At 62.8% G+C, this 922746-nt stretch carries 839 protein-coding genes, 17 tRNA genes and 4 pseudogenes (2 of these 860 only partly in view); 383 read left to right on the top strand and 477 right to left on the bottom strand.

Going from position 1 to position 922746, the window contains the following annotated elements:
* The 9 genes from F7R11_RS11380 to F7R11_RS11335 all read left to right on the top strand — a co-directional run.
* A protein-coding gene (locus tag F7R11_RS11380) for a MurR/RpiR family transcriptional regulator (protein WP_064803616.1) crosses the window boundary here: on the top strand, positions 1-451 show its final stretch. The gene continues 542 nt to the left of window position 1, outside the view; only the last 451 of its 993 coding nucleotides appear in the window; its start codon lies beyond the left edge, outside the window; its stop codon occupies positions 449-451.
* 17 nt (positions 452-468) lie between these two features.
* Positions 469-1431, top strand: a complete 963-nt coding sequence (locus tag F7R11_RS11375) for an isoaspartyl peptidase/L-asparaginase family protein (protein ID WP_064803613.1) — start codon at positions 469-471, stop codon at positions 1429-1431.
* Between the two features lie 26 nt (positions 1432-1457).
* On the top strand, positions 1458-3338 hold the full coding sequence (locus tag F7R11_RS11370; protein WP_064803610.1) for a dipeptide ABC transporter ATP-binding protein: 1881 nt from the start codon (positions 1458-1460) through the stop codon (positions 3336-3338).
* A gap of 38 nt (positions 3339-3376) precedes the next feature.
* A complete protein-coding gene (gene gsiB / locus F7R11_RS11365; RefSeq protein ID WP_064803608.1) occupies positions 3377-4942 on the top strand; it encodes a glutathione ABC transporter substrate-binding protein GsiB in 1566 nt (521 codons plus the stop codon).
* Positions 4943-5014: 72 nt separating this feature from the next.
* Entirely contained in the window at positions 5015-5938 is a 924-nt protein-coding gene (gene gsiC / locus F7R11_RS11360; RefSeq protein WP_021194354.1) for a glutathione ABC transporter permease GsiC, read from the top strand.
* A gap of 10 nt (positions 5939-5948) precedes the next feature.
* Positions 5949-6860: a glutathione ABC transporter permease GsiD gene (gsiD, locus tag F7R11_RS11355; protein WP_064803606.1), complete on the top strand. Its 912-nt coding sequence runs from the start codon at positions 5949-5951 to the stop codon at positions 6858-6860.
* Between the two features lies 1 nt (position 6861).
* Complete coding sequence (locus F7R11_RS11350) at positions 6862-7884, top strand: DmpA family aminopeptidase (protein WP_064803604.1); 1023 nt, start codon at positions 6862-6864, stop codon at positions 7882-7884.
* Between the two features lie 8 nt (positions 7885-7892).
* On the top strand, positions 7893-8708 hold the full coding sequence (locus F7R11_RS11345; protein ID WP_064803602.1) for a M55 family metallopeptidase: 816 nt from the start codon (positions 7893-7895) through the stop codon (positions 8706-8708).
* Between the two features lie 322 nt (positions 8709-9030).
* Positions 9031-9414, top strand: a complete 384-nt coding sequence (locus F7R11_RS11335; protein ID WP_064803600.1) for a chitin-binding domain-containing protein — start codon at positions 9031-9033, stop codon at positions 9412-9414.
* Between the two features lie 280 nt (positions 9415-9694).
* Here the strand turns inward: F7R11_RS11335 and prmB are convergent, their stop codons facing one another.
* The 7 genes from prmB to dapC form a co-directional block, all read right to left on the bottom strand.
* Entirely contained in the window at positions 9695-10597 is a 903-nt protein-coding gene (gene prmB, locus F7R11_RS11330) for a 50S ribosomal protein L3 N(5)-glutamine methyltransferase (protein WP_064803598.1), read from the bottom strand.
* Positions 10598-10610: 13 nt separating this feature from the next.
* A complete protein-coding gene (locus tag F7R11_RS11325) occupies positions 10611-11123 on the bottom strand; it encodes a class IV adenylate cyclase (RefSeq protein WP_064803596.1) in 513 nt (170 codons plus the stop codon).
* A gap of 10 nt (positions 11124-11133) precedes the next feature.
* Entirely contained in the window at positions 11134-12285 is a 1152-nt protein-coding gene (gene dapE / locus F7R11_RS11320; protein WP_064803594.1) for a succinyl-diaminopimelate desuccinylase, read from the bottom strand.
* A 25-nt stretch (positions 12286-12310) separates the two neighbouring features.
* Entirely contained in the window at positions 12311-12655 is a 345-nt protein-coding gene (locus F7R11_RS11315) for an arsenate reductase (RefSeq protein ID WP_064803591.1), read from the bottom strand.
* A gap of 4 nt (positions 12656-12659) precedes the next feature.
* Positions 12660-13055, bottom strand: a complete 396-nt coding sequence (locus F7R11_RS11310; RefSeq protein WP_064803588.1) for a hypothetical protein — start codon at positions 13053-13055, stop codon at positions 12660-12662.
* 68 nt (positions 13056-13123) lie between these two features.
* Entirely contained in the window at positions 13124-13951 is an 828-nt protein-coding gene (gene dapD / locus F7R11_RS11305; RefSeq protein ID WP_021194364.1) for a 2,3,4,5-tetrahydropyridine-2,6-dicarboxylate N-succinyltransferase, read from the bottom strand.
* A gap of 42 nt (positions 13952-13993) precedes the next feature.
* Positions 13994-15193 (bottom strand): succinyldiaminopimelate transaminase, encoded by a 1200-nt coding sequence (dapC, locus tag F7R11_RS11300; RefSeq protein WP_064803586.1) that lies wholly within the window; start codon positions 15191-15193, stop codon positions 13994-13996.
* A 147-nt stretch (positions 15194-15340) separates the two neighbouring features.
* Here dapC and F7R11_RS11295 point away from each other — a divergent pair, with 147 nt between their 5' ends.
* The 7 genes from F7R11_RS11295 (at position 15341) to F7R11_RS11265 (ending at position 26570) form a co-directional block, all read left to right on the top strand.
* On the top strand, positions 15341-16270 hold the full coding sequence (locus F7R11_RS11295) for a DMT family transporter (protein ID WP_064803584.1): 930 nt from the start codon (positions 15341-15343) through the stop codon (positions 16268-16270).
* 36 nt (positions 16271-16306) lie between these two features.
* A complete protein-coding gene (locus tag F7R11_RS11290) occupies positions 16307-17356 on the top strand; it encodes an alpha/beta fold hydrolase (RefSeq protein WP_064803582.1) in 1050 nt (349 codons plus the stop codon).
* 251 nt (positions 17357-17607) lie between these two features.
* Positions 17608-21123 (top strand): chromosome segregation protein SMC, encoded by a 3516-nt coding sequence (gene smc / locus F7R11_RS11285; protein WP_064803580.1) that lies wholly within the window; start codon positions 17608-17610, stop codon positions 21121-21123.
* Entirely contained in the window at positions 21124-22353 is a 1230-nt protein-coding gene (locus F7R11_RS11280; protein WP_064803579.1) for a cell division protein ZipA C-terminal FtsZ-binding domain-containing protein, read from the top strand.
* A 17-nt stretch (positions 22354-22370) separates the two neighbouring features.
* Positions 22371-24806: an NAD-dependent DNA ligase LigA gene (gene ligA / locus F7R11_RS11275; RefSeq protein ID WP_064803576.1), complete on the top strand. Its 2436-nt coding sequence runs from the start codon at positions 22371-22373 to the stop codon at positions 24804-24806.
* Positions 24807-24830: 24 nt separating this feature from the next.
* Positions 24831-25364, top strand: coding sequence for a peptide deformylase (gene def / locus F7R11_RS11270; RefSeq protein WP_021194371.1), 534 nt, complete (start codon positions 24831-24833; stop codon positions 25362-25364).
* 84 nt (positions 25365-25448) lie between these two features.
* Entirely contained in the window at positions 25449-26570 is a 1122-nt protein-coding gene (locus tag F7R11_RS11265) for a hypothetical protein (RefSeq protein ID WP_064803574.1), read from the top strand.
* 77 nt (positions 26571-26647) lie between these two features.
* On the opposite strand, the gene F7R11_RS11260 is transcribed toward F7R11_RS11265, so the two are convergent.
* The 3 genes from F7R11_RS11260 to map form a co-directional block, all read right to left on the bottom strand.
* Positions 26648-28474, bottom strand: a complete 1827-nt coding sequence (locus F7R11_RS11260; RefSeq protein WP_064803572.1) for a pseudouridine synthase — start codon at positions 28472-28474, stop codon at positions 26648-26650.
* A 25-nt stretch (positions 28475-28499) separates the two neighbouring features.
* The gene (locus F7R11_RS11255; RefSeq protein WP_064803570.1) at positions 28500-31097 is read right to left on the bottom strand and encodes a [protein-PII] uridylyltransferase; all 2598 of its coding nucleotides are present in this window, start codon (positions 31095-31097) and stop codon (positions 28500-28502) included.
* Positions 31098-31213: 116 nt separating this feature from the next.
* Positions 31214-32038, bottom strand: coding sequence for a type I methionyl aminopeptidase (gene map, locus F7R11_RS11250; RefSeq protein WP_021194375.1), 825 nt, complete (start codon positions 32036-32038; stop codon positions 31214-31216).
* Between the two features lie 305 nt (positions 32039-32343).
* On the opposite strand from map, the gene rpsB reads away from it, so the two are divergent.
* The 19 genes from rpsB to F7R11_RS11155 all read left to right on the top strand — a co-directional run bounded on the left by rpsB (position 32344) and on the right by F7R11_RS11155 (position 52119).
* Positions 32344-33087 carry a 30S ribosomal protein S2 gene (rpsB, locus tag F7R11_RS11245; RefSeq protein ID WP_021194376.1) on the top strand — a complete coding sequence of 248 codons (744 nt, stop codon included), beginning with the start codon at positions 32344-32346 and terminating at the stop codon, positions 33085-33087.
* Positions 33088-33360: 273 nt separating this feature from the next.
* Entirely contained in the window at positions 33361-34251 is an 891-nt protein-coding gene (gene tsf, locus F7R11_RS11240) for a translation elongation factor Ts (RefSeq protein ID WP_064803568.1), read from the top strand.
* A 284-nt stretch (positions 34252-34535) separates the two neighbouring features.
* The gene (gene pyrH, locus F7R11_RS11235; protein WP_009238238.1) at positions 34536-35246 is read left to right on the top strand and encodes a UMP kinase; all 711 of its coding nucleotides are present in this window, start codon (positions 34536-34538) and stop codon (positions 35244-35246) included.
* A 177-nt stretch (positions 35247-35423) separates the two neighbouring features.
* Entirely contained in the window at positions 35424-35984 is a 561-nt protein-coding gene (gene frr, locus F7R11_RS11230; protein ID WP_021194378.1) for a ribosome recycling factor, read from the top strand.
* A 52-nt stretch (positions 35985-36036) separates the two neighbouring features.
* Positions 36037-36813 carry a polyprenyl diphosphate synthase gene (uppS, locus tag F7R11_RS11225; RefSeq protein WP_064803566.1) on the top strand — a complete coding sequence of 259 codons (777 nt, stop codon included), beginning with the start codon at positions 36037-36039 and terminating at the stop codon, positions 36811-36813.
* A 3-nt stretch (positions 36814-36816) separates the two neighbouring features.
* Entirely contained in the window at positions 36817-37635 is an 819-nt protein-coding gene (locus tag F7R11_RS11220) for a phosphatidate cytidylyltransferase (RefSeq protein WP_064803564.1), read from the top strand.
* A gap of 14 nt (positions 37636-37649) precedes the next feature.
* Positions 37650-38840, top strand: a complete 1191-nt coding sequence (gene ispC, locus F7R11_RS11215; protein ID WP_064803562.1) for a 1-deoxy-D-xylulose-5-phosphate reductoisomerase — start codon at positions 37650-37652, stop codon at positions 38838-38840.
* Positions 38841-38928: 88 nt separating this feature from the next.
* A complete protein-coding gene (rseP, locus tag F7R11_RS11210) occupies positions 38929-40317 on the top strand; it encodes an RIP metalloprotease RseP (RefSeq protein ID WP_064803560.1) in 1389 nt (462 codons plus the stop codon).
* Positions 40318-40430: 113 nt separating this feature from the next.
* Entirely contained in the window at positions 40431-42728 is a 2298-nt protein-coding gene (bamA, locus tag F7R11_RS11205; RefSeq protein ID WP_064803559.1) for an outer membrane protein assembly factor BamA, read from the top strand.
* Entirely contained in the window at positions 42728-43285 is a 558-nt protein-coding gene (locus tag F7R11_RS11200) for an OmpH/Skp family outer membrane protein (protein ID WP_031329221.1), read from the top strand. The genes bamA and F7R11_RS11200 overlap by 1 nt, the downstream gene beginning before the upstream one ends.
* Positions 43286-43295: 10 nt before the next feature.
* Positions 43296-44369, top strand: coding sequence for a UDP-3-O-(3-hydroxymyristoyl)glucosamine N-acyltransferase (gene lpxD, locus F7R11_RS11195; protein WP_021194385.1), 1074 nt, complete (start codon positions 43296-43298; stop codon positions 44367-44369).
* Complete coding sequence (gene fabZ, locus F7R11_RS11190) at positions 44366-44869, top strand: 3-hydroxyacyl-ACP dehydratase FabZ (protein WP_021194386.1); 504 nt, start codon at positions 44366-44368, stop codon at positions 44867-44869. Before lpxD ends, fabZ begins: the two co-directional genes overlap by 4 nt.
* Complete coding sequence (gene lpxA, locus F7R11_RS11185; protein WP_021194387.1) at positions 44866-45678, top strand: acyl-ACP--UDP-N-acetylglucosamine O-acyltransferase; 813 nt, start codon at positions 44866-44868, stop codon at positions 45676-45678. Before fabZ ends, lpxA begins: the two co-directional genes overlap by 4 nt.
* Positions 45679-45719: 41 nt before the next feature.
* Positions 45720-46853 (top strand): lipid-A-disaccharide synthase, encoded by a 1134-nt coding sequence (gene lpxB / locus F7R11_RS11180; RefSeq protein WP_064806324.1) that lies wholly within the window; start codon positions 45720-45722, stop codon positions 46851-46853.
* 4 nt (positions 46854-46857) lie between these two features.
* Complete coding sequence (rnhB, locus tag F7R11_RS11175) at positions 46858-47556, top strand: ribonuclease HII (protein WP_064803557.1); 699 nt, start codon at positions 46858-46860, stop codon at positions 47554-47556.
* A 5-nt stretch (positions 47557-47561) separates the two neighbouring features.
* Positions 47562-48344: a TrmH family RNA methyltransferase gene (locus F7R11_RS11170; RefSeq protein WP_064803555.1), complete on the top strand. Its 783-nt coding sequence runs from the start codon at positions 47562-47564 to the stop codon at positions 48342-48344.
* 141 nt (positions 48345-48485) lie between these two features.
* Positions 48486-49361: a M24 family metallopeptidase gene (locus F7R11_RS11165; protein ID WP_064803553.1), complete on the top strand. Its 876-nt coding sequence runs from the start codon at positions 48486-48488 to the stop codon at positions 49359-49361.
* A 17-nt stretch (positions 49362-49378) separates the two neighbouring features.
* On the top strand, positions 49379-51187 hold the full coding sequence (locus tag F7R11_RS11160) for an SDR family oxidoreductase (RefSeq protein WP_064806322.1): 1809 nt from the start codon (positions 49379-49381) through the stop codon (positions 51185-51187).
* 35 nt (positions 51188-51222) lie between these two features.
* Positions 51223-52119 (top strand): metal-dependent hydrolase, encoded by an 897-nt coding sequence (locus F7R11_RS11155; protein ID WP_064803551.1) that lies wholly within the window; start codon positions 51223-51225, stop codon positions 52117-52119.
* A gap of 70 nt (positions 52120-52189) precedes the next feature.
* Here F7R11_RS11155 and ppsR read toward each other — a convergent pair whose 3' ends face one another.
* Positions 52190-53041 carry a posphoenolpyruvate synthetase regulatory kinase/phosphorylase PpsR gene (gene ppsR, locus F7R11_RS11150; protein WP_064806320.1) on the bottom strand — a complete coding sequence of 284 codons (852 nt, stop codon included), beginning with the start codon at positions 53039-53041 and terminating at the stop codon, positions 52190-52192.
* 219 nt (positions 53042-53260) lie between these two features.
* Between ppsR and ppsA the strand changes: the two genes are divergently transcribed.
* The 3 genes from ppsA to F7R11_RS11135 all read left to right on the top strand — a co-directional run bounded on the left by ppsA (position 53261) and on the right by F7R11_RS11135 (position 57200).
* Positions 53261-55648, top strand: a complete 2388-nt coding sequence (gene ppsA / locus F7R11_RS11145) for a phosphoenolpyruvate synthase (protein ID WP_064803549.1) — start codon at positions 53261-53263, stop codon at positions 55646-55648.
* A 162-nt stretch (positions 55649-55810) separates the two neighbouring features.
* Entirely contained in the window at positions 55811-56239 is a 429-nt protein-coding gene (locus F7R11_RS11140; protein WP_064803547.1) for an NfeD family protein, read from the top strand.
* 34 nt (positions 56240-56273) lie between these two features.
* A complete protein-coding gene (locus F7R11_RS11135; protein ID WP_064803545.1) occupies positions 56274-57200 on the top strand; it encodes an SPFH domain-containing protein in 927 nt (308 codons plus the stop codon).
* 25 nt (positions 57201-57225) lie between these two features.
* On the opposite strand, the gene smpB is transcribed toward F7R11_RS11135, so the two are convergent.
* Positions 57226-57672, bottom strand: a complete 447-nt coding sequence (gene smpB, locus F7R11_RS11130) for an SsrA-binding protein SmpB (RefSeq protein WP_004626709.1) — start codon at positions 57670-57672, stop codon at positions 57226-57228.
* 134 nt (positions 57673-57806) lie between these two features.
* On the opposite strand from smpB, the gene F7R11_RS11125 reads away from it, so the two are divergent.
* Both F7R11_RS11125 and F7R11_RS11120 read left to right on the top strand, forming a co-directional pair.
* Positions 57807-58244 (top strand): type II toxin-antitoxin system RatA family toxin, encoded by a 438-nt coding sequence (locus tag F7R11_RS11125; protein WP_021194398.1) that lies wholly within the window; start codon positions 57807-57809, stop codon positions 58242-58244.
* Positions 58231-58614 carry an RnfH family protein gene (locus F7R11_RS11120; RefSeq protein ID WP_064803543.1) on the top strand — a complete coding sequence of 128 codons (384 nt, stop codon included), beginning with the start codon at positions 58231-58233 and terminating at the stop codon, positions 58612-58614. Before F7R11_RS11125 ends, F7R11_RS11120 begins: the two co-directional genes overlap by 14 nt.
* A gap of 7 nt (positions 58615-58621) precedes the next feature.
* Here the strand turns inward: F7R11_RS11120 and F7R11_RS11115 are convergent, their stop codons facing one another.
* Both F7R11_RS11115 and F7R11_RS11110 read right to left on the bottom strand, forming a co-directional pair.
* Positions 58622-59149: a DUF4124 domain-containing protein gene (locus F7R11_RS11115; RefSeq protein ID WP_064803541.1), complete on the bottom strand. Its 528-nt coding sequence runs from the start codon at positions 59147-59149 to the stop codon at positions 58622-58624.
* A gap of 153 nt (positions 59150-59302) precedes the next feature.
* Complete coding sequence (locus tag F7R11_RS11110) at positions 59303-60247, bottom strand: DMT family transporter (RefSeq protein ID WP_064803539.1); 945 nt, start codon at positions 60245-60247, stop codon at positions 59303-59305.
* Positions 60248-60414: 167 nt separating this feature from the next.
* Here F7R11_RS11110 and guaB point away from each other — a divergent pair, with 167 nt between their 5' ends.
* The 5 genes from guaB (at position 60415) to pbpC (ending at position 72976) form a co-directional block, all read left to right on the top strand.
* Positions 60415-61878: an IMP dehydrogenase gene (gene guaB / locus F7R11_RS11105; RefSeq protein ID WP_064803536.1), complete on the top strand. Its 1464-nt coding sequence runs from the start codon at positions 60415-60417 to the stop codon at positions 61876-61878.
* A 125-nt stretch (positions 61879-62003) separates the two neighbouring features.
* Complete coding sequence (locus tag F7R11_RS11100) at positions 62004-62582, top strand: hypothetical protein (protein ID WP_021194403.1); 579 nt, start codon at positions 62004-62006, stop codon at positions 62580-62582.
* Positions 62557-64176, top strand: a complete 1620-nt coding sequence (guaA, locus tag F7R11_RS11095; RefSeq protein ID WP_021194404.1) for a glutamine-hydrolyzing GMP synthase — start codon at positions 62557-62559, stop codon at positions 64174-64176. The genes F7R11_RS11100 and guaA overlap by 26 nt, the downstream gene beginning before the upstream one ends.
* Before the next feature lie 399 nt (positions 64177-64575).
* Positions 64576-70593, top strand: coding sequence for an alpha-2-macroglobulin family protein (locus F7R11_RS11090; protein WP_064803534.1), 6018 nt, complete (start codon positions 64576-64578; stop codon positions 70591-70593).
* Between the two features lie 49 nt (positions 70594-70642).
* The gene (pbpC, locus tag F7R11_RS11085) at positions 70643-72976 is read left to right on the top strand and encodes a penicillin-binding protein 1C (RefSeq protein WP_082932881.1); all 2334 of its coding nucleotides are present in this window, start codon (positions 70643-70645) and stop codon (positions 72974-72976) included.
* A gap of 62 nt (positions 72977-73038) precedes the next feature.
* On the opposite strand, the gene F7R11_RS11080 is transcribed toward pbpC, so the two are convergent.
* From F7R11_RS11080 to F7R11_RS11045, 8 genes are all read right to left on the bottom strand, one after another.
* Entirely contained in the window at positions 73039-75372 is a 2334-nt protein-coding gene (locus F7R11_RS11080) for a putative bifunctional diguanylate cyclase/phosphodiesterase (protein ID WP_064803529.1), read from the bottom strand.
* Positions 75373-75783: 411 nt separating this feature from the next.
* Positions 75784-77040, bottom strand: a complete 1257-nt coding sequence (locus tag F7R11_RS11075) for an MFS transporter (protein WP_064803527.1) — start codon at positions 77038-77040, stop codon at positions 75784-75786.
* Complete coding sequence (locus F7R11_RS11070; protein ID WP_064803525.1) at positions 77037-77366, bottom strand: hypothetical protein; 330 nt, start codon at positions 77364-77366, stop codon at positions 77037-77039. Before F7R11_RS11070 ends, F7R11_RS11075 begins: the two co-directional genes overlap by 4 nt.
* Before the next feature lie 16 nt (positions 77367-77382).
* Positions 77383-77835: a MarR family winged helix-turn-helix transcriptional regulator gene (locus F7R11_RS11065; RefSeq protein WP_064803523.1), complete on the bottom strand. Its 453-nt coding sequence runs from the start codon at positions 77833-77835 to the stop codon at positions 77383-77385.
* Between the two features lie 121 nt (positions 77836-77956).
* Positions 77957-78415, bottom strand: a complete 459-nt coding sequence (locus F7R11_RS11060; RefSeq protein ID WP_064803521.1) for a DUF3828 domain-containing protein — start codon at positions 78413-78415, stop codon at positions 77957-77959.
* 7 nt (positions 78416-78422) lie between these two features.
* A complete protein-coding gene (locus tag F7R11_RS11055) occupies positions 78423-78797 on the bottom strand; it encodes a CHAP domain-containing protein (protein WP_021194410.1) in 375 nt (124 codons plus the stop codon).
* 145 nt (positions 78798-78942) lie between these two features.
* A complete protein-coding gene (locus tag F7R11_RS11050) occupies positions 78943-79611 on the bottom strand; it encodes a Vgb family protein (RefSeq protein ID WP_064803519.1) in 669 nt (222 codons plus the stop codon).
* Between the two features lie 37 nt (positions 79612-79648).
* Positions 79649-80869 carry a hypothetical protein gene (locus tag F7R11_RS11045; RefSeq protein ID WP_064803517.1) on the bottom strand — a complete coding sequence of 407 codons (1221 nt, stop codon included), beginning with the start codon at positions 80867-80869 and terminating at the stop codon, positions 79649-79651.
* A 110-nt stretch (positions 80870-80979) separates the two neighbouring features.
* Between F7R11_RS11045 and F7R11_RS11040 the strand changes: the two genes are divergently transcribed.
* The 4 genes from F7R11_RS11040 (at position 80980) to F7R11_RS11025 (ending at position 85438) form a co-directional block, all read left to right on the top strand.
* Complete coding sequence (locus F7R11_RS11040; protein WP_064803515.1) at positions 80980-81759, top strand: DUF899 domain-containing protein; 780 nt, start codon at positions 80980-80982, stop codon at positions 81757-81759.
* Positions 81737-82555, top strand: coding sequence for a DUF2182 domain-containing protein (locus F7R11_RS11035; RefSeq protein WP_064803513.1), 819 nt, complete (start codon positions 81737-81739; stop codon positions 82553-82555). The genes F7R11_RS11040 and F7R11_RS11035 overlap by 23 nt, the downstream gene beginning before the upstream one ends.
* Positions 82556-82678: 123 nt before the next feature.
* Entirely contained in the window at positions 82679-83896 is a 1218-nt protein-coding gene (locus tag F7R11_RS11030; protein WP_064803511.1) for a DUF418 domain-containing protein, read from the top strand.
* Positions 83897-84049: 153 nt separating this feature from the next.
* A complete protein-coding gene (locus F7R11_RS11025; RefSeq protein WP_031329226.1) occupies positions 84050-85438 on the top strand; it encodes an L-cystine transporter in 1389 nt (462 codons plus the stop codon).
* Between the two features lie 94 nt (positions 85439-85532).
* Here F7R11_RS11025 and F7R11_RS11020 read toward each other — a convergent pair whose 3' ends face one another.
* Positions 85533-85967: a hypothetical protein gene (locus F7R11_RS11020; RefSeq protein ID WP_064803509.1), complete on the bottom strand. Its 435-nt coding sequence runs from the start codon at positions 85965-85967 to the stop codon at positions 85533-85535.
* A gap of 471 nt (positions 85968-86438) precedes the next feature.
* Positions 86439-87398, bottom strand: a complete 960-nt coding sequence (pcaQ, locus tag F7R11_RS11015) for a pca operon transcription factor PcaQ (protein ID WP_064803507.1) — start codon at positions 87396-87398, stop codon at positions 86439-86441.
* Between the two features lie 94 nt (positions 87399-87492).
* Between pcaQ and pcaH the strand changes: the two genes are divergently transcribed.
* The 3 genes from pcaH (at position 87493) to thpR (ending at position 89646) form a co-directional block, all read left to right on the top strand.
* Entirely contained in the window at positions 87493-88233 is a 741-nt protein-coding gene (gene pcaH / locus F7R11_RS11010) for a protocatechuate 3,4-dioxygenase subunit beta (RefSeq protein WP_021194419.1), read from the top strand.
* A complete protein-coding gene (pcaG, locus tag F7R11_RS11005) occupies positions 88233-88928 on the top strand; it encodes a protocatechuate 3,4-dioxygenase subunit alpha (protein ID WP_064803505.1) in 696 nt (231 codons plus the stop codon). The genes pcaH and pcaG overlap by 1 nt, the downstream gene beginning before the upstream one ends.
* A gap of 133 nt (positions 88929-89061) precedes the next feature.
* Positions 89062-89646, top strand: a complete 585-nt coding sequence (gene thpR, locus F7R11_RS11000) for an RNA 2',3'-cyclic phosphodiesterase (protein ID WP_064803503.1) — start codon at positions 89062-89064, stop codon at positions 89644-89646.
* A gap of 23 nt (positions 89647-89669) precedes the next feature.
* Here thpR and F7R11_RS10995 read toward each other — a convergent pair whose 3' ends face one another.
* The gene (locus tag F7R11_RS10995; protein ID WP_064803501.1) at positions 89670-90365 is read right to left on the bottom strand and encodes a DsbA family protein; all 696 of its coding nucleotides are present in this window, start codon (positions 90363-90365) and stop codon (positions 89670-89672) included.
* Positions 90366-90378: 13 nt separating this feature from the next.
* Positions 90379-91260, bottom strand: a complete 882-nt coding sequence (locus F7R11_RS10990) for an MBL fold metallo-hydrolase (protein WP_064803499.1) — start codon at positions 91258-91260, stop codon at positions 90379-90381.
* A gap of 111 nt (positions 91261-91371) precedes the next feature.
* Between F7R11_RS10990 and F7R11_RS10985 the strand changes: the two genes are divergently transcribed.
* Both F7R11_RS10985 and F7R11_RS10980 read left to right on the top strand, forming a co-directional pair.
* Positions 91372-92274, top strand: a complete 903-nt coding sequence (locus tag F7R11_RS10985) for a LysR family transcriptional regulator (RefSeq protein ID WP_064803497.1) — start codon at positions 91372-91374, stop codon at positions 92272-92274.
* Positions 92275-92328: 54 nt separating this feature from the next.
* Positions 92329-93273: an endonuclease/exonuclease/phosphatase family protein gene (locus F7R11_RS10980; RefSeq protein WP_064803495.1), complete on the top strand. Its 945-nt coding sequence runs from the start codon at positions 92329-92331 to the stop codon at positions 93271-93273.
* Positions 93274-93280: 7 nt separating this feature from the next.
* On the opposite strand, the gene F7R11_RS10975 is transcribed toward F7R11_RS10980, so the two are convergent.
* From F7R11_RS10975 to F7R11_RS10960, 4 genes are all read right to left on the bottom strand, one after another.
* Positions 93281-94108 carry an isocitrate lyase/PEP mutase family protein gene (locus F7R11_RS10975; RefSeq protein ID WP_064803493.1) on the bottom strand — a complete coding sequence of 276 codons (828 nt, stop codon included), beginning with the start codon at positions 94106-94108 and terminating at the stop codon, positions 93281-93283.
* A 3-nt stretch (positions 94109-94111) separates the two neighbouring features.
* A complete protein-coding gene (locus F7R11_RS10970) occupies positions 94112-94783 on the bottom strand; it encodes a 2-hydroxychromene-2-carboxylate isomerase (RefSeq protein WP_064803491.1) in 672 nt (223 codons plus the stop codon).
* Positions 94776-95612: a CmcJ/NvfI family oxidoreductase gene (locus F7R11_RS10965; protein ID WP_064803489.1), complete on the bottom strand. Its 837-nt coding sequence runs from the start codon at positions 95610-95612 to the stop codon at positions 94776-94778. Before F7R11_RS10965 ends, F7R11_RS10970 begins: the two co-directional genes overlap by 8 nt.
* Positions 95613-95678: 66 nt before the next feature.
* The gene (locus tag F7R11_RS10960) at positions 95679-96623 is read right to left on the bottom strand and encodes a LysR substrate-binding domain-containing protein (protein WP_064803486.1); all 945 of its coding nucleotides are present in this window, start codon (positions 96621-96623) and stop codon (positions 95679-95681) included.
* Positions 96624-96761: 138 nt separating this feature from the next.
* Here F7R11_RS10960 and F7R11_RS10955 point away from each other — a divergent pair, with 138 nt between their 5' ends.
* The 6 genes from F7R11_RS10955 (at position 96762) to F7R11_RS10930 (ending at position 102623) form a co-directional block, all read left to right on the top strand.
* The gene (locus F7R11_RS10955) at positions 96762-97979 is read left to right on the top strand and encodes an MFS transporter (protein ID WP_064803484.1); all 1218 of its coding nucleotides are present in this window, start codon (positions 96762-96764) and stop codon (positions 97977-97979) included.
* Positions 97980-98212: 233 nt separating this feature from the next.
* Positions 98213-98851, top strand: a complete 639-nt coding sequence (gene queE, locus F7R11_RS10950; RefSeq protein ID WP_064803482.1) for a 7-carboxy-7-deazaguanine synthase — start codon at positions 98213-98215, stop codon at positions 98849-98851.
* 75 nt (positions 98852-98926) lie between these two features.
* The gene (gene queD / locus F7R11_RS10945) at positions 98927-99403 is read left to right on the top strand and encodes a 6-carboxytetrahydropterin synthase QueD (RefSeq protein ID WP_009238193.1); all 477 of its coding nucleotides are present in this window, start codon (positions 98927-98929) and stop codon (positions 99401-99403) included.
* A gap of 10 nt (positions 99404-99413) precedes the next feature.
* Positions 99414-99962, top strand: a complete 549-nt coding sequence (tadA, locus tag F7R11_RS10940) for a tRNA adenosine(34) deaminase TadA (protein ID WP_064803480.1) — start codon at positions 99414-99416, stop codon at positions 99960-99962.
* Positions 99959-100888, top strand: a complete 930-nt coding sequence (gene ldcA, locus F7R11_RS10935) for a muramoyltetrapeptide carboxypeptidase (RefSeq protein WP_064803478.1) — start codon at positions 99959-99961, stop codon at positions 100886-100888. The genes tadA and ldcA overlap by 4 nt, the downstream gene beginning before the upstream one ends.
* A gap of 112 nt (positions 100889-101000) precedes the next feature.
* Positions 101001-102623: an ABC-F family ATPase gene (locus F7R11_RS10930; protein WP_031329229.1), complete on the top strand. Its 1623-nt coding sequence runs from the start codon at positions 101001-101003 to the stop codon at positions 102621-102623.
* 64 nt (positions 102624-102687) lie between these two features.
* Here the strand turns inward: F7R11_RS10930 and F7R11_RS10925 are convergent, their stop codons facing one another.
* Positions 102688-103206 (bottom strand): hypothetical protein, encoded by a 519-nt coding sequence (locus F7R11_RS10925; RefSeq protein ID WP_064803476.1) that lies wholly within the window; start codon positions 103204-103206, stop codon positions 102688-102690.
* Between the two features lie 152 nt (positions 103207-103358).
* Here F7R11_RS10925 and F7R11_RS10920 point away from each other — a divergent pair, with 152 nt between their 5' ends.
* Complete coding sequence (locus tag F7R11_RS10920) at positions 103359-104795, top strand: aldehyde dehydrogenase family protein (protein WP_064803474.1); 1437 nt, start codon at positions 103359-103361, stop codon at positions 104793-104795.
* Positions 104796-104849: 54 nt separating this feature from the next.
* Here the strand turns inward: F7R11_RS10920 and F7R11_RS10915 are convergent, their stop codons facing one another.
* Positions 104850-105083 carry a DUF1289 domain-containing protein gene (locus F7R11_RS10915; protein WP_064803472.1) on the bottom strand — a complete coding sequence of 78 codons (234 nt, stop codon included), beginning with the start codon at positions 105081-105083 and terminating at the stop codon, positions 104850-104852.
* Between the two features lie 227 nt (positions 105084-105310).
* On the opposite strand from F7R11_RS10915, the gene F7R11_RS10910 reads away from it, so the two are divergent.
* The 3 genes from F7R11_RS10910 to F7R11_RS10900 all read left to right on the top strand — a co-directional run bounded on the left by F7R11_RS10910 (position 105311) and on the right by F7R11_RS10900 (position 108832).
* Complete coding sequence (locus F7R11_RS10910; RefSeq protein ID WP_021194439.1) at positions 105311-106543, top strand: DUF2252 domain-containing protein; 1233 nt, start codon at positions 105311-105313, stop codon at positions 106541-106543.
* A 155-nt stretch (positions 106544-106698) separates the two neighbouring features.
* Complete coding sequence (locus tag F7R11_RS10905; RefSeq protein ID WP_064806318.1) at positions 106699-108240, top strand: methyl-accepting chemotaxis protein; 1542 nt, start codon at positions 106699-106701, stop codon at positions 108238-108240.
* A gap of 124 nt (positions 108241-108364) precedes the next feature.
* Positions 108365-108832, top strand: a complete 468-nt coding sequence (locus tag F7R11_RS10900) for a hypothetical protein (protein ID WP_064803470.1) — start codon at positions 108365-108367, stop codon at positions 108830-108832.
* 9 nt (positions 108833-108841) lie between these two features.
* Here the strand turns inward: F7R11_RS10900 and F7R11_RS10895 are convergent, their stop codons facing one another.
* The 13 genes from F7R11_RS10895 to F7R11_RS10840 all read right to left on the bottom strand — a co-directional run bounded on the left by F7R11_RS10895 (position 108842) and on the right by F7R11_RS10840 (position 122479).
* Positions 108842-109564, bottom strand: a complete 723-nt coding sequence (locus F7R11_RS10895; protein WP_021194442.1) for an MgtC/SapB family protein — start codon at positions 109562-109564, stop codon at positions 108842-108844.
* A 109-nt stretch (positions 109565-109673) separates the two neighbouring features.
* Positions 109674-110777, bottom strand: a complete 1104-nt coding sequence (locus tag F7R11_RS10890) for an SDR family oxidoreductase (protein ID WP_064803467.1) — start codon at positions 110775-110777, stop codon at positions 109674-109676.
* Between the two features lie 281 nt (positions 110778-111058).
* On the bottom strand, positions 111059-112090 hold the full coding sequence (locus F7R11_RS10885) for an XdhC family protein (RefSeq protein ID WP_064803465.1): 1032 nt from the start codon (positions 112088-112090) through the stop codon (positions 111059-111061).
* 68 nt (positions 112091-112158) lie between these two features.
* Positions 112159-112806 carry an SRPBCC family protein gene (locus tag F7R11_RS10880; RefSeq protein ID WP_064803463.1) on the bottom strand — a complete coding sequence of 216 codons (648 nt, stop codon included), beginning with the start codon at positions 112804-112806 and terminating at the stop codon, positions 112159-112161.
* Entirely contained in the window at positions 112797-114026 is a 1230-nt protein-coding gene (locus F7R11_RS10875) for a vWA domain-containing protein (protein ID WP_104577614.1), read from the bottom strand. Before F7R11_RS10875 ends, F7R11_RS10880 begins: the two co-directional genes overlap by 10 nt.
* Positions 114027-114037: 11 nt before the next feature.
* Positions 114038-114934 carry an AAA family ATPase gene (locus tag F7R11_RS10870; protein WP_064803461.1) on the bottom strand — a complete coding sequence of 299 codons (897 nt, stop codon included), beginning with the start codon at positions 114932-114934 and terminating at the stop codon, positions 114038-114040.
* A gap of 33 nt (positions 114935-114967) precedes the next feature.
* A complete protein-coding gene (locus F7R11_RS10865; RefSeq protein ID WP_064803459.1) occupies positions 114968-115774 on the bottom strand; it encodes an FAD binding domain-containing protein in 807 nt (268 codons plus the stop codon).
* Between the two features lie 15 nt (positions 115775-115789).
* Complete coding sequence (locus F7R11_RS10860) at positions 115790-118168, bottom strand: xanthine dehydrogenase family protein molybdopterin-binding subunit (RefSeq protein WP_064803457.1); 2379 nt, start codon at positions 118166-118168, stop codon at positions 115790-115792.
* Positions 118169-118198: 30 nt separating this feature from the next.
* Positions 118199-118723: a (2Fe-2S)-binding protein gene (locus F7R11_RS10855; RefSeq protein ID WP_064803455.1), complete on the bottom strand. Its 525-nt coding sequence runs from the start codon at positions 118721-118723 to the stop codon at positions 118199-118201.
* A 388-nt stretch (positions 118724-119111) separates the two neighbouring features.
* A complete protein-coding gene (locus tag F7R11_RS27020) occupies positions 119112-119288 on the bottom strand; it encodes a hypothetical protein (RefSeq protein ID WP_021194451.1) in 177 nt (58 codons plus the stop codon).
* A gap of 118 nt (positions 119289-119406) precedes the next feature.
* Positions 119407-120876, bottom strand: coding sequence for a pyridoxal phosphate-dependent decarboxylase family protein (locus F7R11_RS10850; RefSeq protein ID WP_231973206.1), 1470 nt, complete (start codon positions 120874-120876; stop codon positions 119407-119409).
* Positions 120877-120978: 102 nt separating this feature from the next.
* Positions 120979-121473, bottom strand: coding sequence for a CreA family protein (locus F7R11_RS10845; protein WP_021194452.1), 495 nt, complete (start codon positions 121471-121473; stop codon positions 120979-120981).
* Positions 121474-121513: 40 nt separating this feature from the next.
* Positions 121514-122479: a LysR family transcriptional regulator gene (locus F7R11_RS10840; RefSeq protein ID WP_064803451.1), complete on the bottom strand. Its 966-nt coding sequence runs from the start codon at positions 122477-122479 to the stop codon at positions 121514-121516.
* A gap of 64 nt (positions 122480-122543) precedes the next feature.
* Here F7R11_RS10840 and F7R11_RS10835 point away from each other — a divergent pair, with 64 nt between their 5' ends.
* A complete protein-coding gene (locus F7R11_RS10835; protein WP_064806314.1) occupies positions 122544-124109 on the top strand; it encodes an MFS transporter in 1566 nt (521 codons plus the stop codon).
* Positions 124110-124375: 266 nt separating this feature from the next.
* Here F7R11_RS10835 and F7R11_RS10825 read toward each other — a convergent pair whose 3' ends face one another.
* Both F7R11_RS10825 and F7R11_RS10820 read right to left on the bottom strand, forming a co-directional pair.
* Positions 124376-127414, bottom strand: coding sequence for a transglycosylase domain-containing protein (locus tag F7R11_RS10825; RefSeq protein ID WP_064803450.1), 3039 nt, complete (start codon positions 127412-127414; stop codon positions 124376-124378).
* Positions 127415-127534: 120 nt separating this feature from the next.
* Complete coding sequence (locus tag F7R11_RS10820; RefSeq protein WP_064803449.1) at positions 127535-128446, bottom strand: LysR family transcriptional regulator; 912 nt, start codon at positions 128444-128446, stop codon at positions 127535-127537.
* Positions 128447-128556: 110 nt separating this feature from the next.
* Here F7R11_RS10820 and F7R11_RS10815 point away from each other — a divergent pair, with 110 nt between their 5' ends.
* From F7R11_RS10815 to F7R11_RS10765, 12 genes and pseudogenes are all read left to right on the top strand, one after another.
* The gene (locus F7R11_RS10815) at positions 128557-129666 is read left to right on the top strand and encodes a muconate/chloromuconate family cycloisomerase (protein ID WP_064803448.1); all 1110 of its coding nucleotides are present in this window, start codon (positions 128557-128559) and stop codon (positions 129664-129666) included.
* A 39-nt stretch (positions 129667-129705) separates the two neighbouring features.
* Entirely contained in the window at positions 129706-129996 is a 291-nt protein-coding gene (gene catC / locus F7R11_RS10810) for a muconolactone Delta-isomerase (RefSeq protein WP_064803447.1), read from the top strand.
* A gap of 44 nt (positions 129997-130040) precedes the next feature.
* Complete coding sequence (gene catA, locus F7R11_RS10805) at positions 130041-130976, top strand: catechol 1,2-dioxygenase (RefSeq protein ID WP_064803446.1); 936 nt, start codon at positions 130041-130043, stop codon at positions 130974-130976.
* Positions 130977-131004: 28 nt separating this feature from the next.
* On the top strand, positions 131005-132363 hold the full coding sequence (locus F7R11_RS10800; RefSeq protein ID WP_064803445.1) for an SRPBCC family protein: 1359 nt from the start codon (positions 131005-131007) through the stop codon (positions 132361-132363).
* Positions 132360-132848 (top strand): benzoate 1,2-dioxygenase small subunit, encoded by a 489-nt coding sequence (gene benB, locus F7R11_RS10795; RefSeq protein WP_064803444.1) that lies wholly within the window; start codon positions 132360-132362, stop codon positions 132846-132848. The genes F7R11_RS10800 and benB overlap by 4 nt, the downstream gene beginning before the upstream one ends.
* 48 nt (positions 132849-132896) lie before the next feature.
* The gene (gene benC / locus F7R11_RS10790) at positions 132897-133925 is read left to right on the top strand and encodes a benzoate 1,2-dioxygenase electron transfer component BenC (RefSeq protein WP_064803443.1); all 1029 of its coding nucleotides are present in this window, start codon (positions 132897-132899) and stop codon (positions 133923-133925) included.
* Complete coding sequence (locus tag F7R11_RS10785) at positions 133922-134704, top strand: 1,6-dihydroxycyclohexa-2,4-diene-1-carboxylate dehydrogenase (RefSeq protein WP_064803442.1); 783 nt, start codon at positions 133922-133924, stop codon at positions 134702-134704. The genes benC and F7R11_RS10785 overlap by 4 nt, the downstream gene beginning before the upstream one ends.
* Before the next feature lie 665 nt (positions 134705-135369).
* Positions 135370-136050: a response regulator transcription factor gene (locus F7R11_RS10780; RefSeq protein ID WP_031329236.1), complete on the top strand. Its 681-nt coding sequence runs from the start codon at positions 135370-135372 to the stop codon at positions 136048-136050.
* Complete coding sequence (locus F7R11_RS10775) at positions 136047-136577, top strand: DUF4019 domain-containing protein (RefSeq protein ID WP_064803440.1); 531 nt, start codon at positions 136047-136049, stop codon at positions 136575-136577. Before F7R11_RS10780 ends, F7R11_RS10775 begins: the two co-directional genes overlap by 4 nt.
* Positions 136578-136941: 364 nt before the next feature.
* Positions 136942-137649: pseudogene (locus F7R11_RS27520) on the top strand (ESPR-type extended signal peptide-containing protein); the annotation flags it as partial.
* A 315-nt stretch (positions 137650-137964) separates the two neighbouring features.
* On the top strand, positions 137965-142464 hold the full coding sequence (locus F7R11_RS10770; RefSeq protein ID WP_428842624.1) for a beta strand repeat-containing protein: 4500 nt from the start codon (positions 137965-137967) through the stop codon (positions 142462-142464).
* Positions 142465-142507: 43 nt separating this feature from the next.
* Complete coding sequence (locus tag F7R11_RS10765; RefSeq protein ID WP_064803436.1) at positions 142508-143191, top strand: OmpA family protein; 684 nt, start codon at positions 142508-142510, stop codon at positions 143189-143191.
* A 106-nt stretch (positions 143192-143297) separates the two neighbouring features.
* On the opposite strand, the gene F7R11_RS27015 is transcribed toward F7R11_RS10765, so the two are convergent.
* A complete protein-coding gene (locus F7R11_RS27015; RefSeq protein ID WP_167317215.1) occupies positions 143298-143465 on the bottom strand; it encodes a hypothetical protein in 168 nt (55 codons plus the stop codon).
* A 367-nt stretch (positions 143466-143832) separates the two neighbouring features.
* Here F7R11_RS27015 and bioA point away from each other — a divergent pair, with 367 nt between their 5' ends.
* From bioA to F7R11_RS10745, 4 genes are read left to right on the top strand one after another with little or no spacing between them, the layout of a single operon-like run.
* Positions 143833-145257: an adenosylmethionine--8-amino-7-oxononanoate transaminase gene (gene bioA / locus F7R11_RS10760; protein WP_064803434.1), complete on the top strand. Its 1425-nt coding sequence runs from the start codon at positions 143833-143835 to the stop codon at positions 145255-145257.
* Positions 145244-146494, top strand: coding sequence for an 8-amino-7-oxononanoate synthase (gene bioF / locus F7R11_RS10755; RefSeq protein ID WP_064803432.1), 1251 nt, complete (start codon positions 145244-145246; stop codon positions 146492-146494). Before bioA ends, bioF begins: the two co-directional genes overlap by 14 nt.
* A gap of 1 nt (position 146495) precedes the next feature.
* Positions 146496-147197, top strand: a complete 702-nt coding sequence (gene bioD / locus F7R11_RS10750; protein WP_064803430.1) for a dethiobiotin synthase — start codon at positions 146496-146498, stop codon at positions 147195-147197.
* A gap of 56 nt (positions 147198-147253) precedes the next feature.
* Positions 147254-147772, top strand: coding sequence for a hypothetical protein (locus F7R11_RS10745; RefSeq protein WP_031329245.1), 519 nt, complete (start codon positions 147254-147256; stop codon positions 147770-147772).
* 1 nt (position 147773) lies between these two features.
* Here F7R11_RS10745 and F7R11_RS10740 read toward each other — a convergent pair whose 3' ends face one another.
* The gene (locus F7R11_RS10740) at positions 147774-148229 is read right to left on the bottom strand and encodes a DUF417 family protein (protein ID WP_021194475.1); all 456 of its coding nucleotides are present in this window, start codon (positions 148227-148229) and stop codon (positions 147774-147776) included.
* 332 nt (positions 148230-148561) lie between these two features.
* Here F7R11_RS10740 and F7R11_RS10735 point away from each other — a divergent pair, with 332 nt between their 5' ends.
* Entirely contained in the window at positions 148562-149086 is a 525-nt protein-coding gene (locus F7R11_RS10735) for a hypothetical protein (protein WP_064803428.1), read from the top strand.
* Here the strand turns inward: F7R11_RS10735 and F7R11_RS10730 are convergent.
* The 4 genes from F7R11_RS10730 to F7R11_RS10715 all read right to left on the bottom strand — a co-directional run bounded on the left by F7R11_RS10730 (position 149055) and on the right by F7R11_RS10715 (position 151837).
* On the bottom strand, positions 149055-149927 hold the full coding sequence (locus F7R11_RS10730; protein WP_064803426.1) for a DUF817 domain-containing protein: 873 nt from the start codon (positions 149925-149927) through the stop codon (positions 149055-149057). The genes F7R11_RS10735 and F7R11_RS10730 overlap by 32 nt on opposite strands.
* Positions 149928-150137, bottom strand: a complete 210-nt coding sequence (locus F7R11_RS10725; RefSeq protein WP_021194478.1) for a DUF1653 domain-containing protein — start codon at positions 150135-150137, stop codon at positions 149928-149930. It abuts the gene before it with no gap.
* 14 nt (positions 150138-150151) lie between these two features.
* On the bottom strand, positions 150152-150499 hold the full coding sequence (locus tag F7R11_RS10720; RefSeq protein WP_021194479.1) for a hypothetical protein: 348 nt from the start codon (positions 150497-150499) through the stop codon (positions 150152-150154).
* 87 nt (positions 150500-150586) lie between these two features.
* Positions 150587-151837: a multidrug effflux MFS transporter gene (locus F7R11_RS10715; protein WP_064803424.1), complete on the bottom strand. Its 1251-nt coding sequence runs from the start codon at positions 151835-151837 to the stop codon at positions 150587-150589.
* A 111-nt stretch (positions 151838-151948) separates the two neighbouring features.
* Between F7R11_RS10715 and F7R11_RS10710 the strand changes: the two genes are divergently transcribed.
* Together F7R11_RS10710 and F7R11_RS10705 are read left to right on the top strand one after the other, a co-directional pair.
* Positions 151949-152833 carry a LysR substrate-binding domain-containing protein gene (locus F7R11_RS10710; RefSeq protein ID WP_021194481.1) on the top strand — a complete coding sequence of 295 codons (885 nt, stop codon included), beginning with the start codon at positions 151949-151951 and terminating at the stop codon, positions 152831-152833.
* 76 nt (positions 152834-152909) lie between these two features.
* Entirely contained in the window at positions 152910-153248 is a 339-nt protein-coding gene (locus tag F7R11_RS10705) for a zinc ribbon domain-containing protein YjdM (RefSeq protein WP_064803422.1), read from the top strand.
* Positions 153249-153286: 38 nt separating this feature from the next.
* Here F7R11_RS10705 and F7R11_RS10700 read toward each other — a convergent pair whose 3' ends face one another.
* The gene (locus tag F7R11_RS10700; RefSeq protein WP_064803419.1) at positions 153287-153682 is read right to left on the bottom strand and encodes a helix-turn-helix domain-containing protein; all 396 of its coding nucleotides are present in this window, start codon (positions 153680-153682) and stop codon (positions 153287-153289) included.
* 117 nt (positions 153683-153799) lie between these two features.
* Between F7R11_RS10700 and F7R11_RS10695 the strand changes: the two genes are divergently transcribed.
* The 13 genes from F7R11_RS10695 (at position 153800) to F7R11_RS10635 (ending at position 161421) form a co-directional block, all read left to right on the top strand.
* Positions 153800-154159 carry a hypothetical protein gene (locus F7R11_RS10695; RefSeq protein ID WP_064803417.1) on the top strand — a complete coding sequence of 120 codons (360 nt, stop codon included), beginning with the start codon at positions 153800-153802 and terminating at the stop codon, positions 154157-154159.
* On the top strand, positions 154156-154566 hold the full coding sequence (locus F7R11_RS10690; protein WP_064803415.1) for a hypothetical protein: 411 nt from the start codon (positions 154156-154158) through the stop codon (positions 154564-154566). The genes F7R11_RS10695 and F7R11_RS10690 overlap by 4 nt, the downstream gene beginning before the upstream one ends.
* Positions 154563-154955: a hypothetical protein gene (locus F7R11_RS10685; protein WP_231973204.1), complete on the top strand. Its 393-nt coding sequence runs from the start codon at positions 154563-154565 to the stop codon at positions 154953-154955. The genes F7R11_RS10690 and F7R11_RS10685 overlap by 4 nt, the downstream gene beginning before the upstream one ends.
* Positions 154955-156145, top strand: a complete 1191-nt coding sequence (locus tag F7R11_RS10680; RefSeq protein WP_064803413.1) for a phage/plasmid replication protein, II/X family — start codon at positions 154955-154957, stop codon at positions 156143-156145. Before F7R11_RS10685 ends, F7R11_RS10680 begins: the two co-directional genes overlap by 1 nt.
* Positions 156146-156154: 9 nt before the next feature.
* Entirely contained in the window at positions 156155-156481 is a 327-nt protein-coding gene (locus F7R11_RS10675) for a hypothetical protein (RefSeq protein WP_064803411.1), read from the top strand.
* Positions 156481-156729, top strand: a complete 249-nt coding sequence (locus tag F7R11_RS10670) for a hypothetical protein (RefSeq protein ID WP_064803409.1) — start codon at positions 156481-156483, stop codon at positions 156727-156729. Before F7R11_RS10675 ends, F7R11_RS10670 begins: the two co-directional genes overlap by 1 nt.
* 9 nt (positions 156730-156738) lie before the next feature.
* Positions 156739-156960: a hypothetical protein gene (locus F7R11_RS10665; protein WP_064803407.1), complete on the top strand. Its 222-nt coding sequence runs from the start codon at positions 156739-156741 to the stop codon at positions 156958-156960.
* Positions 156961-157110: 150 nt separating this feature from the next.
* The gene (locus F7R11_RS10660; protein ID WP_064803405.1) at positions 157111-158682 is read left to right on the top strand and encodes a hypothetical protein; all 1572 of its coding nucleotides are present in this window, start codon (positions 157111-157113) and stop codon (positions 158680-158682) included.
* Between the two features lie 12 nt (positions 158683-158694).
* The gene (locus F7R11_RS10655; RefSeq protein WP_064803403.1) at positions 158695-159027 is read left to right on the top strand and encodes a DUF2523 family protein; all 333 of its coding nucleotides are present in this window, start codon (positions 158695-158697) and stop codon (positions 159025-159027) included.
* Between the two features lie 4 nt (positions 159028-159031).
* Positions 159032-160375 carry a zonular occludens toxin domain-containing protein gene (locus F7R11_RS10650; RefSeq protein ID WP_064803401.1) on the top strand — a complete coding sequence of 448 codons (1344 nt, stop codon included), beginning with the start codon at positions 159032-159034 and terminating at the stop codon, positions 160373-160375.
* Positions 160376-160459: 84 nt separating this feature from the next.
* A complete protein-coding gene (locus tag F7R11_RS10645) occupies positions 160460-160654 on the top strand; it encodes a hypothetical protein (RefSeq protein WP_064803399.1) in 195 nt (64 codons plus the stop codon).
* A 1-nt stretch (position 160655) separates the two neighbouring features.
* Positions 160656-161216: a hypothetical protein gene (locus F7R11_RS10640; RefSeq protein ID WP_064803397.1), complete on the top strand. Its 561-nt coding sequence runs from the start codon at positions 160656-160658 to the stop codon at positions 161214-161216.
* A gap of 1 nt (position 161217) precedes the next feature.
* Positions 161218-161421 carry a hypothetical protein gene (locus F7R11_RS10635; protein ID WP_064803395.1) on the top strand — a complete coding sequence of 68 codons (204 nt, stop codon included), beginning with the start codon at positions 161218-161220 and terminating at the stop codon, positions 161419-161421.
* 253 nt (positions 161422-161674) lie between these two features.
* On the opposite strand, the gene F7R11_RS10630 is transcribed toward F7R11_RS10635, so the two are convergent.
* The gene (locus F7R11_RS10630) at positions 161675-162172 is read right to left on the bottom strand and encodes a hypothetical protein (protein WP_231973203.1); all 498 of its coding nucleotides are present in this window, start codon (positions 162170-162172) and stop codon (positions 161675-161677) included.
* 48 nt (positions 162173-162220) lie between these two features.
* Between F7R11_RS10630 and F7R11_RS10625 the strand changes: the two genes are divergently transcribed.
* Positions 162221-162466 (top strand): hypothetical protein, encoded by a 246-nt coding sequence (locus F7R11_RS10625; RefSeq protein ID WP_231973201.1) that lies wholly within the window; start codon positions 162221-162223, stop codon positions 162464-162466.
* 285 nt (positions 162467-162751) lie between these two features.
* Here F7R11_RS10625 and F7R11_RS10620 read toward each other — a convergent pair whose 3' ends face one another.
* A complete protein-coding gene (locus tag F7R11_RS10620; RefSeq protein WP_064803392.1) occupies positions 162752-163141 on the bottom strand; it encodes a hypothetical protein in 390 nt (129 codons plus the stop codon).
* 50 nt (positions 163142-163191) lie between these two features.
* Positions 163192-164892 (bottom strand): site-specific integrase, encoded by a 1701-nt coding sequence (locus F7R11_RS10615; protein ID WP_064803390.1) that lies wholly within the window; start codon positions 164890-164892, stop codon positions 163192-163194.
* A 219-nt stretch (positions 164893-165111) separates the two neighbouring features.
* Between F7R11_RS10615 and nikR the strand changes: the two genes are divergently transcribed.
* The 16 genes from nikR to F7R11_RS10535 all read left to right on the top strand — a co-directional run bounded on the left by nikR (position 165112) and on the right by F7R11_RS10535 (position 183675).
* Positions 165112-165555: a nickel-responsive transcriptional regulator NikR gene (nikR, locus tag F7R11_RS10610; RefSeq protein WP_064803388.1), complete on the top strand. Its 444-nt coding sequence runs from the start codon at positions 165112-165114 to the stop codon at positions 165553-165555.
* A 97-nt stretch (positions 165556-165652) separates the two neighbouring features.
* Positions 165653-167758, top strand: coding sequence for a TonB-dependent receptor (locus F7R11_RS10605; protein WP_064803386.1), 2106 nt, complete (start codon positions 165653-165655; stop codon positions 167756-167758).
* 372 nt (positions 167759-168130) lie between these two features.
* Entirely contained in the window at positions 168131-168526 is a 396-nt protein-coding gene (locus tag F7R11_RS10600) for a DUF2946 domain-containing protein (RefSeq protein ID WP_231973199.1), read from the top strand.
* Between the two features lie 435 nt (positions 168527-168961).
* Positions 168962-170131, top strand: coding sequence for a molybdopterin-synthase adenylyltransferase MoeB (moeB, locus tag F7R11_RS10595; protein WP_064803380.1), 1170 nt, complete (start codon positions 168962-168964; stop codon positions 170129-170131).
* Positions 170132-170146: 15 nt separating this feature from the next.
* Entirely contained in the window at positions 170147-170614 is a 468-nt protein-coding gene (locus F7R11_RS10590) for a M67 family metallopeptidase (protein WP_064803378.1), read from the top strand.
* Entirely contained in the window at positions 170611-170931 is a 321-nt protein-coding gene (locus F7R11_RS10585) for a MoaD/ThiS family protein (RefSeq protein WP_064803376.1), read from the top strand. The genes F7R11_RS10590 and F7R11_RS10585 overlap by 4 nt, the downstream gene beginning before the upstream one ends.
* Positions 170928-172796, top strand: a complete 1869-nt coding sequence (locus F7R11_RS10580; protein ID WP_064803374.1) for a CoA transferase — start codon at positions 170928-170930, stop codon at positions 172794-172796. The genes F7R11_RS10585 and F7R11_RS10580 overlap by 4 nt, the downstream gene beginning before the upstream one ends.
* Complete coding sequence (locus tag F7R11_RS10575; protein ID WP_064803372.1) at positions 172793-174442, top strand: class I adenylate-forming enzyme family protein; 1650 nt, start codon at positions 172793-172795, stop codon at positions 174440-174442. The genes F7R11_RS10580 and F7R11_RS10575 overlap by 4 nt, the downstream gene beginning before the upstream one ends.
* A gap of 17 nt (positions 174443-174459) precedes the next feature.
* On the top strand, positions 174460-175653 hold the full coding sequence (locus F7R11_RS10570; protein WP_233177084.1) for an acyl-CoA dehydrogenase family protein: 1194 nt from the start codon (positions 174460-174462) through the stop codon (positions 175651-175653).
* Between the two features lie 65 nt (positions 175654-175718).
* Positions 175719-176849 carry an MFS transporter gene (locus F7R11_RS10565; RefSeq protein WP_231973195.1) on the top strand — a complete coding sequence of 377 codons (1131 nt, stop codon included), beginning with the start codon at positions 175719-175721 and terminating at the stop codon, positions 176847-176849.
* Complete coding sequence (locus tag F7R11_RS10560; protein WP_064803366.1) at positions 176846-177976, top strand: hypothetical protein; 1131 nt, start codon at positions 176846-176848, stop codon at positions 177974-177976. The genes F7R11_RS10565 and F7R11_RS10560 overlap by 4 nt, the downstream gene beginning before the upstream one ends.
* A 17-nt stretch (positions 177977-177993) precedes the next feature.
* Entirely contained in the window at positions 177994-178458 is a 465-nt protein-coding gene (locus tag F7R11_RS10555; protein WP_064803364.1) for a copper uptake system-associated protein, read from the top strand.
* Between the two features lie 34 nt (positions 178459-178492).
* A complete protein-coding gene (locus F7R11_RS10550; RefSeq protein ID WP_082932818.1) occupies positions 178493-180463 on the top strand; it encodes a TonB-dependent receptor in 1971 nt (656 codons plus the stop codon).
* 224 nt (positions 180464-180687) lie between these two features.
* Positions 180688-181170, top strand: coding sequence for a copper chaperone PCu(A)C (locus tag F7R11_RS10545; RefSeq protein WP_064803362.1), 483 nt, complete (start codon positions 180688-180690; stop codon positions 181168-181170).
* A gap of 148 nt (positions 181171-181318) precedes the next feature.
* A complete protein-coding gene (locus F7R11_RS10540; protein WP_064803360.1) occupies positions 181319-182350 on the top strand; it encodes a site-specific integrase in 1032 nt (343 codons plus the stop codon).
* Positions 182341-183675, top strand: coding sequence for a S1 family peptidase (locus F7R11_RS10535; protein WP_064803358.1), 1335 nt, complete (start codon positions 182341-182343; stop codon positions 183673-183675). The genes F7R11_RS10540 and F7R11_RS10535 overlap by 10 nt, the downstream gene beginning before the upstream one ends.
* Before the next feature lie 451 nt (positions 183676-184126).
* Here F7R11_RS10535 and F7R11_RS10525 read toward each other — a convergent pair whose 3' ends face one another.
* The 6 genes from F7R11_RS10525 to F7R11_RS10500 all read right to left on the bottom strand — a co-directional run bounded on the left by F7R11_RS10525 (position 184127) and on the right by F7R11_RS10500 (position 188955).
* Positions 184127-184558 carry a hypothetical protein gene (locus F7R11_RS10525; RefSeq protein WP_064803356.1) on the bottom strand — a complete coding sequence of 144 codons (432 nt, stop codon included), beginning with the start codon at positions 184556-184558 and terminating at the stop codon, positions 184127-184129.
* Positions 184559-184584: 26 nt separating this feature from the next.
* The gene (locus F7R11_RS10520; RefSeq protein ID WP_064803354.1) at positions 184585-185361 is read right to left on the bottom strand and encodes a LamB/YcsF family protein; all 777 of its coding nucleotides are present in this window, start codon (positions 185359-185361) and stop codon (positions 184585-184587) included.
* Between the two features lie 42 nt (positions 185362-185403).
* Positions 185404-186381, bottom strand: coding sequence for a 5-oxoprolinase subunit C family protein (locus tag F7R11_RS10515; protein ID WP_064803350.1), 978 nt, complete (start codon positions 186379-186381; stop codon positions 185404-185406).
* Entirely contained in the window at positions 186378-187142 is a 765-nt protein-coding gene (pxpB, locus tag F7R11_RS10510; RefSeq protein WP_197495034.1) for a 5-oxoprolinase subunit PxpB, read from the bottom strand. Before pxpB (F7R11_RS10510) ends, F7R11_RS10515 begins: the two co-directional genes overlap by 4 nt.
* Positions 187135-187494: a hypothetical protein gene (locus F7R11_RS10505; protein ID WP_064803348.1), complete on the bottom strand. Its 360-nt coding sequence runs from the start codon at positions 187492-187494 to the stop codon at positions 187135-187137. The genes pxpB (F7R11_RS10510) and F7R11_RS10505 overlap by 8 nt, the downstream gene beginning before the upstream one ends.
* An 84-nt stretch (positions 187495-187578) precedes the next feature.
* Positions 187579-188955, bottom strand: a complete 1377-nt coding sequence (locus F7R11_RS10500) for an MFS transporter (RefSeq protein WP_064803346.1) — start codon at positions 188953-188955, stop codon at positions 187579-187581.
* Between the two features lie 370 nt (positions 188956-189325).
* Between F7R11_RS10500 and F7R11_RS10495 the strand changes: the two genes are divergently transcribed.
* Positions 189326-190234, top strand: coding sequence for a LysR family transcriptional regulator (locus tag F7R11_RS10495; protein WP_064803344.1), 909 nt, complete (start codon positions 189326-189328; stop codon positions 190232-190234).
* Positions 190235-190366: 132 nt separating this feature from the next.
* Here F7R11_RS10495 and F7R11_RS10490 read toward each other — a convergent pair whose 3' ends face one another.
* The 5 genes from F7R11_RS10490 to F7R11_RS10470 are packed head-to-tail and all read right to left on the bottom strand — an operon-like array spanning position 190367 to position 194427.
* Complete coding sequence (locus tag F7R11_RS10490; RefSeq protein ID WP_064803341.1) at positions 190367-191173, bottom strand: alpha/beta fold hydrolase; 807 nt, start codon at positions 191171-191173, stop codon at positions 190367-190369.
* A gap of 23 nt (positions 191174-191196) precedes the next feature.
* A complete protein-coding gene (locus F7R11_RS10485) occupies positions 191197-192414 on the bottom strand; it encodes a pyridoxal phosphate-dependent aminotransferase (RefSeq protein ID WP_064803338.1) in 1218 nt (405 codons plus the stop codon).
* Positions 192414-193049: an RraA family protein gene (locus F7R11_RS10480; RefSeq protein WP_064803336.1), complete on the bottom strand. Its 636-nt coding sequence runs from the start codon at positions 193047-193049 to the stop codon at positions 192414-192416. The genes F7R11_RS10485 and F7R11_RS10480 overlap by 1 nt, the downstream gene beginning before the upstream one ends.
* A 5-nt stretch (positions 193050-193054) precedes the next feature.
* Complete coding sequence (locus tag F7R11_RS10475) at positions 193055-193735, bottom strand: RraA family protein (protein ID WP_064803334.1); 681 nt, start codon at positions 193733-193735, stop codon at positions 193055-193057.
* A gap of 32 nt (positions 193736-193767) precedes the next feature.
* Positions 193768-194427 (bottom strand): RraA family protein, encoded by a 660-nt coding sequence (locus F7R11_RS10470; RefSeq protein WP_064803332.1) that lies wholly within the window; start codon positions 194425-194427, stop codon positions 193768-193770.
* A 133-nt stretch (positions 194428-194560) separates the two neighbouring features.
* Between F7R11_RS10470 and F7R11_RS10465 the strand changes: the two genes are divergently transcribed.
* Positions 194561-195460 carry a LysR substrate-binding domain-containing protein gene (locus F7R11_RS10465; RefSeq protein ID WP_064803330.1) on the top strand — a complete coding sequence of 300 codons (900 nt, stop codon included), beginning with the start codon at positions 194561-194563 and terminating at the stop codon, positions 195458-195460.
* 72 nt (positions 195461-195532) lie between these two features.
* Here F7R11_RS10465 and F7R11_RS10460 read toward each other — a convergent pair whose 3' ends face one another.
* From F7R11_RS10460 to F7R11_RS10440, 6 genes are all read right to left on the bottom strand, one after another.
* A complete protein-coding gene (locus tag F7R11_RS10460) occupies positions 195533-195760 on the bottom strand; it encodes a hypothetical protein (RefSeq protein ID WP_082932817.1) in 228 nt (75 codons plus the stop codon).
* Between the two features lie 319 nt (positions 195761-196079).
* Positions 196080-197432, bottom strand: a complete 1353-nt coding sequence (locus F7R11_RS27515) for a TniQ family protein (protein WP_082932816.1) — start codon at positions 197430-197432, stop codon at positions 196080-196082.
* 93 nt (positions 197433-197525) lie between these two features.
* A complete protein-coding gene (locus tag F7R11_RS10450) occupies positions 197526-198458 on the bottom strand; it encodes an ATP-binding protein (RefSeq protein ID WP_167317217.1) in 933 nt (310 codons plus the stop codon).
* Between the two features lie 95 nt (positions 198459-198553).
* Positions 198554-201259: a hypothetical protein gene (locus tag F7R11_RS10445; protein ID WP_151180524.1), complete on the bottom strand. Its 2706-nt coding sequence runs from the start codon at positions 201257-201259 to the stop codon at positions 198554-198556.
* Positions 201260-201604: 345 nt separating this feature from the next.
* A complete protein-coding gene (locus F7R11_RS27010) occupies positions 201605-201745 on the bottom strand; it encodes a hypothetical protein (protein WP_156669015.1) in 141 nt (46 codons plus the stop codon).
* Between the two features lie 223 nt (positions 201746-201968).
* On the bottom strand, positions 201969-203201 hold the full coding sequence (locus F7R11_RS10440) for an MFS transporter (protein ID WP_064803319.1): 1233 nt from the start codon (positions 203199-203201) through the stop codon (positions 201969-201971).
* Between the two features lie 120 nt (positions 203202-203321).
* Here F7R11_RS10440 and F7R11_RS10435 point away from each other — a divergent pair, with 120 nt between their 5' ends.
* On the top strand, positions 203322-204287 hold the full coding sequence (locus F7R11_RS10435; protein ID WP_064803317.1) for an AraC family transcriptional regulator: 966 nt from the start codon (positions 203322-203324) through the stop codon (positions 204285-204287).
* Between the two features lie 278 nt (positions 204288-204565).
* On the opposite strand, the gene F7R11_RS10430 is transcribed toward F7R11_RS10435, so the two are convergent.
* The 8 genes from F7R11_RS10430 to F7R11_RS10395 all read right to left on the bottom strand — a co-directional run bounded on the left by F7R11_RS10430 (position 204566) and on the right by F7R11_RS10395 (position 211675).
* The gene (locus F7R11_RS10430) at positions 204566-204928 is read right to left on the bottom strand and encodes a DMT family transporter (RefSeq protein ID WP_064803315.1); all 363 of its coding nucleotides are present in this window, start codon (positions 204926-204928) and stop codon (positions 204566-204568) included.
* 7 nt (positions 204929-204935) lie between these two features.
* A complete protein-coding gene (rffA, locus tag F7R11_RS10425; RefSeq protein WP_064803312.1) occupies positions 204936-206081 on the bottom strand; it encodes a dTDP-4-amino-4,6-dideoxygalactose transaminase in 1146 nt (381 codons plus the stop codon).
* Positions 206078-206746: an SAM-dependent methyltransferase gene (locus tag F7R11_RS10420; RefSeq protein WP_064803310.1), complete on the bottom strand. Its 669-nt coding sequence runs from the start codon at positions 206744-206746 to the stop codon at positions 206078-206080. Before F7R11_RS10420 ends, rffA begins: the two co-directional genes overlap by 4 nt.
* Positions 206746-207489, bottom strand: a complete 744-nt coding sequence (locus F7R11_RS10415) for a formyltransferase family protein (RefSeq protein WP_064803308.1) — start codon at positions 207487-207489, stop codon at positions 206746-206748. Before F7R11_RS10415 ends, F7R11_RS10420 begins: the two co-directional genes overlap by 1 nt.
* Positions 207486-208412 (bottom strand): glycosyltransferase family 2 protein, encoded by a 927-nt coding sequence (locus F7R11_RS10410; RefSeq protein ID WP_064806300.1) that lies wholly within the window; start codon positions 208410-208412, stop codon positions 207486-207488. Before F7R11_RS10410 ends, F7R11_RS10415 begins: the two co-directional genes overlap by 4 nt.
* Positions 208409-209119, bottom strand: coding sequence for a WbqC family protein (locus F7R11_RS10405; RefSeq protein ID WP_064803306.1), 711 nt, complete (start codon positions 209117-209119; stop codon positions 208409-208411). The genes F7R11_RS10410 and F7R11_RS10405 overlap by 4 nt, the downstream gene beginning before the upstream one ends.
* On the bottom strand, positions 209112-210356 hold the full coding sequence (locus F7R11_RS10400) for a hypothetical protein (protein ID WP_064803304.1): 1245 nt from the start codon (positions 210354-210356) through the stop codon (positions 209112-209114). The genes F7R11_RS10405 and F7R11_RS10400 overlap by 8 nt, the downstream gene beginning before the upstream one ends.
* Positions 210357-210757: 401 nt before the next feature.
* Complete coding sequence (locus tag F7R11_RS10395) at positions 210758-211675, bottom strand: LysR family transcriptional regulator (protein ID WP_064803299.1); 918 nt, start codon at positions 211673-211675, stop codon at positions 210758-210760.
* Positions 211676-211892: 217 nt separating this feature from the next.
* Between F7R11_RS10395 and F7R11_RS10390 the strand changes: the two genes are divergently transcribed.
* The 3 genes from F7R11_RS10390 to F7R11_RS10380 are packed head-to-tail and all read left to right on the top strand — an operon-like array spanning position 211893 to position 215941.
* The gene (locus tag F7R11_RS10390; protein ID WP_064803297.1) at positions 211893-213194 is read left to right on the top strand and encodes an MFS transporter; all 1302 of its coding nucleotides are present in this window, start codon (positions 211893-211895) and stop codon (positions 213192-213194) included.
* A 33-nt stretch (positions 213195-213227) separates the two neighbouring features.
* Positions 213228-214439, top strand: coding sequence for a M20 aminoacylase family protein (locus tag F7R11_RS10385; RefSeq protein ID WP_064803295.1), 1212 nt, complete (start codon positions 213228-213230; stop codon positions 214437-214439).
* A 23-nt stretch (positions 214440-214462) separates the two neighbouring features.
* Entirely contained in the window at positions 214463-215941 is a 1479-nt protein-coding gene (locus tag F7R11_RS10380) for an amidase (RefSeq protein ID WP_064803293.1), read from the top strand.
* A 16-nt stretch (positions 215942-215957) separates the two neighbouring features.
* On the opposite strand, the gene F7R11_RS10375 is transcribed toward F7R11_RS10380, so the two are convergent.
* The 4 genes from F7R11_RS10375 to F7R11_RS10360 all read right to left on the bottom strand — a co-directional run bounded on the left by F7R11_RS10375 (position 215958) and on the right by F7R11_RS10360 (position 219928).
* On the bottom strand, positions 215958-217079 hold the full coding sequence (locus F7R11_RS10375; RefSeq protein ID WP_064803290.1) for a dihydrolipoamide acetyltransferase family protein: 1122 nt from the start codon (positions 217077-217079) through the stop codon (positions 215958-215960).
* Positions 217080-217082: 3 nt separating this feature from the next.
* Complete coding sequence (locus F7R11_RS10370) at positions 217083-218063, bottom strand: alpha-ketoacid dehydrogenase subunit beta (RefSeq protein ID WP_021194490.1); 981 nt, start codon at positions 218061-218063, stop codon at positions 217083-217085.
* Positions 218056-219141: a pyruvate dehydrogenase (acetyl-transferring) E1 component subunit alpha gene (gene pdhA, locus F7R11_RS10365; RefSeq protein WP_064803288.1), complete on the bottom strand. Its 1086-nt coding sequence runs from the start codon at positions 219139-219141 to the stop codon at positions 218056-218058. The genes F7R11_RS10370 and pdhA overlap by 8 nt, the downstream gene beginning before the upstream one ends.
* A 124-nt stretch (positions 219142-219265) precedes the next feature.
* The gene (locus F7R11_RS10360) at positions 219266-219928 is read right to left on the bottom strand and encodes a glutathione S-transferase family protein (RefSeq protein ID WP_021194492.1); all 663 of its coding nucleotides are present in this window, start codon (positions 219926-219928) and stop codon (positions 219266-219268) included.
* A gap of 268 nt (positions 219929-220196) precedes the next feature.
* On the opposite strand from F7R11_RS10360, the gene F7R11_RS10355 reads away from it, so the two are divergent.
* Positions 220197-221522 carry a polyhydroxyalkanoate depolymerase gene (locus F7R11_RS10355; RefSeq protein WP_064803285.1) on the top strand — a complete coding sequence of 442 codons (1326 nt, stop codon included), beginning with the start codon at positions 220197-220199 and terminating at the stop codon, positions 221520-221522.
* Here F7R11_RS10355 and F7R11_RS10350 read toward each other — a convergent pair.
* Positions 221493-222401 carry a LysR substrate-binding domain-containing protein gene (locus F7R11_RS10350; protein WP_082932815.1) on the bottom strand — a complete coding sequence of 303 codons (909 nt, stop codon included), beginning with the start codon at positions 222399-222401 and terminating at the stop codon, positions 221493-221495. The genes F7R11_RS10355 and F7R11_RS10350 overlap by 30 nt on opposite strands.
* Positions 222402-222542: 141 nt before the next feature.
* Here F7R11_RS10350 and F7R11_RS10345 point away from each other — a divergent pair, with 141 nt between their 5' ends.
* Positions 222543-223232: an FMN-dependent NADH-azoreductase gene (locus F7R11_RS10345; RefSeq protein ID WP_064803283.1), complete on the top strand. Its 690-nt coding sequence runs from the start codon at positions 222543-222545 to the stop codon at positions 223230-223232.
* Here the strand turns inward: F7R11_RS10345 and F7R11_RS10340 are convergent.
* The 6 genes from F7R11_RS10340 to F7R11_RS10315 are packed head-to-tail and all read right to left on the bottom strand — an operon-like array spanning position 223229 to position 228920.
* The gene (locus tag F7R11_RS10340) at positions 223229-224077 is read right to left on the bottom strand and encodes a phosphodiesterase (protein ID WP_064803281.1); all 849 of its coding nucleotides are present in this window, start codon (positions 224075-224077) and stop codon (positions 223229-223231) included. The two genes, F7R11_RS10345 and F7R11_RS10340, sit on opposite strands and share 4 nt — an antisense overlap.
* Entirely contained in the window at positions 224077-225150 is a 1074-nt protein-coding gene (locus F7R11_RS10335) for an ABC transporter ATP-binding protein (RefSeq protein WP_064803279.1), read from the bottom strand. The genes F7R11_RS10340 and F7R11_RS10335 overlap by 1 nt, the downstream gene beginning before the upstream one ends.
* Entirely contained in the window at positions 225147-225953 is an 807-nt protein-coding gene (locus tag F7R11_RS10330) for an ABC transporter permease (RefSeq protein WP_064803277.1), read from the bottom strand. Before F7R11_RS10330 ends, F7R11_RS10335 begins: the two co-directional genes overlap by 4 nt.
* Positions 225950-226801, bottom strand: a complete 852-nt coding sequence (locus tag F7R11_RS10325) for an ABC transporter permease (protein WP_049285512.1) — start codon at positions 226799-226801, stop codon at positions 225950-225952. The genes F7R11_RS10330 and F7R11_RS10325 overlap by 4 nt, the downstream gene beginning before the upstream one ends.
* Before the next feature lie 2 nt (positions 226802-226803).
* Positions 226804-227847, bottom strand: coding sequence for an ABC transporter substrate-binding protein (locus tag F7R11_RS10320; protein WP_064803274.1), 1044 nt, complete (start codon positions 227845-227847; stop codon positions 226804-226806).
* On the bottom strand, positions 227844-228920 hold the full coding sequence (locus F7R11_RS10315; RefSeq protein WP_064803272.1) for a LacI family DNA-binding transcriptional regulator: 1077 nt from the start codon (positions 228918-228920) through the stop codon (positions 227844-227846). Before F7R11_RS10315 ends, F7R11_RS10320 begins: the two co-directional genes overlap by 4 nt.
* A gap of 270 nt (positions 228921-229190) precedes the next feature.
* Here F7R11_RS10315 and egtB point away from each other — a divergent pair, with 270 nt between their 5' ends.
* The gene (gene egtB / locus F7R11_RS10310; RefSeq protein WP_064803270.1) at positions 229191-230498 is read left to right on the top strand and encodes an ergothioneine biosynthesis protein EgtB; all 1308 of its coding nucleotides are present in this window, start codon (positions 229191-229193) and stop codon (positions 230496-230498) included.
* A 34-nt stretch (positions 230499-230532) separates the two neighbouring features.
* Here egtB and F7R11_RS10305 read toward each other — a convergent pair whose 3' ends face one another.
* The 6 genes from F7R11_RS10305 to mltG all read right to left on the bottom strand — a co-directional run bounded on the left by F7R11_RS10305 (position 230533) and on the right by mltG (position 235375).
* On the bottom strand, positions 230533-231348 hold the full coding sequence (locus tag F7R11_RS10305; RefSeq protein ID WP_064803259.1) for an ankyrin repeat domain-containing protein: 816 nt from the start codon (positions 231346-231348) through the stop codon (positions 230533-230535).
* A 25-nt stretch (positions 231349-231373) separates the two neighbouring features.
* The gene (locus F7R11_RS10300) at positions 231374-232177 is read right to left on the bottom strand and encodes a TatD family hydrolase (protein ID WP_064803257.1); all 804 of its coding nucleotides are present in this window, start codon (positions 232175-232177) and stop codon (positions 231374-231376) included.
* Between the two features lie 52 nt (positions 232178-232229).
* A complete protein-coding gene (locus tag F7R11_RS10295; protein WP_231973191.1) occupies positions 232230-232583 on the bottom strand; it encodes a PilZ domain-containing protein in 354 nt (117 codons plus the stop codon).
* 87 nt (positions 232584-232670) lie between these two features.
* A complete protein-coding gene (locus F7R11_RS10290; RefSeq protein WP_064803252.1) occupies positions 232671-233681 on the bottom strand; it encodes a DNA polymerase III subunit delta' in 1011 nt (336 codons plus the stop codon).
* Between the two features lie 81 nt (positions 233682-233762).
* The gene (gene tmk, locus F7R11_RS10285) at positions 233763-234380 is read right to left on the bottom strand and encodes a dTMP kinase (protein ID WP_021194508.1); all 618 of its coding nucleotides are present in this window, start codon (positions 234378-234380) and stop codon (positions 233763-233765) included.
* A complete protein-coding gene (gene mltG, locus F7R11_RS10280) occupies positions 234377-235375 on the bottom strand; it encodes an endolytic transglycosylase MltG (protein WP_064803250.1) in 999 nt (332 codons plus the stop codon). Before mltG ends, tmk begins: the two co-directional genes overlap by 4 nt.
* 133 nt (positions 235376-235508) lie before the next feature.
* On the opposite strand from mltG, the gene ygfZ reads away from it, so the two are divergent.
* From ygfZ to F7R11_RS10265, 3 genes are all read left to right on the top strand, one after another.
* Complete coding sequence (gene ygfZ / locus F7R11_RS10275) at positions 235509-236549, top strand: CAF17-like 4Fe-4S cluster assembly/insertion protein YgfZ (RefSeq protein WP_064803248.1); 1041 nt, start codon at positions 235509-235511, stop codon at positions 236547-236549.
* Between the two features lie 15 nt (positions 236550-236564).
* The gene (locus tag F7R11_RS10270) at positions 236565-236855 is read left to right on the top strand and encodes a DUF4936 family protein (RefSeq protein ID WP_021194511.1); all 291 of its coding nucleotides are present in this window, start codon (positions 236565-236567) and stop codon (positions 236853-236855) included.
* Positions 236856-236973: 118 nt separating this feature from the next.
* Positions 236974-237789: an NRDE family protein gene (locus F7R11_RS10265; protein WP_064803245.1), complete on the top strand. Its 816-nt coding sequence runs from the start codon at positions 236974-236976 to the stop codon at positions 237787-237789.
* 14 nt (positions 237790-237803) lie between these two features.
* On the opposite strand, the gene F7R11_RS10260 is transcribed toward F7R11_RS10265, so the two are convergent.
* Positions 237804-238688, bottom strand: coding sequence for a sterol desaturase family protein (locus tag F7R11_RS10260; protein WP_064803243.1), 885 nt, complete (start codon positions 238686-238688; stop codon positions 237804-237806).
* A 112-nt stretch (positions 238689-238800) separates the two neighbouring features.
* On the opposite strand from F7R11_RS10260, the gene F7R11_RS10255 reads away from it, so the two are divergent.
* A complete protein-coding gene (locus tag F7R11_RS10255; RefSeq protein ID WP_064803241.1) occupies positions 238801-239706 on the top strand; it encodes a LysR family transcriptional regulator in 906 nt (301 codons plus the stop codon).
* 7 nt (positions 239707-239713) lie between these two features.
* On the opposite strand, the gene F7R11_RS10250 is transcribed toward F7R11_RS10255, so the two are convergent.
* Genes F7R11_RS10250 through F7R11_RS10240 form a run of 3 tightly spaced genes read right to left on the bottom strand, consistent with a single transcriptional unit; the run spans position 239714 to position 241628 of the window.
* On the bottom strand, positions 239714-240160 hold the full coding sequence (locus F7R11_RS10250) for a GNAT family N-acetyltransferase (RefSeq protein ID WP_021194515.1): 447 nt from the start codon (positions 240158-240160) through the stop codon (positions 239714-239716).
* Between the two features lie 9 nt (positions 240161-240169).
* Complete coding sequence (locus tag F7R11_RS10245; protein WP_064803239.1) at positions 240170-240631, bottom strand: acyl-CoA thioesterase; 462 nt, start codon at positions 240629-240631, stop codon at positions 240170-240172.
* Positions 240632-240653: 22 nt separating this feature from the next.
* Positions 240654-241628: an alpha/beta hydrolase gene (locus tag F7R11_RS10240; protein WP_064803237.1), complete on the bottom strand. Its 975-nt coding sequence runs from the start codon at positions 241626-241628 to the stop codon at positions 240654-240656.
* A gap of 109 nt (positions 241629-241737) precedes the next feature.
* On the opposite strand from F7R11_RS10240, the gene F7R11_RS10235 reads away from it, so the two are divergent.
* On the top strand, positions 241738-242886 hold the full coding sequence (locus F7R11_RS10235) for an iron-containing alcohol dehydrogenase (protein WP_064803235.1): 1149 nt from the start codon (positions 241738-241740) through the stop codon (positions 242884-242886).
* A gap of 13 nt (positions 242887-242899) precedes the next feature.
* On the opposite strand, the gene F7R11_RS10230 is transcribed toward F7R11_RS10235, so the two are convergent.
* From F7R11_RS10230 to F7R11_RS10170, 13 genes are all read right to left on the bottom strand, one after another.
* Entirely contained in the window at positions 242900-243826 is a 927-nt protein-coding gene (locus F7R11_RS10230; protein ID WP_064803233.1) for an alpha/beta fold hydrolase, read from the bottom strand.
* 28 nt (positions 243827-243854) lie between these two features.
* On the bottom strand, positions 243855-244757 hold the full coding sequence (locus F7R11_RS10225) for an SDR family oxidoreductase (protein WP_064803231.1): 903 nt from the start codon (positions 244755-244757) through the stop codon (positions 243855-243857).
* A gap of 52 nt (positions 244758-244809) precedes the next feature.
* Positions 244810-245766, bottom strand: coding sequence for a glutathione S-transferase family protein (locus tag F7R11_RS10220; protein WP_064803229.1), 957 nt, complete (start codon positions 245764-245766; stop codon positions 244810-244812).
* A 25-nt stretch (positions 245767-245791) separates the two neighbouring features.
* A complete protein-coding gene (locus F7R11_RS10215; RefSeq protein WP_064803227.1) occupies positions 245792-246640 on the bottom strand; it encodes a class II aldolase/adducin family protein in 849 nt (282 codons plus the stop codon).
* 107 nt (positions 246641-246747) lie between these two features.
* Positions 246748-247758 carry an NADP-dependent oxidoreductase gene (locus F7R11_RS10210; protein WP_064803225.1) on the bottom strand — a complete coding sequence of 337 codons (1011 nt, stop codon included), beginning with the start codon at positions 247756-247758 and terminating at the stop codon, positions 246748-246750.
* 28 nt (positions 247759-247786) lie between these two features.
* Positions 247787-249190 (bottom strand): serine hydrolase domain-containing protein, encoded by a 1404-nt coding sequence (locus F7R11_RS10205; protein WP_064803223.1) that lies wholly within the window; start codon positions 249188-249190, stop codon positions 247787-247789.
* A gap of 85 nt (positions 249191-249275) precedes the next feature.
* The gene (locus F7R11_RS10200; protein WP_064803220.1) at positions 249276-249722 is read right to left on the bottom strand and encodes a PaaI family thioesterase; all 447 of its coding nucleotides are present in this window, start codon (positions 249720-249722) and stop codon (positions 249276-249278) included.
* A 32-nt stretch (positions 249723-249754) separates the two neighbouring features.
* On the bottom strand, positions 249755-250537 hold the full coding sequence (locus F7R11_RS10195) for an SDR family oxidoreductase (protein ID WP_064803218.1): 783 nt from the start codon (positions 250535-250537) through the stop codon (positions 249755-249757).
* Between the two features lie 35 nt (positions 250538-250572).
* Complete coding sequence (locus tag F7R11_RS10190; protein ID WP_064803216.1) at positions 250573-252441, bottom strand: acyl-CoA dehydrogenase; 1869 nt, start codon at positions 252439-252441, stop codon at positions 250573-250575.
* Between the two features lie 323 nt (positions 252442-252764).
* On the bottom strand, positions 252765-253943 hold the full coding sequence (locus F7R11_RS10185) for an acetyl-CoA C-acyltransferase (RefSeq protein ID WP_064803213.1): 1179 nt from the start codon (positions 253941-253943) through the stop codon (positions 252765-252767).
* Positions 253944-254003: 60 nt separating this feature from the next.
* The gene (gene pncA, locus F7R11_RS10180; protein ID WP_064803211.1) at positions 254004-254645 is read right to left on the bottom strand and encodes a bifunctional nicotinamidase/pyrazinamidase; all 642 of its coding nucleotides are present in this window, start codon (positions 254643-254645) and stop codon (positions 254004-254006) included.
* A 33-nt stretch (positions 254646-254678) separates the two neighbouring features.
* The gene (locus F7R11_RS10175; RefSeq protein ID WP_064803209.1) at positions 254679-256760 is read right to left on the bottom strand and encodes a 3-hydroxyacyl-CoA dehydrogenase NAD-binding domain-containing protein; all 2082 of its coding nucleotides are present in this window, start codon (positions 256758-256760) and stop codon (positions 254679-254681) included.
* Between the two features lie 156 nt (positions 256761-256916).
* Positions 256917-257108: a hypothetical protein gene (locus tag F7R11_RS10170; protein WP_104577557.1), complete on the bottom strand. Its 192-nt coding sequence runs from the start codon at positions 257106-257108 to the stop codon at positions 256917-256919.
* Positions 257109-257142: 34 nt separating this feature from the next.
* Here F7R11_RS10170 and F7R11_RS10165 point away from each other — a divergent pair, with 34 nt between their 5' ends.
* Positions 257143-258690: an amino acid permease gene (locus tag F7R11_RS10165; RefSeq protein ID WP_064803207.1), complete on the top strand. Its 1548-nt coding sequence runs from the start codon at positions 257143-257145 to the stop codon at positions 258688-258690.
* 75 nt (positions 258691-258765) lie between these two features.
* Positions 258766-260298 carry an amino acid permease gene (locus tag F7R11_RS10160; RefSeq protein ID WP_064803204.1) on the top strand — a complete coding sequence of 511 codons (1533 nt, stop codon included), beginning with the start codon at positions 258766-258768 and terminating at the stop codon, positions 260296-260298.
* A 15-nt stretch (positions 260299-260313) separates the two neighbouring features.
* Here the strand turns inward: F7R11_RS10160 and F7R11_RS10155 are convergent, their stop codons facing one another.
* The 7 genes from F7R11_RS10155 to F7R11_RS10125 all read right to left on the bottom strand — a co-directional run bounded on the left by F7R11_RS10155 (position 260314) and on the right by F7R11_RS10125 (position 268807).
* A complete protein-coding gene (locus F7R11_RS10155; RefSeq protein WP_151180523.1) occupies positions 260314-261717 on the bottom strand; it encodes an SGNH/GDSL hydrolase family protein in 1404 nt (467 codons plus the stop codon).
* Positions 261718-261780: 63 nt separating this feature from the next.
* Positions 261781-262500: an ABC transporter ATP-binding protein gene (locus tag F7R11_RS10150; RefSeq protein WP_031329258.1), complete on the bottom strand. Its 720-nt coding sequence runs from the start codon at positions 262498-262500 to the stop codon at positions 261781-261783.
* The gene (locus tag F7R11_RS10145) at positions 262500-263288 is read right to left on the bottom strand and encodes an ABC transporter ATP-binding protein (RefSeq protein ID WP_021194535.1); all 789 of its coding nucleotides are present in this window, start codon (positions 263286-263288) and stop codon (positions 262500-262502) included. Before F7R11_RS10145 ends, F7R11_RS10150 begins: the two co-directional genes overlap by 1 nt.
* Positions 263285-264619: a branched-chain amino acid ABC transporter permease gene (locus tag F7R11_RS10140; RefSeq protein ID WP_031329259.1), complete on the bottom strand. Its 1335-nt coding sequence runs from the start codon at positions 264617-264619 to the stop codon at positions 263285-263287. Before F7R11_RS10140 ends, F7R11_RS10145 begins: the two co-directional genes overlap by 4 nt.
* The gene (locus tag F7R11_RS10135; protein ID WP_064803199.1) at positions 264620-265567 is read right to left on the bottom strand and encodes a branched-chain amino acid ABC transporter permease; all 948 of its coding nucleotides are present in this window, start codon (positions 265565-265567) and stop codon (positions 264620-264622) included.
* Positions 265568-265692: 125 nt separating this feature from the next.
* Positions 265693-266949 carry a branched-chain amino acid ABC transporter substrate-binding protein gene (locus F7R11_RS10130; protein ID WP_064803197.1) on the bottom strand — a complete coding sequence of 419 codons (1257 nt, stop codon included), beginning with the start codon at positions 266947-266949 and terminating at the stop codon, positions 265693-265695.
* Between the two features lie 229 nt (positions 266950-267178).
* Positions 267179-268807 (bottom strand): 3-(methylthio)propionyl-CoA ligase, encoded by a 1629-nt coding sequence (locus tag F7R11_RS10125; RefSeq protein ID WP_064803195.1) that lies wholly within the window; start codon positions 268805-268807, stop codon positions 267179-267181.
* Positions 268808-269151: 344 nt separating this feature from the next.
* Here F7R11_RS10125 and F7R11_RS10120 point away from each other — a divergent pair, with 344 nt between their 5' ends.
* The 9 genes from F7R11_RS10120 to F7R11_RS10080 all read left to right on the top strand — a co-directional run bounded on the left by F7R11_RS10120 (position 269152) and on the right by F7R11_RS10080 (position 277428).
* Positions 269152-270735 (top strand): protein adenylyltransferase SelO, encoded by a 1584-nt coding sequence (locus F7R11_RS10120; RefSeq protein ID WP_064803193.1) that lies wholly within the window; start codon positions 269152-269154, stop codon positions 270733-270735.
* A gap of 140 nt (positions 270736-270875) precedes the next feature.
* Positions 270876-271262, top strand: a complete 387-nt coding sequence (gene msrB / locus F7R11_RS10115) for a peptide-methionine (R)-S-oxide reductase MsrB (RefSeq protein ID WP_021194541.1) — start codon at positions 270876-270878, stop codon at positions 271260-271262.
* Positions 271263-271307: 45 nt separating this feature from the next.
* The gene (locus F7R11_RS10110; RefSeq protein ID WP_064803192.1) at positions 271308-271892 is read left to right on the top strand and encodes a septation protein A; all 585 of its coding nucleotides are present in this window, start codon (positions 271308-271310) and stop codon (positions 271890-271892) included.
* The gene (locus F7R11_RS10105) at positions 271892-272164 is read left to right on the top strand and encodes a BolA family protein (RefSeq protein WP_064803191.1); all 273 of its coding nucleotides are present in this window, start codon (positions 271892-271894) and stop codon (positions 272162-272164) included. Before F7R11_RS10110 ends, F7R11_RS10105 begins: the two co-directional genes overlap by 1 nt.
* Before the next feature lie 42 nt (positions 272165-272206).
* Positions 272207-273004 (top strand): peptidylprolyl isomerase, encoded by a 798-nt coding sequence (locus F7R11_RS10100; protein ID WP_021194544.1) that lies wholly within the window; start codon positions 272207-272209, stop codon positions 273002-273004.
* Positions 273005-273298: 294 nt separating this feature from the next.
* The gene (locus F7R11_RS10095) at positions 273299-274279 is read left to right on the top strand and encodes an ABC transporter substrate-binding protein (protein ID WP_021194545.1); all 981 of its coding nucleotides are present in this window, start codon (positions 273299-273301) and stop codon (positions 274277-274279) included.
* Between the two features lie 174 nt (positions 274280-274453).
* The gene (locus F7R11_RS10090) at positions 274454-275362 is read left to right on the top strand and encodes an ABC transporter permease (protein WP_064803189.1); all 909 of its coding nucleotides are present in this window, start codon (positions 274454-274456) and stop codon (positions 275360-275362) included.
* A 1-nt stretch (position 275363) separates the two neighbouring features.
* On the top strand, positions 275364-276158 hold the full coding sequence (locus F7R11_RS10085; protein WP_064803186.1) for an ABC transporter ATP-binding protein: 795 nt from the start codon (positions 275364-275366) through the stop codon (positions 276156-276158).
* 25 nt (positions 276159-276183) lie between these two features.
* Positions 276184-277428, top strand: coding sequence for a J domain-containing protein (locus tag F7R11_RS10080; RefSeq protein WP_418324520.1), 1245 nt, complete (start codon positions 276184-276186; stop codon positions 277426-277428).
* Positions 277429-277528: 100 nt separating this feature from the next.
* Here the strand turns inward: F7R11_RS10080 and F7R11_RS10075 are convergent, their stop codons facing one another.
* Positions 277529-278596 (bottom strand): porin, encoded by a 1068-nt coding sequence (locus tag F7R11_RS10075; RefSeq protein WP_064803182.1) that lies wholly within the window; start codon positions 278594-278596, stop codon positions 277529-277531.
* Between the two features lie 208 nt (positions 278597-278804).
* Between F7R11_RS10075 and F7R11_RS10070 the strand changes: the two genes are divergently transcribed.
* From F7R11_RS10070 to F7R11_RS10045, 6 genes are all read left to right on the top strand, one after another.
* Positions 278805-279497 carry a response regulator gene (locus F7R11_RS10070; protein WP_064803180.1) on the top strand — a complete coding sequence of 231 codons (693 nt, stop codon included), beginning with the start codon at positions 278805-278807 and terminating at the stop codon, positions 279495-279497.
* Positions 279494-280927, top strand: a complete 1434-nt coding sequence (locus tag F7R11_RS10065; RefSeq protein ID WP_064803178.1) for a sensor histidine kinase — start codon at positions 279494-279496, stop codon at positions 280925-280927. The genes F7R11_RS10070 and F7R11_RS10065 overlap by 4 nt, the downstream gene beginning before the upstream one ends.
* A 451-nt stretch (positions 280928-281378) precedes the next feature.
* Positions 281379-282467 (top strand): ABC transporter ATP-binding protein, encoded by a 1089-nt coding sequence (locus F7R11_RS10060; RefSeq protein ID WP_064803177.1) that lies wholly within the window; start codon positions 281379-281381, stop codon positions 282465-282467.
* A gap of 56 nt (positions 282468-282523) precedes the next feature.
* Positions 282524-283564, top strand: a complete 1041-nt coding sequence (locus tag F7R11_RS10055) for an ABC transporter substrate-binding protein (RefSeq protein WP_064803175.1) — start codon at positions 282524-282526, stop codon at positions 283562-283564.
* Between the two features lie 97 nt (positions 283565-283661).
* The gene (locus F7R11_RS10050) at positions 283662-284930 is read left to right on the top strand and encodes an ABC transporter permease (RefSeq protein WP_064803173.1); all 1269 of its coding nucleotides are present in this window, start codon (positions 283662-283664) and stop codon (positions 284928-284930) included.
* A gap of 16 nt (positions 284931-284946) precedes the next feature.
* On the top strand, positions 284947-285783 hold the full coding sequence (locus F7R11_RS10045) for an ABC transporter permease (RefSeq protein WP_064803171.1): 837 nt from the start codon (positions 284947-284949) through the stop codon (positions 285781-285783).
* 904 nt (positions 285784-286687) lie between these two features.
* On the opposite strand, the gene F7R11_RS10035 is transcribed toward F7R11_RS10045, so the two are convergent.
* Entirely contained in the window at positions 286688-287452 is a 765-nt protein-coding gene (locus F7R11_RS10035) for an SDR family NAD(P)-dependent oxidoreductase (RefSeq protein ID WP_064803169.1), read from the bottom strand.
* 137 nt (positions 287453-287589) lie between these two features.
* Between F7R11_RS10035 and F7R11_RS10030 the strand changes: the two genes are divergently transcribed.
* The 3 genes from F7R11_RS10030 (at position 287590) to F7R11_RS10020 (ending at position 290986) form a co-directional block, all read left to right on the top strand.
* Positions 287590-288516 carry a LysR family transcriptional regulator gene (locus F7R11_RS10030; protein WP_064803167.1) on the top strand — a complete coding sequence of 309 codons (927 nt, stop codon included), beginning with the start codon at positions 287590-287592 and terminating at the stop codon, positions 288514-288516.
* Between the two features lie 121 nt (positions 288517-288637).
* The gene (locus tag F7R11_RS10025) at positions 288638-290260 is read left to right on the top strand and encodes an NAD(P)/FAD-dependent oxidoreductase (RefSeq protein WP_064803164.1); all 1623 of its coding nucleotides are present in this window, start codon (positions 288638-288640) and stop codon (positions 290258-290260) included.
* Between the two features lie 207 nt (positions 290261-290467).
* The gene (locus F7R11_RS10020; RefSeq protein ID WP_231973189.1) at positions 290468-290986 is read left to right on the top strand and encodes a DUF4188 domain-containing protein; all 519 of its coding nucleotides are present in this window, start codon (positions 290468-290470) and stop codon (positions 290984-290986) included.
* Between the two features lie 11 nt (positions 290987-290997).
* Here the strand turns inward: F7R11_RS10020 and F7R11_RS10015 are convergent, their stop codons facing one another.
* The 4 genes from F7R11_RS10015 to F7R11_RS10000 all read right to left on the bottom strand — a co-directional run bounded on the left by F7R11_RS10015 (position 290998) and on the right by F7R11_RS10000 (position 296990).
* Positions 290998-291483, bottom strand: coding sequence for a GNAT family N-acetyltransferase (locus F7R11_RS10015; protein ID WP_082932877.1), 486 nt, complete (start codon positions 291481-291483; stop codon positions 290998-291000).
* 11 nt (positions 291484-291494) lie between these two features.
* Positions 291495-292184 (bottom strand): Pr6Pr family membrane protein, encoded by a 690-nt coding sequence (locus F7R11_RS10010; RefSeq protein WP_197495033.1) that lies wholly within the window; start codon positions 292182-292184, stop codon positions 291495-291497.
* A 3-nt stretch (positions 292185-292187) separates the two neighbouring features.
* Positions 292188-296276 carry a phosphoribosylformylglycinamidine synthase gene (gene purL, locus F7R11_RS10005; RefSeq protein WP_064803160.1) on the bottom strand — a complete coding sequence of 1363 codons (4089 nt, stop codon included), beginning with the start codon at positions 296274-296276 and terminating at the stop codon, positions 292188-292190.
* Positions 296277-296423: 147 nt separating this feature from the next.
* Positions 296424-296990, bottom strand: a complete 567-nt coding sequence (locus tag F7R11_RS10000) for a winged helix DNA-binding protein (RefSeq protein ID WP_064803158.1) — start codon at positions 296988-296990, stop codon at positions 296424-296426.
* A 91-nt stretch (positions 296991-297081) separates the two neighbouring features.
* On the opposite strand from F7R11_RS10000, the gene F7R11_RS09995 reads away from it, so the two are divergent.
* Both F7R11_RS09995 and pgi read left to right on the top strand, forming a co-directional pair.
* Positions 297082-298677 (top strand): bifunctional ADP-dependent NAD(P)H-hydrate dehydratase/NAD(P)H-hydrate epimerase, encoded by a 1596-nt coding sequence (locus F7R11_RS09995; RefSeq protein WP_064803156.1) that lies wholly within the window; start codon positions 297082-297084, stop codon positions 298675-298677.
* Positions 298678-298738: 61 nt separating this feature from the next.
* Positions 298739-300358, top strand: a complete 1620-nt coding sequence (gene pgi / locus F7R11_RS09990) for a glucose-6-phosphate isomerase (protein WP_064806291.1) — start codon at positions 298739-298741, stop codon at positions 300356-300358.
* A 4-nt stretch (positions 300359-300362) separates the two neighbouring features.
* On the opposite strand, the gene F7R11_RS09985 is transcribed toward pgi, so the two are convergent.
* The gene (locus F7R11_RS09985) at positions 300363-301073 is read right to left on the bottom strand and encodes an ABC transporter ATP-binding protein (RefSeq protein ID WP_021194567.1); all 711 of its coding nucleotides are present in this window, start codon (positions 301071-301073) and stop codon (positions 300363-300365) included.
* Positions 301074-301137: 64 nt separating this feature from the next.
* Here F7R11_RS09985 and F7R11_RS09980 point away from each other — a divergent pair, with 64 nt between their 5' ends.
* Positions 301138-301752 (top strand): arylesterase, encoded by a 615-nt coding sequence (locus F7R11_RS09980; RefSeq protein ID WP_064803154.1) that lies wholly within the window; start codon positions 301138-301140, stop codon positions 301750-301752.
* Positions 301753-301822: 70 nt separating this feature from the next.
* Here the strand turns inward: F7R11_RS09980 and F7R11_RS09975 are convergent, their stop codons facing one another.
* The 22 genes from F7R11_RS09975 to F7R11_RS09870 all read right to left on the bottom strand — a co-directional run bounded on the left by F7R11_RS09975 (position 301823) and on the right by F7R11_RS09870 (position 328788).
* Positions 301823-303769, bottom strand: a complete 1947-nt coding sequence (locus F7R11_RS09975; protein ID WP_064803153.1) for a SurA N-terminal domain-containing protein — start codon at positions 303767-303769, stop codon at positions 301823-301825.
* 54 nt (positions 303770-303823) lie between these two features.
* A complete protein-coding gene (locus F7R11_RS09970) occupies positions 303824-304393 on the bottom strand; it encodes an NADPH-dependent FMN reductase (protein WP_231973187.1) in 570 nt (189 codons plus the stop codon).
* Between the two features lie 87 nt (positions 304394-304480).
* Positions 304481-304557, bottom strand: a tRNA-Asp gene (locus tag F7R11_RS09965).
* A gap of 45 nt (positions 304558-304602) precedes the next feature.
* Positions 304603-304678: transfer RNA gene (locus tag F7R11_RS09960), tRNA-Val, on the bottom strand.
* A gap of 80 nt (positions 304679-304758) precedes the next feature.
* The gene (locus F7R11_RS09955; RefSeq protein ID WP_021194571.1) at positions 304759-305031 is read right to left on the bottom strand and encodes an HU family DNA-binding protein; all 273 of its coding nucleotides are present in this window, start codon (positions 305029-305031) and stop codon (positions 304759-304761) included.
* A gap of 170 nt (positions 305032-305201) precedes the next feature.
* Positions 305202-307622, bottom strand: coding sequence for an endopeptidase La (gene lon / locus F7R11_RS09950; RefSeq protein ID WP_021194572.1), 2421 nt, complete (start codon positions 307620-307622; stop codon positions 305202-305204).
* A 169-nt stretch (positions 307623-307791) separates the two neighbouring features.
* On the bottom strand, positions 307792-309066 hold the full coding sequence (gene clpX, locus F7R11_RS09945; protein WP_021194573.1) for an ATP-dependent Clp protease ATP-binding subunit ClpX: 1275 nt from the start codon (positions 309064-309066) through the stop codon (positions 307792-307794).
* Between the two features lie 178 nt (positions 309067-309244).
* A complete protein-coding gene (clpP, locus tag F7R11_RS09940) occupies positions 309245-309892 on the bottom strand; it encodes an ATP-dependent Clp endopeptidase proteolytic subunit ClpP (protein ID WP_048932465.1) in 648 nt (215 codons plus the stop codon).
* Positions 309893-309921: 29 nt separating this feature from the next.
* A complete protein-coding gene (tig, locus tag F7R11_RS09935; protein ID WP_064803149.1) occupies positions 309922-311265 on the bottom strand; it encodes a trigger factor in 1344 nt (447 codons plus the stop codon).
* Positions 311266-311519: 254 nt separating this feature from the next.
* On the bottom strand, positions 311520-313538 hold the full coding sequence (gene mnmC / locus F7R11_RS09930; RefSeq protein ID WP_064803146.1) for a bifunctional tRNA (5-methylaminomethyl-2-thiouridine)(34)-methyltransferase MnmC2/FAD-dependent 5-carboxymethylaminomethyl-2-thiouridine(34) oxidoreductase MnmC1: 2019 nt from the start codon (positions 313536-313538) through the stop codon (positions 311520-311522).
* A gap of 76 nt (positions 313539-313614) precedes the next feature.
* A complete protein-coding gene (locus tag F7R11_RS09925) occupies positions 313615-314775 on the bottom strand; it encodes an aromatic ring-hydroxylating oxygenase subunit alpha (RefSeq protein WP_064803144.1) in 1161 nt (386 codons plus the stop codon).
* A gap of 85 nt (positions 314776-314860) precedes the next feature.
* Positions 314861-315679, bottom strand: coding sequence for a siderophore ferric iron reductase (locus tag F7R11_RS09920; protein ID WP_082932814.1), 819 nt, complete (start codon positions 315677-315679; stop codon positions 314861-314863).
* On the bottom strand, positions 315676-317562 hold the full coding sequence (locus F7R11_RS09915) for an IucA/IucC family protein (RefSeq protein WP_064803142.1): 1887 nt from the start codon (positions 317560-317562) through the stop codon (positions 315676-315678). Before F7R11_RS09915 ends, F7R11_RS09920 begins: the two co-directional genes overlap by 4 nt.
* Before the next feature lie 15 nt (positions 317563-317577).
* The gene (locus F7R11_RS09910; protein ID WP_064803140.1) at positions 317578-318180 is read right to left on the bottom strand and encodes a GNAT family N-acetyltransferase; all 603 of its coding nucleotides are present in this window, start codon (positions 318178-318180) and stop codon (positions 317578-317580) included.
* Positions 318170-319417 (bottom strand): MFS transporter, encoded by a 1248-nt coding sequence (locus F7R11_RS09905; RefSeq protein ID WP_064803137.1) that lies wholly within the window; start codon positions 319415-319417, stop codon positions 318170-318172. Before F7R11_RS09905 ends, F7R11_RS09910 begins: the two co-directional genes overlap by 11 nt.
* Entirely contained in the window at positions 319414-320781 is a 1368-nt protein-coding gene (locus tag F7R11_RS09900; RefSeq protein ID WP_064803135.1) for a lysine N(6)-hydroxylase/L-ornithine N(5)-oxygenase family protein, read from the bottom strand. The genes F7R11_RS09905 and F7R11_RS09900 overlap by 4 nt, the downstream gene beginning before the upstream one ends.
* A 292-nt stretch (positions 320782-321073) precedes the next feature.
* A complete protein-coding gene (locus F7R11_RS09895; RefSeq protein ID WP_231973185.1) occupies positions 321074-323146 on the bottom strand; it encodes a TonB-dependent siderophore receptor in 2073 nt (690 codons plus the stop codon).
* A gap of 226 nt (positions 323147-323372) precedes the next feature.
* Positions 323373-323891 carry a sigma-70 family RNA polymerase sigma factor gene (locus tag F7R11_RS09890; protein WP_064803131.1) on the bottom strand — a complete coding sequence of 173 codons (519 nt, stop codon included), beginning with the start codon at positions 323889-323891 and terminating at the stop codon, positions 323373-323375.
* Positions 323892-324050: 159 nt separating this feature from the next.
* Positions 324051-324245 carry a hypothetical protein gene (locus F7R11_RS09885; RefSeq protein WP_064803129.1) on the bottom strand — a complete coding sequence of 65 codons (195 nt, stop codon included), beginning with the start codon at positions 324243-324245 and terminating at the stop codon, positions 324051-324053.
* A 105-nt stretch (positions 324246-324350) separates the two neighbouring features.
* On the bottom strand, positions 324351-325760 hold the full coding sequence (locus tag F7R11_RS09880) for an MFS transporter (RefSeq protein ID WP_064803127.1): 1410 nt from the start codon (positions 325758-325760) through the stop codon (positions 324351-324353).
* 80 nt (positions 325761-325840) lie between these two features.
* Positions 325841-327028, bottom strand: a complete 1188-nt coding sequence (locus F7R11_RS09875; RefSeq protein ID WP_064803125.1) for a CaiB/BaiF CoA transferase family protein — start codon at positions 327026-327028, stop codon at positions 325841-325843.
* Positions 327025-328788, bottom strand: coding sequence for an acyl-CoA dehydrogenase family protein (locus F7R11_RS09870; RefSeq protein WP_064803123.1), 1764 nt, complete (start codon positions 328786-328788; stop codon positions 327025-327027). Before F7R11_RS09870 ends, F7R11_RS09875 begins: the two co-directional genes overlap by 4 nt.
* A gap of 121 nt (positions 328789-328909) precedes the next feature.
* On the opposite strand from F7R11_RS09870, the gene F7R11_RS09865 reads away from it, so the two are divergent.
* A complete protein-coding gene (locus F7R11_RS09865; RefSeq protein WP_064803121.1) occupies positions 328910-329806 on the top strand; it encodes a LysR family transcriptional regulator in 897 nt (298 codons plus the stop codon).
* A gap of 4 nt (positions 329807-329810) precedes the next feature.
* On the opposite strand, the gene F7R11_RS09860 is transcribed toward F7R11_RS09865, so the two are convergent.
* The 5 genes from F7R11_RS09860 to cyoA all read right to left on the bottom strand — a co-directional run bounded on the left by F7R11_RS09860 (position 329811) and on the right by cyoA (position 334534).
* Complete coding sequence (locus F7R11_RS09860) at positions 329811-330146, bottom strand: hypothetical protein (RefSeq protein WP_048932480.1); 336 nt, start codon at positions 330144-330146, stop codon at positions 329811-329813.
* A 147-nt stretch (positions 330147-330293) separates the two neighbouring features.
* On the bottom strand, positions 330294-330728 hold the full coding sequence (gene cyoD, locus F7R11_RS09855; RefSeq protein ID WP_064803119.1) for a cytochrome o ubiquinol oxidase subunit IV: 435 nt from the start codon (positions 330726-330728) through the stop codon (positions 330294-330296).
* Positions 330725-331381 carry a cytochrome o ubiquinol oxidase subunit III gene (gene cyoC / locus F7R11_RS09850; RefSeq protein WP_021194592.1) on the bottom strand — a complete coding sequence of 219 codons (657 nt, stop codon included), beginning with the start codon at positions 331379-331381 and terminating at the stop codon, positions 330725-330727. Before cyoC ends, cyoD begins: the two co-directional genes overlap by 4 nt.
* Positions 331374-333377 (bottom strand): cytochrome o ubiquinol oxidase subunit I, encoded by a 2004-nt coding sequence (gene cyoB / locus F7R11_RS09845; protein ID WP_064803117.1) that lies wholly within the window; start codon positions 333375-333377, stop codon positions 331374-331376. Before cyoB ends, cyoC begins: the two co-directional genes overlap by 8 nt.
* 80 nt (positions 333378-333457) lie before the next feature.
* Positions 333458-334534, bottom strand: a complete 1077-nt coding sequence (cyoA, locus tag F7R11_RS09840; protein WP_064803115.1) for a ubiquinol oxidase subunit II — start codon at positions 334532-334534, stop codon at positions 333458-333460.
* A 148-nt stretch (positions 334535-334682) separates the two neighbouring features.
* Between cyoA and F7R11_RS09835 the strand changes: the two genes are divergently transcribed.
* A complete protein-coding gene (locus F7R11_RS09835; protein ID WP_064803113.1) occupies positions 334683-336002 on the top strand; it encodes an MFS transporter in 1320 nt (439 codons plus the stop codon).
* A 127-nt stretch (positions 336003-336129) separates the two neighbouring features.
* Here the strand turns inward: F7R11_RS09835 and acnB are convergent, their stop codons facing one another.
* The 4 genes from acnB to F7R11_RS09815 form a co-directional block, all read right to left on the bottom strand.
* Positions 336130-338715, bottom strand: coding sequence for a bifunctional aconitate hydratase 2/2-methylisocitrate dehydratase (gene acnB / locus F7R11_RS09830; RefSeq protein WP_064803111.1), 2586 nt, complete (start codon positions 338713-338715; stop codon positions 336130-336132).
* 395 nt (positions 338716-339110) lie between these two features.
* A tRNA-Leu gene (locus F7R11_RS09825) sits at positions 339111-339197 on the bottom strand.
* A gap of 128 nt (positions 339198-339325) precedes the next feature.
* Positions 339326-342445, bottom strand: coding sequence for an efflux RND transporter permease subunit (locus tag F7R11_RS09820; RefSeq protein WP_064802947.1), 3120 nt, complete (start codon positions 342443-342445; stop codon positions 339326-339328).
* A gap of 38 nt (positions 342446-342483) precedes the next feature.
* Complete coding sequence (locus F7R11_RS09815; protein WP_197495027.1) at positions 342484-343713, bottom strand: efflux RND transporter periplasmic adaptor subunit; 1230 nt, start codon at positions 343711-343713, stop codon at positions 342484-342486.
* 196 nt (positions 343714-343909) lie between these two features.
* Here F7R11_RS09815 and hpnD point away from each other — a divergent pair, with 196 nt between their 5' ends.
* Complete coding sequence (hpnD, locus tag F7R11_RS09810) at positions 343910-344743, top strand: presqualene diphosphate synthase HpnD (RefSeq protein WP_064802946.1); 834 nt, start codon at positions 343910-343912, stop codon at positions 344741-344743.
* Here hpnD and F7R11_RS09805 read toward each other — a convergent pair whose 3' ends face one another.
* From F7R11_RS09805 to F7R11_RS09795, 3 genes are all read right to left on the bottom strand, one after another.
* On the bottom strand, positions 344744-345946 hold the full coding sequence (locus tag F7R11_RS09805) for a DUF1501 domain-containing protein (RefSeq protein WP_064802945.1): 1203 nt from the start codon (positions 345944-345946) through the stop codon (positions 344744-344746). It lies immediately after the preceding gene.
* A 25-nt stretch (positions 345947-345971) separates the two neighbouring features.
* Positions 345972-347588 (bottom strand): DUF1800 domain-containing protein, encoded by a 1617-nt coding sequence (locus F7R11_RS09800; protein WP_064802943.1) that lies wholly within the window; start codon positions 347586-347588, stop codon positions 345972-345974.
* Positions 347589-347668: 80 nt separating this feature from the next.
* Positions 347669-348139 carry a hypothetical protein gene (locus F7R11_RS09795; RefSeq protein ID WP_064802941.1) on the bottom strand — a complete coding sequence of 157 codons (471 nt, stop codon included), beginning with the start codon at positions 348137-348139 and terminating at the stop codon, positions 347669-347671.
* A gap of 180 nt (positions 348140-348319) precedes the next feature.
* On the opposite strand from F7R11_RS09795, the gene ompR reads away from it, so the two are divergent.
* The 4 genes from ompR to F7R11_RS09775 all read left to right on the top strand — a co-directional run bounded on the left by ompR (position 348320) and on the right by F7R11_RS09775 (position 351859).
* Positions 348320-349042, top strand: coding sequence for an osmolarity response regulator transcription factor OmpR (ompR, locus tag F7R11_RS09790; protein WP_004627064.1), 723 nt, complete (start codon positions 348320-348322; stop codon positions 349040-349042).
* A 34-nt stretch (positions 349043-349076) separates the two neighbouring features.
* Positions 349077-350438, top strand: a complete 1362-nt coding sequence (locus F7R11_RS09785; RefSeq protein ID WP_021194603.1) for an ATP-binding protein — start codon at positions 349077-349079, stop codon at positions 350436-350438.
* Positions 350439-350711: 273 nt separating this feature from the next.
* The gene (locus F7R11_RS09780; RefSeq protein WP_064802939.1) at positions 350712-351260 is read left to right on the top strand and encodes a peroxiredoxin; all 549 of its coding nucleotides are present in this window, start codon (positions 350712-350714) and stop codon (positions 351258-351260) included.
* An 80-nt stretch (positions 351261-351340) separates the two neighbouring features.
* Positions 351341-351859 carry a carboxymuconolactone decarboxylase family protein gene (locus F7R11_RS09775; protein WP_064802937.1) on the top strand — a complete coding sequence of 173 codons (519 nt, stop codon included), beginning with the start codon at positions 351341-351343 and terminating at the stop codon, positions 351857-351859.
* 72 nt (positions 351860-351931) lie between these two features.
* Here the strand turns inward: F7R11_RS09775 and ispF are convergent, their stop codons facing one another.
* Positions 351932-352438 carry a 2-C-methyl-D-erythritol 2,4-cyclodiphosphate synthase gene (gene ispF, locus F7R11_RS09770; protein WP_064802934.1) on the bottom strand — a complete coding sequence of 169 codons (507 nt, stop codon included), beginning with the start codon at positions 352436-352438 and terminating at the stop codon, positions 351932-351934.
* Positions 352435-353202 carry a 2-C-methyl-D-erythritol 4-phosphate cytidylyltransferase gene (gene ispD, locus F7R11_RS09765; RefSeq protein ID WP_064802932.1) on the bottom strand — a complete coding sequence of 256 codons (768 nt, stop codon included), beginning with the start codon at positions 353200-353202 and terminating at the stop codon, positions 352435-352437. Before ispD ends, ispF begins: the two co-directional genes overlap by 4 nt.
* Positions 353203-353646: 444 nt before the next feature.
* Here ispD and mfd point away from each other — a divergent pair, with 444 nt between their 5' ends.
* The 3 genes from mfd (at position 353647) to serB (ending at position 359261) form a co-directional block, all read left to right on the top strand.
* Entirely contained in the window at positions 353647-357078 is a 3432-nt protein-coding gene (gene mfd / locus F7R11_RS09760; RefSeq protein ID WP_064802931.1) for a transcription-repair coupling factor, read from the top strand.
* Between the two features lie 38 nt (positions 357079-357116).
* The gene (argE, locus tag F7R11_RS09755; protein WP_064802930.1) at positions 357117-358301 is read left to right on the top strand and encodes an acetylornithine deacetylase; all 1185 of its coding nucleotides are present in this window, start codon (positions 357117-357119) and stop codon (positions 358299-358301) included.
* Between the two features lie 102 nt (positions 358302-358403).
* Complete coding sequence (gene serB / locus F7R11_RS09750; RefSeq protein WP_064802929.1) at positions 358404-359261, top strand: phosphoserine phosphatase SerB; 858 nt, start codon at positions 358404-358406, stop codon at positions 359259-359261.
* Between the two features lie 84 nt (positions 359262-359345).
* On the opposite strand, the gene F7R11_RS09745 is transcribed toward serB, so the two are convergent.
* The 9 genes from F7R11_RS09745 to phaC form a co-directional block, all read right to left on the bottom strand.
* Complete coding sequence (locus F7R11_RS09745) at positions 359346-360557, bottom strand: cystathionine beta-lyase (protein ID WP_064802928.1); 1212 nt, start codon at positions 360555-360557, stop codon at positions 359346-359348.
* Positions 360558-360630: 73 nt separating this feature from the next.
* Positions 360631-361380 carry a hypothetical protein gene (locus F7R11_RS09740; protein ID WP_064802926.1) on the bottom strand — a complete coding sequence of 250 codons (750 nt, stop codon included), beginning with the start codon at positions 361378-361380 and terminating at the stop codon, positions 360631-360633.
* On the bottom strand, positions 361355-362539 hold the full coding sequence (gene bktB / locus F7R11_RS09735) for a beta-ketothiolase BktB (RefSeq protein WP_021194613.1): 1185 nt from the start codon (positions 362537-362539) through the stop codon (positions 361355-361357). Before bktB ends, F7R11_RS09740 begins: the two co-directional genes overlap by 26 nt.
* Positions 362540-362638: 99 nt before the next feature.
* Entirely contained in the window at positions 362639-364000 is a 1362-nt protein-coding gene (rimO, locus tag F7R11_RS09730; protein WP_031329281.1) for a 30S ribosomal protein S12 methylthiotransferase RimO, read from the bottom strand.
* A gap of 84 nt (positions 364001-364084) precedes the next feature.
* Positions 364085-365065, bottom strand: a complete 981-nt coding sequence (locus tag F7R11_RS09725) for a tRNA dihydrouridine synthase (protein ID WP_064802924.1) — start codon at positions 365063-365065, stop codon at positions 364085-364087.
* 208 nt (positions 365066-365273) lie between these two features.
* Positions 365274-365828: a polyhydroxyalkanoate synthesis repressor PhaR gene (gene phaR / locus F7R11_RS09720; protein ID WP_021194616.1), complete on the bottom strand. Its 555-nt coding sequence runs from the start codon at positions 365826-365828 to the stop codon at positions 365274-365276.
* A gap of 406 nt (positions 365829-366234) precedes the next feature.
* Positions 366235-366975 carry a 3-ketoacyl-ACP reductase gene (locus F7R11_RS09715; protein WP_021194617.1) on the bottom strand — a complete coding sequence of 247 codons (741 nt, stop codon included), beginning with the start codon at positions 366973-366975 and terminating at the stop codon, positions 366235-366237.
* A 111-nt stretch (positions 366976-367086) separates the two neighbouring features.
* Positions 367087-368268, bottom strand: coding sequence for an acetyl-CoA C-acetyltransferase (locus F7R11_RS09710; RefSeq protein WP_064802922.1), 1182 nt, complete (start codon positions 368266-368268; stop codon positions 367087-367089).
* 86 nt (positions 368269-368354) lie between these two features.
* Entirely contained in the window at positions 368355-370151 is a 1797-nt protein-coding gene (phaC, locus tag F7R11_RS09705; protein WP_064802920.1) for a class I poly(R)-hydroxyalkanoic acid synthase, read from the bottom strand.
* A 266-nt stretch (positions 370152-370417) separates the two neighbouring features.
* On the opposite strand from phaC, the gene F7R11_RS09700 reads away from it, so the two are divergent.
* Positions 370418-370630: a hypothetical protein gene (locus tag F7R11_RS09700; RefSeq protein WP_021194620.1), complete on the top strand. Its 213-nt coding sequence runs from the start codon at positions 370418-370420 to the stop codon at positions 370628-370630.
* A gap of 2 nt (positions 370631-370632) precedes the next feature.
* Here the strand turns inward: F7R11_RS09700 and pgeF are convergent, their stop codons facing one another.
* Positions 370633-371451: a peptidoglycan editing factor PgeF gene (gene pgeF, locus F7R11_RS09695; RefSeq protein WP_064802918.1), complete on the bottom strand. Its 819-nt coding sequence runs from the start codon at positions 371449-371451 to the stop codon at positions 370633-370635.
* Entirely contained in the window at positions 371435-372547 is a 1113-nt protein-coding gene (locus F7R11_RS09690; RefSeq protein ID WP_064802916.1) for an RluA family pseudouridine synthase, read from the bottom strand. The genes pgeF and F7R11_RS09690 overlap by 17 nt, the downstream gene beginning before the upstream one ends.
* A 15-nt stretch (positions 372548-372562) precedes the next feature.
* On the opposite strand from F7R11_RS09690, the gene F7R11_RS09685 reads away from it, so the two are divergent.
* Positions 372563-373408, top strand: a complete 846-nt coding sequence (locus tag F7R11_RS09685; protein WP_031329284.1) for an outer membrane protein assembly factor BamD — start codon at positions 372563-372565, stop codon at positions 373406-373408.
* 71 nt (positions 373409-373479) lie between these two features.
* Here F7R11_RS09685 and yoaA read toward each other — a convergent pair whose 3' ends face one another.
* The 3 genes from yoaA to F7R11_RS09670 all read right to left on the bottom strand — a co-directional run bounded on the left by yoaA (position 373480) and on the right by F7R11_RS09670 (position 376677).
* A complete protein-coding gene (gene yoaA / locus F7R11_RS09680; protein WP_261312543.1) occupies positions 373480-375597 on the bottom strand; it encodes a DNA repair helicase YoaA in 2118 nt (705 codons plus the stop codon).
* A 75-nt stretch (positions 375598-375672) separates the two neighbouring features.
* Positions 375673-375876, bottom strand: a complete 204-nt coding sequence (locus F7R11_RS09675) for a DUF465 domain-containing protein (protein ID WP_021194625.1) — start codon at positions 375874-375876, stop codon at positions 375673-375675.
* A gap of 36 nt (positions 375877-375912) precedes the next feature.
* Positions 375913-376677: a hypothetical protein gene (locus tag F7R11_RS09670; RefSeq protein ID WP_064802912.1), complete on the bottom strand. Its 765-nt coding sequence runs from the start codon at positions 376675-376677 to the stop codon at positions 375913-375915.
* A gap of 110 nt (positions 376678-376787) precedes the next feature.
* Here F7R11_RS09670 and F7R11_RS09665 point away from each other — a divergent pair, with 110 nt between their 5' ends.
* On the top strand, positions 376788-379124 hold the full coding sequence (locus F7R11_RS09665; protein WP_064802910.1) for a Tex family protein: 2337 nt from the start codon (positions 376788-376790) through the stop codon (positions 379122-379124).
* Positions 379125-379325: 201 nt separating this feature from the next.
* On the top strand, positions 379326-379766 hold the full coding sequence (locus F7R11_RS09660; RefSeq protein ID WP_064802908.1) for a hypothetical protein: 441 nt from the start codon (positions 379326-379328) through the stop codon (positions 379764-379766).
* Positions 379767-379848: 82 nt separating this feature from the next.
* On the opposite strand, the gene F7R11_RS09655 is transcribed toward F7R11_RS09660, so the two are convergent.
* Positions 379849-381753, bottom strand: a complete 1905-nt coding sequence (locus F7R11_RS09655; protein WP_031329288.1) for a potassium transporter Kup — start codon at positions 381751-381753, stop codon at positions 379849-379851.
* Positions 381754-382148: 395 nt separating this feature from the next.
* Here F7R11_RS09655 and F7R11_RS09650 point away from each other — a divergent pair, with 395 nt between their 5' ends.
* Complete coding sequence (locus F7R11_RS09650) at positions 382149-382388, top strand: hypothetical protein (RefSeq protein ID WP_031329289.1); 240 nt, start codon at positions 382149-382151, stop codon at positions 382386-382388.
* A 17-nt stretch (positions 382389-382405) separates the two neighbouring features.
* Here the strand turns inward: F7R11_RS09650 and F7R11_RS09645 are convergent, their stop codons facing one another.
* On the bottom strand, positions 382406-383440 hold the full coding sequence (locus tag F7R11_RS09645; protein ID WP_064806285.1) for a quinone-dependent dihydroorotate dehydrogenase: 1035 nt from the start codon (positions 383438-383440) through the stop codon (positions 382406-382408).
* A gap of 233 nt (positions 383441-383673) precedes the next feature.
* Between F7R11_RS09645 and F7R11_RS09640 the strand changes: the two genes are divergently transcribed.
* The 5 genes from F7R11_RS09640 to F7R11_RS09620 all read left to right on the top strand — a co-directional run bounded on the left by F7R11_RS09640 (position 383674) and on the right by F7R11_RS09620 (position 386160).
* Positions 383674-383750, top strand: a tRNA-Met gene (locus tag F7R11_RS09640).
* A 29-nt stretch (positions 383751-383779) separates the two neighbouring features.
* Positions 383780-383856: transfer RNA gene (locus tag F7R11_RS09635), tRNA-Met, on the top strand.
* Positions 383857-384052: 196 nt separating this feature from the next.
* On the top strand, positions 384053-384640 hold the full coding sequence (locus F7R11_RS09630; protein ID WP_064802907.1) for an NUDIX hydrolase: 588 nt from the start codon (positions 384053-384055) through the stop codon (positions 384638-384640).
* A 25-nt stretch (positions 384641-384665) separates the two neighbouring features.
* A complete protein-coding gene (gene aat, locus F7R11_RS09625) occupies positions 384666-385412 on the top strand; it encodes a leucyl/phenylalanyl-tRNA--protein transferase (protein ID WP_064802905.1) in 747 nt (248 codons plus the stop codon).
* On the top strand, positions 385399-386160 hold the full coding sequence (locus tag F7R11_RS09620; RefSeq protein WP_031329291.1) for an arginyltransferase: 762 nt from the start codon (positions 385399-385401) through the stop codon (positions 386158-386160). The genes aat and F7R11_RS09620 overlap by 14 nt, the downstream gene beginning before the upstream one ends.
* 3 nt (positions 386161-386163) lie before the next feature.
* Here the strand turns inward: F7R11_RS09620 and F7R11_RS27005 are convergent, their stop codons facing one another.
* The 5 genes from F7R11_RS27005 to F7R11_RS09600 all read right to left on the bottom strand — a co-directional run bounded on the left by F7R11_RS27005 (position 386164) and on the right by F7R11_RS09600 (position 389173).
* Positions 386164-386331: a hypothetical protein gene (locus F7R11_RS27005; protein WP_167317175.1), complete on the bottom strand. Its 168-nt coding sequence runs from the start codon at positions 386329-386331 to the stop codon at positions 386164-386166.
* A gap of 14 nt (positions 386332-386345) precedes the next feature.
* A complete protein-coding gene (locus tag F7R11_RS09615; protein WP_021194635.1) occupies positions 386346-386660 on the bottom strand; it encodes a TM2 domain-containing protein in 315 nt (104 codons plus the stop codon).
* A gap of 69 nt (positions 386661-386729) precedes the next feature.
* Positions 386730-387011: a hypothetical protein gene (locus F7R11_RS09610; protein ID WP_064802903.1), complete on the bottom strand. Its 282-nt coding sequence runs from the start codon at positions 387009-387011 to the stop codon at positions 386730-386732.
* On the bottom strand, positions 387008-388417 hold the full coding sequence (locus tag F7R11_RS09605; protein ID WP_064802901.1) for a LutB/LldF family L-lactate oxidation iron-sulfur protein: 1410 nt from the start codon (positions 388415-388417) through the stop codon (positions 387008-387010). Before F7R11_RS09605 ends, F7R11_RS09610 begins: the two co-directional genes overlap by 4 nt.
* Before the next feature lie 30 nt (positions 388418-388447).
* Positions 388448-389173 carry a (Fe-S)-binding protein gene (locus F7R11_RS09600; RefSeq protein WP_021194638.1) on the bottom strand — a complete coding sequence of 242 codons (726 nt, stop codon included), beginning with the start codon at positions 389171-389173 and terminating at the stop codon, positions 388448-388450.
* Between the two features lie 240 nt (positions 389174-389413).
* Here F7R11_RS09600 and F7R11_RS09595 point away from each other — a divergent pair, with 240 nt between their 5' ends.
* Positions 389414-390211 (top strand): IclR family transcriptional regulator, encoded by a 798-nt coding sequence (locus F7R11_RS09595; RefSeq protein WP_039597466.1) that lies wholly within the window; start codon positions 389414-389416, stop codon positions 390209-390211.
* Positions 390212-390281: 70 nt separating this feature from the next.
* Here F7R11_RS09595 and pbpG read toward each other — a convergent pair whose 3' ends face one another.
* The 5 genes from pbpG to F7R11_RS09570 all read right to left on the bottom strand — a co-directional run bounded on the left by pbpG (position 390282) and on the right by F7R11_RS09570 (position 395029).
* On the bottom strand, positions 390282-391475 hold the full coding sequence (gene pbpG / locus F7R11_RS09590; protein ID WP_064802899.1) for a D-alanyl-D-alanine endopeptidase: 1194 nt from the start codon (positions 391473-391475) through the stop codon (positions 390282-390284).
* A 444-nt stretch (positions 391476-391919) separates the two neighbouring features.
* The gene (locus tag F7R11_RS09585; RefSeq protein WP_064802897.1) at positions 391920-392627 is read right to left on the bottom strand and encodes a nitroreductase; all 708 of its coding nucleotides are present in this window, start codon (positions 392625-392627) and stop codon (positions 391920-391922) included.
* A 15-nt stretch (positions 392628-392642) separates the two neighbouring features.
* Positions 392643-393086 (bottom strand): acyl-CoA thioesterase, encoded by a 444-nt coding sequence (locus tag F7R11_RS09580; protein WP_064802894.1) that lies wholly within the window; start codon positions 393084-393086, stop codon positions 392643-392645.
* A gap of 66 nt (positions 393087-393152) precedes the next feature.
* Positions 393153-394070 (bottom strand): DMT family transporter, encoded by a 918-nt coding sequence (locus tag F7R11_RS09575; RefSeq protein ID WP_064802892.1) that lies wholly within the window; start codon positions 394068-394070, stop codon positions 393153-393155.
* Entirely contained in the window at positions 394067-395029 is a 963-nt protein-coding gene (locus F7R11_RS09570; protein ID WP_064802890.1) for a histone deacetylase family protein, read from the bottom strand. Before F7R11_RS09570 ends, F7R11_RS09575 begins: the two co-directional genes overlap by 4 nt.
* A gap of 405 nt (positions 395030-395434) precedes the next feature.
* Between F7R11_RS09570 and F7R11_RS09565 the strand changes: the two genes are divergently transcribed.
* Both F7R11_RS09565 and F7R11_RS09560 read left to right on the top strand, forming a co-directional pair.
* Positions 395435-396013: a phasin family protein gene (locus tag F7R11_RS09565; protein ID WP_021194645.1), complete on the top strand. Its 579-nt coding sequence runs from the start codon at positions 395435-395437 to the stop codon at positions 396011-396013.
* 331 nt (positions 396014-396344) lie between these two features.
* Positions 396345-396905, top strand: coding sequence for a hypothetical protein (locus tag F7R11_RS09560; RefSeq protein WP_064802888.1), 561 nt, complete (start codon positions 396345-396347; stop codon positions 396903-396905).
* 104 nt (positions 396906-397009) lie between these two features.
* Here the strand turns inward: F7R11_RS09560 and lpdA are convergent, their stop codons facing one another.
* The 4 genes from lpdA to aceE all read right to left on the bottom strand — a co-directional run bounded on the left by lpdA (position 397010) and on the right by aceE (position 404026).
* Positions 397010-398794, bottom strand: a complete 1785-nt coding sequence (lpdA, locus tag F7R11_RS09555) for a dihydrolipoyl dehydrogenase (RefSeq protein ID WP_064802886.1) — start codon at positions 398792-398794, stop codon at positions 397010-397012.
* A 56-nt stretch (positions 398795-398850) separates the two neighbouring features.
* Positions 398851-399423 carry an Ntn hydrolase family protein gene (locus F7R11_RS09550; protein ID WP_064802884.1) on the bottom strand — a complete coding sequence of 191 codons (573 nt, stop codon included), beginning with the start codon at positions 399421-399423 and terminating at the stop codon, positions 398851-398853.
* A gap of 79 nt (positions 399424-399502) precedes the next feature.
* Positions 399503-401182: a dihydrolipoyllysine-residue acetyltransferase gene (gene aceF / locus F7R11_RS09545; protein WP_064802881.1), complete on the bottom strand. Its 1680-nt coding sequence runs from the start codon at positions 401180-401182 to the stop codon at positions 399503-399505.
* Between the two features lie 153 nt (positions 401183-401335).
* Positions 401336-404026 carry a pyruvate dehydrogenase (acetyl-transferring), homodimeric type gene (aceE, locus tag F7R11_RS09540; protein WP_064802879.1) on the bottom strand — a complete coding sequence of 897 codons (2691 nt, stop codon included), beginning with the start codon at positions 404024-404026 and terminating at the stop codon, positions 401336-401338.
* A gap of 282 nt (positions 404027-404308) precedes the next feature.
* On the opposite strand from aceE, the gene F7R11_RS09535 reads away from it, so the two are divergent.
* The 4 genes from F7R11_RS09535 (at position 404309) to F7R11_RS09520 (ending at position 410730) form a co-directional block, all read left to right on the top strand.
* Positions 404309-406888 (top strand): PAS domain S-box protein, encoded by a 2580-nt coding sequence (locus tag F7R11_RS09535; protein WP_064802877.1) that lies wholly within the window; start codon positions 404309-404311, stop codon positions 406886-406888.
* 47 nt (positions 406889-406935) lie between these two features.
* Positions 406936-407571: a response regulator transcription factor gene (locus F7R11_RS09530; protein ID WP_021194652.1), complete on the top strand. Its 636-nt coding sequence runs from the start codon at positions 406936-406938 to the stop codon at positions 407569-407571.
* A 94-nt stretch (positions 407572-407665) separates the two neighbouring features.
* Positions 407666-408535, top strand: a complete 870-nt coding sequence (folD, locus tag F7R11_RS09525; protein ID WP_064802875.1) for a bifunctional methylenetetrahydrofolate dehydrogenase/methenyltetrahydrofolate cyclohydrolase FolD — start codon at positions 407666-407668, stop codon at positions 408533-408535.
* 92 nt (positions 408536-408627) lie between these two features.
* On the top strand, positions 408628-410730 hold the full coding sequence (locus F7R11_RS09520; RefSeq protein WP_064802873.1) for a M3 family metallopeptidase: 2103 nt from the start codon (positions 408628-408630) through the stop codon (positions 410728-410730).
* Positions 410731-410784: 54 nt separating this feature from the next.
* On the opposite strand, the gene F7R11_RS09515 is transcribed toward F7R11_RS09520, so the two are convergent.
* Positions 410785-412059, bottom strand: a complete 1275-nt coding sequence (locus tag F7R11_RS09515) for an amidohydrolase family protein (RefSeq protein WP_064802871.1) — start codon at positions 412057-412059, stop codon at positions 410785-410787.
* A gap of 138 nt (positions 412060-412197) precedes the next feature.
* Between F7R11_RS09515 and xth the strand changes: the two genes are divergently transcribed.
* Both xth and hpaR read left to right on the top strand, forming a co-directional pair.
* A complete protein-coding gene (gene xth, locus F7R11_RS09510) occupies positions 412198-413007 on the top strand; it encodes an exodeoxyribonuclease III (RefSeq protein ID WP_064802868.1) in 810 nt (269 codons plus the stop codon).
* 12 nt (positions 413008-413019) lie between these two features.
* Positions 413020-413484 (top strand): homoprotocatechuate degradation operon regulator HpaR, encoded by a 465-nt coding sequence (gene hpaR, locus F7R11_RS09505; protein WP_021194657.1) that lies wholly within the window; start codon positions 413020-413022, stop codon positions 413482-413484.
* A 6-nt stretch (positions 413485-413490) separates the two neighbouring features.
* On the opposite strand, the gene hpaI is transcribed toward hpaR, so the two are convergent.
* The 8 genes from hpaI to F7R11_RS09465 all read right to left on the bottom strand — a co-directional run bounded on the left by hpaI (position 413491) and on the right by F7R11_RS09465 (position 419971).
* A complete protein-coding gene (gene hpaI, locus F7R11_RS09500; protein WP_064802866.1) occupies positions 413491-414294 on the bottom strand; it encodes a 4-hydroxy-2-oxoheptanedioate aldolase in 804 nt (267 codons plus the stop codon).
* Between the two features lie 21 nt (positions 414295-414315).
* Positions 414316-415119, bottom strand: a complete 804-nt coding sequence (gene hpaH / locus F7R11_RS09495) for a 2-oxo-hept-4-ene-1,7-dioate hydratase (RefSeq protein WP_064802865.1) — start codon at positions 415117-415119, stop codon at positions 414316-414318.
* A gap of 3 nt (positions 415120-415122) precedes the next feature.
* Positions 415123-415512 carry a 5-carboxymethyl-2-hydroxymuconate Delta-isomerase gene (locus F7R11_RS09490; RefSeq protein ID WP_064802863.1) on the bottom strand — a complete coding sequence of 130 codons (390 nt, stop codon included), beginning with the start codon at positions 415510-415512 and terminating at the stop codon, positions 415123-415125.
* 13 nt (positions 415513-415525) lie between these two features.
* The gene (gene hpaD / locus F7R11_RS09485) at positions 415526-416395 is read right to left on the bottom strand and encodes a 3,4-dihydroxyphenylacetate 2,3-dioxygenase (protein ID WP_064802861.1); all 870 of its coding nucleotides are present in this window, start codon (positions 416393-416395) and stop codon (positions 415526-415528) included.
* Positions 416396-416446: 51 nt separating this feature from the next.
* Positions 416447-417913 (bottom strand): 5-carboxymethyl-2-hydroxymuconate semialdehyde dehydrogenase, encoded by a 1467-nt coding sequence (gene hpaE, locus F7R11_RS09480; protein WP_064806282.1) that lies wholly within the window; start codon positions 417911-417913, stop codon positions 416447-416449.
* A 23-nt stretch (positions 417914-417936) separates the two neighbouring features.
* A complete protein-coding gene (locus tag F7R11_RS09475; RefSeq protein WP_064802859.1) occupies positions 417937-418707 on the bottom strand; it encodes a fumarylacetoacetate hydrolase family protein in 771 nt (256 codons plus the stop codon).
* Positions 418704-419465, bottom strand: coding sequence for a fumarylacetoacetate hydrolase family protein (locus tag F7R11_RS09470; RefSeq protein ID WP_064802857.1), 762 nt, complete (start codon positions 419463-419465; stop codon positions 418704-418706). The genes F7R11_RS09475 and F7R11_RS09470 overlap by 4 nt, the downstream gene beginning before the upstream one ends.
* Positions 419466-419680: 215 nt before the next feature.
* The gene (locus F7R11_RS09465; RefSeq protein WP_021194665.1) at positions 419681-419971 is read right to left on the bottom strand and encodes a DUF1488 family protein; all 291 of its coding nucleotides are present in this window, start codon (positions 419969-419971) and stop codon (positions 419681-419683) included.
* A 322-nt stretch (positions 419972-420293) separates the two neighbouring features.
* Here F7R11_RS09465 and F7R11_RS09460 point away from each other — a divergent pair, with 322 nt between their 5' ends.
* Positions 420294-421115: a DUF1223 domain-containing protein gene (locus F7R11_RS09460; protein ID WP_064802855.1), complete on the top strand. Its 822-nt coding sequence runs from the start codon at positions 420294-420296 to the stop codon at positions 421113-421115.
* Positions 421116-421127: 12 nt separating this feature from the next.
* Here F7R11_RS09460 and bcaP read toward each other — a convergent pair whose 3' ends face one another.
* From bcaP to F7R11_RS09445, 3 genes are all read right to left on the bottom strand, one after another.
* The gene (gene bcaP / locus F7R11_RS09455; RefSeq protein ID WP_064802853.1) at positions 421128-422558 is read right to left on the bottom strand and encodes a branched-chain amino acid transporter BcaP; all 1431 of its coding nucleotides are present in this window, start codon (positions 422556-422558) and stop codon (positions 421128-421130) included.
* Positions 422559-422761: 203 nt separating this feature from the next.
* Entirely contained in the window at positions 422762-423835 is a 1074-nt protein-coding gene (gene dinB, locus F7R11_RS09450; RefSeq protein WP_064802851.1) for a DNA polymerase IV, read from the bottom strand.
* 184 nt (positions 423836-424019) lie between these two features.
* Positions 424020-424391 carry a hypothetical protein gene (locus F7R11_RS09445; protein WP_021194670.1) on the bottom strand — a complete coding sequence of 124 codons (372 nt, stop codon included), beginning with the start codon at positions 424389-424391 and terminating at the stop codon, positions 424020-424022.
* 363 nt (positions 424392-424754) lie between these two features.
* Here F7R11_RS09445 and F7R11_RS09435 point away from each other — a divergent pair, with 363 nt between their 5' ends.
* Positions 424755-425702 (top strand): aldose epimerase family protein, encoded by a 948-nt coding sequence (locus tag F7R11_RS09435; RefSeq protein ID WP_064802847.1) that lies wholly within the window; start codon positions 424755-424757, stop codon positions 425700-425702.
* A gap of 18 nt (positions 425703-425720) precedes the next feature.
* On the opposite strand, the gene F7R11_RS09430 is transcribed toward F7R11_RS09435, so the two are convergent.
* Positions 425721-426056: a carboxymuconolactone decarboxylase family protein gene (locus tag F7R11_RS09430; RefSeq protein ID WP_064802845.1), complete on the bottom strand. Its 336-nt coding sequence runs from the start codon at positions 426054-426056 to the stop codon at positions 425721-425723.
* Between the two features lie 116 nt (positions 426057-426172).
* Between F7R11_RS09430 and F7R11_RS09425 the strand changes: the two genes are divergently transcribed.
* A complete protein-coding gene (locus F7R11_RS09425) occupies positions 426173-427117 on the top strand; it encodes a cupin domain-containing protein (protein ID WP_064802843.1) in 945 nt (314 codons plus the stop codon).
* Positions 427118-427127: 10 nt separating this feature from the next.
* On the opposite strand, the gene bluB is transcribed toward F7R11_RS09425, so the two are convergent.
* The 17 genes from bluB to F7R11_RS09340 all read right to left on the bottom strand — a co-directional run bounded on the left by bluB (position 427128) and on the right by F7R11_RS09340 (position 442207).
* Positions 427128-427811 (bottom strand): 5,6-dimethylbenzimidazole synthase, encoded by a 684-nt coding sequence (gene bluB / locus F7R11_RS09420; protein ID WP_064802841.1) that lies wholly within the window; start codon positions 427809-427811, stop codon positions 427128-427130.
* 88 nt (positions 427812-427899) lie between these two features.
* Positions 427900-427976: transfer RNA gene (locus tag F7R11_RS09415), tRNA-Pro, on the bottom strand.
* A gap of 59 nt (positions 427977-428035) precedes the next feature.
* Positions 428036-428467 carry a MerR family transcriptional regulator gene (locus F7R11_RS09410; protein ID WP_064802839.1) on the bottom strand — a complete coding sequence of 144 codons (432 nt, stop codon included), beginning with the start codon at positions 428465-428467 and terminating at the stop codon, positions 428036-428038.
* Positions 428468-428530: 63 nt separating this feature from the next.
* Positions 428531-428947: an integration host factor subunit alpha gene (locus F7R11_RS09405; RefSeq protein ID WP_064802836.1), complete on the bottom strand. Its 417-nt coding sequence runs from the start codon at positions 428945-428947 to the stop codon at positions 428531-428533.
* An 80-nt stretch (positions 428948-429027) separates the two neighbouring features.
* On the bottom strand, positions 429028-431457 hold the full coding sequence (gene pheT / locus F7R11_RS09400; protein WP_064802833.1) for a phenylalanine--tRNA ligase subunit beta: 2430 nt from the start codon (positions 431455-431457) through the stop codon (positions 429028-429030).
* A 61-nt stretch (positions 431458-431518) separates the two neighbouring features.
* On the bottom strand, positions 431519-432547 hold the full coding sequence (gene pheS, locus F7R11_RS09395) for a phenylalanine--tRNA ligase subunit alpha (RefSeq protein ID WP_024541701.1): 1029 nt from the start codon (positions 432545-432547) through the stop codon (positions 431519-431521).
* A 137-nt stretch (positions 432548-432684) separates the two neighbouring features.
* Positions 432685-433041 (bottom strand): 50S ribosomal protein L20, encoded by a 357-nt coding sequence (gene rplT, locus F7R11_RS09390; RefSeq protein ID WP_012762124.1) that lies wholly within the window; start codon positions 433039-433041, stop codon positions 432685-432687.
* A 28-nt stretch (positions 433042-433069) separates the two neighbouring features.
* Positions 433070-433267, bottom strand: a complete 198-nt coding sequence (gene rpmI, locus F7R11_RS09385) for a 50S ribosomal protein L35 (RefSeq protein ID WP_004636003.1) — start codon at positions 433265-433267, stop codon at positions 433070-433072.
* Between the two features lie 167 nt (positions 433268-433434).
* Positions 433435-433959 carry a translation initiation factor IF-3 gene (infC, locus tag F7R11_RS09380; RefSeq protein ID WP_374754741.1) on the bottom strand — a complete coding sequence of 175 codons (525 nt, stop codon included), beginning with the start codon at positions 433957-433959 and terminating at the stop codon, positions 433435-433437.
* A gap of 42 nt (positions 433960-434001) precedes the next feature.
* On the bottom strand, positions 434002-435909 hold the full coding sequence (thrS, locus tag F7R11_RS09375) for a threonine--tRNA ligase (protein ID WP_064802831.1): 1908 nt from the start codon (positions 435907-435909) through the stop codon (positions 434002-434004).
* A gap of 365 nt (positions 435910-436274) precedes the next feature.
* Positions 436275-436351: transfer RNA gene (locus F7R11_RS09370), tRNA-Val, on the bottom strand.
* A gap of 22 nt (positions 436352-436373) precedes the next feature.
* Positions 436374-438611: a RelA/SpoT family protein gene (locus F7R11_RS09365; RefSeq protein ID WP_064802829.1), complete on the bottom strand. Its 2238-nt coding sequence runs from the start codon at positions 438609-438611 to the stop codon at positions 436374-436376.
* Positions 438612-438638: 27 nt separating this feature from the next.
* Positions 438639-439007: a RidA family protein gene (locus tag F7R11_RS09360; RefSeq protein ID WP_021194683.1), complete on the bottom strand. Its 369-nt coding sequence runs from the start codon at positions 439005-439007 to the stop codon at positions 438639-438641.
* Between the two features lie 31 nt (positions 439008-439038).
* On the bottom strand, positions 439039-439908 hold the full coding sequence (locus F7R11_RS09355; protein WP_064802827.1) for an alpha/beta fold hydrolase: 870 nt from the start codon (positions 439906-439908) through the stop codon (positions 439039-439041).
* A 146-nt stretch (positions 439909-440054) separates the two neighbouring features.
* Positions 440055-440834, bottom strand: a complete 780-nt coding sequence (locus F7R11_RS09350) for a 3-hydroxybutyrate dehydrogenase (RefSeq protein WP_021194685.1) — start codon at positions 440832-440834, stop codon at positions 440055-440057.
* A 13-nt stretch (positions 440835-440847) separates the two neighbouring features.
* A complete protein-coding gene (locus F7R11_RS09345) occupies positions 440848-441483 on the bottom strand; it encodes a 3-oxoacid CoA-transferase subunit B (RefSeq protein ID WP_031329304.1) in 636 nt (211 codons plus the stop codon).
* A 10-nt stretch (positions 441484-441493) separates the two neighbouring features.
* Positions 441494-442207, bottom strand: a complete 714-nt coding sequence (locus tag F7R11_RS09340) for a CoA transferase subunit A (protein ID WP_064802825.1) — start codon at positions 442205-442207, stop codon at positions 441494-441496.
* A gap of 166 nt (positions 442208-442373) precedes the next feature.
* On the opposite strand from F7R11_RS09340, the gene F7R11_RS09335 reads away from it, so the two are divergent.
* Positions 442374-442919: a LuxR C-terminal-related transcriptional regulator gene (locus F7R11_RS09335; RefSeq protein ID WP_021194688.1), complete on the top strand. Its 546-nt coding sequence runs from the start codon at positions 442374-442376 to the stop codon at positions 442917-442919.
* Positions 442920-442937: 18 nt separating this feature from the next.
* Here F7R11_RS09335 and F7R11_RS09330 read toward each other — a convergent pair whose 3' ends face one another.
* Entirely contained in the window at positions 442938-443723 is a 786-nt protein-coding gene (locus F7R11_RS09330; protein WP_039597510.1) for an SDR family oxidoreductase, read from the bottom strand.
* Between the two features lie 235 nt (positions 443724-443958).
* On the opposite strand from F7R11_RS09330, the gene F7R11_RS09325 reads away from it, so the two are divergent.
* Positions 443959-445644: an electron transfer flavoprotein-ubiquinone oxidoreductase gene (locus F7R11_RS09325; protein WP_064802822.1), complete on the top strand. Its 1686-nt coding sequence runs from the start codon at positions 443959-443961 to the stop codon at positions 445642-445644.
* Between the two features lie 66 nt (positions 445645-445710).
* On the opposite strand, the gene aroC is transcribed toward F7R11_RS09325, so the two are convergent.
* The 4 genes from aroC to F7R11_RS09305 form a co-directional block, all read right to left on the bottom strand.
* Positions 445711-446811, bottom strand: coding sequence for a chorismate synthase (gene aroC / locus F7R11_RS09320; protein WP_064802820.1), 1101 nt, complete (start codon positions 446809-446811; stop codon positions 445711-445713).
* 98 nt (positions 446812-446909) lie between these two features.
* Entirely contained in the window at positions 446910-447323 is a 414-nt protein-coding gene (locus F7R11_RS09315; protein WP_064802818.1) for an FKBP-type peptidyl-prolyl cis-trans isomerase, read from the bottom strand.
* A gap of 92 nt (positions 447324-447415) precedes the next feature.
* A complete protein-coding gene (locus F7R11_RS09310; protein WP_064802816.1) occupies positions 447416-449323 on the bottom strand; it encodes an MFS transporter in 1908 nt (635 codons plus the stop codon).
* Positions 449324-449417: 94 nt separating this feature from the next.
* The gene (locus F7R11_RS09305) at positions 449418-449873 is read right to left on the bottom strand and encodes a CBS domain-containing protein (RefSeq protein ID WP_021194694.1); all 456 of its coding nucleotides are present in this window, start codon (positions 449871-449873) and stop codon (positions 449418-449420) included.
* Between the two features lie 239 nt (positions 449874-450112).
* On the opposite strand from F7R11_RS09305, the gene F7R11_RS09300 reads away from it, so the two are divergent.
* From F7R11_RS09300 to F7R11_RS09290, 3 genes are read left to right on the top strand one after another with little or no spacing between them, the layout of a single operon-like run.
* Positions 450113-451459: an O-acetylhomoserine aminocarboxypropyltransferase gene (locus F7R11_RS09300; RefSeq protein WP_064802815.1), complete on the top strand. Its 1347-nt coding sequence runs from the start codon at positions 450113-450115 to the stop codon at positions 451457-451459.
* Complete coding sequence (locus F7R11_RS09295; protein ID WP_064802813.1) at positions 451459-452289, top strand: alpha/beta fold hydrolase; 831 nt, start codon at positions 451459-451461, stop codon at positions 452287-452289. Before F7R11_RS09300 ends, F7R11_RS09295 begins: the two co-directional genes overlap by 1 nt.
* Before the next feature lie 30 nt (positions 452290-452319).
* Positions 452320-452637: an Mpo1-like protein gene (locus F7R11_RS09290; RefSeq protein WP_064802811.1), complete on the top strand. Its 318-nt coding sequence runs from the start codon at positions 452320-452322 to the stop codon at positions 452635-452637.
* Between the two features lie 4 nt (positions 452638-452641).
* On the opposite strand, the gene F7R11_RS09285 is transcribed toward F7R11_RS09290, so the two are convergent.
* On the bottom strand, positions 452642-453964 hold the full coding sequence (locus tag F7R11_RS09285) for a YihY family inner membrane protein (RefSeq protein WP_064802809.1): 1323 nt from the start codon (positions 453962-453964) through the stop codon (positions 452642-452644).
* Positions 453965-454043: 79 nt separating this feature from the next.
* On the opposite strand from F7R11_RS09285, the gene wrbA reads away from it, so the two are divergent.
* Genes wrbA through F7R11_RS09270 form a run of 3 tightly spaced genes read left to right on the top strand, consistent with a single transcriptional unit; the run spans position 454044 to position 456457 of the window.
* Complete coding sequence (wrbA, locus tag F7R11_RS09280; protein ID WP_064802807.1) at positions 454044-454637, top strand: NAD(P)H:quinone oxidoreductase; 594 nt, start codon at positions 454044-454046, stop codon at positions 454635-454637.
* Complete coding sequence (locus F7R11_RS09275) at positions 454634-455038, top strand: DUF2069 domain-containing protein (protein ID WP_064802804.1); 405 nt, start codon at positions 454634-454636, stop codon at positions 455036-455038. Before wrbA ends, F7R11_RS09275 begins: the two co-directional genes overlap by 4 nt.
* 6 nt (positions 455039-455044) lie before the next feature.
* Positions 455045-456457: an FAD-binding oxidoreductase gene (locus F7R11_RS09270; RefSeq protein WP_064802802.1), complete on the top strand. Its 1413-nt coding sequence runs from the start codon at positions 455045-455047 to the stop codon at positions 456455-456457.
* A gap of 12 nt (positions 456458-456469) precedes the next feature.
* Here the strand turns inward: F7R11_RS09270 and F7R11_RS09265 are convergent, their stop codons facing one another.
* Complete coding sequence (locus tag F7R11_RS09265) at positions 456470-456673, bottom strand: hypothetical protein (protein ID WP_064802800.1); 204 nt, start codon at positions 456671-456673, stop codon at positions 456470-456472.
* Between the two features lie 359 nt (positions 456674-457032).
* Between F7R11_RS09265 and F7R11_RS09260 the strand changes: the two genes are divergently transcribed.
* Positions 457033-457233, top strand: coding sequence for a hypothetical protein (locus tag F7R11_RS09260; RefSeq protein WP_082932807.1), 201 nt, complete (start codon positions 457033-457035; stop codon positions 457231-457233).
* A gap of 97 nt (positions 457234-457330) precedes the next feature.
* Positions 457331-457407: transfer RNA gene (locus F7R11_RS09255), tRNA-Arg, on the top strand.
* 154 nt (positions 457408-457561) lie between these two features.
* Here the strand turns inward: F7R11_RS09255 and F7R11_RS27510 are convergent.
* On the bottom strand, positions 457562-457858 hold the full coding sequence (locus F7R11_RS27510; protein WP_420803782.1) for a helix-turn-helix domain-containing protein: 297 nt from the start codon (positions 457856-457858) through the stop codon (positions 457562-457564).
* Positions 457859-458292: 434 nt separating this feature from the next.
* On the opposite strand from F7R11_RS27510, the gene F7R11_RS09245 reads away from it, so the two are divergent.
* A complete protein-coding gene (locus tag F7R11_RS09245; RefSeq protein WP_064802796.1) occupies positions 458293-458652 on the top strand; it encodes a hypothetical protein in 360 nt (119 codons plus the stop codon).
* Between the two features lie 249 nt (positions 458653-458901).
* Here the strand turns inward: F7R11_RS09245 and F7R11_RS09240 are convergent, their stop codons facing one another.
* Both F7R11_RS09240 and F7R11_RS09235 read right to left on the bottom strand, forming a co-directional pair.
* A complete protein-coding gene (locus F7R11_RS09240; RefSeq protein ID WP_104577554.1) occupies positions 458902-459381 on the bottom strand; it encodes a hypothetical protein in 480 nt (159 codons plus the stop codon).
* Positions 459382-459876: 495 nt separating this feature from the next.
* Positions 459877-461178, bottom strand: coding sequence for a dicarboxylate/amino acid:cation symporter (locus F7R11_RS09235; protein ID WP_064806280.1), 1302 nt, complete (start codon positions 461176-461178; stop codon positions 459877-459879).
* 58 nt (positions 461179-461236) lie between these two features.
* On the opposite strand from F7R11_RS09235, the gene F7R11_RS27000 reads away from it, so the two are divergent.
* Positions 461237-461377: a hypothetical protein gene (locus F7R11_RS27000; protein ID WP_156668977.1), complete on the top strand. Its 141-nt coding sequence runs from the start codon at positions 461237-461239 to the stop codon at positions 461375-461377.
* A gap of 3 nt (positions 461378-461380) precedes the next feature.
* Here F7R11_RS27000 and F7R11_RS09230 read toward each other — a convergent pair whose 3' ends face one another.
* Positions 461381-462673, bottom strand: coding sequence for a porin (locus F7R11_RS09230; RefSeq protein ID WP_167317172.1), 1293 nt, complete (start codon positions 462671-462673; stop codon positions 461381-461383).
* A 487-nt stretch (positions 462674-463160) separates the two neighbouring features.
* Here F7R11_RS09230 and F7R11_RS09225 point away from each other — a divergent pair, with 487 nt between their 5' ends.
* Positions 463161-464219 (top strand): LacI family DNA-binding transcriptional regulator, encoded by a 1059-nt coding sequence (locus tag F7R11_RS09225; protein ID WP_231973181.1) that lies wholly within the window; start codon positions 463161-463163, stop codon positions 464217-464219.
* 78 nt (positions 464220-464297) lie between these two features.
* Here F7R11_RS09225 and F7R11_RS09220 read toward each other — a convergent pair whose 3' ends face one another.
* Both F7R11_RS09220 and F7R11_RS09215 read right to left on the bottom strand, forming a co-directional pair.
* Positions 464298-464837, bottom strand: a complete 540-nt coding sequence (locus F7R11_RS09220; RefSeq protein WP_064802792.1) for a gamma carbonic anhydrase family protein — start codon at positions 464835-464837, stop codon at positions 464298-464300.
* A 35-nt stretch (positions 464838-464872) separates the two neighbouring features.
* On the bottom strand, positions 464873-465883 hold the full coding sequence (locus tag F7R11_RS09215; protein ID WP_064802790.1) for a LacI family DNA-binding transcriptional regulator: 1011 nt from the start codon (positions 465881-465883) through the stop codon (positions 464873-464875).
* 165 nt (positions 465884-466048) lie between these two features.
* On the opposite strand from F7R11_RS09215, the gene F7R11_RS09210 reads away from it, so the two are divergent.
* The 6 genes from F7R11_RS09210 to F7R11_RS09185 all read left to right on the top strand — a co-directional run bounded on the left by F7R11_RS09210 (position 466049) and on the right by F7R11_RS09185 (position 470851).
* The gene (locus F7R11_RS09210; RefSeq protein ID WP_031329315.1) at positions 466049-466930 is read left to right on the top strand and encodes a dioxygenase family protein; all 882 of its coding nucleotides are present in this window, start codon (positions 466049-466051) and stop codon (positions 466928-466930) included.
* 30 nt (positions 466931-466960) lie between these two features.
* Positions 466961-467731 (top strand): SDR family NAD(P)-dependent oxidoreductase, encoded by a 771-nt coding sequence (locus tag F7R11_RS09205; RefSeq protein ID WP_064802788.1) that lies wholly within the window; start codon positions 466961-466963, stop codon positions 467729-467731.
* Positions 467732-467742: 11 nt separating this feature from the next.
* Positions 467743-468633: a beta-keto acid cleavage family enzyme gene (locus F7R11_RS09200; protein ID WP_064802786.1), complete on the top strand. Its 891-nt coding sequence runs from the start codon at positions 467743-467745 to the stop codon at positions 468631-468633.
* Between the two features lie 54 nt (positions 468634-468687).
* Positions 468688-469683: a quinone oxidoreductase family protein gene (locus F7R11_RS09195; protein ID WP_064802784.1), complete on the top strand. Its 996-nt coding sequence runs from the start codon at positions 468688-468690 to the stop codon at positions 469681-469683.
* A 10-nt stretch (positions 469684-469693) separates the two neighbouring features.
* Positions 469694-470041 (top strand): cupin domain-containing protein, encoded by a 348-nt coding sequence (locus F7R11_RS09190; protein WP_064802782.1) that lies wholly within the window; start codon positions 469694-469696, stop codon positions 470039-470041.
* Between the two features lie 429 nt (positions 470042-470470).
* Entirely contained in the window at positions 470471-470851 is a 381-nt protein-coding gene (locus tag F7R11_RS09185) for an OsmC family protein (protein ID WP_021194731.1), read from the top strand.
* A gap of 79 nt (positions 470852-470930) precedes the next feature.
* Here the strand turns inward: F7R11_RS09185 and F7R11_RS09180 are convergent, their stop codons facing one another.
* Entirely contained in the window at positions 470931-471200 is a 270-nt protein-coding gene (locus tag F7R11_RS09180; RefSeq protein WP_197495026.1) for an LbetaH domain-containing protein, read from the bottom strand.
* Between the two features lie 196 nt (positions 471201-471396).
* Here F7R11_RS09180 and F7R11_RS09175 point away from each other — a divergent pair, with 196 nt between their 5' ends.
* Together F7R11_RS09175 and F7R11_RS09170 are read left to right on the top strand one after the other, a co-directional pair.
* Complete coding sequence (locus F7R11_RS09175; protein WP_064802780.1) at positions 471397-472095, top strand: hydrolase; 699 nt, start codon at positions 471397-471399, stop codon at positions 472093-472095.
* A gap of 273 nt (positions 472096-472368) precedes the next feature.
* Positions 472369-472995 carry a hydrolase gene (locus F7R11_RS09170; protein ID WP_064802778.1) on the top strand — a complete coding sequence of 209 codons (627 nt, stop codon included), beginning with the start codon at positions 472369-472371 and terminating at the stop codon, positions 472993-472995.
* 111 nt (positions 472996-473106) lie between these two features.
* On the opposite strand, the gene F7R11_RS09165 is transcribed toward F7R11_RS09170, so the two are convergent.
* From F7R11_RS09165 to F7R11_RS09150, 4 genes are all read right to left on the bottom strand, one after another.
* Positions 473107-473673 (bottom strand): antibiotic biosynthesis monooxygenase, encoded by a 567-nt coding sequence (locus F7R11_RS09165; RefSeq protein ID WP_021194735.1) that lies wholly within the window; start codon positions 473671-473673, stop codon positions 473107-473109.
* A 135-nt stretch (positions 473674-473808) separates the two neighbouring features.
* The gene (locus tag F7R11_RS09160; RefSeq protein ID WP_231973179.1) at positions 473809-474213 is read right to left on the bottom strand and encodes a hypothetical protein; all 405 of its coding nucleotides are present in this window, start codon (positions 474211-474213) and stop codon (positions 473809-473811) included.
* Positions 474210-479777 (bottom strand): trifunctional serine/threonine-protein kinase/ATP-binding protein/sensor histidine kinase, encoded by a 5568-nt coding sequence (locus F7R11_RS09155; RefSeq protein WP_064802774.1) that lies wholly within the window; start codon positions 479775-479777, stop codon positions 474210-474212. Before F7R11_RS09155 ends, F7R11_RS09160 begins: the two co-directional genes overlap by 4 nt.
* Positions 479778-479946: 169 nt before the next feature.
* Positions 479947-480618: a response regulator transcription factor gene (locus tag F7R11_RS09150; protein WP_021194738.1), complete on the bottom strand. Its 672-nt coding sequence runs from the start codon at positions 480616-480618 to the stop codon at positions 479947-479949.
* Between the two features lie 324 nt (positions 480619-480942).
* On the opposite strand from F7R11_RS09150, the gene F7R11_RS09145 reads away from it, so the two are divergent.
* The 7 genes from F7R11_RS09145 (at position 480943) to F7R11_RS09115 (ending at position 487547) form a co-directional block, all read left to right on the top strand.
* Positions 480943-481629, top strand: a complete 687-nt coding sequence (locus F7R11_RS09145) for a hydrolase (protein ID WP_064802772.1) — start codon at positions 480943-480945, stop codon at positions 481627-481629.
* Between the two features lie 210 nt (positions 481630-481839).
* Complete coding sequence (locus tag F7R11_RS09140; RefSeq protein ID WP_390624354.1) at positions 481840-482661, top strand: alpha/beta fold hydrolase; 822 nt, start codon at positions 481840-481842, stop codon at positions 482659-482661.
* Between the two features lie 83 nt (positions 482662-482744).
* Positions 482745-484598, top strand: coding sequence for an amidohydrolase (locus F7R11_RS09135; RefSeq protein WP_064802768.1), 1854 nt, complete (start codon positions 482745-482747; stop codon positions 484596-484598).
* A gap of 13 nt (positions 484599-484611) precedes the next feature.
* Complete coding sequence (locus tag F7R11_RS09130) at positions 484612-485046, top strand: DoxX family protein (protein ID WP_064802765.1); 435 nt, start codon at positions 484612-484614, stop codon at positions 485044-485046.
* Positions 485043-485321: a DUF1427 family protein gene (locus F7R11_RS09125; protein WP_064802763.1), complete on the top strand. Its 279-nt coding sequence runs from the start codon at positions 485043-485045 to the stop codon at positions 485319-485321. Before F7R11_RS09130 ends, F7R11_RS09125 begins: the two co-directional genes overlap by 4 nt.
* Before the next feature lie 133 nt (positions 485322-485454).
* Positions 485455-485847, top strand: a complete 393-nt coding sequence (locus tag F7R11_RS09120) for a response regulator transcription factor (RefSeq protein ID WP_064802761.1) — start codon at positions 485455-485457, stop codon at positions 485845-485847.
* A 5-nt stretch (positions 485848-485852) separates the two neighbouring features.
* Positions 485853-487547: a GAF domain-containing sensor histidine kinase gene (locus tag F7R11_RS09115; protein ID WP_064802759.1), complete on the top strand. Its 1695-nt coding sequence runs from the start codon at positions 485853-485855 to the stop codon at positions 487545-487547.
* A 9-nt stretch (positions 487548-487556) separates the two neighbouring features.
* Here F7R11_RS09115 and F7R11_RS09110 read toward each other — a convergent pair whose 3' ends face one another.
* Positions 487557-488462, bottom strand: coding sequence for a helix-turn-helix domain-containing protein (locus tag F7R11_RS09110; RefSeq protein ID WP_082932805.1), 906 nt, complete (start codon positions 488460-488462; stop codon positions 487557-487559).
* A 242-nt stretch (positions 488463-488704) separates the two neighbouring features.
* Between F7R11_RS09110 and F7R11_RS09105 the strand changes: the two genes are divergently transcribed.
* The 4 genes from F7R11_RS09105 (at position 488705) to F7R11_RS09090 (ending at position 492709) form a co-directional block, all read left to right on the top strand.
* Positions 488705-489412 carry a YoaK family protein gene (locus F7R11_RS09105; RefSeq protein ID WP_064802757.1) on the top strand — a complete coding sequence of 236 codons (708 nt, stop codon included), beginning with the start codon at positions 488705-488707 and terminating at the stop codon, positions 489410-489412.
* A gap of 136 nt (positions 489413-489548) precedes the next feature.
* Positions 489549-490604, top strand: coding sequence for a porin (locus F7R11_RS09100; protein WP_238500834.1), 1056 nt, complete (start codon positions 489549-489551; stop codon positions 490602-490604).
* 87 nt (positions 490605-490691) lie between these two features.
* Positions 490692-492131, top strand: a complete 1440-nt coding sequence (locus F7R11_RS09095; RefSeq protein ID WP_064802752.1) for a catalase — start codon at positions 490692-490694, stop codon at positions 492129-492131.
* Between the two features lie 77 nt (positions 492132-492208).
* On the top strand, positions 492209-492709 hold the full coding sequence (locus F7R11_RS09090; RefSeq protein WP_021194750.1) for a Dps family protein: 501 nt from the start codon (positions 492209-492211) through the stop codon (positions 492707-492709).
* 178 nt (positions 492710-492887) lie between these two features.
* Here F7R11_RS09090 and aroQ read toward each other — a convergent pair whose 3' ends face one another.
* From aroQ to F7R11_RS09060, 6 genes are read right to left on the bottom strand one after another with little or no spacing between them, the layout of a single operon-like run.
* On the bottom strand, positions 492888-493331 hold the full coding sequence (aroQ, locus tag F7R11_RS09085) for a type II 3-dehydroquinate dehydratase (protein WP_064802750.1): 444 nt from the start codon (positions 493329-493331) through the stop codon (positions 492888-492890).
* Between the two features lie 34 nt (positions 493332-493365).
* Positions 493366-494199, bottom strand: coding sequence for a shikimate dehydrogenase (gene aroE / locus F7R11_RS09080; RefSeq protein ID WP_064806273.1), 834 nt, complete (start codon positions 494197-494199; stop codon positions 493366-493368).
* On the bottom strand, positions 494199-495419 hold the full coding sequence (locus F7R11_RS09075; protein WP_064802749.1) for a CaiB/BaiF CoA transferase family protein: 1221 nt from the start codon (positions 495417-495419) through the stop codon (positions 494199-494201). The genes aroE and F7R11_RS09075 overlap by 1 nt, the downstream gene beginning before the upstream one ends.
* A complete protein-coding gene (locus tag F7R11_RS09070) occupies positions 495419-495877 on the bottom strand; it encodes a MaoC family dehydratase (protein ID WP_064806271.1) in 459 nt (152 codons plus the stop codon). The genes F7R11_RS09075 and F7R11_RS09070 overlap by 1 nt, the downstream gene beginning before the upstream one ends.
* Before the next feature lie 2 nt (positions 495878-495879).
* Positions 495880-496281, bottom strand: a complete 402-nt coding sequence (locus tag F7R11_RS09065) for a VOC family protein (protein WP_064802748.1) — start codon at positions 496279-496281, stop codon at positions 495880-495882.
* Positions 496278-497246 carry a ketopantoate reductase family protein gene (locus F7R11_RS09060; RefSeq protein WP_064802747.1) on the bottom strand — a complete coding sequence of 323 codons (969 nt, stop codon included), beginning with the start codon at positions 497244-497246 and terminating at the stop codon, positions 496278-496280. The genes F7R11_RS09065 and F7R11_RS09060 overlap by 4 nt, the downstream gene beginning before the upstream one ends.
* A gap of 81 nt (positions 497247-497327) precedes the next feature.
* Between F7R11_RS09060 and F7R11_RS09055 the strand changes: the two genes are divergently transcribed.
* The 3 genes from F7R11_RS09055 to F7R11_RS09045 all read left to right on the top strand — a co-directional run bounded on the left by F7R11_RS09055 (position 497328) and on the right by F7R11_RS09045 (position 501117).
* Complete coding sequence (locus tag F7R11_RS09055) at positions 497328-498248, top strand: LysR family transcriptional regulator (protein ID WP_064802746.1); 921 nt, start codon at positions 497328-497330, stop codon at positions 498246-498248.
* A gap of 206 nt (positions 498249-498454) precedes the next feature.
* The gene (locus tag F7R11_RS09050; RefSeq protein ID WP_064802744.1) at positions 498455-499957 is read left to right on the top strand and encodes a GGDEF domain-containing protein; all 1503 of its coding nucleotides are present in this window, start codon (positions 498455-498457) and stop codon (positions 499955-499957) included.
* A 242-nt stretch (positions 499958-500199) separates the two neighbouring features.
* Positions 500200-501117, top strand: a complete 918-nt coding sequence (locus F7R11_RS09045; protein ID WP_064802742.1) for a LysR family transcriptional regulator — start codon at positions 500200-500202, stop codon at positions 501115-501117.
* A 30-nt stretch (positions 501118-501147) separates the two neighbouring features.
* Here the strand turns inward: F7R11_RS09045 and F7R11_RS09040 are convergent, their stop codons facing one another.
* The 7 genes from F7R11_RS09040 to F7R11_RS09010 form a co-directional block, all read right to left on the bottom strand.
* Positions 501148-501930, bottom strand: a complete 783-nt coding sequence (locus tag F7R11_RS09040) for a substrate-binding domain-containing protein (protein WP_064806269.1) — start codon at positions 501928-501930, stop codon at positions 501148-501150.
* Between the two features lie 55 nt (positions 501931-501985).
* Complete coding sequence (tcuC, locus tag F7R11_RS09035) at positions 501986-503281, bottom strand: MFS transporter (protein ID WP_064802739.1); 1296 nt, start codon at positions 503279-503281, stop codon at positions 501986-501988.
* Between the two features lie 302 nt (positions 503282-503583).
* Positions 503584-504309, bottom strand: coding sequence for an OmpW/AlkL family protein (locus tag F7R11_RS09030; protein ID WP_064802737.1), 726 nt, complete (start codon positions 504307-504309; stop codon positions 503584-503586).
* 149 nt (positions 504310-504458) lie between these two features.
* Positions 504459-506399, bottom strand: a complete 1941-nt coding sequence (locus F7R11_RS09025; RefSeq protein ID WP_064802734.1) for an acyl-CoA synthetase — start codon at positions 506397-506399, stop codon at positions 504459-504461.
* Between the two features lie 5 nt (positions 506400-506404).
* Entirely contained in the window at positions 506405-507358 is a 954-nt protein-coding gene (locus F7R11_RS09020) for a fumarylacetoacetate hydrolase family protein (RefSeq protein WP_064802732.1), read from the bottom strand.
* Between the two features lie 48 nt (positions 507359-507406).
* Entirely contained in the window at positions 507407-508477 is a 1071-nt protein-coding gene (locus F7R11_RS09015; RefSeq protein ID WP_064802730.1) for a VOC family protein, read from the bottom strand.
* A gap of 10 nt (positions 508478-508487) precedes the next feature.
* Positions 508488-510053: a bifunctional 3-(3-hydroxy-phenyl)propionate/3-hydroxycinnamic acid hydroxylase gene (locus tag F7R11_RS09010; RefSeq protein ID WP_231973177.1), complete on the bottom strand. Its 1566-nt coding sequence runs from the start codon at positions 510051-510053 to the stop codon at positions 508488-508490.
* 258 nt (positions 510054-510311) lie between these two features.
* Here F7R11_RS09010 and F7R11_RS09005 point away from each other — a divergent pair, with 258 nt between their 5' ends.
* Positions 510312-511067 (top strand): TetR/AcrR family transcriptional regulator, encoded by a 756-nt coding sequence (locus F7R11_RS09005; protein WP_064802726.1) that lies wholly within the window; start codon positions 510312-510314, stop codon positions 511065-511067.
* Positions 511068-511107: 40 nt separating this feature from the next.
* Here the strand turns inward: F7R11_RS09005 and F7R11_RS09000 are convergent, their stop codons facing one another.
* The 6 genes from F7R11_RS09000 to F7R11_RS08975 form a co-directional block, all read right to left on the bottom strand.
* Entirely contained in the window at positions 511108-511764 is a 657-nt protein-coding gene (locus F7R11_RS09000; protein ID WP_064802724.1) for a PqiC family protein, read from the bottom strand.
* Positions 511761-513356 (bottom strand): PqiB family protein, encoded by a 1596-nt coding sequence (locus F7R11_RS08995; RefSeq protein WP_064802722.1) that lies wholly within the window; start codon positions 513354-513356, stop codon positions 511761-511763. Before F7R11_RS08995 ends, F7R11_RS09000 begins: the two co-directional genes overlap by 4 nt.
* A gap of 47 nt (positions 513357-513403) precedes the next feature.
* Positions 513404-514702, bottom strand: a complete 1299-nt coding sequence (locus F7R11_RS08990; protein WP_064802720.1) for a paraquat-inducible protein A — start codon at positions 514700-514702, stop codon at positions 513404-513406.
* An 87-nt stretch (positions 514703-514789) separates the two neighbouring features.
* A complete protein-coding gene (locus tag F7R11_RS08985; RefSeq protein ID WP_064802718.1) occupies positions 514790-516253 on the bottom strand; it encodes an efflux transporter outer membrane subunit in 1464 nt (487 codons plus the stop codon).
* A 2-nt stretch (positions 516254-516255) separates the two neighbouring features.
* Entirely contained in the window at positions 516256-519423 is a 3168-nt protein-coding gene (locus F7R11_RS08980) for an efflux RND transporter permease subunit (protein ID WP_064802716.1), read from the bottom strand.
* Entirely contained in the window at positions 519420-520586 is a 1167-nt protein-coding gene (locus F7R11_RS08975) for an efflux RND transporter periplasmic adaptor subunit (RefSeq protein ID WP_064802714.1), read from the bottom strand. The genes F7R11_RS08980 and F7R11_RS08975 overlap by 4 nt, the downstream gene beginning before the upstream one ends.
* 361 nt (positions 520587-520947) lie before the next feature.
* On the opposite strand from F7R11_RS08975, the gene F7R11_RS08970 reads away from it, so the two are divergent.
* Positions 520948-521664 (top strand): TetR/AcrR family transcriptional regulator, encoded by a 717-nt coding sequence (locus F7R11_RS08970; RefSeq protein WP_064802712.1) that lies wholly within the window; start codon positions 520948-520950, stop codon positions 521662-521664.
* A 31-nt stretch (positions 521665-521695) separates the two neighbouring features.
* On the opposite strand, the gene F7R11_RS08965 is transcribed toward F7R11_RS08970, so the two are convergent.
* Both F7R11_RS08965 and F7R11_RS08960 read right to left on the bottom strand, forming a co-directional pair.
* The gene (locus tag F7R11_RS08965) at positions 521696-522754 is read right to left on the bottom strand and encodes an AI-2E family transporter (protein ID WP_082932804.1); all 1059 of its coding nucleotides are present in this window, start codon (positions 522752-522754) and stop codon (positions 521696-521698) included.
* Between the two features lie 94 nt (positions 522755-522848).
* Positions 522849-523745, bottom strand: coding sequence for a LysR family transcriptional regulator (locus tag F7R11_RS08960; protein WP_064802710.1), 897 nt, complete (start codon positions 523743-523745; stop codon positions 522849-522851).
* A 449-nt stretch (positions 523746-524194) separates the two neighbouring features.
* On the opposite strand from F7R11_RS08960, the gene F7R11_RS08955 reads away from it, so the two are divergent.
* Positions 524195-525241, top strand: coding sequence for an ankyrin repeat domain-containing protein (locus tag F7R11_RS08955; protein ID WP_064802708.1), 1047 nt, complete (start codon positions 524195-524197; stop codon positions 525239-525241).
* 199 nt (positions 525242-525440) lie between these two features.
* Here the strand turns inward: F7R11_RS08955 and F7R11_RS08950 are convergent, their stop codons facing one another.
* On the bottom strand, positions 525441-526553 hold the full coding sequence (locus tag F7R11_RS08950) for an MFS transporter (RefSeq protein WP_231973218.1): 1113 nt from the start codon (positions 526551-526553) through the stop codon (positions 525441-525443).
* 101 nt (positions 526554-526654) lie between these two features.
* Positions 526655-527848, bottom strand: a complete 1194-nt coding sequence (locus F7R11_RS08945) for a serine hydrolase domain-containing protein (RefSeq protein ID WP_064802703.1) — start codon at positions 527846-527848, stop codon at positions 526655-526657.
* Positions 527849-527963: 115 nt separating this feature from the next.
* Between F7R11_RS08945 and F7R11_RS08940 the strand changes: the two genes are divergently transcribed.
* Positions 527964-528914 carry a LysR family transcriptional regulator gene (locus F7R11_RS08940; protein WP_064802701.1) on the top strand — a complete coding sequence of 317 codons (951 nt, stop codon included), beginning with the start codon at positions 527964-527966 and terminating at the stop codon, positions 528912-528914.
* A 46-nt stretch (positions 528915-528960) separates the two neighbouring features.
* On the opposite strand, the gene F7R11_RS08935 is transcribed toward F7R11_RS08940, so the two are convergent.
* A complete protein-coding gene (locus F7R11_RS08935) occupies positions 528961-529617 on the bottom strand; it encodes a LysE/ArgO family amino acid transporter (protein ID WP_104577552.1) in 657 nt (218 codons plus the stop codon).
* A gap of 73 nt (positions 529618-529690) precedes the next feature.
* Between F7R11_RS08935 and F7R11_RS08930 the strand changes: the two genes are divergently transcribed.
* Positions 529691-530587 carry a LysR family transcriptional regulator ArgP gene (locus tag F7R11_RS08930; RefSeq protein ID WP_064802699.1) on the top strand — a complete coding sequence of 299 codons (897 nt, stop codon included), beginning with the start codon at positions 529691-529693 and terminating at the stop codon, positions 530585-530587.
* Positions 530588-530721: 134 nt separating this feature from the next.
* Positions 530722-531138 (top strand): hypothetical protein, encoded by a 417-nt coding sequence (locus tag F7R11_RS08925; RefSeq protein ID WP_064802690.1) that lies wholly within the window; start codon positions 530722-530724, stop codon positions 531136-531138.
* Positions 531139-531163: 25 nt separating this feature from the next.
* Here the strand turns inward: F7R11_RS08925 and F7R11_RS08920 are convergent, their stop codons facing one another.
* Positions 531164-531997 (bottom strand): aldo/keto reductase, encoded by an 834-nt coding sequence (locus tag F7R11_RS08920; RefSeq protein ID WP_064802688.1) that lies wholly within the window; start codon positions 531995-531997, stop codon positions 531164-531166.
* Positions 531998-532150: 153 nt separating this feature from the next.
* Positions 532151-533083 carry a LysR family transcriptional regulator gene (locus F7R11_RS08915; protein WP_064802686.1) on the bottom strand — a complete coding sequence of 311 codons (933 nt, stop codon included), beginning with the start codon at positions 533081-533083 and terminating at the stop codon, positions 532151-532153.
* Between the two features lie 132 nt (positions 533084-533215).
* Between F7R11_RS08915 and F7R11_RS08910 the strand changes: the two genes are divergently transcribed.
* A complete protein-coding gene (locus F7R11_RS08910) occupies positions 533216-534136 on the top strand; it encodes a pyridoxal-phosphate dependent enzyme (RefSeq protein WP_064802684.1) in 921 nt (306 codons plus the stop codon).
* On the opposite strand, the gene F7R11_RS08905 is transcribed toward F7R11_RS08910, so the two are convergent.
* Complete coding sequence (locus F7R11_RS08905; protein ID WP_064802682.1) at positions 534137-534715, bottom strand: NnrU family protein; 579 nt, start codon at positions 534713-534715, stop codon at positions 534137-534139.
* A 138-nt stretch (positions 534716-534853) separates the two neighbouring features.
* Positions 534854-535714: an MBL fold metallo-hydrolase gene (locus F7R11_RS08900; protein WP_064802680.1), complete on the bottom strand. Its 861-nt coding sequence runs from the start codon at positions 535712-535714 to the stop codon at positions 534854-534856.
* A gap of 108 nt (positions 535715-535822) precedes the next feature.
* Here F7R11_RS08900 and F7R11_RS08895 point away from each other — a divergent pair, with 108 nt between their 5' ends.
* The 6 genes from F7R11_RS08895 to F7R11_RS08870 all read left to right on the top strand — a co-directional run bounded on the left by F7R11_RS08895 (position 535823) and on the right by F7R11_RS08870 (position 540058).
* Positions 535823-536185: an ArsR/SmtB family transcription factor gene (locus tag F7R11_RS08895; RefSeq protein WP_064802678.1), complete on the top strand. Its 363-nt coding sequence runs from the start codon at positions 535823-535825 to the stop codon at positions 536183-536185.
* A gap of 93 nt (positions 536186-536278) precedes the next feature.
* Entirely contained in the window at positions 536279-537544 is a 1266-nt protein-coding gene (locus tag F7R11_RS08890; RefSeq protein ID WP_064802676.1) for an NAD(P)/FAD-dependent oxidoreductase, read from the top strand.
* A 3-nt stretch (positions 537545-537547) separates the two neighbouring features.
* Entirely contained in the window at positions 537548-538369 is an 822-nt protein-coding gene (locus tag F7R11_RS08885) for a sulfite exporter TauE/SafE family protein (RefSeq protein ID WP_064802674.1), read from the top strand.
* A 35-nt stretch (positions 538370-538404) separates the two neighbouring features.
* Positions 538405-538481 (top strand) — tRNA-Pro (locus tag F7R11_RS08880).
* Between the two features lie 132 nt (positions 538482-538613).
* The gene (gene sixA, locus F7R11_RS08875; protein WP_021194802.1) at positions 538614-539087 is read left to right on the top strand and encodes a phosphohistidine phosphatase SixA; all 474 of its coding nucleotides are present in this window, start codon (positions 538614-538616) and stop codon (positions 539085-539087) included.
* Between the two features lie 137 nt (positions 539088-539224).
* Positions 539225-540058 carry a GNAT family N-acetyltransferase gene (locus tag F7R11_RS08870; RefSeq protein ID WP_021194803.1) on the top strand — a complete coding sequence of 278 codons (834 nt, stop codon included), beginning with the start codon at positions 539225-539227 and terminating at the stop codon, positions 540056-540058.
* 91 nt (positions 540059-540149) lie between these two features.
* Here the strand turns inward: F7R11_RS08870 and ppx are convergent, their stop codons facing one another.
* A complete protein-coding gene (ppx, locus tag F7R11_RS08865; RefSeq protein ID WP_031329339.1) occupies positions 540150-541697 on the bottom strand; it encodes an exopolyphosphatase in 1548 nt (515 codons plus the stop codon).
* Between the two features lie 169 nt (positions 541698-541866).
* Between ppx and ppk1 the strand changes: the two genes are divergently transcribed.
* Entirely contained in the window at positions 541867-544038 is a 2172-nt protein-coding gene (gene ppk1, locus F7R11_RS08860) for a polyphosphate kinase 1 (protein WP_064802672.1), read from the top strand.
* Positions 544039-544120: 82 nt separating this feature from the next.
* Here the strand turns inward: ppk1 and phoR are convergent, their stop codons facing one another.
* From phoR to F7R11_RS08805, 11 genes are all read right to left on the bottom strand, one after another.
* On the bottom strand, positions 544121-545449 hold the full coding sequence (phoR, locus tag F7R11_RS08855; RefSeq protein ID WP_064802670.1) for a phosphate regulon sensor histidine kinase PhoR: 1329 nt from the start codon (positions 545447-545449) through the stop codon (positions 544121-544123).
* Positions 545450-545536: 87 nt separating this feature from the next.
* Positions 545537-546250 (bottom strand): phosphate regulon transcriptional regulator PhoB, encoded by a 714-nt coding sequence (phoB, locus tag F7R11_RS08850; protein ID WP_021194807.1) that lies wholly within the window; start codon positions 546248-546250, stop codon positions 545537-545539.
* 25 nt (positions 546251-546275) lie between these two features.
* Positions 546276-546989, bottom strand: coding sequence for a phosphate signaling complex protein PhoU (phoU, locus tag F7R11_RS08845; protein WP_021194808.1), 714 nt, complete (start codon positions 546987-546989; stop codon positions 546276-546278).
* 35 nt (positions 546990-547024) lie between these two features.
* Complete coding sequence (gene pstB / locus F7R11_RS08840; protein ID WP_021194809.1) at positions 547025-547816, bottom strand: phosphate ABC transporter ATP-binding protein PstB; 792 nt, start codon at positions 547814-547816, stop codon at positions 547025-547027.
* Positions 547813-548697 carry a phosphate ABC transporter permease PstA gene (gene pstA, locus F7R11_RS08835; protein WP_064806263.1) on the bottom strand — a complete coding sequence of 295 codons (885 nt, stop codon included), beginning with the start codon at positions 548695-548697 and terminating at the stop codon, positions 547813-547815. Before pstA ends, pstB begins: the two co-directional genes overlap by 4 nt.
* Positions 548698-548735: 38 nt before the next feature.
* Positions 548736-549713: a phosphate ABC transporter permease PstC gene (gene pstC / locus F7R11_RS08830; RefSeq protein ID WP_031329342.1), complete on the bottom strand. Its 978-nt coding sequence runs from the start codon at positions 549711-549713 to the stop codon at positions 548736-548738.
* A gap of 109 nt (positions 549714-549822) precedes the next feature.
* Entirely contained in the window at positions 549823-550854 is a 1032-nt protein-coding gene (gene pstS, locus F7R11_RS08825) for a phosphate ABC transporter substrate-binding protein PstS (protein WP_064802668.1), read from the bottom strand.
* A 193-nt stretch (positions 550855-551047) separates the two neighbouring features.
* Complete coding sequence (gene glmM / locus F7R11_RS08820) at positions 551048-552391, bottom strand: phosphoglucosamine mutase (RefSeq protein ID WP_021194813.1); 1344 nt, start codon at positions 552389-552391, stop codon at positions 551048-551050.
* A 94-nt stretch (positions 552392-552485) separates the two neighbouring features.
* Positions 552486-553349: a dihydropteroate synthase gene (gene folP / locus F7R11_RS08815; RefSeq protein WP_151180539.1), complete on the bottom strand. Its 864-nt coding sequence runs from the start codon at positions 553347-553349 to the stop codon at positions 552486-552488.
* A 147-nt stretch (positions 553350-553496) separates the two neighbouring features.
* The gene (gene ftsH / locus F7R11_RS08810; protein ID WP_021194815.1) at positions 553497-555383 is read right to left on the bottom strand and encodes an ATP-dependent zinc metalloprotease FtsH; all 1887 of its coding nucleotides are present in this window, start codon (positions 555381-555383) and stop codon (positions 553497-553499) included.
* A gap of 128 nt (positions 555384-555511) precedes the next feature.
* Positions 555512-556177 (bottom strand): RlmE family RNA methyltransferase, encoded by a 666-nt coding sequence (locus F7R11_RS08805; RefSeq protein ID WP_021194816.1) that lies wholly within the window; start codon positions 556175-556177, stop codon positions 555512-555514.
* Positions 556178-556273: 96 nt separating this feature from the next.
* Here F7R11_RS08805 and F7R11_RS08800 point away from each other — a divergent pair, with 96 nt between their 5' ends.
* Complete coding sequence (locus F7R11_RS08800) at positions 556274-556774, top strand: YhbY family RNA-binding protein (protein WP_021194817.1); 501 nt, start codon at positions 556274-556276, stop codon at positions 556772-556774.
* A gap of 57 nt (positions 556775-556831) precedes the next feature.
* On the opposite strand, the gene F7R11_RS08795 is transcribed toward F7R11_RS08800, so the two are convergent.
* The 8 genes from F7R11_RS08795 to gloB form a co-directional block, all read right to left on the bottom strand.
* Positions 556832-557299: a DUF4149 domain-containing protein gene (locus tag F7R11_RS08795; protein ID WP_021194818.1), complete on the bottom strand. Its 468-nt coding sequence runs from the start codon at positions 557297-557299 to the stop codon at positions 556832-556834.
* Between the two features lie 25 nt (positions 557300-557324).
* Positions 557325-557801 (bottom strand): transcription elongation factor GreA, encoded by a 477-nt coding sequence (gene greA / locus F7R11_RS08790; RefSeq protein WP_021194819.1) that lies wholly within the window; start codon positions 557799-557801, stop codon positions 557325-557327.
* 206 nt (positions 557802-558007) lie between these two features.
* The gene (gene carB, locus F7R11_RS08785) at positions 558008-561253 is read right to left on the bottom strand and encodes a carbamoyl-phosphate synthase large subunit (RefSeq protein ID WP_064802664.1); all 3246 of its coding nucleotides are present in this window, start codon (positions 561251-561253) and stop codon (positions 558008-558010) included.
* A 16-nt stretch (positions 561254-561269) separates the two neighbouring features.
* Entirely contained in the window at positions 561270-561944 is a 675-nt protein-coding gene (gene leuE / locus F7R11_RS08780; protein ID WP_064802663.1) for a leucine efflux protein LeuE, read from the bottom strand.
* Positions 561945-561960: 16 nt separating this feature from the next.
* On the bottom strand, positions 561961-563097 hold the full coding sequence (gene carA / locus F7R11_RS08775) for a glutamine-hydrolyzing carbamoyl-phosphate synthase small subunit (protein WP_064802661.1): 1137 nt from the start codon (positions 563095-563097) through the stop codon (positions 561961-561963).
* A 331-nt stretch (positions 563098-563428) separates the two neighbouring features.
* The gene (gene prpE, locus F7R11_RS08770; RefSeq protein ID WP_064802659.1) at positions 563429-565327 is read right to left on the bottom strand and encodes a propionate--CoA ligase; all 1899 of its coding nucleotides are present in this window, start codon (positions 565325-565327) and stop codon (positions 563429-563431) included.
* A gap of 153 nt (positions 565328-565480) precedes the next feature.
* Entirely contained in the window at positions 565481-567010 is a 1530-nt protein-coding gene (locus F7R11_RS08765; protein ID WP_064802657.1) for a transglycosylase SLT domain-containing protein, read from the bottom strand.
* 138 nt (positions 567011-567148) lie between these two features.
* Positions 567149-567988: a hydroxyacylglutathione hydrolase gene (gloB, locus tag F7R11_RS08760; RefSeq protein ID WP_021194825.1), complete on the bottom strand. Its 840-nt coding sequence runs from the start codon at positions 567986-567988 to the stop codon at positions 567149-567151.
* Here gloB and F7R11_RS08755 point away from each other — a divergent pair.
* The 4 genes from F7R11_RS08755 (at position 567987) to F7R11_RS08740 (ending at position 570531) form a co-directional block, all read left to right on the top strand.
* Complete coding sequence (locus tag F7R11_RS08755) at positions 567987-568895, top strand: class I SAM-dependent methyltransferase (RefSeq protein WP_021194826.1); 909 nt, start codon at positions 567987-567989, stop codon at positions 568893-568895. The genes gloB and F7R11_RS08755 overlap by 2 nt on opposite strands.
* Before the next feature lie 54 nt (positions 568896-568949).
* The gene (rnhA, locus tag F7R11_RS08750; RefSeq protein ID WP_021194827.1) at positions 568950-569405 is read left to right on the top strand and encodes a ribonuclease HI; all 456 of its coding nucleotides are present in this window, start codon (positions 568950-568952) and stop codon (positions 569403-569405) included.
* A 186-nt stretch (positions 569406-569591) separates the two neighbouring features.
* Positions 569592-569870: a DUF1488 family protein gene (locus F7R11_RS08745; RefSeq protein ID WP_021194828.1), complete on the top strand. Its 279-nt coding sequence runs from the start codon at positions 569592-569594 to the stop codon at positions 569868-569870.
* A 40-nt stretch (positions 569871-569910) separates the two neighbouring features.
* Positions 569911-570531 carry a hypothetical protein gene (locus F7R11_RS08740; RefSeq protein WP_151180522.1) on the top strand — a complete coding sequence of 207 codons (621 nt, stop codon included), beginning with the start codon at positions 569911-569913 and terminating at the stop codon, positions 570529-570531.
* A 28-nt stretch (positions 570532-570559) separates the two neighbouring features.
* On the opposite strand, the gene F7R11_RS08735 is transcribed toward F7R11_RS08740, so the two are convergent.
* The 3 genes from F7R11_RS08735 to F7R11_RS08725 all read right to left on the bottom strand — a co-directional run bounded on the left by F7R11_RS08735 (position 570560) and on the right by F7R11_RS08725 (position 575365).
* On the bottom strand, positions 570560-572068 hold the full coding sequence (locus F7R11_RS08735) for a SpoVR family protein (RefSeq protein ID WP_064802653.1): 1509 nt from the start codon (positions 572066-572068) through the stop codon (positions 570560-570562).
* Between the two features lie 69 nt (positions 572069-572137).
* Positions 572138-573400 (bottom strand): YeaH/YhbH family protein, encoded by a 1263-nt coding sequence (locus tag F7R11_RS08730; protein WP_021194831.1) that lies wholly within the window; start codon positions 573398-573400, stop codon positions 572138-572140.
* 42 nt (positions 573401-573442) lie between these two features.
* Positions 573443-575365, bottom strand: a complete 1923-nt coding sequence (locus tag F7R11_RS08725; protein ID WP_064802651.1) for a PrkA family serine protein kinase — start codon at positions 575363-575365, stop codon at positions 573443-573445.
* Positions 575366-576287: 922 nt separating this feature from the next.
* On the opposite strand from F7R11_RS08725, the gene F7R11_RS27490 reads away from it, so the two are divergent.
* Both F7R11_RS27490 and F7R11_RS08715 read left to right on the top strand, forming a co-directional pair.
* Positions 576288-576788, top strand: a complete 501-nt coding sequence (locus F7R11_RS27490; protein ID WP_315853980.1) for a helix-turn-helix domain-containing protein — start codon at positions 576288-576290, stop codon at positions 576786-576788.
* A gap of 514 nt (positions 576789-577302) precedes the next feature.
* Positions 577303-577797, top strand: coding sequence for a CHC2 zinc finger domain-containing protein (locus F7R11_RS08715; protein ID WP_082932802.1), 495 nt, complete (start codon positions 577303-577305; stop codon positions 577795-577797).
* Here the strand turns inward: F7R11_RS08715 and F7R11_RS08710 are convergent.
* The 7 genes from F7R11_RS08710 to F7R11_RS08680 all read right to left on the bottom strand — a co-directional run bounded on the left by F7R11_RS08710 (position 577761) and on the right by F7R11_RS08680 (position 584639).
* Positions 577761-579950 carry a DUF3631 domain-containing protein gene (locus F7R11_RS08710; protein WP_082932872.1) on the bottom strand — a complete coding sequence of 730 codons (2190 nt, stop codon included), beginning with the start codon at positions 579948-579950 and terminating at the stop codon, positions 577761-577763. The two genes, F7R11_RS08715 and F7R11_RS08710, sit on opposite strands and share 37 nt — an antisense overlap.
* 11 nt (positions 579951-579961) lie before the next feature.
* Complete coding sequence (locus F7R11_RS08705) at positions 579962-580159, bottom strand: helix-turn-helix transcriptional regulator (RefSeq protein WP_064802646.1); 198 nt, start codon at positions 580157-580159, stop codon at positions 579962-579964.
* Between the two features lie 435 nt (positions 580160-580594).
* A complete protein-coding gene (locus F7R11_RS08700) occupies positions 580595-581836 on the bottom strand; it encodes a tyrosine-type recombinase/integrase (RefSeq protein ID WP_064802643.1) in 1242 nt (413 codons plus the stop codon).
* 165 nt (positions 581837-582001) lie between these two features.
* Positions 582002-582076: transfer RNA gene (locus F7R11_RS08695), tRNA-Val, on the bottom strand.
* A gap of 95 nt (positions 582077-582171) precedes the next feature.
* Positions 582172-582903, bottom strand: coding sequence for a DNA polymerase III subunit epsilon (gene dnaQ, locus F7R11_RS08690; protein WP_064802641.1), 732 nt, complete (start codon positions 582901-582903; stop codon positions 582172-582174).
* 15 nt (positions 582904-582918) lie between these two features.
* The gene (gene purU / locus F7R11_RS08685; RefSeq protein WP_064802639.1) at positions 582919-583785 is read right to left on the bottom strand and encodes a formyltetrahydrofolate deformylase; all 867 of its coding nucleotides are present in this window, start codon (positions 583783-583785) and stop codon (positions 582919-582921) included.
* An 8-nt stretch (positions 583786-583793) separates the two neighbouring features.
* Positions 583794-584639 (bottom strand): NUDIX hydrolase, encoded by an 846-nt coding sequence (locus F7R11_RS08680; RefSeq protein WP_064802638.1) that lies wholly within the window; start codon positions 584637-584639, stop codon positions 583794-583796.
* A 115-nt stretch (positions 584640-584754) separates the two neighbouring features.
* Here F7R11_RS08680 and F7R11_RS08675 point away from each other — a divergent pair, with 115 nt between their 5' ends.
* Positions 584755-585144 (top strand): hypothetical protein, encoded by a 390-nt coding sequence (locus F7R11_RS08675; protein ID WP_021194849.1) that lies wholly within the window; start codon positions 584755-584757, stop codon positions 585142-585144.
* A gap of 5 nt (positions 585145-585149) precedes the next feature.
* On the opposite strand, the gene F7R11_RS08670 is transcribed toward F7R11_RS08675, so the two are convergent.
* Positions 585150-585695 (bottom strand): hypothetical protein, encoded by a 546-nt coding sequence (locus F7R11_RS08670; RefSeq protein WP_064802637.1) that lies wholly within the window; start codon positions 585693-585695, stop codon positions 585150-585152.
* A 270-nt stretch (positions 585696-585965) separates the two neighbouring features.
* Here F7R11_RS08670 and lpxO point away from each other — a divergent pair, with 270 nt between their 5' ends.
* The 12 genes and pseudogenes from lpxO (at position 585966) to F7R11_RS08610 (ending at position 598761) form a co-directional block, all read left to right on the top strand.
* A complete protein-coding gene (lpxO, locus tag F7R11_RS08665) occupies positions 585966-586868 on the top strand; it encodes a lipid A hydroxylase LpxO (protein ID WP_031329347.1) in 903 nt (300 codons plus the stop codon).
* Positions 586869-587174: 306 nt separating this feature from the next.
* On the top strand, positions 587175-587780 hold the full coding sequence (locus tag F7R11_RS08660) for a BPSL1445 family SYLF domain-containing lipoprotein (protein WP_021194852.1): 606 nt from the start codon (positions 587175-587177) through the stop codon (positions 587778-587780).
* A gap of 140 nt (positions 587781-587920) precedes the next feature.
* Positions 587921-588081: pseudogene (locus F7R11_RS27485) on the top strand (ABC transporter substrate-binding protein); the annotation flags it as partial.
* Between the two features lie 165 nt (positions 588082-588246).
* The gene (locus tag F7R11_RS08650) at positions 588247-589221 is read left to right on the top strand and encodes a LysR family transcriptional regulator (protein ID WP_064802635.1); all 975 of its coding nucleotides are present in this window, start codon (positions 588247-588249) and stop codon (positions 589219-589221) included.
* Entirely contained in the window at positions 589218-590732 is a 1515-nt protein-coding gene (locus F7R11_RS08645) for a flavin-containing monooxygenase (RefSeq protein WP_064802633.1), read from the top strand. Before F7R11_RS08650 ends, F7R11_RS08645 begins: the two co-directional genes overlap by 4 nt.
* Positions 590729-591721: an ABC transporter permease gene (locus F7R11_RS08640; protein WP_064802631.1), complete on the top strand. Its 993-nt coding sequence runs from the start codon at positions 590729-590731 to the stop codon at positions 591719-591721. The genes F7R11_RS08645 and F7R11_RS08640 overlap by 4 nt, the downstream gene beginning before the upstream one ends.
* On the top strand, positions 591718-592653 hold the full coding sequence (locus F7R11_RS08635) for an ABC transporter permease (RefSeq protein ID WP_021194856.1): 936 nt from the start codon (positions 591718-591720) through the stop codon (positions 592651-592653). Before F7R11_RS08640 ends, F7R11_RS08635 begins: the two co-directional genes overlap by 4 nt.
* Positions 592650-593660, top strand: coding sequence for an ABC transporter ATP-binding protein (locus tag F7R11_RS08630; RefSeq protein ID WP_064802630.1), 1011 nt, complete (start codon positions 592650-592652; stop codon positions 593658-593660). Before F7R11_RS08635 ends, F7R11_RS08630 begins: the two co-directional genes overlap by 4 nt.
* Entirely contained in the window at positions 593657-594658 is a 1002-nt protein-coding gene (locus tag F7R11_RS08625; RefSeq protein WP_064802629.1) for an ABC transporter ATP-binding protein, read from the top strand. The genes F7R11_RS08630 and F7R11_RS08625 overlap by 4 nt, the downstream gene beginning before the upstream one ends.
* 35 nt (positions 594659-594693) lie before the next feature.
* On the top strand, positions 594694-596274 hold the full coding sequence (locus tag F7R11_RS08620) for an ABC transporter substrate-binding protein (RefSeq protein WP_064802628.1): 1581 nt from the start codon (positions 594694-594696) through the stop codon (positions 596272-596274).
* 19 nt (positions 596275-596293) lie between these two features.
* Complete coding sequence (locus F7R11_RS08615) at positions 596294-598174, top strand: acyl-CoA thioesterase/BAAT N-terminal domain-containing protein (RefSeq protein ID WP_231973176.1); 1881 nt, start codon at positions 596294-596296, stop codon at positions 598172-598174.
* On the top strand, positions 598171-598761 hold the full coding sequence (locus F7R11_RS08610) for a peroxidase-related enzyme (protein WP_064802624.1): 591 nt from the start codon (positions 598171-598173) through the stop codon (positions 598759-598761). The genes F7R11_RS08615 and F7R11_RS08610 overlap by 4 nt, the downstream gene beginning before the upstream one ends.
* A gap of 293 nt (positions 598762-599054) precedes the next feature.
* On the opposite strand, the gene F7R11_RS08600 is transcribed toward F7R11_RS08610, so the two are convergent.
* Both F7R11_RS08600 and F7R11_RS08595 read right to left on the bottom strand, forming a co-directional pair.
* Complete coding sequence (locus F7R11_RS08600) at positions 599055-601361, bottom strand: xanthine dehydrogenase family protein molybdopterin-binding subunit (RefSeq protein WP_064802622.1); 2307 nt, start codon at positions 601359-601361, stop codon at positions 599055-599057.
* Entirely contained in the window at positions 601358-601825 is a 468-nt protein-coding gene (locus F7R11_RS08595; protein ID WP_021194864.1) for a (2Fe-2S)-binding protein, read from the bottom strand. Before F7R11_RS08595 ends, F7R11_RS08600 begins: the two co-directional genes overlap by 4 nt.
* Before the next feature lie 347 nt (positions 601826-602172).
* Here F7R11_RS08595 and F7R11_RS08590 point away from each other — a divergent pair, with 347 nt between their 5' ends.
* Both F7R11_RS08590 and F7R11_RS08585 read left to right on the top strand, forming a co-directional pair.
* Positions 602173-602919: a response regulator gene (locus F7R11_RS08590; protein ID WP_231973174.1), complete on the top strand. Its 747-nt coding sequence runs from the start codon at positions 602173-602175 to the stop codon at positions 602917-602919.
* A gap of 154 nt (positions 602920-603073) precedes the next feature.
* Complete coding sequence (locus F7R11_RS08585; protein WP_021194866.1) at positions 603074-603292, top strand: hypothetical protein; 219 nt, start codon at positions 603074-603076, stop codon at positions 603290-603292.
* A gap of 18 nt (positions 603293-603310) precedes the next feature.
* Here the strand turns inward: F7R11_RS08585 and F7R11_RS08580 are convergent, their stop codons facing one another.
* Both F7R11_RS08580 and F7R11_RS08575 read right to left on the bottom strand, forming a co-directional pair.
* Positions 603311-603994: a LuxR C-terminal-related transcriptional regulator gene (locus tag F7R11_RS08580; protein ID WP_064802618.1), complete on the bottom strand. Its 684-nt coding sequence runs from the start codon at positions 603992-603994 to the stop codon at positions 603311-603313.
* A 108-nt stretch (positions 603995-604102) separates the two neighbouring features.
* Positions 604103-607078, bottom strand: a complete 2976-nt coding sequence (locus tag F7R11_RS08575) for a hybrid sensor histidine kinase/response regulator (protein ID WP_064802616.1) — start codon at positions 607076-607078, stop codon at positions 604103-604105.
* Positions 607079-607262: 184 nt separating this feature from the next.
* On the opposite strand from F7R11_RS08575, the gene F7R11_RS08570 reads away from it, so the two are divergent.
* Positions 607263-607799: an NUDIX hydrolase gene (locus tag F7R11_RS08570; RefSeq protein ID WP_315853981.1), complete on the top strand. Its 537-nt coding sequence runs from the start codon at positions 607263-607265 to the stop codon at positions 607797-607799.
* 33 nt (positions 607800-607832) lie between these two features.
* Here F7R11_RS08570 and F7R11_RS08565 read toward each other — a convergent pair whose 3' ends face one another.
* From F7R11_RS08565 to F7R11_RS08555, 3 genes are all read right to left on the bottom strand, one after another.
* Positions 607833-611081, bottom strand: coding sequence for an autotransporter outer membrane beta-barrel domain-containing protein (locus F7R11_RS08565; RefSeq protein ID WP_064802613.1), 3249 nt, complete (start codon positions 611079-611081; stop codon positions 607833-607835).
* A 385-nt stretch (positions 611082-611466) separates the two neighbouring features.
* Positions 611467-612306 carry an outer membrane protein gene (locus F7R11_RS08560; protein WP_231973172.1) on the bottom strand — a complete coding sequence of 280 codons (840 nt, stop codon included), beginning with the start codon at positions 612304-612306 and terminating at the stop codon, positions 611467-611469.
* A gap of 25 nt (positions 612307-612331) precedes the next feature.
* Positions 612332-613687, bottom strand: a complete 1356-nt coding sequence (locus F7R11_RS08555) for a M23 family metallopeptidase (protein ID WP_151180521.1) — start codon at positions 613685-613687, stop codon at positions 612332-612334.
* A gap of 52 nt (positions 613688-613739) precedes the next feature.
* On the opposite strand from F7R11_RS08555, the gene F7R11_RS08550 reads away from it, so the two are divergent.
* Positions 613740-613830 (top strand) — tRNA-Ser (locus F7R11_RS08550).
* Positions 613831-613978: 148 nt separating this feature from the next.
* On the opposite strand, the gene F7R11_RS08545 is transcribed toward F7R11_RS08550, so the two are convergent.
* A complete protein-coding gene (locus tag F7R11_RS08545) occupies positions 613979-614257 on the bottom strand; it encodes a DUF7696 family protein (protein ID WP_021194873.1) in 279 nt (92 codons plus the stop codon).
* 1087 nt (positions 614258-615344) lie between these two features.
* Between F7R11_RS08545 and F7R11_RS08540 the strand changes: the two genes are divergently transcribed.
* Entirely contained in the window at positions 615345-616916 is a 1572-nt protein-coding gene (locus F7R11_RS08540) for a methyl-accepting chemotaxis protein (RefSeq protein WP_021194875.1), read from the top strand.
* 67 nt (positions 616917-616983) lie between these two features.
* On the opposite strand, the gene F7R11_RS08535 is transcribed toward F7R11_RS08540, so the two are convergent.
* Both F7R11_RS08535 and acs read right to left on the bottom strand, forming a co-directional pair.
* On the bottom strand, positions 616984-619050 hold the full coding sequence (locus tag F7R11_RS08535) for a sodium:solute symporter family protein (protein WP_082932800.1): 2067 nt from the start codon (positions 619048-619050) through the stop codon (positions 616984-616986).
* A gap of 135 nt (positions 619051-619185) precedes the next feature.
* On the bottom strand, positions 619186-621168 hold the full coding sequence (gene acs, locus F7R11_RS08530; RefSeq protein WP_021194877.1) for an acetate--CoA ligase: 1983 nt from the start codon (positions 621166-621168) through the stop codon (positions 619186-619188).
* Positions 621169-621371: 203 nt separating this feature from the next.
* On the opposite strand from acs, the gene F7R11_RS08525 reads away from it, so the two are divergent.
* The 4 genes from F7R11_RS08525 (at position 621372) to murI (ending at position 625553) form a co-directional block, all read left to right on the top strand.
* Positions 621372-622331, top strand: coding sequence for a DMT family transporter (locus F7R11_RS08525; RefSeq protein WP_082932799.1), 960 nt, complete (start codon positions 621372-621374; stop codon positions 622329-622331).
* A gap of 34 nt (positions 622332-622365) precedes the next feature.
* A complete protein-coding gene (locus tag F7R11_RS08520) occupies positions 622366-622917 on the top strand; it encodes a zinc metalloprotease (protein WP_064802605.1) in 552 nt (183 codons plus the stop codon).
* Between the two features lie 273 nt (positions 622918-623190).
* Complete coding sequence (locus tag F7R11_RS08515; RefSeq protein WP_048932725.1) at positions 623191-624714, top strand: fumarate hydratase; 1524 nt, start codon at positions 623191-623193, stop codon at positions 624712-624714.
* 17 nt (positions 624715-624731) lie between these two features.
* Positions 624732-625553: a glutamate racemase gene (murI, locus tag F7R11_RS08510; protein ID WP_064806256.1), complete on the top strand. Its 822-nt coding sequence runs from the start codon at positions 624732-624734 to the stop codon at positions 625551-625553.
* Between the two features lie 9 nt (positions 625554-625562).
* Here murI and F7R11_RS08505 read toward each other — a convergent pair whose 3' ends face one another.
* Positions 625563-625943, bottom strand: a complete 381-nt coding sequence (locus F7R11_RS08505) for a winged helix-turn-helix transcriptional regulator (protein ID WP_064802603.1) — start codon at positions 625941-625943, stop codon at positions 625563-625565.
* An 81-nt stretch (positions 625944-626024) separates the two neighbouring features.
* On the opposite strand from F7R11_RS08505, the gene F7R11_RS08500 reads away from it, so the two are divergent.
* A complete protein-coding gene (locus F7R11_RS08500) occupies positions 626025-626684 on the top strand; it encodes an NADPH-dependent F420 reductase (protein ID WP_064802600.1) in 660 nt (219 codons plus the stop codon).
* A 109-nt stretch (positions 626685-626793) separates the two neighbouring features.
* Here F7R11_RS08500 and F7R11_RS08495 read toward each other — a convergent pair whose 3' ends face one another.
* On the bottom strand, positions 626794-628077 hold the full coding sequence (locus F7R11_RS08495; protein ID WP_064802598.1) for a dicarboxylate/amino acid:cation symporter: 1284 nt from the start codon (positions 628075-628077) through the stop codon (positions 626794-626796).
* 358 nt (positions 628078-628435) lie between these two features.
* Between F7R11_RS08495 and F7R11_RS08490 the strand changes: the two genes are divergently transcribed.
* Positions 628436-628777, top strand: a complete 342-nt coding sequence (locus tag F7R11_RS08490; protein ID WP_021194885.1) for a DHCW motif cupin fold protein — start codon at positions 628436-628438, stop codon at positions 628775-628777.
* 73 nt (positions 628778-628850) lie between these two features.
* On the opposite strand, the gene F7R11_RS08485 is transcribed toward F7R11_RS08490, so the two are convergent.
* A complete protein-coding gene (locus F7R11_RS08485; RefSeq protein ID WP_064802596.1) occupies positions 628851-629111 on the bottom strand; it encodes a hypothetical protein in 261 nt (86 codons plus the stop codon).
* A gap of 530 nt (positions 629112-629641) precedes the next feature.
* Here F7R11_RS08485 and F7R11_RS08480 point away from each other — a divergent pair.
* The 3 genes from F7R11_RS08480 to F7R11_RS08470 all read left to right on the top strand — a co-directional run bounded on the left by F7R11_RS08480 (position 629642) and on the right by F7R11_RS08470 (position 631398).
* A complete protein-coding gene (locus F7R11_RS08480; protein ID WP_151180520.1) occupies positions 629642-630007 on the top strand; it encodes a hypothetical protein in 366 nt (121 codons plus the stop codon).
* Positions 630000-631022 (top strand): M35 family metalloendopeptidase, encoded by a 1023-nt coding sequence (locus F7R11_RS08475; RefSeq protein WP_082932798.1) that lies wholly within the window; start codon positions 630000-630002, stop codon positions 631020-631022. Before F7R11_RS08480 ends, F7R11_RS08475 begins: the two co-directional genes overlap by 8 nt.
* A 106-nt stretch (positions 631023-631128) precedes the next feature.
* Entirely contained in the window at positions 631129-631398 is a 270-nt protein-coding gene (locus F7R11_RS08470; RefSeq protein ID WP_151180519.1) for a hypothetical protein, read from the top strand.
* 12 nt (positions 631399-631410) lie between these two features.
* Here F7R11_RS08470 and F7R11_RS08465 read toward each other — a convergent pair whose 3' ends face one another.
* Complete coding sequence (locus F7R11_RS08465) at positions 631411-633726, bottom strand: AAA family ATPase (RefSeq protein WP_064802592.1); 2316 nt, start codon at positions 633724-633726, stop codon at positions 631411-631413.
* A 543-nt stretch (positions 633727-634269) separates the two neighbouring features.
* On the opposite strand from F7R11_RS08465, the gene F7R11_RS08460 reads away from it, so the two are divergent.
* The 5 genes from F7R11_RS08460 (at position 634270) to hemP (ending at position 638708) form a co-directional block, all read left to right on the top strand.
* Positions 634270-634920 (top strand): energy transducer TonB, encoded by a 651-nt coding sequence (locus F7R11_RS08460; RefSeq protein ID WP_021194888.1) that lies wholly within the window; start codon positions 634270-634272, stop codon positions 634918-634920.
* Positions 634921-634956: 36 nt separating this feature from the next.
* Complete coding sequence (locus tag F7R11_RS08455) at positions 634957-635685, top strand: MotA/TolQ/ExbB proton channel family protein (RefSeq protein WP_021194889.1); 729 nt, start codon at positions 634957-634959, stop codon at positions 635683-635685.
* An 11-nt stretch (positions 635686-635696) separates the two neighbouring features.
* Positions 635697-636110 carry an ExbD/TolR family protein gene (locus F7R11_RS08450; RefSeq protein ID WP_021194890.1) on the top strand — a complete coding sequence of 138 codons (414 nt, stop codon included), beginning with the start codon at positions 635697-635699 and terminating at the stop codon, positions 636108-636110.
* 141 nt (positions 636111-636251) lie between these two features.
* On the top strand, positions 636252-638267 hold the full coding sequence (locus F7R11_RS08445) for a BCCT family transporter (protein ID WP_082932797.1): 2016 nt from the start codon (positions 636252-636254) through the stop codon (positions 638265-638267).
* Between the two features lie 165 nt (positions 638268-638432).
* Positions 638433-638708 (top strand): hemin uptake protein HemP, encoded by a 276-nt coding sequence (gene hemP / locus F7R11_RS08440; protein ID WP_064802590.1) that lies wholly within the window; start codon positions 638433-638435, stop codon positions 638706-638708.
* A gap of 224 nt (positions 638709-638932) precedes the next feature.
* Here hemP and F7R11_RS08435 read toward each other — a convergent pair whose 3' ends face one another.
* The 4 genes from F7R11_RS08435 to F7R11_RS08420 form a co-directional block, all read right to left on the bottom strand.
* Positions 638933-639346, bottom strand: a complete 414-nt coding sequence (locus tag F7R11_RS08435; protein ID WP_021194893.1) for a GlcG/HbpS family heme-binding protein — start codon at positions 639344-639346, stop codon at positions 638933-638935.
* A 396-nt stretch (positions 639347-639742) separates the two neighbouring features.
* Positions 639743-640063 carry a hypothetical protein gene (locus F7R11_RS08430; protein WP_021194894.1) on the bottom strand — a complete coding sequence of 107 codons (321 nt, stop codon included), beginning with the start codon at positions 640061-640063 and terminating at the stop codon, positions 639743-639745.
* Between the two features lie 145 nt (positions 640064-640208).
* Complete coding sequence (locus F7R11_RS08425) at positions 640209-640442, bottom strand: hypothetical protein (protein WP_021194895.1); 234 nt, start codon at positions 640440-640442, stop codon at positions 640209-640211.
* Between the two features lie 263 nt (positions 640443-640705).
* Positions 640706-641203 carry a phasin family protein gene (locus F7R11_RS08420; protein WP_064802588.1) on the bottom strand — a complete coding sequence of 166 codons (498 nt, stop codon included), beginning with the start codon at positions 641201-641203 and terminating at the stop codon, positions 640706-640708.
* Between the two features lie 39 nt (positions 641204-641242).
* Here F7R11_RS08420 and F7R11_RS27480 point away from each other — a divergent pair, with 39 nt between their 5' ends.
* From F7R11_RS27480 to F7R11_RS08400, 4 genes are all read left to right on the top strand, one after another.
* On the top strand, positions 641243-641638 hold the full coding sequence (locus tag F7R11_RS27480; protein WP_315853982.1) for a CsbD family protein: 396 nt from the start codon (positions 641243-641245) through the stop codon (positions 641636-641638).
* Positions 641639-641786: 148 nt separating this feature from the next.
* Positions 641787-641987 carry a YMGG-like glycine zipper-containing protein gene (locus F7R11_RS08410; protein ID WP_021194899.1) on the top strand — a complete coding sequence of 67 codons (201 nt, stop codon included), beginning with the start codon at positions 641787-641789 and terminating at the stop codon, positions 641985-641987.
* Positions 641988-642144: 157 nt separating this feature from the next.
* A complete protein-coding gene (gene nodI / locus F7R11_RS08405; RefSeq protein WP_064802586.1) occupies positions 642145-643107 on the top strand; it encodes a nodulation factor ABC transporter ATP-binding protein NodI in 963 nt (320 codons plus the stop codon).
* 25 nt (positions 643108-643132) lie between these two features.
* Complete coding sequence (locus F7R11_RS08400) at positions 643133-643954, top strand: ABC transporter permease (protein ID WP_021194901.1); 822 nt, start codon at positions 643133-643135, stop codon at positions 643952-643954.
* 82 nt (positions 643955-644036) lie between these two features.
* Here the strand turns inward: F7R11_RS08400 and purF are convergent, their stop codons facing one another.
* The 22 genes from purF to F7R11_RS08290 all read right to left on the bottom strand — a co-directional run bounded on the left by purF (position 644037) and on the right by F7R11_RS08290 (position 668404).
* On the bottom strand, positions 644037-645575 hold the full coding sequence (gene purF, locus F7R11_RS08395; RefSeq protein WP_064806249.1) for an amidophosphoribosyltransferase: 1539 nt from the start codon (positions 645573-645575) through the stop codon (positions 644037-644039).
* Between the two features lie 98 nt (positions 645576-645673).
* Positions 645674-646171 carry a CvpA family protein gene (locus tag F7R11_RS08390; RefSeq protein WP_064802584.1) on the bottom strand — a complete coding sequence of 166 codons (498 nt, stop codon included), beginning with the start codon at positions 646169-646171 and terminating at the stop codon, positions 645674-645676.
* Between the two features lie 81 nt (positions 646172-646252).
* Entirely contained in the window at positions 646253-647119 is an 867-nt protein-coding gene (locus tag F7R11_RS08385; RefSeq protein WP_064802582.1) for an SPOR domain-containing protein, read from the bottom strand.
* A gap of 101 nt (positions 647120-647220) precedes the next feature.
* Complete coding sequence (gene folC / locus F7R11_RS08380; RefSeq protein WP_021194905.1) at positions 647221-648519, bottom strand: bifunctional tetrahydrofolate synthase/dihydrofolate synthase; 1299 nt, start codon at positions 648517-648519, stop codon at positions 647221-647223.
* 105 nt (positions 648520-648624) lie between these two features.
* On the bottom strand, positions 648625-649497 hold the full coding sequence (gene accD, locus F7R11_RS08375; RefSeq protein WP_021194906.1) for an acetyl-CoA carboxylase, carboxyltransferase subunit beta: 873 nt from the start codon (positions 649495-649497) through the stop codon (positions 648625-648627).
* A gap of 37 nt (positions 649498-649534) precedes the next feature.
* Positions 649535-650332 (bottom strand): tryptophan synthase subunit alpha, encoded by a 798-nt coding sequence (gene trpA / locus F7R11_RS08370; protein WP_021194907.1) that lies wholly within the window; start codon positions 650330-650332, stop codon positions 649535-649537.
* Positions 650333-650347: 15 nt separating this feature from the next.
* Positions 650348-651166 (bottom strand): DNA-methyltransferase, encoded by an 819-nt coding sequence (locus tag F7R11_RS08365; protein ID WP_021194908.1) that lies wholly within the window; start codon positions 651164-651166, stop codon positions 650348-650350.
* Between the two features lie 16 nt (positions 651167-651182).
* Complete coding sequence (gene trpB, locus F7R11_RS08360; protein ID WP_021194909.1) at positions 651183-652376, bottom strand: tryptophan synthase subunit beta; 1194 nt, start codon at positions 652374-652376, stop codon at positions 651183-651185.
* 94 nt (positions 652377-652470) lie between these two features.
* Positions 652471-653169: a phosphoribosylanthranilate isomerase gene (locus F7R11_RS08355; RefSeq protein ID WP_064802579.1), complete on the bottom strand. Its 699-nt coding sequence runs from the start codon at positions 653167-653169 to the stop codon at positions 652471-652473.
* Positions 653170-653183: 14 nt separating this feature from the next.
* Positions 653184-654008, bottom strand: coding sequence for a tRNA pseudouridine(38-40) synthase TruA (truA, locus tag F7R11_RS08350; RefSeq protein ID WP_064802576.1), 825 nt, complete (start codon positions 654006-654008; stop codon positions 653184-653186).
* Positions 654009-654089: 81 nt separating this feature from the next.
* Positions 654090-657008, bottom strand: a complete 2919-nt coding sequence (gene tapV / locus F7R11_RS08345) for a FimV/HubP family polar landmark-like protein TapV (RefSeq protein ID WP_064802574.1) — start codon at positions 657006-657008, stop codon at positions 654090-654092.
* Between the two features lie 401 nt (positions 657009-657409).
* Complete coding sequence (gene asd, locus F7R11_RS08340; protein ID WP_064802572.1) at positions 657410-658513, bottom strand: aspartate-semialdehyde dehydrogenase; 1104 nt, start codon at positions 658511-658513, stop codon at positions 657410-657412.
* A gap of 346 nt (positions 658514-658859) precedes the next feature.
* Complete coding sequence (gene leuB / locus F7R11_RS08335; RefSeq protein ID WP_021194915.1) at positions 658860-659930, bottom strand: 3-isopropylmalate dehydrogenase; 1071 nt, start codon at positions 659928-659930, stop codon at positions 658860-658862.
* Between the two features lie 39 nt (positions 659931-659969).
* Positions 659970-660620, bottom strand: a complete 651-nt coding sequence (gene leuD, locus F7R11_RS08330; RefSeq protein WP_021194916.1) for a 3-isopropylmalate dehydratase small subunit — start codon at positions 660618-660620, stop codon at positions 659970-659972.
* Between the two features lie 23 nt (positions 660621-660643).
* Positions 660644-662053 (bottom strand): 3-isopropylmalate dehydratase large subunit, encoded by a 1410-nt coding sequence (gene leuC / locus F7R11_RS08325; RefSeq protein WP_064806247.1) that lies wholly within the window; start codon positions 662051-662053, stop codon positions 660644-660646.
* Between the two features lie 211 nt (positions 662054-662264).
* Complete coding sequence (gene gltA / locus F7R11_RS08320; RefSeq protein WP_021194918.1) at positions 662265-663566, bottom strand: citrate synthase; 1302 nt, start codon at positions 663564-663566, stop codon at positions 662265-662267.
* A gap of 134 nt (positions 663567-663700) precedes the next feature.
* Positions 663701-663988, bottom strand: a complete 288-nt coding sequence (locus F7R11_RS08315; protein WP_021194919.1) for an FAD assembly factor SdhE — start codon at positions 663986-663988, stop codon at positions 663701-663703.
* Between the two features lie 59 nt (positions 663989-664047).
* The gene (locus F7R11_RS08310; protein WP_021194920.1) at positions 664048-664749 is read right to left on the bottom strand and encodes a succinate dehydrogenase iron-sulfur subunit; all 702 of its coding nucleotides are present in this window, start codon (positions 664747-664749) and stop codon (positions 664048-664050) included.
* An 18-nt stretch (positions 664750-664767) separates the two neighbouring features.
* Positions 664768-666546, bottom strand: coding sequence for a succinate dehydrogenase flavoprotein subunit (sdhA, locus tag F7R11_RS08305; RefSeq protein ID WP_021194921.1), 1779 nt, complete (start codon positions 666544-666546; stop codon positions 664768-664770).
* Between the two features lie 3 nt (positions 666547-666549).
* Complete coding sequence (sdhD, locus tag F7R11_RS08300) at positions 666550-666915, bottom strand: succinate dehydrogenase, hydrophobic membrane anchor protein (RefSeq protein WP_021194922.1); 366 nt, start codon at positions 666913-666915, stop codon at positions 666550-666552.
* A gap of 10 nt (positions 666916-666925) precedes the next feature.
* Entirely contained in the window at positions 666926-667336 is a 411-nt protein-coding gene (sdhC, locus tag F7R11_RS08295) for a succinate dehydrogenase, cytochrome b556 subunit (RefSeq protein WP_021194923.1), read from the bottom strand.
* A gap of 255 nt (positions 667337-667591) precedes the next feature.
* Positions 667592-668404: a GntR family transcriptional regulator gene (locus F7R11_RS08290; RefSeq protein WP_031329360.1), complete on the bottom strand. Its 813-nt coding sequence runs from the start codon at positions 668402-668404 to the stop codon at positions 667592-667594.
* Positions 668405-668759: 355 nt separating this feature from the next.
* Here F7R11_RS08290 and F7R11_RS08285 point away from each other — a divergent pair, with 355 nt between their 5' ends.
* The 8 genes and pseudogenes from F7R11_RS08285 to F7R11_RS08250 all read left to right on the top strand — a co-directional run bounded on the left by F7R11_RS08285 (position 668760) and on the right by F7R11_RS08250 (position 677911).
* Positions 668760-669749, top strand: a complete 990-nt coding sequence (locus tag F7R11_RS08285) for a malate dehydrogenase (RefSeq protein WP_021194926.1) — start codon at positions 668760-668762, stop codon at positions 669747-669749.
* A 101-nt stretch (positions 669750-669850) separates the two neighbouring features.
* A complete protein-coding gene (locus F7R11_RS08280) occupies positions 669851-670831 on the top strand; it encodes an HpcH/HpaI aldolase/citrate lyase family protein (RefSeq protein WP_064802570.1) in 981 nt (326 codons plus the stop codon).
* 12 nt (positions 670832-670843) lie between these two features.
* A pseudogene (gene prpB / locus F7R11_RS08275) lies at positions 670844-670999 on the top strand (methylisocitrate lyase); the annotation flags it as partial.
* A gap of 332 nt (positions 671000-671331) precedes the next feature.
* A complete protein-coding gene (locus tag F7R11_RS08270) occupies positions 671332-671874 on the top strand; it encodes a hypothetical protein (protein ID WP_021194929.1) in 543 nt (180 codons plus the stop codon).
* 35 nt (positions 671875-671909) lie between these two features.
* Complete coding sequence (locus F7R11_RS08265; RefSeq protein ID WP_064802566.1) at positions 671910-673346, top strand: bifunctional 2-methylcitrate dehydratase/aconitate hydratase; 1437 nt, start codon at positions 671910-671912, stop codon at positions 673344-673346.
* A gap of 76 nt (positions 673347-673422) precedes the next feature.
* On the top strand, positions 673423-676128 hold the full coding sequence (gene acnA / locus F7R11_RS08260; protein ID WP_064802564.1) for an aconitate hydratase AcnA: 2706 nt from the start codon (positions 673423-673425) through the stop codon (positions 676126-676128).
* 200 nt (positions 676129-676328) lie between these two features.
* On the top strand, positions 676329-676616 hold the full coding sequence (locus tag F7R11_RS08255; RefSeq protein ID WP_082932796.1) for a hypothetical protein: 288 nt from the start codon (positions 676329-676331) through the stop codon (positions 676614-676616).
* A gap of 83 nt (positions 676617-676699) precedes the next feature.
* A complete protein-coding gene (locus F7R11_RS08250) occupies positions 676700-677911 on the top strand; it encodes a DUF2863 family protein (protein ID WP_021194932.1) in 1212 nt (403 codons plus the stop codon).
* Positions 677912-677976: 65 nt separating this feature from the next.
* Here F7R11_RS08250 and mgtA read toward each other — a convergent pair whose 3' ends face one another.
* The gene (gene mgtA, locus F7R11_RS08245; protein WP_064802562.1) at positions 677977-680703 is read right to left on the bottom strand and encodes a magnesium-translocating P-type ATPase; all 2727 of its coding nucleotides are present in this window, start codon (positions 680701-680703) and stop codon (positions 677977-677979) included.
* Positions 680704-681361: 658 nt separating this feature from the next.
* On the opposite strand from mgtA, the gene F7R11_RS08240 reads away from it, so the two are divergent.
* Together F7R11_RS08240 and F7R11_RS08235 are read left to right on the top strand one after the other, a co-directional pair.
* Positions 681362-682948: an ABC transporter substrate-binding protein gene (locus F7R11_RS08240; RefSeq protein WP_064802560.1), complete on the top strand. Its 1587-nt coding sequence runs from the start codon at positions 681362-681364 to the stop codon at positions 682946-682948.
* Between the two features lie 148 nt (positions 682949-683096).
* A complete protein-coding gene (locus tag F7R11_RS08235; protein WP_064802558.1) occupies positions 683097-683945 on the top strand; it encodes a BspC domain-containing protein in 849 nt (282 codons plus the stop codon).
* A gap of 62 nt (positions 683946-684007) precedes the next feature.
* On the opposite strand, the gene F7R11_RS08230 is transcribed toward F7R11_RS08235, so the two are convergent.
* Together F7R11_RS08230 and yaaA are read right to left on the bottom strand one after the other, a co-directional pair.
* Positions 684008-685153 carry a M14 family metallopeptidase gene (locus tag F7R11_RS08230; RefSeq protein ID WP_064802556.1) on the bottom strand — a complete coding sequence of 382 codons (1146 nt, stop codon included), beginning with the start codon at positions 685151-685153 and terminating at the stop codon, positions 684008-684010.
* Positions 685154-685167: 14 nt separating this feature from the next.
* The gene (yaaA, locus tag F7R11_RS08225) at positions 685168-685950 is read right to left on the bottom strand and encodes a peroxide stress protein YaaA (RefSeq protein WP_064806244.1); all 783 of its coding nucleotides are present in this window, start codon (positions 685948-685950) and stop codon (positions 685168-685170) included.
* Between the two features lie 37 nt (positions 685951-685987).
* Here yaaA and F7R11_RS08220 point away from each other — a divergent pair, with 37 nt between their 5' ends.
* Both F7R11_RS08220 and F7R11_RS08215 read left to right on the top strand, forming a co-directional pair.
* Complete coding sequence (locus F7R11_RS08220) at positions 685988-686491, top strand: putative toxin-antitoxin system toxin component, PIN family (RefSeq protein WP_064802554.1); 504 nt, start codon at positions 685988-685990, stop codon at positions 686489-686491.
* A 12-nt stretch (positions 686492-686503) separates the two neighbouring features.
* Positions 686504-687676 (top strand): pyridoxal phosphate-dependent aminotransferase, encoded by a 1173-nt coding sequence (locus F7R11_RS08215; protein WP_064802552.1) that lies wholly within the window; start codon positions 686504-686506, stop codon positions 687674-687676.
* 15 nt (positions 687677-687691) lie between these two features.
* Here F7R11_RS08215 and F7R11_RS08210 read toward each other — a convergent pair whose 3' ends face one another.
* On the bottom strand, positions 687692-688345 hold the full coding sequence (locus F7R11_RS08210; RefSeq protein WP_064802550.1) for a glutathione S-transferase: 654 nt from the start codon (positions 688343-688345) through the stop codon (positions 687692-687694).
* Positions 688346-688392: 47 nt separating this feature from the next.
* Between F7R11_RS08210 and F7R11_RS08205 the strand changes: the two genes are divergently transcribed.
* From F7R11_RS08205 to F7R11_RS08190, 4 genes are read left to right on the top strand one after another with little or no spacing between them, the layout of a single operon-like run.
* A complete protein-coding gene (locus F7R11_RS08205; protein WP_151180518.1) occupies positions 688393-689964 on the top strand; it encodes a 3-hydroxyacyl-CoA dehydrogenase in 1572 nt (523 codons plus the stop codon).
* A gap of 30 nt (positions 689965-689994) precedes the next feature.
* Entirely contained in the window at positions 689995-690774 is a 780-nt protein-coding gene (locus F7R11_RS08200; protein ID WP_064802546.1) for an oxepin-CoA hydrolase, alternative type, read from the top strand.
* 10 nt (positions 690775-690784) lie between these two features.
* Complete coding sequence (locus F7R11_RS08195; protein ID WP_064802544.1) at positions 690785-691516, top strand: histidine phosphatase family protein; 732 nt, start codon at positions 690785-690787, stop codon at positions 691514-691516.
* A gap of 31 nt (positions 691517-691547) precedes the next feature.
* A complete protein-coding gene (locus tag F7R11_RS08190; RefSeq protein ID WP_064802542.1) occupies positions 691548-692627 on the top strand; it encodes a phosphotransferase in 1080 nt (359 codons plus the stop codon).
* A 9-nt stretch (positions 692628-692636) separates the two neighbouring features.
* Here F7R11_RS08190 and F7R11_RS08185 read toward each other — a convergent pair whose 3' ends face one another.
* Positions 692637-693047 (bottom strand): VOC family protein, encoded by a 411-nt coding sequence (locus tag F7R11_RS08185; protein WP_064802539.1) that lies wholly within the window; start codon positions 693045-693047, stop codon positions 692637-692639.
* Positions 693044-693748, bottom strand: coding sequence for an SDR family oxidoreductase (locus F7R11_RS08180; protein ID WP_064802537.1), 705 nt, complete (start codon positions 693746-693748; stop codon positions 693044-693046). The genes F7R11_RS08185 and F7R11_RS08180 overlap by 4 nt, the downstream gene beginning before the upstream one ends.
* Positions 693749-693865: 117 nt before the next feature.
* Here F7R11_RS08180 and F7R11_RS08175 point away from each other — a divergent pair, with 117 nt between their 5' ends.
* A complete protein-coding gene (locus F7R11_RS08175; protein WP_064802535.1) occupies positions 693866-694825 on the top strand; it encodes a LysR family transcriptional regulator in 960 nt (319 codons plus the stop codon).
* A gap of 16 nt (positions 694826-694841) precedes the next feature.
* Here the strand turns inward: F7R11_RS08175 and F7R11_RS08170 are convergent, their stop codons facing one another.
* Positions 694842-695879, bottom strand: a complete 1038-nt coding sequence (locus F7R11_RS08170; RefSeq protein WP_064802533.1) for a transporter — start codon at positions 695877-695879, stop codon at positions 694842-694844.
* Between the two features lie 168 nt (positions 695880-696047).
* Positions 696048-696992 carry a LysR family transcriptional regulator gene (locus F7R11_RS08165; RefSeq protein ID WP_031329369.1) on the bottom strand — a complete coding sequence of 315 codons (945 nt, stop codon included), beginning with the start codon at positions 696990-696992 and terminating at the stop codon, positions 696048-696050.
* Between the two features lie 92 nt (positions 696993-697084).
* On the opposite strand from F7R11_RS08165, the gene F7R11_RS08160 reads away from it, so the two are divergent.
* The 4 genes from F7R11_RS08160 to F7R11_RS08145 all read left to right on the top strand — a co-directional run bounded on the left by F7R11_RS08160 (position 697085) and on the right by F7R11_RS08145 (position 700506).
* A complete protein-coding gene (locus tag F7R11_RS08160; RefSeq protein WP_064802531.1) occupies positions 697085-697534 on the top strand; it encodes a PaaI family thioesterase in 450 nt (149 codons plus the stop codon).
* 56 nt (positions 697535-697590) lie between these two features.
* Positions 697591-698853: an acyl-CoA dehydrogenase family protein gene (locus F7R11_RS08155; protein WP_064802529.1), complete on the top strand. Its 1263-nt coding sequence runs from the start codon at positions 697591-697593 to the stop codon at positions 698851-698853.
* 170 nt (positions 698854-699023) lie between these two features.
* The gene (locus F7R11_RS08150) at positions 699024-699716 is read left to right on the top strand and encodes a glutathione S-transferase N-terminal domain-containing protein (RefSeq protein ID WP_064802527.1); all 693 of its coding nucleotides are present in this window, start codon (positions 699024-699026) and stop codon (positions 699714-699716) included.
* A gap of 130 nt (positions 699717-699846) precedes the next feature.
* Entirely contained in the window at positions 699847-700506 is a 660-nt protein-coding gene (locus tag F7R11_RS08145; RefSeq protein ID WP_021194954.1) for a methyltransferase family protein, read from the top strand.
* On the opposite strand, the gene F7R11_RS08140 is transcribed toward F7R11_RS08145, so the two are convergent.
* A complete protein-coding gene (locus F7R11_RS08140) occupies positions 700500-700721 on the bottom strand; it encodes a YciI family protein (protein ID WP_064802525.1) in 222 nt (73 codons plus the stop codon). The two genes, F7R11_RS08145 and F7R11_RS08140, sit on opposite strands and share 7 nt — an antisense overlap.
* 13 nt (positions 700722-700734) lie before the next feature.
* Entirely contained in the window at positions 700735-701727 is a 993-nt protein-coding gene (locus F7R11_RS08135; protein ID WP_064802523.1) for a zinc-binding dehydrogenase, read from the bottom strand.
* Between the two features lie 99 nt (positions 701728-701826).
* On the opposite strand from F7R11_RS08135, the gene F7R11_RS08130 reads away from it, so the two are divergent.
* Complete coding sequence (locus F7R11_RS08130; protein WP_021194957.1) at positions 701827-702705, top strand: LysR family transcriptional regulator; 879 nt, start codon at positions 701827-701829, stop codon at positions 702703-702705.
* Here F7R11_RS08130 and F7R11_RS08125 read toward each other — a convergent pair.
* From F7R11_RS08125 to F7R11_RS07910, 43 genes are all read right to left on the bottom strand, one after another.
* A complete protein-coding gene (locus F7R11_RS08125; RefSeq protein WP_064802521.1) occupies positions 702684-703013 on the bottom strand; it encodes a hypothetical protein in 330 nt (109 codons plus the stop codon). The genes F7R11_RS08130 and F7R11_RS08125 overlap by 22 nt on opposite strands.
* A gap of 77 nt (positions 703014-703090) precedes the next feature.
* On the bottom strand, positions 703091-703723 hold the full coding sequence (ureG, locus tag F7R11_RS08120) for an urease accessory protein UreG (protein WP_064806242.1): 633 nt from the start codon (positions 703721-703723) through the stop codon (positions 703091-703093).
* A 5-nt stretch (positions 703724-703728) separates the two neighbouring features.
* Positions 703729-704418: an urease accessory protein UreF gene (locus tag F7R11_RS08115; protein ID WP_031329373.1), complete on the bottom strand. Its 690-nt coding sequence runs from the start codon at positions 704416-704418 to the stop codon at positions 703729-703731.
* Positions 704411-705061: an urease accessory protein UreE gene (gene ureE, locus F7R11_RS08110; RefSeq protein WP_021194961.1), complete on the bottom strand. Its 651-nt coding sequence runs from the start codon at positions 705059-705061 to the stop codon at positions 704411-704413. The genes F7R11_RS08115 and ureE overlap by 8 nt, the downstream gene beginning before the upstream one ends.
* A gap of 843 nt (positions 705062-705904) precedes the next feature.
* Positions 705905-707623: an urease subunit alpha gene (ureC, locus tag F7R11_RS08100; protein ID WP_064802519.1), complete on the bottom strand. Its 1719-nt coding sequence runs from the start codon at positions 707621-707623 to the stop codon at positions 705905-705907.
* Positions 707624-707645: 22 nt separating this feature from the next.
* Positions 707646-707951 (bottom strand): urease subunit beta, encoded by a 306-nt coding sequence (locus tag F7R11_RS08095; protein ID WP_064802517.1) that lies wholly within the window; start codon positions 707949-707951, stop codon positions 707646-707648.
* Between the two features lie 12 nt (positions 707952-707963).
* Complete coding sequence (locus tag F7R11_RS08090; protein WP_064802515.1) at positions 707964-708581, bottom strand: HupE/UreJ family protein; 618 nt, start codon at positions 708579-708581, stop codon at positions 707964-707966.
* 26 nt (positions 708582-708607) lie between these two features.
* Positions 708608-708910, bottom strand: coding sequence for an urease subunit gamma (gene ureA, locus F7R11_RS08085; RefSeq protein WP_064802513.1), 303 nt, complete (start codon positions 708908-708910; stop codon positions 708608-708610).
* A 63-nt stretch (positions 708911-708973) separates the two neighbouring features.
* Positions 708974-709861 carry an urease accessory protein UreD gene (locus F7R11_RS08080; protein WP_064802511.1) on the bottom strand — a complete coding sequence of 296 codons (888 nt, stop codon included), beginning with the start codon at positions 709859-709861 and terminating at the stop codon, positions 708974-708976.
* Between the two features lie 90 nt (positions 709862-709951).
* Complete coding sequence (gene urtE, locus F7R11_RS08075) at positions 709952-710644, bottom strand: urea ABC transporter ATP-binding subunit UrtE (protein WP_064802509.1); 693 nt, start codon at positions 710642-710644, stop codon at positions 709952-709954.
* Between the two features lie 11 nt (positions 710645-710655).
* Positions 710656-711507 carry an urea ABC transporter ATP-binding protein UrtD gene (urtD, locus tag F7R11_RS08070; protein WP_021194968.1) on the bottom strand — a complete coding sequence of 284 codons (852 nt, stop codon included), beginning with the start codon at positions 711505-711507 and terminating at the stop codon, positions 710656-710658.
* Positions 711504-712688, bottom strand: a complete 1185-nt coding sequence (gene urtC / locus F7R11_RS08065; RefSeq protein ID WP_064802507.1) for an urea ABC transporter permease subunit UrtC — start codon at positions 712686-712688, stop codon at positions 711504-711506. Before urtC ends, urtD begins: the two co-directional genes overlap by 4 nt.
* Position 712689: 1 nt before the next feature.
* Positions 712690-714321 carry an urea ABC transporter permease subunit UrtB gene (urtB, locus tag F7R11_RS08060; protein ID WP_064806240.1) on the bottom strand — a complete coding sequence of 544 codons (1632 nt, stop codon included), beginning with the start codon at positions 714319-714321 and terminating at the stop codon, positions 712690-712692.
* Between the two features lie 108 nt (positions 714322-714429).
* Positions 714430-715701, bottom strand: coding sequence for an urea ABC transporter substrate-binding protein (gene urtA, locus F7R11_RS08055; RefSeq protein WP_064802505.1), 1272 nt, complete (start codon positions 715699-715701; stop codon positions 714430-714432).
* A 266-nt stretch (positions 715702-715967) separates the two neighbouring features.
* Entirely contained in the window at positions 715968-716447 is a 480-nt protein-coding gene (locus tag F7R11_RS08050) for a MaoC family dehydratase (protein WP_064802502.1), read from the bottom strand.
* 39 nt (positions 716448-716486) lie between these two features.
* Positions 716487-716957, bottom strand: coding sequence for a MaoC family dehydratase (locus F7R11_RS08045; RefSeq protein ID WP_064802500.1), 471 nt, complete (start codon positions 716955-716957; stop codon positions 716487-716489).
* A 57-nt stretch (positions 716958-717014) separates the two neighbouring features.
* Complete coding sequence (locus F7R11_RS08040) at positions 717015-718145, bottom strand: acyl-CoA dehydrogenase family protein (RefSeq protein WP_064802498.1); 1131 nt, start codon at positions 718143-718145, stop codon at positions 717015-717017.
* A 24-nt stretch (positions 718146-718169) separates the two neighbouring features.
* A complete protein-coding gene (locus F7R11_RS08035; protein ID WP_064802495.1) occupies positions 718170-719366 on the bottom strand; it encodes an acyl-CoA dehydrogenase family protein in 1197 nt (398 codons plus the stop codon).
* A gap of 83 nt (positions 719367-719449) precedes the next feature.
* Positions 719450-719911 carry a DUF1178 family protein gene (locus F7R11_RS08030; protein ID WP_021194976.1) on the bottom strand — a complete coding sequence of 154 codons (462 nt, stop codon included), beginning with the start codon at positions 719909-719911 and terminating at the stop codon, positions 719450-719452.
* A 136-nt stretch (positions 719912-720047) separates the two neighbouring features.
* On the bottom strand, positions 720048-720668 hold the full coding sequence (locus F7R11_RS08025) for an NUDIX domain-containing protein (RefSeq protein WP_064802493.1): 621 nt from the start codon (positions 720666-720668) through the stop codon (positions 720048-720050).
* A gap of 45 nt (positions 720669-720713) precedes the next feature.
* A complete protein-coding gene (locus F7R11_RS08020; RefSeq protein WP_064802491.1) occupies positions 720714-721028 on the bottom strand; it encodes a DUF2818 family protein in 315 nt (104 codons plus the stop codon).
* Between the two features lie 13 nt (positions 721029-721041).
* Positions 721042-722517 carry an NADH-quinone oxidoreductase subunit NuoN gene (gene nuoN, locus F7R11_RS08015; protein ID WP_064802488.1) on the bottom strand — a complete coding sequence of 492 codons (1476 nt, stop codon included), beginning with the start codon at positions 722515-722517 and terminating at the stop codon, positions 721042-721044.
* A gap of 16 nt (positions 722518-722533) precedes the next feature.
* Positions 722534-724000, bottom strand: coding sequence for an NADH-quinone oxidoreductase subunit M (locus F7R11_RS08010; protein WP_064802486.1), 1467 nt, complete (start codon positions 723998-724000; stop codon positions 722534-722536).
* 12 nt (positions 724001-724012) lie between these two features.
* Positions 724013-726070 carry an NADH-quinone oxidoreductase subunit L gene (gene nuoL, locus F7R11_RS08005; RefSeq protein WP_064802484.1) on the bottom strand — a complete coding sequence of 686 codons (2058 nt, stop codon included), beginning with the start codon at positions 726068-726070 and terminating at the stop codon, positions 724013-724015.
* Between the two features lie 42 nt (positions 726071-726112).
* A complete protein-coding gene (gene nuoK / locus F7R11_RS08000; protein ID WP_021194982.1) occupies positions 726113-726424 on the bottom strand; it encodes an NADH-quinone oxidoreductase subunit NuoK in 312 nt (103 codons plus the stop codon).
* A gap of 17 nt (positions 726425-726441) precedes the next feature.
* Complete coding sequence (locus tag F7R11_RS07995; protein ID WP_021194983.1) at positions 726442-727086, bottom strand: NADH-quinone oxidoreductase subunit J; 645 nt, start codon at positions 727084-727086, stop codon at positions 726442-726444.
* A 146-nt stretch (positions 727087-727232) separates the two neighbouring features.
* Positions 727233-727724 (bottom strand): NADH-quinone oxidoreductase subunit NuoI, encoded by a 492-nt coding sequence (nuoI, locus tag F7R11_RS07990; protein ID WP_003261939.1) that lies wholly within the window; start codon positions 727722-727724, stop codon positions 727233-727235.
* A 20-nt stretch (positions 727725-727744) separates the two neighbouring features.
* Positions 727745-728809 (bottom strand): NADH-quinone oxidoreductase subunit NuoH, encoded by a 1065-nt coding sequence (gene nuoH / locus F7R11_RS07985; protein ID WP_021194984.1) that lies wholly within the window; start codon positions 728807-728809, stop codon positions 727745-727747.
* Positions 728810-728817: 8 nt separating this feature from the next.
* Positions 728818-731169, bottom strand: coding sequence for an NADH-quinone oxidoreductase subunit NuoG (gene nuoG, locus F7R11_RS07980; protein ID WP_064802482.1), 2352 nt, complete (start codon positions 731167-731169; stop codon positions 728818-728820).
* A 12-nt stretch (positions 731170-731181) separates the two neighbouring features.
* Entirely contained in the window at positions 731182-732477 is a 1296-nt protein-coding gene (gene nuoF, locus F7R11_RS07975) for an NADH-quinone oxidoreductase subunit NuoF (protein WP_021194986.1), read from the bottom strand.
* Complete coding sequence (nuoE, locus tag F7R11_RS07970; RefSeq protein WP_021194987.1) at positions 732478-732978, bottom strand: NADH-quinone oxidoreductase subunit NuoE; 501 nt, start codon at positions 732976-732978, stop codon at positions 732478-732480.
* A gap of 108 nt (positions 732979-733086) precedes the next feature.
* Positions 733087-734340 carry an NADH-quinone oxidoreductase subunit D gene (locus F7R11_RS07965; protein ID WP_021194988.1) on the bottom strand — a complete coding sequence of 418 codons (1254 nt, stop codon included), beginning with the start codon at positions 734338-734340 and terminating at the stop codon, positions 733087-733089.
* Between the two features lie 13 nt (positions 734341-734353).
* Positions 734354-734956, bottom strand: a complete 603-nt coding sequence (locus tag F7R11_RS07960) for an NADH-quinone oxidoreductase subunit C (protein WP_021194989.1) — start codon at positions 734954-734956, stop codon at positions 734354-734356.
* 1 nt (position 734957) lies between these two features.
* The gene (locus tag F7R11_RS07955) at positions 734958-735440 is read right to left on the bottom strand and encodes a NuoB/complex I 20 kDa subunit family protein (protein ID WP_003261929.1); all 483 of its coding nucleotides are present in this window, start codon (positions 735438-735440) and stop codon (positions 734958-734960) included.
* 6 nt (positions 735441-735446) lie between these two features.
* Positions 735447-735806 (bottom strand): NADH-quinone oxidoreductase subunit A, encoded by a 360-nt coding sequence (locus tag F7R11_RS07950; protein WP_021194990.1) that lies wholly within the window; start codon positions 735804-735806, stop codon positions 735447-735449.
* A 178-nt stretch (positions 735807-735984) separates the two neighbouring features.
* Positions 735985-736069: transfer RNA gene (locus tag F7R11_RS07945), tRNA-Leu, on the bottom strand.
* 180 nt (positions 736070-736249) lie between these two features.
* Entirely contained in the window at positions 736250-736609 is a 360-nt protein-coding gene (gene secG, locus F7R11_RS07940) for a preprotein translocase subunit SecG (protein ID WP_064802480.1), read from the bottom strand.
* A 65-nt stretch (positions 736610-736674) separates the two neighbouring features.
* Positions 736675-737421 (bottom strand): triose-phosphate isomerase, encoded by a 747-nt coding sequence (tpiA, locus tag F7R11_RS07935; protein WP_064802478.1) that lies wholly within the window; start codon positions 737419-737421, stop codon positions 736675-736677.
* Between the two features lie 85 nt (positions 737422-737506).
* The gene (locus F7R11_RS07930) at positions 737507-738511 is read right to left on the bottom strand and encodes an NAD(P)H-quinone oxidoreductase (RefSeq protein WP_064802476.1); all 1005 of its coding nucleotides are present in this window, start codon (positions 738509-738511) and stop codon (positions 737507-737509) included.
* Positions 738512-738532: 21 nt separating this feature from the next.
* Positions 738533-739480, bottom strand: coding sequence for an HAD family hydrolase (locus F7R11_RS07925; RefSeq protein WP_064802474.1), 948 nt, complete (start codon positions 739478-739480; stop codon positions 738533-738535).
* A gap of 105 nt (positions 739481-739585) precedes the next feature.
* Entirely contained in the window at positions 739586-741760 is a 2175-nt protein-coding gene (gene pnp / locus F7R11_RS07920) for a polyribonucleotide nucleotidyltransferase (RefSeq protein ID WP_064802472.1), read from the bottom strand.
* A gap of 333 nt (positions 741761-742093) precedes the next feature.
* Positions 742094-742363 (bottom strand): 30S ribosomal protein S15, encoded by a 270-nt coding sequence (gene rpsO / locus F7R11_RS07915; RefSeq protein WP_021194996.1) that lies wholly within the window; start codon positions 742361-742363, stop codon positions 742094-742096.
* Positions 742364-742536: 173 nt separating this feature from the next.
* The gene (locus F7R11_RS07910) at positions 742537-743793 is read right to left on the bottom strand and encodes a branched-chain amino acid ABC transporter substrate-binding protein (protein ID WP_064806235.1); all 1257 of its coding nucleotides are present in this window, start codon (positions 743791-743793) and stop codon (positions 742537-742539) included.
* A 147-nt stretch (positions 743794-743940) separates the two neighbouring features.
* Between F7R11_RS07910 and F7R11_RS07905 the strand changes: the two genes are divergently transcribed.
* Entirely contained in the window at positions 743941-744423 is a 483-nt protein-coding gene (locus F7R11_RS07905; protein ID WP_082932871.1) for a hypothetical protein, read from the top strand.
* A gap of 245 nt (positions 744424-744668) precedes the next feature.
* Here the strand turns inward: F7R11_RS07905 and F7R11_RS07900 are convergent, their stop codons facing one another.
* From F7R11_RS07900 to F7R11_RS07875, 6 genes are all read right to left on the bottom strand, one after another.
* On the bottom strand, positions 744669-746210 hold the full coding sequence (locus F7R11_RS07900) for a 2-isopropylmalate synthase (protein WP_064802470.1): 1542 nt from the start codon (positions 746208-746210) through the stop codon (positions 744669-744671).
* Between the two features lie 315 nt (positions 746211-746525).
* Positions 746526-747398, bottom strand: coding sequence for a CDP-diacylglycerol--serine O-phosphatidyltransferase (gene pssA, locus F7R11_RS07895; RefSeq protein WP_064802468.1), 873 nt, complete (start codon positions 747396-747398; stop codon positions 746526-746528).
* A gap of 13 nt (positions 747399-747411) precedes the next feature.
* Positions 747412-748059 (bottom strand): phosphatidylserine decarboxylase, encoded by a 648-nt coding sequence (locus F7R11_RS07890; protein WP_021195001.1) that lies wholly within the window; start codon positions 748057-748059, stop codon positions 747412-747414.
* 163 nt (positions 748060-748222) lie between these two features.
* A complete protein-coding gene (ilvC, locus tag F7R11_RS07885) occupies positions 748223-749239 on the bottom strand; it encodes a ketol-acid reductoisomerase (RefSeq protein WP_064802466.1) in 1017 nt (338 codons plus the stop codon).
* Between the two features lie 75 nt (positions 749240-749314).
* The gene (gene ilvN / locus F7R11_RS07880) at positions 749315-749806 is read right to left on the bottom strand and encodes an acetolactate synthase small subunit (RefSeq protein ID WP_021195003.1); all 492 of its coding nucleotides are present in this window, start codon (positions 749804-749806) and stop codon (positions 749315-749317) included.
* Entirely contained in the window at positions 749806-751563 is a 1758-nt protein-coding gene (locus F7R11_RS07875; protein ID WP_064802465.1) for an acetolactate synthase 3 catalytic subunit, read from the bottom strand. Before F7R11_RS07875 ends, ilvN begins: the two co-directional genes overlap by 1 nt.
* A gap of 369 nt (positions 751564-751932) precedes the next feature.
* Between F7R11_RS07875 and F7R11_RS07870 the strand changes: the two genes are divergently transcribed.
* From F7R11_RS07870 to F7R11_RS07820, 11 genes are all read left to right on the top strand, one after another.
* Positions 751933-752499: an RNA polymerase sigma factor gene (locus F7R11_RS07870; RefSeq protein ID WP_064802463.1), complete on the top strand. Its 567-nt coding sequence runs from the start codon at positions 751933-751935 to the stop codon at positions 752497-752499.
* Complete coding sequence (locus F7R11_RS07865) at positions 752496-752942, top strand: DUF3619 family protein (protein ID WP_021195006.1); 447 nt, start codon at positions 752496-752498, stop codon at positions 752940-752942. The genes F7R11_RS07870 and F7R11_RS07865 overlap by 4 nt, the downstream gene beginning before the upstream one ends.
* 11 nt (positions 752943-752953) lie before the next feature.
* Positions 752954-753811: a DUF3106 domain-containing protein gene (locus tag F7R11_RS07860; RefSeq protein ID WP_064802461.1), complete on the top strand. Its 858-nt coding sequence runs from the start codon at positions 752954-752956 to the stop codon at positions 753809-753811.
* Positions 753812-753906: 95 nt separating this feature from the next.
* Positions 753907-754431 carry an RDD family protein gene (locus F7R11_RS07855; RefSeq protein WP_064802459.1) on the top strand — a complete coding sequence of 175 codons (525 nt, stop codon included), beginning with the start codon at positions 753907-753909 and terminating at the stop codon, positions 754429-754431.
* A gap of 24 nt (positions 754432-754455) precedes the next feature.
* Positions 754456-755475 (top strand): esterase/lipase family protein, encoded by a 1020-nt coding sequence (locus tag F7R11_RS07850; protein WP_064802456.1) that lies wholly within the window; start codon positions 754456-754458, stop codon positions 755473-755475.
* 244 nt (positions 755476-755719) lie between these two features.
* The gene (locus F7R11_RS07845) at positions 755720-756670 is read left to right on the top strand and encodes a UDP-2,3-diacylglucosamine diphosphatase (RefSeq protein ID WP_031329386.1); all 951 of its coding nucleotides are present in this window, start codon (positions 755720-755722) and stop codon (positions 756668-756670) included.
* A 95-nt stretch (positions 756671-756765) separates the two neighbouring features.
* On the top strand, positions 756766-757809 hold the full coding sequence (locus F7R11_RS07840; RefSeq protein ID WP_031329387.1) for a glycosyltransferase family 4 protein: 1044 nt from the start codon (positions 756766-756768) through the stop codon (positions 757807-757809).
* 12 nt (positions 757810-757821) lie between these two features.
* Entirely contained in the window at positions 757822-758274 is a 453-nt protein-coding gene (locus F7R11_RS07835; RefSeq protein ID WP_048932823.1) for a diacylglycerol kinase, read from the top strand.
* A 140-nt stretch (positions 758275-758414) separates the two neighbouring features.
* A complete protein-coding gene (locus F7R11_RS07830; RefSeq protein WP_064802454.1) occupies positions 758415-759134 on the top strand; it encodes a TetR/AcrR family transcriptional regulator in 720 nt (239 codons plus the stop codon).
* The gene (locus F7R11_RS07825; RefSeq protein ID WP_064802452.1) at positions 759131-759715 is read left to right on the top strand and encodes an LOG family protein; all 585 of its coding nucleotides are present in this window, start codon (positions 759131-759133) and stop codon (positions 759713-759715) included. The genes F7R11_RS07830 and F7R11_RS07825 overlap by 4 nt, the downstream gene beginning before the upstream one ends.
* Positions 759716-759729: 14 nt before the next feature.
* Entirely contained in the window at positions 759730-760326 is a 597-nt protein-coding gene (locus tag F7R11_RS07820) for a LysE family translocator (protein ID WP_064802450.1), read from the top strand.
* Between the two features lie 8 nt (positions 760327-760334).
* On the opposite strand, the gene F7R11_RS07815 is transcribed toward F7R11_RS07820, so the two are convergent.
* The 4 genes from F7R11_RS07815 to F7R11_RS07800 all read right to left on the bottom strand — a co-directional run bounded on the left by F7R11_RS07815 (position 760335) and on the right by F7R11_RS07800 (position 765097).
* Positions 760335-760913 (bottom strand): DUF924 family protein, encoded by a 579-nt coding sequence (locus F7R11_RS07815; protein WP_064802448.1) that lies wholly within the window; start codon positions 760911-760913, stop codon positions 760335-760337.
* 45 nt (positions 760914-760958) lie between these two features.
* Complete coding sequence (locus F7R11_RS07810) at positions 760959-761363, bottom strand: group II truncated hemoglobin (RefSeq protein WP_064802446.1); 405 nt, start codon at positions 761361-761363, stop codon at positions 760959-760961.
* A 33-nt stretch (positions 761364-761396) separates the two neighbouring features.
* On the bottom strand, positions 761397-763931 hold the full coding sequence (locus F7R11_RS07805; protein WP_064802444.1) for an ABC transporter permease: 2535 nt from the start codon (positions 763929-763931) through the stop codon (positions 761397-761399).
* A 65-nt stretch (positions 763932-763996) separates the two neighbouring features.
* Positions 763997-765097 (bottom strand): substrate-binding domain-containing protein, encoded by a 1101-nt coding sequence (locus F7R11_RS07800; RefSeq protein ID WP_064802442.1) that lies wholly within the window; start codon positions 765095-765097, stop codon positions 763997-763999.
* Positions 765098-765257: 160 nt separating this feature from the next.
* On the opposite strand from F7R11_RS07800, the gene F7R11_RS07795 reads away from it, so the two are divergent.
* Positions 765258-766106 carry an ABC transporter substrate-binding protein gene (locus F7R11_RS07795; protein ID WP_064802440.1) on the top strand — a complete coding sequence of 283 codons (849 nt, stop codon included), beginning with the start codon at positions 765258-765260 and terminating at the stop codon, positions 766104-766106.
* Positions 766107-766148: 42 nt separating this feature from the next.
* Here F7R11_RS07795 and F7R11_RS07790 read toward each other — a convergent pair whose 3' ends face one another.
* On the bottom strand, positions 766149-767093 hold the full coding sequence (locus F7R11_RS07790; RefSeq protein ID WP_021195021.1) for a LysR substrate-binding domain-containing protein: 945 nt from the start codon (positions 767091-767093) through the stop codon (positions 766149-766151).
* 225 nt (positions 767094-767318) lie between these two features.
* Here F7R11_RS07790 and xdhA point away from each other — a divergent pair, with 225 nt between their 5' ends.
* The 6 genes from xdhA (at position 767319) to F7R11_RS07760 (ending at position 775510) form a co-directional block, all read left to right on the top strand.
* Positions 767319-768845 carry a xanthine dehydrogenase small subunit gene (gene xdhA / locus F7R11_RS07785; RefSeq protein WP_064802438.1) on the top strand — a complete coding sequence of 509 codons (1527 nt, stop codon included), beginning with the start codon at positions 767319-767321 and terminating at the stop codon, positions 768843-768845.
* A 23-nt stretch (positions 768846-768868) separates the two neighbouring features.
* On the top strand, positions 768869-771235 hold the full coding sequence (xdhB, locus tag F7R11_RS07780; protein WP_064802436.1) for a xanthine dehydrogenase molybdopterin binding subunit: 2367 nt from the start codon (positions 768869-768871) through the stop codon (positions 771233-771235).
* A 26-nt stretch (positions 771236-771261) separates the two neighbouring features.
* Positions 771262-772296, top strand: coding sequence for a xanthine dehydrogenase accessory protein XdhC (gene xdhC / locus F7R11_RS07775; RefSeq protein ID WP_064806233.1), 1035 nt, complete (start codon positions 771262-771264; stop codon positions 772294-772296).
* 2 nt (positions 772297-772298) lie between these two features.
* Positions 772299-773336, top strand: coding sequence for an adenosine deaminase (locus F7R11_RS07770; RefSeq protein ID WP_064802434.1), 1038 nt, complete (start codon positions 772299-772301; stop codon positions 773334-773336).
* 17 nt (positions 773337-773353) lie between these two features.
* On the top strand, positions 773354-774688 hold the full coding sequence (gene guaD / locus F7R11_RS07765) for a guanine deaminase (protein WP_064802431.1): 1335 nt from the start codon (positions 773354-773356) through the stop codon (positions 774686-774688).
* Between the two features lie 252 nt (positions 774689-774940).
* The gene (locus F7R11_RS07760) at positions 774941-775510 is read left to right on the top strand and encodes a TMEM165/GDT1 family protein (RefSeq protein ID WP_021195027.1); all 570 of its coding nucleotides are present in this window, start codon (positions 774941-774943) and stop codon (positions 775508-775510) included.
* A 276-nt stretch (positions 775511-775786) separates the two neighbouring features.
* Here the strand turns inward: F7R11_RS07760 and F7R11_RS07755 are convergent, their stop codons facing one another.
* Positions 775787-777055, bottom strand: a complete 1269-nt coding sequence (locus F7R11_RS07755; protein ID WP_064802429.1) for a urate hydroxylase PuuD — start codon at positions 777053-777055, stop codon at positions 775787-775789.
* A gap of 17 nt (positions 777056-777072) precedes the next feature.
* Positions 777073-777426 (bottom strand): hydroxyisourate hydrolase, encoded by a 354-nt coding sequence (gene uraH, locus F7R11_RS07750; RefSeq protein ID WP_021195029.1) that lies wholly within the window; start codon positions 777424-777426, stop codon positions 777073-777075.
* Between the two features lie 373 nt (positions 777427-777799).
* On the opposite strand from uraH, the gene F7R11_RS07745 reads away from it, so the two are divergent.
* From F7R11_RS07745 to F7R11_RS07715, 7 genes are all read left to right on the top strand, one after another.
* Positions 777800-778561, top strand: coding sequence for a GntR family transcriptional regulator (locus tag F7R11_RS07745; RefSeq protein WP_064802427.1), 762 nt, complete (start codon positions 777800-777802; stop codon positions 778559-778561).
* Between the two features lie 99 nt (positions 778562-778660).
* Positions 778661-780070: a nucleobase:cation symporter-2 family protein gene (locus F7R11_RS07740; protein ID WP_064802425.1), complete on the top strand. Its 1410-nt coding sequence runs from the start codon at positions 778661-778663 to the stop codon at positions 780068-780070.
* Between the two features lie 4 nt (positions 780071-780074).
* Positions 780075-781505 carry an 8-oxoguanine deaminase gene (locus tag F7R11_RS07735; protein ID WP_064802423.1) on the top strand — a complete coding sequence of 477 codons (1431 nt, stop codon included), beginning with the start codon at positions 780075-780077 and terminating at the stop codon, positions 781503-781505.
* Between the two features lie 195 nt (positions 781506-781700).
* Positions 781701-782663 (top strand): allantoinase PuuE, encoded by a 963-nt coding sequence (puuE, locus tag F7R11_RS07730; RefSeq protein ID WP_064802421.1) that lies wholly within the window; start codon positions 781701-781703, stop codon positions 782661-782663.
* A complete protein-coding gene (gene uraD, locus F7R11_RS07725; RefSeq protein ID WP_064802419.1) occupies positions 782660-783181 on the top strand; it encodes a 2-oxo-4-hydroxy-4-carboxy-5-ureidoimidazoline decarboxylase in 522 nt (173 codons plus the stop codon). Before puuE ends, uraD (F7R11_RS07725) begins: the two co-directional genes overlap by 4 nt.
* Before the next feature lie 291 nt (positions 783182-783472).
* A complete protein-coding gene (uraD, locus tag F7R11_RS07720; RefSeq protein ID WP_049286102.1) occupies positions 783473-783955 on the top strand; it encodes a 2-oxo-4-hydroxy-4-carboxy-5-ureidoimidazoline decarboxylase in 483 nt (160 codons plus the stop codon).
* Positions 783956-784092: 137 nt separating this feature from the next.
* The gene (locus F7R11_RS07715; protein WP_064802417.1) at positions 784093-785163 is read left to right on the top strand and encodes a porin; all 1071 of its coding nucleotides are present in this window, start codon (positions 784093-784095) and stop codon (positions 785161-785163) included.
* A 215-nt stretch (positions 785164-785378) separates the two neighbouring features.
* Here F7R11_RS07715 and F7R11_RS07710 read toward each other — a convergent pair whose 3' ends face one another.
* Together F7R11_RS07710 and F7R11_RS07705 are read right to left on the bottom strand one after the other, a co-directional pair.
* Positions 785379-787700, bottom strand: a complete 2322-nt coding sequence (locus F7R11_RS07710) for an NADP-dependent malic enzyme (RefSeq protein ID WP_021195037.1) — start codon at positions 787698-787700, stop codon at positions 785379-785381.
* Positions 787701-788006: 306 nt separating this feature from the next.
* Positions 788007-788660: a DUF4136 domain-containing protein gene (locus F7R11_RS07705; RefSeq protein ID WP_064802415.1), complete on the bottom strand. Its 654-nt coding sequence runs from the start codon at positions 788658-788660 to the stop codon at positions 788007-788009.
* A 165-nt stretch (positions 788661-788825) separates the two neighbouring features.
* Here F7R11_RS07705 and pepN point away from each other — a divergent pair, with 165 nt between their 5' ends.
* From pepN to F7R11_RS07650, 11 genes are all read left to right on the top strand, one after another.
* Positions 788826-791528, top strand: a complete 2703-nt coding sequence (gene pepN, locus F7R11_RS07700; RefSeq protein WP_064802414.1) for an aminopeptidase N — start codon at positions 788826-788828, stop codon at positions 791526-791528.
* 41 nt (positions 791529-791569) lie between these two features.
* Positions 791570-792586 carry a class 1 fructose-bisphosphatase gene (locus F7R11_RS07695; RefSeq protein ID WP_064802412.1) on the top strand — a complete coding sequence of 339 codons (1017 nt, stop codon included), beginning with the start codon at positions 791570-791572 and terminating at the stop codon, positions 792584-792586.
* 76 nt (positions 792587-792662) lie between these two features.
* Positions 792663-792738, top strand: a tRNA-Thr gene (locus tag F7R11_RS07690).
* Positions 792739-793168: 430 nt separating this feature from the next.
* A complete protein-coding gene (locus F7R11_RS07685; protein ID WP_151180517.1) occupies positions 793169-793516 on the top strand; it encodes a helix-turn-helix transcriptional regulator in 348 nt (115 codons plus the stop codon).
* Entirely contained in the window at positions 793513-794433 is a 921-nt protein-coding gene (locus F7R11_RS07680) for a replication protein RepA (protein WP_231973169.1), read from the top strand. The genes F7R11_RS07685 and F7R11_RS07680 overlap by 4 nt, the downstream gene beginning before the upstream one ends.
* A gap of 1509 nt (positions 794434-795942) precedes the next feature.
* Positions 795943-796611 carry a site-specific integrase gene (locus F7R11_RS07675; protein ID WP_231973167.1) on the top strand — a complete coding sequence of 223 codons (669 nt, stop codon included), beginning with the start codon at positions 795943-795945 and terminating at the stop codon, positions 796609-796611.
* Between the two features lie 388 nt (positions 796612-796999).
* On the top strand, positions 797000-798184 hold the full coding sequence (gene selD / locus F7R11_RS07670; RefSeq protein WP_082932795.1) for a selenide, water dikinase SelD: 1185 nt from the start codon (positions 797000-797002) through the stop codon (positions 798182-798184).
* Positions 798181-799122 carry an HTH domain-containing protein gene (locus F7R11_RS07665; protein WP_064802405.1) on the top strand — a complete coding sequence of 314 codons (942 nt, stop codon included), beginning with the start codon at positions 798181-798183 and terminating at the stop codon, positions 799120-799122. The genes selD and F7R11_RS07665 overlap by 4 nt, the downstream gene beginning before the upstream one ends.
* Positions 799123-799126: 4 nt before the next feature.
* Positions 799127-799957, top strand: a complete 831-nt coding sequence (locus F7R11_RS07660; RefSeq protein WP_064802403.1) for a hypothetical protein — start codon at positions 799127-799129, stop codon at positions 799955-799957.
* 2 nt (positions 799958-799959) lie between these two features.
* Entirely contained in the window at positions 799960-800520 is a 561-nt protein-coding gene (locus F7R11_RS07655; protein ID WP_064802401.1) for a nucleotidyl transferase family protein, read from the top strand.
* Positions 800521-800564: 44 nt separating this feature from the next.
* Positions 800565-801518 (top strand): DNA adenine methylase, encoded by a 954-nt coding sequence (locus F7R11_RS07650; protein WP_197495025.1) that lies wholly within the window; start codon positions 800565-800567, stop codon positions 801516-801518.
* Between the two features lie 443 nt (positions 801519-801961).
* On the opposite strand, the gene F7R11_RS07645 is transcribed toward F7R11_RS07650, so the two are convergent.
* On the bottom strand, positions 801962-803008 hold the full coding sequence (locus tag F7R11_RS07645; RefSeq protein WP_231973165.1) for a hypothetical protein: 1047 nt from the start codon (positions 803006-803008) through the stop codon (positions 801962-801964).
* Positions 803009-803295: 287 nt separating this feature from the next.
* Between F7R11_RS07645 and F7R11_RS07640 the strand changes: the two genes are divergently transcribed.
* Positions 803296-803646, top strand: coding sequence for a hypothetical protein (locus F7R11_RS07640; protein ID WP_064802399.1), 351 nt, complete (start codon positions 803296-803298; stop codon positions 803644-803646).
* Between the two features lie 195 nt (positions 803647-803841).
* Complete coding sequence (locus F7R11_RS07635; RefSeq protein WP_064802397.1) at positions 803842-804384, top strand: hypothetical protein; 543 nt, start codon at positions 803842-803844, stop codon at positions 804382-804384.
* 27 nt (positions 804385-804411) lie between these two features.
* Here the strand turns inward: F7R11_RS07635 and F7R11_RS07630 are convergent, their stop codons facing one another.
* The 3 genes from F7R11_RS07630 to F7R11_RS07620 all read right to left on the bottom strand — a co-directional run bounded on the left by F7R11_RS07630 (position 804412) and on the right by F7R11_RS07620 (position 805639).
* Positions 804412-804903, bottom strand: coding sequence for a hypothetical protein (locus F7R11_RS07630; RefSeq protein ID WP_064802395.1), 492 nt, complete (start codon positions 804901-804903; stop codon positions 804412-804414).
* A gap of 212 nt (positions 804904-805115) precedes the next feature.
* A complete protein-coding gene (locus F7R11_RS07625; RefSeq protein WP_064802393.1) occupies positions 805116-805418 on the bottom strand; it encodes a hypothetical protein in 303 nt (100 codons plus the stop codon).
* Positions 805415-805639 carry a hypothetical protein gene (locus F7R11_RS07620; RefSeq protein ID WP_064802390.1) on the bottom strand — a complete coding sequence of 75 codons (225 nt, stop codon included), beginning with the start codon at positions 805637-805639 and terminating at the stop codon, positions 805415-805417. The genes F7R11_RS07625 and F7R11_RS07620 overlap by 4 nt, the downstream gene beginning before the upstream one ends.
* A 237-nt stretch (positions 805640-805876) precedes the next feature.
* Between F7R11_RS07620 and F7R11_RS07615 the strand changes: the two genes are divergently transcribed.
* The gene (locus tag F7R11_RS07615; protein WP_064802388.1) at positions 805877-806158 is read left to right on the top strand and encodes a hypothetical protein; all 282 of its coding nucleotides are present in this window, start codon (positions 805877-805879) and stop codon (positions 806156-806158) included.
* 106 nt (positions 806159-806264) lie between these two features.
* Here F7R11_RS07615 and F7R11_RS07610 read toward each other — a convergent pair whose 3' ends face one another.
* The 3 genes from F7R11_RS07610 to F7R11_RS27165 form a co-directional block, all read right to left on the bottom strand.
* Positions 806265-810026, bottom strand: a complete 3762-nt coding sequence (locus F7R11_RS07610; RefSeq protein ID WP_244199214.1) for an NACHT domain-containing protein — start codon at positions 810024-810026, stop codon at positions 806265-806267.
* 239 nt (positions 810027-810265) lie between these two features.
* Positions 810266-810703 (bottom strand): T6SS immunity protein Tdi1 domain-containing protein, encoded by a 438-nt coding sequence (locus F7R11_RS07605; RefSeq protein WP_064802384.1) that lies wholly within the window; start codon positions 810701-810703, stop codon positions 810266-810268.
* A 126-nt stretch (positions 810704-810829) separates the two neighbouring features.
* A complete protein-coding gene (locus F7R11_RS27165) occupies positions 810830-811678 on the bottom strand; it encodes a hypothetical protein (protein WP_197495024.1) in 849 nt (282 codons plus the stop codon).
* Between the two features lie 175 nt (positions 811679-811853).
* Here F7R11_RS27165 and F7R11_RS07595 point away from each other — a divergent pair, with 175 nt between their 5' ends.
* Entirely contained in the window at positions 811854-812966 is a 1113-nt protein-coding gene (locus F7R11_RS07595) for a hypothetical protein (RefSeq protein WP_064802382.1), read from the top strand.
* 70 nt (positions 812967-813036) lie between these two features.
* Here F7R11_RS07595 and F7R11_RS07590 read toward each other — a convergent pair whose 3' ends face one another.
* Both F7R11_RS07590 and lysM read right to left on the bottom strand, forming a co-directional pair.
* On the bottom strand, positions 813037-814095 hold the full coding sequence (locus F7R11_RS07590; RefSeq protein ID WP_064802380.1) for a tyrosine-type recombinase/integrase: 1059 nt from the start codon (positions 814093-814095) through the stop codon (positions 813037-813039).
* Between the two features lie 196 nt (positions 814096-814291).
* Positions 814292-814777 (bottom strand): peptidoglycan-binding protein LysM, encoded by a 486-nt coding sequence (gene lysM / locus F7R11_RS07585; protein ID WP_048936013.1) that lies wholly within the window; start codon positions 814775-814777, stop codon positions 814292-814294.
* 266 nt (positions 814778-815043) lie between these two features.
* Here lysM and F7R11_RS07580 point away from each other — a divergent pair, with 266 nt between their 5' ends.
* Entirely contained in the window at positions 815044-816078 is a 1035-nt protein-coding gene (locus F7R11_RS07580; RefSeq protein ID WP_064806223.1) for an extracellular catalytic domain type 1 short-chain-length polyhydroxyalkanoate depolymerase, read from the top strand.
* A gap of 14 nt (positions 816079-816092) precedes the next feature.
* Here the strand turns inward: F7R11_RS07580 and F7R11_RS07575 are convergent, their stop codons facing one another.
* The 3 genes from F7R11_RS07575 to gcvA all read right to left on the bottom strand — a co-directional run bounded on the left by F7R11_RS07575 (position 816093) and on the right by gcvA (position 817961).
* The gene (locus tag F7R11_RS07575) at positions 816093-816401 is read right to left on the bottom strand and encodes a hypothetical protein (RefSeq protein WP_064802378.1); all 309 of its coding nucleotides are present in this window, start codon (positions 816399-816401) and stop codon (positions 816093-816095) included.
* Positions 816402-816508: 107 nt separating this feature from the next.
* Positions 816509-816952: a YXWGXW repeat-containing protein gene (locus tag F7R11_RS07570; protein WP_064802376.1), complete on the bottom strand. Its 444-nt coding sequence runs from the start codon at positions 816950-816952 to the stop codon at positions 816509-816511.
* 73 nt (positions 816953-817025) lie between these two features.
* Positions 817026-817961: a transcriptional regulator GcvA gene (gene gcvA, locus F7R11_RS07565; protein ID WP_064802374.1), complete on the bottom strand. Its 936-nt coding sequence runs from the start codon at positions 817959-817961 to the stop codon at positions 817026-817028.
* Positions 817962-818103: 142 nt separating this feature from the next.
* Here gcvA and F7R11_RS07560 point away from each other — a divergent pair, with 142 nt between their 5' ends.
* On the top strand, positions 818104-818937 hold the full coding sequence (locus tag F7R11_RS07560; RefSeq protein ID WP_064802372.1) for a DMT family transporter: 834 nt from the start codon (positions 818104-818106) through the stop codon (positions 818935-818937).
* Between the two features lie 22 nt (positions 818938-818959).
* Here the strand turns inward: F7R11_RS07560 and greB are convergent, their stop codons facing one another.
* Positions 818960-819523 carry a transcription elongation factor GreB gene (greB, locus tag F7R11_RS07555; protein WP_064802370.1) on the bottom strand — a complete coding sequence of 188 codons (564 nt, stop codon included), beginning with the start codon at positions 819521-819523 and terminating at the stop codon, positions 818960-818962.
* A 114-nt stretch (positions 819524-819637) separates the two neighbouring features.
* Here greB and F7R11_RS07550 point away from each other — a divergent pair.
* Positions 819638-819714: transfer RNA gene (locus F7R11_RS07550), tRNA-Arg, on the top strand.
* 238 nt (positions 819715-819952) lie between these two features.
* Positions 819953-820029, top strand: a tRNA-Arg gene (locus F7R11_RS07545).
* Between the two features lie 148 nt (positions 820030-820177).
* Here F7R11_RS07545 and F7R11_RS07540 read toward each other — a convergent pair.
* On the bottom strand, positions 820178-822604 hold the full coding sequence (locus F7R11_RS07540) for a RelA/SpoT family protein (protein WP_064802368.1): 2427 nt from the start codon (positions 822602-822604) through the stop codon (positions 820178-820180).
* Here F7R11_RS07540 and F7R11_RS07535 point away from each other — a divergent pair.
* Entirely contained in the window at positions 822603-822818 is a 216-nt protein-coding gene (locus F7R11_RS07535; RefSeq protein ID WP_064802366.1) for a hypothetical protein, read from the top strand. The genes F7R11_RS07540 and F7R11_RS07535 overlap by 2 nt on opposite strands.
* A 35-nt stretch (positions 822819-822853) precedes the next feature.
* Here the strand turns inward: F7R11_RS07535 and rpoZ are convergent, their stop codons facing one another.
* The 3 genes from rpoZ to F7R11_RS07520 form a co-directional block, all read right to left on the bottom strand.
* Entirely contained in the window at positions 822854-823057 is a 204-nt protein-coding gene (gene rpoZ / locus F7R11_RS07530; protein ID WP_004630929.1) for a DNA-directed RNA polymerase subunit omega, read from the bottom strand.
* Between the two features lie 137 nt (positions 823058-823194).
* Positions 823195-823860: a guanylate kinase gene (gene gmk / locus F7R11_RS07525; RefSeq protein ID WP_064802364.1), complete on the bottom strand. Its 666-nt coding sequence runs from the start codon at positions 823858-823860 to the stop codon at positions 823195-823197.
* A gap of 25 nt (positions 823861-823885) precedes the next feature.
* Positions 823886-824821, bottom strand: a complete 936-nt coding sequence (locus F7R11_RS07520) for a YicC/YloC family endoribonuclease (RefSeq protein ID WP_031329403.1) — start codon at positions 824819-824821, stop codon at positions 823886-823888.
* Between the two features lie 157 nt (positions 824822-824978).
* Between F7R11_RS07520 and F7R11_RS07515 the strand changes: the two genes are divergently transcribed.
* The 6 genes from F7R11_RS07515 (at position 824979) to F7R11_RS07490 (ending at position 829905) form a co-directional block, all read left to right on the top strand.
* A complete protein-coding gene (locus tag F7R11_RS07515) occupies positions 824979-826004 on the top strand; it encodes a serine/threonine protein kinase (protein ID WP_064802362.1) in 1026 nt (341 codons plus the stop codon).
* Positions 826005-826109: 105 nt separating this feature from the next.
* A complete protein-coding gene (locus F7R11_RS07510; protein ID WP_021195054.1) occupies positions 826110-827024 on the top strand; it encodes a PP2C family protein-serine/threonine phosphatase in 915 nt (304 codons plus the stop codon).
* 101 nt (positions 827025-827125) lie between these two features.
* Entirely contained in the window at positions 827126-827848 is a 723-nt protein-coding gene (gene rph / locus F7R11_RS07505) for a ribonuclease PH (protein WP_064802360.1), read from the top strand.
* Positions 827849-827859: 11 nt separating this feature from the next.
* Positions 827860-828465, top strand: a complete 606-nt coding sequence (gene rdgB, locus F7R11_RS07500; RefSeq protein WP_064806221.1) for an RdgB/HAM1 family non-canonical purine NTP pyrophosphatase — start codon at positions 827860-827862, stop codon at positions 828463-828465.
* 7 nt (positions 828466-828472) lie between these two features.
* The gene (gene hemW, locus F7R11_RS07495) at positions 828473-829741 is read left to right on the top strand and encodes a radical SAM family heme chaperone HemW (protein ID WP_064802358.1); all 1269 of its coding nucleotides are present in this window, start codon (positions 828473-828475) and stop codon (positions 829739-829741) included.
* Between the two features lie 74 nt (positions 829742-829815).
* A tRNA-Ser gene (locus F7R11_RS07490) sits at positions 829816-829905 on the top strand.
* A 20-nt stretch (positions 829906-829925) separates the two neighbouring features.
* On the opposite strand, the gene F7R11_RS07485 is transcribed toward F7R11_RS07490, so the two are convergent.
* Together F7R11_RS07485 and F7R11_RS07480 are read right to left on the bottom strand one after the other, a co-directional pair.
* Complete coding sequence (locus tag F7R11_RS07485) at positions 829926-831083, bottom strand: FAD-dependent oxidoreductase (RefSeq protein ID WP_064802356.1); 1158 nt, start codon at positions 831081-831083, stop codon at positions 829926-829928.
* Entirely contained in the window at positions 831076-831516 is a 441-nt protein-coding gene (locus F7R11_RS07480) for a hypothetical protein (RefSeq protein ID WP_064802354.1), read from the bottom strand. Before F7R11_RS07480 ends, F7R11_RS07485 begins: the two co-directional genes overlap by 8 nt.
* 156 nt (positions 831517-831672) lie before the next feature.
* Between F7R11_RS07480 and F7R11_RS07475 the strand changes: the two genes are divergently transcribed.
* From F7R11_RS07475 to F7R11_RS07465, 3 genes are all read left to right on the top strand, one after another.
* Positions 831673-832521, top strand: a complete 849-nt coding sequence (locus tag F7R11_RS07475) for an AraC family transcriptional regulator (protein WP_049286093.1) — start codon at positions 831673-831675, stop codon at positions 832519-832521.
* Positions 832522-832588: 67 nt separating this feature from the next.
* Entirely contained in the window at positions 832589-833221 is a 633-nt protein-coding gene (locus F7R11_RS07470; RefSeq protein ID WP_064802351.1) for a DUF2968 domain-containing protein, read from the top strand.
* Between the two features lie 185 nt (positions 833222-833406).
* Entirely contained in the window at positions 833407-834132 is a 726-nt protein-coding gene (locus tag F7R11_RS07465) for a hypothetical protein (protein ID WP_064802349.1), read from the top strand.
* 40 nt (positions 834133-834172) lie between these two features.
* Here the strand turns inward: F7R11_RS07465 and pcp are convergent, their stop codons facing one another.
* The 10 genes and pseudogenes from pcp to F7R11_RS07415 all read right to left on the bottom strand — a co-directional run bounded on the left by pcp (position 834173) and on the right by F7R11_RS07415 (position 842955).
* Positions 834173-834820, bottom strand: coding sequence for a pyroglutamyl-peptidase I (gene pcp / locus F7R11_RS07460; protein ID WP_064802347.1), 648 nt, complete (start codon positions 834818-834820; stop codon positions 834173-834175).
* Positions 834821-834898: 78 nt separating this feature from the next.
* The gene (locus tag F7R11_RS07455; protein ID WP_064802345.1) at positions 834899-835924 is read right to left on the bottom strand and encodes a TRAP transporter substrate-binding protein; all 1026 of its coding nucleotides are present in this window, start codon (positions 835922-835924) and stop codon (positions 834899-834901) included.
* 151 nt (positions 835925-836075) lie between these two features.
* Positions 836076-836192 (bottom strand): annotated as a pseudogene (locus F7R11_RS07450) (5-oxoproline transporter, DUF979 family subunit); the annotation flags it as partial.
* A gap of 23 nt (positions 836193-836215) precedes the next feature.
* The gene (locus tag F7R11_RS07445; protein ID WP_064802343.1) at positions 836216-837238 is read right to left on the bottom strand and encodes a DUF2891 domain-containing protein; all 1023 of its coding nucleotides are present in this window, start codon (positions 837236-837238) and stop codon (positions 836216-836218) included.
* Positions 837239-837247: 9 nt separating this feature from the next.
* A complete protein-coding gene (locus F7R11_RS07440) occupies positions 837248-838234 on the bottom strand; it encodes a DUF979 domain-containing protein (protein WP_064802341.1) in 987 nt (328 codons plus the stop codon).
* Positions 838231-838962 (bottom strand): DUF969 domain-containing protein, encoded by a 732-nt coding sequence (locus tag F7R11_RS07435; protein WP_064802340.1) that lies wholly within the window; start codon positions 838960-838962, stop codon positions 838231-838233. Before F7R11_RS07435 ends, F7R11_RS07440 begins: the two co-directional genes overlap by 4 nt.
* 57 nt (positions 838963-839019) lie before the next feature.
* On the bottom strand, positions 839020-839763 hold the full coding sequence (gene pxpA, locus F7R11_RS07430) for a 5-oxoprolinase subunit PxpA (RefSeq protein WP_064802339.1): 744 nt from the start codon (positions 839761-839763) through the stop codon (positions 839020-839022).
* An 18-nt stretch (positions 839764-839781) separates the two neighbouring features.
* On the bottom strand, positions 839782-840810 hold the full coding sequence (locus tag F7R11_RS07425; RefSeq protein ID WP_064802338.1) for a 5-oxoprolinase subunit C family protein: 1029 nt from the start codon (positions 840808-840810) through the stop codon (positions 839782-839784).
* A 29-nt stretch (positions 840811-840839) separates the two neighbouring features.
* Entirely contained in the window at positions 840840-841487 is a 648-nt protein-coding gene (pxpB, locus tag F7R11_RS07420; protein WP_021195071.1) for a 5-oxoprolinase subunit PxpB, read from the bottom strand.
* Between the two features lie 253 nt (positions 841488-841740).
* The gene (locus F7R11_RS07415) at positions 841741-842955 is read right to left on the bottom strand and encodes a multidrug effflux MFS transporter (RefSeq protein WP_064802336.1); all 1215 of its coding nucleotides are present in this window, start codon (positions 842953-842955) and stop codon (positions 841741-841743) included.
* Between the two features lie 509 nt (positions 842956-843464).
* On the opposite strand from F7R11_RS07415, the gene F7R11_RS07410 reads away from it, so the two are divergent.
* From F7R11_RS07410 to F7R11_RS07385, 6 genes are all read left to right on the top strand, one after another.
* Positions 843465-844979: an ABC transporter ATP-binding protein gene (locus F7R11_RS07410; protein WP_064802334.1), complete on the top strand. Its 1515-nt coding sequence runs from the start codon at positions 843465-843467 to the stop codon at positions 844977-844979.
* Positions 844972-846081, top strand: coding sequence for an ABC transporter permease (locus F7R11_RS07405; protein ID WP_064802333.1), 1110 nt, complete (start codon positions 844972-844974; stop codon positions 846079-846081). The genes F7R11_RS07410 and F7R11_RS07405 overlap by 8 nt, the downstream gene beginning before the upstream one ends.
* A gap of 24 nt (positions 846082-846105) precedes the next feature.
* On the top strand, positions 846106-847026 hold the full coding sequence (locus tag F7R11_RS07400) for an ABC transporter permease (protein ID WP_021195074.1): 921 nt from the start codon (positions 846106-846108) through the stop codon (positions 847024-847026).
* 66 nt (positions 847027-847092) lie between these two features.
* Complete coding sequence (locus F7R11_RS07395; protein ID WP_064802331.1) at positions 847093-848253, top strand: BMP family ABC transporter substrate-binding protein; 1161 nt, start codon at positions 847093-847095, stop codon at positions 848251-848253.
* Positions 848254-848466: 213 nt separating this feature from the next.
* Positions 848467-849654 carry a hypothetical protein gene (locus F7R11_RS07390; RefSeq protein WP_064802329.1) on the top strand — a complete coding sequence of 396 codons (1188 nt, stop codon included), beginning with the start codon at positions 848467-848469 and terminating at the stop codon, positions 849652-849654.
* A 206-nt stretch (positions 849655-849860) separates the two neighbouring features.
* Positions 849861-850169, top strand: coding sequence for a YkvA family protein (locus F7R11_RS07385; protein WP_021195077.1), 309 nt, complete (start codon positions 849861-849863; stop codon positions 850167-850169).
* Between the two features lie 9 nt (positions 850170-850178).
* Here the strand turns inward: F7R11_RS07385 and F7R11_RS07380 are convergent, their stop codons facing one another.
* The 4 genes from F7R11_RS07380 to F7R11_RS07365 are packed head-to-tail and all read right to left on the bottom strand — an operon-like array spanning position 850179 to position 853341.
* Complete coding sequence (locus F7R11_RS07380; RefSeq protein ID WP_064802327.1) at positions 850179-851153, bottom strand: quinone oxidoreductase family protein; 975 nt, start codon at positions 851151-851153, stop codon at positions 850179-850181.
* Entirely contained in the window at positions 851150-851590 is a 441-nt protein-coding gene (locus F7R11_RS07375) for a methylglyoxal synthase (RefSeq protein WP_064802326.1), read from the bottom strand. Before F7R11_RS07375 ends, F7R11_RS07380 begins: the two co-directional genes overlap by 4 nt.
* Before the next feature lie 10 nt (positions 851591-851600).
* Positions 851601-852392, bottom strand: coding sequence for an SDR family oxidoreductase (locus tag F7R11_RS07370; protein ID WP_064802325.1), 792 nt, complete (start codon positions 852390-852392; stop codon positions 851601-851603).
* A 22-nt stretch (positions 852393-852414) separates the two neighbouring features.
* Positions 852415-853341 carry a DMT family transporter gene (locus F7R11_RS07365; RefSeq protein ID WP_021195081.1) on the bottom strand — a complete coding sequence of 309 codons (927 nt, stop codon included), beginning with the start codon at positions 853339-853341 and terminating at the stop codon, positions 852415-852417.
* A gap of 192 nt (positions 853342-853533) precedes the next feature.
* Here F7R11_RS07365 and F7R11_RS07360 point away from each other — a divergent pair, with 192 nt between their 5' ends.
* Positions 853534-855018: an NCS1 family nucleobase:cation symporter-1 gene (locus F7R11_RS07360; RefSeq protein WP_064802323.1), complete on the top strand. Its 1485-nt coding sequence runs from the start codon at positions 853534-853536 to the stop codon at positions 855016-855018.
* 63 nt (positions 855019-855081) lie between these two features.
* The gene (gene upp / locus F7R11_RS07355) at positions 855082-855732 is read left to right on the top strand and encodes a uracil phosphoribosyltransferase (protein ID WP_021195083.1); all 651 of its coding nucleotides are present in this window, start codon (positions 855082-855084) and stop codon (positions 855730-855732) included.
* A gap of 77 nt (positions 855733-855809) precedes the next feature.
* On the opposite strand, the gene F7R11_RS07350 is transcribed toward upp, so the two are convergent.
* Both F7R11_RS07350 and F7R11_RS07345 read right to left on the bottom strand, forming a co-directional pair.
* Entirely contained in the window at positions 855810-855962 is a 153-nt protein-coding gene (locus tag F7R11_RS07350) for a DUF3149 domain-containing protein (RefSeq protein WP_064802321.1), read from the bottom strand.
* A gap of 161 nt (positions 855963-856123) precedes the next feature.
* On the bottom strand, positions 856124-857698 hold the full coding sequence (locus F7R11_RS07345) for a helicase HerA-like C-terminal domain-containing protein (protein ID WP_064802319.1): 1575 nt from the start codon (positions 857696-857698) through the stop codon (positions 856124-856126).
* Positions 857699-857881: 183 nt separating this feature from the next.
* Here F7R11_RS07345 and F7R11_RS07340 point away from each other — a divergent pair, with 183 nt between their 5' ends.
* The 9 genes from F7R11_RS07340 (at position 857882) to F7R11_RS07300 (ending at position 867855) form a co-directional block, all read left to right on the top strand.
* Complete coding sequence (locus F7R11_RS07340; protein ID WP_064802317.1) at positions 857882-858607, top strand: YebC/PmpR family DNA-binding transcriptional regulator; 726 nt, start codon at positions 857882-857884, stop codon at positions 858605-858607.
* 84 nt (positions 858608-858691) lie between these two features.
* Positions 858692-859960 carry a phosphoribosylamine--glycine ligase gene (purD, locus tag F7R11_RS07335; RefSeq protein ID WP_064802315.1) on the top strand — a complete coding sequence of 423 codons (1269 nt, stop codon included), beginning with the start codon at positions 858692-858694 and terminating at the stop codon, positions 859958-859960.
* Positions 859961-860106: 146 nt separating this feature from the next.
* The gene (hemF, locus tag F7R11_RS07330; protein ID WP_064802313.1) at positions 860107-861015 is read left to right on the top strand and encodes an oxygen-dependent coproporphyrinogen oxidase; all 909 of its coding nucleotides are present in this window, start codon (positions 860107-860109) and stop codon (positions 861013-861015) included.
* Positions 861012-861722, top strand: a complete 711-nt coding sequence (locus F7R11_RS07325; protein WP_064802312.1) for a nicotinate-nucleotide adenylyltransferase — start codon at positions 861012-861014, stop codon at positions 861720-861722. Before hemF ends, F7R11_RS07325 begins: the two co-directional genes overlap by 4 nt.
* A gap of 72 nt (positions 861723-861794) precedes the next feature.
* On the top strand, positions 861795-862427 hold the full coding sequence (gene rsfS / locus F7R11_RS07320; protein WP_064802309.1) for a ribosome silencing factor: 633 nt from the start codon (positions 861795-861797) through the stop codon (positions 862425-862427).
* A gap of 21 nt (positions 862428-862448) precedes the next feature.
* The gene (gene rlmH, locus F7R11_RS07315) at positions 862449-862919 is read left to right on the top strand and encodes a 23S rRNA (pseudouridine(1915)-N(3))-methyltransferase RlmH (RefSeq protein WP_021195091.1); all 471 of its coding nucleotides are present in this window, start codon (positions 862449-862451) and stop codon (positions 862917-862919) included.
* A 2-nt stretch (positions 862920-862921) separates the two neighbouring features.
* Positions 862922-863539 (top strand): Maf family protein, encoded by a 618-nt coding sequence (locus tag F7R11_RS07310; RefSeq protein WP_064806219.1) that lies wholly within the window; start codon positions 862922-862924, stop codon positions 863537-863539.
* A gap of 122 nt (positions 863540-863661) precedes the next feature.
* The gene (rng, locus tag F7R11_RS07305) at positions 863662-865131 is read left to right on the top strand and encodes a ribonuclease G (RefSeq protein WP_064802308.1); all 1470 of its coding nucleotides are present in this window, start codon (positions 863662-863664) and stop codon (positions 865129-865131) included.
* 594 nt (positions 865132-865725) lie between these two features.
* On the top strand, positions 865726-867855 hold the full coding sequence (locus tag F7R11_RS07300) for an acyltransferase family protein (RefSeq protein WP_082932791.1): 2130 nt from the start codon (positions 865726-865728) through the stop codon (positions 867853-867855).
* Positions 867856-867958: 103 nt separating this feature from the next.
* Here F7R11_RS07300 and F7R11_RS07295 read toward each other — a convergent pair whose 3' ends face one another.
* The 4 genes from F7R11_RS07295 to mdlC form a co-directional block, all read right to left on the bottom strand.
* Positions 867959-869356: an MFS transporter gene (locus tag F7R11_RS07295; RefSeq protein ID WP_082932790.1), complete on the bottom strand. Its 1398-nt coding sequence runs from the start codon at positions 869354-869356 to the stop codon at positions 867959-867961.
* Positions 869357-869538: 182 nt separating this feature from the next.
* A complete protein-coding gene (locus F7R11_RS07290; protein ID WP_064806217.1) occupies positions 869539-870474 on the bottom strand; it encodes a ketopantoate reductase family protein in 936 nt (311 codons plus the stop codon).
* A gap of 7 nt (positions 870475-870481) precedes the next feature.
* Positions 870482-871966 carry an aldehyde dehydrogenase gene (locus tag F7R11_RS07285; RefSeq protein WP_064802303.1) on the bottom strand — a complete coding sequence of 495 codons (1485 nt, stop codon included), beginning with the start codon at positions 871964-871966 and terminating at the stop codon, positions 870482-870484.
* On the bottom strand, positions 871966-873555 hold the full coding sequence (gene mdlC / locus F7R11_RS07280; protein WP_064802301.1) for a benzoylformate decarboxylase: 1590 nt from the start codon (positions 873553-873555) through the stop codon (positions 871966-871968). The genes F7R11_RS07285 and mdlC overlap by 1 nt, the downstream gene beginning before the upstream one ends.
* Positions 873556-873656: 101 nt before the next feature.
* Here mdlC and F7R11_RS07275 point away from each other — a divergent pair, with 101 nt between their 5' ends.
* The gene (locus F7R11_RS07275) at positions 873657-874556 is read left to right on the top strand and encodes a LysR substrate-binding domain-containing protein (RefSeq protein WP_064802299.1); all 900 of its coding nucleotides are present in this window, start codon (positions 873657-873659) and stop codon (positions 874554-874556) included.
* 13 nt (positions 874557-874569) lie between these two features.
* Here F7R11_RS07275 and F7R11_RS07270 read toward each other — a convergent pair whose 3' ends face one another.
* Positions 874570-875166 (bottom strand): peroxidase-related enzyme, encoded by a 597-nt coding sequence (locus F7R11_RS07270; protein ID WP_064802297.1) that lies wholly within the window; start codon positions 875164-875166, stop codon positions 874570-874572.
* Positions 875167-875218: 52 nt separating this feature from the next.
* Positions 875219-876886 carry a lipid A export permease/ATP-binding protein MsbA gene (gene msbA / locus F7R11_RS07265; RefSeq protein ID WP_261312578.1) on the bottom strand — a complete coding sequence of 556 codons (1668 nt, stop codon included), beginning with the start codon at positions 876884-876886 and terminating at the stop codon, positions 875219-875221.
* Positions 876887-877175: 289 nt separating this feature from the next.
* Between msbA and F7R11_RS07260 the strand changes: the two genes are divergently transcribed.
* Positions 877176-877958, top strand: a complete 783-nt coding sequence (locus tag F7R11_RS07260) for a glycosyltransferase family 25 protein (RefSeq protein WP_064802293.1) — start codon at positions 877176-877178, stop codon at positions 877956-877958.
* A gap of 16 nt (positions 877959-877974) precedes the next feature.
* On the opposite strand, the gene F7R11_RS07255 is transcribed toward F7R11_RS07260, so the two are convergent.
* The 5 genes from F7R11_RS07255 to dnaE form a co-directional block, all read right to left on the bottom strand.
* Positions 877975-878817 carry a glycosyltransferase family 2 protein gene (locus tag F7R11_RS07255; RefSeq protein WP_064802291.1) on the bottom strand — a complete coding sequence of 281 codons (843 nt, stop codon included), beginning with the start codon at positions 878815-878817 and terminating at the stop codon, positions 877975-877977.
* The gene (locus F7R11_RS07250; protein ID WP_064802289.1) at positions 878804-879577 is read right to left on the bottom strand and encodes a glycosyltransferase family 2 protein; all 774 of its coding nucleotides are present in this window, start codon (positions 879575-879577) and stop codon (positions 878804-878806) included. The genes F7R11_RS07255 and F7R11_RS07250 overlap by 14 nt, the downstream gene beginning before the upstream one ends.
* Before the next feature lie 12 nt (positions 879578-879589).
* Positions 879590-880870 carry an O-antigen ligase family protein gene (locus tag F7R11_RS07245; RefSeq protein WP_064802287.1) on the bottom strand — a complete coding sequence of 427 codons (1281 nt, stop codon included), beginning with the start codon at positions 880868-880870 and terminating at the stop codon, positions 879590-879592.
* Positions 880867-881934 (bottom strand): glycosyltransferase, encoded by a 1068-nt coding sequence (locus tag F7R11_RS07240; protein ID WP_064802286.1) that lies wholly within the window; start codon positions 881932-881934, stop codon positions 880867-880869. Before F7R11_RS07240 ends, F7R11_RS07245 begins: the two co-directional genes overlap by 4 nt.
* An 84-nt stretch (positions 881935-882018) precedes the next feature.
* Positions 882019-885558 (bottom strand): DNA polymerase III subunit alpha, encoded by a 3540-nt coding sequence (gene dnaE / locus F7R11_RS07235; RefSeq protein WP_064806215.1) that lies wholly within the window; start codon positions 885556-885558, stop codon positions 882019-882021.
* Between the two features lie 149 nt (positions 885559-885707).
* Here dnaE and F7R11_RS07230 point away from each other — a divergent pair, with 149 nt between their 5' ends.
* Complete coding sequence (locus tag F7R11_RS07230) at positions 885708-886556, top strand: sulfurtransferase (RefSeq protein WP_064802285.1); 849 nt, start codon at positions 885708-885710, stop codon at positions 886554-886556.
* A gap of 185 nt (positions 886557-886741) precedes the next feature.
* Here the strand turns inward: F7R11_RS07230 and F7R11_RS07225 are convergent, their stop codons facing one another.
* Positions 886742-887314, bottom strand: a complete 573-nt coding sequence (locus F7R11_RS07225; RefSeq protein WP_064802284.1) for a flavodoxin family protein — start codon at positions 887312-887314, stop codon at positions 886742-886744.
* A 78-nt stretch (positions 887315-887392) separates the two neighbouring features.
* Positions 887393-888091: a pirin family protein gene (locus F7R11_RS07220; protein WP_064802282.1), complete on the bottom strand. Its 699-nt coding sequence runs from the start codon at positions 888089-888091 to the stop codon at positions 887393-887395.
* 106 nt (positions 888092-888197) lie between these two features.
* Between F7R11_RS07220 and F7R11_RS07215 the strand changes: the two genes are divergently transcribed.
* Complete coding sequence (locus tag F7R11_RS07215) at positions 888198-889100, top strand: LysR family transcriptional regulator (protein WP_021195109.1); 903 nt, start codon at positions 888198-888200, stop codon at positions 889098-889100.
* Positions 889101-889166: 66 nt separating this feature from the next.
* Positions 889167-890111, top strand: coding sequence for a tRNA glutamyl-Q(34) synthetase GluQRS (gene gluQRS / locus F7R11_RS07210; protein WP_064802280.1), 945 nt, complete (start codon positions 889167-889169; stop codon positions 890109-890111).
* A gap of 39 nt (positions 890112-890150) precedes the next feature.
* Here the strand turns inward: gluQRS and F7R11_RS07205 are convergent, their stop codons facing one another.
* Positions 890151-891632, bottom strand: a complete 1482-nt coding sequence (locus F7R11_RS07205) for a DEAD/DEAH box helicase (protein WP_390624355.1) — start codon at positions 891630-891632, stop codon at positions 890151-890153.
* Positions 891633-891884: 252 nt separating this feature from the next.
* On the opposite strand from F7R11_RS07205, the gene F7R11_RS07200 reads away from it, so the two are divergent.
* Positions 891885-892700 carry an oxygen-binding di-iron domain-containing protein gene (locus F7R11_RS07200; RefSeq protein ID WP_064802278.1) on the top strand — a complete coding sequence of 272 codons (816 nt, stop codon included), beginning with the start codon at positions 891885-891887 and terminating at the stop codon, positions 892698-892700.
* On the opposite strand, the gene F7R11_RS07195 is transcribed toward F7R11_RS07200, so the two are convergent.
* Complete coding sequence (locus F7R11_RS07195; RefSeq protein ID WP_104577564.1) at positions 892684-893412, bottom strand: TetR/AcrR family transcriptional regulator; 729 nt, start codon at positions 893410-893412, stop codon at positions 892684-892686. The two genes, F7R11_RS07200 and F7R11_RS07195, sit on opposite strands and share 17 nt — an antisense overlap.
* A 201-nt stretch (positions 893413-893613) precedes the next feature.
* Between F7R11_RS07195 and F7R11_RS07190 the strand changes: the two genes are divergently transcribed.
* From F7R11_RS07190 to F7R11_RS07180, 3 genes are read left to right on the top strand one after another with little or no spacing between them, the layout of a single operon-like run.
* Positions 893614-895317 carry an AMP-binding protein gene (locus F7R11_RS07190; RefSeq protein WP_064802277.1) on the top strand — a complete coding sequence of 568 codons (1704 nt, stop codon included), beginning with the start codon at positions 893614-893616 and terminating at the stop codon, positions 895315-895317.
* 14 nt (positions 895318-895331) lie between these two features.
* The gene (locus F7R11_RS07185) at positions 895332-898649 is read left to right on the top strand and encodes an acetyl-CoA carboxylase family protein (RefSeq protein WP_064802275.1); all 3318 of its coding nucleotides are present in this window, start codon (positions 895332-895334) and stop codon (positions 898647-898649) included.
* Positions 898650-898687: 38 nt separating this feature from the next.
* Positions 898688-899965 carry a branched-chain amino acid ABC transporter substrate-binding protein gene (locus F7R11_RS07180; RefSeq protein WP_064802272.1) on the top strand — a complete coding sequence of 426 codons (1278 nt, stop codon included), beginning with the start codon at positions 898688-898690 and terminating at the stop codon, positions 899963-899965.
* Positions 899966-899969: 4 nt separating this feature from the next.
* Here the strand turns inward: F7R11_RS07180 and F7R11_RS07175 are convergent, their stop codons facing one another.
* From F7R11_RS07175 to rpoD, 7 genes are all read right to left on the bottom strand, one after another.
* The gene (locus tag F7R11_RS07175) at positions 899970-900962 is read right to left on the bottom strand and encodes an MBL fold metallo-hydrolase (RefSeq protein WP_064802269.1); all 993 of its coding nucleotides are present in this window, start codon (positions 900960-900962) and stop codon (positions 899970-899972) included.
* Between the two features lie 354 nt (positions 900963-901316).
* Complete coding sequence (locus F7R11_RS26995) at positions 901317-901808, bottom strand: hypothetical protein (protein ID WP_021195118.1); 492 nt, start codon at positions 901806-901808, stop codon at positions 901317-901319.
* 112 nt (positions 901809-901920) lie between these two features.
* Positions 901921-902745 (bottom strand): OmpW/AlkL family protein, encoded by an 825-nt coding sequence (locus tag F7R11_RS07165; RefSeq protein ID WP_064802267.1) that lies wholly within the window; start codon positions 902743-902745, stop codon positions 901921-901923.
* A gap of 87 nt (positions 902746-902832) precedes the next feature.
* A complete protein-coding gene (locus F7R11_RS07160; RefSeq protein ID WP_064806211.1) occupies positions 902833-904098 on the bottom strand; it encodes a DUF2957 domain-containing protein in 1266 nt (421 codons plus the stop codon).
* Positions 904099-904183: 85 nt separating this feature from the next.
* Positions 904184-905779, bottom strand: coding sequence for a DUF2957 domain-containing protein (locus F7R11_RS07155; protein ID WP_064802265.1), 1596 nt, complete (start codon positions 905777-905779; stop codon positions 904184-904186).
* A gap of 705 nt (positions 905780-906484) precedes the next feature.
* Positions 906485-906563 (bottom strand) — tRNA-Ile (locus F7R11_RS07150).
* 133 nt (positions 906564-906696) lie between these two features.
* Complete coding sequence (gene rpoD / locus F7R11_RS07145; RefSeq protein WP_238500829.1) at positions 906697-908955, bottom strand: RNA polymerase sigma factor RpoD; 2259 nt, start codon at positions 908953-908955, stop codon at positions 906697-906699.
* On the opposite strand from rpoD, the gene F7R11_RS27285 reads away from it, so the two are divergent.
* On the top strand, positions 908849-909409 hold the full coding sequence (locus F7R11_RS27285; RefSeq protein ID WP_238500851.1) for a hypothetical protein: 561 nt from the start codon (positions 908849-908851) through the stop codon (positions 909407-909409). The genes rpoD and F7R11_RS27285 overlap by 107 nt on opposite strands.
* Before the next feature lie 92 nt (positions 909410-909501).
* Here the strand turns inward: F7R11_RS27285 and dnaG are convergent, their stop codons facing one another.
* The 3 genes from dnaG to F7R11_RS07130 form a co-directional block, all read right to left on the bottom strand.
* Positions 909502-911301, bottom strand: coding sequence for a DNA primase (dnaG, locus tag F7R11_RS07140; protein WP_064802259.1), 1800 nt, complete (start codon positions 911299-911301; stop codon positions 909502-909504).
* 39 nt (positions 911302-911340) lie between these two features.
* Entirely contained in the window at positions 911341-911790 is a 450-nt protein-coding gene (locus tag F7R11_RS07135; RefSeq protein WP_064802256.1) for a GatB/YqeY domain-containing protein, read from the bottom strand.
* Between the two features lie 121 nt (positions 911791-911911).
* A complete protein-coding gene (locus F7R11_RS07130; protein WP_064802254.1) occupies positions 911912-913141 on the bottom strand; it encodes a BaiN/RdsA family NAD(P)/FAD-dependent oxidoreductase in 1230 nt (409 codons plus the stop codon).
* Between the two features lie 94 nt (positions 913142-913235).
* On the opposite strand from F7R11_RS07130, the gene tsaD reads away from it, so the two are divergent.
* Complete coding sequence (tsaD, locus tag F7R11_RS07125; RefSeq protein WP_064802252.1) at positions 913236-914279, top strand: tRNA (adenosine(37)-N6)-threonylcarbamoyltransferase complex transferase subunit TsaD; 1044 nt, start codon at positions 913236-913238, stop codon at positions 914277-914279.
* A 45-nt stretch (positions 914280-914324) separates the two neighbouring features.
* Here the strand turns inward: tsaD and folE2 are convergent, their stop codons facing one another.
* From folE2 to F7R11_RS07105, 4 genes are all read right to left on the bottom strand, one after another.
* Complete coding sequence (gene folE2, locus F7R11_RS07120) at positions 914325-915131, bottom strand: GTP cyclohydrolase FolE2 (protein WP_064802250.1); 807 nt, start codon at positions 915129-915131, stop codon at positions 914325-914327.
* Between the two features lie 243 nt (positions 915132-915374).
* On the bottom strand, positions 915375-917285 hold the full coding sequence (dxs, locus tag F7R11_RS07115) for a 1-deoxy-D-xylulose-5-phosphate synthase (protein ID WP_064802248.1): 1911 nt from the start codon (positions 917283-917285) through the stop codon (positions 915375-915377).
* A 66-nt stretch (positions 917286-917351) separates the two neighbouring features.
* Positions 917352-918266: a polyprenyl synthetase family protein gene (locus F7R11_RS07110; RefSeq protein WP_064802246.1), complete on the bottom strand. Its 915-nt coding sequence runs from the start codon at positions 918264-918266 to the stop codon at positions 917352-917354.
* A complete protein-coding gene (locus tag F7R11_RS07105) occupies positions 918263-918550 on the bottom strand; it encodes an exodeoxyribonuclease VII small subunit (protein WP_064802244.1) in 288 nt (95 codons plus the stop codon). Before F7R11_RS07105 ends, F7R11_RS07110 begins: the two co-directional genes overlap by 4 nt.
* A gap of 423 nt (positions 918551-918973) precedes the next feature.
* Between F7R11_RS07105 and F7R11_RS07100 the strand changes: the two genes are divergently transcribed.
* The 3 genes from F7R11_RS07100 (at position 918974) to F7R11_RS07090 (ending at position 922091) form a co-directional block, all read left to right on the top strand.
* Positions 918974-920071 carry an aromatic ring-hydroxylating oxygenase subunit alpha gene (locus tag F7R11_RS07100; RefSeq protein ID WP_064802242.1) on the top strand — a complete coding sequence of 366 codons (1098 nt, stop codon included), beginning with the start codon at positions 918974-918976 and terminating at the stop codon, positions 920069-920071.
* A 188-nt stretch (positions 920072-920259) separates the two neighbouring features.
* On the top strand, positions 920260-921174 hold the full coding sequence (locus F7R11_RS07095) for a DMT family transporter (protein ID WP_169341596.1): 915 nt from the start codon (positions 920260-920262) through the stop codon (positions 921172-921174).
* A gap of 29 nt (positions 921175-921203) precedes the next feature.
* Positions 921204-922091 carry a sulfurtransferase gene (locus F7R11_RS07090; protein WP_021195133.1) on the top strand — a complete coding sequence of 296 codons (888 nt, stop codon included), beginning with the start codon at positions 921204-921206 and terminating at the stop codon, positions 922089-922091.
* Positions 922092-922160: 69 nt separating this feature from the next.
* On the opposite strand, the gene F7R11_RS07085 is transcribed toward F7R11_RS07090, so the two are convergent.
* On the bottom strand, positions 922161-922746 hold the 3' portion of the coding sequence (locus tag F7R11_RS07085) for a ZIP family metal transporter (protein WP_064802240.1). 221 nt of this gene lie beyond the right edge of the window; 586 of the gene's 807 nt are visible here — the last part of the coding sequence; its start codon lies beyond the right edge, outside the window — the gene reads right to left on this strand; the stop codon is at positions 922161-922163.

The raw sequence follows: 922746 nt of genomic DNA, 5'->3' as shown, positions 1-922746 counted from the left end.
TGTCTCGCAGCCGGGTGGGGCGTCGGACGCGGCCCGCCAACTGCGCAAGATCGGGCGGAAGGATCTGCTGATTGCCATTGCTTTCCCGCGCTATGCGGCGGACACGATCACCCTGGCCAAGCAGGCGGGCGATCAGGGGTGCCAGGTGCTGGCGCTGACCGACGGTCCGACCTCGCCGCTGGCGCCGTTGGCCGACATCGCGCTGTATGCGCGTCCGGAGCGGCAGTTTTCGGCGACGTCCGATACGGCCGCTGTGGCGCTGTTCGAAGCGCTGTGCGGAGCGGTGGCACACCGGTCTGCGCATTCGCTGGAATCGGCCGAGCGCCTGACTGAATTTGTGCTGCCGTGGCTGCACACCGGCCAGGCCTCGCGCACCAATGCTGCGCAAGGCAATGACGCGGCCAACGCCCCCACCACTCGACGCGGCCGCAAGCGCACCGCTGAAAACTGATTTTCATAGAGCCACGCATGACCACGCCCATTCTTGCCATCCACGGTGGCGCCGGCACTATCACCCGCACGGCCATGAGCGCCGACAAAGAAGCCGCTTATGAGCAGGCGCTCAACGACATCCTGGCAGCAGGTCAGCGCATCCTCGTCGACGGCGGCAGCGCGCTCGATGCCGTGACCGAAGCTGTGCGCCTGCTCGAAGAATGCCCGCTGTTCAATGCCGGCAAGGGCGCGGTGCTGACCAGCGCCGGCACGTATGAACTGGATGCGTCGATCATGGATGGCGCCACGCTGGCCGCTGGCGCAGTCACCTGCGTCAAGCGCTTGCGCAACCCGATTCTGGCCGCTCGTGCGGTCATGGAACGCAGCGAACACGTGCTGTTCACCTCCGAAGGCGCCGAGGCGTTCGCGCAGGCGCAGGGCCTGGAATTCGTCGAGCCGGATTACTACTACACCGAAGCGCGCTACGCCCAGTGGCAGCGCGCCCGCCAGCAAGACGGCATGGCGCTGCTCGATCACGACGCGGCATCGCTCATGGCCAAGGAAAACGCGCCTATCGACCCAGATAGCAAGTTCGGTACCGTGGGCGCGGTGGCGTGTGATGCGCAGGGCCGGCTGGCGGCGGCGACTTCCACGGGCGGCGTCACCAACAAGAAGGTTGGCCGCGTGGGCGATACGCCGATCGTTGGCGCGGGATGCTTCGCCAACAACGTGGCCGCCGTGTCGTGCACGGGCACGGGTGAGATGTTTATCCGCGCCGTGGCTGCCTACGACGTGGCCGCGCAGATGGAATACGCCGGTAAGTCGCTGGCCGACGCGAGCGACGACGTGGTCATGCGCAAGCTGATGGCCATCAACGGCCGTGGCGGGATGATCGCTGTGGATGCGCAGGGCAACGTCGCCTTGCCGTTCAACACCGAAGGGATGTACCGCGGGTTCGCACGCGGCGCCGAGGCGCCCGTTGTGTCGATCTACCGTTAAGCACGTAGGAAAGCAGGAGAGTTGCCGTGAGTGCCACCAAACAGCAAACCGCCATTGCGATGCCCGACCAGCGCATCGTGCAGGTGCAAGACCTGAGCGTGCGCTTTGCCACGTCCGAGCGCGTGGTCGACGCGGTGCGCAACCTGTCGTTCCATGTGGACCGCGGTGAAACGCTTGCCGTGGTGGGCGAATCGGGCTCGGGCAAGTCGGTGACGTCGCTGGCGCTGATGCGGCTGGTGGAACACGGCGGCGGCAAGATCGTCGGCGGGCACATGCATCTGCGCCGCCGCAACGGCGAAGTGCTGGATCTGGCAAACGCCAGCCAGTCGGCCATGCGCGGCGTGCGCGGTGCCGATATCGCGATGATCTTCCAGGAGCCGATGACCTCGCTCAACCCGGTCTTTACCGTGGGCGAGCAGATTGCCGAATCGATCCGCCTGCACCAGGGCAAATCGCCCAACGAGGCCAAGGCCGAGGCGCTGCGCATGCTGGAGCTGGTGCGCATTCCGGAAGCGCGCAACGTGCTGGGGCGCTATCCGCATCAACTGTCGGGCGGCATGCGCCAGCGCGTGATGATTGCGATGGCGCTGTCGTGCAAGCCGTCGCTGCTGATTGCGGATGAGCCGACCACGGCGCTGGATGTGACCATCCAGGCCGAAATCCTGCAGCTGATCCGTGCACTGCAGCAGGAGCTGCACATGGCGGTGGTGTTCATCACGCACGACATGGGCGTGGTGGCTGAGGTGGCCGACCGCGTGCTCGTCATGTACAAGGGCGACCGTGTGGAAGAGGGCCCGTCGGCCACGGTGTTTGCGCAGCCGGCCCATCCGTACACGCGTGCGCTGCTCTCCGCCGTGCCGCGCCTGGGCTCGATGCAGGGCACCGATGGCCCGGCGCGTTTTCCGCTGTTGCGTGTGGACGGGACTGCTGCTGAGGTCGATACGACACCGCAACTGGCCGCCTCGCACGACGTACAACCCATCCTGCGCGTACGTGATCTCGTCACGCGCTTTGACGTGCCCACAGGCATCTTTGGCCGCGTCACGCGCCGGGTGCATGCGGTGGAGCAGGTCAGTTTTGATCTCTACCCTGGTGAGACGCTGGCGCTGGTCGGCGAATCGGGCTGCGGCAAGTCGACGACGGGACGGTCGCTCTTGCGTCTGGTGGACAGCCAGAGCGGCAGCATCGAATTTGCCGGCCAGAACATCGGCGAGTTGAAGGGGCACGCGCTCCAGACGCTTCGCCGAAACATCCAGTTCATCTTCCAGGACCCATTCGCCTCGCTGGACCCACGCGTGCCGGTCGGCTACTCCATCATGGAGCCGCTGCTGGTGCACAAGGTGGCGTCCGGCAAAGAGGCGCAGCAACGTGTGGAGTGGCTGCTCGACAAGGTCGGCCTGCAGCCCGCGCACGCGTCGCGCTATCCGCACGAGTTCTCCGGCGGCCAACGCCAGCGCATCTGTATCGCACGCGCGCTGGCGTTGAACCCGAAGGTGGTGATTGCCGATGAGTCGGTGTCTGCGCTGGACGTGTCGATTCAAGCGCAGATCGTCAACCTGATGCTCGATCTGCAGAAGGAATTTGGCGTCGCCTTCCTGTTCATCTCGCACGACATGGCGGTGGTGGAGCGCATCAGCCACCGCGTGGCGGTGATGTACCTGGGCCAGATCGTCGAGATCGGCCCGCGCCGCGCGATTTTCGAGAACCCGCAGCACCCGTACACGAAGAAGCTGATGTCGGCCGTGCCGATTGCGGACCCGGCGCGCCGGCACCTGAAGCGCGAGCTTTCCACGCACGAAATTCCCAGCCCGATCCGTGCCATTGGCGACCTGCCGGTGGTGCAGCCGTTGGTGCAAGTGGCGCCAGACCACTTTGTTGCCCGCCATTCGATTGGCGGCGCTTACTGAACGTAGTGAAGTCAAACACTTCTTTGAGGAGGAAGGACATGTTCAATCGATTTGCTCATCGATTCACTTCGGCACCGCGCGCAGCGATGGTTGCCAGCGGCCTGGCCCTGGCGGCATTCACGATGCCGGCCTTTGCCGCCAAGGACGCCGTGATGGCGGTCTACTCGACCTTCACCACGATGGACCCGTACGACGCCAACGACACGCTGTCGTTCAGTGCCGCCAAGTCGTTCTATCAAGGCCTGTTCGGCTTCGACAAGGACATGAAGCTCGTCAACGTGCTGTGCGAAAGCTATGACGTGAGCAAGGACGGCCTGGTCTACACGTTCAAGCTGCACAAGGGCGTGAAGTTCCACGACGGCACCACGTTTGACGCCAACGCTGTCAAGGCCAACCTGGACCGTGTGACGGACCCGGCCAACAAGCTCAAGCGCTTCGTGCTGTTCAACCGCGTTGCCAAGACCGAAGTGGTGGATCCGTACACCGCACGCGTGACGCTCAAGGAGCCGTTCTCGCCGTTCATCAACGTGCTGGCCCACCCGTCGGCGGCGATGATCTCGCCCACGGCGCTGAAGAAGTACGGTAAGGATATCGCCTTCCACCCGGTCGGCACTGGCCCGTTCGAATTCGTCGAGTGGAAGCAGACCGACTACCTGAAGGGCAAGAAATTCGACGGCTACTGGAAGCAAGGCCTGCCGAAGATCGACACCATCACTTGGAAGCCGGTGGTGGACAACAACACGCGTGCCACCGTCATGCAGACGGGCGAAGCGGACTTCGCATTCAGCATTCCGTTCGAGCAGGCTGCGGTGCTCAAGGGCAGCCCGAAGGTGGACCTGATTGCGGCGCCGTCGATCATCCAGCGCTACATCACGTTCAACACGCGCGTGAAGCCGTTCGACAACCCGAAGGTGCGCCAGGCCATCAACTACGCCATCAACAAGGATGCGCTGACCAAGGTGGCCTTCTCGGGCTACGCCGTGCCGTCTGACGGTGTGGTGCCGCAGGGCGTGGACTACGCCACAAAGTTGGGCCCGTGGCCGTACAACCCGGCCAAGGCGAAAGAGCTGCTGAAGGAAGCCGGTTACCCCAACGGCTTCGAGACGCAACTGTGGTCGGCCTACAACCACACGACGGCGCAGAAGATTATCCAGTTCGTGCAGCAGCAACTGGCGCAGGTTGGTATCAAGGCGCAGGTGCAAGCGCTGGAGGCCGGTCAGCGTGTCGAGAAGGTCGAGAGTGTGCAGAAGCCGGAAGATGCGGGTGTGCGTATGTACTACATCGGCTGGTCGTCTTCGACCGGTGAATCCGACTGGGCACTGCGTCCGCTGCTGGCCTCGGAATCGATGCCGCCCAAGCAACTGAACACGGCGTACTACAAGAACGACCAGGTGGATGCCGACATTGCCGGCGCTCTGCGTACGACGGATCGTGCCGAGAAAACCAAGCTCTACACCGACGCACAGAAGCGCATCTGGGAAGACGCGCCCTGGGCCTTCCTGGTGACGGAGAAGATCGTCTACGCACGGTCCAAGCGCCTGTCGGGTGCCTACGTGGCGCCGGATGGTTCGTTCAGCTTTGACGACATCGACATCAAGCAGTAAGCCTCAATGCTGTACCGGCCCGCGTGCAGCCTGTGCGCGGGCCATTGAATTGCCGTCTGTGGTGGATTTGCCATGCTGAACTACTTCGTAAAACGTGTGCTGGGCGTGATCCCGACACTGCTGATTGTGGCGGTGCTGGTGTTCTTGTTCGTGCACCTGCTGCCGGGGGATCCGGCGCGCCTGGCTGCCGGCCCCGAAGCCGACGAGGCGACGGTTGACCTCGTGCGCCGCGACCTGGGCCTGGACAAGCCGATGCCCGAGCAGTTCGTGCGCTTTTTCACCAACGCCGTGCGCGGCGAGTTCGGTACGTCGCTGCGGAGCAAGCGCCCGGTGAGCGAAGAGATTGGCGAGCGCTTCTGGCCCACGCTCAACCTGACGATCGCCAGCATGGTGTGGGCAGTCATCTTTGGCATGGTGATTGGCATTACCTCCGCCGTGTGGCGCAACAAATGGCCGGACCGCCTGGGCATGACGCTTGCCGTGTCCGGCATCTCGTTCCCGGCGTTTGCGCTGGGCATGCTGCTGATGGAAGTGTTCTCCGTGCAGCTCGGCTGGCTGCCCTCCATCGGCGCGGATACCTGGAAGCACTATGTCCTGCCGTCGATCACGCTGGGCGCTGCCGTGGCCGCCGTGATGGCACGCTTCACCCGCGCGTCGTTTGTCGAAGTGCTGCAAGAAGATTTTGTGCGTACCGCCCGTGCCAAGGGCGTGCGCGAGACGGTGGTGGTCATCAAGCATTGCCTGCGCAACGCGATGATCCCGGTGGTGACCATGATGGGCCTGCAGTTCGGCTTCCTGCTGGGCGGCTCGATCGTGGTGGAGAAGGTGTTCAACTGGCCGGGCCTCGGGCGCCTGCTGGTGGATGCGGTGGAGATGCGCGACTACCCGGTCATCCAGGCCGAGGTGCTGCTGTTCTCGCTGGAGTTCATCCTGATCAACTTGGTGGTGGACATGCTGTACACCGTGATCAACCCGACCATCCGCTACAAGAAGTAAGGAGACGGCCATGACGCAGACAACCAGTCCGGCCGCGGGCGTGCCAAAAACGCCGCAAGCCACAACCGAACCCGTCCGCACCCCGTGGACGGAGTTCTGGCGCAAATTCCGCAAACAGCATCTGGCGATGGGTGCCGGTGTGTTCGTGATCGCACTGGCGTTGATCGCCATTCTCGCGCCGCACATCGTGCCGTTCGATCCGGAAAACTATTTCGATTACGACGCGCTGAACGCCGGCCCGTCGGCGCAGCACTGGTTTGGCGTCGATTCGCTCGGCCGCGACATCTTCAGCCGCATCCTGATGGGCACGCGCATCTCGCTGGAAGCGGGCTTCGTGTCGGTCATCATCGGTGCCATCATCGGCACTGTGCTTGGCTTGCTGGCCGGCTACTACGAAGGCTGGTGGGACCGCATCGTCATGCGCATCTCCGACGTGCTATTCGCCTTCCCCGGCATTCTGCTGGCCATCGGCATCGTGGCCATCCTGGGCAACGGCATGATCAACGTGATCTTTGCCGTGGCGGTGTTCAGCATCCCGGCGTTTGCACGGCTGGTGCGCGGCAACACGCTCATGCTCAAGCACCTGACCTACGTGGAAGCCGCACGCAGCATCGGCGCATCCGACTGGACGATCATCATGCGGCATATCCTGCCGGGCACGATCTCGTCCATCGTCGTGTATTTCTCGATGCGGATCGGCACGTCGATCATCACCGCCGCCAGCCTCTCGTTCCTGGGCCTCGGTGCGCAGCCGCCCACGCCGGAGTGGGGCGCGATGCTCAACGAAGCGCGCGCCGACATGGTGACGGCACCGCATGTGGCAATTTTCCCGAGCCTGGCGATCTTCCTGACCGTGCTGGCGTTCAACCTGCTGGGCGACGGCCTGCGCGACGCGCTGGACCCGAAGATCGACCGCCGTTGATATGCCCATCAGCCTTCCGACTATCGGTGCGCTGCCGGCGGGGCCGCGCAACAGCATCACGGATGTGGCGGGCGTCACCGTCGGCCACGCCACGATTGCTGGCGGCGACATCCAGACCGGCGTGACCGTGGTACGCCCGCACGCCGGAGACCCGTTCGTCGACAAGGTGCCCGCCGCCTGCGCCGTCATTAACGGCTTCGGCAAGAGCATTGGCCTCGTGCAGGTAGAAGAGCTTGGCGTGCTGGAAACCCCGATCGCGCTGACCAACACGTTTGCCGTGGGCGCCGTGGCGCAGGCGCAGATCCGCCAGGCCGTCGCAGCCAATCCGCAGATCGGCCGCACATGGTCCACCGTCAATCCGCTCGTCTTCGAATGCAATGACGGCTATCTGAACGACCTGCAGGCGTTTGCTGTGCAGGACGTGCATTACGAGGCCGCGTATGCCGCTGCTGCCGAGATGTTCGAGCAAGGCGCGGTTGGTGCAGGGCGGGGGATGTCGTCGTTTGGCGTCAAGGGCGGCATCGGCTCCGCCTCGCGCGTGGCGACGCTGGCCGACGGCACGCAACGCACGGTGGGCGCGCTGGTGCTCTCCAATTTTGGCGTGACGGAAAACCTGACGCTGGCCGGGCGCCACGTCGGCCGGGAATTGGCGAAGGCGTTGGCTGCCGAACCCGGCCCGGAGAAGGGCTCGATCATCATGCTGCTCGCCACCGACGCGCCGCTCGACGCCCGCCAGTTGCGCCGCCTCGCTTTGCGCGCGGGCGCAGGGCTGGCGCGTACCGGCTCCGTCTACGGCCACGGCAGCGGCGACATCGCGTTGGCGTTCTCCACGGCCTATACCGTGCCGCACCAGGGCACACGCGCCATGCCGGCGACTGCCATGACGCACGAATCGCACCTCGACCCGCTGTTCCAGGCCGCCGCCGACAGCGTCGAACAAGCCATCGTGCACGCGTTGTTCCATGCCGAAGCCGTCACCGGCCGCGATGGCAACACGCGCCGCGCATTGACCGAACTGATTTGACCCACCAAATGCGAATCCTGATCTCCGCCGACATCGAAGGCGTCGCCAACGTGTTCCACACCGAGCAGACACGCGCCGGCAACGGCGAGTACGAGCGTGCCCGCCGCTGGATGACCGCTGAGGCTGACGCCGCCGTGCGCGGTGCCTTCGACGGCGGCGCGACCGACGTGCTCGTCAACGATTCGCACGGCGGCTTCCGCAACCTCATCCCCGAATCGATCGACCGCCGCGCACGCTTCGTTCTCGGCAAACCGCGCTACCTGAGCATGATGGCCGGCGTGGACGGCTGCGCGGCCGTCTGCATGATCGGCTACCACGCACGCGCCGGCAGCCGTGGCGTGCTGGCACACACCATCAACAGCTTCGCGTTCACGCGTGTCTGGTTCAACGAGCAGGAATTGGGCGAGGCCGGCCTCTACGGTGCCCTGGCTGGCGAACGCGGCGTGCCCGTGGCCGTGGCCAGCGGCGACGACGTCTTCATCAAAGAGACCAAGCCGCTGCTGCCGCACACCACGTTTGTCGAGACCAAGCAGGCCGAAGGACAGAGCGCAGGGACATCGCTCTCGCCCGAGCAGTCGTGCGAAGCGATTTACGCAGCCGTGAAGGCCACTGTGCAGCGCGGCCACTTCAGCATGCCGCTGCGCATCCAAGCGCCCATCGTGTGCCGCCTGCAAACGCAAACGCCTGCACTGGCCGACCTGTTCTGCCAATGGCCCGCGCTGGAACGCGTGGATGGAACGATGCTGCGCTTCGCCGCCGATTCGGTCGAACACGCCGTGCGCATGCTCAACAGCCTCTCCGCCATGTCAGCGATGCTCCGCTGAGAAAGACGCAGCGCAAGCTACAGCACCAACTCGCGCACCCAGACGGTTTGGCCGTTGATGCCCTAGATGGCGCCTTGAATTTGTGTAAGCGGGCGGAAAAAGGAAGGAGCCTTGTCTGAGCGAAGCGAGTTTGGCTCCTTCCCCGCTCGGTTACAGAAATTCAAGGAGGCTTTCGCCATCTCGGGCGCGCCTTTCTTTGCCTACCTTTCTTTGGCAAGACAAAGAAAGTCGGTCGGCCCCGGCAGGGGACGAAACAGAGATGGACCAAAAACGCGCCCCCCAGCGTAAACTTCAGGATATCCAACCCCGAAGGAGCCGCCCCATGACCCGCGCACTCACACTCACTACGCTGCTGTGTGCGCTAGCAATAACGGTAACGGCCTGCGACCGCCACCCATCCCCGTCCAGCCCGCCCACACCGCAGACCACCAAAGCCGAAAAAGCCGAAAAAGCCGAAAAAGCCGCCGCCGCCCTGGCCAAGGCCGCCGCCGACTTCAAATGCCCGTCACCATCGGCCCGCTTCATGATCGACGACGGCACGAACCGCGGCCCCAACCAGCCCGTACGCACCAACTGCACCACGGCCTACGCCACCTGCGACGCCCAGTCGCAAGCTGTCTTCGACCACTGCCCGAGCGGCCAGGTTTTCGATAAGCGCTTTTCCATCTGCGTCGTGAAAGACGCGTGCGATGAGGTGCGGTCCTAAGCCCCGCGAGTCAGCACCGGCTTCCTCCGCGTGTTGCCCTCGACGCATCGCGTTCCGAACGCCGAACGTGAGGTTCTGAACAGCAATCACGGGGCCTTGAACGGGGAATGCGATGTTCCGAACGCAGCCCCCGAGGTTCAGAACCCCACGCACCGAGTCCGCAGCCGCAACCACGGCGTCTGGAACGCAAAACGCCGAGCTTCGAGCCCGGCGTCTGGTGTTCCTGAACCTCAAGCAGCGGGTTCCGAACCTGAGCTGTCGAGTCCGGAACGCCGTGCGTTTACAACGCCTCGCGCGTCACCAGGAAGACTTGGTCTTCGCCAGCGCTGGTCGGCAGCCAAACCAAGTCCAGATCCGGGAACGCCGCTTCGACGTTCTCGCGCTCATTGCCGATCTCCACCACCAGCACGCCGTGCGGCTTCAGGTGGCGCGGCGCATCGGCCAGGATGCGGCGCACGATGTCCATGCCGTCGTTGCCGCCAGCCAGGGCCATGCGTGGCTCGGCGAGGTACTCAGGCGGCAGCGCCTGCATCGAGGTTTCGTTCACATACGGCGGGTTGGTCAGGATCACGTCGTAGTGCACGCCCGGCGGCAGCGGCGCATACAGATCGCCTTCGTGCAGGCGGATGCGGTCTTCCAACTTGTATTCGTCGACATTGCGGTTGGCCACCACCAAGGCATCCGGCGACAGATCCACCGCGTCGATCGTCGCGTTCGGCCATTGCAGTGCGGCCAGGATCGACAGGCAGCCGGAGCCGGTGCACAACTCCAGCACATCGGTCGGACCATCCTCTTGGTCGATCCACGGTTCCAGGCCTTCTTCCAGCAATTCACCAATGAAGCTGCGCGGCACGATCACGCGTTCGTCCACGTAGAAGCGCATGCCGTGCATGAACGCCTCGCGCGTGATGTAGGCGGCGGGCACGCGGTCGACGGCGCGGCGCTCAATCACCTTCAGCACGGCGGCCACTTCCTCGGGCAGCAGGCGCGCGTCCATGAACGGTTCCAGCGTGTCGATCGGCAGATGTAGCGTGTGCAGGATCAGGTAGGCAGCTTCGTCGTAGGCGTTCTCGCTGCCGTGACCGAAGACGAGGCCGGCAGCGGTGAAGCGCGACACGGCGTAGCGCAGCAGGTCGCGCACCGTGGTGAACGGGTGGGAAGCGGGGAGGGTGTGGGCGGTCATGTTTGGCTCAGTGTTATTTGGCAGCCAGCAGGTCGACGTAGGCAACGTCGAGCAAGTCGGTTTCGGCAATGCCGAGGGATTGCATGAGAGCGTGCGCGATCTTCACGCCGTCGTCTTCGGATTGGTCATCGCGCAGCACGACTTCGAGTTCGACGAAATCACCGAGGTCTTTGACGGCATCGATGTGAATGCGCGTCTGGCCGGCGAGATAGAGCTGGCGCACCTTGATGACGCGGCCGGCGGTGCCGATGGCGGCGGCCAGCGTGTCGCGCAAGGCATCGGGCGCGGTGGTCGGCACGATGTTGTAGCTGGACACGCGCGGGCCAGTGCTGTCGGCGCGGAAGTAGTGGATCAGCTCACCGCGTTCAGGCGAAAACTGTCGCAACTTGAGGCGCCCATTTGCGCAGGCGAAGAAGGTGTCGTCCTGGTCGATACGCTCGGGGCCCGAATTCGCGATGGCGGCGGCGCGTTCCAGCAGCGCCGCTACGTCGCGTACTCGCGCCTTGATCTCGACGTTGCGGGCCATATGGGGCAACTCAGGCGATCAATGTTTCCAACACGCGGCGATACACGTTCTTCAGCGGCTCGATGAAGGCCACCTCCACGTGTTCGTCGATCTTGTGGATGCTTGCGTTCGGCGGGCCGAATTCGATCACCTGCGGGCAGATCTTGGCGATGAAGCGGCCGTCCGATGTGCCGCCGGTGGTCGACAGCTCGGTGGTCACGCCGCACTCGGCCTGGATGGCGGAGGCGAGGGCGTCGGACAGGTCGCCGCGCTCGGTCAGGAAGGGCTCGCCGCCCAGCGTCCAGTCGAGTTTGTAGTCGAGGCCGTGCGCATCGAGGATGCTGTGCACGCGTGCCTTCAGGCCGTCCGGCGTGCTGGCCGTCGAGAAGCGGAAGTTGAAGTCGATCGTGACGTGGCCCGGGATGATGTTCGTCGCGCCCGTGCCGCCGTGGATGTTCGACATCTGCCACGTCGTCGGCGGGAAGTATTCGTTGCCGTTGTCCCAGGTGGCGGCGGCCAGTTCCGCCAGCGCGGGCGCAGCCAGGTGGATCGGGTTCTTGGCCAGATGCGGATAGGCGATGTGGCCCTGCACGCCGTTGACGGTGAGCTTGCCCGACAGCGAGCCGCGTCGCCCGTTCTTGACCATGTCGCCGAGCGTCGACACCGACGTCGGTTCGCCGACCACGCAGTAGTCGAGGCGCTCACCGCGCGCGCGCAGCAGGTCGCACACCTTGACGGTGCCGTCGTGCGCCGGGCCTTCTTCATCGCTGGTGATCAGGAAGCCGATCGAGCCCGCGTGGTCCGGATGCTTGGCGACGAATTCCTCCGATGCCACCACGAAGCCCGCGATGGACGTCTTCATGTCAGCCGCGCCACGCGCATAGAGCTTGCCGTCGCGGTGGGTGGGCTCGAACGGATCGGAGTGCCATTGTTCGACGGGGCCGGTGGGCACCACATCGGTGTGGCCCGCGAAGACGAGCAGCTTGCCCGCAGTACCTGCCGTGCCGCGCTTGACGGCCCACAGGTTGGTCACGCGAAAGTGGTCCGGGCCGCTGACCACGGTTTCGCATGTGAAGCCCGCGGCGGTCAGGCGTTCGATCAGCACGTCCTGGCAGCCCTTGTCTTCGGGCGTGACGGAGCGGCGACGGATCAGGTCTTCAGTGAGGGCAAGCGTGGGCTGCATGGCAGTGGCGGTGTTGTCGTTATTGTTAGAACAGGGTGGCGTACTGGTCAGCCGTGAAGCCGACGTTGACGGTCTTGCCGTGCACCAGCACTGGCCGCTTGATGAGCGACGGGTTGGCTTGCATCAGTTCGATGGCGCCGGCTTCGTCCTCGGCACGCGCCTTGTCGGCATCCGACAGCGCGCGCCACGTGGTGCCCTTGCGGTTGAGCAGCGTCGTGAGCGGCACATGCTTGAGCCAGCCGGCCAGCATGTCGGCGCTCACGCCCTGTTTCTTGAAATCGTGGAAGGTGTAGGCCACGCCGTTCGATTCGAGCCACGTGCGGGCTTTCTTCACGGTGTCGCAGTTGGGAATGCCGTGCAGGGTCGTCATGGTGTCAATGTTGGGTGGCGACGATGAGCGCTGCGATGGCCAGCACAAAACCGATGGCGGCCAGCCAAGTCATGCGCTTCAGGCGCCGTTCGAGCCGCGCGGCTTCGTCGCGCAGGGCGTCGATGGTGATGGCGTGCTGCTCGGCCAGCAGCTTGACGGATTCGGCCTGCTGCAGGATCGCCGCTTCCAGCTCGGCAATACGTGCAGTCTGCGTATTCGGGTCGGACGCGGCACTGTCCGTACGAGCAGGTTCAGTGCCGGTCTTCTTGCGGTTCTTGAACTTGTCGATGGTCTTGTTCGCCTGCTCCAGGATGGTGGGCAGCAGCGACAAGACAGTACCGATGGTGTTCGGATCAAGACCCATGATGCGTTGGCGCAGTTTGTCGAATTTTCCGGACATGCTGCGTTCAGGTTGGTTGGCGTGCCGGTGAGACTACACGACACGCCAGCCGTTCAGCTTAGTCGGCCTTAGTCGCCGCGCAGCAGTTCGTTCAGGCCAACCTTGGCGCGCGTCTTGGCATCGACCTTCTTGACGATCACGGCGCAGTACAGGCTGTGCGTGCCGTCCTTGCTCGGCAGATTGCCCGCCACCACCACCGAGCCTGCCGGGATGCGGCCGTAGCTGACTTCACCGGTTTCGCGGTCGTAGATCTTGGTCGACTGGCCGAGGTACACGCCCATCGAGATCACCGAGTTCTCTTCGACGATCACGCCTTCCACCACTTCCGAACGCGCGCCGATGAAGCAGTTGTCTTCGATGATGACCGGGTTGGCCTGCAGCGGCTCCAGCACGCCGCCGATGCCCACGCCGCCCGACAGGTGAACGTTCTTGCCGATCTGCGCGCACGAGCCGACGGTGGCCCACGTGTCGACCATCGTGCCTTCATCCACATAGGCGCCGATGTTCACGTACGACGGCATCAGCACGGCGTTCTTGGCGATGAACGAGCCACGGCGCGCCACAGCCGGCGGCACCACGCGGAAGCCGCCCGCGGCGAAATCTTCAGCCGTGTAGTTGGCGAACTTGCTCGGCACCTTGTCGTAGAACTGCGTGAAGCCACCGGCAGCCATCGGCGCGTTGTCTTCCAGGCGGAACGACAGCAGCACGGCCTTCTTGATCCACTGGTTGACGATCCACTCGCCGTCCTTCTTCTCGGCCACGCGCAGCGCGCCCTTGTCGAGCTGGCCGATCACGTTGGCCACAGCTTCACGAACGTCGGCCGGAGCGGCCTTGGGCGACAGGTTGGCGCGGTCTTCCCACGCTTGATCGATCAGGGATTGCAGTTGTTGCGTCATGGCTTGTTGGCTCTAGGAGAGATTCAAAAAAAGGGGTAGGGATCAGCGTTGCTGGCAGAACTCGACAATGCGGCGCGCGCCTTCCAGGCATTCGTCCACACCCGCCACCAGCGCGATGCGCACGTAGTCCTGGCCCGGGTTCGTGCCGTGCGCCTCGCGGGCGAGGTAGCTGCCCGGCAGCACGGCAACGTTCTTGGCAGCCAGCAACTGGCGTGCGAATTCGGTGTCCGACAGGCCCGTGCGTTTGACGTTGGCCCACAGGTAGAAGGCCGCGTCAGGCAGGGCGACGTCCAGCACTTCGGCCAGCATCGGCGTGACCTGCTGGAACTTCTTGACGTATTGCGCGCGGTTGTCGCGCACGTGGGCCTCGTCGTTCCATGCGGCGATGCTAGCGGATTGCACTGACGGGCTCATCGCGCTGCCGTGATACGTGCGATACAGCAGGTAGGCCTTGAGCAGTTTGGCGTCACCCGCCACGAAGCCCGAGCGCATGCCCGGCACGTTGGAGCGTTTGGACAGGCTGGAGAACATCACCAGCCGATCGAAGCCACGGCCCAGTTGGTGCGCAGCCTGCAGTGCGCCCAGCGGCGGGTTGGCCTCGTCGAAATAGATTTCGGAATAGCACTCGTCCGACGCGATGATGAAGCCGTATTCGTCCGACAGCGCGAAGAGCTGCTTCCAGTCTTCCAGCGTCAGCACGGCACCCGTTGGGTTGCCCGGGCTGCACACGAAGACGAGCTGCACGTTGCGCCACTCTTCCGGCGTGATGGCTGCGAAATCGGGCGCGTAATTGCGCGCCGGGTTGCTGTTGGCGAACAGCGGCGTCGCGCCGGCCAGCAGCGCCGAGCCTTCGTAGATCTGATAAAACGGGTTCGGGCACAGCACGCGCGCGCCGGGCTTGCTGCCGTCGATCACGGTCTGGGCGAACGAGAACAGCGCCTCGCGCGAACCGTTGACGGGGATGACCTCGGTGGCCGGATCGACCTTCGGCAGACCGTAGCGGCGTTCCAGCCATGCGGCGATGCACTGTCGCAGTGCATCGGAACCCAACGTCGTGGGATAATTCGCCAGCCCACCGAGCGCGGCGACGAGCGCATCCTTGATCAGCGCTGGCGTCGGGTGCTTGGGCTCGCCGATGCCGAAGCTGATCGGCGTATGCGCGGCGCTGGGCGTCACGTCCTTGACGAGCGCTTTCAGTTTTTCGAACGGATACGGCTGCAGGGCGGACAGGCGCGGATTCACGGTGCGGGGCGGGTTGGGTGAGCCAGCGTGGCGCTTGGCGGGAAGCCCGAAATTATACGGCCAACGTGTGTTGGCTGCCCCAAGAAAACCCGCTCAACCCCGGACATTGCAGGAAGCGGCGGTTTTCCGCCGTTTTTTATTGGATTCATGACAACGATTGCCTCTTCGGCGCCCTCAGCAGACGGCGCCACCCATCACGAGCCGCAATGGACGGCGGCACTGTTCATCCTCGTGGGTGCCTCGGTCTGGGGGATTTCCTGGTATCCGTACCGCCTGCTCGCTGGCTGGGGACTGGGCAGCATGCTGGCCTCTTCGGTGACGGGTGCCGTGGCCGCCGTGATCGCGGCCGTGGTGCTGCGGCGCCACTTTCCCACTTTCCAATGGTCTTGGGTGATCCCGGCGCTGGGGCTGGCAGCGGGCATCACCAATGCAGGCTTCGTCTGGGGCACGGTGCACGGTACGGTCATGCGTGTGCTGCTGCTGTTCTATCTCACGCCGGTGTGGACGGCGTTGCTGGCGCGCTTTTGGCTGCATGAACGCCTGGGGCTGCGCGGCGGTGTTTTGCTCGCATTGGCCTTGTCGGGAGCCATGCTGATGTTGTGGTCGGGGCGGGCCGGTACGCCGTGGCCGGGTTCGGCGGCGGAATGGGCGGGGCTGATTGCCGGCTTGGCTTTCGCGTGTAACAACGTGCTCTCGCGCCTGGCGGGGCAGCGTCACCCGACCATGCGGCCGGAAATGCGTACCGTGGTCGTCTTTACCGGTTCTGCCCTGGTGGGCTTGCCGGCGGCAGTTCTGCTCGACGGTGTGCAGGCGGTGCCCGCCGCAATCGCGCAACCCAACACGTGGATGCTGCTGCTCGGTATGGCATGTGTGCTGGTGGGCGGCAATGCCATGGTGCAGCGCGGTTTGCAGCGGCTGCCGGCCAATCGCGCCGCGCTGCTGATGCTATTCGAGATTGTGGTGGCGGCCGTGTCGTCGGCGCTGCTTACGTCTGAGCGCTTGTCGATGCAGGAAATGGTGGGCGGCGCGTGCATCATTCTGGCGGGCGCGCTGTCGGGGTTGTCGCGGCGCAAGTAGCTCTGGCGTTCCACGAATCCATCAAGGAGTGTGCTGATGTTGCTTCGCTCGATTTCCGTTGCGCTGGTTGCCGCCTTGGCAATGTCGGGTGTGTCCGCCCAAGCCGCACCTGCTGCTGAGAACGGCCCCGCGTATGGCCCCCGGCTGGAGGGCTTCGACTATCCGGCACCGGTCCACCTATTCAAGTTTGAATCCCAGGGCAACGCGCTGGAGATGGCCTATCTGGACGTCAAGCCCGAGCAGGCCAACGGTCAGGTCGCAGTGCTGCTGCACGGCAAGAACTTCTGCGCGGCCACCTGGGAAGGCACGATCCAGGCGTTGACGGGCGCCGGCTATCGCGTGATCGCGCCGGACCAGATCGGCTTCTGCAAATCGAGCAAGCCGCGCGCCTATCAGTATTCGTTCCAGCAACTGGCGAGTAACACGCATGCGCTGCTGGCCTCGCTGGGCATTCAGCAGGCCATCCTGATCGGCCACTCGACGGGCGGCATGCTGGCCACGCGCTATGCGCTGATGTATCCGACCGAAGTCTCGCGGCTGGTGATGATCAACCCGATCGGCCTGGAAGACTGGAAGGCCAAGGGTGTGCCGCCCATGGCGGTCGACCAGTGGTTTGCACGCGAGAAGCAGACCAGCGCCGACCGTATTCGCGCGTATGAGCAATCCACTTACTACGCGGGCCAATGGCGCGCCGACTACGAGCCCTGGGTGCAGATGCTGGCCGGCATGTATCGCGGGCCGGGGCGAGACCTTGTGGCCTGGAACTCGGCCCTGCTGTACGACATGATCTACACACAGCCTGTGGTGTACGAATTCGGCCAAGTGCGCCCCTGGACACTGCTGCTGATCGGCCAGAAGGACACCACCGCCATCGCCAAGGACACGGCGCCCCCGGAAGTGCGCGCCCGCCTGGGCAACTACCCGGAACTGGGTCGGGCTGCTGCCAAGGCGATTCCGCGTGCGACGCTGGTGGAGTTTCCGGAGGCGGGCCATGCGCCACAAATTCAGGACGCTGCTGCGCTGCACAAGGCATTGCTGGAGTGGCTGGCCAGCCCGGATATTTCCCGCACGCGCAGGCCGGATTGATGCCGGCATGTCCGAAAGGTGAAATTGCTGACAAATCCTCAGCAATTTGCCTTCTGGGATCGCAAATTTCGTCCATTTTTGTGCCATTCGTATTGGCTGGAGCCTGGGTGCCCGATGGTATGATGACGCCATCCGCGCCCCCGGCGCGCGCCTTGCAATCCCGCGCCCCGTGGCGTTGACGTGATTGCGACGGCGCAAGTCTCGGGCGCCCGCTTCATCACTCTTACTGATCCCTTCGAGACGACCTCAACGTGCGCCTCTCCTCGATCAAGCTCGCAGGCTTCAAGTCTTTCGTCGATCCGACCAATTTCCATGTTCCGGGCCAGCTCGTCGGCATCGTCGGCCCGAACGGTTGCGGTAAATCCAACATCATCGACGCCGTGCGCTGGGTGCTCGGCGAATCACGCGCCGCGGAACTCCGTGGCGAATCGATGCAGGACGTTATCTTCAACGGCTCCACGCAGCGCAAGCCCGCTGGCCGGGCCAGCGTCGAACTCGTGTTCGACAATGCCGAAGGCCGCGCCGCTGGCCAGTGGAGCCAGTACGCCGAAGTGGCGGTCAAGCGCGTCCTGAGCCGCGATGGCACCTCGTCGTACTTCATCAACAACCAGGCGGTGCGCCGCCGCGACATCCAGGACATCTTCCTCGGCACGGGTCTGGGCCCGCGCGCCTACGCCATCATCGGGCAGGGGATGATCTCGCGCATCATCGAGGCCAAGCCCGATGACATGCGCATCTTCCTGGAAGAAGCTGCGGGCGTGTCCAAGTACAAGGAACGCCGCCGCGAAACCGAAAACCGCCTGTCCGACACGCGTGAAAACCTCACGCGCGTGGAAGACATCCTGCGCGAACTCGGCACCAACCTCGAGAAGCTTGAAGGCCAGGCTGAAGTTGCGCAGCGCTTCCAGGCTCTGCAGGCCGACGGCGAAGAAAAGCAGCATCTGCTGTGGCTGTTGCGCAAGCGCGAGGCGCAAGGCGAGCAGGAGCGCCATCAGCGCGCCATCGAACAGGCGCAGATCGATCTCGAAGCGCAGACCGCGCAGTTGCGCCACATCGAGGCTGAGCTGGAAACGATGCGCGTTGCGCACTACGCATCGTCCGACGCCATGCACGCCGCACAGGGCGCGCTGTACGAGGCCAACGCCGAAGTCAGCCGCCTGGAAGCCGAGATCCGCTACGTGGTGGAGTCGCGCAACCGCATCCAGCAGCAGATCGCCACGCTGACCGCGCAGCAGGATCAATGGCACACGCAGGGCGATCAGGCGCAGGAAGACCTGGCCGCGGCCGAAGAGGAACTCGCCATGGCCGAGGAGCGCGCTGCGCAGGCGGCCGAGGAAGTCGCTCGCAAGTCGGACGAGCTGCCCAGCCTGGAGGCCCAATGGCGCGATGCGCAGACCGCGCTGAACGACCAGCGCGCCGCCATCCTGCAATCGGAGCAAGCGCTCAAGCTAGAAGCCGCGCACCAGCGCAACGCCGATCAGGCCTTGCTGCAACTGCAGCAGCGCCGCGAACGTCTGTCGCAGGAATCCTCCGGCCTCGACAAGCCGGACGACGTGCAGCTCGAAACACTGCGTGCCGAGCTGGCCGAACAGGAAGAGGTGCTGGCCGAAGCGCAGGCTGCGCTGGAAGACGCCGAGACGCAGCTTCCGCAGCTCGACGAGGCGCGCCGTGCCGCGCAGGAGCGCGTGCAATCGGAAGCCGCCGCCATCGCCAGCCTGGAAGCCCGTCTTGCCGCGCTCAAGCAACTGCAGGAAAACGTGCAGACCGACGGCAAGGTCCAGCCGTGGCTTGCCAAGCATGAACTGAGCGAACTGCCGCGCTTCTGGAAGAAGCTGCAGATCGAGCAGGGCTGGGAGCCCGCGCTCGAAGCCGTGCTACGCGAGAAACTCGGCGCGCTGGAGGTTTCCAACCTCGATTGGATCAAGGCGTTTGCCGCTGACGCGCCGCCCGCCAAGCTGGCGTTCTATGCGCCGCCGCCGGCTGCGCGTCCGGTGGAAGCGCCGGCCGGGCTGCGTCCGCTGATGTCGCTGCTGCAAGTGACCGAGCCGGGCATTCGTGCCGTGCTGCAGGATTGGCTGGCCGACGTCTACATCGCTGACGACATGCAGGCTGCGCTCACCGAGCGTCCGACGCTGCCGGAAGGCGGTACGTTCGTCGTCAAGGCCGGGCACTTGATCGGCCGTTCATCGGTGCAGTTGTATGCGCCCGATTCCGAGCAGGCCGGCATGCTGGCCCGCGCGCAGGAAATCGAGAACCTGCAGAAGCAGGTGCGTGCGCAGATGCTGCTGTCGGATGAGGCCAAGAGCGCCGCTGTGCGTGCAGATGCGGCCTACACCCAGGCCAGCCAGGCACTGCTGCATGTGCGGGCCCGCGCTGATCAGGCCACGCGCCGTGTGCACGTGCTGCAGATGGACGTGCTCAAGCTCTCGCAGGCCATGGAGCGCTACAACGCCCGCAGCGGCCAGATCGACAGCGAGCTGGAAGAGATCCGTGCACAGATCGAAGAGCAGCGTGCCATCCGCGCCGAATCCGAAGCGACCTTCGAGCAGCACGACGCGGCACTCGCCGATCTGCAGGCGCGCTTTGAAGACAACCAGCAGGCGTTCGAGGCGCTCGAAGTTCGCCTGAGCGATGCACGCAATGCCTTGCGCGATCAGGAGCGCGGCGCACAGGAGGCGCACTTTGCCGAGCGCAATCTGCAGAACCGCATTGCAGAACTGAAGCGCAACATCCAGGTGGCGAGCGATCAAGCACAGCAGATTGTGCTGACGCTGGAAAACGCCCGCGCCGAACTCGAAACCATCAATGAGCAGACCGCGCACACCGGCCTGCAGGAAGCGCTGGAGCGCCGAGCCGAGAAGGAAGAAAAGCTCGGCGCAGCGCGCATTGAACTGGATGCACTGACGGCCCAGTTGCGTGCCTTCGATGAGCAGCGCCTGACTGCCGAGCGCGCCCAGCAACCGCTGCGTGACCGCATCACCGAACTGCAATTGAAGGAACAGGCCGCGCGCCTGAACCAGGAGCAGTTCTCCGAGCAGCTCACCACGGCCAACGTGGATGAAGCTGCGCTGGCCGAGCGTCTGACGGGCGACCTCAAGCCCTCGTACCTGCAAGGTGAAGTCACGCGTATCAACAACGCCATCAATGCGCTGGGCCCGGTCAACATGGCTGCGCTGGATGAGCTGGCTGCTGCGCGTGAACGCAAGGGCTTCCTTGATGCGCAGTCGGCCGACTTGAACGACGCCATCACCACGCTGGAAGACGCGATCCACAAGATCGACCAGGAAACGCGCTCACTGCTGCAAGGTACGTTCGACCAGGTCAACTATCACTTTGGCGAACTGTTCCCGACGCTGTTCGGCGGCGGCCAGGCCAAGCTGATCATGACCGGCGAAGAGATTCTCGACGCCGGCGTGCAGGTGATGGCGCAACCGCCGGGCAAGAAGAACTCGACGATTCACCTGCTGTCGGGCGGCGAGAAAGCGCTGACCGCGATTGCGCTGGTGTTCGCGATGTTCCAGTTGAACCCGGCCCCATTCTGCTTGCTGGACGAGGTGGACGCGCCGCTGGACGACGCCAACACCGAGCGCTACGCCAACATGGTCAAGCGCATGTCCGACAAGACCCAATTCGTTTTTATTTCTCACAACAAGATTGCGATGGAAATGGCGCAACAGCTCATCGGTGTGACCATGCAGGAACAAGGCGTGTCCCGGATCGTGGCGGTGGATATGGATGCCGCACTGACCATGGCGGAGGCCGCGTAAATGCAAGACAACAACCTGGTCATGGCGCTGCTGGGCGCTGGTGTTGTTTTCGTACTGGTGATCGTGGTCTACAACCAGTGGCAGATTCGCAAGGCACGCCGTCCGGAAGCCTACAACCCGTCTGTTGACGAGGCCCCACGCGGTGAAGGCTGGACAGGAAACGAGCGCCACGAACCGGCGCTGGGTGGCGAGCGAGATGAGGCTGGTCGCGTCGAGCCGCGACTGGAACCCGGCCTCGCATCGCAACCGCATGCACCGTCCACCGGCAGCGCGGAAACCGAAGCTGGCGTGATCGGCGCTGAACTCACACCCACCAGCGAAGAGGCTGCGCGGGAAGCTGCTGAAACGGGTCAAGCTGAAGAGGCGGTCGAGCCCGCACCCGGCTCGCTGGAGCCGGCCAACGGCGTGATCGACCCGCTGATCGATTGCATCGTTTCGTTGCACCCCGAGCGCGAAGTGTCGGGCGATCGCCTGTTGCCGGCGCTGTCCAAGCTGCGCCGCGCAGGGACCAAGCAGATCCACGTGGAAGGCCTGAACCCGGCGGCAAACGCCTGGGAAGCCATTCGCGCCGGTCAGCGCTACCTGGATCTGCAGGTGGCCGTGCAACTGGCTAACCGCACCGGCCCGCTCAACGCGTTGGAGTTCTCGGAGTTCATCAACGCGATCGACCCGCTGTCGGACGCAGCGGATGCCGCGCCCGAGTTGCCCGACATGAACGAGACCATCGCCAATGCGCGCGAGCTTGACGCGTTTGCCGCCGAGTGCGACGTGCAGCTTGGCGTGAGCGTGATCTCCGACGGCGCACCATGGTCGGCCGCCTACGTGCAGACCGTGGCCACGCAAGATGGCCTCGTGCTCTCGCGCGATGGCACGCGCTTTACGCGCTACCACGCCGGCACCGACGGCGTGCAGCGCGCGCTGTTCACGCTGCAGTTTGGCGACACCAACTTCCTGCGCGATGACCTAACCGTCAAGGGCGGCCGCCAGATCACGCTGCTGCTTGACGTGCCAGTGGCTGAAGAGGCATCCAAGCCGTTCAAACTGGTCTGTGAGTACGCTTACACGCTGTCTCAGCGTATGGGCGCGCAGGTGGTGGACGACAACCTGCGTCCGTTGACGGAGCAGTCCTTCGTTGCCATTCAGAAGCATCTGCGGGTGCTGTACGACAAGCTTGAATCGCGCGGCGTGCCCGCCGGTTCCAGCGCCGCGGTGCGCTTGTTCAGCCACTGACGCGTTCCCCATTTCCCATGAGCAAGACCGCAGAACCCGCGTCCAGACCGTCCTCGAAAGACCGGCCCGAGACGCGGGCAGCGTGGCTGCGCGCCACGCTCAACCGCTATGCCCACGAGTACTACGTGCTCGACCAGCCCAGTGTGCCGGACGCCGAATACGACCGGTTGTACCGTGAGTTGGAAGCGCTGGAAGCTGAATATCCGGAACTGAAAACACCCGACTCCCCCACGCTCCGTGTGGGCGGGGCGATTCTGCCGGAGTTCGCGCAGGTCCGGCATGTCATTCCGATGCTGTCGATCCGCACGGAGACCGACACCACCGCCAACGGCGCCCGTGCGTTCGATGCCAGCGTGCGCCGTGAGCTTGGCCTCGATGAGACCGATCCGCCTGTCGAATACGCGGCTGAGCTGAAGTTCGACGGCCTGGCGATCAGCCTGCGCTACGAGCGCGGCTTTCTCGTGCAGGCAGCCACACGCGGTGATGGCACCACGGGCGAAGACGTCACGCAGAACATCCGTACGATCCGCCAGATTCCGCTGGGGCTTACGCCTGTGGACGGGTCTGTGCCCGAGGTGTTGGAAGTCCGCGGCGAGGTCTATATGCGCCGCGACGATTTCGAGAAGCTCAATGCCCGTCAGCGTGAGCGCGGCGACAAAACCTTCGTCAACCCGCGCAACACCGCTGCCGGTGCGGTGCGTCAGCTTGACCCGAAGATGGCCGCCGAGCGCCCGCTGTCGTTCTTCGCCTATGGCCTGGGCGAAGTGGTCGGCTGGGGTGGCCTACCCAAGACGCACTCCAGCATGCTCGATGCGCTGCAGGTGTTCGGCTTCCCGGTCAGCAAGGAGCGTGCGGCAGTGAAGGGCGGCGAAGGCCTGGTCGAATTCCACGCCGCCATTGGTGCCAAGCGCGACAGCCTGCCGTTCGATATTGATGGCGTGGTCTACAAGGTCAATGACCTGGCATTGCAACGCGAACTGGGCTTTCGCACGCGCGAGCCCCGCTGGGCGGTGGCGCACAAGTATCCGGCGCAGGAAGCATTGACCACCGTCGAATCGATCGACGTGCAGGTGGGCCGCACGGGCGCCATCACGCCGGTGGCGCGTTTGGTGCCCGTGTTTGTTGGTGGCGTGACAGTCACCAATGCGACGCTGCACAACGAAGACGAAGTCCGCCGCAAGGACGTGCGTGTAGGCGACACCGTGATCGTGCGTCGTGCGGGAGACGTGATCCCCGAGGTGGTGAGCGTGGTGCTCGACCGTCGTCCAATGGATGACGTGCCGGGCAGCGACCTGTTCAACCCACAGCAGCAGCCCAAGTACCCGCCATTCGAGTTGCCGAAGACCTGTCCGGTATGCGGTTCGCATGTGGTGCGCGAAGTGGGCGAAGCGGTGGCGCGTTGCTCGGGCGGCCTGTTCTGCTCGGCGCAGCGCAAGGAAGCGATCCGTCACTTTGCCGGCCGCCGCATGATGGACATTGAGGGCCTGGGCGAGCGCTACATTGACAACCTGGTTGAGCTGGACTACGTGCATGGCATCGCCGATCTGTACAAGCTCAAGCTCGAAGATCTTCTCGAGATGAAGCGCCGCGCCGACGAGCGCGATGGCGTGACCCCTGAGACCGTTGCTGCCGGCAAGATCGCCACCAAGTGGGCGGAGAACCTGCTTGAGGGTATCCAGGCCAGCAAGACGCCGCCGTTGGCGCGCTTCCTGTTTGCGCTGGGTATTCGCCACGTGGGCGAATCAACCGCCAAGACACTTGCCGATTGGCTGGGCAGTCTGGCCATGATCCGGCGTGCGCCGGCACCATTGCTGTTGGCGTTGCCGGACGTGGGCGCCACGGTGGCGGAGGCCATCGCCGATTTCTTTGCCGAGCCGAAGAATCAGCAGGCGTTGGATGCGCTGCTCGAAGCCGGCGTCACCCCCCAGGGTGAGCATGCGCCCAGCGCCAAACTACGCGAGAAACTGGAGCCGGCCGAGTTGTATGCCACCCTCGGCGTGCCCAAGTTGACGGCTACGCGCGCCAAGCAGTTGGCGGTGGCGGCCCCCACGCTTGCGCAATTGGCGGCCGTGGAAACCGGGCAGTTGGCCGGCCTACCGGCGGACGTGTCCGCATCGCTGCTCGAATGGCTGGGCGCGCATGATCATCGTGCGCAACTCGTGCAGCTTGATGCACTGCGCAACGAACTGCTCGCTGCCATGCCGGTCGAGGCTGCACAAGAGGGTGTCCTTGCCGGCAAGACCGTGGTGCTGACCGGAACCCTGCCCAACCTCACGCGCGACGATGCCAAGGCCATGCTGGAAGCTGCTGGCGCCAAGGTGTCGGGCTCGGTATCGAAGAAGACCGACTACGTCATCGCCGGTGAAGAGGCTGGCAGCAAGCTCGCCAAGGCAGAAGAGCTGGGGGTGAAGGTTCTGGACGAAGCGGGTATGCTCGCGCTGTTGCAAAAATAGCCAGAAATAGGCTGGAGACTCGGCATGATCCGAAACATCCTCAAAATGGGCGACAGCCGCCTGCTGCGCGTGGCAAAACGGGTCGAACGCTTCAGTACGCCCGAGCTGACCGCGCTGATTGAAGACATGTTCGACACGATGGACGCCGCGCGGGGCGCCGGCCTGGCGGCGCCGCAGATCGGCGTGGACCTGCAGGTCGTCATCTTCGGATTCGATCGCAACGAGCGCTATCCGGATGCGCCAGCGGTGCCCAAGACGGTGCTCATCAACCCGACCATCGAGCCGCTGACCGACGAGACGGAAGAAGGCTGGGAGGGCTGTCTGTCGGTGCCAGGCCTGCGCGGTGTGGTGCCACGCTACACGCGGTTGCGCTATACCGGCTTTGACCAGCACGGCCACACCATCGACCGCATTGCCGAGGGCTTCCACGCGCGCGTCGTGCAACACGAATGCGACCACCTCCAGGGCGTGCTGTACCCCATGCGCGTGAAAGACTTTACCCGCTTCGGCTTTACCGAAATCCTGTTTCCAGAACTGCCTGCAAATCACGACGACTGAGCCGACGGCGGATCGTGACTGTGGGAGCGCCGCACCCGTCCGTGGGGGCGGGTGGGTGCATTTTTCATCCACGACGGAGATGATATGAAGCGTGATGGTTTGAAGGGGTGGCGCCGGCTGGCGCTTGGGATGGCCGCGGTGGCCTTGCTTGGATTGGCGGCGTGCGCCGGTCCGCAGGCGACGGACACGGCCGCCGCACCGGTTGCTGAGAAGCCTCAGGGCCCGGTCTGGCAACGCGTGCATCTGGGCAGCGATGCCGCTGCCTACGACTTCCCGGTCTACGCCAACCATCCGCTCAATGGCGACCTGAGCGGCATCCGCGAAGTCGTGCTCGTGCAGCATGGTCTGCAGCGCAACGGCAACGACTACTACAAAGCTGGTGTTGATCTGCTCGCGGCGAGCGGCCGCAATCCCGATGAAGTCCTGCTGATTGCCCCGAATTTTCCCGGTGAGCCGGATGCGGGCAAGGGCTTCGACGGTATGCCGGTGTGGTCGGTGGACGGCTGGATCGGCGGTTTCAATGCGACCAATGCGCCGTACACCGAGCTGAGCTCGCTAAAGGTGCTGGACGACCTGATCAGCTACGTGACCGACCCGGCGCGCGCCCCCAACGTCAAACGCGTGACGGTGGCTGGCCACTCGGGCGGCGGCCAGATCGTGCAGCGCTACGCCGTGCTTAACAACGTGGACGAGGGCATCCGCAAGCGGGGCATCGACCTGAACTACGTCATCGCCAATCCGTCGTCGTATCTGTACTTCACGCCGGACCGGCCGCAGGGCAAGGGCTTCGCCCGCTACAGCACCCGCACCTGCCCAGACTACGATCACTACAAGTACGGCATGGTCGACATGGTTCCGTATGCGGCCGGCAAGAGTGGCAAGGTGTTGTTCAGCCGCTATGCACAGCGCCACGTGACGTATCTGGTTGGCACGAGCGACAACGACCCGAACCACCGCGTGCTCGACAAGACCTGCGGTGCCGAAGCCGAAGGCCCGACGCGACTGGACCGCGCCCGCAACTACTGGCGCTACGAGCGTCACTTGGCCGGCCCGCGCAAGCGCATCAATCACCAGTCGCACGAGGTGATCGGCGTGGGGCATGATCAGGCGAAGATGTTCGGCTCGCGTTGCGGTGCGCAGGCCGTGTTCGGCACGCCGGCATCGGCCAACACCACCGGTGCAGCCTGTCAGGCGCCGCAGCGTTGATCTAGCTGCAGCGGCCATAAAAAAACCGGTCAGCGCATTGTGCGTTGACCGGTTTTTTATTTGGGGCAGCGCGTGCCTTAGAACTTCTCGAACGGCCCCAGGAAGCGCCACTGGCCGACCGGCAGGTCGCCCAGCACGATGCGGCCCATGCGGATGCGCTTGAGGCCAACCACCTCCAGACCCACCTGTTCGCACATGCGGCGGATCTGGCGCTTCTTGCCTTCGCGCAGCACGAAGCGCAACTGCTCCTCGTTCTGCCAGCTCACCTTTGCGGGCTTGAGCTCTTCGTCATCGAGCCACAGGCCAAAGCGCAGCTTTTCCAGCAACTCTTCCGGGAAGACCTTGGAGATGTCGTGCTCCACCGGACCTTCCGGTGAATTCCACACCACGCGCACCAGGTACTCCTTCTCGACCGTTGAATCCTCGCCGATCAGGTGGCGCGCCACGCGGCCGTCCTGCGTCAGCACGAGCAGGCCCGTGGAGTCGATATCGAGGCGGCCGGCCGGAGCCAGCGCCTTGCGTTGCCACGGTGCGAAGCGCTTGCGTGTGGGGTCTTCTTCCCACTGGTTTTCCGGCACGAACAGCGCGGCAGCCGGCTGGTAACCGTCTTCCGCCTGGCCAGACACATAACCGACCGGCTTGTGCAGCAGCACGGTCACACGTTCGCCTTGCTCGGAACGAGCCGACTGATGGATTTCGATGATCGCATCCGGCTTCACACGCGAACCCAACTCGGTGACGGGCTCGCCGTCCACTAGCACCCAGCCACGTGGGATCCACTCATCGGCCTCGCGGCGTGAGCACAGGCCCAGCTCGGACATGCGCTTGGACAGGCGGACCAGTCCGCTCTCGTCGGCTTGCGGGGCTTGGCGTGGTGCCTCTTGCTCGGTGCGGCGGGGGGCGCGCTCTTCACGCTCCGGACGTTGCGAACGCTCTTCAAAGCGACGCGGCGGACGGTCGTTGTCAAAACGGCGCGGGGGGCGGTCGTCGCCATAGTGACGCGGCGGCCGTTGGTCGTCGTCGAATCGACGGGGCGGGCGCTCATCGTCAAAGCGACGCGGTGGTCGCTGGTCGCCATCACGACGCTGAGCGCGTTGATCGTCGCCATAACGACGCGGGCGCTCGTCATCGAAGCGTCGTGGCGGACGGTCTTCGAAGCGACGCGGCGGGCGCTCGTCGTCAGGGCGACGGGGCGGACGTTGATCGTCGTTGAACCGGCGCGGCGGGCGCTCGTCGTCAAACCGGCGCGGTGGGCGTTCATCGTCAAACCGGCGTGGCGGGCGTTCATCGTCAAACCGGCGTGGCGGGCGATCTTCGAAACGACGCGGTGGACGCTCGTCGTCAAACCGACGGGGCGGACGTTGTTCGTCGTTGAACCTGCGCGGCGGGCGTTCGTCATCAAACCGGCGCGGCGGGCGATCTTCGAAGCGACGCGGCGGACGCTCGTCATCGGAGCGACGTGGCGGACGTTGATCGTCGCTGAACCGGCGCGGTGGGCGATCTTCGAAACGGCGCGGTGGCCGCCTGTCATCGGAGCGACGCGGCGGGCGCTGGTCGTCGCCAAACTTGCGCGGCGGACGTTCGTCGTCAAACCGGCGCGGCGGGCGATCGCTTTGCGCGCGACGCGGCGGTTGGCCGCTGTCGTTGTTGCTGTCGCGGCGCGGTGGGCGCGGTTTGCGCTCACCCTCGGCCGGCTCGGGGCGACGTTGCGACGGGCGCAGCGGCAGGCGGTCGCGGTTCAGGTCGGACGCACGCAGCGGCTTGCCGGTGGCGCGTACCGCGTTGCCTTCATCGTCGCGGCGCACGCCGAGCGTGGTGCGCTTGCCCGGGCGGGTGGCACGTTGGGTCGGGTCGCTGCGGCGCTTGTCGTCGTCGCCCGGGAAATCGTCAGAATCGGTAGTCATGAATCAAGACCGGTAAGGCTGGCGCTCAGATGGCGAGCGCATCAAGCAGCTCGCTTTCCAGCGCGAGCTGCAGTTTGGTGTCCTGGGTCAGGCGTGCGCCGTCGACCAGGAAAATATCTTCCACGCGTTCGCCCAGCGTGTTGATGCGCGCGGTGTGCACCGATACGCGATGGTGGGCGAGCACGCGGGCAATGGCATACAGCAGGCCGGTGCGGTCTGTGGCCGAGATGGACAGCAGGTAGTACTGCCCACGCTCATCCGGGCGCAGATCGACGCGCGGCTTGATCGGGAAGCTGCGCGACTGCCGCGAGATACGTCCGCGTGGCGGTTCGGGCAGGGCGGTTTCGCGCGAGATCTGCTCAGCCAGTTCGTGCTCGACCAGCGTGATGATGTCGCGGTAATGGCCGGGCTCCACCAGGCCGGTGCCCGTGTCGGCCACCTGGAAGGTGTCGAGCGCGTAGCCGTGCTTGGTGGTGTGGATCTTGGCATCGAGAATCGTCAGGCTCTTGCGCTCGAAGTAGCCGCAGATGCGTGCGAACAGGTCGGGCCGGTCGGGCGAGTACACCGCCACCTGCAACCCTTCGCCCACCGGTGAGATGCGGGCCCGCACGATCGGGATGGTTGTGTCGATTCGGTGATGGAAATGCCGCGTGAACCAAGCGATGTCGCTTGCGCCATGGCGCAGGAACACGCCCACGTCGAGCTGTTTCCACAGGGCGTCGTACGCGGTGTCTTCCACCGTGGCCAGGCGCAGGAGGGCGCGCGCGCGTTCCTTGCGACCCTCAAGTACGGCGTGCGGGTCGGTGGTTGCACCGCCCAGCGCACGCAGCGTCATGCGATACAGGTCTTCAAGCAGCTTGCCCTTCCACGCATTCCACACCTTGGGGCTGGTGCCGCGAATGTCCGCCACCGTCAGTAGATACAGGGCGGTCAGGCGCCGCTCATTGCCTACCAGATCGGCAAAGCGGCGAATCACATCGGGGTCGCCCACGTCCTGCTTCTGTGCCACCTGGCTCATGGTCAGGTGATGCTCGACCAGCCAGACGATCAGGTCGCTGTCTTCCTTGGCGAGGCCGTGGTCCTTGCAGAAGCGTCGCGCATCGGTCATGCCGAGCACGGAATGGTCGCCGCCGCGTCCCTTGGCGATGTCGTGAAACAGCGCAGCGATGGTCAGTACCCACGGCTTGTCGAAGTTCGCCATCAACTGGCTGCAGAACGGGAACTCGTGCGTGTGCTCGACGATGGCGAAGCGGCGGATGTTGCGTACCACCATCAGGATGTGCTGATCCACCGTGTAGACGTGGAACAGGTCGTGCTGCATCTGCCCGACGATGCGCCGGAAGTTGAGCAGGTAGCGCCCCAGCACGCTCGTCTGGTTCATCAGGCGCAGCGCGTGGGTGATGCCCTGCGGTTGCTGCAGGATCTCCAGGAACAGTGCGCGGTTGGCCGGGTCCTTGCGCCACTTCACATCCATCAGCGTGCGGGCGTTGTAGAGCGCGCGCAGGGTATTGGCGGACAGCCCCTTGATGCCGCGCACCTGCTCGTACAGCAGGAAGGTCTCCAGGATGGCCGTCGGCTCGCGCTGATACAGGTCGGGGTCGGCAATTTCCAGCATCCCCTGCCGCTCGACAAAGCGCTCGTTGATCTTGCGCGTGATGCCAAGCTCGGTCGGGAACAGGCGTGCCTCGATGTTCTGCAGCACCACCGTGTTGAGCTGCGTGACCGCCTTGGCCGCCCAGTAGTAGCGGCGCATGATCTGCTCGCTGGCGCGCTTGGCGGTGGTCGAGCGGTAGCCGAAGGCCTCGGCCAGCTGTGTTTGCAGATCGAAGACGAGCACGTCCTGGCGGCGTCCTGCCAGCATGTGCAGGCGCGCACGGATGGTCTTGAGCAGGCGCTCGTTACTTGCCAGTTCCTGCGCTTCACGGCGCGAAAGCAGCCCGTTGGCAAGCAGCTCGTTCCAGCTCGACCCGAAGCCCGCCGCCCGCGTCATCCACAGAATCACCTGCAGATCGCGCAGGCCTCCAGGGCTTTCCTTGCAGTTTGGCTCGAGCGAGTAGGGTGTGTCTTGGTACTTGGCGTGCCGCTGGCGCATTTCCAGCAGCTTGGACTGGAAGAAGTCGGTGGCATCCAGGTGGCCCTGGTAGTGCGTCTCGAACGTGCGGTACAGGCCCTCGTCGCCCGTCAGCAGGCGCGCTTCCAGCAGCGACGTCTGTACCGTCACATCCTGTGTGGCTTCGTGGATGCATTCGTCCACAGTGCGCACCGATGAGCCGATATCTAGTCCCATGTCCCAGCACCGGCCAATAAATGCCTCCAGGTGTGCCTGGAGAGACGCGTCGGGCGCCTGGTCTGCGGCATGCGGCAGCAGCAGGAGAATGTCGACGTCGGAGTGCGGGAACAGCTCGCCGCGCCCGTAACCGCCCACCGCAATCAGCGCGCAATCGGCAGGCATCTGTTCGTCCTGCCAGAGCTGCACTAAAGCGTGGTCCACTGCGCGGGCCAACTTGGTCACCAGTTGGTGCACGTTGGCGTGCTGATCGAACTGCGCAAACAAGTGCGTACGTTCGGCCTTCAGGGTGTCGCGCGGTGAAATCTCGGGGTTGACGGCAGCGGCGGTATGCATGAATGGAGCGTGAATGAAACAACGACCGGAGGAAATGTCCGGTCGCTGCAAGAGTCGGGCCGACGCTGGGCCGGCCGCTGCGGTGCGCTCGTGGGTGGGCGCACCGCTTGGTTCAATCAGGCCGTAGCCGGCGTACCTTCGTGCACGAAATCCGGTGGCGGTGGCGTCAGTGCCGATACGGTCAGCACTTCATAGCCGGTTTCCGTCACCAGCAGGGTGTGCTCCCATTGGGCCGACAGACTGCGGTCACGCGTCTTGACGGTCCACTGGTCGGGCATCGTACGGATGTCGCGCTTGCCCGCGTTGATCATGGGTTCGATCGTGAAGATCATGCCGGCCTTCAGTTCCATGCCAGTGCCCGGACGGCCGTAGTGCAGGATCTGCGGGTCCGCATGGAACACCTTGCCGATGCCGTGGCCGCAATATTCACGCACCACGCTGTAGCCGGCGGCTTCGGCGTGCTGCTGGATCACGTGGCCAATGTCGCCCAGGCGCGCACCCGGGCGCACGGCGGCAATGCCCTTCCACATGCACTCGAACGTCACCTGCGTCAGACGCTTGGCCAGGATCGAGCCCTCACCGACGATGAAGGTGCGGCTGGTGTCGCCGTAATAGCCTTCCTTGGTGATGACGGTGATGTCCAGGTTGACGATGTCACCGTTCTTGAGCACCTTGTCGGTCGGAATACCGTGGCAGATCACGTCGTTGACCGACGTGCAGATCGAGGCGGGGAAGGGGGGGTAGCCTGGCGGCGCATAGTTGAGGGGCGCCGGCACAGTGCCTTGCACGTCACGCATGTAGGCATGGCACAACTCGTTCAGCTTGCCCGTGGTCACCCCCGGTTTGACGAACGGGGTGATGTAATCCAGGACTTCGGACGCAAGCCGGCAGGCCACGCGCATGTGCGCAATGTCTTCGGCGGTGTGAATGGTAACGGCCATGCTGTGACTTTTTCTGCATGTGGGCGCGCAAGGCGCCACGATGTATCTAAAGCATGAATTATCGCACCAAAGCGGCCCGGACGGGGTTTTTGGGCATCCGGCGCTGGTCTCGGTCCGTCCTGCGTCAATGCTCGGAAGGTCTTGAGTTGATTGGGTTTTTGGGGCTATAATCGCTGGCTGAGCAGATTGCCGGCCATGTGGCTGGTGTTGCTTGAAATCGCGAGCCGCTTCACCGCGGGTGTCCGTCGTATCGCATGCGAGGGATGTCTGAGGCGGCTTTAGACCTAACCCGACTGGAGAATTTCATGTCCGTAACCATGCGCGAAATGCTGGAAGCCGGTGTCCACTTTGGCCACCAAACCCGCTTCTGGAACCCGAAGATGGCCCCCTTCATTTTCGGCCATCGCAACAAGATTCACATCATTAACCTGGAAAAGACGCTGCCGATGTACCTGGACGCACTGAAGTACGTGCGCCAACTGGCAGCCAACCGGGGCACCATCATGTTCGTCGGTACGAAGCGTCAGTCGCGCGAGATCCTGGCTGAGGAAGCCGCTCGTGCAGGCATGCCGTTCGTCGACAGCCGCTGGCTCGGCGGTATGCTGACCAACTTCAAGACGGTCAAGACCTCGATCAAGCGCCTCAAGGACATGGAAGCCGCCAAGGAAGCTGGCGCGACCGACACCATGAGCAAGAAGGAAGCGCTGATGTTCGAGCGTGAAATGGACAAGCTGACCAAGTCCATCGGTGGTATCAAGGACATGGGCGGCATTCCGGACGCCATCTTCGTGGTGGACGTTGGTTACCACAAGATCGCCGTGACCGAAGCTGCCAAGCTGGGTATTCCGGTGATCGGCGTGGTTGACACGAACCACTCGCCGGAAGGCATTGACTACGTTATCCCGGGTAACGACGACTCGAGCAAGGCTGTTGCACTGTACGTGCGCGGCGTGGCCGACGCGATCTTGGAAGGCCGTGCCAACGCGGTCCAGGAAGTCGTGGAAGCCGCTCGTGGTGGCGACGACTTCGTCGAAGTCCAGGAAGGCTAAATCACAAGAAGGCGCGCGCCCGCCGCATTGCCGAGCGGGAAGTGCGTCAGGCCATATCGATGATGCACTGCAAACGCGCTGCATCAAAGGTGAAAGCCAAACAGGGGCGCGTAACAAACGCCCCTTTTTTTTAATTTGTCATGCGGATGTCCCACGCGCGTCGTATCTCGTGGGGCGGCCGGATGGAAACCGGACGACAGGCCGGCGCGAAGCGAAAACGCAAAGACCGTTTCAGTGCGCGACCGGACGACGATCTGAAACAAGGAGCATGAAATGGCGGCAATTACCGCAAGCATGGTGGCAGAACTGCGCGCGAAGACCGACGCGCCGATGATGGAGTGCAAGAAGGCCCTGACGGAAGCCGAAGGCAACCTGGAAAAGGCTGAAGAAATCCTGCGCGTGAAGCTGGGCAACAAGGCCGGCAAGGCTGCCTCGCGCATCACCGCTGAAGGCGTGGTGGCGGCTGCCGTGGACGGCACCACCGGCGCGCTGGTCGAGATCAACTGCGAAACCGACTTCGTCTCGAAGAACGATTCGTTCCTGGCCTTCGCCAACTCGGTGGCAGCACTGATCGCCAAGAGCAACCCGGCTGACGTCGCCGCTATCGGCGCACTGCCGCTGTCGCAAGACGGCTTCGGCCCCACGGTTGAAGACGTGCGCGTGGGCCTGATCGGCAAGATCGGCGAGAACATGACGATCCGCCGCTTCAAGCGCTACGAAGGCAGCACGCTGACGTCGTACCTGCACGGCGCCCGTATCGGTGTGATGGTGGCGTTCGAGGGTAGCGAAGAGGCAGCCAAGGATGCGGCAATGCAAGTTGCAGCCATGAAGCCGGTGTCGCTGTCGGCAGATGACGTGCCGGCTGATCTGGTCGCAAAGGAGCGCAGTGTTGCTGAGCAGAAGGCTGCTGAATCGGGCAAGCCGGCTGAAATCGTTGCCAAGATGGTGGAAGGCAGCGTGCAAAAGTACCTGAAGGAAGTTTCGCTGCTGAACCAGCCGTTCGTGAAGAACGACAAGCAGACCGTTGAGCAGATGCTCAAGGCTGCCAACACGACCGTGAAGGCATTCACGCTGTTCGTGGTGGGCGAAGGCATCGAGAAGAAGCAAGACGACTTTGCTGCTGAAGTGGCCGCCCAAGTGGCTGCTGCAAAGCAACAGGCGTAATGCTGCAGCGATTGCTTTCGATGGAACGGAGATCCGCCCGCCGGCGCAGGCCGGCAGGGCAACTTTTCTCCATCGGCGCGATCGTATAATGCCGAGCAAACAGGGCACCGCAAGGTGCCCTGTTTGTAGGTGCAGCCTGCTTGCGCGGGCATCGTTTGGCTGAACTGAGCCCAGACGGCTTCCGCGCAAGAAGGTTGCGAGATGAGCGAAGCCCCGCTTCGTCTGTCGCAGCTGTCATTCCCCCTTTCCTGTCTCCTGTACCAGGAATCGTCAAGAGGATCTCCATGCCTGCCTACAAGCGCGTTCTACTCAAACTTTCCGGCGAAGCCCTGATGGGCGATGATGCCTTCGGCATCAACCGCAGCACCATCGAGGGGATGGTCAACGACATCGCCGAAATCGTGAAGCTGGGCGTGCAGGTGGCGGTGGTGATCGGCGGCGGCAACATCTTCCGCGGTGTCGCGGGCGGTGCGGCCGGCATGGATCGCGCCACGGCCGATTACATGGGCATGCTGGCCACGATGATGAACGCACTGGCCCTGCAGGATGCCATGCGCCACGCCAACCTCGAAGGCCGCGTGCAATCTGCGCTGCGCCTGGACCAGGTGGTTGAGCCGTACATCCGCCCCCGTGCGATTCGCCAGCTGGAAGAGGGCAAGATCGTGATCTTCGCGGCCGGCACGGGCAACCCGTTCTTCACCACCGACACTGCAGCGGCGCTGCGCGGCTCGGAAATCGGTGCCGAGATCGTTCTCAAGGCCACCAAGGTTGACGGCGTTTACACCGCTGACCCGAAGAAGGACCCGAGCGCCACCCGCTACACCACCATCACGTTCGACGAGGCCATCTCGCGCAACCTGCAGGTGATGGATGCAACCGCTTTTGCGCTGTGCCGCGACCAGAAGCTGCCGATCAAGGTGTTCTCGATCCAGAAGCCGGGCGCGCTCAAGCGTGTGATTCTGGGTGAAGACGAAGGCACGCTGGTGCACGTCTGAGGCAGGTAGCCTAGCTGCCTTGTCAGCGCCTTTTTTACCGCTCGCTGACCCCGTGTAAATGGCGTTGGCGAGCGGCTTCCATGTAAAATCGCCTATTGTCTTTTTGGTCTTGCCGGTGCCCTGTGTCGAATTCCGGGGCGTATGTCCGGCAGACCGCCGTTATCGTTCGGAGGAAGTATGAGCGTCGCCGATGTTAAGAAGAATGCCGAGCAGAAGATGCAGAAGTCGATCGAGGCTCTCAGGACGGATCTGGCCAAGATCCGTACTGGCCGTGCCCACACCGGTCTGCTCGATCACGTGCAAGTCGACTACTACGGCTCGATGGTGCCGATCAGCCAAGTCGCCAACGTGACGCTGGTGGACGCGCGCACGATCGGCGTGCAACCGTGGGAAAAGAAGATGGTGCAAGCCGTCGAGAAGGCCATCCGTGAGGCGGATCTGGGCCTGAACCCCGCCACCATGGGGGACATCATCCGCGTCCCGACGCCCGCGTTGACCGAAGAGCGCCGCAAGGAACTGACCAAGGTCGTCAAGGGCGAAGGCGAAGACGCCAAGGTCGCCGTGCGCAACCTGCGCCGCGATGCGAACGAACAGCTCAAGAAGCTGGTCAAGGACAAGGCCATCTCGGAAGACGACGAGCGTCGCGGTGGCGACGACGTGCAGAAACTGACCGACAAGTTCGTCGCCGAGATCGACAAGCTGGTTGCCGAGAAAGACAAGGAAATCATGACGGTGTAAGGCCGTCTCCCAAGGCCGGCGCGTTGAGTGCCGGTTGCGGGAAGCCCGATTCATGCATATTAGTTCCACACAGGCGGTGCCGGACACCGCTGATACCCCGCGCCACGTTGCCGTCATCATGGATGGCAACGGCCGTTGGGCCACCGAGCGCCATTTGCCGCGCGTGGCGGGGCACAGCCGTGGCCTCGATGCCGTGCGCGCAACGGTTGAAGCTGCGGCGCGCCGAGGTGTCGGTTATCTGACACTGTTCGCCTTCAGTTCTGAGAACTGGCGCCGCCCGGCTGAAGAAGTCACCTTCCTGATGAAGCTGTTCATGACAGCGCTGCGCCGCGAGGTGAGCAAGCTGCATGCGAATGGCATCCGCTTGCGCGTGGTGGGTGACCTGTCGGCGTTCAGCCCGCGCATTCAATTGCTGATCCGCGAGGCGGAGGCCAAGACGGCTGCCAATCCAGGCCTGACGGTCACCATCCTCGCCAACTACGGCGGCCGGTGGGACATCCTCCAGGCCATGCGGGCATTGATGGTGGCGCAGCCGGGCATCGCGCCCGAGGCCATCACGGAAGACGTTCTGGCGCCGTACATGGCGCTGGCCTATGCGCCCGAGCCAGACCTGTTTATCCGCACTGGCGGCGAACAGCGCATCAGCAACTTCCTGCTCTGGCAGCTTGCGTATTCGGAGCTGTATTTCACGGATCGCTACTGGCCCGATTTCGATGCCGCAGAACTGGATCGTGCCTTCGCCTGGTATCGCAATCGCGAGCGCCGCTTTGGCCGCACCAGTGCGCAGCTTGAGCCCGGCGTTCCCCCCGCGCTATCTGCCGGAGCCTGACACATGCTGCTGACTCGCGTCATTACCGCCGTCTGCCTGCTGATTGTCATCCTGCCCATTCTGTTCTTCGCACCGCCAGCCGGCCTTGCCGGGCTGGTGACAGTGTTTGCCGTGTTGGCGGCCTGGGAGTGGGGGCGGCTCGTGCGTTTGCCGGGCTGGTGGGGGCCAATGCTGTATGCGGTGGTCGTGGTTGTGCTGACAATCGCCTGGCACGACATCCCTGTGCGTGGCAATGTGCGGCCGCTGTTCCATGGCGCGGTGATCGCGTGGGTGGTCGCCTGGGGCCTGCTGGCTGGCGGCGTGCGTGAGCTGCAAGGTACGCGCAAGGTCGTCTTCACGTTGTTGGGCTTGGTGATGTTGCCGGCGTTCGTGCATGCAGCCATCGCACTGCGTGCACAGGGAATTGCTTTCCTGCTCTCCGTCGCGGTGCTCGTATGGGCGGCCGATGTGGGTGCCTATTTCGTTGGCAAGGCCATTGGCCGGCGCAAGCTGGCGCCGACCATCAGTCCCGGCAAGTCATGGGAAGGTGCGATTGGTGGGGCCGTGCTCGTGGCAATCATCGCGACAGTGGCGGGCGTTACGCATTGGTTTGCGCCGACGTGGTTCTCGCGCCAGTTCGACCAGAACGGTGCAATCGTCGCCTTGGCGCTGACGATCGTGCTGGTGGCTGCAAGCATTGGCGGCGATTTGTTTGAGTCCCTGCTCAAGCGCCAGGTTGGCATGAAGGACAGCAGCCGGCTGCTGCCTGGCCATGGCGGCGTGCTCGACCGTATCGACGCGCTGTTACCGGTGTTCCCGCTGGCCGCGTTGCTGATCTCCTGAGGCGTCTTCCGAACATGATGCGTTTGACCGTTCTTGGCGCAACCGGCTCCATTGGTGACAGCACGCTCGACGTGGTGCGCAGTCACCCCGACAAGTACCGCGTGTTCGCACTCACCGCCAATGCACAGGCCGACAAGCTTGCGAAGTTATGCCGCGAGTTCCGTCCGCGGATGGCTGTGCTTGGCTCGGCGGCAGCGGCTCAAGCGCTACGTGAGCAGCTTGGCGCTGATGCGGCCGGCATCGATATCCGTTTTGGCACTGAGGCACTGGAAGAGGCTGCCGCGCATCCTGATTGCGATGCTGTCATGGCTGCCATTGTGGGCGCCGCAGGCTTGCGTCCGACGTTGGCCGCCGTACGTGCAGGCAAGCGCGTGTTGCTGGCGAACAAAGAAGCGCTGGTGATGTCCGGCGCGCTCTTCATGGACGCCGTGCGCCAGCATGGCGCCACCGTGCTGCCGATCGATAGCGAGCACAACGCCATTTTTCAGTGTCTGCCGCAGCAGGCCCCCACGTTTGGCCGAGGCGTGTCGCGTATCGTCCTGACCGCCTCGGGCGGCCCATTCCGCACGCGCGCCGTCGACACCCTTGCTGACGTTACGCCCGACCAGGCTTGCGCTCACCCCAACTGGGTCATGGGACGCAAGATCTCGGTCGACTCCGCCACCATGATGAACAAGGGGCTGGAGGTGATCGAGGCGTACTGGCTGTTTGGCGTGCCGGTCGAGCGCCTTGAGGTGCTGATCCATCCGCAGAGCGTGATCCATTCAATGGTCGGCTACGACGATGGCTCGGTGCTGGCGCAGCTCGGTAACCCCGACATGCGTACGCCGATTGCATACGGGCTCGCGTACCCGGAGCGGATTGAGGCCGGTGTGCCGCTGCTGGACTTGGCCGCCACCGGCACGCTGACTTTCGAGGCGCCGGACCTGCGCCGCTTCCCGTGCCTCGCACTCGCATTTGACGCGCTACGCGCCGGTGGCACGGCACCTGCTGTGCTGAATGCGGCCAACGAGGTGGCGGTCGATGCATTTTTGCAGCGCCGCATCCGTTTTACCGATATTGCTGCCGTGGTGGGCGACACGCTGGCGCGTGCTTCCATCGTACCGGCGGACTCGCTCGACACCGTGTTTGCTGCCGATGCGTACGCGCGTGGCGAGGCAGAGCGCTACATTGCGACGGCGTGCGCGCATCTGCCGGCTGCGTGACAAGTGCTCCGTCAGCGCGAGCGGGTAACATAGTAGGCTCGCGCGGGTTGCGCCCGTGCGCGCCCATCAGTGCTTCCGGAGAAGGTTCTTGCAGACCGTTTTAGCGTTTGTTTTTGCGATCGCGGTACTGATCGTCATTCATGAGCTGGGCCACTACAGCGTCGCGCGTTTGTGCGGCGTGAAAGTGCTGCGGTTTTCGGTCGGCTTCGGCAAGGTGCTGTTTCGTCATGTCGGCCGCGGCCCGGACCGCACCGAATGGACCCTCTGCGCCATCCCGCTTGGCGGTTACGTCAAGATGCTGGGCGAGGGCGCGAGGGACCCTGAGAAAGATCCGCCTATCCTGCCCGACGAGCTGCCGCGCACCTTCGATCACCAGCCTGTCTACAAGCGTTTCGCCATCGTGGCCGCAGGCCCCGTCGCCAACTTCCTGCTGGCGATCGTTCTGTATGCAGCGCTGGCGTGGGTTGGGGCCGTCGAGCCGCTGCCCATTCTCGGTGCGCCGCCGCCGGGCAGCATTGCCGCGCAGGCTGATCTGCGCGCGAAAGATCAGGTGATTGCCGTCGGCACCGACGTTGAAGCCCCGAGCCCTGTGCGTAGCTGGAGCGATGTGCGCATGCGCCTGTATTCGGCCGGCATCGGCGGGCATGACGCACTCGTGCAGGTGCGTGGTACCGATGGCTCGGAACGCACGGTTCGCCTGCAGGGCTTGCCGAGCCCCGCACGTACGCCCCAGGCCGACGTGATCGACCAGATTGGTTTGCGGCTGCAGGGCGGTCCGGTCACCATCGTCGGTGTTCTGCCGAACAGTGCTGCTGCCCGTGCCGGGTTGCGTGCTGGCGACCAGATCGTCCGCTTCGCTGGTCAGCCTGCAGACCAGGCGATGGATCTGATCCGCCAGATTCGCGCGATGCCCGAGCAGAACGCCTCGATCGACATTCTGCGTAACGGTGAGCCAATGACGCTGCCGGTTCGCCCCGATGCCGATGTCGATCCGAAGAGCCCGAATGGGGCGAAGATCGGCAAGCTCGGCGCGCAACTCAACCAGAAAGTGGAGACGGCGTTGATGCGTGACGCGCCGGGCGCCGCATTGGTGCACGGATTGCGCCAGGTCTGGCAGACCTCGGTGCTGTCGCTGCAGGTGCTTGGCAAGATGATCGTGGGGCAGGCTTCGCTGCAGAACCTGAGTGGCCCGATCACGGTGGCGGACTTTGCCGGTAAGGCGGCAAGCCTTGGCTGGCAGACGTTTGTAGGTTTTCTCGCGTTGATCAGCGTCAGCCTCGGTGTCCTGAACTTGTTGCCTGTTCCGGTATTGGATGGGGGGCATTTGCTGTATTATTGCGTGGAATTTTTGACAGGCCGACCCGTGCCGGAATCCTGGCAAGCAGTACTCCAAAAGATCGGCGTCGCCTGCATTCTGCTTCTCACTTCGCTCGCCTTGTACAACGATTTGAGTCGGCTGTTTCTGACTCGAGGCTAAACCGCGTTTTTTTGTCGGTAAGCCGCATCGTTGCCCCAAGCGTGAGCGGGCAACCCAAGATTTTGAAAACACTCGGAAGTGGATTCCAACCGGATCCAATTTAGGGGATTAGATTGATCAGACAACATCGCTTCCCGCTCAGCGTGCTGGCGGCTTCCGTTCTGACCGTGACTGCCGGTCAGGCTCATGCAGTGGAGCCGTTCGTCGTGAAGGACATTCGCGTGGAGGGGGTACAGCGCGTCGAACCGGGTACCGTGTTCGGCTATCTGCCCGTGAAGGTAGGTGAGACCTTCACCGACGAGAAGGGCGCCGAATCGATCCGCGCGCTCTACAACACCGGCTTCTTCAAGGACGTACAGATCCGCGCCGAAGGCAACGTGCTGGTGGTGCGCGTGGAAGAGCGTCCGGCCATCTCGCAGCTCGAGTTCATCGGCTTCAAGGAGTTCGACAAGGACGCACTGCGCCGCACACTGCGTGGCGTGGGCGTGGCCGAAGCGCGCTACTACGACAAGTCGCTGATCGACCGCGCTGAGCAGGAAATCAAGCGCCAATACGTTTCGCGCGGCTACTATGCCGCCGACGTGTCGACTACCGTCACGCCGGTCGATGCCAACCGTGTGTCGATTACCTTCACGGTGGACGAAGGTCCGACGGCCAAGATTCGCCAGATCAATATCGTCGGCAACAAGGCCTTCAAGGAAGGCGACTTGCGCGACGAGATGCAACTGTCCACGCCCAACTGGTTGTCGTGGTACACGAAGAACGATCTGTATTCCAAGCAAAAGCTGACCGCCGATCTGGAAGCGCTGCGCTCGTTCTACCTGGACCGCGGTTACCTGGAATTCGCGATCGAGTCGACCCAGGTTTCCATCACGCCGGACAAGAAGGACATCTACCTCACGCTGAACATCCACGAGGGTGAACAGTACAAGGTGTCGGACATCAAGCTGACCGGCGAGCTGCTCTCCAAGCAAGCCGAGATGGAGAGGCTCATCAAGCTCAAGCAGGGCGATGTGTTCTCCTCGGCCAAGCTGTCGGCCACGACCAAGTCGATCACCGATCTGCTCGGCACGTACGGCTACGCTTTCGCTACGATCAACCCACAGCCGCAGATCAACCAGAAGGACCGCACGGTTGCGCTCACGCTGGTGGTTGATCCGGGCCGCCGTGTTTACGTGCGCCGCGTCAACGTGCTTGGCAACAGCAAGACGCGTGATGAAGTGGTGCGCCGAGAAATGCGCCAGATGGAAGCCTCGTGGTTTGACGGTGAGAAGCTGCAGCTCTCGCAGAACCGCATCAACCGCACGGGCTATTTCACCGATGCGAACATCACCACCGAAGACGTGCCGGGTACGTCTGACCAGGTGGACGTCAACGTCAACGTGACGGAAAAGCCGACTGGCCAGATCAACCTGGGTGTGGGCTTCTCGTCGACGGACAAGGTGGTGCTCTCGGCCGGTATCCGCCAGGACAACGTGTTCGGTTCCGGTACCAGCCTGGGCCTGGACGTGAACACCTCCAAGGCAAACCGCACCATTGCAGTGACGCAGTTCGATCCGTACTTCACGACCGACGGCATCAGCCGTTCGACCGAGCTGTACTACCGTACGTATCAGCCGCTGTACTACACCGGCGACTCGACGTACAAGATCGTGCAGGAGGGCGGCAACATGAAGTTTGGTGTGCCGTTCTCGGAAACCGATACCGTGTTCTTCGGCATCGGCTACGAGCGCACCAGCATCGACGTGTCGGCCAATACGCCGCTGGCCTATCAGAACTGGGTGACCAAGAACGGTCGTATCACCAACAACTTCCCGTTCACGATCGGTTGGTCGAAGGATCAGCGTGACAGCGCCCTGGTTCCGACCCGCGGCCGCTATCAGCAGGCCAATCTGGAAATTGGTGTTCCGGGCGGTGTCACGTACTATCGCGCGTACTATCAGCACCAGTGGTTCTATCCGGTCTCGAAGTCGTTTACGCTGGCCTTCAACAACGAGTTCGGCTATGGCCGAGGCTACGGCGGCAAGGACTTCCCGATCTTCAAGAACTACTACGCGGGTGGTATCGGCTCGGTGCGCGGCTATGAAACCAGCACGCTGGGCCCGCGCGACGCCAACGGCATTGCCATTGGTGGCGCGAGCAAGATTGTCGGTAACGTCGAATTCATCTTCCCGCTGCCGGGCTCGGGTGTGGACCGTACCGTCCGCCTGTTCACCTTCTTCGACTACGGTAACGTGTTCGCGGAAGCCGCCCAGCCGTACAAGCTTAGCGACATGCGCTACTCGACCGGTTTCGGCCTGTCGTGGCTGTCGCCGATTGGTCCGCTGAAGATCAGCATGGGCTTCCCGATCAAGCGGAAGGCTGAAGACCAGACTCAACGCTTCCAGTTCCAGATCGGGACGGCATTCTAATGACTGCATTCATCATGAAATCCACACGCGTCACATTGTCCCGCTTGGGCGTGTCGGTTGCTTTTGCTGCGCTCGCCGCCGCCAGCTTTGCACTGCCGGCCGCTGCGCAGGAAGCACGTATCGCCGCCGTCAATTCCGAGCGCATCCTGCGCGACTCGCAGCCGGCAAAGGCAGCGCAGTCCAAGCTGGAAGCTGAGTTTGCCAAGCGCGACCGCGATCTGCAGGACACGGCCGCCAAACTCAAGGCCATGTCCGACAAGCTGGACAAGGACTCGGCCGTGCTGGCCGATGCTGACCGAACGCGTCGTCAGCGCGAGCTGTCCGATCTGGACCGCGATTTCCAGCGCAAGCAACGCGAGTTCCGTGAAGACCTGAACCAGCGTCGCAACGAAGAGCTGGCCCAGGTGCTTGAGCGCGCCAACCGCGTGATCCGTTCGATCGCCGAGCAGCGCAAGTACGACCTGATCGTGCAGGAAGCGGTGTATGTGAATCCGCGCATCGACATCACCGACGATGTGCTCAAGGCGCTGAACGCGGCTTCGCAATCGGCGAAATGAGGTTGTTCCCATGTCGTTTTCGCTTGGTGAACTTGCCGCGTCGCTCGGCGCGACCGTCCAGGGTGACGCAGGCCTGATCGTCAAGTCGATCGCGCCGCTGGATCAGGCCGGCGCCGATCAGCTCGCCTTTCTTTCCAATCCGCTGTACCTCAATCAGGCTGTCGACTCCAATGCGGGAGCGATCATCGTATCGCCCCGCGATCTGGAAACGCTCGCCGCCCAAGGTCATGCTGACGGCCGAAACTGGCTGGTGGCAGCCAATCCGTATGCTGCGTTTGCTCGCGTTGCACAGCGCTTTGTCGCGCTGACTGCGCGACCGGTGGTGCCGGGTGTCCATCCGAGTGCGAGCGTGGGCGAGGGGGCCGTGGTGCCGGCATCATGCTCGATCGGCCCGAACGTGACCATCGAGGCTGGCGCCGTGCTCGGTGAGCGCGTACGTATTGCTGGTAACGGCTTTGTTGGTGCAGATGCGCGCATCGGCGACGACACGCTCCTCTACGCAAACGTCTCGATTTACCACGGCTGTGTGGTGGGTGCGCGTTGCATCTTGCACAGCGGCGTGGTGATCGGTGCAGACGGTTTCGGCTTTGCGCCGGACTTTGGCCCGCAAGGCGGCGAGTGGGTGAAGATTCCGCAGACCGGCCGCGCGGTGATTGGCGACGATGTGGAGATCGGCGCGAATACCGCCATCGACCGCGGCGCCATGGCCGACACGGTGGTCGAGCAGGGCTGCAAGATCGACAACCAGGTGCAGATTGCACACAACGTGCACGTGGGTGCCTACACCGTCATTGCAGGCTGCGCGGCCATCTCGGGCAGCACGAAGATCGGACGCTACTGCATCATCGGTGGCGCGGCGAACTTTGCTGGCCACCTGACGATTGCGGACCGCGTGACCGTCTCGGGCGGTACGTCCATCACCAAATCCATCACCAAACCTGGTGGCCATTTCACCAGCGTCTTCCCGTTCATGCCGCATGGCGATTGGGAGCGTAACGCGGCCATCGTTCGAGGCCTGACGCGCATGCGCGAACGGTTGCAACAACTGGAACAGCGGGTCAAAGACCTGCGCAAAGAATCATGACCGAAGCATCGAATACGACCAACGCGACGACCAGCCTCGTCAGCGATTTCAACATCAAGAAGATCCTCGACCTGCTGCCGCATCGCTACCCGATGCTGTTGGTCGATCGTGTGGTCGAGTTCGAATCGGGCAAGCGCATTAAGGCCATCAAGAACGTCACGTTTAACGAGCCGTTCTTCAACGGCCACTTCCCGGGGCACCCGGTCATGCCGGGTGTGCTGATTCTCGAAGCGCTGGCGCAGACTGCCGCGCTGTTGACCTTCGGTGAGCCTGGTCACCAACGCAACGAGAACGATCTCTATCTGTTCACGGCCATTGATGGCGCCCGATTCAAGCGACAGGTCGTGCCTGGCGATCAACTCTGCCTGCACGCAGAACTGCTGCGTGGCAAGCGCGGCTTCTGGAAGTTCAAGGTGTTCGGCATGGTGGACAACGAGATTGCCGCCGAAGCTGAAATCATGTGCGCGATCATCAAGGATGAACCGAAGGGAGCCGCATGAGCACGAGCAAGATCCATCCGACCGCGCTGATCGACCCGAAAGCCGAGCTGGACTCCAGCGTCGAGATTGGCGCCTTTACCGTTGTCGGCCCGAATGTGCGCATGGGCGCGGGCACACGTGTCGGTCATCACACGGTGGTTGAGGGCTACACCACGCTGGGTCGCGACAACAGCATCGGCCACTTCGCGTCGGTGGGCGGCCGCCCGCAGGACATGAAGTATCGCGATGAGCCGACGCAGCTCATCGTTGGCGATCGCAACACCATCCGCGAGTTCACCACGATCCACACCGGCACTTCGCAGGATGCCGGTATCACGTCCATTGGCGACGACAACTGGATCATGGCCTACGTGCACATCGCGCACGACTGCCGCGTGGGCAACCACACCGTGTTCTCGAGCAACGCGCAGATTGCCGGCCACGTGGAAGTCGGCGACTGGGCCATCCTGGGCGGTATGTCCGGCGTGCACCAGTTCGTGCGCATCGGTGCGCACGCGATGCTGGGCGGTGCCTCGGCGCTGGTGCAGGACGTGCCGCCGTTCGTGATTGCCGCGAGCGACAAGGGTGGCAATAAGGCCGCACCGCACGGCATCAACGTCGAAGGTCTGCGCCGACGCGGTTTCACGGCCGAGCAGATCACCGGCCTGCGCCAAGCGTACAAGCTGCTCTACAAGAGCGACCTGAGCTTCGATCAGGCCAAGGCCGAGATTGCCGCGCAGGTTGCCCAGGCTGACGATGCCCCGACGCGTGAAGTGCTGACCGCGTTCGCAGATTTCATCGCCGCCACCAAGCGCGGCATCGTGCGTTGACCGATCAGGCCCAGGGGGCCGCGCCGGCGCGCCGCATCGGCATGGTGGCAGGCGAGGCGTCCGGCGATCTGCTGGCCTCGCTGCTGCTCAAGGGGTTGCACGCACAACTGCCCGCCGATATTGCCTACAACGGCATCGGCGGTGCGCGCATGGCCGAGCAAGGTTTTCAGTCCAATTGGCCGATGCACAAGCTGTCGGTCAACGGCTACGTGGAAGTGCTCGGCCAACTGCGCGAGATCCTCGCTATCCGCAAGGAGCTCAAGCAGGATCTGCTGACCAATCCGCCGCTGGCCTTCATCGGCGTCGATGCGCCGGACTTCAATTTCAACGTCGAGATCGCCATGCGGCAGGCGGGTGTGCCGGTGGTGCACTTCGTCAGCCCGTCGATCTGGGCGTGGCGTGCCGGGCGCATCAAAACGATCGCCAAGGCTGTTGACCACATCCTCTGCCTGTTCCCGTTCGAGCCCGAAATCTACGCCAAGGCGGGCATTCCTGCCACGTACGTCGGTCATCCGCTGGCGGACGTGATTCCGCTGGTGCCAGACGTGGAAGGTGCGCGCACGCGCCTGGGTCTACCACTGGGTCGCAAGATCGTGGCGGTGCTACCGGGCAGCCGTAACTCAGAGGTCAAGAACCTCGGGCCGACGCTGTTCGCGGCCATGGTGCGCATGCAGGCGGTCGAGCCGGACATCGCCTTCGTATTGCCGGCCGCCAGCGCGACACTGCGCGAGCGCGTTGATGCCCTGCGTGCAGAGCACCCGGGCCTGCATCTGTGGGTGGTTGACGGCCAGTCGCACGCGGCCATGGAAGCCGCTGACGTGATTCTGCTTGCCAGCGGCACCGCCACGCTGGAAGCCGCGCTGTACAAGAAGCCCATGGTCATCACCTACAAGGTGCCCTGGTTGACGGCACAGATCATGAAGCGCAAGGGCTATCTGCCGTATGTGGGGCTGCCGAACATACTGTCCGGCCGCTTTGTCGTGCCCGAACTGCTGCAGGACGACGCGACACCCGAGGCGCTTGCGCGTGAGACGCTGCTGCAGTTGAGCGATCACGGCAACGCCACCTTCCTGCGAGAGCATTTCACGCAGATGCATCTGACGCTCAAGCAGAACATGGCGGAGATTGGCGCGAAGGTCGTGGCCGATTTGCTGCGCAGCCGCGGTCAGCTTTAACGCCATGGCTTCCCGCAAACCCAATCCGGATCAACTGGGCCTGCTGCTGTCGCAAGAGCCGGTGGACGATGCCGGCAAGCGTGTGCACCGCATTCTGTGTGGCGTGGATGAAGCTGGCCGTGGGCCGCTGGCCGGGCCGGTAACAGCCGCTGCCGTCATCCTCGACCCACGCAAGCCGATTGCTGGGCTGGCCGATTCCAAGATTCTCACCGCAAAAAAGCGCGAGGCGCTGTACGACGAGATCATCGAAAAGGCGCTTGCTTGGCATGTGGCTGAGGCAACCGTCGAGGAGATCGACCGGATCAACATCCTGCATGCGACTATGCTGGCCATGCAGCGCGCTGTGCAGGGCGTGGCTGCGAAAGGCACGCTGCCTGACCTCGTACAGGTGGACGGCAATCGCTGCCCGCAGGTGCCGTTTGCGGTGGAAGCCATCGTCAAGGGCGACGCGCTGGTGCAGGAGATTTCGGCGGCGTCGATTCTTGCCAAGGTCACACGTGATCGGCAGTTGGTCGCTTTGCACGCGGCGTTTCCGGCGTACGGCTTCGATTTGCATGCCGGCTATGGCACGCCCCAGCATTTGGCTGCCATCGAAGCGCATGGCGTGACACCGCATCATCGCCGTTCATTTGCGCCGGTGCGCCGCGCGCTGGAAGCGCAGGCTGCAACGACTGCGGGTGGTAGCCCCGCCTGGGACGACTGATTTTCATGAAGCACATCACTTCTCGTGACAACGCCGTATTCAAGCACCTGAAAGCGCTGTCGGGCTCGACACAGCAACGCCGGCGCGCGGGGCAATCCGTGCTCGACGGCGTGCATCTGGTTGCTGCCTATCTGGATGCAGGCCAGACGCCGGACCAGATCCTGGTTTCCGAGCGTCATGTCGCTCACCCGGAAGTCACGGTGCTGCTGGATCGCATGGATCCGCAGACTGTCATCCTGCTGGCCGACAACCTATTTTCCCAGCTCACCACGGTCGTCAATGGCGTGGATCTGATCGCCTTGATCGAAACGCCTGAAGGCCATCTGCCGCAAGTCATTGATGCTGATTGCGTGATCCTGGATGGCATTCAGGATGCCGGCAACGTCGGCTCGATCCTGCGCTGCGCGGCGGCGGCGGGGGTGCGCGACGTGTTCATGACGGCGGGTTGTGCGTTCGCGTGGTCAGCCAAGACCTTGCGCGCTGCAATGGGCGCGCATTTCCACCTGAACATCGTCGAGCACTGCACGTTCGAGAACGTGCATCCGCGTATTCGGGTGCCATTGCTGGCAACGTCGTCGCACGCTAAGGAGGCCGTCTTCGATGTGCCGCTGAATTCACCCGTCGGTTGGGTCTTCGGCAACGAGGGGGCGGGCGTGTCCGACGCATGGCTGTCGGCGGTAACCACCCCTGTGACGATCCCCCAGCCAGGCGGTATGGAATCCCTTAACGTAGCTGCCGCAGCAGCCGTCTGCCTGTTCGAAGCGGTGCGCCAGCGTCGCGCTGGCTGATCTCGTTTTCCTGTTGATTACCGGTCACACGGCGTTTTCAAACGCCAGAAAAGTCCTGCATTGACTTTGCCATTGAGTAATGGAACATTGAGCGTGGTGCCATTGAGCGCCCCTCGATAACCAGACTCAAGGAGACCGGCCATGCCGAACCCCGCGCTGGCGCGCGTCAATGTCGACGAACTCGCGCAGTTTCGTGAAATCCAGCAACTCGCCTACCAATGCGTCGAAGCAGTCGGGGGCATGTTGCGCCCGGGCATGACGGAGAAGGATGGGGCCAGGCTGCTCACCGAGTGGCTGGGTGACCGCGGTGTGCATGACTGGCTGCACAAGCCGTTCGCCTGGTTTGGTGATCGCACGGCGTTTCGGGGGTTCTCGGGTCTGACGCACATGGCCGGTTTCAACATGGCGTTCTTTCCGTCGTCGCGGCGGCTGGAGGAGAACATGCCGGTCATCCTGGACGTGGCGCCGGTGCGCAACGGGGTGATTGCCGACGTGGGCTACGCCACGTGTCTTGGCGAGAACGCCATCCTTGAACAGCTGCTGGACGATCTGATGGCGCACCGCGAGCTGATCGTGCGCCTGATTCGCGAGCGCCACCCGATGGCGGAGGTCGCCCGTGCGGTCGATCAGCTCTGCATGAAGCAGGGCGTCGAGCCGCGCCACAAGGCCTATCCGTTCAAGGTGCTGGCGCATCGCGTGGCCAAGCTGGAGAAAACGTCGAAGCCGCACTTCGTGGCGCGCTTCGGGTTGAACGCCACCCGCAACCTGATTCTCGACCAGGTGCGCAGCGGCAAGCAGGAGGGGTGGTCACCGCTGTGGTCGATTGACCGACGCTCCGAGCACGCACCGGTGCCAGGCCTGTGGGCCGTCGAGCCGCACCTGGGTTTCCATGGCGTGGGTGCCAAGTTCGAAGAACTGCTCGTCATCACCGAAGACGATGCCTACTGGCTCGACGACGATCTGCCGCACGTGCGCAGGTGGCAACAACGCCAGCTCGCACAGCAGCGTGCGGCCTGATGCTTGCGGAGGCTCAGATGAAGACGCTTCTTGAAGAGGCCCCGCTGGCGTTGTTCGAGCCGGCCGCCGCCTTTCCACCCAAGGAACATTCGGAGCGCACCGTGCAATCCGGTGACGTCGCGCTCGCCGTCAAGACCTGGGGCGACCCGGCCCGACCGACCGTCGTACTCGTCCACGGCTACCCGGACAACAGCGAGGTCTGGCACGAGATGGCGCCGATGCTCGCGCGCGACTACTACGTCATCGCCTACGACGTGCGCGGCGCAGGGCAATCAAGCGCGCCCAAGGGGATGCGCAATTACACCTTCGCGCGCCTGACCGACGACTTCATCGCGGTGATTGATGCGCTGAGCCCCAGCAAACCTGTCCACTTGATTGCACACGACTGGGGTTCGATCCAGTCGTGGGAGTTCGTGACGGAAGAGCGCCTGCGCGGGCGCATCGCGTCTTACACGTCGTGCTCGGGGCCGTGTCTGGATCACGTCGGGCATTGGATGCGCCAGCGTCTGCTGCGCCCGTCGCCATCGTCGCTGGGCAAGATGCTGGGGCAGCTTGTGCGCTCGTGGTACGTGCTGCTGTTCCATCTGCCGATCGTGCCGGAGTTGAGCTGGCGCCTATGGCTGGGGCGGGTCTGGCCGCGCGTGCTGCGTCGCGTGGAGAGGACCACCATCGTGCCGCGCGCCACGCAGACGGCCGATGGGGTACGTGGCGTCTCGCTGTATCGCGCCAACTTCATCCGCAGCCTGTTCACGCCGCGTAAACGCTACGCGCATGCGCCCGTGCAGGTGATCGTGCCGACGCTGGACAAGTACGTGAGCCCCGCATTGTCCGAAGACCTATCGCGTTGGGTGCCGAACTATTGGCGGCGCGAAGTGGTGGCGCGGCACTGGCTGCCCGTGACACATGCCGGGCGCATGGCCGCGATGGCGCGCGAGCTGATCGAGCACGCCGAGGGCAAGCCGGAATCCGAGGCGTTGCAGCGCGCTCGCCAGCACGGCGAACGCAAGCCGTTCACCGGCAAGCTGGCCGTCATCACCGGTGCGGGCAGCGGTATCGGTCGCTGCGCGGCGCTGGAGTTTGCGGAGCAAGGCGCGGCCATCGTCGCAGTCGACATTCGTGCGGAGGACGCCGAACGCACCGCCACACTGATCCGGCTCTCCGGCGGCAAGGCGTGGGCGTGCACCGTTGATGTGGGCAACGCTGAGCAGATGGAAGCCCTGGTCGATTGGGTCGGCAAGGCGCTGGGTGGCGCTGACATTGTCGTCAACAACGCGGGCATCGGCATGGCGGGCGGCATTGTCGACACCTCCGAGCGCGATTGGCAGCGCATCCTGCATGTGAACGTGTGGGGCGTGATCCACGGCGCGCGGCTGTTCGCCAAGCAGATGGTGGCGCGTGGGCAGGGCGGGCACGTTCTGAATACCGCGTCGGCGGCGGCCTTTGCGCCCTCACGCGATCTTGCCGCGTACGCGACCACCAAGGCCGCCGTGCTGATGCTGTCCGAATGCATGCGTGGCGAACTGGCCGGGCAGGGCATCGGCGTATCGGCCATCTGCCCTGGCTTTGCCGAGACGGGAATCATGGCCTCCACCGTCTACGCCGGCACGACGGAGGTGCAGCAAGCCCAACTGCGCGCTCGTGCAACCAAGCTCTACCAGTTGCGCGGCCTCAAGCCCGAAACCGTTGCCAAAGCCATGCTCCGTGCGGTGCTCCGCAACAAGCCGGTCGTCACGATCGGCATCGAGGCGCATTCGTCACGCTTCATCTCACGCTACGCGCAGTGGCTCAGCCGGCTGATTGCCCGCGTGAGCATGGCCGGGCATTGAGCACGGTCCTGAACAAGAACGACAGGAGACAAACCATGACTGCGCTCGACTACACCATCAAGCCCCGGCACGTGCGCTTCGACTGGAAGGACACGCCCATCCAATGGATCCCCGGTGATCCGTCCAGCACGCACATCATCAACATCCTCAACCTGCTGTTTCCGGCCGGCGAGCTGTGGTTCTGCCGCGTCTACAACAAGGCCATGCCGCAGATCACCGATGCGAAACTGCGCGCCGATGCGGAGGGCTTCCTGCGCCAGGAGGCGATCCATTCGCGCTCGCATGGCGGCGTGCTCACGCATTACTACAAGGACCACGGCATCGACACGCAGCCCTTCACCAAGCGGCTGGATTGGTTGTTTTCCAAGGTGCTCGGTGAGCAACCGCTCGGCCTGAAGATTGGCCATACGCGCTTCTGGCTGCGGCAACAACTCGGCATCATCGCCGCGCTGGAACACTTCTTCGGCTATCTCGGCAACTGGGTGCTCAACGCAAAAGGGCTGGATGCCGCCAACGCCGATCCGGTCATGCTCGATTTGCTGCGCTGGCACGGCGCAGAGGAGGTCGAACACCGCACGGTGGCCTTCGACATCTTCCGGCACATGGGCGGCAACTACTTTGAGCGTTGCTTCCATATGCTGAGCACGATCCTGCTGCTGCTGTATTTCCTGGTGACGGGCTTTCGCTTCATGTACAAGCGCGATCCCGGGGCGGGGCGCTTTCCGGGGTTCATCCGCGGCTGGTGGCACGGGTCGCGCCGCGGTTGCCTGCCGTCGTTCTGGAAAATGCTGGGCGCCGCGCTGCGCTATTTCCGACCCAGCTACACGCCACACCATGAGGGTTCGACCGAGCAGGCCCTGGCCTATCTGGCGACATCCCCTGCCGCCCAGGCGGCTGCGCACGGCGGCAACTGGGTGCGCGATCGCGCTTGAGCCCAGCGTCGGCGGAAAAGCAAAACGGCCGGTGCGAACCCGGCCGTTTTTTATTGCGTGAGCACGACGCTCAGTAGTTGTCGCGCTCCATCTTGATGTCCTGCAGGACCGTCGTCGCAATCTCTTCGATCGACTTGTGCGTGGACGACAGCCACTTGATACCCTCGCGCCGCATCATCGATTCGGCCTCGTTGACCTCGTAGCGGCAGTTCTCGATCGCAGCGTATTTGCTGCCTGGGCGACGTTCGTTGCGGATCTCGGACAGGCGCTGTGGGTCGATCGACAGGCCGAAAATCTTGCTCTTGTAGTCGTACAGCACCGTGGGCAGCTTGCCGCGCTCGAAATCATCAGGAATGAGCGGATAGTTGGCCGATTTCACGCCGTACTGCATTGCCAGGTAGAGGCTGGTTGGCGTCTTGCCGCTGCGGGATACCCCCACCAGGATCACATCCGCCTCGGCCAGGTTCTTGTGTGACTGGCCGTCATCGTGCGCAAGTGAAAAGTTGATCGCTTCGATGCGGTTTTTGTATGCCTCGGTGTCGGCGTTCTGATGGAAGCGGCCGATGGCGTGGGTGGACTTGAGGTTCAGCTCCTTCTCGAGCGGCTCGATGAAGGTCTGGAACATGTCCAGGATGGTGGCCTTGGCACGATGGACGATCTGGTTGGCGTCGGCATCCACCAGCGTGGTGAAGACGATCGGGCGAACGCCCTCGGCGTTGAACGCCTCGTTGATCTTGCCAACCGCCACATGCGCTTTTTCGACCGTGTCGACAAACGGAATCCGCACCTGGCGGAATTTCATCTCGAACTGGGCCAGGATGGAGTGGGCGAAGGTTTCTGCAGTGATCCCGGTGCCATCCGACACGATAAATACGGTGCGGACGGCCGCGCGGTTGGCAGATGCGGCGGCAAGGTCGGTCATCGAAAACAAGGGGTTTTTCCAGCACGCAGGCAAGAAATCGTGCTGCGGCACGGTAGAATAGCGGCGATCGTTTCGCTAAGCAATTCGGGCTCGCCGCTCGCCAGACAATGTCACAGCGGCTGCCCCGGATGATTTAGCCAAGCGATTCGCATGGCCAGACGACAAGAACATGCCCCATGCGTATCCGACCGGTTTTTTACTTAGTTTAGGGACTTTTGTATGACTAACCTGTCGCAAGACGGCGCCTATGTGCTGCCGTTCGAGCAACTGCGGATGACCGATGTTGAGGTCGTTGGCGGTAAGAACGCTTCGCTGGGCGAGATGATCTCCCAGCTGGATGGCGCCGGCGTGCGCGTTCCGGGCGGTTTTGCCACCACGGCACTGGCATTCCGTGACTTCCTCGCACACAACAACCTGACCGAGCGTATCTCGCAGCGTCTGGCCGCCCTGGACGTCGATGACGTCAAGGCACTGGCCGCGGCCGGCAAGGAGATCCGCGAGTGGGTTGCCACCGCACCGTTCCAGCCGCGCCTGGAGCAGGAAATTCGTGACTCGTACGCTCGCGTGGCTGCCCGTGAAGGTGCCGAGGCATCGTTCGCGGTGCGCTCGTCGGCCACGGCCGAAGACTTGCCGGACGCCTCGTTCGCCGGTCAGCAGGAAAGCTACCTCAACGTTCTGGGCATTGATGACGTGCTCGACAAGATCAAGCACGTGTTTGCCTCGCTGTACAACGACCGTGCGATTTCGTACCGCGTGCACAAGGGTTTCGCCCACGACGTGGTGGCCCTGTCGGCCGGTATCCAGCGCATGGTGCGTTCGGACTGCGGCGCCTCGGGCGTGATGTTCACGATCGACACCGAATCGGGCTTCCAGGAAGTCGTCTTCATCACCTCCAGCTACGGCCTGGGTGAAACGGTGGTGCAGGGCGCCGTGAACCCGGACGAGTTCTACGTCTTCAAACCGACGCTGGCCTCCGGCAAGTACCCGATCATCCGCCGTTCGATCGGCTCCAAGCTGATCAAGATGGAATTCACCGCGCCGGGTGAAGAAGGCCGCGTGAAGACTGTGGACGTGCCGGGCGAACTGCGCAACCGCTACTCCATCAGCGACGCTGACGTGGCGGAGCTGGCCAAGTACGCTGTCATCATCGAGAAGCACTACGGCCGCCCGATGGACATCGAGTGGGGCCGCGACGGCAAGGACGGCAAGATCTACATCCTGCAGGCTCGCCCCGAGACGGTGAAGAGCCAGTCGCAGGGTAAGGCTGAGCAGCGCTTCCGCCTGAAGGGCTCGGCACCGGTGCTGACCACCGGCCGCGCCATCGGCCAGAAGATCGGCACGGGTCCGGTGCGCGTGATCAACGATCCGGCCGAAATGGAACGCGTGCAGCCCGGCGACGTGCTGGTTGCCGACATGACCGACCCGAACTGGGAACCGGTGATGAAGCGTGCTTCGGCCATCGTCACCAACCGCGGCGGCCGTACCTGCCACGCGGCCATCATCGCGCGTGAGCTGGGTGTGCCGGCCGTGGTCGGCTGCGGCGACGCCACCGACCTGCTGAAGGACGGCACCCTGGTGACGGTCTCGTGCGCCGAGGGCGACGAAGGCAAGATCTACGATGGTCTGCTGGAAACCGAAATCACGGAGGTCCAGCGCGGCGAAATGCCGGTGATCAGCACGAAGATCATGATGAACGTCGGCAACCCGCAACTGGCGTTCGACTTCTGCCAGATTCCCAACGGCGGTGTTGGCTTGGCGCGTCTGGAATTCATCATCAACAACAACATCGGCGTGCACCCGAAGGCGATCCTCGACTACCCGCAAGTCGACAGCGACCTGAAGAAAGCCGTGGAAAGCGTGGCCCGTGGCCATGCCAGCCCGCGCGCGTTCTACGTCGACAAGCTGGCCGAGGGCATCGCCACCATCGCGGCGGCGTTCTACCCGAAGCCCGTGATCGTGCGTCTGTCGGACTTCAAGTCCAACGAGTACAAGAAGCTGATTGGTGGTTCGCGCTACGAGCCGGACGAAGAAAACCCGATGCTGGGCTTCCGTGGCGCCTCGCGCTACATCGCCGAAGACTTTGCTGAGGCCTTCGAGATGGAGTGCCGCGCCATGAAGCGCGTGCGTGACGAGATGGGCCTGACCAACGTTGAGGTCATGGTGCCGTTCGTGCGTACGCTCGGCCAGGCTGAGAAGGTTGTCGAGTTGCTGGCCAAGTACGGCCTGAAGCGCGGCGAGAACGGCCTGCGCCTGATCATGATGTGCGAAGTGCCGTCCAACGCGATCCTGGCCGAGCAGTTCCTGCAGCATTTCGACGGCTTCTCGATCGGCTCGAACGATCTGACGCAGCTCACGCTGGGCCTGGACCGCGACTCCGGCATGGAGCTGCTGGCCCGCGACTTTGACGAGCGCGACCCGGCAGTCAAGTTCATGCTGCAGCGTGCCATTTCCACGGCGCTGTCGATGAACAAGTACGTCGGTATCTGTGGTCAAGGCCCGTCCGACCACCCGGATTTTGCCGAGTGGCTGGCCAAGGAAGGCATCTCGTCGATCTCGCTGAATCCGGATTCGGTGGTCGATACGTGGCAGAAGCTGGGTTCGGCCTAAATCGGGCCGGATCTAGCGTGTTGTAAGACAAAGCGCGTATTGTGATAGGTACGCGCTAACAAGAACGCGAAGTGCCCGGCAGCGTCTAACGCTGGCGGGGGCTGAGCGGCATGCCCCCGCAGACGTGCAGCGTCGCGGGGGTTTTTTTCTGGGAGAGGGAGCATGTCGGCTCAGACCATTTGGTTTTCGCTGGCTGTGCTGCTCGTCATCGGTGAACTGATGACGGGTACGTTCTACCTGCTGATGGTGGCAATCGGCTTGCTGGCCGGCGGTTTGGCAGCACTGGTTGGACTGGCGTTTCCGGCGCAGGCCATTGTGGCCGCCATCATCGCGGTGTTCGGCATCGCTGGACTACGGCGCTCGCGCTACGGACGCGTGACACGCGAAGATGCCGCTCGCAATCGCAACGTGAATCTGGATATCGGCGAGGTGCTGCGCGTAGACGCGTGGTCGCCCGAGCGCCGCGCGCGCGTGCAATATCGTGGCGCCGCATGGGACGTCGAGCTGGCACCGCACGCCACGGCTTCGGGCGGCGAATTCCGCATCGTCGAGGTACGCGGCAACGTGCTGGTTGTCGCGCCCAAGCATTAAGCCTTAGCACCCAATACCAACAACTGGAGGTTCTATGTTCGAGCTGGGGACTCTCGCGCTTATCGTTCTGTTTGCCGCTATTGTGCTGATCGCGCAGGGCGTCAAGATCGTGCCGCAACAGCACGCCTGGATTCTGGAGCGGCTGGGCAAGTACCACGCAACGCTGTCGCCAGGGCTCAACATCGTGCTGCCGTTTGTCGACCGCGTGGCCTACAAGCACGTGCTCAAGGAAATCCCGCTCGACGTGCCGAGCCAGATCTGTATCACCAAGGACAACACGCAGCTGCAGGTGGACGGCATCCTGTACTTCCAGGTGACCGACCCGATGCGGGCGTCGTACGGTTCAAGCAACTTTGTGGTTGCGATCACGCAACTCGCGCAGACGACGCTGCGTTCCGTGGTGGGCAAGCTTGAGCTGGACAAGACGTTTGAGGAGCGCGACTTCATCAACCACAGCGTGGTCAATGCGCTGGATGAGGCTGCATCGAACTGGGGCGTGAAGGTGCTGCGCTATGAGATCAAGGATCTGACGCCGCCGAAGGAAATCCTGCACGCCATGCAGGCGCAGATCACTGCCGAACGCGAAAAGCGTGCGCTGATCGCTGCATCGGAAGGTAAGCGTCAGGAGCAGATCAATCTGGCGTCGGGCGCGCGCGAGGCGGCAATCCAAAAGTCTGAAGGTGAAAGGCAAGCCGCCATCAACAAGGCCCAGGGCGAGGCGGCGGCGATTCTGGCAGTGGCCGAAGCCAATGCGCAGGCGATCCAGAAGATCGGTCTGGCGATCCGCACCGATGGCGGAATCGATGCGGTCAACCTGAAGGTGGCGGAGGAATATGTGAGCGCGTTCGGTAACCTGGCCAAGCAGGGCAACACGCTGATCGTGCCAGGCAACATGGGTGACCTGAGCACGATGATTGCGTCAGCGTTGACGATTGTGAAGCAACAACGGCCGAACGTTTAAAAGCGCGGGAGCGGGAAGGCCCCGGTCAGGCCTTCTCGCGCATGAGGCGCGCTTTCTCGCGCTGCCAGTCGCGGTCCTTTTCGGTTTCGCGCTTATCGAATTGCTTCTTGCCCTTGGCGAGGCCGATTTCGCATTTCACGCGGCCGCGCGTGTAGTGCAGGTTGAGCGGCACGAGCGTGTAGCCGCGCTGCTCGACCTTGCCGATGAGCTTCTTGATCTCTTCAGCGTGCAGCAGCAGCTTGCGGGTGCGCACGGGGTCGGGGTTGACGTGGGTGGAGGCCGATTGCAGTGGGCTGATGTGCGCCCCGATCAGGAACAGCTCGGCGTTACGGATCACGACGTAGCCTTCTTTGATCTGCGCACGGTTGGCGCGGATGGCCTTCACCTCCCAGCCCTCGAGTGCCATGCCTGCCTCGTAGCGCTCTTCGATGAAGTAATCGAAAAAGGCTTTCTTGTTGTCGGCGATGGTCATACGTTGGAATGTGCGGTGAGCGCATCGGGGTGACGATCCCGGCATGCGCTGCGATAAAATGGCGAGTTTAACAAATCCGCTGCAGCCCGAGGCTTACGCCCGGAGGTGCGGCGCGCAAAGCTCTCGGATGGCGCATGGCAGACGTTGAAAAAACCGTGTTGATTGGCTACTCGGCCGAACAGATGTTCGACCTGGTCACCGACGTCAAGGACTATCCGAACTTCCTACCGTGGTGCGGCGGCGTAGAAATCTTCGAGCAGACGGAAACGTCACTCGATGCGCGCGTCGATATTGCCTTCAAGGGTATCCGTCAGCATTTCCGGACACGCAACACGCAAACGCGACCCACCCGGATCGATATGCAGTTTGCCGACGGTCCTTTCAAGGCTTTCACCGGTTTTTGGGTGTTCACGCCGTTGCGGGCCGACGCCTGCAAGATCAATTTCCACCTGCACTACGAGTTTTCCAGTCACCTGCTGGAAAAGATCATCGGCCCGGTGTTCAGCATGATCGCCAATACCTTCGTCGATTCCTTCGTCAAGCGCGCTGAGACTGTCTATGGCGAATCCTGAGCAGCTTGAGGTGATGGTTTGCCTGGCGACGGTTACGCCGCCGCGGCTGGTCAATGTACAGGTGCCGGCGCAGTCGACAGTGGCTGATGCGGTACGGATGTCAGGGGTTCTGGATGGATCGGATCTGACGATCGATACATGCCGCCTGGGCATCTATGGCAAGCGCAAGACGCCGGATGCGCCGCTGCATGCGCGTGACCGTGTGGAAATCTTGGGTCCGCTGATCGCCGATCCAAAGACGGCGCGCCGGCGCCGGGTGCAGAAGGTACGGGCAACCGGTACGCGCGAAGGCCTGAAGTGGCTGCGTAATGGGGCGCCACCCGAGGGGGCACCACCCGAGGCGCCGCCCAAAGGCGACGTCCTCGAATAACGCTCGCTCAGTTGCAGTTGGCGCTCAGGGCTGCCTGATTGCGCGCAACGGCGGCGGCGCGCTGATTGTCATCCATAAAGGCAATCGAGCCGTCGGCCTGCGCGGTACCAATGCGACGGCCTTCCTGCATATACGTGGTTTCGTTGCGCAGGCGTGCGCATTCCGCCTGCTTGCGCTGGGCGGCTTCTGCCTGTTTGGCTTCGTCCTGTTCTTTCTTCGCGCGATCGGCCATGCGCTTGCGCAGGGCTTCGTCCGGATCGACGGCCACGCTGGAGGCGGGTTGGGCGGCTTTGGGTGCCGAGGCGGCCTGAACTGCGGAAGCCGGTGCCGGCACTGCTTCGTACGCGGTGGCAGTGCGGCTGTTCGGGTTGCGGATGATGCGGCTGGGCGGTACCGACGGCGGCGGTGCCGCGTCGCTGTAGACCATCAGGCCTTTCTCATCGCGCCATTGCCAAGCCCATTGTGCAAGGGCTGCCGGACAGGCGAGGGCGATCAGGGTGGCGGTGGCTGGCAGCAGGACGTGCAGTCGTTTCATGGAGTTCTCGTTCGATGGCCTGCCGAGGCGCGCTGGCCGACCCGACGACGGCCCCACGACGCGCACGGGAGCCCGGTGGCGTGATCGCCACTCGCAAATCGAGAACGATGGCTTGACCCGCCTATCGACTCGCCCCCCGGCAAGGCGCCCAGTTTATGCAGACTTGTCTTCCGCGTGCAAGCGTACGGACCAGCCGACACCCCCGATCAGCAAGGCGATTGCGGCGATTTCAAGCGGACGCGGCCAACGCCCGTCGTACACAAAGCCATATGCCAGCGCGAACAGCGTCTCGAACACGATCAACTGGCCGGATAGCGTGAGCGGTAGGCGGCGGGAAGCCATGTTCCACAGGTTGTTGCCGATCAGCGACGCGCCGAGTGCCACGGCAGCATTCACTGCCCAGAAGGTACCCCAGACGCGTCCGCCGCCGCTGGCCCAGCTTGTGCCGGCAACGAGCAGGGCGGCTACGGTCAGTGCGGTCGACAGAACGCCGCTCGAGATGCCATATAGCGCTGACCACTCGTTGCTCGAGAAATGCGGATTGCGCTGCAGGTAGCGCGCGTTGTCCACGGCATACCACGTCCAGCTGCACAGCGCGCCGGCGGCGCAGGCGATGCCGGCAATGCGTTGCCAGATGGGGCGAGCGTTGGCTGCAGCCGCAGCACTCTCATGGCCGAACAGGTCGATGTTGACGCACACGATGCCGATAGCCACCACCAGCAACGGCCAGATCAGCCGGTAAAGCGGCACGGCACCGTGGTCGCGCCGCCCCAGCACTGTCACGGTGATGGGCAGGATGCCGATGATGAGTGAAGTGGGGGCAACCCCGGCCAGTTGCACGCCAAATGCCACCAGGACGTAATAGACAAGGTTGCCGCTGCAGGATTGCTTGATGAGCTCCAGGCAATCGGTGCGGGTGATCTTGCGGGCAATGCGGGGAAGGATCGGGGCGGCGGCAATGGCCGCGATGGCGCCGTAGGCAAGGTAGCGGCCGAGGGCCAGCTCCCAGGGCGAGAACGCTGGCAGTGCGCGGGGCGCGATGAAGACCATGCCCCACATCGCCCCGGCCAGCAGGGCGCACAATACGCCAATTCCCATTCGAACACTCGCGAGGCTGGCACGGTATGACCACCAGCGGCGGCCGCTGGCGGCGCAGCGCGCTTTAGATGCGTGCGCGAAGAAAAATTTATCGAGCATAGCATGGCTGTCTACAACCGTGGGGCGAATTCCCGTATAATCCGATTTTGCGCCTAGAGGAAATTGCTATGCGTCTTGTCCAGAAAGCACTCACGTTCGATGATGTGCTGCTTGTCCCGGCTTACTCGGCCGTCCTGCCCCGCGATACGTCCCTTCGCACCAAGCTCACCCGTTCGATTGAACTCGCCATTCCGCTCGTCTCCGCTGCCATGGATACGGTTACGGAAGCGCGGCTCGCCATCGCCATGGCGCAGCAGGGTGGCATCGGTATCGTCCACAAGAACCTGAAGCCGGAAGAACAGGCGCGCGAAGTCGCCAAGGTCAAGCGCTTCGAATCGGGCGTGCTGCGCGATCCGATCACCATCGGTCCGGACATGAAGGTCCGCGATGTGATGGCGCTGTCGGCACAGCACGGCATCTCTGGCTTCCCGGTGCTGGAAGGCAAGAAGGTGGTGGGCATCATCACCAACCGCGACCTGCGTTTCGAGGAAGAGTTGGACGCCCCGGTGCGCGCCAAGATGACGCCGGGCGAGAAACTCGTCACCGTCAAGGAAGGCGCCTCGCTGGAAGAGGCCAAGCGCCTGATGAACAAGCACCGCCTGGAGCGCGTGCTGGTGGTGGGCGACGATTTTGAGCTGCGTGGCCTGATTACCGTCAAGGATATCCAGAAGGCAACGGAATACCCGCTGGCCTCGAAGGATGAGCGCGGCTCGCTGCGCGTGGGCGCGGCCGTGGGCGTGGGCCCGGACAACGACCTGCGCATCGACCTGCTGGTCAAGGCCGGCGTGGACGTGATCGTGGTCGACACCGCGCACGGCCACAGCCAGGGCGTGCTCAGCCGCGTGCGTTGGATCAAAGATAACTACCCGCAAGTGCAGGTGATTGGCGGCAATATCGCTACCGGCGATGCGGCCAAGGCGCTGGTTGACCATGGCGCGGATGGCGTCAAGGTGGGTATCGGCCCGGGCTCGATCTGCACGACGCGGATCGTTGCCGGCGTGGGTGTGCCGCAAATCTTTGCGGTATCCAACGTGGCCGAAGCGCTCAAGGGCACCGGTGTGCCGCTCATCGCCGACGGTGGTATCCGTTACTCGGGCGACGTTGCCAAGGCACTGGCTGCCGGTGCACACACCGTGATGATGGGTGGCATGTTTGCCGGCACGGATGAATCTCCGGGTGAGGTGTTCCTGTTCCAGGGTCGCTCATACAAGAGCTACCGCGGCATGGGCTCGGTGGGCGCGATGAAGGATGGCGCTGCCGACCGTTACTTCCAGGAAGACAACACCGCCAACGTCGACAAGCTCGTGCCGGAAGGCATCGAGGGTCGCGTGCCTTACAAGGGCTCTGCGTTGCCGATCGTGCATCAGCTCACGGGCGGTGTTCGTTCGTCGATGGGCTACTGCGGTTGCGCATCGATTGCCGAATGGCACGAAAAGAGCCAGTTCGTCGAGATCACGGCCGCAGGCATGAACGAATCGCACGTGCACGACGTGCAGATCACGAAGGAAGCGCCGAACTATCACCGCGACTGATCGGCAACGCGATCACCGCACACAAGATAGAAGGCAACGCAGTACTGCCGCCGGGGCGCGCGGGCGCTCCGGCTGATTCAACCGGTGGCCGGAGCACGGGCGGCCACCCGCAACTGGAGACACTGATGAAAGCGCTTTTGCGACTCGTTCTGTTTCTGGATGCGGCTGTCGCACTGTGCGTCGGTCTCGTCCTCCTGGTCTCGCCGATGACGTCCGTCTTCGGCGCACTGCAACTGCCGCAGCCGGAACCGGCGATGTACGGCCAACTGCTCGGCGTCACGCTGATCGGGTTGGCATGGCTGCTTTGGCAAGCCACCATCAACGGGCAACTGACCACCGCCGTGGCGCAGGTGGTCGGCCATGTGAACCTGGCTGTTGCCGTGCTGGTGATTGCCTGGCTGCTGTTCTTCCATCTGCCGGTGGAAGGCGCAGGCCGCATCTGGCTGCCGACGTTTGCTGCAGTGCTGGCGGCGTTCTCTGCCGTGCAGATTCCCGCATCGCGCCGCGTGCGCACCAATGAGCGCGAGCGCGCGCAGAAGGCCCGAGAAGACGCCGCTGCCGAGCGCGAGCGTCAACGCACGGAAACCACCGCTCGCCAAGAACCCGCCTACATGCCGCCGCCTGGGTACGGCCCCGGCACTGAAGTCGACACGATTGCCGATTCCATTCCTCCACAACATGCACGACAAAGTCCTCATCCTTGATTTCGGCTCGCAGGTCACGCAACTGATCGCGCGTCGCGTGCGCGAGGCGCACGTCTACTGCGAAATCCACCCGAACGATGTGTCTGATGCCTTCGTGCGCGAATTCGCGCCCAAGGCCATCATCCTGTCCGGCAGCCACGCCAGCACCTACGAAGACCACCAGCTGCGTGCGCCGCAAGCTGTGTGGGACCTGGGCGTGCCGGTGCTCGGCATCTGCTACGGCATGCAGACCATGGCCGTGCAACTGGGCGGCAAAGTCGAGTGGAGCGACCACCGCGAATTCGGTTACGCCGAGGTGCGCGCCCACGGCCATACCCGTCTGCTCAACGGCATCCAAGACTTCGCCACGCCGGAAGGCCACGGCATGCTCAAGGTGTGGATGAGCCACGGCGACAAGGTTGCCGAGCTGCCGCCGGGCTTCAAGCTGCTGGCCTCCACGCCGAGCTGCCCGATCGCCGGCATGGCCGACGAGGCGCGCGGCTACTACGCCGTGCAGTTCCACCCGGAAGTCACGCACACCGTGCAGGGCCGCGCGATGCTGGAGCGCTTCGTGCTGGAAATTGCAGGGGCCAAGCCGGACTGGGTCATGCGCGACCACATCGAAGAAGCCGTTCAGCGTATCCGCGAACAGGTGGGCGATGAAGAGGTGATCCTGGGTCTGTCGGGCGGCGTGGATTCGTCAGTGGCTGCAGCGCTGATCCACCGTGCGATTGGCGACCAACTCACCTGCGTGTTTGTCGACCACGGCCTGCTGCGCCTGGACGAAGGCAAGATGGTGATGGACATGTTCGCCGGCCGCCTGCACGCCAAGGTCGTGCACGTGGATGCGTCCGAGCAGTTCCTCGGCCACTTGGCCGGTGTGACCGACCCGGAAGCCAAACGCAAGATCATCGGCCGCGAGTTCGTCGAGGTGTTCCAGGCGGAAGCCAAGAAGCTCTCCAACGCCAAGTGGCTGGCACAGGGCACGATCTATCCGGACGTGGTGGAGTCGGGCGGCACCAAGACCAAGAAGGCCACGACCATCAAGAGCCACCACAACGTGGGCGGCCTGCCGGAAACGCTGGGCTTGAAGCTGCTCGAACCGCTGCGCGACCTGTTCAAGGACGAAGTGCGCGAACTGGGTGTGGCCCTGGGCCTGCCGCACGAGATGGTGTATCGCCATCCGTTCCCGGGCCCGGGCCTGGGCGTGCGGATTCTGGGCGAGGTCAAGCGTGAATACGCCGACCTGCTGCGCCGCGCCGATGCGATCTTCATCGAAGAACTGCGCGGCACCAAGGCAACGGCGCAAGACGCTGCTGCTGGCCTGTGCACGGAAGCCGATGTCGGCAAGAGCTGGTACGACCTGACCAGCCAGGCGTTTGCGGTGTTCCTACCGGTTAAGTCCGTTGGTGTGATGGGCGATGGCCGCACGTACGACTACGTGACGGCACTGCGCGCGGTGCAGACGACGGACTTCATGACCGCACACTGGGCGCACCTGCCCTACACGCTGCTGGGCCGTGTGTCGAACCGCGTCATCAATGAAGTGCGTGGTTTGAGCCGGGTGGTGTATGACGTGTCGGGCAAGCCGCCTGCGACGATTGAGTGGGAGTGATTTTCACCTCCACGGTTTAGTAAAAAAGCCCGCGTAAAGCGGGCTTTTTTGTGTTTAGCGAATTTACCCGATTAGGAGGCGGGGCGTGTTTTAAATCCGTAACACAGAGGGGCGGTAGGTGATTAGCGCAAAAAATGGGGTGCGTTCGCACCGGAGATATATCCGCTTTGGACACACCGGACCATGTGCAATCTGCAGAGGCCGGACAGGGAAACGGCGGGTTTCACACAAGCGTTGTTTTTCTTGTTACAGGCATCGACTGTCGCTTTTTTCTCGGGTAGTTGTCGGATAATTTGGTGCGCACTTGGGGCTTTGAAAGTATGAGCTGCCAGCGTGCAACAAACTAATGCCAGAGGGGCGTGCCAGAGAGTGGCGGCATTCTGCTAAGGAATAATAACAATGGACTTGCTGCGCTTTTTGCTGCGATTGCCCGTCCGGGTCATCGGGTTTCTGTTGTCACTGATCGCGCGCATATTGCGACCGATATTCGGCAGCGTTGCCTGGTCTGCGCCGGCATGGGTGCCGGCCACGGTGGCAGCAGCCCGGCGTCGTCCGTGGCACTTCGGTGGTGGTGTTGTAGCCGCCATTGCTTTGGCGGTTGCCGGCGCGTTTGGCTGGCAGTGGTATCAGCATCGCCCCAAGCCGGTCGAGCCAGAGCGCATCACGTTCAAGGTCAGGGCCCCCGCCTTGACGAGCTACATGGATGAGGAGGGTAAGCCCAAGGTCACCATCCATCCGCTCGACATCGATTTCTCGCACTCGGCAGCGCCAATCGAGCTGGTTGGAAAGCCCGCCGGCAACGGCATTGCAATGCAACCGGCCCTGAAGGGGGAGTGGACTTGGCTCAATGACCGCACGCTGCGCTTCATGCCGGCTGCCGATTGGCCGATCGGTGCGCACGTCGAGGTGAATTTCGACGTTGCCCAGGTTTTTGCGAAGCATGTGCTGCTGGCTGACGATCATCTCGACTTCAATGTGCCCGCATTCGACATGCAATTCGGCGCAAGCGAGTTCTATCAGGACCCGCAGAATGCGGCGGGCAAGAAGACGATTTTTCCGATTCGTTTCAACTACCCCGTCGACGCGGCTCAGTTTGAGAAACGCATTGCGCTGGAGATGGTCGGCCGCGATGGAAAAACCACCACGCCGCTGCGCTTCAGCGTGACCTACGATGCGGCCAAGCTCAATGCCTGGGTGCATTCTCAGCAGCTCGATATTCCACGCGACGATCTGACAGCGCGTCTCACGCTGGACAGTGGCGTGCGCAGCATTCGCGGTGGCGACGGCACCAAGGCACCTCAGAAGACGTCTGTTCGGGTGCCGGGGCTCTACAGCCTGGCAGTCAACCAGATTGCCCCGACGCTGGTCGACAACGATCGCTACGAGCCTGAGCAGGTGCTGCTGGCGGAAATGAGCGGTGCCGTGCGCGGCAGCGATCTTGCTGGTCTTGTGAAAGCATGGGTGTTGCCCAAGCGCAAGCCCGGCGTCAGCCAGGGAGACGACGAGCCGCCGTATCCGTGGAACACAACGGAGGTGGGCGAAGACGTGTTACGCCAATCACAGCCGCTCGATATCGAGCTGACGCCGACGGAAGGCGAATATGCACCGCTGCAGAGTTTCAAGTACCGTGCGCAACCCGGGCAGCGCGTCTACGTGCGGGTGGATGCTGGCCTGAAGTCGTTCGGTGGCTACGAGCTTGGCAAGGCGGTGCAGCAGGTCCTGAGCGTGCCGGACTATCCGAAGTTGCTGCGTTTCATGGCCGACGGCTCGCTGCTCTCCATGAGCGGCAGCAAGCGCATCTCGGTGGTGTCGCGCAATCTGCCGGGGATGAAACTGGAGATCGGTCGCGTCAGGCCCGATCAGCTTCAGCATCTGGTGAGTTTCAACCAAGGGACGTACGCACGCCCCCAACTGAGCTACAGCTTTGGCGAAGACCACATCGTTGAGCGCTTCGAGCAGAAATTGGCGTTCCCAGAGACGGATCCGGGCAAAGCACACTACGAGGGTGTCGACCTTGGGCAATACCTGAAGAATGGCAAGCGCGGCGTCTTCCTGCTGCACCTGTCAGGCTATGACCCTGCAGCGGACAGGAAGAAGGCCGACGCCGCCCAGTCGGATGGCGATACCCAGACGAACGGTGACACCGACGGCGGCGGCGACAGCGAAGCCGGTAATGGCGATAGCGACGGCGACAACGGCCAGGTGCCGACTGACACCCGCCTGATTGTCGTCACCGACCTCGGCATGCTGGTCAAGCGCGCGCTGGATGGCAGCCAGGACGTGTTCGTGCAGTCGATCCGCACAGGTCGCCCGGTGGCAGGTGCATCTGTGTCGGTGATGGCCGTCAACGGCCAGGTGCTTTACACCCAGACAACCAGTGCGGATGGCGTTGTCCACTTCCCGACCTTCAAGGGGCTGGAGCGCGAGAAGCGTCCCAAGCTGTACATCGTCAAGAAGGGCGAAGACCTGTCGTTCCTGCCGATTTCGAGCTCTGACCGGCAGCTCGATTTCTCGCGCTTCGACGTCGGTGGCGAGCGCAATGCGACCAACCAGGGGCAACTGTCGGCGTACCTGTTCTCTGACCGGGGGATCTACCGGCCGGGTGACCAGTTCCACATCGGCCTGATCGTGCGTGCCGCCAGCTGGGCGCGCAGCCCTGCGGGCATTCCGTTGCAAGCGGAAATCGTCGACCCGCGCGGTATGACGGTGAAGCGCCAGCCCGTGACTGTCGATGCCTCGGGCTTTACGGAACTGGACTACACCCCGGCCGAGACGGCGCCGACCGGCACCTGGGCAGTCAACCTCTACATCGTCAAGAACGGCCAGGCCGTCGATGCGCCGATCGGCAGCACCACGGTGCAGATCAAAGAGTTCCTGCCCGACCGCATGAAGGTTGAAGCCAAGCTGTCGCAACAGGTGGCCGAGGGCTGGGTCAAGCCAGATCAGCTCAAGGGCATCGTCGATGCACAGAACCTGTTCGGTACGCCGGCGGCAAACCGCCGTGTGACGGCATCGCTCACGCTGCGCCCGGCATGGCCGGCGTTCCGCAGTTGGCCCGGCTATCAGTTCTTCGATGCACGGCGCGCCAAGGAGGGCTATACCACCCAGCTTCAGGACGGCAAGACCGACGAAAAGGGCCACGCCGAATTCGACCTCGATCTGAAGAAATACGCGGATGCCACGTATCAGCTGTATTTCCAGTCCAAGGCATTCGAAGCCGAGGGCGGACGCAGCGTGGCGGCGAACGCGCAGGGGATGGTGTCGAACAACGAATGGCTGGTCGGCTACAAGTCGGTCGACGACCTGGGCTATGTGAAGCGCGGCAGCCCGCGCTCCGTCAAGCTCGTCGCCATTGACCCGCGTGCGAAGGCGATCGACCTGAAGGACCTGCGCGCGCAACTGGTCGAGCTGCGCTATGTGTCGGTGCTGACCAAACAGGATTCCGGCGCCTACAAGTACGACTCGCGGCTCAAGGAGGTGCCCGTCGACGAGAAGCCGCTGGCGATTCCTGCCGCCGGGCTCGATTACGCACTACGCACCGACAAGCCGGGCAATTACGCGCTGGTGATCCGCAGTGCGGACCGTACGGAGGTGAACCGCATCCAGTACCTGGTGACCGGGGAGGCGAACGTATCGCGCTCGCTGGATCGTAATACCGAACTGCAGATCAGCCTGAGCAAGCACGACTACAAACCTGGCGAGTCGGTGGAGGTGGCCATCCGTGCGCCGTACGCCGGCAGCGGGCTGATCACCATCGAACGCGACAAGGTCTACGCACATGCGTGGTTCCATGCCGATACGACCAGCTCCGTGCAACGCATCACGGTGCCGGCCGGCTTTGAGGGTAACGGCTACATCAACGTGCAGTACATCCGAGACCCGTCGTCTGACGAGATCTTCATGAGCCCGCTGAGCTACGGCGTGGTGCCGTTCTCGGTGAACATGGATGCACGGCGCAATGGGCTGAAGGTCGATGCGCCGGCGATGGTCAAACCGGGCGAGACCGTCACCTTCAATGTGCACTCCGCCCGGCCGGGCAAGGTGGTGGTGTTTGCGGTGGACGAGGGCATCCTGCAGGTCGCGCACTACAAGCTGGGCGACCCGCTTAAGTACTTCTTCCGCAAGCGCATGCTCGAGGTCGGTACGTCGCAGATTCTCGACCTGATCCTGCCGGACTTCGAGACGCTGATGTCGATGGCCGCGCCGGGTGGCGATGCCGACGACGCGATTGGTCGGCAGCTCAATCCGTTCAAGCGCAAGCGAGACAAGCCGGTGGTCTACTGGTCCGGCATCGTCGAGGTGAACGGCGACAAGCGCCTGAGCTACACCGTGCCGGATTATTTCAACGGCAAGCTGCGCGTGATGGCAGTGTCGGTGTCGCCGGATCTGGTGGGAACCTATGAGGGGGCGACCACCGTGCGGGGCGATTTCGTGCTGTCGCCCAACGTGCCAACCACGCTGGCCCCCGGTGATGAGGCCGAGGTGAGCGTTGGCGTGGCCAACAACGTGACTGGCGCCGGCGACAAGCCCATGCCGATTGCCGTCGCACTGAAGGTGGGCCCGCAGCTGCAGGTGGTCGGTCCGGCCACGCAGACCGTGACGCTTGCGCCCATGCACGAGGGCGTGGCGCTGTTCCGCGTGAAGGCGACCGACACGTTGGGCTCGGGCAACCTGAGCTTCAGTGCGCGTGCAGGGAGCAAATCTGCACAGCAGGGCGTGGATGTATCGATCCGGCCAGCAGCGGCTTTCCGCACGCAACTGGACGTGGCGCGCATCGATGCCGACAAGAAGGTAAGCCTTCCGAACCTGCGCAAGATGTACGACGCCTACGTGGCGCGCGAGGCGAGCGTGTCCACCGGGCCGCTGGTGCTGTCGCAGGGGCTGGCGTCTTATCTCGTCAACTATCAGCACTACTGCAGCGAACAGGTGGTGAGCGCCGCGGTGCCGCGACTGTTTGCATCGAAGTGGATGTCGACGCCGTCGCTGCGCAACGCGCTGGCACCGCAGCCTGCGGATGACAAGGGGGCGAACGCCGCGGCGATCGATCAGTTTCTGGATGTTCTGCGTGCCCGGCAGAACGGGCAGGGTGGCTTTGGCGTGTGGACAGCAACGCCGGATGCCGATCCGTTCGTGTCGGTGTACACGATGCACGTGCTGATCGACGCGCGCGAGCATGGCGTTACCGTGCCGAAGGAGATGCTCGATGCCGGCACCGCGTACCTGCAGCAGCTTGCCGCCAACGAACGTCTTGGCTCGCTCGATCAGTTGCGGCAGCGCGCCTATGCCGTCTATCTGCTCACGCGCCTGGGCAACGTCACCACCAACAACCTGGCCGCGGTGCAGAAACGCCTGCAGGATGCCTTCCCGAACGACTGGAAGAGCGATCTTGCCGCGGGCTGGTTGGCCGCGTCGTATCAGTTGCTCAAGCAGGAGAAAGAGGCCAGCCGGTTGGTTGCAGGGCCGCAGGAGGTGCTGGAGCGCAAGCCCTCACGCGACGAGCCCTATGTCTACGGCTACTACTTCGATCCGCTGACGCGCGATGCCAGCATGCTGTACCTGCTGGCGAAGCACTTCCCGGAGCGTGCGAAGGCATTGCCGCCGCGTGTGCTGGACAACCTTGCAGGGCCGGTTCAGCACAACCGTTTCAACACGCTGTCGTCCGCCATGACCATCCTGGCGCTCGATGCCTATGCCTCGCAAAACGCCAGCGGGCTAGACAAGCTCGCGATCGAGGAGGTGCGCGCGGATGGCAGCGCGAAGGACATCTCCGCGGTTCAGGGCAGTGTGATGCGCTCGGGTTCGTGGAGCGCGGCGGCGTCGCAACTGCGCTTTGTCAACGGTAGCAGCCTGCCTGCGTGGCAGATCACGAGCCAGTCGGGTTACGACCGCACAGCATCTACGCAGGCGATCAAGAACGGCCTGGAGATCATCCGCGAGTACACCGATGCGAGCGGCAAGCCGCTGGACAAGGTCACGCTCGGCCAGGAGATCGATGTGCATCTGAAGATCCGCGCGACGGACAACAAGAGCATTGGCAACGTAGCGATCGTCGATCTGCTGCCGGGCGGGTTCGATCCGGTGATCACCCCGCCGCCCGCGCCGGATGCAGCGGATGCGGCGGATGGAGTGGCGCAGGGCGACCAGGGCGCCGCAGCCAATGCTGCGTCTGCGCCGTGGCGTTCGCCCGTCGGGTTGCCGGGCTCAAGCTGGCAGCCGCAGTACGCGGATGTGCGCGAAGACCGCGTGGTCATCTACGGTACGGCCAACGGCGACGTGCGTGAGTTCGTCTACCGGATCAAGGCGACCAACGCCGGGCGTTTTGTCGTGCCGCCGGCCTATGGCGAGTCGATGTACGACCGCCGCGTGCAGGCACAGGCCGCAGGCGGTGCGGTGCTCAACGTGGTGAGGGCGCCGTAACGTGTTGCGTGCCTTGGGTGGCTGGCTGGTGCGGTGGCAGAACTGGCTCATGGGAGCCCTGCTGGTTGGAATCGTGCTGGCGGGATGCAGGCTGTGGCCGCATCCCCCGCTGCGTGGCTGGAAGCCGTCGTCGATTGCGGTGCTGGACGATCAGGGACGGCTGCTGCGGCTCGCGCTGGCCAAGGACGATCGCTACCGGCTGTGGGTGCCGCTCGATCAGATGTCTCCGCAGCTGGTTGAGGCGGTGCTGTTGCACGAAGACCGCTGGTTCCACTGGCACACGGGCTTCAATCCGTACGGGCTCGCACGCGGCGCATGGGTGACCTACGTGCGCGGCGGCAGCCCGCAGGGCGGCTCCACCATCACCATGCAGCTTGCACGCTCGCTGTGGCAGCTCAACACGCGCACCCCGTTGGGCAAGCTCAAACAGGTGGCGCGGGCGGTGCAGCTGGAGTTGTTCTATTCAAAGCGGCAGATTCTCGAGGCGTACCTGAATGACGCGCCATACGGTCGCAACGTTGAAGGCGCGGGAACGGCCAGCCTTGTCTATTTCGACAAGCCCGTCGCCAGCCTGACCTTGCCCGAAGCGCTCGCGCTTGCCGTGATTCCACAGGATCCGGTGCGTCGGTTGCGTGGCCTGCCCGAGCAGGATCAGATCAACCGGCAGCTCACCGTGGCGCGCAACCGGCTGTACGCGCGCTGGCTTCAACTGCATCCGCAAGATGCTGCATCGCAGCCGCTGTTTGCGCTGCCGTTTGCATTGCGGCCGCTCGTGGCCCTGCCGTTCGAGGCTCCGCACGCTGCTGACCAGGTCCTGGCTGCACGCCGTGCACAAGGCGACTGGAACGGCACCGACGACCGCGATGCCCGTGTCGTAACGACGATCGACCTGGATCTTCAGCATGTGCTGGAGCGCCAGATCAACCGCTATGTGGCGCGCAACGGCGGGCGCGGCATCCGCAACGCCGCGGCGCTGCTGGTGGATACGCGCGACATGGGCGTGAAGGCGCTGGTGGGATCGGCCAATTTTTTCGACCGGACGATCCAGGGGCAGGTCAACGGTACGCTGGCGCGGCGATCGCCGGGGTCGACGCTCAAGCCATTCATCTATGGGCTGGGTTTTGACCAGGGGGTGCTGCATCCGCAGACGGTGCTGCGCGATGTGCCGACATCATTCGGGCCGTACTCGCCGGAGAACTTCGATGGCCACTTTCTCGGCCCGATCACGGCAACCGATGCGCTGAACCGTAGCCGCAACATTCCGGCCTTGTGGGTAGCATCGAAACTCCACGAGCCCGATCTTTACCAGTTGCTGCAGCAGGCCGGTGTGAGCCGGCTGGCGAGCCCGCAGCACTATGGCCTCGCACTGGTGCTGGGCGGTGGCGAGGTCACCATGCAGGATCTGGCGGGCCTGTACGCCATGCTGGCAAATGGCGGTCTGTTCAAGCCGCTTCGCCTGCGTGCAGATGCCCCCACGGTGCCGGGCAAGCGCCTGTTAAGCGCCGAAGCCAGCTTTATGGTGACGGATATGCTGCGCCAGCACCTGCGCCCGGATGAAACCAGCGGCGCCCAGCCTTCGCGCCTGCCGGTGTACTGGAAGACCGGTACGTCGTGGGCATTTCGTGATGCGTGGACGGCGGGCGGTTTCGGCCCCTATGTGCTGGTGGTGTGGGTGGGCAATTTCGACAACACCGGCAATGCGTCGTTTGTTGGCGTGGATGCGGCGGCGCCGCTGTTCTTTCAGACGGTCGATGCGTTGCAGGCCGAGCAGCCTCAGTTGGTGGAGCCACTGCGGCGCATTCCGGCAAACATCAAACGTGTACAGATCTGCCTGGCCAGCGGTGATCTGCCAAACCAGTGGTGTCCGCAAATGGGCTCGACATGGTTCATTCCGGGTGTTTCGCCGATTCGCGTGAGCAGCGTGCATCGCCCTGTCATGATTGATGACGCCACCGGGCTCGCAGCCTGTCCGCCCTATACCGACAAGCGCACGCACCAGGAAATCTACGAGTTCTGGCCGACCGATCTGCAGCAGGTGTTTGCGCAGGCAGGCATCCCGCGCCGCAAGCCGCCGCAGAACCCGGCGTGCCGCAGCGCAGGCGCGGTGGAGGGTGATCCGCCGCAGATCACCTCACCGGTGCGCGGCAGCGTGTATGCGGTGCGTATCAAGCAGTCGGCTGATACGCGCATCGCATTCAATGCCACCGCAGATGCAAGCGCGCATGCGTTGTACTGGTTCGTCAACGATGCCTATGCCGGAAAGACGGCGGCCGGCGAGGCCATGTTCTGGCAACCGCCGACTGCGGGTGAGTACAACGTGCGTGTGGTGGATGATCACGGACGGAATGATCAGCGGCGGCTGCAGGTGCAACTTGTTGAGTAGCCGTTGAAGCAGCACGCGTGATCCGCATCAGCAAGAGCAAGAAAGCCGGCAGCGCAACCCGATCAACCGACGCACGCCCGAAGTGCCGAGGTGTCCGGTCCCTCCACATAACACGCCTCCACCGTGGCCTTGTCTTCATCGGACGGCGCGGGCCGGGCGTAGAAATACCCCTGCGCCTCGGTGCAGCCTGCCTGGCAGATCATTCTGACGTGCGCCTGCGTCTCCACGCCTTCGGCCACGGTGGTCACACCCAACTGGCGGCCCAGATCGGCAATGGCCTTGACCAGCACCGCGCTGTCTGATCGCTCGGGCAGATCGCAGACGAAGGAGCGGTCGATCTTGATCTTGTCGAATGGGAACGCGCGCAGGTGCGCCAGCGACGAATAGCCGGTGCCGAAGTCATCAAGCGCGACATGTACCCCCATGCTGTAGAGCTGGCGCAGGTCTTCAAAGCTCTCCGCCTCGTTCTGGATCAGGGCGGTTTCCGTGACCTCGATCTCCAGGCGGTCCGCCGCGAGGCCCGAGTCCAGCAGGGCGGCGCGCACCGTCTGTGCCAGCGTTGCCTTGCCCAGCTGCATGGGCGAGATGTTGACGGCGACGCGGGCACCGTCTTCCCAGCGCGTCGCTTCGCGGCAGGCCTGGTGGAGCACGAAGCGGCCAAGCTGGTCGATGAGGCCGCTTTGCTCCGCAATGGGCACGAACTCCGCCGGCGGGACCCAGCCGCGCTGTGCATGGTGCCAGCGCACCAATGCCTCGCGCGCGGTCACTTTGCCGGTCTGGAGATTGATGATCGGTTGATAGAAGACGAACAACCGGTCCTGGCGCTCCAGCGCGGCGCGCAACTGGGCTTCCAGCCGAGCGCGTTCCTGGATGCGGGTTTCCATGGTTGAGCTGAACAGGCGTGCTGTGCCCTTGCCGGCCGCCTTGGCGGCATAGAGCGCCATGTCGGCGCGTGAGAGCAGGTTCTCGGCGTCCTGACCGTGGGCAGGGGCCAGCGCAATGCCCACGGATGCCCCGATCCGCACGCTCTGATTCGTGCCGAGCGGGTATGGCGCACTGAGCACCGTAATGATGGCGCAAGCGAGTGCGTTGGCATGGTCCGCGTCGTCATGCGACACGAGCACGGCAAATTCATCGCCGCCCAATCGCGCGATGGTCGAACTGGCGTGGTTGCAGACCGCGCACAACCGCGCTGCGACCTGCTCCAGCAACGCATCGCCCGCGCGGTGGCCCTTGGTGTCGTTGACGAGCTTGAAGCCATCAAGGTCGATATACAGCAGCCCGGCGCGGGTCCCTGGCGTTGCCAGGCGGGCATCCAGCTCTTCACGGAAGTTGGTGCGATTGGCCAACCCGGTGAGCATGTCGTAGTGGGCAAGCTGGCGGATGCGGTTCTCGGCTTCCACCTCTTTGGTCACCAACCCCCAGGTGAGCATGGGGCCGATGTAGCTGCCGTCATTGGCATGCACGGCTGAAATCTTGAGGTCCAGGACTTCCGGCCCAAGCTGCACGCGCGTGTTGTAGGGCAGGTTGGCCGGGTCGGCGAGCAGCCGGCGCTGTACCTCCGGGTGCGCATGGAAGATGTCAATCGAGGTGCCAAACAAGGCGTCTGGCCTGACCGGCAGCAGATGCGCGATCCGATCGACCAGGCGCTTGGAAGTGTTGTTGGCGTAGTTGATGGTGAGCGTGTCTGGTTTGACCGTCATGACCGCGATCGGCATGTCGTCGATCATCTGCAGTAGGCGGCCCTGTTCGGCCTCCCGCCGGCGGGCTTCGGTCTGTGCGTTCACCATGAGGGTGAAGTCCCGATAGTTGATCATCAGGATGACCAGCAGACCGAACGACACCAGGGCCATGTTGATGGCGATGGCCACGAACGTCGGTTGCTCGGTCGATGCGAAGAACGCGATGAATGCGCCATTGACGATCACCGTAACCGTCACGGCGGCCGGGCGCAGATGCATCAGGCAGAAGATGCATGCGATCACGGTGATGGCCATGTAGAAGGCCAGGTAAGAACGTGTGTAGGGGTCGCCATACTGAAACAGCGCCAGCGACCAGGTCGTGAACGATACGGCGATGACACCCGCCAGCCGATTGGTGCGCTTGAGGGCGCTGAGCGCAAGCTCAGGCGTCGGGTCGATGCGCCTGGAGCGCCACCAGTGCAGCACGCGCACGGCGCAGGCCGCGCTGAGCAGCAGCGGGACGCCGATCGACAGCCAGGCAGGGGTGACGGCGCGGAAGGTCAGCGCGACGGCCCAGGTGCTGGTGATGAGGATGAAATACATCATCGGCAACTGGCGCGAGAACGCGCGGTACTGCGCTTTGAGCAGTTCGGGGTTGTCGGAGGACACCCCCATGAAGTGCATCACGGTGCTCGCAAACGTTCTGATGTTCATGGAACGCTCCAGGGTTCGGAACGGTCGGGGTGCGAGCAGGTATCCGACACGGTAGGCAACAACAGAACACTAGGTCGGCGCAGGGCCCTGGGCATATGCGGCAGTTGCAGCGAGGGTTTGCATGACGACCATGAACAGCACTATTCCAGAGCCGGTGGGCGACAGGGTTGGTTGGCCGGCTGCATGGCATTTCCTTCGGGTGTGACAGGGCGGCCAGCGTTTGACATGGCCTATGCAAAAGAAGCGGACAATTCGCCGCATTCTGCATAGCGCATTCGTATGAGGGGTGACGGCAAGAAAGGACTAGGAGGAGTAGGGGGCTGGGCCTCGCATGAAGGGCGCGCAGCGCCATGGCGACTCGCCTGCTGGCCCGATGCACCGCGATATCACGGTGCATCGAGAGACGTGATCTCAGGGCGTGCCTTGCCCCAGCGTCGACGGCGTTTGCTGAGGCAGGTGAATCTGCTGCCGCATGACGTAAATGGCAACGGCGGCCGAGAGCAAACCTGAAAGCGCGCCCACCCCAAGCGACCAGCGCGGCCCGAGGTGGTCTGCCACCCAGCCCACGATCGGCGCACCAATGGGGGTGCCGCCCAGCGCGATGGCCACGCGCAGTGCCATGACGCGGCCGCGCATGGCTGGCTCGGTAGACAGCTGCATCAGGCTGTTGCTCGTATTGGTGAAGGTGAGTGCCGCAATGCCGGTGATGACCAGCGCCGCCGCAAACAACCAATAGCTCGGTGCAATGGCCGCCAGCGTGCAACCCAGGCCGAACATCGCCGCACCAATCAGCAGGGACTTGAACTCCGGGCGCTCGCGCCCCGCGGCGAACAACGCACCGGATATCGTGCCCACCGCCATCATCGACGACAGCACACCGTAGCCACGCGCATCCGAATGAAAGACGCTTGCGGCCATCGTCGAGATGAAGATCGGGAAGTTCAGCCCGAACGTGCCGATCAGGAACAGCATGACCAGCATGGCCTTGAGGTCGGGGCGGGCCCACACGTAGCGGATGGCCTCTGCAAAGCCGCCTTGCGAGCGGTGTGCACGCGCATTGGGGCGCAGCTCGGACTTGCGCAGGAAGAAGAGCGAAGTCAGCACCGCGATGAACGACAGCCCGTTGGCCAGGAACGCCCAGCCTGTGCCGAGGGTGGCAATGGCGATGCCGGCCGCTGCGGGCCCCACCATGCGCCCCGCGTTGAATGACGTCGAGTTGAGCGCCACCGCATTGGGCAAATCGCCATCGCCCACCAGTTCCGCCACGAATGTCTGGCGCACCGGCGCATCAAACGCTGACGCACAGCCGGACAGAAACGCCAGCAGATAGACATGCCATAGCTGAACCGCACCGGTCACCGTCAGCAACCCGAGTATCAGCGCCAACACGCCTGACGTTGCCTGGGTGGCCATCAGCAGCTTGCGCTGGTTGTAGCGGTCGGCGGCAACGCCCGTCCAGGGCAGCAGCAGAAGCTGCGGCCCGAACTGCAGCGCCATCACCGTGCCCACTGCAGAAGCGTTGTGATGGGTGAGCTGCGTCAGGACCAGCCAGTCCTGAGCGGTGCGCTGCATCCACGTCCCCACGTTGGAGACCAGCGACCCCGCTGCCCAGAGGCGGTAGTTGTAGACGCGCAGTGAACGGAAGACGCCCGTTGACGATGCGCTCATTGGCGTTGTGGCAGGTTACCGCCATTGAAGCGGCCAAAGCGCCGCGCCAACGGCACGCTGAGGGCCAGGATGCCCAGGCTGAGTGCTGCGGCATCGGCGGTGTCTCGCAAGTTGAAATCCCCCACGCGGAGAACGAGCACGTAGCCGACCACCAGGTTGAACAGGCTCCAGAGCACGTTCACGGTCGAGGACGAAAGGCCTTCGCCACGCGGCGTTGCAAACGGACTTTGAAACGGTCTGCCTGCGATACCGAACACGAAATGCGGTACGGCGTTGGCAAGAAATGCGCCGCCGAAGAACCACGATACGAGATGCAGTGATGCCATGTCAGGCGCTCCTTGTTCAGAATTCGGCAAGCCGTTGCAGCAGCTTGACGGCGCTGGCCAGCTCGGCTTGTTCCTGGGAAGACAGTTGGGCTTGCAGTGCACGGAAGAGCCAATCGTCCTTGGCGGCGCGGCTTTCCTTGAGCACGTTGCGGAAACCGGGCGTCAGCTCGATGAGCGTCTGCCGGCCATCGGTCGGGTCTGGCGTGCCGACAACCGCCCCCATCCCTTCCAGCCCTGCAACGGTGACGCGCATCGACTGCGGCTTCACGCTCTCCGCACGGGCAAGTGCAGAAACCGTGGCGGGGCCGTTACGGTCCAGGCGCAGGAGCACCGACTTTTGTGCGTGGGTGAGATCGTTCGGATGCACTTGTTCGCGCAGCCGCCGGGACAGCTTGCCCAGAGCAATGCGCAGATCACCCGCCAGCGTGGCCGGCGGGGTGGGATCGTTCGGGAGTGGTGATTTAGCCATGCGCCAAGCATAACATTAATACAGTTTAACTGTGCAGTTTGACTGTAATGTTTGGCAGCGCGCACAAAACGAAAAGCCCGTAGCAATGCGGGCTTCTTCATGGGCGCGGCAGGTGCAGGTGTTACTGGAAGTCCAGCGTGTCCTCCACCTTGGTGATCTTCCACCCATCGTCCAGCTTGCGCAGGAAGACGAGCACGCTCACCTTGTCCTTCGAGCCGAACGTGACCGGCACCACGGCAACGCCCTCCAGCAGGATCGGAGCGCGGGCCACGGTGTGTTCCGCCCAGTCCTTCTCGTCGTAGTCCTGGACCTTGGTGAAGTAATCGGCGTCGCCCGGCATCTCATTGCGGCGGTAGGCGTCGCGCAGGCGGTCTACCGTGTCTTTCGCAACGTAGGTGTAGATGCCGTTGTCTGTGAGCGGGTAGACCGATTTGGTTTGCAGCTTGATGTACCACGCGTAGAACGCCTTCGTATTGGCTTCCGGCGTGGCCGCCTTGCCCTGTGCCATGACGGCTTGCATACCGAGCAGGCCGACGGCGAGAACCAGCCATGCCAGCGCTCTGGAAAGTCGTGTCTTCATGGTGGCCTCAGTCGTCGTGGCGATAGATCTTGTAGGCGGGCTGCGCGGTCCGATAGGCCTGTCCGGGATAAAAACCTTGCGGCCCGTCGTTCTGCGTGAAATCGGATACCCATACCGTGCCGTTATAGATCGCCATGTGCCCGGACGGATGACCCGGTGCCGGTTGGATGACGACAATGTCGCCCTTGCGCGGGGCGGTCAGCACGGTGTGAAAGCCGGCTTCTTCAAGGACGGGGCCGTAGTCTTTGGCAAAGTGGGTTCGTCCAAGTGTCGCGCCACCCCATTCAATCGCCTTGCGCACGTACTTTGCGCAGTTTCCGGTGCTGTTCGGCTGCACGTGGATGTCGGCGTAGTTGGCGGCGCGGTTTCCATCGTAGGGCATCGTGTCTCTCCTGAAATACGAGTGTGGGCGCGGCCATCGTACAAGGAGTGCTTCGGCGGAATGTTATGGGGCTTTCAAATACGCAGGCGCGCAACAAAGAAAATGCCCGCGCGATGGCGGGCTTGATGCTGGGGCGCCGGTTTGGCTATTCGGCGGCGCTGTCGGCCGGCGTTTTCGCCGCTTTTCCGGGGCGGCGCACGGCTCGAATCTTCCCGCTGGTGCCGCCGCCGCAGAAGAACTGGTCGGCGCCGTCCGATTCAAGTCCTGACACGCCCACACCCGTTGGCATGTCGATCTGCTCCAGCACTTCGCCCGTGTGGGGGTCGATGTGCCGGATGTCGCTGTCGTCGCCTTCCCAGGTGGCGTGCCAGAGTTGGCCGTCAACCCAGGTGACGCCGGTCACGAAGCGGTTCGACTCGATGGTGCGCAGCACGGCGCCGGTTTCGGGGTCGATCTGGCGGATCTTCTTGTCCCGATAGTGCCCCACCCAGAGCGTGCCTTCCGCCCAGGCGAGCCCGGAGTCTCCACCGGCGCCGGGCGCAGGAATGGTGGCGAGCACTTTTCCGGTTTGCGGGTCGATCTTGTGAATATGGTCTTCCGCGATCTGGAACAGGTGCCGTCCGTCGAAGGCCGTGCCGGCGTGGGCAGGCACATCAATCGTGCGCAGCGCTTGGCCGCTGGTGGGGTCGACTTCCTGCACATGGCCCCCGGCCGCAAACCAGACGTGCTGGCCGTCGTACGTCACGCCGCCTACGTTGTCGGCACCCGGGAACGGGCCATATTCGCGCACGATTTCGGCGGCGGATCGTTTCATGTTCGTGTCCTGTGGATTTGGTTGCGGAGTCTTCATCCTAGTCACTCGGCAGCGGCGCCGGGAGTAACAAGGTGGTCGCGAATCCGGGCACGGGTGGCGTCATCCAGCGGCGTGCGCGCCCATGTCCGAAGCACTGCACCTTGCCTGCCGTTGCCAGGGCATCGAGCGCGCGCTGTACGGTGCGTTGGCTGCTGCCCAGCGCGAGCGCCAATGCCGAGCTGGACCACGACTCCCCATCTGCCAGACAGGCGAGCACGGCAGCATGCGGCGCCTCAACGGGTTGTGCCAGCACGACGATCTCGTGCGCGCGCCGTGGCTGCAGTGCGAACCCGTGTTTGGTTGCGCTCACCGATGCCAGATCGCCGAGTGCGGCGCGCAGCCGCCCGATCTCGACACGCAGGCGCACGCGGTGCGATTCATCGGCGTGCTTGGTGCGGAATGCCTGGGCGATGAGCGTGTCTCTTGGCACGTCTGCCGGCCAGGCTTCGGCCAGCGCGCGGGCCAAGGTGAACAGCACCGGGCGTGTGGCGAGCGAGACAACGGTGTCGGTCTCGCGCACGGCAAGGCGGCATGCATCCACAACGAGCGTTTTTGACGCGAACAGCGCTTCCACCTCTTCGAGCCGGAGAAGGCGTGCATCGCCTCGCGAGAGCAGGCGCGCGGCAGGTGCATGCAGTGCGAGGGCTGCGCTTTCCACCTCTGCCGTCAATGCGGGGATGCCGGCTTGGCGCGCAGCGCATTCGGCATGCGCAAGCGCCATACGTGCGGGCTGTGTTTGCAGACGGCGCAGCGCAATGCCTGCAATAACCAACTCGTGTGCTGCGCGTAGCACGGGTGGCAGAGCGGTGGGGTTTTGCCCGGCCAACATGCGCTCCGCATCGTCCAGTCGGCCGATCAGGAGAAAGCGTCGGATGTCGAGATACCGCGCATGTGCGGCGTTGACATGGTCGCCATGCGCTTCAAGCGTGATACGTGCCGCATCGAGGGTCTTCTCGGGCCAGCCCAGGTCGCGTGAGGCGAGCGCAATTTCGGCTTCTGCAACGACGCAGCGCGCGCGGGCCAGCGCCTCTCTCGATCCGAAGGCGCGCGCTGCATTGCGCAGCAGGGCCCGTGCGCGCGTTAGATCGCCAAGCTGTGCCATGGCGATGCCGCGCAGCGCGAGTGCCGGCGGGTCGTCGCGCAAGGCTACGCGGTTCAGCGCCCCGAACGGGTCACCCGCCGCGAGCGCGCGTGCGGCTGCCGTGATCAGCGAGTCCATCTGAATCCCGCCACACTTGTCACTCCCTCCGGTTGGTGTCGGCGCCTAATCTAGCACACGCGTTTCCACCCGAATTTCCATCCGAACTGTCCACCGACATGGAGGCAAGCATGACCACAACACACATCACCCAACATGCCACCGCGACACGGCAAGCGTGGCTAAAGGCACGTCTTGAATTGCTGGCAGCGGAGAAGGAACTGACCCGCCGCAGCGACGAACTCGCACGCCAACGCCAGGCGCTGCCGTGGGTCCGCGTCGACAAGACCTACCGCTTTGAAACCGATGAGGGGAGTGCGTCGCTGGCGGACTTGTTTCGCGGACGTTCGCAACTGCTCGTGTATCACTTCATGTTCGGCCCGGACTACAAGGCCGGCTGCCCGTCGTGCTCGATGATCGCGGATGGGTTCAATGGCTTTGCGACGCATCTGGCAAATCACGACGTGCTGCTGCTGGCGGTGTCGCGTGCACCGCTGGAGAAGCTGCAGGCCTACAAACAGCGCATGGGCTGGACCTTTCCGTGGGCGTCGTCGGTCGACAGCGATTTCAACTACGACTTCAACGTCTCGATTTCTGAAGCGCAGCAGCGCGCCGGTACGGCCGACTACAACTACGTGCGCGGCAGCCACGTGATGGACGCATCGGATCTGCCCGAACCCGTGCAGCAGTTCGCGGCCATGTGCGGTACCGATGCACCCACCTATGTGCGCGACCGACCCGGCATGAGCGCGTTCGTGCTGGAGGATGGCATCGTGTACCACACGTACTCCACCTATGCGCGCGGGCTGGATGGCCTCTGGGGCGCGTACCAGTGGCTGGATCGCGCACCGCTTGGCCGCAATGAAGCCGGTGTCTGGTGGCGTCGCCATGATGAGTACGCGCAGCGTTGAACTGCCACGCACACATGCAGCGTCCGAGCGCGGTTTCCTTGGCGTCTCGGCGCTGCTTTTCGTGGCCAGCACGGCGGCGACAGTCGCGTGGTGCATATCGATGTCGCGCATGGGCGAGATGCCGATGCCCGGCGGATGGACGCTGTCGATGGCGTGGGTGCCGATGTGCGGGCAGACATGGCTGGGCACCGCCGCATCGTTTCTCGGTATGTGGATCGTGATGATGGTGGCGATGATGCTGCCGTCTCTGGTGCCGATGCTGCGGGGGTATCGGCACAGCGTGCGCGAGGCGGGTGACGTGCGTCTGGGCGTGCTGACCACCCTAGTAGGCCTTGGCTACTTTGCGGTGTGGGCTGCGTTTGGCGTGGTGGTCTTTGCGTTTGGTGCGGCGCTGCTTGCGCTGGAGATGCGTTGGCCGATGCTGGCGCGTGCCATCCCAGCGCTGGCGGGAATCGTTGTCCTAGGGGCCGGTGTGCTCCAGTTCTCTGCATGGAAAACGCATCAGCTTGCGTGTTGCCGAGAGGCGGCAGGAGCCAACTGCGCATTGCCCATCGATGTTAGAGCGGCCTGGCGACACGGCGTGCGACTCGGTCTGCATTGCAGTGGCGCCTGCGCAGGCTTGACGGCGATCCTGCTCGCTACAGGTGTCATGGACCTGCGCGTGATGGCAGTTGTGGCGGCAGCCATCACCGTTGAGCGTCTTGCGCCTGGCGGTCAGGCAGTGCCGCGCGTTATCGGTGCCATTGCCACAGTGGCGGGCGTGTTCCTGACCGTGCAGGCGGCAACGCTCGGGTGACAGGGCGCTCGCGCCCTTGCGGCCGGCTGAGCGCCTTGTGCCCGCAGTCAGTCAGCCACAAGGCAGCGCATCAGCACGCGGAATATCCTGCCTTCCGTTCAAGCTGCCTTGTCGGACTCAGCCATGGCCCTGTCTTCAATCGAGCGTCAATCGAGCCTTGACGCGCTGCGCGGTTTTGCCCTGCTGGGCATCCTGGTCGTCAACATCATCGCCTTTGCTACGCCGTACTACGGCACGGGCGTGCCCGATCCGATGGCGCAGAGCCGTGTCAGCCACGCAGTCATGGCGGGCATTGCCTTGCTGTTCGAATGGAAGTTCTATCTGCTGTTCTCGTTCCTGTTTGGCTACAGCTTCACGCTGCAGATGCAGTCGGCCGAGCGCGACGGCAAGGCGTTTGTGCCGCGCATGCTGCGACGGCTTGTCGGGCTCTGGGTGCTCGGGCTGCTGCATGGCGTGTTGCTGTTCCACGGTGACATCCTGACCACCTACGCAGTGATGGGCGCTGTACTGTTGACGTTGCGCAGCCGGGCAGAGAAGGCGCTGGCCAAGCTGGCGGTGGGCCTGATTGTGGGCACGGCCACGGTGTGGGCGATCATCGGCGTTCTCTCGGTACTCGATGTCGATGCAACGCACGATTCGAAGGCACTGGCGCAGATCACTTCGGCGCTCACCGCGTTCCGCAGCACTCCCTCGGGCGTCATCGCCCAGCATGTGGAAGAGCTCAAGGGCGTGTGGGTCGTGACGGCACTGATGCAGGCGCCGACGGCACTGGCAATGTTCCTGATGGGGTGCATTGCAGGGCGGCGCGGGCTGTTCTCTGCATCGTCGCCAACCGCCGGCACCAGCAAGCTATACAAGCAATGCCTGATTGCCGGCACCTGTGTGGGCCTGCCGGCTGCGGTGGCGTATGCCTATGCCACGACAAGGCTGGCTGGCACGCCGTGGGATCTGCTGGGCCTGTCGTTGAGCTTGCTGACGGCGCCATTGCTGACCGCTGCGTATATCGGTGGGATGCAGCTGCTGTTCCGCAGCCGCTGGGGCCAGTGGTGGCTGGGCGTGCTGGCGCCTGCCGGGCGGATGGCGTTGTCGAACTACCTGATGCAGTCGCTGGTGTGTTCGGTGATCTTTCTGGCGTATGGGTTCCGCATGATGGGCCGGGTCAGTCCGCTGGACACGCTGCTGATCGCGTTTGCAATCTTTGCGGTGCAAACGGTCATCAGCCGCTGGTGGTTGCGGCGTTTTGCCTATGGCCCCGTGGAGTGGCTGCTGCGTGCGGTCACGCACTGGCGGTTTTCGTCGCTGCGGGTGGAGAGGGCGGGACGAGGCGAGTTGGCGGGCTAGGGCCGCTGCGGTATCTACGGTGGATCGGACTGCACTTTTGATTCAATCCGTGCGGCGACGCCCTTTGTGCATCTGTCGTAAGATGCCGGCTCGATTGAAAGTGGCGACATGGACGTCACCACTTTCAATCACAGCTTGCAACACAAAGGGAAAATGAACATTCCGCTCATACTGAATATCGCGACATTCGTCGCCATCCTGATCGCTCTGGGCCGCGTGAACGCGAGCTGGAGCCTGGCGAAACGCGTGCTGCTGGGCATGGTGCTGGGCATCGTGTTCGGTCTGGTGTTGCACCTGATTTATGGTGACGACAGCGCAACGCTCAAGCAATCGATTGCCTGGTTCAGCGTTGTCGGCGGCGGCTATATCCAGTTGCTGCAGATGATCGTCATGCCGCTGGTGCTGGTCTCCGTTCTCAATTCGGTGGCCAAGCTCAACAGCACAGCATCGCTGGGCAAGATCAGCGTGCTGACCATTGGCACGCTGCTGCTGACGACGCTGATTTCTGCGCTGGTCGGGGTGTTCGTCACCAACCTGTTTGGCCTGACCGCGCAAGGGCTGGTGCAAGGCGCGCAGGAAACCGCCCGCCTGACTGCGATCCAGGACAACTACGTCGGCAAGGTGGCGGACCTCTCGGTTCCGCAACTGCTGCAGTCCTTCCTTCCGAAGAACCCGTTTGCAGAACTGACTGGCGCCAAGCCGACGTCGATCATCGGCGTGGTGATCTTTGCCGCATTCCTGGGGGTGGCTGCACTGCATCTGCTCAAGGACGACGCCGTAAAAGGCGAACGCGTGCTGACCGCCATCGATACCGCACAGGCCTGGGTCATGAAGCTCGTGCGACTCGTCATCCGCCTGACCCCGTACGGCGTGCTGGCGCTGATGACCAACGTGGTGGCTGTGTCCAACGTACAGGACATCATCAAGCTCGGTGGCTTTGTGGTGGCCTCTTACCTGGGCCTGGCGATCATGTTCGGCGTGCATGCTGTGCTGCTGACGGTCAACGGCATCAATCCGATCCGCTTCTTCCGCAAGGTGTGGCCGGCGCTGTCTTTTGCGTTCACGAGCCGGTCGAGCGCCGCCACCATTCCGCTGAGCATCGAAGCGCAGACACGGCGCATCGGCGTGCCGGAATCGATCGCCAGCTTTGCGGCGTCGTTCGGCACCACCATTGGCCAGAACGGCTGCGCGGGCTTGTATCCCGCCATGCTGGCCGTGATGGTGGCGCCCACGGTCGGCATCAACCCGTTTGATCCGGTGTGGATCGCCACGCTGGTCGCGATCGTCACACTCAGCTCAGTCGGTGTAGCGGGCGTTGGCGGTGGTGCCACCTTTGCCGCGCTGATTGTGCTGCCGGCCATGGGCCTGCCCGTGACGCTGGTGGCGCTGCTGATCTCCATCGAGCCGCTGATCGACATGGGCCGCACCGCGCTCAACGTCAACGGCTCCATGACCGCCGGCACCATCACCAGCCAGTTGCTGGGGCAGACTGATCGAAGCGTGTTTGACGCCGGCGACGAGCCCGAGCTGATGCATCGCTGATCTCTGCGCCAAAAAAAGAAAATGCCGACCCCGTGGTCGGCATTTTTTTTTTGAAACCCTCAACGGGGCGCTTTCGCGTGCCTGCTGGGATGCGTCAGCCCACGTTCGGCCCGGTCGGGATGAAGTCGATGACGACATCCGGTACCGTCACGACCTTGTTCGAGTTGAAGGCAAATTTGTTGAAGGTCTCGGGGTTGGGGATCCACAGCTTCTGTCCGTTGGTGACAAGGTAGGTCGCTGCGCTGCTGCCCTTGGCCAGCACGGCGCCGTTGGTCAGCGCCAGCCCGCGCGGGATGTTGTCGACCAGGTAGTCGCTCACGATGATGCCGTCCCACGAGGCGAACAGGTTGGTGTACGTGGCCGGGTTGGGGATCCAGCGCAGTTGGCCATGCAAGACCAGGTAGACCGGCGAGGAGTTGCTGCCTGTAACCCGTTCCCCGTCGTACTTCGTCCAGTCGTTGACAGCCAATGCCTCCTTTGCCTGGCTTTCCGTTGCGTGCACGCGTTCAGCAAGAGATTGTTGCGTCATTGTTGCGCCTCATTAAATGGGGTTGTCCTGGAGTCTGTGTGCCAAGGCATCAATGCGCTTGGTCGAGTCATTATATTTTTCAGAAAATGCCGCGCCTCGCTATCTTGAGCTAATCATTATTAGATCGACGCGGTTATCCCAGGCAAATTGGCGTTATTTGAACAACGGGTAAGCAGGATAAGAAGAGGGTGGGAGGCTGCGTACGTGAGCAACTCTTTGATTTTTCAATGTATGTGGTATTGGGTCCCGGCTGCCTGACAGGGATGATGACCAATGTTGCATAGGCCATTCAGATGATGGTTGATATTTTATTTGATCTGTCTTCAATAAAGTGAATTGGTGGTTGATCGATGCATCAAATGACGTTGAATCAGGTTATTTGTATTGACTAATTTTGGTGGATAATGCGGCTGTCATTTAATTATTCGGATTATGAAAATCGTTACCTGTCTGTCGGCTAACGTTATAGTTTCAGCGTGTTTTCTCCGGAGTTGCATGCGCAAGCGCCCGGAGGGTCTCCATGAAAGCATCCGCCAACTCGGTTGGCGTGGCGGCGCTGCGGCGCAGCAGGCCAACGGGTTCTCCGGTGCCGGGTGTTGGCAGGTTGAGGCGTGTGAGCCAGCCTTGTGACAAGTCATCCTGGGCGGCACGCTCCGGCGTGATCCATATCGCATCGGAACGGCGGGCCAGCAGCCGCGCGACCGACACAGACAGCGTTTCCGTCACGCCCGCGGGCAGCCGCAGGCCGTGCGTCTGGAACAGGGCATCGGTGTGATGACGTGGGACGGTGCCGGGCGTGGCAATCACCAGCGGATAGTCGAGCACCGCCTGCAGGGATGTCACACCGTTTGCAGACAGGGCCAGCGGATGCTGCGGCCGCACGACCAGCGCAAGCGCTTCTGCATACAGCAGCTCGAACGACAGCCCCTGCATCATGGTCGGCTCGGCCATGCGGCCGACCACGAAATCGAGTTCGCCCGCCTTGAGCGCGGCCAACAGTTCGGCATTGGTGCCGGTGCGCAGGCGTACGCCGGCATGCGGGCGTTGCGCATGCAGCGCGGCAATCGCCTGGGGAAGCAGGCCGCTCGCCACCGTCGGCAGGGCGCCGACGTGCACGACCGGTGCAGAAGCTTCGCCCGAGCCCATCAGCGCAGCGGTGGCCGATTCCAGCGCCTGTGTCACCCCCACGGCGTGCCGCAGGAATTGCTCGCCGGCCGCTGTAAGCCGCGCCCCTTGCCGGCCTCGCTCGACCAGTTGCACACCGGCCAGCGCTTCCAGTTCGCCCAGTGTTTTCGACACCGCAGGCTGGCTCAGGTGCAGCCGCTCAGCCGCGCGCCGCAGGTTGCGCTCCTGCGCAATGGCAACAAAGCAGCTCAGATGGCGAAAGCGGATGCGTGAGGGCAGGTCACCGGGTAGGGCTGGTCTATCCATAACTTGGGGTTATCGATTTTTCGATTAGAAGTCAATTTACTTCACTTTTTGGCAGAGATACAGTCATCCCCACAGATTCCAACGGAGACGCCCCATGACCCTGCCGCTTTCCGGCACCGGCGAGTTCGCCCAGCGCGATACCGCCCAACACCCGCCCGCGCTCACCCCCGTGTACAAGACCAGCGTGCTGCGCTCGCCGCGCAATGCGCTCATCTCCACGCTCAACACGCTGTCGGAGACGACCGCGCCGGTGTTCCATCCGGACGACCTCGGCGCGCTCGACAACGACCTCATCCTCAACTACGCCAAGGAAGGTCTGCCGATTGGCGAGCGCATCATCGTTCACGGCTATGTGCGCGACGAATTCGGCCGCCCCGTGCCGAACGCGCTGGTGGAGGTGTGGCAGGCCAACGCCGGTGGCCGCTATCGCCACAAGAAAGACCAGTACATCGCGCCGATCGACCCGAACTTCGGCGGTTGCGGCCGCATGCTGACGGATGCCAACGGCTACTACGCCTATCGCACCATCAAGCCGGGGCCGTATCCGTGGCGCAACCGCATAAACGACTGGCGGCCCTCGCACATCCACTACTCGCTCTCAGGGGATGGCTGGGCGCAGCGTCTCATCACGCAGATGTACTTCGAGGGCGATCCGATGATCGCGCAGTGCCCCATCATCAAGACCATCCCCAGCGAAGAGCAGGTGCGCGGCCTGATTGCGCTGCTCGATACGGCCAACCACGTGCCGCTCGATGCGCGCAGCTACCGCTTCGACATCACGCTGCGCGGCCGCCGCGCCACGCATTTCGAGAACGCCCTGCAAGGAGCCAAGTGATGACGACGACCACGCTTCATGCCTCACTCGAACGTGCGCAGGCCGCAAGCATGACGACCACGCCGCCTTTCGCGCATTTCAATGAGACGGCCTCGCAGACAGGCGGCCCCTACGTGCATATCGGGCTCGCACCGCGCCAGGCCGGCTTCGACATCTACGAGAAGGAATTCGGCAACGTGCTGACCACGCCCGCCACGCGCGGCGAGCGCATCGCGCTGGAAGGCCGCGTGTTCGATGGTTCCGGCTCGCTCGTACGCGATGTGCTGATCGAAATCTGGCAGGCCAATGCCGATGGCAAATACGCACACCCGGGCGACCGTCAGGACAAGCCAGCCGATGCGGCGTTCCGCGGCTGGGGCCGTGCGGGTGCCGATTTCGACACTGGCGTCTACCGCTTCGACACCATCAAGCCGGGTGCCGTGGCAGGGCGCGGCAATACCATGCAGGCGCCGCATATCTGCATGGTGCTGTTTGCACGCGGCATCAACCTTGGCTTGCATACGCGCGTGTACTTTGCGGATGAGGCCACCGCCAACGGTGCCGATCCGGTACTCAACGGCATTGAGTGGGAAGTGCGCCGCAAGACGCTGATTGCCCAGCGCACCGAGCGCAATGGCGAGGTGGTCTATACCTTTGACGTGCGTCTGCAGGACACGCCCGATGGCGGTGCGGAAACGGTGTTCTTCGACATCTGATCGATCGCCGCGTCACATCAAACAACGCCCGATGGGTTCATCCCGCCGGGCGTTGTTTTTTGGAGCAATGCGCAAGACGTCATGCGCTTGTCGATAATGGAGGCCTTGATGCTCCACACCTGACACCCGCGCTGTGACCCAACTCACCCTTCCCGGATTCGAAGCCACGCCGCAGTTGCCCGCGCACCGCCTGTTTCTGGCGATCAAGCCCGATGCCGGTACCGCAGAGCGCATTGCCCGATTGGTCGAGCAGGTGCGCCCGGTAGTGGGTTTCAAGGGGAAGGCGCTGCGCCCGGAGCGCCTGCATATCACGCTGTATCACCTGGGCGATTTTGTTCAACAGCCGCCGGAGGATCTGGTTGCGCGCACGTGCCAGGCTGCTGAGCGCCTTGCCTTGCCGGCCTTCGATGTCACGCTCGATCAGGTCGTGAGCTTTCATGGCCGACGCGATCATCGTCCGTTCGTGCTGCTTGGCAGTGATGGCGTGAGCGAACTGATGGCGTTTCAGTTGGCGCTGGGCGAGGCCTTGCAGCATGCCGGCCTGCCCGTGCCGCTTGGGCATTTCAAACCGCACATCACGCTGTTGTACGACCGCGGTGGTTTTGCGCCCAAGCCGGTCGAACCCGTCACCTGGACGGTGCGCGAGTTCGTCCTCATCCATAGCTGGCTCGGCAAGACGCGGTACGACCAGCTTGGCCGCTGGACACTCAAAGGCTGAGCTTCGCGTCGTTCTTTGCCCGATTACACGCAGCCATCCGGTCCGCAGACCGGCCCATCAGCCTCACTTTCTGGTGCCGGTGCGCCGATGTGCTGTGTCAGGGCCTGCGCCCATTCTTCCGGACGGCCGAGCCACGGGCCGACGTCGATCGTGCCCAGGCGCCCCTCCGCATCTTCCAGTGCAAACGTCGGGAAACCCTGACCACCCACGCGATCCAGCCACTGCCGGCTCGCCGCAATGTGCTGCTGCGTAAGCGCGCCGGCCTGCCGCGCATATTCCGCATCGAACGCCTCAGGTGACAGGCCCAACTCGACGGCCAGCTCGCGCAGCACGGGCAGATCAGCAATCCGTCGGCCTTCTTCGTAGTGCGCGCGTTGGACGCGGTGGATCATGTCCAGCCCGAGCCCGCCAAGCGCTTCGGCAGCCAGCACCGCGGTGATGGGTGGTTCCGAATCCATGACCGCGCTGGTATCACGCAGCAGGCCGTCAAAGTACGGTTTGCCGAATGGCTGGCCGGACATCTCGGCAATGCGGTGGTCGTGGGGCATGACATAGTCGCGCCATTGCGGCGTGACCATGCGCCGGTTTGCGCCGGCCAGCATGCCGCCGCCATGAAAGGCGACGGTCAGGCCCGGCACTGCGCGGGCGGCATCCACCAGCGGTGCGGCGCCGTAGCACCAGCCGCACAGCGGGTCGAAGATGTAATGCAACGTCGTCATGAACAATCCTTGGTTACTGCGGCCACTTCATTTCGCCCTTGATGACCTTGGCGCTCAACTCCAGCGATGCATCACCAGGCAGCGACGGGTAGGCCGCTTTCATCGCCTTGACCAGTTCGGCCGAGTTGTTGGCGCGGGCAGCCTCCACCTCGAAGGTCTTCAGGTAATCCGCCGTAAAGCGTACCGCTTCCAACCCCGTGGGCATCGGCCCGGTGAAGTGGCCAGGCACCACCGTCGTCGGCTTGAGCGCGGTGATGTTATCGAGCGTCTGCAGCCAGCCCAGGCGTGATTCGCGCGTTTGCGTATCGGCCACCCACACGTGGTCGCCATTGTTGACCACCACGCCGCCGGCCACCGTCTTGAGCGACGGAATCCACAAGTACGTGCGTGCGGCGTCTGGGCCGTTCAAGCCCTTGATCTCGATCGTGCGGCCTTCCAGCGTGAGGTGATCGGCATGCAGTACGTCGGGCAGCACGAGCGCCTTGGGGGCGTTGTCTTTCAGGATCGGGCCCCAATAGGCGAGCTTGCCGTTCATCGACGCCTGGATGGCCGCCACGGTTTGTGGCGTGGCCACGATCTTTGCCTTTGGGAAGGCCGCGCGGATGACGTCCAGCCCGAAGTAGTAATCCGGATCACTCTGGCTGATGTAGACGGTGGTGAGCGTCTTGCCGCTGGCCTTGATCTTCTGCACCAGGGCCTCTGCATCGCTGCGCTGGAACTGCGCGTCGATCAGGATGGCGTCGTGCGCACCCGTGATGATCTCCGACGACACCGGGAAGACACCCTTGTCGCCGGGGTTGTACACCTCCAGGTGCAGCGGCGCCGGGGGGGCGGCATGGGCAACGAGGCCGGCGCTGACAAGGCCGGCGGCAAGCAGGGTGCGGATCAAAGTCATCGGGTGCTCCTGGGCAAGTGAGGTGTGATGGCAATGTCGTTACTGTAGGTTGCTTGATTCGATCGAAAAACCACCTAAGATGCGCATATTTGTTTCTTCAATCGATCAAATATGGACCGGATCGTTGCCGCTGAGGTGTTCGTTGCGATTGTCGAGCGCGGCAGCCTGAGCGCCGCCGCTGAAGGGCTCGACATGTCGCGCGCCATGGTCACGCGCTATCTGGCGCAGATGGAGGATTGGTCTGGTGCGCGCTTGTTGCACCGGACCACGCGCCGCATGGGCCTGACCCCGGCTGGCGAAGCCACGCTCGTGCGGTGTCGCCAGATCCTGGAGATTGCCGCGCAGATGGCCGTTGCAGATGGTCCCGAGGCCGACACGCCACGCGGTTTGTTGCGCATCGCTTGCGCACAATCGCTCGCACAGGAGGTGTTGAGTGCGGCGGTAACGGCCTTTCTGCGGCGCTATCCGCAAACGGCGGTCGACCTCGTTGTCGACAACCGCACCATCAACCTCGTGGAAGAGCGCATCGATCTGGCGGTGCGCATTACCAATGATCTCGATCCGAACCTGATCGCGCGGCGACTGGGCACGTGCGACTCCGTGGTGGTGGCTGCGCCGTCGTACCTGGCTGCGCACGGTACGCCGCGCCGAGTGGAAGACCTGGCCGTGCACAACTGCCTGACGTATTCGTACTTCGGCAAGAGCCTGTGGAAGTTCACTGATACGAAGACGGGGGTGTCGTCCGACGTGCCGGTGAGCGGCAATCTGAGCGCGAATGAGTCGATGGCGCTGCTGGCGGCCGCCAGGGAAGGCGCGGGCGTTGCACTGCAGCCGGCGTTTGCCGCCGCGCCACCCATCGCCGCCGGCCAGCTCGTGCGCCTGCTGCCCGAGCACGTGCCGCAGGCGCTCGGCATCCATGGTGTCTATAGCTCACGCAGGCAGATGCCGGCGGCGCTGCGGGCGATGCTGGATTTTCTGGTGGAGTGGTTCAGACCACGTCAGGGCGCTGTCTGATATTGCAGTCTGCGTGCGGTCACTAGAGTGGCGGGCTTTCAGGCAGGGAGCCCCATGAACTACGACGGCATCACCCCAGAGATTGCGCGCGGCCTGCTGGTGCTGCGCGAACGTATTGCCCAAGCGAAGATCCCGTCTTCCAAACTGGACGAAACGCTCAACATTGCCACTTGGAACATCCGCGAGTTCGGCAAGAAGCCGCGCACAAAGACCGCGCTGTACTACATCGCGGAGATCCTGCGGCAGTTCGATCTGATTGGCGTGCAGGAAGTGCGTGACAACCTGGGCGACCTCAAGCGCGTGCTGGAGATTCTTGGCCCTGACTGGCGCGCCGTGTATTCCGATGCGTTGACCGACGCCGGTGGCAACCGCGAGCGCATCGCCTATGTCTACGACCGACGCGCGGTGGCCTTTACCGGCTTGGCCGCGCAGGCACAACCGCCGCGCACGAAGCGCGGTATGGAGTATTTGTCAGACATTTCGTGGTGGCGCCGGCCGTACATGGTGTCATTCCATTCCGGCAACTTTGACTTCGTCTGCCTTTCCGCCCACATCCGCTGGGGAAACAGCGAGCGCGATCGCCTATCGGAAATCGAGGCACTGGCCGACTGGGTCTACACCAAGGCGCAAGAGAAGGACACGGATGGCAAAGACCTGATCGTCATGGGCGACTTCAATGTCCCCAGCGAGAAGAGTCCGCTGTTCCAGGCGCTGACCGCACGTGGGCTGCGCGTGCCAGACAAGCTGCTGCGCAGCACGTTCGGCAGCAATCTGGAGAAGAACAAGCGCTACGACCAGATCCTGCAAATGCCGGAATACCCTGAGAGCTTTACCAACGCGGGCGGCGTGCTCGACTTTTACCAAGGCGATCACACGCCGCTGTTCCCGCGTTTGACGAAGCAGGCGATGACGTATCAGCTTTCAGACCATCTGCCGCTCTGGGTGCAGATCAATACCAACACCGAAGAGCACATGCTGCGCGCGACTGCCGGCGCGTAGGCGAGGCTCAAGCGTAGGGCGCAAAGATGCCGTTGAGCTTGGCCCCGCTCGCCGCATCGCGCGCAAAGCCGAACGTGCCCGCTGTCCGCAACTCCTCGGCGGCGCGCAGAAAAGCACCCTGCGCAGCCCGTGCCAGTGCGGCGCCCACGCTGATGCGCTTGACGCCCAGTTCGGTCAGCTCCGCCACGCTCAGGTTGCCGTCGGCAAACCCCATCAGCACGTTGAGCGGGCGATCGATTTCGCGCAGCACGGTGGCGATCTCTTCACGCGTTTTCAGGCCGGGGGCGTAGAGCACGTCGGCGCCGGCATCTTGGAATGCTTGCAGGCGGCGGATGGTGTCGGCCAGATCGTTGCGGCCGTGCAGGTAGTTCTCTGCGCGCGCGGTGAGCGTGAACGGAAACGGCAGTGAGCGCGCGGCTTCCACGGCGGCGCGTACGCGCTCGACAGAGGCTTCCAGCGGATAGATGGGCGCATCAGCGCGACCCGTGGCGTCTTCAATCGAACCACCGACGATGCCCGTGGCACCCGCCAGGCGGATGGTCTCGGCCACGGTTTCTGGGGCATCGCCAAAGCCGTTTTCCAGATCGGCGGCCATTGGCAGGTCGGTTGCCGCGGCCAGGTCGGCCACGTGCGTGAGGATGAGATCGCGCCCAACGCCGTAGTCAGGCAACCCGCGCGAGAAGGCAAAACCGGCACTGGTGCTGGTCAATGCCTCGAAGCCCAGCGCGGCCAGCAATCGGGCCGAGCCCGGATCCCACGGGTTGGGGATGACAAAGGTGCCGCTGCGTTTGTGCAGGGCGCGGAAGGCGTGGGCTTTTTCGATCTGAGTCGGCATGGGCTATCCGGTCTGGGGTGGATGGGGATTGGACTGCAAAGCTGCGGCACAGGCGAGCGCGTCATCCAGGCGGTCATTGCCCCAGAACATCGCGTCGCCGACAAAGAACGTTGGGGCACCAAAGATGCCACGAATCTGCGCGGCGTGCGTTTGTTCGCGCAGGCGCTGCTTGTTGGCGTCGGACAGGGCTTCGGCCAGGATCGCTTCGGCGGGAAGCCCGAGTGCGGACAGTTCTTCGCACACGGCCTCTGGCGTGTGGATGTCGCTGTCCTGCGCGAAATTGCGCAGCATGATGCGTTGGCAGAACGCGCCGATCCACGGTTGGTCTGCGCCCAGCACCGCCACCCGTAGCGGCAGCACGGATTTGCGGGGGAAGGTGCTTGGCCGCGTCCACGGCACACCAATCTTCTGGCACTCGCGGACGATGTCTTGCCACATGTAGTCGCCCTTGGCTTTCTGCAGCATGAATGGCGAGTTACTCCAGCCGAACGATTGGAAGATCGGCCCGAGCAGAAACGGCTTCCACACGATGCGCACGCCTAGGCGTATGGCCGCCGCCTCGATACGCATCACGCTCAGGTAACTGTAGTTGCTGGCGAAGTCGAACCAGAACTCGACGGTGGGTGTGGGTACGAGGGCTTCCCATGTTGCGTTGTAGGGGGCGAGCTTAGTCATAGACCACCAGGCAGCGGATTTCGATGCTCTCGCGCGGTGGCGTGCCAGCCGGCGCCTCGGGGTGGACGAACGCGGCATGCGGTGTGAACCGCGCCACGCCGCTGGCCTGCGAGTCGTATTGCTTGAAGACCAGCGCCTCGTGCCGATCGATGGCGGAGGCGTACCACCAGCGGTGGCGCGGGTTGTGGGTGGCGAGGTAGAGCTCGCCGGTGCGCGTGGGGTAGCGGATCTCTGCGGCGACGAGGTCGGCAACGTTCACGCTGCGTGCATCGCACAGGGCCAGCGGCGTATCGAGCACCGGCCCGCGGATCGAGCGCCAGATGTTGACGATGCCATAGCGCCCGACTGCCGCAGCCTGCACCGGGTCGGTCAGCACACGGCCCAGGCGCAGGTAGCCGGAGGTTTCGGTGTAGTCGTTGTGGATGCGGCCTACGGCAGAGGGCGCACCGTCGCCTTCGCGCCCGAAGGTGAGGGTGGGGCGGCTTGGATCGCGCCGACGGACCAGGTGGTCGAACACGTATGCAGCGCGGCCACCCGTTACGGCGCGCGCAAGCTCGGCTGCTTCTGCGTAGTAGATCGCGTGGATCGCGTCTTCATCGCCAAAGTCCGCCATGCGCGTGGGCGCATCGGCAAGGAGGAAGCCTTCGCGCTCAAGCGCCGGTGCCGCGCCGCGCATGTCGGCGATGCAGACTTCGCGCAGTTCGTATTCGCAGGTCTGCCACGGCTCGCCGGCGGGCGGCGGGTACATGTAGTTGACGGGGGTGCCGGCGCCGGGTTTGACGTAACTCAGGCTGCCGACCACCGTTTGTGGCCGGGTACGTGTGTCCATGCAGCCTCCAACGTGGGTGTCGTTGGCTGCATTACACGTGGTGCGCGGCGTGCGCTCAAACGCGTTTCATGCAAGTTCGGATGCGCTGGGCGCATGCGAAGCCTGGGCCGCGGCTTCAGCGCAGATCCAGTTGGCCACATCACGTAAATCGCGGCGTGGGTTGAGCTCAGCCTGAATCAACCAATACGCATGCGTGTTGTGCACGCCAGGGGCCGTCGTCGGCACGGTCACCAACCGGCCATCGGCCAGCAGAGGGGCAATCAGCTCTTGCCTGCCCAGCGCAATACCCTGGCCCGCCACCGCCGCGTGGATGATCTGATCGTGCTGGTTGAAGCGCAGCACCGTGCGTGGTTTGGCGTGGCTCCAGCCGGCGGCGGCCAGCCAGTCGGTCCATTGGAGCCAGGGGCGGCGCAGGTCGCGGTCGTCGAAGTCGAGCAGGGTCTGGCCGGCCAGCGCATCGGCGGAGTCGAGCGAACGCAGCGCCAGCGACGGATGTGCAACCGGCGCGACGGTTTCCCCAAACAGGCGGATTGCGCCGGGCGGCGCATCCTCCGGCGGGCAGTAGCGGATGGCCAGCTCAATGCCCTCGTTCTTCAGGTCGACGAGGCGGTTGTTGGTGGCCACCCGCACATCGATGTCCGGATACTGCTGCTGGAAGCGCGCAAGGCGTGGCAGCAGCCACAAGCCCGTCACGCCGATGCTGGCGGTGATCGTCACAGGTCGGCGCTCGGCCGCCACGCGAATGGCGCCGATGGCGTCCTGCAACTGCTGCACAGCGCTGTCGGCGCTGCGGAACAAGCGTTCACCTTCAGGTGTGAAGGCGATCGAGCGGTGGCCGCGCACCAGCAGCTTTACGCCCAGCGTTTCTTCCAGCACCGACACCTGGCGGCTCACGGCCGATTGGGTCAGGCACAGGTCATCGGCAGCCAGCGTGATGCTCATGCGCCGGCCTACGGCCACGAAACCACGCAGCAGATCGAGCGAGGCCAATCGAACCAATGGTGTCGACATGCGTTTTCCTCATGTGAAACGTTCTCAAAGATCAATTGAGAACCCCAATATGGCGAAGTTTAATAAGCCATCGGACCACATTCCAGCCAAATGCACGCTTGCAACGCGGGAATGTCAGTCGCAACGGAGAACGCATCCATGACATCGAAATCCTTGACGCAGTCGCCCTGGCTGCCAGTACTGGCCGGCGGGGCGGTGATCGGCCTCGCGCTGGGTATCCGCCACGTGCAGGGCTTGTTTTTGGTGCCCGTGACGATGAGCCACGGCTGGACGCGTGAAACCTTCGGCCTGGCCATCGCGCTGCAGAACCTGATCTGGGGTGCTGCGCAGCCGTTTGCCGGCATGCTGGCGGACCGCTTTGGGGCGGCCAAAGTGGTGGTGGCAGGCATCGCCGTCTATGCGCTGGGCCTGGTACTGATGGCGCATGCAGGCACGCCGCTGGGCTTTACGTTGTCGGCAGGAGGGCTGATCGGCATCGGGTTGTCGGGCACGTCGTTTGGCGTGGTGTATGGCGCAATTAGCCGGCTGACACCACCGGAGCGGCGTAGCTGGGCGCTGGGGGTGGCGGGCGCCGTGGGTGGCGTCGGCCAGTTCGTGATGGTGCCGGCGGCGCAGGGGTTGCTGAGCAGCGTTGGATGGGTGATGGCGCTCGTGGTGTTGGCCGTGGTGATGGCGGTGTTCCTGCCGCTTGCGGCGCCGCTGCGCGAGAAGGCATCCACCGCCATGGCGCATGAAGCGCACCAGAGCCTGGGCGCAGCCATTCGCGAAGCGTTTGCGCACCCAGGTTTCTGGCTGTTGAACCTTGGTTTTCTGGCGTGCGGGTTTCAGCTTGCGTTCATTGCCGCGCACATGCCCGCGTATCTGCTCGACAAAGGGCTGACAGCGCGCCACGGCATGATTGCGCTGGCGCTCATCGCGGCCGCAAACATTGTCGGCACGTATTACTGCGGCGCGCTGGGCGGGCTGTTCCGGCGCAAGTACCTGCTGTCGTTGCTGTACCTGATCCGCACGGCGGCGATCGCGCTGTTCATCCTGCTGCCGCTGTCGCCGGTCACGCTGTATGGGTTTGCCATCGTGATGGGGCTGCTGTGGCTGGGCACGGTGCCGCTCACGAATGGGCTGCTGTCGCAGGTGTTTGGGGTGCGCTATATCGGCACGCTGTTTGGGTTCGTGTTCCTGGGCCACCAGATCGGTGCATTCCTGGGCGTATGGCTGGGTGGGGTGGTGTACGACCGCCTGCACGCGTACGACGCGATCTGGTTTGGTGCGATGGTGCTGGGCATCGTGGCGGCGTTGCTGCACTGGCCGATCGATGATCGCCAACTGGCGCGCACGCCGGTCGCCCAACCAGCATGAACGGGCGACGCAAGCGTTGGGCAGCGTGGGCGCTGGCGGCAGCCGGCGCTGCGCTGGTGTTTGCGGCGTGGCTGACACCAGAGAGCGCGTTTTCGTTTGTGACGTTGGCGTCCTTCTGCGGATAACCCCGATTTGTGAAACAATATCGGGTTATTCACTAGTGGGTACTGGTACGGTTTGCGCGGGAATGACGTCGTTTTGCGATGTTTTCCTGTGAATGCCACCGTTCAGACATGACTTACGCCGTCAAGGAAATTTTCTACACGCTGCAAGGCGAGGGTGCCAACACTGGCCGCGCAGCCGTCTTCTGCCGCTTTGCCGGCTGTAACCTCTGGAGCGGGCGCGAAGCCGATCGCGCCACCGCCGTCTGCAAGTTCTGTGACACCGACTTCGTCGGCACGGACGGCACGCAAGGCGGCAAATACACCACCGCAGACGCACTCGCCGACGCCGTCGTCGCCGAATGGCCGGCCGACGCCACGGGCGGCAAACCGCTCGTCATCTGCACCGGTGGCGAGCCGCTGCTGCAACTGGACAAGCCCCTGATCGACGCGCTGCATGCACGCGGCTTCGAAATTGCCATCGAGACCAACGGCACCATCGCTGTGCCCGAGGGCATCGATTGGGTGTGCGTGAGCCCGAAGATGGGCTCGGAGCTGGTTGTCACGCGTGGCGACGAGCTGAAGGTCGTGATCCCGCAAGACGGGCAAGACCTCGACGCATATGAACGGCTGGATTTCCAGCATTTGTTCCTGCAGGCCATGGATGGCCCGCTGGCGCGGCAGAATACGGCGCTCGCCGTCGAGCTATGCCAGCGCCGGCCGCGCTGGCGCCTGTCGCTGCAAACCCATAAGATGCTGGGCATCCGCTAAGGCGGGCCGCAGCATTTTGTCCCAGTCGTCTCTGCCGTTTCGCGGCGTTCGCTGCCGCCCTGTCCTTTGCGCTCCATGACCAAGACCGTTTCCATCACGCGCCGGCTCGAATTCGATGCCGGCCACCGCATCCCCGGCCACGCCGGCCAGTGCCGCAACCTGCACGGCCACCGCTACCAGCTTGAGCTCACGCTCACCGGCGAAGTCCTGCACAACGACAAGGCCGCCGACGACGGCATGATCCTCGACTTCGGTGACGTCAAGCAGCTCGCCAACAAGCACCTCGTTGATCTGTGGGACCACGCGTTCCTGGTCTATCGCGGTGATACCAAGCTGGTCGAATTCCTGAACGACATGGAAGGCGGTCACAAGACCGTCGTGCTGAACGACGTGCCGACGGTCGAGAACCTCGCGCAGGTCGCGTTCGACATTCTCGAGCCGGTGTTCCGCAATACGTTCGGCCATCACCTGCGTTTGTCGAAGCTGGTGCTGTACGAAACCCCGAACTGCTGGGCCGACGTGAAGCTCGCACGCCCGCACGAGCAGGATTGATTCCACTCGCATGACCACGCCCCACGTCCTCACGCCGCCTGCCGACATGTCCGCGCACGAGCGCGACGGTTACTGGATGCAGCAGGCGCTGGTGCAGGCCAGGTTCGCGTGGGGGCAGGGCGAGGTGCCGGTGGGCGCGGTGGTGGTGCGCGGCAACGAGATCGTCGGCGTCGGCTACAACGCGCCGATCGGCACGCATGACCCCTCCGCCCACGCCGAGATGCGCGCCCTGCGCCAGGCCGCCGAAAACCTCGGCAACTACCGCCTGCCCGACTGCGAAGTCTTCGTGACGCTGGAGCCGTGCGTGATGTGCGCCGGTGCCATGCTGCACGCGCGTGTCGCACGCGTCGTCTACGGTGCGCCTGACCCCAAGACCGGCGCTGCCGGCAGCATTCTCGACCTGTTTGCCGAGACGCGCCTGAATCACCAGACCGCCATCACCGGCAGCGTGCTCGCGCAGGAATGCGGCGACATGCTGCGCGCCTTCTTTGCCGAGCGCCGTGCGAGCCAGAAGGCCGCGCGGCTGGCAACGACCGACACCGACAAACCTACCGCATGACTACTGTCCGCCTGATTGCGCCTTCCGGTTATCCGAATGACCCCGCCATTGCCGAGCGCGGCGTGGCGTTCCTGCAGGCGCAGGGCTGCACGATCGTCAACCGGGAATGTCTGAGCCGCCAGCATCAACGCTTTGCCGGCGAAGACGACGCGCGGCTGGCCGACTTGCACCAGATCGCCACAAGCAGCGGACAGGAAATCGCCATGGCCATCCGTGGCGGTTACGGGTTGACGCGGTTGTTGGACCGTGTCGACTTTGCGGCGATCCACCAGCGTGCGCGGGCCACCGATGCCATCATCGTCGGCCATAGCGATTTCACGGCGTTCTCGTTGGCGTATCTGGCCGCGACGGGCGGCGTGACATTTGCCGGGCCGCACCTGTGCTCGGATTTCGCGCTGCCCGAGGTGGATGCCTACATGGCCGAGCATTTCTGGGGGATCCTGCGCAACCCGAACTATGCGTTGCGCGTGGATGTGCCGCAGGCCACGGCTCGCCCGGGGCATGCATCACGTATGGCCGGCACGCTGTGGGGCGGCAATCTGGCCATGCTGTGCAGTCTGGTCGGCACGCCATATCTGCCCAGGATCGACGGCGGCATCCTCTTCGTCGAAGACATCAACGAGCACCCGTATCGGGTCGAGCGCATGCTGCTGCAATTGCAGCAGGCCGGTGTGCTGGAGCGTCAGCAAGCGCTGGTGCTCGGCGATTTTTCAGGCTATCGCACCACGCCGTACGACGCGGGCTACGACTTCGGCCCCATGTGCGACTACCTGGCTGCGCGGCTGCCAATTCCGGTCCTGACCGGCCTGCCGTTCGGCCATTGCCCGACCAAGGCGACGCTGCCGATCGGCGCGCAAGCCGAGCTGGACATCGATGCCACGGGCTTTACGCTGCACTTGGGCGGCTATCCGACGCTGCGCGGCTAGGCCGCTTGCCTGTCCGGGTCATCTCCGGATGGTAAAATCCCAGGTTTCCTAAATGGCGCACGGCCAAGTGCCTGCCGCGCCAGATCACCGCTTTCCAAATCAAGGTTTCCACGTGCTTTCCACCGCCAATATCACCATGCAGTTCGGGCCCAAGCCCTTGTTCGAGAACATCTCGGTCAAGTTTGGCGAAGGCAATCGCTACGGCCTGATCGGTGCCAACGGCTGCGGCAAGTCGACCTTCATGAAGATCCTGGGCGGCGATCTGGAGCCGAGCGCTGGCAACGTGATGCTGGAGCCGGGCGTGCGCCTGGGTAAGCTGCGCCAGGACCAGTTCGCCTACGAAGACATGCGCGTGCTGGATGTGGTGATGATGGGCCACACCGAAATGTGGGCCGCCGCGCAAGAGCGCGACGCCATCTATGCCAACCCGGAAGCCACCGACGACGACTACATGAAGGCCGCCGACCTGGAGGCCAAGTACGCCGAATACGACGGCTACACCGCCGAAGCGCGTGCGGGCGAACTGCTGATGGGTGTCGGCATTCCGACTGACCAGCACCACGGCACCATGAGCAACGTCGCCCCGGGCTGGAAGCTGCGTGTGCTGCTGGCACAGGCACTGTTCTCGAACCCGGACGTGCTGCTGCTGGACGAACCGACCAACAACCTCGACATCAACACGATCCGCTGGCTGGAATCGGTGCTCAACGAGCGCAATTCCACCATGATCATCATCTCCCACGATCGCCACTTCCTGAACTCGGTCTGCACGCACATGGCCGACATGGACTACGGCACGCTGAAGGTCTACCCGGGCAACTACGACGACTACATGGAAGCCTCCATGCAGGCACGTGAACGCCTGCAGGCCGCCAATGCGCGTGCCAAGGAGCGCATCTCCGACTTGCAGGACTTCGTGCGCCGCTTCTCGGCCAACAAGTCCAAGGCCCGTCAGGCCACGTCGCGCCTGAAGATGATCGACAAGATCAAGGTGGAAGACATCAAGCCGTCGTCGCGTCAGAACCCGTTCGTGCGCTTCGAGTTCGAGAAGAAGCTGCACAACCTGGCGGTGGAAACCGAAAACGCGCGCAAGACGTACGACCGCAAGATTTTCGACAACCTGACCATGGCCGTGCGCGCGGGCGAACGGATCGCCATCATCGGCGAGAACGGCGCGGGCAAGACCACGCTGCTGCGCTCGCTGCTCAACGGTGCGGTCAAAACCGGCGTGCAGCGCGGCATCGAGATCGACGGCGGTACCGTCAAGTGGGCCGAGAATGCCAACGTCGGCTACATGCCGCAGGACACCTACGAAGAATTCCCCGAAGACCGCGACCTGATGGACTGGATGAGCCAGTGGACGCAGGCCGGTGACGACGACCAATCCCTGCGCGGCACGATGGGCCGTCTGCTGTTCTCGGCAGACGACATCAAGAAGAGCGTCAAGGTGCTTTCCGGTGGTGAGAAGGGCCGCATGATCTGGGGCAAGCTGATGCTGGGCCGCCATAACGTGCTGGCGCTGGATGAGCCGACCAACCACATGGACATGGAGTCGATCGAGTCGCTGCAGATTGCGCTGGACAAGTTCGAGGGCACGCTGATCTTTGTGTCGCACGACCGCGAGCTGATCAGTGCGCTGGCCACGCGCATCATCGAAGTGCGCCCGAACGGCACGCTTAGCGATTACGCGGGCACCTACGACGAATACCTGCAGAGCCAGGGCGTGGAAGTCTGAGCATCGCACACGTATTGAACAAAGGCGGCCTGAAAGCCGCCTTTTTTGTTGCCCGACGAACAGGCTAGCTGGTTGCTTCGTCGATCAGCAGATCCAACTGGGCGATCACGTTGCTGGTCTCGGGCTCGCCACGCGCCTTGGCAAGTGCGGCCTTGAGTGTGTCGCGCAAGGCGACGAGGTCGGCCACATTGCCGGCCTTTTCCACCTTCATTTCAAGCAGATAGCCGCGCAGGCCGAGGTAACGGCTGATGGTCTCGGTATAGAAGCGGTAGAGGCGCTGATAGCCTTCAACGCCGCGCTCGCCGGAGGTGGTGTTTGGCACAGGGGCCTCCGGCGCGGAGGCGGGTTCACTTGCGGCCGGCGTTGCTCCGATCCCGTGTGATCGGATATACCCGGCATGCTCCAACTCTTCGAATACGGCCTGGTTCATGCCCAGTGGAGCGAGCTGGATGAGGATCTCGTCACAGGTTTTCTCGCCGTTGACCATGAGCAGCAGCGCGCGATGCTTCTGATCCAGATGGTAGGCGCGCGTGCGGATTTCTTCCTGCCCCTTGTCCGTCTTCTGATAGATGCTGGCGGTCATGCTTCTCTCCCTCGGCCGGCGCGTCTGCAGTGCGCGCTCTGCTGGCTCTACAATAGAACGATCATAACCGCCCCGGGGGCGCGCCGATCTCAGTCGCAACCCGGATAGCACAACGCGCAAACCGCGCATCCACCAGAGCGAGACAAGCAACGATGCAGCAACGCGACAAGCTTTTCATCAATGGCAAGTGGGTGGCGCCGCAGGGCAAGGGCGTCATTGAAGTGATTCATTCGGCCACCGAAGCGGTGATGGGGACGATCCCTGAAGGCAGCGCTGCCGATGCTGAAGCCGCCGTAGCCGCCGCCCGCGCAGCGTTTGATGGTTGGGCCGCTACGCCCGTGGCCAAACGCGCCGAGTACATCCAAAAGATCGCCGACGGCCTCAAGGCCCGAGGTGAAGAACTGGCGCAACTGATTGCCGGTGAAGTCGGCATGCCGATCAAGCTGGCGCGCGCCATCCAGGTGGGTGGCCCGGTGTTCAACTGGGGCAATTTTGCCAAGCTAACGACCAAATTCGAGTTTGAAGAGCAGGTCGCCAACTCGCTGGTGGTGCGCGAGCCGGTAGGTGTGGTGGGCGCCATCACGCCGTGGAATTACCCGCTCAACCAGATCACGCTGAAGGTAGCGCCCGCGCTGGCCGCCGGCTGTACGGTGGTGCTCAAACCGTCGGAAGTGGCGCCGCTCAACGCGTTTGTGCTGGCTGAAGTCATTGAAGAGGCCGGCCTGCCGCCGGGCGTGTTCAACCTCGTCACCGGCTATGGCCCGGTGGTGGGTGAGGTGCTGGCGAGCCATCCGGATGTCGACATGGTGTCGTTCACGGGTTCGACGCGCGCGGGCAAGCGTGTGGCCGAGCTGGCAGCACAAACGGTCAAGCGCGTGGCGCTGGAGCTGGGCGGCAAGTCCGCCTCGGTGATCCTGGATGACGCAGACCTGTCGGCGGCGGTCAAGGGCACGTTGTCGGCGTGTTTCCTGAACTCGGGACAGACCTGCTCGGCGCACACACGCATGCTGGTGCCGCGTGCCAAGTACGAGGAAGTGAAGGCGTTGGCCGCGCAATTCGCGGCGGCCTACGTGCCGGGCGATCCGGCGCAGGAAACCACGCGCCTGGGCCCGCTGATCTCCGCCGTACAGCGCGACCGCGTGCTCGGCTATATCCGCCGCGGCCTGGAAGAGGGCGCTGAACTCATCACCGGTGGCGCTGATGCGCCGGAGGGCTTGTCCACCGGCTTCTTTGTCAAGCCGACCGTGCTGGGCAACGTCAGGACCACCGACACCGTGGCGCGCGAAGAGATCTTCGGCCCGGTGCTCACCGTGATCTGCTACGACAACGAGGATGAGGCCATCCGCATCGCCAACGACAGCATCTACGGCCTGGGCGGCGGGGTGTGGTCAGGCGACGAGGCGCGGGCGATTCGCGTGGCGCGGCGCATTCGTACCGGGCAGGTCGACATCAACGGCGGGCCGTTCAATATGCAGGCGCCGTTTGGTGGCTACAAGCAGTCCGGTAACGGGCGCGAGAACGGCAAGTACGGGCTGGAGGAGTTCCTGGAGTACAAGGCACTGCAGCTCAAGCCCGCGCAGACGGCTTGATCGGTCTACTGCGTCAACAAGAAACCCGGCTTCGGCCGGGTTTTCTTTTGGCGCTTACTTGCGGCTGCCGTCGGGGTTGTAGCCCTGGGCCGTGCCTTCGGCCAGGATGCGCGTCCAGACCACGTTGCGCTCCTCGTCGGTCATGAACACCCAGTTGCTGACTTCCAGCTGGGTGCGCCCACAGCCCTGGCAGACCTCATCGAAGAGGGTCGAGCAGATGCCGACGCACGGGCTGTCGGGGCGGCCGAGCAGGGTGCTTTCGGGCGCACTGGAAATGTCGTCGGGCATGGCGGGGGCAGTTGAATCAGCAGGGCCGCCATTCTACCGGGATGGCGGATCCCGGTTTCTAGGTTCCCGTCCACTGGCCGACATGTTCGTTCGCTGCGGACAGTGCCAGTGGAGAGTTGAACCGCTGCGCGAAGCCAGCGCGGCGGTTTCGCAATCACCGATCAGGGCGTAATCTTCGATTTTCGAGGGCATTGCACTCCACTCCAACAATCGATAAGGCAGCGACCATGCACGAGAGTACCCGCGTCATTCTTGAGTACAACGCCGGGCGAGACCCGGAGCGCCTCACGCGCAAGCTGGCCGCCATCGCCGCCGATCCGTTCTCATTCTTTCGCGGCACCAACAACATGTACGCCGCATCGATGATCGATGCGCCGCTCATGCACGAACCGCCCCGCACGCTGGTCTGTGGCGATCTGCACTTGGAGAACTTCGGCAGCTTCAAGGGCGAGAACGGGTTGGTCTACTTCGATATGAACGATTTCGACGAGGCACTGACCGCACCGTTTACCGTTGATCTCGTGCGCGTACTGTCCAGCCTACAAGTGGCTGCGCATAGTTGGAAGCTGGCTGACGAAGACGCAAACAACCTCTGCCGGCGGTTTCTCGATACCTATGCGGCTGCGCTGGTCGACGGCAAACCACGCTGGGTCGAGCGTGCCACCGCCACCGGCATCGTGCGTACCCTGCTGCGCGGCCTGCGCAGGCGCAACCGTGCGGCCTACATTGCCGAGCGCACGGAGCGCAACGGCAACCAGATCAACCTGCGCATCGATGGGCGCCGCACATTACATGCCAGCAAGGATGAGGCTCGCCGCGCGCGCCGCATTCTCCAGGCGTATGCCGAGCAGGGCAACGGACACGGCCAGCGCTTCGTTGCCGTAGATGTCGCGCGTCGCATTGCCGGCACGGGCAGCCTGGGGCTGGAGCGCTATTCGGTGCTGGCCCGCCCAGAGAACGACCCCGACACCCTGCGTCTGATCGACATCAAGCTCTCCGTGCCGAGCGTTTGGGCCGGCGTGCTGGGCGACGCGTGCAGCGTGGCGCCGTGGCATAGCGAGGCAGGGCGTGTGGTCGGCATCCAGCGGATCTCGCAGGCGATTTCACCGGCGCTGCTGCGTGGTGTCGTTTACGGGGCGAAGGGTGAAAAGCCGAAGTCGTACGTGGTCAAAAGCCTGCAGCCGACGGCCGACCGCGTGGAGTTGGGCTCCGGTAAGCACGTTGTTGCCAACCTGGACGACGCGCTACAGACCATGGCTCGCGTGGCCGCCTGGTGCCATCTGCGCAGTTGTGGCCGCCTTGGGACCGATCTGGTCGAGACGGTGCAGGACTACGCTGCCGGCACGGCGTGGCGCAAATCGGCGCTGAAGCTGGCCACGCACGGGCGCAAGGTGTCGCTCAAGCAATGGGCCGAGTTTGCGGAGGACTACCAGCAGGCGCGCAAGGGCAAGGCAGGCTAACGCCTTGAGCCAGGGGTGGTGTCAGGTGAAGCATTGTGCATGCCGCCCTCAAGTTCCCGCCGTGGGCGACCGATAGTGCCAAGGTAGCCGGCCGCCCGGCGCGATCGTCGCGCCTGCGTGAGAAGCCGCGCACGTCACTCTCGCCGCGCCCGCCCATGTCTGCCCGATTGACCATCCGCACCCGTCTGGTGCTTACGGTTTCCATTCTGTTTTTGCTGGCCCTGCTCATCGGTGTGGCTGGGCTGCTTGGCCTGCGTGACGCCAATCGTGCACACGAACAGACCTTCACCAACCAGTTTCCGTCTGCGCTGGCCCTGGGCGAATCCGACCTGAGCCTCACGCGCGCCCGCACCGCGCTCGACAAGGCGATGCTGTATCCGGAAGACAAGGGCGCGATGCAGTTGCTCGACCGCACCGAAGAGCTGATCGCCCGCTCGGACGAGGCGTGGAAAAAATACCTGGCCCTGCCGCGCGACGATGAAGAGGAACGCCTGGCCAAGGATGTCGCCACCAAGCGTGAGGCCGCATCGGGCACGCTGCGCGACATCATCAGGGCACTGCGCGCCGGTGACCGCGCCACTGCCGACAAGATCATGGATAAGGGCGTCTCCAAGGCCTTCCGCGATTCCAATGACACCAGCCTGGCGCTGAGCAAGAAGCAGCTCGCCTTCTCCAAGGCCAACTACGATGAATCGCGCGAAGCCTATGCGCGTTTCCGCATGATCGTGATTGCGGCCATCGTCTTTGCATTGCTGGTGGCGCTGGTGTGCGCATGGTCGCTGCTGCGCGCCATTGTCGGGCCGCTGAACGCCACACTGGCGCAATTCGACCGCATTGCCGCGGGTGATCTGACACAGCCCGTACATGTCGACCGTGGGGACGAGATGGGCCGCCTGCTCGAAGGTCTGGCTCGCATGCAGGGGGCGTTGACCGACACTGTGCGCCGCGTGCGCACCGGCTCCGAATCCATTGGCGCGGCCACCAAGCAGATTGCTGCCGGCAATGCCGACCTGTCTCAACGCACGGAAGAGCAGGCCAGCTCGCTGGAAGAAACCGCGTCCAGCATGGAAGAGATGACCTCCATCGTGCGCCAGAACGCCGACAACGCCCGTCAGGCCAGCCAACTGGCCGACAGCGCCTCGCATGTGGCCAGCCAGGGCGGCGCGGTGGTGACCGACGTGGTAGCGACCATGCGCGAGATCAGCGCGTCGTCGCGCACGGTGTCCGAGATCATCGGCGTGATTGACGGCATTGCCTTCCAGACCAACATCCTCGCGCTGAACGCCGCCGTGGAAGCCGCCCGCGCCGGTGAGCAGGGCCGCGGTTTTGCCGTGGTCGCCGGCGAAGTACGCAACCTCGCGCAGCGCAGCGCCGCAGCGGCCAAGGAAATCAAGGAGATGATCGAGGCCTCGCTGTCCAAGGTAGAGGCGGGCAGTGCGCTGGCCGAGCGTGCCGGCACCACGATGGAAGATATCGTCGCCTCCATCCGCCGCGTGACCGACATCATGGGCGAGATTGCCGCGGCCTCCAATGAGCAAAGCTCAGGTATCGAACAGGTCAACAAGGCCGTCACGCTGATGGACGAAGCCACGCAGCAGAACGCCGCGCTGGTGGAGCAGGCGGCCGCGGCGGCCGAGTCGCTGGAAGAACAGGCGCAGGTGCTGAACGCTGCCATTGCGGCGTTCCGACTGGTCTGACCCGATCCATACCGGAATTGATACAAGCGATCGATTTGATCGGCATGTGTGGCATTGACTTGCCTTGAGCGCCGTTTCGGTTGATATAACCGGAACGCTCATCCAAGGATCAAGGAATCTCACCATGCCGTTCATCATTGCCGCGTTTGCGCTGATTGGCCTGCTCGTCTACGGCGCAATCCGGTTGTACGCAGAAGTCGCCTCGGCTTACGGGGCTGTGGCAGGTGGCGCTGCGGTATTGCTTGCAGCGGCGCTTATCGCCTGGGCCGTCATCAGCCTGATCCGCCGCCACCGTGCGGTGCATGGCGTCAACGTGAAGGGCCAGCGGGTTGTGTCCCTGAGCGGGAGCTGGGGGCAGGTTGCCGTCGACGCCGAGCAGAAGCGCGGGTCATTGCGCCTGCATGACCAGGACGCCCGATTCCTCTTTGCCGACATTGGCGGCGCCGATGCGGTTGAGCGCGACGGCGCATGGTCTTTGGCGTTGCGCCTGAAGCACCAGGCGCAGGCGGATTGGCAGATCCCGATGCGCAGTCGCCAGGAAGCGAAGCGCTGGGCGAAGATCTTCGCTCTGGCGGCCACGCAGGAGCTTTGAGCACTGCGGTTATTCCGTCGTGCTCGGGTTCCAGAACGCCTGGGCGATGTGCGGCTGGGCTTGCAGCACAGTGACGATGCGGTCCAGCTCGACGGCATTGACGGCGGTGGACATCAGCATGGCTTCGATTTCCACATGGTCTTCGCCAAAGGGCTCGACCGACAGGTCGCTGACGGGGTAGCTGGCTTCTTCCAGCAAGCGCTCCAGGTCGGCCAAGGCTTCTTTCTGGCGCTCGCGCGCCGTGATCACGCACATGGTGTACGTGACTTCAGCGGATTGGTTGTTCAGCGGCGTGCGGTTGATGCGGTTCACCACGGGCCGCAGCAGGATGTTCGAGGCCAGCACAAACAGCGAAATCAATATCGCCTGACCGATCAGGTCCGAGCCTGCGGCCGCACCCACGGCAGCCGAGCCCCACAACGTGGCGGCCGTGTTCAGCCCACGCACGTTCAACCCTTCCTTCATGATGGTGCCGGCCCCCAGGAAGCCGACGCCCGACACCACGTAGGCGATCACGCGGGTGGTGTCCGATGGGCTACCGATCTGCGCGGCCATGTCGACGAAGGCGGCTGCCGCCACTGCCACCAGCGCGTTGGTGCGCAAACCGGCGGTCCGCTGCCTGACCTGCCGTTCGAAGCCGATCAGGGAACCGAGCGCAAAGGCAGCGGTAAGGCTGATGAACGAATCCACCAGCGTGACGATGTTGAGATTGGCGAGGGCTTGCAACTGCATCGGCGGCTCCTTGTTATGCAGCCCGGAGTCTTGCTCAGGTGCTAGATGAGGCGCCGATGGTTATAACACGGCGCCATGACACGCCGTGCGAGCCGGGTAGACCCGACGGCTACTTATAGTCCCACTGCATCTGCTCAGGAATCGGCACGGCGTCCGATGTCTCGAGGCAGCGGTCGAGGTAGGCGAGCATGGAGCGCGGCTGGAAGCCGGTCTCCTGCACCAGTCGCGTGTTGTCGAACACGTAGCTCATGCTGGCGAACTTGGCATACAGGTGGATGCAGCGCGCGACCAGTCGCACATTGCCGTCACCCGTCATGCTCAGGAATTTACGCGCCAATGCTTTCTCAGCGATTTTTTCCTGATACACGTACCCGGCCAACGCCTGGGCGTCTTCTTCCGGGGTCTTGCAGCGCTTGAAGCGCGGGTACAGCGTCTCGATGCGCTCGGAGTTCGTATCGCCGGCACTGATGTGATACAGGTCATGCGCCAGCGTAGGCTTGGTCGCCAGCCGGACGATGGCCTCGGCGCAGTCGTCTACCGGCAGGATGTCGACACGGTCCGACAACTGGCAGCTGAATGTCTCGAGCAGGGCCACCATGCGCAGCATCCAGAAAATGCTGCCCGAGGGCTCGCAGCCCAGCGTGCTGTGACCGACCACGATGGACGGCCGCACCACGACCAGCGGCAGCTCGGGCACGGCTTCGCGCAGCTTCAGCTCAGCCATCCCCTTGGAATACGTGTACGGCACGGCGTGCTGCTCGATCGGCGGCACATCCCAGCTTTCGTGGACATGGTGGTTGGCCAGTTGGCCGCACGACATGGCCGTGCCGATCTGCAGGAAGCGCTTGAGGCGCGAGCCCTGTGCGGCTAGTTTGCCCAGCGCCAGCACGCCGCCCACGTTGGTATCCCACAGCGACGGATGGTTTGAAAACGTTGCCAGCGCCGCGCAGTTGATGATGATTTCCGGGTCGCCCAGCTTGGCCTCGCCGGCGTTGCGCAGGTCGAACAGCACGATCTGCGATTCGGTGATGCTGTCCAGCACGGCTTGCGGCAACTGGAACCGGCGCAGGTTTTTACGCAGGCGCGCGAGCCCGTCTGCGGGCGTGTCGCCGCGCACGGCAAAGCGTGTATCGGCCAGCAAATCCTTGGCAGACAGATCTGCGGCAATAGCGCCGCCCACAAAACCGGTCGCGCCGGTCAGCAGAATACTCATGCGAGAAAGCTCGAAATCTTTGAAGTGCGAAGCGAGCGACCAACCCGCCTGCCAATAACCGCATCGGTGCCGCATGCGCGGACACGGAACGCTGGTGGTGCGCGCAGGCCCCGAAAGGGCACATCTGCAGGGCGCGCAAGGTGCGAGGCTCGCCGCGCCGCATGACAGGTGTTGTGCGGTGCGGTCAGAAGCCGCGCAGAATCAGCGATTTATAAGAATGTAACCTTTCAAGCGCCTTTCGGCACGCCCTTTTGTAGACCTTTCACGCTAGAAGGCTGACTTTAGGCTTGCGGCACTGTGCAGCTGGACGTGGCATTGGCCGCAATTTCGCGCGCGGCTTTGGCTCCCTCCACCTGCAGGATGGTTGGCAGCGAAACGCCGTTCTTGGCCGCCGTCACCTCGGCCAGGATGGAGATGGCGATCTCCGGCGGCGTGCGGCTGCCGATGTAGATGCCTACCGGGCCGTGCAGGCGTGCCAGTTCCGCCTCGGTCAGGTCGAACTCCTTCAAGCGCTCGCGGCGGCTGGCGTTGTTGCGGCGGCTGCCGAGCGCGCCCACGTAGAAGGCAGGCGTCTTGAGCGCTTCCATGAGCGCCAGATCGTCGAGCTTGGGGTCGTGCGTGAGGGCGACGACGGCGCAGCGCTCATCCAGCTTCATGGCCTCCACCGTATCGTCGGGCATGGTGCGGACCATCGCCACGCCCGGGATGTCCCATTCCTCACTGTACTCTTCGCGCGGGTCGCACACCGTCACCTGGTAGTCCAGGCCCACGGCGATTTGGCACAGGTATCGGGAGAGCTGCCCGGCGCCGATGACGAGCATCCGATAGCGTGGGCCGTGAATGGTGACCAAGCGTTCTTCGTCAAACTGCAGCCCGTCGGTGACGGTGGCATGCTGCAACTGCGTCGCACCCGTGGTCATGTCGAGCGTGCGGGCGACAAGTTGACCGGCTTCCACGGCGTGCAGCAGGGCATCGAGACCGCTGGCAGCGTTCAGCGGCTCCAGCACGAGCTGGAGCGTGCCGCCGCACGGCAGGCCGAAGCGGTGGGCCTCTTCCGCGCTGATGCCGTATTTGACGGCCTCGGGCTTGACCTGCTGCAGGCCTTCGCGGCGCACACGATCGATCAGGTCGTCTTCAATGCAGCCGCCCGATACCGAGCCGACCACCACGCCGTCATCACGCAGCGCGAGCATGGCGCCTTCGGGCCTGGGCGACGAGCCCCATGTCTTCACAACGGTAACGAGCAGCACGCGCCGCCCCTGTTCCAGCCAGCGCACGCTGGTTTTCAAGACTTCAAGATCGACGCTGTCCATGATGCGTTTCCTGCGTTTCCTGCGTTTCCTGCGCTTACGCGCGGTGTTCAATGCGGGGAGGTGCCCGATTATGCCCCGTGGTGCAAAAACAAGTAGGCCGCCACCACGGCCACTGCGGCCACGATGATCCATGGCCACGGACTGCGAGGCTGCACGGCGGGGCCGATGTTCGGTGCGCCTTGTGGTGCCCCGTGGGCCTGGAGTTCGCCGGCTGCCAGATCCGGGATGGCCTGTTCGGCGGGCTGGTTGTCGAGCGCGGCCGCGCCATCGGAGGCGGGGCCGAATTCTGCCGCAAAACGCTGGAAGAATTCGTCGGCCAGTTTGCGCGCAGCACCGTCGATCAAGCGTGAGCCGATCTGCGCGAGTTTGCCGCCCACCTGCGCGTTGGCGGTGTAGGACAGCCGAGTGACCGTCGGCCCCTCGGGCGAGAGTTCCACTTGTGCATTGCCTTTGCCAAAACCCGCGGCGCCGCCCTGGCCGTCGAAATGCAGGCTGTAGCTGCGCGGCGGCGCGATATCGGTGAGTTCCATGCGCCCCTTGAAGCGCGCCTTGACGGGGCCGACGGCCGCTGTCATGGCGACCTCGTAGGCATGGTCGCCGGCCGCGGTGATGCTCTCGCAGCCCGGGATACAGCGCTGCAGCACGGCCGGATCGTTGAGTGCATCCCAGGCGGTCTGCAAGGGTACGGGCAGGAGATGGGTCTGGGCTAGTTCCATGGGGCGGTCGGGCGGGCGTGATGGGGGCGGGGAAACGGGGTGCGGCGCGCATGCGCCAATTCCTGCTCCAGCGCCGCCAGGCTGTCGAAATGGTGTGCCGGCACCATCGCGTCGACGTGCGGCAGGATGGCCCGCACGCCGCGTGCCCGGGGCTCGAAGCCGGCAAAGCGCAACAATGGGTTGAGCCAGACGATACGGTGGGCAAAGCGCGCGAGGCGGGCCATCTCGGTGTCGAGCAGGTCGATGTGCTCGTGGTCGAGCCCGTCGGTCACGAGCAGCACGGTGGCACGACCAGACAGTGTGCGGCGCGCCCAGCGGCGGTTGAACTCGGCCAGTGCTGCGCCGATGCGCGTGCCGCCGGACCAGTCTGGCACGAGTTGCGCGATGGCTTGCACGGCAATGTCCGGATCACGCTCGCGCAGATGCCGCGATACGTTGGTCAATCGCGTGCCGAACAGAAAGGCCTGGATGCGCTCGCGCGATTGCACCAGCGCGTGGCAGTAATACAGCACCGCGCGCGAATAGCGGCTCATGGATCCGGAGATGTCGAGCAGCAGCACGAGCGGGGGTGTGCGGTCGACCGGCTGGCGGTATTTCCAGCCGGTCCAGTCGCCGCCGGCACGCACGGCCTGACGAGTGGTGGCGCGCAGGTCCGGATGGCGTCCGCGTGAGCCCGCTTTCAGCCGACGCGTGCGCTCCTGCGCCAAGTGCACGCGTCTGCGCCGGATCATGTGCTGCAGCGTGCGCCACTCCGCGGCGTTGAGCGTGTCGAAATCGCGCGTGCGCAGCGCTTCGTTTGCAGAAAACGCCATTGGCGCAACGATGTCGTGCCGCTCGCCGTCGGGCGTTGGGCCGGGCGGCAGGTTGTTCGACGGTTGTGCGCGCAGCGCATCGGCCAGGCGGTTGCTGCGCGCGGGGGGAATGCCGCCCCGCACCTTGGGCAGCAGCAGGGCGCGCAGTTTGCCCTCCCAATCCGGGTCGCGCCAGAACACGTTGAATGCGGCATCAAACAGCGTGCGTTCGTCCGGGTGCGAGACCAGCAAGGCGGTCAGCGCGGCTTTGACGTCGTCTCGGCGGCCAATGTCGAGATGGCCCATGGCTTCGATGGCATCCACGGCGCGTGAGGGCGCAAGCGGCATGCCGGCGTTGCGCAACAGGCGCACGAAGTGCGTCACGTTGCGGGCGAGGATGGGCAACTGCGTCGGTAACGGCGCGGTCAACGTGTCCATGGTTACTCCGGCAACGCGGGTGCCGCCAGCAGTTGCTCAATGGTCGGCGCGTCCACGCGGGCCAGGTCGTCCTGGTACTTGAGCAGCACGCCCAGCGTGTCCTGCACGGACTGCGGATCCAGCTCCATCACGTTCAGTGCAGCCAGTGCGCGGCACCAGTCGATCGCCTCGGCAATGCCGGGGGCTTTGAACAGGTCGATGCCACGCAGGCGGTGCACGAAATCCACCGCACGTTGCTGCAGATGGGCGGCGGTTTCAGGCGCGCGCTGCGCCACGATCTGCAGCTCACGCGCCTTGTCGGGGTAACCGATCCATTGATACAGGCAGCGTCGCTTGAGCGCGTCGTGCACCTCGCGCGTGCGGTTGGAGGTCATGATGACCAGTGGAATCACCTGCGCACGCACGGTGCCAAATTCCGGAATCGACACCTGAAAATCCGACAGCAGCTCCAGCAGGAACGCCTCGAACGGTTCATCGGCGCGGTCGATCTCGTCGATCAGGAGGACGCGTGGCGTGTCCGGGTGGGCGGGGTCAGGCAGCAGCGCCTGCAGCAAAGGGCGCTTGAGGAGGAATTCATCCCGGTAAAGCGTGTCGGCACGCGGTTTTTCACCCGCCGCTTCGGCCAGGCGCAACGCCATGATCTGCCGCGGGTAATCCCACTCGTAGAGGGCGCTGGCGGTGTCGAGCCCTTCGTAGCATTGCAGCCGCAGCAGCGACGTGCCGAGCAGCCCGGCCGCCGCCTTCGCCAGTTCGGTCTTGCCGACGCCGGGTTCGCCTTCCAGAAACAGCGGCCGCTGCATGCGCAGCGCGAGGAACAGGGCTGTAGCCAGCTCACGGCTGGCAAAGTAGCCCTGGCCTTGCAGTTGCGCGATGCAGTCGTCGATGGAGTCGACCGGCATGCAGTTTCCTAGCAAATGCGCTTAGAAATGCGCTTAGTGATGGTGCGCCAACGCCTGCTCAACCGCGCGTGCTGTCAGCACTGGAATCAGGTGCGCCCGATATTCCGGTGAGGCATGCAGGTCGCCCACCAGATCATCAGCTGACACCACCACCTTGCGCGCCGCCTCCGACGTGAAGCTGGCCGCCAGCGCCTGTTCCAACGGCGCACAGCGGAACACGCACGGCGCCGCACCCGTGACCGTCACACGCACGTTGTTGCCCTTGCGGCTGACAAACACGCCCACCAGCGCAAAGCGCGACGCGGGGTTGCGGAATTTCACGTAAGCGGCCTGATCCGGCACGGGAAACTGCACTTCGGTGATGAGTTCATCCGCTGCCAGTGCCGTCTCATACATGCCGAGGAAGAAATCATCCGCCGCAATGTTGCGCCGCTCGGTGACGACGGTGGCATTCAGCCCCAGCACAGCGGCCGGATAGCACGCAGCCGGGTCGTTGTTGGCGAGCGACCCGCCCAACGTGCCCATGGCGCGCACCTGCCGGTCGCCAATGCCGCCGGCCAGTTCCGCTAGCGCGGGCAGCATGCGAAGGATCTCGTCACTCTCGGCCACGTCGGCATGGCGTGTGGCCGCGCCCACGGTGATCACGCCCGGCTGCGAGCGGATGCCTGACATGCCGGGAATGCGCGTGACATCCACCAGCGTGGAGGGCTGCGCCAGCCGCAACTTCATCGCCGCCAGCAGGCTTTGGCCGCCGCCGAGGTACTTGGCGTCTGCGTGCGTTTTTAGCGCAGTGACAGCGGTCTGGGCGTCGGTGGCTTTCTGGTATTCGAAGTCGTACATGGTGGGCTCCTCTACCTAGGCCTTGGCCGCTTGAATGGTTTGCCAGACACGGTGCGGCGTGGCGGGCATCTGGATGTCCTTCACGCCCAGCGGGGCGAGCGCATCAACGATGGCGTTGATGAGTGCCGGCGGTGAGCCGATGGCGCCAGCCTCGCCGCAGCCCTTCACGCCCAGCGGGTTGTGCGTGCACGGCGTGCCCTTGGCGGTTTCCACCGTAAAGCTCGGCAGATCGTTGGCGCGCGCCATGGCGTAGTCCATGTAGGAGCCCGTCAGCAACTGGCCGGTTTCGTCATATACGCAGCGTTCCAGCAACGCCTGACCGATGCCCTGGCCGAGCCCACCATGCACCTGCCCCTCGACGATCATCGGGTTGATGATGTTGCCGAAGTCGTCCACCGCGACGAAGCGGTCGATGTGGACCTCGCCGGTATCGGGGTCGACTTCCACCTCGCAGATGTACGCGCCGGCCGGGTAGGTGAAGTTGGTCGGGTCGTAGAAGGCGTTTTCGTCGAGGCCGGGTTCGAGCTTGTCGAGCGGATAGTTGTGCGGCACGTAGGCCGTGAGCGCGACTTCGCCGAAGGTCTTGGTGCGGTCGGTACCGGCCACGCGGAAGACGCCGTCCTTGAACTCAATGTCCTCGGCGGAGGCTTCCAGCAGGTGCGCGGCGATCTTCTTCGCCTTGGACTCGATCTTGTCCAGCGCCTTCATGATGGCCGAGCCGCCCACGGCAATCGAGCGCGACCCATAGGTGCCCATGCCGAAGGGGATGCGGCCGGTATCGCCATGCACGATCTCGATGTTCTCGATGGGCACACCCAGGCGATCGGCCACCACTTGCGCAAAGGTGGTCTCGTGGCCCTGGCCGTGGCTGTGTGAGCCGGTGAAGACAGTGACGGAGCCCGTCGGATGCACGCGGATTTCGCCCGCCTCAAACAGTCCTGCGCGCGCACCAAGCGCTCCGGCGATGTTCGATGGCGCCAACCCGCACGCCTCGATGTAGCAGGAGTAGCCCATGCCGCGCAGCCGGCCCTTGGCACGCGAGGCGTCGCGGCGGGCGGGGAAGCCCTTCACGTCGGCCAGTTCGATGGCGCGTTGCAGGAGGGGCTCGTAGTCGCCCGTGTCGTACGTCAGGCCAACGGGCGTGGCGTAGGGGAACGTGCGGATGAAGTTGCGGCGGCGCAGTTCTGCAGGATCGATTTGCATTTCACGCGCCGCGGTTTCGACCAGCCGCTCGACCACATACGTGGCTTCCGGCCGCCCAGCGCCACGGTAGGCATCCACTGGCGCCGTGTTTGTGAAGACCGCTTTCACCTCGGCGTAGATGGCTGGCGTCTTGTACTGGCCTGCCAGCAATGTCGCGTACAGGATGGTCGGCACGCTGCTGGCAAACGTCGACAGATACGCGCCCATGTTGGCCGTGGTGTGCACACGCATGGCGAGGAAGTTGCCTTGCGCGTCGAGCGCCAGTTCGGCGTGCGTGACATGGTCGCGGCCATGCGCGTCGGTTAGGAAGGATTCGGACCGCTCCGCCGTCCACTTGATCGGCCGGCCGACCTTCTTCGATGCCCACGTGAGCGCCACGTCTTCCGGGTACAGGAAGATCTTCGAGCCGAACCCGCCGCCCACGTCCGGCGCAATCACGCGCACCTTGGCTTCGGTCAGGCCCAGCACGAAGGCCGACATCAGCAGGCGTTCCACGTGCGGGTTCTGGTTGGCGACGTAGAGCGTGTAGCTGTCGTCCTGGCGCGAGTAACTGGCGTTGACGGCGCGCGGCTCAATCGCGTTCGGAATCAGCCGGTTGTTGACGATATCCAGCTGCGTCACATGCGCGGCCTTGGCGAAGGCGGCGTCGGTGGCGGCCTTATCGCCGTGGCCCCAGGTGTAGCAGGTGTTGTCCGGCACGTCGTCGTGCACGGCGGAGCCGGCCGTTGGTGCAGTGGCGGTGTCCACCACGGCGGGCAACTCTTCGTATTCTACGTCGATCATCTCGACGGCATCTTTGGCGATCTTCACTGAATCGGCCACCACCAGCGCCACCTGGTCACCCACATGGCGCACCTTGCCCTGTGCGATCACGGGGTGGGGCGGCTCCTTCATCGGGGTGCCGTCAATGCTGTGGATCAGCCAGCCGCACGGCAGGCCGTTGACCTTGTCGGCAGCCAGGTCGTCGCCCGTGAGTACGGCCAGCACGCCCGGATGGTTGCGCGCCGCATCGGCGTTGATGTGCTTGATACGGGCATGCGCATAGGGCGAGCGCAGGAACACCGCATAGGACTGGTGGGCCTGGACGACGTCGTCGGTGTACTGCCCGGCGCCGGTCAGGAAGCGGAAGTCTTCCTTGCGTTTGACGGCCGCGCCGATCAGGTGATTGTTGGGTTCTGCGGGAGCGTTCATGGTGGTGTCCTCGCCTTGTTGGTCACCTGATCAGGCAGCGTGGGCGCGCGCGGCGGCCAGGCTTTGCAGGGAGGATGCGTCACCATCCTCGGCCATCGCTTCGGCCCCTTTCATCACGGCGCGCACGATGTTGTGATACCCAGTGCAGCGGCACAGATTGCCGTCAAGCTGCTCGCGCACCATGTGTTCATCCGGATGCGGGTGTTGCGCAACCAGCGCCGTGGCCGCCATCACCATGCCGGGGGTGCAGAAGCCGCATTGCAGGCCGTGGCACTCGCGAAAGGCTTCCTGCATTGGGTGCAGCGCACCATCTTTTGACAGCCCTTCGATGGTCGTCACTTCGGCACCGTCAGCCTGGACGGCCAGGATGTTGCATGACTTCACCGCGCGCCCGTTCATATGCACGGTGCAGGCGCCGCACTGCGCGGTATCGCAGCCAACGTGCGTACCGGTCAGGCGCAGGTGCTCGCGCAGCAATTGGACCAACAGGGTATGGGGTTCGACACTGACGGTGACAGGCGCACCGTTGACCGACAGCTTGAGGCTGATCGCCATGGAAGTCTCCTTGGGGGATGGGCGCCGGGTGCCACGCTGTGTGCCTTCCTTGCAGCGGAAATGCGTGCGTGGTCTCGATATCGGTGGTCGCGGCTCTACTCAGTAAAGCACAGGCAAATGAGAAGACAACCGCAGCGCGGTTGGGGGGCAGCAGAGGTGAAAGGAGGATGCCGCGGCACGCGGCGTGTTGCGCAAAGCAGGCGCCGCAGAAATGACAAAGGGCCGGAATCCGGCCCTCGATTGGCACCAGGCGGTCATGACCTGGCGGGTGTGGCGGCGAGTGTAAAAACACGCGGCCGGCGCACGGTACTGCTGATATTGCGGCTACTACGCTACAGCTAGCTCGGGCACACGCCCATCGACAATAACGGCGGCTGATGACGACAGATCAGGCCTTGGCGGTGCGTTGCGTGCTGAACAGGTTCGCGATTGCCGAGAAGAACTGGGCGAAGGAGAACGCATGGCCCGACGGGCGGCGATAGTAGTAGATACCTTCCGACATTTCGCGCTCGATGAGTTCGCGTTCGAGTTGGTCGGTCAGCTTCAGGTCGTTCGTGTTTTGCATGATTGGCCTCTTAGGGATTTCCCGGTTAGGGAATACCCGAATGATAGACCAAATATTGCAATGCACCATACGTAGGCTTACTTATGCACCATCCCGCGTTGCTTGGCTGCTACAAATATCAGATTTGCACCATTTTGGTGATGCATGCGCCTTGCGACCGCGATCCGAAGGTCGCACGGACCTGACGCCAGGCCGTGATGATCGAATCGGCGGATCGGTCGATATCCTCTTCTGTTGTTGCCCAAGAGATGACAGAGAAGCGCATCACCAGCCGATCGCGCCACATGGCTTCGGCGACGTAGCAAACTCCGGCATCCTGAATGCGCTCGATGGTGGCCCGGGTCAGTTGATTTCGGCGTTCGGGCGATTCCTGCGCGCCGAACTGCACAATGAATTGATTCAGCTCCACCGGATTCAGGATTTCGACGCCAGCTTCGGCCGAGAGTCGCTCCGCCATGCGCCTGGCGAGACGGCAGTGCTGTTCGATCATCGCGGCGATGCCCGAGCGCCCCAGCGTACGGATCAGGGCCCACGTCGCAAAACCACGCGCGCGTCGCGAAAGCTCCGGCACATAGTGAAATGGCTCCCGGCACTCACCACCCGCCTGTGGCAGATAGCTCGCTTCATAAGCCATGGCTTTGCGGTGGGCGCCTGCGTCCTTGATGATGGCGTAGCCGCAGTCGTACGGTGTTTGCAGCCATTTGTGGCCATCGGTTGCCCAGGAGTCGGCGCGCTCGACGCCGGCCGTGAACCGGATCAGCGCAGGGCATGCGCGTGCCCACAGGCCAAACGCGCCATCGATGTGGAGCCAACCGCCATGCCGATGCACGATATCCGCAATCGGGTCGAACGCGTCGAAGGCGCCGGTGTTGATCTGGCCGGCTTGCGCGACCACCATCAGCGGCCCGTGGCAATCCTCCAAAGCGGTGGAGAGGCTAGCGACGTCCATGCGCCCCATGTCGTCCGTCGGAATACGTGTCACGCGATCCTGGCCGAGGCCGAGATAGCGTAGGGCGGCAAAGACTGCCATATGCGCATCGTTGCCTACGCAGACGTTGATTGGCGGTGCACCGAACAAGCCGTTCGCATCGGCATTCCAGCCTGCCTGCTGCAACACCTTGCTGCGCGCCGCGGCAAGGCAGACAAAGCTGGCCATGGTCGCGCCAGTGGTGAGGCCGATCGAACACTCGGGCGGAAGCGCCAGTAGATCCAGCAGCCATTCCTCCACGATCTGCTCAACGACGGCGTTGGCTGGAGAGCCGTGGTAACTGCCGCTGTTCTGCCCCCACATGCTCGTCATCCAGTCGGCCGCGACACCAACCGGATGCGAGCCGCCCATGACCTTGGCGAAGAACCGTGGGCCGGCCATGCCCATGAGGCCAGCCTCTGCGCCGACGGCCAACTGCTTGACGACCTCCAGTGCAGGCAAGCCATCGGCGGGTGTTGGCGTGTATAGCGCCGAGCGCAACGTCTCAAAGCTCGCGGTCGCCGCGGGAGGCCGGGATGCCCGCGCTTGGTGGAAAGCCATCGCAACGTTGTATGCGTGCTCAAGCGCGGCGCAATAGGCATCGGACATGGCGGCCTCCATGGTTGGAGTCCTTTTTATAGTTGTGGTACCGATGATTTCAAGCGAATGGGCAATGCTGCGCGCCCATGCGGTTGGGCGCCGTATGGCCGGATGTTTGGCGGCCTACTTGACCGGAATCGGCTGGCTGGCCGGGATCGGCACCGCCGTCACGCTGTTCTTGGGGCTGCCGGAAATGACCTTGTCGGAATAGGTCAGATAGACCAGCACGTTGCGCTTGCGGTCGACCGTGCGCACCACGTGCAGCGTCTTGAAGATGAGCGACAGGCGCTGCGTGAACATGTCGTCCTGTTGCGGCAGCGGCTTGACGAAGGTGATGTCGCCGACCTGGCGGCAGGCCACGGCGGCCTCGCTCACGTCTTCGGCCACACCCAGCGTGCCCTTGATGCCGCCCGTGCGGGCGCGCGATACGTAGCAGGTGACGCCTTGTACGAGCGGATCGTCAAAGGCCTCGATGACGATCTTGTCGGAGCCGGTGATGCGGAAATTGGTGCTGACGCTGCCGATGTCTTCAGCACGCGAGCAGGCCGTCGTGCACAGCGTGCCGACGGTCAGGAGCAGCGTCAGGACGCGGATGGGGGAGCGGGCAAATGGGCGCATTGTCGTATCTACCACTAGAAGAAAGCGTCTTGGGATGGGATCAGAGCAGGGATTCCGGCGGCCACGGCGGTGTCGTTTCGTCAACGAAGGTGGGCCGGACGTCGGTGTGCTGGCGGGAGCGCTCGATGCGGCGGTGCAGGGCATCCATGAACACCTTCACCTTGGCCGGCATCAGGCGACGGCCCGGGAAGATGGCATACACGCGCATCGGCGGGGATTGGTAATCAGTCAACACCTCTTGCAGCGCACCCGAGGTGATCAGATCGGTGGCGAACACCGACGTGATGCGCGCAACACCCAGGCCGGCAATGGCAGCCTGCATGCGCAGTTCGCTATTGGAGGTGCGCATGCGGAAGTCCAGCGGCAGGTTCATGGTCTCGCCGCCGGGCGTGCGGAACTGCCATTCGGATTCGTTCGAAACGCCCAGGCACGGCCAGTCGGCCAGTTGATCGGGGTGGGTAAGCGGCCCCAGGCGTTCCAGCAGTTGCGGGGCGACCACCACCGCGCGCCGCAGGTCGAACACACGCTGGGCGACCAGGCCGGAATCGGGCAGCGGCCCGCGCGGCACGGTCAGCATGATGTCGTAGCCCTGGGCAAGCGGGTCGATCTGGCGCGGGGCCACATCCACCTCGATGCGCAGGCCGGTGTGTTCGCGCATGACTTCCAGCACGACCTCGGCAAATTGCCGGGCGGCAAATTCATAGGGCATGGCAACGCGCAGGGTGCCTGCGGGCGACTGGAACGTCGCGGCCGCGTCTTCCGACACTTCGCGCAGCCGCTGGAACAATGGGCCGGCGTCGCGCAGCAAGGCCTCGCCGGCGTCGGTCAGGCGCAGGCGGCGCGTGCTCCGCTCGAACAGGCGCGCGCCCAGTTTGCCTTCCAGTCGTGACACGGCTGTGCTGACCGATGACTTGGGCAGCCCCAGCCGGTCAGCTGCACGCGTGAAGCTGCCAAGGGTGGCCACGGTGCAAAACGTGTCCCAGTCGTTCCAGTCCGTCGTTCGCATAGTTGAACAATGAATTTGTGGGATGGCGGTTTCCGCCGGTTTTCAGGCAAATTACCATCCCAGCATGAACACGCCAAGCACAGACCACATGGTTTCCCCTAGTCCAGCGCCCCGCCGTCAGCCGGCTGGCCAGCCGGCCGAATCTACGGTCGGCAGCCGGATGGAGTTGCGCATGGTGGGCATGGTGATCGGCTTGGCGACGGGCGTGGACTACATGTCCAACCTGATGTTCTCGATCGCGGGGCCGCATATCGAAGGCGGGGTGCTGGCCTCACAGGATGTTTACCTGTGGGCTGTGACGGCCTATGCGGCGGCGGCCAGCCTGGCGATTCTGGTGATGGGCCGGCTGGCCGATCACATGACGTACCGCAAGCACACGCTGTTGTCGCTGGGGGTGTTCATCGCCGGCACGCTGATGTGCGCGGCAGCCGAGGGCGGCACGATGCTGATCGTCGGCCGGGCTGTGCAGGGGTTTGGCGGCGGGCCGATGTTGTCTACCTCGCGCATCTTTGTCCAGCACAGCCCCGCGCATGAACGCCGCACGATGATGAAGGGGATGATCTACGGCATCTTCGGGTTGAGTTGCGTGTCGCCGATCCTGTCTGCCGCGCTGAACGAACAGTTTGGCTGGCGCTCCACCTTCATCGCGCAGCTGCTGGTGGCCGTGGTGGTGTGCGTTCTGGTGGCGGCGTTCTATCCGCACCCGAAAATGCAGGAGCGCAAGGGTGACTTCGCTTCGCTCGACTGGCCATCGGCCATTGCGTTCGGGTTGGCTGCGCTGATTGCGCTGCACGGGTTTCAGCAGGCGCGCTTCGTGCACCCGGATGGCTCGCCCGCGCAGGTGGTGCCGATCATTGCCGTGGTGGCGCTCATCCTCTGGATCGGTATCCGCCAGACGGGCCACCCGCTGCCGTGGGTGGACCTGCGTGCCACGCTGCAGCGTCGCTTCATGATGGGAATGGTCTTCTACGCCATCTACTACGTGTTTGCCAGCGGGTGGAGTTTTCTCTCGTCGAGCCTGCTGCAGAACGGTCTAGGCTTCCGCTATGAAACCACCGCGCAGCTCATCAGCCTGGGCGGGCTGGTGACGGTGGTGCTGGGCATCTTGAACTTTCAGCTGACGAATGTGCTGCCGCCCAAGCGTGTGCTGATCTCCATCGGCTTTGTGCTGATGGCGACGGCGCTGCTGTGGATGTCGCGCGTGGCGATGCCCGGTGCGGGCGTGGCGGCAGTGGCACCGGCCTTCATGATCGAAGGCATGGTGGGGATGTTTGTGGTGATCCAAGTGGCGGGGCTGACGTATGTGGATCTGCCGGCCAAGGATTTCGGCCACGCCTATCAGTTCAAGGGGATCATGCGGGCCTGGGCGCAGGCCTTCGGCACGATGGGTGCCACGCTGTTGCTGCAGCGGGGGCAGGCGCAGCATCGCACCGATCTGGTGGGGCATGTGAGTGCGCTCACGCCTGCCTGGCAGTGGCCGCATCCGTTGCAGGGGGTTGAGTTGGTGCGGATTTCTGCTGAGATTGATCGGCAGGCGACGCTGCTGGCTGTGGGGGATTTGTTTGCTTGGGGGGCGGTGGTTGCGCTGGTGTGTGCTGGGGCGATTTGGTTGCAGCGGCATCTACGGTAGTGGTGCACCCCTGTTTCATCCCCTGCCGGGGCTGACTCACTTTCTCTGTCTTGCCAGAGAAAGTAAGCAAAGAGAGGCGCGCCCGAGATGGCGACTTCCCCTTGAATTTCTGTAACCGGGCGGAGACGGGGAAAACTCGCTTCGCTCAGACAGTTCCCCGCCTTTTTTCCGCCCGCTTACAGAAATTCAAGGCGCCATCTAGGGCAGGGTACGGCCACACCGTCTGGGGGCATGCGCTGACGCTGGGTGTGCTTGGCTGGTGGAGATCAATCCAGTTTTTGCTCTTGTGCGGTGGCTTGCGGCACCTTGCAGTTGAACGCGGGGGCTGCGTCGGCCAGATCCAGGTAGCCCATCAGGGTGGGGGCTAGCACCTTGAGCACTTGCACCGTCAGTGCGCTGGTGAACTTGTACTTGGCGGCATCTGCGCCGGCCACGTAGGCCACGACGGTGCCGAAGTAGCGATCCCCAAGATAGAAGACGAAGGCGCCTGAGCGGCTGACGACGCGCTCGGAAATCAGCCCGCCGCCGCGGCTGAAGGTCTTGAAGCGGTTGTCGCCGGTGCCGGTTTTGCCGCCCACGGTGATGGGTTTGCCGTCTGTATCGACAAAGGTGCCGTCGATGCGCTTGGCGGTGCCACCTTGCACCACGCCGGCCAGCGCGGCTTTGACGATGCGCGGGATCTCCGGTGGCAGCACGCGTTCACCGGCGCTTGGGTCTCGGCATAGCAGCACTTCATAGGGGGTGTTGGCGGCAAAGTGCAGGCGGTCGATGCGTACGCTGGGCAGGCGCATGCCGTCGTTTTCGATGATGCCCATCAGTTCCGCCAACGCGGCGGGGCGATCGGCCGAGGCGCCGATGGCTGTGCCGTATGACGGCACCAGCGATTCAAATGGATACCCAAGCCGCTTCCACATCGCGTGGATGGACTGAAACGCCTCGATTTCCAGCAGCTGCTTGATACGTTTGTCCTGCGCGCCCTTGCGGTGGGATTGCAGCAGCCATTTGTAGACAGCCTGCCGCTCGGCTGCGCTGTCCTGGTTGACCTGCGCCAAGGTTGCCTGCGGATGCTCACGCAGGTAGGCCACCAGCCACAGCTCCAGCGGATGCAGCCGTGCGATGTAGCCGCGGTCGGCCAGGTCGAAGCGCTGGATCGCATAGTTGTTATAGAGCTTGGTGACTGTCGCCTCATCCAGCTTGGCGCCTGGCAGATACGCGCGGATGAAGGCCGCCATTTTGTCCGGCCCGGCTTGCGGGTTGATGCTGCGGAAGATCGTGGCCAGCCGCACGGGGGTCGCGTGCGTGCTCTGCACGAGCGTGTCTTCCTGCTCCTCGGCCGTTTTGCCGCGGTACTTCTTATAGAAACGGCCCATGAAAAGCTTGCCTTCGCGGTCGGCAAAGCGTTGCAGGTAAACCTGCCGTTGGGGGGAATCCGTGTCCTCCAGTGCTTCTGCGCCGGCGCTGGGCAACTGGTGCTGAAAGTAGCGCGAGATGTCGCGCATGATTCGCACGAAGACAAGGTTGACGGAGTGCTTGAGCCCCTCGCGCACCGTGAAGAATTGGGTGCCTTCCCATTTCTCGAAATTCTCGAAACTCTGCATGCCGCCGCCGGTGGTAAACCATTCTCCGGCGTTGCCGGAGTATTTGCGCTCCATCGATGCTTCCAGCATGGCGTTCAGCGAGCGGTCCTGCGCGTGGACGAGGTAGTCGACGGCCCAGCGCTCGATCGGGTTCTGCGGGGAGATGTTGAGCTTGCGCAGCGCGGCGGCGGGTTGGTCGACATAGCGCTTGTGCAGTTCGGCCACGATCTCTAGATACGTCACCAGTGTGCGCAGCTTGGCGGTGGAGCCCAGGTCCAGCTTCACGCCTTCGTTGATGTCGAACGGCTGGTCGAAGGTGTCGGCCTGCACCAGCACGCGGTTGCCGCCGGGCGCGCGTTCGTAAAGCGTGAAGCTGTAGGTCACGCCGCGCGGGTCGCCGTGTTCGAGCATCTTGTCGCCGATGAGGCCAGCGGCCTTGGCGCGTGCCGGGTCTTGCAGCTTGCGCAGCTCGGTGGTGATCTCGTGCTGCAGCGGCGCGTCGAGCGTGCTGCTGGCGGTCAGGTCCAGCCGGTCGAGTGCGTACATGCGCGGCACGCCCAGCATGCCAGCCAAGTTGACGCGCACGGCGTTGGTGCCTTTGCGCTCGATGGGGGTGGCGGGTGGGTGCACGCGCTGGGCCTGCTGCTTGAGCGATTGCGCGAGTGCCGAATCACGCAAATCCGCCGGAATAACGCCTGCCGTGGCCAGGATGCGCAGGTAGGCGTTCGTCAGCGATTCGAGATCGTCGAGATTCTCCTGGTAGTACGACGGGCGCCGCTGCGAGACCAACAGGCTCAACGCCTCCTTGTACGCTAGCGCACGGGCGGCCAACGGTGCGGTGGAGTCTGGCGCCAGCAGTTTGTTGACCTCCGCAAAGTCGCGTCCGTACCAGACCCACAGCGCATCGCCAATGCCCTGGATTTCGCCAAAGCCGGCGCGCGCGCCCAGCGGTACGGTGTTCAGGTAGGTGACGGCGAGTTGGTGGCGCGCGGCGGTGGTGTCTTCGCCGTTCAGATAGGCGCGTACTGAGGCGGAAGCCATCTGCCGCAGCTTCTCGCTGGGGGAATCGGTGCGGCCTTCAGGCGAGTGGCGATACTTTTCGATCTGCGTGGCGAGGGTGCTGCCGCCGGGGGATTCATGCTCCGAATCGGCCAGGCGCAGGGCGCGGTCCCACACGGCGCGCGCCAGGCGGGTCCATTCAACGGCGGGGTTGCGCTTGGGATATTCGGTTTGGAGCAGAGTGCGGTTCTCGATCCCGAGCAGCGAATTGACCAGCAGCGGCGGAACCGCGTCAAAGCGGTCGTAGATACGCTCGGGGTGGCGCACGCGGTAGATCGGGCGACCGTCGTCATCGAGCAGTTCCAGGCCGGCCTGGTCTTTCTCACGGTAAGGCGCATTCAGGCCGCGCTCCATGAGCGAGAGCATGTCGTTTGACGGCACGGCCTGCTGGGCGACGATGTAGCCGCGCGTGTGCAGGCGATCCAGAAACGTAGAGAGCTGGTGATAACCGAGGCGCTCGTCGTACGGGCCGGAGTTCGGGTAGCGCGCGGAGGCGTTGGGCCCTGGCTTGACGGGAAAGGTTTGCGACTTGCCGAGACGGGCGAGGTAGCTTGCCTGCCACGCGGAGGTCTTCAGCTCGCTGGAGACAAGCCAGGCAGCCGCCGCAAGCAGCAGGAGTGGCGCGGCAATCAAGGCCAACAATTTGACGGGGCGGCGTATTCTTTTCACTCGCTACGCTCCAATCGCAGGCAGACGGGCGCTTCACTTCAATCTAGCCCATGCGGCCGTCGTGTCCAGTCCACCGACATGCCTGCGCGTGTGTAACTTTGCGCGCCCGTATTGCAAGGCTTACGTTGGCCGGTAGTGCGGAATTTTCTGCTCTTCGTACAGCCGGTAGGTCAGGTTCAGCATGGCCTGGATGTCTTCCGACTCATCCAGCAGGCGCGTGCTGAAGATAATGGGCGAGACCAGCTGCGGGTCGTCCAGTTCCATATAACTGACATCTTCGCGCTGCAGACCGGCCACGCTGCGCGGCACCACCGATACGCCTTCGCCCGCCGCCACCAGCCCCAAGGCGATTTGCAATTCCCTTGCCTCGTAGATCCTGGCCGGCTCCAGGGCGCGATCGTGGAACAGCGCGAGCACCTGGTCGGCATAGCTCGGGCGCGGCGCACGGGGGTAGATGATGAGCGTCTCGCCCACCAGATCGCGCAGCGAGACCGCCGGTTTGGCCTCAAGCAACGCGTGCCCTGAAGGCAAGGCAACGATCAGGCGCTCATCGCGCAGCAGGATGCGTCGCACGTTCGGGTCTTCATAGCGGATACGGCCGAAGCCCACGTCGATGCGGCCGTCCTTGAGCGCCTGGATCTGGTCCATGGTGGTCATCTCGTGCATGGTCAGATCGACCATTGGGTACTCCGCCCGAAAGCGCCGGATCACCTTCGGCAGCATCCCGTACAGCGTTGAAGCGACGAAGCCGATCGACATGCGCCGCTCGATCTGCCCCACGCGCTGCGTCATGGATGCCAGCTCGGCCGTCTGCGCCAGCAATTGGCGCGCGTGCGCATGGAAGAAGCGGCCGGCTTCGGTCAGCTTGAGCGGGCGGCTGCCGCGCTCGAACAGCAGCACGCCGATTTCCTCTTCGAGCTGCTGAATCTGCCGCGAGAGCGGCGGCTGGGCGATATGCAAGCGCTCGGCCGCGCGCGTGAAGTTCAGCTCTTCAGCAACAGCCACGAAGTAGCGCAGGTGGCGCAGTTCCATATCCAACCTTATAGGTATGAAGCTGATACTAAATCGGTGTTGGACGCAGTAAAACACGCTGCGTAATCTGGTTTCCACGTTGAACGCAGTTCTTCTGATACCTGGAAAACATGATTCGCTCGATCGAGGCCATTCTAGTGGATGTGCCCACCATCCGTCCGCACAAGCTCTCTGTCGCCACCATGCACACCCAGACGCTGGTGCTCGTGCACGTGTGCTGCGAAGACGGCATCGAAGGCTGGGGCGAGGCCACCACCATCGGTGGCCTCAACTACGGCGAAGAGAGCCCCGAGAGCATCAAGGTCAACATCGACACGCATATCGCGCCGCTGCTGATCGGCATGGATGCGCGGAACGTGGCCGCCGCCATGGCCAAAGTGCGCAAGACCATCCAGGGCAACCGCTTTGCCAAGTGCGCGCTGGAAACGGCGTTGCTCGATGCACAGGCGCGCCGGCTGAACGTGCCACTGTCGGAACTGCTCGGCGGCCGTTTGCGTGACGCGCTGCCGGTGGCCTGGACGCTCGCCAGCGGCGACACGAACAAGGACATTGCCGAGGCAGAAAAGATGTTGGCCGAGCGCCGCCACCGCATCTTCAAGCTGAAGATCGGCCTGCGCCCGGTGGCGGACGACGTGGCGCACGTGCTGGCGATCAAGCGCGCACTGGGTGATGCCGTGAGCGTGCGTGTGGACGTCAACCAGGCCTGGAGCGAACTCGACGCCGCCAACGGCATCGCCGCACTGCAAGCCGGTGGCATCGACCTGATCGAACAACCGGTGCGCGCCGAAAACCGCGCCGCACTCGAACGCCTGGCCCGCCAGTTCGCTGTGCCGATGATGGCCGACGAAGCGCTGCACGGTCCGCGTGATGCCTTCGAACTCGCCTGCAGTGCCGGCGCCGATGTGTTCGCCGTGAAGATTGCGCAGTCCGGCGGCCTGGTCCCGGCCATGCAGGTGGCGGCCATCGCGCAGCTTGCGGGCATCAGCCTCTACGGCGGAACGATGCTCGAAGGCGCGGTTGGCACGGCTGCTTCGGCACACGTGTTTTCTACCTTCGGCGATCTGCAGTTCGGCACCGAGTTGTTCGGCCCCTTGTTGCTCACGCAAGAACTGCTGACCGAGCCGCTGCAGTACCGCGACTTTATGTTGCAGGTGCCCACCGGCCCCGGCCTGGGCATCCAGATCGACCGCGACAAGCTCGCGCGCCTACGCCGCCAATAACAACAACCAAGACGAAGACCACCCACCAAGGAGACCACGATGCTGTTCCACGTCCGCATGGATGTCCGCCTGCCGCCTGACATGCCCGCCGATGTCGCCAACGAGATCAAGACGCGCGAAAAGGCCTACTCGCAGGAGCTGCAGCGCAGCGGCAAGTGGCGCCACATCTGGCGCCTGGTCGGCGAGTACGCGAACGTCAGCATCTTCGACGTGCAGAGCAACGCCGAACTGCACGACATCCTGACCGCGTTGCCGTTGTTTCCGTACATGCAGATTGCCGTGACACCGCTGTGCCGTCATCCGTCGTCCGTCCGCGGCGACGACGCCTGAGTACCCCAGACATTGCCCCCAAAAAACCAGTGGAGACACCCATCATGAGCGTGACCGTATTCGAAACGAAAGACGTGCAGGACCTGCTAAAGGCTGCTACCAACCTGGATGGCAAGGAGGGCAACGCCCGCCTGAAGCAGATCACCCACCGTCTGCTGGCCGATCTGTTCAAGGCCATTGACGATCTCGACATCACGCCGGATGAAGTCTGGGCGGGCATCAACTATCTGAACAAGCTTGGCCAGGACGGTGAGGCGGCGCTGCTCGCTGCCGGCGTGGGCCTGGAGAAATACCTCGACATCCGCATGGACGCCGCCGACGCCGCGCTTGGGCTCAACGGCGGGACGCCGCGCACGATCGAAGGTCCGCTGTACGTGGCGGGCGCGACGGTGCGCGATGGCGTGTCCCGCATCGACGTTGATCCGGACCCCGCCGCGGGACCGCTGATCATTCACGGCACGGTGACGGGCCAGGATGGCAAGCCGGTGGCAGGCGCCCTGGTGGAGTGCTGGCACGCGAACTCGAACGGTTTCTACTCGCACTTCGACCCGACCGGTGCGCAGAGCCCGTTCAACCTGCGCGGCGCAGTCCGCACCGGTGCTGATGGCAAGTACGAATTCCGCACGCTCATGCCCGTGGGCTACGGTTGCCCGCCGCAAGGCGCGACCCAGCAACTGCTGAACGGGCTGGCCCGCCACGGCAATCGCCCGGCGCACGTGCACTTCTTCGTGTCGAGCGATGGGCACCGCAAGCTGACGACGCAATTCAACATCGAAGGCGATCCGCTGATCTGGGACGACTTCGCCTACGCCACCCGCGAAGAGCTGATTCCGCACGTGGTCGAGAAAACCGGCGGCGCCGCGCTCGACCTGAAGACCGATGCGTACAAGGACATCGAATTCAACGTCGTGCTGACGCCGCTGGTGCAGGGCAAGGACAACCAGCGCGTGAACCGCCTGCGCGCTTCGGCCGAGGTCTGAGACCTTAGAACGCTAAGTGGAGACGACCATGTCCGCCTTGATCGACAAAGTCAACGAACTGGATCACCTGCTCTCAACCGCGGTGGTGGATGACGAAGAGGCGGGCGTTTTCCGCTGCCGCCGAGACATCTTCACCCACCCTGATTTGTTCGAACTGGAGATGAAGCACATCTTCGAGAACAACTGGGTGTATCTGGCGCACGAAAGCCAGATTCCGAACAACAACGACTACTACACCACGTGGATCGGTCGCCAACCGATTGTTATCACCCGCGACAAGACGGGTGAGCTGAACGCAGTCATCAACGCCTGTGCGCACAAGGGCGCCATGCTTTGCCGCCGCAAGCATGGCAACAAGGGCAGCTTCACGTGCCCGTTCCACGGCTGGACGTTCTCCAACACCGGCAAGCTGCTTAAGGTGAAGGACGAAAAGACCACCGAGTACCCGGTGCAGTTCAACACGCACGGCTCGCATGATCTGCGCAAGGTCGCGCGGTTCGAGAGCTACCGTGGCTTCTTGTTCGGCAGCCTCAATGCGGACGTGCAACCGCTCGAAACCTACCTGGGTGAAGCGCGCGTGATCATCGACCAGATCGTCGACCAGGCGCCGGAAGGCCTGGAAGTTCTGCGCGGCAACTCCACGTATGTCTATGACGGCAACTGGAAGATGCAGATGGAGAACGGCTGCGACGGCTACCACGTTAGCACCGTGCACTGGAACTACGCCGCAACGATGGGCCGGCGCAAGGAAGGCGGCACCCAGGCGGTGGATGCGAACGGCTGGAGCAAGTCGGTGGCGGGCGTCTATGGCTTCGAGCACGGCCACATCCTGCTGTGGACCCAGACGATGAACCCGGAAGTGCGGCCCGTCTATGCGCACCGTGAGGAGATCAAGGCACGTGTGGGCGAGACGCAGACAGACTTCATCGTCAACCAGACCCGCAACCTGTGCGTGTATCCGAACGTGTTCCTGATGGATCAGTTCAGCACGCAGATTCGCGTGGTGCGGCCGATCAGCGTCGACAAGACGGAAGTTTCGATCTTCTGCTTCGCGCCGAAAGGCGAGAGCGCAACCGACCGTGCGACACGCATCCGCCAGTACGAGGATTTCTTCAACGTCACCGGCATGGGCACGGCGGACGACCTGGAAGAATTCCGCGCCTGCCAGAACGGCTATGCCGGCACGACCGCCCTGTGGAACGACCTGTCACGCGGCGCGCCGCTGTGGGTGCACGGCCCCGACGAGAACGCCACCAAGATGGGCCTGAAGCCGCTCATCTCAGGCGAACGCAGTGAAGACGAAGGCTTGTTCGTCTGCCAGCACGAATACTGGGTGCAAGTCATGCGCGATGCGCTGAAGAAGGAAGGCGAAGGGGTGCCAGCATGAGCGCCGATTACCAGAACATCTGCGCGGCCTTGTACCGCGAAGCGCGGCTGCTCGACGACCGCCAGTGGGACGCGTGGCTGGACTGCTATGCGGAAGACGTCACCTACTGGATGCCGGCATGGGATGACGACGACCAGTTGACCGAAGACCCCCAGAGCGAAATTTCGTTGATGTACTACGCCAATCGCTGCGGACTGGAGGATCGCGTCTTCCGCATCAAGACCGAGCGCAGCGGCGCATCCACGCCGGAGCCGAGAACCAGCCACTGCATTACCAACGTGGAAGTCCTGGCCGAACGCGACGGTGAAGTCGACGTGCGCTACAACTTTCACACGCTCAGCCACCGGTACAAGGCCACCGACCACTTCTTCGGCACGATGTTCGTCACCCTGCGCCGCAATGGTGATGACTTCCTGATTGCATCCAAGAAGATCGTCCTGAAGAACGACTACATCCGACAGGTGCTCGACGTCTATCACGTCTGAGATCGCACCCACGTATAGGACACGCACAAGAGGCAGCGGAGGTATCCCATGTCCAGTTTCACAGTTGCACTGAATTTCGAGGACGGCGTCACGCGGTTCATCGATTGCAAGGCGGGCGAGAAGGTGCTCGATGCCGCCTTTCGCGCCAAGATCAACCTGCCCATGGATTGCTCCGATGGCGTGTGCGGCACCTGCAAGTGCCGTGCCGAAAGCGGCAGCTACGACCTCGGTGACGACTACATCGAAGACGCCCTGACCGAAGACGAGAAGAACACCGGCCTCGTCCTGACGTGCCAGATGGTGCCGCAAAGCGATTGCGTAATCGCGGTGCCGACTACCTCGACCTCGTGCAAGACCGGGCAAAGCAGCTTCGGCGCCACGCTGTCCAAAGTCGAGCAGCACAACGATGCCGCAGTGGTGCTCGAATTGGATGTCGATGCGACTGCGCCGGTGTTCCTGCCTGGCCAGTACGTCAACATTGGCGTGCCCGGCAGCGGCCAGCACCGTTCGTATTCGTTCTCTTCGGCGCCCGGTGAAACGAAGATCAGCTTCCTGATCAAGAAGATCCCCGGCGGCGTGATGAGCAACTGGCTCGAAACCGCACAGCCGGGCGACAAGCTCGATCTGCAGGGCCCGCTGGGCAGCTTCTATCTGCGTGATGTGCAGCGGCCGTTGTTGTTCCTGGCCGGTGGTACGGGCCTCGCGCCGTTCCTGTCGATGCTGGAGGTGTTGGCGCGCAGTCATTCGCAGCAGCAGGTGCATCTGATCTATGGCGTGACCCGTGACCTCGATCTCGTGCAGGTCGAGGCGATCGACGCCTATGCAGCGAGGTTGCCGAACTTCAGCTACGCCACCGTCGTCGCGGATGCCGCTTCCAGCCATCCGCGTAAGGGTTGGGTGACGCAGCACATTCCAGCCGACGCGCTAAACGATGGTGATGTGGATGTCTATCTGTGCGGGCCGCCGCCGATGGTCGATGCGGTGCGCAAATACTTCGACGATGAAGGTGTGAAACCCAACAGCTTCCACTACGAGAAGTTCACGCCCAACGCAGCACCGAACGCAAAGGCGGCATGAGCATGCAACGATTCTCAGGCAAGGCCGTCGTCGTGACCGGCGCGGCGCAGGGTATTGGGCGTGGCGTGGCACTGGCTGCCGCAGAAGAGGGCGCCAAGGTGCTGCTGGTGGACCGCGCAGAGCTGGTCTACGAAGTGCAGGCCGAAATCGCCGCAGCCGGCGGGCAGGTGCACGCTGTCACGGTGGATCTGGAAACCTACGCCGGCGCCCAGCATGCCGTGCAGACCGCACTCGACACCTTCGGTCGCATCGACGTGCTCATCAACAACGTTGGCGGCACGATCTGGGCCAAGCCGTATCAACACTATGAAGAAAGGCAGATCGAGGCGGAGATCCGTCGCTCGCTGTTCCCGACACTGTGGTGTTGCCGCGCGGTGCTGCCGCACATGGTGGAGCGCAAGCAGGGCGTGATCGTGAATGTGTCGTCGATTGCCACGCGCGGCATCTACCGGATTCCGTACTCGGCGGCCAAGGGCGGCGTGAATGCGCTTACGGCCAGCCTCGCGTTGGAGCATGCGGAGGACAACATCCGCGTCAACGCCGTGGCCACGGGCGGCACCGAGGCGCCGCCGCGCAAGATTCCGCGCAACGCGGCGCCCATGTCGGAGCAGGAAACCGTCTGGTACCAGGGCATCGTCGACCAGACCCTTGCCAGCAGCCTGATGCACCGCTACGGCACCATCGACGAGCAGGTGCGGGTCATCCTCTTTTTTGCGTCGGACGAAGCCTCCTATATCACCGGGACGGTGCTGCCGGTTGGCGGCGGAGACCTGGGCTAGCCAGGGACACACTTCAGCCCCGGTGGGTAACAATAAAAAAAAACGCCAAGCGGGCACGCCGCTTGGCGCTGCACAACGCGGCATGAATGGACATTCATGCGACGGGGAACCGAACTGCTAAAGGGGGGTGAGGCAGCAGTTCGATTCGTTCAGGTTAAGCATTGCAATTGTGAGGAAAGCAAGGCTTTGTCAAATGCTGTGGCCTATTCGCTGACGACCCGCAGTGTCCTGCTATGCCTTATCTCAATGTCGAATGCGTTACCACGGTCGTGATATCCAAGATCGGTTCACATTGTGATTGCTTTTTTATCTGCGACGATACCAATGGTTCAGTAGCGCCTCCGCATGCCATCCATCTGGGTTCTCATGAGGCCTGATCTCACAATGGCTTCATGGGAGTGATCGAATAGGCATTTGCGCAAACATCTTCCGATGAAAAGCTGACACCGCCACCGGTTTCAAACGGCCGCCTGACCATGGATGAAACAAGGGCGCCAGGATCTTGCAATTGTTTGGAATTTCACCGCGATAGGCATGCTATTTCTAGCCTTGTCACGTTGCTTCAACAAGGAATTTTCCTGAAAAAGAAAGCGGCTGACTGGTGCTGTACATAGTATCGATTATTAAAAATAAATAACGATATCTAAGTCAACGGGGAAGTAGCAATGCGGATCGCTGTATTGGAAGACGATCCTGGATTTCTTTCGCTGATGGAATCAGTGATTGACCGTCTAGGGCATGTTTGTGTTTCATTCTCAGACGGCATGCAGATATTCAAGAATCTGCAGCGCGAGTCTTATGATCTCTTGATTCTTGATTGGCATGTTCCAAGAATGTCAGGGATGGAAATACTGCTTTGGCTGAGGCAGAAAAAAGAAGATCGAACGCCTGTTGCCTTTGTAACAAGCGCGGCGTTCGAGTCTGAGATCGTGGCAGCCCTGCGTCAGGGTGCAGATGACTACATCATCAAGCCGATCAGTGCCGCCGTGCTGGAGGCTCGAATCGAAGCCATCTTGAGACGGCTGTATCAAGAAGAGGCAGCGAGCACGCTTGAACTGGGAGCGTTCAAGTTCGACAACGCACGTCGTGTTGCCTTTGTGGAAGGTCGGGAGATCAAGCTCACAAGCAAGGAGTACGAGCTTGCCTACAAGCTTTTCTCCCGCAAGGGAAAGCTCCTGACGCGAGACTATCTGGTGAGCGCAATCTGGGGCGAGTCCTATGCGGGGGAGTCCCGCACGCTGGACACACATATCTCGCAGATCCGGCTGAAGCTGGGACTGAACCCAGGAAACGGCGTGAAACTGATCTCGGTGTATGGGGCCGGGTATCGGCTGGAGAGCGCATGACGCTTGATGGGCGGGCTTTTCGGAGCGGTCTCCTTGCTCTTGGCATGCTGATATCGGCGACGGTGCAGGCACAGGTACTGGCGGCGCCAGGAACGTCTGCCGACGAAATCCTGCAGCTGGCAGATCGCATTGTTGGCCAGCTGGAGATGGGGCAATACGGCGCCGTCTGGGACGGGGCCGCACCCTTGGTTCGAGCGGTTGTCAGCAAAGAGGCGTTCGTCCAGCAGATGCAAGCCACCCACAGAGACGATGGCGGCATACTGGATCATGGTTGGGCATCCATCGTTCGTATCGAATATAAGAATGATCGCGATATTCCGGACGGCCTCTATGTCAATGTCGATTACGCCGCGCACCTGAAAATGGGGGGTATTACCTACAAGTTACTGAGCTTTCGAGCGGAGTCGGATGGGCAATGGCATTTTGTCGGCGACTCTGAGCGGACGGGTTCAAACGGAATCCCTACGCGACCAGTGATTTTCTCGTTATCGCCGCTTTCCTCTAGCGGCCGCAGTCCAGCGCATTGAGGCGATTTCCGCGGTCGGCATGTCTAGATAGCCGTCGGGCCTTTGTGCGCCTCAGCTCTCAACGCCGCTTCTTTCGAATCGACGAGTCCGCCTGTCGATTTCTTCACATTTTCTACATTTTTTCGTTGAGAAAACCGTAAAGTGAATCACTCTGCCGAGATTTGACATTGCATCACAGTTGCTTGTGAAAGCTTTGCATTGAAAGCGCTTCCCCTTATTACATTTGCTTCAAGAATGCGAATGCCACCCGCTCCGATGACATCGGAGGCACGTCACATACGGCAGCCGAGCATTCAACAAGAAAAGCAGAACGACGCATTTTTATCGCGCCGCTTCTGAGTAATGCGCTTTTTGGGGAAGTGAAGTGAACCTGATCTATAAGACAAAACACAGCGCCGTCAGAAACCTGACGGTTGTGGTGGCAGAGACATGTTGCGGCGGAGGCAAGACCGGCACGACACGGGGTAAGACCGTTGGTGCGCGTGTCTTGCAGGCAGGCGGGGGTTGGCACAGGAAGTCCGCCATCGCGTTGGTGCTGGCGACTCTGCTCGGCGGCACCGCCCATGCCCAGTACACGAATGGCACGTTCGGCACGGCGACGGGCACCGCGGTGGCCATCGGCAGCGGTACCGGCGCGAATGCCGCCAGTGCATCGGGGGCGGCTTCTGTTGCCATCGGCAGCGGCGCGGCAGCCACGGGCGGCTCGACGAGTGCTGGCGCCATCGCCATCGGCAGCGCAAAGGCCGGTACATCGGGCACGGCGTTTCAGAACGGTGCCATCGCCATCGGGCAGGGTGCGCAGGCGTTGAGCAGCAACCCCACTGGCGGCACATCGCCGATTGCCATCGGCGCGACCTCCAATGCGAACGGCACGGGTTCTCAAGTCGCCATCGGTGACCAGGCTGTGGCGACGGGCGTGGATGCGATCGGGATCGGCGGACATGCGAATGCCGCCGGCGTAAAAGCGACCGGCAACGAATCCACCGCAATCGGCCAGTCGTCCGCCGCCACGAATACGGGTTCCGTTGCGCTGGGCTATTCCGCCACTTCATCCGGTGTCGGCTCGGTGGCGTTGGGCGGCAACGGTACGGTTGGCTCCAGTGCCACGGGCAATGCGTCGTTTGCCGTGGGCGGTGGCGCTTCGGCCGCAACGGCGGGCGCAATTGCAGTGGGCTCCGCTGGCGCGGGTGGGGTGGCCGCAGGAGGCGCTGGCGCGCAGGCGAAGTCGGGTGTGGGTGTGATTGCGATCGGTGCCGGCGGCACGGGTGGTTCGGCCGCGGGCGCGACGGGAGGCGCAGGTGCCGCGGCAACCGGCTCGGGCGCCATTGCGCTCGGTGATGGTGGAGCAGGGGGTTCTGCAGCAGCAGGCTCGGGCGGTGCAGGCGCCGTGGCAAGCGGCACAAGCGCGATCGCTATTGGCTCGGGTACGGCTGGGTCCACAACCGCAGGCTTGGCCGGCGCGTCGGCCACGGGTAGCAGTGCCATTGCCATTGGTGCGGGCTCGTCGAGTGCGGGGGCAGGCGCATCGGCACTCGGTACATCGGCATCCGCTGTCGGGGGGAATAGTGTTGCCCTGGGCAACGGGGCGGTTGCCAACTTTACGAAGGATGTGGCACTGGGTTCGGGTTCCTCCACGGCTGCCGCTGTGAGTACCGCAAGCGTGACCGTGGCAGGCACGACCTATGCCGTGGCGGGCACCAGCCCGACCAGCACGGTGAGCGTGGGCACCGCAGGTGGGGAACGCACCCTCACCAATGTCGCAGCAGGCCGCGTCAGCGCCACCAGCACGGATGCCGTCAACGGCTCGGAACTCTACGCCACCAATCAGGCGATCGCCGCCGTCAACACGGTTGCCAACAAGGGTTGGAACGTGACGACGGCCCAGACGGGTACCGGCACGGCCAGCGGCACCTCTGTGACCAATGTGGCCCCGGGCGGCACGGCGACGTTCACGGCAGGCAACAACGTCGCCATCACGCAGAACGGCTCGAACATTACGCTGGCAACCAGCATGACGCCGACGTTCACCAGCGTAACGACTGGCAACTCGACGTTGAACAACGGCGGTCTGACGATCACTGGCGGGCCGAGTGTGACCAGCACAGGCATCAACGGTGGTGGCTTAGCCGTGACCAATATCGCGCCCGGCGTGAATGGCACCGATGCCGTGGACATGAACCAACTCAACGCGGTCAGCACGGTTGCGAACAAGGGTTGGAACGTGACGACGGCCCAGACGGGTACCGGCACGGCCAGCGGCACCTCTGTGACCAATGTGGCCCCGGGCGGCACGGCGACGTTCACGGCAGGCAACAACGTCGCCATCACGCAAAACGGCTCGAACATTACGCTGGCAACCAGCATGACGCCGACGTTCACCAGCGTAACGACTGGCAACTCGACGTTGAACAACGGCGGTCTGACGATCACTGGTGGGCCGAGTGTGACCAGCACAGGTATCAACGGTGGCGGCTTAACCGTGACCAACATCGCGCCCGGCGTGAATGGCACGGATGCCGTGGACATGAACCAACTCAACGCGGTCAGCACGGTTGCGAACAAGGGTTGGAACGTGACGACGGCCCAGACGGGTACCGGCACAGCCAGCGGCACCTCTGTGACCAATGTCGCACCGGGCGGCACGACAACGTTCACCGCAGGCAACAACGTCGCCATCACGCAAAACGGCGCAAACATCACGCTGGCAACCAGCATGACGCCAACGTTCACCAGCGTGACGACCGGCAACAGTGTGCTCAACACCAATGGCCTGACCATCATCGGCGGCCCGAGTGTCACGAGCGCCGGCATCAACGGCGGCGGCCACGCCATCACCAACATTGCGCCTGGTGTGAATGGCACTGACGCGGTCGACGTGAACCAGCTCAACTCCGCCGTGCAGGGTGCGGGTGCAGGGTGGAGCGTCAGCGCGCAGGGCGCAAATGCGACTACGGTGTCGTCGGCAAGCCCGACAGGCAGCACCGTTGATCTGAACAACACCGACGGCAACATCGTCGTGAGCAAGTCGAAGACGAGCAACAACGTCAGCTTCAATCTGGCGAACAACGTCAATGTGGCAAGCAGCGTGACGGTGGGGCCGTCGGCCAGCGGCACAACCATCACGTCGACGGGCGTGACGACCAACGGCGGCACGGGCCCGAGCCTGACCACCACAGGCATCAACGCTGCCAACACCGTCATCACCAACGTGGCACCGGGCACAGCCCCGACCGATGCGGTGAACGTGAGCCAGCTGACGCCAGCCGTCAATGCACTAGGCGGTGGCGCAACCATCAATGCCAACGGTACGGTCACTGGCCCCACATACAACGTGTACGGCACGACACAGACGACCGTCGGTGGCGCTGTCAATGCGTTGCAAGCCGGCTCGCCTGTGCAGTACACAGCCGCACCGGGCAGCACGACGCCGAATGCGCCGGGCACCGCGCCGACCAACAGCGTGACGCTGGTGGGCGCAGGCGGCGCGGGTGCCAATACCGCACCGGTTTCGCTGACCAACCTGGCAGCCGGCACCATCAGCAGCACCAGCACGGATGCCATCAACGGCAGTCAGCTCAACCAGATGGGCAATACGGTGGCCAATGCGCTGGGTGGTACGTCCACGTACAACGCGACCACAAACACCATCAACACCGGCCTGACCGTGGGCGGCAACACCTACAACAACGTGCAAGGCGCGTTGACGGCGGCAGCCTCGGGTTGGAACGTGAGCGCTCAGGGCGCTAACGCTACCAACGTAGGCCCGAACAGCACCACCGGGAGCAACGTTGACCTGAACAACACGGACGGCAATATCGTCGTGAGCAAGTCGTCGACGAGCAACAACGTCAGCTTCAATCTGGCGAACAACGTCAATGTGGCAAGCAGCGTGACGGTGGGGCCGTCGGCCAGCGGTACAACCATCACGTCGAGTGGCGTAACAACCAATGGCGGCACGGGCCCGAGCCTGACCACCACAGGCATCAATGCCGCCAACACCGTCATCACCAACGTGGCCGCAGGTACTGCGCCAACCGATGCGGTGAATGTCAGCCAGCTCAACGCCGTAAATGCGACGGCCGGTGCCGGCTGGAATGTCAGTGCACAAGGCGCGAACGCCACCAACGTGGGCCCGAACAGCGCAACCGGCAGCACCGTTGACCTCAAAAACACGGACGGCAATATCGTCGTGAGCAAGTCGTCGACAAGCAACAACGTCACCTTCAACCTAGCCAACAACGTCAACGTGGCCGGCAGCGTGACGGTGGGGCCGGCTGCCAGCGGCACGAGCATCACCTCCACAGGTGTGACCACCAATGGTGGTAGCGGCCCGAGCCTGACCATCACCGGTATCAATGCAGCCAACACCGTCATCACCAACGTGGCGAAGGGACAGGTTTCCGCGACCAGCACGGATGCCGTCAACGGCTCGCAGCTCTATGCGACCAACCAGACGATCAACAATCTTGTCAGTTCCGTGGCAAATGGCGGTGTGGGGCCGGTGCAATACAGCAATCCGTCTTCGCCAACGACGCCCAATGGTGGTAAGCCATCGCAAGACCTGACGCTGGTGGGCGTAGCAAGCGGGCCGGTGACATTGCATAACGTGGCCCCCGGCGTCGCGCAGACCGATGCCGTGAACGTTGGCCAACTCGGTAGTGCTGTGGCTGGCCTGGGCGGCGGGGCATCCATCAACCCGTCGACCGGCGCGGTCACAGGGCCGACCTACACCGTCAGCGACGCCAACGGTACAACGTCCACCGTCAATAACGTGGGTGCGGCGCTGGACGCCATCAACAGCACGGGCATCAAGTACTTCCACGCCAACAGCACGGCTCCGGACAGCCAGGCATTGGGCATGGACAGTGTGGCGATCGGTCCGAAGGCCATCTCCAACTATGCCGGCGACATCGCACTGGGCGCTGGCAGCGTGACTGCAGCAACGGTTGCCACGCCGTCTGCCACGATCAACGGAACGCTCTACACGTTTGCCGGTGGCGCCCCGACCAGCACGGTCAGTGTGGGCACGCCGGGTGCCGAGCGCACCATCACCAATGTGGCAGCAGGGCGGATCAACGCAAGCAGCACGGATGCGATCAACGGCTCGCAACTGAACGCCGCCGATCAGGCCATTGCCGCGCTGAGCAGCAAGGTCAACAGCCTGGGCTCGACGGTGGCAAACAACCTTGGGGGCGGTTCGAGCTACAACACGTCGACCGGCGCGGTGACATCGCCAACGTACGGCAACGCAGGGAACGGCAACGGCGGGTTGGGTAACAACGTCGGTGGAGGGACTGGGCCAGCGGCCAATGTGTCGTCGGGCCTGCAGGCTGCGGCCAACACCTGGATCACGGGCAACCCGACCACCTATACGCCGCCGCTGGCCACGGGCGCAAATAGCACGGCTGCTGGCAGCGGTGCCGTCAGCACGGGCAATAACTCTGTCGCGCTGGGCAGCAACTCCAGCGATAGCGGGCGCGCAAACGTGGTGAGCGTGGGGGCAGCCGGCGCCGAGCGGCAGATCACCAATGTGGCTGCCGGCACACAGAGCACGGATGCCGTCAACCTGAGCCAGCTCAACTCCGCGATCGGCCAGTCGAACGCCAACGTGACGCAGCAGCTCAACGGCTTGCAGCAGAACGTCAACAACGTGGCACGCAACGCCTATGCCGGGGTTGCGGCGGCAACCGCGCTGACGATGATCCCTGACGTTGACAAGGACAAAACGCTCTCGCTCGGCATCGGCTCGGGCTTCTATCACGGCTATCAGGCCGTGGCCGTGGGTGGCACTGCACGTGTGACCGAGAACATCAAGGTTCGGGCCGGGGTCAGCACGAGCCCCGGCAACGGCACGACATTCGGCATGGGCGCATCCATGCAGTGGTAAGCCGCATCGCCCAATCCACAGAGCTCCTCAGTACACATTCATCATGAAGACATCCGCAATTTGGGTATTGACCCTTGCCGTGCCGTTGGCCGCGTGCTCAAGCGCGTCGGGGCCAACCTTCAACGCTTATCAGGTCAACCCGCAAGACGGCGTGCCGACGTACCGCGTCGAATGCCATGGTCTGCTCCAGGGGCAGAGCGTCTGCACCGACAAGGCCAAAGAGATGTGCGGCGACCAGCCTGTGCGCCCACTGGAACCGGTGACACCGTTCGGCCGCAGCACCGACGTGCGCACATTGACCTTCCAGTGCGGGCCAGCTCCCGCCAAACCTGTCACGGCGACGGAGCCCGCGCCGGTGCCAGTCGCCATGCCGGTTGTGGTCAAACGCCTGGATCTGGGCGGGGATGCCAATTTCGATACCGACCAAGCTACGCTCACGCCCGTGGCCAAGCGCAAGCTGGACCAGCTTGTTGCTGATAGCCGTGGCATCACCTTCAAGCACGGCGAGATCAGCGGCTTCACCGATTCGCGTGCCTCCGCTGCGCACAACCTTGCACTCTCCCAGCGCCGTGCCGACAGCGTGGCGGCCTACCTGCGCGAACATGGCCTGCAATGCGACGATTTGATCGTGCGTGGTTTCGGCAAGGACAACCCGGTTGCCTCCAACGCCACGGCAGCAGGGCGCGCGATGAACCGCCGGGTCGAGATTCGTCTGATCCAGCCTTGACCGATCGCGTGAGCCAGCACGCTGCTGCAAAAAACAAAAACGGCGCCAATGCGCCATTTTTTTGCGATGTGCCTTTGCGGCTGGGCTGAAAGTTCAGCCGCGGGGCTTAGCCGAGGTACGAACCCGACTTGCCAACCACTTCAGCGTACGCCAGGTTGTCATCCCAACCCTTGCGGAAATAGTTGATGACTGCGCGCAGCAGCGACGGGCGGCGAGCGGCTTGAGCTTGGGCTTGGCCGGCGAACTTCGGGGTGTAATAGGCTTGCTGGATCATGATGTTTTCTCTCGTTCTCTAGGGTTTTCCCGAGTATAGGGTTATCCCTAGAGCTGAGCAATGATGCGCGCGATACTTTCAGTACATTCTGAATATCACCCGCGCCTGATGTGCGGGCTGCCCCGTAGGTGACGAAAAAAGCGCTCGCTCGCATTTTTCCGAAAAATTTTTTGCGCAAAGATCGCCACAAGACCGCCGACGTTTTGCCGAAAAACATGGCTTCATCGTGCTTTGTCGGTAATTTTTGCAGCAAAAAGCGTTGATCTGTCCGCTTGTTGATTGACCAGCAAGCCGCCTACCATACGCCGCCATGTGCCGGTTCCGTTCTGCAACACCTCGGGGCCGGCGTCGCTACTTGGAGGTTCGTATGGCGTATCCCCCCATCCCCGTGTCGGCCGCGTCGGTTCATGGCGCGCAAGGTGCCCGCTCGGCCAACACGGCGTGGCAAGCGCGCAGCCGTGCGGCCGTCTGGCACCCGTGCACGCAAAACGCACGGCTCGATGCCATGCCGCCGCTGCCCATCGCACGTGGCCAGGGGTCATGGCTGATCGACTTTGACGGCAAGCGCTATCTGGACGGCACCAGCTCGTGGTGGGTCAACCTGTTCGGTCACGCCAATCCGCATATCAATGCGGCGCTCAAGACACAGCTCGATTCGCTGGAGCACGTGATGCTGGCCGGCGCCACGCACCGCCCGGCAGTGGAGTTGGCGGAGCGCTTGATTGACCTGACGGGCGGAGCGCTCGGCCACAGCTTCTTCGGCTCGGATGGCGCATCCGCGGTGGAAATCGCACTCAAGATGAGTTTCCATGCTCATCGGAACGCGGGGCAGGGCGCGCGCAACCGCTTCATCTGCCTGGAACACGGCTACCACGGTGAAACGCTTGGCGCACTGGGCGTGACGGATGTGGCGATTTTCCGCGATGCGTATGACCCGCTGATCCTGCAATCGCACCGTGTGCCGTCACCTGACGCACGTTTGGTCGGTCCGGGCGAAACCGCCGCCGACGTGGCGGAGCGCGCGCTGGCCGCGTTGCGCGATTGCCTGAGCGCCAACGCTGGCACGATCGCCGCCGTCATCATTGAGCCGCTGGTGCAGTGCGCCGCCGGCATGGCCATGCACGACGTGAGCTACCTGCGCGGCGTGCGTGCGCTGTGCGACGCGTTTGGCGTGCACTGGATTGCGGACGAGATTGCCGTCGGCTGCGGCCGCACCGGCACCTTCTTCGCGTGCGAGCAGGCTGGCGTGTGGCCCGATCTGCTGTGCCTGTCCAAGGGCATCAGTGGGGGGTATCTGCCGCTGTCGATCGTGCTGTCGCGCGATGCCATCTACAACGCGTTCAACGACGATGCGCCGGTGCGCAGCTTCCTGCATTCGCACTCGTACACGGGCAATCCGCTGGCCTGCCGTGCAGCACTTGCCACGCTGGATCTTTTTGCGGAGGAGGACGTATTCGCCCGCAACCGCGTAACCGCCGCGCGCATCGCACAGGGGCTGGCGCCGCTGTCGCACGACGCACGATTCGCGCATCTGCGGCAGACCGGGATGATCACCGCGTTTGACGTGCACCCCGACGTGGCCGGCGCGCGCTTTGCCGAACGCTTTGCGCTGACTGCACGCACGCACGGCCTGCTGCTGCGCCCGATTGGCAACACCGTCTATCTGTTGCCGCCCTACGTGTTGACTGACGCAGAAACCGACACCCTGGTCGAGCGCACGCTGCAAACCCTGGAAGACACGCTCGCCCATGCTGGCGATGCGTACGAAGGAGAAACCTATGCGATTGCTTGACGACCTGCAGGCAGGCCTGGACGCCATTGACGCCGCCCACTTGCGTCGCGTGCGCCGCACCGCGTATAGCCCGACCGACCGCAGCCAGCGCATCAGCGTGCCGGGTGGGGAACCGCGCGACATCCTCGGCTTCTGCGGCAATGACTACCTGGGCCTCGCAGCGCATCCCGCCCTGGGCGAAGCGGTGGTGGAGGGCATACGCCAGTACGGTTTCGGCAGCGGAGCATCGTCTCTGGTCAGTGGCCATTCGATTGCGCACGCACGCCTGGAGGCGCGCATGGCGGCGCTGCAGGCACCGCACATTCCCGAGGCGGATGCGCTGGAGTTCTGCACCGGCTATATGGCCAACCTGGCCGTGGTGAGTGCCTTGGCGCAGTCTGGCGGCATCCAGCCGGCCCAAGACTGCACGATCTTCTCCGACGCGCTAAACCACGCCTCGCTCATCGACGGCGCGCGGCTTTCGCGGGCGCAGGTCTTGGTCTATCCCCATGCCGATCTGGCTGCGCTGGAAGCGCAACTGGCCGCAAGCAAGAGCCGCAACAAGCTGATCGTGGCCGATGGCGTGTTCAGCATGGACGGCGACATCGCGCCGCTGCCTGAACTGCTCGCGCTGGCTGAGCGCTACGACGCCTGGCTCATCGTGGACGATGCGCATGGTCTGGGCGTGCTCGGCGAGAACGGCGCGGGTGTGTTGTCGCACTTCGGGCTGCATTCGGAGCGTCTCGTCTACGTCGGCACATTCGGCAAGGCAGCGGGAGGCGCGGGCGCGGCCATCGTGGCGCACCGCATGGTGATCGACTGGCTGGTCCAGCGCGCACGCACCTATATCTTCACGACGGCCACGCCACCGGCAATCGCTTGCGCCGTGGAAGCCGCGCTGGACGTGATTGCGAGCGAGGAAGGCGCCGAACGCCGTGCGCGCCTGAACCGCCATATCGCCGTATGGAGCGCGCATGCGCAGCGCTTGGCGGCCCGCTTCGGCTGGCAGTGGATGCCATCGCCCACGGCCATTCAACCCATCGTGATCGGAGAGAACGCGCCTGCACTGGAACTGGCTGCCGCACTGGAGCGCGAAGGTATCCGCATCGCCGCCATCCGCCCGCCGACGGTGCCGGTGGGCACGGCCCGACTGCGCATCACGCTGTCGGCCGCGCATACTGACGACGACATCGAACGGTTGGCACAGGCGCTGGAAGCGGCCGGCCAATCGCTGCACTCGCCTGCCAAGGCTGCTTGATATGCCACCGCGCTTCGACTGTTTCGTGACCGGCACCGATACCGAGATCGGCAAGACGCTGGTCAGTGCCGCATTGCTGACCAAGTTGGCCGATGCCGGCTACCGCAGCGCCGGCCTCAAGCCGATTGCGGCGGGAACTTTGCTTGGCAACTGCACCGGCGCGCCAACGCGCACGAATGAAGACATCGAGCAGCTACGCGCCGCCGCTTCGGTGGATCTGCCGCTGGCAACGATTTGCCCGTGGCTGCTGGATGCACCGATGTCGCCGCACTTGGCGGCTGCGCGCGAGGGCGTAACGATTGCGCTGCCGCCCATTCTCGATGCATTCGTGCAGGCCAAGTCGCTGACCGACGCGGTCGTGGTGGAGGGCGTAGGCGGCTTTCGCGTGCCGCTGTCCGACGATTTTGATACGGCAGAGATGGCCGTGGCACTGGGCCTGCCGGTGGTGCTGGTGGTCGGGCTGCGCCTGGGGTGCCTGAACCATGCAGCGCTGACCGCCGAGGCGATCGCCGCGCGCGGACTGCACCTGGCGGGCTGGGTTGGCAACGTGGTCGACCCGGCCATGGCTGGTCTGGACGATAACGTCACCACCCTGCGTCGCTGGATCGGGGCGCCGCATCTGGGCACCATTCCGCGTCTGCCGCAAGCAGATGCACGCCTTGCTGCTGCACACCTCGACATTGCACCGTTGCTTGCACGCTGAACCGCTGGCCAGCGCTACACTGTCCACCCTCGAAAGACAGGATGGAGGCGGTTGTCATGCGCGCAATGCGTTGGCTGGCGGCGATCATGATGGTGGCCACGCTGGCAGGGTGTGCCGCGTTGGAATCCCCAGTGACGAAGGGGCAGCGCCTGGTCGGCAGTGATCAATCTGCGGTGCAGGCACAGTTTGGCCCGCCGCGTGAGTCCTACCCGCTGGATGGCGGCACGCGCTGGCTGTATCCCACGCAGCCCTATGGCCAGTTCACCTACGCGGCGGACTTCGATGCCAGCGGCAAGCTGATCGACTTCAAGCAGGTGCTGCGCAGCCTTGAGTTTGCCCAGGCGAAGATCGGCACCTGGACCCAGGACGACGTGCTGCGGCACTTTGGCAAGCCGGTCGAAACGGCGTATTTCCCCCGCATGGACCGGCTCGTCTGGTCATACCGTTTCAAGTCGGACGACGTCTGGCCATCGCTGATGCATTTCTACTTTGATCCGGCCGGCGTGCTGCAGCTCACGCAGATCACGCCCGACCCGCTATACGACCCGGATCGCCCGCGCCTTTTCCGTCGATAGGCTAAGCCAGCGCGCCGGATTGGCGCGGATGCACCAAGCCGGATTGCCACGCAGCGCCGGCTGCCCAGAGCGCGCCACCCAGCAAGACGGCGTCCTTGATGATGAACCCATCAAGACCAATGCCCGGCGTGGTAATGAGAAACGACAGCGTGCTCAACAGCGCGCCAGCGATCCCCAGGCTGCCGGCCAAGCGCACGCGCCAGTGGCCGCGCCACAGCATGGCCAGCGCCAGCGCAATTTCGGCCACGCCGATCAGGTTGGACACCCCTTGCTTGCTGAGCACGCTATAGAGCCAGGAAAACAGCGGGCTATTGCTGGTCAGCGGATAGATGGCCTCAGCCTCGACCGCCGTGAACTTGTAGGCACCGTACCCCAGAAAAATCAGTGCGACGGTATAGAAGACGATGGCTTGCCCAGCTTTCTGCAGGGCCGTCGGGGAGAACAGTTCTCGTTGCATGCAACACCTCCTGGTGGGGTTCCGTCCGATGAACGGTATTGGCAGGCGCATCCGAGAGAGCGGGCACAAGCGGCACGGCCACCCGCTCGGACGCGAGCTATGCAGGTTGGTCGCCCAGGCATGCGATACCTGACACGTCGGTACCAATTTCCACACTTTTGATCGCGCCTGCCTGCCGTGTGCGGCAACGTGATCGTGGTTTCCACCAAGTGGTGACGGCTTGCTTGCATTGCGGCAAGCACTAAGCTGGAAGGAGGGAAAGCGGGTGCCGCCGGGCACCTGCAGAAGTCACCCGTTACCAGAACGGGCGCGCATTGTTTTGGGGGTGCATCATGCTGACGCATCGCTGGGTCGACATTGACCCGATCGAAGCAGAACACCATCCGCTGTATGGCATTGCCGGCTGGCTGCCGTGGGTGCTGGCTATTGCCATCGCGGGGCCAACGTGGGTGTTCTGGCAGGGCTTGTCGGTCGATGCGCTGCAGTTGGCCGGCGCTGATCTCTTCGATGCCAACACGCCGGGCAGTGGGGCGGTCAACCTGACCACGCTGCTTTATCTGATCTCGTGCGTCACGGTGCTGGTGTTGGCCACTACGCACGATAGCGCGTTCCGGTTGGCCACGATCGTGCACATGGCGCTGCTGCCCCCGATGATCGGGCTGATGCTGATGGCGGGCGGCGTTGCCGGTGCGCGCACCACCGTGATCGACGGCGTGGTGGTGGCCGTGGCGATGTTGCTGACCTGCGGCGTTTACCTGCAGTTCTCACGCCGTGTGCGCGTGACGTTCGAACTGCGCGATCGGGCACCCGCTGAACAGGCTGATCTCAAGCACCCTCAACGGGCCGCGGCGGGTTGACCAGCGTCACCATGACGTAGCTCATGATGGTCAGCAGGAACCACGCGCCAAGCTTGGCGATCGACACCATTTCCCAGCCCTGCAACTGGTTCGGGTAGAGCCAGGTGCGTGTGAATGTGCCGATGTTTTCTGCCAGCCAGATGAACAGCGCCACCAGCGTGAAGCCGAGCAGGAACGGCATGCGCCGGTGCTCGCGATCAATGCGGAAATGAATCCAGCAGCGGCGGAACGCCACGGCAATCAGCGCCATCAGCACGTAGCGCACATCCCACCAGTAGTGGTGCAGGAAAAAGTTGGCGTAGATACCCAGCGAGAGCAGGGCAGTGACCACCAGCGGCGGATGGTGCGAGAACCGCAGATCAAACTCGCGCCACGCCCGCGCGATATAGCTGCCCACCGCGGCATACATGAAGCCGGTAAACAGCGGCACGCCACCAATGCGCAACACCGAAGCCTCCGGATAGATCCACGAGCCGACGGCTGTCTTGAACACCTCCATGCCCGTGCCAGCCACGTGGAACATCAGGATCACCTTGGCTTCATCCCACGTTTCCAGCTTCAGCCAAAGCAGGGTGATCTGAATGATGACCGCGGCAATCGTTAGCGCGTCGTACCGGGCAATTGGCGCATCGGCCGGATACCAGAGGTGTGTACCGATCAGCAGGGCGACCATCAACCCGCCAAACAGACAGGCCCACGCCTGCTTGATGCCGAAGACGACAAACTCGTGCAGCCCCGCCGCCAGTTGGCCATGGCGGGCAGCCCAGACACCGGTCAGGTCGCGCCAATATGTGAAGCGGGCCCGCAGGCCCGCTCGTACTGAAACGCTATCGCTCGTCATTCAGTCGATGCGCGCGAAACGCGGCACCTGACGGCCGTCGACTTCCACCATCTCGTGGAACATCGTCGACGGGCGCGTCCATATCGTGCCGTTGGCAGCGCGATAGACCGTCATCTTGATGGAGGGATCCGGCTCGTACGTGGCCTCGCACAGCCATTCGTATTCGCCGCCCTTGTAGTGGCGGTAGCGGTGCACCGGGGTGTCTTGCATGGCGGGCTCGGTGCTCAATGTTGTGTGGGCTTGTCTTCTTCGTCCACGTACGGCACGTGTTTGCCCTCCTGCGTCTGCGCGCCGAGCTTGGCGTCTTCCATGGCGTCCTGATAGGCCAGCATGGCGGCGGCCACGGCTTCGGGCTCGCCGTTGAACGAGATCACGCTCTCGCCGCAGTTCGGGCATTCGCCGCCAAAGATGGCGTGGATGCCGGGCATGTCGCGCGGCTCCATTCCTTCAAACTCGGTGAAGGCGGTCTGGCAGGCGCCGCAGACCAGCTTTTCAGGACGCAGCGCGTCCAGCCGGGATTTCGCTTGGGTAACGCGTTCGGCTTGCGTGCCGCGTCGTTTGGCTTCGCCCATGATGACCTCCCAGATCGGGTAAAAACGTTGAAGACGGGATGATACCGAAGGGCGATGCCAACAAGATGATTGCGCGGTGATGCTGGCTCAGCGTGCGGCGCAGGTTATCGCCGGCACCTCTTCGGATTGCCGTGCCAGGCGCAGCGAAAGCGGAAATGCGATGCATCCGAAAGCGGCTACGCAGGCAACAAATGCCGCCAGTGCGGAAACGGTGCCCGGCAATGCGGCAACCATGTAGATGGCTGCCGATCCGGCGGCCAGGTGCATCGCCCCCATCAGGCCCGAGGCGGCACCCGCCGTGGACGGAAAGCTCGTCACACCGCCCGCAAACGACAGCGGTATCAGCACGCCATTGGCCAGCGTGATGATGGAGATGGCAAAGATCACCGGCCAGGGCGTGCTCACGCCAACCAGCGCTACGCCGACCAGGCACACTGCGCCAAGCGCAAAGAATGCATAGCCAACGCCAAGCAGCCGATCGAGCGCATACCGGCCCGCAAAATGCCGCGACACTAGGTTGCTGAAGATGTACGTGACCGACAGGCTGATGTAGCACGTGCTGGCGGCCTTGGGCCCCAGCCCCATGTGTTCAAGAATCACGGGTGACGCCGCCAGATAGCCGAGGTAGGCCGCATAGGCGACGCACAGGTTGAGCGCGTACGTCCAGAAGCGCGGCTGACGCAGCAGCATCGGGTAATTGCGGAACGTCACGAACGCGCTGCGCTGCCGGCGCGCCTGGGGCATGGTCTCTGGGATATAGAGCAGCATCAGCACGACTGCCGCGACGCCCAGGGCGGCCGTCAGCAGGAAAGGCGCGCGCCACGAGACGTAGTCCGTCAAATAGCCGCCCACCAGCGGCGCCAGTGCGGGAGATGCCCCGACGATCGGCATGATGGTGGTGAAGATGCGCGCGGCCCGCTTGGCATCGAAGATGTCGCCGATGATGGCGCGGCCGATCACCATGCCGGCCCCGGCGCCGAGCGCCTGGAACACGCGCGCCAGGCCGAACAGCGCCACGCTGGGCGCCAGCGCACAGGCGATCGACGCCAGCGCATAGACCGCCATGCCGCCGATCACCAGGCGCCGGCGCCCGTAGGTGTCCGACAGCGCGCCATACAGCGCTTGCGCGACCGCCAGCCCAATCACGTACACACTGAAGGTTTGCTGCAAGGCTGTGATGGGGGCATCCAGCGCCTGGGCAGCGAGCGGCATGCCCGGCAGGTTGATGTCCGAGGCAACCAGGCCGGATGCGCTCAGCAAGACGAGCGTGGTCAGCAGAATGCCCTGGGGAATCGTCAGATGCGGCGTCAGGCTGGGCCGATGTGTGGTGGTATCCATGTCAAGTCCTTTCGCAATCGGTGCGAAGTCGCGATGCGTTGACTCTATGGCCGACCATATAATGCTGTCCAAGACTGAATTTGTCAGACTTGATGCATCGTAGGACTTACCATGGAACTGCAACAGCTCCGGTATTTCGTCGCCGTGGCGGAGACGGAAAACGTTGGGCGTGCTGCTGAGCGGCTGCACATCTCGCAATCGCCGCTCTCACGCCAGATCCGCCAGTTGGAAGACCACCTCGGGCTGCAACTGTTCGAGCGCGTCAAGCAGCGTGTGCGGCTGACCACCGCCGGCCGGGATTTCCTCCTGGAGGCTCGCAACCTGCTCGCCCAAGCCGAACGGGTGGAAGAGCAGGCGCGCCAGGCGGGCAGGGGAGAGGCCTGCACGCTCGGCATCGGCTACTGCGAAGGAGTGGTCCACAGTGGACGGCTGCCGGTTGCCCTGCGGCAGTTCCGGGCGGCGTATCCGCGTGTGAACCTGAAGCTGTCGACCATGCGCTCCGGCGAACAAGCCGAGGCGCTGGAGCGTTCAGCGATCGACGTCGGCTTCGTCTACAACCCGCCAAAACCCGATGGCACCCTGGCCAGCCGCCTGCTGACGCGCGAGCCGTTTGTGCTGGCGATGGCCGAAGACCATCCGCTGGCCGCTCGGCCCACGGTGACGCCGCAAGACCTGGACGGCCTGCCGTGGATCGCGTTTCCCAAGGCACTCAACCCGGCGGGGCGCGTGCGGCTGCTGGAGGCGTGCGAATCGAGCGGATTCCGTCCGGATATCCAGTTCGAGGCGCCGCAGATCTCGATCATTCTGGGGCTGGTCGGTGCGGGCCTGGGGGTGGCCGTCATGCAGGACAGCATCCAGCGCATGAACCCGCCCGGCGTGGTGTTCAAGCGGGTGGATTGGTTGCCGCTGGCGGTGGAAGTCCATTTGCTCTGGCGGGCACAGGCGCAGAGTGCGGCGCTTTGCAACTTCATGGGTGTGCTCGGCACCCTGGCGTGACGATCATCAACCGTTGGGCGGCATCACGGCTGCTATAGTGCGGCCCGTTTCGCCAATTTCACGCAACTCGATCGATATGTCCGCCATTCCAGCTTGTCCGCTATGCGCCTCTGAAAACACCTACCAGGATGGCGAACTCTTCATCTGCCCAGATTGCGCGCACGAGTGGAACCCGGCAGCGCAGGAAGTCGAAGTGGAAGCCGAGCTCGTGATCAAGGACAGCAACGGCAATGTCCTGAACGTTGGCGATGCAGCCACGCTGGTCAAAGACCTGAAGCTCAAGGGCGGGTCGGGCACGCTCAAGGCCGGCACCAAGATCAAGAACATCCGCTTTGTCTCGGGCGACCATCCGATCGATTGCAAGATCGATGGGGTGAGCTATCTGCTCAAGCCGGAGTTTTTGAAGAAGGCTTAGTCAAGAACGGGTTGGGATCGGCGATGCTGGTCCGTATTTTATTTAACATAATGCAAAGTGTTAGGGGCCGACGAATGGCTCAACGGCGCGGCTTCGGCGGGTGAGGGTGTCGCAAAATTTGTGACACTGGCCAGCAGCGCGACGAGGAGGGCGACCAGGCCGCTATGCGCCATCCTCGGTGAAAAAACTTCCCATAGCGACCGCTGACCAGCGCGCTCAGCTCGGTCCATATCCGCGGCCATGATGATCGGCATGGGGTCCTGCATGTCCAGGGCCTGTGCGAGCTTCAGGCACATTTCGTTATCCATGAATCGTTTTCCGTTACGCCATTGGCTAACGGTGTTCTGACCTACGCCCAGCAGGTCTGCTAGGGCCGTGTCGTTCTTGAGCTGGTGTGCCTGCTTGACGGCGTCCAGGTACTTCGTGCTTTTCATCTGTTGCCTCCATCTGCCTTGACAACATCTCACCCGAGATATTTAATCTCACCCGAGATGAATCTCGCCTGAGATTTCAAGCGAAATATAACCGGTTAACCGGGCAGGGGGTAAACGATGGAAAGCCAGCTGGTGGACGGTTTCGTCCGTAGTCGCATCCCTCTTTTCCTCTGCGCGACGGCGCTTTCGCTGCTCGCCGCTTCAATCAGCCCCGCGCGCGACGCGATCTGGCTACTCGCCTACATCGATTTCAGCGGCGTCACTGCCGTCATCACTTTCTTGTGGTGGGTGCGCATGGTGTCGTGTGTGTACGCCGTGCTGTTGCTGGTCATTGTCTCTTTGCCCGTGCGCGCGGTGCGTGCTGTTGTGTCAGACGCTTTCCAGCTCGTCGCGTACGTTTCTCCTCGTGTTGCTCGCCGTCTCGAGCTGGAGCGCTTTGCGAGTAAGTACCGCGCTGCACAGCGGGGTGCCCGATGAGCGACTACAACCTGCGCGAGCTGGAAGAGATCATCGCTGCTGGCGAGGACAAGCTCGAGGAATTTGCTGACCTGATCAATGAGGCCTTTGAAGAGGGCCTTGAGGCGAACGACGGGTTGCGCATCGGTGCCTGGACGGAAGAGGAGCGCGACGAGGTCATGGCGCGCTACAACCATTTGTGCGCTGTTGCCGAGGCGCTGCGCGAGCGAGTCGACTATCTGCGCGCCGAGCTGGATGAGGCCAATGCAGCGATGGCTGATGCGTATGAGGTCGATCTGCAGGAAGCGATTGAAGACTACCTGGACGAGGGCGGCGAACTGGACGAAGAGGGCCAGCCGACCGACAAGGATCTGCTCGCGGACGTTTTTCGCCGCATGCAGGACTCGCGTTTGGAGAACGGGCAATGAAGGGCGGCCAATCTCAGTCGAGTTCTGCCGCCCTGCGCGCCGGCGCCGCCCCGGAGGGCGCGGCCCGCCGCGCTGGGCGTGTCATTCCGGTTGCGTCAGCGGCTGCAGGTCAGACGATGCCAGTCTGGCTGCGTGAGTTGCTCGAGCAGAAAGCGGCCGCGCGCCGTGCGCGTGCGTCGGAGCAAGCCTATCGCAACGCATCGGGCGGCCGTGTGGCCGCTCGTCGTGGTTCTCTGTCCCTTGATGACGTGAATGCAGCACTTTCTGACGCTGCGGAAGCCGAGTTTTTGGCCTCGCGCAGCGAGGCTGCTTTTTGTCAGGCGGGCGTGGTAGCACCGCCTGACAGTCCCGATTTCGGGAATTCCTCGGATTCTGGCGAGGGGTTCTGATGGCCTACGACACCGTCCGGTTGCGCTCTCCGTACCTTGGCAACGCCGTGGTTGAGCGCATCAAACGGCAGTGCCTGTTGCGTTCTGGCTTGGACTGCGCCAGCGGCGAAATCCTCTATGAGCTGTTCACGGGCGAGCTGCTCGGCTCCTGGGATTCACGCATCTCGGTGATCCCGAAGAACGAGGAGTGGGTAGTCAATAAGAACGGCCGTCCCGAGCTGGTGCCGTGTGACCCGTACATCCTCATCGAAGCGTCGGTGCACAAGATCAAGCACGGCCACAACGTCTACGGTGGGCCCGCGAATTTCTTGCAGGCGTGCCGCGACTTCGTCGCTCTGGTCGAGGATCTGTTGCAGACCGATTTGCCGGTGGCCGACTGGTGGACCGTGCATCGCGTTGACGTGGCATCGGTCTATCGGCTCTCGAAGGCTGCGTGCAAGGAGTTCTTCGACGGCCTGCAGCTCATCAGCTTTCCGCGCCGGCAGAAGGGCGCAGCGAAGTACTCCATGGCGGTGTACTTCGCGGGCAAGACCACTACGGTCAAGTTCTATCACAAGGGCACCGAGTTCCAGGTGCATGACCGTGGCCGCCTGCGGGGCTTTTTCTCGCAGGTGTTCAAGCATCGTCACGGGCACGACGAGGAACGTAGCCGTGTGCTGGCCGAGCGCAAGGTTGCAGCGCTCCTGCGCCTGGCGGAGAACCGCCTGCGCGCCGAGGTGGAAGTGCATAGCGACAAGCTCCAGTACGACTTTGGGAAGCATCCGCGAGTGGATGAGGTGACGGACGCGTATCTGGAGGGCGTCTTTGACACCGAGATCGAGAAGCTCCTGCGCGAGGGGAAGCAAGCGATGACGACGGTGAGAGAGAGCAGGGCGGTGCTTCACCGCCTCAAGGGTGTGTATGGCGATTCGACTGGTACTCGGCTGTATGGCTTCTGGTCTTCGCTGTGCACGCTGGGTGACGAGGTAACGCGTGAGCATTTCGCTAGGACGGTGTTCTACCGGAACCGCAAGCAGCTTGAGGATGCCGGCGTGTCCTGGCGCGGCACCGATGTGGTGGTCGTCGCCAACGGCGGCGTACTTCCCCACGATTTCAGTCCGGTACGGACGGACCCACGGCTGTGCCATCTCCCGGCGCGCAACCGCGAGGAATTGCAAGTGAGCCGGGAAACGTTGCGGCTTGCCGCGTAAGGAGCAGTCATGTCTCAGGAAAACACACCGGGTGCACAGAAGCCCGCTTCCATTAAGCCCATGCAGGTGATGGTTCGTGGCCGCATTGAGCAGATGCGTTCGTTCGATGGCACGCGGTACACGCGAATCATCACGCCCGCGCCGGACGCTTACAGCCGTCCGCAGGTGGTTGAGGTGCGCGCCAAACAGAAGCTCGGTGAGAAGGGCGACGAAGTGACGGTGTTGTGCAGCCTGGGCGGTTATCAGCGCAAGCCGTATCAGTTTAAGAACAAGGACACAGGCGAGGTGGAAACCATCGTGCCGGTCGATCACGTGCTCGACGTGGTGGAAGCGTAATGGCTCAGTGCGTTCTGGTCGCCGACGGCGGCGCGTTGACGGTGACCAACGATGCGCCGCAGGCGTGTCAGGGGTACCTGATGCTGACGCCTGGGGAGTTCCAGAACGCGACCACGTTCTACACGTGGATGCAGGTTCCGTCGCAGGCAGATTTGGCGACAGTGTTTGTGACGGCATTTGGGCTGGTGGCGGCGTCCTACTTGGTGGGCTACGCAATCGGTCGTTTGGTCGCCATGTTCAATGACTAGGAGTCAATCATGAAGGGCAATTTGGGCAACAAGATCGCAGTGGGTCTCACGTTGACGGTTGGTGCGGCTGGTGCAGCGATGGCGCAGGCAACTGGTCCGGACCTGTCGAGCATCATTTCGGCGGTGGCCATCGGTACTGTGAGTGCCGGGATCGTTTCGATGGGTGCGGTGAAGATCGTGCCGAACGTGACGAAGTGGGCCGTCAACAAGCTGGTCGGCTTCTTCCGCTGATTGGTCGCATTGCAGTGCGGACGGCTCGCCTTGTGCGGGCCGTTTTTGGTTAACGGTTTAGGGGGTCCCATGTTCTGGTTGCTGGCGTATTTCCTGTTGGGCGCTGCGTGCGGTGTTGCTGCTGTTCGTGGGTTGAGTGAGGGCTGAGCGATGGACAAGCGTCTGAGGTTTGCGGAGTTTTTGCTCGACTTGGCGTGCGTGTTTCTGATCGCTGGCGTATTGATGGCTGGTTCGGCGCGCGCGGCAGTGGGTTACGGTGGGTGCACGATGCCCGGGCAGATGTGCATTCAGGGCAATAGTGTGGGCGTCGATGTGTCAGCGAGACAGAGCGGTAATGGTGTGCCGCAACCGCCGTCCAACAACGTGATGAACGTGCTGATACCGATCACCGTTGGTGTTGCGGCTGTGGGCGTTGCTGCTGTCGCCATTCCTGCCGTGGGCACTGCTGCGGTGGCGGGTGATGTGATGGCTTCGGTTGGCATGACGGCCATTCGTGGGGGCATCATCGGCGGCGTTGCTTTGGTGACGTTGATGAATCGCCTTGGTGGTGATGTTTCGCTTGATAGCAACGGGCAGGTAGTTGCGCCTGCGTTGTCTGCCAGCGCGGGTGACGTAGGGTTTAACGGGCATCAGTGGTTTTGCAATTGGGGCAGCGCTGGTGGCGGCAGCGGGTATGGCGATAGTCCGGATGCTGCGTGCAGGGCGAGCATGCCGAGTACTTGGTATCAGTACGGTGGTGTGGTTGCCAATGGTGATGGTACGTACACCGGCACTGCAAAAATTCTAAAGAGCGATTTGGATTTTTATCCGTATAGCAGGGCGAACCAAACGGGCGCCTGCGCCACTGGTTATGTGAATAGTGGGTCTGCGTGTTCTCCTGATCCGTCTGCGCCGAAGCAGGCTGCTACTGATGCGCAGATTCAGGGTGCCATCAAGGCGCATCCTGACTCGTGGCCGTCGATCTACAACGATATGAACTGTGGGCCGACGCTGGCTCTCACCGATGGGTCTACCTCTGACCCGTGTTATGGCCTGTATAGCGATTCGCGCACTGGCTTCGGCGTGTCGTTTTCTACTGGCGGTTCTAGCTGGACGAACAACGGTTGCGCGGTGAATAGCACGTCGTGCCCGTCCGCAACTGTGACGACGGCGCCCTCGACGGATTCGTCTACTAAGGTCAACGCCGATGGCAGCAAGACGACGACGACGAACACCACGACCAAGACCACCACGGTGACGGGCACCAACGATCGGACTAACCCTGTTGAGGGGCAGACCACGATAACAACATCGACGTCGACAACGGTCACGAATCCGGACGGCAGCACGACCACCACGACGACGACGACGACCGATCAAGCGCCGCCCGCAACTGGTGGCAACCCGGCGAATCAGCAGGACAAGCCGCAACCGACGACGGCTACGCTCGTGAGTCCGGACATCAAGCTGTACGACAAGAAGACGAAGACGTTTGGAGATGTGCTCAACGCTTTTGCTAACACCGTGAAGGCTTCTGCCATTGGGGCAGGTGTGCAGGGCTTTTTTACCGTGAATGCGTCTGGTACTTGTCCGCAGTGGGTCGTGCCTCAGACGGATTGGACACCGTCGATTGCGTTGGGGCCGATCTTCTGCAGCTCGTCAGCTTCATTGGCGTATCAGATTGCCGGGTATGCGGTGCTCGCGGCCGCTGCCTTTGCCGCGTTTGCGATTGCCTTTCTGTGAGGGGGCTGAGCGATGTTTGATGCCATCATCAATGCCCTGTCTTCTGTCCTGGCGTGGTTCGGGAAAGTCTTTGTCGCGGTGTTCCAGGCGATGTGGGACATCACCATCGACCTTGCGATTGCCGCCTTCGATCTGTTCCTGTCGGCAGTTGCCTCGTTGATCGCTGCGGCTCCGGCGCCTCAGTTCCTTACGCAGTACTCGTTGCAGTCGCTGATTGGTCAGATGGGCAGCGACATCCTGTACTTCGTTTCGGTTTTCAACATCCCGCAGGGCTTGGCGATGCTCGGGGGTGCTGTGGCGTTCCGGCTGTTCGTGCGCAAGCTCTTTACGCTCGGCCAGTGGTGACACCATGATCAATTTCTTTGAAGGTCTGCCGCGTGCGGGTAAATCGTACACGGCCGTTGTGAAGTGGATCCTCGAAGCGATCATCAAGGGGCGGCATGTTGTCACCAATGTCGATGGCTTCAACATGGAGATGGCTGCCGAGCTCACCGGCGTTGATGTAGAGCGCGTGCGCGAGCTGGTGAAGTGCATCGGTGACGAGGATATGCCGCGTCTCTATGAGCACGTCGTGAAGGATGCGCTCTACGTGTTGGACGAGGCGCAGGATTACTGGCCGTCGAGCTTCAAGCCGCTGGACAAGCCGATGACGAAGTTCGTGACGCAGCACGGTCACGACGGCATCGACATTATCTTGATGGGGCAGGATCTGAACGACGTGCACAACATCTGGAAGCGTCGTATCGACCGGAAATATGTGTTCCAGAAGAAGGACGTGGTCGGCAAGCCGAACGAGTTCAAGTGGACCGTCTACAAGAAGGTGAAGGGGCAGAAGGGGGATCGCTTCGAGAAGGTGTCGGACGGGTCCGGGGAGTACGAGGAAAAGTACTTCGGTCTCTACAAGAGCCATACCGACGGCACGACGAACACCGATACGCTGGAAGACAGTGCTGCGAATATTTTCAAGACCAAGGCCTTCCGGGTGTGGATCCCGCTCTTCGCCTTGGTTGCGTTCGGTGCTATCGGCTATCTCGTGTACCTGTTCAAGGGCGGTGGTTTGGTTGGGTCCAAGCCGGAGGAAAAGCACGTGGTCACAACGAGTGTCACGAGCTCGAGCACGCCGCCGGTGGCCGGTGCTGAGAAGGTTCCCGCAGCTCCGGCCGCGAAAGCTGCGGATCCGAAGCCAGCGCCGGAGGACGACGATTTCATTGCTGGTCTGGCGAAGAAGTACCGGCCGCGCCTGGAAGGGTGGGCACGTGCTCGTGGCCAGGCCGACGTGCTGGTCGCTTGGTATGACGACTCATCACGCGTGCGTGAGCGACTGTCGGCCGCGACCGTGGAGGAGCTGGGTTGGAAGGTGCAGGAGTCGCAGTACGGCCAGCACGTCATCCTGGCGAAGGGAGAGCGGCGCATCGTCGTGACGATGTGGCCCATCGATATTTACGGCAAGGTGCCGGAGAAGCAGGTCGAGGGTGTGCGTGCGATGTCTGGCGCTGATTTGCGCAGCGCACGCGATGAGCGTGTGCAGGACTTTGGCCCGGAGGGTTGGCCCGCCCAGGATGACCAGGTGATGGGTCGTGGCGTCGTGGATCTGCCGCCGAGCATTACGAACATCCCGGACGATGCCGCGCCGCCGCGGCATATCCGGCGCAGTGCTGCGTACGACGGAACGCAGCATTGGTCACATGGGTAATTTTCGTTACGGGGAAAAGTGTAACAGTAATTGAATATCCGTTACGAGTAACGTAAAATAGATTCATCAGATCGGGAGGCGAATATGCGTGACGTAACGAATAATTCCGTTGTTTCCGGGCCGGTTTATACGGAGTCTGAGCTGATGGCGATCCCGGAGATTCGGGAGATGTTCCTGGAGGACTGTCGTCGTCGTGCGCTGCGCCTTAAGGTTGCGCTGTGGGGCGGTGTTGCGAGCCTTCTGGTGCTCTGCGTCGTTGCAGTCAAGGTGTGGGGTTGATATGCGTGACGTAACGGATAACGTGACTGGCGAGCTGGCTGGTGTAGAGCAGAAGCGTGGCCGTGGTCGTCCGCGCAAGGCGCACGCGATGAGCAATGCAGAGCGGCAGGCAGCGTTTCGAGCTCGTCGCAAGGCTCAGCAGCCGGTTGAGGCTAAATCCGTTACTAAGTGCATGACTGTAACGGAAATGCTTTCCGACGTTGATGCCTACGATGAGTGCCGCCTCGAGGTGGAATGGTTGCGTGCTGAGCTGGTGGAGGCTCGTAAGCGTATTGATGAGCTGGAAGGCTATTTGAACGGGCGCGACCGTGAGAACGATCATTTGGCTGAGGTTTGCGACGAGTTGTTTCGCGTGCGTTACGAGTTGTCTGTTCAGCTCGATAAGAACGTTGATGCTGAGCGGGAGATTGAGCAGTTGGCGCGTGAGCTGGTCTCAGCTCGTGCGGCGATTGATAACTACAAGATCGAGCTGCTGCAGGTCTATGGCAAGGTCGGCAGTGGTGAAGTTGCTGTCAAACCTGTTACGCGTAAGCGCGTAACGAAAAAAGTCTTGCGAGGCTGAGATGCTGGATCTGACGCGAATCAACGAGGTTCCTGGTGGCGTGCCTGACCGCTTTTCGATTTTGGCTGACACCTCGTGGGGCTCTGATGCTTGGTCGGTGACGCTTGAGGAGTTGATAGAGCGTGCGATGAAGGAGCGTGGGGTGTCGCGCCTGCGCTTGGTGATCTCGTTGCACTCGATCGATGACGTGATCGATATGGACTAGCGTCGGGAGTGTCCGCGCCCATGACCAGGCGGTAGAGGTGGGGCGTGGGCGGGATCTCTGGCGGTTGTCGCACGGCCAGTGCGGCTGGCGGGACCGAGCAGCGGGTACGACCAGGTAGGTACATACAAGGCTGCCCACATCCAAACACCCCCTCTCTTGCAAGCCCGCTTTTCTCCTGCAGGAAAAATCGCCAGCAAAGCTAGTCCTGGCGCGGGCCTTCAAAAACCATCGTGTGGATCTCCAGCTGGGATTTTCAGCAGCGGTTGCGATACAGCGCGTCTGAGACGGTGTGGAACCGGTCGTTCAGATAGTTCATCCATTGAGCCGTCCCACCGTGGCGTTGGCTCGCCAAAATTCCCTCTTTCTCTTGCCGTAGACCGATGCAGGTTGCTGCAGCGGCGTTTGCTTGCGCTGCCTGTACCTGGGCGGCTTGCCGGTCTTGCGCTGCCCACTCGCCGCGTTGGCGTGCGATGCGGGCGTCAGCTTGGCGCGCTAGCTCGGCCGTCCACGGATCGATGCTGCCCGATTGCTGTGGCTGCGCCGGTGCTGGTGGCGGTGGCGTGTATGTGGGCTGTGTGTTGACTACTGGTGCGGGCTTTGGCGGCTCAGGTGCAGGTGCTACGGCCGGTTCCTGATGGGTGACTGCCGGGATGGCAATTTCGATCTTGGCGCCGTTTCGCGGGTAGTACTCGTAGACGTATAGGCCGCCGGCAAGGCAGATCAAAATCGTCCACAGGTTGATGTTGCGCATCGCGCACCCCATTGCTAGTGTTGCGTAAAGATAACACGCAGGGGCGAAGTGTCTGACGATGAAAAGCGGGCGCTGGCGCGCGAGATCCGGAACCTTTATTGGCACATCCGGCATCTGCGCCGTGGCATCCAAGACGCGCCGCGTAGGCGCTACTACAGGAAGATCGAGAAGAAGAAAAAACGCCTGCTCGATGCAGGCGTTTCGAAGAGGGAGGTGCTGGACTTGCTGATGTGTTGCCGGTCACGCGGTTGCCGGTTCCGCGCGTGCCTGGATTGCACGCAGCGCCTGTTGTAGACGCGCCCACAATTTGCGTCGTGATTTAACATAATGCAAATTACACGCGTTTCGTAGTAAAAAGGCAGGGCCGAGATGTGACGCAAACACACCGCTCCAACGGAAAGATGGGTCGAAATTCGCCACTTTCCAACGGAACCCTACGTCGTAATGTCAGATTCGACCGCTTGTGCCATTTGGTACCTGCGTTGCGTGCCCCAATATCGTTGAGTTCCTTTAGGGACACGATTCTGTTAAGACTGTCCGTAACCACTTTTGACCTTCCCCGCGCCGCGGAGACACTGCCTAGGTGCGTCGCAACCGCACGGTGCCGGGTTCAACTTGTTCAAGCGCCAATTCCTCGCCGATTTGCCACCCCAACTGTTCAAGCAGTTCCGATGGCAGCGGGACGATGAAATCGCCGGTCCCGTCCGTTGCTTCGACGCCGGTGACGCGCCAAACGAGTCGTGTCCTTGTTATTGTCAAATACTTGATCAGAAGCTGGCGTAAGGTCTCATCACTTTCTGGAAGAGTTAGCCAACCAGCACGGTTGTCGTCGGAGTACTCAGCCCAAGCCTGGACGACTTCATCATCTGTGGCGGTGACGGCAGTCGCTTGCAAGCAAAGCACCATCCTGTCGACATCGTTGGCAAACTGACTTCTAAGTTCTTGGCGCTCCTGGAAGGTCGGCTTCATAACGGTCGGACTCCATTGGTAATGGCTTTCGGGCCATTGCGGCCTTGATTTCATTCTGCCGCAAAAGCCGCATTGATCTGCCGAGCCCGCTTCACGTCGTCACCATGCAGATAGATCGACGTCGTCGAGATGGACGCGTGCCGCAGGTTATCCCGCACGGTGGTCAGTTCCGCACCGCGCGCGAGTGCGTGAGTGGCATGCGTATGCCGCATCCAGTGTGGGCTGGCCTTGCGTAGCTTCTCAGCCATTACTGCATGGTCGTTCTCGATGACATCGGCGGCGGTCTCAAAAAACCGCCGCACCACACTCCACAACCGCGTTCCCGTAATCCCGCCGCCAGGATCCAACCCCAAGCCACCAACCAGCGGCGTCTTCGGGTTCCAGCGCGACCGCGTGACGGGCAGCCCGCGCTCTACTAGGTAGCGGTCGATAGCCGAACACGCGAGCGGCGGCAGCGCGACCTTGCCGGCGCGGCTCCCCTTCCCCACCAGGTTCAGCCAGTGATCGCCCTGCCGATCCGTTTCGACGTCACCGAGCTTGGAAGAAACGAGTTCGCTCGCCCGCAGGCCCGTTGCATAGCCAAAATCCAATACAAAACGCAGCCGCTGTGCGGCGGGTGCTTCCCAGCCGTAGGACCACTCCAAACCGTCGGCAATCGTGCGCACGAGCGCCCATTCGCCGTCGCTAAATGCATGCGAGGCATCCAGCGCGGCAGTCCTGCCGCCGCCGCGCACCTTGACGCCAGCGAACGGGTTGGCCAGCATGTAGCGCTGCTGAATCAGCCACCGGAACATGGCCCCCAACACGGACAACGCGTAGGCGACCGAGCGCGCAGACAACCCGTCCGTGAATGGCCGCCACTCGACGGATGTGCGCGGGCGTGCCGGCCCGACCCAGCGTTCTCGCGGCGTTGGTCGACGCAGGAAGCCACGGTAGGCGATTGCATCCTCGGTGGTCAGTGACGATAGCGGCCGACCGCGTTCGACGATCGCCCACAACATCAAGCGCTCGGCTTCTTTGCGGTACGCCCGCTGGGTTGCGGGGGATTCGTGTAGGGAAAGCCAGGCCTGGACGGCCTCGTAGTCGTTGTCGGCAGTGAGCACGCAGGTCGCGCGCGGCGCACGGAATTGCCCTTGCGAGCCGTCGACTTCGTGCGGCAGCCGCAATTGCTCCCAGGGCACCACCACACCGCGGACCTGTGCAGCGATCAGCGCCCGGGCACGCTCGGTCAATCGCGGGTGTTCGGCAAAGAACGCCTCGATCCGCCGCGCACCAGCCTGCCCCAGCCCAGGAATGGCCGCCCACCAACGACGCCGGCGCGGCACGCGGACGGTCAGATCCGCCAGGGTGTCGATGCCGACGGCCCGCAGTGCGGCGACGGCGCGCGCGTCCAGCCATCGTTCCACGTCATCGCTGATCAGCGGGGCTGGCAGCGGCAGCGTGCGAAGCAGTTCGATCGCCTGGTCAGCCGCCCTGCCCTGTTTGGCGCGCTCAGCCGCTGGTATCTCAAACAGTACCGCCAGGTCCTCGCGCTGCCGCTGGCGCGCAAACGTGGCGAGCTGGAGCCGGATGCGGCTGAGCACGCTGCGCGAGGACTGCCCTGGCACCCGGCGCTCGCCCAGGTACCGCTCAACGGCTTCGCGGGTGGACAAACCAGCATGCCAGGCACGCAGCGCCGCCAGTTCGGCGGTGTCGGGGAAATCAGGTGGGGTGTCGACCGAGGGATGAACGGGAAGCAGACGCGTTTTCATAGAAGGCAGTTTAGTGCTTCAATGCAGCTATTGCGATAAGAATAGTTATCATGTGTGATGGACTTTTGAAAGTCCACTATCCCGATAGATCGGTACAAGCTCCCATAAGAACTCCACTCGCGTGCGCGGGCGTATCTGCTCAGTACAATCGAACCACTTGCCTGCCCTGCCTAGCCCACCCCCGGGCAATGCACAAAGCGGGTGCCTTGATGCCCCACTATGGAACGCTTCACGATCTCTCTGGACGATGCGCTGGCCGCCGAGTTTGACCGGCTGATGGCGGAGCACGGTTACGCCAACCGCTCGGAAGCGGTACGCGACCTCCTGCGCGTGCACCTGGACCGCTGGCGAGAATCGCACAACGAAGATGGCCCCTGCGTGGCCAACCTGTCGTACATCTACAACCACCACGAGCGTGAGTTGGCTGAGCGGCTGACGCGCATCCAGCACGCCCACCACGGCCTGACGGTGTCCACCATGCACGCGCATCTGGATGATGAGCACTGCATCGAGACCGTCATCCTGCGTGGGCCTGCCAGTGCCGTGCGCCGTCTGGCCGATGCCATAAGCAGCGAGCGCGGCGTCAAGCAAGGCCAGCTCAACCTGATCATGACCTCGGGCACCCCGGACGACCACGGGCACCACCACCATCACCCGCATTGAGCCCATCACTGGCAAGCATGTGACGCCAAACTTGCATGTTGGTATGAAGTTTGCATAAATCTTCATACACAAATATCAAGCGTCAGGGAGTGGGTGGATGCGTGCGAGTCAGGCGTGGTCGATCGGAGCGCTGTGGGGGCTGGGCTATGCCCTGGTGCATTCAGGTGCTGCCCATGCGGGCGGCGTGCAACAGCCCGAGGTGCAATTGGAGGCCACCACCGTCAGCGGCTCTGCAGCCACCGCTGCGGCCACGGGTGAGGCGGCCAACCAGGGCTACGTGCCGCGCGCCCAACTGGAGAACCGGCCCCTGCTGCGACCGGGCGAACTGCTGGAGACGGTACCAGGCCTGATCGTCACCCAGCACAGCGGCGACGGCAAAGCCAACCAGTACTTCCTGCGCGGCTTCAACCTCGACCACGGCACAGACCTGGCCACCACCGTGGCCGGCATGCCGGTCAACATGCGCACGAACGCGCATGGTCAGGGCTACACCGATCTCAACTTCGTCATCCCCGAGCTGGTCAGCGGCATTGCCTATAAGAAAGGCACTTACTTTGCGGAAGAAGGCGACTTTTCCGCTGCCGGCGCGGTACGCATCGACTATGTCGACCGCCTGCCGCAGGGTATTGCGCAGTTCGAACTGGGTGAGCACAACTACCGGCGCGGCCTGCTGGCCAACGCCAACACCGTCGGCCCCGGCACGCTGCTTTACGGCTTCGAGTGGCTGGGCGAGAACGGCCCGTGGACGGTGCCCGAGGGCGTGCACAAGCTCAACGGTGTGCTGCGCTACACCGTACCGCTGGGCGGCGGCGAGCGTGTAAGCATCACCGGCATGGCGTACAAGAACGCGTGGCAGTCGACCGACCAAGTGCCGCTGCGCGCCATCAACGAAGGACTCATCTCGCGCTTTGGCGCCATCGACCCGACCGATGGTGGGGCCGCCTCGCGCTACAGCCTGTCGGTCGACTGGTTGCGCCCCCTAGCCGACGGACAGCTCAAGGCCAATGCGTACGTCATCAAGAGCCGATTGCAGCTGTTCTCCGACTTCACCTATGCGCTCAACAACCCCGTGCAGGGAGACCAGTTCGAGCAGTTCGAGAACCGGGTCACCACGGGTGTGAATGCGTCACGCACGTGGCTGGGGACATTGGCAGGGCGCGAGAGCGAAACCGAGTTCGGCTCGCAAACTCGGTTTGACCGGCTCGACCCGATCAGCCTCAGCAACACGGAGGCACGCCAGCCCTACGCACTGGTGCGCAGCGACACCGTGAACGAAACCAGCACCGCGCTCTACCTGCGCAACAGCACGCAGTGGCTCCCGTGGTTACGCACCATTGCTGGCGTGCGGGCAGACCAGTTTTGGTACAACGTGGCCAGCAGCAACCCGCTCAATTCGGGCAGCGGGTCTGACCACATCGTCAGCCCCAAGCTAAGCGTGGTGCTGTCGCCCACGGCGCGCACCGATGTGTTCATGAACTGGGGCCGGGGTTATCACAGCAACGACGTGCGCGGCGCGACCACCACCGTCGACCCCGTGAGCGGAGACCCTGTGCAGAAGGTGTCAGTGCTGGTACCCGCCACCGGCTACGAGATCGGCGTGCGCACGCGGGAGCTCGCACCCAACCTGCAGCTTTCCGCATCGTTGTGGCGGCTGGACATTGGCTCCGAGCTTGTCTTCTCGGGCGACACGGGCACCACTGAGCCAAGCCGGCCCAGCCGCCGCACTGGCGTGGAATTGGCCGCGTACTACACACCGCTGCCGGAGCTGATCCTGGATGCGGATGCGGCTTTCTCGCGCGCCCGCTTTCGCGACAGCAATCCGGTAGGCGACTACATTCCCGAAGCCATCCAGACCACCGCATCGGCCGGCGTCTCGTGGGCGCACGAACGCTGGACACTGGGCGCGCGCCTGCGTTACTTCGGCCCACGCCCGCTGGTGGAAGACAACAGCGTACGTTCTGCATCGTCGTTCCTGGTCAACCTCAAGCTCGGCTACCGGGTGCAGAAGAACGTGCGCGTGTTTGTTGAGGTGCTGAACGCGCTCAACAAGAAAGTGAACGACATCGACTATTACTATGCCTCTTTGCTCAAGGGCGAAGCATCACCGCTGGATGCCAATGGCGTGGCCACAGGCATCAATGACCACCACATCCACCCGGCCGAGCCCCGCACGCTGCGTGCAGGTATTGTCTGGAATTTTTAGGCAGGAAGATCGCAGCAACGCCGTCTCATGAACGCGAGCACATGGCACGCGTGAACGCGCTGACTCAAATACGGCCAACAGGCTATTGCCCCACACCATATGGGAGAGGCAACTCAAATCATCGGTCGATTAGCACAGCAAGTCATGACCCACATTCGTTTGGCGATATGCAGCATGAAGACGTGGGGAATAAAATTGGGCCAGTAAAAACAGATCCCATTCTTTTCCCCGCGGCAATTTGTCACTAGATCATCTGCAGCATCCCAGCTATTAACTTGACGGCATCTTCGTCACCGATCGTCGGCTCAACTTGCGCATGTGAGACAGCAAGGTTTTCGCTCGACTGCATGACGCCGATGATAAAATAATCATATGGAAATGAACCGGGACACACGCTACGTTGCCACTTGGATCGTATGTTTTGCGGTCCTGCTGGCGGCGCTTGCGCCGTTCATTTCTTTCGCGCTGTCTGCCACCAAGGGGGCCGATGACTTGTGGGTCCAGGTTTGCTCGGTCAAGGGCTCCAGGCTGATCAAGGTCGAGGGCGAGCAAAGCAGCACGTCCTCCGCGCCTGCCAAGTCCATACCGACCGAACATTGCCCTTTCTGCTTCACGCATGCAGGAGCGGTGGGACTTCCTCCTGCGGCTGAATTCCATCTTCCCCTTCTGAACGGGACGCCCATGCGGCCCGTGCTCTACTACCAGTCGCCGCGCCCGCTGTTTGTTTGGGCCGCGCCGCAATCCCGCGCTCCTCCATCGCTTTCCTGATCGCTGCTGGCGTTCGTGCCGCTGCTTGAGCGGCACGCCGTCGCACGCCTATGGCCTTGCTCCGCCGGTGTTCATTGCCGGAGAGCAAGCATAAATCCAACGGGACGTCCGTCGGGTTGATGCACTGAATACGCCGGGCCGTGCCCTTGGCGACATGACCGCTGCTCGCTGCATGCCAGGCGCGGTCCATCGCTGCGCACCCGATACGTTCCCCTTTGATCAGGAGCTGCACCATGCCGTTCGCTACCAGGCGCGAGTTGTCTCGACTCGCCCAGTTTTTCCTTGTAATGCGCTGCTTCAACGTTGCCGCCATCACCGCGCTGGCGGTGTGGCATGGCTACGCTTTCTATACAACGCGCTCACTGTCGGTCATGCCGCTTCACGGACAGGGAGACGACTGTCTGTGTTCGATTAATGAGCGTAGGGGGTAGTGCGATGAAGCTGCTCCCTTTGGTAGAACCGTCGGCGAACTTGAGCGCGGCGGAAATCAGTCGCTATAGCCGGCATCTGCTGTTGCCCGACGTGGGTCTCGATGGGCAGAAACGCTTGAAGAGCAGCAGAGTGCTGGTCGTTGGCGCGGGTGGCCTAGGGTCGCCAGTTTTGCTGTACCTTGCGGCCGCCGGCGTCGGCACGATAGGTATCGTCGATTTCGACGTGGTGGACGAGTCAAACCTGCAGCGGCAAGTCATTCACGGCGTTGCCGACTTGGGCAAGCCGAAGGCGGAAAGCGCGCGCGACTCGATCCACGACATCAATCCCTACGTCAAAGTCCAGCTATACATGGATAGGCTGGACGCGTCGAATGCGCTGTCCATCTTCGGTGGGTACGACTTGGTTGTCGATGGCACCGACAATTTTGCGACCCGCTATCTGGTCAATGATGCCTGCGTGCTGGCAGGCAAGCCCTATGTCTGGGGCTCCATCTTCCGCTTCGAGGGGCAGGCCTCGGTGTTCTGGGAGCAAGCACCAGACGACGCCGGGCTCAACTATCGAGATCTGTACCCTGAGCCACCGCCGCCCGAACTTGCTCCGTCCTGCTCTGAAGGCGGCGTGCTCGGCATCCTGTGCGCGTCGATTGGCGCGATGATGGCCACGGAGGCGGTAAAGCTCATCACAGGCCTGGGCGATACTTTGCTGGGCCGGCTCGCTGTCTACGATGCGCTAGACATGAGCTATCGCTTCATTCCGCTGCGACGCGATCCAAAGCGCATGCCGATTGCTGCGCTAACAGACTACCAAGCGTTCTGCGGCCTGCGCCGTCAGAGCGATCAAGATGCTGAGCCCCCCTCCATCAGCGCGCCCGAACTCAAGCGCTGGCAGGATCGCGGCGACAACTTCCAATTGATCGACGTGCGCGAAGCAACCGAATGGGACATCGTGCGCATCCCCGGGGCACAACACATTCCTAAGGACCGGGCAATGTTGCCGGAGTTCGCTTCGCAGCTTGATCGAAACGCCCCAATTGTCCTGCACTGCAAATCCGGCGCGCGCTCCCGCCAAGTTCTGTTAGCGCTGCAAAAACAGGGCTTTACCCGGCTCTGGAACCTAGATGGCGGCATTCTCGCGTGGATCAAAGAAGTTGATCCCTCGCTGCCAGGCTATTGAGCGAAGGAGGATAAGGTGCTTGTTATTCTCGCCGAACTCATCGACGCCATGCTGGCGCAGGCCAGGCAGGACCACCCACTCGAAACCTGCGGCGTCATTGCCGGCCCGGTTGGCTCGAATCGCCCCATGCGGCTGATCTCGATGCGCAATGCTGCGCAATCGTCCGAAGCCTTCCGCTTCGATTCGCTCGAACAACTCCGCCTCTGGAAAGAGATGGAAGAGCGTGGCGAAGAGCCGCTCGTGCTCTACCACTCGCATACCAGTTCGGATGCTTATCCAAGCCGGGACGACATTGCCTGCGCCGCCGAGCCGCACGCGCATTACGTCATTGTCTCCACCGACGCTGCGTGCGAACAGGCCGTTCGCAGTTTTCGCATCTTCGAAGGCTGCGTCGTCGAAGAATCGATCAGGACGGTTGATCACTACGTCCCGCCACACTCAATTGCCTCCCCCACTCCGACCCCGGAGAAGGAAATGTCATGACCATCATCGTTCATATCCCCACCCTCTTGCGCCCGCTGACTAACGATCGGAAGCGCGTTGAAGCGAGCGGAGCGACGATCCGCGACATCATTGCGCATCTGGAACGCTATCACCCCGGCATCCAGCAACGGCTGATGCAGGACGGCCAGCTACACCGCTTCGTGAATATCTACGTCAATGACAGCGACATCCGCTTCTCCGGCGAACTGGACGCTGCTGTGCGCGAAGGCGACTCTGTCACGATCTTACCTGCGGTCGCTGGCGGGTCGAGCCGTGCGATTCGCTTGACGCAGGCAAGCAGGGAGCACGCGAGATGAAGCAGCGGCCGCTTCTACCTCATTGCACGATCACAGGATTGCCGGCAACCGCTAGCCCTCTGTTTGGGCCGCTCACTTCTTCGCTCGACTATCAGAGCGTGGTTCTGGGCATGGCACAGATAGCGCCGCGGGTATGGGAATGTGGGCACAGCCTGTCCTTTGGCTTGCTGCTTCCCGATGCGTCGCCCATTACGTGTGAGATAAGCGGCTGGCCCGACAGCGCGGCGGCAACCACCGAATTCACTTTGCAGGCGGCATGTGGCCTGATGTCTGTGCACGGGCGTGCCAGCGGGCGAATGCAGCCGCTAGGTGTGAACTATGTCTCAACGCTGGCAGCGACGCTAGCACTGCAGGGGGCGCTAGCTTGTGCTCTTGGGATGCGGCGAGGCGTGCCCTGCGAACGGGTTTCGACCTCTTTGGCGTCGGCGGGCATGCTCGCAGTTGGGCAGTATCTGGCTGGCGCAACCGCGTTGGAATCGCCCGAGAAAATCCTGCCCGGCAGCAGTTCGACGACAGAGCGGCCGCCCTTCGTATCGGCCGACGGCGTGGTGTTCGAACTGGAAACGCTCGATGCGCCGCCTTGGCGCTCATTCTGGTCAGAAATCGGCGTCGACATGGAAAGCGCGGGCAAGGGCTGGAATGGTTTTCTGCTGCGTTACGCCAAGGCCGTCGCCCCGCTGCCCGCCACACTGATTGACGCGCTAGCGCGTCTGCCCTATGCACGGATCGCCGAGGTCTGCGCGCATACCGGTGTGGCAATCTGCCCGGTGCGCTCGCTACAAGAGCGCGCTGCGGACATCGATGCACATCCGCTATGGCGGCGAGGGCCATGGGCTTTCACGAGCGAGACAGGCGAGTCCGCGCCTTATGGCTCGAACCGCGCCACCGGCCCGCTTCCTTTATCCGGCATGACGGTTATTGAATCCTGCCGTCGCATCCAGGGGCCGCTGGCCGGCCATCTGCTGGCAATGCTCGGCGCGACCGTGATCCGCATCGAGCCTCCGGGCGGCGATCCGTTGCGCGGCGTACCGCCAATAGCCGAGGGTGTATCCGCCCGCTTCGATGCCCTCAACCGATCGAAAATCGTGCGCGAGATCGACATCAAGGCAGCGCATGGCCGTGCCGAGATTCACGCACTTGCGAGAGAGGCAGACGTGTTCCTGCACAACTGGGCGCCCGGCAAAGCCGCTGCATTGCAACTCGATTCGGCAGATTTACGGCGCATCAATCCGGCTCTGGTGTATGCATACGCCGGTGGCTGGGGTGATGGCGAGCAGGCGTTGCCCGGCACCGATTTCGTGGTGCAGGCTTATTCCGGTATCGCACACAAGATCGCCCGCGCCTCCCACACCGATGGTGGATCGCTTTTCACCGTGCTGGATGTACTGGGCGGAGCCGTCGCCGCGCAAGGCGTGACCGCTGCGCTACTGAGCCGATCGTTGCTGCCTGCAGGACTGCGCATGGAGTCGTCGCTGCTGGGCGCGGCAAGCCTGCTTTGCACTGAGGATTTGGATGCACTGCTCCATTCGCGGGAAACACTGCCGTCGGACAGCGTCTTGCAAGCGGTCTACCCGACGCGCCAAGGCTGGCTCGCGCTCGATTGCCCGGATGCGCGGACGATGGCTGCCCTAGCAGGCGCCGCCGGCCTCAGTAGGGACGTATCTGCAACAGAACTGCATGCCCGTCTGCCCGAGGCGTTGTCGTCGAAAACTGCATCGGAATGGCTCGCCGTGCTCGAACCACTCGGTATTCCCGCCTCACTCGCGCCGGATGACTTGAGCGAACTGCGTGACAACCCCCGGTTGGCTGCCGGCCTGGTGCCCGGGTCTTATACGCGCGTCAATTCTCCTTGGAGCTTTCAATGAACGCTGCCGGCATCATCGATCTGGTTCCTGGCGGCCTGCGCCGCGAATGGGCGCGGCGGGGCCTGTACCCGAACCGCTCTGTTTTTGAGATGTTCCGTCAGCATGCCGAATGCAATCCCAGCAAAACTGCTGTGCTGTCGCCTGCTGGCAGCGTGAGCTACGGTGAACTGCTCGACGGAACGCTGCGGCTGGCAGCTGGCCTGAAAGCGCGCGGCATCGTCGCTGGCGACGTGGTGGCTTACCAGTTGCCGAACACCTGGCACAGTTGCGCCATCGATCTGGCGGCGGCGGCACTCGGTGCGGTGGTTGCCCCTTTCCCGCCAGGGCGGGGTCGGCTCGACATCGAATCGCTGCTCAAACGCTGCCAGGCGCGGGCGGTGATTGTGACGCCATCTTACGGCGAGCTTGATATGTGTCAGCTCATCGAATCGCTGCGGCCTACCGTCTTGTCGCTACGCGTGCTGATCATCGATGGCAGCGCCCGTGAGGGCTGGCATGGTCTGGATCACCTGCTGCAAACACAACCCATCGCCCCCCAAGACTTACCTCCGGTCAGCCCCGACGATCCCGTGCGTTTCCTCGTTTCGTCCGGCACCGAGTCGGAACCCAAGCTTGTGGCGTATTCCCACAATGCACTGCTGGGCGGCCGCGGGCGTTTTTTACAGCGACTGCACCCCGACGGCGAGTCGTTTCGCGGCCTGTATCTTGTGCCACTCGGCTCTGCCTTCGGCTCGACGGCAACCTTTGGCGTGTTGTGCTGGCTAGGTGGATCGGTTGCACTGTTGCCGAAATTCGAGGCGACGCAGGCGATCGAGGCGATCTCGGCTTTCAAGCCGACACATGTTCTCGGTGTGCCGACCATGCTGCAACGTATGGCCGCCGACCCCATGCTGGCCGGCATTGACAAGTCCAGTCTGACTGCACTGGTTTCAGGCGGGGCGGTCATCGATCAAGCCAGCATCCGCCGCTGCATCAATGCTTTCGATTGCCGCTTCATCAGCCTCTACGGTTCCGCCGACGGCGTCAATTGCCACAACACGCTGGAGGACGAGGCCGACGTCATTTTCAGAAGCGTGGGCCGCCCCAACCCCGCCGTCTGCGACATTCGGATCGTCGATGCGTCTGGGCGGGCGGTACAGGACGGCGAGGTGGGAGAGATCACTGCCCGCGGCCCGATGTCTCCGATGCAGTACGTCAATGCACCGGAACTTGACGCGAAGTATCGTGATGCAGAGGGCTGGGTCCATACCGGCGACCTTGGCTTTATCGATGCCGACGGCCGGCTAGCGCTGGCCGGACGTAAGAAGGACATCATCATTCGTGGTGGCGCGAACATCAGCACGGTCCAGATCGAGAACCTCGCCACCGCCTACCCGGACGTAGTGAGCGCGGCCTGCGTGCCGGTGCCCGATCCCGACCTAGGGCAGCGCGTGTGCTTGTGCTTGACGATGCGCGACGGCGTGGCGCGTCCGGCATTGGCCGAGATCTCTGGTTACCTGCGCAGCAAGGGGCTGGAAACCAACAAGCTTCCCGAGTACCTGCGCTACATGCGCCGCTTCCCACTCACACCCGCCGGCAAGGTGGACAAGAAACTGCTAGCTGCGGAAGTTGCGTTTCTCGAACTCGGCATCGGGATATCCCATTGATCGCGCAGGAGAAGACATTGTCCGCCCTCCCACTCCATCTCGGCATGCCGGCGCAGTCGCTGGCCGATGCCGTCAAGACCTTCACCGACGACCTCATCGTGCCGAGCGAGCCGGTACTGGCCCAGGGCGATGCCCAGGCCGCCGCAAAAATGGCTGAGCTGGCGCATACCGCGCGGGAGGCTGGGCTATGGGGCCTGTTCTATCCTGCTGACCACGGCGGCAAGATTGCCTCGCTGGCTGAATACCTGCCGGTTGCCGAACAGGAAGGCCGTTCGGAATACGGGCCTGCGATCTTCGGCAGTCGTACCACGCTGGACGTACATATGCTGCGCCGGCACGGCAGCGCTGCTGTCCGCGAGCGTTTCCTCACGCCGTTGGTGGAGGGGAGCGGCATCGGCGCTTACGGCATGTCGGAGCCGGATGCCGCAGGATCGGTGCCGGCGACGATGCAGACCCGTGCCGAGCTGACCAGCGGCAAGTGGATCGTCGAAGGCCGCAAGTGGTACATCTCCCGGGCCGCACAAGCTACCTTCGTCACGGTCGTGGCACGTACCCGGCAGGAGGCCGCTCCGGAACACGCCTTTTCAATGATTGTGGTGCCCACCGACGCAGCGGGCTTTCGCATCGAGCGGGAGATGCCGGTCCTGGGCCGGCTGCAGGGGCAATGCGAATTGTCCTTCGACCAGGTATCGGTGCCTGAGAGCTACGTCCTTGGGCAACGCGACCGGGGGCTCGATCTAATGCAGGAGCGATTGGCCCTGGGGCGCACGCTTAACGCCATCCATTGGGTCGGGCTGGCACAGCGCTGCTTCGATTTGATGTGCGGGCGTATCTGCTCGCCGCGCGGCGCCCTGGCCCGGCTGCCGGACAAGCAGTTGGTGCGACAGCACGTCTTTCAAGCGCATCAAGCCATCGCCAGCGCACGTTGCCTCGTCAGGCTGGCGGCCGTCAGCGTGGACCAGCAAGAGCGCAGCGAAGTTGCGGTCAACATGGCGAAAGTCGCAGCATCGCAAGCACTGCATGTTGCAGCCGATTCCGCCATCCAGATATTTGGCGCAGAAGGTCTCGGCGACGAGACTCCGCTCTCCGGCATTTACCGCATGGCCCGCGCCACGCGCATCCTGGACGGCGCGGACGAGGTGCTGATCAACCACATCGGCAAGCAGCTCTTGCAAGCCTATGCCGAGTCGAAAAGCGAGACGGCGCAATGAGGGCGGCGACCAAATTTTTTCGCCGAACGGCACGGGTCGAGCTTGGGTTGAGTGCAACGTTGACCATGGCGATGGCTCTGCCAATGCTGATCCTGTATGCCATCGGCACGCTGGGGCCGTTCCTGATCCGCGACCTGCATATCGAGGCCGGGTGGTTAGGCTATGTCACGATGAGCGCCTTCGGTCTCGCCGCCGTTCTCTCGCTTGGAGCGGGGCCGCTGGTGGAGCGGCTCGGCTCGCGGCGTGGACTGTGTATGCTCTTTGCGGCGGTGGCTTTGGCCTACGCGGCAATCCTTGCCGTGCCGGGCTTTGGCGGCGTGATTGTTGCCGTCGCCATCTGCGGGGTCGCGCAGGCACTGTCGAACCCAGTCACCAACCTGCTCATCGCGCAGCGGGTTGCGCCCGAGAAAAAAGCGCTGATCGTCGGTCTGAAGCAGTCCGGTGTACAGATCGGCGCACTGTTTGCCGGTCTGGCGCTGCCGGGGCTAGCGGCCCACTACGGCTGGCGCGCCGCGCTGGGTCTGATCGCGCCGGTTTCACTGCTGATGTGCCTGCTATCGCCGCTGTCGGCACCGGCACCGGCACGGCGCGCGACACAGGCCAAAGGTCGCGCAGCTCTGCGCCCCAACGGACTGTTGTGGCGGTTGATGGGGGTCCAAGGCTGTGTCGGCATGGCCCTATCGTCCTTCGTCACCTTCCTGCCCTTGTTCGCCACCCTGCACGGAACAACGCCAGCGCAAGCCGGCCTCATGGTCGCTACGTTTGGGGCCACGGGCATTTTTTCCCGCGTGGTGCTGACACCGTTGGGAGCCCGACTCAAGGACGAATCGCAATTGCTGCTCGCACTGCTGGCATTCGCCGCACTGGCCGTCGGCATCACCATGTGCTCGGACTCCACTACGCATTGGATGCTGTGGGCTGGCGCTGCGGGGATGGGCTTGACGGCGGTGGCGACCAACGCGATCGCGATGGGCATGCTGCTGAGAGACCCGATCTTCGGCGGCGCGGCCACGGCCTCGGGGCTGCTGTCGGCCGCGTTCTTCGGTGGCTTCGCTGTCGGCCCCCCGCTATGCGGGGCGGTGATCAATTCCCGTTATGGGTTCTCAGGGGCATGGACGCTTGCCATCGCAGTGCTGATGGCAGGATGCGCGATCGCCCTCTCGCTGGCCCGGGTGCGCGCGAGGAGGGACCGATGACCACCTCGCCGTTTGCGGAAAACGATACGTTGAGCCAAGCGGAAATCATGGCGGCGCTGGAGAACCTCTGCACACGCATGGACGCCGTCGAAGTGCAATGCGGTGCGGGTTTTCCGCTCTATTCGGTTGGCACTGAGGACTGTTGGGTCCTCTCAGAAGGCGGTTCGTGGGTCGGCGGTTTCTGGGCAGGATGCTGGTGGTTGCGAGCACGCCTAGCGGGCGTAGCGAGCGAACGGCTCAAAGCCGTGCAACTGTGCGAGCGGCTTGCGCCCAAGCTCAAAGCGGATTCCATCCATCGCGCCATGCTGTTCTGGTACGGGGCAGCACCGGGCGCACGCTGGTTCGGCAACGAGACTTGCGCGCAGCAGACATGCGCCGCAGCCGAGGCGCTTGCCGCCTCATTTCACCCCGAGCTGCAATGCATTCCTACCGGTACCGCTATCGGCGGTGGCAAACATGGCGGACAGCACATTGGCATCGATGCGCTAGCTGCCGTCATCCGGTTGCTGACGTTGCGCGAAGCGCCGCGATGGCAAAACGCTGCTCGGCGGCATACCGATACGGTCATCTCCACCTGTCTGACCGAAGATGGGGCCTGCTATGCCGAGGCCGCGCATACCGGACGGTCTTTCACGCCGATTGGCCGGGCCGGAGCGTGGTCGCGCGGGCAAGCGTGGGCCATGCTAGGACTGGCCAGCGCCGCGCGGTGGGGTGAGCCGTATGCACAGCAAGCGCGCTCTGCGTGCGAATACTGGCTGCGCTCACGTCCATCGTCCATGCCGCCCGATCGGCTGGATCAACCACAAGGCATCGAGGACCCCTCTGCTGCACTGATCGCAGCGATGGCGATGCTCTCCTTGTGCGAGCACGCCGGCGAAACGCGCTGGCGGACATTCGCCGAACGCCAGATCGCTGCAATCGTACGCAGCCGTTACTTGACCAAGCCCGGCAACGAAGCCGACGGCGTGCCCGCAGGGATTTTTTGGGGTGCTTGCATCAGAACGAGACCGGATCGGCACGAACTAGTCGAATCCGCCTGGGGCAGTTTTTTTCTGATGCAGGCGCTGGCAATGCTGGCAGGCAAAACCGATGCGGCCCTTTCCGGTCGGTCAATTTCCATTTTTTAACGAAGAGGAGACATGCAATGAAAACACGCGAGCGCATTCCGTCTGCTGCCGCAGTGATGTGCGCACTACTGATCGGCAGCGGGACATCCGGCGCCTTCGCGCAGAAGGCAGATCCGGCGACGGCAATCAAGCAACGCATCGGGCAGACCTATGACCGGCCTGGCCACAAGGTGGACACCGCGCCGGTCGTCGTGGTTGGCGACTACGGGCTTGCCGACTGGACCCAAGGCCCCAAGGGCGGACGCGCCCTGCTGCGCAAGGCCAATGGTGCGTGGGAAATCATGGCTTGCGGCGGCGACGGCTTCAAGGATGCCAAGGTGCTGAAGGATGCCGGGATTCCAGACGCGACCGCGCAGCAACTCATCGCACAGTTGAACCAGGCTGAGCGCTCGGTGGCTCCCGAGCGCATCAGGCAATTTGGTTTGTTCGGCACCGCAGACGACCCCCGCATGCACGAACACCCTACACACGATCATCAATGACCCACATCTTGACCTACAAGAAAAAGACAACAGCATGAAACCCAAGCATCACCCGATCGCGCTCGCCATCGCCCTTGCCTTCGGCAGCAACGCTTATGCACAAACCGTCGACCTGCCGACTGCCACCGTCACGGCACCTCCAATTGTCGACTCGAACCAAGTCGATGGATTTTCAACATTGACGACCAAGGTGACGGAAGCGCAAATCAAGGACCTGGGGGCATTGAGCCTTCCCGATGCGTTAAGAATGACGCCGGGCGTACAGGTTTCTCTTTACGATGCTGTCGGTAACTATTCGGGTAACGAAGGCGGCAGTGTGTACATCCGCGGCACGGGAACCAGCCGGCCAGGTAGCGAAATCAAGACTTACCTTGACGGCCTTCCTGTTTATATGGGCCTGTGGAATCACCCATTGATGGATTTGCTGCCGCTCAACGGCATCAAGACAATTGAGGTGAACAAAGGACCGCAGCCGTTGGTATCCGGGAACAATTTCGCATCCATCAATCTTTTGACAAAAACGCCGACGGAAAATGGCGTTCATGGCGATGCCAGCGCGACTGTTGGCTCATACGGGACCCGTATTTTCCAAGGCAATTTGTTTGGGCGCACGGACGTCATGGATTTTTCCATGGCCGTTGGCAGCGCGGAATCAAACGGTTATCGCCCCAACGGAGATGCCGATCTCAAGAATGCCCTGGGGAAGATTTCCTTTCGTCTGAACAATGTATGGTCAGCGGGCCTAAGCTACCTTCACGTGGAGAATCGTGTTGGAGACCCAGGTGACAATCGTTACCCGGTCACAGCCGCCCCGGTTGGCCCTTACCAGTCCAATGGCGTTGGTCGAAACAGCAGCTCGACAGACATGGTGACTGCCTTCGTGGCACACCAGACGCAAGACTGGCGCGGTGAATTCAAGGTGTACTCCAACCAAGGCAAGAATGATCTTTCTCAAGACGCCAACTGGGGAACCTTCAATAGCCGCTTCAACATGTTTGGTGTCCGGTGGAAAGAGCAATTTACGCCCTGGCACGGGGGTGAGATCGTAGGGGGGATCGACTATGACAGCATCTCCGGTTCAATGACCGGACCGAATGTGGGCGCGGCCGTCGGCACGCCATTCGCGTTTGGCATTGCAGGTAGTGCCGACATTCCCACGTTCAGGATCACCTCCCCTTACCTTGGCATCAGTCAAACCTTCAACCTTGGCGAGAGCTGGGTTGTACGACCGTCGGCCGGGATACGCACCTACCAAAGCAACGTCTATTCGTCCAAAGGCGCACCTAGCGCCGGCGTGTCGCTCATTCGCGAGAACCTCACGGTTTACGCCAACTATGCGGTGGGCATTCTGTATCCGGGAGCAGAAGCCTATGCCTTGCCCCGTGCGCTGCCCATGGCGTTTGCAGCCAATAACGGCTGGAACACGCTCTCTCCAGAAACAAACAAACATATGGAGATCGGGGCAAAGTGGGATGCTTCCGGGACCACACATCTCGACGTGAGCGTCTTCCAAGATGCAGTCAGCGATCGCTATGTCTGGTCTGGCTTCACGCCCTTTGCAACAGGCGTCTGGAGCAATCAGTACCCGGACTACAAGGTACGCGGCGTGGAAGCCTCCGTTCGACAGGAGTTCGGGGCAAACTGGGCTGTATTTGCAGGAGCCACCCATCTGAACTCGTCCGTGAGCAACATCCCGTACGCGCCCAGCATGGCTTACTCGGTCGGCGTCAACGGGAATATCGCCAACTTCCGCATCGCCTTCGACGCGCAGCATCAAACCAGGATGTACTCCCAAACCTGGGACCGTAGCCTCACGAGTAGTAACGATCAGGTCAAGGCATTCACCGTCGCCAATCTTCGCGTTGCTTACCCGATACGCAGCCTCGGCAAGAAAGGAGAGGTTTTCGTCAGCGCGAACAACCTGTTCAACGCGTCTTACGCGTACAACGCGGGTTACCCGATGCCCGGTCGCAACTATCGGGTCGGCCTGAGTGCCTCGTTCTAGATAGACGGACGCGACACACCAAGCATGCTGCAGTCGCGGCAGGAGGTCAACATCTCCGGGCGCCGCGCCTGCCAGCTTGCCTCAGCGGGCGGCATCGCGAAATACAGTACAGAGTGAACCGGACTCCTCATGCTGCAGATGTGCAGAGGTGGTTGTCCCAAATCAGCACGTCCGCGATACCTATACTGTCTGATGCGCCCAACTCAATGATTAGGAGAGTAGAGATGAACGTTCGATTCCTTTCCGCAATGATGGTGGCTACTGCCTTGGTTCCCGGGCTCGCTGCCGCAGAGGTTGACGTCAGCAACGCGTGGGTCCGCGGCACCGTCCCGGCGCAAACCTCTACGGGTGCGTTCATGACCTTGCAGGCCCACAGTGCCGCCAAGCTCATCGGGGCGAGTTCACCCGCAGCCAAAACTGTGGAGTTGCACAGGATGACGATGGACGGCAATGTGATGCGCATGCGCCCCGTCATCGCAATCGACCTGCCAGCCATGCAGCCCGTCGAACTCTCGCCTGGGAGTTACCACGTAATGCTGATCGGCCTGACGGCGCAACTGGTCAAGGGCAGCACGGTGCCGATCACGCTCAAAATTCGCGAGAACGGCAAGGTAACGGAACAAACGGTGACGGCCCAGGTGCGAGATATCACGGCGGGCGCCGACTCGTCGGGTATGGGCATGGATATGTCAGGACACAAGCACTGACTTGCGCCTAGACATCTGGGCATAGTTGCCTATTCGACCTAGTTCTTCTCATCACAGTGCTCCGCTATCGCTCGGCGAACTTCCAACTTCGCCGAGCGTGGGAGATTCTCTAGCCTCGACCTGCAAATTCACCAGCCCAGCCACTGTCATGCAAGATGTCGACCAATACTTGGAAGCAGCCACCCGCGACAACACGCGGCGCAGCTATCAGTCGGCCATTCGGCATTTCGAATCCGAATGGGGTGGCTTCCTGCCGACGAGCGCCGATAGCATCGCGCGCTACCTGGCCGACTACGCGCAAACGCTCTCCATCAACACGCTGCGCCAGCGCCTTGCTGCGATCGCACAATGGCATGTGTCCCAGTGTTTCCCCGACCCGACCCGGGCGCCACACGTTCGCAAGGTGCTCAAGGGCATTCAAGCGCTGCACCCGGCGCAGGAACGGCGCGCCAAGCCCCTGCAGCTCGCCCAGTTGGAGCAGTTCGTGGCGTGGCTGGATGCCCAAATCGCCACATCATCGATGGCGGGCAACGGCCACCAGCGCCAGGTCCATACGCGCAACAAGGCTCTGGTACTGATGGGCTTCTGGCGTGGTTTCCGATCGGACGAACTGAGCCGGCTGCAGATCGAACACATCACGGTCGAGCGCGGCCGAGGCATGATCATCTTCCTGCCTCGCACCAAGACCGACCGGAACCACGCGGGCACGACGCACCGGGCGCCGGCTTTGTCGCGCCTGTGCCCGGTGGCAGCCTATGAGGCCTGGATAACCGCATCCGGCTTAACGGAGGGCCCAGTCTTTCGGCGGATCGATCGCTGGGGTCGCATCGCCGGCGTGGCGCTTCAGGCCAGCAGCGTTGTGCCTCTGCTGCGAACGCTGTTTCAGTGTGCTGGGCTGCCGCAGGCGGATCGCTACAGCAGCCACTCGCTGCGGCGGGGCTTTGCCACCTGGGCCAACGCGAACCAGTGGGACATCAAGATGCTGATGGAATATGTCGGCTGGAAAGATGTCCGCTCCGCCATGCGCTACATTGACGCGGCCGACCCGTTCGCGCAGCACCGAATCGAAGCCGCGCTGGCGCCCATCACCGTACCATCGAGCCCGGCAGCCACGCGGCTTCCGGCGGTCCCGCCCAAGCCCGTAACTGAAACGCGCTTGACCGCGATCTCATGGACTTAGCTAAGCGCCATCAAGCAACCTACACCCGATACGCCGACGACATCACGTTCAGCTTTACGCGCGCCACGGCCGCCACACTACCTGCGAACATCTGCATATTCGACGGCGGGGAGATCAAGCTCGGAAATGAGCTGGTCGGCATCATTGAGCGGCATAGCTTCAAGGTCAACCCGTCGAAGACGCGGATGTCCACGCGGCGACGGCGGATGGAGGTGACCGGAATCGTCATCAACGAGTTTCCCAACGTCAAGCGGGCGTTCATCGACCGCATCCGCGGTGCCCTGCATGCCTGGGAAAAATACGGCTACCAGGCCGCCCAGATCACATGGGAGCAGCGTGTTGCCCAGGGAGCGTCACTCGCGTATGAGAAGCGGCTCTGGAAGCGACAGACCCGGACGAAGAAGCCTCCTGCCCTGAAGAATGTTCTGTGGGGCAAGCTCCTCTATGTTCGGATGGTGCGCGGCGCCGACGATGCGATCTACACCCGCTTGGCCGAGCGCTACAACCGACTGGTCCAGGCCGAGCGCGTTATTGACGAGGGCTTTCATGCATCCACCCTTCCGGTCGAAATGATCGTCCGCAACGTTGATGATGTGGCGCGTGCGGTCTTCGTTCTGCAGTGGTCCGGAAACTTCGAGCTCCCCGAAGGGAGAGGCGCCGGCATGATGGGCGGTCAAGGGACTGTTTTCGCGTACAAACGGCAGAATCGCCTCGTCACCTGCCAGCATGTCCTAGTGGATACCACGGTCATCGGAGAAACGGCAGACGGTCCAGAAGGACAGGTGATAAGTAAGGTGCCCTACACGGCCGATGTGACCTCACCGTACCTGCAAAACCTGTCCGTCGTTGCGATCAATCCCGTGAACGGTCGGGAATGGCCCCTGCGCGTTATGCACATGGATCCAAATCGCGACCTCGCACTTCTGGAATTTGTCGGGGAACCGCCAGAGCATCGCCACTTTTCAGGTATGGACTCGCCCATCACCATACATGCGCCCGGCCGCTTGATCGGTTTCCCCAACTGGAGTCACGGGCGCCGGGTCAACATCGAACCAGCGGTGGTCACCAACCGTTTTCCACGCAGCGCCTTACAACGATTCGAGATCAACTCTCTCATTCGGAAAGGAAACTCTGGCGGCCCAATGGTCGACGACCTATTCCGTGTTGCAGGCGTCGCTCAACAAGGTGCAACACAGGCGAACGGTAACAACGAGTGCTTATGCGTCGCCGAGCTGGACACCTGGATTGCCGCGTATGAGGCGTCGCTCCTATCAGTTCCGTCCCCAGTGGCTGCCGCAACGGCTGCGTCGGAAAAACTCGCCTGATGCTCACGACGAAGGATCGCTGAGCTAAGCGCGCAAGCCAAGGCGACTGCCACGCGGATTCATTCGACGCCCCATCAGACCGCCTCTCACTCGGCCACACGTCTATGCCTGTATCGACTACACGCAGCTCAACGGCGCATGGCGAACGCTTGCTGGCACGCCGGGTTTCTCAATGGCCGTGAGCGGGCGTAGCTCGGTGTTTGAGGCCACCGTTGGCCGACGGCACAAGTTCTGACGGCTCAATGGACGAAGGTGGCATGGCGCTGCACGCCGTCCGACTGCAGCCGCTGCTCCATTAGGCTGCCCCAACACCACCCATACCTTGGCACATGCATTTGGTGGTTGAGTGACTGCAACGACAACGAAGTCCGGCGGTCTTCCTTGATGTGGCTGCCCACGACCGTCAGCGCACGTGGACGCCGCTTGAGGGGCGGCCGGAAACAGTAGGCAACTAGTCCGCATCACCGGCGTCTACGATCTCCACCAACGGGTCACCGTATCCGACAATGCATCCGTCTTTTGCAATGCGGCTGCGAAGCGTGCCCCGGCAAGGGGCATAAACCGCGCTAACTACCGAAGCAACGCTGATATACCCCAGCTGCTGGCCTGTCGCAACGAGATCGCCTTCCGCCACTGGCTGCACATCGCTAAGCGGGTGGCACCACGTATAGATGCCCACCGCCTGCGCACGCACGACCGATGTCTGTCGAGCGATATCCGCCTCAACAGCGACTGTTCCGGCGGCACCGTAGGAGGCGTGTGCGATTGCCGGCGATCTGGAGAAAATGACGCGAAGACCTTCTGATCCGCGCCTGTACTCGAACTCCCCGATCGGCGTTGCGTCGAGGCGCTCGACTAGGGTCTTGATGTCTTCGATATGCATGGCAACGACGTTAAGTGAAACCGCACTCAGCTGAACGACTTGACGCTGATACCCGCCTGTTCAAGCGCGCAACGAACCTTGGCCGCCATCTCGATTGCCCCGGGCGTGTCGCTGTGCACGCAGATCGTATCGATCTGTACCGGCAGCATGCGCCCTGAGATCGTTTCAATGGCGCCAGCCTGAACCATGCGCAGCATCCTGCTCGCAACTTGATCCGCATCATGCAGGACGGCGCCTGGCGTCTTGCGATGCACGAGATGCCCCTCTTCGTCATAGGCGCGATCGGCAAACACTTCCCGACGCACCTCGAGCCCTAGTTCCCCGCTGACCCTCTCCATCACCGAACCAGCAAACGTCATGCAGATCAATTCCGGGTTGACGGCCTTGATCGCGTGCGCGATGGCCGTTGCAACGTCGGCATCGGTTTGTGTCAAATTGCCCAAGGCACCATGGGCCTTTACGTAGGTGATATGGTGGCCGGCATACCTGGCGAGCGCCTCGGCCGCGCCGATTTGATATGCCACCAGCCGTTCGATCTCGCCCGGCGTATAAGGAATGACCCGGCGCCCGAAGCCCCAGAGGTCCGGAAACCCCGGGTGAGCGCCGATCGCCACGCCTCGCTCCTTCGCGAGCCGGAAGGTTTTAACCATGATCTCCGGATCGCCAGCATGCATGCCGCATGCGACGTTGGCTGAAGTGACGATGTCAAGAATCGCCCCATCGTCCCCCATGCGATATGCGCCATAGCCCTCCCCCATGTCGGAGTTGAGATCGACTTCAAGCGATTTGCCGCGTGCGGTCATAGGTGAGCCCTCTTTGATATGCAATGTTTGGATGCGTCGCGGTTATCCGCGCTGCGCCATGAGAGCCAGGGTTCTGCGAAGCTTGGCCTGCTCTTCTCTTTGTGTGCGCAGCGCAGACAGTGCGGAATCGATATCCGTCATGGAAAACCGAATTCGACAACCGATGGGCGCCTGCGCCAGTCGCCATAGGTCGGCCTCGATGATGGTCGCGATCTTGGGATAGCCGCCGCAGGTGTTCGCATCGGCGAGTTGCACGATCGGCTGCCCGGATGGAGGAACCTGCACCGTTCCAGGAACAATGCCGTGCGAAAGCAACTCCACTGGTGCCACCAGTGGCAGGCATGGACCTGCTAGCCGATAGCCGACCCGGTTGGCATCAGGAGTCACTTCATAGTCGGCGTGTTCGAACGCGTGTCGCGCTTCAGAGGTGAAGAGTCCGTACTCCGCCGCAGGCAACGTCCTCACCGTCACGCAACCCGATGCCAACTCCTGCCACAACGCGGGAACGTCTCGAGGAACAACGCCCAGGTCCGTGGCGCGTTGGTCGCGGCTCTGCACGGCGTTCAACTTGAGTGTGTCCCCTCGACGCAAACCTCGTCCTCCAAGGCCGCCGAACCCTGCTTTCAGGTCGGTGGACCTGGACCCAAGGACGGGTTCGACGTCGATGCCTCCGCGCAGCGCAACGTAAGCCCGTGCCCCGTGCTTCGGCCGTTCAATTGAAAGGGACTGCCCAGCTCGTGCGCTGCGCGCCCACCACGGGGCCACGAGTTCACCATCCAGCCGGACGGTGCAATCGGCCCCGGTCACGGCAAACTCTGTATCCGTTTCGAACCGTGCGCGGAACGGAAACAGGCAGACCTCTATGGCTGCGGCACTCGCCTCGTTGCCAATCAGTGCGTTGGCAAGTGAAATGGCCAATGTGTCCATTGCCCCGTTCCGGCTCACTCCCAATGCCATTGTCCCCGGACGCCCCAAGTCTTGGATGACGTTGGGCGCTCCGTTTGTGAGGATCTCAATCACAGCTCGATTCCCTTCACTAGAAACTGGACGCGGTCGCCGGGAGACAGCAGGCAGGCACGCTCTCGATGAGGGTTGAACATTTCGAGCTGCGTTGTCCCCACGACGTGCCAACCCGATGGCGCCGTGCAGGGCATTACGCCGGCCTGATTGCCGCCCACAATGACGGCGCCTGCCGTTACCTTCATGCGTGGCACCTTTCGCCTTGGGACAGCCAGCTCTGGTGGCAAGCCCGTCATGTAGGCAAAGCCCGGCATCGAGCCGATGCAAGCGACGGTATAGAGCGCTGAACTGTGGCGGTCCACGTATTCCTCGACCGATAACGATGCGCCCGACGCAAGGCTGGTCAGGTCCTCTCCCACCGCACCGCCATAGATGACCGGGATTTCAATGTCGCGGCCCGTGCTCGCAAGCGGTTCGGTGGTTTCCCACAAATGCCGGAGCCACCGCTCAGCTTGGGCAGGATGTAATGCGAGCGGATTGAAGATAAACAGCAAGTTGTTGACACCAGGTACGAGTTCGCAAGCATCATCGTCGCCAAGCTCCATGCGCATGCGATGGACAAGAGCGAACAAGCGCTGCTGGATCGCCGCATCAAAAGCGCCCGTTGAGGGATCGAACAGAATCGCACCCGAACCCGCGGCATGCACGCGGGGCCCTGTCGCCAGTGCGGAGGCGTCGTTCGCTCCTTCAAGCGTCAACGTGTCGGCGGAATCGTGTTGCTGAACGCACGCTCCCATGCGAACCGTAGCGATGTCAGCCATGCTTTGGCAGGCGGGCGTAGACAGCGTGATGTCGATCGCGCGTGTGTGGACGAACCTGAGCGGTCCACCGCCCCTCTTCAACCGCACGCGCCCACTCCGGGCTGGTGAGGACGCTCGGATCATCTATTTCATAGACAGCCGTGTAGATGGGAGCCGGTGCCTCCTTGTCCATCACGCTGGAGCCGATGGCCATCGAGAACGGCTCGCCCTTGAAGCGCTGAATGCTGCGTACTCCTGGCACTGTGAGCAGCGATGGCGTGTGCTCCGTGTCATAGACCTCGTTGAAGAGTGCCTCATATTCAGGGGCGACATCCATGGACGAGATCAAGATGTAATTGGTTTGAATGGTCATGCGGTACCTCATGTGGTGGTGTCTCGTTTCACGATCGGCAGTGGCTTGTCCAATACCTGCGCAGCCGACAAGCGCGTCGTGTGCTCAATACCGCGCCGGCTCCTGGCGCAGCCCCGCAGCACCAAGCTCATCGTGGGTGGCCTTCGCGCCGTGCACCACACCCGCAAGCGCAAGGTCTTCCCTGTAGTCGGGGTCGCGGCATAGCATTAGGCCGATGCCGGTCACGGCGGCGGTCAGCACGATGTAAGCCGCCAGCGCTTGCCAGTTCCCGTAGGTCCCGAGCAGATACATGAAGAGCCATGGCGCGATCGCGGCGCCGATGACGCCACCAAGGGTGTAGGCAAGCGAGCTGCCTGCGTAGCGAAGCCGGGGGCTGAACTGCTCCGATACGAGGGCCGCCTGCGGGCCATACATCAGTGAATTGGTGAACAGCCCGCCAATCACCGCAAGCACGATCCCGGCGTACCCCATGCTTTCCATGAGGGGAAAGAAGATGAAGGGCCATGCAACAGCACACAAGGCACCCGCCGCATAGATGGAGCGTCGCCGGACCCGATCGGACAGAAAGCCGAACGCCGGAATCATGAACGTCTGGAACAACGACCCGATCACAACAGCAAGCATTGCTTCGCTGGCCTTGAGCCCATGGACGCGCGTCGCATAGGTCAGTACGAAAACGGTGGACATCGCGTACATAACATCGGGGCACATCCGAATCATCGTGGCGGCAAGGAGCCGTTTCGGTTCGTGCCTCAACACGTCGAGCATTGGCGAGTGAGAGACCTTGCCCTGCTGCTTGATGGCTTCGAAGACGGGCGTTTCTTCCACTTTGATTCGAATCCAGATGCCCACGCCCACGAGCACGGCCGACATCAGAAAGGCAAGGCGCCAACCCCATGCGAGAAACGCCTCGCGCGACATCAACGCTGCAAGAAGCGCGAGAACCCCATTTGCCATCAAGTTGCCAAGCGGGGGCCCCATTTGTGCAGCGGAACCCGCGAAGCCGCGACGGCGTGGATCGCTGTGCTCGCACGAGATGAGAACGGCGCCAGCCCATTCACCGCCAACACCCACACCTTGTGCCATGCGCAACAGGACAAGGATGACCGGCGCGGCGATACCGATCGACGCATACGACGGAATCAATCCGACAAGTACAGTAGCAATGCCGATCAGTAGCAGCGTCCAGACGAGAATGTTCTTACGCCCGATGACATCGCCAAGCCGACCAAACAGGACGCCACCGAGCGGTCTGGCCACATAGCCGACCGCATAGGTTCCGAACGCTAGCAAGGTGCCGGAGAGCGGATCGCCAGACGGGAAAAAGACGCCTCCAAAAATGAGGGCTGATGCCGATGAATAAATGGCGAAGTCGTACCACTCCAGGCTTGTGCCTGACAGCGATACGATGAACGCCCGCGCACTCTGTTTTTTTGTGCGTCCAGCTTGTTCAGTGTTCATGAGTCTCCTCCGGTTCGGTCTCATTGATGCTACGCAGCGCATCGTGTCGGCTCAAACGGGTTTTCTTTGGGTAGCCTGATAGATTTTTCTTTTGCAAAGCGCCATTCGTATGCACCGTTCTGCAGTTTCCCGGCTTCAGCCTGGGGCACGAAACCCTGCAACTGCGCCATGTCAGTAGCGAATCCAAGGGTTTATGCCCATGCGGTGTATATGCCAGTGCAATCGCCAAGTGCGAGAGGCTGCAAGGAGATCGCGTACCGATGGGTTAGGGAAAGTCCGGGGCTCGCGATTTGCCTAGATTCGTCTCGCATAGGTTGTCCAAGTCGCGCGCGCCGCGCACACTACATGTTTTATCAATGCATCGTTGGCGATGAACACGCGCTTTCTTCAGAGCTTCATCCTTGTCGTGAAACTCGGAAGTTTCCGTGCAGCAGCGGAGCGCCTGCATATCACTCAAGCGGCAATCTCCAACCGCATTGCTTCGCTCGAAGAGGAGATCGGGGCACGTGTGTTCGACCGCGATGCGCGAGACCTCAGACTGACGCCCGTGGGCTTACGGTTGATCGGCTATGGCGAGCGGATGCTCGAACTGCAGGAATACATCATGCAGCTGGGCCGCACGGATCAGGCGATTCTGGGCAATGTCCGCATCGGCGCGATTGACAGCATCGTCCACACATGGCTCGTTGGTTTCATCGAGCATCTGCAGACTTCAAATCCAGGCATCGAGGTGCAGCTCAGTTCCGAGTCGACCGAGCGCTTGCACAAAAGCTTGCGAGACGAAGAGATTGATATCGCCCTCCAGACAGATCAGCTGGTGGGTGACGGCATTGTCAGCATCACGTGCCTGCCGATGGCTCTGGGTTGGGTCGGGCGTCCGGAGATGGGCACACCGGCCCCGGACATTCGCGTGTTGCTGTCCCAACCCGTTGTGACGATGAGTCGAGGTTCACAACCGTATCTTGCGCTGAAGGATGTCTACCGTCGGGTTGGACTTCCGATGGGGACGGTCCATTGCGTCAATTCGATCTCGGCCATCGCCCGATTCGTGAAATGCGGCTTCGGCAACGCGTTTGTGCCACTGCCGCCGATGAGAGACGAGGTTGAGCGAGGCGAGCTGAGAGTTATCCCTACGGATCTGCCGTTGCCACCGCAGGGGCTCGTGGTGAGCTATCTCGAAAGCCGGGCGTCCGACGCGATTCGTCTGGTTGCCGAGCTGGCCTGTCAGGAGGCCGATCGCTTCATGCGCTCCATGCCGCCGCCCTTTACGCCAACGTGACGCGGATCGGCTACGTCGTAGAAGTCGGTGCGGTCGCTCAAGGGTGGCAGGTCATGCGGCGATGAGCCCTCGGCCAATAGTCGGCCACCTCCTATCCTCGTCAAGCTTGGGCAGAAAACGGGCGAATGCGCGTTACTCCGCTTGCGCCTGAAACTCAGCGATCGCCCGCCACATCAGAACCGGATTCGAGTACATGGGAAAGTGCCCACACTCCGGAATCTCCGCCAGCGCGACGCCCCGCTCGCGAATGTGGCTGAGGTAGGAAAGCGATGCATTCTGTTCGCCGTACATGAACATGCGCGGAAACGGTAGCGCGAGGAATTTCTCCATCAACTCGCCGTTGTCTGACAGATCGACCATCGACCGGAAGATGCCGCCCACGGCACCAGCCCTGACCTTGTGACGCAGGCTTGCGGCGTACATGGCACTCGCGTAGGCGGGGGCATGCCGCGTGCGCTCGATGAAGTCATCGAAGAAGCGCTCGGCATCATCACGCGGATAGTCGACGATCTGCCGGCTGAGAAAGCAGTCCTCAGGGGCAAGGTTGCCCTCAATGTCGGTAAAGCTGATGACGCGATGCCGATGTGCGTGTGCAAGCATCAACGCTGTCAGTCCACCCATTGAATGCCCGACCAGATGGAACCGATCGAAGCCCACGCGGTCCAGCACAGCCAGCGCCGTGCTCACCAGGAACGGGATGCTGATCTTCGACAGGTCCGCGCAGCGCGTTTCACCACAACCCGGAGCGTCATAGGCGACAAATGGGTGGCCGGCGAATTCCGCATGGCGGACGATATCGGCGTAGTCCTCCTTGGTGGAGCCGAAGCCGTGCAGGAACACGATCGGGGCCTTGCCACCATCGCGATGGATAGCGGAGACGTCCACCGCCGTGTCATCGACGATGAAAGAGAACTGCGACTTGAGAAATTCCTGAGACATCGGATTCATGCTCCCGAAGTGGCTCACGCAACGAGCGAGCGACAGAACTCTTGAATGGCCGTGCACGCCTTCTGCAGCGACGAGTCATCCAGTGCGTAGGCGATCCGAATGTACGGACCGAGGCCGAAAGCGCTCCCATGGACGGTAGCCACACCGGCTTCGTCGAGCAGTGCGTTGACGACGGCTTCGTCACTGTCCAAATGCGTCCCCGTCGGCGTAGTCTTGCCAATCAGATCCTGGCATGACGCGAAAGCGTAGAACGCACCCTGGGGCACAGCACAGTGCAAGCCGGGCGCCTGATTGAGCAATTCGACAACCATGTCACGCCGGCGCTGAAAAGCCACGCGCGATCGCACAATGAAGTCCTGCGGCCCGGTTAGGGCGGCGAGCGCCGCATGCTGCGAAATGGAGCAAGCACCGGAAGTTTGCTGGCCCTGCAGTTTCTCCATCGCTTCGATCAACCAGGCGGGCCCGGTACCGAAACCGATTCGCCAGCCTGTCATCGCGTAAGCCTTCGACACGCCATTCATGGTCAAGATACGGTCGCGCAGTCGGGGCTCGACCTGCGCGATGGTGAAGAACGGCAGATCGTCGAAGATCAGGTGCTCGTAAATGTCGTCGGACAACACGAGCACGTCGGGATGCTCAAGCAGGACACCCGCCAGCGCGAGAAGCTCCTCGCGCGTGTACACCGCCCCGGTCGGGTTGGAAGGCGAGTTCAGGATCAGCCAACGCGTTTTGCGCGTCAGTGCCTGCGCAAGCGCCTGCGGGGTCAGCTTGAAACCTGTCTGCGCGCCACACTCCACGATGACCGGGCGTGCCCCGCATAGCTGCACGATCTCGGGGTAGCTCACCCAATACGGCGCCGGAACGATGACTTCGTCGCCTTCATTGAGGGTGGCTGCCAGCGCGTTGAAGATCACCTGTTTGCCGCCACTGCACACGAGCGTGTTGCGCCAGTCCACATCGAGATCGTTTTCGCGCTGAAACTTGGCGGCAATCGCTTCGCGCAGTACACGTAGCCCAGCCACTTGCGTATACCGGGTGTGTCCAGCACGGATGGCGGCAATGCCAGCTTCGCGCACGTCCTCCGGGGTATCGAAATCCGGCTCCCCCGCGCTCAGCGAGATGACGTTGGCACCGCTGGCGCGCCGTGCGGCCACGTGGTCCATCACGCGGTAGGTGGCTGACGGCCTTGCGGCGGCGAGAAAGCGGTTCAATCCGTAGGCGGCATCGGTCATTACGCATCCCTCCAGCTTGTGAGGCCCATCAACTCCAGCGTGCTCTTGCCCTGATGTAGTGCCTCCATCATCTTTGCCTCTTTGTTGGCACGCGCCTGGCCCTGCGCGAGCGTATGTTCAACCTGTGCGGCAGGAATAATGAGAACGCCATCGTCGTCGGCAACCACCAGATCGCCAGCCGCCACCGGTGTACCGGCGAAGCTGATCGGCTGACCGATCGAAGGTGCGCTGGCCTTGATCGTGCCGCGCATGCAGACGCCGCGCGTGAACACCGGAAAGCGGCGCGCTGTCAGCGCAGCAATGTCGCGCACGCCACCGTCAATGACCAGACCAACCACGCCCGCCGCCTCTGCCGCCACGGTCAGCACTTCACCCCAATAACCCGCAACAAAACCCCCGGTCGAGATGACCAGCACGCTGCCGCGCGGCACCTTCTCCATTGCGATGTGGATGGACAGGTTATCTCCTGGCGAGCATTCGAGCGGATAGGCCGGGCCCGCGGCCGACGCACCAGCCCATACCGTGCGAATCGCCGGATCAACTGCACTGGTGGGAACGCCAGACGCCTCGAACAGGGTGGAGGTACCAAGCTTGCACGCCTGCGCGCGTTGCACATCGCTGTAGGTTGTGGTCATGGCGCTTACTCCTTGGTTTGCAGCTTGTGGTAGCCCAGTGCCGCGCGGGCCTCGCCCAGTGACTTGCCCTGCGCGATCTGCTCGCGGATACGCGACTCGACCTCCTCGATCTTGCGCGCGGTCTCGGCCACTTCACGTGCGCGGCCGCGCGGAACGATGACGACGCCGTTCGCATCGGCCACCACGATGTCGCGCGGAGCCACCCGGGCGGACCCGACTGCAACCGTGGTATTCACTGCCTCCACCTGCACGCGATCCTTGCCGGTGCGCATGAAGCGGCCCGCCGAGAACATCGGGTAGTTGTCGCCCAGCGCCTTGGTCACGTCGCGGCAGACGCCGTCGATCACGGTGCCGGCGATACCGCGCAAGGCAGCGTACTGGGTCATGATGTCGCCCCAAACCGTACAGTCGGTGCGGCCATCGTTGTCGAGCACGACGACATCGCCTTCGGCAACGTCGTCAATGAAGTCGCCCACAGTGCCGGGCGGGTTGCTGGCCGGCACGTACTTCACCGTGAAAGCGGGACCGACGACAGCTTTGCGATAGTTTTCCAGCGGCATGATGCCGAGCGCCTGGCCGTGTAGGCCGAGCTTGTCCATCGCGTCGGACACGCCGGGGGTGTCCAATCCCTCAAAGAGGGCCACCAGTTCGCGGTCTTCCGTGCTGGCTTTATGGGGATTCGTCATATGCTGAGTTCCAAAAGGAGTGGATCTTTCGTTCAGGAGGCGGCGATCGCTTCGAATTCCTTGTCGTGCATCACCTCGGCCACAGAACGGCCCGTCCGCACGGCGGCCACCATGCCGTCCTGCCTGCGCGCGATACGTTCGCCCAGGTTGAGTACCTCTTCGATCCGCGTCGCCGGCACAAAGACGGTGCCGCAGCGGTCGGCGATCACATAGTCGTCTTCATTGACGGTCACGCCCGCCATCTGCACAGGCTTGCCCGAGTCGATCTGGATCACACGGTTGCGCGCGCTGATCATCGTGACGCCGCGCCCGTAGACCGGGTAACCGATCGACTCGCTTCCCTCGATATCTCGGCTCAGGCCGTCAATCACCGAGCCCCGGATCTGCTTTGCCGTGGCAGCGTTGGCCAGGATGTCACCCCAGCACGAAATGCCCTCCGCTCCACCCGCGATGACGAGGACGCGGTCATCCGTCTGCACCGCGTCAATGACCGGAGAAATCAAATGCACAGTGGGCTTGGCATCAGCCTTTGGACCGAGTTGGATGGTGCTGGCGCGGCCGACGATCTTGGGGCAGTCCCACAATGGGCGCAGCCCGTAAGTAGCGCCAGGCAGGCCAAGAAAATCGAGCGCATCGGACACCGTGTTGGTGTCAAGCGATGCAAGGCGATCGAGGAGGGAGGTCTGGGTCATCACGCGGGTCTCCGTTGCAAGTGAGACCATCGTCGTATCTGCGCACTGATATGTAAATTTTCTATTCAGTATCTGTCTGATACGATTTTAGGAGTAGAAGGATCTACCTTCTCCACTTGGAGATGCACAGAACATGGGCAACGCAATCGACTTCAGATTGATACGGCAGTTGTGGATGTTCCTCACCGTGGCCGAAGAGCAGCACTTTGGGCGGGCGGCGAAGCGCCTAAACATGTCGCAGCCGCCTCTGACCGAACAGATCAAGGTGCTGGAGCAGTCGCTCAAGCTGCAACTGTTTCATCGTTCACGACGCGGCACACAACTCAGCCCGGCAGGCGCGGCCATACTGCCCGCCGTTCGCCAGTTCGCCACGCAGGTCGAACGTCTGGAGCGCGTCGTACGCGAGGTCGCTGCTGGCCAGTCCGGCGTGTTGCACGTCGGAGCTATCACCTCGGCCATGCTGGAAACGGTGCCGCCCCTCCTGAACGAGCTCAAGCGTGCGCATTCGAACCTGACGGTATTCGTTCGGGAGATCGACAGCGTCGAGGCCATTCCTGCATTGGAAGCGGGAGAACTTGATCTCGCCTTCGTTCGGCTGGATGGCGAAGTTGGCAGCGGCATCGCAACGATGCCGCTAGCCGAAGACCGTCTGGCCGTGGCATTGCCGAGGGAACATCCGCTGGCGAGGTTGCCGCGGGTTCGGCTGCGGTCGCTTGCCGATGAACAACTGGTGATGTCTTCTCGGCAGGTCAGCCCGGTCTACTTCGATATGCTGACCTCCGTCTGCCGCTCGCATGGTTTGACGCCCCGAGTTATGCACGAAGTGCGCTCCGTGACTTCACAGATCGCCTATGTCGGTTGTGGCCAGGGCGTGGCGCTTGTGCCCGCCTCGATGCGAAAACTGGCGCCGGAGAATGTTGTCATCCGACCGCTGAAGGAGAAAGTGATGGTGGTGACGGCCGCCGCCGTCTGGAATAAGAACCGCTACCATCCTATGGTCGATGAAGCAGTCTTATGGCTAAAGCAACGATAAGGGGAGTGACGGGCTAGCCGAGGGGCCATCACGCGGCGGAAACTCTCCACGCCTATGCCCGCCGTCCGGACGCTAGGCAACCACCTGCTCGCCGTCTCGGTCGAATCGAACGTATTCACGTCGTCCATCAGGATAGCGCTTCTCAATGACACCAGCAGGCGTATCCTTCGCAACGCAGTAGATCGGCTGCCCCCTGGCGAAATGGCTGCGCGCAGCAGCACCATCGTCGCGGCTCAATATAGCGACAAACACGGCCTCCTCAACAGGATCCATGTGGTCTAGCGGCGTTGATTGCTTCATAGATGTCCCTGAAAACCTTCGCTGTGCTCGAAACATTATCGGATATTCATCGCCGTCCGGGCGAATCTTGCATCGCTACCGATTGCACGTTAGCTATCCGCAATGCACTTTCACAGCCGTTGCGAAAGGGATAAGGAAACCAAGCAGCTTCCGATTGCACGTTAACTATGAGGCACTTTTCTACGAAAGAGCGCCCTATAGAGCACAATAGCCATGTTTCCCAAAGGTTGGAGAGCCTCATTTAGGCTAGCGACCGTCCGGTACGTCTGCACCTGAATAAGCAGACCAGTGGTGGGCCTATCCGTACTCCCGGTCGACCTCACCAGCTTTGTCCAAGCCGGTCACTGATGTAATCGATCTGTGGCGATTGCGGATCGCAGCAGCATCTGTGTTGCAGTGGCTCAAGGACAGGCAGTGCCGGCATGACGGATATTCCATACAGGTGTGGGGCGGCCGCACATGTAGCCCACAAAATCTCGGATTCCGCAGACGTAACGAGTTGAGAGCGGAAGAGGTACCCCCGGGCAAGACAACGCCGTGCGCGTAGCACCATCATGGCGTAAGTCGCAATGATTACGGCCCTGGATGCTCCGGGGCGAAGCGCACCGCCCACCACGGCGGGCAACAATGCAGTGCGCACCAATCTCACTCCGTCTAGTGGCATCGACATATCAAGCACGTTCAAACTCTCAAACGCGGAACGCAGTAGAAGTAGGGCGAGCTGGTCGTCGCGCCACCCCGCAAGAGACATGGAACGATCTCCCTCAAAATGAAGGCGTCCGTCGGTGTGCCTGTGTAGTTGGCCCGGGGAAATTGAGCATAGAAGCCGCCTCAGTGTTGAAAGGTAGATCTGCGTTGCGGCGTAGCCTGACATATACCCATGGTGCGAAGGCGCCACCTGCCGCAATGTTGCTCTTGACTGCCAAACCTGAAATACCACCGGCGGATAAAGAGTCGACATACATCCCTCGGGATACGGGACCAACGCTTGAACTGCGCTTTTCAGAATCACACGCCTGTCTTCGCCTTCCTCTCCACCCACGTCGATCGCGGCAGCCTCATGGAGCCAAATAAGCCTGCGATGTGCGGAGTCCAACCAAGCACGAAACGGAGCGAATGCGCGCTCTACAGCGCCTCGTTGAGAATAAAACTCGAGCAGCTCGTTTTGGCGTAGCGGCACGCCGGCAAAGGGATGACCGCAAACGCCGCAACAACCCGGGCGCTTGAAAATCGAGCCGGTCAGCCCGTACGGCCCCAAAGACGCGGCACACACCTGGCAGGCCTGTTCCAGCGGACATCCATGAAACGGACATACTTGCATCGCAGCAAGCTGAAACCATATTGCATGAAAGCCGCCCTGCATACATAGCGGGCAATACCGCAACTGCGGAGCCCACAGAACCTTATGTAGGCGCCAGATTGGTCCATCCAAGGAGGCCTCGGCGGGAATCCAATCCCATCCAAATTTGCGCGCGACTCGCTCATAGTCGATCCAGTTCGTTCGGTAAAAATCAAGCTTGCGGGTGTGAGAGCCACGCTTTGTGACGAGCTTCCGGGCACTTTCCACTCCAAGTCCGTTCAACGCCGACAAGCGTAGGACAATGCTTAACGTAGACTCAGCCTTGAGGGGCGACCAATAAGAGCCGCTCCATGCTTGATCAGCCACGGGCATCACCTTTGTCCGGGCAAGACCAATGCAGCGCTGACAGACGAGACTGAAAGATGACGAGTGGTCTTTCTGATGCGTTTAAATCGAAGCGGTAGCTCATGGCATGATCTCCATTGATTCTTCGTCATCATCGCCATCTTGGTTGACCTTGGACCGTGACGCCCCGCCGAAACCCGCCTCCCTCACTGCGTCAATCCACACATGCAGATTGTTCCAGCGCCCTCCTCTCGCTTCCTGGTCCGCGCTACGAACGAGATAGCAACGCAGGGCGGAAAATAGAACATCCGCCGAAACCTCGGTAGTGTCGGTGCAGCGTTTTATCAAACCGCATTTTCGCAGCGCCTCGGCAAATGCGGCGGCCTCTTTTGCGAGTCTCCAACCGCGCCTCCAGCGAGCCGGAGTAAAAAATTCTGACCAGGAAACGTCCAGTGGATCGAGCCGCTTATCGTCGACGCAGGAAAAAATCCCCTGGACCTCGTCATCTAACCGTATGCCACGGAACGTACGTTGGACACCGAAGAACCTCTTAACTAAGTCTTGTCGTTCGTTCAACAAGGTCAGGCGTCTTCCTAGATCTGGCTCCTGGCCCACCGAAATCGTAACGAGGCGAACGCCATTGCAAAAAAGGTTATTGAAGATGTCCTTGAGGAACTGGAGCTCGTGCAATCGTATGTTCTGCACTTCGTCCAGAATCAGCACAATGCGGTCACTTCGCGCCAGGAGCGCTCTTTCAATCAATGCATGCTCGATATTTGCACGCATGGAATATGAGGCACCTGTAGTGCCTCCACGAACAACAGCTGACCACTGCGCCAGGAACTCCCGCGAGAATGTCTGGCTCGTGTTGGTGCAGTTGAAGACATAGACAGGCAGGTCAGGGAACTCGGCTGCTAGGTACCGGCAGGTCATGGCGATGGCTGTGGATTTTCCGAATCGCTGATGGCCAGCGATACAACAACTATCTCCGCCCGCAACCAAGCGAAACTTGATGTGAGCGTAGAACTCCTTGACCGGTGGTGTCTCGAGCAAGGGACGGCTCAGTAGCGGGTGAGACCACAGCAACTGGGCACGCTCCAGCTCGCTAGCGGACGGCCCGGCTGCAATTTGAGCGTCGCGCCTCATGGCTAGTCGAGCTTTGGTACCGAGCGCAAGCCCAATGGGTCCAGCTGGGATGCATCGTCGTTGCTTGATGTTGCACCTTGAACAACATGCCCAGAATCTGGGGCTGCAGACTGGACACTCTCGCGGTTCGCCCGGTCTTTCCTCGACTTTCCATGCGCCAAGAGCGTTAGGGCAATCTTGGCTCTACCGCGCCGGTTCTTGCGCGTGAAAATCTGCTGGCATTTGTCCCGTTCCCACTGCGCCACTGGGTCGGTGGTTGTTTGCTGCTGGGCAACCGTGAACCCCCGATTGATCAATCTCCTTCTTCGCCATGAGATAGCGGTCTTCGCCCATCCACCTATCGCTCGAATAAGACCCAGATCTCGCCTTGTGTCACACAACACTGCCCGACCAAACCGCGCATCGCGTCGATTGATATAGACCCAAACCGAGCGGCCGACCAAATGCTCTGCAAACTGGTCGCATACGTATCGACAACGATCCACCTTGACATACGGACGCTCGCGCAACTTTTGCCCACCGCGGATAACACGCCGCTCTACATGATCGAGCAAACGGTTGTGCTTCTGGGTTGCCTTAGGCAGTTGCTGTATGAAGCAACCTACATCTGGCTGGGAAAGCGCGGCTTGTAGTGCAGCGACGCGACTGGACTGCTGATGCCGCTCACTCGGAGCGAGATTGAATTTCGCAATCGCACCGTAAATAACATCTAATATCTCATCAAAATTGACCTCTAGGTCGACGGCTTTTGCCTCAGGTGCCCTACGCCTCTTGTCAGCGGGCCCTGTGCCATACGTGCTTGGCAAACGTGATAGTCCCAACCCATCAAGTTGACCGATGATGCGTTCAATGACATCACGGACCCACCATCGATATGCAGGGCCGAACTGAACGGAGCAACCGACTGTGTCGATCAAGTTATTGACAACATCGTGGGCCTTGTTACACCAACCGTTGTCAAGGCGAAGCATGGAGAAACCATGCCAAGCCAATTCGGGGAAGAAGTGCCGGAGGAGAAATTTTCCTTCGGCGGTGTAGCGGAGATGATCTCGATATAACTCGTCGTTGGACGGGTCAATCGCGCTGACAATAGCTTCCAGAGCAGCATCCGCTGATGGCGAAACCTCAAACTCGACACTGACGCCGACCACGGCTTGCAGGTCCTCATCACCAACGATCCCCAGGTACCATCGATAAACCGGGACCCGAAGGACCTCCCCCTTCGAATTCCGTAGTCGCAGGACACACGCTGCTCCAGCGACCTGATAGTCCATCTGAAGGATGGATAACGGCCGAAGAGCCTGTATCAACGGACTGCGCGAAGAACGCCCGTGTTGCTGGGGTGGAGAATTGGCAAGCAGTTGTTTTACGTAGGTGCGCAAGGCTTGATAGGCCCGATCTCTTCGGCAGAATGGCCAATCCCGATCTGTTAGTCCATGCCCACGCAACTTCGCAAGGAACGCTTCACGCAGATCTACCCACCTATCGATGGGCGTAACCTTGCGTCTGGGGGCTGAAATAACTCGCTCATCTAGCCAGTCCTTCACCTCCGGCAGGCGCCTCAATAATTGGGACAATGCGCCCGCACAACCTCTGGATTTCAGCGACAAGTTGGGATTAACCGGCGCCTCTCTACGATACCGATGAATTCGAAAATTTGGCAGCAAACCAAAAAAGCCGTACAGGCGTCCGGCTTCGTCAGCAGTTAAACATCGATTCAGTAAGACTCGAACTCGCCGCAGCGTTACTCCGCACTGGGCCTCAATCTGCTGACAAGGCACATTACCCAAATACAGAAGGATGGCCTCTTTTCGCTTTTGGTATGCCTGGCGCTTTGGGTCCGGCATGCCGTTCAAGTCTGGTTCTGGCCAATTGTTCGTATTGATCTCAGTGGACTGGAGCGCTCTGGGACGCCCTCGTCGGGAAACTCTCTCCATGGTGTTCGAGCTGACTACGGGCCCCTTAGCTTGCGGCGCGGTTGCCGGCCTACCCTGCATGATCACGTGGTCCGGCAATTCGACAGGACCAATCTCGTGGCCTCGCCAGGTGATGATGGTCGAAGGAGAAATCAGCTCGCTGTTCAGCTTGGCATGTGCCAACCCACCATGTAGAAGCCGTGCGATGGCAGCCAACACGAGTCCTTGATCCTCAGAGGAGCACAGTAGCTCGCCCAGCGTCACGCTGGTGTGTAAATCGAGAAGGTTTTGAATTTGGAAGGTCTGCGGGGAAACATCGAGCCCCCGTGCACAAGTGATCCAGCGGCAAAGCGTTAACCAGTTATCAAACTTCACTTGCCAGCCGGGATAATCACCCAGATAGATCACACGATAAAGTCCCGCCGTCGCCCACTCGGGATCCCTTTCCGCAGTGGTAGGGCGCTGCTCTGCAACGACTTTGCACCACTCCGATCTACCGTCGGCGTATTGGATCTGGGCGGTGACATCGGTACACGGAATGCAGGCGCTCTCAATCAGGTCTGTCAATCCGTCATGGTCGACAACGTAACCGGCCACATTGGTGTCGGGCTCCAGGAAGGCACATGCAAATATGAATGTGGCGTCTCCTTGAATAACTGAACGTCCCGCCTTTGGGAGATCGACAACGTAGATGTTTGTGTTGTTTCTACCGCGCGCAGCCACTGCAGGCCAAACCGACACTCTGTCCTGGGCGCGGTAAAACAATTGGGTTACGGCGTCTCGTCCGCTCATGTCGCATCCTTATTTATTAGGCGCGCGCGAGACAAATACCTTCCTTGACTTCTGCCGCTCTGCGGACAAAAATCAACACGTACGGTTCGCCCCGTGCCCATCGAGTTTCGAAGCAGGAAGATCTGCTGGTACAGGTTTTCCTGCGTTCAATCGCGGTCAGTCGTCTGTGTGCTGGCTAGCTCTCCTTCTTGACATTGGCATACGGCATGCCATCCGTCGGTGTCGCTGTTCGTGCGGAAACAACCCTTCAATGTGCACAAACGAGGCGTTACTCGCTCGCGTGCAATTCTTCGTGTAATAACACGTTCGTGAGAATCTGCAAGACCAAGCTTTAATTTAGTCGGGCTATTCAGATTTCCCAATACCAAAACCTGGCTTTTGGTATTCAAAAACGCCATAAATAGTGTTTTTTAAGCGTTTTCCCGCTGGAAAGGGACGGAAGGGAAAGGGTGAGTCGCTGCCATCAGCAACGCGAAGTGCGTTCATCTGTATATGTCGCCAGACGTTTGGGAGGAACTGTTGCCTCTCACATCAGTTCGGCGTGCGCACGTACATTTGGGCCTTCGATTGCGTCGCCGAAAATGCCCCAGTTCCAATAGGTGTCAACATTGCGTTGAAGTCTTGTGCGACATGCTGTCGTCAGTCACATTTTTGAATGCAATACTCGTCCAAATTGAGGCCAGCAGCCTTAAAAATCAGAGCGTTAGCTTCAACCAATAGAACCTAACTTTGCGTCAGAGCGCTCCGGCACTGTCTCCACACGCTTCGGCACGCCCGTCACGATCGTCGCAACTGCGATGGCCAGCACCACGGCCGCGCCAACAAACACGCCGACCGCACCGTTCGCGTCAAACACGACGCCGCCGGCCGCCGCACCAGTTGCAATAGCGAGCTGCACGGCCGCGACGATCAGGCCGCCCGCGCTTTCGGCTTCATCGGGCACGGTACGCGTGACCCACGTTGACCACGCCACCGGCACGCCGCCGAACGCCATGCCCCACAACGCGATCAGCACGGCGTCGGGGACCGGCGCACGGCCCAGTGCCACGAGCGCAATGCCAAGCACAACCATCAATGCGGGCATCCCAATCAACATGGGTCGCAGCCTGTGCTCAAGCACGCGGCCTGCGAGCGACGTGCCGACAAAGTTGGCGACGCCATAGCCCAGCAAGATCGCCGATAGCCCGTTCACGCCAACACCCGCAACCTGTTCAAGGAACGGTCGCAGATACGTAAAGAACGCGAAATGGCCCGTGAATACGAGGATCGTCGCGAACATCCCGATGCCAACGGTCGGACGGCGCAGCACGTCGATCAGCGTGCGCAGCCGCGTCGTGCCGCTCGGCGCCATGGACGGCAGCGTTGCAATCTGCGATACGAGCGCGATGCCGCCCAGCCCGGCGGCGGCCAGGAACACGTTGCGCCAGCCGATCAGGTGGCCGAAATAGCTGCCAAGCGGCGCTGCCGCAATGGTTGCGACGGCCACGCCGCTGAAGATGATCGACAGCGCGCGCGGCACCATCGCAGCCGGTACGAGCCGCATGGCGGTGGCCGTTGCCATCGTCCAGAAGCCGCCCAGTGCGATGCCGAGCACCACCCGGCCGATCAGGATCGTCGTCAGGTTGGTCGCAAACGCCACGGCGAGGTTGGACACGATCAGCAGCACCGAGAACGCGAGCAGCACACGCCGCCGGTCGATCGTGCGTGTGGCAGCTGCGGTCAACAGGCTCGTGACGAGCGCGACGGTCGCGGTGGCCGTCACAGCCTGCCCGGCGACGCCTTCGGTCACGCCAAGGCTTTCTGCCATGGGCGTGAGCAGGCTTGCGGGCAGAAATTCGGCCGTGACAAGCCCGAACACGCCAAGTGCCATCGCAAAGACCGCACCCCAGGCGGGTTCACGGGGGGCCGCAATGGAAGCGGCTGTTGAGATTCCGGGATTCATGCGTCGTTCCGTTTCAGGAAGGATCAGGGAAAGTACCAATAAGAGCGCATGGTAGGGCCCGCCGGTCGGATGGTCTATGTCATACAATCCGGTCTTATTGATCAATCGTCCGGATTCGCAATGCCGACTCCCCTGCCTTCTGCCCTGCCCGACGTGCACGACCTCGTCAGCGAGCTGCTGTTGGGCATGCGCCTGAGTGGTGTCCAATACCGTCGCATCCACGTTGCGCGGCCGTTTGGGCTGAGCTTTGGCGATGCGCCCGGCCGGGCGCAGTTCCATTTCATTGGGCGTGGGCCCGTGCTGTTGCGTGACGCAGCGGGGGCGACGATGCGGCTTGAGGCAGGCGATGCGATCCTGTTGCCGCGCGGCAGCACGCATGCGCTGATGTCCGATGCGGATGCGCCGTGCCGCGAGATCGGCGGTTTCGAAGCTGCGAAAATCTGCGACACGGTGGCGTCGGTCGGTGCCGGTACGGAATCCACCCCGGGTGATGCACTGATCTTCAGCGCGTGCATGGAGCTGGATCTGGGCGGCATGCAGCCGCTTGTGGGCACGATGCCGGAGTTCATGCACGTCGGCACCCTGCTTGCGCGTTACCCCGAAATCCGCCCGATGCTCGACGCGATGGAGCGTGAATCGTGTTCGGAGCGCGCGGGTTTCGCGGGCATCCTCGCGCGGCTCGCCGATGTGGTGGCCGCGTTTATCGTGCGCGGCTGGGTCGAGTGCGGCTGCGGTGATGCCACCGGCTGGGTGCAGGCGCTGCGTGAGCCAAAACTCGGCCGCGCGATCGTCGCGCTGCATCGTGATCCGGGCCGCAACTGGAGCGTCGCAGAACTGGCTGCGGAAGCCGGCGTATCGCGTTCTGTCTTTGCCGAGCGCTTTCTTGCGGCGACTGGCATGACGCCCGTGCGCTATCTGACCGAGCTGCGGATGCGGCTCGCCGCACAGTGGATCACGCGTGACCGTGAGGCGATCGAAGCCGTCGCGTATCGGCTTGGCTATGGGTCGCTGGCCGCGTTCAGTCGCGCGTTCAAGCGGGTGGTCGGGCAGTCACCTGGTGCAATGCGGGCGGAAGTCGAGGCATGATATGCACGCAGTTCAGCGTGGCCGATACGTCTGCGCAAAAATGCCGGTTCTCCTTGCTGATTTCCGTCCAGACATGCGTCATCAGGTCTGCGGATCAGTAGGGATAATTTAAGCCGACAATGCTGCGACAACCTGCGCACAGTGCGCCGATACACTAGCGCAGTGCTTCAGGACCGCGGATCTGCGTGCAGCTTCTCAAGTACGGTTTGCTTGAACACCTGGAGCAAGGTGGTGGACAGCCACTCCTCTAGCGCTGTCTCCTATATGTGGGTTCGCATTCATCTCGTTGTGACCATGCCAAGCGTGATGCCGGCCAGAATCAACGCTATCGCCATGATCTTTGCTACTGACAAAGGCTCCCCCAGCAGCAAATGCCCTCCCGCAATGACCATCACAAACGTGATACCCATATACACCGGAAACGCAATGGTCAAAGGAAGCTTCGTGACCACAAGGAGCCACGCCACCGAGGCGGCAAACGCTGCTGCATATGCCGAAAGTATCAGTGGATCGGCAAACATTGCAGCAAGCTTGTCGGCGATATTTGGCTGCGCCGGTAATGATGCAGCGCGCCACTTGACCATAAGCTGGCTATAAGCAACAAGCAACGCAACTGGAAGAATGAGCAAATAGGTGAGCATGTCGCTGTTACGCTAAGCACGCCGATGCAAGGATCCCCACAATTCGTTCCTGCTGGGATTGAGTTAGCCCGATCCAAAGTGGCAGACGAACCAGTCGATCAGACTGGCGATTGGTGACGCCCAGGTCTCCGTGAGCTCGTCCATAGCGCTGACCACCTGGCGACGAGTGCAGCGGAACATAATGGAAAACAGACTGCACGCCGTTCGCCTTCAGTGTGGCGAGCACGGCCGGCCGATCAATGTCGGAAGCGAGAAGAACGTAGTACATGTGGGCGTTATGCCCACAGTATTCAGGAATAAACGGCCGGCGCAGTATGCCCTTATCTTCGAGTGGAGCAAGCAACTCATGGTAGTGTCGCCACGCATCGAGTCTAAAATGCAAAATATTCTCCGAGCGCTCCAACTGTGCCCAAAGAAATGCGGCTATCAATTCGCCGGGTAGGAATGATGATCCCACTTCTTGCCAAGTGTATTTATCGATTTCCCCACGAAAGAATTGACTGCGGTCGGTGCCTTTCTCGCGGATGATTTCGGCTCGTGCGACATACGCAGCGTCATTGACGAGCAACGCCCCTCCCTCCCCCGAGATGACGTTCTTCGTTTCATGAAAACTCAACGCACCAAATGTGCCAATGCTGCCAAGCTTGCGGCCCTTGTATGTAGATTCCACGCCTTGTGCCGCGTCTTCAACGACGGCAAGCTCATAGCGACTAGCAACCTCTTGGATGGCATCCATCTCACAAGAAACACCAGCATAGTGCACCGGCGCAATCGCGCGCGTGCGCGGTGTGATCGCCGCCTCGACCAATGTCTCGTCAAGGTTCAGCGTGTCTTCGCGTATATCGACAAACACGGGGACTCCGCCTCGCAACACAAATGCATTTGCGGTTGATACAAACGTGTACGACGGCATGATGACCTCGTCGCCCGGCTTGATATCAAGAAGCAGCGCGGCCATCTCCAACGCTGCTGTGCAGGAGTGTGTGAGCAACGCCTTTCGAGCCCCTGTCTGAGCTTCCAGCCATTGATGGCACCGTTTTGTGAAAGGGCCATCACCAGCCAGGCGATGCCCCTGATTGGCTTCAGCAATGTACTGAAGCTCCTTACCTGTCATGTAAGGACGATTAAATTCAATGGTGTCGTTGCTGCTCATGGTTTGTTCGGCATACTGCTGGCGAATTTTTTGTCGATGCCATCGCCGTCGTTTTCGCAGATGACGTGGCAATGGGTATAGGGAATCCAACGCTTGTGGCGCACAGTTGCATGGACGTGACCGAACGCTCCGCGCGCGATAGCCGCGTAACCTTCTCGCGTTCGTACGTTTTGTCCACGATCGCTTTTCACCAGCCAGCGTGACACCAAGTTCTGGTCATCGCTCAGGCATGGGTCCAGCGTTACCAGTCGGCCACCCGGCGCCAAGCGCGTCGATACCATACGCATCAGCTCAGTAGCCATCTCGTCACCAAGGTGATGGAGTAGTCCAATTGCAATGACTCGATCAAAGCGGGGCAACCTGCTGAGATCGTCAGACGTCAATAATTTGCACGCAAACTTGGCATGCCTGTCAGCAAAACGAGCACGCGCCCTCTGGATGTATAGCTCGCTGATGTCGAACCCGTAGTACTCAACATGGGGTAGATGCGCCAGAATGTCGGCCGGACCACAGCCTATGTCTAGCACGCGCATCCCTTCGCGCGGGCGTAGAAAGTCCCTCACATAGAGGTCACGATCCTTGGTCGCCCCCATGAACTGCTGGAATGCTGAATAAACCATGGGGTGCGACAAGACAGCGCGTACACCACTAGTGATTTGAGTCATCAACCTTGCCCCTGGATGCGTTGTGCGCTATGGCCTCGCCTCGCGCTCGGCGCGGACGGATAGTCCGCCAACTTCCTCCAGAAGGGTTCGTCGAACAAGCTTGCTGGAAATGATAGGCCCGGATTGAAGCAACTTTCCCGATTGCGCACGTAGGCGTTCTTGATACCGCCAGTGTGATCGGTCGACGCTAAGATGAACGTCCTGAGCGCCTCCAGCAGGGTGAGGCAACCGTTCCGAAAAACTGTATCCGCCAAGGATGCAACAGTATCGTGCGGCTCAGTCGGAATAACAGCCTGTACGATCGGCTTACCGGCATCGACAGCCTCATCAACATGATGCGCGGTCACACCGATGAATTTCACTCCATCGGCCAACGCCAATTCCACTGGTCGCATACCAATCACACCACCGTATGCCGGCAACAGAGAATAGTGCAGATTCACCAGCCGTCCGCGATAAGCGGCAACCACCGGGGCAGCAAGGATCTTATGGACGTTAGTGACGACAACATCTGCGGTAGCTTCGCCCAGGGCGTCCAGCACTTCCTGCTGTTCCTGCGCGCGGAAATCCAGCACGCGAGTACTTATACGATGCTCGCGTGCGAACTGGTTGGCCAAGCATTCTCGATCAGTCAAGACAGCGCAGATCATGGCGTCGGGCAATGTCCGTTGCTCGATGGCCTGCGCGATGAAGCGGAGGTTGCCTCCACCTCCAGAACAGAGGAAAGCGATTCGTAGCGTCATGATTCGCGTCGATAGACTTGCCTTACGATCGTATAGGGGCGCCGCTTCGTCTCTGAGAATATTTTCGACAGATAGATGCCGATCACTCCCACGCACGACATCAACATGCCACCAATCAGCCAGATTGACGCCATAACGGAAGTCCAACCCGTTGGCGGTCGGTTGAAGAAAAGCCAATGTACGAGTAACCAAAAAACGTACAGCACTGCCAGAAGGGAAATGCCGAGTCCGAGATAAAAGATACCGATGAGCGGCGTGTTACTAAACGAGGTAATCGAATTGACGAATAGCGACACCTTTCGGCGAAAGGTATACGTCGACTCGGCATTGCTAAGCTTGCGTACCATCTGGGCAACTTGGTCATATCCGGTAATATGCCAGAGGCCGGCCATGAACACCTCGCGCTCTTGATGTTGCAACAGTGCCTCGACATATCTGCGGGTCATCAGCCGCGCTGTCACGATATTTGCGGGTAATGAAATATCGCTCAGTGTGTTAAACAGCGACCAGAAACACTGGCCAGAAACGCGCTCGAACCAGCCCCCCTTTCGTTGTTGTTGAACGCCATAGACCACATCGCATTGCTTCTCCTCCATCGTGTCTGCGAACTCCGTCAGCCACTCCGGTGATTCCTCCAAATCACAATCAATCAGAAACACCAAATCACCACTGGCATGTGCTAGGCCCGTCATCATGGCCTTGTGGTGCCCGAAGTTGCGGGACAGATCGACCACGACAACATGCTCATCCTGCCCTGCAAGCTCAACAGCCAGCTCAAGGCTTTGGTCAGGCGAACCATCATTGACCATAACGATCTCATAGTCTTCAAGCGCGAATGTTCCTGCAGTTGCTCTTGCACGCTCATAGAATTGGCTCAAATAGGCATGTGACCGATAAAGGGTGGTGACAATCGAGAGTTTCACGGTCGCGAACAATTCATGTAGAGGGGCGCATCAGCGCCACAATTGAACAAAAGATCGAGCACCGATACCTCATGTACGAATGCCCCCCAAAGCTGGGGATACATGGGATAAGGGCCGTAGTGCATCCACTGCAACTCGATGCCCGACGCCAGAAATAGGGATTCGTCGAGATAGCCACGCGCCGACGGTCCTGATACATAGACTTCGGCGTCCGCTTGCCTGCATAAGCTAACAAGTCGATCTGTCTTACCATCAACAAGCGAGTAATCCCAAGAATTTCGGATCACGGTTTGAATGCCGAGATGCGTGCAGATTGCCTCAATCAACCTGCGATTGAAAGATGACAGATCTGGGCATTTATTATCAAGATAGAGGGGGGCTAGCCATTCGGCGGTGCTATCAAAGCATGCTGCCGCACGATAGTTTAGCGACAGAGTCCTCCAATGTTGCTCGGCCCAAGAGGTATTGGGCAACTGGACATCACGGATGCGCCTTCGAATGTCACTGCCGACAGGAATGCTTAGCCATTGAGTGCCTGTCGGAGTCTTGATGCGATTGCGATTTCTCCAGTCGTTCTTTGTGAATTGCATGTCGTCATACAGAATAAACTCATCGACGGCAGCAATGATTTCAAAATAGCCCTTCCATGGAATGTAGTTGGACTGCAGGATAGCGACCTTCTTCGCCACAGGTTTCGCATCAGCCATCGCGATCGCCGGTGAGGTTCCACTGCGGATATGGGGGGGAGTGGGTGGCTTGGGCGACTGTTGTCAGATTGAACATAATCAAGAGCCCCAGCGCAAAACACCACAGCGGAAATGTTCGCTCCGATACAACTAGGCCCGCAAAATTCACCATAACCCAAACTGCAACAGGACCAATCAAGATCGCATCGTAGAGATACGGATGAATTGAAACGGCCTGTGGCCAAAACAGCAACGTCAACGCATAGACCGCAAACAGATTGATGACGAATACCGATTTGCCGTTGCTAACCGCAGACTGCACTACTCCCCGCATGGCTAGCCATTGCACCACAACAAGCGCCACCGGTATGACGACCAAATGAAATGGGCGACGGACCTGTGGGAATAGCACAGAGTTGAGTGCATTGCTGAATCCCCTTGTATCGCCATCTAGCCCAGCGCGAAAGACCCATGAGCTGTTCATGCTATTGAAGCCAAGCAGCTTTAGCACGAGCACCGGTTCAAGATAGAGAACGGTCGATAGTGCTGCGAGCAGCACTGGCGCTGCCCAAGTCCGGGTGCCGAGTCGGAAGTCACGCCCCAAAAATTGCACCGAGAGGCCGATAGCAAACAACACGCCCGCTATCGGCATAACCAATGTTGTCACAGTTGCCCAGAACCAAAAGCCACCACCTTTCGCACTATTTTTCCATGTGAAGTAGCTGAGCATGATCAACGCGGGCATCAAGAAAATGAACCCGTTATCGACATTGAACTTGCCTACCGCAATCCAGTATGTTGGCAACGTGGCGATGTAGCAGAATCCAAGGCCGAGAACTATGAGCTTGGTTACAGACAAATCGTCGAGACATCGATAGACGACGTACCCGGTGGCAAGAGCCATGGCAAGCATGGCCAGCCAAGCACTCGTCAAGCGCATGGTCAACATGGGAAAACGATGCTGAAAGTGATTCAATGCATCCATGAACCACAAGTAGACCGTTGGATGATTGGCGTACGCCGTCCTTGCGGCGAAGCCATCTTGAGATAGAAAAACTAGGAAACCGTGCTCTCGAACTGACTGACTATGCCAGACAGGGAAAGTGAAGTCGCGCAGTCGCTCCGGATTCTTGTCAACCGCTGCGGCAATTTCGCCAAAGCCGAGCAGATGCACCGCCAGCATGCTCAGTATCACGATGAGAGCAACTCCGATCAGGAAGACACTCAAACGAACATGGCTCTTACTTGTGTTTTGCATTGTGATATTCGCGGCCCGGCGTCAGGTTTTGCGCGCAACCATGTCAGGCCGACAGCCGGCGTGCGGCAACAAAATCCGAGATTCTAGTGACTTTACCGCTGTTGCGGGGGGCTTTATGACCCTCGCAGTCACGTCGCGCTCAACGCGTGTGACCTCGCGAACGCACCACCACTCCCCCTTGTTCATGCTGCTGCCACAGATCTAGATAGATCAGCTATGTCGCTCGATGATGCCACTTACGCAGGGCGGAGTTGATCGCTTTCTGCATCGCCTTAGCGTCACATGACCACCTCCTCGCCTCATTGAGGGCCCTGGGTTCACCGCACAACTGGTCGCTCAGACAAATCGGGGCTTTGTGGATGCTTTGGTGGCCTTGCTTCTCTAGCACCTTGGTTTGACGCTCAGCGGTGCCGGTACCGTTGCGCAGCATGCCGAATCTCCTTGCTGAACTCGGCACAGGCATGCGTCATCAGATCGGCCGATCGATAGACCATGTAGACGCTGAAGTCCGGCAGTTCGTCTTCCATCGGCAGGATCTCCAGCGCGCCCGGAATCGTGCGCAGCGGCCCCAGCGAGTTGGCGAAGACGAAATCCGACCACATGCTCACCAGGTCTGTCTTCGTGGCCAATTGCAGGCCGAGCAGGTTGGAGCCGCTCTGCACGATCCGGCGCGGAATCTCCAACCGGTGTAGCCGCATCAGGCTCGCCATCGGGCTACCAGGGTCATCGAGGGGATCGAGCACCAGCCAATCCGCATCCAGGAGTGAGCGCAGCTTGCGCGTCTTCCGCAGCGGATGGCCGGGTCGCACCGCCAGGCGCATCGGCACGGAGAACAACGGCTCCCACTGAAAGCTGCTCGTGCCGGGCCCGCTGTTGGTGGAGATCAGCCCCAGATCGAGCCGCCCTTCGCGCAGCCCTTCCAGAATCTGCTGCGAGCGCTGCTCGACACCGCGCAACGCCACGTTGGGAAAGCGCGTGCGGAATGCCGCCATGGCATCCGGCAATGGCCCGCTGGAGGCTACGGCGGTAAAGCCGATGTTGAGTTCGGCCTCTGCATGGCCGCGAATGGATTCGATATCTTCCAGCGCGTGACGCAGTTCCTGCTCGACCACGCTGGCGCGCTTGACCACCGCCACCCCGTACGCCGTCAGGCTCACGCCGCGCACCGAGCGCGACAGCAGCGTGACGCCAAGCTCCCGCTCCAATTCGGCAATCGCCTTGGATAACGCCGGCTGAGAGATATGCAGGCCGCGCGAGGCCTCGTGGATGCTGCCGTGCTGGGCGACCGCCAGCAGGATGCGCAACTGGTGCAGCTTCACCTTGCTTCTCCTCCTCGTTGCACACCCTTCTGTGTGCCTGCCGCGTCACGCTTTCACGGGCTTTCCCTGATAGCGGATACATGCCGGTTATGACGGTGATTCTATTTGGTTATCGGGATGAATATTTGCGATTTTTTCTGCGCGCGCGTTCCCGGAATACTGCAAACGCCCAAGGACTCGCAGAAGCCCTTCCCCAACTCGCGGATGGAGACCCCCCATGAACGACGCCACCCTGCAGCCGGCCTTGCCCGCCTCGGCCATTGCTGCACCTAAGCCCACCAGCCAGGCGCGGTTGATTGCTGCATGCTCGATCGGCAATGCGCTGGAGATGTACGACTTCACGGTCTACAGCTTCTTCGCGTTGATGATCGGCAAGCTGTTCTTCCCGTCGGATAGCGCCTATGGCTCGCTGCTGCTGGCGGTGGCGACGTTCGGCATCGGCTTTGTGATGCGGCCGCTGGGCGGCTTCGTGATCGGCAACTATGCTGACCGCCGCGGGCGCAAGGCCGCCATGACATTGACGATCGGTCTGATGGTGATCGGCACGCTGTGCCTGGCAGTCGCGCCGACGTACGCCACCGCAGGCCTGTTTGGCCCGCTGGTGATTCTGGCGGGGCGTCTGCTGCAAGGCTTTTCGCTGGGCGGTGAGATTGGTGCATCGACCGCCATGCTGATGGAGTCCGGCGGTATCAAGGGGCGTGGTTTTCGCGTGAGCTGGCAGTTGGGTAGCCAGGGCATCGCTGCCCTGTGTGGCGCGCTCACCGCCGCCATTCTGTACGGCAGCCTGTCGCCGGAAGCGCTGCAGAGCTGGGGTTGGCGCGTGCCGTTTTTCCTGGGCCTGCTGATTGCGCCTGTCGGTCTCTATATCCGATCCCACCTGGACGAAACCCATACGGCCGAAACGCACGCGCCTAGCCCGCTCGGCATGCTGTTCCGCGAGCACGGCGGGCTGGTGGTCAAGGGCGTTCTCACTATCATCGGTGGCACGGTGGGCACGTATCTGGTGATCTATTTCATGCCGACCTACATGATCCGCGAGCTGCATCTGCCGGCGTCGCTGTCGTTGCTCGCGGGTTGCGTGACCGGGCTGACCAGCTTTGGCGCTTCGCTGCTTTCCGGCTGGCTGGCAGACCGTCTGCCGCGCCGCAAGCCGCTGGTGGTGGGCGCAACGCTGGTCACTGTGGTGCTGCTCTATCCAGCCTTCTGGCTGATGACGCACTACCCGAGCGTGCCGCTGGTGCTGGCGCTCTCGGCGCTGCTGACCGGCACCCTGTACCTGGGCACCACGCCGATGCTACTCATGATGATGGAGTTGCTGCCCATCAAGGTGCGCGCCAGCGGCTTGTCGGTCATCTACGCCATTGGCGTGACGGTGTTTGGCGGCTCGTGCCAGTTTGTTGTGACCTGGCTGCTGGCTCGCACCGGCAATCCGCTCTCCCCTGCTTTCTACATGATGGCGTGCAGCGCCATCACGCTATTGACCGTGCTGAGCCTGCGCGAAGCGCGCGAGTCTCACTAACAACCCATTCCCCTTCCAGCAAGGAGCCCCCACATGACCAAAGCGCCTACGCTCACGCCCTTCCAACTGCTGCCGCATCTGCTGCCCCCCATCCATATCGACGCAGAAACCTTCGTCAACATCCGCCGCCAGATCCACGCCCAGCCCGAACTGGGTTTCGAGGTGGGCGGCACGAGCATGCTGGTGGCCGATCTGCTGAAAAGCTGGGGCTACGAGGTGCACACCGGCATCGGTAAAAGCGGCGTGGTGGGCCAGTTGAAGCTCGGTAATGGCACTCGCAAGCTCGGCATCCGTGCCGACATGGATGCACTGCCCATCATCGAAGCCACCGGCCTGCCCTATGCCAGCCGCAACCACGGCAAGATGCACGCCTGCGGCCATGACGGGCACACCGCCATCCTGCTGGCGGCAGCCAAGGCACTGGCCGACAGCCGCAACTTTGATGGCACGCTCAACCTGATCTTCCAGCCCGATGAGGAAAACCTGTGCGGCGCACTCGCCATGATCGAAGACGGATTGTTCGAGCGCTTTCCGTGCGATGCCGTGTTCGCGCTGCACAACATGCCGGGCGTGGCGGCGGGCAGCTTCCGCGTCTTGCCGGGGCCGGTCAGTCTGTCTTCCGATGTGGCGGACGTCACCATCAAGGGCGTGGGCGGACACGGCGCGATGCCGCATCGTGCGAGCGATCCAATCGTGGCGTCTGCGGCCATCATCACGGCGCTGCAGACCGTGGTGGCACGCAATGTGGCGCCGGATGACACCGCTGTGGTGTCGGTCGGTTTCATTCGTGGCGGCATGACGCACAACGTGATTCCCGAATCGGTGACGATCGGCGTCAACGTGCGCGCAGCGCGGCCGGAAACGCGCGCCATGGTAGAGAAGCGCATTCGTGAGATCGTCAGCCTGACCGCGCAAGCGCATGGCGTGGAAGCACAGATCGACTACCGTCAGCTCACGCCGCCGATGGTCAATACCTTGGCAGAAACCCAGTTTGCGCAACAGGTTTGCACTGAACTGGTCGGCGCGGAGAACGTCGTCACACAGGCGCCCAAGGGACTCAACGGCAGCGAAGACTTCGCCTGGATGCTCAATCAGGTGCCCGGCTGCTACCTGATTCTTGGCAACGGCGAAGGCGAGTTTGGCGGCTGCATGGTCCACAACCCCGGTTACGATTTCAACGATCAGGTGTTGCCGCTGGGCGCAGCCTGCTGGGTGCGGCTGGCGCAAACCTACCTGACCGCCTAACCCTCTGAGTGCAGAAGAGAACCATGCAAAACGTCGCCCTGTCCTCCGCAGCAACACATTCGCCGACGCACCAGGAGATCGTGCAGTGGAGCGCGATCGAGCTGTCCAAGCGCATCCACGCGCGTGACGTTTCCTGCGTGGAAGTCATGGAAGCCTTCCTGGCACAGATCGATCGCCTTAACCCAACGGTCAACGCCGTGGTGGCTCGTGTGGACGCCGCGTGGGCGATCGATCAGGCGCGCGAGCGCGATGTGCTGCTGTCGCAAGGTCTGTCGGGCGGCTGGATGCATGGTTTTCCGCAGGCACCCAAGGATCTGACGGCTGTCTCCGGCATGGTGACGACGATGGGCAGCCGCGCGCTGGCGCGCAACGTGCCGGCGCGCGACAGCATCATGGCTGAGCGCCTGCGCCGGCAGGGCACGGTGTTCATCGGCAAGACCAATACGCCCGAGTTCGGCCTAGGCTCGCATACCTACAACCAGGTCTACGGCATCACGCGCAACGCGTGGGACCCGGCACGATCAGCCGGTGGCAGCAGCGGGGGTACGGCCGTCGCGGTCGCGCTGCAGATGCTGCCGGTGGCAGACGGCAGCGACATGATGGGCTCGCTGCGCAATCCCGCCGCGTGGAACAACATCTACGGCCTGCGCCCCAGCCTTGGCCGTGTGCCCTATGGCCCCACCGGCGACGTGTTCTTTCAGCAGTTGGGCACTGAAGGCCCGATGGCGCGTAACCCGCAAGACCTTGCCTGGCTGCTCGCCACCCAGGCGGGCTACGACCCGCGTGCACCGCTGTCGTTGCAAGACGATCCTGCCGGCTTCACACGCCCGCTGCATCGCGATTTCCGGCAGGCGCGCATTGGCTGGCTGGGCGACTTTGGCGGCTATCTGGCCGTTGAGCCGGAGGTGATGGCTGTCAACGAGCGCGCGCTGAGCACCTTCCGCAACCTGGGCTGCCAGGTTGAAGCGGTGCAGCCGTTCTTCCCGATGGATGCGCTGTGGGAATGCTGGTGCACGCTGCGCGCCATGATCGTGACCGGCAACCTTGGCCAGCTATACGCCAACGCAACCACGCGGGAGTTGCTCAAGCCCGAAGCGATCTGGGAAGTGGAGCAAGGCCATCGCCGTGGGTTGGTTGACATCAACCGCGCCACCACCACCCGCGCGAACTGGTATCAGGCGTTGCTGGCACAGTTTGCCGAGTACGACTTCCTGGTCCTGCCAAGCAGCCAGATCGCGCCGTTCCCGGCTGAGGAACATTGGCCCAAGACGGTTGCCGGTCGCGCGATGGATACGTATCACCGCTGGATGGAAGTCGTCATCGGCCCGACCCTCGCTGGTGTTCCAGCGGCAAGTTTGCCGTCGGGCTTCACAGCCGATGGTCTTCCGCTGGGTCTGCAGGTGATTGCGCCACCGCGCGCTGACTTTGCCTTGCTGCAGCTTGCTGCCGCATGGCACGAGGCATTTACGCCGGCGCACAGCACATCGCCCTTGCTGCGCTGATCGTCTGCAGAACGGACTACGCAGCAGCTTCCAGATCGGCAATCACTGCCGCCAGGAATCTTGCCGCTTCACCGCCGGTTACGACGCGGTGGTCAAACGTCAGGCTCAGCGGCAAGACACGGTGGACGGCAGGCGCGCCGCCGGCCGCAACCACCTGCTCGTGGATGTGCCCTGCGCCCAGAATCGCCACCGTGGGTGGCACAACGATCGGTGCGGCGTACTTGCCCGCGATCATGCCGAAGTTCGACAGCGTGATCGTGTTGCCGCGCAACTCTTCCGGTGGAATCTTGCGCGCCTTGATGTCCGCGCGCATGCGATCCAGCCCGGCACGCAGGTCGGCGGCATCCCGATGCGCGACGTTGCGCAGTACGGGCACGAACAGCCCGTCTGGCAGATCCACAGCGATACCCACGTCGATTTTTTCCAGCACGTGGCGCCGCCCGGCGTTGCCATCAAACCAGGCGTTCAAGCTGGGCACGGCGCGGCAGCCGGCCACCAGCGCGCGGATCAGGCGGATCGTCACATCCGTGCCCGGCGCCCAGGCGTGAATATCAGCATCGTCGATCACGGTGGCAGCAGCCACCTCGTTCTGCGCGCGAGCCATGTTCTGGGCCATCGCACGTCGCACGCCGCGTAGCACTTCGGGTGGGCCCAGGTCGGCAAACGTCTTGGCGGCGCGTTCGACATCGGCGGCGGTGATCACGCCATCCGGCCCTGATGGCGTGATCATCGAGAGGTCCACATCCAGCTTGCGCGCCAGCGCCCGGACAGCGGGCATCGCCTTGACGCCACCCGCACTAGCGCCTGCTGCGCCTCGGCCCAGCGCGGCGGGCGCTTCGTGCACCACGTGCTGCCCTGCGGGCATCTGGCCCACCACCGTGCCGGCATCAGCGTCCTGTCCACCTGCGTCTTCAAAAGCGACCAGCGCCGCACCAAGGTGCACGATGTCGCCGGGCTGGCCGAATAGCTTGGCAATGCGGCCCGATTGCGGCGACGGAATCTCCACGATCGCCTTGGCGGTCTCCACCGATACCAACGGCTGATCGGCCTGGATGGCATCGCCCACCTTGACGTGCCACTCCACGATCTCCGCCTCTTGCAGCCCCTCGCCGAGGTCCGGCAGTTTGAAGACGATCATTGTTCAGGCGCCCTCCAGCGTTTTCCAGACCGCCGCGAGAATGCGTTCCACGCTCGGCAGGTAATGGTGCTCGAGCCGGGGCAGCGGCATGACCACGTCGTAGCCCGTCACGCGCTGCACGGGGGCTAGCAGTGAATACAAGCCGTGCTCGGCAATGTTGGCGGCAATCTCCGCGCCCACCCCGGACGTACGCGCGGCCTCGTGCACGATCACGCAGCGGCCGGTCTTTGCCACGGATGCCAGGATCGAATCCATATCCAACGGCTTGAGCGTGGCCACGTCGATCACCTCGGCGGCGATGCCCTCTTCGGCAAGCTGGTCGGCAGCGGCCAGCGTTTCCTGCAAGGCACCGCCCCAGCTCACCAGCGTGACGTCGGTGCCGTCGCGCAGCACAAAGCAGGTATCCAGTGGCAGGGCTTGACCGTCGTCTTCCACCGGTTGTTTGAACACGCGATATAGCCGCGTCGGCTCAAAAAAGATCACCGGGTCCGGATCACGAATGGCTGCCAGCAGTAGCCCATACGCCCGCGCGGGAGACGACGGCACCACCACGCGCAACCCCGGCATATGCGTGAACAGCGCCTCAGGGCTTTCCGAGTGGTGCTCAGGCGCGTGGATGCCGCCGCCGCTGGGCGCGCGAATCACCATCGGGCACGACAGCCGTCCGCGCGTGCGATTACGCAACCGCGCGGCATGGTTGAGCACGTTGTCGATGGCCGGATAGATGAAACCGCTGAACTGGATCTCCACCACCGGTTTGAGACCCACCGCCGCCATGCCGATGGCCGCGCCGGCCAGCGCGGTTTCCGCCAGCGGGCTGTCGAGCACACGCTGCGTCCCGAAGCGTGCCTGCAAGCCCACCGTGGCACGGAACACCCCCCCATTGACGCCAATGTCTTCGCCCAGCAGCACAACGGACGGGTCGTGCTCCAGCGCATGCGCCAGCGCCAGGTTGACGGCCTCGACGAGGTTGACGTCAGCCATGTGCACCTCCGTTGGTGGCGAATGCCAGCGCCATCGCACGCTGCCACTCGAGTGCGCTCGGCAGGGTCGCGTACAGGTGGTCGAACATCGCATCCGGCCCCGGATGTTCGACAGCCATGTATTCGGCAACCGCCTCTTCCACCTGCGCATAGCAGGCGCGGCCGAGTTGGTCTTCCTGCGCCTTGTCCCACGCGTTCACGCTGGTCAGGTACTTGCGCAGTCGCAGAATGGGCTCGGCTTCCCAGGCTTGCTTGACGATGTCGGAATCGCGGTAGCGCGTGGCATCGTCGGCGGTGGTGTGGTCGCCCAGGCGGTAGGTCACGGCTTCAATGAGCGTGGGGCCGCCCCCTGCCCTGGCGCGGTCTAACGCTTCCTGCGCGGCTTGTCGCACCGCAATCACATCGTTGCCGTCGACCTGCAGGCCGGCAATCCCGGCGGCGATGGCCTTTTGCGCCAGCGTCTGCGCAATGGTCTGGCGACTGCGCGGCACCGAGATCGCCCACTGGTTGTTGTTGATGAGGATCACCAGCGGCGCATTCCACACGCCCGCGAAGTTCATGCCTTCGTAGAAATCGCCCTTGGAGGTGCCACCGTCACCAATGATCGCGACCGCCACGCGGGGCTCGCCGCGCAATTGAAACGCGTAGGCCGCGCCCGCTGCGTGGCACACCTGGGTGCCGATCGGTACGCAGTTCGGAAAATCATTGGGCACCCTGCTGAACGCGCTGCCGCGCTCGTCACCGCCCCAGTACAGCAGGCTCTCGGCCATCGTGACGCCGCGCAGCAATTGCGCGCTGTGGTCTCGATAGGACGGGAACAGCACGTCGTCCGGGTGCATGACGCTGGCGATGCCCACGCCAATCGCCTCCTGCCCCACGGAAGACGCAAACGTGCCGAGCTTGCCGGTGCGCTGCAGCGCAACCGCCTTGGTGTCGAATGCACGGGTGAGCACCATCGCGCGATACAGCGCGAGGAGCGTTTGCACATCCTGCGCAAACGCCGGGAGTGGCTGGACCGGCTTGCCCTCGCGATCCAGGACCTGCAGAAAATCGATCTGAAAGCTGCCGACCGTGGTCATGACTGCAGCCCCTTTGTTCTTTTGGTCTCCTTCCCACACTAGACGTTGGGCGACCGAAAACAAGCCCAGCCGTTTGGCTGAGACGCGGGAGCGTTTCCGCTTTTTGCGGTGCAGCGTGCTGCGTTCAGAACTCCACGTCCAGCTCGTCGATGTCTTCGGTCTCAAGCTGTGCGGCTTCCATCCACTCGCGCACGAACGGATGTTTGAGCACGGTCGCGCAGTACCCGGCGATATCGGGATCGAGCTTGACATCGTAGGTAAGAAAGCGCGTCACGACCGGGGCGTACATCGCATCGGCCATGCCGGGTGCCTTGCCGAACAGCCACGGGCCACCATAGCGCTGCAGGCATTCTCGCCAGATGGCGACGATGCGTTCGATATCGTCCTGCGCGCGCGACCAGACCCGGAAGTTGGGAAACTGTGCGCGCAGGTTCATCGGCAATGCAGAGCGTAGTGCGCTGAAACCGGAATGCATCTCGCCGCAGACGGCGCGGCAATGCGCGCGCGCCGCGCGGTCGGCCGGCAGCAGATGCGCTTGCGGACGGATCTCGTTGAGGTATTCGGCAATGGCAAGGGTGTCCCACACCTTGATGCCCTCGTGGTGGAGACACGGCACGAGAATCGACGGCGACAGCAGCAGCAACTCCGCACGCGCGGCGGCATCGTCGACCGGCACCACCACCGTTTCGAACTCGATGCCCGCCAGCCGGGCGAGCAGCCAGCCACGGAACGACCACGACGAATAGTTGCGGCTGCTGATGGTCAGCGTAGTGGTCGTCCGGCTCATGGCGGTCTCCGTGGGTGTCTGCCTGGGCGCGCTTCACCAAATCTGGACGTTCTGCACCGAAACGCCGCATGCGCACCATTGCGTGACGTGGCGCGCAGCCCGCGCAACGCGGGCCGTCGTCGCCTGGCGCGCGTTATGTCGCCCTGGATGGCGCGCCGTGCCTGGCGATTTGCAAACACCATGCCAGTGCAAACCGGTCTGGCATATGACTTGCCTTGCTCCATGTCTGACCGGTACGCCCACGCTGCAGGCTTGCGCCAACGACGCCATGAACATCCTTGCCTATCCCGCCTACCAGGCGATCACGGAGCTGATGCGGCCGTGGCGGGATGCTGCAGCCATTGCACGGGCAACGATCGCCGCGAACCCCACATTGGCCGAGAGCCCGCACGGCCGCTACATCGATGCCTGCTGTGAACTCGTACAGATGGCCGGCCTATCGCACCACAGGCCGCCCTTTGGCATCGACACCGTGCGCTCGGGCGGCGAGCCTGTCGCCGTGACGGAAGAGATCGTCTGCAATACCCCCTTTGGAGCGTTGCTGCATTTCCGCAAGGCGGGCGGTCCGCAACAGCCACGGGTGCTGATCGTCGCGCCAATGTCCGGACACTTCGCTACGCTGCTGCGCGGCACCGTGCGGACCATGCTGGCCGACCACGATGTGTACATCACCGATTGGCACAACCCGCGCGACATTCCGCTGTCCGCTGGCAGTTTTGGTTTTGGCGACTACGTTGGCCACGTCATCGGGTTCCTGCAGCAACTCGGGCCCGATGCTCACCTCGTGGCCATCTGCCAACCCACCGTGGCCGCGCTGGCCGCCGTGGCACTGATGGCTGAAGACGGTGACCCCGCCCAGCCCGCCAGCATGACGCTGATGGCTGGGCCGATCGACTGCCGCGTCAATCCGACCAAGGTCAACGCACTGGCCAACAGCCGGCCAATCGAGTGGTTCGAGCGCAACCTGATCAGCGTGGTGCCGGCAGGCTTTGTGGGCGCGCAACGGCGCGTGTACCCAGGCTTCATGCAGTTGTGCGCCTTCATGTCGATGAACCTGGATCGGCACGCGGCATCGTTCTCTGACCTGCACCACGAGCGCGCAAAGGGCGACCCAACCAAGGCCGAGGCGATCCGCACGTTCTACGAGGAGTACTTCGCTACCACTGACCTGACGGCCGAGTTCTACCTGGAAACCGTGAGCACGGTGTTTCAGCAGTACGCGCTGCCGCTCGGGCAGTTGCACGTAGGTGGCCGACGGGTCGAGCCGCGTGCCATCCGCCACACCGCCTTGTTGACCATCGAGGGCGAGAAGGACGACATCTGCGCGGTCGGCCAGACGGTGGCCGCGCAGGACTTGTGCAGCAGTCTTCGCCCTTACATGAAGCGGCACCACGTGCAGACCGGCGTGGGGCACTACGGTGTATTCAACGGCCGCAAATGGGAAACGCAGATCTATCCGATGGTGCGCGCCACCATCCACGACCACGAGCCGCGTGAGCGCAGCGCAGCCGCGGCGTCGCAGGCCGGTGGCCAGGTCGTCAGCCTGCGCAGCTGGATCGAATCTTCAAAGGCCGCGGCTCCCGGCCAGACGTAGCCAATCCCACACGGCCCGCACGGCGCCTTCCTCCAGGCGTGTTGCTGGCATCACGGCCCAAAACGCGTAGCGGCGGATAACCGGCCCGTCGAACGGTTGCACGAGCGCGCCCGCCGCCAGCGCGTCGCGCACCAACGGCAGGTTCGCCAGGATCACGCCCTGCCCCGCCATGGCCGCAGACATGGCGTGCCCGTCGTCGGACAGCACAATGCCCGACTCGATCTTGAGCACGTGCTCGATGCCAGCCGCACGGGCCCACAGAGGCCAGCCGATGGGTTGCGGCAACGTGCGCTGCCATTCCGAGTGGATGAGCGGCACACGCGCCAGATCGTCGTGCGATCGTATGTTCAGCCCCGGGTGGCAGACCGGTGCATAGGCATCGTCAAAGAGGTGTTCGGCGACGAGGCCGGCATTGGCGTCAGGCAATTCTCCATAGCGCACGGCCAGATCCGCACTGCCGCCATGCAGGTCGACCACCGTGTCAGACGCATGGATGCGCAGATCCACCGTCGGATGCTGCGTGGCGAACTCCCCAAGCTTGGGCACAAGCCAGCGTGCGGCCAGCCCCATTGGCGCGGTGAGTGTGACGCGCTGGCGTGCCGGCTGAGCCTCCGGCGGCCGGATGGCATCGACGGCCTGCGCAAACGCATCAAAGCCCGTGTTGAGCACCGGATACAACCGCTCGCCGGCCTCCGACAACCGCAGCGCGCGCACCTGCCGCTCGAACAGCGTCACACCCAGCGTCTCTTCCAGCCGGCGGATCTGGTGGCTGATGGCCGTGGGCGTGACCGACAGTTCGTCGGCAGCGCGCTTCATGCTGAGATGGCGCGCGGTGGCCTCAAAGGCCCGCAGCGCGCTCAGGGGTGGGAGTTTTCGCATGCGCGGATTGTGTCACGGGCACGTTACCCGCATCGTCGGCATGGATGAATCCATGTCATCCATCGTGCGCAAAACATGTCGTTTGTCGCAGTGCAGCGCGGTTCATAGAGTGGGCACACCTCCACTCACAACGGATTCGACATGACCCGTCTTCTGCACCTCGATTCCAGCGCCCGGCCGGGCAGTTCCGACACGGCTCGCCACGGTTCACACACCCGCCGGCTCTCGGCACGTTTCGTGGCGCGCTGGCGCGAACGTGATCCCAATGCGCACGTCATCTACCGGGACATCGGTGCCGAACCGCCCTCGCCCGTCGACGGTCGCTGGGTCCATGCTGCATTCACGCCACCCGCACAACGCGAACCGTGGATGCACGACCGGCTTGCGCAAAGCGACGCACTGATCGACGAGTTGCTCGCTGCGGATGTGATCGTGGCCGGCGTGCCCATGTACAACTTCGGCATGCCGGCGCAGTTCAAGGCGTACATCGACAACATCGTGCGCGTGGGCCGCACCTTCGGCTTCGACCGCAGCCGCGCTGGTGCGCCTTATTGGCCGCTGCTTGCCGGCATGAACAAGCGCCTCGTCATCCTCAGTTCACGCTGTGATTTCGGCTATGGCCCTGGCCAGCGCATCGCCCACATGAACCACGTGGAAGGCGGCGTGGCCACCGCTTTCGGCTACATCGGCATCACCGATGTGGCATCGGTTGCGATTGAGTACGACGAGTTTGCGGATGATCGGCTGCGTGCGTCGATTGCGTCCGCAGAAGCCGATGTCGATGCGCTGGCCGCGAGTATGGCGACGGGCGTCGCCGCCGAGGTGGCTTAGTCGATCAACCGACCATCCGGCTCGAAGAACGGGTGCGGGCCATCAAATTCGCCCACGTAGGCGAGATGACTCACCAGCCCCTGGCCCGGCACCCAGGCGTGCACCTTGTAGGCAGGCGGCTCCATCACAAAGCCGGGTTCGCCTGCCGGGTCCAGATCCAACGCCACCTGGTGCGCGGGGGATGGGCAGGTCGATGCCACCGTGCCCGCAAAGCGCACGTCGATGGAGCGATGCAGATGGCCGCAGATGATGCGCTCAACATTGCCGGCGGCACGCACGATCTGTGCGAACGGCGGGATGTCATCTTCGGCCAGCGATTGCACATCCATGTGATGGATGCCCGTGGCAAACGGCGGATGGTGCATGGCAATGACGGTCGGGCGCTGCGTTTCCTGCGCCAGCGCTTCAGTCAGCCAGTCGAGCCGCTGCAGGCCCAGGCGGCCGCCCGGATGGCCGGTGTCCAGCGTGTCGAGCACGATCAGGCGCACGTCACCAATATCGGTCCAGTACTGGAAGGCATGCGGGTCTTGTGCAGCCGCCGGAATGGGCGTGAGCCAGTCGGCAAAGGCTTCACGTGCGGCGTCTCGGGCGTCATGGTTGCCGAGCACCGGCAGCATGCGGATGCCTGCTGCATTCAGCGGTGCCAGCACGGCGCGCAGGTGCGCGTATTCCTCGGGGGAGCCGGCATCTACCAGATCGCCGGTCAGCACGATGGCCTCGGGCCGCTCCGGCTGCGCGAGGATGTGTGCCACGGTACGTGCCAGATAGGCAGCGGAATCCACACGTCGGTAGGCCAGTCGCCCCGGGCGCTTGATATGCAGGTCAGTCAGTTGCAGGAAGTGCATCACGCTTGCAAGGTGAGGAGTCGGTCTGCCGGAACATCAAAGCCGACCGCATGGCCCGGCGCAAAATGCTGGCGGCCGGGCACGTCAATGAACAACGGCATGGCCGACACCCCTGCCACGCGCACACGGGTGCGGAACCCGAGAAACACCGCCGATTCCACCGTGCCCTTGAGCGCGGCATGCGCCGGATCGGCCAGCACGGCGTCTTCCGGACGGAAGAACACGGTAGTGTTTCCATCCTTGCCCTCGCCCGCCAACACGGGCACACGCCCACCCGCGCAGACAAACGCACCGTCGCGCCGCAGGCCGTCGAGCCGGTTCATGATGCCGATGAAATCCGCCACATGCCGGTTGGCGGGCTGGAAGTAGATCTCACGCGGCGTGCCGATCTGGGCGATGCGCCCGGCTTCCATCACGACGATGCGATCGGCCAGTGCCATCGCCTCTTCCTGATCGTGCGTGACGTAGATGGTGGTGATACCGAGGCTGCGCAGCAGGCGGTCCATTTCGGCGCGTACGGATTCGCGCAGCTTGGCGTCGAGCGCCGTGAGCGGTTCATCGAGCAGCAGCACGCGCGGTTCGGGTGCCAGGGCACGCGCCAGGGCCACGCGCTGGCGCTGGCCGCCGGAGAGCTGATCGACAGCGCGATCGGCATACGGCGTGAGATGCATCATCTCCAGCAGCGTGTCCGCACGGGTGCTGATCTGCGTGTCGGACAAGCCATTCTGGCGACGCTGGATGCGCAAGCCGTATTCCACATTGCCGCGCACGCTCAGGTTGGGAAACAGCGCGTAGTTCTGGAACACCATGCCGACACGGCGGCGCTCAATCGGGCGTGCGGTGACATCCTCGTCGCCAAAGCGCACGGTGCCGCCGGCATCTGGCGCCTCCAGCCCGGCGACGATGCGCAGCGTGGTGGTCTTGCCGCAGCCCGAGGGGCCGAGCAGCACGACGGTCTCGCCTGCGCCGATGTCGAGGTCGAGCTGGTCCAGCACACGCTGGCCGCCGAAGTGTTTGCCGCAGCCGCGCAACTGGATCGGCACGGGCGCGAGATTGAGAGAATCGTTGCTCATCGGGAAGTCTTTCCGTTGCGGGTGTCGCTCGTGCGCAGGCCGCCAAAGCGCTGCATCAGCACCAGCAGCGGCACGATCATGACGAAGAAGATCAGCGTGTAGGCGCTGGCGATTTCCAGGCGCATCGACGCATAGGTGTCGGCCAGACCAACTGGCAGGGTCTTGGTTTGCGGCGTGTGCAGCATCCAGGTCAGGTTGAATTCACCCACCGACAGCGTCACCACCGTCAGCGCGCCGGCCAGGATGCCGGGCTGCACGTTCGGCAGCACGATGGTGCGAAAGCGCTGAGCAAACGTCGCACCCAGGCTGGCCGCGCCCTCCTCCAGCGTCTTCAGGTTCTGCCCCGCAGCCACGGCCGCCACCGAGCGCACCATGAACGGCAGCGTGAACACCACGTGCCCGACCACGATGAACCACAGGCTCTCGCGAAAGCCGCCGAAACCGCCATACGCAACAATCAGCCCCAGCGCCGTGGCCAGCCCCGGCAGCGCCACAGGCAGCGTCAGGAATTCTTCGATCAGGCGGCTCGTTCGGCTCTGGCGGCGCGCCAGCACATAGCCGGCCGGCACGCCCGCTGCCAGCACGATCACCAGCGTGCACAGCGCCACGAGCAGCGACATCCAGATCGACGCCTGGTACATGTCCCACACCTGGGCGACCCAATCGAGCGTCCAACCGCTCTTGAAGCCGCGGATGTAGTTGCGTGTCAGGCCCACGGCCATCGACAGCACTACGGGCACAATCAGGAACAGGCAAAGCAGCAGCGTGATGAACCACTGCGAGAGGGAAAGCATGCGTTTCATGCTGCCGCTCCCGTCTGCCCACCACTGGCCGTGCGCGCAATCGCCAGCACCAGCCAGGTCACAACACCCAGCACGACCGACAGCGCAGCGGCCATCGCAATCCCCGCATTGAGCGTGAACTCGGTATAGATCGTCATCGGCAACACGTCGATTTCGGTGGCGAGTGTGAATGCTGTGCCAAACGCGCCCATCGACGTGGCAAAGCAGATCGCCCCGGAGGCGATGAGCGCAGGTGCCAGCCCCGGCACCAGCACATCACGTGTCACCTGCCACGACGATGCGCCCAGCGAGCGTGCCGCCTCTTCCAGCGAGCGGTCGAGCTTTTCCGCTGCCGCCATCACCGTCAGCACCACGCGTGGGATCGAGAAATACAGGTAACCGAGAAACAACCCGCCGATGGAATAGGCGAAGACCCATTTCTCACCGGTCAACTGGCGTGTCAGGTCGCCCAGCAGGCCCTGGCGCCCGGCCAGCAGGATCACCATGAAGCCAACCACCACACCCGGAAACGCCAGCGGAAACGTCAGCATGGCCGTGATGAGCCGTTTGCCCGGCACGTTATGGCGTACCAGGAACAGCCCTGCGATGGTCGACAGAACCAGCGTTGCCAGCGTGACTGCCGCTGACAACACCACGGTCGACACCAGGCTGCTCAGGTAGCGCGGCGTGGTCAGCGCCGCCGTATAAGTGGCGATCAGCCCTTCGCTGCCGCTCACACGCAGCAGCGCAGCCATCGGCAGCAGCCAGAACGCGCAGAACAGCGCAACGGCTGGCGCCAGCAACGCCACCCGCCACCGCGCGGGCAGTACCGCGTCCTCAGGCAAGGTGGTTCGGGTGACGGTGCTCATGCTCAGCGGACCTCGTCCAGATAGCGCGTGCCGAAGGCCTGCTGGCCGGCTGCCATCTTGTTGAAGTCGACCGTCTTCACACGGGCGTACTCGCTGGCCGGCAGGAAGCGCGATGCGGCCTCCTTGCTCATGGCGTTGGCGCGCACCGGGCGCAGGTAGGCGTTGGCCCACAGTGCCTGGCCTTCATCCGACAGCACGAAATCCAGCACCTTCTTGGCGTTGTCGGCATGCGGCGCGTTGGCGGTCAGGCTCATCACGTACGGCACGGCAATCGAGCCCTCCTGCGGAATCACGAACTCCACATTGGCGTGATCCTTGTACTTGGCGCGGTAGGCGTTGAAGTCGTAGTCGAGCAGGATGGGGATCTCACCGGCCACGACGCGGGCGTAGGCCGTTTGCTTCGGCACGATCGGCGCGTTCTTCTTTAGTTGCTTGAACCACTCGATGCCGGGGGTGAAGTTGTCCAGCGTGCCGCCCAGTGCCTGGTTGACTGCCACGGCGCCCACATAACCAACGAATGCGCTGCTCGGGTCCAGGTAGCCGACCATGCCCTTGTACTCAGGCTTGAGCAGGTCTTTCCACGAACGCGGTACGGGCTTGCCTTCCAGCGCGTCCTTGTTGACGAAGAAGCCCAGCGTGCCCGAGTGGATCGAGAAGAAGGCGCCATCCGGGTCCTTCATGCCGGCCGGAATGTCTTCCCAGTGCTTGGGCTTGTAGTTGGCGACCAGCCCCTTCTCCTTGGCCTGATACGCGGACGTGATACCCAGATAGGCGACGTCCGCCACCGGGTGCGACTTCTCGGCCAGCATCTGTGCGATGGCCTGGCCGGAGTTCTTGTTGTCGAACGGCACGGTGATGCCGGTCTTGTCCTTGATGGCCTTGATCTGGCTGGCCCAGTCTGCCCATTCCGGCGGGCAGTTGTAGCAGATGGCGACCTGCTGGCCGGCTGGCTGGGCCTGGACCGGCGCTGCCAGCGCAAATGCGCCGGCAGCGATAGTGGCACCAGCAAGGCCGCACGCGCGCAGCCATTGAACGAGACGTTTCATCGAGACGCTCCTTGCGTATCAGACGTGAGGGAAGAAGGCACAACGGAAAGCGATGCGGGCACGGCCGGCGCTCTGGCCAGCGTGCCGCCATGCAGCAGGCGATGCGGCAGCGTGATCGATGGCACGACCTCGCCTGCGATGCGGCGGGCCAGCGCCTGGGCGGCATCCGCGCCAATCTGGCGATGCGGTTGCGCCACCGTGGCAAGCGTGGGCATGAGCCACTGCCCCATCGCCAGGCCGTCAAAGCCGATCACGCTTACGTCTTCCGGCACGCGCAGGCCCATCTCGCGCAGCGAGCGGATCGTGAGCAATGCCAGGCGGTCGTTGCTGCAGAAAATGGCGGTCGGGCGCGGTGGCGCCAGCAGACGGGCCAGTTCGGTGGGCAGCATGGCATCGGCGTTGAAGTCGATTTCCACCGGCGGCTGCGGGGCAATGCCGGCGGCTTCCAATGCCTCGCGGTAGCCGTCGTGGCGTAGCGCGGCACGGTCCGATGCCGACAGCGTGCCGGTCAGCATGCGGATCTGCTTGTGGCCCTGCGCCAGCAGCGCACGGATGGCATCGCGCGCGGCGGCCCGGTTGTCGACGGTGACGCAGCAGCGTGCGGGAATGCGCGGCTGGCCGACGGTGTCGTTGTAGACCAGCACGTACGGCACGTGCTCGGCGTCCAGCCGATCGAGATGGGGGTTGGCGGCGGCATCGGCCACCGTCAGGACCAGGCCGTCGACGCGCTGCTCCAGCAGGGTCTCGATGGCACGGGCTTCACGCTCGAGGTCGTAAGCGGTGGTCATGAGCATGACGCGCTGGCCCGTGATGGACGCCGCGTCTTCAATGCCCTGCATGCACTCAGCAAACACCGGGTTGGCCAGCGAGGGCAGCACCACGCCCAGCAGCCCCGTATGCATCGCGCGCAGTTGGCGGCCCAATGCATTGGGGCGGTACTGCAGCGCATCCATGGCGGCCTGCACGCGGGCGAGCGTCTCAGCGCTCACACGCTCCGGCGTATTGACGGCACGCGACACAGTGGCGATGGAGATGCCCGCCCGCGTTGCCACGTCCTTGATGCTGCTTGCCACGGCGCCCTCGTTTGAATTTGTAAACGTTTACATCGTAGGCGACCGGAGTGACTGTTTCATGACAAGCGATGCTGCACTGCGACCATTCGTGCAACGCAGCATGCCGACTGTTGCACATAGCAAAGTTACAAAGCTCGCATATGCTTCTATGAAACCAAGACGTGCGCGGGTGAACGTGGCGCGCCAGCGTGCGCTCTGCAGCATGGCTCGCTTGCTGCTCTGCCGTTCTGACCGCCCGCTCTTGACGCCAGCCTGGAGACTGAAGACGCCATGCGTGTATCGCCCGCCTTCGATGTGCCCGCCAATACCCTGCCGGCCCTGCCCGACCTCTTGCAGCACTACAGCGCCGTGCGGACACAGTCCCTGGCCCTGGCTGCGCCGCTGTCGGACGCCGATGCCACCGTCCAGTCGATGGACGACGCCAGCCCCGCCAAATGGCACCTGGCCCATACCACGTGGTTCTTCGAGGAGTTCGTCCTTGGCCCCAACGTCCCGGGTTACCGCTCGCCGGATGCGCGCTACCGCTACCTGTTCAACTCGTATTACGAGACCGTCGGCGCACGGCACCCACGCCCACGCCGGGGCATGCTCACGCGCCCCACACTCGATGCGGTGCGCACCTATCGCGCGCATGTGGATGCGGCCATGCAGCGGTTGCTGGCCGAAGGTGTATCAGCGGAGCTTGCCCGGCTGATTACGCTCGGGCTGCATCACGAGCAGCAGCACCAAGAACTGCTGTTGACCGATCTGCTGCACCTGTTCGCGCAGAATCCTCTGTGTCCGGCCTACGCGCAGACGCGCCCCGCGCCAGTACGCGCAACCGGAGCACAGCCAGGCTGGGTCGAGTTCCAGGGCGGCGCCGCGCAGATCGGCAAGACCGATTCCAGCGCCGATTTCATGTTCGACTGCGAGGGCCCGCGCCACACCGTCTGGCTGGAGCCCTACGCACTGGCGACGCACCCCGTCACCAACCGTGAGTGGATCACCTTCATGGAGGACGGCGGCTATCGCCAGCCCACGCTGTGGCTATCCGATGGCTGGGCCTGGGTGCAGCGCGATGGCATCGACGCCCCGCTCTACTGGCGCTCTGACGTAGATGGCGCGGCGGGTTGGCAGCAGATGTCGCTGCACGGTCTGCAGCCGGTAGATCTGGACGCGCCCGTCACGCACCTCAGCTTTTATGAGGCCGATGCCTATGCCCGCTGGGCCGGCGCCCGCCTGCCCACGGAGGCTGAATGGGAGCACGCCGCCGAGGGCACGCCAGTGCAAGGCAACTTTGTCGAGCGTGGTGCGCTCAGGCCATTGCCTGACCACGGCATCGCGCAGGCCGGTGGCTTGCGTCAACTGTTCGGGGACGTGTGGGAATGGACCGCCAGCCCGTACGGCCCCTACCCAGGCTTTCAGCCGGCCGAGGGCGCCGTGGGCGAATACAACGCCAAGTTCATGTGCAGCCAGATGGTGCTGCGCGGCGGGTCATGCGTGTCGCCCGAGGGGCATCTGCGGGCGACGTATCGCAACTTCTTCTATCCGCACCAGCGCTGGCAGTTCACCGGGGTGCGGCTGGCGCGGTGGGCGTGATGCGCATCGTGCCCCGCCGCAATGCAGCCGGTGCCTAGCGGTTGCTGTCGAACAGCATGTTGGTGGGGGTGCCGATCGCGTCTTGGCTACGCGGTGCCGCCTCGGCCGGTTTGGCAGCCGGCATCGGCGTTGGTGCGTCGGGCACCACAGGCTTTGCAGGCTGCGCTGCCGCTGCGGGTGCCAGCGCAGGCGCGGGCTTGCCCGCCTGCTCTGCCAGCTTGCGTCGGCGTGACTCCAGCCCGGCCGCAATCTCGTCCTGGTGATATCGCTTGGCAAAGTCGATCACGTCCATCTTCTGCTGGTTGCGCAGGTTCATGTCCGCGCCCTCGTCCAGCAGCAGCTTGACCGTGGTGATGTGGCCGCTCATGGCCGCCATCATCAGCGGTGTCGTGGCGTTGGGGCTTTCCGCATCGATGTAGGCGGCGTGGTCGAGCAGGTATTTGACGACGTCATCATGCCCGTTGGTGGCGGCGTAGTGCAGCGCGGTCCAGCCGGTCTTGTTGACCTCCACGTCATACGTTTCCACCATCAGCTTCACCATCGGCAGCAGGCCCTGGTAGGCCGCCATCATCAGGGCGTTCTCGCCGGCGGCATTGGTGCGCTCGAAGTCGATGTTCTTGGCGCGGATCAGCGCCTCGGCCACCTCGATGTTCTTGTCCTTGAGCGCATCCACCAGCAGCGGATTGCCTTCCCGCGTGTTCAGGTTCGGGTCCACGCCCTGCGCAACGTACTTCTGCACCAGCACCGGCCGGTTGTATTCCACCGCAGCGCGCAGGTCGTCCTGCGGCGCGGCGAATGCGGCGCTCGACAGCGCCATCGCCAAGCTGGCCGCCAGTGTGATTTTTCGCATGGTTTGCTTCAAGTGATACCGCAACTTATCGCGGTATTTTGTTGAATAGATGGAAGAAATTCTCGGTGGTCGCACTGGCGATGCGCTCCAGCGGCTCGCCACGCAGCGTGGCGAGGAATTCGCCCACGTGCCGCACGTAAGCCGGCTCATTGGTCTTGCCGCGGAACGGCACCGGCGCCAGGTACGGCGAATCGGTCTCGATCAGCATGCGGTCCAGCGGCACCTTCTTGGCAGTCTCCTGCAGGTCCACCGCGTTCTTGAACGTGACGATGCCCGAAAACGAGATATAGAACCCCAGGTCCAGCGCGGCCTTGGCCACGTCCCAGCTTTCGGTAAAGCAGTGCATGACGCCGCGCGCAGCCTCGGCGCCCTCTTCGCGCATGATGGCCAGCGTGTCGTCCGCCGATGAGCGCGTATGGATCACCAGCGGCTTGCCGGTCTGCTTGGAGGCACGGATATGCGTGCGGAAGCGATCGCGCTGCCACTCCATGTCGGCCACGGTGCGGTCGCCCAGGCGGTAGTAATCGAGCCCGGTCTCGCCGATGCCGACCACACGCGGGTGATCGGCCAGCGCCAGCAGGCGCTCCAGCGTCGGTTCTTCGATGCGTGTGCCTTCTTCAATGTCTGCTTCGGCATCCGGGTGCACACCCACGGTGGCGTACACGTTTGGCTCCTGCTCGGCGATCTCCAGCACGCTCGGGAAGTCTTCCAGCGTGACGGAAATGCACAGCGCGTGCGTGACGCGGTTTTCGCGCATACGGGTCAGCAACTCCGGCAGGCGCGCCCGGAGATCCGGGAAATTGATATGGCAGTGGGAATCGACAAACATCAAATAATCAGAAGGTTACGGCACCAACTTCGCGTGCTGCATCAGAAAAGTATCAGAGCGTTTGCGTGGGGCGCTGCGAGTTGATCTGCTTGCCCAGCAACTCTTCAACCACGCGGCGCAGCACGCGGCACGGCTCGTCTTCACCCAGGTGCACACCGATCCCCGGTGTCTTGTTGGGCGTGCCGACGGGCGTGATCCAAGCCACCTTGCCGGCAACTTGGTACTTCTGCGGACGGTCCAGCAGCGACAGCACGAGGAAGACTTCTTCACCGATGCGGTAAGGGCGCTGGGTCGGCACAAAGATGCCGCCGTTCTTCAGGAACGGCATGTAGGCGGCGTGCAGGCCGGCTTCATCCTTGATGGCCAGGGAGACGATGCCCGGGCGCGTCGGGGTGCCAGCAGCCATGCCGGGAGCGGCAGGAGCGCCAGGGGTGACCGGTGTGCCAGGCGTACGAAGAGGTGCAGTGCTCACAGAGGTTCCAGGGGTTCAGTGTCAGGCAGCTGGAAAGAGCTGCCGGTAATCCAGCAAAAGGCTTTCGATGACAAGGCGCGCAGCCAGCGGGTGCTGCTCGGTGCGGCGCCGCTCTGGCAAGGCGCGCGCGAAACGTTCCAGGCGGTCCAGCGGGATGGCGCTCGCGCAACGTTGCAACGCGTCGCGCTGCCCTGGGAAATACCGTGGGCGCCCCGCCAACCTCGCCGCCATCAGATCAAAGACCCATCGGTGCATGGTACTGAGAACGGCTGGAACCGACAATTTCTGTAAATGATCGGCGGTCGCCAGTGCATCGAGTTTCGCGCCCTGGCCCAGTTGTTCGAGCAGAAACTGCAGCAGCGGTCGGTCTTCGGACTCGGCGGCCGCCAGCGCGGCCAGCGGTGCGTTGCCGTACTCAGCCAGCAGGCTCTGCGCGTGCGGCACACCCTGCCGCTCCAGCCATTGGCGCGCGGCCTCAGGCTGCGGCGGCTGCAGCGGAAACTGCCGGCAGCGCGACAGGATGGTCGGCAGGATGCGGTCGATGCGGTCCGTCACCAGCAGGAAGACGGTGTCCTGCGGCGGCTCCTCCAGCGTCTTGAGGAGCGCGTTGGCACCCTCGGTCTGCAGCGCATCCAGCGGGTACAGCACCACCACGCGCAGCCCAGCCCGGTGCGTGCCCACGCCAATGCCTTCGATCAGGTTGCGCACCTGCTCCATGCGGATGATCTTGCTGGGCGCCTTCTTCTTGCCCTCGGCGTCCTTCTCCGTCTCGGGGGCGTCTTCCATCGCCTCGGGGCGCACGAGGTGGAAGTCCGGGTGATTGCCCTGTGCGAACCAGTTGCAGGCCGCGCAGGTACCGCATGGCTGACCGTCGGCCGCGGGCGTGTCGCACAGCAGGCCTTGCGCAAAGTGCATGGCGAAATCGCGCTTGCCGGTGCCGGCCTGGCCGTTCAGCAGGATGGCGTGCGGCAGCTTGGCCCGCATGGCCTGCAGGCGCGCCCAGTCAGCGGACTGCCAAGGATAAAGCATCATAAATCAATAAGTTACGCTAGATTGTTGATGCGAAAACTCGCCGTGAAACCATTATTTCGGTATCGGAAATTGCGCGCAAAATCAAAGCGTTGCAAGCAATTGCTCTAAGTCTTTCTGGAGTTCACCGCGCTCGCGGTTGGCATCCAGCACGACAAAACGCTGCGGTTCTTCGGCGGCGCGGCGCAGGTATTCTGCACGCGTGCGCAGGAAGAACAGGGCGGACTCGGCTTCGAACTTGTCGGGCGTGCGGGCGTCGGCCAGGCGTGCGGCGGCAATTTCAGGGGCCAGGTCGAAGAGGATGGTCTTGGTTGGCTGCAGGCCCTGCTGCACCCACTGCTCCAGGGCTTCGAGCCGGTCGATGGCCAAGCCCCTGCCCCCGCCCTGGTAAGCGAAGGTAGCGTCGGTGAAACGGTCGGAGATGACCCAGTCACCAGCGTCGAGCGCGGGCTGAATCACCTCGGCGATGTGCTCACGGCGGCTGGCGAACATCAGCAGCGCTTCGGTTTCCAGATGCATGCGCTCGTGCAGCAGCACTTCACGCAGGCGTTCGCCCAGCGGTGTGCCACCCGGCTCACGGGTGACGACCACCTTCTTGCCTTGCGGTGCGAGCTTGGCCTGCAATTGCTGAGCGAACCACGCCAGGTGCGTGCTCTTGCCCGCCCCGTCGATACCTTCGAATGTGATGAACTTGCCAGTCATGGTTGGCCGCGCACGTATTTATTGACGGCCCGGTTGTGGTCCGTCAGGTTGGTCGAAAACTGGCTGCTGCCGTCGCCGCGCGCCACAAAGTACAGCGCATCGGATGTTGCCGGATTCAGCGCCGCCTGCAACGAGGCCATGCCCGGCAGCGAGATCGGCGTGGGCGGCAGGCCGGCACGCGTGTAGGTGTTGTACGGCGTGTCGGCCTGCAGGTCGCGCTTGCGCAAATTGCCGTCAAAGCCGGCACCGATGCCGTAGATGACGGTCGGGTCGGTCTGCAGCAGCATGTTCTTGCGCAGGCGGTTGACGAACACCGCCGCGATCATCGGCCGGTCGATCTTCTGGCCGGTCTCTTTCTCGATGATGGAAGCCATGGTCAGCGCCTCGTACGGGGTCTTGTACGGCAGGTCGAGCGGCCGCTTGGCCCAGGCGTCGGCCAGGCGCTTCTGCATGGCCTGGTAGGCGTGGCGGTAGAGTTCCACGTCGCTGCTTCCGCGCGCAAAGAGATAGGTATCGGGGAAGAACAGGCCTTCCGGATTGGCTTCGGGCGCGCCAATCTTGCGCATCAGATCGGCATCGGACAGGCCCGCCGTGTCGTGCTTGAGCGCAGGCTCCGCATCCACCGCCGCGCGCATCTGGCGCATCGACCAGCCCTCAATGACGGTGACGACGTAGTGCGTAACCTCACCGCGTGCCATCTTGTCGAGGATGGACAGCGGCGTGGCGCCCGCCTCCAGCTCGTAACCGCCCGCCTTCAGGCTCTTGGCGTTGCCGGTGGCGCGCGCCACAAGCGAGAACAACTGCGGCTGCACGCCCACGCCCGCACTGGCGAGCTGCTTGCCGACCGAGATGACGCTCGAATTCGGCTTGATCACGACTTCCAGCGACGGGGCCGGAAGGCTCACTGGCTGCTGGGCCCACCACACCACACCGCCTGCCGCAGCAAGCGCGATCAGGATCGCCAGAACAACCAGGCGTTTGAGAAAAGAGAACATTGCGTTGCGAATCTATGCGCGGAAACACCCGACCATGGCCTTGTCCGCACTCTTGAAATGGGTTGCGAGGGCACAAACTGCCCGTCAGACAGCCTCATATAATACCGGGTCAAACTCTGGCAGCCTGCACACCATGAATGACGTTTTTCAGGATTTCGTCGATACGCTCAGCTTTCCGCCGCTCGACGTACAGTTTGACGCTGCCGCACGCGGTAGCGTTCTGTGCCCGCCGACCAATCTCGCGCGCATTGCCGTTGAAGGCGCGGATGCGGCCGAATTCCTCCATAACCAGCTGACCAACGCCGTCACGGGCCTGGGGCCTAACCAGGCGCGCCTGGCCGGCTACTGCTCGCCCAAGGGGCGCCTGCTGGCCACGCTGTTGATGTGGCGCCAGGCCGATACGATCGTGCTGCAGGCCGACAAGCTGGTCGCCCCGGCGCTGACCAAACGCCTGTCGATGTTCGTGCTGCGCGCCAAGGCCAAGCTGCGTCCGATGGACGAGTTCATCGCCATCGGCGTGGCCGGACCGGATGCGGCTGACGCCCTGCGGGCCGCCGGCGCCGTGCTGCCGGAGTTCGACGCCATCTACGCCGTCGCACAGCAGCCGGCCACGGTGGGCCAGCAGGTTGGTGCAGTCATCCGCCTGCCCGACGCCGACGGCCGCCCGCGCTATCAATGGATGGTGCACGCCGAGCATTTCCAGCATGCATGGAAGACGCTGTCGTCACGCCTCTCGCTCGTCGGCACCGAGGTGTGGGACTGGTTGAGCTTGCAGGCCGGTGTGCCGCAAATCACCCTGCCCACGCAAGAGCAGTTCGTTCCGCAGATGGTGAACCTGGAGTTGCTGGGCGGTGTCGATTTCAAAAAGGGCTGCTACCCCGGCCAGGAAATCGTCGCGCGAAGTCAGTATCGCGGCACGCTCAAGCGGCGCATGCAGCGCGCCCACGTGAACGCCCCCACCTCCGCAGGCGCCGAGGTCTACAGCGCAGCTGATCCGAACCAGCCGTGTGGCATGGTCGTGAACGCGGCGATGGCACCAGACGGCGGCACGGACCTGCTCGTCGAGCTGAAGCTGGATGCGCTGGAGACCGTCATTCACCTCGCCACGTTTGACGGCCCGGTGCTGACGCTGCAGAACCTGCCGTACACGATTCCCGTTTCAGAAAACGCCTGATACCGGACACCCACCATGGCCGACCACCTGTTCGTCTACTTCCGCATCGCTGAACGCGAGGCTGCCGCCGCCCTGCCACGCTGGCAACGCTGGCTCGACACGGTGGAAGAAGCGACCGGCGTGGCCGGCACGGTGATGCGTCGCCCCGAGCTACGCGACGGGCAGGCCACGTGGATGGAGTGCTACCACGACATCCCGCCGGCCTTTACCGCCACGCTGGCCGGTCTGTGGGAGACCGGCGGCCCGCGCGAATTTGTTGCAGGCGAACGCCATGCCGAGCTTTTCGTCGATCTGGAAAACGGTTAGCCCCGCATCCATGTAATCGTCATCGCAAAAATTCGGCTGGCTGCTATGCTTGGCCGAAGCCCTCGCGACACAGGTCATCACATTGACCACTCGCTTGGCATGTTCAAAGGAAGTGCTCATGTGTTTGATTCTCACGGCCTGGCACGCCCACCCCGCCTACGCGCTGGTGGTGGCCGCCAACCGGGACGAATTCTATGACCGCCCCGCCGCGCCGCTGGCGTGGTGGAGCGATGCGCCCAACGTGCTGGCCGGGCGTGATCTGGCCCAGGTGGTCGGCCACGCAGGCACGTGGATGGGGATGACGCGCGACGGCCGGTTTGCCGCGCTGACCAACTACCGTGCACCATCCGAACGCCGCCCGGATGCACGTTCGCGTGGTGAATTGGTCTCCAATTTTCTGATGGCCGAAGAGGCGTCGATCCCGACGTACCTCGACAGCTTGACCGCCCGCGACCGCGCCTACAACGGCTACAACCTGCTGACCGCCACGCGCGACGAACTCTGGTGGACTAGCAATCGCGCAGAGGCCCCACGCAAGCTGGCACCCGGCGTGTACGGGCTGTCGAATGCGCTGCTCGATACGCCGTGGTTCAAGGTGCGCCACCGCATGGCTGCGTTTGCCGAGGCCTTGGCCGCGGATACAGGCCGGCACGGCAACGCGCTGGACGTGGCGCGCTACCTCAACCTGATGGCCGAGACGCGAGAAGCCCCCACAGGTGCCCTGCCTGAAACAGGTGTGGCACCTGAGTGGGAAAAGCTGCTCTCCGCCGCCTTCATCCGCTCACCGCGCTATGGCACGCGTGCCACGACCGTGCTGCGCATCCGCCACGATGGCTGCTTCGACGTGACCGAGCGCCGCTTCGACGCACAGGGGCAGATTGGCGAGACGCGCTACCTCGGCGCGCTTGATACGGTCACGCACGCCGATACGTAAGCGCGGCGCAGGGGCTACGCCTGCTCTTGCGCCGGCTCGACTTCCGTAAAGCCATAGCCACCCGGGCGCAGCGCCGAATGCTCACGCTTGGATTGCACCAGCGGATAGAACATCTGTGCAGTCCACCGTTCTGCGCCGTACAAGGCGTCATCCTGCAAGCCGATCTGTGCAGGGTATTTGCGCGTGATATGCGCCGTGCCGAACAGCACATCCCAGAAGAACAGCAGGTTGCCGAAATTGCCCTTGTAATGGCCAATGCCGTCGGCGTTGGTGAGTGCGTGATGTGCCCAATGCGTGGCGGGCGTGGAAATGGTGCGCTCGATCACCCACATCAGCGGGCGCAGCGCGCGAATGCGGTACAGCGGCGCGTCCCACGGCCAGGCGCAGTGCGCACCCAGGATAACGGCCACCTTCACCACCAGATACACCCCGTAGACGCTGCCAAAGCCCAGGTACACCGCCACTCCGCCAATCCACAGGCCGGGCATCATCAGGTAGTAGAAGAAGTTGTTGCGGTACGTGATGCGCACGCTCATGTACGACGAACTGTGGTGCGCACGGTGTAGCGGCCACAGCAGCGGCGAATGCGAGGCGCGGTGCCACAGGTATTGCGTGAGGTCATCGCCGATCAGCAGCAAGCCGGTCATGGCCCACCACGGCAGGTTGGCCCAGGCGTTGTGCTGCGCGGGCATGAGCCAGTTGCACAGCGCGTTGCTGCCCAGCAGCGCGATCGGCTGAGTGATGGCGACCAGGCTGACGAACATCAGCACTTCCAGCCACGCATCGTTGGCGGTGGCCTTGCCGCTGACACTTGCCTGGTAGCGCCGGGTGACGAACTCCATGGCGCCAAAGCCCAGGATGCAGGCACTGATCAGGAGCAACTGCTGGTGCGAACTCATCGGGGTGTCTCCTCGCTTGTGTTGCGAATTTTTGTGAAGACAAGCCTAGGAGTGTCGATTCAATGCGTCCAATGCATAATGGACATCCGTTCAATGCAATGGACGCAACACCATGGACTTGCGCCGCCTGAGTCACGTCGTTGCCCTGGCTGACACCCTGCACTTCGCCCGTGCCGCCGAATTGGTGCACCTGAGCCAGCCCGCCTTCAGCCGCAGTATCCAGGCCATTGAAGATGACCTGGGCATCCGCCTGTTCGACCGCGATGTGGGCGGCGTGCGCCCCACCGCAGCGGGTGAATTCGTGATCGCACGGGGGCGCAAACTGTTGTTCGAGGCACGGTGCCTGCAGCGTGACGTAGATCTCTACCGCGACAGCCAATTGGGCGACACCGCCTTCGGCGTGGGGCCGCTGTTGACCGCCACCCTGATGCCGCAAGCGCTGCATGAGCTACGGCAGCAGCATCCACAAGTGGCGCTGCGCATGGAGGTCGGCAACTGGGTGCAACTGCTGGAAAGCCTGCGCACGGAGAACATCGAGTTCTTCGCGGCAGACGTGCGTGACATGCCGAAAGATGCTGCGCTCGACATCCAGCCGATTGGCGGTCAGCCGCCCCACCTCTACGTGCGAGCCGGTCATCCGCTCGCGCAGTACGAGCACACGCTGCGCGAAGTGTGGGAGTACGGCATTGCCGTACCGAAGCTGCTGAGCCCCTCAAAAGTGGAACTGGCCGCCCTACTGGGCCTGCCTGCGGGCGAGGAAGCCAGCATCGCGCTCGAGTGCGACAACTATGGCGTGCTCAAGACAGTGGCGCTCACCACCGACACCGTGCTGGGTGCAACGGATGCCGCGGTACGGGAGGAGCTGGAGTCCGGCACGCTCGTCCGGCTGGCAGTGAAAGGCTGGCTGTCGCCGCCGTCCATCACGGGGATCGTGCGATTGCACGGCAGAACGTCATCGCCGGCGGCACAGGCAGCAATCGAAGCGATCGTGCGGGCCGCCAAGGCGATCAACGTATAGGTGGGCTTTACAGCACGCGGCGCATGGTCCGGTGCGGAATGCCGGCTTCTTCAAACTCAGCGCCCTCGGCAGTAAAGCCGGCACGCACATAGAACGGCATGGCGTGGGTTTGCGCGTTCAGGATCAACTCCGGGTAGCCAAGCGACCGGGCCTTGTCGATCAACACTTCCAGCACGCGTGCGCCAACACCCGTGCCGCGCGCCTCCTTGCGCACCGCCATGCGGCCGATATGGCCGTCAGGCAGCAGGCGGCCCGTGGCCACTGCACGGCCAGCCGTGTCGCGCGCGAGAGCGTGCCAGCACTGGTCGTCCCATTCATCCCATTCCAGTTCAACAGGTACGCCCTGCTCAATGACAAACACGTCGTAGCGGATAGCGCGCGCTTCTTCGCGCACAGCGTCCCAGCGGTCAACTTCAACGCCGGCAAGCGGGCGGACAGATTCAGGGGCGGTCATGCTTAGTTCTCACACTTCAGGCTTCAGGACTTCAAAATTGAGGATGCGATCGCGCAGCGTATCGGGGATCGGCGCGGAGGTCTGCGTGGCACCGTCTTTGGCTGGTCGGGCGCACACGTAGATGACCTCGCCGGTGACGAGGTGCGTATTTTCGTCACCCTCTGTGCGATACATCTCGATGATAAAACGCATGCTGGAGCGGCCCAGGCGCGCCACGCGGCAGCGCAGGTCCAGCTTGTCGTCAAAGCGTGCGGACGCATGGTATTCGAGCGTGGATTTGACCACGTAGAAGTCGACACCGAATGTATCGACCACATCCACCGGATACCGCACGCCGATGCTGCGCCAGTACTCAGTGATGCAGACGTCCGCATACAGCAGGTAGTGGCCGTTGAAGACGATGCTCTGCGCATCGACTTCGGCCCAGCGCACACGCAGCGGCGTGCTGTGGCGGAAATCCTCAATCGCCATGCGGGTCTCCTCTCATGGTGGCTTATTCAGTCTCGGTGCCGAAGGCGCGGCGCAGCGCGTCGGCGGCATCGCGGTGTGCATCTTCGACGGCTGGCACAAAGCGGCCGATCTTGAAGAAGTCGTGGATCATGCCTTCGTACAGCTTCAGTTCGACCGGCACCTCTGCCACACGCAACTTGTTTGCGTAGCCAATGCCCGCATCGCGGATCGGGTCGAAGCCCGCAACCGCGATCCACGCGGGGCACACGCCGGTGACGTCGGCGCCGTGACCCCCGGCATCCAGCGGGGCGAAGCGCCAGTCGTCGCGGTCGGCATCGTCGCGCAGGTATTGCGAGAAGAACCAGTGGATCATCTCCTGCGTGAGCAGGTAGCCCTCGGCGAATTCGCGGTGCGATGGCGTGGTCTCGCGTGCGGTGGTGCCGGGGTAGATCAGCAGTTGCAGCACGGGCTGAAAGCCACGATTGCGCGCTTCGATTGCGGTGACAGCCGCCAACGTACCGCCCGCGCTGTCGCCGCCGAACGCAATGCGTGCCGGGTCCGCGCCGATGGTGGCGGCTTCGTCAAACACCCACTGCAACACGTCGAACGCATCATTTGCCGCGGTCGGAAATTTCCAGTCGGGCCCAAGCCGATAGTCCACCGACAGCACCATCGCGCCGGATTTGGCCGCGAGTGATCGGCAGAGTTGATCGTGCGTCTTGATGCTGCCTACCGTGAAGCCGCCGCCGTGGAAGTACACCAGCAACGGCAGAGGATCGGCCCAGCTCGCTTCGCGCGCAGCGTACGTGCGGATCGGAATGACATAACCATCACGCGCCGTGACCGTCAGGTCATGCACGGATTCCAACGGAATGGCCGGGATGTCGACAATGGGGCTGCTCTTTTCGTAGGCGATCTTGGCGTCGGCGGGGGCAAGCGCATTCAACGGCGGACGCTTGGCACGCGCAACCAGATCGAGCAACTGGGCAACGTGCGGGTCGAGAGACGGGGACGGCATGCAGGCGTGAACTGAACGATCGTTCTAATTTGGCTATCATCGGAGTATCCATTGAACCACGCCCGCACAGCAAGACGGGCGACGCAGACAAACCATCCGGAGACAGCGCATGGCCCTCATTTTCTATCTCACCCACGTCCACCTCGGCTTTGGCACGATCAATGAGCTGAAAAGCGAATGCGCACGCGTCGGCATCCGCCAGCCGATGATCGTGACCGACAAGGGCGTGGCCGCCGCCGGGTTAGCCCAGCGGGCCATCGATGCCACGGGTGGGCTGCCCGTCACCGTGTTCGACGAGACGCCGTCCAACCCGACCGAAGCGATGGTGCTGAAGGCCACCGCGCAGTACAAGGACGCCGGCTGCGACGGGCTGATCGCCATTGGGGGTGGTTCGTCGATTGACCTGGCCAAAGGCATCGCCATTGCGGCGACGCACCCGGAGCCGCTGACCACCTACGCGACTATCGAAGGCGGCAGCGCGAAGATCACGGAAGCCGCGGCACCGCTGATCGCCATTCCCACCACGGCAGGCACAGGCAGCGAGGTGGCGCGCGGCGCCATCATCATTCTGGAAGACGGCCGCAAGCTTGGCTTCCACTCGTGGCACTTGCTGCCAAAATCGGCCATCTGCGATGCGGAGTTGACGCTCGGCCTGCCGTCCGCGCTGACGGCGGCCACCGGCATGGATGCCATCGCGCACTGCATCGAGACCTTTCTCGCCCCTGCCTTCAATCCACCCGCAGATGGCATCGCGCTGGACGGCCTGGAGCGCGCCTGGGCCAACATCGAGCGCGCCACGCGTGATGGTTCAGACCGCGATGCGCGGCTGAACATGATGAGCGCGTCCATGCAGGGCGCAATGGCATTCCAGAAGGGGCTGGGGTGCGTGCATTCGTTGTCGCACCCGCTCGGCGGTGTGAAGGTGAACGGCAAGACCGGGCTGCACCACGGCACGCTCAACGCGGTGGTGCTGCCGGCAGTGCTGCGGTTTAACGAGACAGCGGAAACCGTGGTGCGGGACAACCGCTACGCGCGCATGCGTCGCGTGATGAATCTGCCGACGGACGCCGACCTCGCGCAAGCCGTGCATGACTTGACGGCGCGCCTGGGCTTGCCGACCGGCCTGCGTCAGATGGGCGTGCCGGAAGATGCGCTGGAACACGTGGTGGAAGGCGCCCTGCTCGACCACTGCCACAAGACCAACCCGCGCATCGCCACGGCGGATGATTACCGCCGCATGCTGGCGGAGTCGATGTAACGCTGAGAACGCGTTACGAAACGAACGGCCGGATCAACGCAGTGATGCGCTCCGGCTGCTCGTGCACCACCCAGTGCGTACCGTTGGGAATGCGCTCCAGGCGCATATCGGGAATGAAGCGCTCCAGCCCGTTGAGCAGGCTCTTGGGTAGCGCCATGTCCATCTCGCCCCAGATCACCAGCGTGGGCATCTTCACGACAAACGCCTCTGGCGGCATCTGATCGATGCGCAGCGGCGCTGTGCCTTCCGTGGGCGGGTGCAAAGGCGAGGCGCGGTAGTAGTTCACGCCGCCTGTGAGGCCATGCGAGCCACCCTCGCCCGGCTGACGCCATGCAGCGTGATAGCGCGCCCGTACCTCCGGCGTAAACCACTCGGCCACCGGCTGTCCCATGCCATGAAAGAAGCCTTCCAGCTTCTCGAACTCGTTGGCAGCCAGCGCGTCTTCCGAGCCCGGCTGGCGTAGCCAGTTCATGTACGCCGATGAAGCCTGCTGCGCCGGATCACTCAGCAGCGCATTCGCAAACACCCACGGATGCGGCGAATTGATGATCACCAATCGCTCAACCAGCTCCGGATGTTGGATGGCGAGGTTCCAGCAGATCGCCCCGCCCCAGTCGTGCGCGACCACGATGGCGCGCTCATACCCCAGCGCTGCGATGAACTGCGCCAGATCCTGCACCAGGAACTTCGGGCGATACGCATCGACCGCCGCCGGCTTGCTCGACAGGTTGTAACCGCGCATATCGGGCGCCACGGCAAAGTGCGTGTCGCCAAAGGCAGCGAGTTGTGCTTCCCACTCGTACCAGAACTCCGGAAAACCGTGCACGAACAGCATCAGCGGCGCACCGTGCTTGCCGGCGCTGGCGTAATGCAGCCGCGTGCCGTTGGGCAGATCGGCGAACTGCGATTCAGTGATGGCGGCTGCAGTGGTGGCGGTCATGGCGGCTCCGGAGTCTTGGGTATCGGCGTTAGTCGCGCAGTGCATCCACCAGACGTGCGCGCACGTCCGGTTTGCCCTCGAACGGGTCTGACGGATTACGCTGCGAAATGATGTCTTCAAAACGATGCTGCACCGGCGCCAGCGCATGTGGGTGCGAGTAGATGTAGAAGCTCGCATCGCGAATCGCATCAAACGTCATCTGGCCGACCTGCTCCGCCGTCACCTTACCGGAGCTGACCGCCTTGTCCGACATGGCTTGCGACACAAGCTGCGATTTCGTGGGCGGCGCCGTATTGGCGAGGTCCTGCGGGCGATTGCGGTGTGACTTCGTAATGCCCGTCGGCACAAAGTACGGGCACAGCACCGAGCAATGAATCTGTTCGGTCACCAGGCTCAAGTCCTGATACAGCGATTCGGACAACGCCACCACCGCGTGCTTGGACACGTTGTAGATGCCCATGGCCGGCGCATTCAGCAGCCCGGCCATCGATGCCGTATTGATGATATGGCCCTCGTACGACGGGTCTTTCTTCGCAGCTGCCAGCATCAGCGGCGTGAAGATGCGCACACCGTGGATCACGCCGTGCAGGTTCACGCCCAGCACCCAATCCCAATCGCGCTCGGAGTTCTCCCAGATCAGGCCGCCGGCGCCCACGCCTGCGTTATTGAACAGCAGGTTGACCTTGCCGAACGTCTTGATGGCGGCATCGGCCAGCGCTTGGACGTCTTCCACCTTCGACACGTCAACGCGCAGGCCGATGACTTCCACGCCCTGCGCTGCAAACTCAGCCACTGCGGCATCCAGGGCGTCCTGCTGGATATCGGCCAGCACCAGCTTCATGCCCAACCCGGCGGCGTTCTTGGCGAACTCCTTGCCGAAACCCGACGCTCCGCCCGTGATGACGGCCACGCCGCCTGCGAATTGCTTCATACGTGTCTCTCTCGTGTTGTTGTCATGAAGGATGATCGAAACAGCAAGCCCCTTAGCTGGCCGCTTCGACCTTGCGCACGGCGTAACCCACGCGCGGGAAATGCACCACCACTTGGCCGACGCGTGCGTCTTCACGTAGCACGCCCACCGTGTCGCGGGTGGAGACGATCAATTCGCCTTCAATCGGGTCAACGCCGTAATCAACTGCGGCCACCGTCACGCGTGTGCCCTTGGGCAGGCCGTAGCGATCGTCGAAGGAGGCATTCGGTTCAGTCAGCGCACGCGGTGTGGCGGCCTTGGCAACGTCCAGCGCTTCGGCAGGCGTCATCGGCTGGGCCTGCGAATGGCCGAGCGCGGCGACGCGATGCATCCATGCCACCACCTCTGGGTGGGCATCGAGAATGCCTGCAACGCCGGTCGCCCGGCGCACGAACCACAGGCAGTGGTAGACGGAGAAATCTGCCACGGTCGGCTGTTCACCGAACAGGAAGATGTGCTCACCGGAGGCGAATTGCCGCTCCAGTTGCGCGAGGAAGACATGCAGCGTCGACGCGGCCTCCTGCGGCGGCGTGCGCAGGCCGGTGCCGCCCGCGCGCATGGCCTTGCGATCTTCCACGAAAGCCTTGACGAACTCCTCAGGCATGCCGCCGAACAGACTCTGAAAACCCGCGGGCTGCATGACAAAGGTGGCTGACGCCCAGAACAGCGTCGTATCCGCCCATTGCGCCATGGCAAACACCGCTGCCGCATGCTCGGACGGCACGAGCCTGGGCAGCGGATGAATCGACTCCAGTACCTGCGCGATCAACGCGGTATCGCAGTAGATATCTGCGCCGATCTGCAGAAACGGCGTGCGCCGGTAGCCGCCGGTGAGTGGCATCACGTCCGGCTTGGGCAAGATCACGGGCACCGTGACGGACTTCCACGGCTGGTCTTTGTAGCCGAGGATCAATCGCACCTTCTCTGAAAACGGCGAGGTGGCGTAGTGATGCAGGATCAAGTCCGTCATGGATGCTCCAGGTGTTGAGAACCGATCAGTCGAGCAGATCGGGTTGTTCTTTGACGATGCGCGCGTAAAGCGGCTGGAACTGGAACCACCCTGCCTGCGCCGAGCCGACGATGGAATACGCCTGTCGCGCGGCGGCGTCGGAAATCGTGCGCGGTGCCTCGCCGGTGCGTGCGGCTGCAGCTTCGGCCAGCAACTGCACCTGGCAGGAGCGCTCCATGGTGATGAACCACCAGGCGGCCTCGTCGACCGTCTTGCCGACGGTCAGCAGGCCGTGGTTCTGCAGAATGGCGGCCTTGTTGTCGCCGAGTGCCTCGGCAATGCGCTGGCCTTCATCCAGCTCGACCACCACACCACCGAAATCGTCATACACCGCATGGTCGCCATAGAACGCGCACACGTCCTGTGTGAGCGGATCGAGCTTGCGGCCGAGCGTCGACCATGCGCGCCCGTACGTGCTATGCGAGTGCGCTGCGGCGACCGCATCCGGCCGTGCACCATGCACCCGCGAGTGAATGGCAAACGCCGCTGCGTTGACCGGGTAGTCGCCCTCGACCACGTTGCCGTGGTGATCACAGCGGATCAGGTTCGACACCGTCACCTGGCTGAAATGCACGCCGAACGGGTTGACCCAGAAGCTGTCCTGGTGCTCCGGGTCGCGCGCAGTGATGTGCCCGGCCACACCTTCGTCGAAACCGAATTTGGAGAACAGGCGGAACGCCGCTGCCAGACGCTGCTTACGATGCAGGCGCTCTTCGGCAACGGTGGCGAACTGCGGCGGGCGCGGCAGGTTGCGATAACGGGCAGCGGCCTCGGGGCTGAGGTTGCTGGTCATGTCTTCGGGCCGCTTGGCGTGTGCGGTGTCGGGTGCGTTCATGGTGTCTCCTTCACGCAGTCGTTGTGGGTGGAGCCATTCTGTGGTGGCCCTCACCCAGCGGACTGTCAAGCGATTGACAGTCCGCATGTCGACGCAAAAGCGTCAGGTCAAACCAGCTTTACCAATTGCTTGCCGAAGTTCTTGCCCTTGAGCAGGCCAATGAAGGCTTCCGGCGCACTTGCTAGACCGTCTGCCACGCTCTCGCGGAACTTCAGCTTGCCTTGCGCCACGAAGCCGCCCAGCTCGCGCAGTGCTTCCGGCCACACGTCCATGTGCTCGGAGACGATGAAGCCTTCGATGGTCAGGCGCGACACCAAGATCAGTTGCGGGTTCTGCAGCGGCAGCGGCTGGCCGTCGTAGCCGGCGATCATGCCGCACATGGCGATCCGGCCGAATGCGTTCATGCGCGAGAGCACTGCATCCAGAATCGAACCGCCAACGTTCTCAAAGTACGAGTCGATGCCGTCAGGCGTGGCAGCCTTCAGCATCTGGTAGAGCTCCTTCGAATCCTTGGCGGCCTTGTAGTCGATACAGGCATCAAAGCCCAACTCGTTGACCACGTAGTCGCACTTGTCCTTGCCGCCGGCAAAGCCCACGGCACGGCAACCCTTGAGCTTGGCAAGTTGGCCAACCACGCTGCCCACGGCACCTGACGCGGCGCTCACCGCCACGGTCTGGCCGGGCTTGGGCAGCATGATCTTGTTCAGGCCGTACCACGCCGTCACGCCCGGCATACCGACTGAACCCAGATAAGCCGACAGCGGAATATGGCGCGTATCCACCTTCTGAATGCCACGCCCGTCGGACACCCCCACTTCCTGCCAGCCGAACATGCCGACCACGTTGTCGCCCACGGCAAACGACGGGTTCTTCGAGGCTTCCACCACGCCCACGGTGCCGCCGATCATGACTTCGTCCAACGGCTGCGGCTGCGCATACGACTTGCTGTCGTTCATGCGGCCGCGCATGTACGGATCGAGCGACAGGAAATGGTTGCGCACCAGCACCTGGCCGTCCTGCAGTTCGGGGATGTCGGCCGTCTCCAGGCGGAAATTGTCCGGCGTCACTGCACCTTGCGGACGGGACGCCAGAACGATGCGCTGATAAGTCTTCGACATGAAAAACACTCCTAGGTATGCGAATGGGTCACTTCTGATGCATGAGGAAATCCGCCAGCGCAGCAAAGGCCGGCAGCGTGATCGGATCGTTGGCGCCATTGGCGGCGATGGGGTGCGAGGCATAGCGCACGACCGTCATCTGGGCCTCCGGATCAATATAGATCGCCTGACCATGGATGCCGCGCGCCTCAAAAGCGTGGTGGGCATTGTTCGAGATCCACCACATATTGCGGTACGACCAGCCCGGCAGTGTGGCGTAGCCGGCCTTGGCAAACTTGGCAGGGTCGCCACCACGGCGGATGTCGTCGATCACGCTCTTGGGCAGAATCTGGCGGCCGTTGAAGCGGCCGTCGTTGCGGATCATCTCGCCAAAGCGGGCCAGATCACGCAGCGTGGTGTTCAGGCCACCGCCACCGGATTCGGTGCCGATACTGTCCACCCCAAAGTACGCATCGTTCTCTGCCCCCATCGGTTGCCAGATACGCTCAGACAGCAGCGCGGCCAATGATTTGTTGGATGCGCGACGGACAATCCAGGCAAGGACTTCTGCGTTGACGGTCTTGTACGAAAACGCTGCGTCATGTTCGCCTTCCTTCTTCAGCGTGACGAGGTAATCGTAGAAATTGTCCGGTCCTTTGTAGCCCGCCGGGCGCGGCAGCATGCCGCCGGCACGGGCGTAGGCCCAGACATCGGCGTTCGGGTCGGCGTAGTTTTCGGAATAGCGTACGCCGATGGTCATGTCCATGACCTGGCGCACGGTGGCGTCGCTATACGCACTGTCTTTGAGTTCCGGCACGTATTGCGTGACGGGCGCGGCCGGATCGAGCTTGCCGTCGGCCACCAGCATGGCGGCCAGCGTGCCCACAAACGATTTCGTGACCGACATGGCAATGTGCTGGGTGTGTGCATCGAGCGCGCCAAAGTAGCGCTCGTACACCACCTTACCCTTGTGCATGACGAGAATGCCGTCGGTGTACGTCAGCTTCAGGGCTTCTGCAAAAGTGCGGCGCACGCCCTCAGGGTCGGTGAACAACACGCCGTTGATATCGCGTTCAGCGCGCGGCAGCTTGCTGACCGGGCCATCGCCGTGCCAGACCGCGCGTGTCGGCACGAATTCACGCACATGGCTGAAGCCATAGCGCGTGCGCGGGAACATGTTGCCCGCCAGGTCAAAGCGGATGATGCGATCGGGCGGCGGCGGGAAGCCCTGCATCCAGCCCATCTTGTTCGGGTCGGACTCGTCCGCTGTGAGCGGCTTCTGCATGGGGGGCTTCGGTGCGGGCGGTGCCTGTACGGTGGTTTGGGCTTCAGCAGCGGGCGCAGCGGCCGGCGCAGAATTCGAGGCGCATCCTTCCAGGGTCATGATCAATCCGGTGCAGCAAAGCAGAGTGATGGCAAGGGCAGACGCCGTCCGCCGTGCGGGTTGTTGCATGGTTGTCTCCGTGATTGCTTTTCTTGTTGTCCAGGCCCCCGGGCCTGGGGTGTGCAACTGGGTACTGCAACTGCAACCTCTGTGATCAGCCGTCCGCGCCTGCTGATGTGTCCAATTCGGGCGTACGCGGCGGCGGCATGCGTTTGACGAACTTGAACGTGCCCGAGCCGCGGGCGACCAGCTTGCCGGTATCGTCCCTCACCTCGCCTTCGCAGAACGCCATGGTGGTGGACTGATGCACGCAGCGCGCACTGGCCTTGAGCGTGCCGCGCCCGGGCTGCATGAACGCTGTCTTCATCTCAATCGTCACCACGCCGCGACCGTGCACGTCAGCCGAGCGACCGGCCATCGCCATGGCCACGTCAAGCATCGTCATGGTCACGCCGCCGTGGGCCATCTCCCAGCTGTTCATATGGCGCTCTTCCAGCGCCAGCTCGACGATGCCCTCGCCATCCGCCGCCTTCAGGCAGCGCATGTCGATGAGCTTCAGGAAAGGAATGTCGATCGGAAAACCGTTGTTGTCTGCGCTCATGCTGCGTTCAAAAGAGTGGAAAGCAGCCGAAATTAGACCACGCTCACGCCGCCGTCGACGGCAAGGATCTGCCCGGTGATGTGCTTGGACGCATCCGACGCGAACAGCGCGGCCACGCCCTTGAGGTCTTCGTCATCGCCAATGCGGTGCAGCGGCGACTTCTCGGTCAGCTTATCGACGCCCAGCTTTTCCAGCGAACCGCGCGTCATCTTCGACGGGAAGAAGCCCGGGGCGATGGCGTTGACGGTGATGCCGTGCTCGCCCCATTCGCCCGCCAGCGCGCGCGTGAAGTTGACCACGGCGCCCTTGCTGGTGTTGTAGGCAATCGTATCGAGCGAGCCCGGCGGGTTGCCCTTCAGGCCCGCAATCGAGGCCACGTTGACGATCTTCCCGTACTTGCGCGGGATCATCGAACGCTTGCCGATCTGCTGTGTGAGCAGGAACAGGCCACGGATGTTCAGGTTCATCACCTTGTCCCACGCTTCAACCGGGTGGTCTTCGGCCGGAGCGCCCCACGTCGCACCCGCGTTGTTGACGAGAATGTCGATGTGACCCAGCTTGGCGAGCGCCTCGTCAGCCAGGCGCTGGATGTCGGCTTCGACCGCGCCGTCGGCGGCAATCCAGTCGGCTTCGATACCAAGCGACTTCAGATGCGCCTGTGCTTCTTTCAGCTCGTCGGCCTTGCGCGCCGACAGCACGATGCGCGCGCCCTGCTCACCGAGTGCTTCGGCAATCTGCAGGCCAAGCCCGCGCGAACCGCCGGTGATCAGCGCCGTCTTGCCGGAAAGATCGAACAGATGCTTGAGCGTACCCATGGTGTCTCCTATGTCGTTTTCGTTGTGACGTGTCGTTAGAACCAAGCGTCCTGCATGTCCAGCGTGGTCGTGTCGAGCGAGCCCAGCAGCGCGATCTGCGGGTCGATCTTCGGCAACTCCCACTGGAAGAAGTAGCGTGCGGCGTGCAGCTTGCCGCGGTAGAAATCGGCGTCTTCACCCTTTGCTTCGGGCAACGCCTTGGCTGCGGTCAGTGCCTGTTCCAGCCAGAGCCACGCCACGACAACGTGACCGAAGGCTTCCAGATAGACCGATGCATTGGCCAGCGTCACACGCGGGTCACCTGCTGCCCACAGCGTCTGCGTGACCTTGGCCAGCTTTTGCGTGGCCATGCCGAGCGCGCGGCCGTAGCTGATCAACGTTTCATCGCCGGTCTCCAACGCGCGGCCGACGGTGGCTTGCACACGCTCGCCGAGCGCGGCAAATGCTGCGCCGTCCTGCATCACAACCTTGCGGCCCAGAAGGTCCAGGCCCTGGATGCCGTGCGTGCCTTCGTGGATCGGGTTCAGGCGGTTGTCGCGGTAGAACTGTTCGACGTTGTATTCGCGCGTGTAGCCGTAGCCGCCGTGCACCTGGATCGCCAGACTGTTGGCCTCCAGGCACCACTGCGACGGCCAGCTCTTGGCGATGGGCGTGAGGATATCGAGCAGCAGGCCGAGCTTGGCGCGCTTGGCCGGGTCGGTCTCGCCGCGCTCTTCATCCACGAGCTTGGCGCAATACAGGTTCAGGCCGAGCGCGCCTTCCACGTACGCTTTCTGGGCCAGCAGCATGCGGCGCACGTCAGCGTGATCGACGATACGGATTTGCGGGGATGCCGCATCCTTTCCCGACGGACCGATGGGCCGGCCTTGCGGGCGATTGCGCGCGTAATCCACCGCATGCAGGTAACCGGTGTAGCCCAACATCGTCGCGCCCATGCCGACGCCGATGCGCGCCTCGTTCATCATGTGGAACATGCAGGCGAGGCCCTTGTGCGGCTCGCCGACAAGGTAGCCGATGGCACCGGCGCGCGGCTGGCCATCTGCACCTTTCGGTCGGAACTGCGTGCCCTCGCCAAAGTTCAGCAGGCAGTTGGTTGTGCCGCGATAGCCCATCTTGTGGTTCAGGCCGGCCAGCACCACGTCGTTGCGCTCACCCAGTGAGCCATCTGCATTGACGAGGAACTTGGGCACGATGAAGAGCGAGATGCCCTTCACGCCCGGAATCAGCTTGCCGTCTGGGCCGGGGATCTTCGCCAGCACGAGGTGGACGATGTTGTCCGACAGTTCGTGCTCGCCGGCGGAGATCCACATCTTGTTGCCGGTCAGTCGATATTGCGCGCCGAGCGGCGATTCACCTTCGTACTCCGCACGCGTGACGATGTCCGATAGCGACGAACCCGCCTGCGGCTCCGACAGGCACATCGTGCCGTAGAAGCGGCCTTCCATCTCGGGCTGCACGAAGGTCTCGATCTGCGCGGGCGTGCCGTGCGCGAGCAGCAGGTTTGCGTTGCCGATGGTGAGGAATGGGTATGAGCTGGTGCCGACGTTGGCAGCCTTGAAGAAGCCGAAGCCGGCCTTCTCGACCACGGTCGGCAGTTGCATACCGCCACGCTCGAAGTCCTGCCCGGCGGCCATCAGGCCGGCCTTGTTGAAGGCGTCTAGCGCGACCTTCACCTCAGGAATGATGTGGACTGTGGTGCCGTCGAAATGCGGCTCTTGCTGGTCGTTTTTCTTGTTGTGGGGGGCGAAGAGATCCGTCGCGATGCGTTCGCAAGTATCGAGCGCGGCGTCGAAGGTTTCGCGGGAGTGGTCGGCGTAACGCGGAATGCTTGTGAGTGACTCGACGTTGAGCCATTCGTAGAGCAGGAAGCTCAGGTCGCGACGCGACAGCAGCAGAGAAGACATGATGTTAGTGGTCCATCCCTTGTTTCATCCCCTGCCGGGGCTGACTCACTTTCTTTGGTCTTGCCCAAAGAAAGTAAGCAAAGAAATGCGCGCCCGAGATGGCGAAAGCCTCCTTGAATTTCCGTAACCGGGCGGAGACGGGAAAAACTCGCTTCGCTCAGACAGTTTCCCGTCTTGTTTCCGCCCGCTTACGGAAATTCAAGGCGCCATCAAGGGCAGGAACGTCAACTGCCAAACCAGCGGATTGCGTGGGTTGGCGTTTTACTGGGACGTTCCCGGCCAAAGAAAACAGGCTCCCGTTTTTGGTGGGAGCCTGTGTCTCTTTAGAGCACCTCGAACAGACCAGCAGCGCCTTGGCCGCCGCCGATGCACATGGTCACGACCACGTACTTGACGCCGCGGCGCTTGCCTTCGATCAGGGCGTGGCCGACCAGGCGTGCGCCCGACACGCCGTACGGGTGGCCCACGGCGATGGCGCCGCCGTTGACGTTCAGACGGTCCATGGGGATGCCGAGCTTGTCAGCGCAGTACAGCACTTGCACGGCAAACGCTTCGTTCAGTTCCCACAGGCCGATGTCTTCGACCTTCAGGCCGGCCTTCTTGAGCAGCTTGGGCACGGCAAACACCGGCCCGATGCCCATTTCGTCCGGCTCGCAACCGGCCACGGCAAAGCCACGGAACACGCCCAGCGGTTGCAGGCCCTTGGCGGCAGCCACCTTGCCGTTCATCACCACGGCGGCGGATGCGCCGTCGGAGAACTGGCTGGCGTTGCCGGCCGTGATCACGCCCCCCGGCATGGCGGTGCGGATCTTCGACACGCCTTCGAGCGTGGTGTCAGCGCGAATGCCCTCATCAGCCGAGATCGTGACTTCACGCGTCATGAGCTGGCCGGTCTTGGCATCGGCCACGCCCATCACCGTCGTCATCGGCACGATTTCGTCGTTGAACTTGCCGGCGGCGGCGGCAGCGGCAGCGCGCTGCTGGCTCTGCACGCCGTATTCGTCCATGCGCTCCTTGGCGATGTTGTAGCGCTTGGCGACGTTCTCGGCGGTCTGGAGCATGCTCCAGTAGATCTCGGGCTTGTGCTTGCGCAGCCAGCCTTCCTGCAGCATGTGGTGGTTCATCTCTTGCTGCACGCACGAGATGGACTCCACACCGCCGGCCACGAAGATGTCGCCTTCATCGGCAATCACGCGCTGCGCGGCCATGGCGATGGTCTGCAGGCCCGAGGAGCAGAACCGGTTGACGGTCGCGCCCGGCACGGTTACCGGGCAGCCGGCACGCAGGGCGATCTGGCGGGCGATGTTGGCGCCGGTCGCGCCTTCCGGGTTCGCGCAGCCCATCAGGATGTCTTCGACTTCACCCGGCTCGATCTTGGCGCGCTGGATAGCGTGCTGGACTGCATGGCCGCCCAGCGTGGCGCCGTGCGTCATGTTGAAGGCGCCCTTCCAGCTCTTGGCCAGGCCCGTACGTGCGGTGGAAACGATGACTGCTTCGGTCATGGTGTTGCTCCTCGTATCTGGTGGCGGGCGCAGCTTCTGTTGCGCGCCCGTTGTATTCCGTTATCCGTTCAGAACTTCGTGCGACTGCAACCGTGCGATGCCGGCGTCCGTCATGTGCTGCCACGCCTGCGCGAGCGACCCGTTCAGGTCAATCGCGCGGCAAGCATCCTCGATGACAGCCACGTCCAGCCCCGCCGCCCGCGCATCCAGCGCTGACCACGCCACACAAAAGTCCGTGGCCAGCCCGACGCAGAACACGCGCTTAATCCCAAGCTCGCGCAGGTAGCCCAGCAGACCCGTCGGCGTCTTGCGATCCGCTTCAAAAAACGCGGAGTAGCTGTCGATGTGCGGGTGATGGCCCTTGCGGACGATCAACTGCGCATGCGGCACGTCCAGCCGATCGGCCAGCGCGGCACCGGTGCCGTGTTGCACGCAGTGCACCGGCCACAGTACCTGCTGGCCGTACGGCAAATCGATGGTGCCGAACGGCTGCTTACCGGGGTGATTGACTGCGAACGACACATGCTCGCGCGGGTGCCAGTCCTGCGTCAGCACGGTTCGCGCAAGCGGCCCGAATGCCTTGGCGAGCCGGTTGACGACCGGGATGACCTGGTCGCCGTCCGGCACCGCCAGCGCACCGCCGGGCAGAAAGTCGTTCTGCACGTCGATGATCAGCAGGCAATCGGTGGGCGTGAGTTGCATGGCGGCTCAGTCGCTTGGTTGATTAGCCGCGCATTAACCGTTGAAGCCCTTGCCTTCGTCGGCCAGCTTCTGCAGCAGCGGCGCAACCTTCCACGCTTCACCGTGGTAGCCCTTGCTGTAGCGGTGCATGGTCTGCGCGACGTTGTACAGGCCGACGGTGTCTGCGTAGAGCATCGGGCCACCGCGGAACAGCGGGAAGCCGTAGCCGGTCAGGTAGACCATGTCGATGTCAGACGCCTTGGAGGCAATGCCCTCTTCCAGGATCTTTGCGCCTTCGTTCACCAGCGCGAACACCAGGCGCTCGACGATCTCTTCATCCGAGATCTTGCGGCGCGTGATGCCCAGGTCCTTCGAGTGCTGGACGATCATGTCGTTGACTTGCTGGTTCGGGTACGGCTTGCGGTCGCCCGGCTTGTAGTCGTACCAGCCGCCGCCCGTCTTCTGGCCGAAGCGGCCCATTTCGCACAGCAGGTCGGCCGTCTTCGAGTAGACGATGTCCGGCTTGTCCACGGCGCGGCGCTTGCGGATGGCCCAGCCGATGTCATTGCCGGCCAGATCGCCCATGCGGAACGGGCCCATGGCAAAGCCGAACTTCTCGATGGCCTTGTCGACTTGCTCAGGCAGCGCGCCTTCGTCCAGCAGGTAACCGGCTTGGCGGCTGTATTGCTCAATCATGCGGTTGCCGATAAAGCCGTCGCACACGCCGGAGACGACTGCCGTCTTCTTGATGGCCTTGGCCAGCTTCATGACGGTCGCCAGCACGTCCTTGGCGGTGTCCTTGCCGCGCACGACTTCCAGCAGCTTCATCACGTTGGCCGGGCTGAAGAAGTGCATGCCGACCACGTCTTGCGGGCGCTTGGTAAAGCTGGCGATCTTGTCCACGTCCAGCGTGGACGTGTTCGACGCCAGAATCGCACCTTGCTTGACGACTTCGTCCAGCTTCTTGAACACGACTTCCTTGACGCCCATTTCTTCAAACACGGCCTCGATGACGAGGTCGGCGTCTTTAATGTCGTCGTATGAGAGCGTCGGGGTCAGCAGCGCCATGCGTTGCTCGACCTTCTCCTGCGTCAGCTTTCCCTTCTTGGCGCTGTTCTCGTAGTTCTTGCGGATGGTGGCGACGCCGCGGTCCAGCGCTTCCTGCTTGGTTTCCAGCATCGTGACCGGAATGCCCGCGTTCAGGAAGTTCATGGAGATACCGCCACCCATGGTGCCGGCGCCGATCACGGCCACCTTTTCCACCTTGCGCACCGGCGTGTCTTCCGGCACGTCCGGAATCTTGCTGGCAGCACGCTCACCGAAGAAGGCGTGGCGCAGCGCGCGCGATTCGCTGGTATTCACCAGTTCGATGAACAGGTCACGTTCGAACTTGATGCCGTCGTCAAAGCGCTTCTCAACGGCAGCTTGCACGGCGTCAACGCACTTGCCCGGTGCCGGGAAGTTCTTGGCGACTGCCGCAACGGTATTGCGAGCGAATTGCAGGAAACCTTGGGGATTGTCGTGCTCGATCTTGCGATCACGCACCTTCGGCAGCTTGCCCTCGGCAGCGGCCTTGAGCGCAAAGTCGATGGCACCGGCCATCAGGTCGCCTTCAACCATCTGGTCGAACAGGCCGCTCGTGGCCAGCTTTTCTGACGGAATGGCAGTGCCCGAAACGATCATGTTCAGAGCGGGCTCCAGGCCGATTGCGCGCGGCAGGCGCTGCGTGCCGCCGGCGCCCGGCAGGATGCCCAGTTTCACTTCCGGCAGCGCGATCTGCGCGCCTGGCGCGGCCACACGGTAGTGGCAGCCCAGTGCCAGTTCCAGCCCGCCGCCCATCGCCACCGAGTGGATGGCCGCCACAACCGGCTTGCTGCTCGACTCAACCGCCTTGATGACTGCGTGTAGCGTCGGCTCTTGCGTAGCCTTGGGCGTGTTGAATTCGCGGATATCAGCACCGCCCGAGAAGGCCTTGCCTGCGCCGGTGATCACAATGGCCTTGACGCTGGGGTCATCACCAGCCTTGACCATGCCCTCAACGATACCCAGGCGCGTGGAATGGCCAAGGCCGTTGACCGGCGGGTTGCTGAGCGTAATGACGGCAACGCCGTCTTGGACCTTGTACTCCGCAGTCATGCTGGTTCCTTTGGTGATGCGAGGGCCGGCTCGATTGACGCCAAAGCAGCGCACCGTGCCTCGCGGTTGAACTGTCTCTCAAGTATCGTTTTTTTTAACGCGCGGTAAGGCCGCGACTCGACACAGAATACACAAAATAGCACGGTCGTTCAATTTTTATTTTTGCGCTGCACGGCGCCATCCAGCGGGCCATGCAGCGGGCTGCGGCAGGTTCAAACGCGTGTGCTGCAGCATCGATTTTTTGCCCGGCACATGACGGTTTTGATAGAGTCGCGCATTTCGTTGCTTGGGATGATCCTGGGTGCCCATCAGGCGCGGGGACGTCTCGTCACATTTCGTCGATTCCATTCGCGATCCGAGTGGAGTCGTCCACTCTGTATCCATGTCAGAACACGCTACCCCGTCCACAGAGACGCCGGGCTTGCGCCGCACATTGCGCGCGCGCCATCTCACCATGATCGCCATTGGCGGATCGATCGGTACCGGGCTGTTCGTGGCCTCGGGCGCGACGGTCTCGCAAGCGGGCCCCGGTGGCGCACTCGCCGCCTACATCCTGATCGGGGTCATGGTCTACTTCCTGATGACCAGCCTGGGCGAGCTTGCCGCCTACATGCCAGTCTCGGGCTCGTTTGCCACCTACGGCGCGCTCTATGTCGATGAAGGCTTCGGCTTCGCGCTGGGCTGGAACTATTGGTACAACTGGGCGGTGACCATTGCGGTGGAACTGGCCGCTGCGCAGCTCGTCATGCACTACTGGTTCCCGGATGTGCCGGGCGTGCTGTGGAGTGCGGTGTTCCTCCTCATCATGTTCCTGCTCAACGCCATCTCGGTGCGTGGCTTTGGCGAGGCGGAATACTGGTTTGCGCTCATCAAGGTCGTCACCGTCATCTTCTTTATTGGCATTGGCCTGGCGATGATCTTCGGGATCATGAAGGGCGGTCCGCAATCGGGCCTTCAGAACCTGACGCTGGGCGATGCGCCGTTCGTGGGCGGGCTGCCGGCGATGATCGGCGTGGCGATGATCGCGGGGTTCTCGTTCCAAGGGACGGAGCTGATCGGCGTGGCAGCAGGCGAATCGGCTGACCCGGCGCGCACGATTCCGCGGGCAGTCAAGCAAGTGTTCTGGCGCATCCTGCTGTTCTATGTGCTGGCCATCTTCATCATCGGTGTGCTGGTGCCGTACACCGATCCGAACCTGCTTTCGACGGAGGTCAGCAACATTGGCGTGAGCCCGTTCACGCTGGTGTTCAAGCACGCCGGTCTGGCATTTGCGGCTGGGCTGATGAACGCGGTGATCCTGACCGCCGTGCTGTCGGCGGGCAACTCGGGCATGTATGCGTCCACGCGCATGCTGTACAACCTGGCCACCGAGGGCCGTGCGCCGCGCATCTTTGCGCAACTCACCAAGAATGGCGTGCCCCGCAATGCGCTGCTGGCCACGACGGCCGTTGGTGCGTTGTGCTTCCTTAGCTCGCTGTATGGCGACAAGACGGTCTATCTGTGGCTGCTGAATACGTCGGGCATGACCGGCTTTGTGGCATGGCTGGGCATTGCCATCAGCCACTACCGGTTCCGCAAGGGGCTGGTGGCGCAGGGGCATGATCCGGCGCAGTTGCCGTATCGCTCGAAGTTCTTCCCGTATGGCCCGCTGTTCGCGTTCGGGCTGTGCCTGGTCATTACGCTCGGCCAGAACTACCAAGCATTCACCAGCGGCACGATCGACTGGCCCGCGGTGATTGCCACGTACATCGGCATTCCAATCTTCTTCCTGATCTGGATTGGCTACCGGCTGGTGCGCGGTGGCGGCATTGTCCGCTACCAGGACATGCACTTCCCGCGCCCGCCCGTGACGCGCGATCCGCTGGCTGGCCAGGACCCTGGCCCCGAACTGCCGACCATCGCCACCCGCGTGTCCGGCACGCAGCAATAACATTTGCCTCGCCTGCCGTTTGCATCGCACTCGGCAGGCGTTTTCATTTGCGCGCCCCACCCCGGCGCATCCCCTATGCACACACCGATTACCCCGACCGGCCTCGAAGCCCAATCCGAACTGCGCCGACGCCTGCGCTCGCGGCACATCATGATGATCGCCCTGAGCGGCGCCATCGGCACGGGCCTGTTCGTGGCATCCGGCGCGTCGATTGCAACGGCCGGCCCCGGCGGCGCCCTGCTGACCTACACGCTGATCGGCGTGATGGTGTACTGCCTCATGACGAGCCTGGGTGAGCTGGCCGTGCATCTGCCGGTGTCGGGCTCGTTCGTGACCTATAGCCGCCTGTATGTGGAAGAAGGCTTCGGCTTTGCGCTCGGCTGGAACTACTGGTTCTCGTTGGCCGTGACGGTGGCCGTCGAGCTGGCCGCCGCGCAACTGGTGATGAAGTATTGGTTTCCGGGCGTGTCGGGCATGGTGTGGAGCGCGGCGTTCCTGCTGCTGATGTTCGGCCTCAACGCGATCTCCGTGCGTGGCTTTGGCGAGGCGGAATACTGGTTCTCGATGATCAAGGTGGTGACGATTGTCGTATTCCTGCTGATCGGCTTGGCGATGATCTTCGGCATCATGCACGGTGGCCCGCAGTCAGGCTGGCAAAACTTCACCGTGGGCGATGCGCCGTTCGTGGGCGGCCCCGCTGCAATGATTGGCGTAGCCATGATCGCGGGGTTTTCGTTCCAGGGCGTCGAGACCGTCGGTGTGGCCGCTGGTGAAGCGGAGAACCCCTCTCGTACGATCCCACGCGCCATTCGCCAGACGTTCTGGCGCATTCTGCTGTTCTATGTGCTGGCGATCCTGATCATCGGTGTGTTGCTGCCCTACACCGATCCCAACCTGCTGCGCAATGAGGCAACCGATGTGGGTGTGAGCCCGTTCACGCTGGTGTTCCAGCATGCCGGCCTGGCATTTGCCGCCGGGATGATGAATGCGGTGGTGCTGACCGCACTGCTGTCGTCGGGCACGTCGAGCCTGTATGTATCGACGCGGATCCTGTATGACTTGTCGCTCGAAGGCCAGGCGCCGCGCTGGTTTGCCAAGGTGTCGGGCGATGGCGTGCCACTCCGTGCGCTGTTGGCCACGTCCGCCGTGGGGGCGCTCTGCTTCTTCAGTTCGCTGTTTGGCGATCAGGTGGTCTACCTGTGGCTGCTGAATACGTCAGCGGTGACGTGCTTCATCGCATGGTTTGGCATTGCCGTGGCGCACTACCGGTTCCGCAAGGGGTTCACGAGCCAGGGGCATTCGCTGGATCAGTTGGCGTATCGGTCGCCGTTCTTCCCGTTCGGGCCGATCATGGTGGCGATCCTGTGTGTGGTGATCATCCTTGGGCAGAACACCAAAGCGCTGCTTGCACCGATCGACAATTTTGGCCCCTTCGTTGCGACGTACTGCGGGGTGTTTCTGTTTGTGGCGATCTGGCTGGGATACCGCTGGAAGTTCAAGACGCGGTTTGTGAAGTATTCGGAGATGCAATTTAGCGGGGCGCATCTCCAGCAGGCCAAGGCGGCCTCGGAAGCCGCCTCGCCTGCTGCTGGCGTCGTCACTCACTAAGCGACGCCCGCAGGTTTACAGCCCAACGGATCGCAGCGTCGAGAGATTGACCGCATTGGCCATCGCCGCGTAGCCCGCGTCATTCGGGTGCAGGTGATCTCCGCTGTCGAATACCGGCAGCAGGTTTTGTGGACTGGCCGGATCGCGCACCACCGCATCGAAATCGACAACGGCGTCGAACGCGCCGCTGGTGCGGATCCAGCGGTTCACTGCCTGGCGCGTCGCCTCTTTCTGGGGCGACCAGTAATTCGGATACGGCACCTCCGAGCCCTTGAACGGCGTCAGGGTGCCGCCCATGATTTTGATGCCGTGTTGCCGGCTACGCACGATGATTTGCCGGTACCCGTTGATGATGTCTTCCGCCGCAACGAGCGGGCTGGCGGGGGCCAACGATGTACCGGGGTAGCCAATGTCGTTGATGCCCTCCAGCAGGACCACCCACTGCACGCCGGCCAGGCTCAAGACATCTCGGTCATATCGGGCCAGCGCGCTGACGCCCGCCAGGTCTGCGAGAACGCGGTTGCCGGCAATCCCCTGGTTGAGCACGGCAAACGCGCCCCATGGGCCATTGCTGTTCAGGCGCCGCGACAGCACATCGGGCCAGCGCTTGTTGGCATCGGTCGTGGAATTCTGGCCGTCCGTGATCGAGTCCCCAAACGCAACAACGGTGCGCGGCTGGTTCTGTGCCTCGACCAGCAGGCCGGACACATAGAAGCGGCTCGTGTACGGGGTTGGCGATGGCTGATCCGGTGCGGCTGTGTTGTCACCGCTCGAGACATAGGCCGTCTGTGCCGCGTAGTTGTGGATCGTCCCCAGCGTCGTGGCGTTGGGCAAGAACAGCGTGATGGCAACGTCTGACAACGGCGCAATGGGAAGGTCGATCGGGTCACTGATCAACGGCGCGCCGGCATAGAGCGTGGTGGTGGTTTTCCCGCCAAACGTAACGGTTCGGTCAGAGTTGGGGCGGATCTTCGCACCGCCGGCGGACAAGGCAACATGCACCGGACCAACGACCACCGGTGCTGTCCCGAACTCATTGCTTAACCGCAGGCGCAGCTGATTGCCTCCAACGCTGGCATGGACGATCTGGCGAATGGTTGTTGCTGCGGGAAAGTTCTTGGGGGCAGTCGGATAGATGTTGCGATCGGGGCTGGCCGTCCAGGTTGCGACCCACCGGCCGTTGAATCCGTTGGCCCGGTAGTCCTCGTCCGCATGTGGCGCTGAAGAGGCCAATGAGATAAGGGCAATCACTGCTGCACGGTAAAAGCGCTGCCGAAAACTACTTCTGCGCATGGTGTCTCCATTGAGTGTTATCGAGTGAACCAGGCCGCCTCGAACGCACGGTCCATTCGATGTCGTAATGACCGGGTCCCCCGACTTCAAGGAGAAATTTGTCAACTGTTGGCTACCGATCGACAAAAGAAAAAGCCCGCACGGTCATCCATGCGGGCCATCTGTCGATCGTGATGCTGGGAGCGGTGTTTAAACCTCCAGCCACTCCTGCCGGACCTTCGCATCCGCCTTCAACTGTTGCGGCGTTCCCTCAAACACGATCTGTCCATGCCCCATCACGTACACGCGCTGTGAGATGTCCAGGGCAATAGCCAGCTTCTGCTCCACCAGCAGCACCGAGATCCCCCGCTCCTTGAGCGTCTTCAGATACTCGCCTACCAGCGTTACGATCAGCGGCGCGAGCCCTTCGGTCGGCTCATCGATGATGATGAAATCCGGATCGCCCATCAGCGTGCGGCACAGCGTGAGCATCTGCTGTTCGCCGCCGGAGAGCACACCTGCCGGGGTGTTCTCCCGCTCCTGCAGCCGGGGGAACATGCGATACATGTCTTCCAGCTGCCAGCGCGGCTTCGGCTGACTCGGGTTGCGCTTCTCGCCCAGCAGCAGGTTCTGCCGTACCGTCAGCGTTGGGAAGATGTCGCGGTTCTCCGGCACGTAACCGATGCCTTGATGCGCCACCTCGAAGGTGCGCATGCCGCTCACGTTCTTGCCACGCAGCAGGATCTCGCCTTCGTGCTTGACCATCCCCATGATGGACTTGGCCAAGGTCGAGCGCCCCACCCCATTGCGCCCAAGCAGGGCGACGATCTCGCCCTCGCCCACGTGCATGTCGACGCCGTGCAGGATGTGGCTCTTGCCGTAGTACGCGTGCAGGTTGCGCACCTCCAGCATTGGAGTATTCGTTGCCATCAATGCGCTCCTGCAGGTTCGTCCAGCGTGGTGCCGAGGTAGGCCTCCTTCACGCGGCGGTTGTTGCGAATGGCTTCAGGTGTGTCGGTGGCAATCACCTCGCCGTAGACCAATACCGAGATGCGATCGGCCAAGCCAAATACCACGCTCATGTCGTGCTCGACCATCACCAGCGTCTTGCCAACCGTCACCTTGCGGATCAAGTCGACCGCGTGGTCGGATTCGGAGCGGCTCATACCGGCAGTCGGCTCGTCCAGCAGGATCACGTCGGCACCGCCCGCGATGGTGATGCCAATCTCCAGCGCACGCTGCTCGGCATACGTCAGCATGCCTGCGGCGGCATCGCGCCGATGCGTCATGCCGATCTGCTCCAGCACTTCCTCCGCACGTTCACGTGCATCGCGCAGTTCGGCCAGCTTGTGCCAGAACGAATACTTGTAGCCCAGCGACCAGAGCACCGCGCAACGCAGGTTCTCGAACACCGTCAGCCGATGAAAGATGTTGGTGATCTGGAAGCTGCGCGACAGGCCCTTGCGGTTGATCTCGAACGGCGCCAGGCCGCTGATCTCTTCGCCATTGAGCTGCACGCTGCCCGACGTGGCTGGGAAGCGGCCCGAGATCAGGTTGAACGTGGTCGACTTGCCTGCGCCATTCGGGCCGATGAGCGCGTGGCGCTCGCCCTTGCCGATGGTAAGGTTCACGCCCCGGATGATCTCGGTCTGACCGAAACGCTTGCGGACATCGCGCAGTTCCAGCGCGGCGGTGGGACCCAATGCGGGTTGACTCATGGTTGCGGCTCCTGCAAGGCGTTGTCCCAGGCGGTGCGCAGCTTGCCCGCTGCGGCACGCAAGCCGAAGGCGCCCACCAGCCACAGCACGGCGGTCACGGCCCACGGCATCCAGGTGGTCGGTGCGACGGACATGCCGAACAGCGTGGCCACGCCGCCCGAGCCCTCGTCCTGCACGGCGTAGATCATCTCTACGGTGGAAATCAGCGCCACCAGCAGGATGGCCGCCGGCACGAATGCCACGCCGTAGGCCGGCAGCAGTGTCTTCAACTTGCCGCGCCGTGCAATCGGCAGGTGCATCACCAGCAGGCTGGCGATGCCGCCCGGCGCATACATGACCATCAGCACAAAGAACAAGCCCAGATACAGCAGCCACGCCTTGGTGATACCCGACAGCGCCACGGTAAAGAACACCGTGAGCACCGCGCCGATGATCGGGCCAAAGAAGCTGCCCATACCGCCAATGAACGCCGCCAGCAGCACCGCCCCCGACCGCACGGCCGAGACGTTCTCTGCCGTCACGATCTCGAAGTTGATGCATGACAGCGCCCCGGCAATACCTGCAAAGAACGCCGACAGAATCACTACCAGAAAGCGCACGCGCTGCGTGTTGTAGCCGATGAATTCCACGCGCTCGGGGTTGTCGCGCACGGCGTTGGCGATACGGCCCAGCGGCGTCTGCGTCCACGCATACATCAGCGCCATCGAGATCAGGCACCACGCGGCAATCAGGTAGTAGACCTGGCGCGCCGGACCAAAGCTGACGCCAGCAAGCGCATCGCCGATGCTGCGGTTGGTCGACACACCGCCTTCGCCACCGAAGAAATCCGGGAACATGAGCGCGCTGGCGAAGACCATCTCGCCGATGCCCATCGTGATCATCGCGAACGTCGTGCCAGCCTTCTTGGTCGTGACGTAGCCGAAGATCACGCCGAACAGCGCGCCGCCCAGGCCGCCTACGATGGGCAGCAACGCCACCGCCAGCGGCCCAGCGACGCCCAGCGACTGCATGGCGCCGATCTTGTTGAGCACGTGCACGGCCATGAAGGCGCCCAGGCCGGCGTACACCGCGTGCCCGAACGACAGCATGCCGGACTGCCCCAGCAGCATGTTGTACGACAGCGCGAAGATGATCATGATGCCCATCTGCGAGAGCAGCGTGATCGCAAAACCCTGCGGCCAGATGAGCGGCAGCACGATCATCACCAGCGCCGTGATGCTCCAGATCAGCCAGCGGGCGAGGTTGACCGGCCTGAACTTCATTGTTCGCGCGCGATCATTGGCCGGCAATGCCCCGTGTTGTTGCGCTTGTTGGTGCATAGTGCGTTCCATTTAGCTCTCCCGCGTACCCATGAGCCCACGCGGGCGGAAGATCAGCATCAGCACCAGCAGCAGGTACGGCAGCACCGGCGCGACTTGCGCAATCGTCAGGTTCCAGACCGAGATGAGCGGCACGTCCGGATGGAGCGTGACACCGATCGTCTGCAGCACGCTCGTCACCGAGATATCCAGCGTGACGGCAAAGGTTTGGATGCAGCCGATCAGCAGCGATGCGATAAACGCGCCCACCAGCGACCCCATGCCGCCCACCACCGCCACCACGAAGACGATGGAGCCGACTGCCGCCGCCATGGACGGCTCTGTCACAAAGGCATTGCCGCCAATCACGCCGGCCAGCCCGGCCAATGCGCAGCCGCCGCCGAACACCAACATGAACACGCGCGGCACGTTGTGGCCGAGCGCTTCCACCATGTCCGGATGCGTGAGCGCTGCCTGAATGACCAGGCCGATGCGCGTGCGCGTGAGCAGCAGGAAGATGCCCACCAGCATCAGCAGCGACACCAGCATCATGAAAGCCCGGTACTTGGGGAACGACGACGTGAACAGCGTGAACAGCGGGCCGTCCAGCATCTGCGGCACGCGATACGGCACGGCCGGCAGGCCCCACACCAGCTTCACGCCTTCTTCAATGAGGTAGGCCAAGCCGAAGGTGAACAACAGCTCAGCGACGTGGCCATAGCGGTGCACGGTACGCAGGCCAAAGCGCTCGACCACCGCGCCCAGCGCGCCCACCAGCAGCGGCGCAACGATCAGCGCGGTCCAGAAGCCCAGGTACCCGCTGACGACGTAGGCGAAGTACGCCCCCAGCATGTAGAAGCTGGCGTGCGCAAAGTTGAGAACGCCCATCATGCTGAAGATCAGCGTCAGGCCCGAAGACAACATGAACAGCAGCAACCCGTAGCTGATGCCGTTCAAGAGATTGATGACTAGAAATTCCACGCTACAGCCCTCTCGGCAAGGCATGGACCGTCCCGCGAAAATGCGGTGCCGGTCCATGCCTTTCCCCGTTTAAAACATCGCCGCACGATAGCATCGGGCGGCCCTTCGGCACACCTCTCGCCGTGTTATTGCGGGCGTTTCATCTGGCAGGAAGTTGGCTGCGACGCAATGTATTGATCGAGCACAGCATCGGTCTTCCAGCCGTAGCCCGTGTTTTCCTGGTCGTACTTGACGTTCTTGCCGTTGGTCTTTTCCCAGGTGGCGATGTAGAGCGGCTGCTGACCCTGGTGGTCGGATGCGCGCATCTCGAAGGTGCCATTCAGGCTGTCGACCTTCATCCCTTCAAAGGCCTTGGCGACCTTGGCAGGCTCGGCCGACTTGGTCTGCTTGATGGCTTTGGCCAGCATGGCGATGCCGGTGTACGAGGCCATCAGGTAGAAGTCGTCGTTGTACTTTTTCTTGAAGCCGTCGACGATATCCGCGCCTTTGTAGCCGTCGTTGTTGACGTTCCAGTAGCCGACAAACTTCACGTGGTCGGCACCGGCTGCGCCCATGGCGGTCGGCACACCTGTCGTGGCACCGTAGTACGTATAGAAGTTGGCGTTCAGGCCCGCATCTTTGCCTGCCTTGATCAGCAGTGCCAGATCGCTACCCCAGTTGCCGGTGATGACGGTATCCGCACCCGACGACTTGATCTTCGAGACATACGGCGAGAAATCCTTCACCTGTGCCAGCGGGTGCAGGTCTTCCCCCACGATCTCGATGTCCGGACGCTTGCGCTTGAGGTATTCCTTGGCCGCACGCGCCACCTGGTGACCAAACGAATAGTTCTGGTTGATCAGATAGACCTTCTTGACCTTCGGGTCCTTGGCCAGGTAGCTGGTCAAGGCTTCCATCTTCATGTCGGAGTTGGCGTCCAGACGGAAGTGCCAGTAGTTGCACTTGCTGTTGGTCATGTCCGGGTCCACCGCCGCGTAGTTCAGGTAGACGATTTCCTTGCCCGGATTGCGCTCGTTGTACTTGGCCACGGCGTCTTCCAGCGCCATGCCGACGCTCGAGCCGTTGCCTTGCACGATGTAATGGATGCCCTGGTCGGCCACCTGCTTGAGCACAGTCAGGCTTTCCTGCGGCGAGAGCTTGTTGTCGAAGCCCACCACCTCGAACTTGGTGCCGTCGCCGGCCCAGTTCTTTTGCGTGGCCATGTCGGCGATGTACTGCCAGCTGCGCAACTGGTTCTGCCCCAGCGCACCCATCAGGCCCGACAGCGGGTCGATCCAGGCGATCTTGACGGTTTCGGCGGCAGACGCAGCAGCGCTCCCCAGCGCCCCACCGATTGCCACGACACTTGCAACAGCCACAATCAACGGACGGAACTTCGTCATGCGTGTCTCCTTCAGGTGGTGGAGTCGCCGGCGAGTCACTCTCCCGCGTGCCACGGATGGGCACGTCGGCTGCTTGCGTCTCCAGGTTGCAACGCGCCCGGGCTTCATTCCGCCGCGACCCGATTGCTGGTGGGTGTGCGGTGGCTGGCCCTGATCCGGTTGTCTTGCGTCCGCCGTCCTCACGCTCGGCTTGTTGCCGATGCGCGGGCGGCGGTTTCTGTTCTGACTGCTAGGCCTGTGCGGCCGGGAACTGGTAATCCTTGAACTGCTCGCGCAGCTTGAGCTTCTGCATCTTGCCGGTGGCCGTGAGCGGTATTTCGGTGACGAACACCACGTCATCCGGGATCCACCACTTGGCAACCTTGCCTTCGAAGAACTTGAGCATCTCCTCACGCGTGAGTTCGGCGCCCGGCTTCTTCATCACCACCAGCAGCGGGCGCTCGTCCCACTTCGGGTGGCGGCAAGCAATGCACGCAGCCATATGCACAGCGGGGTGCGCAGCGGCCACGTTCTCCACGTCGATGGAGGAGATCCACTCACCGCCGGACTTGATCACGTCCTTGCTGCGATCGGTGATCTGCATGTACCCGTCGGCGTCGATATTGGCCACGTCACCCGTCGGGAACCAGCCGTCCACCAACGGTGAATGGTCGCCGCGGAAATAGCTGTCGATGATCCACGGCCCACGCACATACAGGTCGCCGAAGGCCTTGCCGTCCCACGGCAGTTCGTGGCCCTCTGCATCGACGATCTTCATGTCGACGCCGTAGATGGCGCGGCCCTGGCGTTCGAGCACGTGCTGCTTGGCTTCTTCGGGCAAATCGGTGTGCTTGCCCATCAGCTTGCAGGTCGTCCCCAACGGCGACATTTCCGTCATGCCCCAGGCGTGGATGACTTCCACGTCGAGCGATTTCAGTGTGCGAATCATGGCCGGCGGCGCGGCCGAACCACCAATGACGGTGCGGCGGAACGTCGAGAACTTGAGGTTGTTGCTCTGCACGTGCTGTAGCAGACCCAGCCACACAGTCGGCACGCCGGCGGAGAAGGTCACCTTCTCCTGCTCGAACAACTCGTAGACGGAGGCACCATCCAGCTTCGGCCCCGGGAAGACCAGCTTGGCGCCCACCAGCGGCACCGAATACGGCAGGCCCCACGCGTTGACATGGAACATCGGCACCACCGGCAGGATCACGTCCTGCGCCGAGCACCCCAGCGCATCCGGCAATGCCGATGCGTACGAGTGCAGCACGGTAGAACGATGCGAATACAGCGCACCCTTCGGGTTGCCCGTCGTGCCCGACGTGTAGCAAAGGCTGGAGGCCGTGTTTTCGTCGAATTGCGGCCAGGTGTATTCAGCGCTCTGCGCATCCAGCAGCTCTTCGTAACAGAGCATCGGCACGCTGGAGTTGGGCATGTGCGCGCGATCCGTCATCGCCACCCAGCCCTTCACGTTCGGGCAATGCGCCGCAATGCCCTCGATGAGCGGCACGAAGGTCAGATCGAAGAAGACGTACTGGTCGTCAGCGTGATTGACGATATAGGCGATCTGGTCTGGAAACAGCCGCGGGTTGATGGTGTGGCACACCGAACCCGAGCCAGACACGCCGTAATAGATTTCAAGATGGCGATAGCCGTTCCAGGCCAGCGTGCCGACGCGCTCGCCGGGCTGCACGCCCAATGCGGCCAGCGCATTTGCCAGTTGCTTGGAACGATCCCGCACTTGCCGGTACGTGGTGCGATGGATATCGCCCTCGACACGGCGTGACACGACTTCAGTCGAACCGGAATTGCGCGCTGCATGTTCGATGATGGTCGAGATGAGCAAAGGGTTGCTCATCATTTGTCCCATCAGGGCCATGGTGTCTCCTAGAAAAACTGAACAACCGTTCTATTTTTTGGCCGATTGTTCCCGTGATCGTCTAGCACGTCAACGGGTTGTTGTTGTGCGCTGCGGCATGTCACACAATCGCGGCCCCCATGTTTACCCGGCCATCTAAAAAACCCTGCGAACCGTTGTGGTGCAAGGGTTCGCAGGCTGCAGCTTTTTTTACTGCCAAGTACAATACGCGATAGCGTTGCTGCGTCTCAACATGGCGTTTTCCCCTACACAGAGCGCATTTTTCTGCACTGCGGAATTCACAACTGTTGACGATTTGGCACTGTTTTTGCGCCATTTCCCGTGCTAATCGAGCGCCCCGATCCATGCCGACTTCCCCTGCCGCCTTGCCTGACGATTCCCTTATCAGCACCTTCGACTGGGCCGGCCGCCCTGCCGCTGCCCCCGGATTCTCCACACTCGGCGAGCGGTTTCTGACCCGGTTGTCGCCTATGCCGATGCCCACGGCGGGCACACCGTATCTCGTGGGCTTCTCACCCGATGCGGCCGCCCCGCTGGGCATTGCCCGCGCAGAACTCGATACACCTGCCGGCCTGGATGTGTTCACGGGCAACACGATTGCCGCATGGAGCGACCCGCTCGCCACGGTCTACTCCGGTCACCAATTCGGCGTGTGGGCCGGTCAGCTGGGCGACGGCCGCGCGTTGCTGCTGACTGAACTGCAAACCGCCGATGGCCCCTGCGAAATCCAGCTCAAGGGTGCGGGCCGCACGCCGTATTCGCGCATGGGCGACGGGCGCGCCGTACTGCGTTCGTCCATTCGCGAATTCCTGTGCTCGGAGGCGATGGCCGGCCTCGGCATCCCCACCACGCGCGCGCTGTGCGTGACCGGCTCCGATGCCCCGGTGCGCCGCGAAGAGATCGAAACCGCCGCCGTCGTCACGCGCCTGGCGCCATCGTTCGTGCGCTTCGGTCACTTCGAACACTTTGCCGCCAACGAGAAGCTGCCCGAATTGCGCGCGCTGGCCGACTACATCATCGACCGCTTCTACCCGGACTGCCGCACCGCACCACAGCCCTACCTGGCGATGCTGCGTGAAGTCGCCCGCCGCACCGCCGAGTTGATGGCGCAATGGCAAGCCGTCGGCTTCTGCCACGGCGTGATGAACACCGACAACATGTCGATCCTCGGCCTCACGCTCGACTACGGCCCGTTCGGCTTCCTGGATGGCTTCAACGCCAACCACATCTGCAACCACTCCGACACCGGCGGCCGCTACGCCTACGCCCAGCAGCCGCAGATCGGCTACTGGAACCTGTTCTGCCTCGCACAGGCCCTACTGCCGCTGTTCGGCGAAGATCCCGACGTTTTCGTCGACATAAGCGACGAAGCACAAGCCCAGCCTGCCATCGACGCCGCGCAAGATACGCTGCTCACCTACCGCGACGTCTACGGCGCAGCCTTCCACGCCCGCTATCGCGCCAAGCTCGGCCTGTCGACCGCGCAGGATGCCGATGAGACCCTCTTCGGCGACCTGTTCAAGTTGCTGCATACCCAACGTACGGACTACACGCTCTTCTTCCGCCACCTCGCCGATGTGCGTCGTGACGACACACCCGCCGCGGCAGAAGCGCGCACCGTGCGCAACTTCTTCTTCGACCGCGCCGCCGCAGACGTGTGGCTGAACGCGTATCGCCAACGGTTGCAGGCCGAACCGCAATCCGACGATGAGCGCGCGACCGCCATGCGCCGCGTCAACCCGAAGTACGTGTTGCGCAACCACCTGGCCGAAGTCGCCATCCGCCGCGCCAAAGAAAAGGATTTCTCCGAAGTCGAGAACCTGCGCGCCGTGCTGGCCCGCCCATTCGACGATCACCCTGGCTTCGAGCACTACGCGCAGCCAGCACCCGATTGGGCGTCGTCGCTGGAAGTGAGCTGCTCGTCGTGATCCGATATGCGGCACACGTGATGCGCCGGAACTGACGCCATGCTCTAATCCGCGCCTGTCAGGATCGCCGCCGCAACACGACAAAACAACGTTGGCTGCCCACGAAGCCGCCAACGACACCAACAAGGAGTCTCATCACCATGACCGTCCAGAAAACCAACGCCGAATGGCGTGACCAGCTCTCCGACATCGAATACCGCGTCACCCGCGAAGCCGCCACCGAACGCCCTTTCACCGGCGAGTATTGGGACCACTGGGAGCGCGGCGTTTACAACTGCGTGTGCTGCGGCACCCCGCTCTTTGAATCGTCGACCAAGTTCGATGCCGGTTGCGGCTGGCCTAGCTATTTCCAGCCCATCAACGGCGAGGTGATCGCCGAGAAAACCGACCGCTCGCACGGCATGTTGCGCATCGAGGTGCAATGCAAGAACTGCGGCGCGCACCTGGGCCACGTGTTCGAAGACGGCCCCGCGCCGACCGGCCTGCGGTATTGCATCAACTCGGCTGCGCTAAAATTCGGCGATTAATCCTTCGCATAGGCCCGCACAAGCGCCCTACACGCACATTCCCGCATGAAATTCCTGTTCGATCTGTTCCCGGTCATCCTGTTCTTTGCTGCCTTCAAGGTGGCCGGTATTTATGTGGCGACCACCGTCGCGATGGTCGCCACCGTGCTGCAGATCGCCTGGGTGTGGTTCAAGCACCGCAAGGTGGACGCCATGCAGTGGCTGTCGCTGCTCATCATCGGCGTGTTTGGCGGCGCGACGCTCATCTTCCACAACGACACCTTCATCAAGTGGAAGCCGACGGTGCTGTACTGGCTGTTTGGCGTCGTGCTGCTGGGCAGCGTGGTGTTTGTTCGCAAGAACCTGATTCGCGCCATGATGGAGCAGCAGGTGTCGCTGCCCGAGTCGATGTGGGGCCGCCTGAATCTGGTGTGGGCCATTTTCTTCCTGGCCATGGGTGGTCTGAACCTGTATGTGGCCTACCACTACGACACCGACGTCTGGGTCAACTTCAAGCTGTTCGGCTCGATGGGCCTGATGGTGGTGTTCATCCTGGCGCAGAGCGTCTGGCTGGCGCGCCACATGCAGGAGCGCCCCGCCGATGCTGCCAATGACCCCAGCGCCAAGGACAACTCGAAGGAACAGATCTGATGGCCGCCGATCCACGCGAGATTGAGCGCCTGTTGCGCGAAGCCTTCCAGCCTGCCCACCTCGTCGTTGAAGACGACAGCGCCAAGCATGCCGGCCACGCCGGCGCGGCCTCCGGCGGTGGGCATTACAACGTCGAAATCGTCAGCTCAGCCTTTGCCGGCAAGAGCCGCGTTGCGCGTCATCGCATGGTGTATGATGCGCTGCACACGCTGTGGCCGGAGGCGATTCATGCCCTGGCGATCCGCGCGGTCACTCCCGAAGAAAACACGTAAGCGCCTTCCACGCTCACTCGTCCTTCCCTCGAACGCAATCCCATGAAGATTTCCAGCCTCACTGCCAGCCTGCTGGCTGTTGCCCTTGCTGCGACCGTTGCTCCGGCCATGGCCCAGAATGCCGCCGTCGTCAACGGCAAAGCCATCCCGAGCGCCAAGGTGGACGCGCTGATCAAGAAATCGGGCCAGCCCGAATCGCCGGAGCTGCGCAGCAAAGCCCGCGACATGCTGATCGACCGCGAACTGATCGAGCAGGACGCCGCCAAGCGTGGTCTGCTGGAGCGCGATGACGTGCAGGAACAACTCGCCGCATCCCGCCTGAACGTACTGGTGGCTGCGGAGTTTGAAGACTACGTCAAGAACAGCCCCGCCACCGAAGACGAACTGCACAAGCAGTACGACAAGATCAAGGCGCAGTTTGGCAACGGCAAGGAATACCACGCCCACCACATCCTGGTGGACAAGGAAGCCGACGCGAAGGCGATCATCGCCAAGCTGAAGGCTGGCGGCAACTTTGAAGCCATCGCCAAGGCCCAGTCGAAGGACAAGGGATCGGGCGCCAACGGCGGCGATCTGGACTGGGCCAACCCGGGCACTTATGTGCCGGAGTTCTCGGCAGCGCTGACGGGCCTGAAGAAGGGTGAGATCACCCAGACGCCGGTCAAGACGCAATTCGGCTGGCACGTGATCCGCCTGGACGACACGCGCGATGCGAAGATCCCGTCGTATGAAGAGGTCAAGCCGCAACTGCTCGAAATGATGATGGGCGACCAGAACTGGCAACGCAGCAAGTTCCAGGCAATGCTGAAGGATCTGCGCGAAAAGGCGAAGATCCAGTAATAAACGCCCCGTAGGGGCTGTAAAAAAGGGGCCTCGTGCCCCTTTTTGATTTTTGGGCTCCGGATGAATCGTGCGCAACCCGAGTCCCTTGCCTGATCAATCAGGTGAGCTCCAAAACGCTTCTGAAGTGTTTGCTGAAAAGCGCTGAGATTTGTCTCATAATGTGCGCCCACGTGCGCCGGCTTTGCACCGCTTCGGTGCGCTCAAGAACGTCTGAAAACCAACCACGCCAGCACGGGCTCATCCCGCCCGTCGCCAGAGCGAAACCACCCAAAAGGGAAACAGGAGATCCGTATGTCCAGCTTTAAGCACGCCTTCCGCCTCGCAGCGCTTGCCGCCATTCCGATGGCACTTCTGCAAGCCACCCCGGCACTGGCCCAGGCCACCAAGTCGGTCGAAGTGCTGGCCATCGTTGAACACCCGGCACTCGATGCCATTCGCGACGGTGCCAAGGAAGCACTCAAGGCCGAGGGTTTCGACGCCGGCAAGAACCTGAAGTGGGAATACCAGAGCGCGCAAGGCAGCCCCGCCACCGCTGCGCAGATCGCCCGCAAGTTCATCGGCGACAAGCCGGATGCCATCGTCGCCATCGCGACGCCGTCGGCACAGGCTGTCGTGGCTGCCACGAAGACCATCCCGGTGGTGTATTCCGGCGTGACCGACCCGGTTGCCGCACAACTGGTCAAGAACTGGGAGCCGACCGGCACCAACGTGACCGGCGTGTCCGACAAGCTGCCGCTGGACAAGCAGATCGCCCTGATCAAGCGCGTGGTGCCGAATGCCAAGCGCGTGGGCATGGTCTACAACCCGGGTGAAGCCAACTCGGTCGTGGTCGTCAACGAGCTGAAGAAGCTGCTGACGGCCCAGGGCATGACGCTGGTGGAATCGGCTGCACCGCGCACCGTGGACATCGCTCCCTCGGCCAAGAACCTGATCGGCAAGGTCGACGTGATCTACACGAACACCGACAACAACGTGGTGTCGGCGTATGAGTCGCTGGTGAAGGTGGCCAACGAAGCGAAGATCCCGCTGGTGGCTGGTGATACCGACAGCGTGAAGCGTGGCGCCATTGCCGCGCTGGGCATCAACTACTACGACCTGGGCAAGCAGACCGGTGCCGTTGTTGCCCGCATTCTGAAGGGCGAGAAGCCGGGCGCAATCGCCTCGGCCGGCAGCTCCAACCTGGAACTGTTCGTGAACGAAGGCGCTGCCAAGAAGCAAGGCGTGACCCTGTCGGCAGACCTGCTGAAGGACGCCAAGGAAGTCATCAAGTAAGCCGCAAGGCGCCGGCCAACTCCATCCAACGGAGATGGCCGGCGCGGGTCATGGCAGCCCGGTTCCAAAACGCGGTGATCCGCCGCATCATGGCCGGGCGCTCGCGCTCCACCCACAAGCGTCCCCGTTCATTGCCTTCTGGCGCGGTGCCCAACCGCCGTGCCCTACTCTGACATGTCACTGTTTTCATTACTCGGCGCCCTGGAGATCGGTCTGATCTTCAGTCTCGTGGCGCTCGGGGTGCTGATCTCTTTCCGCATCCTCAACTTCCCTGACCTCACTGTCGACGGCAGCTTCCCCATGGGCGGCGCTGTGGCGGCCACGCTCATCGCCGGCGGACACGATCCGTTCATGTCGACCTTCTGCGGCATGCTGGCTGGTGCCGCTGCGGGCTTCATCACGGGCTGGCTCAATGTGCGCCTGAAAATCATGGATCTGCTCGCCAGTATCCTGATGATGATCGCGCTGTACTCGGTCAACCTGCGCATCATGGGCAAGCCGAACGTGCCGCTCATCTCCGAGCCGACCGTGTTTTCGCTGCTGCAGCCGGAATGGATGCCCGACTACGTCTTCCGCCCCGTACTGCTGGGTGTGGTGGTCGTGATCGTCAAGCTGCTGGTGGACTGGTTCTTCTCGACGCAAGTCGGCCTGTCGCTGCGTGCTACGGGTGCCAACCCGCGCATGGCACGCGCCCAGGGCGTTGCTACCGGTGCCGCTACGCTGGCCGGTATGGCGCTGTCCAACGCGCTGGTCGCCCTTGCTGGTGCGCTGTATGCGCAAACGCAAGGTGGCGCGGATGTGTCGATGGGTATCGGCACCATCGTGATCGGCCTGGCCGCCGTCATCATCGGCGAAACCGTGCTGCCGGCACGCCGCCTGGTGCTGACCACGCTGGCCGTGGTGATTGGCGCAATCCTGTATCGCTTCTTCATCGCCCTGGCGCTCAACAGCGATTTCATCGGCCTGCAGGCGCAGGATCTGAACATGGTGACCGCCGCGCTGGTGGTGATCGCCCTCGTGCTGCCGGGTGTGCGCCGCAAGGTGTTCGGCAAGCTGGCCAAGACCGCTACCAAGGGGAACTGACATGCTGAGCGCACAAGGACTCACCCTCACCTTCAACCCGGGCACGCCCATCGAGACGCGCGCGCTGCGGGGTCTGTCGCTGGAGATCCCCACGGGCCAGTTCGTGGCCGTGATCGGCTCGAACGGCGCCGGCAAGTCGACGTTCCTGAACTCCATCAGCGGCGACCAACTGGTCGACTCGGGCAGCATCACCATCAACGGTGAAGACGTCACCCGCAAGACCGCATGGCAACGCGCCGACAAGGTCGCCCGCGTGTTCCAGGACCCGATGGCCGGCACCTGCGAGAACCTGACCATCGAAGAGAACATGTCGCTGGCCATGTGCCGCGGCCAGCGTCGTGGTTTCAAGTTCGCGACCAACCGCAAGTGGCGCGAGATCTTCCGCGAGCAACTGCGTCGATTGGACCTGGGCCTCGAGAACCGTCTGACGGATCGCATTGGTCTGTTGTCGGGTGGCCAGCGTCAGGCTGTGAGCCTGCTGATGGCATCCCTGCAACCGTCGCGCATTCTGCTGCTGGATGAGCACACCGCCGCGCTGGACCCGAAAACAGCTGCCTTCGTGCTGGAGCTGACCGCCAAGATCGTCTCGGAGAGCAAGCTGACGACGATGATGGTCACGCACTCCATGCGCCAGGCGCTCGACTACGGCGACCGCACGGTGATGCTGCACCAGGGCAACGTAATCCTCGACGTGCAAGGCGAGGAGCGCAAAGGCCTGGACGTGCCGCACCTGCTGCAGAAGTTCGAAGAAACGCGCGGCGCCAAGGTGGACGACGACGCGCTGCTGCTGGGCTGATGCCGGCACAACGCTTCAACGCACCATGAAGAACGGGCACCTTCGGGTGCCCGTTTTCTTTGCGCGAATGGAGTCGCCACAAGGTTGGCATGATGCCGCCTGCCTACAATGCACAGTCAACCGTGATGTCTTTCGCATTCTTGAACACCCTGCCATGACCAAGGCACGCCGTCCGGCCATCAGCATTGCGCCCGATCAGCACCAACAAGACGCGCCAACGCTGTCGAAAGGGCAGAAATCATTCAACGCACTGATCAAGCAGATCGAGAACCGGCGCAAGCGGCTGGCTGACTGGGAAGCCGCCACAACGCAGTTTCAGGCGCGCTATGCGGGCGAGTTCCTACCGCTGCAGCGGACCAGCACCGATTTGAAGATCCGCATGGTGCATTCCCTGGACCAGGCCTATGAGCACGACGGACTGACCAAGCCTGAGCGCCGCAAGATATCCGCTCTCATCGTCGATCTGACCGGAGATTTGATTGCTGAAGACGGCAGCCTGAAAGCCCTTTACAACAAGTACAGCGGAACGGATTTCGATCGTGAAACTGCAGCGCAAGCCGCAGAAATGAAGTCGCGGCTGGAGGCAATGCTCGGTGTCGATCTGGGGGATGACGCTGATGCGCATTCGCAGGACGCTGTACTGCAACGCGCCCGGGCACACATCCAGCAACAGGCAGCAAAAAAGGCAGCCCTCGCAAGCAAGCGCGAAGCACGCCGGGCTGCGCGGGAAAAATCCCCCAAACAGCTCGCGGCGGAAGCCCGCGAGCAAGAGGAACAGGCGCAGATCAGCCTGTCGATCCGCGAGGTCTATCGCAAGCTCGCCAGCGCCCTGCACCCCGACCGCGAAACCGATCCACAGGAACGCGATCGGAAGACCCGGCTCATGCAGCGTGTCAACGAGGCCTATGACAAGGGCAACCTGTTGCACCTGCTGGAGTTGCAGCTTGAACTCGACCACATCGACCAGCGCTCGATCAACCACCTGAGCGAAGCGCGGCTGACGCACTACAACGAGATCCTGAAGGATCAGGTGCGCGAGCTTGATCGGCAAATCCACCGTGTCGAGATGGCATTCCGGCACACCTACGGGTACCACCGGCCCGGGGCGCTATCTCCGGATGCGCCACTGCAAAACCTCGCCACCAACATCGGTGCCCTGCACCACACGATTCGCAACCTTGAGCAGGACCTTGCCGCGTTCGACGACATCAAGGACCTGAGGCGCATGCTGAAACGCGCGCAATCGACCAGCGATTCGATGCCCTTTTGAAAGGGAATCGGTTCAATCCAACAAAACGGGCGCCCGAAGGTGCCCGTTTTGTTGGGTAGCTAAGTGGCCGTACAACGGCCTGCAAAGCCGTGTACGCCAGTTAGAAGCGGTGCTGCAGACCCGCCGTCACACCGATCTGGCTGTTGCCGTAGCCGACCACATCACGCGACAGGCTCACGTTCTGGCCGTTCTGGGCCTTGGCGTAGGCCGCTGACAGATAGGCCGTGGTGCGCTTGGACAGCGCGTACTGGCCGCGCAGCGAGAACAGGATCGGGTCCGCCGAGTTGTTCACGCCCTTGATATTCTGCTTGTACACCGCGCCGTACAGCGTGAACGCCGGCGTGAAGTCGTAGCTGGCACCGGCCCAATACATGTCGCTGCGCTGGGTGGCAGCAGTCGTGGTGAACGCGCGCTTGTAGTTGCGGTAGCCCGCGAACAGCTTCAGTGCACCAAAGTCGTAGCTGGCACCGGCGTGGATACCCTGGATGTAGTCCGTCGTGTCGGCCGGCGTCACGCTCGTGCCTGCGCCGTTCTGGCGGTCCCACGTGGCAGCAGCCGAGAAGCCGCCCACGCTGTAGCCGATACCCAGGTCGTACTTGGACGAGCGCTTGAAGTTGCCTGCGGCCTCGCCAAAGCCAACCGTGGCGCCCAGCTTCAGGCCGCCGAAGGTGCCGTCATAGCGGATGGCATCCGACGAGCGCGAGAACAGACCGTCCTTGCGGCCGCCCGTGGCCGTGGACGACGTGGCCCACGAGTAGTTCGGCGCGTAGCCCATCGGGTCGTACGGCAGCATGAAGTCGTACGTGGTCGTGAAGGTACGACCCGCCACCACCTGGCCGAAGCCACCTGCCAGACCCACCACGGCGCGGCGATCGAACAGCACGTTGTCGGTGTCGAGCTTGCCGGTGTCGACGGCGATGCCGCTTTCCAGGTTGAAGACCGCCTTCAGGCCGCCGCCCAGGTCTTCCGTACCACGCATGCCCCAGCGCGAGGTGTTCTTGCCACCCGACACCAGTCGCGTGACGCCGCCGCCGTTCGGGCCGGCGTGGTTCACGTACTCGATGCCCGAGTCGACGATCCCGTACAGGGTCACGTTGGACGATTGTGCGGCTGCAGAGCCGGCGGTGGCCAACGCAACTGCCGCCAGCGCCATCGAAGTCTTCTTCATCAGGTCTCCCTTTATCGTTGTTCAGCCGCAAGGGCCGCTACAACGGGGCTCTTGGGGCGGCACGGATCGTATGAGGAGCGCACTTTCAGTTCACTTTCGATTGCCGGGAAATTGGGAGGGTGTGGGGGCCTGTTCCTGGGGGTTTCCCTAGCTTCAAAACACAGGGGGATGCCTGTATTTCTCTGCGCCTTATTGAGAAAAATCCGATATGCGCATCCTGTTGGTCGAAGACAACCTGAAGCTGGCCAGTACGCTGGAAGACGCCCTGAGCCAGGCCGGCTTTACGGTTGACTGCGTGCACGACGGCCACGCGGCTGATCTGCTGCTGACCACGCAGGACTACGCGCTGGCCATTCTCGACCTCGGCCTGCCGCGCCTGGACGGGCTGGAAGTGCTGCGCCGCCTGCGTGCCCGCAAGAATCCGCTGCCGGTGATGATCCTGACTGCGCATGGCGCCGTGGAAGAACGCGTGCGCGGCCTGAACCTCGGGGCTGACGATTACCTTGCGAAACCGTTCGACCTGACCGAGGTGGAAGCGCGTGCCCGCGCATTGATCCGCCGCAGCCACGGCCACGAGAGCACGCAGTTGCAATGCGGCCCGCTGCACTACGACGGCATCAGCGGCGCCTTCACACTTAACGGCGAACTGCTCGCCCTCACCGGCCGCGAGCGCGCCGTGCTGGAGGTGCTGATGCTGCGCGACGGCCGTGCCGTCAACAAAGCCGCCATCTCGGAAAAGATCTTCAGCATCAACGAATCCGTCAACGCCGATGCCATTGAGATCTACGTGCACCGCCTGCGCAAGAAGCTCGACGGCAGTGGCGTGGCTATCGTCATGCTGCGCGGACTCGGCTATCTGCTGGAAGCCACACCGGGCGCACCGGCAGACGCAGCCCCATGAGCCCGCCGAGCCTGCGTCGGCAGCTCTCACTCTGGCTGCTGTTGCCGCTGTTGGGGCTGCTCGCGCTGGATGCCTGGCTGACCTACGCGCGCGCCATGAACGCCGCGCACGCCGCGTTTGACCGCACGCTGGGTGCATCGCTCAAGGCCATGCATGAAGGCGTGCGCCTGCGCGAAGGGCGCTTCGCCATCGACCTGCCTTATCTGGCGCTGGAAATTCTGGAGTCGGAAACCGGCAGCAGCATCTTCTATCGGATTGCCGATACCGCCGGCAACACGCTCACCGGCTACAGCGAACTGCCCTTGCCAGGCGGGCGGCAGCCCACGCCATATGGCACCGTCTTCTACGACACGACGTTCCGCAACATGCAGGTGCGCGTGGCGGCGCAGGCGGTACCCGTGCGCGACGCGCAGTCCTCGCAGATTCAGCTGGTGTGGCTACTGGTGGGCGAAACGCTGGAGCCGCGTGAAGCATTGGCCCACGAGATCCTGGCGGGCTCGCTGCAGCAGGAGGTGCTGCTGGTGGTGCTGGCCGTCGGCATCGTCTGGCTGGGCGTACGGCGCGGGCTGCGGCCGCTACGGCAATTGAGTCAAAGCATGGCCAGCCGCGGCACCGATGAACTGGCGCCCCTGCACCAGCACGGCTTGCCTGCGGAAGTCGCACCGCTGGTGGAGGCCATCAATCAGTACGTGGCACGCCTGCTGCGCATGGTGCAGGCCCGCAAGCGCTTCTTTGCCGATGCGGCACATCAATTGAAGACGCCCCTCGCCGTCATCCAGGCGCAATCGGAACTCGCCCTGCGCGAGCCCGACGGCGATCGCATCCGCCGCCATCTCGAACCGCTGCACGGCACCGTGCGCCAGGCGGCCAAGGGCGTGCAGCAGTTGCTGTCGCTCTCGCGGCTGGAGCCCGACAGCGGCTACGCCCCGCAATTGCAGCCGTTGCGGCTGGACACGCTGGCCGGCGATGTGGCGCTCGAACTCGCCCCAGTGGCGCGCAAGGCCGGCATCGACCTCGGCTTTGAAGGCGACCCCGTCACCGTGGCCGGCGAGCCGCAATGGCTGCAGGAACTGATCGGCAACCTGCTCGACAACGCCATCCGCTACGCAGGCCACGGCGCCCGCGTCACGCTGCGCGTCACACGCCAGACGATGGCCATGCTGGGCGACCAGGCTGTGCTGCAGGTGGAGGACGACGGCCCTGGCATTGCCGTGCCCGAGCGCGATGCGGTGTTTGGCCGCTTCTATCGCGGTGCCGCCGCAGCCGCAGCACAGGATCAGGACGGCAGCGGCCTGGGCCTGGCCATCGTGCGTGAGATCGCCCGCGTGCATGGCGGCACGGTGGCGCTGTCTGAAACACCCGGCGGCGGGCTGACCGTGAGCGTGTGCCTGGCACTCGCCCCGACTGACGCACCCACGGCCTCAGCCTGATCGCGTCTTGCACGGCCGGTTGCTGCAGGACAACATAGACGCGCCGTCATCGCGTGCTGCGTCAACTGCCGTGCACCGCTTCCGTGACGACGCGGCGCACCATTTCCAGGCGTGCGAGCGACCTGTCTCAGCACTCGAATTGGTTCCATCCGATCCCTCGCGACCATCGCCGCACCTGCCCCGGCAGCGACCTACACTCAAACGGTTGCTCCATCCCTCCGAAACCACCGCCGTGCTTGCCTCGGCAAGGCCCTGGGGCTTTTCCCTATTGTGGTGCCTGAGGGCCTTTCGCCCGCTTGCGGTGCAAGTTGAGTCGCCTAAATTGGCTCTATCAAATAACCAGGATTGGGTCCACTTTGCAAAACAATGAGCCGCTATAGTCCATCCACAATTCTTCACAACACGGCTTGTTGACCAGCCTTGATGGGCTGAGGAACAGCAGGAGGCAGCAATGAAGACCGACGACGTGATCGTCAGCTTTCGCGGTGTACGCAAGACGTATGACGGCGAGACCCTCGTGGTCAAGCACCTGGACCTGGACATCTACCAGGGCGAGTTCCTGACCCTGCTCGGCCCCTCCGGCTCGGGCAAGACCACGTGCCTGATGATGCTGGCCGGGTTTGAATTCCCGACCGGCGGAGAGATCCGTCTGGAAGGCGCGCTGCTCAACAACGTGCCGCCGCACAAGCGCAACATCGGCATGGTGTTCCAGAACTACGCGCTGTTCCCGCACCTGACGGTGGCGCAGAACGTGGAATATCCGCTGACCGTGCGCAAGATCCCCGCCAGCGAGCGTGCCGACCGCGTACACAAAGCCCTGCAGATGGTGCGCATGGAAGGCTTTGCCAAGCGCTACCCGGCGCAGCTTTCAGGCGGCCAACAGCAGCGCATTGCCCTGGCCCGTGCGCTGGTGTTCGAGCCCAAGCTGGTGCTGATGGACGAGCCGCTGGGCGCGCTCGACAAGCAACTGCGTGAACACATGCAGTACGAGCTCAAGTCCCTGCACGAAAAGCTGGGCGTGACGTTCGTCTACGTCACGCACGACCAGGGCGAGGCGCTCACCATGTCCGACCGCGTGGCCGTGTTCGACAAGGGCATCGTGCAGCAGCTCGACACGGTGGACAGCCTGTACGAACGCCCCTGCAACGAGTTCGTCGCCAACTTCATCGGCGACAGCAACACGCTGCGCGGCACCGTCACCCGCGTCGACGGCGACTACTGCGAAATGCAGCTCAACGACGGTGCCCGCATCGTCGGCCGCAACATCGCCGGCGCCGCCGTGGGTGCCACCGCCACCGGCTGCATCCGCCCCGAGCGAATGCGTTTGGCAGACGGTGCACCCGCTGGCGGGAATGCAATCGCTGGCCAAACGCGCGGCCTCGTCTACTTTGGCGACCACGTGCGCATGCGCTGTGCCCTGCCCGACCAACCCGAATGTTTCGTCAAGGTGCCGCTGGGCACGCGTGCGCTCGAAGGCTTTGCACCCGGCGCGCCGATCCAGCTTGAGTTTGCACCCGAACACCTGCGCGTTTTTGTCTGAGCCGTAACACGACCACAAAGCCGTAATCACACGCTAAAGCCAAAAGAGGAGCCAACATGAAACACAGCACGAAAATGCGTCTGAGCCTGCTTGCCGGCGCGTTTGCCATTGCCTTCGGTGCGCATGCTGCCGAGATCACCGTCGTCAACTTCGGCGGCGCCAACGGCGATGCGCAGAAGGCCGCCTTCAACAAGCCGTTCGAAGCGCAGACCGGCAATAAGGTCACCGTGGTCGAATACAACGGCGAGCAGGCCAAGATCAAGGCCATGGTGGAAGCCAAGCACGTCAACTGGGACGTGGTGGAAGTCGAATCCGGCGACATCGGCCGTGGCTGCGACGAGGGCCTGTTCGAGAAGCTCGACTGGAGCAAGATCGCCAAGAAGGGCGACCTGATCCCCGAGTCGCCCAGCACCTGCGGCGTGGGCTTCTTCGTGTGGTCGACCGCGATGGCGTACAACGCCGACAAGCTCAAGACTGCCCCGACCGGCTGGGCCGATTTCTGGGACGTGAAAACATTCCCCGGCAAGCGCGGCATGCGCAAGGGTGCGCGCGGCAACCTGGAATTCGCGTTGATGGCCGACGGCGTGCCGCCCAAGGACGTCTACAAGGTGCTGGCCACCAAGGACGGCCAGAACCGCGCGTTCAAGAAGCTCGACCAACTGAAGGCCAACATCCAGTGGTGGGAAGCCGGCGCGCAGCCGCCGCAATTCCTGGTGGCGGGTGACGTGGTGATGTCCACGGCCTTCAACGGCCGCATCGACGCCGCGCAGCGCGAAGGCAAGAACCTGAAGGTGGTCTGGAACGGCAGCATCTACGACCTGGACTACTGGGCCATCCCCAAGGGCACGCCCAACAAGGCGCTGGCCGAGCAATACATCGCCTACACGCTCTCGCAGAAGCCGCAGCAGGAATACGTCAAGCACATCGCCTACGGCCCGGCCAACGTCGCTGCCATCAAGGCGCTGGATGCCAAGACGCAGGCCAACATGCCCAACTCGCCGGAGAACAGCAAGAACGCCGTGCTGCAGAACCTGCAGTTCTGGACCGACCACGGCGACGAGCTGGAGCAGCGCTTCGCCTCGTGGGCGTCGAAGTAACAACGTAAGGCAGTGACCTGTGCGGATGCCACGCCACCCTGGTGTGGCATCCGCCAGATGAATCTCCGTAGCACTCGGCGAGGCAGCATTGAACACCATGACGATCGCGGCTGAATCGGTTCCGGAATCGACGGCCAAACTCAAACGCGAATTGAAGAGCGCTGAGGCGCGCAGGCGTGCCATGGCGCTGGCGCTGGTGGCGCCGCTCGCCATCTTCCTGCTGCTGATCTTCGTTGTACCGATCGGCGCCCTGCTCACGCGCGCCGTGCAGAACCCCGAGGTGGCCGACGCGCTGCCCAAGACGGTGACCGCGCTCAAGAACTGGGACCGCAAAGCCCCACCCGCCGATGCCGCCTACGTTGCATTGGCCGCTGACCTCACCACCGTGAGCGAAGGCGAAGCCATGGGTGCCCTCGCCCGCCGCCTGAACACCGAAATCCCCGGCTTCCGCTCGCTCGTCGCCAAGACCGCGCGTGCCATGCCGCTGGCCGACGACCAAGGCAAGGCACTCACGCTCACGCCCGAGCAGACCCGCGCCAAGCTCCTCGAACTCGACGAGCGCTGGGGCGATAAAACTTATTGGCAGGCCATCGCCAAGAACGGTAGCCGCACGTCGCCGTTCTACCTGCTGGCCGCGCTCGACCACCGGCAAGACGCCTTCGGCCATATCGAAGCGACCGACCCCGACGAGCAGATCTACGTGACGGTGTTCATCCGCACCTTCGTCATCAGCGCGATGGTGACGCTGTTCGCGCTGCTGCTCGGCTACCCGCTGTCGTACTGGATCGCCTCGCTGCCGGAGCGCCGCGCCAACCTGGTCATGGTGCTGGTGCTGATCCCGTTCTGGACGTCCATCCTGGTGCGTGTGGCGGCGTGGATCGTGCTGCTGCAGACCGAGGGCCTGATCAACCACGGGCTGATGGACCTGGGGATCATCAAGGAGCCGCTCGCGTTGCTGTTCAACCGCGTGGGCGTGTACATCTCGATGACGCACATCCTGCTGCCGTTCATGATCCTGCCGCTGTACAGCGTGATGAAGTCGATCCCGCCGACGTACCAGCGCGCAGCCGTATCGCTGGGCAGCCATCCGTTTGCCGCGTTCTGGCGCGTGTACGTGCCGCAGACGTACCCGGGCATCGGCGCCGGCGCGCTGCTGGTGTTCATCCTCGCGCTCGGCTACTACATCACGCCCGCGCTGCTGGGCGGGCCGAACGATCAGATGGTCAGCTACTACGTGGCCTACTTCACCAACGTCACCATCAACTGGGGCATGGCGTGCGCGCTGGGTGCACTGCTGTTGCTCGCCACGCTGGTGCTGTATGTGGTGTATGGGCGCTTCACGCGGCCCAAGGTTCGCGTCGGTTGAACGGAGCCCATCGACTATGAAACTCGCCAAACCGATGTTTGCCCCGCACACCTCGCTCGTCGAGCGCGTGTGGTACTTCGCGCTACGCGCCCTGGCCGTGCTGACGCTGCTGTACCTCGTGCTGCCGGTGCTGGTGATCGTGCCGCTGTCGTTCTCGTCGAGCACGTTCCTCTCGTATCCGATCCCGAGCTATTCGCTGCGCTGGTACCAGAACCTCGTCACGTCGGATGAATGGCGCATGGCAGCCAAGAACAGCTTCATCGTTGCGCCTGCGGCCACGATCGTGGCAACGGTGCTCGGTACGCTGGCCGCCATCGGGCTGAACAAGGCAGACTTCCGTGGCAAGGGCTTGCTGATGGCCGTGCTGGTGTCGCCGATGATCGTGCCGGTGGTCGTCGTCGGTGTCGGTATGTATCTGTTCTTCGCGCCGCTGGGGCTGGCGAACACGTATATCGGGCTGATCCTCGCGCATGCGGCGCTGGGGGTGCCGTTTGTGGTGACGACGGTGTTGGCGACGTTGCAGGGCTTCAACCACAACCTCGTGCGGGCGAGCCTGTCGCTGGGCGCCAATCCGGTGATGACGTTCTTCCGGATCACGCTGCCGGTGATTGCACCGGGCGTCATCTCGGGGGCGTTGTTTGCCTTTGCTACGTCGTTTGATGAGGTGGTGGTCACGCTCTTCCTCGCTGGCGCCGATCAGGTGACGCTGCCGCGTCAGATGTTTACCGGGATTCGCGAGAACATTTCGCCGACGATTGCCGCGCTGGCGACGATCCTCATCGTGTTTTCCACTTGCCTGCTGCTGACGTTTGAATGGCTGCGTGGGCGGGCTGCGGCTAAGGCCATTGCCTGATTGTTTGTCCTTCGCCATGCACTGGCGTTGCTGGTGCATCCCTTGTTTCATCCCCTGCCGGGGCTGACTCACTTTCTTTGTCTTGCCAAAGAAAGTAAGCAAAGAAAGGCGCGCCCGATGCGGCGACAGACTCCTTGAATTTCCGTGACCGTGCGGGGAAGGAGCCAAACTCGCTTCGCTCAGACAAGGCTACTTCCTTTTTCCGCACGCCCACAGAAATTCAAGGCGCCGCATAGGGCAATGGAAAACAAACCATCTTTTGCCCGCGCACGACTTCGTCTTGCCATCCCCTCAGCGTGCCTGACTCGACTGCATTGGCGCTCGCCTCCGCACCGCGTTGGTTTGGCCTTTGACGTTCCTGCCCTTGATGGCGCCTTGAATTTTCGTAAGCGGGCGGAAAAAAGACGGGAAACTGTTTGAGCGCAGCGAGTTTTTCCCGTCTCCGCCCGGTTACGAAAATTCAAGGAGGGGGTCGCCATCTCGGGCGCGCCTTTCTTTTGCTTACTTTTCTTTGGCAAGACAAAGAAAAGTGAGTCGGCCCCGGCAGGGGACGATACTGGGGATGGACCGCCGCACCCAGCATCGCGCGGGGTCCTATCAAAGCCTCGCCGCAAGCAGCCCAGACCTCCACACATGGACCTTTTAGCTCCACAGCCGAAGGTCTGAGCTCCACCATTGAACCTCAGACCCTCACAAGCGCACCTTTTAGGCGCACCGTTGGACCTCCCGACCTCCACCGTCGGACCTTTGAGGTCCAGCTTAGGCTCTCAGAGCCCCGGCGTCGGACCTCCGAGCTCGGCGCGTGGGCCTTTTTGCTCCATCAATGGACCATTAGCCATCCACCGCTGGACCTCTGAGGCCCGCGCATGGACCTCAAACCTCCACGCGTAGCAGTTCGAGGGGCTTACAGGAACATCCCACCCGAAGCCTCAATCCGCTGCGCATTGATCCACCGGTTATCCGGCGACAGCAGCGACGCCACCACCCCGCCGATATCATCCGGCACGCCAGCGCGGCCCAGGGCCGTGTTGGAGGCGACCATGGCATTGAGATTTGCGTTGTCACGCACGGCACCGCCGCCAAAGTCCGTCTCGATGGCACCCGGCGCAACCACGTTCACCGCAATGCCCCGCGCGCCAAGCTCCTTCGCCAGGTACTTGGTCAGCACCTCGATCGCACCCTTCATCGCCGCATACGCGCCGTAACCCGGCAGTGCAAAGCGCGCCAGCCCCGACGAGATATTCACGATGCGCCCGCCGTCAGCCATGAGCGGCAGCAGGATCTGGGTGAGGAAGAACACGCCCTTGAAGTGCACGTTCATCAGTTCGTCGAACTGGGCTTCGGTCGTCTCGGCCACGGTGGCGTGCACGCCGACGCCTGCGTTGTTGACGAGGTAATCAAAGCGCTCGGCCTTCCATTGCGCCAGCACACCGCGCACGGCATCCGCAAACGCCGGGAAGGTGGCGATCTTGCCGGCGTCGAGCTGTAGTGCGGCTGCACGGCGGCCCTGGGCGGTCAACTCGGCGACCAGGGCGTCCGCTTCAGCGCGGTTGCTGCGGTAAGTGAAGATCACGTCGGTGCCGCGCTGGGCCAGTTTCTGCACCATGTTCTTGCCGAGGCCGCGGCTGCCGCCGGTCACGATGGCGATGGGGGTGTGGGATTGGGTCATCTTGCTCTCCTGGGTTGTCGATCAGGTTGGTGGTGTCGAACACCGTGAGAGCATGGTATTGGGCGATCAAAGCAGAATAAATCTCGCCTATCCTATTGCTGTGTTTGCCCACAGATAACAATTGACCCACCCTCGCCATGTCCACCAACCGACTCGAAGCCATGCAGATCTTTGTGCGCGTGGCTGAACTTGCCAGCTTCACGCGCGCCGCCGAGACCTTGAGCATCCCCAAGCCGGCCGCCTCGGTGGCGGTGCAGCAGCTGGAAACGATGCTCGGCACGCGCCTGCTGCACCGGACCACCCGCAAGGTGCAGCTCACGCAAGACGGCCAGACCTTCTACGAGCGCTGTCAGGATCTGCTGGCCGACATGGATGAGTTGCAGACCATGTTCCGCCAGACCCCGCAGGCGCTGCGCGGCCGCTTGCGCGTGGATATGCCGGTGGGCGTGGCGCGCCGCATTGTCATCCCCGCCCTGCCCGGCTTTCTGGAGGCACATCCCGATCTGGAAATCGAACTCTCCAGCACCGACCGCCGCGTGGACCCGGTGCGCGAAGGTTTCGACTGCGTGCTGCGCATCGGCGCGCTGACCGACAGCAGCCTGATCGCCCGCCCGCTCGGTCAACTGCATCAGGTCAACTGCGCCAGCCCCACGTACATCGCGCGCTATGGCATGCCCAAAACGCTGGAAGACCTCGACCACCATCGCATCGTCCATTACGTGCAGACGCTCGGCACCAAATCGCCGGGATGGGAATACACGGTGGAAGGCCGCTCGGCATTTCGGCCGATGCTGGGCGCGGTGACGGTCAGCTCGGCAGAGAGCTATGACGCGGCGTGCCGCGCGGGGCTGGGGATGATTCAGGCGCCGGTATATGCGGGGCTCTCATCGGCCATTGCAGATGGCACGCTGGTTGAGGTGATGCCCGATTTCCGCCCGCCGCCGATGCCGGTGTCGCTGGTGTATCCGAACCGGCGAAACCTGCCCGTGCGGGTACAGGTGTTTATGCATTGGATGGAGGGGTTGTTGGGTCCGTATTTGGAGGCGCAGCCGTCGGGTTCGTAGGAAGTCGCGCGTCAAATGACCTGTTTGCCTCGAACAGGTCGCCTCCTTTCCATTTGAGACGCCGCTGAACCTATAAAATACGGCTTCGCCGCGATTCCCGTGGCAACCGCACTCAGCACCCATGTTACGTTTAAGCGAAGTCAAACTCCCTCTGGACCATGCCGAAGACGATCTTGACGCCGCAGTTCGCGCGCGCCTCAAGGATCTCGGCGTTGCGGCAGACGGGCTCGTCCGTTACACCGTATTCCGCCGTGCCCACGATGCACGCAAGCGCTCGGATATCAAGCTGACCTACATCGTCGACGTCGAAGTCAAGAACGAGGCAGCCGTGCTCAAGCGGATCGCCGGCAAGCCGCATTGCGGGGTGACGCCGGACATGACCTACCGCTTCGTTGCGCAGGCACCCGAGCACACAACGCGCCCGCGTCCGGTGGTGATCGGCATGGGGCCGTGCGGTCTGTTCGCAGGACTGATCCTCGCGCAGATGGGGTTCCGTCCCATCATCCTCGAACGTGGCAAGGCCGTGCGCGAGCGCACCAAGGACACCTTTGGCCTGTGGCGCAAGAGCGTGCTCAATCCGGAATCCAACGTGCAGTTCGGCGAAGGCGGGGCCGGGACGTTCTCCGACGGCAAGCTGTACAGCCAGATCAAGGATCCGCACCACTATGGCCGCAAGGTGCTCGAGGAATTCGTCAAGGCGGGCGCACCGGAAGACATCCTGTATCTGAGCCGACCGCACATCGGCACGTTCCGCCTCGTCAGCATGGTGGAAAAAATGCGCGCCACCATCCACGAACTGGGCGGCGAAGTACGCTTCGAAACCCGGGTTGACGATATCGAAATCGATCAGGGCAAGGTCCGCTCGCTCAAGCTCTCGAACGGAGAAACACTGCGGTGCGACCACGTCGTGCTGGCCGTTGGCCACAGCGCCCGCGACACATTCCAGATGCTGCACGATCGCGGTGTGTATATGGAAGCGAAGCCGTTTTCCCTGGGGTTTCGCATCGAACATCCGCAGGGGCTGATCGATCGCGCCCGCTTCGGCAAGTTTGCAGGCCACAAGCAACTCGGCGCAGCCGACTACAAGGTGGTCCACCACTGCAGCAATGGCCGGGCGGTCTACAGCTTTTGCATGTGCCCAGGCGGCACGGTGGTGGCGGCAACCTCCGAGCCGGGCCGCGTCGTCACCAATGGCATGAGCCAGTATTCCCGGGCCGAGCGCAACGCGAATGCAGGCATCGTCGTCGGCATCACGCCGGAAGACTATCCCGGCGGGCCGTTGGCAGGCATCGCGTTCCAGCGCAAATGGGAAGAGCGGGCATTCGAACTCGGCGGCGGCAACTACCAGGCGCCCGGTCAACTGGTCGGCGATTTCATCGCCGGCCGGCCGTCGACGTCGCTTGGTTCCGTCATCCCGTCGTACAAGCCGGGCGTGCACCCGACCGATCTCAGCACGGCGCTCCCGGACTACGTGATCGAAGCCATCCGTGAAGCACTCCCCCAGCTCGATAAGAAGATCGCAGGCTTCGCGCTGCACGATGCCGTGCTCACCGGCGTGGAGACGCGCACTTCGTCACCGCTGCGGATTCGACGCAAAGACGACTACCAAAGCATGAACGTCGAAGGTCTGTATCCGGCTGGCGAAGGTGCCGGGTATGCCGGTGGGATCTACTCGGCGGCCATCGACGGCATCGAAGTGGCGCAAGCGGTGGCACTCAATCTGACATCGACGCACGCGTCCTGATGTGTGGGAGTGAGGGCGGCTGGTGAGCCGCCGCACGACGCGAACGCGCGGTCTCCTGAAGCCAGCAAATCTGGACGTGCTGCCGAATGTTCGGCCGCTGGGGTGATCGTGCCGGGTGGCTTCAAGCACCAGCCCCAACTGTTTTGAACCCCATGGTCGCCCTTGCTTTCAGCCAATCGCAACCGATTCTGGCGGTGGAGAACGTCGATGTGCGCGTATCCTCAGGCGCTTGCCACCTCTGAAACACACAGATTCATGATCAATAAAGGGCGCCTCACCGCCAAATTTGACGAAAACTTCGTCGTATTCTTGATCGGCATGCGGGTGAATCAGCCCCTCAAGGTGCATAAATGGTGGCCCGTCGCCACAGCAATGCCCCGCATGATCAAGGAGCTGAGTCGCCGTCCCGAGTTGGGATTCCTGCACGCCGAGATGTGGTTCGGCCGCACAACGCTGATGGTGCAATACTGGCGTTCAGTCGAACATCTATTGCACTACGCTAAAGATCGTGAAGCGGAACATTTGCCCGCTTGGCGAGCGTTCAACCAGCGGGGCCGGGGAACCGATGCAGCCGTCGGCATCTGGCATGAAACGTACTTGGTTTCGCCGGGTACCTACGAAAACATCTATGTCGACATGCCGCCATTCGGCTTGGGGAAAGTCGGTGCCCTTGAGCCGGCAACAAAGGGCAGGCAATCCGCCGCGGACCGGCTCCGTGGCAGCTAACGATGCGAGGCTTATTCCGAACGCATCCAAACGTGCGGGATCCCATCTTCATCATGCACGTCTGAAATCGCTTTGAAGCCGAACGCACCATAGAACTTCTGCAAATGCGCCTGCGCGTGCAAACGCATGGGCACGTCCGCCCATTGCGCAGCGATATGCTGCATTGAACGTTCAAGCAATGCGTGACCAAGCCTGATGCCGCGGTGATGGGGCGACGTCAACACACGGCCAATGCGAATATCGCTATCGTTTGCATCCGGCGGCAATACACGCAGATAAGCGGCCAGTGCCGAGCCATCCCACGCAAACAGATGCCACGCGTTGATATCGAGATTGTCGATGTCGCTATAGGCGCAGTTCTGCTCCACTACAAATACGTCGGAACGCACCTTGAGCATGGTGTAGACCTCATGGGGGACGAGCGTACTAAACGCTTTCCAATCCCACGTGAGATGGCTGAGGTTTGCATGTGGTATTGCGGAGAAATGCATGGTCATGGTGTTGGTCTTCAAATCCGGCCAATCGCTGCCCCGCGCTCACGGCGCATTGACGACAGCGGGGCCGGTACCCAACGGTCCAGCCCCTTGAACAACAAGACCAGGACACCCGCCCCACCCAACACCGCCACCGTATTCGCCAACGCAGCCGGATACCCGATCTTCGCCACATTCAAGAACGGATAGGGATACCACCCACTCAACGCGCCGTGCACAAAGGTGTACGCCAGCCACACCGCCGGCCAGATAAGCGACAGCGCCACGGTCGACCACCCGATGCGGGGCCGGGGGCCAAACAGCAGCCAGCCGACCAGCGCCATCCATGGCGAGACGTAGTGAAAGCCGTTTGACGCCAAAAGCGCCAACCCCGTTGCCTTCGAGATCGGCGCAAGCACGATGTGAAACACCAGCCCCGTCGTCGCGATGCCGAGCAAACCATCCAGCCTGAGTACGCGCCACCATGTGCCATCGCGCGCAGGGTCCAGCACGAGAGAGATGGCAGCCACCGCAACCAGGAGGTTGCTTTGGATGGTGAAGTAGCTGAACAACCGGACAAGCCGCGTGGCAAGCGAGACCTGGCTACCCACACCACTGACGGTCACGCTGAGCTGCACGATCAGTGCAACGACAATGACGGCGGCCAACACGGCTTGCCATGCCCGTGCCAGCCGCATCGGTGATGCATTGGCCAACTCAGCCACGCATCAACCCATCCACTTGCGTGCGTTGCGGAACATGCGCATCCACGGGCTGCTGCCGTCACCGGCGGCTTCCCATTCCTTCGGATGCCAGCTCATCTGCACGGCGCGGAACACGCGTTCCGGGTGCGGCATCAGCGCAGTGAATCGGCCGTCGTGCGTCGTCACCGAGGCAATGCCCTGCGGCGAGCCGTTCGGGTTCAGCGGGTACGTCTGCGTGACTTCGCCGCGGTTGTCGACGTAGCGCAGGCCGACGGCCACCTTGTCGATGTCGCCTTGCTGCGAGAAGTCGGCATAGCCCTCGCCGTGCGCGACGACGATGGGGATGCGGCTGCCTTCCATACCCGCGTAGAAGATCGACGGGGATGCATCCACCTGCACCGTCACCAAGCGGCCTTCGTACTGTTCCGACTGGTTGCGCGTGAACTTCGGCCATGCGCCGGCGCCCGGGATGATCGGGGCGAGGTTCGCCATCATCTGGCAGCCGTTGCACACGCCCAGCGCGATCGAGTCGGTGCGATTGAAGAACGCCGCGAACTGCTCGGCCAGCATGCTGTTGAAGAGAATCGTCTTCGCCCAGCCCTCGCCCGCGCCCAGCACGTCGCCGTAGCTGAAACCGCCGCAGGCGACGAAGCCCTTGAAGCCGGCCAGCGTGGTGCGGCCGGCCAGCAGGTCGCTCATGTGGACGTCGTAGGTCTCGAAGCCGGCCTTGTCCATCGCGTAGGCCATTTCGATCTGCGAGTTGACGCCCTGCTCACGCAGGATCGCCATGCGCGGGCGAGCGCCCGTGGCGATGAACGGCGCGGCCACGTCTTCTGCAATGTCAAACGTGAGCTTGGGCGAGATGCCCGGGTCTTCGGCATCCAAGAGGATGTCGTATTCGCTCTGCGTGCACTCGGGGTTGTCGCGCAGGCTGGCGATGCGCCAGGAGACGTCCGTCCAGGTGCGTTGCAGTTCGATGCGCGAGGCGCTGAACACCTTCTTGGCGTCGCGCCAGATTTCGATGTGGCCGTTGGCGTTCGGTGCGCCGATGACGTGGCTGCAACCGGACAGGCCATGCTCGCGCAGCACCGCGAAGACGGCGTCGCGCTGGGCCAGCGGCACTTGAATGACGGCGCCGAGTTCTTCAGAGAACAGTGCGCGCAGCGTCAGATCGGCACGACGACCGGAGACTTGCTGTGCCCAGTTCTTGGCGTCGCCGTGGTCGGCTGCATCGTCCAGTGTGAGCATGTCGACGTTGATCGACACGCCGCAGTGGCCGGCAAACGCCATTTCGCAGACGGTCGCCCACAGGCCGCCGTCGGAACGATCGTGGTAAGCGAGCAGCGAACCGCTGGCGTTCAGTTGTTGGATTGCCGCGAAGAAGCGCTTGAGGTCTTCCGCGTCATCCACGTCCGGCACGCTGTTACCGATCTGCTGTGTGACCTGCGCGAGGATGCTGCCGCCCATGCGGTTCTTGCCGCGGCCCAGGTCGATGAGGATCAGCGTGGTGTCGGCCGGCGCATTGGCCGATTCGACTTGCTTGAGTTGCGGGGTGAGCGTCTTGCGCACGTCCGTCACGGGCGCGAACGCCGAGACGATGAGCGACACCGGCGCGACCACTTCCTTGGCCGTGCCGTCGTCTTCCCACTTGGTGCGCATCGACAACGAATCCTTGCCCACCGGAATGCTGATGCCCAGCGCCGGGCACAGCTCCATGCCGACCGCCTTGACGGTGTCGTACAGACGGGCGTCTTCGCCGTTCACGCCGCAGGCGGCCATCCAGTTGGCCGACAGCTTGAGTTGCGTGAGCGAATCGATCGGCGCAGCAGCGATGTTGGTGATGGACTCGCCAATCGCCATGCGGCCCGATGCCGGTGCGTTGATGACGGCCAGCGGCGTGCGCTCGCCCATCGTCATTGCTTCGCCGGTGTAGCCCTTGTAGTCGAGCGTGGTGACGGCAACGTCGGCCACCGGCACTTGCCACGGGCCGACCATCTGGTCGCGCGTGTTCAGACCGCCGACGGTGCGGTCGCCGATGGTGATGAGGAACGACTTGCTGGCGACGGTTGGGTGGCGCAGCACGTCGCGCGCAACAACTTCCAGATCCAGGCCGGTGACATCGACTTCCGGCAGCTCCTGCGACACGCGGTGCACGTCGCGGTGCATGCGCGGCGGCTTGCCGAGCAGCACGTCCATCGGCATGTTGACCGGGAAATGGTCGGCGCTATCGACCGGGGCATCGCTGTCGACCACTTGCAGTTGCTGTTCATCCGTGGCGAAACCGACCACCGAGAACGGCGCGCGCTCGCGCTCGCACATGGCCTGGAAGCGCGGGAAATCACCCGGGGCGATCGCCAGCGTGTAGCGCTCCTGCGATTCGTTGCACCAGATTTCTGCGGGGCTCAGGCCCGACTCTTCCAGGTGCACCTGGCGCAGGTCGAAGCGTGCGCCCTTCTCCGCGCCGTCCACGATTTCCGGGAAAGCGTTGGAGATACCGCCCGCGCCCACGTCGTGAATCGACAGGATCGGGTTGTCTGCACCCAGCGCCCAGCACGCATTGATGACTTCCTGCGCGCGGCGCTGCATTTCGGGGTTACCGCGCTGGACCGAGTCGAAGTCCAGGTCGGCCGTGTTGGTGCCGGTGGCCATCGAGCTGGCAGCACCGCCGCCCATGCCGATGCGCATGCCGGGGCCGCCCAGTGCAATCAGCAGCGTGCCGGCCGGCAGGCCGTGCTTGTGCGTGTGGCCGGCATCGATATTGCCGATGCCGCCGGCAATCATGATCGGCTTGTGATAGCCGCGCACGGTGCCGCCCACGTTCTGCTCGTAGACACGGAAATAGCCACCCAGGTTGGGCCGGCCGAATTCGTTGTTGAACGCGGCGCCGCCGATCGGGCCTTCGATCATGATCTGCAGCGGCGAGGCGATGCGCTCAGGCTTGCCGATGGGGCCGGCTGCAGCTTCGTCGGGATTGCGGTGTGCCACGGGCTGTGCGGTGTCGCGGGCGTTTTCCCACGATTGCACGGCTTCGGGCAGCAGCAGGTTCGACACGGTAAAGCCAGTCAGGCCTGCCTTCGGCTTGGCGCCACGACCGGTCGCACCTTCGTCGCGGATCTCACCGCCCGCGCCAGTCGACGCGCCCGGGAACGGCGAAATGGCCGTCGGGTGGTTGTGCGTCTCCACCTTCATCAGCGTGTGCGTGAGCGCCTCGCGACGGTTGTATTGCGGCACGCCCGTTGCGGCTTCGGTGCCCGCGTGCGGGAACCAGCGCTCGGCCATGCCGCCTTCCATCACCGCGGCATTGTCCGAATACGCCACGATCGTGCCCTGCGGCGCGAGCTGGTGCGTGTTGCGGATCATCGCGAAGAGCGACTTGTCCTGCGTTTCGCCGTCGATGGTCCAGTCGGCGTTGAAGATCTTGTGGCGGCAGTGCTCGCTGTTGGCCTGCGCGAACATCATCAACTCGACGTCGGTCGGGTTGCGTTCGAGCTTGCGGTAGGCGTCGACCAGATAGTCGATTTCGTCGTCGGACAGGGCCAGGCCCATTTCGACGTTGGCGGCTTCCAGCGCTTGGCGACCACCGGCGATATCGACAAAGCGCAATGCCTTGGCGGGCAGCACGTCGAACAGGCCGTAGCCGGCTTCGCGCGAGTCGATCACCACTTCGGTCATGCGGTCGTGCAGGTGTTCGGCCACGGCGGCGCGGGTGGCGTCGTCCAGATGTTTGCGGCTGCCGGTGAGCGCCCCCAGGAGGCCCTTCTTGCGGGTGACGGTGAACTCCACGCCGCGTTCGATGCGGTGGATCTGCGGCAGCGCGCAGTGGCGGGCGATTTCGGTCGCCTTGCTGGCCCACGGCGAAATCGTGCCGAAGCGCGGGATGACCACGAAGCGGTCGCCCTCGACATCGGCCGGTGCGGGCGAGCCGTAGGTCAGCAGCGCTTGCACACGGGCAGATTCATCGGCCGACAGCGGCGTGTCGGCAGCCACGAAGTGCAGGTACTGGGCACTGACGGCTTCGATCTCCGGATCGATGCGCTTGAGGGTGGAAAGCAGGCGTTGCTGGCGGAAGGCGGACAGCGCGAGAGCGCCGGGAAAGCACGAGAAATGCGCCATGGTGGGCAAGGCAGGAGTCGCTGGAAGAGGAGTTTTCCCGGCGTGCGCGGGAAAACCGCTATTGTACCTTGCCCAGCCCCTGTTACCGACGGTCAAATCCGCCGGAAATCGTCCGCCACGGCCCTTGCCGAGGCTGAAACAGGTGTTTTACAGCGACGTCGCCGAGCGCGCGGCCTGCTCGTACAGGCCCGTCAGCACGCGCAGCAGGCGCGCCAGCTCGCCAATCTCAGCATTTTCTTCGCCACTGGGCGAAATATTGCTGGTCAGGCACTGCTCGCGGATATCGCGGTAGCGGGCGCAGGCCTTTTCGCCAGCAGCCGTGGTGGTATAGGTGACTTCCTTGCCGCTGCGCGTGCCCTCCACCAGCTCCATTCCCTGCAGTTTCTTAAGGGAATACGTCACCAGATGGGTGTCTTCCACATTCAGCACGAAGCAGATGTCGGCCAGCCGCTTGGCGCGGCCCCGGTGGTTGACGTGATGCACCACCAGCACATCGAGGAAGGTCAGGTCGCGCACGCCCGCGGCGGCCATGCAGCGCACGCACCAGCGGTTGTAGGCGTTGTAGGCGGTGTTGAGTGCAAACTCGAACTCCGACAACTCCGGGCTGCGCGCCGACACCAGATGCGACGAAGACACGATCGGCCCGCCCTTGCTTCCTTCATTGGCAGCGACTTCCGGCAGATCGGCTTTCGGGGTGGAGGGCGATTTAGACATGCGCAACTCGGGGAAAAAGGATCGAAAACAGTCGGAGACGCAGGCTATTGTAAGAGAATAGATCGTCATGTCTGCCCTGGTTAGACCCATCATGTCCGCACATCCGACCTGGCGCGAAATCCTCATCAACGGCGCCTTGGCCGCGCACCACGGCGCCGACCTGCTCTTCGGCACAGCAGGCGTTCGCGCACTGGAAGCCGCTGCTTACCGCTCCCTCGCCCCGTTCACCCTGATGGCCCGCGCCGGCGAGGCCGCCGCCGACTGGCTTCAGACGCGGGCGCCACACGGCCATCTGCTCTTTGTCGCCGGCCCTGGCAACAATGGCGGTGACGCCCTGGTCGCAGCCACTGTGCTGCACCTGGCGGGCCGCGCCGTCACCGTGTGGCTGGCAGCCGATCCGGCCAAGCTGCCCGACGATGCCCACCGCGCGTGGACCGAGGCGCGCGCTGCCAACGTGCCGATCGAACCTCTGCACACACCCGCCTCCGTGCCAGCTACGACCACGGCCATCGTCGATGGGCTGTTCGGCATCGGGCTGGCGCGGCCGCTGACCGGGCTGCATGCAGCGCTGGTCGACACGCTCAATGCCAGCGGCCTGCCGGTGTATGCGCTCGACATTCCCTCTGGGCTGAATGGCGATACGGGCCAACCGCTGGCACCGGGATCGCCCGTCGTGCGTGCACGTGCCACGCTCACGTTCCTCGCGGCCAAACCGGGCTTGCTGACCGGCGGCGGTCGCGATGCTGCCGGCGACATCGCACTGGCTGACCTGCAGGCCGCGCAGCCTGCGTACGACGGTGTGATTGAAGCGGAAGCGATCGTCAACACGCCCGCACGCTGGCTCGCCCATCTGCCGCGTCGCAGGCACGACGGTCACAAAGGGTCGTATGGCAGCGTGGCGATCGTCGGAGGCGCACATGGCATGGTGGGCGCCCCGCTGCTGACTGCACGTGGGGCGCTGTACCTGGGCGCGGGCAAGGTGCACGTTGTGTCGCTGGCGGCGGATGCGCCGCGTGTGGACTCCGCTCAGCCCGAGCTGATGCTGCATACATGGGGCACGCTCGACCTGGGCAGCATGCAAGCGCTGGCCGTGGGCCCAGGCATGAGTACCGCCAAGGATGCCGAAGCGGCGCTCGACCATCTGCTGGATCGGATGCTGTCGTCGCGCATCCCCGCGGTGTTCGATGCCGACGCACTGAACCTGTTTGCCAAGGTGCCCGCGCTGCTCGCACATCTGACGCAGTTGGCGCAGAGCGGCGTGCCGGTGGTGCTGACACCGCATCCGCTTGAGGCGGCGCGCCTGCTGCAGCTCGACGCACCGACCGTCCAGCGCGACCGTCTGGCCGCCGCCAAGGCACTCGTCAACCGGACGGGTGCCGTCGTCGTACTCAAGGGTTCAGGCACTGTGATTACTGCCCCGGGCATGACACCCGCCGTCAACCCGACGGGCAACGGCGGTCTGGCCTCGGGCGGCACGGGCGACGTGCTCACCGGTATGGTGGGCGCGTTGCTTGCGCAGGGCGTGCCGGCACGCGAGGCGGCGCTGTCCGCCGTCTGGCTGCATGGCCGGGCGGCGGACGATCTGGTTGCCTCGGGTGAGGGCCCGATCGGCCTGTACGCAAGTGAACTGTGCGCCCCAGCACGGCGCGCACTCAACGCACTGCTGGCGTCAGACACGCGCGGATAGAAAAGCGCCATGTCGCGCCGTTATACTGCGCATTCGTTTTTGCTACTCAATGTCATACCGCATGCCCACAGCCTTTCCTGCCTGGCAATCCCTGACGCAACATGCCCAAACCATCCGCGCCGCGCATATGCGCGACTGGTTTGCCGCGCCGGACGCCGAGGAACGGGTGCGCGCCTTCACCCTGGAAGCGGCAGGCCTGACGGTCGACTACTCAAAAAACCGCATCACCTCCGACACGCTCGCCCTGCTGCTGCAATTGGCCGATGAAGCGGGCGTGCTCACGTTGCGCGACGCCATGCTGCGCGGCGACTGCATCAACAACACCGAGCACCGCTCTGTCCTGCATGTTGCCCTGCGCGGCCGCGCAGAAGACGGCTACCGCGCCGACGGCGAACCCGTCATGCCCGAGGTGCTGCGCGTGCGCGCCCAGATGCATGACTTCGCCAACCGCGTGTACAGCGGCGCCTGGACAGGCCACTCCGGCCAGCGCATCACAGACGTTGTCAACATCGGCATTGGCGGCTCGGATCTTGGCCCCCGCATGGTGTGCCGCGCGCTCGAACACCTGGCTGTGCCACAGGTGCGCGTGCATTTCGTCTCCAACGTCGACGGCACGGATCTGGCCGAAACGCTCGACCACCTGAACCCCGACACCACGCTCGCCATCGTCTGCTCCAAGACGTTCACCACGCTTGAGACGATGGCCAACGCGCACAGCATGCGCCGCTGGTTTGTCGAGCACGGCGTGGCGGAAGATCAGCTCAAGCACCACTTCGTCGCCGTCTCCACCAACCGCGAAGCCGTCGCCCAGTTCGGCATCGACCCAGACCACATGTTTACCTTCTGGGACTGGGTGGGTGGGCGATTCTCACTGTGGTCAGCGGTGGGCCTGTCGATCGTGCTGGCGATCGGCCCGCAGCAGTTCGAAGCGATGCTCGACGGCGCGCGCGCAATGGACCGCCATTTCGCCACGGCCGCACCGCGCGAGAACCTGCCGCTCATTCTCGGGATGCTGTCGGTCTGGTATCGCGGCTTCTTCAATGCGGCGAGCGCCTGCACGGTGCCCTACTGCGCGCCGTTGGAGCTGCTGACCGATTTCATGCAGCAACTGGAGATGGAGAGCAACGGCAAGTCGGTCCAGCGCACGGGTGCCCCCATTGATACCGACACCGGCCCCATCGTCTGGGGCACGGCGGGCACAAACGGCCAGCATGCGTATTTCCAGCTGATCCACCAAGGCTCGCAGATCGTGCCGGTGGATTTCATCACCACGCTGGAGCCGGTGCGCAATCTGCCTGGCCACCATGCCAAGCTGCTCGCCAACTGCTTTGCCCAAGGCGAAGCACTGCTGCGGGGCCGCACCGCGGATGAAGTCCGCGCGGGCGGTGTGACCGACGAGGCGTTGGTGCCGCACATGGTGTTTGAAGGCAACCGCCCAAGCACGACCATCGTGATGGAGCGCCTCGATGCCGCATCATTCGGCGCGTTGATTGCCTGCGCAGAACACCGCACTTTCGTACAAGGTGCGGTGTGGAACATCAACTCGTTCGACCAGTGGGGCGTGGAGCTTGGCAAGAAGCTCGCCAAGCCGATTCAGGCAGAGTTGGAGGGCGCGCCCGCCTCGGTGGCACATGACGCATCGACGGCTGCGTTGATCCGCCGCGCCAAGACAGCGCTCTAATCGATCAAAGCTCGGTGACGGTCTCGTCGCCGACCAGATGACCCGCTTCAATGGTGAGGATGCGGTTGCAGCGCGCCGCAACCGAGCGGTCGTGCGTGACCAGCACGAGCGTGGAACCTGCACTCTGATTCAGCTCGAACATCAAGGCGATGACAGCCTCGCCGGTAGCGGTGTCTAGGCTACCCGTCGGTTCATCTGCGAAGAGGATGTCTGGCTCGGTGACAAATGCACGGGCCAGTGCCACACGCTGCTGCTCGCCACCTGACAGCGTCTTCGGATAGTGTGAAAGCCGCGCCCCCAGGCCGACACGCTCCAGCAGCGTTGTGGCGCGACGGCGCATCTCCGCAGTACTCACATCGCCCTGCAGTTCGAGCGGCAGCATCACGTTCTCCAGCGCGGTCAGATGCGGCAGCAACTGGAACGACTGAAACACGAAACCCACGTGACTGCCGCGGACGGCTGCGCGGCCATCCTCATCCAGCCCGAACAGATCGTGACCCAGCAGCTTGACCTTGCCGGCACTCGGCAAGTCCAACCCTGCCAGCAACCCAAGCAACGTCGATTTGCCCGAGCCCGACGCGCCGACGATGGCCAGCATCTCGCCCGCTTCCACACGGAAGCCAACATCGCTCAGAATAGGCAACTCACCGGTGGCATCGCGCACGGTCTTGTGCAGCGAATCGACTTCAATCACCCAGGTAGCGGAAGACGACATGATTGGACAGGTAGGTAGTAGAAGGCGCAGTTTGAAGGCACTGGCAGCGGCACTCGGCTGCACTATGGTCGGCATGCTGCCCGTCACGCAGGTGTCGGCGCAAAGCACACCCGCAGCGCATCGCGTGGTGGTGCTGGGCGATAGCCTGTCGGCGGGATACGGCCTGGCGCAAGGCACCGGCTGGGTCGCACTGCTCGACAAGCGCCTCAAAGAACGGAAGCCTGATTATAGCGTCGCCAATGCAAGCATCAGCGGCGATACCACGGCCGGTGGCCGCTCACGCCTGCCCGCTGTGCTGGCGCGCGAGAAGCCCTCCGTGGTGATCTTGGAGCTGGGCGGCAACGACGCATTGCGCGGTCTGTCACTTGCCTCCAGCGAGGCCAATCTGAAGGCGATGATCGATGCATCGCAGGCAGCGGGCGCCAGGGTGCTGCTGATCGGCATGCGCATCCCGCCCAACTATGGCCCCGACTACAGCGACCGGTTCTTCGCCATGTACGGCAAGCTGTCGCAGCAGTACAAGCTGCCACTGGTGCCCTTCCTGCTTGAAGGCGTGGCCCAACGTCCTGACTGGTTCCAAGAAGACCGCATCCACCCGATTGCCGCGGCCCAACCGACGATGCTGGATAACGTGTGGCCCAAGCTGGAGCCGCTACTCAAACAGCGCACAGGCAGTTAATCGACATCGTCGTCATCGACAAAAAAGCCCGTCGCGATGACGGGCTTTTTTCATTCAAACACGCGATCCATCAGGACCCATCGTCTGCCGTGTTGGCGGGCTTGCTGGCGTCAATCACGCTGCTGTTGATCTTCACCTTTGCACGGGCCTTCAGCGCTTCGTAGTAAGCGTTGAACTCGGTCTGGCCTGCAGCTTGCGCCAACTGCTGAGCATCGGCGGTACGGCGGGCTTCATCCACGTTGGCCGGCGGCAGCACCTTGTTGATGCGATACAGCGCATAGCCTTGGGCACCCAGGTCGACACCAATGGTGGTCGGCAGCTTCGTGGCATCGGCACGCAGGATGGCCGTGAGCGCCGGCACCGGCGTGCCCTGAGCCTGCTGACGCGACACCGTCTGCGCAGCGCCGAAGCCATCGGCACTGTTGCTCTGCTTCACCGCAGCCAACTTCTCTTCACCGGCCTTCTTGGCCAGCGCAGCCGCTTGCTCAGCAATCACCTTGGCCTTGACCTGCTCACGCACGTCGGCCAGCTTCTTGACCGTCGCCGGGCGATATTCCGCCGCACGCGCAGCCACTAGCGTCGTCGGACCAACCTGGATGGCCGCCGTATTGCGATGGTTCTTGATGACATCGTCGGCAAACAACGCCTTGAGCACCTTCTCGTTGCCGATCGGGCTGTTGGCCAGCGCCGGGTTCGGCGTGCGCGTCACGTTGTCGATGGTCTGGATTTGCAGCTTCAGCTTGTCGGCCACCGGCTTCAGGCTGTCAGACTGATCTTCAACCGCGTTAGAGAACGCGTCGGCCAGTTCGGTGTACTTCTTGTTGGCCAACTGGGTGCGCACTTCGCGTTCCAGCTCGGGCTTGACGGCTTCCAGCGGTTGCACGCCACCACCCTTCACCTCCTCAAGCTTGATGATGTGGAAACCGAAGTCGCTCTGCACGACATCGCTGATGTCGCCCGGCTGCTTGAGCGCAAACAGCGCGTTCTCGAACGGCGGAACGGTCGCGCCTTTGCCCAGGAAGCCCAGTTCACCGCCCTGCGCGGCCGAGCCCGGATCGCCCGAGTACTTCTTGGCCAGTTCGGCGAAGCTCGCCGGGTTCTTGCGCACCTCGGTCAACACTTCTTCAGCCTTCTTCTTGGCGGCGTCCTTGTCGGCAGGCTTGGCGTTGTCCGGCAGCTTGATCAGGATGTGCGCGGCGCGGCGTTCTTCCTGGGTCTTGAAGCGCGCGGCGTTCTGATCGTAGTACTCCTTGATCTGCTCGGGCGTGACCGGAATCTGCTTCATCATGTCTTCGCCCGAGAACACAACGTACTCGGCCTTGACCTGCTCTGGCACCGAAAACTCTTGCTGGTGCGCGTCGTAATAGGCCTGGATGGCCTTGTCGTCGACGTTGACCTTGGCAGCGTAGTCAGTCGGCTTGAACACCAGGGCCTGCACTTCGCGCTGCTGGTCACGTACCTGGATCAGGTGGTCCACCAGCGACTTCGGCACAAAAGCCGTCGACACGATCGACTGCGGAATTTGCTGCTGCGCGAGCTCAAAGCGCAGGTTGTTTTCCAACTGCTCCGGCGTCATGTTCTGCGCGGCCAGCAGTTGCACATAGGCTTGCTCGTCGAACGAACCATCCGGCTTGCGCAGCGCGGCCACGGCTGGGATCTGCAAAATCGTGTCGCGAACCTTGTCGTTCGAGACGTTCAGGTTGGCATGCGCGACTTCATTGGAGAGCACGCGCTGCTGAATGAGGCCGTCGAGCACATCACGACGCATCTGCGGACCTTCGAACTGGCGCGGGTCATACTGCGCGCCCAGCATCTGGCGCAGGCGATCAGTCTGCTCGCGCACGCGATTGTCGACCTCGGCGGTAGTGATGACCTTGCCGTCGACCTTGGCTGCGTCGTGCGAGCTGTCCATGAAGCTCGAATAGCTCTGCACGCCAAAAAACACGAACGAAGGGAACACCAGAATCAGCAGCACCAGAAACATCAAGCGCCGATGCGTACGTACGAATTCAAGCATGCTGAACGTAGGAGGAGAAGATGGGAAATCAGGCGATTCTATCAGGCTCGACGATCAGGCCAATGAGTCCGGCCGGCAATTCGCCCTCAATCTTCGATTAACGATGTGTCGTTGCAGCGCGGCCAATGCCTCGCGCAAAGCAAAGGCAATCTCAGGATGCGCAGCGATGCCTCCCGCGTCGAGCCTTGCGCCAAGCGCCGGCAGCGTGACGGACGCCTCCTGTACGAGATCTGCTGACATGACCAAGAGGGTCTCCTTGAGCGCTGCGTCCGCGTGCACAGCACGCGCTGATGCATTCAGTACGGCCGTCGGCTTGTGGACAAATGCTTCGCACCCTACCACCCAGTCCAACGCATTTTTCATGACACCGGTTACGCCATGCGCATACTCAGGACTGGCAATCAATACGCCGTCGGCTGCATTGAGTTGCTCCCGAAATGCCCGCACGGGTGCCGGCAATGGATATTCGGTATCGGGATTGAACAGGGGAAACTCGCCGAGACGCGCAAATGGCACGAGGGTGACGCCAACTGGCGCCAAAGCGGTGGCAGCAGCCAGCAATGCTGTGTTGATGGACGCAGCGCGCAGGCTGCCGGAGACGGTCAGAATCCGGATGGTTTTCAACACAGGGCTCCCACATCGAATGAGCGTGCCTCAGCTGCAGGATCAGAAAAGTCAAAGGCCCGAACAAGTCGGGCCTTTGCTATGTTCTGGCGGAGCGGACGGGACTCGAACCCGCGACCCCCGGCGTGACAGGCCGGTATTCTAACCGACTGAACTACCGCTCCAGATTGGGTCGGACTGCACGACGCACGGAGCGGCATTGCGAACGATGGTGGGTGCTGAGAGGCTCGAACTCCCGACCCGCGCCTTGTAAGGGCGCTGCTCTACCAACTGAGCTAAGCACCCGTTCGCATTGCCGGCACAGGCCGGACTGTCCGGCGCTCACATTCGTTGTCACCCGAATGTTTTGTGAGCACCAAAGCCCGCTAGTTTAGCGCATCTTTCAGCGCTTTGCCAGGTTTGAATTTCGCAACCTTGCCACCTTCGATTGTGATGGTGGCTCCGGTGCGCGGATTGCGGCCGTTGCGTGAAGATCGCTTGCCGACCAGGAACGTGCCAAAACCGACCAGCGTGACTGACCCGCCATCGCACAAGGCATCTTTGATGCCGCCGATCAGCGCGTCGATGGCGCGCCCCGCTGCGGCTTTTGACATGTCGGTCTGCGCCGCCACATGGTCGATGAGATCTGTCTTGTTCATCGCGCCACCTCCCCGAACACCCGCTTAGTGTGGGATTTATTAAAGTGGCCGCCAATCGACGTGTCAAGGCGAAGAGTCCAGCGCCGAACACATCAGCCGTATCGCATGCAACCCAAAGAAAAAGGGCCCGAACGATGTCGGGCCCTCTTCAACTCAAGCAAACTGTGGCATCAGTGATGCACCATCTCCTGCGCCTTGCCGTCGTCAGTCTTGGCGGCTTCAGGCGCGGGCTTGGCTTCCTCTTCCGGCAGCGGCTCGGGCTTGCGCACCAGCGCGAGTTCCAGCACCTTGTCGATCCAGCGCACCGGCTGAATCTCAATGCTGTTCTTCACGTTGTCCGGAATGTCCGTCAGATCCTTGACGTTCTCCTCCGGAATCAGCGCCAGCTTGATGCCACCGCGGTGAGCGGCCAGCAGCTTTTCCTTCAGGCCGCCGATCGGCAACACTTCGCCGCGCAGCGTGATCTCGCCAGTCATGGCCACATCGGCGCGCACGGGAATACCGGTCAGCACCGACACCAGCGCCGTCGTCATCGCAATACCTGCCGACGGGCCGTCCTTGGGCGTCGCGCCTTCGGGCACGTGGATGTGGATGTCGCGCTTCTCAAACATCTCATCCTTGATGCCCAGGCGAGCCGAGCGCGAACGCACAACGGAACGCGCAGCCTCGACCGACTCCTTCATCACGTCGCCCAGCGAACCGGTGCGGGTGATGTTGCCCTTGCCCGGCATCAGCGCAGCTTCGATGGTCAGCAGATCGCCACCCACTTCCGTCCACGCCAGACCGGTCACCTGGCCCACTTGGTCTTCCTTGCCCGCCAGGCCAAAGTCGAAGCGACGCACGCCGAGGAATTTGTCCAGGTTATCCGAATCGACCTTCACGGACGTGCCGGCTTCCTTCTTCAGCAGCAGTTGCTTGACGACCTTGCGGCAGATCTTCGAGACCTCGCGCTCCAGCGAGCGCACGCCAGCTTCCCGCGTGTAGTAGCGAATGATGTCGCGCAGCGCGCCTTCGGCCACCTCGATCTCACCTTCCTTCAGACCATTGTTCTTGATCTGCTTGGGCAGCAAGTAGCGGCGGGCGATGTTGACCTTCTCATCTTCCGTGTAGCCCGACAGGCGAATCACTTCCATCCGGTCCAGCAACGGCGCCGGAATGTTCAGCGAGTTCGATGTCGCCACGAACATCACGTCGGACAGGTCGAAGTCCACTTCGATGTAGTGGTCCTGGAACGTGTGGTTCTGTTCCGGGTCCAGCACTTCGAGCAACGCCGACGACGGGTCACCACGGAAATCCGCGCCCATCTTGTCGATCTCGTCGAGCAGGAACAGCGGGTTGCGCACGCCAACCTTCGTCAGGCTCTGCAGGATCTTGCCCGGCATCGACCCGATGTAGGTACGACGGTGACCGCGAATCTCAGCCTCGTCACGCACGCCGCCCAGCGCCATGCGCACGAACTTGCGGTTCGTCGCACGCGCCACCGACTGCCCCAGCGAAGTCTTACCGACGCCCGGCGGCCCCACGAGGCACAGGATCGGCGCCTTCAGCTTGTCAACGCGCTGTTGCACCGCGAGGTACTCAAGAATGCGTTCCTTGACCTTCTCCAGACCATAGTGGTCGGTGTCCAGCACCTGCTCGGCGTTGGACAGGTCATTGTTGACCTTGCTCTTCTTGCGCCACGGCAGGCCAACCAACGTGTCGATGTAGTTGCGCACGACCGTTGCCTCGGCCGACATCGGCGACATCAGCTTGAGCTTCTTGAACTCGGCGTCGGCCTTCTTCTTGGCCTCCTTGGGCATGCGTGCGGCCTTGATCTTCTTGTCCAACTCTTCAAGATCGGCGCCCTCTTCGCCTTCGCCCAGCTCCTTCTGGATGGCCTTGACCTGCTCGTTCAGGTAGTACTCGCGCTGACTCTTTTCCATCTGGCGCTTCACGCGGCCACGGATGCGCTTTTCCACCTGCAGGATGTCGATCTCGCCTTCCAGCTGCGACAGCAGGCTCTCCAGACGTTCAGTCACATTGAACATCTCGAGAATCTTCTGCTTCTGCTCGAGCTTGATCGGCAGATGCGCGGCGATGGTGTCAGCCAGACGACCCGGCTCGTCGATGCCCGACAGTGACGTCAGGATCTCCGGCGGGATCTTCTTGTTCAGCTTCACGTACTGATCGAACTGCGACACGATGGCGCGACGCAGCGCCTCGGTCTCGGCCGATTCAGTCGGTTCCGGGCCGACGGGCACCGCTTCGCAGAAGAAGTGCGATTCGTCGTCGGTCACGGTCAGGATATTGGCGCGTTGCGTGCCCTCAACCAGCACCTTCACGGTGCCGTCCGGCAGCTTCAGCATCTGCAGGATGTTGGCGACACAACCGACCTCGTAGAGATCCTTGTCGGTCGGCTCATCCTTGGCCGCTGTTTTCTGGGCGACCAGCATGATGCTCTTGCCCGCTTCCATCGCGGCTTCCAGCGCCTTGATGGACTTGGGGCGCCCCACGAACAGCGGAATCACCATGTGCGGAAACACCACCACGTCACGCAACGGCAACAGCGGCAGGCGAATCTGCTCAGCGGGTAAAAGTTGGGTTCCGGACATTATTTTCCCCAGAAAGTCATGTAAGGGCTAAATTGGGCGCAGTGGCGGTTTTACAAGACCGCTGCTGCAAGTCGCATGCCGGCCCGGTTTCCCGAAGCAAAAAAGCCGCTCGCGAGCGAACGGCTTCCTGCATGGGATGCATACGGCGCATCCCGGCCGGGCATTCGCGTCAGTTGGAACCTGCAACCTTGGGTTGCTCTTCGTACATCAGCAAGGGCTTGCCGTCACCGGAGATCGTACTTTCGTCGATCACCACCTTCTGCACGCCCTTGTGGTTGGGGAGGTCATACATCACATCCATCAAAGCGTGCTCGACGATGGAGCGCAGACCGCGCGCCCCCGTCTTGCGCTTGATCGCCTTGCGGGCGATCGCCGTCAGCGCGCTCGGACGGATTTCCAGCTCCACCCCTTCCATCGCCAGCAGTTTCTGATATTGCTTGACGATTGCATTCTTAGGCTCGACCAGGATTTCCATCAGGGCGGCCTCGTCGAGCTTGGCTAGTGTTGCTACCACCGGCAGACGACCGATCAGCTCAGGAATCAGACCGAACTTGATAAGGTCTTCCGGCTCCACCTGCGGCAGCACTTCATTGACGTCGCGCTCTTCCTTGCTCTGCACCTCTGCACCGAAACCGATCCCGGTCTTATCGGAGCGCTGGCGGATGATCTTTTCCAGACCATCAAAGGCACCGCCGCAAATGAACAGGATGTTGGTGGTGTCGACTTGCAGGAAGTCCTGGTTCGGATGCTTGCGGCCCCCTTGCGGCGGCACGGACGCCATCGTCCCTTCGACCAGCTTGAGCAACGCCTGCTGCACACCTTCCCCAGAAACGTCCCGCGTGATGGACGGGTTGTCAGACTTGCGCGAAATCTTATCGATTTCGTCGATGTAGACGATGCCGCGTTGGGCCTTGTCCACTTCGTAATTGCAGTTCTGCAGCAGCTTCTGAATGATGTTCTCGACGTCTTCGCCCACGTAACCGGCTTCGGTCAGCGTAGTGGCGTCAGCGATGACGAACGGCACGTTCAGGAGGCGAGCCAGCGTTTGTGCGAGCAGGGTCTTGCCCGATCCGGTCGGCCCGATGAGCAGGATGTTGCTCTTGGACAGCTCGACATCATCCTTCTTGCCGAGGTGCTTCAAGCGCTTGTAATGGTTGTAAACCGCAACCGCCAGGATCTTCTTGGCCTGCTCCTGACCAATCACATATTGGTCGAGGCTTTGGCGAATCTCATGCGGCGTGGGAAGGTCGGACTTGACCGCAAGACCACCTTCCTTTTCGGAGATGGCGGCTTCGTCCCGGATGATTTCATTGCACAGGTCGATACATTCATCGCAGATGAAGACCGAGGGGCCGGCAATCAGTTTCTTGACCTCATGCTGACTCTTGCCGCAGAACGAGCAGTACAGCAGCTTTTCGCCAGTCGAGCCTTTCTTGTCCGCCATAACGATTACCAGTAGTTCCTGGCAGCATCATACGCCAAATTATCTGGCGACGATCCGCAGGTGTTGTACAAAGCAAAAACGAGGCGCGAAGCCTCGTTTTTGACACCGCTTGACATGTTTGGTGCAGCCAACCGGTGTGCCACGGGGGTGACCCGAAACGCACCGACCACCACGCACTTCAGCGCTTGCTGATGACCTGATCGATCAGGCCGTATTCCTTGGCCTGCTCGCTGCTCATGAAATTGTCGCGATCCGTATCGCGCGCAATCTTGTCGACCGGCTGGCCAGTCGCCTCAGACAGCACCGTGTTCAGGCGTTCACGCAGGTACAGGATTTCGCGCGCCTGGATCTCGATGTCAGACGCCTGACCACGCGCACCACCCAGCGGCTGGTGAATCATGATGCGCGAGTTCGGCAGCGCCAGACGCTTGCCCTTGGCGCCAGCGGCCAGCAGGAACGCGCCCATGCTGGCTGCCATGCCCATGCACAGCGTCGATACGTCCGGCTTCACGAACTGCATCGTGTCGTACATCGCCAGACCCGACGACACCGAGCCGCCCGGCGAGTTGATGTACAGCGAGATGTCCTTGTCCGGATTCTCGCTTTCCAGGAACAACAGCTGTGCCACCACGAGGTTGGCAGTCTGGTCGTTGACCTCGCCTACCATGAAGATCACGCGCTCCTTGAGCAGGCGCGAGTAGATATCGTAGGCGCGTTCGCCGCGGCCCGACTGCTCGACCACCATCGGCACCAGACCGAGCCCCTGCGTTTCGAGCGCAGAAGCCTGGGTACGGGCAAGTTGGTCGATCAGTTCATTGCGGATCATGCGGTTCTCCGGTGCGTGGATCTATCGAATCAGCCTTGCGCCGGGGTGGCGGTCAGCTCTTCGAACGACACAGCCTTGTCAGTAACCTTGGCCTTGTCGCACACAAAATTTACCACGTTGTTTTCGAGCACGTAGGCTTCCATTTCAGCCAGGCGCTGTTGGTCACCGTAGTACCAGCGGATGACTTCCTTCGGATCTTCGTAGCTCTTGGCGAACTCTTCGATCTCGGCCTTGATCTGCTCCGGCTTGGCTTCCAGGTTGTTGGCCTTGACGACTTCAGCCAGCACCAGACCCAGCTTCACGCGGCGCTCAGCCTGTTGCGTGAACATTTCAGCCGGGATCGGCATGTTCTTGGCATTCGGCATGCCGCGTTGCTCGAGGTCACGACGGGCCATTTCCACCAGACGCTCTTGGTCTTGTTCGACCAGCGACTTCGGCACGTCCAGCTCTGCCACCTTCAGCAGCGCTTCCATGACTTGGTCCTTGAGCAGCGCGTGTGTGCGGCGCTTGACTTCACGCTCGAGGTTTTCGCGGATGTCGGCGCGCATCTTGTCGAGGTTGCCATCGGCGATGCCCAGCGATTGTGCGAAGGCTTCGTTGACTTCCGGCAGGTGTGCCCACTCGACTTGCTTGAGCGTCACGGTGAATTCAGCCGTCTTACCGGCCACGTCCTTGCCGTGGTAGTCCTCGGGGAAGGCCAGCGGGAACACCTTCGACTCGCCTTGCTTCAGGCCCAGCGTGGCTTGTTCGAACTCGGGCAGCATGCGGCCTTCGCCCAGCACGAAGCTGAAACCTTCAGCCTTGCCGCCGGCAAATTCCACGCCGTCGATCGTGCCAACGAAGTCGACCGTCACGCGGTCGCCGTTTTGTGCAACGGCAGCGCCGCCGTCACCGTGCTCACCAGCCTCGCCACGCGGGTGGTAGTGCACACGCTGCTTGCGCAGAATGTCGAGGGTCTTGTCGATTTCCGCGTCGGTGATCTCGGTCTTGGTACGGGTCAGTTCCGCGCCGGCCAGATCGCCCAGCTTGACTTCCGGATACACCTCGAAGGTGGCATCGAATGCGACTTGGTCGTCGGCCACGCCTTCGGTCTTCAGCTCGAAGCGCGGTTGGCCGGCAACCTTCACGCCTTGCTCATTGGTGATGTCGAAGAACTGACGGGCAGCCTTGTCGTAGCGGACTTCGAATTCAACTTGTTGGCCGTATTGCTTCTCGACCATCTTCATCGGGACCTTGCCCGGACGGAAGCCCGACATCTTGACGGTCTTGGACAGACGCGCCAGACGGCTTTGCTTCTCTTGCTCCACTTCGGCCTTCGGGACAGCCAGGGTCACTTTGCGATCAAGCTTGCCGAGGTTTTCGATAGTCGACATGGTCGTAATTCCAGATTCAGATGAAAGTTGCGTCGAACGGCGCAGCGCCAGCAGCAGCCGTGGTTCAAAGTTCTTGGTGTTGCCGGGCTTGCGCGGATGCGACGCGAGGGCCGCTCAGGTGACACTTCGGCGGCTTAAACGGGTGCAACAGGCGCGTTCGGGCTGGCAAACGCAAAACGCATATTATGGCATGGAACGCTCGCCGGCCCTGATTTTTTGGGTCGGAACGCTTGGAAACCCTATCAAACAGCGGGTCAGTCGAGCGTATCCGCCGCTTCAGTTTCAGCGGGTGCAGCACCCTGCCCGCGCCCGTGTCCATGCTGTAATGCACGCAAGACAAAGCGCCCCGGATCCAGCGCCGCAGCAAGGTCAACTTCCAGCGGCAACGGACCGCCGTCGATTTGCGCGGCGAGCAATTCCGCACCCAAGACCGACCATGTGAGACCGCGCGAGCCGTATGCAAGTGCGGCATACAGCCCCGGCACGCGAGGCAGTTGCGCATGCGGCCCGCGCAGGCGGAAACCCGGCGCCATGGCCACCGCCTCATCGACCACCGCGCCAATCAGCGGCAAGCGGTTGGCGGACACGCAACGCACCCCGACGTACCCATGCAACTGCGCCGGGTCCAGCCGCGCCAGCGCCTGCGATTGCTGCGGCTGCATGCTCGCCAGCCGCTTCAGGTTGGCGGCGTGATCGCCGGCGCGCTCGGCCAGATCAGAATCGCCCGGCTGGAATGACGAGCCGATCCGCACGGATTGCGCATCGGGTTCCGCCGGCAACAGGTAGCCATCACCGCACACCACGGCCCTCGGCCAAGCCGCCCTCGGCTCAAGGCTGACGAGCGGCACATCCGTAAGCTGGCCGCGCACCGGCTTGAGCGACGCAGACGACAGCGGCGCCAGCCGGGCCGCATCCAAACTATTGGCAAGGATGACGACCGGCGCGCTGGCAATCACGCCACCGTGTGCGTCGAGCGCTTGCCACTGGCCGCCTGCTTCGCGCAGCGATTCGACGCGGGTGTTCCAGTGCGCATGAGTTGCGTTGGCGGCTGCGGCGAGGTTCGCTCGACAGACATCGGGCGGCGCCACCCAGCCAGCCTGCCCGAACCACCAGCCCCCCTGCGGCACGCCCGCGCCGACACGTTCAGCAGCCTGGCTGGCACTCAGCCAATCGATGTAGCCGGTGGGGTACCCGAGCGCCTGCACGACGCGCTGCTGCTCGGCGGCATCGTCCTCGTGTTCAGCGAGCTGCAGTACACCGGTGGGCTGGAAGCCGGTGGCAAAACCCGCGCGGTCGAGTGCGTCCCACTGCCGACATGCGAGCAGATTGCCAGCGCGCGACAGACGTGAGAGCACGCTGTCATCAATGGACACATGCGGATGCATGGCTGCGGCGCGGTGCGCTGATGTGCCGCGAGCGGGCCCCTCGTTCGCATCGATGAGCGTGATGCGCCAGCCGCGCGCGGCGAGGCGTTCCGCGACGGAACAACCGGCTAACCCGGCACCGAGGACGATAGCGTGGCGCTCAGACCAAACAGGCGCTTCGACCGGGCCGCGCCGCGTCTTCCAGTGCGTTGGAAACTGCGCGACGGTCATATCGCGCTTGGTGCCGAAGCCCGGTGCCTTGTGCGCCTCGAAGCCGGCTTCCTGCAGGCCGCGTCGAACAAAGCCTGCCGCTGTGTACGTTGCCAGCGTGGCGCCAGCGCGGGCGACACGCGCAAGCTGCTTGAAGACGCGCGGCTGCCAGAGGTCCGGGTTCTTGGCGGGCGAGAAGCCATCCAGATAAAACGCGTCGGCGGCGCAGGACAGTTGCGGCAGCATCTCCATCGCATCGCCAAACAGCAGCGTGAGCGTGACGCGCCCCTCATCGAAGACGAGGCGATGCACACCGGGCACGGGTACGGGCCATGACTGCCGCAACGCCTCACCCAGCGGCGCAAGCACGCCGTCTTTCGGGTGCACGACAGACAAGCCCGCCCGGTCGAACGGATGCTTTTCGATGGAAACGAAATCGAGCCGTGCGCAACGCTGCGGATCGTCACGCCACGCGGCCCACGTCGCCAGGAAATTCAGGCCTTGGCCGAAGCCGGTCTCGACAATGGTGAATGCGTTCTTGCCTTGCCATGCGCCGGGCAAAGCATTGCCGCCCAGGAAGACGTGTTGCGCCTGTGCGAGACCACCTTCGGTGCTGTGATAAACGTCGTCGTATTGCGCGGAGAACGGCGTGCCGTCCGACGTGAGCTGGGGCGTGGCGAGAACGAGGCCGCGTGGCATGGAACACCTGGGAGAGAAGCGACGGATTGTACCGCCGCCCTCCCCGCTCGCCTTGATCTGACGCAGGTGCGCGCGGCTATACGTCGGCGACCGGCAGCGTGCCCATGATGCGGCGATACCACGCGTGGAAATGCTGCATGCCGTCTTCCAATGGCGACTGGTACGGCCCGGTTTCCGACACGCCGCGTGCCATCAGTGCGCGGCGGCCAGCGTCCATGCGCTCCCCGATCTCGTCATCTTCGATGCAGGTTTCCATGTAGGCCGCGCGCTGCGCTTCCACGAACTCGCGCTCGAACGCGGCGATCTCTTCCGGGTAGTAGAACTCGACCACGTTGACGGTGTCCTGTGGCCCTTTCGGGTACAGCGTGGAGAGCACCAGCACGTGCGGATACAACTCGATCATGTGGGTCGGGAAGTACGTCACCCAGATCGCGCCGAAATCCGGTGATGTACCGGAGCGATAGTCGAGCAGCCGGTCATGCCAGGCGCCGTACACATCCGAGCCCGGCTGGCTAAGCGCCTGGTGGATGCCTACGCGCTGCATGCTGTACCAGTCTGCAAACTCCCATTCGAGGTTGTCACACGTGACGAAGTGGCCGAGGCCGGGGTGGAACGGTGCGACGTGGTAGTCCTCCAGGTAGACCTCGATGAAGGTCTTCCAGTTGTAGTTGCATTGGTGAACTTCTACGTGGTCGAGCACGTAATCACCAAAGTCGAACTCGGGCCGAGCAAACAACGGTGCCATGTCGTGCGCCGGGTCGCGCGGGCCTTCGAACAACAAGCCGTGGCAGTTGCGCAGGGTGAAGCGCTGCAGGTTCTTGCACGGCGTGCTGGTGAACTGCGGCGCGCCGATCAGTTCACCGCGATCGGTGTACGTCCAGCGGTGCAGCGGACAAACGATGTTGCCGCCTGCCGCGCCCAGGTTGCCGGTGGCATTGGCAGGGCCAGTCACGTTGCCGGCCTCCCCGCCAAGAATGAGCGCTTGCCGGTGGCGGCAGACGTTGGACATCAGTTCTACGCCGCCGGCATTGCGCACCAGTACGCGACCGCCGTCTTCCTGGGCGAGGCGGCGCCAATCGCCGGATTCGGGCACGGCTTTTTCATTGCCGATATAGCAGGCGGATTGCTTGAAGATGGTTTCGAGTTCACAAGCGAACAAGGCGTCGTCGAAGTACGCGGCGACGGGCAATTGGGTATGCGCTGGCATCACATGGGCCAGGCGTCCGACATCGGTCATCGGGGTCTCCAACACGGAGTGGCGGGCGGTTCAGTGTTCACGTTGAACCGGCATCCGCCCCATCAGGTATCGGGGGAAAAGCGCGCTACGACGCTTCGGCCAGCAAGCGGGCGATACGTGCGTCGAGCGAGAGCTTTGGGCAGGTGCTGCATTTCTCGCCGTCGCGACGGCGGAAATAGTGGCAGCAGACCTTGCGGTCAAGCGCGAGTGCGGGCGTGCCGTCACGCGCACGGTAGGCAAAGAAGCCGCAGCCGCCGGCAATGCCTAGGGCGACCAGCCACGCCTCCCCTATGGCAGTCATGTCTGCATCCGACAATGACGTATGTGGTCGCACTGCCATCAACGCGCCGAGCACGCACTCAGCTTGCAAGCGATCTGCGGCACGCTCATGCAGGGCAACCATTGGCTTGATCGCCCGGCGGACGGCATCGCAGAACGCCCGCAACTCAGCGGCAGCAGCCTCCATCCGCCCAACGAATGTGCCGCCGACCGGCGCATGCACGGGCAAGTGGAAGCCACTGGGAAAACCCGCCTTCACCGGCTGCACGAGGCCCGCCAGCCTGGGTGCCAATCCATCCAGATGCACGGCAATCACACACAGATAGATTGGCTGCCAGATCGCGAGCCCCCAACAGCGCAGGGCGAGGTAATGCGCGCCCGCCTCCGGATAGGCCTGCGCCCAGTGATCGCACAGCGCCTGCAGCGCAACGTCGTCGCCCAGGCGCAGCGCGTTGGCTGGCGATACCCCACCCTGCTCGCCGCGCAGGCTGGGAATGACACGTTGCGCCAACCGCAGTGCGTGGGCGAGATCCGGGTTCGGTGTCGGCGCCGAGCGCCAGGCTTGCGGCAACGCGAAGCCCGACCCCGAGGCGTCTTCAACGAAGGCGCGCATGCCGTCTGTCATGCCGCCGCTTCCACCGCGTCTGTTGCTTCGGCGTGCACGGCAGGTGCCGCACGACGGAACCTGGCGATGGGGTTGACCAGATTGCCTGCGATCTTCAGGCTCGATGCCGGGTCGGCCAGGTTAACCATCTGCACGTTGTTGCCGAGCTGCAAGCGGTTCAGGCACGAGTGCAGGAACTCGGGCACGAACATGTCGTAGTGCGCGTATTTGGCGGCGTGCTCCGGATGGGCGTCCTGATAGTCGTAGACGCAATCGGCCACGGCGCCCCAGAACTGGTCTTCGGTGCAGCAAGCGTTCTCCACCAGCACGTGGTTGATGTGGCGCAGGACGCCATCGAACACGTCGATGAAGATGCCGAGCAGCTTGAAGTTGTCCGGTACCTCCACCGCCAGGCGCTGCACACGCTCGGGCAGCCATTCGCGTGCCTTGATGTCGAGGATGGCGCATTCCTCGGCAATGTCTTTCATGATGGCGCGCACGGGCACGTGGTTGTCCATCACGAGGATGAGGTTCTCGCCGTGCGGCATGAAAGTCAGCTCGTAAGCGTAGAAGCAATGCAGCAGCGGCGTGAGATACACCTGCAGGTACTGGCGCACCCACGTGAGCGCCGGCAGGCCCGAGCGGCGGATCAACTCAGGCATCAGCGCATGGCCGTCCTTGTCGACATGCAGCAGCGCCGCCATCGTCATCAGGCGCTCGCCCGGCTTGAGAAGCGGCAGCGGGTTCTCGCGCCACAGCGCCGAGAACTGCTTCTTGTACGGCGTATCCACCGGAATGGCCGCCTCGTAGTAGAAGTTGCGGAAACCGATGGCCGCCACTTCCTGCAGGATGGTGAAACCGTTCTCGCGCAGGAAGCCATCTTTCGAGACCAGTTCCTTGATGAACTCGTTGATGGCCGGCGTGCCCGACATGTAGTACGGCGAGAGCCCGCGCATAAAGCCCATGTTCAGGATCGACAGCGACGTCTTCACATAGCGCTTGGTGCGATCGCTCGTGTTGAAGAATGTGCGGATGGATTGCTGGGCGATGTAGTGGTCGGCGCTGTAGTCCAGGCAGATGATCTTGCGCTGCGCCACATAGCCCGCAAACGCGATGGACAGCTTGTTGAACCACTGCCACGGGTGCGCGGGCATGAAGTGATAGTCGGCAGAGTCCACGCCCTTTTCGGCAACCTGGCGTGTGAAATCGTCCACCGTGTCCTGGCCGAGTTCTTCGGCCAGCATTTGCGCATAGTTCAACGTGGAAAGCGTTGACGGTGTGGCGTGATCCTTGTGTACAGCCAGCCAGATCACGCGGATATCGGAACCCGCCTCGGGCGCATAGGCCTGGTAGTCGACGGAGGTGAAGCCCAGGCGCCCATTGTTGGCGACGAAACCGGGGTGCCCTTCGATCATGGCAACTTCGATGGCCTGGAAGTCGGTGGCCTCGGCCAGTTGTGCACTGCTGGGTGCATCGGCCTTCATGCGCTTGAACGCGCTGCCGAACAGCGTGCTGCTGATCTCGTCGAGGTAGATGGGCAGCAGCTCGTCACGAATACCAAGCCGCTGACGGCATTCGATGATGAATTGCAGCGCGTCGAGCGGTTGCTGGGCCCCCTCGACCAGACGGCGAATCGATTCCGGTTGGATGAACCAGTGACGCAGCGCGAGTTGCTGCGCTTCGAACTGGTAGCAAACCTTGCCGTCATCCGAAAACACCTGGTACAGCGCGAAGCCGCCAGCGGTGGCATGCAGGTACTCGGGCTCCAGGATGCGTTCGTGCGCATATTCGGCAATCGCCTTGCGCAACAGCAGTCGGTTGGCCTGCGCCCAGACTTCCGGCGTGAGGTGGGCGGCTGCCTGGGCCGGATGTTGCGAGAGCTGATTGTGGATCGTGACGTTCATGGCGAATCCTTTGGTTTAAGCAATGGCGGTGGCGCTGGTAGCTTGTTCAAAATCCTGCCGAGTGCAGAAGGCGAGACTGGCGATCTTTTCGGTAAAGGCGACGTTGCGGTCGTAGACAAAACCGGCTGCGCGGTTGATGGCGTGAATGCGTGTGTTGTTGGCGTCGGGCTCGACCACGATGCGTGCCGCGCCCAGGCGATCGAACATGAAACGCATGAGTGCGAAGAACACCGCGCGCGTGTAGCCGGCAATGTGCACATCCGATGGCCCGATGAAGATGTGCATGCCGAGGTCGCCCGGTTGTACGTCGTAGAACGTGCGGATGCGATCGTGGGCGGGGTCGTAGCACTCGGCCAGGAAGACCGGGCGACCGCCTTGCCACACGAGATACGCGGTGGCGTGGCCGGAGTCCATCAGGTTCTGATAGACCTGACCGACCTCGGCTTCCGTCTTGTCGCGCATCAGCCAGAACGAGGCGCGCTCCGGCTGAAACCAGCGGTGCAGCATCGGGATGTCTTCCGGAATGCGCAGCAGGTGGAAGGTGAAACCGTCCGCATCGGTGTAAGGCGCGCTTTCGGCATCGGCGCGGCGGTGGATGGTGTGGGCATCAGTTGGCATGGACCGGCGCCTCCAGGTTGGCGGGTGCCTCTGCCCTGCCCGAGTCATCTGCATGGCCGGCGCTGGGCACATTCAAGATCAGCCGATCGAGCACCGCCGTCAGCACAAAGCCCCCAGCGGCCAGCAAGAACGGCAGATGCAGCCCGTAGCGATTGACGATCGCCCCTGCCGCAAAAGAAGACAGCAGCACCCCCATGTTCTGGAAGAAATTGGTGATGCTGTAGTCGTGCGCATAGCGCTGCGGCGTAGAAAGCCGGAACAGGTTCACCTCCAGCTTCACGATGATCTGGAACAGCGCCCAGCCGTACAGCACGCGCCCGAGCACGATCAACATCGGGTTGGGCGCCGCATGCAGCAGCAGGCCCACCATGCCCAGCAACAGGTTGCCCACGGTGTGATCCGGCAACTGACCGCCACGCGCACGAATACGGGCATGCAACCGCAGCGCCACGATGGCGACCACGCCCGGAATGGCAAACGCCATGCCCGAGACGAACTCGCTGTCGAGCCCCGACACTTGCTGCCAGTACACCGAGAAGAACGGGCGGATGAGGTACGCGCTGAAGTCGAACACCAGCATCACCAGTGCAAGGCGCAGGATCGGCAGGCGGTCGCGCCAGCCGGTGCGCGGCACGCGTGCGGCTTCAGCGGCAGCCGCCTCGGCATGCTCGCCCGAGTTGACGCGCACGATCTTGCCGCTGCGGATCAGGTGCATGCACACACCCATCTGGAAGAAATCGCCCGCCGCCATGGCGACGATGCTGGCGCGCGGCCCCCATGTCTGCAGCACAAGACCGCCCACCACCGCCCCGAAGATGGCGCCAAAGTGCACCACCACCGAGAGGGTGCCCACCGTGGCCGCGTGCTGCGCCTTGGGCGTGAGCCGCATCATGTACGGATACATCAGCAGGTAGCTGCTCTTGCACATGAACATCAGCATCGACAGCACCCAGTACGTCACCACGTTCGGCGCCCAGTCACTGAGCAGGCTGAAGGTGCCGGCTGCGAACTGCGTGTAGACCAGCAGGTACAGCGGCTCCACGCGCTTGGCCACACGTGCCCAGAGGGGCAACGTGCACATGACGGTAATCGAGATGGCGGCCACATACGCCCCTACGTGCACGGGGCTGTCCAGCCCATAGCGCGACGCGAAGAACTGCGGATAGAACGGGATCAGGATCGCATCGCTGATGACGGCAAACACCGTCATCAGGATGATGGTGTTGCGCAGCGTCATACGGCTTCCTCGATGGGCTCCTTCACGCGCTCGGTGATGCTCCGCTCAGCCGCCAGCGGGATGAACTCCGGTGTGGCCGGAATCGCAAAATCCTGGATGGCCACACGCGGCTCGATTTTGTAGTGCTCAACGCCGGTCAGCTCTCGGATGATGTAGGAGTTGCGATAGCAGCTCATGCCAATGTCCTGATTGGTCACGCCGTGCGTGTGCAGGCCCGCGTTCTGCACGTAGACCTCGCTGCCATTGACGTCTGCCGCGTAGTTGCGGGAGAGCTGGTAGCGGCCCTTGGCATCCCAGCGCAGACGGTGGCGGATGCCATCAAGGAACGCCGGGATGTTCTGCTCGTAACCCGTGGCGAGCACCAGCCCTTCTGTGCGATGGGCATAGCGCGCACCGCTGTCGACCTGCTGGAACTCGATCTCGTAAGTGCCGGTGGCGGCGTCGTGGCGGCACGCCTGCAGCTCGCAATTGGTGATCAGGTGCGTGCGCAATTCGCCCACCTTGCGCTTGTCGTCGAGCAGGTCGTAGATCTGGTTGATCAGGCTGGTGTTCACGCCCTTGTACAGGCTGTCCTGCGCACGAACGATGGCATCTTTGCGGCCGTCGGGCAGGCTGTAGAAGTGGTCGATGTAGTCCGGCGAGAACATCTCCAGCGTGAGCTTGGTGGTCTCCATCGGGAAGAAGCGCGGAGAACGTGTGATCCAGACGAGGCGGTAGTCGTGCTTGTCGCTCTCCTTGAGCAGGTCGTAGTAGACCTCTGCCGCGCTTTGCCCGCTGCCGACGATGGTGATGGAGCGTTTCTCGTGCAGCGATTCACGCACGTCGATGTAATCCGCGGTGTGCAGATAGCGGTGGCCATCGCGCCGCACGCACGCCGGGAACGACGGCGACGACCCCACGCCCAGCACCAGCTTGCGTGCACGGAGGACGAACGGCTCGCACTCCGCGCCGCGAAAGCCCGAGACCACGTAGCAGCCACGCTGCGCGTCATAGGCCAGCGCCTGCACGTCGTGGTGGAAGCGCGCACAGGTGAGCTGCGCGACGACCCACTTGCAATAGCGGTTGTACTCCGCCCGGCTCAGGTAGAAGTTCTCGCGGAAGTAATACGAATAGATCTTGCCTTCCTGCTTGCAGTAATTCAGGAAGCTGAAGCGGCTTTTTGGATCCGCCAAACTGACAAGATCCGCCAGGAATGGATTCTGCAATGTGGTGTTATCAATCAGCATACCAGGATGCCAATTGAATTCCGGCGCCCGCTCCAGAAATAACCCATTCAAATCGGCAATGGGTTCCGCCAGACAAGACAGGCTTAAATTAAACGGACCCAACCCAATGGCAATAAAGTCATGAACTTCTGATTCCATCACGTTTGAACCTCCTGATTTACAAAAGCGATGACAACAAGACTCCAGCCGAGCGAACGTGCACACGTTTCCCGTTGGCTGGCGGCATCAGGCCGCGCCTAGACTAGGTAAATTCAGGTGGGGAGCAGATCACGACCGATGCGTGCCGGCCGCTGAAGGATCATGGAATATCGCGGATGCGATATCAGGATAGATGCTGACTCGCCCGACGACTTCAATAAAAAGCCGCCGGGCAACAAGCTAAGTCACAATACTACACAAGCAGGATGATGATTGCGTGAATAAATCTTAATTACCATTGATACGAAATGGTTGCCATTGCGCTGCGCGCATCACCCCAATAGCAGTAGTTGCTGTTCATGCAAGATGCCACATACGCTTTATTAAAGAGATTCTTTGCCGACAACTGCAACTTTGCACCCTTGAGCGATGGGTCCCAGCGCGCGAGATCGATACGCAGCATCAAATCGACCAGTGTGTACGGCGGCACCTTGAAGCTGTTGGCGCTGTCGCCATAGCTCGTGCCAACGTAGCGCACCCCCACACCCGCCGTGTAGCCGGGCATGAAGGTCCAATCGCCCCACACCGATGCCATATGGCGCGGCGCCTGGTACGGCGTGTTGCCCACGAAGCCTTCGGTGGACTCGACAAACTTCATGTCGGTGAACGTGTAGTTGGCCAGCAGCGAAACGTTATCCGTGATCTGTGAACGCGCCTCCAGTTCCAGCCCGCGCGTACGCACCTTGCCAGTGGGCACGTAGTAGACCTGGGCAGATGGCCGGTTGGCGATGTTCTCCTGTTCCAGGTTGAACACGGCGGCCGACAGCATCGTGCTCGAGCCCTTAGGCTGATAACGCACACCCGCCTCGAACTGCTTGGCCGTGGCCGGTTGCAGCAGATTGCCCCGCTGGTCCGTCCGGATGCTCGGGTTGAAGCCATCGGCATAGCTGAAGTACGGGGCGATACCGTTGTCGAACAGGTAGACCACGCCCGCACGCTTGGTGAACTTCGAGCCGCTCCACTCTGACGGGGTGCCCGTGCCATACAGGTTGGATGCCTTGGCGTGGTCTTCACGCACGCCCAGTGTGAAGCGCCAGCGGTCGATGGCGATCTGGTCCTGCAAGTACACGCCGGTCTGCTCCAGCCAGCGGTCTATCGGCGTCGCCGTCACACCCGTCAGACCCGGATTGCCATAGACCGGGTTGAATGCGTTGATCGGGTCTGCACTGCCGGATTCCCAAAAGCCATCGACGTGGCGCTTCTGGTAATCCAGGCCAACCAGCAGCGTGTGTTTGACGGGGCCGGTTGTGAACTTGCCTTCGAGCTGGTTATCGACCGTGTAGGCGTGCGTGGCCTCCTTGGCGCCAGCGTAATAGCGCGTGAGGTTGTTCGCATCGGCCCAGCCGTAGCCGTAGATCTGGCGCATGCGCACGTCACCGTAGATGTATCGGAAGTTCTGGCGCGCCGTCCACGCGTCATTGAACATGTGCTCGAACTGGTAACCCAGCATGCGCTGGGTGCGGCGGAATTTTTCGACTGTCGGGTCGCCGTCGAAGAAGTAGCGCGAGATGGTGCGGCCGTTGTGCGGGAACAGGCTGCCCTCCGCCGGCACGCCGCTGTTGAAGCTGCCTTCCGGATCTTGCTGCAGATAGGCCTGCAGCAACAGGTGCGTGTTCGGCGTGAAGTTGATGGCCAACGACGGCGCGATGGCAAAGCGCTCTTCCCGCACGTGCTGGAACTGAGAATCCATGCCGCGTCCCAAGCCTGTCACGCGGAAGGCCATCACGCCGTTCTGATCCACTGGGCCAGAGATGTCGAATGCCCCTTCAACACGGTTGCGGTTGCCCACCGTCAACTCGACTTCGTGATACGGCTGGAACAGCGGCTTCTTGCTGACGAGTGACACGACGCCCCCTGGCGAAGCGCGCCCGAACAACACCGAACCCGGCCCCTTGAGCACGTCAATGCGCTGCAGGAAATACGGATCGATCTGGAACGAGCTGTAGCTGCCCTGATCGCCCTGAAGGCTCAGGCCATCAAGCAGCGCGTTGTTGACGCTGGCGTCATTGAAGCCGCGCAGCGCAACGTAGTCATAGCGGTTGGCTGCCCCGACCAGCCCAGTGAACGCGCCCGTCGTGTAGTTGAGCGCTTCCGACAAGCCGCGCGGCCGCTGGTCTTCCAGCTGCTGTTGCGTGATCACCGAGATCGACTGCGGCGTCTCGATGATCGGCGTATCGGTCTTGGTGCCTGCCGAGCTTTGCTTGGCAACAAAGCCCTTGCCGGGGCTCTGCGCTGTCTCGCCGCGGCCGACGACGGTCGCGGTGGGCAGCGTGGCATTCACCTCGGCGGTGGTACTCTGCGCCATCACTTGCGCGGGTAGCGCTGCCCCCAGCAGCACTACGCAAGTCAGCCGTGCAGCAAGCGCCAACGGGCGCAGCGTCGGGCCGGAAATCGGGCAAGTCGTTTCAGATGGAAAAACTGTTGTTGTGTTGATGTGCTTTGGCATGGTGTGTTGGAAGATGCGTGTGATTTCCACACCCATCGACGATCCACACGGCAAAAGCGGAACTCGATCTGGAACTTTTTTTCGATCAGGCCCTCATGCACGTCGAACAACGCTCAACCGCTTGCACGAGGTACTTGCGCACCATGCGCGTTGATTTGCCAAGCTGCTCGGCAATGCACGCATGGGACTGCCCTTCGATGTAGCGCAGGCGAACGGCTTCGCGCGCGCTGGGCGACAGCGTTTCCAGCATCGTGCTCGTGTGCTGCAGCGTCTGCGCCTGTGCCATGCGCTGCTCGGGCGACGGTGCATGACCAAACTGCTCGCATCGCAACGTCAGCTCATCCAGGCAGGCACACTCGACACGCCGCCGGCGCGCACGATCGATCATCAGATGCTTGGCGGTGGTGGTCAGGTAAGCACGCGGCTCGCGCACCTCGCTCAACGCATCCGGCACGGCCAGTACGCGCATGAACGTGTCGTGCAGCACATCCGCCGCCTCCTCCGGGCACGCGAGCTTCCTGCGCAGCCAGGCGAACAGCCAATCGCTGTGACACACGTAAAGCGCGTCGATGTCGTGCAGCGGATTGGGCTGAACGGCCGGCATGCGGGCTCCCGGAAATGGACCGGACGCGCGCACGCAACCACGTACACATGGCGCCCATACAAATGAGAATCATTCTCATTGTAGGGGTCGAACAACCCTGTTCGCAAACGGGGATTCGAAAGGGAGTACTAAGAATGGGCGCGCGGCGGCAAGACGCCCTTAAGCCGCATCGTCCGTTGAGCGATGCCGCCACGCCATCAAGGCAACGGCCAGGGCGGCCAGCGACAGGCCGATTGCCAGCCCGGTCATACGGCCGGAGCGGCGCGCTTCATCGGCCTGCTCGCGCGCCTCGATGGCCTGGCGCACGGTTTCCCAGAAGGCCTCGCGGTGCTCGTTCTCGTCAAAGATGGACATGGCACGCTTCCCGGTTGTCTGCACAGTGCTTTGTGCTGCTTGCCTTGTCATCGTAGGGAACGTGCGGCAGGCGCGCCACCGCACGTTTCGCGTAGGCGCCTGCGTTCAGGCCGCGGCAACAGGTTTGCCGACCGGTGAAGCCGGTGCGCCGGGGGCACCAATACATGCATCGGCGTCACCCTGCCCCAAGTCCATCGCATCCGCGCGCTCGGCAGTGGACAGCTCGTCTGCGCGATAGCCCGTGCGGTTGAGCAGCACCAGCGTGCACGCCAGCGACACCAGCGCATACAGCGCCGACGACGCGGCCACGCCCACGATGTTGCCGGTGCTGTTGAGCATCCACTGCGCAAACACCGGCGTGCCGCCACCCACCACCAGCGAGCACAGTTGATACGCCAGCGACAGCCCCGTGTAGCGGATGCGCGTCGGGAACACGCGCGCCAGAATGCCGCCAATGGCGCCGTAGAACATCGAATGCGGAATCGTCGCCAGGCACATGCCCACCAACGCAATCCAGACCACCTTGGTCTCGATGGCGAAGAACATCACCGGCATGAGCAGAAACTCGGGCAGCACCATCAGGCAGATCGCGCGGCGCATGTCCATGCGCGAGACCAGCCACGCGCCCAGCGGCTGCGTGATGAACTGCACCACCAGCGCAATCGCGATGATGCCGAGGAAGGTGTCCTGCGCGTAGCCGAGTTCCTTCGTGGCCCACGCCAGCGCAAAGTTGCTCTTCAGGTACGTCACGTGGATGAGCGGCAGCGTGCCCGCGCCCAGCAGCACCAGGCCCCAGTGGTCACGCACCACATCCTTGAGCGGCAGCTTGACGGTCTTCTTCTGCGCCAGCACGCGCTTCATGTCGTCGGACTCTTCCAGCTTCAGGCGGATGACCATGCCCACGATCACCAGCAGCGCCGACAGCAGGAACGGCACGCGCCAGCCCCACAACATGAACTGCGGTGTTGGCAGCGCGCTCAGCGCAAAGAACACCACCGTTGCCAGCAGGTTGCCTGTGGGCGAGCCCTGCTGCGCAAACGCGGAGTACAGAATGCTCTTGCGCTTGGGCGCGCTCTCGCTGGCGATCAGGACCGCACCGCCCCACTCGCCGCCCACGGCCACGCCCTGAATCACGCGCAGCACCACCAGCCCCACCGGCGCCCACAGGCCGATCTGCGCATAGCTCGGCAGCAGGCCGATACCCATCGTCGCGAGCCCCATCAGGATGAGCGTGATGATGAGCGTAGTCTTGCGGCCGATCTTGTCGCCCAGGTGGCCGAAGATGATGCCGCCGATGGGCCGCGCGGCAAAGCCAGCCCACAGCGTGACGAACGACAGCAGCGTGGCGATGCCCGGGTCCAGCGTCTTGGAGAAGAACACCTTGCCGAAGACCAGCGCGGCGGCAAGGCCGTAGATGTAGAAGTCGTACCACTCGATGGTGGTGCCGATAAACGCGGCAACCGCGGCACGGCGCGGCTGCAGGTTTGCGGCCTGGGGCGCGGACTGGTGAGGCATGTTGGTCTCCTTCGTGGTACTGCCGGTTCGGTGCGGCCTCTGTCGGGCCGTCTGCCGTGTTGTGGTGAAGCTGCCTTAGTTCATTTCAGAACGCCTGCCTCAAACAGGCGCTGCCGGGTTTCCGTGTCGATGCCGAGCGAAGCCAGCACGGCATCGGTATCGGCACCGAGCGCAGGCGGCGCATTGCGATACGTGGCCGGCGAGCGCGACAGCTTGATCGGCGAGCCCGTGCCACGGTAATCACCCAGCTCGACCACCATCTGCCGATGCAGCGTGTGCGGATGGCGCGCCACCACGTCGACGCTCAGCACCGGCCCGCATGGCACACCACCCTGGATCAGGTCTTGCGCGAGCGTCTCGCAATCGAAGCGCGCCAGCTGTGCCTCCAGCGCCTGCTTGAGCTCCGGGCGATGCGCGCAACGGCTGCGGTTGTCGGCAAAGCGAGCATCTTCCACCAACTCGGGCACACCGATGTGCGCGCACAGCTTGGCGAACTGACGGTCATTGCCCACCGCCAGAAAGATGGGCGTGGTGCCAGTCTGGTAGCTGTCGTACGGCGTGATGTTCGGGTGCGCATTGCCACTGCGCTGCGGCACCTTGCCCGAGCCGAAGTAGTTGGGCAGATGCGGATGCAGCAGCGACACGCCGCAGTCATACAACGCAATGTCGATCGACTGCCCGCGCCCACTCTTCTCTCGCTCGGCCAGTGCCAGCAGGATGCCGGCCAGCGCGTTGAGCCCCGTCACCATGTCGACGATCGGCAGGCCGACACGCATCGGGCCGCCATCGCGCTCGCCGTTGACGCTCATGAGGCCGGCCATGGCCTGGATGGCAGCGTCGTAACCAGGCAACCCACCCAGGGGGCCGTCGGGGCCGAAGCCGGAGACCGCGCAGTGGATCAAGCGAGGAAAACGTGGCTGCAGATCGCGCTCGAAATCCATGCCCCAACGCGCCAGCGTGCCGGGCTTGAAGTTCTCGACCAGCACATCGGCGTCTTCCAGCAGTTGCCAGAGCACCGCGCGGCCTTCGTCGCGCGACAGGTCGACCGAGATGCCGAGCTTGTTGCGATTGACGCCGTTGAAGTACCAGGCGGTGTCGCTCTCATCGAACGGCGGGCCCCAGGTGCGGGTTTCGTCGCCGACGGGGGGTTCGAGCTTGATGACCTGTGCGCCGTGGTCGGCCAGCGCTTGCGTGCAATACGGGCCGCCGAGCACGCGGCTCAGGTCGATGACTTTCAGGCCGTGCAGTGCGCCATTGACCGCGCTCATTGCGCATCTCCGGCCGGCAGCGCCTGCGTGGCCAGCGCGAGCGAAACCTCACGCTGCTTGACGAGCGCCTCGAACAGCGGAGCATCGTCGCTCTCGGGCAAGGCCAGCGGATCGACCGGCAGCAGCTTGTGCCGCAGCACCAGATGTGCAAGCGCCAGACGCCGATGATCCGGCGCCAGACACACGCCTTCCAACGCCATGAAGATCGCCGTGGTGATGTGGTACAGCGCGGAACCGGCCTGCCGCACAAGTTCGTCGCTGCCCTCTTCGGCCACCTTGGCGATGGTGCGGCAGACGCGGTCGAGCGTGGCACGCAGCAGCGCGTCGCTCTGCGTCGGCAGCGTGACACCGTCGAGCAGGCCGAGCAGGTACGCACGCAGTGGCTCCAGCGCGCCTTCACGCTTCACGGCGCGAGCGATGTCGAGCGCGACGATGTTGCTCGTGCCCTCCCAGATCGAGCCGAGATGCGAATCCCGCACGAGGCGCGCATCGCTCCATTCTTCGATGTAGCCGGTGCCGCCACGCACCTCCATCGCATCTCCGGTCACGCGGCGCGCATCGCGGCAGGCGCGGAACTTGATCAGTGGCGTCAGGATGCGCACGCACTTGGCAGCCTGTTCGTCGCCGGCATCGGCCAGCGGCAGCAGCTGCGCGATCTGCATGAACATCGAGCGTGCCTGCTCGGTCGGCAGCAGCATCTTCAGGAGCTGACGCTGCATCAACGGCATGTCGATCAGCTTGCGGCCGAAGGCTTCACGGTTGCGCGCAATGTGCAGAGCCTCGGTGGTGGCGCGGCGCATCAGGCCAGCGGCACGTACACCGTTCGACAGGCGTGACATGTTGATCATGTCGGCCATCTGATGGAAGCCGCGACCGATCTCGCCGATCAGGTGGGCGGTGGCGCCTTCCAGCACGATCTCACCACTGGCCATCGAGCGGGTGCCGAGCTTGTCTTTCAGGCGGATGATCCGGTAGTTGTTGCGTGCGCCGTCCTGCAGCGTTTTGGGCAGCAGGAAGAGCGCCAGGCCGTTGATACCCGACGGCGCACCGTCCGGACGAGCCAACACCATGGCGAGATCCGCATCGGCGTTGGAGCAGAACCACTTGTCGCCATAAAGGCGCCACGTTTGCGTGCCGTCGGGTGCGGTTTCCAGCGCGGCGCGCGTGGCGATGCGAGCGACGTCCGAGCCGGCGGCCTGCTCGGTCATGAACATCGCGCCCTGGTACAGCACATCAAAGTCGCGCGAAGCCAGCATCGGTAGATAGCGCGCCACCAGTGCCGGATCACCAAACTTGCGAAGCGTGCGCGTGAGCGAATCCGTCATGCTGACGGGGCAGCACAGGCCGAATTCGGCCTGCACAAACAGATACGTGAGCGCGTATTTGACCAGCGGCGGCGGCGCGCTGCCGACATGGCTCATCGATGCAAGACCGAGTTCTGCATACGCCACACGTTCCAGTGCGACGTAATCGGGGTGCTTGTCGATGCTCTGCAGCGCCTCGCCGCGGCGGGTGCGGTGGCGCAGTTGCGGCGGGTTGTGATCGGCGCTGGTGGCCCAGGCATCGAGCTCGTCCGAAGCGCGCAGGCCCAACGACTTGAGCTGCGGCTCCAGCGCGCGGTATTGCGCGTCACCCAGGTACAGCTGCAGCAGGCGCCCGAGATCCGGATCGACGTGGAAGAAGTTGATGCCCCGGCTGTCGGGAATGTTCTGGTGGCCAACGGGCTGGCCAATGATTGGTTCGCGGGCGATGTCGTTCATGCGGGTGGCCTCGCTGTCTCCTGTGTTGTCCGGCCAGCATAGGAACACCATCGATAATCGTCCAATACAGGATTTGTCCTGTACGATAAATAACCCTTATCGTTGAGTGAGGCAGACCGCCATGGACTTGAAGCAGCTGCGCTATTTCGTTGCCGTGGCGGAAGAACTGCACTTCGGGCGTGCGGCGCAGCGGCTGTTCATCTCGCAGCCGGCGCTGAGCTTCGATATCCGCAAGTTCGAGGAGCAGTTGGGCGTGCAACTGCTCGCGCGCACCAACAAGAGCGTGGCGCTTACCAACGCCGGACAGGTGCTGCTGGACGAGGCCCGCAAGCTGCTGCAGCAAGCGGCCGAGGTCGAGCGCATCACGCAGCGCTCCGCGCATGGGCTGGCTGGGCGGCTGCGCGTGGGTTTCGTCAATTCCATGCTGTATCGCGGCCTGCCCCGTGCGGTGGAACGTTTCGAGGCCGATCACCCGGCGGTGGAGATCATCCTGCGCGAGATGAACACCGGCGAGCAGGTCCAGGCCATTCAGCGCCAGCAGATCGACCTGGGCTGTGCGTACTGGGGCACCTTTCCTGCCGAAGTCGTTTCCACGCCGATCTTCTCCGAACCCTTTGTCGCGTGCCTGCCCGTCGGCCACGCGCTGGCTCGCCGCAAGAGCCTGGCACTGGATGCGCTGGCACAGGAGCCGTTCATCCTCTTCCCACGCACGGTGTCGCCGCACTATCACGACCTGATCATCGCGTTGTGCGTGGATGCCGGTTTCAGCCCGGTGATCCGCCACGAGGCGCGGCTCTGGCAGACCGTGGTGACGATGGTGGGGTTCGGGATGGGCGTGGCACTGGTGCCCAAGACACTGCAGCACGCAGGCGATGCGCGCGTCAGCTTCGTGCCGCTGGCAGGCGGCAAAAAAGAATCGCCCGTGCTGTCATTGCGACGCACAGGCGATGCGGAGCCGGTGGCAAGCCGCTTTCTCGAGTACCTGGAAGCAGCCGCGCGGGAGAATGTGAACCCCTGAACGCTCAGGGCTGGCCGGTCAGCTTGAACTTGGTCAGGCAGACATGCTTGGCAAGCTTCTCCTTGCCGATCACCACGGCATCGGTCTTGCCATAGGGGTCACCGGTCTGCACGTCCTCCTCGTCCTTGTAGCTGCCCTTCACGTACTTGGTATCGCACTGGTCGTACTTGTTGCAGACCTGGAGCTTGGTGCAGATGGTCTGGCCATCGCGCTCGTAGATGTAATACGTGGCGCCGGAGTATGGCGGGCGCGGATAGTTTTCGGTACGGACGGTAATGTCAGCGGCGTGGATGACGCCAGATGCGAGCGCAAGCGTGAGCGCTGCGAATGCCTTGTACATGGATGAGTCCCTTTCCTGGTTGGGCGATGCGTGCGAGACGCATTGTGCTGGAGTTTCCCGCCCAGCCGTTCAGGCCATCACCGATGATCTTGACGTCGTCGTCGGCCTTGTTCGTGACGATGATCTCTGGGATGAGCATCCACCGCCCTACTGGCTCCGCGGCGGCAAGATCGCGCTGCCTGAGCCTGGCATGGGCCGCATGTGCGGCATCATGTTGGTGTTCAGGTGATACATCACCCAGAGCGAACCGCTGAGCGTGATGACCACCAGCACCAGCGTGAACATCAGCGACAGCATGTTCCAGCCGCCCTCGGACTTGGCGTTCATGTGCAGGAAGTAAATCATGTGCACCACGATCTGCACCGCGCCAATCAACAGGATCGCCACCGCCGTGGTCGACGACTTATCGAACACGTTGCCCATCACCAGCCAGAACGGAATCGCCGTCAGGAAAACAGACAGGACGAAACCCGTCAGGTAGCCACCCAGTGTGGCGTGCGGCCCGACCTCTTCTTCGTGATGCTCGTGGTGATGAGCGTGGCCATCGCCGTGTCCGCTGATCGTTTGGTCGTGCGCGCTCATGGCAGCGTTCCCATCAGGTAGACGAAGGTAAAGACGCCGATCCAGACGACGTCCAGAAAGTGCCAGAACATCGACAGGCACATCAGCCGGCGCTTATTGGCGGTAATCAGCCCGTGTTGCGACACCTGCAGCATCAGCACGATCAGCCAGATCAGGCCGAACGTCACGTGCAACCCGTGCGTACCGACCAGCGAGAAGAACGATGTCAGGAAGGCGCTGCGCTGCGGCCCTGCTCCCTCATGGATCAAGTGCGCAAATTCGTAGAGTTCCACCGCTAGAAACGCCGCACCGAAGAGCCAGGTGATAGCCAGCCAGAGCTGCATCGGTCGGACCTTGTTCTGCTGCATCTGCAGCATTGCAAAGCCATACGTGATCGACGACAGCAGCAGGAAGGACGTGTTCAGCGCCACGAGCGGCAGCTCAAACAGCTCCGCCCCGGTCGGCCCGCCCGCGTATTCGCGGCCCAACACGCCATAAGCGGCGAACAGGCACGCGAATATCAAGCAATCACTCATCAGGTAGATCCAGAACCCAAGCAGCGTGCCGTTGGGCACGTGATGCTCTCCGGTGACGTGGAACTGGTAGCCGCCGGGCGGGACCACATCCGCCCCGGCGGTACTGTTCGCATGCAAGGGTACGGTCGTATCAGCCATGGCTTGCCATCAGTTGGGTACGTGATGCTTCAGTCCGGACCACATCTTCCGCCGGGATGTAGTAGTCGCGTTTGTAGTTGAAGGTGTGGATGATGGCCGAGAGAATCGTGGCCGCGAACGATGCAATGGCCAACCACCAGATGTGCCAGATCAACGCAAAGCCGCACAGCGTGGACAGTCCCGCCAGCAGGATGCCTGCCGCCGTGTTCTTCGGCATGTGGATCGGGACGAAGCCCTCTTGCGGCCGCTCGTAGCCGTACTGCTTCATCTGCCACCAGGCATCGGAGTCATGCACGAGTGGCGTGAGCGCGAAGTTGTACTGCGGCGGCGGCGACGAGGTCGACCACTCAAGCGTACGGCCGTTCCATGGGTCACCGGTCGTATCACGCAGTTCTTCGCGGCGCAGGAAGCTCACCACCAGTTGGATCAGGAAGCAGGCAATGCCAATGGCAATCAGCAGCGCGCCGAATGCAGCAAGCTGGAACCAGATCTGCAATGACGGATCGTCGAAATGGCTCATGCGGCGGGTCACGCCGCGCATGCCCAGCCAGTACAGCGGCATGAACGCAAAGTAGAAACCGATGAACCAGAACCAGAACGAGGCCTTACCCCACGACGACACCAGCCGGTAGCCGAACGCTTTGGGGAACCAGTACGAAATGCCCGCCATGAGCCCAAACAGCACACCGCCGATGATCACGTTGTGAAAGTGGGCGATCAAGAACAGGCTGTTGTGCAGCGAGAAATCGGCCGGCGGCACCGCCAGCAGCACACCGGTCATGCCGCCAATGGCGAAGGTGACCATGAACCCGATGGTCCACAGCATCGGCGGCTCGAAGCGGATCTTGCCGTGGTACATCGTGAACAGCCAGTTGAAGATCTTGGCACCCGTCGGGATCGAGATGATCATCGTTGTAATCCCGAAAAACGAGTTGACGCTCGCACCCGACCCCATCGTGAAGAAGTGGTGCAGCCAAACCAGATACGACAGCACCGTGATCACGACCGTCGCGTAGACCATCGACGCGTAGCCGAACAGGCGCTTGCGCGAATACGTGGCCACCACTTCCGAGAACACGCCAAACACCGGCAGAACCAAGATGTAGACCTCGGGGTGGCCCCAGATCCAGATCAGGTTCACGTACATCATCGCGCTGCCGCCCTGGTCGATCGTAAAGAAATTGGTGCCGGCATAGCGGTCCAGGGCCAGCAACGTGAGCGCGGCCGTCAGCACCGGAAAGGCGGCGACGATCAGCGTGTTGGTGCACAGCGCCGTCCAGGTGAAGATCGGCATACGCATCAGCGTCATGCCCGGCGCACGCATCTTGACGATGGTCACCAGCAGGTTGATGCCCGATAGCACGGTGCCAACCCCGGCCACCTGCAATGCCCAGATGTAGTAATCGACCCCAACGTCGGGGCTCGCCAGGATGCCCGACAGCGGCGGATACGCCAGCCAGCCAGTGCGCGCGAACTCGCCCACGAACAACGACATCATCACCAGGATGGCGCCGCCGGTGGTCATCCAGAAACTGAAGTTGTTGAGAAACGGGAACGCCACGTCACGCGCGCCAATCTGCAGCGGCATGACGAAGTTCATCAGACCCGTCACCAGCGGCATGGCCACGAAGAAGATCATGATCACGCCGTGCGCAGTGAAGATCTGGTCGTAGTGATGCGGTGGCAGGAAACCAGTGCTAGCGCCAAACGCGACCGCCTGCTGCATCCGCATCATGATGGCATCGGCAAAGCCGCGCAGCAGCATCACGATGCCCAGCACGATGTACATGATGCCGATCTTCTTGTGATCGATGCTGGTGAACCACTCACGCCACAGATAGCCCCAGACGCGGTAGTAGGTCAGCAGCCCCACCACTGCGAGGCCGCCAATCGCAACCACTGCGAAGGTGGCCAGCAGGATCGGCTCGTGGTACGGAATGGCCTCCCACGACAGGCGGCCAAAGATCAGATTGGCGAGTTCGGAACGCTCGGGCATGGTTGTCACCTGGGCCTGGTTTGATCAATCGTGGCCGATCAACATTGGCGAAAAGCGTCAAAGGGGCGCAGGGTCGTGCGCTACTGCAACAGCCGTCGGTTGTCGTTGCTGGCGACATCCGGCGCAAAGATTGGCATGGCATCGGCCGTGTTGCTCGCGGTGCAGATTTCCGCCGTCGGATCGAACCGGTCACTACCGCGATTACTGTTGCGCACGCCGTCACGATTGCGCGCCATGACCTTCGGCTGGCACGTCTGGGCATCTACACAACGGGTCAGGATGAGGTCGTAGAGGTTCGGTGCCACGCTGGCATAGCGTTGTACCGGTTCGCTTTCGCTGGGCTGGGCCAGCTTCTGGTAGGTGTCCTTCGACAACTGCGTGCCAGACGACTTGACCTGCTGGACCCACCGATCGAAATCCTCGTTGGACAAGCCATGGAACTTGAACCGCATGTGCGAGAAGCCCGCGCCGCTGTAGTTGGATGAGAATCCGTCGTAGATGCCCGGCTGGTTGATGACCGCATGCAGCTTGGTTTCCATGCCCGGCATGGCATAGACCATGCCTGCCAGCGAAGGCACGAAGAACGCATTCATGACCGAGGTGGCCGTAATCTTGAACGCGATCGGCCGATCCACCGGCGCAGCCAGTTCATTGACGGTGGCGATGCCCTGCTCGGGATAGAGGAACAGCCACTTCCAGTCCAGCGCCACCACTTCCACGATGAGTGGCTTGCTCTCCACAGCGACCGGGCGATGTTCATCGAGCCGCGTCAGCGGCCGGTACGGATCGAGCTGGTGGGTGCTAACCCAGGTGATGGCGCCCAGTGTGATGATGATCAACAGCGGCGCGGCCCAGATCGCCAGTTCCAGCACCGTGGAATGGTCCCACTCCGGGTTGTAGGGCGCGTCTTTGGCGCCCTCCCGGTATCGCCATGCAAACAGCAGCGTGAGAAAGATCACGGGCACGATGATCAACAGCATCAGGCACGTGGCGATGATGATCAGGTCCCGCTGTCGCAACGCCATGTCGCCAGCGGGCGACAACAGCACCGCATTGCTACATCCCGCAAGGATCACCAATGAGGCGATTGCGGCACTTCGCAAAAGCGATCTTCCCGTAACGCTGAGGAGTGTCACCGCTGCATCGAAGCGTGGCATGGTCTCGGAAGTGGCGTCTGGTTAACGTCGCGCTGGGAGACGCCCAGCGATCTTTCGATTTGCTGTTGCAGTTTAGGCGCTATTCTTGGACTTGTGCTTGCCGAGTTTGTGTTCAGTACGACACCTACCCTTCGATGGAGACTCCACGATGGCCAGTCTGACCCACCAGCATCGCGCCTCTCCCACTGCGCCGCCCGCCCCTGGGCACCATGAAGTGGCACCTGCCGAGATCGCCACAGGCGTGGTGATCGGGCGAGCGTCGGAGTACTTCGACTTCTTCGTCTACGGCATCGCCTCGGTGCTCGTCTTCCCGACGGTCTACTTTCCGTTCACTGGCGAACTGGCTGGGCTGCTGTTCAGCTTCACGATCTTTTCGTTTGCCTTTATCGGGCGCCCGTTCGGCACGGCGCTGTTCATGCGCATCCAGCGCCGGTGGGGGCGCGGCATCAAGCTGACCGCATCGCTGTTTCTGCTGGGCACCGCCACGGTGGGCATCGCGTTCCTACCGCCGTACGCATCGATTGGTCATTCGGCAATTTATCTGCTGGCGCTGTTTCGCTTCATGCAGGGCATTGCGTTTGGCGGTTCGTGGGATGGCCTGCCGTCACTGCTCGCACTGAACGCGCCCGAGAACAAGCGCGGCTGGTACGCCATGCTGGGGCAACTGGGCGCGCCAACCGGCTTCATCATCGCGGGAGCATTGTTCCTGTTCCTCTACTCCAGCCTGACCTTCCAGGAATTCATCGACTGGGGCTGGCGCTATCCGTTCTACGTGGCGTTTGCCATCAACGTGGTGGCATTGTTTGCACGGCTGCGGCTGGTGGTGACGCACGAATACACGCAGCTACTCGAAGAAGGCGAACTAGAGCCGATCAGCACCCTGCAGATGGTGAACGCGCAGGGTTTCAACATCTTTCTGGGGGCCTTCGCGGCACTGGCCAGCTATGCGCTATTCCACCTGGTGACGGTGTTCCCGCTGTCTTGGGTGGTCCTGCGCAAAACACAGAGTGTGTCTGCCGTGCTGGCGGTGCAGATTGTCGGCGCTGTGATCGCACTCATCGGCACGCTGATCTCCGGTTTGATTGCGGACCGCATCGGCCGGCGCACCACGCTGGCGGCCATGGCCGTGCTGATCGGCATCTTCAGCCTGGCCACGCCCTGGCTGCTCGACGGCGGTGTCGCGGGACAGGACACATTCATCCTGGTGGGTTTTGGTCTGCTGGGGCTGTCGTACGGCCAGGCGGCCGGGATCGTGACATCGAACTTCGAGCGCCGATTCCGCTATACCGGTGCTGCCCTGACCACGGACTTCGGCTGGTTGTTTGGCGCGGCATTCGCGCCGCTGGTGGCGCTGGGGCTGTCGTCGCTGTTTGGCCTTGCGGCGGTCAGCCTGTATTTGCTGTCAGGCGTGGCGGGTACGTTGATTGCCCTGCGGATCAATCAGGCGCTGGGCACGCCTGATGCGTGAGCCTTTCCCGCCAGGCGAACCCCGCTGGGCTAGGTGAGGCGCCAAAAAAAAACGCCGCAGACATACAGCCTGCGGCGTTTTTCATGCCACTACGACGGAAACAACCCGCCGTAGCCCGACAACCCGATTACATCTGCACGGTGTCGGCGACTTCCTTGAAGTCTTCGATCTGGTCGAAGTTCATGTACTGGTAGATCTTGTCGCCGTTGGCGGTCAGCACGCCCATGTCGGCCATGTACTCTTCCTTGGTCGGGATCTTGCCCAGACGCGAGCAGATCGCTGCCAGTTCCGCCGAGCCCAGATACACGTTCGTGTTCTTGCCCAGACGGTTCGGGAAGTTACGGGTCGACGTCGACATGACCGTCGCGCCTTCGCGCACCTGAGCCTGGTTACCCATGCACAGCGAGCAGCCCGGCATTTCCGTACGCGCGCCGGCCGTGCCGAACACGCCGTAGTGGCCTTCTTCGGTCAGTTGCTTCTGGTCCATCTTGGTCGGCGGCGCGACCCACAGCTTGACCGGAATGTCGCGCTTGCCTTCCAGCAGCTTCGACGCGGCACGGAAGTGGCCGATGTTGGTCATGCACGAGCCGATGAACACTTCGTCGATCTTGGCACCGGCCACGTCCGACAGCGTCTTCACGTCGTCCGGGTCGTTCGGGCATGCGACGATCGGCTCGTGGATGTCGGCCAGGTCGATCTCGATGACGGCGGCGTATTCGGCGTCGGCATCCGGTTGCAGCAGTTGCGGATCGGCCAGCCAGGCTTCCATCGCCTTGATGCGGCGTTGCAGGCTGCGGGCGTCTTGGTAACCCTGCGCGATCATCCACTTGAGCAGCGTGATGTTGCTGTTCAGGTATTCGATGATCGGTTCCTTGTTCAGGTGCACCGTGCAACCGGCTGCCGAACGCTCAGCCGATGCGTCCGACAGCTCGAACGCTTGCTCGACCTTCAGGTCGGGCAGGCCTTCGATTTCGAGGATGCGGCCCGAGAAGATGTTCTTCTTGCCTTGCTTGGCGACCGTCAGCATGTCTTGCTTGATCGCGTACAGCGGGATCGCGTTGACGAGGTCACGCAGCGTGACGCCCGGCTGCATCTTGCCCTTGAAGCGGACCAGCACCGATTCCGGCATGTCCAGCGGCATCGTGCCGGTGGCGGCTGCGAAGGCGACCAGGCCCGAACCTGCCGGGAAGCTGATACCGATCGGGAAGCGCGTGTGCGAATCGCCGCCGGTGCCGACGGTGTCGGGCAGCAGCATGCGGTTCAGCCACGAGTGGATCACGCCGTCGCCCGGGCGCAGCGCGATGCCGCCGCGCGTGCTGATGAAGTTCGGCAGCGTCTGGTGCGTCTTCACGTCGACCGGCTTCGGATAAGCGGCGGTGTGGCAGAACGACTGCATCACGAGGTCGGCCGAGAAGCCGAGGCACGCGAGATCCTTCAGTTCGTCGCGGGTCATCGGGCCCGTGGTGTCCTGCGAGCCGACCGAGGTCATCTTCGGTTCGCAGTACGTGCCCGGGCGCACGCCCTGGCCTTCCGGCAGACCGCATGCACGGCCGACCATCTTCTGCGCCAGCGAGAAACCCTTGCCGCTGTTGGCCGGCTGATGCGGCAGGCGGAACAGCGTCGACGGGGCCAGGCCCAGCGCTTCACGTGCCTTGGCGGTCAGACCACGGCCGATGATCAGCGGAATGCGGCCACCGGCACGCACTTCGTCAAACAGCACGTCGGACTTGACCTGGAATTCAGCGATCACGACGCCGTTCTTCAGCGCCTTGCCTTCGTACGGGCGCAGTTCAACCACGTCGCCCATTTCCATTTGCGACACGTCGAGTTCGATCGGCAGTGCGCCGGCATCTTCCATCGTGTTGTAGAAGATGGGGGCGATCTTGCCGCCGAGGCATACGCCGCCGAAGCGCTTGTTCGGCACGAACGGAATGTCTTCGCCCGTGAACCACAGCACCGAGTTGGTGGCCGACTTGCGCGAGGAGCCGGTGCCGACCACGTCGCCGACGTAGGCGACCAGGTGACCCTTTTCCTTCAGCGATTCGATGAACTTGACCGGGCCGCGCTTGCCGTCTTCTTCCGGCGTGATGCCCGGGCGTGCGTTCTTCAGCATCGCCAATGCGTGCATCGGGATGTCCGGGCGGGTGGTGGCGTCCGGTGCCGGCGACAGGTCGTCGGTGTTGGTTTCGCCCGTGACCTTGAACACGGTGATGGTCAGGCTTTGCGGCACTTCCGGACGGCTCGTGAACCATTCGGCGTCGGCCCAGCTTTGCAGCACGGCCTTGGCGTTCGCATTGCCCTTGTCGGCCAGTTCCTTCACGTCGTGGAACTGGTCGAACATCAGCAGGGTTTTCTTCAGCGCTTCGGCAGCGGTGGCGCCGACTTCAGCATCCGACAGCAGCTCGATCAGCGGCTGGATGTTGTAGCCGCCCAGCATCGTGCCGAGCAGCTCAGTGGCGTGCGCACGCGAAATCAGCGTGCAGGCAGTTTCGCCCTTGGCCACGGCAGCCAGGAAGCCGGCCTTCACGCGGGCAGCCTCGTCCACGCCGGCGGGCACGCGGTGGGTGATCAGGTCGACCAGGGTCTGCTCTTCGCCAGCGGGCGGGTTGGTCAGCAGTTCGACCAGTTCGGCGGTCTGTTGAGCCGTCAGCGGCAACGGGGGAATACCGAGCGCGGCGCGAGCGGCCACGTGAGCGCGATAGTTTTCAAGCATGGGGAGACCTGCTGGGATTGCGTTTCAGAGGACGGTTTTTCCGGCACGCCGAGTGCTGCCCCGGGCGCCGCTTCGGCGCGATTCTAATCGCAACATCCCGCGAGGTCAAATGTCTTATATCTTATATAAGAGTCAAGAGGCAAAATGACCGCGTTCGGGGCTGATTCGCCGGCTCGGCCAGTGCCCTGCCCCTAGGCTACAAGAAGCGGGTTATCTGGATACCGCAGCGGATTCGGCGCGCGTGACGTGAACTGCAGCGAGAACGCCCTCAGGGATCTCTCGCAATTCGCACGCAGTACCGGCGGAAATTCAGGCAAATCGGGCGCAAAACCGGCAAAACCCCACAGGATTCTTGCCGACCAGAGAACTTACTGGCCCGATTGATAAGGGAATGCTGGTGCGAGGGAGGGGACTCGAACCCCTACACCATTGCTGGCGTCAGGACCTAAACCTGGTGCGTCTACCAATTTCGCCACCCTCGCTGGATGGATCGCGGCGCCCGTTGATGGAGCGCCGGAAAGGAAGCCCGCGATTATATCGCAGTCGTTCGTAGGTTTCCATCCCCGCCCCGACATAATTGGCCGGGGCGGCTTTCGGATGGATGCGAACCTCAGGCAGTCGGCGCGGGCGCGTCGGCTTCGGGCCGCTTGACGCGGAACCACGCCGCATACAGTGCCGGCAGGAACAGCAGCGTCAGCACCGTGGCGACGATCAGGCCGCCCATGATGGCGGCGGCCATCGGCCCCCAGAACACGCTGCGCGAGAGCGGGATCATCGCCAGCACCGCCGCTGCCGCTGTCAGGATGATCGGGCGGAAACGCCGCACGGCAGCTTCGACGATGGCGGTCCAGGTGGGCACGCCGGCCGCCACATCTTGCTCGATCTGGTCCACCAGAATGACCGAGTTGCGGATGATCATCCCGATCAGCGCGGTAATACCGAGCTGTGCCACGAAGCCCATCGGCGCACGCAGCAGCAACAGCGTCGCGGCCGCACCGATCAACCCCAGCGGGCCGGTCAGGAACACCATCACCGAACGCGAGAAGCTGTGCAGTTGAAGCATCAGCAGCAGGAAGATGATGAAGATGCACAGCGGCATCTGCGCGGCAATCGACGCACCTGCGTTGGCGCTCTCTTCTTCCGCGCCGGCGATCTTGATCTGGTAGTCGGGCGGCAAGTCCGCACGGATCTTGTCGAGCAGCGGGTTGATCTGCGCGGTCACGGTCGGGCCCTGCACGCCATCGACCACGTCCGACTGCACGGTGATGCCGTAGTCGCGGTTCTCGCGCCAGATCACGCCTGGCTCCCACGCAAAGCCCACGCGTGCCACCTGCGTGAGCGGCACGGTGCGGCCGCTGGCGGTCGGTACCTGCACGCGTTGTAGTGCGTCGAGCGTGTTGCGCTCGTCTTCCTGCGGGCGCATGACGATATCGAGCAGCTTGTCGCCATCACGGTATTGGGCGATCGGCGCGCCCGACATCACCGTCTGCGTGACCTGCGAGATCGAACCCGTCGACACGCCCAGCGCGCGTGCCTTGTCCTGGTCGATGTCCAGGCGCAGCACCTTGACGTTCTCGTTCCAGTTGTCGTTCACGCCCACGGTGTTCGGGTTGGCGACCATGATCGCCTTGACCTGATCGGCAATCTTGCGCACGCCGCCCATGTCCGGGCCCATCACGCGGAACTGCACCGGATACTGCACGGGCGGGCCATTGGGCAGCAGCTTCACGCGACCGCGCAGGTGCGGGAATTGCGATTTGAGCAAGCCGATGACGTGCTGCCGCACACCGGCACGCGCCTCCAGTGACGTCGGCATGATGATGGCTTGCGCCACGTTGGTCTGCGGCAGGATCTGGTCCAACGGCAGGTAGAAGCGCGGCGCACCGGAGCCAATGAACAGCGTCACGCTCTCGACGTTCTGCTCCTTGCGCATCAGCGTTTCAAAACGCTTGGCCTCAGCCTCGGTCTGGCTGAAGCTGGAGCCTTCCGGCAACCACAGTTCCACCATCAACTCGGGGCGGCTGGAATCGGGGAAGAACTGCTTCTCGATGAACTTGAAGCCAAACACACCCAACCCGAACGTCACTAACGTCACGACGATCACGGTTTTGCGATATTCCACGCACCAGTTCACCCAGCCGCGGAAGCGGTTGTAGAACGGCGTGTCGAACAGCTCGTGGTGGCCGCCGTCACCCACGTGCGACTTGGTGCGCAACAGCAGAAAGCCGAGGTACGGCACGAACACCACCGCCGCAAACCACGACAGCACCAGCGCCAGCGCCGTCACCGCAAAGATGCCGAAGGTGTACTCACCCACCGTCGAGCGCGCCAGTCCCACTGGCAGGAAACCCGTAGCGGTGATGAGCGTACCGGTCAGCATCGGCATGGCCGTGGAGCTATACGCAAAGGTGGCGGCTTCCATCTTGGAGAAGCCCTCTTCCAGCTTGCGCACCATCATCTCGACCGCGATGATCGCGTCATCCACCAGCAGGCCCAGCGCAATGATCAGCGCGCCGAGCGATATCTTGTGCAGGCCGATGTCGAAGATGTTCATGAACAGGAACGTCACCGCCAGCACCAGCGGAATCGTCAGGCCCACCACCAACCCCGGCCATACGTCGATGCGCAGCTTCGGCTTGGTGTGCAACCCCAGCGAGAGGAAGCTCACGCCCAGCACAATCACCACGGCCTCGATCAGCACGTGCACAAATTCGCCCACCGAGTTCTGCACCGATTTCGGCTGGTTCTGCACCTGCTCCATCTCAATGCCCATCGGCAGCTTCGCGCGGATCTTGTCGACCGTGGCACGCAGGTCCTTGCCGAGCTGGACGATGTCGCCGCCCTTGGTCATCGAGATGCCAAGCCCGATGACTTCCTTGCCGTTGTAGCGCATCTTGGCGTGCGGCGGGTCGATGTAGCCGTGCTTGACGGTGGCGATGTCGCCCAGGCGGATGTTGGTCGTGCCACCAGGGCCGCGCAGCGTGAGGTTCTCCAGATCACGAATGTCTGAGAACTGGCCGGACAGCCGAATCTGCACGTTGTCGGTCGGCGTCACCAATACGCCGCTGGGGCCGATGTTGTTCTGCTGGCCAATCTGCGTGGCGATGCTGTTGATGTCCAGCCCCATCTGCGCCAGCTTGGCTTGCTGGAATTCGATGTAGATCTTCTCGTCCTGATCGCCCAGCGTTTCCACCTTGGCGACGTTGGGCACGCGCAGCAGTTGCTGGCGGATCGAATCGGCGTAATCGTTGAGCTGGCGATAGGTAAAGCCATCGGCGGACAGCGCGTAGATCGAGCCGTACACATCGCCGAAGTCGTCATTGAAGTACGGCCCGCGCACACCTTGGGGCAGCGTGGGCGCGATGTCGCCCACCTTCTTGCGCACCGTGTACCAGAGCTGCTTCGTCTCCTTGGCGGGCGACGTATCGGCCAACTGGAAGGTGACCAGCGTCTCGCCGGGCTTGGAATAGCTGCGGATCTTCCAGGCGTACGGCACTTCCTGCAGTGCCTTCTCGATCTTGTCGGTCACCTGGCGCGACATCTGCTCGGCCGTGGCGCCGGGCCAGAAGGCCTGCACCACCATCGCGCGGAAGGTGAACGGCGGATCTTCGTCCTGCCCCAGTTTGGAATACGCAAAGATGCCGCCGAGCAGCAGCGCCACCAGCAGAAAACGCGTGAGCGGTTGATGCTCAAGCGCCCAGCGTGACAGGTTGAAACGGGAGTGTTCCATGCGCGCGAAGGTAGGCGTGTTTGGGCTGGAAGCGCGGCTTAGCGGCGCGGCGTGATGGCGGACTGGGCCGACGGCTGATCCGCCGGGGCCATCGGCATCACCTTCTGGCCAGGCTTGAGCAGGTGCACGCCGGCGGTCACGATGGTCTGGCCGGGTGTCAGGCCGCTGGTGACGAGCAGTACGTTGTCGCGCGGCTCACCCACCGTCACCGGCACGGGCTTGACCGTTTGCGATGCGGCGTCATACAGCCACACCACGTTCTTGCCCTGCTCCTGCAGCAGCGCGCTGATCGGCACGCGCACTCCCATGCCGCCGCTGTCCGCACCACCCGATGTGCCAACTGCAGGGCGCACGAACCTGGCCACTGCCGTCATGCCCAGCTTCAGTTCGGGCGGCGGGTTGGGCACCGAAATCTTCACGGTGTACGTACGCGTGAGCGGGTCGGCCGCTGGCGCAATCTCGCGCACCTTGCCCGGAATGCTGCGCGACTGGTCTGCCCACAGCTTGACGCTCACGTCGGGCGATTTGCGCAGTGTGTCCACCTGGTCTTCGGGAATGCCGACCACAACCTCTTTCTCGGCCGTCTGCGCCACGCGCACGACCGGCTGGCCGGCAGATACCACCTGCCCGACCTCGGCGTCGACGCCCGTCACTACACCATCTGCATCGGCTTCGAGCGTGGCATAGGCGGCTTGGTTGGACTGATTGCGATAGCCGGCAGCCGCCTGCTCGTAGCGAGCCTGCGCGCCGTCGTAGTTGGCTTGATGCCGTTGCTGCTCAGCCGCGCTGATGAAGCCCTTGGCAAAGAGTTCAGAAAAACGTTTGAGATCGGCCGCAGCCAGATCGCGGTCAGTCTTGGCAGCCGACAACTGGGCCTGGGCGGACTGCTGTGCCAACGCCAGATCGGCAGGGTCCAGGCGAGCCAGCACTTGCCCTTTCTTGACCGTGGCCCCCACGTCGACCAGCCGCGCGACGATCTTGCCCGGCACGCGGAAGCCCAGGCGCGATTCAATGCGCGGGCGCACATCGCCGGAGAATTCTGCGGTGCCGGCGCCCTGCTCGCTGGTGACCGTCAGGGTGCGTACGGGGCGGACTTCTGGCGCCTTGGGCTGTTCTTTGCTGCAGCCAGCCAACAGCACTGCGCCAGTCAGCAAAACCGTTGATATGGCCAGAGACCAAGAGCGCCCTCGCGACAGCGCAAGCGTGTCGGAGGAACCGGTGGAGTCGGAATGCGGGTACGACGGATACATCGCAGGCACGGCGGGCATGACACGCTCTCAGTAAATAACTGACCGGTCAGTAATATACCCACGGCAATGCGCAGGGTCAACGACACGGCGTGGTCTGATTGACTTTTATTGCTGACCGCTTGGCAGCGGCCTCTCGCATGCTGCACTGCAGCGCCATGTAGAATGGCCGCCCAGCTTATCTTCCGACATCACGTCCACCGCGACGGCCTCTTCCGTGACCCCCGACGACTACTGCGCCGACAAGGCCGCCCCGCCCGGCAGCGATCTGTACTACAGCGTATTGTTTCTGACGCCCGAGCGCCGCCGCGCGACCATCGCGCTGGAAGCCGTGCGCCGTGAACTGGAAGATGCCGTGCGTGATGCGACCGACCCGGCCGTCGTGCAAACGAAGCTGCAATGGTGGCGCCTGGAGCTGGCCCGACTATTCGAAGGACGCCCGGAGCACCCCGCCACCAAGGCGCTGCAACCGCACCTGTCAGCCTATGACATTGGCGCAGTGCACCTGGGCGAACTGCTGGCAGGCGTTGAGGCCGACGCCATGCAGAACCGCTACCTGGACTGGCCCAACCTGCGTCGCCACGGCGATCAGGTAGCCGGTGTGGCGGGCCGACTGGCTGCACGCATCGCCGGCCATACGCATGCGCGCACGCTGGAATTCGCACGGCTGCTGTCGCTGGCCGAGCAATTGGTCCACTTCATTCGCAACCTGGGGGAAGACGTGCGCCACAACCGCGTCTACGTTCCCGTGGACGAACTGCAGCGCTTCAACGTACCCGCGGCCGACCTGTTCAACCGCCGCTATGCAGAAGGCTTCAAACCGCTGATGGCGTTCCAGGCCGAGCGTGCCCGCACGACCTACAAGGAAGCCCTGGCCGCATTGCCCGCTGAAGACCGCCGCGCCCAGCGCTCAGCGCTGATCCGCGGCGTGCTGGCCATGCGCCTGCTCGATGAGGTGGAGGCGGACGGCTTCCAGGTGCTCACGCAGCGCACCGACCTCACGCCGCTGCGCAAGCTATGGCTGGCCTGGAAGACACAAATCCGCGGCTGATCAGGCCTTGATGAGGTCGAGCGGGGCGAACCGCCCGGCGAGCACGGACTGGGAATCCATTCCCCACCAGCGCTCCAGCACCGTCGCGTAAAGCGAGCGGAAATCGACCGATGGATCGAGATTGCCGCCGCCATCCAAGCGTTCCAGCATCGGCCCCTGCCCGGCCAGTCCACCCTTCACACGACCGCCTGCCACGAAATGCGCAGCGGCGGTGCCATGGTCCGTGCCATTGTTCAGGTTCTCACGCGGGCGGCGACCAAACTCGGAATACGTCACGATCAGCGTGTCGTTCCAGCGCCCCAATTCCGTGAGCGCGCTCTTGAGCGAGGCAATGCCATCGCCCAACTGTTTCAGCAGGTTCGCCTGCGTGCCCTGCTGGTTGGTATGCGTATCAAAGCTGCCCAGCGACAGGCACACCACGGCCACATCGGCCCCGCCATGTCCGGGAGCGGCCACCACCTGCATCGCCGCCTTGATCGAGTTGCCGAAGCCGCCATCCGGAAAGTGCGTCTGGAACGCAAACTTGCCCGCCTTCGGCCGCAGCCCGTCGGCCGCTTTGACGATATCCGCCTCGACTTTCAGCACGTGCTCAAGCGTGGCATTGCCTATGGCGTGAGACGGCATCGCCAGCTTCGCGTCGTTGAGGAACGCGTCCGGATTGGCCAGCGCCACCGCCCGGGAGCCGCCATCGAGCGGGCCAAGATCCGCAGTGCCAATGATCACACCGTCCGCACCGAACGAAGCCGGCACCGGCCGCGCGGCAAACGCGCGCGTCAACCAGCCTTCTCGCAGGTATTGATCCGAGCGCGACGCCGTATCCCAGATCTCGATCGAGCGGAAGTGCGAGAGATTCGGCTGCGGATACGACAGCCCCTGCACCACCGACAGCTCGCCCGCCTGCCACAGCGGCATCATCCCCTGCAGAGACGGGTGCAGGCCGTAGCGGTCATCGAGTTGCAGCACCTGCTCACGCTTGATGGCAATGCGCGGGCGCAGCGCGTAGTACTGCGCGCTGGTGTACGGCACGACGGTGTTCAAGCCGTCGTTGCCGCCCTTGAGCTCAATGAGAATCAGCAGATTGCCGTAGCCCTTGCGCCCGCCTTGATCCCGTTGCCCTTGAGCAAAGACCACACCCGGGAGACCGGATGCAGCGCCACCAAGGCCAAGCATGGCGCCCGCCTTCAGAAAATCGCGACGTTCCATGATGTGTGCTCCTGCAGAGATGGCGTTACTTCAATTGGTAGGCGGGGTCCATCATCAGCGTGCGCAGGTACGCGGTACCAGCCAGCTTGACGGGGATGGGTGCGGTTGGCTCGATCGGCAGCACAGCGCGCTGGATCGAAATGCGCGGCCCAAGCTGCGGCGGATCATCCCCATCCGCCCCGAACTGCGCCAGCCACTTGGCCGAGTTGAACGACACCATCGTCTGCGACTGGGCCAGCTTGAAGCGGCCCTCTTGGCCCATGCCCTTGAGCGCCTGCCCCAAGCCCTGCACGGCGCCGCCTTCCTTCAGGTCTGCACGCATGGCCGCCACCATCACGCCGGGCTTCTGCTGCTGGGCCTGCTGTGCCGGCGCCTTCATCTCGGTCGAACGGAACAACTGATCGAGAAACTGCTTGCGCCCCAGCAGCGTGGTCGAGTTGATCCACGCATCGCCGCCCGGCCAGCCCTTCACGTTGGGCGGTGCCATCAGGTTCTGCCCAAGCTGGGCAGACTTGATCGCGAACGGCGTCGGGTCGGAGTACTGCACGTTGAATTCCTTCAGCGTGCCGACAATCATCTCCACCGGCGACTTCACCAGCGTTGCACGTGTCTGCGGTGCCCAGAAGGCCGGCGTCATGAACAGCTCGCGCAGGGCAACCTTGATGTCGTAGCCGCTTGAGCGGAACGCATCGGCCACCCGCTGCACTTGCGCCGCGTCCGGGTCAGGTGAAACGAACTCGCGCCACAGCTTGGTCGCAATGAAGGTGGCCATCTCCGGACGGGACAGCAGGATGTCGAGCATCTGGTCACCGTCGTAATCGCCGCTTTGGCCGAATACCGTCTTGGTGCCCGTGTCGTGGACTTGCGGGCGCCAGATGTAGGCAAAGTCGTGGTCGCGGTCGATGCTCCAGCCCGTGTAGGCGCGCGCGGCTTCCTTGATGTCCTGCTCGGTGTAGTGCCCCTCGCCTAGCGTGAAGAGCTCCATCACCTCGCGCGCGAAATTCTCGTTGGGCTTGCCCTTGCGGCTATCGGCGCCATCCAGGTAGATCAGCATTGCCGGGTCTTTGCCGATGGCGTGCAGCATCGTGCCAAAGTTGCCGACCGCGTCCTGGCGCAGCAGCACGTTCTGCCGGTACATCAACTGCGCAAACGGCACCTTCTGCGTACTGGACACGAAGTGGTTGTGCCAGAACAGCGTCATGCGCTCGGTCAGCGGCGACGGCGTCTTGATCATCTCGCCCATCCACCAGGCACGCAGTTCCAGCTCGTGCGCAGCGTTCTTCTGGCGCGCGGCCTTGCGGGCGTCTTCGTCGGGCAGCTTGTTGTAGGGGATGATCGGTTCGTCGACCCACGCCGGCGGCGGCGTAGTGGCAACCGTGCCCGTCTGCGCCAGCACGCGGTCGATGGCCTCGCGGTGCGTCAATCCGGCGTACGTATCCAGTTCGCTCTCAGACGGCGAAAAACCGATACGGGTGAGGAAATAGCGCGCGTCTTCGCGGTCCAGCCGCTGCTCGTCGGCAACGGGTGCCTTGGCATGCGTGCTGTGGCGATGCGGCTTGTCCTGCGTCGCCGCCTGCGCGGGTGGAAGTGAAAGAACGCCAGCGGCTGCCAGCGCCAAGAAAATCGTGCTACGTACTCGCATGTCGGTCCCCCGAGTCGACCCTACTGCCCCTTTGCTGCTTTTGCCGGGGCAGCGACTGCGCGCCGTTTCCCAGCTCCTATCTAGCCGCCACGGTGATAGATGTCCCGCGTGACGTCATAGATGTTCTGACGCAACTGCTTGCGTTCCTCGGGGGACAGCTTGCGCTGCGGGGGTGGCGACGACCGGCCTTCGTTCTCGGCTCGGCGGTTTTCCATGGCGGCGGCACGGCGACGGCGTTCATCCGCCTCGTTACCGCGCGCCCCACCTTGGTTCCCGCCCTTGTGCGGCGCGGCGGCCTCGAAAAAGTTGCCGCCGTTGAATCGACCGAACCCGTTTCCGCCACCAAATCCACTGGGGGGCGCATTGTGCGGCCCGCGCGCCTGTGCCGGCAGATACGCCAGGCAGAGGGCGGCAGCACACGCCGTCAGCGCCAAGCGCTGCAGGAAACTTGCTGATCGATCCGTCAAGAGAGAGAGAGAAGCCACGTCCATGTTGCTGGAAACCGATGCGCCATGCATCATTGCGCGACAATCGATATCAGGCAACCGCATTGCACGCCAGTCCCCTTTATGGGGGTCAACACGATTTGACCCCAACTGAGGAACCGCCAAGGCAGTGTAGCCGTGCCTCCTACAGACTGTTCGTGTGGCCCGGTAAATAATGTAACCGTCTGTTTCAATTGGGGTTCTGCCGCGCCACGAGCCTCTGTTTTTGTCGTTACCATTAGCGCCATGGAAAATTCTGGTCAAAAGATTCTCGTCGTCGACGACGATCCCCGCCTGCGCGATCTGCTGCGCCGCTACCTCGGGGAGCAGGGCTTCACCGTGCTGGTGGCGGAAAACGCCACCGCGATGAACAAACTCTGGCTGCGTGAGCGCTTCGACCTGCTCGTGCTCGACCTCATGATGCCGGGCGAAGATGGCCTGTCGATCTGCCGTCGCCTGCGCGGCGCAAACGATCAGACGCCCATCATCATGCTCACCGCCAAGGGCGAAGACGTGGATCGCATTGTCGGCCTCGAAATGGGCGCCGACGATTATCTGCCCAAGCCCTTCAACCCGCGCGAACTGATTGCACGCATTCACGCCGTACTGCGCCGCCGTGGGCCCGCCGAGATTCCGGGTGCGCCGTCGGAAACGCCCGAAACCTTCGCCTTTGGCGATTTCGTGCTGAACCTGGCCACGCGCACGCTCAAGAAGAACGACGAAGAGATCACGCTCACGACGGGCGAATTCTCCGTGCTCAAGGTGTTTGCGCGCCATCCGCGCCAACCCCTATCGCGCGAAAAGCTCATGGAAATGGCGCGCGGCCGTGAATACGAAGTCTTCGACCGCAGCCTGGACGTGCAGATCTCGCGCCTACGCAAGCTGATCGAGCCTGACGCCAGCAACCCGCGCTTCATCCAGACGGTCTGGGGCCTGGGCTACGTGTTCATTCCTGATGGTGCCAAGTAAGGGCGCCAAGTAACCCCTCTCTTCCGCAACCGACTTGCGCATTCCGCGTCCGGCCGCGCTGCGGCATCTGTTGATCAGTGTGTTTGGTTCGCTGTTCTGGCGAACCTTCATGCTGATCGCTCTGCTCATTGCCATCTCGCTGGGCGTCTGGTTCCAGAGCTTCCGCATTTTCGAGCGTGAACCACGCGCGCAGCAGATCGCCATGCAGGTGGTCAGCGTGGTCAAGCTCACGCGGGCGGCGCTGCTGTATTCCGACCCGGCGCGCCGGCGCTTCCTGCTGCTGGACCTCGTGCAGAACGAAGGCATCAAGGTCTACCCGCGTGAGAAGGAAGACGAGTACCGCGAGCCGCACACCAACCCCTATCTGACGCAACTCGTCCAGCAGGAAATCCGCAACCGGCTGGGTGCCGAAACGGTGATCGCCACGGCGGTCAACGATATTCCGGGCGTGTGGGTGAGCTTCCAGATCGAAGGCGATGACTACTGGGTTGCCATCAGCCCGGATCGTTTCGAGCACGTACCGGGGCTGCAGTGGCTGTGGTGGTCGATGGCGGCGCTGGTGCTGTCGGTGCTGGGCGCGGCATTCATCACCTCGCGCGTGAACCAGCCGCTCAAGCGCCTAGCCGACACGGCGCGCGCCATCAGCGCGGGCGACGACCCGAAAGCACTGCCGGAAGCCGGTGGCACCGAAGTGGCGCAGGCCAATCACAGCTTCAACCAGATGGTGCGCGACCTCAAACAGCTCGAGGCCGACCGCGCCGTCATGCTGGCTGGCATTTCGCACGACTTGCGCACGCCGCTCACACGCCTGCGGCTGGAAACCGAGATGAGCCCCGTCGACGAACAAACGCGCGAGCTGATGGTGGCCGACATCGAGCAGATGGACGCCATCATCGGCCAGTTCCTCGACTACGCGCGCCCGTCCAGTGAGATGCAGGAAGAGGTGGATCTGACCGAACTCGTGCGCGACACGGCACCGGTGTATTCGGCGCACGACGACATCGATCTCACGCTCAAGCTCGCACCGCAGGCCATCGCCCGCTGCAACCGGATGGAGACGCAGCGCATTCTCGACAACCTGATTGAGAACGCACGCCGGTACGGCAAGACGCCCGGCACCGGCCGCGCCGACATCACGGTCAGCACCGTGCTGCAGAACAACGAGGTGGTGTTGTGCGTGGCCGATCGCGGCGCCGGTGTGCCCGTCGATCAGCTTGGGCTGCTCACGCGACCGTTCTACCGGCTCGAATCTGCCCGCAGCGAGGCCAAGGGGGCCGGGCTCGGCATGTCGATCGTCAATCGCATCCTGCAGCGCAGCGGCGGTCGGCTGGTGTTGGAGAACCGCACACCACCGGAAACCGGGCTGGTCGTCAGCGCCTGCTACACGCGCTACTGATCCGCGCCGCTCAGGCACACCCCCTGCTTCCACGGCTGTCATGCGCGGCGACTAGCGTGATCGAATCAGCATGCCCTGCGTATCTGCTATGACGGCCGTTGAGATTATCAACTAGCCGGTTACGAGATCGTCAACCATACTCCAGCCGGCAGGCTGCGCTCTCCCGCCGCCGCGTTCTTCGTCTCTCCGCTCCCCCTCTTCCCATTGCCGGGGCGGCGGCGAGTCTGCGTTTGCAAGCTCTGTTCCCCCACTGCACAACTTCAGGAGGCGCTCATGAAGACCATTGGTGACAAGCTCGAACCGTTCAAGGTCGTCGGCGTCAAGCCGGGGTTCAATCATCACGAGGAAGGCGGCCAGTCGGCGTTCGAAGACATCACCGAGACCTCGTTCCCCGGCAAGTGGAAGATCATCTACTTCTATCCGAAAGACTTCACCTTCGTCTGCCCGACCGAGATCGTCGCCTTCGCCAAACTCAACGGCGATTTCGAAGACCGCGACACCGTCGTGCTGGGCGGCTCGACTGACAACGAGTTCGTCAAGCTCGCATGGCGCCGCGAGCACAAAGACCTCGACAAGCTCAACCAGTGGTCCTTTGCCGACACGACCGGCGCCCTGATTGATCAGCTCGGCGTACGCGAACATGAGGCCGGCGTTGCATTGCGTGCAACGTTTATCGTCGACCCGGACAACGTCATCCAGCACGTGTCGGTCAACAACCTGAACGTGGGCCGTAACCCGGATGAAGTCCTGCGCATTCTCGATGGCCTGCAGACCGACGAGCTATGCCCGTGCAACCGCGCGGTTGGCGGTGCCACGCTGTAATCGCCACGCAAGGCACGCCGAGTCGAAGCCCGCCTTGCGCGGGCTTTCCTTTTTCCAGCCACCGCCGATAGGAGCAGCCGATGGAATTCCTGCAGACGATAAAAGGCTTGATACCCGACTACGCCAAGGACATCCGCCTGAACGTAGACGGCACGATCGCGCGGTCTTCGCTCGAAGGCACGGATGCGGTTGGCGTGGCGCTCGCGGCAGCCTTTGCCGCGAAGAGCAAGGTGCTGACCGAAATCATCCGCAATGCCGGCGTGCTGTCGCCCGAGGAGACGACTGGCGTGCTCACCGCAGCGGCGCTCATGGGGATGAACAACACGTGGTATCCGTTTGTTGAGATGGCCGACGACGCCGACCTGAAAACACAGCGCGCCGAACTCCGCATGAACGCCTACAGCAGCCACGGCGGCATCGACAGACGGCGCTTTGAACTGTATGCCCTGGCAGCGTCCATCGTCGGCAAGTGCCATTTCTGCGTGAGCTCGCACTACAAGCTGCTCAGGGAGCTGGGCATGAGCACGCAGCAATTGCGCGACGTTGGGCGCATCGCTTCGGTCATCAACGCGGCAGCCATTGTGATTGCGACCGAATAGACCATCACGCTCCACAAACGAAAACGGCAGCGCCGGAGCAATCCGGGCTGCCGTTTTTCGTCAAGCGACACTTCAGTCTTGATCGGCGGCTTCCGCACGGTAGATCAGTACGATGGCCTGCGCGACGATGCCCTCTTCCTTGCCTTCGAAGCCGAGCTTCTCGTTGGTCTTGGCCTTGACGTTACAGCGCTCGGGCGCAATGCCGAGGTCTTCTGCCAGGTTGGCAACCATGCCCGGCACGTGCGGTGCGAGCTTCGGCTTCTGTGCGATGACGGTGGCGTCGACATTGCCTACGGCATAGCCGGCCTTGCGCACGCGCTGCACGGCTTCACGCAGCAGCACGCGACTGTCGGCGCCCGCAAAGGCGGGATCGGTGTCAGGAAAGTGCCGGCCGATATCGCCCAGGCCAGCGGCACCGAACAGCGCGTCTGTAATGGCGTGCAGCAATGCATCGGCATCGGAATGGCCGAGCAGGCCGCGCGTGTGGGGAATGTCCACACCGCCGAGAATCAGCTTGCGGCCTTCTACCAAGGCGTGTACGTCGTAGCCCTGGCCAATGCGGATATCCATCCAGTTCATGCTTGCGATGCCTCGTGAGGTTTGTCTTGTGCGCGCAGCGCGAGGATAGCCTCGGCCAGCGCGAAATCGTCGGGGTACGTCACCTTGAAGTTGCGCAGCGCGCCGGGCACCAGCAACGGCTTGTGGCCAGCCGCCTCAATGGCACTGGCCTCATCGGTAACGATGCGTTGTTGCGCCAGTGCCTCGCGCAACGCACGCTCCAACAGGCCAAGTGGAAACATCTGCGGTGTTTGCGCTTGCCACAGGCCATCACGCTGTACCGTGGCACCGATGTGCTGCTCGGCGTCTGCACGCTTGAGCGTATCGGCCACTGGCAGCGCGAGGATGCCACCGACGGCCTGCGAGCCCTCACCCTCCACCGCGGCGACCAACCGCGCAATCAGCGCAGGTGTCAGACCTGGGCGGGCGGCATCATGCACAAGCACCCAATCGTCGTCGTGCGCACCCAGCCCGCGCAACGCTGCCAGCCCATGCATGACCGACGCGTGGCGCGAATCACCGCCGCAATCCACTTCGACCAGCCTGGGTGCATCGAAACCGCCATCGGGAAAACGCTGCACGAGCGGTTGTGCGCCCGGCGTCGTCACGATCAACACAGAATCGATCTCGGGGCTCCCCAGAAAGGCTTGTGCGGTGTGCCACAACATCGGCCGCCCGGCGATCGCCTGATATTGCTTGGGCAAATCGCCGCCGGCGCGCGAGCCGGTGCCGGCTGAGGGAATCAGCGCAAAACGGCGTCGGCCTGGGCGGGAAGGTTCGGACATGGAGTGCAAAAGATAAGCGTGGATGCGGCGTTTGCACGGTTTTTGAGCCGTCACCAGCATGTAATTCGCGCGGATTTTATAATAGCGGCCAGTGTTAGGGCCTGTCGTCACGAGAAACGTGCGCGCGTTGACCCGAGCCGGGGCCAGCTACGCGAAGGGCAACGCCGCAAAGGGTCACTCCCTTTGCAAGGTGCCCGACAAAGTAGATGGCCCCGGATCGGGTCAACCCGGAGGGCAAGGGTAATTTGGGCCGCATGGCGTCGTTGCGGCCGGCTTGCTTGGAGTGACCAAGCGGCGCCGCCCACGCCTAGCCCTGCGACCCAAATTAGCCTTGCGCGCGCACGTTTCTCGTGACGACAGGCCCTATGACACCCCGCCTGCAAACGCCGGCGGGGTGTCATGCTTTGCCTTGCCGACCGGTCCTACAAGAACCCGACGTCTCCCATGTCCGATTTCTCGCTTTCTGCCCTGCCCGCCGTCAAACCGGGGGCGCGCTTCGTCTTCAGCGGCCTGCAAGGCGCGGCAGATGCCCTGCTGCTTGCACGCTACCTGGAGCAGCATCGCGCTGCCGTACCCATGCTGGCGGTGGTCTGTGCCAACGCCGTTGACGCCCAGCGCCTGGCGGAAGAGCTGCGCTGGTTTGCCCCGCAAGCGCGCGTAAAGCTGCTGCCGGACTGGGAAACGCTGCCGTACGACAACTTCTCGCCGCACCAGGACTTGATCTCCGAACGGTTGGCCACGCTGCATGACCTGCAGAACGGCGCGTGCGACATCCTGCTTGTGCCGGCATCGACGGCGTTGCAGCGCATCGCGCCGCCGTCGTTCCTGGCGGCCTACACGTTCTTCTTCAAGAAGGGCGAAAAGCTCGATGAGGCTGCGCTCAAGGCACAGTTCACGCTGGCCGGCTATGAGCATGTCAGCGCCGTCATGCGCCCCGGTGAATACTCCGTGCGCGGCGGATTGATCGACCTCTTCCCGATGGGTTCGCCGCTGCCGTATCGGCTCGACCTGTTCGGCGACGAGATCGAGACCATCCGCTCCTTCGACCCCGACACCCAGCGCAGTCTCTACCCCGTAAACGAAGTGCGCCTGCTGCCAGGCCGCGAGTTCCCGATGGATGAGGCCTCGCGCACCGCCTTCCGCGGACGCTGGCGCGAGGTGTTCGAAGGCGACCCGACGCGCTCGCCCATCTACAAAGACATCGGCAACGGCGTGCCCTCGGCCGGCATCGAGTACTACCTGCCGTTGTTCTTTGAAGAGACCGCCACGCTGTTCGACTATCTGCCGGGCGCCACGCATCTGGCTTTCGTCGGCGACATCGAAAGCGCGGTGCGCCGCTTCTGGGCCGACACCACGCAGCGCTACAACTTCATGCGCCACGACCGCGAACGGCCGTTGCTGGAGCCCGGCGCGTTGTATCTGGATGAGGAAGCGTTCTTCGTGGCGGCCAAGCCGCATGCACGTCTGGTGTTGCGCGCGGAGCCTGGCGATGCGCCGCTCTCGCTGCCGCTGCCAAACGTTGCTGTCAACCGCCGCGCAGAAGACCCACTGGTCAACCTCGAAGCGTTCCTGATGCGTGGCAACTGCCGCGTCATGATCTGCGCGGAATCCGCCGGCCGCCGCGAGACGCTCGCGCAGATGTTCGCCGCCAGCGGTTTGCACCCGGAAGGCGTGGCCGACTATGCCGACCTGATAAGCAGCGACGCCAAATTCGTGCTGGGCGTGGCACCGCTGTACCAGGGCTTCATCCTCGGCGACGAACGCATCGCCATCATCACCGAGACAGAGCTGTACGCACAGACCACGCGCCGCGCCGGTCGCCGCAAACAGGAGCAGGCCACCGCCGTCGATGCCATGGTGCGCGACCTGGCCGAACTGAAGATCGGCGACCCGGTGGTGCACAGCGAACATGGCATCGGCCGCTACCAAGGGCTCATCTCCATCGATATGGGCAACGGTGAGGAGGAGTTCCTCCACCTCGACTATGACAAGGGCAACAAGCTCTACGTGCCGGTGCACCAACTGCATGTGATCTCGCGCTACTCCGGCGCCGATCCGGAAACCGCGCCGCTGCATTCGCTCGGCTCCGGCCAGTGGGAGAAGGCCAAGCGCAAAGCTGCGCAGCAGATTCGCGACACGGCGGCAGAGCTGCTGAACCTGTACGCGCGCCGTGCGCTGCGCCAAGGCTTTGCCTTCCCGCTCACGCCCGAGGACTACGTCAAGTTTGCAGAGAGCTTCGGCTTTGAAGAAACGCCCGACCAGGCCGCCGCCATCGCCGCCGTCATCGCTGACATGACCTCGGGCAAGCCGATGGACCGCCTCGTCTGCGGCGACGTCGGCTTCGGCAAAACAGAAGTCGCCTTGCGCGCCGCGTTCGTCGCAGTCATGGGCGGCAAGCAGGTCGCCATTCTCGCGCCGACCACGCTGCTGGCCGAGCAGCACTACCAGACGCTGGTCGACCGCTTTGCTGATTGGCCGGTGCGCATTGCCGAGATTTCGCGCTTCAAGAACAAGAAGGAAATCGACGGCGCCATCGAGGCCATCAACGCCGGCACCATCGACATCGTGATCGGCACGCACAAGCTGCTTTCGCCGGACGTGAAGTTCGACCGGCTGGGGCTCGTCATCATCGACGAGGAGCACCGCTTTGGTGTGCGTCAGAAGGAAGCGCTCAAGACGCTGCGCGCCGAGGTGGACGTGCTCACGCTCACCGCGACGCCGATCCCGCGCACGCTGGGCATGGCGCTGGAAGGCCTGCGCGATTTCTCGGTAATTGCCACCGCGCCGCAAAAGCGCCTGGCCATCAAGACCTTCCTGCGCCGCGAAGAAGACGGCGTGCTGCGCGAGGCAATCCTGCGTGAGTTGAAGCGCGGCGGGCAGGTCTACTTCCTGCACAACGAAGTCGAGACCATCGAGAACAAGCGTGCCAAGCTGGAAGAGCTGATTCCGGAAGCGCGCGTGGTGGTCGCCCATGGCCAGATGCACGAGCGCGAGCTGGAGCGCGTGATGCGCGACTTCGTGGCCCAGCGCGCCAACATCCTGCTGTGCACGACGATCATCGAAACCGGCATCGACGTGCCGACGGCCAACACAATCCTGATCCACCGTGCCGACAAGTTCGGCTTGGCGCAGCTGCACCAGTTGCGCGGCCGCGTCGGACGCTCGCACCACCAGGCGTATGCGTATTTGCTGGCGCACGATCTGGATGGTCTGACCAAGCAGGCGCAGCGCCGGCTCGAAGCCATTCAGCAGATGGAAGAACTGGGTTCGGGCTTCTATCTGGCAATGCACGATCTGGAAATTCGCGGCGCCGGCGAGGTGCTGGGCGACAAGCAGTCGGGCGAGATCTCCGAGATCGGCTTCCAGCTCTATACCGACATGCTCAACCAGGCGGTGAAGTCACTCAAGGCGGGCAAGGAGCCCGACTTGATGGCGCCGCTGGCCGCCACTACCGAGATCAACCTCGGCACGCCTGCCCTGCTGCCCCAGGACTATTGTGGTGATGTGCAGGAGCGCCTGTCACTCTACAAGCGCCTGGCCAACTGCGAGAGCAGCGAGACCATCGACAACATCCAGGAAGAGCTGATCGACCGCTTCGGCAAGCTGCCGCCGCAGGCGCAGTCGCTCATCGAAACGCATCGTCTGCGAATCGCAGCCGTGCCGCTGGGCATCCGCAAGATCGACAAGGGCGCGGAGGCGGTCACGCTGCATTTCATACCCAACCCGCCCGTGGATGCGATCAAGATCATCGACCTCGTGCAGAAGAACCGGCAGATCAAGCTGGCCGGGCAGGATCGTCTGCGCATCGAGAACATCCCGGCTGAGACCGCCGCGCTGGCGCAGACGATTCGCCACGCCATGCGGCAATTGAGCTGATGCGCTAGCATCGCCGAATCAAAAGATAAGGAAACATCATGAGCACCGCTCTCTCTACGCTGGACTGGACCCGCAAGCTGGTCAGTTTTGACACCACCAGCCGCGGCTCCAACCTCGCCCTGATCGAAACCGTGCGCGACTACCTGCGCGGCGTCGGCCTCGAATCGCACCTCTCGCACAACGACGAGGGCAACAAGGCCAACCTGTTCGCCACCATTCCGGCGGCGGATGGCAGCGTACAAGGCGGCATCGTGCTGTCTGGCCATACCGATGTGGTGCCGGTCGACGGCCAGAAATGGGACAGCGATCCGTTCAACCCGGAAGTGCGCGAGGGCAAGCTGTACGGGCGTGGCACGTGCGACATGAAGGGCTTCATCGCGTCATCGCTGGCGCTGGTGCCCTCGCTGTTGCAGGCCAAGCTGCGCGAGCCGGTGCACCTGGCGCTGTCGTATGACGAAGAAGTCGGCTGTGTGGGGGCCCCTCGCATGATCGAAGACCTGATTGCGCGCGGCATCAAGCCTGCCGGCTGCATCGTCGGTGAGCCCACCGCCATGCGCCCCATCGTCGCCCACAAGGGCATCAACGCTTACCGCTGCCGCGTGCATGGCCGTGCCGCGCATTCGTCGCTCACGCCGCAGGGCGTCAACGCCATTGAGTACGCCGCACGCATCATCTGCTTCGTGCGCGATCTGGCGGATGAATTCCGCGCTCAGGGTCCGTTTGATGAGGCGTTTGACGTGCCGTTCACCACGTCGTCCACGGGGCTGATCAACGGTGGGATCGCGCTCAACACGATCCCCGCTCTGTGCGAATTCGTGTTCGAGTTCCGCAACCTGCCGGGCGTGGATGCACCCGCCATCCGCGCGCGCGTGGAGCGCTACGTGCGCGAAACCATCGAGCCCGCCATGCAGCGCGAGCACCCGGACGCCCGCATCGAACTGGCCGAGATCGCCGCGGCACCTTCGCTGGATGCCTCCGAGCAGGCCGCCATCACGCAGCTCGTGCGCGCGCTGACCGAAGACAACGACAAGCGCAAGGTCGCCTACGGCACCGAGGCCGGCTTGTTCCAGCGCGCCGGCATTCCGGCTGTGCTGTGCGGCCCCGGCAACATCGAGCAAGCGCACAAGGCCAACGAATACGTGGAGCTGGCCCAGCTCGACGCCTGCGATCGCTTCCTCGCCAAGGTCGCCCACAGCCTGACTGCGGAGACGGCCACCGTCTGAAATTTGTGCAACGCACGCCTCACCTTATGGTGGGGCGCATTCCTACCGGGGGCTTCGCTACAATAGCGCGCTTCCCCGGCGCATCCTTTCCCCCGTCCTCCCATGCCTGTCGTCCTGCAAAGCCTGTTGCCGCTGTCTACCGGCGATATCGAGTCCGTCCGCAGCCTGTTCGGCACCGCCGCCTTTGAAATGCGCGCGCCCAACGTCGCCGCCATCGAATGGGTGCACGAGTTGCCCAGCGAATTGCGCGTCCAGCTCGACGCCATCTGCGCCAACCTGAAGCTGGACTACGCATGGATTCCCGACGAATGGACGTTCGGTGATTTCCGCGTGCTGGCGATGGACATGGATTCCACGCTCATCACCATCGAATGCATCGACGAGATTGCCGACTTCTGCGGGCTCAAGCCACAGGTGGCCGCCATCACCGAAGCGTCGATGCGCGGTGAGATCAAGGATTTCAACGAGAGCCTGACGCGCCGTGTCGAGCTGCTCAAGGGCCTGGATGCGAGCGTGCTGGAGCGCGTCTACAACGAGCGTCTGCAACTCTCCCTGGGCGCAGAAAAAATGCTCAAGGCCGTGCAGGCTATGGGCATCCGCACGCTGCTGGTGTCGGGTGGCTTCGAGTTCTTCACCTCGCGCCTGCAGGAGCGCCTGGGGCTGGACCGCACGCGCGCCAATACGCTGGAGATCGTGGACGGCAAACTGACCGGCCGCGTGCTCGGCGAGATCGTTAATGCCGACGTGAAGGCGCAGACGCTCAAGGCGTTCTGCGAGGACATGGGCGTGACGCCGCATAACGCCATCGCCATGGGCGACGGCTCGAACGACTTGAAGATGATGGGGGTCGCCGGCTTGTCGGTGGCGTTCCGTGCCAAGCCCATCGTGCAGGCGCAGGCCGACGTGGCTTTCAACGTTGTCGGCCTGGATGGGCTGCTGAATCTCCTCCCGCAGCAGTAAGGCACCAACCACCGGTTGAAGAAATCAAAACGGGGCGCAACCTGTGCGCCCCGCTCCATTGCCCTGAAGGCTGCCCCGACCAGGTCAAGCCCGCAGGTGCGTCTCCATTGCCTGCTTCAGATCGGCGATCAAATCGCGCGGGTCCTCCAGGCCGATATACAGGCGCACGAAACCACCCGCGTTCTCCCAATCGGCCGGCGGCCAGGCCGTGGCCGTGCGCATCGACGGGATGTTGTACGGCAGTGCCAGGCTGTTCGCCCCGCCCCACGAAAAGCCGATCGCAAAGTAACGCAGCGCCTCGATAAAAGCATCGATCTGCGCCTGCGAGTAACGCTCGTGCAGCACGATAGAAAATAGGCCGCTGGCACCGGTAAAGTCGCGCCTCCAGTTCTCATGGCCCGGGCAATCGGGCAGCGCCGGGTGCAGCACGCGCACGGCCTCGGGCCGCTCGGCCAGCCATTCGGCCACTTCGCGCGCGTGGGCGTCGTGCGCAGCCAAGCGCGTCGGCAAGCTCGGCATGCCGCGCAGCACGAAATAACAATCGTCCGCCGACACGCCCCACCCCATGCGCATCCGCGTGGCCAGCAGCTTGTGGTGCAGCGCCTCGTCGTTGGTGATGGTGGCGCCCATGAGCACGTCGCTGCCGCCGGACTGGTACTTGGTCAGCGCCTGCACGGAGATGTCGATGCCGTGCGCAAACGGCTGGTAGTACACGCCGCCGCTCCAGGTGTTGTCGATCGCCGTGATGGCACCTGCCGCACGGGCCACCTCGGCAATGGCTGTGCAGTCGGGCACTTCCATCGTCACCGAACCCGGTGCTTCCAGCCACACCAGCTTGGTGTTGTGACGGATCAGGTCAGCAATACCGGCGCCGATCATCGGGTCGTAGTAGCGCACGGTGATGCCGAACTGGCGCGCCATCCATTCGCCATGGTCGCGGTTCGGACCGTAGGCATTGTCTGGGATCAACACGTCGTCGCCAGACTTGATGAGCGCGAAGTACACCAGCGAAATCGCCGCCAGGCCCGAGGGCAGCAGCAGCGCATGCGAACCGCCTTCGATCTGCGCCAGCGCCTGGCAAAGCGCGTCGGAGGTCGGCGTGGCATGCAGGCCGTAACGCCAGTGCACCACACTGCCGCTACCGAAAGCACGCATATCGGCGAGGTTCTTGAACACCACGGTCGAGGCGCGATGTGTGGCATGCGAGAACGCGGCAAAACCCGGCGGGACATTCAGGTCCGGATGCACAGCCAGGGTTGCGGGAAACTTGGGCGGGAGCTTGGTATCGTCGTTCACGAAAGATTCCTGGTGAGTGGCGTACGTGCAGCCGATTTGGCGGATTGGTGCTGCGGGCAACTGACCCGGCAGCTTACCAGTGCGCGCTGGATCGCGCGGGATTGACTGGCGGCAGCACCGGTGCCGGGGCGATCTGCCCAGGTGCGGCGGGCACCAGTGGCCTGGCTGGCGTCACTGCATTGCTGTTGGCGGCGGCATCGTACGGGGGAATCACCACCACGGCGACCGGCCGCAGCACAAACGGCAGCGTACTGCCGCCGTGTGCGACATCCGTCCAGGTGCCATGCACGATGCCGCGCGTGTCGATGGCGCCTTCCCATGTGCCGGTGACGTTCGTACCGTCGTCGGACTCTTCCATCAGGAAGCCGCCGTTTTCATATTCGCCCGTCACAAGGCGCACGCCCGGGCCTTTGCCCGCTGTGTACTCGCCGTGGACGCTGTCGATCTCACCGGGTTTGCGGCCGAGGCGCATGTGGATCGGCACATCCCCGATGACACCGGTATAGACGGGATATTTCGCGTAGTCTGGCTGGGGCTGCAGCACCTGAGGTTGGGCCGTCTGGGCGGAGAACCCGTTACCGGCCTTGGCAGCACGTCGCTTGTCGCCATCCGCGATGGCACGGTTCAGACCGAGGTCGCCCGGCTGCACGTTGGCGCCGCCGGTCGACACGTCATAACCGTTGTTGGCAGCCGGCGTCTGGGCAGACGCCGTTGTCACACCTATGGCGCCCAGGGCCAGCACCAGTGCGAGCAATGCGCCGGCCGGCCCTGTCGGGCGCGCAATCAGAAGAAAGCGTTCAGATGCGTTCGAACACCGCCGCAATGCCTTGTCCTCCACCAATACACATGGTCACCAGTGCGTAGCGACCACCAATGCGCTGCAGCTCGTGCAGCGCCTTCACCGTAATCAGAGCGCCCGTTGCGCCGATCGGATGGCCGAGCGAGATGCCCGAGCCGTTCGGGTTGACCTTGGCCGGGTCCAGACCGAGTTCCTTCGTCACCGCGCAAGCCTGCGCAGCAAACGCCTCGTTGGCCTCGATCACGTCCAGATCCTTGACCGACAGGCCGGCACGCTCCAGCGCGCGGCGCGTCGCCGGCACCGGGCCGATCCCCATGATCTTCGGATCAACGCCAGCATGGCCGTACGACACCAGGCGCGCCAGCGGCTTCAGACCACGCGCCTCGGCCACCGAACGCTCCATCAGCACCAGTGCCGCGCCAGCATCGTTCAGGCCCGAGGCATTGCCCGCCGTAACCGTGCCGTTTTCCTTGGCGAAAACCGGCTTGAGCTTGGTCATGTCGTCGATGGTCGCGTCGTGGCGGACGTGCTCATCGGTATCGAACTGGATGTCGCCCTTGCGTGACTTGATCGTCACCGGAACAATCTGGTCCTTGAAGTAGCCGGCCTGGATGGCGCGCGAGGCGCGCTGGTGCGATTCCAACGCGGTCTGGTCTTGCTGTTCGCGGCTGATGCCGAATTCGCGGGCGACGTTTTCCGCCGTCACACCCATGTGGATGGTGTGGAACGGGTCGTGCAGCGCGCCGAGCATCATGTCGACCATCTTGGCGTCGCCCATGCGCGAGCCCCAGCGGGCCGCGGGTGCCAGGTACGGCGCGCGGCTCATGCTCTCGGCACCACCGGCGATGGCGATATCAGCGTCACCCAGCAGAACGGTCTGCGCAGCGTTGACTACAGCCTGCAGACCGGAGCCGCACAGACGGTTGACGTTGAACGCAGGCGTCTCAGCCGACACGCCGCCGTTCACAGCCGCCACGCGCGAGAGGTACATGTCGCGGGGCTCGGTGTTGATGACGTGGCCGAACACCACGTGACCGACCTCTTCGCCCTTCACACCGGCACGGGCGAGCGCCTCGCGCACGACCAATGCACCCAGTTCGCACGGCGCCACATCCTTCAGGCTGCCGCCAAACGTCCCGATTGCGGTACGAACGCCGCTGACCACCACCACTTCACGTGCCATTGCTGTCTCCATGCAATTGAAAATTGAATGGCGGTCAGTATAAACGCACGACCGTTCGCAAAATTTTAGGTAAAACTACGTAAGCTCACCTGGCCTGCCTCAAACTTCGCCCCACAGGTCGTGGCCGTCGGCGCCGGTGATCTTGACCGACACGAAATCGCCCGCCTTGTAGCGCTTGTATGGCTTGGACGGCGGCGCGATGTAGACCAGACCGTCAATTTCCGGTGCATCCGCCGACGAACGGCCAATGCCGCCTTCCTGGTTCACCTCGTCCACCAGCACGCGCAGCGACTTGCCCACCTTGCGTTGCAGACGGCGGGCCGACACGCGTTCGGCCACTTCCATGAAGCGCGCGCGGCGCTCTTCGCGCACCTCATCGGGCAGCGCGCCCGGCAGGTCGTTGGCGGTCGCACCTTCCACCGGCGAATAGGCGAAGCAGCCCACGCGATCCAATTCGGCTTCGGCGATGAAGTCGAGCAGCGTCTGGAATTCTTCTTCCGTCTCGCCCGGGAAACCTGCGATGAACGTGCTGCGGATGGTCAGCTCCGGGCACACCTCGCGCCAAGCGCGGATGCGATCGAGCGTTTTCTCGGCATTGGCCGGGCGCTTCATGCGCTTGAGCACATCCGGATGGGCATGCTGCAGCGGCACGTCGAGGTACGGCAGCACCTTGCCCTCGGCCATCAGCGGCATCACTTCGTCCACGCTCGGGTACGGGTAGACGTAGTGCAGGCGCACCCAGGCGCCATACTGCGAAGCCAACTCGCCCAGTGCAGCTACCAGCTCGGTCATGCGCGTCTTGAGTGGTCTGCCATTCCAGAAGCCTGTGCGGAATTTGACGTCGACGCCGTAGGCGCTGGTGTCCTGCGAGATGACGAGCAGTTCCTTCACGCCGGCCTTCAACAGGTTTTCTGCCTCCAGCATCACTTCCGCCACCGGGCGCGAGACCAGGTCGCCGCGCATCGACGGGATGATGCAGAAGCTGCAGCGATGGTTGCAGCCCTCGGAAATCTTCAGATATGCGTAATGCTTGGGCGTGAGCTTGATGCCTTGCGGCGGCACGAGGTCGATGAACGGATCGTGCGGCTTGGGCAGATGCGTGTGCACCGCCTCCATCACTTCTCCCAGCGCGTGCGGGCCTGTCACGGCCAGCACCTTCGGGTGCACGCTGGTGATGATGTCCTGCCCGGCGGCGTCCTTCTTGGCGCCCAGGCAGCCGGTGACGATCACCTTGCCGTTCTCGGCCAGCGCTTCGCCAATGGCATCCAGGCTTTCCTGCACCGCCTCATCGATGAAACCGCAGGTATTGACGACCACCAGGTCAGCCCCGCCATATGTACCGGAGATCTCATACCCCTCCGCGCGGAGCTGGGTAATGATCTGCTCGGAATCGACCAAAGCCTTTGGGCAACCAAGCGAAACGAAGCCAACTTTCGGGCTCTGGGTACTAACGTCGGACATGGGGACAACCTGATGTGGGGAGTGTTTGTGCCGCGCGCTTGACATGGTTTCGGTACGTGCATGAGCGCCGCGCAGATGCGCATTTTACCCTGCCGGAGCCGTCTGCCGGCCACCCTGATGCAGCGCGTGCTCAATCACGCGTTGGATTTCCATCGGGTCCTGCAGGCGCCGGATGGCATCGTGCAACTCGGCCGCCTGCGGCCACGTCCGTTTCAGGTAGCCGAGCCACAGCTTGACCCGGCCATGCTCGTGCTTCGACAAGATGCGCGCGTGCAGCTTCTTGAGATAGTCGGCAAGAAAACCCAGCACAATCGGCCATTCTGCGGCGGAGGGGGCCGGCTCCATCCGCCCGCGAATACGCTGAGCCAGGAACGGATCGGACACGGCACCGCGGCCAATCATCACGTCATCGCAACCGCTGACGGCGCGGCAGCGCTCCCAATCGCCCACGGTCCAGACTTCGCCATTCGCGATGACAGGCACGTGCACGGCATCCGCGATACGCGCAATCCACTCCCAATGGGCTGGCGGGCGATAGCCATGATCGCGCGTGCGAGCATGCACAACCAGCGACGCCGCACCACCTTCTGCCAAGGCGGTCGCACACTCGATCGCGCGCGACGTATCGGAAACACCCAGGCGCATCTTGGCCGTCACCGCAATGTTCTGCGGGACAGCGGCCCGCACCGCCGCCACGATCGTGTGCAGCACTTCCGGCGTATCAAGCAGCATGGCACCGCCGCCGTGTCGATTCACCACTTTGGCCGGGCAGCCGAAGTTCAGGTCGATGCCATGCGGCGACAGGGTCGCAGCGTACGCGGCGTTCCGGGCGAGCCATTCAGGGTCGCTGCCCAGAAACTGAACGACCATCGGCGTGCCGCTGGCGGTGTAGCCGCCGTTGGCGATTTCGGGCGTCTCGCGCTCGTAGGTGCGCAGGGGCAGCAAGGAGCCTGTCACCCGGACAAACTCGGAGACACATCCATCGAAGCCACCGGCGCGGGTCAGCGTGTCACGCATGACAAAATCCGCGACGCCCTCCATCGGGGCGAGCAACAAGCGGCTCATGCGAAAGCGGCCAACCGGTCAATGTGCCGGAAGCTGGGGTTGAACATGGGAATAACCGAAGCGGGAAGTCGAGATTTTGAGGTGATGCGTAAAGCGCACGCATCAGCCTCTGAGGCCGCGCATTTTACCCTGTCGCCTCATTCCCATCACCCCAACAAAAAAGGCGAACCGCCGCGCGATTCGCCTTTGTCCGCCAAGCTGGCCCGACTTACTTCTTCTCGGGCGGCTGGTTGAACGGGAACGTCCCGAACATGTTCTTGGCCTGGCTCTGCATTTGCTCCTGCATCTGCACGAACAGGTTTTTGCTCTGCTCGATGTAGTTGCTCATCATGCCCTGCATCATCGGCCCCTGCATGTTCATGAACTGCGACCACATGTCGGGGTTGAAGCTGTTGCCGCTGTAGAGATCCTTCGAGTTCTCGGCCAGCTTGCTCTGGATATCAACGAATGCCTGGATGTTCTTTTCCAGGTACGTGCCCATCATCCCCTGCATGGCATTGCCGTAGAAACGGATGATCTGCGCCAGCATCGAGCCGGAGAACATCGGCACGCCGCCGGTTTCCTCTTCCAGGATGATCTGCAGCAGGATACTGCGGGTCAGATCTTCGCCGGACTTCGCGTCAACCACGCGAAATTCCTCGGTCTCCATCACGAGCTGCTTGACGTCTGCGAGCGTGATGTAAGTACTGGTCTGGGTGTCGTAGAGCCGGCGGTTAGGATATTTCTTGATCAGCCGTTCGGTGCCCTTCTTGCTGGTGGCCATCATGCCTTTCCGTGTTGGCGATGCTGCTGCGGTGCAGCCGATGCAGTGCGAAATGACTGCACCAAGCGGTGCAGCAAAATACGCGGTTGCCCGGCTATTCCGATCTGCGTAGGAATGTGGCAACGCAGATGCATCCGGTTATGATCGGACGCCCCGTGTCTCCCTGCGGAGCGCCTCCGTGATTGGATTCTATGCGGATCGCCATGCAAAGAAAAGGCGACCTCCCCCGGTAAAAACCCGCAGCATTTTGATACGGCCGATGCACCCGAATGCGCGTCGAAGTGCAACGCAAATACACTGCTGCGACGCACTTGAGCATCGCAGCAGCGAACGGGTAAAAACGGATTCTTGGGGGAAAATTGCTGCGCCCATGCTGCAGCAAGACCGCAGCATGGGCGTTTGAAGGTCAGCCCATGTGCAGGCCGCCGTTGAGGGAGAAGTCTGCGCCGGTGGAGAAGCCCGACTCTTCGGACGCCAGCCATGCGCAGATCGAAGCGATTTCCGTCGGCTCACCCAGGCGCTTGACCGGGATCGTACCGACGATCTTGTCGAGCACATCCTGACGAATCGCTTTCACCATGTCGGTGGCGATATAGCCTGGCGACACAGTGTTCACCGTCACGCCCTTGGTCGCCACTTCCTGCGCCAGTGCCATCGTGAAGCCGTGCAGGCCAGCCTTGGCCGTCGAGTAGTTGGTCTGGCCAAACTGCCCCTTCTGACCGTTCACCGACGAGATGTTGATGACGCGACCCCAGCCACGATCCACCATGCCGTCGATCACCTGCTTGGTCACGTTGAACAGCGACGTGAGGTTGGTGTCGATCACAGCGTCCCAGTCAGCGCGGGTCATCTTGCGGAACACCACGTCGCGCGTGATGCCGGCGTTGTTGACGAGGACATCCACCTCACCCACTTCAGCCTTGACCTTGTCGAACGCGGCCTTGGTCGATTCCCAATCGCCGACGTTGCCTTCAGACGGAACGAAATCAAAGCCCAGCGCCTTCTGCTGCTCGAGCCATTTTGCCTTGCGCGGCGAATTCGGGCCGCAACCTGCGACGACGATGAAGCCGTCGCGCGCCAAGCGCTGGCAAATCGCCGTTCCGATGCCGCCCATGCCGCCGGTGACGTATGCAATGCGTTTGGTCATGTCCACTCCTAGTCCTTGTTATTGGAACCGCCCGAGTTTTTCTCAAGCGGAGATGCTTCGGATCGGCGCACACCGCTTTCGTTCAGCGCGCGCCGATAACACTACAAAGATTTACGGACGCTCGACTGCCAGCGCCACGCCCATGCCGCCACCAATACACAGCGAGGCCAGGCCCTTCTTCGCATCGCGCTTCTGCATTTCGTGCAGCAGCGTGACCAGAATGCGGCAGCCCGACGCGCCGATGGGGTGACCAATGGCAATCGCGCCGCCATTGACGTTGACCTTGGACGTATCCCAGCCCATCTGCTGGTGCACAGCCAGCGCCTGCGCGGCAAACGCCTCGTTGATCTCCATCAGGTCCAGATCGTTCACCGACCAGCCGGCGCGCGACAGGCAACGCTTGGACGCCGGCACCGGCCCCATGCCCATCACCTTCGGATCCAGGCCAGCGCTGGCGTAGGCACGAATGGTGGCCAGCGGGGTCAGGCCCAGTTCCTTGGCCTTGGCCGCAGACATCACGACCACAGCAGCGGCGCCATCGTTCAGGCCCGAAGCATTGGCCGCTGTGACGGTGCCAGCCTTGTCGAAGGCAGGCTTCAGGCCAGCCATCGAATCCAGCGTCGCGCCGTGGCGAACGAATTCGTCCTGCGCGAACGCGATCGGATCCCCCTTGCGCTGCGGGATCAGGATCGGAACGATTTCGTCGTTGAAGCGACCCGACTTCTGCGCAGCTTCTGCCTTGTTCTGCGAGGCCACGGCAAACTCGTCCTGCGCCTCGCGCGTGATGCCGTATTCCTTGGCGACGTTCTCAGCGGTGATGCCCATGTGGTACTGGTTGTAGACGTCCCACAGCCCATCCACAATCATCGAGTCGATGAGCTTCGCGTCGCCCATCCGGAAACCGTCACGCGAACCCGGCAGTACGTGTGGGGCAGCAGACATGTTCTCCTGACCACCCGCCACGACGATATCCGCGTCGCCCGCAATGATGGCATTGGCCGCCAGCATCACGGCCTTCAGACCCGAGCCGCACACCTTGTTGATGGTCATGCCCGGCACCATGTTGGGCAGCCCGGCCTTGATGACGGCCTGGCGCGCCGGGTTCTGGCCCGAGCCGGCGGTCAGCACCTGCCCCATGATGACTTCGCTCACCTGGTCCGGCGAAACCTTCGCACGCGAGAGCGCCTCGCGAATCACGGCTGCACCCAGATCCGGGGCGGCAATCTTCGCCAGCGAACCACCAAACTTGCCTACAGCGGTACGAACCGCCGATACGATCACAACATCGGTCATTTGCTTACCTTCCACAGTCGAAAGAGAGTCGGGGACACCGTCGGCGGCCGCAGCCGCGACGGCAACGGGGGATCATGCGCGCGATCTTACGCTTTCTGTTTGACGTAACGGCCGGGTGCGGGCTCGATCTCCGAGTAGTCCGCATTGCCATAGCGTTTGGGGGCGGCCTTTTGTGCGCCAGCGTGTGACGCTAGCCAAGCCGACCAGTCGGGCCACCAGCTGCCCGGGTGCTCTTTGGCGCCCTCGAACCACGCATCGGCGGTCTCGGGCAGTTTGGTGTTGATCCAGTGCGAACGCTTGTTGGCCGCGGGCGGGTTGATGACGCCAGCGATATGACCCGAGGCACCCAGCACGAAGCGCCGTTTGCCCTTGAGCAGCGGCACCGATGCATATGCGGATTGCCACGGGACGATATGGTCTTCGCGTGAGCCATAGATGTAGACCGGCGCATCGATTTTGCCAAGGTCGACAGGCGTGCCGCCCACCGTCAGCTTGCCCGGCTCCTTCAGGTCGTTCTGCAGGTACGTATGACGCAGATACCAGCAGTACCACGGCCCCGGCAGGTTGGTCGAATCGCCGTTCCAGTACAGCAGGTCGAACGGTGCGGGCGTCTTACCCTTCAGATAGTTCTCGACCACGTAGTTCCAGACCAGATCGTTCGGGCGCAGGAACGAGAAGGTGTTTGCCAGTTCCACGCCGCGTAGCAAGCCCGGGCCAGTCGGAGCACTCGCACCGATGGTCTGCTCGCGCATCTCCACCTGGGCTTGATCGACGAAGACGTCAAGGATGCCGGTGTCGGTAAAGTCCAGCAGCGTCGTCAACAGTGTCAGGCTTGCGGCCGGATGCTCGCCACGCGCGGCCAGAACGGCCAGTGCCGTGGAGAGAATCGTGCCGCCCACACAGAAGCCCAGTACGTTGATCTGGTCCTGCGCCGAGATCTCACGTGCCACGCGAATGGCCTCAATCGCGCCGCCCTCGATGTAGTCCTCCCAGGTGCGCGAGGCCATGCTGATATCGGGGTTGCGCCACGACACCAGGAACACCGTGTTGCCCTGCTCCACCGCATAGCGCACCAGTGAATTGGCGGGCTGCAAATCGAGGATGTAGTACTTATTGATGCAAGGCGGCACGAGCAGCAGCGGCTTGGCATAGACCTTGGCCGTCAGCGGCTTGTACTGGATGAGCTGGAAGTAATCGTTCTCGAAAACGACCGCGCCTTCGCTGTTGGCCACGTTGCGACCGATCTCGAACGCCGTCTCGTCGGTCTGTGAGATCTTGCCCCGCTCCATGTCCTGCAGCATGTTCAGGATGCCGGTACGCAGCGATTCGCCGCGCGATTCGAGCAGTTGCTTCTGCGCCTCTGGGTTCGTCGCCAGGAAGTTGGACGGCGACATGGCGGCCGTCCATTGCGACACGGCAAAACGTACGCGCTCACGGGTCTTGGCGTCGGCCTGCACGGCATCCGCCATTTCCATCAGCGTACGGGCGTTGAGCACGTAGAAGGCAGCGGCATAGCCGTAGAGCGGGCTCTTGCGCCAGGCCTCGTTGGCAAAGCGGCGATCGGACGGCGCGACAGCCTCAGCGCTATCGCCGGTGCTCATGTGGCGCCAGATCTGGAGCCATTCCTCAAGGTATTTCTGCTGGATTTCAGCCAGGCGCTCAGACGGAATCAGTGCGAAGGGCACGGCGCCCTCGCCCATCATCTGAGCGCCATTGAACTGGCCAAGGCCGGGAGCGGCAGCGCCTGGCTGCGCGAATGCGCCAGCGTAGGCTTGCCATTGCTTGAACTGCTCAGCCCATTGCGCCGGATCCGGCAAGCCCTGCCAGGGGGCTTGGGTGTGGGCGCTAGATGCTTTGGAAGATGCGGATTGACGCGTTGCCATAGTGCCCTCATGCATGCGATACGCGCCGCTCCGGGTGGTTATGCGGCGCAAATCGCAGTATTCCGGGGCATTGTTGCCTCGCCGTTTCAAGGCTGTCAATCGGAGTTGACCGATGATTGCCTGTAAACCGTGGTCCAGTAAGGGTTTTGCCGAATCCGCCTGAGCGCGGCGCCGTTGAATGGCTAAGTACGGTGGCGGGCTATGGTCCAGCCGATGCAATTTCGTGCGAGACTGCCCCATTGCGCAAACGCCGGGCGCCTTCCGCCATGTATATCGTCGCCATTGGCTGGCTTTACGTTGTCCTGATGATGTCCTTGACTGAGCAATCGTGGATTGCCGGCATCGGCACATTCATCCTGTACGGCGTGGCGCCGCTGTCGCTCTTCTTGTGGATTGTCGACTCGCCGGCACGCAAGCGGCGCAGACGAGCGCGGGAAGCAGAGAATGACGCCGCCGCATCCAGCGACGGCGCCAACTGACGTCAATCAACGTTATCCGCGCGCCAGATCAGGGTGGCCATGCGGCCAGTCGTGCGCTCCCGGCGATACGAGTAGAAGCGATCGGCGTCCGTCATCGTGCACAAGCCCCCACCGTACACATCCGTACAACCGACACGTGCCAGCCGCAGCCGGGCCAGCGCATAGAGATCGGCGAAGAACTTTCCTTCCGACACGCCCTTCACGAATGCCGCTTCGGTAGCCGGCAATTCATCCGGCTGAGCCGCATCGATGAAGGCTTGCCGCACTTCCGCGCCAACCTCGAAGCATGATGGGCCGATCGCAGGGCCCAGCCATGCCAGCCATGTCGGATCAGCCTCCTGACCGCAGGCACGCAGCCGTTGCATCATCGCGTCGACCGTGCGCTCAATCACGCCACCGCACAGCCCACGCCAACCGGCATGCGCCGCCCCGACCGTCACGCCACGCGCGTCGCTTAGCAGCACAGGCAGGCAATCGGCCGTCATGACCACACAAACGCGATCGCGCCAAGACGCCACTGCGGCATCAGCCACCACCGGTGCCGACACGTTGGTGAGTTGATCCAGGTCCGCCACGCCAGTGCCGTGCACCTGCTCCATCCACACCGGCTCAGCAGGTACGGCGGCACGCAGGATGCGGCGATTCTGTTCGACGGCATCCGGCGTATCGCCCACGTGTTGGCCCAGATTCAGGCCACCCGGCAGGCCGCCGGCCAGACCGTAAGGGCCGGTGCTGACACCACCCAGCCGCGTGGTCGCCAGCGCCTTAACGCGTGGATGCACCGGCCAGTCGGGGATGATCCAATCAGTTGAAATCGACATCGGGGTCCAGGTCCAGGGCTTCCATCAGCTCTGCGAAATCGTCAGGCACTTCGGCCGTCCAATGGACCGACTTGCCGGATGCAGGGTGTACAAGCCCAAGGCGCACGGCGTGTAGCGCCTGCCGCGCAAACGGCACCGGCAACTGCGCCTTGATCGTCTGCGGTTTGCCGCGACGGAAGTTACGCGTGTAGACCGGATCGCCCAGCAACGGGTGCCCCTCGGACTCAAAATGCACGCGAATCTGATGCGTACGGCCGGTCTCAAGCTGGCAGCGCACCAGCGACACCTGCGCACGCCCCAGGTCCACCACGTCGAGCGTCTTGAAATGCGTACGCGCCTGCTTACCGCTGGCCGTCTCGATGATGGCCATGCGGGTGCGGTCGCGCGGATCACGGCCGATCGGCGCATCGATGGTGGCCTCTTCTGGCGTTTCACCCCAGACCAGCGCCAGATAGGTCCGCTTGACCGTGCGCGCTTGCAGCTGACGCACGAGATCGGTCTGTGCGGGCAACGTACGGGCGACGACCATTAGGCCGGAGGTTTCTTTATCGAGACGGTGCACGATGCCCGCGCGCGGCAATTGAGCGGCATCGGGATAGCGATGCAGCAAGCCGTTGAGCACCGTGCCACTCCAGTTGCCTGCAGCCGGGTGCACAACCAGGCCGGCCGGCTTGTTGATGACGAGCAGCGTGTCGTCTTCGTAGACGACGTCCAGGTCGATTGGCTCGGCCACGAAGGCGTTCTCATCGGCCGCGCGTTGTGGCACGACCTCGATGCGAGCGCCGCCGGATACCGCCGCGCGCGGGCGCACCGCCGCGCCATCCATGCGCACGGCACCGGCGTCGATCCATTGCTGCAGGCGGCTGCGCGAGTAATCGGGCAGGAGCTTGGCCAGCGCCTTATCCAGGCGCTCTCCGTGCAGAACTTCAGGAACCTCCACGACGATCGGCTCAGCCGCCTCTGCGCCGCCGACGGCAGGCAGATCGAGTGCCTCATCATCGAGCGCGTCTTCGGTTTCTTGCGAAGTGATGGAAACGTCAGCCGCTGCGTCGTCTGACGCGGGGCTTGGGCTATAATCCTTGATGCGATTTTTCATTGAGAAAAGGTGCCCATGTCGGTCACGAGCGTAAAGCAGGCGCGTTTTGGAGTACGAATCCGCGCACAAATCGGAGCAGTGTTGGCGGTAGGGTTTGCATGCCTGACCATTTCGGCCTGCGGCATCCTGCCAGAACAGCAAGACGAAACGGCTGGCTGGTCAGCCAACAAATTATATTCTGAAGCGAAGGAATCGCTCGATGGCGGCGACTACGCCAAGGCCGTCAAGTACTACGAAAAGCTCGAAAGCCGCTATCCGTTCGGCCCGTTTGCTCAGCAAGCGCAGATCGAAACCGCCTACGCCAACTACAAGGATGGCGAAACTGCTGCTGCACTGGCTGCGGTTGATCGCTTCATCCAGTTGCACCCGAACCACCCCAGCGTCGATTACGCCTACTACCTCAAGGGCCTGATCAACTTCAACGACAACCTGGGCTGGCTTGGCCGCTTCTCGAACCAAGACCTGAGCGAACGCGACCCCAAGGCAGCGCGCGCCGCCTACGACGCGTTCAAGACGCTGATCACGCGCTTCCCGAACAGCAAGTACACGCCGGACGCGACCGCACGCATGCAGTACATCGTGAACGCGATGGCCGAGCATGAAGTGGGCGCTGCACGCTACTACTATCGCCGTGGCGCTTACCTTGCCGCAGTCAACCGCGCGCAGGACGCCATCAAGGATTACGACCGCGCGCCGGCAGTTGAGGAAGCGCTGTACATCATGATGAAGTCGTACGAAGCGCTGGGCATGAAGGACATGCGCGACGACACCGAGCGCATCATCAAGCAGAACTACCCGAGCAGCGATTTCCTCGCCTTCGGTCAGCGCAAGAAAGACAAGCCGTGGTACCAGATGTGGTAAGCAAGGCTTGAACAGCAGTAAAAAGCCCGGTCCAAGTTGGCCGGGCTTTTTATTTGCGCGTCACGTCAGCATCAGTCTGATGCTGCTTCTGCCAGCGGCGTATCCGGCTGCAGCGAGCGCAGAAAACCCGCTGCCGTGTCGGCCTCGCGCGTGCGCTTGAACGGCGGCAGGCTCTGCCAGATCTGCCGGCCGTAGTTCTTCTCCACCAGGCGCGGGTCGCAGATCATCAGCACACCGCGATCGGTCTCGGAGCGAATCAACCGCCCTGCTCCTTGCTTGAGCGTGATGACGGCGTGCGGCAACTGGTGCACGGCGAATGGGCTCAAGCCCTTTTTTTCCAGTGCTTCCATACGCGCACTCAGCACCGGATCATCGGGCGGCGCAAACGGCAGCTTGTCGATGACCACCAGCGACAACGCCTCGCCACGCACGTCCACGCCCTCCCAGAAACTCTGGCTGCCGATCAGCACGGCATTGCCGAGTGTGCGGAAACGATCGAGCAACTCGGTGCGGCTGGCCTGCCCCTGCACAAGCAGCGGAAAATCCCAGCCGCGCTGGGCAAACTCATCGGCCAGACGTTCGGCTGCCCGGTTAACGGCACGCAGCGTCGTGCACAGCACGAAGGTCCTGCCGCCCGCCGCCTCGATCATCGGCAAAGCAGCGTCGAGCACGGCATCCGTAAAGCGCGGATCGCTCGGTTGCGGCAGATCACGCGGCACATAGAGCAAGCCCTGCGACGCATAGTCGAATGGGCTGTCCAGCGTCATCGACCGATCTCGATTCAGCCCAAGCTGTGCCGCGTAATGCGTGAAGTTGCCGCGCACCGACAGCGTGGCGGAGGTGAAGATCCATGCGCGCGGCTGGCCCGCTCGCTGGCGCGAAAAGATCGGCGCGATGGACAGTGGCGTCAAATGCAGTTGCACAGAATTGGCAAACACCTCGACCCAACGCACGCGTTCATCGAACGGCGCGGTTTCCACCGTCTCACCCTCTTCGTTCTTCACCACGGGCGGCGGCTTGGGGTTGGCCCATGCATCCAGCTGGTCGCACAGCGCGGCGGCGCGGCGATGGCATTGCTCAATGGTCTCTGCACGTTCGGCCTGAGCCTCCAACGCGCCTGTGAAATCCGACAGCGCTTGCTCCAGCTTCGGCAGCACCTCGTAGAACGGCTTGGCTGTCGCCTGATCGTTGTCGATCTGCTTGATGGATAGGCGCGCGCCGTCCTGACGGAATACCAGGCGCAAATCACGTGCAGCGCGCTCCAGCGGCGCGGCAATGGCAACCCAGTCCACGGCATCACGCGCATGCGACAGGCCCTCGGCCACGGCATCGCGTGCCAGTTCCAGAATCTGGTTGGTCGAAATCGTCTCGCCAAAGAACAGCGTGGCAGTTTCGGGCAACTGGTGCGCTTCGTCGAAGATGATCGTGTTGGCCGCCGGCAGCAACTCGGCCATCCCCGTGTCCTTCAGCATCACGTCTGCAAAGAACAGGTGATGATTGACCACCACCACATCGGCCTGCTGCGCCTCCTTGCGGGCACGCATGACAAAGCAATCCTTGTAGTACGCGCAATCGGAGCCGAGGCAGTTGTCGCGCGTGGACGTAACGAGGTTCCACACCGGTGCGTTCTCGGGCACGGTGGACATCTCGGCCTTGTCGCCCGTCTTCGTGGTCTTCAGGAAGAGATTGATCTGGCGCAGCCACGCCGCATCCTGACGCGAAGACAGACGCCCGTTCTGTGACGTGCGTTCCAGGTGGTAATGGCAGACGTAGTTCGCGCGCCCCTTGAGCAACGCCACCGACACCGGCGCGTTCAGCGCCTTGCGCACCGTCGGGATGTCACGCAGGAAGAGTTGATCCTGCAGGTTCTTCGTCCCCGTGGACACGATCACCTTGCCGCCCCACAACATCGCCGGAACTAGGTACGCGTAGGTCTTGCCCGTGCCCGTGCCGGCTTCGACGATGAGCGAATCGGCGGCCTCGATGGCGTTGGCCACCGCCTGCGCCATCGTCAGTTGCGAGCTGCGCGGCCGATACGAGTCGATACCTTTGGCCAGCGTGCCGTCGTCGGCAAAGAGTGTCGCCAGTTCAGCATGATGGGCATCGACAGGGACGGCTGCGGAAGCAGAGGTGCCGCCAGCCGCATCGGAATCATTCGGCGGCGCGGTCTGGGGGACAAGCGAAGTCAACGGAGAAAAGTCCCTGGGGGCAAATGAAGGAAGCCGCACGTGCTGGCGGCTTCTCAGAATTGGGATGGGCGATGCTCAGGCGGGCACGTCCGGTTCAAGCTGTAACTGTAGCAGCGTGATCGCGTCCTTGAGTTTCAACTTGCGCTTCTTGAGCCGCCGCAGTTGCAGCTCGTCGTGATCGATTTCCGACGCCAGCTTGTCAATCAGGAAATCGAGATCGCGATGCTCGATCTGCAATTCGATGATGCGACGTGAGATCGTGTTCAGATCGCTGTCCATCACTTCCTCCCGGGACACCCGTCCACGCTTCAAAGTTTAGAACCCCAGCGGGCTCGCGTTATTGTTGTTTTGTTCGTTGCGGCGCTTGGTCTGCTCGCGGCGCTCTTCCAGTTCCTTCTGACGCTGCGCGGCGTCCTGCTGCTTCTCCTGGAACTGCTTGACGTTCTCCGCTCGCTTGGCGGCGTTGGCGGCGCCCTGCTCTTGCGCGGCCTTGAGCTTGGCATCGTGCTCCGCCTGCTTCTGAGCGTTCGCCTGTGCGTTGGCTGCACGTTGTGGCGCTTCAGCCTGGCGCTGCGCTTCGTTCAGGCGCTGCTGCTCCTGCTTCTTCTGGAAGTCAGTGCGGTTCTTCTGCTCAGCAGCTTCGCGCTGCGGACGCTCGGCGTTGTATTGGGCCTCGCGAATGGCGCGATCCTGATCGCGGCGCGCAGCGCGGTCGGCGCGCTCGGCTTCATCCAGCGCCAGCTCGCGCTCACGGATGGTGTGGAGTTCCGTGCGGCGCACATCCTTGGCCTTGTCGATGCAGCGCGTGACGAAGAACTTGTCGTAACAGGCGCGCTCGGTCTGCGCATAGCGGTATTCGGCCCACGCTTTGGCGCTGGTGATGCGATCGTGCTCTGCGCCGAAATCCGGTGGCGTGGCAGACACGGCTGGGGTCGACGCAGGGTTTGACGCAGCGGCCGGCTGAGATTGGCTCCACGCAGGCGCGGTACAGAGCGCGGCAAGCAGCAGAACCAGGCGGGAAACACGGCGCGCACCAGCGCGATGATGGGCAGAAAACGGGAGCGTAGGCATAACTTGCATTTTATCACCGCGCCTGTGCGGCAAACGTCGCGTGGGGCGCGCAATCAGCACCGGAACAGATTGTGCCTTATGGCAAAATGCGCGGCTTCCCATCGCACTCTCTGGAAGCAATGACCGATTCCGTGTTGCAGAAGATCGTCTCCCGCATTGCCGTTGAACTGGCGGTCAAGCCGCATCAGGTTGCCGCCGCCGTGCAACTGCTGGACGAAGGCGCCACCGTGCCCTTCATCGCACGTTACCGTAAGGAAGTGACGGACAACCTGGACGACACGCAACTGCGCAACCTGGAAGAGCGCCTGCTGTACCTGCGCGAGCTGGAAGACCGCCGCGCGGCGATCCTGGCTTCCATTGAAGAGCAAGGCAAGCTGACCGACCCACTGCGCGCGGCCATCGAAGCGGCCGAAACCAAGCAGGTGCTGGAAGACCTCTACCTGCCCTACAAGCCCAAGCGCCGCACGCGCGCCCAGATCGCTCGCGAATGTGGCCTGGAGCCGCTGGCGCAGGCGCTGCTGGCTGACCCGACGTTAGATCCGCAAGCCGAAGCCGCCAAGTTCGTCAACGGCAACCCAACCGCTGATGGCGGCGTGCCCGACGTGAAGGCCGCGCTGGACGGCGCGCGCGACATCCTCTCCGAACAATTTGGCGAAACCGCCGAGCTGCTGGGCAAGGTGCGCGAGCACCTGTGGAGCCAGGGCCTGGTCTCGTCGACGGTGGTGGAAGGCAAGGAAACCGCCGAGGAAGAAAAATTCCGCGATTACTACGCGTATAGCGAACCGATCCGCAACGTGCCGTCGCACCGCGCGCTGGCGCTGTTCCGCGGTCGCAATGCGGGCGTGCTGTTCGTGAAGCTGGGTCTGGGCGAAGAGCAGGACGCGATGAGCCCGCACCCGTGCGAAATCATGATCGCCCGCCATGTCGGCATCGAAAACAAGGGCCGCGCGGCGGACAAGTGGCTGTCGGACGTGTGCCGCTGGTGCTGGCGCGTCAAGGTGCAGCCGCATATCGAGACCGAACTGCTGACGCAGTTGCGCGAGTCGGCCGAAGCCGAGGCTATCAAGATCTTCGGCCGCAACCTGCATGACTTGTTGCTGGCAGCACCCGCTGGCCCGAAGGCCGTGATGGGCGTGGACCCGGGTATCCGCACGGGCTGCAAGATTGCCGTGGTTGACCACACCGGCAAGCTGCTGGAAACCGCCACGATCTACCCGCACGAGCCGCGCCGCGACTGGAACGGCTCGCTCGCGACGATGGCGCGTCTGGCCAAGCAGCACGACGTGGCGCTGGTCTCCATCGGCAACGGCACCGCCAGCCGCGAGACCGACAAGCTCGTGCAAGACCTGATGCGCAACATGCCGGAACTCAAGCTGACCAAGATCGTGGTGAGCGAGGCTGGCGCGTCGGTGTATTCGGCATCGGAGCTGGCGGCCAAGGAATTCCCGGAACTGGACGTGTCGCTGCGCGGCGCGGTGTCGATCGCCCGTCGCCTGCAAGACCCGCTGGCCGAGCTCGTGAAGATCGATCCGAAGTCGATCGGCGTCGGCCAGTACCAGCACGACGTGAACCAGCGCGAACTGGCCCGCGCACTGGACGCCATCGTCGAGGATTGCGTGAACGCGGTCGGCGTGGACGTGAACACGGCCTCTGCCCCCCTGCTGGCACGTGTTTCGGGCTTGAACTCGATCCTCGCCAAGAACATCGTCGAATACCGTGATGCCAATGGCGCGTTTTCCAACCGCGATGCGCTGAAGAAGGTGCCGCGCCTGGGCGACAAGACGTTCGAGCAGGCAGCAGGTTTCCTGCGCATCAATGACGGCGACAACCCGCTCGACCGCTCGTCCGTCCACCCGGAAGCGTATCCGGTGGTCAAGCGCATTCTGGACAGCATCAAGAAAGGCATCGGCGACGTGCTCGGCAACCGCGAGGCCCTGCGTGGCCTGACCGCCCGCGAGTTCACCGACGAGAAGTTCGGCCTGCCGACCGTGGTCGACATCCTGGCCGAACTGGAGAAGCCCGGCCGCGACCCGCGCCCCGAGTTCAAGACGGCCACGTTCCAGGACGGCGTGGAAGACATCAAGGACCTGCAACCCGGCATGGTGCTCGAAGGCGTGGTAACCAACGTGGCGGCCTTCGGCGCGTTCATCGACATCGGCGTGCATCAGGATGGGCTGGTACACGTGTCTGCACTCTCCACCAAGTTCGTGCGTGATCCGCACGAGGTGGTCAAGCCGGGCCAGATCGTCAAGGTCAAGGTGATGGAGGTGGATGTGAAGCGCAACCGTATCGGCCTGACGATGCGTCTGTCGGACGAGCCGGGCCAGACGCCGGCGCGCACCGGCGGCGGCGATCGCCCGAACGGCGGCGGCAATCGCCAAGGGGGTCAGCAACGCCGTGAGGCAGCACCGGCTGGTGGCGCGATGGCAGCCGCCTTCGCCAAGCTCAAGCGCTAAGACGCGTTCTGCTGGCTAGAACCCGCCCGGTCTTCGGACCCGGCGGGTTTTTCTTTGGCGCGAAGCCACCCACGCGGAGCACGTTACAAGTCCTTACGTGCGTGGAACTTTTCTAACACTCGCGCGTCGTCGGCCCGTCTTTCCGGCCCGTTAAGGAGGCACAGGCACACACCGCGCCTGGCACCCACGAGGAGAAACACCATGAAGACGAGCCACACCCTGATCGCCGTTCTGCTTGCTGTTGCTGGTACCGCTGCCTTCGCTCAGACCAACCCGGTCACACAGGTACAGCAAGACAATCAGCAGATCCACCAGGACAACCGCGACATCCGTCACGACAACCGCGATATCCGCCGCGACCGTGCAGACATCAGCGCAGACAAGGCCGCCCTGGCTGACGAGCGTGCTGAACGCAACGCCGCTCAACGCCGCGAAGACCGCGATCTGGCCAACGGCAACGTCAAGGGTGCTGAATACTGGAACAAACAGCGCGCGCAAGACCAGCACCAAGTCAACGCCGACCGCCGCGATCTGCACCAAGACCGCAAAGACCTGCACGCCGACGTCAAGGACCGCAACCACGACGTGCACGCACGCAACCACGAAGTGCACAAGCGCGACCACGACGCTTCGAAGATCTAAGATCTAACTCCAGCGTCGCCCCAAACAAAACGGCCCGTGCATCTCTCCGCACGGGCCGTTTTGTCGTTCAGTGACGCTGGTCTTAAATTTCGACCTTGGTCCCCAGCTCCACCACGCGGTTAGCGGGGATATGGAAGAAGTCCGAAGGCTTGGCGCCGTTCTGATGCATCCACGCAAACAGGCGCTCGCGCCACATCGACATCCCCGGCAGCTTGGACGGCACCACCGATTCACGCGCGATGAAGAATGACGTATCCATCAGTTCGCAGCGCGTGCCGATCTGCGGCTGGCCAAGTTCGAGCACGCGGTACACGTCCGGCGTTTCCTTGAAGCCATATTCGGCCTTGACGATGTAGATGCCGCCGCCTAGATCGCGCACGGTCACGCGGTGCTTGTCATCCACGTACGGAATGTCGCGCGTGACGAAGCTGATGAAGATCACACGCTCGTGCAGCACGCGGTTGTGCTTCAGGTTATGCAGCAGCGACACCGGCACAAAGTCGGTATTGCCAGTCAGGAACACCGCCGTGCCTTCCACGCGATGCGGCGGATGGGCCATCAGGCCTGCCAGGAATGGCTCCAGCGGAATGCCGTCTTCCAGGCTGCGCGCGCGCAGCAGCTTCTTGCCCTTGTACCAGGTCATCAGCAGGAAGAACACGCCAGCACCCAGCATCAGCGGGAACCAGCCGCCGTCACGAATCTTCAGCAGGTTGGCCGCAAAGAACGCCAGGTCGACCACCAGGAAGCCCAGGATCACCAGCGTCACCAGCACCGTGTTCCAGCGCCACACCGAGCGCATCACCACCGCCGCCAGCACCGTGGTGATGACCATCGTGGTCGTCACGGCAATACCATAGGCCGCAGCCAGGTTGTCGGACTTCTTGAACGCCAGCACCACGCCAATCACCAGAATCAGCAGCATCCAGTTGACCATCGGCACGTAGATCTGGCCGATCTCGGCTTCCGACGTATAACGGATACGCATGCGCGGCACGAAACCCAGCTGAATCGCTTGGCTCGTCAGTGAGAACGCGCCCGAAATCACGGCCTGTGAGGCAATGACCGTGGCGGCCGCCGCCAGCACCACCATCGGCAGTTGCAGCGCCTCCGGCACGGAGCGGTAGAACGGGTTCTCGATCGTGCTCGGATCGGTCAGCATCATGGCGCCCTGGCCGAAGTAGTTCAGCAGCAGGCTCGGTGCGACGATAAAGAACCAGCCCCAGCGGATCGGACGCGCACCGAAGTGGCCCATGTCCGCGTACAGCGCCTCGGCGCCGGTCAGCACCAGAAACACGGAGCCCAGCACGATGAACGCCTGCAGCGCGTGGTCATGCAGGAACGAAATCGCATACATCGGGTTGATGGCCACCAGAATCTGGGGGGCCTTCACCAGGTTCATCAGGCCCAGCGCCGCCAATGCAGCAAACCACACCAGCATCACGGGCCCAAACAGCTTGCCGACCACCGATGTTCCGCTGCGCTGGATCAGGAACAGCGCTGTCAGGATCACCAGGGTGATCGGCAACACAAACGGCGACAGCGCGGGCGCCGCGATCTCCAGGCCCTCCATGGCTGAGAGCACAGAGATAGCCGGCGTGATCACTGCATCGCCATAAAACATGCACGCCCCGAAAACGCCAAGCATCATCAGCAGCGACATGCGCTTGGAATTCGGATTGGCCGTGCGCAGCGACAGCGCCATCAGCGCCAGGATGCCGCCTTCGCCGTTGTTGTCGGCGCGCATGACGAACAGTACGTACTTGAGCGACACGACGATCACCATCGCCCAGAAGAGCATCGAAATGATGCCGAGTACCGCGGTGTTGGAGAACGGAATGCCGTGCTCCGGATTGAACGCTTCCTTGAGCGAGTACAGTGGGCTGGTCCCGATGTCGCCGAACACCACACCGACCGCACCGATCACCATGGCACGCAGGTTGACGTTGGTCTTGGGGGGGACCCCTGCTGCTGTAAGAGCTTGACTCATGCGCTTGTAAATCGGCCGAAGTACTGGCCGCTCAAAAAATAGTGCAATGCACAATGAGGGCGGATTGTACCCTGCGTCTTTCTTACGCCAACCCCTCAAACGGGCAATCGTTGCCGCGCTGCATCAGGACAAATCCCCCCTTGCCATTGGCGTTTTGGAGGCGATTGCAGCAAATCACACCGGCAAACAGCCGTTTGACATTTGCAACGGAAACCCGCGCAAAGCCAAGCGCTACGCACCTTGTTGCCGGGTCAGGCGTGCTGTACCGCACATAGCCAAACGTAGGACAGCGGCGGACAGAACTTTGTAGGAGAATGACCGACAAAGCTGAATTGCAAATTCCTTTGCCAGACCGCCCGGACGGCGGCGCGGCACTCCCTGAACAAGGTCGGGCCTTGTCCTATTCATCCATCCGCATCTGGGGACGCACGCAAACCGCATTGGCCGCACTGATCGTGCTGCTGGTCGTGGCTGGGGTGTTGTTCGCCATTCCCCGCGTGATCCTGCCCTGGGCGCAGTCGGCATTCGAGCAGCGTCTCGATCCGGCGGTGTGGGCGGACTACACCGGCCCGTACGACATGGCGGCGGCCGTAGTGGCCGTCAGCGCCATCGTCATCTACCTGACCCGACGCTAGGACCGGTTGACAAGGTTTTAGCGCGCCAGCGCGCGGGCACACTCCGCCACCAGCGACGGACCGCGATAGATTAACCCGGTATAGAGCTGCACAAGCTGTGCGCCAGCGTCGATCTTTTCGCGCGCGTGCTCGCCCGCCAAGATGCCGCCCACGCCGATAATCGGTACAGCATCGCCCAGCAAACCACGCAACGCGCGAATCACTCGCGTCGATCCTTCACGTACCGGCTGACCCGACAGGCCGCCCGCCTCTTCCGCATGGGCCAGGCCACTCACGGCTTCGCGGCTGATCGTCGTATTGGTGGCGATCACGCCATCCATCTTGTGGCGCAGCAAGGCATCGGCCACATTGGCGATCTGGTCGTCGTCCAGGTCCGGTGCGATCTTCAGTGCCACCGGCACGTAGCGCTTGTGCTGATCAGCCAGTCGCTGCTGTGCATCGCGCAACGTACCGAGCAGGCTGTCGAGTTCGCTCGCGCCCTGGAGCTGGCGCAGGTTCTTCGTATTCGGCGACGAGATGTTCACCGTCACATAGCTGGCGTGCGGATACACGCGCTCCAGGCAATGCAGGTAATCGTCGACGGCGCGGTCGATCGGGGTATCAGCGTTCTTGCCGATGTTCAGGCCGAGCACGCCACCTGCCTCACGCCACTTCGATGCCTTCACGTTATTGATGAACGCATCGACGCCGCCATTGTTGAAGCCCATGCGGTTGATCAGCGCGTTCGCGGCCGGCAAGCGGAACATGCGTGGGCGCGGGTTGCCTGGCTGTGCGCGCGGCGTGACCGTGCCCACCTCGATAAAGCCGAAGCCGAGCGCGCCAAGCGCATCAATATAGGCGCCGTCCTTGTCTAGGCCGGCAGCCAACCCAACCGGGTTCGGAAACGTCACGCCCATCACCGTGCGCGGTTGCGGCGCAATGCGCGCGCCAATGCAACTGGAGAATCCCATCGCATGCGCCCGCTTGAGCTGGCTCAACGTAAAGTGGTGCGCGTCTTCGGGGTCCATCGAAAACAGCAGCGGGCGGGCAAGCGGGTACAGGGCGTTGAGCACGATCAGAGTCAGGAGAAGAACGCGAAAGGCCGCATTGTAAACGCGGCGGACGCACTGCCATGCATCGTGTGCGCCGCATTCGAACGCCACGATGTTCGATGAGTCTAAGTACCAAGTGTGGATTGACGTTGCAGGCACATCGCACGCGCATCACGCACCACCAAGATGCCGATTGCACGAGAAAGATGTTGCGTCGCCGCAGGGATTTCGATATAGTCTCGTTCTTCGACGGACGCGGGGTGGAGCAGTCTGGCAGCTCGTCGGGCTCATAACCCGAAGGTCGCAGGTTCAAATCCTGCCCCCGCAACCAGCCAGAAAGTCGAACGTGTTTTTTACGGACGCGGGGTGGAGCAGTCTGGCAGCTCGTCGGGCTCATAACCCGAAGGTCGCAGGTTCAAATCCTGCCCCCGCAACCAACGACAAAAGTCGAACGGCTCGCTCCAAGACCTGGGCCAAATAAGAAACACTGCAGCAAAGCCCGCACTAGCGGGCTTTTTGCTTTTCTACGCGTTGCCGCATTCCACAAGTCAGTCGATACCCCGCCCCACACGGGACCGCGCCACCTCGGTGATACACTGAGATATTCCACCTGCCTGAGTGCTCATGGTTCCCATGAAATTCTGTTCCAACTGCGGCCAGCCAGTCGTCTCGCGCATTCCCGCCGGCGACAACCGACTGCGCGACGTTTGCGATCACTGCAATACAATTCACTACGTGAATCCGCGCAACGTGGTCGGCACCGTGCCCGTGTGGAACGATCAGGTCCTGCTGTGCAAACGTGCCATCGAGCCGCGCTACGGTTTCTGGACCTTGCCCGCGGGCTTCATGGAAATTGGTGAGACCACCGCGCAAGCCGCCGAGCGCGAAACGCAGGAAGAAGCCGGCGCCCGCATCGAGATCGGTGAACTGTATTCGGTGCTGAACGTGCCGCACGTGCACCAGGTGCACCTGTTCTACCTAGCCAGACTAAGCGATCTCGATTTCGCACCGGGCGAGGAAAGCCTGGAAGTCGCGCTCTTCAATGAAGCCGACATCCCCTGGGACGACCTCGCCTTCCCGACCGTCATCCATACGCTTCGCTGCTTCTTTGCCGACCGCGCTGCAGGCAAACTGACCGACGGCAGCTTCCGCCTCCACACGCTGGACATCTACAAGCCAATGCGCTCGGCCACGGTCGACACACCGGCCACGACGTCGTAATCCAGCCTCAACATTTCTCCGCATCATGATCGCCTGGCTGGATCCACACGATCCCTTCCCGCCGGTCGATCGCGCACTCGGGCCGGAGTCGGAGGCGCCGGGGTTGCTCGCCGCCAGCTCGGATCTCTCACCGCAGCGGCTGCTGATTGCGTATCGGCAAGGCATCTTTCCGTGGTACGCGCAGGGCCAGCCGGTACTGTGGTGGAGCACCGATCCGCGCATGGTGCTGCGCCCGGAAGACTTTCGCGTATCGACCACATTCCGCAAGACGCTGCGCCGAGTGCTCGACGATCCGGCATGGGAAATCCGCATCGACCATGGTTTTCGCGAGACGATGGTTGCGTGCGCCACCACCGCACGCCCGGGCCAGCACGGCACGTGGATCACCGAAGACGTGATCCAGGCGTATACCGCTCTGCACCGCCGCGGCTATGCCCACAGTGTCGAGACCTGGTATGCCGGCAAGCGTGTGGGCGGTCTGTACGGCGTGTCATTGGGCCGCATGTTCTACGGTGAATCCATGTTCGCCCACCGTACCGACGCCTCGAAAATCGCCTTGGCAGCACTGTGCGCCTTCCTCGGCAGTCAGGGCGTCGCGATGATAGACTGCCAGCAGGAGACCGAACATCTGGCGTCGCTGGGAGGAGCCCCGGTGCCGCGCGCAGCGTTTCTCGCGCATGTGCGGGAAGCGGCCAATGCGCCGGCCATCGTGCCGTGGCACTTCGACAAATCCGTGCTTCGTCGATGGACCGTGCGCAATGAGCAAGCTTAAGGAACTTCCTCTCTCGGCATTGCAGTTCTATGCCACCGCGCCTTACGCATGCAGCTACCTGGATGGCCGCTTAGCGCGTTCGCAGGTCGCCACGCCGGCGCACCTGATCAATGCGGACGTCTACTCGAAGCTCGTGCGCGCCGGATTCCGGCGCAGCGGCATCTTCACGTATCGCCCCCACTGTGACGACTGCCATGCGTGCACGCCCTGTCGCGTCGTGGTCGATCAGTTTTCGCCTTCGCGCACGCAACGTCGCGCGGCGGAGCGCCATCAGTCGCTCGAGGCGTTGGTCGCCCCGCTCACCTATGTCGAAGAGCACTACCAGCTCTACCTGCTTTACCAATCCGTCCGCCATGCAGGCGGTGGCATGGACCACGACAGCCGCGACCAGTATGAGCAGTTCCTACTGCAAAGTCGGGTGAATTCGCGTCTGGTGGAGTTTCGCGAGCCGCCCGAATCGCCATCGGCGGGCAAGCTGCGCATGGTAAGCATGATCGACGTGCTGGAAGACGGCCTCTCGTCCGTCTACACGTTCTACGATCCGATGGAGCACAAGGCGAGCTACGGAACGTACAACGTGCTCTGGCAGATCGCCCAGGCGCAGGCGTTGGACCTGCCCTACGTCTATCTCGGCTACTGGATCGAACAGAGCCGCAAGATGGCCTACAAGGCCTTGTTCCAGCCGTTAGAATTGCTGGTCAATGGGGAGTGGCGGCGGTTTGAGGACGTGGCACCGGCCACGGAGTGAAACTCAGCGGGAGGTTCGCTCAATCCCAGCATCGATCACGCCGTATGCGCTGATATTGGAGCTCTGGCTGTATTGCTCGCGCGAAGTCGTGCAACCACCCAGCGTGGCACCCACGCATACCAATCCCACCGCCCACAGCACAGCACGTTTCCATCCAGTCATTCGGTTCATGGGGTCAACTCCTCTCAGGGCGTGGCTGTGAGCCGCTCGGCCAGCACCGTGTTGTACGCGCGGATCATCCCCGGGATCAGGAACACGTCCACCAGAACCCACAACCCGCCGATGACAGCCAGCACCCAGCCGGCCGTATTGCCCATATCGCGAAACGCCAGCCAGGTTCCGCCAATGTTGGCGACCGCCTGCGCAATGCCACTGCCCGGCCGCTTCACGTAGAAACGATGTGCCCCCAGAAAGCCCAGCAGGAACCACCAGAGGTAGGCGACGCCCGCGGTCTTCTTCTGGGCGTCGTACAGCATGATTTCGCGGGCAGTTTCGTTCATAGGGGCGGCAAACGTGTCGGTTTTCGATCAGACAGTCACGCGACTCGTGCGTTCCATGTCTCGTATCGATTACATGCTGGAGAGCTTGGCCTCGGCCTTGTCTGCCCACAGGCGCATTTCGGCGAGCAGCGATGCCGGCGAGAACGAGCAACTCTCCTCACTGAACGACACGGCCATGTCCAGCCGCTGCAGCATCGACCGGCGAACCTGATCGTATGCCGGCGGCAGCACTGCCAGCGGCGCGAGTGTGGCCTCATCGCGCCAGTACTTGAGCAAGCGCGGAATGTCAGGCGACTGCGCGTGGCGATCCAGCGCGTCGCGCAGCGTTTGCAGGGATTCAGTAGCGGTCATGCACGCGCCCTCTTTTCACGATACAGCTCACGGAATGTCTTACCGGCGGGCGCCGGCATGTCTCGTGTATCCGTCCAGCCCTTGCCGACCGGCAGCGAATGGATCAGCTTCTTGTCGCCGCCCATCCAGCGCAGCACACGTGCCGCAACCCACGTACCCGCTGAATACAGTGCCGGCCGCCGCGCCATGAAGCCCCACACGCGCAAGCCGAAACGCTCGGATTGCGGGCGCAGTTCGCGCTCCATCTGCTTCTCGCGCAGCGTGCGCAGCAGGTCCGACAAGGGAATCGATGCTGGGCAGACGCGATTACATTCGCCGCACAGCGTGGCAGCCTGCGGCAAATCGAGCGCATTGGACAAACCGACGTAGCTCGGCGTCAGCACACTGCCCATCGGGCCTGGATACACCCAGCCATACGCGTGCCCACCGATCTTCTGATAGACCGGGCAATGGTTCATGCACGCGCCGCAACGAATACAGCGCAGCATCTCCTGGAACTCACCGCCAATCAGGCCACTGCGTCCACCATCGACGATGACGAAGTACATGTGCTCAGGGCCGTCTTTCTCGCCGGGCGCGCGCGGGCCGGTCAACAACGAGAAGTAGTTCGAGATGGCCTGCCCCGTGGCCGAGCGCGGCAACAGGCGCATCACGGTCGCCAGATCTTCGAGCGTCGGCAGCACCTTCTCGATACCCGTCACGGCAACGTGCACGCGCGGCATGATCGTGCACATGCCTTCGTTGCCTTCGTTGGTGACGATGGCCACCGAGCCCGTCTCGGCAATGATGAAGTTACCGCCCGTCAAGCCCATGTCGGCGGACAGAAACTCAGGCCGCAGCACTTCGCGCGCCTCGCGCGTCATCTCAGGAATATCGGTCAGGCGCGGCTTGTTGTGCGTCTTGGCAAAGAGGTCGGCAATCTCCTCCTTATCCTTGTGCACCACCGGCGCGATGATGTGCGACGGCGGCTCGCTGTCGTTGATCTGAAGGATGTATTCACCCAGATCCGTTTCGATACTTTGCACGCCCATCTCGCCGAGCACCTGGTTCAGGCGCATCTCTTCAGTCACCATCGACTTGCTCTTGATGACCTTCTTCACCTCGTGCTTGCGGGCGATTTCCGCCACCAGGCGAGCGGCATCGGCCGTCGTTTCGGCAAAGAGCACCTTGGCGCCACGGCGCGTAGCCTCAGCTTCGAAGGTAGCAAGCCAGACATCGAGGTTCTCCAGCGCGCGGTTTCGGCGCTCTTTCAACGCCTCGCGCGTGGCCGGGAAATCAATCTCCTGGATGGCCGCCGCGCGTGCGGTGACGAACTTGGTCGAGAGCTTGGTGAGATTCTGCTGTAGGCGCTTGTCGGCAAGCTTCTGCCCGGCACGCGCCTTGAATTCCATGCTGCGGACTTGCATGCGATTGCGTCTCCGTCGTGTTTTTGGTGCTCAAGCGTCGCCGGCAAGGACCTGCGCGATATGCAGCACACGCGTGTTCGTATCGCCTGTGCGGCGCAGTCGGCCTTCGATGTTGAGCATGCACCCAACATCGCCGAGCACCACGGCATCAGCGCCGCTGGCCTTGATGTTGGCGCACTTCTCGTCGGCGATGGCGGTGGAGATGTCACCGTACTTGATCGAGAACGTGCCGCCGAAGCCGCAACACGCCTCGCACGCCGGCATCTCAGTCAGTTGCACGCCGGGTAGTTTGCCGAGCAGTTCGCGCGGCTGTGTCTTTACACCCAGCTCGCGCAGGCCCGAGCAGGAATCGTGATACGTGACGTGGCCCTTGAACTCGGAATCAAGCGATTCGATACGCGCGACGTTGACAAGGAAATCGGTCAGTTCGTGCACGCGGGGGGCGAGGCGCTCATAGCGGCCGGCAAGCTCCGGATCATCGCGAAAGAGATCGGCGTAACCCTTGCGGATCATGCCACCGCACGAGCCGGACGGGATGACCACGTAGTCGAACTGTTCGAATTCCTTGAGCGTTTTCTCTGCCAGATCGCGCGCCAGCGGGCGATCACCCGAGTTGTAGGCAGGCTGGCCGCAGCACGTCTGTGCGGGCGGCACCACCACGTCGTAACCGGCCTTTTCCAGCAGCTTGAGCACCGAAAAACCGATGTCAGGCCGCATCAGATCAACCAGGCAAGTGACGAACAGTCCTACGCGCATGGGGAGTCTCTTGTGTTCTTGGAAGCCGCCATTATGCGCCCGACGCCCAGCCAGCGCGGGTTTTCAGGCAATGAACTTCTTCATGCCGATGGTGAGTGCGCTTCACGATGCCCTCTCAAGCACAACGCAAGCGCGACCGAGAATGCCCTCGAAAATATCCGGAATCACGCATCCGGATGGTGCGCATTTTCACATCGTGGGATAAAATTTTGCATCGCATCCGCACCCATTCCTGCACCCATGGCAGAAGCAGACAAGGACCCCGGTAAGACGTCCATTCAGGTCATCGAACGCATGATGATGCTGCTCGACGCGCTGGCCGAGCACGCTGACCCAGTCAGCCTGAAAGCGCTGTCCGCCAGCACCGGCTTGCACCCATCCACCGCGCACCGCATCCTGAACGACATGGTGGCTTGCCGCTTTGTCGATCGCTCCGACCCCGGCAGCTATCGCCTCGGCATGCGCCTGTTGGAGCTTGGCAATCTGGTCAAGGCCCGCCTGTCGGTACGTGAGGCCGCGCTGACGCCCATGCGCGCGCTGCACCGCCTGACCGGTCAGACCGTCAACCTGTCCGTACGCCAGGGCGATGAGATCGTCTACATCGAACGCGCCTACTCGGAGCGCTCGGGCATGCAGGTCGTGCGCGCCATCGGCGGCCGCGCGCCGCTGCATCTGACCTCGGTCGGCAAGCTGTTCCTCGCTGCCGATGAGATCGGCCGCGTGCGAGCCTATGCCACGCGCACCGGCCTGTCTGGCCATACGCGTACGTCGATTACCGATCTGCCCAAGCTTGAGCGCGAACTGAACTGGGTACGCACCAACGGTTACGCACGTGACAACGAAGAGCTGGAACTGGGCGTGCGCTGTATCGCTGCAGGCATCTACGATGATTCGCGCCGGCTGGTGGCGGGCCTGTCGCTGTCCGCACCGGCAGACCGGCTGCAGGACAGCTGGCTCGACAACCTCAAGGACACCGCCCTGCAAATCTCCAAGGGTATGGGCTACACCTATGACGAGGAGCCGGTGCGCGCAGAATGAGCGCCGGTTTTTACCCAACAAAAAAGCGCGTTCGATGACGCGCTTTTTTGTTGGGTGATCAGACTGCGACTCAAGCGCCGCGCTGCTCCGAAGCCAGCACCGTCGCCGCCGGTTGCGTCGACACAGGCACATTGCGCAGCGGCGCAGCAGCTTGCGTAGCTGCCTCGACATGCGGATTGCGCTCCAGCCAGTTGCGCACGCGCGTGGCATCCGCAAAACGCGTCAGGTTGCCGGCCGAATCCAGGAACACCATCACCACATTGCGGCCATGCACGTTGGCCTGCATCACCAAGCAGCGGCCTGCCTCGTTGATGAAGCCGGTCTTCTGCAGACCGATGTCCCATTCGCCGCCACGTACCAGGCGGTTGGTGTTCACGTAGTGCAGCGAGCGACCATTGGCGTTAACCGTGTGCTCGGTCGTCGTCGTGAACTGGCGGATGGTCGGCACCTTGTAAGCCGCAACGACGATCTTGGCCAGATCCTGCGCGCTCGACACGTTGCTGCTCGACAAGCCGTTCGAATCGACGTAATGCGTGTCGTTCATGCCCAGCTCATGCGCCTTGCGGTTCATGGCGGCAACGAACGCCGGACGGCCGCCCGGATAGTTGCGGCCCAGCGCCGAAGCTGCACGGTTCTCCGACGACATCAGCGCCAGCAGCAGCAGGTCTTCACGCGTGAGCATCGTACCGAAACGCAGACGCGAGCTGGTGTTGCGCTCGTAGTCGCGATCGTCATCGGTAATTTCAAGCAGCTCGTCCATCGGCTGGTGCGCTTCGGTCACGACCAGCGCGGTCATCAGCTTGGTGATCGAGGCGATCGGCAGCACGGCAGCCGAATTCTTCTGGAACAGGACTTCACCGGTGTTCTGGTCCATCACCAGCGCGACTGACGAACGCAGCGCCAGTGCATCCGGCGTGGCACGCAGGCCCATCGCTTCGCCCAGCGTCGGGCTCGCCGGCACAAAGGCTGCACGCACCGGGCGAGCACCGCGCTCAACCACGATCACGCGACGTTTGCCCTTGACGGTCACGACCTTGCGGACTTTGGTGGTGGCAGTGTCATCGTTGCTGGCAGCCGCAACCTTGGCGCCGGCTTTCTTGCTGGCGACAGTCTTGCCTTTGGATTTGGCTTTCTTGCTGGCGGCGGGCTTTTTGTCGGCGGTGGCAGCGTTGGCCACGGAGGCGACGGAAACGGCGGCGAGCGCGACAGTCATCAGCGAAGCTAGGCCGAGACGTCGGAAAAATGAGGAAACAGACCGTGACATGATTCGATCACCCGCGCGTGAGATGGCGCAAGTGTAGGCAAAAACAAAATTCTTAGCAAGATGAAGGACTTAGCTCACAGCCTTAAAGTTTGACCTCTGGAGCCTTATCATTCAGACATCATTTCGACGCAATTCCCTGCTACGGCAGGCCACAATTTGCGAAGAAAGTTGCGCATAGGGCACTTTCTGAGTCACGCGTCAAAACGTATTGCGAAGGCTCCAGAACAGAGCACTTCATCCCGCTCGAATTCCCACCTGGATGGTGACAATCACGGTTTACAACGTCGTCCAACACTTCCTCACAATGCGCCCGCGCTTACACGCCGACTGCATGATGGAAGTCTAACGACGCACCAGCCATATTTGGTGACATAACTGAACGACTTTTTAGTCTCTATTCGCTCCTTGCGCGAAGATGTGCGCGAATCACGGCGCGTAGACGTGTCAATCGAAGAAGCGAGTGAACTCGGAGACAGGTGCTCGCTCGGTGACGAGCGTGTTTTCGATGGCGGACCGGTCTGCATACCCCATCGACATACCGCACACGACCATTTCGTCATCAGGCAACGCCAGGTGCGCTTTGATGATTCGATGGAATTGCGTGAAGGCCGCTTGCGGACACGTATCGATGCCGCGTGCACGTGCCGCCACCATCACGGCCTCGAGGAACATGCCGTAGTCGAGCCAGCTGCCTTGCTCCATCACGCGATCGATGCTGAAGATGAGGCCGACGGGCGCATCGAAGAAGCGAAAGTTACGCGCGTGCTGTGCATGCATGCGCTCCTTCTCTGCACGGCCGATGCCGAGCAGGCTGTATAGGTCCCAACCCACTTTCCGCCGGCGGCTTTGATACGGATCGACCCACGTGCGCGGGTAGTACGGATACTCCTCGCGATGCGGCGTATCGACCTCCGGATGATCGTATGCAGCCAGTACGGATTCCGACAGCCGCGCCTTCGACTCGCCCGTCAGCACGTAGACCTTCCATGGCTGCGTATTACTGCCTGAAGGTGCACGGCGCGCGACATCCAGAATGGCTTCGATGTCCTCGCGCGCAACCGGCTTGGGCAGGAACGCGCGAATCGAACGGCGCGACGTGATGGCTTGGTCGACGAGCTCGACCTCGGTAGGGCTGGGGCGTCGATCGCTCATGACAAGGCAGGTAACTCAGGCGGTGATGTTGGCGACCAACGGTTCGAGCACGGCGCGCAACGCCTCTGGCAGCGGCACCGGACGGCGCGTTTCACGATCGACGTAGACGTGTACAAAATGCCCTTGCGCTGCTGCCTCATGCGCATCGCCTCGGAACAACCCCACCTCATAGCGCACGCTGGTGTTGCCCAGGCGCGCAACGCGCAAGCCGGCGACCACCGGATCGGGAAACGACAGCGGCGCGAAGTAATTGCACTGTGTTTCGATGACGAGGCCGATGGTGTCGCTGCGTTCGGGATTTAGAACGCCCTGCTCGATCAGGTAGGCGTTCACCACGGTGTCGAAGTAGCTGTAGTAGACGACGTTGTTGACGTGGCCGTAGACGTCGTTGTCCATCCAGCGTGTGGTGATGGTGTGGAAGTGGCGGTAATCGTCGCGCGTCTGTCGGGGCGTGCTCATGCTGGCGTGCGCTCTGAAGATTGGAAAACTACGAGGATACGCCAGCCGGTTTCAAGTCAGCGGCGCTTACTTGCGGATCACCAGCGCCACACCGCACGCAGCGATCACCATGCCGAGTGCGGCCAGCGGCGGAAAGCGCTCGCCAAAGAGCGCCCAGGCCATCACCGCAGTCGTGGGCGGCGTCAGGTAAAGCAGCGACGTCACCTTGGTCGCCGCGCCCTTGCGGATCAGCACGAACAGCAGCGAGATTGCACCGATGGACAGCGCCAGCACGGACCACACTAGCGAGCCGATCATCTGCGCAGTCCAGTGCACCTCGCGCGTCTCGAACAGGAACATGAACGGCAGGCACAGCAGCGCCGACGCGCCGAACTGAACGCATGCCCCCATGCGTAAATCAAACACCGGGCAATGGCGCTTCTGATATAGCGTGCCAATCGTGATCGACAGCAGCGCGCCCACGCACAGCGTCAGCGTCGTCACGCCCACGCCGGCCAAGTGCAGCTTGTTCGCCACCACCAACCCCACCCCGGCGATACCGCACAGCAGACCCAGCCACTGGCGGCCCGTTACGCGCTCGCCGCGCATGGATACATACAAGGCCGTGAGAATCGGCTGCATGCCGACAATCAGCGCCGTCATGCCCGCCGGCATGCCCAGCTTGACTGCCGCCCACACGCCAGCCAGGTAGCCCCACTGCATCAGCACACCCGCGACAGCGAGGTGGCCGACGGTTGCCCAATCGACTTCCTTCGTGCCCGCGCGGCGCGGCAGCGGCACCCGCGCCAACCACACGAGCGGCAGCAGGCACACCAGCACACCAACAAATCTAAGGAAAAGGAAGGTGATCGGCTCGGCGTACGGCATGCCGTACTTGGCCACGATAAAGCCCGTGCTCCAGATCAGCACGAACAGCCACGGCATGGCGGCCACGAACAGGGAATCGCGGGCCGGCACAGGCGCTGCGGAATACGCTTGGGTCATACGGAAAGCGGAAGAGAGATCGATGCGGTGACAGCCTCGTCGCGTGCCGCCCAACGCCGTGCATGCCGGGCAGCCAGCGCGATCGTCTGCGCGTGGACGGCTACGGTGTCGTCGATATTGTTGCCATAGCCGCCCGCCATGGTAACGGCAATCGGAATCCGCCGTTGATATGCAAAATCGAACACCTGCTGGTCGCGTGCGGCCAGCCCTGCCATCGTCAGCTTGAGCCGCCCCAGGCGATCACCTTCGTGCGGATCGGCGCCAGCCAGGTAAATGATGAGGCTAGGCTTGAAGCGCCCGGCCAGGATGTCGAGCGCACCGGTCAGGGCTTCCAGATAGTCGTGATCGCCGCAGCCGTCGTGCAGGCCCACATCCAGGTCGGACGCCTCCTTGCGGAACGGGTAGTTCTTCTCACCATGCACCGACAACGTGAATACCGAGGCATCGTCGCGCAGGATCGACGCGGTGCCATTGCCCTGGTGCACATCCAGATCAACGATGGCGACGGGAAACTCTGCGGGCGCCCTGCCCGGCTGACGCTGCATCCAACGAGAAGCGATGGCCGCGTCGTTGAAGACACAAAAACCGGCGCCCTTGTCGGCATAGGCATGGTGCGTACCGCCCGCCAGATTGACGGCAACACCGTCGGTCATCGCGGCTTCACAAGCTGCCATCGTTGCGCCGGCGGACCGGCGGCTCCGCTCCACCATCTCCGGCGACCACGGAAAGCCGATTTCACGCTGACGCGCCGGATCCAGCTGGCCGGCACTCACCGCCTGGACATAATCAGGCGCATGCGCCAGCAGCAAAGCCTGGTCGTCGGCGCGCGGCGCTTCGTGCATCGCCAACCCGGGCACCTCGGTCAATACCCGCTCGCGTAACGCACTGTATTTACGCATCGGAAACCGGTGACCAGGGGGCAGCGGCAGCACAAAGTGATCGGTATAGAACGCTCGCATAAGAGATCACAAATAATTGCAGCGCAACAGAATTGGCGAACGGACGCATCCTAACCTAGGCTGCGACAGTATGTTTTTTGAGACGGAACTGCCATCAAAGGCATCCAGGCAAGTTCGTCGCGCACCAATAATGCGCATTCTTTTGCCACAAAAAGTTATGCCAAACGGTTTGTCGCGCAATTCCTGTGCACGAAAAATCAGCCGATTCTGATTTTTGTGCGATGCACAAAAGATGCTTGACACTGGTTTGACGTTCAACAACAATGGAATTGTTGCGATGCACCATCACTAAGCCATCGCGATGTCGCCTGGAAGGCCCGACGCAGACCGTCATGCTTTGTACATCTGGGCGATCTAAATTTTTGATTTTGATTCCCCCCGTCCACCTTGCATTGGAGAGACAACATGCTGACTCAGGAACAGATCGCTGCGGCGCACAAGGCCAACCTGGAAACCTTCTTTGGCCTGACCAACAAGGCTTTTGAAGGCGTCGAGAAACTGGTCGAACTGAACCTGCAAGTCGTCAAGGCTACCCTGGCCGAAAACGTCGAGCACGCCAAGAAGGCCCTCACCGCCAAAGACGCACAAGAACTGCTGTCGGTGCAAACCGCTGCCGTTCAGCCGCTGGCTGAAAAGGTTCTGGCTTACAGCCGCCACCTGTACGAAATCGCTTCGGACACGCAAACCGAATTCAGCAAGGCTGCTGAATCGCAGATCGCCGAAAACAGCCGCAAGCTGCAAGCGCTGGTCGACAACGTGTCGAAGAACGCCCCGGCTGGTTCGGAATCGGCTGTTGCCCTGGTGAAGTCGGCTCTGTCGGCCGCCAACAACGCGTACGACTCGGTCCAAAAGGCCACCAAGCAAGCTGTGGAACTGGCTGAAAGCAACTTCCACGCTGCTGCCAACGCTGCCAGCAAGGCAACCGCCCAAGCTTCGGCTCAAGCGCGTGCTGCCACCAGCAAGAAGACCACGACCGCTGCCTAATCGGTCTGAAGTTTTCTGCTCAAGCGGGCCTCCTTCGGGAGGCCCGTTTTGTTTTGGGCGCTCGAATCCATCCTCCAAACATATCGTTTGCGTGCATTTGCGCGGAACCGAAACGCGCGCCCAGCAGTCAATTCCACTGTGTTCGTTAGTTTGTCTCCTCGGTACCGCCAGAGAAAACCTGTCCTCAGTGGTGATCAGTGGGTACCTTTGACCCGGCCTCGGCCGGGTTTTTTGTGTGCGCTCGAATCGCCCCAGCGCTTCAAGCTGCGAACTTTTGTGGATGCCCGGCGCTCCATCCTATATTGCGGATTACCGCCCCAGCCCAACGCCGATGTCCCGCGAATCCCTGGTCAAACGCGGCCTGATCTTCCTGGCTGCGCTCATCCTGCTCTTCGAAGAATGGATCTGGAACGCCATGCTGCGGGCAACTGAGCGACTGGTGAGGCACCCGTGGGTCCAGGTCGCAGAGCGCAGGTTGGCCACGTTTGAGCCCATCGAGGCGCTGTGCGTATTTATCCTGCCGATGCTAGTGCTGTTGCCCTTCAAGCTGGCCGCCTTTTACGTGTTGGCGCGCGGCAAGGTAGTCGCAGGGACGCTGGTGCTGGTCTTGGCAAAAGTGGTCAGCACCGCGCTGGGCGCCCGTATCTACTACGTCGTCCGCCCGCAACTGCACACGATCGCGTGGTATCTCCGTTGGGAAACTGCGTTCCTGAACTGGAAGCGCCGCATGGTCACCGCACTGCGCGCCACGCCAACATGGCAAACCCTGCAAGCACGCATTGCCATCTGGCGGGCGCATCGCCATGGGCTGATGCGGTTGGCTTGGCGGCGGCTGACCGCAACGCTGCGCTTACTACGCCGGCATCGTCGCCGCGCCGAACCCCGGCACTGAGCCGTCCCGCGTACAAACAAGAAGGGCCGCCCAATTGAGCGGCCCTTCCCGTTTTGCCGGCTTAGTCTTTGGGTTGCCCTAAAAACAAGACGGTTAATTGCAGATCAGCGCTTACGAGCGGGCGGCACATCCGTGCAAACACCTTCGTAGATCTCCGCTGCCATGCCCACCGACTCACCCAGCGTCGGGTGCGGGTGGATGGTCTTGCCGATGTCGACGGCGTCCGCGCCCATCTCGATGGCCAAGCAGACTTCGCCGATGAGGTCGCCCGCATGCGTGCCGACAATGCCGCCGCCGATGATGCGGTGCGTTTCCTCGTCGAAGATCAACTTCGTGAAGCCTTCGTCGCGGCCGTTGGCAATCGCGCGGCCCGAAGCAGCCCAGGGGAACACGCCCTTGCCGTACTTGATGCCCTGCGCCTTGCACTGGTCTTCGGTCAGACCTGCCCAGGCCACTTCCGGATCGGTGTAGGCGACCGACGGAATCTGCTTGGCATCGAAGTACGCCTTCTCGCCATGCGCGGCTTCCGCAGCTACGTGGCCTTCGTGCACCGCCTTGTGCGCCAGCATCGGCTGACCGACGATGTCGCCGATCGCGTAGATGTGCGGCACGTTGGTGCGCTGCTGCTTGTCCACGTCGATGAAACCACGGTCGGTCACGGCCACGCCAGCCTTCTCGGCGCCGATACGCTTGCCGTTCGGGCTGCGGCCCACGGCCACCAGCACCAGGTCGTAGCGCTGCGGCTCGGCGGGTGCGGCTTCACCCTCGAACTTGACGTAGATACCGTCCGGCTTGGCTTCGACGCCGACCGTCTTGGTCTTGAGCATGACCTTGTCGAAGCGGCCCTTGTTCATCTTGTCCCACACCTTGACGAGGTCGCGGTCGGCGCCCTGCATCAGGCCGTCGAGCATTTCCACCACGTCGATGCGGGCGCCCAGCGTGCTGTACACCGTGGCCATTTCCAGGCCGATGATGCCGCCGCCGATCACCAGCATCTTGCCCGGCACCTGACGCAGCTCCAGCGCGCCGGTCGAATCGACGATACGCGGATCCTCTGGGATGAACGGCAGCTTTACGGCCTCGCTACCCGCGGCGATGATCGCCTTGGCGAAGCGGATGACCTTCTTTTCGCCGGTCACAGCCTTGCCTGCGCCATCCGTGACTTGCACTTCCAAGTGGTTCGGATCGAGGAACGTGCCGACGCCACGCACGACCTGCACTTTGCGCGACTTGGCCATGCCGGCCAGGCCGCCAGTCAGCTTGCCGATCACGGATTCCTTGTGCTTGCGCAGCAGGTCGATGTCGAGCTTCGGCTCGCTGTAGACGATGCCGTGTGCGGCCATCGCCTTGACTTCTTCCATCACGGCGGCCGTGTGCAACAGCGCCTTCGACGGAATGCAACCCACGTTCAGGCAGACGCCGCCCAGCGTGGAGAAGCGCTCGACCAGCACGGTATTCATGCCCAGATCGGCACTCCGGAAGGCTGCCGAATAACCACCCGGGCCGGAGCCCAGCACGAGCATGTCGCATTCGATGTCCGCGCCGCCGGCGTGCTTGGCGGCTTGCGGTGCGGGTGCCGATGCAGCCGGCGCGGCAGCAGGCGCTGCGGCAGGAGCCGGTGCTTGGGCCGGCGCCGCGGGTGCAGCAGCGGCGCCGGCTTCCGCCGTAGCGATCACCGTGCCTTGGCTGACCTTGTCGCCCACCTTGATCTTGACTTCGACAATCTTGCCGGCCACATCCGACGGCACATCCATGGTGGCCTTGTCGGTTTCCAGCGTGATCAGCGCCTGATCGACGGTGACGGCATCGCCCGCCTTCACCATCACTTCAATGACGTCCACGTCTTTGTAGTCGCCGATATCCGGCACCTTGATTTCCACCACGCTCATTCCTGACTCCTTGTTCTTGTCGTCGGCTGCAGGCACTGCCTTGGCCGCCGACGCTTTCAATCCTGCAGACGTATCGTGTGCACTTCGATCGGGCCGCCCGAACTCTTGTCGAACTCCACGCCAGCGGACACGCCCACCTGCGCGATATCCGCCGCCGTCTTGCCCGGCATATCAAACACCGCCGACATGGCGCCCAACGCAAAATTGCGCCCCGAGCCGATACCCCAGAAACGGTCGAACGAAAACACCTCGCGGTACGAATAGACGCCGTAGATGCCAGTTACGTTGGCGATCAGGCAGGTGATCTGCGACGACTCGTAGGGGTCGTCATCGTCTTCCTTGGTGTTGACGAAATACTCGTCCTTGAGCTTTTCGTGCACCTTGAGGAAGGTCCGGAAGACGTCGTCGCGCGTGCCGAGCCGGCACTCATCGGCCAATCCGGTCAGCAGACTGCGCATGACCGGAAAATGAGCCGTCGTACCCGCCAGCGCAATCAGCGACTCACCCACCTGGAAGATCTTCTGGTTCTGCTCGTAGCCGCGCGCCAAGCGCGTATCACCGAAGGTCACCAACGAATCGGCTGCGATTGCCACTTCGCCGTCTTTCTTGACTACCACGCACGTTGTCATGTCGTCCTCGCCAAAAGTCAGCCGACCGAGCGCGGCACGCTCAGGCTCGAAGCCAGATGCGTGCCGTGCCCGTGCAGGCTTACAGGCTGACGCGGCGGAAGTCCGCCAGCACGCTGGCCAGATACGCATTGAAGCGTGCAGCCTCCGCGCCGTCGATCACGCGGTGATCGTACGACAGCGACAGCGGCAGCGTCAGGCGCGGCACGAACTGCTTGCCGTCCCACACCGGCTTCTGATAGCCACGCGACAGACCCAGGATGGCCACTTCCGGCGCGTTGATGATCGGCGTGAAGTTCGTGCCGCCAATGCCGCCCAGCGACGAGATCGAGAAGCAGCCGCCCTGCATCTGGTCCGGCTTGAGCTTACCTTCGCGCGCAGCCTTGGACAGGTCCGCCATTTCCTTGGCGATGTCGATCAGGCCCTTCTTGTCCGCATCGCGGATCACCGGCACCACCAGCCCGTTGGGCGTATCCGCTGCAAAACCGATGTGGAAGTACTGCTTGAAGACCAGGTTGTCGCCGTCCAGGCTGGCGTTGAAGGTCGGGAACTTCTTCAGTGCGCCCACAACCGCCTTGATCACGAACGCCAGCATCGTGAACTTTACGCCAGCCTTTTCGTGGTCCTTGTTCATCTGCACGCGGAAGGCTTCCAGCTCGGTGATGTCCGCTTCGTCGTTGTTCGTGACGTGCGGGATCATGACCCAGTTGCGGTGCAGGTTCGCGCCCGAGATCTTCTTGATGCGCGACAGCGGCTTCGGATCGACCGGACCGAACTTGGTGAAGTCCACCTTCGGCCACGGCAGCAGGTTCAGTTCGCCGCCGCCGGCCGGTGCAGCTGTAGCAGCCTTGCCCGGCGCTGCGGCCTGGCCACTCATCACGCCCTTGACGTAGCGCTGCACGTCTTCCTGCGTGATGCGGTTCTTCGGGCCCGTGCCGCCGACGAGGTTCACGTTGACGCCCAGTTCGCGTGCGTACTTGCGCACCGACGGGCTGGCGTGGGCGGCCTTGCCCACCGTGCCGACGGTGTCGGCGGTGTAAGTTGCAGGCGCTGCGGCCGGAGCGGCTGCGGGTGCAGCAGCAGGCGCTGGGCTCGGTGTGGCAGCAGCCGGTGCGGGGGCCGGCGCTTGCGTAGGTGCCGATGCAGCGGCCGCGCCGCCGGCACCTTCCAGCACGACGATCAGCGTGCCTTGCGACACGGCATCGCCCACCTTCACGCGGATTTCCTTGACCGTGCCGGCAGCCGGCGACGGCACATCCATCGTGGCCTTGTCCGATTCGAGCGTGATCAGCGACTGCTCGGCTTCCACCTTGTCGCCCACTTTCACGCTGATCTCGATGACGGGCACGTCGGTGTAGTCGCCGATGTCCGGGACCTTCACTTCAACCGTGCCACCACCTGCGGCTGTCGGCGCGGGGGCCGGCGCTTGTGCAGCGGGTGCGGGAGCGGGAGCCGGCGCAGCAGCGGCCGGAGCCGGTGCGGGCGCAGCCTGGGGTGCCGGGGCCGGAGCAGCCGCAGCGCCCTGCTCTTCAAGCAGCAGCACCAGCGAGCCTTCCGACACGCTATCGCCCACCTTGATCTTCACTTCCTTGACGATGCCGCTCTTGGGCGACGGCACGTCCATGGTGGCCTTGTCCGATTCCAGCGTGACCAGAGAATCCTCGGCGTTGACGGTATCGCCCGCCTTGACCAGCACTTCGATCACCGGGACGTCTTTGTAGTCGCCGATGTCCGGCACCTTGATTTCTACGACTTGACTCATTCTTCTGTCTCCAGAGGGTCTGGCGGCGAGTGCGTCCGGCGGCGGGCACAAACTGCTCCGCAGGCTACCGCATCGTGCAGGCAAATGCACTACGCGAAAAGTCTGTCGGGGCGGTACCCGGCCGGAGCGCAACCCGCGCGCCCGGCGGCTCCGTTATACGGTCATCGGGTTGGGCTTGTTCGGATCGAGGTTGTACTTCTTCAGTGCCTCGGCCACCTTTTCGCGCGGCAGCACGCCTTCATCGGCGAGCGCCTTGAGCGACGCGACCGTCACCCAGTAGCGGTCCACCTCGAAGAAGTGGCGCAGCTTCTCGCGGGTATCCGAGCGGCCAAAGCCGTCGGTGCCCAGCACCACGTAGCGACGCGGCACGAAGGCGCGGATCTGCTCGGCGAAGGTGCGGACGTAGTCGGTCGATGCGATGACCGGGCCGCGTGCGTTCTTGAGGAGCTTCTCGACGTGCGACTCGCGTTGCGGAGCGGTCGGGTTGAGCAAGTTCCAGCGTGCGGTGGCGTTGCCTTCACGGGCCAGCTCGGTAAAGCTCGGGCAGCCCCACAGGTCGGATTCGACGCCCCAGTCCTTCTTGAGCAGCTCAGCAGCGGCAATCACTTCACGGAAGATCGTGCCCGAACCCAGCAGTTGCACGCGCGGTGCGTTGCTGTTTTCGACGCCCTTCTTGAACTGGTACATCCCCTTGATGATGTCGGCCTCGACACCCGCCGGCATTTCCGGGTGCTCGTAGTTCTCGTTCATCACCGTCAGGTAGTAATAGACGTCTTCCTGCTCGACATACATACGGCGCAGGCCGTCTTGCATCACCACCGCCAGTTCGTACTGGAAGGTCGGGTCATACGAGATGCAGTTCGGGATGGCAGCGTGGTACACGTGCGAGTGACCGTCTTCGTGCTGCAGGCCTTCGCCGTTCAGCGTCGTGCGGCCAGCGGTGCCGCCCAGCAGGAAGCCGCGCGAGCGCATGTCACCAGCGGCCCAGCAGAGGTCGCCGATACGCTGGATGCCGAACATCGAGTAGTAGATGTAGAACGGGATCATCGCCACGCCATGCGTCGAATACGACGTAGCGGCCGCGATCCAGTCGCACATGGCGCCGGCTTCGTTGATGCCCTCTTGCAGCACCTGACCCGTCTGCGATTCCTTGTAGAACATCAACTGGTCGTGATCCTGCGGCACGTACTTCTGGCCTTCCTGGTTCCAGATACCGACCTGGCGGAACAGACCTTCCATACCGAACGTGCGGGACTCATCCGGCACGATGGGCACGACGTGCTTACCGACGTTCTTGTCCTTGAGCAGGATGTTCAGAATGCGCACGAAGGCCATCGTGGTGGACACTTCGCGGCCTTCGCCGGTGGCCTTGAGCAGCGCGTCGAACGCCGACAGCGCCGGCACTTGCAGCGGGTCAGCCTTCTGGCGACGCGCCGGCAGATAGCCGCCGAGGTCCATGCGCGCCTTGCGCATATATTCGAGTTCCTTCGAACCTTCCTCGAACTTGACGTACGGAACGTGCTCGAGCTGGTCGTCAGCCACCGGAATGTTGAAGCGATCGCGCAGCTTGCGGATGGCGTCCACCGGCATCTTCTTCTGCTGGTGAGCGATGTTCATCGCTTCACCGGCTTCGCCCATGCCATAGCCCTTGATGGTCTTGGCGAGGATGACGGTCGGCTGGCCCTTATGGTTGCTCGCCGATTGGAATGCCGCGTAAATCTTGTGCGGATCATGGCCGCCGCGGTTCAGCGCCCAGATATCGTCGTCGGACCAGTCGGCCACCATGGCCTTGAGTTCCGGCGTGTTGAAGAAGTGCTCGCGCACGTAGGCGCCGCTCTTCGACTTGAAGGTCTGGTACTCGCCGTCGACGCATTCCATCATGCGGCTCATCAGCAGGCCCTTGGTGTCGCGCGCCAGCAGTTGATCCCAGCGGCTGCCCCAGATGACCTTGATGACGTTCCAGCCGGCGCCGCGGAATTCGCTTTCCAGCTCTTGAATGATCTTGCCGTTGCCGCGCACCGGGCCGTCCAGGCGCTGCAGGTTGCAGTTGATCACGAAGACGAGGTTGTCCAGCTTCTCACGGCCGGCCATGCCGATTGCGCCCAGCGATTCCGGCTCGTCGGTTTCACCGTCGCCCAGGAACGCCCAGACCTTGCGGTTTTCCCAGTTCTGGATCAGGCCGCGGCTGGCCAGGTACTTGGTGAAGCGCGCCTGGTAGATCGCCATGATCGGGCCCAGGCCCATCGACACGGTCGGGAACTGCCAGAAATCCGGCATCAGCCACGGGTGCGGATACGACGAGATACCCTTGCCGTCCACTTCCTGGCGGAAGCTGTCGAGCTGCTCTTCCGATAGGCGGCCCAGCAGGAATGCGCGGGAGTACACGCCCGGCGCCGAGTGGCCCTGCACGAAGACCATGTCGCCGCCGTGCTTGTCCGACGGAGCGTGCCAGAAGTGGTTGTAGCCGACGTCATACAGCGTGGCTGCAGACGCGAACGACGAGATGTGACCACCGACGTTGGTGTCCTTGTTCGCACGCAGCACCATCGCCATGGCGTTCCAGCGCGTGTACGAACGAATGCGGTGCTCGATTTCCTGGTCGCCGGGAATGCGGTCCTGGTTTTCGACCGGAATCGTATTGATATAGGGGGTCTCTGCGTGCAGCGGCGAGGTCACGCCGTTGATGCGCGCGTACTCGATCTGCTTATCAAGGAGGAACGCCGCGCGCTGCGGGCCTTCCGCGCCGATGACGCCTTGCAGCGCCTCCAGCCATTCCTTGGTCTCCTGGGGATCGACGTCGCTGGCGCGCGTGGCGCCCAGGACTTGTTCTGGTACGGCCGACATGGCGGTCTCCTTGGTAGCAGTAACGGTAGGTGCGTCTCTTTAGATTGGGGGTACCCCAACTTTTGCGCTGATTCTATGGGCACCCGCAAATGCAGCACAAGAGGAATTTTCAAATTGCGATATGGTTTTTTATAATGCGGAATATTGCGGCGCTGCAAAACAAATCACTTTTAACGCTGCAGCGCAGCATTTTCCCGCTGATGAAATGGGCCTCACCAAGCGGTTTCCCCAAGCGACCAGCTGGTTAATTGCCGTTACACTTGGTTTTGCGCAGTTGCACAGATGTCCACACCTTTACCTCCGCAGAATTCCGGCGTTCGTCCGCCCATCATGCTTTCCCCCTCCCACGCCTCACACGATTCGGCTGCACCCGAGCCGGCGAAACCTGCCTCGCCCCCGGCGATCTCGGTTTCGGTGCCTGCGCCCGAATTGCCGCCCGAAAACGGTGGGCGCCCCAACGTGCCGCGCCGCCTGTGGATGACGCGCCTGAGCCGGCTGTGGACGACCAACTGGTTCATGTTCATTCCGCTGGTGGCTATCGTCCTGTTTGCCGGCGCGATGATCTTCATCCTGTATCAGCTGCACGCCACCGAGGTGCAGCAGCAGCGCGACGCCCTCTACCGCGATGCCGCCTGGGCCGAGCAGAAGGTGCGCCTGTCCCTGCAAAGCAACCAGGATCAAGTTGCGGCGCTGGCGCGCGACATTGGCGCCGCGCAGTTGGACCCAAGCGCCTACCGCGACGCCGCGCGCCAACTGCTGCGCGAAAACCCCGAGTTGGTCTTCATCAACTGGCTGGACGCCACCCGCCGCCCGCGCTGGGCGTTCCCTGCCAGCTCTGAGTTTGTCACCCGGGTGCGCGAGACGCGCGATCACCCGCTCGAAGCCGAGATCCAATCCGCCTATGACGCCGCACGTGAGACACAGCGTGCCGTCTACTCCCGCCCGATCCAGAACGAGCGCGGCGAGAGCTTCATGCTCATGGAAGTACCGATCGTGCGGGACAACGAGTTCCTCGGCACGGTGGGCGCCATGTACTCCGTCACCGGCATCCTCACGCAACTGCTGCCGGGTGAACTGACCGATCGCTACCGGTTCTCCCTGGTCGACAAGAACAACGTGATCCGCGCCAGCACGTCGCTGCGCCCGGTGCCCAAGGCTGCGGCCTCGTACGAGGTGCTGCTGGACCCGCCGGGGCATTCGCTGTCGCTGCGGGCCGAGGCATACCCGGCGCCGTCCAACCTGCCCAACAACATGCTGATGTGGCTGGTGGCGGGTCTGTCGTGCTTCGTGATCTGGAGCCTGTGGAGCGTCTGGCGCCACACCAGCCGCCGCTCCGAAGCACAGCGCGCCCTGCTGGCGGAAACCTCGTTCCGCCGCGCCATGGAGAACTCCATGGTGATCGGCATGCGCGCGCTCGATCTCAACGGCCGCATCACCTACGTCAACCCTGCCTTCTGTCGCATGATCGGCTGGACGGAGGCGGAGCTGGTCGGCCGCATGCCGCCGTTCCCGTACTGGCCGCCCAACGAAATCGGCGAGATGCAGAAGCACATCGAGCTGACCCTACGCGGCAAGGCCCCGGCCAATGGCATGGAACTGCGGATGATGCGCCGCGACGGCACGAGCTTCTATGCACGGATGTACGTCTCACCACTGATCGACGCGCGCGGCCGGCACACCGGCTGGATGAGTTCGATCACCGACATCACCGAGCCCAAGCGCGCGCGCGAAGACCTGGCCGCCGCGCACGATCGCTTCACCACGGTGCTGGAGAGTCTGGACGCCGCCGTCTCCGTGCTGTCCACCGACAAGGCCGAGCTGCTGTTTGCCAACCGCTACTACCGCCAGCTGTTCGGCTGGGAGGCGTTCGGCCACCTGCAACTGTCCGGCCAAGACGTCAACACGGAAGACGTCTCCAGCGATGCGCTCGACATGGTGGACGGCTATGCGGGCCTGCCCGCCTCCGAGCTGACGCCACACGCCGCCGACGCGCGCGAAATCTACGTCCCAGCGATGCAGAAATGGTTTGAAGTGCGCCGCCGCTACATCCAATGGGTGGACGGCCACCTCGCGCAGATGCAGATCGCCACCGACATCACCGTGCGTAAGGCCGCCGAAGAAATGACGCGCCAGCACGAAGAGCGCCTGCAGTTCACCAGCCGCCTGACGACCATGGGCGAGATGGCATCGTCCTTGGCACACGAACTGAACCAGCCGCTGGCCGCCATCAACAACTACTGCATGGGCGCCGTCGGCCGCCTCAAGAGCGGGCGCAGCACGGCGGAAGAGTTGATCCCCGTACTGGAAAAGACCTCCGCCCAGGCGGTGCGTGCCGGCACGATCATCCAGCGCATCCGCGGTTTCGTGAAGCGCAGCCAGCCGCAGCGGCGCGAATCCGACCTGCGCGACATCGTGGCCGACGCCGTCGGCCTGGCGGAGCTGGAGGCCACGCGGCGCGGCATCACCATCCTCACGCGTCTGCCAGCCGACCTGCCGCACCTGTACGTCGACCCGGTGCTGATCGAGCAGGTGCTGGTCAACCTGCTGAAGAACGCCGCCGAAGCGATGGCTGCTCACCCGCGCCTGCGCGCCGCGAGTGTCCTGCGCCTGCACGCCAACCTCATCGAGGACCCGGATAACTCCGTGCTGATTGAAGTCATCGACCAGGGCCCGGGCGTGGACGACAGCACCAAGGAACGCCTGTTCGAGCCCTTCTTCAGCACCAAATCCGACGGCATGGGCATGGGCCTGAACATCTGCCGCTCCATCATAGAATCCCACCTCGGCAGGCTCTGGGTAGAAAACAATGCCGATGGCATCGGCTGTACGTTTAAAATCATCCTGCCGCTGAATCCGCTGTAATCCGCTGTAAATCGTTTTTAAAACAGAACGTAGACCGAGGACTCTCCATGAGCACAACGCCCGCAGCAGTTGCTCCGCGCAACGAAACCGTGTTCGTCGTCGACGACGATGAAGCCATGCGTGACTCATTGACGTGGCTGCTCGAAGGCAACGGTTACACCGTGCGCACCTACCGCAGCGCTGAAGAATTTCTCGTGGACGACAAGCGCACCGAAGGCGTCGGCTGCCTGATCCTCGACGTGCGCATGCAGGGCATGAGCGGCCCCGAGCTGCAAGACCGCCTCATGGCCGAGAACAGCCGCTTGCCGATCGTGTTCGTGACCGGCCACGGCGACGTGCCGATGGCGGTATCGACCATGAAGAAGGGCGCGGTCGACTTCATCGAGAAGCCGTTCGACGAATCGGAACTGCGTGAACTGGTCGAGCGCATGCTCAGCAAGGCCCGCTCGGAAGACTCCGTGGCGCGCGAACAGAAGGCCGCCAAGGACCTGCTCGGCCGCTTGACCACGCGTGAGCAGCAGGTGCTCGAGCGCATCGTTGCCGGCCGCCTGAACAAGCAGATCGCCGATGACCTGGGCATTTCCATCAAGACGGTGGAGGCGCACCGCGCCAACATCATGGAAAAGCTCAACGTGAACACGGTCGCCGACCTGCTGCGCTTGGCCCTCTCGCGCAATAGCTGATTCGTTTTGTGGGCCGGTTGTGAGCAACCAGGGCGGTTGGAAGGGAGGCGCCGATTTATAATCGCGGTTTGCCCTCTCCCTCCTCCGCCCAGCCATGACCGCCCAACTCATTGACGGCAACGCGCTTGCCAAACAACTCCGCGCCGAAGCCGCGCAACGCGCCGCCGCCCTCACCGCGCGCGGCCACCAGCCCGGCCTCGCCGTCATCCTCGTCGGCGAAGACCCGGCCAGCCAGGTCTACGTACGCAACAAGATCAAGGCGTGCGAAGACAACGGCTTCCTCTCCGTCTTCGACCGCTACCCTGCTGACCTGACCGAAGCCGACTTGCTCGGCCGCATCGATGCCCTGAACCGCGACCCGCGCATCCACGGCATCCTGGTCCAGCTCCCGCTGCCCAAGCACATCGACAGCCACAAGGTGCTCGAAGCCATCGCGCCCGAGAAGGACGTCGACGGCTTCCACGTGGCCAACGCCGGCGCGCTGATGACCGGCGCCCCGCTGTTCCGCCCGTGCACGCCTTACGGCTGCATGAAGATGCTGGAATCGATCAACTACCCGGTGCGTGGCGCCAATGCCGTGGTGGTGGGTGCCTCGAACATCGTCGGCAAGCCGATGGCGATGCTGCTGCTGCAGGCCGGCGCCACCATCACCATCTGCAACAGCAAGACGCGCGACCTGGCCGCCCACACGCGTGAGGCCGACATCATCGTGGCCGCCGTGGGCCGCCGCAACATCATCACCGCCGACATGGTCAAACCCGGTGCCGTCGTCATCGACGTGGGCATGAACCGCGACGATGCCGGCAAGCTCTGCGGCGACGTCGATTTTGCCGGCGTCAAGGAAGTCGCCGGCTACATCACCCCCGTGCCGGGCGGCGTCGGCCCGATGACGATCACCATGCTGCTGATCAACACCTTGGAAGCCGCTGAACGTGTTGCCGCGGGAGCCTCGCTGGCAGCGTAAGCTTCACTTTCCACCATTGGAAACGGAAAAAGCGTCCCAACCTGATGGATCGGACGCTTTTTTTGCACCCGATTTTTCCTACTGAGCCCGCCATGACCGACATTTCGCTCCAAGCCAATAATCCGCTGCTCGATTTCTCCGGTCTGCCGCGCTTTGCGGACATTCGCCCCGAGCACATCACGCCGGCCATCGACGTGCTGCTCGAGCGCGCAGCGACCGCGGTTGCCAAGGTCAAGGACCCAGCCACCCCGGTCAGCTGGAACACCGTCGTCACCGCTCTGGAAGATGCCACCGAGCCGTTGGGCCGCGCCTGGGGCGTGGTCGGCCACCTGAGCGCCGTGGTTGACACGCCAGCCTTGCGCGAGGCGCATGCCGCCAACCTGCCGCGCGTGACCGAGTTTTGGTCGGGCCTGGGGCAGGACCTTGAACTGTTCGAGAAATACAAGGCCATCGCGCAAAGCGCCGAATACGCCACACTGACTTCCGCCCGCAAGAAGCTGCTCGACAATGAACTGCGCGGCTTCCGCCTGGGCGGCGCCGAATTGCCGGAAGACCAGAAGCCACGTTTTGCCGCCATTCAGGAACAGCAGGCGCAACTGACCAAGGCCTTCAGCGACCACGTGCTGGATGCCACCAACGCCTATGCACTACTGATCGACGACGAAGCCCGCCTGGCCGGCCTGCCCGACGATGCCAAGCAAGCCGCGCAGGAAGCCGCCCGCCGTGACAACCCAAACGCGACTGGCTGGAAGTTCACGCTGCATTTCCCGTCGTACTTCCCGGTGCTGCAATACGCGGAAGACCGCACCCTGCGTCGCACGCTGTACGAAGCCAACGTCACGCGCGCGTCCGAACTGGGCACGCAATACGGCGGCGGCAAGGCTGAATGGGACAACACCGCCAACATGGCCGAGCAGCTCGCGCTGCGCACGGAAGAGGCGCACATGCTCGGCTATCGCAACTTCGGCGAGGTCTCGCTCGTGCCGAAGATGGCCGATTCGCCCGAAGACGTGCTGCGCTTCCTGAGCGAACTGGCCGACCGCGCCCGCCCGTTTGCTGAAAAGGACTGGGCCGAGCTGCAAGCCTTCGCGAAAGACAAACTTGGCATCGACAAGCTCGAGCCGTGGGACATGGCCTATGCGTCGGAAAAGCTGCGCGAAGCGCGCTACGCCTTCTCCGAGCAGGAGGTGAAGCAGTACTTCCCGGAACCCGCCGTGCTGGATGGGCTGTTTGAAGTCGTGCAGACGCTGTTTTCGGTCAAGATCCGCCCGGAACAGGCCGAGGTGTGGCATCCGGACGTACGCTTCTTCCGCGTCGAATCCGCACAGGGCGAGCTGCTCGCCCAGTTCTACATCGACCTGTATGCCCGCGAAGGCAAGCGCGGCGGCGCCTGGATGGATGACGCCCGCGGTCGCAAGCTGCTGGATGATGCTGGCGTGCAAACCCCGGTGGCCTACCTCACCTGCAACTTCTCCGGCCCGGTCGGCAACAAGCCCGCGCTGTTCACGCACGACGAGGTCATCACCCTCTTCCACGAATTCGGCCACGGCCTGCATCACATGCTCACGCAAGTCGATGAGCTGGGTGTGTCCGGCATCAACGGTGTGGAATGGGACGCGGTGGAACTGCCCTCCCAGTTCATGGAGAACTTCTGCTGGGAGTGGGAAGTGCTCTCGCGCATGACCCGCCACGCGGAGACCGGTCAGCCGCTGCCGCGTGCCCTGTACGACCGCATGCTGGCCGCGAAGAACTTCCAGAACGGCATGATGACGCTGCGCCAGATCGTGTTCTCGACGTTCGACATGCACTTGCATACGGACTTCGATCCGAAGGGTCCGACGTCGGTACTGGAGCTATCGCGCCAGGTCAACAACCGCTTCCATGTCGTGCCGCAGGCCGAGCTGTCACGCTGGCCGAATACGTTCAGCCACATCTTCGCGGGCGGCTACGCGGCGGGCTACTACAGCTACAAGTGGGCCGAGGTGCTGTCGGCAGATGCCTACGCGGCATTTGAGGAAGCCGGCAAGTTGAGTGGCTCGGTACTCGACGCCGAAACCGGCGCGCGCTACCGCCGCGAAGTGCTGGAAGTGGGTGGCAGCCGCCCGGCCATCGAATCGTTCACCGCTTTCCGTGGGCGGGCGCCGAGCATCGACGCGCTGCTGCGTCACGGCGGCATGGTGGCGGAAGCTGCCTGACGCGCTACGCTGCAAGAGTAACGCCGCTTCGCGCGCAAGCCGAAGCGGCGTTTTTCATTGGGGCAAGCGGAAATCGACGTGCGCTGGCCTGCCCGGCAGTGACAGCGTTGCATGCGGCGCCGGCGCGCGAGCCACCACTTGGCCTCGCCGCATGACCAGCGTGCGCGTTGCGCGCAAGCGGATCGCCTCGATTGGGTCGCGCGCATCCAGCACCACCAGGTCTGCATGGCACCCCGGTGCGATGCCGTAACGCTCCAACCCCAGGATCCGCGCGGGTGCTTCCGTCACCGCTGCAAAACACTGGCGCATGGCGTCTTGCCCGGTCATCTGCGCGACGTGCAAACCCATATGGGCAACCTCCAGCATGTCGCCGGAGCCCAGGCTGTACCACGGGTCCATCACGCAATCGTGGCCAAAGGCGACATCGATACCGGCCGCCAGCAGTTCCGGCACACGCGTCATGCCACGCCGCTTCGGATACGTATCGGACCGCCCCTGCAGCGTGATGTTGATCAGCGGATTGGCAATCGCCGCCACGCCGGCCTCGCGCATCAGCGGCAACAGCTTGCTGACGTAGTAGTTGTCCATCGAGTGCATCGACGTGAGGTGCGAGCCGGCCACTCGCCCATGCAAACCCAGGCGATGCGTCTGCGCGGCGAGCACCTCGATATGGCGCGAGAGCGGATCGTCGGACTCATCGCAATGCATGTCGATGCGCAGGCCGCACTCGGCAGCAAATTCACAGAGCAGGCGGATGGACTCGGCGCCATCGGCCATCGTCCGCTCGAAATGCGGGATGCCTCCAACGACATCCACGCCCATGCTGATGGCGCGCTTGAGGTTGTCAAACGCGCCCGGGCTGCGTAGCAGACCGTCCTGCGGGAAGGCGACAAGCTGCAGATCCAAATATGGCGCCACCTGCCGCTTGACGTGCAGCAACGCATCGACGGCCAACAAACGCGGGTCGCACACGTCCACATGGGAGCGGATTGCCAGCAGGCCGCGCGCCACAGCCCAGTCGCAGTAACGCAGGGCGCGTTCGACCAGCGCGTCTTGCGTGAGCGTTGGTTTGAGTTCGCCCCACAGCGCGATGCCTTCAAGCAGCGTGCCGGACTGGTTCACGCGCGGCAAACCGTACGACAAGGTCGCATCCATGTGGAAGTGCGCGTCAACGAACGGTGGGCTGACCAATGCCCCCGCCGCATCGAACTCCTGCGCGCCATGCGCGGGCAACTGCGGCTGCACGGCCTCGATCCGTCCGGCGGTGATGCCGATATCGATGCCAGTACGGCCGTCGGGCAAGCTGGCGTTGCGAATCACGAAATCCATAGGGGCTCCTCATGCAACATGGCTGCCAATCTACCTCAAGCGGGTATGGCGGTGGCATGGGCGCTTGATGGCACAATACGCTCGATTTAGACGGCGCCGCTTGTATGCGCCGTCGCCATTTGCAAGGACCGATCCCCCATGCGTGTCGCCACCTGGAACGTCAACTCACTCAAAGTCCGCCTGCCGCAGGTGCTGCAATGGCTGGCAGAACGCGAAGCCGACGGCACGCCCATCGACCTGCTCTGCCTGCAGGAACTCAAGCTGCCGGATGACCGCTACCCGCTGGCAGAGTTGGACGCCGCGGGCTACGCGTCGCTCTTCACGGGCCAGAAGACCTACAACGGTGTCGCCATCCTCGCGCGCAAGGCTGCTGTGCCCGAGGGTCGCGACGTGGTGAAGAATATTCCCGGCTTTGCCGACGATCAGCAACGCATCGTGGCCGCCACCTATGACGTGGCCGGCGGCCCGGTCCGCGTGATCTCCGCCTACATCCCCAACGGCCAGGCGCTGGACTCCGACAAGTTTGTCTATAAGCTGCGCTGGCTTGAAGCGCTGCAAGCATGGCTGAAAGACGAAATGGCTGCGCACCCCCGTCTGATGCTGCTGGGCGACTTCAATATCGCCCCGGAAGACCGCGACGTGCACGACCCGAAGAAGTGGGAAGGCCAGAACCTGGTGTCGCCGGAAGAACGTGCGGCGTTTCGCGCGATGCAGAGTGCCGGGCTGGTCGACGCCTTCCGCATGTTCGAGCAGGAAGACAAGCTGTTCTCTTGGTGGGATTACCGGATGTTCGGCTTCAGGCGCAATGCCGGCCTGCGCATCGACCACATCATGCTGTCACCCGAGCTCGCCAAGCTGTGCGAGTCGTGCCATATCGACAAGGTGCCGCGCGGGTGGGAGCAGCCGTCCGACCACACGCCGGTGGTCGCTGCGCTGCGCGACGCATAAGGTAGGTTCGGCATGGCATCCACCTTCAAGCACCGCAACCTGCCGCATCTACTGCTGCGCGCGCGCGAGACCTTCATGGCGCGCTTCCGGCCGATCCTGCGCGAGCACGGCATCACCGAACAGCAATGGCGCGTGCTGCGCACGCTCAACGACACCGGCGACATGGAGCCCAACCAGCTCGCCGATGCATGCCTGATCCTGAGCCCGAGCCTGACGCGCATGCTGGCGGCAATGGAGCAGTCCGAGATGATCGTGCGTACGCGATCGTCGGTGGATCAGCGACGGCAGGTGATTTCGCTCACGCCCAAAAGCCGCAGGTTCCTGGCCGATGTGGAACCGCAGGTGGACGCGGAGTACGCGCGCATCGAAGCCCAGCTTGGACGCGCGCGTCTGGACGCGCTCTACGTCGCCATCGACGAATCCATCCGGGTGATGGAAACGCACACACCGATGTCCCGCTTTACCGGCGATGAATAACGCCGCTTAGTAAACGCTGCCGCCCGTCTGCGGCTTGGCGCCCTCGCCCTTGAACGCCTGAGCCAGTTGCTCGGCGCTGCGGGCCAACAAGGTGACGTCTGTTCCGACCGCAACGAAAGTCGCCCCAAGCGACAAGTAATGCCTGGCCTGCGCTTGGTCAGCCGAAAGGATGCCCGCCGCCCTGCCCGAGGCCACGATACGGCGAATCGTGTCGTCGATCGTCTTGCGGACTTGCGGATGGCCCGGCTCGCCCAGGTGGCCCATGGATGCCGCCAGATCCCCCGGGCCGATGAAGACGCCGTCCACCCCATCCACCGCAAGAATCGCATCGAGATGCTTCAGGCTCTCAGTGGTTTCCACCTGCACCAGCGTGCACATCTCTGCGTTAGCACGGCGGAGGTAATCGTCAACGCGGTTCCAGCGTGACGCGCGGGCCAATGCGCTACCCACGCCGCGAATGCCCTCGGGCGGATAGCGCATCGCCTCAACGGCCGCGCGGGCCTCGTCTGCGCTTTGCACCATCGGCACCAACAGTGTCTGTGCACCGATGTCCATCAGGCGCTTGATCTCGACGGCGTCATTCCAGGCCGGCCGCACGATCGGGTGCGAGGGATACGGCGCAACCGCCTGCAGCTGCGCCAATGTCGACTGCAGCTGGTTCGGCGCATGCTCGTTGTCGATCAGCAGCCAGTCGAAGCCGGCCCCTGCGACGATCTCGGCCGGATACGGATGCGTCATCGCCAGCCAGAGGCCGATCTGCGGGCGGCGCTCGGCCAGCGCGCGCTTGAAGTGGTTCACCGGGAGCTGCATGACGGAAACATCCTTTGAGCGTTAAACGAAATGGCAGGCGATGCTGCCGAGCGGACCATAGTCGCAGTGGAATGTATCACCGGGGCGTGCAGGCACCGGGCGTGTGAACGAGCCACCCAGAATGATTTGCCCGGGCTCCAGGGCCACGCCGTGCGGTGCCAGCTTGTTGGCCAGCCAGACCACGCCGTTGGCAGGATGGTTCAGCACGCCCGCTGCCACGCCGGTCTCTTCAATCACGGCATTGCGCGACAGGATGGCACCGACCCAGCGCAGGTCCACATCACGCATGCGGATTGGGCGGCCACCCATCACCACGCCGGCATTGGCGGCGTTATCCGCGATCGTGTCGAACACCTTGCGCGGGCGACCGCTGTCCGGGTCGATCGACTGCGAACGCGCATCGATGATCTCCAGCGCCGGGATCACGTGATCCACCGCGTCGTACACGTCGAACAGCGTCACCTCCGGCCCCTCCAACCGCTTGCCGAGCACAAAGGCCAGTTCCACCTCCACGCGCGGCACGATGAAGCGGCTGGCGGGAATCTCGCTGCCGTCAGCAAAGAACATGTCGTCGAGCAGCGCACCGTAGTCTGGCTCGTCGATCTGGGAGGACTGCTGCATCGCGCGCGAGGTCAAGCCGATCTTATGGCCCTTCAGGCGTCGGCCCTCCCCCAGCTTCATCGCCACCCAATCGCGCTGGATGGCGTAAGCGTCTTCGATGGTGATCTCGGGGTGGTCGAGTGAGACTTGGCGGATCTGCTTGCGGTCGATCTCGGCTTGGTGCAGGCGACGCGCAATGGTCTGGATGGTCGTGGGTTCGAGCATGGGTCAGGCTTTACGAAAACGCGCGTGGATGTTGTTGTGCTTGTAGCTGCCGCCTTCGTCGAATTTGGTCAGCTCCATCGAGAGCGCCAGATAGCGGCGAGCAAAGGCTTCTGCAAAGTGCGCCTTGATCGCGTCGAACAACGCATCGCAGGCGGCTTTCTTGACCTCGGGCGTGCGGCCTGCACCGATCTTGAGCGTGACGTGGACGAAGGCGTCGTCTTCCTTGCCATCGGCAACGCGGTAGTCCGTCAGCCGGATGGCGCGCGAGCGGATGCCCCCGGTCGGGAATACGCCGTTCTGCGCGATCAACGTCTCGTTGATTGTCTGCAGCAGCTGGGGGATGCGGGCGTCGTTGCCCAGGTTGTCGGTGTATTCAACAATGATGTGCGGCATGGCGGTCTCCGGCTTACGCCCCGGTTTGTTCACGTTCGGGCAGCGGGAAGATCGCATTGATCTGGCCCGTACCGGAACTGGGGAAATAATCGGTGATGACTTCGATGCCCTTGTCGTAGGCATCCCAGCCGAGCAGGCCGAGCAGCATGGCCGTGTCGTGCATGCCGCCCTCGCCTTCACACAACGATGCGTACTCGGGCAGCATCGCGCAGAAGGTCTTCCAGTCGCCCTGCTTCCACAGATCCACCACACGCAGGTCGACCTGTTTGAAGAACTCGCGGCTGATCTGGTGGATGGACTCTTCGGGGCTGCCGTTATCGTTGAAGCGGTGCGAGAGCGATCCGCTGGCCAGGAACGCGACGGTGCTGTCACTCGCCTCGATGGCTTCGAGCAGCGCGGCGCCAAAGCGGCGGCTCTCGTCCAGTTTGTGCCACGCGCACCAGCCGGCAATCGACACGACCTTGAAGTGCTGGTCGCCGTTCATGTAGCGCATCGGCACCAGCGTGCCGTACTCGAGTTCCAGGCTGTCGATCTCATGTGCACGCGTGAAGACGCCGCGCGCCGTTGCCGTCTCGGCAATCAGGCGGCCGAGCGCCGGGTTACCCGGATACGCATACCGCATGTCCTTGATGAAATGCGGCAGCTCGTTGCTCGTGTAGATGCCGTCGAAGCGCGCATTGCAGTTGACGTGATAGCCAGCATTGACCAGCCAGTGCACGTCGGACACGACGATGGTGTCCACGCCCAGATCCCGGCAACGCTGCCCGATGATGCGGTGCCCCTCGATGGCCGCTGCCCGGCAGCCATGATGCTTGCCGGGTAGCTCCGACAGATACATCGACGGTACGTGGGTAATCTTCGCGGCCAAGGCCAGCTTGCCCATGGTGTCTCCTTCCGCCCTTGTTTGATTGTGTGAGTTGGCGACCGAGCGACCTTACACGCCCCATCGGGGGATATGGTGGCTGCCCATCGAGATGCAGACGTTCTTGATTTCGGCAAACACTTCCAGGCTGTACTCGCCGCCTTCGCGCCCCGTGCCGGATGCCTTCACCCCGCCAAATGGTTGACGCAGGTCGCGTACGTTCTGGCTGTTGACGAACACCATGCCCGCCTCAATACCGCGCGCCAGGCGATGCACCTTGCCCACGTCCTGCGTCCAGATATACGAGGCCAGACCATATTCCACGTCGTTAGCGAGCTTCAGGCCGTCCGCCTCGTCCTTGAACGGGATCAGGCACGCCACGGGGCCGAAAATCTCTTCCTGGGCCACGCGCATGCGGTTATCGACGTTGGCCAGCACCGTAGGCGCGACAAAGTTGCCGTTCTTCAAGTGGTCAGGCAGGCCTGCAGGCTTGTCTGGGCCGCCGGCCAGAATCCTGGCGCCCTCCTGCTCGCCCAGGCGGATGTAACCCGTGACCTTCTCCCAGTGCGCGCGCGTGATCATCGAGCCGACGTTGGTCTTCTCATCCGCCGGATCGCCCACCACAAGGCGCTTGGCCCGCTCAGCAAACTTGCGCACGAAGTCGTCGTACACGCTCTCCTGCAAGAAGATGCGCGAGCCCGCCGTGCAACGCTCGCCGTTGATCGAGAAGATGGTGAAGAGCGATGCGTCCAGCGCGCGATCCAGATCCGCGTCGTCAAAGATCAGCACGGGCGATTTGCCGCCCAGTTCCATCGAGAATTTCTTCAGGCCGGCGCGCTCCATGATCCGCTTGCCGGTGGCGGTGCCGCCCGTGAAGGACACCACGCGTACATCCGGATGCCGCACCAATGCATCACCAGCGGTTGCGCCGTAGCCTTGCACGACATTCAGCACACCCGGTGGAATGCCGGCTTCCAGCGCCAGACGGCCCAGTTGATCCGCCGTCAACGGTGACAGCTCCGACATCTTCAGCACCGCCGTGTTGCCCAATGCCAGGCACGGCGCGACCTTCCACGTGGCCGTCATGAACGGCACGTTCCACGGCGAGATCAGCGCACACACACCCACCGGCTGATACAGCGTGTAGTTCAGCATCTGATCGTCGACCGGATACGTGCGGCCGTTGATCTGCGTGCACACCTCGGCAAAGAAGTGGAAGTTTTCCGATGCGCGTGGAATGAGTTGTTTGCTTGTCTGGGCGATGGGCAAGCCGGTATCCATCGTCTCCAGCGCAGCCAGGTGCGGCACGTTCTGCTCAATCAGCTCGCCCAGGCGGCGCATCAGCTTGGCGCGTTGTTTGGCCGGGGTATTGGCCCAGGCGGGGAATGCGGCCTTGGCTGCGGCCACCGCCGCGTTGATCTCCGCCTCGCCGCCTGAAGCCACCTCGGCAATCGCCTCACCCGTGGCCGGGTTGGTGGTAATGAAACGCTCGGCGCTGTCGACCTGGCGGCCGTCGATCCAGTGTTTGACGGGGTCCATGCTGACGGCATGTAGGCGCGTGTTCATGCGGGCTCCTTGCTCGGTTGTTCTGCGGCGATGGTGCTGACCAATCGACCGATGCCTTCGATTTCGGTGACGACCTCGTCGCCGGGTTGCGTATCGGCCAAACCCTCGGGCGTGCCGGTCAGGATCATGTCGCCAGCGCTCAGCGTCATGAAGCTGGAGAACCATGCGATCAGCGCCGGGATGTCGAAGATCATGTCGCGCGTGCTGCCTTCCTGCGTGACACGGCCGTTGACGGTGGTGCGCAGGGCGAGGTTCATCGGATCGGGCACGTCATCGCGATCCACCAGCCACGGGCCAATGGGCGTGCAGGTGTCGCGGCTCTTCACGCGCAGATTCGGGCGATAGTAGTTTTCGAGGTAATCGCGGATGGCGTAGTCGTTGGCCACCGTGTAACCAGCGACAACCTCATAGGCACGTTCCCGCGGCACATTGCGCGCAGTCTTGCCGATCACCACCACCAGTTCGCACTCGTAGTGCATGAAGGCCACACCCGCCGGGCGCACGGTGTGGGCGCGGTGGCCGATCAGCGTGTTCGGCCCTTTCAGGAAGGCGAGCGGCTCCTCCGGTGCCTTGAAGGCGAGTTCCTTGGCATGGTCGGCATAGTTCAAGCCCAGCGCGAAGATCGTGCGCGGCTCAACCGGTGGCAACCAGATCACTTCGTTTTCATGCAGCACGCTGCCATCGGCAAGCTGCAAGCGAGTGTCGTCGCCAGGTACGGCGGTGGCCTCATGGATCGCCCCATCATAGGCAATGCGTGCGCGCTTCATTGCGAGGCCTCCCGCGCGCGCCTAACCAGCCGCGTCGTCAGTGTGCCAATGTGGGCAATGTCGATATCGATGCGGTCGCCGGCACGGGCCAGCGGCGGGTTCTCGGGCATGCCGACAAGCAGCACGTCACCGGCATCGAGCGTCATGAAGGCCGTCACGTCCGCCAGCAGTTGCGCGATCGGACGCACCAGCGTTGCGGTAGAAGCGCGTTGCCTGATCTCGCCGTTGATGCGCACGGTGATATCCAGTGCGTCCGCATTGGGCACATCGTTTCGATCAACCACCCACGGGCCGATCGGGCAGAAACCATCACGACACTTGTGACGGATTGCCGGGCGGTAGTAGCTGGCATGCGGCACCGTCAGGTCGTTGACGATGGTGTAGCCGGCAATGAATGCGTGGGCCTGCGCGGCGCTCACACGTGTGGCGGTGTGGCCAATCGCCACGCCCAGGCAGGCGCCTGCCCAGACCGCGTCAACATCGGCCGGCAGAACCACATCACGACTGTGCCCAACGTGCGTGTTGGCCGGCTTGAGATACAGGATGGGGGCTTTGGGTGGCGCCTGATATGGCGGCGCGGAGAGTGCATCACCCAACGCCGCCAGTTCGCCACGGTAGTTCAGCAACGCGCCGACAACCGTGCCGCCAACCGGTGGCAGCCAGTGCTGCGCGGCGCCCGCTTCAGCATCTCCAGGTGCCGTTGCCCAGGCGATTTCGCTCGCCCGACCATCCGGCAATGCCACTCTGCCTCGCCGCATCCCTGTCTCCTTGGCTTCGGGTCAGCGTCAACGCTGCCCATATAATTAACATGTTAATCATCTAATCAGATGACGGCTCTGTCAAGTCGGGAAACACTGGAACATCGGCAATGAAAAAGCCGGTCACGCGGACCGGCTTTTTCAGAACGGTGGACGTGTGTCCACCATGCGGGCATATCGGACGCGCCGATGCCTGCGGAGGCAATCGACCACGCTCAAGCCACGGCGACGTGCACGCGCTTGACCACAACCGGTTGCGGTAAATCAGTCAACCCTTGAGATCGCTGCACGCCATCTGCGATGAGCACGCGCGCGGCATCCTGGATCCGATCCTGGCCGGCCTCAAAGGCCGCTTGAAGCGACAACACCTGATCACCTTCCAGGCCTTCCCACAGGGCCTCGCGCGTTGCCACGCAAGTCACCTTTTCGCCGTCGACCAATGCGTCGAACAGCAGGCCTTCGTTGTTGATGTCGTACGCCTCTTTCTTTTCGAACTTGATTTCCATCGTCAAAGCCCTCCGATTGCAATGGACAACAACGCACACGCCGTTGCGTGGAAACCGTGCGGGGGGGCCGGCACGATTCCGTCAAACAATGTGTCTGACCGCGAGATTCATTTTAACCACAGCTTGCGCTGCGCGTGCGAACCACATCGCCAAAGCCAGCGAACCCAAACAAGGGCGCTAGCTCGCCATCCCAGGCTGCATCAGGGCTCGCACACCCATCGCCATAGTTATGCTTTTTTGTCAGGACCGCGAGCGCCACCCGACTAAGCAAAGCGGGAGCCACATGCAAAGCCCGTGCCGACATGCAGGCCAGGAAACCATCATGCGCATCCAACCACACTGTTTGCGACACTTTCGTGTCAGCGCAACACTGACATTGCTAGTACTGACAAGCGCCGCGCGCCCAGCGCCAGCCGCGGATTGCGCCGCGCTGCACGTTCAGAGCCCACCGCACACGGTTGCGGTTGTTGAACTCTATACATCCGAGGGTTGTAATAGTTGCCCGCCGGCTGACCGCTGGCTGAGCCGCACACCGGCCGATACGCAGCATTGGATTCCCCTTGCGCTGCATGTGGACTACTGGGACGGTCTCGGCTGGAAAGACAGCTTCGGCCGCGCGGCCTTCTCTGAGCGGCAACGTGCGCTGGGCGATGCCACGCGCGCGCCAACAATCTACACGCCAGAGGTCTTCGTCTCTGGCCGCGAGTTGCGCCGTTGGGCAGATCGCGCCGACTTCTCTCGCGCCATTGCGGCACGCAACGCACAGCCTGCCACGGCGGATATTGCACTCGATGCCACTGCAACGAACACGCCGCGTGCGGCACTGCAAACCCGCGCGCGCTTCACGTTGCGGCCGAGCGCAGCCAACGACTCCCACCCAACTGTCGCGTGGATTGCACTGACGCAAAACAACCTGGTGAGCCACCCAAGTGGCGGTGAGAACGGCGGCGTGGAACTACGCCACGACCATGTCGTAAGGGAATGGATCGGGCCAATCCGATTGACTGGCGCGAGCACGCAATGGCAGGGCGACATTCCCCTGCCCGCCAATGCGCACCCGACCGATGTGAGTGTGGTCGCCTTGATCGAGCGGCTACGCGACGCGGAAATCCTGCAAGCGGTTTCCTCGCCGCTATGCCGCTGAGCGACCAGGCGATCAGCGTGCCGTTTCCGAGGCCGGAGCGGCGCCTTGCTGCGGCGTGTGCAGCAGCGAGCGGCGGCGTGCATAGCCGAAGTACACCAGCAGGCCGATCACCACCCAAACCACAAAGGCGATCCAGGTAACGGCCTGCAGATGACTCATCAGGAACAGGCACATGCCGATGGCCAGCAGCGGTACCACCGGCACGCCTGGGCAGCGGAAGCCGCGATGCAGGTCCGGACGCGTACGGCGCAGCACCAGCACGGCAACCGCGATGAGCGAGAACGCTGCCAGCGTGCCGATGTTGATCAGCTCGGCCAGCACGTTCAGCGGCACGAATGCGGCGATCACCGCGAACACGATGCCGACCACCCACGTATTCAGGAACGGCGTTGCGTAGCGCGGGTGGATGTGCGACAGGCGCTTGGGCAGCAGACCGTCACGCGACATGGCGAAGATGATGCGGGTCTGGCCGTAAGCCATCACCAGGATCACCGTGGTCATGCCGATGATGGCGCCCAGGTCAACAAAGCCCGCGACCCAGCTTTCACCGGCCATCTGCAGCGCCAGCGACACCGGGTGGTCAACGCCTGCAAACTTCGTGAACGGCACGATACCGGTCATGATGGCGGCCACCACCACGTAGAGGATCGTGCAGACCGCCAGTGAGCCGATGATGCCGATCGGCAGGTCGCGCTTGGGGTTGCGCACCTCTTCCGCCGCAGAGGTCACTGCGTCGAAGCCGATGAAGGCAAAAAACACGATGGCTGCAGCACCGAACACGCCCTCCATGCCGAACGGCATGAACGGTTGCCAGTTGGCCGGCTGCACGTGGCGCACGCCCACGAAGATGAACAGCAGCACCACCGTCACCTTGATCACCACCATGACGTTGTTGGCACGCGCCGATTCACGCACGCCAAACGACAGCACTGTGGTGACAAGCAGCATGATCACGAGCGCAGGCAGGTTGAACAGCGTCTGCACCCCCGGGATTGCGCCCGGTGCCGCCGTCAGCGCCACCGGCAAATGCAAGCCGAAGCCCGACAACAGCGATTGGAAGTAGCCGGACCAGCCGACCGACACGGCGGAAGTCGCTAGCCCATATTCGAGCATCAGATCCCAGCCGATGATCCAGGCAACCAGCTCGCCCATCGTTGCGTAAGCGTACGTGTAGATCGAGCCAGATACAGGGATGGTCGAGGCGAACTCGGCGTAGCACAGCGCGGCAAACCCGCAAGCCAGCGCCGCAACGATGAACGACAACGTGAGTGCGGGACCAGCGGTCAGTGCGCCTGTGCCCGTGAGCACGAAGATGCCGGTGCCGATGATGGCGCCGACGCCCAGGAAGGTCAGGTCCAGGGGCCCGAGGACTTTCTTCAGGCCGGTATTGCTGTGGCCCGTGCGGATCATGTGATCCACGTTTTTGGTACGGAACAAACTCATTGACTGCGTCTCCTGTCTGCGTGCCTCCGTGGGTACGGATGCACTGTCGCGCACGTGTGGCGCGCGGCGGCGGATTTTTGCAAAAAGCGGGCATTTTACCCGCTGGCGACGTCCGCCCCTTCACATCGCGGTGATGCAGACAAGAAAATAGGACAATTCGTACCCGACTGACGTGCGTCACAACAACTCACGACAATTGAGGCTCACTCAACCGTGTCGGCGTCTTCTGTGAATAGCGTCTGTTGACGCGCGTGTGCATCGGACTCATACAAGCGCACGCCCACCCCCAGCAGCCGCACGGGAATCTGCCGCCGCTCGAAGCCCTGCGTCAGCAACTTCGCGAACACCGGCAACGACACTTTCGGGTGGATGCACTCGACCGTGGTCCCGCGAAAATCCGCAAAGCGCAGCTTGACGTAGGTCTTGTGGATCATGCCGGCAGCGCGGGCTCGCTCAACGCGCGCGGCAAGCTGCTCGACGAGGATGATCAGCTCACGCTGGCAATCATCGAGCGTGCGCAGGTCCGTGGCGTACGTTTCTTCCACGCTGACGGACTTGCGGATCTGCGAGGGTTGCACCTGCCGGTGATCGATGCCGCGGCAGAGGTCATGCAGCCGAAAACCAAACACGCCGAAATGCTGTTGCAACCGGTCGGTGCCCCAACTGCGCAGATCCCCACACGTTTCAGCGCCCAGCCGGCGCAGCTTGGCGGCCGTCACCTTGCCCACGCCAAACAGACGCTCCACAGGCAGTTCGGCTACAAAGGCATCCACCTGTTCCGGCCGCACCACGAACAGGCCGTCGGGCTTCTTCCAATCACTCGCGATCTTGGCGATGAACTTGTTGGGAGCCACCCCGGCTGACACCGTGATACCAATCTCTTCACGCACGCGGCGGCGGATGTCCTCTGCGATGCGCGTGCCACTGCCGGCAAGCATCGGGCTGTCGCTCACGTCGAGGTAGGCCTCGTCCAGCGAGAGCGGCTCAACCAGTGGCGTGTAGCTGTGATAGATGGCGAAGATCTGGCGCGCGACCTGGCGGTACTTGTCCATGGACGGCGGCACGATCAGCAAGTCCGGACAACGCTTGACGGCCTGCGACATGGGCATCGCGGAGTGGATGCCGAACTTGCGCGCTTCGTAGTTGCAGGTGGCCACCACACCGCGCCGCTCGGGCCGCCCGCCAACGGCCAGCGGCTCGCCGACCAGGCGCGGGTCATCGCGCATCTCGATGGCGGCGTAGAAGCAGTCGCAGTCGCAGTGGATGATCTTTCGCACGGCAGGAGGCCGTCAGGACGGGCTACAACAAGCCGCGTCAGATGCGGGCTTGCACGTTCAGGAGGAACGCAAGCGTACCAGCTTCCGCCGGGTGCGCACCGAATGCGCACGCTCGGCGGCGCAACAATGCATTTCGCCGATACCGCAGCGCAGCATCGGCGAATGATGGGGCGGGAAGCGCGGCTTAACGGTTGATGTCGCGTGCCACGGCACCCAGCTCGTCGTTCAGCGCACGCTGCTCGTCGCCGGACAGGCCGCCATTGTGCTGGCTGGCCATGTCGTTGGTTTCCTGGCGGATGCGGCGCAGGCGATCACGCAGGCCGTCGCCGCGGTACGGATCGATATAGCCCTGCGACTGGCGCACGTCGACGCGATGGAATTCCTCGGCGATGCGGCCCTGCACTTGGTCAAAGCGGGCGCGCGGATCAACCGGTGCCGGAGCCGGCGCGGGTTCGTGCACCACCACCGTGCGAGTTTGCTGCGGCGGGGCCACCACACAGCCGGCCATGGAAGCCGCCAGCACAGCACACAGGGTCAGACGCGGAAGAATCGACATGATTAGGCTCGTATTGTCGTTGTAGAGATGCGCAAGTCGCGCGAGGACTGACGCTATCTTACGAACCGCTTTGCGTAAAGCTGTGACGATTGGTAACAACACATCACAGCCACAACACCTCCGGTGGCTCGACCGGCGGCGGGGTTTCATCGGGCGACGGCAAATCAGGAGGAATACCCGGCGGCGATGGCTCGTCAGGGGGCGGAACAGTGTGTGCGGGATGCATCAGGCTGCGCGCGCGGCCCGCCCAATTGACTGACGGATTGGCGTAACGGCTGGCGGACATGGTTTCCCTCCGGGCAAAACGCATTGACAATCTAGTACGCGAACCCCACACCAACAAGTCACCCTACCCGACCACGCATGTTCGACCTGCCCACTGCCCGCTTCCAAGACCGCACGCTAGTCCGCATTGGTGATGTTGACGGCCCGAGCGCGAAAGGCTCCATGCTGCTGCTTGCTCCGGAAGCTGGCGGCCGGCTCGTGCGCTGGCGCCATCTCGGTGAAGAGATCCTGTTCTGGCCAGAGCATGCGGACTGGTCCAATCCGGCCAAGGTACGTGGCGGCAACCCGCTGCTGTTTCCCTTCATCGGCCGGCACTTTGTCGACGGCGAGATCGGCCAGTGGCGCGACGCACGCGGGCAACGACATGCCCTGCCGCAACACGGCTTTGCACGAGACCTGCCGTTTGAGGTGGAAGACGCGAGCGACACGCACATCGTCATGCTGCTGCGTGACGGCCCGCAAACGCGCGAAGGCTATCCGTTCGCACTCGAATTTCGCATCACGTATCGACTGCTGATTGACGGGCTGGAGGCAACGTTCTCGGTCAAGCACCTCGACAAAGGCGATATCCAGGCGCCGATGCCGTTTTACGCCGGCCACCATTTCTATTTCGCGCTGCCGCATGCGCTGCGCAGTGCGGCTGAGCTGTCGATGCCGCCATCGCGGCTTTCACGCCAATTGGCCGATGGCAGCCTCGATATGCAGGAACCTGGACAGACCACCTACCACCTCGACGACCCGGCACTGCAGGATCGCTATCACCTGCTTGACGCCGCCGGCGCGGCCACGCTCATCATTCCGCCGCACGCAGATGCGCCACTCGGCCGCCGTATCCACATCGAGGTGGATGGCGCGCCGGCACTCTGGCACGCCATCACCTCCTGGACGGAAAACGCCACGTCCGACTTCTACTGCGTTGAGCCCTGGATGGGCCTACCCAACGCCATCCACCACGGCGAAGGCCTGCACCTGCTCGCCCCTGGCGAAACACGCCAGGCCACCTGCCGGTTGCGAATCACGCGCTAGCCAGCGCGCTCGGGTCTCTCAGACCTTCTCGTACGCTTGCACCGCGTCCATCACGCGCGCCGAGTACACCAGCGCTGCACCGGCATTGAGCGAAATCGCCACGCTCAGCGCATCGGCAATCTCTTCATGCGTGGCGCCGTGCTTGAGCGCTTCAGCAGTGTGCACGGTGATACAGCCATCGCAGCGCGTCGTCACCGCCACGGCCAGGGCAATCAGTTCACGCGTCTTGGCATCCAGGCTGCCGGTCTTCGCGCCCGACAGCGTTTGATAGCCCTTGACGGTATCCGGCGTGATCTTGCCGATCTCGCCAATGCGCCCCAGCAATTCCTTCCGATACTCAACCCAGTTCAGCATGATGTGCTCCCGGTGGTGTGGCGCTGGCCCGATGCCTGCGCCGTTGGAAAGAGTATTGTCTTTGCGCTCGATCCGTTGAATACTCGATTCAAGCAATTTTTATCGAGATCGTCTCAATGGATGCGCTCAGCCAATTCATTCAGTTGACCCGCCCGCAGGCCAGTCTTGATTTGCGCTGCCTGTTCCAAGGCCCCTTCTCGATCCCGCATGATCCTGAGCCGGAGGGTCAGGTGATCTTCCACCTGGTGCTGGCTGGCACATGTTTGGTGGAAACCAGCGGCCGCACACTCGCCCTGCGCGAAGGTGATTTCATCCTGTTTCCGCGCGGCCACGCACATACCATCCATGACCCGGCAAGCGCAGCCAACGCGCCCGTGCGCAGACCGCGCGCCTCGCATGACGGCATGCTCCCGCTGCAACGAACCGGCCGTGGCGCCGCTGAAGTCGACCTGCTGTGCGGCCGCTTCGTGCACGAGCGTGGCTCGACCACGCTGCTGGTGCGCACGCTGCCCGACCCGCTGCATGTGTCCTTGAGTGATAGTGCGTCGTTTCCAGCGCTGCAAGCCGTCATTGGCATGATGCGCAGCGAGGCTGAAACGCGCGCCCCCGGTGCGCTGGCGATCGTCACATCGTTGAGCCAGACCCTGCTGACGCTTGCGCTGCGCGTCTACGGCCAGCGCGAGAACGCCGGCCCAGGGACGCTCACATTGCTATCGGACACACGTCTGAGCGTGTCCGTGCAAGCCATGCTCACCGCGCCCGAACAGGCATGGACCATTGATGCGCTGGCAGACCTGGCAGCCATGTCACGCGCCACCTATGCGCGCCACTTCAAGGCACGCGCCGGCATGACCGTATGGGATTTCCTAACGCGCGTGCGCATGGCCCTGGCTTGCGATGCGTTGATGCATACGCGGCTGAGCGTGGGTGAGATCAGCACGAACGTTGGCTATCAATCCGAAGCGGCGTTCGGCAAGGCGTTCAAGCAGCAGTTGGGAATAACGCCGGCGCGGTATCGGCGGGCGACCGCTGGGCCCGAGCGCGAAGCGATCTCATCCTGAGCCAGATCCCTTAGTCGGAGCGGTTCTGGGCACGATCAGCAAGCGAGCTTGGATTACCCCAGCCGTTTTCGAACAGCAGTTCATGGAGTGGCTGTCGCGCTGCCCACCGTTGCTGCTCCAGCATCGGCTGGTCGTAGAACTGATCCACATAGCCCAGGCACAGCACTGCGACCGGTTTGGCGCCCGGCGGCAGATGAAGCAGCTCGGCCAACTGCTCCGGATCGAATAAGGACACCCACCCCATACCGACCCCTTCAGCCCGGGCGGCGAGCCACATATTTTGGATCGCGCAGGCAACCGAAGCGAGATCCATCTCCGGCAGCGTGCGGCGGCCAAAAACATGCCGCTCGCGGTCGTCCATCAGCGCCGCCACCAGGACGTCTCCGCATTCCAGAATGCCCTCCACCTTGAGCCGCATGAAATCATCCTGCCGCTCGCCCAGTGCAGCGGCAGTCTGCTGACGCTCGGCTTCAACCAGTGCGTGCACACTGGTCCGCAGGTCTCGATCTGTGACGTGGATGAAGCGCCAGGGCTGCATGAAGCCGACGCTGGGGCCAAGGTGTGCGGCCTCTAACAGGCGTGTCAGCAGCGCCGCATCGAGTGGGTCGGGCCGGAAATGGCGCATGTCTCGCCGCTCGCGGATCACCCGATAGACGGCGTCGACTTCACCGTCGCTATACCGAAATTGGCTCATGGCCTGAACCCGCGCGCATGCGCGGGTGATATCCCCGTAGAAAGCAAAAAGGACTTACGGCTCATCACCGTAAGTCCTTCGATATTTCTGGTCGGGGCGAGAGGATTTGAACCTCCGACCACCTGCACCCCATGCAGGTACGCTACCAGGCTGCGCTACGCCCCGAACAAGCATGAAAGTATAACAGAGCCGCTACGCAGATGACTAGTGGGTACCGCGCTCGCTTACCGTTTATCGCTGCGCAGAATCTCCAGCACCGATTGCAACGCATGACGCAAGCCCAGCACATCGACGGGGCCACTTACGACAGCTGGCGCCGGCGCCACGGTCTGCACGTGTGGCACGTCGACTTCCTCTACCGACGCGACGCTCACACCATGTCGCAGCTCATCAAGCCGATTGCGCGCGCCGTTGATCGTGAAACCCTGCTCGTACAGCAGCTCGCGAATGCGCCGAATCAGCAGCACTTCATGATGCTGGTAGTAGCGACGATTGCCGCGCCGCTTGACGGGCTTGAGTTGCGTGAACTCCTGCTCCCAATAGCGCAGCACGTGCGGCTTGACGGCGCACAGATCGCTCACCTCACCAATGGTGAAGTAGCGCTTGGCAGGAATCGGCGGCAGGTTGACCCGCTCCGTGTGTTTATCGGCAGCCATGAAGGGCAGGCGAAAAGATCCGGATTGTCGAAACGGCTGGAACTACAGAATCACACGGCTGAATTACGCAACGTCCGCAGACATCGGCTCGACGCGCTCTTCAACGAGCGCCTTGAGCTTCTGGCTGGCGTGGAACGTCACGACACGGCGCGCCGTGATGGGGATGATCTCTCCGGTCTTTGGATTGCGCCCCGGGCGCTGCGGCTTGTCGCGCAACTGGAAGTTGCCGAAGCCGGACAGCTTGACGCTGTCACCTTGCTCGAGCGCCTCGCGAATCACGTCGAAAAACGCCTCGACCATATCCTTCGATTCACGCTTGTTCAGGCCGACCTGCTCGAACAACATCTCGGCAAGCTCAGCCTTGGTGAGCGTCGGCACATCTTGGCCGCGCGCGTCACGCGCGTCAGCCTGTGCTGCCGAAGAAGAACCGAGCGAGTCGTCCAAAGATGCCACCAGTGCGGGCGCGTGTTGATCGTTCATAGGATTCGCTTGGGCGTTGATCGATCCGAATGCGGAGGTTCGTTCGAGCTGTCTCTAGCGCAGTGCGGACGTCTGAGACGTCAGGCACGCAGGCGCGCGCCGAATGCATCGCTGGCCGCTCGAATCAGTTGCTGTGTGGCGGCCTCGACAATGTCGTCCTGGAGGGTGCTGTCAGTATCTTGCAACGTAATTCTGAAGGCAAGGCTTTTCTCCTGCGCCCCAATCGCCGCCGTAGCGGCCTTCGGACGGAACTCATCGAACAGCACAACACCCTGCAGATAGCGTTGCCACGGCGTGCCGACAGCCGTTTTCTCGAACGTATCCACGAGGTCTTGCACCGCCACGTCTTGGCGTACGACCAACGCAATGTCGCGCGTCACGGCCGGCACGCGCGGCACTTCACGATACGTTGGCAGGCCGATGGCGGTGATCGCATCGAGCTCCAGCTCCCACACGACTGGTGCGGTCGGCAGGTCGTACTTCTGCAGCCAACGCGGATGCAGCTCACCGATCCAGCCGATGGCACGACCGTTCAGCACCACACGGGCGGAGCGGCCCGGATGCAGCGCGGGATGCTCTGCGCGCTCGAAACGCGCCTGCAGCGGCCACAGCAGCGACTCCACATCGCCCTTCACATCGAAGAAATCAACCGGGCGCGTCTGCACACCCCACTGCTCTTCCTTGGACGGGCCATAGGCGATGCCGCCGACCATCATCGGCTGCGCGTAACCCGCAATCGACAGACCACCATCCGCGACGCTCGCATCGCGGTGGAACACGCGGCCCACTTCGAACATGCGCACGCGCGAAGCCTTGCGATTCAGGTTGTAGCGCACCTTGTCGAGCAGGCCGCCGATGAGCGTGCTGCGCATCACCGAGTACTGGCTGGCAATCGGGTTCAGTAACGGAATCGGGTTGGTGTTGCCGGCAAAGTCGGCTTCCCATTCGGTTTCGACGAAGGCGAAGTTGACGACTTCGTGATAGTCGCGTGCGGCCACGGCGTGACGCACGTCGTGCATGGTGCGGCGTGCTTCGTTGGTCGGGCGCATCGCGTTTTCGGCGACCGGCGGCTTGGCCGGAATCTGCTCGAAACCGTAGATACGGGCGACCTCTTCGATCAGGTCTTCCTCGATTTCGAGGTCGAAACGGTACGACGGCGGCTCAACGATGAACACATCGCCGTCCACACTGAACGTGAGACCGAGGCGCTTGAACACATCGGCCACGACTTCGTGCGACAGCTCAATGCCGAGCACACGCGCCGCACGCGCGACACGCATGCGCACCGGTTCGCGCTTGGGCAGGTTGACGATCTGGTCATCGATCGGGCCAGCCTTGCCACCGCAGATATCGAGGATCAGCGCGCTGATGCGCTCGATGTGTTCAACGGTGGTCGCATAATCGACGCCGCGCTCGAAGCGATGGCCAGCGTCGGTCGAGAAGTTGTAGCGGCGCCCGCGGCCCTGGATGGCTTCCGGCCACCAGAATGCAGCTTCGACGTAGATGTTCTGCGTGTCGAGCGTGACGGCAGTCTTGTCGCCACCCATGATGCCGGCCAGGCTTTCGATGGCCTGCTCGTCCGAGATCACGCCGACCTTCTCATCGACAGTGATGGTGTCGCCATTGAGCAGCTTCAGCTCTTCGCCGGCCTTGCCCCAACGCACCGTCAGGCCGCCGTGGATCTTGTCCAGATCGAACACGTGCGACGGACGGCCCAGCTCCAGCATCACGTAGTTGGAGATATCAACCAGCGCCGACACGCTGCGCATGCCAGCGCGCTCGATACGCGAGACCATCCACGCCGGCGTCTTCGCGTGCGCGTTCACGCCGCGAATGATGCGGCCCGAGAAGCGACCACACAGATCCGGCGCTTCCACCTTGACCGGCAGCTTGTCGGCCAGCGTCACGGCCACGGGGGCCATCAACGGCACGGTGATCGGTGCGCCCGTCAGCGCAGACACTTCGCGTGCCACACCGTGGATCGACAGGCAATCCGCCTTGTTGGGCGTGAGCTTGATCACGAAGATCTGGTCGTCCAGATCCAGCACCTTGCGGATGTCCTCACCCACCGGCGTGTCTTCCGGCAGGATCAGCAGGCCGCCATGGTCCTCCGACAGCTTCAGCTCGCGCGCCGAGCACAGCATGCCGTAGCTCTCCACGCCGCGCAGCTTGCCGATCTTGATCTTGAACGGCTTGCCGTCTTCGCCCGGCGGCAACTCGGCGCCCACCATCGCGCACGGCACCTTGATGCCGACCGACACGTTCGGCGCGCCGCAGACGATCTGCAGCAACTCGCCCGTACCCGCGTCCACCTTGCAGACGTTCAGGCGATCAGCGTCCGGGTGCTTGTTCACCTCGACCACGTGGCCGACGACGATATTCGTGAACGGCGGTGCGACGGGGTCGACCTCTTCCACCTCGAGGCCGGCCATCGTCAGGCGATGGGAGAGCTCATCCGTGGTGATCGGCGGATTGACGAAACTGCGAAGCCAGGATTCCGGAAATTGCATGGCGCGACAGAAAAGAGAATTCGATTAACGGGGCGACGGGTGGTTAGTGCGAGCGCAGCGCTTACGCAAACTGGCGCAGGAAACGCACATCGCCCTCGAAGAACAGGCGCAGATCGTTGATGCCATAGCGCAGCATCGTCAGGCGCTCCAGGCCGGAGCCGAACGCAAAGCCGATGTAGCGCTCCGGGTCCAGACCCATGTTGCGCACCACGGTCGGGTGCACCTGGCCAGAACCGGAAATCTCCAGCCATTTGCCGTTGCCGAACGCCATGTCGATCTCGGCCGACGGCTCGGTGAACGGGAAATACGACGGGCGGAAGCGCACCTGGATGTCGTCGCGCTCGAAGAAGTTGCGCAGGAAATCGGTGTACACGCCCTTCAGGTCGGCAAAGCTGATGTTGTCGGCAATCCAGAGGCCTTCGACCTGGTGGAACATCGGCGAGTGTGTTGCATCGCTATCGACGCGGTACGTGCGGCCGGGGGCGATGACCTTGATCGGGGGAATGCGGTCGAGGTGCTTGTACTTCTCGACGTGCATGCGGGCGTAGCGCACCTGCATCGGGCTGGTGTGCGTGCGCAGCAGCAAGAGCTTATCTTCGCTATCGCGGCCGTCGATGTAGAAGGTGTCCTGCATCGAACGCGCCGGATGGTTGTCCGGATTGTTCAGCGCCGTGAAGTTCATCCAGTCGGACTCGATTTCGGGGCCGTCGGCCACATCGAAACCAATCGAGCCGAAGATCTTGGCGACGCGCTCCCAGGTGTTCATCACCGGGTGCAGGCTGCCTTCGGCCACGTCGCGGCCGGGCAGCGTCACGTCGATCGCTTCGGCGGCCAGGCGCGCGTTCATGAGCGCATCGGCCAGTGCCTGACGGCGGGCGGTCAGGGCTTCTTCAACGCGGCTCTTGGCCTGGTTGATACGCGCGCCTTCCGTCTTGCGCGTCTCCGGATCGAGCTTACCGAGGCCCTTGAGCAAGTCGGTCAGTACGCCGGACTTGCCGAGAAAGCGTGCTTTCTCGTTTTCCAGCGAGGCGTTGTCCTCCACAGAGGCAAACGCGTTTTGGGCATCGACGACGACTTGGTCCAGATCCAGTGACATGGGAAGGCGAGCGAAAAGAATTCGGGTGATTCGGAACTGCAGAATAAAAAACGGGGCTCGGTGAGAGCCCCGTCAGGGTGATCAGCCGGCAAACTTACTGGGCAATTCCAGCAGCCTGCCCGGCTAATCCATCAGGCGACGTTGGCTTTCACCTGGTTCACGATGGCGGCAAAAGCCACCTTGTCGTGAATGGCCATGTCCGACAGCACCTTGCGGTCCAGTTCGATGGACGCCTTCTTCAGGCCGTTCATGAACTTGCTGTACGTCAGACCATGCTCGCGTGCGCCGGCGTTGATACGTGCAATCCAGAGTGCGCGGAATACGCGCTTCTTGTTGCGACGATCGCGGTAAGCGTACTGACCAGCACGCATGACCGCCTGCTTGGCGATGCGATAGACGTTATTGCGACGGCCGCGGTAACCCTTGGCTGCGCTGATAACCTTCTTATGACGGGCCCGCGCTGTGACCCCACGTTTTACTCGAGGCATGAAATGCTCCTTTCGTAGTTAGTTAGGGTTAGGCGTACGGCATCATTGCGCGAACGGACTTCAGGTTCGTCTCATGGACGCCCTCGGTACCGCGCAGGTGACGCTTGTTCTTGGTGGTCTTCTTGGTCAGGATGTGACGCTTGAAGGCTTGGCCACGTTTGATCGTGCCACCAGGACGGGCAGTAAAGCGCTTGGAGGCGCTTTTCTTCGTCTTCATCTTCGGCATGGAACAACTCCGTTTTTGACATGAAGCCAGGTGGACGGCTAGCGCCGACACTTGCATGACCCGGACTCACTTGTTGTATCGCGGCCAGTTTTGACACCCGCCGCGTTTTCCGACGTTTCCGTCTGGAACCTGCTCAGTGCAGCCGGAATCGTCCGGCCACCACTGCGTTACTTTTTCTTCTTGGGTGCCAACATCATGACAGCCTGGCGACCTTCCATCTTGGGCATCTGCTCAACCTGGCCGTATTCCTCCAGGTCAGACTTGATACGCTCCAGCACGCGCATACCGAGTTCCTGGTGAGCCATTTCGCGGCCACGGAAACGCAGTGTGATCTTGGCGCGGTCCCCTTCTTCCAGGAAGCGCTTCAGATTGCGCAGCTTAACGTCATAGTCGCCGTCATCGGTACCAGGGCGGAATTTGACTTCCTTCACCTGGATGACCTTCTGCTTCAGCTTGGCTTCGTGAGCCTTCTTTTGCTCCGAATACCTGAACTTGCCATAGTCCATCAGGCGGCAGACGGGCGGCTGCGCAGTCGGCGCGATCTCGACCAAGTCGACGTCTTTCTCTTCTGCCAGACGCAGTGCGTCGAACAGCTTGACGATGCCGAGCGCTTCTCCCTCAACCCCCGTCAGCCGGACTTCCGGCGCGGTGATTTCGCGGTTGAGGCGGTGAGAAGATTTATCAGTAGCGATGTTGATGTCCTCAAAGATTCAAAAAAACAGGCCGTGCCCAGCTCATGACTTGTTGGCGAGATCGTTCTGCAGTCGCTCAACGAACGCCGACAGCGGCATGGAGCCTAGATCGACGTTGCCACGGGCACGCACGGCCACCTGATTTTCATCCCGCTCTTTGTCGCCCACCACAATCTGGTAAGGGACCTTCTGCACGGAATGCTCGCGGATTTTATACCCAATTTTCTCATTCCGCAAATCGACAACCGCCCTAAATCCTTGTTTTTGCAGGGATTGCGCAACGGATTGTGCGTATTCGGCATGCGAATCGGTGATGCTGAGCACCGCAATCTGTACCGACGAAAGCCACGTCGGCAGCGCACCGGCATATTGCTCGATCAAGATACCGATGAATCGCTCAAGGCTGCCCACGATGGCCCGGTGCAGCATGATGGGGCGATGGCGCGCGCCATCTTCGCCGACAAACTCGGCGTCCAAGCGCTCCGGCAGGTTCGGGTCGACCTGGATCGTGCCGCACTGCCACTGGCGACCAAGTGCATCTTTCAGCACGTATTCGATCTTCGGGCCATAGAACGCACCCTCGCCGGGCAGATACTCGAATTCGCAGCCGGAGGCACGCAAGCCGTCTGCCAAGGCAGCTTCGGCGCGGTCCCAGCTTTCCTCAGTGCCGATGCGCTTTTCCGGGCGCGTCGACAACTTGTACAGAATCTCGGTAAAGCCGAAATCCTTGTAGACCTTCTGCAGCAGCGTCGTGAACGCCGTCACTTCGGCCTGGATCATGTCTTCGGTACAGAAGATGTGGCCATCGTCCTGCGTAAAGCCGCGCACGCGCATGATGCCGTGCAAACCGCCCGAAGGCTCGTTGCGGTGGCAGGCGCCAAACTCGCCGAAACGCAGCGGCAGATCGCGGTAGCTCTTGATGCCCTGCTTGTAGATGAGGATGTGGCCAGGGCAGTTCATCGGCTTGAGCGCGTACTCGCGCTTTTCCGATTCCGTGATGAACATGTTCTCGCGATACTTGTCCCAGTGGCCGGTCTTCTCCCACAGCGACTTGTCGAGAATCTGCGGCCCCTTCACTTCTTGGTAGCCGTTTTCACGGTACACGCGGCGCATGTACTGCTCGATCTCTTGCCACAGCGTCCAGCCCTTGGGGTGCCAGAACACCATACCCGGGGCCGTTTCGTCGATGTGGAACAGGTCGAGCTCGCGACCCAGCTTGCGGTGGTCGCGCTTTTCGGCCTCTTCCAGCATGCGCAGGTAGGCTTCCTGATCTTCTTTCTTGGCCCAGGCCGTGCCGTAGATGCGCTGGAGCATCTCGTTGTTGTGATCGCCACGCCAGTAGGCGCCCGCGACCTTCATCAGCTTGAAGACCTTGAGCTTGCCCGTGGATGGCACGTGCGGGCCGCGGCACAGATCGACGAAATTGCCTTCACGGTACAGGCCGATCTCCTGGTCCTCCGGAATGGAGGCAATGATCTCGGCCTTGTACTTCTCGCCCATGCTTTGGAACAGCTTGACGGCCTCGTCACGGTTCCAGACTTCACGCGTGACCTTCTCGTCTTTCTTGGCGAGCTCGGTCATCTTCTTTTCGATGGCGACGAGGTCTTCCGGCGTGAAGGGACGCTTGTAGGCGAAGTCGTAGTAGAAGCCGTTGTCGATGACTGGGCCGATCGTGACCTGCGCTTCCGGATACAGCTCCTTGACGGCGTAGGCCAGCAAGTGGGCCGTCGAGTGGCGGATCACGTCGACGCCGTCGGCGTCCTTGTCGGTGATGATGGCGAGCTTGGCGTCGCGGTCGATCGTGTAGCTCGTGTCAACCATCTGGCCGTCCACGCGGCCGGCCAGTGCGGCCTTGGCCAGACCTGCGCCGATACTCTGCGCCACTTCAGCCACAGTTACCGGGCCGGGAAACTCGCGCCGGGAACCGTCCGGCAACGTGATTGCGATCATGCTTGCTCCTGTGGAGTCACCGTCGCGCTTGTCGTCCACGCGAAGGCTGTCATTCTGTCGTGCGCCACACCAAGCCGGTGCGGCAGATTGTCGAATCGATGCTTCGAAGCGCTTTCAGCCTGATCGCCACGTATGACATAAAAACGCGGACGAAAAAAAACGCGGCCAAGGCCGCGTTTTCTTTTGCGCTGACTACCGCTTGGGCAGAGCACAAAGGGCGAAAACCGCACCTTGACTACTGTCGCTCCGAAGCGGTTGTAGTTCGCGGTGCTTGAATCATGTTTTGCCCTTCACTTCAGTTGTACGGGACAAACCCGAGGGATGACGGCTTGGACATCCTACCCGACGCGTCCTGCTAAATGCGTTGGTAGGCTCGATTGGACTCGAACCAACGACCCCCACCATGTCAAGGTGGTGCTCTAACCAGCTGAGCTACGAGCCTGCCGAAGAACAAGACTATACCGTCACTTGCGCTTGGCTGTCAACACCCCTTGCACTTCTTCTATCAAAGTCAGTGCGCGCTGCAGTTGTGTCGCCTCCGCCACCTCGGCAGTGAACTGCATTTTGGCAACGCCCTTGCTCGACAGCGTACGCACACCAGTCACGTTGATCTTCTCGCGCGAGAGGATTTCCGAGATGTCGCGCAGCAGCCCCTGACGGTCCAGCGCTTCGACCTGGATGTCGATTGGATAGACTGAGTCACTGCGTTGACCCCACTCCGTCTGGATCACGCGACCCGGCGCGCGGCCAGCCAGCTGCTGGAATGTCGCGCAACTTTGCCGATGGATCGACACCCCACGTCCGCGCGTAACGAAACCGACGATCGGGTCCGGTGGCGCCGGCTTGCAGCAACGCGACATCTGCGTAAGCAGTGAATCAACGCCCACCACCAGCACGCCGCTCTTGGCGCCACGGGCCACACTGGTCGCTTTGCTCTTCTTGGTGATCAGCGCCTCGTCGTCAACCGGCACGGGTGGCGGCGCACCATCCGAGCGCAGCACCGCCTCGATGCGGCGCAGGCTCAGCTCATCCTTGGCGACCACAGCGTACAGATCGTCCGGCGTCTTGTAGCCGAGCTTGGCCGCCAGCTCCTCCAGATTGACGGCGGTCTTGCCCTCACGCTGCAGCGTCTTGTCGATGAGCGCGCGGCCCTGGGCGAGCGTCTCTTCCAGCTCCATCGCGTTGAACCACGCACGCACTTTCGTGCGCGCACGAGGGCTGACCAGATAGTGCAACTCGGTGTTCAGCCAGTCGCGCGACGGGCCGCCGTGCTTGACGGTCACGATCTCCACCGTCTGCCCGTTCTTCAGCGGCGTGTTCAACGGCACCATCGTGCCGTCGACGCGCGCGCCGCGGCAGCGATGCCCGAGATCGCTGTGCAGGTGGTAGGCGAAGTCGACCGGCGTCGCGCCTTGCGGCAACGCGATCACGCGTGCCTGCGGCGTCAGCACGTAGATATGGTCATCGAGCTCGGTGTGCTTGAGCTGCTCCCAGGGCGAATCTTCGTGCGCGACGGTGTGTTCGGCGTCGTCCTTCCAGGCGAGAAGTTGACGCAGCCAGGCGATCTTCTCGTCGTAGCGCTCGCTGGCGGAGAACTGGCCGGCATAGCCCTTGCTGCCCGCTTCCTTGTAGCGCCAGTGTGCGGCCACACCGTACTCGGCAAAGTGGTGCATCTCGCGCGTGCGGATCTGCACCTCCAGCGCGCGGCCGTCGTCGCCGATCACCACCGTGTGGAGCGACATGTAGCCGTTGGCCTTCGGGCGGGAGATGTAGTCGTCGAACTCTTTCGGGATCGGCTGCCACATGTGGTGCACGAAACCGAGCACCGTGTAGCAATCCTTGATGTCGTCGACGATCACGCGGAAGGCGCGCACGTCATACAGATCGGCAAAGTCGAGCTCCTTGCCGCGCATCTTTTTCCAGATGCTGTAGATGTGCTTGGGGCGGCCGCTCACCTCGGCCTGGATGCCGGCGTCGTGCAGCGTCTTCTGCAACTGCGCGATGGCCTCGCCGATGAATTTTTCACGCTCGATGCGCTTTTCGTCGAGCAGGCGGGCGATGCGCTTGTACGTGTCGGGGTCTTCGAAGCGGAAGCCGAGATCTTCCAGCTCCCACTTGAGTTGCCAGATGCCAAGGCGGTTGGCGAGCGGCGCGTAGATGTCGAGCGTCTCACGCGCCATACCCTCGGGCGCGGGACGCTTGCTTTGCGCCAGCCAGCGCAGCGATTGCAACCGTGACGCCAACCGGATCAGCACCACACGAATGTCCTGCGCGAACGCAAGCAGCATCTTGCGCAGCGCTTCGACCTGGGCGCGGCGCGCCTCGGCTTCGTTCTTGCGCGTGATACCGGCATCCGTCGGACTCACCAAGCCAGCAATCGCGCCGATGCGCAGCAACTGCCGCACGTCGTGCACGAGTTTGACCACCTCGGGGCCGAAGGCGGGTTCGAGCGCCTTTTCGTTGTCCATCGCCAACGTGGGCAACAGGAACAGCGCGGCCGCCTGCAGCGACGGGGTATCAACGCGCAGCCCTTCGAGGATGGCGATCGTGCCGCGCGCGTGCGACTCCAGCGACTCGCCCGTCAGCGTGACGTTATCGCCGGCATTGGCGGCGAGGTATTCGATCGCCCTAGCGACCTGCTCTGCCGCGGGTGTTGCCAACTTGCCAGCCCCCTCGGCTGGCCGGTCGGTCTTGTTCTCCATGATGCGTCCTGCTGTGACGCGACGGGCTTAGCTCTTCTGCGCAGCCGTCACGACGATTTCAATGCGGTACTTCGGGTTGGCCAGTGCGGACTCAACCGTAGCGCGCGGCGGCGAGTTCTTGGACTCGGCAGCGACCCACTGGTCCCACACCTTGTTCATCTCGCCAATCTCGGTGATGTCTTTCAGGAAGATCTGGCACATCAGGATGCGCGTCTTGTCGCTGCCGTTGGCGGCGAGCACGCGGTCGATGATGGCGAGCACCTCTGCCGTCTGCTCGGCAATGCCGGCGTCCAGCGTGGTCTCGGGCACCTGGCCGGCCACGTAGACGACGCCGTTGTAGACGGCTGCGTCGGAGTAACGATGTTCGACGTTGTAGCGTTTCAGTTCAGTGCTCATATTGCGAATCGAATTGGGGGCAGACAAACGGTCATTGACCGAGAAAGAACTTGCGGGCGATCGCCACCTGATCCGGCTGGATGAAGGTCGGCGCGTGGCCCACGTCGGGAATCTCCACCGTGTTGACGTGTTGACCGCGCTGCATCATGACCTCAACGGTCTCGCGCGTGAGCAGATCGGACTGCGCGCCGCGCACGATGAGCACCTCGCCGGGAATCGCCTCGAAGAGCTTCCACAGCGTGGCTTCGCCGGCAGCGATCAACTCGGGCGTGGTGCTCTTGAACGGTTCGGCCAGGCGCGGATCATAGTGCAGGATCCACTCACCACCCTGCGGCTTGAGAATGGCGGTGTTCAACTCGCGCCATTGCTCGGGCGTATGCGGCCCGAACGACGCGCTGATCGTCTTGAGATACGCGAGCCCCTCATCAAAGGTCTTGAAACGGACGTTCAAGCCCAGGTACGCGCCAATACGCGTCAACGACGATTCCGTCACGCGCGGGCCCACATCGTTGAGCAGCAGTTTGCGGACCGGTGACTTCGGCAGGCCAGCCAGGCTCATGCCAATCAGTCCGCCCATCGAGGTTCCAAACCAGTCGACCGACTCCACGTTCAGGCGTGCCAGCAACGTCACCATGTCGGCCACATATTGCGGAATCACGTAGCCCTTCGGATCGAGCAGCCAGTCGGAACGACCACGCCCGACCACATCGGGGCAGATCACGCGGTAGTCGTTGCACAGCGCCTGCGCCAGCACGTCGAAGTCGCGGCCGGTACGCGAGAGGCCGTGCACGCAAACCAGCACACGCGGGTTCTGCGGATCGCCCCACTCGTGATAGGCCATCCGATGCAGGCCGGACGGGCTCAGGCACTGCACGAAGGCAAGGCGCGGCGAAACTGGCATCTACAACTCCCACACGGAAATGACGGAGACAGCGAAGCCTGATTGTACGCGGCCCGGCAACCATGCGGCGGTGCAGCAGGCATGCGTGTCTTCGCACAAACAAAAAAGCCTCGCCGCAGCGAGGCTTTTCCACGACGTCGGTCGCGTTACTGCGCCACCCAGCCGCCGTCCATGTTCCAGGCCACGCCGCGCACCTGCTCGGCCGCGTCACTGCACAGGAACACCGCCAGCGCGCCGAGCTGATCGGGCGTGACGAATTCACCGGAGGGCTGCTTTTCCATCAGCAGATCCTTCTTGGCTTCGAGCGCGGACAGACCATCCTTCTCGGCGCGCGCATCGATCTGCTTCTGTACCAGCGGTGTCAGCACCCAGCCCGGGCAGATCGCGTTGGACGTGATGCCCGTCTGCGCGGTCTCCAGCGCCACCGACTTGGTAAAGCCGACAATGCCGTGCTTGGCCGCCACGTAGGCTGACTTCTGCGCCGATGCCACGAGCCCGTGCGCCGAAGCGATGTTGATGATGCGGCCCCAGTTCTTGCGCTTCATGCCCGGCACGGCCAGGCGTGTGGTGTGGAATGCAGACGTCAGGTTGATGGCGATGATGGCGTCCCAACGCTCGGTCGGGAAGTCTTCCACATTGGCCACGTACTGGATGCCAGCGTTGTTGACGAGGATGTCCACACCGCCGAACTCAGCCTCGGCATAGGCAAACATGCCTTCGATCTCGGCCGCCTTGCTCATGTCGGCGCCGTGGTAACCAACGCGAATGGCGTTCTTGCCCGCCGCGGCAATCTGGGCCTTGGGCGCTTCCACATCGCCAAAGCCGTTCATGATGATGTTGGCACCCTGCGCGGCCAGCGAGCAGGCAATGCCCAGACCGATCCCGCTGGTCGAGCCCGTGACGAGGGCGGTTTTTCCTTGCAGCATCGCAGTCTCCGGGTTAGATCAGGGTGACGCCAGTCTTGGCTTGGATTTCTTCGCGCGAAACGCCTGGCGCGGTTTCAACCAGCTTCAGGCCCTGCTCGGTCACGTCCATCACGCCCAGGTCGGTAATGATGCGGTCGACCACGCCCACACCCGTCAGCGGCAGCGTGCACTTGGGCAGGAGCTTCAGGTCTTCAGTGCCGTCCTTCTTCTTGGCGGTGTGCTCCATCAGCACGATCACGCGCTTGACGCCGGCCACCAGATCCATCGCGCCGCCCATGCCCTTGACCATCTTGCCGGGGATCATCCAGTTGGCCAGATCGCCCTTCTCGCTCACCTGCATCGCGCCGAGAATCGACAGGTTGATCTTGCCGCCACGGATCATCGCGAAGCTCTGGTCGCTGCCGAAGATGGCGCTGCCCGGCAGCGTGGTCACAGTTTGCTTGCCGGCGTTGATCAGGTCGGCATCCACTTCGTCTTCTGTGGGGAACGGGCCGATGCCGAGCATACCGTTTTCGCTCTGCAGCCAGACTTCCTTGTCGCCGGTGTGGTTGGCAACAAGCGTCGGGATACCGATCCCGAGGTTGACGTAGAAACCGTCTTGCAATTCCTGGGCAGCACGCGCCGCCATTTGGTCTTGAGTCCAGGCCATGTCGGTCTCCTTAGTTGGCTGCGCCGCTGGTGGCACGGATGGTGCGCTTTTCGATGCGCTTCTCCGGCGTGGCGTTCAGCACGATGCGCTGCACGTAGATGCCGGGCAGGTGGATGTCGTCCGGTGCGAGCTCGCCCACTTCGACAATCTCTTCGACCTCGACGATACAGATCTTGCCGGCAGTTGCCGCTGCCGGGTTGAAGTTGCGTGCTGTCAGATTGAAGCGCAGGTTGCCGGACTTGTCGGCCACCTGGGCCTTGACCAGCGACACATCGGGCACCAGCGAGCGCTCCATGACGTACGTTTCGCCATCGAATTCACGCAGCTCCTTGCCCTCAGCCACCAGCGTGCCGACACCGGTCTTGGTGAAGAACGCGGGGATGCCCGCGCCGCCTGCACGCAGCTTCTCTGCCAGCGTGCCTTGCGGCGTAAATTCCAGCTCGAGTTCGCCGGCCAGGTACTGGCGCTCGAACTCCTTGTTCTCGCCCACGTAGGACGAAATCATTTTCTTGATCTGGCGGGTTTCCAGCAGCAGCCCCAGGCCGAATCCGTCAACACCGGCATTGTTGGAGATGCAGGTGAGGTTCTTGACGCCCGAGTCACGCAGCGCAGCAATCAGCGCTTCCGGAATGCCGCACAGGCCGAAGCCGCCCACGGCGATGGTCTGGCCGTCTTTGACGACGCCCGCGAGCGCCTCGCTGGCGCTGGCGAAGATTTTGTTCATGCGTACTCCTTCCTTGGTGGTCCAACGAATCCGGCAGGTTTTTGACCGATCACACAGTTGGGGTTTGTGCGATGCAGCGCCGGAAAATAGTAACGATACAATCTGGCGAGAATACGCAAGCGTCACGCAACGCAGCAATACGTACGACTACATAAGGCTTAATCCCATGCCCGCACTCGATTATCAGACCGCGTTCCAGCTCGCCCCGGTCGGCATGGTGATGTCACGCGAGCGCGTGATGCTCGACGTCAACGACGAAGCCGCGCGCATCTTCGGCCACGCACGCACCACGATGATCGGGCAATCGTTTGAGTTGCTCTATCCGACCCACGATGAGTACGAGCGCACCGGCGCACGCATCATCCCTGTCATGAACGCACGCGGCAGCTACTCGGACGAACGCATCATGAAGCGCGCCAACGGTGAGCTGTTCTGGTGCCACGTCACGGGCCGCGCACTGGATCGCACCAAGCCGCTCGGTGAAGGCATCTGGACGTTCGAGGATCTGTCAGCGCACAGGCCAGTCACGGCGGCACTTACGCCGCGCGAGCGCGACATCGCCGCACAACTGGTCGAAGGCAAGACCAGCAAGCAGATCGGCAAGCAGTTGGAGATCAGCCCACGCACGGTGGAAATTTACCGAGCGCGGCTGATGAAGAAGTACGCCGCCGGCACCTCGCTGGAGCTGGTGCAGCGGCTGATGGGGCATTGAGCCCCAGGGCCAGACCCTTTAGACCATCCCGTCGTCAGCGTTGATGACGGCGCCGTTGATGAAGTCCGATTGATCCGACGCCAGCAGCAGGATCAACCCATCCAGATCCTCCGGCTTGCCCACGCGCTTGCGCGGCAGCATCTGCACGAGCTTCTGCCCGGCTTCGGTTTCCCAGTGGTGGTGGTTGATCTCGGTATCGATGTAGCCCGGGCAGATGGCATTCGTGTTGATGCCCAGACGCCCCCACTCCAGCGCCATGGCCTTGGTCATGTGCACCACGGCAGCCTTGCTCATGCAGTAGACGCCAATCTGCGACAGCACCTTCAGCCCCGCCACCGACGCGATGTTGATAATGCGCGACTGCGGCAGCGGCGAGCCGTTTTTCTCCGCCCCCTTGGCCCGCGCGATCATGCGCTTGGCGGTTTCCTGCGCCACGAAGAAAGCACCTCGCGTGTTGGTGTCAAAGACGAAATCGAAGTCATCCGGCGTGACGTCCACCATGCGCTGCGTGGTCGAAACGCCTGAATTGTTGACTAGGATGTCGATGGTGCCCGCCTCGGTTTCGGCATGGGCGATGGCGGCCCGGATGCTGTCCGGGTCCGTCACATCCAGGCGCACGACGTGAGCGCTGCCGCCCTTCGATTCGATGTCGGCGCGCAGCTCTTTCAGGCGCTCGACGCGGCGCGAGGCCAGTACCACCTTGGCACCGGCAGCCGCCAGCGTATGCGCGAAACGCGCCCCCAGGCCACTGGATGCGCCGGTGATCAGCGCAACCTTGCCTTCCAGATTGATCGACAGACCCATGATGCGTGATCCCCGTATGTTGGTTTCGCGTGTGGTTTGGCATGCGCGAGGCCCGCTGCTGGCGGTCTCCGCATGTGAAGTCGGCGCAGCTTAGCAAAAAATCGAACGATCGTTCAGAAATTTCACTTGCCGCATGCGGGCGTGTCCCCGACAATGCGGGAAATTCTAATGCAGCATTCCGCCATACCAATAAGCAAACGCCCTTAACTGTCCCTAAAAGAGCGACGAGACATCTATGAACCAGCAGCAGCTCCTCGAACAGTACGGTCCCCGAGAGTCCATGGAGTACGACGTCGTGATCGTCGGCGGCGGCCCCGCTGGCCTGGCGACCGCGATCCGGATCAAGCAACGCGCCGCCGAGACCGGCAAGGATGTGTCGGTCGTCGTGCTGGAAAAGGGCTCGGAGCCCGGCGCGCACATCCTCTCGGGCGCGGTGATGGACCCGCGCGCAATCACTGAACTGCTGCCCAACTGGAAGGCCGACGGCGCCCCGCTCAGCCAGCCCGTGACGGGTGACGATGTGCTCTTCCTGAGCGAAACCGGCACCAAGCGCACGCCTGACTGGCTGGTGCCGCGCAACTTCCACAACCACGGCTGCTACGTCATCTCGCTGTCGAACGTGGTCAAGTGGATGGCCACGCAGGCCGAAGCGCTGGGCGTGGAAATCTTCCCGGGCTTTGCCGCGGCTGAAGTGCTGTACGACGACAAGGGTGCCGTGCGCGGTGTCGCCACAGGCAACATGGGCATCGGCAAGGATGGTGAGCCGACTGAGAACTTCCAGCTCGGCATGGAGCTGCTTGGCAAGTACACGATCTTCGCCGAAGGTGCGCGTGGCCATCTGGGCCGCCAACTGCTCGACAAGTACAAGCTGAACGCCGGTAAAGACCCGCAGACCTTCGCCATCGGTATCAAGGAACTGTGGGAAATCGATCCGGCCAAAGCCAAGCCTGGCCTGGTGGTGCACACCGCCGGCTGGCCGATGGAAGACGACACCTTCGGCGGCGGCTTCCTGTATCACCTGGAAGACAACAAGGTCACGCTCGGCTTCGTGATCGGGCTCGACTACAAGAACCCGTGGATGAGCCCGTTTGAAGAAATGCAGCGCTGGAAGGCCCACCCGGCGATCCGCGCGCATATCGAAGGCGGCAAGCGCATCGGCTATGGCGCCCGCGCCATCAACAACGGTACGCCGCAAGCGCTGCCGAAGACGGTGTTCCCGGGTGGTGCGCTGGTCGGTTGCGACGCCGGCTACCTGAATGCCGCGCGCATCAAGGGCAGCCACGCGGCCATCAAGAGCGGCATGATGTGCGGCGAAGCCGTATTCGACGCCGTGACGGCTGGCCGCTCCGCAGATGAGCTGTCCGCCTACCCGGCTGCTTTCGAGCAAAGCTGGCTGAAGGAGGAACTGGACCAGTCGCGCAACTTCAAGCTGTGGTTCAAGAAGAGCCCGACGCTTGGCAAGATCATGACCGGCATCGAGCAATGGCTGCTGCCCAAGATTGGCGTCAGCAACCCGCCGTGGACGCTGCACGGCACGAAGTCGGACAACCAGTCGCTCAAACCTGCCGCCGAGTGCGTAAAGATCGAGTATCCGAAGCCGGACGGCAAGCTGACGTTTGACCGCCTCTCGTCGGTGTTCATCTCGAACACCAACCACGAAGAGAATCAGCCGGCCCACCTGACGCTGAAGGACCCAACCGTTCCGACGCGTATCAACCTGACGCAGTTTGCAGGCCCCGAGCAGCGCTACTGCCCGGCCGGCGTGTACGAGTTCGTGAAGAACGACGACGGCGCCGAGCGTCTGCAGATCAACGCGCAGAACTGCGTGCACTGCAAGACCTGCGACATCAAGGACCCGACGCAGAACATCGTGTGGGTCACGCCAGAAGGCGGCGGTGGTCCGAACTACGTCGGCATGTAAGCGCCGAATGACCAACAAAAAAGCGCGTTCGATGACGCGCTTTTTTTGTTACCTGAGCGAATCGTCTTACGACGCTTTCGCCGGAATGGCCGGCGTCTCCACAGACACATCACCGCATTGCGCGCGATGGCGCAGCGCGTGGTCGATCAGCACCAGCGCCAGCAGTGCTTCGGCAATCGGCGTCGCACGAATACCCACGCACGGGTCGTGGCGACCGAACGTTTCTACCATCGCCGGATCGCCCGCCTTGTCGATCGAGCGGCGCGGCGTGCGGATGCTCGACGTCGGTTTGATCGCCAGCGACACGGAGATGTCCTGCCCCGTCGAAATCCCACCCAGAATGCCGCCTGCGTTGTTGCCGACAAAGCCATCCGGCGTTAGTTCGTCACCATGCTCCGAACCACGCTGCGCCACGGCGTGGAAGCCGGCACCAATCTCCACACCCTTCACCGCGTTCAGGCCCATCATCGCGTGGGCGATGTCGGCATCCAGACGATCAAACAGCGGCTCGCCCCAGCCAACCGGCACGCCGGTCGCCACCACCTCGATACGCGCGCCGACGGAATCGCCGTCCTTGCGGAGCGCATCCATATAGGTTTCCAGTTCAGGAACGATCTCCGCATTCGGCGCAAAGAAGGGGTTGTTCGGCACCTCGCTCCAGTCCATGAACGGAATCTGGATATCGCCCAATTGCGACATGAAACCGTGGATTTCAATGCCGAACTTCTCGCGCAGCCACTTCTTGGCCACCGCGCCAGCGGCCACCGTTGGCGCGGTCAACCGTGCGGATGAGCGTCCGCCACCCCGCGGGTCGCGGATGCCGTACTTGTGCCAGTAGGTGTAGTCAGCGTGGCCAGGGCGGAAGGTCTCGGCGATGTTGCTGTAGTCCTTGCTGCGCTGATCGGTGTTGCGGATCAGCAGGCAGATGGGCGTGCCGGTGGTCTTGCCCTCGTACACGCCTGAGAGGATCTCGACGAGGTCTTCTTCCTTACGCTGTGTGACGTGGCGCGACGTGCCGGGCTTGCGTCGATCCAGGTCGGGCTGGATGTCTTCTGCGGAGAGCGTCATGCCCGGCGGGCAGCCGTCAATGACAGCGCCGATGGCCGGGCCATGCGACTCGCCGAAGGTGGTGACGGAAAACAGCAGGCCCAGGGTATTGCCAGACATGATCGTGCTCGCGATTGTGCGCAGAAATGTGCCGCCAAAGTGGCGGCACGGGACATCAGGAAACCACTATTGTAAAGCCGCGCATTGGCGACCGACGATCAGCCGCCAATGCCAAGCAACTCAACTTCGAAGTTCAGCGTGGAATTGGGCGGAATCGTGCCGGGCACGCCACGCTCGCCGTAGGCGGTGGCCGCCGGGCACGTCAGCTTCGCCTTGCCGCCCACCTGCATCTTCTGCACGCCTTCGGTCCAGCACGGAATCACTCGGTTCAGCGGGAACGAGATCGGCTGGCCGCGCTTGTAAGAACTGTCAAACTCTTTGCCATCGGTCAGCGTACCGCGGTAGTGCACCTTGACCGTATCGCTGGCCTTGGGCGACGGGCCAGTGCCCTTGGTCAGGGTCTGGACGACCACACCGGAGGGCAAGGTTTCGCTGGCAGGCGATGCGGCTTGCGCACTAACAGCGGCCAGGGCAAGCGACGAAGCGCACAGCAGCAGGGAAGCGAGTTTCATGGCAGATAACGGGAGAGTTTGAGGATAAGAAAAAAGCGAGGCCGGTAGCGGACCAATCGGCAGTGTAGCGAATTCCGACGGTACACCAACCGTCAGAGCCACTCGCCACGCAGCGCCAACACAGCGGCCTGCAGCCCTTCCGGCGACACCGCCTGCGCCGGCACCGGCGTACCAATACACAACTCCAGCTTGTTGAGGAAACCGCGCCGGAACGGCCGCGTCATTGCCGCGCCGCCGTGGCGCGAGAAGAAGCTGCCCCACAGGCCGCGCAGCGCCATCGGCACCACCGGCACCGGCGTGCGTTCAACAATGCGACGTACGCCTTCCTTGAACGGGTTCATCTCGCCGGTGGCGGTGATCTTGCCTTCGGGGAAAATGCAGACGACTTCGCCTTCGGCCAGCGCTGCGGCGATGGCATCGTAGGCGCGCTTAAGCATCTCCGGATCTTCGTGCATCGGCGCAATGGGAATCGCCTTGACCGTGCGGAAGAACCACGACAGCACCGGCACCTTGAAGATACGGTGATCCATCACAAAGCGCACCGGCCGGCGTACGAAGGCGCCCACCACCACGGCATCGACAAAACTCACGTGGTTGCAGACCAGCAGGCACGGGCCCTCGTCAGGAATGCGCTCTGCGCCCTCCACCTTCACCCGGTAGACGGTATGGATCAGCAGCCACATCACAAATCGGATCAGGAACTCCGGCACCAGCGTGTAGATGTAGATGGCCACCACCGCGTTGAGGATGCCGGTCACCAGGAACAACTGCGGGATCGTGAAGCCGGCGTGCGTAAGCACCATCGCCAGCACGGCCGAGGCGATCATGAACAGTGCATTGAGGATGTTGTTGGCCGCGATGATGCGGGCACGGTGCGTCGGCTCGCAGCGGCTCTGGATCAGCGCATACAGCGGCACGCTGTAGAAACCGCCGAACATCGCCAGCAGAAACAAGTCGGCCAACACACGCCAGTGGCGGTGGTTCTGTAGAAAGCCCGAAATGCCCGTCAGCACATCGTGCGCAACCAGCGCCTCGGCATGCGAGGCAAAGTACAGATCCACCGCAAACACGGTCATGCCAATCGAGCCGAACGGCACCAAACCGATCTCCACCGTGCGCCCCGAAAGCTTCTCGCACAGCACCGACCCCAGCCCGATACCGACCGAGAACACCGCCAGCAGCAGCGTCACCACGTTCTGGTCACCACCGAGCACGTTGCGTGCAAAGGCAAAGAACGACGTCAGGAACGTCGCCCCCACAAACCACAGCCACGAGATGCCCATCAGGCTCAGGAACACGGCGCGCTGGTTGCTGGCCAGCTTCAGATTGCGCCACGTCTCGGAAATCGGGTTCCAGTTGATACGCAGATCCGGCTGCGACGCCGGCGACACCGGCACGCCGCGCGCTGTCAGCCAGCCGCTCACGGCAATGACCAGGCAGGCAATCCCCGTGAGCGTGGGGCCGATGAGATCGCCATTGCGTGTGTAGTTGGCCAACTCCCCGCCGCCGATCGTACCGATCAGGATGGCGACGAAGGTGCCCATTTCCACCAGCCCGTTGCCGCCCACCAGCTCGGACGACTGCAGATGCTGCGGCAGATAGGCGTACTTCACGGGCCCGAACAGCGTCGAATGCACGCCCATGAGGAACGTGCACAGATACAGCAGTTCGACGTGGCGCAGCGCAAAGCCTGCGCAGCCGATCGCCATGATGGCGATTTCCAGCGTCTTGACCAGACGGATCAGCCGGGCCTTGTCCATGCGATCGGCAATCTGCCCGCTGGTGGCCGACAGCAATACGAAAGGCGCGATGAAGATCGCCGAAATCAGGAACGCCGCCGATGCTGGGTCCGTATTGCCAAACAGCGCCGCGTGGTACGTGACCAGCGAGGAAAACGCCACCTTGAACACGTTGTCATTCATGGCCCCCAGGAACTGGGTCCAGAAGAACGGCGCGAAACGGCGCTGCTTCAACAGGGAAAACTGGCTCGATTGGCTCATCGGCAGGGGCGATCGTGGTTCAAATCGGGTTCAACAAAAAACCCGCTCGCAACGGCGGGCGGGTTTCTGGTGTGCGGCAAAGACGGCGTGCAGATCAGTCTTCGTTGGCTTTTTCTTCCGGCCAGTCGCGAATGTACGCCTTGAGCATCTTGTTTTCGAAGTTCTGCTCTTCAAACACGGCCTTGGCGACGTCGTAGAACGAGATCACGCCCATCAACGTACGGCTGTTGAGCACCGGCAGGTAGCGCACATGGTGCTCCAGCATGATGCGGCGCACTTCATTGACTTCGGTTTCCGGGGTGCAGGTGACCGGATGATCGTCCATCACCTTGCGGATGGTCGTGCCCTCGCCCACCGTGCCGTGGCCCTTGGCCAGGACCTTGATGATCTCGCGGAAGGTCAGCATGCCGACCAGCTCGCCGTACTCCATCACCACGAGCGAGCCGATGTCGTATTCCGCCATCGTCTGCACTGCCACCTGGAGCTTGGTTTCCGGGGCCACGGTGTAGAGCGTGTTGCCCTTCACGTGAAGGATATCGCTGACTTTCATATTGCGTCTCCCAAGGTATCGGGGTGCCAGTCTGCCGGGGGGCGACCGCGCGCGGGTTGTCGTTATGGTTGTGTTTCGATCCTAGCCCAAATCCAAGGGCGTCGACAAGCACATGCACAAAAAATGCGGCAGAAAAAACCTGTCAAAAACCGCGCCCGCTCGGCGTTTGCCCGAGATGCACTGCAACAGGGAGCAGTGCTAGCATGCCCCGTCTCGACCCTCATTCGGTGCTTGAATCCATGTCCAAAGCCCGCTTCGACACGCTGGCCCTGCATGCCGGTGCCGCGCCCGACCCGGCCACGGGTGCGCGCGCCACGCCCATCCATCTCACCACGTCCTTCGTGTTTCGCGACAGCGAACACGCCGCCTCCTTGTTCAACATGGAGCGCGCAGGTCACGTCTACTCGCGCATCTCCAACCCGACCGTCGCCGTGTTCGAAGAGCGCATGGCAGCGCTGGAAAACGGTGTCGGCGCCATCGCCACGGCTTCTGGCCAGGCGGCGCTGCATCTGGCGATCGTCACGCTGATGGGCGCGGGTTCGCACATCGTTGCCTCGTCGGCGCTGTATGGCGGCTCGCACAACCTGCTGCACTACACGCTGCGCCGCTTCGGCATCGAGACGACCTTCGTCAAGCCCGGCGACATCGACGGCTGGCGCGCCGCCATCCGCCCGAACACGCGCCTGCTGTTTGGCGAGACGCTCGGCAACCCGGGGCTGGATGTGCTCGACATTCCGACCGTGGCATCGATCGCGCATGACGCGGGCGTGCCGCTGCTGGTCGATTCGACCTTCACCACACCGTGGCTGCTGCAACCGTTCGCGCACGGGGCAGACCTCGTCTACCACTCGGCGACCAAGTTCCTGGGCGGGCACGGCACGACCATCGGTGGTGTGCTGATCGACGGTGGCACCTTCGACTACGTGGCAGCGGGCAAACACCCAGAGCTGACCGAGCCCTATGCGGGCTTCCACGACATGGTGTTTGCCGAGGAAAGCACCGTCGCCCCCTTCCTGTTGCGCGCACGCCGCGAGGGCCTGCGTGACTTCGGCGCCTGCATGAACCCGATGGCGGCGTGGCAGTTGCTGCAAGGCATCGAAACGCTGCCGCTGCGCATGGCTCGCCACGTAGAGAACACCCGCCGCATCACCGCCTTCCTGGCGAGCCATCCGATGGTGGCGTCAGTGGCCTACCCCGAACTGGAATCGCACCCCGACCACGCGTTGGCCAAGCGTTTGCTGCCCCGTGGCTGCGGTGCCGTGTTCAGCTTCGACCTGCGCGGCGATCGGCGTGCAGGCCAGCAATTCATTGAATCGCTCAGCCTGTTCTCGCACTTGGCCAACGTGGGTGATGCGCGCTCGCTGGTCATTCACCCGGCATCGACCACGCACTTCCGCATGGACGCCGATGCGCTGGCCGCTGCCGGCATCAGCGAAGGCACGATCCGTCTGTCGATTGGCCTGGAAGACGCCGACGACCTCATCGACGATCTGAAACGCGGCCTGAAAGCCGCCGAGCGCGCGATGTCCGCCTCATCTGGAAAATCCGCCGGCAAAGCCGCATCCAACACAACCGGAGCCCGCTGATGGAATGGACCGTACAAGGCGCACACGCTTACGCCTACACCGGCGGCAAGCCGTTCAATCCGGCGCTGCCGTGCGTGGTGTTCGTGCATGGCGCGCAGAACGATCATTCGGTCTGGGGGCTGCAGACCCGCTGGTTCGCGCACCACGGTTTCAGCGTGCTGGCGGTTGATCTGCCCGCACACGGCCGCAGCGGCGGTGCGCCCCTGCAAACCGTGGAAGCCATGGCCGACTGGGTAATGGCATTGGTGCAAACCGCTGGCGTCTCGCAGCCGGTGATGGTGGTCGGGCACAGCATGGGCTCGCTGATTGCGCTGGAGTGCGCCTCACGATACGCCAGTCGCGTGCGCCGCATTGCGCTGGTAGCCACCGCCTGGCCGATGAAGGTGTCGGATGCGCTGCTCGACGCGGCGCTCAACAACACGGCCAGCGCGATCGACATGGTGAACGTCTGGTCGCATTCCAGCCTCGCCAACAAACCGTCGGCGCCGGGGCCGGGTTTCTGGATGCATGGTGGCAGCCAGCGCCTGATGGAACGCGTGGCGCACGGCACCGACGCCCCCGTCTTCCACACGGATTTCTCCGCTTGCAACGGCTATGCACGCGGCGCCGAGGCCATGGCGGCCGTGCAGTGCCCGTCACTCGTGATCGTTGGCGAGAAGGACCAGATGACACCGGCAAAAGCAGGCCGACAGGTGGCTGCCGGATTGGCGGGCAGCCGCGTCGTGGGCCTGCCTGCCGGACATGCGGTCATGGGAGAATGCCCGGACGGCACGCTCGATGCACTGATTGCCTTTGCGCGCGAGCGAGAGCCAGCTGCAACTGCCGCGTAACTGCGCCCGCCAGGATTCAGGAGACGCATCATGGCCACCACAGAGACCCCCACCTTCAGCAGCTTCGCCGAGTTCTATCCGTTCTATCTGGGCGAGCACCAGGACCGCACCTGCCGGCGCCTGCATTTCGTTGGTTCGAGCATCGCCCTGGTGTGCCTGATCCTGCTGATCTTCACCGGCAACCTGTGGTGGCTGCTCGGTGCGGCGGTCAGCGGCTATGCGTTCGCGTGGGTTGGGCACTTCGGCTTTGAGAAGAACCGGCCCGCCACCTTCCGTCACCCGATCTACAGCCTCATGGGCGACTGGGTGATGTATCGCGACATCTGGACCGGGAAGATCCCCTTCTGAGCGATCAGGCGCGAGCAGCAGCCGGCACCGGCGACATCGGCGCTGGGGCAGCAGTCTGACTGGCGGCTGCTACACCGCGCTCACCAGTGGCAAACACGTTCTCCAGCGTGCTGTCGAGCGCAGGATTGTGCAATTGGGCGGCCAGCGCCTGGGTATCCCCAAGAAGCCGCGCCAGCGACGTGCGAGGCAGGCGCGGCAGGTTCAGCACCAGCTTTTCATAGAGCGGACGCAACGTGGTCGTATGGGCATCGCACAGCAGCGCCCAATGTGCTTCGCTGCGATCCTGCTGCAGCTTGCCGACCAGGTGCAGCGCCTTGAGCTTGGCCAGCAGGTCAGCCAGGTATTCCGCCTCCAATTGCAGACGCCGCCCGATCTCGAGTTCGGCCACTGTGCGTGGCGCCTGTTCGCGTGCGCGGTACAGCAACAGCAGAACCCCCAGCGCATCGAAGAACTCGCTGCCCGGAAACGTACGCCGCTGCCAGTAGCCCTGGCGGATGATCGGCAACGTCGATGCAATGGTCGCGCCCAGCAGGGTCACCAGCCAGCTCACGTAGATCCACGTCAGGAAAATCGGCAGCGTCGCAAACGCGCCATACACCGCGGTGTACGTGGGAATGTGCGCCACATAGGAACCAAAGATGCGCTTGGCGACTTCAAACGCCACGGCGGCAATGAGCCCCGCGAGAAACGCGTCGCGCCGCGCCACATAGGTGTTCGGCACAAAGACATAGAGCATTGCAAACGCAATCGCCGACAGCAGGATCGGCACCACACCCACGATCACGCCCAGGCCGAACGGCAGCTTGTGCACATAGCCCGCCGAAATCGACACCATGTACGAGCTGACCGACAGGCTCGCACCAATCAGCACCGGGCCGAACGTCACCAACGCCCAGAACACGAGCACACGCTGCGCCAACGGCCGGCGTTGGCGCACGCGCCAGATGGCGTTGAGCGCGTTCTCGACCGTCAGCATGGTCATGACCGACGTCACCACCAAGCCGATCAGGCCGGCAGCCGTCAGCCCCTTGGCGTTGGTGGAGAACTGGTTCAGATACGTGAGGATCGGCCGGCTGATGTTGCCCGGCACGAGGTTGCTGAACATGTAGCCTTCGATGTCCGCACGAAAGCTCTTGAACATCGGAAACGCCGTGAACAGCGCAAACGCCACCGTCAAGATTGGCACCACCGAGAGCACCGTCGTGAACGTCAGGCTGCCGGCCACCTGCGGCAGGCGGTCTTCGCCCGCGCGGCGCAACGCATAACGCGACAGCGCACGCAGCTTGGCGGCATTCCATTGACGAAGCGCACGGAGATCAAAAAGCATGAAGAATGAGACGGCGCAAGGCCAATGAGGGAGATTGGGGGGCGCAACTATAATACCGCGACGCTCTCAACGCTTTGTTATGAAAGATATCCTGGTCCTGTACTACAGCCGTCATGGCAGCACCCGCGCGTTGGCCGAGGCCATCGCCCAAGGCATTGAAAGCGTGGATGGCGCCCAGGCGCGCGTGCGCACCGTGCCCGTCGTCTCCACCGTGTGTGAAGCCACGCAACCAGACGTGCCCGATGGCGGCCCACCCTATGTGGAAGCGCGCGATCTGGAGGAATGCATCGGATTGGCACTGGGCTCGCCCACGCGCTTCGGCAACATGGCCGCCCCGCTCAAGTATTTTCTGGATGGCACCACACCGCAGTGGCTAGCGGGTGCGCTGGCGGGCAAGCCGGCCTGCGTATTCACCTCCACGGGCAGCATGCATGGCGGGCAGGAAACCACCCTGCTTTCGATGATGCTGCCGCTGCTGCACCATGGCATGGTCGTACTGGGCCTGCCCTATCAACAGAGCGAACTGCTTTCCACCGATGCCGGCGGCACGCCCTATGGGCCGTCGCATGTCGCGCATCGAGGTGACACCGCACCACTGACCGCCCACGAGCGCACGCTCGCCACCGCAATGGGTCGCCGGCTTGCCCAGACCGCCCTGAAGCTCGCAGCATGACGCTCGCCGATCAACCCGTCGTGGAATCCCGGGCACTGCATGTGCTGAGTGTCTGCAGCCTGATCGCGCTGATTGCGCTGTGTGCCGCGTGGGAACTGTGGCTCGCGCCGGTGCGCCCGGGTGGTTCGTGGCTCGCGCTCAAAGCGCTGCTGCTGGCGTGGCCGCTGCCTGGCGTGCTGCGCAAAAACCGCTACACGATGCAGTGGGCTTCGATGTTCATCTTGCTGTTCTTTACCGAAGGCACGGTGCGCGCAACATCCGATGCCGGCCTGTCGCAATCGCTGGCGTGCGTGGAGGTTGTGCTAAGCGTGACGTTCTTCTTCGCCACGATTTTCTATCTGCGTCCGTTCAAGCGTGCGGCCAAAGCACGCGCCAAGCAAAGCCCCCAAGAGAGCACCTGACCCGCCATGACCCACGATGCGTTTCTGCAAGCCTGCGTTGACGCCATCGGCGCCGCGTATGTCCTGACAACGCCGGAAGACCAGGCGCCCTATCTGACCGATTGGCGCAAGCGTTTCACTGGCTGCGCCCGTGCGGTGCTGCGTCCAGCCGATGCGTCGCAAGTGGCTGCGCTGGTGCGGCTGTGCGGTGAGCACACGGTGCCGATGGTCCCGCAAGGCGGCAACACCGGCCTGTGCGGTGGCGCCACGCCTGATATGGAAGGCAACGCGGTCGTCATCTCGGTGCAGCGTATGCAGCGCGTGCGTGCGGTCGATCCGATCAACAACACCATCACCGTGGATGCCGGTTGCATTCTGGCCAACGTGCAGCAAGCCGCAGCCGCGGCCGATCGCCTGTTCCCGCTGAGCCTGGCCGCCGAGGGCAGTTGCACCATCGGCGGCAACCTGGCGACCAACGCGGGCGGCACGGCCGTCCTGCGCTACGGCAACGCGCGCGAACTGTGCCTCGGCATAGAAGCTGTGCTGCCCAACGGCCAGCTGTGGAACGGCCTGCGCGGCCTGCGTAAGGACAACACCGGCTACGACCTGCGAGATCTGCTGATCGGCGCGGAAGGCACGCTCGGCATCATCACTGGGGCAATGCTGAAGCTGTTTCCGCAGCCGCGCGCCAAGGTGACGGCGCTGGCGGCATTGCAATCGCCGCGTCAGGCACTGACATTCCTGTCGCTCGCACAAAGCCATGCGGGCACGCTGCTGACGGGTTTCGAGTTGATGTCGGCGTTCTGTCTGGAGCTGGTGCGCAAGCACTATCCGCAGTTGCGTGTGCCGTTTGCGCAGGCGTATCCGCAGTACGTGCTGCTGGAACTGTCCGACCTGGAGAGCGAAGAACACGCCCGTGCGCTGTTCGAAGCGCTGATGGAAGACGCACTGGCCCGCGGCGTGATCGACGATGCGGCGGTGGCGGAATCGGTGGCGCAATCGCGCGACTTCTGGAACCTGCGCGAGCACATCCCGCTGGCGCAGGCCGACGAAGGCAAGAACATCAAGCACGACATTGGGGTGCCCATTTCGCGCATCGCAGACTTCATCGACGTGACCGACCGCGCGCTGGCGGCGGCCTACCCCGACATCCGCATGGTGACTTTCGGCCACCTTGGCGATGGCAACCTGCACTACAACGTGTCACCGCCCGAAGGGCATGAGCACGAGGCATTCCTGGTGCATCAGGACGGCATCAACCGCATCGTGCATGACAGCGTGCATGCGCATGGCGGCTCGATCTCGGCCGAGCACGGCATCGGCCAGCTCAAGCGAGAAGACAACGCGCGCTACAAGAGCGCGGTCGAGTTGGCAGCCATGCGCGCGATCAAGCAGGCACTGGACCCGCGCGGCCTGATGAATCCGGGAAAGGTGTTGTAAGCCTCGTCGGCTTTAGCCGAGCAGCTTGAACGTGTAGTTCGCCGCGGCAAAGAGAATCGTCGCTGCCAACAGCCACAGCAGCAAGCGCGGCACGCCACTGGGTGGCAGGCGGTGACCCGCAGCATTGGAACGGTCGCCAATGCGCCCACTCTGCGTATTGCGGACATACGTGGACCGCGACGCCCCTGCCGGGCGTCGTGCGTGACGTGTACTCATTCGTCGTTTCCTCCCTGCCCCATGGCTGACGCCTCGCCTGGCTCCCTGTTGCCGGCGAAACACAGCAGCCTCCCAAGGCTGCCCAAACAAGACTCCCGTTTTCCCGTCTGGTCGGAACCGAAAAAGACATCCGTCACGCCCTTTTGGCGTGTGTAGGCACAGCGTTCCGCGTCGTTGCGCGGAATTTCGAGTTGAATCGTTACTTGTTATGGCACTACCCGACGCCACGAAATGTATCAAAGAATCCCCCTAATGGGGGGTACGTATTTTAGGTATCACCGTTTGGATGATGCGTGGGAACGACGCTTGCGGACTAGTTGGGGTCAAACCGACCTCATTGCACTGTCACGGAGCCATCCATGCCTTCCGCCCAGCCCGAGTTGCGCTTGCGCGCGCACATTACGCCGCCAACACCGCACGAGCCGCCGCCGCATCCACCACCCGAGATGCCGCCGCCAGACGAGCCGTCTCACGACCCCGTCCATGACCCGGAACCCCTGACACCACCGATCGAGCTGCCTCCGGGCGAAGTGCCGCCGGAAATCCCGCCCCAGCGCTAGCGCGCCGCGGTTTTCGGCATCCGCCATCTGTTAGAATCGCGGCCTCCCAGGCATCCGGAGGCCGTTCGTCGCTAACCTGCCTGGGCAGCGCACACATCTGCCCATAGCTCAGTTGGATAGAGCATCGGCCTTCTAAGCCGACGGTCGGGGGTTCGAATCCCTCTGGGCAGGCCAAAATCCCTCAATAAAATCAAAGAATTAGCTGCAATTGACAGTGTGGCGGTTTCGTTGGATTTAGCACCTGGGCACACTTTCACTGTGCCCACAATGGGCCCGGATTCTACCGCCCCACGCCCTATATGGAGCCCGGAACAACCCCGTAGTTGGGTTATTGCTGTGGCTTACTCTTCCGCCCCGCTTCGAAGATCAGGCTTATCTGCTCCTCCGACGACATACCCGCCTCAGCCATCACTTGCAAGAGGTCTGGCCTCGGCTTACCGCGTCGGGGCTTCGTGATCGGTGTAAAGGAAGGCACCGGAGCGGGCCACGTCAGATTCGACTTAGCCTGCTCGTCAAAGAACTGCATTAGGGCGGCCTCGGGGAACCGCCAAGAGCGCCCCAGTTTCACGCCCGGTATCTTGTGGGTGGCTGCCATCGTATTAACGTGTGCCACCTCACACCCCAGTGCCTCGGCTATAGGCCTAGGTCTTAGTTGGTTGATACGTCTCTCGATGCCGCTTTAGTTCTTCGTCGGTGAATCGGTACGTCTTGAAGAGGTGCGGATGATCCCTGTAATTAGGGTCGATGGCATAGGCCGCTGCTTTGTCGATGAGAGCGGCTGTGTGGTCTGGAACGTACTGCATGGGTGCCGTGTAGATGCGGCGAATCCTCCTGAGATGTGGTGTTTTACACCAGTTTCGCCCCAATAAATCCCTTACCGATCAGTGGCTTAGCACAACTTTCCATATGTAATACAGAGCGAGAATACTCGAAGGTAGCACCGGTGCAACTCTGCACTTACTCCCTTTGGTGAGTCACGATTAGAGCCACTATTGGATACGCTGGCCCTTGCTAGCCTAGTTTGCGGCCGCTGACACACCGTCAAAGACTTGGAGCGCTATGGACATCAAATCACTGAGGGCAAAGGAGCGGGAAGGCGTCCTGAAAGTCGTATTCGAAGGCAGCTTCTTAGACGGCGTATTCCAAGTGGAACGCTTTAACCGAGTTTCCATGCGGACGCGCTCTTACGATGAGCTTCCTCTGGCTGATATTTACCCGACCAAGACGCAGGCAGAGCTTAGGAACGCCATCGCGCAAGTCAGACAGCTAGGAGAAAGCGCACTTACCTATGTTTCTGCCGTCATTGACAAGTGCCCGGAACGGGATTCGCTCCTATCGAAAATGTTTGAAGACAACCCCGGATTCTGCAAACAAACCTACGATTTGGCCCTGAACGACGCTTTTATCATGATGCGCTAGCTTGCCGTCGCGGGCTAAATTTTCCCGGCGTCTCGCATCCGCTGCCTTACGGTCTCTAGCTCGTCGGCCTGTTCTTCTAGGTCTGCAGCGTACAGGCCCCTGCTGTGTTCCGGCATGTCCTCCTGCGTGATAGCGAATGCGGCCAAACTGGCAGCCAGTCCCAGCAACAGTGCCCTAGGCGCGCTGATTTTCCCCTGCAATCTTGCCTCGGCATAACTGCACGTTACTCTCCACCATCAAGACGCCCATCTATACGGGTTGAATTTCCGGGGCCAGATCGTACCTCTCGGCGACAGACGAAGCCCATCGGCGATGTTCGTCGGTGGATGGGTGAAAATGAATTTCAGTCTGAAAACGCGGCCACTGACCGGCCTGTCGGATCAGATAGACCACCTCGGCTTCTATCGTCTCGATGTCCAAGCAGGAATCAGCCGTGGGCGGGTCACGATGACACCAGATGTCCAGATTGGCTGATGACAATCCATGCCGCCAAGCGTAGCCGTGATAGCCGTTTTTGCCGCTTGCGCTCCACCCTAGACGCAGCCGGTTCCGAACAGGCTGCTTGGTGATTCCGACGTAAACAGGTCGATCTTCGACACTGACGATATACAGCTTCGGCAAGCCAGATGTGGCGAACCCGGAGAACTTGTTGGTTCCCCTAGGACATTCCACTGTGAAGCGACTGCTGTCGAAGAACAGCTTATATCTGCCCACCCATTCAATTTGCACGAACTACCTCTCAAACGATTCCAACGCTACCTTTGGTACACCACCCGGCAGCACGATGCCTCACTCTCTCGTGACAAGCGTCAATACGCGGTTCAAAAGGTTCAGTTCGTGGATGACCGTCTGGGCATATACAGACCGAAGCCGGGCGTCGCGATACGCCACAAGATGCGGTGAAACGAGAACGGACAGCTTATACGCGCCGATTCTTTTCGTCAGCATCTTCACCCGGCCCTTGTCGCTTGTGCCACTGCGCTTTGTTGGCGACACGTCTCGCAGGTAACGTGCAAGCAGGTTAGCCAGCGTGGTCGTTCGGCTTCCTCTCGGTTGACGAACACGCCACGTTCGATCTCGGATTCGACGATACGGCCCCATGCGACAGCATCGGCACGAGTTTCAAAGTCTTGGTGCATGGCGGAAACTCGAAACGAAGTACATAGAGCCCGCTGATTCACATCAGTGGGCTCTATCGCATCTGAACAGCTGTCAGCAACTACGTTACACGGCGGGATCAACACCACCAGGTAAAGATGCGTTGGCCAGGTTCTGCTGGAGTTGCTCGCGGGTCAGCTCACCCTCCCAGCGGGCCATCACGAGCGTTGCGACGCCGTTGCCGATGACGTTCACCAACGCACGCGCTTCGCTCATGAAGCGGTCGATGCCAAGAATCAGGGCCATGCCCGCCACCGGAATCGACGGAACCACGGCCAGTGTCCCCACGAGCGCGACGAACGATGCGCCCTGCACCCCGCTGGCGCCCTTCGATGTCAGCATCGCGACGGCCAGCACCGTGAGCTGCTGCGTCAACGTGAGGTCGGTGTGCGTCGCCTGTGCGACAAACAGTGCAGCCATGGTCATGTAGATGCTACTGCCGTCGGTGTTGAACGTATAGCCCGTAGGCACCACCAGGCCAACGAGGGATTTGGAGCAACCAATGCGCTCAAGCTTGTGCATCAGCGTCGGCAAGGCCGGATCGGATGAGCTGGTGCCAAGCACGATCAGGACCTCTTCCCGGATGTAAAGCAGGAACTTCACGATGCTGAAGCCGACCGCCCAACCGATCAGACCCAGGACGACGAACACAAAGAAGCCGGAGGTCAGGTAAAACGCGCCGATCAGCTTGACCAGCGGCCCGAGCGCGCCGATACCATACTTGCCGATCGTGAACGCCATCGACCCAAACGCGCCCAGCGGAGCAAACCGCATCAGGATGTTGACCACGCCGAACACGGCGTGCGACATCCCGTCAAACAGGTCCATGACAGGCTTACAGCGATTCCCCAAGGCCGACAAGGCAAAGCCGAACAACACCGCCACGACGATGACCTGCAGGATATCGCCGGTTGCGAAGGCGTCCACGACGGTTTCGGGAATGACGTGGAGCAGGAAATCCACCACGCTCTGCTGTTTCGCCTTGCCGGCGTACACCATGACCGCCTTGGCATCCAGGGTGGACGGGTCAACATTGAAACCATCGCCCGGGCGCAGCCAGTTGGCCACGACCATCCCGATGAAGAGCGCCAGCGTCGATACCACTTCGAAGTACAGCAGCGCCTTACCGCCGACGCGGCCGACCTTCTTCATGTCTTTCATGCCAGCGATACCGGTGGCAACCGTGAAGAAGACCATCAACGCGATGACCATGCGGATCAACTTGATGAAGCCATCTCCGAGCGGCTTCATTGCGGTTGCGATAGATGGGCTCAACACACCCAGGATGACGCCGAGCGCAACGGCAATCAGCACTTGAATGTAGAGGACTTTGTACCAGGGCTTCCTGGCAGCGCGCGGCACCGGCATATCGATGCCGGCAGAGGACGCACCTTCTGTGTTGGGGATCATGTTGACTGACTCCTAAATGGGTCGGCTGGCACCGGCACGCATGTTTCGAGACGAGCCGGTGCCCAGTGGCAAGGGAGAGCCTGGGCTGGCTGCAGACTGGATCGCCAGCGACGCGGCCCGCGCATTGCAGGCTCTGCACGCCAAGGGCGATCCGTAGTCGCTAGAACGAGAAGCGCCCGAGCAGCGCAAAAACGGATGGGCTCGTGCCCATCGCCGGCGCCGTATCGTTGATCGGGAAATCCATGAAGGCGTTGGCTTGGTTGAACGTCTTCGACCAGTACGTCAGGAGCGCGAAATACTTGTTGAACTGGTGCTCCACGCCAATCGTGAGGATCTTCGACGCGCTTTCCGGGCCCGCACGCAGGTAGCCGATGATCTGCTTGGAGGAACCGCTCACCTGGCTGCCAACGGCGTATCCCAACTTGAACTGATCTTGCGCAGTGAACTTGTGAATCAGGGAGAGGTAGTACTGGTTTTGCGCGAGGTCACCATCCGCAGCCTTGTAATGCAGGCGCTGCACGATCCCTGCGAGTCTGGTGGTGTTATGGAACCAGTACGCTGCACCGAATTTCACCCCCAGATCGGTACCACCGCCAACCTGATACTGGTGATGCGCTTCGGACGCGAACGTGACATTCAAGGGCCCTTTGTCGTAGGTGGTCTCCAACGACACCATGTAAGGGTTTTGTGCGGGGGCAGCTGCGATGTTCAGAGCAGGATTCGCGTTTTGTTGGCCGGTTTTGAATTCATTGACCTCAAAACCAAGGCGCATCTTGAAGCCGTTGATGTCGGGCGACCAATACTGGATCAGATTGTGCTCGCGACGATCGAACGTGGCTGGATCGCTGATCGGGTCACTTGATGCGCCCGAGCCGTTCCCCATGATGCCCATGTACGCGCCCGTCGTCGTGTAGTACGGGTCATAGCCGAAGGTGGCATGCGTATATGGCGTCTGCCAGCTGCCGAAAATGATGCGCCCGAAGGTCTGGCTCTCGATACCGACGCCGGAATCCCGGTTGGCCCACGTCTGCACAGGCACGTGTAACCCGCCACCACCATCCGCTGCCGCGCTGCTTTCGATCTGCCAGACCGCCTTCAGGTCATCGTTGATCTTGACGTCGCCGCGGAAGCCGATCACTGACCGCTGGTTTCTGAGGCGGAAATGCGAGGGCGTGTTGGTCGAGATAAAGCGCCCGTTGTCATCAAGGACCGGATTGCCTTGGTTTGGACTGAACGTGTTGTCCGGAATATATGTCGTGCCGGTATGGAGATACTCCAGCCCGACCTGGACGCGCCCGTAGATCTCCAGGCTCGCGGCATCGCCAAAGTTGATTTTTGGCTCAGCGATGGCCGCAGTTGTGCCTGATGCCAACACGAGGATTGTTGCGAGTTCCCTTTTCAAGATTGTCTCCGTTCCATGGTTCCTGGGGTCCTTCGAGGTTTCTGGTGCCAACCTGGACCGCCAATCGGCCGGCAACCGAGTCAAAATCATTCGCCCACATTTTTTATGCAAAACCTATGCATTCGTTTGCATAGGCGAGTAAAATTTTTTTGCACACCCAATTGCACCGTCGCTTTGCTTCCAGCAATGCGATGGCCTCGCCCCGACGCGCAGGACAAAGCATTCACGCTCTCCCGCACAAGCAGACCATCCACGCAAGCGATGCCCTATGGGTGAACAAAAGCAGTGTCGAATACTTCGCGCGCAATCCCCGCGTTAATCCCTTTCTGCAACACTCGTCGCCATTCGCAGAGCAATTCCGCCCTGGTCCAACTGGCGAAGCAGACCAGCACGCCAGCAACTTTCCACGCTTCTTAGTGCACCTGCAAAGGAACTGCAAATTCAATGCATTCGTTTGCAGATACTACGCTGCACAAGAACCTTGTCAACGGCTTTGAACTAGGGGTTTGCACTTGCAGCGTTGTTTGCAATCCTTTGCATGGATACAATCAACTACATGGAAAACGCACCGCAAAAGCCCGGCTCTGGCCGCGTCACGATTCGCGAGGTGGCGCTGCACGCGTCGGTCAACGCGTCAACCGTTTCGCGTGCACTCAATCCGGCAACCCGCCACCTGATCGGCGATGAAGTCGTGCGCAGAGTACTGGCGTCCGCAAAAGCGCTCGGCTATCGGCAGAACAAGCTTGCGTCCGCGCTACGGCACGGACAGTCGCGAGTGATCGGGATCTGCTTGCCCGATATCGAAAACCCCGTCTTCCCGCCGATCATCTGCGGCATTGAAGAAGAGTTGACAGCCGATGGCTATGGTGTCCTGATCGCCAACACAACCGGAACCGCGAAAGACCAGGAACGTGTGCTCGAGCAAATGCTGGCGCGCCGGGTGGACGGACTCGTGCTCGCAACCGCGGCCCGCCATGATCCGTTGGTCAGGCGTTGCATGCTGGACGGCATGCCCGTCGTGCTGGTGAATCGTGCGGAGGAAGGCGGCCAGGTTCCGGAGGTGGTCAACGACGACTTCCTATCCATGAAGCTCGCGGTTGACCATCTGGTGAAACTTGGCCATCGCCACATTGCCCACCTCGCCGGGCCGGCGCATCTGGCAACGGGCTTCTCGCGGATTCAGGGTTTCCAAATGGCCACCCAACAGCATCAGCTGTCAGGGGCGGCGATTGTGGAGTCTGCAGAATTTACGCGCGAAGCCGGCAGGGAAGCCTGCAACCAACTCCTGAAGCGGCACAAGAACGTAACCGCGATCGTTGCGGGTAACGACTTGATTGCGTTGGGGTGCTACGACACGTTCAATGCGCAGCACATCAAGTGCCCGGGGGACATTTCGCTGATCGGGCACAACGATATGCCGCTGCTTGACATGCTGCATCCGCCACTGACGACACTGCGCATTCAGCACCGGGAAATGGGCCGGCAGGCAGCCCGGCTGCTAATGGGCATGCTGACGACGCCCAGCGCAGCGGCATTGCGCATCATGCTGCCGCCGGAATTGATCGTGCGCGGCTCGACGGCTGCCCCGCACAAGTAGCGGATTGCCGTGCAGAATCCGCGGGCACGCACCGCGACTGCTGGCGGCTCTGACCAGCCCGCCCCACCGCCTCGAAGGTCAGTCCGCCTGATAGATACGCGCCCGCCCCGACCGATATGCTTCGGCAAGCGCAACATAGCGCAGTGCGATAGTGCGCAGGTTGGCGATTTCATCCTCGCGCAAGTCGCGAAGCGGCGCGGCTGGGTTACCCGCCCACAACTGCCCGGCCGGCACGACCTTACCAGGGGTCAACACGGCGCCAGCGGCCAGCATGGCGCCACGCGACACGCGCGCGCCATCGAGTACCCGAGCCCCGAAACCCACCAGGGCACCGTCTTCGATCGTGCATGAATGCAAGATGGCACCGTGCCCGACCGACACTTCGGCACCAATCACCGTCGGCCGCCCATTGGTACTGACATGGACAATCACCCCATCCTGCAGGTTGGAGCGCGGGCCGATGACGATCTGCTGAACATCCCCCCGCACGACTGCGCCAAACCAGACCGAGGCCCCCTCCGCGATATCGACGTCGCCAATGACCCATGCCCCCGGTGCAATGAACGCCGCCTCGTCTACGCGTGGCTCAACCGACAAGAATTCTGGCAAGACTTCCATTTCACTCAACCCTATCAGGACATATTTCGCGCCGCCTAGATGGCAGCGGTGGACTTGCGCACGACAAGCGAAGGCATCAGGACGCGCGTAGACGGCGCCAGCTCCGGCTTGCGCAGCGTCTCAAGGAACAGCGCGGCGGCATGCTCGCTCATCTGCTCCACCGCAACGCGCACCGTGGTAAGCGGTGGGCTGACCAGATCGACGAGCGGCATGTCGTTGTGCCCGACCAAAGACATCTCCCTCGGGACAACAATCCCCTTCGCATTGAGGACATCCAGGGCGCCGAGCGCGATCAGATCGTTAGCGCCAAAAATCGCAGTTGGCTTGGTCCCGGAACGCAACAACTTCTCAGTCGCCTCCTGACCGGCAACGCGCGTAAAAGCCGAGGCCTCGACCACGGCACTGTGCTTAAGACCCATCGCACGCGCGATGTCGACAAACGCATCGCGCCGCGCCTGGCCGGTTGACGATGTCGATGGCCCCGCAATGTGCGCAATCGAGCGATGCCCCAATGACGTGAGATGTTCCAGCACGAGCCGCACGCTCTCCCGGTCGTCATTGACCACGCTCGGGTAGTCACGATCGCCGCTACCGCGGTTGACGAGCACTGCGGGGAGCTTTCTCGACTTGGCCGCCTCGAGCATGGGGTCACCGCTCTCCGCCGCAAGAATCAGCAGCCCGCTTACCTGCCGATTGGCCAGCGCGAGGATGAGATCGCGGCGCTCCTCCGGCGCCGCCGGCGTCTGCACCACCAGACTGAGCATCTGATGCTGACGCAGCGCCCTTTCGAGCCCCTGGACGATCGGGCCGAATACGGGGTTGTTCAAGTCGGGCACGACGATGGCCGCCATGTTCGACTGCTTGGTTCTGAGCGACGCGGCGACAAAATTGGGTTGGTAGCCCATATCGCGGGCAATGCGTTCGATTTCCGCGCGCTTCTCCGCCGACACCTTGCCGCTGACCCCACGCAAGGCACGCGACACGGTTGCCGGATGCACGCCGGCCGCACGAGCGATGTCGTCGATCGTCACTGGCTCGATTGACATAAGCACCTCAAGGACAAACGATTGTCCTTAGATTACAACGATTTAGCACCAATCAGCAAGCCGGCCACCCCGCTAAAATCAACAACGTCAGGAAATTTCGCCTTGACCGCAACGGGATGCTGGCCTAATCTTTGGGCAATCGATTGCCCATTTCGTTGCACAAACATGACGAAACAACCTTTACCAGCGTCCAACCCCGCGGCTCTGCTGGAAGCCGTTTTGCAAACCAACGAGACGACGCGCAACCCACGTCTCAAGGAAGTGATGGCCGCCGCCATCCGCCATCTCCACGCATTCGCAATCGAAGTCGACTTGACGCCTGACGAGTTGCAGGTAGGGCTCGATTTCCTGGTAGCCATCGGAAAGGCCACCGGCCCCAAGAAGCACGAGGGCATTCTGCTGGCCGACATTCTTGGCCTAGCCACCCTGGTGCAACTGCGCAATGCCCGCGACGCCGTGGCAGCGGGCGGCACAGAACCCGCGCTGGTCGGGCCCTTCTGGCGCGAAAACCAGCCGCTGCGGGAGAACGGTGCACACATTGCATCGGACGCCACACCAGGGCCGCGCTTCGAGGTTCGCGGCCGCGTACTCAGCCTGGACGGCAAACCGCTGGCCGGCGCACGCATCGAAACCTGGCAGGCATCCCCCGAGGGCCTTTATGAAAACCAGGACGAAGCGCAGGAGCACATGAACCTGCGTGGCCGCCTGGAAACCGACGCGCAAGGGCGCTTCTGGTTCACCAGCGTGCGCCCCGCCGGTTATCCCGTCCCTACAGATGGCCCCTGCGGCGAACTGCTGGCCGCACAAGGCCGCAAGGTCATGCGGCCGGCGCATCTGCACTTCATCGTGGCCGCAGAGGGCTACAAGGTGCTGGCCACGCAGATCTTCGACATTGAAGACCCGAATGCCTTTGAAGACGTGGTGTTTGGCGCGGTCGGCTCCCTGCTTCGCAAGTTCGAGCCGGACGGTGATGGCGGCTATGTCCTGGACATCGAACTGAGACTCGAACCCGGCGAGACCCGCCTGCCGCACTGCCCCCTGCCCTGACTACACGCGAGCGAACAGCTCGACCTCACCATGAACGAACGAACATTTGCACCTCAAGACCGACTGGATGGCGAAGTGGCCGTCATTACCGGAGGCAACGGCGCGATTGGCAACGCAACCGCCTGCCGTCTCGCAGCGCTGGGCGCGCGCGTGGTACTGCTGCAGCGCGCTCCTGCGGCAGCGTCCCAAGCGCTGCTCCAGTCGCTGCCTGGCGCCGGGCACTTCGCCATCGAGGCCTCTGTCACGGACAGTGCCAGCCTGGCGCGGGCCGCGCGGGCCGTGGTGGAAAAAACCGGCGGCGCGACCATCCTGGTGAATAGCGCCGGCTTCACCAAGCCTGTGCCGACGGCTGACCTCGATGGCCTGGACGACGCACTGATCGACGACATCTTCGCCACCACCTGGCGCGGTACCTTCGCGGCCATCCGTGCTTTCACCCCGCAGCTCAAGGCGCACGGCGATGGTCTGATCGTCAATGTCTCATCGATTGCCGCCTTCACTGGGCTCGGCAGCAACCTTGCCTACGCCGCGGCCAAGGCGGGAATCGACGCCACGACGAAAGCGCTGGCCAAGACGCTCGCCCCCGCCATCCGCGTACTGGCGGTCTCGCCCGGCATCGTCGACACCGGTTTTGTGTCCGGGCGGGATGCCCAGTTCAACGAACGGGTCGGCGCCACGATCCCACTCAAGCGGGTGGGCGTAGCGGATGACGTCGCCTCGGCCATCGTGGCGTGCGCGACCACGCTGCGTTATGCCACCGGCAGCATTCTGGTCGTCGACGGCGGCCGCCACCTCGGATAAGCCTCATCAAAATGAACAACGCCACCATCCTTACCTGCGCGGTCACCGGCAATCTCACCAAGCCGGAGCAGACGCCTCACCTGCCGATCACGCCCGACCACATCGCGGACGAATGCCTGGCTGCTGCCGAAGCCGGCGCTGCCGCGGTACACATCCACGTGCGGGACCCGAAAACCGGCGCACCCTCGATGGAGCTTGATCTCTACGAGCAAGTCGTCAGCGCGATCCGTCGCCACAACCCCGAACTCATCATCAACCTGACCACCGGCCCCGGGGGGCGCTATGTACCGAGCGACGAGAATCCGAGCATCGCCGGCCCCGGAACGACGCTTCTGCCCCCGGAACGACGCGTGGAGCACATCGCGGCACTCAAGCCTGACATCTGCTCGCTGGACCTGAACACCATGAACTCGGGCGACCAGGTGGTCATGAACACGCCAAAGAACGTCGCACGCATGGCGCGCATCATTCAAGAAGCCGGCTCGGTTCCGGAACTCGAATGTTTTGACAGCGGCGATCTGGTCCTTGCCAACAAGCTGATCAGCGACGGTGCGCTCGACGGCCCAGGGCTCTACACGTTCGTGATGGGCGTTCGGTACGCCCTGCCCTTTTCTCCCGAGGCTGTTGCGTTTGCACGCTCACTGCTGCCGGCCGGCGCGCAGTGGTCCGCCTTTGCGATCGGACGTCAGGCCTTTCAGGCGGTCGCCCAGTCGTTTCTGATGGGCGGCAACGTGCGCATCGGCCTGGAGGACACCGTTTATCTAGACCGTGGCGTGCTTGCACCGAACAACGCTGCGCTGGTCCACAAGGCGCGCCGCATTGTTGAAGACCTGGGCGGTCAACTGGCTTCACCCGCTGAAGCGCGCAGACGCTGGAACCTCGCGCCGACCAACCGGCGTTGAAGCCTCTGCCGCCTCGTACCCCTTTCTTTCACAACCTCTTGAATTGACCACTCCATGAGCACCACGACTTTGGCTCGCAAGCTTGTTCTTGCAGAGAAAGCATCCAACGCAGAATCGATTGCCCCCGCGATTGTTCCACTCGACCTGATCCAACCGCCCGAAGGGCATGCGGTGGTCCATGTGCAGGCTGCTGCTGTCAACCCAAGCGATGTCAAGGCGGCGCTCGGCATGATGCCGCACGCCATCTGGCCGCGTACCCCGGGTCGCGACTTTGCCGGCGTGGTGGTTGCCGGGCCGGATGAATGGCTTGGCGCCGAGGTGTGGGGCACCGGCGGCGATCTCGGCATGACGCGCGACGGCACGCATTCCACCTACCTGGTGCTTCCGGTCAGCGCCCTGACCCGCAAACCCTCAACGATGGGAATTGCCGCCGCCGCCACGATCGGCGTGCCCTTCATCACCGCCTACGAAGGCCTGCGCCGCGCTGGCCTGAATGGACAAGGCCAAGCCGTTCTGGTGCTGGGCGTCAATGGCAAGGTCGGCCAGGCCGCCACGCAGTTGGCGACCCGCGCCGGAGCCCGCGTGATCGGCGTCGAGCGCGGCGCATCGGGCTACATCGGCCACGCAACCAGCAACGTTCAGGTGTTCCATTCGGAAGACCCGGAGCTGGCGCAGAAAATCATGGCCGCGACCGGCGGTCGTGGCGCCGATATCGCCTACAACACGGTCGGGTCGCCGTACTTTGGGCTCGCACTCGAGACCCTTGCCGTGGGCGGTACGCAAATCCTCATCTCGACCATCGAGCGCAACGTTCCGTTCGACATCCTGGCGTTCTACCGCAGGAACCTGCAGATGCTGGGCGTCGATAGCCTGAAGCTGACCGCCGTGCAATGCGCCGCCATCCTGAACGAGCTCCTCCCCGGGTTCAAGGATGGTTCGCTGAAGGCCTTCGACGTCGATGCGTCCACGCTCCTTCCGCTTGAGCAGGCATCGGACGCCTATCGCAAGGTGCTCGCGGGCTCGACCGAGCGTGTGGTGCTGGCTCCCTGAGGACACGCCCATGCAACTGGTTCGATTCTCCGATGCCCCAAGCTACGAGGCGCCCGGGCACATGCACATGGCGATGCGTCAGATTCAGGGGCGCGCAGCCGGCAAGACCGACTCGGTATGGATGGGCGTCTCGATCATCCAGCCCGGCGGCGGCACCACGCTGACGGCCTCTCCGGTCGAGAAGTTTTATGTCGTTCTCGAAGGGACGCTACAGATCTCAACCATGGGCGATGCGGGCAGTTCGGTCACGCAGTTGCATCCGTTCGATTCGATACGCATCGAGCCGGGGGAAGCCAGGCAGCTTCTCAACGAGTCCGGCGAACCTTGCACGGTGTTGCTGGTGATGCCCAACCCGTAAAGCGGGAGACCGCTGTGACTTGAATGGCGGGACCGCAATGGCCCCGCCTTCTCGACTGCCTGCTCCACTCCAGAACTTCAGCAGCATCCCCACCCGCGCCAGCACGTTGCGACTGGTCGCTTGCCGCACCGTCGGGCTGCAACAGACCGTTGACCCTCGCGCGCATGACCGGACCATCGCCCTGCGCACGCGGTAGATGCCCCCCCACATAGGCCGTGGTGCGTTTGGAGAAGTGGTATTGCAGCGCCCCGCACCTGATGCGCCTTGTTGTTCTGCAGGACAACGTGCCTCGTATAGACGCATCGTTCTGGCCCGCCGCCGTTGCTCCGCGCTTGACGCACCGCATTGACTGCATGACGATCAACGTCCAACGAATTACCAAACTGAGCGCTGATGCCCCCATATCGTCACGCAAAGGAGACAGGAACCATGACCCACGGCACTGCGCATATCGGATCGACGCCCTATCGCACGGACATCGTTGTAGGCGGCCATGCAATCACTGCCGACGAACCTCCGGCTTTGGGAGGCCAAGGCGTTGGACCTGCCCCGTACGACCTGTTGCTCGCAAGCTTGGGGGCGTGCACAGCGATTACGCTCAAGATGTATGCCGCCCGCAAGGAGTGGCCTCTCGAATCGCTCGACGTCTCCCTGCGGCTCGTCGGAATCGACGATCGGCGGATCGAGCGAACGCTCTCCATCGTGGGTCTTGACGAGAAACAGAAGGCCCGGCTTGCGGAGGTTGCCGAGCGCACGCCCGTTACCCTGACGTTGAAGTCCGGGCTGCCGATCGACACGCATCTGGCGTGAGTTGCAGACCCGGACGCAACACAGAGATGATGTAGGCATTCGGCCCAATCATCACATCGCCTGCGATGTGCAGGCCGCCTCAGTTGTAGAAGGTGCAGTTCTGATTGATGAAGACATTCCGCCCCACGCGAATTTCGTCCCCGCCGTCGGCATAGAAAGGCGGGATCAGGACAAAGCTCGTTTTGATCGGCCGCCCGACGAGTTGGCTGAACACAGCACACATTTCGTCGGCATCGTTGCGCGATAGCTGGTTCAGTGCAGCGGTGCCCCGCTCTCTTGATGTTTGCCGCCATCGCCATTGATTCGGGGGGGGGGCTCGAACCGTCTCGGTGCAATCCTCCTTCGCCATTGCATATCAGCATCAATCACGGCTACGTGCCAAACCAACCGTCTCCATATTCAATTATTTTGAATAACATATCCACACAACGAGCTCTTTGAGTGAAGCTATCGTCGCTATAGTTCTCTCCATGCCGGCGTAACAAAGAATTACCGCCCACAAGACACTTCAATCAAATTGAATTAACTTGACCAGAGAGAACACCATGACCAACGCCAAGCTCGAAGTTCTGACCCCGCACAACAGCCAACTCATCTTCATCGACCATCAGCCCCAGATGGCCTTCGGCGTCCAATCGATGGACCGTCAGACCATGAAGAACAACGTGGTTGGCTTGGCCAAAGCAGCCAAAATCTTCGACATCCCGACCACCATCACCACGGTCGAATCGGAGGCGTTTTCAGGCTATACCTACCCCGAACTGCTCGACGTGTTCCCTGGCAAGCCGACGCTTGAACGCTCCTCGATGAACTCCTGGGACGACCAGAAGGTGCGGGACGCTTTGGCTGCCAATGGCCGCAAGAAGGTGATCGTCGCTGGCCTCTGGACCGAGGTCTGCAACACCACCTTCGCGCTGTCCGCAATGCTCGAAGGCGACTACGAGATTTACATGGTGGCCGATGCCTCGGGCGGCACTAGCAAGGAAGCACACGACTATGCGATGCAGCGCATGGTGCAAGCCGGCGTAGTGCCGGTGACCTGGCAGCAGGTGCTGCTGGAATGGCAGCGCGATTGGAAGAACCGCGACACGTACGACGCGGTGATGAAGGTGGCCAAGGAACACTCTGGCGCCTACGGCATGGGCGTGGACTATGCCTACACGATGGTCCACAAGGCTGAGCAACGTACCGCCACCAGGCACGAATCGCTAGCGCCGGTACACGCGCCGGTCATTGAGCGCTAATTCTGCATTCACGAGCTGGACGTTCTGCGGAACGTCCAGTCACTTCAGACACCGGGACAACCACCCACTCCGATCTTGTCCAACGATGAACCGCATAAAGAAGATTGTCAGCAAGTGCGAGCTCGCAGCAATTGCGTTTGCGAGCGGATTCTTGAAGCATGCTCATACGTCATCGTCTCTCGGCATCCTCGCTGGCACGCTAGCGGTGGGGGGATTGGTCGCAGACCACAGCCTGAATCAAGCTCGCCGTCTCAAATGAACAGGAGAACTCTCATGCCCACGCTACCGTTGCTCGAACCCGCCGATTGTGCGTTGATTCTCGTTGATGAACAGGCAGGCCTTGCTTTCGCTGCAGGCTCTCAAGACCCGCAGATTTTGCGCAGTAACGGTCTTGCGGTCGCAAAGACGGCAATCGCCTTTGACGTGCCGGTTGTAGTCTCCACTTCTGCCTCGAAGGTATACAGCGGCCCGTTGATGCCGGCGTTTCGCGACGTGTTGCCCGACGTTACGCCTATCGAACGTCGCAACATGAATCTCTGGGAGGATAACGCAGCACGTGCCGCGATCGCGGCGACCGGCAAGCGCACCCTGATCATCGCGGGCCTGCTGACCGAGGCCTGTGTGAGCTTTCCTGTGCTCTCAGCGCTATCCGAGGGGTATCAGGTTCACGTCGTCGCCGACGCGTGCGGTGGGCTGACACCCACAAGCCATGACCTTGCATTGCGACGGATGGCTTCCGCCGGTGCGGTCATGACTTCATGGCTCCAACTCCTTCTCGAATTCCAAAGAGACTGGACCCGTCATGAGACCTACGAAAAGGCCCGGGCGATCGTGGTGGAGCATGGCGGCGGATATGGCACTGGCCTCGCCTATGCACGGGACATGATCAAACCGACGTGAGCAAGCCGTCCTCGCGTCATTGAAGCTGACGACACGCCGGGCACCCCGATGGCGGCCCGGCTTTCTGATGATCAAGCTCCATCGAATCGAATTCGACGGCTCACCCGATCCTCACCTGAACAACCACGACGCCACCAGCCGCGTATAGCGCGGCATCACCACGTAGACCATCAGGAACACGATCCCTGCAGTCACAGCAGCCTTGTGGATGATCGAATCGTGCGCCAAGCCCAGGTGCGAGAGTACCGGGACAACGACCCATGGCACGACGATGCTGAGCGGAAAGATCGCGCTCCACGTAACCAGCCATTGCTTCCAAGCGGTCGGCACCTTAACCGGCGTGCTTTTCGGTGTGAACCAGAAATCGAGGCCGGTCTTGATTTCATAGCGATCACCCCGCTGCAGCGACGATTGCATCCGTTCGATAAAACGGTGGCGGACATCAGACTCCATCCACGCGCTGAGGCTCTCGAAATCGGCAAAACGGAGAATCGTCGCGTACTCCCGGCTGGGGCTGACCGGACGGATCACGTCGGTGCTGAGATAGCCGGGAAACGCTTCGCAGGCGACACGAATGTCCGCAAGCCAGGCTTCGTATTCTTGGACAGCATCGGGCGCGACTTCGTGAACGATGACGCTCGTAACAATGCTCTGTGGATTGATGGTGGTCGAGCTCATCGGCTCCCAGTCGGTAAAGGTTACGCAATAGACCTTGCGGTGGAACACCAGCCTGCGGCCAGCTAACGCGGGGCAATCTCCGCGCAGTATGGTTGCCGTACTACGATCGTGAAACCCGACCTAGGTGCACCCTCGTCACACCACGGTATTAAGTAGTTGTACTAGCGCAGCGTGCTCGACGGCCAAATCGGCAGAGCGATCGAAATGATGCAGATAGCGAGACGTGAAGCTGTCGGTGCGTTCGCGATCCAGCTTCAGCAATTCAAGCGCCCTTGCCGCCACGACATGCGGCGCCACATCAATCGTGCTTTTTTCATCCAGCGCTTCGTCGAGCATGACAATCAGGCGGCTCAGCGGCTCAAGCCACTGCATCGATTCATCATAGGCCATCACCTGAAGGAATTCTCCCGCTGACTGGCGGCCGTGCACCTTTTCATAGTCTCGACGCTCGATATCAACCAACACCCTGTGCAGATTGAGTAAGGCAGTGCGGACGCGCGTGCAGTGTTCAGAAACGATGTGGGAGGCTTGCATTTTCATATTGGTTTTGCGGTATCAACGCTGATCGGCTCTGGCCCAGGAGGCAGAGGCCACGCATCCTGACTGATCGGCAAGGTGAACTGGAACACGGCGCCTCGGGATGCGTTCACATCTGCCCATAGCTGGCCTCCGTGCGCTTCAACAATGAGCCGACATATTGCCAAGCCCATACCGAGGCCCTCTTCCTTTGTTGTGTAGAACGCTTCGAATACCCGCTCGGCAGTCTGCGGGTCCAACCCGGTACCCGCATCTTGCACGGCGACCAGCAAGCTTCCGGATGCATCGAGCGTCGATCGGATCAGCAGCTCTCGTGGTCGCTCACGCAGCTCCCTCATCGCCTCAATGCCATTCATCATCAGGTTCAGTAGCACTTGCTGTAACTGCACTCGGTCACCAACCACGGCCGGGAGGTCATTCGCAAGCAGCGTCCGCAGCAAGATTTGGTGGCGGAGAAGCTCTCCTTGGATGAGGGAGGTGGTGTCTTGGATCAGATCGTTCAGGTCGAGCCGCGCCGTAACTGAAGCGGACTTCTTGAACAGTGCCCGGACACCGGCAATCACGGCACCTGCCCGGTGCCCATCCTCAACAATGCGCCGCACTCTCTCCCGCGCCTCGGCGATGTCGGGCGGCTGGCGGGCCAGCCAGCGCACAGCCGCATTGGCGTTGGTGACAATCGCCGCCAGCGGCTGATTGACCTCATGCGCGATCGAAGCGGTCAGCGCACTCAAGGAGGTGACACGTGTCACCTGTGCCAATTCGGCCCGTGCGCGTTGTAGCGCGTCCTCGGCGTTTTTCCGCTCGGTCAGGTCAAGCACGAAGGAGACCCCCTGGGCCTCGGTATCCTCAAAACTTGCGCACCCGACCAGTACGGGTACTCGACTGCCGTCCTTGCAGAAGTACTCCTTTTCGAACGGCGGCAGGCTCTTGGTCCGTTTAAATTCTTGCACCAACCGCGAATCCTGCCCCCACCACTCCGACGGCGTCAGCTCGGTCCAAAGCAGACGACCGGTGAGAATATCTTCCCGCTCATAGCCCAGCATGCGAAGAAACGCGTTGTTCGCGTCGAGAATCCGGCCGTCGATGTGCCATATGCAGATACCGATGATGTTGGCTTCGACCAAGCGCCGAATCCTCGCTTCACGCTGATCGAGGTCACGGTACAAACGATTATTCTCCAGCGCGATGGCTGCTTGCGAGGCGAGCAGCTTCACCACCACGATCCGTCTGGGGGCAAATACACTGGCGGCCAGCTCGTTCTCAAGGTAGAGCACCCCGATCAGTTTGGCTTGGGTCAGCAACGGCAGGCACAGAATCGAACGTGCGTTGTGCTGCCGGATATAGGAATCGCCAGAAAACGGCGCCTCAGTCACTGCATTGCTCAGGACGACATTCTCGCGAGTTCGCAGGACGTAGTGGACAATCGATGTCGGCAACGCACTTGCCGCCATGGCTTCGTCGTGTAACTGAACACTGACCGCATCGCCCTGCGTCCTTGCCTCCGCCGCAATACGCGGCTCATCGCCGCGAAGCAGCACCAACACGCCCCGTTGCGCACCAGCCTGTTCAATTGCGGTGCGCATCAGCGTGTCAAGCAGCTTATCCAAGATGATCTCGCCTGACACCACTTGCGACATGCTGATCACCGTAGCAAGGTCCAGGTGTTCGACCGACGCGCCAATCGTGGCAGTCGGCGCGGCCGTCCGTACTTCCTCACCAAGATGCGGATACAGCGCATCGAGTTGCTGTACCTTGCCGTCCGCACCCCAGCGAAGATAACCGTGTCGCGCATCCTGCAGGTACACGCGAGCAATCTTGTCAAAACCGCGCCGAGCATAGAACCGTGCGGCCAACTCGTTGGCAAGCGCTTGGTTATGGACGAAGTCGTTGTCGCGCGCAGAACTGATGGCGAGCTCGTAGAGGCGCATGGCATCAGTCTCACGCCCGTCAATGCGCGCGATCTCGGCTCCCACCAACGCAGCCCGGTTCTCAAAGTTCTCCGGGCAATGCTCCGCCCAAATCTGGAGCTGTCGGTAATGGGTTGCCAGGGCCTCCACATTGAAGGCTTGTTCCTCCGCAACAGTAGCGTCGAACGCCGCGGCCCGTGCGAGCGCGGCATAGAAATGGTATTCCGCTTGCTCGAAGAACGACGGCGATGTCCAGAGAAGCGGTTGCGCCTTTTCCGCAGCGATAAGGGCGGCAGCGTGGTCACCGGCGAGAACACGCGCCTGCAGTTTGCGAATCCAGTACCAGCATCTGGGTAGCGTGCAACCCGAGGTCTCCTCCATGTGCTGCTCGAACCGGGTCTCGTCAAAACCGGCGTCGTCGAAACAACCGAGGATCGGGGTTAGACCACGCAGCGTTCGCGCCAGTTGCCGCTGTGGGGTCACTTGGTCGACAACCAAGCCAAACCGCGCCTGCATCGCGAAATCGATCGCACTGTCAGCCGTGCGCTCGACTTCTGCCAGAGACTCCCCACTCGCGAGCAGATGGGCAATCAGGTTGTTGCTGCGAGCGAATGATGCGTAGGTAAGATCGCCAAACCTGTTGACGACCTCGAAGGCATGTTGAACTAGACTGCGGGCGGTGCGGATGGGGCGCGCCCATGGCATCACGTAGCCGCCGAAAACCTGGTAGACGCGCGCTTTGAAGCGGTCGCGCGTGCATCGCTGCGCCAGGTTCAAACCAAGCTGACCGAAGCGGTATCCGAGCGCATATTCGCCAAACTCGGGCGGCAGAATCATGCCCAGCCAGACATAGCCAAGGCACGACGCATCGCTATTGCCGTGCTCAAGGCTAAGGTTGACCATCCGGCAGATGACAAGCGCGCGCAGATTCTCGCTCGAATACCAGGCCGGTTGCATGAACCCGGTGAGGACGTCCATCGTTCCACACGCCACCGGGTCAACCATCTCCGGGAGCGTAAGCAGCGCTTCGATCGGTCGGTCACCGAGTCGCCGCCACAGTTGGCCGTACTCACGCCGGACCTCTTCTTTCGTCGGCTCAGCCGACCACTCGACACCTGCCATGCGCAGGTACTCCAAGCCCACCTCGACGGCGCGATCGCGCTGGCCAAGGGCCATGAAGAGCTCCAGCCTCATCTGAGTGACAGCGGCCAAATCCGGAAGACTCGCGGCACGTGGCGCCAAATCCGCCAAACGCGCATCTGCTGCAGATGATGCGCCAGTCAGGAACTCGCATTCCGCTCGACATAGATCCAACGCGAAAGCGAACTCAGGCCAGCGCTGGCGGGCGCCGTCCGGCAAGACCGCCGCGCTTGCGGTGAGATAGGTGAGCGCCGACGCGTACGCTGTCGCTGCCCTGGCACGCTGGCCTGCGAGCAAGTTCAATTCGGCCAGCCTATACCGCTCCTCGGCCGTGTCGATCAAAGCCGCGCCACGGTTGAATTGACCAACAATCTCGAAAACGTTGTCCGCCATCAATTCCGGGGATAAGCCTGCGGCGAACCGTCGTCCGATTGCTAAGTGCACGCCCGGCCGCATGCCTTCTGGGATCAACGCGTAAGCTGCCTCCTGCACGCGGTCGTGGAGAAATCCATAGGCACCCTCCGAGCGCAGAACGAGTCCGGCTCGAACCGCCTCCCAAAACACCTCTTCCAGTGCGGCCTCACTTCTCCCCAAGGCGATCGACAAGATGGGGATCGCAGCCTGATTGCCCAAGCAAGCCAGTTGCTGCAGGGCACTCTGGGTCTGCAGTGGCAGACGCCCCAATTTGCCCAGCATAAGGTCCGCCACATTGTCAGTGAAACCCTTGGCCTGGATCTGCTCGGGATTCCAAGACCAACCAGTGCGCTGATCGAATGCAAGCAGCCCCTCCTCCCCCAACGCAGCCAGGAACTGGATGGCGAAGAAGGGATTGCCGGCCGTCTTTTCCTGTACCAAGCCGGCCAAGGGCGCGACCTGTGACGGTGCGCAGTGCAATGCATCAGCAACGAGCCGGCCAATGTCGTCGCTTTCAAGGCTGCTCAGCACGATTTCGTGTACGCGCGCGCCAGACTGGCGGATTGTCTTCAATCGCTGCAGCAACGGGTGCCCAGGCTTGACTTCGTTGTTGCGATAGGCGCCGATGAGCAGCAGATGGCGCACTTCCGGATGCGTCGCCAGATGCTCCACCAACTTCAGCGTTGCCGCATCCATCCACTGCAGGTCATCGAGAAACAGCACCAGCGGATGATCCGCCTGCGCAAAGACACCGAGTAGACGACGAAACACCAGTTGAAACCGGTGTTGTGCGTCCCTCGGCGGTAGCTCGGAAACCGGCGGCTGCGGGCCGAGAATGAGCTCAAGTTCCGGAATCAACGGCACCATGAGTCCAGCGTTCAGGTCCAGCGCCTCCGCCAGCGCGACGCGCCACGGTGCAAGCTCAACTTCGCTCTTGCCCAGCAAAGCACGAATCAAGACCTGGAAAACCTGGACGAGCGTGGCATAGGGGATATCGCGCTTGTACTGATCGAACTTGCCGGATGCGAACAGGCCGCGCGCCGGCACCAGGACACGCTGCAACTCATGCACCACCGAGGTTTTGCCGATGCCCGAGTGGCCCGAGACCAGCACGAACTCCTGCGTGCCTTCAGTGACAACCCGATCGAACGTTGTGAGCAGGATTTCGATCTCGCGCTCGCGCCCGTAAAGGCGCTCCGGCGTGAGCAGCCGGTCTGGCCGGTCTTGCTCGCCAAGCGGGAATGGGGCTATCCATTCTTCGCGTTCCCACGCTGCCAAGCAGCACCGCAGGTCGGCTTCGAGCCCAGCTGCCGTCTGGTAGCGCTCTTCGGCCGTCTTGGCCAGCAGCTTCATCACCAGATCAGAGAGCACTGCAGGATTGGTGGGCACCCTCACAGCGGGGGGCACCGGCTGTCGCGCAAGGTGACAATGCACCCAGTCCATCGGATCACGGGCTGTGAACGGCAGCACACCCGTGAGCATCTGATAGAACGTGACGCCGAGCGAGTACAGATCGCTACGCACGTCGATCGAACGATTCATGCGCCCGGTCTGTTCGGGCGCCATGTAGGCCAGCGTGCCGGCAATTTCTTCGGGTGGCGCGAGCACCTGCCGCTCACGCGGCAAGCGAGACGCGAGGCCGAATCCGCTGAGCCGTGCCACATCGAGGGCACCATTCACCCAGATGTGAGCGGGCTTGATATCTTTGTGAACCAGGCCACGTCGGTGCACTTGGCTCAGCGCCCCGGCGATGCTGACGGCCAACCGCAAGAAGCGCCCCACATCCATGGCTGCGCCAACGACGCTGGCGAGCGACTTGCCGCCCGGGTCTTCCAGCAGCAGCACGGTCCGACCGCGCTCCTGAACAAGCTCCAGGGGGCGCAATGCCCAAGGTGCTTCCAACTGGCCCCTTAGATCATATTCATGCGCAAGGCGGGCGAGGCTCAACGGCGTCGGGCGCTCTGCGGCAGACCAAACCGCCAACACCGCTTCCTGTCGGCCGTCTGGAGTGACACGTGCTCCCCTGGCGAGGATGCATTCGCCATCCTCCCACTGAATCTCAAACCTCGTACCCTTCTCGGCACCGAGTAGGAATAGTGCATTCATCTGCGTGCCTGGCTCTTAAATCGGTCACTGCTTTCGGACCAGCGGCGCCACAGGCAATCCGCAGCCAACGGCCCTCGCCTTTCTCGGAGTCGCCGCGACAGCAATGGAACCTACTGATGGTGCGTGGCGACGCGCGCTGCAGGCGCCCAAGCCGCCCGTTAAACCAGCGTTAGCCCAGAGCCCAGGGCTCCACAGGACTCAGTCCAAGACGTTCTGCCATCAGTACCAGTTCAGCAAAGGTACGCGCACGCATCTTGCGCATGGCCTGGCCGCGATGGATTTTGACGGTCACCTCGCTAATGCTCATGCGGTCGGCAATCTGCTTATTCATCAAACCCGAAGTCGCAAGCGTCATGACCTCCGATTCGCGCTTCGTCAGCGTACCGAAGCAATCGCGCAGGGCGTTGTTTCTCAGGGCATGCGCGCGTCGCAGGGCATCCTTCTCCAGAGCAGCAGCCACTGCGTCAAGCAGGTCTTGATCGCGAAAGGGCTTTGCCAAGAAGTGCTCGGCGCCGGCCTTCATCGCAGCCACCGTCATCGGAATGTCGCCATAACCCGTCACGAAAATGATGGGCACATGCACATTCATCTGGGTCAGCTTCGCCTGTAGGTCGAGCCCGCTCGGGCCCCGCAGACGAACATCGAGCACCAGGCAGCACGGCACATCCGGAAACTGGAACGCGAGCAGCTCACCTGCTGATTCCAGCAGCACCGCACGCCGATCCACCGAGCGGAAGAGGTTTCCAAGCGCGTCTCTGACCATCGCATCGTCGTCGACGACGACAACCAACGCATCGTGCAGTGGTAGTGGCTCCGAGAGAGGGTTCGCTACGGTGGTCATGGGGGCTCCCTGAAGATGGCCTTATCGCTCTTTTTTGATCGCCATCGTAGTCAGGTCACTGAGCGCTGTCTTGCACGGCTGTGCGAATTTCTTGATTGCCTGTGCGGTGAATGAACGTCACCAGCGATTTCGGCCCATCGATCCGACAGCTGCTACCAGACCTCCGGTAAGGCGGGTCATACCAAGAAACAATGGCGGCCCTGTCGTGCAGAACTTAGGCTTCATCCCGCATGTGTTCGACACCGTGTAAGGACCGCGCCCCGATCGCGGGCGCAATGGTGCGCCTGCGTCTGTCTCAATTCACCATCTCTAGAGGAACCCACGATGAGCAACCCGAAGCTCGAAGTTCTGACACCGCACAATAGCCAGCTGATCTTCATCGACCACCAGCCGCAAATGGCCTTCGGCGTGCAGTCGATGGACCGACAAGCCCTGAAGAACAACACCGTCGGTCTTGCCAAGGCAGCCAAAATCTTCGGCATTCCGACGACCATCACGACGGTCGAATCCGCGTCGTTCTCGGGTTACACGTACCCGGAGCTGTTGGATGTGTTTCCTGGCCAGCCGACCCTCGAGCGCACCTCGATGAACTCGTGGGACGACCAGAAGGTGCGCGACGCCCTGGCCAAGAACAACCGCAAGAAGGTGGTCGTCGCCGGCCTGTGGACGGAGGTGTGCAACTGCACCTTCGCGCTGTCGGCCATGCACGATGCCGACTACGAGATCTACATGGTGGCCGACGCCTCGGGCGGCACCTCCAAAGAGGCGCACGACTACGCCATGCAACGCATGGTCCAGGCTGGCGTGGTGCCGGTGACGTGGCAGCAGGTGCTGCTGGAATGGCAGCGTGACTGGGCGCACCGCGACACGTATGACGCCGTGATGCAGCTGGTGAAGGAACACTCCGGCGCCTACGGCATGGGCGTGGACTACGCCTACACGATGGTGCACAAGGCACCGCAGCGCACCACATCCGCACACGAGTCGCTTGCACCGATCCCGGCTCGCTGAACACCAGCCCACAACACTCGCCCCATTTCAAACATGAGTACGCAAGACACATCCCTGCCTGCGCCGCACGACCTGTCGCGCCGCAAACTGCTCGTCTCAGGCGCGAGCACGATGGCTGCGGCCGCCGCTGGCGCGCTGGTGGCCGGCACAGCAAGTTCAGCCCAAGCGGCCAACCCCAAAACATCGCACCCACATTCTGGAGACCACAATATGTCCTTCGTCACGACCAAAGACGGCACCCGCATCTTCTACAAGGACTGGGGCAGCGGCCGCCCGGTCGTGTTCTCGCACGGCTGGCCCCTGTCGGCCGATGCCTGGGATTCCCAGATGCTCTTCCTGTTGCAGCACGGCTACCGCGTGATCGCGCACGATCGCCGGGGCCATGGCCGCTCTGACCAGCCGTCCAAGGGCAACAACATGGACACCTATGCCGACGATCTCGCGACGCTGCTCGACACGCTGAACATCAAGGGTGCAACCCTGGTCGGCCACTCGACCGGTGGCGGCGAGGTGGCCCACTACATTGGCCGTCACGGCACCAAGCGCGTGGCAAAGGCCGTGCTGATCGGTGCCGTGCCGCCGATCATGGCCAAGACCGCAGCCTATCCGAACGGCCTGCCGATCGAAGTGTTCGATGGCATCCGCAAGGGCGTTGCCGAAAACCGCTCGCAGTTCTACAAGGATCTGACCACGCCGTTCTTCGGCTTCAACCGACCGGGCGCAAAGATTTCGCAAGGGACGATCGACGCATTCTGGGCACAAGGCATGGCGGGTGGCATCCACGGCCAGTACCAGTGCATCAAGGAGTTCTCGGAAGTCGACTACACGGAAGATCTCAAGAAGATCGACGTGCCCACGCTGATTCTGCACGGCGATGACGACCAGATCGTGCCAATCGACAACTCCGCCAAGCTGTCGGCCAAGCTGGTCAAGCACGCGACGCTGAAGATCTATCCGGGCGCCTCGCACGGCATGTGCGTGATCAACGCCGATCAGGTCAACGCAGACCTGCTCGCCTTCCTGTCGGCTTAAGGCCCCGCGAATCCACCGCGATTGTCCGACTCACCCTGGCCCAGCCACCCGCTGGGCCGGGGTCACAACCATGAAGGGATGAAATGAATCCAGTGCGCGTACCCGAACTGATCCTGACCAACGCCAAGGTCACCACGCTCGATCGAACCAACCCTGAGGCCGAGGCCGTTGCCATCCATGACGGCAAGTTTTTGGCAGTCGGGCGTCGCGACGAGATTCTCCCGCTGGCTGGCCCCGCCACCCGTGTGGTCGACCTGCAAGGCCGGCGCGTCATTCCGGGCCTGATTGATAGCCACATGCACATCATCCGGGGTGGCCTGAACTACAACATGGAGCTGCGCTGGGACGGCGTACGCTCGCTGGCCGAAGCGTTGCGCATGCTCAAGGCCCAGGTCGAACGCACGCCCGCACCGCAATGGGTGCGCGTGGTGGGTGGCTTCACCGAACATCAGTTTGCCGAGAAGCGCCTGCCCACGCTCGATGAGCTCAATGCCATCGCACCAGACACTCCGGTGTTCATCCTCCATTTATATGACCGCGCACTGCTCAATGCCGCAGCGCTGCGTGTCGTCGGCTACGACAAGAACACGCCGAACCCGCCGGGTGGCGAGGTCGTCCGCGACAAGAACGGTACGCCCACCGGCCTGCTCTTGGCCAAGCCCAACGCCACGATCCTCTACGCCACGCTGGCCAAGGGACCGAAGCTGCCGGCGGAGTATCAGAAAAACTCGACGCGCCATTTCATGCGCGAGGTCAATCGACTCGGCGTCACCGGTGTCATCGATGCGGGTGGCGGCTTCCAGAACTACCCCGAGGACTACAACATCGTTGAGGAGCTGCACCGCGAGGGGCAACTCACGGTGCGCCTGGCCTATAACCTCTTCACGCAGAAGCCGCGTGAGGAGCTCAATGACTTCCGCACATGGTCTGGGCAGGTCCGCCCCGGACAGGGCGACGATCTCTACCGCCACAATGGTGCCGGCGAGATGCTCGTCTATTCCGCCGCGGATTTCGAAGACTTCCGCGTCGAGCGGCCCGAGATGCCGCCGAACATGGAAAGCGACCTCGAGCCGGTGATCCGCCTGCTTGCCGAGCAACGGTGGCCATGGCGCCTGCATGCCACCTATGACGAGACAATCTCGCGTGCACTGGACGTGTATGAGAAGGTCGCACGTGACGTGCCGTTCGATGGCCTGCACTGGTTCTTCGACCACGCGGAGACCATCAGCGACCGGAACATAGACCGTATTGCCGCGCTTGGCGGAGGCATCGCTGTACAGCACCGCATGGCTTACCAGGGCGAGTACTTTGTCGAGCGTTATGGCTCACGGGCGGCAGAAGCCACCCCGCCCATCAAACGCATGTTGGAACGTGGCGTCAAGGTGGGCGCGGGCACGGACGCCACACGGGTCGCGTCGTACAACCCGTGGGTATCGCTGTCGTGGCTTGTCAGCGGCAAGACGGTGGGCGGGCTGCGTTTGTATCCGCAAGCCAACCTGCTCGATCGCGAAACGGCCTTGCGCCTCTGGACTGAGGCCAATACGTGGTTCTCGTCCGAAGAGGGCAAGAAGGGGCAGATCCGCGCCGGGCAGCTCGCCGATCTGGCGGTCCTCTCTGACGATTACTTTGCCGTGCCCGAGGACGATATTCAGGACATCACCTCGGTCCTGACGGTGTTGGGCGGCAAGGTCGTGTTTGGGGATGGGGATTTCGGCCCCCTCGCCCCCGCGCTACCGCCTGCGATGCCAGACTGGTCGCCCGCGCGGCATCATTTGGGCTTCGCCCCGCGCAATCCTGCCCTTCAAATCAGTTGCGGATGTGCGACCGCTTGCGGGGTACATGGACACGCACACGCGCGCGCCTACCTAGACCAGACGCCCGCCGGTGACGCCGCTGCATTCTGGGGTGCGTTCGGCTGCTCGTGCTGGGCGTTCTGATACCGCGCCAGCCATGCATCCAACACCTTCGACGTCTGCCCGCGGCGGACTCCTGTACCGCGCGGCGCTGGTGCTGTTGTGCGCGGCCTACCTGCAGGGCGGGCTGGTCAAGCTCTTCGACTTCCCGGGGGCCATTGCCGAGATGCAGCACTTCGGCATGGCGCCGGCCATGCCCATGGCCGCAGCGGTGATCGTCTTGGAGCTGGTCGGCTCGGCGCTGGTGATCAGCGGCCGACTGCGATGGATTGCAGCACTCGCGCTGGCCGCGTTCACCCTGGTTGCCTCGCTGCTGGCCAACCGCTTCTGGCAGGCCCCGGCTGACACCCGCCCGATGATGGCCAACGCCTTCTTTGAACACCTCGGACTGGTCGGCGGCTTTCTGCTCGTCGCACTGCAAGACTGGATTTCGCGTCGGGAAGCCGATGTGCACACCTGGACTGGACAATGAAACCCTACTTCATCTCGCTCGGCGCCGGCATGTTGATCGGCATCATCTACGCACTCATGCAGGTGCGCTCGCCGGCCCCACCCGCCATCGCATTGATCGGATTGCTGGGCATGCTGCTCGGTGAGCAAGTGGTACCGCCTATCAAGCGCCTGCTTGCGGGCCAACCCGTCACGGCTACCTGGTTCCACCGTGAGTGCACACCCAAGATCACGGGCCTGCCGCCGGTGATTCAAGTCAGTGCGCTCCGGCAAGCGCCGGACGACACGCAGCACTGATGTTGGGCATGGCACGAGCGAATCCATACCTCAGTATGATTTCGCGAGTGCCTGTGCAACGGTATCCTCAACGCTCCGTCGCCAGAGCCGTCCGTGCCAACGTAGGTCTCCGGCATGCCCCGAGGAATCCCGCGTGAATGCACAACCGGTCATCGCCGTGGTCGATGACGATGCCTCTGTCCGACTGGCCCTCGGCAATCTCCTGCAATCGTGTGGCCTGAATGTTGCGCTTTTCGGCAGTGGCGCCGATCTGCTCGGCTACGATGACCTCACCTCGCTCTCCTGCGTTCTGACGGACATCCAGATGCCTCAGATGAGTGGATTCGCACTCTGCGATTCGCTGCGCGGCCGAGGTGTGAATCTGCCCATCATTTTCATGACCGCATTCCAGAGCGACAGTGCACGTCAACAGGCCGAGGTTCGTCACGCCATCTCTTTACTCAGCAAGCCTTTCAGCGACGCTGAGATCATGTCCTGCATTGCGCTTGCGCTCGGTCACACACCTGGCACTTGGCCGGATGCCTGATTCCGATGCATGCGCAGAACAACCAGGCGGGCCACCCAGTGCATGACATCGACGCCATCGTGCGCTGCACCCGCGCACTGACGGAGGAGATTCAGCTCGATCGACTCATAGACAGGCTGATGACCATCGTGCTCGTGCTCGCCCGTGCACAGCGCGCGCTGCTGATACGCATGGCTGGGGAGACACCGATGATCGAGGCCCATGCCCACGCTACCCCGGCCAGCATTGGCATCGACATGACCCCCCACCCGGTGGCGCCGCAAGATCTGCCGCTCACGATGCTCAACTCGACGCTGCGTTCAGGCAAGCGCCTGGTGGTCCACGACGCTGCCTCGAGCCCGTTTGCGCATGACCCCTACTTCAGCCAACGCGGCACCGCCTCCGCCATGAGTCTTCCGATGCTCAAAGGCAACCACACGGTCGGCTTGCTCTACATCGAGAACAGCCAACTGCCTGGCAAGTTTGCTGGGGAACCTGCCGATTTGCTCGAACTGATTGCAGGACACGCAGCCGTCTCGCTCGATAACGCACGGCTCTATCAGAATCTGCTCGAAGAAAACGCACACCGCCGCCGCGTCGAGCAAGCCCTGCGCGTCAGCGAAGAGACACTGGCGCTGGGTGAGCGCGTCAGCCAGACAGGGAGTTGGCGCTGGGACCTTCAACGCGACATTTGCCTGTGCTCGGAAGAGCTACGCCGCATTTTCGATCTCCCAGAGGATGGGCCGGTGGTGACGCGGGACGTGCTGGTTGCGTGCATTCACCCAGAGGACCGGGAGTACGTACGGCAGACCGCCGAGCACCAAGCAAACGCAGGCGAGCCCTTCGAGCTCGAATACCGCATTGTCCGCAAAGACGGCACGACGCGACATGTGGCGGCACTAGGCAAGCCCATCCACATCGCCGGTCGTGACGTCGAGTATGTTGGCATCGTGAGTGATATCACCGCGCGTTGCCAGGCCGAGGATGCGGCGCGCAACGCCCAGGCCGACGTTGCTCGGGTGGCGCGTGCCACGACGGTCGGCCAACTGACCGCAGCAATCGCACACGAAGTGAACCAACCGCTCATGTCGATCGTGTCCCATGCGAGCGCCAGCCTACGCTGGCTCGATCGAACGCCTCCTGCGCTAATGCAGGCGCGCGAGGGGCTGGCAGCGATCGTCTCCGAAGGCCAGCGCGCGGGCGACATGATTCACGGCCTGCAGGCCCTCACACGCAACGCGCCCAGGGCCTTCGCCGCGCTAGACATGCACCAAACAATTCGCGACATCCTGCAAATCGCGCGTAGCGAGCTGAATTGCCGCGACGTTTCACTTGAGCTCGATCTGAACGCATCGCGCAGTCAGGTGCATGGTGACGCCGTGCAGCTACAGCAAGTCCTGCTGAACCTGGTGCTCAACGCGATCGACTCGATGGCGTCGGTATGCGACCGCCCTCGCACCCTGCGTCTGACGACTGCGGTTGTCGCGGAAACCCAGTTGCAGGTGCGCGTTGAGGATAACGGCCAGGGGCTGGCCAGCGATGCACCTGGGCGCATTTTCGAACCGTTCTACACGACCAAGGCCAACGGCATGGGGATGGGGTTAGCGATTTGCCGATCCATCGTGGAAGCGCACAAAGGAGAAATCCTGGCGGCGCCGCGCCTGCCGTTCGGCGCGATGTTCGTGTTCAGCCTACCGTTGACGCCGATCGTCCCGTCGTAGCGCGGTCGCTCAGCTGCGCACCGCGCGCCGCCAGCTCGCGGGCGTGGCACCAAAGGCACGGGCAAAGCAGCGGGTGAAGTGGCTCTGATCAGAGAAGCCGCACGTTGTCGCGATGGTCGCGATCGGCGCATCGGTGTCACGAAGCAAGCTACGGGCGCGCTCAAGCCGCTGCGTTGAAAGCCATTGGTGCGGTGTCGCACCGGTCGAAGCATGAAACGCACGCGAGAAGTGGCTGCGTGAAAGCCCACAGGCATCTGCCACTTCAGCAATCGATCCGTCGCCGTCCAATCGAGAGATGAGCACTTCTTTGGCACGCTCAAGCATTCCCGGACTCAAACGCTCGCGCCCGCCCCTGGGCGTGGTCTCATGGCGCCCGTCGTAACGCTCGACCAGATAGGTGGCGATTGCCAGTCCCACCTGGTCAACGAACAGGCGGCTCACGTATTGCGGTTGTGCCAGCGCGGGCACCACTGCCTGAGCAAGATGGGACAAGACCGGATCCAATTGCCCAGCCAATGAAGGAAGCGAAGCACAGGCCGGACGTCCAAGCTCCAGACTCGTGCGCTCGACAAAACCTGGCGACAACTCAAGCAGTACGAAGTCAAAGGCGCCGTAAAAATCTGCCTTGTAGTCCTCAAAGAAATTTCGGATGTAGATCGAACCGGTCTCAAACTGATGCGTGCTGGCATGCACGCTGTTAAAGATCCGACGACGGTGTCCGGTGGCCAGCGACACACCGGCCAGGAAGCCTCTCTCCGACGCAGGCGTTAAAACCTGACTGAGCTGGTCATTGCCAGAACTTTTCCGAAAGAAGACGAAATCGCTTCCATGTAGCGATTCGTCGCGCCGGAGCTTTTCCGACGAGCAACCGAGCGAGTCTTGCGAAGAGGTTTGTGCGGGCACCGGTGGAGACATGATTTTGATTGCTCTGCATGCTGACCGCAGGGATTCGCAAGCCTATTGAGTGGGCCGAAGTGACATTCCAAGTGCGTCACAAATATTAACAAATCCGCCAACTTGGTGCACGGCTCCGACCAATTGGTATGGTGGTTAATACCATTTGACAATGGTTGCTAGAGACACCCCCCAGTACGCTTCGTACACCTCATGAGAGGCGGGCGCCTCGACGTTCAGACGCCCAGTCCAACGTCCATGCCATGCCCTCTAGCGTCTCGTCCACCCTGCCCGCTGCACCCTCTTTTGGGATGTTCCATCTGGTGCAAGGCTGCCTGCTTGCTTTCACCGCCGGCTTCGTGGACGTCGTTGGATTCTGCGCGCTGTTCGGGCTATTCACGGCACACGTTACCGGCAACTTCGTCATGATTGGCGTGGAACTGGCCGGCTCCGGCCAAGGTGTACTCGCGAAGCTGCTGGCGCTGCCTGTGTTCGTGCTGGCCGTGGCGTCTACCAAGCTGACGGTGGAGGCCGTTGTACGGCACGGAAGGGAGCCTACGCGCCTGCTGCTCCTGGCGGAAGCGCTGCTGCTGGTGACGTTTATGACGGCTGGCCTGCTGGCGCTACCCATCCAGTCAGCAGACAACCCTGCAACCATCGTCGTCGGCCTGATCGGCGTCGCGGCAATGGGCGTACAGAACGCCAAGGCGCGCATCGTACTCTCCGATCACGCGCCCACCACCATCATGACCGGCAATACAACCCAGGTCGTCATCGACCTGGTGGAATTGGCCACACCGGGTAGCACACAGAAGAGCGGCTCCCGCGCGCGCCTGCGCAAGATGGTGCCGCCGCTCATCGGTTTTGCGACCGGTGCAATGCTGGGAGCCCTGGCGTTCTCTGCCGTGTCGTTCTGGTGCGTGTTGCCGCCGATATTCATTCTCACTGGGCTAGCCGCCGCGAGCCGTTAGCTCTTCCACAGTTCAATTCGCCGACCGCTGACCTGTGCGCGAATTGGGTCATCCACTCATCGCAGGAACAAGGAACAACATGCCTCCCCTGATGCGGAGCACCGCAAAGCACTGGGTTCTGTCCATCTGTGCCGCAATGACGTGTTGCGTTGAGGCTAACGCGCAGACATCCGTCACGCTGTACGGTCGCCTCAATACCTCCATCGAGTACGCCCGTGGCGCAGCCACAACCAGTGGCGCTGATCTCGGTTCAGTCACGCGGCTGACGAACAACCGCTCGGTCTTTGGCCTCCGGGGCGAAGAGGACCTGGGAGGCGGTACCAAGGCCTTCTGGCAGATTGAAAGCGCTGTTTCGGTAGACACGGGGCAAGGCCAGTTAGCTGGCCGCAATACCGCCATCGGGTTGGAAGGCAACTACGGCAAGGTGTTCATGGGCCATTGGCAGACGCCCTATACCGAATCGACTGCCGGCTATGACCCCTACTACCCCACCACAGCAGGCTATATGGCGTTGATCGGCAACGGCTCAACGTCCAGCTCCGACAACGTTCAGGACACGAGTTCGTTCGATCGACGCCAGAAGAACATCATCCAATACCGTAGCCCGGTCTGGAATGGCCTGAGCGGCAGCATGGCCTGGGGCGTCAATGAAGAGAAGATCAGCGTGCCACGCAATCCGGCCTTGTATTCATTCGCCGGTGCTTACGATCGCGGGCCGTTGAACATCACAGCCGCCTACGAGATCCACCAGCACTACCAGACGGCCGGACGCAATGACGAGGCGGCAAAGATCGGGGTGGCTTACCAGTTTCCGACAACGAAGATCGCCTTGTTGTATGAGCGGCTGCACTATCGGACAGCCACGGGGGATCTGTACCGCAACGGCTACTACGTTTCCCTCACCCAGCAGCTTGGTCCGGGCAGCGTGCGGGTCGGCTTTGCGCTGGCGAGCAACGGTTCGGGCAGCGCACGGGAAACGGTCGGCTATTTCCGAAGCGGCGTGGATACCGGCGCGACTCAATTGACGGTCGGCTACGACTACCCGCTGTCTAAGCGGACCGCCCTGTACACCTATTACAGCCGGATCAACAACCGCAGCAACGCCATCTACGACTTTGCGATCAACCAGATCGGCGTAAAGGCCGGAGCGCATCCGGAAACGTTCGTGCTCGGCATGCGGCACAGCTTTTAGTCCGCGGGGCACCGGTTCTGAAGCCCTGCAACCTGACCGGCATCCAGTTGCCGGATTCTCGACCCATCAATACCTGACGAAAGCCCCATGAGCAAAGACATCCTGACCACCGCCGCCGGCGCACCCGTTGTCGACAACCAGAACTCGATGACCGCTGGTCCGCGCGGCCCCATGCTGCTCGAAGACGTGTGGTTTCTGGAAAAACTCGCGCACTTCGACCGAGAGGTGATTCCCGAGCGTCGCGTGCATGCCAAAGGCTCGGGTGCCTTCGGCACCTTCACCGTCACGCACGACATCACGCAATACACCAAGGCTTCGATCTTTGCCGAGGTGGGCAAGCAAACGCCGCTGTTCCTGCGTTTTTCCACCGTGGCCGGCGAACGCGGTGCGGCTGATGCCGAACGCGACCCGCGCGGTTTTGCCATCAAGTTCTATACGGACGAAGGCAACTGGGATCTGGTCGGCAATAACACGCCGGTGTTCTTCCTGCGCGATCCGCTCAAGTTTCCGGACTTTATCCACACACAAAAGCGCGACCCGCGGACCAACCTGCGCAGCGCTGTCGCCGCCTGGGATTTCTTTTCGAAGAACCCTGAGACGCTGCACCAGGTGACGATCGTGATGAGCGATCGCGGCATTCCAAAGACCCTGCGCCACATGGATGGCTTCGGCTCGCACACCTTCTCGCTCATCAATGCAGCGGGCGAGCGCTTCTGGGTGAAATTCCACTTCAAGACCCAGCAAGGTATCCAGAACTACACCAACGAAGAGGCCGCACAGGTGGTGGCGCAAGACCGCGAAAGCTCGCAGCGCGATCTGGTTGAAAGCATCGATCGTGGCGATTTCCCGCGCTGGAACCTGAAGGTGCAGATCATGCCGGAAGCCGATGCGGCCACCTACCACATCAACCCGTTTGACCTGACCAAGGTGTGGCCGCACAAGGACTACCCGTTGATCGACGTAGGTGTATTGGAACTGAACCGCAACCCCGACAACTACTTTGCCGAAGTCGAGCAGGCTGCCTTTACGCCGGCCAACGTGGTGCCCGGCATCGGCTTCTCGCCGGACAAGATGCTGCAGGGCCGCCTGTTCTCGTACGGCGACACGCAGCGCTACCGCCTCGGCGTAAATCATCACCAGATTCCAGTGAATGCGCCCAAGTGCCCGTTCCACAACAGCTTCCACCGGGACGGCGCGATGCGGACCGATGGCAACCTTGGCAGCAAGCTCAACTACGAGCCGAACCGCGAAGGTGCCTTCGCCCAGGACCGCCGGGGTGAGGAGCCGCCGCTCAGGCTCGAAGGTGCAGCGGCACGCCACGATCACCGCGTCGACACCGACTACTACAGCCAGGCCGGCGCCTTGTTCCGCCTGTTTGACGAGGGTCAGCGCCAGCGTCTGTTTGCGACCATCGCGGGCGGTCTGTCGCAGGTACCGGAAGACATCCAGCGCGCGCAGATCGAGCACTTCACCAAGGCTGATCCGGCCTACGGCGCGGGCGTCAAAGTGGCGCTGGGATTGAAATAATCGACGACGGCGCGCGACATCGACGCGGCATCAGCCAGTCGCATCGCGCGCCATCACCACTTGCTACGAGGATCAACATGGCAAAGAAAATTGGCGGCACCAGCGCCGCGGCCCCGATCAATATCGGCATTGCCGAGAAAGACCGCAAGAGGATCGCAGACGGTCTGTCGACCCTGCTGGCCGACACTTATTCGCTGTACCTGAAGACCCACTACTTCCACTGGAACGTCACTGGGCCGATGTTCAACACGCTGCATCTGATGTTCGAGACGCAGTACAACGAACTGTGGACCGCGACCGACGCTGTGGCGGAGCGCATCCGCGCGCTTGGCTATCTGGCACCGGGTTCGTACTCGGAGTTCGCCAAGCTAACGTCCATCCCGGAATCAAACGGGGTGCCCGAAGCGATGGACATGGTCCGCGAGCTGGTAGCCGGCCACGAAGCTGTCACTCGCACCGCCCGCAGCCTGTTTCCAGATGTCGACAATGCCGCCGACGAACCGACCGCCGACCTGCTGACCCAGCGCATGCAGACGCACGAAAAGACCGCGTGGATGCTGCGCTCGTTGCTGGTGTAGCGCACCCGGCCGGAGCGACAGAATGGCGCCCCGCCTCTATCAGTCCGGGCGCTTTCCCATATTGCGTGAATATCGCCCCACAAGAGGACGCGACCACCGATCCAGGGACGCTCGGAGCCGAAGGTCGGGCGTTCGAATCCGTCTAGGCAGGCCAACTCTCGCAACGGTCAAGGGGTGGCTACGCATGATCGACCGCAGAGGCAGCTGCCCGCAGGGCCAGCAGGTAGCTCTGGACGCCGAACCCGCAGATCTGCCCACTGACGATGTCAGCAAACACTGAGTGATGACGGAAGGGCTCGCGTGCGTGGATATTGGACATGTGCAACTCCACGATGGGACACGTGAGGATCGCGAGTGCATCCCGGATACCGTAGCTGTAGTGCGTCCAGGCGCCTGCGTTGATCAGCACGGCGTCTTGGCCTTCCTCGAAGGCGCGATGAATGCGTTCGCACATCGCCGCTTCGCTGTTCGTCTGGAACGATTCCACTTGCACGCCCAGCTCCTCGCCCAGGGCCTGCAACCTTGCGTCGATCTCGGCCAGCGTGATGGTCCCGTACTGCGCGGGGTCACGCTTACCGAACATGTTGTGATTGATGCCGTGCAGCATCAGGATGCGCTTCATGCAAACCTCTGTGGTGGACTCAGATCAGTTCAGATCAGTCGAGGGGAACGGTCAGCCGGTCGATCACGGGGCGGGTATCCGGACGCACGCCACGCCACCAGACGAACGCTTCCGCGGCCTGTTCGACCAGCATGCCGACGCCGTCTGCGATGTTGCGCACACCCGCGTTGCGCGCGAGCCGCAGGAACGGCGTCAGCCGTTTGCCATACGCCAGTTCGTAGGCCATCCCTTCGGGGCTGAAGATGCTCGGTGGAACGGGCGGCAGATCGCCTGTGAGGCTGGCGGAGGTGGCATTGACCACCAGATCGAAGCGCCCCATCGCCTCTAGGTCGGCATACCTGCAAGCGACGATCGGGCCGCGCCCGGCAACCTGGGCGGCCAGCGCCTGTGCCTTGGCGACGTCGCGGTTCGCGATGACCAACTGCGCCGGCTCCGCCGCCAGGAACGGCAGCAGCGCGCCACGCGCTGCACCACCGGCACCCAGCAGCAGCACGCGCTTGCCAGCCATCGGCCGCGCCAGGTTGATCTCGATGTCACGCACCAGCCCCATGCCGTCGAAGTTCTCGGCCAGAATGCGGCCACCCTCGAATTTCAGTGCATTCGCGGCACCCGCCAACGTGGCGCGCTCGCTGCGCTCGTCGGCCATCGCAAACGCCTTCAGTTTGAATGGCGCCGTGACGTTCATACCCTTGCCGCCGCCGGTGGCGAACGCACGCACGACATCAGCGAACGCTGTGTCCGGCTCGACCGGCCCTTCGATGGCCGTGTACTGCATGTCTTGTTGCGCCGCCTGCGCAAAGAGACCGTGAATGAGCGGCGATTTGGTGTGTGAGATCGGGTTGCCGATCACGGCATAGTGGTCAGTCATCATGAGGCTCGCTTCGAGTAAAGAACGCCATCGGCCTGCATCGCCTGGATCTCGTCAGGGTCGAAACCCAGCGTGCGCGCGACTTCAACGTTGTGCTCGCCCAGATCAGGGGCGACGTCGCGAATGGTCGTATCGCAATCGGAAAACTTGAACGGCAGGTTGGGCAAGCGCAACGTCCCGTAGCGCGGATGCTGCTGCTCGACCACCATGCCGCGGGCCTGAATTTGCGGATCGGCCAGCACCTCGTCGATGCGCTGGACCTTGGCGCACGGCACATCGATGCCATCCAGCAGTTCCAGCACCAATGCCACGGGGCGTGCGGCGACCCAGGGTTCGACCACAGCGAGAATCTCCGCCCGGTGCGCGTTGCGGCCAACGCTGTCATGGAACCGCTTATCTGCGCCGAAGCCTGCCGGACCGCCATGCGCTTCGACCAGCGCAGCGAAGCGCTTCCATGCATCGTCAACCTGCGCGGCAATCACCAGGTCCGCGTCAGCCGCGCGGAACACGCCATAGAGTGTCGAGGTAGGCATGTCATGGCCGGTCTGCTCGGGCAGCACGCCCTGTAGGGTGAAGCACTGCACAGCGTATTCGTGCATCGACACCAGCGTGTCGTACAACGCCATATCGATGTGCTGCCCGCGTTGGCTCTTCACGCGCCCCAACAGCGCGGCGTTGATGGCGGCCACGGCGTGGATGCCCGTGTACATATCACCGAGCGAAATGCGCAGCAGCGGAGGCCTCTCGCCCGGCGTGCCGACCATTTGCATGATGCCGCTCTTGGCTTCGGCAATCAGCCCGAAACCGGCGCGATGTGCGTCCGGCCCGGTATGTCCGTAGGCCGAGATGGAGCAATAGACCAGGCCCGGATTGCGCGCTGACAGTTCGGCATAGCCCAGTCCCAGCTTGTCCAGCGCACCCGGTCGGTAGTTCTCGATGAACACATCCGCCGAGTCACACAGCCGCTGCATGAACGCCTTGCCGCGCGGGTCCTTCATGTTGACGCTCACGCCGCGCTTGCCCATGTTGAGCTGCAGGAAATAGCCGCTTTGCTCGTCGTCGAGCACGGTGGCGTGCTGGCGTCCAGCGTCGCCGGTGCCGGGGCGTTCAACCTTGATCACTTCGGCGCCAAGGGCAGCCAGGCATCGGCCGACATAGGGGCCGGCAAGGAAATGGCTGTAGTCGACAACGCGAATACCTTCGAGTGGGCGCGCCTGCATCAGAACGCTCCCGGCCGGCGCGGCACCATCAGGCGGTGCTCACCGCGTTGCACGACGTGGCCATCTTGATTGATCAGCTCCGAGGGCAGCACGACGATGCCCCAGCCGGGGCGGCTCTTGCTCGCCCGCATCTCCCCGACCCGGAACTTCACATGCAAGACGTCGTTGACCTTGATCGGCAGCAGGAAATCCCACGTCCAGCCGAGCGACATGCCGGGCAGGAATCGGTAATCGCTCTGCGTCTTCAGGCCGTCCGCAATCGACAGGCCGAACAAGCCATGCGCGACGATGCAGCCGAAGTGGCTGGCTTTGGCGTAGGCCTCGTCGACGTGTACGGGCGTGTGGTCGCCGGTGAGGTCGGCGTAAGCGAGGATGCGTTCCTTCGTGACCGTGTAGCTCGGGCTCACGCACGTGTCGCCCTCGCGGGCGTCATCCCAGTATTTCTCAACGATGGTCATGTTCATGCCTGCGCACGGGGGTTGATTGCCAAGGCCTGCGCCACGCACGACGCAGGCTTGGCCTGAATGAGTTCGACCGCCAGACCGTCCGGCAAGCGCAGCCAGTTGCGGCCCTGCGGCATTTCGGTCACGCCAAAGCCCTGCGCCAGTGCCAGTGCAGCTTCGAGGTCTTCGCACATCACGCCGAGGTGGGCCAATCGTCCTTCATGGCCTTCGGGGCCTTCAAACTCCGGGGCATGGATGAACTGCAGGCCACCGAGCGTCCAGTACTGCCGGGGCGCTTCATGCGTGCCGTCGATCTCGCGCAGGGTCATGCCGAGCACGTCTTCGAAGAAGCGGATGTGCCAGTGGATGTCTTTCACCCAAATGGCGACGTGTTCCACATAGGCCTTGGGGGTGCTCATGCGGTGGTCTCCTTGTGTTGTCGTTGTTGGTCGGCCCGCTGGTCGGCCATACTGCGCTCGATCCCCTTGATGCAGGCGACCAGCGTGGCATTGACGGGGGTCGGCACGCCGTACCGCTGCCCGCAACGCACCACCGAACCGTTGATGAAATCGATCTCGGTGATCGTCCCTTTCTCCAGGCTTTGCAGCATTGAGGTCTTGAACGCCGCGGGCAGACCTTCGGCGGCCAGGGTCCATGCCTGCTCGGGGTCCGACATCGACAGCTTCACGCCCGCGGCCTGTGCCGCTGCAATGGCCTCGGCCACGGCTGCAAGCGAGGTCGCCTTGAGCAGCGGCTCGTCGTAAAGCTGGCCGTAGGTCAGGCGGGTGATGCCCGTGAGCGCGCCGGTGGCCACGTTGACGAGCAGCTTGTCCCACATCGTGCCGACAATGTTGTCGGTAACGGTGGTCGCCAGCCCGGCGGTATTGAAGGCGTCCGCCACAGCCTGCACGCGCGGCGTCAGACGGCCATCCAGTTCGCCGATGTAGGTGGCCTTGCCAACCACACCCGATTGAATATGCGCGGGGCCCCGCATCACCCCGCCAACATAGGTCTTGCCTGCCAGCACGCGTTCACGGCCCACGATGTCGGCGAGAATGTCTTCGTGCCCGAGGCCGTTCTGCAGCGACAGCACCAGCGTATCGGGGCCGACCAGGTCCACAGCACCGCGCATGGCGGCATCGGTCTCGAAGGATTTGACCAGCACGATCACCAACTCTGCGACGCCAACCTCTGCCGCGCGCGTCGCTGCCCGCACCTGGATGCATCGCGTGCCCTGGGCATCGTCCACCCGCAGGCCTTCGTTTCGCATGGCGTTGACGCGGTCCGGTGAGCGGACCATCAGCCAGGTCTCATGGCCCGCTTCAGTGAGGGTGGCCCCAATGGCGCAGCCCAGTGCGCCGGCACCCAGAATCGCAATCTTCAATGGCGTCTCCTTCACGTGTGGTTGCACGATAGGAGGCGGCCCTTATACTGGCAATACAATGATCACAATACCGTTATTGCCATGGACAATAATGCTGCGGCGCTTGCCGATCTGCCTGACCTGAAGCTGCTGCAACTGTTCGACCTGCTGTACGACATTCGCAATGTCAGCCGTGTTGCCGAGCAGCTCGGGCAGAGCCAGCCGACGGTCAGCATCTGGCTCGGGCAACTGCGGGATTACATACGGGATCCCCTGTTCATCCGCACGCCCGGCGGCATGGCGCCCACGCCGCAAGCGGACGCGCTGATCGGGCCGTGCCGGGAGATCCTCGAATCGCTCAGGCGTTTCGCGGCCTGGGAGATTGCGTTCGACCCCGCGACGGCGCAGCGGCGGTTTCGCATCTGCATGACCGATGCGAGCCACATCACGCTGTTGCCGCGTCTTTTGGCACACGTTCGTGCGCAGGCGCCCGGTGTCCGCCTGGAAGCCGCCAGAATTGACGGCAATACGGAGCGCACGCTGGAATCTGGCGAAGCCGACCTCGCGATCGGCTACGTGCCCTGGCTGAGCGGCAGCATCTATCAGCAGCAGTTGTACGAACAGGATTGGGTCTGCCTGGCCAACCGCCACCACCCGCGAATCCGCACCCGGTTTGGCGTGAAGCAATACTGCGCGGAAGGGCACGTCGCCGTCACGGCGGGCACCGGGGCGCAACTGCTCCAGCAGGCCCTGACGCGCGAGCGCATCGAGCGTCAGATCGTGCTGGAACTGCCGGGGTTCTTAGGGCTGGGCGCGATTATCCAGACGACCGACCTGATCACCACGCTGCCCCGCCACATCGGTGAAACACTCGCCCAAGCCAATGACCTGGCCGTGCGTGCATGCCCGTTCCCCGTGGAAGGCTTTGCCGTGCGGCAGCACTGGCATGCGCGGTATCACCATGAAGCGGGCAACCGCTGGCTGCGCGGCGTGGTCAGTCAACTCTTTGGGGCGTCGAACTAGCCGATGGCGTTGTTCGGGACGCAGACGACCACTTTCAGGAAAGGCTTGCAATCAAAACCGCCTGTTGGACTGCAGTTTTTCTGTCTTGCGCCGATTACCAGCAGTGGTAGCGTGCCTCGCACGCTTCAATATCGCCCCCGATCGACCGCAGTCTGCCTTGCCGAACAAACAGACGTGCGGTCTGTCGTCGCGCTCCAGACCACAACATGCCCCTCCGCCCCTTCGCCCGACGGCTGGCCACATCGGCAGGCCACCATCCCTTGATCGTTGGTGCACTGGGGACGCTGCTCACATTCATTGTCTTGGCAATTAGTGTGCTGACGCTGTGGACCAACCGTGAAACGGCCGTCGAGCACGCGCACGAAACCTCAAGGAATGTCGCCGCCGTTCTGGCCAGCCACATCTCGCGCACCGTCGACTCAGCCGACCAGTCGCTGCAGGTGCTGATCGCCGCACTCGACAAGCCTGGCATCCGCAACCTCGATCCGGAGGTCCGGCACGATCTGCTGTTCAGCCCGACGGCCTCCGCCCGCTATCTCACGGGCATGGGCGTCACCGACGACAAGGGCCAACTCGTCGACGGTTGCTGCTCCGTGACGCACCGCTGGGATTTCAGCGACCGCGACTACTTTCTCGTCCATCGCGACCACGCAAACGTTGGTCTCTATGTGTCCGCAGTCTATAAGGCCCGGTCACGCGCAGGCGTGGAGGCCATTGCGCTGAGCCGAAGGATGAATCGACCGGATGGGGAGTTTGCGGGCACCGCGCTGGTGGCAATTGACCTCGATTACTTCAAGCAGCTTCTTGAAAAGCTCGATGTCGGGCCGCGCGGCGTCACGGCCATCGTCCGTACCGACGGAACGCTGGTGGCGCGCAATCCGCCACCCGGCGCAGCCCGCGCGCTCAATTTCAGCAAATCATTGACGTTCCCGCGCATGGTGAATCAGGAGTCCGGCTTCTATGTGGCGCCCTCTGCCAGCGACGGCGTGCTGCGCCTCTATACGTTTCAACGCGTGCCGGGCACACCCTTCATCGCCGTGGTGGCTCCGGCCATGGGCGATGCACTTGCTGCCTGGCAGCGGCTGTCATGGATCGTAGGGCTGTCGTCGCTGTCGGTGAGTCTCGCTTTCTGCGCAGGGGTATGGCTCCTGGCTTTTGCGCTGCGCGGGCGTGTGATGGCCGAAAGCCACCTGCGGGAGCTGACGCAAACCGACCCGCTCACCGGGCTGAAGAACCGGCGCGCATTGGACGTTGCACTGGAAAACGAATGGGATCGGTTGCAACGGAATGACAGCCACCTATCCGTGCTCTTTGTCGATGCCGATCACTTCAAACGCTACAACGACGAGCACGGACACGCCCAGGGCGACACTGCGCTCCAGTACCTCGCCAACTGCATTTCCACGCATGCGCGACGACGCGGCGATCTTGCGGCCCGATACGGTGGAGAGGAGTTCGTGGTGGTGCTGCCCGACACCGACGAAGCCGGCGCCATGCAGATCGCAGAAGCGATACGTGCCGAAGTCGAAGCGCCCCGCACCGCAATCGGCAATACGGGCGTGGCACCCTTCACCGTGAGCATCGGTTGCGCAACCGCACGCCGATCAAGCTTCCCGTCACTGCTCGCTTTGACCAAGGCCGCGGACGACGCGCTCTACGAAGCCAAGCGCAAAGGGCGGAACCGCGTTGATTACGCAGCAACTGCGTAGCCTCGCATGGCCCGAACCCAGGCCCCAAGCCGGCGAGCACGCGCGAAGGCTTGCCCGTCTTCGCCACGAGCGCGGCACTGGGCGGCGCTAGGCGGCAGGCTGGGCGTACCGCCTCCGGTGTTTCCGCCGCCATCGGCACACAGCAGCAAGCTGCGCGACATCTGCCCGTTGCCGCTGGATACGTGTCACCCACGTGATAAATCACGCAAAATGCTCCGCATCTGAGATGGGGAGGCTAGCCGGTGGGTATCAACTTTGATTTGACGGACTTGCAGGCGTTTCGCGCGGTGGTGGAGTTGGGCAACTTCCGAAAGGCCGCCGAGGCGATCAGCATTTCGCAGCCCGCGTTGAGCCGTCGGATCGACAAGCTCGAAAGCGCGCTGGGCGTGCCCCTGTTTGAACGCACCACACGCAGCGTCACGCTCACCACGGTCGGGCGCGTGTTTGCCCGCAGTGCCGAACAACTACTCGACGATCTCGACGTCGCGCTGCTGGGTATCCGCGATATTTCATCGAGCCGCCTGGGGCACGTGACCATCGCGTGCGTGCCGTCCGTGGCCTATTACTTTCTGCCGAACCTGATTGCGACCTATCACCGCCGCTTTCCACGCATCCGAGTCAAGCTGATCGATGCGAGCGCGAACGAAGTGCTGGGTGCAGTCATCAGCGGTGAGGCAGATTTTGGCGTGAGTTTTATGGGCAGCCAGGAGCCCGAGATCGAATTCAAGATGCTGCTGCAGGAGCGGTTTGTTGCCGCCTGCCGGCGCGATCACCCGCTCGCCCGAAAGAAGCGGGTAACGTGGAACGAGCTTTACGCGCACGATTACGTGTCGGTGGACAAGACGTCCGGCAACCGCCTGCTGCTCGATCAGGCGCTGTCGGCCGTGGCACCGCCTGCGCCAAGCGTATGCGAGACGCGGCACGTCACGACCATGCTGGGGTTGGTTGAAGCGGGGCTTGGTGTTGCCGCGGTGCCATCGATGGCCATGCCAGGGCATGATCACCCTATCCTCACGAGCGTCCCGCTTGTCGAACCAGTGGTGAAACGACGCGTGGGCATCGTGAGACGGCGCGGGCGACCGCTGACACCCGCCGCAGAAGCGTTTCACCGAATGATCATTGAAGCGAAGCGCGCCAGCACCACAAGAAGCGATGCGTAGCGCGAATCCACTGTACGTGCGGACCCGGCTTCAATGTGCAGGTACGGAATCCAGGCCAGTCGATTTCACGTCGGGCTGCGCCCCGGGCGAAGCAAGATAATCGAGAAGCGCCTTGGCTTCCTTCGGATGCTGTGCACCAACGGGGATGCCCGCAGCAAAGCGCGTGACCGACTGCAGCGACTCCGGAATCTTTCCGACGAAGGCGGCACCCTGCACCGGCAGCAACTCGCTCACTTGCTGGAAGCCGATTTCGTAGTCGCCGGTGGCCACCACCGACGCCACCGGAATGCGCGGGATCATCTTCGCCTTCGCCTTGACCTGCTCTTCAATGCCAAGCTTCTTAAACAGCTCGCGCTCGATATAGACGCCGCTTGCGCTGTCAGAATAGGCAATCGACTTGGCATGCAGCAGCACTTGCTTGAGCCCCTCGGGCGAGCTGATATCGGGCTTGGCCGCGCCTTCGCGCACCACCATGCCGATGCGCGAGTCGGCCAGCTCCACACGCGAATCTGGGATCACCTTGCCTTGCTTGATCAGATCGTCGAGTGCGTAGCCGACCATGATGACGGCGTCTGCCGGCTCACCGCGCGCAAGCCGATTCGGAATCGCTTCGGGCGACTTGCCCATCGAGGGTCCAAGCGCAGTGTTGAGCGTATTGCCCGTCTGTGCTGCGAACTTCGGGCCGAGAACCTTATAGGCTGCGGTAAAGCCACCGGAGCTCATGACGTACAGCTCGGCTGCATGGACGGGGGCTGCAACTGCCGAGGTTGCGACGAGTGCGGCTGCACACAGTTTCAGAAACAGAGTCTTCATGGTGAGGGTCATGCCAGGTCGTACGAGTTTATGAACATGCGGAACGTGCTGTGCGTCAGTGTGCCGGAGCCAGCGTCACCGCGCGGCGGCGATAAAGCGTCAACGTCGCCAGGAGAGCGCACACGGCGGCAAAACTCATCCAGTAGCCAGGGGCCGCCTTGTCGCCCGTCATGTGAATGGCAGCCGTCGAGATGGCGGGGGTAAAGCCGCCAAACACGGCCGTGGCAAGGCTATAGGCAAGCGAGAACCCAGCCACGCGCACCTGCACGGGCATCACTTCCGTGAGCGCAACGACCATCGCGCCATTGTAGATGCCGTACATGAACGACAGCCACAGCAGCACGAGCAGCATGTTCATGAAGCTCGGCGCGTGAGCGAGGAACGAAAGCGCCGGATAGGCGGTAGCAATGGTCAGCACCGTCATGCCGATCAGCAGCGGCCGACGGCCGATCCTGTCGGAGAGCGCACCGCCAATCGGCAACCACACGAAGTTCGATACCCCCACGCAGAGCGTGACGAGCAGGCTGTCGGCCGTGCTCAGATGCAACACCGTTTTGCCGAATGTCGGCGCATAGACGGTGATGAGGTAGAAGCTCGTCGTGGTCATCGCCACCAGCATCATGCCGGCGATGACGACGCCCCAGTTTTGCACCAGCGTACCGAATACGTCTTTCATGCTCGGACGATGCTTGCGCGCCTTGAACTCCTGCGTTTCCTCAAGATTGCGGCGCAGCACGAAAATGAACGGCACGATCATGCAACCGACGAAGAACGGCACGCGCCATCCCCATGCGGCAATGGCCGGTGCGCTCAGCCATTGGTTGAGCGCAAAGCCCAGGCCTGCCGCCACGACGATCGCCACCTGCTGGCTGGCGGACTGCCAGCTCGTGAAGAAACCCTTGCGGCCGGGCGTTGCCATCTCGGCCAGATAGACCGATACGCCACCCAGCTCCGCGCCCGCCGAGAACCCCTGCAGCAGACGCCCCAGCAACACGAGTGCCGGTGCCAGGAGGCCGATCGTGGCGTAGCCAGGAACGAACGCGATCAGCACGGTCCCGCTTGCCATGATGGACAGCGTGACGATGAGCCCCTTGCGGCGGCCGACGTCGTCAATGTACGCACCCAGCACGACCGCGCCCAGCGGCCGCATGAGGAACCCGGCGCCAAAAACAGCGAACGTCATCATCAGCGAGGCGAACTCGCTTTCGGTGGGAAAGAAGACATTGGCAATCTGCGTGGCGTAGAAGCCGAACAGGAAGAAGTCGAACTGCTCCAGGAAATTCCCGGCGGTAACGCGGAAGACCGCAGCGGCCTTGGATTGCCCGGTCGAAAGGCTGGACGGGGGGTGCATCGAGGTGTCTCCTGGAAGCCAAAAAAAGAATACGCCGTTGAACGGCGTTTGTGGTTTTGGCAATGTTCGCCGGGAGACTGACAAACGAGAAGTGCAATTTTCGAAACGATTGATGTTCTTTGGTTATCAATCTTCCCTGCCCGACTACGCCACGTTCTTGCCGCGCCACGGGCAGACCGTGGAGGCGGCCTCAGGGCACGCCTCCACGTGGCAGACCACCTAGATGCTGCTCGCTGCAACATCGGCGGCGACGCATCCGTATGCGATCGGGTCGTCATCGTGCATCGGCACACATGTCGCCGTTAAAACTGGTACCCCACCGACAGAAAGCTCGCCAACGGGTTGATCCGCACCTTCGATGTCGTCGTCACGGTGCCAACCGGTGCCTGCGTCGTCAGCGTCGCCGTGGTGGATAGCCACATGTACGACACCGACGCACCAATCGACCAATGGGCGTCGATGTTGTACGTCAGGCCTGCATTGACGATTGGGGCAAACGACTTGCTGAGCGATGCCGTGGTCGGGCCGACCAGCATGGAGCCAGTCGCTGGCGAGGCGAGAATCTGCCCGGTTGCCAACGGCCGGCTCAACTCGATATCGCGATACCAGACATAGGCAAGCCCGGCGCCGAGATACGGTCTGACACGCGCGGTCGGCTCGCCAAAGTGGTATTGCACTTGCGCGGCCGGACTCCATGCCCGCGCTGTGCCCATCTCCCCGACAGACGCCAGCGTGCCGGTCCCGTTCAGGTGGAGCTTGGGTGGAATGCCGAGCACGGTTTCGAGCGCCACATGGTCAGTGACGAAGTACCGCGTGGTGAGTGCGAAGGTGTTGGCGTTGGCCAGCGTCGACCCGCTGCCGGGCACCACGGCCGATTGCCCGAGTGCATTCACCGTCAGCGGTTGGCTGGAATCTTGAGGGGCAAGATGCATCCAGCCTGCGTTGACGACCCACTGCCCTGCTGACTGCGCATGGGCGAACGAGGTCGCCGCGATCGACAAGAGCATTGCCGCGCGTGAGTACTTCATGTTGTCTCCGATTTTTCTAATGTAGGAACTGCAACTGCAGGAATGCGCCGCCATGCGGCGCGGGGCACTGCGCCCGCTCACGCGGTGGTGGGCAGGCGAGGAATTCCTCCTTCGGTCGGATGCGTCAGAACGCTCGGCTCAACCGCGCTTCAATTGACGGAAAAGGGAAATGGAAAGCGGCCAAGCACTTCACGCGCGGCGGCAATCGACGCCGATGCATCAAGCTTGACCGACGCAACGAGGCCTCTCGACTTGTCCTCGGCCACATCCAGCGCGTCAAACGCGATACCCGCATCACTGAGTGCCGCAGACAGGGCTTCACGCGTTTCGCGGTGCTTCAGTGCGGGCTTGAAGATCTTGCCCACCGCAGTCAGGGGCATCATTTCAATGATGTTGACCTGCCGGGGCAGCGCCGCACGTTCGGCAATCTCCGCCTTCAGGAAGGCCAGCAAATCGGCTTCCGTGGCAGACGCACCAGCACGCAGTTGCACGTACGCAACCGGCAGTTCGCCCGCGTGCACATCCGGACGCCCAACGGCAGCGGCAATCTGCACTGCCGGGTGACGATGCAGCGGTGCTTCGATGGTGAGCGGATCGATGTTGTGGCCGCCCCGGATGATCAGCTCCTTCTTGCGGCCCGTGAGCCAGAAGTAGCCTTGTTCGTCCTGCCGCGCCAGATCACCGGTATTGAGCCAGCGCTGGCCATCGCCCGTATCGACCCAGAGGCCCGCGTTCTGCTCCGCCTGGCGGTAGCCCGCGAAGACATTCGGCCCTGACACCACGAGCACGCCGACTTCATCGGCAACACAATCCCGCAGGTACTCGCCGCCCTCGCCCAACACAACGGCCTTCATCTGCTGCGCGGGCACGCGCAGGCCGATGGAGCCAAGACGGCGCTCGCCCAGCGGCGGGCTGACGCTGCTCACACACGTCGCTTCGGTCAGCCCATAGCCCTCGAGGATCTTGATACCCGTCTGCTCCTGAAAGCGGCGGAACACTTCGATGGGCATGGGCGCGGCGCCGCATAGGCCGTATTCGAGCGACCCCACATCCCGCCCGCCAACGGGCACCTGAAGCAGCGAGGCGTAGAGCGTCGGCACGCCGCTGAAGAAGTTCACGCGATGGTGCTCGACGATCTCCCAGAAGCGCTGGATCACGCCTTCAGCGCGATAGCCCTGCGGGGTGCCAAGCACGACGTGCGCGCCCTTGGAGAACGGCAGCAGCCCGGTCACCAGAACGCCATTGACGTGGAACAGCGGCAAGCCGCAAAACACCACCTTGCCGGGGCCGATGCCGTCGCCCAGCACCTGCGCCGTGCTCCACGCATTTGCCACTTCATTGCCGTGGGTGCGCATCGCGATCTTCGGCAAGCCGGTGGTGCCGCCCGTACAGAAGTACGAAGACGCATCTTCCGCGGCAATGCGCCGCCGACTGTTCAAGCCGTCTGCACGCTGCGCCTGCACCGCGCTGTTGAAATCGTGGATGCGCACCGACATCGGGACAGCGCCATGCACGCCCTGTGGACCGAGCAAGCGCAGCACTTCGTTCTTTTGCACTTGCGCCGCACATTGCGCCGCGCCATGCACGCGGTCAGCCAGGTTCACCAGCACCAAGTGCCGCAGGCTCTTGATCGAAGGCAAATGCGGCTGCAGCTTGATCCAGGTATCGGTGCCGGGAAACGGCGCCAACGTGACGAGCACCGATGCACCCGCGGCATTGAGCAGCTCGGCAAGCGCGGGCCCTTCAAGCAGCGGATTGAACGCCGCGACGATGCCGGCTGCCTGCCCACCCCAGATCACGAAATGCGTTTCCGGGAGGTTGGGCAGCACAAACGCAATCACGCTATCTTTCTTGACGCCGATGCTGTCAAAGAAATTGGCCATCTGCGTGATGCGCGCAAGAAGCGCCGCATAGCTCCACGTCTGCGGGGTGCGGTGGTCATTGACACTCAGAAAGAAGCTCAATGCCGGCGCCTCTGGATTCAGGCTGGCACCACGGCAGATCATCTCGTATGTGCTCTGCGGAAGATCGGGCGGAAGACCGTGCACTTCTGCGGCTTCCACGTCCTGCAAGCTGGAAAAACCGGACATGGCGCTCACTCCTCGGCAACGATGCGGTTGCGCTGCATGCCCAGATCGATCCGTCCGTCGGACGAGTGGATCCGTGCTTCCACCACGTCGCCCGGCTTCAGGTATTGGGTTCGCTCAGCCTGCACCTTGAGGAACATCTCCCACTTCGTCTTCTCGGGCAGCATCGCGGCGATCTTCTGCTTGGCGGGTGAAGGGATCGACAACGCGCAGCCCGCGGGCGTGCCCGTGGCCAGCAAATCGCCCGGCTCCAGATCGTGCACGCGGGACAGCTCGGTCAGCGTCTCGGCCGGGCCGTAGACGAGGTTGGCCGTTGTGTCGTTCTGGCGGAGCTTGTCGTTGACGGTCAGCTTGAGCTGCAGGCTTCTGAGCGCCGCAAAATCGCGCGGCTCCAGCAGCGTCAGCCACGGGCCCACCGGCCCGAATGTGCGGAACGACTTGCCCTTGTAGAACTGCATCTGCGGGATCTGGACGTCGCGCGCGGAATAGTCGTTCACGATCACCGCGCCGGCCACGTACTCGTGCAGGTTGTCTTCGGTCACATCGACCGCCCCATGAATGGCCTTGCGCATTACCAGGCCAAGCTCGATCTCGTAATCGAGAAACTGCACGCGCTTCGGTTTGATCACGTCGCTGTCGGCCGGGACGATGCAGCTCGATGCCTTGGTGAAGATCATGTTGTACGACTTCACGTCCGGGTCCATGCCGGACTCGATCATGTGCTGCCGATAATTGGCGCCCTGGCAGACGAACTGCTGGTTGCGCGTGACCGGAGACAGGAGCTTCACCGCTGACAAAGGCAGCGTTTCGCCGTCCAGTGCGGCAAGCTCGGCCAGCGTTGTATTGCGGACGAAGTCGCCCGTCGTGGCATAGGTGCCGGGCACAGGCGTAATGCGGGTATCCCGGATCACGCCCCATTGAGTTTGGCCCTGATATTCGAAGCGAACGATATTGATAGACATGGCAAAAAATGCGTTGGATGGATGACAGCTGAAGGCGCTTGCGCTGCCTCAGGCAAAGAGCCGGGCCAGCGTGACCAGCTTGCGGAAAGTCAGGTCGGGGCTGCGGCGCAGGTTGCGGATGAGCGCCGCAATGGCGGCCGGTGTCAGCTTCGGCTTGGTGAACGTGGCGGGCATCGACTGGCCCCACTGCGACATGGCCTCGCGGCTCACGGGGTGGATGCCGGTCGGTTGCTCTGCGGTGAACAGGTCACCGTCGCAGTAGTGCTCGTGCTTGTCGCCCCACGGGTCTTGCCAGTAGTCGAAGATCTGGCTGCCGAGGATGTGCCGGCCCAACCCCCAGGCGTGCTCCCACCCCTGCTCACGCAGCAGGCGATGCCCCATGCCGACGGCATCGGCATCGATCAGCTCAAAGGCGCTGTGGCTGTACTTCGGCACAAAACCCTGAGCCAGCGCGAGCGTGTGGTGATCGGCCGGCGTGTCGCCCAGATCCAGCCGCATGAAGGCAACCGCAGGCGAGCCGTCCGGCAGCACCTGGACGTCGCTTGGAATGAAACCGAAGTGCTGCGTGTACCAAGCGCACGTCGCCTGAAAGTCGGCAAGCTCCAACACGACATGCCCGAGGCGAATCACCTCCGGCGCACCCACGGGTGGCCGCTGGGTTTCGTTGATGCGCAAGGGGGCATCCGCTGAGTTGAGCGGCAACGGTGCGCGGTGCGGCAACTCGGCTGTCGACGCCTGACCAGCAATGGCATCGACGCGGAACCCCGACGGATCGACAAGACGCACGCGAAAGCCACCGCCCGGCCACCCCGACGGCTCCACGGTCGATGCCCCAGGCAGTTTCGCCAAGGCATCCAACGCTGCACGGCCGGCGACCTGCAACCCGAAGCCGGCAAACGCGGCCTTTGGCGCCTTGCGCACGACATAGCAGAACGGCGCCGGGCCGGTTCCGCGCAAGAACAATGTTGCCTCGTCGCGCTGAACCGTCACGAGACCAAAGTCGTTGAGGAACCGCTCGGCCTGCTCAAGATCGGGCCGATCGAACATCAGGTAGGCAAGCGCCAGCGCCTTCGTCGTCGGCTGCGGATGGCGTGCAGGCTGTGCTGTGGTGAGCTTCATGGCAGGACACTCAAGCGGATTGAACGGCGGCGGCAGCGGCGGGTGCTGGCTCGGGTTCGCTACCCAGCAGCGCCAGGCTTTCGCGAACGAGTCGGTCTGCCTCGGCGGCCGGCCCGTCGTGGACCACCGTGCGATCGGGGCGAACGACGGCCGCCCAGCCAACAGGTACCGCGTCGGGAAGGAACGTGCCGTTGATGTCTTCCCAAACACCGGACGCCTCACGATGCAGACGCTGTCCTCGATGCGCGATCTGGACGAACGCACCGCCGAGACGTTCAAACGCGGCTGCCGTTGCAGGTTGGAGTGCCGTGCTGGCGTCGCCGCCAAAACTGACGAGCGTGTAGCCGTGGCCGAGCACGTCGTCGCTCAGGCACGTGCGTCCCTCCGCATTCCTGATCCAGCCCTGCGGGATCACCCCGCCGCGCGTCAGCTTGGTCGACGAGCAGCCTTTGACGAACAGCCCGGTCTTGAACGCGTTCTTAGGCTTGATGCGCAGCTCTTCAAACTGCGAGCGCAAGCCGGGCACGAGCCGGGTCAAGCGCATCAGGCCATGCGTCAACAGCGCGATCGGGGCACTGCGCGGCATCACCAGCTTGCCCATGAACCGCGCGAGATTGATCATGGCTTTCGCATGCGGGCGGCGTTCCTCGTCGTAGCTGTCGAGAATCCGGGCATCCGCCCGACCTTGGAGCACCCAGGCCAGCTTCCAGCTCAAGTTGACAGCGTCTCGCAGCCCGGCGACCAGCCCTTGGCCGACAAACGGTGGCGTAATGTGCGCGGCGTCACCGACCAGAAACACGCGGCCCACGCTGAACCGGTCGACGGTTCGGGCATGAAAGCGATAGACCGCCTTGCGCTCGATCGTGATGCTGTCAACGTCCGTCCACGGAGCGAGCAACTCGCGAATGCGGCTGTCCGACTCCATCTCTTCGCGACTTTCGCCGGGCTGGAGCATGAACTCCCAACGCTCACGCGCGCCTGGGGCGACCATGTGCGGCGTGGGACGCCGGTGGTCGCAGAGGAATTCAACGTGGTCAATCGGCTTGGGAACATGCCGCGCGTCGACGATGAGCCAGTCCTCCGCGTACGTCGTACCGCGGAATTCCTGGCCGATCAGATGGCGCACCAGCGAACTCGCGCCGTCTGCCCCCACCACGTAGCGAGCGCGGACCCGGTGTACCTGCCCTTGCCCGACATCGAGCGAGGCCAACACGCAATCCGGCAGATTGGTGACGCTGAGCAGCGTCGCACCCAGCGCGATATGCACGCCCTCGTGCGCCGCCAAGCGTGCCCGCAGGCAGCGCTCCAGATCCGGCTGATAGAACGTAACGAGCTTCGGATGGCCGTCCAGGCTGCCCAGCGTATTGACCCGGCCGAACTCGCCGAGCCAGGGCGAATGCATGCGGACATGCGGGATGGCCACCGTTTCAAAATCGCCCTCGCCAATCTCCGCCTGCTGCAGGATGCGCAAGGCCTCGTTGTCCAGCGCAATAGCGCGCGGGGCCATGTAGATGTCGGGCGCCTTATCGACGGCCATCACGCTCACGCCCTGACGCGCCAGCAGATTGGCCACCATGGCGCCAACGGGGCCAAGCCCCACGACAAGGATGTCTATTTGAGATGGCAGGTCACCGGCCCCGTGGGGGCGTGCGCCATCCGCAACGCGTGAACTGGCACGCGCATATGCATTTGTCTCCACCGCTACTCCGTGTCTTTGTCTACGTCTTTACCAGGCTTCGCTCGCCTTTTTTGACATTAAAGTCATCGCTGATGATTTTGTCAATATCGACATTCGAATCTATAATTGCAGCCACAACAAGGACTCCAGACCACCATGGCCACCACCGAGACTCGCCGCACCCCGAAGCGCGCCACCACAAAGACGCCTCCCCCTCCGGCACCCGCCGTTGAGGAACGCGAGCCCCGTGGTGCACGGCGCAAGCGGGAAACACGCGCACGGCTGCTGGATGCCGCTCTGCGGCTCATGGCCGATCGCGGCATGGAAGGTGTGGCCATCAACGAAATCACCGAGGCGGCGGACGTCGGGTTCGGGTCGTTCTACAACCACTTCGAATCGAAGGAAGCCATCTACGCCGCGCTGGTGAGCTCGGTGTTTGAAGAGTTCGCCGATTCGCTCGACAAGGTGACGGAGGGGCTCGCCGACCCCGCGGAGATCATTTCCGTGTCGGTGCGGCATACGCTGGTTCGGGCACGGCGCGAGCCGGTGTGGGGGCGCTTCCTCATCCGTGAGGGCTTCTCGGCGCGCGTGCTGACGCAGGGCCTCGGCCAGCGCCTGCGGCGCGATATCGAGCGCGGCATCGCGGCGAAGCGGTTTGTCGTGGCGGATCCGTTCATCGGCTTCCTGTCGGTCGGCGGCACGGTGCTGACGGCCATCTCGGCAGAGCTCAACTTTCTGGCGCCCGGTGCGCCGGCTGCCGACATCCTCAAGGAACTGGGCTTCACGGGGGAGCACTTCCCCGAACGCACGGCAGCGGTGCTGCTTCAAACGCTGGGGCTCAAGCGCGCCGAGGCCGAAAAAGTGGCCGCCCGGCCGCTGCCCGTCGTGGAAACGGCAGACAGCGCAAGCTGATCGGATCAGCGGCGCTGCAGCGCCCGCTGATCGACCAACCTCACTTGGCCAACATACTGGCCGACGAATCCACGCAACCTGCCATCGGCCGAGCCGCCTCGGATGGTGCGGCAGCGTAAGCCAGTAGAGGCGCCGCCATCTGCGAAGCCAGCGCGTTCAAGGCACGCCGCTGGCCCTGCACCACGCCGTCCATGCCTGCGGGCACAACTTCGCGAACGACACTGCGGCACGTCAGCATGGGGCGATCTTCGGCCGTGCGAATCGTCCAGACGGCATCGATCAAGACATGCGAGCCGGGCCACGCATCAAACCGCTGTACATCCACGGCCACCCGGTAAACCGGGCGTTTTCCACCGTAGGGAAGGCCGTGCAGGTCCACTGCGCTGGTCCGCAACGCCAGCCCCGACGACAGCGCCGCACGAATCTCATCGGCCAAGGGTGAAGCCCAGCGGTCCATCTCGAGTACGTCGACCTGGCCTGAGCTCCGCTGCACTACCAGCCGCCTGCCCGCCACCGACGGCGGAACACGAACTGGCAGCACGTCAACCAGCAACGCCGATACGGGTGCTGCCACCGCAACCTCATCGTCCGCAGCCAAGCGATGAAAACGCGCCGGCGGCGAGCTGCATGCCGCCAGCGTGACGCAGGCAACCACGCCGACAAGTACGCGGCAAACTGGGAACCAGGACACACTCACCGCGCATCTCCTTTCTTGCCGAACAGCAGCGATTCCGGATGGCGCTCCAGATAGTCCGTCAGCGCATTGAGCGATTGAAGCGTGCGCGTCAGCTCCTGCATTGCCTCGTGCACATCGGACTGGAGCGGCGAGTCCTGTCGCAAGGTCGCCTGTGCTGCGTTGAAGGTCTGCTGTGCAGAAGCCAGCGTGTCCCGCGCCTGCGGCACCACTTCCGTATCCAGATGACCGAATAGGCGGTTTGCATTGTCGAGCGCGCCGTTCAGGTTGTTGCCGATCTTGTCGAAGGGCACCTGGTTGAGCTTCTTCGCAATGTCGGCAAGCTGCACCTGCAATTCATCCAGCGAATTCGGAACGGTCGGCAACTCCACCGGCGACCGATGAACGTCGACCGTCGCACGCGGCGCCTTGGGGAACATGTCGAGCGCCACGTACAGCTGGCCCGTCAGCAGGTTGCCCATGCGAAGCTGCCCACGCAGCCCCTGCATGACCAGGTGCTGCAGCAGTTCATGGCCGCCCGGCGTATCGGGTGCCGGAAGCGATGTGTTGCTGCGCCGGCTGAGCCGCGATGGATATAGCGCCATCATGACCCGCATGCTGAACGTTTTCGCTGCCTCGTCGTATTCGATGCCGATGTCCGTGACGTTGCCCAGCGCAATGCCGCGCAGATCCACCGGCGCGCCGACTGACAACCCACGTAGCGACTGGTTGAATCGCATCACCACCGTCAGCGGTGCACCGTCGGGCTCGCGCATGGCGTCGGCTTCATCGGATGCCAGCTGGAACACGGTGCTATCCGGCGGCGGAGGCCCATCCGCCTGGCCCTGCGGCGTCTGGAACGCCAGGCCGCCGACGATGACCGTGGCAAGCGACTGCGTATTCAGCTTCAACCCGCTGGAGTCGAGCCGCAGGTCCACCCCGCTGGCGTGCCACCAGCGCGTATTGGTGCCGACGTACTTGTCGTAGGGCGCGTTCACAAACACGTTCACCTGCACGCCCCCACCTTGCTTGTCCAACGCAAAGCCCACCACCTGCCCCACTTGCAGATGGCGATAGAAGACGGGTGCACCGATATCAACGGACCCGAGCGAATCGCCGTGCAGCGAGAACTGCCGCCCTTGCTGATCGGTGGTGACGGAGGGCGGACTCTCCAGCCCCACGAACTGGGTCTGACTGTCTTTGGAGCGACCAATATCCACGCCGATATACGCGCCGGAAAGCAACGTTCCCAATCCGGAAATGCCGCTCGCGCCCACACGTGGGCGGACCACCCAGAAGCGGGTGTCCTTGCTTGCAAAGCGTTCGGCTTCGCGCGCCAACTGGATCTTCACCATCACCCGCTTGAGATCCGGGGTCAGCGAAATGGCTTGAATCGTGCCGATCTCGACGTCCTTGTACTTCACCTTCGTCTTGCCGGCCTCAAGGCCTTCGGCATTGGCAAAGGTGACGGTCACGGCCGGGCCTTTCTCGGCGATGGTCTTGGCGACCAGCGCGAGCCCGATCAAGGCCGCAATCAGCGGCACGAGCCAGACCATTGAGGGAAGCCAGCGCCGCTGGGGCGTGATCTCGGGAAGGGGGTGATCGATAGGACGCATTGCTTGAAAAGAGAATATGGCGGACGAGTGTTGTGCGCGGAATCCGATCAGGAATCGTCTCGCGCGGATTCGGCGTCGTCGGGAACGGGGTCCCAGATCAGCCGGGGGTCAAACTGCATGGAGGCGATCATGGTGAGGATCACCACCGCGCCAAAGGCCAGTGCGCCTGGGCCAGCGGTGATGACGGCGAAGGAGCCGAAGTGCACCAGCGCAACCGTGAGCGCCACCACGAACACATCGAGCATCGACCACCTGCCAATACGCTCGACCAGGCGATAGAGCCGTGTCCTTTCGTGCGGGCGCCACGTGGAGCGCCGATGTGCCGCGAATACCAGCAGCGCCAGAATGGCGAGCTTGAGCATCGGCACCACCACGCTGGCGATAAAGACGATGGCAGCCAGGCCCCAATCACCGGAAGTCCAGAAGTACGCCACCCCGCTCAGGATGGTGTCGTCTTCTGAGCGGCCAAGTGAGGTGCTGTGCATGACCGGCAACAGATTGGCGGGGATGTAAAGCAGCGCGGCCGCCAGCAGCAATGCGGCGGTTCGCGAAACGCTCGCCGGACGGCGTTCGTGCAGGGCCGTATGGCAACGACTGCACCGCTGGTGTGCTTCGCCACGTAGAAGCGGTTGCACACAGCCGCATGTGTGGCAGACAACCAGGCCGGCCTGTTTTGCGGAGAGAGCCTTCAGTGCGTCAGTTCGCAATTCGGCAGATCGCGTCGCATCGTCCGGTGCCTCGATCTCGTCGCACGCATGCCAGAGCCTGTGCGGATCGAACCGCGAAACCAGCGCCAACAGCACCGTCAACGCGCCGAATGCAAACAGGCCGGCACCAGGAATCACCCGCGCGAGGCTGACCATTTTCACTGTCGTGACGAGCACGCCCAGCATGAACACTTCGATCATTCCCCAGGGCCGAAGCCATTGAAGAAACCGGATGACGTGGCGAAATCCACGAGGCACAGCGCCTGCGCGCAAGGGAAGCAGCACGTAAAGCAACGCGAGCAATTCCATCGCTGGAAACAGCGTGGTCGTAAAGAACACGACCGCAGCCACGATGTGCATCTGCCCTGCCCATAGCGAAGACACCGCATCAAGCAACGTGGCCTGCGACGCCATGCCCTGCGCGTTGAGCGCAATGATCGGGAAGCATTGCGCGATCGCCAACGTAACGACCGCCGCAACCGCCATGGCGCAGGTGAAGTCGAGTGTCGGGCGGGCGTGATGGGCACCGCTCAGGTCGTTCGCACAACGCGAGCATCGGACGTGCAAGCCATCCAACAGTGGCGGCCGCCGAAACACGCGGTCGCATTCATGACAGGCAATCAGGTGGGCGGATTCCATGGGCGTGGCCTAAGCCAATCGGCATTGCGGGCGAAGCACGGCACTCCACGCTTGGGGTGTGGAGGCCGGGCCTATCCAAAGGCAATGTCAGTCTTTGGCGATCGTCTGATCGGTGTTGGCGGGCAGTTCACCCATGGCCTGCAGCAACGCCGCCGTGTCGCTCATGCGCCGGCTGGTCGCCCGCACGGTGTCGAGCTGCGCATTCAGGTACTGCTGCTCGCTCGACTGCTCCGCGGATGCGGGCAACGCCCCCAATCGGCGGCGCGACGCGGTCTCGTTGAACGCGGTACGCGCTGCTGTCGATGCCACTTCGGCGGAAGCGAGCGTCTGCGCATCGTTCTCCAATGCGGCGAGCGTATCGGCAACGTTTTCAAATGCCGACAGCACGGCCGACTTGTATTGCAGCACCGTTGCGTCATACAGCTCCAGCGTCGCCCGGCGGTGCGCCATCAATGCACCACCGTGGAAGATGGGCTGCGATAGCCCCGCGCCCACCGCCCACAATCCACCTGCACCGGACAGCAGTGCCGGCCAGCTCAATCCGCCACGACCGAGCGCGGCCGTGAGCGACAGGCTCGGGAAGAGCTGCGCGGTGGCCTCGCCCGCATCTGCGGACGCCGCCTTGACCGCAGCGGCGGCAGCGCGGATATCCGGGCGGGCCCGCAGCAGATCCGACGGCACGGCCACAGGCACCTGGTTCGGCAGCGAAAGGCTACTGAACTCCGGAACCGCAGGCGCTGCATCCGGGGTGCGGCCCAGCAACACGGCCAGTGCATGGATGGACACGGCGCGCTGTTGACGCAGCTGCGGTAGCGTCGCCGCGAGCGATGCGGCGCTTTGCGTCGAAGCCAGCGCTTGCGCATGCGACAGTGCCCCCAGCTCATACCGCCGCTGGCTGTCGCGCGCCGTCGCGTCTGCCACCACAACAAGGCGTTCCGTCAATGCAATCTGCTGGTCCAGCGCTGCTGCGTTGATCACCGTGCCGACGATATTCGCGGCAAGCGCACGCCGTGCCGCCTCCAGTTCGCAGCCGCGCACGTCCACCCGCGCAGCGCTCGCGGCATTGGCATAGCGCGTCGCGCCAAACAGGTCGAACGTGTAGTGCGCCTGCAGCTGCCCAACGAACACGTTGTAGCGCAGCGCCTCGGGCCCTACGCCTGTGAGGTTTGGCGTGCGTTGGCGCGCGACCTGCGCCCCAGCGTCGAGGGACGGCAATGTTGATGCGCCCACCTGTGCACGCAGTTCCTCCTGCGCGGCGGACAACGTCTTCTGCGTGGCAGCCAGCGTGGGGTTGTTGCGCAGGCCCTCTTCCACCAACGCGTTCAGCGCATCGGAACGATAGAGCTTCCACCATTGCGGCACCGGCGCAGCCCCCACATCAAACTGCTGGGCAACACCGGCCGCTTCCGCCGTCTTTGCAGGCGGCGTGGTCATGCCGTAGTGCTCCGGCGAGGGCACGGCAGGCGGCGTGTTGGTCGGCGCCAAGGAGCACGCCGAGAGTGCGAGTACCGACGTTGCGGCAAGCGCGCACATCATACGAGAGCGTTTCATGATCAATTCTCCAGGGCTGCGGTGCCGGCCGCAGGCAGTTCCCGTTCGTCCGGGCGGACCTTGAAGCACGCGGCATACAGCGCCGGCAGGAAGAAGATGGTCAGGACCGTGGCGATGGTGATACCGCCCATCAGCGCAGTGGCCATCGGCCCGAAGAAGCCCGAGCGCAGCAGCGGAATCAGCGCCAGCACTGCCGCAGCGGCCGTGAGCATGATGGGCCGGAAGCGCCGCACCGTTGCGCCGATGATGGCGTCGAAGCGTTTTTGGCCCGCCGCGATGTCCTGGTCGATCTGGTCCACCAGGATCACGGAGTTGCGCATGATGATGCCGAACATGGCAATCACCCCGAGCAGCGCCACGAACCCGAACGGCTTGCCGAACAGCAGCAGCGCCGTCACCACGCCAATCAGACCCAGCGGTGCGGTCAACACGACGATGAAGGTGCGCGAGAAGCTCTTGAGCTGGATCATCAGCAGCGTCAGCACGGCAATGATCATCAGCGGCATCTCGGCATTGATCGACGTCTGGCCCTTCACACTCTCTTCCACCGCGCCACCGATCTGGATGCGATAGCCCACCGGCAGCTTGGCGCGTTCAGCGGCCAGCGCCTGATCGATGTCACGCGTCACGCCAATGCCTTGCGCGTTGCCGCGCACGTCGGCCTGCACCGTGATGGTCGGCTGGCGATCGCGTTCCCAGATCACGCCGTACTCGAGCTTGTTCTGCACATGCCCCAGCGCGCCGAGCGGAACCGGGCCGTTAGGCGTCGGCATTGCCAGGCCGGCGAGCTTGGCCGGGTCGACACGTTCGGTCTTCGGTGCGCGCAGATCGACGTTGATCAGCTTGTCGCGCTCGCGATACTGCGTCACCGTGTAGCCGGACAGCGTCATGGCCAGGAAGTTGGAAACATCCTCCGACGTCACGCCGAGCTGGCGCGCCTTGATCTGATCGATCTCGAACGACATCGAACGTTCTGCCGGTTCATCCCAGTCGAACTGCACGTTCTGCGTGCGGGCATCTGCACGTACCTTCTCGGCCACCTTGTCGGCAATGTTGCGTACGGTGGCAATGTCGTCACCGCTCACGCGGAACTTGATCGGAAAGCCGACGGGCGGGCCGTTCTCAAGCTGGGCGACACGGGTGCGGACACCAGAGAAGTCCTTTTCCAGCGTGGCGTTTAGCCAGCGCGACAGTGCATCGCGTTCTTCCACGTTCTTGGCCGTGATCACGAACTGAGCAAAGTTCGGCTGTTGAAGCTGCTGGTCCAGCGGCAGATAGAAACGCGGCGCACCAGTGCCGACGTAATCGACAAAGTGTTCGATCTCTTTTCGGCCATCCAGCGCTTTCTCCAGACGCTTTGCCTCGCGCAACGTGGCATCAAACGAAGCCCCTTCCGGCAAGCGAATATCCACCAGCAATTCGGGCCGTTCCGAATTCGGGAAGAACTGCTGCGGCACGCGCGTGAACGCTGCCATGCCCAGTGCAAACAGCACGGCCGTCACACCCAGAATCACCCAGCGACGCTCGATGCAGAACGAGATCCAGCCCGACAGACGCTGATAGAAGCCGGTGTTGTAGATATCGTGCTCATGGCCATGTTCCGAGGCGCCGTTCTTGTGCTCCGGCAGCATGTGATAGCCCAGCAGCGGCACCAGCACCACGGCGGCAAACCACGACACGATCAGCGAGATGGCGGACACCTCAAAGATCGAGCGCGTGTACTCGCCCGTGCTCGACTTGGCCAGCGCGATCGGCAGGAAGCCGGACACCGTCACCAGCGTGCCGGTCAGCATCGGGAATGCCGTACTGGAGTACGCAAAAGCGGCGGCGCGCATGCGGCTCCAACCCTGCTCCAGCTTCACGGCCATCATCTCGACGGCGATGATGGCGTCATCCACCAGCAACCCGAGCGCCAGCACCAGCGTGCCCAGTGAAACCTTGTCCAGCCCGATGCCGAACATGTGCATACACAAGGCCGTGATGGCCAGCACGATCGGGATGGAGATCACCACCACCATGCCGGTACGCAAGCCCAGCGATACCAGGCTCACCACCAGCACAATCGCCACAGCTTCGCCGACCGAGCGTACAAACTCGTCCACCGAATGCTTGACGGCATGGGGCATGCTGGAAACCGGAGACAGCTTCAGCCCTGCCGGCAGAGTCGCCTGCAGTTCGCCCGCCGTGGCGTCGAGCGCCTTGCCGAGGTCGATCACATCGCCGCCCTTTTGCATCGTCACGCCGATGCCCAGCACGGCATGGCCGTTGGTGCGCATCTGCGTGACGGGCGGGTCGTCATAGCCGCGCGTGATCTTGGCGATGTCACCCAGCCGGAACGTGCGCTTGTTCACGGTGATCAGCATGTCGGACAGCGCCTGCACATCCTTGAACGCGCCGGTGGGCCGCACGAACACGCGGTCATCGGCGGTCGTGATCGTGCCGACCGGCGCCACGGTGTTCTGTGCGTCAATGGCCTGCGCGATCTGCTGCGGCGTGATGGCAAGCCGCGTCAGTTGCGCGTTGGAGATTTCGATGAAGACGTGTTCAGCCGGATCACCAAAGTAGTCCACCTTCGCAACGCCGGGCACACGCAGCAGCACGGTACGCAGCTTGTCCGCGTAGTCGTGCAGTTGCGCGGGCGAGAAGCCGTCACCTTCCAGGGCGTAGATGTTCGTATAGACGTCACCGAACTCGTCATTGAAGAACGGCCCGACCGTGCCCTTGGGCAAGTTCGCGCGGATGTCGCCCACTTTCTTTCGCACCTGATACCAGGTCTCCGGCACGTCCTTGACGGGGGCGGAGTCCTTCATGGCGAAGAAGATCATCGACTCGCCAGGGCGCGAGTAGCTCTTGATGTTGTCGACATACGGCGCAGCCTGGAGCTGGCGCCCGATGCGGTCGGTGATCTGCTCCTGGACTTCGCGCGCGGTGGCGCCCGGCCAGTACGTCTGGATGACCATCGTCCGGAACGTGAACGGCGGATCTTCTGACTGCGCAAGATGCGTGTAGCCAATGACGCCAAACAGCGTCGCCAGCCCGATCAGGAAGATCACCAGTTGCTGGTGGCGCAGGGCCCATGCCGAAAGGTTGAAGCCGCCCTCGTCCGCCGGGGATACCGGCGTCGCAACCTGCTCGGTGCCCTGCACGATTTCGCGATCATCCGCACTCATGATGCAAAGTCCTCAGGGTGCAGGGGCGCAACCACTTGCACGTGTTGCCCGGCATTGACGGCGTGCACGCCCTGCATCACCACGCGATCGCCATCGCGCAAGCCAGATGCGATCAACACGCTGCGTTCGTCGTAACGCGCGATGGTGACGGGGCGCAGCTCCAACGTATCCGTGTTCGCGCGCACCACCCAGACCGCAGGCTCTTCGCCGCGGTGGAACAGTGCGGTGACCGGCAGCTTGAACGGATGCGCAGCCACCGCGTCGCCCTTGGCATCGAAGGCGATCGTGGCAGTCATGCCCATGCGCACCGCAGCGTTTGGCGCCACGAGCGACAGCTTGACGCGCCACGTACGGCTTTGCGGATCGGCCGCGGGCGACACCTCGCGCACGCGCGCCTCAAAGCTTTGCGAGGGCGCAGCCGGCAGGCTCACGCGCGCCGTGCTGCCGACGGTCAGTGAGGACAGCACACGCTCCGGTGCATCGCAAACGATGTCGACATCGCCCGTCCAATCGAGGTGATAGATCGCTTGGCCAGGCTGGACGTTCTGGCCGGTGTCGGCGTCCTCAGAGGTGATGACGCCGTCGTGATCCGCCACCAGCGTGGCGTAGCGCAGGCGGTCACCGACGAGTGTGGCTTGTGCCCGTGCGGAATCGCGTTGCGCAAGCGCGGAGGCGTAGGCATCCTGCGTCTGCTCCATCTGCGCCGGGGCAATCAGGTTGGCCTGCGACTGTGCACGGTCACGGTCAAGCTGTTGCTTGGCGTAGACCAGCCGATGTTCTGCGGCTTCCAGTTGCGCGCGTGCATTGGCCAGATCGTTGCGCAGATCCGCCTGATCCAGCATCGCCAGCACCTGCCCTTCCTTGACGGTATCGCCCAGACGCACGCGGCGCTCGACCACCTTGCCGCCAACACGGAATGACAGCGGCGTGGAATACCGTGCCTGCACCTGCCCGGGCAATGTGTTCGCAACGGCGTTGCCGTCCGGATGCAGCGTCAGCGCAACGACCGGCTTGGGTGCTGCGACCAGGGTTTCACTGTGGTGGCAGCCCGCCAGCAACACAGCGCAGCAGGCGGCAATGACAACAGGCGCGCGTTTGGAACGCCCGACGACGGACAGTTGGGGGCGCGCTGTCGTTCGCGCTTGACGACCGGGATATTTCACGATGTTTCCAAGCAAGTGATGGCCTAACGAACAAGGGGTCACGCGCATTCCGGAGCCGCGCCTCTTCTGCGCGATCAGCTCTCGGGTAACGCATAACGGAACTCGGATGTCGGGTACGCGAGTCGCCTGTCTCCACGGCGTTCAGGAACCACTTCTCGGCAGATGGGCTGCATTCAGCTGGCAAGCCATGGCGGACGGCTCTCTGGCCTTTTTCGCCGGGTGCTTGCCCCATCACCGCGTCCTACTCAGGGCAACTCACCCTGATCGACCCTACGGACGACATTAAACTCATAACTGATAATATTGTCAACTATGACGCGAGCCACTATCATCGCCATTGAAGACACCAATCGAGACCCCTATGCGGAACCTCATGAATCGCGTGGCCGAAGGCCGCCACCAGCGGCGCGGCACGCGTCGCAAAGAAGAAACACGGACGCGCCTGCTTCACGCGGCGTTGTTGTTGCTGTCTGAAAAAAGCATCGAGCGCGTTGCCATCAGCGAGATCACCGAAGCCGCCGATGTGGGCTTCGGCTCGTTCTACAACCACTTCGAATCGAAGGAAGGGCTCTTCGCTGCGCTCATCGACTGGGCGTTTGAAGACTTCGCTGACCGGCTGGATGGGGCGGCGCATGGCTTGACGGATCCGGCCGAGATCATCGCCCTCTCCGTCCGTCACACCTTGCTGCGGGCGCAGCGTGAGCCGGTTTGGGGCCGGTTGCTGATGCGCGAAGGCGTCTCTACCCGCGCCCTGACACATAGCCTTGGCTTGCGCCTGCTACGCGACAGCCACCGCGGGCTCGCTGCCAAGCGGTTCGTCGTGGCAGATCCGTTGCCAAGCGTTCTTTCCGTGATTGGCACCGTGCTTGCCGGTGTTGCGGCCGAGTTGCACTTTGCGACGACTGCCGCCCGTCCGGGGCGCGGCCGCCAAGCAGCGGCCGTTCGGGTGGAGCACCTGGCCGAACGTGCGGCCGTCTTCGTACTCCAGGCGCTGGGCATCAAGCGCGTTGAAGCGGAAAGAATCGCGCAACTGCCGTTGCCGATGTTCAAGGACGGCGATGCCGCAACCCCTGCGTGAACCCTCGCAGCACTCGGCGAGGGTGTGTCAATCAGGCTTGATAGAGCACGCTCGCGAGATAGCGGTGACGCAACGCCCGTAGCGCCGCCGCAAGAATGGCGCTGGCAGGCAACGCCAGCAGCACCCCAAAGAATCCGAACAGGTGGCCAAAGGCGAGCAGCGCAAAGATCACGGCCAACGGGTGCAGGCCAATGCGCTCGCCAATCAAGCGCGGCGTGAGGAACACGTTCTCAAGGATCTGACCCAGGCCATACACCACAGCAACAGCGCCGATGCCGTACAGATCGCCAAACTGCAGCACGGCGGCCAACATGGCGAGCGCCAGGCCCGCGGCAAATCCCACATAAGGAATGAACACCGCCAGACCTGTGAACAACCCCAGCGGCAAGGCAATCTCGAAGCCCGCCAGCGTTAATGCGATGGGGTAGAACGCGGCCAACACGACCATCACCAGAAGCTGCCCGCGCAGGTATTGCGACAGCATCCGGTCAATGTCGATGACGAACGCCCGCGTCTGGCCAAGCCACCGACGGGGGATCAGGCTTTCCATACGCCGAAACATCTGGTGCCGGTCGTAGAGCAGGTAGAAGAGCACCAGCGGCACCAGCACGACGTTACCCACCACGGTCAACATCGCGTTGCCGCTGGTGCGCAGGTATTGCCAGACGGCGAGGACAGCGTTGCCATCGCCCCCCGTGTGCGGCGCGGACAGCAAATCGCGCAGATGCGGCAAATCCAGGTCGACGCCAAGCCCCAGAACAGCCAGCTTTGGCTGCAGCCATGCATTCAGATTGGCAAGCAGCACAGGAATTTTTGCCTGAAGTTGCGGACCTTCGGTCTGGACGACGGCGAACATGAGCGTGACGAGCAGTGCCGCCATCGCCGCAAAGCACAGGATCATTGCCAGCGCAGCGAGCCACCGAGGCACGCGGTGCCGCGCCAGCCACTCCACCCCCGGCTGCAGCATGTAGGCAATGAGCGCGCCCAACAGGAACGGCGTCAGCACCGGCCGCAGTGCCCACATGAGCCCACCCATTGCCAGCGCAACAAGCCCCCATAGCCAGGCCTGGCGCCGTATCAGGGTGGACATCAGCGTTTTCGCACCATGCGCGCTCCCTTGGTGGTGGACGTTGCACTGTTCGCAATAGGCGGCGGTGCTCGCCCGAGAAGATGGTCCCCGCATCTCACCGCTCCTCAAAGTACGCGACGGCGTGGTCCATGAAGGCCCGGACTTTGGCCGGCACCAGCGTTCGGCTCATGTAGGCGAGGCGAACCTCCGCTGCGGTATCCAGGATTTCATGTTCACCCACCAACCGGACGAGGCGCCCTTCGCGCAGATCGTCTTCCACCAGCGCCAAAGGCAGCAGCCCCATGCCAAGTCCAGCCAGCACGACTTCACGGTTGAATGCGGCGTTGTTCGAGGCAATTTCGTACCGCAGCGGAACGACCAGCGGTGCCCCATCGGTGCGGAACGTCACGATGGGCTTGTGCTGGTGCGGCGGTACGGTGACGAAGACATGGTCGGCCAGATCAGCCGGGTGACACGGGCGCCCACGCGCCTCCAGGTAGTGCGGTGTCGCCACGATGGCCAACGGCAAGCGATGCAGCAGCCGTGTCACAGCCAAGTCGGTGGCCAACATGAACGGCAATACCAAGCCGATGTCGTAGCCCTCGGTTGCGAGATCGACAACGCCTTCCAACAAGGTCACCTCAACCATGACGTTCGGGTTCTGGCGCTTGAACGATGCCACCAGCGGCGCAAGCCACCCTGACGTTGCGGTCGTATGCGCAACGAGCCGCAAGACGCCAACCGGCAGATGCCCCTGGCTGCGTGCGTCGGATTCCAGGCAATCCAGATCGTCGAGCACACGGCAGCATCCGTCATAGAAGCGGTGTGCCGCGTCCGTCAACGAGAACTGCTTGGTGGATCGGTGGAAGAGACGCGCCCCAAGCCGCTCTTCCAGGGAAGTGATCGCCCTTGAAACGACAGCCGGCGATACCCCAAGCATCTGCCCTGCCCGCCTGAAGTTCCTGACTTCGACGATCGTACGAAAGAGCCGCAAGCTCTCGAAATGGTCCATAAGCACCTCGAACAAGGCTCGCACGTACGGTCGCAGGTTGACGCGGCAACTAAACCACGCGCGCTATCGGACGCACTTCGCTGCACAACGGCAGCCCGTTGCTAGCCCTATCCCCGCCGCGAGCATTCACAATCTAATCATAACTGATGTAATTGTCAATTATGACATCAATGAACAGACACAAGGAATTCTTCGCGGAGGAATGTCGAGGGAATGTGTGGTTGCTGAGCAGCCCAACAACCCGCTTGAGACTGGCCATCGATTACAGCCTCCGCCCAGCATCTTCGTCGGCACGTACCAATCGGCACAGCAACGTGATTGATGATTGCCAACCACGGCATCATTGTTTCCCATTGTTAATGTACCAATTGGAACAACAGTGCGATAATCGCGCCCGCGCCGCACATGATCTGGAGGCGCACACAGTCAATCAACCAAGCTCATCCATCTTGAAGCGACTCCACCCCAAAACGACAGCAGCGAAAACCGCAGCATGCCTGCTGGCTGGTTGCGCCCTGCTCGCACCGCTGACCGCGCAGGCCAAGCCTGCCTCGCTGGACGACAAACTGGCCGCCACGGTCGAGCAGTACGAGCAAAAGCCCAACGAAAAGAAGCTGGCGGCCATCCGCGACCTGCTGGCCAAGGGCGCGCGTGCGCACCGCGCGCAGCCGGCCGAGTACGACGGCCCACAAGGCATGTCCGCCTTGGCGGTAGCCATCTCGAACAACGATGCCGACCTGGTCGACCTCCTGCTCACGCAGAAGAACGATCTGGAGATCCCCGTCTATCGTGATCTGGGCAATCAGCCGTTGGTCTACGCCATCTCGGGCATCGACACCAACGGCAAGGCTTCGCCGCAAAACCTGCGCATCGTCAAAGCGCTGATTGCGGCCGGGGCCAACGTCAACGCGCTGAACACCGACGGTAACAACACGCCGCTGCTGCAGGCATCGGGCCTGCGTCTCAACGCCCCGAGCCTGGAAATCATGCGTCTGTTGCTGAGCGCCGGCGCCAACCCGAACCTGCGCAACCAGAATGGTGAGACCGCACTCATGGGCATGGCCGCAGGCAACCTGGATGCGACAAAGCTGCTGATCGGGGCTGGTATCGACGTGGGTGCGCGCTCCAAATCTGGCGCCACTGCACTGAACTACGTGTGCGATCGCCACGTCGACCTGCACCGCAAGCCCGACCCGCAAGCCGGCGAGCGTATCAAGCTGCTGCTCAAGCCCGGCACTGACCTCAACTCGGCCGCGTGGATGAAGACGTCGGGCGATGCACCGGTACCGCTGGCATCCGCCACGCTGGCCGGCAACGCCGACTGCGTGCGTGCGCTGATCAGGGCCGGCGCCAACCCGGATGCTCGGTACTACTCCGATGCGGTGGCTGCGGCTTCACCGGATCTCAAGAGTGTGACTGTGCGCAAGGACGTGTTGGCGAACCCGAGCTTCCACGATGACGACACGCTGGCCATCTTCCGCAGCGTCAAGCGCTGAGGCGAAAGCAACAAACGCGCGAGCAAGCCCTGGCGGCAGGCAACAAGCCTGCCGCTTCTTTTTCTTTGGCGACGTCCGCACACTGCGCGCCTCAGGACGGATCTCTGTTGGATACAATCCGCGCCAGCAAAAGATGGCCAGGGGCGCACTTACCCGCTGATCCACCTGCGCTACCGGCCGGCAGCATAGATTCACATGGTTACGTGATCGGAAAACCATCGCGGCTTGCCGACCACACAACCGCCCACGCAGCAACGAGCAACGCCAGCAGCACCGGAGCAAACGCGCCAACCCCAAACTGCTCGAGCAGTACGCCGCCGAGCATGCCGCCGCCGGCAATCGCCGCGTTCCAAGTGGTAACCAGCATGGATTGGGCGACATCCGCGGCATCCCTCGCCGTCTTGGCAAGCGCCGTCTGGAACAGCGTTGGAACCCCGCCGTATGCCAACCCCCACGCTGCCACGGCCAAATAAACGCAGGCCGACTCGCGGCTCGCCCAACCCAAGACTGCGGTGGCCGCACCAAACAGCAGCATGCTGGCGAGTGTCAGGTGACGCAGGTGTCGATCGATCAGCACGCCAACGCCGCCGATGCCCGCAAGCGCAGCGATGCCGAACGCCAGCAACACCAGATCGACCTGATCGCCCATCTTTACGGTCGCAAGGAAGGGCGCGATATAGGTGTAGAGGATATTGTGGGCGAGCACGAAGGTCAGCACGGCAAACAGAACTGAGCGCACCCCTGGCACGAACAATGTGCCGCGCAATGACAAGCGCCGCCTGGCGGCAACGCTGGCGAAATCGGGCACCCGCACGCGTACCCATACGATCAGGATCACGGCCAGCAAACTCATGATGCCGAAGCCGGCACGCCACCCGATCACGCTCCCAAGAAGCGTCCCTGCCGGCACCCCCAGCGACAGCGCCAGCGGCGTGCCAAACATGGCGACGGCGATCGCCCGCCCTTGTTGATGCACAGCGACCATGCGCGCAGCATATCCAGCGAGCAGCGCCCACAGCAGACCCGCCGACATGCCAGCCAGAAACCGGGCCAGCAGCGTTAAGGCGTAACTCGTGGAGACTGCCGTCACCGCATTGGCGAGCGCAAACCCTGCAAGGGCGGCCAAGAGCAATGGCCTACGCCGCAGATGTTGTGTCAGCGTGATCAACGGGATGGCCGCCACCAGAGACCCGACCGCGTAGGCCGTGACAAGCTGGCCGACCAGCGCCTCGGAAACCGCCAGCCCCCTGGCCATGGGCGGCAGCAAACCGGCCGGCAACGCTTCGGTCAAAACGGTGATGAACCCCGCCATGGCGAGCGCCAGCAGTGGGGCCACGGGCAAACGGCCCGCAGCACGGGCAGATGCACCACCTTGGTGTTCGGGCTGGAGTTCCAGCTCTTGTACGGTCCGCATCAACGCGTCTCCTGCAAGGCGTCGTAGACAGCATCACGTACGTCGGTCACGAAGCGCCCCGACATGCCCTCATACAAGGTGTTGGTGAAGGCGACGACGCTGAGCTTCTGCGCCGGATCGACAAACCATGCATGTCCATACGCCCCACCCCATCGCCAGGTCCCGTCAGTTTCCGGAGAACAGGCTAGCTGCCGGTCCCGCAGCACAGAAAAACCGAGGCCAAAGCCGAATCCCGGCGCATCGCGCAGTTCAAGCCCTCCAGTCTGGTCTCGGCCCATCTCGCTGACCAGGTCGTCAGGCAGCAGCGCGCCACGGCGCTCGCGCAGGGCCTCGAGAAAGCGCAGGAAGTCGGCCGCAGTGCCCGCCATGCCAGCACCGCCCGAGGGGAACGCACACGCATCGAAGATGCGGGAGGGGCTGTAGCGGATGCCAACCGTGCCCTCAAACACCGGCAAGATTTCACCTTCCTGCAATCGGTGTGGTTGCGGTTGGTCACTCACGTAGGCGGTCGCCACACGCTGCGCGTCGCGTACGAAAAAGCCGGTATCCGTCATGCCTAGTGGTTCGGTCACCAGTTCGTGGATCGCCACGTCCAGTGGTGCGCCGACAATCCGTTCGATCAGCGCCCCCATCACGTCGATCGCGAGCGAGTAATGCCATGCCGTTCCCGGCTCAAAGAGCAGCGGCGCGCTGGCGATGCGCCGCAGGTTTTCTTCCTGGCTGATGCCGGATGCGTCCATGCCGTCGGACACGGCAGCCCGGGCATAGGGGCCATCAGGGTCCGCTTCCAGAAAGCGATAGCCCAACCCTGCAGTGTGGCTGAGCAGTTGCCGCGACGTGATGCGCGCGAGCCGCCCATCGGCCAAACGCGGCTGGAATGCGGGCAGATAGAGGTCAACGCCCTCGTCGAGATCCAGCTGGCCCCGTGCAACCAGCACCAGCGCTGCGGCTGCAACAATCGGCTTGCTGACCGAAGACAGCCTGAAGATCGTGTCAAGCGTCATCGGGCGGCCACTTTCGCGGTCGGCCAAACCAGCGGCCTGCTGATGAATCAGTTGGCCGTCACGCGCGACCAGCACGACGGCGCCGACCAGTCGTTGCGCATCGATGGCCTGTTGAAGAACGCGTTGGACACGTTCGTCCAGGGGCGCGGATACGGTTCCTGCGCGTTGCAGAAGTGTGGAAGCAGACAAGGTGAACTCCTTTCTTGATCAAACTTCCGCCACGATAGAAAGCCCGCGATTCAAGAAAAAGTGGGGTAGATTTCACTTCTATCAGGACATAGATGTCCGCAATCAAGGACGTAGCTTGGACAGCCTCAACAATTTTGTCGTGTTTGTGCAGGTGGCTGAGACACGCAGCTTTGTCGCAGCCGGCCGTCTGCTGGGTGTGTCGGCATCGGCCGTTGGCAAGAGCATGGCAAGACTGGAAGACCGGCTTGGCGTACGCCTCTTTCATCGCAGCACACGCAGCGTGACCTTGACCGCCGAGGGCACGTTATTCCTGGAACGCAGCCGCCGCATCCTGGCCGAGATCGAGGCGGCGGAGTTGGAGTTGCGCCAGGCTACCGATGCGCCTCGCGGCCGCTTGCGCGTCAGCCTGCCGCTGGTCAGCTCCTTGGTGCTGCCGGTACTCAGCGACTTCATGCGCATGTACCCCGATATCGAACTGGACCTCGACTTCACGGATCGGCTGGTCGATGTCATCGAAGAAGGCTTCGATGCGGTGGTCCGAACGGGTGCGCCTGCCGACTCGCGGCTTTCAGCCCGCAGGCTCGGCACGTATCGGGCCATGCTGGTTGCCTCCCCTGCCTATCTGGCAGAGCGCGGCACGCCGAAGGTGCCGGCTGATCTGGCCAACCACAGTTGCCTGCACTATCGCTTCCCGAACAGCGGCAAGCTGGAGCCGTGGCCATTGCGCCGCGCGCCAAGTGAACCTGAATCGATGATCCCGACATCGATGATCGGCAACAACATCGAGGCACGCCTGTGTTTTGCGCTGCAAGGCCTGGGCATTGCCTTCCTGCCGGACTTCTCGATCCGGAAAGCGTTGGCCGATGGCCAGCTATGTCCCGTGCTGGCCGATCACCTGGACTGGGAAGGGACCTTCAACGTGCTGTGGCCGGCCAGCAAGCACCCGTCCCCCAAGGTCCGGGCATTGGTCGACTTTTTATGCGCACGCGTGTTTCCCGCCGACACTGTGGCAAAGCCGCCCCGTCGCGCGACCACCGTGCGCGGTACGCACCAGCAATCGGGCTAGTAGGCATTCCGCTCGGTGCGCCTGCCCCCAGTGACGCAATGCTTCGTCAGCCAAAGATCCCCATGAAGGCATGGCGCAGCAACAGCGCAGCCAGCACAAGCATGGTCGTGCCGATCAGGCCATCGAGCACCTGCCACGCGCGCGGCTTCGCAAACCACGGCGCCAGCCAGCGCGCGCCGAACCCCAGCAACACAAACCAGAACGCACTGGCTGAACTTGCACCCGCGACGAACCAGCCACGCAATGCCGCCGGCTGTTGGGCGCCAATGCTGCCGACCAGCAACACCGTATCCAGGTAGACGTGAGGGTTGAGCAGCGTAAAGGCTGCAGCCTGCGCCAGCGCAGCGCCCCGGCTCAAACCATCACCGCCTTCTGAGGCCCGCAATTGACTAGCGTGTCGCGCACGTTGCAGCGCCCGCCACCCATACACCGCCAGAAAGGCGGCGCCGGCCAATGCCATAGCGTTGGCAAGCCCAGGGCGCTCGCCCAGCGCCTGAGCCATGCCCATGACGCCGGCCGTCAACAGCAACGCGTCTGCCACCGCGCAAAACAGCACCACGCTGCCCACATGCTCACGGCGCAGCCCTTGACGCAATACAAACGCGTTCTGCGCGCCAATGGCGACGATCAACCCCAGGCTCAGGACCAAGCCCTGAAGGGAGACAGATAGCGCCAGCGAATTGGGAGTCAGCAAGGTGTCCATGCATGCAGCTTGCCCGCACCAACCAATGAAGACAAACTATCCTTACTTCACTCAATTCAGTTTTACTTAACTCATGCTGGATTACGCCGCCCTCTCTGCATTGGCCGCCGTCGTTCGGGAAGGCAGCTTTGAACGCGCTGCGCGCGCTCTCCATGTCACGCCATCGGCGATTTCACAGCGCATTCGATTGCTGGAAGAGCGCGTGGGCTGCGCACTGGTGGTGCGCGACCAACCCTGCCGGGCGACTGAGACGGGGCGACAGCTTTGCCAACATGTCGACCGCGTTCGACTGCTCGAACAGGAGTTGCAAGGCGCGCTACCCGTGCTGGCGCCGGAGGGTATTGCGCGGGTGCCGCTGCCCATTGCCGTGAATGCCGACAGCTTGGCCACGTGGCTCGCCCCGCCCATTGCGGCCTTCGGTGCTGAACACCCGGTGCTGATGGAGGTGGCGGTGGACGACCAGGACCACACCACCGAATGGCTGCGCAGTGGCGCCGTGCTGGCCGCCGTGACTGCTACGGCTCGCCCGGCTGCCGGTTGCAATAGCCGGCCGTTGGGCTCCATGCGCTACCTTGCGGCCGCCAGTCCGGCGTTCGTGCAACGCCATTTCGCTGACGGGGTCGGCGCCGGCAGCTTGGCCCGCGCGCCCAGCCTGCTGTTCAACACCAAAGATGAATTGCAGGCGCGCTGGGCACGGCGTCTGTGCCACCGGCATGTCGAACTGCCCCGGCACATGCTGCCCTCGCCTCAGGCCTTTGTGGCGGCCGCAGTTGCTGGCATGGGATGGGGTCTGCATCCGCAGGCGCTGATCGCGTCGCACCTCAAGGCGGGCACACTGGTTGAACTGGTGCCCGACACGCCGCTGGATGTGCCGCTGCACTGGCAGTACGCGCGGGCGGCATCCGCATTACTAGACGGATTGAGCCGCGAAGTTTTGACGGCGGCTCACGCCGCCCTGCTGCCACCTTGAAGTGCCGCAGAGAAACGTTGCGACGCGCGCCTCATAACGAAGTCGTTTCCAAATGTTAATGGCGTGAGCGATGGTCGACTTGCCGGGAAGACAACGGGTGGTGCGAGAACCGCTCGCAGCATACAGTTCATGCCATGAAAAAAGCCCTCTACGCCCCGTCCCTTGTTCTGCTGGCGCTGCTTGGCGCATGTGGTTCGTCCACGCCACCGCAACAGCAGCTTCCCGATCAGGCCAAAACGGACAGCACGGCCAGTGCCGATAGCGGTTGGATAGCACTACGCATCAAGTACATGGATTGCACCCAACGCCGCGCCGATGACGGCGTGCCCGGCAACGCACAGACAAAGGCCGTGGTGTCGTCTGCATTGGACGCATGCGCAGACGATCTGCAAGCCATGCACGATGCCTTCCGCGACCATCTCAGCGCGCAGATGAGTTCGTCCGGTGCCCGCAAAGCGGCTGACCGCGTCACGCAAGAAACCCGTGACAAGGCGCGTGTCTATCTCACAAGCTATGTCGACTACGCCCGTTACCAGGCGAAATCACGCTAAGCCCGCGACACGCCGCCGACGCGACTTACAGCATCTCCAGCGGCCGAGGCCCCTTCGGGGGCGGAAAGAGACGATCCAGCTCGGCCAGTTGTTCTAGTGTCAGTTCGCGCTCCAGTGCCCCGACGTTCTCGCGCAAACGCTCGCGGCGGCTGGTCTTGGGAATGGCGATGATGTCGTCGCGCGCCAGCAACCACGCCAGCGCTACCTGTGCCGGCGTCATGTCGCATTCCTGCGCAAACCGCACCAGCTTCGGGTGACGTGCCAGTTGTGCCTGCTCGATGGGGGAATACGCCATCACGGGCACGCGGCGTTCGCGCAGCCACGGCAGCAGATCCCATTCGATACCGCGCCGGCCCAGGTTGTAGAGCAACTGGTTGACCGCAACCTGATCGCCACCGGGCGCGTCCCAGAGTTCTTCCATATCCGACAGGTCGAGATTGCTCACACCGTAGTGACGAATCTTGCCCTCACGCTGCAACGCCTGCAGACCTTGCACCGTCTCTTCCAGCGGCACGCTGCCGCGCCAGTGCAGCAGGTACAGGTCAATGCGATCGGTACCGAGCCGGCGCAGGCTGCGCTCGCACGCGGCTGCAATACCCCGCCGGCTGGCGTTGTGCGGATAGACCTTGCTGACGAGAAACACCTCGTCGCGCCGCCCGGCAATCGCCTCGCCGATCATCTCTTCGGACAAGCCTTCCCCGTACATTTCTGCCGTGTCGATCAGGCGCAGGCCGAGGTCGAGCCCCAAGCACAGCGTGGCGACTTCCTCGGCGCGTGCGGCGCGGCCCTCGCCCATATTCCACGTTCCCATACCGAGCGCCGGCACGCGCTCGCCGTCGGGCAAGGTGACATGTTTCATGCGTGATGTTCCGGTTGGAGCCGGCGGGTGGTTGCGGCCTGTATTGCCCCACGATACCCACTCGCGCTCGTTAGCACCCTATGAATCTACAAGACAACAGGCACACGGGTAAGGCCCGATCCGTCCGGTCAGAAAATACGCGGCAAATGCCTGCTAACGCGCCGATTGCGCCCGGCGCGTTCGCCCTCCACGACCCACGACCTCACGCAACGCTTGCGCAAACCGAGCGACAACGGGTGTCGCTGCGTCTTCGTCAAAGGTGAATTCCACATCGAAGCGATCGGACACCTCTCGCAGCGGTACGAGCTGCACCGTGGGCGGACACAGGGCGGACAGGCTCTCCGGCACAAACGCACACCCCATGCCCGCCGCCACAAGACCCACCACGGTTGGGATGTCGCTGCCGATCTGGGCCACGCGCGGCGTGAAGCCGGCGCGCTCGCACTGCCGCATCAAGAAGCGATGGTGCGCCGAAGAACGCTCCGGATCGAACCACACGAACGGCTGATCCGCCACGTCGGCCAGCCGCTTCGGCGCCTTGGGGTGAGCAGCTTGCGCTGCGGGCATGGCCAGGACAAAGCGGTCGCTCAACAGCGCAATACCGGACAGATGCGGTGCCTCATCACGACGCCAAGCCATGATGCCGCCGTCGATCTGCTTGCGCGCAATGGCGGTAGCCTGCGCTGCGGAAAGCATCGGCGCCACCGAAACCTTGACCTCTGGACACGCGGCACGAAACGCCTGCAGCACGTTCGTCACGACGGCTGCGCTGAGATAGTTCGGCAGCACACCCAGGTGCAGTTCGCCAAGCTGACCTGCAGCGCAACGCAAGGCACGATCGCGCCCGGTTTGCAGATCCGCCAGCAGTTGCCGGGCGTCACGCAGAAAACTCTCACCGGCGGCGGTCAACTGCACGCCCCTCGCCTTGCGTGCCAGCAGCGGCGTGCCAACGGCGGCTTCCAACTCAAGGATCTGCCGCGACAAGGCGGGCTGGACAATGCCGATGGCCCGCGCGCCCGCCACTACGCTGCCGGCCTGCGCGACCGCAATGAAGTAGCGAAGGTGGCGTAGTTCAATGTTCCGCATATCGATTCGGTAGGCGCTTATCCATACCTATCAAGCATAGCAAATCCGTTTATAAAGCATTTGTATGCATAGCCATGAATGCCTAGGATGACTGCTTCCTTGAATATGCGTTGCTGCACATCACGATCAGACATGACGCTCCACATCCACACGCCTTACGTACAGTCCCAAACCTATTCACGGCAGCTTGGCAAACCGGTGTGGCTGAAGATGGACGCCGCGCAGCCGTCCGGCTCGTTCAAGCTGCGCGGCATCGGTGCCCTGTGCGAGGCGCAGCGTGCGGCGGGTGCGCAACGGTTCGTCTCATCTTCCGGCGGCAATGCGGGGATTGCGGTGGCCTATTGCGGGCGCGAGCTCGGTGTTCCCGTCGCGGTCGTGGTGCCGGAAAGCACACCGCAACGGGCGCGCGACCTGATCCGCCAGGAAGGTGCAGGGCTGATCGTGCATGGCGCCGCGTGGGCAGAAGCGCATGCGTTTGCACAGTCCCTGATCGGCCCGGGGGACGCCTTCGTGCACCCATTCGACGATCCGGTCATCTGGCACGGCCACGCCACACTGGTGGACGAGATGGCGACCTCCGGACACAAGCCCGGCGCGATCCTCCTCGCCGTCGGCGGGGGTGGGCTCTTGTGCGGCGTCATGGAAGGGCTGCAACGCAACGGATGGTCCAACGTGCCAGTCGTTGCCGTGGAAACGGAGGGAGCCGACTGCTTCGCGCGTTCAATCGCACAAGGCAAACCCGTCGAACTCGCCACCATCTCGAGCGTGGCCACCTCGCTGGGTGCCAAGCGGCCGTGCGACGGAGCGCTCGAATGGGCAGCCCGCCGCGAGATCTACAACGTCGTGGTGTCAGATGCGCAGGCCGTGAAGGCTGCGCTCCGGTTTCTTGACGAGCACCGCGTGGTGGTCGAGCCGGCCTGCGGGGCAGCATTGGCGGCGCTGGATTGCGGGCACCCTGCACTCAAGGCAGCCTCCAGCATTGCCGTGGTCGTGTGCGGCGGGGCCACGGTCACCGCTCAGCAGTTACACGACCTGGCAACGCGATTCGATTGACTACCCCATCGGGTTCACGCCAATCCAGCGTGCGTGAAGATAAAACGCAAACGCGCCCCAAGCGACAACGCCTATCACAACGGGAATCACATCGCGTGAAAGCACCCCGCCGGGATAGACCACGCCTTCCACGCGATCCCGCTGACGCGCGGCCGCGAAATCGACCAGCGCCCAGACCAGGAAAGCGCCAAACAACACGACCGCATGCAACGTGCCATTTGCCAGCAAATGCGCCAGCGCCCACAGCACCACGCTAAGCGCCTGCGGATGCCGGACCCACGCCTTGAAGTGATTACCCGGAACGTACGCCGCCGCAAAGAGGATGAACGCCGCCAGTGTCAGCAAGCCCGCAAGATGGGGCGCCCACGCCGGCCGAGTCCACAGCACGAGCGGTTCGTGCCGCGCGATACCGTATCCCCAGATAACCAGCGCCAGCCCGACGATGGAGGCGACGGAGTACGCACCTTTCCAGCCCTTCTCGCCCATCTGGGCGATCCAGGCCTTGCGCCATCCCTCCGCAACAATGCGAACGGAATGCACGCCCAGGAAGATCAGCAGACCCAATATCAGGACGGACATGGCGGGCTCCTTTAGCCAGACCCACGCTCGTTGTCGAGCTCAAGGCGGTGGCGGCAACACGCGCAGCGTGATCGACGGCTGTTTGTCAAAAGAACAAACGCCCCTCGGGCCTGACCCCGAAGGGCGTTTTGCCGCCGCTTACAACGCGTTGAGCGGAATCTTCAGATACTGCACGCCATTGTGTTCAGCCGGCGGCAGCGCGCCCGCGCGGATGTTGACCTGGATGGACGGCAGCATCAGCGTGGGCATGCCCAGCGTGGCGTCGCGCTTGGTGCGCATCTGCACGAAATCATCCTGCGTCACGCCATCACGCACGTGGATGTTGGCGCGGCGCTGTTCAGCCACGGTGGTGTGGCAAGTGGCCTCACGCCCTGCAGGCGGATAGTCATGGCACATGTAGAGCCGCGTGTCGGCCGGCAAGTCGAGCAGACGGCGAATCGACTGGTACAGCGTACCCGCATCACCGCCGGGGAAATCACAGCGCGCCGTGCCCACGTCGGGCATGAACAGCGTGTCACCAACGAACACGGCATCTCCCACCTGATAGGCCATGTCCGCCGGCGTGTGGCCCGGCACGGCCAACGCCCTCGCTTCCAGGTCACCAATGTGGAAGACCTCGTCCGGCGTGAACAGGTGGTCAAACTGCGAGCCGTCGAGCTGAAATGACGGCTCCAGGTTGAAGATCGGCTTGAACACGCCCTGCACCACGCGAATACGCTCGCCGATGGCGATGCGTCCGCCAAAGCGGCCACGCAGGTACGGCGCAGCCGACAGGTGATCGGCATGGGCGTGCGTTTCCAGCAGCCATTCGACGCGCAACCCGTGCGCCTCGATGAAGGCCGCCACACGGTCGGCCGACAGGGTGCGCGTACGGCCGGATTTCGGGTCGTAATCAAGTACCGAGTCGATCACAGCGCACGGCGTACCCGGCCCCGCATGGACCACGTAGGTCACGGTGCAGGTGTCGGTATCGAAAAATGGTTCGATCTGGGCGTGCATGTTGGGGCTTCCGCAAACAATCTATATTTTTATAGAATATCGCCAGATATTCTGTCTGCCAATAGCGCCGCACCGAGCGACCGGCAGAACAACACGCACCGCGCCCCGATGACTGACCCGACGACCGATCCGACCGACATTGTGCCGCTCCCCGAAGCGGCCATCTCCATGCTGCGCGACTCTGCTTCCCAGGCATGCGCGGTACTCAAAGCCATGGCGCATGAAGACCGCCTGCTGTTGCTCTGCCAGCTCACACAGGGCGAGCGCAATGTCGGCGAGCTGGAAGCGCTGGTCGGTCTGCACCAGCCCAGCCTGTCGCAGCAATTGGGCGTGCTGCGCGATGAAGGCCTCGTCAGCACACGCCGCGAGGGCAAGTACATCTACTACCGGCTGGCCAGCTTCGAGGTCATCCAGATCATGCAGACGCTGTCTGCGCTGTACTGCGGCAAAGTCCTGAGAAGCGTCCGATAAGTCGCCCTGCATGGCACCGGCTTGTGATGCGCCAACGCCGTGCCAATCATCGAAGCACCAGCCGGTTTGCCCGGCAGCCCCAACTGACATTGCATGCATTCCGAATCCCCCTCCTTGCCCGCGTCCTTGCCTGCCGTCGACTGTGACGTGCTCATTCTTGGCGGCGGTGCTGCCGGTATCGGCGTGGCGGCCAGCCTGCGCCGACGCCGCCCGCAACTCGGCATCACCATCGTCGAGCCGTCTGACGTGCACTACTACCAGCCAGCGTGGACGCTTGTGGGTGGCGGCGTGTTCGATGCCAAGGCCACGGCGCGACAAACCGATTCGCTGCTTCCGGCCGGCGTGCGGCGCATTCGCGCAGCCGCTACGCGTGTGGATGCCGATGTGCACCGCGTGCAGCTCGACAACGGCCAGACGCTTGCCTATCGCCAACTGATCGTCTGCCCGGGGCTGCGTCTCGCGTGGGAGCGCATTGAAGGCTTGGAAGCGGCACTTGGCCAGAACGGCGTTACGTCCAACTATAGGTTTGATTTGGCGCCATACACGTGGTCCTTGGTGCGCAGCCTGCGCTCTGGCGGCGCGCTGTTCACGCAGCCGGCCATGCCGATCAAATGCGCTGGCGCACCGCAAAAGGCGATGTACCTTGCGTGCGACCACTGGCAACGCACACGTGTGCTCGACCGCGTCAACGTGGAGTTCAACCTTGCCGGGCCAGCGCTGTTCGGCGTCGAGGCCTTCGTACCGCCGCTCATGCGCTATGTGGAGCGCTATCGCGCCAAGCTGGCATTCGGCTCCACGCTGGTGGCCGTCGATGGCCCCGCACGCATGGCCTGGTTCGAGCACAAGAATGCCGCCGGCGAAGTCGTGCGCACTGCCAAGCCGTTCGACATGCTGCACGTGGTGCCGCCGCAGGTGCCGCCCGCCTTCATCGCCGAAAGCAGCCTGGGCGATGCTGCCGGCTGGTGTGAGGTCGATCCGGCCACGCTGCAGCATGTGCGGCACGTCGACGTGTTCTCGCTCGGCGATGCCAGTTCCACACCCAACGCCAAAACAGCCGCTGCGGTGCGCAAACAGATCGTCGTGGTCGCCGAGAACCTGCTCGCGCATCGCGAAGGCCTGCCTCTGCCCACGCGCTACGACGGCTACGGCGCCTGCCCGCTTACCGTGGAGCGCGGCAAGGTCGTGCTGGCCGAGTTCGGCTACGGCGGCAAGCTGCTCCCGACCTTTCCGCTGGCACCCACCGTGGCACGCAAGTCCGCCTGGTGGCTCAAGAAGACGCTGCTGCCCTGGCTGTACTGGAACGCGCTGCTCAAGGGACGCGAATGGCTGGCGCGGCCAACCGCAGCTTCGGGGCGCTAAACCATGTCGCCAGTGGAAATCGGCTGGATCGTCAGTGCGGGACTGGGTTCGGTGGTGGGGCTCATCCTGGCGCTCACGGGTGCGGGTGGCGCCATCGTCGCGGTGCCGCTGCTGATCTTTGGGCTGCACCTGTCGGTGTCTGAGGCGGCGCCGATCGCACTGCTGGCGGTGGGCTTGTCAGCGGGGCTGGGCGCCATGCTCGGCCTGCGTGAAGGCAAGGTCCGCTACAAGGCCGCAGGGCTGATGGCGGTGTGCGGCGTGGTGGTATCGCCATTCGGCATCTGGGTTGCGCACCGTGTGCCGAATACACCGTTGACGCTGCTGTTTGCCGTCGTGCTCGCCTATGTGGCGGTGCGCATGTTCCGCCAGGCCCGCGCAGAAGCGCCTGCGGCAGACGCTCCACGACATGCAGCGCCACCCTGCCACCTCGACACCACAACGGCCAAACTGGTCTGGACGCTGCCGTGCGCGCGCGCGCTGGCCGCATCGGGCATGGGCGCCGGGTTCCTGTCTGGGTTGCTGGGCGTGGGCGGCGGTTTCGTCATCGTGCCGGCCTTGCGCCGCGCGACTGACCTGCCAATGCAGACGATCGTTGCCACATCGCTGGCGGTCATTGCGCTGGTCTCCACCGGCGGCGTGGTGGCATCGGCCATTGGCGGGCATGTCGACTGGCATATCGCGCTGCCGTTTGCCGCCGGCGCACTGACCGGCATGCTGGCCGGACGCCGCTTTGCGAAGCATCTGGCCGGCCCGGCACTGCAGCAGGGGTTCGCTGCATTTGCCGGCGTGGTCGCCCTCGGAATGATCGTTCGCACAATGATTTGACCAATCTGTTGCGAAAGCGGTACAATCGACGATTCCGGAGCGTAGCGCAGCCTGGTAGCGCAACTGGTTTGGGACCAGTGGGTCGGGAGTTCGAATCTCTCCGCTCCGACCAAAATTTGGCAGTCAACAAAAACAGCTTACGTTCATCGCGTAAGCCGTTTTTGTTTGGGCGGCAGATGGTGTCATACGGCAGTGCTATAAACACGGTATCCGTACCATCTCGCACCACCCGTAGAACCGCTCCATGAATCTCATCCTGTGGCGCCACGCCGAAGCCGAAGACGTGGCCGCATCCTTGCGCATCCAGCGCAGCACCGATCTCCAACGTGAACTGACCAAGCGCGGCGAAAAGCAGGCCGAGAAAATGGCCGCCTGGCTGCGCCCTCGCCTGCCGGAAGACACGCGCGTGCTGGTCAGTCCCGCCGTGCGCACGCAGCAGACTGCACGCGCCCTCACCGAGCATTTCCAGACGTTGCCCGACATTGCGCCGGGCGCGGATGTCAGCGCCATCCTCGCGGCCATCGACTGGCCCTCGAGCACGAACCTGCTGCTGGTCGGCCACCAGCCGTGGCTCGGCCGCCTGGCCAGCCTGCTGATTGCGGGCGTCGAAATGGACTGGAGCGTGAAGAAAGCCGCCGTGTGGTGGCTGTGCCGCCGCATGCGCGAAGACGAGGCGCAGACCGTGCTGCGCGCGGTGGCCAACCCGGATCTTGTGTGACACGTCATCATTGTCATAGTTACGCCACGCAAAATTCACGCAACGGTCACGATTGACTCGCTTTTGTCGCTGATCTGTCATGCGGCGTCTCTAGAATCGCCCCCGAAAGCAACCCTCAGCCACCCTAGGGGATCCGAATGCGAGACCTGCCGACGCCCACCCAGCCGTTGATCGATGCACTGCCGAGCCTGAATCTAGGCAACGCACGGAGGGGCCTTCCTCGCTCACCCGACGCTGTTCCGGCGCGTGACAAGCCTGTTCTGGCCGTTTCGTGGGCGCGCCACCAGGATGAAGTGACCGAGGCGCAACGCCTGCGCTACAAGGTCTTTGCCGAGGAAATGGGCGCCCGCCTGCCCTCGGCCCACGCAGAACTCGACGTCGACATGTTCGACGCCGTGTGCGATCACCTGATCGTGCGCGACCAGAAAACGCTGCGCGTGGTCGGCACTTACCGCGTGCTGCGCCCGGACGCGGCCAAGCAGATCGGCTGCCTGTATTCCGAATCCGAATTCGACCTCGTGCGCCTGACGCACCTGCGCCCGAAGATGGTCGAACTGGGCCGCTCGTGCGTGCACCGCGACTACCGTTCGGGCAGCGTCATCATGGCGCTGTGGGCGGGCCTGGGTGAATACATGCAGCGCTACGGCTTTGAATCGATGCTGGGCTGCGCCAGCGTGTCGATGGGTGACGGCGGTCACTTTGCCGCAAGCCTGTATCGCAGTTTCGTCGACGACGGTTCGTTGGCGCCGATCGAGTACCACGCCTTCCCGCGCGTACCGCTGCCGGTGGATGAGCTGAACCAGAACCTGGAAGTCGACCCGCCCGCGCTGGTCAAGGGCTACCTGCGCCTGGGCGCCCGCATCTGCGGCGCACCGGCCTGGGACCCTGACTTCAACGTTGCCGACTTCCTCACGCTGCTGCGCCTGTCGGACATCAACCCGCGCTACGCACGCCACTTCCTGCGCGGCTGATCACTCACCGCTGCAAAGCAAAACGGCCCGGTTCGAAAGACCGGGCCGTTTTGTTTGGATCGGCACCACAAGGTGCCGAATTACCGAAGGGCTATACGTAAGTCACCTTGTAGCGACGGCCGATGCGCTGCCATTCATCGGCTTCCTGCGTGAGGCTGTACTCGACCAGCGGATTCTGCTCGATCCACCCCTTCGGTAGCTCCACCTCAAAGCCGCCTTCGTTGAGTTCGCCCTCGCTCTGGCGCACCTTCAGACCCGGCAACTGGATCGCACCGCGCCGGCGGCACAGCACAAAGGCCAGACGCAGACTGAACAGCATCCGCCAATCCAAGAACTTGCCGCCGCCCGACAGCTTGCCGAGCTTGCCCGCATGCCCCAGCAGCAGCGTCGCCAGACGTGCCTGGTCGGTCTTGGAGAAGCCCGGCATATCAGCATGGCTGGCAATGTAGGCCGAGTGCTTGTGATAACCACTGTGCGAGATGCTCATGCCGATCTCGTGCAGGTTTGCGGCCCAGCCGAGCAGTGCAAGATTGTCTTCACGGCGCTCATCGGGCGGATCGGGAAACTGCGACAGCAACGCCGTCGCCGCATCGCGCACGCGATGGGCCTGCGAGCGATCGACGTTATAGCGACGCATGAACTGCTCGATCGTCACCGTGCGCATGTCTTCGTGGTGGCTGCGGCCAAGCAGGTCGTACAGCACACCCAGGCGCAGCGCGCCGTCGGTCACGTCCATGCGGTCGATATCGAGTTCGGCAAATACGCCGAGCATGATCGACAGGCCGCCCGGCAGCACCGGAATGCGGTCCGACTTCAGGCCGCTCAACTTCAGCCGGTTGGTATTCTCCGACTTGATCACCGCACGCTTGAGGCGCTCCAGCCCTTCGCGGGTGATACCGTGGGCGCTCCCCTTCTCGCTCTTGTCATTAAAGCCGTTGAGCTCGATCAGCTCGGCCAGCGCGCGCGCCGTGCCCGACGAGCCCACTGCCTGGTTCCAGCCGGCCGTGCGGTACTGCTGCACGAGAATCTGGATTTCGCGACGCGCGGCCAGCTCGGCCTGCTTCATCGCGTACTCATCCACGTTGCCGTTCGGGAAGAAATGGCGACTGTGCGAGACGCAGCCGATGTAGAGCGATTCCATCAGCTTGGGCTTGTAGCCATTGCCGATGATGAACTCGGTGGAGCCGCCGCCGATGTCGACCACCAGCCGGTTGCCCTGACACGCCGGCGCATCGTGCGATGCACCGAGATAGATCAAGCGCGCCTCTTCACGGCCGGCAATCACTTCAATGGGGAAGCCGAGCGCAGCTTCCGCCTCGATCAAGAACTCCTGCGCGTTCTTGGCCACGCGCAGCGTGTTGGTGGCCACTGCACGCACGTGGTCAGGCGAGAAGTCGCGCAGGCGGTCGCCAAAGCGGCGCAGTGCGTCAACGCCACGACGGCGTGCGGGTTGATCCAGGTATTTATCTTGCGTAAGCCCGGCGGCCAAACGCACCGGCTCGCGCAGCGCATCGACCTGGAAGATCTGGCTGCTGCTGGTGCCATTGGCAGTCACGGTTTCGTCGACGCGGCCGATCATCAGCCGAAAGCTGTTGGAGCCCATGTCGACAGCGGCCAGCAGACGGGGTGTGGGACTCATGAATGGAAAACGGGTTGAAACGCGATGGGCGTTTTTAGGGATTGTGATTCGAAGCGCTGCGCCACAAAATATGTCTCTATTGTGTCGTCAACGTGACAATTCAAATGTGTCACAAATTTGACACCAGAATATGGAAAAGTGGCCGGATAGTCATTCGCTGGAACAGAACATGTCGACATTGCCCGCGGGCGATCTGCTCAATCGCGAACTGGGCATTCTTGAATTCAACGCCCGTGTGCTGGCCCAGGCGGCCGACCCTGGCGTGCCGCTCATGGAGCGGCTGAAGTTCATCTGCATCGTGTCGAGCAATCTGGATGAGTTCTTTGAGATCCGTATTGCCGGGCTGAAGGAACAGATGCGCGACAACCCGTCGTCCCTCACCCCCGATGGCCTGTCGGTACAGCAGGCGTTTGGCGTGGTGACGGAGCGGGTGCGGCAACTGGTCACGCAGCAGTATGCCATGCTGCAAGACGAGATCCTGCCCCTTCTGGAGAAGGAAGGCGTCTTCTTCCACATGACGACCAACTGGAATGAAGCCCAGCGCGCCTGGTGCCGCAGCTTCTTCCAGCACGAGTTGGTGCCCGTCCTGACGCCGATGGCATTGGACCCGGCGCACCCCTTCCCGCGCGTGCTCAACAAGAGCCTGAACTTCATCATCGAGCTCTCTGGCAAGGACGCCTTCGGCCGTGAAGCCGAGCTCGCCATCGTGCAGGCGCCCCGCGCCCTGCCCCGCCTGGTGCAGATGCCGCCGGAGCTGTCGGGCTATCCGTATGGGTTCGTGCTGCTGTCGTCGTTCATGCAGGGCTTTGTGCACGAGCTGTTCCCGCAGATCGACGTGCATGGCTGCTACCAGTTTCGCGTCACGCGCAATTCCGACCTATTCGTGTCGGAAGATGAAATTACCGACCTGCGCGAGGCGCTGCAGGGCGAACTGTCCACGCGCCACTTTGGCGATGCGGTGCGCCTGGAAATCGCGCATGACACGTCGCCTGCGCTGGTGCGCCGCCTCTTGCAGGAATTCGGCCTGACCGAAGCCGACTGCTACCGCGTCAAGGGCCCGGTGAACCTGGTGCGCCTGCTGCAAGTGCCTGACATGGTCGACAAGCCGGCACTCAAGTACCCGCCGCACGTGCCGGCGACGGTCAAGCAGGTTGCCAACAGCTCCAACATCTTCGACGCCATCCGCCAGGGCGACATCCTGCTGCACCACCCGTACGAGAGCTTCACGCCCGTGCTGGAGCTGCTGCAGCAGGCTGCGCGCGACCCCGACGTGGTGGCCATCAAGCAGACCGTCTATCGCACCGGCAATGAATCGCCGGTCATGGAGGCGCTTATCAAAGCCGCGCGCAACGGCAAGGAAGTGACCGTCGTGGTCGAGCTGCTGGCGCGCTTTGATGAAGAAACGAACATCAACTGGGCCGATCAGCTTGAATCTGCCGGCGCGCACGTCGTGTACGGCGTGGTGGGCCACAAGTGCCACGCCAAGATGCTGCTCGTGGTGCGTCGTGAAGTCTCCGGCAAGGGCAAGACCGTCAAGCTGCACCGCTACGTGCACCTGGGCACCGGCAACTACCACCCCAAGACCGCCCGCCTCTATACGGACTTCGGCCTGATGACGGCCAACGAGCAGATCTGCGAAGACGTGCATCACACCTTCCAGTTGCTCACCGGCACCGGTGCGCAGGTCAAGCTGCATCATCTGTGGCACTCGCCGTTCACGATGCATGAGAACCTGGTCGAGCACATCCGTGCCGAAGCGCGCGCCGCACGCGCAGGCAAACGTGCACGCATCATCGGCAAGATGAACGCGCTGCTGGAACCGACCATCATCGACGAGTTGTACAAGGCCTCGCGTGCTGGCGTGAAGATCGACCTGATCGTGCGCGGCGTGTGCGCACTCAAGCCGGGCGTGCCAGGGCTGAGCGAAAACATCAGCGTGCGCTCGATCGTCGGGCGCTTCCTGGAGCATCACCGCGTCTATTACTTCCATGCTGCCGGCGAGGAAATCGTCTACCTCTCCAGCGCGGACTGGATGGACCGCAACCTGTTCCGCCGTGTGGAAGTGGCCTTCCCGGTGCTTGATCGCAAGCTCAAGGCGCGCGTTATCAAGGAAAGCCTGCAGGTGCATCTGCGCGACAACGCATCGGCTTGGGTCATGCAAGCAGACGGCACCTACATTCAACGCCAGACGCGTGGCAAGCACGTGCGCATCAGCCAGCTTGAGTTGCTGAACCACTTCTCGCCGCAGGCGGCGGCTGCGGCAGAAACGGCTGCAGCCGTGGCTGCGGCGACGGCTGCTGAGGCGACTGTCAGGGCTCCGCTGGAGATTTCGGCAGGCTGATTGGCGGCACCGCTAAGCAAAAAAAACGCACGCTCTGCAGCGTGCGTTCTTCATTGGGTGATCGGTTTGGCGCGACGTTGAATCAGGCTGCGCGTTCGTCGCTGACGCTCACACTGCGCACCACCGTACGCTCCGGCGGAAACACGGCGCGGAAGGTGCTGCCCTTGCCGAGCTCACTCGTCACCTGCAGTTCACCACCGTGGCGCGAAAGTACGTGCTTGACGATTGCTAGGCCGAGACCCGTGCCACCCGTATCGCGCGAGCGGCTGCGGTCAACACGATAGAAGCGCTCAGTCAGGCGCGGGATATGCTCGTGTGCAATGCCGATGCCCGTGTCGGTGACGGAATACACCGCATGCCCATCCTTCACGCCCCAATCGAGGCGGATCGTGCCGCCATCGGGTGTGTAGCGCACGGCATTGGAGGCCAGATTGCTGAATGCGGAGAGCAGCTCGAGCTCGGCCCCGCACACGCTCACTGCCGGATCGCACGTCATGCTGATGGTGTGGCGGCCGGCAGAGAGCGCCTCGATGTCATGCTCAAGCTGCAGCATCATGCGCTGCATCGGCACGGGCGCGACAGACGGCGGCTCGGAGTTGCCTTCCAGCGTCGCCAACGCCAGCAGATCTTCCACCAGGTGCTGCATGCGCATAGCCTGCGTATGCATCATGTCGAGGTAACGCTTCTTGTCTTCCTCGGGCAGCGGAATATCGCGCACCGTCTCTAGAAAACCGGCGAGCACTGTCAGCGGCGTCTTCAGCTCGTGCGAGACGTTGGCGACGAAGTCGCGGCGCATGGCCTCGGTGTTCTCCAGCTTGGTGATGTCTTGCGTCACCAGCAGCTTGCGGTCTTCGCCGTACGGCAGGACCTGGACAGAAACGATGCTTTGCTTGTGGGGCCCCACGTCATGCATGGTGAGCGGCTCCTCGAACTCGCCGCGCGCAAGGTAGCGGACGAACTCCGGTCTGCGAATCAGATGGGTAATGCGTTGGCGCAGGTCTCGCTTGGCAGACAAGCCGAAGTGCTCCTCGGCCACAGCGTTGCACCATTCGATCTGGTCTTCAGCGTCGAGCATCAGCACGCCGTTGGGCGATGCTTGAATGGCCTGGATGAACCGGCTGTGCTGCTGCTCGACCTGCAGCACCTGCGTGCGCCAGCCTTTCACGAGCCGGTGCAGGCGGTAGTAGACCTCGCCCCATAGGCCGAGCGCGCTGGGGATCTCGCCATAGGCCGGCGAGTCCAGCACGCGCCATAGGCGCTGGATCTGATAGACGTAGTAAAGGAGCATCACCAACAGCAGCGCGCTGAGCACGGCCAGCGCAACCACATGGTTGGCGAAGACATATAGACAGGCTGTGACGAGGCCCACCAGGGCGACGAAGACAGCGAAGCGGGTCCAGAAGACGTTCATGAAGGCATTCTAAGCGCTGGACCGCGAAGATCGTGTGAACGCGCGATAGACGATGATGGACTCGCGCGTTCGATCAGTTGACGGCGGTTACTGCCCCGGATTGCGCGCCAGGCGATAGCCGCTGCCGCGCACGGTTTCGATCATGTTGCTGTAGCCACCCGGGGCGAGTGCCGCACGCAAGCGCTTGATGTGCACGTCCACGGTGCGCTCTTCCACGAACACGTGATCGCCCCACACCTGATCGAGCAGTTGCGAGCGGCTGTGCACGCGCTCCGGATGCGTCATCAGGAAATGCAGCAGGCGGAACTCGGTCGGGCCCAGATCGAGCTTGATCGGGTTTTCCGCTTCGATGTTCGTGGCCGTCACGCGATGCGTGGCCGGGTCCAGCTTCAGGCCGTTGATGGCCACGACGTCGTCGGTCAGCTGCGGCGCACGGCGGCGCAGCACGGCCTTGATGCGGGCCAGCAGCTCCTTGGGCGAGAACGGCTTGGTGACGTAGTCATCCGCACCGCTATCCAGGCCCATGATCTTGTCTTGCTCATCGCTGCGGGCGGTCAGCATGATGATTGGAATCTGGCGCGTGCGCTCGTTGGCGCGCAGCTCCTTGGCGAACATCACGCCGGACTTGCCCGGCAGCATCCAGTCCAGCAGAACCAGATCTGGCAGCACATCGCTCATCAACGACAGCGCCTGTTCAGCGTTGTACGCACGGATCGGGTAGTGCCCTGCGTGCTGCAGGTTAACGGCGATCAACTCGGCGATCGCCGGTTCGTCTTCCACGACCAGAATGCTACTCGGCATGCTCACGTCTCCATCCTGCCTTTTTTTATTCGCCCTCGCCCTGGATCTCACGCTCCAGCGCCTCGCGCCCAGCGTGCCGGACGTCGGTTCCCTTGACGATGTAAATGATGAACTCAGCGATGTTCTTGGCGTGATCGCCAATACGTTCGATCGCCTTGGCAATGAACAGCAGATCCAGCGACACCGAAATCGTGCGCGGGTTCTCCATCATGTAGGTGATGAGTTCGCGCATGAAACCGCGGAATTCCTCGTCGATGGCCTTGTCTTCCTTCAGGATCGACACGGCCTCGGCGGTGTCCAGCCGTGCGAAGGCATCCAGCGCATGACGCAAGATGGTCGCTGCCATGTCGCCCGAGCGCTCAACGCCCGCATAGTTCAGCGCGTGCGCCGACGGGTCTTGCATGAGGCGCTTGGTGCGCTTGGCGATCTTCGCGGCCTCGTCGCCGGCGCGCTCCAGGTTGGTGATGGTCTTCGAGATGGCCATGACCAGACGCAGGTCGCGCGCGGTCGGCTGGCGGCGCGCGATGATGTTGTTGCAATCACCGTCGATCTCGATTTCGAGTGCATTGATCTCCTGCTCCACCGCGAGCACCTGATCACACATATCGGTGTCGAAGTTGGCCAGGGCGCGCATCGCGCGGGCGATCTGTGCCTCAACCAGGCCACCCATCTGCAGCACCTTGGTGCTGATGGAGGTCAGGTCGGTATCAAACTGCGATGACAGATGTTTCTCGGACATCGGTTTCTCCTTGTCGCTTCAGTGCGTGTTGCAGATCAGCCGAAGCGGCCGGTGATGTAGTCTTCCGTTTCCTTGCGGCGCGGCTTAATGAAGATCTTCTCGGTCTCACCAAACTCGATCAGCTCGCCCAGGTACATGTAAGCCGTGAAGTCGGAGCAGCGCGCGGCCTGTTGCATGTTATGCGTCACGATGACGACCGTGTAGTCGTCTTTCAGCTCAGCAATCAGCTCTTCGATCTTACCGGTGGAAATCGGGTCCAGTGCCGAGCACGGTTCGTCCAGCAGTAGCACTTCCGGACGGATGGCGATGCCACGGGCGATACACAGACGCTGCTGCTGACCGCCCGACAGGCCATAGCCCGACTGGTTGAGCTTGTCCTTCACTTCGTTCCACAGCGCGGCCTTGGTCAGCGCCCATTCCACGCGATCGTCCATTTCGGAGCGCGACAGGCGCTCGAACAGCTTCACGCCAAAGGCGATGTTGTCGTAGATCGACATCGGGAACGGCGTCGGCTTCTGGAACACCATGCCCACCTTGGCGCGCAACAGGGCGATATCCGTCTTGGACGTGAGCAGGTTCTCGCCGTCCATGTTGATCGCACCTTCGGCACGCTGCTCGGGGTACAGCGCGTACATCTTGTTGAACGTACGCAGCAGCGTCGACTTGCCGCAGCCCGACGGGCCGATGAAGGCCGTCACCTGCTTCTCGGGAATCTGCAGCGAGATGTTCTTGAGCGCGTGGAACTTGCCGTAGTAGAAGTTCAGGTCACGCACATCGATCTTCGGGCTTTGCGTGCGCACTTCGAGGGACGTAGCAGTCATGGTCATTTCTTGGTGAACAAGGCACGCGCGAGGATGTTCAACCCCAGCACACCCAGCGTAATCAGGAACACCCCGGCCCAGGCCAATTGTTGCCACTCGGGGAACGGGCTCATTGCAAACTTGTAGATCACCACCGGCATGGTCGCCACCGGCTGGTTCAGATCCAGGCTCCAGAACTGGTTGTTCAGCGCGGTGAAGAGCAGCGGCGCGGTTTCACCGGCAATACGGGCCACAGCCAGCAGCACGCCGGTAATCACGCCAGCGTACGACGCCTTGAGCGTGATCGACAGAATCATCTTCCACTTGGGCGTACCGAGCGCCATGGCGGCTTCACGCATGGCGTTGGGCACCAGGTTCAGCATGTTCTCGGTGGTGCGCACCACGATCGGGATCTGCAGCAGTGCCAACGCCAGCACGCCGGCAATCCCCGAGAAGTGCTGCACACGCGCCACCACAACGGCATACACGAACAGGCCGATCACGATGGACGGCGCCGACAGCAGGATGTCATTGATGAAGCGCGTCGCGCTGGCCAGTGCCGACGTCTTGCCGTACTCCGCCAGGTAGATGCCGGCCAGGACGCCCAGCGGCGTGCCGATCAGCGTGGCCATGCCGACCAGCAGGAACGATCCGGCGATGGCGTTGGCCAAGCCGCCTCCCGGCGTGTTGGGCGGCGGCGTCATCTCCGTAAAGAGCGACAGCGACAGACCACCCACGCCCAGCGAGAGCGTGGTCCACAAAATCCACGCCAGCCACACCAGGCCGAAGCCCATGGCGGCAAGCGAGAGTGCCAGTGCAAAACCGTTGATATTGCGGCGACGGGCCTGCAGGCGTGCCTTGGTCTTCTCGGAGTCAGCGCGGACGGCAGGAATGGAGGACGTGCGCATGGTGTTGGGTCTCATGACGTCGGGCAGATCGCGCTGGTTCACTTTTGGCCCTCGCTCTTCTGCAGGCGCAGAAGCAGCAGCTTGGACGCCGCCAGCACGATGAACGTGATGACGAACAGGATCAAGCCCAACTCCATCAGCGCAGCGGTATGCAGGCCTTGGCCCGCTTCTGCAAATTCGTTGGCCAGTGCCGAGGTGATGCTGTTGCCCGGCGAGAACAGCGACGCATCCGACAGCAGGTTGGTGTTGCCGATCACGAACGTCACCGCCATGGTCTCGCCCAGTGCGCGGCCCAGACCCAGCATCACACCACCGATCACACCCGCCTTGGTGTACGGCAGCACCACGTTCCACATGACTTCCCACGTCGTGCAGCCCACGCCGTAGGCGGATTCCTTGAGCAGCGTCGGCGTGATCTCGAACACGTCACGCATCACTGCAGAGATGTACGGGATGATCATGATCGCCAGGATCACCCCGGCGCACAGCAGGCCGATACCGATCGGTGCGCCCTGGAACAGCGCCCCGATGACCGGGATCTTGCCGACAGTCGCGGCCAGCGGCTTTTGAAAGTATTCGCTAAAAATCGGTGCAAATACGAGCAGACCCCACATGCCGTAGACGATGGACGGCACGGCAGCGAGCAGCTCGATGGCGGTACCCAGCGGTCGGCGCAGCCATGCCGGCGACAGTTCGGTCAGAAACAGGGCAATGCCGAAGCTCACGGGCACGGCAATGATGAGCGCGATCAGCGAGGTGACCAGCGTGCCGTAGACCGGCACGAGCGCGCCGTAGATATCGGCGGGCGGATCCCACTCCGAATTCACCAGGAACGACAGGCCGAATTGCTTGATCGAGGGCCAGGAGCTGATGATCAGCGAAACGATGATGCCGCCCAACAGCAGGAGCGTAATGATTGCGGCAAGCCGGGTCAGACCGCCAAACACCAGGTCGCCAACGCGGCTGGGTGCTCGCATGCTGGAAGAAGCGCCGGAAGAATCAGAGAGCGTGGCCATGAGGGAAACCGGTCAGCCGTGAGAGAAGCTGTTGAAATGGTGCGGGCGGCAATCTGCACCGCCCGCCCGCACCTTGTGCTGCACTACCTACGCAACAGGCAACGAACGATCAGTTATAGATCGCCTTGCCCGACGCGTCCTTCACGTTCGACTTCCACGTCGCGCGGATCTGGTTCTTCACAGCATCCGGCAGCGGCACGTAGTCGAGACCCTTGGCAGCGTCATCGCCACCCTTGTAGGCCCAGTCGAAGAACTTCATGACTTCAGCGCCTTGTTCCGGCTTGGCCTGGGTCTTGTGCAGCAGGATGAAGGTCGCACCAGCGATCGGCCATGCGTCCTTGCCCGGCTCGTCCGTCAGGATCTGGTAGTACGACTTGCTCCACTCGGCGCCAGCAGCGGCTGCCTTGAACGCTTCAGCGGTCGGTTGCACGGTGGCGCCCGACTTGTTCTGCAGGTTCACGTAGGTCATCTTGTTCTGCTTGGCGTAGGCGTACTCAACGTAACCCACTGCGCCACCCAGACGCTGCACGAAAGCGGCCACGCCTTCGTTGCCCTTGCCACCCGTACCGGTCGGCCAGTTCACGGTCGTGCCTTCGCCAACCTTGCCCTTCCACTCGGCGTTCACCTTCGACAGGTAGTTCGTGAAGATGAACGAGGTGCCCGAACCGTCAGCACGGCGCACCACCAGGATGTCCTGGTCCGGCAGCTTGGCCTTCGGGTTCAGCTTGACGATAGCCGGATCATTCCACTTCTTGATCTTGCCCAGGTAGATGTCGCCCAGGATTTGGCCATTCAAGGTCAGTTCGCCCGGCTTCACGCCCGGCAGGTTGATCACCGGCACCACGCCGCCGATCACGGTCGGGAACTGAATCAGGCCATCCTTGTTCAGCTCTTCGTCCTTCAGCGGCATGTCCGATGCGCCGAAGTCGACAGTCTTGGCGGTGATCTGCTTGATGCCGCCCGACGAGCCGATACCTTGGTAGTTCACCTTGGTCTGGGTCGCCTTGTTGTAGTCGGCCGCCCACTTGTTGTAGACGGGGGCCGGGAACGTTGCGCCAGCACCAGTGATGTCAACTGCGAATGCGGTACCAGCGAAAGCCAGCGCAGCCACGCCCGCGATTGCGGATTTAACCAGTTTCATGTGTTCTCCAGAGGAGCGGTTGAGCGATGACAGATTTTTGACACCCGAACTTTAGGTCGCTCACATGACAATTCTGTGACAACACAAAAACTTCTCAGAACCGGCTTAGAACGCACGAAAGTCGATCTTAAGGCACAAAAAAAGCGGCGTAAGGGCCGCTTTTTAATTGCTTCTGCAGCGTTCGTCCGGCAATTTACCGCAACGTTGCCGCCAGACGTTCTGCATGCTGTGTAGCAAGGTCGGCATCCTGTGCCTCAACCATCACCCGCACAACAGGTTCGGTACCGGACGGACGAATCAGCACACGCCCCTTGCCGCTGAGCTCAGCCTCGCTGGTCTTGAGCGCAGCCTGCAAGCCAGCGTGCGACTTCCAGTCGAAACCTTTTTCGACGCGCACATTGATCAGCTTTTGCGGGAACAGACGCACGCCTTCCAGCATCTCGTCGAGCGTCTGGCCACTGCGGCGCAATGCCGCAAGCACCTGCAAAGCCGAGATGATGCCGTCGCCCGTGCTGTGCTTGTCCAGGCACAGCAAATGGCCCGAACCTTCACCGCCCAGCAGCCAACCGTTCTTCTTCAGTTCTTCCAGCACATAGCGGTCGCCCACCTTGGCACGTACGAACTCGACGCCTTGCGCCTTAAGTGCCAACTCCACAGCCAGGTTGGTCATGAGCGTACCGACGGCGCCCGGTACTGCCTGCCCCGCTGCGCGACGCGCCTGCACCATCACGTAGAGCAGCTCATCGCCGTTGTACAGGCGACCGTTGCGGTCGACCACCTGGAGGCGGTCGGCATCACCGTCGAAGGCCAGGCCGATGTCGGCGCCATGTTCACGCGTGGCTTCGACCAGCTTGCCCGGCGCTGTCGCGCCGTAGCCGTCGTTGATGTTGCGACCGTTCGGTTGGTTGCCGATCGACACCACATCCGCACCCAACTCGTGGAAGACGTGCGGCGCAATGTGGTACGCCGCGCCATGCGCACTATCCAGCACGACTTTCATGCCGAACAGGTTCAGGTCGTTCGGGAACGTGCTCTTGCAAAACTCGATGTAGCGGCCGGCGGCATCCTCAATGCGGCGGGCACGGCCCAGCGCGTCTGACGCCGCGTACTCCATCGGCTTTTCCAGTTCGGCTTCGATCTGCAGTTCGGTCTCGTCAGGCAGCTTGTCACCGCTGGCCGAGAAGAACTTGATGCCGTTGTCATAGTAAGGATTATGTGACGCAGAGATCACTACGCCCGCCGACAGGCGCAACGCGCGCGTCAGATAAGCCACGCCAGGCGTCGGCAGCGGACCGCTCATCAGCACGTCCACGCCGGCAGCCGTGAAACCGGCTTCCAGTGCCGCTTCCAGCATGTAGCCCGACAAGCGCGTGTCCTTGCCGATCAGCACAGTAGGCCGGCCGTGGCCATGCGACTCAGCGCCGTGTGCCAACACGCGGCCGGCAGCATAGCCAAGGCGCAGCACAAAGTCCGGCGTGATCGGGGTCTCGCCCACGCGCCCACGAATGCCATCAGTGCCGAAATACTTCCTGGACATAAGGAATCTCTCCTGCAGTAGTTTCTTTATTGTTTGTAAGATGCCAGCCGCAGCCGGGCAATCGTCTGTTCGCTCGACCCCGACCGTACGACCGTCATGGGAGCGGCGGATCAACCCTTTCGTGACGCATTGCCCACCAGACCTGAAGTGCTTCCACGGTCGGCCGCACGTCGTGCACACGCACGATGAAAGCACCGCGCTCCGCTGCCAGCAACGCGGCAGCCACACTCGCGGTGATGCGCTCGGCCGGCGGTTTGCCACCCAGCACTGCACCCAACGTCGATTTGCGCGACAGACCGGCCAACAACGGCAACCCGATCTGCTCAAACTGCGCCAATCGATTGAGCATGGTGAGATTGTGATCCGGCGTTTTACCAAAGCCAAATCCCGGGTCGAGCGAAATGCGCTCTGCAGCTACGCCGGCAGCCAGCAATGCTTCGGTCTGCATGCGCAGGAAGGCTGTCACTTCGCCCATCAGATCCGTATAGCTGGGCGACTCCTGCATCGTCTCTGGATCGCGCTGCATGTGCATCACGCACAGGCCGGCGTTGCCCTTGGCCACCGCCTCAATCGCGCCCGGGCGGCGAAAACCCCAAATGTCGTTGATGAGATCGGCGCCACCCTCTAGCGTGGCGCGCATCACCTCAGGCTTGTAGGTGTCGATGGACAGCGGTTTGCCGCAGTCGCGCAGCGCCTCGACAATCGGCATCACGCGGTCCAACTCTTCCTGCAGACCCAGTGGTGCAGCGCCCGGCCGGCTCGATTCACCACCGATGTCGATCATGTCGACGCCTTCGGTGATCAGTTGTTCAGCATGGCGCAACGCCGTATCGCGGGTGGCATGTTGGCCGCCGTCGGAAAACGAATCGGGCGTGACGTTGAGAATGCCCATGACCAGCGGGCGCCGATCACGCGCGTAGCGAAAACGCCCGCACTGGAAGTGCGTCGTAGTGGGAATAAGAGCAGGCAAGATGTGCGAATCAGAGTACGGCGCAGGACCGGAATGCTACGCCAGGCATACCAAAAAAGGCACTAACAAAAAAGCCGGTGCGCATGCACCGGCTCTTATGCTCCGCCCTCAGGGCAATAACCTATCAGACAGCCTTCATGCCGTGGCCGGCACGTTACCCGGGTTCGCTCCGGCGGGGGTACCGCCACCCGGCGGCGTGCTGCCACCGCCAGTCGAACCATAGCGCGGCGGGCGCGGCGGCTTACCGTCCATGATGTCGTTGACCTGGTCGGCGTCGATGGTTTCCCACTCGAGCAGCGCAGCCGTCATGGCCTCAACCTTGTCACGGTTGGCTTCCAGCAGGCCCTTGGCCAGGGCGTACTGCTCGTCAACAATGCGACGAATCTCTGCATCGACCTTTTGCTGCGTCGCCTCGGACACCGTCTTCGATGCCATGCGGCCGAAGAAACCGTCCTGCTCGGTGTCGACATAGACCATGGTGCCCAGCGTGTCGCTCATGCCGTAGCGCGTCACCATGTCGCGGGCCATTTTCGTGGCACGCTCGAAGTCGTTCGAAGCACCGGTACTCATCGCGCCCAGGAACACCTCTTCTGCTGCGCGACCGCCGAACAGGATAGCGACCTCTTCAAGCATCGTGTCCTTATAGGCGTAGTGCTTGTCGTGCTCCGGCAGCTGCCAGGTCAAGCCACCCGCCCAGCCGCGCGGCATGATCGTGACCTTGTGCACCGGATCAGCCTTCGGCAGCAGCTTGGCAACCACTGCATGACCCGACTCGTGGTACGCCGTGGCCTTGCGCTCTTCTTCACGGATCACGGCCGACTTGCGCTCCGGACCCATGTAGATCTTGTCCTTAGCATCTTCGAAGTCCTGCATATCAACCACACGCTTGTTACGGCGGGCAGCAAACAGCGCGGCTTCGTTCACAAGGTTGGCCAGATCAGCACCCGAGAAACCCGGCGTGCCACGTGCCAGCACCGAAGCATCCACGTCGTTGCCGATCGGCACCTTGCGCATATGCACCTTGAGGATCTGCTCGCGGCCACGAATGTCCGGCAGGCCCACGTAGACCTGGCGGTCGAAACGGCCCGGGCGCAGCAACGCCTTGTCGAGAACGTCAGCGCGGTTGGTTGCTGCAATGACGATGACGCCCGAGTTGGCCTCGAAACCGTCCATCTCGACCAGCATCTGGTTCAGGGTCTGCTCGCGCTCGTCGTTACCACCGCCCATGCCGGCGCCACGATGGCGGCCGACCGCATCAATTTCGTCGATGAAGACGATGCAAGGCGCTTGCTTCTTGGCGTTCTCGAACATGTCGCGCACGCGGGCTGCACCCACGCCGACGAACATTTCAACGAAATCCGAACCGGAGATGCTGAAGAACGGTACCTTGGCTTCGCCAGCAATGGCGCGCGCCAGCAGCGTCTTACCGGTACCCGGAGGGCCGACCAGCAGCACGCCACGCGGGATACGACCACCCAGCTTCTGGAATTTCTGCGGATCTTTCAGGAAGTCGACGAGCTCGACGACTTCTTCCTTCGACTCGTCACACCCTGCCACATCAGCAAACGTGACGCTGTTGTTGTTCTCGTCGATCAACCGCGCTCGGGATTTGCCGAACGAGAAGGCACCGCCTTTCCCGCCGCCTTGCATCTGCCGCATCATGTAGAACCAGAACACGATGATCAGCAGCGTCGGGCCGAGGTAGGTAAGGATCGAATAGAGCATATTGGGCTCGTCTTCGGCCTTGCCGGTCACCTGCACGCCAAATTTCATCAGATCGCCAACCATCCAGATGTCGCCTGGCGAGATGATGGAATACTTGTTGCCCTCGTTGGGCGTGACCAACAGCGTGCGGCCCTGCACTTCGACGCGCTTGACCTTGCCGGCCTTTGCGTCATCCATGAATTGCGAGTACGTCACACCCTCTTGGGTGCGCGGCTTGTCGAACTGCTTGAAGACGGTGAACAGCACCAAGGCAATCACCAGCCAGATGGCCGCCTTCTGAAACCAGTTGTTATTCAAGGCGAGACTCCTTTAGAAATGCCTTGACGGGATGCTTGGCATTGTAATGCACGGACACCGCCGCGGGTTGATTGCCCGCAAGACCATCGGCCACTCAGCGCCACCGGGCCCTTCCTGAGTAACGTCCGTCAGCCCGGATGCTTGAGCTGGCGGCCCAGCAGGAAGGTCTCGGAAGACTTGTCGCGAGAGGCCTTGGGCTTGCGCGGCGCCACGATCTTGAAATGGCGCTTGAACATCTCGACGATCTGACTATAGCCGCTGCCGTGGAAACATTTGATCAGCAGTGCACCTTCAGGTTTCAGGTGCGCCATGGCAAATTCCACGGCCAGCTCGGCGATGTGCTCCATGCGCGCGGCGTCTGCCGACGCCACACCCGAGAGGTTGGGGGCCATATCGGACAAAACAAGGTCTACTTTGCCTCCGCCCGTGGCTTCCAGCACGATTTCTTCCAGTTGCTGGAAGACCTCGTCCTCGCGGAAGTCACCCTGGATGAATTCGACGTCGGCAATCGCTTCCATCGGCAGGATGTCGATGGCGACGATGGCGCCGTCAATGCGGCCATCCTTGGCACGCGGCGAGGCGGCTAGCTTGTTGCGCACGTACTGGCTCCAACTGCCCGGCGCGGCCCCCAGGTCAACAATGACCTGGCCCGGCTTGATCAGCTTGTCCTGCTCATCGATCTCCTTGAGTTTGTAGGCGGCGCGCGCGCGATAGCCCTCGCGCTGGGCCAGCTTCACGTACGGATCGTTGATATGGTCGTGCAGCCACGACTGGTTGAACTTGTTCTTTGCCATCGAATTGGTTGCCAAACTGCCTAAACATGGCGGCTTGGACTGATTTTGGCGGATAATACGCGCCGTTTGTCCTTTTGCGCGATCTCGCCCTCATTTATGCCCGCCCTCATCCTCACCCCTGCCCAACGATCGGAACTGCGCTCGGAAGCGCACGCGTTGAACCCGGTCGTCATCATCGGTGCGGAGGGCCTGACCAAAGCCGTTCTGGCCGAAATCGACCGCTCGCTGGCGGCCCACGGGCTGATCAAAATTCGGGTGTTCGGCGACGACCGCGAAGCCCGCATCGAGCTCTATGACACCATCTGCGCCCGCCTGCAGGCTGCGCCCGTGCAGCACATCGGCAAACTGCTGGTGATCTGGCGCGAAGGTCCGGCCTACCTGAAGGAAAACCAGCCACAGGACATCCGCCCGCCGCGCAAGACCACCGTCGGCGCCGGCCCGCGCTCCGTTACAGTGCGTAAGGCGAATCCGAACGCCACGCGCCGCCCGAAGCCGGTTCGCCTAAGCGTGCTCGGCAACGAGCGCGTCACGGCCGGCGGCAACGTGAAACGTGCCAAACCGCGCCAAACCAGCCAAAAGAAGAAGGCACTGTCCTGATCTGACGCTTGCCCGCACAGAAAACGACCGGCTTTTCAGCCGGTCTTTTCTTTGGCCTCAGGAGGGCTGCTGAATACCAGCGGTTTTCCAGATCAACGCAAGGCCAAACAGACTTTGCACCAGGTAAAACACGCTCGACACACCGTGCAGCATGCCGAACTGGGCCCGGTACGCCGAGTCACCGACGGCCAGACCCTGGGCCGCCGCCTGCTCACGCAGTGAAGCCATGAACGGTTGCAGCCCAAAGTAGCCGACCAGCACGCATACCAGCATCCCCAGCACCAGCCATCGCAGCGACTTGTATCCCGCCTGCCCGCGCCGCACCAGCGCTGTGGCGGCAAGCAGCAGCAAACAGCCTACGCCCAGACCAATCCACGCCTCGGCGTGAAACAGCCGGCCGGCGATCGAGCCGGCCAACTGGCGGTCTTCCAGCATGGCAAACAGCGTCGGAGCGACGATGTAACCGATGGTCCAGAGCGACCCGCACCATACCGTTGCAAGCAACTGAAAGAAGCGCTGAGGCATGGGGGACCGTTCCGGCTGGTGGTGATTAGAGGTACTTGACGGCCAAGACTTCGTACTCGCGCTCGCCGCCCGGGGCGACCACGGTGGCGACGTCGCCTTCGAACTTGCCGATCAATGCACGGGCGATCGGCGAGCTGATCGAAATCTTGCCGGTTTCCAGATCAGCTTCGTCATCGCCAACGATCTGGTACGTGACGGGCTTGCCTGAATCCAGGTCTTCCAGGTCGATGGTGGCGCCGAAAACCACACGCCCCTCGGCGTCGAGCTCGGACGGATCGATGATATTCGCTGCCGACAGCTTGCCTTCGATTTCCTGGATGCGGCCTTCGATGAAGCCCTGGCGCTCTTTGGCGGCATCGTAGTCGGCGTTTTCGGACAGATCGCCCTGGGCACGTGCCTCGGCGATAGCGGTGACGACGGCCGGACGCTCCTTGGTCTTCAAGCGCTGCAGCTCTTCCTTGAGCATCTCGGCACCGCGCTTGGTAATGGGAATGGTGCTCATAGTGGGTAATTCGGAATCACAAAAAAATCAGCCGCTGCGAAGCGGGAGGGCGCGTAGCGCACACCCGCCTGACGGCGGCTGTCGTTGTTTTGACACGGACACTGTAGTGTAGGCGAACCGCCCGGAGGCGGCAACTGCTGCCCCAGAGAGCCTTGACCGCGACGCTATGCCGCGCCGCGGGGCCAAACTCTGGGTCCTACCAAGCCTTACAGGGTGGCGTGCAGACCTTGGAGGTCGTACACGTCCAGATGTTGCATGTGCTTCAGGCCTTCCACCGCAGCGCGGGCACCGGCGATGGTCGTGTAGTACGTCACACGCTGGGCCAGCGCCGCTTGGCGGATCGAGCGCGAGTCAGCAATCGCGGTACGCGTCTCGTCGACGGTCGTGAACACGAGTGCGATCTCGCTGTTCTTGATCATGTCGACGATGTGCGGACGGCCTTCCTTCACCTTGTTGATCACACGGACCGGAATGCCGGCGGCTTCGATGGCCGAGGCCGTACCGCGCGTCGCCACGATCGGGTAGCCCAGCGTATGCAGCGCGCGGGCGACTTCCACCGCGGCCGGCTTGTCGCTGTCCTTGACCGTCATCAGCACGGTGCCCTTCTCGGGCAGGCGCGAACCGGCGGCAAGCTGGCTCTTGAAGAGCGCCTCGCCAAAGGTCTTGCCAACGCCCATGACTTCGCCAGTGGAGCGCATTTCCGGTCCAAGCACCGGGTCAACGCCCGGGAACTTGTTGAACGGGAACACGGCTTCCTTGACGCTGTAGTACGCCGGCACGACTTCCGTCTCGACACCTTGCGAATCCAGCGACTGGCCGGCCATGCAACGCGCGGCCACCTTGGCCAGCGAGATGCCGGTCGCCTTCGACACGTACGGCACCGTACGCGACGCACGCGGGTTCACTTCCAGCACGTAGACGATGTCTTGGCCATCGCGTTGCTGGATGGCGAACTGCACGTTCATCAGGCCGACCACGTTCAGGGCCTTGGCCATCGCGGCGGTCTGGCGCTTGAGTTCGTCGACGGTGGCTTGCGACAGCGAGTACGGCGGCAGCGAGCACGCCGAATCGCCCGAGTGCACGCCGGCTTGCTCGATGTGTTCCATCACGCCGCCGATGAATACGCGCTTGCCGTCGGAGAGGCAATCCACATCGCACTCGATGGCGTCGTTCAGGAAGCGGTCGAGCAGCACGGGGCTGTCGTTCGAGACCTTCACGGCTTCGCGCATATAGCGTTCTAGGTCGCGCGGCTCGTGCACGATTTCCATCGCGCGGCCACCCAGCACGTACGACGGGCGCACCACCAGCGGATAGCCGATTTCTTCGGCCAGCTTGAGGGCTTCGTCTTCGGCACGTGCGGTGCGGTTGGGTGGCTGACGCAGGCCCAGCTCGTGCAGCAGCTTCTGGAAGCGCTCTCGATCTTCAGCCGCATCGATCATGTCAGGCGAGGTGCCGATGATGGGCACGCCATTGGCTTCCAGATCCAGCGCGAGCTTCAGCGGCGTTTGGCCGCCGTATTGCACGATCACGCCAACCGGCTTTTCCTTGTCGACGATTTCGAGCACGTCTTCCAGGGTCACCGGCTCGAAGTACAGGCGGTCGGACGTGTCGTAGTCGGTCGAGACGGTTTCCGGGTTGCAGTTGACCATGATGGTCTCGTACCCGTCTTCGCGCAGCGCCAGCGCGGCGTGCACGCAGCAGTAGTCGAACTCGATGCCCTGACCAATCCGGTTCGGGCCACCGCCCAGCACCATGATCTTCTTGTTGCTGGTCGGCTCGGCTTCGCACTCGCCATGCTCGGCTTCGTACGTCGAGTACAGGTACGCGGTGTTGGTGGCGAACTCGGCGGCACAGGTGTCGACGCGCTTGTAGACCGGGCGGACCTTCTCGGCGATACGCTTCTCGCGCACGGCCTTGGCGGTCGTCTTCATCAGCTTGGCGAGGCGGCGATCAGAGAAGCCCTTCTGCTTGAGCAGGCGCAGCTCGGCAGCCGACAGGCTATCCAGCGTGCGCGCCTTGACCAGCGCTTCGGTCTTGACAATGTCTTCGATCTGCGCGAGGAACCACGGGTCCACAGCGGTCTCGGAGTAGACCTCGTCGATCGACAGGCCCAGGCGGAATGCGTCGCCCAGATACCAGATGCGGTCCGGGCCGGCTTCGCCGATCTCTTCGATGATCTCGTCGCGGTCGGTGGACTTTTCGTCCAGGCCATCCACACCGACTTCCAGGCCGCGCAGCGCCTTCTGGAACGATTCCTGGAAGGTACGGCCCATGGCCATCACCTCGCCCACCGACTTCATCTGCGTGGTCAGGTGGCTGTCGGCCTGCGGGAATTTTTCGAACGCGAAACGCGGCACCTTGGTGACCACGTAGTCGATCGACGGCTCGAACGACGCCGGGGTTGCGCCACCGGTGATCTCGTTCTTCAGCTCGTCCAGCGTGTAGCCCACGGCCAGCTTGGCCGCGACCTTGGCGATCGGGAAGCCCGTCGCCTTCGAGGCCAGCGCCGACGAACGCGACACGCGCGGGTTCATCTCAATCACGATCATCCGGCCATCTTGCGGATTGATCGAGAACTGCACGTTCGAACCGCCCGTGTCGACGCCGATCTCGCGCAGCACGGCCAGCGAGGCGTTACGCAGGATCTGGTATTCCTTGTCAGTCAGCGTCTGCGCCGGAGCCACGGTGATGGAGTCACCGGTGTGGATGCCCATCGGGTCCAGGTTTTCGATCGAGCAGACGATGATGCAGTTGTCGGCCTTGTCGCGCACGACTTCCATCTCGTATTCCTTCCAGCCTAGCAGCGATTCTTCGATCAGCAGCTCGTTGGTCGGCGAGAGGTCGAGACCGCGCTTGCAGATCTCTTCAAATTCTTCGCGGTTGTAGGCGATACCGCCGCCCGTGCCGCCCAGCGTGAACGACGGACGGATCACGATCGGGTAGCCGCTGGTGCCGGTTTCCTTGGCGATCTGCGACTGCACTGCCACGGCTTCGTCCATCGAATGCGCGATGCCCGACTTGGCCGAACCCAGGCCGATCTTGGTCATCGCGTCCTTGAACTTCTGGCGGTCTTCGGCCTTGTCGATGGCCTCGGGCGATGCGCCGATCAGCTCGACGTTGTACTTTGCCAGCACGCCATGGCGGTGCAGGTCCAGTGCGCAGTTCAGCGCGGTCTGGCCACCCATGGTCGGCAGGATCGCATCCGGGCGCTCCTTGGCGATGATGCGCTCGACCACTTCCCAGGTGATCGGCTCGATGTAGGTCACATCGGCCGTGCTGGGGTCGGTCATGATCGTGGCCGGGTTGCTGTTGACCAGGACCACCTTGAAGCCTTCTTCACGCAGCGCCTTGCAAGCCTGCGCGCCGGAGTAATCGAACTCGCACGCCTGGCCGATGATGATCGGACCCGCGCCGATGATCAGGATGGTTTTAATGTCTGTACGTTTTGGCATAACCCGCTCGATTCGATTAATTCAGTGTGGCCGTCGCCAGCTTGGCGGAAAAGCCGATAAACATGGCGCCGACGCCGCTGCTCATACCAGCAGACAGACGTCGTCGCGCGCGGAACGCCGCGGCCAGCCGCGCGCCCACGAAGATGATGGTGGTCAGGTACAGGAAGCTGCAGACTTGGCAAACCAGCCCCAGCACGACGAACGACACCACCGGCAACGCGTAGTGCGGATCGACGAACTGGATGAAGAACGAGATGAAGAACAGAATCGCCTTCGGGTTCAGCAGGCTGATGATCAGCGCCTTCTTGAAGGGATTCGCTTCGTCAGCCGGTGCCGCGCTCCGCTCAACCGACTCGCCTGCCTTGCGTGCACGCCAGTTGTTCAATGCACCGCGCAACATCTGCAAGCCGATCCACGCCAGGTACGCCGCGCCGATGTACTTCACGACGTAGAACAGCGCCGGACTCGCCTTCAGCAGCGAAGCCACACCCGCCGCCGATAGCACCATCAGGATGGCATCGCCCAGAAACACGCCGCATGCGCCCTGGTAGCCCGCGCGCACACCGCGACGGGCCGCCACCGACAGCACGTACATCGAGTTCGGCCCCGGCAGCAGCACGATAAAGATCGTGCCGAGCAGGAAGGTCCAGAACTCGGTGACGCCGAAGTGGGCGAGCATGAAGGCGTTCATGGCGATCTCGTTTGCCTTACTGCTTGGCCGCGTCCATCGCCGCCGTGAAGCGGTCGAACAGGTACGCGATGTCGTGCGGGCCAGGCGAGGCTTCCGGGTGACCCTGGAAGCAGAATGCCGGGCGGTCCGTCAGCTCGAAGCCTTGCAGCGTGCCGTCGAACAGCGAGACGTGCGTCACGCGTGCGTTGGCCGGCAGCGAGTCCGGGTCCACCGCAAAGCCGTGGTTCTGCGAGGTGATGACCACGCGGCCGTCCTGCAGATCCTTGACCGGGTGGTTCGCACCGTGGTGGCCAGTCTTCATCTTGAGCGTCTTGGCGCCGACGGCCAGGCCCATGATCTGGTGACCCAGGCAGATGCCGAACGTCGGGAGGCGACGGTCCAGGAATTCCTTGGCAGCGGCGATGGCGTAATCGCACGGTTCCGGATCGCCAGGGCCGTTGGAGAGGAACACGCCATCCGGGTTGTGCGCCAGCACATCGGCAGCGCTGGTCTGGGCCGGCACCACCGTCACACGGCAGCCGCGCTCGGCCAGCATGCGCAGGATGTTGAACTTGACGCCGAAGTCATACGCAACCACGTGGTACTTCGGGGCTTCCTGCTTGCCGTAGCCGCGGCCCAGTTCCCATTCGGTCTGGGTCCACTCGTACGGCTCGGTGACGGACACCACCTTCGCCAGATCCATGCCCGACAGGCCCGGGAACGAGCGCGCCAGGTCGATGGCCTTCTGCACGTTGTCTTCGCCGGCCAGGATGCAGCCGTTCTGGGCGCCCTTTTCACGCAGGATGCGGGTCAGCTTGCGGGTGTCGATACCGGCAATGGCGACAACCTTCTCGCCCTTCAGGTAATGCGAGAGCGAGTGTTCCTTGCGGAAGTTCGACGCGAGGATCGGCAGATCCTTGATGATGAGACCGGCGGCATGGACTTTCGTGGCTTCGACATCCTCACGGTTCACGCCGACGTTACCGATGTGCGGGTACGTGAGCGTGACGATCTGGCGCGAGTAGCTCGGATCGGTAAGGATTTCCTGATAGCCGGTGATGGCGGTGTTGAACACCACTTCGCCGATCGTATGACCGGCCGCACCGATGGAATAGCCACGAAAGACCGTGCCGTCTGCAAGCGCGAGAATGGCGGGCGGGAAAGACGGCAACACGGGTAGCTCCTGCTGGATTCACCCTGTGCCGACCTGATCGCCTTGGCGCCGAAGCGGAATTCCGGCTGCGCGGATTCCGGGCCGTTTGCGCGTCGAAACCGGGGCGGAACTCACCAGGAAACGAGGCAGACGGGGCAGTAGGCGGGAGGTAGGAAGCGGTTGGCGCTAGGGTGATGGGTTTCTGAACTCAAACCTGACAAGTATACCCGCGCGCCACAAAAAACTCAATGAAAGGAAGGACTTAACGCCGGGTAGCCCGCTAATTGTGACGTCCCGGCGTGCCCGACACCCCGCACCCAAGCGGGCGCGAGCGTCACTTTTCTGTGCGCCGCTACCCTTGCATAGCGGCCTGCACTTGCGCGAGCGCAGTCGGGTCCTCAATCGTGGTCAGGTCGCCCGGATCGCGCCCTTCAGCCACCGCCTGCATCGCCCGGCGCAGCAGTTTGCCCGAGCGCGTTTTGGGCAGTGCGTTGACGAAAAACACGCGTGACGGCCGCGCCACCGCACCCAACTGCGCCTCCACGGTGCGCATGAGCTCTCCTTCCAGCGCAAGGCGATCGGCCGACTCGGCAACGCGTGACGCGTCGCGCACGATGGCAAAGCCCATCGCCACCTGCCCCTTCAACTGGTCGGCCACGCCCACCACAGCCACCTCGGCAATCGCCGGATGCGACGACAGGCTCTCTTCGATCTCGCGCGTGCCCAGGCGATGGCCCGCTACGTTGATCACGTCATCGGTACGGCCGAGGATGGTGATGTAACCCTCAGCGTCCCGCACACCCCAGTCGAAGCTGGAATAGATCTGGCCACCAGGAAACGCCGACCAGTATGTCTTGAGGAAACGCGCGTCATCCCGCCAGACGGTGCTCATGCAGCCCGGCGGCAGCGGCGCCGTCACGGCCAGCAGCCCCTTCTCGCCCGGTGCGCAGGGCTGGCCGGTCACCTCGTCGAGAATGTCGAGCTTGTAGCCATAGACCGGGAAACCGGGCGAACCCAGCTTTTGCGTTGACGGCTCCACGCCTTGTGGAATGGCCAGCATCGGCCAGCCGGTTTCGGTCTGCCAGTAGTTGTCGACGATGGGTTTTTGCAATGCTTCGCCGATCCAGCTTGCCGTGGGCTCGTCCAACGGTTCACCCGCCAGGAACAGGCGGCGCAGGCTGGACAGGTCATGCCGGTGCAGCAACGCCGGATCCTGCTTTTTGAGCACCCGGATCGCCGTCGGCGCGGTGAACATCACGTTGACCCGGTACTGCTCGACAATGCGCCACCAGATGGCGCCGTCGGGGCGGATCGGCGTGCCTTCGTACATCACCGTCGTCAGGCCAGCGAGCAGCGGCGCATAGACGATGTAGCTGTGGCCCACCACCCAGCCGACGTCCGACGCAGTGAACATCGTGTCGCCGGCCTGTGCGCCGAAGATCAGCGGTATCGACGCAGCCAATGCCACCGCATAACCACCCGTGTCGCGCTGAACGCCCTTGGGCTTGCCGGTCGTACCCGAGGTGTAGAGGATGTACGACGGCTCGCTCGACTCCATCCACTCGCACGGCACATCGGCATTCGCATGCTCGCTGCCAAGCGCGGCATAGTCGACATCGCGCGCGTTGTGCCACATTGGCGCCAAGTTGCGATTGACGAGCAGCACGCGCTCGGGCTTATGCACTGCCAGGTCGATGGCGGCGTCGAGCAGCGGTTTGTACTCGACCACCTTGCCCGCACGCGAGCCCGCGTCCGCGCTGACGATAACGCGCGGCGTGGCATCGTCAATGCGCGTAGCCAGGCTGTTGGATGCGAAGCCGCCGAACACCACCGAGTGGATCGCCCCAATGCGCGCGCAGGCCAGCATCGCAAACGCGGCCTCAGGAATCATCGGCAGGTAGATCAACACCCGATCGCCGCGCTTGACGCCCAGCGCCTGCAGGCTGGCCGCCATGCGGTTGACCTCGCGGTGCAGCTGGCGATACGTGTACGTCGTCTCGATGCCGGTTTCAGTGGAAACGTATACCAGCGCCGCCTGCTCGCCACGCGTGGCGAGATGACGATCCACCGCGTTGTGGCACAGATTGGTGCGCCCGCCGACAAACCAGCGCGCAAACGGCAAGCGTGAATCGTCGAGCACGGCGGCGTACGGCGTCTGCCAGTCGATGCGCTGGGCTTGCTCGTGCCAGAAGCCGGAAGGGTCGTCGACGGAACGCTGGTACAGCGCGCGGTATGCGGCGGACATGGGCATGACGTTGTCTCCTGGCCGACCCACTGCGTGGCGCGCCGGCTCAATGTTCGATGTGCTCGATGCGGCTACTGTGCGACCGCCAACTTACGCGGGTCTTACCGCAGTCCAAAAAGAAAACGGCGCCCCGCAGGACGCCGCTTCAGTTTGCCAGCTTCAGCGCTTCTTGCGCTTGGCCGATGTGCTGGCCACCGGCCTGGCCTTGACGACCGGCTTGCCGGCCACCTTGGCTGTCGGGACCCGCCCGGTCGACGCCGCCGCCGACGTTGCCGATACCCGCGCCGCACGCACACGACCACCGCCCCGCGCCTGCGGCAACATCAGCACCACGTTGTGGCCCCGCGGGATCGCATCGCCCGGCAACTGGTTCCACGCACGGATCTGCGCCACCGACACACCATAACGCCGCGACAGGCCAGCAACCGTATCGCGCTTGCCTGCGCGCACCACCACCTTCCGCAGGTCTGGCATGTCGGGCTCAACGGCCATGGTGGCGTTCTCGGCCAACTCGGGGCTGATATCCGGCGCGTCGTCCTTGGCACCGTCTGCACGCGGCACAACCACAGTTGACCCCGCCTTCAGACGCATGCCCTTAGGGATACGGTTGATCTCGCGAATGGTATCGGGGTCAACCTTCAACCGCGCCGCCAGGGCTTCCACGCGCTCGCGGTTGCCCACCGTCACCGCCGTCCAGCTCGACAGGCCGCCGCGATACGTATTCAGGTTGTACTGAAACGTTTCCGCGTTGTCGTACGGCAGCAGAATCTGCGGATTCGAGGCCCCCAGGATCACCGGCCGGTTGAACGACGGGTTGAGCGCCTTGAACTCATCCATCGGCAGATTGGCCAGCCGCGCCGCCAGCACGACATCAATGTCACGTGAGGTCGTGACGGTGACGAAATACGGGTGGTTCGGGATGTCCGGCAACCTGACGCTGTAGCGCTCGGGGTTGGCGATGATGTTCTTCACCGCCTGGAGCTTGGGCACGTACATGCGCGTCTCGGCCGGCATGTTCAGGTTGACGTAGTCCGTCGACAGGCCCGCCGCCTGGTTGCGCGCAATCGCCCGGGCGACCGAGCCCTCGCCCCAGTTATAGGCGGCCAGCGCCAACTGCCAGTCGCCAAACTGATCGTGCAGCTTGGAGAGGTAGTCCAGTGCGGCGTCTGTCGAGGCGAGCACGTCGCGGCGCTCGTCCTGGAAGACGTTCTGCTTGAGGTTGTAGGTTCGGCCGGTACTGGGGATGAACTGCCACATCCCGGCTGCCTTGGCACTCGACACTGCCTGCGGGTTGAACGCACTTTCCACGAACGGCAGCAGGGCCAGTTCAGTGGGCATATTGCGCCGCTCCAGTTCTTCGACGATGTGATACAAGTAGCGGTTCGAGCGCTCGACCATGCGCTGGAACGCTTCCGGACGCTGCGCATACCAATCGGCACGGTCATCCACGGCCGAGCTTTGCAGATCGGGCATGGAGAAGCCTTGGCGAATGCGCGCCCAGAGATCCTTGGCCGGCCCTTTCAGGGAGGCCACGGGCTGCTGATCAACATTGACGACCGGCGCATTTTTGCCGGAAGCGGAGGCAGAGGCGCTTGTGCTGGCAGTGTCGGCATTCGGAGCGGGAGCCGTAGCACAGGCCGCGAGAAGCAGACTGAGCACAGATGCCGCAAGAAGTCGCACGGATCGCATCAAGTTCTGAGGGGTTGGACCTAAAAATTGCCCCAGATAGTAAGAAACGCATCCCGCCACGTCAACCCGCGTAGACCCGACATCTGCCTCGGCAAACACCCGTCGCGCAGGCGGTGATCCCCCGCGCGGCGTGTATTCTCAACGGAAACCGTTCTTCCACTCGCGCAAAGCGGCGAATACGGCCACCGGATCTTTTGTGCCAATCGCGGCGTGACGTGCCACCGCTTGCGTCACTTCGGGCGCATCTGACCGCATGAACGGGTTGGTCGCGCGCTCATGGCCAACCGTGGTGGGCACGGTCGAGCGGCCCTCGGCCCGCAACGCCGCAACCTTGTCCTCCCAGGCGGCCAAGCTGGCGTTGCCCGGCTCGACAGCGCGCGCAAAGCGCACATTCGATGCGGTGTATTCATGCGCGCAGTAAACAAGGGTGTCTGGCGCCAGCGCAGCCAGCTTGGCCAGCGACGCGCGCATTTGCGCAGGCGTGCCCTCAAAGAGCCGGCCGCAACCCGTCGCGAATAGCGTATCGCCGCAAAACAGGCTGGCGGGCGTCTTGTCGCCCTGCAAATGACCGACGTAGGCGACGTGGCCACTGGTGTGCCCCGGCACATCAATCACGCGGAACGTGGCAGCCGGTTGGGCAAGTGCAACGATGTCGCCTTCGCGTACGGCTTGGGTGCGGCACGGGATGGATTCGCCTGCCGGACCGATCACCGGCAACGGTACCCCTTCGGGATTCTCCGGATACGCCGCGACCAGTTCCCGCACCCCGCCGACGTGATCGCCGTGATGATGTGTGATTACAATGGCACCGAGCGCCAACCCGCGCTCCTGGAGGAAGCGCAGCACGGGTTGCGCGTCGCCTGGGTCCACAACAGCAGCCACGCGGCCATCGTGAAGTGCCCAAATATAATTATCGGCAAACGCAGCGATCGCCTCTACCTCAAGTGCTACTTCCGACGGCACACCACCCTGGACCATGCCTGACTCCTCTAACGATCGCCGCATTATAGATTGGCACCACTGGCTGGCTTCACCGCCTGGGCAATACGTCCTGCGCTGGGAGCAGGCGCAATTCGATCGCACCGTCGCCGACATGTTCGGCTTTCATGCGCTGCAACTCGGCCACCCGGGCTTTGGCGCGCTGCGCGAGAACCGCATCCCGCTGATTGCGCGCGTGATCGACGATATCGACCCAACCGCCCCCATTGAAACGCTCAACCCGATGGACGGCGACCCGGCCGAGCCCGGAGACGCCTCAGCCGACGCAGAGAGCGATGCCAGCGCCCCGCAACGCCAGGCCAAGCCCCGTGTGATCTGCCGATATGACGAACTGCCGTTCGCCTCGCAGAGTATCGATCTGGTGGCCCTGCCCCATGTGCTGGAGTTCACCGACGATCCGCACGAAGTCCTGCGCGAAGTGGCGCGCGTGCTGATGCCTGAGGGGCGATTGATCATCACCGGATTCAACCCGCTGAGCCTGTGGGGCATGCGCCAGGGCATGCGGCGCCTGGGTACGGAATCGTTCCTGCCCGCGCAGAGCCAGATGATTGCGTTCACCCGCCTGAAGGACTGGCTCAAGCTGCTCGGATTTGATATCGTGCGCGGCCGTTTCGGCTGCTACCGGCCGCCCAACCGCACCGAGAAGTGGCTGCAGCGTACGGCCTTCATGGAGAAGGCTGGCGATCGCTGGTGGCCAATCTTCGGGGCGGTCTACATGCTGCAGGCCGTCAAGCGCGTGCGCAGCATGCGTATGGTTGGCCCCGCGTGGAAGACCCGCAAATCACCCGCGCTGGTGCCGGCCGGCACGCCAGTCGCCACGCCATCGGGTTCGCACTCGACCAAAGCACCGCCGGCCGCCGCGTGCGACGGCAAATCAGGCGCATAACGCACGCTCACCAGCGCCCCCTCCCACCACTCACTGATCGCTTTCGTTTTATTCATGCAGGAAGTCACCGTCTATTCCGATGGCGCATGCAAGGGCAACCCCGGCCTTGGCGGCTGGGGCACCGTGCTCGTCTCGGGCGGCCACGAAAAAGAGCTCTTTGGCGGCGAGGCCGTCACCACCAACAATCGCATGGAGCTGATGGCCGTCATCGAAGCGTTTCGCGCGCTCAAGCGGCCGTGCCGGGTCAAGGTCTACACCGATTCGCAGTACGTGCAGAAAGGCATCAGCGAATGGCTGGCCGGCTGGAAGGCACGCGGCTGGAAAACGGCCGACAAGAAGCCCGTGAAGAACGATGACCTGTGGCGCATCCTCGATGAACTCGTCGTCACACACGAGGTGAGCTGGCACTGGGTCAAGGGCCATGCTGGCCACCCGGGCAACGAACGCGCCGATGCGCTCGCCAACAAGGGCGTGGAACTGGCGCGCAAGGCAATCCAGACCGGCGCCTGACGCTTCTTACTTGCAAGCTCGCAGATGGGCGCGCTGTCACCAGCAGTGCAACGCGTGCAGCAGAAGAAACCCAGGTTTGACGCAGGTCCAAACGCCTTCGTAATGACATTGCATTCATCGACTCGCGCCATACACTGGAGCAAAGGCGGCGCACGGTGCATCGCCGTTTTTTCATGGAGGCCGGCCATGAAATCGATTGAATTCCCCGCGGGCACACCCCGCTACTGCGCGGCAGATCTCACCCTCACCTGCACCGCCAGCGTTGACGGCACCTACGCCTGCTATGCGGTGACGGCGGAGGCACTGGAAGAGCATTTCGGCGCCCGTTCCTGGCGGCAGGAAGATCTGCTGCAGGCAATGGAAACCCATCGTGGGACCATCGAAGACATGGCCCGCTCACTGTTCAAATTGACTGATTCACACGACATCGTGCTGCGCAGCGGACACTTCCGCTTTGGCATGTAGCTCGACATCTCAGGAGGTGACGTCACCCCGGTTGCGTCACTTGCCAGGCACGTTCGCCCGCACCAGAACAGCGAATAGCCTTGGGGGACCGGGGGAGAAAGGGGCGCCATCCGGGACAGCGGACAACATCGGCAGGGCCTCGCCACCCACCCATTTTTGGAGGCACGCCGTGCAAGCACCGATCGATCTCTCTCTCGAAGTCTTTCGCACTCAGCTACAAACCGCCCTGCACACCCTGACCACCCTGGAGGAAACGCAAGAACGCGCGCTCAAAATCACGCTCAAGGGCGTGGAAGATGCAGAGCGGCGTGCACTGCAAGCCTGCGCCTCGGTTTCCGAGGCCGCCAACTGGGAAGACCTGGCCTCGCTGCCGGCCGCCCTGCTGCAAACCCGCATCGAACAAAGCAGTCGCCTCTTCCAAACCTTCCTGAGCATGGCGAGCGAGCAGCAGAACGCCCTGCTGCAACAGGCCACCACATCAGCGGAAGCCTGGCGCACGCTGGCAACACATTGGGGAGATGAACCGATGATCGCGCCAGTCCGCGCACTGTTCGGCGCGCTGGAAACCGCAGAACTGCCGGGCATGCCGCAAACGCTTCAGCCTTCAGACAAGAAAAAGGCGAGCGCAAAGAACGCTGAGCCCGCCGCCCCGGCGGTGTGAGCACAGAAACTCACCGACGGTTGACGCGCTAGTCAGGCTTGCACTCGTACTTCATCTCGCGCCGACCGTCTTCGTAGACCACTTCCAGCCGGCAGGTGAAGCCCCAGAGCCGGGTGACGTGGCGCACCATCTCTTCGTAGTTGCTGCCCAGCGGGCGGCGGTTGTTCTGCTGATGCCGCATGGTCAACGAACGATCACCGCCCACGTCCACATTGGTGACCTGGATGTTCGGCTCGATGTTCGACAGGTCATACTGGCTGGCCAGCAACTGGCGGATCATGCGATAACCCTCGTCGTCGTGGATGGCGGTCACGCGCAGCTTGGGCTCGCGGTCATCATCCAGTACCGAGAACAACTTCAACTCGCGAATCACCCGCGGCGACAGGAACTGCAGCAAGAAGCTCTCGTCCTTGAAGTTGCGCATGGCAAAGTCGAGCGTCTCCTGCCAATCGCTGCCGGCAATCTCGGGCGCCCAGCGGAAATCCTCATCGGTGGGTGCTTCGCAAATGCGGCGGATGTCCTGAAAGATCAGGAAGCCCAGCGTGTACGGGTTGAAACCGCTGTAGTACGGGCTGTTGTATGGCGGCTGGTAAATCACATTGGTGTGCGCCTGCAGCAGCTCCAGCATGAAGGCATCGTTGACGAGCTTTTCGTCGTACAGCTTGTGCAGGATGGTGTAGTGCCAGAACGTAGCCCAGCCTTCGTTCATGACCTTGGTCTGACGCTGCGGATAGAAGTACTGCGCGATCTTGCGCACGATGCGCACGATCTCTCTCTGCCAGGGCTGCAACTTGGGCGCGTTCTTCTCGATGAAGTAGAGAAGGTTTTCCTCCGGCTCTGGCGGAAACTTCGGTTCCGGCTCGGGCGCATCGTCTGCGGTGGCCAGCGCATGCGCACGGTGCTTGGGCAGTGTGCGCCACAAGTCATTGACCTGCGCCTCCAGGTATTTTTCGCGTTCGTCCTGGCGTGCCTGCTCTTCGGTAATCGACAGCTTCTTGGGCCGGCGATAACGGTCCACACCGTAGTTCTGCAGCGCGTGGCAGGAATCGAGCAGCAACTCCACTTCTTGCTCGCCATAACGGCGTTCGCATTCGGCCACATAGCTCTTGGCGAACAGCAGGTAGTCGACGATGGCGTCGGCGTTGGTCCAGGTGCGGAACAGGTAGTTGCCCTTGAAGAAGGAGTTATGGCCGTAGCAGGCGTGCGCGATCGTCAGCGCCTGCATGGGCATCGTGTTCTCCTCCATCAGGTAGGCGATGCAGGGGTTGGAGTTGATGACGATCTCGTACGCCAGCCCCATCTGGCCACGCTGGTAGCCACGCTCGGAAGCTAGAAAGTGCTTGCCATACGACCAGTGGTTGTAGCCCAGAGGTAAGCCGGACGACGCATAGGCATCCAGCATCTGCTCTGCGGTGATGATCTCGATCTGATTCGGATACGTGTCCAGACCAAACTCGCCGGCAATGCGGGCGATGTTCTGGTCATAGAGCTTGATCAGATCGAAGGTCCATTCCGAGCCAGTCGAAAGATAGGCCATGCTCGTTCCCCGTTGACTCCGTCACACGCTGCCGCGTGCTCTCCGAAGCAGCGCCGCGGGCACTGCCGTTCAGGTGGTGCGCTTCTGGAACAAATCGTGCAACACCGGATAGATTTCGTCAGCTTTGAGGATGCGCTGCATCGCGAAGTTCTCGTATGCAGCCTGCACCGTAAGATACTCCTCCCACAGGTTCTGTGGCTCCGTCGAGACCACCTCGATGTAGGCGAAATACTGCGTCACCGGCAAGATCGATTCGCGCAGCAGCTGGGCGCAAAGCTCTGAATCCCCCGCCCAGTTATCACCGTCCGATGCCTGGGCACAGTAGATGTTCCACTGGCTCGGTGGGTAGCGGTCATGGATCACTTCCGTGACGAGCTTGAGCGCGCTCGATACCACCGTGCCGCCAGATTCACGTGAGTGGAAGAAGTCCTCCTCACTCACCTCCTTGGCTACGGTGTGGTGACGGATGAAGACGACGTCGATCCGCTCGTAGTTCCGCTTCAGGAACAGGTACAGCAGCATGAAGAAGCGCTTGGCAAGATCCTTGCGCTGTTCATCCATCGAGCCCGACACATCCATCACGCAGAACATCACTGCCTGCGCCTGAGGGCGCTTGCGTTGCACGCGATTGTTGTAGCGCAGGTCGAGCTTCTCGATAAAAGGCACACGGTCCAGGCACGAGCGCAGGTGCCGCATCTCTTTCGTCAACTCCAACGCGCGCGCACAGTACGGCCCGTCGTTCTGGAGCACCTCGTTGTACTCGGTCTCCAGTTCATGCAGGCGCCGCTGATACGGGCTGGATAGCGCAATGCGGCGACCGAGGGAGCTGCGCATCGTGCGCAGGATGGACAGGTTCGAAGGCGTGCCGTCCAGCGAGTAGCCGGCGCGCACCTTGCGCACTTCCGCGATCTTGGCCAAGTGACGCTTGGCCATGTCGGGCAGTGCCATGTCCTCGAAGAAGAAGTTGAGGAAATCCTCGCGCGAGAGCGTGAAGACAAAGTCGTCCTCGCCCTCGCCTGAATCGCTGGCCTGAGAGCCCGCACCGCCGCTGCCCTGCTGCTGACGGTCAAAGCTGTCGCCCCGGACAAACTGCCTGTTGCCGGGGTGGACGCCTTCGCGGCGCCCGCCCGAGCCGTGGTGAAACATGGGCTCGGAGATGTCCTTGACCGGAATGGACACCTGCCCGCTCTGTTCGATGTCCATGATCTTCCGGCCGGACACCGCCTTGGCCACCGCGCGACGAATCTGGTCCTTGTAGCGCTTGATGAAGCGCTGCTTGTTGACGGTACTCTTGCCGCCGCCGTTCTCTCGCCGATCGATGATCGTGCCCATGTGGCTGCCCTCGGTTGGAAGTTATCTGCTTCGCGCCTCTCCTTAAGACGACTTCCGTACGCGCAGATACCACTCCACCAGCAGGCGCACCTGCTTCTCCGTATAGCCCTTCTCCACCATGCGGTTGACGAAGTTCTCGTGCTTGGCCCGATCGTCGTGCGACGACTTGGCGTTAAACGAGATCACCGGCAGCAGATCTTCCGTGGTCGAGAACATCCGCTTTTCGATCACCGCGCGCAGCTTCTCGTAGCTGGTCCAGAGCGGGTTCTTGCCCCCATTCTTGGCCCGCGCGCGCAGCACGAAGTTGACGATCTCGTTGCGGAAGTCCTTCGGGTTGGAAATGCCCGCCGGTTTTTCGACCTTCTCCAGCTCGTCGTTCAAGGCGCTGCGATCGAGAATCTCGCCGGTATTCGGATCGCGGTACTCCTGATCCTGGATCCACAGGTCGGCAAACACCACATAACGATCGAAGATGTTCTGCCCGTACTCCGAATACGACTCCAGATAAGCGGTCTGGATCTCCTTGCCGATGAACTCCACATAAGGCGCAGCGAGGTACTCCTTGATGTAGGACATCAGCTTGGATTCGGTCTCCGGCGCAAACTGTTCACGCTCGATCTGCTGCTCGAGCACGTACAGCAGGTGCACCGGGTTGGCCGCCACCTCCGCCCCATCAAAGTTGAAGACCTTGGACAGCACCTTGAAGGCAAAGCGCGTCGACAGCCCGGTCATGCCCTCGTCAATACCGGCAAAGTCGCGGTACTCCTGATACGACTTGGCCTTCGGGTCGACATCCTTGAGGCTCTCACCGTCATACACGCGCATCTTGGAGAAGATGTTGGAATTCTCCGGTTCCTTGATGCGCGTGAGCACCGCAAACTGCGCCATCATCTTCAGCGTGTTCGGTGCGCACGGCGCGTTCGACAACGAACTGTTGCGCAGCAGCTTGTCGTAAATCTTCACCTCGTCCGACACGCGCAGGCAGTACGGCACTTTGACGATGTAGATGCGGTCGAGGAAAGCCTCGTTATTGCGGTCAGACTTGAAGCTCTGCCACTCCGCCTCGTTCGAGTGCGCCAGAATCACGCCATCAAACGGGATCGCACCAAAACCCTCAGTGCCCTTGTAGTTGCCCTCCTGCGTGGCCGTCAGCAATGGGTGCAGCACCTTGATAGGCGCCTTGAACATCTCCACGAACTCCAGCAGCCCGCGGTTGGCCAGGCACAGCCCGCCGGAGTACGAGTACGCATCCGGATCGTCCTGCGGATAGTCCTCCAGCTTGCGGATATCGACCTTGCCGACCAGCGACGAGATGTCTTGATTGTTCTCGTCGCCGGGCTCCGTCTTGGAGATCGCAATCTGCGAGAGCACCGACGGATGCAGTCGCACCACACGGAAGCGCGTGATGTCGCCGTTGAACTCATGCAACCGCTTGACCGCCCACGGCGAAGCAATTGAATTCAGATAGCGCCTTGGAATGCCGTAGTCTTCCTCCAGAATCTTGCCGTCTTCCTCGGGCGAGAAAAGCCCGAGCGGGGACTCGTGAATGGGCGAGCCCTTGAGCGCGTAGATGGGAATCTGCTCCATCAGCGCTTTCAGCTTTTCAGCCAGAGAAGACTTGCCGCCCCCCGGAGGCCCGAGCAGATAGAGAATCTGCTTGCGCTCCTCAAGGCCCTGCGCGGCATGCTTGAAGAACGAGACGATCTGCTCGATCGTGTCCTCCATGCCGTAGAACTCCCGGAAGGCCGGGTAAATGCGGATGACCTTGTTGAAGAACAACCGCGACAGCCGAGGATCGTGGTGGGTGTCCACAAGTTCGGGCTGGCCGATTGCAGCAAGCATGCGCTCGGCTGCGGTCGCATAAGCGGTGGAGTCTTTCTTGCAGATATCCAGGTACTCCTGGATGCTGTACTCGTCCTCTTTGCGAGCTTCGAAACGCGTAGCGTAGTGGCGGAAAATATCCATATCTCCCCCGTAGATTTCTTCCTCACCACCAGCATGGTTATGCTGGAACGAGGCTAGTTCTTGCGTGCGTTGAATGCGGTACTTATTCCACTGTAGACCAATCACGGATGAGCACAAGAACGCTTGAGTCTGCCAAGCGGTGCACAACCAATCGTGATCGCATTAGCGCTCGACGTGATGCAGTGCCAAATCGCAACGGCTCGCAATCGCATCAGCATATTCATGCGCAGCAATCTGTTGTCACCACTCGCACCGTTGATGCGCCCACGCGGGGTGGAGCAGAAAGCGTACCCAGTTCCACGGGTGCGCTCGCATGTTTGTACGTAACCGATCTGTATGAGTTCCCACCAACCGCCCCAACAGAAGCAGGGGTTATCCCGGCCCCGTTCGCGTTCAGTGCTTGTTGTGGTGTTGCATGCGTAGCGACCCTGGCGGCCTCCCCGTTGTGCCGGCAACTTTCCTTCCGTTGCGCAACGGTCAATTGCACATAACGGGGCGAGTGGCCTCGATTCGGTGCAAGCGCCACGCGCACGAAGCAAGCGGGTTGATTGTCTTTTTTTACGCCAGCGAGGAGATGCCGAAGCGTGCGCGGGAACAAATAACGAAAGACGGCAAAGAAAAAAGGCCCTCGGCGATTGCCAGAGGGCCTTTCTTTTGCGATTGCTCGCGAATTTGGTGGTGGTACAGCTACAAAACAGTCACTTGTAACCTTTATTAGTCGGCCAATCCATTCGTCACAATTCCGAAAATACCCCCAAAAGTACCCCCATACAACCTGCTACCCTGCACTGATGGAGCTCGCTGCTGGCCGGCAAAACCCGGCAAGATAGGTGCAGTAAAAGGCACTCATTGCGCTCGCCCTAGAACTACATCTGCACGGAAAGCTATGCCGAGACCATCTGCGCAACTACTGCTGTCGAGCATGGAAGACCGGATCCGGCAACTGGAGGCTGACGTTAGCAGGCTTCGAAAAGAGGCATCCCGAGTAGAGGGCGCATTGGCAAAGCTGGTGAACGCGCTCTTGGAGACCGACGCTGACGACGCGCGGACGCTCAAAGTCTCCCTCACCACCGACGAACTGCTTGTGCAGCGGTTCTCTGCCTTCCTGGAATCAAGGAAACCAGTCATTGAGCGCACCATCCACGGATTCGTTCAGGCTGAGCTACAAGGTATGCCTTCGCCCTCATCTAGACTGCGAACAGACAACGGAGAGGTGCAGGTCCACGACGGCCTCGCGGCCGTTGCAGGCACGCGCGACGTTATTACGACGACCGAAGCCGCTGCCGTTCTCAACTTCAAAGAAAGCACCTTGCGCAAGTGGGCTTGCTTTGAACGTGGGCCGATTCGCCCGGTGCGCATTAACGGCCGTCTCGGCTGGCGCGTTACGGACCTCGCCGCACTCTTGAACGGGGACCAACCGTGACTCGAGATAGGCATTTCAGCGTCTTGCAGTGTCTATCGCTTGACGCCGGTGGTCACAGGATTCCCTCCTCAAATTCGCGGCGATAAATTTCAGCGCTCACGGGCGGTCTTTGGCGCCATGACTGCGGGGATGCATCCCCCCCCTCCCCCTAATCGGTCATAGCGAACGGGAACACGTGCCGTAGGCTTTCCGCACCCTCGGAAATCCCGCTGTTGGCCCTGCTCATACTAAGAATAAACAGAGCTCGACTGAACCATGCGGCGAACCTCTGTCGTTGGTTCGAATATAACCGATCACTCAAACAGTCACCCCACCCGAACAAACCCCGATTTTGGGCGCACGTATCTCGGCTTTTTCGTCGCTCGCATCCGAGTTTCACCGATACGTCGATATAGAATTTGAATATCGATGCTTAACAAAAACTTGCAACTAGGCGTTCACGCATGCGTTGCGAGCAGCCATACCGAAATGGCTAGCGGGTTGGCCCTCTGTCGAAAAATAACAGGACAAATACATGGATTGGTACGACCTCGATAAAGTCTTGGCAGCCGCGGAACTGCCGGAAGTCGCACGCCGCCTTGGTATGGATGTCGAACAGCGCGGTGCGAATCTGATCGCGCGCTGTCCCTTTCACGAAGACACGCGGCCCTCACTCGTGCTGTACCCAAGCGACGGAGGCCAACATTCGCACTTTCACTGCTTTTCGTGCCACGCCCATGGATATGCAGTCGATCTTGTGAAGAAAACTCAGGGCCTCGAGTTCCGACCAGCCATTGAATGGCTGGCTCGCAGTCTGGGCATTCCACCCCAACCAGTTGCTGCTGGTCGGGGGAGCACACAGAAAGCTCCGCGCGAAGATGCACTTACCTTTGCGCAGCGGGTCTTCGACCAAAGGCACAACGAAACAGCATTTGTGGAATGGTGTAAGACCAGGCGCTTTGACCGAGACTTTCTCTTTGACTTCGGCCTGCGCTATCGGCCGAAGGCATCCCGGAACTGTTCGACGTGAAACCCCTTTTTGGACTCCAACCCGATGCGCACTTGGGCACTCTTGATCCCGTATTCCTGCAGCCGTTCTGACAGCTGACGCAAAGACATCCGCTTCCCACCGTTGCAGGTCGCCCACGGCTTTTCCTCGTCCTCGCAGAGGGCAGCCAACAGGTCGGCGGAAAAGATGCGCAGCACAGCCTTCGCCTCAATGACCTCTTGAATGTCTGCCAGCAATTGCGTACCCGTGCTCTGCCCCTGCTCAGCCTGCCCGGACAGCTTGAGGGCCGCGGCAACCGCAAGCGTCGGCCACTGTGCGGCCGCCACCTCGGCAATCTGAAACAGAGGCTCCCAATTGTCGGCGGCGCGATCATGCAGCGCTTCTGGCAACGCGGGACGAGCTAGTCGTACGGCTTCGGCGTTATCGTCTGCCCAACGGGCCAGCTTGGAGCGCAGGCCATCGAACAAGCCCGGTTCTGCGTGGCGCAGCTTGTCCACGGACTCCGTGGGCAACTTCCGGCGCAACTCTAGGGCAATCGACCGATCCATCAGCGTGTCAGCCAGTTGACCGATACCAGCGATAGCCTTTGCGCCCCAAACGAAGAACTGCTTGGGCGTGTGGTCGTCGCCAACGGTCCGGATCACGTATGCGCTCTCACGCGTGTGACCGCAGTTCAGCAAGCCGCGCAGTTCCTCGTTCTCACGCATGAACGCGTCTGCCTCATCGATCAGCACCGTGGGATGCCAAAGATCAATGGAGCGGAACAACGCCGCAGGGGTGACGTTGCTTGCGGGCAGCGGACGATTCACCAGCCGCCCCATCAGGGAAAGCAATTGCGACTTACCGCAGCGTTTTTCCGGGGCAACGATCGCCGCGATCGGCGCCACATCGACCACATCGATACACCACGTCATGGCCACCCACAACGCAACGGCATGTGCCGTTTCCCATTGACAGACGATAAAACGCCTCACCATCAGGGCGATCTCTGTCAACAACGTTGCACCGTCCACCGAGCCGGGCCATGGATAGACCTCCGAGAACGGCGTATCAGCTTGACTCTTTACCTCACCACGTGCGGCCTTCACCATCCGGTCGAGGGTGTGGAGTTGCACACCCATACGCTGTGCTTCAGCTTTGCGCATGCGGTCATACGCCAATGGCTCGAGCGCCGCCAAGCGCGCGATGGCCTGTTCGTCGGTCTCAACCACCGTGCTTTGCTCGGCCGCACCATCAAGCCCTTTTCCGCACCATACGGCTTCGATGCAATCCCGCACAACACAGTGCCCGCACAACATAGCCAGATCGTTGAAGTCTGTAGCGCCTTCCGGAGACCCGTGGCCGAAATCAGGTACGGCCAGTCGTGCGCCGATAACCCGAGCTGCTTCCTGTGCTTTGGTCAAACCCGGATTACCAGAGGTCCCGATATCGTTGTCGGCGCAGACAATAATCGGCACGTCAGGCATCTCGCCACGCAGTGCCTGCGCTACCGCCAACACGTTCCCCGCGCTCATGGCAGCGGCCACCGAGTAGCCAGTGGCCTCATGCAAGCTGCACGCCGTCGCCCAGCCCTCGCAGATCAGCAGCGGAGCATTAGGGCCGGGCTTGCCGCCGACAGCGCTGTAGCAACCCATCACCGCACCACCCGACTTGAAGCGCTTGGAACCGTCCGGCTGAATGAATTGGAGACTACGCAGCTTGCCAGCCGCATCACGCAGAGGGATCAGCAAAGCATCACCCCACTGCTTTGCACTAACCGGTTTGATGCCTTTGCGCTCGACGTAGGCGTGACCGGGATCAACGTTGCGAGCGCGACTCCACAGTTCTGCGCATTTGGTCGCGGCTTCTTCCGCCACTCGGGTGCGCTCCGCAGCGGCTTCTGCCTTGGCCCACTCCACCATCCGCTCGCGCTCAATCAACTCAGCTTCGGACAATGCATGCGCGTCATCGGCAAAGAACAGGCAATCTTCGCCTTTCCAGTTGCGAACCATCCCCCCTTTCCCGTCAAAGAAAAGCTTAATGGACGCATCGCCTTTGCCATTGTTACCGCCCAGCACATCCGAGCGGTGCCACCGCCCATCGGGGGGAACATCCTTATTCACGATGCCAACATGAGCGCAGGCTCGCGCCAGGGCGTCTTTCAAATCGTGCCCTTTCAAAACTGACGTGTTCATGCGGGCACCCGTCATTGGGCCACCTTCGGACGAGCGGACTCGCGGGCTTCGATCCAGGCGTCCACATCGCACTGGCGCCACGCGACGGAGCGAGCTCCGAGCCGCACGGGCGCGGGGAATTTGCCGAGACGAACCCATTCATACAGGCACGATTTCTTTACGCCAACGGCGTCCAGAACGCCAAGGAGGCGGAGCAGTTTTGTAGCCATTTATCGCCAATTCATAGAAACGGGCGACCCAAAGTTGGCTTGTTTTTTTTCTGAATTGCTTTCGGATTGAACCCGTCGTATTGAACCGCCAGGGGCTTCATCGAACTAGGAAGTTCGTGCAGCGTGTGCCGGTAACCTCCATGGCGGACAGATTCAGGCTATACCGCACCAGAGGCTTCGCGCAAGAAAGCCCCGTAAAACCCAACCTTTGCAAAACAAAGGCGGATGTAGATCGCTATACAGTAGAGAGGGCGAGTCCTCTTGACGAAGTAAGGACCACGGAAGTGCAGACGAAATTTAGTGTTGCCTCTGCTAAACAAGAACCATCAACTTGCGGACGCCGTAGGTGCGCCGCAGACATGCGACAAGGATCGCCATGCCGACTATGGCAGAGGCATGAACGGTCTGCTCAGCGCCGGCAGCAACCGATCATGTCTACGCGGAACCCTTGAGCGGCAGCACCTTCGCGCCATGCCTCAACTCGTCCAAGTAGTCGGCCCAAGCCTGCATCATCTGCTTACGCACAGCCAGGAAAGCAACGCGGTCATACGCCGCGCCATTCGGGTCCTTCTTCTTATGCGCTAGTTGCAGCTCGATCACCTCGGCGTCAAAGCCCCCAATCTCGCGCAGCATCGTGCGCGCCATAGGACGAACGCCGTGGCCGGTGAACTCGTTCTGTGTATCGATACCCATGCGTTTGAGCGCCGCGTTAATGGCGGCTTCCGACATGGGTTTGTGTTTATCCCTTGCACCGGGAAAAACATAACGCCCGTGGCCGGTCAGCGCGTGAAGCTCGCGCAGGATAGCGACGGCTTGAGTAGCAAGCGGCACGATGTGGGCGACGGCTCCTGGCACGATATGGGCGACGGCTCTTTTTTTGGATGCCACAAAACGCCATTCGGCAGCATCTAGATCAATGGCCTCCCATTCCGCTTTCCGCAGCTCACCGGGTCGGACAAACAGCATGGGGGCCAGCAGCAGCGCGCACTTCACCACGAACGTACCGGTGAAGGCATCGAACATGCGCAGCAACGCGGCAACCTCTTTGGGATCAGTCGGCGCCGCGAAGTGCCTCCCCTTGGCAGGCGGCAAGGCTCCACGCAGGTCGCCCGATGGGTCGCGCTCTGCCCGCCCAGTGGCGGCGGCATAGCGGAAAATCTGCCCGCAGGTTTGCAGCACCCGGTGCGCGGTATCAAGAGCCCCGCGAGACTCGACGCGTCGACACACTGCCAGCAGGTCGGGAGCCTTGACCTCGGCAATAGGCCGGCCACCGAGCCAGGGGAACACATCATTCTCCAAACGGCCCATCACCTTCTTGGCGTTGCTTTCAGACCAGCCCGGCGCGTACTTGGTGTGCCACTCACGGGCGACAGCTTCGAAATTGTTCGCCGCACGCTCGACCAAGGCCACCTTCTGCACCCTGCGTTCGACCGATGGATCAACCCGTTCACCCAACAAGCGCCGTGCTTCGTCGCGCCGTTCGCGCGCCTCTTTCAGGCCAACTTTCGGATAGACGCCAAGGGCCAGCAGTTTCTCCTTGCCGGCAAACCGATACTTCAGTCGCCAGTAACGCTTTCCTGCAGGCGTGATGTAGAGGAACAAGCCGCCCCCATCAAACAACTTGATCGGCTTGTCACCAGGCTTCGCGTTGCGCACTGCCGTGTCTGTGAGCGCCATTTGGGGGTATCTCCGCCTAGGGGTCTAGGATGTACCCCCTAAAATACCCCCACATACCCCCGGCTGTCGATGACCGTGAGCGCACGCCGACGGAAAGAAAAAACCCGCGAAGCCTTGAGCTTTCGCGGGTTTTTGGACTTCCAGGGAACTCACCGGAAGTGTATTTGGTGGGTGGTACAGGGATTGAACCTGTGACCCCTGCCGTGTGAAGGCAGTGCTCTACCGCTGAGCTAACCACCCGAAAACTGCTGCCGGGATGCGGCGAAAACGAGATTATGGCGAAAAGCTGCGCCCGTGTAAAGCCCCCGGCTGCACTTTTTTTCTTCGATCTCGCATCAAGCCGCCGGAGGCGTGGCTTCCGACTCTTCCCGGGTCCAGACAGTCTTGCCGCCGCTGGCCTTGTCGATCTCCTTGAGCACGCCAGCATGGGCTTGGGCTTCCGCCTCGGTGGCCAGTAGCACCGGCAATTCAAGCGCGCTCAAGTCAACGGTGGCGGCCACTGCCGAAGCGCTCTCGCCGCCTTCCAGCATGTCGATTACCAGCGTGTTCTGGCCGCGCGTCATGGCCAGGTAGACCTCGGCCAGCAGTTCCGCATCCAGCAAGGCGCCGTGCAGCGTACGGTGCGCGTTACTCACGCCCAGCCGGTCACACAGCGCATCCAGCGAGTTTCGCTTGCCCGGGAACATCTGGCGCGCCTCGCGCAACGTATCGATATGCCCCGAAAGATGTTCGCGGAAGGGTGGCAGCCCCAGGCGCTGGAATTCCATGTCCAGGAAGCCCAAGTCGAACGCGGCGTTGTGGATGATCGCCTCGGCGCCCTGCACGTAGTCACGGATCTCGTCGACGACTTCCGCAAACTTGGGCTTGTCGGCCACAAACTCGTTGGTGATGCCGTGCACCGCCATCGCGCCTGCGTCGATCTCGCGCTCAGGGTTGATGTAGAAGTGCAGATTGCGGCCGGTCAGCCGGCGGTTGACCATCTCCACACAGCCGATTTCGATCACGCGGTCGCCGGTGGCAGCGTTCAGGCCCGTGGTTTCGGTATCGAGGATGATCTGTCGTGTCATACGTCCACCTACCCGTTACTTGAAGACGACGGTCTTGTGGCCATTGAGCAGGATGCGGTGTTCGGCATGCCACTTCACTGCGCGGGCCAGCGCCACGCATTCCACGTCACGGCCGACGGCGGTGAGCTGCTCCGGGTCCATGCTGTGGTCCACGCGCTCGATCTCCTGCTCGATGATCGGGCCTTCGTCCAGGTCGGCCGTCACATAGTGGGCCGTCGCGCCAATCAGCTTCACGCCACGCTCGTGTGCCTGGTAGTACGGCTTGGCACCCTTGAAGCTCGGCAGGAACGAATGGTGGATGTTGATGGCGCGGCCTTCCAGCTTGCGGCACAGGTCGTTCGAGAGGATCTGCATGTAGCGCGCGAGCACCACCAGATCGATCTGCTGCTCCTGGGCAATTTCCCAGATGCGGGCTTCTTGCTGCGCTTTCTGTGCGTCAGTCGCTTGCAGCAGCGGCAGGTGCATGAACGGCACGTCGTACGACGCGGCCAGTTGGTAGAAATCGCGGTGGTTCGAAACGATAGCGGCAATCTCGATCGGCAGTTGGCCTGCGCGGGCGCGGAACAGCAGGTCGTTCAGGCAATGACCGATCTTCGAGACCAGGATCATCACGCGCGGCTTGATCGCGGCGTCGAACATGCCCCACTGCATCGAAAACCGCTCACCGATGGGTGCAAAGCGGTCGCGCAGCGTCTGCAAGTCCAGCGGCTGGCCCTGCGGCACGAAATGCACGCGCATGAAGAAGCGGTTGGTGAACTCGTCGCCGTACTGGTCGGAATCGAGAATGTTGCAGCCTTGCTCGAACAACAGACCGGACACGGCATGAACGATGCCGGGCTGGTCCGGGCAGGACAGGGTGAGGATGAAACCGGAGTGACTCATGAAGCGTTTTACGTATTGTTGTCAGGCGCGAACCGTTGCGGCACAACGGACGGAATCAAGCGCGCCAGGGCACCGAGGGTGACGAGCGTGGCGTCCACCGTCATCGCGCAATCCGCCATGATATCAAGCGCGGCGTCGGGGCTGGCGCGCAGGTGGCCAGCCACCTCGCCGTCCTGATTGGCGGGGGTGAAGCTGGCGGGCAGCGTCAGGTCAAAGGCAAACAGGGTCTCGTTCTGGATGCCTTCGGGCACGGCACGCAGGACATCGATCGTGCCGCGCAGCACCAGCCGGGCCGCCAGATCGGCACCGATGCCCGCCTCTTCCCAGCATTCTTTTTCCAGTGCGCGGCGCGCGTCGAACCCATGGCCGATACCGCCGGCGACGAGGTTGTCCCACATACCGGGGTCGATCGGCTTGGTGTTGGCACGGCGGGCCAGCCAGAGCATTGGCTCTGTGCCGTCGATCAAGCCGTTCATGTGGGCGGCGTACGTCCGGATACCGAAAAAGCGCGCGGCTGCGCGTTCGACCAGCGCCAGCACAGGCGTGCCCCAGCCGGTGTTGACGGCGAATTGCTCGTCGCGCCAACCGCGTACGTGCCCCTCCTCGGCCAGGCGCGCAATCACCTCCGCCAAGGCGGCCGTGCGATCGCCCTCGGTGGCGAGGGTGCTACGCAAATCGACCCGACCTGCCGATACCTCGAACCACTGCGGCCAGCGGCCAAGCAGCGCGGCGCGCCCGGCATCCAGCCAGCCAACGCGCTGCCCCCCAACGATCCAGGGCACCAAAGCTGCGGCGTCAAAGGCGTTGCGGGCCGCCAAACCGTCAACAACCCGATGAATACGTGAGTCAGTCATGCGATCACCGCGCACAGCAGCATGGCATTGTGCTTTCCGCGCCGTGCCCGAATGTGCTGTTCATGCGCGATAATGTGCTGTTAGTAGACGCCATCATCAGATTGGAGAAACAAGGATGGATGAAATCGACGAGCTGTCGGATCTGCCGACCCCGCGCTTTATCTGGGGCTTCGCCATTGACGTCACACCGTCCGGCGAAGTGTCGCACGATGAATTCGAATACCTCACGCACACGCGTTCGCCGCGCTTCACGTGCCGCGTGGTGGAACTCGAAGACATGCCCGCCGAGCCGGAAGACGATGGCGATATCGATGGCCGCATCGTCCACTTCGAAAACCCCAAGCGGATGTTCTACATCACCGATTTGGGCCTGGCGCTGATGAACTTCACGCTGTTCGACAAGGTGGACAACAAGGCCAAGCTGAAGAACGCCTGCGACGAAGCCATCGCCGACTGGCTGACCCGCCGCGATTTCCTCGATTCAGAGGAAGACGACGAGGAGTAATCCGCCTAGCTTGCCCGGCCTGCGTTTTCACCGTCGAAGCGCAGGTCAGTCAAGCGAACATCGGCGTAGGAGCGCCCGGCATCGAGCAGGGCTGAGACCTGCGCCTTCACACGCTCCTTCTGCGCCCGCAATGCGCGCGGCGGCACCGTCGGATCCTGACCGGTGTGGTGCAGATACAGCATCTTGTAGGTGAGCTGGCTCACCATCCACTGGCGCAGTACACGGCGACGGCCTGCGTGCTCGGCCTCGAGCGAATCCACCTGCGTCAGCAACGCCGAAAAGGCCCGCGCCATGCTGGTGGCATCGGACGCTACGCCCGCAATGCAACGCTCAGCCAAAGCGCGCGCTTCCGTTGGTGACATGACATCGGCTTGAACGAAACGGTCCGCGGGCTGGCTGACGGCCACGCCCTGGCGCGCAAGCCGGGCGGATACACCGCTCAAGGCTTCCTGCGCGCGACGGATGGAGGCATCCAACGATTCGGTGCTGGCCTGCAGCAAACCAATGGTCGGCGATTCATTGGGCGGTTCGGCTATTTTTTTCGCGTCCATGGTCCCCTCCGGTTGCCGCCCGTTGCCCAAAACGCACCGAGGCGAAAAACGGATTGTAAGGCGCATAGCGCACAGCGCGACAAAAGATCACATTTGTGTGGAAAAAACGGCGCCGGCTGTGACAACGCGCAATCAACCAAGCGACTGCTGTTGGCTTGGATCAACGCCGCATGACCGCGTCACGGTTAAAATAGAAGATTGTGCGCAACGTGCCCCCCTGCCCTGCGCCCTGTCATTTGCTGACCGCCTTTGCGCGGCAAGGAAGTCGCCTTGATCAAGTGGATTCTCGTTGCCCTCTACCTGGGCTCCATCCTGTACGTGCACTTTCGCGGCAAGGTGCGCCTGAAGTTCTGGCGCCAGATGTTCGACCACTCCGCCGTGGTCGCGCCGGTCAACTGCTTCATGTACGCCTTCTCAGGCGTGCCGCAGACGGCCTATGTGCCGGTCGAGCGCTTTCCTGACCTGGAAAAGCTACAGGCCGCCTGGCCGCAAATTCGCGATGAAGGCCTGGCACTGGTCAACCTGAGCAAGATCAAGGCGGCCGAGAAGAACGACGATGCTGGCTTCAACTCCTTCTTCAAGAATGGCTGGAAGCGTTTCTACCTGAAGTGGTATGAAGCGAGCCACCCGTCGGCCGAGCAGTTCTGCCCGAAAACCGTGGCGTTGCTGCGTGAGTTGCCCAGCGTGAAGGCCGCGATGTTTGCCGAGCTGCCACCCGGCGGCAAGCTCAACCCACACCGTGACCCGTTTGCCGGTTCGCTGCGCTACCACCTGGGCCTGGCCACGCCGAACGATGACCGCTGCTTTATCGAAGTCGACGGCGAGCGCCACAGCTGGCGTGACGGCGAAGGCGTGGTCTTTGACGAGACCTACCTGCACTGGGCGCAGAACGGCTCCGACAAGGACCGCCTGATCCTTTTCTGCGATATCGAGCGCCCGATGAAATTCGGCTGGGCGCAGCGCATCAACAAGTGGCTCGGCCGCAAGGTCATGACCGCCGCCAGCTCTCCCAACGATGAGGGCGACCAGACCGGCGGCATCAACAAGCTGTTCCGCTACGTTTGGCTGATGGGCCAGTATCGCCGCCGCTTCAAGGCGTGGAACCGCAAGGCTTACTACGTGGTGAAGTTCGGCCTGATCATCGGCGTGGCAGCGCTCATCATCTGGATCTGATCGACACGCATGGCATCGCACAAGAAACCGGCTTCGCGCCGGTTTTTTGTTGCGTTTGCAAAAGATGCAAGCAATACGACTTCCTTACGCTTTTACACAAGTCGGTGTGAAAAAGCGCTACGTCAGCCACAAATCTCGCCTAATGTCAGGAACTGAGCGCTCAGGCGTTCATCTGATATGGCGGGCACGCCGCTTGCTGCCAGGAGATTGACACCCTTGGCCGACAAGTTCGGGGCCCACGTCAGCTCATTACACAGGGCGCGTTTGCACCGTTTGGCCCCTTCCACAACACTGAGACCGATCGCCATGAATAAGAACCTCATTAGCCGCCGTACTGCCGCCACGCTTGCTGCCATCGCGCTGCTTGGCACCCAGATCGCAGCCTGTACCACCACCAGCCCGAATGCAGCGGGCTCCGACGTGATGACGTCGACCAACAAGCACGCCACCACCAACTCGCAAGCCGATTCCGTGCTCTCGCGCCTGTACACCACGGCCGATGGCTCACGCGAGCTTGTTGGGCGCGCCAAGGGTGTACTGGTGTTCCCGTCGGTGCTCAATGCCGGCTTTGTGGTCGGCGGGCAGTACGGCGAAGGCGTGCTGCGCACCGGCGGCGGCCGTCCGCTGGGTTACTACAACATCGCCTCCGCTTCGGTGGGCTTCCAGGCCGGCGCCCAGTCGCGCGCACTCATCATCCTGTTCATGACGGACGAAGCGCTGCAGAAATTCCAAGCCAGCCAGGGCTGGACGGCTGGTGTGGACGCCACGGTGGCGTTGGCCAAGATCGGCGCCAATGGCGCGATCGACACCAACACCGCGCAACAGCCGATCATCGGCTTCAACCTGACCAATGCGGGCCTGATGGCTGGCGCATCGGTCGAGGGCACGAAGATCACCAAGCAGACCAACTGATCCGCACACGCTGCCTGTTGCAAGAACCGCCGTCTCGAACGGCGGTTTTTTTTGCCGGTCGGGCATACAGCGTTGCACCGATGTTGCAGCGCGCGTTGCAGCACCCCGGTGCAAGACAACAAAGCAACCACCCAGAAAATCGCGCAGGCAGGTCGCACAAGCGCGCCAGCTTTGTCTCCGGGTTGGAATCCCCGGCACGATCGATCTGGGCGGGCTGGACGTTCGCTACAGCCCCAACATTCGCAAGGGATCGAACTATGTGGAACTCACGGTGATCGGCCCGAGCGGTACGTTCGTCAAAGAGGCGCATACTCCGATGCACGCTGCCGCAGCAGCCGCTCTACCGCAAGGCATAGCGGTTGCCTGCGTAAAACGCATGAGTACATAAGAAAATACTATTTGAAATTCGCATACTGCCTCTACCAGAATGCATGAACCACATGCATGACTGGGATCAATCAGGCTGATGGAACTCCGACAACTCGAAGCGTTTGCTGCCGTCATGTCGACCGGCAGCGTCACCGCGGCAGGCAAACTGCTGGGCCGTTCGCAGCCCGCCATCAGCCGCCTCATTCAAGACCTCGAAGCCGAAATCGGCTACGCCCTGTTCACGCGTGCAGGGCCGCGCGTCTCGCCCACCGAGCAGGGTTTCCTGCTGTATGAAGACGTCGAACACACGCTGATCAGTTTGCGGCAGATCCGCACGCGCGCAGAAGAAATCGCGCGTGGAGAAGCGCGTCCGCTGCGGCTGGCTGCCACCTCTGCGCTGGCAGCCGGGCTGCTGCCCGCGGCGCTGGCCGATCACCCCGAGTTGACCCAGCACGTTCAAATTCGTAGCGCCTCGCCCGAGCAGGTTGTGCATGCAGTACTCACAGGTGCGGCAGACCTGGGCATGAGCAGCCTGCCGTTGGAGCATCGCGGTGTGACGGTGCATTGGATTGGCGAATCGGCATGCGTGGCTGCAGTGCAGCACAGCGACCCACTGGCCGCCGGTGATCGTGTGGCGCTGGCGGATTGCGCCGGCCGCCGCATCGTCACGATGCACAACCCGTATCGCCTGCGCCGCCGCCTGGATCAGGCACTCGCGCAAGCCGGCGTCACCCCAACCGAACTGATTGAAACCAACGCCTCGTTCAACGCGCTGACCGCCGTGCGTGCCGGCCTCGGTGTGGCGTTGCTGGAGCCAATCACCGCTTACGGCGTGCCGATTGACGGCGTGACGGTACGCCCAATCGACGCCGACATCCCCTTCTTCTTTGGCGTGATCACCCCAGAGGCCAAGCGGCCATCGGCGGCCGTGACCGCGCTGATCAACGCGCTCTCCCGCGCCGCGCAACGCCTGCTGCCCGACTGCAAGCTGCACAACCCGTCACGCCACGCCAGCATGCTGCAGGTGCTGTACGGCGAACCCACTAACGCAACAGAAGACGCGTCCGCATGACCGCAGCACAACTCGACAACGCGCCGCACGCGCCCGGCGCCACCGGACTGAAGGCACTGGAAGCCCGTTTGCGCCAGGACCTGGCCTGGCTGGAATTGCCCGCCAAGGCGTGGACACTACCGCATGAACTGAACGGCCAACCCGTGCTGGACGTAGCCGTCATTGGTGGCGGCATGGCAGGCCTGGCGGCTGCAACGTCGCTCAAGCATCTGGGCATGGGCGCGGTGGTGTTCGACCGCTCGCCCATTGGCTTCGAAGGCCCGTGGGCAACCACCGCGCGCATGGAAACCCTGCGCTCTCCCAAGCAGTTGACGGGCCCTGCGCTGGGCTTGCCTGCGTTGACCTTCCGCGCGTGGTTCGAGGCGCAGTTTGGTACCGAGGCGTGGGAAGTGCTCGACAAGATCCCGCGCCTGCAATGGATGGACTACCTGCGCTGGTACCGCCACGTGCTGCAGATTGACGTACGCAACGAGCACCACGTGAAAGCGATTCACCCACGCAAGGATGGTGCTGTCGAACTCGTGATCGATGTGCCGGGTCAGCCGACGCAACGCGTGTATGCGCGCCGCGTGGTGCTGGCTACCGGACGTGACGGCCTGGGTGGCCCGACCGTGCCGGACTTTGCAAGTCGCCTGCCACGCCGGTGGTGGGCGCATTCGTCCGATGAGATGGACTACGGCACCCTGGCCGGCAAGCGTGTTGGCGTGATCGGCGCGGGCGCATCGGCGATGGACTCGGCGGCAACGGCGCTGGAAGCCGGCGCAGCCAGCGTCGACCTACTGATCCGCCGCGCCGACCTGCCCCGCGTGAACAAGGGCAAGGGCGCCGGCAGCCCCGGGCTCGTGCACGGCCACCTGCATCTGCCTGACGCGTGGAAATGGCGCATCCGCCATTACATCAACGTTGAACAGGTACCGCCGCCTCGTGGCAGCACGCTGCGCGTGTCGCGTCATGCCAATGCGCGCTTCAACTTCGGCTGCGCCATTCTGGGCGTGGACGAGCACGACGGCGTGCTGCACGTGGCCACACCCAAGGGCGTGTTCCATCTGGACTTCCTGATCTTCTCGACGGGCTTTCGCACCGACTGGGCCTCGCGCCCCGAGTTCAGACTGCTGGCGCCACACATCCGCCAATGGCGCGACCGCTACACCCCACGCCCCGGCGAGGAAGACACCGAGCTGAGCGACTCCCCCGATCTCGGCCCCGCATTTGAATTTCGCGAGAAGGTGCCCGGCTCGCTGCCCGGTCTGTCGCGCGTGCATTGCTTCTGCTACCCGGCGTCTCTCACGCACGGCAGTGTGTCAGGCGACATCCCCGCCATCAGTGAGGGCGCGAAGCGACTGGCCCAAGGCATTGCAGGCCTGCTGTACCAAGAGGACATCGAAGCGCACTACGCCGCCATCGAGGCGTATGCGGAGCCGGAAATTTTCGGTGACGAATGGACACCCGCACCGCCTCCCGGCGTCGACGTCAATGCAGAGGCCACCTCAAGCCAGGAGGCGGCACGATGACGGGTTGGCTCGGTTGGCTAGTAGGCCGCATCGGCCAGGCGCTGCTGGTCGTGCTGGTGATGACGGTGATTGTTTTTGTTGGGCTGCACGCCATTGGCAACCCGGTCGACATTCTGATCGGTCAGGACGTGGACCAGATCGATCGCGCACGCATCATTGCAGAACTCGGCCTGGACAAGCCGCTGTGGCAGCAGTACCTGAGCTTTCTGAACGGTGCGGTGCACGGCAACCTCGGCAAAAGCTTCGTCTACAACGAACCCGCCATCCAGCTGATCCTGCAGCGCCTGCCGGCCACGTTGGAACTGGCCTTTGCGGCACTCATCATCGCGGTGGTGATCGGTGTGCCGCTGGGGTTGTTCGCGGGGCTGTATCCGAACCATCCGGTGTCGCGTCTGCTGATGACGGGCAGCGTGGTGGGCTTCTCGCTGCCGACGTTCTGGGTTGGGCTGATGCTGATCATGGCGTTCAGCGTGAGCCTCGGTTGGCTGCCCGCCAGCGGGCGCGGTGAGACGGCTCGCCTGTTCGGCGTCGAGTGGTCGTGGCTGACGGCTGACGGCTTGCGCCACCTGCTACTGCCAGCGATCAACCTGTCGCTGTTCAAACTCTCCCTGGTGCTGCGACTGACTTCGGCCGGCGTGCGCGAGGTGCTGCCGATGGACTTCGTGAAGTTCGCACGTGCGAAGGGGCTGTCGCCGCTGCGCGTGGTGCTGGCGCACGTCCTGCGCAATACGTTGATCCCGCTGGTAACGGTGCTCGGCCTGGAGCTGGGCTCGACCATCGCCTTTGCCGTGGTAACGGAAAGCATCTTCGCCTGGCCCGGCGCAGGCAAGCTGATCCTGGACAGCATCAACTCGCTGGACCGCCCCGTCATCGTTTCCTACCTCATTGTTGTGGTGTGCCTGTTCGTGTCACTCAACCTGATCGTCGACATCCTGTATCGCATGCTGGACCCGCGCGTGCGCATGGCAGATAGCGCGGAGACCGCATGAACACGTCTTCGCAAACCACGGTGGCAACCGCCACGCCAACAGCTCCCGCACCAAGAAAGCAATCGCCATGGCGACGCGTGGCTGCAGATTTCCTCGCCTCCAAATCCGCCATCTTTGGGCTCGCCGTTGTTGTGCTGCTGATGGCTGCCGCGCTGGCCGCGCCCTGGATCACGCCGCAGAATCCGTATGACCTGATGCAGCTCGACGTGCTGGACTCGCGCCTGCCGCCGGGCTCGCCCAATGGGCTGGGCACCTTTACGTACTGGCTCGGCACGGATGGCCAGGGGCGCGATCTTTACTCCGGCATCCTCTACGGCCTGCGCATCAGCCTGGGTGTGGGGATTGGCTCGGCCGCCGTTGCCGCCGTGATTGGCACGTTGCTCGGGCTGATTGCCGCCTACGCGGGTGGCAAGGTCGACAACTTCATCATGCGCACGGTCGATCTGCTGCTGTCGTTTCCGTCGGTGCTGGTGGCGATGATGATCCTGGCCTACCTCGGCAAAAGCATCACCAACGTGGTGCTGACACTGGTGCTGCTGGAATGGGCGTACTACGCGCGCACGGTGCGCGGGCAAGCGCTGGTCGAGCGCCGCCGCGAATACGTAGAAGCCGCGCGCTCGCTCGCCCTGCCCGGCTGGCGCATTGCGCTCAAGCACATCCTGCCGAACTGCCTGCCGCCGCTGATCGTCGTGGGCACGCTGCAGGTGGCGCGCGCGATCACGCTGGAAGCTACCCTCTCCTTCCTGGGCCTGGGCGTGCCGATTACCGAGCCGTCCCTGGGCCTGCTGATTGCCAACGGATACCAATACATGTTGTCTGGTCAGTACTGGATCAGTTTCTATCCGGGCATTGCGCTGCTGCTGGCGCTGGTCGCCATCAACTTGGTCGGAGACCGCCTGCGCGAAGTGCTGAACCCGAGGACGCAACGATGAGCGCGTCTGCAAGTTCCAATCCATTGACGCTGGAAGTCCGCAACCTGCGCACGCATTTCTTCACACGCGACGGCGTACTGCCGGCGGTAGACGACGTGTCGTTCTCGCTGGAGCGCGGGCGCATCCTGGGGCTGGTCGGGGAGTCGGGCTCGGGCAAGTCGGTCACCGGTTTCTCGATCATGGGTCTGGTGGACCCGCCCGGCCGCGTGGTCGGCGGCGAGATCCTCTACCAGGGCCGCGACCTGACCAAGCTGCCTGCACGCGAACTGCGCAAACTGCAGGGCAACCGCATCGCCATGGTCTTTCAAGACCCGATGATGACGCTCAACCCGGTGCTGCGCATCGACGCCCAAATGATCGAGGCCGTGCGCGCGCACAGCAGCATGAGCCACACGCAGGCCCGTGAGCACGCACGTGACACGCTGGGGCTGATGGGCATTCCCAGCCCGGAAGAACGGCTGCGCGCGTATCCGCACCAGCTCTCTGGCGGCATGCGGCAGCGCGTGGCGATTGCCATTGCGATGCTGCATCGGCCCGACCTGATCATTGCGGACGAGCCGACCACGGCGCTGGACGTGACCATCCAGGCGCAAATTCTGTCGGAAGTGCAGAAGCTCGCACGCCAGCACGGCACCGCGCTGATCTGGATCACGCATGACTTGTCCGTCGTTGCCGGCCTGGCCGATGAAGTGGCCGTGATGTATGCCGGCCGCATCGTCGAGCATGGCCCGGTGGACGCCGTGCTCGATGCGCCGCTGCACCCGTACACCATGGGCCTGATCGACAGCCTGCCCAGCGAAAACCGCCGCGGCCAGCGCCTGCGCCAGATTCCGGGCATGACGCCGAACCTGTTGTCGCTGCCGGCTGGCTGCGCGTTTGCTGCGCGTTGCCCGCGCGCATCCGATGCCTGCGGCGTACGCCCGGAGATCACCCAACCGAACCCTGGCCGCCTGGTGCGTTGCTTCCACCCCGGCACGCTGCCGGCAGCCACGCGGGAGGTCGCATGAGCACGCCGCTGGTAGAACTCAAGCAAGTCGGCAAACGCTTCGGCGATCGCAAGATCGGCCCAGTTGACGGCATGCTGCAGCGTCTGGGGCTCGCGAAGCCGCCCGCCGTAGTGCGCGCCGTTGATGGCATCGACCTGGCGATCCAGCCAGGTGAAGTCGTCGGGCTCGTTGGCGAATCAGGTTGCGGAAAATCCACGCTTGGCCGCATCGCCGCAGGGTTGATGCCGCCGTCTGACGGCGAGGTGCGCGTGGACGGCAAAGCCGTCAACACGCTCTCTGCTGAGGAGGCACGCGATGCCCGCCTGAAGATCCAGATGATCTTCCAGGACCCATACGCCAGCCTCAACCCGCGCCTGCGTGTGGAAGAAATCATCGGCGAGGCAGCGCGCGTGCACGGCCTGACCGACCGCGCCAATTTTGCCGACTACGTAGCCGCGCAGATGCAGCGCGCGGGCCTCGACCCTGCCCTGCGTGACCGCTATCCGCATCAGTTCAGCGGGGGGCAGCGTCAGCGCATCGGCATTGCACGCGCGCTGGCGGTGCAGCCGTCGATGCTTGTCTGCGACGAGGCGGTGGCAGCGCTGGACGTGTCCATCCAGGCGCAGATCCTGAACCTGTTCATGGACCTGCGCGAGCAGCTCAACCTGACGTACCTGTTCATCAGCCACGACCTGGGCGTGGTAGAGCACCTGTCAGACCGCGTGGTCATCATGTACCTGGGCCGCGTGGTGGAATCGGCGCCAGCGGAGGAAGTGTTCCGCCGTCCAAACCATCCGTACACGCAGACGCTGCTGGCGGAGATTCCACGCCTATCGGCCCGGCACAAGACGTTCACGGCCATCCAGGGCGAAATGCCCAGCCCGCTGAACCCGCCCACGGGCTGCCATTTCCACCCGCGCTGCCCGCACGCCATGCCCCGCTGCAAAACCGAAACGCCGACGCTGCGCGGCATTGCGGTCAACCACATCAGCGCCTGTCATTTGAACGACATCCAATAAGCCAACGATTCCAAAAAAAGGAAAAGGGAACCTACGTGAAACGCCTCCTCGCTTCGTCGATTGCCGTTGCCCTGTTTGCTGCTGCCGCAGTTGCCACCACCTCTGCAGGTGCGCAGACGCTCAACATCGGCTTTGCCGATCCGCTGTCGTCGCTCGACCCGCAACTGAACAACCATGCCGGCGACCGCTCCGTCGACGTGCATTTCTGGGATCTGCTGGTCGAGAACAAGTGGAACAAGCTGCAGCCCGGCCTGGCGCTGTCATGGAAGACGCTGGACCCCAAGACGTGGGAGTTCAAGCTGCGCCCCGGCGTGAAGTGGCACGACGGTCAACCCTTTACGGCGGATGACGTCATCTTCTCGTACCAGCGCGCGCGCAGCGTGCCGGGCAGCGTGGCGACCTTCGCGGGCTACCTGCGCACGGTGGAATCCGTCACAGCCAAAGACCCGCTCACGCTGATCATCAAGACGAATATCCCGAACCCAGACCTGCCGCTGAACCTGGCATCCGTGCACATCGTCAGCAAGCACGTGGGGGAAAAGTCCGCCACCGAGGACTACAACGCTGGCCGCGCCGTGGTGGGCACCGGCCCGTACAAGTTCGTCTCGTACGTGCCGGGCGACCGCGTGGTCATGGCGCGCAACGACAACTACTGGGGTGGCAAGCAGCCTTGGGAAAAGGTCAACTACCGCTACATCAACAACGCCGCCGCGCGCACGGCCAACCTGCTCTCGGGCGAGGTGGATGTGATTGACAAGGTGTCGGTGGCTGACCTCGCTCGACTGCGCCAATCGCCCAGCGTGCACGTGTTCGCCTACCCCGGCCTGCGCGTGATGCTGCTGCAGCCGAGCTTCCGCAAGGGACCGAACGAATACATCACCGGCAACGACGGCAAGCCGCTCGCCAACAATCCGCTGCTGGATGTGCGTGTGCGCCAGGCGCTGTCACTCGCCATTGACCGTAAGGCCATCGTCGATCGCATCCTGCAAGGCGCCGCCACCGTCGCCAACCAGTGGATGCCTGCCGACACGTACGGCTACAACCCCGACGTGAAGAACATTGCCTACGACCCGGCACAAGCGAAGAAACTGCTGGCCGATGCGGGCTTTCCGCAGGGCTTCAACCTGGTGATGCATGTGCCGAACGATCGCTACCCGCAAGGCCCGGAAACGGCGCAGGCGGTGGCGCAGTTCTGGTCGCGCATCGGCGTGAAGACCAAGGTGGAGGTGGTGCCCTGGTCGGTCTACTCGGGCCGTGCCAACAAGAACGACTATGCGATGAGCATGCTGGCATGGGGCAACGGCACGGGTGAGGCGAGCTACGCGCTGGTCAACGTGCTGGCCACGGTGGATACCAAGAAGGGCCTGGGTGCATCGAACTGGGGCCACTACAGCAACCCGGCCGTGGACAACGCGCTGAACGCCTCCACCGAGGAGTTCAACGTCGAGAAGCGCGCGGCCATCCTGCGTCACTCGGTCAAGCTGGTGTCGGATGACGTGGGCGTGCTGCCGCTGTTCCACTACCAGAACGTATGGGCCGCCAAGAAGGGCCTGAAGGTGGCCCCGATGACCAGCGACCGCACCGCCGCGCAGATGGTCACCAAGGACGGCAAGTAAGCGCACCATGACAACCGCATTGGGAAACTTAGAGCTCAACGCCACACCGGCGGATGACCTGATCGACGTGCAGCGCCGCATTGTCGTGACAGGGCTGCCGCCCGGCGCGCAGGTCGGCATCGTCGCGCAAACGCGCCGTGGCACTGGTGTGTTGTGGCACAGCCGCGCCGCCTTCGTTGCGGATGCGCAAGGCACCGTTGACCTGACGCGCGATGCGCCCGTCTCCGGGGACTACACCGGCATCAGCGCCATGGGCCTGATCTGGAGCCAGCGCCCGGAAGACGACAAGGCACGCGAGGTGTTCCCGCAGCCGGTGACCGAGCCGCTGACGACCACGCTCACAGCCACCGCAAACGGCGAGTCGATCCATGCGAGCTTCGTGCAGCGGTTGGCTGCGCCCGGCGTCACGCGCCATGAAGTACGCGACGAGGGTCTGGTCGGCACGCTGTACTTGCCCGATGCATATGCCCACCCCGGCCCGCGCCCGGCAGTGCTGATCCTCAATGGCTCGGGCGGTGGCATCAATGAGCCGCGCGCGGCGCTGTACGCCTCACACGGCTATGCGGCGTTTGCGCTGGCCTACTTCAAGGCGCCGGGGCTGTCGGACTACATCTCCAACACGCCGCTGGAGTATTTCGAGCGCGCACTTGCGTGGCTGCGCAAGCGTGTTGAACCACTGCATGATTTCGTGGCGGTGAGCGGCCAGTCGCGCGGTGGCGAGCTGGCATTGCTGTTGGGTGCGACGTTTCCAGAAGCCGTGTCCGCCGTGATCGGCTATGTGCCTGGCGCAGTCGTGCACAGCGCGCAGAATGCCGCCGACCCCGCCATCGGCCGTGAAGGCCCGACGTGGCTGTATCGCGGCCAGCCGCTGCCGCACCTGTGGGAGGGCAACCGCACCGCCACGTGGGCACCGTTCGACGAAGGTCCGGCACCGCACCGGCACGAACGCGCCATCCGCACCGCACTGCAGGATGCCGATGCCGTCGCCCGTGCACGCATCCGCATCGAACGCGCGCGCGGGCCGGTGCTGCTGCTCTCCGCCACTGACGATGGCTCGTGGCCCTCGGGCGATTACTCCCGCATGGTCACCGCCAAGCTGGCCGAGGTACGTCACCCCTACCCCGTGCAGCACTTCGACTACGAAGGCGCCGGCCACGCCATCGTCTTCCCCTACGTGCCGACCACGCAGCTCGTGTATGCGCACCCGGTGTCGGGTCGCATCAGCACCGGCGGCGGCGAACCACGCGCCAACGCTCGTGCCGACGCGCAGTCGTGGTCCGCTGTACGTCGCTTTCTCGCCAGCGCGGTGGCTGCGCGCGGCGCCTCCGTACCCGATTCCCGGAGCCTCTCAACAATGGATTTCACGCCCGCTCAAGATGTGGTCGATCAGGTTGCTGGCCTGGACGACGGCAGCACCACGCACGCGCTGCGTCACGCCCGCGAGAAGGTGGCGACCGCCACCCAAGGCAGCTACGATGCCCTGTTCGACACAGCCCTGCCCGGCCTCACGCTTGGCGAACGCCTGCTGGTGGCGCTCTACGCCTGCCGTTTGACGCCTGCCACTGAACTGGCCGAGCACTACCGCGCGCGGCTGGCGGAAACGCCGGTCGACGCCACGGCATTGCAAGCGGTCGACCAGGGTGAACTGGAAGCACTGACTGACCCGCGTTTGCACGCCATCCTCACCTTCACGCGCACGCTCATCGAGCGCCCCATCGAAGGCGATCGCGCAGCATTGCAGAAGCTGCCTGCCGCCGGGCTGGCCACGGCGGATGTTGTCACGCTCGCACAACTGATTGCGTTCCTGTCGTACCAAACACGGTTGGTGGCTGGTCTGCGTGCGCTCAACGCGGCCGCTGGCACCAACGCATCCGCAACGTCCACGGAGACCGCAGCATGACCGAGATCATCCGCGCCTACGGCTTCACCAATGAATCGCTGGAGTGGAAGGCATGGCTCGATGTGGTCGACCTCGACCGCGCCACGCCCGAGCAGATCGCCGTGCTGGAAGAGAGCCACCCGAAGGCGAAGACATCGGATTACTACCGCTTTCTCGTCCACCAGCCGGAGATTCTGCGGCAGCGATCAGCAGCGTTCAACGCGATCATGTACGCACCAGGCGGCCTGTCGCGCGCCGAGCGCGAACTCGCCAGCGCCGTGGTATCGCGCGTGAACGGCTGTGTGTACTGCGCGTCCGTGCACGCACAGCGGTTCGAGCAGCTCGCCAAGCGCAACGACGTGATCAAGCAGGTTTTCGAAGACCCGCACACCGCCGGCACGAACGCGCGTGAGCGTGCCATCGCGTTGTTCTCCATCGACCTGACGCTGCGCCCCGGTGACGTACGTGCCGAAGACCTGCAACCGCTCAAGGCCGCTGGTCTGACGGATGCGGAGATTCTCGACCTCATCCACGCTGTGGCGATCTTCGCGTGGGCGAATCGGCTGATGCTGAACCTGGGGGAACCGGTGTTTCCAGAAGCGGCCTGAACGCCGTGCACGATCACATACAGCGCCAACCCACGCACTCTGATGGTTTGGCCGTACCCTGCCCTATGCGGCGCCTTGAATTTATGTAAACGGGCGGAAAAAAGACGGGGAACTGTCTGAGCGAAGCGAGTTTTCCCCGTCTCCGCCCGGTTACGGAAATTCAAGGAGGCTTTCGCCGCATCGGGCGCGCCTTTCTTTGCTTACTTTCTTTGGCAAGACAAAGAATGTGGGTCGGCCCCGGCAGGGGACGAAACGGGGGATATGCCAATCGCGCCAATCCCCCGCAACCAACATCAGACCATCGGTAGCTGCCGCACCGGCTTGCCCGTCAACTGCGCCACGGCATGCGCCACCGCCGGGGCGATCGGCGGCACGCCAACCTCGCCCACACCGGTGGGCTCCGCTGTGCTCGGCACGATGTGTGTTTCGATGATGGGCACCTCGGCCATCTTGAGCGCCGGGTAGTCAGGGAAGTTCGACTGCACGACCTGCCCATCCTTGATGTCGATCCGCCCGTACAGCGCCGCCGTCAACCCGAAGATGACCGCGCTTTCCATCTGCTGCGCGACGATACCCGGGTTGATGACCGTACCGCAATCCACCGCACACACAACGCGGTGCACGCGCGGCTTGCCATCCTTCAACGACACCTCCACCACCTGCGCCACCACCGAGCCGAAGCTGGGGTGCAACGCAATGCCACGTGCACGCGGAGCGCCATCGGCTGCGGGCGGCAATAGCTGCCCCCAGCCTGCTGCCTGCGCTGCCGTGTCGAGCACCTTCAGTTCGCGCGGATGCGCCTTCAGCAGATCGCGCCGCATCGCCAGCGGATCCAGCTTGGCCGCCGCCGCCACGTCGTTGAGGAAGCCCTCCATGAAGAATCCGTTGTACGAGTGCCCCACGCTGCGCCAGAACCCGACCGGGATCGGCAGATCCACCGCCAGATGCGCAATGTGCTCGTGCTCGATCTCGTACGGCAGGTCGAACAGCCCCTCGGCGGTGTAGCGGTCGATGCCAGCGGAGGGCGCACCGAACAGGCGGTCCAGTTCCCCCGCCAGGATCGACTGACCGGCGCTGCGCGAGGCAATCGCCGTGATCTTGCCGTTCTCCACACGCGCTTTGAGTCGTGCAATGGCATGCGGGCGATAGAAGTCGTGCCGGACATCTTCCTCGCGCGACCAGATGACCTGGACCGGCTTGCCTTCAGTTTTGGTAGCAATGGTGACGGCCTGGCTGATGAAATCGGACTCCAACCGCCGCCCAAAGCCACCGCCGATCAGCGGAATGTCGATGCGGACCTTGTCGCCGCTCACTCCAGCCGCACGCGCCGCCACCAGTTGGGCCAGCGTGGCGACCTGCGTGGGCGCCCACAAGTGCACCCCGTCCGCTGTCACCTGCGCCGTGCAGTTGATCGGCTCCATGGCCGTGTGCGCGAGATACGGTGCTGTGTATTCGGCTTCTACAAGCGTCGCGCCGTCGGCCTTGTCGAAAGCCTTCAGGCCATCGCCGAGCGAGCGGTAGGTGAACCCACCCTTGTCGCTATCCAGCGCGCTGACGAGCTGCTGGCGGATGCCCGCGGAATCGAGCGTGGCGTGCGGGCCGTTGTCCCACACGGGCTCAACGGTCGCCAGCGCCTGGCGCGCCTGCCAATAGTGATCCGCCACAACGGCCACGCCAGGCGCACCGCCTGCCGCACCTTCAAACGGCACCACATAGCGCACGCCCGGCATGCCGAGCGCCGCCTTCGACTGGAACGTCTTGAGCTTGCCGCCAAAGACCGGGCACATCACCACGGCGGCGTACAGCATCCCTGCCGGACGCGCATCGATGGAGAAGCGCGCGCTGCCATCCGTCTTGGCGGCCAGATCATTGCGCGGCGCAGGCTTGCCGATCAACTGGTATTGCGAGGCCGGCTTGAGTACGACGTTGGATGGCGGCGCGATGGTGCGCGCAGTTTTCGCCATGTCACCAAAGGTTGCCTGCTTGCCACCCGGGCCGATCAACTGGCCCTCGCGCACGCTGATCTGCGCGGCGGGTACGTTCCATTCGCGCGCGGCGGCTTCCACCAGCGCAGCACGGGCCGTAGCGGCGGCTTCGCGCACCGGCTGCCAGCCGTCCGCCACACTGCTGCTGCCACCGGTGATGATGAGCCCGATCTCTCGCGCGCTCTTGGCCATGACCCAGTGCAGCGCGCGGGCCCAGGTCTTGTCGGCGCTGTCCGGATGCAACGGCAGTGAGCTATCGCCCATGGCGACCACGTTGCCGTAGATGCGCTCGACCGGTGAGGTCTCGATACTCACGCGCGCCAGCGGAATATCCAACTCCTCCGCCGCCAGCATCGACAGTGCCGTGTGGATACCCTGCCCCATCTCCACGCGCGGCATGGCCAGGATGACGTTGCCCTCCGGGGTGATCTTGATCCACCCATTCAGGGCGACCTCGCCCCCGTGTTCGGGAAACAGCGCCGGATCCCCCACGCGGCTGCGCGGCGGCATCACGCCCCAGCCCACCACCAGCGCGCCACCCACAGCGAGCGCCCCCAGCAGGAAACGGCGGCGGCCCTTACGTACTTTCGGGGGCTTGGTTGCCTTGGCGTTCATGCCTGGCCCTCCCGCAGCGCCTTCGCCGCGCGCTTGATGGCCGCGCGCACACGCGGATACGTGCCACAGCGGCAAATGTTGGTCATGGCCGTATCGATGTCGGCATCGCTCGGGTCGGGTTGCCGCGCCAGCAAATCTGCTGCGGCCATCAGCATGCCGGACTGGCAATATCCGCACTGCGGCACCTGCTCGTCCACCCAGGCCTGTTGCAGCGCGTGGCGCTTGCCTTCGCCTCCGGCCAACCCCTCGATGGTGGTGATGCGCTTGCCTGCCACCGCGGCCACCGGCAACACACACGACCGCACAGCCGCCCCATCCAGGTGCACCGTGCATGCGCCACACGCTGCGACACCACAACCGAACTTGGTACCGGTCATGTTCAGGTGGTCGCGCAGGACCCACAGCAGCGGCGTGGCCGGGTCGCAGTCGACGCTGACCGGCCGGTGGTTGACGTCCAGATCCATGAGGGTGGTCTCCTTGTTTTTGTGTTCTTTTTTGTGGCGAAAGCGTACGTTCAAACGCCTCCGCACCGCAATAGTGGGCGCCCTCGATTCCGGAGGACTCCGCAAAAGAATCAAAGGTCTAGCAACACACAAGAGCGCGCCGGCCTTCGGTATACGCACCACAGGTAATACGTGAGCCGCCGTTGTGCTCCTTCCGGTGCCATGCGCCTGCGGACTTCAGCACAACGCCCCGAATAAGCCCAGTCCTACACCACGGCTCGCTGCTTTAGGACTGATCCGCTTTTCGCACTTCCCCGGACTGAATACAGTCTGCGCATCGTCCTTCGCGCATGCTCGCGTCAGAGGTCATGCACAACGCCGGCATTTCCGTGGCGAGATCGCCACAGAGAAGCCGCAGCCGCCCTGCAACATGCGCCATCACCATGAATCCCGTCCTGATCCGGGTCGCCATCGCCGACGACCACCCCGCCATCCTGTTTGGCGTCAAACATGAACTGGCCAGCCGCCAATCGATCTCGATCGATGGCCTCGTACGTAACTCGACCGAACTGATCGAGTTGCTCGACCGCACACGCGTCGACGTGCTTGTGTGCGATTACGCCATGCCTGGCGGCAACTACGGCGACGGCATGGCATTGCTGTCGTTGGTGCAGCAACGCTACCCGCATGTACGCATCGTGGTTCTGACAATGATGGAGAACGCGGCGATCCTGTCGGTGCTCATGACGGGCATTCAATGCATCGTCAGCAAATCCGATCTGACGAACCATCTGTCGCTTGCCGTACACGCCGCGTTTGCGAACGGCCGCTACGTATCGCCAACGATCGAGAGGATTCTGCGTACGCTGGAACCGAGCCACAGAGACTCACCCGGCAATGCGCAATTGACTGGCCGCGAACTCGAAGTCATTCGCCTGTACGTATCGGGCATGACCATCAACGAGATCGCCGAGCGCCTGAACCGCAGCAAAAAAACCGTCAGCACGCAGAAGAGCAGCGCCATGCGCAAGCTCAACATCAACCGCGAGGTGGACCTCTTCCACTATGGCGTCGAAACAGGCCTGATCCCCTCCGTCATGCGCCCGATGCGGTAGCGGGCGGGCTTTCCGTCGCGCGCCCGGGTCTGGTTCGACTACCAGACCGGTCTGATGGACGCGCTTCTTCTCAACTCATAACGTAGATAGTGTCGCGCCATGACATTGGTGCGACATGCGCAACGCACCCAGGGTTGCCATAGGAGGCCAAATCATGAAGCAGACTGAACGAGACAAACTACGGCACATTCTGCTCGGCTTTGCCGAGCTGACGGCGCCAGCGCGCCACGAGTTTCTGGGCGCCATGAATGAATACCTGTTCTCGTCACCACAGCGTAGGCGGCAGATCGTCGAAACCTGGAAGCAGCCAGACTCGCCCACGCTGGACAAGCCGCAACCGCATAGCGTACCGCCTGCTGAGCAACCGGCCTGACACCGCTGCGCTCAACGCTCAGCCGGCGTCACGCGGCGGCGTTTGCGACGATGTCAGCCAACCATGCTCCGCGGCGTACTTGAAGAGATCCGCATCGCGCAAGATGCCGAGCTTTTCCATGGCCCGGTTCTTCTGGGTACTGATGGTTTTCTTGCTGCGATTGAGTCGTTCAGCTATCTCGTCCACCCGCAGGCCGGACACATACAGCCGCACCACCTCCGCCTCGCGCGGGCTCAGTTCGGTCGATGCCGGTGCGCCGGCCCGCTGCGCCTCACGTGCCTCCAGCACAGCGGCAACCGTTGGGGAGTGGTACTTGCCCCCTGTGTGCGCAGCATGAATGGCAGGAACCAGGTGCGACACTGCGTCGGACTTGCTGACAATCGCACGGACCCCAATGTCATCGAGCGAACCGAGGATGGCCGGACTGTCGAGCATCGTCAGCACAACAAGCTTCACTTGAGGAAAGCGCCGGCCAATGAAGCCGAACAGCGTGATGCCATCGCCGTACTCGCCCGTCGGCATGGCGTAGTCGGACACCAGCACATCGCACGGCGTCGACTCGAGCAACTTGACGAGATCGGTCGAGTTGGTGGCATGCCCTTTCAACACGATGGTGTCCACCGACGACAGCTCATGCGATACCCCGGCAATCATCCCCGGATGGTCGTCCGCCAACACCACGCCAATGCTGAAGCTGCTCATTCCTTCCCTCCTTTTGCCGACTGCGGGTCCGTCAGGCCTCAACAGACAATACAATTTTACGATGAAGGCCGCTCAACAGCCCTCATAAGGGCATCGCACAACACCCGCTCAGGCAGCCCGTCGCGCCAGGGTTTCCTGTGTCAGCTGTACCAGCCGATCGAGCCCGGGCTGCAACGCTTGCAGATCATCGCCTCGCTTGGCCTGCTGCTCCATTTCCGCGCAGGCATCCGCAACGGCTTGCTCGTGCACCATCGCAAACGTACCGCGCATGGCGTGCAGATGGCGCAGCGTGGCTTCCCGATCGTCGGTCGACAGTGCAACGTGCAGGGATTCCAGCAGCTCATGCGTTGAGCCCTTGAGCGCGGCAAGTACCCGCTCCGGCAGGCGCCCCTCACCAATGTTCTCGCGGCTCGCCGCGGTTGGCGCCGTCTGCGTATCGCTACGCACCATGCGACGCAGCGTCGTATCCAGCGCCTTGAGCAAAATCGGTTTGACCAGCACGGCGTCGATTCCCTCCTGCACACAACGCTGATGCTCTTCGATGGCCGCGTGCGCTGTCAGCGCGATGATCGGCTGCGTTGCGCCTTGCGCACGCAAACATCGAGCAAGCGCATAGCCGTCCATGCCCGGCATGCTGAGATCCGTCAGCAGAATGTCGTAGTGCCGTTCGTTGAAGCGGCGTAACGCTTCGCCACCGCTGTCGGCCAGGGTGACCTGGTAACCCAGCGACTCCAGCTGCATCCGGATCAGCTCCCGGTTCGACGCCTGATCGTCAACGGCCAACACACTCACGCTGCCCGGTTGGAGGCTCTGCGCACTCGCAGCGGGCTGGGCATCGTTCTTGATGTCGGCAGGCGACTCGGTGGGCGCAAACGGCAGCGTGACCGTGAACTGGCTGCCATCTCCGGGGGCGCTGCGCAGGCTGATCGTACCGCCCATCAGGTCGACCAGCCGACGACACAACGCAAGCCCCAGTCCGCTACCGCCAAACCGGCGCGAGATGGTCGAATCAGCCTGCACAAAGGGCTCGAACAAGCGCGCTTGCTGCTCCGGGCTCATGCCGATCCCGCTATCGCTGACGCCGATGACAATCCCTTGCCTGCCCGCGCTGTCTTCCTTCGCATAGATCTCGATCAGCACGTCGCCCTTGTTCGTAAACTTGATCGCGTTACTGAGCAGGTTCGAGGCGATCTGCCGCAGCCGGGTCGGATCGCCCGCATACCAGGGAGCAACGCTGTCGTCGACAATGCAATCGAACTGCAACCCCTTCTCCTGCGCGATCGGTTCGAAGATTGCCGCCACTTCGCGCACAACGGCCGCGGCATCAAACGGGATGGACTCGATCGACACCTGACCTGCCTCGATCTTGGAGAAATCGAGCACGTCGTTGATGATGCCCAGCAGCGCGTTGGACGACGACGTGACGGACTGCAACCGCTCTCCCATCGCAGGCTCAAGCGGCATCCGCTGAATCAGTTCGAGGTTGCCGAGAATCGCATTCAGCGGCGTGCGGATTTCGTGGCTCATCGTCGACAGGAATGTCGATTTCGCCCGGTTGGCATCGTCAGCCGCTTGTTTGGCTTCGCGCAGCGCCTGCTCGGTGCGTTTCTTGTCGGTGATGTCCGTAAACGCTGTCACCAGCACACTCGCCTTGTGATAGTGCGCAGGTGCAACATTGACGGCCAGATCGATCGCGTTGCCGTCCACCGTGTCGAGCGCGAGATCGTCACGCACAATGCCCGCGCCGCCATGCGTTGCATAGCGCTGTGCGATCTCGGCAGACAGCGACGGTGCCTGGACAACCGCACGGCCGGCGACCTCGTTCATGACTGGGCTGCTCAGCATGGGCTCGCCAGTGCGCGCGTCGATGACGCCCAGCCCGATCGGCGCGGTTTCGATCAGGATCCGGTTCAGGCGTTCGATCTCGACAAAACGCTCGGACCGCTCCAGCGTCGGTGCAAACACGCGCCGGTTGAACCACCACAGCATGATCCACAACGCGGCGATCAGCCCGGCTGTGAGCAGCGTCGTCAGTCGTATCTCGGGCCACACACCGGCCAGCACGTCGCGCCATGTGAATGCGTAGACTACGCGCCCGCCCGCCATGCCGGGCGGCGTGCTCACCATGAAGACGCCGTTGCTCGCGCGCTGCAAGGACACGCCCTTCGAGACACCAGACAACTCGCGCAACGCGGTCAGCACCTCGTGACGGCGGTCTCCGTCAGCAGTGATCGCGATGGGCGCCCCCGCTGCACCCAGGACGGCGAACGTTCCATCAAACCGGTCTGTCGACAGCGGAGCCAGTACTGCGTTAATCGGAAGCTCGCAGACAAACACAGCAAACGGCTTGCCGTCGGCGTCCAGCCCATAGATCGACATCCGTATCGCCGATTCACCGGTCAGCGGATTGCGATAGGGCTCGAGCCAGCGCACGGCGTGCAACCCATTGCGGGGGTCATAGATGGAAGCTGGGGCGACCGACTCACCCGCAGCATCCTGTGTGAGCGCAGCAAAGAAGGCCGGCCGGTTGGCAAGCGCGGCATCGAGCTTTGCTTGATCGGGCCAGGGAAACGGCGACATCGCAACAAAATCACGGGACGGCGTATAGACGTATGTCGTAAACCGGTACCCCTGGATGCTCGCAGTGGCGGCAAGCGTGCGTGAGACACGATCCGTCAACGCGGTAAAGCGCGCCAACTCTGGCGCAGGCGAGTCTGGCCCCGCACTGGCAAACAGGACGGAGTGCAGTCCGCTGTCGTTCTGGCGCACCAATCGGCCGCCGTCCGCCTTGAACCGGGCGGCATCGCTTGGCTCTTCCGCCGCACGCTGGTTCCATACCAGCTCAGCCATGTAGATCGTGCTCCGAAGCACGATCTCCGCCTTCGTGACCTCGCTCGCCATGCGCTGGCCTTCGATCGCGAGTTCACGACGTTGCTGCTCGTTGTGCGAATGGACCATCGACGCCACGGCAATGCCGAACGTGAGCAACGCCATCACGGTCAGGACAATGCCACCGCCAAACAGCGCCGAACGCCGGAAGCGGCGCATTGCCGTGAGCACGGTGGATGACTGGGCATTCGGCATGGTGTGACGAACCTTCAATGGCGCGGTATGGAGTGCGATGTTACGCCGGAATCTCTTGTGCCCAAGAGATCAGCGCGGCGCGCATCTGAGCGGACGGACGGCAAACCACATTCGGTCCTGTCCTACGGCATCACGTATCCAAATCGGACAAATCTCATTCAGCATACGGCGCCCCTTCGAGAAAATGACTGTGTTGGACGCGCGGCCCACTCCCGCAGTCCAGCAACTTGTTTCAGACACTTTCCATTACGCCGCCTCCGAGCGGCGGTTTTTTTATGTGCACCGCCGTGCAAGCCCAGCCATGAAAGAACGTGCAACCGTCCTCTGCCAACGTGGTGACCGGATCCTTCTGGTCGCCCGGCCTCGTGCACGCTGGGTGCTGCCCGGCGGAAAACCGCGCCGCGGTGAAACACTAAGAGACGCCGCCCGCCGCGAGTTGACCGAGGAAACGGGCATCGTCTGCCGTGCCGTACGCCCTTTGTTCCAATTCGCTGGCGGCAACAAGCAGCACCACGTGTTTGTCGCCGACATCGAAGCCAGTGCAATCGCCCGCCCCGCTCAGGAAATTGCGCGCTGCGCCTGGTTTGACAGACAGGCGATTGCGTCGATCGACTGCAGCCGACCGACGCCATTCATCGTCAGGCGCGCGCTCAAAGTCCTGGACGACGAGCGCTACGTCATGGCCTACATGGAAGCCATGTTGCTGCAAGCTGCAGCCTAGGCCGCCCCAGTCGGCCCAATCGCCCCAGTCGCCTCACCACGCCCAACGCACCCCCACGTTGCCCAGAATCGTGCGCTGGTGCTCACCACCCAGATTCGTGAGATAGCTGAGCGTTGCATACGCACTGCTGCGCTTGCTGAGTTGCGCGACCAACCCTGCACCGATCTGCCCGGCCGTCTGGCCAACCTGCGCACCAATCGTGGTGTTTCCACCAAACGTGGTCTTGTCATCCGAACCGAACGAGCGCAGCACGTTCAAGCGCAGATACGGCTTCCAGTTGATCCCGTTCGAATCAAACGACCACTGCAAGCGTGCACCCACGCGGCCCAGAAACGTGTTGCCGTTGTTCCACGACACGTTCGAGATGCCATCGTTGAAATCCTTGAGCGACAACCGCTGCCAAACCAGTTGTGCTTGAGGCTCCAGCGTCAGCCCCTGGCTGAGCGGGATCGGCAGCCCGGCTTCGACGGAGCCCGTGATGGCGTTGCCGTTGGTTGAACCGTGCACGTTATCCATGGAGCTGGTTCGCACCGTCAGCGCGCTGCCCATCAGGACGGCATCCGTGTACCACCCCGTCGGCGCGACATGTGTCCAGTAACCGCCGAGGTTGTAACCGTTGACCTGCAAGGAGCCGACGCCCAACCCCTGCTGCGCCAACGCGAAACCACTCACGTCACCCACTGCACGCGAGAAGCCCAGCAGCACACCGTAGTGATTGCGATGGCCGCTCTGTTGGGTGTCCGCGTAGAGATCCTGACCAACCTGCATGCCCCACACCGTGCCGTCAAACGACGGGCTTACATCGCCCTTCTGCTTGATGTTGGTATTGCCACCCCATACACGCGCCCATGAAGCCGGCACGGTGCCGTTCTCGGTCAGCAAGCCCTGCTCGCCCTGGCGCTCATGGAAGGTATCGATCTGCAGCAATCCGAGCTGACGTGCGACCGCTGGGGCTTCTGAGTACAGCGCCACTTCCGGGCGATAGACGGGCATCGGATCCGTGCCGGGCGCAGCCACGGCCTCGATGATCGATTCCGGCGTGCCCTCCGCTACAGACGAAGGCGGCGTCGACGGTGTCGGCTGTGCCGGAATCGTGTTGCGCAAGTACCAGTTGTTGCCGGCGCCGCTCGCAGCGCCCCCCTTTACAAGGTAGTACGAATAGGCTCCAGCACTGACAACGCCGCCCGACAACGTAAAGGCGTTTGCACTGGTTGTTGCGCCGTGAATTGCCTGCACGACCTGAATACCGTCGGCGATCGTTTGCGCGCCTGCCCCACCCACGTTTGTCACCTTGAGTGCACTTGAGCCGCTTGCAGTGCCACCACTCACAACGAGTTTGTCCGATGCGGAGCCGTCGCCCGCCAGTACCGTATTCAACGCGATCGTCGCGTTCTGGCCGGTGTAGTTGCCCGCCACGGTCAGCGTGTTGCCGACCCCGCTGCCGCCGAGTTGCACGAGCCCCGCGTTGGTCAGGTTGCCGTTGATCTGGAAGTTACCGGTTGCGCCGCTGGCCAGACTGGCCAATGCGTTTGCGACTGCGATCGTGCCGCTGTTCGACACGTTGCCGGTCACGCTGCCATAGCCGCCAAGCGTGGCGCCGCCAGCCACCGCCACCGCGCCGCCGCCAGAGAGCGCCGCCGATGCACTGGTGCCATCGCCGACAACCAGGGTGCCGGCGTTGACGTTGGTACCGCCGGCATAGCTGTTGGAGCCGTTCAGCGTGAGGACACCGCTGCCGAGCTTGGTCAACGAACCGGTTCCGGTCATGCTCTGCGCGACCGTGGAATTGAAGCCCTGCGTATCGATCGTGCCGTTGTTGGCCGTGATCGACACCGCGCGGCTCGCCGCAAGATTGAACGTGCTGCCCAGTTGCAGCGTGCCGCCGTTGAGTGTCAGCGCACCCGACGATGCCCCCAGAGCACTATCTGCAGCTGCGGACAACGCGCCCTGCGTGATCGTGGTACCGCCGGAGTAGGTGTTGCTGCCAGACACCGTCAACGTTCCCGCCCCAGTCTTCTCGACCGCGCCAGACCCGCTGATGGTGCCCGTGTAGTTGCCTGCGCTGTCCTGCTGGAAACGCACCAGCCCGTTGTCGGTTACGGACAGCGGCAAGTTTGACGCGTTCGCCTGCAGCGTCGCGCCACTGCTGACGGTGGCAACGACCGAACCCGTGGTCGTGCCGAGCGTGCCCGTCAGGTTGAGCGTGCCGCTCTGCACCAGCGCAGTTGAGAACGTGCCGGTACCCGCCCAGGTCCAGGCGTTGCCGGCCATGGTCAGGCTCTGGAAATTGGTGAACGCGTTGGACGCCGTACCCGTGCCTTGCAGCGTCACCGTGTTGGTGCCACCGCCGCCGTTGGCCGTGCCGATGATCTGCGAACCGGTCTGCAGGATCAGCGTCACATTGCCATTGCCACCCTGGATAGCAGTGCCGCTGCCACCCTGGATCAACCCCGCATTGGTGATCGTTGTGGCGCCATTGGTCGAGCGCACGCCGATGCCGTTGTTGCTGATGATCTGCCCGCCGGCCTGGTTGTTGATGGTTGCGGTAAACGAGCTGCCGAGCGTGTTCGACACCACTGCATCAACGCTGCCGCCGCTCGACGCAGTGCCCGTCGTCTGAATCGTGCCGCTGTTATTCAGGGTGTCGTTATTGCCCTGCATGTAGACGGCCGGAGCATCCCTGCCGTTGGAAGTCAGCGTGCCGCTGTTGTTGACGGTGCCGTTGCCACCGAGCAACGACACCGCCCGAGCATTGTTTCCAGACGTCGTTACCGTGCCGGTGTTGGTAATCGTATTGCCCGAGGCACCCGGATTGCTTTGGCCCCACGCCGCAGTCATGCCATACGAATTGTTGCCGGTGGTTGTAATGGAGCCGTTGTTGACGAGCGCGTTGTTATTGCCGTTGGCAGCTATGCCATCGTTGTAGGTGCCGGTGGTCGTAATCACACCGGTCGCGCCATTGGTGATCGTATTGTTGTTATTCACCCCAATCAGCATGGCACCGCGATTTGCAACGCCGGTGCCGTTACCAGACAACGAGAGATTGCCGTTGTTGGTAATAGCGCTTTGCGTGTCAACGGAGAATGGCGTCGGCGTCGTCGCCAACGCGTAGCTGCCAGTGGCCGTTGAATCGATATTGATGGTGACATTGGTACTGCCCGCAACCGCATTCACCGATGGGACACCTGGATTCGAACAGGTGACGGTCGTACCGCTGGCCGGCGCCGTTGACGAACAGGCGGCGTAGGCACCAACCGGCATCGTGCCAGTGATAATCGCCATCCCTCCAACACCCAGACTCCACGCATTCTTATTCATTTTTTTCTCGCAATATGACGGGGGCTATTGCTATGGCTTGTTGCGCTAGTGTTTATAACATCGCCTCGGACTGCCTCGCAACAACTGGTGACACGTATCAATTTGAGTTGCTGCCCCAGCCAAATCGACCTACTTTCTCCGGCCACCCCAGCAGCTCCCGCCAGGCCCCAAGCCCTTTACAAAGCCGGCAACCACGCGTGATTTCGCAAAAAAAATCGCCCGGATATCAAATCCGAGCGATTTTTTTCGCACCAAATGCAACAACGCCCGGCGCGTCAACTCTCCGGGCGTAAAACCAACACGGCGAGTTTCCCCGCGTGGTGGCTAGGAATGCATCGCAAACAGGCTTTTAGAACTTGTAACGCGCACCCAGATAGATTTCATGCGAGACCAGTTTTGCGCGCAGCATTTCGTCTTGCATGCCGACAGCATTGGTGAATGCGTTCCAACCGCTTTCCGTCTTGCCCATATCAACGTATCGATAGCCCAGGTCCAGGGTCAGCTTCTTGATCGGGGAATATGAAACGCCTGCACCCAGCGACCACGCCAAGTTGGTTTGGCTTGCGGAGTTGAACGGACCGCCGAAGCCATTGGCCGGGTTGATCTGGGCGCCTTCCGACTTCAGCATGGCCAGACCCAGGCCACCCATTGCGTACACCGACACGTTCTTGGCCACCGCGAAGTCGCGGTACACGTTGGCCATCAGACGTTGCGAGTGAATATCGTGGTAGTTGTTGCTGGGCCAGCGCGTCGACCCGCTTACGAAGGCATCCTTGCGCGGCAGCGTGTATTCACCTTCGACACGCCAGCCGTTGGCGAAGTCGTAACCCAAAGCGAACGAACCCGTGACGAGATTGGCGCTGTCGTCAATCGAAACAAAGCTGCCGATCCGCGGGCGGGCGGTGGAAGCCATGTCATCGGCCTTGTGCTTTGCGCCAACGATACGAACAGCACCGTAGTAACCGTCTTCCTTCGAAGCATCGGTGGTGGTTTGGGCAAAAGCGGTACCAGAGAACAGCAGCGCAAGCGCGCCAGGCAGAGCGAACGTCTTGATCATGAAAACAACCTTTAAACGATGAGAGGAGAGAGAGACCACCATCGTAGAAAGCGCGCCGTTTTCGTTGAACCCGTTTGCGTACGGGTTGTGCCTCCGTAACGCTACGGAGGCACATCGCAGCGTTGATTGCAAATCAACAGATGCCGCTTGGAGCCGCTTATGTCGCAACCACCGATGCCGGCCCGGCACCGGCAAGACGCAGCATCGCCAGCGCAGCAACGCGCTGGAAGGCAACCAGTTGATCGCCTTGCAATGCTTGCACGCTTGCTTTGCGAATCAGGGCAAGCGGATCGACAGGACGATCGTCACGGCGGACTTCGAAATGCAGGTGCGGCCCAGTCGCCGTTCCAGTACGGCCAACTGCACCCACGCGCTGCGCGCGTTCAATGTGCATGCCTACACGCAACTTGGGGGCGATCTTGGAGAGATGCGCGTAGTAAGACGTGAGCCCATCCGGGTGCCGGATGACCACGTACTTGCCATAGCCGCGCCGCTCGTTGCCGATATGCGCAACCACCCCCGCTTCGGACGCTCGCACGGCCCTGCCGGTCGGCGCGGCAAGATCGACACCAGAATGCCCGTGATGGACACCCGTGACAGGATGCGTGCGCTCGCCGAAGTCTGAGCTGATGCGGGTTGCCTGAACCGGCCAAGTGAAGCGCAACCCCGCCATGAGCGTGCCGTCGAATCGGTAGTAGTCGCCTTGTGGACGCGCGTTCGTTGCAAACCAGACACCCGCATGGCGCTTACCACGGAACCGCACCTCAATCGCAGTCAGGCGGATCGCCTGCTCGCAGCAAGTATCGGCGACGGGTTCGTAGGCAACACGAAAGTAGTCGCCCTCCTGGCCTCGGGCCGACATGTCGACCTTTCCACGAAGCAAGCGCGTGATCTGCTGCAACAGGTCGCCCGGTAGATCCGCTCGCGCGAGTGCCTTGCGAAACGTGCTCGCGATCTCGCCCGCTCGCGTGCCGGATTGCGGATCTGCAGTCGGCGACGGCACCGAGGAGGCGCCCCACGGCGCGTGGGGCACATTGGAGAAACGCGCATCAACAAGGTTGCCCGCCGGCGGCATGAATGCCACGTTCGATACTGCAGGCGCATCCGGTGCCGGCGTTACACCCAGTGCGGGTGCGGGGATCACTGCCGTCATGGATCCGTACAGCAAGGCAAGACACGCGCACAGCGACCGCCGGACTCGACGGGTCGGGACAACGTTGCTTGCAGAGCGACCTTGTTCGCGCGCGAGACAGGAAAGCAGGTCGAACTGCATGACGTCATCACTCGCTTGAGAATCGAGAAACAAGAAAATCGGGTCGTGCCTTACGGCACAAGAATTTGCGCCGAACTCGGCATCGGGGTCGAATGTACCGATGCACTCTTGGTGGGTGTATAGGACCGGTCCGATTCGGCGCTGTGATTTGCGCCCTGGTTGTTGGCTATGCGATGGGAGGTGGCGGATGATCCGCTTCTCGTCAATTTCGTGCTCGCACATCACGAACTTCGACCGCAACCGTGTTGAGGGCTTGGCGTACTTGCCCGGTGTGCTACAATCGCGGGCTTCCGGAGAGATGGATGAGTGGTTGAAGTCGCACGCCTGGAAAGCGTGTATAGGTTAATAGCCTATCAGGGGTTCGAATCCCCTTCTCTCCGCCAGAATTCACGAAAACGCCCGCCCACGCGGGCGTTTTTGTTTTCTGCCCTGCGTTCTACCCACAAAAACAAAAGGCCCCGTCTCCCGACAAGGCCTTTTGCATCCCACGTGCCGACACGTCGTGCGTGCCTGCATCCCCCTCGCGCAACCTCAGTGCAGCGTTGCCGACGCCTCGGTCAACAGCGTCTGCGTAACCTGTTCGCGGATTGACTGGGCCTTCATCAGCAGGCGCAGTGCGATGTCCGCGCCGCGGCTGGCAGCCACGCGCTCGATGAAGGCGCTGCGTGCGCGCTCATTCAAGGTAGCGACGTGTGCGGCTTCGGACCACACCTGCCAGGCGGCGGGCTGACCAGCAAACTGCTGGCGACGGCGCAGCAGGTCCGAATCGATGGCGGCGGCAATTTCGACGTCCTGAATGGTGCGGTTCATGATGGCCCCCTTCTGTCTTTGCGTGGCGCCCTGTGCCGGGCGGGTCTGACCGAATTACGCAACGTCTGTGCCAGTTTTGACGACAAGGCGATAGCTGCCGTTTGCCCGACTCGAACACGGAACGCCCCTGTTTGAAACGCAATACGGGCAAGCCTTTGCCGGCCGAATCCCTACCTTGGTGGGGTGCAATTTTCTCATCCGAAAACGGCACGTGGGGGACGCTTCTCTCACGTTCGTTACGCGGTGCGTTACGTAACACGCCGGATGTTTCGGGCCGAAAACACGTGCGGATGACGGCGCCAAGCCCGCCGCGCACCGTACAGCGACAGGCATGCTTGGAGCTTGATCGACTGCGCCCAAGCTGTTGGCGCACACGGCTGGGGGTGTTCCCGACCAGCGCACTGATCAGCAAGGGCCACAAGCTGCGCGTGGCCGTGGGCGTGAGCAACCTGCCACAGGGAGGGCTTACTGACGTTCTATAACGATGCGACGCACCCGTCCAAAGTCGTGCTGCCGGTCTTGCCAGCATCTGCTCTTCAGTAAACGAGGTTCATTCGCATTATCGGCCCGCGCTTTTTCTGGCGGGCTTTTTTATTTACATACAGAGAGCGGTAGCGATGTGTAAGCGGATTAATACATCACTCGAAAACGTTTCCTATATGAACCAACGCCGCAAACTGAGCTTATACCTGACTTAAATTAATCAAAATAAGGTATTTTCCCCTTCACTTGGGGAGTGATCCGTAAAACCCATCACGCAATCCGAAATTGTGCGGCGACCACAACCGGAAAAGGCGCTAATCCTTATAGATCAAGGCCTCCACAGCCTTAGAAAGAACTAAGTGGAAACCTGCACAAAATTGATGTTCAGGATTTCCATACCCCGCCGATAACCCCGTGAAGATCAACAGAATCAAACCGGAGTAACCGGTCTCACCTCTCCAACGGTGACGTTTTCGAAGTCCGCAGCAAACGGCAATAAAACGGTGGCAGGTTCGCCCGCTTCTCTCGTGCCATACCGGGCAGCCAGGCCAATCACGATTGCACCCATCCCGTAAGACTGGAGGACGCTGTGAATCTTTCTCAGATGACCATCAAGGCCAAGCTCACTGCAGGCTTTGGCGTGCTGGCAGCCATTGTCGTCGTGGTATCAGGCATGTCATTGCACGCGCTGTCCAATTCGACCGAAGGTTTTTCCAATTTCGTGCACGGCATCAACGCCCGTGCCGCAGTTGCCACGGAAGTGCGCACAGCGGTGGACCGCCGCGCCATTGCCGCACGCAACCTGGTGCTGGTGGTTACGCAGCAAGACCTGGAACTGGAGAAGGCCGAGGTTTTCCGCGCGCACGAAGACGTGCAGAAGCAACTCAAGCTGCTTAAGGAAATGATCGCCAACGCCAAGGACGCCACCGATCGCGGCCGCGCGCTGGTGGCCGACATCGACAGCGTGGAATCGCGCTATGGCCCGGTGGCGACCGATATCGTGTCGCTGGCACTGGCCGGCAAGCGTGATGAAGCCATCCAGAAAATGGACAACAACTGCCGCCCGCTGCTGGCCGCCCTGGTCACGGCCACGGAAGCCTACGCTGCCTATACCCGCGAGCGCCAGGAGCAGCTTGTGCAGGACTACGACGCCAACTACGCCAACCAACGCAACATGCTGATCGCGCTGTCGATTGGCGCGGCACTGCTGGCGGTGATTGCGGGCATGATCATCACGCGCTCGATCACACAGCCGATCCGTGTTGCCGTGGACGTGGCCAAGACCGTGGCGCGCGGCGACCTGAGCAGCCGCATCGACGTGCGCGGCAAGGATGAAACCAGCCACCTGCTCTCTGCCCTGCGCGACATGAACGGCCGCCTGACGGAAATCGTCGACAAGGTGCGTGACAGCAGCGGCAGCGTAGCCGGTGCTGCCAAGCAGATCGCCGCCGGCAATGCCGACCTGAGCCAGCGCACGGAAGCACAGGCATCGTCGCTGCAGGAGACGGCTGCCAGCATGGAAGAGCTGACCTCCACCGTGAAGCAGAACGCTGACAACGCCCAGCAGGCCACGGCACTGACGGCCAACGCATCGGCCGTCGCGCAGAAAGGCAGTACGGTGGTCAACCAAGTGGTGTCGACCATGCAGGACATCAGCGAGCGTTCGAGCAAGATTGCGGACATCACCGGCATCATCGAAGGCATCGCGTTCCAGACCAACATCCTGGCGCTGAATGCCGCTGTGGAAGCCGCGCGCGCAGGGGAACAAGGCCGTGGCTTTGCCGTGGTGGCCAGCGAGGTGCGCAGCCTGGCACAACGCTCTTCCACCGCCGCCAAGGAGATCAAGGAGCTGATCGCGTCTTCCGTGGAGCGCATTCACGATGGCTCGACCCTGGCGAGCGAAGCGGGTGAAACCATGAGCGAAGTGACACAGGCCGTGGCCCGCGTCACGGACATCATGGAAGAGATTGCCGCTGCATCGGCCGAACAACGACGCGGCATTGAACAGGTCAACCAGGCGATCTCGCAGATGGACGAAGTCACGCAGCGCAATGCGGCGCTGGTGGAAGAAGCCGCGGCCGCCTCGCAATCGCTGCAGGATCAGGGGCAGGAACTCAACGCGGCGGTGGCCTTCTTCCGCATTGATCCGCACGCTGTGCATACCGCGCACGCCTGAGCCGCACACCGTATTCTCCAAGCCGTCATTGAGCCCGCTGCCGAGAGGTCGCGGGCTTTTTTTCGGCCTACAGCGGATCGCGCAGATAGCCAACCAGCTTGTCCACCACCGGCCGGTTCGGCTTGGTCAGCAGGCTGACGGCTATGGCCGCCACAAACCCGGCCGGCACACCAAACGCACCCGAGGCAATCGGGTCCACACCAAACCACGGCTGGCCCAGGATGCCCGTCATGCGCGTGAAGAACGGATAGTTGACGAAGATGTAATAGACGCTCACCGCCAGCCCGGTGAGCATGCCGGCGATGGCACCCGCGCGATTGGTGCGCTTCCAGAACACACCCAGCACCAACACCGGGAAGAAGCACGAAGCTGCCAGCGAAAACGCCGCCCCCACCAGGAAGAGAATGTTGCCGGGCTTGAGTGAGGTCACATACGCCGCCAGCAAGGCCACCGCCAGCAACACCACCTTGGCGCTGGTCACGCGCCGTTGATGGCTGGCCGTGTTGTCGATCATGTGGAAGTACACGTCGTGCGACAGCGCATTGGCAATCGCCAGCAGCAGGCCGTCAGCCGTCGACAGCGCAGCCGCCAGCGCACCGGCGGCAATCAGCCCGGACAGCACATACGGCAGCCCCGCGATCTCGGGTGCCGCCAGCACCACCATGTCCGGCTGGATCATCACCTCTGCCCACTGGACGATGCCGTCGCCATTGATATCGCGCAGCGTCAGGACAGCCGGGTCGACCTTGCGCCACGGCACGATCCACTGCGGCAGATCGGCAAACGGCGTGCCCACAAGATGCTGCAGCAGGTCCAGCTTGACGAGCGCCGCCAGCGCCGGCGCAGAGACATACAGCAGCGCCACGAAGAACAACGTCCAGCTCACCGAGTTGCGTGTCTCGCGCACCGACGGTGTGGTGTGAAAGCGCGTGAGGATGTGCGGCAGGCTGGCCGTGCCCACCATCAGGCAGAACACCAGCAGCACGAAGTTCAGCCGTTCGGTGCCGCGCTCGGCCTCAGATTTGGACGGAAACGGCTCGCTGGACGGTGGTGCGGCGCGACTGCGCTCCAGGGCCGCTTCGCGCTCCAGGTTCCACAGAATCGACGCGCTGGCCGCATCCGCAGGAAACTCCTCGCGCGCACGCTCCAGCGTCTTGATCTCGCGCAGCGGCGCATTGCGCTCACGCGCCAGCTTCAGCTGCGTGTTCAGCGCCTCGCGCGACTCCTCGAACGATTGCGGCAACCGGGCAATGTGCTCCTGCAGGGCCTGCGCTTCGGCCAGGAAATGGTCACGCACGCGCTGCTCGGCCGGATCATGGGCAATGCGCAGTTCCTCCTTCTCGATCTGCTGCAGCAGATGACCGGTCGAGAACTGCGGCACCGGATCGTGATACCGATGCCAGCCAATCAGCCCAACCACGCCCAGGAACGACACGATCATGATGATGTACTGCGCCACCTGCGTCCAAGTCACGGCACGCATGCCCCCCAGGAACGAGCACACCAGAATGCCCGCCAGCCCGAAGAACACGCCCACTGAAAACTCCACGCCGATGAAGCGCGTCACCACCAGCCCCACGCCCTGGATCTGCGCGACAAGGTAGACAAAGGAACACAGCGTCGCGCCCAGCACGGCAATACCACGCACCACCGAGCTGCCGCCGCGCTCGCCATTGCCATAGCGTGTGGCAAGAAAGTCCGGCACCGTGTAGCCGCCAAACTTGCGCAAGTACGGTGCCAGCAGAAAGGCGACCAGGCAGTAGCCGCCAGTCCAGCCCATCACATAGGCCAGTCCTTCATAACCGGAGGCGAACACGATGCCCGCCAGGCCAATGAACGAGGCGGCGCTCATCCAGTCAGCCGCGGTGGCCATGCCGTTGAAGAACGCGGGCACGCGGCGCCCGGCCACGTAGTACTCAGTCAGATCCGCCGTGCGGCAGATCAGCCCAATGCACGCATAGATGGCGATGGTGACGAACAGGAACACATAACCGAGCCACACGCCCGGCCCGCGCACGTGCTCGATCGCCCCCATCATGACGATGAACAGCAGCAGCCCTACGGTGTAGAGCCCGTAATACAGAAACAGCCGCTTGCGAAAGCGGCTGTCTTGTTGAGGGTCAGTAGCCAAGATTGGCGACCTGTTTCTGGAGTTAGAGGCTGCTGCAAAATGAAGCGCAGCGCTTCTGACGGTTCAACGCCGCCGCAGACAGTACATCGAGTACGGCAAGGCGGCGTTGGGCCGTCAGAATCATTTTTCAGCGGCCTCTTAGCGGGTTTCCTTCAACTGGTCGAGGATTGCCGGGTTCTCCAGCGTGGACGTGTCCTGCGTGATGTCCTCCCCCTTGGCCAGGGAGCGCAACAGTCGGCGCATGATTTTGCCGGAGCGCGTCTTGGGCAGGTTGTCGCCAAAGCGGATGTCCTTGGGCTTGGCGATCGGGCCGATCTCCTTGCCGACCCAGTTGCGCAGGTCAGCAGCGATCTGCTTGGCCTCATCGCCATCGGGGCGCGAACGCTTGAGCACCACGAATGCGCAGATGGCTTCGCCGGTCATGTCATCCGGACGGCCCACCACGGCGGCTTCCGCCACCAGCGGGTTCGCCACCAGCGCCGACTCGATCTCCATCGTGCCCATGCGGTGGCCCGACACGTTCAGCACGTCGTCGATACGGCCCATGATGGTGAAGTAGCCGGTGTCCTTGTCGCGGATGGAACCGTCGCCCGCCAAGTACAGCTTGCCGCCCAGCTCTTCCGGGAAGTAGCTCTTCTTGAAGCGCTCCGGGTCGCCCCAGATGTTGCGGATCATCGAGGGCCACGGACGCTTGACGACCAGGATGCCGCCCTGCCCGTTCGGCAGGTCCTGCCCGGTTTCATCGACGATGGCAGCCATGATGCCCGGCAGCGGCAGCGTGCATGAACCCGGCACCAGCGGCGTGGCGCCCGGCAGCGGGGTCATCATGTGACCGCCGGTTTCGGTCTGCCAGAAGGTATCGACCACCGGGCAACGGCCACCGCCAATGTTCGTGTGGTACCACATCCAGGCTTCCGGGTTGATCGGCTCACCCACGGTGCCCAGCAGGCGCAGGCTCGACAGGTCGTATTGCTTCGGGTGGACTTTCTCGTCCGCCTCAGCCGCCTTGATGAGCGAGCGGATAGCCGTCGGCGCGGTGTAGAAGGTATTGACCTTGTGACGCTGGATCATGTCCCAGAAGCGGCCAGCGTTCGGGTAGGTCGGCACGCCTTCAAACACGACCTGCGTTGCGCCGGCAGCCAGCGGCCCGTAGGCGATATACGTGTGGCCGGTCACCCAGCCAATGTCGGCCGTGCACCAGAAGACGTCGTCGGGCTTGAGGTCGAAGGTCCACTGCATGGTCAGCAGCGCCCACAGCAGGTAGCCGCCCGTGCTGTGCTGCACGCCCTTCGGCTTGCCGGTCGAACCCGAGGTGTAGAGGATGAACAGCGGATGCTCGGCGCCCACCGGGGTGACTTCGCAGGTGTCCGGCTGGCCGGCTTCGACTTCATCCATCGCACGGTCACGGCCTTCGACCCAGTTCACCTTACCGTTGGTGCGGCGGTAGACGATCACGTGCTTGACGGCGTCGGTGCCCTCCATGGCCAGCGCTTCATCGGCGATAGCCTTGAGCGGCAGCGCCTTGCCGCCGCGCATTTGTTCATCCGCCGTGATGAGCGCCACCGCGCCCACGTCGACGATGCGCTCCTGCAGCGACTTGGCCGAGAAGCCGCCGAACACCACCGAGTGCGTGGCCCCGATACGTGCGCAGGCCTGCATGGCGACGATGCCCTCCACCGACATCGGCATGTAGATGACGACGCGATCGCCCTTCTTGATGCCCAGTGCCTTCAGGCCGTTGGCGAAGCGGCAGACGCGTGCGTGCAGTTCGCGGTAGGTAACGCGGGTGACCTTGCCATCGTCGGTTTCGAAGATGATGGCGACCTTGTCGGCATTGCCGTTCTCAAGGTTGCGTTCGAGGCAGTTGTACGAGGCGTTGATCTCGCCGTCTTCAAACCACTTGTAGAACGGCGCGTTGGATTCATCCAGCACCTTGCTGAACGGCTTGTGCCAGAGCAGGTGCTCGTGTGCGAGGCGCGCCCAGAAGCCTTCGTAGTCGTGCTCGGCCTCGGCGCACAGGGCACGGTAGGCGTCCATGCCGGCGATGTTGGCCTGTTTGACGAAGGACTCGGGCGGGTCGAAGACGCGCAGTTCCTGCAGAACAGATTCAATGCCAGCCATGTTGTCTCCTGATAGCGGTGTCTGTAATCGTTTTGCGGCGAATCTAAGCGGCTGACCTGACTCCAGCCTTACGTATCTGACGCCGCAATTTGACGCGAAGGGCATTACTATAATGCGTCACTCAGCACTGCGGCGCGCATCGCAATGCAACATGGCCGGCTTGAAAGCCGCGTCCCGCATCACTCTCCACCCAATTCGTCATCGTGCCCATCCACGCCCTTTTCCTGATTGCTGCCATGGCACTGGTCGGCAGCAACGTCGGCTTCGGCAAATCGATCGTCGCCGTCATGCCGGTGATGCTGTTTGCGTTGATGCGCTTTTTGATCGCCATCGTGTGCATGGCACCGTGGTACAAGCCGTCGCGCATGCAGCGCGTGACGCGCGGCGAATGGACCAACCTCTTCCTGCAGGCGTTCTTCGGCACCTTCGGTTTCACGCTGCTGATGCTCAACGGTGTGAAGCTCACGTCGGCGCTGGCTGCCGGCATCATCACCAGCACGATCCCGGCCACGGTGGCGCTGCTGTCGTGGCTGGTGCTGCGCGAGAAGCCGTCGGGACGGACCTTCGTGTCGGTCGTGCTGGCCGTGGCAGGCGTGGCCATTCTCAACGCGTACCGTGGTGGCGAATCCTCCGGCGCGACGCCTGCGGATGCCTCACAAGCGTTGCTGGGCAATGCGCTGGTGATGGGCGCGGTGATCTGCGAATCGATCTACGTGATTTTGTCTCGGCGGTTGACGCAAACGTTGCCCGCCATCGAGATCTGCGCGTACACGCACCTGATCGGCGGCCTGCTGATGCTGCCGCTGGGCCTGGTGCCGCTGCTGACATTCGATGCATCGAACGTGCCGGCTTCCATCTGGGGCCTGGTGGTCTGGTACGCGCTGTCGGCCAGTATCTTCTCCTTCTGGCTGTGGATGAAGGGCATTCGGCACGTGCCGGCGCACTTGGCAGGTGTGTTCACCTCGGTGCTGCCGATTGCTGCGGCCACGTACGGCATCGTCGCGCTGGGTGAAACACCGGGCTGGCCACATGCCGTGGCGCTGGCCTGCGTGGTGGCGGGCATCCTGGTGGCGAGCTGGCCGGCGCGGCCTCGCCAACCTGTGCGGCGCGGCCGGGTAGTCGATCCGCTGGACCCGCTTGATCCGTCGCTGGATCGCGAATAACACCATCTCCAAACACGCGATAGACCACCACCCGATGAACCGCTATTTCCGCCTGAGTAGCCTGCGAGTCTTTGGCGCGCCCGTCTATGTCCATTGGACCGTCCTTGCGGTCTCGGCTGTCCTGCTGGCGTATTCCATCAAGGCGCCCTTCACGGCTCTGGCGGCGCTCTGCTCGTACTTCGGCATCATCCTGCTGCACGAAACCGGGCACGCCTACTTTGCGCGGCGTGCCGGCGCCCGGACCGAGGCAATCTACCTTGGCCTCTTCCACGGCATGTGTGTGCATGAGGTACCTGCACGCCAACGGGACATCTACGTGATTGCCTGGGGTGGCGCGCTGGCGCAGCTTGCGGTGGCATTGCCATTGATCCTGCTGGCGAATGTCACACCGGCTGCACGTTTGCCGATCATCGGCGAGGTGGTGCTGTATCTCGGCTACGTCAGCCTGCTGGTCGCAGTCATCAACCTGATTCCGGCGCCCGGACTCGATGGCGAGCACGCGTGGCGCCTGCTGCGCTGGCCAAGTGGACTTCGCAAACAGAATGCAGCGGCCAAACGGCCGAAACATCTGCGCCGGGTCAAGTAGCGCTGCGGGCCGAGAGGGGACGGACCGCCTCATCTCGCGCCCACCCGCAGGGTGAGGCTGCCGAGGCACATTGACGCAACGCCTTGTCGGCGGGGCCATTCCGACCAATCCGGTCGGACAATCCGGCCCCGACATTGGGTGTATGATCTGCGGCTGTTCTGAGCCAGCGGCGCCCGCCGCTGGTGCGTAGTGCAAATCACTGCGGCGCATCACTGCCGCTGACCATTGCCCTACCGCATCCCGGTTTCTCATTCCTATACGTTGGTCCCCACCATGACCGTCATTCGTCAAGAAGACCTCATCCAGAGCGTCGCCGACGCGCTGCAGTACATCAGCTACTACCACCCGATGGACTACATCACTGCTCTGGGCCGCGCCTATGAGCAGGAGCAGAGCCCGGCCGCCAAGGATGCCATCGCGCAGATCCTGACCAACAGCCGCATGTGCGCAGAAGGCAAGCGCCCGATCTGCCAGGACACCGGCATCGTCACCGTGTTCCTGAAGGTGGGCATGAACGTGCGCTGGGACGGCGCCACGATGAGCCTGGAAGACATGGTCAACGAAGGCGTGCGCCGCGCGTACAACGACGTCGACAACAAGCTGCGCGCGAGCGTGCTGGCGGACCCGGCTGGCAAGCGCACCAACACGAAGGACAACACCCCGGCCGTGATCAACATGTCGATCGTGCCGGGCGATACGGTGGACGTGATCGTCGCGGCCAAGGGCGGCGGCTCGGAAGCCAAGTCGAAGTTCGTGATGCTGAATCCGTCGGACTCGATCGTCGACTGGGTGCTCAAGACCGTGCCGACCATGGGCGCCGGCTGGTGCCCGCCGGGCATGCTGGGTATCGGCATTGGCGGTACGGCTGAAAAGGCCATGCTGCTGGCCAAGGAAGCCCTGATGGAGCCGATCGACATTCAAGACCTGATCGCCCGCGGCCCGAGCAACCGTGCGGAAGAGCTGCGCATCGAGCTGTACGAGAAGGTCAACGCGCTGGGCATTGGCGCGCAGGGCCTGGGCGGCCTGGCCACCGTGCTCGACGTCAAGATCCTGGACTACCCGACGCACGCCGCCAACCTGCCGGTCGCGATGATCCCGAACTGCGCAGCCACGCGCCACGCACACTTCACGCTGGACGGCAGCGGCGTTGCCAAGCTGGAAGCGCCGGACCTGTCGCAATGGCCGAAGGTGGAATGGGCACCGAACACCGAAACGTCGAAGCGCGTGGACCTGAACGCGCTCACGCCGGAAGAAGTCGCCTCGTGGAAGCCGGGCCAGACCCTGCTGCTCAACGGCAAGATGCTCACCGGCCGTGACGCTGCGCACAAGCGCATCGCCGACATGCTGGCCAAGGGCGAGAAGCTGCCGATCGACTTCACCAACCGCGTGATCTACTACGTCGGCCCGGTCGATCCGGTGCGCGATGAAGTCGTCGGCCCGGCAGGCCCGACCACCGCTACGCGCATGGACAAGTTCACCGAGACGATGCTCGCTCAGACGGGCCTGATCGCCATGGTGGGCAAGGCCGAGCGCGGCCCGGTCGCCATCGAATCCATCCAGAAGCACAAGTCGGCCTACCTGATGGCCGTGGGCGGTGCGGCTTACCTGGTGTCGAAGGCCATCCGTGGTTCCAAGGTGCTGGCGTTCGAAGACCTGGGCATGGAAGCCATCTACGAATTCGACGTGAAGGACATGCCGGTCACCGTCGCAGTCGATAGCTCTGGCACGTCGGTCCACAAGACCGGCCCGGCGGAATGGCAAGCGAAGATCGGCAAGATTCCGGTCGCCGCAGCCTGATCTGCTCAACGTCTGATATGACGACACGCGCGCAGGCACCGGTCGGCGTCTTCGATTCCGGTCTCGGAGGCCTCTCCGTCCTGCGCGCGATTCGTGCCGAATTGCCGGCCGAATCGCTGCTCTACCTGGCGGATTCCCGCCATGCCCCGTACGGGGAAAAATCTCCCGAATACATTGCCGACCGCACGTTGCTTGCGTGTGAGTGGCTGGTCAACCAAGGCTGCAAGGCGCTGGTGATCGCGTGCAATACCGCCACGGCGCAGGCCGTGCACGTGCTACGCGAAAAACTGGCAGTGCCGGTGATTGGTGTCGAGCCGGGCCTGAAGCCGGCGGTCGCACACTCAAAGAGCCGTGTGATCGGTGTGCTCGCCACGGAGAGCACGTTGCGCAGTGAGAAATTCGCGCGCCTGTTGGCTGCGGTCTCCGGCGATTGCAAAGTGATGAGCCAGCCGGGCTACGGCCTCGTCCCGTTGATCGAACGCGGCGACACGCACTCCCCCGCCGTGCTGGAACTGCTGCAAGCCTATCTGCAGCCCATGCTGGATGCCGGCGCCGACACGCTGGTACATGGCTGCACGCACTACCCGTTCCTAGAAGACGCCATCCGCGAGATTGCGGGCGATCGGTTGACGCTCATCGATACCGGCCACGCTGTTGCACGCCACCTGGGCCGCACGTTGGTCGCGGCGCAGTTGCAAGCTGATGGACCAGCCGCATCGCCACGCTTCATGACCACTGGCGATGTGCTTCCGCTGCAGGCCATGGTGGCCGCGCTGCTGGGCGAAGCGCCGATGGCCAGCCAAGTCTTGATTGGCGACACCTCCCTGGCAACGTCGTAGTCGACGCCCTCACGCAGGAAACTTGCGGTCGAAGGCACGGTTGTTGGCTTCGATCACCTTGAGCGAATCCTCCGCCCAGGTTTTCAGGGCAATCACCAACGGCAACAAGGTACGCGCGAGCGGGCTCAACGCATATTCCACACGTAGCGGTCGCTCATCGTAGACGTGCCGCTCGATCAGTCCGTCGCGCTCCATCGCGCGCAGCGTCTGCGTCAGCATCTTCTGCGAGACCGCCTCCAGGCGCCGCCGGATATCGCCAAAACGCATGGGCGCGTCTTGCAGCGCCACCATGGTCAGCACTGTCCACTTCTGCCCGACGCGCGCCAATACGCCACGAGACGGACACACTTTCAGGAACGCATCCGGCGGTAGCTGAATCTTTCTCGACATGGTTACTTTTAGGTACCTAATTGACGATAGAAACCATTATCGGAAAGATGGGGCCTCCCAATCAACCTTAGGGTGCAAACCATGAAGATTGCGTTTCTTGGCGGTGGAAATTTCGGCGGCAATCTGGCCAGCCTGCTCACGGCAGCCGGTCACGACGTAGTGGTGGGATTGCGCGATGTCTCACGTGCACGCCCCGGTGCCAGCTATCGTGTGACATCGCTGGAAGCGGCTGCGGCACATGGCGATGTTGTCGTGATCGCCATCCTGTACCAGGCGTGTGCTGACACACTGCCGCCGCTAGCGTCACGGCTGAGCGGCAAGATCGTCGTGGATGCGACCAATGCGCTGCAGGACGACTGGTCGCCGCTGCCGCTGGGAGCGTTCGCCTCCGCCGCCGAAACGCTGCACCACCTGCTCCCCGCCTCCAGGCTCGTCAAGGCGTTCAACACGGTCTTTGCCGACATCATGACGCCGGACCGGCTTGATCGCAGCGGACAGCCGGTCACGGCGTTCATTGCCGGTGACGATGCGCAGGCCAACACGATCGTCGCAGACATTGCCGCAAGCGCGGGGTTCGCCCCGGTCGTCACAGGCCCCTTGAGCAACGCCCGCTATCTCGAGGCCATGGCGCATCTCAACATTCAGATCGCCGTGCGTCAGGGCGGTGGGACGGATGCCGGGTTCGTCTATCACCGGGCGGACGGGGCACGCCAGCTGCGTGCCACGCAGCAGCACGTCTGATTGGCTGGGCTGAAAAAACAAAAGGCCCCGATCACGCCGGGGCCTTTTGCATCCAGGCCCGTTCGAAGGCCTGGCACCTCACGCCGTCAAGCGACGGCATTGCGCTGCGTTATACCGACGGCTGCGCCGGTGCAGCAGAACCCACCGACTCGCCTTCGTTCACCTCTTCATCCGCCGGCTCGTACTTCGCGACCACGGCAGTGGCCAGGCTGTTGCCGATCACGTTGGTGGCCGTGCGGCCCATGTCGAAGAACTGGTCGATACCGATGATGAGCAGCAGACCGGCTTCCGGCAGGTGGAACATCGGCAGCGTGGCCGCCACCACCACCAGCGACGCACGCGCCACACCGGCCATGCCCTTGCTCGTGAGCATCAGCACCAGCAGCAGCGTCAGTTGCTGCGTGAAGCTCATCTCGATGTTGTAGGCCTGTGCGATGAACATCACCGCAAACGCCTGATACATCATCGAGCCATCGAGGTTGAACGAATACCCCAGCGGCAGCACGAAGCTGGCAACGCGCTTGGGCACGCCAAACTTCTCCAGCGCTTCCATCGTCTTCGGATACGCCGACTCACTGCTGGCCGTGGCAAACGCCAGCATGGTCGGTTCGCGAATCAGCCCCAGCAGGCGGCCCAGCGAGCGGCCCAGCAGCACATAGCCGACGAAGAACAGGATCGCCCACAGCAGCGCAAGGCCCAGATAGAACTCGCCGATCAGCTTGCCGTAGGTCCACAGCACGCCCACGCCTTCCACCGTGATGGCGGCGGCCATAGCGGCAAACACGCCCAGCGGAGCAAAGCGCATCACGTAGTCGGTAATGCGGAACATCAGCTTGGTCAGTTCTTCCAGGCCTCGTCCGATCACGGACTCCATCGGGTTCTTCATCGTCGACAGCGCGGCGCCGAAGAACAGCGAGAACACCAGGATCTGCAGGATTTCGTTGTTGGCCATCGCCTCCACGATGCTGCGCGGGAACACGTGCGTGATAAAGGCCTTGAGCGTGAAGTCACCGGTCTTCAAACCCGACGTTGCCGCCATGTCGGGCAGCGGCAGATTCATGTGCACGCCCGGCTGGAAGAAGTTGACCAGCAGCATGCCCAGCGCCAGCGACGTGGCCGACGCACACACAAACCAGATCATCGCGCGCAGGCCCACGCGGCCAACCGCGTTGCCACCGCTCATGCTCGCCAGCCCCGTCACCAGGGTCGAGAACACCAGCGGCGCGATGATCATCTTGATCATGCGCAGGAAGATGTCGGTGATGATGCTGAAGTACGAAGCGATGTCCTTGGCCGCAGCGGCGTCCTTGGCGTATTCGTGGCAGCCCCAGCCGACGGCAATGCCCAGCACCATGGCAATGCCGATGTGGGAGGTCAGACGTTTGGTGTTCAAGACTTTCTCCAGGAATTCCCCGGGGCCGGAGGGCGGTCACGGGCCAGCGGATCTTGTGTGGGCCAAGGGCGGCCCAAGTTCGTCACGCTTTGTAAAAAGCGAGGATATTAGACAAGCAGATGGCGATCGTTATGTCGATGTTGCATAGCAACATGCAAATTTTGCATAGATTGCCCAGCGCTGGCTGCCGGCTCGTGCCGATGCCGCACAGGCATTGGCATCGCGCATCGTCAGCGAGATTATTGATTGGTGCGCAATGCCGTCGGCGCATACCAACAAGCGCCCTTTAGCACACACGTGATGCGGCGTTTGCGTCACTGCTACCATCATCGGTCGGCAAACCCATAGGATCCCCACGATGAAGATGGCCCCCTTTGCTTTCGGCACGACCGACTGGTCCGCCATCGAGCCCACCGAGCATACCGGCGAGACCGGCATGGCCCTTTGGCGCACACGCTACTTCGGTGACGAGCCCAACCGCATCCGCGTGCGCATGGTCGAGTACACCCCGGGCTACCTGGCCGACCACTGGTGCAAGAAAGGTCACATCCTGTTCTGCCTGGACGGCGAACTGGAAACCACGCTGGAAGACGGCCGCAAGTTCACGCTCACGCCCGGTATGAGCTACCAGGTGGGGGATGATGCCGAGGCGCATCAGTCCTATACAAAGACGGGCGCCCAGCTCTTTATTGTCGATTGATCGACACACGCTGAAAAATCCCCGCCCCGCGCTCGGGGAAATGCGTGTTCATGTTGTTGTGATTGGCGGCTGACTAGCGCTGATCCAACACCCTCCGCACATCCCATTGCTGCGGATTGGGTGACACACCCTCAAGCGTGAGCGCGATGAACGCCCCGATGGCGTCGATAAAGCCCGCGCGAAAGGCCGGTGGCTGCGCAAGCGTGACCGAATTGATTTGCGATCGCAGCCGTGTCGGCTCGAATCGTTGGTTCGCGCGCGCATCGGCTTGTATCCAGTGCAAGAAGCTTTGCGCCTCAAGCGCCCCCGAAAGATAGACGTGCCGATTTTTCATTGACCGCCTCCGTGTGTGGATCGCGCGGTGGCGACCGGCGGCGAGGGGTAAGACGCGGGGCGATGCCCGCTAGCGGATTGTGTAGACATAGGTCCTCTACGGTTAGAAGACCCGCCCTTCGCTGCGAAACGAGGGTGGCGGGCCCGACGGCAAGGTTCGCAGACTGGCAACCGTAGAAACCAGCAGACCTTTCGGTCTCCCTGCCCGGCCCGCCAAAGTACAGACGTGCACGAACGCGGATATTGCAACCGCCCAAAAGCGGTCATCCGTCTACGGTTGTGGGCTGCGAAACCCTGACTATCGCGAAGGCGATAGCGGCGTGATTATAGCGAGCGCGGTTCTTCGTCCGCTATCGGAAGAAACGCATTGAACATTGATGCGCGATGGTTCTGCGCTGATCTCGACATTTCTGAGCCAAAGCCAGATTCGTCCTATAGCTTTCCTGTTGCTGTTTTTGGGAATCTGCCACGCGAGCAAGGTACGGGTTCCTAAGCGACTTGCTCTGCGGTTTTCAAACCCACCGAAAACGGGTGCCGATCACCACCAATAACGGAGCAACAGTGCAAGGACAGCAAACCAACGAAGCGCCCCACCCCTTTGCGACCATCGGCGCGGAGACGGGACGAGGTGACTGGGTAAGCAAGACGAGCACCCATACAGGGTATCGCGGACTCACCCTCGCGCATGTCGGCGATATCGTGACCTATGAAGACGGCGCAGGTGCCGTCGCCGCGTGGGGCGATAAGCCCTTGGGGCTGATCGGCTCACGCTTGAGCAATGGCGACAGGATTGCAAATGGCTTGCGGGACCACTTCGGCATCACCGTCCACGCAGACAAGCCCGTCGCCGGATTGATTGACGCCGCCTATGCTCTACCGGAGCAGCATCATGCGTAAGGCAGCTGTTAGGCACGGCGACCCCACCACAACTGGCGGGACGGTCATGGCGTTCCAGGCGACGATCTTCGACGATGGGAAACGGATCGCGCTAACCGGGGAAGAGGCAACCTGCGGCCGTTGCGATGGCGTTTTCAAGATTGCTGGCACTGGGCAAGGCATGTCGGACAACGGGCGGCCCGTCGTGGTTGACGGCGACCTTGTGCTCTGCCCGTGCGGTAAGAATCGCGTCATCGTTGGGGCGAATCCGGGGATTTTTCTTGAGATCAACAGTTCGGCAAGCACTCCGGCGAGCGAGTCCAGTTGGTCGATACCCACGTACATTCCCCCACACAGCCAGAAGCCGATGATGGCTTCGTCACTCAAGGAGACAGATCGGAAATCGACGCTGCAGGATCATCCAGAGTTGATCTGTCCGAATATGACCAACGAGCAGTTTGCAGAGTTGATCATGAGGCTGTCCGCCGAGTTGGTGAGACGCACACAAAACCGATTGGGCGAGCTGCAACGATGGAACACCCAAGATCAGCGCAATGTTGTGACATGGTTCGGCGTAGCTGATCACGCAACGCGGGAAACACTGCTCGACGGGCTCGGCCGCATGTTGCGCGTTCTCAAATCCCTCACACCGGCGAACTTTGTGCGCTACTCCGAAACGGCGCTCAAGCATGTTGGATGCGTGCCAAGACCAGGGGCAGAACAGCGAGGGGTAATAGCAGCCGTGTGTAAGCCCGATACGGAAAATCATACGATTGCTATTGCACTAGGCTTCTGCACACTACGTGACGACAGCGACCGAGTTGATTCTCAGATTCTCACATTGGCGCACGAGATTTCGCATTTTATCGACACACTGGATACGGAAGATGAAGAGTACAGAATATGGAACGCAATTGCGCTGGCACGCGCCAAATCCCCGATTTGCATCAAGAATGCGGACAATGTGGCCGCGTACATCGTGGTCCGCGATAGCAATATCCCTAGCAACTTCGGTACTTCTATCATTAAGTTCTAGCGCGCTCGCATGCCAGCCAAGCGAACATTTCTACGCGCACTTTCCAGAATGGTCGGATCGCTTGGAAGGGGGGGAAGCAGCAAAGCTTGCCTCGTGGACGATAGAAATGAAAAAGTACCCCAATCATCAAATATTCGTTTTAGTTGGCTTCAAGGAAGTAGGCCAACAAACAGAGGACTTGGCTCAACGTAGAGCCCAATGGGTAAAGAGTTTTCTAATGGGCATGGGGGAAGACGGGGATCGGATTGTTTTTGGTGGTGCTGAAAAATACCACTCCGACCCTTACTCTGCGGTCACGCCTTCAACCCTAATGATCGAGTTTGGTCCGGGCTGCCCAAATGGATGCTGCGACGCCAAAGGGAAGCCCTACTACTAAGACACGTAAGAATTAACGCGGTGTAAAACCAATCGACCGGTGCTCGCGCAACTCCGGCTTGATCGAATGCTCCTGCCGCAGTTGCGCGAGAAACGCCTCCGGCTCCAGCGCCTCGCCCAACAGTAGCGATTGCTGCTTGACCACCGCAAAGTCGCCCGGCGTGAGCATGTCGAGCGAGGCCAGAATCTCGCGCCACACCGGCTTGAGCGCATCCGCATTGCCACCCAGCGCCTCGGCAATGAACATCTGCTCGCGCTGCGCCCGCATCAGGGGCCTGAAGCGGATCTTGAACGCAAAGCGCCGCAGCGCCGCCTCATCCAGCCGATCGAACAGGTTGGTCGTGCAGATGAAGATGCCGTCAAAGCGCTCCATGCCCTGCAGCATCTCGTTGACTTCCGACACCTCGTAGTTGCGCACCGCGCCCTGGCGGCTCTGCATGAAGCTGTCAGCTTCGTCGAGCAGCAGGAGCGCGCGCTCTTCTTCCGCACGCGAGAACATGGCGGCAATCTGCTGCTCCGTCTCGCCCACGTACTTGCTCATCAGGTCTGATGCGCGGCGGATCATCAGCGGCACGTCGAGTTGGCTGGCGATGTGCTCGGCCAACACGGTCTTGCCCGTGCCCGGCGGCCCGAAGAAGCACAGCGTGCCGCGCTTGCGCGCACGTAGCGCTTCAATCACGCGCTCCACAGGAAAGCGCGTCTCCAAGTTCAGATAATCGAGCTTGTATTCGGTGACGACACGGTGCGCCGGTACTTCCGGGCGCAAACCCATGGCCTGATCTGCATGATCGAGCTGGCGCACGATCAACGATTCTGCAGACTCTTCCATCGCCGGCTGCGTCAGGCGTGCGAAGCGTGCGGCCGAGTCGATCTGCGCAGGCGTGAGTGTCTTGCGCGCGGCCAGCTTGGCCATGAAGGCATCCGACACTTCCAGCCCTTCCAGATGCTTGCGGATGATGCTCTCACGCACGGTCGGCGGCGGCACCTTCAACTCAAGATGGAACTGGAAGCGCCGCAGGTACGCCGGATCGATCTGCCGGATCGAGTTCGACACCCAGATCACCGGCACCGGGTTCTGTTCCAGCGTCTGGTTGACCCACGCCTTACCGTTGACGGAGCCGCGCGGCTCTTCATGCCCGAACAGGCTCATCAACTCGCGCGTGGGGCCGGGGAATACGTCTTCCACCTCATCGAACAGCAATACGGCGCCAGGCCGACCGCGCAGGAAGGCTTGCGAGACCTGCAGCGATCGGTAGCGGTCTTTGCCGGAGAGGCTGTTGCCATCCTTGTCGAGGCAATCCACCTCGTACAACTCGCAACCGGCATCGCGCGCCAGCACACGGGCCAGTTCGGTCTTGCCGGTGCCGGGCGCGCCGTACAGCAGGATGTTCACGCCCACGGCACGCGTCTGCGACGCGTTTTCCAGCAAGGCGGTCAGATAGCGCGCGTCCGTCTCGACATGCGGATAGTCGGATTGCGCCAGCGTGGTCGGCGGCGCGGGGCGTGTGAAGACGGCCATCATCTCCGCCTCACACGCGTAATCGCCCAGCAGCACGTGCAGCAGACGATCGGAGATGCGCATCAGGTCGCCCAGGTCCGTGACGCTGTTCTCGGGCAACGGCGGCTCGATCAGGCCAAGCGTTTCCAACCGCGAACCGGGGCGCAGGGAGGCGGCCACTTCGGCAGTGCTCGCGCCTGCCAGCCCCGCCAGCAACTGGAAGGCCTCCTGGCTGTGAGCGACCTTGCAATCGACCATCACTGCACGCAGGTCGCGCTTGTACTTCACCAGCGACGCGAACAGCAGCAGCGCGCGCTCATGCGGCGGCAGGCCCAGCACGTGCGCCAGCATGTCGATATTGCCGACCAGCAGCACGCGCTCGCTGGATAGCCGCTCACCCAGTGCATCGCACGAGGCGCCAAACACGGTGAACATGTCCTTGGCGTGATGCTTGACGTACTCATCCAGGTAATAGAACAGCGAGCTTTCATCAAAGGCGCTGCTCCACTGGCCGTGGCGGTCCATGAAGGTGGGCAGATCCAGCTTGCCGACGGCGCGCCAGCCGGGCATATCGGCGCAGCGCGCAGCCAGGAAGCGCTGCAGGCGCTGGATGACCGTCACGGGCCAGATCAGCTCCGGCGCGCAGACGGTGAGAATGTCGTTGATGTTGGTGCGCAGATTGAAGCGCAGGCCCATCGCACAGACCGTACGCAACGCAAATTGCGCGCACATGGAGTCCAGTGACGACAACAGCGATTGAGGCTGCCTGCCGCCCGTGGGGACGAACGTACCATCGTCGGCGTCGTCCAGGCTGAGGTTGTCTTCATCCATGGTCGCCCCCTATTCACCGCTTCCCCGTTCACGGTTGGCCGGCCGGTCACCGTGTTTGAATGCTTTTCATCCTAGCGTGTTTGCGCGTGCAGCGTACCCGGGTCGACCCCCATGCCCGCAAATTGCGGGCCCGCTGAGCCCATACGATCAAAGCGCCTGGGCAGCCAGTTCTCCGCTATCCGTCATCTGGATGTGCAGCCCGCCCCACGAAAGACGTCGAAAGGATCATGGGATTTTTCGCAAATAGGAATCATTATCGTTTATACTTTTTCTTATCGCTGCAATAGGCTGAAACAAAGTCGCACCCCGACTTTCGCAACACTGTTGCATGTTGCGGGCCTAAAATACCTGTCATGTCGGCAGCGACCCTGCCGACACCAACACTAGGCGCCATGGAACTGCTCCTGAGTCTGCTGATCAGCATCGGGGTTTCGCTCATCGTGTTCGGCAAGCGCTGAAGCCGAGCCTTGTTGAACGGTTGCTCTGCCAAGGCCCATTGCCGCACTCCGCCCTATTTTTTCCGCTCTCGATTCCCGGTCGTTGATGATTCACCCTCGTACTCTCAAGATTCTGGTGGTCGTGCTGTTGCTGCACGCGGGCGTGCTGATGCTGATTCAGCTTGGCCTGATCAAGTCGCCACTGAGCAAGGAGGAGCCGCCTGAGCTGCAGGTCAACCTCATCCCCGCCACGCCAGAGCCCATCAAGCAGCCGGAGCCGCCCAAGCAGCAGCCGGTCAAACAGGAAGCGCCCAAGCAGGTGAACATCGTCAAGCCGGTGGCGCAACCCAAGCCGACACCGATGCCGACGCCCAACCTGCCGCCGTCGGACAACGCACCCGTGGCGCCGGCCACGCCGCCTGCACCACCCGCGCCGCCCGCAGAACCCGCACCGGCCCCGGCGCCCAGTGGCCCGATCAGCGTGGGCATCAACGATATCCAGTGCAGCGATCCGCAGCCCGTGTATCCGTCGATGTCGCAAAAGATGGGCGAGGAAGGCCGCGCCATGGTCAAACTCTCCATCGGCGTTGCAGGTGAGGTCACCAACGTGGCGCTCACGTCGTCTTCCGGTTCACCGCGTCTGGACCGTGCCGCCACTGAAGCGGCCCGCTCCATCAAGTGCACCCCGTACAAGCAGAACGGCCATGCCGTGCCCGTTGTGGCAAGCAAGCCGTATGTCTTCAAGCTCGATAATTAATCCGATCCGTCTCTCGCTCAATTCAGGACACTCATCATGCAGGAACTCGGTCTTTCCCATCTCTGGACACAAGGCGATATCGTCGCGCGCGGCACGGCCATTCTGCTGCTGATCATGTCGCTCGCCTCGTGGATCGTCATCCTCACCAAGGCGTGGGACATCGTGCGCCTGAAAGGCATGGCGCAAGGCGCTGAAAAGCGCTTCTGGCACTCCGACGACTTCGACCACGCCATGCAGACGCTTGGCAGTCCAAAGGACAACCCGTTCTACGCACTCGCGCAAACCGGCCGAGAAGCCGCGCAGCACCACCGCGCCAGCCAGCCGCAACTGCACGATGTGATGGACATCTCTGACTGGCTGACGCGTTCGCTCAAGAGCGCCATTGATGAGTCGGTCGGCCAGATGCAATCGGGCCTGGCCGTGCTGGCCTCGGTGGGTTCGACGGCACCGTTCGTGGGCCTGTTCGGTACGGTGTGGGGCATCTATCACGCCCTGCTGGGTATCGGCGCATCGGGCGTGCCGACCATCGACAAGGTGGCGGGCCCCGTTGGCGAATCGCTCATCATGACGGCCTTCGGTCTGGCCGTGGCCATTCCGGCCGTGCTGGGCTACAACGCGCTCACGCGTGGCAACAAGTCCATCATCGCCAAGCTCAACCGCTTCGCGCATGACCTGCACGCCTACTTCGTGACCGGTGCGCGCCTGCGTCCGGGTGCCTCGCGCGACGATGCCAGCGTCCGTCTGGCCTCGGTCAAGCAGCAGTAAGGAGAGCCACGATGGCCTTCGGTACCTTCGACAACGATGACGAGGTGATGAACGAGATCAACATGACGCCGCTGGTCGACGTCATGCTGGTGCTGCTCATCATCTTCATCATCACCATTCCTGTGATCAACCACGCGGTGAAGATCGACCTGCCGCGCGCATCGAACAAACCCGACGACGCCAAGCCGCAAAGCGTGAATGTCGAGATCAACGCGCAAGGTCAGGCGTTCTGGAACAACCAGCCGGTGGATGAAGCCACGCTGCAGGCCAACATTGCACAGGCCGCGCAACAGCAGCCGCAACCGGAGATGCACCTGCGTGCGGATCGCAACGTCCGCTACGAGCGTGTCGCTCAGGTGATGGCGGCCATCCAGCGTGGAGGCCTGGCGCGCATCGGCTTCGTGACGGAGCCTGAGCGCAACTAAGGCAGCTGACACAACATCCCGCCACACCGGCTCGAACCCCCGTCTTTGCACGGGGGTTTGTCATTTCTGGCTCCTTCCATTTGCAAAGGAGCGGCGCTGGCGGTACTTTTGCGGCCATCCCCGCAATCAGAAGGATCCTACATGGCAAGCTCTCCCGCCCCTGCCGACATCGCGCCGCCGCGCACCACCCTGGTTCCACAGGTCGTTGTGCCATCGCTGGTCGTACTGGTCCTGCTGCTCGTGCTGTGCACCGTACAGCCCGAGTTGGCCGATCGCGCCTTCGGCGTCGCACAACGCTGGGTCACAGGGCACTTCGACTGGTTCTACATGCTGGCGGTTACGGGCTTCCTGGTGTTCTTGATCATCGTGGCGGCCAGCCGGTTCGGCGACATCCGCCTGGGCCCCGACGAGGCCGAACCCGAGTTCAGTTTCGTCTCCTGGACGGCGATGCTCTTCGCAGCCGGCATGGGCATCGGGCTGATGTATTTCGGCGTGGGTGAGCCGATGCAGCACTACCTGCAACCGCCGACCGTCGCACCGCAGACTGCCCTTGCCGCGCGCGAAGCGATGCTCTCCACCTTCTTCCACTGGGGCCTGCATGCCTGGGCCATCTACGGTGTGATGGGCCTGGCGCTGGCGTACTTCGCGTTCCGCTACAACTTGCCGCTCACCATGCGCTCGGGCCTGTATCCCATCCTGCGTGAGCGCATCAACGGTGTGCTGGGCCATGGGGTAGATGCCTTTGCCTTGATCGGTACGATTGCCGGCATTGCCACCACGCTTGGCTACGGCGTGCTGCAACTCGGCGCGGGCCTGCATCAGGTGGCGGGGTGGCAAACCGATTCCGACACCTTCCGCGTGGGCCTCATCTGCGTGGTGGTGCTGCTGGCCGGTGCGTCGGCCGCGTCGGGGCTCGGCAACGGCGTGCGCCGGCTCTCGGAGCTGAACCTGACGCTGGCCTTCCTGCTGCTGGCCTTCGTCATCATTGCGGGCCCCACCGTCTTTCTGCTGCAGGCGTTCAGCGAGAACGTCGGCAACTACCTGTCGAACCTGGTCAACCTGTCGTTCCGCACCTTTGCCTACACCCCACCTAACTCGTCCGGCTGGTTCAGCGGCTGGACGATTCTCTATTGGGCGTGGTGGGTGTCGTGGTCGCCGTTCGTCGGCATGTTCATTGCGCGCATCTCACGCGGGCGCACGGTGCGGCAGTTCGTGATCGGCGTGCTGATCGTGCCGACCGCGTTCAACCTGCTGTGGATGACCGCCTTCGGCAACAGCGCGATCTGGCTCGACACCCATCAGGCAGCCGGCGACCTCGCGCGCACCGCAGGCAATGTCGATGCCCTGCTCTTCCACTTCTTCGATTACTTTCCCGGCACCACGGCGCTGTCGTGGCTGGCCATCGTGCTGATCGCCGTGTTCTTCGTGACCTCGGCCGATTCCGGCGCGTTCGTGATCGACACGATCGCCTCGCGTGGCGCCGTGCATTCACCGGTGTGGCAACGGCTGTTCTGGGCGGTCGTGCTCGGGGCAACGGCCGCCATCCTGATGCTGGCCGGCGGCCTCAAGGCCTTGCAGGCGATGACGCTGATTGCTGCCCTGCCGGTCGCGATCATCATGCTGCTGCTCTGCTATGGCCTGTGGCGTGGCATGTCGGCTGACCGCGCGCACTACTCGCGCGAACTGGCTCCTGCCACATCCTTCTGGAGTGGCCAGCGTTGGCGCCAGCGTCTTGCGCAGATGGTGAACCCGTCCACCGAGGCCGACGTGCGCGCCTTCCTCGCCACGCATGTGCGGCCCGCCATGAACGACGTGGTGACGGAACTGAGCCGGCGCGGTATCGAGGCGCACGTGCTCGAAGCCGAAGACAGCGTGCGCCTGGTCATCCCCGATCCATCGGACCGCGATTTCGTCTACGGCGTGCGCAGCGCAAGCAAAGCGCTGCCCGTCGCGACACCAAGCCAGGCAGCGGCACCCGACCACGCGCTCACCCATGAGCCCGTCACTTTCTTCGAAGACGGTCGCGAGGGCTACGACATCGAGTACCTGCGCGGCGAAGAGATCATCGCCGACATCCTGCGCCACTACGAGCGCTACCGCGCCCAACGCACAGACGAGCGCACGACCCTCCTGCGCGAAGCGCCGGGTCATACCTGAGACGCAACCGGGCCATGTGCCCGGTTTCTTTTTTCAGGGCCGGCGGGCAGCCATCAGCACATCGTCAGATGTCGCTTGTAATGATAACGATTCTCATTTAGACTGCTTGGCATTCGCTGGAATCCCTTGCCAGTCAACGCTTTTCCGCCAGCCAGGACCTTCACCATGAATGCTGCCGAACACCAAGATGCAGGACGCACCGTGACCCGCCGTCGCCACGTCATCGTGGCCCGTCAGCGCCCGGCTGGCCTCAATGCCGCACCGGCCACCGCGCCTGCAGCAGCACCAACCGTTGAAGCCATCCCCGCAACCATCGGTGATACGCGGGTCATGACCTCCGAACAATTGTTTGCCGGCCAGAGCGCTGTCGCCATCCGCCACAACGGTGCGATCTACACGCTGCGCGTCACGCGCTTCGGCAAACTGATCCTGACCAAGTAGCACGCAGCACGTACTGACTTTTGTGGGGACGTCTCTCTCAGGAGACATTCGGCAGTAGCCAGCCATCGTCACTTCGCGTTGGCAGACACCAGACCCGTCTGCCGGACGACTGCCAGCCAAGCCGTTCTTTCCCGCCAGTTCCCATCCGGGCGAGCGCCCAAAGAAAAAGGGCGCGACCTGCGCCGCGCCCTTCTCCTTCGATTCGCGTCTTCGCGATCGGCAACTCAGCAGATCACGTGCACGGCGGCGATGCCCGCCTTGGCGATCTGCACATCTTCCGCCGACTTCACACCCGACACACCGACTGCACCGGCGCATACGCCTTCCACCAGCACGGGCACACCGCCTTCGAGCATGCCTTGCAGATGCGGCGCCGACAGGAACGAGATGCGGCCGTTGTTGATGATGTCTTCGTAGACCTTCGATTCACGGCGGCCCAGCGCGGCCGTACGCGCCTTCTCCGGTGCGATGTACGACGAGATGGTGGCGCAGCCGTCCATGCGGCGCAGGCCCATCAGATGGCCGCCATCGTCAACCACGGCAATTGTCACGGCCCACTGGTGCGCGCGTGCTTCCTTCTCGGCGGCATCCAGGATCTTGGTGACATCGTCCTGGCACAGGCAGGGCTTGGTTTTCATGACGCGTTCTCCTTGGTTGTGGTGATGCAAGTGTGCGAAGGCTGCGGGTTGCTGGCAGTGGGCTCGCATAGGGCGAAAGTATGCCATTGGCCTGCGTCGCTGCTACAGCGTGATCCTGTCTACCTGATGCAAATGAGCCGATACATCTCGTGTCTCCAGTATCGTCGCGCATGCGCCGCGCGCCAGTTCTTCTTGCCGACCTTAGCACGCAGTGCACGCGCCGAAGATGTATCAAGAAAAAGCCCGGGAATAGCCCGGGCCTGATGTTGCGATGCGACAGTGCACCATGCCATCGCGTCCTGGTTGCCGATCGCCGCGGCGTCTTCGGTACACGAATTTGCTGGCACTCGCAAAGAAAAAGGCTCCTGAAGGAGCCTTGTGTGTGCGATGTGCGGCTTAGCGCCAGCGACGCCAGTGATAGCCATCGTAGTAGCGATAGCGCGGACCCCAGCGATACCAACCCGGGCCCACCACGACAGGCGGCGGGCCGTAGTACACGGGTGCCGGTGCGCCATAGTAGACCGGCGGCGGTGGCGGATAGTACGCCGGCGGCGGGGGCGGATAATAGACCGGAGCCGGCGCCACATACACGGGTGCAACCGGCACACCAATCCCAATGCCGACGCTTACGTGCGCCGACGCCATCTGCGGCACCGCCAGCACGGCCAGTGCGGCTGCACCTGCAATCAACAGCCCATTACGTCGAATCATTGTCATCACCTACTGCTTAAAGGCACCGGGTCAGAGCTGCACCAGCGCCGATTACGGTATCTGTATTGTATTCAGGGCCTTAGACACAGGTGATACGGTGCTGACGATTTAGTAACAGAACGTAACGCCACAAGGCCACCACCGCGTCTTGTCATGCCGGGCTGCAATCGAACTGACCCGCAGTGATCATCGCCTCTGCATAGGCCCGCGCAACTTCAAGTGCGGTGCCTGCATTCGAATAGGTGTTGATCGATTCGCGCACAGTGGTACGCGGCAACAGGATTTCACCGTCGCTCACGCGCAGGATGCTGACTTCTGCGCGCCAGGCGTTGGGGGAAATTTCATAGGCAGAGACTTCGATCTTGCAATCGCCTCGGAAGGTCATACATCCTCCGGTTCGCGTTGAGGGATCGGGCTGCGCGCATCAATGCACGAACAGCCACATCAGCAGCAACACGAACGCGGGAAGGCCCAGGAACCATGCAACCAGGTAGGGCACGATCACCTCCTTCATGTTGATGGACATGTAGGAAGTGTAGAAATCGGCGCCTGGCGCGCGTATCGAAGCCTGCCCGCAACGCCCTGTAGGACTGCGCCGAAATCCATGTCGGCCCACTGCCGACGAACCTCCCCCGTGTGGAGGAGTACTCAATGTGCGGCGTCGTTCTTGTCGGTTACGCCACTTGCTTCGGATACGGCCGCCTCTGCGGCTTCAGCAGCCGCCACTTCCAGCCCGACCGTTGCCTTGAGAAACTTCACGGCCACCTCGGCGCCCGGGGGCGCAGCGTCGGCCAGGTTCTCTGCGACGAAGCCCCATTGACGACGCACTTCATCACCATGACGCTGCAGCGCGCGCGTGATGCCGTTCTGCGTCTGCACACCGATCTCGATGAAGTTGCGCGTATAGCCGGAGACACGTTCGCCGGCAGGCTGCAGAAACCGCGCCTGCGCACCGAACCACTGTCCGGCATCCTGCGCGCCGGCCGCCTCGTGCAGGCACTGCTCCGTCTCTCCAAAGCCGGCCTTGAGTGCCTGGAGATTCAGCCCGATCAGGCGGTTGACGCCGTCAACAGCTTCTTCCGTAACGGCCAGCCACGCCTCGATTTGCGATCGGTGCAGGATGCCGAGTTGCTCCAGAGTCATCATGTCGCTATCTCCCTTGGGGATCGTGAGAATGGTGGATGAATGAATCCGGCGCGTGCCGACACGGCCGGGCGTTTCAGTGTAGCCATCGGTCAAGCCTATTTCTGTGACATCCCCGTTTGTCCTACAGGTCTTTCGGACAACGTCGCCTGGGCACGAAAATCACACGCTGTAAGCTGCAACGGTGGCATTGCGCCACTCGTCAATGCCGGTGGACGACCCCTGCACCGGCCGACCAACAGAGGGATCGACACCATGAATAAAGATCAAGTGAAGGGCCGTCTGCAAGAAGCGAAAGGCAAGATCAAGGAAGTGGCCGGCAAGGTGACCGGCGATGAAAAAACGCAGCTCAAGGGCAACATCGAAAAGAACATCGGCAAGGCTCGCGCCACCATGGGCGATGTTCGTGAAGAGGTGAAGAAAACGCTGGACCGCTAGCAGTACGCAAGAAAGGGCGGAACTTCCGCGCCGGAATCCGCGTTGCATGTGTGGGAATCGGCTTACACCGTTTTCAGGCATCGGCCACTGCACATGGCACCCTGCGCGGCCTTTAATACGGGCATACGAACGACAAAAGGAGTGTGCTATGCGTGCCTTCGTATCCTTGTTACTGGCGGCCGCGTTGGCATCCGTCAGCGGATGCGCGGACATGACGCCCAAGCAGCGCAACACCGCGTTGGGCGCGGCCGCAGGTGGCGTCGCCGGGGCAGCCATCTGGGGCGGCCCGGGCGCAACGCTGGGTGGCGCGGCACTGGGTGGCGTGATCGGTAACGCCGCCACCAAGTAGTCCGCCACATCCGCAGCGTTCATGCGCTGCAAGGCAGGGGCCAGACAGTGTTGTCTGGCCCTTTCTGCTATCTGAGCGCGGTCCGCGCCATCGCACATTCCCCGCATACGCATATGCCGACGCAAGCGCATAATCAGCGTTTTGCAACGGAGGCGATGTGCGATACGAGCAACAAGGCTTTGGCGTGAGCAGCACACCGATCCTGAGCGTCGAAGGCTTGCGCAAGCGCTATGGCGATCAAATGGTCGTCGACAACCTGAGTTTTTCCGTACGGCGCGGCCAATGCTTTGGCCTGCTGGGCCCCAACGGGGCCGGCAAGACCACCACGCTGCGCATGCTGCTTGGCATGACGATGCCCGATGCGGGCGCGCTGCAGCTGTGCGGCGAGGCAGTTCCCGAGTTTGCGCACCGTGCACGCATGCGTGTGGGCGTGGTGCCGCAGTTCGACAACCTCGACCCCGATTTCACCGTCTCGGAAAACCTGCGCATCTTCGGCCGCTACTTTGGCCTGTCCTCCGCAGCCATCCGCGAGCGCATCCCTGCCCTGCTGGAATTCGCGCGGCTTGAGCAAAAAGCCGATGCGCCGGTACGTGCGCTCTCCGGTGGCATGAAGCGCCGGCTGACGGTGGCGCGCGCGCTCATCAACGACCCGGACATCCTCGTGATGGACGAGCCCACCACAGGGCTCGATCCGCAAGCCCGCCACCTGATCTGGGAGCGCCTGCGTTCACTGCTGGCCGGCGGCAAGACCATTCTGCTGACCACGCACTTCATGGAAGAGGCCGAGCGCCTGTGCGATGAGCTCTGCGTGATCGACAACGGCCGCAAGATCGCGCAAGGCAAGCCGCACGAACTCATCGCACGCGAGATCGGCTGCGACGTGGTGGAAGTCTACGGCGACGATCTCTCCGCCCTGCGCACGTTGCTCGAGCCCCTTGCCGAGCGCGTAGAAACCAGCGGCGAAACCCTCTTCTGCTACGCCCGCGATCCGCAGCCGCTGGTGGCCGCCCTGCGCACGCAGACCGAAACGCACACCATGCCCGGCCTGCGCTACCTGCACCGTCCCGCCAATCTTGAAGACGTGTTCCTGCGTCTGACCGGCCGCGAGATGCGGGATTGATGCAGCGCGATTGAACGAGCCCCCCATGTCCAACGAAGCCACCCTTACCGCAGCCCCGCAACAGGCGTATCCGCAATCGCTGCGGCCGCTCAATTTTCGGAACTGGCAGACCATCTGGCTGCGCAACTTCATGGTCTGGCGCAAGCTTGCCATTCCGTCGCTCGCCGGCAATCTGGCCGATCCGATGATCTACCTGTTTGGTCTCGGGCTCGGCCTGGGCCTGCTGGTCGGGCATATCGACGGTGTGTCGTACATCGCGTTCCTGGCTGCCGGCACCGTGGCTTCCAGCACGATGATGTCAGCCAGCTTCGAAGCGATGTACTCGGCGTTCTCACGCATGCACGTGCAGCGCACGTGGGAAGCCATTCTCTATGCGCCGCTCACCCTGGGTGACGTGGTGCTCGGTGAGCTGATCTGGGCGGCCAGCAAGTCCGTGCTCTCGGGGCTAGCGATCATGCTGGTGGCGGGCGTTCTCGGCTATGCATCGATGCCGCAGGCGTTGCTCGCCTTGCCTGTCATCGTGCTCACGGGTTTCACATTTGCCTGCCTGGCGATGAACATGACGGCGCTCGCGCCCAACTACGATTTCTTCATGTTCTATCAGACGCTGGTGATCACGCCGATGATGCTGCTCTCGGGCGTGTTCTTCCCGCTGTCGCAACTGCCGGCACCCGTGCGCGCGATCACGAACGTGCTGCCGCTACCGCACGCGGTGGAGCTGATCCGCCCGCTGATGCTGGGCCGCACACCGGACAACGTTCTGCTGCACCTGGGTGTGCTGCTGCTCTACGCCGCTGTCGCGCTCGTGCTGTGCCTGTGGCTGCTGCGCCGTCGCATGCTGAAGTAACAACGCGGCAGACCAAGCGCCCAACAAAAAGCCCGTCTTGCGAAGACGGGCTTTTTGTTTGCGGCGACTGCGGTGCGGTCGCTTATTCGTTCACAGCGGAACGTTGCAGGTGCAGTTGCGTACGCGGATCATCGTTCTGCGCGTTGTCGCGATCGGCATTGGCTGCCGAGTTGTTGCGCGCGGTCTCCAGACGATCGAGATACGCCTCGTCGATGTCGCCCGTCACGTACTTGCCATCAAAGCACGACGCGTCGAAGTCCTTGAGCGCCGGGTTGACGTCGCGCACAGCACGCTTCATGTCTTCCACGTCCTGGTACACGAGTTGATCGGCGCCGATGATCTTGGCGATCTCTTCGTGCGTGCGGCCGTAGGCGACCAATTCGCCGCGCGTCGGCATGTCGATACCGTACACGTTCGGGAACTTCACCGGCGGCGCAGCTGAGGCGAAGATCACCTTCTTCGCGCCCGCATCACGTGCCATCTGCACGATTTCCGACGACGTCGTGCCGCGCACGATGGAGTCGTCGACGATCAGCACATTCTTGCCCTTGAACTCGATCGCCATGGCGTTGAGTTTCTGGCGCACCGACTTCTTGCGCACCGCCTGGCCCGGCATGATGAAGGTGCGGCCCACGTAGCGGTTCTTGAAAAAGCCCTCGCGGTACGGCACGCCCAGGTGGTTGGCCACCTGCATGGCGGCCGGACGCGACGAATCTGGAATCGGCATCACCACGTCGATCGGGTCGGTTACCTCGCGCTTGATCTTCTCGGCCAAGTAGTCGCCCATGCGCAGACGCGCGTCGTACACCGAAACGCCATCCATACGCGAGTCCGGACGCGCCAGATACACATATTCGAAAATGCACGGCGACAGCACCGGGTTCTCGGCACATTGCTTGGTGTGCAGCTTGCCTTCCAGGTCGATGAAGATCGCTTCGCCGGGCGCCACGTCGCGCTCGAACTTGAAGCCGATACCTTCCAGCGCCACCGATTCCGAGGCGACCATGTATTCGATGTTGCCGTCCGGCGTTTCCTGGCTGCCCAGCGCCAGCGGGCGGATGCCAAACGGATCGCGAACAGCCAGCACGCCGTAGCCCGAGATCTCCGCAGCAATGGCATACGAGCCGCGCACGCGGCGGTGCAAGCCCTCCACGGCGGTGAAAATGGAATCACGATCCAGCGGGATGTCATTGCTGGCGCGCTGCAGTTCGTCGGCCAGCACGTTGAGCAGGACTTCAGAATCCGACTGCGTGTTGATGTGACGACGATCGCGTCGGAACATCTCTTCGCGCAGCTGATCGGAGTTCGTCAGGTTGCCGTTGTGTGCCAGCACGATGCCGAACGGCGCATTGACGTAGAACGGCTGGGCCTCTTCTTCACTGGAAGAGCCAGCGGTCGGATAACGCACCTGGCCGATGCCGCTCGTGCCCGGCAGGCCGCGCATGTTGCGCGTGCGGAACACGTCACGCACCATGCCATTGGCCTTGTGCATATGGAAGGTGTTGCCAGCCGCAGTGGCAATGCCAGCCGCATCCTGCCCCCGGTGTTGCAGAAGCAACAGGCTGTCATAGATCAGCTGATTGACCGGCGTGGAGGAAACCACGCCAACGATACCGCACATGTCGATCTCCAGCGAGAACGTATTGGTGGCGCCCGCACCCGTTGCCGGCACCGAAAAAAACTTCCCAGATCGTCTAGCTGGTGGCCAGACGCTCCGAATCAATAGTGAACATACTTCGCGACGTCAGGCGGCAGCAGCGGCTTGGCAGCACGCGCAGCTTCCTCCGCATACGGCCGGCTGATCGCATCGCGCCAGAACGGTTGCTCGGGCAGGCTGGTAAAGCCCGCCACCGTCATCAGCACGAGGATGATCACGCCACCGCGTGCCAACCCGAACACCATGCCCAGGCCGCGATCCGCCGGCTTGAGCCCGGCGCTTGCCAATGCCGCCGAGAGCAGCGCCCCCACCAGCGACGTCGCAATCACCGTCACGATAAACAGTAGGACGAAACCGAGAATGGTGCGCGCCACCGGTCCACCCGGCAGCGACTCTGGCACCCAGCCTGCGGCTACCCCCGAAAACGTATACGCCACCCACGCAGCAAACAACCATCCAAGCAGCGCCAGCACTTCACGAATCAACCCGCGAAACAACCCGATCAGCGCAGACGTGACGACGATGAACAGCACACCATAGTCAAAGAAAGTCGGTTGCATCGGGCAGCGGCTTGGATTGACTTTGACTGAGGGTGACGTGACAAGTCAGTGAATCTGGCGAGTGCACGTGATCCGGCATCGTTATTGCTGCACGAGCTTGGGCGTCAGGCCGATCTGCTCGGCGCGCTTCTGCGCGGCTTCCGCTGCGGCACGATCGCTGAACGGGCCTGCACGCAACAGCGCCAGATCACCCTTCTCAGGCACCTTCTTGTGTTCGATATAGCCGGGGATCTTCTCGGCCTTGAGCTTGCTCAACCAGTTGCGCGCGCGGTCTTCAGATGCAAACGCGCCAATCAGCAGGACGAACTTGTTACCGCTGGCATCTGCACTGGGCGCGGCGGCCTGCGGCGCTGGCTGAGCCGGTTTGGCGGCGGGCTTGGCATCTGCGGACGGCGTCAAGCTGGCGACCGTCTTGGGTGGTGTCGGCTGAGCCGACGGCGTGTTCTGTGCGGGTGCAGGCGAGTTGGGTGACGGTGTGTCAGCAGAAGCAACCACCTCTTCGCCCTGATCCAACGCTTGCGGTTGATCTGCCGACGAGCCCGGTGCGCGCGGCGCAGAACGACGGCTGGCCACCTTGGGTTCATCGGTAGATGCCTTGGCGCCTCGGTCGATCGGTTGATCCTGAATCTGCACGGCCACCGCATCGGTCACGGGGCGCGGCTTGGCGTCGAACACCAGCGGCAACACCACCACGGCAGCACCCACCAGCACCACCGCGCCGATCAATCGACGACGGGCGCGCTGCTTTTGCGGGAGCTCAGGGTCGAGACCATCGTCGTCATCGTCCACACGGCGAGAAGCGCGGCTACGGGAGTTCGACGATGCGCGGGACGATGTGCGCGATTCATGGACCGCATCGCGGGCCACATCGGCGGCACTGCCAGCGGCGCCGCGCGAGCGTTCGCCTTCAGCGTTCTTGCGGGAGGAGAAAATGGAAAACAGTCCCATGGATTGCGCTCGGTTTGGCTCTCAGACGATGCATGCGAGGGCAGCGCCGACGCCCGGTCGTCCTGTGACCCGGCGCTGCCCAATGTTGGCAATGCGCTTGGCTAGTGTGCGCGGTTCTTGCGCTCTGCAAGCACACCAGCAACGGTGAAGAACGATCCGAAGACCACGATTCTATCATCCTCAGTCGCACGCTCCATGGCGTTGCGATAGGCTGTGGCGGGATCGCTGAATGTGCTGACACTCGATTCCTTGCCCGGCTGGAAGCCGGCGTCCGTCAATGCCTGCTCCAGGCGCGCGGCGCTGGCCGCACGCGGCGTCGGCAGATCGGTCAGACACCAATGGTCAACCTTGTCGAGCATGTGACCGAGCACCCCGGCGATGTCCTTGTCCTGCATGGCACCGAACACCGCGTAGGTGTAGCGGAAGAAGCCCATGTTCTCGAGGTTCTGACCAAGCGCCGCTGCCGCGTGCGGGTTATGCGCCACATCCAAAATCACCGCAGGGCGGCCTGCCATGACCTGGAAGCGGCCCGGCAACGCCACCTGCGACAACCCCAGGCGCACGTCCTGCGCCGAAATGGGCAACCGGTCGCGCACCGACTCCAGCGCCGCCAGCGCCGCTGAAGCATTCAGCAACTGATTCGCACCGCGCAGCGCCGGATAGCCGAGGCTCGGCCAGCGCCGCCCCCGTCCGCTGAAACCCCACTGCTGCTTGTCACCCTGGAAGTTGAAATCGCGGCCGATCAGCCAAAGGTCAGCACCAACGGCCTCGGCCTGCTTGACCAGCGAAATCGGCGGCACCGGATCGGAACAGATTGCCGGCTTGCCTGGGCGGAAGATCCCCGCCTTCTCAAAGCCGATCGCCTCGCGCGTGTCGCCCAGGTAGGCCATGTGGTCCAAGTCGACGCTGGTGATGATGGCGCAGTCCGTGTCGATGATATTGACCGCGTCCAGACGACCACCCAGCCCAACCTCAAGGATGACCGCATCCAGCCCGGCGTTGGCAAACAGATGCATGATCGCCAGTGTTGTGAACTCGAAGTACGTCAGGCTGACCGGCTCCGGGAAGCTGCAGCGCGCGCGTTCAACGGCCTCGAAATGCGGCAGCAGCATCGCGTCGGTGGCGATCTCGCCATTCACGCGGGCGCGTTCGTTGAAATCGATCAGGTGTGGCGACGTATGGCAGCCAACCTTGTAGCCGGCCGCCAGCAGCATCGCCTCCAGCATCGAACAGGTCGAGCCCTTGCCGTTGGTCCCGCCAACCGTAAAGACGACGGATTTGAACTCCAGCCCGAGCGCGTCACGCACGCAGCTGATGCGGGCCAGGCCCATGTCGATGCCGACCGGGTGCGCGGTTTCCAGGTGGGCCAGCCAATCGGGAAGGTTATCGAATGTAGGCATGCGAACGATGTGTGGCGCGGCCGGGGTTGCGCTTAGGCAAACCTGCCGCGCAAAAACAAGAAGCGCGGACTCTCGCCCGCGCTTCGGTTCAACAGGTGTGGTGCATCAGGCCAGTGCGTCGGCCGGTTGCTTCTGCAAGAGCGCCAGCAGCTCGGCAATCTCGCGGCGCATGTTGCGGCGGTCGACGATCATGTCGATGGCGCCCTTCTGCAGCAGGAACTCGGCACGCTGGAAGCCTTCCGGCAGCTTTTCACGCACGGTCTGCTCGATCACGCGCGGGCCAGCAAAGCCGATCATTGCCTTGGGTTCAGCGATCACCACATCGCCCATGAAGGCAAAGCTGGCGGACACACCACCCGTGGTCGGATCAGTAAGCACGCTGATGAACGGCAGCTTGGCCTCGGCCAGCTTCTGGATCATCGCCGTGGTCTTGGCCATCTGCATGAGCGACAGCAGGCTTTCCTGCATACGCGCGCCGCCCGACGCCGTCACGCAGATGAATGGCACCTTCTGCTCCAGCGCCATCTGCGCGCCGCGTGCAAAGCGCTCACCCACCACCGAGCCCATCGAGCCGGTCATGAACTCAAACTCGAAGCAGGCCACCACCACCGGCAGCGCATGAATGGCGCCACCCAGCACGACCATTGCATCGGTCTCGCCGGAGTTGTCCATGGCGGCCTTGATGCGGTCAGGGTATTTCTTGCTGTCCTTGAACTTGAGCGGATCGACCGGGAGGATCTCCTGGCCCAGCTCATAGCGGCCTTCTGCGTCCAGCAGCGCATCCAGGCGAGCACGCGCGCCGATGCGCATGTGGTGATCGCACTTCGGGCAAACGTGCAGATTGGCTTCGATATCGGTACGGTACAGCACCGACTCGCAAGCCGGGCATTTGATCCAGAGGCCTTCCGGAATGCCCTTGCGTTGCGACGGATCGGTCTGTTGGATCTTGGGCGGAAGCAGTTTGTCCAGCCAGCTCATGCGTGCTCCTTGAATGCGCTCGCGCGAAGAATGTGACTCAGGCGTCCAGCGCCTGGCGGATCTCCGCGATGAAATCAGTCAAGTATTGTACCGCTTGTTCGCGCGGAGCCTCTTCTAGCAATTGCACAATGCGGGATCCGATGACCACGGCATCGGCAACGCCACCGATGGCACGTGCAGTTGCCGCATCACGGATGCCGAAGCCGACGCCCACCGGCAGCCGCGCATGCTGGCGAATCTGCGGGATGCGTGCAGCCACGGCATCCAGATCGATGGTCGCCGCGCCGGTCACACCCTTGAGCGAGACGTAGTAGATGTAGCCGCTGGCCACGCGGGCGATCTGCGCAATACGCGCCTCGGTGGAGGTGGGTGCCAGCAGGAAGATCGGATCGATCCCGACGGCCTTCATGGCTTTGGCAAAGTCGTCACACTCCTCAGGTGGGTAATCGACCACCAGCACGCCGTCCACGCCCGCTTCAGACGCAGCCTTGGCGAAGGCGTCAACGCCCATGCGCTCGATCGGATTGGCATAGCCCATCAACACCACGGGCGTCGTGGCATCCGTAGCGCGGAACGTGCGCACGTATTCCAGCACCGTACGCAGGCCCACCTTCTGGGCCAATGCGCGTTCAGACGCACGCTGGATAACCGGGCCGTCGGCCATCGGGTCAGAAAACGGCACGCCCAGTTCGATGACATTGGCGCCGCCCTTGACCAGCGCGTGCATGAGGTCAACGGTCATCTCGGGGTACGGATCGCCCGCCGTGATGAACGGAATCAGGCCCTTGCGGCCCTGCGCGGACAGTTGCGAAAAAGTTTGAGCGATGCGGGACATAGGGGGATTGGTTTGTCAGGCGACCTTGATGGTCTCAGGCGCCTCAGAATCAGTCGGTTGGGCGTTCGAGGCTGCGGCATGCACAGCGGCCACACGCTCACGCGCCACGCGGCAATAGTCGGCGTTGATCTCGAAGCCGGCGAACCGGCGGCCAAGGCGCGCGCTCGCAGCAGCCGTGGTGCCGCTACCCAGGAACGGGTCCAGCACCAGGCCGCCCGGCGGGCAACTTGCCAGGATCATGCGCTCCACCAGTTCCAGCGGCTTTTGCGTCGGATGTTCGGCGCGCTCCGGATCCTGCCGGTGCAGGCGCGACACGCTCCACACGTCCTTCGGGTTGTAGCCGACTTCCAGCCACTTCTTACCCTCGAAACGCTTGCGGCTGCGCGCCTTCTTGGTCTCCGCGTCGTACGGAATGCGCACGGCATCGACATCGAAGTAGTAATCACGCGAAGCGGCAAAAAAGCCAATGTTGTCGTGCACCGACGAAAACTTGCGCGTGCTGCCGCCCATGCTGGGCACGCGGCGATCCCAGATGATCTCGTTGACCATCGTCAGACGCCGCTTGAGCATCACGAACAGTTCCGGCGCGTATTGCCACGTGCAGAACAGGTAGAGCGAGCCGTTGCGCGCCAGCTTGGGAACCACCGCATCGATCCAGCGCTCGGACCAGGCGAGGTACGCATCGCCCGACAGCTTGTCGGAGTCGTTGCCGTAGTCCTTGCCCAGCCCGTACGGCGGATCGGCGATGACAAGGTCCACACTGCCGTCGGCCAGATGCCCGACCCCGGTGATGCAGTCCTCGTTGAAGATGCCGTCGATGGCGCGCTCGGTCATGCGGGTGCCAGTGCCGTTAGAGTGTGATGCCGGAGAATTCGGCGACGGTGTGCATGTCCTTGTCGCCGCGGCCCGACAGGTTCACCAGCAGGATCTTGTCCTTCGGCAGCGTCGGTGCCAGCTTGCAGGCATATGCCAGCGCATGGCTCGATTCCAGCGCGGGAATGATGCCCTCCATGCGGCACAGATCGTGGAAGGCTTGCAGCGCTTCCTTGTCGGTGATGGGGACGTATTCCGCGCGGTGCGCATCCTTCAACCAGGCGTGCTCAGGACCCACGCCCGGGTAGTCCAGGCCTGCCGAAATCGAATGCGTCTCGATGATCTGGCCGTCGTCGTCCTGCAGCAGGTACGTGCGATTGCCGTGCAGCACGCCCGGCGAACCGCCCGTAAGCGACGCCGCATGGCGCCCCGTCTCGATGCCCTCACCCGCCGCCTCCACGCCAATCAGCTTCACGTCGGCATGGTCGATGTACGGATAGAAGATGCCCATGGCGTTTGAGCCACCGCCCACGCAAGCGATCACGGCATCCGGCTGGCGGCCGATCATCTCGGGCATCTGCACCTTGCACTCTTCGCCGATCACGGCCTGGAAGTCGCGCACCATCATCGGATACGGGTGCGGACCCGCCACCGTGCCGATGATGTAGAAGGTGTCGGCCACGTTGGTGACCCAGTCGCGCATCGCTTCGTTCAGCGCGTCCTTGAGCGTGCGCGAGCCGGATTCCACCGGCACCACGGTCGCGCCCAGCAGCTTCATGCGATAGACGTTGGCGGCCTGGCGGCGCACGTCTTCGCTGCCCATGTAGACAACGCATTCCATGCCGTAACGCGCCGCGATGGTGGCCGTCGCCACGCCGTGCTGGCCAGCGCCGGTCTCAGCAATCACGCGCGGCTTGCCCATGCGGCGCGCCAGCAGTGCTTGGCCGATGACGTTGTTCACCTTGTGCGCGCCGGTGTGGTTCAGATCTTCGCGCTTGAGGTAAATCTGCGCGCCGCCGCAATGCTCAGTCAGGCGGGCTGCATGATAGATGGGCGACGGACGGCCGACGAAATGCTTCAGCTCGTACTCGTATTCCTTGATGAATTCGGGATCGTGCTGGTAGCGCGCATAGGCATCGCGCAGTTCATCCAGCGCGTGGGACAGCGTTTCAGCAACGAAGGTGCCGCCGTAGGGGCCAAAATGGCCGTGGGCGTCAGGCAGGTTATACATGGCGATCTCTCGGGACGTCCGCCGAAGACACATGGGTCCAAGTCAGCGGAGAAATTCAGGAAGGTGCGAACCGCGAGGGACCTGCCAGACTGGCTCAGGCTTGCACCGATGTGCCCAGGGCGGCATCGGCCTCGCGGACCGCACGCACGAATGCAGTCATTCGGGCGTGGTCTTTCACGCCCCGTGCGGCCTCGATCCCGCTGCTGACATCAACAGCGTAGGGCCGCACGCGCTCAATCGCGCCAGCGACGTTTTGCGCGCTCAACCCACCACTCAAAACGAGCCGAGGAGCGGCGCTTGTTGGCAAGGATGGCGATTGCGGGAGCCATTGCGGGGGAATCAGGGTCCAGTCGAAGACGTGGCCGCCACCGCCATACCCCTCAACAAATGCGTCGAGCAGCAGGCCTTGGGCAGCGGCAAACCGATCGGCAAATTCTACCAAATCGGTTCCCGGCTGAACACGCAGGGCGCGCAGCCACGGCAGCCCCACCTTCCCGGCGATCTCCGCGCACTGCTCGGGCGTTTCGTCGCCATGGAACTGAAGCAGCGTAAGCGGCACCTGGTCGAGCATGCGGGCGATGTCGTCCGCGCTGGCGTTGACGAACAGGCCCGTCACCGTGACAAAGGGGCCGGCACGGCGGGCCAACTCGGCGGCACGCTCCGTAGCAACGTAACGCGGGCTGGGCGGATAGAACACCAAACCGATGGCATCCGCACCCAGCGCGACGGCATGATCGACGTCGGCCTGCTGGGTCAGGCCACAGAGCTTGATACGAGTACGATGCAACGACATGGCAGAAGTGGGATTCACAGGCCGGCGTGCTCGTCGAACACGCCGCGAAACAGGCTGGCCGATGCCGGGGACATCGGCAACGAGAAGCCATCAGGATAGCCGACCTCTGCCAGATACAGGCCGTCGGGCATGAACGTGGGCGCTGCAGCCACGCGGCTACGGGCGGCCAGCACATCGGCCATCCACGATGCCGGCTGACGGCCGCGGCCGATCGCGACCAGGCAGCCCATGATGTTGCGCACCATGTGATGCAGGAAGGCACTGCCGCGAATGCGTACAAACACCCACTCCCCCTCGCCTCGCACTTCCATCGAATACATCGTCTTCACCGGCGACTTGGCCTGGCATTCCGCTGCACGGAAAGAAGAGAAATCGTGCTCGCCGACCAGCACTTGGGCGGCCTCGTGCATGGCTGCCACGTCAAGCGACTTGCCGGGCGGCAGCATGACATAGCCCGCTTTGCCTTCGAGCAGCGGCGCGCGCGTGGGCCCGAAGGTCAGCGCGTAGTAGTAAGTGCGGCGATGCGCAGAGAAGCGCGCGTGGAAGTCTTCCGACATCTCCTGCGCCCAGCGCACTGCCACGGTCGATGGCAGAAAGGCGTTGGTGCCACGCACCCACGAGAACGGATCGCGTACGAGGTCGGTGTCGAGGTGCACAACCTGTCCCAGTGCGTGCACGCCAGCGTCGGTGCGGCCTGCGACGGTCGTCTGAAGTGGCACGCCGGCAAACTGGCGCAATGCCGCCTCCAGCATGTCTTGCACGGTATTGCCGTGTGGCTGCGATTGCCACCCCGAAAACGCGGCACCGTCGTACTGGATGCCGAGCGCGATGCGCGTCATGCCTTGTGAATCCTCTGCGGAAAGAAAAACGCCGGCAGGATACCACCCTGCCGGCGCTGGCGATGCTTGAGGCTGGGTCGATCAGCCGATCTGACGCATCAGGGCCTGTGCCTCGGCGTGGAACGAGGGGTCGCCCAGGTCCAGCACTTCCTGCAGCAGTTCGCGAGCACCTTCCTTGTCGCCGATCTCGATATAGGCCTTGGCCAAGTCGAACTTGATCTGCAGATCGCGCACGCCATCGGCGCCATGCTCACCGGACAGCGTGTGCGGCAGGTTGGTGTCTAGGCGGATGGCCGATTGCGGCTCATCGTTGGCAACATGTTCATGCTCGGCGTGATGCGGGTCGGCATCGAAGTGCATCGGCGCCTGAGACAGATCCGCCGGCTGAGCCCAGGCCGGCAGGCTTTCTTCAGCCACGGCAGCCGGAGCGGCCGGTGCCGCCTCGGTTGCCGGCGGCGTCGGATTTAGATCCAGCGACAGGTCCGACAGGTCCATGTGCATCGGCGGCGCAGACACCGGCTGGTAAGCCTCACCAGCGTGTGCGTTGAACTGCGGCAGATCGACTTCCGGCTCGGCGTGCGGCTTGAACACCTCGGCAGCGTCAGCCGATGCGGTGATCGGATCGCCAGCAGCCGGAGCCGGGAACGACTCCAGCGGCAGGTCCAGATCGGCCAATTGCGGGGCCTTGGTCGACGGCGCAGACGGATCCAGATCCGGGGACAACGTAGTCCAGTCGTCGCCGCGGCGGGTGGTTTCACCTGTCACGGTCGGCTTGAAGGCTTCCGCTGCGGCAGCGGCACCCACGCCTGCAAGGGCGGCTGCACCTGCAGCAGCGGCACCTACATGGTTGTGCTCGGCATGCACTTCGGACGCCGGATACGGCGTGTCACCCTGCACCGTCAGGTACAGCGGATTGGCGGGATCAAACTTGCGACCCATCGCAGCGGCCTCGGCCCATTCCGGCGAGGCGGCGCCGACTTGCGCCAGCATTTCTTCTGCAATGGTCTGGAAGCCATGTGCGTCCTGACGATTTGCGTAAATTTCCATCAACTTCAAACGAATAGCTTGGCGATCCGGATGTTGTTCCAGCGCCTCGCGCAAAATTTCCTCGGCCTGCACGTCGCGACCGTAGGCGATATAGACATCCGCTTCGGCAATCGGATCGACTTCGTTGCTCTCGTTGCTGCCGCCAATACGGAAATCCGCACCGAACACGCTGTGCTGCGAGGTATCGACACTTTGACCGCCGGCCGCGCCGAACAGCGAGTTCGCACCCGCCATTACAGTGCTTTCCTGCGACAACAGGCTGTCCTGGAAGCCATGTGCCTGCTCAGGCTTCTGCTGACGGCGACGATACACCGCCAATCCACCCAGCAGCGCGACCACGACACCACCCAGGCCCAGCGCCATCGGGTTGCCCAGCAGCGATGAGAAGAACGACTCCTCTGCGATCGGCGGCTGCGGAGCCACGACGACCGGTGCCTTCTTCGGCACAGCAGCAGGTGCCGACGCTGCCGCAACCGGTGCGCTGGCCGCCGCCTGCGGCGCCGAGGCAGTAGCCACCGGTGCAGACGCTGCTGCGGCAGTTGCCGAAGCAGCAGGTGCTGCTGCGGCAGTTTCCGCCGGAGCGGTAGCGACTGCTTGGGCGGCCTGTTGAGCCGGTGCCGACGTGGACGATGCCGCTGCAGCCGCCGGAGCAGGTGCGTTGGCAGCCGCCACAGCAGGTGCCGCCGTTGCCGGCGCCGCGCCCGCAGCAGGCTTGACTGCACTGGCGGCCTTTGCCAACTCGGCGTTTTTCAGTTCCACCAGACGTTGCATGTCGGAGAGGTTCTTCTCCAACTGGGCAACGCGCGATTCCATATCCTTGAGCGCACGCTCCTTGGCAACGAGTTCTTCGTCACGCGCAGCAGCGTTGGCTTTGCCGGTGCGATCGGCCTTCGACAGGCGCAGCTCGTCACGACCGCTGGCCGCCGGCGTTGCTTGATCCTGCACACGGGCCGACACGCTGCCGCTTTGCTGGCGAGCCGAATCGGTATCGGTGGCGGCATTGGCTTCAGCGGCGGTTGCCAGGCGATTGCGATAGCCAGCAAAGCCAGACGTCTGCGCGACCACCTCGCGGCGCGCTTCACGCGGCGAGACCTTCTGCGCATCAGCCTGCGACGGCACCTTCAGCACGGAACCGGTACGCAGGCGGTTGATATTGCCGCCAATGAAGGCATTGGGGTTGTTGCGGTACATCGCCAGCAGCATCTGGTCGAGCGACACAGCGTCCTGGCCTTGCGAGGCCGTCGACGCGATGTCGTAGAGGCTGTCGCCGCGCTGCACGGTATACGAACCGCCCGGCGTAGCATCCGGCGCCGAAGCAGCAGGCGCAGCCTGTTGCGGGCGCGCAGCTTGGCGAGGTGCGGTACGCGGTTGGCGCGTAGGCGCAGCGGCCGCTGCTGCCGCCGGGGCCGCGGCCTGCGGCTGAGCGGCCGGTGCGGGCGCGGCAGGCTCAGCGGCGCCTGGCGTCGTAGCCTGAACCACCGGCGTCGGCGCAAAATTCTGAGCGGTATTGCTGGAGCCCACCGGGTCCAACAGGAAGGTATAGGCGCGCGAAACGTGACCGCTTGCCCAGTTCAGGTCGACCAGCACGTCAACAAACGGCTCGGCGACGGGCTGGGTGGATCGCAGGCGCACCACGTAGTTGCCATTCGACTGGCGCTCAAGCGACGCACGCAGCGAGGAGACGATCGGGTTGTAGCTCAGACCGGCGCGCGAATAAGCATCCGGAGTAGCCAGCTTGGCGACCAGGTTCTGCGCCTCTTCGGGCGTCACGCCGGTCAGATCGATTTCGGCCTGCAGCGGCTGGCCAAGGCTGGAACGCACATGCAGCGCGCCGAAACCAGCTGCATGCGCTGCGGGCTGGATCAGCAACAGGCTTGCCGCAGCAATGGCGACGGCCGACCAGCTAGGACTGCGATGGGACGTTTCTCTCCGGCGGTATTGGCTCACCCTCACCTTCGACTCCGTTATCTTTTAATGTGCAAACGAACTTAACATCAACGAGTTAGCGCAGCAAGTTCACCCAATAGGCGAAAAGCTGAGGGTTCGAACCGCCGTCGACTTTTATCAAAACGACACAATTGGCGAGATTCTGAAGCATCCGACGTACCCCCCGGAGTGCGAATGCTTCGACGTGGCGCTAACTATTCCCCGTAACTGTCCACCCCACGAAAGGGTGGACGGCTTTCATACCGCAATTCTGGCCGCTATTGTGTACCAACGTTACAGCCCGTGGGCGGCCAGATGGCACAACGCCGCGCAGGCCGCGCGGCGTTGGTAGAAAAAGCGCACTTTCTGTTGTCAGGCCGCAACGACAATCGCCGCCACCTGACCCGACAACGAATGCAAAGCCGGGGTCACTTGCCCAGCAGGATGCGCAACGTGCGACGCAGCGGTTCCGCCGCGCCCCAGAGCAGTTGGTCGCCGATCACGAAGGCGCTCACGTATTCCGGCCCCATGTTCAGCTTGCGTACGCGGCCCACGCCGATCTGCAGGCCACCGGTGATGGACGCCGGCGTCAGTTCCTTCTCAGTGACGCTGCGATCGTTCGGCACCCACTTCACCCACGGGTTGCCCGAGCGGATGATCTGCTCGATCTCTTCGAGCGGCAGGTCGCGCTTGAGCTTGAGCGTCAGGCCCAGGCTGTGGCAGCGCATCGCGCCGATACGTACGCAAAGGCCATCCACCGGAACCGGCTGCGCGTTGCCCAGAATCTTGTTGACCTCGGCCTGGCCCTTCCACTCTTCCTTCGACTGGCCGTTGTCGAGCTGCTTGTCGATCCAGGGGATCAGACCGCCCGCCAGCGGTGCCGGGAAGAACTCGGTCGGCACATCTTCGCGGATGGTCTTGGCGACCTTGCGATCGATGTCCAGAATGGCCGATGCCGGGTTGGCCAGCTCGTCAGCCACGGCACCATGGATCACGCCCATGCCCTTGAGCAGTTCGCGCATGTGGTTCGCGCCACCGCCCGAAGCCGCCTGGTAGGTCATCGAGCTGACCCACTCAACCAGGCCTTCGCGGAACAGACCGCCCACGCCCATCAGCAGGATGGAGTTGGTGCAATTGCCACCGATGAAGTTCTTGGTACCGGCCGCCACCGCGTTCTTGATCAGGCCCAGGTTGACCGGGTCCAGCACGATCACGGCGTCGTCTTCCATACGCAGCGTCGAAGCGGCGTCGATCCAGTAGCCGTTCCAGCCGGCAGCGCGCAGCTTCGGGAAGACTTCGGTAGTGTAGTCGCCGCCCTGGCACGTGATGATCGTGTCGCAGGCCTTGAGCGCTTCGATGTCGTTGGCGTCAGCCAGCGGCGCATCCGTCTTGGCGAATGCAGGCGCCTTGCCGCCAGCGTTGCTGGTGCTGAAAAACACCGTATCGATCAGGTCGAAATCCTTTTCTTCCTGCATGCGCTGCATCAGCACGCTGCCGACCATGCCGCGCCAACCGACGAGACCTACCTTCATGATGTGGAACCCTTAGTGATTTTCCCCGCCTCGTGCGCCCGGCGGTGACCGCGCGGGGAAGGCAGGCGGACACGACCGGACGATCTACGAGATCGTTTTTTTCGTAATGGTTTTGGTGGTCGTGCGAATCTCGACAGTCGCAATGCGTGCGCGTGCGGCGGTGCCCGTAGCTGCGAGAGCCAGGGTACCCAGAATGCCGAAGAGGAGCGCGGTCGAGATCATTCGTAAAAATATACACGATTTGGCGGACACACAATGCGCTGCAACATGCGTTCGCCGAAAAAAAAAACGTTGCGGCGCCGCACGTGACACAACTAGGTGACGGCACCGCAACGTGCGCGATGAATTACAGCGCTGCCAGCACAGCTTCGCCCATTTCCACCGTGCCGACCTGCTTGCAGCCCGGCGTCAGAATGTCGCCAGTGCGATAGCCCTGAGCCAGCACCTTCTTGACGGCGTTCTCGATGCGATCGGCCTGCTCGGCCTTGCCCAGCGAGTAACGCAGCATCATCGCCGCCGACAGGATCGTCGCCAGCGGGTTGGCCACGCCCTTACCTGCGATGTCCGGTGCCGAACCGTGCGACGGCTCGTACAGGCCCTTATTGTTCGCGTCGAGCGACGCCGACGGCAGCATGCCGATCGAGCCCGTCAGCATGGCAGCCTCGTCCGACAGGATGTCGCCGAACATGTTGCCGGTGACGATCACGTCGAAATTCTTCGGCGCCTTGACGAGCTGCATGGCCGCGTTATCGACGTACATGTGCGACAGCTCGACCTCCGGATATTCCTTGTGCACATCGGTGACGATGTCCTTCCAGAACTGGAACGTCTCGAGCACATTGGCCTTGTCGACGCTGCACAGCTTCTTGCCGCGCTTGGCGGCGGCCTGGAAGGCGACGTGCGCGATGCGGCGGATTTCTGGCTCGCTGTAGCGCATGGTGTCGAAGCCTTCGCGCGCGCCGGCGAACAGGCCGTCCGGTGCGGCACGCACACCGCGCGGTTGACCGAAGTAGATGTCACCGGTCAGTTCACGCACGATCAGGATGTCGAGACCACCGACGATCTCCGGCTTCAGGCTCGATGCGCCGGCCAGTTCCGGATAGCAGATCGCCGGACGGAAATTGGCGAACAGCTGCAGATGCTTGCGCAAGCCGAGGATCGCCTGCTCGGGGCGCAGTTCGCGCGCCAGCGTGTCGTACTTCCAGTCGCCCACGGCGCCGAACAGGATGGCGTCGGCTTCCTTGGCAAGCTTGAGCGTGTCTTCCGGCAGCGGATGGCCCTTGGCTTCATAGCCGGCGCCGCCAACGGGCGCGAATTCCATCTCGAACGACTCGCCCAGTGCATTCAGCACCTTGACGGCCTCGGCCACGATTTCCTTACCGATGCCGTCACCCGGCAACACTGCAATCTTGGTCATGCGTATGTCCTTGTTGTTCTGCGTGTTCTGTTGACGAGCTCAGCCGACGAGCTTGTGTGCAAGCCACGGCATCTTGGCCAGGCGCTGCGCTTCGTAGGCCTTGATCTGATCGGCATAGCGCAGGGTCAGGCCGATGTCATCGAAGCCGTTAAGCAGGCAGTACTTGCGGAACGCCGTGATGTCGAATGGATAGGCCGTACCACCCGGCGTTACGACAACCTGCTTGTCCAGATCAACGGTCAGTTGATAACCGACGAAGGCTTGCGTCTCGTTGAACAGGTGGTCGACTTGCGACTCTGTCAGCACGATCGGCAGCAGCCCGTTCTTGAAGCAGTTGTTGAAGAAGATGTCGGCAAAGCTCGGCGCGATGATGGCGCGGAAGCCGTACTGCTGCAGCGCCCACGGTGCGTGCTCACGCGAGCTGCCGCAGCCGAAGTTCTTGCGCGCCAGCAGCACCGATGCGCCTTGATAGCGCGGCTGGTTCAGCACGAAGTCCGGGTTCAGCGGACGGTTACTGTTGTCTTGGCCGGGTTCGCCAACGTCCTTGTAGCGCCACTCGTCGAACAGGTTCGGGCCGAAGCCCGTGCGCTTGATCGACTTGAGGAATTGCTTCGGGATGATGGCGTCGGTGTCGACGTTCTCGCGGTCGAGCGGGGCCACGAGGCCGGTGTGGATGGTGAATTGTTCCATGATTGCTCTCTCTATCCTGCCGCTCAAGCGAGCTTGCGCACGTCGACGAAGTGGCCTTCGAGCGCGGCCGCAGCGGCCATCGCCGGGCTCACGAGGTGGGTGCGGCCACCCGCGCCCTGACGGCCTTCGAAGTTGCGGTTGGAGGTCGATGCACAGCGCTCGCCAGGGTCCAGGCGATCGGCATTCATCGCCAGGCACATCGAGCAACCCGGCTCGCGCCATTCAAAACCTGCCGCCTTGAAAATCTTGTCGAGCCCTTCGCGCTCGGCCTGTTCCTTCACAAGGCCCGAGCCCGGCACAACCATCGCCAGCTTCACGTTGGAGGCAATGCGCTTGCCCAGCTTCTGAACGACCCACGCAGCAGCGCGCATGTCTTCGATACGGCTGTTGGTGCACGAGCCGATGAAGACCTTGTCGATGTTGATATCGCTGATGGCGACGTTCGGCTGCAGGCCCATGTATTCGAGCGCGCGCTCCATGGCGTTGCGCTTGTTCGGGTCCTTTTCCTTCTCGGGATCCGGCACGCGGTCTTCAATGCTGACCACCATTTCCGGCGACGTGCCCCAGCTCACTTGCGGGCGAATCTCTTCAGCGCGCAGCTCGACCACATGGTCGAAGTGCGCACCTTCGTCAGAATGCAGCGTGCGCCAGTACGTAACGGCCTGCTCCCACTCCACGCCCTGCGGCGCGAACGGGCGGCCCTTGATGTATTCGAGCGTGACGTCATCCACGGCGACCATGCCGGCACGTGCGCCACCTTCGATCGCCATGTTGCACACCGTCATACGCCCTTCCATCGACAGCGCACGGATAGCCGAGCCACCGAATTCCATGGCATAACCCGTACCGCCCGCCGTGCCGATCTTGCCGATGATGGCGAGCACGATGTCCTTGGCGGTGCAGCCGCGCGGCAGCGTGCCTTCCACCTTCACGAGCATGTTCTTGCTCTTCTTGGCGAGCAGCGTCTGCGTGGCGAGCACGTGCTCCACTTCGGACGTGCCGATGCCGTGCGCCAGCGCGCCGAAGGCGCCGTGCGTGCTGGTATGCGAATCACCGCAGACCACCGTCATGCCCGGCAACGTCGCGCCCTGCTCCGGCCCGATCACGTGCACGATGCCCTGACGCTTGTCGTTCATCTTGAATTGCGTGATGCCGTAGCTGTCGCAGTTGGCATCGAGCGTGTCGACCTGCAGCTTGGAAACCGGATCGGCAATGCCATGCGAGCGGTCGGTGGTCGGCACGTTGTGGTCCGACACGGCCAGATTGGCGCTGATGCGCCAGACCGAACGCTGCGCCAGCTTCAGGCCTTCGAACGCCTGCGGGCTCGTCACCTCGTGCAGCAGTTGACGATCGATGTAGAGCACAGTCGTGCCGTCATCTTCGGTATGAACGACGTGATCGTCCCAGAGTTTGTCGTAGAGCGTCTTGGCCATGATGCGATCCGTGCACAACGCGCCATGTCTGGCGGCTGCGCGAGCAGTTTCGTGGGGAGTGATCGATTATGCCACCCGGTGCATTGCGCACCGGACGTGACTGGCGAAAGGGGGTTTCGTCATTTCGCGAAAGCTCGCCCGGGCAATCTTCGGGCGACAAAAAACCCCGCCGGTTTCCCGGGCGGGGTTCTTGTGATGCGGAAAGACTCGCTTAGCGCTTGTCGATCGCCGGCACTTCGCGCGTAGCAGCACCGTTGAACAGCTGGCGCGGACGGCCGATCTTGTATTCCGGATCGGTAATCATCTCTTCCCACTGCGAGATCCAGCCCACCGAACGGGCCAGCGCGAAGATGCAGGTGAACATCGACGACGGGATGCCCAGCGCGCGCTGCACGATACCCGAGTAGAAGTCGACGTTCGGATACAGCTTGCGGCTGACGAAGTACTCGTCTTCCAGCGCGATCTTTTCCAGCTCCATGGCGAGCTTGAACAGCGGGTCGTTGTGCAGGCCCAGCTCGTTCAGCACTTCATGGCAGGTTTCGCGCATCAGCTTGGCGCGCGGGTCGTAGTTCTTGTACACGCGGTGGCCAAAGCCCATCAGGCGCACGCCGCTGTTCTTGTCCTTGACCTGCTTGATGAACTCGGGAACCTTGTCCACCGAGCCGATCTCTTCCAGCATGTTCAGTGCGGCTTCGTTCGCACCACCGTGCGCCGGGCCCCACAGACAAGCGATACCGGCAGCGATGGCAGCGATCGGGTTCGTGCCCGACGAGCCGGCCAGACGCACCGTCGAGGTCGACGCGTTTTGCTCGTGATCGGCGTGCAGGATGAAGATGCGGTCCAGAGCACGCTCCAGCACCGGATTCACCTTGTAGTCTTCACACGGCGTGGCAAACATCATGCGCATGAAGTTGCCGGTGTACGACAGGTTGTTCTGCGGGTAGATCAGCGGCTGGCCGATGTTGTACTTGTACGCCATGGCCACCAGCGTCGGCAGCTTGGCGATCAGGCGGATCTGCGAAATCTCGCGCTCGCGCGGGTCGTTGATATTGGCAGCATCCGGGTAGAACGCGCTCATCGCACCGACCAAGCCCGTCAGCACGGCCATCGGGTGTGCGTCACGACGGAAGCCGCGCAGGAAGAACTGCATCTGCTCGTGCACCATGGTGTGATTCGTCACCACATGGTTGAACTCTTCCTTCTGCTTGGCGTTGGGCAGTTCGCCCTTCAGCAGCAGATAGCAGATTTCCATGAAATCGCACTTGCTAGCCAGATCGTCGATGGCGTAGCCGCGGTACAGCAGCTCACCCTTGTCGCCGTCGATGTAGGTGATCTTGGAGTTGCACGACGCGGTCGACATGAAGCCGGGGTCGTACGTGAACTTGCCCGTCTGACCGTACAGCTTGCGGATGTCGATCACGTCCGGGCCAACCGTGCCCTTGTAGATCGGCAGCTCAACGCTGGGCGAGCCATCGGAAAACGATAGGGTGGCTTTCACTTCGGACGGCGTCATGTCGGTTTCCTTCTCTGCTGTTTATGAAAATGAAGTCGGGAGATTCCCGCCAGACGGATCGCAGGGTGCCGTGGGGGCGGCTAGACCGATTCGTCTTGCGGCAACCTCTCGCGCGTTGGCCTGCGGTCGAACAATCAGACCGAACGCAGCAAGGTCAGGACGTGCTTGACTTCCGGCACGTCGAGATCACCTTCCGGCTCCTTGCGTGCAAGCAGGAGATCCATCAGGTCGTTGTCGGGCAGCTCGAACAACTGCGAGAGTGCAGCAACGTCATCATCTGACAGCTCCGTCTCGTAGCGGTTGAAGAAGCGCTCGACGATGATATCGTTCTCCAGCAAACCGCGTCGGGCACGCCAGCGCAAACGCGCGCGTTTGTGCGGATCGGATTGGTGAGAGAACGTCGGGGTAGTCACAGCGGTCATGCTTCTCAAAAGGACGCGTCGCCGGAAAACCGCTCCGGCGACGCTGGGTGCGTTGCGATTTACACCGCGCGGCGCACCATCAGTTCCTTGATCTTGCCGATGGCCTTGGTCGGGTTCAGACCCTTCGGGCACACATCGACGCAGTTCATGATGGTGTGACAGCGGAACAGGCGGTACGGGTCTTCGAGGTTGTCGAGGCGCTCGTTGGTCGCTTGGTCACGGCTGTCGGCGATGAAGCGGTAAGCCTGCAGCAGGCCAGCCGGGCCGACGAACTTGTCCGGGTTCCACCAGAACGACGGGCACGACGTCGAGCAGCTCGCGCACAGAATGCACTCGTACAGACCGTCCAGCTCTTCGCGCTCTTCCGGCGACTGCAGACGCTCCTTCTCGGGCGGCGGCTCGTCGTTGATCAGGAACGGCTTGATCGAGTGGTACTGGTTGAAGAAGTGCGTCATGTCAACGATCAGGTCGCGCACCACGGGCAGCCCCGGCAGCGGACGCAGCACGATCTTCTCGGGCAACTCACGCATGTTGGTCAGGCAGGCCAGACCATTCTTGCCGTTGATGTTCATGGCGTCGGAGCCGCACACGCCTTCACGGCACGAACGACGGAACGCGATCGACTCGTCCAGCTTCTTCAGCTTGACCAACGCGTCGAGCAGCATGCGCTCGTGACCGTCGAGTTCGACCTCGTAGGTCTGCATGCGGGGCGCTGCGTCCTTGTCCGGATCGTAGCGATAGACTTCAAAAATACGCTTCATTTTTGTGGGTCCTTCCGGTTAGAACGTACGGGCCTTGGGCGGCACGCTTTCTACCGTCAACGGCTTCATCGTCACAGGCTTGTATTCCAGACGGTTGCCTTCGCTGTAGTACAGCGTGTGCTTCATCCAGTTTTCGTCGTCGCGGTTCGGGAAGTCGCTGTGGGCGTGGGCGCCACGCGATTCCTTGCGGGCAGCAGCCGACACCATCGTCGCCTTGGCGACTTCCACCAGGTTGGCCACTTCCAGCGCTTCAACGCGCGCGGTGTTGAACACCTTGGACTTGTCCTTCAGGTGGATGTTGGCGCTGCGCTCAGCCACTTCCATGATGCGCTGGACGCCTTCGTCCATCAGGGCCTGCGTGCGGAACACACCCGCGTGCGACTGCATGTTGCGGCGGATGTCGTTGGCAACGTCCTGCGCGTACTCGCCCGAGCTTGACGAATCCAGCTTGGCCAGGCGCGACAGTGCGAAGTCAGCGGCGTCAGCCGGCAGCGGCTTGTGTTCGCGGTTCTTCAGGTTCTGCGCAATGATGTGGTTGCCCGCCGAACGGCCGAACACCACCAGGTCGAGCAGCGAGTTCGTACCCAGACGGTTGGCACCGTGCACCGACACACACGAACACTCGCCGATGGCGTAGAAGCCATTGACGACTTCATTCGGGCTGCCGTTCTTCGGCACCACGACCTGGCCGTGATAGTTGGTCGGAATACCGCCCATCTGATAGTGGATGGTCGGCACGACCGGAATCGGTTCCTTGATCGCATCGACGTTGGCGAACTTCAGGCCAATTTCGCGGATCGACGGCAGGCGCTTCATGATGGTCTCGGCACCGACGTGGGTCAGGTCGAGCAGCACGTAGTCGCCGTTCGGGCCACAGCCGCGGCCTTCCTTGATTTCCTGGTCCATCGAGCGCGACACGAAGTCACGCGGTGCCAGATCCTTCAGCGTCGGGGCATAGCGCTCCATGAAGCGCTCGCCATCCTTGTTACGCAGGATGCCGCCTTCGCCGCGCACGCCTTCCGTGATCAGCACGCCCGCGCCGGCCACGCCGGTCGGGTGGAACTGCCAGAACTCCATGTCTTCCAGCGGCACGCCAGCGCGTGCTGCCATGCCCAGGCCATCACCGGTGTTGATGAAGGCGTTGGTGGAAGCGGCATAGATACGGCCGGCACCGCCCGTGGCGAACAGCGTCGTCTTGCCTTCGAGGATGTAGACCTCGCCGGTTTCCATTTCCAGCGCGGTCACACCCAGCACGTCGCCTTCCTGATCGCGGATCAGGTCGAGCGCCATCCACTCGGTGAAGAAGTGCGTCTTGGCGCGCACGTTACGCTGATACAGCGTGTGCAGCAGTGCGTGGCCGGTACGGTCAGCGGCGGCGCAGGCACGCTGCACCGGCTTCTCGCCGTAATTCGACGTGTGGCCACCAAACGGACGCTGATAGATCGTGCCGTCGGCATTGCGGTCGAACGGCATGCCGAAGTGTTCCAGCTCATAGACCACGTTCGGCGCCTGGCGGCACATGAACTCGATCGCATCCTGGTCGCCGAGCCAGTCGGAACCCTTGATGGTGTCGTAGAAGTGATAGTGCCAGTTGTCTTCGCTCATGTTGCCCAGCGAAGCACCGATACCCCCCTGCGCCGCCACGGTGTGCGAGCGGGTGGGGAAAACCTTGGACAGCACGGCCACGGAGAGGCCGGCTTCAGCGAGCTGCAGCGATGCGCGCATGCCCGAACCGCCCGCACCGACGATCACGACGTCGAACTTGCGGCGCGGCAGCCCAGTCTTGACTGCGACCATGTCTTAAACCCTCCAGAGAATCTGAGCTGCGTAGCCCGCACAACCAACGAGCCACAGAATCGTCAACACTTGCAGCGTCAAACGCACTGCCACGGGTTTCACGTAGTCCATCCAGATGTCACGCACGCCAATCCAGGCGTGATACGTGAGCGACAGGAAGGCTACGAACGTCAGCAGTTTCATCCACTGGTTGGCGAACAGGCCAGCCCAGCTTTGATACGACGTGTCTTTCGAGAGCAGGAACGCGGCCAGCAGCACAACGGTGTAGACCGCCATGATCACGGCAGTGACGCGTTGCGCGAGGAAATCCTTCAGGCCGTAGTGCGCGCCAACGACGAGGCGCTTGGGACCGATATTGTTATTTGCCATCTGGAACTCCTCAGAACAGGCCGAACAGCTTGGCGCCGAACACAACGGTCAGCAGCAGGCTGACGATCAGCACGCTCACAGCCGACTTGGCCGAGGTGGCCTTGTCGATACCGACATGCAGATCGAGGAGGAGGTAGCGGATGCCGGCGCAGAAGTGGTGCAGGTAAGCCCAGATCAGTGCGAGAACGACAATCTTGGCGAAGCCACCGGACAGAAGCGCCGTGAACTTGGCGAAACTGATTTCCGACGTGAGACTTTGCTCGAGCAAGTACAGCACGAACGGAAGAAGAAGGAACATCAGTGCACCGCTGGCACGATGCAGGATGGACACCTTACCGGCCCAGGGCAAACGGTAGCGGGCGAGATCGCCCAAACCGATGTTCCTGAATTCCGGTCTGGCTTTCTTGACGGCTTCTGCCATGTCAGACCCCATTGGCTAATCAACTAACAAAACTGCTTTGCAAAAATCCGCACGATTCTATCGCGCTTTTGTTGCGCAGCGCACCAATAATTCCACTCGGCGCGCTCCATTTTTGTGCTTCCTGCCCTCGCCTGCCAGTGGCGTGATGCGCGGGCAATTATCTGTTCTACACCTTCTTCGTGACGCGCAATACGCCGTTGCGCGCCTCACAAATCAAGACGCCGCCAACCCGCATGGCAGGCTGGCGGCGCGCCATCAATTCAACTCGTTCTGGTAGTAGTGCCGCGTCGTGACGTACAGGCCACGGCGCAGCTCCACCGGCTTGTCGCCGAACGTATGCGACACGCGCTCCACCGACAACAGCGGCGATCCTGCCTGCACCGACAGCAACTCTCCCGTGGCCGCATCGGCCGCCACGGCGCGGATGCGCTCGGTGGCACGCAACATGCGCACACCGAATTCCGCCTCGAAGAACGCGTACATCGGGCCCTTCCACTCGGTCAGCTTTTCAGCCGTCAACCCTTTGAAACTGGCACCCGGCAGCCAAATCTCCTCAAACACCGTCGGCTCGCTGGAGAAAAACAGCACGCGGCGGATCTGCACAACGCTGTCGCCAGCCTTGAGATCGAGCAGACGGGCAATCTCGGCCGGGGCGCGCATGCGCTTGCATTCCAGCACGCGACTGCTCGGGTAGTGCTGCTCGCCCTGCTCCGGCATCAATCGCAGGAAGCGGAACTGCACACCCTCTTCGTAATGTGTGGTGACGAACGTGCCCTTGCCCTGCCGGCGTGCCACCAGGTTTTCGGCAGCCAGTTCGTCGATCGCCTTGCGCACGGTACCCTGGCTCACCTTGTAGCGGGCAGCCAACTCCATTTCGCTGGGGATCATTTCGCCCGGCTTCCATTCGCCGGCTTGCAGGCTTTGCAGGATCAGCGTCTTGATCTGCTGATACAGCGGGCTGAACGTGGGTGACCCGCCCCCAGCGCCCGCAGACGCAGGCTGTGCGCTCGCCTCACCGCCACTGGACGGCGGCACGACGACGGATTGAGGGCTGGATGTACTCGACATAACTGGCGATTTCACCACAAAAGCCGCAAACGCGTCCAGCCCGTTTATAGAATGTCTTATGTCTTATATAAGACAGAAGATCAATTGACTTTCAAACGAGGCCAGCCCTACACTCGCGCCTGTTCCGGACGACGGGCTTCGCACTTGCGTCGGCAGGCTTCAAGATCCATCGCAAGGGTGTTTCCACATCGTCATGCGGACGCAGTAAACTGCGAGGCTCTTGCCCAATCCGAGCCGACCGCCCACGAGGCGCCGACCGTTGCCGGCAATGCCTGCGAGGCTGCACCGACATCCCGCCAGGATGCCCCGCCGCGCGCAGTGCGATCCGCTTTTCACACCCATTTGGAGAGTTCTCATGGCAAAAGCACCCATGCGCGTCGCAGTGACCGGCGCGGCTGGTCAGATCGGTTACGCCCTGCTGTTCCGTATCGCGTCCGGCGAAATGCTGGGCAAAGATCAGCCCGTCATCCTGCAACTGCTGGAAATCCCGGATGAGAAGGCCCAGAAGGCGCTCAAGGGCGTGATGATGGAGCTCGACGACTGCGCCTTCCCGCTGCTGGCCGGCATGGAAGCGCACTCCGACCCGATGACCGCATTCAAGGACGTGGACGTGGCCCTGCTGGTGGGCGCCCGCCCCCGCGGCCCGGGCATGGAGCGTGCAGACCTGCTGTCCGCCAACGCCCAGATCTTCACGGCCCAGGGCAAGGCCCTGAACGCCGTTGCCTCGCGCAACGTCAAGGTGCTGGTGGTCGGCAACCCGGCCAACACCAACGCCTACATCGCCATGAAGTCGGCGCCGGACCTGCCGCGCGAGAACTTCACCGCCATGCTGCGCCTGGACCACAACCGTGCCCTGTCGCAGATCGCCGCCAAGACCGGCAAGCCGGTGTCGAGCATCGAGAAGCTGTTCGTGTGGGGCAACCACAGCCCGACGATGTACGCCGACTACCGCTACGCCACGATCGACGGCAAGAGCGTCAAGGACATGATCAATGATCCGGTGTGGAACAACGACGTGTTCCTGCCGACCGTCGGCAAGCGCGGCGCTGCCATCATCGAAGCACGCGGCCTGTCGTCGGCTGCCTCGGCTGCCGGCGCTGCCATCGACCACGTGCGCGATTGGCTGCTGGGTTCGAACGGCAAGATCGTCACGATGGGCATCCCGTCCAACGGCGATTACGGCATCCCGCAAGACGTGATGTTCGGCTTCCCGGTCACGACCGCCAACGGCAAGTACGAAGTGGTCAAGGGTCTGGAGATCGACGAGTACAGCCAAGGCAAGATCAAGATCACGCTCGACGAGCTGGAAGGCGAGCGCGCTGGCGTGCAGCACCTGCTGGGCTGAAACGCATGATCTGACGAAAAACCGGAGTGGATCGGCAACGAACCCTCCGGTTTTTTTACACCAACAAGGCGTCACGCACGCCACAAACCCGATACGACGCAGTGCACCCCACCGAGGTTTTGTTCCAGGACGACGCCGCCCCGGCCCAATTGCCGGTCTGCGATCACTATGCAGGCGCAGAGAAACTCATGCGCAAATCGCTTGCCCTGCAACAAACCCTTGGCCCCGTCTTCGATATCACGTTTGACTGCGAAGACGGCGCCGCCGTCGGCCAGGAACGCGCCCATGCCGAACTGGCCGCCGCGCTCATCAACAGCGACGACAACCGCTTCAATCGCGTCGGCGTACGCATCCATGACCCGAACCACGATGCGTGGACGCAAGACGTCGACATCCTTGTCGGCCAGGCCGGCAGCCGCCTCGCCTATGTGACCGTGCCCAAGGTGCGCGACGTGGTGGAGGTGGCCCGCGTGACCGATCGCGTCAATCAGGCCGCGCGTGCAGCCGGCATCGCGCGACACCTGCCGATCCACGTGCTGATCGAAACGCATGGGGCGCTGGCGCAAGTGTTCGACATTGCATCGCTGGTGCAGGTGGAATGCCTGAGTTTCGGGCTGATGGATTTTGTCTCGGCACATAACGGCGCGATTCCGGGTGCGGCGATGGGTTCTCCGGAGCAGTTCGAGCATCCGCTGATCCGCCGTGCACTGACCGACATTTCCGCTGCGTGCCACGCCCACGGCAAAGTCCCGTCGCACAACGTCAGCACCGACGTCAAGCACCCGGACCGCGCCGGCCGCGATGCCGCACGCGCCCGAAATGAATTTGGCTATCTGCGCAAGTGGAGCATCCATCCGGACCAGATCGCGCCAATCGTTTCCGCGTTCCGCCCGTCGCACGAAGAAGTGACACAGGCAGCCGCCATTCTTGCCGCGGCGCAGGATGCGTCGTGGGGCCCGATCCAGCACGACGGGCGTCTGCATGACCGCGCAAGCTACCGCTACTGGTGGGCCGTGCTGCAACGTGCGCACACCACCGGCGTCGACATGCCGCCTGCAGCCGCCAAGCGCTTCTTCGAGTAAGAGGAAATGGCCATGACCGACAACAACCAAACCGGCGCAGGCACCCGCTTCCGCCAGGCCCTGGTCGAAGAAGCACCGTTGCAGGTTGTCGGCACCATCAACGCCAACCATGCCCTGCTGGCCAAGCGGGCCGGCTACCGCGTGATCACCCTGTCGGGCGGCGGCGTGGAACTGTACGAAAGCATTGGTTACCACGAGTACGAAGCCAAGCTGGACGCGCTGTTCGCGCAGAACCGCGGCTGAGCGACGTTTGCTCGAGTCCATCACCACACATCGACAAGGAGAGCGGCCAGGGCAAGAAAGGCAAGAGGAACATCGCCCGGTACCGGGCTGTGCGTGGCCAATACCCCCCCGTTTGGGCGAAGGGTTGCGTTGCCATGTAACAGAACGTTGGGCACGGCGTGCAAATCGGTCAAAATACCGGCCGGTGCGCGAAATGCCGTGGCAATCCCAGACTGCGGCTGTCGCCTCCCCCATCCTGTTCTACCGAAGGAAACTTTATGAACAAGTTTATCGTGGGCGCCTGCGCCGGCGTTCTTTCGCTGGCCGCGTCGCAATACGCAGCCGCCCAGACCACCACGCCCGCCAAGCCGGCTGCCAAGAAGGCCCCGGCCAAGAAGACCGCCAAGAAGGCGGCGCCCGTTGCTGCAGCCAAGCCGGATGGCGTGCAATGGAAGTGCGAACTCGGCAACGAGTTCTACGTCGCCGGCGACATGACGCGCGATCAGATCATCAAGCTGCACTGGAAGGGCAAGAACTACGACCTGCCGCGCCAGCTGACCCGCACCGGCGCCGACCGCTACTTCGACCAGAAGACCGGCTTCGACCTGGTGGTCATCCCGGCCAAGGCCATGCTGTTTGACCGCAACGAAGGCCACCGCCTGGCCGACGAGTGCCAGACCGCCGAAATGGCCGCTGGCGCACCGGCGCCCACGCAAGCCGGCGCCCTGCGCGCTCCGGCCGGCCTGCCGTTGATGCTGCAAGACAACGCTGCTCCGGCACCGGCCCCCGCGCCGGACGCTGCCCAGCCGGCCAAGCAGTAACGAGAATCAACGCGAGAGGCCCGTAGGAGCCCCCCATGTCCGCATCGGTTGCGAACATCCGCCCGAAACCTGACAAGGTCATCGTCGACATCGTTGACTACGTGACCGAGTCCAAGCTCACCAGCAAGACGGCCTATGAAACGGCCCGCCATTGCCTGCTGGACACCTTGGGCTGCGGGTTGGAGGCGCTGTCGTATCCGGCGTGCACCAAGCTCCTGGGGCCCATCGTGCCGAACGGCGCGAAGGTCCCGGGCACACAATTCCAGCTCGATCCGGTTCAGGCAGCGTTCAACATCGGCGCCATGATCCGCTGGCTGGATTTCAACGACACGTGGCTGGCTGCCGAATGGGGCCACCCGTCGGACAACCTCGGCGGCATTCTGGCCGTGGCGGATTGGTTGTCCCGCACAAACCTCGCTAACGGCAAGAAGCCGCTGGTGATGAAAGACGTACTGACCGCGATGATCCGCGCCCACGAGATCCAGGGCTGCATCGCGCTCGAAAATGCATTCAACAAGGTGGGGCTGGACCATGTCGTGCTGGTCAAGGTCGCCACCACCGCGGTGGTCGGGCAATTGCTTGGGCTGTCGCGTGACGAAATCATCAACGCTGTGTCGCTGGCGTGGGTCGATGGTCAGGCGCCGCGCACCTACCGCCACGCGCCGAATACCGGCAGCCGCAAATCATGGGCGGCAGGCGATGCGACCAGCCGCGGCGTGCGCCTGGCGCTGATGGCCCAAACGGGCGAAATGGGTTATCCCTCTGCCCTCACTGCCAAGGGTTGGGGCTTCTACGATGTGTCCTTCAAGGGCCAGCCGTTCAAGTTCCAGCGCAAATACGGCACGTACGTGATGGAAAACGTACTGTTCAAGATCAGCTTTCCGGCCGAATTCCATGCGCAGACCGCTGTGGAAGCGGCCATGACACTGCACAAGGCACTTGCGAAGGCCGGCAAGACCGTAGACGACATTGCAAAGATCACGATCCGCACGCACGAGGCGGCGCTGCGCATCATCGACAAGCAAGGGCCGCTCGCCAACCCGGCAGACCGCGACCATTGCATCCAGTACATGGTCGCCGTGCCGCTCATTTTCGGCCGACTGACGGCGGAAGACTACGAAGACAACGTCGCCCGCGACCCGCGCATCGATGCGCTGCGCAAGAAGATCGTCTGCGTGGAAGACAAGCAGTTCACTCAGGATTACCACGCCCCCGAGAAGCGTTCGATCGCCAATGCGATCACTGTCCAGTTCAAGGATGGCAAGACGCTCAAGGAAGTCGTGGTGGAGTACCCGATCGGCCATCAGCGGCGGCGCAAGGAAGGCATGCCACTATTGGTCGAGAAATTCAGGACCAACCTGGCCCGCCGTTTCCCGGCCAGGCAGCAGGACGCGATCCTGGCGGTATCGCTGGACCAGAAGGCTCTGGAAGCGATGCCGGTCAATGCGTATGTCGATTTGTATGTGATTTAAATTTGAGTTGGTCGATCTGATGTATCCGCAAGGGGCACCCCGGTGCCCTGCGCATCCTCAAGCCTGGAGTCATGCCATGCCCCACAACCTGAAAAAAACACTCAAGGAATTCAAGATCAACGGCGGCCAGACCGGCAAGTTCCATTCCCTGCCACAACTGGGCAAGGAACTGGGCGTGGCGATCGAGCGCCTGCCGGTGTCGATCCGTATCGTGCTGGAATCGGTGCTGCGCAACTGCGACGGCAAGAAGGTGACCGAAGAGCACGTCGCGCAACTGGCCAACTGGAAGCCGAACGCCGAGCGCGTTGATGAGATCCCGTTCGTGGTCGCCCGCGTGGTGCTGCAGGACTTCACCGGCGTGCCGCTGCTGGCCGACTTGGCCGCCATGCGCAACGTGGCCGAGCGCATGGGCAAGAACCCCAAGAAGATCGAGCCGCTGGTGCCGGTCGACCTGGTGGTGGACCACTCCGTGCAGATCGACCACTTCCGTGAGAAGAAGGCGCTGGATCTGAACATGCAACTGGAGTTCTCGCGCAACAACGAGCGCTACCAGTTCATGAAGTGGGGCATGCAGGCATTCGACACGTTTGGCGTGGTGCAACCGGGCTTCGGCATCGTCCACCAGGTCAACCTGGAATACCTGGCACGTGGCGTCCATAAGAAGAGCGGCGTGTACTACCCCGACACCCTGGTCGGCACCGACAGCCACACCACCATGATCAACGGGATCGGCGTGGTGGGCTGGGGCGTGGGCGGCATCGAGGCGGAAGCCGGCATGCTGGGTCAGCCGGTGTACTTCCTGACGCCGGACGTGGTGGGCGTGGAACTGAAGGGCCGCCTGCGCGAAGGCTGCACGGCCACCGACCTGGTGCTCACCATTACCGAGCTGCTGCGCAAGGAGAAGGTTGTCGGCAAGTTCGTCGAGTTCTTCGGCGAAGGCACGGCCAGCCTGTCGCTGCCGGACCGCGCGACCATCGGCAACATGGCCCCGGAATACGGCGCCACGATGGGCTTCTTCCCGGTTGATGGCAAGACCATCGACTACTTCAAGGGCACGGGCCGCACCAAGGAAGAAATCAACGCGTTCGAAGCCTACTTCAAGGCACAGAAGCTGTTTGGCGTGCCGAAGGCCGGTGAGATTGACTACACCAAGACGCTGACGCTGGACCTCTCCACGGTGGCCCCGTCGCTGGCTGGTCCGAAGCGCCCGCAAGACCGTATCGAAATCGGCAACGTGAAGTCGACCTTCTCGTCGCTGTTCTCCAAGCCTGTGGCCGAAAACGGCTTCAACAAGAACGCCGACGATCTCGACAAGGGCTACACGACGACCGACGGTATCGAAGTGAAGAGCGGCGACGTGCTGATCGCGGCCATCACCTCGTGCACGAACACCTCGAACCCGAGCGTGCTGCTGGCCGCCGGCCTGCTGGCCAAGAAGGCGGTGGAAGCCGGTCTGCAGGTCGCACCGCACATCAAGACCTCGCTCGCCCCGGGAAGCCGCGTGGTGACGAAGTACCTGGAAGCGGCTGGCCTGCTGCCGTACCTGGAAAAGCTGGGCTTCGGCGTGACGGCGTACGGTTGCACGACGTGTATCGGCAACGCCGGCGACCTGACGCCGGAGCTGAACGAGACCATCGTGAAGAACGATATCGTGGCGGCTGCCGTGCTGTCGGGCAACCGCAACTTTGAAGCGCGCATCCACCCGAACATCCGCGCCAACTTCCTGGCCTCGCCGCCGCTGGTCGTGGCCTACGCCATCGCCGGCAACGTCACGCGCGACCTGATGACCCAGCCGGTTGGCCAGGGCAACGATGGCCGCGACATCTATCTGGGCGACATCTGGCCGACCTCGGACGAGATCGCCAAGCTGATGAAGTTCGCGATGAACGCAGACACGTTCCGCACGAACTACGAGCAGGTCAAGAAGCCGTCCAAGCTGTGGGCCAACGTCAAGGGCACGAAGGGTCAGGTCTATGACTGGCCGAAGTCGACGTACATCGCCGAGCCGCCGTTCTTCGAAGGCTTTGGCATGACGCCGGCCGCGGCTTCGGCATCGGTGTCGGGCGCACGTGCCCTGGGCGTGTTTGGCGATTCCGTGACGACCGACCACATCTCCCCGGCCGGTTCGATCAAGGAAACGTCGCCGGCTGGCAAGTACCTGCTGGCCAACGGCGTGCTCAAGGCCGACTTCAACAGCTACGGCTCGCGCCGCGGCAACCATGAGGTGATGATGCGCGGCACGTTTGCAAACGTGCGCATCAAGAACCTGATGATCCCGCCGAAGGCCGACGGCTCGCGCGTGGAAGGCGGCGAAACGCTGTTCCAGCCGAGCGGCGAGCAAATGTCGATCTACGACGCCGCCATGAAGTACATCGCTGAAGGCACGCCGACGGTCGTGTTTGGTGGCGAAGAATACGGCACGGGCAGCTCGCGTGACTGGGCCGCCAAGGGCACGCAACTGCTGGGCGTGAAGGCCGTGATCGCACGCAGCTTCGAGCGCATCCACCGCTCGAACCTGGTCGGCATGGGCGTGCTGCCGCTGCAGTTCAAGGGCAACGACTCGGTGCAATCGCTGGGCATCATCGGCGACGAGACCTTCGACATCGAAGGCCTGGAAGGCGAAATCAAGCCGCAACAGGACGTCACTCTGGTGATCAAGCGCGCCAATGGCGAGACCACCCGCGCGCAAGTGCTGCTGCGCATCGATACGCCGATCGAAGTCGACTACTACAAGCACGGCGGTATCCTGCCGTTCGTGCTGCGTCAGCTGCTGGCGGCCTAAACCACCGCTGCGCTGTCGATCGGAAGCCGGCTCTTAGGAGCCGGCTTTTTTTATTGCCGAACGAAATCAAACAAGGTGACGATGCCCCAATCCGTGCCCGGGCTTTGGTAGAGTGTGCCGATTAGGCCGCGTAAAGCAGTCCCCCCCGGCAGTCCCCCCGGCCATCGCACAATGGTTTCACCAGCAGGAGCTTCGCACCCATGGCCAAAGTGGTCCTCGCCCTACTCGTCGTGGCGGCCGCCGTGTTCTACATCCTGTTCAAGGCACCTCAGACCGATGCTCCGGCACCGACTGCCGCAACAGCAACCTCACCTGCCGTGACGGCCGCGCCCGTACCGCCACCCCCGCCGATGGAGACCCCCGCTTCTGCTGTAGCGCCTACCGCCCCCGCGAGCGCACCGGCAGCATCGGAACCGGTAGCCATATCCGCCCCGGCAGCAGCCCATGACGTGGCGACCGATGCATCGGCGCCCGCTGCCAAGCCTTAGGAGTTTCGCCGACAACGCATCACACAGCAGCGACCAAGGGTAAAATAACGCCCCTTCTTTCCAATCGACCGGTACGGCACAGCATGGCAGGATTCCGCTCCAAGGCCCCCCAACGTCTTTCCCCCGATGCAGAACGGCTCGTCGCCGATGCCCTGGCGCTTGATGCGTCAGGCAGTCGTATCGAAGACGTCTACTGGGAACAACGGCTGTCCGAACGTCTTTCCCGGCTGCTCAAGAACGGCAGCCAGACCGCACTCGACGCCGCACTCGACCATCTCTTCAAGCACAACGAGGAAGCCTCCGACGTGCTGGCCGAACAGGCCGAGACACTGGCCGAATCGGCGGTGTTCACTTCTGGGGGTGTTGAGTACGATGCGCTGCTGATTGCGGCGCCCATCCTCGCGCACACGCGCTACATGATTCCGTCGGGCACCATCAAGCCGGAACTGGCGCAGACGCTGCAGGTGCACCTGCAGGCGCACGTGATGGCGTCCGGCGCCCGCGTGGCGCTCGCGCCCTATCTTTACAGCATCGACCAGCTCCCACGCACGCACTCCGACACCTTTGCGCTCACGCACAAGCTGGCGGCGTATGCGCTGTCGGGCCAACAGCCCAAGGTAGACCTGCGCGACATGCCCGAAACGGCGCCCATCCTGGCCGACCCGCGCTACCTGGTCGCCATCGTCGTGGCTCAGCACGGCCAACCGCTGTTCCGCTGGCAGGAAGACGCCAAGGAACACCACGCCGAGCGCTCCACCTGCCTGGAGCAATGGCGCGAGCAAGTCACGCCGACCATCTCCACGCTGATGCCGGGCTGCGAGTTCGAACTGCTGCTGCCGGACGCCTTCTTCCTGTCCTGCCGCGAATCCGACAAGCAGATCCGCCCGCTGACCGTGCGTGCCGCCGTCAACTACCTGCAAGGTGCGCTGGATCTACCGGCCAATCGCTTTGGCGCGATCATCGGCGCGTTCGGGGAGGAGCAGATCGAAGAGTACCGCGTGGCCTTTACCGTGCGCGGTGAGAAAGAACTGATCTACGGCATCGTCTGGCCCGTCTACGGCCGCGATGGCGGCGCCACCGATGTCGCCGCGGAAGGCGAGCCCGGCAGCCCGCTGGAGCAGATTTGCGACGAGCTGCGTGCCTGCGGCATCGAAGACATCTTCCGCCACGGCCAGCTCTTCGAGCCGGAATATTGCGAAGACTGCGGTGCGCCGCTCTATGCCGACCGCGCTGCCGAAATCGTGCATGCAGAGATGCCGGAAGACGCGCCGACGCAGCAGCCGCTGTTCCACTGACACGGCCTCGCGAGCAAAAAAAACGGACGACCTCGGTCGTCCGTTTTCATTTGGTAAATCGCGGTTTACTGCCAGCCGTAGCGGCGCACGTAGACGCGCTTCATCCACTGCGTGAGTGTCATGTAGCCCACCAGGATCGCCACCAGATAGGCGAAGTAGATGGGCGGCAACGGCTGCAGCTTGAAATACCCCGCCAGCGGCCCCATCGGCAGAAAGATGCCGATCGCCATGATGATCCCCGTCATCATCAGCAACGGCGCTGCGGCCCGGCTCTGGATGAACGGAATCTTCTGCGTACGGATCATGTGCACGATCAACGTTTGCGTGAGCAGGCCGACCACAAACCAGCCTGACTGGAACAACGTCTGATGCTCCGGTGAGTTGGCGCCGAATACAAACCACATCAACACAAAGGTGGTGATGTCGAACACCGAGCTGATCGGCCCGAAGAACAGCATGAACCGGCCAATCTCTGCGGGCTGCCAACGCTGCGGCTTCTTCAGTTGATCGGCATCCACGTTGTCGAATGGGATGGCGATCTGCGAGATGTCGTACAGCAGGTTCTGCACCAGCAGTTGCATCGGCAGCATGGGCAGGAACGGGATGAAGGCGCTCGCCACCAGCACGGAGAAGACGTTGCCGAAGTTCGAGCTGGCCGTCATCTTGATGTACTTGAGCATGTTGGCGAAGGTGCGGCGCCCTTCCAGCACGCCGGCCTCCAGCACCATCAGGCTCTTTTCCAGCAGGATGATGTCGGCGGCTTCCTTGGCGATGTCCACCGCCGTATCTACCGAAATGCCGATATCGGCCGCGCGCAGCGCCGGCGCATCGTTAATGCCGTCACCCATGAAGCCGACCACATGGCCGTTGGCCTTGAGCGCACGCACCACGCGCTCCTTGTGCGCAGGCGTGAGCTTGGCGAAGACGTTGTAACGCTCAACCAACTCCGCCAGTGCGGCATCGCTCTTGCGTTCCACGTCGGCACCCAGCACCACCAGCGAGGTGTCCAGCCCGACCTCATGGCAGATCTTGGCGGTCACCAGCGCGTTGTCACCGGTGAGGATCTTCACGGCCACGCCGTGCTCGCGCAGAGCGGCCAGCGCGGGGGCGGTGGTTTCCTTTGGCGGGTCCAGGAAGGCAACGTAACCGAGCAAGGTCAGTTCGCTCTCATCGGCCACGCCGTAGGTGTCCTTGAACGGCAGCGTCTCCTTGATAGCCACAGCCACTACACGCAGGCCCTCGGCATTCAAACCAGCCGTCACCTTGCCGATGCGCTCCAGCAGCGCGGCCGTCATCGGCTCGCTGGTGTTGCCGTGGCGCACGTGGGTACACACGGAAAGAATCTCTTCCACCGCGCCCTTGCAGATCAGCACATGCGTGGCCGGGTTTTGCGCCACCACGACCGACATGCGGCGGCGCGTGAAGTCGAACGGAATCTCGTCGACCTTGCGCCAGTCGTACGGCTCCAGCTGGCGCGAGATTTCCGCGTGCTCCAACACCGCAACATCCAGTAGGTTCTTCAAGCCAGTCTGGTATCGGCTGTTGAGATACGCCATGCGCAGCACATCGTCCGAGGTCTCGCCGAACACATCGGTATGACGCTCCAGGCAGATCTTGTCTTGCGTGAGCGTGCCGGTCTTGTCGGTGCAGAGCACATCCATGGCGCCAAAATTCTGGATCGCATCCAGATGCTTGACGATGACCTTCTTGCGCGACATCACCACGGCGCCCTTGGCCAGCGTGGAGGTGACAATCATCGGCAGCATTTCGGGCGTCAACCCCACCGCCACCGACAGCGCGAACAGGCAGGCCTCCACCCAGTCGCCCTTGGTAAAGCCGTTGATAAACAACACCAGCGGCGCCATCACCAGCATGAAGCGGATCAGCAACCAGCTCACGCGGTTCACGCCCGCCTGGAAGGCCGTGGGCATGCGGTCGACTGCCGTTACCCGCTGGGCCAACGTGCCGAAGTAGGTGCGACTGCCCGTTTCCACCACCACGGCCGTCGCTGAACCCGAAACCACGTTGGTCCCCATGAAGAGGATGTTGTCCAGTTCCAGCACGGTGGCCGTCTGCACACTCTTCTGCTCCGCGAACTTCTCGACCGGCAGCGATTCGCCCGTCATGGCCGCCTGACTGACGAAGAGGTCCTTGGCAGACAGCACGCGCAAGTCAGCAGGGATCATGTCGCCGGCGGACAGTACCACCAGTTCACCCGGCACGAGTTGCCGGATGGGCACCTCGACACAGCGCACTGCGGCAGGCAGGCGGGTGTCCGGGGCCTCGCGGCGCATCACCGTGGCGGTGTTGCTGACCATCGCCTTGAGTTTGTCGGCCGCCTTGTTGGAGCGTGCCTCCTGCCAGAAGCGGATCAGGGTCGACAGCACCACCATGGTGGTGATCACGACGGTGGCCTGCATGTCGTCGGTGGCAAACGAGATCGCTGCCAGCACGGTCAACAACAGGTTGAACGGATTGGTGTAGCAGCGCCACAGGTGCATCCACCACGACAGCGGCTTCTCGTGCTCGACCTCGTTCGGGCCCACGCGCGCCAGCAGCGACTGCGCGTGCTGCGCCGTCAGCCCCTGCGGGTGCGAGCGCAAAAGCTTGATCTGGGTGTCCGCATCATTGCGCGAAGCGGCGATCAGCGACTGTGAAATGGCCTGCGCGACCTCACGGTTCTGCTCCGTAGTATCAAATGACTCCAGCATCAACAGCCGCCGGAAATGCCGGCCGATCGCGCGGTTGCGCACGAAGCCGGCGAAGAATTCTTTCAGTGCCTGGAAGATCATGACGGGCCCTCGGGTTGCAGATGAACTCAGGCGAGCGCCATCAACGTGCGGACATGGTCGGCACGTGGTGGAAAGGCGGCACCATACCGCGTGGATTGGCGTGATTGGGTCGATTGCATGACGGGCGCTCCTGGCACATGAGGAGCGGAGCCTGTCTGCAGGCAAGCCTTGCCCTGTGATGTTGCGTACGCACACAGGTCGACGCGTTGGCAACATGGCAAAGCACGCTGCACAGGCATCGTCATTGCAGGTGGAAGCTACGGCCAAGCGCCGTCCACACACCTGCCTTCAGGTAAGAAAAGGAAAGGGGGAAATCACGCAGCCTGAACCGGCTACGGTTGCCACCATCATCCCGCGCCCGGCGAGATAACAGCAGCGAAACACTGCGCGTCAGCTTGCCGAACGGCGACCGGTACCGAGTACCGGACAACTACCATCGATTGAGCAAGGGCCCACAGGGGGTCTCCGCAGTGTTGAAAACGGCGCGACTATAACCAGAAAAGAGACGTGAACAAAGCAAAATTTGCATAAGAATCGTCAATTGCGGCGCTGCAAGCACACTGCAGCGGCGATACACTGGCAACCCGATGCCGGCCCGCCTGACTCTCACTCAGGCCCGGCAATGCCCGCAACGATAGATCACACAAGGTTCTTCATCATGCGACCCTTCCTGCGCCGGCTGCTCACCCCCGCCCTCTCTTCGCTTGCCGTGGCCGCTGCCTGCGGCATCCTGTCGCCTGCCGCCCAGGCCGACGACCTACGCATCGGTCTGTCCGCCGACGTGACGTCGATGGACCCGCAATGGAACAACGCCGGCCCCAACAACGCCATGGCGCTGCACGTCTTCGAGTCGCTGGTCTTCCTCGACAAGAACGGCCGCTACACGCCGGGCCTGGCCACCTCGTGGAAGGCTGTCGACGCCAACACGTGGGAGATCAAGCTGCGCCCGAATGTGAAATGGAGCGACGGCACGCCCTTCACCGGTGAAGACGTGAAAGCCTCGATTGAGCGCCCGGCACGCCTGACCAACAGCCCGGGCCCGTTCACGAGCTACACCAAGTCGATCACCGACGTGCAGATCGTCGATCCGCTCACGGTGCGGCTGAAGGTGTCGATTCCGAACTACGCCAGCATCCCGAACGACCTGAACAGCCTGCCGATCATCCCCAAGAAGGTCGCAGAGGCTTCACAGGCAGATTTCGATGCCGGCCGCGCCATGATCGGCACGGGCCCGTTCCTGTTCGATCACTTCACGCGCGGGCAAGAGATCGTGCTGAAGAAGAACCCGAACTACTGGGGCCATGTGCCGCAGTGGGATAAGGTCACCTTCAAGATCATCACCGACAACGCCGCGCGTACGGCGGCCCTGCTCTCCGGCGATGTGGATGTCGTGGAGGCCGTGCCCGCCGCGGATGTGCCGCGCATCAAGCAGAACCCGAAGTTCCACCTGGAGCAGCAAGTATCGTGGCGCACGATCTTCTGGCAGATGGACCAGAGCCGCGATGTGTCGCCGTTCATCACGGACAAGGCCGGTAAGCCGCTCGCCAAGAACCCGTTCAAGGACCACCGCGTGCGTGAAGCCGTGGCACTCGCCATCAATCGCGATGCCATCGTCTCGCGTGTGCTCGAGGGCCAGGGCGTGGTGGCATCGAGCATCGTGTCGCCGCAGATCTTCGGGCACCCGGGCGGCAAGCCGATTCCGTATGACGCGGAGCGCGCGAAGAAATTGCTGGCCGAGGCAGGTTATCCAAACGGTTTCGGGCTCACGCTGCACGCCACCAACAATCGCTACCTGAACGACGCGCAGGTTGCGCAAACCACCGCGCAACTGCTCACGCGCGTCGGCATTCAGACCAAGGTGGAAACGCTGCCGGTGGCGGCATATTTCACGCGCGCGCGCCAGGGTGAGTTCTCGTTCATGATGTTGGGCTGGGGCTCGGTAGCGGCAGATGTGGCGCTGCGCAGCATTCTCGGCACGCCGAATGCACAAACCGGCTATGGCAGCTGGAACTGGGGCCGCTACAGCAATCCCGAACTGGACAAGCTGGTACAGACGTCGCTCTCGACGGTATCGAGCGAACAGGCCCACGAGCAGGCTGCCAAGACCGCCGCGCGCTTTGCACAGACCGACTACGCGATCATTCCGTCGCACCATCAGCTCGCTACATGGGCAATGCGTAAAGGCATCCGCTATGAGGCGCGCACCGACGAATGGTCGCTCGCATGGTTGTTCACCAAGCAATGATGATCACTTGGTAACCAACACCGTGCCGTAACGCGCTGTTACAGCAAAATCGCTTGATGTGCCGCATTGGGGAAAGCTACAGGAACTTTCGGCCTTAGCTTTCCTCTATCATGGCGATTTTCCACGCCGACACCCTGTAACACTCGTGATGTTGCGACCCAAACTACTTTGTCTCGGCGTCGTCGCTTTGCTGGCCGCCTGCTCCAACTTGCAGACCGAACCGACCAACGCGTCGGCTCAGTCGGCCCAGGCCACCAACGCCACGCCGAGCACTTCAGCCGCACAGGCCAAACCGGCCACGCCTCCGGTATCAACCACGCCGCCGATCGTCTTCGGCTCGACCGATGCCAGCGGGACCACCACGGTCAACCTGCCGGCCAAGGACAAGATGAGCTTGTCCGAGTACCGCGCACAAACCCGTGACCGCCTGATCCAATCGGAAGGTGCCCGCCCTGACGTGGCGGACTGCGCCGCACATGCGAGCTGGATCATCCCGCGCTCGACCAACTTCGATCAGTTCCGCCTGCCGACTGGCGCGCTGTCCAATGACCAAGCCAAGGTCGAGCCATGGGACTCGCGCTTCTCGTTGAGCAAGCAAGGCGCGGTCAAGGTATCGAGCGTCATCAGCTTCAATGCCGCTGTGCACAAGCGCGGCACAGGCAATGACCAATGGGAGCCGGTGCGCGTGCGCTGCGGCTATGACGAAGGGATGATGCTGGCGTACGAACTGCTCGACGCCAATGGCCAGCCGTTTGCAGCACCGGCCGCCGCACCTTCGTCAACGGCAACCCGCACGCACTGCCGCCGCGGCCATCGCTGCACAACCACCTCGGCGGTCCACAGCAAGAGCACTGCCAAAGGCAAAGCCGCGACGAAGTCCACGGCTAAGTCTGCGAAGAGCAACGGCACGGCCAAGACCAAGTCGACACCGACTGGCAAGACCACCGCCAAATCGACGGCCAAGAAGACGACGAAGAAGTCGACCTCCGGCCAGTAAAAACAAACGCGCCGCCAGAACCCTGGCGGCGCGTTTTGCATTGGTGACCTCGGCGCGATCGCTCAGCCGAGATATTCCAGGATCGCCTGCAGCATTGCCGCACCCAGTGCAGCACTACGGGCACCATCCCAGCCTACCCGTGCATCGGGCAGATCGGCGTTGTCCTTGAACGGCATTTCCAGCGTCAGCGACAGACAACCATACGTGTGACCGATGTACTTCGAGGCGAGCTTGAGCGCATCTTCGTTGTACTTGCTGGCCTCGTAGCCGTATTGCGTCTGGAAATCCGGTGATGCACGCAGAAAGGCTGCCACGAAGCGGTCCTGATCGGCACGCTGCGCATCGGTAAAGCCCGGCAGCATCTCGCTGCCTGCCACGAACACGTAGGGCAGTGCCTCATCACCGTGAATGTCGAAGAACAGGTCGACGCCGGTCTGCTCAATGGCCTGGCGCACGCACAGCACTTCGGGGCTGCGCTGGGCGTCGGGCTCCATCCATTCGCGGTTCAGGTTGGCGCCGGCGGCGTTGGTGCGCAGGTTGCCGAGGGACGAGCCGTCCGGATTCATGTTCGGCACGATGTGGAAGACGGCGCGCTCGGCGAGCACACGGCCAATCGGATCACCGCCCCAAACACCTTGACGCGTCAGGCGCGCAAGCAGTCCTTCAACGAACCACTCGGCCATCGTCTCGCCCGGATGCTGGCGCGCGATGATCCACACGTTCTTTTTTCCGGGGCCGGGTTCACCGACGGTGATGCTGGTCATGTCCCGGCCCTGCACCGTGCTGCCGAGGCGCTGCGTCCGCACGCCGGGTCGGACCTGCGCGGCGGCCACCAGCGTTAGGTGACGCTCGTCCGAATACGGCTCGAAGTACGCAAACCAGATGCTGTCGTGCTCGGGCGTCACCTCGATGGTCATCGTCTTGCCGTCGTAGCGCGTCGGCAAGCGAAACCAGTGCTCGCGGTCGTACGAGGCGACGGCCTGGTAGTCCTTCCAGCCGGCGGGGTACGTGCATTCGCCGGCGTTTTCCAGCGCCAGCTTGCACGCCTGGCCTTGCACGCCCTGCAGGCGGAAGTGGAACCACTGCGTGAAGTCGGCGTGCGAATCACGTCGGATGCGCAGGCGGATGGCATCCGCGCGCGTGGCATCGACGATCTCGATGGCGCCGCTGTCGAACGAACTGGAGATATGCGGTTGGGTGGCAGTCATGTCGGGTCCTGTTCTCAAGTGAGCTTGCGGCGGAAAACCCAGCGTTCGTCGTCGGAATCAGTTGCGTCAAACGCATACCCGTCGACATCGAACGCCTTGAGCTTGCGCGGATCGGTGATGCGATGCTCGATCGCGTAGCGCGCCATCAGGCCGCGCGCGCGTTTGGCGTAAAACGAGATGATCTTGTATTGCCCATTCTTCCAATCCTCGAAGACAGGCGTAACGACGCGCGCCTTGAGCACCTTGGGCCGCACCACCTTGAAATACTCTTCCGACGCAAGGTTGACGAGCACCGGGTCGCTATCGGACGGGTTCTGCTTGAAGAGCTTGTTGAGCGCGAGCGTCACATCATCGCCCCAGAACGCGTAGAGATCCTTGCCGTGCGGATTGGCCAGGCGTGTGCCCATTTCCAGGCGGTACGGCTGCATCCAGTCGAGCGGGCGCAGCACGCCATAGAGCCCCGACAGAATCCGCAGATGCTTCTGCGCAAACTGCAGATCATCCGCCGATAGCGAATTCGCATCGAGCCCGCCATAGACGTCGCCATCGAAGGCCAGTGCGGCTTGCTTGCTGTTCTCGGCGGTGAATTCGGTGGACCAATCGCCGTAGCGTGTCGCGTTCAACACAGCCAACGGGTCGGAAATCTTCATCAGCGTGCCGATCTGGGCCGGCGACAGCTTACGAAGCACTTCAATGAGTTCTGCGGAGCGCGCGATGAAATCGGGCAGCGTGTGGTTCTTGATGCGCGGCGGGGTGTCGTAGTCGAGCGACTTGGCCGGCGAGAGGACGATGATCATGTCAGAATCGCGGTTCACAAGTCTGGAATTGTATCGAATGGCAGACACTGCTGCCCCGACCCAGGCCACCGCCCCACGCGTGGTGCTGGACTCCAACATCTGGGTCGACATCCTCATCTTTGACGACGCCGTTGCGCGCCCCATCCGTGCCGCGCTGGAAGCCGGCCGGCTGGATGCGATCATCAGCCCCGCGTGCCGCGAAGAGCTGCGCCGCGTGCTGGACTATCCGCAGTTCGCGCACTACGCCGTCGATGCGCAAGCCGCCCTCGCCTGGGTCGATCGCGTAACCCGCTCGGTGGCGGATCCGGAAGACGCTGCCCGCACGCAAGGCGAAACCTTCGTCCCGCGCTGCAAAGACCGCGACGACCAGAAATTCCTCGCGCTGGCCGATGCCGCCAACGCCACCTATCTCGTCTCCAAGGACAAGGCTGTGCTCAAGCTCAAGCGCCGCATGGCCAAGTATTGCGATGTGGCGGTGCTGCCGCCCAAGCAGTTTGTCGCGCTGGTCCAGTTGGAGACTGCTCCCCTCGTTCAAGCTTGAAGTCGCATTGCCATGACCACTGTTGAATCGCTCGCGCCCATCGCTCCGCCGCCCTCCCGGCTGCCGAATGTCGGCACCACCATCTTCACCGTGATGTCGGCGCTGGCTGCAGAGAAGCAGGCCGTCAACCTCGGCCAGGGCTTTCCGGATTTCGATTGCGACCCGCGCATCGTCGATGCGGTGTCGGACGCGATGCGTGCCGGCCTCAACCAATACCCGCCGATGACGGGCGTGCCCGCGTTGCGTCAGGCCATCGCCGCCAAAGTCGCCAACCTGTACGGCCATACGTACGACGCCGACCGCGAAATCACCATCACCGCCGGTGCCACGCAGGCGCTGCTGACCACCGTGCTGTGCTGCGTGCATCCGGGTGACGAAGTCATCGTCTTCGAGCCCACGTACGACAGCTACATCCCGTCGATCGAACTGGCCGGTGGCAAGGTCGTGCCGATCACGCTGAACGCGCCGGACTTCCGCATCCCGTTCGACACGCTGGCCGCGGCCATCACGCCGCGCACGCGCCTGATCATGCTCAACACGCCGCACAACCCGACGGGCACCGTCTGGCATGCGGACGACATGCAGAAGCTGGCCGAGATCCTCGCGCCGACCAACGTGCTGCTGCTCTCCGACGAGGTGTACGAGCACATGGTGTATGACGGCGTGCCGCATGCATCGGTCGCGCGCATCCCGGAACTGGCGCGGCGCGCCTTCGTGGTGTCGAGCTTCGGCAAGACGTATCACGTGACGGGCTGGAAGGTCGGCTACGTGGCCGCGCCCGCCGCGCTGTCGGCGGAGTTCCGCAAGGTGCATCAGTTCAACGTGTTCACCGTCAACACGCCGGTGCAGCACGGGCTGGCGAACTACATGGCCGATCCGCGCCCGTATCTGGATCTCTCGGCGTTCTATCAGCACAAGCGTGATCTGTTCCGCGCGGGGCTGGAGAAGACGCGTTTCAAGCTACTGCCCTGCCAGGGCACGTACTTCCAGTGCGTGGATTACAGCGGCATCTCCGACCTGCCGGAGGCGGAGTTCGCGAAGTGGCTGACGAGCGAGATCGGCGTGGCGGCGATTCCCGTGTCGGCGTTCTATTCGCAGCCGCACGAATCGGGCGTGGTGCGCTTTTGCTTCGCCAAGAAAGATGAAACGCTCCAACTGGCGTTGGAGCGCTTGTCGAAGGTTTAACGCTGGAACTGGCGATCAGCGCTTGCTGGCGTAGTGCGCCAGCATCGCCTCCAGGTTCGCCTTGCTGTCCGCTCGCATCTTCTGCACGTTGGGGTTCTCGGCCATCGCGGCCAGGTAAGGCTTGACGCCCTCAACCTGCGCCAGCAGGTCTTCACCGTAGATGATCTTGGTGGCCTGGCTCACCAGCGGGAAGTGGACGATGGCTGCGCAGTCCGCAATGGTGAACGTATCGCCCGCCACGTACGGCGCGAACTTGAACAGTTTGGCCGCGGCGGGGATGTTCTTCTCCAGTTGCTCGCGCACCTTGACCTTCAGGTTGTCGCTGATCTTGCCGCCGAAGAACGCTTCGGGAAACAGCTGACGCGCCACCAACTCCAGGTGCAGCTCTAGGAAGGTCACGACCTCGCGCACCTTGGCCGCCTTGAACGGGTCAGACGGAACAAGCGGATGTTCCGGATAGCGCGCCTCCAGATAGTCGACAATGACCTGCGATTCGCACATGCCGTGATCGCCATCCTTCAGATACGGCACCTTGTGCAGCGGCGAGATCTCGCCGTCGGTCTGATCGGGCCAGCGCAGCGCTTCCTCGAACGCAATGCCCTTCTCCATCAGCGCGAGCTTGACCTTGTTGTAGTAGTTGCTCGCAGCAAAACCGTATAGCGTCAGCATGAACCAGTCTCCTTGGGTTGGGTGGCTGCCTGTTATGGTCGGTGCGGATGCCGGAAATCGCACGCTCGTGCTATTTTAGCCAGACTTCTTTCGATCGAAGCGAATTTCATATGCAGACTATCGGGATTGTAGGAACCGGCGCCATGGGGCGCGGCATTGCGCAGATCGCGGCGCAGGCCGGCCTGCGCGTCAAGCTGTTCGACGCCAACCCGCCCGCCGTGGAAGCGGCGCGTACCGCACTGGCTGACACGCTGGCCAAGCTGGCCGCCAAGGGCAAGCTCACGGCGGATGAAGCCGACGCCACAATCGCGCGGTTGATCCCTGCGGGCGCGCTCACAGATCTGGCGGACTGCGATCTCGTGGTCGAGGCCATCGTCGAGAAACTGGAGGTCAAGCGCGACCTCTTCCGCCAGCTTGAAGACATCATCCGCGCCGATGCAATCCTGGCGTCGAATACGTCGTCACTGTCGATTACGGCGATTGCTACGGCCTGCAAGCACCCGGAGCGCGTGGCCGGCTTCCACTTCTTCAACCCCGTGCCGCTAATGAAAGTGGTCGAGGTGATCGACGGCCTGCGCAGCGCGCCCGCTACTGGCGATGCCTTGGCCGCACTGGCCAAGCGCATGGGCCATACGCCCGTGCGCTGCATCGACATGCCGGGTTTCATCGTCAACCACGCCGGGCGTGGCATGAACACCGAAGGCCTGCGCGTGGCGCAGGAAAGCGTGGCCGCCTATGCCGACATCGACGCCATCATGCGCGAGCAGGCGGGCTTCCGGATGGGGCCGTTCGAGCTGATGGACCTGACCGGGCTGGATGTCTCGCACCCGGTGATGGAATCGGTCTACCGCCAGTTCTATGAGGAGCCGCGCTACCGCCCCTCGCAGATCACGGCGGTGCGCTTTGCCGGCGGCATCCTGGGCCGCAAGACGGGCGAAGGTTTCTATCGCTACCCGGATGGGCAAAAGCAAGTACCGGCCGAAGCGCCGGTGCCGACCGCGCGCCCGTCGTCCGTGTGGATCAGCCGCGCGCACGAAGCCGGTCACGCCGCGGCACAACGCCTGATGCTAGACCTGGGCATCACGCCCGAGGCAGGTTCCAAACCGTCTGCCGATGCGCTCATCATCGTTACACCGCGCGGGCTGGATGCCACTGCATGCGTGACTGCCGAAGGGCTGGATGCGCGCCGCACCGTGGCGCTCGACACGCTCTATCCGTTTGCGGCCACCAAGCGCCGTACGCTGATGACCACGCCCGCTACCGACCACGCTTACCGCGACGCTGCACATGGTCTGCTCGCCTCCGATGGCGTACCGGTGACGGTGATCCGCGATTCGGGCGGCTTTGTCGCGCAGCGCATCGTCGCGTGCATCGTCAACATCGCGTGCGATATCGCCCAGCAGCGCATTGCCACGCCGACGGACATCGACCTCGCCGTCACGCTTGGCCTGGGTTATCCGCAAGGGCCGCTGGCGCTGGGCGACACGCTGGGCACGGGCGCCATCCTTGAAGTGCTGCAGAACCTGTACGTGCTCTATGGCGACCCGCGTTATCGCCCGAGCCCGTGGCTGCTGCGACGCGCCCGTCTGGGTATGTCACTGCTGACGCTGGACGCCTAACCCCTTACCTCCCGACACGAGGCCATTGCCATGACCGCGCAACTGCTCTCCCAACGCATCGGCTCAACGCTAGTGCTTGTTCTGTCCAACCCCGACGCGCGCAACGCGCTGGACCCGGTGATGTACACCGCGTCGATGGAAGCCCTGGATCGCGCCTCCAACGACAACGAGATCCGCGCGGTCATCTTCACCGGTGCAGGCAGCGCCTTCTGCGCCGGCGGCAACCTGAACCGCCTGCTGGAAAACCGCAGCAAGCCGAAGAGCGTGCAGGAAGAAGGCATCGACGCGCTCAACCACTGGATCGAGACGATCCGCACCTTCCCCAAGCCGGTGATTGCGGCGGTGGAAGGCCCGGCGGCGGGCGCAGGCTTCTCGCTGGTGCTGGCGTGCGACTTTGCGATCGCGGCATCGGATGCGAAGTTCGTGATGGCGTACGTGAACGTCGCGCTCACGCCGGATGGTGGCGGCTCGTGGCACATCGCGCGCTTCCTGCCGCGTCCGCTGGCGAGCGAGATCATCATGCTCGGCAAGCCGGTGGGTGCAGAACGGCTCGCGCACTTCGGCCTCATCAATGAAGTCGTCAAACCCGGCGAGGCACTGGGCCATGCGCTGCTGCTGGCAGAGAAACTCGCGGCGCAATCACCACATGCGGTCGGCCGCATCAAGGGCCTGATTGCCAACGCGGAAGACGCTTCACTGCACGATCACCTCAAAGCCGAACAGCACAGCTTTGTCGAAGCGCTGCACCATGCCGATGGCAACGAAGGCATCTCTGCCTTCCTGCAGAAGCGCAAACCGCAATACCGCTGAGTCGCTGAGCATGATTCCGTTCCCGACACCCAACCGCCGGCGCATCTATCTGATGCGCCACGGCGCCGTCACGTACTTTGACGAGACCGGCCGCCCGATCGAGCCCGACACGGTGCCGCTCAATGAAGAGGGCCGCAAGCAAGCGACTGCTGCTGGGCGCACCTTTGCGGCAGAGAACATCCTGTTCGATCGTGTGATCGTCAGCGGCTTGCCGCGCACGGTGGAAACCGCACAGCGCGTGCTGGCGGAAATGCCCGCGATGCAGGCGCGCGGCGTCACGCTTGAGCAATGGCCCGAGCTGCAGGAAATTCGTGGCGGCAAGCTGGGAGAGATTCCCGAGCACGAACTGGCGCAAGCGTTCATCGGCGTATTCGAAGGCACCGTACCGGAAGAACGCCGCTTCCTGAACGGCGAGAGCATCGGCGAATTTCTCAACCGCGTGATCCCGGCGCTCACGCATCTGCGCGCCCTGCCCGACTGGGACACCGTGCTGCTGGTACTGCACGGCGGCACCAACCGAGCGATCCTCTCGCATGCCATCACGGGTGGCGAGCGTGTGTTCTTCGGCAACCTTGCGCAGACCGCCGGCTGTATCAATGCACTCGATGTAGGAGACGAGCCGAGCGATTGGGTGCTACGCATGAGCAACTTCTCGCCGCCCTCGCCTGTGCACTTTGGCTCGCGGCTGACGACGATGGAGGTCTTGCTGCAGCAATACCTTCGCTATCGCAATCCCGCCTGAACCACAACAGAACACGATTCGGAGACACAGCATGACGCAGCAGGATTTCTCGGCCTTCGAAGGCACACGGCCGGTGGCAGACCAGCAGAAGTTCGACATCGGCGCGCTGGAGGCGTGGATGTGCGAACACGTGACGGGCTTTGCCGGCCCGCTCACCGTTGAGCAGTTCAAGGGCGGCCAATCGAACCCGACCTTCAAGCTGATCACGCCCTCGTGCACCTACGTAATGCGCGCCAAGCCGGGCCCGAAGGCGAAACTGCTGCCGTCTGCGCACGCTATCGAACGCGAATACCGCGTGATGGATGCGCTGGCCAACACCGACGTGCCCGCACCGAAGATGTTTGCGCTGTGCGAGGACGAAGCCGTGATCGGCCGCGCCTTCTACATCATGGAATTCGTGCAGGGCCGCGTGCTGTGGGACCAGGCGCTTCCCGGCATGGCACCCGCCGAGCGCACCGCCATCTACAACGAGATGAACCGCGTCATCTCCGCGCTGCACACGGTGGACTACGCCGCTATCGGCCTGGCGGATTACGGCAAACCCGGCAACTACTTCGCGCGCCAGATCGAGCGCTGGAGCAAGCAGTACAAGCTGTCGGAAACCGAGTCGATTCCGGCAATGGACAACCTGATCGAATGGCTGCCCAAGCACGTGCCGCAAGAGGCGGAAGAAATCACCAGCATCGTCCACGGCGACTATCGGCTCGACAACCTGATCTTCCACCCGACGGAACCGCGCGTGCTGGCCATCCTCGATTGGGAACTGTCCACGCTGGGCCATCCGCTGGCCGACTTCAGCTACCACTGCATGAGCTGGCACATCGAGCCGGGGCAGTTCCGCGGCGTGGCCGGGCTGGACTTCGCTGCGCTGGGCATCCCGTCGGAAGCCGACTACATCCGCCAATACGAAGAACGCACCGGCCGCCGCATCACCGGTGACTGGAACTTCTACCTCGCCTACAACATGTTCCGCATTGCCGGCATCCTGCAGGGAATCATGAAGCGCGTGGTGGACGGCACGGCGTCTTCCGCACAGGCGCTTGAGGCTGGCAAGCGCGCCCGCCCGATGGCCGAGCTGGGCTGGAAGTACGCCCAGCAGGCCGGCGCCTGATTCAGCGATTCACTCGTACTCGCGCGCCGCTTCCAACGGACCGGACAGCGGCGCCTCCAGCTCCAGCACCACCCCAGCCAACTGCACGAAGATCTGCGCTGCCGGCCGATCGGGATGCTTGCGCACCTGGTGCGGCATGCCGCTTTCGCGCACGGCGGCCAACACATCGGCCGCATCCCGCTTCGTGCGAAAGGCGACGTGCGAAAACACCAGCTCCGGGCTGTCGTCCTCCCGACCCTCCTTGTCCACCAGATGCACCAGCGCATCGCCGTTCTGGTACAGCCACGTGCCGGGAAACGGAAACGCCGGGCGCGGCCCGGGTTTCCAGCCGAGCACCTCAGCGAAGAACTTGAGGATGGGCGCGTCACCTGCCACGTGAAAGTTCACATGGTCGAATGTCCAGTCGCTGTCTGAACTCATAGCAAACCACCTCCATCAATGTCGGTGATGGCGCCAGTCATGAAGCCGTTGGTCATGGCCAGCAGATAGCCTTGGGCGAGGTCATCCGGCGTACCCACGCGGCCGACAGGCAAGCCGCTGCCGATGCGCGCCAGCATGGCCTCGCGATCCGCCGGCGTGCCCCACACTTCCGTATCCACCACACCGGGGCTGACCACGTTGACGCGGCGCGGCGCCAATTCCTTCGCAAGGTTCTTGGCCGCCGCTTCCACCGCTGCGTTGATGGACGCGCGCAGCAGCCCGGTCGCCGTGGGCTTGCGTGAGAGCAAGCCGGAGGTGAGCGTAATCGACGCCCGTTCAGCCAGATGCGGCAGCGCGGCCTGCACCGCCATCAGCGCGGCAAACAGCTTGGTGCCGAAGCCCTGCTCCAGATCGGCGCGTTGCAGCGAGGCAAACGGTGGCGGGCTTGTGCGCGAGCCGATGGTGATGACAAGGTGGTCGATCTTGCCTCCGGCCGCAGCCTGCACCAACGCACTGCCCAGCGAAGCCGTGTCATTCGCGTCGACAGCAATCCCATGGATACCGCCGTCTGTCTTGGCCGAGCGGCCCAGCACCGTCACGCGGGCGCCAGCGGCCGCAGCAGCACGCGCCACTGCCTGCCCAATGCCCGCCGTACCACCCAACACCACCACCGCTTGGTCCTGCAAGGTCTTCGAAGTCATGCCGATGCTCCTTTGAGAAGAAAGAAAAAACCGTCAACCGATGGGGGCGATTCTTTCATCAAACAAACACAAGATAATCCGTCTATGCTTTGATGGTTCTCCAAACTTGCTTTGACAATGATCGCCCTCGACGACCTCCGCCTGCTGGTGCGCATTGCTGACGCCGGCAACCTCTCTGCCGCGGCCCGGCGGCTCGGCTGGCTGCCCGCCACCGCCAGCGCCGCACTCAAGCGCGTGGAAACCGAACTCGGCGCCCGCCTGTTCGAGCGCACAACGCGCAGCATGCGGCCCACCGAAGCCGGCCAGCGTTATCTAGGGTATGCAAGGCAGGCACTGGAAGCCTTGGATGAAGGCGCGGAAAGCCTCGGCCAGGACCGCACTGAACTGGCAGGCACCATCCGCATTGCCGCCACGTCAGACCTGGGGCGGCACATCCTGCGCCCGTGGCTGGATGCCTTCTGCGACGAACACCCCGGCGTGCGCGTCACCCTGGTGCTGGGCGACCGGCTGGCCGACCTGATGCGTGAAGACCTCGACTTCGCACTGCGCTACGGGCATCTGCAGGATTCGGCGCTGGTGCGGCGACCGCTGGCATCGCATCCGCGCGTCATCGTGGGGGCACCGTCGTATTTCAAGCAGCACGGCCGCCCCGCCCACCCGAGCGATCTGGCCGACCACCGCTGCCTCATCCTGCTGCGCAACGGCGAGCCCGTTACGCGCTGGCAACTCACGCATTCCAGTGGCCCCGCCCCGATCGACGTACGCGGCGATTTCCAATGTGATGACGGCGCCGTCGTGCGCGACTGGGCCGTCGCCGGGCGCGGGCTGGCATTCAAGTCATGGCTGGATGTGGCGCAGGACGTGTACTCCGGGCGGTTAGAGGTTGCACTGCCAGCATGGAGCCACGCGCCCACACCGTTGCAGCTCGTGAGCCTTGCGCGCCGCCATCGCCCAGCGCGGCTGACGGCCTGTGCAGATTTTCTCGCTGCGCGCTTTGCAGAATTCAGCGCGCGCTATCCGTTCCCGTCAGCCAGGGCTGCAGCGACGTCGCCCAAGGTCATCGCCGCGAAGCGGTAATCACCCGGCCTGCGCGTTATTGGTTGTTGCGGCGACGAACCACCCACCAGGCAATCAGCGCAGTAAATCCTGCGACCAGCCCCACCATCATCCAGAAACCGTGGTGATTCTCGGCCAGGGGCACGCCGCCGACGTTCATGCCGAACAGGCCTGCCACGATGTTGATCGGCAGCGCGAGCACCGTGACCAGCGTCAGCGTGAACAGCGTGCGGTTGTTCTGCTCGTCCAGGCGCGCAATCACCTCTTCCTGCAGCAGCTTGATGCGCTCGATCAACCCGCTCATGTCGCGCAGCACGACGGAGAACTCCTCGGTCGACTCGCGCAACTGCTGCACATCTTCTGGATGGAGCCACACCGGCGGACGGGAGAGCAGGCGGAACACCGAACCCGGCTCGGGCGCCAGCATGCGCTGCAGGCGCACCAGCACCCGGCGAGTGCCGGCAAGCTCCTGCCGCCCTGAGGTGATTTTCGAAGCAAGAAAACGGTCTTCGATGCGGTCGATGTCGATACCGGTGGTGCGCACGATCTGCGTCATCAGGTCCGCCTGATCGCACATCAGGTGGCCCAGCAGGTTGGCTGGTGAGCGAAACGTCTCGCCGTTGCGCACGCATTCGCGCAGCCGGTCGACCGAATGCAGCGGCTTGCGGCGCAAGGTCACCAGCAGGCGCCGATGCGCGTACACCCACTGCGTTGCAACCTGCGTGGGCGTGCGCTCAAAATCGAAGATCACATCGTTGAAGACGGCAACCAGTGCCCCGTCCTGCTGCTCGATGCGCGTGGAGTGCGCCTCCTCGCCCAGCATCTCAAGAAACGGTTGCGGCAAGTCGAGATGGCTTTGCAGCCAACGCATGCACCCGGCGCGCGACAGGTTGAAGTGCAGCCAGATGAATGCGTCATCGGCGCACTCCGTATTGTTGTGTCCGGCACGCTCCAGCGCGTCGCCGATCTGCGAAGAATCCAGGGCAACGCCGGGCCGCCCTGGCTCGAAGCGAAAACCGCAGATAAGACCGGTGTTGTCGGATTGGAAACTGATCGCGGACGCTGTCGCAGTCATACACGGGGATGGAAGACGGTTTGCTTGGAGACTCTGATGCGCGTGCACGACACAGGAATGACATCCACCTGTCATGCGCACGATTGCGGCGTCTGGGGCGGTCGTCATGCGCTGGCATGACCCGCCCGTTTTGTGCAATCCCGATGATTGCGTTCGGCTTCGGGTTCGTCAACGTCCGTCAGCAAAGGCGGCAACGGCATCGTCCAAGGCCACCTCGGCCATCGCCGCGAAAATGTGATCGCGCAGCCAGCGGCCGGCGGCATCCTGGTCGCTGTTGGCGTGCCAGTACAGGTACAACTCCAGCGCCGGCACGTTGAACGGCAGCGGCAGCATGACGTTGCCGTACGGCTCGTTGGCGATGCGCGCGTAGCGTATTGGCAGCGTGACGAGCCAATCGGTGCAACTGACGACGCGGCACGCCGCCGGGTAGTGCTGGCAACGCAGACGCACCCGGCGCTCGCGCCCCAGCCGGCGCAACTCCACGTCTTCCAGCCCCGCCCCACGCCGCCTTGACGACACTTGCACGTGTTCGCAGTCCAGATAGCGATCGAGCGTGAGCGCCCCCCGCGTGATCGGGTGCCCAGGGCGCGCCAGCACCACCATCGGGTCTGACAGGATCGGCGCATGACGAATGGCAGGCGACGCCGGCAGCAGAATGTCCGCCACCGCGTCGATGGTGCCGGCCAGCAGTTCGGCTTCGAGCTGGCGGCGGTCGCCCCGCACCGTGGTCACGTCGATGCGTGGTGCCTCCTTGGCGATCGCCGCCATCAAGGGCGGCAACAGCGTCGCCTCCAAGGCATCGCGCATCGATATGGTGAAGCGGCGTTCACTTGTGGCCGGATCAAACCGCGTGCCCTCGCGCAGCGTGCGCTCAAAGCCCCGTAGCGACGTGCGCACCTCGGCGATCAACGTGCGCGCCAGCGGCGTCGGCACCATGCCTTGCCCGCGCCGCTCGAACAGCGGGTCGTCAAACAGCTCGCGCAGCCGCCCCAGCGCATGGCTGACCGCCGGTTGCGTCAGGTTGAGCGTGCGCGCCGCTGCCGTAATCCCACCTTCCGTATAGATGGCATCGAAGACGACGAACAGGTTCAGGTCGACCCGTGATATATGCATGGCTTTGATGAATGGCAATCTACGAAATTCATTTCTCTTATTGTAGGTGAAGGCTTAAGCTGCGTGCATTGATGTGCGTTCTGCCATGTGCCATGACCACAGCCACCAACCTGACCGTACCCGTGGGCTTCGACCTGCTGAACAAGCCAAGCCCCTTCCTGACGATGCTGGGGCCGGTGTACGCGAAGGGCATGGGGCCGTCGATGGTGATGGGCTTCCATGTGCTGGAGCACCACCTGAACCGGCGCGGCATCCTGCACGGCGGTGTGGTCGCCTCCCTGGCCGATGCGGCGCTGGGTTACTGCTTGGCCGAACCTGGCGACGGTACAGGCGGCGCCATCGCCATGTCCACCGCCAGCCTCACCGTGGATTTCATCGCCTCAGCGGGTGTTGGCGACTGGATCGAGATCGCCCCAGAGGGGTTGCGTACCGGCAGCAAGCTGGCCTTTGCGCAGGCCCTCTTCCACCGCGGCGACCGGCTAGTTGCACGCGCGAGTGCGGTATTTGCAGTGCTCGGCGGCCGTATCACCACGCCCGCCTGAACCGACTTGATGGATTGCCCGTTCGAGACGCCTGTTCGATGTATTGAGGAGACACCATGAATTTCGATTACACGCCCAAGGTCAAGGAAATGCAGGCACGCCTGCTCGAATTCTTCGACCAGCACATCTACCCGAACGAGAACCGCTTCCACGAAGAAATTGAAGCCAACCGCCGTGCGGGCAATGCCTGGATTCCGACCAAGGTGATCGAAGAGCTCAAGCCGCTGGCACGCAAGGCCGGGCTGTGGAACCTGTTCCTGCCGCGCTCGACACGCGCACCGGAAGGCCTGTCGAACCTGGAATACGCCACGCTGTGCGAGATCATGGGCCGGGTGCCCTGGGCGCCGGAAGTGTTCAACTGCTCCGCGCCGGACACCGGCAACATGGAGACGCTGGAGCGCTACGCCTCGGAAGCGATCAAGGACCGCTGGCTGGAGCCGCTGCTGCGCGGCGAGATCCGCTCGGCCTTCCTGATGACCGAGCCCGCCGTGGCCTCGTCGGATGCCACCAACATCGAATGCCGCATCGAACGCCGGGGCGATGAATACGTCATCAACGGCCGCAAGTGGTGGTCGTCGGGCGCCGGCGACCCGCGCTGCGCCGTGTACATCGTCATGGGCAAAACCAACCCGGACGCTGGCCGCCACGAGCAGCAATCGATGATCGTGGTGCCGGCCGATGCGCCGGGCATCACCGTCATGCGCCCGCTCACGGTGTTCGGTTACGACGATGCCCCGCACGGCCACATGGAAGTCGACCTCAAGAACGTGCGCGTGCCGGTGGGCAACATCCTGCTGGGCGAAGGCCGCGGCTTTGAGATCGCACAGGGCCGCCTGGGCCCAGGCCGTATCCACCACTGCATGCGCAGCATCGGCATTGCCGAGCGCGCACTGGAGTTGATGTGCAAGCGCCTGACCACGCGTATCGCCTTCGGCAAGGCCATCGCGCAGCACAGCGTGTGGCACGAGCGCATTGCCGAAGCGCGCTGCATGATCGAACAGGCCCGCCTGCTCACGCTCAAGGCCGCGTACATGATGGACACCGTCGGCAACAAGGTCGCCAAGGCCGAGATTGCGATGATCAAGGTCGTCGCCCCGAACATCGCCTGCCAGATCGTCGACTGGGCGATCCAGGCACACGGCGGCGGCGGCGTGTCGGGCGACTTCCCGCTGGCGTCGTTCTACGCGCACCAGCGCACGCTGCGCCTGGCCGACGGCCCGGACGAAGTGCACCGCGCCGCCATCGCCAAGCTGGAACTGGCCAAGCACCTGCACAAGCTGTCCGATGTGGCTGACATGCCGGTCACGCGCGGCGCCTGACCTGTCGCACGGCTGTACCGTTCACTCCTTAACCCCGCCGAATGTACGCATCAGGCGGGGATTTTTTTGCCTGCGCGCGCCGTCTGCGCGTTTTTCCGTTCTGTGCTGGAATGGAACACTTTGCGGGCTACTGGTGGCCCGCACGTCTCTTCCCTTGCGGAGCCATTTCGATGATCGACGTCTATAGCTGGGCCACGCCCAACGGACACAAAGTGCACATCATGCTAGAGGAATGCGGGCTGCCTTACCGCGTCCACGGCATCAACATCAGCACCGGCGACCAGTTCAAGCCCGACTTCCTGAAGATCAGCCCGAACAACAAGATCCCGGCCATCGTCGATCAGGACGGCCCGGATGGCCAGCCCATCTCGCTGTTCGAATCAGGCGCGATCCTGCTGTACCTCGCCGGCAAGACGGGCAAGTTCATCCCCGAAGACGTGCGCGGCAAGTACGAAGTGCTGCAGTGGCTGATGTTCCAAATGGGCGGCGTCGGCCCGATGCTGGGCCAGGCGCACCACTTCCGCATCTACGCGCCGGAAAAGATCGAGTACGCGGTCAACCGCTACAGCAACGAAGCCAAGCGGCTGTATGGCGTGATCGACAAGCGCCTGTCCGAATCCAAATACCTGGGCGGCGCCGACTACTCCATCGCTGACATCGCCACGTGGCCGTGGCTGCGCAGCTGGAAGAACCAGGGCATCGAGCTGTCGGATTACCCCAAGCTGCAGCGCTGGTTTGAAGCCATTGAAGAACGCCCCGCCGTGCAGCGTGCGGTCAAGGTGCTGGCCAAGGAGCGCCCGGTTGTGCAAGACGACAAGGCGAAGGAAATCCTCTTCGGTGCCACGCAATATCAGCGCCGTTGACCGCGGGTATTTGCTCTCAGAAACAGGCCGCATGATGTGATCTGATGCGGCCTTTTCTTTTGGACGCCATCAATGCAACCGATTGGCGCGGGGCCTACACTGGGCGCATTCGGATTCTCTTGAGGCAGTCATGGCGGCATCGGCCAAGCTAGGCTTTGGAGCGGTGATTTCGGTACTCGGCTACCTCGCACTGGCGGCGTGGGGCTGGGGCGGCGTTGGTCCGCTGTTGGCGCATCCCGCGCGCGTGGCATTGGTCGTGGTGACGGTCGCGCTGACCATTGCCGCGCTGTTTGCAGGCGGCAACCTCAGCGCCGGCGAGCGCGAAGATCGATCCAACCGCTGGGTGTTGCCGGTGTTCGGCCTGATCGGCATCGTCAGTGCCTGGCTGCCCGCGTACACGGATCGACACGACCTCTGGTGCCTCGATGGCGATGCCGTGCGGTGGCTGGGCGTCGTGCTCTACGCTGCGGGCGGCGCCCTGCGGTTATGGCCGGTGCACGTGCTCGGCAACCGGTTTAGCGGGCTGGTGGCGATCCAGCCGGGCCATACGCTGGTCACCGGCGGGATCTACCAATACGTGCGCAACCCAAGCTACCTGGGGTTGCTCGTCAGTACGCTGGGCTGGGGGCTGGGCTTCCGGGCACTGGCCGGCGTGGTGCTGACGCTGCTGCTGATTCCCCCGCTGGTTGCACGCATGCGCGCGGAAGAAGCCTTGCTGCAATCGCAGTTCGGCGCGGCGTACGACGCGTACCGTGCCCGGACCTGGCGCTTGATTCCCGGGCTCTACTGACGCGCCTCCTTGCCAAACCACGCCATCAACACCGGCTGACACTGCGCGGCATCAAACTCGACCACGCGTGAGAAGCGCGTCTTCCCGGCTTTCACGAATAGCTCATCGGCCAGCAAGGCGTCCAGCGCCTCGCGCGAGGCTGCCCGCGCCACCAGAAAGCCGCCGTGCGCCAGCGCCTCGAACGGAACAAGGTGCTCGCCTATCTCCGAGAACATTGAAAAATCAACGTCACGCAGCCAGCGCGCCTTCCACCACCATCTTGCCGCCCGCCGTACCGGCATCCAGCATGCAATGCGCGCGCTGGATGTCATCAAAAGCGAACACCTGTGCCGGCTCGGCACGCAGTTCACCCGCCTCGACCAGATCGACGATGCGCTGGAAGGGAACGTCAGTGAGCGGATACTCCGCGGTGCCGTAGACGAACGCACTGCCGAAGAAGCTCAGGTGCCGTCCGCTGGGCAAATGCTGCAGCGGATCGAACTGCGCGATCGGCCCATGCCCGCCAAGAAAACCGGCCACGCAGACACGCCCACCGCGCCGCGTCAGCCGCAGCGATTCCAGCATGGTGCCGGTGCCAACCAGATCGAGTACGGCATCGACACCCACTGGAGCGAGATCACGCAACGCATCGCTCATGCCATCGCCCTCGATCAACACGACAGCCGCGCCGTTCTCTCTGGCGACAGACACCCGGTCCGCGCGCCGCACGGTCGCAACCACGTGGGCCTGCGTGTACGCCGCCAGGTTGAGCGCAGCCAGCCCCAGCGCTGACGTGGCCCCGCGCACCAGCACCGTATCGCCACGCCGCAACGCCAGGTTGTCGAACAGGCAACTCCACGCCGTCGCATACGATTCGGGAATCGCTGCAAGCGCACTCCAGCTGAGCGCGCTGCGGATGGGCACGACATTGCCCGCTGGCACTGTCACCAGCTCCGCATAGCTGCCGCTGCGCGAGCGCCCCATACCGCCCATCAGGGCGAACACGCGCTGCCCTGCCAGCAACTTGCTGCTGGGGTCGCTGACCACTTCACCCGCGCACTCAATGCCGGAAATGGCTGCCACCTCGCCCCATTGGCCCTGCCGGAAATACTGCTCCGCGCGATTGATGCCGAACGCCTTCACGCGCACGAGCACCTCGTCCAGCCCTACCACTGGGTCCGGTACCTCAGTCACGCGAAGCTGCTCCGGCCCGCCATATTGCTGCCGCACGATTGCCTTCATGTCCCTGCCTCCTTTTCGCATTGGGAGGTGCTAGGCTAGGTTTTCAGGCTGTCAGAATAAATTGAATAATTGCGCCAATCTTTGTAAGTCGAGCGAACAATGGATTTCTCCCTGCACGAACTCGCATGTCTTGAGGCGGTGATTGCGGAAGGCAGCTTTCAGGCCGCCGCCGACAAGCTGCACCGCACGCATCCGGCCGTGCACGCCGCCGTCAAGAACCTGGAGCAACGACTGGGCGTGGCCCTGCTCGACCGCAGTGAGTACCGTGTCCGGCTCACATCGGCGGGCGAAGCGTTCTGCCGGCAGTCGGCGGCGGTACTGCGGCAGGCTGCCGCGCTTGACACGTTGTGCCAGCAACTGAGCCAGGGCGAAGAGACCGACCTGCGCGTGATCGTGGGCGACCTCACTCCAACTTCCGAGATGCTGCGGCGCCTGAAGCGCTTCTTCAGTGCATGGCCGCAAACACGCCTGCATCTGCACTTCGAGGTGATTGGCGGCCCGTGGGAACGCCTGCTTGCCGAAGAGGCCGACCTCATCATTCACCATATCGACAAAAGCGACACCCGCTTCGAATGGACCGATCTGACCAAGGTAACGCTCGTACCGGTGGCTGCGCCCGGCTATGTAACGGCGCCGTCTACACGCAACCTCACGCCCGAGCACATGCGAGCGTACGTGCAGGTGGTCATCCGCGATACGGCACAGCAGCCGCAGCGCGACTACTTTGTGATCAAGGATGCGCCCAACTGGACGGTGGCGGATCAGCACACCAAAAAGGATTTGATCGTGCAAGGTATGGGTTGGGGCCACATGCCGCAGCACCTGATCGAGAAGGAGTTACGCAGCGGCAAGCTGGTGTCGCTGGAGGGGCGACACTTCAAGCGTTCCAAGCTCGACATCGTGGCGGCACGGCTGCGTGGGCGCCCGGTTGGCCCGGTGGCACAGGCGCTCTGGCGCTATCTGGCCGAGGAAGCCTGAGCGCTTCCACCAGGCAACTCAAAACACTGGACGTCGGGCGCCGTGTACACCGTCGGATAGGGTGATCGCGGCCCGCTTTGCAGCCGCAATGGTTGCGTGGCCAGCACTTCGGCTTCGTTGCGCTCACGGGTGCTCAATGGCGGGGGCGTCGGATCAGGCAGGCGTACCGGCTGATTCACAGCACAGCGCACCGGCTTTCCATCGGCCAGCCGCACGTCCATCGTGTAGTACGGCCCGACGATGGCTGGCGCGCATGCAGCAACACCCAGTACCGCCAGCATCAGCGTCACTCCATGCAGCGTCCTCATCACTCACCTCCACGGCGCACGTCTCGTCACGTCCCTGCCGGTTTGACCGGCAACGCTTCAAGCGAGTGCCCGCCGTATCAGGCCGAAGCTGAAGCGCTCAGCATGCCCTGCCGCTCGATGAACCGGATCACCACATCCAGCCCGCCCTGCGCACGCAGGTTGCACATCACGAAGGGACGGTCGCCGCGCATCTTGCGCGTGTCGCTTTCCATCACCTCCAGATTGGCGCCAACGTACGGCGCCAGATCCGTCTTGTTGATGATGAGCAGATCGGACTTGGTGATGCCCGGCCCGCCCTTGCGCGGAATCTTCTCCCCGCCTGCCACATCGATCACGTAGATCGTCAGGTCCGACAGCTCGGGGCTGAACGTGGCGGCGAGGTTGTCGCCACCCGATTCGATGAAGACCACATCCGCATCCGGAAACTTGGAGAGCATGCGATCGACCGCTTCCAGGTTGATCGACGCATCTTCACGGATGGCGGTGTGCGGGCAGCCGCCGGTCTCCACACCCATGATGCGCTCCGCCGGTAGCGCGCCGGAGATGGTCAGCAAGCGCTGATCTTCCTTGGTGTAGATATCGTTGGTGATTGCCACGAGGTCGTAGCGCTCGCGCATGGCCTTGCAGAGCATTTCGAGCAGTGTCGTCTTGCCCGAGCCCACCGGGCCGCCCACGCCAACGCGCAGGGCTGGAAGTTTCTTGGTACGCATGATGTTCATGAACGAAAGAGTCTTGAGTATTGCGTTTCATGCCGGGCCGACAGCACACCAAGCCCCGGCGAAAACGTTGACAGTTCAGGCGGATGACAGGCCGCCCGGCGTGTGGCCTCCTCCACGGCTTTTGCGACGGCGGCATGCAAGCCAAAGAGAATGCGCTGCCCCGCTGCCTGCCCCAGCGGCACCGCCTTTACTGCCGCGGCCATCTGGTTTTCCACCCACGCAAAACAGTACGCCGTCACGCCGTCGTGGGGGTCCACGTTCAGCGCGGCGGCCGCAGCGGCAAATGCGGTGGGGAACGTCACCGATGCACGCGCCGCCAGTGCGGCACGCAATGCATCGCCGCCCCACCCCATCTGCTGGATCAGGCGGCTGAGCGACCAGCCCATCTGCGAGGTTTCCAGGCGCAGTTCGCGCGTTTCGCGTGTGGCGAGAAACCACGCATCGCGCTCGGCCACGGCGTCGAAACGACCCGCTTGCCAGTCAGCAAACTGCAGCAGCCACAGCGGTGCCTCGCACGCGGCGAGCACGTCGAGCCCTTCGGCAATCCACGTGGCTGCGGAGGCCTCATCACCCACGTGTCGCACATCCACCGCCGCTTCCAACCCCTGCGAATAGCTGAACGCGCCCACCGGCAGCGCCGGGGATGCGAGGTGCAGCAAGGCCGTCAGTTGGGCAACGCTAGTCATGGTGATGATGGTGATGGCCGCAGCCGGGGCCGTGCACATGACCGTGGCTGTGATCATGATCGTGCGCGTGATCGTGGCCATGGGCATGGCTGTGCCCGTGGTCGTGCGCGTGACCATGATCGTGCCCGTGATGCTCCTGGAACAGCGCCTGCGCAGCGGCGTAGTCCTCTTCGAACGTCGCATCATGGCCATGGCGGTGGCCACCGCCGTAAGCACCCGCCTCGGGCTCGAATGGGGCTTCCACATGCGCGACGGTCACGCCCAGGCGCACGAGCATGTCTTCGAGCACCGGATCGGCTTCGAGCTGCAGCGCATCGGCGCTCACCTGCACGGGCGTGTGGCGATTGCCGAGGTGATAAGCGGCGCGCATCAGGGCGAGGCGGTTGTCGCTGCTCACGCGCAGCACTTGCTCGGGTGCGGCTTGCACTTCAACGAGCGTGCCGTCTTCCGCGACGAGCACATCGCCACCACGCATGACGGTGCCGCGTGGCAGCACGACGGCGACCTCGCGGCCATCGTCGAGCGTCGCACGCAGGCGGCTGCGGCTGCGCTCCAGGAACGGCAGCACGAGCTTAGGGGCACGCTTGACCAGTACGGAAGCCAGGCCGTGCGGCACGGGGAGGTGTTTATTGATGGAAAGCATTGTCAGTATCCATTTGCAACCGGGATATCAGTTCCAGAGACCGAACGTTGAGGTTCGGCGTGCCATCGGTGGCTCTCAAAGACTCAGCGCTGGGGCTCTAAGTGTCGTCAGTGGCTCTCAAAGACTCAGCGTTGGGGCTTTGAGGCTCGACGCTCGGCGTAGTGGGCCTTCCCCTGTTTCATCCCCTGCCGGGGCTGACTCACTTTCTTTGTCTTGCCAAAGAAAGTAAGCAAAGAAAGGCGCGCCCGAGATGGCGAAAGACTCCTTGAATTTATGTCGCAGGGAGGGGAAGGGAAAAACTCGCTGCGCTCAAACAGTTTCCCTTCCTTTCTCCTCCCTGCAACAGAAATTCAAGGCGCCATCTAGGGCAAGGTAAAGCACACAATCTCTTGCCCGTGCACCACTCCGTCCGACGTCTTGCGTCTTCGCCGCGCAATCACGCAATCACGCAATCACGCAATCACGCAATCACGCAATCACGCAATCACGCAATCACGCAATCACGCAATCACGCAATCACGCAATCACGCAATCACGCAATCAACCGAGCCTTGGCGCCCACTTTTGTTCCCCGTCGGTGTGGCCTTTGACGTTCCTGCCCTTGATGGCGCCTTGAATTTTCGTAAGCGGGCGGATAAAGGAGGGAGGCTTGTTTGAGCGCAGCGAGTTTGCCTCCCTCCCCGCCCGGTTACGCAAATTCAAGGGGGGGTCGCCATCTCGGGCGCGCCTTTCTTTTGCTTACTTTTCTTTGGCAAGACAAAGAAAAGTGAGTCGGCCCCGGCAGGGGACGATACCGGGAATGGACCAACAACAAAAAAACCGAAGCCCACCCCCGCTCACCAACTAGAACAAGAAATACCGCTGCGCCATTGGCAGAACCTCAGCCGGCTCGCAAGTCAGCACCGTGCCATCGGCAATCACCTGATACGTCTCCGGATCGACGCTGATATCCGGCTGCCAGTCGTTGTGGATCATGTCCGCCTTGCTGACAGTCCGAGTGCCCTTGACCACCGCAGTGGTCTTAGCCAGCCCATACTGCTCCGCCACGCCGGCCGCAGCAGCCGACTGCGACAGGAAGGTCAGTGACGTCCGCCCCAACGCCCCACCTGCCGATCCAAACATCGGCCGATAGTGGACAGGCTGTGGCGTGGGGATCGACGCATTGGCATCGCCCATCGCAGCGGAAGCAATCATGCCGCCCTTCAAGATCAAGCTGGGCTTCACGCCAAAGAACGCGGGCTTCCACAGCACCAAGTCCGCCCACTTGCCGACTTCAACGGAGCCGACTTCATGCGCAATGCCATGCGTCAGCGCCGGGTTGATCGTGTACTTGGCCACGTAACGCTTCACGCGAAAGTTGTCGTGCCCACCACGCGCATCGTTCGGGTCACCGGCCAGCTTGCCGCGCTGCACCTTCATCTTGTGCGCGGTCTGCCAGGTGCGCAGCACGACTTCGCCGACGCGGCCCATGGCCTGCGAGTCGCTGGAGATCATCGAGAACGCGCCCAGGTCGTGCAGGATGTCTTCGGCAGCGATGGTCTCGCGGCGGATGCGGCTCTCGGCAAAGGCGATGTCTTCAGCGATGGACGCATCGAGGTGGTGACACACCATCAGCATGTCGAGATGCTCGTCCAGCGTGTTGACGGTGAACGGCCGCGTCGGGTTGGTCGACGACGGCAACACGTTCGACTCACCACACACGCGGATGATGTCCGGCGCATGCCCGCCGCCCGCGCCTTCAGTGTGATACGTGTGGATCGTGCGGCCCTTGAATGCCGCAACGGTGGCTTCTACAAAGCCCGATTCGTTCAACGTATCGGTGTGGATGGCGACCTGCGTGTCGGTGTCGTCGGCCACGCCCAGGCAGCAGTCGATGGCGGCGGGCGTGGAGCCCCAGTCCTCATGCAGCTTCAGGCCGATGGCGCCGGCGTCGACCTGCTCGCGCAGCGCACCCGGCAGGCTGCCGTTGCCCTTGCCCAGGAAGCCGATGTTCATCGGGTAGGCATCGGCCGCTTGCAGCATGCGCTGCATGTACCACGGGCCGGATGTGCACGTGGTGGCGTAGGTACCGGTGGCCGGTCCTGTACCACCGCCGATCATCGTCGTCACACCGCTGTTGAGCGCTTCGTCAATCTGCTGCGGGCAGATGAAGTGGATGTGCGTATCCACGCCGCCAGCGGTGACGATCATGCCCTCGCCCGCGATGATCTCGGTGCCCGGGCCGATGACGATGGTCACGCCGGGCTGGATGTCCGGGTTGCCCGCCTTGCCGATCGCCGAGATGCGGCCGTTCTTCAAGCCGATGTCGGCCTTGACGATGCCCCAGTGGTCGATGATCAGCGCGTTGGTAATGACGGTGTCGGCGCAGTCTTTCGATTCGCGCTGGCTCTGGCCCATGCCGTCGCGGATGACCTTGCCGCCGCCGAACTTCACTTCCTCACCGTAGATGGTGAAGTCGCGTTCGACTTCGACGATGAGGTCGGTGTCGGCCAGGCGCAGGCGGTCACCCGTGGTGGGGCCGAACATTTCCGCATAGGCGCGGCGGTTGATCTTGAGTGTCATGTCCGTTCCTTCTGCGTCAGCTTTACAGCTTGCCCATCACGCGGCCGGCAAAGCCGTAGACCACACGGTCACCGGCCAGCGCCACGAGTTCGACCGTGCGTTCCTGCCCCGGCTCGAAGCGCACGGCGGTGCCGGCGGCAATGTTGAGCCGGTAGCCACGGGTGGCGTCGCGGTCAAAGTGCAGCGCGTCGTTCACCTCATAAAAGTGGTAGTGCGAGCCGATCTGCACGGGGCGGTCGCCGGTGTTGGCTACCGTGACTGTCATCGTGGGCCGGCCCACATTCAATTCGAGTTCGCCGTCTTGCGGGATGAGTTCGCCGGGGATCATGGTGTGCCTCGCTCAGACGGCCGCAACCAGCAGGCCCGCGCCGTAAAGCGCCACGCCCACGCCCGACAAACGTGCCAGCCACGCCAGGCGCGGCTTCAGCGCAAAGCCCGCGCCAATGCCTGCGGTATGCAGCAGCGCCGTCGCCACGGCAAAGCCGCCGACGAAGTACGGGAACATCGCCTGTGCGCCTGCCGGGAATTCGGTGCCGTGCGCATAGCCGTGGAACAGCGCGAACGCTCCGCACAGCTGCGCACCGCCCCACGTCGGCAGTTGTGCGCGAGCGGCGATCAGCAGGCCGAACACCAGCAGCGATGCGGCGATCATCGGTTCAGCCATCGGCAATGCCACGCCGCCTGCACCAAGCAGCGCGCCCATGACCATCAGCGCAACAAAGGCGACCGGCGCCCACAGCGCATCCCGCACGGAACGCGAGGCCAGCGCGCTCCACACGCCAACGGCCACCATCGCGAGCAGATGGTCAGCACCCGTGAGCGGATGCAGGAAACCGGCGAGCAGGCTGCCCTCGGCGGTATGGCCCGGATGCCCCGGGTGAGCGAAGGCAATGGAAGCGCCAAACGTAAGCGCAATGGCAACAGCAGGCCGGACGATGCGAGACAGGGTGTGCGTCATGGCAGGACTCGTTCTGTGATTGGCGTTCAAACAATCGGGTGATGGACGGTAACCAGCTTGGTACCGTCCGGGAATGTGGCTTCGACCTGGATATCGGGAATCATCTCGGCCACGCCGTCCATCACGTCGTCACGTGAGAGCAGCGTCGTGCCGTAGTGCATCAGCTCAGCCACCGTGCGGCCATCACGCGCGCCTTCCATGATCGCGGCGCTGATGAAGGCGACGGCTTCCGGGTAGTTGAGCTTGAGGCCACGGCCTTTGCGGCGCTCGGCCAGCAAGGCGGCGGTGAAGATCAGCAGCTTGTCTTTTTCGCGCGGGGTCAGTTCCACGAGGGGCTCTCTTCGGTGAGGTTCTTTGGGAGTTCAGTTAGACGGCACAGGGTCACGTCGCCATCATGTGGACCACAAGCGCAGCGGACGGCCCGCCACGCCATGCATCGGTTCGCGCAGCGCCAGCCAGGTCTGTGACAGCAAGGCGCGCGCATCTTCGGGCCGGCGTGCAAGCACGCGCAGCAGCAAAACGTTTGGCAAGCCCGGCGCATCCTGCGTGAGACACGTCACGCCAGCACGCAGGGTGTCGTTGTACGGCAGGTGTTCGGCCATCGCTTCGGCCAGGGCTTCGGTGGCGCCCTCACCCACCGCCCACAGCGTGCCGACGACGTGGAAACCCGCCATGCCCGTCGTCGTGTTCAACACGGGCGATTGCGCGTCGAAGGCAGCCGACTCGATCCACAGCGGCTGGCCGTTGCAACGCAATGCCGTATGCATGGCGATGCGACCTTCGGCCCACGACTCGCCGGCGGCGTGACGGCCAAGCATGGTGGTGTCCCAGCCGACGGCCGTAGCCCCGGGGGCCAAGTCCAGCGTCAGGTCGATGACCGGGCACGCCTGGTTGAAGACGATGTTCTCCTGCGGCAGCCAGTCGAGCCGCGCCCCGGCTTCCGCGCGGATGGCAACGCGCTGCGTGGCCGTACGGCCGAGCGACTTGTACCACTTGGTGGCGCCGGGGGTGGTCAGCACGGCATGCGCATCGGCGCCCAGGTCGATATCGATGTCGAGTAAGTCGCCGCCGGCGATGCCAGCGGGCGGGTGCAGCATGACCACGTGGCACACGCCCTCGCCTTCCGGGTACAACGCTTTCTGCACGCGCAGCGGCCCACGGTGGCGGCACTCGGCCAGCACGGTACGTTCCCCCCGGCGCGCAAACGCCAGCCGCAGGGAGGCTTCCCAGGACGCGAAAGAATCGGTCTGCGGCGGAACAGGAAAATCGGGATGGCGCATCAGTGGTGCTGCACTGCAGCTCGGATTTTTCCCATCATAGCCAGATGCCGCGGGTTTCGCACTCGACTTTTTCTGCAAGACACCTGCGCGTCAAACAGCGACCAGATCACGTACGCCATCGGCTTCCATGTTGACGCCGTCGCCCTGGGCGATCACCTCGCCGCGACTCATGACGACGTAGCGGTCGGCAATGCTGCGGGCGAAGTCGTAGTACTGCTCGACCAGCAGCACTGACATGCCGAATTCGTCCACCAGACGGCGCAGCGTGCGGCCGATCTCCTGAATGATGGAGGGCTGGATGCCCTCGGTCGGCTCGTCCAGGATCAGCAGGCGCGGCTCGCTCATCAGCGCACGGCCGATGGCGAGTTGCTGTTGCTGCCCGCCGGACAGATCGCCCCCGCGCCGCCCTTTCATCTCCTTGAGCACCGGAAACAGCTCGTAGATCGAGTCGGGCACCTTGGACGGCGCGCGCTTGGCGGCCGCACCGATCAGCAGGTTCTCTTCCACCGTCAGACGCGGAAAGATCTCGCGGCCCTGCGGCACATAGGCGAGACCCTGCGAAACACGCTCATACGCGGGCAGCTTCTGGATGGCGTGCCCTTCCCAATCGATCGCGCCGCTGGCGGTGGGCACAACGCCCATCAGGCACTTGAGCAGCGTCGTCTTGCCGACGCCGTTGCGGCCAAGCAGCGTGGTCAACTTGCCTGCCGGCACCTCGAAGCTGACATTGCGCAGGATGTGGCTGCCGCCGTAGAACTGGTTCAGTTGAGCAATGGTGAGCATCGCGTGTGTCCTTAGCGCCCTAGGTAGGATTCGATCACGCGTTCATCGCGCTTGACGGCGTCGAGCGTGCCTTCGGCCAGAACGCTGCCTTCAGCCAGCACAGTCACGCGACCCGTCTCCCCTGCCAGCGCAGCGACGAACTCCATGTCGTGCTCCACCACCATGATCGAGCACGAGCCACGCAGGCCGTTGAGCAGCGTAGCCAGTTGCATCGTTTCTTCGTCCGTCATGCCGGCGACAGGCTCGTCGAGCAGCAGCAGTTGCGGCTGCTGCATCAGCAGCATGCCGATCTCCAGCCGCTGCTTCTGCCCATGCGAGAGCAAACCGGCGGGCCGATACGCATCCGCTTCCAGGTGGATACGGCCGAGCGTCTCTTCGATGCGCTGGCGACCGTCGTTCAGCAGGCGCGCACGCAGCGACACCCACCAGCGCTTGTCAGCCTTCATCGCCAGTTCCAGGTTTTCCCACACGGTGTGCTGCTCGAACACCGTGGGCTTCTGGAACTTGCGGCCGATGCCGATCTGCGCGATGCGTGGCTCGGTCAGGCGCAGCAGGTCGATGCTCTGGCCGAGGAAGACGCGCCCAGTCACATCGGCATTGCGCGGCCCGGTCTTGCCGGTAATCACGTCCATCATCGTGGTCTTGCCTGCGCCATTGGGGCCGATGATGCAGCGCAGCTCGCCGTGGTCGATGGACAGCGTGAGTGCATTCAGTGCGCGAAAGCCGCCAAAGCGCACCGTCACATCTTCGAGGTAGAGGATGGCACCGTGCGAGACGTCAATCGTGTCCGGCTCGACCAGGTGGCCCATGCCGGTGGCGGTGCCGGTCTCCGCGCGGTCCGGGAGTTCGGTGAAGGTGCTCATGCGTGGTCTCCGGCGGGCGGTGCGGCAGCGGCCGCCTTGGCTTCAGGTGCCTTGCCTTGTGCAGGCGCGCGCTTCTGCATACGCAGCTTGCCCAACACCCCCAGCACGCCGTTCGGCAGATACAGCGTCACCAGCACGAAGATCGCGCCGAGCACGAACAGCCAGTACTCCGGCACCCAAGCCGTCAGCAGCGTCTTGGCCCCGTTGACGAGGAACGCGCCGATGATCGGGCCGATCAACGTGCCGCGTCCGCCAACGGCCACCCACACCGCCATTTCAATCGAATTGCCCGGCGACATCTCGCCCGGGTTGATGATGCCGACCTGCGGCACATACAGCGCGCCCGCAATGCCGCACAGCACCGCCGAGAACGTCCACACGAAGAGCTTGTAGCCGAGCGGGTTGTAGCCGGAGAACATCACGCGCGCCTCGGCATCGCGGATGGCCGTGACCACGCGCCCGAACTTGGACGTGACGATCGCGCGGCAGGCAATGAAGGCCAGCACCAGCGCAACGAATGTCGCGACAAACAACACGGTGCGCGTCGGCAATGCCGAGATCGGGAAGCCGAGGATGCGCTTGAAGTCTGTAAAGCCGTTGTTACCGCCAAAGCCCGTTTCGTTGCGGAAGAACAGCAGCATGGCCGCGTACGTCATCGCCTGCGTAATGATCGACAGGTACACACCCTTCACGCGTGAACGGAAGGCAAAGAAGCCGAACAGCCACGCGAGCACGCCGGGTACCAGAATCACCAGCAGCATGGCCCACGCGAAGTGCTCGGTGCCGTGCCAGAACCAGGGCAACTCCTTCCAGTCGAGGAACACCATGAAGTCCGGCAGGTCGCTCTTGTACACGCCTTCTCGGCCGATGGCGCGCATCAGGTACATGCCCATGGCGTAACCACCCAGCGCAAAGAACACGCCGTGGCCAAGGCTCAGGATGCCGCAGTAGCCCCACACCAAGTCGAGCGCCAGTGCCGCCAGCGCGTAGCACATGATCTTGCCGATCAACGTGAGGGCATACGCCGACAGATGCAGCGGGCTGCCCTCCGGCACCAGCAACGCACACACCGGTGCGCCAATGCAAACGATGAGCGATACCAGCACCAGCGCAGACCACCCGCGCCGCGACAGCAACGGCATGCGCGCCGGAATATCGAGTTTGAATTGCGTCGTCGTCATATCAGGCCTCCGCGCTGCGGCCCTTGAGGGCGAACAGGCCCTGCGGACGCTTCTGGATGAACAGCACGATCAGCACCAGCACGATGATCTTCGCCAGCACCGCGCCATAGAACGGCTCGATGAACTTGTTGATGAGCCCCAGCCCAAACGCACCGATGATGGTGCCCGCCAACTGCCCCACCCCACCCAGCACCACGGCCATGAACGAATCGATGATGTAGCTCTGGCCGAGGTCCGGCCCGACGTTGCCGATCTGCGAGAGCGCGCAGCCGCCCAGTCCGGCAATGCCCGCACCAAAGGCAAAAGCGTAACTGTCGACCTTCCACGTACGCACGCCCACGCAGGCGGCCATCGTGCGGTTCTGCGTGGTGGCGCGAACGAACAGGCCCAGGCGCGTACGGTTGAGCACGCCCCAAGCAATCGCCACCACCGCCAGCGCAAACAGCAAAATCACGAGCCGGTTGTACGGCAGGATCAGGCCCGGAGTCAGCGCAATGCCGCCGCTCATCCAGCTCGGGTTGGCCACCTCCACGTTCTGCGCGCCGAAGATCGAACGCACGGCCTGCATCAGCAGCAGGCTGACCCCGAACGTGGCGAGCAGCGTTTCCAACGGGCGGCCATACAGGTGACGCAGCACCAGCCGCTCCAGCGCAAAGCCGACGACTGCGGCCGCCAGAAAGGCTGCAGGCAATGCCGCCGGCAGATACCAGTCGAACGCATTCGGGAAGTGCGCGCGGAAAATCGTTTGCACCACATACGTGGCATACGCACCGATCATCAGGAACTCGCCGTGCGCCATGTTGATGACGCCGATCAGGCCGTAGGTGATGGCCAGCCCCAGGGCGGCCAGCAGCAGCACCGAGCCCAGGCTCAGGCCTGCGAATAGGTTCCCCACCAGTTCGGTCTTGCGTTGTTGCGCAGACAGGCTATCGAGTGCCTGTTGTGCAGCGGTGCGCAGTTCGTCATCGGCGCCGCTGTCCTTGGCAAGCAGCGGCAGCAGGCGCTGGCGCGTTTGCGGGTCGGTGTCGTTGGCCAGCAGCTTGAGCGCTTCGAGCTTTTCGGCATGCGTGCCGTCGTCGAGCGCGAGGTTGGCCCACAGCAAATCGAGCTTGGCGCGCAAGGCGGCATCGGTCTCGTGCTTGCGCGCGGCATCGACGATCGGGCGCGAGGCCGTCTCCGGATGCGTCAGTAACGTATCCACCGCCTGCGCACGCACGGCGCGGTCCGGCGATTGCAGCACGAAGCCGCTCGCCGCGCTTTCCACTTGCGAGCGCAGCGCGTTGTTCAGTGTGAGGGATTGCAGATCGTCTGCCTTGACGGTGACGGGTTGGCCAGAGATCGCATCGAGATAGCGTTCACCGTCCTGGCGCACCATGCCGGCGGCGGGTGCGAAAAACAGCGCATCGTTCTGCAGTGCCTGCAGGATGGGGCCAGCCTGTTCAGCTGGCGCGGCGGCCAATGCGTTGAGCGTCTTCACCTTGGCATCGAAGTCGTCTTCGGCCAACGGCTTGAGATCCGCCTGGGTCAGCGGTTGCCCTGCAGCCCACGAAGAGGCAGCAGGCACGGCGGCCAGGCACAGCGCGCACAGCAGTGCGGCAAGAGAATGAGACAACCAGCGAGACAAACGCATCATGGCAATCCGATGCGTGGCACCCCGCAGATACCAAGCGGGTGCCACGTCGTACAGCGTCATTCGAAAGATCGGCCACAACATCACGTGCAGCCGATCTGCCTGATCACATCACTTGCTTGCAACCATGTCAGGCTTGCCTTCGTTGCCGGGGATGTACGGGCTCCACGGCTTGGCGCGGATCACCGTTGGCGTCTTCCACACGACGTTGAACTGGCCATCGCCGCGCACCTCGCCAATCATCACGGGCTTGCTCAGGTGATGGTTGTTGTTCATCACCAGCGTGAAGCCCGACGGCGCCTTGAACTGCTGGCCGTACATGGCCTGGCGCACCTTGTCCACGTCGGTGGTGCCCGCCTTCTCGACAGCCTGCTTCCACATCATGATGCCGACGTAGGTGGCTTCCATCGGGTCGTTGGTGACGCGCTTGTCGCCGCCAGGCAGGTTGTTGGTCTTGACCCATGCGGCCCACTTCTTCTTGAAGTCGTCGTTGACGGGGTTCTTGACCGACATGAAGTAGTTCCATGCCGCAAGCTGGCCGGCCAGCGGTTTCGTATCAATGCCGCGCAGTTCTTCCTCACCCACCGAGAACGCCACCACCGGCACGTCCTTGGCCTTCAGGCCCGCGTTGCCGAGCTCCTTATAGAACGGGACGTTCGAATCGCCGTTGATGGTGGAGATGACCGCCGTCTTTCCGCCCTGCGAGAACTTCTTGATGTTGGCGACGATGGTTTGATAGTCGGAGTGGCCGAACGGGGTATAGACCTCTTCGATGTCGCTGTCCTTCACACCCTTGCTGTGCAAGAACGCGCGCAGGATCTTGTTGGTGGTACGCGGGTACACGTAATCCGTACCCAGCAGGAAGAAGCGCTTGGCGCCGCCGCCTTCCTTGCTCATCAGGTATTCCACCGCCGGAATCGCTTGCTGGTTGGGCGCGGCACCGGTGTAGAAGACGTTCTTCGACATCTCTTCGCCTTCGTACTGCACCGGATAGAACAGCAGGCCGTTCAGTTCCTCATACACCGGCAGCACCGACTTGCGCGACACCGACGTCCAGCAGCCAAACGTGACGGCCACCTTGTCCTGCGTCAGCAGACCGCGCGCCTTCTCGGCAAACAGCGGCCAGTTCGAGGCCGGATCCACCACCACCGGCTCCAGCTTGCGGCCGAGCACGCCGCCGCTCTTGTTGATCTCATCGATGGTCATCAGCGCCACGTCTTTCAGCGACGTTTCCGAGATGGCCATGGTGCCCGACAGCGAGTGCAGGATGCCGACCTTGATCGGCTCTTTTGCCTGAGCAAACGCGAAATTCTGCATGCACGAGAGGGACAACAGTGCTGCAGCACCAACGGCTGACAGCTTCAACAGCGCACGACGTTTCATTGCGGCTCCTTGGGTCTAGTGGTGGCGAGAACGACTCCCGGGAGCTAAAAGTGCAACTACCGTGCCATCACTTTTCGCTCACTCGAAGGGAAATCCGCGCCAAAACGGTGCCAGAAGTGCGCCAAGTCCGCGCATTTCCCCGCCGTGATGCGCGCGCTTGGGGCACGCGCGGACAAGCACAGAACTGGCAGAGCGCAAAGGAAAACCGTGCGCAAAAAGAAAAGGCCGGCATTGCGCCGGCCCGTGAGCTTGCGAAGAAACGCCCGTCAGGAATAGCGGCGCGAGATCGACTCCGCCACGCAAACCGGGCGCTCCTGCCCTTCGCGTTCGATAGTCACTGTCCAGGTCAGTTGCGCGCCGGCCAATGCAGGAGCATTCGGCAGCGGCGGCAGCACTTCCATCTCCAGCAGCGTCACGCGCGCACGCACGCGGCTACCAACCGGCACGGGCGCCGTAAAGCGAACCTTGTTCAAGCCGTAGTTCACGCCCATCTTCACGTCCGGCATGCTGATCGCATTCGCCATCAGCATCGGCAGCAGCGAGAGCGTCAGAAAGCCGTGCGCCACTGGCGCCCCAAACGGCGACTCACGTTTGGCTCGCTCCACATCCACATGAATCCACTGGTGATCGCCCGTCGCCTCGGCAAACAGGTTGACCTGCTGCTGTGTGATCTCGGTCCAATCGCTCACCGCGACTTCCTGACCAATCAATCCTTGCAGCTCGTCGAGCGATTCAATGATGCGCATCTGGGTTGTCTCCTTGTTGTTGTGTGATGCCGATTCCAATCAGGCGGCAGGACGTCGCCCGAACAGGCCCATGCCTGTGACGGTGCAGACCAGCTCACCGCGCTGGTTGCGCGCTTCCCAGCGGTTGATCGCCACGCCACGATCCGGCTTCGACTGCGACGGTTTGATCTCCATACACGTGCTCGACACCGACAGCGTGTCGCCCGGATACACGGGCTTCATCCAGCGGATTTCGTCCACGCCCGGCGAGCCCATGCTGGCCGCCTTGCCGAGAAAGCCCGTCACCATCAGACGCATCATGATCGAGCAGGTCATCCAGCCGCTGGAGATGATGCCGCCGTAGATGCTGTGCTTGGCTGCTTCCGCATCCACGTGAAACGGCTGCGGATCATATTGCCGCGCGAAGCTCAGGATCTCTTCTTCGGTAACGGTGTACGTGCCCATCTGCAGCGTACGACCGACTTCAAAATCGTCGAAATAGAAGTCGTACGATCGTGTTGCTTCTGTCATGTCGCGTCCTCCAAATGACAAACGCCCCGCGTTGAAGCGGGGCGCCGATGACTGCAATTACGCCGCGTTCTGGAAACCCGGCAGCGTTGCGAAGCGTGCCAAGTGGTGATCCACGTCGCCAAGCGTCGTGTTGATCATCGTGAGCCGCTTGAACATGTGCGCGGCCGGCAGTTCGTTGGTCACGCCCATGCCACCGTGCAGCTGCACGGCTTCCTGGCCAACGTCGCGTGCAGCCTGGCCGACGCGAGCTTTGGCAGCCGACACGTAGCGGTGGCGTGCCTCGACATCGCCGTCCTCAAAGTGCGCAGCGGCCAGATACGTGATCGAACGCGCCTGCTCGGCATGGATGAACATGTCGACCATGCGATGCTGCAGCGCCTGGAAACGCGCGATGGGCACGCCAAACTGCTGACGCGTCTTCGTGTATTCCAGCGTGGCGGCGTTCAGCGCGTCGATCAGGCCGACGGCCTCGGCGCACAGCAGCACACAACCCAAGTCGGCCACCGCATCGATGGTTTCCCATGCGTCGCCAGCCTTGCCCAGCGTCGTGGCCGGCGCGTTGTCGAAGCGGATGTCGGCAGCGTGCAGGTTGTCGATGGTGCGGTAGTCCTTGACCGTCACCCCTGCGGCATCGCGGTCGACCACGAACAGCGACAGGCCGGCGGTATCGCGTGCCTCACCGCCTGTACGTGCGGAGACGATCAGCTTGTCGGCCTGTGCGCCGTGCACGACCACGGCCTTCTCGCCGGTGATCGTCCAGCCGCTGCCCTGCTGCGCTGCGCGCGTGGTCACGTTGAAAAGTTCGTAGCGCGATTGGCGCTCGCCAAAGGCAATGGCCAGCTTGACAGCACCACCAGCCACCTGCTCCAACAGCGCATCCTGCCCACCCGCCAGCTTGAGCGCCTGTGCACCCAGCACGGTGGCCTGGTACGGCTCCACCACCAGACCGCGGCCCAGTTGCTGCATAACCACCAGCAGGTCCATCGCACGGCCATCAAAACCGCCTTGCGCTTCCGGCACCGGCAGCGCGGTCAAGCCCAGTTCGGCAATGCTGTCCCAGGCGCTCTGCGACACGCCCTCGGGCGAGTACACGATCTTGTTGCGCGCCTCGAAGCCGTAGTCCTTGTCGACAAAGCGACGCACCGCATCGGCCAGTTGCTTCTGTTCGTCGGTGAACGAGAAATCCATGGTTGTCTCCGTTATCCGTTCTGATCAGACGCCGAGGATCATCTGCGAGATGATGTTGCGCTGGATCTCGTTCGACCCGCCGTAGATGGAGGTCTTGCGATAGTTGAAGTAGTACGGCGCGAGCGGCGCTGCATCGTTGTCGCCGGTCACGGCCTGCTGGTGTTCGCCTTCCAGATAGCTCGGGTCGAACGGCTGAGCGTACGGGCCCACGGCCTCAACCATCAGCTCGGTCAGCATCTGCTGAATCTGCGTGCCCTTGATCTTGAGCAGCGAGGCCTCGGGGCCGGGGCCCTTGCCGGCGTTCTCGCTCGACACCACGCGCAGCACGGTGATCTCAAGCGCCAGCAGTTCGATCTCCAGCGCGGCCACCTTGGCGCCGAACACCGGGTCCTGCAGCAGTGGCTTGCCGTTCTTCTGGTGCTGCAATGCCACGCGCTTGAGGAACGCCAATTCACGCTTGGAGTTGCCCACGCGTGCAATGCCGGTACGCTCATGGCCGAGCAGGTACTTGGCGTACGTCCAGCCGCGGTTTTCCTCGCCGATGAGGTTGTCGACCGGCACCTTCACGTTGTCGAAGAACACCTCGTTCACTTCGTGCTCTTCGTCCAACATGATGATCGGGCGCACAGTGATGCCCGGCGTCTTCATGTCGATCAGCAGGAACGAAATGCCCTCTTGCTTCTTGGCGTCCGGGTCGGTCCGGACCAGGCAGAAGATCATGTCGGCGTGCTGGCCGAGCGTGGTCCAGGTCTTCTGGCCGTTGACGATGTAGTGATCGCCCTCACGCACGGCGCGGGTCTTGACCGAGGCGAGATCGGAGCCCGAACCCGGCTCGGAGTAGCCCTGGCACCACCAGTCGGTGCAATCGACAATGCGCGGCAGGAAGTAGCGCTTCTGCGCTTCGTTGCCGTACTTCATGATCACGGGGGCGACCATGCTGACGCCGAACGGCAGCACGCCAGGCGCGCCAATCTCAGCGCACTCCTCGTCCCAGATATGCTTTTGGATGGGGGACCAGCCGGTACCGCCCCACTCGACCGGCCAGTGCGGTACCGACCAGCCCTTGCCCGCCAATGCCTTGTGCCAGCGAACGAAATCTTCGCGGTTCAGGCGGCGGTGGTTCAACACCTTGTCTTGAATGTCGCGGGGCAGATTGGCTTGCAGCCAGCCGCGGACTTCCTGGCGGAACGCATTATCGGCCGCCGAGTAGTTCAGATCCATGCCTGTCTCCTGTGGTTGGCGCTCTGCCGTGGCAAATCGGCAAAGCACGTTCTGTCGGACCGGCGCGGACCTGAGATCGGGAGCTAGTGCACGGGCTGCTTGAGCGCATCGGGCACCAGCAGCGGCATCACCTCGATGCCTTCCTCTGCCAGTTCCTGCGCTTCCTCCCGAGACGTTGTCCCGCGAATGCCCCGCTCCGGCGCCTCGTCGTAGTGCATGCGACGCGCTTCTTCTGCAAACCGGTCGCCGACGTCCTCAGTGTTGGCCAGGACATGGCGCACGGCTTTCAGGTAGAGCTGTTGCAGGGCTGCGGGCGCACCGCCCTCGCCTTCCGCTGTCTTGGCGGTATCGCCTTTGTGGGCGTTCTCCGCACGTGACGACGACAGATTCAGGCGCGGCGCACTCGGCAAGCGCTCAACCTCGTTGTGACCGCAAACCGGGCACGTCAACAGCCCGCGTTCTTGCTGTGATTGCAGGTCGGCATCGGAGCCGAACCAGCCTTCGAAGCGGTGGTCATTGGCACAGCGGAGGTCCAGCACTTTCATGATCGGTCCAGCGCATGGGGACGAGTGTATCCCCGATTCGAAAATTTGTGAACGGTCGTGCTAATTTTTTCGCACGACCGTTCGCTATAGTAACAACGACAGGAAAAAGGCGTGATCAGACGGCCACGCAAGAGGCTCAGGCAGCACCTGGCGTCCAAGCGCCCGACAGAATCTTCTCGAGCCAGAACGTGCCGATGATGGTCTTCACGTCGGAAATCTTGCCCTCACGCACCCAGTCGATCAATTGGCCCGCCGACGTGATGAAGGTTTCAAGGAACTCACCTTCATCGAGCATCGCCTCGCCCTGCTTCAGATCGCGCGCGAGATAGATGTCGATGAACTCGGTGGAATACGAGATGACCGGGTGGATGCGTGTGAGGTAGTCCCAGCGTTCAGCCGTGTAGCCGGTTTCTTCAACCAGTTCGCGCTTGCCGCACGCCAGAGCCCCCTCTTGCGGGTCAAGCTTGCCGGCGGGGAATTCGATCATCACCTGACCGATCGGGTAGCGGAACTGGCGCTCCATCAGCACGGTGCCGTCGTCAAACAACGGGATCATCATGACCGCACCCGGGTGGATCAGGTACTCGCGGCTGGCATTGCGGCCGTCCGGCAGGCGGACGATGTCCTGCTTGAGCGTGAGGAACTTGCCTTGATGCATCAAGGCCGACGCGACCTGGGTCTCGCGCAGGCCGGCATCCGGGTCAGACGTCGTGTCTGCTGATGCAGGGATCGTAGATGCGGGATTGGTATCGGACATGGCGCTCTCTCATGCCGAGACAGCGGGTGCCTGCCCGGCGGGTGATCAACGGAAGTGGCGAACGAGGTATTGCCACGTGAAGCCGGGAAACGCGAACACCAGCATCAGGCAAGCAGTGATTGCGTAGAACTGCCAGCCTTGCGGGAAGGCATTACCCTGGCTCGATTCAATACCGAAGCCGATCAACCCCACCACAACATACATGGCGATCAGCTCGGTGCCGCGCAGCCAGAACGGCTTGCGCGGCCAGCCAATCCAACGAATGGGCACCAGGGCCAGCACGCGTTGATTGACGAACGGCAGGTTGGCACAGATCAGTGCCAACACGATGACAAACAGGCCGGCCGTTGATGCGTTCATTGCATGCGCTCGATTACGAAGCCAGTGTCAGGCGGATTGCCTGGTAGCACAGGGCCATCAAGCCGGCCGGGAAGATGCCCAGCAGCAGCACCAGCAGGCCGTTGACCGACAGCACCGAACGCAGGCCGAAGGTGGCTTCCACCGGACCTTCATCTGTCGGCGCATCAAAGTACATGACCTTGATGACGCGCAGGTAGTAGAACGCGCCCACCAGCGAGAACAGCACTGCCACGATAGCCAGCCACGGCATGCCAGCATCGACCACCGCACCCAGCACCGACAGCTTGGCGTAGAAGCCGACCGTCGGCGGCAGACCTGCCAGCGACATCATCATGAACAGCGTCAGCAGTGCAAACCACGGGCTCTTCTTCGACAAGCCCTTCAGGTCAGCAATGTCTTCCGCCTCATAGCCCTTGCGCGACAGCAGCAGGATGATCCCGAAGGCGCCCAGCGTGGTCAGCACGTAGGTCACGGCATAGAACATCGACGCGCTGTAAGCCTGCGCTGTCAGATCCGGCTTGCCAGCGCTCACGCCCGACAGCAGACCCAGCAGCAGGAAGCCCATGTGCGAGACCGTCGAATACCCCAACAGGCGCTTGAAATTCGTTTGCACCACACCGGTGATGTTACCGATGGCCAGCGAAAGCACAGCCAGCACGATCAGCATGTTTTGCCAGTCGAACGCCAGCGGCAGCAGGCCTTCGACCAGGATGCGCAGCGTCATGGCAAATGCAGCCAGCTTCGGCGCACCGGCGATCAGCAGCGTCACAGCCGTCGGGGAACCCTGATACACGTCCGGCACCCACATGTGGAACGGTGCGACACCCAGCTTGAATGCCAAACCTGCTACCAGGAACACCACGCCGAATACCAGGATCGTCTTGTTGATATTGCCAGTGTTGATCTGGCGGAACACCTCACCCAGATCCAGTGAACCCGTCGCGCCGTAGATCATCGACATACCGTACAGCAGCAGGCCGGACGCCAGCGCACCGAGGATGAAATACTTCATCGCCGATTCTGACGAGACATTCGCACCGCGGCGCAACGCCACCAGCGTGTACGAAGCGAGCGACAGCAGTTCCAGGCCCAGATACAGCGTCAGGAAGTTGTTGCCGGTGATCATCACCACCTGACCGCCGAGCGTGAACAGCGCGAACATGTAGAACTCGCCGTTGTACATGCCACGATCAGCCAGGTACTTGCGTGTGTAGACCATCGTCACGAACACCGCCAGTGCCGCCACGGAGCACAGCACATTGGCCATCGGGTCAATCACGGCCAGGTTGCTGAACACGTAGTGCGTTTCACCGGCCGCCGCATTGATGGCAAACCAGACGCTCAGCACCAGCGTGATCGTCAGCGACACCGGATAGGCAACGCTGCTGCGATTCTGACCGCGCGCCAGGTCAATCCAGTTGACGGCACCGATGCCGAGCGCGAGGAAGATGATCGGGGCGATAGCCGCCATGGATGAGGACAATTGCATGGTTTCTTCTCCCCGCTTACAGCTTGCTCTGAGCCACGTGGGTGAGGAGATTCACCACGGACGCATGCATGACATCGGTAAAGGGCTTCGGATACAGGCCCATGTAAAGCGTTGCGATCGCCAGCACGCCGAGCATGAAGAATTCACGGCAGTTCAGGTCTTTCAGTTCAGCCACGTGCTTGTGCGTCACGTCGCCGAAGATCACGCGCTTGACCATCCACAGCGAATACGCAGCGCCGAAGATCAGCGCGGTAGCCGCCAGCAGGCCGATCCAGAAGTTGTACTTGACCGAACCCAGGATGACCATGAATTCCCCAACGAAACCGGAGGTCGCCGGCAGGCCACAGTTGGCCATCGCGAAGAACACCGACAGCGCGGCAAACTTCGGCATCGTGTTCACCACACCGCCGTAATCAGCGATCTGGCGCGAGTGCACGCGGTCATACAGCACACCGATACACAGGAACATCGCGCCCGAGATGAAGCCGTGCGAAATCATCTGGACGATACCGCCCTCGATACCGATCTCGTTGAAGATGAAGAAGCCCAGCGTGACGAAGCCCATGTGCGCGATCGACGAATACGCGACCAGCTTCTTCATGTCGGCCTGCACCAGCGCCACCAGACCGATGTAGATCACGGCGATCAGCGAGATCGCGATAATGAACGCAGACAAGTGATGGCTGGCATCCGGCGCGATCGGCAGCGAGAACCGCAGGAAACCGTAGGCACCCAGCTTCAGCATGATCGCGGCCAGCACCACGGAACCGCCGGTCGGCGCTTCCACGTGGGCGTCCGGCAGCCAGGTGTGCACCGGCCACATCGGCACCTTCACGGCAAACGCCATGAAGAACGCGATGAAGATCAGGATCTGCTCGTTCATCGACAGCTTGACCTGATGCCACTGCAGGATCTCGAACGTACCGCTGTGGAAGTACAGGTACAGCAGCGCAACCAGCGTCAGCAGCGAGCCCAGCAGCGTGTACAGGAAGAACTTGAACGCTGCGTACACGCGATTCGGGCCGCCCCACACGCCGATGATGATGTACATCGGGATCAGCGTGGCTTCGAAGAACACATAGAACAGCATGCCGTCGAGCGAGGCGAACACGCCGATCATCAGACCCGACAGGATCAGGAACGCCGCCATGTACTGCGCCACGCGTTCGGTAATCACCTCCCAGGCCGCAATCACCACGATCACCGTGATGAACGCCGTCAGCACCACGAACCACATCGAGATGCCGTCGACACCCAGGTAGTAGTTGATGTGGAAGCGCTCGATCCAGCTCGACTTCTCGACGAACTGCATCGCGGCCGTCGACTTGTCGAAACGCGTAATCAGCGGCAGCGTAATCACGAAGCTGATCAGCGAGCCAATCAGCGACATCCAGCGGACATAACCGGGATTGCGGTCTGAGCCCGAGGCCAGCACCAGCACGCCGAAGAAGATCGGCAGCCAGATCGCAAAAGACAGAACCATTTTTGTTATCCCTTATTTGCCCGCCAGGAACACGAAGTACGTCAGCAGGCCAACCGTGCCGACAATCATCGCGAACGCATAGTCATAGATGTAGCCGGACTGGAGCAGGCGCACGACGCTCGCGAACCAACCCACCAGACGCGCGCTGCCGTTCACAACCACGCCGTCGATCACGCCCTGATCGCCGCCCTTCCACAGGCCACGGCCAAACTTGACCGCACCGTTAGCGAAGACGATCTCGTTGATCTTGTCCATGTAGTACTTGTTGTCCAGCAGCTTGTAGATGCCGGAGAAACGCTTGGCGATTGCAGCCGGAATGTCCGGGCGCTTCAGGTAGAAGAACCACGACAGCACCACACCTGACACCAGCAGGATGAACGGCACCGAGGTGAAGCCGTGCACCGCCATCTCAACCCAGCCATGGAAGTCTTCGCCCAGCACGTTCATAGCTTCGTGGTTCTCGCCGTTGAAGATCACCTGTGCAAATGCCACGCCGTGCTTGAAGAACTCGCCGAACAGCATCGGCTGAATGGCCCAGGCACCGATCACCACCGACGGAATTGCCAGCAGCACCAGCGGCACCGTCACCACCCACGGCGACTCGTGTGGCTTCTCGCCCGGCGCCAGGCCGTGATGCTCGTGGCCGCCGTCTTCCTCTTCGTGATGTTCGTGGTGGTGGGCATCGGCCTTGCCGAAACGCTCTTCACCGTGGAACACCAGGAAGTACATGCGGAACGAATAGAACGCCGTCACGAACACGCCACCCAGCACGGCCCAGTATGCAAATTGAGCGCCGGGCAGGTGCGATTCCGCCACCGCCTCAATGATCGAATCCTTTGAGTAGAAGCCCGAGAAGAACGGCGTACCGATCAGCGCGAGGGAACCCACCAGCGACGTCAACCACGTGATCGGCATGTACTTGCGCAGGCCGCCCATATTGCGCATGTCCTGATCGTGGTGCATGCCCATGATGACCGAGCCGGCACCGAGGAACAGCAGCGCCTTGAAGAACGCGTGCGTCATCAGGTGGAACACAGCCACTTGGTACGCCGAGGCACCCAGCGCCACGGTCATGTAACCGAGCTGCGACAGCGTCGAGTACGCCACCACGCGCTTGATGTCGGTCTGGATGATGCCCAGGAAACCCATGAACAGCGCAGTGATGGCACCGATGACCAGCACGAACGACAGCGCGGCGTCCGACAGTTCGAACAGCGGCGACATGCGCGCAACCATGAAGATACCTGCGGTCACCATGGTGGCCGCGTGGATCAGAGCGGAAATCGGGGTCGGACCTTCCATCGAGTCCGGCAGCCACACGTGCAGCGGGAACTGTGCCGATTTACCCATCGCGCCGATGAACAGGCAGATACAGGCAACCGTCAGCATGTGCCAGTCGGTGCCCGGGAAACCGATCGTCGCCAAGTTGTCACGCGCGGCAAACACGTCGGCGTAGCTCAGGCTACCGCTGTACGCCAGCAGCAGGCCAATACCGAGCACGAAACCGAAGTCACCCACGCGGTTGACCAGGAACGCCTTCATGTTGGCGTAGATGGCCGTCGGGCGCTTGAACCAGAAACCGATCAGCAGGTACGACACCAGGCCCACCGCTTCCCAGCCGAAGAACAGCTGCAGGAAGTTGTTGCTCATCACGAGCATCAACATCGAGAAGGTGAACAGCGAGATGTACGCGAAGAAACGGTTGTAGCCGTCGTCTTCCTGCATGTAGCCGATGGTGTAGATGTGCACCATCAGCGAGACGAAGGTCACCACGCACATCATCATCGCCGTGAGCGAATCGATGAGGAAGCCGACTTCCATCTTCAGCGAGCCGACCGTCATCCATTCGTAGACAGTGGCGTTGTAGCCGGCGCCGTTGATGACGTCGAGCAGCACCGACACCGACAGGATGAAGGCGATTGCCACACCGAGGATGGTGACGCTGTGGGACGTCTTGCGGCCGATCTTCTCGCCGAAGAACTTGGTGCCGAACAGCCCGGCGATCGCTGAGCCGGCCAGCGGCGCAAGCGGAATCGCCAGCAGCAGGTTAGGGTTGAGCGTGGTAGCCATTGGAACGCTTCTTATAGGTGGATGCGGAGGTTAGCCCTGGGTTTAACCCTTCAGGCTGTCCAGATCGTCGACGTTGATGGTGTCCAGGTTACGGAAGAGCACCACCAGGATGGCGAGACCGATCGCGGATTCCGCCGCGGCCACCGTCAGGATGAAAAACACGAACACCTGCCCCGCCAAGTCACCCAGGTAGTGGGAGAACGCGACGAAGTTCATATTGACCGCAAGCAGCATCAATTCGATCGCCATCAGCAGCACGATGACGTTCTTGCGGTTCAGGAAGATGCCGACGATGCTGATGGCAAACAGCACCGCGCCGAGCACGAGGTAATGGGCGAGGGATAGCGAAGACATATGGATACTCCCGGGGCTCAGCTCTTGGAATCAGCCGAAGCTGCGCCGGATACGGTACTAGCGGCCTTTTCAGCCGGCATCGAAACCAGGCGCACGCGGTCCTTGCGCTGCACACGAAGCTGATCGGCCACCTTCTGGGTCTTGGCGTCCTTACGGCGACGGGCCGTGAGCGCCACGGCAGCGACAATCGCCAGCAGCAGCACAATGCCCGCGACTTCAAAGGCATAGATGTAATCGGTGTAGATCAGCTTGCCGAGCGCCTGCGTATTCGGGCCGTTGAAGCCCTTGGGCAATTCCTGCACAGGTTGTACGCGCCCCATGAAGGTCTTGGTCAGCACCACAGCCATTTCCAGGATGATGACCACGCCCACGAACGCCGCCAGGGGCACGTACGTCCAGAAGTCTCGTCGCAAGTGCTCGATGTCGATATCGATCATCATCACCACGAACAGGAACAGCACCATCACTGCCCCCACGTAGACCAGCACCAGCGTGATGGCGAGGAATTCCGCCTTGAGCAGCATCCAGATCGCCGCTGCGGTGAAGAACGACAGCACGAGGAACAGCGCCGCGTGCACCGGGTTCTTCGCGGTGATGACCTTCAGCGCTGAGAGCACCAGCACCAGCGCGAAACAGTAGAAGATGATCGTCGTGATTTCCATGATCCTGGCGCGGGCCGTTTTGCGGCACGCGCTTGTCCAAAGCCGCGGCGGCATGATGCCGCCGTAGCTGGTTGGCTCACGAGGAGCCGTTGTCCTTCCGGAATTTCAACTGCGCCACTCGCCGCTTGCGCAGCGAGTGTCCTGAATCAGCGGTACTTCGCGTCGGCCGCCTTGTTCGCCGCAATTTCCGGCTCGAAGCGGTCACCCACGGCCAGCAGCATGTCCTTGGTGAAGTACAGGTCGCCGCGCTTCTCACCGTGGTATTCCAGGATGTGCGTCTCGACGATGGCATCCACCGGGCAAGCTTCTTCACAGAAGCCGCAGAAAATGCACTTGGTCAGGTCGATGTCGTAGCGCGTGGTGCGGCGGGTGCCGTCGTCACGCTGGTCCGACTCGATCGTGATGGCCAGGGCCGGGCACACGGCTTCGCACAGCTTGCATGCGATGCAACGCTCTTCCCCATTCGGATAGCGACGCAGCGCGTGCAGTCCGCGGAAACGCGGCGACAGCGGCGTCTTCTCTTCCGGGAAGAGCACAGTGATCTTGCGCGCAAACAGATAGCGCCCGGTCAACGCCAAGCCCTTGAAGAGTTCCTTCAGGAGCAGGCTGTTAAAGAATTCCTTGATGGCAAGCAACATGGTGCCTTCCTATTGTCCCGTTACTTCCAAATGTTCCACGGCGACACCAGCCAGATGGCAACGATGATCAGCCAACCCACGGTGAGCGGAATAAAGATCTTCCAGCCCAGGCGCATGATCTGGTCATAGCGATAACGCGGGAACGATGCGCGCAGCCAGATGAAGACCGACAGCAGCAGGAAAACCTTGATCAGCAGCCAGAAGAAGCCCGGAATCCAGTTGAACACCGGTGCATCGATCGGCGGCGCCCAGCCACCCAGGAACATGGTTGCCGTCATCGCCGAGATAACGATCATGTTGATGTACTCGGCCAGGAAGAACAGCGCGAACGCCATGCCCGAGTACTCGATCATGTGGCCGGCCACGATTTCCGATTCGCCTTCCACCACGTCAAACGGGTGACGGTTGGTTTCCGCCACGCCCGAGATGAAGTACACGCCGAACATCGGCAGCAACGACAGCCAGTTCCACGACAGGATGTTGACGCCGTGGTCCGCAAAGAAACCGCGGTTCTGCGAGTTGACGATGTCCGACAGGTTCAGACTGCCCGTCACCATCAGCACCGTCACCAGCGCGAAGCCCATGGCGATTTCGTATGAAATCATCTGCGCCGAAGCGCGCATCGCACCCAGGAACGCGTACTTGGAGTTCGAGGCCCAACCGGCCAGGATCACGCCGTACACGCCCACCGAGCTGATCGCCATCACGTACAGCAGGCCGGCATTGATGTTCGACACCACAGCTTCGGCCTGGAACGGCACCACCGCCCAGATCGCCACAGCCGGCATCAGCACCATCAGCGGCGCAATGATGTATAGGCCACGGCTGACCTGGCTCGGCACCATGACTTCCTTGAGCAGCAGCTTTAGCACGTCGGCAATCGGCTGCAGCAGGCCCATCGGGCCAACGCGGTTCGGGCCCAGACGCACGTGCATCCAGCCAATCAGCTTGCGCTCCCACAGGATCAGGTAAGCCACGCACAGCAGCAGCGGCAGGATGATGCAGACCGCACGCACCAGCGTCCAGATCAGCGGCCACCAGCCACCGAAGGTCGCCGTGCCGAAAGAAGTAATCGACTCGATCATGTTGACCCTTACACCGTAGCCGCCAGAGCGGACGATTCAACCTTTTCAACGCTCACCGCACCGAACATCGCACCCAGCTGGGCCGATACCTCGGTCGCGGCCGACACGCGGATCACGCCGGACGCCAGCGACTTGTCCAGCACCGCAGGCAGCACCACGCTACCCGGCCCTTGCGTCACGCGAACAGCATCGCCGTTGGCCAGGCCCAGTTGCGCAAACAGATCGGCCGGCAGACCAGCGCGAACCGCAGCACGGGCAGCGGCCGTCAGTTGCAGCGAACCTGCGCGGCGCACGATCGGATCAGCGTGATAGATGGGCACATCTGCCAGACGCTCGATGCCGGCAGCGGCGGCGGCGGGAGCGGCGATTTGTGCCGTCGTCGTATTCGACAGACGATCGGTCACCGGCTTGGCCAGCACTTCATTACGCACGACTTCCGAGGTGTCGTAATCGAATCCCGACAAGTTCAGCAGGTTGCCCAGCACGCGCAGCACCTTCCAGGCCGGACGCGAATCGCCCAGGCCGCGCACAACACCGCTGAAGCTCTGCGGCAGGCCTTCGCAGTTGACGAAGGTGCCCGAGGTTTCAGTGAACGGCGCAGTCGGCAACAGCACGTCGGCGTATTCCAGCGCAGCGCGCGACGCGAACGGCGCCAGCACAACCACGGTGTCAGCCTGGTCCAGTGCAGCACGGGCTTGCGCCGGATTGGCCGTATCGAATTCCGGCTCAGCACCGAGCAGCACGTATGCGCGGCGCGGGTGCGCCAGCATGGCGGCGGCGTCCAGGCCGTCGCCTTGCGGCAGTGCGCCAGCGATGTAGCCGCCGACGGTGTTGGCTGCTTCCGTCAGGAAGCCCAGCGTGGCGCCGGTCTGCTGCGCAACCCACTGGGCCAGCGCATGCAGTTGCGAGAATTGCGGGTGTGCCACAGCGGCGTTGCCGAGGAACACAGCCTTGCGCTCACCCGAAGCCAGGCTTTCGGCGATGCGCTTGGCAACGTCACCTGCTTCAACACCATCGGTACCATTCGGACGAGCGACGCTTTTAGCGGCAGCAACCGCCACCGCCACTTGCGACAGCAGCGACAGCCATTGCGACGGTGCGCCCAGCAGTTGCGTAGCGGGCATCAGCAGGTCTTCACCACCGGCGCCGATCACATTCAGCTGCGAGCCCTTCTTGCCGGCCTGACGCAGACGTGCGGCCAGCAGCGGATGATCCTTGCGCAGGAATGCGCCCACCACCAGCGTGCGCTGCAACAGCGACACATCGGCGATCGGCATACCCAGCCACGGAGCGCCCGTCGGCTTGGCCGAGAAATCGGACTGACGCAGACGGAAATCGACGTTGTCGCTGCCGATACCGCGCACCAACTTTTGCAGCAGGAACAGCTCTTCCAGCGTGCTGTGCGGGCTGGCCAGCGCGCCGATCTGCTCTGCGCCATGGTCGCGCTTGATTTCGTTCAGGCCGTTGGCAACGTATTCCAGCGCCGTGGTCCAGTCGACAGCCTTCCACTGACCGCCCTGCTTGAGCATCGGCTGGGTCAGGCGGTCGTCGCTGTTCACGCCTTCATAGGCGAAGCGGTCTTTGTCGGACAGCCAGCATTCGTTGATCGCCTCGTTGTCCAGCGGCAGCACGCGCATCACGCGCTGGTTCTTCGTCTGGACGATCACGTTGGCGCCCAGGCCATCGTGCGGCGACACCGACTTGCGGCGTGCCAGTTCCCATGTGCGAGCCGAGTAGCGGAACGGCTTGCTGGTCAGCGCACCGACCGGGCACAGGTCGATCATGTTGCCCGACAACTCGGAGTCAACAGTCTGACCGACGAACGTGGTGATCTCGGAATGCTCACCGCGATTGAGCATGCCCAGTTCCATCACGCCGGCCACTTCCTGGCCAAAGCGGACGCAGCGCGTGCAGTGGATGCAGCGCGTCATCTCTTCCATGGAGATCAGCGGGCCCACGTTCTTGTGGAACACCACACGCTTCTCTTCCTTGTAGCGCGACTCGGACTTGCCGTAACCCACGGCCAGATCCTGCAACTGGCACTCGCCGCCCTGATCGCAAATCGGGCAATCCAGCGGGTGGTTGATCAGCAGGAATTCCATCACGGACTTCTGCGCCTTCACCGCCTTCTCGGAGTTGGTGAAGACCTTCATGCCCGCGGTGACCGGCGTGGCACAGGCCGGCAGCGCCTTGGGCGCCTTCTCGACCTCGACCAGACACATCCGGCAGTTGGCCGCGACCGACAGTTTGCGGTGATAGCAGAAGTGAGGAATGTAGGTGCCCGCCTGACGAGCCGCCTCCATCACCAAGCTGCCTTCGGCAACCTCAACCTTCTTGCCATCGATTTCGATTTCAACCATGTTCTGCCACGCTTAAATGTAGGTGGGCACCATGCACTGCTTGTGTTCGACGTGATACGCGAACTCATCCCAGTAGTGCTTGAGCATGCCGCGGACCGGCATCGCGGCGGCATCGCCGAGCGCGCAGATGGTCCGGCCCATGATGTTTTCGGCCACGTTGTTGAGCAGGTCCAGGTCTTCCTGGCGGCCCTTGCCGTGCTCGATACGATCGACCACGCGGTACAGCCAGCCGGTGCCTTCACGGCACGGCGTGCACTGGCCGCACGACTCTTCAAAGTAGAAGTACGACAGGCGCAGCAGCGACTTCACCATGCAGCGCGTTTCGTCCATCACGATCACGGCGCCTGAGCCCAGCATCGAGCCGGCCTTGGCGATCGAGTCGTAGTCCATGTCGGAGGCCATCATCAGATCGGCCGGCACGACCGGCGCCGACGAACCACCCGGAATGACCGCCTTGAGCTTCTTGCCACCGCGCATGCCGCCAGCCAGTTCCAGAAGCTTGGAGAACGGCGTGCCGAGCGGAATCTCGTAGTTGCCCGGACGCTCCACGTCGCCAGACACCGAGAAGATCTTCGAGCCGCCGTTGTTCGGCTTGCCCATCTTCAGGTAGTTGTCCGGGCCGATCGACAGCAGGAACGGCACCGCTGCAAAGGTTTCGGTGTTGTTGATCGTGGTCGGCTTGCCATACAGGCCAAAGCTCGCCGGGAACGGCGGCTTGAAGCGCGGCTGACCTTTCTTGCCTTCCAGCGACTCGAGCAGCGCAGTTTCTTCGCCGCAGATGTACGCGCCATAGCCATGGTGCGCATGCAGCTGGAAGTTGAAACCGGAGCCGAGGATGTTGTCGCCCAGGAAACCGGCAGCACGCGCCTCTTCAAGCGCCTGCTCGAAAATCTTGTACTCGTTCCAGATCTCGCCGTGGATGTAGTTGTAACCCACGGTGATGCCCATCGCGTAGCCGCCGATGGCCATGCCTTCGATCAGCGCGTGCGGGTTGTAGCGAATGATGTCGCGATCCTTGAACGTGCCTGGCTCGCCCTCGTCCGTGTTGCACACCAGATACTTCTGGCCCGGGAACTGGCGCGGCATGAAGCTCCACTTCAGGCCGGTCGGGAAGCCCGCACCGCCACGACCACGCAGGCCCGAGGCCTTCACGTCGGCAATGACTTGTTCGGGGGTGATCTTTTCCGTCAGGATGCGCTTGAGCTGCTGATAGCCACCGCGCTTGACGTAGTCTTCAAGGTGCCAGTTGTCGCCGTTCAGACCGGCGAGAATCAACGGCTGAATGTGTCGATCGTGCAGAGAGGTCATTTACTTGCCTGCTCCGTTGGTCGCCTTCGCCTGGAGGTCGGCGATCAGCGCGTCGAGCTTCTCGTTGCTCATGAAGCTGCACATATTGGTATTGTTGACGATCATGACCGGTGCGTCACCGCACGCGCCCATGCACTCGCCTTCCTTCAGCGTGAAGTTGCCGTCGGCAGTGGTCTCGTTGAAACCGATGCCCAGCTTCTTCTTCAGGTAGTCGGCAGCGCGCTCACCACCCGACAGTGCGCACGGCAGGTTCGTGCACACCGACAGCTTGAAGCGACCCACCGGCTTGGTGTCGTACATGTTGTAGAACGTCGCCACTTCCTCGACCCACACCGGCGGCATTTCGAGGTACTCGGCCACGAACTGCATGACTTCGGGCGAGACCCAGCCTTTCTCGCTCTGCGCGACCGCCAGCGCCGCCATCACGGCGGACTGCTTCTGGTCGGCGGGATATTTCGCGACCGCCCGGTCGATTTCCTTGAGAGCTTCTGCTGATAGCATGTTCGTTGCGATTGGTGCGGGACGCGGGGCGAACTACAAGTACCCCGGCGTGCGTCCTCGTTTCACAGCCGCGCTTGCCTGCGCGTCAAACCGTTATGTCTTGCGGGCTTAGCGATCAATCTCGCCAAACACGATGTCTTGCGTACCGATGATCGTCACAGCGTCGGCGATCATGTGGCCGCGCGCCATCTCGTCGAGCGCCGCCAAGTGCACAAAGCCCGGCGCGCGGATCTTCAGACGGTACGGCTTGTTGGCACCGTCCGAGATCGCATAGATGCCGAACTCACCCTTCGGATGCTCGACGGCGGCATACGCCTCGCCCTCGGGCACGTGCATACCTTCGGTAAAGAGCTTGAAGTGGTGAATCAGCTCTTCCATGTTCGTCTTCATCTCGACGCGCGACGGCGGAGCCACCTTGTGGTTATCGGTGATCACCGGACCCGGGTTCTTGCGCAGCCATTCGATGCACTGACGGATGATGCGATTGCTCTGGCGCATTTCTTCAACACGTACCAGGTAACGGTCGTAGCAATCGCCGTTCACACCCACCGGAATGTCGAAATCAATGCGGTCGTAGACTTCGTAAGGCTGCTTCTTGCGCACGTCCCAGGCAATGCCCGAGCCGCGCAGCATGGCGCCGGAGAAACCTTTGTTGAGCGCACGCTCCGGGCTCACCACGCCGATACCGACCAGACGCTGCTTCCAGATCCGATTGTCGGTCAGCAGCGTTTCGTATTCGTCAACGTACTTCGGGAAACGGTTGGTGAAGTCTTCGATGAAGTCCAGCAACGAACCCGAACGCGTTTCGTTCAGGGCAGCCAGGGCCTTCTCGTTGCGCACCTTGGATGCCTTGTATTGCGGCATCGTGTCAGGCAGATCGCGGTAGACGCCGCCAGGACGATAGTAAGCCGCGTGCATGCGTGCACCCGACACCGCCTCGTACATGTCAAACAGGTCTTCGCGCTCGCGGAAGGCGTACAGGAACACCGCCATGGCGCCCACGTCCAGCGCATGCGAACCGATCCACATCAAGTGGTTCATGATCCGCGTGATCTCATCGAACATGACGCGGATGTACTGAGCACGCAGTGGCACTTCCAGGCCCAGCAGACGCTCGATGGCCATCACGTACGCATGCTCGTTGACCATCATCGACACGTAGTCGAGGCGGTCCATGTACGGCACGCTCTGGATCCAGGTCTTCTGCTCGGCGAGCTTCTCAGTCGCGCGATGCAGCAGGCCAATGTGCGGGTCGGCACGTTGAATGACTTCGCCGTCCAGCTCGAGCACAAGGCGCAGCACGCCGTGCGCGGCCGGGTGTTGCGGGCCGAAGTTCAGGGTGTAATTCTTGATATCTGCCATGATCGGGCGCCCTTCAGTGCTTCAGACCACCGTACTGATCCTCGCGGATCACACGCGGCGTAATCTCACGCGGCTCGATGGTCACCGGCTGGTAGACCACGCGACGCTGCACCGGGTCATAACGCATTTCAACGTAGCCCGAGACTGGGAAATCCTTGCGGAACGGGTGGCCGATGAAACCGTAATCGGTCAGGATGCGGCGCAGGTCTGGGTGACCCTCGAACACCAGACCGTACAGGTCGAACGCCTCACGCTCAAACCAGTCGGCGGAATTCCAGATGGTGGTGACGGAAGGCACGACCGGGAAATCATCTTCCGGCGCGAACACGCGCACGCGCACGCGCCAGTTGTTCGTGATCGACAGCAGATGCGACACAGCAGCAAAGCGCGGACCATTCCAGGCACCATCGCCGTAGTCGGCATAGTCAACGCCGCACAGGTCCATCAACTGCTCGAACTTAAGCGATGCGTCATCACGCAGCGTACGCATGACGTCGAGGTAATCGGCAGCCTTCACCACGAGGGTGAGTTCGCCAACCGCCTCGGTCAAACTTTGAACACGATTGCCCAGCGTCTTTTCGAGCGCGGCCTTCAGGGTGGCAAGCTTTTCGGTCATGTCAGCCCTTGCGCGCAATAGTATTGGTGCGACGGATCTTGGCCTGCAGCTGGATGATGCCGTAGATCAGCGCTTCAGCCGTCGGCGGGCAGCCCGGCACGTACACGTCAACCGGCACGATACGGTCGCAACCGCGCACCACGGAATACGAATAGTGGTAGTAGCCGCCGCCGTTGGCACACGAGCCCATCGAGATGACCCAGCGCGGCTCGGCCATCTGGTCGTACACCTTGCGCAGAGCGGGGGCCATCTTGTTGCACAGCGTGCCGGCCACGATCATCACATCCGACTGACGCGGCGACGGGCGGAACACCACACCGAAGCGGTCCAAGTCATAACGCGATGCACCCGCGTGCATCATTTCCACAGCACAGCAGGCCAGGCCGAACGTCATCGGCCACAGCGACCCGGTGCGGGTCCAGTTGATCAGCTTGTCAGCGGTAGTCGTGACAAAGCCTTCATTGAGTACGCCTTCGATCGCCATTTCACATCACTCCCAATCGAGCGCGCCTTTTTTCCAGATGTAGACGAAGCCCACGAGAAACTCGAGAAGAAACACACCCATCGCGAAGAACCCAGGCCAACCGATTTCACGCAGCGCCACGCCCCACGGGAAGAGGAACGCGGTCTCCAGATCGAACAGGATGAACAGGATGGCGATGAGGTAATAGCGCACGTCGAACTTCATGCGCGCGTCTTCAAAGGCTTCGAAGCCGCACTCGTACGGCGAGAGCTTTTGAGGATCGGGATTGTTCGGACCGAGAATTCGGCCGATGGTCATGAGTGCAAGGCCAAGGCCAACACCAACGACGATGAACAACAGTACGGGGAAATAGGCTTCGAGGTTCAAGGGACGCCCGCCTTTTTGAATGGTTGCAACAGCACTGCCCGCAGGCGGCGCCTTGTCGCCCCATCGAAGGCGCCGGGTCCGCAGCCTCACGACACTCTAACTGCATGTCGTTTTGCGGATGGGGCCAGAAAGGAACATTTCCAAGCGGAATGCCCATTAGCCAGACCCCGAATTTGATTGGTGCCGACGGCGAGACTCGAACTCGCACAGCTTTCGCCACTACCCCCTCAAGATAGCGTGTCTACCAATTTCACCACGTCGGCTGGGGGATGAAACTCTATCAGGAACGCGGTTCAGGCTTAACGCCGCTGCCGTTTTCCGTGTTGTTTCAAGCCTCACATTCTACCGCAAAGCGAAGCTTTTGTTCAATGCACAAACAAAAATCTTATACCTCGCGACGCACCAGAAAAAATCAACAGCGCGCCGGCAATCGTTACATCAAATTACTTCGGCACAGCCGGTGCGGAGGCCGCAGCCGGAACAGCCGGAGCCGATGCCGCGGGCGCCGAAGCGGCCGGCACAACCGGAGCCACCGAACCCATCACACCCGCCGACACGCTGCCCTTGTTGGTGCCGATCAGCGTCAGCGCCAGCGTGGCCACGAAGAACACGGTGGCCAGCACAGCCGTCGTGCGCGACAGGAAGTTGGCCGAACCGGTCGCACCAAACAGGCTGCCCGATGCGCCAGAGCCGAAGGCAGCACCCACATCAGCGCCCTTGCCATGCTGCAGAAGCACCAGACCGATCACACCAAGCGCGCTCAGGATTTGCGCTACCAGCAGCAGAGTCTTCAGAATTGCCATTTCGTTTCTCTCAATAATATGTTGCGGTTGCACATGCGCCGCATGCTGCAACCTCGATCAATCGTTCAAGCGCGACCGATCGCCAAGAAATCTTCGGCCTTCAGCGATGCACCGCCGATCAGGCCACCATCGATGTCCGCCATCGCAAACAACTCACCTGCGTTGTCCGGCTTGACGCTGCCGCCGTACAGAATCTGCAGACGCTGTGCCACACCCGCATCACGGGCTGCGATGCGTGCGCGCAGGAAAGCGTGCACGGCCTGCGCCTGCTCGCTGGTTGCAGTCTTGCCGGTGCCGATTGCCCAGACCGGCTCGTAAGCCACGACGATGCGACCCAGTTGCTCGATCGACAGCGCCTCCAGCACCGCATCCAGTTGGCGGCCGACCACCTGCTCAGTTTCGCCCGCCTCACGTTGCGCCAGCGTTTCGCCTACGCAGACGATCGGGGTGATGCCATGCTCCAGTGCACGCAGTGCCTTCGACGCCACTTGCGCATCGGTTTCACCGTGATACGTGCGACGCTCCGAGTGACCGACGATTGCGTAGCCGCAGCCAAATTCAGACAGCATCGACGCCGCCACTTCACCGGTGAACGCGCCGCGCGTTTCAGCCGACACATCTTGCGCGCCCCAACCCACCGCAGAACCCGCGAGCAGCGACTGGCATTGGGCCAGATACGGGAACGGCGCACACACCGCCAGCGTGGCGTTGGTCTTGCCTGCGGCCTTGATCTGCTCAAGCAGCGCGGCGTTGGTGCTCAGGCTGCCATGCAGCTTCCAGTTGCCTACCACCAGCTTCGGTCTTGCGTTCACGTTCTTGTTCCGCCCGGTCGACTGTCAAATAAACCCGGCATTCTACCGTGGCGGCAAAAACGGGGTCAATTTTGGCGCCTTGAACTCAATCCCAAACCAACATGATCTTGCCGATGTGCGCGCTCGACTCCATCAAGGCGTGCGCCTGCGCTGCCTGCGCGGCCGGCATCACCTCGTGCACGACAGGCTTGATACGCCCTGACGCCAGCAGCGGCCACACATGCTCGTAAAGGTTGGCGGCGATTGCGGCCTTGAAGGCCACCGGGCGTGGGCGCAACGTCGACCCCGTGAGCGTAATGCGCCGGCGCAGAATGTCGCCCAGCGGCACTTCAGCCTTGGCACCGCCCAGCAGCGCGATCAGCACGATGCGGCCATCGTCAGCCGTGCAGGCAATCTCGCGTGCGACATAGCTGCCACCAACCATATCGAGCACCACGTCAACGCCCCGCCCGGTCTCAGCCTTGACGATCTCGGCGAAGTCTTCGGTTTTGTAGTTGATGGCGCGCGCGGCCCCCAACTCCACACACGCGGTGCACTTGTCGGCGCTACCGGCCGTGGCAAACACGCGATAACCGAGTGCGGATGCCATCTGGATCGCCGTCGTGCCAATGCCGCTGGAGCCACCCTGCACGAGCAGCGCCTCCGCCTTGCCGTGCGGGCCCTGGCCCAGCAAGCCGCGATCGAACACGTTCGACCACACAGTGAAGTAGTTCTCCGGCAGCGCGGCGGCCTCGACGTCGGTCAACCCCGCAGGCACCGGCAGCACCTGACCAACCGGCGCCGCGCAGAACTCGGCATAGCCGCCGCCTTGCACGAGCGCGCATACGCGGTCACCTGCCTTCAGGCCATAGCGGTTATCCGCGTGTGACAGATCGCCGCCGACAATTTCTCCGGCCACTTCCAGCCCCGGAATATCAGACGCGCCCGGTGGCACCGGATAGTTGCCCATACGTTGAAAAACATCCGGCCGATTCACGCCGGCCGCGCGCACGCGGATCAACACTTCGCCGGCCTTGGGCTCGGGCATCGGACGCTCGCCAAGTTTCAGGACTTCAGGGCCGCCGTACTGGGTGATTTCAATCGCTTTCATGGGAATCCATTCGGTATTGGGTTACGAGGCGCTGCGCTTGGGCTCAACGAAGTGCTGCGGGATGCCGCGCGATGTCTCGCGCAGAATCTCTTGCTTGCCGTGGACGATGGCGTCAGCGATTTTGCCGATATGCAATTTGAGCCACATCTCGGTGGGCGAGCCGGCTCGGTAATCGGCTGGGCCGAGCATGTCGACGCGATCATCGGCACGCAGGTTGTCAGCCTGCTCGAATGAGCGCGGGCTCTCGGGGTTGTAGACCGCATACGTGCGGCCGCCGCCCTTGCGCGCCACCGAAAATGCCGGAATATCGCTCGGGCCATCGGCCACATAGATCATGTTGGCGAACGGCACGCGGCGCTCGTCTTCGGCAATCGACGAGTTCACATTGACCGCTTCTGGGTGCTTGTTGACGCCCTTGTTGATTTCGAACAGCGCGCGGGTTTTGGTGGTGTTGTCGATGGCGTAGATGACTTCCGAGATGACCTGGCGACCGTTCGCGTCGGGCGCCTCCAAGAATTCGCAGCCCCACACGCCGTCGATGTACGGAGCAATGGGCGAGCCCTTGATCATCTCCGTCAGCCCCGTGCTGACAATGTAGTGTTCGAGCTTGATGTCGAAGGCTTGGTAGGCAGCGTTGTCGCGCACCCATGCCTTGCTGCGCTCGAAGAAATCGGTCACGCCGGGGAAAAATTCGAGTTGAGTGCCGAGCTCGCGGAGCGTGGCGTTATCGAGACCGCCCATGCGGCCGTCGCGCACGTGGCGCAGCAGTACATTCAGGTAGAACGTTTCACGATTGACCTTCTGGCCGCGCGATTCGATAGTCTTCGAGCCGGCTTCAACTTCATCCCAGAAGCCCTGCTCGACGATGCCATAGCGCTCGAACAGCGGCTCTTGCATGTAACGCGGGATCAGCGTTTTATCGAAATCCCAGACAACAGCGATGCGGTTTTGCTCGAACAAGCGGCTCATGATGGGTCGCGGAAGAAGAACTCGCGACGCAGTGTAAACAAAAAAACGGCTGGACACTGTCCAGCCGTTTTTGGGTAGCGAGAAACCCCGCCGCCTTTACTGCGATTACTGCTGTTGTTGCTGTTGCTGCTGCGAAGCGGCGTCGCCAGCGCCCGGCGCTTGCGGTGCAGCGGCCGGCACGTCGCCTTCCTCAGCCTTGGCGGCCTTGATCGACAGACGCATGCGACCCTTCTCGTCGGTGCTCAGCAGCTTCACGCGGACAGCCTGGCCTTCCTTCACGTAGTCGGAGACCTGGTTCACGCGCTCGTTGGCGATTTCCGAGATGTGCAGCAGACCGTCCTTGCCCGGCAGGATGTTCACGATCGCGCCGAAGTCCAGCAGCTTGAGCACGGTGCCGTTGTAGATCTTGCCCACTTCGGCTTCGGCCGTGATGCCTTCGATACGACGCTTGGCTTCCGCCATGCCTTCCGACGACGTCGACGCGATAGTGATCGTGCCGTCTTCCTGAATGTCGATCGTGCAACCGGTTTCCTTGGTCAGCGCCTGGATGGTCGAGCCACCCTTGCCGATCACGTCGCGGATCTTCTCCGGATTGATCTTGACCGTGATCATGCGCGGAGCGTGTTCCGACAACTCGGCACGGGCGCCGCCCATGGCAGCCTGCATCTTGCCCAGGATATGCAGACGGCCTTCCTTGGCTTGCGCCAGCGCGACCTGCATGATTTCCTTGGTGATGCCCTGCACCTTGATGTCCATCTGCAGCGCGGTGATACCAGCGTCGGTACCCGCCACCTTGAAGTCCATGTCACCCAGGTGATCTTCGTCACCCAGGATGTCGGTCAGCACGGCGAACTTGTTGTCTTCCAGGATCAGGCCCATGGCCACACCGGCAACGTGCGCCTTGAGGGGCACGCCAGCGTCCATCAGTGCCAGCGAACCGCCGCAAACGGAAGCCATCGACGACGAACCGTTCGACTCGGTGATTTCCGACACCAGACGGATCGTGTAACCGAATTCGTCAGCGGCCGGCAGCACCGGAATCAGTGCGCGCTTAGCAAGGCGGCCGTGGCCGATTTCGCGGCGCTTGGGGCTGCCCACGCGGCCGGTTTCGCCCGTAGCGAACGGCGGCATGTTGTAGTGGAGCATGAAGCGATCACGGTACTCGCCTTGCAGCGCGTCGATGATCTGCTCGTCGCTCTTGGTGCCCAGAGCGGCCACCACCAGCGCTTGCGTTTCACCACGCGTGAACAGGGCCGAGCCGTGCGCACGCGGCAGCACCGACGAGCGGATCTCGATCGGACGCACCGTGCGGGTGTCGCGGCCGTCGATACGCGGTTCGCCGTTCAGGATCTGGCCGCGCACGATCTTCGATTCGAGCTCGAACAGGATGTTGTCGACTTCCACGCCGTCGGCTTCCACACCGGCTTCGGCCAGCTTGGCCGCGACCGACTTGTAGACTTCCTTCAGCTTCTGGCTGCGGGCCGACTTCTGGCGCAGTTGGTAAGCAGCTTGCAGATCGGCCAGGCCCAGTTCGGACACCTTGGCAGTCAGCACTTCGTTCTTCGGCGCGGCTTGCCAATCCCACTCCGGCTTGCCGCCTTCGCGCACCAGGTCGTGGATCGCGTTAATGGCGATCTGCATTTGCTCGTGGCCGTACACCACGGCGCCCAGCATGATTTCTTCCGACAGCTGGTTGGCTTCGGATTCAACCATCAGCACAGCACGCTCGGTACCGGCCACGATCAGGTCCATCTCCGAATGCGCCAGTTGTGCGCGGTTCGGGTTCAGCAGGTACTGGCCATCCTTGTAACCCACGCGGGCAGCGCCCACCGGGCCGTTGAACGGCAGACCCGACACAGCCAGTGCAGCCGAAGCAGCCACCAGCGCCGGGATGTCAGCCGGCACTTCCGGGTTGATCGACAGCACGTGCACGACGACCTGGACTTCGTTGTAGAAGCCTTCCGGGAACAGCGGACGCAGCGGACGATCGATCAGGCGCGAGGTCAGCGTTTCGTTTTCCGACGGACGGCCTTCACGCTTGAAGAAGCCACCCGGGATCTTGCCGGCAGCGTAGGTCTTCTCGAGGTAGTCGACAGTCAGCGGGAAAAAGTCTTGACCCGGCTTCGGGTTCTTGGCGCCCACCACGGTGGCGAGCACAACGGTGTCTTCCATGTCGAGCAGCACGGCGCCGCTCGCTTGACGGGCGATCTCACCCGTTTCCATGCGGACCTTATGGCCGCCCCATTGGAATTCTTTGACGATCTTGTTGAACATGGTCATAGCATCTCCTGTTCGGTATTCGCGGCGCTCACGCTTCAGACGCGATTTCATCGCGCCACGACAAACACGTTCCGGAAGACGGTGCGGTTGCAGAGGTGTGTTTTATGCCATTCCAGCGCAGCACTGGTATGCAACGCCGCGCTGGAATGACACAAGACTCTGCTTCCTGCCGCCCCCGGTCCCTGGCAGCCGCTTCATCGACTGAAACCGCCGGCTGCCATCACTTGCCGGTTGCCCGGCGCAGCCGCAAACGCAGCCGCCAAAAACAAAATGCCTGCATCAGCACGCTGACGCAGGCACTTATTCATCACGCGCGGTGCGTGAGACCCACCATTACTTACGCAGACCCAGCTTGGCAACCAGCGCGGTGTAACGGTCAGCGTCCTTACCCTTGAGGTAGTCCAGCAGACGACGGCGACGGCTCACCATCTTGAGCAGACCGCGACGGCTGTGGTGGTCCTTCATGTGCGCCTTGAAGTGCGGCTGCAGTTCGTTGATGCGGGCCGTCAGCAGTGCAACTTGCACTTCCGGGCTACCCGTATCGTTGGCGCTGCGGCCGTTATCCTTGACGATTTCTTGCTTGTTGATGTTAGCAACGGACATTTCGATTCCTTTGACTTGCGGACACTGCAGCGCTTCGCTTTTCGCTTAACTTGTCGCCGCTGGTGCCGTGTTGAACAATAATCTTGCCGCCCCATTCCGAACCCGGCCCGGACAGCAAGACCGCGATTATAGCCTAAACCCTCGGCCGGACGACAGTGGCATGACAGGACGGGTCAGTAGCGCGTCATCTTGCACGTCGTCGGCAAGGCCGTTTGCGCCGCTGGAATCACTTTCAGCGTCCGAAAACCATAGCCAGAACCCTCGATATCGAACGGCGTGCCCGGTGTGCCTGCCCGCTCCATCTGCGTCACGACCAGTGGCTGGATGGCCTGGTGATCCTCCGCGCGCAGCGTGATGCGGTGAAAACCGTTGTCCAGCGATGCGCCTTCCAGCGCACGTGCCACGGCGCCTGCCTCGGTCGTACCGGCACGCTCGATGGCGGCGACCAGCATGTCGATCATCATCTGGTCCCGGAGCACCGGATAGTCATCTGCTGGCGCCGGATAGCGGGAGCGGAAAGCCTTGTATACGGCATCAGATTTGGCGCCGCCAAGATTCGGGTGCCACTCCGCCACCGCCACCACACGGCCAACGCCCGCCTCGCCCATCGCCGCCGGCGCACCCAGCGAATTGCCATAGAACGTGAAGAAGCGCGCCTTCAGCCCCGCATCGCGCGCGGCCTTGACCAGCAGCGTCAGATCATTGCCCCAGTTGCCGGTAACGACCGTATCCGCGCCCGAGGCCGCGATACGCGCGATGTACGGCGCAAAATCCTTCACCTTGCCGATCGGATGCAGCACCTCGCCAACGATGGCCACATCCGGCCGCTTCTCGCCCAACTGCTGGCGCGCCGATTGCGCCACCTGGCGACCGAACGTGTAGTCCTGCCCAATCAGATAGACCTTCTTGACCGACTTATCAGATCGGATCACCTCGGTCAGCGCATGCATGCGCATATCGGCCGAGGCATCAAAGCGGAAATGCCAGAAGCTGCAGGCTTCGTTGGTCAACGCCGGATCGACCGCGGCATAGTTCAGGTACAGCACGCGCGACTCCGGATGACGCTCGTTGTAGCGTGAAATCGACGTCGACAACGCAGCCGCAGCTGCAGAACTGTTGCCCTGCAGAACGAAGCGAATTCCCGAATCGGTTGCCGCCTGCAATTGCAGCAAGGATTCATCGACCGTGTTCTTGCTATCCAGGCGCACCAACGCAAGCGGATGACGCCCATCAGGCAGCCTCACACCGCCGCGCGCATTCACCCCTTCGATGGCAAAGCGCAGATTGCGATCCACGGCCTCCCCCGCGTTGGCAAACGCGCCGGACAAGCCTTCGATCAATGCCAGCCGGATCGGCGCAGCCTCGGGTTGCGCGACGGCGGTGCCGCACAACCCAACGGCCGCCAACGCGGCCACAAACAAACGAAACATCATGGCAACTCCCCGTGAAGCGCGGATGGTAAAGCGCCCCACTACGCCGACACAAGCGGCCAGGCAGCATAACGCCCTACACTGAAGGCACTCAGGAGAACCATCGTGGACACCCGCCGAACTTGGCAGCGCACCGCGTTGCTCGCCATGGCGCTGGCGTTGATGAGCGCATGTACCGTGCTCGCCCCTATCCAGACGGGCGAAGCATTGATCGGCCAGCCGGCCTCCGCCCTAGAAGCGCGTTTTGGCAAACCACCCGAGCAATACCCTCGCGCTGACGGCGGCACGCGCTGGCTGTATCCGACGCAACCGTATGGGCAATTCACCTACGCCGCAGACTTGGACGCGAGCGGCAAGCTCGTCTCGTTCCGGCAGATTCTGACGACGATGGATTTTGCGCAGATCCGCGTTGACGCCTCAACGCAGAAGGACGTGCTGCAGACATTCGGCAAGCCTGAGGAGACCACCTATTTCCGCTTGATGGATCGGCAGGTGTGGTCCTACCGCTTCAAGCACGAGGGCGTGTGGCCCTCGCTGATGAATTTCTATTTCGACCGCGACGGCGTCGTTCGGCTCACGCAGGTCAGCCCCGACCCGATGTACGACCACGATCACGATTCCAACCGCTAAGCCGCCGTCGAGCACTGCAACGGCAACATCCACGCGAGGCGCATCACCTGGCGTGGATGTTCGGGTCGGCGATGTCGTGGATCACACAGACATCGCACTCAAAGACGGTCGGCATGGTGCACGCTCCTGACGTGCCCGGTGCCGCCGCACCCGCTTCGCGTTCCGGTGGATAACCGGGTGCGCGCTCAGTGGTAATCGTGTTGGGGTCTGGGCTGACTCCTGCGTGTGTTCGTTGAAACCCGCGATCAGATCTGCGGGTTGAGCTTTTCGCTGCTCTTGTCCTGCAGCTTGTTCAGTGCAGCCAGGTAAGCCTTGGCGGATGCAGCAACGATGTCCGGATCGGTGCCCACGCCATTGACGATCCGGCCCGACTTGGACAGACGCACCGTCACTTCACCCTGCGCCTGCGTGCCGGTCGTGATCGCGTTGACCGAGTACAGCAGTTGCTCTGCACCGCTGGCGACCTTGCTTTCGATGGCGTTGAGCGTGGCATCGACCGGGCCGTTGCCCTCCGCCTCGCCCGTCACTTCCTTGCCATCGGCCACGAAGACGATGCGTGCGTGCGGACGCTCGCCCGTTTCCGAGCGCTGCGCCAACGACACGAAGCGGAAGTGCTCGCCTTCGCTGTGCTGCGCTTCGTTGGAGACGATGGCAACGATGTCCTCATCGAAGATCTCGGCCTTCTGATCGGCCAGTTCCTTGAAGCGCGTGAAGGCGGCGTTCAGCTCGGCTTCGGAGTCCAGCTCGATACCCAGTTCCTGCAGGCGCTGCTTGAATGCGTTGCGGCCCGAGAGCTTGCCCAGGACGATCTTGTTGGCCGTCCAGCCCACGTCTTCGGCACGCATGATTTCGTAGGTGTCACGCGCCTTGAGCACGCCATCCTGGTGGATGCCCGAAGCGTGCGCGAAGGCATTTGCGCCCACCACAGCCTTGTTCGGCTGCACCACGAAACCGGTGATCTGCGAGACCAGCTTGGAGGCCGGCACGATCTGCGAGGTATCGACACCAACATCGAGGTTGAAGTAGTCGCGACGCGTCTTGACGGCCATCACCACCTCTTCGAGGCTGGTGTTGCCGGCACGCTCGCCAAGACCGTTGATCGTGCATTCGACCTGGCGCGCACCACCCAACTGGACCGCGGTCAGCGAGTTGGCAACGGCCATGCCCAGATCGTCATGGCAATGCACCGACCAGATCGCCTTGTCCGAATTCGGAATGCGCTCACGCACCGAGCGGATCAGCGCGGCATAGCCTTCCGGCACCGCGTAGCCCACCGTATCGGGCAGGTTGATGGTCGTCGCGCCTTCCTCGATCACGCCTTCCAGCACACGGCACAGGAAGTCCATGTCGGAACGGCTGCCGTCTTCCGGCGAGAACTCGATGTCATCCGTAAACTGGCGTGCAAAGCGCACTGCCAGGCGCGCCTGCTCGTACACCTGATCTGGCGACATGCGCAGCTTTTTTTCCATGTGCAGCGCCGACGTGGCGATGAACGTGTGGATACGGAACTGGCCGGCCGGCTTGAGCGCCTCGGCAGCGCGGGAGATGTCGCGATCATTCGCACGGGCCAGCGAGCAAATCCGCGAATCCTTGACCGACTGGGCAATCGCGCGGATCGCCTCAAAATCACCATTGGAGCTAGCCGCGAAGCCAGCTTCGATCACGTCCACCTTGAGCCGTTCGAGCTGCTTGGCAATGCGGATCTTCTCTTCCTTGGTCATCGACGCACCGGGGGACTGCTCGCCGTCGCGCAAGGTGGTATCGAAAATGATGAGTTTGTCGCTCATGGCGGTTCCTTGGTGGGGGTGACGTTTTTGACGTCGGTCTTAGTGGTGTCTCGAATGTTTTTTGCGGCGCAGAATGCAAAACGCCCCGGCGTGCATGGTTGCAGGCCGGGGCGCTGTGAATTCTGGTTCGCGAAAACTTGGCGGTTTCTGCTTGCCTTGTCTTGCGATTTCCTATGCGCGTGTCCCGACCTGACGACCTAGTAGGCCATCAATCGAGACTAGCGTAATCAGAATGGAAATCGGGCGCGAAAGCATGCGAACGACTATAGACGAATTCAAAAATTGACGCAAGCGCACAATGGTGCAGCGCATCGGTCACTCGTGCGCTTCGTCTGCTCCCTGCTTCGGCAACTTTGGACTGCCCTGCTGTCCTTGCAGCGTGCGCCAGCCCCAGAGCAGATAGCCCGACACTGCGTAACCGACAAACAGGCCGAACAGCGCCACAGGCGGGTCGCTCGATATGACTACGAACAGCACAAGCACCAGCACCATCACGCCGAACGGCACGCGATGCCGCACGTCGAGCGCCTTGCCGCTGTAGAACGGTGCGTTCGATACCATCGAGAGCCCTGCGTATAGCGTCAGCCCAAAGGCTACCCACGGCATCCACAACTCTTTCACCGGCAGCTTGTTGTCGATCGCCAGCCAGACAAAGCCGGCGATCAGCGCGGCGGCGGCCGGGCTAGGCATGCCCTGGAAGAAGCGCTTGTCGACCACGCCAATGTTGGTGTTGAAGCGCGCCAAGCGCAGCGCGGCACCGGCACAGTAGACGAAGGCCGCGAGCCAGCCCCACTTGCCCAGGTCTCGCAGAATCCACTCGTACATCACCAGCGCTGGCGCGACACCGAACGACACCATGTCCGACAGCGAGTCGTACTGCTCACCAAACGCGCTTTGCGTGTTGGTAATACGCGCGACGCGGCCATCCATACCATCGAGCACCATCGCCGCGAAAATCGCGATGGCGGCCGTCTCGAAGTTCAGGTTCATCGCCTGCACGATCGCGAAGAAGCCCGCAAACAGCGCGGCTGTCGTGAACGCATTAGGCAGCAGATAAATGCCGCGGCGGCGCGGGCGGACGACGTCAAGATCGTCGTCATCCGGGCGCGGCTGGTTGTGGCGTAGCGGACGCAGGTGCGTCACGTTGCTATTGGTGAAGCGCTTCTTGCGCCGATTGAACGCGGGCATGGAGGCCTCCGGATCAGTCCAGTTCGGCGAGCACCGTGAGCGTGGCAGACACCTTCTCGCCGATCGTCACGCGTGGGCGCGCCGTCAGCGGCAGGTACACGTCAACGCGCGAGCCAAAGCGAATGAAACCATAGCGCTGACCGCGCGCAAGTGTCTCCCCTGCCTTGGTATAGCAAAGGATGCGGCGGGCGATCAAGCCGGCCACCTGCACCGAGGTGACGAGTTGGCCATCAGGGCGACGCAGCACCACGGCGTTGCGCTCGTTCTCGAGCGAAGCCTTGTCCAGATCGGCATTGACGAACTTGCCCGGGAAGTACTGCACCTTCTGCACCGTGCCGTCGACCGGCGCGCGGTTCGAGTGCACGTTGAAGACGTTCATGAACACGCTGATCTTCAACGCGTCGCGATCGGCATGCGGGTCGCGCACCTGCTCGACGGCGACGATGCGGCCATCGGCCGGCGAGAGAATCGCGTTGGCCTGCGTCGGCACGGCACGCGCCGGATCACGGAAAAACTGCAGCACAAACAGCGTCAGCACCCAGAACGGCCACGCCCAGCCGAAGCCGGCGGCCATTTGCACAATGAGCGAGACGATGAAAATCCCGCCCAGGTACGGCCAGCCCTCACGGGCGATGATGGGATGCGGATACGTGTTGTTCAAAATCAGACCTCGACAGCGTCTTGAAGGAAATGCGGCATTCTAGCCGACGCGGGGACACGCCAGCACTTGAAACGGCGCCGAATCCCTTCGATTCAGCATAAAAAAAGCCAGCCCGCAGGCTGGCTTTCCTTTCTTTCACGCCCAAGGCGCGATCGATCAGTTCTTAGTTCTTGGACTGGTCGACCAGCTTGTTCTTGGCGATCCACGGCATCATCGCGCGCAGCTTGGCGCCAACTTGCTCGATCTGGTGCTCTTCGGTCAGGCGACGGCGCGAGATCAGCGTCGGTTGGCCAGCCTTGTACTCCAGCAGGAAGCTCTTCGCGTACTCGCCGGTCTGGATGTCCTTCAGGCACTGCTTCATGGCCTTCTTGGTCTCTTCCGTCACGACGCGCGGGCCGGTGACGTACTCGCCGTATTCGGCGTTGTTCGAGATCGAGTAGTTCATGTTGGCGATGCCGCCTTCGTAGATCAGATCGACGATGAGCTTCAGCTCGTGCAGGCACTCGAAGTACGCCATTTCCGGAGCGTAGCCGGCTTCCACCAGCGTCTCGAAGCCAGCCTTGATCAGCTCGACCGTACCGCCGCACAGCACGGCTTGTTCGCCGAACAGGTCCGTTTCGGTTTCTTCGCGGAAGTTGGTCTCGATAATGCCGGCGCGGCCGCCACCGTTGGCGGTGGCGTACGACAGAGCGATGTCACGCGCAGCGCCCGACTTGTCTTGGTGCACGGCGATCAGGTGCGGCACGCCGCCACCTTGGCTGTACGTACCACGTACGGTGTGGCCCGGCGCCTTCGGGGCGATCATGATGACGTCCAGGTCCGCACGCGGAATCACGGCACCGTAGTGCACGTTGAAGCCGTGGGCGAAAGCCAGTGCGGCGCCTTGCTTGATGTTGTTGTGCACTTCGTTCTTGTACACGTCGGCGATCTGCTCGTCCGGCAGCAGAATCATGACCACGTCGGCTTCTTTCACAGCCTCGGCCACTTCCTTGACTTGCAGGCCGGCGTTGACGGCCTTGTTCCACGACGCGCCACCCTTGCGCAGGCCGACCGTCACCTTCACGCCCGAGTCGTTCAGGTTCAGGGCGTGGGCGTGGCCTTGCGAGCCGTAGCCGATGATGGTGACGTTCTTGCCCTTGATCAGGGAGAGGTCGGCGTCCTTGTCGTAAAACACTTTCATGGTGATGTCCTAATGTTCAAATACTTCAATATCGATGGGGTCCGGCCGCAGTCACACGCTGGTGCAAGCGCCGGTTCAAACCTTCAGAATGCGCTCGCCGCGGCCGATGCCCGAGCCGCCCGTACGGACGGTCTCCAGAATGGCAGTGCGATCGATGGCATCGAGAAACGCGTCAAGCTTGCTGCCGTTGCCGGTCAGCTCGATCGTGTAGGTCTTCTCGGTCACGTCGATGACGCGGCCGCGGAAGATGTCCGCCGTACGCTTCATCTCCTCGCGCTCCTTGCCGACTGCGCGCACCTTCACGAGCATCAACTCGCGCTCGATGTGCGCGCCTTCGGTCAGGTCGACGACCTTGACGACTTCCACCAGGCGGTTCAGGTGCTTGGTGATCTGCTCGATGATGTCGTCCGAACCGGTCGTGACGATCGTCATGCGCGACAGCGAGGCGTCTTCGGTCGGGGCGACCGTCAGCGTCTCGATGTTGTAGCCGCGCGCCGAGAACAAACCCACCACGCGCGACAACGCGCCGGCTTCGTTTTCCAGCAGGACGGAAATGATGTGACGCATTACAGGTCCTCCGCGCCGAGCAGCATTTCAGAGATGCCCTTGCCTGCCTGGACCATCGGCCAGACGTTTTCGGTCGGGTCGGTCTGGAAGTCGAGGAACACGGTGCGATCCTTGAGTCGGAAGGCTTCGCGCAGCGCAGGTTCGACGTCGGACGTCTTTTCGATGCGCATGCCCACATGGCCATACGCTTCGGCCAGCTTCACGAAGTCGGGCAGCGCCTGCATGTAGGAATGCGAGTAACGGTTGTCGTACTCGATTTCCTGCCACTGGCGGACCATGCCCAGATAGCCATTGTTGAGCGAGCAGATCTTCACCGGGGTGTCGTACTGCAGGCAGGTCGACAGTTCCTGGATGCACATCTGGATCGAGCCTTCACCGGTGATGGTGACGACTTCCTTGTCCGGGAACGCCTTCTTGATGCCCATCGCGTACGGCAGGCCCACGCCCATCGTGCCCAGGCCACCGGAGTTGATCCAGCGACGCGGCTCGTTGAACTTGTAGAACTGCGCAGCCCACATCTGGTGCTGGCCGACGTCGGAGCAGACGAAGGCATCGCCGTTGGTCAGTTCCCAGATCTTCTCGACCACGTACTGCGGCTTGATGATCTCGGAGGTGCGGTCGTACTTCAGGCAGTCGACGCTACGCCATTGCTCGATCTGTTCCCACCACTTAGCCAGCGCCGTCTTGTTCGGCTTGGCTTCGCCCGACTGGATCTGGCTGATCATCTCCTGCAGCACGTCCTTGACGTTGCCGACGATGGGGATGTCGACCTTCACCCGCTTGGAGATGGACGACGGATCGATATCGATGTGGATGATCTTGCGCGGCTGCGACGTGAAGTGCGCCGGGCTGCCGATCACGCGATCATCAAAGCGCGCGCCGATGGCGATCAGCACGTCGCAGTTCTGCATCGCCATGTTGGCTTCGTACGTGCCGTGCATGCCCAGCATGCCCACGAACTGCTTGCTGGTGCCGGGGAATGCGCCCAGGCCCATCAGCGTGTTCGTGACGGGGTAACCCGTCAGCGCAGCCAACTGGCGTAGCTCTTCGCTGGCCTCGGCCAGCACCACGCCGCCACCCGAATAGATGTACGGACGTTCAGCCTGCAGCAACAGGCTCACGGCCTTGCGGATCTGGCCGGAGTGCCCCTTGTTGACCGGGTTGTACGAGCGCATCTCGATGGTCTTCGGATACTCGTACTTGCACATCTCGCGCGAGACATCCTTGGGGATGTCCACCACCACCGGGCCGGGACGGCCGGTCGCGGCAATGTAGAACGCCTTCTTGATGGTCGAAGCGAGATTGCGCACGTCCTTGACCAGGAAGTTGTGCTTGACGATCGGTCGGGTGATGCCGACGGTGTCGCATTCCTGGAAGGCGTCCTGGCCGATGGCGTGCGTCGGCACGTTGCCGGTGATGATCACCATCGGGATCGAATCCAGGTAGGCGGTGGCGATGCCGGTCACGGCATTGGTCACGCCCGGGCCGGATGTCACCAGGGCGACACCGACCTTGCCCGTGGCACGCGCATAGCCGTCAGCCGCATGGACTGCCGCCTGTTCATGGCGCACCAGGATGTGTTCGATCTTGTTTTGCTTGTAGAACGCGTCGTAGATATAGAGCACCGCGCCGCCGGGGTAACCCCAGACGAACTCGACGCCCTCTGCCGCGAGCGCATTGACGAGGATGTCAGACCCCATCATGTCGGCAGATGAACCGCTATTGGCGTGGGAAAATTCCGCGCTTGGCATATTCATGTCAGTCCTTTGCAATTTTCGGCAAAAAATTGTTTGGATGCTCTCTACCGGGCTTGTGGCGCGGATTTGAGCGGTGCGCGTCTGCATGGATGGTCCGCCTGATGGGCGGCCAGATGAGACAAACCACAGATGTTGTGAACCGACGATGATACTGCAATGCCGCATGGCGGTCCAGCGGCGGCAAGATTCGCCACACAAGGCGGTCCGCCAGACAGTCGGACTGTCCGTGGACCTGCATTTTTGCTAGCATCGCAACATTTTTGACGGCTCAGGCCGTCGTTGCTGCGAGGCGCAATGTTCACATCGCATCACTTGATGACAATGTGAAATTTCGCCAGACCGCCCCACAGGATTCGCACCCGCCGTTGTATGGCCTCTGAACAGGAACTGTCGGCCTTCCTCATAAGCGTCGAAAAACGCGCCTTCAAGCAGGCAGCATTCGCGGTCCGCGATGATGACGCCGCGCTCGACATCGTGCAGGACGCGATGATCAAGCTGGCCGAAAAGTACGGCGACAAGCCCGAGGCCGAACTGCCCCTGCTGTTCCAGCGCATACTGCAGAACACGATCCACGACTGGTTCCGTCGCTCCAAGGTACGTAACACGTGGGTCAGCCTGTTCTCCAGCTTTCGCACGGACGCAGAGGGCGACGATACCGACCCGCTGGAGCTGATCGAAAGTGAAGCTGGCTCCACAGCAGCAGAAAGCAGCGCTGACAAGGTCGAGCGTTCGCAAATGTTGGAAATTCTGGAACGCGAAATCGAGAAGCTCCCCACACGTCAACGGGAAGCCTTTCTGATGCGTTACTGGGAAGACATGGATGTTGCCGAAACCGCCCAGGCGATGGGCTGTTCCGAGGGGAGCGTGAAAACGCACTGCTCGCGGGCAACGCACGCCCTGGCCCAAGCGCTGAGGGCGCGAGGGATCCGACTATGAACAAGGTAGAACTTCGAGAACGCCGCTTTGCGCACGCCGTCCGCACCGCTCTGAACGAGTCGGCAGGACAGTTGCCGCCCGACGTACGTGACCGCCTCTCCGCGGCACGTCGGACGGCACTTGCACACAAAAAAGCGGAAGCGCCGAGCACGGTGCGCTCGCCCGCCCTGGTCATGCCGGGTGTGGGTCAGGTGTCCTTCGACCTGGAAGACGACGCTGCGTCGCCGCTGCACCGTATCGGCATGTTCCTGCGTCGCCTCGGTCTGCTGTGGCCGACCATCGCACTGGTCGCAGGGCTTGCCGGTATCTATCAGTGGCAACAACAGCAACGCGTGGACGAACTCGCCGAGGTGGACGCCGCCATGCTGCTAGACGACCTGCCGCTGGCTGCCTACGCCGATCAAGGCTTCCATCAGTATCTCGATAAACGCGATCAGCAGTGAAAGGCTGATCGATGAGCAACTTCCACCGCACCCACGGCCAACCACCGCGAGGCGAACGGACCTTGCGCCTGCGCGTTGCCTTGATCTCGTTGATCGGCGCGGTAGGTCTGTCCGCCGGATTGGCCATCGCACAAGCGCCTGCTGCATGGGCAACGGCCACCGCTTCGGACGCCAGCGCCAGCGCACAGTTGGCACTGCCGACGCCGCCGGCCACCAATCCGCAGCCCTCCATCCATCCGAACTGGTCTGAGTTGACCGTGGTGCAGCAGCGCATCCTGGCGCCGTTCGCGCCGGAATGGAACAGCATGCCCGAGCTGGCCCGCAAGAAGTGGCTGCAGATTGCCCAGGCCTATCCGAAGTACACGCCGGCACAGCAGCAGCGCCTGCAGACACGCATGGCGGACTGGGTCAAGCTGACGCCGGAACAGCGGCACCGAGCCCGCGAGAATTTCCAGACCACCAAGTCGGTTCCCGTCCAAAAGAAGAGCGAAGCCTGGCAGCGCTATCAGCAGCTACCCGACGAGCAGAAAAAAGAGCTTGCTGCGGCAGCCAAGGCACAGAAGCGTCCGTCAGCCGTCACCGCATTGCCTGGCAGCACGAGCTTGGCCAAGGATGCAGCCAAGGCGCTGCATCACGGTGCGCGCACCAAGCCGGGCACGACCAAGTCGGCTCCGAATCCGCTGGCGCCGGCTAAGCCGACCGCAACGGCCGCGGCGTCTGCACCCGCAGCAACCACGCCCGCTGCCTCAGCAACGGCTCCAGCACCGGCAAATGCGCCGGTCACGCCTGCACACCCGGTGGCTCCCGCCAACAGCCCGGACGGCGATTCGGGCAATCCGCCTCCGTCGACCGTACTGGGCGGCGGCTAAGCCCGGCATTCCCTTTGGCATAATCCGATCACGCGCCGCGCACACGTTGTGCCGGCGCACGATCGATTACGTCCTGCCTGCGCTTAACCGGTTCGATGGCCACTACCGCTTCTCCCACTTCGCCTGTCACGGCACCTGATCCGCTTGCCGCTCCCACGCTGCGCCGCCGCCTGGCTGCGATGCTCTACGAGGGCCTGCTGCTGTTCGGCGTAATGTTTGGCGCGACGGCCATCTTTCTGCTGCTGCGCGCGATCATTCCTCCGCTGGCGCGCACGGGCGATATCGGCCTGCAGGTCTGGGGCTTTCTTGCGCTGGGGCTGTACTTCGTGGGCTTCTGGCGCAAGCGCGGTCAAACGCTCGCCATGCAGACCTGGCGCATGCGCGTCGTCAATGCAGACGGCTCGCCCATCTCGCTTGGCCGTGCCATTGCGCGCTATACGCTGGCCTGGATCTGGGTGGTTGTGGCGGTCGGCATCATCCATGTGAGTGGGGTTTCCCGTTGGACTGGTGCTGGTGTCGCATTGGCCTGTGTGTTGGCCTGGGGCGCGCTGGCGTGGCTGGACCCGCAACGCCAGTTCCTGCATGACCGCCTGGCCGGCACGCGGCTGGTGCGCGCCTGATTCCATCCCTGGCGACGGCACACCATGACGCGCGCCGATCTGCCCGCCTCCCCCACGCCGCTGGCCTCGCTGACGGCAGCCAACGCACGGCGCATTGCGGTCGTGCTGCAGTGTGCAGCGACACTGGCGGTCGCGTGGGCCGCTCATCACTGGGGTGCGTTGCGTTGGCCAGGCACGGCTGCCGTTGCCGCAGCGGCCCTGGTCCTCGGTTATCTCATCTCGGTTGGCTGGGCATTTCTCATTGCATCCACGAGTCTCGGCACAGCCATTCCGGATGACCCGGTGTGGGATCGCATGCCCGTACCGCGCGAGCAGCGCATCGGCGTGGCGGGTTTTATCGCGTGCTGGTTGCGCGAATGCGCATCGGTGGCATGGATGTTTAACGTGCTGCAACCGTTTCGCGCACAGGCAGTGTTCGATGCTGCAGCGGGTGGCGGCACGCGCGTGCCAGTGCTGATGATCCACGGCTACGGCTGCAACCGCGCGGTGTGGCTGCCAATGCAGAAGCACTTGGCGGCTGCGGGCCACCCGACCGAAGCGATTGACCTGATGCCGCTGCTGGGCGACATCGACGACTACGCGCAAGACATCGCCGCCGTTGTCGCGCGCATGACGCACACGTACGGCCGCGCGCCGGTCCTGCTCTGCCACAGCATGGGCGGACTCGCTGCGCGTGCGTTGCTGCGGCAATCGGCGCAAGCCTGCCCGGTTGCGCATGTCATCACGCTGGGCACGCCACATCGAGGCACAGCGATGGCGCGCAGCGGGCGCGGGCGCAACGTGCGCCAGATGGCTTGGGCGAGCGCATGGCTGCGCCAGCTTGCGGCATCCGAAACGCCGGCCGTGCGGGCGCGTATCACGTCGGTCTTCTCATGGCACGACTCCATCGTCGGGCCTGCCGGCGCGTCCTGGCTGGAGGGCGCAAGGCATGTGCCGCTCTCCGGCATCGGCCATGTGTCGCTGCTATGCGACGCGCGCGTGCGCAATGCGGTGCTGACAGAGCTGGCGCGCATCGAAGGCACGCTGCGGCTCCCATCTGCTTGAAACGCATGCGGGGCGCAGGTCTCCGGCGCCCGCTTTGATGTTCTACGGCAATCACGTCATGTGACGGTCATGTTTCTGACACGGCTTATTCACGCAGCGGTGGCGAAATCCGTCCAACGCAGCCTCTGTTGCCGACATGGTCCTGCCAAACTCGCCAAGCCGTCCTGGTTTCCTCCGCCGCCTCGCGCAACGCTTTCGCGCTGCCCCTCTCACCGGTTCCGACTGGAACGCACCACCGCCTCTGATGCAAATGGCCGCCGGACTTGCTGCCGCCGGCGCGCTGGGTTCCGCCCTGCCGGCCGGCCGCGGTGATGTGCGAGACCACGAAGCCCCTGTCGCCACCCCGATCCCTGCCCTGGCACCCGACCAACTGGCCGACAAGGACGCTGACCCGCCCGCCGAAAAAGTCCACCGCTATCGCACGATCTGGCTGTCGGACATCCATCTCGGTACGCCGGGCTGCCAGGCAGACTATCTGCTCGACTTCCTCAAGCACCACGAATCCGACACGCTGTACCTCGTTGGCGACATCGTCGACGGCTGGCAGCTGCGCAAGGGCTGGTACTGGCCGCAGGCCCACAACGATGTGGTGCAGAAGGTGCTGCGCCGCGCGCGCAAGGGCACCCGCGTGGTGTTCATCCCAGGCAATCACGACGAGATGGCGCGCCAGTTCCACGGCCTGAACTTCGGCGACATCGAAGTCGCTGAAGATGCGGTGCACGTCACGGCCGACGGCCGCCGCCTGTGGGTCGTGCACGGGGATCTGTTCGACGGTGTGATGCAGCACGCGCGCTGGCTCGCCTACGTGGGCGACTCGCTCTACACCTTCATCCTGGCGATGAACCGGCACTTCAACCGCATCCGCGTGAAGCTTGGGTTCCCGTACTGGTCGCTGTCGCAGTACCTCAAGCATCAGGTCAAGAACGCGGTCAACTTCATTAACTCGTTCGAACGTGTGATGACCGACGAAGCGCGCCGCCGCGGCTGCGACGGCGTGGTCTGCGGACACATCCACAAGGCCGAGATCCGCGAGATCGACGGCCAGCTCTATTGCAACGACGGCGACTGGGTGGAAAGCCTCTCCGCCCTGGTCGAAACCATGGAAGGCGAACTGCAGATCGTCTACTGGACGCATCTGCTCGATGCACCACCCACTTCCCGCCGCGCGCGCCGCGCCGCTGCGGCTGCCGCCTGATGGAAACCCACATGACGAACACCAACATCGACCTCGTACAGCCCGCCGCCGCTCAATCGACACCCGCCACCCGCCAAGGAGAGCCCGTGAAAGTCATGATCGTCACCGATGCCTGGGAACCGCAGGTCAACGGCGTCGTCCGCACCCTCACCCAGACTCGCCGCGAGCTCGAAGCCATGGGCCACATCGTCGACATGATCACGCCGCTGGAATTCAAGACGGTGCCGTGCCCGACGTATCCGGAGATCCGCCTGTCGATCCTGCCGGCCAAGCGCGTGCGCGAGCGCATCGAGAAGTTCGCCCCGCAGGCGCTGCATATCGCCACCGAAGGCCCGCTGGGCTTGGCTGCACGCGCCTATGCACTGCGCCACAAGCTGCCCTATACGACGGCGTACCACACGCGCTTTCCGGAGTATGTGCAGGCACGCTTCGGCATTCCGCTGGCGTGGACGTATCGCTTCCTGCGCTGGTTCCACAGCCCGGCGCAAGCCGTAATGGCACCGACGCCCGTGGTGCTGAAGGACCTCGCTGACTACGGCATCACCAACGGCGTACTGTGGACGCGCGGTGTGGATCTGGATGTCTTCACCGCGCAGCGCGGCAACGTGCTCAACACGGCGCACCCGATCTTCCTGTACGTCGGCCGCGTAGCCGTGGAGAAGAACGTGGAAGCGTTTCTGGAGCTGGACCTGCCCGGCTCCAAGTGGGTGGTGGGCGAAGGCCCGGCGCTGTCCGGCCTGAAGGCGAAGTATCCGAACGCCAACTACCTGGGTGTGCTCAAGCAGCCGGAGCTGGCCAAGGTGTACGCCTCGGCTGACGTGTTCGTTTTCCCGAGCCGTACGGATACGTTTGGCCTGGTGTTGCTCGAAGCGCTGGCCAGTGGCTTGCCGGTGGCGGCGTATCCGGTGACGGGCCCAATCGACGTGCTGGGCGACTCGCCTGCCGGCGCACTGCGTGAAGACCTGCGCGAGGCCTGCCTGGAAGCGCTGCGCATCGACCGCGCTACGGCACGCGCGCATGCCGAGAAATTCTCGTGGCGCGCGGCCTCCGAGCAGTTCCTGGCACACCTGCGTCCGATGCCCGCCGTACAATCTGGCGATGCAAAGACCGCTCAACCCTCGACTGCCACGGGCGCTTAAGCCTTGCGTTCAATGAAGCCGACCACGCCGCCAGAGCGTCCAGCTCCGCCGCCCGCGGCGGGCGCCTATTCGCCGGCCGATAACCCCCACAAGGGCAACCGGGGCATCACGCGGGCCTGGTTTGCGCTCAAGAACTCCATCAGCGGCATCCGCTTCGCCATCGACGAGGAAAGCGCGTTCCGCCAGGAACTGACGCTGTGCGCGATCCTGCTGCCATGCGCGTTCGTCATCCCCGCCACGGTGGTGGAACGCATCCTGATGCTCGGCACGCTGGTGCTGGTGCTGATCGTCGAGTTGCTCAATTCGAGCGTGGAAGCGGCAGTCGACCGCATCTCGTTGGAGCAGCATGGGTTGTCCAAGCGCGCCAAGGATTTCGGCAGCGCCGCCGTCATGCTGGCCCTGCTGCTGTGCGTGGGAACATGGGTGGCGATCGCCTGGCCGTGGGTAGCATCGCTGTTGCGCTAAGGGCTTACCCGCGCACACACGGAGATAACGTTTGGCAATGCCTGCCCCACTGCATGTGGGGAGTCGTTGCACAAGCACGATCTTTTATAATCCGGGCACACACACGCCACGGAGACAGGGCCACCGGCCTTGGCAGTTCAATGGAAACCAAGCAGCATTCCACCGGCCCACGCCGCACGCGCGATCGCATTCTTGAAGTATCGCTGCGCCTGTTCAACGAGCTGGGCGAACCCAACGTCACCACCACGACGATTGCCGAAGAGCTGGAGATCAGCCCCGGCAACCTGTACTACCACTTCCGCAACAAAGACGACATCATCAATTCGATCTTCGTGCAGTTCGAGCAGGAGATCGCGCGTCGCCTGAAGCTGCCAGATGACCACAAGGCCACACTGGACGAGACTTGGGGTTATCTGCAGTACATGTCGGAGTTCCTGTGGAACTACCGCTTCCTGTACCGCGACATCAACGACCTGCTGGCACGCAACCGCATGCTGGAGTTGAACTTCAAGCGCATCGTCGAGCAGAAGCGGCACTTCGCCATGGACATCTGCCACCAGTTCATCGAAGACGGCGAAATGGAAGCCACGCCAGTCCAAATCGATGCGATCTGCACCAACATTGTGGTGATCGCCACCTACTGGCTGTCGTTCCAGTTCGTGCAGCACCCGCGTCAGTACAACGACCAGAACGCGATCCGCGACCATCTGCACGGTGCGAGTTACCACATCCTGTCGATCCTCGCGCCTTACCTGCGCGGCAAGCCGCGGCGGGCATTCGACTTGCTCGCGGTCAGCCGCAGCAACGATCCGCCGATCGGCGCACCAGGCGCTTCCAGCCCCACTACCCCTGCCAAATGAAATCGATCTGCGTCTATTGCGGTTCCAGCCCGGGCGAGCGCCCGGACTACAAGGCCGGCGCCATTGCGCTGGGCAATGAGATGGTCAAGCGCGGCCTCACGCTCGTCTACGGCGGCGGCAACGTCGGCCTGATGGGCATCGTGGCCGATGCGGTGCTGCACGGCGGCAACCCGGTCATCGGCATCATCCCGAAATCGCTGGTGCGCAAGGAGGTTGGCCACAAGGAGCTGACTGAGCTGCACATCGTCGACAGCATGCACCAGCGCAAGCAGATGATGGCCGACCGTGCCGATGCCTTCATCGCCATGCCCGGCGGCGTGGGTACCTACGAAGAGTTGTTCGAGACCTTCACGTGGCTGCAGCTCGGCTATCACAACAAGCCGATCGGCCTGCTGAACGTGGCGGGCTTCTACGACAAGCTGCTGGCCTTCATCGACCATGCCGTACAAGAGGGCTTCCTCAAGCGCCATCACGCAGACTTGCTGCACGTGAGCCAGGACCCGGCCGAGCTGATCGACATGCTGGCCCGCGCACCGCGCGAAACGGTCGACAAGTGGTCGGAACGCCGCGAGCGCACGTAACACGTAAGGCCATCATGCAAGACACCCTGCTGAAGATGGCGTTGTACGTGTCGCTGGTGCTGATCGTGCCGGGGCCGACCAATACGCTGCTGCTGTCGTCCGGCCTCAAAGTTGGCGTGCGCCGGACCAGCCCGCTCATTGCAGCGGAAGCACTCGGCTACGTGGTCGGCATTGCGCTCTGGGGATTCTTCCTCAGCACAGTGTCGGCCAAACAGCCCTGGCTACCAATGGCCGTCAAGCTGGTGAGCTCGGTCTACATCCTCTTTCTGGCCGCCAAAATCTGGCGACAGAGCGGCGCGCTGCAGCACGTGACCGCCAGCCCCGTGAGCCTGCGCGACATGTTCCTCACCACGGTGATGAACCCGAAAGCGCTGTTGTTTGCGAGCACGCTGTTTCCGCTGGAAGCGTTCCGGTCCGCCAGCTCCTTTGCGTGGACGATCGGCGTGTTTTTGGTCGTGCTCGTGCCGATTGCGATCGGCTGGTCCTACCTGGGCGTGCTGCTGACGGCGCGGCGAACATGGGCGCCCCACACGCCTGTGCTGCTGCGCGGGGCCTCGCTCGTGCTGCTGATGTTTTCCGGCACGCTCATGTATTCGGTGCTCGGCCACTAAGCTGCCCGCTAGAACGACGAGCCTGGCTGCGCAAGAAACGCCACCTCTTCCGGCGTGGACGCGCGCCCAAGCGCTGCATTGCGATGGGGAAAGCGCCCAAAGCGCGCGATGATCTCGCGGTGCTTCTCCGCCCAGATGAGCGAATCGGCATCGCCCTCCTGATCACGCAGGCGCGTGTAGAGACGAATCGACTCGTCCTGCATGGCCAACGCCTCGCTGTGCTCGAACGGCAGATAGCAGAACACGCGGTGACGGCGCGTCGGCAGTTTGGCGTCCCAGCCGGCTGCCACGACGATCTGCGCGGTGTGCAATGCTGCAGCGTCACTGGCAAAGGCGCGCGCGGTATTGCGAAACATGTTGCGCGAGAACTGATCGAGCACCACGATGCGCGCGATCGCCTCCTGCGGCGTGTCCATCCACGTATCCGCGCTGCCCACGGCAAGCGCTTCCCATAGCGGCAGGAAGCGTGCGCGAATCTCTGCATCAAACACGTCGGACTTGGTGAACCACTCCGGCCGCGCGTCGACCAGCGACGCATTGCCAAACCAGAACACGAGTACGTCGTCCGCGGTGGGCAAACCGATCATCGGGGTCTCCTCGCGTGCTCTTATGTCTTGCGTTAGCGCGGCACTTCAGCGCGGCACATTGCGCATCCAGTCGGCGGTCTGCCAGAAGGCTTGCATGAGGCGCATCTGCAGGGCTTCATCCAGGCCGACGTCTTGCATTGCGTGCGCCATGCAGCGCATCCATTGATCACGCTCCTGCGTGCCGATCTCGAACGGCAGATGGCGCGCGCGCAAGCGCGGATGGCCAAAACGCTCGATGTAGTGGTTCGGGCCACCGAGCCAGCCGCACAGGAACCAGAACAGCTTGTCGCGCGCGCTATCCAGGCTCGGCGGGTGCACCCCGCGCAGCACGGCAAACTCGGGCTCGAGGTCCATCAGGTCATAGAAGCGGTCAACGAGTTCACGCACGCGCGCCTCGCCACCAATCAGGTCAAAAGCCAGAGTCTCCTGGCCGGAAGTTGCGTCAGTCATACAGCGTCAATCACATCAAAATCAAAATAGCCATCAAGCATCCCGCAGCGTCGCCATGGCCGGGCGGCGCAGCACGTCGCGCAAACCCAGCCAGCCACCGGCAAAGGCGCACAGCATGCCGCCCACGATGCCCACCGGCAAGATCGCCGGGTTGAATCGATACGGAAAGTCGAACACATGCGCCGACAGCACCCAGCCGATGGCGATGGCGCCCACGCCCGCCATCAATCCGGCCAGGCCACCCACGATCAGCACCTCGGCGTATTGCGTCTGGCGCACGATGCCGGAGCCCGCGCCCAGCGCGCGCAGCACGCCAGCGTCGCGCAGGCGCTCGTCGCGTGAGCCGGACAGCGCGGCATACAGCACCAGCACGCCCGCCGCCAGCGTGAAGACGAACAGGAACTCGACCGCCACCGTCACTTGGTCGAGCACGCCCTGCACCTGCTGCAGGATCAGCTCGGTATCCACCACCGTCAGGTTCGGAAACTCGCGCACCAGCCTGGACGGCAGATCGGCCTGTCCTGCCGGAATGCGAAACGCCGTCACGTAGGTCTGCGGCATGTCGTGCAGCGCCGCGGGCGGCAGGATCACGAAGAAGTTCACGCGCATCGAACTCCAGTCGAGCTTGCGCAAGGATGTGATGGGCGCATCCACCGTCTGCCCGGCAACGTCGAAACGCAGCACGTCGCCCAGGTGCAGATTCAGCGTCTTGGCGATGCCCTCCTCCACCGACGCCTCGGGCTTCTGCCCGCCAAACCACTGGCCGGCGATGATGCGGTTCTCCGGCGGCCGTTCGGTCGCGTAAGACAGGTTGAACTCGCGCTCGACGAGGTTGCGTGCGCGGGATTCGGCATAGGTCTCACGGCCGATGGTCTGACCATTCACCTGCGTCAAGCGCCCGCGCACCATCGGGTAGAGCTTGGGATCGGCCACGCCGGCACGGGCCAGCGCTTGCGACACCGCCTCCATCTGATCCGGCTGGATGTTGATGATGAAGCGGTTGGGCGCATCGGCCGGCGTGGCGTTGTGCCACGAGCGGATCAGGTCATTGCGCGTCATGGCGAGCAACAGCAAGGCCATCAACCCGACAGCCAAGGCAACGGTCTGCAGCACGCTCACGCCGCGACGGCGCTCCAGCACGGCCAGCGCAAAACGCCAGCCGACGCCCAGCGCACGACCGCGCCCGAGCGACACGGCCAGCGCGCGCAGCCCGCCGGCCGCCAGCAACGCAAAAACCAGAATGGCGCCGGCAAACCCGCCCGCCGTCAGCGCCCCCAGTTTCACATCGCGCGCCGACACCACCAGCAACGCAAAGAATGCGGCCGCCCCCAGCGCATAGCCCACCCATGCCGCGATGGCGCGCTCATCCACGTCACGCCGCAGTACACGCAGCGGTGGCACGCGCACCAGGCTCAGCAGCGGTGGTACAGCAAAGCCGACCAGCAGCACCAGTCCTGCCGTCACCCCCACCACAGCCGGCCACACAGACGGCGCCGGCAACGAGACCGTCACCAGATCCCCCAACGACGCCAGCAGCAACCAGTGCGCGCCATAGCCCAGCGTCACACCCACCAGCGAACCCAGCACGCCGATCAGCAGAAACTCCAGCGCAAACGTCCCGAGAATCTGCCCCTGCCGCAGCCCGAGGCATTTGATGATGGCCACCGCATCGGTATGCCGTGCGGTGTAACGGCGCGCCGCCATGGTGATTGCCACGGCCGCGATCATCGCTGCAAGCAAGGCGACCAGCGAGAGGAAGCGCTCGGCACGATCCAGTGTTTCGCGCATCTGCGGCTGGCCATTCTGCAGAGACTCGATGCGCACGCCGCGCACCTGACGCGTCTTCAGTTCGTTTTCGGTCCAGTTGCGGAAGGCAGTGGTGGCGGCATCGGGCCCCGCTACCAGCAGGCGATACGTGACGCGGCTGCCGTAGGTGACGAGGCCCGTGGACGCCAGATCGGCCATCGGCAGCATCACGCGCGGGGCAAAGTTCATGAAACCGGCACCGCGATCCAGCTCCTGCGTGATGACGTGGGCGATCTTGAAGGTGCGCGTGCCCAGGCGAATGGCATCGCCCACACGCAGGCCCAGTGCTTCGAGCAACGGTGCATCGACCCACACCGTGCCCGCAGAAGGAATGGCGCGGATAGGCGCACCAACGGTATCGCGCCCATCGCCGCTCACCTTGAGCGTGCCGCGCAGCGGGTATCCCGCATCCACCGCCTTGATGGCCGCCAGTTGCGATGCCGGCTCGCCGGATGACCCGTTGGTGAGCGTGCTGGCCATACTGGGGAAGGTGGCGGTGTGCGTCACTTCCAGGCCGCCGGCGCGCGCATGCGCCTCGATGTCGGCAGGCAGCGGCTGATCGGATACCACGAGGACATCTGCGCCGATCAACTGGCGCGCATCGCGCTCCAGGCCGGCATGCATACGGTCGGCCAGAAAGCTGACCGACGCCAGCGCAGCCACGGCCAGCACCAGCGCAACAAGCAGCAGGTTCAGCTCACCAGCGCGCCAATCGCGGCGCAGCATGCGCAGGGCTTGGGTCCAGACAGAAAAACGTGACATGGGCGGAACATGGAGAGGGCGCACATCGTCATTGATCGCGCAAACCCCGCCATGTTCGCACGACTTCAGTGGGCCAGCGCGCGGGTGTCTTCGGCGTGCCAAGGAAGCGCCTGGTCTGCCGTCAGCAACGAAACCTGCTCGGTGGCGCGATAGCCCGCCAGATGGCTCAGCCCCTCGCGGAATGCCGGCTGGCCGATGCGCTCGATCAGCTCGCGCACCCAAGAGGCAAGCGCGTCATTGCGGCGCACCGCCAGGTAATACGTCTCACGCGTGAGCGGCACGAAATGCAGGCCATGGGCCTCAGCCCCCGGGCGCAGGCCAAACCCGACATCCGCCCGCCCTTCCTGCACGGCCACGGCAATCTTGTCGCTGGAAAACTCCTGCTCGTCGTAACCGTTGATCTGGTCGGGGTATAACCCGGCCGCCACCAGCAGTTGATCGAACAGCAGGCGCGTGCCCGAACTGCGCTGGCGGTTGATAAACCGCGCCTGGGTCCGGGCCAGATCCTGCAGCGACTGCACGCGCCCCGCCCATTCCGGCGACATCATCAACCCCTGCTCCCGATCGGCCAAGGCGATCAGGCGCACGGCGGTCGGACGCAGCCACTTGCGCAGCGTCTGGTGGGCGATTGAGCCAGCACCCTGTTGCGGCGCCACATAGAAGCCGGCCACCTCGCACTGCTTCTCCTGCAGGCAGATCAGTCCTTCCACGGCGCTGCAAAACACGGTGTCGAGCTGCGAAGCCTGGCTTTCGTGCGCAAACGTCTCGGCCAGCACTTCGACCGCCGGATCATGGCTGCCCGAGAAGCGAATGCGCGTTTGCGATTGCGAGGCGTCTTCCAGCTCCGCCATGAATTGGCCCATGGCTTGGCTCACAGCCGGGTCAAGCTGCTCACGCAGGCGCATCTCGGCACGCAGCATCCGCTCGCCGAACAGGGTGAGCGATGCCCCACGACCACGCTCCATATCCAGCAGCGCCCGCCCGAGCATCTCTTCCCACGAGCGCATCACGCCCCATGCGTGCCGGTACGACAACCCCACCTGCTTGGCTGCCCGGTGCAGCGACCCCGTTTCACGCACCGCCCGCAGCAACTGAAAGACCTTGCCGTTGGCGCGCGGATTGTCGTCGGCGCCCACCACCGGGAATACCTCGAACTGGAACGTCATTATGTTTGTGATTTCCTATTTACTTCGTGCGTGCTCCCGGAGAACAATTCCCGTCGTTTCCCGGGGCGGGCGCATCGTGCGCTGCCGACTGCCTCAATGTTGCCGCCATCATGCAACATCCAACATAAAGCGTCCACGTCTCTTACATCCTGCTCACGACATGCCCGGATTGCTCCAAACCCTTCGGTGGTCTGCCATTACGTGCCTGACCCTCACTTTTGCCGGCGCTGCATATGCAGGCGATCTCCGTATGGCTACCACCACCAGCACGGAAAATTCCGGTTTGCTCAAGGTGCTGTTGCCCAAGTTCGAGGCCGCCACCGGCATCCATGTGCAGGTGATTGCCGTTGGCACCGGCAAGGCGGTCAAACTGGGGGAATCGGGGGATGTAGACGTAGTGCTGGTACATGCCCGCCAACTGGAAGACGCCTTCGTCGCTTCTGGCGGCGGCATCGACCGGCGCGACGTGATGTACAACGACTTCATCCTGGTCGGCCCGACGGCGGACCCTGCAGGCATCCGCGGTCAGAGAAACGTCATCCAGAGCATGGAGACCATCGCCAGCGCCGGTGAGAAGGCTGGTGCCAAGTTCATCTCACGGGGTGACAACTCCGGCACCGACGTGATGGAAAAGGCCTACTGGAAGACCGCCAACATCGAACCGAAAGGCAAGCCCTGGTACGTGAGCGCGGGCCTGGGCATGGGCGAAGTGCTGAACATGGCCGCGCAGATGAACGCGTACACGCTATCCGACCGCGCCACCTACGGTGCGTATCGCGCCAAGACGGGCCTGGACATCGTGCTGGCCGGGGACCCGCGCATGTTCAATCCATACGGCATCATCGCCGTGAACCCGAAGAAGTATCCCGGCATCAACTACACCGACGCGACCAAGCTGATCGAATGGATCACCTCGCCTGCCGGGCAGCAGGCGATTGCCGATTTCAAGGTGAACGGAGAACAGGTGTTCTTCCCGAACTACGGGAAGGCATTGGCGAGCGGGAAGTAATCCCGCTGCGTGCGGCGTTTCTTGCTGAAACAGGACGGCAGCTCAGGCTGCCGTTTCCAATTGCGGATGCTGCGGCAGTTCTGCTGCCACCTCGCCGATCATCCGGCGCAGCCACATCACATCGGGCGCGGCATGGCTGCGCTCGTGCCAGAGCTGGTAGAAGCGCATCTTCGGGAACGCCATCGGCGTCGGCAGGATGCGGATCGGCAGGTACTGCGCACAGTGCGCGGCAAACTGGCGGCCGGTCGTGAAGACGAGATCCGTGCGCATCAGCACATACGGCACCAGCCCGAAGTACGGCAGCGACACCTGAATCTGGCGCTTGAGCCCTTGCTCTGCAAGTGCCTGATCGATCATGCTGCGCTGCATGACCGCATACGGCGCGGGGGCCAGGTGCGGCATCTCCACGTAATGCTTGAGCGAGATACCCTTGCGCGCCAACGGGTGCTGGGCACCCAGCATGCAGACGACTTCGTCGTCGAACAGCGGCGAAATATGCAGATGTTCCGGCGGGGAGAGCCAGTTGCCGATCACCAGATCCATGCCGCCCTGCTCGAGCGCTGCCAGGTAATCAACCCCGGCATTGAGCGGATGCACCACCAGCTTGGCTTGCGGTGCTTGCTTGCGCAGGCGCTCGACGATATTGGGCAGGAAGAAGGCGTCCAGATAATCGGGCGCGCCCAGGTGAAAGGTGCGCGTGGTATTGGCCGGATCGAACTCCTGCGACGGGCGGGCAATACGCTCCATGGCCTCCAGGCTTTGCTGGGCCAGGGCCAGCAGATCGTGGCCGCGCTCGGTCGGCACCATGCCGTTCTTGCCACGCACGAGGATGGCGTCGCCCGTGATCTCTCGCAGGCGCTTGAGCGTGTTGCTGATGGCCGGTTGCGACTGGCCAAGCTTGACGGCCGTACGCGTCACGCTCTGCTCGGTGAGCAGCGTGTACAGCACGCGCAGGAGGTAGGTATCGAGGTGATCTTTGCCGTGCATCTGGAGGCGAAAATGGGTGGCGGGGGTGGCAGCGCCGTACCGTCTATAGAACGTGCGAGGGGGACGTTGTCAGTGTATGTCACTTGTACATCGCGCCGCCAGACCGCTACCGGCGGGTATACCCCGGATTTTGGCTTTCCGATGCGGGTTATCACATGGGCCAAATATTGCATTCCTAGCCCGGTGCTATGGTTCCGATACACACACAAACAGGCGTAAAACCCCATGGAGACTCAGCCCATCCGCTTCTTTCACCGCGGCCAGGTGCGCACCGTCACGGATGCCCCGATCACCCGGACGGTGCTTCAATACCTGCGTGAAGACGCACACTGCACAGGCACCAAGGAAGGGTGTGCTGAGGGCGATTGCGGTGCATGTACCGTGGTGCTAGGTGAGCTGCAGGAAGACGGCAGCGTTGGCCTGAAGGCTGTCAACGCGTGCATCCAGTTCCTGCCCACGCTGGACGGCAAAGCGCTGTTTACCGTGGAAGACGTGCGCGGCAAGGATGGCACCCTGCACCCGGTGCAAGAGGCCATGGTGGAGTGCCACGGTTCGCAGTGCGGCTTCTGCACGCCGGGCTTCGTGATGTCGCTCTACGCGCTGTACGAGAACACCGGCAACAACGCGCCGATCCCGTCGCGCCAGGCCATCTGCGATTCGCTCACCGGCAACCTGTGCCGTTGCACCGGCTATCGCCCCATCATCGACGCGGGCGAACGCATGTTCGAACTGCCCTCGCCGGCCGGCATTGACCGCACGCAATTGGCAGAAACGCTGCGCAACCTGCAGCGCAAGGACACCTTCAGCTACGCACCTGTCGGCACCGAGAATGCGCCGCGCTTCTACGCACCGCGCACCGCCTCGGCTTTCGCCGCCATCAAGGCTGCGCACCCGAACATCCGCATCCTGGCCGGCAGCACCGACGTGGGCCTGTGGGTGACCAAGCAGTTCCGCGAGTTGGGCGACATCCTCTACATCGGTCAGGTGGCCGACCTGTATGCGCTGGAGAAGCGCGACGGCTGGATCGAGATCGGCGCCGCTGTCTCGCTGGAAACCGCCTACGAATTCCTCGCTGAGGACTACCCCGAGCTGACCGAGCTGTGGAAGCGCTTCGCCTCGCTGCCGATCCGCAACGCCGGCACGCTGGGCGGCAACATCGCCAATGGCTCGCCGATCGGCGACTCGGCACCCGCACTCATCGCCATCGGCACGCGCGTCGTGCTGCAGCGTGGTGAAATCCGCCGCGAACTGCCGCTCGAAGACCTCTACCTCGCCTACCAGAAGAACGCGATGGAAGAAGGCGAGTTCGTGGCTGGCCTGCGCATTCCGGTGCGCGAAGGTCGCGACGCCATGCGCTTCCGCACATACAAGCTGTCCAAGCGCTTTGACGAAGACATCTCGGCCGTGTGCGCGGCCCTCGCCATCGAGCTGGACGGCGACATTGTGCGCAGCGCACGCATCGCGTACGGCGGCATGGCGGCAACGTCCAAGCGCGCCACCGAAACCGAAGCCGCCATCACCGGCCAGCCGTGGAACGAAGCAACGGTGCGTGCTGCCATGGCAGCCATGTCGCGCGACTACACGCCGCTGACCGACATGCGCGCCACCGACAACTACCGCCGCGTATCGGCGGCCAACACGGTGTACCGCTTCTGGCTGGAAACCCGCACCGACGCGCCGCTCACGCCCGAACAGATCAATGTGCGCGCGGTCGAACTGAATACCCTCACCGCTGCAGGTAGCGTCAACTAAGTCCGACTGCAAAGAGACATCGTATGAACAAGCAAACCGAGGCCTTCCTGCTCGCAGAAGCCGATATTGCAGCGGCCATTCCAGACCAGCGCGGTGCTGTGGTCGGCATCTCGCGCCCGCATGAATCGGCGCACCTGCACGTTGCTGGCACCGCCACCTATACCGACGATATTCCCGAGTTGGCCGGCACGCTGCACGCCGCACTCGGCATGAGCACGCAAGCGCATGCGCGCATCGTCAGCATGGGCCTGGACCGCGTGCGCGCGGCGCCTGGCGTGGTGGCCGTGTTCACTTCGGCCGACATTCCGGGCACGAACGACTGCGGCCCGATCATCCATGACGATCCGATCCTGGCCACCGACACGGTGCACTTCATCGGCCAGCCGATGTTCATCGTGGTGGCGACGTCGCACGATGCGGCACGCCGTGCCGCACGCCTGGGCGATATCGAATACGAAGTGCTACCCCCGCTGCTCACGCCTGAAGACGCACGCGCCGCCGGCAAATCCGTGCTGCCGCCGATGCACCTTAAGCGTGGTGAGCCGGCTGAGCGCATTGCGGCGGCTCCGCATTCGGAAGCCGGCCAGATGTCGCTGGGCGGTCAGGAACAGTTCTACCTGGAAAGCCAGATCTCGTACGCCGTGCCGAAGGAAGACAACGGCATGCACGTGTGGTGCTCGACGCAGCACCCGACCGAGATGCAACACATGGTCTCGCACATGCTGGGCTGGCACGCCAACCAGGTGCTGGTGGAATGCCGCCGCATGGGCGGTGGCTTCGGCGGCAAGGAATCGCAGTCGGGCCTGTTTGCCTGCTGCGCTTCGTTGGCGGCATGGAAGCTCGCCTGCCCGGTCAAGCTGCGTCCGGACCGTGACGACGACATGATGATCACCGGCAAGCGTCACGATTTCCGCTTCGCCTACGAAGCCGGCTATGACGACGATGGCCGCCTGCAAGGTGTGAAGGTCGACATGACCTCGCGCGCCGGTTTCTCGGCCGACCTGTCCGGCCCGGTGATGACGCGCGCCATCTGCCACTTCGACAACGCCTACTGGCTGCCCGAAGTGGAAATCGATGGCTTCTGCGCGCGCACGAATACGCAGTCGAACACCGCGTTCCGCGGCTTCGGCGGCCCGCAGGGCGCGTTTGCCATCGAATACATCATGGACAACATCGCGCGCACCGTCGGCAAGGATGCGCTCGACGTGCGACGTGCCAATCTGTACGGCAAGGACAAGAACAACGTCACGCCGTACGGCCAGACGGTGGAAGACAACGTCATCCACGAACTGCTGGATGAGCTAGAGGCGACGTCCGACTACCGCGCCCGTCGCGAGGCCATCCGCGCATTCAACGCGACCAGCCCCGTGCTCAAGCGCGGCCTGGCACTCACGCCGGTGAAGTTCGGCATCTCGTTCAATGTCAAGCACTTCAACCAGGCCGGCGCGCTCGTGCACGTGTACAACGACGGCTCGATCCTCGTGAACCACGGTGGCACCGAAATGGGCCAGGGCCTGAACACGAAGGTCGCGCAGGTGGTCGCGCACGAACTGGGCGTGGCCTTCACCCGCATCCGCGTCACAGCCACGGACACCAGCAAGGTGGCCAACACCTCTGCCACGGCTGCGTCGACCGGCAGCGACCTGAACGGCAAGGCCGCGCAAGACGCCGCACGCCAGATCCGAGCGCGCCTGATCGCATTTGCCGCAGAACACTACGAAGTGCCTGTCGAGACCGTAGCCATCGTGGGCGATCAGCTGGAGATCGGTGCACGCCGCGTACCGTTCAACGAACTGATCAACAAAGCCTATGTGGCCCGCGTGCAATTGTGGTCGGACGGGTTCTACGCCACGCCCAAGCTGCACTGGGACCAATCCAAGCTGAACGGCCGGCCGTTCTACTACTTCGCCTATGGCGCAGCGGTGTCGGAAGTGGTGGTCGATACGCTCACGGGTGAATGGCGCCTGCTGCGTGCCGACGTGCTGCACGATGCGGGCCGCTCGATCAACCCGGCCATCGACATCGGCCAGGTGGAAGGCGCGTTCATCCAGGGCATGGGCTGGCTGACCACGGAAGAATTGTGGTGGAACAAGAGCGGCAAGCTGATGACGCACGCGCCGTCCACCTACAAGATCCCGACGGTCAACGACTGCCCGCCGGACTTCCGCGTGCGCCTGTTCAACAACGCCAACGTGGAAGACAGCATCCACCGCTCCAAGGCGCTGGGTGAGCCGCCGCTGCTGCTGCCGTTCTCGGTGTTCTTCGCCATTCGCGATGCAGTGGCCGCCGTGGGCGATGGCCGCACCAACCCGCCATTGAACGCGCCCGCCACCAGCGAAGAAATCCTCAAGGCCGTCGACGCCATCCGCAGCGCCCCGCTGTCCGCCTGAGCAGGGAGACCGCCATCATGACCGCCATGGACCACACGCAACTGCGCCCGTTCCGCTTCGCCGACGTGCTTGCCACTGTGCAAGCCGGGCAGCCGTGCGTGCTGGTCACGGTGACGGAGGTGCTGGGCTCCGCCCCGCGTGAGCCCGGCACACTCATGCTGGTGTGCACCGATGGCTTCTTCGGCACCATCGGCGGCGGCCATCTCGAGTGGCGTGCGATGGAAATCGCCCAGGCGATGATGAGCGCGCCCGAAGCCAGTGGCGACGCACGCCGCCAGTTCGTCCGCATCCCGCTCGGCCCAGCATTGGGCCAGTGCTGCGGCGGCGTAGTGCGCCTGGCGCTCGAACGACTCGATGCGCGCGATGTGGACTGGATCGCCCTGGCCGATGACGCCATGCGCCAGCGTCGCAGTCTGCGCCGCTTTGTTTCTATCGATCCGACCACACCGGTCGAAGCGAGCATTGGCGATGCAGCCGCAGCTGGCGTTGCGCTCGATGCCAGCGGTTTCACACAAACTGTGCTGCCGCCCGACATGTCGATCGTGCTGTGCGGCGCGGGCCATGTCGGCCACGCCATCGTGCGTGCGCTGGCTCACCTGCCCTGCCGCGTGACGTGGGTGGACGAACGCGATGCGATGTTCCCGTTTCCCACCGAAGTGCCGCCGAACGTCGTCATCGAATCCACCGATACGCCGGAAGCCGTGATCGACCACGCGCCCGCCGGTAGCTACTTCCTGGTCATGACGCACAACCATGCGTTGGACCTCGCGCTGTGCGAACGCATCATGCGGCGCACGGACTTTGCCTACTTTGGCCTGATCGGCTCCAAGACCAAGCGCGCGCGTTTCGAACACCGCATGGTGGAGCACGGTGTGGACCCGGCACGTCTGCCGGAAATGGTGTGCCCGATTGGTGTGGCGGGCATTGTGGACAAGGCGCCGGATATCATTGCGGTATCCGTCGTCGCGCAACTGCTGCAGGTGCGAGAGCTGCAACAACATGCGCTCACCAGCGCTAGCAGCGGCGCGGCGGTTCCTTACCGTGTCCCCACATCCGCCTGATCATGCCGATCTCTCCCACACTTGCAGAACGCATCGCTACCAGCCCCAAAGCCGAACTGCACATCCACATTGAAGGCTCGCTCGAACCCGAACTGATGTTCGCGCTGGCCGAGCGCAACGGCGTCAAGCTGCCGTATGCGTCCGTCGAAGAAGTGCGCGCCGCCTACGCCTTCGACGATCTGCAATCGTTTCTCGACCTGTACTACGCCGGCGCCAGCGTGCTGCTCACCGAGCAGGATTTCTACGACATGACCGCCGCGTATGTGGCGCGCGCACTGGCCGACAACGTCCACCACGCCGAGATCTTCTTCGACCCGCAAACGCACACCGCGCGCAACGTGCCGATGCACGTGGTGATCAACGGCATCGTCCGCGCGCTGGATGATGCCGAGCGCGAGCATGGGTTCTCCAGCCTGCTGATCCTCTGCTTCCTGCGCCACCTGAGCGAGGAAGACGCCTTCGCCACGCTCGAAGCCGCCCTGCCCTATATCCAGGACCCGGCCAACCGCATCATCGGCGTGGGGCTGGATTCGTCGGAACGCGGCAACCCGCCGGAGAAGTTCGCGCGCGTGTTCGCCCGCTGCAAGGAACTGGGCCTGCGCTTGGTGGCCCATGCCGGTGAAGAAGGCCCGGCGCAATACGTGATCGACGCGCTCGACATCCTGAACGTGGAACGCATCGACCACGGCGTGCGCGCCATCGATGACGCCGCGCTCGTCAAGCGCCTGGCTGCCGAGCGCATCGCCCTGACGGTCTGCCCGCTGTCGAACGAAAAGCTGAAGGTCTACCCCGACTTGCGCGATCACTCGCTCAAGCAACTGCTGGATGCCGGCTGCGCAGTGACCCTGCACTCCGATGACCCAGCCTACTTTGGCGGCTACATGAACACCAACTGGCTCGCCACCTTCAACGCCCTCGACCTGTCCGCTGCCGATGCCCACACGCTTGCGCGCAACAGCTTCGAGGCGTCCTTCCTGCCCGAACAGGACAAAGCCCTGTGGCTGGCCAAGGTCGACGACCACTGGAAAGCCACACACTAAAACATCACGAGACGACGATGACCACGATGCCTCCGACTTCCAACACCGTTCACGCCTACCGCGGCCGCGTGCTGCATTTCCTGCACGATCCGCAGTATCGCGAGCGCGATGCCTATGAGTATTGGGAAGACGGCCTGCTCGTGGTCATGGGCGGCAAGGTCGTGCAAGCCGGCGACTACGCCGCGCTGCGCGAGAACCTGCCCGCCGGCACGCAACTGCACGACTACAGCGGCAAGTTGATCGTGCCGGGCTTTATCGACACGCACGTGCACTTCCCGCAGACGGACATGATCGCGTCGCCGTCGCCGGGCCTGCTGCACTGGCTGGAGACGTACACCTTCCCGGAAGAGCGCCGCTTCGAAAGCGAGCAGTACGCCGCTGGCGTCGCCTCGTTCTTCCTCGATGAGTTGCTCCGCAACGGCACCACCAGCGCGATGGTGTGGAGCACCGTGCATCGCGGCTCGGCGGAGACGCTGTTCAGCCAAGCGCAGCAGCGCGGCATGCGCCTGATCACCGGCAAGGTGATGATGGACCGCAACTGCCCGGAATACCTGCAGGACACGGCGGAATCCGGCGCGCGCGACTCGGCCGATCTGATCTCGCGCTGGCACGGCAAGGACCGCCTGGCCTACGCCATCACGCCGCGGTTCGCACCGACTTCGAGCGAAGCACAGCTGGCCGCCACTGGCGAGCTGGCCAAGCAGTACCCGGACGTCTTCATCCAGACCCACGTTGCCGAGAATCCGGACGAAGTGAAGTGGGTGGCCGAGCTGTTCCCGAACGCGCGCAGCTACCTGGACGTGTATGACAAGTACGGCCTGCTGCGCAAGGGCGCCTTCTACGGCCACGCCATCTGGCTGGACGACAGCGACCGCCAGCGCATGGCGGAATCCGGCGCGGCCGTGGCGCACTGCCCCACGTCCAACCTGTTCCTGGGCAGCGGCCTGTACAACTTCCACAAGAACGACGCGCACCGCCTGGCGCTCACGCTCGCCACCGACGTGGGCGGCGGCAGCTCGTTCTCGATGCTGCGCACGATGGGCACGGCGCACAAGGTTGCGCGCATGGGCGGCTATCACCTGACCGCGTTGCGCATGTTCTACCTCGCCACGCGCGGCGCCGCCGAGGCGCTGGGCTGGGAAGACCGCATCGGCAGCTTCGTGCCGGGCGCCGAAGCCGACTTCATCGTGCTGGACCCGGCCGCCACGCCGCTACTGGCGCGCCGCAATGCACGCTCGGAAACGCTGGAAGAACTGCTGTTCTCGCTCGCGCTGCTGGGCGAAGACCGTGCGGTATCCGCCACTTACATCCAAGGCGAGCCGGCCAAATTTGCGGTTGGCGCCAACGCCTGATGCACTTATAATCGCGGCTTCCATTGGGGAGTAGCCGCTCGAAGTTGAGACTTCGAGGGCCACGTCAACAGACTTGACCGTCGCTGCAATGGCAGACGGTTATGGCGTGGTCAGCAGCCACTCGGGGTGCGCCGTATCGAAAGATGCGTGGCACCTTGGTGACGCGCCTGGCGAGACCGATGACACACCTCTGCGGATAGGGCCGGCAGCGGTGCGTCATTGGTTCGCACACGGCCCGGACACCACAACAACATGGAAGCCTTTCTCGTCTCCACCGGCATCGTCGCCCTCGCGGAAATCGGCGATAAAACGCAGCTGCTGTCGATCCTGCTGGCCGCGCGTTTTCGCAAGCCAGTGCCGATCATTCTCGGCATCTTCATCTCCACCCTCGTCAATCACGCGCTGGCCGGCGCCGTCGGCGGCTGGATCACGCATGTGCTCGGCGAAAACGCGCTGCGGTGGATTCTTGGTATCGCGTTCATCGCCATGGCTGGCTGGATGCTGATTCCCGACAAGCTCGATGATGAAGAGGCGCCGAAAGACACGCGCGGCCTGGGCATTCTCGGCACCACCATCGTTGCGTTCTTCTTTGCCGAGATGGGCGACAAGACGCAGATCGCCACGGTGGCGCTGGCGGCACGCTTCAATGATGTGGTGTCCGTGGTGGCTGGTACGACCATCGGCATGCTGCTGGCCAACGTGCCTGCGGTGCTGATGGGCAACAAGTTCGCGTCGCGCATGCCGATCAAGCTGGTGCACCGGATTGCGGCGCTGATCTTCTTGGTGCTGGGTGTGCTAGCGCTGCTGGGTGTCGGCAAGTAAGTGCAGATCAAAGGCTCTGGGCGCCCGCTCAGCGCCTGCTGACAGCTTCGCAGCAACCACTTCAAGGTGGGGCAAGACCCCACCTCAAGTCGCACCTACAACGCGTATAGCGGCATTCAGATCAGTCCCCACAAGACGCACCGTAGACAGATTCCCGGGACAAAAAAAACGGGGCCGTAGCCCCGTTCAACCCTCACCGGTCACGTCACCCGCTAGGGAACGAATGACATGCTCCGATAAACCGTTTCTGTTGTTGCTCTTGCTCTGGCGTGCGCCTTAGTTGGTCTTGGCGCCGCCTTCAAACCACTTGGCGATGATCGTGCGCTCGTCATCGGTGATGTTCGTAACGTTGCCCAGCGGCATCAGCTTCTGTTGCACCACCTGTTGGTAGACGAGTTGTGCATGCGCGGACAACTGGTCCGGCGTATCGAGCAATACGCCCTTAGCCGGCGAAGGCATCAGAGTAGGATGAGCCGAGTGACATTGGTAGCACCGCGCGGTAACGACTGCCTGTACTTTGGCGAACTCCGAACCGCCAGCGGCTGACGGAGCGGCTACGGCAGGTGCCGAAGCGCCACCTTCTGCTGCTGCAACCGGAGCTGCTGCTGCGCTTTCCGCCACAGCAGGCGCTGCCGGTTGTTGCACCGGCGCCAGCCACACCGCCACGCCCAGCAGCACAGCAACGCCAGCTGCCGGATAACCCCAGTTCACCACGCCCTTGTGCTTCAGGATGAAGAACTGACGGATCAACACGCCAGCCACCATGATCAGGATCAGCACAGCCCAGTTGTACTTGAACGCGTACGTCATGCTGTAGTGGTTCGACAGCATCGCGAACAGCACCGGCAGCGTGAAGTACGTGTTGTGCACGCTGCGCTGCTTGCCGCGCTTGCCGTGGATCGGGTCCGGCTTCTCGCCAGCCTTGAGCGAGGCCACCACCTTGCGTTGCCCCGGGATGATCCAGAAGAACACGTTGGCACTCATGATGGTCGCGATCATCGCGCCGATCAGCAGGAACGCAGCGCGGCCCGAGAACAGGTGGCACGCCGCAAACGCAGCCAGCGCCACATAGATCGCCACCAGAATGCCGACCACACGGTCGTTCTTGCCGAACACGCGGCAGATAGTGTCGTACACCAGCCAGCCGACCACCAGGAAACCCAGCGCCAGCAGCACCGCCGTCGTCGCCGTCATGTCGAACACGTTGCGGTCGATCATGTAGACGTTGGCGTTGAACAGGTACACCACCGTCAGCAGAGCAAAGCCCGACATCCAGGTGGAATACGACTCCCAGTAGAACCAGTGCAGATGATCCGGCAGTTGCTTCGGTGCCAGCAGGTACTTCTGCGGGTTGTAGAACCCGCCGCCGTGCACGGCCCACAGTTCGCCGTCGACGCCCTTGTCCTTCAGGTCCGGTGCGGTCGGCTTGGTCAGGCTGTTATCCAACCAGACGAAGTAGAACGACGAACCGATCCACGCGATCGCGACGATCACGTGCAGCCAACGCAAGAGCAAGTTGGCCCAGTCGAGGATATAGCCTTCCATGATTGCTCCCTGCCCTGTTAGCTGCCGCGATAGGTCGAATACGACCACGGCGACACCAGCAGCGGCACGTGGTAGTGCGCGCTGGTATCGGCCACGCCAAAGCGCAGCGTCACCACGTCCAGGAACGCGGGCTCGGGGAGTTTGACGCCGGCTGCGCGGTAGTACTCGCCCACCGCGAAGTCCAGCTCATAGACGCCGGTCTGCAGCGCGTCGCCTTCCAGCAGCGGCGCATCGCAACGGCCATCGTGATTGGTGCGAACCGATTTCACCGGTTGGCGCTGATTGTCGACAATCTTAAACAGAGCGATCGCCAGGTTTTGACCCGGCGTGCCTGCAGCGGTGTCGAGCACATGGGTAGTCAAGCGTCCCATTTGTCTTCCTCTGTAGTTCGAATTTTCAGAAGCGCCGCTGCCTCCACTTGCACCTCGCGAACCCCTTGTGTCCAAGGCTGGACAAGGGCTGGCGTCGGGGCCCGCTCGGTACGTGCTGTGCACGCATCCCGGCGCGCGTCCAGCCGGTTTACGCTTGCCGCCTTCGTATGGAAGGGGCATGCCAAACCGGCAAAGCCGTCGCTCGTTCTGGGCTCGACTCCCTGTCCTCGTGGGGACTTGAAACAGGGATTTCCCTAGTTTGTCGAATTCCCGAACGCATTTTGTTGACAATATTGAAGGCGCCCACGAATAATTGTCAACAGATTTTCGCAGTTGCTTATGCTGCGATGCGTTACTCAAAGGCGGGTCTGCCATGTCCAAGAATCTCAAGCTGGTCTCCACGGAAACGACGCTAAAGCCCGGTACGTCGGGCACCAAGGCATCGGGGGCACGTATGTCGGTTGAAGAACGGATGTACCACGAGATCTACGACGCGATCATGGAGCACCGCCTGCCTCCGCGCACCAAACTGACGGAGCATGCGCTTTGCGAAATCTATGCCACCGCACGCCACACGGTGCGCAAAGTCTTCTCCCAGCTGGCTGCTGACGGGCTGGTTGATCTGGAGCCAAATCGCGGCGCCTTCATTGCTGCACCGTCCATCGACGAAGCGCACGCCATGTTTGAGCTGCGCCAGATCCTGGAGCGCGCCGTGCTCGACAAGGTCGGCCATAGCAGCGACCCCAAGGCGGCCATCGCGCCCCTGATGGAACTCGTCAAGCAGGAGCGCCAGGCGTTCGTCACGCAGGACCGCCCACGCTGGATTCGTCTTTCTGCGGAATTCCACGTCGCGCTGGCTGAGCAGGCCGGCAACCCGCTGGTCGTCGAGATGATGCGCCGCCTGGTGTCGCGCACCACGCTGATGATTGCCAGCGTTGAAGCCCCGGGCAACAACGCCTGCTCGTTCGACGAACACCTCGACATCCTCAACGCCCTGGAGCGCGGCGACGCCAGCGCTGCCCAGGCCCACATGGCCCAGCACTTGCAATGCTGCGCGGATCGCGTGCGCCCGGAAGCGCCCGCTGATTTCGACCTGCGTTCGGTATTGGGCCCGCGCGGCACGGAGAAAGGCTAAGTCAAGGACCAGTTTTGCTGTATTGGGCGAGCTGGCACGACAGAGGCCGGCCGCCGCAAGCCGGACGCCCGTCCGGCTGACCACCCGAAGGAGACCTTCATGACAAGCAGCACCATCGCCGCCCCCACGGCGGATTTGACCAATGAGCGCGTGGCGTACGGACGCCTGCTCGCATTGGGGTTGCAACATGTATTGGTAATGTATGCAGGCACCGTGGCGGTGCCGCTCATCGTGGGCGGCGCACTACATCTGCCCAAGGAGCAGATGGCTTTCCTGATCAATGCCGATTTGTTTGCGGCTGGTCTTGCCACGCTCATCCAGGCGTTCGGCATCTGGAAGTTCGGTATTCGCATGCCGGTCATGATGGGTGTGACCTTCGCCTCCGTCGGCCCGATGATCGCCATCGGCACCGACCCCACCATCGGCCTGCTGGGCATTTATGGCGCGGTCATCGCGGCGGGGATATTCGGGATCATCGTTGCGCCGCTCATGGGGCGCGTGCTGGGGCTCTTCCCACCGGTCGTGACGGGCACCGTCATTACGCTGATCGGCATGTCGCTGATGGGCGTGGGCATCAACTGGGCCGCAGGCGGTCAGCCGACCAAGAAAGCGGTGGTCGACGGCGTGCTGCAAACCGTACCGAACCTGGAATACGGCAACCTCGGCAACCTGGCCATCGCAGCGGCGGTGTTGGTCATCATCCTGTTGCTGACCAAGTACGGCAAAGGCCTGATCGGCAACATCGCCGTGCTGCTGGGTATCGTGATCGGCACGTTCATCGCCATGGCATTCGGCAAGGTCAGCTTTGCCGGCATTGCCGACGCCGACTGGGTGGCCGTCATCACGCCACTGCACTTTGGCATGCCGACCTTCCACTTCGGCGCCATCGCCTCGATGTGCATCGTGATGATGATCACGCTGGTGGAATCGACCGGCATGTTCCTGGCGCTGGCTGAGATCACCGGCAAGAAGCTTTCCACCGATGACCTGACCCGCGGCCTGCGCGCTGACGGTCTGGGCACCGTGATCGGCGGTGTGTTCAACACCTTCCCGTACACCTCGTTCTCGCAGAACGTGGGCTTGGTGACGGTCACCGGCGTGCGCTCGCGTTTCGTGGCAGCCATGGGCGGCATCATCCTGATCGTGCTGGGGCTGTTCCCGAAGATGGCGCATATCGTGGCTTCGGTGCCCTCCTTCGTGCTGGGCGGCGCCGGCATCGTGATGTTTGGCATGGTGGCCGCCACGGGCGTGCGCATCCTGGGCTCGATCGACTTCAACAAGTACCGCCACAACCTGTTCATCGTGGCCATCTCGATCGGCTTCGGCATGATCCCGACGCTGGCGCCGACGTTCTTCCAGTACCTGCCGCATTGGCTGGAGCCGGTCACGCACAGCGGCATTGTGCTGGGCACGCTGGTCGCCGTCACGCTGAACCTCTACTACAACGGCATGCAGTCGGCCGAGCACGCCATGCGCGACGCTGCTGCCAACACCCACGGCACGGAGTAATTGCATGAACGCCACTGTCGCGCACAACGACCCGCTCCTGATCGCCCGGCACGCTGATGTGCTGGTCACCATGGATGCGCAACGCCGCGAGATCCCGGACGGCGCCCTGGTGGCGCGCGGTGGCGTGATCGAATGGGTGGGTGCCACGGCCGATCTGCCGACGCAGTATCGCGATGCCGCTCGTGACACAACCCGCCAGCCCAACGTGCGTGTGATGGAGTTGCGCGACCACGTGGTCACGCCCGGCTTCGTCAACACGCACCACCACATGTATCAGAGCCTGACGCGCGCCCTGCCCGCTGCGCAGGACGCTGAACTGTTCGGCTGGCTCACGAACCTGTATCCGGTGTGGGCGGGTCTCACGCCCGAGATGGTACGTGTGTCGACCCTCACAGCGATGGCGGAACTGCTGCTCTCGGGCTGCACGACCTCCAGCGACCACCTTTATTTGTATCCCAACGGCAGCCGGCTCGATGACTCCATCGAAGCTGCGCAGCAGATCGGCATGCGCTTTCACGCCGCACGCGGCAGCATGAGCGTAGGTCGCAGCCAGGGCGGTCTGCCACCGGACCGCGTGGTCGAGGGCGAAGAGGCCATCCTCAAGGAAACGCAGCGCCTGATCGAAACCTGGCACGACGCCGATCGCCATTCCATGCTGCGCCTGGTGGTGGCGCCATGCTCCCCCTTCTCCGTCTCGCGCGATCTGATGCGTGAATCGGCCAAGCTCGCGCGCAGCTACGGCGTGTCGATGCACACCCACCTGGCCGAGAACGACAACGACATCGCCTACTCGCGCGAGAAGTTCGGCATGACGCCCGCGGAATACGCCGAAGACCTAGGCTGGGTCGGCCACGACGTCTGGCATGCGCACTGCGTCAAGCTCGACGCGCACGGCATCGACGTGTTCGCGCGCACCGGCACGGGCGTGGCGCACTGCCCGTGCTCGAACATGCGCCTCGCCTCGGGCATTGCGCCGATCCGCACCATGCGCGATGCCGGCGTGCCCGTCGGCCTGGGCGTAGACGGCAGCGCCTCGAACGATGGCGCCCACATGCTGGGTGAAACGCGCCAGGCGATGCTGCTCGCGCGCGTCGGCTTCGGCCCTGCGGCGATGAGCGCACGTGAAGCGCTGGAAATCGCTACGCTCGGCGGTGCCCGTGTGCTCAACCGCGACGACATCGGCGCGCTCGCCCCCGGCATGTCGGCTGACTTTGTCAGCTTCGACCGCCATCAAGTCAGCTTTGCCGGCGCCGACCACGACCCGGTCGCTGCGCTGGTCTTCTGCGCCCCGTCCAACGTGGCGCACAGCGTGATCAACGGGCGCGTGGTCGTTGAAGACGGCCGCCTGACCACGCTGGAACTCGATGCCCATCTCACGGTTCACCGGAAGCTCGCGCTGGAACTGGCGCAAGCTGCCCGGGCAGTCTCGGCCTGACGTGATGGAGGCTCGCCAATTTCATGACAAGACCGCACTACTGCGGCGTTCCTGCAACAGCGGCAACCCGGCGCCTTCAAGCTGCCGGCCCCGCCCGCTGGCAGGAACAACATCCAACCGTGATGTCGTGAATTTGGAAAGCGCCATTTCACCGTCTGACCGGTGTTGTATGAAGTCTCCTCGACCCAAGAAATCATGACCAACAATAGCTATCCGCGCGATCTCATCGGTTACGGCAAAAACCCGCCCAACGCCAACTGGCCGGGCGGCGCGCGCGTAGCACTGCAGTTCGTCCTCAACTACGAAGAAGGCGGTGAAAACTGCGTGCTGCACGGCGATGCCGGCTCGGAGCAATTTCTCTCCGAGATCATCGGCGCAGCCGCCTACCCTGCTCGCCACATGAGCATGGAAGGCATCTACGAATACGGCTCGCGCGCGGGCGTCTGGCGCATCCTGCGCGAGTTCGAAAAGCGCGGCCTGCCGATGACGATCTTCGGCGTGTCGATGGCCCTGCAGCGCCATCCGGACGTGACGCAAGCCTTCGTTGATCTGGGCCACGAAATCGCGTGCCACGGCTGGCGCTGGATCCACTACCAGAACATCGACGAAGCCACCGAGCGCGAGCACATGCGCATTGGCGTGGAGATCATCCGCGAGTTGACCGGCAATGCGCCGCTGGGCTGGTACACCGGCCGCGACAGCCCCAACACGCGCCGCCTGGTGGTCGAGCATGGCGGCTTCGCCTATGACGCCGACTACTACGGCGACGACCTGCCCTTCTGGACTGAAGTCGAAGTCTCGGGCGGTGAAAAGAAGCCGCACCTGGTGGTGCCGTACACGCTCGACACCAACGACATGCGCTTCGCCAGCCCGCAAGGCTTCAACACGGCCGACCACTTTTACCAGTACCTGAAGGACGCCTTCGACGTGCTGTACGAGGAAGGCGACCCCAACGGGCTGGCCGCACCGAAGATGCTGTCGATCGGCATGCACTGCCGCCTGCTGGGTCGACCGGGGCGCTTCCGCGCACTGCAGCGCTTCCTGGATTACGTGCAATCGCACGACAAGGTGTGGATCTGCCGGCGCATCGACATTGCGCAGCACTGGATGCAGAACCACCCGTATGCAAAGCAACCCGTTTTGAGCACCACAGCATGAGCCAGACCACCTATACCCTCTCGCAACTCAACAGCATGGACGCACCGCAGTTCGTGCAAGTCCTGGGCGGCATCTACGAGCACTCGCCGTGGGTGGCTGAACAAGCCGCCACGCAGCGCCCGTTTGCCTCGGCCGACGCGCTCACCGCTGCCATGCGCCACGCCGTGGACGCTGCCGGTATTGAGCCGCAGCTCAAGCTCGTGCGCGCTCACCCGGAACTCGCCGGCAAGGCCGCCGTGCGCGGTGAGCTGACGGCGGAATCGACACGCGAACAAAGCGGCGCGGGCCTGAACCAGTGCACGCCGGAGGAGTTCGCACGCCTGCAGGCGCTCAACGCCCAGTACAACGAGAAGTTCGGCTTCCCGTTCATCCTGGCGGTGCGTGGCTATGACCGCCACGGCATCATCGACAACTTCAGCAAGCGTGTTGAGAACGACCACGACACTGAACTGCGTACATCGCTGGAACAGATTCATCGCATCGCCGGTTTCCGTCTGAACGATTTGATTTCAGGCTGACAGCACGACGCTGCAAACGTAGCGAGCACGGGGCGCTGCCCGGCCGGATTGCCTGACCGGCCGGTCCGCGATTGCACCAGAGAGTGCAGCGTGGTGTGCGGCACAAGACCTCACACAGGAGACAGCAACATGCAATGGACCATCAAGCGCAGCATCACGACGCTTGCGGTGTTGTCCGTGTTCACGGTTGTGAACGCAAACGCCATTGGCCAGTCGCCCGCGCCGCAGCCCGCTCAAAAGGCCAGCGCCAACGCTGCGCGCACCACCTACTCCATCGCACAGCTCAATGCCATGAGTGATGCGCAGTTTGTGCAAGCGCTCGGCGGCGTCTATGAGCACTCGCCTTGGGTAGCCGAACGCGTGGCATCGCAGCGTCCGTTTGCCTCAGCCGACGCACTGCGCGCCGCCATGCGCCATGTGGTGGAGCGCGCAGGTGAAGCGCAGCAGATCACGCTGGTGCGCGCTCACCCGGAACTGGCTGGCAAGGCCGCCGAGCGCGGCGAGATGACCGCGGCCTCCACCAGCGAGCAAGGTGGTGCGGGCCTGAACCAGTTGACACCCGAAGAGTTGGTACGTCTGCAAAGCCTCAACGCACGTTACAGCGAGAAGTTCGGCTTCCCGTTCGTCATGGCCGTGCGCGGCTATGACCGGCAGGCCATCTTCGATGCCATGACCAAGCGGCTGAATAACGACCACGACACCGAACTGCGCAATGCGCTAGAGCAGATCAATCGCGTCGTGAGCTTCCGCTTGAATGATTTGATTTCAGGTTAATCAGCAAAAAACGCTGTGGGCGCGGTGTCATGGGGCATAGGACACCGCACGGCATGGAACCTGACCGGCCGGCCTGCGACTGCATCAAAGAATGCGGCGCAACCCACAGTGATCTTCAACAACAAAGGAGGTAGCAAATGCAGTCCAAATTCAAGCGTGGCGCTGCTGCGCTGGCAGTGGCATCGGCACTGGGGGCAATGAGTGCCGGTGCGCAAGCGCAATCGTCCGTCACGCTGTACGGCCTGGTGGATGCCTGGGCCGGCATGACCAAGAACCTGGGCGCGTCTGACCGCGCGGCGGTTGTCAACTCGGGCGGCATGTCCACGTCGTACTGGGGCATGAAGGGCAACGAAGATCTGGGCAACGGCCTGAAGGCGATCTTCGCGTTGGAAGCCTTCTTCCGCCCCGACACCGGCAAGGCCGGCCGCTTTGATGGCGACACGTTCTTCGCGCGTAATGCCAACGTGGGGCTGTCGTCCAACGCCTGGGGCACGATCAAGCTCGGCCGCATTACGCCGCCGTACTTCGTTTCGACAATCCTGTTCAACCCGTACGGCGATTCGTACACTTTCTCGCCGATGGTGTTCCACACCTACCTGGGCAACGGCCTCACCGGCCCCGGCGGCATCTCGGGTCTGGTGGGCGATTCGGGTTGGAACAACTCGATCCTGTACAGCACGCCGGACTTCAATGGCCTGACCGGCAACTTCATCTACGGTGCGGGCGAGCAAGCCGGCCACAATGGCCAGAACAAGTGGGGCGGCAACTTCCTCTACTTCCACGGCAACTTCGCAGCCACGGCAGCCTTCCAGCAAGTGCGCTTCGATTCGAAACCGGGCGACCTGAACAGCCTGGTGGCAGGCTTCCAGCGTCAGTCGGCAGCACAACTGGGCGCTACATACGACTTCGGCGTGGTCAAGCTGTACGGCCAGTACCAGTACATCAAGAATACGATCGCCACGGGTGACGCCAAGAGCAACGGCGGCCAACTGGGTGCATCGATTCCGCTGGGCGCGGGCAGCATCCTGGCATCGTACGCATACACGAAGACCTCGGGTGCTGCAGACGTGAAGCGCAACACCTGGGCCGTCGGCTACGACTACTCGCTGTCCAAGCGTACCGACGTGTACGCCGCGTACTTCCGCGACAAGGTCTCGACCCTGTCGTCCGCCGACACCTTCGGCGTGGGCATCCGCGCGAAGTTCTAAGCGGTTGCTTTCCTTGTCACCGCCCGCGTCTCGACAGCGCGGGCGGATCCTTCAAACGGCGTTCCGGGGCTCGGGCGCCGTTTTTTTCTGCCTGCCGATCTGAGTCTCCTGATCCCGAACCCGCCATAGAAAAACGGCGCCTGAATCGCTTCAGGCGCCGCTCCTCATTCAAGGCCGTCGCGCGCAGCGTGGCCCTGGTTTGGCAAGTCAGCCGATCAACGTGCCGCCGACACGTCTGCCACCGCCAGCGCCGTCATGTTGACGATACGGCGCGACGTAGCCGACGGGTTCAAGATGTGCACCGGCTTGGCTGCGCCCAGCAAAATCGGGCCCACCGTCACGCCCTGCCCGCCCGTCATCTTGAGCACGTTGAACGTGATGTTGGCGGCATCCAGCGTCGGCATCACCAGCAGGTTGGCACTGCCGGCAAACGCGCTCTTGGGCAGGAAGTGGTGGCGGATGTCTTCCGACAGCGCCGCATCACCCTGGATCTCGCCCTCCACCTGCAGCTCGGGCACCTCGGCCTTCAGCAGGTCATACGCCGCACGCACCTTGCGCGCCGACGCACTCTTCGACGAGCCGAACATCGAGTGCGACAGCATCGCCACCTTCGGCTCCTGGCCAAAGCGGCGCACTTCTTCTGCCGCCAGCTTGGTGATGTCGGCCAGCTCTTCAGCGCTCGGGTTCTCGTTGACGAAGGTGTCCGTGATGAACAGCGTGTGTTTCTCCAGCATCAGGCCGTTCATGGCGGCGAACACCTTGGCGTTCGGGGCCAGGCCGATCACGTCGCGCACATGTTCCAGGTGTGCATCGAAGCGGCCGACGGTGCCGCACAGCATCGCGTCAGCATCGCCCAGGCGTACCAGCAGCGCGCCGATCAGCGTGTTCGAGCGGCGCAGCGCTGACTTGGCCATATCCGGCGTCACGCCATTGCGACCCATCAGCTCGTGATACGTCGTGTGGTACTGGTGGTAACGCGCATCATCTTCCGGGTTCACCAGTTCGAAGTGCACGCCCGCCTTCAGGCGCAGGCCAGCCTTCTGGATGCGCATTTCGATCACGTGCGGGCGGCCGATCAGGATCGGCTTGGCCAGGCCTTCGTCCACCACCGTCTGCACGGCGCGCAGCACGCGCTCTTCTTCACCTTCGGTGTAGACAACGCGCTTCGGGTTGGCCTTGGCGGCCGAGAACACCGGGCGCATGGTCAGGCCGGTGTGGTAGACGTAGTCGCTCAACTGGGCGCGATAGGCATCCAGATCCTTGATCGGGCGCGTGGCCACGCCGGACTCTTCCGCAGCCTTGGCAACCGCCGGGGCGATCTTCTCGATCAGGCGCGAGTCGAACGGCTTCGGGATGATGTAGTCCGGGCCGAAAGTCAGGTCCTGGCCAGCGTAGGCCTGCGCCACGGCGTCGTTGGTTTCGGCTTCGGCCAGCTCAGCGATGGCCTTCACGCACGCAAGCTTCATCGCTTCCGTGATCTTGGTGGCGCCGCAATCGAGCGCGCCACGGAAGATGTACGGGAAGCACAGCACGTTGTTGACCTGGTTCGGGTAATCCGAACGGCCCGTGGCGACGATGCAGTCCGGGCGGGCGGCCTTGGCCACTTCCGGGCGGATTTCCGGCTCGGGGTTGGCCAGCGCCAGGATGATCGGCTTCGGTGCCATGGTCTTGACCATGTCGGCCGTCACCACGCCAGCAGCCGAGCAGCCGAGGAAGACATCGGCATCGCGCATGATGTCAGCCAGCGTACGGGCTGACGTGTCCTGCGCGTAACGCGCCTTGTTCGCCTCCATCTTGGCGTCGCGGCCAGCGTAGATCACGCCCTTCGAGTCGACCACGTAGATGTTCTCGCGCTTGACGCCCAGGCCCACCATCACGTCCAGGCAGGCAATGGCTGCAGCACCTGCGCCCGACACGGCCACCTTCACGCTGCCGATCTCCTTGCCAACGACCTTCAGGCCATTGAGCAGCGCCGCCGACGAGATGATCGCCGTGCCATGCTGATCGTCGTGGAAGACGGGGATGTTCAGCCGGTCACGCAGCTTCTGCTCGATGTAGAAGCACTCCGGCGCCTTGATGTCTTCCAGGTTGATACCGCCCAGCGTCGGCTCCAGCGCCGCGATGATGTCGACCAGCTTGTCCGGATCGCGCTCGGCCAGTTCGATATCGAACACGTCGATGCCCGCAAACTTCTTGAACAGGCAGCCCTTGCCTTCCATCACCGGCTTGCTGGCCAGCGGGCCGATATCGCCCAGGCCCAGCACAGCGGTGCCGTTGGTGATCACGCCGACAAGGTTGCCGCGCGAGGTGTACTCAGCCGCCAGCGCCGGATCCTGCTCGATCGCCAGACACGGATACGCCACGCCCGGCGAGTACGCCAGCGACAGATCCCGCTGGTTGATCAGCGCCTTGGTCGGGCGCACTTCGATCTTGCCGCGCGTCGGGGCACGGTGGTATTCAAACGCGGCGCGGCGCAGTTCGGCCTCGGCGCCCTGGTCTTGGGAATCGGGCGAGGCGTCGTGAAGCTTGTCGTTCATGTCGATGAATCCTGATGGAGCCTGATGAGGAGTTCCGCAGATGAGACGCACATGCGCTCAGGCAGAAACTCCCTGAGACGAAGTGGCAAAAAACAGTGAGAACAGAGAGAAACCGGGAGCAAGGCCGCAGGCGCTGCGGTGCACCGTCAGAAGGGTGGCGACGGCGCGCAGGCTGCGCCGGCCAGGGGTGGCGGTCGGCGCGAGATGGGATGGAGTGACAACGCTCAAGCGAGGGTACGGCTGGCGGCCCGCAAATTAGGTCATGCATTCTAACGTAGACCGCCTGCCAAAACCCACTCAGGCACACTACTTAGCCGCTGGTTTCACCGATGGATCAACGGGCAGTTCCACGAGGATGGGCTGCGCATTCGGCGCCGGGAAATTGGCGAAGGCGCTGCGAATCAGATACGGCATCACCGCAGTCAACGAACCGTCACCCCCCTGAGTCTGCGCGGTCACCTGATAGACCCGCTTGCCCGATGCCGCGTCTTCAATGTCAACGTGATAGGCATAGAACGGCACCTGCACGTTGGTGTCGACATATTGCGGACCCCACGGGCCCCAGGGCCCCCACGGACCACGCCACGGCCCCCATGGGCCAGGGCCCCAGTACGGATCGGGGTAGACCGGCTGGCGCACCTGCACAAGGCGTGTGGCCGTCGAGTAATCCAGGCGGACGAGATAGCGTGCGCTGGCACGCGGCGCGCTGGCAAAACCGCGAGCGGCGAGTTGGTCGGACGTCCAGGCCTCGTAGGTCTGGCGCTCCAGGTCATTTTGCTGCGCTGCAGTATGCTCAAACGCATAGGTGCGCGGCGGCGCGTCTTCCCAGCCGGGCTGCTTGAACGCCGTGACCTGGCTGGTGACGGTGCTGGCACAACCCGCCAGCAGGCTGGCCGCCATCAGCGCCCCGGCCATCGGCCAGATACCGGATGGTTTGATCCTCTTGATCCAATTCCACATAGAAAATCCCCCTACTCTCAATCAGACAGGTTCCGGCGCGCCCGCAACGCGTTGCGCCCGGCCTTTTACTCAGAGTCACCCTGCGCGCCGAAGATTCCCCCAGGGACTTCCCCAGATGGGCCTGAGTACAATGGTCTTTTGCGTTCCGCTACGAGGATGTTACCGATGTTGCGCACCGATACCGCCGTGACGATTTACCGCAAGGATTACGCCGCCCCCGCGTTCCGCATTGATCAAGTGACGCTGGAGATCGACCTCGTGCCCGAGCGCACCCGCGTCGTCAACCGTATGCGCATGACGCGCACGGCAGCGGCCAAGCCGCTCGTGCTGGTTGGCGAAGGGCTTGAACTGGCGGGCGCAACCATTGATGGCCAGGCCCTCTCCGGCCTGCAGGCCAACGGCGACACACTGACCATCGACGCCGTGCCGGCAGATGTCGGCGCCAGCTTCACGCTGGAACTGACGACCTACTGCAACCCGGCAGCCAACTCGTCGCTGATGGGGCTGTACGTTTCCAACGGTAACTTCTTCACGCAGTGCGAGGCCGAGGGCTTCCGCAAGATCACCTACTTCCTTGATCGGCCCGACGTGATGACGGTCTACACCGTCACGCTGCGCGCCTCGAAGGCGGACTACCCCGTGCTGCTGTCCAACGGCAACCTGGTCTCTGAGCGTGACCTGCCGGACGGCCGCCACGAAGCCGTGTGGCACGACCCGTTCAAGAAGCCGTCGTACCTTTTCGCGCTGGTGGCGGGCAAACTGGAATGTATTGAGGAGCGCATCCAGTCCGCCTCGGGCAAGGAAAAACTGCTGCAGGTGTGGGTGGAATCGCAAGACATCGGCAAGACGCGCCACGCGATGGATTCGCTGATCCACTCGATCCACTGGGACGAACGCCGCTTCGGGCTGGAGCTCGATCTGGACCGCTTCATGATCGTTGCCGTGGGCGACTTCAACATGGGCGCGATGGAGAACAAGGGCCTGAACATCTTCAACACGAAGTACGTGCTGGCCAATGCGGAGACTGCTACCGATGTGGACTTCGCCAACATCGAATCGGTGGTCGGCCACGAGTACTTTCACAACTGGACGGGCAACCGCGTCACCTGCCGCGATTGGTTCCAACTGAGCCTGAAGGAAGGCCTGACGGTATTCCGCGATCAGGAGTTCTCCGCAGACATGGCAGCGCAAGCTGGCGATGAAGCGGCCGCAGCGAGCGCCCGCGCCGTCAAGCGCATTGAAGACGTCCGCCTGCTGCGTCAGGCGCAATTCCCGGAAGATGCAGGCCCGATGGCCCACCCGGTGCGCCCTGACAGCTACGAAGAGATCAACAACTTCTACACCGTCACGGTGTACGAGAAAGGCGCAGAAGTCGTGCGCATGTACCAGACCCTGCTTGGCCGCGATGGCTTCCGAAAGGGCATGGACCTGTACTTCCAGCGCCACGATGGTCAAGCGGTCACCTGCGACGATTTCCGTGCCGCCATGGCCGATGCCAACGGCCGCGATCTCACGCAATTCGGCCACTGGTACAGCCAAGCCGGTACACCAGTCGTGGCAGTCGAAGGCCATCACGACGCGGCCACGCGCACCTACACGCTTACGCTGCGCCAGCGCTGCGAGCCGGTCGGTATCGAAGTGAACAGCGGCATCCAGAAGCAGCCGTTCCACATTCCGTTTGCCGTGGGCCTGATCGACGCACAAGGCCGCGATCTACCGTTGCGCTTGCGCGGCGAAGCTGCATCGCCCTCGCCCGTCACCACGCGCGTGCTCGATTTCACCGAGGCCAAGCAGACCTTCGTCTTCGAAGACGTGGCCGAAGCGCCGCTGCCCTCGCTGCTGCGCAATTTCTCGGCGCCGGTCGTCCTCGAATACGGCTATACGACTGAGCAACTCACCTTCCAGCTCGCGCACGATTCCGACCCGTTTAACCGCTGGGAAGCCGGCCAGCGCCTGGCCACCGATACGCTGCTGCGCATGGTGGCGGACATCCAGCACGGTCGCGCGCCTGTGGTCGACCCAGCGCTTGTCGAAGCACTGCGCGCCGTGGTGGCCGACGCCTCGCTCGACCCTGCCTTCCGCGAGCAGATGCTGATTCTGCCCGCCGAGAGCTACCTGGCCGAGCGCATGGATGTGGCCGATCCGGCTGCCATTCACACCGCGCGCCGCACGCTGCTCTGTACGCTGGCTGAAAAGCTCTATGCCGAACTACTGCGCGCCTACCAAGACAACGAAACCGACGGCCCCTACTCGCCCGATGCTGTATCGGCCGGCAAGCGTGCGCTCAAGAACATCGCGTTGGGCTATCTGGCAAATACCGAAACGCCCGAGGCATTGGCGCTGGCAGAACAACAGTACGCCCACGCCACCAACATGACCGACCGCATGGGTGCCCTCACCGCCCTGGTCAATAGCTACGCCCCCGGCCGCGAAGCCGCATTGACCGACTTCTACACGCGCTTTGCCGACGACGCGCTCGTCATCGACAAGTGGTTCTCATTGCAGGCCATGCAACGGGGCGCCACGGGCAAGCCAACGTTGGAAACCGTGCGCGCACTGATGACGCATCCCGCCTTCACGCTGCGCAACCCGAACCGCGCCCGCTCGCTCATCTTCAGCTTCTGCTCCGGCAACCCCGCGCAGTTCCACGCTGCTGATGGCTCCGGCTATGCGTATTGGGCCGAGCAGGTGCTGGCGCTCGACGCCATCAACCCGCAGGTGTCCGCCCGGCTGGCGCGTGTAATGGACCGCTGGCGCAAGTACGTGCCCGCGCTGCGCGACGCCATGCAGGACGCGCTCAAGCGCGTGGCGGCCCACCCGAGCCTGTCGCGCGACGTGCGCGAGATCGTCAGCAAGGCGCTGGCGTGAACATTGCGTCAGGTAAAATCGCGCCCGTCTCAGGAGAATCCATGAAGCGCATCAACCTCACCCGCTACCTGATCGAAGAGCAGCGCGAGCACAACACCATCCCAGCCGAGCTGCGCCTACTGCTCGAAGTCGTGGCGCGTGCCTGCAAGGCGATCTCGCACAGCGTCAACAAGGGCGCCTTGGCCGGCGTACTCGGCTCGGCCGGCACCGGCAACGTGCAAGGCGAAACCCAGCAGAAGCTGGACGTGATCGCCAACGAAGTCCTGCTCGAAGCCAACGAATACGGCGGCAACCTGGCCGCCATGGCCTCGGAAGAGATGGAATCGTTCTACGAGATTCCGCACCGCTATCCGAAGGGCGAATACCTGCTGCTGTTCGATCCGCTCGACGGCTCGTCCAACATTGACGTGAACGTGTCGATCGGCACGATCTTCTCGGTGCTGCACATGCCCAAGCCGGGCGAAACCGTCACCGAAGCCGATTTCATGCAGCCCGGCGCCAAGCAGGTCGCTGCCGGCTACGCCGTGTACGGCCCGCAGACGACACTGGTGCTGACCGTCGGCAACGGCGTGCACATGTTCACGCTCGATCGCGAAGTCGGCAGCTTCATCCTGACCAGCCGCGACGTGAAGATCCCGGAGGACACGAAGGAATTCGCCATCAACATGTCGAACATGCGCCACTGGGCCCCGCCCGTGCGCCGCTACATCGACGAATGCCTGGCCGGCACCGAAGGCCCGCGCGGCAAGGATTTCAACATGCGCTGGATCGCCTCGATGGTGGCCGACGTGCATCGTATCCTCACGCGCGGCGGCATCTTCATGTACCCGTGGGACAAGCGCGAGCCAGGCAAGGCCGGCAAGCTGCGCCTGATGTACGAAGCCAACCCGATGGCCTTCCTGGTGGAACAGGCCGGCGGCGCGGCCACCAACGGCCAGCAGCGCATTCTCGACATCCAGCCGGAAAAGCTGCACCAGCGTGTGGCCGTGGTCTTGGGTTCGAAGAACGAGGTGGATCGCGTCACGCAGTACCACCTGGAAGCCGAAAAAACGGCGTAACCACGCCGTGTAAGGGCAGTGTTTCAGCGGCTCTTGCAGAGCGACAAAAAGTTCTGTTAGAATCGCTGTTTCCGACGCCGCTGTAGCTCAGTCGGTAGAGCAGCGCATTCGTAATGCGAAGGTCACCAGTTCGATTCCGGTCAGCGGCACCAGGAATTCCTTAAAAACCAGCCATTTAGGCTGGTTTTTTCTTTGGTCTATTGAGATCAATTTTGGTCGTTTTTGGTCTCCGACTGTCCCAAATTTGTCCCATGCACCGGGACGTCGAGAGTCGCGCCAGCTTGACTGGCATGGCTAGACCATACAGAATCCAAACATCCAGTACCCATGAGCCTTTACCCAAATCGGGAGATTTGGGGTTCGTTCGGACAAGCACCGTCCGCTCGAATTAACGACATGCAAGCCGACTAGTACGAACGGAGTCGGTGCGAAGCGAAACAGAGCCCGCATGCATGGCGAGGGACCCACAGAGGGCCATCCGGCCCGCCACGGACACAACGCTACTCCGGCGTCTAGGTCTTCGGCTGGTGCGCACGTTCGGTAGCTTGCACGTTTTGACGTGCGGGCCGCCGGAGTCCGCCCATGTCTTCCCTGTATCAAGTCGAACTGCTGACGCTTAGTCAGCTGTGTCCGTTACTCCACCGAAAAGCCTCTACTGTCTACTCGGATATTGCCGCAGGGCGCTTTGATCGTTTGCCGCCGATCCTCCGGCTGCCAGGTCAACGTAGGCTGCTGTGGCGCAAAGAGGACGTAGTGAAATGGATCGAACGCCACGTTCAGCCTGCCGTCACCACCAATGAAGCTCGACGGCCCAGCCCGAAGCCAACTCAGGGCGCAGCACTCGCAACTCCTCAAGCCAAAAAAGGGGGACGGCCAACCAAGCGACAACAGCTCGAGCGCCGCCTGATAGCAGCAGGAGGGGGTAAGTGAGCTCTCTTACCCCGGCACCTGTCAACTTGACTGGCCCTGAGCAACACTTCCGTCCGCGCCCTTCGGAGGAACGGCTCGTCAAGGCTGCCGCCGAAATCGACGCCCACCCACCAGCGGGCGACGATATCGCTTTCACGCATTCAATCCTCTGCCAGGTGGGCTTGCCTCGGAAGCAAGTCAGCAAGGAGGAGTTCGTCCGCGAATTCAAAGACGCTTGGATTAGTGTCAGTGCTGGTTACCTTGATGAGGGAAATGGCCCCGTCAAACAGCCCGTACCGTTTGGAGCTGTACCTCGCCTGGCAATCGCATATCTGAACACCTACGCCCTCAGGCACAAAACGAGGGAAATTCCCGTAGGAAGCAACTCTACTGACCTACTTCGCCTCATTGGACAACACAATGACGGCGGAAATCGGTACCTAGCCCTCCGACGCGGCATCCATGCGTTAGCGGCGTGCAGATTGCAGATTGGCTACCGCGGTCGAACGTTCAATGGTCAGCCAATCGAGCAGTTTGATGCTTGGTCCAGCAGTCCCGAGGCCCCCAGGCATCGCTGGCCAGGCGTGCTCGTCCTTTCCAAGAGCTACTTCGAATCCTTGGAGAACTCGGGAGTGCCACTCGATCGCCGGGCGTTACGTGCGATCGGGGGCGCTGCGCTGGACCTCGACGTCTATGCCTGGCTCACACACCGACTCTGGCGCATCAACCAACCAGAGACGATTTCCTGGCGGGCACTGCAGGGGCAGTTCGGGCAGGAGTACGCGGATACCAGCAACTTCCGGAAGGAAATGAAGCGAGCCCTAAACACCGTTCTGGCGGTGTACCCGAAGGCACGCAAAGCCATCGAACAAGTCAATGGAGGGCTGAGACTTAAACACGCCCCTCCTCCCGTTTCACCGAGGGACAAGTGCCCATGACACCAACTCGACGGCTGCGTTTCGTGAACACACTGATGCAAAGATCCTCTGTGGAAAAGCCTGTGGGCTGTACGAGTTATCCACGGCAAATCACCACCGGCGGTCACGGCAAATCACCACTTTCGCGAACGGCAAATTACCACCGGCAATGGCGGCAAATCACCACTGCCCTATACCAGTACGTTACGTCTTTCCAGTACCTCAAACTGGTAGCAAGCCCCGCAAAGCTGTGGACAAGGGGTGCCCAAATGAGCCGGCGGCCTCGTCTGGACGTCATTCGAGTCGATCAGCACAGGCAACTCCACCACTGTGTCGAGCTACCCCTAACTCAAACAGTAGGAGGAAAAAAATGATGACGCGAACCCTGAAGAATCAGCTACTGGTCCTAATGCTCATCGTCGGGCGAAGTGCCCTAGCTGCACCGGCACTCTGCTCTCCTGGATATCAAGACTCGACTTGCGTATCTCCGATTCAACACTGGGCGATTTCTCCGCCTGTTTGCCCAGCTGGCTACACGCAGGCGAACCCGCCCGTCTGGATGGGTGTAGTTTGGAGCGCGCCCGGATGCCAACCGCCACCGCCTGCCGCAGTGTTGCCCACAGCGCCCTCTTTGGTTTCGGTTGGCTATGGCTGCCCTGGGTGGACCATCTACGCCTACTCAGATGGCTCAGTGCAGCGGGTGTGGGACCCGGACAACCCCGACAACGTGCTGGTTCAAGGCGGGGCCTGCAGTGATCGCGGCTGACCGCATGCACAGCCGAATCGCCCCTCCGCTCCGCGTCGGGTCGCCGCTCTCCCCGGCTACACCGGGTCCCCGTGCGGCTCGATTCGGGCGCGACGGCGCGCGCGGATGCCGATTCGTTGAACTGCCGCTGGTTGCTTGCAGGAAGAAGGGTTGGGGGTGGCTTTCTCTCTCAGCTGGGGCAAGCCGCCTCGCGGCGCGTCAGGCCATAGGCGACGGCCGCGGGGAGCCGGTGGGCGGATGCGGGACGCCGGCCGAAGAGCCGGCGCTGTCCACGCCCCTGCGGGGTGGGCAGCGCAGCCGTCCACGGGCGGGCGCGGGAACAACGACGTGGCGAGCGAACCGATGGGTTGTAGACAGCTTCCCGGCGCTATCGCGAACCCCGTTCGCACTGACACCAACCATACGTACACACCATCGATCAGCGGCCGAGCAGCCCGATTTCCATCACATCGAAATCGTGTCGGTCCCTTGTCCAAAAGGCATGCGAAAAGCATGTCGGACAAGGGGGGGCTCGAGCTGTTTCAGACACAACAGCGACATGCACAGACATGTCCAGTTGTGGCTGAAGCAGTTCGAGCCCCACACCCCTCAGGGGTCGGGCTGCACAGCAGACCGGGGGTGGTTTGTGCCGATTTCGAACCACTCAGAAATCCGACCGGCAGGCCGCCAAAAAAGCGCCTGACACTCAACCCAACAGAAGACCGCCAATGGGGAAAGCCAAAAAATCCGTACTCAAGTTGCTGCCGCCTGATTGGAGGGAAGTCATGTTCGATCATGCTTCCCAACCCTGCTGGCTCCAATCGCGGCCGAAACTGCTTCCGGCGCTGTCCGTACTCTGGCTTACGGGCTGTCGCCCAGCTGAACTCGAGTCGGGCGTGCAAATCGCATACCTTAGAGATGGACTCGCGATCGAAGTAACGGGCGCGAAGTGTAGCGACGACAAGCAAACAGAACGCGGACAGCCAGTCAGACGTTACCTATTTAAGACACCTGCCACGGAGAAGCCGCACCCGGCGCTCGCGGTCCTACTATCGATGGCGGCGCAAGATGTGGCGGCGAATGGAATCGGCCACGCTACGGTCCGTCACAATGCTGACTACCTTTATAACTCAATCGTGACCTTGGGCAAGGCCACGTTCCCGAAGCTTCGGACCCGGGTCAGCCCATATTGCTTCCGTCACCAGGCCGCCTCTGATCTGAAGGCCGATCCGACCGTCTCCCTGGAAGATGCTGCCCAGTTCATGGGGCACCTCTCGGACTACAGCATCGGGAAATACGGCCGTGCCGTCCATGGCAAAAGAGGAGGCGCGCGAGTCAAACCTGCCATGGTAAAAACGTCGCGGCCCGTTAAGCATTCACCCAAGGTCGACAAACTTGCTCGCTTCAAGATTGCCAGCGCAAACAGCCAGAGGAAGTTGAGGCAGAACGTGTAGTGGACGCCCCACGGTAGCTAACGATGCGTCGATTCTGCGTTGATTTCGGTGTATGACGCAGAGGCAAGACTTCGGCCACCTAACGGTGCGTCAAAATTGCGTCGTTTTGTGCCATCAACCCAATCGCACCTCGTCTACATGCGTCGATTTCGACGCACTACGGGTAACACCGATTGCTCTATCCCACAGCTCCCGCTAGCGATCGCGCCACCGCAGCGCACTTCAATATTGATTTGCACGGCATGACAGAACAGTCCGCCGCTCAGCTTGGAGGGATCGCCCCCCCCCAAAGGTAGGGCACATCGACAACCCCGACCAAAACGAAGGAGGTTTTGTTGAATCTTGGGAGACTCCATCAACAGGAATATCTCCGCCTTGTCCTACAATCATGAGCCGTCTCAGCGCACGCGTGCAACTGCCGCAGCCGGGGCGTTTCAATGTTCGGCCGCTTAGAGAACCTAACCTCAAGAGCGGTGCACAGACCAAACTACGTTCGCGAGGGCTGGGGACCGCGCCCGACATAACAAGAATGAGATTCATTGATTTGGCTACCGATGGGGGATGCTCGAAGAAAGCGCCGGCCATCGACCTTGAGAACCTGCTCGACGATCTCGTTGGTCGTGCTCCGACAGCGTTTATGCCGGATCTCAACGTCGCGTTTCCAGATAGCGGTCGATACTCAGTTGGAGACACCGAACTTTTGGCGACTGTCGACGTGCTATTCCCGATGGTCCCTGACCCTCAGGATTTCGGACGTGTAGTTGTAAACCATGTGTTGGGAGATATTTACGCCAGCTTTGGCACACCCAAGTTCGCCTTGGCTCACCTTGGCGTCCCATATGGAATGGATGCGTCGAGCGACGTAGTGACTCGCATGATGGCTGGGGCGCTAGCTGAATTGTCGGACGCCGGTGTCACACTGGTAGGTGGCCACACTCTGGCCAAACAAACCGACCTTTCTCTCGGCTTTTCTGTTGTTGGCACCCCTGTACCAAAAAATCAGACGCGAGCTCGCGCACCTCGCCCGGGGGATCCGATGTTCCTCACAAAACCCCTGGGTAGCAGCGTAGCAAGTATCTTGTGGAAGACAAGCGCGGCAAAGGACGATGAGCTTCGTGACGTCCTTACCGAAGGGGTACTAAAAAGAAGTGCCGCTCACGCCGACGTATTGCATCAGATCGGAATAGAGCAGTGCACGGACGTAACGGGATTCGGGCTGGTTAACCATGCTCATCGCCTTCTGCTACGACAAGGCGTGGCGGCTCAGATCGCGGTTGCTGACTTGCCGATCTACTCTTCCTTGGGGCCATATCTCGACCGCGGCGAACTTCCCACGACCAGCCTCTACTTTGACAACCTCAGTTTCGCGGAGAAGTTCAGCAACGCCGCTGCGTTACGATCACACCCCCGGGCGCCGCTGCTTTTTGATGCACAAGTGGCCGGAGGGCTTGTATTCGTGCTTCCTGTTGAGAATCGTTCGACAACCCTCCAGCTCTTCGAACAGATGGGATTGACGGCTCAAATGATCGGGCACTGCATCGAAGGGCCTGCTGGAAAGATACTGCTGGCATGAAAAACGATAAAACTCACTCAACAACCGCACGGGACAGTGATCAGTTTGAACTGACTGGCGAGCCGTCCATGACGTTCTTGGATGTTGCCGAATACTATCTGAAGACCGAAAACAAGCCACTTTCAGCTCGGGAAATCGTGGCACTTGCGCTCCGTGACAAGAAACTGATATCCGCAGGAAAAACACCTTGGCAGACAATGAAGTCAAAGCTGTCGACGGACATATTGTCACATGGTGAAAAATCGCGCTTCAAGCGTGTTTTCCAAGGATCCTTTGCGCTTCGCGACTTCGAAGCGGAAGAATATGTGGCAACGCGATTTGTCAAGAGTAAGCTTGATGAAAATATTGCAGTGATTCCCCGGGCAGAACTTTCCAGACTGATACCCGGAATTGGTTTTCATCGGAGACCAATAGATCGAACTGAGTTAACCCGCCTTGCCGTTCCAATGTTACGGCGAGATGCCGAAGAGACCTTTGACGTTGTTCAACTAGTCTCGGTATTCATCGTAATGCATAAGAAGAAATATCTCACGCACATGCGGAGCGGTCGTCTTCCGGAAAGCCGGCTGCGAGGTGAGTATTCGATGATGCTCGGCGGGCATTTATCGGTTGACGATTTTGCTCAACTCACACTGGACCTGTTCTCAAATGATGACGACCTTGCCGACTGCACTTATATTCTTCGAGAACTCAGCGAGGAATTAATCGTAGAAAGTGACCCGGTCGTAATTTCAAAAGGTTATATTTACGACGAATCACGGATCGTCAGCACCCAACACCTGGGACTGGTATACGAAGTAACCATCGATAAACCAACGTTCAGTATTGGGGAGCGAGGCTTTCTATTGCACCCAAAATTTGAAACTATTGACGAAATTCGAAACCGTCGCGACGATTTTGAGAACTGGTCGTGGATCCTGATGGATACCTATAAATAAAAAAATGCCCCACTATCTCGTAAAACTTTTATTGCGATTCGCGCTATTCGCGACATCTAGGCATCGTCTTCTTGGAGTCCGAGACTGGGTTGCCAGTATAGCTTTCATTGTACTTATCACAGTCAGCGCTGCTGTTTCAATATTCTTTCTCGTTTTAGAACACACGACCGAAGCCGGAAAAATCAATCTTGAGTCGTCGCTCAAGCTGATTATTCCTGCGATCATTTTTTTGTCCATTTTTGCCGCCTCTCCGATTGCATTTATTCTAAAACTTAGGAGAAATGGGATCACAGATGCAGATTACAGTGTCGTCTCCGGAATCAATTATAAAGATGCACTATCGAGCGCACACACCGGGTTCGATTTTATGGGAGTCGGGGCGTCAAAGCTAAAAGCGCAGGAACAAGAATTAAGGGACGCCGTGCGACACGCTGAACGTCAAAGTGCAAAAATCCGGATGATCCTTATAAACCCCGAAGCCCACCAGATATTCGACAGACTTGAAAAAATGGACAGCACTTCTGGATATTCTGCGACAGTAAAAGGGGCGATGATGTTTTTTGAAGAACTACAGAAGAGCCATCCGAATTGCTTCGAGATTCGTCTTTACAAACCAAACACAATCGACGAAGTTAAACCTCTCCGCTTATTTTTCTCCGACGATGATTGCTTGGTAAGCCCATTCGCTCCAAGCACAGGCGAGAGAGACCAAGGCCGCGGACTACCGCAGCTGCGAATTACGAAGAAAGGTTTTCCAAAAAAATCCGACGTGACGCTATACAGATCCCTAAAGAGTCACTTCGAATCAACCTGGATCGACACGGAGAAGAATTGAAAATGAAGTCCAATCTTATATTACATGGGTGCGTTCACGGACGGTTTCAGCCTCCGCACCTTGAACACCTCGAATATATTCAAGCTGCTTTAACACAGGTTGACCATCTGTACATCGGAATTGCCCAACCGGACGCACCGCACTTGGACGAGTGCGCTGACGACCCACATCGGTCGCTTGCGCCGGACAACCCTCTAACCTACGTTGAACGCTGTGAAGCAATTGAAAAAATGCTTACCAGCGTTGGCGTACACCGCGAAAAATACTCTTTCACGAAATTTCCGATTGATCGGCCTGCCGAGCTCCCCAACTACGTTCCCACCTCAGTCGTTTGTTTCACAACAATTCGCGACGAGTGGAATCATCGAAAAATCGAAAAACTCAAGGCGCAGGGGTACACGGTACAGGTTTTATGGGACAAGAGCGATGAACAAGGTATTTCAGGAACCGAAATACGAAAACAGATTCGCGCGTCGGACGACAGCTGGCAGGAGAAAGTACACCCGGCAGTTGTTGGCTACTTAAACTCGGCATATCTTATTGACCGCATTAAGCTCGGCTAGCTGAGACACCTGAATTTAAAGCTTACAGAGCAGGAGTTCAACACTTGCCGAACGATTTTACCGACAAGGGATTTATTCTACCTTGCACAAACGAAGATATCCAAAACACGCCGGATAAACGCGGAATGCGGGAAAATAGTGCGAAGAAACAAGGACGGCGGCACAACAATAGCAGCGCACTCAGCCATATCGACAGCACAAGCGCATGCAAGCCATTTCTTAAATGGCCCGGCGGAAAGAGATGGCTAGTTGAGAATTACAAACATCTACTGCCAACAGCCATCAAGGGAAGATACATTGAGCCATTCTTGGGAGGGGGCGCCGTATTCTTTGCGCTTCAACCTAAAGAAGCACTCTTATCGGATCTTTGTGACGACCTGATCGCCGTCTATCGAGGCATACGAAATCAACCGTCTCAGGTCGCACGCTTTCTGGAGAGCCATGCCGTCAGCCATAACACGGAGTATTACTACCGGATCAGGGACGAGGAACCGCGCCTAATTGCCGAGCGCGCAGCCCGTATTCTCTATCTCAACAGAGCATGCTTTAACGGAATATACAGAGTCAATCGACAGGGTAAATTCAACGTCCCAATAGGAACCAGGCAAAACATCTTAAGAAACGATGACTTCAACAAGCTGTCCCGGGTTCTTGGACAATCCACAATCAAATTATCCGACTTTGAACCAATAATAGAAGACGCAAGAAAAGGGGATTTTGTTTTTGTTGACCCGCCATATACCGTAAAGCACAATTCAAATGGATTTATAAAATACAATGAAATTCTCTTTTCTTGGGATGATCAGAGAAGGCTCCACGACTGCTTGGTCAAAGCGCGCTCACGCGGAGTTAGCATCCTGATGACCAACGCGAATCATTACTCTGTCCGCGAGCTTTACAAAAAGGGGTTCACGCAGACTGTTGTCTCGCGCTTCAGCTCTATCGCGGCGTCTTCTGGTGATCGGGACAGATACGAAGAACTGGTAATTCAGTGCTAGGGAGCGCGGTTTTGTCAGATGTCAGCCACACAAGTGCTACCATCATCACGCCTCGTTCACGCGCGCTGCGCATCGAATATCCCTGCGCCCGCGCTTGCTTTACTCAAGCATATCAGTGCCCCAGCTGGCGGCGCTGGGATCCGACGCAGCAGACAGTCGTCGCCTGCGTGCGGGGACATTGGCGCGACCAAGGCCGGTGAAAAGGGCTTGCAAGCGCTCACCATCATCGCAGACCATCCGCTGGCACACTCTCCAGCGCCGGCCATGATGGCTCCCATCGGGATACAGCCGCAATACATCGCGCCTAGCTGAATTCCTACCCGCGTGATTTCGAGACATCAGAGGCTAACTTGACCGGCGCCGAGCCCGCGCCCGGTTGCACCAGGATGTTTCCGGCGATACCTGCGGGGGCAATACGCAATGCCGAGCGAGCGCATCGAGGATTACTGTCGCGGCCTTTCCAGAACAACACGTCGCGGTGCACGGAAGCGCTGCAGGCTCACAGCCGTCGCTAATCCGCACGCCACGCCCGTCAGCCCCCAACCAACCGCCCGCGCCCCATCGAAAGGAATCACACTCAGAACCAGTCCGAGGACGGCGCAAGCCACAACGGTGGCAAAGTACGGCCGCCACGCAAGGCGCAGCGGTTCTAGGTCAAGGATCGTTCTCTCGACAAAAGCGGCCTCTTCCCGTTGCTGCTGTCGCACGTCCTCCAAGTCCAGGGTCCGATCCAGTTCCGCAGTTGTCGTTGGCTCTCGATGTAGTCTGCGCGCGTAGATGGCTTCGCGAACGCATTGTTCGTCGGGGAGGCCCGGCACCGTCTTCCATCTCACCGTCTTCACCCCGTAGGTCGTCAGCAGTTGCTGGCTTAGCCTCGGCCGCCGCAGCACCTGCAGATATCGTTTGTCCAAGAGTGCCAGCCATTCATCGCGTTCGTCAGTTGGGGCGATGAGAACGATCCGCTCCGGCGTTGGGTAGTTAGCATCTCGGACCCACGCGGCGATAGCGGGCTGCTCATGCGCTCGCATGAACGCGACGCGATGCTTGCCTTCGTGGGCGTAGTAGAGGCCCAGCGCGGGATATCGGATGTAGCAGGCATTGTCCCGGGAACCGAAGTGGGTGGAATAAAGAGCGATCTTTTCGGCCACCTTGTCGTCGTCGATATGCTCCGGTCGACCCTTGATGCTGGCACCCAACACATACCGCGGATTCACGTAGGCCCGATAGTAGTCCCGCGGCTCGCTCGGCTCCCAATCCATGAACGGCAGGATCAGCCGCAGAAAGCTGTCGCCGAAATAGGCGCACGTATTGTGCGAGTCCATCCAGTCGTCCATGAACGGCTGGCCCATCCACTGCCGCGCATACCTGTCCAGGCTGATTTTCAACGCGCAGAGGGCATCGACCGACCGTTCCATTTCCGCGGACACTTCTGATTGACGTAAATCCCTCGGCTCGCGTTCGTCCACAATCACGTTTTTCTCTCTATTCATTGCCCACGCGTGGACGATCTACTTTTTTGAGCGAATGTCTTCACAACCGGCGGCGCTCTCTCGATGCTTTGCTCGTCATCTTTGGCTGCTGTGACGATAATGTAGTTGATGGATGTCACGGGGCTGCACTGCGGGGCTCCGGCAGCTCAGAGGTTATTTGGTCGCGCTTAACCGGGAGCTGAGGTTATTTGGTCGCGCAATCCTAGAGCTTCCGGAGAGCCCGGGCACGGAGTATTCTCCTTTCAGCAACAGCAAGTTCACTAGCTCCACGCAAAAATAGGACACCTATGGACGGCTACGTGGCATTCGGCAGGGCCCTCGCTGCCGAGCGAAATGCGCGCGAGTGGCAGAACTATGCTCGCAACTTGGAAACCCAAATCAGGCAGCTCAAAGCCAAGCTTTCATCAACAGCGCAAGATCACCAACTGTCACGCGAAGTCTCGCGCCGGACAGCGGAGTTGTATCGAGAAGAGCAAGCGCTCGCGGCTGCGCTTGACGCTCTGCAGAATAAGCTTGCTATCGAACTGGCGAAATTCAGCCCTAACAATCCGCTAGTCCCCCGTCACTTCCGCGCCATGATTGTAGAGAAGGCGACCAAGGCCGGGCTCGCGCCGCAACAGGTAAAGCTGAAACCTTGAACCATCGCGACACCGAACAGCGCTTCTGGACCACCAATCACCTCTAACCGCAGCTTTCACATTCAGGTTCGAGAGTTGGGGTTATCTGGTCGCGGTTGGATGAATTGGTCGCACGTGGACACTCCGAAATCCACTCTTCCGGAGTTGGCACCGGGCGCGTATGCTGGTTTCATGCCTCTACAACGAGATCAAACCATGCCTGCCGACAAGCTGGGCCGTTACATCACCAGCGACTTGTTCTTCAAGCGCGCTAACGAAGCCATTGCGAAGGCCGCGCGTGGCCTTGAGGCGCGGGGTATTCAGCCTTGCTATCTGGACCGGAAAACTGGCCTGATTGTTGGTCGCGATCGAACCTATCGCATCCAACTGCGAGACCCGGCCGTGCAGGCAGTCGTGCTGGAACTATTTGCGGACGGCAAGCACGGCGAGCTGATGGACAGACTTGTGGCGTTCGCCGCGACCGACCTCGGAGCGCACCAGGTCAACTACGCGACGCGTGCTGTTACCGGACTCCTACTGCTGGCAAAGACAGCCATGCCGCGCGAAGCCGCACATTTTTTTCAAACGGTGCGTGAGCAGATGGCGGGAGCGCGGCCATACCCGGAGCTGGTCGAACTGGCCGAGCTGCTGATTGAAGCAAATGCGCGCAGCGATGACGTGCCCCGAGATCCGACCATCATCGATGATGCGCTGTTCTCACAGCGCATCGAGGCCATCACGCAGGCCCTCCGCCAATGACGAAGGCAGTATGACCGGCACCCCCTTCTACAGCGCCAGTGCTACGACGCCAATTGCGCCCACGACAAAGCCGGCTAAGGCGTACCACCAACGACTTTCCTTGATCGATTTGATACGCTCTTCCGCCGCCTGAGCCGCTTCGCGCTTGACCCGCGCCCGCTCATCGGCACCGGCCAACCACGTTCGCCACACACGATATCGGTCATTGATGACTTCTGCGCAGCGATCTGCCGTCAGATCGCTCGCCGCCAGCTCGTGGGCTACGTTCCAGGCCCACGCGAAGGCTTGTGGCGCGTTTGCGCCCTCATCCTGAAGGTCGTACAGCTTGGCTCGCTGCCAGAACGGTATCGATCCTGTGCCGGCGCGCAAATACAGAACCAGCACCATCGCAAAGAACGCAGCGTTATGACCGTGGCCCGACAGGAGACGATGAGCCGCCTCATGCAGATAAATCGAGGTAATCAGCTCTGGTTGCGGCTCCCACTCGGCGCGCTCGACACAGCGCGCATCGATGACCACCTCGCCTGATTCAGTGCAATCCGATGGAACGCAAAACCCCAGCCAGGGAGCCCCCCCTGCCCCCGACTGCTGACGCATTAGCAATATGGGAATCTCCCGCATGTTTAAGCGCGCCAGCAACTCGCTAGACACCGCCTTTGCAAGCGCCGGAGGCGTGGCAACGTCTACTAGACGAAGTGCTCGAACCGAGGCCATGAATCCCCTTTTCCCACTTACCGTCGGTTGATCAGGAAGAAGAGTTTTCTCGTCATGGGAGTAGCGATGCAGTACCCGTTGACCACCGTGTAATAGGTGGTCATCTCGTTATAAAAAGCTTCGATCCTGGCGTTGTATTCCGCGACAAAAGACGCAGCCTCTGGATCGACCGCGATCAACTTCGCGGGTAGTGGATCGTCCGGCGAAAACGGCCCGGGCTGCACGCCACCCTCGGGGTTGGAGATCGACGGGTCCGCCTGAGCCACTGTCAGGCCAGATACCGCCAGGAGGACGGCCGCAAGGGCAGCTTTCGCGCTCATACCGCCACCTCCGCCCCCATGCACGCTTTGAGCATCATCCGGGCATCGCGCACGCCAAAGAGCCAGCCCTGAACCCTAGCTGTTGGGGCTTCTTGGATCAGTCGATCAAGATCAGAAAGCGGGATTAGAAACGGGTCGCGAAGCTCCAAAATCTGCGATAGCTCGCAGTCCCGCGGCAGCGTGGAGATCGGGTGAGGTACTTGTAGAATATTCGCAGCCATGTCGTTCCTCCATGAAGGATGGCGCGGTTAGGTACGGCGACCGGTGCCAGCCGGTTGTCGTGCCGTCTTTAATTGATCGTCTAATTAAAGATATTCAATTATCACCTTCGATAATTATTCGACAAGGGCTGACTTGCGCTATAGTTCAAACTCAAAGTAATATTTTTTGGGTCGCCAAAAAAATTGCCCGTCAGGCAAGAAATTACCACCCTCGAATTGGGCGAAGGACGGAGAAGCGTGAAGGCTGAATTCACTATCTTTCAAGAGGGCGCCGGCTATTGGTACGTCCAGAAGAGTGATCAGGCTGCGGCGATTTCTGAGCCAGCTGTGTATCGTGGCAAGGTGTTCCCGACAAAGATCGCTGCGTGCCGAACAGCTCTGAGCGAAGCAGAAGCCGGCGGCGCGAAGGAACTCCACCTATACGGCTTCGGCGCTACAACGGGCATCAAGAAGGAAGCGAAAGCTAGGGGTATCAAGCCTTTCATCTACTTCCCGTCCATCGACACTAAGCTTGCGTGAAATCGGGATGAAGTGCATCCGCCGCAACCGCGTTGGCGACCGTACTAATAGCCATGTCATCAGCAAGCTCATCCGCAACAAGATTACAGGTAGAGCTAGTTGCCGCCTACAGCACGACGCAGTCTTTGGCGGACCATTGCGAAAAGGTCCGATGGATGTGCGCGTGAGTCTGGAAGACTCGCTGCCTGCCCTCGTTGGGAATTAAGCGGTGCTCCTCTGTCTTCTTTAGCCAGTCACGCTCGCCCCAGTTGCACCAGACGAGGACCTGGCGAGTCTCTTTAAGGTAGCGGCGAAGCAAGTCAGCCCGGACGTAGAGCAGCCTGTGCTTGTTGCCAGAATAGCCTTCGCCTGCTTGTCTGTAGAGCGTTGCGGGACCGCCGCTTGGATCGAAGAAATCAACTGCGCGGTCGCAGCAGGAGAGGCCAAGGCGCTGAATCAAGCTTGGTGCAGGGATATCGAAGCCTGTGAACGTGTTGTGTACGGAATGGTAGGACTCCCAGGCAAACTGGATGGACGGCAGCTCAAGCCGGACACCCGGAATACGGCGAGTGGCGGCGAAATCGAACTCAAGGACAGAAGCGTCTTCGTCGCCCGCCGCCTCGCCTGACATCGAAGCGATCTTGATGGTCAGTGACCGTTTTTCACCTGCGCTGTAGTCGCGCACGTACTCATCGAACGCCTCCGCCGTTTGGCGGCGGTAGTTGTCATTACGCTGGAGAAGATGCCGTGCAAAGCTATGGCGGTGACCAGGCTCGCCTGCGAACAGATAGTGCTCCTCCGCTCCCTCTGGGATCGTGTGGTTTCCTGGGTAGGAAATCGACAGGAACTTCGACCTCAGCGTGTCAACGTCCTTCTTGGCCACGAACATCCCACGGAGGAAGGCGAAGAGCTCACGATCATGCTCAGCGTCAGCCCCTTTGACAAATCCTTCGACGAGCACCCATTCTCCTTGATGCCCGTTGATCTCGGGGACCACCAGAATGGGGTGCCAGTTCGGCGTGTACCCGCCGGCCACCCAGTCCTCGGTCGTAGCAGCAGCAGGCCCAAAGAGATCCGGCAGGGGCGGCGTCCAATGCGGTGGAGGCTTGGGGAATGATGGATCTACGCCGCAGTCGGGGGTTCTGCTGCCTTGGCGCCAATCCGGAAGCTTGCGGTTCGCGTCGCGTTCTCCCCACATCTCGAAGTACGCGATCCAAGAGTACTTTTTCCCATAGCGATCCACCTTGTGTTCGTCACGAGCATTCCATGAGTGCCGGCCAATTTCGGCATCAACGTCCTTGAATGCTTCGTCCCGATACCCCAAGTCGAACATACGGCGCTCGATCTTTGCTCGAACTCGGACATAGTCTGGTTTGTCGTGGTCATAGTTCGCCCTGTTGGGAATCAGGCTACCGATGGTGTAGTTACCAAAGTCCATTTGGATGGGGTGCCCAATCGCGTGCTTGACCGAGTCGTCGGGCGTTCCATCGCTGGAGAATGAGGACGGGGTATTCGGGAACGGCCGGCTAAGGTAGCGGACAGAAGTCTTGGGCAGCTTTATGCACCCTGCTCGCTGGGCTACCTCAATGATGCCAAGTGCGTAGTCCCGTATGAGCGTGTGGTGCGTCGCGTGGCGTGCGCGAGGAGCAAACATCTGTCGGTAAATCTTCTGAGCAAGATCTCCAAGTAGCGGCCGGAACGAAGCCGCCTTTCTTGAATCAACCAGCGACAGAACCGTGCCGTAGGCGGCTGCGAGAACCCGTTCCGGCAGGTACGGATCATTGAAGCCCAAGCATGTCAGAACGTGCGAGAACAGCACGTCTGGATATTGCTCTCCGATCAGTACGAGTGCCTTGGTTGCAAGATCGCGATCAGTGCGAACGACAGTAGTTAGGACAAGGGAGAACAACACCACAAGCTCGGCTGCCGCGTCGCGAGTCATGGTCACGGTGTCGAGTTTCTCTGCCCATGTCAAAAGTCGATGGATGGTCGGTGACGCGTATCTTCGTCGCAGGTACTCTGACCAGTGCAGGTCGCGGTCGGCCATCGGGAAGCGCGACAGATACTTATACAGCCGCTTGGCATGATAGGGATGGTTGGGCTTCGTCGCGACTGCCGTCAACGCATCCATGACGCGCTCCCAGGCCCGGGAACCTGCGCCCAGGTACTGGTTGATGACCATCCGCGTGCCCTCGGTGAACGCGGTCGGACTTCTCCAGAAAAGGCCCTCGATGAACGGCTCGAAATACGCGTTCAGGTCCTGTGTGTCCCGCGGCAAGGCGAAGAAGAGCTCACAGTGCCTTGGCGGCATCTTCCTCCCCACGCGCTCCGGGAACTCCGTGATCAGCGCTTGCGCCCATCCAGGCTCCGCATAGTTGCCGAAGTTTTGATCAGTCAGCTGGAAGACTCTCGCGAGCGGGGAGTTGGCAGCAAAGCTGGCCTTGATGGAAGCCAGCGATGACACGTCTAGGTATGCCTTGAGTAGGTGTCGCGCTATCAAGTGGTCGCTGAATCGCTGATAAGGCAGTCGGTGTACCACTCGTGATTTATGCTGCCCGGATCTCGTTGAGTACCAGATAGCATCCTCTTCAATGAGCCCGTTCGTGCGCATCGTCTCCAGCAACGCCCGCCTTTGAGCAGGTCGTAGTGCGGGGTAGCTCGCGGCAACGATTCGGTCTGCCTCTGACGGAAGAACATAGCCGCGGAGGTTCGCTGCCATGCAGGGAGCAAAGCCGGCAATCCGCTTGTCGGTGAACTGGTCTGCGCCCTTCAGCAAGATCCAGCACCCCTTGTCCCGCAATCCGAACTCGTGTTCGATTGGCTGCCCAACGCGATTGACGAATGACTCCAACACGTAGGTCATGCCGCGCTGTCCGGAGGCAATGCCTGCGAAGCCCTTGGCCAGCTTCTTGCCCGACAGGCTCTGCAGCGATTGGCAGATGAGCTTCAGCGTGAGAGGGCGCGAGAACTCCCGGTCCAACAGCGGAACTTCCGGCAGTGGCAGGTGGTAGTACTCAAAGAAGGCCGCCTGCGCATCGAACTCTTGGTCGTCGAAGCCGTAGTGCTGGAGACGACGAAACTTCTCCAGGTCTGACTTTTCAATGGCCATGGCCTCGAACGGAGTCCGACATGTCACGATCAACCCAATGTTGGGATGCTCGGCGACGAGCGAAAGTAAGGTACTGATCGCCTGTCGCCACTCGCGCCTACGTCCCTCATTGACGCCATCGACAATAAAAAGAGTTCTCCCCCCTGCCCCTCGTCCAGTATCTTCCAGTTCGGCAAATTTGTCCTCGACCGAAGTCGCGCCTCCAAGGCGTGCGCAAATGTCTGCAAGCACGTTGCCCTCGAAGTTCTTTGCCAACACTAGGACTGTGGGAGCTTCACGGGTAAGTCGCTCACTCGTGACATCGCACAACAGATGTGTTTTACCCGTGCCCCACTCACCGCTGATCAGGAGGATCGGATCGAAGAGCAGCTTGAAGGAGGAGCTGGCCGCGTATTCCACCTCATCGCGAATGACACGTAGGCAGCTGTAAATCGCTTCCATGTTGGTGCGCGCGGTATTGCGTGCGGAAGAATAGCTCCCGTCGTCCCGGGACTGCTTGGCTTCCTCTGCCCGCCAATAGGCGATGTCCTCCATCAAGCTGGCATCGAGCTGAGACAGCCGGTCTGCCCATTCATCGCCTGCGGTGGTATCGCGAGAACGCAAGCGATTCATCATCGCTGGCAGCGAAGCGCCAGCGGCGTGAATCAGTTGCTTGATCTCTGTGGGGCGTTGGCTGTGATGCTTAGCACGGCCCCAAGCATCGGCAAGCTCGTCAAGGACCGACTGGAAGCGCGCTCGTGCAGCATCGCCACATGCAACGTTGTCGACGGCGGTGGACAAGGCCGCAATACGGAGATTGGGGGCGCTCGCATCGATGCCGGGCGTATACCTTTGCCCGGCCTGACGAATTTGGTCCCTGCAAAGGCTGCCCATTACCGCTGAAAGTGATGTCGAATCACAGGGCATAGTTCACTGTTTAGCAACTACAAGGTGGCAATCTAAGCGCGGATGGGCAACGCGTGGACGCAGGGTTCATGAATCAATGAGGCCCGTTTCGCGCGCATAGCTGACATGTTTTCTCAGTCGATGACCGAAAGCTTGACCGGTGTCCCATCCGGGAGACTGGCAATTTGTTGAGCTATGTCGCCAGAGACACGGATGAGCTCTTCGAGCGAGATCGTTCCGAGATTATCGCCACCGTACTCGCCGCCGAGTATGCCTGGGATCTTGAGGCAGAACTTCCGCCCTGCGGAGAGCGCTCCGAGCTGTTGCGTTGCTTGAGCCACCAGGACACTCATCTGCCAGTCCACCAAAAAATCACTATCGGCGGCTAGCACCTCAAACGCTGCTTCATCTGCGGCAACTACCTCGCAATAGCAATCTTCCGGGCAGAGTCGCCAGTACTGTCCGCGCACGTCTTTGATGATGAGATTGCCGAAATCGTTCTCGTCTACCAGTTCCAACGGCTTGATGCCGGTCCAACCCCAGGCGTTTTGAACTTCTTTAAGTATGTTCATCGTTCGCTCTCCCCACCGGTCGAAAGGGACCGAATATCAGCTATTGGCCGGGAACGGCCGGTCGCTGATCGCCCATCTACCCACAGCGGCGTTCGACAAATCAATCCGGCAACGTCATTGTTCTGCTCACCGCAGGTAGTCCAGATCTGTAACTTGGATGACCGTGGAACTCTGATCTACGCGCGGCAGCCGATGCGTGTACAGCTTGCCGAGATCTTCATTCTTTTCAATTCGTTCGAAGTGCTCTAGTTTTATCGCCAGAAAGTCTTCCTCCGTCTCCCTATTTTTCCGCACTTGACCCACCTCGATCGCCTTCAATGCACTGATCCAGTACCACTGTGTGGTCGTCGCAGAGGTCCTCCCCATGTAGGCATACCACACTGGTATCCTAAAGAGGCGTTCGAAAGCCAAGACCCGTTTCAACTCGGTTTCCAATGGAAGGGTGTACTCCCCCGCCGCGGACAACGTGTAATTTTTCGCGTCGACGGCAATCAGTCCAATTGATTCAAGAAGGACAAAAAAGTCGGGGCGCTTTACATTTCCCTTGAATAGGTCCGGAAAGGTCCTCTGCGACTGGTCCAGGTAGACGTAGCTAATTCCGATCGACTTGAGCCACGCATTCAATTGGGCCTCACCAATTTCGCCCTTTTCTTTGATTGACAGAAGCCCCTCCTCGAAGGGCTCGTGGCCAATCTGGTAAGTTCCGCCCAACTTGTCCGCCGGCTTATCCAACTCGTCCGCCACGCACCTCAAGAACTGCGCCATGCCCCGTCGTTCACAGCCCCCAAAGATGGAAAAAGAAAGCTTCTTCACACGGCCATAGGGATCCTGCTCAATATCAATCTGTGGCCGCTCACCGTCCACGAACTCTGCCTCGAAGAACGAGCTCACGGCGTTTCCCGTCTCTCCGTCGTGAGAGACTTTGCCAACGATGCTCCCAAATCCATGCCAGACATCGATCAACGAATTTGCCATATTTTTATCTGGTATTAAACCTATTGAAATCCAGTTCCGCCCGCTGAAATCATTCTCGATGATCTAGGGCCTCGCCGTCGACTTTGTCAAACGAAAAGTTGTCGACCGTTGTAAGCGTACAGACTCCTTCTGCCAAAATTGACGCTAAGCAAACCAATGGGGTGAGGAGATAGCGGTGGACGAAGCCTTCGAGGTGGTCACAGACATCGCAGAAATCTCGCGACTGAACAAACAGCTTGCGGAGCAATTACGGGCAACCCTCCCACACAAGGAGACCCGTGAGATAACCTATCCGGCTGGCCACCAGACCGGCACGGTGTATTTCGAGGCATCTACCGGCACCAACGTCCGCGCCTGGTCAGCGCACAACACTGGTGACAAGCTGGTGAACTTCGTTCTTTCCGCTGATCCCGGGACTACAAAGTGGATTGAGATTGCCGTTCAGTTGAACTTTCCGGCTGGCACCTATAATCGACGCATGGCCGGCGTCTTTATCAAGGACGGGAGCGGTGACATCTTCTTGGCGCATCGCGGCAAACTGACAAAAGGCTCAGGGCTTCCGAAGAGAAAGGTCTTCCGCGAGTTCGCAGCATCTACCGTCGAGGCTTCTGACAACGGCGGAACCTCAAAGGTCATCCTGATCGCCGGGTTGAATACCCCCGAACTTGCGGACCGCTTGTGGGGTTTCGCAGAGGAAGCCAGAGAGGTCGCGACCCGGCTGGGTGAAGAGCTGCATGGAGACGGGCGAAGCCAGTCCCAGGACGGGGCACAATCTGGAGAAGGCGACATAGGCGGTCGTGACGGGCCTAGCGGGGCAAGTGGAGCCCAAGCAGGTGACCAGCAGCCTACCTCGACAGCGCACAGACTCTTGAGGCTGCGGCGCTACTTCGACGAATATTCGGGCGACGTGCACTCGAAAGGGCATGGAGGCGGCAAACGCACTGTCGAGCATGGTGCAGTCGTCCGGGCCTTGGAGCTTCTCCTGCGTAGCAATGGCGACAGCCAGAAGGCGCAGGCCATCGACTTAGCGATCGTCGCCGCTTCCAGAGTTGACCTCTTCGAGGTGAAGACCTCCGCCCGCACGACGGACGTATACACGGGAGTCGGTCAATTGGTCATCCACGGAGAGTGCATCAAGGAACTACTCCGGCTCCCGGTGAATCGCTATCTCGTCGTGCCTGAAGAGCCGAAGACCGACCACCGGCGAGCAATTTCTGGCGGGGCGGGCATCGCGGTCGTCATTTACCGAAAGAAGGGTTCGGAGTACCAGTTCACCGGATTGAACTAATGTGGCGGGGTAATGCAATGCGGAAGGTAGCAAGGAAAACATCTCGAATCCGGTCGCAAATGAGAAGTTGCTAATCGAGCTTCCTGGCCAAGTCTTCAGCTCTCGGATGGTAGTAGCGCATGAGCATTTTTGGATCTCGATGACCGGTAATCTTCGCCAGATCGTGCAATGGGAAGATCGAAGCTAGCCTTGAGGTGGCCTCGTGGCGCAGATCGTGGAACGTAAGGTCAACCAAAATCTCGGGGCTAGCTGCCTTACCTCTCTCTTTGCAATCCCGCTCATACGATGCTCTTGCACGCGCAACTGCCCTTTCGAATGCGCGGGTTACTGCATCCTGTCGGATTGGAAAGAACTTGCCACCCTCGGGTGTCTGCAGAGACGCCAAAACTGACACGGCCTTGGAGGACAGGGGGACATCTCGAGCATTGCCGTTCTTCGTAATCGGCAACCGGGCAACACGACGATCTAGATCGACCTGGCTTTGCTCCAAGGCGAGCAGCTCACCCCGGCGCATCGCCGTCTCTACGGCAAGATCGATCAGCGAGGGAAGATAGGCGGATGACGTTGCGGCCTTCACGTAAGTCAGCTCGTCTGATGAGCCCCCTTCTGGTCCGCTTTGCTCGATCGCCGAAATTCGACGAGCGCGCTCGTTCTTCACCGAAGGCTTACGTACCAACTCGACCGGATTCGTTAGGCTCTCCAGCCCCCACTCCTTCCGGGCTATAGAGAAGAGATGCGATACAACGGCGAGACGTCGGACTACCGTGGCTGGACTGTGCGTCTCGGACCATTCATCCCGTAGTTTCGCGATATCAGCCCGGCGTACAGCCGCGAGTGATCGACCCGAAAGCCAAGACGCGCGCAACATGCGGATGATCGACTTCTCCTGCACAGCGCCCCGCTTACTGGACACTATCTCCGCTTCATATCGATCCAGTGCCTCCCGGAAAGTCGTTCTCTCCGCTTCGGAGCTACTGACGAACCTGCCTCGGTCCATTTCAAGTTCAACCGATCTCGCCCATTTTTCTGCGTCGGCTCGAGTTGAAAAGGTTTTGGACTGATCAGGGTAGCCCTTCCGCCGAATCTTGGCTTGCCACTGAAGGTCCCCGCGCTTGGTAAACGTTGCCATCAGCTGGTAGCCTGGGAGTCACTGTCCCAAAATTGTCCCAAAAAGCCGATTACCCGTCAAATATCCCCGTAATTCAGCAGTAGACCTTCCGATTCGTAATGCGAAGGTCACCAGTTCGATTCCGGTCAGCGGCACCAGAATTCAAAAAGCCCAGTCTTCATCGACTGGGCTTTTTGCTTTGGCCTTGTGAAACCGTTCAGATCTTGGGGATCCGCAGTTTCTGCCCCGGGTAGATCTTGTTCGGGTCCGAGAGCATCGGCTTGTTGGCCTCAAAAATCACCGGGTACTTGTTGGCATCCCCGTAGGCCTCCTTGGCGATGGCCGACAACGTGTCACCACGCTCCACGGTGTGCCAGTCCGATTCTTCCGACTCGGTATTCACCGACATCTGGTCGTCCACCGATTTGATCCCTTCGACATTGCCACAGCACAGGATGATCTTCTCGCGCGTGGCTTGATCCGGCGCCACGCCGAACACCTTGGCGGCATCGCCCTCCACCTGCACCGACAGTGCCGTGGCGCTCAGGCCTTGCTGGGCGATGTAGTCCTGAATCGCCTGACCCTTGGCATCGTCGGCGGCCTTGGCGGCATCAGCGTCTGCAGATGCGTCAGCCGGCGCGGCTGCGGCGCTGCCGTGGAACAGCTTCTCGCCAGCCTCTTTGATAAAGTCAAAAAAACCCATAACGACCTCCATAAGTACACAACGGGGAACGGGAAATCAGCAGGCGCAGACAGCCGGGGTGCGCCCTTCGCCGCAGTGTAGCCGCTCACGTGCGGTGTCTCCATTACATGCGCCGGCAAATGCAAACTTTGCGATTGCCGGCATGCTGCAGCGCAACAAGATCACTGGCACAATGGTCTCATGCTGAAACACTTGCGATACGCCGGTGGGGCAAGCACCATCGTCCTCATCCTGGCTATTTGCTGCCGCCAATGAACCGCATCTGGATGAAATCCATTTCCCGGGTGGTCGACGCGCTCACCACGCCAGGCTTTGGCCGCCAGACGTGGCCGCCCAAGCCGGTCCGCCCCGCAAAACCCGGCACACGCCGAGAAACCGGGCGCCACATCCACCCCACGCCCACCCAGGGCACTTTCGCGCGGGAGCAATTCATCTACGAACCGGAGTCGCCGGCCGTCGTGGCACGCCGACCGGAGTATTGGCTTTACACGCCACCACTACGTGGCAGCAAGCCACCCGCGCTGATGGTGATGCTGCACGGCTGCAAGCAATCGGCCGAGGTGCTGGCGCACGGCACGCGCATGAATGCGCTGGCGGATCGTGAAGGCTTCATCGCGCTGTATCCGGAGCAACCGCGCCGCGCGCATCCACAATGCTGCTGGCACTGGTACGACCCCGAGCACGTCGGCGCGCGCGAGGCCGATGGCATCTGCCGGCTGGTCGAACAAACGCTGGAGCAGACCGGCGCAGATCCTTCACGGGTGTATCTGGCAGGGTTGTCGGCGGGCGCGGGATTGGCCGGCCTGATGGCACTGCGCCATCCAAAGCTGTTTGCCGCGCTGGCCCTGCACTCCGGCCCGGCGCTGGGCATCGCGCGTACGCCCGCCTCGGCGTTAAACCTGATGCGGCGCGGCGCTCGCGTGGATCCACTCGAAGCGCTATCAACCATGGTGGATGTAGCGGCCTACCCCGGCATGCCGACGATGCTTCTGCATGGCTTGCGCGACGACGCCGTCAACCCGGCCAACCAAGCACAACTGGCCTCGCAGTTTCGCGCACTGAATCACCTGACCGATGCCACCGGCGTGTCGCGCGAAACCTCGCGCGGCGACGGGTTCGTCCTGCGCAACGACATGCGTGACGGTGAATGCGTCGTCAGCCTATGCCAGCTCACGGCAACCGGTCACGCCTGGAGCGGTGGCGACCCCCGCTATGCCTTCCACGCACCCGGTCCGGATGCGACCTGGCTGTGGTGGCAATTCGCGCGACGCCACATGCGCGAGGCCGCGCTGGCAGCCTAGGAAATGCGCCAGCGTCAGAGGTCGATCGACTGCTGAACGCTGCCGTGCCCCAACAACGCGTCGATCAGGCCATAACCGCGCGCGAGGCCGGCATCTTCTGCCGATTCACGCGTCGGCAACGGACGTTCGTCATGCGAATGCGCGACCAGTGTTTCAACGGCTGTAGGGTCTGCACCCGACTCGCAGATGCGCACAACGAAATCCCACAGCCTTGGCGTTGCCGCCCCGCCCTTGACCGACTTGCGTGCGGCACGCGGAATGGCCAGCACGTAGACGTCGAAATCCTTGTACACCTCGGTGCGCCAGTTCGATTCCACGGTCATGTTGCCTCCCCTCGAGTACGCCGGCATGACAGACACATCGTGTCGACATTGCAAACGCGCCCCGAAAAAAACACAAGCCGGTACATGACCGGCCTGTCTTCATTGCATCAGCATTCGCCCCTCTTGGCGTGACCTGGAGGGCAGTGATAGCGATCATCACGATCGCGGCGGTCGTGGCCCCAGTCGCGGCCTCGGTCGCGGTCGCGATCACGCCAACGGCCATCACCACCGCGATCCCAGCCACCCTCGTGCATTTGCCAGCCACGCGGGCCTTGCTCCCAACGCGGCTCACGCCAGTGGTAGCCCTCGCGCCCATGCACGCGATAGCCCGGCCGCCACATATAGCGGCCATCACGCCATTGCCAGTAGCCCGGCGTCCATACGTAACCCGGCGGCATCACGGGAACCGCTTCATAACGCGGCGGCGGCGGTGCATACGTCGGGCCAATCTGTACACCAATGGACACCTGCGCCTGCGCAGGCACGGCAATCGACGCCGCCACACCAGCCGCAGCCAAACACGTGGCGAGAATCCATGCGTTCTTTTCCATCGGGGGATCTCCTTCTTCTGCAATCAAGCTTGAATCGATCCTAGCATCGGCCAACGTCACCATCCCTAGGGTGTTACGCGGCGTTACCTTCGTTACCGGATGCGGAAACCGTGTTCACGTTTGCGTGACGCGGCCCTCGCGCTTCTTCAAGCCATGCGCAGAATGCCTGCACTACCTCGTCACCGAGATTGCGTGCCGGGCAATACCAGTAGTAGCTGCGTGCGGCAAGCGCCAATGCCGGAAATGGCGCGACCAACCGCCCTTCCTCCAGGTCTTCAGTGATGAGCGCCGACGGCCCCATCGCCACCCCAAGCCCATCGATAGCCGCCTGGATCGACAAGTAGAAATGCTCAAACGTGAGCGCGTGTGCAGGCCGCAGATTGGGCACGCCCGCCAGTACTAGCCAGCTCGGCCAGATCGAGGGCAGTGTGTCTGAATGCAGCAGCGTGTGTCGCCGCAAATCCGACGGCGCATCCAGCGGCGCGCGCTTGAGCAGTGCCGGGCTGCATACGGGAAAGCGGCTCTCATCCAGGAAGCGCCCCGACCGAAACCCTGCGTGGATCTCCGGCCCGCCACGAATGATCACGTCAAAGTTGTCCGGCAGGTCTTCGATCTCTTCGATGGACGTGGTGAGCCGCACCTCCACGCGCGGAAACCGCATCTGAAATGTCGACAGGCGCGGAATCAGCCAGCGCATCGTGAACGTCGGGATGCTGTTCACACGCAAGATGCGCGCCGCATCGCGATCGCGCACCGACTGGCTGGCCACACTAATGCGATCAAGCGCCACACCAATCTCCGAAAGGTAGCGCTGCCCCGCATCGGTCAGCTCCACACGCCGGTTCAGGCGTCGAAACAGCGGCACGCCCAGCCACGCTTCCAGCACCTGAATCTGCCGACTGATGGCGCCATGGGTGACATTCAATTCCTCGCCTGCACGCGTGAAGCTCAGGTGGCGCGCCGCCGACTCAAAAGCACGCACAGCATTCAACGGAGGCAGTTTGCGCATATCGCGTGAGTTTTTTGCACAGATCGAGTCAGTATATATCGATTGTTGATCACAATTTGCGGCGATACGCTATCGCCTTCCCACTCAAGCCGATGCGCCGTCGAGTGAGAAAAATCGACTCGACCTCCAATCCCCGCTCATCGTGACTCCCGCCGTCATCGCCCTGGTTCTGTGCGCCGCCCTGCTCCACGCCTCGTGGAATGCGCTGCTGAAAAGCGGCTCCGACCGCCTGCGTGCAATCACGCTGATGACGCTGGCTTCCGGCTTGGCCGCGGTGCCGATGGCAATCGCGCTTCCGTTGCCGGCCCCGGCTGCGTGGCCATACGTGGCGCTGTCCGCCGTGCTGCACGTCGGCTACAACGTGTTTCTCGCGCGGGCCTACCGGTTTGGAGAATTCGGGCAGGTGTACCCGATTGCGCGCGGCTCGTCGCCGCTGTTGGTGACGATGGGCGCCGCACTGTTTGCGGGTGAGATGCCCGGCGCGATTGCGCTTGCGGGCGTGGTGCTGGTCAGTGCCGGCATCCTGAGCCTGGCGCGCGGTCGCAAGGCGGACCTCGGCTCTACGCTCGCCGCACTCACCACCGGCGTGTTCATCGCCTGCTACACAGTGTGCGATGGCATTGGCGCCCGCGTGGCCGGCAACGCGAATGCGTACTCCGCATGGCTGTTCATGCTCGATGGCCTGCCGATGGTGCTGCTCTATCGCCTATGGAAAGGCCCACTGAACATCGATCTGCGCGACACCGACACGCTCAAGACGTTCGGTGGCGGCGTAGTCTCGCTCGTCGCATATGGCATCGTCATCTGGGCCGTGACGCTCGCGCCAATGGGGCCGGTATCGGCCCTGCGCGAAACGTCGGTGGTGTTTGCCGCACTGCTTGGCCGCGTCTTCCTGAAGGAATCGCTCACGGCGCGGCGCCTGTCGGCCTGCTCGGTCATTGCCTTTGGCGCCTACTGTCTCGGGCACCCGGCGTGAGCACGGCGCTCATGCGGCATATTCAAGCAGCGCGCGGCGGGTACTTAACCTCCAAAATGTCGATCTGCTCGACGCCCGCAGGCGTGCGCAGCGGCACCGTATCCCCCTCGCGCGCCTTGATGAGCGCACGCGCAATCGGCGAGACCCAACTCACGTAGCCCTTATCGAGATCGACCTCGTCCATGCCGACGATGGTGATGGTGGTCTCATTGCCTGCCTGGTTGGCATAGGTGACCGTCGCGCCAAAGAAAATCTGATCGTTGTCGCCCTGCAGACTGGCGTCGACCACTTCCGCTTTCTCGATGCGGCGCGTGAGGAAACGGATGCGACGATCGATTTCGCGCAGGCGCTTCTTGCCATAGAGGTAATCGCCGTTCTCTGAGCGGTCACCATTCGATGCCGCCCACGACACGATGCCGACCACTTCGGGTCGCTCCGTGTCGATGAGGTGCATCAACTCCGAGCACAGGCGCTCATAGCCAGCGGGCGTGATGTAGTTCTTCGAGCCCGGTGGCAGCGGTGCAGCGCCCTCGGGCAGATCGTCTTCGTCATCGCCGGCGTCTTCCCGGACGAAAGCCTTGTTCATGATAGAAGCAACGTGGGTTCAGAACCCTATTATAGAAAGTCGGCCCTCCAGAAGAAAAAGTGAAGAAGGGGGTTCACAAGGTCGAAAAATTCTGTATAATCTCATTTCTCGGTTGCGGCTGTAGCTCAGTTGGATAGAGTACTTGGCTACGAACCAAGGGGTCGTGGGTTCGAATCCTGCCAGCCGCACCAACCTAATAAAGGCAAAAAGGGCTTCCAGAAATGGAAGCCCTTTTTGCTTGTCCGCCCGCTTGTCAGCGCTCACCGGTAAGCTGCGCACGCGCCACAAGCGCAAGGCGTCGACAAGAAAACCGAGGATCAAGAAGCGGAATCGACAGACCTCACCTTCTTTCTGGCATCACGCGCGTCGCAACACGTGATTCGCCACTAGACACTCCGCAGATCACATGTATAATCGCGCCCTTCGGTTGCGGCTGTAGCTCAGTTGGATAGAGTACTTGGCTACGAACCAAGGGGTCGTGGGTTCGAATCCTGCCAGCCGCACCAACCTGATAAAGACGAGAAGGGCTTCCAGAAATGGAAGCCCTTTTCTTTTGCCTGCGCCCTCCATCAGGGTGCTGTGCGCGCAGACCACAAACAAAAAAGGCGAAGCCAATCGGCCTCGCCTTCCTTTTGCATCTACGCTTCGCCTCGGCTAATCACCGCGATCCCGCGCAATGCGGATCACATCGGGGTTGCGCCGCAACGCCCGCATCACGTCGGCCAGATGCACACGGTCGTGCACCTGGATCAGGAACGTCATATACGTCGCCTCCTGATCGCCCTCTTGCTCCATCGACACGTGCGCCACGTTGGCATCGGCCGAGGTCAGGTCCGCCGCCACACGCGCAAGGATGCCCTTCGTATTGCGCACGAGCACCTTGATCGACACGTCGAACGCACGCGTGGTGTGCTCCGCCCACATGACATCGATCCAGTGTTCCGGATCCTTGCTGTGCAGGCGCTTGGCCACGCGACATTCCTGCGCGTGAATCTGCAGCCCTTCGCCCTTGCCGATGTAGCCCACGATGGAGTCACCCGGGATCGGCCGGCAACACGACGAAAACGCCATCGCCATACCCTCATCACCACTGACGGTGACGGCAGGCGCCTCTTCGTTGGCGAAGGTGTGCACGGCGGCCATCAGGGCTTCGTCACCCTCGTGCCCGCCTTCTTGCAGCACGATCTCGATGCGACGCGCGATCACGGCCGGTACACGGCGGCCAAGCGCGAGATCGGCAAAGATATCTTCACGGGCCTTGTTGCCAGTCCACTGCACGATGCGCTCCCACACTGGAGCAGGCACCGCCTTCATGTCGATGCCGATCTGGCGCAGTGCCTGTTCCAGCAACCGCTCGCCAAGCTGAATGGCCTCATCGAGCTTGGCCGTCTTGAGGAAATGGCGGATTGCCGCACGCGCCTTGCCGGTACGCACGAACGTGAGCCACGCCGGATTCGGCTTCGAGTACGGCGCCGTCACGACCTCAACGATGTCGCCGTTCTTGAGCTCCGTGCGCAGCGGCAACAGCGCGTTGTTGATCTTGACCGCCACGCACTGGTTACCCAGGTCACTGTGCACCGCGTAGGCGAAGTCCAGCGCCGTGGCACCGCGTGGCAGCGCGCGGATCTCGCCCTTGGGTGTGAACACGTAGACAGCGTCCGGGAACAGGTCGATCTTGACGTGCTCCAGGAACTCCTGCGAATCGCCCGTCTGGCTCTGGATGTCGAGCAGCGACTGCAACCATTGGTGCGCTTGCTGCTGCGCGCGATCGGGCTCGTCGTGATGCTGCTTGTACATCCAGTGCGCAGCCACGCCGGCTTCTGCAATCTGGTTCATCTCGCGCGTGCGAATCTGGAACTCGACCGGCGTGCCGAACGGCCCCACCAGTGTCGTGTGCAGCGACTGATAACCGTTGATCTTCGGGATCGCGATGTAGTCCTTGAACTTGCCGGGCATCGGCTTGTACAGGCTGTGCAGCGCACCCACGGTCATGTAGCACTGCATCTGCGTGTCGACCACCACGCGGAAGCCATACACATCCAGCACCTGCGAGAACGACAACTGCTTGTCGTGCATCTTGCGGTAGATGCTGTAGAGCGTCTTCTCGCGCCCCGTGAGTTCTGCCTGGATGCCCGCATCGGCCAGCGCGCGCTGCGCTGTCTCAAGAATGCGCGTCACCACCTCGCGACGGTTGCCGCGAGCCGCCTTCACGGCCTTCTCAAGCGTCGCATAACGGAATGGCGAACCGATGCGGAAACTCAGTTCCTGCAGTTCGCGATACGTCGTATTCAGACCGAGTCGGTGCGCGATCGGCGCGTAAATCTCCATCGTCTCGCCCGCGATGCGGCGACGCTTTTCGGGCGGCACATGGTCGAGCGTACGCATGTTGTGCGTGCGGTCGGCCAGCTTGACGAGAATCACGCGCACATCGCGCGCCATCGCGAGCAGCATCTTGCGGAAGCTCTCCGCCTGCGCCTGCTCGCGGCTTTGGAATTCCAGCTTGTCCAGCTTGGTCAGGCCGTCGACCAGCTCCGCGACCTTGGGGCCGAATTTCTCGGCCAGCTCGCTCTTGGTGACACCCTGATCTTCGATCACGTCGTGCAGCAGCGCCGCCATGATCGATTGCACATCCAGCTTCCAGCCCGCGCAGATCTCTGCCACGGCCACCGGGTGCGTGATGTACGGCTCACCGCTCTGACGATACTGGCCGAGGTGCGCTTCGTCGGAGAAGTGAAACGCCTCCTTCACCAGCTTGATATCGGCCGGCTTCAGGTACGACGACAGCTTCTCGGTCAGCCCCGAGATAGAGACGACCTGCTGACGCGGCGGCGTGGCCGGCTGCGAGGTCGGGCCGAACAGATGCCGATAGGTCTGCTCCAGCACCGCATCGATGAAGAGCTTGTCGCCTGTCGCGTCGGGCTTGCTCTCTTGCTCGGCACCTTCGGCAGCATGCGCCTTGGTCGATTTTGGCGCTTTCGGCAATAGCGCAGACCGCTCGCCTACCAGGTCCGCACCACGCGGGTCAGGCAGGTTCGGCGCCCCCGTGCGCGGTGACGTGGGGCCGGAAGCGGAAGTCGGCATGGAAACGAAGGAAGCAGTGGAAGACCCAGGCTGCGGTGTAGAACCACTCGCCGCGTCCGACGTGTTGCCGGACGACTCCGCCGGCGGCACGTTGTGCTCGTGCGTGGCGGAGCGTTGGTTCCTGGGCGAAGAAGAAGCGGGCGAGGTAGGCATGCCGGGGTCTTGTGCGTTCGCGGCTTTCACATCCACGAAAGATCGCAAGAACGATCAGTGACCAAGGCAGCGTACCACGCCGGGTAATGCGTCAGCTCAGGACGGAACCTTCTTGAGCATCTCGATACCGACTTGGCCGGATGCGATCTCGCGCAATGCGGTCACGGTCGGTTTGTCCTTGGCATCGACCTTGGGCGTGTGGCCCTGCACCAACTGACGGGCGCGGTATGTTGCGGCCAGCGCCAGTTCGAAGCGATTCGGAATCTGTTTCAAGCAATCTTCGACGGTAATACGCGCCATGAAAACTCCACCTGGTGGCAAATCTTGTTGATCTCGGTATTTTAGCAGCAGCGCGGCACTCGGCCCGGATTGCACCTCGGCGCGGGCTCTACCACACTTTTACAAAAGCGCCGGAAAATGCCAGCGCTTCATGTCGCTCAGTGAATGCCCAACTCGACGAAAAGCTCGCCGTGGCGCGCCTTCTGCGCACCAAAGCGCAGGCGCGTGGCCTGCACTACCGTACGCAACTCAGTGAGCGCGGTTTCGAACACTTCGTTGATGATGATGAAGTCGGCCTCGGGCGCATGTGCCATCTCGGAACCCGCAGCCAGCAGGCGGCGCACGATCACGTTCGGCTCGTCCTGACCGCGCTTCTTCAGGCGATCTTCCAGTGCAGTGAGCGACGGCGGCAGGATGAAGATCTCGACCGCATTGGCAAAGCGCTTATGCACCTGTTGCGCGCCCTGCCAGTCAATCTCGAGCAGCACATCGGTACCGGCGCGCATCTGCTCTTCAATCCACACGCGCGAGGTCGCGTAGTAGTTGCCATGCACCTCGGCCCATTCGAGAAACTCGCCGCGATCACGGCAGGCCTTGAACTCCTCGACGGTCATGAAGTTGTACTCGCGGCCGTGCTGCTCGCCGGGACGCGGCTGGCGCGTGGTGGCCGAGACCGATAGGCGGATCGACGGGTCCTGCGCCAGCAGCGCATTCACCAGCGTCGATTTGCCGGCGCCGGAGGGTGCCACGACCATGAAAAGGCTGCCCGGGAAATGGTTCTCAATGGGCGTATCGACGGCAGAGTGCGCTTGAGAGGATGGCATGTTCTAGTTCTGTTGTTCTGGGGTGTTATTCGAGATTCTGGACTTGCTCGCGCATCTGCTCGATCAGCAGCTTGAGCTCCATCGATGCATCGGCCAGTTCCTTGGCGGCAGCCTTGGAGCCCAGTGTGTTCGCCTCGCGGTTGAGCTCCTGCATCATGAAGTCCAGGCGCTTGCCGAGTTGACCGCCCTTCTCCAAGAGATGGCGCGTTTCGCGCAGGTGCGCCTGCAGGCGCGAGAGCTCTTCAGCGATATCGATGCGGATGCCGTAGACGGTGGCTTCCTGGCGGATGCGTTCGGACAGTTCATCGCGCGTGAGCGCCGGCGTGCCTTCCGGCGCAGCCAGGCCAAAGGCCTCGCGCAGGCGCTCGGTCAGCTTGTCCTGGTGTTGCTGGATCAGGTTCGGCACCATCGGCGACAGCTCTTCAACAATCTTGAGCATGGCGTCAACGCGGTCCAGCAGCATCGCCTTGAGTGCATCGCCCTCACGGCGGCGGGATTCCAGAAGTTGCTTGAGCGCCTCTTTGGCGGCGTCGACCACGGCATCGCGCAGCGCATCCTGGGTCAGTTCAGGCTCGGCCAGCACGCCGGGCCAGCGCAGGATCTCGCCCATGCGCAGCGAACCCGACGCGGGCAGATAGCGCGTCACTGCCTGCTCAAGCTTGGCCAACTGTTGCAGCACGCCGACATTGAGCGCCGCCACATCGCTGGCGGCTTCCTGGCGTTGCAGGTTGATCCGGCATTCGAGCTTGCCGCGCGACAGTGCGCTCATGAGCATCTCGCGCAGCGCCGGCTCGAAAGCGCGGCACTCTTCCGGCGCGCGGAAGAACAAGTCGAGAAAGCGCGAGTTGACGGTGCGGAACTCGACCGACACCGTGGCGACGTTGCCGCTCGGTGCGCCATGGGCGTCGGTAAAGGCTGCCTGGCGTGTAGCTACGCCGTAGCCGGTCATGCTGTGGATCATGAAATCGAGGTGTCTTCTTAGAGGTGCTGGATGCCCGGCGTGCCGCAATGCAGACCTTGGCACGCTGAGAATTGGCGGGGAATCCCCCACCTTTTGTCGCTTTACAACGTGTGGACGGGTCAGAGAGAATCCGACAGCCATTTCGCCACACAAACCCATGACAGAGTCAAAAGGCTCAGGACAGCCACGCAGTGCACCGTTGCCGGTCGGCACCCTGCTGTCCAATTATCGTATTGTAAAGAAGTTGGCCAGCGGGGGGTTCAGCTTCGTCTATCTCGCCACCGATGAGCATGGGACGCCGGTGGCCGTGAAGGAATATCTGCCGTCTTCGCTGGCCCGTCGCGCGCCCGGCGAATTGATTCCTGTCGTGCCGGAAGAAAGCGCGAGCGCATTCCGCCTCGGGCTCAAGTATTTCTTTGAAGAAGGCCGCTCGCTCGCCCGCATTTCTCACCCCGCCATCGTGCGCGTGCTCAATTTCTTCCGGGAAAACGGCACCGTCTACATGGTGATGACGTATGAGCAGGGCAAAACGCTGCAGGAGCACATCCTCAACGCGCGCCAGCAAGGCAAGCTCAAGATGCTGCGCGAGCGCTTCATCCGCCAGGTCTTCCATGACTTGATGAGCGGCCTGCGCGAAGTCCATATCCACAAGCTGCTGCACCTCGATATCAAGCCGGGCAACATCTACCTGCGCGAAGACCATTCGCCGATCCTGCTCGACTTTGGTGCCGCACGGCAGACGCTCACCGCAGAGGCCTCACGCTTCCAGCCGATGTACACGCCGGGCTTTGCCGCACCGGAGCTGTACCGCAAGCACAACGAGCTGGGCCCGTGGACCGACATCTACAGCATCGGCGCGACCATCTACGCCTGCATGGCCGGCACGCCGCCGCAGGAAGCCACGCAGCGTGAGAAGGAAGACAAGCTGGAAGAAGGCCTGGAGCGCTTGCGCAAGGTCTACACGGCCAGCCTGATCGACCTGGTCGGCTGGTGTCTGAAGATGAAGCCGGAAGAGCGCCCGCAGAGCGTGTTCCGCCTGCAGAAGGTGCTGCGCGAAGAAAGCAACGCATTGACCGAACTGCAGGCCCTGACCGCCATCACACAGGGCGGCCCGATGCCAGAAGAGAAAGAGGCGCTGACCACACGTTTCATGAGCCGCCTGTTGCGCCGTCGGGACAATTGACCGCCGAGTTGCCTTCTGTTGGCGGAGTATGATTCCAACACGGTGCAGCGCTGGACGGGACCAGCCGCCGTACCGCCTCCCTTCACCGAAACCTCAATAGCCGCAATGCGATTCTCGGTCTATCAAGAAAGCAAAAAGGGCGCGCGACGCGTCAACCAGGACCGCATGGGGTACTGCTTCACGCGCGATGCCATGCTGATGGTGCTGTGCGATGGCCTGGGCGGACACTCGCTGGGCGAGGTCGCGGCCCAGCAGGCACTGCAAACCATGGCGCGCCAATTCCAGCGCCACGCCCGCCCGTCGATCCGCAATCCGCACGACTTCCTGCACGAGAGCATCATGCTCGCGCACCGCGACATCCACCGCTATGCGGAGACGAATGGTCTGCCGGATGCGCCACGCACCACCATCGTCTGCGCGCTGGCGCAGCGCGGCTCGCTGCATTGGGCGCACGCCGGCGATTCGCGCATGTACCTGATGCGCAAGGGCGAGCTGGTGACGCGCACACGCGATCACTCCAAGATCGAGAACCTCCTGCAGCAGGACCGCGTGCTGCCAATGCAGGTCGCGCACCACCCCGAGCGCAACAAGATCTACAACTGCCTGGGCTCGCCCAACCTGCCGCTGATCGACATCGGCGGCCCGGCCAACCTGGAGCCGGGCGACGTCGCCATGCTGTGCTCCGACGGCCTGTGGGGCAGCGTGCAAGAAGACGAGTTGGTCGACACCTGCACGAGCTTTTCGGTCACACAGGCGATTCCGGAACTGATTGCCCGCGCACTGCGCAATGCCGGCGACACGGCCGACAACACCACCGCCATCGCCATGATGTGGGAGCTGGACGCGGTGACCACCACGCAGGATTCTGTGCAGACCGACACCCTGCCGCTGAACGCCTTCACCACCTCCATCCTCGACGCGCCGGGCGGCGAGTCGGGGCTGATGTCGGAAGAGGAAATCGAGCGCTCCATCGCCGAGATCCGCGCCGCCATCGACAAGACCAGCAATCTGACGCGCTGAGCGTCTCCTCGCTGTCCACACCGGCCCGCCCTGCCCGCATTACACCGGCAGCGCGGGCCGGTATCATGTCGGGCTATCCGTTTTCTCAAGCGAGACCCCACATGCGTCCCAGCGGCCGTCAGTCCGATCAACTCCGCCCCGTCACCCTTACCCGCCACTTCACGCGCCATGCAGAAGGCTCGGTGCTGGTGTGCTTTGGCGATACCCAAGTGCTCTGCACGGCCAGCGTGCTGCCCAAGGTGCCGCCGCACAAGAAAGGCAGCGGCGAAGGCTGGGTGACGGCCGAATACGGCATGCTGCCGCGCTCCACGCACACCCGCTCCGACCGCGAAGCCGCGCGCGGCAAGCAAACCGGCCGCACGCAGGAAATCCAGCGCCTGATCGGCCGGGCAATGCGTTCGGTGTTCGATCTGGCGGCGCTGGGCGAATACACCATCCACCTCGACTGCGACGTGCTCCAGGCCGACGGCGGCACGCGTACGGCCAGCATTACCGGTGCGTTCGTGGCGGCGCATGACGCCATCTCTGCCATGCGCGCAAAAGGCCAGTTGCCCGAGGGCGCACAGCCGATACGCGACTTCGTCGCAGCGGTGTCAGTGGGCGTGGTCGATGGCGTGCCGGTGCTCGATCTGGACTACCCGGAAGACTCCGCCTGCGATACCGACATGAACGTCGTCATGACGGGCAGCGGCGGCTTTGTGGAAGTGCAAGGCACGGCTGAAGGCACGCCGTTCTCGCGCGCGGAAATGGACGCGTTGCTCGGCCTGGCCGACCAGGGCATCCGCACGCTGATCGGCCTGCAGAAGCAGGCGCTGGGCCTGTGAGCAAGGTCGCCATGCGCAAGATCGTTCTCGCTTCCAATAACGCCGGCAAGCTGACGGAGTTCAACGCACTGCTCGCCCCGCTCGGCTTCGACGTGACGCCGCAGGGCGCACTCGGCATTCCCGAGGCGGAAGAGCCCTACGCGACCTTCGTCGAAAACGCACTCACCAAGGCGCGCCACGCGAGCCGTGCCTCGGGCCTGCCTGCGCTGGCGGACGACTCTGGCATCTGCGTGCACGCGCTGGACGGCGCGCCGGGCGTGTACTCCGCGCGCTATGCGCAACTGGCCGGCGAAGAGAAATCAGACGCCGCCAACAACGCCCGCCTCGTGCGAGAACTGGCTGGCAAGGCCGACCGCGGCGCACACTATGTTTGCGTGCTGGTCTACGTCCGCCATGCTGATGACCCGCAACCCATCATTGCCGAGGGCAACTGGTTCGGCGAGGTGATCGACGCGCCGCGCGGCGATGGCGGCTTCGGCTACGACCCCTACTTCCTGCTGCCCGATCTCGGCAAGACCGCTGCTGAATTGACGAAGGCCGAGAAGAACAACGTGAGCCATCGCGCACAGGCTCTCGCGCAACTGGTCGAACGGCTGCGCTTGTTTGAAAACGCTTGAAGTTTCGATGATTCCGATTCACCCCGCCGGCGCAGCCAAGACGCCCTCCGCGACCGCCGCTGAAACCGGCGATAAAGTCACCTCCGTCTTCCTGCAGCCGGGCAAGATCAGCCTGCCCGCTTCACCGCCGCTGTCCTTGTATGTGCACGTGCCGTGGTGCGTGCGCAAGTGCCCGTACTGCGATTTCAACTCGCATGCGGAGCCCGACCAGGGCATTCCGGAAGAACGTTTTCTCGCGGCCGTGCGGCAGGATCTGGAAGCTGCGCTGCCGATGGTGTGGGGCCGGCATGTGCACACCATCTTCATCGGCGGCGGCACACCGAGTTTGTTATCCGCGCAGGGACTGGACCGGCTGCTGTCGGACATCCGCATGCTGCTGCCCGTCGATGCCGATGCCGAGATCACAATGGAAGCGAACCCCGGCACGTTCGAAGCCGAGCGCTTCCGCAGCTATCGCGCCAGCGGCGTGAACCGCCTGTCGATCGGCATCCAGAGCTTCAACGATGCACACCTGCAGGCGCTGGGCCGCATCCACAGCTCCGCCGAAGCGCGTGCGGCCATCGACATCGCCCGCACACACTTCGACAACATCAACCTTGACCTGATGTTCGCCCTGCCCGGCCAGACACTCGCCGAGTGCGAGGCCGATGTGGAAGCCGCGCTGTCGTTCGATACCAACCACGTGTCGCTGTACCACCTGACGCTGGAGCCGAACACCTACTTCGCCAAGTACCCGCCCGCGTTGCCGGACGACGACGCGGCGTTTGCAATGCAGGACTGGATTCATGCGCGGCTGGCTGCGGCTGGCTACGAGCATTACGAGGTCTCGGCGTATGCGAAGGCGGGCAAACGCTGCAAGCACAACCTGAACTACTGGCAGTTCGGCGATTATCTTGGTATCGGGCCGGGCGCGCACGGCAAGCTGAGCTTTCCGCACCGGGTCATCCGCGAGATGCGGCACAAGCATCCGGACACGTATCTGCGTCAGGCCGAAACAGCAGGCGGCGCGGCCGTCGTGCAGGAGCAGCGCGAAGTCGACGCGGCGGATCTGCCATTCGAGTTCATGCTCAACGCGCTGCGCCTGACGGACGGTTTTCCGGTCACGCTGTTCCAGGAACGCACTGGCCTGCCGCTTCGTACGATCGAGCGCGAACTCGATGCCGCCGAACAACGCGGCCTGCTCTCGCGCGACCATGTGGCGATCCGCCCAACCGAGCTGGGACAGCGATTCCTGAACGATCTGCAGGAATTGTTCTTGGCCGACGACGAAAACTGACGGTTGCCGGCTGTCGCATTGCGCGATGTGCCGCTACAATGGCGGCCTTGCGTGCAACGCGCAGCGAAGTACAAGGAAGCGTGGCCGAGTGGTTTAAGGCAGCAGTCTTGAAAACTGCCGATGGGGTGACCCATCCGTGAGTTCGAATCTCACCGCTTCCGCCAGTCCCTTTCTCCCTCCCTTTTCAAGCCAACGCCCCGAGCAGCACATCCGTGCCTTGTCGCGACGCGTCGATCGCGCGGGCAGTCGTCTCCCGCAGCACCGCCTCGTAGCCGGCAATCGCCGCATCGAGTCCCACACGCCCCTGCCGTACCTCGCCTAGCCATGCCACCAGATTGGCCGCGTCGGTCAGCGCGGTGTTGGCACCCAGGCCACCCGCGGGGCTCATCGCGTGGATCGCATCGCCAAGCAGGGTCACGCGGCCGCTTGCCCACGGCACCAACGATTGCGTGGCGCGCACCGGCAGCATGACGGTCGAGGCCGCGTCCCCATAGGCAAACAGCGCACGCAGTCCGCGCGCCCAGCCGAGGGAGAGCCCTGCGACGCTCGCATCGGCGTTGCCACTCGCACCCAGCCGGTGATTCTGTGCGATCACGGCCCAGTACAGATACGGTTCCACTTCGCTCAGCCCAGGCTGGAGTTGCGCGGGTGACATCGCAAAACGCATCGCATCGATGATGACGGCCAGCCCATCGCCAAAGACGATCGTCGTATTCCCGGGCAGCCGGTCATCGATACGCGCCAGCGCGGCGGGCGTCAGATACGTCTTGCCGTAGATGACGGAAGCATCGGTCAATGCGGGTTCGGTCCCTGGCAGCCGCTGCGCCCGCACGCCGGAGTGCACGCCATCAGCGCCGACCAGCACGTCAGTCACAAGCGTCGAGCCGTCGTCGAATGTCACTTCGATGCGCCCGTCTTCGCACGACCGGTGACGGACATGCCCGCGCCCAAAGTGCACCCACTTGCCGATGCCGTCGAACAACACCTCGCGCAGCGTCTGGCGGTGGGCGTTCAGGTCTGCGGGCTCATCGGCATCGTCGTCGCGCCACGAATCGACCCAACGGCCATCCACCGGACGCAGATGCGGATCGAACAGGTTCACGCGGCGCGCCGGCACCGCGCAGGTCTTGCGGAACAGCGTGTAGCGCGACGGTGGCAGACAGTCCTGCAGCGCCCGTTGCCCGGCAGCATCGATACGGATGCGATAGCCCTGCGGACGGCTACCCATGGCGGCGTCGCGCTCGAATACATCGAAGGCGATACCGCGACGGCGCAGCCCTTGCGCGAGACACAATCCCCCCAGTCCCGCGCCGATGATGGTCACATGCAATGGTTCAGACATCGGCCCACTCCGTAAATGGCGTCGATTGATCGGAGTCATTGCCCAGCGCACGCCGGGCGGCGTCCAGTGCCACATCAAAACTGGCGACAACCACCATCGGCACCTTGAATGCCTGCACGGCAATCGCTGCCTGCGCACGCACGGCCAGCCGCTGCACTGGATCGGGCTCGACGTGGACCAGCGCCCGGCACTGCCTGGCAAGCGCCGTCTTGTTCCCCTTCAGCCAGATGGCACGCAGCCGGCGATCTTCATGCGCCTCGTCCATCTGCTGAACGCCGTGGATCACCACAAACGGCTGGTTGCGCGCCAACAGCGCCTCCATCTCACGCGCCCACTGCGGCGCATACCCTGGCGCCTGGGCGCCACTGCGCAACATCACGATCGGCCAGGCCGAGATGTCGTAGATACGGAATCTGTCCAATGCTTCTGCCATGTTTCCCTCTGCTCGGATTGCGGACCATGAGCGGCCCCTGTGGGCCGTGGGGTCACTATCGCGCACCGCAGCAAAGACGTGATAACGTGGTTTGGACAGAAACTATTGGAAACCCGCCAACCGCACATGCGCGCGCAACCTCGCACCTGCGATGCCATGCCAGCCCGCCCCACGGCCGAGCTGGTCACCCTCAAGGCGTACAGCGAACGCACAGACGGCCCCGAGATCGTCGCCGTGGTAGGCACTGCCGAGAGCAACGACCGGCTCCAGTTCGGCACGCGTGAAGTTGACTGGCACAGCCATCTGCGCGGCCAGATCTTCTGCGTGGACAGCGGCCTGATGCACGTGCGCACACGGCATGGCTCGTGGATCCTGCCGCCACATCGCGCCGGCTGGATTCCCCCCGGCGAGATGCACAGCGCCACCATCAGCGGCGTGATGAGTGGCTGGTTCGTGCTGGTTGCGCCCGCGTGCTGCGCCGATCTGCCTGACCGGCCATGCGTGGTTGGCATCAGCGACGTCATGCGTGCGCTCGTGCGCCGTGCCGTCACCTGGCCTGTCGACGAATTCCTCTCGCCGGAAAGCCGGCGTATTGCCGCGGTGCTGCTCGACGAGCTGCGCCACGCACCACGCGAGCCGCTGCACCTGCCACTGCCGACCGACCGGCGCCTGGCGCGCATCGCGCAAAGTCTGGTCGATGCGCCGGGTGATACACGCACGCTGGAAGCCTGGGCCGAATGGGCCGGCGTGTCGCCACGCACGGTCAACCGGCTGTTTCTGGCGGAAACCGGCATCGGCTTCGCGCAATGGCGCCGCCAGGCCCGGCTGGTCCACGCGCTCGAACGCCTGGCCGCCGGTGAGCCGGTAGCCAACGTGGCCGACGCACTGGGCTACGCCTCGCCCAGCAACTTCATCGCCATGTTCCGTCAGTACTTTGGGCAATCCCCGGCGCGCTACTTTGGACGACGCGATTCGTCTGCGGCCGCATCCGCTGACGATGCCTGACCAATCCCCCCGGAATCCGCGGGCAAAGCTGATATAGTCGCGTCGGCCCCGATTTCCGATTCTTGCGATGTCTCTCGTCTTCCGCCGAACCGTTCTCACGTTTGCTGCCGCAGCTTCCGTTGCGGGTACCGGATTGGCGCATGCCCAAGCTGCGACGCCCCAAGCGCCGGCTGCAGCCACGGCCGCCTCTGCCGGCACCGTGGCCGAACTGCAGCAGTTGCTGGCACAAAAGCGCCTGACCGAGCTACGCACCACCTACAACGGCGACTACGGCACGAGCCTGCTGCTCGTGAACGAAGACACCACCGCTTACGTCGCACTGTCGTATCGCAAAGAACTGTGGCGCGTGTACAAGTTCGCGTCGGTCGCGCCGGCTGAAGGCGCGTACGACACGCTCGCCCGCCAGACTCGCGTCTGGGCTGAAGATGACCTGCGCCGCGCCGTCACCGCCGGCCAGAAAGCCCAGCTTGAGCGTGAGGCTCAGGCCGCTGAGCAGCGTGCTGCCTCGCTGGGTCAGGAAGTCCGCATCATGAAGGCGCAACGCCAGAAAATGCTGGAAGAGCAGCAGACCGTGCGCCAGCAAACCCAGGCCCTGGACGTCGAGCGCCGCGCCTACAAAGCACAGGTTGATTCGCTGCAACAGCAGATTCGTCTGCTGGAAAAGCAGCTCAACGACCCGAACTGGGCGCCCGCTCCGTAAGACACTCCACGCTATTTGTCCCCTGGCTTGCGGTATGCACCGCAGGCTGGCGGCCGCCTGTCTCCGACACATCCCTCAACAGTTTTAGGAGAAGTCTGATCGACCACCTCCTGGCGGGCTCATAGCATGTCGACTGTTACCGCACACGGCCAATGCGCCCTCTGCGGCCATCAGCGGAGACGGACGTGGACTCTCTCAACTTCACCATTGACGGCGACCTGGGCCTACCGGGCTTCGTGCGCGTGCCACCACCGTTTGGCACGCCGCGTCACGCCGTAAGGGCGATCCACGCCACCCTGGCGCGCGCAGAAGACGACGCACGGCTGGCTGCGGCCGCAACCGCGCATCAGGTGTCGCGAGCGCAATGGCACCGGCGCTTGACGGTCTTGGCGATCGGGGTGGCATGCACGGTGGCTGCAGCGTTGATCGGCTCGCACACCGGCAAGCGCCAGCGACCGATTCCCCACATTGACCCGACGCAGTACGCGGCAATCGCGCAGGCGCCCGTGCCCAGTGTGCCGCAAGACGCATTTGCCGCAGACACCGCACCGAGCGTCGCTGCCAATACGGCCGCCGACAAGGTTGAAACCGCGCCGGCCAAGACTGAGGCCGTACCGAGCGTCGAAGCGCCACCCGATATCAATATCGCAGCCAAGCCGAAGGCGGAAGCGGCGCCCGAGCCCTCGAAGTTGGCAGACCCGGCCACCAAGCCACGCACGCTTGCGCGCGCGACCGGACGCGCAGCAGCGCCTGCTGCTCCCGCTCGATCGGTGGCCAAAACCTACGATGCGCCGGAGGTAATCGAGCGCTACCACGCATTGGATGACACAGCGCCTGTCACCTCGGGCTATGTTGCGCCAGGAACTTCAGTACGCATCGAGCTGCAGCGCCACACGCGCCTGACCGACTGATCCGGCACGCGCTCCACCACCCCAAACGGGCGGCAGCTGACTAGTGCAGTTGGCCGCCCGTTTCGCGTACGTCGTGCAGCGTGCGCAGCGTCGTCTCGATGGCAATGCGCAAGCCGGCGACGATGGTGTCGTGCGCCATGCTCGGCTGCCCCGGATGCTTGGCAGACTGCGACGGCAGATACGGGATGTGGATGAAGCCGCCACGCGTGGGCAGCTTGTGACGGGCGATGGCGTGCATCAGCCCATAGAAGACGTGGTTGCAGACAAACGTCCCCGCCGTCTGCGAGACCGCCGCGGGAACCCCGCCCGCACGCAATTCGCGCACGATCGTCTTGATCGGCAGCGTCGAAAAATACGCTGCAGGTCCATCACTTGCGATGGCGATGTCGATGGGCTGCTTGCCCGCGTTGTCGGCAATGCGCGCATCGTCCACATTGATGGCGATGCGCTCGATCGCCATCTCGGCGCGACCGCCAGCTTGCCCCACGGCGATCACCACATCCGGGTGCAACGTCTGCAGCAGCTTGCCGAGCACCTTGTTGGATTCACCGAAGATGGTCGGCAACTGGCGCGCGATGATCTCGGCGCCGGCGATCCCCTGGCCGTCGAGCGTGCGCACGGCTTCCCATGATGGATTGATGGGTTCGTTCTCGAACGGATCAAAACCGGTGACGAGGACGGTAGGCATGACGTTCTCCTGCTTGCAACGTAAGACAAAAACGATGATAAACGTCCGTCGAACATCATGCCCAAGTGCGCGTTGGCCTTACTTGGCCTTGCTGCGCTTGTTCTCGAAGTTCAACAGGATGTCGACTTCTTCCGTGCCCGCCGTGTGCAGCCATTCGCGCGTCAGGCGCTCGCCCAGGCGGCGCATGTCACCTTGCAGGTTCACGTCGGGGTTGAGCACGCGCACGCCGCTTTTTGCGAGCTCGGCTTCATCGTGCTCGTAGGTCTGGCGGCTCGAATCCCAACCGCGTGCCTCATAGTCCTTGGCCAGTTTCAGCACGGTCTGCTGGGTGGCGGGCGGCAGCTTGGCAAAGCGCGCTTCGTTGACGAACACAGCGTTCTTCGGGATCCAGGCGTTGACCTTGTAGTAGTAGGTCAGGCGCTGTCCAGCCTTGGTTTCGAGGCCGGTCGACGGCGAAGTGATCATCGTGTCGATACGCCCGGCGGCGATAGCTGCGCTCAGGTCAGCCGCCTCCACCTGCACCGCCTGCGCGCCATACAGCTCGGCAATGCGCTTTTGCGCGGCGTTGTACGTGCGCAAACGATGTCCTTTCAGGTCGGACAAACGGGCGATCGGTGTTTCGGAGTACAGGTTCTGCGGCGGCCAGGGCACGGCGTAGAGCAGGCGCAGCCCATTGGCTTTCATCAGCGCTTCAATGCGGCTGCGTGAAGCGTCCCACAGCAGGCGTGCGTCGTTGTAGCCCGAAACCACGAAGGGAATCGAATCCACACCGAACAGCGGATCGCGCTGGGCCAGCGTCGAGAGCATCACTTCGCCCGCCTCGGCCTTGCCGTCTTTGACGCCGTCAAAAATCGCGGCTGCCTTGAGCAGCGTGCCGTTCGGCGACACCTCGAACTTGAGGTCACCATTGGTGGCCGTACTCACGGCGCTGGCGAAAGCCTGCAGGTTTTGCGTATGAAAATTGACGGCCGGGTACGGCGTGGCCACGCGGAACGTTTCGGCATGCGCTTGTGCGGCCGAAATCAGCGACAGGGCGCTGGTTGCAAGAACACAAAAAAAGCGGCGTCCCGACATGGAACGGCCGCTCGTCATCTGGCTGCTCATGAATCCCCCCGGAGAAGAGCGCGATGCGAGGTCGAGGACCGCACACCCCGGTACCCCCTTGGGCGGCGATCACGATTGGTGGCGCACGCCGGCAATCGACTCGCCGACGTGACGCGCACCGCACGCGATGCATTAAACACGATTCGTGCGGCATCAGGAAGTACAGGAGCGTGATATTGGCTGCAAGCAACAGTAGCGCCGCGGGGACTTGCGCTTTGATCACAGCGTTCTTATCAGACGTTTCCAGCAGCGCGGCAGGCACGATGGAGACGGTCAACGGGGCTCGCTATGTCAATGAACCGGCTCCAATGCCAGCATGGCGAAGGTTGCCAGCCAGTGCTCACCAGCATATTCCCCGCTGATCACATGCGGCAGCCCCGCCTCGATATGGAGCGTCGCAGCTGTATCCAGCACGGCCTTGGCTGGCGCGCTTTCCGGAAGGCGCGCAGCAATCCGCTTCATGCACCAGGCTCGGCTCAGGTTCAAGCCGTTCAGGTGGGCGATCTTGGGGTCGCTATGGTCGCTGACATGCGCAGGTGCCAGGAGGCGGTCGATATGGCCTGGCACTGGCAGGTACTGGGCAAACCAGCCGGCAAACTCGCCGGCCGGCAGCACGTCCGACATCAACAAGGCTTCGGTCAACGCGGCTGACAAGAACTCGTCGCCGCCCGGCTCGTAGTGCGCCGGATAGTTGGTGTCTTCCCCGTAATAGCGGCGCGAGGCGGACACCACCAGTTCCCCCAACTCCGCATCGCGGCGATGCCGCGCGAAATCCAGGATCAGCTTCAACGCGAAGGCGCTGTTGTAATGCGTGCCGACCCGGATCGGATAACTCAGCTTGGTGAAGTAGCTGAGGATGCGGCTGCGGATTTCTGCCGTTAGCGGCTCCATGGCTTTCAGCCAATCTTTGGCCCTGGGATGCTGCCAGACGTCCAACTCCTGCGCCAACGCCATGACCCAGGCGAAGCCGTATGGGCGCTCAAACGATGTGCGCCCCGGCGCCTGGAAATACGCGCACTCCTTCTGCATGTTCTCGACAGTGAAGTGCTCGTCAAACAGCTTCGTAATGGCATCCTGCTGTGGCAGAGACGGATACAGCCGCGCACAGCGCGCCAGCAGCCAATAGCCATGCACCGCCGAATGCCAGTCGTAGCAGCCGTAGAACACCGGATGCATGTCGCGCGGCGAAAGCACATCCTCCACCCCGTTCAGCAGATGCATGATGTGGTTCGGATACTCGTGATATAGCGAGCGCAGCGGCAGCGCTGCCAGATCCGAAGCCTGCTTGACGGTGAGTTCGACGGTGAATGGCATGGCGTCTCTCTAGCGGAAAGCCAGGAAATACATGAGCAGGATATTGGCGCTCAGCAACACCAGCGCGGTCGGGATCTGCGTCTTGATGACGAGATACTTGTCCTTCAACTCCAACAGCGCGGCCGGCACGATGTTGTAGTTGGCGCCCATGGGGGTCATCAATGTCCCGCAGTAGCCGGCCAACATGCCGATGGTCACCAGCGGCGCGGGATCGGCGTGCTGGCCAACCACCAGCAGCGGCAGCGCAATACCCGCCGTCAGCACCGGGAATGCCGCAAACGCATTGCCCATGATCATGGTGAACAGCGCCATGCCCACGCAGTAGATCACCACCAGCAGGAAGCGGTTATTCGGATCGGCAAACAGGCTCACGATGTCCTGCACCGATTTGCCCGTCTGGGCCGCCACAAACACGCCACCCAGCATCGCCAGCATCTGCGGCAACACCGCCGCCCAGCCGATCGAGTCCAGCAGACGCCGCGACTCTCGCACCGCATGCAGCGGCGACCCACCGGTCAGCCCCCAGCCGACCAAGATGGCACACACACAGCTCACGCAGAGCGCGGTCAAGGTCAGTTGCTTCTGATCCAGGATGTACATGCCACCCACGGAGACACCCTTGAGTAACAGCGTACAGAGCACCGTGATGAGTGGGATCAGCAGCGCCGGCACAAACAGCCGATTACGCAGCTTGTTCGCGGAGGCATGGAGTTGTTCTGCAGTGCGCTGTCTGTAGGTGCCGATTGACAGCAAGCCAGCACCGGCAATCAACGAGATCGCCACAACGATCACCCCGACAATGCGATACGCCATCGGCTTGCCGAGCGTTGAAACCATCAAGTCACTGAACAGAAATACAAAGCCGAACAGGAACCAGAACAATGCCGTCGTCAGGCGTTTTGGGTTGCCCTTATCTCGCAGTGTCATGCCAACCAGCAGCATCACGATAAAGCCGATCAGATAGAAAACGGTGTTAATGGTCAGCAGTGTGCTCATGCTGTCACCTCATTGGTCTTGGAGGGATTGGCTTGCTTCCAGGCATCGACATCGCGCTGGATGCTGGCATCCAGCCGTACCAGGCGGAACATGTGGATAAGAAACGCGGCAATGGCGGTGGGGATCGCCCACAGACCGAGGTGCAGGGGCTCCACGCCAGCAATGCCGTTTTCCTTGAGGAAGGCGTCCATCAGCAGCACTGCGCCAAAGGCGATAAAGATATCTTCACTGAAGAAGATGGCGACGTTGTCGCAGGCCGCACAGTGCGCGCGCAGTTTGTCGCGGATCGGCTGCGGCAGATCGCCGTGGCGTGCGGCTGCAGCGCCTTCCACCATGGGCGCCAGCAATGGCCGTACGGTTTGTGCATGGCCGCCGATATAGGTCAGGCCGAGTGCACCCAGCGCTTGGCGCACCACGAAATACAGCATCAGGATGCGGGCGGAGGTGGCGCTCGCCATGCTGGAGATCCAGTCCTGCGCGCGCTCCTTCAGACCGAAACTTTCCAGCAGGCCGATGATCGGCAGAATCAGCACGTAGACCGCCAGCGACCGGCTGTTGATGAACTTCTCGCCGAAGGTTTCCAACAGCGTGCCAAGGTCCATGCCGACGGACAGCCCCGTCGCCAGGCCGGCCACGGTCACCACCAGCAGTGGATTGAATCGCAGGACGAACCCTACGATGATGATGGCCACCCCGATCAGTGGCCACAGATTGACTGCCGTACTCATGTGGTGCTCCCCCCAAATGATGAAAAAGCCCCGTTGGAAGGACGGGGCCGTCGTGGCTCAGGCGCCGGCGCCGACAGTGATCCCTTCACTGCCCAGCCGTTCCCGAATGCGTCGCGCGAACGCCAGCGCATGTGCGCCGTCGCCGTGCAAACAAACAGTTTGCGCGTGGATCGGAACCCACGTGCCATCAATCGCCTTCACGCGCTGCTCGCGCACCATGGTCAGCGTCTGGTCGAGTGCGGCGGCTTCGTCGTCGATCAGCGCGCCGGGCGTGCCACGTTTGACGAGCGAGCCGTCGGCGTTGTAACCGCGATCGGCAAACACCTCTTCCTTGGCCTGCAAGCCAAGCTCGCGCGCGGCCTTGACCAGTTCACCGCCGGCCAGCCCGAACACCACCAGCGACGGATCGAAATCACGCACCGCGCGCACGATGGCCGCAGCCAACGGGCGATCGCGCGATGCCTGGTTGTACAGCGCGCCATGCGCCTTCACGTGGGCCAGCTTGCCGCCCTGCGCACGCACGATGGCCGACAGGCCGCCGATCTGGAACAGCACGCCGGCGTAGATCTCCTCTGGCGGCAGGTGCATCTCGGTGCGGCCGAAGTTCTCGCGGTCCGGAAAGCTCGGATGGGCGCCAATCGACACGCCTTCGCGCAGCGCCCAGGCCGTGGTCTGGCGCATCGTATTGACGTCACCAGCGTGCCAGCCACAGGCGATGTTGGCGGAACTCACCAGCGCAAGCAGCGCCTCGTCGTTATCGCAGCCCTCGCCGAGGTCAGCGTTCAGATCAATCGTGGTCATGGTGTCGTGTCCGGTGTCTCAGGCGTTCAGTCGTGTTTTGGCAGTACGCCGCGCGGTCGACAGAATGCCCTGGCGCTGCCAATCCAGCGCGGTTTCGATTTGCTGCAGATAGCGCGTCACCTCGGCGCGCGCGGCTTCGGCTTCTTCCAGCGTCACGCGCTCGAAGCGGATGCGGTGCCCGAGCGGAATCTGTGCCAGGCGCCATTGATCAGCCAGGATCACGGTGCCGATCTTGGGATAGCCGCCGGTCGTTTGCGCATCGGCCATCAGCACAATCGGCTGGCCCGACGGCGGCACCTGGATCACGCCTGGCACCACGCCGTGCGAGAGCAGATCGCCGCTCTGCTGCTTCTTGCGCGCAAGCTCTGGCCCTTGCAGGCGGAAGCCCATGCGGTTGCTGTTGGGGGTCAGCGTCCAGTCCGATTCCCAGAATGCGGCTTGTGCATCAGCGAGAAAGTCATCGTATTCCGGGCCAGGCAGCACGCGCATCACTGGCGTGCCATCTTGCGCGCGGTCAAACGTCCAGCGCGCGGCCTTCACGGCGACGGCGTCCTTGCTGATGTCGGGTGCATGCGATGTATCCGCAGGCAACACGGGCAGCTTGTCGCCGTCTTTAAGCGGGCGCCCTTCATAGCCGCCAAAGCCGGCCTTTAGGTCGGTGCTGCGCGAGCCCATCATCTCCGGCACGTCGATACCGCCGGCCACGCACAGATACGCACGCACGCCGCCCTGCGCCACACGCAAGGTCAACGTCTGGCCGCGCCGCACGGGGATGGCGCGCCAGGCGTGCACCGGCGTGCCATCGAGCGTGGCGCGGCAATCGGCACCGGTGAGCGCGATCAGGCCATTGGCCTGGAAGCGCAGCGTGGCGTTGCCCAGCGTGAACTCGATGCCCGCCGCATCACTACGGTTGCCGACCAGGCGGTTGCCCACGTACAGCGACAGCGGATCGAGCGCACCCGACGTGCACACGCCAAAGCGGCGGTAACCAGTGCGGCCCAGATCCTGCACAGACGCGAGCACACCCGCCCTCACGATCTCGATCATGGGTTGGACGGATTGGGAACGTGAGGAACTCATGCGCGCACCTTCGAGGCAACGAAGCGGATGCGGTCTCCGGGGGCCAACAGCGTGGGGGGATCACGCTGCGGCAGAAAGAGCGCCGCATCCGTGCGGCCGAGCAATTGCCAGCCGCCGGGGGACGCGGCTGGGTAGATGCCCGTCTGCTCGCCGCCAATGCCGACCGAGCCGGCAGGCACGGCCATGCGTGGCTCCGCGCGGCGCGGCGTGGCGAGCGATTTGTCCAGGCCACCCATATAGGCAAAGCCCGGCTGGAAACCGAGAAAGTAGACGATGTATTCGGGAGCGGTGTGGCGACGCACGACTTCGGCCGGGGTCAGGCCGGTGTGCTTGGCGACGTCACGCAGGTCGGGGCCATCGTCACCGCCATAGGCGACTTCGATGTCGACCAGCTTGCCGTCGGCCACCAGTGCCTCGCTGTCTTCCCACGCTTCGCGCAGCAAGGTTTCGAGCACGCGCGCATCTGCCAGCGGGCCAAACACGAGCGTGAGGTTGTTCATGCCGGGGACCACGTCTACCACGCCAGCCCAGTTGGACGCGCGCGAGGCCATGGCCCAGATGCGCTGCTGGCACTTCAAGGTCGCCGGCGGCGGCACTTCGCACAACAGCGCCAGTTCGCCCAGCCGGTGAATCGTGCACTGCAACTTAGCCCCCGGTCTCGAAAGCACGCGCATGACGGCGTGCGGATGAAAACTAAAGCGATACGTTAATAAAACGTTGATAATTTCTATATAAGAAGTAACCCTTAGTCGCGCAGGGTTGGGTCGCGTTTGATCGTGGCGCGACTGCCCTCATCATAGGCGTCGGACACGACCAGCGTGACTGGCATGTTATGCCAAAGTCATATGAAAGGATGAAGACGCCTCTAGAGCAAGAGGCGTAGAGAAATAGCGGGAATCAGGCGCCGGGTTCTTCGCGCGTGGCGCGCAAGCCCAGGATGAGCGCCACGACAGCGCAGACAGCCATCATGCCCAGCAGTGGCAGCGCGCTCTGCCCGATGGCCGCGACCACCGTACCCGTCACCATGCCCAGGCCGAACTGCATGGCGCCCATCAGCGCCGAACCCGTGCCCGCGCGCGCGCCCTGCCCCGCCATCGCCAACGCGCCCGTGTTGGGCGAGATGCAGCCGATCGAGGCGATGTAGCAAAACAACGCCACCAGCACGAGCGGCAGTGGTGTGAACCCGGCCGCTGCAGCCGCCGTCGCCAGCACGCTGGTCACGACCGGAATCCACAGCGCCCGGCGCAACACGCGCGCCGGCGAGTACTTGCGCACCAGCCGCACGTTCAAACGCGAGGCCGCGATCATCCCCGCTGCGTTGCTGCCGAACACCCAAGCGTAGTGCGACGGCGACAGACCATACCCGTCGATCAGCACGAACGACGACACGGTGATGTACGCAAACATGCCCGACAGGAACACGGCACCGCACCACATATAGGCAGCGTAGTGGTGGTCGCGCAGCAGCTCCCAGTAGTCGCGCAGCACGTGGCTGACCGCCAGCTTGCGCGCCTTTTCCGGGGCCAATGTTTCACGCATCAGGTAGTGCACCGCCACCAGCGCCAGCACGCCGAAGGCCGTCAGCAGCGTAAAGATGATCCGCCACGAACCGACCTGCAGCACCGCCCCGCCGATCATCGGCGCGAGGATGGGCGCCACGCCCATCACCAGCATCAGCGTGGAATACGCTTGCGCGGCGCCGGCCGGGTCCATGCGGTCTCGCACTGCCGCGCGCGCGATCACCATGCCCGCGCAGCCGCCAAAGCCCTGCACGCCACGCAGCACGGCCAGCATGGTGGCGTCCTTGGCAAACGCGCAGCCAATGGAAGCCGCCACATACAGCGCCAAACCGATATAGAGCGGCGGTTTGCGGCCAAAGCGGTCACTGGCCGGGCCGTAGATCAGTTGGCCAATCGCCAGGCTGATCAGGAAGACGGTCAGCGTGATGCCCGCCGCCGCCGACGAGGTATTCAAGTCGCGCGCAATGGTCGGCAGGCTCGGCAGATACATGTCGACCGACAGCGGGCCGACGGCGGTGAGCATGCCAAGCAGCAAAAGCCAGCCGGGAATGGGACCAGGCAGGCGGGATCGTGCGGGAGCGGGAGCAGTCATGGGAGGGGAACACAGCGCGGCAGCGGACGTGACATCCCAGCCGGGGCAAACCGCGAACTGTAGCGCAAAGTGACAGATCGCGCCCAGGCACCGGGCAGGTGCATGCCGCGAGCAGCCTCGCTCATCCGCCCCACACAGGGGACATCAGCGCAACCTGCATACCCCAGCATAACAAGCTACCCCTCGCAATTCAGCCAATTCGGCCCGGCACGGGACTTGCACTCCCGCACCCCTCGTGAGAGGCAGGAGTCAACCAGCCCCCATGCGCTATCCGCGCCATCTGGCGCTGCGCCGGAAGATATAATTCACATTTGATGAAAAGCATCACCCATTCATGATGATTGCTGCGATGCGTCGGCGCGAATCTGCGTCAGCATCGCCTGTTGTGAAGTGTCGTCAACGTTCATAAGAGATCGCCTCCGCGACAGCCTTGCGCTCGCGGTGAGCGGCACGGAAACCACGAGCCAACTGTTGTGACACCACTCCCACCGCGCCTGTCGCTGACAGGCATGACCAAACGCTACCCGAGCGTGGTCGCCAACGACGGCGTGAGCCTCACCGTCGCGCCGGGCGAGATCCACGCCGTGCTGGGCGAAAACGGCGCCGGCAAGTCGACGCTGATGAAGATCATCTTCGGCGCGGTGCAGCCCGACGCCGGCGAGATGCTGCTCGACGGCCAGCCCGTCACCATCGCCAACCCGCACCAGGCGCGCGCGCTGGGCATCGCCATGGTGTTCCAGCACTTCTCGCTGTTCGACACGTTGACGGTGGCCGAGAACATTCTGCTCGGCCTGCCCGCAGGCACGGACTTGCGCGACGTGGCCGAACAGGTGCGCACCACCGGCGACAAGTACGGCCTGCCGCTGGAGCCGCATCGCCATGTGCACACGCTGTCCGTGGGCGAGCGCCAGCGCGTGGAAATCGTACGTGCGCTGCTCACCAAGCCGCGTCTGCTGATCCTCGACGAGCCGACCTCGGTGCTGACGCCGCAGGCCGTCGAGAAGCTCTTCGTGACGCTGCGCCAGCTCGCAGCCGAGGGCACCAGCATCCTCTACATCAGCCACAAGCTCGACGAGATCCAGGCCCTGTGCCACACCGCCACGGTGATGCGCATGGGCAAGGTCACGGGCGTATGCGACCCGCGGCAGGAAACGGCGGCATCGCTGTCACGCATGATGATCGGCGGCGAGCCCCCGCGCGAATTGCGTCCGCAGACCACGCCCGGCGAGGTCCGCATGGAGGTCGCCGGCCTGTCCCTGCCCAAAGCACATGCCTTTGCGACGGAACTGCGCGACATCGCCCTGCAATTGCGCAGCGGCGAAATCGTCGGCATCGCGGGCGTGTCGGGCAACGGGCAGCAGGAATTGCTGGCCGCGCTGTCCGGCGAAGACACGCGCGCTGCCGCGCAGACCATCAGCATCGGCAACGAGCCGGTCGCCAAGCTGGACCCACGTGCGCGTCGCAAGCGCGGGCTGTCGTTCGTGCCGGAAGAACGCCTGGGGCGCGGCGCGGTGCCATCGCTGTCGCTAGCGGCCAATACGCTGCTGACACATCAGCGTGCACCGCAGGTACGCGGCGGGCTGATCGACAAAAAGGCTGCTGCCAAGCTGGCCACCAGCATCATCAGCCGCTTCGGCGTGAAAGCCGGCGGCCCGGACGCACTGGCCAAGAGCCTGTCGGGCGGCAACCTCCAGAAATTCATCGTCGGCCGCGAAATCGAATGCGCGCCGCGCGTGCTCATCGTCGCGCAACCCACCTGGGGCGTCGACGTGGGCGCGGCGGCACAGATCCACAACGAAATCCTCGCGCTCAAGGCCGGGGGCTGCGCCATCCTGATCGTGTCGGAAGAACTCGACGAACTCTTTGCGCTGTGCGATCGCCTGCACGTGATCGCCAACGGGCGCCTCTCGCCCTCCACCCCCACGCACGCCACCGACCGCGAACAGATCGGCCTTTGGATGAGCGGCATGTGGGATAAGGCCCCGGCTTCGGCGGCAGCAACCTCAGAGGTGGCCCATGGCTGATGTCATGCATGGCAGCCGCCTGGCGCTGCCCATCTCCCTGGAGCTGCGCGCAATTCCGTCGCGCACCATGGCCTATGCCTCGCCGCTGATCGCGCTCGTCCTGACGATGGTGTTTGGCCTGCTGCTGTTTGCGCTGCTGGGCAAGGACCCAGTGGCCGGCCTGCGCGTGTTCCTGATCGAGCCACTGGCCAACAAGCGTGCGATTGGCGAGGTGCTGCTCAAAACCGTGCCGCTGGTGTTGTGCGCACTGGGGTTGTCGGTGTGCTATCGCGCCAACGTGTGGAACATCGGTGCAGAGGGGCAGCTCATCGTTGGCGGCATCTTTGCGGCGGCCACGATCATCGCTTTCGATACGCCGACGCCATCCATCCCGGGCGCCTTCGCGCTGGTGCTCGCCGTCATTGCAGGCCTGGTCGGCGGCGCGTTGTGGGCAGCAATCACGGCGCTGTTGCGCGATCGCTTTCATGCCAACGAGATTCTCGTCTCGCTGATGCTCACGTACATCGCGCAGTTGTTATTGCTGTACATGGTCAACGGGCCGCTCAAGGACCCGAACGGCATGAACTTCCCGCAGTCGATCGTGTTCGACAGCGCGTTCGTGCTGCCCACGCTGGTGGCCGGCACGCGCCTGCACATCGGCTTCCTGTTCATGCTGGTGATGACCGCGGCGATGACGCTGTTCGTGTTCCGCAGCTTTGCGGGTTATCGCCTGCAGGTGGGCGGGCTGGCACCGCAGGCAGCGCGCTACGCGGGCTTCTCGTCGCGTAAAGCGCTGTGGACCGCGCTGCTGATCTCGGGTGGGCTGGCAGGCATTGCGGGTGCATTCGAGGTGACGGGGCCGATCGGGCAACTGCTGCCGTCCATCTCCCCCGGCTATGGCTTTGCCGCCATCGTGGTGGCCTTTGTCGGCCGCCTGAATCCGGTGGGTACCGTGCTGGGCGCGGTCGTGATGTCGCTGTTCTATATCGGTGGCGAACTCGCGCAATCGCGCCTGGGCTTGCCGTCGGCCATTACCGGGGTGTTCCAGGGCATGCTGCTGTTCTTCCTGCTGGCCTGCGACACACTCATCGAATACCGCCTGCGCTGGCGCGCGCACCACTGATCGGGCCGAGAGAGAAAAAGAAACATGGAAAGTCTTGCTCCCCTGATCGCCGCGTCGATCAACGCCGGCACCCCGCTGCTGCTGGCCGCCCTCGGGCTCTTGATGAACGAACGCTCCGGCGTGCTCAACCTGGGCGCCGAGGGCATGATGCTGGTCGCTGCCGTAGCCGGCTTCATGGTGGGCTACCAGACGCAGATTCCGCTGCTGGGTTTTGCCGCGGGCGCGATTGCCGGCATGGTGATGGCCGTGCTGTTTGCCTGGCTCGCGCTGGTGCTCGTCACGAATCAGGTCGCCACGGGCCTTGCCTTGTCGATCTTCGGTACCGGGCTGTCGGCCTTCATGGGCCAGCGCTTTGTCGGTATGTCGCTGCCAGCGCAGGCGCATGGCATCCCAGGGCTGGAGTCGATCCCGTTCGTGGGCCCCGCCCTGTTCGCACACCACTGGATGGTCTACTTCAGCTTTCTGCTGTGCGGCGCGATTGCGTGGTTCCTGTTCAAGACGCGCGCCGGCCTCACGCTGCGTGCGATTGGTGAGTCGCCGGAATCCGCCCATGCGCTGGGCTATCCGGTGCGCACCATCCGCTTTGGCGCGCTGCTGTTCGGTGGCGCGTGCTGCGGGCTGGCAGGCGCATATCTGTCGCTGGTCTATACGCCGATGTGGGTCGAGAACATGGTCGCCGGCCGTGGCTGGATCGCCCTGGCGCTGACCACCTTTGCCACCTGGCGCCCACTGCGCATCCTGTTCGGTGCGCTGCTATTCGGCGGCGTGACGATCCTGCAGTTCTACCTGCAGGGGATGGGCGTGTCGGTGCCGTCGCAGATTCTGTCGATGGCGCCGTTTGCTGCGACCATCGTCGTGCTGGCCATCATCTCGCGCAACCCGGACTGGATTCGCCTGAACATGCCCGCGTCCCTGGGTAAGCCGTTCCGACCAGGTTCTGCCTAAGCTTTCTGCATCTCGCTTTTTTTTTTGCTTCAACACAGTCAACGAGCCACACAACAGGAGAAATCGATGAACGTTACCCGCAGGATCACGCTGGCCGCCCTGGCCGCCGGCGCTGCCCTGACCCTCTGGGGTTGCGGCAAGTCCAATGACAACGCAGGCGGCAACGCTGCTGCGCCAGCCGCATCCTCGGCCCCCGCTGCTACCGCACCGGCACCGGCCAACGAGCCGTTGAAGGTTGCGTTCGTCTACGTTGGCCCCGTGGGCGACGCAGGCTGGACGTACGCGCACGACGCCGCCCGCAAGGAAGTCGAAGCCAAGTTCGGTGACAAGGTGAAAACCAGCTTCGTGGAAAACGTGCCCGAGAGCGCTGCTGATGCAGAACGCGTCTTCCGCGATCTGGCGACGCAAGGCAACAAGGTCATCTTCGGCACCAGCTTCGGCTTCATGGAATCGATGCTCAAGGTCGCCAAGGAATTCCCGGACGTGAAGTTCGAGCACGCCACGGGCTTCAAGACCGCCGACAACCTTGGCCAGTACGACGTGCGCACGTATGAAGGCGCTTACCTGGCGGGCGTGGTGGCCGGCAAGCTGAGCAAGTCGGGCAAGCTGGGCGTGGTGGGTTCGGTGCCCATCCCCGAAGTGATCCGCAATATCGACTCGTTCACGCTGGGCGCGCGCAGCGTCAACCCGAAGGCCACCACCCGCGTGGTATGGGTCAACAAGTGGTTCGATCCGGGCAAGGAGCGTGAAGCGGCCACCACCCTCATCGGCCAAGGCGTCGACGTGCTGATGCAGAACACCGACTCCGCTGCCGTGGTGCAGACCGCGCAGGAGAAAGGCGTGTATGCACTGGGCTGGGACAGCGACATGACCAAGTTTGGCGAGAAGGCCCACCTGGCCGCCTCGATCAACAAGTGGGGCGTGTACTACAACAAGGTCGTTGAAGACGTGCTCAACAACCAGTGGAAGCCGGAAACCGTGTGGTGGGGCCTGAAGGAAGGCGCGATCGACCTGGGCGCATATAACGCCGTAGTACCGGAAGACGTGAAGACGCTGGTCGAGACCCGCAAGAAGGGCATCATCGACGGCTCGGCCCCGATCTGGAAGGGCCCGCTCAAGGACAACACCGGCAAGGAAGTCCTGCCCGCCGACAAGGTCGCCGACGACGGCTTCCTGCACGGCATCAAGTTCTACGTGGAAGGCGTGGAAGGCAAGATCCCGGGCTAAGTCCAGTCCGTTGCAGCAAGAAGCCGGCACTTCGCAAGAGGGCCGGCTTTTTTCATGGCCGCGCCTCTTGCTCCCGTCGCTTGCCTGCACATGTGTGATTTCGTGAAAATGCGGAGCACCACATTCCACACACCCGTCAAAGTTCCCCCGATGATCACGAAAACCACGTTGCGCCTAGTCTCCGCGCTCCTGCTCTGCTGTTGCCTCAGTGGCATGGTGGTGCCTGCCTACGCACGCAGCAACGATGGCGGCTTGCTGGTGGAAAGCCTCGACGGCCCCGTCACCGAGAACGAAATTCAGTCGTTTGTCGCCGTCGCGCAAACCCTGCAGCCCGCAGCCACCGGCAATGGCAGCGAATGGGCCCAGGGCCACAGCGGTGAAAACCTGAAAGCCCTCGCCCTCGTCTACGAAATTGCGCCACACAAGGAGATCCTGGACACGATGGTGTCCTTCTGCGACACGCTGCTCTCCCAGCGCAATGACCTGCTGCCAGCCCCAGCCGGCCAGCGCATTGTGTGGACCGGCCGCATCGATCCGGTCTGGCCAAACCGCCCAGATGCCGCCCCAATCGAAACCGGCGGCGAGCAAGGCGACCCGGTGGGTCATCTCGCGAACTGTGCCAAACAGATTCTCCGGACCCCGGCGCTGCACCACCAGTCGGTCAGCAACGGTGATCCATTTCACTTCGGGGCAACCTATCTGCAACGTGCCAAGACCTACATCGCGCAGGCCGACAAGACCGTGGACGAGCACATCCTGCGCTCGCTGCTGGACCTGTCTGCCAACCAGCACATGAGCTTTGCCGCCAATTCACCCTACCAAACCGGCAAACCGGTGCCGTGGAATCAGCAGATGATGTTCAGCTACGCCTTCGCTAACCTGGCCGAAGCACATCAGCTGCTCAAAGACGACCCGGCACGCGTGAAGCGCTATGACCAGATCGTGCGAGCCAACGTGGACTGGTTTTTCAACAGCGGCTTGACCAGCTACACCGACAAGGAAGGTCGCCTCGCCTACGACTGGGCCTACGCGATGCCGAACCGCGCCGGCGAGGACAGCAATCACGGCAGCCTCGACGTGGCCGGGCTCTACCGGCTGTACCAAAGCGGCCGCTATGGCATCAGCGCGGCGCAGATGGCGCCCATCGCCAACAGCGTCTTCGACGTGATGCGCCTGGGCGACCACCACTATGCCGGTCGCCTGAACGGCAGCACCGGCACCGGTCACGGCAGCGATACCAACTACCTGCGCAGCGGCTACCTCTTCGCCGCCCTGTTCCGTGACGATGCCTACGCAACGATGATGAACGACAGCGGCATCCAGGCAGGCAGCCGCACCAACCGCATCGATGCGTACTCCCGCTTTCTCTGGGTGAAGCACCAGCGCGCGGTGAGCAAGTGATGCACGACACTGGTGACATGGCTGCGAGCTAACCGCTTCGGTTTCAAGCACTTCAGTAAAAAGCCCGCCCTCTTACGAGGTGCCGGCTTTTTTCATGGGCGATGGGTGTTCAAATCTTGAAAACCAGGCTGTTTCCCCAAGCTGATACGATGGTCCGCCGGTTACCACGCCTCATGTGACGCTGGCTTTTCATCAAGGAGCCCACGATGTTCGGACGACTCTTCCGCCTGTGGAGCGTAGTGCGCAATGACGTGCGCCTGCTGTGGTTTGCGCTGCGCCATCCGGGCGCGCCGTGGTGGCTGGCGCCGGCTGCGTTGCTGCTGGTGGGCTATGTGGTCTCGCCGATCGATCTGATTCCGGATTTCATTCCGGTGATCGGCTGGGTGGACGACATCGTGCTGGTGCCGCTCGCATTACATTTTCTGCTGCGTGCGTTGCCCGAACGCGTGCGTGAGGACGCACGCTTTGCCGCCGCCCGGCGCCGAGTGTCGCCAACCGGGCCGAGCGGGCGGTAACTTCCCCGCTTACGGCAAGAGGATCGTCGAGCCGGTCGTCTTGCGCGCTTCCAGATCGCGGTGCGCCTGCGCCGCGTCCAGCAGTTCGTAGCGCTGGTGAATTTCGATCTTCACCTTGCCGCTGCTCACCACATCGAACAAATCCGCTGCCATCGGCTCCAGCAAGTCGCGTCGCGCCGTGTACGTCATCAGCGTCGGGCGCGTGAGCTTGAGCGAGCCCTTCGCGCTCAACACGCTGATGTCGAAGGGCGGCACCGGGCCCGAGGCGTTGCCATAGCTGACCATCCAGCCGCGCGGTGCCAGGCAATCCAGCGACCCGGCAAACGTGTCTTTGCCGATCCCGTCGTAGACCGCCGGCACGCCCTTGCCGCCGGTAATCTCGCGCACGCGCTCGGTGAAGTTCTCGCGCGTGTAGACGATGGTGTGGTCGCAGCCGTGCGCGCGGGCGAGTTCTGCCTTGGCATCGCTGCCGACGGTACCGATGACCGTGGCGCCGAGCGCCTTGAGCCACTGGCAGGCGATCAGGCCAACACCGCCGGCCGCTGCGTGAAACAGCACGGTATCGCCCGGCTGCACACGGTAGCTGTCTCGGATGAGGTATTGCGCGGTCATGCCCTGCAGCATCATCGCCGCGCCGGTTTCAAAGTCGATAGTGTCCGGCAGGCGCACCAGAATATCGGCCGGCATGGTGCGCATGGCGGCGTAAGCCCCAGTCGGGCGGCCTGCATAGGCCACACGATCGCCCAGTTTGACGTGCGTCACGCCCTGCCCCACCGCCTCCACCACACCCGAGGCTTCCATGCCGATGCCACCCGGCAGCGGCTGCGGATACAGCCCTGTGCGGAAGTACACGTCGATGTAGTTCAGGCCAATGGCGTGCTGCTTGATGGTGGCCTCGCCGGGGCCGGGTGCAGGCACGTCAACGTCGACGTACTGCATCACTTCCGGGCCGCCGGTTTCAAAAATGCGGATGGCTTTCGTCATGCGTGGATCTCCTTCGGGTCAAGCTGCACCTGTTGCAAGGCGGACATCACCAGATCGGCGGTCGCCAGGTTGGTGGCGCAGGGAATGTTATGCACGTCGCAGGCGCGGACCAGCGCGTTGATGTCGGGCTCGTGCGGCTGCGGCGTCATCGGGTCGCGCAGAAAAATCACCGCGTCAACACGGCCTTCCGCCAGCTGTGCGCCAATCTGCAGGTCACCGCCCCATGGGCCGGACAACATGCGCTGCACGGTCAGGCCGACTTCCGCCTCCAGCCGGCCGCCGGTGGTGCCAGTCGCCAGCAGATCGCATTGCGCGAGGTAGGCCTGATGCGTCTGCGCGAAGGCGATCATGTCGTCCTTCTTGTGGTCGTGCGCGATCAGTGCGATGCGGCGCTTTCGCGATGCGGGGGCTGCGCCTTCGGGCGTGATGGTGGTCATAGGACTGGACTTAGAAAGTGCCTGGGAAGGCGCCGCCATCCAGCAGGATGTTCTGCGCATTCAGGTAACCCGCGTGCTGGCTGCAGAGGAAAGCGCATACGGCGCCGAATTCGGCCGGCTGGCCGAAGCGCCGCGCCGGATTGCCCTGGCGCTTGCGGTCAAAATTGTCTTCTGCGCTGATGCCGGCAGCCTTGGCGCCAGCCTCCAGCGTCTTGGTCAGACGGTCTGTCTCGAACTGGCCAGGCAGCAAGTTGTTAACCGTCACGCCGTGCTTGGCTACTTCGCGCGCGAGGCCGGCCACAAAGCCGGTCAGGCCCGAGCGTGCGCCGTTGGACAACCCGAGCACATCAATCGGCGCCTTCACCGCACCGCTGGTGATGTTGATGATGCGGCCCCAGCGGCGCTCGATCATCTGGTCGACAGTCGCCTTGATTAGGTCGATGGGTGTGAGCATGTTGGCGTTGAGGGCGGCATTCCACGCATCGCGATCCCAATCGCGGAAGTTGCCCGGCGGCGGACCACCTGCGTTGTTGACGAGGATGTCAGGCGAGCCGCCCAGGCGTTCGCAGGCCAGCAGTGCTTCAGCCCGGCCTTCCGGGGTGGTGATATCCGTGGCGACCGCTTCAACGCGGACACCATGTGCGCCGCGGATACGCTCGGCTGCAGCCAGCAATGCTTCTGCGCCACGGGCAACGATCACCACATCCACACCCTCGGCCGCCAGCGCATCGGCGCAGGCGAAGCCCAATCCCTTGCTCGCGCCGCACACCAGTGCGCGCTTGCCTTTCAGCCCTAAGTCCATCCTGTCCAGCTCCTTGAGAGTGTTATTTGGCCTGGCTACCACGACGCGACAGCAGCGCCATGCCGGCCAGCACCAGCGCGCTGCCAGCGATCTGCCACACGGTAATCGGCTCGCCCAGCAGCCACCAGCCCAGCAGCAGCGTCGACACCGGCCCGATCATGCCCGCCTGCGATGCCACTGGTGCTCCCACTCGGGCCACCGCCATCATCGTCATGGTGACGGGCGCCACCGTGCAGAACACCGCGTTGATGCCCGACAGCCCAATCACCTGCCAAGGCAGCACCAGCGCCGACATGGGCCGCAACACCAGAAACTGGATGATGCAGGCCACCGTTGACACGCACATGGCATAGGCCACCAGCCGCATCGAACCCACGCGCTTGACCAGCTCGCCGCTGGCCAGCAGATAGATACCGTAGCTGATGGCGCTGGCGAGTACCAACCCGCCGCCCAGCCATACGTTGTTGCCGCCCAGGTTCAGGTCGTGCGCGAACACCAGCACGATGCCCGCGTACGCCAGCGCCAGAGACACCCATTGCAAGCCGGTGATGCGCCGCTTGAATACCGTCGACGTAATCAACAGCACGAACGACGGCGTGAGGAACAGAATCAGCCGCTCCAGCCCCGCCGTGATGTATTGCAGCCCCAGGAAGTCGAGAAAGCTGGAGAGGTAGTAGCCGATGATGCCCAGGCCAACAATGCGCCAGCGGTCCGCCGGAGCCAGCGGCGCCGCGCGGCGCGACTGCCACCAGCCCATCGCCATGAACAGGGGCGCCGCCAGCAGCATGCGCAGCGTGATGACCATCACGGCATCCACCTGGTAGCGGTACATCAGCTTGGCGACAATGGCCTTCGCAGAGAACAGGACGGCGCCCACCGAGGCGAGCAGCAGGCCGCCGGTGTCGGTGGTTCGTGCGGAGTTGGAAGACGCAGAAGATGCGGTGGTCACAACGGAGCGCGAGAGAGGCGCAGGACGTGTTGGAGGGCGCGGTCGATTGTATTGGAATTCAACAAAACGTTCCGACGACAGGTGCGCTGCACGTGGCACGGCTTTCGCTTGAGCGCATCCGGACCGCCGTACAATCGCGCCTGCATTCCGAATATTCCGATAGAGCTACAACGACAACGGATTCCACACCCCATGAGCCAAACCACCTCCCCCGCCTTCTCCGCGGGCGCCGATGCAGTCGCGGCACCCGACCCGACCCTCTGGAACGAAGACCTCAACCCCACCCCGCAAGCTGCCCGCACCTGGACGGCTACCAACTACGCCGCGCTGTGGGTGTCGATGGTGGTATCGGTGCCGGCGTACATGCTGGCCTCGGGGCTGATGAGCGAGGGCATGAACTGGTGGCAGGCCGTGCTGACGGTGTTCCTGGGCAACCTGATCGTGCTCGTACCGATGGTGCTGGTCGGCCATGCGGGTACCAAATATGGCATCCCCTTTCCTGTACTAGTGCGGGCGTCGTTTGGCGTACGCGGTGCGCAGTTGCCGGCCATCCTGCGGGCCATCGTGGCGTGCGGCTGGTTCGGCATCCAGACGTGGCTCGGCAGCCAGGCGATCTACACGATCCTGAACGTCGTCACCGACAACATGCTGGTGGGCAGCAACATTCCGGGCCTGGGCATCAACCCGGGCCAGGGGTTCTGCTTCCTGCTGTTCTGGGGCCTGCACATCTGGCTGATCACCAAGGGGCTGGAGTCGATCAAGCGCTTCCAGGCGCTGGCCACGCCGCTGCTGATCCTGGCCGCGCTGGGCCTGGTCTGGTGGGCGTACGTCAATGCGGGTGGCTTTGGCCCGATGCTGTCGGCGCCATCGGCGTTTGCTGAGGGCGGCAAGCGTGCGGGCGAGTTCTGGGGCTTCTTCTGGCCGTCGCTCACCGCCATGGTCGGCTACTGGGCCACGCTGGCGCTGAACATTCCGGACTTCACACGCTTTGCGCGCAGCCAGCGCGATCAACTCGTCGGCCAGGCGATTGGCCTGCCGCTGCCGATGGGGCTGCTGGCACTGGTGGCCGTGCTCGTCACCTCGTCCACGGTCGTTATCTACGGCCAGGCCATCTGGGACCCGGTCACCCTCGCCGGCAAGATGACGGGCCCGTCGGTCATCGTCGCGCTGCTGGCGCTGATCACCGCTACGCTGATGACCAACATCGCCGCCAACGTGGTGTCGCCGGCGTATGACTTTTCGAACCTGGCGCCGCATCGCATCTCGTTCCGCATCGGCGGCTACATCACGGCGGGCATCGGCCTGGCGATGATGCCGTGGAAGATTCTTGAGACCACCAAGGGCTACATCTTCACGTGGCTCGTGGGTTACGGCGCGCTGCTGGGCCCGGTGGCCGGCATCATGATGGTCGACTACTTCCTGGTACGCCGCACTGTGCTCAAGACCGGCGAGCTGTTCCGCGTGGACGGCCCCTACGGCTATGGCAACGGCTGGAACGGCCGTGCCATCGTCGCACTCATCATCGGCGTGCTGCCGAACCTGCCGGGCTTCTTCAAGCAGGCCGGTTTCGTGGCCAGCGTGCCGGGCGTGTTCGAAGCGCTGTACACGTATGCGTGGTTCGTGGGGCTGGCGATTTCGGCCGTGGTCTACATCATTCTGATGCGCGGCCGCCGATAAGCCGCTCGATTATCTACATGGGGCGCGCCTTACAATGCGCCCCACTACTGCATCCTTCTCGCCATGAAACAAGATCCGCGCTTTCCGAACCTGTTCATCCTCAATCACCCGCTGATCCAGCACAAGCTCACGCACATGCGCGACAAGGACACGTCCACGCGCACGTTCCGCGAGCTGCTGCGCGAGATCACGCTGCTGATGGGCTATGAGATCACGCGCAACCTGCCGCTGACCAGCCGCCACATCGACACGCCGATGGGCCCGATGGAAGCCCCCGTCATCGCCGGCCGCAAGCTGGCCGTTGTGCCGGTGCTGCGCGCGGGCGTGGGCATGAGCGATGGGCTGGTGGAGCTGATTCCCTCGGCGCGCATCGGCCATATCGGCGTCTACCGCGACGAGCACCACCGCCCGGTGGAATACCTCGTGCGCCTGCCGGATCTGGAAGACCGCACCTTCATCCTGTGCGATCCGATGGTCGCTACCGGCTACTCGGCCGTGCACGCCATCGACGTGATGAAGAAGCGCGGCGTGCCGGACGAGAACATCCTCTTCCTGGCGCTGGTGGCCGCACCGGAAGGCGTGGAGGTTTTCCAGAAGGCGCATCCGGGCGTGAAGCTGTTCGTTGCTTCGCTGGATTCGCACCTGGACGAGCACGCTTACATCATCCCCGGCCTGGGCGATGCGGGCGACCGCCTGTTCGGCACGAAGAACTGATCGCACTGCGTTCTACGCAAACAACAACAGCCGGCATTGCCGGCTGTTTGTTTTGGTGCGTGCGGTAGCGGCACTGATCAGGCTTGGCGCTGCTTGGCGGCGCGTTCTTCTTCGCGCATCTTGCGAACGAAAAGGCGCCAGAAGAACGCGCCCATGCCGATGAGAAAGCCGATGACGGCGAGGCTCGCCAGGCCGGTATCGGTCGTGAACAAGATTTTGAGTGCGGTCATATGCCAGATCTCCCGGATTGAGGGCCGCGGCACCGGATGATGCCTCGGCCCGATGCAGTCTAGGGAGACTGGCAAGCTGGGTATTGCGTGCGGTCAAGCGCAGGGGCGGTCTCATCCCGCCCGCCGCGTGTTACCTGATGAAAGTCAGAAACCCACGCAGATCAGCGCTTCTTCGACCCGCCGAGGATGCTGCCCAGCACCCCGCGTACGATCTCGCGCCCGACCGTCGAGCCGATCGTGCGCATGGTCGACTTGGCCAGCGTTTCGACAATCGAGTCCCCGCGGCCGGTGCGGCCGGTGCCCTTGGTCAGGATCGAGCCGACCTCGCCAAGCCAGCCGCCGCCCTCCTGCTGTGCGGGTGCAGGTGCAGGTGCGGGGACCGACGTGGGCGCCGAACCCGACGAAGCACCAAAATCCGTGCCGATGGACCCCGGAGCCGGCGCAGATGCTGCGCCACCCGTCGCCACACGTCCGGTCAGGATTTCGTAGGCCGATTCCCGATCGATTGCCGTGTCATAACGGCCGGCTACCAGCGAATTGGCGAGCAACGCGCGGCGCTCGTCATCCGAAATCGGCCCGATACGCGATGCAGGCGGCACGACGAAGGCGCGCTCCGTAATCTCAGGGCGTCCGCCTTCATCAAGCATGGAGATCAGCGCCTCGCCCACCGCCAGTTCGCCGATGGCCTGTTCGATGCTGAATTCCGGGTTCGCTCGCATCGTGGTCGCGGCCGCCTTCACGGCTTTCTGATCACGCGGCGTGAAGGCGCGCAGCGCGTGCTGCACGCGGTTGCCGAGCTGGCCGAGCACCGTGTCAGGCACATCGGACGGGTTCTGCGTCACGAAGTACACGCCCACGCCCTTCGAGCGGATCAGCCGCACCACTTGCTCCACCTTCTGCAACAGCGACGGCGGCGCATCGTTGAATAACAGGTGCGCCTCGTCAAAGAAGAAGGCCAGCTTGGGCTTGTCCAGATCGCCCACTTCCGGCAGGTGCTCGAACAGCTCCGAGAGCATCCACAGCAGGAACGTCGCGTACAGCTTGGGCGCATTGAGCAGCTTGTCGGCCGCCAGGATGTTGATCACGCCCTGGCCGCGCACGGTCTGCATCAGGTCGTTGATATCGAGCATCGGCTCGCCGAAGAACTTGTCGGCGCCCTGCTCTTCCAGCGCGATCAGGTTGCGCTGGATGGCCCCGATGCTGGCCGACGAGATGTTGCCGTACTTGTTCGTGTACTCCGACGAGTGCTCGCCGACGTGCTGCAGCATCGCGCGCAGGTCTTTCATGTCGAGCAGCGCGAGGCCGGAGTCATCCGCAATCCGGAAGACGAGATTGAGCACGCCGGTCTGGATGTCGTTCAACTCCAGCATGCGCGACAGCATCAGCGGGCCCATGTCCGACACGGTGGCGCGCACGGGGTGGCCCTTCTCGCCGTACACATCCCACAGCGTGACGGGGCAGCCGGCCCATTGCGGTTCTTCCAGACCGCGCTCCTGCAGGCGCGCCTTGAGCTTGTCGTTCGACTGGCCAGGCTGCGAAATGCCGGTCAGGTCACCTTTGACGTCAGCCAGGAAGACCGGCACGCCGATCTTCGACAGGCCCTGCGCGATCGTTTGCAGGGTGACGGTCTTGCCGGTGCCGGTGGCGCCGGTAATCAGGCCATGCCGGTTGGCCAGCTGGGGCAGCAGCACCAACTCAGTTTTCGTGTTCTTGGCAACGAGGATGGGATCGGTCATGGCATTCAGACGGGGATCAATCTTTGGGGGCGGGCGCCTATTGCTCGACCGGATGGACGGGTCGGCGGGCGTGTGCAGCATGCTAAAATCTACGACCGATTATAGAGCGTGCAGGTGGCGTCAAACCGCCATCTGGGCGCCAGATTCCACAGCATTTCCACCGCATTCCGCTCGGAGAGTTTCATGGCCGGTCATTCCAAATGGGCCAATATCAAGCATAAAAAAGCCGCTGCCGACGCCAAGCGCGGCAAGATTTGGACGCGCCTGATCAAGGAAATCACCGTGGCGGCCCGCCTGGGCGGCGGTGATGCGGATTCGAACCCCCGCCTGCGCCTGGCCATGGACAAGGCCACCGACGCCAACATGCCCAAGGACAACATCCAGCGCGCCATCCAGCGCGGCGTGGGTGGCCTGGAAGGCGCGAACTACGAAGAAATCCGCTACGAAGGCTACGGCATCAATGGCGCCGCCATCATCGTCGACTGCCTGACCGACAACCGCACGCGCACCGTGGCCGAAGTCCGCCACGGCTTTGACAAATACGGCGGCAACATGGGCGTCGCCGGCTCGGTGGCGTTCCTGTTCGACCATGTCGGCCAGTTCATCTTTGCCCCCGGCACGCCGGAAGACAAGCTGATGGACGCCGCGCTCGAAGCCGGCGCCGACGACGTCGTCACGCATGAAGACGGCGCACTCGAAGTCATCTGCCCGCCCCACGATTTCACCAAGGTCAAGACCGCACTGGAAGCCGCTGGCTTCAAGGCCGAACTGGCCGAAGTCATCATGAAGCCGCAGAACGAAGTCGAGTTCACCGGCGAAGATGCGGTCAAGATGCAGAAGCTGCTCGACGTTCTGGAAAACCTGGACGACGTGCAGGAAGTCTTCACCAACGCGGTCATCGGGGAATAAGCCCGAGACGCGCGCATAACGGCGATCGACCTGACCGATCGCCGTTTTTGTTTTCCAGTTTTCGATTTTTTGAGTAGGTACAGCATGAAAGTGATGGTGGTCGGTTCGGGCGGTCGAGAGCACGCCCTGGCATGGAAGCTGGCACGCTCGCCCAAGGTGCAGGTGGTCTACGTGGCGCCGGGCAATGGCGGCACGGCGCTCGACAAGCGCCTGCAGAATCTGCCGATCACGGACCCGGAAGTGCTGGCCGCGTTTGCCGAGCGCGAAGGCATCCACTTCACAGTGGTCGGCCCGGAAGCCCCGCTGGCCGCCGGTATCGTTGATCTGTTCCGCAGCAAGGGCCTGCGCATCTTCGGGCCGACCCAGGCTGCGGCGCAGCTTGAGTCGTCGAAGGATTTTGCCAAGGCGTTCATGCATCGCCACGGCATTCCGACCGCCAAGTACCAGACCTTCAGCGACGCGGCACAAGCGCACGCCTACATTGACCAGGAAGGCGCCCCGATCGTCATCAAGGCCGATGGCCTGGCTGCCGGCAAGGGCGTGGTCGTGGCGATGACGGCCGAAGAAGCGCACAGCGCCATCGACATGATGCTGGCCGACAACCGCCTGGGCGACGCCGGTGCGCGCGTCGTGATCGAAGAATTCCTGGCTGGCGAAGAAGCCAGCTTCATCGTCGTGTGCGACGGCAAGAACGTGGTGGCGCTGGCTACCAGCCAGGACCACAAGCGCCTGCTCGACGGCGACGCTGGCCCCAACACGGGCGGCATGGGCGCGTACTCGCCCGCGCCGGTGGTCACGCCCACGCTGCACGCCCGCGCGCTGCGCGAGATCATCATGCCGACCATCCGCGGCATGGAAAAGGACGGCATCCCATACACCGGTTTCCTCTACGCCGGCCTGATGATCGACGCCGACGGCACGCCCAAGACGCTCGAATTCAACTGCCGCATGGGCGACCCGGAAACGCAGCCCATCATGGCGCGCATGAAGACCGACCTGTACGACGTGCTCGACCGCGCCATCGACGGCAAGCTCGACGGCATGGAACTCGAATGGGACCGCCGTACCGCGCTGGGCGTGGTGATGGCTGCCCACAACTATCCGGACACGCCGCGCAAGGGCGATGTCATCACCGGCATCCCGAAGGAGACGGAAGACAGCGTCACCTTCCACGCCGGCACCACGCTCAAGGACGGCGTGCTGACCACCAACGGCGGCCGTGTGCTGTGCGTCGTCGGCCTGGCTGACACCGTCAAGGCGGCCCAGCGCGCCGCGTATAACGCCATCGAACAAATCAAGTTCGACGGCGCCCAGTACCGGACCGATATCGGCCACCGCGCCATCCGCCATTGAGCGATCCCTGCCGCGCTGATGCCCCACCATGGGGCAAGCGCGGCTTCCGTCACCCCGGGTGATTCCCAACAAGCCCCAAGCGGCCCGCCCGCTACAATGGTGACAACCGTATGACCCGGCCGCCCCAACGGCCCCGCCCGAATCTGATGGATACCCAAGCCGTCCGCGCCTACCTGCTGGACCTGCAGGACCGCATCACCACCGCTGCCGGCGCACTCGACGGCGGCACCTTCGCCACCGATTCGTGGGAAAAACCGCCCACCGAACGCCTGCGCGGTAGCGGCCGCACCCGCATCCTGGAAGGCGGCTCGCTGCTGGAGCGCGGCGGCGTCGGCTTCTCACACGTGATGGGCGACACCCTGCCCCCGTCGGCCACCGCCAACCGGCCCGAACTGGCCGGACGCGGCTTCGAAGCGATGGGTGTGTCATTGGTCTTCCACCCGCGCAACCCGTACGTACCGACGGTGCACATGAACGTGCGCTGCTTCGTCGCCGTGCGGCCCGATGCCGAACCCGTCTGGTGGTTCGGGGGCGGCATGGATCTCACGCCCTACTACGGCTTCACCGAAGACGCGTCGCACTTCCACCGCACCTGCCAGGGCGCCCTCGCCCCGTACGGCGACGAGCTCTATCCGCGCTTCAAGCAGTGGTGTGATGACTATTTCTATCTGAAGCACCGCAAGGAAGCGCGCGGCATCGGCGGCATCTTCTTCGATGACTTTGCCGAACTGGGGTTCGAGCGCAGCTTCGAGATGATGCGCTCCGTCGGCGACGCCTTCCTGCCCGCCTGGCTGCCCATCGCCGAGCAACGCCACGCCACGCCGTACGGCGAGCGCGAACGCGCCTTCCAGGCCTATCGCCGTGGACGCTATGTTGAGTTCAACCTGGTGTTCGACCGCGGCACGCTGTTCGGCCTGCAAAGCGGCGGCCGCACGGAATCGATCCTGATGTCGATGCCGCCCGTGGCCAACTGGCGCTACGACTGGCAACCCGAAGCGGGCTCGCCGGAAGCGGCGCTGTACACCGACTTCCTGCCGGCGCGCGACTGGGTATGACGCTTCCCACCTTCGTGCGCCCCAATCTCGACCGCCCGTATCGCCTGGGTTTGCTGGGCGGCACATTCGATCCGCCGCACGTCGGCCATATCGCCCTGGCCGAACTGTGCATCGCCCGGCTCGATCTGGACGAACTGCTGTGGATTCCGACCGGCGTGTCGTGGCAAAAAGCCGCCGACATCACCCCCGCCCCGCTGCGCTTTGCCATGACTGAACTGGCCGCGAAAGCGGTACGCGGTGGCCGCGCCCGGGTTCACGCGAGCAGCATGGAAGTCGACCGCCACGGCCCCAGCTACACCATCGACACCGTGCGTGAATTACGCGGCGTCTACGGGCCGGAAACCTCCATGGCGTGGCTGATGGGCGCCGACCAGCTCGTCGGCCTGGACACCTGGCATGGCTGGCAAGACCTGTTCGAATACGTGCACCTGTGCGTGGCCACGCGCCCCGGTTTCGACCTGCACGCTCTGCACGCGCCGGTGCAACGCGAGCTGGATGTGCGCCGGGGTGACACGGCATTGGTACAATGCGCTCCCGCCGGCCATATGTGGATCGACCAGACGCTATCCGTCGACCTGTCGTCCACCCGCCTGCGCCAGCTGCTCGCCGCCGGCGAACGCTGCGACGCCGACCTGCCCGCCGGCGTGGCCGACCTGATCCAATCGCATTCGCTGTATCGCCGTGCCAATGGCACGGTCAGTGCCTGACCGCGTGATTCACTGTATTTACGCGCTTTTTTGACCTTTTTTCTCGCCCTTTAAACGTTCTTCTCACTCAGTATGGATATTCGCAAACTACAACGCGTGATCGTCGACGCGCTCGAAGACGTCAAGGCGCAAGACATCAAGGTCTTCAATACGACCCACCTGACCGAGCTGTTCGACCGCACGGTCATCGCTAGCGGCACGTCCAATCGTCAGACCAAGGCCCTCGCCGCGTCCGTCCGTGACGCCGTCAAGGAAGCCGGCGGCCACGTCATCGCCGTGGAAGGCGAAGACGTGGGCGAATGGGTGCTGGTTGACTGCGGCGACGCCGTGGTCCACATCTTCCAGCCGCAACTGCGCCAGTACTACAACCTGGAAGAAATCTGGGGCGACAAGCCGGTGCGCGTCGAACTCGGCGGAACCAGCAAGCGCGGCCTGCCCAAGGCCAGCGAAGGTTACGACGACGAGGAAGACGAGGCCGAAGAGGTCACGCCGGCCAAGCGCCGCACTACCAAGCCGGCGCTGGCCGGTGAGCGCCCGACCAAGGCTGCAGCACCGGCCAAGAAGGCGCCCGCCAAGACCGCTGCCGCCAAAAAGCCCGCCAGCAAACGCGCAACCGGCACCGGCAAGCCCGCCACGAAGACTGCCGCAAAAACGGCGACCAAGACGGCAGCCAAGCGCGCGCCGGCCAAGAAGCGCGCGTCGTAACACCGCGCAGGCAATCTCGCCATGCAGTTGCTGATCGTCGCCGTCGGGCACAAGATGCCGTCCTGGATCGAGGACGGCTTCTCTGAATATGCCAAGCGCATGCCGCCCGAACTGCGCATCGAATTGCGCGAGATCAAGCCCGAGCAGCGCTCGGGCAGCCGCACCGCCGCCACCGTCATGCAGCTCGAAGCCGCGCGCATCGAAGCCGCGCTACCCAAGGGCTGCCGCATGATCGCGCTGGATGAGCGCGGCAAGGACCTCACCACCGTGGCACTTGCCGAATCCCTCACCGGATGGCAACAGGAAGGCGGCGACATCGCTTTCGTGATTGGCGGTGCGGACGGGTTGGACCCGGCGCTCAAGGCCAAGGCCCGCATGCTGATCCGCCTGTCGAGCCTGACCCTGCCGCACGGCATGGTGCGCGTGCTGCTGGCCGAGCAGCTCTATCGCGCGTGGAGCATCACGCAAAACCACCCGTATCACCGGGTATGACGATGGAAGCAACCGGCGCCCCACACTTGTATCTCGCCTCGCAAAGCCCGCGTCGGCAGGAATTGCTGCGGCAGATCGGCGCGCGCTTCGAACTGCTGCTGGCCGATGGCGATGAAGATGCCGAAGCGCTGGAAGCCGTACTCCCCGGCGAGACACCCGACAACTACGTCCAACGCGTCTGCGCATTGAAGGCGCAGGCGGCTGTGCGCCGCCGCATCGCACGCAACCTCCCCGCCCTGCCGATCCTCACGTCCGACACCACGGTGTGCCTGGGCGGCGAGATCCTCGGCAAGCCGACTGACGCAGCCGATGCCCACCGCATGCTGCGCGGCATGTCCGGCCGCGAACACCGCGTGCTGACCGCCGTCACCGTCGTCAAAGCCGACGGCACGCCGATGCACGCGCTGTCCATTTCCGACGTGCGCTTTGCCGTACTGACAGACAACGACATCGCCCGCTACATCGCCAGCGGCGAGCCCTTTGGCAAGGCCGGTGCGTACGGCATCCAGGGCCGCGCAGCCGCCTTCGTCGCCCATATTTCGGGAAGCTATTCGGGTATCATGGGCCTACCCTTGTTCGAGACGGCAGCGCTGCTCGCACAGGCGGGCATCACGCTGTAACTCGCCCTCTGACCGGCCGCCGAAGCACGCGCCGAGCAGCGTGCGAGGGCCGGTTTCAAGACACGCTTCGGGCGCACGACAAGCGTAGAGGCGGGTGCTGAAACCCGCTCTCCAGGTATCCCATGTCCGAAGACATCCTCGTCAATATCACGCCGCAAGAAACGCGCGTGGCCATCGTCCAGCAAGCCGCCGTTCAAGAGCTCCACATCGAGCGCACACTCACGCGCGGGCTGGTCGGCAACATCTACCTCGGCAAGGTTGTGCGCGTGCTGCCTGGCATGCAATCGGCCTTCATCGACATCGGTCTGGAACGCGCGGCGTTCCTGCACGTGGCCGACATCTGGCACCCGCGCGATGCCAAGGACGCCCCGCCCACGCCGCAGGTCGCCATCGAGAAAACACTGTTCGAAGGCCAAGCGCTGATGGTGCAGGTCATCAAGGACCCGATCGGCACCAAGGGCGCACGCCTTTCCACGCAAGTCAGCATTGCTGGCCGCACGCTGGTGTATCTGCCGCAAGACCCACACATCGGTATCTCGCAAAAGATTGGCAACGAGGCCGAGCGCGAAGCGCTGCGCGCCCGCGTGACGGCGATGGTGCCGACCGAGGAGCGCGGCGGTTTCATCGTGCGCACCATCGCCGAAGAATCGACCGACGAAGAACTCGCCAACGACGTCGCCTACCTGCGCAAGATCTGGGCGACCATCCGCCACAACGCCACCACCCTTCCCGCGCCGTCGATCCTGTACCAGGACCTGAACCTCGCCCAGCGCGTGCTGCGCGATTTCGTGACGGACGAAACGCGCAGCATCCAGGTCGATTCGCGCGAGAACCATCAGAAGCTCGTCGAATTTGCGCAGGAATACACGCCGGCTGTGGTCGAGCGCCTGACGCACTACACCGGCGAGCGGCCGATCTTCGATCTGTACAACATCGAGGCGGAAGTCGAGCGTGCGCTGTCGCGCCGGGTTGATCTGAAGTCAGGCGGTTACCTGATGATCGACCAGACCGAGGCGATGACCACCATCGACGTCAACACCGGCGGTTACGTGGGCGCGCGCAACTTTGACGACACGATCTTCAAGACCAACCTGGAAGCTGCGCACACCATCGCGCGGCAACTGCGGCTGCGCAATCTGGGCGGCATCATCATCATCGACTTCATCGATATGGAGTCCGCCGACCATCGCGATGCGGTGCTAGCGGAGCTACGCAAGGCGCTGTCGCGCGACCGCACACGCATCACGGTCAACAGCTTCTCGCAACTGGGGTTGGTGGAGATGACGCGCAAACGTACGCGGGAATCGCTCGCGCACGTGCTGTGCGAGCAGTGCCCGGTGTGCCAGGGCAAGGGCCAGGTCAAGACGCCGCGCACGGTGTGCTACGACATCCTGCGGGAGATCATGCGCGAGTCCCGGCAATTCAATCCGCGCGAGTTCCGCATCCTGGCCTCGCAATCCGTCATCGATCTGTTCCTGGAAGAAGAAAGCCAGCACCTGGCGATGCTGGGCGACTTTATCGGCAAGCCGATCTCGCTGCAGGTGGAATCGTCCGCGGCCAGCCAGGAGCAGTACGACATCATCTTGATGTAGTGCACAGCAAGTTTTCCTGAAATTCACGGACAACTTGCCGCCCCAGAGACATTGGCCATGACTCTTTTGAGAGTCATCCCGTGCGCCGTCGATATATACGTCTGCTGAAGTGGAGCTCAGCCGCTCTGGCATCGACGTCTGTCAGAATGGACGACCCGGCATTGCGGGTCCTGCCTGAACCCAGACGTCACGATATCCGACCTCACGCCCCCACCCGATGCATCTCGGGTGGCTGGCACGCATCGCCGAATAGCACAGACCGAAGCGCCCCTCAAACTTGGCTTGAGCGACGGCAACACAGCATCTGCGACGCCCACCAGACATCAAAATCTGGTTGAACCTCTGCCCCGCTCGGATCTGTCTGGAACCTCATCCGTCGCTCTACCCGTTTAAATAGCCTTGGTGAAAAGCATTCCTGTTGCTTTTTCTATTGCTTTCTACACATAGAGGCGTACATCAATACTTGATCGTTTATTTTTGTGTATCATCCGCCCCTCAAAAAAAATTAACGATTGGCAAACGTTGTCGTAGCTAATTGCACCACTCTCCCGCAATGGCTCCGTAGTATGCCAACCGGGGGAAATTAAGCGGGTCATGATCGCTGGTAACACAACAACGGTAGCTTTGCAAAGAACAGAGGTAAATGTTAGTGCGCCCATTCGCCGCAACACCACCTCTTCAAGTGCAGCCTCCCATAAGACTCCCAAGCACTATCGCCCCGACATCGACGGCCTACGCGCCATTGCAGTGCTTGCCGTCATACTCTGTCACGCGCATTTGAGCTTGTTTTCCGGGGGCTACATTGGCGTCGATGTCTTTTTTGTGATCTCGGGCTACGTGGTCACAAGATCAATCACTCGCACCCAACGGTCCGGAACTTTCTCATTGGGGAACTTCTATGCGAGACGTGTTCGCCGACTTGCCCCGGCCTTGTATTGCATGGTCAGCGCGACACTGTTTTTTTGCCTGATTTTTCAATTTCCGGAAGAAGGCTATGACGCCCTGAAGAACGGACTCTTCATCGCCATCTTCTACTCAAACATCTTCCTTGCACGAAAGACCGGCTATTTTGATGCTACGGCGGACCAATTGCCATTTCTGCATACATGGTCACTCTCGGTCGAGGAGCAGTTCTATCTGGCGTTCCCGCTGCTGCTCCTGCTTCTAAGGCGAGCGAAACCAGGCATCCTGCTTGCCGTGACGAGCGCCCTCTTTCTGGGATCACTCGCCTACTCCCAGTATGCGGTGTCGCATGTTCTACCGCGCGCGTACTTTGAACTCCAGACAAGAGGGTTCGAGTTCCTGATTGGTGCGCTGTTGGCACTCCTCCCGCTGCAGGCAGCCGCCGCGCAGTACCGTCTGCGCTACGACGCTATCCTGGTGCTGGGACTCGCGATAGTCGCGGCGTGCACGGCTATGTACACGCCTGCGACTCCGATGCCAGGCCTCTATGCCTTGGTGCCATGCCTCGGAGCTGCGCTGGTCATCGCCAGCGGTGACCAGGCGCGCTTTCTTACGTCAGCGCTGTCAAACCCCGTGATGGTTTATCTCGGGAAGCTGTCCTATGCACTCTATCTCTGGCACTGGCCGATCTTCTTTGGTCTGCGCAAGTTCCATCTGACGTCAAATGCGTGGACCTGTGTGGGATTGCTGCTGTGCGTTGCCATTGCCATACCGACACACCACCTGGTTGAGCAACGCATCCGCAACGCGAAGTGGTCGACGCGGAAAAGCCTGCTTCTCCTTTTCCTGGCGCCTGCCGCAGTCTTGGGCACCCTCGCACTTGCGTCCAAATGGACGAATCACTTCGTGGCGCTCTACCCGTCAGCGCTGCGCCAGAGCTTTGATCAGACCGGCCGCTCCATCTTTGACGGAGACCGAGCACAACGTTGCTGGAACAAGGTCGAGGTCACTCCCGCCGCCGATTGCAGCGTGGGGAATCTTCAAGCGGCCACACGTGCGATCTTCTGGGGCGATTCCCATGCATATCAACTCATCAGCTTCATGGACACGCTTGGAAAGGACTACGGCCTTTCCATTCATGACGTGGCGCATACCATGTGCCCCCCGATAGCCGATGGCCCAGCGCGCGCCGGCAACCCTACCTATCAGAATCACAGGGAAGGCTGCCTTCTGCACGACCGCTTGGTCATGGAACACATCCTGGCGCGTGCGGACATTGGTGTTGTCATCATGTCTGCGGCATGGACCAACTACATAAATCTCGATACAGGGGATCGTCCACAACCGACCCTGCACGGCTTCATGCCTGGCGATCACTACGTTGAAGATACCGTCGCCCGCTTGAGAGCGGCAGGAAAGCGTGTGGTACTGGTCGACGATGTTCCAGTCGCACCGCCTGAGCTGGAGAACTGTGCATCCAATCGCCTATACGGTATCCGTCCACAGAACGAGAATTGCACCTATCCGGCAACGCTGGCAAGAACTGCGCATCGCCCCACCGAGGCATTGTTTGGGCGACTGAAAAAGGCCTTCTCCGATATCCCGATCATCCACACATACGACGTGCCTTGCGATGCAGAGCATTGCTACACCGAAATCTCCGGCGTCGATCTGTACAAGCACAACGACGTCGGACATCTCGGATTGGGAGGGAGCAACATCTACTATCGCGCTTACCAGGCAAAGCATCCGGGTGAGCTAGCCTCGATATTCTGCTCGGCAGAGGCTGCTTGTGCTTCTCTGCCGCTCAATAAACGATAGCCCCCTAAAGCCAAATCACAACAAGCGCGTGGACTGGCTACGGGGCATCTGAGCACCGCCGATGGCCGAAAAAAATCGGGCCGGTCATCATCGCGGTTGCGCCCTATGGTTTCGCAGGACTACCGTGCGGATGCACCGGCGCAGAAGGCGATGCGCAGGCGGTCCGCAGTACCGTCAACCGCGGAATCTGCTCCCGCATCACCAGCAACGCACCCAGTACCACCAGCATGGCGATCCCCAGCATTGCCAGGTAAGCACTCGAACCACCTGCCGTGATGATCATGGCACCAGCGAACGCGCTCAAGATCGCCCCCAGTCGCCCGAATGCGACGGCTGAGGCGGTGCCCGTGGCGCGCACCGCCGTCGGATAGACAAACGCACACAGCGCGTACATGGTCGACTGCACCGCGTTGACGAACAGCCCATGCAAGCCCAAGCCGACGATCAACAATTGCGTGCTCTGCCGGGCATCCACACCCTGCATAGCGAACGCGCTCAGTGCTGCGCCGATGCAGCACAATGCCATGGGCCAGCGTGATCCCCAGCGCGCGATCGCCACGGCACACACCAGCGCACCGATCACGCCGCCCAGGTTGTAGGCCGTCAAACCCTGCCCCGCCACGGCCACACTCAACCCCTCCGAGGCCAGCATGGTCGGCAACCAGCTGAATGCTGCGTACACCGCCAGCAGGCACATGAAGAAGGCCGCCCACAACGCCACCGTATCGCGCGCCTGCCCCGGCGCAAAGAGCGAGCGGAACCCAGCGTGCTGGATGACCTTCTGGCCAGCCAGATCAGTGAAGGTGGCATCAGCTGGCGTGGAACGCTCCATGCGCGTCAGCAGCCTGGCCAGTTGTGGCCAATGCGACTGGCGACGCGCCAGGAATCGAGGTGACTCCGGCAACGCTGCGACCAGCACGAACCCAAGCACCAGCGGCAGCGCGCCACCAATCCAGAACAGCCCGCGCCATCCGTAGATCGGCAGTACGTGGCCGGCGAACATCCCCGCCAGCATGCCGCCCAGGGGCACGCACACGATGGTGGCAGTCACGGCCAGCGTGCGGCGCCGGGCCGGCGTGAACTCCGCCGTCATCGTCGTCGAGCTTGGTAGCGCGCCGCCAATGCCGAGGCCCGCGATAAAGCGCAGCGCGGCGATCGTCGCCACATTGGGTGCGAAACCAATCATGCAGGTCGCCACACCAAACACGAACACGCTGCCGATCAGCGCCCAGCGCCGCCCGAAACGATCGGCAAACAAGCCGGCCAGCGCACTGCCGATGCCCATGCCGATCAACCCTGCCGCCACCGCCGGCGCAAATGCGTTGCGCGTGATGCCCCACTCCTTGATGAGCACGGGGATGGCAAAGCCGATCAACTGGCCATCAAAACCATCCATAACGATGGCGAATGCCGCGAGCAACACGGCGGCCTTTTGGGCAAACGAAAACGGCCCGTCGTCCAGGACACTGCCGATGTCGATGGGGGCGCGATCCTGGCTCATACCGGCCTCCGCTGAGAGGTGGAACGGCCGGATGGCGAACCAGGCGCATACGCCTGTGCAAGCGCGCTAGACGCGCTCGCCAGTCTGAAGCTGCACAGCATGGGGTTGTCTCCAATGGGCTGGCGTCTGCGCGCCATTTATTTAACATGTTAACAATATAAGCGGGCCCGCCTCCTGTCCAACTAGGGTGTTTGCGGATGCGCGGATTGCGCCTGCACCAGTCGCACCAACTGCATCAGCGTCTCGGTATGCGGCACACGCACGCCATGCCGTTGCGCCGCAACGACCACAGCGCCGTTGATCGACTCAATCTCGGTCGGGCGCCCGGCAAGCACGTCCTGCAGCATCGACGGCTTGTGCCCGCGATGCGCGACGATGGCATGGCGCACGTCGTCACTCACCTTGATTGCGTCGACACTGATACCGCTTGCTCGTGCCACCGCCAGCACTTCCTCGACAATGGTCAGCGCGAGTGCCGGCCCATCCTCCACCACGCCCAGCGCATCGACCGGGCGATTCAGCACCGTACACAATGGATTGAGGGCGGCATTGAAGGCAACCTTCTCCCACACGGCGCCCCATACGTTGGCATCGGCCTGGCAGCGCAGACCCGCGTCGGACAAGACACTGACGACACGCTCCAGCATCGGCCGATCAACACCATCGGCCGTCATCATGCGGATCACACCGGCACCATGCGAGCGCACGTGGCCGGGCCCCGCCAGATCCGCAGGCCACGTCGTCACACCAACGAGGATGCGTTCCTGCGGCACCGCCGAAGCCAGCGCCTCGACATTGCCCAGACCGTTCTGCAGTGTCAGCACATACGTGGACGGCCCGATCAGCTGACGCACACTCGCCAGCGCAGCACGCGTGTGCATCGATTTCGTGAAGACGATCAGCAGATCCGGCACCTGCGTTGCCTGACTTGGGCGCAACGCCTGCAGGCTGCGCACGTGGCGGTCACCGGTGTCGGTTTCCAGCCGCAGGCCGTGGGCGGTGATTGCACTGAGGTGCGCGTCGTTGATGTCGAGCAACGTGACCTGCTCGCCGGTTTCCGCCAGCAACCCGCCGAACAGCGAGCCCATGGCGCCCGCACCCTGAATGGCGATCTTCATGCGCATCTCAGAATGGGTAGTGGCGCGGCGTGGTCTGCACCGTCATCCAGCGCAGTTCGGTAAATTCGGCCACACCCGCGCGGCCGCCAAAGCGCCCGAAGCCGCTCGCCTTGACGCCACCAAACGGCATCTGCGCTTCGTCGTGTACGGTCGGGCCGTTGATGTGGCAGATGCCCGATTCGATGCGGCGCGCCACGTTCATAGCGCGCGCCACGTCACGGCTGAACACGGCAGACGACAATCCATATGCGTTGTCGTTGGCGCACGCGATGGCAGCATCGTCGCCGCGCACACGCACGATGCCCTTGACCGGGCCGAACGACTCTTCCGAGTAGATCAGCATGTCCGTCGTCACGTGATCGAGCAGCGTGGCGGGCATCAACGTGTTGGTGGCCTTGCCACCGCACAGCAGCTTCGCACCCTTGGCAAGCGCGTCGTCGATCAGGTGGTTGCAACGCACGACCGTGCTCATGTCGACCACCGAGCCGAGCACCGCCGGCCCCTTGCGCGGATCACCCAGCGGCAGCGAAGCGGCCTTCGCGGCCAGCTTGGCAACGAACGTATCGGCGATGGCCTCATCGACGATGATGCGTTCGGTGGACATGCAGATCTGGCCCGAGTTGGCGAACGCACCAAACGCTGCGCCATCCACCGCAGCGTCGATGTCCGCATCAGCCAGCACCAGCAACGGCGCCTTGCCGCCCAGCTCCAGCACAGCGGGTTTCAGATACGTGGCGCAGGTCTGCGCGATGATGCGCCCCACGCGCGTCGAGCCCGTGAAGTTGACGCGCCGCACAGCGGGGTGCGCAATCATCGCCTCCACGATGGCACCGGCATCGGCCGGCGCATTCGTCACGAAGTTGACGACGCCCTTGGGCAGCCCCGCTTCCTGCAGCGCTTCGATAATGAGTCCGTGCGTGGCAGGCGAGATCTCCGAGCCCTTGAGCACCACGGTATTGCCGCACGCCAGCGGCAGCGCGATCGCACGCACAGCCAGAATAACCGGCGCATTCCACGGCGCTATGCCAAGCACCACGCCCGCGGGCTGACGCACACCCATCGCCAGGCTGCCAGGTACGTCGGAGGGGATAATCTCCCCGGCAATCTGCGTGACCATGGCGGCCGCCTCTTGCAAGCCGCTGGCGGCCAGGTGCACGTTGAAGCCCGCCCACATCGCAGAGGCGCCGGTCTCCACAGCCATGGCAGCAGCAAAGGCGGCGCCCTTGGCCTCGAGCGCTTGGGCGGCGCGCATCAGCAACGCGCGACGCTCGGTCGGCCCCATGGCAGCCCAGCCGGGGAACGCAGCGGCAGCGGCGTCGACGGCATTGCGTGCGTCCTCCACCGTGGCCGCAGGCGCGCGCGTCGCCACAGAACCATCCAGCGGGTTGCGCCGCTCGAAGACCGCACCATTGCTGGCGTGCACGCGCTCGCCATTGATCAGCATCGAGATGGTTTGCGCGCCCTCCAGCGGGGCGACATTCGTATTCGTCATCAGGCGATCTCCACTTCAATCAGGGTTGGTCCGGTGGATTGCAGTGCGGTGTGCAGTGTGGCCTCCAGCGCGTGCGGGTCCGTCACGCGCTCGCCGGAGCAGCCCATGGCGCGAGCCAGTCCGACGAAGTCGATGCCGTGCAGGTCCGTGCCCTGCACCGGGTCGTTGGGTGCAAAGCCGAACACCGGCGCGAAATCCTGCAGGGCAGCATAGCGGCGGTTGTTCAGGATCACGAACGTCATGGGCAACTTGAGCAGCGATGCGCTCCACAACGCCTGGATGGAATACATGCTCGAGCCATCGCCAATCAGGCCGATCACGCGCGTGCCCGGCTTGGCGAGTGCCACGCCCACAGCGGCAGGCATGCCGTAGCCCAATCCCCCGCTATCCATGGTGTAGAACGCCCCCGCGCGACGCATCGGCAGATAGGTCTGCATCACTGAGCGCGCGCTCGGTGCTTCTTCGACGACGATGTCTGCGGGGCCGCGCACGGCATCGAGCGTCTGCAAAACGAAGGCCGTCGACATGGGCGATGCCGGCTCGGCTCGCGGCGATTTGACGCGGGCCGCAGGCAGCGGTCGAGCGGGCGGCGCGGGCCTTGCTAGCAAGTCCTGCACGCCGAGGCGGATGTTGCCGACGGCCGAGATGCCCTCGGGTGTCCAGGATGCGGTAGCCGGATCGTCGATCAGCTGTATGAGCTTGGCCCCCACCGGCACGTGCGGCCCATGACCTTCCACGTGATACGTGAACGCCGGTGCGCCAAGCGCAAACACCACGTCGTGCCCCTGCAGTAAAGCGACGATCTTCTCGCGCATTGCCGGCAGGAAACCGGCGAACAGGCGGTGGTCTTCCGGAAACGCACCTCGCCCCGCCATGGGCGCGGTAAACACACGGGCGTTGTGCGCTTCGGCAAGCTGCACAACGGCGTCCCATGCACCGGCACGGTCTATCGCTGCCCCCACCACAAATGCCGGCCGCTGCGCCGCATCCAGCGCATCGCCAATGCGCGCGAGCGTCACAGGATCGGGCCGCACCTCGTACGCCACTTCATGCACGGCGACAGGCTCGGTCAGCTGATCCCAGTCATCCACGGGGATCGACACCAGCACCGGCCCGCGCGGCTCCTGCATGGCGATGTGATACGCGCGGGCCAGCGCCAGCGGCACGTCCTGCGCACGCGCCGGCTCGATGCTCCATTTGACGTACGGCTTGGGCAGTTCGGTGGCTTGGTTGGAGGCGAGAAACGGATCGAACGGCAGGATGGACCGCGCCTGCTGCCCGGCCGTGATCACCAGCGGCGTGCGGTTCTTGAACGCCGTGAAGATGTTGCCCATCGCATTGCCGACGCCAGCCGCCGAGTGCAAATTCACCAGCGCGGCGTTGCCGGTTGCCTGCGCATAGCCGTCGGCCATGCCGACCACCACGGCCTCCTGCAGACCGAGGATGTAGCGGAAGTCTTCGGGAAAATCCCGGAACATCGGCAGTTCGGTGGACCCCGGATTGCCGAACACGTGGGTCATGCCGAGCCGGCGAAGCAGCTCGATCGTGGCGTCGCGCACCGTGACAAGCGCGAGCGAAGTGCGGGTCATGCAGCGTCTCCTTGTATTGCTCTTTGCATTGGCCGCCCAGTATGGGAGCCACCCACCTTGCGCGATATTGAATTTTCAGACGAAAGTCATTACCTTTTGGCATGCCTTTCGATCTGCGCCAGTTGCGCGCTTTCACCACCATCGTCTCGGCCGGCAGCCTCGGGCGCGCCGCAGAGGTCCTGCACGTCACGCAGCCGGCGCTCAGCCGCATCATCAAGCGTCTGGAAGACGAGGTGGGGGCGCCCCTGTTCGAGCGGCACTCCAAGGGGATGCAACTCACCGTCATTGGACAGGCGCTGCTGCCGCACGCCACGCTGCTGCAACACGAGGCCGACTACGCACGTGAAGAGATCGACGCGATGCGCGGGCTTGCCAAGGGCACCATCCGCGTAGGCGCGGTCGGCAGCATCGCGAGCTACGTCCTACCGCTAGCCGTCGGCACGGTGGTGGCGCGCTGGCCGAACCTGCGTGTGGAAATTCTGGAAGGCGTGTGGGACCGCCTGGCCGAGGGACTCGTCAAGCACGAGATCGACCTTGCGCTGTCCATGGCGATGCCGGATACGGACGAGATCATCGCGATTGCCGATTGCCGCTGGGAAGACGCGAGCTTCGTGGTCGCGTCGCCGGAACACTCGTTACGCCAGCGCCCTGCCCTGACACTGGCCGATACGATGTCTGCACCGTGGGCCATCCCGCCGCGCGGCACTGGCCCCTACGAGCACATGCGGCAGGTGTTCGAGGCAGCCGGCTTGGGGCTGCCCAACATTGTGGTGGAAACGCGCTCGGTCACGGCACTCAAGAGTCTGGTGGCACGCTCTGGCTTCCTGAGTTGGATGGCCGAACCGATGATCGACGCCGAGCGCCGCGCCGGTGTGATCGAGCCGCTGCCGATTCCCGGGCTGGTGGCGCGCCGCACGCTCACCGCGTTCCGGCGCCGCCACGGCATCCTGCCCAGCCCCGCCGTCAAGCTGCTTGAAGCATTGCGTGAACTGACGGCCTAGACCGACCGGCCGCCTACTTCTTCTCGCGCGGCAGGCGGCCCATCAGGAAGAACTCATCGTTCGGCCGCATCGAGATCACGTTCGCCATGCGGTTCGACAGGCCGAAGAAGGCCGTGATGCCGGCGATGTCCCAGATGTCCTCGTCGTCGAAACCATGCACGCGCAATGCGTCGTAGTCGGCCTCGTCGACGGTGTGCGAGGCCGTGCAGACCTTCATCGCGAAGTCGAGCATGGCGCGCTGGCGCGGGGTGATGTCAGCCTTGCGATGGTTGACGGCAACCTGATCAGCCACGAGCGGATTCTTCTCGTAGATGCGCAGGATGGCCCCGTGCGCGACCACGCAATATAGGCACTGGTTGGCGCCGGAGGTGGCCACCACGATCATCTCGCGCTCGCCCTTGGTCAGGCTGCTGCCTTCGCGCAGCATCAGCGCGTCGTGGTAGGCGAAGAACGCACGGCACTCATCGGGCCGGTGCGACAGCGCAAGGAAGACGTTCGGCACGAAGCCGGACTTCTCCTGCACTTCGAGGATGCGCGCGCGAATGTCTCCGGGAATGTCAGCCAGTTCAGGAACGGGAAACCGGCTGATGGGCGGCGTGGTGGTCGTCATGATGTCTCCTTTGGTGTGAGCATCACGAGCACGCCGCCCGGAAGTGAACTGCTTACTGAGTGGCGAACTGGATGCGATGCAGCCCAGCATACAACCCATCACGGTCGATGAGTTCGCGGTGCGTGCCGGCTTCGGCAATCTTGCCGTGTTCGAGCACGATGATGCGGTTTGCGTTTTCGATGGTCGACAGGCGGTGCGCGATCACCAGCGTCGTGCGGCCTTCCATCAGCCGCTCAAGCGCGGCCTGCACCTGGCGCTCGGATTCCGAGTCCAATGCGGAGGTCGCCTCGTCCAGGATCAGGATCGGCGCGTCCTTGTAGATGGCACGAGCAATCGCCAGGCGCTGGCGCTGGCCGCCGGAGAGCTTCGAACCGTTGTCGCCGATGTTGGTGTCAACGCCTTCCGGCAGGTTATCCACCATATCCGTCAGGTAAGCAGCTTCCAGTGCACGGCGCACACGCGCCATGTCGATCTCGGAGGCGTCCCGCGCGCCATACGCCACGTTGGCAGCAATGGTGTCGTTGAACAACACCACGTCCTGGCTCACGAAGGCGATCTGGCGGCGCAGATCCTGCAGCGACAGGTCAGCCAGCGCATCGCCGTCGAGCGAGATCGTGCCCGAGGTCGGATCAAAGAAGCGCGGCATCAGGTTCACCAGCGTGGTCTTGCCGCTGCCCGAAGGCCCGACAAGAGCAACGATCTCACCTGGCTTCACATGCAGGTCGACATTGTCGAGCGCCGCCCGGCCATCCGCGCCGTAGCGGAACGTCACGCGATCGAAGCGGATATCACCGCGGGCGCGATCAATGTGCTTGCCGCCTTCCTGCGGTTCGATGGGGGTATCAATCAGGCCGAAGATGAACTCGGCGGCAGTCAGGCCACGCTGCAGGGGCTGGTTCACATCCGTCAGATGCTTGAGCGGCGAGATCAGCAGCAGCATCGCCATCACAAAGCCGGTAAAACCGCCGACCGTCGTCTGGTTGGCCTGCGCCTGCATCATGGCGATCGCCAGGATGATGGACAGCGCCAGCGCCGCCAGGAACTGCGTCACCGGTTGATTCAGGCCGCCGGCCACGGCCACGCGCATGGCATAGCTGCGCAGGCGGTTGGTCATGGCGTTAAAGCGCAGCGATTCGTAGGCCTCGCCGCCGTGCAGCTTGACGACCTTGTAACCACCAACGGCCTCTTCCACCACGTAGGCAGCCTGGTTGGTCAGGTTCTGGCTCTCACGGTTGAGCGAGCGCAAGCGGCGGTTGATACGCGACATCAGCAGGCCGATGACCGGCAGGATCACCGCCACCACCAGCGTCAGGCGCCAGTTGGTATAGAAGAGGAAAACCAGCAGCGCCAGCACCGTCATCGAGTCGCGCACCATCGTGATGAACACGCCAGTCAACACCTGCAGCACCTGGTTGACCTCGAAGATCACCGCGTTGATGATCGATGCCGCCGTGTTCTGCTGGTAATACGATGCAGGCGCCTGCAGCAGCCGCTCGAACATCTTCACGCGCAGGTTCAACAGCACCTTGTTCGACACGAGGCTCAGCAGGTAGGTCGACGCAAACTGCGCCACGCCGCGCACCACGGCAATGCCCACCAGCATGGCCGGCACCTGCCACAGCTTGCCGGCGTATTCACCGCCAAAGCCCTGGTCCAGCAGGTCTTTCACGACCTTGGGGATGATCCCTTCCGTGGCCGCCACCACGCCCATGGCAACCATGGAGAGAATGAACGCGGTGAGTTCAGGACGCAGGTACGTCCACAAGCGCTTGAGCAACGGCTTGGAGGGGTCTTGATGGTCAGACTTTGCTTGTATACTCACGGCGTTTTCAAATAAGGGTGGGCAGATTGCACCGCATTGCGACGGGCATTGCCGACAACATGTGCATGCTGCACCTGCCATCCGACAGACGGGCGACCCGGCATTTTACGGCAATCACCTGTTTCGGCCCATCCTGGTAGCAGATTCCACAGCCAAGACGCATTGCCGCGTCACCTGATCCTTCCGCATGAGTTCGCGCGTTCCCACGTTCTTCATCAACCTCGAGCACGATGTCGAGCGCCGCAAAGCCCTCGAAGATCAGCTTGATGCACTCGGCCTGCCGCACACGCGCTTTCCTGGCGTGTACGGCAAAGCACTTCCCGCCGATGCATTGGCGAGCCTCTACGACCACGCCCGAGCCGTTGCCGAAAGCCGCGAACTGACCGTCGGCGAAGTCGGCTGTGCGCTAAGCCACCTGGGCGTCTACCGCGCAATGCTGGAGCAGGATCTGCCCTACGCGCTCATCCTGGAGGATGACGCCAAGCTTGGGGCCGATGTGCCCGCCGTGCTCGATGCGCTGGCGCAGCAAGTCTCACCTGACGAACCCGTGGTGACGCTGCTCACGTATATCAACCGTTACTACAAACGCAGCGCAAAACCGCTCGACGCCAGCCACAACGTGGTGAAGCTGGCGAACTACCAGTGGCTGGCGCACGGCTATTTCGTCACACGCGCGGCGGCCAAACGCATGGTCGAACAGCTCTACCCGGTATGGCTGGCGGCGGACTACTGGCACAAGTTCGAGCGCGAAGGCATCGTGCAGATGCGCGCGGTCGTGCCATACGTGATCAGCGTGCAGGATTTCGACACCGGCTCCAACCTGGAGGCCGATCGCGCCGTCAAGAGCCGCGAAGCCGATGAGGAGCGATGGCTCAGCCGCCGCCTGCACCTGATCTTCGTGCACAAGTTTCTCTATCAGATCTTCGTGCGGCCGTTCCGCGGTATCGCCAAGCAGAAAAAAACGTGGTGAGCGCCAAGGCGCCAGTTCAGGCGCCTTGCCCGCGCAACTCCGTCAATCCCGCCTCAGCGCGGATGACATCCGTATTGCGACGCGCCATCATACGCCGGTAGTTGGGGCTTTCCTGTTCGCGAGATTGCTCGCGATGCCACAGGTGGAAGACCTCGGTCGCGCAGAAGCCGCGCTTGCGCCGCACACCGGCGTTGTACAGTCGCACGGCCAGGTCAGCATCTTCATGGCCCCAGCCGACGAAGCTCTGGTCAAAGCCGTTCACGCGCTCGAAATCGCTGCGCCACACGCCCAAGTTGCAGCTCTTGATGCCACGCAGGCTCGTGTCCTTGAACGTGCGCGGAGCGGGCAGGCCCGGTACCAGCAGCGGCAAGAACTTGTTGATGCGGCCAGCACGCCAGGCGCTGAACCAATAGGCGAGGTCCTTCAAGTGGATGTCCGTCTGCTGCGCGATGACGTCTCGCGTCATCTCTTCGCTCAGCAGGATGCGGCTGCCGGACAACAGACGTCCCGGCTCAGCCAGTGCGCGGTGCCGGGCGACGAAGTCAGGGCGCGGCACGCAATCGCCATCGAGAAAGACCAGATAATCGGCATCGGTTGCCAGGACGCCGCGATTGCGGATCTCGGCCGCACGGAAACCGTCATCGGGGTGCCAGACATGGCGCAACGGATACGATGCCGTCTTGGCAGCGGCTTCCACCGCCACACGCGTATCGTCGCGCGAACCATCGTCGGCGACGATCACATCAAACGCTTGATCAGTCTGCGCGCCACAACCGGCCAACACGCGGGCTAGCGCATCCGGACGGTTGTAAGTCGTGACGATCAGCGCGATGCGACGCGGGCAATCAGCGCTTGCCATGACGATGCAGCATCATCAGCTTGACGTAGCGGTAGTACGTGCCCTCTGCGTTGGACACAGCCAGCATGAAGCCTTCCGCGCCATCCAGGAAACCGCGCTGGATGATGTAGGTGCGAATGAACGCCCACAGCCCGTGGCCGATCGCACTGCCCAACGATGCGCGCTTGCCCTTGGCATAGGCTGCAGCGGCGCCGGCCGTGGAGTAATCGTTGGCCTTGTCGAGTGCGGCTCGCAGATCGGGAATCGAGTAGTGAATGATCGGCGCACGAAAATCGCCGACGGTGCCTTGGAACACCAAGTGAGAATGCACTGGTGCATCGAAGAAGGTCACCTGCTCGCGCTTGAAGAAGCGGCGGATGCGGTCCGGCCACCAGCCCGAATGCTTCATGAAGCGACCGCAGAAGCTGGAGCTGCGCGGCATGGAATACACCGTATGCGAGCTGCCCGATTCGAGCACCGCGATCATCTCCGCGCGCAACTCGGGGCTGATGCGTTCATCGGCGTCCAACGACAGGACCCAGTCGGTGCGGGCCTCACGCAATGCGCGGTTGGACTGTTCGCCGTAGCCCGGCCAGTCCGTTTCGAACACGCGGGCGCCCAGTTCGCGGCAGATGTCTTGCGTACCGTCCGTGCTGCCGGAATCGAAGACGATGACGTCGTCCGCCCAGTCGCGCACCGAGCGGATGCAATCACCGATGTCGGTGGCTTCATTCTTGGCGACGATGATGACGGCGAGCGTGGCTCGGTTGGATGCGGACATGCGAAGACGATCTCAGAAAACAGGATTGGCACCAAGCTCTTGCCGGCGCCGGTGAATATGCGCGGTGAACACGGCCACCATCACGCTGTAGAACACCACAGTCTGCGCGATGATGAGCATCACCTCGGTTAGCCCAAACAGCATGAAACCGACACACAGTGTGAGGCCCATGGCCCCGGTGGTCCGGAGGATGCGGTCATCGCACAGCGCGGCACGCAGGAAGTACGCAGCAGGCACCAGATACAACGCCAGCAATGCACCAATGCCCAGCACGCCAAGCGTGGCGCCATTGTATAGAAACTCGTTGTGGGCATGCTCCAAAGCCGCAGCGTCGTCGGTGATCACACCTTCGGCACGCAGGGCCTGCAAATTCGCATGAAATGCTCCACGCCCAACACCGGCCAAAGGATGGCGAAGCAGCATGAGGGATGCCGCCTTCCACAACTGAAAACGAACGCCGATTGAGGAATTAGCCTGACCAGCCTCGTAGGCATGAATATCGTTAACTGCTTGGTCGAAGCGCGTGCGAACGATACTCGACGACACACAGACCGCCGCTAGCAGCGCAAAAAATACCAACAACGCACTGGCCCGCTTCTTCCAGCTCACATGGCGCAAAGTCGCCACGGCGATCAGCAGCAGCACGGGAATCGCGATCCAACCGCCGCGCGACTGCGACAGGTATGACGTGTATAGCCCAGCACCGCCAGCCGCCAAGCGCAGCACGATGAGCGGCCACCGATCGTCACGCGCCCAACCGATGGAGATCAACGAAAACAGCCCCAGCAGGAGCGACACATTGCCGAACGGGATGGTATTGGAGTATGCGCCAACGGTATCGGGACGCCCACCCCTCAACTCGACAAACGCCCACACTAGAGAAGCAAACGCCCCCGCCACACAACCCCACTGTACGTTCTGCAATTGAGCGGGCCGAAGCTGCAGCAGCGCAAACAAAGCGAAACCGAACAACCAGAGCCGCCCATAGGCGAACGGAACGCCACGCGGTGCCGCCGGATTCAGCAGCGAACTTATCAGCATTGCTGTCGGCATTGCCGCCATGGCCAGGATCAGCCAGCGATGCTCGCGCCACAACGCTCGCACTCGTGCCGTCAACTCCGCATGTCCCACCAGCATCGACCAAAGCGCTGACACCAACAGCATCAAAAACGCCACGAACGCGGCACTGTGCACTGACAACATGAAGGCTGGCAGGACGGTCATTCCCAACACAGCCAGAATCACCGGCACGCAGGAAACGACAGCCCGGCCGCGCTGTACCAACGCGTTCACCGCAGCACCTCCGCACCCGGTGCCAGGGCCAGCAAGGCGTCAATGTGAGCGCGGATGCCCGGGTCATAGCGCAAATGCTCGCGCGGGTTCGCCAGCCTTGCCTGCCCAGCCTGCGCACGCGCTACCGCCGCCTCAATGGTGCGAGCAAGTGTGGCCGGATCATTCACGTTGAAGGTCGGCGCACCGTCGTCAGAGATCACCTCGGTACAGGCGATGTTGCTCGCCAGCACGGCGGGCGTACCACACAGCACGGACTCCACCCCGATCAACCCGAACGGCTCGTAGTGAGAGGCGAGGATCGTGTAGTCCGCCGCACGGTAGACGTTCTCGATGTCCTTGCGATAACCGAGGTAGCGGATGTTGGGCGAGGTTGACGACACCGGCCGCCCGATCACCGCCAGTTGTACCGGCAGCGTCGTCTTCGAGAAGAACGCCTCCAGCAGCGGATAGCCCTTGCGTTTGTGGCTCGACGACGGAAACACGAAGGTGATGCGGTCGCGGGCAAAGCCCAGTTCGTCACGCAGGCGCTGGCGTTCGGCCTCATCCACCAGCGAAAACTTGGCCTCGCTCACCGGCGGGTACACAGTCTTCACCTTGGCTTCGGGGATGTCGTAGTAGTCGAGCACTTCCTGCGCCATTAGTTTCGAGTGCGCGACGATCACATGCGAGCGCACGTAGTCGCGGCGCTCCAGCGCGATCTGCTGGCGATCCCAGAAGCCTGGGGCCTTGGGAAAGCTCTTGAGATAACCGATGTGCGTACCACCGCAGATGGCGATGTCCGACGCCCCGGTTCGATTGCAACCGATCATCAGATCGATGTGCTCGCGCCTGGCCAGATGACGCACCAGCCAGCCGAAAACGTGGTCATTGAGTTTGCCCGTCAGCTTGCGCGTGGGCAGTGCGATGGCCTTGACCTGGGCGTATTCGGGCAGCGCCTTGTCAACCGTTTTGGCAAAGAACACGGGACGGATGGCGCGCTCATGCAAGCCGCGGACCAAATCCATCGCATAGCGCTCGCTACCGCCGCTGTAACCCAGCGCGTTGCACGAAATTCCGACGTTCATGGATGCTGAGGATGTAATCGTGTGAAGTCTGCTGTGGTGCCGGGCCAGCGCCCGACGAAGGCGCCCCCCGGCACCCTCTTCGAATCAGTCGTACATCGTGAGCACGTTCTCGGCGTCCAGCGCCTGACGTAGCGCCGCGATCGCCTCCTCGCTAGGCACGATGCGCCAGGCATCACCCAGCACGGCCTCGCAGCGAGCCTGCTCGCAGATGTAGCTGATGCGTACCGACACGCCATTGCCATCCGTTGCCACGTGGGGTGTCAACAGGTCGCGCAACTTGGCGGATGTCGAATTGCCGTTCATCGACAACCGGATGGCGCGGGCAAACTTGGCACGCGCCTGCGTCAGGTCCATCACCGATTCGGCCGTCACGCGCACCCCGCCGGTGAACATGTCGTGGCGGGCACTGCCCTGCACGATCAGCACTTCGTCTTCCTTGAACAGCGCGCGGTTGGCTTCAAAGACTTCGTTGAAGACCGTCACTTCGGTCGCCTCGCTGGCAGAGCCGTCGTCGAGCATGACGATGAGCATCTTGCCGCGCTGGGTCATCTGCGTGCGCTGGCCAACGATGACGCCGGCGACGGTCTTGTTGCGCGCATCGCGGTTGCCCCCCCAGCCACCACCCGCACCGCCACCTCCGCCGTTGCCCTTGCTCGTCACTTCCTGGGCGAGGTCGGCCAGGGTGGTGCGGGCAAAGCGGCGCACCTCCTCGCGGCATTCATCGAACAGGTGGCCGGACAGATAAAAGCCCAGCGCCTGCTTTTCTTCCTGCAGCTTGCGCTTGGTGGTCCAGGCCGGTTCGTCGACGAGTTCCGGGCGATGCGCTTCGGCATCGTCGCCGCTCATCAGGTCGAACAGCGACACTTGGTTGGCAGCAGCGGCCTTTTGCTCGGCGGCTTCCATGGCCAAGCCGATCGAGGCGAGCAACTGCGCGCGGTTGTCGTTGAGGCTATCGAAGGCGCCGGCACGTACCAGCGCTTCAATCGTGCGGCGGTTAACTTGGCGGCGGTCCACGCGCTCGCAGAAGTCGAACAAGTCCTTGAACGGACCGTCTTCACGCGCGCGCAGGATGTCTTCAATCGCAGATTGCCCGCTGCCCTTGATGCCGCCCAGGCCGTAGCGGATGGTCTTGGCATCGGTCGGCGCAAAGCGGTACTGGCTCGCGTTGATGTCGGGCGGCAGCACCTTCAGGCCGTTCTTGCCGACCGCATCGTCATAGAGGATCTTCACCTTGTCGGTGTCGTCCATGGCGAGCGACATGTTGGCTGCCATGAATTCGGCCGGGTGATGCGCCTTGAGCCACGCGGTGTAGTACGCCAGCAGCGCATAGGCTGCCGCGTGCGACTTGTTGAAGCCGTAGCCCGCGAACTTCTCCATCAAGTCGAAGATCTCGTCGGCCTTCTCGGTGGTCAGGCCGTCCTTGGCGGCACCCGCACGGAACAGCGCGCGGTGCTCGGCCATTTCTTCGGCCTTCTTCTTACCCATCGCACGGCGCAGCAAGTCAGCGCCGCCGAGCGAGTAGCCGCCCACGATCTGCGCCATCTGCATCACCTGCTCCTGGTAGACCATGATGCCGTAGGTCTCCTTGAGCACCGGCTCGACGCGCGGGTCGGGGTACTCCACCTTCTCGCGGCCGTGCTTACGCGCGCAGAAGCTGGGGATCAGGTCCATCGGGCCCGGGCGATACAGTGCCACCAGGGCGATGATGTCCTCGAAGCGGTCAGGCTTGGCGTCCTTCAGCATGCCCTGCATGCCGCGGCTTTCCAGCTGGAACACGGCGACCGTGTTGGCCGATTTGAGGATGTCGAACGCCGCCTTGTCGGTCAGCGGAATCTGGCTGCAATTCCAGTCCGCCTTGGATGGGTCGAGCATGCGGATGTAGCGCTCGGCCCAGTCGAGGATGGTCAGCGTGGTCAGGCCCAAGAAGTCGAACTTGACCAGGCCGACGGCTTCCACGTCGTCCTTGTCGTACTGGCTAACGACGCCGGCATCTTCGCCACCTTGCGTGTAGAGCGGGCAGAAGTCCGTCAGCTTGCCCGGGGCGATCAGCACACCACCCGCGTGCATGCCGACGTTACGCGTCATGCCTTCCACACGCTGCGCGAGTTCCAGCAGCTGTTTGACTTCTTCTTCGTTGGCTTCGCGCTCGGCCAGCAGCGGTTCTTCCTTCTTGGCCTCTTCCAGCGTGACGAGCTTGCCCGGCTTGAACGGAATCAGCTTGGCCACGCCATCGACGAAGTTGTAGCCAAGGTCGAGCACGCGGCCCACGTCGCGCACCGCGGCCTTGGCGGCCATGGTGCCGAAGGTGGCGATCTGCGAGACGGCGTCCTTGCCGTACTTTTCCTTCACGTACTGGATGACGCGGTCGCGCCCGTGCTGGCAGAAGTCGATGTCGAAGTCGGGCATCGACACACGTTCCGGATTCAGGAAACGCTCGAACAGCAGGTTGTACTTGAGCGGGTCCAGATCGGTAATGCCCAGCGCGTACGCCACCAGCGAGCCGGCACCCGAGCCCCGGCCCGGCCCCACCGGCACGCCGTTGTTCTTGGCCCAGTTGATGAAATCCGCCACGATCAGGAAGTAGCCCGGGAAGCCCATCTTGATGATGGTGCCGGTCTCGAATTCCAGGCGGGCGTAGTACTCGGGTCGCTTCGATTCGCGTACCGCCTCGTCGGGGAACAGCACTTCCATGCGCTTTTCCAGGCCTTCCTTGGCGAGCTGGACAAGGTAGTCATCCAGCGACATGCCGTCAGGCGTCGGGAACAGCGGCAGCTTGGGCTTGCCCAGTTCCAGCGTGAGGTTGCAGCGCTGCGCGATCTGCACCGCATTGGCCAACGCAGACGGGATGTCGGCAAACAGCGCGCACATCTCGTCCTGCGTCTTGAAGTACTGGTCGGTCGTGAAACGCTTGGTGCGGCGCGGATTGGCGAGCAACTCGCCCTCCGAAATGCACGTGCGCGCCTCGTGTGCGGTGAAGTCGTCCGGCGTCATGAACTGCACCGGATGCGTGGCGACCACCGGCAGGTGCATCGCCGACGCCAGTTTCACCGCCTGCTGGATGTAGGCCTCGGTGCCGGCATGACCGGCACGCTGCAGCTCGATGTAGAACGCGCCCGGAAACACGCGCGACCAGTTCGTCGCCAGCTTGCGCGCCAGCGCATCATTGCCGTTTGCCAACGCCATGCCGATATCGCCAGCCATGCCGCCGGACAACGCCAGCAAGCCGGTCGCCAGCGGCGCATCCTCCACGCCGGGCTCGTCAAACCATTCGGGGGCAATTTCTGCGCGACCGCGATGTTGATTGCTCAGCCAAGCACGTGCCAGCAACTGGCACAGGTTCAGATAGCCCTGCTTGTTGCGCACCAGCAGCAGCAGGCGGCTGGGCTTGTCGCGCTCGTCGTGATTGGTGATCCACACGTCGGCACCGACGATGGGCTTGACGCCCTTGCCGCGCGCTTCCTTGTAAAAGCGCACCAGGCCGAAGGCGTTGGCGAGGTCGGTTAGCGCCAGGGCGCCCATGCCATCTTTGGCGGCGGCCTTGACGGCGTCGTCAAGGCGGACGTTGCCATCGACGACGGAATATTCGGAGTGGAGACGGAGGTGGACGAAGCGCGGCGAATTCATCCGCGTATTGTAACGGCTGACACCTTCCGTCAAGCATTCGGCGCCTGCCGAATTGACCTGCAGCAACCCGCACCGCTGCGTGGGCCGTTATAATTTCGGCTTACGAATCAACGGGTTACCCAGGCGCCCCAAAACCGGCGCGGCAGCACATGCAGATCGTCAATATTTCCGCTTACAAATTCGTCACCCTCGATGACCGCGAGACCCTGCGCCCCGCCCTGCTGGCCGAGTGCCAGGCGCGCGAGCTCAAGGGCACCGTGCTGCTGGCGCCCGAGGGCATCAACATCTTCCTGGCCGGCTCACGTGAGGCGATCGACGGCATCGTCGGCTGGCTGCGCGCCGACCCACGCTTTGCCGATCTGGCACCGAAGGAAAGCCTGTCCGACCATCAGCCGTTCCGCCGCCTGCTGGTGCGCCTGAAGAAAGAAATCATCACCATGCGCCATCCGCTGATCCGCCCGGAAGACGGTCGTGCTCCGTTTGTCACGCCGCCGAACCTGAAGCGCTGGCTGGACCAGGGCCACGACGACGAAGGCCGCCCCGTGGTGATGCTCGACACGCGCAATGACTACGAAGTGGCGGTCGGCACCTTCAAGAACGTCGTCGAATACAACCTCAAGAAGTTCACCGAATTCCCGCCCGCCATTGCCGCGCACAAGGATGACTTTGCCGGCAAGACCGTCGTGTCGTTCTGCACCGGCGGCATCCGCTGCGAAAAGGCCGCGATCCACATGCAGGAGATCGGCGTCGAGCGCGTGTACCAGCTCGAGGGCGGCATCCTCAAATACTTTGAAGAAGTCGGCGGTGACCACTACGACGGCGATTGCTTCGTCTTCGACCATCGCACTGCGCTCAACCCCGAACTGCTGCCGGCCGGCCCCAAGCAATGCTTCGCATGCCGCGCGGTCGTCACGCCGGAAGAGCAGCAATCGCCCAACTACATCCCCGGCCAGCGGTGCCCGCACTGCGCGAGCAACCAAACCCGCGCCGCCGCATGAAGCGTCTTGCCGCCGCCCTCCTCGTCAGCCTACTTTGCCTTGCAGCACTGGGCGGCTGCTCGACGAGTTGCGCTGGCGGCTCGAACCGGGGCGTGTTCTGCGGGGCAGGCACGCGGTTCTGACCGGTCACTAGCCAACAAAAAACGCCGGACATGCCGGCGTTTTTCTTTGGGCGCTCAACCTTCTTACTGACGGCCGCGCACGAACTGGTTGGTGATGGCGACAACACGTTCGCCGAACAGCTTGGCCGTTTCCAGATCGCCGGGCAGCGGGCCTTCTTCGGGGCTCGCATCCGACGGCGATTGCGACAACGCACCGCCAAACCCGCCCAGGTAGTTGATGTCGTTACGCGTGGCGGCCTTGCTGCTGGCCGGCATCATGCCCGTGCCCACCCAGATCATTCCGTGCTGCTGCGACAGCGTCCACAAATACTGGATCGACGAGAACTTGTCGCCGTTCGTCGAGGCCGAGTTCGTGAAGCCCGCGGCAATCTTGTCCTTCCACGCGCCCGTGAACCACGCCTTGGACGAGGCATCGGCAAATTTCTTGAAGTCGCCCGAGACGCCGCCCATGTAGGTCGGCGCGCCAAAGACGATGGCGTCAACACCGGCGAGCAGCGCCCAGGTGTCGTCATTGACGTCGGCCACCGAGATCAGGTGGGCTTCGGCGCCGGCGTTCTGCACGCCCGCAAACACGGCCTCGGCCTGCTTCTTGGTGTGACCATAACCACTGTGATAAACGACTGCAACGCGTGCCATGGGAATCCTCTTGGGGTTGGGGTACGGCGGGAGAACAACGGAAAAGAAAAACGGCGCACACAGCGTGCGCCGCCAACATTACGGCAAATCGAACACCAGCACTTCGCTGTCTTCGCCGCCAGTGAGCGTCACCGCACTTTCCTGGCTCAGCTTGGCTGCGTCTCCGCCGACGAGCGTGCGGCCGTTGACGCTGATCTTGCCGCGCACCACATGCACATAGGCACGGCGGCCCTCGGTGATGGGCAGCGTAGCGGTTTCAGCACCATCGAACTTGCCGGCATACAGCGACATGTCCTGATGCACCGTCACCGAGTCATTGCGTCCGTCGTTGCTGGCAATGAGTACCAGCTTGCCACGCTTGGCTGCATCATCAAAGCGGCGCTCTTCGTAGCCAGGCGTGAGGTTCAACTCCGCAGGCAGCGCCCAGATCTGCAGAAAATGCGTGGTCTGGTCCTGCGCGTGGTTGAACTCGGAGTGACGCACGCCTGTCCCAGCCGTCATGCGCTGCACGTCGCCGGGGCGCAGTACGCTGCCGTTGCCCATGCTGTCCTTGTGCGCCAGTTCGCCATCGAGCACGTAGCTGATGATTTCCATGTCGCGGTGGCCGTGCGTGCCGAAGCCCATGCCGGCGGCAACGCGGTCTTCGTTGATGACGCGTAGCGGCCCGAACTGGACGTGCTCCGGGTCCATGTAATCGGCAAACGAGAAGCTGTGATACGACTTGAGCCAGCCGTGGTCTGCATAACCGCGGTCTTGAGAGTGGCGGATTTCAATCATTTTGATGAATCTCCTATCCAAATTACTGCGTTGATGTGTGAATGGTACGCAGATTGGCTATAGTTGCGCCGTACGGCTTTGATTCATTCCATCAAAAATTCTGAATATGGCGCTCTCGCTGGAATCCCTGGAAGTCTTGGACGCGATCGAACGCAAGGGCAGCTTTGCCGCCGCCGCGCATGAACTGGGCAAGGTGCCCTCCGCCCTCACGTATGTGGTACGCAAGCTGGAGGATGACCTGGATGTGTTGCTGTTTGACCGCCGCCGCCACCGTGCAGAACTCACGCCCGCCGGCCGCGCGCTGCTCGACGAAGGCCGCCACCTGCTGCAGGCCGCCGACGATCTGGCCCGACGCGTCAAGCGCCTGGCCACCGGCTGGGAAGCCACGCTGACGATCGTGCTGGACAACCTTGTGTACTTTCGCGCACTGCTGCCGGTGATTCAGGATTTCTACGCTGAGAACACCGCCACCCGCTTGCGCTTCAGCCGTGAAGTCCTCGGCGGCACGTGGGACGCCCTGCTCTCCGGGCGCGCCGATCTGCTGCTTGGCCCCGCGCACACCGCGCCGGTACAGGGTGTACAGACGCGCACGCTTGGCGCCATTCCATTCGTCTTTGCAGTGGCAACGCACCACCCACTTGCGCAGGCACAGGAGCCTGTCCCCGCGGCGGCCATCGCGCGCCAACGCATCGTTGCCGTGGGCGATACGTCACGCAATCTGCCGGCACGCACCATCGGTGTCATGGCCGGCCAGGACACGCTGGTCGTGCCAACCATGGATGACAAGATCCAGGCGCAGATCCGCGGCCTGGGTTGCGGTTGGCTGCCGGTACCGCTGGCGCAGCCGTATCTGGATTCCGGTGTGCTGATCGCCAAGGAAACCACCGAAGACCGCCGCCTCGGCACATTCCAGGTGGCATGGCGCAACAACATGCGCGGCAAGGCATTGCAATGGTGGGTCGACAAGCTGGAAGACCCGCGTTTGGCGCAAGCACTGCTGATGCAGTAGCGGTAGTTGCAGGGGCACGCAGGCAAAATCGCGCAAAATAGTGAAATCCGTGCCTGGAGTTTTGCGTTGTCCCAAGCCAATCTCGATTTTCTCGATCCTTCTGCCATATCGGTGCGCGGCACGTACCGTGGCCGCTTTGCGCCCTCGCCTACCGGGCCGCTGCACATCGGTTCACTGGTCACTGCGCTGGCAAGCTGGCTTGATGCCCGCGTGCACGGTGGCGCGTGGCTGGTGCGCATTGAAGACATCGACTTCCAGCGCAATGTGCCTGGCGCCGATCGCGACATCCTTGCCGCACTCGAAGCGCTTGGCCTGGTGCCCGACGAAGCACCGCAATGGCAGAGCGCGCATCTGCATCGTTTCGAAACCGCGCTGGCACAACTGCAGGCCGTCGACCGGCTCTACCCATGCGGCTGCACGCGTCGCGAGATTGCGGATTCCGTTACCACCATCGACGCGAATGGCCGCCTGCGCCACCAGACACTCATCTATCCCGGCACCTGTCGCAACGGCTTGAACGGGCGCCCGCCGCGTGCATGGCGTGTGCGCGTGCCGGAGGCCGACACCGCCACAATCTGCTTTGAGGACCGCTGGCAAGGCACGCAGTGTCAGAACCTGGCCGAAGCTGTGGGCGATTTCGTGCTCAAACGCGCCGATGGCATGTGGGCGTATCAGATTGCCGTGGTGGCTGACGATGCCGCACAGGGCATCACCGACGTGGTGCGCGGGGCCGACCTGCTCGACTCGACGCCGCGTCAGATCTATCTGCAGCAACTGCTTGGGCTACCACCCGTGCGCTACATGCACGTGCCGGTGGTGGTCAACACAGACGGTGAAAAGCTGAGCAAGCAGACCGGCGCACGCGCCATCAACCGCAGCCAGCCGCTGGCCGCGCTGACCGAAGCGGCGCGGCATCTGGGGCTGGAGATTCGGGCAGGAGATCTGGAAGGGTTTTACCGGGACGCCGTCCCGGCCTGGGCCAATCGCCTTGCACGATTGGCAACTACGTGATCCCGGCGGCTTGATCGCCGCCGTTTTCAACAGACTGACTTAGCGCTTGCGCGGCACGCCACCGAGGAGCGCTGCGATCGGGCGCTTGGCGCTGCGCGGATGGCCAGCCGGTTGTGCCGGCTTGGCTGCGTCTGCCGATTCAGCAGGCACCGCCGATTCGTACGGACGATTGAAAAACGGATCGTCCGACGGGCGGAACGCCGGACGCACGATGGTGTGATCCAGCACACGGGCGCCATTGCGCTCTTCGCGCTCGCGGGCACGGCGGACTTCACCACGGGCACGCTTTTCATCGCGCTCGCGGCGTTCGCGGTCACGGGCCTGTTCGCCGGTCGGGTCGAAGTCAGTCAGTTGCTCGCGCGGCAGGTTGCGCTTGATCAGCTTTTCGATGTCGGCCAGGAAACGCTCGTCGCCCGGCGCGAACAGCGACAGCGCATCGCCCGAGGCACCAGCGCGGCCCGTACGGCCGATGCGGTGCACGTAGTCTTCTGCGTTGAACGGCAGATCAAAGTTGATCACGCATGGCATCTGCGAGATGTCGAGCCCGCGCGCGGCCACGTCGGTCGCGACCAGCACGTCAACGGTGCCCTGCTTGAAGGCTTCGAGCGTCTGCATCCGCTCGGTCTGCGTCTTGTCGCCATGGATGGCGTTGGCGTTGATGCCTTCGCGCTCCAGCGCGCGCGCCAGACGCGAGCAACCGATCTTGCTATTGGAGAACACGATGCACTGGCGCGGCAGGCCCTGCTCCGCACGCTGCTTCAACAGGTGCACGAGCGCGGCCTGCTTGTGGTTGTCCGGTACGGTGTAGATGACCTGGCGGACGTTCTCGGCCGTGGCGTTGCTGCGTGCCACTTCAATGGTTTGCGGATGGCGCAGGTAGCTGGCAGCCAGCTTCTTGATCTCGGGCGAGAACGTGGCCGAGAACAGCAGCGTCTGGCGATGCGCCGGCAGCAGGTTGATGATGCGCTGCAGGTCGGGCAGGAAGCCCATGTCGAGCATGCGGTCCGCTTCGTCCAGCACCAGCATGCGCACCTGCGACAGGTTCACGCTGCGCTGCTGCACGTGGTCGAGCAGGCGGCCCGGCGTGGCGACAAGAATTTCCACGCCGCGGCGCAGTTGCTCGGTCTGCGGGTTCATGTCGACACCACCGAACACGACTGCGCTACGCAGCGCCGTGTACTTCGCGTACTTGGCGACGTTGTCGTACACCTGGTCAGCCAGCTCGCGCGTGGGCGTGAGAATCAGTGCCCGCACAGGGTGACGTGCCGGCGACGCACTCGTATTGGCGTCGGGCAACAGGTTGTGGATGATCGGCAGCGAGAAGCCGGCGGTCTTGCCGGTGCCCGTTTGCGCGGCGCCCATGACGTCGCGGCCGGCAGTGACCACCGGAATGGCGGCGGCCTGGATGGGAGTGGGCTTGGTGTAGCCGCTTTCGGTCAGCGCGCGGAGGACGTCCGGATGCAGGCCGAAGCTGTCGAATGTCACCGATTCGGTGGCCGGTGCTTCAGACGCTTCAGACATCGTTGCAGTATTCATAGGGGAGATGCGGCATGCCGAGGGGCATGGCAGGCGCGACAGACCCAAGCGGAAAACCCGCAAGCGGCTCGCGCAAAGCGTTAAAAATCAAAAGTTTATCACGTGAGGGTCGGCACAGGCCGGATGAACAGCATGCCGGCGCCCGCGCGGGCACCACATCTGCCTTGACACGGATCAATAGGCCCAGGCCTACGCTGCGCGACCATCGGGCATCCCAACCTGCGCCCCTCTCCCTCCATGGTGACCACGCTTTATGAAACGCCCGGGCATGTCTGCCTGATGTTTTCCGACCTGGTGGATGATCACGATGACCTGCCAGTGCAGACCAACCAGTTCCTCATCGTCGATCACGGCCACGGCGCACTGATCGACCCGGGTGGCCAGATGACGTACAACGCGCTCTATCTGGCGATGAACAGCTACTTTCCGCCCAAGCAGCTCGATTACGTGCTCGCTTCGCACGCAGACCCGGATATCGTCGCCTCCGCCGGACGCTGGCTCACGAGCTCCAGTTGCGACATCTTGATCTCGCGCGTGTGGGAGCGCTTTCTGCCGCACTTCTGCAACGTAGGCAAGACCGAAGGCCGCATCGTGCCGATTCCGGACACGGGCATGGCGATTCCGCTGGGGCAATCGCATCTGCTGGCAGTGCCGGCGCATTTCCTGCACTCGGAGGGCAACTTCCAGTTCTACGATCCGGAATCGCGGATTCTCTTTTCGGGCGACCTGGGCGCATCGATGGTGCACGCCAACGTGGCGGCCAAGCCGGTGGAGGACTTTGACGCGCACCTGCCACTGATGGCGCCCTTCCACCGCCGCTACATGAGCGGCAACCGAGTCTGCCGGCTGTGGGCGCAGATGGTGCGCGGGCTGGACATCGAATGGATCGTGCCGCAGCACGGTCAAGCCTTCCGCGGGAAGGCCATGGTCAACCGATTCATCGATTGGGTGGAAACGCTCGATTGCGGCATCGACCTGATGACGCCAGAGATCTTCCGCCTGCCCGCCATGCCGAAAACACCGGCGGGCGCAACGCTCAAGACGCGGGCGTAGTTGCCGGGCTGGGGGCAGCCGGCAGGATGATCTTCATCATGGCGCTCGACAGCTCGTGCGCCAGCACATGGGCGTCGATACGCGATGGGTCGTGCCATGTGTACATGAAACCCATCACGCCGCCCATCGAGTGCGCCGCGACGCGCGCATCGCCAAAGTCGAACACGCCGGCACGCTTGCCTTCATCCAGCAGCGCATACAGATCGCGGTAGTAGCCACGCGACATGCCGTGCAGCCACTCCACGGTTTCGGGGCGCAGATATTGGCGGTCGCGGTACGTGAGTGCGGCAGCGTAGTGGCAGTCGATGCAGCGGCGCGCCATCTCAAGCAAGCAGGCTTGCAGGCGCTCCCGCACCGGCAGCGCCGGGTCGGCCGTCTCGCGGATGGCCGACAGGCAGATCTGCGCGGCCTCGCGGCAGAGGATGTCGAAGATCTCGTACTTGTCGGTGAAGTAGTAGTACACCGCAGGCTTGGTCACACCCAATGCGGAGCACAGGTCACTCATCGTCATGCCGGCATAGCCCTTGGTGAAGAAGAGCTGGGCGGCAGTGTCGAGAATCTGCCGGCGGCGCGCCTCCTGGCGCTCGGCGATATGCGGGCGCGTGACAGGCGCAGGGGGCGCAGTGGGCGCAGTGGCCGGAGGTGCCTCAGGAGCCTCGGTTTCAGCAGACGGTTGCACGTCGGAAACAGCAGATTTGCGGACGATGGACATGGTGCGCATTCTCGCATGCCGCCTTTGGATGCGCCGTCGCGTCTGCGCATCTGGGCGGTGTCACGCCGCTGAAATGCTTGACGCATCAAACGGCGCTTCCTATATTTCTACCCGTTGGTATAAAAAATTACTGATAAGTATAGATAGTGCGGCGTCACTTTGCGCACGCACTGCACAACCCAACGGAGACAAGCTTTGGCGATGGACGAGCCCGAGTATCTCGGCCGCGTTCGCGCGCTCTGGGCGCGCGCATGGCCGGTCGATACCCCCCGCGAGCCCCACTATCCCGTAGGGCGCGCGCCCCTCACCGACTACCTGCGCCATTGGGCGCGCACCACGCCAGACAAGCCAGCCATCCACTTCTACGGGCACGACACCACGTTCGCCCAGTTAGATGATCTGTCCGACCGCTTTGCTGCCCTGCTCGCCCAACACGGCATTGGCGCGGGTGACCGGGTGGCAGTGTTCCTGTCGAACTGTCCGCAGTTCAACGCGGTGTTCTTTGGCATCCTGAAGCTGGGTGCGGTGTATGTGCCGATCAGTCCGCTGTCGCAGCGTGCCGAGTTGATGCATGCGCTTACCGATGCGACGCCGCGCGCCATCGTTGTGCTGGATCGGCTGATGCCGCTGGTGCGTGAGGTGCGCGCCGAAACATCGCTCGAGCACATCTTCGTCACGCGCTATGCGGACGTCCTCCCTGCGCAACCGACGCTGCCGCTTCCGGCGATGCTCACCGAGCCGCCGCTCGACTGCGCAGATGCCATCGACCTGATGCCTGCCCTGGCGAAGACGACGCCGATCTCGCTGCCGCCTGCCTCGCTCGATGCTGTTGCCGCACTCAACTACACCGGCGGCACAACCGGCCTGCCCAAGGGCTGCATCCACACGCAAGGCGATATGGTGGACATGGCCGCCGCGTTCTCGGCCGTATCGTTGCGCGCCAATGCCGACACGGTCATGCTCAGTTTCTACCCGCAGTTCTGGATTGCCGGCGAGAACACCGGGTTGATCTTCCCTGCGTTCCTCGGCGTGCCGCTGGTGCTGCTTGCGCGCTGGGATGCGGAGGCCTTCATGGCCGGCGTGCAGCGCTATCGCGTGACGAACGGTTCAATGCTGGTCGACAGCGCGGCCGAGGTGATGGCGCACCCGCGTGTGCACGAATACAACCTGCGCTCGCTGCGGCATACCGGCGTGTCGTCGTTCGTGAAGAAGCTGAACCCCGAATACCGCCGCGCGTGGCGCGAACTGACCGGCTCGATGATGGCCGAGAGCGCCTGGGGCATGACCGAAACGCAGACCTGCAACAGCTTCACGGTCGGCATGCAGGATGATGATTTCGACCTGCGCTCGCAGCCGATCTTCGTGGGCCTGCCGGTGCCGGGCACCGACTTCAAGATCTGCGATTTCGACACGCAAGCGCTGTTGCCGATCGGCGCCGAAGGCGAACTGTGCGTGCGCACACCCACGCTGCTCAAGGGTTACTGGAACAAACCAGAAGCCACCGCGCAGACCTTACGCAATGGCTGGTTCCACACCGGCGACATCGGCTGCATCGACGAGCACGGCTACGTCCACTACCTCGGCCGCCGCAAGGAGATGCTCAAGGTCAACGGCATGAGCGTGTTCCCGGCGGAGATCGAAGCGATGCTCGGCAAGCACCCCGCCATCCTCGGTTCCGCCGTGGTGGGCCGTGCCGATGAACAACGCGGTCAACGCCCCGTCGCCTTCGTGATGCTGCGCCCCGAGGCCATCGGCACGCTGGACGATGTCACGCTCACCAACTGGTGCCGCGAGAACATGGCCGTCTACAAGGTGCCCATCGTGCGCATCGTCGATGCGCTACCGCTCACGGCCACCGGCAAGGTGCGCAAGCAGGATCTCGCACCGCTCGCAGAACAGCTCTAACCCAAGCCTGCTCCATGACGTTTCGCAAACTGCTGATCGCCAATCGCGGCGAGATCGCCATTCGCATTGCCCGCGCCGCTGCTACGGTGGGCTTGCCCTCGGTAGCAATCTATTCCGAAGACGACCGCGATGCCTTGCATGTACTCCGCGCAGATGAAGCTGTGCCCCTGCCCGGCAATGGCCCACGCGCGTATCTCGATGGGGAAGCCATCCTCGCCGCCGCACGCGCCGTGGGCGCCGACGCCATCCACCCCGGTTACGGATTCCTGAGCGAGAACGCCGCCTTTGCGCGTCGGTGTGCAGAGGCGGGCGTGCAGTTCATCGGGCCAGCGCCGCACGTGCTTGATCTCTTCGGCGACAAGGCACGCGCACGTGCGCTCGCCCACGAAGCTGGTATCCCCATCGTCAACGGCACGCGAGGCGCGACTTCGCTCGAAGATGCGCAAGCATTCTTCGCTGCGCTGCCGCCCTCTCACGGCATGATGATCAAGGCCGTGGCCGGCGGCGGTGGGCGCGGCATGCGCGCCGTGCACGATGCGCTGGCGATTCCCGAGGCCTACGCACGCTGCGTATCGGAAGCCACCGCCGCGTTCGGCAGCGGCGATGTCTACGTCGAAGCGCTGGTGCCCGCACCGCGCCACATCGAGATCCAGATCATTGCCGATGCGCAAGGCAACGTCGCGCACCTCGGCGAGCGCGAATGCAGCCTGCAGCGCCGTCACCAGAAGCTGATCGAGATTGCGCCCAGCCCCGCCTTGGACGATGCACTGCGTACGCGGATCGCCGATGCAGCGGTGACACTCGCCAAAGCGGCGGGCTACTGCGGCATCGGCACATTTGAGTTCCTCGTGGAAGGCGCCGGCACACCGCACGCCACGTTCTACTTCATGGAAGCCAACCCGCGCGTGCAGGTCGAACACACCGTCACGGAGATGGTGACGGGCGTCGATCTGGTGGTGACGCAACTGGCGCTGGCGCAAGGTGCGTCACTGGCGGAACTTGGGCTCGACCAGTCGATCGCGCCACGCGGCCATGCCGTGCAGGTGCGCATCAACGCTGAGACGCTCGATGCGTCTGGCCAGCCGCATCCTTCCACCGGCACGCTCACCGCGTTCGAGCCGCCCAACGGCCCCGGCGTGCGCGTCGACACCTGTGGCTACGCCGGCTACCGCCCCAACCCGCGTTTCGATTCGCTGCTCGCCAAGTTGATCGTGCATGCGCCGCGCGGCACCTATGCGCAAACCCTGGCCCAAACCTACCGCGCGTTGTGCGAGTTCCGCATCGAAGGATTGGTGACCAACAAGCGCCTGCTGCAAGACCTTCTGAGCGATGCCCGGGTGCAGACCAACGCCGTGCACACACAGTTTCTCGACCAGCGCCTGGCCGAGCTGGTGAGCGCCAGCGATGGCGCGCACCGTACGCTCCACGCATCGGCAGCCGCAGCCACTGGTGGCGAGGTTGCACCGGGCGAATCACTCATCAACGAGTTGCCTGACGATGCTGAACTGCTGACCGCACCGATGGACGGCGCCCTGATCCAGCTCAACGCCCAACCCGGCGACACCGTGGCGCGCGGGCAAGTGCTGGCCGTGATTGAAGCGATGAAGATGGAGCATGTGGTGCTCGCGCCCACTTCCGGACAAGTGCTGCAGGTGTGCGCACAGCCCGGCGCCACGGTGCGCGAAGGCCAGCCGCTGATGGCCCTGCTCCCGAGCGACGCAGAACACCACGCTGAATCCACCGACACCGAGATCGACCTGGACCACATTCGCCCCGACCTGCAAGCGGTCATCGACCGCCACGCATTCGGCCTTGACGCCAACCGCCCGGATGCCGTCGCACGACGCCGCAAGACCGGCCAGCGCACCGCACGTGAAAACATCGCGCACCTGTGCGACGCCGACTCCTTCATCGAATACGGCGCACTGGCCATCGCCGCACAACGCCAGCGGCGTGCGCTCGATGACTTGATCCGCGCAACACCTGCCGACGGCATCATCACCGGCATCGGCACCGTCAACGGCACGCACTTCCCCGATCAGGAGGCGCGCTGCATGGTGCTCGCCTACGACTACACCGTGCTGGCTGGCACGCAGGGCACCTTCAACCACAAAAAGACCGACCGCGCGCTGGAATTGGCGCAGCAATGGAAGTTGCCCGTCGTGCTGTTTGCCGAAGGCGGCGGCGGCCGGCCGGGCGATACCGAGAAGCGTGGCGTCAGCGGCCTGGACTGCCCGACCTTCATCCATTTCGCGCGCCTGTCGGGGCTCGTGCCGACCGTCGGTATCGTGTCGGGCCGCTGCTTTGCCGGCAATGCTGCACTGCTGGGTTGCGCCGACGTGATCATCGCCACGCGCGACGCGACCATCGGCATGGGCGGCCCCGCCATGATCGAGGGCGGCGGCCTGGGCGTGTACGCGCCCGAAGAAGTGGGCCCGGTCAGCATGCAGGCGCCCAACGGCGTGATCGACGTGCTGGTCGAAGACGAGGCCGAAGCCGTGGACGCCGCGCGCCGCTACCTGAGCTACTTCCAGGGGCCGCTCCCCCACTGGGACGCCAGCGACGCACGCCACCTGCGCCACGTCATTCCCGAAAACCGCATGCGCAGCTACGACATGCGTGCCGTGATCGAAGCCCTGGCTGATACCGGGTCGGTGTTGGAGCTGCGCCAGGCGTTTGGCGTGGGCATCATTACTGCGCTGATCCGCATCGAAGGCCGCGCGTTTGGCTGCATCGCCAACAACCCGCGGCATCTGGGCGGCGCCATCGATTCGGCCGCCGCCGACAAGGCGTCGCGCTTCATGCAACTGTGCAACGCGTTTGATCTGCCCATCGTCTCGCTGTGCGACACGCCGGGCTTCATGGTTGGCCCGGAGGCGGAGAAGACGGCCACCGTGCGCCATGTCAGCCGCATGTTCGTGACAGCCGGCAATCTGCGCGTGCCGTTTTTTACCGTCGTACTGCGCAAGGGCTACGGCCTGGGGGCGATGGCGATGGCTGCCGGCGGGTTCCATGCGCCGTTCTTCACGGCGTCGTGGCCGAGCGGCGAATTTGGCGGCATGGGCATCGAAGGCGCTATCCGCCTTGGTTATCGCAAAGAGTTGGAAGCGGTAGAAGACCCGGCCGAGCGCGAGGTGCTGTTCCGCAAGATGGTCGATGCGGCTTACGAGGAAGGCCGCGCGCTCAACATCGCCAGCTATCTGGAGATCGACGCCGTGATCGACCCGGCCGATACGCGCCGCTGGCTGCTGCGTGGCCTGCAATCGGCACCGCCTGCGCAACCGCGCCACACGCGCGATCCGGCCACGCGCCGCTTCATCGACACCTGGTAGACAAGAAGACAGAACGCCCCACACAACAAGGAGGAGACATGTCCGCATTGACCCGCTTTGCCCGTCCGCTGTCCGCGCTGGCCAGCGCGGCCACGTTGCTCTGCGCACCGCTGGCACATGCTGCAGACCCGGCGCCGATCAAGGTGGCATTCATCGACCAGCTGAGCGGGCCGCTGTCGAATGTGGGCGAACAGTTCCTCGCCAACCTGAAACTCGGCATCGATGATGCCAACGCGCAGCCGCAAGGCGTGTTGAATGGCGCGCGCTACGAGTTGACGACCTACGACAACAAGCTGTCGGCGCAGGACAGCCTGTCGGCATTGCAAAGCGCCATCGATGCGGGTGCGAAGATCATCTTCACCGGCGGGTCGGGCTCGTCCGTGGTGGCGGCCATGGTGGACGCCGCCACCAAGCACAACGAGCGCAACCCGGACAAGCGCGTGCTGATCATCAACTACGCCTCGATCGACCCGGACCTGACCGGCGCGCACTGCAGCTTCTGGCATTTCGCCACCGAGGCCAACACGGCCATGAAGATGCGGGCGCTGGCCGACTTCGTGAAGACGCAGCCCGACATCCGCAAGGTCTATTCACTGAACCAGGACTACGCGCACGGTCGGTTGTGGGCGTCACTTGGCAAGCAGATGATCTCTGCTGCGCGGCCCGACGTGCAATTCACGGGGGAGACGCTGCACCCGATCGGCAAGGTGAAGGACTTCGCGCCCTACGTCTCGAAAGCCAAGGCGAGCGGCGCGGATACGCTGCTCACCGGCAACTGGGGGCAGGATCTGAACCTGCTCATCAAAGCCGATGGCGACATGGGCTACGACGTGCGCTATCTCAACCACAGCGGTGCGGGTGCGCCGGGCACCGTGCTGGCGGTGTCGCAGGCCAAGATCGGCAAGGTGACGTGGGTGTCCGAATGGACGCCCGCCAACGGTAGCGCGCCACTCATGCAGATGGATGCGCGCGTGCGCCAGACACCCGCCGGCGAGCACTTCGCCCCGCGCACCGTGCTCTCCGTCGAACTCGTGACGGATGCCATCCGCAAGGCCAACTCCACCGACCCGCTCAAGATTGCACTGGCCCTGGAAGGCATGCAGAAGCAGAGCTTCCTGGGCGACGTCACGATGCGCAAGAGCGACCACCAGTTGCTGCTGCCGCAAGTGGTATCGACGATCGCGCCAGTGGACGGCAAGACCGTCAAGGTCGGCTACGACGGTACTCAGTGGGGCCACAAGACCGAAAGCACGACCGCCGCCAAAGACTTGGACCTGCCGACCACTTGCAAGATGAAGCGGCCGGCAGGCGTATGACGAATCAGTCTGCGCGGTCGGTGCGCAGCGGGCCGTACTCGATCGGCACCCATGCAAACGCCTTGCCGTCGCGGCGCACGTGGCCCAGGCCCGGGAACGGCAGATGCGCACCGGCCACCCAGAGCTTGTCCTGCGCCGCTTCGGCAAACAGCTTGCGACGCGATGCCACAGCCTGCTTCTGGTCGACGTCATATTCAAATGCAACCTCGGGATGCAAGAACTGCACGGCGTGGCTGTGGACGATGTCGCCCCACACCAGCAAGCTCTTGCCCTTCGATGCAAAGAGGTAGCCGCTGTGCCCGGGCGTGTGGCCGTTAGCGAGTACAGAGCGCACGCCCGGGATGACCTCATCGCCCGGCTTGAACTGCTTGAGCTTGCCAACCGCCGCATACGGTGCCACAGAGTCGCGCGCCATCTTGAAGAACGGTTGCATGTCCTTCGGCTTGGCGGCGGCAACCGCCTCACTCAGCCAGAAATCCGCTTCCGGTGCCGCCACGTAGACCTGCGCGTTCGGGTAAGTGGGTTGCCCTTGCGGCGTCAACAAACCACAGGCGTGATCCGGGTGCAGATGGGTCAGCAGCACGGCGTCGATCTGCTCGGACTGATAGCCCGACGCGCGCACGTTGCCGGCCAAGCCACCCATGGTTGGGCCAAAGCATGTGCCCGACCCGGTATCGACCAAGATGCGCTGGCTGCCCGTATCAATCAGATAGCCGTTCACCGCCGTCTGCATGCCCGGCGTGCTCGACACGAACATCCGCGCCAGCAGGCTCTGCACCGATTGCGCACTCATGCCTACCAGCGTCTTGGCCGGCAGATCGATGTAGCCGTCGTAGAGCGCGGTGACAACGTCATCGCCCAGGGCCATGCGGTAGTAGCCGGGCACTTGGGCGCGTTGTTGCGTGGCGGTAGGCGTGGGGGCAGCAGTCTGGGCGTGGGTGAATCCGATGGACGTGGCCAATGTGATGGCCACTGCGGCAGAGGTGAGCAAACGCATGTCTTGGCTCCGGAGGAGAAGCCGCTGCCCCGTTGCAGCGGTGGAAGCCCGGATCATGCCACCTCTAGTACACATGCGTTGTCGCTATTGGCGACGGGGGGATTGCTCCACTTCGAAACGCAAAATGGTCGAGCCACGCCCGAACCACAGGCGCTACTGAACGATCAACCCCAACGCCGGCGTGGCGCCCACCATCGACAGCATCAACGTGAGCGCCGTCGTTACAACCATTCGCATGTTGTTCATGGTCTAGAGAAATCCGGAAGAATGAAAAAGAAAAGGCCCGACATGCCGGGCCTTTGCGTCATGCCGATCAACTGCGGCTGCGCAACCGCAGGTCAACCGGGTACGGGCTTATTGCACGTGGAACGCCGGCGTCGACACCACCTTGCCGTCCACCGTACAGTCCGGCGTCAACGTGGCATTGCTGAACGTCAACGACGATTCCTTGTCGTTCCAGGCCGTCACAACCTTGCTGGGGCCGCAGCTGCCCAGCAGAAACACGTTGACACCAGCGTTGTTGATCGTCAGCTGCGTGGTGGAGTCAGCCTGCCCCGTCCAGGGCGTGGCACCGCTGATGAACCCGCAGAGCGTACCGCCCGTGAACGACGTCGACGTGATGTTGACAACGCCGGTGGGCGTGATCGTGCCGGTAAAGGTGGCCTGGCACTGCGCGGCGGTCGAGCCCTTGGTAAGGTTGGTCGAGCCGGTGACCGAGAACGGCTCGCCGCTCGGGTTCATCGGCTGACCATCGACGCGCGAAACGGTCACGGCAAATGCGGGTGCGGCTGCTACGGTGGCAAGTGCGAGTGCAACTGCAAGAGATACGACTTTACGTGTGCTCATTTATTGCCTCACTAGAACTGACGGTTGAAACCGTCTTAAGAATGCAGCGCAAACCGGTTCCCGCTCGGTTCGTGCCGCGCCAATTAGCCAGGCGCAGACAGCCGACGTCCGGCTAAAACTTGTACGACACCCCAACGAACGTGATGATCGGATTGGCCTTGAGCGTGGTCTTGGTGGTGGCCAGCGTAGAGCCGTCCGCTGCCTTGATCACGGTGGCGGCTTCCGTCTTGAGCGGCAGGTATGACACCGTGGCCGTCAATGCCCAGCGATCGGTGATGGCATAGCTCGCGCCCAGATTGAAGATGGCCGACCAGGACGCCGACGATTTCCCCTCCACATACGTCGGCCCGGGCTTGCCGGCCCCCGCCGCCAGCACGCTGCCCAGCTCACGGTTCACCGCTGCCGAGAAGTTCGGGTTCAGCTCGATATTGGTGAAGAAGCTGTAGACCACCCCCACGCCCACGAACGGGCGGAACTTCGACTGCGCGTGCCCGAAGTACCACTGCAGGATGACCCCGGGGCTCCACTGCCGCGCCTTGCGCACCGCGGGCTGGTTGGACGGGTCATCCAGATCGACGTGGCCAAGTGCACCCGCCGGCCCAGGCGCGCGAATCACGCCGTGCCCGGTCAGCTTGAACTCGGGCGGCACGCCGGCAATGGTGGTCAGCGCAATGTTGTCGGTAAAGAAATGCGTGAGGGTGAGGCCCAGCGTGTTGGCGTTGCTTACACGCAGCCCGCTGTTGGGCGACGTGAAGCTGCCCGGCAAGCGCAGCGGATCATTGATCGGCGCGTTGATCACGCTGGTGGTCAGGTTGTTGCTCGAGTCCTGCGGCATGATGTGGAACCAACCCACCGTGGCCACGTTGTCACCCGCCTGCTGCGCCATGGCACCTGCGGATGCGCAGGCCACCACCAATGCGACAGTCAGTTTCTTCATGATGCTTCCCTCCTGTTGTTATGAGCGAGGTGCGGACCGACGTTGCGTCATGGCTACCGCACCTCGTGGCGTGTGATTCCGGAAACGTCACTGCACGAAGGCGCCCACGGTGAAGTAGGGGTTCTTCGTGTCGCTCATATCCAGGAAGCCGAAGGTCTTGCCGGTGAAGATCAGCTTGCCGGTCGGGGCCGAGCCAGCCGGTGCGCTTGTCTGCGTGGTGCGGATCACGCCGGGTACGGACTGCGTGAAATCCAGATTCAGCGGGCGGGTGAGCGCGACCTGCGACGCATTGAACGGATCGAGCATCGTGGCCTGTGCACCCACCAGCGCGGTGGCGCGGTAGTTGAACGTGCTGTCCACGCCCGTGTACTCGCCGTCTTGCGAACCCTGCGCAATGTTGGTGGTCGGCGCCAGGAACGAAATGCCGGACTCGTCGTCTGCCACCGGCGGGCCAGCAGTCAGATTCGAGTTGGCCGCCCCCACGCGGATGAAGATCGGCACGAGCTGGTTGTACAGCTTGCCCACGATCAGCACTCCCTTGCCGGCCTTGCTTGGATCGAGCGACGACAACGTGGCCGGCACCTGCGGCTGATAATTCGCCGTGGTAAAGGCCGAGGAGTCGGCACGCAGCGTGAGCTTCTGGTTGACCGTCGCGCTGGATGTCAGGCACGCGCCGCCGTTCTTCACGCCCAGGTTGTCGCACTCGGTGTAGGTGCCGTCCGCGTTGATGGTGAAGCGCGCATCGACTGCCTGTTGCGAGAAGTTCTGCGACGGCACCTGGTGGTAGCCCAGCTGGTTGTAGTTGCCCGCGATCTTGGTCAGATCCGTCTCGGTGCTCGAGAAGCTGATGAACGGGTAGTACGGGAACGTGGTCTTCGGGATCTTGCCAACGCCGACGATGCCGTCGAACTGGATCGTCGCCCCCGGAATCGTGCCACCCAGCACACCTTGCCCCAGGAAGAAACGCGCCGGCCGGCTTGCATCGAGGCTCGCGTTGTTCAGGCGGAACGCGCACTGGTTCAGCTTCTCGGTCGGCAGTGCGGTTTCCTGCGTCAGCGTGCCGCTCTGCACGTTGTTGGGAGCGGTGTCACGTGTGGGCGCCACCGTGCCCGTCGTCACCGGAATCGGCGACGCCAGATACGTGATCTGATAGGTCATCTTCGTCGTATCGAGCTGCACCTTCACCAGTTCGCCCGAACCTGAGCCGCCCGTGAAGACGGTGTTGTAGTCGATCACCTGCGGGCACAGGCGCTGGATCACCGGGGCCGGCGGATCATCTCCGCCACTACCGCCACCGCACGCGGTCACCATCGGTGCGCACGCCAGCACGACCAGCCATTTACGCCATTGCATTTGCGTCTCCTCCATGTTGTTGTTCAGCTGCGGCGGCACACGCACTTCGCACGCGCCGCCGCATGTGGTTTCGTTGCTGCGTGCCTCACTGGACGAACGCGCCGACCGTGAAGAACGGGTTGAACTTGTTGTTGTTCATGAGCATTGCGTACACGTTGCCCACCCTGACCGCGACGCCCTTGTCGCCCGCTTTGAACAGCGCGACGTTGCCGCCGGCGCCCTGCGCGTTGAAGTCGTTCTGCGCGGTAACGAGCAACTTGCCCGGCGAGGTTTGCGTGTAGTCGAGCGTGAACTGCGCCGTCACTCGCGAGTTGAACGGGTTGATGAAGGCCGCGGTGCCGTTCTGAAACAGCGTTGACGTGTAGTTGGCGGCCAGCGTGGAGACGGCAGTGCCGTCGGTGCAGTTGCCCACCCAGGTGTGGAAGGTGCCACCAGTAAAGCTGCCGGACAGTTCAGGATGGTCGACAGCTGAACCCAGACCGTTGAGGCTGGCAGGAAATCCGCTCGGGCCATTGGAGGTCACCAACCCGCATGCCGATGCACTGGTTGCGCCGATGTAGCCGCCCGCAAGTGCATTGGCGGGAATGGTCGCTACGGGCGTCAGAATCGAAATGCCGATCTGGTCATCGGCCGAAGTCGCCAGCAGGTTGGAATCGACATGCACATAGCCCACACGGATCACCACCGGTACCACCTGACCGTTGAGCTTGCCCGCGATCAGAATCCCCTTGGCCTGGTTTGAAGCAAGAGGCAGAACCAGCGGCGAGACCTGGCCGACATACGCATAAGGCACGTTGGCAGCCGTGGGATTGCTCACGAACACGTTGTCCTGCGAACCATCCGCGTTCAAGCGCCGCGTCCACGGCGTGCCCGTCGTGTGGCATGAGTAGTCGATGCCCTCGGCTGTACACGTACCGTCGGCATTCAACGTTTGCGTCCAGTTGACGGCATCGGGCTCCCAGCCTTGCGGCCCCGTTGTCTGGTTGCCAGATCCTGTCGGCGTGACATGCACACCCACTTCGTTGTAGTGCCCGGCCACTTGCGTGAAGTCGGTCACCGTCTCTGAGAAGCCCAGGAACGGATAGAAATCAAACGAGCGCGAAGGCACCGCGCCAATGACCAGACCCGGGAGCGGCTGGATACCGTTGAACTGGATCGTCGCCCCCGGAATGCCGCCACCCACGATGCCCTGACCCACAAACAGCGTCGGCGGGTCTTGCGGATTGACGGTGATCGCGTAGCTGTTGTCCGCCGTCTTGCCCGACTGCAGCACGAAGGCGCAGCGGTTCTGTTCGGGCGTCGGCAGGTTGGTCGGGTGCACGAACGTGCCGTTGATGGTCAGGCCCTTGCGCGTGTTGTTCACCTGCCCCGCCGAGGTCGGCACCGACGACTCGATGAACTGCATCTGATACGTGTTCTTGCTCGTATCGAACTTGACCTTGATGTACTCGCCACTGCCCGAACCACCGGTATAGGTGGTCGTGTAGTCCAGCGCGGCCGGGCACAGGCTCGTCGGCGTGGTTGGCGTCGTGTTTGGCCCGCTTGGCGGACAAGAACTACCCGAGCACTGCGCAACGTTCGACGAGCCCGGATCGTCTGCACCGCCGCACCCGCCGATGAACGGCATCGCGACCATGCAACTGGTTGCCATGACAACAAAAAGATGACGTCGACTACCCATGGTTGTCTCCTCACGTTCTAAAACTTGTTGTGTTTTTGCCGGGAAATGCCGGCCAATACCCCGCCTGTCGGCGTACGACAGCCGACAGCGCACAATCTGCCCTGACGGCAGATCAGTCCTGCAAATCAACAGAAACGACGGACGTGTTTTGTCGCGCGCGTTAACTCGTGTAACGCGCTAATCGGTTGGGTGCCGATGCCAAAACCAGTCGGGGTGTGTTGCAGCTAACGCGAGAAACCCGGCTCGCTGCGATGATGACGATGGCGGTGATGCGCGTGGGCACGCGCAGAAGCGGAATGCTGGAAAGGCCCGTTTTGAATGCGTAACATCCTGTGTCTCCGAAGGTACGCTACTGGCTATTTACTTGTCGTTATGCGTGCCACTATGGTCTGCACAGACTATGAAGTAAATAGAGATTTCATTCAAAACATTGCCTGCAATGCCTCACGCAAGCAGGTGCGGCGCCATTTGGTGGCATTTCAAACGAAGGAATGAATTTGTTTCATTTGAAGTGTTTTAAACTCCTCCCCTCGCTCGTGGGGGAATGTCGTGCAGCGCGACATAACCGAATTATGTCGAAACGGATATATTTCGCGAGATATATGCGCCAGCAAAAATCAGTCCTGATACAGCTCTGCACGGAATAGCAGAAAGCCATTCGACAGAAAGATTTGCGCAAATGGGGAGATAGACCGGGAGAAAGAATGGTGGGCCCCCCGGGAGTCGAACCCGGCACCAACGGATTATGAGTCCGCTGCTCTAACCAAGCATGAGCTAGAGGCCCAAAGAGCGGCGTCCCGAATGAACAACTGAGGACAACCGACAAAAAATTGACCCGGCGGGTTAGGCCGGGCCATGTGTGCGATTTTACTCGAAAGTGGGCAGAAACCCACCTCCGAGCATCAATCCGCTACTGATTAGCTCCCCTCGAGGAAGCTCTTCAGCTTGTCCGAACGGCTCGGGTGGCGCAGCTTGCGCAACGCCTTCGCTTCGATCTGGCGGATACGCTCACGCGTCACGTCGAACTGCTTGCCGACTTCTTCCAGCGTGTGGTCGGTGCTCATCTCGATACCGAAACGCATGCGCAGCACCTTGGCTTCGCGCGGCGTCAGCGAGTCGAGCACGTCCTTCACCACGCCGCGCATGGAACCATGCAGCGCCGCTTCGGCCGGGGCCAGCGTGTTCGTATCCTCGATGAAGTCGCCCAGATGGGAGTCGTCGTCGTCACCGATCGGCGTTTCCATGGAGATCGGTTCCTTCGCGATCTTCATGATCTTGCGGATCTTGTCTTCCGGCATCTCCATCTTCTCGGCCAGCGTTGCCGGATCCGGCTCGTTGCCGGTTTCCTGCAGGATCTGACGCGAGATGCGGTTCATCTTGTTGATCGTCTCGATCATGTGCACCGGAATCCGGATGGTGCGCGCCTGGTCGGCGATCGAACGCGTAATGGCCTGACGGATCCACCACGTGGCGTACGTCGAGAACTTGTAGCCGCGACGGTATTCGAACTTGTCCACCGCCTTCATCAGGCCGATGTTGCCTTCCTGGATCAGGTCGAGGAACTGCAGACCGCGGTTCGTGTACTTCTTGGCAATCGAGATCACCAGACGCAGGTTGGCCTCGGTCATCTCGCGCTTGGCTTCACGGGCGCGGCGCTCGCCTTCCGACATCTTGCGGTTGACGTCCTTCAGCTCCGACAACGGCAGCACCACGCGCGCCTGCAGGTCGATCAGTTTCTGCTGCAGCTCATGCACGGCCGGCACGTTACGCTCGACGATGGTGCTGTAGGGCTTGCCGTCTGCCACCACAGTGTCGATCCACTTGAGGTTGGTCTCGTTGCCCGGGAAGCGCGAAACAAACTCACCGCGCGGCATGCCGCACTTGTCGACCACGATGTTCAGGATGGCACGTTCCAGCTTGCGGACTTCGTCCACCTGACCGCGCAGCGTGTCGCACAGACGCTCGACGTTACGTGCGGTAAAGCGGATGCACATCAGCTCGGCCTGGATGGCCTCCTGCGCCTTCACGTAAGACTTGGACTTGTAGCCTTCCTTCTCGAACGCACGGCGCATCTTGTCGAACTGGTCGGCGATTACGCCAAACTTGACCAGCGCAGCCTGCTTGAGCTCTTCGAGTTGACGGGCCGAAGCGGCGGCAGCGCCAGCACCTTCATCGTCCTCGTCTTCCTCTTCGTCGGCTTCCTCTTCGGCCTCTTCTTCCTCGAAGTCCTCTTCTTCCTCGGCTGCAGCGGCAGCATCGGCTTCAGCGTTCGGGTCGATCAGGCCGTCGATGTACTCGTCGATCTTGGCTTCGTCGTTGGCAACGCGCTCGCCCATGGCGAGGATTTCCGAAATGGTGACCGGGCAGGCCGAGATGGCCATGACCATGTCCTTCAGGCCGGCTTCGATGCGCTTGGCGATGACGATTTCGCCTTCGCGCGTCAGCAGTTCGACCGTGCCCATTTCGCGCATGTACATACGCACCGGGTCGGTCGTGCGGCCGAATTCGGAGTCAACCGTCGACAGCGCGGCTTCGGCTTCTTCTTCCGCCTCTTCTTCCGTGGTGACGGAAGGCGCGTTGTCGTTCAGGAGCAGCGTTTCGGCGTCCGGAGCCTGCTCGTACACGGCAACGCCGATGTCGTTGAGCGTGGCAACCAACGTTTCCAGCGACTCCACGTCGACCATGTCGTCGGGGAGGTGGTCGTTGATTTCGGCGTAGGTCAGGTAGCCGCGCGATTTGCCCAGCTTGATCAACGCCTTGAGCTTCTGGCGGCGAGCCTCGAGCTCTTCTTCCGAACCGCCTTGCTGCGAAGCAGCAAATTCCTTGAGCAGGGCTTTTTCCTTGGCCTTGCGGTCACGGGCCTTCAGCTTTTCGGTTTTCGGTGCCGGAGCGGCGGGGGTGTCAAATTCTTCAGTCACGTCCGTGCTGCTGTCATCGTCTGCCTGCGTTTCTGCCTTGGGCTTGCGGCCGCGCTTTTTGGGCTCGGCTGCTGCCTCGGCGCGAGGCGCAGGAGGAGTTGTGGGGGTGGCCTCTGCCTGGGCGGTGCGCTTGGTGTCTTCCGCGGTTGCCTTGACTGGCTTGGCTGCGGTGCTGGTACGAGCGGTACCCGTTTTGGTTGCGCTTGCGCTGGCAGGGGTCTGCTTGCTCTCGACTTCGGTAGCTTTCGATTTCGCCACGGTGGTTGTCTTGCCCTTGAGTGCGACTGAAGCGGCTGTTTTGCCGCCAGGTCTGGCGCTCGTGCCGATCGACGTCGAGACCTTGTCTGCAGTTGAAGACTGGATTGCGCTTTTTGCGCGCGCTGCTGCCTTGACGGGCTTGGCGGCGACGGTAATCTCGGCGGCCTGGCGCGGCTGGGCTTTCCCCGTCTTTGCCGGCACAGTCGCCTTTGTTACCACCTGCCCCATATGGCTCCGACCATTCGCGACTTTCGCCGTTCCCGCTGGGGTCTTTCCTCCTCCGGCGCCGTGCGCCGATGAGGATCGCGTGGCAGAAACAGAAGCAGGACTGGCCTTGGAACCGGTCTTCGCGGAGGTCTTCACCTTCACCATGGGCACGCTCACTCCCCCAAAATGGGAAAAAGATATTGCAATCCGAACCGGCTATTCTAGCACGCCAGACCAGCCGGTCTAAGTGAAAATCGGGTTTTCGCCTGAAAAATCAAGGGGCTACCCGCAATCGCCCGCCCCAGTTAGGTTTGTACCGGGACGTGCGCACTACTCAAGCTACCGGCGGCTGGTCTCGCTTAACAGCCAACGCATACGCTCTCGATCGTCATCGCTGGCGTGACCGCTTTCCACCTTGCGCAGCAACATCTCAAGCTCGCGCTTGTGCGACGCAAGAAGCATCTTTTGCACAGCGCTATCGAACTCCATGGTGGCCGGCTCCAGCTCGATATCGTCTTCGAGGACAGTCACGCGCAGTCCGGCGAAGGCCTCGGCATACGGCGTCTGGCCTAGACGTTCGACAAAGGCGCCAAAGTGCATTTCGGGGCTCGCGGCATCGCATTCGGCCAGCAGCCCTGCCAATACCTCACCTTGGGGCAATTCCGGCGCTGTCAACTGGGCGCGCGCATCCGCATCGAGCCGAGCAGCCAGGGCGGGATAGCGCATCAGCAGGCGCAGCAGTTTTTGCTCCAGCGCGGTTGGTGCGGTACGCGCCACACGCGGACGCTTCTGCGTCATGCGGCCGGCCTGGGCGGGGTCGCTGCGCAGGCCACATAGCGCCTCGATGTCGGCGGGTGTGGTGCCGGTCATGTCGGCCAGGCCGCGGACGATCTGCAGGCGCAAGCCGCCGGACGGCATCGCGGTCAGCAGCGGCTTGGCTTCGTACTGGGCGCGGGCACGGCCCTCGGGCTGGCGCAAGTCGAGGTCTTCCGTCACGGCCTGCAGCAGGAAGCGCGACAGCGGCATGGCGTTGTGCACTTCGCGGGCGAAGGCTTCGGTGCCCTCTTCACGGACGAAACTGTCCGGGTCGTGTTCCGACGGCAGGAACAGGAACTTGATCGTTTTGTTGTCGGTGGCGTGCGGCAGACAGGCTTCCAGGGCGCGGCGCGCGGCACGGCGACCAGCACTGTCCCCGTCAAACGAGAAGATGACGGTATCGACCTGCCGCAGCAGCTTCTGCACGTGGATGGGCGTGCAGGCCGTGCCCAGCGTGGCGACGGCATTGGCAAACCCGAGCTGCGCGAGTGCTACGACGTCCATGTAGCCTTCCACGACCAGCACGTAGTCCAGCTCGCGGATGGCGTTGCGCGCCTCGAACAGGCCGTACAACTCGGTGCCCTTGCTGAACAGCGGCGTCTCGGGGGAATTGAGGTATTTCGGCTCGCCCTGCCCCAGCACCCGGCCGCCAAAGCCGATCACCACGCCCTTGGTATTGCGGATGGGGAACATGATGCGATCGCGGAAGCGATCGTAGCGGCGGTGCGAGCCGTCGGCGCTGGTCTTCTCGCTTTCGATGACGAGGCCGGCCTCGATGAGCGGCCCGGCGGTGGCGTCCTCACGGTACGGGCCGAATACGGCTTCTAGCGATTGCCAGTCGTCCGGTGCGTAGCCGAGGCCGAAATGCGCGGCGATCTCGCCGGTCAGACCGCGACCCTTGAGGTATTGGATGGCGTTGGGAGCGCTGCGCAGTTGCTTGCGGTAGTGCTCGCAGGCGCGCGCCATGATGTCGCCGAGTGCGACCGTCTTGGCTTGCTGCTCGGCGCGTGCGGCCGGCGGCAAGCCACCGCGCTCTTCCGGCACCACCATGCCGACGGACTGCGCGAGGTCCTTGATGGCCTCGACGTATGACAGCCCGGAAAACTCCATCAGGAAGCCGATGGCCGAACCGTGCGCGCCGCAGCCGAAGCAGTGATAGAACTGCTTGGTGGGCGACACCGAGAACGACGGCGACTTCTCGTTATGGAACGGGCACAGCCCCATGAAATTGGCGCCGCCCTTCTTCAACTGCACGTAACGGCCCACCACGTCGACGATGTCGACGCGGTTGAGCAGGTCGTCAATGAACGGCTGCGGGATCACGCGGGATGCGCCCCTTGGGTGTTGCGAGTGTGAAGGGAATCAGGCGCCGGTCAGGGCGGCCTTTACGCGGGCCGAGACTTGCGTCATGTCGGCACGGCCAGCCAGCGCCGGCTTGAGGATGCCCATGACCTTGCCCATGTCCTGCGGGCCAGCGGCACCAGCCTTGGCCACGGCGTCGCGCACAGCGGCGTCGACTTCGGCTTCCGATAGTTGCGCGGGCATGTAGACCTGCAACACGACAATCTCAGCCGCTTCCTTGGCAGCCAGATCTTCGCGGCTGGCTTGCTGGAACGCGGTGATGGAGTCCTTGCGCTGCTTGATCATCTTGTCGACCACGGCCAGCACGGCGGCGTCATCCAACTCGATGCGCTCATCCACCTCGCGCTGCTTGATGGCGGCCTGCAGCAGGCGGATCGTGCCCAGACGATCCATTTCCTTGGCGCGCATGGCGGCCTTCATGTCTTCCGTGATCTGTGCCTTCAGGGACATTCAAAAACTCCGATAAACGGCAAAACCCGCTTGGGCAGCGGCCCAGCGGGTTGCAAACTGAGAAAAGTGGATCACTGATCGTAGCACAGAACCACGACAGTTCTAGGACCGATCGGTGGGGTCAGCGGGCGGAGGCGGCCTCCCCTGCCGCAACAGCGGAGGCCCAGGCCCACTGGAAGTTATAGCCGCCAAGCCAGCCCGTCACATCGACCACCTCACCGATGAAGTACAGGCCGGGGGCGGATTGCGCCTCCATCGTGGCGGACGACAATGCACGCGTATCGACGCCGCCACGTGTGACTTCGGCCTTGCGGTAGCCCTCACTGCCGGATGGCGTCAGCTCCCAGCGGTTAAGCGCGCCGCCAAGCGTACGCAGCAGCTTGTCGGGCAAGTCGGCAATTTGCGCGTGCGGGTTAGCGCCATGCGTGGCGCACCAAGCCTGCGCGACGCGCTCCGGCAGGCGCTGCGCCAGCACCGTCCCGAGCTGCTTGCGCGAGCCGGTTTTTTCGTCGCACAGCCACTGGGCGGCATCGACTTCCGGCAGCAGATCGATGGCAAGCGGTTGGCCAGAGTTCCAGAAGCTTGAGATTTGCAGCACTGCCGGGCCAGACAAGCCACGGTGCGTGAGCAGCAAGTCTTCGCGGAACGTCGTGGCAGCGCCCCTCCTCCCACCCTTGCCGGCGGCTGCAGGCTGCGCGACCGTCACATCCACCTCCATCGACACGCCGGAGAGCGCAGAGAACGGTGCCCAATGCTCGGCGTTGAAGGTGAGCGGCACCAGTGCCGGATGCGTCTCGACGATCTTCAGCCCGAACTGCCGCGCAATGCGATAGCCGAAATCCGTCGCGCCGATCTTGGGGATGGACAAGCCGCCCGTGGCGATCACCAGCTTGCTCGCAACGATCTCGCCCGCGCTGGTCGACAGGCGATAGGCATCGCCGTCCTTGCCCACTTCGGCGATCGAGCAGCCCGTGCGCCAGATGACATTGCCCTTCTCGCACTCCGCTTCGAGCATGCGGATGATGTCTTCCGCGCTGTCGTCGCAGAAGAGCTGGCCCTTGTGCTTCTCGTGATAGGGGATGCGATAGCTGGAGACGAGGCTGACGAAATCCTGCACCGTGTACCGTGCCAGCGCCGAGCGGCAGAAATGCGGATTGTTCGACAGGTAGTTGGCCGGCCCCGCGTTGATATTGGTGAAATTGCAGCGCCCGCCGCCCGAGATACGGATCTTCTCGGCCAGCTTCGTCGCGTGGTCGATGAGCACCACGCGCGCGCCGCGCTGCCCGGCCACGGCCGCACACATCATCCCGGCCGCGCCTGCGCCAATCACTGCTACATCGCACCGCATCATGATCGTCGCGCCGCCTCTGTCTATGCTGGAAAACCGTGCATTTTAGCTTGTGCTATCTTCGGCGCCTTCCTACGGATTTCTTCCTTCACACGCCATGCTGGTCCTCGGCATCGAATCTTCCTGTGACGAAACCGGCGTCGCCCTGTACGACACCGATGCCGGCCTGCGCGCGCATGCGCTGTATTCGCAGATCGCCATGCACCGCGAATACGGCGGTGTGGTGCCCGAACTGGCCTCGCGCGACCACATCCGCCGCGTGATCCCGCTGCTGGAAGAAGTGCTCGGCAAGGCTGGCGCTACACGCGCGGACATCGACGCCATCGCCTATACGAAAGGCCCAGGGTTGGCCGGTGCGCTGCTGGTCGGCGCCTCGGTGGCCAATGCGCTGGCGTTTGCGCTGGGCAAGCCGCTGGTGGGTGTGCACCACTTGGAGGGGCATTTGCTCTCGCCTTTACTTGAGGCGGATCGGCCCGAGTTTCCGTTCCTGGCGCTGCTCGTCTCTGGCGGCCACACGCAGCTGATGCGCGTGGATGCCGTCGGCCAGTACACGTTGCTCGGCGAGACGCTGGACGATGCTGCCGGCGAGGCCTTCGATAAGACCGCCAAGCTCCTCGGCCTCGGCTACCCCGGCGGCCCAGCCGTCTCGCGCCTCGCCGAATTCGGCAACCCGGGTGTGTTCGATCTGCCCCGACCGATGCTGCATTCAGGCAATTTCGATTTCTCGTTTGCCGGCCTGAAGACGGCGGTGCTCACGCAGGTACGCAAGCTCAACCTGACCGACAGCGAAACGTGTCACCAACCGCGTGCCGACCTGGCCCGCGCGTTTGTCGACGCCATCGTCGAAGTGCTCGTCAAGAAGACCCTGCGCGCTGCCCGCGAGCATGGTCTCAAGCGCATCGTCGTGGCTGGCGGCGTGGGCGCCAATCGCCAGTTGCGCGACGGCCTGAACGCCGAGGGCAAGAAGCGCGGCTTACGCGTCTATTACCCTGACCTGCAGTTCTGCACCGACAACGGCGCGATGATCGCCTTTGCCGGCGCGATGCGGCTCCAAGCTGATCCCACGCAAGTGCAGGACGGCTACGGCTACGGCGTCACACCACGCTGGGATCTCGAAGACATCCGCATCCGGCAAGCATGAAAAAAGCCGCTCGGTTGAGCGGCTTTTTCGTTACTGCGACGTCGATTACTTGTCGAGACGCTTGTCGCGCTCGATCAGCGCATAGGCGCTGTGATTGTGGATCGACTCGAAGTTCTCGGCTTCCAGCGTGTAGGCGACGATGCGGTCGTCCAAATTCAGGCGCATCGCGATGTCACGCACGAGGTCTTCCACGAACTTCGGGTTTTCGTACGCACGCTCGGTCACGAACTTCTCGTCCGGGCGCTTGAGCAGGCCCCACAGCTCGCACGACGCCTCTTCTTCGGCCATGCGGATCAGCGATTCGACCGGCGTATCGGCCGCCAGCTCGGCGTCGATCGTGATGTGCGAGCGCTGGTTGTGCGCGCCGTACTGCGAGATCTTCTTCGAGCACGGGCACAGGCTCGTCACCGGCACCAGCGCCTTGACGCGCACCTTGGTGTGGCCGTCACGCACTTCGCCAATCATCGTCACTTCATAGTCCATCAGCGACTGCACGCCCGACACCGGGGCCGTTTTGCTGACGAAATATGGGAAGTGAACTTCGATGCGGCCAGCGTCGGCTTCGAGCTTCTCCAGCATCTTTTCCAGCAGCAGCTGGAATTGGGCCAGGTTGAGCGGCTCGCGCTCTTCTTCGAGCAGCGCGACGAAGCGCGACATGTGCGTGCCCTTCTGGTCAGCGGGCAGGTGCACATCCAGGTTGTACGTACCGACAGTGTTCTGCACGCCCGACGGGGTCTGCAGCGACATCGGGTAACGCACGCCACGCACGCCCACGCGTTGAATCGGGATCTGGCGGGTGTCGTGGCTGGACTGCACATCCGGCATCACGAAGGCTGGGTTCATATCGTTCATGATCGGTTTCCTTTACGGTCGCCCGGCCATCGCAGTCGGCCGGTACGCAACGAGTGTGAAACCGCGGAACCTGGCTGATAGTGACCACTCCTCAAGTGATCTGATCAACCCATCCCGCGACTGCGCACACAATTTACAAATTGGACTGGCGGAGTGTAAGGGAAATTTCCTACCTCTGCAGTCAACTACTCAAACCCGCAAGCGCTATGCGGGTGATTGAATCTGCCTATCGCGCAAGGTGACTCAGGCGACACGCGGCGCCGCTGCGCGCGGCTGCACGTCAAAGCGCTCGCGGATGGAAGCGAGGATGCCGTTGGCATCCAACCCACATTGCGCCAGCAGCGCGGCGTGGTCTCCATGATCGACAAAGCGGTCGGGCAGGCCCAGTTGCAGCACGGGCGTTGCGACACCGGCGGCGGCCAGGGCTTCCACGCAGGCGCTGCCGGCACCGCCCATCACGCAGCCCTCTTCCACCGTGACGACGTAATCATGCGTACGTGCCATGTCCAGCACGCAGGCCACATCGAGCGGTTTGACGAAGCGCATGTTGACGATGCTTGCATCCAGGCGCTCGGCCGCCGCCGAAGCCGGCGCGACCATCGAGCCGAATGCCAGGATCGCGACGCGCTGCCCTGCGGGGGCCGTCGATGCACGGCGCACCTCGGCCTTGCCCAGCGGCAGCGGTTCGAGCGTCGGCTGCACTGCGACACCCCTACCTGCACCGCGCGGATAGCGCACCGCCGTCGGGCAATCCTGCGCAAACGCTGTGCTCAGCAGTTGGCGACATTCGTTCTCGTCCGCCGGCGTCATCACCATCATGTTGGGGATGCAACGCAGGAAGGCGATGTCGTAGGCACCGGCATGCGTGGCGCCATCCGCGCCGACCAGGCCGGCGCGATCCAGCGCAAACACGACCGGCAGATTCTGCAGCGCCACGTCATGGATCAACTGGTCATAGCCGCGCTGCAGGAACGTCGAATAGATGGCGACGACAGGCTTCAGGCCCTCGCACGCGAGGCCACCGGCAAACGTCACGGCATGCTGCTCGGCAATGCCCACGTCGTAGTAGCGATCAGGAAAGCGTCGCTCAAACTCCACCATGCCGGAGCCCTCACGCATGGCGGGCGTGATGCCGACCAGGCGCTTGTCAGCGGCAGCCATGTCGCACAGCCAGTTGCCGAACACCTGCGTGTACGTCAACTTGGCCGGCCGCGTGGCGGGCTTGATGCCCTCTTGCGGGTTGAACTTGCCCGGGCCGTGATAGAGGATCGGGTCGGCCTCCGCCAGCTTGTAGCCCTGGCCCTTCTTGGTGACCACGTGCAGGAACTGCGGTCCGCCGCCTTCCAGCGCGCGCTTGCGGATGTTCTGCAGCGTCGGCACGAGCGACTCGAGATCGTGCCCGTCGATCGGGCCGATGTAGTTGAAGCCGAACTCCTCGAACATCGTAGCCGGCACAAACATGCCCTTGGTGTGTTCCTCGAAACGCTTGGCGAACTCGAGCACCGGCGGCGCCACCGACAGCAGCTTCTCCACACCCTTCTTGGTGGCCGCGTAGAACTGGCCGCTCATGAGGCGCGCAAGGTAGCGGTTGAGCGCCCCCACTGGCGGCGAGATCGACATGTCGTTGTCGTTGAGCACCACGACCAACGGCAGATTCTTGTAGATGCCGGCGTTGTTCATGGCCTCGAAGGCCATGCCAGCCGTCATCGCACCATCGCCGATCACGGCAATGGCGACGCGGTTCTCACCGTTGGTCTTGGCGCCCAGGGCCATACCCAGCGCAGCGGAGATCGACGTGGACGAGTGCGCCGTGCCGAACGTGTCGTACGGGCTCTCGCTGCGGCGCGGGAAGCCAGAAATGCCATCCAGCTGGCGCAGCGACCCCATCTGCTCACGGCGGCCGGTGAGGATCTTGTGCGGATAGCTCTGGTGGCCGACATCCCACACGATGCGGTCTTCCGGCGTGTTGAAGACGTAGTGCAGCGCGATGGTCAGCTCGACCGTGCCCAGGTTCGACGACAGGTGGCCGCCCGTCTGCGAGACGGAATCGAGCACAAAGGCTCGCAGCTCGCTGGCCAGGGGGCCGAGCTGGCGGCGGTCCAGTCGGCGCAAGTCGGCCGGATCGTCGATGGTGTTGAGAAGTTCGTACGTCATGTGGGGCCGCCGCTCAGGCGCTCAAACGTTTTTGGGCAAAGACGTCTACCGTCTCTGCAATGTTGTTCAGTGGCCACGCCGCACGATCAGGTCGGCCATCTCGGCCAATCGGACGGTGCGGGCTTCGCCCAATTCACGGGCGAGCTGTGCAACCGCCGCACCCGCAGCGGCATGCAGCGCATCGGCCAGCGCCCGAGCCTTGTCCAACCCAAGGATGGACACATAGGTCGGCTTGTCATTGGCCTCGTCCTTGCCGGCGGTCTTGCCCAGCGTGGCGGTATCGGCCGTCACGTCGAGGATGTCGTCGACCACCTGGAACGCCAGGCCGACTGCACCCGCGTAGGCATCCACCTGTTCCAGCGCAGCGGCATTCACGCCAGCACACAGCGCACCCATGCGCAGGCTCGCGCGCAGCAGTGCGCCGGTCTTCATGCGGTGCATCGCCTCCAGTGCTTCCTGTGAAAGCGCAATGCCGACGCTCTGCAGATCGATTGCCTGGCCGCCCGCCATGCCCAGCGAACCGGAGGCACGCGCCAGCTCGCCCACCAGTACCGCGCGGGTCGCCGGGTTCACTGCACCCAGTTCGGCCAGCACGACAAAGGCCTGGGTCTGCAGCGCATCCCCCACCAGCAACGCCGTCGCTTCATCATAGGCGCGATGCACGGTTGGGCGGCCGCGGCGCAGGTCGTCGTCGTCCATGCAAGGCATGTCATCGTGGACCAGCGAATAGGCGTGGATCATCTCCACCGCACAGCTCACGCCATCGAGTGCTTCGGGCGATGCCTCACCCAGCGCACCGGCAGCATGCGCCAGCAGCGGGCGCACGCGCTTGCCGGCCCCCAGCGTGGCGTAGCGCATGGCGGCGTGCAGGCGTTGCGGCACCACGGTCTCGGCCGGCAAAGCGCGCTCCAGCGCGGTTTCCGTCCGTGCGACCACGGACGTCATCCATTGGGCGAATTCGGATTGGACCTGCGCGCTCATGCGCCGCCCTGTTCGTTCGTGTTGCTGTCGTCAGCCAGCGGCTTCAGGGCATCGCCGTCGAGCACACGAACCTGCTGCTCGACGCGCTCCAGCACCTGCTGGCAATACTTGACCAGCTCGGCCCCGCGGCGATACGCCGCAAGCGAGGCCTCCAGCGGCAGTTCGCCCGATTCCATGCTGGCAACAAGGGTTTCGAGTTCGGCCATGGCCGCTTCATAGGAAGCCGGCGTGGCGGATGGGGAGGCGGACGCGTCGCTCGAGGCAACGCTTGGGGCACGGGGCATGCCAGTTGCGAATCAGAAAAGGACAATCTGGCATTTTACGGCAATTCCACGTGCGTTCTGCGCACATCGCGCAAGGCGCCGAACAGTGACTGGTGGCCAAGCGTAGCGTGCTCACCTGGCTGACAACCGTCTGACCAACAGCCGAAAGATGTCGAAAATCAGGGACTTATCAAATCCCCTGGGGTACAATCGCCCCCTTCCTCCAAAGGCCGGGCCGGCACATGCCGTTCCGTATGGTGGTTTGGGTCTGTTGGCCCATCAAACGTATGGTCGTTGGCCCAAGCGGGGGCCGACAGCGCTCGTTTCCTATTTCAACAGACCCCGGCGACCCGCCGATGGCGTCCTTTCCCAAATCGAATTTTTCATCGAATTTTTCGATGGTTGGGTTGTTCACTACTTTCACCGTTATTGGGAGTGGGGATAATGTCCAATCTCAGCGCCGCACTGAATTTGGTGCCGTCTGAAACCCAGCTGCCCGTCTCTGCCTACTTTGACAAGGCGCTGTATCAAACTGAAATCGAACGTCTGTTCAAGCATGGTCCCGGTTACGTCGGCCATGAGTTGATGGTCCCGGAAGTTGGCGACTATCACACGCTTGCCGCCGAGGCCGAAGGCCGTGTGCTGGTACGCAATCCGAACGGCGTCGAACTGCTCTCCAACGTGTGCCGGCATCGCCAGGCAATCATGCTCAATGGGCGCGGCAATGCCCAGAACATCGTGTGCCCGCTGCACCGCTGGACGTATGACCTGAAAGGCGACCTGCTGGGCGCGCCGCACTTCGAGCAGCAACCGTGCGTGCACCTGTCGCGCTCGCCGCTGCAGAACTGGAACGGGCTGCTGTTCGAGGGCAAGCGCGACGTGCGCGAAGACCTCGCCCGCCTGGGCGTGGCGCGCGATCTCGACTTCTCGGGCTACATGCTCGACCACGTTGAGGTGCACGAGTGCAACTACAACTGGAAGACCTTCATCGAGGTATACCTCGAGGACTACCACGTCGTGCCCTTCCATCCGGGCCTCGGCCAGTTCGTCTCGTGTGACGATCTGGAGTGGGAGTTCGGCGAGTGGCACAGCGTGCAGACGGTCGGTCTCCACGCCGGTTTGCGCAAACCGGGCACGCCCACGTACCAGAAGTGGCATGACGCCGTGCTGCGCTTCAACAACGGCGAGATGCCCAAGTACGGCGCGGTGTGGCTGACGTACTACCCGAACGTGATGGTCGAGTGGTACCCGAACGTGCTGGTGGTCTCGACGCTGCATCCGATGGGCCCGAACAAGACACGCAACGTGGTCGAGTTCTATTACCCGGAAGAGATCGTCCTGTTCGAGCGCGAATTCGTCGAAGCCGAGCGTGCCGCCTACATGGAAACCTGCATCGAGGACGACGAGATTGCCGAGCGCATGGACGCCGGCCGCGCAGCGCTGATGAAGCGCGGCGTGAGCGAAGTCGGTCCGTATCAGTCGCCCATGGAAGACGGCATGCAGCACTTCCACGAGTGGTATCGGCGCGTGATGCGCTACTAACGGCTGGCCGACCGTAGGCATCCGCCGCCTTCCGCGTCACAATACGAACGGTGCAGCCCGCGTGGTCTGCACCGTTTTTTTCGCCCCGTTGTTCGCAGCACTCCCTCGCCATGTCTGCCGATACCACCACCGAAGTCCACCACACGGCTGCCCAAACGGCCGACAACTCCGCCCGCCAATCGTTGTGGATGATTCTTGCGGCATTCGCCTTCTCGGCGATGGGCGTGTGCGTGAAGCTCGCCTCGGCGCACTACAGCACGGGCGAGATCGTCTTCTACCGCAGCATCATCGGCGTCGTGCTGATGGGCGCGATCCTGCAACGCTCAGGGCAAGGCGTGCGCACGCCGTATTTCCTGTCGCATATCAAGCGCAGCGTGTTTGGGGTGACCTCGCTGCTGCTGTGGTTCACCTCCATCAGCCTGCTGCCGCTGGCCACCGCCATGACGCTGAATTACATGTCGCCGGTGTGGATTGCGCTCATCATCGGCGCGGGTGCGGCGTTGGCAGGTAAACCAGGTGGGGCAGATCGGCGCATGGTAGTGGCCATCGTCATGTCATTCGTGGGGGTGGTCTGCCTGCTGCAACCGAACATGGGCGGGTCGCAGCTTGCGCTGGCCGGCGGCATGATCGGTCTCGTCTCTGGGGTGTTTACGGCGCTGGCGTATGTAGAGGTGCGCCAACTCGGTGACCTGGGTGAGAACGAAGCGCGCATCGTGTTCTATTTCTCGCTGTTGAGCGCCATTGCCGGTGGCGTATGGATGCTCATCGGGGGCGCGCAACCGCACACGTGGTCGGGTGCCGGTCTGCTGCTGGCGGTGGGCCTTTTGGCCACCCTCGGCCAGACATCGATGACACGCGCCTATAAGCGCGGCAACACGCTATTGACTGCGAACCTGCAATACACCGGCATCGTCTTTGCGAGCGGTTGGGGTATGTTGCTGTGGAATGATCACCTGAACGCGCTGTCGTGGCTGGGCATGGCCCTCATCATCGGCAGTGGCATTGTCACCACGGTCATGCGCGCCCGCCAGTCGGGCGCCGAGCATCCCACCCCGCAGACCGCCGTGTCCGGGCCGGAAGCCGAGGTTCATCCGGAAGTTTGATTGCTAGTCGCCCCCTGGAGATTGCTGATATGAGCGAACGCGCTCGCTACGCCACCCTGATGACCGCGCCGCAACTGGCCGCGCTACAGCAAAGCGCGCCGGACAGCCTGGTCATCGTCGATTGCAGCTTTGACCTCGCCAACCCGGCGGCCGGGCGCGATGCGTACCACGCCAGCCATATTCCCGGTGCGTTCTACCTGCACCTGGACAACGAACTGTCCGGCCCGAAGACCGGCACCAACGGCCGCCACCCGCTGCCCGACGCTGATGCGCTGGTTGCACGCCTGCGGGCACTGGGCGTGAACGACGACACACAGGTTGTCGCCTACGACCGGCAGGGCAGCATGTACGCCGCGCGCCTTTGGTGGCTGCTGCGCTGGGTCGGCCACGCCGATGTGGCCGTGCTGGATGGCGGCCTGCAAGCGTGGGAAGCCGCGCACTACCCCGTCGACAAGATCGTGCCCGATGAGCCGCAACTCAACGCCACGCCCGGCAACCTGACGCGCAAGCCGTCGCTCGTGGCGTTGGTCAATGCCGACATCGTGCAGAAGTACCTTGGGCATGCCGACAAGCCCGTCATCGACGCCCGCGCCCCCGACCGCTATCGCGGCGAGAACGAAACGCTGGACCCGGTCGGCGGCCACATCCCCGGCGCGCGCAACCGCTTCTTCCGCGACAACCTGCAAGCCGATGGCACCTTCAAGCCGGCTGAACAGTTGCGTGCCGACTTTGCTGCCGTACTGGCCGGCGCCAAGCCCGCTGATACGATGCTGCAATGCGGCTCGGGCGTAACTGCCTGCCATAACGCGCTGGCCATGGAGATTGCCGGTCTGACCGGCGCCGCCCTCTACGCCGGCTCGTGGAGCGAATGGTGCAGCGATCCGGCACGTCCGGTGGCAACAGGGCCGAACCCATAATCGGCACCTCTCGCACACAGCAAAAAGCCCGGCATCAACCGGGCTTTTTTGTTGGACGAAAGCGATGCCTCAGTGCGCATGGCCGTGCAGGCCATTGGTCAGCAAGAAAATCATCGCGACACCCGCTGCGATCAGCGCAACCTGGATCGCCGATTCCTGCTTGCGCGGCCGGCGCTTCATTTGCGGCATCAGATCGCAGACGGCGATGTAGATGAAGCTGCTCGAGGCCACCACCAGCACGTACGGAATCCACGAGGTCAGGCGATCCAGCAGGTAGTAGCCGAGCACCGCTCCCACTAGCGCACAGACGCTGCAGATCAGGTTGTAGACAAAGGCGCGCGTCTTCGAGAAACCGGCGTTGAGCAGCACCATGAAGTCACCGATCTCCTGCGGAATTTCGTGCGCGGCAATCGCCAGTGCGGTGACGATACCCACTTTGGTGTCGGCCAGGAACGCGGCGGCAATGACAATGCCATCGGAGAAGTTGTGCAGGCCGTCGCCCACCAGGATCATCATGCCGCTGCGGCCGGCTTCCTGGCGATCATGCCCGTGGTGATGGCCATGCCCGTCACCCTCGTGATGATGCGAGTGACGCAGCAGCGAGACTTTTTCCAGCAGGAAGAAGCCCAGCAGCCCGGCCAGCAGCGTGGCGAAC

It is taken from the genome of Ralstonia insidiosa (assembly GCF_008801405.1).
GTDB lineage: Bacteria > Pseudomonadota > Gammaproteobacteria > Burkholderiales > Burkholderiaceae > Ralstonia > Ralstonia insidiosa.
Note: the sequence above shows the minus strand (reverse complement) of the source record. Positions and strands in the feature narration are given on the sequence as shown.

Excerpts from the sequence above, each read along its gene's own strand:
- F7R11_RS09430 (WP_064802845.1), bottom strand. The coding sequence starts at position 426,056 with ATGCTGAACTGGGTTGAGTATCGGAAGGAATTGCTGGGGCGCATTGGC.
- F7R11_RS08990 (WP_064802720.1), bottom strand. The coding sequence starts at position 514,702 with ATGGAATCCGCCCACCTGATTGCCTGTCATGAATGCGACCGCGTGTTT.
- greA (WP_021194819.1), bottom strand. The coding sequence starts at position 557,801 with ATGAGCACCATTCCCATTACCAAGCGCGGTGCCGAGATGCTCAAGGAA.
- F7R11_RS11135 (WP_064803545.1), top strand. The coding sequence starts at position 56,274 with ATGTTCGAGCTGGGGACTCTCGCGCTTATCGTTCTGTTTGCCGCTATT.
- folD (WP_064802875.1), top strand. The coding sequence starts at position 407,666 with ATGACCGCCCAACTCATTGACGGCAACGCGCTTGCCAAACAACTCCGC.
- F7R11_RS07735 (WP_064802423.1), top strand. The coding sequence starts at position 780,075 with ATGAACGCCACTGTCGCGCACAACGACCCGCTCCTGATCGCCCGGCAC.
- F7R11_RS08930 (WP_064802699.1), top strand. The coding sequence starts at position 529,691 with ATGCTGGATTACGCCGCCCTCTCTGCATTGGCCGCCGTCGTTCGGGAA.
- F7R11_RS08795 (WP_021194818.1), bottom strand. The coding sequence starts at position 557,299 with ATGCCTCAGCGCTTCTTTCAGTTGCTTGCAACGGTATGGTGCGGGTCG.
- F7R11_RS11170 (WP_064803555.1), top strand. The coding sequence starts at position 47,562 with ATGAAGCACATCACTTCTCGTGACAACGCCGTATTCAAGCACCTGAAA.
- F7R11_RS07160 (WP_064806211.1), bottom strand. The coding sequence starts at position 904,098 with ATGCAATGGCGTAAATGGCTGGTCGTGCTGGCGTGCGCACCGATGGTG.
- F7R11_RS09985 (WP_021194567.1), bottom strand. The coding sequence starts at position 301,073 with ATGTCGTCTTCCGCTACCTGGGTGATTGAAGTCGATTCGCTGCACAAG.
- F7R11_RS08450 (WP_021194890.1), top strand. The coding sequence starts at position 635,697 with ATGGCCTTCGGTACCTTCGACAACGATGACGAGGTGATGAACGAGATC.
- bktB (WP_021194613.1), bottom strand. The coding sequence starts at position 362,539 with ATGGCACGTGAAGTGGTGGTGGTCAGCGGCGTTCGTACCGCAATCGGG.
- F7R11_RS10055 (WP_064803175.1), top strand. The coding sequence starts at position 282,524 with ATGAAACACAGCACGAAAATGCGTCTGAGCCTGCTTGCCGGCGCGTTT.
- F7R11_RS08545 (WP_021194873.1), bottom strand. The coding sequence starts at position 614,257 with ATGAACCGCACCATTCAGGACGTCGAAATTGCCGCCGCCATCGATTCG.
- F7R11_RS08580 (WP_064802618.1), bottom strand. The coding sequence starts at position 603,994 with ATGAGCAGCTTCAGCATTGGCGTGGTGTTGGCGGACGACCATCCGGGG.
- F7R11_RS11265 (WP_064803574.1), top strand. The coding sequence starts at position 25,449 with ATGAAGCGTGATGGTTTGAAGGGGTGGCGCCGGCTGGCGCTTGGGATG.
- F7R11_RS07805 (WP_064802444.1), bottom strand. The coding sequence starts at position 763,931 with ATGTCACGTTTTTCTGTCTGGACCCAAGCCCTGCGCATGCTGCGCCGC.
- F7R11_RS10620 (WP_064803392.1), bottom strand. The coding sequence starts at position 163,141 with ATGAAGCCGACCTTCCAGGAGCGCCAAGAACTTAGAAGTCAGTTTGCC.
- phaC (WP_064802920.1), bottom strand. The coding sequence starts at position 370,151 with ATGGCAACGCGTCAATCCGCATCTTCCAAAGCATCTAGCGCCCACACC.
- F7R11_RS07995 (WP_021194983.1), bottom strand. The coding sequence starts at position 727,086 with ATGGAAATCACGACGATCATCTTCTACTGTTTCGCGCTGGTGCTGGTG.
- leuB (WP_021194915.1), bottom strand. The coding sequence starts at position 659,930 with ATGACCAAGATTGCAGTGTTGCCGGGTGACGGCATCGGTAAGGAAATC.
- F7R11_RS27165 (WP_197495024.1), bottom strand. The coding sequence starts at position 811,678 with ATGGCAAATTCGTTGATCGATGTCTGGCATGGATTTGGGAGCATCGTT.
- upp (WP_021195083.1), top strand. The coding sequence starts at position 855,082 with ATGAAACAAGATCCGCGCTTTCCGAACCTGTTCATCCTCAATCACCCG.
- F7R11_RS08205 (WP_151180518.1), top strand. The coding sequence starts at position 688,393 with ATGCCGGAAATCGCACGCTCGTGCTATTTTAGCCAGACTTCTTTCGAT.
- F7R11_RS08890 (WP_064802676.1), top strand. The coding sequence starts at position 536,279 with ATGCATTCCGAATCCCCCTCCTTGCCCGCGTCCTTGCCTGCCGTCGAC.
- F7R11_RS07685 (WP_151180517.1), top strand. The coding sequence starts at position 793,169 with ATGTCTTCCCTGTATCAAGTCGAACTGCTGACGCTTAGTCAGCTGTGT.
- F7R11_RS07845 (WP_031329386.1), top strand. The coding sequence starts at position 755,720 with ATGCAAATGGCCGCCGGACTTGCTGCCGCCGGCGCGCTGGGTTCCGCC.
- F7R11_RS10915 (WP_064803472.1), bottom strand. The coding sequence starts at position 105,083 with ATGCCCGACGACATTTCCAGTGCGCCCGAAAGCACCCTGCTCGGCCGC.
- F7R11_RS09220 (WP_064802792.1), bottom strand. The coding sequence starts at position 464,837 with ATGGAAGTCTTGCCAGAATTCTTGTCGGTTGAGCCACGCGTAGACGAG.
- F7R11_RS11200 (WP_031329221.1), top strand. The coding sequence starts at position 42,728 with ATGACTGCATTCATCATGAAATCCACACGCGTCACATTGTCCCGCTTG.
- F7R11_RS10220 (WP_064803229.1), bottom strand. The coding sequence starts at position 245,766 with ATGACGGACTTGATCCTGCATCACTACGCCACCTCGCCGTTTTCAGAG.
- F7R11_RS09800 (WP_064802943.1), bottom strand. The coding sequence starts at position 347,588 with ATGCGAGTACGTAGCACGATTTTCTTGGCGCTGGCAGCCGCTGGCGTT.
- F7R11_RS10350 (WP_082932815.1), bottom strand. The coding sequence starts at position 222,401 with ATGCGAAAACTCCCACCCCTGAGCGCGCTGCGGGCCTTTGAGGCCACC.
- frr (WP_021194378.1), top strand. The coding sequence starts at position 35,424 with ATGAGCGTCGCCGATGTTAAGAAGAATGCCGAGCAGAAGATGCAGAAG.
- rplT (WP_012762124.1), bottom strand. The coding sequence starts at position 433,041 with ATGCCTCGAGTAAAACGTGGGGTCACAGCGCGGGCCCGTCATAAGAAG.
- benB (WP_064803444.1), top strand. The coding sequence starts at position 132,360 with ATGAGCGCCGATTACCAGAACATCTGCGCGGCCTTGTACCGCGAAGCG.
- F7R11_RS09015 (WP_064802730.1), bottom strand. The coding sequence starts at position 508,477 with ATGAAGCTCACCACAGCACAGCCTGCACGCCATCCGCAGCCGACGACG.
- F7R11_RS09055 (WP_064802746.1), top strand. The coding sequence starts at position 497,328 with ATGGACAATAATGCTGCGGCGCTTGCCGATCTGCCTGACCTGAAGCTG.
- F7R11_RS07445 (WP_064802343.1), bottom strand. The coding sequence starts at position 837,238 with ATGCCATTCACCGTCGAACTCACCGTCAAGCAGGCTTCGGATCTGGCA.
- F7R11_RS09715 (WP_021194617.1), bottom strand. The coding sequence starts at position 366,975 with ATGACCAAACGCATTGCATACGTCACCGGCGGCATGGGCGGCATCGGA.
- tcuC (WP_064802739.1), bottom strand. The coding sequence starts at position 503,281 with ATGCACCCCCCGTCCAGCCTTTCGACCGGGCAATCCAAGGCCGCTGCG.
- F7R11_RS08935 (WP_104577552.1), bottom strand. The coding sequence starts at position 529,617 with ATGGACACCTTGCTGACTCCCAATTCGCTGGCGCTATCTGTCTCCCTT.
- F7R11_RS09780 (WP_064802939.1), top strand. The coding sequence starts at position 350,712 with ATGAAGACCATTGGTGACAAGCTCGAACCGTTCAAGGTCGTCGGCGTC.
- F7R11_RS08950 (WP_231973218.1), bottom strand. The coding sequence starts at position 526,553 with ATGGCGGGGTTCATCACCGTTTTGACCGAAGCGTTGCCGGCCGGTTTG.
- tig (WP_064803149.1), bottom strand. The coding sequence starts at position 311,265 with ATGTCGACTATCGAAAACCTCGGCAAGCTTGATCGCAAAGTGACCCTG.
- F7R11_RS10360 (WP_021194492.1), bottom strand. The coding sequence starts at position 219,928 with ATGAGCCGGACGACCACTACGCTGACCATCAGCAGCCGCAACTATTCG.
- ispF (WP_064802934.1), bottom strand. The coding sequence starts at position 352,438 with ATGAACTGGATGGATATCCGCATTGGCCAGGGCTACGACGTACACGCC.
- F7R11_RS09010 (WP_231973177.1), bottom strand. The coding sequence starts at position 510,053 with ATGGTGGCCAATCTGCTGGCGCGTCAGGGCGTGAGCGTGATGGCCGTC.
- F7R11_RS10765 (WP_064803436.1), top strand. The coding sequence starts at position 142,508 with ATGAAGACATCCGCAATTTGGGTATTGACCCTTGCCGTGCCGTTGGCC.
- F7R11_RS07540 (WP_064802368.1), bottom strand. The coding sequence starts at position 822,604 with ATGCCGACTTCCGCTTCCGGCCCCACGTCACCGCGCACGGGGGCGCCG.
- nikR (WP_064803388.1), top strand. The coding sequence starts at position 165,112 with ATGGAACGCTTCACGATCTCTCTGGACGATGCGCTGGCCGCCGAGTTT.
- F7R11_RS10330 (WP_064803277.1), bottom strand. The coding sequence starts at position 225,953 with ATGAAACGCATGCTTTCCCTCTCGCAGTGGTTCATCACGCTGCTGCTT.
- F7R11_RS10710 (WP_021194481.1), top strand. The coding sequence starts at position 151,949 with ATGGAACTGCAACAGCTCCGGTATTTCGTCGCCGTGGCGGAGACGGAA.
- F7R11_RS08170 (WP_064802533.1), bottom strand. The coding sequence starts at position 695,879 with ATGACTGCGACAGCGTCCGCGATCAGTTTCCAATCCGACAACACCGGT.
- F7R11_RS10030 (WP_064803167.1), top strand. The coding sequence starts at position 287,590 with ATGTCCACCAACCGACTCGAAGCCATGCAGATCTTTGTGCGCGTGGCT.
- mdlC (WP_064802301.1), bottom strand. The coding sequence starts at position 873,555 with ATGACCCGCACTTCGCTCGCGCTTGTCACGGTGCGCGACGCCACGATC.
- F7R11_RS08925 (WP_064802690.1), top strand. The coding sequence starts at position 530,722 with ATGAAAAAAGCCCTCTACGCCCCGTCCCTTGTTCTGCTGGCGCTGCTT.
- F7R11_RS10850 (WP_231973206.1), bottom strand. The coding sequence starts at position 120,876 with ATGGAGGCCGCCATGTCCGATGCCTATTGCGCCGCGCTTGAGCACGCA.
- acs (WP_021194877.1), bottom strand. The coding sequence starts at position 621,168 with ATGGCTGGCATTGAATCTGTTCTGCAGGAACTGCGCGTCTTCGACCCG.
- cyoC (WP_021194592.1), bottom strand. The coding sequence starts at position 331,381 with ATGGCTGATACGACCGTACCCTTGCATGCGAACAGTACCGCCGGGGCG.
- F7R11_RS10085 (WP_064803186.1), top strand. The coding sequence starts at position 275,364 with ATGCTGAGCGCACAAGGACTCACCCTCACCTTCAACCCGGGCACGCCC.
- dxs (WP_064802248.1), bottom strand. The coding sequence starts at position 917,285 with ATGACGTACGAACTTCTCAACACCATCGACGATCCGGCCGACTTGCGC.
- F7R11_RS07830 (WP_064802454.1), top strand. The coding sequence starts at position 758,415 with ATGGAAACCAAGCAGCATTCCACCGGCCCACGCCGCACGCGCGATCGC.
- F7R11_RS09310 (WP_064802816.1), bottom strand. The coding sequence starts at position 449,323 with ATGAGCCAATCGAGCCAGTTTTCCCTGTTGAAGCAGCGCCGTTTCGCG.
- F7R11_RS09160 (WP_231973179.1), bottom strand. The coding sequence starts at position 474,213 with ATGAAAATGCAAGCCTCCCACATCGTTTCTGAACACTGCACGCGCGTC.
- F7R11_RS09620 (WP_031329291.1), top strand. The coding sequence starts at position 385,399 with ATGAGCAAGCTTAAGGAACTTCCTCTCTCGGCATTGCAGTTCTATGCC.
- F7R11_RS09365 (WP_064802829.1), bottom strand. The coding sequence starts at position 438,611 with ATGGAGAACAAGACCGACCGGCCAGCCGAGGGGGCTGGCAAGTTGGCA.
- queD (WP_009238193.1), top strand. The coding sequence starts at position 98,927 with ATGACCAAGACCGTTTCCATCACGCGCCGGCTCGAATTCGATGCCGGC.
- pcaG (WP_064803505.1), top strand. The coding sequence starts at position 88,233 with ATGACGACGACCACGCTTCATGCCTCACTCGAACGTGCGCAGGCCGCA.
- F7R11_RS08635 (WP_021194856.1), top strand. The coding sequence starts at position 591,718 with ATGAACACGTCTTCGCAAACCACGGTGGCAACCGCCACGCCAACAGCT.
- F7R11_RS09190 (WP_064802782.1), top strand. The coding sequence starts at position 469,694 with ATGCAACTGGTTCGATTCTCCGATGCCCCAAGCTACGAGGCGCCCGGG.
- hpaH (WP_064802865.1), bottom strand. The coding sequence starts at position 415,119 with ATGCTCGAACCCACGACCATCCAGACCATTGCGCGTCGCCTGCACCAA.
- rimO (WP_031329281.1), bottom strand. The coding sequence starts at position 364,000 with ATGTCCGACGTTAGTACCCAGAGCCCGAAAGTTGGCTTCGTTTCGCTT.
- rph (WP_064802360.1), top strand. The coding sequence starts at position 827,126 with ATGCGTCCCAGCGGCCGTCAGTCCGATCAACTCCGCCCCGTCACCCTT.
- phoU (WP_021194808.1), bottom strand. The coding sequence starts at position 546,989 with ATGTCCGAGAAACATCTGTCATCGCAGTTTGATACCGACCTGACCTCC.
- F7R11_RS10690 (WP_064803415.1), top strand. The coding sequence starts at position 154,156 with ATGAGCGACTACAACCTGCGCGAGCTGGAAGAGATCATCGCTGCTGGC.
- F7R11_RS11100 (WP_021194403.1), top strand. The coding sequence starts at position 62,004 with ATGAAAGCGCTTTTGCGACTCGTTCTGTTTCTGGATGCGGCTGTCGCA.
- F7R11_RS08385 (WP_064802582.1), bottom strand. The coding sequence starts at position 647,119 with ATGGGACTGTTTTCCATTTTCTCCTCCCGCAAGAACGCTGAAGGCGAA.
- F7R11_RS10695 (WP_064803417.1), top strand. The coding sequence starts at position 153,800 with ATGGAAAGCCAGCTGGTGGACGGTTTCGTCCGTAGTCGCATCCCTCTT.
- def (WP_021194371.1), top strand. The coding sequence starts at position 24,831 with ATGATCCGAAACATCCTCAAAATGGGCGACAGCCGCCTGCTGCGCGTG.
- F7R11_RS09870 (WP_064803123.1), bottom strand. The coding sequence starts at position 328,788 with ATGAACGACATCGCCCGCGAACCAATCATTGGCCAGCCCGTTGGCCAC.
- F7R11_RS11295 (WP_064803584.1), top strand. The coding sequence starts at position 15,341 with ATGACAACGATTGCCTCTTCGGCGCCCTCAGCAGACGGCGCCACCCAT.
- nuoF (WP_021194986.1), bottom strand. The coding sequence starts at position 732,477 with ATGACCTCTCTGCACGATCGACACATTCAGCCGTTGATTCTCGCCGGT.
- F7R11_RS09885 (WP_064803129.1), bottom strand. The coding sequence starts at position 324,245 with ATGTCCATCTTTGACGAGAACGAGCACCGCGAGGCCTTCTGGGAAACC.
- F7R11_RS09435 (WP_064802847.1), top strand. The coding sequence starts at position 424,755 with ATGTTCGACCTGCCCACTGCCCGCTTCCAAGACCGCACGCTAGTCCGC.
- F7R11_RS26995 (WP_021195118.1), bottom strand. The coding sequence starts at position 901,808 with ATGAGCACACGTAAAGTCGTATCTCTTGCAGTTGCACTCGCACTTGCC.
- rpsB (WP_021194376.1), top strand. The coding sequence starts at position 32,344 with ATGTCCGTAACCATGCGCGAAATGCTGGAAGCCGGTGTCCACTTTGGC.
- F7R11_RS09285 (WP_064802809.1), bottom strand. The coding sequence starts at position 453,964 with ATGCTTTTTGATCTCCGTGCGCTTCGTCAATGGAATGCCGCCAAGCTG.
- F7R11_RS10555 (WP_064803364.1), top strand. The coding sequence starts at position 177,994 with ATGAAAACACGCGAGCGCATTCCGTCTGCTGCCGCAGTGATGTGCGCA.
- pyrH (WP_009238238.1), top strand. The coding sequence starts at position 34,536 with ATGCCTGCCTACAAGCGCGTTCTACTCAAACTTTCCGGCGAAGCCCTG.
- F7R11_RS10470 (WP_064803332.1), bottom strand. The coding sequence starts at position 194,427 with ATGACCCAGACCTCCCTCCTCGATCGCCTTGCATCGCTTGACACCAAC.
- bioD (WP_064803430.1), top strand. The coding sequence starts at position 146,496 with ATGCCACCGCGCTTCGACTGTTTCGTGACCGGCACCGATACCGAGATC.
- F7R11_RS09915 (WP_064803142.1), bottom strand. The coding sequence starts at position 317,562 with ATGAACGTCACGATCCACAATCAGCTCTCGCAACATCCGGCCCAGGCA.
- F7R11_RS10860 (WP_064803457.1), bottom strand. The coding sequence starts at position 118,168 with ATGAACGCTCCCGCAGAACCCAACAATCACCTGATCGGCGCGGCCGTC.
- F7R11_RS09265 (WP_064802800.1), bottom strand. The coding sequence starts at position 456,673 with ATGAGTACACGTCACGCACGACGCCCGGCAGGGGCGTCGCGGTCCACG.
- F7R11_RS07825 (WP_064802452.1), top strand. The coding sequence starts at position 759,131 with ATGAAATCGATCTGCGTCTATTGCGGTTCCAGCCCGGGCGAGCGCCCG.
- sdhC (WP_021194923.1), bottom strand. The coding sequence starts at position 667,336 with ATGGCAGAAGCCGTCAAGAAAGCCAGACCGGAATTCAGGAACATCGGT.
- F7R11_RS07100 (WP_064802242.1), top strand. The coding sequence starts at position 918,974 with ATGTCCAATCTCAGCGCCGCACTGAATTTGGTGCCGTCTGAAACCCAG.
- F7R11_RS08610 (WP_064802624.1), top strand. The coding sequence starts at position 598,171 with ATGACCGAGATCATCCGCGCCTACGGCTTCACCAATGAATCGCTGGAG.
- pheT (WP_064802833.1), bottom strand. The coding sequence starts at position 431,457 with ATGCAATTTCCGGAATCCTGGCTTCGCAGTTTCGTCAATCCGCCGATC.
- F7R11_RS07485 (WP_064802356.1), bottom strand. The coding sequence starts at position 831,083 with ATGTCTGAACCATTGCATGTGACCATCATCGGCGCGGGACTGGGGGGA.
- F7R11_RS10090 (WP_064803189.1), top strand. The coding sequence starts at position 274,454 with ATGTCACTGTTTTCATTACTCGGCGCCCTGGAGATCGGTCTGATCTTC.
- F7R11_RS07165 (WP_064802267.1), bottom strand. The coding sequence starts at position 902,745 with ATGAAGAAACTGACTGTCGCATTGGTGGTGGCCTGCGCATCCGCAGGT.
- F7R11_RS08095 (WP_064802517.1), bottom strand. The coding sequence starts at position 707,951 with ATGATCCCCGGCGAACTCATCCCGCAAGACGGCGAACTCGAATTGAAT.
- mgtA (WP_064802562.1), bottom strand. The coding sequence starts at position 680,703 with ATGATCTTCCAGGCACTGAAAGAATTCTTCGCCGGCTTCGTGCGCAAC.
- pcaH (WP_021194419.1), top strand. The coding sequence starts at position 87,493 with ATGACCCTGCCGCTTTCCGGCACCGGCGAGTTCGCCCAGCGCGATACC.
- F7R11_RS10190 (WP_064803216.1), bottom strand. The coding sequence starts at position 252,441 with ATGTCTTCTCTGCTGCTGTCGCGTCGCGACCTGAGCTTCCTGCTCTAC.
- F7R11_RS09305 (WP_021194694.1), bottom strand. The coding sequence starts at position 449,873 with ATGAAAGTCAGCGATATCCTTCACGTGAAGGGCAACACGCTCTACACC.
- F7R11_RS10070 (WP_064803180.1), top strand. The coding sequence starts at position 278,805 with ATGCGCATCCTGTTGGTCGAAGACAACCTGAAGCTGGCCAGTACGCTG.
- egtB (WP_064803270.1), top strand. The coding sequence starts at position 229,191 with ATGCGTGTATCGCCCGCCTTCGATGTGCCCGCCAATACCCTGCCGGCC.
- F7R11_RS09075 (WP_064802749.1), bottom strand. The coding sequence starts at position 495,419 with ATGCAGGCGCGCCCACTCGAAGGTATTCGCGTTGTCGACTACAGCCAT.
- F7R11_RS09980 (WP_064803154.1), top strand. The coding sequence starts at position 301,138 with ATGGTCGGCATGCTGCCCGTCACGCAGGTGTCGGCGCAAAGCACACCC.
- mltG (WP_064803250.1), bottom strand. The coding sequence starts at position 235,375 with ATGTTCTCTTTTCTCAAACGCCTGGTTGTTCTGGCGATCCTGATCGCG.
- F7R11_RS08870 (WP_021194803.1), top strand. The coding sequence starts at position 539,225 with ATGCGAGACCTGCCGACGCCCACCCAGCCGTTGATCGATGCACTGCCG.
- F7R11_RS09125 (WP_064802763.1), top strand. The coding sequence starts at position 485,043 with ATGAAACCCTACTTCATCTCGCTCGGCGCCGGCATGTTGATCGGCATC.
- F7R11_RS11310 (WP_064803588.1), bottom strand. The coding sequence starts at position 13,055 with ATGTCCGGAAAATTCGACAAACTGCGCCAACGCATCATGGGTCTTGAT.
- F7R11_RS11060 (WP_064803521.1), bottom strand. The coding sequence starts at position 78,415 with ATGAAGACACGACTTTCCAGAGCGCTGGCATGGCTGGTTCTCGCCGTC.
- F7R11_RS09860 (WP_048932480.1), bottom strand. The coding sequence starts at position 330,146 with ATGTACAAGGCATTCGCAGCGCTCACGCTTGCGCTCGCATCTGGCGTC.
- F7R11_RS09165 (WP_021194735.1), bottom strand. The coding sequence starts at position 473,673 with ATGAGCTCGACCACCATCAATCCACAGAGCATTGTTACGAGCGTCATC.
- folC (WP_021194905.1), bottom strand. The coding sequence starts at position 648,519 with ATGCCTACATTCGATAACCTTCCCGATTGGCTGGCCCACCTGGAAACC.
- F7R11_RS09955 (WP_021194571.1), bottom strand. The coding sequence starts at position 305,031 with ATGAACAAGACAGATCTCATCGACCATGTGGCGGCGCAGACCGACATG.
- F7R11_RS09535 (WP_064802877.1), top strand. The coding sequence starts at position 404,309 with ATGTCCACACCTTTACCTCCGCAGAATTCCGGCGTTCGTCCGCCCATC.
- pgi (WP_064806291.1), top strand. The coding sequence starts at position 298,739 with ATGCCCACAGCCTTTCCTGCCTGGCAATCCCTGACGCAACATGCCCAA.
- F7R11_RS10675 (WP_064803411.1), top strand. The coding sequence starts at position 156,155 with ATGTCTCAGGAAAACACACCGGGTGCACAGAAGCCCGCTTCCATTAAG.
- F7R11_RS07705 (WP_064802415.1), bottom strand. The coding sequence starts at position 788,660 with ATGTGGAATTGGATCAAGAGGATCAAACCATCCGGTATCTGGCCGATG.
- F7R11_RS10630 (WP_231973203.1), bottom strand. The coding sequence starts at position 162,172 with ATGCGCAACATCAACCTGTGGACGATTTTGATCTGCCTTGCCGGCGGC.
- F7R11_RS11080 (WP_064803529.1), bottom strand. The coding sequence starts at position 75,372 with ATGAACATCAGAACGTTTGCGAGCACCGTGATGCACTTCATGGGGGTG.
- F7R11_RS09775 (WP_064802937.1), top strand. The coding sequence starts at position 351,341 with ATGGAATTCCTGCAGACGATAAAAGGCTTGATACCCGACTACGCCAAG.
- F7R11_RS08715 (WP_082932802.1), top strand. The coding sequence starts at position 577,303 with ATGGATTGGTACGACCTCGATAAAGTCTTGGCAGCCGCGGAACTGCCG.
- F7R11_RS10225 (WP_064803231.1), bottom strand. The coding sequence starts at position 244,757 with ATGAAGCAATTCGCAGGCGGCGTGGCCGTCATCACGGGCGGAGCGTCG.
- F7R11_RS08255 (WP_082932796.1), top strand. The coding sequence starts at position 676,329 with ATGGCCAAAGTGGTCCTCGCCCTACTCGTCGTGGCGGCCGCCGTGTTC.
- ppx (WP_031329339.1), bottom strand. The coding sequence starts at position 541,697 with ATGAGTCCCACACCCCGTCTGCTGGCCGCTGTCGACATGGGCTCCAAC.
- F7R11_RS10080 (WP_418324520.1), top strand. The coding sequence starts at position 276,184 with ATGAAGAACGGGCACCTTCGGGTGCCCGTTTTCTTTGCGCGAATGGAG.
- F7R11_RS08040 (WP_064802498.1), bottom strand. The coding sequence starts at position 718,145 with ATGGATTTCTCGTTCACCGACGAACAGAAGCAACTGGCCGATGCGGTG.
- tmk (WP_021194508.1), bottom strand. The coding sequence starts at position 234,380 with ATGACTGGCAAGTTCATCACATTCGAAGGTATCGACGGGGCGGGCAAG.
- acnA (WP_064802564.1), top strand. The coding sequence starts at position 673,423 with ATGCCCCACAACCTGAAAAAAACACTCAAGGAATTCAAGATCAACGGC.
- mnmC (WP_064803146.1), bottom strand. The coding sequence starts at position 313,538 with ATGCCACGCGGCCTCGTTCTCGCCACGCCCCAGCTCACGTCGGACGGC.
- F7R11_RS10855 (WP_064803455.1), bottom strand. The coding sequence starts at position 118,723 with ATGGCGATCAGCCTCAAGCTGTCGGTCAACGGTGCGCCTGTCACCGTC.
- clpP (WP_048932465.1), bottom strand. The coding sequence starts at position 309,892 with ATGATCCGCAATGAACTGATCGACCAACTTGCCCGTACCCAGGCTTCT.
- nuoL (WP_064802484.1), bottom strand. The coding sequence starts at position 726,070 with ATGGCTACCACGCTCAACCCTAACCTGCTGCTGGCGATTCCGCTTGCG.
- F7R11_RS10905 (WP_064806318.1), top strand. The coding sequence starts at position 106,699 with ATGTCTGCCCGATTGACCATCCGCACCCGTCTGGTGCTTACGGTTTCC.
- F7R11_RS07755 (WP_064802429.1), bottom strand. The coding sequence starts at position 777,055 with ATGGAAGGCTATATCCTCGACTGGGCCAACTTGCTCTTGCGTTGGCTG.
- sdhA (WP_021194921.1), bottom strand. The coding sequence starts at position 666,546 with ATGGTCGCAGTCAAGACTGGGCTGCCGCGCCGCAAGTTCGACGTCGTG.
- F7R11_RS10720 (WP_021194479.1), bottom strand. The coding sequence starts at position 150,499 with ATGGGCGAAGCCAAACGACGCGGCACGCAAGCCGAACGCGTTACCCAA.
- selD (WP_082932795.1), top strand. The coding sequence starts at position 797,000 with ATGAGCCGTCTCAGCGCACGCGTGCAACTGCCGCAGCCGGGGCGTTTC.
- F7R11_RS09975 (WP_064803153.1), bottom strand. The coding sequence starts at position 303,769 with ATGCTTGAATTCGTACGTACGCATCGGCGCTTGATGTTTCTGGTGCTG.
- F7R11_RS10050 (WP_064803173.1), top strand. The coding sequence starts at position 283,662 with ATGACGATCGCGGCTGAATCGGTTCCGGAATCGACGGCCAAACTCAAA.
- F7R11_RS08050 (WP_064802502.1), bottom strand. The coding sequence starts at position 716,447 with ATGCGCATCATTGAATCGCTCGACGAGCTGCAAGGATTGATTGGTCAG.
- F7R11_RS09150 (WP_021194738.1), bottom strand. The coding sequence starts at position 480,618 with ATGACCACCGTAGCGAACCCTCTCTCGGAGCCACTACCACTGCACGAT.
- F7R11_RS08180 (WP_064802537.1), bottom strand. The coding sequence starts at position 693,748 with ATGACTTCGAAGACCTTGCAGGACCAAGCGGTGGTGGTGTTGGGTGGT.
- F7R11_RS08240 (WP_064802560.1), top strand. The coding sequence starts at position 681,362 with ATGCGACCCTTCCTGCGCCGGCTGCTCACCCCCGCCCTCTCTTCGCTT.
- F7R11_RS08010 (WP_064802486.1), bottom strand. The coding sequence starts at position 724,000 with ATGGTTCTGTCTTTTGCGATCTGGCTGCCGATCTTCTTCGGCGTGCTG.
- F7R11_RS10140 (WP_031329259.1), bottom strand. The coding sequence starts at position 264,619 with ATGGAACGCACTATGCACCAACAAGCGCAACAACACGGGGCATTGCCG.
- F7R11_RS09520 (WP_064802873.1), top strand. The coding sequence starts at position 408,628 with ATGACCGACATTTCGCTCCAAGCCAATAATCCGCTGCTCGATTTCTCC.
- F7R11_RS09920 (WP_082932814.1), bottom strand. The coding sequence starts at position 315,679 with ATGACAGACGGCATGCGCGCCTTCGTTGAAGACGCCTCGGGGTCGGGC.
- F7R11_RS10730 (WP_064803426.1), bottom strand. The coding sequence starts at position 149,927 with ATGACGAGCGATAGCGTTTCAGTACGAGCGGGCCTGCGGGCCCGCTTC.
- F7R11_RS08630 (WP_064802630.1), top strand. The coding sequence starts at position 592,650 with ATGAGCGCGTCTGCAAGTTCCAATCCATTGACGCTGGAAGTCCGCAAC.
- F7R11_RS09050 (WP_064802744.1), top strand. The coding sequence starts at position 498,455 with ATGCCCCTCCGCCCCTTCGCCCGACGGCTGGCCACATCGGCAGGCCAC.
- thrS (WP_064802831.1), bottom strand. The coding sequence starts at position 435,909 with ATGATCGCAATCACGTTGCCGGACGGTTCCCGGCGCGAGTTTCCCGGC.
- hpaD (WP_064802861.1), bottom strand. The coding sequence starts at position 416,395 with ATGGGCAAGCTGGCCTTGGCCGCGAAGATTACCCACGTACCGTCGATG.
- F7R11_RS10985 (WP_064803497.1), top strand. The coding sequence starts at position 91,372 with ATGGACCGGATCGTTGCCGCTGAGGTGTTCGTTGCGATTGTCGAGCGC.
- F7R11_RS10540 (WP_064803360.1), top strand. The coding sequence starts at position 181,319 with ATGCAAGATGTCGACCAATACTTGGAAGCAGCCACCCGCGACAACACG.
- F7R11_RS08500 (WP_064802600.1), top strand. The coding sequence starts at position 626,025 with ATGAAGATTGCGTTTCTTGGCGGTGGAAATTTCGGCGGCAATCTGGCC.
- F7R11_RS11375 (WP_064803613.1), top strand. The coding sequence starts at position 469 with ATGACCACGCCCATTCTTGCCATCCACGGTGGCGCCGGCACTATCACC.
- clpX (WP_021194573.1), bottom strand. The coding sequence starts at position 309,066 with ATGGCGGACAAGAAAGGCTCGACTGGCGAAAAGCTGCTGTACTGCTCG.
- pcaQ (WP_064803507.1), bottom strand. The coding sequence starts at position 87,398 with ATGGATAGACCAGCCCTACCCGGTGACCTGCCCTCACGCATCCGCTTT.
- xdhC (WP_064806233.1), top strand. The coding sequence starts at position 771,262 with ATGGACCACACGCAACTGCGCCCGTTCCGCTTCGCCGACGTGCTTGCC.
- F7R11_RS08025 (WP_064802493.1), bottom strand. The coding sequence starts at position 720,668 with ATGTCCGATACCAATCCCGCATCTACGATCCCTGCATCAGCAGACACG.
- aat (WP_064802905.1), top strand. The coding sequence starts at position 384,666 with ATGATCGCCTGGCTGGATCCACACGATCCCTTCCCGCCGGTCGATCGC.
- F7R11_RS10295 (WP_231973191.1), bottom strand. The coding sequence starts at position 232,583 with ATGGCTGCTGGCACCCCGACGCGCCCGGGCATCGTCTCCCTGGCCATC.
- F7R11_RS10665 (WP_064803407.1), top strand. The coding sequence starts at position 156,739 with ATGAAGGGCAATTTGGGCAACAAGATCGCAGTGGGTCTCACGTTGACG.
- F7R11_RS11325 (WP_064803596.1), bottom strand. The coding sequence starts at position 11,123 with ATGGCCCGCAACGTCGAGATCAAGGCGCGAGTACGCGACGTAGCGGCG.
- F7R11_RS09995 (WP_064803156.1), top strand. The coding sequence starts at position 297,082 with ATGTCCGCACATCCGACCTGGCGCGAAATCCTCATCAACGGCGCCTTG.
- mfd (WP_064802931.1), top strand. The coding sequence starts at position 353,647 with ATGTCCGATTTCTCGCTTTCTGCCCTGCCCGCCGTCAAACCGGGGGCG.
- rpoZ (WP_004630929.1), bottom strand. The coding sequence starts at position 823,057 with ATGGCGCGTATTACCGTCGAAGATTGCTTGAAACAGATTCCGAATCGC.
- F7R11_RS07225 (WP_064802284.1), bottom strand. The coding sequence starts at position 887,314 with ATGGCACGCGTTGCAGTCGTTTATCACAGTGGTTATGGTCACACCAAG.
- F7R11_RS07520 (WP_031329403.1), bottom strand. The coding sequence starts at position 824,821 with ATGATCCACAGCATGACCGGCTACGGCGTAGCTACACGCCAGGCAGCC.
- F7R11_RS10460 (WP_082932817.1), bottom strand. The coding sequence starts at position 195,760 with ATGAAGCAATCAACGCCGCTAGACCACATGGATCCTGTTGAGGAGGCC.
- F7R11_RS10230 (WP_064803233.1), bottom strand. The coding sequence starts at position 243,826 with ATGACCGCCACCACTGCAGCCGCCATCACTGAATCGCAGTTCGCCGAT.
- F7R11_RS10415 (WP_064803308.1), bottom strand. The coding sequence starts at position 207,489 with ATGACGCTACGAATCGCTTTCCTCTGTTCTGGAGGTGGAGGCAACCTC.
- F7R11_RS07255 (WP_064802291.1), bottom strand. The coding sequence starts at position 878,817 with ATGGCAAGCGCTGATTGCCCGCGTCGCATCGCGCTGATCGTCACGACT.
- F7R11_RS08765 (WP_064802657.1), bottom strand. The coding sequence starts at position 567,010 with ATGCGATCCGTGCGACTTCTTGCGGCATCTGTGCTCAGTCTGCTTCTC.
- hemP (WP_064802590.1), top strand. The coding sequence starts at position 638,433 with ATGAATGCTGCCGAACACCAAGATGCAGGACGCACCGTGACCCGCCGT.
- ilvN (WP_021195003.1), bottom strand. The coding sequence starts at position 749,806 with ATGCGTCACATCATTTCCGTCCTGCTGGAAAACGAAGCCGGCGCGTTG.
- F7R11_RS10990 (WP_064803499.1), bottom strand. The coding sequence starts at position 91,260 with ATGACTTTGATCCGCACCCTGCTTGCCGCCGGCCTTGTCAGCGCCGGC.
- F7R11_RS10735 (WP_064803428.1), top strand. The coding sequence starts at position 148,562 with ATGCTGACGCATCGCTGGGTCGACATTGACCCGATCGAAGCAGAACAC.
- prmB (WP_064803598.1), bottom strand. The coding sequence starts at position 10,597 with ATGACCGCCCACACCCTCCCCGCTTCCCACCCGTTCACCACGGTGCGC.
- urtA (WP_064802505.1), bottom strand. The coding sequence starts at position 715,701 with ATGAAACGTCGTGCGCTGTTGAAGCTGTCAGCCGTTGGTGCTGCAGCA.
- F7R11_RS07425 (WP_064802338.1), bottom strand. The coding sequence starts at position 840,810 with ATGATCGAGATCGTGAGGGCGGGTGTGCTCGCGTCTGTGCAGGATCTG.
- F7R11_RS08755 (WP_021194826.1), top strand. The coding sequence starts at position 567,987 with ATGCCTGACTCCTCTAACGATCGCCGCATTATAGATTGGCACCACTGG.
- F7R11_RS10960 (WP_064803486.1), bottom strand. The coding sequence starts at position 96,623 with ATGTCGACACCATTGGTTCGATTGGCCTCGCTCGATCTGCTGCGTGGT.
- F7R11_RS07340 (WP_064802317.1), top strand. The coding sequence starts at position 857,882 with ATGGCCGGTCATTCCAAATGGGCCAATATCAAGCATAAAAAAGCCGCT.
- cyoA (WP_064803115.1), bottom strand. The coding sequence starts at position 334,534 with ATGCCACGCTTCGATGCAGCGGTGACACTCCTCAGCGTTACGGGAAGA.
- tadA (WP_064803480.1), top strand. The coding sequence starts at position 99,414 with ATGACCACGCCCCACGTCCTCACGCCGCCTGCCGACATGTCCGCGCAC.
- F7R11_RS09205 (WP_064802788.1), top strand. The coding sequence starts at position 466,961 with ATGAACGAACGAACATTTGCACCTCAAGACCGACTGGATGGCGAAGTG.
- F7R11_RS09795 (WP_064802941.1), bottom strand. The coding sequence starts at position 348,139 with ATGCGGTTGCCTGATATCGATTGTCGCGCAATGATGCATGGCGCATCG.
- F7R11_RS09235 (WP_064806280.1), bottom strand. The coding sequence starts at position 461,178 with ATGCCGGTGCCGCGCGCTGCCAGGAAGCCCTGGTACAAAGTCCTCTAC.
- gcvA (WP_064802374.1), bottom strand. The coding sequence starts at position 817,961 with ATGCGCAAACTGCCTCCGTTGAATGCTGTGCGTGCTTTTGAGTCGGCG.
- F7R11_RS07105 (WP_064802244.1), bottom strand. The coding sequence starts at position 918,550 with ATGCCCCGTGCCCCAAGCGTTGCCTCGAGCGACGCGTCCGCCTCCCCA.
- F7R11_RS11260 (WP_064803572.1), bottom strand. The coding sequence starts at position 28,474 with ATGACTACCGATTCTGACGATTTCCCGGGCGACGACGACAAGCGCCGC.
- F7R11_RS10270 (WP_021194511.1), top strand. The coding sequence starts at position 236,565 with ATGGCCGACCACCTGTTCGTCTACTTCCGCATCGCTGAACGCGAGGCT.
- F7R11_RS09070 (WP_064806271.1), bottom strand. The coding sequence starts at position 495,877 with ATGACCATCGTTGAGAAATACTGGGATGACGCCCGCGAGGGCGACACG.
- F7R11_RS07195 (WP_104577564.1), bottom strand. The coding sequence starts at position 893,412 with ATGTCCATCGTCCGCAAATCTGCTGTTTCCGACGTGCAACCGTCTGCT.
- F7R11_RS09145 (WP_064802772.1), top strand. The coding sequence starts at position 480,943 with ATGAGCAACCCGAAGCTCGAAGTTCTGACACCGCACAATAGCCAGCTG.
- pncA (WP_064803211.1), bottom strand. The coding sequence starts at position 254,645 with ATGCAACTCACGCCCACCGATTGCCTGCTGATCATCGACGTGCAGAAC.
- F7R11_RS09660 (WP_064802908.1), top strand. The coding sequence starts at position 379,326 with ATGAAGACGAGCCACACCCTGATCGCCGTTCTGCTTGCTGTTGCTGGT.
- F7R11_RS09470 (WP_064802857.1), bottom strand. The coding sequence starts at position 419,465 with ATGCGGCGAGGCAGAGTGGCATTGCCGGATGGTCGGGCGAGCGAAATC.
- F7R11_RS08130 (WP_021194957.1), top strand. The coding sequence starts at position 701,827 with ATGGATTTCTCCCTGCACGAACTCGCATGTCTTGAGGCGGTGATTGCG.
- F7R11_RS08640 (WP_064802631.1), top strand. The coding sequence starts at position 590,729 with ATGACGGGTTGGCTCGGTTGGCTAGTAGGCCGCATCGGCCAGGCGCTG.
- purL (WP_064803160.1), bottom strand. The coding sequence starts at position 296,276 with ATGGCGCATTTCTCGTGCTTTCCCGGCGCTCTCGCGCTGTCCGCCTTC.
- moeB (WP_064803380.1), top strand. The coding sequence starts at position 168,962 with ATGAAGCTGCTCCCTTTGGTAGAACCGTCGGCGAACTTGAGCGCGGCG.
- F7R11_RS07405 (WP_064802333.1), top strand. The coding sequence starts at position 844,972 with ATGGCTGATGTCATGCATGGCAGCCGCCTGGCGCTGCCCATCTCCCTG.
- F7R11_RS08895 (WP_064802678.1), top strand. The coding sequence starts at position 535,823 with ATGACTGACCCGACGACCGATCCGACCGACATTGTGCCGCTCCCCGAA.
- F7R11_RS10210 (WP_064803225.1), bottom strand. The coding sequence starts at position 247,758 with ATGTCGAAGACTTATCAGCGCATCGTTCTGGCGTCCCGTCCGCAAGGT.
- F7R11_RS08220 (WP_064802554.1), top strand. The coding sequence starts at position 685,988 with ATGGCAGACACTGCTGCCCCGACCCAGGCCACCGCCCCACGCGTGGTG.
- hemF (WP_064802313.1), top strand. The coding sequence starts at position 860,107 with ATGGATACCCAAGCCGTCCGCGCCTACCTGCTGGACCTGCAGGACCGC.
- F7R11_RS10870 (WP_064803461.1), bottom strand. The coding sequence starts at position 114,934 with ATGCCGGTCGACTCCATCGACGACTGCATCGCGCAACTGCAAGGCCAG.
- F7R11_RS09155 (WP_064802774.1), bottom strand. The coding sequence starts at position 479,777 with ATGAATGCACTATTCCTACTCGGTGCCGAGAAGGGTACGAGGTTTGAG.
- F7R11_RS08595 (WP_021194864.1), bottom strand. The coding sequence starts at position 601,825 with ATGGATCTGGACGTCAACCACCGGCCGGTCAGCGTCGACTGCGACCCG.
- F7R11_RS10305 (WP_064803259.1), bottom strand. The coding sequence starts at position 231,348 with ATGCGAAAAATCACACTGGCGGCCAGCTTGGCGATGGCGCTGTCGAGC.
- F7R11_RS09095 (WP_064802752.1), top strand. The coding sequence starts at position 490,692 with ATGAGCAAAGACATCCTGACCACCGCCGCCGGCGCACCCGTTGTCGAC.
- F7R11_RS09090 (WP_021194750.1), top strand. The coding sequence starts at position 492,209 with ATGGCAAAGAAAATTGGCGGCACCAGCGCCGCGGCCCCGATCAATATC.
- F7R11_RS09325 (WP_064802822.1), top strand. The coding sequence starts at position 443,959 with ATGAACCAGCAGCAGCTCCTCGAACAGTACGGTCCCCGAGAGTCCATG.
- F7R11_RS08200 (WP_064802546.1), top strand. The coding sequence starts at position 689,995 with ATGACCGCGCAACTGCTCTCCCAACGCATCGGCTCAACGCTAGTGCTT.
- pstA (WP_064806263.1), bottom strand. The coding sequence starts at position 548,697 with ATGCGCACGTCCTCCATTCCTGCCGTCCGCGCTGACTCCGAGAAGACC.
- F7R11_RS09465 (WP_021194665.1), bottom strand. The coding sequence starts at position 419,971 with ATGGAAATCAAGTTCGAAAAGAAAGAGGCGTACGACATCAACAACGAA.
- aceE (WP_064802879.1), bottom strand. The coding sequence starts at position 404,026 with ATGTCGGCCGTACCAGAACAAGTCCTGGGCGCCACGCGCGCCAGCGAC.
- F7R11_RS07135 (WP_064802256.1), bottom strand. The coding sequence starts at position 911,790 with ATGTCCCTGAAGGCACAGATCACGGAAGACATGAAGGCCGCCATGCGC.
- F7R11_RS08250 (WP_021194932.1), top strand. The coding sequence starts at position 676,700 with ATGGCAGGATTCCGCTCCAAGGCCCCCCAACGTCTTTCCCCCGATGCA.
- queE (WP_064803482.1), top strand. The coding sequence starts at position 98,213 with ATGACTTACGCCGTCAAGGAAATTTTCTACACGCTGCAAGGCGAGGGT.
- rnhB (WP_064803557.1), top strand. The coding sequence starts at position 46,858 with ATGGCTTCCCGCAAACCCAATCCGGATCAACTGGGCCTGCTGCTGTCG.
- F7R11_RS07190 (WP_064802277.1), top strand. The coding sequence starts at position 893,614 with ATGGACGAGCCCGAGTATCTCGGCCGCGTTCGCGCGCTCTGGGCGCGC.
- carB (WP_064802664.1), bottom strand. The coding sequence starts at position 561,253 with ATGCCAAAACGTACAGACATTAAAACCATCCTGATCATCGGCGCGGGT.
- pepN (WP_064802414.1), top strand. The coding sequence starts at position 788,826 with ATGTTGCGCACCGATACCGCCGTGACGATTTACCGCAAGGATTACGCC.
- F7R11_RS10245 (WP_064803239.1), bottom strand. The coding sequence starts at position 240,631 with ATGGCGATTGAGGATTTCCGCCACAGCACGCCGCTGCGTGTGCGCTGG.
- F7R11_RS10290 (WP_064803252.1), bottom strand. The coding sequence starts at position 233,681 with ATGATGCTTTATCCTTGGCAGTCCGCTGACTGGGCGCGCCTGCAGGCC.
- F7R11_RS10215 (WP_064803227.1), bottom strand. The coding sequence starts at position 246,640 with ATGAACGCACCCGACACCGCACACGCCAAGCGGCCCGAAGACATGACC.
- F7R11_RS07260 (WP_064802293.1), top strand. The coding sequence starts at position 877,176 with ATGAGTTCGCGCGTTCCCACGTTCTTCATCAACCTCGAGCACGATGTC.
- F7R11_RS10400 (WP_064803304.1), bottom strand. The coding sequence starts at position 210,356 with ATGCAAAACACAAGTAAGAGCCATGTTCGTTTGAGTGTCTTCCTGATC.
- truA (WP_064802576.1), bottom strand. The coding sequence starts at position 654,008 with ATGACGCGCATCGCGCTCGGCATCCAGTACGACGGTGCCGCGTTTTCG.
- cyoD (WP_064803119.1), bottom strand. The coding sequence starts at position 330,728 with ATGAGCGCGCACGACCAAACGATCAGCGGACACGGCGATGGCCACGCT.
- lon (WP_021194572.1), bottom strand. The coding sequence starts at position 307,622 with ATGTCCGGAACCCAACTTTTACCCGCTGAGCAGATTCGCCTGCCGCTG.
- F7R11_RS09030 (WP_064802737.1), bottom strand. The coding sequence starts at position 504,309 with ATGAAGTACTCACGCGCGGCAATGCTCTTGTCGATCGCGGCGACCTCG.
- F7R11_RS07675 (WP_231973167.1), top strand. The coding sequence starts at position 795,943 with ATGTTCGATCATGCTTCCCAACCCTGCTGGCTCCAATCGCGGCCGAAA.
- F7R11_RS11125 (WP_021194398.1), top strand. The coding sequence starts at position 57,807 with ATGGCAGACGTTGAAAAAACCGTGTTGATTGGCTACTCGGCCGAACAG.
- F7R11_RS07435 (WP_064802340.1), bottom strand. The coding sequence starts at position 838,962 with ATGAGTACGGCAGTCAATCTGTGGCCACTGATCGGGGTGGCCATCATC.
- F7R11_RS08900 (WP_064802680.1), bottom strand. The coding sequence starts at position 535,714 with ATGCACGCCCAGATCGAACCATTTTTCGATACCGACACCTGCACCGTG.
- F7R11_RS11315 (WP_064803591.1), bottom strand. The coding sequence starts at position 12,655 with ATGACGACCCTGCACGGCATTCCCAACTGCGACACCGTGAAGAAAGCC.
- gsiD (WP_064803606.1), top strand. The coding sequence starts at position 5,949 with ATGACGCAGACAACCAGTCCGGCCGCGGGCGTGCCAAAAACGCCGCAA.
- F7R11_RS07205 (WP_390624355.1), bottom strand. The coding sequence starts at position 891,632 with ATGTCTGAAGCGTCTGAAGCACCGGCCACCGAATCGGTGACATTCGAC.
- F7R11_RS27480 (WP_315853982.1), top strand. The coding sequence starts at position 641,243 with ATGAATCCGGCGCGTGCCGACACGGCCGGGCGTTTCAGTGTAGCCATC.
- F7R11_RS07790 (WP_021195021.1), bottom strand. The coding sequence starts at position 767,093 with ATGCACGGCAAAGATCACCTCGATACCTACCTCCTGCGCGTGCTGTAC.
- F7R11_RS07200 (WP_064802278.1), top strand. The coding sequence starts at position 891,885 with ATGGTGACCACGCTTTATGAAACGCCCGGGCATGTCTGCCTGATGTTT.
- pnp (WP_064802472.1), bottom strand. The coding sequence starts at position 741,760 with ATGACCATGTTCAACAAGATCGTCAAAGAATTCCAATGGGGCGGCCAT.
- rpmI (WP_004636003.1), bottom strand. The coding sequence starts at position 433,267 with ATGCCGAAGATGAAGACGAAGAAAAGCGCCTCCAAGCGCTTTACTGCC.
- F7R11_RS10490 (WP_064803341.1), bottom strand. The coding sequence starts at position 191,173 with ATGTCTCAGGAATTTCTCAAGTCGCAGTTCTCTTTCATCGTCGATGAC.
- F7R11_RS10995 (WP_064803501.1), bottom strand. The coding sequence starts at position 90,365 with ATGACGACGTTGCATTACATCTTCGACCCGCTGTGCGGCTGGTGCTAC.
- F7R11_RS10485 (WP_064803338.1), bottom strand. The coding sequence starts at position 192,414 with ATGACCGATGCCGCCTACGGATTGAACCGCTTTCTCGCCGCCGCAAGG.
- F7R11_RS10975 (WP_064803493.1), bottom strand. The coding sequence starts at position 94,108 with ATGCCGACTCAGATCGAAAAAGCCCACGCCTTCCGCGCCCTGCACAAA.
- F7R11_RS10255 (WP_064803241.1), top strand. The coding sequence starts at position 238,801 with ATGGACTTGCGCCGCCTGAGTCACGTCGTTGCCCTGGCTGACACCCTG.
- F7R11_RS10300 (WP_064803257.1), bottom strand. The coding sequence starts at position 232,177 with ATGTTTGTCGATTCCCACTGCCATATCAATTTCCCGGATCTCCGGGCG.
- F7R11_RS09690 (WP_064802916.1), bottom strand. The coding sequence starts at position 372,547 with ATGAAAAATCGCATCAAGGATTATAGCCCAAGCCCCGCGTCAGACGAC.
- F7R11_RS07960 (WP_021194989.1), bottom strand. The coding sequence starts at position 734,956 with ATGACCGAAAAGCTTGCCACCCTGAAGGCCGCGCTCGAAAAGACGCTG.
- F7R11_RS08970 (WP_064802712.1), top strand. The coding sequence starts at position 520,948 with ATGCGGAACCTCATGAATCGCGTGGCCGAAGGCCGCCACCAGCGGCGC.
- F7R11_RS10440 (WP_064803319.1), bottom strand. The coding sequence starts at position 203,201 with ATGAATCCCGGAATCTCAACAGCCGCTTCCATTGCGGCCCCCCGTGAA.
- F7R11_RS27015 (WP_167317215.1), bottom strand. The coding sequence starts at position 143,465 with ATGATCCAGCAAGCCTATTACACCCCGAAGTTCGCCGGCCAAGCCCAA.
- ppsR (WP_064806320.1), bottom strand. The coding sequence starts at position 53,041 with ATGACCGACCTTGCCGCCGCATCTGCCAACCGCGCGGCCGTCCGCACC.
- F7R11_RS07230 (WP_064802285.1), top strand. The coding sequence starts at position 885,708 with ATGCAGATCGTCAATATTTCCGCTTACAAATTCGTCACCCTCGATGAC.
- F7R11_RS07810 (WP_064802446.1), bottom strand. The coding sequence starts at position 761,363 with ATGACTGACGCAACTTCCGGCCAGGAGACTCTGGCTTTTGACCTGATT.
- F7R11_RS08570 (WP_315853981.1), top strand. The coding sequence starts at position 607,263 with ATGACTGTGTTGGACGCGCGGCCCACTCCCGCAGTCCAGCAACTTGTT.
- F7R11_RS10800 (WP_064803445.1), top strand. The coding sequence starts at position 131,005 with ATGTCCGCCTTGATCGACAAAGTCAACGAACTGGATCACCTGCTCTCA.
- F7R11_RS11160 (WP_064806322.1), top strand. The coding sequence starts at position 49,379 with ATGAAGACGCTTCTTGAAGAGGCCCCGCTGGCGTTGTTCGAGCCGGCC.
- F7R11_RS07110 (WP_064802246.1), bottom strand. The coding sequence starts at position 918,266 with ATGAGCGCGCAGGTCCAATCCGAATTCGCCCAATGGATGACGTCCGTG.
- F7R11_RS10160 (WP_064803204.1), top strand. The coding sequence starts at position 258,766 with ATGCACACACCGATTACCCCGACCGGCCTCGAAGCCCAATCCGAACTG.
- ilvC (WP_064802466.1), bottom strand. The coding sequence starts at position 749,239 with ATGAAAGTGTTTTACGACAAGGACGCCGACCTCTCCCTGATCAAGGGC.
- F7R11_RS08185 (WP_064802539.1), bottom strand. The coding sequence starts at position 693,047 with ATGAGTTCAGACAGCGACTGGACATTCGACCATGTGAACTTTCACGTG.
- F7R11_RS07760 (WP_021195027.1), top strand. The coding sequence starts at position 774,941 with ATGGAAGCCTTTCTCGTCTCCACCGGCATCGTCGCCCTCGCGGAAATC.
- uraD (WP_064802419.1), top strand. The coding sequence starts at position 782,660 with ATGAGCCAGACCACCTATACCCTCTCGCAACTCAACAGCATGGACGCA.
- F7R11_RS10680 (WP_064803413.1), top strand. The coding sequence starts at position 154,955 with ATGGCCTACGACACCGTCCGGTTGCGCTCTCCGTACCTTGGCAACGCC.
- F7R11_RS07350 (WP_064802321.1), bottom strand. The coding sequence starts at position 855,962 with ATGACCGCACTCAAAATCTTGTTCACGACCGATACCGGCCTGGCGAGC.
- F7R11_RS07770 (WP_064802434.1), top strand. The coding sequence starts at position 772,299 with ATGCCGATCTCTCCCACACTTGCAGAACGCATCGCTACCAGCCCCAAA.
- F7R11_RS07175 (WP_064802269.1), bottom strand. The coding sequence starts at position 900,962 with ATGCGTTTGCTCACCTCTGCCGCAGTGGCCATCACATTGGCCACGTCC.
- F7R11_RS10105 (WP_064803191.1), top strand. The coding sequence starts at position 271,892 with ATGGCCGCCGATCCACGCGAGATTGAGCGCCTGTTGCGCGAAGCCTTC.
- F7R11_RS10445 (WP_151180524.1), bottom strand. The coding sequence starts at position 201,259 with ATGAGCGGACGAGACGCCGTAACCCAATTGTTTTACCGCGCCCAGGAC.
- tsf (WP_064803568.1), top strand. The coding sequence starts at position 33,361 with ATGGCGGCAATTACCGCAAGCATGGTGGCAGAACTGCGCGCGAAGACC.
- leuC (WP_064806247.1), bottom strand. The coding sequence starts at position 662,053 with ATGGCCAAGACGCTCTACGACAAACTCTGGGACGATCACGTCGTTCAT.
- F7R11_RS08035 (WP_064802495.1), bottom strand. The coding sequence starts at position 719,366 with ATGGATCTGAACTACTCGGCGGCCGATAATGCGTTCCGCCAGGAAGTC.
- F7R11_RS11045 (WP_064803517.1), bottom strand. The coding sequence starts at position 80,869 with ATGGACTCGCTGATCACGGCAGCCGCACGCGCGCTCGCGGCGGGTGAC.
- F7R11_RS07180 (WP_064802272.1), top strand. The coding sequence starts at position 898,688 with ATGTCCGCATTGACCCGCTTTGCCCGTCCGCTGTCCGCGCTGGCCAGC.
- F7R11_RS09130 (WP_064802765.1), top strand. The coding sequence starts at position 484,612 with ATGCATCCAACACCTTCGACGTCTGCCCGCGGCGGACTCCTGTACCGC.
- bcaP (WP_064802853.1), bottom strand. The coding sequence starts at position 422,558 with ATGAGTTTGTTCCGTACCAAAAACGTGGATCACATGATCCGCACGGGC.
- F7R11_RS09900 (WP_064803135.1), bottom strand. The coding sequence starts at position 320,781 with ATGGAATCAGAAGTTCATGACTTTATTGCCATTGGGTTGGGTCCGTTT.
- F7R11_RS07215 (WP_021195109.1), top strand. The coding sequence starts at position 888,198 with ATGGCGCTCTCGCTGGAATCCCTGGAAGTCTTGGACGCGATCGAACGC.
- F7R11_RS07295 (WP_082932790.1), bottom strand. The coding sequence starts at position 869,356 with ATGAGCCAGGATCGCGCCCCCATCGACATCGGCAGTGTCCTGGACGAC.
- F7R11_RS10110 (WP_064803192.1), top strand. The coding sequence starts at position 271,308 with ATGAAATTCCTGTTCGATCTGTTCCCGGTCATCCTGTTCTTTGCTGCC.
- urtC (WP_064802507.1), bottom strand. The coding sequence starts at position 712,688 with ATGACGACGACGCAATTCAAACTCGATATTCCGGCGCGCATGCCGTTG.
- hemW (WP_064802358.1), top strand. The coding sequence starts at position 828,473 with ATGATTCCGATTCACCCCGCCGGCGCAGCCAAGACGCCCTCCGCGACC.
- F7R11_RS07665 (WP_064802405.1), top strand. The coding sequence starts at position 798,181 with ATGAAAAACGATAAAACTCACTCAACAACCGCACGGGACAGTGATCAG.
- F7R11_RS07400 (WP_021195074.1), top strand. The coding sequence starts at position 846,106 with ATGGAAAGTCTTGCTCCCCTGATCGCCGCGTCGATCAACGCCGGCACC.
- F7R11_RS08455 (WP_021194889.1), top strand. The coding sequence starts at position 634,957 with ATGCAGGAACTCGGTCTTTCCCATCTCTGGACACAAGGCGATATCGTC.
- F7R11_RS07855 (WP_064802459.1), top strand. The coding sequence starts at position 753,907 with ATGGCCACTACCGCTTCTCCCACTTCGCCTGTCACGGCACCTGATCCG.
- F7R11_RS07360 (WP_064802323.1), top strand. The coding sequence starts at position 853,534 with ATGAGCCAAACCACCTCCCCCGCCTTCTCCGCGGGCGCCGATGCAGTC.
- F7R11_RS07390 (WP_064802329.1), top strand. The coding sequence starts at position 848,467 with ATGGTGGTGCCTGCCTACGCACGCAGCAACGATGGCGGCTTGCTGGTG.
- F7R11_RS11070 (WP_064803525.1), bottom strand. The coding sequence starts at position 77,366 with ATGGCATCACTGCATCTCGTATCGTGGTTCTTCGGCGGCGCATTTCTT.
- F7R11_RS10405 (WP_064803306.1), bottom strand. The coding sequence starts at position 209,119 with ATGGCTGATGCGAAACCTGTGGCGAAGAAGGTCGCTATCCTGCAGTCC.
- catA (WP_064803446.1), top strand. The coding sequence starts at position 130,041 with ATGAGCGTGACCGTATTCGAAACGAAAGACGTGCAGGACCTGCTAAAG.
- F7R11_RS09225 (WP_231973181.1), top strand. The coding sequence starts at position 463,161 with ATGGATACAATCAACTACATGGAAAACGCACCGCAAAAGCCCGGCTCT.
- F7R11_RS09890 (WP_064803131.1), bottom strand. The coding sequence starts at position 323,891 with ATGCCGGCCGTTCAGCCCAATCCGCTGCACGACATCGACGCGCTTTAC.
- F7R11_RS10660 (WP_064803405.1), top strand. The coding sequence starts at position 157,111 with ATGGACAAGCGTCTGAGGTTTGCGGAGTTTTTGCTCGACTTGGCGTGC.
- rlmH (WP_021195091.1), top strand. The coding sequence starts at position 862,449 with ATGCAGTTGCTGATCGTCGCCGTCGGGCACAAGATGCCGTCCTGGATC.
- F7R11_RS07955 (WP_003261929.1), bottom strand. The coding sequence starts at position 735,440 with ATGGCGATCGAAGGCGTACTCAATGAAGGCTTTGTCACGACTACCGCT.
- F7R11_RS09835 (WP_064803113.1), top strand. The coding sequence starts at position 334,683 with ATGGCCAGTCTGACCCACCAGCATCGCGCCTCTCCCACTGCGCCGCCC.
- F7R11_RS10340 (WP_064803281.1), bottom strand. The coding sequence starts at position 224,077 with ATGCACTTCCTGCAACTGACTGACCTGCATATCAAGCGCCCGGGGCGA.
- F7R11_RS10535 (WP_064803358.1), top strand. The coding sequence starts at position 182,341 with ATGGACTTAGCTAAGCGCCATCAAGCAACCTACACCCGATACGCCGAC.
- F7R11_RS08745 (WP_021194828.1), top strand. The coding sequence starts at position 569,592 with ATGAAATCGATTGAATTCCCCGCGGGCACACCCCGCTACTGCGCGGCA.
- lysM (WP_048936013.1), bottom strand. The coding sequence starts at position 814,777 with ATGGGTTTTTTTGACTTTATCAAAGAGGCTGGCGAGAAGCTGTTCCAC.
- msbA (WP_261312578.1), bottom strand. The coding sequence starts at position 876,886 with ATGGTTGCCATGGGCGTGGTGGCGGCCACGGAAGGGATCATCCCCAAG.
- F7R11_RS07850 (WP_064802456.1), top strand. The coding sequence starts at position 754,456 with ATGACGCGCGCCGATCTGCCCGCCTCCCCCACGCCGCTGGCCTCGCTG.
- F7R11_RS11165 (WP_064803553.1), top strand. The coding sequence starts at position 48,486 with ATGCCGAACCCCGCGCTGGCGCGCGTCAATGTCGACGAACTCGCGCAG.
- F7R11_RS11035 (WP_064803513.1), top strand. The coding sequence starts at position 81,737 with ATGATGAGTACGCGCAGCGTTGAACTGCCACGCACACATGCAGCGTCC.
- F7R11_RS08165 (WP_031329369.1), bottom strand. The coding sequence starts at position 696,992 with ATGCATATATCACGGGTCGACCTGAACCTGTTCGTCGTCTTCGATGCC.
- fabZ (WP_021194386.1), top strand. The coding sequence starts at position 44,366 with ATGACCGAAGCATCGAATACGACCAACGCGACGACCAGCCTCGTCAGC.
- F7R11_RS10120 (WP_064803193.1), top strand. The coding sequence starts at position 269,152 with ATGCCGACTTCCCCTGCCGCCTTGCCTGACGATTCCCTTATCAGCACC.
- F7R11_RS08960 (WP_064802710.1), bottom strand. The coding sequence starts at position 523,745 with ATGGACCATTTCGAGAGCTTGCGGCTCTTTCGTACGATCGTCGAAGTC.
- F7R11_RS10325 (WP_049285512.1), bottom strand. The coding sequence starts at position 226,801 with ATGAGCACCGTCACCCGAACCACCTTGCCTGAGGACGCGGTACTGCCC.
- F7R11_RS10885 (WP_064803465.1), bottom strand. The coding sequence starts at position 112,090 with ATGGACAGCGTCGATCTTGAAGTCTTGAAAACCAGCGTGCGCTGGCTG.
- F7R11_RS10480 (WP_064803336.1), bottom strand. The coding sequence starts at position 193,049 with ATGACCACAACCTACAGCGATGTGCAACGCGCGCAGGCGTGCAAGCTT.
- argE (WP_064802930.1), top strand. The coding sequence starts at position 357,117 with ATGAGCACCGCTCTCTCTACGCTGGACTGGACCCGCAAGCTGGTCAGT.
- F7R11_RS09585 (WP_064802897.1), bottom strand. The coding sequence starts at position 392,627 with ATGAGCGATCGACGCCCCAGCCCTACCGAGGTCGAGCTCGTCGACCAA.
- nuoN (WP_064802488.1), bottom strand. The coding sequence starts at position 722,517 with ATGCAATTGTCCTCATCCATGGCGGCTATCGCCCCGATCATCTTCCTC.
- F7R11_RS07515 (WP_064802362.1), top strand. The coding sequence starts at position 824,979 with ATGACAGAGTCAAAAGGCTCAGGACAGCCACGCAGTGCACCGTTGCCG.
- F7R11_RS10635 (WP_064803395.1), top strand. The coding sequence starts at position 161,218 with ATGCTGGATCTGACGCGAATCAACGAGGTTCCTGGTGGCGTGCCTGAC.
- ureG (WP_064806242.1), bottom strand. The coding sequence starts at position 703,723 with ATGCGTACCAAGAAACTTCCAGCCCTGCGCGTTGGCGTGGGCGGCCCG.
- pbpG (WP_064802899.1), bottom strand. The coding sequence starts at position 391,475 with ATGTCACGGTCTGTTTCCTCATTTTTCCGACGTCTCGGCCTAGCTTCG.
- F7R11_RS10545 (WP_064803362.1), top strand. The coding sequence starts at position 180,688 with ATGAACGTTCGATTCCTTTCCGCAATGATGGTGGCTACTGCCTTGGTT.
- F7R11_RS07155 (WP_064802265.1), bottom strand. The coding sequence starts at position 905,779 with ATGGGTAGTCGACGTCATCTTTTTGTTGTCATGGCAACCAGTTGCATG.
- F7R11_RS08985 (WP_064802718.1), bottom strand. The coding sequence starts at position 516,253 with ATGAAACGCTCTCGTATGATGTGCGCGCTTGCCGCAACGTCGGTACTC.
- F7R11_RS10100 (WP_021194544.1), top strand. The coding sequence starts at position 272,207 with ATGAAGATTTCCAGCCTCACTGCCAGCCTGCTGGCTGTTGCCCTTGCT.
- F7R11_RS07130 (WP_064802254.1), bottom strand. The coding sequence starts at position 913,141 with ATGATGCGGTGCGATGTAGCAGTGATTGGCGCAGGCGCGGCCGGGATG.
- F7R11_RS11335 (WP_064803600.1), top strand. The coding sequence starts at position 9,031 with ATGACCCGCGCACTCACACTCACTACGCTGCTGTGTGCGCTAGCAATA.
- F7R11_RS09335 (WP_021194688.1), top strand. The coding sequence starts at position 442,374 with ATGCCCGCACTCGATTATCAGACCGCGTTCCAGCTCGCCCCGGTCGGC.
- F7R11_RS10145 (WP_021194535.1), bottom strand. The coding sequence starts at position 263,288 with ATGAGTCAACCCGCATTGGGTCCCACCGCCGCGCTGGAACTGCGCGAT.
- F7R11_RS07470 (WP_064802351.1), top strand. The coding sequence starts at position 832,589 with ATGTCTCTCGTCTTCCGCCGAACCGTTCTCACGTTTGCTGCCGCAGCT.
- wrbA (WP_064802807.1), top strand. The coding sequence starts at position 454,044 with ATGAAAGATATCCTGGTCCTGTACTACAGCCGTCATGGCAGCACCCGC.
- F7R11_RS07185 (WP_064802275.1), top strand. The coding sequence starts at position 895,332 with ATGACGTTTCGCAAACTGCTGATCGCCAATCGCGGCGAGATCGCCATT.
- F7R11_RS09195 (WP_064802784.1), top strand. The coding sequence starts at position 468,688 with ATGAGCACCACGACTTTGGCTCGCAAGCTTGTTCTTGCAGAGAAAGCA.
- F7R11_RS10565 (WP_231973195.1), top strand. The coding sequence starts at position 175,719 with ATGGCGATGGCTCTGCCAATGCTGATCCTGTATGCCATCGGCACGCTG.
- asd (WP_064802572.1), bottom strand. The coding sequence starts at position 658,513 with ATGAAGGTAGGTCTCGTCGGTTGGCGCGGCATGGTCGGCAGCGTGCTG.
- F7R11_RS08705 (WP_064802646.1), bottom strand. The coding sequence starts at position 580,159 with ATGGCTACAAAACTGCTCCGCCTCCTTGGCGTTCTGGACGCCGTTGGC.
- F7R11_RS07370 (WP_064802325.1), bottom strand. The coding sequence starts at position 852,392 with ATGGACTTAGGGCTGAAAGGCAAGCGCGCACTGGTGTGCGGCGCGAGC.
- F7R11_RS08390 (WP_064802584.1), bottom strand. The coding sequence starts at position 646,171 with ATGCAACCGACTTTCTTTGACTATGGTGTGCTGTTCATCGTCGTCACG.
- leuD (WP_021194916.1), bottom strand. The coding sequence starts at position 660,620 with ATGGAACAATTCACCATCCACACCGGCCTCGTGGCCCCGCTCGACCGC.
- F7R11_RS07840 (WP_031329387.1), top strand. The coding sequence starts at position 756,766 with ATGATCGTCACCGATGCCTGGGAACCGCAGGTCAACGGCGTCGTCCGC.
- F7R11_RS10560 (WP_064803366.1), top strand. The coding sequence starts at position 176,846 with ATGACCACCTCGCCGTTTGCGGAAAACGATACGTTGAGCCAAGCGGAA.
- F7R11_RS09725 (WP_064802924.1), bottom strand. The coding sequence starts at position 365,065 with ATGAGCCGCTTGTTGCTCGCCCCGATGGAGGGCGTCGCGGATTTTGTC.
- pstB (WP_021194809.1), bottom strand. The coding sequence starts at position 547,816 with ATGACCATGACTGCTACGTCCCTCGAAGTGCGCACGCAAAGCCCGAAG.
- F7R11_RS08575 (WP_064802616.1), bottom strand. The coding sequence starts at position 607,078 with ATGCCGAATGCCCAGTCATCCACCGTGCTCACGGCAATGCGCCGCTTC.
- urtB (WP_064806240.1), bottom strand. The coding sequence starts at position 714,321 with ATGATGCGTTTGTCTCGCTGGTTGTCTCATTCTCTTGCCGCACTGCTG.
- F7R11_RS11090 (WP_064803534.1), top strand. The coding sequence starts at position 64,576 with ATGGACTTGCTGCGCTTTTTGCTGCGATTGCCCGTCCGGGTCATCGGG.
- F7R11_RS08135 (WP_064802523.1), bottom strand. The coding sequence starts at position 701,727 with ATGAAGGCAATCGTGCGGCAGCAATATGGCGGGCCGGAGCAGCTTCGC.
- F7R11_RS10700 (WP_064803419.1), bottom strand. The coding sequence starts at position 153,682 with ATGAAAAGCACGAAGTACCTGGACGCCGTCAAGCAGGCACACCAGCTC.
- F7R11_RS10025 (WP_064803164.1), top strand. The coding sequence starts at position 288,638 with ATGTTACGTTTAAGCGAAGTCAAACTCCCTCTGGACCATGCCGAAGAC.
- F7R11_RS10715 (WP_064803424.1), bottom strand. The coding sequence starts at position 151,837 with ATGGATACCACCACACATCGGCCCAGCCTGACGCCGCATCTGACGATT.
- F7R11_RS09615 (WP_021194635.1), bottom strand. The coding sequence starts at position 386,660 with ATGAACGAAACTGCCCGCGAAATCATGCTGTACGACGCCCAGAAGAAG.
- F7R11_RS10015 (WP_082932877.1), bottom strand. The coding sequence starts at position 291,483 with ATGACCATGCATTTCTCCGCAATACCACATGCAAACCTCAGCCATCTC.
- ppk1 (WP_064802672.1), top strand. The coding sequence starts at position 541,867 with ATGTCGACATTGCCCGCGGGCGATCTGCTCAATCGCGAACTGGGCATT.
- F7R11_RS09295 (WP_064802813.1), top strand. The coding sequence starts at position 451,459 with ATGGAATGGACCGTACAAGGCGCACACGCTTACGCCTACACCGGCGGC.
- F7R11_RS11025 (WP_031329226.1), top strand. The coding sequence starts at position 84,050 with ATGAACATTCCGCTCATACTGAATATCGCGACATTCGTCGCCATCCTG.
- F7R11_RS08670 (WP_064802637.1), bottom strand. The coding sequence starts at position 585,695 with ATGGACGCGAAAAAAATAGCCGAACCGCCCAATGAATCGCCGACCATT.
- F7R11_RS10600 (WP_231973199.1), top strand. The coding sequence starts at position 168,131 with ATGGAAATGAACCGGGACACACGCTACGTTGCCACTTGGATCGTATGT.
- F7R11_RS09905 (WP_064803137.1), bottom strand. The coding sequence starts at position 319,417 with ATGACGCTGCGCAACACCATCATCCTGATGACGGTGTTTGCCGTCATC.
- acnB (WP_064803111.1), bottom strand. The coding sequence starts at position 338,715 with ATGCTTGAAAACTATCGCGCTCACGTGGCCGCTCGCGCCGCGCTCGGT.
- gltA (WP_021194918.1), bottom strand. The coding sequence starts at position 663,566 with ATGACGCCGTCCGAAGTGAAAGCCACCCTATCGTTTTCCGATGGCTCG.
- F7R11_RS07240 (WP_064802286.1), bottom strand. The coding sequence starts at position 881,934 with ATGAACGTCGGAATTTCGTGCAACGCGCTGGGTTACAGCGGCGGTAGC.
- F7R11_RS10375 (WP_064803290.1), bottom strand. The coding sequence starts at position 217,079 with ATGATCGTCTTCAAACTGCCGGACCTCGGCGAGGGGCTGCAAGAGGCG.
- secG (WP_064802480.1), bottom strand. The coding sequence starts at position 736,609 with ATGGCAATTCTGAAGACTCTGCTGCTGGTAGCGCAAATCCTGAGCGCG.
- F7R11_RS07710 (WP_021195037.1), bottom strand. The coding sequence starts at position 787,700 with ATGAACGACAAGCTTCACGACGCCTCGCCCGATTCCCAAGACCAGGGC.
- F7R11_RS07865 (WP_021195006.1), top strand. The coding sequence starts at position 752,496 with ATGAACAAGGTAGAACTTCGAGAACGCCGCTTTGCGCACGCCGTCCGC.
- F7R11_RS08190 (WP_064802542.1), top strand. The coding sequence starts at position 691,548 with ATGACGCAGCAGGATTTCTCGGCCTTCGAAGGCACACGGCCGGTGGCA.
- F7R11_RS07870 (WP_064802463.1), top strand. The coding sequence starts at position 751,933 with ATGGCCTCTGAACAGGAACTGTCGGCCTTCCTCATAAGCGTCGAAAAA.
- F7R11_RS07575 (WP_064802378.1), bottom strand. The coding sequence starts at position 816,401 with ATGACCGTGGAATCGAACTGGCGCACCGAGGTGTACAAGGATTTCGAC.
- rpsO (WP_021194996.1), bottom strand. The coding sequence starts at position 742,363 with ATGTCCGTTGCTAACATCAACAAGCAAGAAATCGTCAAGGATAACGGC.
- F7R11_RS10705 (WP_064803422.1), top strand. The coding sequence starts at position 152,910 with ATGTCCGCCATTCCAGCTTGTCCGCTATGCGCCTCTGAAAACACCTAC.
- F7R11_RS09685 (WP_031329284.1), top strand. The coding sequence starts at position 372,563 with ATGTCGGTCACGAGCGTAAAGCAGGCGCGTTTTGGAGTACGAATCCGC.
- F7R11_RS08045 (WP_064802500.1), bottom strand. The coding sequence starts at position 716,957 with ATGACAGAAGCAACACGATCGTACGACTTCTATTTCGACGATTTTGAA.
- F7R11_RS08805 (WP_021194816.1), bottom strand. The coding sequence starts at position 556,177 with ATGGCAAAGAACAAGTTCAACCAGTCGTGGCTGCACGACCATATCAAC.
- F7R11_RS10740 (WP_021194475.1), bottom strand. The coding sequence starts at position 148,229 with ATGCAACGAGAACTGTTCTCCCCGACGGCCCTGCAGAAAGCTGGGCAA.
- F7R11_RS07640 (WP_064802399.1), top strand. The coding sequence starts at position 803,296 with ATGGACGGCTACGTGGCATTCGGCAGGGCCCTCGCTGCCGAGCGAAAT.
- phoB (WP_021194807.1), bottom strand. The coding sequence starts at position 546,250 with ATGCCGAGTAGCATTCTGGTCGTGGAAGACGAACCGGCGATCGCCGAG.
- F7R11_RS10420 (WP_064803310.1), bottom strand. The coding sequence starts at position 206,746 with ATGACTCAAATCACTAGTGGTGTACGCGCTGTCTTGTCGCACCCCATG.
- F7R11_RS09270 (WP_064802802.1), top strand. The coding sequence starts at position 455,045 with ATGACCCACGATGCGTTTCTGCAAGCCTGCGTTGACGCCATCGGCGCC.
- yaaA (WP_064806244.1), bottom strand. The coding sequence starts at position 685,950 with ATGATCATCGTCCTCTCGCCGGCCAAGTCGCTCGACTACGACACCCCG.
- aroC (WP_064802820.1), bottom strand. The coding sequence starts at position 446,811 with ATGTCTGGCAATACCCTGGGCCTGCTGTTTTCCGTCACCACCTTCGGC.
- F7R11_RS09340 (WP_064802825.1), bottom strand. The coding sequence starts at position 442,207 with ATGAACAAAATCTTCGCCAGCGCCAGCGAGGCGCTCGCGGGCGTCGTC.
- F7R11_RS07715 (WP_064802417.1), top strand. The coding sequence starts at position 784,093 with ATGCAGTCCAAATTCAAGCGTGGCGCTGCTGCGCTGGCAGTGGCATCG.
- F7R11_RS11140 (WP_064803547.1), top strand. The coding sequence starts at position 55,811 with ATGTCGGCTCAGACCATTTGGTTTTCGCTGGCTGTGCTGCTCGTCATC.
- F7R11_RS08505 (WP_064802603.1), bottom strand. The coding sequence starts at position 625,943 with ATGTCGAGAAAGATTCAGCTACCGCCGGATGCGTTCCTGAAAGTGTGT.
- F7R11_RS07860 (WP_064802461.1), top strand. The coding sequence starts at position 752,954 with ATGAGCAACTTCCACCGCACCCACGGCCAACCACCGCGAGGCGAACGG.
- F7R11_RS07385 (WP_021195077.1), top strand. The coding sequence starts at position 849,861 with ATGTTCGGACGACTCTTCCGCCTGTGGAGCGTAGTGCGCAATGACGTG.
- F7R11_RS10385 (WP_064803295.1), top strand. The coding sequence starts at position 213,228 with ATGACCAAAGCGCCTACGCTCACGCCCTTCCAACTGCTGCCGCATCTG.
- F7R11_RS07455 (WP_064802345.1), bottom strand. The coding sequence starts at position 835,924 with ATGAGCAGCCAGATGACGAGCGGCCGTTCCATGTCGGGACGCCGCTTT.
- F7R11_RS10380 (WP_064803293.1), top strand. The coding sequence starts at position 214,463 with ATGCAAAACGTCGCCCTGTCCTCCGCAGCAACACATTCGCCGACGCAC.
- F7R11_RS08080 (WP_064802511.1), bottom strand. The coding sequence starts at position 709,861 with ATGCGCCATCCCGATTTTCCTGTTCCGCCGCAGACCGATTCTTTCGCG.
- F7R11_RS11290 (WP_064803582.1), top strand. The coding sequence starts at position 16,307 with ATGTTGCTTCGCTCGATTTCCGTTGCGCTGGTTGCCGCCTTGGCAATG.
- F7R11_RS08285 (WP_021194926.1), top strand. The coding sequence starts at position 668,760 with ATGGCAAAAGCACCCATGCGCGTCGCAGTGACCGGCGCGGCTGGTCAG.
- F7R11_RS08645 (WP_064802633.1), top strand. The coding sequence starts at position 589,218 with ATGACCGCAGCACAACTCGACAACGCGCCGCACGCGCCCGGCGCCACC.
- F7R11_RS09865 (WP_064803121.1), top strand. The coding sequence starts at position 328,910 with ATGGACTTGAAGCAGCTGCGCTATTTCGTTGCCGTGGCGGAAGAACTG.
- F7R11_RS07645 (WP_231973165.1), bottom strand. The coding sequence starts at position 803,008 with ATGAATAGAGAGAAAAACGTGATTGTGGACGAACGCGAGCCGAGGGAT.
- urtE (WP_064802509.1), bottom strand. The coding sequence starts at position 710,644 with ATGCTCACCATTGCTCAACTGAACCAGTTCTACGGCGGCAGCCACATC.
- purD (WP_064802315.1), top strand. The coding sequence starts at position 858,692 with ATGAAAGTGATGGTGGTCGGTTCGGGCGGTCGAGAGCACGCCCTGGCA.
- F7R11_RS10835 (WP_064806314.1), top strand. The coding sequence starts at position 122,544 with ATGAACACGCCAAGCACAGACCACATGGTTTCCCCTAGTCCAGCGCCC.
- F7R11_RS09065 (WP_064802748.1), bottom strand. The coding sequence starts at position 496,281 with ATGAGCACCCCCAAGGCCTATGTGGAACACGTCGCCATTTGGGTGAAA.
- F7R11_RS10060 (WP_064803177.1), top strand. The coding sequence starts at position 281,379 with ATGAAGACCGACGACGTGATCGTCAGCTTTCGCGGTGTACGCAAGACG.
- F7R11_RS09170 (WP_064802778.1), top strand. The coding sequence starts at position 472,369 with ATGCCCACGCTACCGTTGCTCGAACCCGCCGATTGTGCGTTGATTCTC.
- F7R11_RS10925 (WP_064803476.1), bottom strand. The coding sequence starts at position 103,206 with ATGACCGCCAGCATCTATCAGAAGACGGACAAGGGGCAGGAAGAAATC.
- F7R11_RS07910 (WP_064806235.1), bottom strand. The coding sequence starts at position 743,793 with ATGTTTCGTTTGTTTGTGGCCGCGTTGGCGGCCGTTGGGTTGTGCGGC.
- F7R11_RS10895 (WP_021194442.1), bottom strand. The coding sequence starts at position 109,564 with ATGCAGTTGCAAGCCCTCGCCAATCTCAACATCGTCACGCTGGTGGAT.
- F7R11_RS08355 (WP_064802579.1), bottom strand. The coding sequence starts at position 653,169 with ATGTCGTTGCATCGTACTCGTATCAAGCTCTGTGGCCTGACCCAGCAG.
- F7R11_RS07510 (WP_021195054.1), top strand. The coding sequence starts at position 826,110 with ATGCGATTCTCGGTCTATCAAGAAAGCAAAAAGGGCGCGCGACGCGTC.
- F7R11_RS09675 (WP_021194625.1), bottom strand. The coding sequence starts at position 375,876 with ATGGACAGCGATCTGAACACGATCTCACGTCGCATCATCGAATTGCAG.
- F7R11_RS09350 (WP_021194685.1), bottom strand. The coding sequence starts at position 440,834 with ATGCTGCAAGGAAAAACCGCCCTCGTCACGGGCTCGACCAGCGGGATC.
- F7R11_RS07925 (WP_064802474.1), bottom strand. The coding sequence starts at position 739,480 with ATGAGCCGCTTGTTCGAGCAAAACCGCATCGCTGTTGTCTGGGATTTC.
- murI (WP_064806256.1), top strand. The coding sequence starts at position 624,732 with ATGACGACACGCGCGCAGGCACCGGTCGGCGTCTTCGATTCCGGTCTC.
- F7R11_RS09210 (WP_031329315.1), top strand. The coding sequence starts at position 466,049 with ATGACGAAACAACCTTTACCAGCGTCCAACCCCGCGGCTCTGCTGGAA.
- F7R11_RS10195 (WP_064803218.1), bottom strand. The coding sequence starts at position 250,537 with ATGGGTACGCTCAAGCATCTGTTCGATCTTTCCGGCAAGACGGCGCTG.
- dnaQ (WP_064802641.1), bottom strand. The coding sequence starts at position 582,903 with ATGACACGACAGATCATCCTCGATACCGAAACCACGGGCCTGAACGCT.
- trpA (WP_021194907.1), bottom strand. The coding sequence starts at position 650,332 with ATGTCCCGCATCGCTCAAACTTTTTCGCAACTGTCCGCGCAGGGCCGC.
- F7R11_RS10435 (WP_064803317.1), top strand. The coding sequence starts at position 203,322 with ATGCCGACTCCCCTGCCTTCTGCCCTGCCCGACGTGCACGACCTCGTC.
- uraH (WP_021195029.1), bottom strand. The coding sequence starts at position 777,426 with ATGGGACGCTTGACTACCCATGTGCTCGACACCGCTGCAGGCACGCCG.
- F7R11_RS09105 (WP_064802757.1), top strand. The coding sequence starts at position 488,705 with ATGCCCTCTAGCGTCTCGTCCACCCTGCCCGCTGCACCCTCTTTTGGG.
- F7R11_RS11030 (WP_064803511.1), top strand. The coding sequence starts at position 82,679 with ATGGCCCTGTCTTCAATCGAGCGTCAATCGAGCCTTGACGCGCTGCGC.
- F7R11_RS09570 (WP_064802890.1), bottom strand. The coding sequence starts at position 395,029 with ATGCGAGCGTTCTATACCGATCACTTTGTGCTGCCGCTGCCCCCTGGT.
- gsiB (WP_064803608.1), top strand. The coding sequence starts at position 3,377 with ATGTTCAATCGATTTGCTCATCGATTCACTTCGGCACCGCGCGCAGCG.
- F7R11_RS08235 (WP_064802558.1), top strand. The coding sequence starts at position 683,097 with ATGTTGCGACCCAAACTACTTTGTCTCGGCGTCGTCGCTTTGCTGGCC.
- F7R11_RS10655 (WP_064803403.1), top strand. The coding sequence starts at position 158,695 with ATGTTTGATGCCATCATCAATGCCCTGTCTTCTGTCCTGGCGTGGTTC.
- folE2 (WP_064802250.1), bottom strand. The coding sequence starts at position 915,131 with ATGAACGATATGAACCCAGCCTTCGTGATGCCGGATGTGCAGTCCAGC.
- F7R11_RS07620 (WP_064802390.1), bottom strand. The coding sequence starts at position 805,639 with ATGGCTGCGAATATTCTACAAGTACCTCACCCGATCTCCACGCTGCCG.
- F7R11_RS09490 (WP_064802863.1), bottom strand. The coding sequence starts at position 415,512 with ATGCCGCACATCATTGTTGAATACACCGACAACCTGGGCAACGACGCC.
- F7R11_RS08425 (WP_021194895.1), bottom strand. The coding sequence starts at position 640,442 with ATGACCTTCCGAGGCGATTGCAAGATCGAAGTCTCTGCCTATGAAATT.
- ligA (WP_064803576.1), top strand. The coding sequence starts at position 22,371 with ATGAGCAAGACCGCAGAACCCGCGTCCAGACCGTCCTCGAAAGACCGG.
- F7R11_RS07325 (WP_064802312.1), top strand. The coding sequence starts at position 861,012 with ATGACGCTTCCCACCTTCGTGCGCCCCAATCTCGACCGCCCGTATCGC.
- F7R11_RS09610 (WP_064802903.1), bottom strand. The coding sequence starts at position 387,011 with ATGACCGCTACTGAATCCCTGCAAACGCTGCGCGACGCGCTGGATCGC.
- F7R11_RS10165 (WP_064803207.1), top strand. The coding sequence starts at position 257,143 with ATGTCAGAACACGCTACCCCGTCCACAGAGACGCCGGGCTTGCGCCGC.
- F7R11_RS10240 (WP_064803237.1), bottom strand. The coding sequence starts at position 241,628 with ATGCCGTCCCCGTCTCTCGACCCGCACGTTGCCCAGTTGCTCGATCTG.
- F7R11_RS07580 (WP_064806223.1), top strand. The coding sequence starts at position 815,044 with ATGAAATCCATTTCCCGGGTGGTCGACGCGCTCACCACGCCAGGCTTT.
- F7R11_RS11020 (WP_064803509.1), bottom strand. The coding sequence starts at position 85,967 with ATGACGCAACAATCTCTTGCTGAACGCGTGCACGCAACGGAAAGCCAG.
- F7R11_RS10370 (WP_021194490.1), bottom strand. The coding sequence starts at position 218,063 with ATGGCTGACGTCAACCTCGTCGAGGCCGTCAACCTGGCGCTGGCGCAT.
- F7R11_RS07800 (WP_064802442.1), bottom strand. The coding sequence starts at position 765,097 with ATGACGTTCCAGTTCGAGGTATTCCCGGTGGTGGGCGCCGACGACAAT.
- F7R11_RS08675 (WP_021194849.1), top strand. The coding sequence starts at position 584,755 with ATGGATGAAATCGACGAGCTGTCGGATCTGCCGACCCCGCGCTTTATC.
- F7R11_RS07795 (WP_064802440.1), top strand. The coding sequence starts at position 765,258 with ATGCCCGGATTGCTCCAAACCCTTCGGTGGTCTGCCATTACGTGCCTG.
- F7R11_RS10020 (WP_231973189.1), top strand. The coding sequence starts at position 290,468 with ATGTGCGCGTATCCTCAGGCGCTTGCCACCTCTGAAACACACAGATTC.
- F7R11_RS10495 (WP_064803344.1), top strand. The coding sequence starts at position 189,326 with ATGAACACGCGCTTTCTTCAGAGCTTCATCCTTGTCGTGAAACTCGGA.
- sdhD (WP_021194922.1), bottom strand. The coding sequence starts at position 666,915 with ATGGCAAATAACAATATCGGTCCCAAGCGCCTCGTCGTTGGCGCGCAC.
- gmk (WP_064802364.1), bottom strand. The coding sequence starts at position 823,860 with ATGCCATCCTCTCAAGCGCACTCTGCCGTCGATACGCCCATTGAGAAC.
- F7R11_RS08920 (WP_064802688.1), bottom strand. The coding sequence starts at position 531,997 with ATGAAACATGTCACCTTGCCCGACGGCGAGCGCGTGCCGGCGCTCGGT.
- F7R11_RS09135 (WP_064802768.1), top strand. The coding sequence starts at position 482,745 with ATGAATCCAGTGCGCGTACCCGAACTGATCCTGACCAACGCCAAGGTC.
- F7R11_RS10650 (WP_064803401.1), top strand. The coding sequence starts at position 159,032 with ATGATCAATTTCTTTGAAGGTCTGCCGCGTGCGGGTAAATCGTACACG.
- rng (WP_064802308.1), top strand. The coding sequence starts at position 863,662 with ATGTCCGAAGACATCCTCGTCAATATCACGCCGCAAGAAACGCGCGTG.
- pstS (WP_064802668.1), bottom strand. The coding sequence starts at position 550,854 with ATGAAACTGGTTAAATCCGCAATCGCGGGCGTGGCTGCGCTGGCTTTC.
- nuoH (WP_021194984.1), bottom strand. The coding sequence starts at position 728,809 with ATGATCGAGTCGATTACTTCTTTCGGCACGGCGACCTTCGGTGGCTGG.
- dapD (WP_021194364.1), bottom strand. The coding sequence starts at position 13,951 with ATGACGCAACAACTGCAATCCCTGATCGATCAAGCGTGGGAAGACCGC.
- sixA (WP_021194802.1), top strand. The coding sequence starts at position 538,614 with ATGAATCTCATCCTGTGGCGCCACGCCGAAGCCGAAGACGTGGCCGCA.
- F7R11_RS08090 (WP_064802515.1), bottom strand. The coding sequence starts at position 708,581 with ATGACGCACACCCTGTCTCGCATCGTCCGGCCTGCTGTTGCCATTGCG.
- F7R11_RS10815 (WP_064803448.1), top strand. The coding sequence starts at position 128,557 with ATGATTCGCTCGATCGAGGCCATTCTAGTGGATGTGCCCACCATCCGT.
- bluB (WP_064802841.1), bottom strand. The coding sequence starts at position 427,811 with ATGAGCCAATTTCGGTATAGCGACGGTGAAGTCGACGCCGTCTATCGG.
- ygfZ (WP_064803248.1), top strand. The coding sequence starts at position 235,509 with ATGAATGACGTTTTTCAGGATTTCGTCGATACGCTCAGCTTTCCGCCG.
- F7R11_RS08915 (WP_064802686.1), bottom strand. The coding sequence starts at position 533,083 with ATGCGGAACATTGAACTACGCCACCTTCGCTACTTCATTGCGGTCGCG.
- catC (WP_064803447.1), top strand. The coding sequence starts at position 129,706 with ATGCTGTTCCACGTCCGCATGGATGTCCGCCTGCCGCCTGACATGCCC.
- F7R11_RS08195 (WP_064802544.1), top strand. The coding sequence starts at position 690,785 with ATGATTCCGTTCCCGACACCCAACCGCCGGCGCATCTATCTGATGCGC.
- F7R11_RS09360 (WP_021194683.1), bottom strand. The coding sequence starts at position 439,007 with ATGAGCACTGAACTGAAACGCTACAACGTCGAACATCGTTACTCCGAC.
- F7R11_RS10780 (WP_031329236.1), top strand. The coding sequence starts at position 135,370 with ATGCGGATCGCTGTATTGGAAGACGATCCTGGATTTCTTTCGCTGATG.
- F7R11_RS08145 (WP_021194954.1), top strand. The coding sequence starts at position 699,847 with ATGGCGGCATCGGCCAAGCTAGGCTTTGGAGCGGTGATTTCGGTACTC.
- F7R11_RS08700 (WP_064802643.1), bottom strand. The coding sequence starts at position 581,836 with ATGGCGCTCACAGACACGGCAGTGCGCAACGCGAAGCCTGGTGACAAG.
- glmM (WP_021194813.1), bottom strand. The coding sequence starts at position 552,391 with ATGTCCAGGAAGTATTTCGGCACTGATGGCATTCGTGGGCGCGTGGGC.
- F7R11_RS09425 (WP_064802843.1), top strand. The coding sequence starts at position 426,173 with ATGGATGCGCTCAGCCAATTCATTCAGTTGACCCGCCCGCAGGCCAGT.
- ispD (WP_064802932.1), bottom strand. The coding sequence starts at position 353,202 with ATGTCCGAACCTTCCCGCCCAGGCCGACGCCGTTTTGCGCTGATTCCC.
- F7R11_RS10745 (WP_031329245.1), top strand. The coding sequence starts at position 147,254 with ATGCGCGCAATGCGTTGGCTGGCGGCGATCATGATGGTGGCCACGCTG.
- pbpC (WP_082932881.1), top strand. The coding sequence starts at position 70,643 with ATGGGAGCCCTGCTGGTTGGAATCGTGCTGGCGGGATGCAGGCTGTGG.
- F7R11_RS27490 (WP_315853980.1), top strand. The coding sequence starts at position 576,288 with ATGGAAGACCGGATCCGGCAACTGGAGGCTGACGTTAGCAGGCTTCGA.
- F7R11_RS10525 (WP_064803356.1), bottom strand. The coding sequence starts at position 184,558 with ATGCATATCGAAGACATCAAGACCCTAGTCGAGCGCCTCGACGCAACG.
- F7R11_RS09175 (WP_064802780.1), top strand. The coding sequence starts at position 471,397 with ATGACCAACGCCAAGCTCGAAGTTCTGACCCCGCACAACAGCCAACTC.
- F7R11_RS08905 (WP_064802682.1), bottom strand. The coding sequence starts at position 534,715 with ATGTCCGTCCTGATATTGGGTCTGCTGATCTTCCTGGGCGTGCATTCC.
- accD (WP_021194906.1), bottom strand. The coding sequence starts at position 649,497 with ATGAGCTGGCTGGACAAACTGCTTCCGCCCAAGATCCAACAGACCGAT.
- F7R11_RS10150 (WP_031329258.1), bottom strand. The coding sequence starts at position 262,500 with ATGGCAACGAATACTCCAATGCTGGAGGTGCGCAACCTGCACGCGTAC.
- F7R11_RS08420 (WP_064802588.1), bottom strand. The coding sequence starts at position 641,203 with ATGATGACTCTGGAGCAACTCGGCATCCTGCACCGATCGCAAATCGAG.
- hpaI (WP_064802866.1), bottom strand. The coding sequence starts at position 414,294 with ATGCAGCTCCCGGTGAACCACTTCAAGCGCGCGCTGGCCGAGCGCCGC.
- hpaR (WP_021194657.1), top strand. The coding sequence starts at position 413,020 with ATGGCATCCACCTTCAAGCACCGCAACCTGCCGCATCTACTGCTGCGC.
- pssA (WP_064802468.1), bottom strand. The coding sequence starts at position 747,398 with ATGCCCGCGTTCAATCGGCGCAAGAAGCGCTTCACCAATAGCAACGTG.
- F7R11_RS09550 (WP_064802884.1), bottom strand. The coding sequence starts at position 399,423 with ATGACAACGTGCGTGGTAGTCAAGAAAGACGGCGAAGTGGCAATCGCA.
- F7R11_RS08515 (WP_048932725.1), top strand. The coding sequence starts at position 623,191 with ATGACCGTCATTCGTCAAGAAGACCTCATCCAGAGCGTCGCCGACGCG.
- F7R11_RS07900 (WP_064802470.1), bottom strand. The coding sequence starts at position 746,210 with ATGAGCGACAAACTCATCATTTTCGATACCACCTTGCGCGACGGCGAG.
- F7R11_RS10505 (WP_064803348.1), bottom strand. The coding sequence starts at position 187,494 with ATGACCATTCAAACCAATTACATCTTGATCTCGTCCATGGATGTCGCC.
- lpxD (WP_021194385.1), top strand. The coding sequence starts at position 43,296 with ATGTCGTTTTCGCTTGGTGAACTTGCCGCGTCGCTCGGCGCGACCGTC.
- F7R11_RS09405 (WP_064802836.1), bottom strand. The coding sequence starts at position 428,947 with ATGAACGATCAACACGCGCCCGCACTGGTGGCATCTTTGGACGACTCG.
- F7R11_RS09515 (WP_064802871.1), bottom strand. The coding sequence starts at position 412,059 with ATGGATTTCGTGATTCGCAACGCCAGCTTGCCCGACGGCCGTACTGGC.
- F7R11_RS10095 (WP_021194545.1), top strand. The coding sequence starts at position 273,299 with ATGTCCAGCTTTAAGCACGCCTTCCGCCTCGCAGCGCTTGCCGCCATT.
- F7R11_RS08215 (WP_064802552.1), top strand. The coding sequence starts at position 686,504 with ATGACCACTGTTGAATCGCTCGCGCCCATCGCTCCGCCGCCCTCCCGG.
- hpaE (WP_064806282.1), bottom strand. The coding sequence starts at position 417,913 with ATGGACCCCGTCAAACACTGGATCGACGGCCGCCAGGTCGACAGCGCC.
- F7R11_RS10125 (WP_064803195.1), bottom strand. The coding sequence starts at position 268,807 with ATGGCCCTGATGGGACAAATGATGAGCAACCCTTTGCTCATCTCGACC.
- F7R11_RS07660 (WP_064802403.1), top strand. The coding sequence starts at position 799,127 with ATGCCCCACTATCTCGTAAAACTTTTATTGCGATTCGCGCTATTCGCG.
- F7R11_RS09460 (WP_064802855.1), top strand. The coding sequence starts at position 420,294 with ATGCGCATCCAACCACACTGTTTGCGACACTTTCGTGTCAGCGCAACA.
- F7R11_RS09805 (WP_064802945.1), bottom strand. The coding sequence starts at position 345,946 with ATGGAACGTCGCGATTTTCTGAAGGCGGGCGCCATGCTTGGCCTTGGT.
- F7R11_RS09315 (WP_064802818.1), bottom strand. The coding sequence starts at position 447,323 with ATGAAACTCGCTTCCCTGCTGCTGTGCGCTTCGTCGCTTGCCCTGGCC.
- nuoK (WP_021194982.1), bottom strand. The coding sequence starts at position 726,424 with ATGTCTTCGCTATCCCTCGCCCATTACCTCGTGCTCGGCGCGGTGCTG.
- F7R11_RS07535 (WP_064802366.1), top strand. The coding sequence starts at position 822,603 with ATGGAAACGAAGGAAGCAGTGGAAGACCCAGGCTGCGGTGTAGAACCA.
- F7R11_RS07590 (WP_064802380.1), bottom strand. The coding sequence starts at position 814,095 with ATGGCAACGTTTACCAAGCGCGGGGACCTTCAGTGGCAAGCCAAGATT.
- F7R11_RS09820 (WP_064802947.1), bottom strand. The coding sequence starts at position 342,445 with ATGGAACACTCCCGTTTCAACCTGTCACGCTGGGCGCTTGAGCATCAA.
- F7R11_RS07395 (WP_064802331.1), top strand. The coding sequence starts at position 847,093 with ATGAACGTTACCCGCAGGATCACGCTGGCCGCCCTGGCCGCCGGCGCT.
- gsiC (WP_021194354.1), top strand. The coding sequence starts at position 5,015 with ATGCTGAACTACTTCGTAAAACGTGTGCTGGGCGTGATCCCGACACTG.
- F7R11_RS08465 (WP_064802592.1), bottom strand. The coding sequence starts at position 633,726 with ATGGATGAAGACAACCTCAGCCTGGACGACGCCGACGATGGTACGTTC.
- F7R11_RS07905 (WP_082932871.1), top strand. The coding sequence starts at position 743,941 with ATGGCGCTGGCGTTGATGAGCGCATGTACCGTGCTCGCCCCTATCCAG.
- guaB (WP_064803536.1), top strand. The coding sequence starts at position 60,415 with ATGCGTCTTGTCCAGAAAGCACTCACGTTCGATGATGTGCTGCTTGTC.
- serB (WP_064802929.1), top strand. The coding sequence starts at position 358,404 with ATGCCTGTCGTCCTGCAAAGCCTGTTGCCGCTGTCTACCGGCGATATC.
- F7R11_RS10580 (WP_064803374.1), top strand. The coding sequence starts at position 170,928 with ATGAAGCAGCGGCCGCTTCTACCTCATTGCACGATCACAGGATTGCCG.
- F7R11_RS07250 (WP_064802289.1), bottom strand. The coding sequence starts at position 879,577 with ATGTCCGCATCCAACCGAGCCACGCTCGCCGTCATCATCGTCGCCAAG.
- F7R11_RS09600 (WP_021194638.1), bottom strand. The coding sequence starts at position 389,173 with ATGCGCGTAGGACTGTTCGTCACTTGCCTGGTTGATCTGATGCGGCCT.
- F7R11_RS10260 (WP_064803243.1), bottom strand. The coding sequence starts at position 238,688 with ATGAGTTCGCACCAGCAGTTGCTCCTGATCAGTGCCTGCATCCTGGGC.
- F7R11_RS09665 (WP_064802910.1), top strand. The coding sequence starts at position 376,788 with ATGACCGATTCCGTGTTGCAGAAGATCGTCTCCCGCATTGCCGTTGAA.
- nuoG (WP_064802482.1), bottom strand. The coding sequence starts at position 731,169 with ATGGTTGAAATCGAAATCGATGGCAAGAAGGTTGAGGTTGCCGAAGGC.
- F7R11_RS09110 (WP_082932805.1), bottom strand. The coding sequence starts at position 488,462 with ATGTCTCCACCGGTGCCCGCACAAACCTCTTCGCAAGACTCGCTCGGT.
- F7R11_RS10335 (WP_064803279.1), bottom strand. The coding sequence starts at position 225,150 with ATGAGCAACGATTCTCTCAATCTCGCGCCCGTGCCGATCCAGTTGCGC.
- pxpB (WP_197495034.1), bottom strand. The coding sequence starts at position 187,142 with ATGGCTGACATCGCTACGGTTCGCATGGGAGCGTGCGTTCAGCAACAC.
- F7R11_RS08680 (WP_064802638.1), bottom strand. The coding sequence starts at position 584,639 with ATGACTGACTCACGTATTCATCGGGTTGTTGACGGTTTGGCGGCCCGC.
- F7R11_RS09215 (WP_064802790.1), bottom strand. The coding sequence starts at position 465,883 with ATGTCAATCGAGCCAGTGACGATCGACGACATCGCTCGTGCGGCCGGC.
- tsaD (WP_064802252.1), top strand. The coding sequence starts at position 913,236 with ATGCTGGTCCTCGGCATCGAATCTTCCTGTGACGAAACCGGCGTCGCC.
- F7R11_RS10670 (WP_064803409.1), top strand. The coding sequence starts at position 156,481 with ATGGCTCAGTGCGTTCTGGTCGCCGACGGCGGCGCGTTGACGGTGACC.
- F7R11_RS10980 (WP_064803495.1), top strand. The coding sequence starts at position 92,329 with ATGAACTACGACGGCATCACCCCAGAGATTGCGCGCGGCCTGCTGGTG.
- F7R11_RS10185 (WP_064803213.1), bottom strand. The coding sequence starts at position 253,943 with ATGACCGAAGCAGTCATCGTTTCCACCGCACGTACGGGCCTGGCCAAG.
- F7R11_RS07740 (WP_064802425.1), top strand. The coding sequence starts at position 778,661 with ATGACAAGCAGCACCATCGCCGCCCCCACGGCGGATTTGACCAATGAG.
- F7R11_RS10820 (WP_064803449.1), bottom strand. The coding sequence starts at position 128,446 with ATGGAACTGCGCCACCTGCGCTACTTCGTGGCTGTTGCTGAAGAGCTG.
- dnaE (WP_064806215.1), bottom strand. The coding sequence starts at position 885,558 with ATGAATTCGCCGCGCTTCGTCCACCTCCGTCTCCACTCCGAATATTCC.
- F7R11_RS09815 (WP_197495027.1), bottom strand. The coding sequence starts at position 343,713 with ATGCCCGCCGTGCCTGCGATGTATCCGTCGTACCCGCATTCCGACTCC.
- F7R11_RS08710 (WP_082932872.1), bottom strand. The coding sequence starts at position 579,950 with ATGAACACGTCAGTTTTGAAAGGGCACGATTTGAAAGACGCCCTGGCG.
- F7R11_RS08445 (WP_082932797.1), top strand. The coding sequence starts at position 636,252 with ATGGCAAGCTCTCCCGCCCCTGCCGACATCGCGCCGCCGCGCACCACC.
- F7R11_RS07875 (WP_064802465.1), bottom strand. The coding sequence starts at position 751,563 with ATGAATATGCCAAGCGCGGAATTTTCCCACGCCAATAGCGGTTCATCT.
- bioF (WP_064803432.1), top strand. The coding sequence starts at position 145,244 with ATGCGATTGCTTGACGACCTGCAGGCAGGCCTGGACGCCATTGACGCC.
- benC (WP_064803443.1), top strand. The coding sequence starts at position 132,897 with ATGTCCAGTTTCACAGTTGCACTGAATTTCGAGGACGGCGTCACGCGG.
- xth (WP_064802868.1), top strand. The coding sequence starts at position 412,198 with ATGCGTGTCGCCACCTGGAACGTCAACTCACTCAAAGTCCGCCTGCCG.
- F7R11_RS10130 (WP_064803197.1), bottom strand. The coding sequence starts at position 266,949 with ATGACGAAGTTCCGTCCGTTGATTGTGGCTGTTGCAAGTGTCGTGGCA.
- F7R11_RS10520 (WP_064803354.1), bottom strand. The coding sequence starts at position 185,361 with ATGACCGCACGCGGCAAATCGCTTGAAGTCGATCTCAACTCCGACATG.
- F7R11_RS07480 (WP_064802354.1), bottom strand. The coding sequence starts at position 831,516 with ATGGCAGAAGCATTGGACAGATTCCGTATCTACGACATCTCGGCCTGG.
- ldcA (WP_064803478.1), top strand. The coding sequence starts at position 99,959 with ATGACTACTGTCCGCCTGATTGCGCCTTCCGGTTATCCGAATGACCCC.
- F7R11_RS08270 (WP_021194929.1), top strand. The coding sequence starts at position 671,332 with ATGAACAAGTTTATCGTGGGCGCCTGCGCCGGCGTTCTTTCGCTGGCC.
- trpB (WP_021194909.1), bottom strand. The coding sequence starts at position 652,376 with ATGTATAACCTGCCTGACGCCCACGGCCATTTTGGCCCCTACGGCGGC.
- greB (WP_064802370.1), bottom strand. The coding sequence starts at position 819,523 with ATGAACAAGGCTTTCGTCCGGGAAGACGCCGGCGATGACGAAGACGAT.
- F7R11_RS09910 (WP_064803140.1), bottom strand. The coding sequence starts at position 318,180 with ATGCCAACTGATGCCCACACCATCCACCGCCGCGCCGATGCCGAAAGC.
- F7R11_RS09710 (WP_064802922.1), bottom strand. The coding sequence starts at position 368,268 with ATGACCGATGTTGTGATCGTATCGGCGGTTCGTACCGCTGTAGGCAAG.
- F7R11_RS08140 (WP_064802525.1), bottom strand. The coding sequence starts at position 700,721 with ATGTTCTCGGAGATAGGCGAGCACCTTGTTCCGTTCGAGGCGCTGGCG.
- F7R11_RS09410 (WP_064802839.1), bottom strand. The coding sequence starts at position 428,467 with ATGGCTGCCGATAAACACACGGAGCGGGTCAACCTGCCGCCGATTCCT.
- F7R11_RS07095 (WP_169341596.1), top strand. The coding sequence starts at position 920,260 with ATGATTCTTGCGGCATTCGCCTTCTCGGCGATGGGCGTGTGCGTGAAG.
- F7R11_RS08735 (WP_064802653.1), bottom strand. The coding sequence starts at position 572,068 with ATGGCCTATCTTTCGACTGGCTCGGAATGGACCTTCGATCTGATCAAG.
- puuE (WP_064802421.1), top strand. The coding sequence starts at position 781,701 with ATGACCAACAATAGCTATCCGCGCGATCTCATCGGTTACGGCAAAAAC.
- ompR (WP_004627064.1), top strand. The coding sequence starts at position 348,320 with ATGGAAAATTCTGGTCAAAAGATTCTCGTCGTCGACGACGATCCCCGC.
- pstC (WP_031329342.1), bottom strand. The coding sequence starts at position 549,713 with ATGGCCACGCTCTCTGATTCTTCCGGCGCTTCTTCCAGCATGCGAGCA.
- lpxA (WP_021194387.1), top strand. The coding sequence starts at position 44,866 with ATGAGCACGAGCAAGATCCATCCGACCGCGCTGATCGACCCGAAAGCC.
- F7R11_RS07380 (WP_064802327.1), bottom strand. The coding sequence starts at position 851,153 with ATGACGAAAGCCATCCGCATTTTTGAAACCGGCGGCCCGGAAGTGATG.
- F7R11_RS10880 (WP_064803463.1), bottom strand. The coding sequence starts at position 112,806 with ATGGAACTAGCCCAGACCCATCTCCTGCCCGTACCCTTGCAGACCGCC.
- F7R11_RS08150 (WP_064802527.1), top strand. The coding sequence starts at position 699,024 with ATGATCGACGTCTATAGCTGGGCCACGCCCAACGGACACAAAGTGCAC.
- F7R11_RS08565 (WP_064802613.1), bottom strand. The coding sequence starts at position 611,081 with ATGGCGATTATCACTGGCACGATGCCGGTTGGTGCCTACGCCGCCTGT.
- F7R11_RS09355 (WP_064802827.1), bottom strand. The coding sequence starts at position 439,908 with ATGCCAGTTTCGCCGCGCCTTGCCTTCGTGCAGTGCCTGAGCCCGTCC.
- uraD (WP_049286102.1), top strand. The coding sequence starts at position 783,473 with ATGAGTGATGCGCAGTTTGTGCAAGCGCTCGGCGGCGTCTATGAGCAC.
- F7R11_RS10175 (WP_064803209.1), bottom strand. The coding sequence starts at position 256,760 with ATGACTGCGGAGTACAAGGTCCAAGACGGCGTTGCCGTCATTACGCTC.
- F7R11_RS09100 (WP_238500834.1), top strand. The coding sequence starts at position 489,549 with ATGACGTGTTGCGTTGAGGCTAACGCGCAGACATCCGTCACGCTGTAC.
- F7R11_RS08485 (WP_064802596.1), bottom strand. The coding sequence starts at position 629,111 with ATGAAAAATCGGCACGTCTATCTTTCGGGGGCGCTTGAGGCGCAAAGC.
- F7R11_RS07310 (WP_064806219.1), top strand. The coding sequence starts at position 862,922 with ATGGAAGCAACCGGCGCCCCACACTTGTATCTCGCCTCGCAAAGCCCG.
- prpE (WP_064802659.1), bottom strand. The coding sequence starts at position 565,327 with ATGCCCATGTCCGCCGCATACCGCGCGCTGTACCAGCGTTCCGTCGAC.
- F7R11_RS08650 (WP_064802635.1), top strand. The coding sequence starts at position 588,247 with ATGGAACTCCGACAACTCGAAGCGTTTGCTGCCGTCATGTCGACCGGC.
- xdhA (WP_064802438.1), top strand. The coding sequence starts at position 767,319 with ATGGAGACTCAGCCCATCCGCTTCTTTCACCGCGGCCAGGTGCGCACC.
- F7R11_RS09565 (WP_021194645.1), top strand. The coding sequence starts at position 395,435 with ATGCTGACTCAGGAACAGATCGCTGCGGCGCACAAGGCCAACCTGGAA.
- F7R11_RS08435 (WP_021194893.1), bottom strand. The coding sequence starts at position 639,346 with ATGAAAACCAAGCCCTGCCTGTGCCAGGACGATGTCACCAAGATCCTG.
- bioA (WP_064803434.1), top strand. The coding sequence starts at position 143,833 with ATGGCGTATCCCCCCATCCCCGTGTCGGCCGCGTCGGTTCATGGCGCG.
- F7R11_RS10640 (WP_064803397.1), top strand. The coding sequence starts at position 160,656 with ATGCGTGACGTAACGGATAACGTGACTGGCGAGCTGGCTGGTGTAGAG.
- ureC (WP_064802519.1), bottom strand. The coding sequence starts at position 707,623 with ATGACACTCAAGATCAACCGCCGCGCCTATGCGGAAATGTTCGGCCCC.
- F7R11_RS09655 (WP_031329288.1), bottom strand. The coding sequence starts at position 381,753 with ATGAGTCAAGCTCTTACAGCAGCAGGGGTCCCCCCCAAGACCAACGTC.
- F7R11_RS08730 (WP_021194831.1), bottom strand. The coding sequence starts at position 573,400 with ATGGGCACGATCATCGATCGGCGAGAGAACGGCGGCGGCAAGAGTACC.
- F7R11_RS27005 (WP_167317175.1), bottom strand. The coding sequence starts at position 386,331 with ATGAACCGAATGACTGGATGGAAACGTGCTGTGCTGTGGGCGGTGGGA.
- F7R11_RS07090 (WP_021195133.1), top strand. The coding sequence starts at position 921,204 with ATGAGCGAACGCGCTCGCTACGCCACCCTGATGACCGCGCCGCAACTG.
- F7R11_RS07220 (WP_064802282.1), bottom strand. The coding sequence starts at position 888,091 with ATGATTGAAATCCGCCACTCTCAAGACCGCGGTTATGCAGACCACGGC.
- F7R11_RS07965 (WP_021194988.1), bottom strand. The coding sequence starts at position 734,340 with ATGGCAGATATCAAGAATTACACCCTGAACTTCGGCCCGCAACACCCG.
- F7R11_RS09200 (WP_064802786.1), top strand. The coding sequence starts at position 467,743 with ATGAACAACGCCACCATCCTTACCTGCGCGGTCACCGGCAATCTCACC.
- purF (WP_064806249.1), bottom strand. The coding sequence starts at position 645,575 with ATGTGCGGTATCGTTGGCGTGGTTTCCTCCACGCCGGTCAATCAGCTG.
- F7R11_RS09345 (WP_031329304.1), bottom strand. The coding sequence starts at position 441,483 with ATGGCCTGGACTCAAGACCAAATGGCGGCGCGTGCTGCCCAGGAATTG.
- F7R11_RS07475 (WP_049286093.1), top strand. The coding sequence starts at position 831,673 with ATGCCAGCCCGCCCCACGGCCGAGCTGGTCACCCTCAAGGCGTACAGC.
- aroE (WP_064806273.1), bottom strand. The coding sequence starts at position 494,199 with ATGACTGACCACTATGCCGTGATCGGCAACCCGATCTCACACACCAAA.
- F7R11_RS09700 (WP_021194620.1), top strand. The coding sequence starts at position 370,418 with ATGTATATCGTCGCCATTGGCTGGCTTTACGTTGTCCTGATGATGTCC.
- F7R11_RS09560 (WP_064802888.1), top strand. The coding sequence starts at position 396,345 with ATGTCCCGCGAATCCCTGGTCAAACGCGGCCTGATCTTCCTGGCTGCG.
- F7R11_RS10065 (WP_064803178.1), top strand. The coding sequence starts at position 279,494 with ATGAGCCCGCCGAGCCTGCGTCGGCAGCTCTCACTCTGGCTGCTGTTG.
- F7R11_RS09580 (WP_064802894.1), bottom strand. The coding sequence starts at position 393,086 with ATGAGCACGCCCCGACAGACGCGCGACGATTACCGCCACTTCCACACC.
- xdhB (WP_064802436.1), top strand. The coding sequence starts at position 768,869 with ATGAACAAGCAAACCGAGGCCTTCCTGCTCGCAGAAGCCGATATTGCA.
- F7R11_RS08980 (WP_064802716.1), bottom strand. The coding sequence starts at position 519,423 with ATGAGTGCGGATGATCGCGAAATCGTGCAGGGCACCGAGCAGGTTGCG.
- F7R11_RS09895 (WP_231973185.1), bottom strand. The coding sequence starts at position 323,146 with ATGGCGCAGAGTACCACCGCCGAGGTGAATGCCACGCTGCCCACCGCG.
- F7R11_RS08600 (WP_064802622.1), bottom strand. The coding sequence starts at position 601,361 with ATGAACGCCAAGGCAACCAAGCCCCCGAAAGTACGTAAGGGCCGCCGC.
- F7R11_RS07285 (WP_064802303.1), bottom strand. The coding sequence starts at position 871,966 with ATGACGAATACGAATGTCGCCCCGCTGGAGGGCGCGCAAACCATCTCG.
- F7R11_RS10845 (WP_021194452.1), bottom strand. The coding sequence starts at position 121,473 with ATGCGCCCATTTGCCCGCTCCCCCATCCGCGTCCTGACGCTGCTCCTG.
- F7R11_RS07275 (WP_064802299.1), top strand. The coding sequence starts at position 873,657 with ATGCCTTTCGATCTGCGCCAGTTGCGCGCTTTCACCACCATCGTCTCG.
- F7R11_RS09115 (WP_064802759.1), top strand. The coding sequence starts at position 485,853 with ATGCATGCGCAGAACAACCAGGCGGGCCACCCAGTGCATGACATCGAC.
- F7R11_RS10045 (WP_064803171.1), top strand. The coding sequence starts at position 284,947 with ATGAAACTCGCCAAACCGATGTTTGCCCCGCACACCTCGCTCGTCGAG.
- F7R11_RS08310 (WP_021194920.1), bottom strand. The coding sequence starts at position 664,749 with ATGAAGCGTATTTTTGAAGTCTATCGCTACGATCCGGACAAGGACGCA.
- F7R11_RS10585 (WP_064803376.1), top strand. The coding sequence starts at position 170,611 with ATGACCATCATCGTTCATATCCCCACCCTCTTGCGCCCGCTGACTAAC.
- F7R11_RS07410 (WP_064802334.1), top strand. The coding sequence starts at position 843,465 with ATGACCAAACGCTACCCGAGCGTGGTCGCCAACGACGGCGTGAGCCTC.
- F7R11_RS07345 (WP_064802319.1), bottom strand. The coding sequence starts at position 857,698 with ATGACCGATCCCATCCTCGTTGCCAAGAACACGAAAACTGAGTTGGTG.
- F7R11_RS10615 (WP_064803390.1), bottom strand. The coding sequence starts at position 164,892 with ATGAAAACGCGTCTGCTTCCCGTTCATCCCTCGGTCGACACCCCACCT.
- F7R11_RS08410 (WP_021194899.1), top strand. The coding sequence starts at position 641,787 with ATGCGTGCCTTCGTATCCTTGTTACTGGCGGCCGCGTTGGCATCCGTC.
- F7R11_RS11350 (WP_064803604.1), top strand. The coding sequence starts at position 6,862 with ATGCCCATCAGCCTTCCGACTATCGGTGCGCTGCCGGCGGGGCCGCGC.
- F7R11_RS10910 (WP_021194439.1), top strand. The coding sequence starts at position 105,311 with ATGCACGAGAGTACCCGCGTCATTCTTGAGTACAACGCCGGGCGAGAC.
- F7R11_RS11115 (WP_064803541.1), bottom strand. The coding sequence starts at position 59,149 with ATGAAACGACTGCACGTCCTGCTGCCAGCCACCGCCACCCTGATCGCC.
- F7R11_RS07300 (WP_082932791.1), top strand. The coding sequence starts at position 865,726 with ATGATCGCTGGTAACACAACAACGGTAGCTTTGCAAAGAACAGAGGTA.
- pcp (WP_064802347.1), bottom strand. The coding sequence starts at position 834,820 with ATGCCTACCGTCCTCGTCACCGGTTTTGATCCGTTCGAGAACGAACCC.
- F7R11_RS08725 (WP_064802651.1), bottom strand. The coding sequence starts at position 575,365 with ATGGATATTTTCCGCCACTACGCTACGCGTTTCGAAGCTCGCAAAGAG.
- F7R11_RS07820 (WP_064802450.1), top strand. The coding sequence starts at position 759,730 with ATGCAAGACACCCTGCTGAAGATGGCGTTGTACGTGTCGCTGGTGCTG.
- F7R11_RS08490 (WP_021194885.1), top strand. The coding sequence starts at position 628,436 with ATGAAGATGGCCCCCTTTGCTTTCGGCACGACCGACTGGTCCGCCATC.
- F7R11_RS10355 (WP_064803285.1), top strand. The coding sequence starts at position 220,197 with ATGAACATCCTTGCCTATCCCGCCTACCAGGCGATCACGGAGCTGATG.
- F7R11_RS08125 (WP_064802521.1), bottom strand. The coding sequence starts at position 703,013 with ATGAGGACGCTGCATGGAGTGACGCTGATGCTGGCGGTACTGGGTGTT.
- F7R11_RS10075 (WP_064803182.1), bottom strand. The coding sequence starts at position 278,596 with ATGAAGAAGACTTCGATGGCGCTGGCGGCAGTTGCGTTGGCCACCGCC.
- F7R11_RS10250 (WP_021194515.1), bottom strand. The coding sequence starts at position 240,160 with ATGACCGCCCCTGAATCTGTCCGCCCGCTTGCCGGCGTTGAAGTTGAC.
- ureE (WP_021194961.1), bottom strand. The coding sequence starts at position 705,061 with ATGCTTTCCATCAATAAACACCTCCCCGTGCCGCACGGCCTGGCTTCC.
- F7R11_RS08660 (WP_021194852.1), top strand. The coding sequence starts at position 587,175 with ATGAATAAGAACCTCATTAGCCGCCGTACTGCCGCCACGCTTGCTGCC.
- F7R11_RS09630 (WP_064802907.1), top strand. The coding sequence starts at position 384,053 with ATGAAATTCTGTTCCAACTGCGGCCAGCCAGTCGTCTCGCGCATTCCC.
- F7R11_RS11075 (WP_064803527.1), bottom strand. The coding sequence starts at position 77,040 with ATGAGCGCATCGTCAACGGGCGTCTTCCGTTCACTGCGCGTCTACAAC.
- F7R11_RS07440 (WP_064802341.1), bottom strand. The coding sequence starts at position 838,234 with ATGAGCACACTGCTGACCATTAACACCGTTTTCTATCTGATCGGCTTT.
- F7R11_RS08540 (WP_021194875.1), top strand. The coding sequence starts at position 615,345 with ATGACCATCAAGGCCAAGCTCACTGCAGGCTTTGGCGTGCTGGCAGCC.
- dapE (WP_064803594.1), bottom strand. The coding sequence starts at position 12,285 with ATGCAGCCCACGCTTGCCCTCACTGAAGACCTGATCCGTCGCCGCTCC.
- F7R11_RS07605 (WP_064802384.1), bottom strand. The coding sequence starts at position 810,703 with ATGAACATACTTAAAGAAGTTCAAAACGCCTGGGGTTGGACCGGCATC.
- phaR (WP_021194616.1), bottom strand. The coding sequence starts at position 365,828 with ATGGCCACCAGCAAGAAGGGCACCGAACGGCTGATCAAGAAATATCCT.
- F7R11_RS10775 (WP_064803440.1), top strand. The coding sequence starts at position 136,047 with ATGACGCTTGATGGGCGGGCTTTTCGGAGCGGTCTCCTTGCTCTTGGC.
- F7R11_RS27515 (WP_082932816.1), bottom strand. The coding sequence starts at position 197,432 with ATGCCCGTGGCTGATCAAGCATGGAGCGGCTCTTATTGGTCGCCCCTC.
- F7R11_RS07745 (WP_064802427.1), top strand. The coding sequence starts at position 777,800 with ATGTCCAAGAATCTCAAGCTGGTCTCCACGGAAACGACGCTAAAGCCC.
- gloB (WP_021194825.1), bottom strand. The coding sequence starts at position 567,988 with ATGGTCCAGGGTGGTGTGCCGTCGGAAGTAGCACTTGAGGTAGAGGCG.
- F7R11_RS08175 (WP_064802535.1), top strand. The coding sequence starts at position 693,866 with ATGATCGCCCTCGACGACCTCCGCCTGCTGGTGCGCATTGCTGACGCC.
- F7R11_RS10890 (WP_064803467.1), bottom strand. The coding sequence starts at position 110,777 with ATGAGTATTCTGCTGACCGGCGCGACCGGTTTTGTGGGCGGCGCTATT.
- F7R11_RS07655 (WP_064802401.1), top strand. The coding sequence starts at position 799,960 with ATGAAGTCCAATCTTATATTACATGGGTGCGTTCACGGACGGTTTCAG.
- F7R11_RS08315 (WP_021194919.1), bottom strand. The coding sequence starts at position 663,988 with ATGACCGCTGTGACTACCCCGACGTTCTCTCACCAATCCGATCCGCAC.
- pgeF (WP_064802918.1), bottom strand. The coding sequence starts at position 371,451 with ATGTCGATTTCAACTGATTGGATCATCCCCGACTGGCCGGTGCATCCA.
- purU (WP_064802639.1), bottom strand. The coding sequence starts at position 583,785 with ATGAGTCACTCCGGTTTCATCCTCACCCTGTCCTGCCCGGACCAGCCC.
- F7R11_RS09670 (WP_064802912.1), bottom strand. The coding sequence starts at position 376,677 with ATGCAAGTTATGCCTACGCTCCCGTTTTCTGCCCATCATCGCGCTGGT.
- rsfS (WP_064802309.1), top strand. The coding sequence starts at position 861,795 with ATGGATATTCGCAAACTACAACGCGTGATCGTCGACGCGCTCGAAGAC.
- F7R11_RS08475 (WP_082932798.1), top strand. The coding sequence starts at position 630,000 with ATGCGTAAGGCAGCTGTTAGGCACGGCGACCCCACCACAACTGGCGGG.
- F7R11_RS11120 (WP_064803543.1), top strand. The coding sequence starts at position 58,231 with ATGGCGAATCCTGAGCAGCTTGAGGTGATGGTTTGCCTGGCGACGGTT.
- rffA (WP_064803312.1), bottom strand. The coding sequence starts at position 206,081 with ATGAGCAGCAACGACACCATTGAATTTAATCGTCCTTACATGACAGGT.
- F7R11_RS08155 (WP_064802529.1), top strand. The coding sequence starts at position 697,591 with ATGAATTTCGATTACACGCCCAAGGTCAAGGAAATGCAGGCACGCCTG.
- F7R11_RS09875 (WP_064803125.1), bottom strand. The coding sequence starts at position 327,028 with ATGAGCGCGGTCAATGGCGCACTGCACGGCCTGAAAGTCATCGACCTG.
- F7R11_RS08020 (WP_064802491.1), bottom strand. The coding sequence starts at position 721,028 with ATGAACGCATCAACGGCCGGCCTGTTTGTCATCGTGTTGGCACTGATC.
- leuE (WP_064802663.1), bottom strand. The coding sequence starts at position 561,944 with ATGAACGCCTTCATGCTCGCCCACTTCGGCGTCACCGAGTTCTGGACC.
- F7R11_RS08995 (WP_064802722.1), bottom strand. The coding sequence starts at position 513,356 with ATGCGTCCTATCGATCACCCCCTTCCCGAGATCACGCCCCAGCGGCGC.
- F7R11_RS10920 (WP_064803474.1), top strand. The coding sequence starts at position 103,359 with ATGCAGCAACGCGACAAGCTTTTCATCAATGGCAAGTGGGTGGCGCCG.
- F7R11_RS09275 (WP_064802804.1), top strand. The coding sequence starts at position 454,634 with ATGACGCTCGCCGATCAACCCGTCGTGGAATCCCGGGCACTGCATGTG.
- F7R11_RS08290 (WP_031329360.1), bottom strand. The coding sequence starts at position 668,404 with ATGTCGAGTACATCCAGCCCTCAATCCGTCGTCGTGCCGCCGTCCAGT.
- F7R11_RS08460 (WP_021194888.1), top strand. The coding sequence starts at position 634,270 with ATGATTCACCCTCGTACTCTCAAGATTCTGGTGGTCGTGCTGTTGCTG.
- F7R11_RS08210 (WP_064802550.1), bottom strand. The coding sequence starts at position 688,345 with ATGCTGACGCTATACGGTTTTGCTGCGAGCAACTACTACAACAAGGTC.
- F7R11_RS07375 (WP_064802326.1), bottom strand. The coding sequence starts at position 851,590 with ATGACCACCATCACGCCCGAAGGCGCAGCCCCCGCATCGCGAAAGCGC.
- F7R11_RS10205 (WP_064803223.1), bottom strand. The coding sequence starts at position 249,190 with ATGCAACAACCCGCACGGCGGACGGCGTCTGCCCTTGCCATCACTCTG.
- cyoB (WP_064803117.1), bottom strand. The coding sequence starts at position 333,377 with ATGCCCGAGCGTTCCGAACTCGCCAATCTGATCTTTGGCCGCCTGTCG.
- F7R11_RS27000 (WP_156668977.1), top strand. The coding sequence starts at position 461,237 with ATGGGTCGGCTGGCACCGGCACGCATGTTTCGAGACGAGCCGGTGCCC.
- F7R11_RS09020 (WP_064802732.1), bottom strand. The coding sequence starts at position 507,358 with ATGTCTATCAATATCGTTCGCTTCGAATATCAGGGCCAAACTCAATGG.
- F7R11_RS09925 (WP_064803144.1), bottom strand. The coding sequence starts at position 314,775 with ATGACCGATGTCGGACGCCTGGCCCATGTGATGCCAGCGCATACCCAA.
- F7R11_RS08590 (WP_231973174.1), top strand. The coding sequence starts at position 602,173 with ATGCACAACGCCGGCATTTCCGTGGCGAGATCGCCACAGAGAAGCCGC.
- F7R11_RS10725 (WP_021194478.1), bottom strand. The coding sequence starts at position 150,137 with ATGCAAGACACCCCGGTGCACCGCTACCGCCACTACAAGGGCGGCGAA.
- F7R11_RS10475 (WP_064803334.1), bottom strand. The coding sequence starts at position 193,735 with ATGACGAATCCCCATAAAGCCAGCACGGAAGACCGCGAACTGGTGGCC.
- F7R11_RS10200 (WP_064803220.1), bottom strand. The coding sequence starts at position 249,722 with ATGAGCGCAGACAACAACGGTTTTCCGATCGACATTCCTTTCCTGAAG.
- F7R11_RS09475 (WP_064802859.1), bottom strand. The coding sequence starts at position 418,707 with ATGAAGCGCGCACGCATTGCCTATGATGGGGCGATCCATGAGGCCACC.
- ppsA (WP_064803549.1), top strand. The coding sequence starts at position 53,261 with ATGACTAACCTGTCGCAAGACGGCGCCTATGTGCTGCCGTTCGAGCAA.
- F7R11_RS11345 (WP_064803602.1), top strand. The coding sequence starts at position 7,893 with ATGCGAATCCTGATCTCCGCCGACATCGAAGGCGTCGCCAACGTGTTC.
- F7R11_RS10785 (WP_064803442.1), top strand. The coding sequence starts at position 133,922 with ATGAGCATGCAACGATTCTCAGGCAAGGCCGTCGTCGTGACCGGCGCG.
- F7R11_RS11280 (WP_064803579.1), top strand. The coding sequence starts at position 21,124 with ATGCAAGACAACAACCTGGTCATGGCGCTGCTGGGCGCTGGTGTTGTT.
- F7R11_RS09180 (WP_197495026.1), bottom strand. The coding sequence starts at position 471,200 with ATGGCGAAGGAGGATTGCACCGAGACGGTTCGAGCCCCCCCCCCGAAT.
- nuoI (WP_003261939.1), bottom strand. The coding sequence starts at position 727,724 with ATGTTGCTTGCCATCAAGGAATTCTTTAACAGCCTGCTCCTGAAGGAA.
- F7R11_RS09575 (WP_064802892.1), bottom strand. The coding sequence starts at position 394,070 with ATGACCCAAGCGTATTCCGCAGCGCCTGTGCCGGCCCGCGATTCCCTG.
- F7R11_RS08365 (WP_021194908.1), bottom strand. The coding sequence starts at position 651,166 with ATGACCGAGCGCGCCATCGACGGCATCTTCAACGAGGACTGCATCACC.
- pxpA (WP_064802339.1), bottom strand. The coding sequence starts at position 839,763 with ATGACCACGATTGATCTGAACGCTGACCTCGGCGAGGGCTGCGATAAC.
- F7R11_RS27020 (WP_021194451.1), bottom strand. The coding sequence starts at position 119,288 with ATGCAAAACACGAACGACCTGAAGCTGACCGACCAACTCGAACGCGAA.
- F7R11_RS09245 (WP_064802796.1), top strand. The coding sequence starts at position 458,293 with ATGGACATCAAATCACTGAGGGCAAAGGAGCGGGAAGGCGTCCTGAAA.
- F7R11_RS09040 (WP_064806269.1), bottom strand. The coding sequence starts at position 501,930 with ATGAAGACTCTGTTTCTGAAACTGTGTGCAGCCGCACTCGTCGCAACC.
- msrB (WP_021194541.1), top strand. The coding sequence starts at position 270,876 with ATGACCGTCCAGAAAACCAACGCCGAATGGCGTGACCAGCTCTCCGAC.
- F7R11_RS11220 (WP_064803564.1), top strand. The coding sequence starts at position 36,817 with ATGCTGCTGACTCGCGTCATTACCGCCGTCTGCCTGCTGATTGTCATC.
- F7R11_RS10840 (WP_064803451.1), bottom strand. The coding sequence starts at position 122,479 with ATGCGAACGACGGACTGGAACGACTGGGACACGTTTTGCACCGTGGCC.
- F7R11_RS11065 (WP_064803523.1), bottom strand. The coding sequence starts at position 77,835 with ATGGCTAAATCACCACTCCCGAACGATCCCACCCCGCCGGCCACGCTG.
- F7R11_RS09880 (WP_064803127.1), bottom strand. The coding sequence starts at position 325,760 with ATGCCTCACCAGTCCGCGCCCCAGGCCGCAAACCTGCAGCCGCGCCGT.
- rnhA (WP_021194827.1), top strand. The coding sequence starts at position 568,950 with ATGCAGGAAGTCACCGTCTATTCCGATGGCGCATGCAAGGGCAACCCC.
- F7R11_RS10000 (WP_064803158.1), bottom strand. The coding sequence starts at position 296,990 with ATGTCTAAATCGCCCTCCACCCCGAAAGCCGATCTGCCGGAAGTCGCT.
- F7R11_RS07695 (WP_064802412.1), top strand. The coding sequence starts at position 791,570 with ATGAAGCGCATCAACCTCACCCGCTACCTGATCGAAGAGCAGCGCGAG.
- F7R11_RS10955 (WP_064803484.1), top strand. The coding sequence starts at position 96,762 with ATGACATCGAAATCCTTGACGCAGTCGCCCTGGCTGCCAGTACTGGCC.
- F7R11_RS10390 (WP_064803297.1), top strand. The coding sequence starts at position 211,893 with ATGAACGACGCCACCCTGCAGCCGGCCTTGCCCGCCTCGGCCATTGCT.
- lpxB (WP_064806324.1), top strand. The coding sequence starts at position 45,720 with ATGGTGGCAGGCGAGGCGTCCGGCGATCTGCTGGCCTCGCTGCTGCTC.
- F7R11_RS09445 (WP_021194670.1), bottom strand. The coding sequence starts at position 424,391 with ATGTCGATTCTTCCGCGTCTGACCCTGTGTGCTGTGCTGGCGGCTTCC.
- F7R11_RS07290 (WP_064806217.1), bottom strand. The coding sequence starts at position 870,474 with ATGAAGATCGCCATTCAGGGTGCGGGCGCCATGGGCTCGCTGTTCGGC.
- F7R11_RS10900 (WP_064803470.1), top strand. The coding sequence starts at position 108,365 with ATGCCGTTCATCATTGCCGCGTTTGCGCTGATTGGCCTGCTCGTCTAC.
- F7R11_RS08885 (WP_064802674.1), top strand. The coding sequence starts at position 537,548 with ATGTCGCCAGTGGAAATCGGCTGGATCGTCAGTGCGGGACTGGGTTCG.
- map (WP_021194375.1), bottom strand. The coding sequence starts at position 32,038 with ATGGCCGTTACCATTCACACCGCCGAAGACATTGCGCACATGCGCGTG.
- F7R11_RS08520 (WP_064802605.1), top strand. The coding sequence starts at position 622,366 with ATGAACCGCTATTTCCGCCTGAGTAGCCTGCGAGTCTTTGGCGCGCCC.
- F7R11_RS10575 (WP_064803372.1), top strand. The coding sequence starts at position 172,793 with ATGAACGCTGCCGGCATCATCGATCTGGTTCCTGGCGGCCTGCGCCGC.
- rdgB (WP_064806221.1), top strand. The coding sequence starts at position 827,860 with ATGCGCAAGATCGTTCTCGCTTCCAATAACGCCGGCAAGCTGACGGAG.
- F7R11_RS08400 (WP_021194901.1), top strand. The coding sequence starts at position 643,133 with ATGTCCAACGAAGCCACCCTTACCGCAGCCCCGCAACAGGCGTATCCG.
- F7R11_RS11155 (WP_064803551.1), top strand. The coding sequence starts at position 51,223 with ATGACTGCGCTCGACTACACCATCAAGCCCCGGCACGTGCGCTTCGAC.
- F7R11_RS07930 (WP_064802476.1), bottom strand. The coding sequence starts at position 738,511 with ATGAAAGCGATTGAAATCACCCAGTACGGCGGCCCTGAAGTCCTGAAA.
- F7R11_RS08965 (WP_082932804.1), bottom strand. The coding sequence starts at position 522,754 with ATGTCCACCCTGATACGGCGCCAGGCCTGGCTATGGGGGCTTGTTGCG.
- F7R11_RS09140 (WP_390624354.1), top strand. The coding sequence starts at position 481,840 with ATGTCCTTCGTCACGACCAAAGACGGCACCCGCATCTTCTACAAGGAC.
- guaA (WP_021194404.1), top strand. The coding sequence starts at position 62,557 with ATGCACGACAAAGTCCTCATCCTTGATTTCGGCTCGCAGGTCACGCAA.
- F7R11_RS07270 (WP_064802297.1), bottom strand. The coding sequence starts at position 875,166 with ATGACGACCACCACGCCGCCCATCAGCCGGTTTCCCGTTCCTGAACTG.
- F7R11_RS08585 (WP_021194866.1), top strand. The coding sequence starts at position 603,074 with ATGAAGCAGACTGAACGAGACAAACTACGGCACATTCTGCTCGGCTTT.
- F7R11_RS09605 (WP_064802901.1), bottom strand. The coding sequence starts at position 388,417 with ATGCAAGTCCGCAGCATGGAATTCAAGGCGCGTGCCGGGCAGAAGCTT.
- F7R11_RS07625 (WP_064802393.1), bottom strand. The coding sequence starts at position 805,418 with ATGAGCGCGAAAGCTGCCCTTGCGGCCGTCCTCCTGGCGGTATCTGGC.
- F7R11_RS10500 (WP_064803346.1), bottom strand. The coding sequence starts at position 188,955 with ATGAACACTGAACAAGCTGGACGCACAAAAAAACAGAGTGCGCGGGCG.
- nuoE (WP_021194987.1), bottom strand. The coding sequence starts at position 732,978 with ATGCTATCAGCAGAAGCTCTCAAGGAAATCGACCGGGCGGTCGCGAAA.
- F7R11_RS10965 (WP_064803489.1), bottom strand. The coding sequence starts at position 95,612 with ATGGACACACGTACCCGGCCACAAACGGTGGTCGGCAGCCTGAGTTAC.
- F7R11_RS08265 (WP_064802566.1), top strand. The coding sequence starts at position 671,910 with ATGTCCGCATCGGTTGCGAACATCCGCCCGAAACCTGACAAGGTCATC.
- F7R11_RS10170 (WP_104577557.1), bottom strand. The coding sequence starts at position 257,108 with ATGGAATCGACGAAATGTGACGAGACGTCCCCGCGCCTGATGGGCACC.
- F7R11_RS10645 (WP_064803399.1), top strand. The coding sequence starts at position 160,460 with ATGCGTGACGTAACGAATAATTCCGTTGTTTCCGGGCCGGTTTATACG.
- F7R11_RS10685 (WP_231973204.1), top strand. The coding sequence starts at position 154,563 with ATGAAGGGCGGCCAATCTCAGTCGAGTTCTGCCGCCCTGCGCGCCGGC.
- F7R11_RS09300 (WP_064802815.1), top strand. The coding sequence starts at position 450,113 with ATGTCCAAAGCCCGCTTCGACACGCTGGCCCTGCATGCCGGTGCCGCG.
- F7R11_RS08800 (WP_021194817.1), top strand. The coding sequence starts at position 556,274 with ATGCCCGCCCTCATCCTCACCCCTGCCCAACGATCGGAACTGCGCTCG.
- F7R11_RS09330 (WP_039597510.1), bottom strand. The coding sequence starts at position 443,723 with ATGGGTCTGTCGATCAATCTGGAAGGCAAGGTTGCGCTGATCACCGGC.
- F7R11_RS11055 (WP_021194410.1), bottom strand. The coding sequence starts at position 78,797 with ATGCCCTACGATGGAAACCGCGCCGCCAACTACGCCGACATCCACGTG.
- F7R11_RS10465 (WP_064803330.1), top strand. The coding sequence starts at position 194,561 with ATGGGCAACGCAATCGACTTCAGATTGATACGGCAGTTGTGGATGTTC.
- F7R11_RS07570 (WP_064802376.1), bottom strand. The coding sequence starts at position 816,952 with ATGGAAAAGAACGCATGGATTCTCGCCACGTGTTTGGCTGCGGCTGGT.
- F7R11_RS08910 (WP_064802684.1), top strand. The coding sequence starts at position 533,216 with ATGACGCTCCACATCCACACGCCTTACGTACAGTCCCAAACCTATTCA.
- F7R11_RS10430 (WP_064803315.1), bottom strand. The coding sequence starts at position 204,928 with ATGCTCACCTATTTGCTCATTCTTCCAGTTGCGTTGCTTGTTGCTTAT.
- F7R11_RS08625 (WP_064802629.1), top strand. The coding sequence starts at position 593,657 with ATGAGCACGCCGCTGGTAGAACTCAAGCAAGTCGGCAAACGCTTCGGC.
- aceF (WP_064802881.1), bottom strand. The coding sequence starts at position 401,182 with ATGAGTCAAGTCGTAGAAATCAAGGTGCCGGACATCGGCGACTACAAA.
- F7R11_RS08230 (WP_064802556.1), bottom strand. The coding sequence starts at position 685,153 with ATGACTGCCACCCAACCGCATATCTCCAGTTCGTTCGACAGCGGCGCC.
- F7R11_RS09595 (WP_039597466.1), top strand. The coding sequence starts at position 389,414 with ATGGCAGAAGCAGACAAGGACCCCGGTAAGACGTCCATTCAGGTCATC.
- F7R11_RS09530 (WP_021194652.1), top strand. The coding sequence starts at position 406,936 with ATGAGCACAACGCCCGCAGCAGTTGCTCCGCGCAACGAAACCGTGTTC.
- F7R11_RS08470 (WP_151180519.1), top strand. The coding sequence starts at position 631,129 with ATGAAAAAGTACCCCAATCATCAAATATTCGTTTTAGTTGGCTTCAAG.
- F7R11_RS09260 (WP_082932807.1), top strand. The coding sequence starts at position 457,033 with ATGCCTTCCGCCCAGCCCGAGTTGCGCTTGCGCGCGCACATTACGCCG.
- F7R11_RS09025 (WP_064802734.1), bottom strand. The coding sequence starts at position 506,399 with ATGTCCGGTTTTTCCAGCTTGCAGGACGTGGAAGCCGCAGAAGTGCAC.
- F7R11_RS08115 (WP_031329373.1), bottom strand. The coding sequence starts at position 704,418 with ATGACTAGCGTTGCCCAACTGACGGCCTTGCTGCACCTCGCATCCCCG.
- F7R11_RS07415 (WP_064802336.1), bottom strand. The coding sequence starts at position 842,955 with ATGACTGCTCCCGCTCCCGCACGATCCCGCCTGCCTGGTCCCATTCCC.
- F7R11_RS10320 (WP_064803274.1), bottom strand. The coding sequence starts at position 227,847 with ATGAAACGTCTCGTTCAATGGCTGCGCGCGTGCGGCCTTGCTGGTGCC.
- F7R11_RS10605 (WP_064803386.1), top strand. The coding sequence starts at position 165,653 with ATGCGTGCGAGTCAGGCGTGGTCGATCGGAGCGCTGTGGGGGCTGGGC.
- F7R11_RS08030 (WP_021194976.1), bottom strand. The coding sequence starts at position 719,911 with ATGAAAGTGCTGGACCTCCGCTGTGCCAATGACCACCGCTTCGAAGGC.
- F7R11_RS08160 (WP_064802531.1), top strand. The coding sequence starts at position 697,085 with ATGACCACAGCCACCAACCTGACCGTACCCGTGGGCTTCGACCTGCTG.
- F7R11_RS09005 (WP_064802726.1), top strand. The coding sequence starts at position 510,312 with ATGGCCACCACCGAGACTCGCCGCACCCCGAAGCGCGCCACCACAAAG.
- guaD (WP_064802431.1), top strand. The coding sequence starts at position 773,354 with ATGACCACGATGCCTCCGACTTCCAACACCGTTCACGCCTACCGCGGC.
- F7R11_RS27010 (WP_156669015.1), bottom strand. The coding sequence starts at position 201,745 with ATGAACGCACTTCGCGTTGCTGATGGCAGCGACTCACCCTTTCCCTTC.
- F7R11_RS11255 (WP_064803570.1), bottom strand. The coding sequence starts at position 31,097 with ATGCATACCGCCGCTGCCGTCAACCCCGAGATTTCACCGCGCGACACC.
- pdhA (WP_064803288.1), bottom strand. The coding sequence starts at position 219,141 with ATGACCACGGTCGGCAGCTTTCAGATCGATTTTCTGCAGGTCCTGGAT.
- uppS (WP_064803566.1), top strand. The coding sequence starts at position 36,037 with ATGCATATTAGTTCCACACAGGCGGTGCCGGACACCGCTGATACCCCG.
- F7R11_RS09185 (WP_021194731.1), top strand. The coding sequence starts at position 470,471 with ATGACCCACGGCACTGCGCATATCGGATCGACGCCCTATCGCACGGAC.
- F7R11_RS10970 (WP_064803491.1), bottom strand. The coding sequence starts at position 94,783 with ATGACTAAGCTCGCCCCCTACAACGCAACATGGGAAGCCCTCGTACCC.
- phoR (WP_064802670.1), bottom strand. The coding sequence starts at position 545,449 with ATGAACGTCTTCTGGACCCGCTTCGCTGTCTTCGTCGCCCTGGTGGGC.
- F7R11_RS07635 (WP_064802397.1), top strand. The coding sequence starts at position 803,842 with ATGCCTGCCGACAAGCTGGGCCGTTACATCACCAGCGACTTGTTCTTC.
- aroQ (WP_064802750.1), bottom strand. The coding sequence starts at position 493,331 with ATGAAGCGCATCCTGATGCTGCACGGCATCAATCACAACATGTTCGGT.
- F7R11_RS08430 (WP_021194894.1), bottom strand. The coding sequence starts at position 640,063 with ATGACAATGATTCGACGTAATGGGCTGTTGATTGCAGGTGCAGCCGCA.
- ispC (WP_064803562.1), top strand. The coding sequence starts at position 37,650 with ATGATGCGTTTGACCGTTCTTGGCGCAACCGGCTCCATTGGTGACAGC.
- F7R11_RS10035 (WP_064803169.1), bottom strand. The coding sequence starts at position 287,452 with ATGACCCAATCCCACACCCCCATCGCCATCGTGACCGGCGGCAGCCGC.
- smpB (WP_004626709.1), bottom strand. The coding sequence starts at position 57,672 with ATGACCATCGCCGACAACAAGAAAGCCTTTTTCGATTACTTCATCGAA.
- F7R11_RS10550 (WP_082932818.1), top strand. The coding sequence starts at position 178,493 with ATGAAACCCAAGCATCACCCGATCGCGCTCGCCATCGCCCTTGCCTTC.
- lpdA (WP_064802886.1), bottom strand. The coding sequence starts at position 398,794 with ATGAGCGTGGTGGAAATCAAGGTGCCGGATATCGGCGACTACAAAGAC.
- F7R11_RS10865 (WP_064803459.1), bottom strand. The coding sequence starts at position 115,774 with ATGTACGACTTCGAATACCAGAAAGCCACCGACGCCCAGACCGCTGTC.
- F7R11_RS07815 (WP_064802448.1), bottom strand. The coding sequence starts at position 760,913 with ATGATCGGTTTGCCCACCGCGGACGACGTACTCGTGTTCTGGTTTGGC.
- F7R11_RS11040 (WP_064803515.1), top strand. The coding sequence starts at position 80,980 with ATGACCACAACACACATCACCCAACATGCCACCGCGACACGGCAAGCG.
- F7R11_RS10235 (WP_064803235.1), top strand. The coding sequence starts at position 241,738 with ATGGCCCTCATTTTCTATCTCACCCACGTCCACCTCGGCTTTGGCACG.
- F7R11_RS10345 (WP_064803283.1), top strand. The coding sequence starts at position 222,543 with ATGACCCGTCTTCTGCACCTCGATTCCAGCGCCCGGCCGGGCAGTTCC.
- F7R11_RS07835 (WP_048932823.1), top strand. The coding sequence starts at position 757,822 with ATGAAGCCGACCACGCCGCCAGAGCGTCCAGCTCCGCCGCCCGCGGCG.
- F7R11_RS10265 (WP_064803245.1), top strand. The coding sequence starts at position 236,974 with ATGTGTTTGATTCTCACGGCCTGGCACGCCCACCCCGCCTACGCGCTG.
- F7R11_RS11110 (WP_064803539.1), bottom strand. The coding sequence starts at position 60,247 with ATGGGAATTGGCGTATTGTGCGCCCTGCTGGCCGGGGCGATGTGGGGC.
- F7R11_RS11050 (WP_064803519.1), bottom strand. The coding sequence starts at position 79,611 with ATGAAACGATCCGCCGCCGAAATCGTGCGCGAATATGGCCCGTTCCCG.
- F7R11_RS09290 (WP_064802811.1), top strand. The coding sequence starts at position 452,320 with ATGGCCACCACAGAGACCCCCACCTTCAGCAGCTTCGCCGAGTTCTAT.
- urtD (WP_021194968.1), bottom strand. The coding sequence starts at position 711,507 with ATGAGCACCTTCACCGAACTCCCGGACCGCGCGGAGACCGGCACCGCC.